859 protein-coding genes, 7 tRNA genes, 15 pseudogenes and 3 riboswitches (2 of these 884 only partly in view) are annotated in these 891,915 nt (G+C 68.6%); of the genes and pseudogenes, 331 read left to right on the top strand and 550 right to left on the bottom strand.

The features are described 5' to 3' along the window. Both AC5Y4S_RS08020 and AC5Y4S_RS08015 read left to right on the top strand, forming a co-directional pair. Window positions 1-401, top strand: partial view of a class I SAM-dependent methyltransferase gene (locus tag AC5Y4S_RS08020; protein ID WP_500031792.1) — the 3' portion only. Its footprint begins 169 nt before the window's first position; the window shows 401 of its 570 coding nt (coding positions 170-570); the start codon falls outside the window, past its left edge; it ends in the stop codon at window positions 399-401. Next, a complete protein-coding gene (locus AC5Y4S_RS08015; RefSeq protein WP_500031790.1) occupies window positions 401-883 on the top strand; it encodes a hypothetical protein in 483 nt (160 codons plus the stop codon). Before AC5Y4S_RS08020 ends, AC5Y4S_RS08015 begins: the two co-directional genes overlap by 1 nt. A gap of 61 nt (window positions 884-944) precedes the next feature. Here the strand turns inward: AC5Y4S_RS08015 and AC5Y4S_RS08010 are convergent, their stop codons facing one another. From AC5Y4S_RS08010 to AC5Y4S_RS07985, 6 genes are all read right to left on the bottom strand, one after another. Beyond that, on the bottom strand, window positions 945-1,856 hold the full coding sequence (locus tag AC5Y4S_RS08010) for a hypothetical protein (protein ID WP_500031788.1): 912 nt from the start codon (window positions 1,854-1,856) through the stop codon (window positions 945-947). A 124-nt stretch (window positions 1,857-1,980) separates the two neighbouring features. Beyond that, window positions 1,981-5,106, bottom strand: coding sequence for an isoleucine--tRNA ligase (gene ileS / locus AC5Y4S_RS08005; RefSeq protein ID WP_500031786.1), 3,126 nt, complete (start codon window positions 5,104-5,106; stop codon window positions 1,981-1,983). A gap of 287 nt (window positions 5,107-5,393) precedes the next feature. After that, window positions 5,394-5,627 (bottom strand): Rv1535 family protein, encoded by a 234-nt coding sequence (locus tag AC5Y4S_RS08000; RefSeq protein ID WP_500031784.1) that lies wholly within the window; start codon window positions 5,625-5,627, stop codon window positions 5,394-5,396. A gap of 287 nt (window positions 5,628-5,914) precedes the next feature. Beyond that, a riboswitch (M-box (ykoK) riboswitch) is annotated at window positions 5,915-6,084 on the bottom strand. A 94-nt stretch (window positions 6,085-6,178) separates the two neighbouring features. Beyond that, on the bottom strand, window positions 6,179-6,823 hold the full coding sequence (locus tag AC5Y4S_RS07995) for a TetR/AcrR family transcriptional regulator (protein WP_500031782.1): 645 nt from the start codon (window positions 6,821-6,823) through the stop codon (window positions 6,179-6,181). After that, on the bottom strand, window positions 6,820-7,944 hold the full coding sequence (locus tag AC5Y4S_RS07990; protein WP_500031780.1) for an NAD(P)H-dependent flavin oxidoreductase: 1,125 nt from the start codon (window positions 7,942-7,944) through the stop codon (window positions 6,820-6,822). Before AC5Y4S_RS07990 ends, AC5Y4S_RS07995 begins: the two co-directional genes overlap by 4 nt. Before the next feature lie 39 nt (window positions 7,945-7,983). Further along, entirely contained in the window at window positions 7,984-8,547 is a 564-nt protein-coding gene (locus AC5Y4S_RS07985; RefSeq protein ID WP_500032200.1) for a carboxymuconolactone decarboxylase family protein, read from the bottom strand. A gap of 998 nt (window positions 8,548-9,545) precedes the next feature. Between AC5Y4S_RS07985 and pks2 the strand changes: the two genes are divergently transcribed. Genes pks2 through AC5Y4S_RS07970 form a run of 3 tightly spaced genes read left to right on the top strand, consistent with a single transcriptional unit; the run spans window position 9,546 to window position 18,632 of the window. Continuing rightward, window positions 9,546-15,827, top strand: coding sequence for a sulfolipid-1 biosynthesis phthioceranic/hydroxyphthioceranic acid synthase (pks2, locus tag AC5Y4S_RS07980; RefSeq protein ID WP_500031778.1), 6,282 nt, complete (start codon window positions 9,546-9,548; stop codon window positions 15,825-15,827). Window positions 15,828-15,886: 59 nt separating this feature from the next. Further along, window positions 15,887-17,332: a condensation domain-containing protein gene (locus AC5Y4S_RS07975; protein ID WP_500031776.1), complete on the top strand. Its 1,446-nt coding sequence runs from the start codon at window positions 15,887-15,889 to the stop codon at window positions 17,330-17,332. Window positions 17,333-17,381: 49 nt separating this feature from the next. Continuing rightward, complete coding sequence (locus AC5Y4S_RS07970) at window positions 17,382-18,632, top strand: glycosyltransferase (protein WP_500031774.1); 1,251 nt, start codon at window positions 17,382-17,384, stop codon at window positions 18,630-18,632. A gap of 13 nt (window positions 18,633-18,645) precedes the next feature. Here the strand turns inward: AC5Y4S_RS07970 and AC5Y4S_RS07965 are convergent, their stop codons facing one another. Genes AC5Y4S_RS07965 through AC5Y4S_RS07955 form a run of 3 tightly spaced genes read right to left on the bottom strand, consistent with a single transcriptional unit; the run spans window position 18,646 to window position 21,528 of the window. Further along, on the bottom strand, window positions 18,646-19,479 hold the full coding sequence (locus tag AC5Y4S_RS07965) for a glycosyltransferase family protein (protein ID WP_500031772.1): 834 nt from the start codon (window positions 19,477-19,479) through the stop codon (window positions 18,646-18,648). Beyond that, window positions 19,479-20,726, bottom strand: a complete 1,248-nt coding sequence (locus tag AC5Y4S_RS07960; protein ID WP_500031770.1) for a glycosyltransferase — start codon at window positions 20,724-20,726, stop codon at window positions 19,479-19,481. Before AC5Y4S_RS07960 ends, AC5Y4S_RS07965 begins: the two co-directional genes overlap by 1 nt. Before the next feature lie 16 nt (window positions 20,727-20,742). Next, window positions 20,743-21,528, bottom strand: coding sequence for a phthiotriol/phenolphthiotriol dimycocerosates methyltransferase (locus tag AC5Y4S_RS07955; RefSeq protein ID WP_500031769.1), 786 nt, complete (start codon window positions 21,526-21,528; stop codon window positions 20,743-20,745). A 178-nt stretch (window positions 21,529-21,706) separates the two neighbouring features. On the opposite strand from AC5Y4S_RS07955, the gene AC5Y4S_RS07950 reads away from it, so the two are divergent. After that, window positions 21,707-25,420, top strand: coding sequence for an MMPL/RND family transporter (locus AC5Y4S_RS07950; protein ID WP_500031768.1), 3,714 nt, complete (start codon window positions 21,707-21,709; stop codon window positions 25,418-25,420). Between the two features lie 96 nt (window positions 25,421-25,516). Here the strand turns inward: AC5Y4S_RS07950 and AC5Y4S_RS07945 are convergent, their stop codons facing one another. Continuing rightward, a complete protein-coding gene (locus AC5Y4S_RS07945; RefSeq protein WP_500031766.1) occupies window positions 25,517-27,271 on the bottom strand; it encodes an AMP-binding protein in 1,755 nt (584 codons plus the stop codon). A 161-nt stretch (window positions 27,272-27,432) separates the two neighbouring features. Between AC5Y4S_RS07945 and AC5Y4S_RS07940 the strand changes: the two genes are divergently transcribed. Then, window positions 27,433-28,749: a hypothetical protein gene (locus tag AC5Y4S_RS07940; protein ID WP_500031765.1), complete on the top strand. Its 1,317-nt coding sequence runs from the start codon at window positions 27,433-27,435 to the stop codon at window positions 28,747-28,749. Here AC5Y4S_RS07940 and AC5Y4S_RS07935 read toward each other — a convergent pair. Further along, entirely contained in the window at window positions 28,702-29,679 is a 978-nt protein-coding gene (locus AC5Y4S_RS07935) for a glycosyltransferase family 2 protein (protein ID WP_500032199.1), read from the bottom strand. The two genes, AC5Y4S_RS07940 and AC5Y4S_RS07935, sit on opposite strands and share 48 nt — an antisense overlap. Window positions 29,680-29,695: 16 nt before the next feature. Continuing rightward, entirely contained in the window at window positions 29,696-30,460 is a 765-nt protein-coding gene (locus AC5Y4S_RS07930) for a GAP family protein (protein ID WP_500031764.1), read from the bottom strand. A gap of 389 nt (window positions 30,461-30,849) precedes the next feature. On the opposite strand from AC5Y4S_RS07930, the gene AC5Y4S_RS07925 reads away from it, so the two are divergent. Further along, complete coding sequence (locus AC5Y4S_RS07925; RefSeq protein WP_500031761.1) at window positions 30,850-31,044, top strand: hypothetical protein; 195 nt, start codon at window positions 30,850-30,852, stop codon at window positions 31,042-31,044. Window positions 31,045-31,123: 79 nt separating this feature from the next. Continuing rightward, window positions 31,124-32,233, top strand: a complete 1,110-nt coding sequence (locus tag AC5Y4S_RS07920; protein ID WP_500031759.1) for a glycosyltransferase family 4 protein — start codon at window positions 31,124-31,126, stop codon at window positions 32,231-32,233. Window positions 32,234-32,274: 41 nt separating this feature from the next. Here AC5Y4S_RS07920 and AC5Y4S_RS07915 read toward each other — a convergent pair whose 3' ends face one another. Then, complete coding sequence (locus AC5Y4S_RS07915; protein ID WP_500031757.1) at window positions 32,275-33,072, bottom strand: class I SAM-dependent methyltransferase; 798 nt, start codon at window positions 33,070-33,072, stop codon at window positions 32,275-32,277. 353 nt (window positions 33,073-33,425) lie between these two features. Between AC5Y4S_RS07915 and gmd the strand changes: the two genes are divergently transcribed. Next, window positions 33,426-34,445 carry a GDP-mannose 4,6-dehydratase gene (gmd, locus tag AC5Y4S_RS07910; RefSeq protein WP_500031754.1) on the top strand — a complete coding sequence of 340 codons (1,020 nt, stop codon included), beginning with the start codon at window positions 33,426-33,428 and terminating at the stop codon, window positions 34,443-34,445. 8 nt (window positions 34,446-34,453) lie between these two features. Here gmd and AC5Y4S_RS07905 read toward each other — a convergent pair whose 3' ends face one another. The 4 genes from AC5Y4S_RS07905 to AC5Y4S_RS07890 form a co-directional block, all read right to left on the bottom strand. Further along, window positions 34,454-35,392 carry a methyltransferase type 11 gene (locus AC5Y4S_RS07905; RefSeq protein WP_500031752.1) on the bottom strand — a complete coding sequence of 313 codons (939 nt, stop codon included), beginning with the start codon at window positions 35,390-35,392 and terminating at the stop codon, window positions 34,454-34,456. Between the two features lie 5 nt (window positions 35,393-35,397). Then, the gene (locus tag AC5Y4S_RS07900; protein WP_500031750.1) at window positions 35,398-36,348 is read right to left on the bottom strand and encodes a UDP-glucuronic acid decarboxylase family protein; all 951 of its coding nucleotides are present in this window, start codon (window positions 36,346-36,348) and stop codon (window positions 35,398-35,400) included. A gap of 17 nt (window positions 36,349-36,365) precedes the next feature. After that, window positions 36,366-37,682 carry a UDP-glucose dehydrogenase family protein gene (locus AC5Y4S_RS07895; RefSeq protein WP_500031748.1) on the bottom strand — a complete coding sequence of 439 codons (1,317 nt, stop codon included), beginning with the start codon at window positions 37,680-37,682 and terminating at the stop codon, window positions 36,366-36,368. Between the two features lie 189 nt (window positions 37,683-37,871). Next, entirely contained in the window at window positions 37,872-39,407 is a 1,536-nt protein-coding gene (locus AC5Y4S_RS07890; protein ID WP_500031746.1) for a hypothetical protein, read from the bottom strand. 328 nt (window positions 39,408-39,735) lie between these two features. Between AC5Y4S_RS07890 and AC5Y4S_RS07885 the strand changes: the two genes are divergently transcribed. Next, window positions 39,736-40,707 (top strand): GDP-L-fucose synthase family protein, encoded by a 972-nt coding sequence (locus AC5Y4S_RS07885; RefSeq protein ID WP_500031743.1) that lies wholly within the window; start codon window positions 39,736-39,738, stop codon window positions 40,705-40,707. Between the two features lie 195 nt (window positions 40,708-40,902). Here AC5Y4S_RS07885 and AC5Y4S_RS07880 read toward each other — a convergent pair whose 3' ends face one another. Beyond that, window positions 40,903-41,394 (bottom strand): GtrA family protein, encoded by a 492-nt coding sequence (locus AC5Y4S_RS07880; RefSeq protein WP_500031740.1) that lies wholly within the window; start codon window positions 41,392-41,394, stop codon window positions 40,903-40,905. A 194-nt stretch (window positions 41,395-41,588) separates the two neighbouring features. After that, window positions 41,589-42,479 (bottom strand): class I SAM-dependent methyltransferase, encoded by an 891-nt coding sequence (locus tag AC5Y4S_RS07875; protein ID WP_500031738.1) that lies wholly within the window; start codon window positions 42,477-42,479, stop codon window positions 41,589-41,591. 499 nt (window positions 42,480-42,978) lie between these two features. Here AC5Y4S_RS07875 and AC5Y4S_RS07870 point away from each other — a divergent pair, with 499 nt between their 5' ends. Continuing rightward, the gene (locus tag AC5Y4S_RS07870; protein ID WP_500031736.1) at window positions 42,979-43,839 is read left to right on the top strand and encodes a glycosyltransferase family 2 protein; all 861 of its coding nucleotides are present in this window, start codon (window positions 42,979-42,981) and stop codon (window positions 43,837-43,839) included. A 2-nt stretch (window positions 43,840-43,841) separates the two neighbouring features. On the opposite strand, the gene AC5Y4S_RS07865 is transcribed toward AC5Y4S_RS07870, so the two are convergent. Together AC5Y4S_RS07865 and AC5Y4S_RS07860 are read right to left on the bottom strand one after the other, a co-directional pair. Next, window positions 43,842-44,759, bottom strand: a complete 918-nt coding sequence (locus AC5Y4S_RS07865) for an NAD-dependent epimerase/dehydratase family protein (protein WP_500031734.1) — start codon at window positions 44,757-44,759, stop codon at window positions 43,842-43,844. A gap of 3 nt (window positions 44,760-44,762) precedes the next feature. After that, window positions 44,763-45,764, bottom strand: a complete 1,002-nt coding sequence (locus AC5Y4S_RS07860) for a glycosyltransferase (RefSeq protein WP_500031729.1) — start codon at window positions 45,762-45,764, stop codon at window positions 44,763-44,765. Window positions 45,765-46,289: 525 nt separating this feature from the next. On the opposite strand from AC5Y4S_RS07860, the gene rfbF reads away from it, so the two are divergent. The 3 genes from rfbF to AC5Y4S_RS07845 all read left to right on the top strand — a co-directional run bounded on the left by rfbF (window position 46,290) and on the right by AC5Y4S_RS07845 (window position 49,000). Further along, window positions 46,290-47,063, top strand: a complete 774-nt coding sequence (rfbF, locus tag AC5Y4S_RS07855; RefSeq protein WP_500031728.1) for a glucose-1-phosphate cytidylyltransferase — start codon at window positions 46,290-46,292, stop codon at window positions 47,061-47,063. 165 nt (window positions 47,064-47,228) lie between these two features. Next, window positions 47,229-47,780 carry a dTDP-4-dehydrorhamnose 3,5-epimerase family protein gene (locus AC5Y4S_RS07850; RefSeq protein ID WP_500031726.1) on the top strand — a complete coding sequence of 184 codons (552 nt, stop codon included), beginning with the start codon at window positions 47,229-47,231 and terminating at the stop codon, window positions 47,778-47,780. Continuing rightward, window positions 47,777-49,000, top strand: a complete 1,224-nt coding sequence (locus AC5Y4S_RS07845; RefSeq protein WP_500031724.1) for a methyltransferase domain-containing protein — start codon at window positions 47,777-47,779, stop codon at window positions 48,998-49,000. Before AC5Y4S_RS07850 ends, AC5Y4S_RS07845 begins: the two co-directional genes overlap by 4 nt. A 69-nt stretch (window positions 49,001-49,069) precedes the next feature. On the opposite strand, the gene AC5Y4S_RS07840 is transcribed toward AC5Y4S_RS07845, so the two are convergent. Together AC5Y4S_RS07840 and AC5Y4S_RS07835 are read right to left on the bottom strand one after the other, a co-directional pair. After that, a complete protein-coding gene (locus AC5Y4S_RS07840; RefSeq protein ID WP_500031722.1) occupies window positions 49,070-49,903 on the bottom strand; it encodes an NAD-dependent epimerase/dehydratase family protein in 834 nt (277 codons plus the stop codon). 64 nt (window positions 49,904-49,967) lie between these two features. After that, entirely contained in the window at window positions 49,968-51,017 is a 1,050-nt protein-coding gene (locus AC5Y4S_RS07835; RefSeq protein ID WP_500031720.1) for an NAD-dependent epimerase/dehydratase family protein, read from the bottom strand. A 775-nt stretch (window positions 51,018-51,792) separates the two neighbouring features. On the opposite strand from AC5Y4S_RS07835, the gene AC5Y4S_RS07830 reads away from it, so the two are divergent. Beyond that, a complete protein-coding gene (locus AC5Y4S_RS07830; protein ID WP_500031719.1) occupies window positions 51,793-52,524 on the top strand; it encodes an FkbM family methyltransferase in 732 nt (243 codons plus the stop codon). A gap of 5 nt (window positions 52,525-52,529) precedes the next feature. Beyond that, complete coding sequence (locus AC5Y4S_RS07825; RefSeq protein WP_500031717.1) at window positions 52,530-53,321, top strand: glycosyltransferase family 2 protein; 792 nt, start codon at window positions 52,530-52,532, stop codon at window positions 53,319-53,321. Here the strand turns inward: AC5Y4S_RS07825 and AC5Y4S_RS07820 are convergent. The 9 genes from AC5Y4S_RS07820 to mutA form a co-directional block, all read right to left on the bottom strand. After that, window positions 53,293-54,864, bottom strand: coding sequence for a hypothetical protein (locus AC5Y4S_RS07820; protein WP_500031715.1), 1,572 nt, complete (start codon window positions 54,862-54,864; stop codon window positions 53,293-53,295). The genes AC5Y4S_RS07825 and AC5Y4S_RS07820 overlap by 29 nt on opposite strands. Next, window positions 54,861-56,318 (bottom strand): glycosyltransferase, encoded by a 1,458-nt coding sequence (locus tag AC5Y4S_RS07815; RefSeq protein WP_500031713.1) that lies wholly within the window; start codon window positions 56,316-56,318, stop codon window positions 54,861-54,863. Before AC5Y4S_RS07815 ends, AC5Y4S_RS07820 begins: the two co-directional genes overlap by 4 nt. A 29-nt stretch (window positions 56,319-56,347) precedes the next feature. Next, window positions 56,348-57,367, bottom strand: a complete 1,020-nt coding sequence (locus AC5Y4S_RS07810; RefSeq protein WP_500031711.1) for an NAD-dependent epimerase/dehydratase family protein — start codon at window positions 57,365-57,367, stop codon at window positions 56,348-56,350. After that, window positions 57,364-58,623 carry a nucleotide sugar dehydrogenase gene (locus tag AC5Y4S_RS07805; protein WP_500031709.1) on the bottom strand — a complete coding sequence of 420 codons (1,260 nt, stop codon included), beginning with the start codon at window positions 58,621-58,623 and terminating at the stop codon, window positions 57,364-57,366. Before AC5Y4S_RS07805 ends, AC5Y4S_RS07810 begins: the two co-directional genes overlap by 4 nt. 153 nt (window positions 58,624-58,776) lie before the next feature. Further along, entirely contained in the window at window positions 58,777-60,057 is a 1,281-nt protein-coding gene (gene lipL / locus AC5Y4S_RS07800) for an esterase/beta-lactamase LipL (protein WP_500032198.1), read from the bottom strand. A gap of 70 nt (window positions 60,058-60,127) precedes the next feature. Further along, window positions 60,128-61,117 carry a methylmalonyl Co-A mutase-associated GTPase MeaB gene (gene meaB, locus AC5Y4S_RS07795; RefSeq protein ID WP_500031706.1) on the bottom strand — a complete coding sequence of 330 codons (990 nt, stop codon included), beginning with the start codon at window positions 61,115-61,117 and terminating at the stop codon, window positions 60,128-60,130. 108 nt (window positions 61,118-61,225) lie between these two features. Further along, the gene (locus tag AC5Y4S_RS07790) at window positions 61,226-62,449 is read right to left on the bottom strand and encodes an Rv1490 family membrane protein (RefSeq protein ID WP_500031702.1); all 1,224 of its coding nucleotides are present in this window, start codon (window positions 62,447-62,449) and stop codon (window positions 61,226-61,228) included. 367 nt (window positions 62,450-62,816) lie between these two features. Next, the gene (gene scpA / locus AC5Y4S_RS07785; protein ID WP_500031698.1) at window positions 62,817-65,033 is read right to left on the bottom strand and encodes a methylmalonyl-CoA mutase; all 2,217 of its coding nucleotides are present in this window, start codon (window positions 65,031-65,033) and stop codon (window positions 62,817-62,819) included. Window positions 65,034-65,037: 4 nt separating this feature from the next. After that, window positions 65,038-66,900, bottom strand: coding sequence for a methylmalonyl-CoA mutase small subunit (mutA, locus tag AC5Y4S_RS07780; protein WP_500031693.1), 1,863 nt, complete (start codon window positions 66,898-66,900; stop codon window positions 65,038-65,040). A gap of 179 nt (window positions 66,901-67,079) precedes the next feature. Between mutA and AC5Y4S_RS07775 the strand changes: the two genes are divergently transcribed. The 3 genes from AC5Y4S_RS07775 to AC5Y4S_RS07765 all read left to right on the top strand — a co-directional run bounded on the left by AC5Y4S_RS07775 (window position 67,080) and on the right by AC5Y4S_RS07765 (window position 68,582). Then, window positions 67,080-67,841, top strand: a complete 762-nt coding sequence (locus AC5Y4S_RS07775; RefSeq protein WP_500031687.1) for a TVP38/TMEM64 family protein — start codon at window positions 67,080-67,082, stop codon at window positions 67,839-67,841. Window positions 67,842-67,960: 119 nt separating this feature from the next. Then, window positions 67,961-68,305, top strand: coding sequence for a hypothetical protein (locus AC5Y4S_RS07770; protein WP_500031684.1), 345 nt, complete (start codon window positions 67,961-67,963; stop codon window positions 68,303-68,305). 22 nt (window positions 68,306-68,327) lie between these two features. Continuing rightward, window positions 68,328-68,582, top strand: coding sequence for a hypothetical protein (locus AC5Y4S_RS07765; protein WP_500031682.1), 255 nt, complete (start codon window positions 68,328-68,330; stop codon window positions 68,580-68,582). Window positions 68,583-68,652: 70 nt separating this feature from the next. On the opposite strand, the gene AC5Y4S_RS07760 is transcribed toward AC5Y4S_RS07765, so the two are convergent. Continuing rightward, window positions 68,653-70,158, bottom strand: coding sequence for a sensor histidine kinase (locus AC5Y4S_RS07760; protein ID WP_500031680.1), 1,506 nt, complete (start codon window positions 70,156-70,158; stop codon window positions 68,653-68,655). After that, complete coding sequence (locus AC5Y4S_RS07755) at window positions 70,155-70,865, bottom strand: response regulator transcription factor (protein WP_500031678.1); 711 nt, start codon at window positions 70,863-70,865, stop codon at window positions 70,155-70,157. The genes AC5Y4S_RS07760 and AC5Y4S_RS07755 overlap by 4 nt, the downstream gene beginning before the upstream one ends. A gap of 112 nt (window positions 70,866-70,977) precedes the next feature. On the opposite strand from AC5Y4S_RS07755, the gene AC5Y4S_RS07750 reads away from it, so the two are divergent. Together AC5Y4S_RS07750 and AC5Y4S_RS07745 are read left to right on the top strand one after the other, a co-directional pair. Further along, complete coding sequence (locus AC5Y4S_RS07750) at window positions 70,978-71,211, top strand: FitA-like ribbon-helix-helix domain-containing protein (RefSeq protein WP_500031676.1); 234 nt, start codon at window positions 70,978-70,980, stop codon at window positions 71,209-71,211. Next, the gene (locus AC5Y4S_RS07745) at window positions 71,208-71,624 is read left to right on the top strand and encodes a type II toxin-antitoxin system VapC family toxin (protein WP_500031674.1); all 417 of its coding nucleotides are present in this window, start codon (window positions 71,208-71,210) and stop codon (window positions 71,622-71,624) included. Before AC5Y4S_RS07750 ends, AC5Y4S_RS07745 begins: the two co-directional genes overlap by 4 nt. 94 nt (window positions 71,625-71,718) lie before the next feature. Here the strand turns inward: AC5Y4S_RS07745 and AC5Y4S_RS07740 are convergent, their stop codons facing one another. The 4 genes from AC5Y4S_RS07740 to AC5Y4S_RS07725 all read right to left on the bottom strand — a co-directional run bounded on the left by AC5Y4S_RS07740 (window position 71,719) and on the right by AC5Y4S_RS07725 (window position 75,149). Then, window positions 71,719-73,080: an MFS transporter gene (locus tag AC5Y4S_RS07740; RefSeq protein ID WP_500031672.1), complete on the bottom strand. Its 1,362-nt coding sequence runs from the start codon at window positions 73,078-73,080 to the stop codon at window positions 71,719-71,721. Between the two features lie 95 nt (window positions 73,081-73,175). Further along, entirely contained in the window at window positions 73,176-73,532 is a 357-nt protein-coding gene (locus AC5Y4S_RS07735) for a DoxX family protein (RefSeq protein WP_500031670.1), read from the bottom strand. 10 nt (window positions 73,533-73,542) lie between these two features. After that, window positions 73,543-74,685 (bottom strand): SPFH domain-containing protein, encoded by a 1,143-nt coding sequence (locus tag AC5Y4S_RS07730; RefSeq protein WP_500031668.1) that lies wholly within the window; start codon window positions 74,683-74,685, stop codon window positions 73,543-73,545. A 29-nt stretch (window positions 74,686-74,714) separates the two neighbouring features. Beyond that, complete coding sequence (locus AC5Y4S_RS07725) at window positions 74,715-75,149, bottom strand: NfeD family protein (protein WP_500031663.1); 435 nt, start codon at window positions 75,147-75,149, stop codon at window positions 74,715-74,717. 57 nt (window positions 75,150-75,206) lie between these two features. On the opposite strand from AC5Y4S_RS07725, the gene AC5Y4S_RS07720 reads away from it, so the two are divergent. Further along, the gene (locus AC5Y4S_RS07720; protein WP_500031660.1) at window positions 75,207-76,130 is read left to right on the top strand and encodes an Rv1486c family protein; all 924 of its coding nucleotides are present in this window, start codon (window positions 75,207-75,209) and stop codon (window positions 76,128-76,130) included. Between the two features lie 69 nt (window positions 76,131-76,199). On the opposite strand, the gene AC5Y4S_RS07715 is transcribed toward AC5Y4S_RS07720, so the two are convergent. From AC5Y4S_RS07715 to fabG1, 3 genes are read right to left on the bottom strand one after another with little or no spacing between them, the layout of a single operon-like run. Next, window positions 76,200-77,204 carry a ferrochelatase gene (locus AC5Y4S_RS07715; RefSeq protein ID WP_500031658.1) on the bottom strand — a complete coding sequence of 335 codons (1,005 nt, stop codon included), beginning with the start codon at window positions 77,202-77,204 and terminating at the stop codon, window positions 76,200-76,202. 6 nt (window positions 77,205-77,210) lie between these two features. Further along, window positions 77,211-78,020, bottom strand: coding sequence for an NADH-dependent enoyl-ACP reductase InhA (gene inhA, locus AC5Y4S_RS07710; protein WP_068103250.1), 810 nt, complete (start codon window positions 78,018-78,020; stop codon window positions 77,211-77,213). Between the two features lie 34 nt (window positions 78,021-78,054). Further along, on the bottom strand, window positions 78,055-78,798 hold the full coding sequence (fabG1, locus tag AC5Y4S_RS07705; RefSeq protein ID WP_500031655.1) for a 3-oxoacyl-ACP reductase FabG1: 744 nt from the start codon (window positions 78,796-78,798) through the stop codon (window positions 78,055-78,057). Between the two features lie 157 nt (window positions 78,799-78,955). Between fabG1 and AC5Y4S_RS07700 the strand changes: the two genes are divergently transcribed. Continuing rightward, complete coding sequence (locus tag AC5Y4S_RS07700; protein WP_500031653.1) at window positions 78,956-79,798, top strand: type IV toxin-antitoxin system AbiEi family antitoxin; 843 nt, start codon at window positions 78,956-78,958, stop codon at window positions 79,796-79,798. 55 nt (window positions 79,799-79,853) lie between these two features. On the opposite strand, the gene AC5Y4S_RS07695 is transcribed toward AC5Y4S_RS07700, so the two are convergent. From AC5Y4S_RS07695 to AC5Y4S_RS07670, 6 genes are all read right to left on the bottom strand, one after another. Then, window positions 79,854-80,861 carry a VWA domain-containing protein gene (locus tag AC5Y4S_RS07695; protein WP_500031651.1) on the bottom strand — a complete coding sequence of 336 codons (1,008 nt, stop codon included), beginning with the start codon at window positions 80,859-80,861 and terminating at the stop codon, window positions 79,854-79,856. After that, a complete protein-coding gene (locus AC5Y4S_RS07690) occupies window positions 80,858-81,808 on the bottom strand; it encodes a DUF58 domain-containing protein (RefSeq protein ID WP_068103262.1) in 951 nt (316 codons plus the stop codon). Before AC5Y4S_RS07690 ends, AC5Y4S_RS07695 begins: the two co-directional genes overlap by 4 nt. Continuing rightward, a complete protein-coding gene (gene moxR1 / locus AC5Y4S_RS07685) occupies window positions 81,805-82,935 on the bottom strand; it encodes a chaperone MoxR1 (RefSeq protein WP_067160734.1) in 1,131 nt (376 codons plus the stop codon). Before moxR1 ends, AC5Y4S_RS07690 begins: the two co-directional genes overlap by 4 nt. 121 nt (window positions 82,936-83,056) lie before the next feature. Continuing rightward, window positions 83,057-83,791 (bottom strand): NlpC/P60 family peptidoglycan endopeptidase RipB, encoded by a 735-nt coding sequence (gene ripB, locus AC5Y4S_RS07680; protein ID WP_500031648.1) that lies wholly within the window; start codon window positions 83,789-83,791, stop codon window positions 83,057-83,059. Between the two features lie 24 nt (window positions 83,792-83,815). Continuing rightward, window positions 83,816-85,249 carry an NlpC/P60 family peptidoglycan endopeptidase RipA gene (gene ripA, locus AC5Y4S_RS07675; RefSeq protein ID WP_500031645.1) on the bottom strand — a complete coding sequence of 478 codons (1,434 nt, stop codon included), beginning with the start codon at window positions 85,247-85,249 and terminating at the stop codon, window positions 83,816-83,818. A 250-nt stretch (window positions 85,250-85,499) separates the two neighbouring features. Continuing rightward, the gene (locus AC5Y4S_RS07670; RefSeq protein ID WP_500031643.1) at window positions 85,500-86,039 is read right to left on the bottom strand and encodes an Rv1476 family membrane protein; all 540 of its coding nucleotides are present in this window, start codon (window positions 86,037-86,039) and stop codon (window positions 85,500-85,502) included. Between the two features lie 152 nt (window positions 86,040-86,191). Here AC5Y4S_RS07670 and acnA point away from each other — a divergent pair, with 152 nt between their 5' ends. Next, complete coding sequence (acnA, locus tag AC5Y4S_RS07665; RefSeq protein ID WP_500031641.1) at window positions 86,192-89,002, top strand: aconitate hydratase AcnA; 2,811 nt, start codon at window positions 86,192-86,194, stop codon at window positions 89,000-89,002. A gap of 12 nt (window positions 89,003-89,014) precedes the next feature. Next, entirely contained in the window at window positions 89,015-89,596 is a 582-nt protein-coding gene (locus AC5Y4S_RS07660) for a TetR/AcrR family transcriptional regulator (RefSeq protein WP_068108368.1), read from the top strand. Window positions 89,597-89,634: 38 nt separating this feature from the next. Here the strand turns inward: AC5Y4S_RS07660 and AC5Y4S_RS07655 are convergent, their stop codons facing one another. From AC5Y4S_RS07655 to AC5Y4S_RS07640, 4 genes are all read right to left on the bottom strand, one after another. After that, window positions 89,635-89,841 carry a helix-turn-helix domain-containing protein gene (locus AC5Y4S_RS07655; RefSeq protein WP_500032197.1) on the bottom strand — a complete coding sequence of 69 codons (207 nt, stop codon included), beginning with the start codon at window positions 89,839-89,841 and terminating at the stop codon, window positions 89,635-89,637. A gap of 92 nt (window positions 89,842-89,933) precedes the next feature. Beyond that, the gene (locus tag AC5Y4S_RS07650; RefSeq protein WP_068180502.1) at window positions 89,934-91,562 is read right to left on the bottom strand and encodes an ABC-F family ATP-binding cassette domain-containing protein; all 1,629 of its coding nucleotides are present in this window, start codon (window positions 91,560-91,562) and stop codon (window positions 89,934-89,936) included. Between the two features lie 21 nt (window positions 91,563-91,583). Further along, window positions 91,584-92,393 (bottom strand): enoyl-CoA hydratase, encoded by an 810-nt coding sequence (locus AC5Y4S_RS07645; RefSeq protein ID WP_068127110.1) that lies wholly within the window; start codon window positions 92,391-92,393, stop codon window positions 91,584-91,586. Window positions 92,394-92,417: 24 nt separating this feature from the next. Next, window positions 92,418-93,131, bottom strand: a complete 714-nt coding sequence (locus AC5Y4S_RS07640) for a GAP family protein (protein WP_500031631.1) — start codon at window positions 93,129-93,131, stop codon at window positions 92,418-92,420. Between the two features lie 341 nt (window positions 93,132-93,472). On the opposite strand from AC5Y4S_RS07640, the gene AC5Y4S_RS07635 reads away from it, so the two are divergent. Then, entirely contained in the window at window positions 93,473-94,915 is a 1,443-nt protein-coding gene (locus tag AC5Y4S_RS07635) for a condensation domain-containing protein (protein WP_500031628.1), read from the top strand. Here the strand turns inward: AC5Y4S_RS07635 and trxA are convergent. Beyond that, window positions 94,912-95,271 carry a thioredoxin gene (trxA, locus tag AC5Y4S_RS07630; RefSeq protein WP_500031626.1) on the bottom strand — a complete coding sequence of 120 codons (360 nt, stop codon included), beginning with the start codon at window positions 95,269-95,271 and terminating at the stop codon, window positions 94,912-94,914. The two genes, AC5Y4S_RS07635 and trxA, sit on opposite strands and share 4 nt — an antisense overlap. A gap of 217 nt (window positions 95,272-95,488) precedes the next feature. Here trxA and AC5Y4S_RS07625 point away from each other — a divergent pair, with 217 nt between their 5' ends. Both AC5Y4S_RS07625 and AC5Y4S_RS07620 read left to right on the top strand, forming a co-directional pair. Continuing rightward, window positions 95,489-96,571 (top strand): PE family protein, encoded by a 1,083-nt coding sequence (locus AC5Y4S_RS07625; RefSeq protein WP_500031624.1) that lies wholly within the window; start codon window positions 95,489-95,491, stop codon window positions 96,569-96,571. Between the two features lie 78 nt (window positions 96,572-96,649). Beyond that, window positions 96,650-98,479 (top strand): acyl-CoA dehydrogenase, encoded by a 1,830-nt coding sequence (locus tag AC5Y4S_RS07620; protein WP_500031622.1) that lies wholly within the window; start codon window positions 96,650-96,652, stop codon window positions 98,477-98,479. Window positions 98,480-98,531: 52 nt separating this feature from the next. On the opposite strand, the gene AC5Y4S_RS07615 is transcribed toward AC5Y4S_RS07620, so the two are convergent. Continuing rightward, entirely contained in the window at window positions 98,532-98,708 is a 177-nt protein-coding gene (locus AC5Y4S_RS07615; RefSeq protein WP_241523455.1) for a hypothetical protein, read from the bottom strand. Between AC5Y4S_RS07615 and AC5Y4S_RS07610 the strand changes: the two genes are divergently transcribed. After that, a complete protein-coding gene (locus AC5Y4S_RS07610; protein WP_241523454.1) occupies window positions 98,692-99,324 on the top strand; it encodes a DUF5666 domain-containing protein in 633 nt (210 codons plus the stop codon). The two genes, AC5Y4S_RS07615 and AC5Y4S_RS07610, sit on opposite strands and share 17 nt — an antisense overlap. Before the next feature lie 6 nt (window positions 99,325-99,330). On the opposite strand, the gene AC5Y4S_RS07605 is transcribed toward AC5Y4S_RS07610, so the two are convergent. From AC5Y4S_RS07605 to AC5Y4S_RS07580, 6 genes are all read right to left on the bottom strand, one after another. Beyond that, window positions 99,331-99,738, bottom strand: coding sequence for a cupin domain-containing protein (locus AC5Y4S_RS07605; RefSeq protein ID WP_500032196.1), 408 nt, complete (start codon window positions 99,736-99,738; stop codon window positions 99,331-99,333). 32 nt (window positions 99,739-99,770) lie between these two features. Beyond that, window positions 99,771-100,538, bottom strand: coding sequence for an SDR family oxidoreductase (locus AC5Y4S_RS07600; RefSeq protein ID WP_500031619.1), 768 nt, complete (start codon window positions 100,536-100,538; stop codon window positions 99,771-99,773). 71 nt (window positions 100,539-100,609) lie between these two features. Continuing rightward, window positions 100,610-101,140 carry a cupin domain-containing protein gene (locus AC5Y4S_RS07595; RefSeq protein ID WP_500031616.1) on the bottom strand — a complete coding sequence of 177 codons (531 nt, stop codon included), beginning with the start codon at window positions 101,138-101,140 and terminating at the stop codon, window positions 100,610-100,612. Between the two features lie 55 nt (window positions 101,141-101,195). Then, window positions 101,196-101,963 (bottom strand): SDR family NAD(P)-dependent oxidoreductase, encoded by a 768-nt coding sequence (locus AC5Y4S_RS07590; protein ID WP_500031614.1) that lies wholly within the window; start codon window positions 101,961-101,963, stop codon window positions 101,196-101,198. 166 nt (window positions 101,964-102,129) lie between these two features. Beyond that, window positions 102,130-103,047, bottom strand: a complete 918-nt coding sequence (locus AC5Y4S_RS07585; RefSeq protein ID WP_500032195.1) for an LLM class F420-dependent oxidoreductase — start codon at window positions 103,045-103,047, stop codon at window positions 102,130-102,132. Between the two features lie 40 nt (window positions 103,048-103,087). Then, window positions 103,088-103,468: a nuclear transport factor 2 family protein gene (locus tag AC5Y4S_RS07580; protein ID WP_500031612.1), complete on the bottom strand. Its 381-nt coding sequence runs from the start codon at window positions 103,466-103,468 to the stop codon at window positions 103,088-103,090. A 408-nt stretch (window positions 103,469-103,876) separates the two neighbouring features. Between AC5Y4S_RS07580 and AC5Y4S_RS07575 the strand changes: the two genes are divergently transcribed. After that, window positions 103,877-105,532, top strand: coding sequence for a PE family protein (locus tag AC5Y4S_RS07575; RefSeq protein ID WP_500031610.1), 1,656 nt, complete (start codon window positions 103,877-103,879; stop codon window positions 105,530-105,532). A 241-nt stretch (window positions 105,533-105,773) separates the two neighbouring features. On the opposite strand, the gene AC5Y4S_RS07570 is transcribed toward AC5Y4S_RS07575, so the two are convergent. After that, on the bottom strand, window positions 105,774-106,427 hold the full coding sequence (locus AC5Y4S_RS07570) for a TetR/AcrR family transcriptional regulator (RefSeq protein WP_500031608.1): 654 nt from the start codon (window positions 106,425-106,427) through the stop codon (window positions 105,774-105,776). A 547-nt stretch (window positions 106,428-106,974) separates the two neighbouring features. On the opposite strand from AC5Y4S_RS07570, the gene AC5Y4S_RS07565 reads away from it, so the two are divergent. Continuing rightward, complete coding sequence (locus AC5Y4S_RS07565; RefSeq protein ID WP_500031606.1) at window positions 106,975-107,634, top strand: TetR family transcriptional regulator C-terminal domain-containing protein; 660 nt, start codon at window positions 106,975-106,977, stop codon at window positions 107,632-107,634. A gap of 191 nt (window positions 107,635-107,825) precedes the next feature. Here the strand turns inward: AC5Y4S_RS07565 and AC5Y4S_RS07560 are convergent, their stop codons facing one another. The 14 genes from AC5Y4S_RS07560 to AC5Y4S_RS07495 form a co-directional block, all read right to left on the bottom strand. Further along, entirely contained in the window at window positions 107,826-109,259 is a 1,434-nt protein-coding gene (locus tag AC5Y4S_RS07560) for an MFS transporter (RefSeq protein WP_500031604.1), read from the bottom strand. 94 nt (window positions 109,260-109,353) lie between these two features. Beyond that, a complete protein-coding gene (locus tag AC5Y4S_RS07555) occupies window positions 109,354-109,497 on the bottom strand; it encodes a hypothetical protein (RefSeq protein WP_156766654.1) in 144 nt (47 codons plus the stop codon). Window positions 109,498-109,551: 54 nt separating this feature from the next. After that, window positions 109,552-110,202 (bottom strand): nitroreductase family protein, encoded by a 651-nt coding sequence (locus AC5Y4S_RS07550; protein ID WP_500032194.1) that lies wholly within the window; start codon window positions 110,200-110,202, stop codon window positions 109,552-109,554. Between the two features lie 61 nt (window positions 110,203-110,263). Then, window positions 110,264-110,656, bottom strand: a complete 393-nt coding sequence (locus AC5Y4S_RS07545; protein ID WP_500031601.1) for a Rid family hydrolase — start codon at window positions 110,654-110,656, stop codon at window positions 110,264-110,266. Between the two features lies 1 nt (window position 110,657). Then, window positions 110,658-111,602: an NADP-dependent oxidoreductase gene (locus AC5Y4S_RS07540; protein WP_500031599.1), complete on the bottom strand. Its 945-nt coding sequence runs from the start codon at window positions 111,600-111,602 to the stop codon at window positions 110,658-110,660. 113 nt (window positions 111,603-111,715) lie between these two features. Then, a complete protein-coding gene (locus AC5Y4S_RS07535) occupies window positions 111,716-113,194 on the bottom strand; it encodes a dihydrolipoyl dehydrogenase family protein (RefSeq protein WP_500031597.1) in 1,479 nt (492 codons plus the stop codon). A gap of 50 nt (window positions 113,195-113,244) precedes the next feature. After that, the gene (locus AC5Y4S_RS07530; RefSeq protein WP_500031595.1) at window positions 113,245-113,733 is read right to left on the bottom strand and encodes a MauE/DoxX family redox-associated membrane protein; all 489 of its coding nucleotides are present in this window, start codon (window positions 113,731-113,733) and stop codon (window positions 113,245-113,247) included. A gap of 87 nt (window positions 113,734-113,820) precedes the next feature. Further along, window positions 113,821-114,255 (bottom strand): cupin domain-containing protein, encoded by a 435-nt coding sequence (locus AC5Y4S_RS07525; protein WP_500031592.1) that lies wholly within the window; start codon window positions 114,253-114,255, stop codon window positions 113,821-113,823. Window positions 114,256-114,269: 14 nt separating this feature from the next. Further along, window positions 114,270-115,190, bottom strand: a complete 921-nt coding sequence (locus AC5Y4S_RS07520; protein ID WP_500031590.1) for an NADP-dependent oxidoreductase — start codon at window positions 115,188-115,190, stop codon at window positions 114,270-114,272. Continuing rightward, window positions 115,190-115,435: a DUF8691 family protein gene (locus AC5Y4S_RS07515; RefSeq protein WP_068100718.1), complete on the bottom strand. Its 246-nt coding sequence runs from the start codon at window positions 115,433-115,435 to the stop codon at window positions 115,190-115,192. The genes AC5Y4S_RS07520 and AC5Y4S_RS07515 overlap by 1 nt, the downstream gene beginning before the upstream one ends. A 176-nt stretch (window positions 115,436-115,611) precedes the next feature. After that, the gene (locus tag AC5Y4S_RS07510; RefSeq protein WP_500031584.1) at window positions 115,612-116,625 is read right to left on the bottom strand and encodes an alpha/beta hydrolase; all 1,014 of its coding nucleotides are present in this window, start codon (window positions 116,623-116,625) and stop codon (window positions 115,612-115,614) included. Between the two features lie 331 nt (window positions 116,626-116,956). Further along, window positions 116,957-117,313, bottom strand: coding sequence for a phosphoenolpyruvate carboxylase (locus AC5Y4S_RS07505; protein ID WP_500031582.1), 357 nt, complete (start codon window positions 117,311-117,313; stop codon window positions 116,957-116,959). 571 nt (window positions 117,314-117,884) lie between these two features. Then, entirely contained in the window at window positions 117,885-118,196 is a 312-nt protein-coding gene (usfY, locus tag AC5Y4S_RS07500) for a protein UsfY (protein WP_500031580.1), read from the bottom strand. 116 nt (window positions 118,197-118,312) lie between these two features. Next, a complete protein-coding gene (locus AC5Y4S_RS07495; protein ID WP_500031575.1) occupies window positions 118,313-118,795 on the bottom strand; it encodes a hypothetical protein in 483 nt (160 codons plus the stop codon). 515 nt (window positions 118,796-119,310) lie between these two features. On the opposite strand from AC5Y4S_RS07495, the gene AC5Y4S_RS07490 reads away from it, so the two are divergent. Further along, a complete protein-coding gene (locus AC5Y4S_RS07490; RefSeq protein ID WP_500031573.1) occupies window positions 119,311-120,618 on the top strand; it encodes a thiolase family protein in 1,308 nt (435 codons plus the stop codon). 209 nt (window positions 120,619-120,827) lie between these two features. Beyond that, window positions 120,828-121,793: an NAD(P)/FAD-dependent oxidoreductase gene (locus AC5Y4S_RS07485; protein WP_500032193.1), complete on the top strand. Its 966-nt coding sequence runs from the start codon at window positions 120,828-120,830 to the stop codon at window positions 121,791-121,793. 215 nt (window positions 121,794-122,008) lie between these two features. Here the strand turns inward: AC5Y4S_RS07485 and AC5Y4S_RS07480 are convergent, their stop codons facing one another. From AC5Y4S_RS07480 to AC5Y4S_RS07445, 8 genes and pseudogenes are all read right to left on the bottom strand, one after another. Then, complete coding sequence (locus AC5Y4S_RS07480; protein WP_500031568.1) at window positions 122,009-122,155, bottom strand: hypothetical protein; 147 nt, start codon at window positions 122,153-122,155, stop codon at window positions 122,009-122,011. After that, window positions 122,155-122,427 (bottom strand): DUF6510 family protein, encoded by a 273-nt coding sequence (locus AC5Y4S_RS07475; RefSeq protein WP_500031564.1) that lies wholly within the window; start codon window positions 122,425-122,427, stop codon window positions 122,155-122,157. Before AC5Y4S_RS07475 ends, AC5Y4S_RS07480 begins: the two co-directional genes overlap by 1 nt. 17 nt (window positions 122,428-122,444) lie before the next feature. Continuing rightward, window positions 122,445-123,185: a ferredoxin reductase gene (locus tag AC5Y4S_RS07470; protein WP_500031561.1), complete on the bottom strand. Its 741-nt coding sequence runs from the start codon at window positions 123,183-123,185 to the stop codon at window positions 122,445-122,447. Window positions 123,186-123,193: 8 nt separating this feature from the next. Then, window positions 123,194-123,793, bottom strand: a complete 600-nt coding sequence (locus tag AC5Y4S_RS07465) for a sulfite oxidase-like oxidoreductase (protein WP_500031558.1) — start codon at window positions 123,791-123,793, stop codon at window positions 123,194-123,196. An 89-nt stretch (window positions 123,794-123,882) separates the two neighbouring features. After that, a pseudogene (locus AC5Y4S_RS07460) lies at window positions 123,883-125,175 on the bottom strand (NAD(P)/FAD-dependent oxidoreductase); the annotation flags it as partial. 424 nt (window positions 125,176-125,599) lie between these two features. Beyond that, entirely contained in the window at window positions 125,600-127,015 is a 1,416-nt protein-coding gene (locus AC5Y4S_RS07455; RefSeq protein WP_500031554.1) for an NAD(P)H-quinone dehydrogenase, read from the bottom strand. A gap of 3 nt (window positions 127,016-127,018) precedes the next feature. Further along, entirely contained in the window at window positions 127,019-127,462 is a 444-nt protein-coding gene (locus AC5Y4S_RS07450) for a DUF5709 domain-containing protein (protein WP_500031552.1), read from the bottom strand. A gap of 63 nt (window positions 127,463-127,525) precedes the next feature. Then, window positions 127,526-127,915, bottom strand: coding sequence for a four-helix bundle copper-binding protein (locus tag AC5Y4S_RS07445; protein ID WP_500032192.1), 390 nt, complete (start codon window positions 127,913-127,915; stop codon window positions 127,526-127,528). Window positions 127,916-128,488: 573 nt separating this feature from the next. Here AC5Y4S_RS07445 and AC5Y4S_RS07440 point away from each other — a divergent pair. Next, window positions 128,489-129,211 carry a sigma-70 family RNA polymerase sigma factor gene (locus AC5Y4S_RS07440; protein ID WP_500031549.1) on the top strand — a complete coding sequence of 241 codons (723 nt, stop codon included), beginning with the start codon at window positions 128,489-128,491 and terminating at the stop codon, window positions 129,209-129,211. Between the two features lie 296 nt (window positions 129,212-129,507). On the opposite strand, the gene ctaD (AC5Y4S_RS07435) is transcribed toward AC5Y4S_RS07440, so the two are convergent. The 5 genes from ctaD (AC5Y4S_RS07435) to AC5Y4S_RS07415 form a co-directional block, all read right to left on the bottom strand. Further along, a complete protein-coding gene (ctaD, locus tag AC5Y4S_RS07435) occupies window positions 129,508-131,214 on the bottom strand; it encodes an aa3-type cytochrome oxidase subunit I (RefSeq protein ID WP_500031544.1) in 1,707 nt (568 codons plus the stop codon). Between the two features lie 46 nt (window positions 131,215-131,260). After that, window positions 131,261-132,349, bottom strand: coding sequence for a transaldolase (gene tal, locus AC5Y4S_RS07430; protein WP_500031541.1), 1,089 nt, complete (start codon window positions 132,347-132,349; stop codon window positions 131,261-131,263). Window positions 132,350-132,481: 132 nt separating this feature from the next. Continuing rightward, a complete protein-coding gene (msrA, locus tag AC5Y4S_RS07425; RefSeq protein WP_500031540.1) occupies window positions 132,482-133,027 on the bottom strand; it encodes a peptide-methionine (S)-S-oxide reductase MsrA in 546 nt (181 codons plus the stop codon). Further along, window positions 133,024-133,512, bottom strand: coding sequence for a peptide-methionine (R)-S-oxide reductase MsrB (msrB, locus tag AC5Y4S_RS07420; protein WP_500031539.1), 489 nt, complete (start codon window positions 133,510-133,512; stop codon window positions 133,024-133,026). Before msrB (AC5Y4S_RS07420) ends, msrA begins: the two co-directional genes overlap by 4 nt. Window positions 133,513-133,585: 73 nt before the next feature. After that, the gene (locus tag AC5Y4S_RS07415; protein ID WP_500031538.1) at window positions 133,586-134,356 is read right to left on the bottom strand and encodes an SDR family NAD(P)-dependent oxidoreductase; all 771 of its coding nucleotides are present in this window, start codon (window positions 134,354-134,356) and stop codon (window positions 133,586-133,588) included. A gap of 627 nt (window positions 134,357-134,983) precedes the next feature. Here AC5Y4S_RS07415 and AC5Y4S_RS07410 point away from each other — a divergent pair. The 8 genes from AC5Y4S_RS07410 to AC5Y4S_RS07375 all read left to right on the top strand — a co-directional run bounded on the left by AC5Y4S_RS07410 (window position 134,984) and on the right by AC5Y4S_RS07375 (window position 147,841). Next, window positions 134,984-137,788, top strand: coding sequence for a helix-turn-helix transcriptional regulator (locus AC5Y4S_RS07410; RefSeq protein WP_500031536.1), 2,805 nt, complete (start codon window positions 134,984-134,986; stop codon window positions 137,786-137,788). Between the two features lie 86 nt (window positions 137,789-137,874). Continuing rightward, window positions 137,875-140,682 (top strand): AAA family ATPase, encoded by a 2,808-nt coding sequence (locus AC5Y4S_RS07405; RefSeq protein WP_500032191.1) that lies wholly within the window; start codon window positions 137,875-137,877, stop codon window positions 140,680-140,682. Window positions 140,683-141,277: 595 nt separating this feature from the next. After that, window positions 141,278-143,554 (top strand): winged helix-turn-helix domain-containing protein, encoded by a 2,277-nt coding sequence (locus tag AC5Y4S_RS07400; protein ID WP_500031534.1) that lies wholly within the window; start codon window positions 141,278-141,280, stop codon window positions 143,552-143,554. A 226-nt stretch (window positions 143,555-143,780) separates the two neighbouring features. Further along, a complete protein-coding gene (locus AC5Y4S_RS07395; RefSeq protein WP_500031531.1) occupies window positions 143,781-144,215 on the top strand; it encodes a hypothetical protein in 435 nt (144 codons plus the stop codon). Beyond that, window positions 144,212-144,802, top strand: a complete 591-nt coding sequence (locus tag AC5Y4S_RS07390; protein ID WP_500031526.1) for a GNAT family N-acetyltransferase — start codon at window positions 144,212-144,214, stop codon at window positions 144,800-144,802. The genes AC5Y4S_RS07395 and AC5Y4S_RS07390 overlap by 4 nt, the downstream gene beginning before the upstream one ends. 163 nt (window positions 144,803-144,965) lie before the next feature. After that, entirely contained in the window at window positions 144,966-145,493 is a 528-nt protein-coding gene (locus AC5Y4S_RS07385; RefSeq protein ID WP_500031522.1) for a YkgB family protein, read from the top strand. A gap of 85 nt (window positions 145,494-145,578) precedes the next feature. Continuing rightward, complete coding sequence (lpdA, locus tag AC5Y4S_RS07380; RefSeq protein ID WP_500031518.1) at window positions 145,579-146,988, top strand: dihydrolipoyl dehydrogenase; 1,410 nt, start codon at window positions 145,579-145,581, stop codon at window positions 146,986-146,988. A gap of 106 nt (window positions 146,989-147,094) precedes the next feature. Further along, window positions 147,095-147,841, top strand: coding sequence for a DUF5666 domain-containing protein (locus AC5Y4S_RS07375; protein ID WP_500031514.1), 747 nt, complete (start codon window positions 147,095-147,097; stop codon window positions 147,839-147,841). 15 nt (window positions 147,842-147,856) lie between these two features. Here the strand turns inward: AC5Y4S_RS07375 and AC5Y4S_RS07370 are convergent, their stop codons facing one another. The 7 genes and pseudogenes from AC5Y4S_RS07370 to AC5Y4S_RS07340 all read right to left on the bottom strand — a co-directional run bounded on the left by AC5Y4S_RS07370 (window position 147,857) and on the right by AC5Y4S_RS07340 (window position 154,071). Continuing rightward, on the bottom strand, window positions 147,857-148,204 hold the full coding sequence (locus AC5Y4S_RS07370) for a metal-sulfur cluster assembly factor (protein WP_066929521.1): 348 nt from the start codon (window positions 148,202-148,204) through the stop codon (window positions 147,857-147,859). After that, a pseudogene (gene sufU, locus AC5Y4S_RS07365) lies at window positions 148,185-148,668 on the bottom strand (Fe-S cluster assembly sulfur transfer protein SufU); the annotation flags it as partial. The pseudogene sufU and the gene AC5Y4S_RS07370, both read right to left, overlap by 20 nt. Beyond that, window positions 148,665-149,900, bottom strand: a complete 1,236-nt coding sequence (locus AC5Y4S_RS07360; protein WP_500031507.1) for a cysteine desulfurase — start codon at window positions 149,898-149,900, stop codon at window positions 148,665-148,667. The gene AC5Y4S_RS07360 and the pseudogene sufU, both read right to left, overlap by 4 nt. A 1-nt stretch (window position 149,901) precedes the next feature. Beyond that, window positions 149,902-150,684, bottom strand: a complete 783-nt coding sequence (gene sufC / locus AC5Y4S_RS07355; protein ID WP_500031504.1) for a Fe-S cluster assembly ATPase SufC — start codon at window positions 150,682-150,684, stop codon at window positions 149,902-149,904. Further along, the gene (gene sufD, locus AC5Y4S_RS07350; RefSeq protein WP_500031499.1) at window positions 150,681-151,838 is read right to left on the bottom strand and encodes a Fe-S cluster assembly protein SufD; all 1,158 of its coding nucleotides are present in this window, start codon (window positions 151,836-151,838) and stop codon (window positions 150,681-150,683) included. Before sufD ends, sufC begins: the two co-directional genes overlap by 4 nt. Beyond that, a complete protein-coding gene (sufB, locus tag AC5Y4S_RS07345) occupies window positions 151,835-153,283 on the bottom strand; it encodes a Fe-S cluster assembly protein SufB (RefSeq protein WP_085186479.1) in 1,449 nt (482 codons plus the stop codon). Before sufB ends, sufD begins: the two co-directional genes overlap by 4 nt. Next, a complete protein-coding gene (locus AC5Y4S_RS07340; RefSeq protein ID WP_500031492.1) occupies window positions 153,280-154,071 on the bottom strand; it encodes a helix-turn-helix transcriptional regulator in 792 nt (263 codons plus the stop codon). The genes sufB and AC5Y4S_RS07340 overlap by 4 nt, the downstream gene beginning before the upstream one ends. Window positions 154,072-154,181: 110 nt before the next feature. Between AC5Y4S_RS07340 and mptB the strand changes: the two genes are divergently transcribed. The 4 genes from mptB (at window position 154,182) to AC5Y4S_RS07320 (ending at window position 158,716) form a co-directional block, all read left to right on the top strand. Beyond that, window positions 154,182-155,882, top strand: a complete 1,701-nt coding sequence (gene mptB / locus AC5Y4S_RS07335; protein ID WP_500031490.1) for a polyprenol phosphomannose-dependent alpha 1,6 mannosyltransferase MptB — start codon at window positions 154,182-154,184, stop codon at window positions 155,880-155,882. After that, window positions 155,879-156,832: an ABC transporter ATP-binding protein gene (locus AC5Y4S_RS07330; protein WP_500031487.1), complete on the top strand. Its 954-nt coding sequence runs from the start codon at window positions 155,879-155,881 to the stop codon at window positions 156,830-156,832. Before mptB ends, AC5Y4S_RS07330 begins: the two co-directional genes overlap by 4 nt. A gap of 77 nt (window positions 156,833-156,909) precedes the next feature. Further along, window positions 156,910-157,620, top strand: a complete 711-nt coding sequence (locus tag AC5Y4S_RS07325) for an ABC transporter permease (protein ID WP_231981933.1) — start codon at window positions 156,910-156,912, stop codon at window positions 157,618-157,620. 130 nt (window positions 157,621-157,750) lie between these two features. Then, window positions 157,751-158,716, top strand: coding sequence for a COX15/CtaA family protein (locus AC5Y4S_RS07320; protein ID WP_500031485.1), 966 nt, complete (start codon window positions 157,751-157,753; stop codon window positions 158,714-158,716). Here AC5Y4S_RS07320 and AC5Y4S_RS07315 read toward each other — a convergent pair. Next, the gene (locus AC5Y4S_RS07315; RefSeq protein WP_500031482.1) at window positions 158,663-159,307 is read right to left on the bottom strand and encodes a DcsG N-terminal domain-containing protein; all 645 of its coding nucleotides are present in this window, start codon (window positions 159,305-159,307) and stop codon (window positions 158,663-158,665) included. The genes AC5Y4S_RS07320 and AC5Y4S_RS07315 overlap by 54 nt on opposite strands. A 19-nt stretch (window positions 159,308-159,326) precedes the next feature. Between AC5Y4S_RS07315 and AC5Y4S_RS07310 the strand changes: the two genes are divergently transcribed. Further along, entirely contained in the window at window positions 159,327-160,301 is a 975-nt protein-coding gene (locus AC5Y4S_RS07310; RefSeq protein WP_500031480.1) for a quinone oxidoreductase family protein, read from the top strand. A 158-nt stretch (window positions 160,302-160,459) separates the two neighbouring features. Here the strand turns inward: AC5Y4S_RS07310 and AC5Y4S_RS07305 are convergent, their stop codons facing one another. Further along, on the bottom strand, window positions 160,460-161,389 hold the full coding sequence (locus tag AC5Y4S_RS07305) for a heme o synthase (protein WP_500031478.1): 930 nt from the start codon (window positions 161,387-161,389) through the stop codon (window positions 160,460-160,462). A 253-nt stretch (window positions 161,390-161,642) separates the two neighbouring features. On the opposite strand from AC5Y4S_RS07305, the gene tkt reads away from it, so the two are divergent. From tkt to AC5Y4S_RS07275, 6 genes are read left to right on the top strand one after another with little or no spacing between them, the layout of a single operon-like run. Further along, window positions 161,643-163,733, top strand: a complete 2,091-nt coding sequence (tkt, locus tag AC5Y4S_RS07300; protein WP_500031476.1) for a transketolase — start codon at window positions 161,643-161,645, stop codon at window positions 163,731-163,733. 15 nt (window positions 163,734-163,748) lie between these two features. After that, the gene (gene tal / locus AC5Y4S_RS07295) at window positions 163,749-164,870 is read left to right on the top strand and encodes a transaldolase (protein WP_500031474.1); all 1,122 of its coding nucleotides are present in this window, start codon (window positions 163,749-163,751) and stop codon (window positions 164,868-164,870) included. Further along, window positions 164,867-166,429 carry a glucose-6-phosphate dehydrogenase gene (gene zwf, locus AC5Y4S_RS07290; RefSeq protein WP_500031472.1) on the top strand — a complete coding sequence of 521 codons (1,563 nt, stop codon included), beginning with the start codon at window positions 164,867-164,869 and terminating at the stop codon, window positions 166,427-166,429. The genes tal (AC5Y4S_RS07295) and zwf overlap by 4 nt, the downstream gene beginning before the upstream one ends. Continuing rightward, the gene (gene opcA, locus AC5Y4S_RS07285; protein WP_500031470.1) at window positions 166,426-167,337 is read left to right on the top strand and encodes a glucose-6-phosphate dehydrogenase assembly protein OpcA; all 912 of its coding nucleotides are present in this window, start codon (window positions 166,426-166,428) and stop codon (window positions 167,335-167,337) included. Before zwf ends, opcA begins: the two co-directional genes overlap by 4 nt. Next, on the top strand, window positions 167,334-168,077 hold the full coding sequence (gene pgl, locus AC5Y4S_RS07280; protein ID WP_500031468.1) for a 6-phosphogluconolactonase: 744 nt from the start codon (window positions 167,334-167,336) through the stop codon (window positions 168,075-168,077). The genes opcA and pgl overlap by 4 nt, the downstream gene beginning before the upstream one ends. A gap of 15 nt (window positions 168,078-168,092) precedes the next feature. Next, window positions 168,093-168,482 carry an ATPase gene (locus tag AC5Y4S_RS07275; protein WP_500031466.1) on the top strand — a complete coding sequence of 130 codons (390 nt, stop codon included), beginning with the start codon at window positions 168,093-168,095 and terminating at the stop codon, window positions 168,480-168,482. Window positions 168,483-168,484: 2 nt separating this feature from the next. Here the strand turns inward: AC5Y4S_RS07275 and AC5Y4S_RS07270 are convergent, their stop codons facing one another. The 6 genes from AC5Y4S_RS07270 to gap form a co-directional block, all read right to left on the bottom strand. After that, entirely contained in the window at window positions 168,485-169,276 is a 792-nt protein-coding gene (locus AC5Y4S_RS07270) for a DUF1206 domain-containing protein (RefSeq protein WP_500031464.1), read from the bottom strand. A 16-nt stretch (window positions 169,277-169,292) separates the two neighbouring features. Further along, a complete protein-coding gene (ppc, locus tag AC5Y4S_RS07265; protein WP_500031460.1) occupies window positions 169,293-172,100 on the bottom strand; it encodes a phosphoenolpyruvate carboxylase in 2,808 nt (935 codons plus the stop codon). A 153-nt stretch (window positions 172,101-172,253) separates the two neighbouring features. Then, window positions 172,254-172,487, bottom strand: a complete 234-nt coding sequence (gene secG, locus AC5Y4S_RS07260; protein WP_066929551.1) for a preprotein translocase subunit SecG — start codon at window positions 172,485-172,487, stop codon at window positions 172,254-172,256. Between the two features lie 30 nt (window positions 172,488-172,517). After that, entirely contained in the window at window positions 172,518-173,303 is a 786-nt protein-coding gene (tpiA, locus tag AC5Y4S_RS07255) for a triose-phosphate isomerase (protein ID WP_500031458.1), read from the bottom strand. A gap of 8 nt (window positions 173,304-173,311) precedes the next feature. After that, window positions 173,312-174,535 carry a phosphoglycerate kinase gene (locus AC5Y4S_RS07250; RefSeq protein WP_500031456.1) on the bottom strand — a complete coding sequence of 408 codons (1,224 nt, stop codon included), beginning with the start codon at window positions 174,533-174,535 and terminating at the stop codon, window positions 173,312-173,314. A 3-nt stretch (window positions 174,536-174,538) separates the two neighbouring features. Beyond that, complete coding sequence (gene gap, locus AC5Y4S_RS07245) at window positions 174,539-175,558, bottom strand: type I glyceraldehyde-3-phosphate dehydrogenase (RefSeq protein ID WP_500031454.1); 1,020 nt, start codon at window positions 175,556-175,558, stop codon at window positions 174,539-174,541. A gap of 267 nt (window positions 175,559-175,825) precedes the next feature. On the opposite strand from gap, the gene AC5Y4S_RS07240 reads away from it, so the two are divergent. Then, window positions 175,826-176,536 carry a beta-xylosidase gene (locus tag AC5Y4S_RS07240; protein WP_500031452.1) on the top strand — a complete coding sequence of 237 codons (711 nt, stop codon included), beginning with the start codon at window positions 175,826-175,828 and terminating at the stop codon, window positions 176,534-176,536. A 67-nt stretch (window positions 176,537-176,603) separates the two neighbouring features. Here the strand turns inward: AC5Y4S_RS07240 and AC5Y4S_RS07235 are convergent, their stop codons facing one another. The 3 genes from AC5Y4S_RS07235 to AC5Y4S_RS07225 all read right to left on the bottom strand — a co-directional run bounded on the left by AC5Y4S_RS07235 (window position 176,604) and on the right by AC5Y4S_RS07225 (window position 179,845). After that, the gene (locus tag AC5Y4S_RS07235; RefSeq protein ID WP_500031450.1) at window positions 176,604-177,464 is read right to left on the bottom strand and encodes a L,D-transpeptidase; all 861 of its coding nucleotides are present in this window, start codon (window positions 177,462-177,464) and stop codon (window positions 176,604-176,606) included. Between the two features lie 102 nt (window positions 177,465-177,566). Beyond that, a complete protein-coding gene (locus tag AC5Y4S_RS07230; protein ID WP_500031448.1) occupies window positions 177,567-179,285 on the bottom strand; it encodes a DUF3556 domain-containing protein in 1,719 nt (572 codons plus the stop codon). A 140-nt stretch (window positions 179,286-179,425) separates the two neighbouring features. Then, window positions 179,426-179,845, bottom strand: a complete 420-nt coding sequence (locus AC5Y4S_RS07225; RefSeq protein WP_500031446.1) for a hypothetical protein — start codon at window positions 179,843-179,845, stop codon at window positions 179,426-179,428. A gap of 190 nt (window positions 179,846-180,035) precedes the next feature. Here AC5Y4S_RS07225 and AC5Y4S_RS07220 point away from each other — a divergent pair, with 190 nt between their 5' ends. The 3 genes from AC5Y4S_RS07220 to AC5Y4S_RS07210 are packed head-to-tail and all read left to right on the top strand — an operon-like array spanning window position 180,036 to window position 183,760. Next, a complete protein-coding gene (locus AC5Y4S_RS07220) occupies window positions 180,036-180,845 on the top strand; it encodes a 1-acyl-sn-glycerol-3-phosphate acyltransferase (RefSeq protein ID WP_500031444.1) in 810 nt (269 codons plus the stop codon). 15 nt (window positions 180,846-180,860) lie between these two features. Beyond that, entirely contained in the window at window positions 180,861-182,492 is a 1,632-nt protein-coding gene (gene fadD12, locus AC5Y4S_RS07215) for an acyl-CoA ligase FadD12 (RefSeq protein ID WP_500032190.1), read from the top strand. Further along, window positions 182,492-183,760 carry an alpha/beta hydrolase gene (locus AC5Y4S_RS07210; RefSeq protein ID WP_500031443.1) on the top strand — a complete coding sequence of 423 codons (1,269 nt, stop codon included), beginning with the start codon at window positions 182,492-182,494 and terminating at the stop codon, window positions 183,758-183,760. The genes fadD12 and AC5Y4S_RS07210 overlap by 1 nt, the downstream gene beginning before the upstream one ends. 30 nt (window positions 183,761-183,790) lie before the next feature. Here AC5Y4S_RS07210 and AC5Y4S_RS07205 read toward each other — a convergent pair whose 3' ends face one another. The 9 genes from AC5Y4S_RS07205 to AC5Y4S_RS07165 all read right to left on the bottom strand — a co-directional run bounded on the left by AC5Y4S_RS07205 (window position 183,791) and on the right by AC5Y4S_RS07165 (window position 194,252). Beyond that, window positions 183,791-185,179 carry a WS/DGAT/MGAT family O-acyltransferase gene (locus AC5Y4S_RS07205; protein ID WP_500031441.1) on the bottom strand — a complete coding sequence of 463 codons (1,389 nt, stop codon included), beginning with the start codon at window positions 185,177-185,179 and terminating at the stop codon, window positions 183,791-183,793. A gap of 51 nt (window positions 185,180-185,230) precedes the next feature. Next, window positions 185,231-186,208: a DNA-binding protein WhiA gene (gene whiA, locus AC5Y4S_RS07200; RefSeq protein WP_156766912.1), complete on the bottom strand. Its 978-nt coding sequence runs from the start codon at window positions 186,206-186,208 to the stop codon at window positions 185,231-185,233. Beyond that, window positions 186,205-187,230 (bottom strand): YvcK family protein, encoded by a 1,026-nt coding sequence (locus AC5Y4S_RS07195; RefSeq protein WP_500031438.1) that lies wholly within the window; start codon window positions 187,228-187,230, stop codon window positions 186,205-186,207. The genes whiA and AC5Y4S_RS07195 overlap by 4 nt, the downstream gene beginning before the upstream one ends. Continuing rightward, the gene (gene rapZ / locus AC5Y4S_RS07190) at window positions 187,227-188,102 is read right to left on the bottom strand and encodes an RNase adapter RapZ (protein ID WP_068100617.1); all 876 of its coding nucleotides are present in this window, start codon (window positions 188,100-188,102) and stop codon (window positions 187,227-187,229) included. The genes AC5Y4S_RS07195 and rapZ overlap by 4 nt, the downstream gene beginning before the upstream one ends. Then, window positions 188,099-190,042, bottom strand: a complete 1,944-nt coding sequence (uvrC, locus tag AC5Y4S_RS07185; RefSeq protein WP_500031436.1) for an excinuclease ABC subunit UvrC — start codon at window positions 190,040-190,042, stop codon at window positions 188,099-188,101. The genes rapZ and uvrC overlap by 4 nt, the downstream gene beginning before the upstream one ends. A gap of 1,305 nt (window positions 190,043-191,347) precedes the next feature. Next, on the bottom strand, window positions 191,348-191,980 hold the full coding sequence (locus AC5Y4S_RS07180; RefSeq protein WP_500032189.1) for a hypothetical protein: 633 nt from the start codon (window positions 191,978-191,980) through the stop codon (window positions 191,348-191,350). Between the two features lie 54 nt (window positions 191,981-192,034). After that, window positions 192,035-192,445: a PH domain-containing protein gene (locus tag AC5Y4S_RS07175; RefSeq protein WP_068100732.1), complete on the bottom strand. Its 411-nt coding sequence runs from the start codon at window positions 192,443-192,445 to the stop codon at window positions 192,035-192,037. Between the two features lie 50 nt (window positions 192,446-192,495). Then, window positions 192,496-192,978 (bottom strand): 6,7-dimethyl-8-ribityllumazine synthase, encoded by a 483-nt coding sequence (gene ribH / locus AC5Y4S_RS07170; RefSeq protein ID WP_068126446.1) that lies wholly within the window; start codon window positions 192,976-192,978, stop codon window positions 192,496-192,498. Further along, window positions 192,975-194,252 carry a bifunctional 3,4-dihydroxy-2-butanone-4-phosphate synthase/GTP cyclohydrolase II gene (locus tag AC5Y4S_RS07165; RefSeq protein ID WP_068100611.1) on the bottom strand — a complete coding sequence of 426 codons (1,278 nt, stop codon included), beginning with the start codon at window positions 194,250-194,252 and terminating at the stop codon, window positions 192,975-192,977. The genes ribH and AC5Y4S_RS07165 overlap by 4 nt, the downstream gene beginning before the upstream one ends. 192 nt (window positions 194,253-194,444) lie before the next feature. Here AC5Y4S_RS07165 and AC5Y4S_RS07160 point away from each other — a divergent pair, with 192 nt between their 5' ends. Beyond that, window positions 194,445-194,816: an Mtp family mycobacterial-type pilin gene (locus AC5Y4S_RS07160; protein ID WP_500031433.1), complete on the top strand. Its 372-nt coding sequence runs from the start codon at window positions 194,445-194,447 to the stop codon at window positions 194,814-194,816. 55 nt (window positions 194,817-194,871) lie between these two features. Here the strand turns inward: AC5Y4S_RS07160 and AC5Y4S_RS07155 are convergent, their stop codons facing one another. Further along, the gene (locus AC5Y4S_RS07155) at window positions 194,872-195,477 is read right to left on the bottom strand and encodes a riboflavin synthase (RefSeq protein WP_500031431.1); all 606 of its coding nucleotides are present in this window, start codon (window positions 195,475-195,477) and stop codon (window positions 194,872-194,874) included. Between the two features lie 84 nt (window positions 195,478-195,561). Between AC5Y4S_RS07155 and AC5Y4S_RS07150 the strand changes: the two genes are divergently transcribed. Further along, on the top strand, window positions 195,562-196,269 hold the full coding sequence (locus tag AC5Y4S_RS07150) for an LppX_LprAFG lipoprotein (protein WP_500031429.1): 708 nt from the start codon (window positions 195,562-195,564) through the stop codon (window positions 196,267-196,269). Continuing rightward, window positions 196,266-197,828 (top strand): MFS transporter, encoded by a 1,563-nt coding sequence (locus tag AC5Y4S_RS07145; protein ID WP_500031428.1) that lies wholly within the window; start codon window positions 196,266-196,268, stop codon window positions 197,826-197,828. The genes AC5Y4S_RS07150 and AC5Y4S_RS07145 overlap by 4 nt, the downstream gene beginning before the upstream one ends. A 6-nt stretch (window positions 197,829-197,834) precedes the next feature. Here the strand turns inward: AC5Y4S_RS07145 and ribD are convergent, their stop codons facing one another. Beyond that, complete coding sequence (ribD, locus tag AC5Y4S_RS07140; RefSeq protein WP_500031426.1) at window positions 197,835-198,863, bottom strand: bifunctional diaminohydroxyphosphoribosylaminopyrimidine deaminase/5-amino-6-(5-phosphoribosylamino)uracil reductase RibD; 1,029 nt, start codon at window positions 198,861-198,863, stop codon at window positions 197,835-197,837. Between the two features lie 104 nt (window positions 198,864-198,967). Between ribD and AC5Y4S_RS07135 the strand changes: the two genes are divergently transcribed. After that, window positions 198,968-200,152: an RNA-guided endonuclease InsQ/TnpB family protein gene (locus AC5Y4S_RS07135; RefSeq protein ID WP_500031425.1), complete on the top strand. Its 1,185-nt coding sequence runs from the start codon at window positions 198,968-198,970 to the stop codon at window positions 200,150-200,152. 48 nt (window positions 200,153-200,200) lie between these two features. Here AC5Y4S_RS07135 and rpe read toward each other — a convergent pair whose 3' ends face one another. The 3 genes from rpe to fmt are packed head-to-tail and all read right to left on the bottom strand — an operon-like array spanning window position 200,201 to window position 203,221. Beyond that, window positions 200,201-200,899, bottom strand: coding sequence for a ribulose-phosphate 3-epimerase (gene rpe / locus AC5Y4S_RS07130; protein ID WP_500031424.1), 699 nt, complete (start codon window positions 200,897-200,899; stop codon window positions 200,201-200,203). Between the two features lie 28 nt (window positions 200,900-200,927). Further along, entirely contained in the window at window positions 200,928-202,295 is a 1,368-nt protein-coding gene (locus tag AC5Y4S_RS07125) for an RsmB/NOP family class I SAM-dependent RNA methyltransferase (protein ID WP_500031423.1), read from the bottom strand. After that, on the bottom strand, window positions 202,292-203,221 hold the full coding sequence (fmt, locus tag AC5Y4S_RS07120) for a methionyl-tRNA formyltransferase (RefSeq protein WP_500031421.1): 930 nt from the start codon (window positions 203,219-203,221) through the stop codon (window positions 202,292-202,294). Before fmt ends, AC5Y4S_RS07125 begins: the two co-directional genes overlap by 4 nt. A gap of 100 nt (window positions 203,222-203,321) precedes the next feature. Between fmt and AC5Y4S_RS07115 the strand changes: the two genes are divergently transcribed. Further along, window positions 203,322-204,149, top strand: coding sequence for a class I SAM-dependent methyltransferase (locus AC5Y4S_RS07115; RefSeq protein WP_500031419.1), 828 nt, complete (start codon window positions 203,322-203,324; stop codon window positions 204,147-204,149). Between the two features lie 38 nt (window positions 204,150-204,187). Here the strand turns inward: AC5Y4S_RS07115 and AC5Y4S_RS07110 are convergent, their stop codons facing one another. The 3 genes from AC5Y4S_RS07110 to AC5Y4S_RS07100 form a co-directional block, all read right to left on the bottom strand. Then, a complete protein-coding gene (locus AC5Y4S_RS07110; RefSeq protein ID WP_068100593.1) occupies window positions 204,188-204,676 on the bottom strand; it encodes a MarR family winged helix-turn-helix transcriptional regulator in 489 nt (162 codons plus the stop codon). 123 nt (window positions 204,677-204,799) lie between these two features. Then, a complete protein-coding gene (locus AC5Y4S_RS07105) occupies window positions 204,800-206,764 on the bottom strand; it encodes a primosomal protein N' (RefSeq protein WP_500032188.1) in 1,965 nt (654 codons plus the stop codon). Window positions 206,765-206,827: 63 nt separating this feature from the next. Then, on the bottom strand, window positions 206,828-207,616 hold the full coding sequence (locus tag AC5Y4S_RS07100; protein ID WP_500031417.1) for a lysoplasmalogenase: 789 nt from the start codon (window positions 207,614-207,616) through the stop codon (window positions 206,828-206,830). Between AC5Y4S_RS07100 and lipI the strand changes: the two genes are divergently transcribed. Beyond that, a complete protein-coding gene (gene lipI / locus AC5Y4S_RS07095) occupies window positions 207,615-208,595 on the top strand; it encodes an esterase LipI (RefSeq protein WP_500031415.1) in 981 nt (326 codons plus the stop codon). The two genes, AC5Y4S_RS07100 and lipI, sit on opposite strands and share 2 nt — an antisense overlap. Window positions 208,596-208,620: 25 nt before the next feature. Further along, entirely contained in the window at window positions 208,621-209,583 is a 963-nt protein-coding gene (locus AC5Y4S_RS07090; RefSeq protein WP_500031413.1) for an alpha/beta hydrolase, read from the top strand. A gap of 58 nt (window positions 209,584-209,641) precedes the next feature. On the opposite strand, the gene AC5Y4S_RS07085 is transcribed toward AC5Y4S_RS07090, so the two are convergent. Beyond that, window positions 209,642-210,661: an AraC family transcriptional regulator gene (locus tag AC5Y4S_RS07085; RefSeq protein WP_500031411.1), complete on the bottom strand. Its 1,020-nt coding sequence runs from the start codon at window positions 210,659-210,661 to the stop codon at window positions 209,642-209,644. A gap of 75 nt (window positions 210,662-210,736) precedes the next feature. Between AC5Y4S_RS07085 and AC5Y4S_RS07080 the strand changes: the two genes are divergently transcribed. Together AC5Y4S_RS07080 and AC5Y4S_RS07075 are read left to right on the top strand one after the other, a co-directional pair. Beyond that, window positions 210,737-212,125, top strand: a complete 1,389-nt coding sequence (locus AC5Y4S_RS07080) for a cytochrome P450 (protein WP_500031409.1) — start codon at window positions 210,737-210,739, stop codon at window positions 212,123-212,125. Beyond that, the gene (locus tag AC5Y4S_RS07075) at window positions 212,122-213,618 is read left to right on the top strand and encodes a flavin-containing monooxygenase (protein ID WP_500031405.1); all 1,497 of its coding nucleotides are present in this window, start codon (window positions 212,122-212,124) and stop codon (window positions 213,616-213,618) included. Before AC5Y4S_RS07080 ends, AC5Y4S_RS07075 begins: the two co-directional genes overlap by 4 nt. A 4-nt stretch (window positions 213,619-213,622) precedes the next feature. On the opposite strand, the gene AC5Y4S_RS07070 is transcribed toward AC5Y4S_RS07075, so the two are convergent. Next, entirely contained in the window at window positions 213,623-215,248 is a 1,626-nt protein-coding gene (locus AC5Y4S_RS07070; RefSeq protein WP_500031400.1) for a GMC oxidoreductase, read from the bottom strand. Between the two features lie 106 nt (window positions 215,249-215,354). Here AC5Y4S_RS07070 and AC5Y4S_RS07065 point away from each other — a divergent pair, with 106 nt between their 5' ends. The 3 genes from AC5Y4S_RS07065 to AC5Y4S_RS07055 are packed head-to-tail and all read left to right on the top strand — an operon-like array spanning window position 215,355 to window position 218,911. Continuing rightward, complete coding sequence (locus AC5Y4S_RS07065) at window positions 215,355-216,596, top strand: alkane 1-monooxygenase (RefSeq protein WP_500031398.1); 1,242 nt, start codon at window positions 215,355-215,357, stop codon at window positions 216,594-216,596. Beyond that, complete coding sequence (locus AC5Y4S_RS07060) at window positions 216,560-217,126, top strand: pyridoxamine 5'-phosphate oxidase family protein (RefSeq protein WP_500031392.1); 567 nt, start codon at window positions 216,560-216,562, stop codon at window positions 217,124-217,126. Before AC5Y4S_RS07065 ends, AC5Y4S_RS07060 begins: the two co-directional genes overlap by 37 nt. Before the next feature lie 57 nt (window positions 217,127-217,183). Next, window positions 217,184-218,911 (top strand): PE domain-containing protein, encoded by a 1,728-nt coding sequence (locus tag AC5Y4S_RS07055; RefSeq protein ID WP_500031390.1) that lies wholly within the window; start codon window positions 217,184-217,186, stop codon window positions 218,909-218,911. 8 nt (window positions 218,912-218,919) lie between these two features. Here the strand turns inward: AC5Y4S_RS07055 and metK are convergent, their stop codons facing one another. The 5 genes from metK to mihF all read right to left on the bottom strand — a co-directional run bounded on the left by metK (window position 218,920) and on the right by mihF (window position 222,888). Further along, on the bottom strand, window positions 218,920-220,131 hold the full coding sequence (metK, locus tag AC5Y4S_RS07050) for a methionine adenosyltransferase (protein WP_500031388.1): 1,212 nt from the start codon (window positions 220,129-220,131) through the stop codon (window positions 218,920-218,922). Window positions 220,132-220,221: 90 nt separating this feature from the next. Continuing rightward, window positions 220,222-221,469 carry a bifunctional phosphopantothenoylcysteine decarboxylase/phosphopantothenate--cysteine ligase CoaBC gene (coaBC, locus tag AC5Y4S_RS07045; protein WP_085189504.1) on the bottom strand — a complete coding sequence of 416 codons (1,248 nt, stop codon included), beginning with the start codon at window positions 221,467-221,469 and terminating at the stop codon, window positions 220,222-220,224. 13 nt (window positions 221,470-221,482) lie between these two features. Next, window positions 221,483-221,806, bottom strand: coding sequence for a DNA-directed RNA polymerase subunit omega (gene rpoZ, locus AC5Y4S_RS07040; protein ID WP_500031381.1), 324 nt, complete (start codon window positions 221,804-221,806; stop codon window positions 221,483-221,485). Between the two features lie 80 nt (window positions 221,807-221,886). After that, a complete protein-coding gene (gmk, locus tag AC5Y4S_RS07035; RefSeq protein ID WP_500031378.1) occupies window positions 221,887-222,513 on the bottom strand; it encodes a guanylate kinase in 627 nt (208 codons plus the stop codon). A gap of 60 nt (window positions 222,514-222,573) precedes the next feature. After that, a complete protein-coding gene (mihF, locus tag AC5Y4S_RS07030; RefSeq protein WP_036355303.1) occupies window positions 222,574-222,888 on the bottom strand; it encodes an integration host factor, actinobacterial type in 315 nt (104 codons plus the stop codon). Window positions 222,889-223,347: 459 nt separating this feature from the next. Here mihF and AC5Y4S_RS07025 point away from each other — a divergent pair, with 459 nt between their 5' ends. Beyond that, window positions 223,348-223,770 (top strand): TOBE domain-containing protein, encoded by a 423-nt coding sequence (locus AC5Y4S_RS07025; protein ID WP_500031376.1) that lies wholly within the window; start codon window positions 223,348-223,350, stop codon window positions 223,768-223,770. A 99-nt stretch (window positions 223,771-223,869) separates the two neighbouring features. On the opposite strand, the gene pyrF is transcribed toward AC5Y4S_RS07025, so the two are convergent. The 7 genes from pyrF to pyrR are packed head-to-tail and all read right to left on the bottom strand — an operon-like array spanning window position 223,870 to window position 232,469. Continuing rightward, complete coding sequence (pyrF, locus tag AC5Y4S_RS07020; protein ID WP_500031374.1) at window positions 223,870-224,697, bottom strand: orotidine-5'-phosphate decarboxylase; 828 nt, start codon at window positions 224,695-224,697, stop codon at window positions 223,870-223,872. Beyond that, window positions 224,694-228,047: a carbamoyl-phosphate synthase large subunit gene (carB, locus tag AC5Y4S_RS07015; RefSeq protein ID WP_500031372.1), complete on the bottom strand. Its 3,354-nt coding sequence runs from the start codon at window positions 228,045-228,047 to the stop codon at window positions 224,694-224,696. Before carB ends, pyrF begins: the two co-directional genes overlap by 4 nt. Beyond that, the gene (gene carA, locus AC5Y4S_RS07010; RefSeq protein ID WP_500031370.1) at window positions 228,047-229,165 is read right to left on the bottom strand and encodes a glutamine-hydrolyzing carbamoyl-phosphate synthase small subunit; all 1,119 of its coding nucleotides are present in this window, start codon (window positions 229,163-229,165) and stop codon (window positions 228,047-228,049) included. The genes carB and carA overlap by 1 nt, the downstream gene beginning before the upstream one ends. Continuing rightward, the gene (locus AC5Y4S_RS07005; RefSeq protein ID WP_500031367.1) at window positions 229,158-229,673 is read right to left on the bottom strand and encodes a PH-like domain-containing protein; all 516 of its coding nucleotides are present in this window, start codon (window positions 229,671-229,673) and stop codon (window positions 229,158-229,160) included. The genes carA and AC5Y4S_RS07005 overlap by 8 nt, the downstream gene beginning before the upstream one ends. Continuing rightward, window positions 229,670-230,962, bottom strand: coding sequence for a dihydroorotase (locus AC5Y4S_RS07000; RefSeq protein ID WP_500031365.1), 1,293 nt, complete (start codon window positions 230,960-230,962; stop codon window positions 229,670-229,672). Before AC5Y4S_RS07000 ends, AC5Y4S_RS07005 begins: the two co-directional genes overlap by 4 nt. Then, on the bottom strand, window positions 230,959-231,903 hold the full coding sequence (locus AC5Y4S_RS06995) for an aspartate carbamoyltransferase catalytic subunit (protein ID WP_068105115.1): 945 nt from the start codon (window positions 231,901-231,903) through the stop codon (window positions 230,959-230,961). Before AC5Y4S_RS06995 ends, AC5Y4S_RS07000 begins: the two co-directional genes overlap by 4 nt. Beyond that, a complete protein-coding gene (gene pyrR, locus AC5Y4S_RS06990; protein WP_500031361.1) occupies window positions 231,900-232,469 on the bottom strand; it encodes a bifunctional pyr operon transcriptional regulator/uracil phosphoribosyltransferase PyrR in 570 nt (189 codons plus the stop codon). Before pyrR ends, AC5Y4S_RS06995 begins: the two co-directional genes overlap by 4 nt. A gap of 133 nt (window positions 232,470-232,602) precedes the next feature. On the opposite strand from pyrR, the gene AC5Y4S_RS06985 reads away from it, so the two are divergent. The 5 genes from AC5Y4S_RS06985 (at window position 232,603) to AC5Y4S_RS06965 (ending at window position 237,698) form a co-directional block, all read left to right on the top strand. After that, window positions 232,603-233,865, top strand: a complete 1,263-nt coding sequence (locus AC5Y4S_RS06985) for an HNH endonuclease (protein ID WP_500031359.1) — start codon at window positions 232,603-232,605, stop codon at window positions 233,863-233,865. Window positions 233,866-233,875: 10 nt separating this feature from the next. Beyond that, the gene (locus AC5Y4S_RS06980) at window positions 233,876-234,508 is read left to right on the top strand and encodes a class I SAM-dependent methyltransferase (RefSeq protein WP_500031356.1); all 633 of its coding nucleotides are present in this window, start codon (window positions 233,876-233,878) and stop codon (window positions 234,506-234,508) included. Between the two features lie 376 nt (window positions 234,509-234,884). Continuing rightward, complete coding sequence (locus AC5Y4S_RS06975; protein WP_500031354.1) at window positions 234,885-236,090, top strand: serine hydrolase domain-containing protein; 1,206 nt, start codon at window positions 234,885-234,887, stop codon at window positions 236,088-236,090. Between the two features lie 4 nt (window positions 236,091-236,094). Next, entirely contained in the window at window positions 236,095-236,634 is a 540-nt protein-coding gene (locus AC5Y4S_RS06970; protein ID WP_500031352.1) for a GNAT family N-acetyltransferase, read from the top strand. A gap of 116 nt (window positions 236,635-236,750) precedes the next feature. Continuing rightward, window positions 236,751-237,698, top strand: coding sequence for a S1C family serine protease (locus AC5Y4S_RS06965; RefSeq protein ID WP_500031350.1), 948 nt, complete (start codon window positions 236,751-236,753; stop codon window positions 237,696-237,698). A gap of 7 nt (window positions 237,699-237,705) precedes the next feature. Here the strand turns inward: AC5Y4S_RS06965 and AC5Y4S_RS06960 are convergent, their stop codons facing one another. The 7 genes from AC5Y4S_RS06960 to AC5Y4S_RS06930 all read right to left on the bottom strand — a co-directional run bounded on the left by AC5Y4S_RS06960 (window position 237,706) and on the right by AC5Y4S_RS06930 (window position 245,769). Next, the gene (locus tag AC5Y4S_RS06960) at window positions 237,706-240,393 is read right to left on the bottom strand and encodes a fumarate reductase/succinate dehydrogenase flavoprotein subunit (protein WP_500031348.1); all 2,688 of its coding nucleotides are present in this window, start codon (window positions 240,391-240,393) and stop codon (window positions 237,706-237,708) included. Continuing rightward, window positions 240,390-241,118 carry an ABC transporter ATP-binding protein gene (locus tag AC5Y4S_RS06955; RefSeq protein ID WP_500031346.1) on the bottom strand — a complete coding sequence of 243 codons (729 nt, stop codon included), beginning with the start codon at window positions 241,116-241,118 and terminating at the stop codon, window positions 240,390-240,392. The genes AC5Y4S_RS06960 and AC5Y4S_RS06955 overlap by 4 nt, the downstream gene beginning before the upstream one ends. 17 nt (window positions 241,119-241,135) lie before the next feature. Next, a complete protein-coding gene (locus tag AC5Y4S_RS06950) occupies window positions 241,136-241,999 on the bottom strand; it encodes an ABC transporter permease (protein ID WP_500031344.1) in 864 nt (287 codons plus the stop codon). Next, complete coding sequence (locus AC5Y4S_RS06945) at window positions 241,996-243,384, bottom strand: ABC transporter substrate-binding protein (protein ID WP_500031339.1); 1,389 nt, start codon at window positions 243,382-243,384, stop codon at window positions 241,996-241,998. The genes AC5Y4S_RS06950 and AC5Y4S_RS06945 overlap by 4 nt, the downstream gene beginning before the upstream one ends. Further along, window positions 243,384-243,611 (bottom strand): 4Fe-4S dicluster domain-containing protein, encoded by a 228-nt coding sequence (locus AC5Y4S_RS06940; protein ID WP_068187516.1) that lies wholly within the window; start codon window positions 243,609-243,611, stop codon window positions 243,384-243,386. The genes AC5Y4S_RS06945 and AC5Y4S_RS06940 overlap by 1 nt, the downstream gene beginning before the upstream one ends. After that, entirely contained in the window at window positions 243,608-244,357 is a 750-nt protein-coding gene (locus tag AC5Y4S_RS06935; RefSeq protein ID WP_500031334.1) for a GntR family transcriptional regulator, read from the bottom strand. Before AC5Y4S_RS06935 ends, AC5Y4S_RS06940 begins: the two co-directional genes overlap by 4 nt. A 176-nt stretch (window positions 244,358-244,533) precedes the next feature. Continuing rightward, entirely contained in the window at window positions 244,534-245,769 is a 1,236-nt protein-coding gene (locus tag AC5Y4S_RS06930) for an MFS transporter (protein ID WP_500032187.1), read from the bottom strand. Between the two features lie 321 nt (window positions 245,770-246,090). On the opposite strand from AC5Y4S_RS06930, the gene AC5Y4S_RS06925 reads away from it, so the two are divergent. Beyond that, a complete protein-coding gene (locus AC5Y4S_RS06925) occupies window positions 246,091-246,903 on the top strand; it encodes a COG4705 family protein (protein ID WP_500032186.1) in 813 nt (270 codons plus the stop codon). A gap of 285 nt (window positions 246,904-247,188) precedes the next feature. On the opposite strand, the gene AC5Y4S_RS06920 is transcribed toward AC5Y4S_RS06925, so the two are convergent. The 8 genes from AC5Y4S_RS06920 to AC5Y4S_RS06885 form a co-directional block, all read right to left on the bottom strand. After that, entirely contained in the window at window positions 247,189-250,032 is a 2,844-nt protein-coding gene (locus tag AC5Y4S_RS06920) for an aminotransferase class I/II-fold pyridoxal phosphate-dependent enzyme (protein ID WP_500031330.1), read from the bottom strand. 136 nt (window positions 250,033-250,168) lie between these two features. After that, window positions 250,169-250,624, bottom strand: coding sequence for a GreA/GreB family elongation factor (locus AC5Y4S_RS06915; RefSeq protein ID WP_500031328.1), 456 nt, complete (start codon window positions 250,622-250,624; stop codon window positions 250,169-250,171). A 116-nt stretch (window positions 250,625-250,740) separates the two neighbouring features. After that, window positions 250,741-251,343, bottom strand: coding sequence for an Rv1733c family protein (locus AC5Y4S_RS06910; RefSeq protein WP_500031326.1), 603 nt, complete (start codon window positions 251,341-251,343; stop codon window positions 250,741-250,743). Between the two features lie 127 nt (window positions 251,344-251,470). Continuing rightward, entirely contained in the window at window positions 251,471-252,991 is a 1,521-nt protein-coding gene (locus AC5Y4S_RS06905) for a PucR family transcriptional regulator (protein WP_500031324.1), read from the bottom strand. 14 nt (window positions 252,992-253,005) lie between these two features. Beyond that, window positions 253,006-253,392, bottom strand: coding sequence for an antitermination protein NusB (locus AC5Y4S_RS06900; protein ID WP_500031322.1), 387 nt, complete (start codon window positions 253,390-253,392; stop codon window positions 253,006-253,008). Next, window positions 253,389-253,847: a transcription antitermination factor NusB gene (nusB, locus tag AC5Y4S_RS06895; RefSeq protein ID WP_068105033.1), complete on the bottom strand. Its 459-nt coding sequence runs from the start codon at window positions 253,845-253,847 to the stop codon at window positions 253,389-253,391. Before nusB ends, AC5Y4S_RS06900 begins: the two co-directional genes overlap by 4 nt. 9 nt (window positions 253,848-253,856) lie before the next feature. Further along, entirely contained in the window at window positions 253,857-254,420 is a 564-nt protein-coding gene (gene efp, locus AC5Y4S_RS06890) for an elongation factor P (RefSeq protein ID WP_068105036.1), read from the bottom strand. A 125-nt stretch (window positions 254,421-254,545) separates the two neighbouring features. Beyond that, complete coding sequence (locus tag AC5Y4S_RS06885) at window positions 254,546-255,058, bottom strand: PE family protein (RefSeq protein WP_500031319.1); 513 nt, start codon at window positions 255,056-255,058, stop codon at window positions 254,546-254,548. Window positions 255,059-255,232: 174 nt separating this feature from the next. Between AC5Y4S_RS06885 and AC5Y4S_RS06880 the strand changes: the two genes are divergently transcribed. Next, window positions 255,233-256,543 carry a PE family protein gene (locus tag AC5Y4S_RS06880; RefSeq protein WP_500031317.1) on the top strand — a complete coding sequence of 437 codons (1,311 nt, stop codon included), beginning with the start codon at window positions 255,233-255,235 and terminating at the stop codon, window positions 256,541-256,543. 22 nt (window positions 256,544-256,565) lie between these two features. On the opposite strand, the gene AC5Y4S_RS06875 is transcribed toward AC5Y4S_RS06880, so the two are convergent. Further along, entirely contained in the window at window positions 256,566-256,865 is a 300-nt protein-coding gene (locus AC5Y4S_RS06875) for a hypothetical protein (protein ID WP_500031315.1), read from the bottom strand. Window positions 256,866-257,010: 145 nt separating this feature from the next. Here AC5Y4S_RS06875 and AC5Y4S_RS06870 point away from each other — a divergent pair, with 145 nt between their 5' ends. The 3 genes from AC5Y4S_RS06870 (at window position 257,011) to AC5Y4S_RS06860 (ending at window position 261,461) form a co-directional block, all read left to right on the top strand. Then, the gene (locus tag AC5Y4S_RS06870; RefSeq protein WP_500031312.1) at window positions 257,011-258,813 is read left to right on the top strand and encodes a PE family protein; all 1,803 of its coding nucleotides are present in this window, start codon (window positions 257,011-257,013) and stop codon (window positions 258,811-258,813) included. Window positions 258,814-258,902: 89 nt separating this feature from the next. Continuing rightward, window positions 258,903-260,135: a PE family protein gene (locus AC5Y4S_RS06865; RefSeq protein WP_500031310.1), complete on the top strand. Its 1,233-nt coding sequence runs from the start codon at window positions 258,903-258,905 to the stop codon at window positions 260,133-260,135. A 90-nt stretch (window positions 260,136-260,225) separates the two neighbouring features. Continuing rightward, window positions 260,226-261,461, top strand: a complete 1,236-nt coding sequence (locus AC5Y4S_RS06860; RefSeq protein WP_500031308.1) for a PE family protein — start codon at window positions 260,226-260,228, stop codon at window positions 261,459-261,461. On the opposite strand, the gene AC5Y4S_RS06855 is transcribed toward AC5Y4S_RS06860, so the two are convergent. After that, a complete protein-coding gene (locus AC5Y4S_RS06855; RefSeq protein WP_500031307.1) occupies window positions 261,458-262,567 on the bottom strand; it encodes a M24 family metallopeptidase in 1,110 nt (369 codons plus the stop codon). The genes AC5Y4S_RS06860 and AC5Y4S_RS06855 overlap by 4 nt on opposite strands. 33 nt (window positions 262,568-262,600) lie before the next feature. Here AC5Y4S_RS06855 and AC5Y4S_RS06850 point away from each other — a divergent pair, with 33 nt between their 5' ends. Next, a complete protein-coding gene (locus tag AC5Y4S_RS06850; protein WP_500031306.1) occupies window positions 262,601-263,281 on the top strand; it encodes a B-4DMT family transporter in 681 nt (226 codons plus the stop codon). On the opposite strand, the gene aroQ is transcribed toward AC5Y4S_RS06850, so the two are convergent. The 12 genes from aroQ to AC5Y4S_RS06790 form a co-directional block, all read right to left on the bottom strand. Beyond that, complete coding sequence (aroQ, locus tag AC5Y4S_RS06845; RefSeq protein ID WP_500031305.1) at window positions 263,278-263,706, bottom strand: type II 3-dehydroquinate dehydratase; 429 nt, start codon at window positions 263,704-263,706, stop codon at window positions 263,278-263,280. The two genes, AC5Y4S_RS06850 and aroQ, sit on opposite strands and share 4 nt — an antisense overlap. After that, window positions 263,703-264,785, bottom strand: a complete 1,083-nt coding sequence (gene aroB, locus AC5Y4S_RS06840; RefSeq protein WP_500031303.1) for a 3-dehydroquinate synthase — start codon at window positions 264,783-264,785, stop codon at window positions 263,703-263,705. The genes aroQ and aroB overlap by 4 nt, the downstream gene beginning before the upstream one ends. Next, window positions 264,782-265,306, bottom strand: a complete 525-nt coding sequence (locus AC5Y4S_RS06835) for a shikimate kinase (protein WP_500031299.1) — start codon at window positions 265,304-265,306, stop codon at window positions 264,782-264,784. The genes aroB and AC5Y4S_RS06835 overlap by 4 nt, the downstream gene beginning before the upstream one ends. After that, a complete protein-coding gene (gene aroC, locus AC5Y4S_RS06830; protein ID WP_500031295.1) occupies window positions 265,306-266,511 on the bottom strand; it encodes a chorismate synthase in 1,206 nt (401 codons plus the stop codon). The genes AC5Y4S_RS06835 and aroC overlap by 1 nt, the downstream gene beginning before the upstream one ends. 71 nt (window positions 266,512-266,582) lie before the next feature. Continuing rightward, window positions 266,583-267,410, bottom strand: a complete 828-nt coding sequence (locus tag AC5Y4S_RS06825; protein ID WP_500031293.1) for a nucleotidyl transferase AbiEii/AbiGii toxin family protein — start codon at window positions 267,408-267,410, stop codon at window positions 266,583-266,585. Next, the gene (locus AC5Y4S_RS06820) at window positions 267,403-268,443 is read right to left on the bottom strand and encodes a hypothetical protein (protein ID WP_500031291.1); all 1,041 of its coding nucleotides are present in this window, start codon (window positions 268,441-268,443) and stop codon (window positions 267,403-267,405) included. Before AC5Y4S_RS06820 ends, AC5Y4S_RS06825 begins: the two co-directional genes overlap by 8 nt. 188 nt (window positions 268,444-268,631) lie before the next feature. Next, window positions 268,632-269,051 carry a prepilin peptidase gene (locus AC5Y4S_RS06815; RefSeq protein WP_500031289.1) on the bottom strand — a complete coding sequence of 140 codons (420 nt, stop codon included), beginning with the start codon at window positions 269,049-269,051 and terminating at the stop codon, window positions 268,632-268,634. A gap of 11 nt (window positions 269,052-269,062) precedes the next feature. Next, window positions 269,063-269,872, bottom strand: coding sequence for a shikimate dehydrogenase (locus tag AC5Y4S_RS06810; RefSeq protein WP_500031286.1), 810 nt, complete (start codon window positions 269,870-269,872; stop codon window positions 269,063-269,065). Next, window positions 269,847-271,094: an endolytic transglycosylase MltG gene (locus AC5Y4S_RS06805; protein WP_500031284.1), complete on the bottom strand. Its 1,248-nt coding sequence runs from the start codon at window positions 271,092-271,094 to the stop codon at window positions 269,847-269,849. Before AC5Y4S_RS06805 ends, AC5Y4S_RS06810 begins: the two co-directional genes overlap by 26 nt. Next, on the bottom strand, window positions 271,087-271,590 hold the full coding sequence (gene ruvX, locus AC5Y4S_RS06800; RefSeq protein WP_085189415.1) for a Holliday junction resolvase RuvX: 504 nt from the start codon (window positions 271,588-271,590) through the stop codon (window positions 271,087-271,089). The genes AC5Y4S_RS06805 and ruvX overlap by 8 nt, the downstream gene beginning before the upstream one ends. Next, window positions 271,591-274,284: an alanine--tRNA ligase gene (gene alaS / locus AC5Y4S_RS06795; protein WP_500031281.1), complete on the bottom strand. Its 2,694-nt coding sequence runs from the start codon at window positions 274,282-274,284 to the stop codon at window positions 271,591-271,593. Window positions 274,285-274,346: 62 nt separating this feature from the next. Beyond that, window positions 274,347-274,736, bottom strand: a complete 390-nt coding sequence (locus tag AC5Y4S_RS06790) for a secondary thiamine-phosphate synthase enzyme YjbQ (protein ID WP_193376520.1) — start codon at window positions 274,734-274,736, stop codon at window positions 274,347-274,349. A 171-nt stretch (window positions 274,737-274,907) separates the two neighbouring features. Here AC5Y4S_RS06790 and AC5Y4S_RS06785 point away from each other — a divergent pair, with 171 nt between their 5' ends. Then, complete coding sequence (locus AC5Y4S_RS06785) at window positions 274,908-275,528, top strand: putative quinol monooxygenase (protein ID WP_500031279.1); 621 nt, start codon at window positions 274,908-274,910, stop codon at window positions 275,526-275,528. A 112-nt stretch (window positions 275,529-275,640) separates the two neighbouring features. After that, entirely contained in the window at window positions 275,641-276,264 is a 624-nt protein-coding gene (locus AC5Y4S_RS06780; protein ID WP_500031277.1) for a hypothetical protein, read from the top strand. Between the two features lie 120 nt (window positions 276,265-276,384). On the opposite strand, the gene AC5Y4S_RS06775 is transcribed toward AC5Y4S_RS06780, so the two are convergent. Both AC5Y4S_RS06775 and AC5Y4S_RS06770 read right to left on the bottom strand, forming a co-directional pair. Next, the gene (locus AC5Y4S_RS06775; protein WP_500031275.1) at window positions 276,385-276,720 is read right to left on the bottom strand and encodes a YciI family protein; all 336 of its coding nucleotides are present in this window, start codon (window positions 276,718-276,720) and stop codon (window positions 276,385-276,387) included. Continuing rightward, a complete protein-coding gene (locus AC5Y4S_RS06770) occupies window positions 276,717-278,066 on the bottom strand; it encodes a replication-associated recombination protein A (RefSeq protein WP_500031273.1) in 1,350 nt (449 codons plus the stop codon). The genes AC5Y4S_RS06775 and AC5Y4S_RS06770 overlap by 4 nt, the downstream gene beginning before the upstream one ends. Window positions 278,067-278,205: 139 nt before the next feature. On the opposite strand from AC5Y4S_RS06770, the gene AC5Y4S_RS06765 reads away from it, so the two are divergent. The 3 genes from AC5Y4S_RS06765 to AC5Y4S_RS06755 all read left to right on the top strand — a co-directional run bounded on the left by AC5Y4S_RS06765 (window position 278,206) and on the right by AC5Y4S_RS06755 (window position 285,212). After that, the gene (locus tag AC5Y4S_RS06765) at window positions 278,206-279,195 is read left to right on the top strand and encodes a hypothetical protein (protein ID WP_500031271.1); all 990 of its coding nucleotides are present in this window, start codon (window positions 278,206-278,208) and stop codon (window positions 279,193-279,195) included. A 62-nt stretch (window positions 279,196-279,257) separates the two neighbouring features. Then, window positions 279,258-282,581 (top strand): transglutaminase family protein, encoded by a 3,324-nt coding sequence (locus tag AC5Y4S_RS06760; protein WP_500031268.1) that lies wholly within the window; start codon window positions 279,258-279,260, stop codon window positions 282,579-282,581. After that, complete coding sequence (locus AC5Y4S_RS06755) at window positions 282,582-285,212, top strand: circularly permuted type 2 ATP-grasp protein (protein ID WP_500031266.1); 2,631 nt, start codon at window positions 282,582-282,584, stop codon at window positions 285,210-285,212. A 4-nt stretch (window positions 285,213-285,216) separates the two neighbouring features. Here the strand turns inward: AC5Y4S_RS06755 and AC5Y4S_RS06750 are convergent, their stop codons facing one another. Then, window positions 285,217-286,272, bottom strand: a complete 1,056-nt coding sequence (locus tag AC5Y4S_RS06750; RefSeq protein WP_500031265.1) for a zinc-binding metallopeptidase family protein — start codon at window positions 286,270-286,272, stop codon at window positions 285,217-285,219. Beyond that, entirely contained in the window at window positions 286,265-287,248 is a 984-nt protein-coding gene (locus tag AC5Y4S_RS06745) for a transglutaminase family protein (RefSeq protein ID WP_500031261.1), read from the bottom strand. The genes AC5Y4S_RS06750 and AC5Y4S_RS06745 overlap by 8 nt, the downstream gene beginning before the upstream one ends. A gap of 21 nt (window positions 287,249-287,269) precedes the next feature. Between AC5Y4S_RS06745 and AC5Y4S_RS06740 the strand changes: the two genes are divergently transcribed. Further along, window positions 287,270-287,659 (top strand): MmcQ/YjbR family DNA-binding protein, encoded by a 390-nt coding sequence (locus tag AC5Y4S_RS06740; RefSeq protein WP_500031258.1) that lies wholly within the window; start codon window positions 287,270-287,272, stop codon window positions 287,657-287,659. On the opposite strand, the gene AC5Y4S_RS06735 is transcribed toward AC5Y4S_RS06740, so the two are convergent. Genes AC5Y4S_RS06735 through aspS form a run of 3 tightly spaced genes read right to left on the bottom strand, consistent with a single transcriptional unit; the run spans window position 287,654 to window position 290,899 of the window. After that, the gene (locus AC5Y4S_RS06735; protein ID WP_500031256.1) at window positions 287,654-288,685 is read right to left on the bottom strand and encodes an FUSC family protein; all 1,032 of its coding nucleotides are present in this window, start codon (window positions 288,683-288,685) and stop codon (window positions 287,654-287,656) included. The genes AC5Y4S_RS06740 and AC5Y4S_RS06735 overlap by 6 nt on opposite strands. 10 nt (window positions 288,686-288,695) lie before the next feature. Continuing rightward, complete coding sequence (locus tag AC5Y4S_RS06730; RefSeq protein ID WP_500031254.1) at window positions 288,696-289,127, bottom strand: nitroreductase family deazaflavin-dependent oxidoreductase; 432 nt, start codon at window positions 289,125-289,127, stop codon at window positions 288,696-288,698. Beyond that, window positions 289,124-290,899 (bottom strand): aspartate--tRNA ligase, encoded by a 1,776-nt coding sequence (gene aspS / locus AC5Y4S_RS06725; RefSeq protein ID WP_500031252.1) that lies wholly within the window; start codon window positions 290,897-290,899, stop codon window positions 289,124-289,126. Before aspS ends, AC5Y4S_RS06730 begins: the two co-directional genes overlap by 4 nt. Window positions 290,900-290,948: 49 nt before the next feature. Here aspS and AC5Y4S_RS06720 point away from each other — a divergent pair, with 49 nt between their 5' ends. From AC5Y4S_RS06720 to AC5Y4S_RS06700, 5 genes are read left to right on the top strand one after another with little or no spacing between them, the layout of a single operon-like run. After that, window positions 290,949-291,926: an alpha/beta hydrolase gene (locus tag AC5Y4S_RS06720; RefSeq protein WP_500031250.1), complete on the top strand. Its 978-nt coding sequence runs from the start codon at window positions 290,949-290,951 to the stop codon at window positions 291,924-291,926. 13 nt (window positions 291,927-291,939) lie between these two features. Beyond that, complete coding sequence (locus AC5Y4S_RS06715; protein ID WP_500032185.1) at window positions 291,940-292,827, top strand: oxidoreductase; 888 nt, start codon at window positions 291,940-291,942, stop codon at window positions 292,825-292,827. A gap of 9 nt (window positions 292,828-292,836) precedes the next feature. Beyond that, window positions 292,837-293,340 carry an SRPBCC family protein gene (locus AC5Y4S_RS06710; protein WP_068189266.1) on the top strand — a complete coding sequence of 168 codons (504 nt, stop codon included), beginning with the start codon at window positions 292,837-292,839 and terminating at the stop codon, window positions 293,338-293,340. 9 nt (window positions 293,341-293,349) lie between these two features. Then, window positions 293,350-294,228, top strand: a complete 879-nt coding sequence (ypfJ, locus tag AC5Y4S_RS06705) for a KPN_02809 family neutral zinc metallopeptidase (protein ID WP_500031247.1) — start codon at window positions 293,350-293,352, stop codon at window positions 294,226-294,228. 6 nt (window positions 294,229-294,234) lie between these two features. Continuing rightward, window positions 294,235-295,848: an MFS transporter gene (locus tag AC5Y4S_RS06700; protein ID WP_500031245.1), complete on the top strand. Its 1,614-nt coding sequence runs from the start codon at window positions 294,235-294,237 to the stop codon at window positions 295,846-295,848. A 14-nt stretch (window positions 295,849-295,862) separates the two neighbouring features. Here AC5Y4S_RS06700 and AC5Y4S_RS06695 read toward each other — a convergent pair whose 3' ends face one another. Beyond that, window positions 295,863-296,282, bottom strand: a complete 420-nt coding sequence (locus AC5Y4S_RS06695; protein WP_068128971.1) for an Rv2576c family protein — start codon at window positions 296,280-296,282, stop codon at window positions 295,863-295,865. Between the two features lie 48 nt (window positions 296,283-296,330). On the opposite strand from AC5Y4S_RS06695, the gene AC5Y4S_RS06690 reads away from it, so the two are divergent. Then, a complete protein-coding gene (locus AC5Y4S_RS06690) occupies window positions 296,331-297,896 on the top strand; it encodes a purple acid phosphatase family protein (RefSeq protein WP_500031241.1) in 1,566 nt (521 codons plus the stop codon). A 1-nt stretch (window position 297,897) separates the two neighbouring features. Here AC5Y4S_RS06690 and AC5Y4S_RS06685 read toward each other — a convergent pair whose 3' ends face one another. After that, window positions 297,898-298,917 (bottom strand): Rv2578c family radical SAM protein, encoded by a 1,020-nt coding sequence (locus AC5Y4S_RS06685; protein WP_500031238.1) that lies wholly within the window; start codon window positions 298,915-298,917, stop codon window positions 297,898-297,900. 51 nt (window positions 298,918-298,968) lie between these two features. On the opposite strand from AC5Y4S_RS06685, the gene AC5Y4S_RS06680 reads away from it, so the two are divergent. Beyond that, complete coding sequence (locus AC5Y4S_RS06680; RefSeq protein ID WP_500031236.1) at window positions 298,969-299,847, top strand: haloalkane dehalogenase; 879 nt, start codon at window positions 298,969-298,971, stop codon at window positions 299,845-299,847. Here AC5Y4S_RS06680 and AC5Y4S_RS06675 read toward each other — a convergent pair. The 3 genes from AC5Y4S_RS06675 to AC5Y4S_RS06665 all read right to left on the bottom strand — a co-directional run bounded on the left by AC5Y4S_RS06675 (window position 299,844) and on the right by AC5Y4S_RS06665 (window position 301,516). Then, entirely contained in the window at window positions 299,844-300,071 is a 228-nt protein-coding gene (locus AC5Y4S_RS06675; RefSeq protein WP_068189288.1) for a hypothetical protein, read from the bottom strand. The two genes, AC5Y4S_RS06680 and AC5Y4S_RS06675, sit on opposite strands and share 4 nt — an antisense overlap. Before the next feature lie 411 nt (window positions 300,072-300,482). Then, a complete protein-coding gene (locus tag AC5Y4S_RS06670; RefSeq protein ID WP_500031233.1) occupies window positions 300,483-300,812 on the bottom strand; it encodes an Mtp family mycobacterial-type pilin in 330 nt (109 codons plus the stop codon). A 272-nt stretch (window positions 300,813-301,084) separates the two neighbouring features. Beyond that, entirely contained in the window at window positions 301,085-301,516 is a 432-nt protein-coding gene (locus AC5Y4S_RS06665) for a DUF732 domain-containing protein (protein ID WP_500031231.1), read from the bottom strand. 484 nt (window positions 301,517-302,000) lie between these two features. Here AC5Y4S_RS06665 and AC5Y4S_RS06660 point away from each other — a divergent pair, with 484 nt between their 5' ends. Continuing rightward, the gene (locus tag AC5Y4S_RS06660; RefSeq protein ID WP_500031229.1) at window positions 302,001-302,207 is read left to right on the top strand and encodes a hypothetical protein; all 207 of its coding nucleotides are present in this window, start codon (window positions 302,001-302,003) and stop codon (window positions 302,205-302,207) included. A gap of 302 nt (window positions 302,208-302,509) precedes the next feature. On the opposite strand, the gene AC5Y4S_RS06655 is transcribed toward AC5Y4S_RS06660, so the two are convergent. From AC5Y4S_RS06655 to AC5Y4S_RS06640, 4 genes are read right to left on the bottom strand one after another with little or no spacing between them, the layout of a single operon-like run. Next, window positions 302,510-302,989, bottom strand: a complete 480-nt coding sequence (locus tag AC5Y4S_RS06655; RefSeq protein WP_500031227.1) for a hypothetical protein — start codon at window positions 302,987-302,989, stop codon at window positions 302,510-302,512. A 50-nt stretch (window positions 302,990-303,039) separates the two neighbouring features. Further along, window positions 303,040-303,348 carry a hypothetical protein gene (locus tag AC5Y4S_RS06650; protein ID WP_500031225.1) on the bottom strand — a complete coding sequence of 103 codons (309 nt, stop codon included), beginning with the start codon at window positions 303,346-303,348 and terminating at the stop codon, window positions 303,040-303,042. 48 nt (window positions 303,349-303,396) lie between these two features. After that, window positions 303,397-304,659 carry a histidine--tRNA ligase gene (gene hisS / locus AC5Y4S_RS06645; protein WP_500031223.1) on the bottom strand — a complete coding sequence of 421 codons (1,263 nt, stop codon included), beginning with the start codon at window positions 304,657-304,659 and terminating at the stop codon, window positions 303,397-303,399. Continuing rightward, the gene (locus AC5Y4S_RS06640; RefSeq protein ID WP_500031221.1) at window positions 304,656-305,318 is read right to left on the bottom strand and encodes an MBL fold metallo-hydrolase; all 663 of its coding nucleotides are present in this window, start codon (window positions 305,316-305,318) and stop codon (window positions 304,656-304,658) included. Before AC5Y4S_RS06640 ends, hisS begins: the two co-directional genes overlap by 4 nt. Before the next feature lie 107 nt (window positions 305,319-305,425). On the opposite strand from AC5Y4S_RS06640, the gene AC5Y4S_RS06635 reads away from it, so the two are divergent. From AC5Y4S_RS06635 to AC5Y4S_RS06625, 3 genes are all read left to right on the top strand, one after another. Continuing rightward, on the top strand, window positions 305,426-306,319 hold the full coding sequence (locus AC5Y4S_RS06635; RefSeq protein ID WP_500031219.1) for a peptidylprolyl isomerase: 894 nt from the start codon (window positions 305,426-305,428) through the stop codon (window positions 306,317-306,319). 79 nt (window positions 306,320-306,398) lie between these two features. Then, window positions 306,399-308,171, top strand: coding sequence for a protein kinase domain-containing protein (locus tag AC5Y4S_RS06630; RefSeq protein ID WP_500031217.1), 1,773 nt, complete (start codon window positions 306,399-306,401; stop codon window positions 308,169-308,171). Between the two features lie 373 nt (window positions 308,172-308,544). Continuing rightward, on the top strand, window positions 308,545-311,124 hold the full coding sequence (locus tag AC5Y4S_RS06625; RefSeq protein WP_500031215.1) for a PE family protein: 2,580 nt from the start codon (window positions 308,545-308,547) through the stop codon (window positions 311,122-311,124). Here AC5Y4S_RS06625 and AC5Y4S_RS06620 read toward each other — a convergent pair. Beyond that, the gene (locus AC5Y4S_RS06620) at window positions 311,121-314,297 is read right to left on the bottom strand and encodes an AAA family ATPase (protein ID WP_500031213.1); all 3,177 of its coding nucleotides are present in this window, start codon (window positions 314,295-314,297) and stop codon (window positions 311,121-311,123) included. The two genes, AC5Y4S_RS06625 and AC5Y4S_RS06620, sit on opposite strands and share 4 nt — an antisense overlap. Before the next feature lie 142 nt (window positions 314,298-314,439). On the opposite strand from AC5Y4S_RS06620, the gene AC5Y4S_RS06615 reads away from it, so the two are divergent. Continuing rightward, window positions 314,440-314,808, top strand: coding sequence for a hypothetical protein (locus AC5Y4S_RS06615; RefSeq protein WP_500031211.1), 369 nt, complete (start codon window positions 314,440-314,442; stop codon window positions 314,806-314,808). Window positions 314,809-314,814: 6 nt separating this feature from the next. On the opposite strand, the gene AC5Y4S_RS06610 is transcribed toward AC5Y4S_RS06615, so the two are convergent. The 6 genes from AC5Y4S_RS06610 to yajC all read right to left on the bottom strand — a co-directional run bounded on the left by AC5Y4S_RS06610 (window position 314,815) and on the right by yajC (window position 322,991). Continuing rightward, window positions 314,815-317,175 (bottom strand): RelA/SpoT family protein, encoded by a 2,361-nt coding sequence (locus AC5Y4S_RS06610; protein ID WP_500031209.1) that lies wholly within the window; start codon window positions 317,173-317,175, stop codon window positions 314,815-314,817. A gap of 157 nt (window positions 317,176-317,332) precedes the next feature. Beyond that, complete coding sequence (locus AC5Y4S_RS06605; RefSeq protein ID WP_500032184.1) at window positions 317,333-317,839, bottom strand: adenine phosphoribosyltransferase; 507 nt, start codon at window positions 317,837-317,839, stop codon at window positions 317,333-317,335. Between the two features lie 31 nt (window positions 317,840-317,870). Next, window positions 317,871-319,529, bottom strand: coding sequence for an ABC transporter substrate-binding protein (locus tag AC5Y4S_RS06600; protein ID WP_500031207.1), 1,659 nt, complete (start codon window positions 319,527-319,529; stop codon window positions 317,871-317,873). A 5-nt stretch (window positions 319,530-319,534) separates the two neighbouring features. Then, window positions 319,535-320,776, bottom strand: coding sequence for a protein translocase subunit SecF (gene secF, locus AC5Y4S_RS06595; protein ID WP_500031205.1), 1,242 nt, complete (start codon window positions 320,774-320,776; stop codon window positions 319,535-319,537). A 3-nt stretch (window positions 320,777-320,779) separates the two neighbouring features. Continuing rightward, window positions 320,780-322,582, bottom strand: a complete 1,803-nt coding sequence (gene secD, locus AC5Y4S_RS06590; RefSeq protein WP_500031203.1) for a protein translocase subunit SecD — start codon at window positions 322,580-322,582, stop codon at window positions 320,780-320,782. A 70-nt stretch (window positions 322,583-322,652) separates the two neighbouring features. Then, a complete protein-coding gene (gene yajC / locus AC5Y4S_RS06585) occupies window positions 322,653-322,991 on the bottom strand; it encodes a preprotein translocase subunit YajC (protein WP_500031201.1) in 339 nt (112 codons plus the stop codon). A 161-nt stretch (window positions 322,992-323,152) separates the two neighbouring features. Here yajC and gabT point away from each other — a divergent pair, with 161 nt between their 5' ends. Then, on the top strand, window positions 323,153-324,502 hold the full coding sequence (gabT, locus tag AC5Y4S_RS06580) for a 4-aminobutyrate--2-oxoglutarate transaminase (protein WP_500031199.1): 1,350 nt from the start codon (window positions 323,153-323,155) through the stop codon (window positions 324,500-324,502). A gap of 130 nt (window positions 324,503-324,632) precedes the next feature. After that, window positions 324,633-328,124 (top strand): carboxylic acid reductase, encoded by a 3,492-nt coding sequence (gene car / locus AC5Y4S_RS06575; RefSeq protein WP_500031197.1) that lies wholly within the window; start codon window positions 324,633-324,635, stop codon window positions 328,122-328,124. Window positions 328,125-328,188: 64 nt separating this feature from the next. On the opposite strand, the gene AC5Y4S_RS06570 is transcribed toward car, so the two are convergent. The 6 genes from AC5Y4S_RS06570 to ruvC all read right to left on the bottom strand — a co-directional run bounded on the left by AC5Y4S_RS06570 (window position 328,189) and on the right by ruvC (window position 332,554). Further along, window positions 328,189-328,866 carry a hypothetical protein gene (locus AC5Y4S_RS06570; RefSeq protein ID WP_500031195.1) on the bottom strand — a complete coding sequence of 226 codons (678 nt, stop codon included), beginning with the start codon at window positions 328,864-328,866 and terminating at the stop codon, window positions 328,189-328,191. A 125-nt stretch (window positions 328,867-328,991) separates the two neighbouring features. Then, on the bottom strand, window positions 328,992-329,378 hold the full coding sequence (locus AC5Y4S_RS06565; protein WP_068188054.1) for a DUF1304 domain-containing protein: 387 nt from the start codon (window positions 329,376-329,378) through the stop codon (window positions 328,992-328,994). A gap of 169 nt (window positions 329,379-329,547) precedes the next feature. Next, window positions 329,548-330,198, bottom strand: a complete 651-nt coding sequence (locus tag AC5Y4S_RS06560) for a hypothetical protein (RefSeq protein ID WP_500031193.1) — start codon at window positions 330,196-330,198, stop codon at window positions 329,548-329,550. A gap of 91 nt (window positions 330,199-330,289) precedes the next feature. Beyond that, complete coding sequence (gene ruvB / locus AC5Y4S_RS06555; RefSeq protein WP_500031191.1) at window positions 330,290-331,345, bottom strand: Holliday junction branch migration DNA helicase RuvB; 1,056 nt, start codon at window positions 331,343-331,345, stop codon at window positions 330,290-330,292. A gap of 49 nt (window positions 331,346-331,394) precedes the next feature. Next, complete coding sequence (ruvA, locus tag AC5Y4S_RS06550) at window positions 331,395-331,988, bottom strand: Holliday junction branch migration protein RuvA (protein WP_500031189.1); 594 nt, start codon at window positions 331,986-331,988, stop codon at window positions 331,395-331,397. Next, on the bottom strand, window positions 331,985-332,554 hold the full coding sequence (ruvC, locus tag AC5Y4S_RS06545; protein WP_068101557.1) for a crossover junction endodeoxyribonuclease RuvC: 570 nt from the start codon (window positions 332,552-332,554) through the stop codon (window positions 331,985-331,987). Before ruvC ends, ruvA begins: the two co-directional genes overlap by 4 nt. Before the next feature lie 141 nt (window positions 332,555-332,695). Here ruvC and AC5Y4S_RS06540 point away from each other — a divergent pair, with 141 nt between their 5' ends. From AC5Y4S_RS06540 to AC5Y4S_RS06520, 5 genes are read left to right on the top strand one after another with little or no spacing between them, the layout of a single operon-like run. Then, window positions 332,696-333,307, top strand: coding sequence for a DUF4178 domain-containing protein (locus AC5Y4S_RS06540; protein ID WP_500031187.1), 612 nt, complete (start codon window positions 332,696-332,698; stop codon window positions 333,305-333,307). A 10-nt stretch (window positions 333,308-333,317) separates the two neighbouring features. Beyond that, window positions 333,318-333,821 carry a DUF2617 family protein gene (locus AC5Y4S_RS06535; protein ID WP_500031185.1) on the top strand — a complete coding sequence of 168 codons (504 nt, stop codon included), beginning with the start codon at window positions 333,318-333,320 and terminating at the stop codon, window positions 333,819-333,821. Next, window positions 333,818-334,249 (top strand): DUF4247 domain-containing protein, encoded by a 432-nt coding sequence (locus tag AC5Y4S_RS06530; protein ID WP_068188076.1) that lies wholly within the window; start codon window positions 333,818-333,820, stop codon window positions 334,247-334,249. The genes AC5Y4S_RS06535 and AC5Y4S_RS06530 overlap by 4 nt, the downstream gene beginning before the upstream one ends. Before the next feature lie 33 nt (window positions 334,250-334,282). Further along, the gene (locus tag AC5Y4S_RS06525; protein WP_500031182.1) at window positions 334,283-334,738 is read left to right on the top strand and encodes a DUF350 domain-containing protein; all 456 of its coding nucleotides are present in this window, start codon (window positions 334,283-334,285) and stop codon (window positions 334,736-334,738) included. Further along, a complete protein-coding gene (locus AC5Y4S_RS06520; RefSeq protein ID WP_500031180.1) occupies window positions 334,735-336,270 on the top strand; it encodes a polyamine aminopropyltransferase in 1,536 nt (511 codons plus the stop codon). Before AC5Y4S_RS06525 ends, AC5Y4S_RS06520 begins: the two co-directional genes overlap by 4 nt. A 53-nt stretch (window positions 336,271-336,323) precedes the next feature. Here AC5Y4S_RS06520 and AC5Y4S_RS06515 read toward each other — a convergent pair whose 3' ends face one another. The 5 genes from AC5Y4S_RS06515 to pdxS all read right to left on the bottom strand — a co-directional run bounded on the left by AC5Y4S_RS06515 (window position 336,324) and on the right by pdxS (window position 340,306). Further along, complete coding sequence (locus AC5Y4S_RS06515) at window positions 336,324-336,938, bottom strand: class I SAM-dependent methyltransferase (RefSeq protein WP_500031177.1); 615 nt, start codon at window positions 336,936-336,938, stop codon at window positions 336,324-336,326. A gap of 14 nt (window positions 336,939-336,952) precedes the next feature. Beyond that, window positions 336,953-337,708, bottom strand: a complete 756-nt coding sequence (locus AC5Y4S_RS06510) for a YebC/PmpR family DNA-binding transcriptional regulator (protein ID WP_067882173.1) — start codon at window positions 337,706-337,708, stop codon at window positions 336,953-336,955. A gap of 231 nt (window positions 337,709-337,939) precedes the next feature. Then, on the bottom strand, window positions 337,940-338,536 hold the full coding sequence (gene pdxT / locus AC5Y4S_RS06505) for a pyridoxal 5'-phosphate synthase glutaminase subunit PdxT (protein WP_500031172.1): 597 nt from the start codon (window positions 338,534-338,536) through the stop codon (window positions 337,940-337,942). A 7-nt stretch (window positions 338,537-338,543) separates the two neighbouring features. Further along, window positions 338,544-339,389: an acyl-CoA thioesterase II gene (gene tesB / locus AC5Y4S_RS06500; protein ID WP_500031170.1), complete on the bottom strand. Its 846-nt coding sequence runs from the start codon at window positions 339,387-339,389 to the stop codon at window positions 338,544-338,546. Window positions 339,390-339,391: 2 nt separating this feature from the next. Continuing rightward, window positions 339,392-340,306 carry a pyridoxal 5'-phosphate synthase lyase subunit PdxS gene (gene pdxS / locus AC5Y4S_RS06495; protein WP_068128615.1) on the bottom strand — a complete coding sequence of 305 codons (915 nt, stop codon included), beginning with the start codon at window positions 340,304-340,306 and terminating at the stop codon, window positions 339,392-339,394. Between the two features lie 120 nt (window positions 340,307-340,426). On the opposite strand from pdxS, the gene AC5Y4S_RS06490 reads away from it, so the two are divergent. Further along, a complete protein-coding gene (locus tag AC5Y4S_RS06490; RefSeq protein WP_500031167.1) occupies window positions 340,427-342,088 on the top strand; it encodes a PE-PPE domain-containing protein in 1,662 nt (553 codons plus the stop codon). 4 nt (window positions 342,089-342,092) lie between these two features. Here the strand turns inward: AC5Y4S_RS06490 and AC5Y4S_RS06485 are convergent, their stop codons facing one another. From AC5Y4S_RS06485 to AC5Y4S_RS06430, 12 genes are all read right to left on the bottom strand, one after another. Continuing rightward, on the bottom strand, window positions 342,093-343,133 hold the full coding sequence (locus AC5Y4S_RS06485) for an NUDIX hydrolase (protein WP_500031165.1): 1,041 nt from the start codon (window positions 343,131-343,133) through the stop codon (window positions 342,093-342,095). Beyond that, window positions 343,133-344,257, bottom strand: a complete 1,125-nt coding sequence (locus tag AC5Y4S_RS06480) for a glycosyltransferase family 4 protein (RefSeq protein ID WP_500031163.1) — start codon at window positions 344,255-344,257, stop codon at window positions 343,133-343,135. The genes AC5Y4S_RS06485 and AC5Y4S_RS06480 overlap by 1 nt, the downstream gene beginning before the upstream one ends. Continuing rightward, complete coding sequence (locus tag AC5Y4S_RS06475; RefSeq protein ID WP_500031161.1) at window positions 344,257-345,231, bottom strand: phosphatidylinositol mannoside acyltransferase; 975 nt, start codon at window positions 345,229-345,231, stop codon at window positions 344,257-344,259. Before AC5Y4S_RS06475 ends, AC5Y4S_RS06480 begins: the two co-directional genes overlap by 1 nt. Next, a complete protein-coding gene (pgsA, locus tag AC5Y4S_RS06470; protein ID WP_068101594.1) occupies window positions 345,228-345,860 on the bottom strand; it encodes a phosphatidylinositol phosphate synthase in 633 nt (210 codons plus the stop codon). Before pgsA (AC5Y4S_RS06470) ends, AC5Y4S_RS06475 begins: the two co-directional genes overlap by 4 nt. Beyond that, window positions 345,857-346,414 carry an ATP adenylyltransferase gene (locus AC5Y4S_RS06465; RefSeq protein ID WP_500031158.1) on the bottom strand — a complete coding sequence of 186 codons (558 nt, stop codon included), beginning with the start codon at window positions 346,412-346,414 and terminating at the stop codon, window positions 345,857-345,859. Before AC5Y4S_RS06465 ends, pgsA (AC5Y4S_RS06470) begins: the two co-directional genes overlap by 4 nt. Continuing rightward, entirely contained in the window at window positions 346,407-348,461 is a 2,055-nt protein-coding gene (gene thrS / locus AC5Y4S_RS06460) for a threonine--tRNA ligase (RefSeq protein WP_500031156.1), read from the bottom strand. The genes AC5Y4S_RS06465 and thrS overlap by 8 nt, the downstream gene beginning before the upstream one ends. 266 nt (window positions 348,462-348,727) lie before the next feature. Beyond that, the gene (locus AC5Y4S_RS06455; protein WP_500031155.1) at window positions 348,728-349,495 is read right to left on the bottom strand and encodes a hypothetical protein; all 768 of its coding nucleotides are present in this window, start codon (window positions 349,493-349,495) and stop codon (window positions 348,728-348,730) included. Window positions 349,496-349,757: 262 nt separating this feature from the next. After that, window positions 349,758-350,996 carry an amidohydrolase gene (locus AC5Y4S_RS06450; RefSeq protein WP_500032183.1) on the bottom strand — a complete coding sequence of 413 codons (1,239 nt, stop codon included), beginning with the start codon at window positions 350,994-350,996 and terminating at the stop codon, window positions 349,758-349,760. Between the two features lie 19 nt (window positions 350,997-351,015). Next, window positions 351,016-351,729, bottom strand: a complete 714-nt coding sequence (locus AC5Y4S_RS06445) for a trimeric intracellular cation channel family protein (RefSeq protein WP_500031154.1) — start codon at window positions 351,727-351,729, stop codon at window positions 351,016-351,018. Window positions 351,730-351,766: 37 nt separating this feature from the next. After that, window positions 351,767-352,390 carry a PaaI family thioesterase gene (locus tag AC5Y4S_RS06440; protein ID WP_500031152.1) on the bottom strand — a complete coding sequence of 208 codons (624 nt, stop codon included), beginning with the start codon at window positions 352,388-352,390 and terminating at the stop codon, window positions 351,767-351,769. Between the two features lie 28 nt (window positions 352,391-352,418). After that, a complete protein-coding gene (locus tag AC5Y4S_RS06435; RefSeq protein WP_500031150.1) occupies window positions 352,419-354,248 on the bottom strand; it encodes a PE family protein in 1,830 nt (609 codons plus the stop codon). A gap of 187 nt (window positions 354,249-354,435) precedes the next feature. Further along, window positions 354,436-355,311 (bottom strand): aldo/keto reductase, encoded by an 876-nt coding sequence (locus tag AC5Y4S_RS06430; RefSeq protein ID WP_500031146.1) that lies wholly within the window; start codon window positions 355,309-355,311, stop codon window positions 354,436-354,438. A 23-nt stretch (window positions 355,312-355,334) separates the two neighbouring features. Between AC5Y4S_RS06430 and AC5Y4S_RS06425 the strand changes: the two genes are divergently transcribed. After that, window positions 355,335-355,835 carry a DUF1990 domain-containing protein gene (locus AC5Y4S_RS06425; protein WP_500031144.1) on the top strand — a complete coding sequence of 167 codons (501 nt, stop codon included), beginning with the start codon at window positions 355,335-355,337 and terminating at the stop codon, window positions 355,833-355,835. 3 nt (window positions 355,836-355,838) lie between these two features. On the opposite strand, the gene AC5Y4S_RS06420 is transcribed toward AC5Y4S_RS06425, so the two are convergent. Genes AC5Y4S_RS06420 through AC5Y4S_RS06405 form a run of 4 tightly spaced genes read right to left on the bottom strand, consistent with a single transcriptional unit; the run spans window position 355,839 to window position 358,257 of the window. Next, window positions 355,839-356,780, bottom strand: coding sequence for an NAD(P)H-dependent flavin oxidoreductase (locus AC5Y4S_RS06420; RefSeq protein ID WP_500031142.1), 942 nt, complete (start codon window positions 356,778-356,780; stop codon window positions 355,839-355,841). Between the two features lie 4 nt (window positions 356,781-356,784). Then, window positions 356,785-357,129 (bottom strand): cupin domain-containing protein, encoded by a 345-nt coding sequence (locus AC5Y4S_RS06415; RefSeq protein WP_068183082.1) that lies wholly within the window; start codon window positions 357,127-357,129, stop codon window positions 356,785-356,787. 31 nt (window positions 357,130-357,160) lie between these two features. Beyond that, window positions 357,161-357,586 (bottom strand): hypothetical protein, encoded by a 426-nt coding sequence (locus AC5Y4S_RS06410; protein ID WP_500031139.1) that lies wholly within the window; start codon window positions 357,584-357,586, stop codon window positions 357,161-357,163. Continuing rightward, window positions 357,583-358,257, bottom strand: a complete 675-nt coding sequence (locus AC5Y4S_RS06405) for a helix-turn-helix transcriptional regulator (protein WP_500031137.1) — start codon at window positions 358,255-358,257, stop codon at window positions 357,583-357,585. The genes AC5Y4S_RS06410 and AC5Y4S_RS06405 overlap by 4 nt, the downstream gene beginning before the upstream one ends. 264 nt (window positions 358,258-358,521) lie before the next feature. Between AC5Y4S_RS06405 and AC5Y4S_RS06400 the strand changes: the two genes are divergently transcribed. Next, complete coding sequence (locus AC5Y4S_RS06400) at window positions 358,522-359,403, top strand: universal stress protein (RefSeq protein ID WP_500031135.1); 882 nt, start codon at window positions 358,522-358,524, stop codon at window positions 359,401-359,403. Here AC5Y4S_RS06400 and AC5Y4S_RS06395 read toward each other — a convergent pair. The 3 genes from AC5Y4S_RS06395 to AC5Y4S_RS06385 all read right to left on the bottom strand — a co-directional run bounded on the left by AC5Y4S_RS06395 (window position 359,400) and on the right by AC5Y4S_RS06385 (window position 361,426). Beyond that, complete coding sequence (locus AC5Y4S_RS06395) at window positions 359,400-359,561, bottom strand: hypothetical protein (RefSeq protein ID WP_500031133.1); 162 nt, start codon at window positions 359,559-359,561, stop codon at window positions 359,400-359,402. The genes AC5Y4S_RS06400 and AC5Y4S_RS06395 overlap by 4 nt on opposite strands. A 69-nt stretch (window positions 359,562-359,630) precedes the next feature. After that, window positions 359,631-360,782, bottom strand: a complete 1,152-nt coding sequence (locus AC5Y4S_RS06390) for a site-2 protease family protein (RefSeq protein WP_500031132.1) — start codon at window positions 360,780-360,782, stop codon at window positions 359,631-359,633. A gap of 35 nt (window positions 360,783-360,817) precedes the next feature. Beyond that, a complete protein-coding gene (locus AC5Y4S_RS06385) occupies window positions 360,818-361,426 on the bottom strand; it encodes an SRPBCC family protein (protein WP_500031130.1) in 609 nt (202 codons plus the stop codon). Window positions 361,427-361,613: 187 nt separating this feature from the next. Between AC5Y4S_RS06385 and AC5Y4S_RS06380 the strand changes: the two genes are divergently transcribed. Continuing rightward, window positions 361,614-361,844, top strand: coding sequence for a hypothetical protein (locus AC5Y4S_RS06380; protein WP_068101635.1), 231 nt, complete (start codon window positions 361,614-361,616; stop codon window positions 361,842-361,844). On the opposite strand, the gene AC5Y4S_RS06375 is transcribed toward AC5Y4S_RS06380, so the two are convergent. Both AC5Y4S_RS06375 and AC5Y4S_RS06370 read right to left on the bottom strand, forming a co-directional pair. Then, window positions 361,841-363,247 carry a wax ester/triacylglycerol synthase family O-acyltransferase gene (locus tag AC5Y4S_RS06375; RefSeq protein WP_500031128.1) on the bottom strand — a complete coding sequence of 469 codons (1,407 nt, stop codon included), beginning with the start codon at window positions 363,245-363,247 and terminating at the stop codon, window positions 361,841-361,843. The genes AC5Y4S_RS06380 and AC5Y4S_RS06375 overlap by 4 nt on opposite strands. Before the next feature lie 8 nt (window positions 363,248-363,255). Continuing rightward, window positions 363,256-363,738, bottom strand: a complete 483-nt coding sequence (locus AC5Y4S_RS06370) for a flavodoxin family protein (RefSeq protein WP_500031126.1) — start codon at window positions 363,736-363,738, stop codon at window positions 363,256-363,258. A gap of 113 nt (window positions 363,739-363,851) precedes the next feature. Here AC5Y4S_RS06370 and AC5Y4S_RS06365 point away from each other — a divergent pair, with 113 nt between their 5' ends. Next, entirely contained in the window at window positions 363,852-365,690 is a 1,839-nt protein-coding gene (locus AC5Y4S_RS06365) for an AMP-dependent synthetase/ligase (RefSeq protein ID WP_500031124.1), read from the top strand. Window positions 365,691-365,717: 27 nt separating this feature from the next. Here the strand turns inward: AC5Y4S_RS06365 and AC5Y4S_RS06360 are convergent, their stop codons facing one another. Both AC5Y4S_RS06360 and AC5Y4S_RS06355 read right to left on the bottom strand, forming a co-directional pair. Next, a complete protein-coding gene (locus tag AC5Y4S_RS06360) occupies window positions 365,718-365,999 on the bottom strand; it encodes a DUF1876 domain-containing protein (RefSeq protein ID WP_500031122.1) in 282 nt (93 codons plus the stop codon). A 96-nt stretch (window positions 366,000-366,095) separates the two neighbouring features. After that, a complete protein-coding gene (locus AC5Y4S_RS06355; protein WP_500031120.1) occupies window positions 366,096-366,785 on the bottom strand; it encodes a polysaccharide deacetylase family protein in 690 nt (229 codons plus the stop codon). 209 nt (window positions 366,786-366,994) lie between these two features. Here AC5Y4S_RS06355 and AC5Y4S_RS06350 point away from each other — a divergent pair, with 209 nt between their 5' ends. After that, window positions 366,995-367,642 (top strand): TetR/AcrR family transcriptional regulator, encoded by a 648-nt coding sequence (locus tag AC5Y4S_RS06350; protein ID WP_500031118.1) that lies wholly within the window; start codon window positions 366,995-366,997, stop codon window positions 367,640-367,642. Here AC5Y4S_RS06350 and AC5Y4S_RS06345 read toward each other — a convergent pair. Genes AC5Y4S_RS06345 through pcaH form a run of 3 tightly spaced genes read right to left on the bottom strand, consistent with a single transcriptional unit; the run spans window position 367,629 to window position 370,118 of the window. Further along, on the bottom strand, window positions 367,629-368,855 hold the full coding sequence (locus AC5Y4S_RS06345; protein WP_500031116.1) for a lyase family protein: 1,227 nt from the start codon (window positions 368,853-368,855) through the stop codon (window positions 367,629-367,631). The genes AC5Y4S_RS06350 and AC5Y4S_RS06345 overlap by 14 nt on opposite strands. Continuing rightward, entirely contained in the window at window positions 368,852-369,370 is a 519-nt protein-coding gene (pcaG, locus tag AC5Y4S_RS06340) for a protocatechuate 3,4-dioxygenase subunit alpha (protein ID WP_500031113.1), read from the bottom strand. The genes AC5Y4S_RS06345 and pcaG overlap by 4 nt, the downstream gene beginning before the upstream one ends. Further along, window positions 369,363-370,118 carry a protocatechuate 3,4-dioxygenase subunit beta gene (gene pcaH / locus AC5Y4S_RS06335; protein WP_500031110.1) on the bottom strand — a complete coding sequence of 252 codons (756 nt, stop codon included), beginning with the start codon at window positions 370,116-370,118 and terminating at the stop codon, window positions 369,363-369,365. Before pcaH ends, pcaG begins: the two co-directional genes overlap by 8 nt. Window positions 370,119-370,215: 97 nt before the next feature. Here pcaH and AC5Y4S_RS06330 point away from each other — a divergent pair, with 97 nt between their 5' ends. Next, complete coding sequence (locus AC5Y4S_RS06330; RefSeq protein WP_500031108.1) at window positions 370,216-371,175, top strand: NADP-dependent oxidoreductase; 960 nt, start codon at window positions 370,216-370,218, stop codon at window positions 371,173-371,175. Between the two features lie 26 nt (window positions 371,176-371,201). Here AC5Y4S_RS06330 and AC5Y4S_RS06325 read toward each other — a convergent pair whose 3' ends face one another. Both AC5Y4S_RS06325 and AC5Y4S_RS06320 read right to left on the bottom strand, forming a co-directional pair. Further along, window positions 371,202-371,687, bottom strand: coding sequence for a hemerythrin domain-containing protein (locus tag AC5Y4S_RS06325; protein WP_500031106.1), 486 nt, complete (start codon window positions 371,685-371,687; stop codon window positions 371,202-371,204). Then, window positions 371,684-372,622 carry a Rieske (2Fe-2S) protein gene (locus tag AC5Y4S_RS06320; protein ID WP_500031104.1) on the bottom strand — a complete coding sequence of 313 codons (939 nt, stop codon included), beginning with the start codon at window positions 372,620-372,622 and terminating at the stop codon, window positions 371,684-371,686. Before AC5Y4S_RS06320 ends, AC5Y4S_RS06325 begins: the two co-directional genes overlap by 4 nt. A 300-nt stretch (window positions 372,623-372,922) precedes the next feature. On the opposite strand from AC5Y4S_RS06320, the gene AC5Y4S_RS06315 reads away from it, so the two are divergent. The 6 genes from AC5Y4S_RS06315 to AC5Y4S_RS06290 all read left to right on the top strand — a co-directional run bounded on the left by AC5Y4S_RS06315 (window position 372,923) and on the right by AC5Y4S_RS06290 (window position 377,380). Next, entirely contained in the window at window positions 372,923-374,209 is a 1,287-nt protein-coding gene (locus AC5Y4S_RS06315; RefSeq protein ID WP_500032182.1) for an aromatic ring-hydroxylating dioxygenase subunit alpha, read from the top strand. Then, the gene (locus tag AC5Y4S_RS06310; protein ID WP_500031102.1) at window positions 374,206-374,742 is read left to right on the top strand and encodes a 3-phenylpropionate/cinnamic acid dioxygenase subunit beta; all 537 of its coding nucleotides are present in this window, start codon (window positions 374,206-374,208) and stop codon (window positions 374,740-374,742) included. The genes AC5Y4S_RS06315 and AC5Y4S_RS06310 overlap by 4 nt, the downstream gene beginning before the upstream one ends. After that, window positions 374,739-374,966: a dihydrodiol dehydrogenase gene (locus AC5Y4S_RS06305; protein WP_500031100.1), complete on the top strand. Its 228-nt coding sequence runs from the start codon at window positions 374,739-374,741 to the stop codon at window positions 374,964-374,966. Before AC5Y4S_RS06310 ends, AC5Y4S_RS06305 begins: the two co-directional genes overlap by 4 nt. After that, window positions 374,963-375,757, top strand: coding sequence for a 3-(cis-5,6-dihydroxycyclohexa-1,3-dien-1-yl)propanoate dehydrogenase (gene hcaB, locus AC5Y4S_RS06300; RefSeq protein WP_500031098.1), 795 nt, complete (start codon window positions 374,963-374,965; stop codon window positions 375,755-375,757). Before AC5Y4S_RS06305 ends, hcaB begins: the two co-directional genes overlap by 4 nt. Beyond that, window positions 375,754-376,482 (top strand): 3,4-dihydroxyphthalate decarboxylase, encoded by a 729-nt coding sequence (gene phtC, locus AC5Y4S_RS06295; protein WP_500031095.1) that lies wholly within the window; start codon window positions 375,754-375,756, stop codon window positions 376,480-376,482. Before hcaB ends, phtC begins: the two co-directional genes overlap by 4 nt. A gap of 64 nt (window positions 376,483-376,546) precedes the next feature. Continuing rightward, window positions 376,547-377,380 (top strand): polysaccharide deacetylase family protein, encoded by an 834-nt coding sequence (locus AC5Y4S_RS06290; protein ID WP_500032181.1) that lies wholly within the window; start codon window positions 376,547-376,549, stop codon window positions 377,378-377,380. A gap of 7 nt (window positions 377,381-377,387) precedes the next feature. Here the strand turns inward: AC5Y4S_RS06290 and AC5Y4S_RS06285 are convergent, their stop codons facing one another. Both AC5Y4S_RS06285 and AC5Y4S_RS06280 read right to left on the bottom strand, forming a co-directional pair. Beyond that, entirely contained in the window at window positions 377,388-378,188 is an 801-nt protein-coding gene (locus AC5Y4S_RS06285) for an IclR family transcriptional regulator (protein ID WP_500031091.1), read from the bottom strand. 26 nt (window positions 378,189-378,214) lie between these two features. Continuing rightward, window positions 378,215-379,282, bottom strand: a complete 1,068-nt coding sequence (locus AC5Y4S_RS06280; RefSeq protein ID WP_500031087.1) for a permease — start codon at window positions 379,280-379,282, stop codon at window positions 378,215-378,217. Between the two features lie 122 nt (window positions 379,283-379,404). Between AC5Y4S_RS06280 and AC5Y4S_RS06275 the strand changes: the two genes are divergently transcribed. Together AC5Y4S_RS06275 and AC5Y4S_RS06270 are read left to right on the top strand one after the other, a co-directional pair. After that, the gene (locus AC5Y4S_RS06275) at window positions 379,405-380,235 is read left to right on the top strand and encodes an SGNH/GDSL hydrolase family protein (protein WP_500031085.1); all 831 of its coding nucleotides are present in this window, start codon (window positions 379,405-379,407) and stop codon (window positions 380,233-380,235) included. After that, on the top strand, window positions 380,232-380,888 hold the full coding sequence (locus AC5Y4S_RS06270; protein ID WP_500031083.1) for a DedA family protein: 657 nt from the start codon (window positions 380,232-380,234) through the stop codon (window positions 380,886-380,888). The genes AC5Y4S_RS06275 and AC5Y4S_RS06270 overlap by 4 nt, the downstream gene beginning before the upstream one ends. A 148-nt stretch (window positions 380,889-381,036) precedes the next feature. Here the strand turns inward: AC5Y4S_RS06270 and AC5Y4S_RS06265 are convergent, their stop codons facing one another. Further along, window positions 381,037-381,657 carry a TetR/AcrR family transcriptional regulator gene (locus AC5Y4S_RS06265; RefSeq protein ID WP_500031081.1) on the bottom strand — a complete coding sequence of 207 codons (621 nt, stop codon included), beginning with the start codon at window positions 381,655-381,657 and terminating at the stop codon, window positions 381,037-381,039. 155 nt (window positions 381,658-381,812) lie between these two features. Between AC5Y4S_RS06265 and AC5Y4S_RS06260 the strand changes: the two genes are divergently transcribed. Beyond that, the gene (locus AC5Y4S_RS06260; RefSeq protein ID WP_500031078.1) at window positions 381,813-382,250 is read left to right on the top strand and encodes an anti-sigma factor antagonist; all 438 of its coding nucleotides are present in this window, start codon (window positions 381,813-381,815) and stop codon (window positions 382,248-382,250) included. Window positions 382,251-382,284: 34 nt separating this feature from the next. Further along, window positions 382,285-383,370, top strand: a complete 1,086-nt coding sequence (locus AC5Y4S_RS06255) for a glutamate--cysteine ligase (protein ID WP_500031076.1) — start codon at window positions 382,285-382,287, stop codon at window positions 383,368-383,370. Here the strand turns inward: AC5Y4S_RS06255 and AC5Y4S_RS06250 are convergent. The 4 genes from AC5Y4S_RS06250 to AC5Y4S_RS06235 form a co-directional block, all read right to left on the bottom strand. Then, the gene (locus AC5Y4S_RS06250) at window positions 383,357-384,127 is read right to left on the bottom strand and encodes a sulfite exporter TauE/SafE family protein (protein WP_500032180.1); all 771 of its coding nucleotides are present in this window, start codon (window positions 384,125-384,127) and stop codon (window positions 383,357-383,359) included. The genes AC5Y4S_RS06255 and AC5Y4S_RS06250 overlap by 14 nt on opposite strands. Window positions 384,128-384,163: 36 nt before the next feature. Next, window positions 384,164-385,087, bottom strand: a complete 924-nt coding sequence (locus tag AC5Y4S_RS06245) for a catalase family peroxidase (RefSeq protein ID WP_500031074.1) — start codon at window positions 385,085-385,087, stop codon at window positions 384,164-384,166. A gap of 17 nt (window positions 385,088-385,104) precedes the next feature. Beyond that, window positions 385,105-385,893, bottom strand: coding sequence for an SDR family NAD(P)-dependent oxidoreductase (locus AC5Y4S_RS06240; protein ID WP_500031073.1), 789 nt, complete (start codon window positions 385,891-385,893; stop codon window positions 385,105-385,107). Window positions 385,894-386,035: 142 nt separating this feature from the next. Continuing rightward, entirely contained in the window at window positions 386,036-386,644 is a 609-nt protein-coding gene (locus AC5Y4S_RS06235; RefSeq protein ID WP_500031071.1) for a CGNR zinc finger domain-containing protein, read from the bottom strand. Window positions 386,645-386,710: 66 nt separating this feature from the next. Between AC5Y4S_RS06235 and AC5Y4S_RS06230 the strand changes: the two genes are divergently transcribed. The 3 genes from AC5Y4S_RS06230 to AC5Y4S_RS06220 are packed head-to-tail and all read left to right on the top strand — an operon-like array spanning window position 386,711 to window position 389,970. Then, window positions 386,711-387,640, top strand: coding sequence for a DMT family transporter (locus AC5Y4S_RS06230; RefSeq protein WP_500031068.1), 930 nt, complete (start codon window positions 386,711-386,713; stop codon window positions 387,638-387,640). Window positions 387,641-387,656: 16 nt separating this feature from the next. Then, on the top strand, window positions 387,657-389,189 hold the full coding sequence (locus tag AC5Y4S_RS06225) for a long-chain-fatty-acid--CoA ligase (RefSeq protein ID WP_500031064.1): 1,533 nt from the start codon (window positions 387,657-387,659) through the stop codon (window positions 389,187-389,189). Beyond that, the gene (locus tag AC5Y4S_RS06220) at window positions 389,182-389,970 is read left to right on the top strand and encodes an MBL fold metallo-hydrolase (RefSeq protein ID WP_500031061.1); all 789 of its coding nucleotides are present in this window, start codon (window positions 389,182-389,184) and stop codon (window positions 389,968-389,970) included. The genes AC5Y4S_RS06225 and AC5Y4S_RS06220 overlap by 8 nt, the downstream gene beginning before the upstream one ends. Here the strand turns inward: AC5Y4S_RS06220 and AC5Y4S_RS06215 are convergent. Together AC5Y4S_RS06215 and AC5Y4S_RS06210 are read right to left on the bottom strand one after the other, a co-directional pair. Continuing rightward, window positions 389,965-390,792, bottom strand: a complete 828-nt coding sequence (locus AC5Y4S_RS06215; RefSeq protein WP_500031059.1) for an enoyl-CoA hydratase/isomerase family protein — start codon at window positions 390,790-390,792, stop codon at window positions 389,965-389,967. The genes AC5Y4S_RS06220 and AC5Y4S_RS06215 overlap by 6 nt on opposite strands. A 55-nt stretch (window positions 390,793-390,847) precedes the next feature. Continuing rightward, window positions 390,848-391,141: a hypothetical protein gene (locus AC5Y4S_RS06210; protein WP_500031057.1), complete on the bottom strand. Its 294-nt coding sequence runs from the start codon at window positions 391,139-391,141 to the stop codon at window positions 390,848-390,850. A gap of 345 nt (window positions 391,142-391,486) precedes the next feature. Here AC5Y4S_RS06210 and AC5Y4S_RS06205 point away from each other — a divergent pair, with 345 nt between their 5' ends. Beyond that, complete coding sequence (locus AC5Y4S_RS06205; RefSeq protein ID WP_500032179.1) at window positions 391,487-391,813, top strand: WhiB family transcriptional regulator; 327 nt, start codon at window positions 391,487-391,489, stop codon at window positions 391,811-391,813. A 60-nt stretch (window positions 391,814-391,873) separates the two neighbouring features. Here the strand turns inward: AC5Y4S_RS06205 and AC5Y4S_RS06200 are convergent, their stop codons facing one another. Genes AC5Y4S_RS06200 through AC5Y4S_RS06190 form a run of 3 tightly spaced genes read right to left on the bottom strand, consistent with a single transcriptional unit; the run spans window position 391,874 to window position 395,773 of the window. Beyond that, window positions 391,874-392,470 carry a TetR/AcrR family transcriptional regulator gene (locus AC5Y4S_RS06200; RefSeq protein WP_500031055.1) on the bottom strand — a complete coding sequence of 199 codons (597 nt, stop codon included), beginning with the start codon at window positions 392,468-392,470 and terminating at the stop codon, window positions 391,874-391,876. 4 nt (window positions 392,471-392,474) lie between these two features. Beyond that, window positions 392,475-395,339: an MMPL/RND family transporter gene (locus AC5Y4S_RS06195; RefSeq protein ID WP_500031053.1), complete on the bottom strand. Its 2,865-nt coding sequence runs from the start codon at window positions 395,337-395,339 to the stop codon at window positions 392,475-392,477. Further along, window positions 395,336-395,773, bottom strand: a complete 438-nt coding sequence (locus tag AC5Y4S_RS06190; RefSeq protein WP_152531397.1) for an MmpS family transport accessory protein — start codon at window positions 395,771-395,773, stop codon at window positions 395,336-395,338. The genes AC5Y4S_RS06195 and AC5Y4S_RS06190 overlap by 4 nt, the downstream gene beginning before the upstream one ends. Window positions 395,774-396,066: 293 nt before the next feature. Between AC5Y4S_RS06190 and AC5Y4S_RS06185 the strand changes: the two genes are divergently transcribed. The 3 genes from AC5Y4S_RS06185 (at window position 396,067) to AC5Y4S_RS06175 (ending at window position 400,204) form a co-directional block, all read left to right on the top strand. Continuing rightward, window positions 396,067-397,329 (top strand): TolB-like translocation protein, encoded by a 1,263-nt coding sequence (locus tag AC5Y4S_RS06185; RefSeq protein WP_500031049.1) that lies wholly within the window; start codon window positions 396,067-396,069, stop codon window positions 397,327-397,329. 1 nt (window position 397,330) lies between these two features. Beyond that, window positions 397,331-398,986 (top strand): NHL repeat-containing protein, encoded by a 1,656-nt coding sequence (locus AC5Y4S_RS06180; protein ID WP_500031047.1) that lies wholly within the window; start codon window positions 397,331-397,333, stop codon window positions 398,984-398,986. Between the two features lie 180 nt (window positions 398,987-399,166). Then, window positions 399,167-400,204: a beta-propeller fold lactonase family protein gene (locus tag AC5Y4S_RS06175; protein ID WP_500031044.1), complete on the top strand. Its 1,038-nt coding sequence runs from the start codon at window positions 399,167-399,169 to the stop codon at window positions 400,202-400,204. Window positions 400,205-400,348: 144 nt separating this feature from the next. On the opposite strand, the gene AC5Y4S_RS06170 is transcribed toward AC5Y4S_RS06175, so the two are convergent. Further along, window positions 400,349-400,420, bottom strand: a tRNA-Val gene (locus tag AC5Y4S_RS06170). A 177-nt stretch (window positions 400,421-400,597) separates the two neighbouring features. Between AC5Y4S_RS06170 and AC5Y4S_RS06165 the strand changes: the two genes are divergently transcribed. The 3 genes from AC5Y4S_RS06165 (at window position 400,598) to AC5Y4S_RS06155 (ending at window position 400,863) form a co-directional block, all read left to right on the top strand. Next, a tRNA-Gly gene (locus AC5Y4S_RS06165) sits at window positions 400,598-400,670 on the top strand. A gap of 29 nt (window positions 400,671-400,699) precedes the next feature. After that, a tRNA-Cys gene (locus tag AC5Y4S_RS06160) sits at window positions 400,700-400,773 on the top strand. A gap of 15 nt (window positions 400,774-400,788) precedes the next feature. Then, window positions 400,789-400,863 (top strand) — tRNA-Val (locus AC5Y4S_RS06155). 152 nt (window positions 400,864-401,015) lie between these two features. Here the strand turns inward: AC5Y4S_RS06155 and AC5Y4S_RS06150 are convergent. Further along, a complete protein-coding gene (locus AC5Y4S_RS06150) occupies window positions 401,016-401,555 on the bottom strand; it encodes a PE family protein (RefSeq protein ID WP_500031039.1) in 540 nt (179 codons plus the stop codon). A 366-nt stretch (window positions 401,556-401,921) separates the two neighbouring features. Continuing rightward, entirely contained in the window at window positions 401,922-402,365 is a 444-nt protein-coding gene (locus tag AC5Y4S_RS06145) for a hypothetical protein (protein WP_500031035.1), read from the bottom strand. 69 nt (window positions 402,366-402,434) lie between these two features. On the opposite strand from AC5Y4S_RS06145, the gene AC5Y4S_RS06140 reads away from it, so the two are divergent. Next, a complete protein-coding gene (locus AC5Y4S_RS06140; RefSeq protein WP_500031033.1) occupies window positions 402,435-402,824 on the top strand; it encodes an Rv1352/Rv1906c domain-containing protein in 390 nt (129 codons plus the stop codon). A gap of 21 nt (window positions 402,825-402,845) precedes the next feature. Here AC5Y4S_RS06140 and AC5Y4S_RS06135 read toward each other — a convergent pair whose 3' ends face one another. The 7 genes from AC5Y4S_RS06135 to AC5Y4S_RS06105 all read right to left on the bottom strand — a co-directional run bounded on the left by AC5Y4S_RS06135 (window position 402,846) and on the right by AC5Y4S_RS06105 (window position 406,468). Beyond that, complete coding sequence (locus tag AC5Y4S_RS06135; RefSeq protein WP_500031031.1) at window positions 402,846-403,130, bottom strand: hypothetical protein; 285 nt, start codon at window positions 403,128-403,130, stop codon at window positions 402,846-402,848. A 75-nt stretch (window positions 403,131-403,205) separates the two neighbouring features. Then, window positions 403,206-403,706 (bottom strand): Rv2253 family sensor-like surface protein, encoded by a 501-nt coding sequence (locus AC5Y4S_RS06130; protein ID WP_500031029.1) that lies wholly within the window; start codon window positions 403,704-403,706, stop codon window positions 403,206-403,208. A gap of 120 nt (window positions 403,707-403,826) precedes the next feature. Next, on the bottom strand, window positions 403,827-404,174 hold the full coding sequence (locus tag AC5Y4S_RS06125) for a DUF732 domain-containing protein (protein WP_500031026.1): 348 nt from the start codon (window positions 404,172-404,174) through the stop codon (window positions 403,827-403,829). A 130-nt stretch (window positions 404,175-404,304) separates the two neighbouring features. Further along, on the bottom strand, window positions 404,305-404,607 hold the full coding sequence (locus AC5Y4S_RS06120; protein WP_500031023.1) for a hypothetical protein: 303 nt from the start codon (window positions 404,605-404,607) through the stop codon (window positions 404,305-404,307). Between the two features lie 122 nt (window positions 404,608-404,729). Continuing rightward, complete coding sequence (locus tag AC5Y4S_RS06115) at window positions 404,730-405,026, bottom strand: hypothetical protein (protein ID WP_500031020.1); 297 nt, start codon at window positions 405,024-405,026, stop codon at window positions 404,730-404,732. A gap of 10 nt (window positions 405,027-405,036) precedes the next feature. Then, window positions 405,037-405,273: a hypothetical protein gene (locus AC5Y4S_RS06110; protein ID WP_500031019.1), complete on the bottom strand. Its 237-nt coding sequence runs from the start codon at window positions 405,271-405,273 to the stop codon at window positions 405,037-405,039. Between the two features lie 25 nt (window positions 405,274-405,298). Next, window positions 405,299-406,468 carry a glycosyltransferase gene (locus tag AC5Y4S_RS06105; protein ID WP_500031018.1) on the bottom strand — a complete coding sequence of 390 codons (1,170 nt, stop codon included), beginning with the start codon at window positions 406,466-406,468 and terminating at the stop codon, window positions 405,299-405,301. Window positions 406,469-406,527: 59 nt separating this feature from the next. On the opposite strand from AC5Y4S_RS06105, the gene AC5Y4S_RS06100 reads away from it, so the two are divergent. Then, the gene (locus AC5Y4S_RS06100; protein WP_500031017.1) at window positions 406,528-407,448 is read left to right on the top strand and encodes a cation diffusion facilitator family transporter; all 921 of its coding nucleotides are present in this window, start codon (window positions 406,528-406,530) and stop codon (window positions 407,446-407,448) included. On the opposite strand, the gene AC5Y4S_RS06095 is transcribed toward AC5Y4S_RS06100, so the two are convergent. From AC5Y4S_RS06095 to AC5Y4S_RS06070, 6 genes are all read right to left on the bottom strand, one after another. Further along, entirely contained in the window at window positions 407,445-408,398 is a 954-nt protein-coding gene (locus AC5Y4S_RS06095; protein WP_500031016.1) for an alpha/beta fold hydrolase, read from the bottom strand. The genes AC5Y4S_RS06100 and AC5Y4S_RS06095 overlap by 4 nt on opposite strands. Continuing rightward, window positions 408,395-408,850, bottom strand: a complete 456-nt coding sequence (locus AC5Y4S_RS06090) for a hypothetical protein (RefSeq protein WP_500031015.1) — start codon at window positions 408,848-408,850, stop codon at window positions 408,395-408,397. Before AC5Y4S_RS06090 ends, AC5Y4S_RS06095 begins: the two co-directional genes overlap by 4 nt. 292 nt (window positions 408,851-409,142) lie before the next feature. Beyond that, window positions 409,143-409,520 (bottom strand): DUF732 domain-containing protein, encoded by a 378-nt coding sequence (locus AC5Y4S_RS06085; protein WP_500031014.1) that lies wholly within the window; start codon window positions 409,518-409,520, stop codon window positions 409,143-409,145. A gap of 48 nt (window positions 409,521-409,568) precedes the next feature. Continuing rightward, window positions 409,569-410,495, bottom strand: a complete 927-nt coding sequence (locus AC5Y4S_RS06080; RefSeq protein ID WP_500031013.1) for a cytochrome c oxidase assembly protein — start codon at window positions 410,493-410,495, stop codon at window positions 409,569-409,571. Between the two features lie 310 nt (window positions 410,496-410,805). Next, window positions 410,806-412,296 (bottom strand): alanine/glycine:cation symporter family protein, encoded by a 1,491-nt coding sequence (locus AC5Y4S_RS06075; RefSeq protein WP_500031012.1) that lies wholly within the window; start codon window positions 412,294-412,296, stop codon window positions 410,806-410,808. 102 nt (window positions 412,297-412,398) lie between these two features. Further along, window positions 412,399-412,731 (bottom strand): DUF732 domain-containing protein, encoded by a 333-nt coding sequence (locus AC5Y4S_RS06070; protein ID WP_082973477.1) that lies wholly within the window; start codon window positions 412,729-412,731, stop codon window positions 412,399-412,401. 99 nt (window positions 412,732-412,830) lie between these two features. On the opposite strand from AC5Y4S_RS06070, the gene AC5Y4S_RS06065 reads away from it, so the two are divergent. The 3 genes from AC5Y4S_RS06065 to AC5Y4S_RS06055 are packed head-to-tail and all read left to right on the top strand — an operon-like array spanning window position 412,831 to window position 414,605. Then, window positions 412,831-413,568 carry a Clp protease N-terminal domain-containing protein gene (locus AC5Y4S_RS06065; protein WP_500031011.1) on the top strand — a complete coding sequence of 246 codons (738 nt, stop codon included), beginning with the start codon at window positions 412,831-412,833 and terminating at the stop codon, window positions 413,566-413,568. A gap of 21 nt (window positions 413,569-413,589) precedes the next feature. Continuing rightward, window positions 413,590-414,099: a hypothetical protein gene (locus AC5Y4S_RS06060; RefSeq protein WP_500031009.1), complete on the top strand. Its 510-nt coding sequence runs from the start codon at window positions 413,590-413,592 to the stop codon at window positions 414,097-414,099. Beyond that, window positions 414,087-414,605, top strand: a complete 519-nt coding sequence (locus AC5Y4S_RS06055; protein ID WP_500031007.1) for a GNAT family N-acetyltransferase — start codon at window positions 414,087-414,089, stop codon at window positions 414,603-414,605. The genes AC5Y4S_RS06060 and AC5Y4S_RS06055 overlap by 13 nt, the downstream gene beginning before the upstream one ends. On the opposite strand, the gene zapE is transcribed toward AC5Y4S_RS06055, so the two are convergent. Continuing rightward, complete coding sequence (gene zapE / locus AC5Y4S_RS06050) at window positions 414,562-415,638, bottom strand: cell division protein ZapE (protein WP_500031004.1); 1,077 nt, start codon at window positions 415,636-415,638, stop codon at window positions 414,562-414,564. The genes AC5Y4S_RS06055 and zapE overlap by 44 nt on opposite strands. Here zapE and AC5Y4S_RS06045 point away from each other — a divergent pair. The 4 genes from AC5Y4S_RS06045 to msrB (AC5Y4S_RS06030) are packed head-to-tail and all read left to right on the top strand — an operon-like array spanning window position 415,637 to window position 419,747. Further along, a complete protein-coding gene (locus AC5Y4S_RS06045; RefSeq protein ID WP_500031001.1) occupies window positions 415,637-416,392 on the top strand; it encodes a pyrimidine reductase family protein in 756 nt (251 codons plus the stop codon). The genes zapE and AC5Y4S_RS06045 overlap by 2 nt on opposite strands. 24 nt (window positions 416,393-416,416) lie before the next feature. Then, the gene (locus AC5Y4S_RS06040; protein ID WP_500030998.1) at window positions 416,417-417,976 is read left to right on the top strand and encodes an alpha/beta fold hydrolase; all 1,560 of its coding nucleotides are present in this window, start codon (window positions 416,417-416,419) and stop codon (window positions 417,974-417,976) included. A 13-nt stretch (window positions 417,977-417,989) separates the two neighbouring features. Then, window positions 417,990-419,327, top strand: a complete 1,338-nt coding sequence (gene aftC / locus AC5Y4S_RS06035) for an arabinofuranan 3-O-arabinosyltransferase (RefSeq protein WP_500030995.1) — start codon at window positions 417,990-417,992, stop codon at window positions 419,325-419,327. Window positions 419,328-419,336: 9 nt separating this feature from the next. Further along, the gene (gene msrB / locus AC5Y4S_RS06030) at window positions 419,337-419,747 is read left to right on the top strand and encodes a peptide-methionine (R)-S-oxide reductase MsrB (RefSeq protein ID WP_500030993.1); all 411 of its coding nucleotides are present in this window, start codon (window positions 419,337-419,339) and stop codon (window positions 419,745-419,747) included. Window positions 419,748-419,934: 187 nt separating this feature from the next. On the opposite strand, the gene AC5Y4S_RS06025 is transcribed toward msrB (AC5Y4S_RS06030), so the two are convergent. Continuing rightward, a complete protein-coding gene (locus AC5Y4S_RS06025) occupies window positions 419,935-421,425 on the bottom strand; it encodes a PE family protein (RefSeq protein WP_500030991.1) in 1,491 nt (496 codons plus the stop codon). Between the two features lie 202 nt (window positions 421,426-421,627). Between AC5Y4S_RS06025 and AC5Y4S_RS06020 the strand changes: the two genes are divergently transcribed. Then, window positions 421,628-422,908 (top strand): amidohydrolase family protein, encoded by a 1,281-nt coding sequence (locus AC5Y4S_RS06020; RefSeq protein WP_500030987.1) that lies wholly within the window; start codon window positions 421,628-421,630, stop codon window positions 422,906-422,908. Here the strand turns inward: AC5Y4S_RS06020 and AC5Y4S_RS06015 are convergent. From AC5Y4S_RS06015 to hemE, 4 genes are read right to left on the bottom strand one after another with little or no spacing between them, the layout of a single operon-like run. Next, the gene (locus tag AC5Y4S_RS06015; protein WP_500030985.1) at window positions 422,905-423,654 is read right to left on the bottom strand and encodes a class I SAM-dependent methyltransferase; all 750 of its coding nucleotides are present in this window, start codon (window positions 423,652-423,654) and stop codon (window positions 422,905-422,907) included. The genes AC5Y4S_RS06020 and AC5Y4S_RS06015 overlap by 4 nt on opposite strands. Before the next feature lie 21 nt (window positions 423,655-423,675). After that, window positions 423,676-424,383 carry a hydrogen peroxide-dependent heme synthase gene (hemQ, locus tag AC5Y4S_RS06010; protein ID WP_500030983.1) on the bottom strand — a complete coding sequence of 236 codons (708 nt, stop codon included), beginning with the start codon at window positions 424,381-424,383 and terminating at the stop codon, window positions 423,676-423,678. A 5-nt stretch (window positions 424,384-424,388) separates the two neighbouring features. After that, complete coding sequence (locus AC5Y4S_RS06005) at window positions 424,389-425,753, bottom strand: protoporphyrinogen oxidase (protein WP_500030981.1); 1,365 nt, start codon at window positions 425,751-425,753, stop codon at window positions 424,389-424,391. Beyond that, on the bottom strand, window positions 425,750-426,835 hold the full coding sequence (gene hemE, locus AC5Y4S_RS06000) for a uroporphyrinogen decarboxylase (protein WP_068107312.1): 1,086 nt from the start codon (window positions 426,833-426,835) through the stop codon (window positions 425,750-425,752). The genes AC5Y4S_RS06005 and hemE overlap by 4 nt, the downstream gene beginning before the upstream one ends. A 57-nt stretch (window positions 426,836-426,892) precedes the next feature. Between hemE and AC5Y4S_RS05995 the strand changes: the two genes are divergently transcribed. From AC5Y4S_RS05995 to AC5Y4S_RS05985, 3 genes and pseudogenes are all read left to right on the top strand, one after another. After that, window positions 426,893-427,699, top strand: coding sequence for an enoyl-CoA hydratase/isomerase family protein (locus AC5Y4S_RS05995; RefSeq protein WP_500030979.1), 807 nt, complete (start codon window positions 426,893-426,895; stop codon window positions 427,697-427,699). Window positions 427,700-427,818: 119 nt separating this feature from the next. Then, a pseudogene (locus AC5Y4S_RS05990) lies at window positions 427,819-428,454 on the top strand (DUF3000 domain-containing protein). A 1-nt stretch (window position 428,455) separates the two neighbouring features. Continuing rightward, entirely contained in the window at window positions 428,456-429,748 is a 1,293-nt protein-coding gene (locus AC5Y4S_RS05985) for an HRDC domain-containing protein (protein ID WP_500030976.1), read from the top strand. Between the two features lie 94 nt (window positions 429,749-429,842). Here the strand turns inward: AC5Y4S_RS05985 and dxs are convergent, their stop codons facing one another. Continuing rightward, complete coding sequence (gene dxs / locus AC5Y4S_RS05980) at window positions 429,843-431,756, bottom strand: 1-deoxy-D-xylulose-5-phosphate synthase (protein WP_500030973.1); 1,914 nt, start codon at window positions 431,754-431,756, stop codon at window positions 429,843-429,845. 53 nt (window positions 431,757-431,809) lie between these two features. On the opposite strand from dxs, the gene AC5Y4S_RS05975 reads away from it, so the two are divergent. Together AC5Y4S_RS05975 and AC5Y4S_RS05970 are read left to right on the top strand one after the other, a co-directional pair. Further along, window positions 431,810-432,253, top strand: a complete 444-nt coding sequence (locus AC5Y4S_RS05975; protein WP_500030970.1) for a CBS domain-containing protein — start codon at window positions 431,810-431,812, stop codon at window positions 432,251-432,253. Between the two features lie 25 nt (window positions 432,254-432,278). Further along, entirely contained in the window at window positions 432,279-433,565 is a 1,287-nt protein-coding gene (locus AC5Y4S_RS05970; protein WP_500030968.1) for an ArsB/NhaD family transporter, read from the top strand. 82 nt (window positions 433,566-433,647) lie between these two features. On the opposite strand, the gene AC5Y4S_RS05965 is transcribed toward AC5Y4S_RS05970, so the two are convergent. Both AC5Y4S_RS05965 and AC5Y4S_RS05960 read right to left on the bottom strand, forming a co-directional pair. Then, a complete protein-coding gene (locus tag AC5Y4S_RS05965; protein WP_500032178.1) occupies window positions 433,648-434,865 on the bottom strand; it encodes a class I SAM-dependent RNA methyltransferase in 1,218 nt (405 codons plus the stop codon). Beyond that, the gene (locus AC5Y4S_RS05960; RefSeq protein WP_500030966.1) at window positions 434,862-436,856 is read right to left on the bottom strand and encodes an APC family permease; all 1,995 of its coding nucleotides are present in this window, start codon (window positions 436,854-436,856) and stop codon (window positions 434,862-434,864) included. Before AC5Y4S_RS05960 ends, AC5Y4S_RS05965 begins: the two co-directional genes overlap by 4 nt. Window positions 436,857-436,945: 89 nt before the next feature. Between AC5Y4S_RS05960 and AC5Y4S_RS05955 the strand changes: the two genes are divergently transcribed. Further along, window positions 436,946-437,629, top strand: a complete 684-nt coding sequence (locus AC5Y4S_RS05955) for a potassium channel family protein (protein ID WP_500030964.1) — start codon at window positions 436,946-436,948, stop codon at window positions 437,627-437,629. Next, window positions 437,626-438,300: a potassium channel family protein gene (locus AC5Y4S_RS05950; RefSeq protein ID WP_500030963.1), complete on the top strand. Its 675-nt coding sequence runs from the start codon at window positions 437,626-437,628 to the stop codon at window positions 438,298-438,300. Before AC5Y4S_RS05955 ends, AC5Y4S_RS05950 begins: the two co-directional genes overlap by 4 nt. Here the strand turns inward: AC5Y4S_RS05950 and AC5Y4S_RS05945 are convergent. Together AC5Y4S_RS05945 and AC5Y4S_RS05940 are read right to left on the bottom strand one after the other, a co-directional pair. Beyond that, on the bottom strand, window positions 438,297-438,941 hold the full coding sequence (locus tag AC5Y4S_RS05945) for a DUF3159 domain-containing protein (protein ID WP_500030961.1): 645 nt from the start codon (window positions 438,939-438,941) through the stop codon (window positions 438,297-438,299). The two genes, AC5Y4S_RS05950 and AC5Y4S_RS05945, sit on opposite strands and share 4 nt — an antisense overlap. Before the next feature lie 23 nt (window positions 438,942-438,964). Beyond that, window positions 438,965-439,333, bottom strand: coding sequence for an OB-fold nucleic acid binding domain-containing protein (locus AC5Y4S_RS05940; RefSeq protein WP_068189609.1), 369 nt, complete (start codon window positions 439,331-439,333; stop codon window positions 438,965-438,967). 136 nt (window positions 439,334-439,469) lie between these two features. On the opposite strand from AC5Y4S_RS05940, the gene AC5Y4S_RS05935 reads away from it, so the two are divergent. After that, on the top strand, window positions 439,470-440,168 hold the full coding sequence (locus AC5Y4S_RS05935; RefSeq protein WP_500030959.1) for an alpha/beta hydrolase: 699 nt from the start codon (window positions 439,470-439,472) through the stop codon (window positions 440,166-440,168). Window positions 440,169-440,177: 9 nt separating this feature from the next. Here the strand turns inward: AC5Y4S_RS05935 and AC5Y4S_RS05930 are convergent, their stop codons facing one another. Both AC5Y4S_RS05930 and dut read right to left on the bottom strand, forming a co-directional pair. Beyond that, on the bottom strand, window positions 440,178-440,912 hold the full coding sequence (locus tag AC5Y4S_RS05930; protein ID WP_500030957.1) for a DUF3710 domain-containing protein: 735 nt from the start codon (window positions 440,910-440,912) through the stop codon (window positions 440,178-440,180). After that, window positions 440,912-441,364, bottom strand: a complete 453-nt coding sequence (gene dut / locus AC5Y4S_RS05925) for a dUTP diphosphatase (RefSeq protein ID WP_068107290.1) — start codon at window positions 441,362-441,364, stop codon at window positions 440,912-440,914. Before dut ends, AC5Y4S_RS05930 begins: the two co-directional genes overlap by 1 nt. Before the next feature lie 48 nt (window positions 441,365-441,412). Here dut and AC5Y4S_RS05920 point away from each other — a divergent pair, with 48 nt between their 5' ends. Beyond that, window positions 441,413-441,898, top strand: a complete 486-nt coding sequence (locus AC5Y4S_RS05920; protein WP_068107288.1) for a DUF3093 domain-containing protein — start codon at window positions 441,413-441,415, stop codon at window positions 441,896-441,898. 4 nt (window positions 441,899-441,902) lie between these two features. On the opposite strand, the gene AC5Y4S_RS05915 is transcribed toward AC5Y4S_RS05920, so the two are convergent. After that, window positions 441,903-442,205, bottom strand: a complete 303-nt coding sequence (locus AC5Y4S_RS05915) for a DUF4193 domain-containing protein (protein ID WP_036468275.1) — start codon at window positions 442,203-442,205, stop codon at window positions 441,903-441,905. 180 nt (window positions 442,206-442,385) lie between these two features. Here AC5Y4S_RS05915 and cei point away from each other — a divergent pair, with 180 nt between their 5' ends. Then, window positions 442,386-443,036, top strand: coding sequence for an envelope integrity protein Cei (gene cei / locus AC5Y4S_RS05910; RefSeq protein WP_500030954.1), 651 nt, complete (start codon window positions 442,386-442,388; stop codon window positions 443,034-443,036). 3 nt (window positions 443,037-443,039) lie between these two features. On the opposite strand, the gene AC5Y4S_RS05905 is transcribed toward cei, so the two are convergent. After that, window positions 443,040-443,906: an inositol monophosphatase family protein gene (locus tag AC5Y4S_RS05905; RefSeq protein ID WP_500030951.1), complete on the bottom strand. Its 867-nt coding sequence runs from the start codon at window positions 443,904-443,906 to the stop codon at window positions 443,040-443,042. 101 nt (window positions 443,907-444,007) lie between these two features. Here AC5Y4S_RS05905 and ppgK point away from each other — a divergent pair, with 101 nt between their 5' ends. The 3 genes from ppgK (at window position 444,008) to AC5Y4S_RS05890 (ending at window position 447,094) form a co-directional block, all read left to right on the top strand. Next, complete coding sequence (ppgK, locus tag AC5Y4S_RS05900) at window positions 444,008-444,814, top strand: polyphosphate--glucose phosphotransferase (RefSeq protein WP_500030949.1); 807 nt, start codon at window positions 444,008-444,010, stop codon at window positions 444,812-444,814. Between the two features lie 178 nt (window positions 444,815-444,992). After that, complete coding sequence (locus AC5Y4S_RS05895; protein ID WP_500030947.1) at window positions 444,993-446,555, top strand: RNA polymerase sigma factor; 1,563 nt, start codon at window positions 444,993-444,995, stop codon at window positions 446,553-446,555. Between the two features lie 80 nt (window positions 446,556-446,635). Then, window positions 446,636-447,094: a universal stress protein gene (locus tag AC5Y4S_RS05890; protein ID WP_500030945.1), complete on the top strand. Its 459-nt coding sequence runs from the start codon at window positions 446,636-446,638 to the stop codon at window positions 447,092-447,094. 14 nt (window positions 447,095-447,108) lie between these two features. On the opposite strand, the gene AC5Y4S_RS05885 is transcribed toward AC5Y4S_RS05890, so the two are convergent. Then, window positions 447,109-447,528 (bottom strand): nuclear transport factor 2 family protein, encoded by a 420-nt coding sequence (locus tag AC5Y4S_RS05885; RefSeq protein ID WP_500030943.1) that lies wholly within the window; start codon window positions 447,526-447,528, stop codon window positions 447,109-447,111. A gap of 178 nt (window positions 447,529-447,706) precedes the next feature. On the opposite strand from AC5Y4S_RS05885, the gene AC5Y4S_RS05880 reads away from it, so the two are divergent. Continuing rightward, a complete protein-coding gene (locus AC5Y4S_RS05880) occupies window positions 447,707-448,084 on the top strand; it encodes a RidA family protein (RefSeq protein WP_500030941.1) in 378 nt (125 codons plus the stop codon). On the opposite strand, the gene AC5Y4S_RS05875 is transcribed toward AC5Y4S_RS05880, so the two are convergent. After that, window positions 448,069-448,434 (bottom strand): DUF952 domain-containing protein, encoded by a 366-nt coding sequence (locus AC5Y4S_RS05875; RefSeq protein WP_500030939.1) that lies wholly within the window; start codon window positions 448,432-448,434, stop codon window positions 448,069-448,071. The genes AC5Y4S_RS05880 and AC5Y4S_RS05875 overlap by 16 nt on opposite strands. A 108-nt stretch (window positions 448,435-448,542) precedes the next feature. On the opposite strand from AC5Y4S_RS05875, the gene AC5Y4S_RS05870 reads away from it, so the two are divergent. After that, complete coding sequence (locus AC5Y4S_RS05870) at window positions 448,543-448,728, top strand: DUF7455 domain-containing protein (protein WP_067156959.1); 186 nt, start codon at window positions 448,543-448,545, stop codon at window positions 448,726-448,728. 65 nt (window positions 448,729-448,793) lie between these two features. Beyond that, window positions 448,794-449,780, top strand: coding sequence for a YihY/virulence factor BrkB family protein (locus AC5Y4S_RS05865; RefSeq protein WP_500030937.1), 987 nt, complete (start codon window positions 448,794-448,796; stop codon window positions 449,778-449,780). Here AC5Y4S_RS05865 and AC5Y4S_RS05860 read toward each other — a convergent pair whose 3' ends face one another. Continuing rightward, window positions 449,781-450,020 carry a DUF3039 domain-containing protein gene (locus tag AC5Y4S_RS05860; RefSeq protein WP_067325558.1) on the bottom strand — a complete coding sequence of 80 codons (240 nt, stop codon included), beginning with the start codon at window positions 450,018-450,020 and terminating at the stop codon, window positions 449,781-449,783. 45 nt (window positions 450,021-450,065) lie between these two features. Here AC5Y4S_RS05860 and AC5Y4S_RS05855 point away from each other — a divergent pair, with 45 nt between their 5' ends. From AC5Y4S_RS05855 to AC5Y4S_RS05845, 3 genes are all read left to right on the top strand, one after another. After that, on the top strand, window positions 450,066-450,467 hold the full coding sequence (locus tag AC5Y4S_RS05855; RefSeq protein ID WP_081665528.1) for a DUF3099 domain-containing protein: 402 nt from the start codon (window positions 450,066-450,068) through the stop codon (window positions 450,465-450,467). A gap of 148 nt (window positions 450,468-450,615) precedes the next feature. Continuing rightward, window positions 450,616-451,575, top strand: coding sequence for a sigma-70 family RNA polymerase sigma factor SigB (gene sigB, locus AC5Y4S_RS05850; RefSeq protein WP_500030934.1), 960 nt, complete (start codon window positions 450,616-450,618; stop codon window positions 451,573-451,575). 139 nt (window positions 451,576-451,714) lie between these two features. After that, window positions 451,715-452,410, top strand: coding sequence for an iron-dependent transcriptional repressor DtxR (locus tag AC5Y4S_RS05845; protein ID WP_500030932.1), 696 nt, complete (start codon window positions 451,715-451,717; stop codon window positions 452,408-452,410). 23 nt (window positions 452,411-452,433) lie between these two features. On the opposite strand, the gene AC5Y4S_RS05840 is transcribed toward AC5Y4S_RS05845, so the two are convergent. After that, window positions 452,434-453,492 (bottom strand): DUF4192 domain-containing protein, encoded by a 1,059-nt coding sequence (locus AC5Y4S_RS05840; RefSeq protein WP_500030929.1) that lies wholly within the window; start codon window positions 453,490-453,492, stop codon window positions 452,434-452,436. A gap of 114 nt (window positions 453,493-453,606) precedes the next feature. Here AC5Y4S_RS05840 and sthA point away from each other — a divergent pair, with 114 nt between their 5' ends. Continuing rightward, the gene (gene sthA / locus AC5Y4S_RS05835; RefSeq protein WP_500032177.1) at window positions 453,607-455,013 is read left to right on the top strand and encodes a Si-specific NAD(P)(+) transhydrogenase; all 1,407 of its coding nucleotides are present in this window, start codon (window positions 453,607-453,609) and stop codon (window positions 455,011-455,013) included. Between the two features lies 1 nt (window position 455,014). Here sthA and AC5Y4S_RS05830 read toward each other — a convergent pair whose 3' ends face one another. Next, entirely contained in the window at window positions 455,015-455,842 is an 828-nt protein-coding gene (locus AC5Y4S_RS05830; RefSeq protein WP_500030926.1) for a trypsin-like serine peptidase, read from the bottom strand. Between the two features lie 217 nt (window positions 455,843-456,059). Here AC5Y4S_RS05830 and AC5Y4S_RS05825 point away from each other — a divergent pair, with 217 nt between their 5' ends. From AC5Y4S_RS05825 to AC5Y4S_RS05815, 3 genes are read left to right on the top strand one after another with little or no spacing between them, the layout of a single operon-like run. Then, window positions 456,060-457,031 carry a proteasome assembly chaperone family protein gene (locus tag AC5Y4S_RS05825; RefSeq protein ID WP_500030924.1) on the top strand — a complete coding sequence of 324 codons (972 nt, stop codon included), beginning with the start codon at window positions 456,060-456,062 and terminating at the stop codon, window positions 457,029-457,031. A gap of 46 nt (window positions 457,032-457,077) precedes the next feature. Continuing rightward, window positions 457,078-458,109, top strand: a complete 1,032-nt coding sequence (locus AC5Y4S_RS05820) for an alpha/beta fold hydrolase (protein WP_500030922.1) — start codon at window positions 457,078-457,080, stop codon at window positions 458,107-458,109. A gap of 33 nt (window positions 458,110-458,142) precedes the next feature. Further along, complete coding sequence (locus tag AC5Y4S_RS05815) at window positions 458,143-458,829, top strand: PhzF family phenazine biosynthesis protein (protein WP_500030920.1); 687 nt, start codon at window positions 458,143-458,145, stop codon at window positions 458,827-458,829. A gap of 2 nt (window positions 458,830-458,831) precedes the next feature. Here the strand turns inward: AC5Y4S_RS05815 and AC5Y4S_RS05810 are convergent, their stop codons facing one another. From AC5Y4S_RS05810 to AC5Y4S_RS05800, 3 genes are all read right to left on the bottom strand, one after another. Beyond that, complete coding sequence (locus tag AC5Y4S_RS05810; protein WP_500030918.1) at window positions 458,832-459,317, bottom strand: peroxynitrite isomerase; 486 nt, start codon at window positions 459,315-459,317, stop codon at window positions 458,832-458,834. A gap of 10 nt (window positions 459,318-459,327) precedes the next feature. Next, the gene (gene nrdR / locus AC5Y4S_RS05805) at window positions 459,328-459,807 is read right to left on the bottom strand and encodes a transcriptional regulator NrdR (RefSeq protein WP_068107252.1); all 480 of its coding nucleotides are present in this window, start codon (window positions 459,805-459,807) and stop codon (window positions 459,328-459,330) included. A 66-nt stretch (window positions 459,808-459,873) separates the two neighbouring features. Beyond that, window positions 459,874-460,368, bottom strand: a complete 495-nt coding sequence (locus AC5Y4S_RS05800; protein ID WP_500030915.1) for a LysM peptidoglycan-binding domain-containing protein — start codon at window positions 460,366-460,368, stop codon at window positions 459,874-459,876. 301 nt (window positions 460,369-460,669) lie between these two features. Between AC5Y4S_RS05800 and lexA the strand changes: the two genes are divergently transcribed. Next, window positions 460,670-461,356, top strand: a complete 687-nt coding sequence (gene lexA / locus AC5Y4S_RS05795; RefSeq protein WP_068107248.1) for a transcriptional repressor LexA — start codon at window positions 460,670-460,672, stop codon at window positions 461,354-461,356. Between the two features lie 8 nt (window positions 461,357-461,364). Here the strand turns inward: lexA and AC5Y4S_RS05790 are convergent, their stop codons facing one another. The 7 genes from AC5Y4S_RS05790 to AC5Y4S_RS05760 form a co-directional block, all read right to left on the bottom strand. Further along, window positions 461,365-463,539 carry an LGFP repeat-containing protein gene (locus AC5Y4S_RS05790; RefSeq protein WP_500030912.1) on the bottom strand — a complete coding sequence of 725 codons (2,175 nt, stop codon included), beginning with the start codon at window positions 463,537-463,539 and terminating at the stop codon, window positions 461,365-461,367. Window positions 463,540-463,943: 404 nt separating this feature from the next. Continuing rightward, window positions 463,944-465,104 carry an acyl-CoA dehydrogenase family protein gene (locus tag AC5Y4S_RS05785; RefSeq protein ID WP_500030910.1) on the bottom strand — a complete coding sequence of 387 codons (1,161 nt, stop codon included), beginning with the start codon at window positions 465,102-465,104 and terminating at the stop codon, window positions 463,944-463,946. A gap of 95 nt (window positions 465,105-465,199) precedes the next feature. Further along, the gene (gene hflX, locus AC5Y4S_RS05780; protein ID WP_500030908.1) at window positions 465,200-466,627 is read right to left on the bottom strand and encodes a GTPase HflX; all 1,428 of its coding nucleotides are present in this window, start codon (window positions 466,625-466,627) and stop codon (window positions 465,200-465,202) included. Window positions 466,628-466,673: 46 nt separating this feature from the next. Continuing rightward, on the bottom strand, window positions 466,674-467,546 hold the full coding sequence (gene dapF, locus AC5Y4S_RS05775) for a diaminopimelate epimerase (protein ID WP_500030906.1): 873 nt from the start codon (window positions 467,544-467,546) through the stop codon (window positions 466,674-466,676). Between the two features lie 4 nt (window positions 467,547-467,550). Then, window positions 467,551-468,468: a tRNA (adenosine(37)-N6)-dimethylallyltransferase MiaA gene (gene miaA, locus AC5Y4S_RS05770; RefSeq protein WP_500030903.1), complete on the bottom strand. Its 918-nt coding sequence runs from the start codon at window positions 468,466-468,468 to the stop codon at window positions 467,551-467,553. Beyond that, entirely contained in the window at window positions 468,465-469,148 is a 684-nt protein-coding gene (locus AC5Y4S_RS05765; protein WP_500030901.1) for a class III extradiol ring-cleavage dioxygenase family protein, read from the bottom strand. The genes miaA and AC5Y4S_RS05765 overlap by 4 nt, the downstream gene beginning before the upstream one ends. Before the next feature lie 20 nt (window positions 469,149-469,168). Continuing rightward, a complete protein-coding gene (locus tag AC5Y4S_RS05760) occupies window positions 469,169-470,131 on the bottom strand; it encodes a DMT family transporter (RefSeq protein WP_500030899.1) in 963 nt (320 codons plus the stop codon). 522 nt (window positions 470,132-470,653) lie between these two features. On the opposite strand from AC5Y4S_RS05760, the gene AC5Y4S_RS05755 reads away from it, so the two are divergent. After that, window positions 470,654-471,985 carry a DUF349 domain-containing protein gene (locus AC5Y4S_RS05755; RefSeq protein ID WP_500030897.1) on the top strand — a complete coding sequence of 444 codons (1,332 nt, stop codon included), beginning with the start codon at window positions 470,654-470,656 and terminating at the stop codon, window positions 471,983-471,985. Here the strand turns inward: AC5Y4S_RS05755 and AC5Y4S_RS05750 are convergent. Genes AC5Y4S_RS05750 through recA form a run of 4 tightly spaced genes read right to left on the bottom strand, consistent with a single transcriptional unit; the run spans window position 471,982 to window position 476,748 of the window. Beyond that, window positions 471,982-472,584 carry an Rv2732c family membrane protein gene (locus AC5Y4S_RS05750; protein ID WP_500030895.1) on the bottom strand — a complete coding sequence of 201 codons (603 nt, stop codon included), beginning with the start codon at window positions 472,582-472,584 and terminating at the stop codon, window positions 471,982-471,984. The two genes, AC5Y4S_RS05755 and AC5Y4S_RS05750, sit on opposite strands and share 4 nt — an antisense overlap. Further along, on the bottom strand, window positions 472,572-474,077 hold the full coding sequence (gene miaB, locus AC5Y4S_RS05745; protein ID WP_500032176.1) for a tRNA (N6-isopentenyl adenosine(37)-C2)-methylthiotransferase MiaB: 1,506 nt from the start codon (window positions 474,075-474,077) through the stop codon (window positions 472,572-472,574). Before miaB ends, AC5Y4S_RS05750 begins: the two co-directional genes overlap by 13 nt. Before the next feature lie 54 nt (window positions 474,078-474,131). Further along, entirely contained in the window at window positions 474,132-474,650 is a 519-nt protein-coding gene (gene recX / locus AC5Y4S_RS05740; protein ID WP_500030892.1) for a recombination regulator RecX, read from the bottom strand. Further along, a complete protein-coding gene (recA, locus tag AC5Y4S_RS05735) occupies window positions 474,616-476,748 on the bottom strand; it encodes an intein-containing recombinase RecA (RefSeq protein ID WP_500030890.1) in 2,133 nt (710 codons plus the stop codon). Before recA ends, recX begins: the two co-directional genes overlap by 35 nt. Before the next feature lie 166 nt (window positions 476,749-476,914). Further along, window positions 476,915-477,046, top strand: a riboswitch (cobalamin riboswitch). Between the two features lie 39 nt (window positions 477,047-477,085). Here recA and AC5Y4S_RS05730 point away from each other — a divergent pair. Next, window positions 477,086-477,757: a (2Fe-2S)-binding protein gene (locus AC5Y4S_RS05730; protein ID WP_500030887.1), complete on the top strand. Its 672-nt coding sequence runs from the start codon at window positions 477,086-477,088 to the stop codon at window positions 477,755-477,757. A gap of 110 nt (window positions 477,758-477,867) precedes the next feature. Here the strand turns inward: AC5Y4S_RS05730 and AC5Y4S_RS05725 are convergent, their stop codons facing one another. Beyond that, on the bottom strand, window positions 477,868-478,062 hold the full coding sequence (locus AC5Y4S_RS05725) for a DUF3046 domain-containing protein (RefSeq protein WP_500030884.1): 195 nt from the start codon (window positions 478,060-478,062) through the stop codon (window positions 477,868-477,870). A 172-nt stretch (window positions 478,063-478,234) separates the two neighbouring features. On the opposite strand from AC5Y4S_RS05725, the gene AC5Y4S_RS05720 reads away from it, so the two are divergent. After that, a complete protein-coding gene (locus tag AC5Y4S_RS05720) occupies window positions 478,235-478,735 on the top strand; it encodes a PE family protein (protein ID WP_500030880.1) in 501 nt (166 codons plus the stop codon). A 20-nt stretch (window positions 478,736-478,755) separates the two neighbouring features. Here the strand turns inward: AC5Y4S_RS05720 and AC5Y4S_RS05715 are convergent, their stop codons facing one another. Beyond that, window positions 478,756-479,922 (bottom strand): glycosyltransferase, encoded by a 1,167-nt coding sequence (locus AC5Y4S_RS05715; protein WP_500030876.1) that lies wholly within the window; start codon window positions 479,920-479,922, stop codon window positions 478,756-478,758. 63 nt (window positions 479,923-479,985) lie between these two features. On the opposite strand from AC5Y4S_RS05715, the gene AC5Y4S_RS05710 reads away from it, so the two are divergent. Continuing rightward, window positions 479,986-480,417, top strand: a complete 432-nt coding sequence (locus tag AC5Y4S_RS05710; protein ID WP_500030874.1) for a limonene-1,2-epoxide hydrolase — start codon at window positions 479,986-479,988, stop codon at window positions 480,415-480,417. 4 nt (window positions 480,418-480,421) lie between these two features. Here the strand turns inward: AC5Y4S_RS05710 and pspM are convergent, their stop codons facing one another. The 4 genes from pspM to pgsA (AC5Y4S_RS05690) all read right to left on the bottom strand — a co-directional run bounded on the left by pspM (window position 480,422) and on the right by pgsA (AC5Y4S_RS05690) (window position 483,200). Then, entirely contained in the window at window positions 480,422-481,231 is an 810-nt protein-coding gene (pspM, locus tag AC5Y4S_RS05705) for a phage shock envelope stress response protein PspM (protein ID WP_500030872.1), read from the bottom strand. 18 nt (window positions 481,232-481,249) lie between these two features. Continuing rightward, window positions 481,250-482,068: a phage shock protein PspA gene (pspA, locus tag AC5Y4S_RS05700; protein ID WP_500030870.1), complete on the bottom strand. Its 819-nt coding sequence runs from the start codon at window positions 482,066-482,068 to the stop codon at window positions 481,250-481,252. A 120-nt stretch (window positions 482,069-482,188) separates the two neighbouring features. Beyond that, complete coding sequence (clgR, locus tag AC5Y4S_RS05695; protein WP_068107218.1) at window positions 482,189-482,524, bottom strand: transcriptional regulator ClgR; 336 nt, start codon at window positions 482,522-482,524, stop codon at window positions 482,189-482,191. Between the two features lie 103 nt (window positions 482,525-482,627). Next, on the bottom strand, window positions 482,628-483,200 hold the full coding sequence (gene pgsA, locus AC5Y4S_RS05690) for a CDP-diacylglycerol--glycerol-3-phosphate 3-phosphatidyltransferase (protein WP_085185463.1): 573 nt from the start codon (window positions 483,198-483,200) through the stop codon (window positions 482,628-482,630). Between the two features lie 83 nt (window positions 483,201-483,283). Between pgsA (AC5Y4S_RS05690) and AC5Y4S_RS05685 the strand changes: the two genes are divergently transcribed. Beyond that, window positions 483,284-483,802: an amino-acid N-acetyltransferase gene (locus AC5Y4S_RS05685; RefSeq protein WP_500030867.1), complete on the top strand. Its 519-nt coding sequence runs from the start codon at window positions 483,284-483,286 to the stop codon at window positions 483,800-483,802. Here the strand turns inward: AC5Y4S_RS05685 and AC5Y4S_RS05680 are convergent. Continuing rightward, complete coding sequence (locus AC5Y4S_RS05680; RefSeq protein WP_500030865.1) at window positions 483,799-486,342, bottom strand: DNA translocase FtsK; 2,544 nt, start codon at window positions 486,340-486,342, stop codon at window positions 483,799-483,801. The two genes, AC5Y4S_RS05685 and AC5Y4S_RS05680, sit on opposite strands and share 4 nt — an antisense overlap. Before the next feature lie 101 nt (window positions 486,343-486,443). Between AC5Y4S_RS05680 and AC5Y4S_RS05675 the strand changes: the two genes are divergently transcribed. Genes AC5Y4S_RS05675 through AC5Y4S_RS05665 form a run of 3 tightly spaced genes read left to right on the top strand, consistent with a single transcriptional unit; the run spans window position 486,444 to window position 488,458 of the window. Then, window positions 486,444-486,758 carry a putative quinol monooxygenase gene (locus tag AC5Y4S_RS05675; RefSeq protein ID WP_068107211.1) on the top strand — a complete coding sequence of 105 codons (315 nt, stop codon included), beginning with the start codon at window positions 486,444-486,446 and terminating at the stop codon, window positions 486,756-486,758. Continuing rightward, the gene (locus AC5Y4S_RS05670) at window positions 486,755-487,579 is read left to right on the top strand and encodes a mycofactocin-coupled SDR family oxidoreductase (protein WP_500030863.1); all 825 of its coding nucleotides are present in this window, start codon (window positions 486,755-486,757) and stop codon (window positions 487,577-487,579) included. The genes AC5Y4S_RS05675 and AC5Y4S_RS05670 overlap by 4 nt, the downstream gene beginning before the upstream one ends. Before the next feature lie 6 nt (window positions 487,580-487,585). Then, the gene (locus AC5Y4S_RS05665; RefSeq protein WP_500030861.1) at window positions 487,586-488,458 is read left to right on the top strand and encodes an SAM-dependent methyltransferase; all 873 of its coding nucleotides are present in this window, start codon (window positions 487,586-487,588) and stop codon (window positions 488,456-488,458) included. Here AC5Y4S_RS05665 and AC5Y4S_RS05660 read toward each other — a convergent pair whose 3' ends face one another. The 9 genes from AC5Y4S_RS05660 to AC5Y4S_RS05620 form a co-directional block, all read right to left on the bottom strand. Next, entirely contained in the window at window positions 488,459-490,135 is a 1,677-nt protein-coding gene (locus AC5Y4S_RS05660) for a ribonuclease J (protein WP_500030859.1), read from the bottom strand. A 7-nt stretch (window positions 490,136-490,142) separates the two neighbouring features. Then, a complete protein-coding gene (gene dapA / locus AC5Y4S_RS05655; protein ID WP_500030855.1) occupies window positions 490,143-491,045 on the bottom strand; it encodes a 4-hydroxy-tetrahydrodipicolinate synthase in 903 nt (300 codons plus the stop codon). Between the two features lie 165 nt (window positions 491,046-491,210). Continuing rightward, window positions 491,211-491,963: an FAD-dependent thymidylate synthase gene (thyX, locus tag AC5Y4S_RS05650; RefSeq protein WP_500030850.1), complete on the bottom strand. Its 753-nt coding sequence runs from the start codon at window positions 491,961-491,963 to the stop codon at window positions 491,211-491,213. A gap of 97 nt (window positions 491,964-492,060) precedes the next feature. Continuing rightward, window positions 492,061-493,119: a restriction endonuclease subunit S gene (locus AC5Y4S_RS05645; protein WP_500030845.1), complete on the bottom strand. Its 1,059-nt coding sequence runs from the start codon at window positions 493,117-493,119 to the stop codon at window positions 492,061-492,063. Then, window positions 493,116-494,456, bottom strand: a complete 1,341-nt coding sequence (locus AC5Y4S_RS05640; RefSeq protein WP_500030840.1) for a type I restriction-modification system subunit M — start codon at window positions 494,454-494,456, stop codon at window positions 493,116-493,118. The genes AC5Y4S_RS05645 and AC5Y4S_RS05640 overlap by 4 nt, the downstream gene beginning before the upstream one ends. Then, window positions 494,456-495,682 carry a winged helix-turn-helix domain-containing protein gene (locus AC5Y4S_RS05635; RefSeq protein ID WP_500032175.1) on the bottom strand — a complete coding sequence of 409 codons (1,227 nt, stop codon included), beginning with the start codon at window positions 495,680-495,682 and terminating at the stop codon, window positions 494,456-494,458. The genes AC5Y4S_RS05640 and AC5Y4S_RS05635 overlap by 1 nt, the downstream gene beginning before the upstream one ends. A gap of 59 nt (window positions 495,683-495,741) precedes the next feature. Beyond that, window positions 495,742-496,443, bottom strand: coding sequence for a cell division protein DivIVA (locus tag AC5Y4S_RS05630; RefSeq protein ID WP_500030837.1), 702 nt, complete (start codon window positions 496,441-496,443; stop codon window positions 495,742-495,744). A 111-nt stretch (window positions 496,444-496,554) separates the two neighbouring features. Beyond that, window positions 496,555-497,031 carry a dihydrofolate reductase gene (locus tag AC5Y4S_RS05625; protein WP_500030835.1) on the bottom strand — a complete coding sequence of 159 codons (477 nt, stop codon included), beginning with the start codon at window positions 497,029-497,031 and terminating at the stop codon, window positions 496,555-496,557. A gap of 115 nt (window positions 497,032-497,146) precedes the next feature. After that, on the bottom strand, window positions 497,147-497,947 hold the full coding sequence (locus AC5Y4S_RS05620; protein WP_500030831.1) for a thymidylate synthase: 801 nt from the start codon (window positions 497,945-497,947) through the stop codon (window positions 497,147-497,149). Window positions 497,948-497,989: 42 nt separating this feature from the next. On the opposite strand from AC5Y4S_RS05620, the gene AC5Y4S_RS05615 reads away from it, so the two are divergent. Then, window positions 497,990-498,730, top strand: a complete 741-nt coding sequence (locus AC5Y4S_RS05615; RefSeq protein WP_500030828.1) for a dienelactone hydrolase family protein — start codon at window positions 497,990-497,992, stop codon at window positions 498,728-498,730. On the opposite strand, the gene AC5Y4S_RS05610 is transcribed toward AC5Y4S_RS05615, so the two are convergent. Continuing rightward, a complete protein-coding gene (locus tag AC5Y4S_RS05610) occupies window positions 498,719-499,963 on the bottom strand; it encodes a glycosyltransferase (RefSeq protein ID WP_500030826.1) in 1,245 nt (414 codons plus the stop codon). The genes AC5Y4S_RS05615 and AC5Y4S_RS05610 overlap by 12 nt on opposite strands. A 563-nt stretch (window positions 499,964-500,526) precedes the next feature. Here AC5Y4S_RS05610 and AC5Y4S_RS05605 point away from each other — a divergent pair. Then, window positions 500,527-501,015, top strand: a complete 489-nt coding sequence (locus AC5Y4S_RS05605) for a PAS domain S-box protein (RefSeq protein ID WP_500030823.1) — start codon at window positions 500,527-500,529, stop codon at window positions 501,013-501,015. Here AC5Y4S_RS05605 and AC5Y4S_RS05600 read toward each other — a convergent pair. Genes AC5Y4S_RS05600 through AC5Y4S_RS05590 form a run of 3 tightly spaced genes read right to left on the bottom strand, consistent with a single transcriptional unit; the run spans window position 500,964 to window position 504,009 of the window. Beyond that, complete coding sequence (locus AC5Y4S_RS05600; RefSeq protein WP_500030820.1) at window positions 500,964-502,073, bottom strand: acyl-CoA dehydrogenase family protein; 1,110 nt, start codon at window positions 502,071-502,073, stop codon at window positions 500,964-500,966. The genes AC5Y4S_RS05605 and AC5Y4S_RS05600 overlap by 52 nt on opposite strands. Then, window positions 502,052-503,245: an acyl-CoA dehydrogenase family protein gene (locus AC5Y4S_RS05595; RefSeq protein ID WP_500030816.1), complete on the bottom strand. Its 1,194-nt coding sequence runs from the start codon at window positions 503,243-503,245 to the stop codon at window positions 502,052-502,054. The genes AC5Y4S_RS05600 and AC5Y4S_RS05595 overlap by 22 nt, the downstream gene beginning before the upstream one ends. After that, window positions 503,242-504,009, bottom strand: a complete 768-nt coding sequence (locus AC5Y4S_RS05590) for an SDR family oxidoreductase (protein ID WP_500030813.1) — start codon at window positions 504,007-504,009, stop codon at window positions 503,242-503,244. Before AC5Y4S_RS05590 ends, AC5Y4S_RS05595 begins: the two co-directional genes overlap by 4 nt. Before the next feature lie 96 nt (window positions 504,010-504,105). Here AC5Y4S_RS05590 and AC5Y4S_RS05585 point away from each other — a divergent pair, with 96 nt between their 5' ends. Beyond that, window positions 504,106-504,435 (top strand): PE-PGRS family protein, encoded by a 330-nt coding sequence (locus AC5Y4S_RS05585; RefSeq protein ID WP_500030808.1) that lies wholly within the window; start codon window positions 504,106-504,108, stop codon window positions 504,433-504,435. 11 nt (window positions 504,436-504,446) lie between these two features. On the opposite strand, the gene AC5Y4S_RS05580 is transcribed toward AC5Y4S_RS05585, so the two are convergent. Beyond that, complete coding sequence (locus AC5Y4S_RS05580; protein ID WP_500030803.1) at window positions 504,447-507,650, bottom strand: carboxyl transferase domain-containing protein; 3,204 nt, start codon at window positions 507,648-507,650, stop codon at window positions 504,447-504,449. After that, window positions 507,647-509,182: a class I adenylate-forming enzyme family protein gene (locus AC5Y4S_RS05575; RefSeq protein ID WP_500030800.1), complete on the bottom strand. Its 1,536-nt coding sequence runs from the start codon at window positions 509,180-509,182 to the stop codon at window positions 507,647-507,649. Before AC5Y4S_RS05575 ends, AC5Y4S_RS05580 begins: the two co-directional genes overlap by 4 nt. Window positions 509,183-509,222: 40 nt before the next feature. Here AC5Y4S_RS05575 and AC5Y4S_RS05570 point away from each other — a divergent pair, with 40 nt between their 5' ends. Beyond that, the gene (locus AC5Y4S_RS05570; protein WP_500030798.1) at window positions 509,223-510,071 is read left to right on the top strand and encodes a thioesterase family protein; all 849 of its coding nucleotides are present in this window, start codon (window positions 509,223-509,225) and stop codon (window positions 510,069-510,071) included. On the opposite strand, the gene AC5Y4S_RS05565 is transcribed toward AC5Y4S_RS05570, so the two are convergent. The 3 genes from AC5Y4S_RS05565 to dapB are packed head-to-tail and all read right to left on the bottom strand — an operon-like array spanning window position 510,056 to window position 511,700. Beyond that, window positions 510,056-510,511 carry a flavodoxin family protein gene (locus tag AC5Y4S_RS05565; protein WP_500030795.1) on the bottom strand — a complete coding sequence of 152 codons (456 nt, stop codon included), beginning with the start codon at window positions 510,509-510,511 and terminating at the stop codon, window positions 510,056-510,058. The two genes, AC5Y4S_RS05570 and AC5Y4S_RS05565, sit on opposite strands and share 16 nt — an antisense overlap. Beyond that, the gene (locus AC5Y4S_RS05560; protein WP_500030792.1) at window positions 510,508-510,966 is read right to left on the bottom strand and encodes a tetratricopeptide repeat protein; all 459 of its coding nucleotides are present in this window, start codon (window positions 510,964-510,966) and stop codon (window positions 510,508-510,510) included. Before AC5Y4S_RS05560 ends, AC5Y4S_RS05565 begins: the two co-directional genes overlap by 4 nt. Next, complete coding sequence (gene dapB / locus AC5Y4S_RS05555) at window positions 510,963-511,700, bottom strand: 4-hydroxy-tetrahydrodipicolinate reductase (RefSeq protein WP_500030790.1); 738 nt, start codon at window positions 511,698-511,700, stop codon at window positions 510,963-510,965. The genes AC5Y4S_RS05560 and dapB overlap by 4 nt, the downstream gene beginning before the upstream one ends. Window positions 511,701-511,828: 128 nt before the next feature. Here dapB and AC5Y4S_RS05550 point away from each other — a divergent pair, with 128 nt between their 5' ends. Further along, window positions 511,829-512,173, top strand: coding sequence for a DUF732 domain-containing protein (locus AC5Y4S_RS05550; RefSeq protein WP_500030788.1), 345 nt, complete (start codon window positions 511,829-511,831; stop codon window positions 512,171-512,173). 109 nt (window positions 512,174-512,282) lie between these two features. Beyond that, window positions 512,283-513,650, top strand: coding sequence for an HNH endonuclease signature motif containing protein (locus tag AC5Y4S_RS05545; RefSeq protein WP_500030786.1), 1,368 nt, complete (start codon window positions 512,283-512,285; stop codon window positions 513,648-513,650). A 9-nt stretch (window positions 513,651-513,659) separates the two neighbouring features. Here the strand turns inward: AC5Y4S_RS05545 and AC5Y4S_RS05540 are convergent, their stop codons facing one another. Both AC5Y4S_RS05540 and AC5Y4S_RS05535 read right to left on the bottom strand, forming a co-directional pair. After that, window positions 513,660-514,739, bottom strand: coding sequence for an NAD(P)H-dependent amine dehydrogenase family protein (locus AC5Y4S_RS05540; protein ID WP_500030783.1), 1,080 nt, complete (start codon window positions 514,737-514,739; stop codon window positions 513,660-513,662). Between the two features lie 6 nt (window positions 514,740-514,745). After that, window positions 514,746-515,726 carry an aromatic ring-hydroxylating dioxygenase subunit alpha gene (locus AC5Y4S_RS05535; RefSeq protein WP_500030780.1) on the bottom strand — a complete coding sequence of 327 codons (981 nt, stop codon included), beginning with the start codon at window positions 515,724-515,726 and terminating at the stop codon, window positions 514,746-514,748. A gap of 121 nt (window positions 515,727-515,847) precedes the next feature. Between AC5Y4S_RS05535 and AC5Y4S_RS05530 the strand changes: the two genes are divergently transcribed. Next, window positions 515,848-516,426 carry a TetR/AcrR family transcriptional regulator gene (locus AC5Y4S_RS05530; protein WP_500032174.1) on the top strand — a complete coding sequence of 193 codons (579 nt, stop codon included), beginning with the start codon at window positions 515,848-515,850 and terminating at the stop codon, window positions 516,424-516,426. A 16-nt stretch (window positions 516,427-516,442) separates the two neighbouring features. After that, window positions 516,443-516,955, top strand: coding sequence for a GNAT family N-acetyltransferase (locus AC5Y4S_RS05525; protein WP_500030777.1), 513 nt, complete (start codon window positions 516,443-516,445; stop codon window positions 516,953-516,955). On the opposite strand, the gene AC5Y4S_RS05520 is transcribed toward AC5Y4S_RS05525, so the two are convergent. Genes AC5Y4S_RS05520 through aldR form a run of 5 tightly spaced genes read right to left on the bottom strand, consistent with a single transcriptional unit; the run spans window position 516,942 to window position 522,746 of the window. Next, the gene (locus tag AC5Y4S_RS05520; RefSeq protein WP_500030775.1) at window positions 516,942-518,018 is read right to left on the bottom strand and encodes a PDR/VanB family oxidoreductase; all 1,077 of its coding nucleotides are present in this window, start codon (window positions 518,016-518,018) and stop codon (window positions 516,942-516,944) included. The genes AC5Y4S_RS05525 and AC5Y4S_RS05520 overlap by 14 nt on opposite strands. A 10-nt stretch (window positions 518,019-518,028) precedes the next feature. After that, window positions 518,029-519,789, bottom strand: a complete 1,761-nt coding sequence (locus AC5Y4S_RS05515) for an SDR family oxidoreductase (RefSeq protein WP_500030773.1) — start codon at window positions 519,787-519,789, stop codon at window positions 518,029-518,031. A gap of 3 nt (window positions 519,790-519,792) precedes the next feature. Further along, complete coding sequence (locus AC5Y4S_RS05510) at window positions 519,793-520,701, bottom strand: metal-dependent hydrolase (protein WP_500030771.1); 909 nt, start codon at window positions 520,699-520,701, stop codon at window positions 519,793-519,795. Window positions 520,702-520,754: 53 nt separating this feature from the next. Next, window positions 520,755-522,215, bottom strand: a complete 1,461-nt coding sequence (locus AC5Y4S_RS05505; RefSeq protein WP_500030769.1) for a flavin-containing monooxygenase — start codon at window positions 522,213-522,215, stop codon at window positions 520,755-520,757. Between the two features lie 15 nt (window positions 522,216-522,230). Continuing rightward, window positions 522,231-522,746 carry an HTH-type transcriptional regulator AldR gene (gene aldR, locus AC5Y4S_RS05500; protein ID WP_500030767.1) on the bottom strand — a complete coding sequence of 172 codons (516 nt, stop codon included), beginning with the start codon at window positions 522,744-522,746 and terminating at the stop codon, window positions 522,231-522,233. A 67-nt stretch (window positions 522,747-522,813) separates the two neighbouring features. Between aldR and ald the strand changes: the two genes are divergently transcribed. Then, on the top strand, window positions 522,814-523,977 hold the full coding sequence (gene ald, locus AC5Y4S_RS05495) for an alanine dehydrogenase (protein WP_500030763.1): 1,164 nt from the start codon (window positions 522,814-522,816) through the stop codon (window positions 523,975-523,977). On the opposite strand, the gene AC5Y4S_RS05490 is transcribed toward ald, so the two are convergent. The 5 genes from AC5Y4S_RS05490 to AC5Y4S_RS05470 all read right to left on the bottom strand — a co-directional run bounded on the left by AC5Y4S_RS05490 (window position 523,918) and on the right by AC5Y4S_RS05470 (window position 530,485). Further along, on the bottom strand, window positions 523,918-524,940 hold the full coding sequence (locus AC5Y4S_RS05490; protein ID WP_500030761.1) for a nitronate monooxygenase: 1,023 nt from the start codon (window positions 524,938-524,940) through the stop codon (window positions 523,918-523,920). The genes ald and AC5Y4S_RS05490 overlap by 60 nt on opposite strands. A gap of 59 nt (window positions 524,941-524,999) precedes the next feature. Next, on the bottom strand, window positions 525,000-526,370 hold the full coding sequence (locus tag AC5Y4S_RS05485) for a M16 family metallopeptidase (RefSeq protein ID WP_500030757.1): 1,371 nt from the start codon (window positions 526,368-526,370) through the stop codon (window positions 525,000-525,002). Next, a complete protein-coding gene (locus AC5Y4S_RS05480; protein ID WP_500030752.1) occupies window positions 526,351-528,612 on the bottom strand; it encodes a polyribonucleotide nucleotidyltransferase in 2,262 nt (753 codons plus the stop codon). The genes AC5Y4S_RS05485 and AC5Y4S_RS05480 overlap by 20 nt, the downstream gene beginning before the upstream one ends. 321 nt (window positions 528,613-528,933) lie before the next feature. Next, window positions 528,934-529,203, bottom strand: a complete 270-nt coding sequence (gene rpsO / locus AC5Y4S_RS05475) for a 30S ribosomal protein S15 (protein WP_066928262.1) — start codon at window positions 529,201-529,203, stop codon at window positions 528,934-528,936. Window positions 529,204-529,510: 307 nt separating this feature from the next. Then, window positions 529,511-530,485, bottom strand: coding sequence for a bifunctional riboflavin kinase/FAD synthetase (locus tag AC5Y4S_RS05470; protein WP_500030750.1), 975 nt, complete (start codon window positions 530,483-530,485; stop codon window positions 529,511-529,513). A 94-nt stretch (window positions 530,486-530,579) separates the two neighbouring features. Here AC5Y4S_RS05470 and mntR point away from each other — a divergent pair, with 94 nt between their 5' ends. Beyond that, window positions 530,580-531,284, top strand: coding sequence for a manganese-binding transcriptional regulator MntR (gene mntR, locus AC5Y4S_RS05465; protein ID WP_068185051.1), 705 nt, complete (start codon window positions 530,580-530,582; stop codon window positions 531,282-531,284). Here the strand turns inward: mntR and AC5Y4S_RS05460 are convergent. After that, window positions 531,281-532,516 carry an acyl-CoA dehydrogenase family protein gene (locus tag AC5Y4S_RS05460; protein ID WP_500030745.1) on the bottom strand — a complete coding sequence of 412 codons (1,236 nt, stop codon included), beginning with the start codon at window positions 532,514-532,516 and terminating at the stop codon, window positions 531,281-531,283. The two genes, mntR and AC5Y4S_RS05460, sit on opposite strands and share 4 nt — an antisense overlap. Before the next feature lie 7 nt (window positions 532,517-532,523). Next, window positions 532,524-533,714 (bottom strand): lipid-transfer protein, encoded by a 1,191-nt coding sequence (locus AC5Y4S_RS05455; protein ID WP_500030743.1) that lies wholly within the window; start codon window positions 533,712-533,714, stop codon window positions 532,524-532,526. 165 nt (window positions 533,715-533,879) lie between these two features. Between AC5Y4S_RS05455 and AC5Y4S_RS05450 the strand changes: the two genes are divergently transcribed. After that, window positions 533,880-534,695 carry an SHOCT domain-containing protein gene (locus AC5Y4S_RS05450; protein WP_500030739.1) on the top strand — a complete coding sequence of 272 codons (816 nt, stop codon included), beginning with the start codon at window positions 533,880-533,882 and terminating at the stop codon, window positions 534,693-534,695. A 67-nt stretch (window positions 534,696-534,762) separates the two neighbouring features. Here AC5Y4S_RS05450 and AC5Y4S_RS05445 read toward each other — a convergent pair whose 3' ends face one another. Beyond that, window positions 534,763-536,424: a nuclease/transposase family protein gene (locus AC5Y4S_RS05445; RefSeq protein WP_500030736.1), complete on the bottom strand. Its 1,662-nt coding sequence runs from the start codon at window positions 536,422-536,424 to the stop codon at window positions 534,763-534,765. 28 nt (window positions 536,425-536,452) lie between these two features. On the opposite strand from AC5Y4S_RS05445, the pseudogene tnpA reads away from it, so the two are divergent. Continuing rightward, window positions 536,453-536,934: pseudogene (gene tnpA / locus AC5Y4S_RS05440) on the top strand (IS200/IS605 family transposase). Window positions 536,935-536,965: 31 nt separating this feature from the next. On the opposite strand, the gene truB reads toward tnpA, so the two are convergent. Genes truB through pptH form a run of 3 tightly spaced genes read right to left on the bottom strand, consistent with a single transcriptional unit; the run spans window position 536,966 to window position 539,492 of the window. After that, on the bottom strand, window positions 536,966-537,847 hold the full coding sequence (gene truB / locus AC5Y4S_RS05435) for a tRNA pseudouridine(55) synthase TruB (RefSeq protein ID WP_500030733.1): 882 nt from the start codon (window positions 537,845-537,847) through the stop codon (window positions 536,966-536,968). Beyond that, window positions 537,844-538,530: a 4'-phosphopantetheinyl transferase PptT gene (pptT, locus tag AC5Y4S_RS05430; protein ID WP_500030732.1), complete on the bottom strand. Its 687-nt coding sequence runs from the start codon at window positions 538,528-538,530 to the stop codon at window positions 537,844-537,846. The genes truB and pptT overlap by 4 nt, the downstream gene beginning before the upstream one ends. Further along, window positions 538,527-539,492, bottom strand: coding sequence for an ACP phosphodiesterase PptH (pptH, locus tag AC5Y4S_RS05425; RefSeq protein WP_500030731.1), 966 nt, complete (start codon window positions 539,490-539,492; stop codon window positions 538,527-538,529). Before pptH ends, pptT begins: the two co-directional genes overlap by 4 nt. 122 nt (window positions 539,493-539,614) lie before the next feature. On the opposite strand from pptH, the gene AC5Y4S_RS05420 reads away from it, so the two are divergent. Together AC5Y4S_RS05420 and AC5Y4S_RS05415 are read left to right on the top strand one after the other, a co-directional pair. Continuing rightward, the gene (locus tag AC5Y4S_RS05420; protein WP_500030730.1) at window positions 539,615-540,196 is read left to right on the top strand and encodes a DUF3558 domain-containing protein; all 582 of its coding nucleotides are present in this window, start codon (window positions 539,615-539,617) and stop codon (window positions 540,194-540,196) included. A gap of 42 nt (window positions 540,197-540,238) precedes the next feature. After that, window positions 540,239-541,936 carry a CocE/NonD family hydrolase gene (locus AC5Y4S_RS05415; protein WP_500030726.1) on the top strand — a complete coding sequence of 566 codons (1,698 nt, stop codon included), beginning with the start codon at window positions 540,239-540,241 and terminating at the stop codon, window positions 541,934-541,936. 19 nt (window positions 541,937-541,955) lie between these two features. Here AC5Y4S_RS05415 and AC5Y4S_RS05410 read toward each other — a convergent pair whose 3' ends face one another. After that, window positions 541,956-542,504: a DUF1802 family protein gene (locus AC5Y4S_RS05410; protein WP_500030721.1), complete on the bottom strand. Its 549-nt coding sequence runs from the start codon at window positions 542,502-542,504 to the stop codon at window positions 541,956-541,958. Next, window positions 542,501-542,770: a DUF2277 domain-containing protein gene (locus tag AC5Y4S_RS05405; RefSeq protein ID WP_500030717.1), complete on the bottom strand. Its 270-nt coding sequence runs from the start codon at window positions 542,768-542,770 to the stop codon at window positions 542,501-542,503. Before AC5Y4S_RS05405 ends, AC5Y4S_RS05410 begins: the two co-directional genes overlap by 4 nt. A gap of 44 nt (window positions 542,771-542,814) precedes the next feature. Here AC5Y4S_RS05405 and AC5Y4S_RS05400 point away from each other — a divergent pair, with 44 nt between their 5' ends. Then, window positions 542,815-543,561 carry an enoyl-CoA hydratase gene (locus AC5Y4S_RS05400; RefSeq protein ID WP_500030714.1) on the top strand — a complete coding sequence of 249 codons (747 nt, stop codon included), beginning with the start codon at window positions 542,815-542,817 and terminating at the stop codon, window positions 543,559-543,561. Window positions 543,562-543,570: 9 nt separating this feature from the next. After that, a complete protein-coding gene (locus AC5Y4S_RS05395; RefSeq protein ID WP_500030711.1) occupies window positions 543,571-544,140 on the top strand; it encodes a hypothetical protein in 570 nt (189 codons plus the stop codon). Here AC5Y4S_RS05395 and AC5Y4S_RS05390 read toward each other — a convergent pair. The 6 genes from AC5Y4S_RS05390 to rimP form a co-directional block, all read right to left on the bottom strand. After that, entirely contained in the window at window positions 544,137-545,147 is a 1,011-nt protein-coding gene (locus AC5Y4S_RS05390; protein WP_500030706.1) for a DHH family phosphoesterase, read from the bottom strand. The genes AC5Y4S_RS05395 and AC5Y4S_RS05390 overlap by 4 nt on opposite strands. Then, window positions 545,122-545,604, bottom strand: coding sequence for a 30S ribosome-binding factor RbfA (rbfA, locus tag AC5Y4S_RS05385; protein ID WP_500030701.1), 483 nt, complete (start codon window positions 545,602-545,604; stop codon window positions 545,122-545,124). The genes AC5Y4S_RS05390 and rbfA overlap by 26 nt, the downstream gene beginning before the upstream one ends. Before the next feature lie 79 nt (window positions 545,605-545,683). Beyond that, the gene (gene infB, locus AC5Y4S_RS05380) at window positions 545,684-548,413 is read right to left on the bottom strand and encodes a translation initiation factor IF-2 (RefSeq protein WP_500030697.1); all 2,730 of its coding nucleotides are present in this window, start codon (window positions 548,411-548,413) and stop codon (window positions 545,684-545,686) included. A gap of 63 nt (window positions 548,414-548,476) precedes the next feature. Then, the gene (locus AC5Y4S_RS05375; protein WP_500032173.1) at window positions 548,477-548,725 is read right to left on the bottom strand and encodes a YlxR family protein; all 249 of its coding nucleotides are present in this window, start codon (window positions 548,723-548,725) and stop codon (window positions 548,477-548,479) included. 152 nt (window positions 548,726-548,877) lie between these two features. Then, complete coding sequence (gene nusA / locus AC5Y4S_RS05370; protein ID WP_500030691.1) at window positions 548,878-549,921, bottom strand: transcription termination factor NusA; 1,044 nt, start codon at window positions 549,919-549,921, stop codon at window positions 548,878-548,880. After that, window positions 549,918-550,469 (bottom strand): ribosome maturation factor RimP, encoded by a 552-nt coding sequence (gene rimP / locus AC5Y4S_RS05365; RefSeq protein ID WP_500030687.1) that lies wholly within the window; start codon window positions 550,467-550,469, stop codon window positions 549,918-549,920. The genes nusA and rimP overlap by 4 nt, the downstream gene beginning before the upstream one ends. A gap of 182 nt (window positions 550,470-550,651) precedes the next feature. Between rimP and AC5Y4S_RS05360 the strand changes: the two genes are divergently transcribed. Next, the gene (locus tag AC5Y4S_RS05360) at window positions 550,652-551,185 is read left to right on the top strand and encodes a twin-arginine translocation signal domain-containing protein (RefSeq protein ID WP_068186498.1); all 534 of its coding nucleotides are present in this window, start codon (window positions 550,652-550,654) and stop codon (window positions 551,183-551,185) included. After that, complete coding sequence (locus AC5Y4S_RS05355; protein WP_500030682.1) at window positions 551,182-551,628, top strand: ferritin-like domain-containing protein; 447 nt, start codon at window positions 551,182-551,184, stop codon at window positions 551,626-551,628. Before AC5Y4S_RS05360 ends, AC5Y4S_RS05355 begins: the two co-directional genes overlap by 4 nt. A gap of 6 nt (window positions 551,629-551,634) precedes the next feature. Here the strand turns inward: AC5Y4S_RS05355 and AC5Y4S_RS05350 are convergent, their stop codons facing one another. From AC5Y4S_RS05350 to mqo, 8 genes are all read right to left on the bottom strand, one after another. Further along, window positions 551,635-553,383 carry a proline--tRNA ligase gene (locus tag AC5Y4S_RS05350; RefSeq protein WP_500030680.1) on the bottom strand — a complete coding sequence of 583 codons (1,749 nt, stop codon included), beginning with the start codon at window positions 553,381-553,383 and terminating at the stop codon, window positions 551,635-551,637. Window positions 553,384-553,499: 116 nt separating this feature from the next. After that, the gene (locus tag AC5Y4S_RS05345; protein ID WP_500030677.1) at window positions 553,500-555,089 is read right to left on the bottom strand and encodes an MFS transporter; all 1,590 of its coding nucleotides are present in this window, start codon (window positions 555,087-555,089) and stop codon (window positions 553,500-553,502) included. Between the two features lie 33 nt (window positions 555,090-555,122). Then, a complete protein-coding gene (gene cobA / locus AC5Y4S_RS05340; protein WP_500030674.1) occupies window positions 555,123-556,319 on the bottom strand; it encodes a uroporphyrinogen-III C-methyltransferase in 1,197 nt (398 codons plus the stop codon). A gap of 9 nt (window positions 556,320-556,328) precedes the next feature. Continuing rightward, window positions 556,329-557,699 carry a cobyrinic acid a,c-diamide synthase CobB gene (locus AC5Y4S_RS05335; protein WP_500032172.1) on the bottom strand — a complete coding sequence of 457 codons (1,371 nt, stop codon included), beginning with the start codon at window positions 557,697-557,699 and terminating at the stop codon, window positions 556,329-556,331. A gap of 94 nt (window positions 557,700-557,793) precedes the next feature. Beyond that, on the bottom strand, window positions 557,794-558,408 hold the full coding sequence (cobO, locus tag AC5Y4S_RS05330; RefSeq protein WP_500030670.1) for a cob(I)yrinic acid a,c-diamide adenosyltransferase: 615 nt from the start codon (window positions 558,406-558,408) through the stop codon (window positions 557,794-557,796). A 16-nt stretch (window positions 558,409-558,424) separates the two neighbouring features. Continuing rightward, window positions 558,425-560,257: a magnesium chelatase subunit D family protein gene (locus AC5Y4S_RS05325; RefSeq protein ID WP_500030664.1), complete on the bottom strand. Its 1,833-nt coding sequence runs from the start codon at window positions 560,255-560,257 to the stop codon at window positions 558,425-558,427. After that, window positions 560,254-560,724 (bottom strand): GNAT family N-acetyltransferase, encoded by a 471-nt coding sequence (locus AC5Y4S_RS05320; protein WP_500030662.1) that lies wholly within the window; start codon window positions 560,722-560,724, stop codon window positions 560,254-560,256. Before AC5Y4S_RS05320 ends, AC5Y4S_RS05325 begins: the two co-directional genes overlap by 4 nt. Continuing rightward, entirely contained in the window at window positions 560,721-562,208 is a 1,488-nt protein-coding gene (gene mqo / locus AC5Y4S_RS05315) for a malate dehydrogenase (quinone) (protein WP_500030657.1), read from the bottom strand. The genes AC5Y4S_RS05320 and mqo overlap by 4 nt, the downstream gene beginning before the upstream one ends. 103 nt (window positions 562,209-562,311) lie before the next feature. Here mqo and AC5Y4S_RS05310 point away from each other — a divergent pair, with 103 nt between their 5' ends. Together AC5Y4S_RS05310 and mtr are read left to right on the top strand one after the other, a co-directional pair. Then, window positions 562,312-563,322, top strand: coding sequence for an alpha/beta hydrolase (locus AC5Y4S_RS05310; RefSeq protein ID WP_500032171.1), 1,011 nt, complete (start codon window positions 562,312-562,314; stop codon window positions 563,320-563,322). A gap of 10 nt (window positions 563,323-563,332) precedes the next feature. Further along, a complete protein-coding gene (mtr, locus tag AC5Y4S_RS05305; RefSeq protein WP_500030651.1) occupies window positions 563,333-564,727 on the top strand; it encodes a mycothione reductase in 1,395 nt (464 codons plus the stop codon). Here the strand turns inward: mtr and AC5Y4S_RS05300 are convergent. After that, a complete protein-coding gene (locus AC5Y4S_RS05300) occupies window positions 564,715-565,191 on the bottom strand; it encodes a Fur family transcriptional regulator (protein ID WP_500030646.1) in 477 nt (158 codons plus the stop codon). The genes mtr and AC5Y4S_RS05300 overlap by 13 nt on opposite strands. Before the next feature lie 101 nt (window positions 565,192-565,292). Between AC5Y4S_RS05300 and nicT the strand changes: the two genes are divergently transcribed. Beyond that, window positions 565,293-566,387 (top strand): Nickel transporter NicT, encoded by a 1,095-nt coding sequence (gene nicT / locus AC5Y4S_RS05295; protein ID WP_500030644.1) that lies wholly within the window; start codon window positions 565,293-565,295, stop codon window positions 566,385-566,387. A gap of 24 nt (window positions 566,388-566,411) precedes the next feature. Further along, complete coding sequence (locus AC5Y4S_RS05290; protein ID WP_500030641.1) at window positions 566,412-567,170, top strand: adenosylcobinamide amidohydrolase; 759 nt, start codon at window positions 566,412-566,414, stop codon at window positions 567,168-567,170. Window positions 567,171-567,208: 38 nt separating this feature from the next. Here the strand turns inward: AC5Y4S_RS05290 and AC5Y4S_RS05285 are convergent, their stop codons facing one another. Next, window positions 567,209-568,930, bottom strand: coding sequence for a PPE family protein (locus AC5Y4S_RS05285; RefSeq protein ID WP_500030638.1), 1,722 nt, complete (start codon window positions 568,928-568,930; stop codon window positions 567,209-567,211). An 87-nt stretch (window positions 568,931-569,017) separates the two neighbouring features. Continuing rightward, window positions 569,018-569,198, bottom strand: a riboswitch (cobalamin riboswitch). 118 nt (window positions 569,199-569,316) lie between these two features. On the opposite strand from AC5Y4S_RS05285, the gene AC5Y4S_RS05280 reads away from it, so the two are divergent. The 20 genes from AC5Y4S_RS05280 (at window position 569,317) to AC5Y4S_RS05185 (ending at window position 587,082) form a co-directional block, all read left to right on the top strand. Next, window positions 569,317-569,652 carry a hydrogenase maturation nickel metallochaperone HypA gene (locus tag AC5Y4S_RS05280; RefSeq protein ID WP_500030634.1) on the top strand — a complete coding sequence of 112 codons (336 nt, stop codon included), beginning with the start codon at window positions 569,317-569,319 and terminating at the stop codon, window positions 569,650-569,652. A gap of 28 nt (window positions 569,653-569,680) precedes the next feature. Next, the gene (gene hypB / locus AC5Y4S_RS05275; RefSeq protein ID WP_500030632.1) at window positions 569,681-570,451 is read left to right on the top strand and encodes a hydrogenase nickel incorporation protein HypB; all 771 of its coding nucleotides are present in this window, start codon (window positions 569,681-569,683) and stop codon (window positions 570,449-570,451) included. A 312-nt stretch (window positions 570,452-570,763) separates the two neighbouring features. Continuing rightward, window positions 570,764-571,819 carry an NADH-quinone oxidoreductase subunit B family protein gene (locus tag AC5Y4S_RS05270; protein WP_500030628.1) on the top strand — a complete coding sequence of 352 codons (1,056 nt, stop codon included), beginning with the start codon at window positions 570,764-570,766 and terminating at the stop codon, window positions 571,817-571,819. A 46-nt stretch (window positions 571,820-571,865) separates the two neighbouring features. After that, on the top strand, window positions 571,866-573,665 hold the full coding sequence (locus tag AC5Y4S_RS05265) for a nickel-dependent hydrogenase large subunit (RefSeq protein ID WP_500030625.1): 1,800 nt from the start codon (window positions 571,866-571,868) through the stop codon (window positions 573,663-573,665). Between the two features lie 56 nt (window positions 573,666-573,721). Then, entirely contained in the window at window positions 573,722-574,618 is an 897-nt protein-coding gene (locus AC5Y4S_RS05260; protein WP_500030618.1) for a NifU family protein, read from the top strand. Beyond that, on the top strand, window positions 574,615-575,262 hold the full coding sequence (locus tag AC5Y4S_RS05255) for a DUF5947 family protein (protein ID WP_500030612.1): 648 nt from the start codon (window positions 574,615-574,617) through the stop codon (window positions 575,260-575,262). The genes AC5Y4S_RS05260 and AC5Y4S_RS05255 overlap by 4 nt, the downstream gene beginning before the upstream one ends. Further along, window positions 575,259-575,912, top strand: coding sequence for a DUF6084 family protein (locus AC5Y4S_RS05250; protein ID WP_500030610.1), 654 nt, complete (start codon window positions 575,259-575,261; stop codon window positions 575,910-575,912). The genes AC5Y4S_RS05255 and AC5Y4S_RS05250 overlap by 4 nt, the downstream gene beginning before the upstream one ends. Continuing rightward, entirely contained in the window at window positions 575,909-577,240 is a 1,332-nt protein-coding gene (locus AC5Y4S_RS05245) for a hypothetical protein (RefSeq protein ID WP_500030607.1), read from the top strand. Before AC5Y4S_RS05250 ends, AC5Y4S_RS05245 begins: the two co-directional genes overlap by 4 nt. 11 nt (window positions 577,241-577,251) lie before the next feature. Next, window positions 577,252-577,371 (top strand): DUF6893 family small protein, encoded by a 120-nt coding sequence (locus AC5Y4S_RS05240; protein ID WP_500030604.1) that lies wholly within the window; start codon window positions 577,252-577,254, stop codon window positions 577,369-577,371. 16 nt (window positions 577,372-577,387) lie between these two features. Next, a complete protein-coding gene (locus AC5Y4S_RS05235; RefSeq protein WP_500030601.1) occupies window positions 577,388-577,876 on the top strand; it encodes a hydrogenase maturation protease in 489 nt (162 codons plus the stop codon). 3 nt (window positions 577,877-577,879) lie between these two features. Continuing rightward, window positions 577,880-578,146, top strand: coding sequence for a HypC/HybG/HupF family hydrogenase formation chaperone (locus tag AC5Y4S_RS05230; RefSeq protein WP_500030599.1), 267 nt, complete (start codon window positions 577,880-577,882; stop codon window positions 578,144-578,146). Window position 578,147: 1 nt separating this feature from the next. Beyond that, window positions 578,148-580,529, top strand: coding sequence for a carbamoyltransferase HypF (hypF, locus tag AC5Y4S_RS05225; protein WP_500030593.1), 2,382 nt, complete (start codon window positions 578,148-578,150; stop codon window positions 580,527-580,529). A 1-nt stretch (window position 580,530) separates the two neighbouring features. Next, complete coding sequence (locus AC5Y4S_RS05220; RefSeq protein WP_500030591.1) at window positions 580,531-581,241, top strand: hydrogenase assembly protein HupF; 711 nt, start codon at window positions 580,531-580,533, stop codon at window positions 581,239-581,241. Then, a complete protein-coding gene (locus AC5Y4S_RS05215) occupies window positions 581,241-581,909 on the top strand; it encodes a D-sedoheptulose-7-phosphate isomerase (protein WP_500030589.1) in 669 nt (222 codons plus the stop codon). The genes AC5Y4S_RS05220 and AC5Y4S_RS05215 overlap by 1 nt, the downstream gene beginning before the upstream one ends. Beyond that, a complete protein-coding gene (gene hypE, locus AC5Y4S_RS05210; RefSeq protein ID WP_500030585.1) occupies window positions 581,906-583,018 on the top strand; it encodes a hydrogenase expression/formation protein HypE in 1,113 nt (370 codons plus the stop codon). The genes AC5Y4S_RS05215 and hypE overlap by 4 nt, the downstream gene beginning before the upstream one ends. Window positions 583,019-583,082: 64 nt before the next feature. Beyond that, window positions 583,083-583,355, top strand: coding sequence for a HypC/HybG/HupF family hydrogenase formation chaperone (locus AC5Y4S_RS05205; RefSeq protein WP_068126330.1), 273 nt, complete (start codon window positions 583,083-583,085; stop codon window positions 583,353-583,355). 10 nt (window positions 583,356-583,365) lie between these two features. Further along, window positions 583,366-584,496: a hydrogenase formation protein HypD gene (gene hypD / locus AC5Y4S_RS05200; RefSeq protein WP_500030582.1), complete on the top strand. Its 1,131-nt coding sequence runs from the start codon at window positions 583,366-583,368 to the stop codon at window positions 584,494-584,496. After that, on the top strand, window positions 584,493-585,242 hold the full coding sequence (locus AC5Y4S_RS05195; RefSeq protein WP_500030579.1) for a DUF6390 family protein: 750 nt from the start codon (window positions 584,493-584,495) through the stop codon (window positions 585,240-585,242). Before hypD ends, AC5Y4S_RS05195 begins: the two co-directional genes overlap by 4 nt. Before the next feature lie 49 nt (window positions 585,243-585,291). Then, window positions 585,292-585,936, top strand: a complete 645-nt coding sequence (locus AC5Y4S_RS05190; protein WP_500030574.1) for a hypothetical protein — start codon at window positions 585,292-585,294, stop codon at window positions 585,934-585,936. A gap of 27 nt (window positions 585,937-585,963) precedes the next feature. After that, window positions 585,964-587,082, top strand: a complete 1,119-nt coding sequence (locus tag AC5Y4S_RS05185) for an alkaline phosphatase family protein (RefSeq protein ID WP_500030572.1) — start codon at window positions 585,964-585,966, stop codon at window positions 587,080-587,082. Between the two features lie 27 nt (window positions 587,083-587,109). Here the strand turns inward: AC5Y4S_RS05185 and AC5Y4S_RS05180 are convergent, their stop codons facing one another. Further along, window positions 587,110-587,607: an SRPBCC family protein gene (locus AC5Y4S_RS05180; protein ID WP_500030569.1), complete on the bottom strand. Its 498-nt coding sequence runs from the start codon at window positions 587,605-587,607 to the stop codon at window positions 587,110-587,112. Between the two features lie 689 nt (window positions 587,608-588,296). Between AC5Y4S_RS05180 and AC5Y4S_RS05175 the strand changes: the two genes are divergently transcribed. After that, window positions 588,297-589,139: a PPE family protein, SVP subgroup gene (locus tag AC5Y4S_RS05175; protein ID WP_500030564.1), complete on the top strand. Its 843-nt coding sequence runs from the start codon at window positions 588,297-588,299 to the stop codon at window positions 589,137-589,139. Here AC5Y4S_RS05175 and AC5Y4S_RS05170 read toward each other — a convergent pair. The 13 genes from AC5Y4S_RS05170 to dxr all read right to left on the bottom strand — a co-directional run bounded on the left by AC5Y4S_RS05170 (window position 589,126) and on the right by dxr (window position 603,578). Then, window positions 589,126-589,899, bottom strand: coding sequence for a 3-oxoacyl-ACP reductase (locus AC5Y4S_RS05170; protein ID WP_500030562.1), 774 nt, complete (start codon window positions 589,897-589,899; stop codon window positions 589,126-589,128). The genes AC5Y4S_RS05175 and AC5Y4S_RS05170 overlap by 14 nt on opposite strands. Further along, a complete protein-coding gene (locus AC5Y4S_RS05165; protein ID WP_500030558.1) occupies window positions 589,899-591,266 on the bottom strand; it encodes an aldehyde dehydrogenase family protein in 1,368 nt (455 codons plus the stop codon). Before AC5Y4S_RS05165 ends, AC5Y4S_RS05170 begins: the two co-directional genes overlap by 1 nt. Further along, the gene (locus tag AC5Y4S_RS05160; RefSeq protein ID WP_500030555.1) at window positions 591,263-592,042 is read right to left on the bottom strand and encodes a gamma-glutamyl-gamma-aminobutyrate hydrolase family protein; all 780 of its coding nucleotides are present in this window, start codon (window positions 592,040-592,042) and stop codon (window positions 591,263-591,265) included. The genes AC5Y4S_RS05165 and AC5Y4S_RS05160 overlap by 4 nt, the downstream gene beginning before the upstream one ends. After that, window positions 592,029-593,390: a glutamine synthetase family protein gene (locus tag AC5Y4S_RS05155; protein ID WP_500030552.1), complete on the bottom strand. Its 1,362-nt coding sequence runs from the start codon at window positions 593,388-593,390 to the stop codon at window positions 592,029-592,031. The genes AC5Y4S_RS05160 and AC5Y4S_RS05155 overlap by 14 nt, the downstream gene beginning before the upstream one ends. Before the next feature lie 11 nt (window positions 593,391-593,401). Then, window positions 593,402-593,953: an alpha/beta fold hydrolase gene (locus tag AC5Y4S_RS05150; protein ID WP_500032170.1), complete on the bottom strand. Its 552-nt coding sequence runs from the start codon at window positions 593,951-593,953 to the stop codon at window positions 593,402-593,404. 59 nt (window positions 593,954-594,012) lie between these two features. Then, window positions 594,013-595,509, bottom strand: a complete 1,497-nt coding sequence (locus tag AC5Y4S_RS05145) for a cobyric acid synthase (protein ID WP_500030547.1) — start codon at window positions 595,507-595,509, stop codon at window positions 594,013-594,015. Between the two features lie 19 nt (window positions 595,510-595,528). Then, window positions 595,529-596,386: a type I methionyl aminopeptidase gene (gene map, locus AC5Y4S_RS05140; RefSeq protein ID WP_500030542.1), complete on the bottom strand. Its 858-nt coding sequence runs from the start codon at window positions 596,384-596,386 to the stop codon at window positions 595,529-595,531. 118 nt (window positions 596,387-596,504) lie between these two features. Further along, window positions 596,505-597,089 carry a DUF1707 SHOCT-like domain-containing protein gene (locus tag AC5Y4S_RS05135; RefSeq protein ID WP_500030537.1) on the bottom strand — a complete coding sequence of 195 codons (585 nt, stop codon included), beginning with the start codon at window positions 597,087-597,089 and terminating at the stop codon, window positions 596,505-596,507. Window positions 597,090-597,133: 44 nt separating this feature from the next. Next, entirely contained in the window at window positions 597,134-598,954 is a 1,821-nt protein-coding gene (locus tag AC5Y4S_RS05130) for a penicillin-binding transpeptidase domain-containing protein (RefSeq protein WP_500030532.1), read from the bottom strand. Between the two features lie 157 nt (window positions 598,955-599,111). Further along, a complete protein-coding gene (locus AC5Y4S_RS05125; protein ID WP_068127719.1) occupies window positions 599,112-599,966 on the bottom strand; it encodes a GNAT family N-acetyltransferase in 855 nt (284 codons plus the stop codon). A 62-nt stretch (window positions 599,967-600,028) separates the two neighbouring features. Further along, window positions 600,029-601,171: a flavodoxin-dependent (E)-4-hydroxy-3-methylbut-2-enyl-diphosphate synthase gene (ispG, locus tag AC5Y4S_RS05120; RefSeq protein ID WP_068103500.1), complete on the bottom strand. Its 1,143-nt coding sequence runs from the start codon at window positions 601,169-601,171 to the stop codon at window positions 600,029-600,031. Between the two features lie 11 nt (window positions 601,172-601,182). Continuing rightward, window positions 601,183-602,397, bottom strand: a complete 1,215-nt coding sequence (locus tag AC5Y4S_RS05115; protein ID WP_500030523.1) for a M50 family metallopeptidase — start codon at window positions 602,395-602,397, stop codon at window positions 601,183-601,185. Next, window positions 602,394-603,578, bottom strand: coding sequence for a 1-deoxy-D-xylulose-5-phosphate reductoisomerase (gene dxr / locus AC5Y4S_RS05110; protein ID WP_500030519.1), 1,185 nt, complete (start codon window positions 603,576-603,578; stop codon window positions 602,394-602,396). The genes AC5Y4S_RS05115 and dxr overlap by 4 nt, the downstream gene beginning before the upstream one ends. Window positions 603,579-603,657: 79 nt before the next feature. Here dxr and AC5Y4S_RS05105 point away from each other — a divergent pair, with 79 nt between their 5' ends. Continuing rightward, window positions 603,658-603,912: a DUF2631 domain-containing protein gene (locus AC5Y4S_RS05105; RefSeq protein ID WP_085185727.1), complete on the top strand. Its 255-nt coding sequence runs from the start codon at window positions 603,658-603,660 to the stop codon at window positions 603,910-603,912. 12 nt (window positions 603,913-603,924) lie between these two features. Here AC5Y4S_RS05105 and AC5Y4S_RS05100 read toward each other — a convergent pair. From AC5Y4S_RS05100 to pyrH, 6 genes and pseudogenes are all read right to left on the bottom strand, one after another. Beyond that, window positions 603,925-604,767 (bottom strand): annotated as a pseudogene (locus AC5Y4S_RS05100) (cytochrome c biogenesis CcdA family protein); the annotation flags it as partial. Between the two features lie 4 nt (window positions 604,768-604,771). Continuing rightward, complete coding sequence (gene dsbE / locus AC5Y4S_RS05095) at window positions 604,772-605,278, bottom strand: disulfide bond-forming protein DsbE (protein ID WP_500030514.1); 507 nt, start codon at window positions 605,276-605,278, stop codon at window positions 604,772-604,774. Window positions 605,279-605,444: 166 nt separating this feature from the next. Then, window positions 605,445-606,539, bottom strand: a complete 1,095-nt coding sequence (gene rlmN, locus AC5Y4S_RS05090) for a dual-specificity RNA methyltransferase RlmN (protein WP_500030509.1) — start codon at window positions 606,537-606,539, stop codon at window positions 605,445-605,447. A gap of 28 nt (window positions 606,540-606,567) precedes the next feature. After that, a complete protein-coding gene (locus AC5Y4S_RS05085) occupies window positions 606,568-607,497 on the bottom strand; it encodes a phosphatidate cytidylyltransferase (RefSeq protein WP_500030505.1) in 930 nt (309 codons plus the stop codon). Window positions 607,498-607,513: 16 nt separating this feature from the next. After that, a complete protein-coding gene (gene frr, locus AC5Y4S_RS05080) occupies window positions 607,514-608,071 on the bottom strand; it encodes a ribosome recycling factor (protein ID WP_068103487.1) in 558 nt (185 codons plus the stop codon). Between the two features lie 16 nt (window positions 608,072-608,087). Then, the gene (pyrH, locus tag AC5Y4S_RS05075) at window positions 608,088-608,837 is read right to left on the bottom strand and encodes a UMP kinase (RefSeq protein WP_085185644.1); all 750 of its coding nucleotides are present in this window, start codon (window positions 608,835-608,837) and stop codon (window positions 608,088-608,090) included. A gap of 303 nt (window positions 608,838-609,140) precedes the next feature. On the opposite strand from pyrH, the gene mbp1 reads away from it, so the two are divergent. Both mbp1 and AC5Y4S_RS05065 read left to right on the top strand, forming a co-directional pair. Next, window positions 609,141-609,377: a microaggregate-binding protein 1 gene (mbp1, locus tag AC5Y4S_RS05070; protein WP_066930240.1), complete on the top strand. Its 237-nt coding sequence runs from the start codon at window positions 609,141-609,143 to the stop codon at window positions 609,375-609,377. A gap of 198 nt (window positions 609,378-609,575) precedes the next feature. Beyond that, complete coding sequence (locus tag AC5Y4S_RS05065; protein ID WP_500030499.1) at window positions 609,576-610,322, top strand: winged helix-turn-helix transcriptional regulator; 747 nt, start codon at window positions 609,576-609,578, stop codon at window positions 610,320-610,322. Window positions 610,323-610,352: 30 nt separating this feature from the next. Here AC5Y4S_RS05065 and AC5Y4S_RS05060 read toward each other — a convergent pair whose 3' ends face one another. Both AC5Y4S_RS05060 and AC5Y4S_RS05055 read right to left on the bottom strand, forming a co-directional pair. Beyond that, on the bottom strand, window positions 610,353-611,288 hold the full coding sequence (locus AC5Y4S_RS05060; protein WP_500030495.1) for a lysophospholipid acyltransferase family protein: 936 nt from the start codon (window positions 611,286-611,288) through the stop codon (window positions 610,353-610,355). A gap of 94 nt (window positions 611,289-611,382) precedes the next feature. Then, complete coding sequence (locus AC5Y4S_RS05055; RefSeq protein ID WP_500030492.1) at window positions 611,383-611,940, bottom strand: MPT63 family protein; 558 nt, start codon at window positions 611,938-611,940, stop codon at window positions 611,383-611,385. Window positions 611,941-612,159: 219 nt separating this feature from the next. Here AC5Y4S_RS05055 and AC5Y4S_RS05050 point away from each other — a divergent pair, with 219 nt between their 5' ends. Beyond that, entirely contained in the window at window positions 612,160-612,336 is a 177-nt protein-coding gene (locus AC5Y4S_RS05050) for a hypothetical protein (RefSeq protein ID WP_500030490.1), read from the top strand. A gap of 32 nt (window positions 612,337-612,368) precedes the next feature. After that, window positions 612,369-613,208 carry an SDR family oxidoreductase gene (locus tag AC5Y4S_RS05045; protein ID WP_500030486.1) on the top strand — a complete coding sequence of 280 codons (840 nt, stop codon included), beginning with the start codon at window positions 612,369-612,371 and terminating at the stop codon, window positions 613,206-613,208. 12 nt (window positions 613,209-613,220) lie between these two features. On the opposite strand, the gene AC5Y4S_RS05040 is transcribed toward AC5Y4S_RS05045, so the two are convergent. Genes AC5Y4S_RS05040 through AC5Y4S_RS05030 form a run of 3 tightly spaced genes read right to left on the bottom strand, consistent with a single transcriptional unit; the run spans window position 613,221 to window position 614,505 of the window. Further along, entirely contained in the window at window positions 613,221-613,496 is a 276-nt protein-coding gene (locus tag AC5Y4S_RS05040) for a DUF2795 domain-containing protein (protein WP_500030484.1), read from the bottom strand. 44 nt (window positions 613,497-613,540) lie between these two features. After that, a complete protein-coding gene (locus AC5Y4S_RS05035; RefSeq protein WP_500030481.1) occupies window positions 613,541-613,954 on the bottom strand; it encodes a ChaB family protein in 414 nt (137 codons plus the stop codon). A gap of 14 nt (window positions 613,955-613,968) precedes the next feature. Beyond that, the gene (locus AC5Y4S_RS05030; RefSeq protein ID WP_500030479.1) at window positions 613,969-614,505 is read right to left on the bottom strand and encodes a DUF1360 domain-containing protein; all 537 of its coding nucleotides are present in this window, start codon (window positions 614,503-614,505) and stop codon (window positions 613,969-613,971) included. 97 nt (window positions 614,506-614,602) lie between these two features. On the opposite strand from AC5Y4S_RS05030, the gene AC5Y4S_RS05025 reads away from it, so the two are divergent. Next, window positions 614,603-615,025 (top strand): MarR family winged helix-turn-helix transcriptional regulator, encoded by a 423-nt coding sequence (locus AC5Y4S_RS05025; protein ID WP_068186655.1) that lies wholly within the window; start codon window positions 614,603-614,605, stop codon window positions 615,023-615,025. A gap of 55 nt (window positions 615,026-615,080) precedes the next feature. On the opposite strand, the gene AC5Y4S_RS05020 is transcribed toward AC5Y4S_RS05025, so the two are convergent. The 3 genes from AC5Y4S_RS05020 to rpsB are packed head-to-tail and all read right to left on the bottom strand — an operon-like array spanning window position 615,081 to window position 618,195. Further along, window positions 615,081-616,490 (bottom strand): amidase, encoded by a 1,410-nt coding sequence (locus AC5Y4S_RS05020; protein ID WP_500030471.1) that lies wholly within the window; start codon window positions 616,488-616,490, stop codon window positions 615,081-615,083. A gap of 30 nt (window positions 616,491-616,520) precedes the next feature. Next, window positions 616,521-617,339, bottom strand: a complete 819-nt coding sequence (tsf, locus tag AC5Y4S_RS05015) for a translation elongation factor Ts (protein ID WP_500030469.1) — start codon at window positions 617,337-617,339, stop codon at window positions 616,521-616,523. A 10-nt stretch (window positions 617,340-617,349) separates the two neighbouring features. Next, on the bottom strand, window positions 617,350-618,195 hold the full coding sequence (gene rpsB / locus AC5Y4S_RS05010; RefSeq protein WP_500030468.1) for a 30S ribosomal protein S2: 846 nt from the start codon (window positions 618,193-618,195) through the stop codon (window positions 617,350-617,352). 270 nt (window positions 618,196-618,465) lie between these two features. Between rpsB and AC5Y4S_RS05005 the strand changes: the two are divergent. Continuing rightward, a pseudogene (locus AC5Y4S_RS05005) lies at window positions 618,466-618,930 on the top strand (M23 family metallopeptidase); the annotation flags it as partial. Window positions 618,931-619,095: 165 nt separating this feature from the next. On the opposite strand, the gene AC5Y4S_RS05000 reads toward AC5Y4S_RS05005, so the two are convergent. The 9 genes from AC5Y4S_RS05000 to AC5Y4S_RS04960 all read right to left on the bottom strand — a co-directional run bounded on the left by AC5Y4S_RS05000 (window position 619,096) and on the right by AC5Y4S_RS04960 (window position 627,246). Continuing rightward, window positions 619,096-619,998: a tyrosine recombinase XerC gene (locus AC5Y4S_RS05000; RefSeq protein WP_500030466.1), complete on the bottom strand. Its 903-nt coding sequence runs from the start codon at window positions 619,996-619,998 to the stop codon at window positions 619,096-619,098. Window positions 619,999-620,030: 32 nt separating this feature from the next. Then, entirely contained in the window at window positions 620,031-621,206 is a 1,176-nt protein-coding gene (locus tag AC5Y4S_RS04995; RefSeq protein ID WP_500030464.1) for a lactate 2-monooxygenase, read from the bottom strand. A gap of 4 nt (window positions 621,207-621,210) precedes the next feature. After that, window positions 621,211-622,059 carry a siderophore-interacting protein gene (locus AC5Y4S_RS04990; protein ID WP_500030462.1) on the bottom strand — a complete coding sequence of 283 codons (849 nt, stop codon included), beginning with the start codon at window positions 622,057-622,059 and terminating at the stop codon, window positions 621,211-621,213. A gap of 34 nt (window positions 622,060-622,093) precedes the next feature. Continuing rightward, window positions 622,094-623,245: a DNA-processing protein DprA gene (gene dprA, locus AC5Y4S_RS04985; RefSeq protein WP_500030459.1), complete on the bottom strand. Its 1,152-nt coding sequence runs from the start codon at window positions 623,243-623,245 to the stop codon at window positions 622,094-622,096. After that, window positions 623,242-624,753 (bottom strand): YifB family Mg chelatase-like AAA ATPase, encoded by a 1,512-nt coding sequence (locus tag AC5Y4S_RS04980; protein ID WP_500030457.1) that lies wholly within the window; start codon window positions 624,751-624,753, stop codon window positions 623,242-623,244. Before AC5Y4S_RS04980 ends, dprA begins: the two co-directional genes overlap by 4 nt. After that, complete coding sequence (locus tag AC5Y4S_RS04975) at window positions 624,753-625,130, bottom strand: YraN family protein (RefSeq protein WP_500030454.1); 378 nt, start codon at window positions 625,128-625,130, stop codon at window positions 624,753-624,755. Before AC5Y4S_RS04975 ends, AC5Y4S_RS04980 begins: the two co-directional genes overlap by 1 nt. A 116-nt stretch (window positions 625,131-625,246) precedes the next feature. Next, window positions 625,247-625,420: a 5'-phosphate oxidase gene (locus AC5Y4S_RS04970; protein ID WP_500030450.1), complete on the bottom strand. Its 174-nt coding sequence runs from the start codon at window positions 625,418-625,420 to the stop codon at window positions 625,247-625,249. A gap of 4 nt (window positions 625,421-625,424) precedes the next feature. Continuing rightward, window positions 625,425-626,240 (bottom strand): formate dehydrogenase accessory sulfurtransferase FdhD, encoded by an 816-nt coding sequence (gene fdhD / locus AC5Y4S_RS04965; protein ID WP_500030446.1) that lies wholly within the window; start codon window positions 626,238-626,240, stop codon window positions 625,425-625,427. A 25-nt stretch (window positions 626,241-626,265) separates the two neighbouring features. After that, entirely contained in the window at window positions 626,266-627,246 is a 981-nt protein-coding gene (locus tag AC5Y4S_RS04960) for an NAD-dependent epimerase/dehydratase family protein (protein WP_500030444.1), read from the bottom strand. Window positions 627,247-627,346: 100 nt separating this feature from the next. Between AC5Y4S_RS04960 and AC5Y4S_RS04955 the strand changes: the two genes are divergently transcribed. Beyond that, window positions 627,347-628,087, top strand: coding sequence for a GAF and ANTAR domain-containing protein (locus tag AC5Y4S_RS04955; protein ID WP_500030442.1), 741 nt, complete (start codon window positions 627,347-627,349; stop codon window positions 628,085-628,087). A 7-nt stretch (window positions 628,088-628,094) separates the two neighbouring features. Here the strand turns inward: AC5Y4S_RS04955 and AC5Y4S_RS04950 are convergent, their stop codons facing one another. From AC5Y4S_RS04950 to rplS, 4 genes and pseudogenes are all read right to left on the bottom strand, one after another. After that, complete coding sequence (locus AC5Y4S_RS04950) at window positions 628,095-628,400, bottom strand: DUF2469 domain-containing protein (protein ID WP_003875077.1); 306 nt, start codon at window positions 628,398-628,400, stop codon at window positions 628,095-628,097. Between the two features lie 33 nt (window positions 628,401-628,433). Further along, window positions 628,434-629,169: pseudogene (locus AC5Y4S_RS04945) on the bottom strand (ribonuclease HII); the annotation flags it as partial. 2 nt (window positions 629,170-629,171) lie between these two features. Next, on the bottom strand, window positions 629,172-630,032 hold the full coding sequence (lepB, locus tag AC5Y4S_RS04940) for a signal peptidase I (protein ID WP_500030438.1): 861 nt from the start codon (window positions 630,030-630,032) through the stop codon (window positions 629,172-629,174). Between the two features lie 57 nt (window positions 630,033-630,089). Beyond that, window positions 630,090-630,431 (bottom strand): 50S ribosomal protein L19, encoded by a 342-nt coding sequence (rplS, locus tag AC5Y4S_RS04935; protein ID WP_066930268.1) that lies wholly within the window; start codon window positions 630,429-630,431, stop codon window positions 630,090-630,092. A gap of 309 nt (window positions 630,432-630,740) precedes the next feature. Here rplS and AC5Y4S_RS04930 point away from each other — a divergent pair. Both AC5Y4S_RS04930 and AC5Y4S_RS04925 read left to right on the top strand, forming a co-directional pair. Further along, a pseudogene (locus tag AC5Y4S_RS04930) lies at window positions 630,741-630,825 on the top strand (hypothetical protein); the annotation flags it as partial. A 65-nt stretch (window positions 630,826-630,890) separates the two neighbouring features. Then, window positions 630,891-631,697: pseudogene (locus AC5Y4S_RS04925) on the top strand (serine hydrolase); the annotation flags it as partial. A 67-nt stretch (window positions 631,698-631,764) separates the two neighbouring features. On the opposite strand, the gene trmD reads toward AC5Y4S_RS04925, so the two are convergent. From trmD to AC5Y4S_RS04900, 5 genes are all read right to left on the bottom strand, one after another. Continuing rightward, complete coding sequence (gene trmD, locus AC5Y4S_RS04920) at window positions 631,765-632,472, bottom strand: tRNA (guanosine(37)-N1)-methyltransferase TrmD (protein ID WP_068128212.1); 708 nt, start codon at window positions 632,470-632,472, stop codon at window positions 631,765-631,767. A gap of 15 nt (window positions 632,473-632,487) precedes the next feature. Continuing rightward, window positions 632,488-633,003 (bottom strand): ribosome maturation factor RimM, encoded by a 516-nt coding sequence (rimM, locus tag AC5Y4S_RS04915; RefSeq protein WP_500030434.1) that lies wholly within the window; start codon window positions 633,001-633,003, stop codon window positions 632,488-632,490. Between the two features lie 12 nt (window positions 633,004-633,015). Next, window positions 633,016-633,258: an RNA-binding protein gene (locus tag AC5Y4S_RS04910; protein ID WP_003878715.1), complete on the bottom strand. Its 243-nt coding sequence runs from the start codon at window positions 633,256-633,258 to the stop codon at window positions 633,016-633,018. Window positions 633,259-633,263: 5 nt separating this feature from the next. Beyond that, window positions 633,264-633,815 (bottom strand): 30S ribosomal protein S16, encoded by a 552-nt coding sequence (gene rpsP / locus AC5Y4S_RS04905; RefSeq protein WP_500030431.1) that lies wholly within the window; start codon window positions 633,813-633,815, stop codon window positions 633,264-633,266. 161 nt (window positions 633,816-633,976) lie between these two features. Further along, window positions 633,977-634,396 carry a nuclear transport factor 2 family protein gene (locus AC5Y4S_RS04900; RefSeq protein WP_068113447.1) on the bottom strand — a complete coding sequence of 140 codons (420 nt, stop codon included), beginning with the start codon at window positions 634,394-634,396 and terminating at the stop codon, window positions 633,977-633,979. 184 nt (window positions 634,397-634,580) lie between these two features. Between AC5Y4S_RS04900 and AC5Y4S_RS04895 the strand changes: the two genes are divergently transcribed. Continuing rightward, window positions 634,581-637,106, top strand: coding sequence for a PE family protein (locus tag AC5Y4S_RS04895; RefSeq protein ID WP_500030430.1), 2,526 nt, complete (start codon window positions 634,581-634,583; stop codon window positions 637,104-637,106). A gap of 35 nt (window positions 637,107-637,141) precedes the next feature. On the opposite strand, the gene AC5Y4S_RS04890 is transcribed toward AC5Y4S_RS04895, so the two are convergent. Beyond that, the gene (locus tag AC5Y4S_RS04890) at window positions 637,142-638,155 is read right to left on the bottom strand and encodes a zinc-dependent alcohol dehydrogenase family protein (protein ID WP_500030429.1); all 1,014 of its coding nucleotides are present in this window, start codon (window positions 638,153-638,155) and stop codon (window positions 637,142-637,144) included. Window positions 638,156-638,273: 118 nt separating this feature from the next. On the opposite strand from AC5Y4S_RS04890, the gene AC5Y4S_RS04885 reads away from it, so the two are divergent. The 3 genes from AC5Y4S_RS04885 (at window position 638,274) to AC5Y4S_RS04875 (ending at window position 639,935) form a co-directional block, all read left to right on the top strand. Continuing rightward, a complete protein-coding gene (locus AC5Y4S_RS04885) occupies window positions 638,274-638,708 on the top strand; it encodes a nitroreductase family deazaflavin-dependent oxidoreductase (RefSeq protein ID WP_500030428.1) in 435 nt (144 codons plus the stop codon). Continuing rightward, a complete protein-coding gene (locus AC5Y4S_RS04880) occupies window positions 638,705-639,523 on the top strand; it encodes an SDR family oxidoreductase (protein ID WP_500030427.1) in 819 nt (272 codons plus the stop codon). Before AC5Y4S_RS04885 ends, AC5Y4S_RS04880 begins: the two co-directional genes overlap by 4 nt. A gap of 154 nt (window positions 639,524-639,677) precedes the next feature. Continuing rightward, a complete protein-coding gene (locus AC5Y4S_RS04875; protein WP_500030426.1) occupies window positions 639,678-639,935 on the top strand; it encodes a hypothetical protein in 258 nt (85 codons plus the stop codon). A gap of 8 nt (window positions 639,936-639,943) precedes the next feature. On the opposite strand, the gene AC5Y4S_RS04870 is transcribed toward AC5Y4S_RS04875, so the two are convergent. Continuing rightward, entirely contained in the window at window positions 639,944-642,913 is a 2,970-nt protein-coding gene (locus tag AC5Y4S_RS04870) for a PE family protein (protein WP_500030424.1), read from the bottom strand. Between the two features lie 151 nt (window positions 642,914-643,064). Between AC5Y4S_RS04870 and AC5Y4S_RS04865 the strand changes: the two genes are divergently transcribed. After that, a complete protein-coding gene (locus tag AC5Y4S_RS04865) occupies window positions 643,065-643,937 on the top strand; it encodes a D-alanyl-D-alanine carboxypeptidase family protein (RefSeq protein WP_500030420.1) in 873 nt (290 codons plus the stop codon). Window positions 643,938-643,944: 7 nt separating this feature from the next. Here AC5Y4S_RS04865 and AC5Y4S_RS04860 read toward each other — a convergent pair whose 3' ends face one another. From AC5Y4S_RS04860 to ffh, 5 genes are all read right to left on the bottom strand, one after another. Beyond that, the gene (locus tag AC5Y4S_RS04860; RefSeq protein ID WP_500030417.1) at window positions 643,945-644,547 is read right to left on the bottom strand and encodes a TetR/AcrR family transcriptional regulator; all 603 of its coding nucleotides are present in this window, start codon (window positions 644,545-644,547) and stop codon (window positions 643,945-643,947) included. Between the two features lies 1 nt (window position 644,548). After that, on the bottom strand, window positions 644,549-646,354 hold the full coding sequence (locus AC5Y4S_RS04855; protein WP_500030415.1) for an N-acyl-D-amino-acid deacylase family protein: 1,806 nt from the start codon (window positions 646,352-646,354) through the stop codon (window positions 644,549-644,551). 92 nt (window positions 646,355-646,446) lie between these two features. Further along, window positions 646,447-647,988, bottom strand: a complete 1,542-nt coding sequence (locus AC5Y4S_RS04850; protein ID WP_500030413.1) for a serine/threonine-protein kinase — start codon at window positions 647,986-647,988, stop codon at window positions 646,447-646,449. 37 nt (window positions 647,989-648,025) lie between these two features. Continuing rightward, a complete protein-coding gene (locus tag AC5Y4S_RS04845) occupies window positions 648,026-649,102 on the bottom strand; it encodes a metal-dependent hydrolase family protein (protein WP_500032169.1) in 1,077 nt (358 codons plus the stop codon). A 13-nt stretch (window positions 649,103-649,115) separates the two neighbouring features. Further along, a complete protein-coding gene (gene ffh, locus AC5Y4S_RS04840) occupies window positions 649,116-650,672 on the bottom strand; it encodes a signal recognition particle protein (protein WP_500030407.1) in 1,557 nt (518 codons plus the stop codon). 87 nt (window positions 650,673-650,759) lie between these two features. Between ffh and AC5Y4S_RS04835 the strand changes: the two genes are divergently transcribed. The 3 genes from AC5Y4S_RS04835 (at window position 650,760) to AC5Y4S_RS04825 (ending at window position 654,873) form a co-directional block, all read left to right on the top strand. Beyond that, entirely contained in the window at window positions 650,760-651,557 is a 798-nt protein-coding gene (locus AC5Y4S_RS04835; protein ID WP_500030405.1) for an alpha/beta hydrolase, read from the top strand. Window positions 651,558-651,697: 140 nt separating this feature from the next. Further along, on the top strand, window positions 651,698-653,395 hold the full coding sequence (locus tag AC5Y4S_RS04830; protein ID WP_500032167.1) for a DEAD/DEAH box helicase: 1,698 nt from the start codon (window positions 651,698-651,700) through the stop codon (window positions 653,393-653,395). 95 nt (window positions 653,396-653,490) lie between these two features. After that, complete coding sequence (locus tag AC5Y4S_RS04825; protein WP_500030400.1) at window positions 653,491-654,873, top strand: 13E12 repeat family protein; 1,383 nt, start codon at window positions 653,491-653,493, stop codon at window positions 654,871-654,873. A gap of 4 nt (window positions 654,874-654,877) precedes the next feature. On the opposite strand, the gene AC5Y4S_RS04820 is transcribed toward AC5Y4S_RS04825, so the two are convergent. The 7 genes from AC5Y4S_RS04820 to AC5Y4S_RS04790 form a co-directional block, all read right to left on the bottom strand. Next, window positions 654,878-657,313, bottom strand: coding sequence for a [protein-PII] uridylyltransferase (locus AC5Y4S_RS04820; RefSeq protein ID WP_500030396.1), 2,436 nt, complete (start codon window positions 657,311-657,313; stop codon window positions 654,878-654,880). Window positions 657,314-657,358: 45 nt separating this feature from the next. Beyond that, window positions 657,359-657,697 carry a nitrogen regulatory protein P-II gene (gene glnB / locus AC5Y4S_RS04815; RefSeq protein ID WP_068101997.1) on the bottom strand — a complete coding sequence of 113 codons (339 nt, stop codon included), beginning with the start codon at window positions 657,695-657,697 and terminating at the stop codon, window positions 657,359-657,361. Continuing rightward, window positions 657,694-659,076 (bottom strand): ammonium transporter, encoded by a 1,383-nt coding sequence (locus AC5Y4S_RS04810; RefSeq protein WP_500032165.1) that lies wholly within the window; start codon window positions 659,074-659,076, stop codon window positions 657,694-657,696. The genes glnB and AC5Y4S_RS04810 overlap by 4 nt, the downstream gene beginning before the upstream one ends. A gap of 187 nt (window positions 659,077-659,263) precedes the next feature. Further along, a complete protein-coding gene (gene ftsY, locus AC5Y4S_RS04805; RefSeq protein WP_500030391.1) occupies window positions 659,264-660,583 on the bottom strand; it encodes a signal recognition particle-docking protein FtsY in 1,320 nt (439 codons plus the stop codon). Window positions 660,584-660,758: 175 nt separating this feature from the next. Next, window positions 660,759-664,358 carry a chromosome segregation protein SMC gene (gene smc, locus AC5Y4S_RS04800; protein WP_500030388.1) on the bottom strand — a complete coding sequence of 1,200 codons (3,600 nt, stop codon included), beginning with the start codon at window positions 664,356-664,358 and terminating at the stop codon, window positions 660,759-660,761. A 121-nt stretch (window positions 664,359-664,479) separates the two neighbouring features. Continuing rightward, entirely contained in the window at window positions 664,480-664,773 is a 294-nt protein-coding gene (locus tag AC5Y4S_RS04795) for an acylphosphatase (protein ID WP_500030384.1), read from the bottom strand. Beyond that, window positions 664,760-665,182 carry an OsmC family protein gene (locus AC5Y4S_RS04790; protein WP_085184413.1) on the bottom strand — a complete coding sequence of 141 codons (423 nt, stop codon included), beginning with the start codon at window positions 665,180-665,182 and terminating at the stop codon, window positions 664,760-664,762. Before AC5Y4S_RS04790 ends, AC5Y4S_RS04795 begins: the two co-directional genes overlap by 14 nt. A 52-nt stretch (window positions 665,183-665,234) precedes the next feature. Between AC5Y4S_RS04790 and AC5Y4S_RS04785 the strand changes: the two genes are divergently transcribed. Beyond that, the gene (locus AC5Y4S_RS04785) at window positions 665,235-666,011 is read left to right on the top strand and encodes a PIG-L deacetylase family protein (protein ID WP_500030382.1); all 777 of its coding nucleotides are present in this window, start codon (window positions 665,235-665,237) and stop codon (window positions 666,009-666,011) included. On the opposite strand, the gene mutM is transcribed toward AC5Y4S_RS04785, so the two are convergent. From mutM to sepIVA, 4 genes are all read right to left on the bottom strand, one after another. After that, window positions 665,973-666,872 carry a DNA-formamidopyrimidine glycosylase gene (gene mutM, locus AC5Y4S_RS04780; protein ID WP_500030380.1) on the bottom strand — a complete coding sequence of 300 codons (900 nt, stop codon included), beginning with the start codon at window positions 666,870-666,872 and terminating at the stop codon, window positions 665,973-665,975. The genes AC5Y4S_RS04785 and mutM overlap by 39 nt on opposite strands. A 16-nt stretch (window positions 666,873-666,888) precedes the next feature. Then, entirely contained in the window at window positions 666,889-667,602 is a 714-nt protein-coding gene (rnc, locus tag AC5Y4S_RS04775; protein ID WP_500030378.1) for a ribonuclease III, read from the bottom strand. Further along, window positions 667,599-668,216, bottom strand: a complete 618-nt coding sequence (locus tag AC5Y4S_RS04770; RefSeq protein WP_500030376.1) for a YceD family protein — start codon at window positions 668,214-668,216, stop codon at window positions 667,599-667,601. The genes rnc and AC5Y4S_RS04770 overlap by 4 nt, the downstream gene beginning before the upstream one ends. Window positions 668,217-668,346: 130 nt before the next feature. Further along, window positions 668,347-669,084, bottom strand: a complete 738-nt coding sequence (gene sepIVA / locus AC5Y4S_RS04765) for a cell division protein SepIVA (protein ID WP_067155092.1) — start codon at window positions 669,082-669,084, stop codon at window positions 668,347-668,349. Window positions 669,085-669,437: 353 nt separating this feature from the next. Here sepIVA and AC5Y4S_RS04760 point away from each other — a divergent pair, with 353 nt between their 5' ends. Next, window positions 669,438-670,619, top strand: coding sequence for a permease (locus AC5Y4S_RS04760; RefSeq protein WP_500030371.1), 1,182 nt, complete (start codon window positions 669,438-669,440; stop codon window positions 670,617-670,619). Between the two features lie 19 nt (window positions 670,620-670,638). Here AC5Y4S_RS04760 and coaD read toward each other — a convergent pair whose 3' ends face one another. Continuing rightward, window positions 670,639-671,121, bottom strand: a complete 483-nt coding sequence (gene coaD, locus AC5Y4S_RS04755) for a pantetheine-phosphate adenylyltransferase (protein ID WP_068102018.1) — start codon at window positions 671,119-671,121, stop codon at window positions 670,639-670,641. A 4-nt stretch (window positions 671,122-671,125) separates the two neighbouring features. Between coaD and AC5Y4S_RS04750 the strand changes: the two are divergent. Then, a pseudogene (locus AC5Y4S_RS04750) lies at window positions 671,126-671,194 on the top strand (16S rRNA (guanine(966)-N(2))-methyltransferase RsmD); the annotation flags it as partial. A 28-nt stretch (window positions 671,195-671,222) separates the two neighbouring features. On the opposite strand, the gene rsmD reads toward AC5Y4S_RS04750, so the two are convergent. The 4 genes from rsmD to AC5Y4S_RS04730 all read right to left on the bottom strand — a co-directional run bounded on the left by rsmD (window position 671,223) and on the right by AC5Y4S_RS04730 (window position 674,360). Then, window positions 671,223-671,777: a 16S rRNA (guanine(966)-N(2))-methyltransferase RsmD gene (rsmD, locus tag AC5Y4S_RS04745; protein ID WP_500030366.1), complete on the bottom strand. Its 555-nt coding sequence runs from the start codon at window positions 671,775-671,777 to the stop codon at window positions 671,223-671,225. 4 nt (window positions 671,778-671,781) lie between these two features. Further along, complete coding sequence (locus tag AC5Y4S_RS04740; protein ID WP_500032162.1) at window positions 671,782-672,402, bottom strand: vitamin K epoxide reductase family protein; 621 nt, start codon at window positions 672,400-672,402, stop codon at window positions 671,782-671,784. A gap of 11 nt (window positions 672,403-672,413) precedes the next feature. After that, window positions 672,414-673,172: a DsbA family protein gene (locus AC5Y4S_RS04735; RefSeq protein ID WP_500030364.1), complete on the bottom strand. Its 759-nt coding sequence runs from the start codon at window positions 673,170-673,172 to the stop codon at window positions 672,414-672,416. Between the two features lie 75 nt (window positions 673,173-673,247). After that, window positions 673,248-674,360 carry an alpha/beta hydrolase gene (locus tag AC5Y4S_RS04730; RefSeq protein ID WP_500030363.1) on the bottom strand — a complete coding sequence of 371 codons (1,113 nt, stop codon included), beginning with the start codon at window positions 674,358-674,360 and terminating at the stop codon, window positions 673,248-673,250. Between the two features lie 259 nt (window positions 674,361-674,619). Here AC5Y4S_RS04730 and AC5Y4S_RS04725 point away from each other — a divergent pair, with 259 nt between their 5' ends. Continuing rightward, window positions 674,620-675,465 (top strand): aldo/keto reductase, encoded by an 846-nt coding sequence (locus AC5Y4S_RS04725; protein ID WP_500032159.1) that lies wholly within the window; start codon window positions 674,620-674,622, stop codon window positions 675,463-675,465. A gap of 5 nt (window positions 675,466-675,470) precedes the next feature. Here the strand turns inward: AC5Y4S_RS04725 and AC5Y4S_RS04720 are convergent, their stop codons facing one another. Genes AC5Y4S_RS04720 through AC5Y4S_RS04710 form a run of 3 tightly spaced genes read right to left on the bottom strand, consistent with a single transcriptional unit; the run spans window position 675,471 to window position 680,082 of the window. Beyond that, on the bottom strand, window positions 675,471-676,181 hold the full coding sequence (locus AC5Y4S_RS04720; protein ID WP_500030362.1) for an HNH endonuclease family protein: 711 nt from the start codon (window positions 676,179-676,181) through the stop codon (window positions 675,471-675,473). Then, the gene (recG, locus tag AC5Y4S_RS04715) at window positions 676,178-678,406 is read right to left on the bottom strand and encodes an ATP-dependent DNA helicase RecG (RefSeq protein WP_500030361.1); all 2,229 of its coding nucleotides are present in this window, start codon (window positions 678,404-678,406) and stop codon (window positions 676,178-676,180) included. The genes AC5Y4S_RS04720 and recG overlap by 4 nt, the downstream gene beginning before the upstream one ends. 2 nt (window positions 678,407-678,408) lie before the next feature. Further along, complete coding sequence (locus AC5Y4S_RS04710) at window positions 678,409-680,082, bottom strand: DAK2 domain-containing protein (RefSeq protein ID WP_500030358.1); 1,674 nt, start codon at window positions 680,080-680,082, stop codon at window positions 678,409-678,411. Window positions 680,083-680,329: 247 nt separating this feature from the next. Between AC5Y4S_RS04710 and rpmB the strand changes: the two genes are divergently transcribed. After that, complete coding sequence (gene rpmB, locus AC5Y4S_RS04705; RefSeq protein ID WP_066930307.1) at window positions 680,330-680,524, top strand: 50S ribosomal protein L28; 195 nt, start codon at window positions 680,330-680,332, stop codon at window positions 680,522-680,524. Between the two features lie 18 nt (window positions 680,525-680,542). On the opposite strand, the gene AC5Y4S_RS04700 is transcribed toward rpmB, so the two are convergent. The 4 genes from AC5Y4S_RS04700 to AC5Y4S_RS04685 are packed head-to-tail and all read right to left on the bottom strand — an operon-like array spanning window position 680,543 to window position 683,423. Next, the gene (locus AC5Y4S_RS04700) at window positions 680,543-681,475 is read right to left on the bottom strand and encodes an NADP-dependent oxidoreductase (protein WP_500032157.1); all 933 of its coding nucleotides are present in this window, start codon (window positions 681,473-681,475) and stop codon (window positions 680,543-680,545) included. A gap of 5 nt (window positions 681,476-681,480) precedes the next feature. After that, entirely contained in the window at window positions 681,481-682,164 is a 684-nt protein-coding gene (locus tag AC5Y4S_RS04695) for a uracil-DNA glycosylase (RefSeq protein ID WP_500030356.1), read from the bottom strand. Next, window positions 682,161-682,451, bottom strand: a complete 291-nt coding sequence (locus AC5Y4S_RS04690; RefSeq protein WP_500030353.1) for a DUF1330 domain-containing protein — start codon at window positions 682,449-682,451, stop codon at window positions 682,161-682,163. The genes AC5Y4S_RS04695 and AC5Y4S_RS04690 overlap by 4 nt, the downstream gene beginning before the upstream one ends. 9 nt (window positions 682,452-682,460) lie before the next feature. Continuing rightward, entirely contained in the window at window positions 682,461-683,423 is a 963-nt protein-coding gene (locus AC5Y4S_RS04685; protein ID WP_500030351.1) for a thiamine-phosphate kinase, read from the bottom strand. 172 nt (window positions 683,424-683,595) lie between these two features. Here AC5Y4S_RS04685 and AC5Y4S_RS04680 point away from each other — a divergent pair, with 172 nt between their 5' ends. After that, complete coding sequence (locus AC5Y4S_RS04680; protein ID WP_500032155.1) at window positions 683,596-684,111, top strand: DUF3515 domain-containing protein; 516 nt, start codon at window positions 683,596-683,598, stop codon at window positions 684,109-684,111. A 55-nt stretch (window positions 684,112-684,166) separates the two neighbouring features. On the opposite strand, the gene AC5Y4S_RS04675 is transcribed toward AC5Y4S_RS04680, so the two are convergent. Together AC5Y4S_RS04675 and AC5Y4S_RS04670 are read right to left on the bottom strand one after the other, a co-directional pair. Beyond that, the gene (locus AC5Y4S_RS04675; RefSeq protein WP_500030348.1) at window positions 684,167-685,276 is read right to left on the bottom strand and encodes a D-alanine--D-alanine ligase family protein; all 1,110 of its coding nucleotides are present in this window, start codon (window positions 685,274-685,276) and stop codon (window positions 684,167-684,169) included. A gap of 79 nt (window positions 685,277-685,355) precedes the next feature. Continuing rightward, the gene (locus AC5Y4S_RS04670; protein ID WP_500030343.1) at window positions 685,356-686,366 is read right to left on the bottom strand and encodes an NAD(P)H-dependent glycerol-3-phosphate dehydrogenase; all 1,011 of its coding nucleotides are present in this window, start codon (window positions 686,364-686,366) and stop codon (window positions 685,356-685,358) included. Between the two features lie 90 nt (window positions 686,367-686,456). Between AC5Y4S_RS04670 and cofC the strand changes: the two genes are divergently transcribed. The 3 genes from cofC (at window position 686,457) to mutT1 (ending at window position 690,419) form a co-directional block, all read left to right on the top strand. Further along, a complete protein-coding gene (cofC, locus tag AC5Y4S_RS04665; protein WP_500030341.1) occupies window positions 686,457-687,113 on the top strand; it encodes a 2-phospho-L-lactate guanylyltransferase in 657 nt (218 codons plus the stop codon). Between the two features lie 105 nt (window positions 687,114-687,218). Then, a complete protein-coding gene (locus tag AC5Y4S_RS04660) occupies window positions 687,219-689,408 on the top strand; it encodes an RNA degradosome polyphosphate kinase (RefSeq protein ID WP_500030339.1) in 2,190 nt (729 codons plus the stop codon). Window positions 689,409-689,471: 63 nt separating this feature from the next. Beyond that, entirely contained in the window at window positions 689,472-690,419 is a 948-nt protein-coding gene (gene mutT1, locus AC5Y4S_RS04655; protein ID WP_500030336.1) for an 8-oxo-(d)GTP phosphatase MutT1, read from the top strand. A gap of 65 nt (window positions 690,420-690,484) precedes the next feature. Here mutT1 and AC5Y4S_RS04650 read toward each other — a convergent pair whose 3' ends face one another. The 3 genes from AC5Y4S_RS04650 to leuC all read right to left on the bottom strand — a co-directional run bounded on the left by AC5Y4S_RS04650 (window position 690,485) and on the right by leuC (window position 693,391). Further along, window positions 690,485-691,126, bottom strand: coding sequence for an HU family DNA-binding protein (locus AC5Y4S_RS04650; protein ID WP_500030334.1), 642 nt, complete (start codon window positions 691,124-691,126; stop codon window positions 690,485-690,487). A 214-nt stretch (window positions 691,127-691,340) separates the two neighbouring features. Then, window positions 691,341-691,937, bottom strand: a complete 597-nt coding sequence (gene leuD / locus AC5Y4S_RS04645) for a 3-isopropylmalate dehydratase small subunit (RefSeq protein WP_068102057.1) — start codon at window positions 691,935-691,937, stop codon at window positions 691,341-691,343. Between the two features lie 17 nt (window positions 691,938-691,954). Beyond that, window positions 691,955-693,391, bottom strand: a complete 1,437-nt coding sequence (leuC, locus tag AC5Y4S_RS04640) for a 3-isopropylmalate dehydratase large subunit (protein ID WP_500030327.1) — start codon at window positions 693,389-693,391, stop codon at window positions 691,955-691,957. 65 nt (window positions 693,392-693,456) lie between these two features. Between leuC and AC5Y4S_RS04635 the strand changes: the two genes are divergently transcribed. Both AC5Y4S_RS04635 and AC5Y4S_RS04630 read left to right on the top strand, forming a co-directional pair. Further along, on the top strand, window positions 693,457-694,158 hold the full coding sequence (locus AC5Y4S_RS04635) for an IclR family transcriptional regulator (protein WP_500030322.1): 702 nt from the start codon (window positions 693,457-693,459) through the stop codon (window positions 694,156-694,158). Window positions 694,159-694,271: 113 nt separating this feature from the next. Further along, a complete protein-coding gene (locus AC5Y4S_RS04630) occupies window positions 694,272-694,784 on the top strand; it encodes a pyridoxamine 5'-phosphate oxidase family protein (protein ID WP_500030317.1) in 513 nt (170 codons plus the stop codon). A 7-nt stretch (window positions 694,785-694,791) separates the two neighbouring features. Here AC5Y4S_RS04630 and AC5Y4S_RS04625 read toward each other — a convergent pair. From AC5Y4S_RS04625 to AC5Y4S_RS04610, 4 genes are all read right to left on the bottom strand, one after another. Then, window positions 694,792-694,864: transfer RNA gene (locus AC5Y4S_RS04625), tRNA-Glu, on the bottom strand. Window positions 694,865-694,936: 72 nt separating this feature from the next. Continuing rightward, window positions 694,937-695,008: transfer RNA gene (locus tag AC5Y4S_RS04620), tRNA-Gln, on the bottom strand. A gap of 103 nt (window positions 695,009-695,111) precedes the next feature. Continuing rightward, window positions 695,112-696,566 carry a glutamate--tRNA ligase gene (gltX, locus tag AC5Y4S_RS04615; protein WP_500030315.1) on the bottom strand — a complete coding sequence of 485 codons (1,455 nt, stop codon included), beginning with the start codon at window positions 696,564-696,566 and terminating at the stop codon, window positions 695,112-695,114. Then, window positions 696,563-697,363, bottom strand: a complete 801-nt coding sequence (locus AC5Y4S_RS04610) for a fumarylacetoacetate hydrolase family protein (protein WP_500030308.1) — start codon at window positions 697,361-697,363, stop codon at window positions 696,563-696,565. The genes gltX and AC5Y4S_RS04610 overlap by 4 nt, the downstream gene beginning before the upstream one ends. A 69-nt stretch (window positions 697,364-697,432) precedes the next feature. Between AC5Y4S_RS04610 and AC5Y4S_RS04605 the strand changes: the two are divergent. Then, window positions 697,433-698,497: pseudogene (locus AC5Y4S_RS04605) on the top strand (MFS transporter); the annotation flags it as partial. A 133-nt stretch (window positions 698,498-698,630) separates the two neighbouring features. Here AC5Y4S_RS04605 and AC5Y4S_RS04600 read toward each other — a convergent pair. Continuing rightward, complete coding sequence (locus AC5Y4S_RS04600) at window positions 698,631-699,641, bottom strand: 3-isopropylmalate dehydrogenase (protein ID WP_500030302.1); 1,011 nt, start codon at window positions 699,639-699,641, stop codon at window positions 698,631-698,633. Beyond that, window positions 699,638-701,224: a phosphoglycerate dehydrogenase gene (serA, locus tag AC5Y4S_RS04595; protein ID WP_500030297.1), complete on the bottom strand. Its 1,587-nt coding sequence runs from the start codon at window positions 701,222-701,224 to the stop codon at window positions 699,638-699,640. The genes AC5Y4S_RS04600 and serA overlap by 4 nt, the downstream gene beginning before the upstream one ends. 29 nt (window positions 701,225-701,253) lie before the next feature. Here serA and AC5Y4S_RS04590 point away from each other — a divergent pair, with 29 nt between their 5' ends. Further along, a complete protein-coding gene (locus AC5Y4S_RS04590; protein ID WP_500030295.1) occupies window positions 701,254-702,699 on the top strand; it encodes a phytoene desaturase family protein in 1,446 nt (481 codons plus the stop codon). On the opposite strand, the gene AC5Y4S_RS04585 is transcribed toward AC5Y4S_RS04590, so the two are convergent. Continuing rightward, window positions 702,677-703,330, bottom strand: a complete 654-nt coding sequence (locus AC5Y4S_RS04585) for a TMEM175 family protein (protein ID WP_500030293.1) — start codon at window positions 703,328-703,330, stop codon at window positions 702,677-702,679. The genes AC5Y4S_RS04590 and AC5Y4S_RS04585 overlap by 23 nt on opposite strands. Before the next feature lie 122 nt (window positions 703,331-703,452). On the opposite strand from AC5Y4S_RS04585, the gene wrbA reads away from it, so the two are divergent. Beyond that, the gene (gene wrbA, locus AC5Y4S_RS04580) at window positions 703,453-704,052 is read left to right on the top strand and encodes an NAD(P)H:quinone oxidoreductase (protein WP_500030290.1); all 600 of its coding nucleotides are present in this window, start codon (window positions 703,453-703,455) and stop codon (window positions 704,050-704,052) included. 69 nt (window positions 704,053-704,121) lie between these two features. Here wrbA and AC5Y4S_RS04575 read toward each other — a convergent pair whose 3' ends face one another. Continuing rightward, entirely contained in the window at window positions 704,122-704,625 is a 504-nt protein-coding gene (locus tag AC5Y4S_RS04575) for a GlxA family transcriptional regulator (protein ID WP_500030286.1), read from the bottom strand. Between the two features lie 76 nt (window positions 704,626-704,701). Beyond that, window positions 704,702-705,073 (bottom strand): DJ-1/PfpI family protein, encoded by a 372-nt coding sequence (locus AC5Y4S_RS04570; protein ID WP_500030282.1) that lies wholly within the window; start codon window positions 705,071-705,073, stop codon window positions 704,702-704,704. A gap of 93 nt (window positions 705,074-705,166) precedes the next feature. Here AC5Y4S_RS04570 and AC5Y4S_RS04565 point away from each other — a divergent pair, with 93 nt between their 5' ends. Further along, a complete protein-coding gene (locus tag AC5Y4S_RS04565; RefSeq protein WP_500030279.1) occupies window positions 705,167-705,595 on the top strand; it encodes a nitroreductase/quinone reductase family protein in 429 nt (142 codons plus the stop codon). A 140-nt stretch (window positions 705,596-705,735) separates the two neighbouring features. On the opposite strand, the gene ilvC is transcribed toward AC5Y4S_RS04565, so the two are convergent. Genes ilvC through AC5Y4S_RS04550 form a run of 3 tightly spaced genes read right to left on the bottom strand, consistent with a single transcriptional unit; the run spans window position 705,736 to window position 709,140 of the window. Then, the gene (gene ilvC, locus AC5Y4S_RS04560; protein WP_500032152.1) at window positions 705,736-706,737 is read right to left on the bottom strand and encodes a ketol-acid reductoisomerase; all 1,002 of its coding nucleotides are present in this window, start codon (window positions 706,735-706,737) and stop codon (window positions 705,736-705,738) included. Window positions 706,738-706,771: 34 nt separating this feature from the next. Beyond that, the gene (gene ilvN, locus AC5Y4S_RS04555; RefSeq protein WP_068127253.1) at window positions 706,772-707,272 is read right to left on the bottom strand and encodes an acetolactate synthase small subunit; all 501 of its coding nucleotides are present in this window, start codon (window positions 707,270-707,272) and stop codon (window positions 706,772-706,774) included. Continuing rightward, a complete protein-coding gene (locus AC5Y4S_RS04550; RefSeq protein WP_500030272.1) occupies window positions 707,272-709,140 on the bottom strand; it encodes an acetolactate synthase large subunit in 1,869 nt (622 codons plus the stop codon). The genes ilvN and AC5Y4S_RS04550 overlap by 1 nt, the downstream gene beginning before the upstream one ends. A 387-nt stretch (window positions 709,141-709,527) precedes the next feature. On the opposite strand from AC5Y4S_RS04550, the gene AC5Y4S_RS04545 reads away from it, so the two are divergent. Beyond that, on the top strand, window positions 709,528-709,866 hold the full coding sequence (locus AC5Y4S_RS04545; protein ID WP_500032150.1) for a PH domain-containing protein: 339 nt from the start codon (window positions 709,528-709,530) through the stop codon (window positions 709,864-709,866). 3 nt (window positions 709,867-709,869) lie between these two features. Here the strand turns inward: AC5Y4S_RS04545 and AC5Y4S_RS04540 are convergent, their stop codons facing one another. Further along, the gene (locus tag AC5Y4S_RS04540; RefSeq protein WP_500030268.1) at window positions 709,870-710,730 is read right to left on the bottom strand and encodes a DoxX family protein; all 861 of its coding nucleotides are present in this window, start codon (window positions 710,728-710,730) and stop codon (window positions 709,870-709,872) included. Window positions 710,731-710,949: 219 nt separating this feature from the next. On the opposite strand from AC5Y4S_RS04540, the gene AC5Y4S_RS04535 reads away from it, so the two are divergent. Then, the gene (locus AC5Y4S_RS04535; protein ID WP_068102085.1) at window positions 710,950-712,071 is read left to right on the top strand and encodes a PQQ-dependent sugar dehydrogenase; all 1,122 of its coding nucleotides are present in this window, start codon (window positions 710,950-710,952) and stop codon (window positions 712,069-712,071) included. On the opposite strand, the gene AC5Y4S_RS04530 is transcribed toward AC5Y4S_RS04535, so the two are convergent. From AC5Y4S_RS04530 to gatC, 6 genes are all read right to left on the bottom strand, one after another. Next, on the bottom strand, window positions 712,068-712,622 hold the full coding sequence (locus tag AC5Y4S_RS04530) for a flavin reductase family protein (RefSeq protein WP_500030266.1): 555 nt from the start codon (window positions 712,620-712,622) through the stop codon (window positions 712,068-712,070). The genes AC5Y4S_RS04535 and AC5Y4S_RS04530 overlap by 4 nt on opposite strands. An 18-nt stretch (window positions 712,623-712,640) precedes the next feature. Further along, window positions 712,641-714,152, bottom strand: coding sequence for an Asp-tRNA(Asn)/Glu-tRNA(Gln) amidotransferase subunit GatB (gatB, locus tag AC5Y4S_RS04525; protein WP_500030263.1), 1,512 nt, complete (start codon window positions 714,150-714,152; stop codon window positions 712,641-712,643). A 14-nt stretch (window positions 714,153-714,166) separates the two neighbouring features. Then, window positions 714,167-715,315 (bottom strand): MinD/ParA family ATP-binding protein, encoded by a 1,149-nt coding sequence (locus AC5Y4S_RS04520; RefSeq protein WP_500030260.1) that lies wholly within the window; start codon window positions 715,313-715,315, stop codon window positions 714,167-714,169. Between the two features lie 128 nt (window positions 715,316-715,443). Continuing rightward, the gene (locus AC5Y4S_RS04515) at window positions 715,444-716,475 is read right to left on the bottom strand and encodes an ATP-dependent 6-phosphofructokinase (RefSeq protein WP_068102091.1); all 1,032 of its coding nucleotides are present in this window, start codon (window positions 716,473-716,475) and stop codon (window positions 715,444-715,446) included. A gap of 54 nt (window positions 716,476-716,529) precedes the next feature. Further along, the gene (gatA, locus tag AC5Y4S_RS04510; protein WP_500030256.1) at window positions 716,530-718,017 is read right to left on the bottom strand and encodes an Asp-tRNA(Asn)/Glu-tRNA(Gln) amidotransferase subunit GatA; all 1,488 of its coding nucleotides are present in this window, start codon (window positions 718,015-718,017) and stop codon (window positions 716,530-716,532) included. Further along, window positions 718,014-718,313, bottom strand: coding sequence for an Asp-tRNA(Asn)/Glu-tRNA(Gln) amidotransferase subunit GatC (gene gatC / locus AC5Y4S_RS04505; protein ID WP_067153317.1), 300 nt, complete (start codon window positions 718,311-718,313; stop codon window positions 718,014-718,016). Before gatC ends, gatA begins: the two co-directional genes overlap by 4 nt. Before the next feature lie 120 nt (window positions 718,314-718,433). On the opposite strand from gatC, the gene AC5Y4S_RS04500 reads away from it, so the two are divergent. Beyond that, window positions 718,434-719,090, top strand: a complete 657-nt coding sequence (locus AC5Y4S_RS04500) for an ACT domain-containing protein (RefSeq protein WP_500030248.1) — start codon at window positions 718,434-718,436, stop codon at window positions 719,088-719,090. Between the two features lie 5 nt (window positions 719,091-719,095). Here AC5Y4S_RS04500 and AC5Y4S_RS04495 read toward each other — a convergent pair whose 3' ends face one another. The 6 genes from AC5Y4S_RS04495 to AC5Y4S_RS04470 form a co-directional block, all read right to left on the bottom strand. Further along, window positions 719,096-719,770 (bottom strand): DUF5995 family protein, encoded by a 675-nt coding sequence (locus tag AC5Y4S_RS04495; RefSeq protein ID WP_500030244.1) that lies wholly within the window; start codon window positions 719,768-719,770, stop codon window positions 719,096-719,098. After that, window positions 719,767-720,891, bottom strand: coding sequence for a cystathionine gamma-lyase (locus tag AC5Y4S_RS04490; protein ID WP_500030241.1), 1,125 nt, complete (start codon window positions 720,889-720,891; stop codon window positions 719,767-719,769). Before AC5Y4S_RS04490 ends, AC5Y4S_RS04495 begins: the two co-directional genes overlap by 4 nt. Further along, entirely contained in the window at window positions 720,888-722,966 is a 2,079-nt protein-coding gene (gene ligA / locus AC5Y4S_RS04485) for an NAD-dependent DNA ligase LigA (RefSeq protein WP_500030238.1), read from the bottom strand. The genes AC5Y4S_RS04490 and ligA overlap by 4 nt, the downstream gene beginning before the upstream one ends. A gap of 195 nt (window positions 722,967-723,161) precedes the next feature. After that, window positions 723,162-723,479 carry an ArsR/SmtB family transcription factor gene (locus AC5Y4S_RS04480; RefSeq protein WP_500030236.1) on the bottom strand — a complete coding sequence of 106 codons (318 nt, stop codon included), beginning with the start codon at window positions 723,477-723,479 and terminating at the stop codon, window positions 723,162-723,164. After that, entirely contained in the window at window positions 723,476-723,961 is a 486-nt protein-coding gene (locus AC5Y4S_RS04475; protein ID WP_500030234.1) for an SRPBCC family protein, read from the bottom strand. Before AC5Y4S_RS04475 ends, AC5Y4S_RS04480 begins: the two co-directional genes overlap by 4 nt. 64 nt (window positions 723,962-724,025) lie before the next feature. Continuing rightward, window positions 724,026-725,054 carry a uroporphyrinogen decarboxylase/cobalamine-independent methonine synthase family protein gene (locus AC5Y4S_RS04470; protein WP_500030232.1) on the bottom strand — a complete coding sequence of 343 codons (1,029 nt, stop codon included), beginning with the start codon at window positions 725,052-725,054 and terminating at the stop codon, window positions 724,026-724,028. 86 nt (window positions 725,055-725,140) lie between these two features. Here AC5Y4S_RS04470 and AC5Y4S_RS04465 point away from each other — a divergent pair, with 86 nt between their 5' ends. Further along, a complete protein-coding gene (locus tag AC5Y4S_RS04465) occupies window positions 725,141-725,785 on the top strand; it encodes a sensor domain-containing protein (protein WP_500030228.1) in 645 nt (214 codons plus the stop codon). Window positions 725,786-725,789: 4 nt separating this feature from the next. On the opposite strand, the gene AC5Y4S_RS04460 is transcribed toward AC5Y4S_RS04465, so the two are convergent. From AC5Y4S_RS04460 to AC5Y4S_RS04430, 7 genes are all read right to left on the bottom strand, one after another. After that, window positions 725,790-726,074 carry a DUF4190 domain-containing protein gene (locus tag AC5Y4S_RS04460; RefSeq protein ID WP_500030225.1) on the bottom strand — a complete coding sequence of 95 codons (285 nt, stop codon included), beginning with the start codon at window positions 726,072-726,074 and terminating at the stop codon, window positions 725,790-725,792. A gap of 93 nt (window positions 726,075-726,167) precedes the next feature. Beyond that, the gene (mnmA, locus tag AC5Y4S_RS04455) at window positions 726,168-727,244 is read right to left on the bottom strand and encodes a tRNA 2-thiouridine(34) synthase MnmA (RefSeq protein ID WP_500030220.1); all 1,077 of its coding nucleotides are present in this window, start codon (window positions 727,242-727,244) and stop codon (window positions 726,168-726,170) included. Then, a complete protein-coding gene (locus AC5Y4S_RS04450) occupies window positions 727,245-728,423 on the bottom strand; it encodes a cysteine desulfurase family protein (protein ID WP_500030216.1) in 1,179 nt (392 codons plus the stop codon). A gap of 33 nt (window positions 728,424-728,456) precedes the next feature. Next, entirely contained in the window at window positions 728,457-729,278 is an 822-nt protein-coding gene (locus tag AC5Y4S_RS04445; protein ID WP_500030213.1) for a lysophospholipid acyltransferase family protein, read from the bottom strand. After that, complete coding sequence (locus AC5Y4S_RS04440; RefSeq protein ID WP_500030211.1) at window positions 729,275-730,123, bottom strand: GNAT family N-acetyltransferase; 849 nt, start codon at window positions 730,121-730,123, stop codon at window positions 729,275-729,277. Before AC5Y4S_RS04440 ends, AC5Y4S_RS04445 begins: the two co-directional genes overlap by 4 nt. A 246-nt stretch (window positions 730,124-730,369) precedes the next feature. Next, window positions 730,370-731,326 (bottom strand): electron transfer flavoprotein subunit alpha/FixB family protein, encoded by a 957-nt coding sequence (locus AC5Y4S_RS04435; RefSeq protein WP_500030209.1) that lies wholly within the window; start codon window positions 731,324-731,326, stop codon window positions 730,370-730,372. A gap of 41 nt (window positions 731,327-731,367) precedes the next feature. Beyond that, window positions 731,368-732,168 (bottom strand): electron transfer flavoprotein subunit beta/FixA family protein, encoded by an 801-nt coding sequence (locus tag AC5Y4S_RS04430; RefSeq protein WP_500030207.1) that lies wholly within the window; start codon window positions 732,166-732,168, stop codon window positions 731,368-731,370. A 227-nt stretch (window positions 732,169-732,395) separates the two neighbouring features. On the opposite strand from AC5Y4S_RS04430, the gene AC5Y4S_RS04425 reads away from it, so the two are divergent. The 4 genes from AC5Y4S_RS04425 to AC5Y4S_RS04410 are packed head-to-tail and all read left to right on the top strand — an operon-like array spanning window position 732,396 to window position 737,404. After that, on the top strand, window positions 732,396-733,214 hold the full coding sequence (locus tag AC5Y4S_RS04425) for a methyltransferase domain-containing protein (RefSeq protein ID WP_500030203.1): 819 nt from the start codon (window positions 732,396-732,398) through the stop codon (window positions 733,212-733,214). A gap of 20 nt (window positions 733,215-733,234) precedes the next feature. After that, window positions 733,235-734,797: a 1,4-alpha-glucan branching protein domain-containing protein gene (locus tag AC5Y4S_RS04420; RefSeq protein ID WP_500032148.1), complete on the top strand. Its 1,563-nt coding sequence runs from the start codon at window positions 733,235-733,237 to the stop codon at window positions 734,795-734,797. Beyond that, a complete protein-coding gene (locus AC5Y4S_RS04415; protein ID WP_500030201.1) occupies window positions 734,794-736,038 on the top strand; it encodes a glycosyltransferase family 4 protein in 1,245 nt (414 codons plus the stop codon). Before AC5Y4S_RS04420 ends, AC5Y4S_RS04415 begins: the two co-directional genes overlap by 4 nt. 10 nt (window positions 736,039-736,048) lie before the next feature. Next, the gene (locus AC5Y4S_RS04410) at window positions 736,049-737,404 is read left to right on the top strand and encodes a TIGR01777 family oxidoreductase (RefSeq protein WP_500030198.1); all 1,356 of its coding nucleotides are present in this window, start codon (window positions 736,049-736,051) and stop codon (window positions 737,402-737,404) included. 9 nt (window positions 737,405-737,413) lie between these two features. Here the strand turns inward: AC5Y4S_RS04410 and AC5Y4S_RS04405 are convergent, their stop codons facing one another. Then, window positions 737,414-738,088, bottom strand: a complete 675-nt coding sequence (locus AC5Y4S_RS04405) for a catalase family protein (protein ID WP_500030195.1) — start codon at window positions 738,086-738,088, stop codon at window positions 737,414-737,416. 353 nt (window positions 738,089-738,441) lie between these two features. Between AC5Y4S_RS04405 and AC5Y4S_RS04400 the strand changes: the two genes are divergently transcribed. The 11 genes from AC5Y4S_RS04400 to AC5Y4S_RS04350 all read left to right on the top strand — a co-directional run bounded on the left by AC5Y4S_RS04400 (window position 738,442) and on the right by AC5Y4S_RS04350 (window position 747,566). Beyond that, a complete protein-coding gene (locus AC5Y4S_RS04400) occupies window positions 738,442-738,879 on the top strand; it encodes an STAS domain-containing protein (RefSeq protein WP_500032145.1) in 438 nt (145 codons plus the stop codon). Between the two features lie 241 nt (window positions 738,880-739,120). Further along, window positions 739,121-740,197, top strand: coding sequence for a polyprenyl synthetase family protein (locus AC5Y4S_RS04395; RefSeq protein ID WP_500032143.1), 1,077 nt, complete (start codon window positions 739,121-739,123; stop codon window positions 740,195-740,197). Then, a complete protein-coding gene (gene crtI / locus AC5Y4S_RS04390) occupies window positions 740,194-741,723 on the top strand; it encodes a phytoene desaturase family protein (RefSeq protein WP_500030193.1) in 1,530 nt (509 codons plus the stop codon). Before AC5Y4S_RS04395 ends, crtI begins: the two co-directional genes overlap by 4 nt. Next, on the top strand, window positions 741,720-742,661 hold the full coding sequence (locus tag AC5Y4S_RS04385) for a phytoene/squalene synthase family protein (protein WP_500030192.1): 942 nt from the start codon (window positions 741,720-741,722) through the stop codon (window positions 742,659-742,661). The genes crtI and AC5Y4S_RS04385 overlap by 4 nt, the downstream gene beginning before the upstream one ends. Next, a complete protein-coding gene (locus AC5Y4S_RS04380) occupies window positions 742,658-742,981 on the top strand; it encodes a lycopene cyclase domain-containing protein (protein WP_500030190.1) in 324 nt (107 codons plus the stop codon). The genes AC5Y4S_RS04385 and AC5Y4S_RS04380 overlap by 4 nt, the downstream gene beginning before the upstream one ends. Then, window positions 742,978-743,289 (top strand): lycopene cyclase domain-containing protein, encoded by a 312-nt coding sequence (locus tag AC5Y4S_RS04375; RefSeq protein ID WP_500030188.1) that lies wholly within the window; start codon window positions 742,978-742,980, stop codon window positions 743,287-743,289. Before AC5Y4S_RS04380 ends, AC5Y4S_RS04375 begins: the two co-directional genes overlap by 4 nt. Beyond that, on the top strand, window positions 743,276-744,001 hold the full coding sequence (locus tag AC5Y4S_RS04370; protein ID WP_500030186.1) for a class I SAM-dependent methyltransferase: 726 nt from the start codon (window positions 743,276-743,278) through the stop codon (window positions 743,999-744,001). The genes AC5Y4S_RS04375 and AC5Y4S_RS04370 overlap by 14 nt, the downstream gene beginning before the upstream one ends. Continuing rightward, window positions 743,998-745,506 carry an FAD-dependent oxidoreductase gene (locus AC5Y4S_RS04365; protein WP_500030184.1) on the top strand — a complete coding sequence of 503 codons (1,509 nt, stop codon included), beginning with the start codon at window positions 743,998-744,000 and terminating at the stop codon, window positions 745,504-745,506. The genes AC5Y4S_RS04370 and AC5Y4S_RS04365 overlap by 4 nt, the downstream gene beginning before the upstream one ends. After that, entirely contained in the window at window positions 745,503-746,495 is a 993-nt protein-coding gene (locus AC5Y4S_RS04360; RefSeq protein ID WP_500030181.1) for a Rieske (2Fe-2S) protein, read from the top strand. The genes AC5Y4S_RS04365 and AC5Y4S_RS04360 overlap by 4 nt, the downstream gene beginning before the upstream one ends. Window positions 746,496-746,542: 47 nt before the next feature. Beyond that, window positions 746,543-746,974: a DUF2784 domain-containing protein gene (locus AC5Y4S_RS04355; protein ID WP_500030178.1), complete on the top strand. Its 432-nt coding sequence runs from the start codon at window positions 746,543-746,545 to the stop codon at window positions 746,972-746,974. A gap of 52 nt (window positions 746,975-747,026) precedes the next feature. Next, window positions 747,027-747,566: a MarR family winged helix-turn-helix transcriptional regulator gene (locus AC5Y4S_RS04350; protein ID WP_500030175.1), complete on the top strand. Its 540-nt coding sequence runs from the start codon at window positions 747,027-747,029 to the stop codon at window positions 747,564-747,566. Here the strand turns inward: AC5Y4S_RS04350 and AC5Y4S_RS04345 are convergent. From AC5Y4S_RS04345 to AC5Y4S_RS04330, 4 genes are read right to left on the bottom strand one after another with little or no spacing between them, the layout of a single operon-like run. Next, window positions 747,531-748,793: a glycosyltransferase gene (locus AC5Y4S_RS04345; RefSeq protein WP_500030173.1), complete on the bottom strand. Its 1,263-nt coding sequence runs from the start codon at window positions 748,791-748,793 to the stop codon at window positions 747,531-747,533. The two genes, AC5Y4S_RS04350 and AC5Y4S_RS04345, sit on opposite strands and share 36 nt — an antisense overlap. 12 nt (window positions 748,794-748,805) lie before the next feature. Then, the gene (gene fni / locus AC5Y4S_RS04340) at window positions 748,806-749,852 is read right to left on the bottom strand and encodes a type 2 isopentenyl-diphosphate Delta-isomerase (protein ID WP_500030171.1); all 1,047 of its coding nucleotides are present in this window, start codon (window positions 749,850-749,852) and stop codon (window positions 748,806-748,808) included. Beyond that, window positions 749,849-750,352 (bottom strand): TspO/MBR family protein, encoded by a 504-nt coding sequence (locus AC5Y4S_RS04335; RefSeq protein WP_500030169.1) that lies wholly within the window; start codon window positions 750,350-750,352, stop codon window positions 749,849-749,851. The genes fni and AC5Y4S_RS04335 overlap by 4 nt, the downstream gene beginning before the upstream one ends. Before the next feature lie 2 nt (window positions 750,353-750,354). After that, a complete protein-coding gene (locus AC5Y4S_RS04330; protein ID WP_500030167.1) occupies window positions 750,355-750,954 on the bottom strand; it encodes an SOUL family heme-binding protein in 600 nt (199 codons plus the stop codon). Window positions 750,955-751,134: 180 nt separating this feature from the next. Between AC5Y4S_RS04330 and AC5Y4S_RS04325 the strand changes: the two genes are divergently transcribed. Next, window positions 751,135-753,378: an MMPL family transporter gene (locus AC5Y4S_RS04325; protein ID WP_500030165.1), complete on the top strand. Its 2,244-nt coding sequence runs from the start codon at window positions 751,135-751,137 to the stop codon at window positions 753,376-753,378. Here the strand turns inward: AC5Y4S_RS04325 and AC5Y4S_RS04320 are convergent. Continuing rightward, window positions 753,329-753,802, bottom strand: coding sequence for a MarR family winged helix-turn-helix transcriptional regulator (locus tag AC5Y4S_RS04320; protein WP_500030163.1), 474 nt, complete (start codon window positions 753,800-753,802; stop codon window positions 753,329-753,331). The two genes, AC5Y4S_RS04325 and AC5Y4S_RS04320, sit on opposite strands and share 50 nt — an antisense overlap. Before the next feature lie 92 nt (window positions 753,803-753,894). On the opposite strand from AC5Y4S_RS04320, the pseudogene AC5Y4S_RS04315 reads away from it, so the two are divergent. The 4 genes and pseudogenes from AC5Y4S_RS04315 to AC5Y4S_RS04300 form a co-directional block, all read left to right on the top strand. Then, window positions 753,895-754,044: pseudogene (locus tag AC5Y4S_RS04315) on the top strand (MMPL family transporter); the annotation flags it as partial. Continuing rightward, on the top strand, window positions 754,041-754,520 hold the full coding sequence (locus tag AC5Y4S_RS04310) for a TspO/MBR family protein (protein ID WP_500030161.1): 480 nt from the start codon (window positions 754,041-754,043) through the stop codon (window positions 754,518-754,520). The pseudogene AC5Y4S_RS04315 and the gene AC5Y4S_RS04310, both read left to right, overlap by 4 nt. 3 nt (window positions 754,521-754,523) lie before the next feature. Then, the gene (locus AC5Y4S_RS04305) at window positions 754,524-755,855 is read left to right on the top strand and encodes a cryptochrome/photolyase family protein (protein ID WP_500030159.1); all 1,332 of its coding nucleotides are present in this window, start codon (window positions 754,524-754,526) and stop codon (window positions 755,853-755,855) included. Window positions 755,856-755,938: 83 nt separating this feature from the next. Next, the gene (locus tag AC5Y4S_RS04300; protein ID WP_500030157.1) at window positions 755,939-756,481 is read left to right on the top strand and encodes an anti-apoptotic protein; all 543 of its coding nucleotides are present in this window, start codon (window positions 755,939-755,941) and stop codon (window positions 756,479-756,481) included. A 16-nt stretch (window positions 756,482-756,497) separates the two neighbouring features. Here the strand turns inward: AC5Y4S_RS04300 and AC5Y4S_RS04295 are convergent, their stop codons facing one another. Next, complete coding sequence (locus AC5Y4S_RS04295; RefSeq protein ID WP_500030155.1) at window positions 756,498-757,235, bottom strand: acyltransferase; 738 nt, start codon at window positions 757,233-757,235, stop codon at window positions 756,498-756,500. 107 nt (window positions 757,236-757,342) lie between these two features. Between AC5Y4S_RS04295 and AC5Y4S_RS04290 the strand changes: the two genes are divergently transcribed. Together AC5Y4S_RS04290 and AC5Y4S_RS04285 are read left to right on the top strand one after the other, a co-directional pair. Beyond that, window positions 757,343-758,647, top strand: a complete 1,305-nt coding sequence (locus tag AC5Y4S_RS04290) for an outer membrane protein assembly factor BamB family protein (RefSeq protein WP_500032141.1) — start codon at window positions 757,343-757,345, stop codon at window positions 758,645-758,647. Next, window positions 758,644-758,982 carry a hypothetical protein gene (locus AC5Y4S_RS04285; RefSeq protein ID WP_500030153.1) on the top strand — a complete coding sequence of 113 codons (339 nt, stop codon included), beginning with the start codon at window positions 758,644-758,646 and terminating at the stop codon, window positions 758,980-758,982. The genes AC5Y4S_RS04290 and AC5Y4S_RS04285 overlap by 4 nt, the downstream gene beginning before the upstream one ends. Before the next feature lie 83 nt (window positions 758,983-759,065). Here AC5Y4S_RS04285 and AC5Y4S_RS04280 read toward each other — a convergent pair whose 3' ends face one another. The 8 genes and pseudogenes from AC5Y4S_RS04280 to ctaD (AC5Y4S_RS04245) form a co-directional block, all read right to left on the bottom strand. Beyond that, window positions 759,066-759,758 carry an esterase gene (locus AC5Y4S_RS04280; RefSeq protein ID WP_500030151.1) on the bottom strand — a complete coding sequence of 231 codons (693 nt, stop codon included), beginning with the start codon at window positions 759,756-759,758 and terminating at the stop codon, window positions 759,066-759,068. Window positions 759,759-759,815: 57 nt separating this feature from the next. After that, window positions 759,816-760,994 (bottom strand): class I SAM-dependent methyltransferase, encoded by a 1,179-nt coding sequence (locus AC5Y4S_RS04275; protein ID WP_500032139.1) that lies wholly within the window; start codon window positions 760,992-760,994, stop codon window positions 759,816-759,818. Window positions 760,995-761,051: 57 nt separating this feature from the next. Beyond that, window positions 761,052-762,035, bottom strand: a complete 984-nt coding sequence (locus AC5Y4S_RS04270) for a methyltransferase domain-containing protein (RefSeq protein WP_500030149.1) — start codon at window positions 762,033-762,035, stop codon at window positions 761,052-761,054. Window positions 762,036-762,057: 22 nt separating this feature from the next. Continuing rightward, window positions 762,058-762,729, bottom strand: a pseudogene (locus tag AC5Y4S_RS04265) (enoyl-CoA hydratase); the annotation flags it as partial. Next, on the bottom strand, window positions 762,726-763,547 hold the full coding sequence (locus AC5Y4S_RS04260; RefSeq protein ID WP_500030147.1) for an NUDIX hydrolase: 822 nt from the start codon (window positions 763,545-763,547) through the stop codon (window positions 762,726-762,728). The gene AC5Y4S_RS04260 and the pseudogene AC5Y4S_RS04265, both read right to left, overlap by 4 nt. Then, on the bottom strand, window positions 763,544-764,419 hold the full coding sequence (locus tag AC5Y4S_RS04255) for an ABC transporter ATP-binding protein (RefSeq protein WP_500030144.1): 876 nt from the start codon (window positions 764,417-764,419) through the stop codon (window positions 763,544-763,546). Before AC5Y4S_RS04255 ends, AC5Y4S_RS04260 begins: the two co-directional genes overlap by 4 nt. A 52-nt stretch (window positions 764,420-764,471) precedes the next feature. Next, entirely contained in the window at window positions 764,472-765,707 is a 1,236-nt protein-coding gene (serB, locus tag AC5Y4S_RS04250; protein WP_500030142.1) for a phosphoserine phosphatase SerB, read from the bottom strand. Between the two features lie 15 nt (window positions 765,708-765,722). Then, on the bottom strand, window positions 765,723-767,483 hold the full coding sequence (gene ctaD, locus AC5Y4S_RS04245) for an aa3-type cytochrome oxidase subunit I (RefSeq protein ID WP_500030140.1): 1,761 nt from the start codon (window positions 767,481-767,483) through the stop codon (window positions 765,723-765,725). A gap of 142 nt (window positions 767,484-767,625) precedes the next feature. On the opposite strand from ctaD (AC5Y4S_RS04245), the gene AC5Y4S_RS04240 reads away from it, so the two are divergent. Then, the gene (locus AC5Y4S_RS04240) at window positions 767,626-768,717 is read left to right on the top strand and encodes an iron-siderophore ABC transporter substrate-binding protein (protein ID WP_500030138.1); all 1,092 of its coding nucleotides are present in this window, start codon (window positions 767,626-767,628) and stop codon (window positions 768,715-768,717) included. Window positions 768,718-768,795: 78 nt separating this feature from the next. After that, window positions 768,796-769,836 (top strand): NAD(P)-dependent alcohol dehydrogenase, encoded by a 1,041-nt coding sequence (locus AC5Y4S_RS04235; protein WP_500030136.1) that lies wholly within the window; start codon window positions 768,796-768,798, stop codon window positions 769,834-769,836. On the opposite strand, the gene AC5Y4S_RS04230 is transcribed toward AC5Y4S_RS04235, so the two are convergent. Next, window positions 769,825-770,241, bottom strand: coding sequence for a DUF3349 domain-containing protein (locus tag AC5Y4S_RS04230; RefSeq protein ID WP_068176204.1), 417 nt, complete (start codon window positions 770,239-770,241; stop codon window positions 769,825-769,827). The genes AC5Y4S_RS04235 and AC5Y4S_RS04230 overlap by 12 nt on opposite strands. 157 nt (window positions 770,242-770,398) lie before the next feature. Between AC5Y4S_RS04230 and AC5Y4S_RS04225 the strand changes: the two genes are divergently transcribed. Further along, the gene (locus tag AC5Y4S_RS04225; RefSeq protein ID WP_500030134.1) at window positions 770,399-771,052 is read left to right on the top strand and encodes a DUF1707 domain-containing protein; all 654 of its coding nucleotides are present in this window, start codon (window positions 770,399-770,401) and stop codon (window positions 771,050-771,052) included. Window positions 771,053-771,061: 9 nt separating this feature from the next. Here the strand turns inward: AC5Y4S_RS04225 and AC5Y4S_RS04220 are convergent, their stop codons facing one another. Continuing rightward, window positions 771,062-771,274, bottom strand: coding sequence for a CsbD family protein (locus AC5Y4S_RS04220; RefSeq protein ID WP_500030132.1), 213 nt, complete (start codon window positions 771,272-771,274; stop codon window positions 771,062-771,064). A 155-nt stretch (window positions 771,275-771,429) separates the two neighbouring features. On the opposite strand from AC5Y4S_RS04220, the gene AC5Y4S_RS04215 reads away from it, so the two are divergent. Continuing rightward, window positions 771,430-771,666 (top strand): ANTAR domain-containing protein, encoded by a 237-nt coding sequence (locus AC5Y4S_RS04215; RefSeq protein WP_500030127.1) that lies wholly within the window; start codon window positions 771,430-771,432, stop codon window positions 771,664-771,666. A gap of 123 nt (window positions 771,667-771,789) precedes the next feature. On the opposite strand, the gene AC5Y4S_RS04210 is transcribed toward AC5Y4S_RS04215, so the two are convergent. The 4 genes from AC5Y4S_RS04210 to AC5Y4S_RS04195 form a co-directional block, all read right to left on the bottom strand. Next, window positions 771,790-772,278, bottom strand: coding sequence for a hypothetical protein (locus AC5Y4S_RS04210; RefSeq protein WP_500030125.1), 489 nt, complete (start codon window positions 772,276-772,278; stop codon window positions 771,790-771,792). 39 nt (window positions 772,279-772,317) lie between these two features. Further along, entirely contained in the window at window positions 772,318-773,355 is a 1,038-nt protein-coding gene (locus AC5Y4S_RS04205) for a GGDEF domain-containing protein (RefSeq protein WP_500030122.1), read from the bottom strand. A 297-nt stretch (window positions 773,356-773,652) separates the two neighbouring features. Continuing rightward, window positions 773,653-774,627, bottom strand: a complete 975-nt coding sequence (gene nrdF / locus AC5Y4S_RS04200) for a class 1b ribonucleoside-diphosphate reductase subunit beta (protein ID WP_170929045.1) — start codon at window positions 774,625-774,627, stop codon at window positions 773,653-773,655. Window positions 774,628-774,739: 112 nt separating this feature from the next. Beyond that, window positions 774,740-775,354 carry a TetR/AcrR family transcriptional regulator gene (locus tag AC5Y4S_RS04195; RefSeq protein ID WP_500030119.1) on the bottom strand — a complete coding sequence of 205 codons (615 nt, stop codon included), beginning with the start codon at window positions 775,352-775,354 and terminating at the stop codon, window positions 774,740-774,742. Between the two features lie 93 nt (window positions 775,355-775,447). Between AC5Y4S_RS04195 and AC5Y4S_RS04190 the strand changes: the two genes are divergently transcribed. The 3 genes from AC5Y4S_RS04190 to AC5Y4S_RS04180 are packed head-to-tail and all read left to right on the top strand — an operon-like array spanning window position 775,448 to window position 778,040. Continuing rightward, window positions 775,448-777,028, top strand: a complete 1,581-nt coding sequence (locus AC5Y4S_RS04190; RefSeq protein WP_500030117.1) for a phytoene desaturase family protein — start codon at window positions 775,448-775,450, stop codon at window positions 777,026-777,028. A gap of 33 nt (window positions 777,029-777,061) precedes the next feature. Continuing rightward, window positions 777,062-777,508 carry an SRPBCC family protein gene (locus tag AC5Y4S_RS04185; RefSeq protein ID WP_500030115.1) on the top strand — a complete coding sequence of 149 codons (447 nt, stop codon included), beginning with the start codon at window positions 777,062-777,064 and terminating at the stop codon, window positions 777,506-777,508. Continuing rightward, window positions 777,492-778,040, top strand: coding sequence for a TetR family transcriptional regulator (locus AC5Y4S_RS04180; RefSeq protein ID WP_500030113.1), 549 nt, complete (start codon window positions 777,492-777,494; stop codon window positions 778,038-778,040). The genes AC5Y4S_RS04185 and AC5Y4S_RS04180 overlap by 17 nt, the downstream gene beginning before the upstream one ends. On the opposite strand, the gene AC5Y4S_RS04175 is transcribed toward AC5Y4S_RS04180, so the two are convergent. Beyond that, a complete protein-coding gene (locus tag AC5Y4S_RS04175) occupies window positions 778,012-778,584 on the bottom strand; it encodes a TetR/AcrR family transcriptional regulator (protein WP_500030111.1) in 573 nt (190 codons plus the stop codon). The genes AC5Y4S_RS04180 and AC5Y4S_RS04175 overlap by 29 nt on opposite strands. Window positions 778,585-778,686: 102 nt before the next feature. On the opposite strand from AC5Y4S_RS04175, the gene AC5Y4S_RS04170 reads away from it, so the two are divergent. Beyond that, a complete protein-coding gene (locus tag AC5Y4S_RS04170; protein WP_500030109.1) occupies window positions 778,687-779,595 on the top strand; it encodes an SDR family NAD(P)-dependent oxidoreductase in 909 nt (302 codons plus the stop codon). Here the strand turns inward: AC5Y4S_RS04170 and AC5Y4S_RS04165 are convergent. The 3 genes from AC5Y4S_RS04165 to AC5Y4S_RS04155 all read right to left on the bottom strand — a co-directional run bounded on the left by AC5Y4S_RS04165 (window position 779,557) and on the right by AC5Y4S_RS04155 (window position 782,989). After that, window positions 779,557-781,098, bottom strand: coding sequence for a flavin-containing monooxygenase (locus AC5Y4S_RS04165; protein WP_500030107.1), 1,542 nt, complete (start codon window positions 781,096-781,098; stop codon window positions 779,557-779,559). The two genes, AC5Y4S_RS04170 and AC5Y4S_RS04165, sit on opposite strands and share 39 nt — an antisense overlap. Before the next feature lie 118 nt (window positions 781,099-781,216). Beyond that, entirely contained in the window at window positions 781,217-781,948 is a 732-nt protein-coding gene (locus AC5Y4S_RS04160; RefSeq protein WP_152531186.1) for a TetR/AcrR family transcriptional regulator, read from the bottom strand. A gap of 63 nt (window positions 781,949-782,011) precedes the next feature. After that, the gene (locus tag AC5Y4S_RS04155) at window positions 782,012-782,989 is read right to left on the bottom strand and encodes an AraC family transcriptional regulator (RefSeq protein ID WP_500030103.1); all 978 of its coding nucleotides are present in this window, start codon (window positions 782,987-782,989) and stop codon (window positions 782,012-782,014) included. Window positions 782,990-783,249: 260 nt separating this feature from the next. On the opposite strand from AC5Y4S_RS04155, the gene AC5Y4S_RS04150 reads away from it, so the two are divergent. Further along, entirely contained in the window at window positions 783,250-784,032 is a 783-nt protein-coding gene (locus AC5Y4S_RS04150) for an alpha/beta fold hydrolase (protein ID WP_500032137.1), read from the top strand. Window positions 784,033-784,145: 113 nt separating this feature from the next. Here AC5Y4S_RS04150 and AC5Y4S_RS04145 read toward each other — a convergent pair whose 3' ends face one another. The 4 genes from AC5Y4S_RS04145 to AC5Y4S_RS04130 all read right to left on the bottom strand — a co-directional run bounded on the left by AC5Y4S_RS04145 (window position 784,146) and on the right by AC5Y4S_RS04130 (window position 789,870). After that, a complete protein-coding gene (locus tag AC5Y4S_RS04145; RefSeq protein ID WP_500030101.1) occupies window positions 784,146-785,549 on the bottom strand; it encodes an FAD-binding oxidoreductase in 1,404 nt (467 codons plus the stop codon). 37 nt (window positions 785,550-785,586) lie between these two features. Next, the gene (locus AC5Y4S_RS04140) at window positions 785,587-788,451 is read right to left on the bottom strand and encodes an MMPL/RND family transporter (protein WP_500030097.1); all 2,865 of its coding nucleotides are present in this window, start codon (window positions 788,449-788,451) and stop codon (window positions 785,587-785,589) included. Then, window positions 788,448-788,891: an MmpS family transport accessory protein gene (locus AC5Y4S_RS04135; RefSeq protein ID WP_152531185.1), complete on the bottom strand. Its 444-nt coding sequence runs from the start codon at window positions 788,889-788,891 to the stop codon at window positions 788,448-788,450. Before AC5Y4S_RS04135 ends, AC5Y4S_RS04140 begins: the two co-directional genes overlap by 4 nt. A gap of 76 nt (window positions 788,892-788,967) precedes the next feature. After that, the gene (locus AC5Y4S_RS04130; protein ID WP_500030094.1) at window positions 788,968-789,870 is read right to left on the bottom strand and encodes an SAM-dependent methyltransferase; all 903 of its coding nucleotides are present in this window, start codon (window positions 789,868-789,870) and stop codon (window positions 788,968-788,970) included. Between the two features lie 274 nt (window positions 789,871-790,144). On the opposite strand from AC5Y4S_RS04130, the gene AC5Y4S_RS04125 reads away from it, so the two are divergent. After that, window positions 790,145-791,656, top strand: a complete 1,512-nt coding sequence (locus AC5Y4S_RS04125) for a GMC family oxidoreductase (protein ID WP_500030092.1) — start codon at window positions 790,145-790,147, stop codon at window positions 791,654-791,656. 34 nt (window positions 791,657-791,690) lie between these two features. On the opposite strand, the gene nrdE is transcribed toward AC5Y4S_RS04125, so the two are convergent. The 4 genes from nrdE to AC5Y4S_RS04105 all read right to left on the bottom strand — a co-directional run bounded on the left by nrdE (window position 791,691) and on the right by AC5Y4S_RS04105 (window position 795,655). Then, on the bottom strand, window positions 791,691-793,856 hold the full coding sequence (gene nrdE / locus AC5Y4S_RS04120; protein WP_500030089.1) for a class 1b ribonucleoside-diphosphate reductase subunit alpha: 2,166 nt from the start codon (window positions 793,854-793,856) through the stop codon (window positions 791,691-791,693). Continuing rightward, a complete protein-coding gene (gene nrdI, locus AC5Y4S_RS04115) occupies window positions 793,826-794,278 on the bottom strand; it encodes a class Ib ribonucleoside-diphosphate reductase assembly flavoprotein NrdI (protein ID WP_068100266.1) in 453 nt (150 codons plus the stop codon). Before nrdI ends, nrdE begins: the two co-directional genes overlap by 31 nt. Window positions 794,279-794,318: 40 nt before the next feature. After that, entirely contained in the window at window positions 794,319-794,558 is a 240-nt protein-coding gene (locus AC5Y4S_RS04110; protein WP_068100267.1) for a redoxin NrdH, read from the bottom strand. 539 nt (window positions 794,559-795,097) lie between these two features. Continuing rightward, window positions 795,098-795,655 (bottom strand): NAD(P)H-dependent oxidoreductase, encoded by a 558-nt coding sequence (locus tag AC5Y4S_RS04105; RefSeq protein ID WP_500030087.1) that lies wholly within the window; start codon window positions 795,653-795,655, stop codon window positions 795,098-795,100. Between the two features lie 88 nt (window positions 795,656-795,743). Here AC5Y4S_RS04105 and AC5Y4S_RS04100 point away from each other — a divergent pair, with 88 nt between their 5' ends. Both AC5Y4S_RS04100 and AC5Y4S_RS04095 read left to right on the top strand, forming a co-directional pair. Next, window positions 795,744-796,346, top strand: coding sequence for a TetR/AcrR family transcriptional regulator (locus AC5Y4S_RS04100; RefSeq protein ID WP_500030086.1), 603 nt, complete (start codon window positions 795,744-795,746; stop codon window positions 796,344-796,346). After that, complete coding sequence (locus AC5Y4S_RS04095) at window positions 796,306-797,382, top strand: DNA polymerase IV (protein WP_500030083.1); 1,077 nt, start codon at window positions 796,306-796,308, stop codon at window positions 797,380-797,382. Before AC5Y4S_RS04100 ends, AC5Y4S_RS04095 begins: the two co-directional genes overlap by 41 nt. Here the strand turns inward: AC5Y4S_RS04095 and AC5Y4S_RS04090 are convergent. Together AC5Y4S_RS04090 and AC5Y4S_RS04085 are read right to left on the bottom strand one after the other, a co-directional pair. Continuing rightward, window positions 797,344-798,258: an SDR family oxidoreductase gene (locus AC5Y4S_RS04090; RefSeq protein WP_500030080.1), complete on the bottom strand. Its 915-nt coding sequence runs from the start codon at window positions 798,256-798,258 to the stop codon at window positions 797,344-797,346. The genes AC5Y4S_RS04095 and AC5Y4S_RS04090 overlap by 39 nt on opposite strands. 18 nt (window positions 798,259-798,276) lie before the next feature. Further along, on the bottom strand, window positions 798,277-798,855 hold the full coding sequence (locus AC5Y4S_RS04085) for a TetR/AcrR family transcriptional regulator (RefSeq protein WP_500032134.1): 579 nt from the start codon (window positions 798,853-798,855) through the stop codon (window positions 798,277-798,279). A 198-nt stretch (window positions 798,856-799,053) separates the two neighbouring features. Here AC5Y4S_RS04085 and AC5Y4S_RS04080 point away from each other — a divergent pair, with 198 nt between their 5' ends. Next, on the top strand, window positions 799,054-800,538 hold the full coding sequence (locus AC5Y4S_RS04080; protein WP_068175962.1) for a cytochrome P450: 1,485 nt from the start codon (window positions 799,054-799,056) through the stop codon (window positions 800,536-800,538). Window positions 800,539-800,610: 72 nt separating this feature from the next. Here the strand turns inward: AC5Y4S_RS04080 and AC5Y4S_RS04075 are convergent, their stop codons facing one another. From AC5Y4S_RS04075 to AC5Y4S_RS04060, 4 genes are all read right to left on the bottom strand, one after another. Then, complete coding sequence (locus AC5Y4S_RS04075) at window positions 800,611-801,084, bottom strand: homocitrate synthase (RefSeq protein ID WP_500030073.1); 474 nt, start codon at window positions 801,082-801,084, stop codon at window positions 800,611-800,613. 221 nt (window positions 801,085-801,305) lie between these two features. Continuing rightward, window positions 801,306-802,310 carry an anti-sigma factor RsbA family regulatory protein gene (locus tag AC5Y4S_RS04070; RefSeq protein ID WP_500030068.1) on the bottom strand — a complete coding sequence of 335 codons (1,005 nt, stop codon included), beginning with the start codon at window positions 802,308-802,310 and terminating at the stop codon, window positions 801,306-801,308. 92 nt (window positions 802,311-802,402) lie between these two features. Then, window positions 802,403-803,851 carry a FadR/GntR family transcriptional regulator gene (locus tag AC5Y4S_RS04065; protein ID WP_500030063.1) on the bottom strand — a complete coding sequence of 483 codons (1,449 nt, stop codon included), beginning with the start codon at window positions 803,849-803,851 and terminating at the stop codon, window positions 802,403-802,405. 8 nt (window positions 803,852-803,859) lie between these two features. Next, entirely contained in the window at window positions 803,860-805,053 is a 1,194-nt protein-coding gene (locus AC5Y4S_RS04060; protein ID WP_500030062.1) for a thiolase family protein, read from the bottom strand. 63 nt (window positions 805,054-805,116) lie between these two features. Between AC5Y4S_RS04060 and AC5Y4S_RS04055 the strand changes: the two genes are divergently transcribed. Beyond that, window positions 805,117-805,449 (top strand): Zn-ribbon domain-containing OB-fold protein, encoded by a 333-nt coding sequence (locus AC5Y4S_RS04055; protein WP_500030059.1) that lies wholly within the window; start codon window positions 805,117-805,119, stop codon window positions 805,447-805,449. Between the two features lie 17 nt (window positions 805,450-805,466). On the opposite strand, the gene AC5Y4S_RS04050 is transcribed toward AC5Y4S_RS04055, so the two are convergent. Next, complete coding sequence (locus AC5Y4S_RS04050; protein WP_500030057.1) at window positions 805,467-807,632, bottom strand: acyl-CoA dehydrogenase family protein; 2,166 nt, start codon at window positions 807,630-807,632, stop codon at window positions 805,467-805,469. A gap of 109 nt (window positions 807,633-807,741) precedes the next feature. Continuing rightward, on the bottom strand, window positions 807,742-808,500 hold the full coding sequence (locus tag AC5Y4S_RS04045; RefSeq protein ID WP_500030055.1) for an SDR family NAD(P)-dependent oxidoreductase: 759 nt from the start codon (window positions 808,498-808,500) through the stop codon (window positions 807,742-807,744). A gap of 122 nt (window positions 808,501-808,622) precedes the next feature. On the opposite strand from AC5Y4S_RS04045, the gene AC5Y4S_RS04040 reads away from it, so the two are divergent. The 5 genes from AC5Y4S_RS04040 (at window position 808,623) to AC5Y4S_RS04020 (ending at window position 816,324) form a co-directional block, all read left to right on the top strand. After that, a complete protein-coding gene (locus tag AC5Y4S_RS04040) occupies window positions 808,623-810,152 on the top strand; it encodes an ATP-dependent DNA ligase (protein WP_500030053.1) in 1,530 nt (509 codons plus the stop codon). 51 nt (window positions 810,153-810,203) lie between these two features. Further along, window positions 810,204-812,462 (top strand): carbon starvation CstA family protein, encoded by a 2,259-nt coding sequence (locus AC5Y4S_RS04035; RefSeq protein WP_500030050.1) that lies wholly within the window; start codon window positions 810,204-810,206, stop codon window positions 812,460-812,462. A 573-nt stretch (window positions 812,463-813,035) separates the two neighbouring features. Next, window positions 813,036-814,562, top strand: a complete 1,527-nt coding sequence (locus tag AC5Y4S_RS04030; protein ID WP_500030048.1) for an Hsp70 family protein — start codon at window positions 813,036-813,038, stop codon at window positions 814,560-814,562. 33 nt (window positions 814,563-814,595) lie between these two features. After that, complete coding sequence (gene ppk2, locus AC5Y4S_RS04025) at window positions 814,596-815,474, top strand: polyphosphate kinase 2 (protein ID WP_500030046.1); 879 nt, start codon at window positions 814,596-814,598, stop codon at window positions 815,472-815,474. Between the two features lie 28 nt (window positions 815,475-815,502). Further along, complete coding sequence (locus AC5Y4S_RS04020) at window positions 815,503-816,324, top strand: oxidoreductase (protein WP_500030044.1); 822 nt, start codon at window positions 815,503-815,505, stop codon at window positions 816,322-816,324. 3 nt (window positions 816,325-816,327) lie between these two features. Here the strand turns inward: AC5Y4S_RS04020 and AC5Y4S_RS04015 are convergent, their stop codons facing one another. Further along, entirely contained in the window at window positions 816,328-817,284 is a 957-nt protein-coding gene (locus AC5Y4S_RS04015; RefSeq protein WP_500030042.1) for an LLM class F420-dependent oxidoreductase, read from the bottom strand. Between the two features lie 329 nt (window positions 817,285-817,613). Between AC5Y4S_RS04015 and AC5Y4S_RS04010 the strand changes: the two genes are divergently transcribed. After that, window positions 817,614-818,390 (top strand): enoyl-CoA hydratase/isomerase family protein, encoded by a 777-nt coding sequence (locus AC5Y4S_RS04010; RefSeq protein WP_500030040.1) that lies wholly within the window; start codon window positions 817,614-817,616, stop codon window positions 818,388-818,390. A 22-nt stretch (window positions 818,391-818,412) separates the two neighbouring features. Further along, window positions 818,413-819,708: an acyl-CoA dehydrogenase family protein gene (locus AC5Y4S_RS04005; RefSeq protein WP_500030038.1), complete on the top strand. Its 1,296-nt coding sequence runs from the start codon at window positions 818,413-818,415 to the stop codon at window positions 819,706-819,708. Here the strand turns inward: AC5Y4S_RS04005 and AC5Y4S_RS04000 are convergent. The 3 genes from AC5Y4S_RS04000 to AC5Y4S_RS03990 form a co-directional block, all read right to left on the bottom strand. Next, window positions 819,705-820,391, bottom strand: coding sequence for an MspA family porin (locus AC5Y4S_RS04000; RefSeq protein ID WP_500032132.1), 687 nt, complete (start codon window positions 820,389-820,391; stop codon window positions 819,705-819,707). The genes AC5Y4S_RS04005 and AC5Y4S_RS04000 overlap by 4 nt on opposite strands. Window positions 820,392-820,808: 417 nt before the next feature. Further along, window positions 820,809-821,753 (bottom strand): phosphotransferase family protein, encoded by a 945-nt coding sequence (locus AC5Y4S_RS03995; protein ID WP_500030036.1) that lies wholly within the window; start codon window positions 821,751-821,753, stop codon window positions 820,809-820,811. Then, the gene (locus AC5Y4S_RS03990; protein WP_500030034.1) at window positions 821,754-822,554 is read right to left on the bottom strand and encodes an SDR family NAD(P)-dependent oxidoreductase; all 801 of its coding nucleotides are present in this window, start codon (window positions 822,552-822,554) and stop codon (window positions 821,754-821,756) included. A gap of 125 nt (window positions 822,555-822,679) precedes the next feature. Between AC5Y4S_RS03990 and AC5Y4S_RS03985 the strand changes: the two genes are divergently transcribed. Beyond that, on the top strand, window positions 822,680-822,925 hold the full coding sequence (locus AC5Y4S_RS03985) for a hypothetical protein (protein ID WP_085185031.1): 246 nt from the start codon (window positions 822,680-822,682) through the stop codon (window positions 822,923-822,925). Here AC5Y4S_RS03985 and AC5Y4S_RS03980 read toward each other — a convergent pair. After that, entirely contained in the window at window positions 822,882-823,346 is a 465-nt protein-coding gene (locus AC5Y4S_RS03980; protein ID WP_500030029.1) for a DoxX family protein, read from the bottom strand. The genes AC5Y4S_RS03985 and AC5Y4S_RS03980 overlap by 44 nt on opposite strands. Further along, the gene (locus tag AC5Y4S_RS03975; RefSeq protein ID WP_500030027.1) at window positions 823,343-824,251 is read right to left on the bottom strand and encodes an alpha/beta hydrolase; all 909 of its coding nucleotides are present in this window, start codon (window positions 824,249-824,251) and stop codon (window positions 823,343-823,345) included. The genes AC5Y4S_RS03980 and AC5Y4S_RS03975 overlap by 4 nt, the downstream gene beginning before the upstream one ends. 44 nt (window positions 824,252-824,295) lie before the next feature. Between AC5Y4S_RS03975 and AC5Y4S_RS03970 the strand changes: the two genes are divergently transcribed. Next, window positions 824,296-825,009 carry a C39 family peptidase gene (locus AC5Y4S_RS03970; RefSeq protein WP_500030025.1) on the top strand — a complete coding sequence of 238 codons (714 nt, stop codon included), beginning with the start codon at window positions 824,296-824,298 and terminating at the stop codon, window positions 825,007-825,009. Window positions 825,010-825,044: 35 nt separating this feature from the next. On the opposite strand, the gene AC5Y4S_RS03965 is transcribed toward AC5Y4S_RS03970, so the two are convergent. Continuing rightward, window positions 825,045-825,602: a TetR/AcrR family transcriptional regulator gene (locus AC5Y4S_RS03965; protein WP_500030022.1), complete on the bottom strand. Its 558-nt coding sequence runs from the start codon at window positions 825,600-825,602 to the stop codon at window positions 825,045-825,047. Window positions 825,603-825,808: 206 nt separating this feature from the next. Between AC5Y4S_RS03965 and AC5Y4S_RS03960 the strand changes: the two genes are divergently transcribed. After that, complete coding sequence (locus tag AC5Y4S_RS03960) at window positions 825,809-828,094, top strand: MMPL family transporter (protein WP_500032130.1); 2,286 nt, start codon at window positions 825,809-825,811, stop codon at window positions 828,092-828,094. Here AC5Y4S_RS03960 and AC5Y4S_RS03955 read toward each other — a convergent pair. Next, a complete protein-coding gene (locus tag AC5Y4S_RS03955; RefSeq protein ID WP_500030020.1) occupies window positions 828,091-829,587 on the bottom strand; it encodes an MFS transporter in 1,497 nt (498 codons plus the stop codon). The two genes, AC5Y4S_RS03960 and AC5Y4S_RS03955, sit on opposite strands and share 4 nt — an antisense overlap. Window positions 829,588-829,659: 72 nt before the next feature. Here AC5Y4S_RS03955 and AC5Y4S_RS03950 point away from each other — a divergent pair, with 72 nt between their 5' ends. Both AC5Y4S_RS03950 and AC5Y4S_RS03945 read left to right on the top strand, forming a co-directional pair. Next, window positions 829,660-830,595 (top strand): MBL fold metallo-hydrolase, encoded by a 936-nt coding sequence (locus AC5Y4S_RS03950; RefSeq protein ID WP_500030018.1) that lies wholly within the window; start codon window positions 829,660-829,662, stop codon window positions 830,593-830,595. Between the two features lie 230 nt (window positions 830,596-830,825). After that, the gene (locus AC5Y4S_RS03945) at window positions 830,826-833,261 is read left to right on the top strand and encodes a glycogen/starch/alpha-glucan phosphorylase (RefSeq protein ID WP_500032128.1); all 2,436 of its coding nucleotides are present in this window, start codon (window positions 830,826-830,828) and stop codon (window positions 833,259-833,261) included. A 4-nt stretch (window positions 833,262-833,265) separates the two neighbouring features. On the opposite strand, the gene AC5Y4S_RS03940 is transcribed toward AC5Y4S_RS03945, so the two are convergent. Both AC5Y4S_RS03940 and AC5Y4S_RS03935 read right to left on the bottom strand, forming a co-directional pair. Next, a complete protein-coding gene (locus AC5Y4S_RS03940) occupies window positions 833,266-834,072 on the bottom strand; it encodes an SDR family oxidoreductase (RefSeq protein ID WP_500030016.1) in 807 nt (268 codons plus the stop codon). 10 nt (window positions 834,073-834,082) lie between these two features. Continuing rightward, window positions 834,083-835,579: a PE family protein gene (locus tag AC5Y4S_RS03935; RefSeq protein ID WP_500032126.1), complete on the bottom strand. Its 1,497-nt coding sequence runs from the start codon at window positions 835,577-835,579 to the stop codon at window positions 834,083-834,085. 101 nt (window positions 835,580-835,680) lie between these two features. On the opposite strand from AC5Y4S_RS03935, the gene AC5Y4S_RS03930 reads away from it, so the two are divergent. Continuing rightward, on the top strand, window positions 835,681-835,962 hold the full coding sequence (locus tag AC5Y4S_RS03930) for a hypothetical protein (protein ID WP_500030014.1): 282 nt from the start codon (window positions 835,681-835,683) through the stop codon (window positions 835,960-835,962). A 307-nt stretch (window positions 835,963-836,269) separates the two neighbouring features. Further along, on the top strand, window positions 836,270-837,496 hold the full coding sequence (locus tag AC5Y4S_RS03925) for a PPE family protein (RefSeq protein ID WP_500030013.1): 1,227 nt from the start codon (window positions 836,270-836,272) through the stop codon (window positions 837,494-837,496). Window positions 837,497-837,502: 6 nt separating this feature from the next. Here AC5Y4S_RS03925 and AC5Y4S_RS03920 read toward each other — a convergent pair whose 3' ends face one another. Genes AC5Y4S_RS03920 through AC5Y4S_RS03905 form a run of 4 tightly spaced genes read right to left on the bottom strand, consistent with a single transcriptional unit; the run spans window position 837,503 to window position 841,750 of the window. Continuing rightward, a complete protein-coding gene (locus AC5Y4S_RS03920; protein WP_500030010.1) occupies window positions 837,503-838,783 on the bottom strand; it encodes an amidohydrolase family protein in 1,281 nt (426 codons plus the stop codon). A gap of 16 nt (window positions 838,784-838,799) precedes the next feature. Next, window positions 838,800-840,014, bottom strand: a complete 1,215-nt coding sequence (locus AC5Y4S_RS03915; RefSeq protein ID WP_500030008.1) for an amidohydrolase family protein — start codon at window positions 840,012-840,014, stop codon at window positions 838,800-838,802. A 6-nt stretch (window positions 840,015-840,020) separates the two neighbouring features. Continuing rightward, window positions 840,021-840,824, bottom strand: a complete 804-nt coding sequence (locus AC5Y4S_RS03910) for an acetoacetate decarboxylase family protein (RefSeq protein WP_500030006.1) — start codon at window positions 840,822-840,824, stop codon at window positions 840,021-840,023. Continuing rightward, on the bottom strand, window positions 840,821-841,750 hold the full coding sequence (locus tag AC5Y4S_RS03905; RefSeq protein ID WP_500030004.1) for an SDR family NAD(P)-dependent oxidoreductase: 930 nt from the start codon (window positions 841,748-841,750) through the stop codon (window positions 840,821-840,823). Before AC5Y4S_RS03905 ends, AC5Y4S_RS03910 begins: the two co-directional genes overlap by 4 nt. A 64-nt stretch (window positions 841,751-841,814) precedes the next feature. On the opposite strand from AC5Y4S_RS03905, the gene AC5Y4S_RS03900 reads away from it, so the two are divergent. Further along, window positions 841,815-842,726 (top strand): IclR family transcriptional regulator, encoded by a 912-nt coding sequence (locus tag AC5Y4S_RS03900; protein ID WP_500030002.1) that lies wholly within the window; start codon window positions 841,815-841,817, stop codon window positions 842,724-842,726. A 45-nt stretch (window positions 842,727-842,771) separates the two neighbouring features. Here the strand turns inward: AC5Y4S_RS03900 and AC5Y4S_RS03895 are convergent, their stop codons facing one another. The 10 genes and pseudogenes from AC5Y4S_RS03895 to AC5Y4S_RS03850 all read right to left on the bottom strand — a co-directional run bounded on the left by AC5Y4S_RS03895 (window position 842,772) and on the right by AC5Y4S_RS03850 (window position 850,062). Continuing rightward, window positions 842,772-843,083, bottom strand: a complete 312-nt coding sequence (locus AC5Y4S_RS03895) for a hypothetical protein (protein WP_500030000.1) — start codon at window positions 843,081-843,083, stop codon at window positions 842,772-842,774. A gap of 12 nt (window positions 843,084-843,095) precedes the next feature. Further along, on the bottom strand, window positions 843,096-843,941 hold the full coding sequence (locus tag AC5Y4S_RS03890; protein ID WP_500029998.1) for a TauD/TfdA dioxygenase family protein: 846 nt from the start codon (window positions 843,939-843,941) through the stop codon (window positions 843,096-843,098). Between the two features lie 39 nt (window positions 843,942-843,980). Next, a complete protein-coding gene (locus AC5Y4S_RS03885) occupies window positions 843,981-844,316 on the bottom strand; it encodes a hypothetical protein (protein ID WP_500029997.1) in 336 nt (111 codons plus the stop codon). A 2-nt stretch (window positions 844,317-844,318) separates the two neighbouring features. Further along, window positions 844,319-845,587: an aromatic ring-hydroxylating oxygenase subunit alpha gene (locus AC5Y4S_RS03880; protein WP_500029994.1), complete on the bottom strand. Its 1,269-nt coding sequence runs from the start codon at window positions 845,585-845,587 to the stop codon at window positions 844,319-844,321. 42 nt (window positions 845,588-845,629) lie between these two features. Then, window positions 845,630-846,373, bottom strand: coding sequence for an SDR family NAD(P)-dependent oxidoreductase (locus tag AC5Y4S_RS03875; RefSeq protein ID WP_500029992.1), 744 nt, complete (start codon window positions 846,371-846,373; stop codon window positions 845,630-845,632). Beyond that, window positions 846,370-846,642, bottom strand: a pseudogene (locus AC5Y4S_RS03870) (2Fe-2S iron-sulfur cluster-binding protein); the annotation flags it as partial. The pseudogene AC5Y4S_RS03870 and the gene AC5Y4S_RS03875, both read right to left, overlap by 4 nt. Window positions 846,643-846,744: 102 nt before the next feature. Continuing rightward, a complete protein-coding gene (locus tag AC5Y4S_RS03865) occupies window positions 846,745-847,197 on the bottom strand; it encodes a MarR family winged helix-turn-helix transcriptional regulator (protein ID WP_067149243.1) in 453 nt (150 codons plus the stop codon). A 20-nt stretch (window positions 847,198-847,217) separates the two neighbouring features. Further along, a complete protein-coding gene (locus AC5Y4S_RS03860) occupies window positions 847,218-848,465 on the bottom strand; it encodes a metal-dependent hydrolase family protein (protein ID WP_500029989.1) in 1,248 nt (415 codons plus the stop codon). Beyond that, the gene (locus AC5Y4S_RS03855) at window positions 848,462-848,800 is read right to left on the bottom strand and encodes a hypothetical protein (RefSeq protein WP_500029986.1); all 339 of its coding nucleotides are present in this window, start codon (window positions 848,798-848,800) and stop codon (window positions 848,462-848,464) included. The genes AC5Y4S_RS03860 and AC5Y4S_RS03855 overlap by 4 nt, the downstream gene beginning before the upstream one ends. After that, window positions 848,797-850,062 carry an aromatic ring-hydroxylating oxygenase subunit alpha gene (locus AC5Y4S_RS03850; protein ID WP_500029983.1) on the bottom strand — a complete coding sequence of 422 codons (1,266 nt, stop codon included), beginning with the start codon at window positions 850,060-850,062 and terminating at the stop codon, window positions 848,797-848,799. Before AC5Y4S_RS03850 ends, AC5Y4S_RS03855 begins: the two co-directional genes overlap by 4 nt. A 95-nt stretch (window positions 850,063-850,157) precedes the next feature. Here AC5Y4S_RS03850 and AC5Y4S_RS03845 point away from each other — a divergent pair, with 95 nt between their 5' ends. Together AC5Y4S_RS03845 and AC5Y4S_RS03840 are read left to right on the top strand one after the other, a co-directional pair. Further along, a complete protein-coding gene (locus AC5Y4S_RS03845; protein ID WP_500029980.1) occupies window positions 850,158-851,567 on the top strand; it encodes an aldehyde dehydrogenase in 1,410 nt (469 codons plus the stop codon). A gap of 57 nt (window positions 851,568-851,624) precedes the next feature. Then, a complete protein-coding gene (locus tag AC5Y4S_RS03840; RefSeq protein WP_500029979.1) occupies window positions 851,625-852,443 on the top strand; it encodes an SMP-30/gluconolactonase/LRE family protein in 819 nt (272 codons plus the stop codon). A gap of 61 nt (window positions 852,444-852,504) precedes the next feature. On the opposite strand, the gene AC5Y4S_RS03835 is transcribed toward AC5Y4S_RS03840, so the two are convergent. From AC5Y4S_RS03835 to AC5Y4S_RS03825, 3 genes are all read right to left on the bottom strand, one after another. Then, window positions 852,505-853,239, bottom strand: coding sequence for an SDR family NAD(P)-dependent oxidoreductase (locus AC5Y4S_RS03835; protein ID WP_500029978.1), 735 nt, complete (start codon window positions 853,237-853,239; stop codon window positions 852,505-852,507). After that, window positions 853,226-854,125, bottom strand: coding sequence for a TIGR03619 family F420-dependent LLM class oxidoreductase (locus tag AC5Y4S_RS03830; protein WP_500029977.1), 900 nt, complete (start codon window positions 854,123-854,125; stop codon window positions 853,226-853,228). The genes AC5Y4S_RS03835 and AC5Y4S_RS03830 overlap by 14 nt, the downstream gene beginning before the upstream one ends. Window positions 854,126-854,190: 65 nt before the next feature. Beyond that, a complete protein-coding gene (locus AC5Y4S_RS03825; protein WP_500029976.1) occupies window positions 854,191-854,814 on the bottom strand; it encodes an NADPH-dependent F420 reductase in 624 nt (207 codons plus the stop codon). 95 nt (window positions 854,815-854,909) lie between these two features. On the opposite strand from AC5Y4S_RS03825, the gene AC5Y4S_RS03820 reads away from it, so the two are divergent. Continuing rightward, window positions 854,910-855,395: a MarR family winged helix-turn-helix transcriptional regulator gene (locus AC5Y4S_RS03820; RefSeq protein WP_500029975.1), complete on the top strand. Its 486-nt coding sequence runs from the start codon at window positions 854,910-854,912 to the stop codon at window positions 855,393-855,395. A gap of 46 nt (window positions 855,396-855,441) precedes the next feature. Here AC5Y4S_RS03820 and AC5Y4S_RS03815 read toward each other — a convergent pair whose 3' ends face one another. Then, window positions 855,442-855,786, bottom strand: coding sequence for a hypothetical protein (locus AC5Y4S_RS03815; protein ID WP_500029974.1), 345 nt, complete (start codon window positions 855,784-855,786; stop codon window positions 855,442-855,444). A 148-nt stretch (window positions 855,787-855,934) separates the two neighbouring features. Here AC5Y4S_RS03815 and AC5Y4S_RS03810 point away from each other — a divergent pair, with 148 nt between their 5' ends. From AC5Y4S_RS03810 to AC5Y4S_RS03800, 3 genes are all read left to right on the top strand, one after another. After that, a complete protein-coding gene (locus AC5Y4S_RS03810) occupies window positions 855,935-857,341 on the top strand; it encodes an adenylate/guanylate cyclase domain-containing protein (RefSeq protein ID WP_500029973.1) in 1,407 nt (468 codons plus the stop codon). A gap of 132 nt (window positions 857,342-857,473) precedes the next feature. Then, window positions 857,474-858,283, top strand: a complete 810-nt coding sequence (locus AC5Y4S_RS03805; RefSeq protein ID WP_500029972.1) for a DUF1906 domain-containing protein — start codon at window positions 857,474-857,476, stop codon at window positions 858,281-858,283. 334 nt (window positions 858,284-858,617) lie between these two features. Further along, window positions 858,618-859,676: a cytochrome P450 gene (locus AC5Y4S_RS03800; protein WP_500029971.1), complete on the top strand. Its 1,059-nt coding sequence runs from the start codon at window positions 858,618-858,620 to the stop codon at window positions 859,674-859,676. A gap of 20 nt (window positions 859,677-859,696) precedes the next feature. Here AC5Y4S_RS03800 and AC5Y4S_RS03795 read toward each other — a convergent pair. The 4 genes and pseudogenes from AC5Y4S_RS03795 to pgm form a co-directional block, all read right to left on the bottom strand. Next, window positions 859,697-860,809 (bottom strand): annotated as a pseudogene (locus AC5Y4S_RS03795) (N-acetylmuramoyl-L-alanine amidase); the annotation flags it as partial. Between the two features lie 577 nt (window positions 860,810-861,386). Further along, window positions 861,387-861,462, bottom strand: a tRNA-Ala gene (locus AC5Y4S_RS03790). 56 nt (window positions 861,463-861,518) lie between these two features. Further along, entirely contained in the window at window positions 861,519-862,670 is a 1,152-nt protein-coding gene (locus AC5Y4S_RS03785; protein WP_500032124.1) for an MFS transporter, read from the bottom strand. Window positions 862,671-862,741: 71 nt separating this feature from the next. Next, window positions 862,742-864,370 (bottom strand): phosphoglucomutase (alpha-D-glucose-1,6-bisphosphate-dependent), encoded by a 1,629-nt coding sequence (pgm, locus tag AC5Y4S_RS03780; protein ID WP_500029970.1) that lies wholly within the window; start codon window positions 864,368-864,370, stop codon window positions 862,742-862,744. A gap of 81 nt (window positions 864,371-864,451) precedes the next feature. On the opposite strand from pgm, the gene crcB (AC5Y4S_RS03775) reads away from it, so the two are divergent. Beyond that, window positions 864,452-864,850 carry a fluoride efflux transporter CrcB gene (crcB, locus tag AC5Y4S_RS03775; protein WP_500029967.1) on the top strand — a complete coding sequence of 133 codons (399 nt, stop codon included), beginning with the start codon at window positions 864,452-864,454 and terminating at the stop codon, window positions 864,848-864,850. Beyond that, window positions 864,847-865,215, top strand: a complete 369-nt coding sequence (gene crcB / locus AC5Y4S_RS03770) for a fluoride efflux transporter CrcB (RefSeq protein WP_500029965.1) — start codon at window positions 864,847-864,849, stop codon at window positions 865,213-865,215. The genes crcB (AC5Y4S_RS03775) and crcB (AC5Y4S_RS03770) overlap by 4 nt, the downstream gene beginning before the upstream one ends. A gap of 9 nt (window positions 865,216-865,224) precedes the next feature. Here the strand turns inward: crcB (AC5Y4S_RS03770) and AC5Y4S_RS03765 are convergent, their stop codons facing one another. From AC5Y4S_RS03765 to AC5Y4S_RS03755, 3 genes are read right to left on the bottom strand one after another with little or no spacing between them, the layout of a single operon-like run. After that, entirely contained in the window at window positions 865,225-865,854 is a 630-nt protein-coding gene (locus tag AC5Y4S_RS03765; RefSeq protein ID WP_500029962.1) for a GNAT family N-acetyltransferase, read from the bottom strand. A 14-nt stretch (window positions 865,855-865,868) separates the two neighbouring features. Continuing rightward, window positions 865,869-866,741, bottom strand: a complete 873-nt coding sequence (locus tag AC5Y4S_RS03760; RefSeq protein ID WP_500029960.1) for an LLM class F420-dependent oxidoreductase — start codon at window positions 866,739-866,741, stop codon at window positions 865,869-865,871. Between the two features lies 1 nt (window position 866,742). After that, entirely contained in the window at window positions 866,743-867,099 is a 357-nt protein-coding gene (locus AC5Y4S_RS03755) for a DUF488 domain-containing protein (protein WP_500029958.1), read from the bottom strand. Window positions 867,100-867,146: 47 nt separating this feature from the next. Between AC5Y4S_RS03755 and AC5Y4S_RS03750 the strand changes: the two genes are divergently transcribed. Beyond that, window positions 867,147-868,403 (top strand): HNH endonuclease signature motif containing protein, encoded by a 1,257-nt coding sequence (locus AC5Y4S_RS03750; protein WP_500029956.1) that lies wholly within the window; start codon window positions 867,147-867,149, stop codon window positions 868,401-868,403. Here the strand turns inward: AC5Y4S_RS03750 and AC5Y4S_RS03745 are convergent. From AC5Y4S_RS03745 to AC5Y4S_RS03735, 3 genes are all read right to left on the bottom strand, one after another. Continuing rightward, window positions 868,365-869,081 (bottom strand): mycothiol-dependent nitroreductase Rv2466c family protein, encoded by a 717-nt coding sequence (locus tag AC5Y4S_RS03745; protein ID WP_500029954.1) that lies wholly within the window; start codon window positions 869,079-869,081, stop codon window positions 868,365-868,367. The two genes, AC5Y4S_RS03750 and AC5Y4S_RS03745, sit on opposite strands and share 39 nt — an antisense overlap. Before the next feature lie 11 nt (window positions 869,082-869,092). After that, window positions 869,093-870,013, bottom strand: coding sequence for an HpcH/HpaI aldolase/citrate lyase family protein (locus AC5Y4S_RS03740; RefSeq protein WP_500032122.1), 921 nt, complete (start codon window positions 870,011-870,013; stop codon window positions 869,093-869,095). A gap of 75 nt (window positions 870,014-870,088) precedes the next feature. Then, entirely contained in the window at window positions 870,089-870,907 is an 819-nt protein-coding gene (locus tag AC5Y4S_RS03735; RefSeq protein WP_500029952.1) for a hypothetical protein, read from the bottom strand. 184 nt (window positions 870,908-871,091) lie between these two features. On the opposite strand from AC5Y4S_RS03735, the gene AC5Y4S_RS03730 reads away from it, so the two are divergent. From AC5Y4S_RS03730 to AC5Y4S_RS03720, 3 genes are all read left to right on the top strand, one after another. Next, window positions 871,092-871,373, top strand: coding sequence for a WGxxGxxG family protein (locus AC5Y4S_RS03730; RefSeq protein ID WP_500029948.1), 282 nt, complete (start codon window positions 871,092-871,094; stop codon window positions 871,371-871,373). Window positions 871,374-871,519: 146 nt separating this feature from the next. Next, window positions 871,520-872,086: a hemerythrin domain-containing protein gene (locus AC5Y4S_RS03725; protein WP_068175782.1), complete on the top strand. Its 567-nt coding sequence runs from the start codon at window positions 871,520-871,522 to the stop codon at window positions 872,084-872,086. A 28-nt stretch (window positions 872,087-872,114) separates the two neighbouring features. After that, complete coding sequence (locus AC5Y4S_RS03720; RefSeq protein WP_500029944.1) at window positions 872,115-873,578, top strand: protein adenylyltransferase SelO; 1,464 nt, start codon at window positions 872,115-872,117, stop codon at window positions 873,576-873,578. 1 nt (window position 873,579) lies between these two features. Here AC5Y4S_RS03720 and AC5Y4S_RS03715 read toward each other — a convergent pair whose 3' ends face one another. After that, window positions 873,580-874,173 carry a TetR/AcrR family transcriptional regulator gene (locus tag AC5Y4S_RS03715; RefSeq protein ID WP_500029940.1) on the bottom strand — a complete coding sequence of 198 codons (594 nt, stop codon included), beginning with the start codon at window positions 874,171-874,173 and terminating at the stop codon, window positions 873,580-873,582. Window positions 874,174-874,217: 44 nt separating this feature from the next. Between AC5Y4S_RS03715 and AC5Y4S_RS03710 the strand changes: the two genes are divergently transcribed. The 5 genes from AC5Y4S_RS03710 to AC5Y4S_RS03690 are packed head-to-tail and all read left to right on the top strand — an operon-like array spanning window position 874,218 to window position 879,643. Beyond that, a complete protein-coding gene (locus AC5Y4S_RS03710) occupies window positions 874,218-875,048 on the top strand; it encodes a mycofactocin-coupled SDR family oxidoreductase (protein WP_500029937.1) in 831 nt (276 codons plus the stop codon). Continuing rightward, window positions 875,045-875,854, top strand: coding sequence for a mycofactocin-coupled SDR family oxidoreductase (locus tag AC5Y4S_RS03705; protein ID WP_500029935.1), 810 nt, complete (start codon window positions 875,045-875,047; stop codon window positions 875,852-875,854). Before AC5Y4S_RS03710 ends, AC5Y4S_RS03705 begins: the two co-directional genes overlap by 4 nt. Before the next feature lie 34 nt (window positions 875,855-875,888). After that, entirely contained in the window at window positions 875,889-876,689 is an 801-nt protein-coding gene (locus AC5Y4S_RS03700) for a carboxymuconolactone decarboxylase family protein (protein WP_500029933.1), read from the top strand. Beyond that, the gene (locus AC5Y4S_RS03695) at window positions 876,662-878,134 is read left to right on the top strand and encodes an aldehyde dehydrogenase family protein (protein WP_500029931.1); all 1,473 of its coding nucleotides are present in this window, start codon (window positions 876,662-876,664) and stop codon (window positions 878,132-878,134) included. Before AC5Y4S_RS03700 ends, AC5Y4S_RS03695 begins: the two co-directional genes overlap by 28 nt. Before the next feature lie 18 nt (window positions 878,135-878,152). Next, entirely contained in the window at window positions 878,153-879,643 is a 1,491-nt protein-coding gene (locus AC5Y4S_RS03690) for a flavin-containing monooxygenase (protein ID WP_500029929.1), read from the top strand. 20 nt (window positions 879,644-879,663) lie between these two features. Here AC5Y4S_RS03690 and AC5Y4S_RS03685 read toward each other — a convergent pair whose 3' ends face one another. Further along, entirely contained in the window at window positions 879,664-880,491 is an 828-nt protein-coding gene (locus tag AC5Y4S_RS03685) for an LLM class F420-dependent oxidoreductase (RefSeq protein ID WP_500029925.1), read from the bottom strand. Next, a complete protein-coding gene (locus tag AC5Y4S_RS03680; RefSeq protein ID WP_500029923.1) occupies window positions 880,488-880,883 on the bottom strand; it encodes a DUF4267 domain-containing protein in 396 nt (131 codons plus the stop codon). Before AC5Y4S_RS03680 ends, AC5Y4S_RS03685 begins: the two co-directional genes overlap by 4 nt. A gap of 394 nt (window positions 880,884-881,277) precedes the next feature. Here AC5Y4S_RS03680 and AC5Y4S_RS03675 point away from each other — a divergent pair, with 394 nt between their 5' ends. After that, the gene (locus tag AC5Y4S_RS03675) at window positions 881,278-881,970 is read left to right on the top strand and encodes a TetR/AcrR family transcriptional regulator (protein ID WP_500029919.1); all 693 of its coding nucleotides are present in this window, start codon (window positions 881,278-881,280) and stop codon (window positions 881,968-881,970) included. A gap of 121 nt (window positions 881,971-882,091) precedes the next feature. Then, window positions 882,092-882,751, top strand: coding sequence for a TetR/AcrR family transcriptional regulator (locus AC5Y4S_RS03670; RefSeq protein ID WP_500029918.1), 660 nt, complete (start codon window positions 882,092-882,094; stop codon window positions 882,749-882,751). Window positions 882,752-882,754: 3 nt separating this feature from the next. Here AC5Y4S_RS03670 and AC5Y4S_RS03665 read toward each other — a convergent pair whose 3' ends face one another. Further along, window positions 882,755-883,078, bottom strand: a complete 324-nt coding sequence (locus tag AC5Y4S_RS03665) for a hypothetical protein (RefSeq protein WP_500029915.1) — start codon at window positions 883,076-883,078, stop codon at window positions 882,755-882,757. A 37-nt stretch (window positions 883,079-883,115) separates the two neighbouring features. On the opposite strand from AC5Y4S_RS03665, the gene AC5Y4S_RS03660 reads away from it, so the two are divergent. The 3 genes from AC5Y4S_RS03660 (at window position 883,116) to AC5Y4S_RS03650 (ending at window position 885,069) form a co-directional block, all read left to right on the top strand. Then, entirely contained in the window at window positions 883,116-883,712 is a 597-nt protein-coding gene (locus AC5Y4S_RS03660) for a DUF732 domain-containing protein (protein ID WP_500029913.1), read from the top strand. Window positions 883,713-883,905: 193 nt separating this feature from the next. Then, window positions 883,906-884,373 carry a DUF732 domain-containing protein gene (locus AC5Y4S_RS03655; protein WP_500029911.1) on the top strand — a complete coding sequence of 156 codons (468 nt, stop codon included), beginning with the start codon at window positions 883,906-883,908 and terminating at the stop codon, window positions 884,371-884,373. 189 nt (window positions 884,374-884,562) lie between these two features. Beyond that, window positions 884,563-885,069 carry a peptidoglycan recognition protein family protein gene (locus AC5Y4S_RS03650; protein WP_500029908.1) on the top strand — a complete coding sequence of 169 codons (507 nt, stop codon included), beginning with the start codon at window positions 884,563-884,565 and terminating at the stop codon, window positions 885,067-885,069. Window positions 885,070-885,075: 6 nt separating this feature from the next. Here AC5Y4S_RS03650 and glnA read toward each other — a convergent pair whose 3' ends face one another. Beyond that, a complete protein-coding gene (glnA, locus tag AC5Y4S_RS03645) occupies window positions 885,076-886,512 on the bottom strand; it encodes a type I glutamate--ammonia ligase (protein ID WP_500029903.1) in 1,437 nt (478 codons plus the stop codon). Between the two features lie 301 nt (window positions 886,513-886,813). Between glnA and AC5Y4S_RS03640 the strand changes: the two genes are divergently transcribed. Next, window positions 886,814-888,574 (top strand): NAD-binding protein, encoded by a 1,761-nt coding sequence (locus AC5Y4S_RS03640; protein ID WP_500032120.1) that lies wholly within the window; start codon window positions 886,814-886,816, stop codon window positions 888,572-888,574. A 25-nt stretch (window positions 888,575-888,599) separates the two neighbouring features. On the opposite strand, the gene AC5Y4S_RS03635 is transcribed toward AC5Y4S_RS03640, so the two are convergent. Next, window positions 888,600-888,986, bottom strand: a complete 387-nt coding sequence (locus AC5Y4S_RS03635) for a hypothetical protein (protein WP_500029901.1) — start codon at window positions 888,984-888,986, stop codon at window positions 888,600-888,602. Window positions 888,987-889,194: 208 nt separating this feature from the next. On the opposite strand from AC5Y4S_RS03635, the gene AC5Y4S_RS03630 reads away from it, so the two are divergent. Next, window positions 889,195-889,866, top strand: a complete 672-nt coding sequence (locus tag AC5Y4S_RS03630; RefSeq protein ID WP_500032118.1) for a M15 family metallopeptidase — start codon at window positions 889,195-889,197, stop codon at window positions 889,864-889,866. Window positions 889,867-889,873: 7 nt separating this feature from the next. Here the strand turns inward: AC5Y4S_RS03630 and AC5Y4S_RS03625 are convergent, their stop codons facing one another. Next, complete coding sequence (locus AC5Y4S_RS03625; RefSeq protein ID WP_500032116.1) at window positions 889,874-891,394, bottom strand: serine hydrolase domain-containing protein; 1,521 nt, start codon at window positions 891,392-891,394, stop codon at window positions 889,874-889,876. A 64-nt stretch (window positions 891,395-891,458) separates the two neighbouring features. Next, window positions 891,459-891,915 carry the 3' portion of an N-acetylmuramic acid 6-phosphate etherase gene (murQ, locus tag AC5Y4S_RS03620; RefSeq protein WP_500032114.1) on the bottom strand. 434 nt of this gene lie beyond the right edge of the window, so 457 of the gene's 891 nt are visible here — the last part of the coding sequence; the start codon falls outside the window, past its right edge; its stop codon occupies window positions 891,459-891,461.

The raw sequence follows: 891,915 nt of genomic DNA, 5'->3' as shown, positions 1-891,915 counted from the left end.
CGAGACTGACCTCGGTGGAGATCGACGCCCCGATGGCGCAGCGACTGCAGCGGCTCTACGGCGATCGGGCCCGCATCATCAACGCCGACGGCACGGACACCGGGTTGCCGGACAACGAGTTCAGCTCGGTGGTGTCGTTCACGATGCTGCATCACGTCCCGACCGCGGAGCTGCAGGACCGGCTGTTCGCCGAGGCGTTCCGGGTGCTCCGGCCCGGCGGCGTCTTCGCCGGCAGCGACAGTGTGACGTCGGTGCGGTTCCGCCTCCTGCACTTCCGCGACACGTGCAACACGGTCTCTCCGGAAACCTTGCCGGATCGCTTGCGGGCGGCGGGTTTTCGCGATGTGGAGGTCGAGGTCCGCGGCGGCAGGCAGCGTTGGCGGGCGGTCAAGGGCGCCTGATGGTTGACGCGGCGCCATCACGATGGGCGCGGTTACGCCGCCAATGGGACGAGCGGCTGGAACCCGGTGAGCAGGCCACCGTTCTGGCCTGGTCGTCGTTCACGCTCACGTTCGCCGGACTGCGCGGGCTCACCCACTGGATCCGTGCCGGCCACGGACCGTCGGGGGGCGGTATCAACCTGGGCGGCAAGCACTTTCACCACTACAACATCGGTATCGCGATGCTGGCGACGGTGGCCGGCGTGGGTTTGCGCGGGACCGAAAGGCAGCGACGACACCCCGCGGCGGCGGTCGCATACGGTGCCGCGAACGCGATGATCGTCGACGAGCTGGCCCTGCTGCTGGACCTCAAGGACGTGTACTGGGCACGGGAGGGCCGCGAGAGCGTCGACGTCGCGGTCGGGCTCATCGCCACCGGCGCGACCGTCGTGGCCGGCATGCCGTTCTGGCCGCACGCCCACCGCGCGCTCCGAGCCCGCTAGCGATTCGCGGCAAGCGAAAGGGCGAGACCGGCTCTCCTCCGGTCTCGCCCTGCGCCCGCCGTCACTTCTTGCCCGGGATCACCTGCGGGTGGAGCGGCTGCTGCTGAACCGGCTGCGGGTGGACCGGCTGCTGCTGAATCGGCTGCGGGTGAATGGGTTGCTGCTGGATCGGATGCTGCTGGCAGGCCAAGCACTCGATCGGTCCGTGGCCACCACCTTGCTGCTGACCACCACCTTGCTGCTGGCCGCCCCCTTGCTGCTGACCGCCCTGCTGCTGGCCACCGCCCTGCTGCTGGCCACCGCCTTGCTGCTGGCCGCCGCCCTGCTGCTGTCCGCCGCCACTCGGGTGATCGCCATCATGGTCCGACGGCACCGGAACGGGTATGGGCACGGGCACCACCACCGGCGGGATGTTCACCGTCACGTTCGGCGGTGGCGGCGGGGTGCCGGGGTCGGCCGGCGCGTCGGGCGGGGTGCCCGGGTCGGCGGGCGGCGCCGCGACGACCGGCGCGGGGGCGTTCCACACCGGCGCGCCGCCACCGCTGACCGGACCGCTCGGCAATTGCGCGGCGTCGGGCGGCGTGACGAGGGACGGCGGGGCCGGCGCCACGGGCGGCGGCGCGACCGCGGCGGCGGACTGTGGCGAAATCGGACTGACATTGGAATTCGGGACGACGACGGCCGGCTTCTCCTGCTTAGAGCCCGTCCCGTCGATGAGCATCATGCCCAGCCCGCCGACCACTCCTAGCCCGGCGATCACCGCCGCGGCGATCAGGACGGTCGTGGCCCGCGAGCGCGGCTGCTCGGTCACCGTGGTGGGCGGGAAGTCCTCGAAGTTTGCGGGTTCCGACAGGGATCCGTCTTCGATCGAGGGGTCACCCAACGGGCTCGACGCCCACGCCTCGGCGACCGTGAGGTCCTCGTGCGGGATGGCGGCGAAGGTAGCGGACTGGAAGTCTTCGATGGTGCTCATGGTGCGTTCCTTAACTGTGGTCGCGGCCCCCGTTGGGCCGCCGTCACAGGTAGGAGCAGCCAGCCCCGCCACGCCGGACACTTTTTTCGGAACTTTTTTCAGAAGTTTTTCGGCCCGCGCCGGCTCAGGCCTTACTGATGCTCACCCGCACGCCGTCGCCGATCTCCGAGCCGTCGGCGGGCTCGCCGAACTCGAAGCTGGTGGCGAGGATCTCCCCCGCGATCAGGTCGCGGTGCGTCTGCGCCCAGTCGGCCCGCTCGCCGGGCACCGACATCACCACGCTGATGCGGTCGGACACGTCGAGCCCCGTCGACTTGCGCAGTTCCTGCAGCTCGCGGATCCGGTCCTTGGCCCAGCCCTCGGCCTCCAGTTCCGGGGTCACCGTGCCGTCGAGGACCACCAGACCGGACCCGTCGGGCAGCGCCGCGGTGTAATCCGGGTCGGCGGCCACCAGCCGGGAGCTGTACTCGTCGGGCTGCAGCACCGCGGGACCCGCCGTCAGGGTGCCGTCGGGGTTGACGACGCCCTCGCCGGCCTTGACGGCCTTGATCGCCGCCTGCACGTCCTTACCCAGCCGCGGGCCGGCCACCCGCGCGTTGACCGTGAGCTCGAACCGGCCGTACGTGTCGATCGCGTCGGTCAGTTCGACCCGCTTGACGTTGAGCTCGTCGGCGATCAGGTCGACGAACGGCTCGAGCCGCTGCGGGTTCTCAACGGCCACGGTGAGTTTCGGCAGCGGCAGGCGCACCCGCAGCTTCTTGGCCTTGCGCAGCGACGACGCCGCCGAGCAGACTTCCCGGACCTGATCCATCGCCGCCACCAGGCCGGCGTCCGCGGGCAGCGCGTCCGCGTCCGGCCAATCGGTCAAATGCACCGAGCGCTCGAACGTCAGACCGCGCCAAATGATCTCGGTGACCGATGGCAGCAGCGGGGCGGCCAGCCGGGCGCTCACCTCCAGCACGGTGTGCAACGTGTCGATGGCATCGGTGTCTTCCTCCCAGAACCGCGAACGCGACCGTCGCACATACCAATTCGTCAGCGCCTCGGTGAACTGGCGCAGCTGTTCGCAGGCCCCCGAGATGTCGCAGACATCCATTGACTCGGTGAGGTCGTCGCGCAGCTCCGCCAGCTTGGCCAGGATGTAGCGATCCAGCACGTTGGCCGAATCCGTGTGCCAGTTCCCGACTTTCGGCGCGTAGAGGGCCAGGAAGCTGTACGCGTTCCACAACGGCAGCAGCACCTGGCGCACGCCTTCGCGGATGCCCTGTTCGGTGACGATCAGGTTGCCCCCGCGCAGGATCGGCGAGGCCATCAGGAACCACCGCATCGCGTCGGAGCCGTCGCGATCGAACACCTCCGAGACGTCGGGGTAGTTGCGCAGCGACTTGCTCATCTTTTGGCCGTCGGAGCCCAGCACGATGCCGTGCGCGACACACGTTTTGAAGGCCGGACGGTCGAACAGCGCGGTGGCCAGCACGTGCAGGGTGTAGAACCAGCCGCGCGTCTGGCCGATGTACTCGACGATGAAATCGCCCGGGTAGTGCCCGTCGAACCAGTCGCGGTTTTCGAACGGGTAATGCACCTGGGCATACGGCATCGAGCCCGAGTCGAACCACACGTCGAGCACGTCCGGGATGCGCCGCATCGTGCTGCGCCCGGTAGGATCGTCGGGGTTGGGCCGAGTCAGCTCGTCGATGTAGGGCCGGTGCAAGTTGGTGGGCCGCACCCCGAAGTCGCGTTCCAGCTCGTCGAGGCTGCCGTACACGTCGACGCGCGGGTAGGCCGGATCATCGGACTTCCACACCGGAATCGGGGTGCCCCAGTAGCGGTTTCGCGAGATCGACCAGTCCCGCGCGCCCTGCAGCCACTTGCCGAACTGGCCGTCCTTGACGTGTTCGGGGTACCAGGTGATCTGCTGGTTGAGTTCGACCATGCGGTCGCGGAATTCGGTGACGGCGACGAACCACGACGACACCGCCCGATAGATCAGCGGATTGCGGCACCGCCAGCAGTGCGGGTAGGGGTGCTCGTAGGTCTCGTGGCGGACCAGCACGGCGCCGTTGGCCGCCGCCGGACCGCTCTGGTTTTTCAGGTCGCGGATGATGTGCGGATTCGCGTCAAAAACGCGCTGCCCCTGGTAATCCGGGACGCTTGCGTCGAACCGGCCCTTGGAATCGACCGGGGTGACGGGCGCGATGCCGGCCGCCTCACAGGTCGCCATGTCGTCCTCGCCGTAGGCCGGCGCCATGTGCACGATTCCGGTGCCGTCCTCGGTGGTCACGAAGTCACCGGGCAGCACCCGAAATGCGTTGGGGGTGTCCATGAAATACGGGAACGGCGGAACGTAGCGCAAACCCAGCAGGTCCGCCCCCCGATAGGTACCCAGCACGTCAGGCTCTTCACCCAACTCCCGCGCGTACGCGGCCAGCCGCGCCTCCGCCAGCACGAAGCGGCGGCCGTCGGCCTCGACCGCCACGTAGGTCACCTCGGGGTTCACGGCCACCGCGAGGTTCGACGGCAGGGTCCACGGCGTCGTCGTCCACACCAACAGATAGGCGCCGTCGAGCTCACCCCCGGCCACCCTGAAACCGACGGTCAGGGCCGGGTCCTGGCGGCTCTGGTAGACGTCGTCGTCCATCCGCAATTCGTGGTTGGACAACGGGGTTTCGTCGCGCCAGCAGTACGGCAGCACGCGATAGCCCTCATACGCCAGGCCCTTGTCCCACAGCTGTTTGAACGCCCAGATCACCGACTCCATGTAGCTGGGGTCCAGGGTCTTGTAGTCGTTGTCGAAGTCGACCCAGCGGGCCTGGCGCGTCACGTACGCCCGCCACTCGTCGGTGTAGCGCAGCACCGATCCGCGGCAGGCGTCGTTGAACGCGGCGATCCCCATGTCGTCGATCTGGGACTTGTCGTTGATGCCGAGCTGGCGTTCGACTTCCAGTTCGGCGGGCAGCCCGTGCGTGTCCCAGCCGAACCGGCGCTCCACCTTGTAGCCGCGCATGGTGCGATACCGCGGCACGATGTCCTTGACGTACCCGGTGAGCAGGTGACCGTAGTGGGGCAGCCCGTTGGCGAACGGCGGCCCGTCGTAGAACACGTACTCCGGGGCGCCGTCGCGGCGGGCGATGCTGGCCCGGAAGGTGTCGTCACGCGCCCAGTAGTCGAGAACCTCGACTTCGAGCGCCGGAAAATCGGGCGCACCGCCGGCCAGCTTCGGGTACGCCTTGACGTCAGCGTTCTCGGTCACGATCTGTGTCGTCTCCTGTGGCCATCATGCTCAGGCCGGGGACGACGACGCGCAAGGTGCGCGAGCGCCGCGGTACCACCCCGCTTGCCGCGCTCTCACGCGACCGCTCGATGAGGGCTGTGACGGGCCTACCCGTTCGGTTCTACTGAGCCTGCCGGCCGTTCTTCCGAAGGCTCCCCGGTGATCGCCGGATCGATGCCAGTGTCTCGATTCTACTCAAACCCAGCACTCCAAGGGGCTACCTGGTCTCAGGGAAGACCTGCGGCCGGGTAGCCCCTTGGAGGCATTTAGGCCCGGACATCGAGCACGCCGACGCGCCACAGCGCGGCGTATACGTGACGCACGCCGATGGCCAAGAAGTGAGCGGCGCCGTCCACCAGCGGGTCGCTGATGACGATGGTCGTGCCCTCAGCCCGGCGCGTGGCCTTCTTGGGCGCGGGAGCCGGGGTCGTGTCGCGCACCACGGTCAGCTTGCGGGCGGGCGCGACGGTTACCACTTCGTCGTGCAGAACTGCGGTCATGATCGTCTCCTGACGGAACTCAAACGAACGTTGACTGGACTGACGTGTCCCATCCCGTTGTGGTTCCGATCCGAGAACGCTTGGCGGGTAAGCCGATTAGCGTTGCGGCGACTCAGCCGAGAACGTCGCGCTTCGGGTCGGATCGGGACGGAACACAGCCCGGACTTCGATCCGGACTATCGCTGGAACTCATTCGTCCCTCACCTCCTCGACGTCACGACGCGTGCGGTTGCCCGCGCGATCCACGCGCACCAAAAGGAGTACAGAAACCGGCGAACCGCCGGAGATCCGCACCCCTCTCGTCAGAGCTTTGGCACTACACGACGTGTCCGATCACTCGGAAGCCACCTGGGCTCAACCCTTAAGCCGGGAGGAGCTGTCCTGACCCGGGGCGTCTTTCGACGTTCGGGGTCAGTGGCCTGTATTCGTGTAGACGCCTCACCTAACGAGGTGCATACGCGACCGATCATGCATGACCGCCATGACACGGTCAATGTGATCTGTGCCGTGTGGCCGAATCTTTATGCAGTCATTACGCGGGCACTCAGGATTTAACAAGCTTCACCGGCGCTGCGCGGGCGTAGCCCGTCGAGCACCAGTGCCACCACGAAATCGGCCACCTGAGCAGCGGTGACGTTGTCGTCGGTGCTCAGCCGCCGTTGTGCCAGCTGGCCCACCAGCGCCGCAAGCGTGTACGCCACCATGCGTGGCGGGGCGCCGATCACCTCACCGCGCTCCTGGGCGGCGACGATGAAGCTTTCGATGTCGTCGATGAACCGCTCGTAGATCCCGCCGAGATGTTTTTCGAAGCGCTCGCCCAGCGCGCAGGGATCCCGCAGCAACAGTTTGACCGTCGCCTTGTCGGACTCGAAGAACTCCAGCGTCGCCCGCACCGCGACCCGAAGCGACTCCCACTGCCCGGCGTCCCCGGCCGGAGCCCCCAACGCCGCAGCGACATGGGCGCGCAGCGCGCCCTCCTCGGCCGCCATCAACGCGTGGAACAGCTCGTCCTTGGAGTCGAAGTACCAATAGACCGAGCCGTAGGCCAGGCCGGCCCGCTTCGCGATGTCGGCAATGGTCGTCGCATGAAAACCCTTGCGCGCGAACACTTCTTTGGCGGCCGACATGATCTGCTCGCGCCGTTGCGACTTGTCCTCGTCGCTGACCGCGCGGCGCCGGCGGGTCGCGCTGGTCACGTACCGACCAGGCCGTCGAGCCGGCCGATGGTGTCGATGAACTCCTCCACCATGTCGAGCACCACCGAGCGGACCGGGCGGACCCGGTCGAGCGAACCGACCACCTGGCCGACGAAGTACGTCGCCAGCTCACGCGCCTTGGAGTCCGGATTGGTCGCGGCCTGGTTGATGCGCACCTGAGAGCCGGTGACCAGCGCCGTCTGCAGCGGCATGCCGAGCGGATCGGGGGTGTCGGGCCGCTCCCACTCGTCGGTCCAGGCCGTGCGCAGCATCCGCGCCGGCTTCCCGGTCATCGACCGGGAGCGCACCGTGTCCGAGGAGCTGGCCGCCAAGAACTTCTCCTTGACCACGGGGACCGTCTCGGCCTCTTCGGTGGTCAGCCACACCGAGCCGCACCACACCCCTTCGGCCCCCAGCGCCAGGGCGGCGGCGACCTGGCGACCCCGCGCGATCCCGCCGGCCGCGAGAACCGGGACCGGCGACACGGCGTCCACCACCTCGGGGACCAGCACCATGGTCGCCACCTCGCCGGTGTGGCCGCCCGCCTCGGTGCCCTGCGCGACGATCAGGTCCACGCCCGCGGCCGCGTGCCGCCGCGCGTGTTGCGTGGTGCCCGCGAGCGCGGCCACCACGACGCCCCGGTCGTGGGCGCGCTGGACGAGGTCGGCGGGCGGCGGCCCGAGCGCGCTGGCGATCAGCCGGATGTCGTGCTCAAACGCCACGTCGAGCAGCGGCTCGTAGCCCTTGGGCGAGATGTTCAGGCCCCCGGCCGACGCCCTGGGCTCCTCGGCGGGGACCATGACGCCGTAGCGGGACAGGATGTCCTCGACGAACGCGCGGTGCTCCTCAGGCAGCAGCTCGCGCGCCTGTTTGGCGTCGATCCCGCCCTGCTCGGCACCGACGTACTTGGGCGGCAACAGCAGGTCGACGCCGTAGGGCTTGCCGCCCGTCTGCTCCTCGATCCAGGTGAGCTCGCTGTGCAGGCGCTCTGGACTGTGCGCGACGGCGCCGAGGATCCCGAACCCGCCGGCGTTGGTTACCGCGGCCACCACGTCGCGACAGTGGCTGAAGGCGCAGATCGGGAACTCAACGCCGAGCATCTCGGCGACCCTGGTTCGCATTGCCCGACGCTAAGAGTTACTGACTGATAAGTCAATCGGTTAGGGCGACCGGCCGTCCGGCGGCCAGCTGGCCACGCCCTCTTCCAAGGGCACCTGGAGGCTGCGCAGGATCGACGCGACCATTTGCCACGCCCCGATGGCGGTGACCAGCTCGATGAGAACCGTTGTATCGCCGTGCATTTCGCGCTCGCACGCGGCCCAGCTCTCGGCGCTCACCGCGCCGTCGCGCACCACGTCGTCGGTGGCAGCCAGCACCGCGCGTTCGGCCGGTCCGAAGCCCTCATACCCGCGCCAATCGCGCACGCCGACGAGGTCGTCGGCGCTCACGCCCAACCCCGACGCGACCCGCCAATGCTGCGTCCACTCGTAGTCGCACGCGGTGAGCCAGCCGATCCGCATGATGACCAGCTCGCGGAGCCGGGGGTCCAGGGCGCCGTGCCAGAGCATCGTGGCCAGCAGGTCGTTGATGCCACGCGCCAGCGGCGGATGGTTGAGCAACACCTGGAAGATGCTGAGCTCCGCCATGTAGTCGGGTACCGCGGCCTCGTCGGCGGCGGCTTTGGCCACGTCAAGCGGCAGTCGGGGGACCCGGGCTTGCCCGATAGGTGGGGTCATGGTGTGAGCACTCCGTCCACTGGTGGACACCTCGCGTTCACCGGCAATGGTAGCCAGCGGCAGCAGACGTCGGAGGCGAAGAATCATGAACGAAAAGCCCGGAGCCCCAACGCCGCAACGCGGAACCGGGCGGTGAAAACCGCGGTTCCGCCGCCAGTTGCGCCGGGGCCGCGCGTGCGAATGCCGTTGGCGCCCACATGGATACCCCGACGCCGTCGGCTTCGTGCCGGCTCGCCGCGCGGGCCCGGCCCGTCCCTCGCCAGCGAATGAATTCAAAGCCGCGGGCTGCCGTGATCGGACCGTGATCGGTCCCCCTGGACGGCGCCCCCGCCCTCCGGCCGCCGCCACGGATCGGCCCCGAACCGGACACGCCAATCGCGACAAAGTATGAATCTCGCCACAATTCAGTGGGGACTTAACTTGCAATCTTAAAGATTTCAGCGATTTCCCTGCGGAGTTTCGCAATAGCCCCTAGCATGGCGTGATTACGCATCCTCGATGCAGGGCATCGGTGCGCCCAATTTGGTCTCCGTCTCGGCCCGCGCGGGTCGGGGTGATCCAGCCCGCCCTCGGCGACGCGCGCTGACAACGCCCCTGGTCATGTCCGTTCGGGCAGGTAAACGCCGGACACCTTGGCGGACAGCGCCTCTGGCGGCGACGGCGGTACGCCGTTATGGCCAAATACCGTCCCAAAAGTATGCGTCTGGGGCTTCGACCAAGCCTGACGTCGACCGGCCCTGGCCAGGGCATTGTTAAATTTTTGTACGTTCGCACGATTTTTCCACGCGTGACAAGCGAAGCCGCTACGCTGCTGATCGCGCCATGTTCTTACGGGTGGGCTTCGATCCGGGGGTCGGTGGGTTTTTTGCGCGTTGCGGCGGAGTTGCCAGCTCGCACAAAAAAATTCGACGAGATTTCTCGAAGCCCAGATAAGAGCGAGCAGCAGTGATAGGAACTTGTGGATAGGCAAGGAGAGGTGAAGGACAGTGGATAAGGCAGGCGTGACTCCGGTTGCCGTCATCGGGATGGCATGCCGGCTGCCAGGGGGGATCGACTCACCTGACCTCTTTTGGGAAGCGTTGCTCCGTGGCGACGACCTTGTCAAGGAAATTCCTGCCGAACGCTGGGACGTCGACTACTACTACGACCCCGAGCCGGGCGTCCCCGGCCGGTCGGTCTGCAAGTGGGGCTCGTTCCTGGACAACGTCGGCGACTTCGACCCCGAGTTCTTCGGCATCACCGACAAAGAAGCCACCGCGATGGACCCTCAGCACCGGTTGCTGATGGAAACCGCGTGGGAGGCCATGGAACATGCCGGTCTCACCAAGGACACCATGGCCGAGGAAACGGGTGTTTTCGTCGGATTGAACTACGGCGACTATCAATTCGTCCACGCTGCCACCGACGCCTTTGACGGTCCGTACGGAAACCCGGGCACCATCTCCTGCATGGCATCCGGGCGGATCGCCTACGCGCTCGGCCTGCACGGTCCCGCCGTCACCATCGACACCGCGTGCTCTTCCGGCCTGTTCGCCATCCACCAGGCCTGCCGCAGCCTCAACGACGGAGAGAGCAACCTCGCGTTCGCCGGTGGCGTGAACGTGATGCTGGAGCCGCGCAGGTCCGCTTCCGCTTCCGCGGGGGGAATGCTGTCGGGCACCGGCCACTGCTTCGCGTTCGACGTCAAGGCCGACGGCTTCGTCTCCGGCGAGGGCTGCGTGGTGCTGCTGCTCAAGCGCCTGACCGATGCGCAGCGCGACGGCGACCGGATCCTCGGTGTGATCCGCGCCACGGCCGCCAACCAGGACGGCCACACCATGAACATCGCGATGCCGCCCGGCGAGGCGCAGTCGGCGGTCTACCGCGCGGCGCTCGCGGCGGCGGGCGTGGACGCCAGCACCGTCGGCATGGTCGAGGCGCACGGCACGGGCACCCCGGTCGGCGACCCGATCGAATACGGCAGCCTGGCCGAGGTATACGGCATCGGCAACCCCTGCGTGCTCGGCGCCTCGAAGACGAACTTCGGGCACACCCAGGCGGCCGCGGGTGCGTTGGGGATGATGAAGGCGGTTCTCTCCGTCCAGCACGGTGTGGTTCCCAAGAACCTGCACTTCGAAAGCCTGCCCGACGAGATGGCCCGGATTGACACCGGATTGTTTGTGCCGCAAGAGAATACGCCGTGGCCGCTGAATGGCGATCAACCGCGGCGCGCGGCGGTGTCGGCGTACGGAATCTCCGGCACCAACGTGCACGCCATCGTCGAGGAAGCCCCAGAACCCTTGTCGCGCAACGGCGCCGCCACCCGGGCCGGCCGCGACGGCACGCTGCTGTTCCCCCTGTCGGCCACCTCGGACGACAGCCTGCGCGAAACCGCCGCACGGCTCGCGGACTGGGTCGAGGCCCACGCCACCGAGCTGGCTGCGCCGGACCTGGCCTACACGCTGGCCCGCAAGCGGGGGCACCGGTCCGTGCGCACCACCGTGCTGGCCAGCGACACCCCCGAGCTGCTGACGGCCCTGCGGGACGTCGCCAACGGTGACGCCCTGTTCCAGGAAGTCGTCGGCCAGGAGGAGCGCGGCCCGGTCTGGGTGTTCTCCGGGCAGGGGTCGCAGTGGGCCACCATGGGCACCGACCTGCTGGCGAACGAGCCCGCTTTCGCGGCGACCATCGCCGAGATCGAGCCGCTGATCGCCCACGAGTCCGGGTTCTCCGTGACCGAAGCACTCACCGCGCCCGAGAGGGTCACCGGCATCGACCGGGTGCAGCCGACGATCTTCGCCATGCAGGTCGCGCTGGCGGCCACGATGAAGTCCTACGGGGTCAGGCCCGGCGCAGTGATCGGCCACTCGATGGGCGAGGCCGCGGCGGCCGTCGTCGCCGGGGCGCTGTCGCTCGAGGACGGGGTGCGCGTCATCTGCCGCCGCTCGCGCCTGATGGCCACAATCGCCGGCTCGGGCGCCATGGCGTCCGTGGAACTGCCTGCCCAGCAAGTGCTTTCGGAGCTGATGGCGCGCGGCGTCAACGACGCCGTGGTGGCGGTGGTGGCCTCCCCGCAGTCCACCGTCATCGGCGGCGCGACCGCGACGGTCCGCGAACTGGTGGCGGTGTGGGAGCAGCGTGAGGTGATGGCCCGCGAGGTGGCCGTCGACGTGGCATCGCACTCGCCGCAGGTCGACCCCATCCTCGACGAGCTCTACGACGTGCTCGCTGAGATCGAGCCGCTGACCCCGGAGGTCCCCTACTACTCGGCCACCTCGTTCGACCCCCGCGAGGAGCCCTACTGCGACGCCAACTACTGGGTCGACAACCTGCGTCACACGGTCCGTTTCTCGGCCGCGGTGCAGGCGGCGCTGGAAGACGGCTACCGCGTCTTCGGCGAGCTCTCACCCCACCCGCTGCTCACCCACGCGGTCGACCAGACCGCCCGCAGCCTCGACATGACGGTGGCCGCGCTCGCCGCGATGCGGCGCGAACAGCCGCTGCCCCACGGCCTGCGCGGCTTGCTGGGTGACCTGTACGCCACCGGCGCCACGGTCGACTTCTCCGTGCTGTACCCGGGCGGTCACCTGGTGGACGCGCCGCTGCCCGCGTGGACGCACCGGTCGCTGCTGTTGAGCCGCGAGGGCCACAGCTCGCGCGCGCTGGCCTCCAGCGTCGCGGTGCACCCGCTGATGGGCCAGCACGTCCGCCTGCCCGAGGAGCCGGAACGCCACGTCTGGCAGGCCGACATCGGCACGGCCACGCTGCCCTGGCTGGCCGACCACCAGGTCCACGGCACGGCCACGCTGCCGGGTGCGGCCTACTGCGAGATGGCGCTGGCCGCCGCGCGCACCGTCTTCGGCGAGGCATCCGAGGTTCGCGAGGTCCGCTTCGAGCAGATGCTGATGCTCGACGAGGAAACCCACATCAGCCTCACCGCCACCGCTGAGACGCCCGGCGCGCTCACCTTCGTGGTGGAAACCAACGAGGACGGCGTGCAGGCCCGCCGCGCGTCCGCGGTGTTGCACGACGTCGACGACGAAGACCAGCCGTCCGCGCAGGACATCGACGAGCTGCTCGACGCCCACCCGAGCCGCCTGGAGGGCGCCGACCTACGCGACGCCATGGACCTGTGCGGCATCCAGTACGGTCCCGCCTTCACCGGCCTGGCCGGCGCACACACCGCCGAGGGAACCGGCACCACCGTGCTGGCCGAGATCGGGCTGCCCAGCGTGATCCGGACCCAGCAGACGAATTACGGGGTCCACCCGGCGCTGCTCGACGCCTGCTTCCAGTCGGTCGCCGCGCACCCCAGCGTCGCGAACGCCAGCCTGGGCGGACTGCTGTTGCCGCTCGGTGTTCGCCGGCTTCGGGTCCACGGCCCGGTCAGCACCGCCCGCTACTGCTACTCGCGGGTTACCTCCGCGAGCGGCGGAGCGGTCGAGGCCGACCTCGACGTGCTGGACAAGCACGGCACCGTGCTGCTGACCGTGCGCGGGCTGCAGATGGGCACCGGAATCTCGCCGAGCGGCGAGCGGGCCAAGGTGATGGCGGAGCGCCTGCTGACGGTGGAATGGCAGCAACGCCAGCTGCCCGAGGCCGCCGCCGCCGAGACCGGCGCATGGCTGCTGATCAGCACCTCCGACGCCGCCGACCTGGTGGCCGCGGCATTCACCGACGCAATGAAGCTGCACGACGCGGAGTGCAAGACCCTGTCCTGGCCGCACCAGGCCGATCACCAGGCCATGGCCGGACGGCTGCGCGACGAGGTCGAGAAGGGCGGGTTCGCCGGCGTGGTCGTGGTGACGGAGCCGAAGAACGGCAACCCGGACGACGAAAGCGCCGTGCGTGGCGGTGATTTGGTGCACCACGTGGTGCGCATCGCCCGTGAGCTCCCGGAACTGCAGGGCGAGTCGCCCCGGTTGTTCGTCGTCACCCGGAACGCCCAAAAGGTGCTGTCGGAGGACGTCCCCAACCTCGACCAGGGCGGCCTGCGCGGCCTGCTGCGGGTGATCGGCGCCGAGCACCCGCACCTGCACACCACCCACATCGACGTCGACGAGCAGACCGGCGCCGAGCAGGTGGTGCGCCAGCTGCTGATGACGGGCCCCGGCGAGGACGAGACGGCCTGGCGCAACGACGAGTGGTACAGCGCGCGCCTGTGCCCCACCCCGCTGCGTCCCGAAGAGCGGCTGTCCACCGTCGTCGACCACGAGACCGACGGCATGCGGATGCAGATCCGCACACCGGGCGACCTGCAGACGATGGAGTTCGCCGCGTTCGACCGGGTTCCGCCGGGACCGGGGCAGATCGAGGTGGCGGTCACCGCGTCGAGCATCAACTTCGCCGACGTACTGAACGCGTTCGGCCGCTACCAGAGCCTGGACAACATCCTGCCCCAGCTGGGCACGGACTTCGCGGGCGTGGTCACGGCCGTCGGACCCGACGTCACCAATCACAAGGTCGGCGACCACGTCGGCGGCATGTCCCCCAACGGCTGCTGGGCCACGTTCGTCACGTGTGACGCGCGCCTGGCCACCACGCTGCCCGAGGGGCTGAGCGACGCGCAGGCGGCCGCGGTGACCACCGCGCACGCCACCGCCTGGTACGGGCTGAACGAACTGGCCCGGATCACGGCCGGCGACAAGGTGCTGATCCACTCGGGCACCGGCGGTGTCGGGCAGGCGGCGATCGCCATCGCCCGCGCAGCAGGGGCCGAGATCTTCGCCACGGCCGGCAGCGAGCAGCGTCGACAGCTGTTGCGCGACATGGGAATTGAGCACGTCTACGACTCGCGCACGGTCGAGTTCGCCGAGCAGATCCGGCGCGACACCGACGGCTACGGCGTCGACATCGTGCTCAACTCGGTGACCGGTGCCGCGCAGCTGGCCGGGATCAAGCTGCTCGCCCTGGGCGGACGGTTCGTCGAGATCGGCAAGCGCGACATCTACGGGGACACCAAGCTGGGTCTCTTCCCGTTCCGTCGCAACCTGGCGTTCTGGGGCGTGGACCTGGGCCTGATGTCGGTCAGCCACCCGAGTCAGGTCAGCCAGGTGCTGAGCACCGTCTACCGGCTGACGGCCGAGGGCGCGCTGCCGATGCCCGAGAGCACGCACTACCCGCTCTCCGAGGCGGCCACTGCGATTCGCGTGATGAGCGCGGCCGAGCACACCGGCAAGCTCATCCTCGACATCCCGCGGGCCGGCCGCAGCAGCGTGGTGCTGCCGCCCGAGCAGGCACCGGTCTTCCGGCGCGACGGCTCCTACATCATCACCGGTGGTCTGGGCGGCCTCGGGCTGTTCCTGGCCGAGAAGATGGCCGCGGCCGGGGCGGGCCGGATCGTGCTCACCTCGCGTTCGGAGCCCTCACAGAAGGCGCTTGAAACGATCGAGCTCGTCCGAGCGATAGGTTCTGACGTGATCGTGGAGTGCGGTGACATCGCGCAGGCCGACGTCGCACAGCGGCTGGTGGCCACGGCGACCGCCACCGGGCTGCCGTTGCGGGGCGTGCTGCACGCCGCCGCGGTGGTCGAGGACGCCACCCTGACCAACATCACCGACGAGCTGATCGACCGTGACTGGGCGCCAAAGGTGTACGGCGCGTGGAACTTGCACGAGGCCACCGCATCAGCTGACCTGGACTGGTTCTGCTCGTTCTCGTCTGCGGCGGCCCTGCTGGGCTCGCCGGGCCAGGGCGCCTACGCCGCGGCCAACAGCTGGTTGGATGCCTTCACCCACTGGCGGCGCGCGCAGGGCCTGCCGGCCACGTCGATCGCCTGGGGCGCCTGGGGCGAGATCGGCCGCGGCGCGGACTTCGCCGAAGGCAGCGGCGCCGCGATCGCTCCCGACGAGGGCGCCTACGCGTTCGAGGCGCTGCTGCGCCACGACCGCGCGTACACGGGCTACAGCCCGCTCATCGGGACTCCGTGGATCGCGTCCTTCGCGGAACGCAGCAAGTTCCTCGAGATGTTCAAGTCGGCGGGTGAAAAGCGTTCGGGCTCAAGCAAACTGCGCGCCGAGCTGTCCGAGCTGCCGCTCGAGGAGTGGCCCGCCCGGCTGCGGCGCCTGCTCTCCGAGCAGATCGGCCTGATCCTGCGCCGCAACATCGACGTGGATCACCCGCTTTCCGAGTACGGCCTCGACTCGCTGGGCAACCTCGAGTTGCGCACGCACATCGAGGCACAGACGGGGGTTCGCATCACGTCGGCCGACATCACCTCGGTGCGCGGCTTGGCGGATCACCTGTTTTCGAAGCTGGCTCCTAAGGAGGGCGCTGCAGCACCCGCGTGAGATAAGTCCTACGTCAAAGTCGACTGCACTGCTTAGGCCGGTATTAGAAGGAGGGAAACGTGTTCATCGGTGGAGGCTCTGAGCACGACAGCCTGCGAGTTGGCAACGCGTACGACTGGTACCCCGGCCCGGGAACCGTCGTGACGTGGCAGCCGACGCCCGGCTGCATCGCGAAGGCTCGGCAGGCGCCGGTGAGCCCGGTGCCGCCCAGCTCTATGCAGGCGGGCCACATTCGTGGGTTCGTCGAGTTCGGCGAGCGCGGTCTCGACTACTCCCGGGCGATCATGGGTTCCTGGGACGTGCCGGGGCGCTGCGACATCCGCGCCATGAGCTACGTCATCAACGCGCACCTGCGGCGCCACGCGACGTACCACAGCTGGTTCGAGTACACGGACGACAAGAAAATCGTGCGCCACACCCTGAAGAACCCGCGCGACATCCAGTTCGTCGCCAAGGAGTACGGCGTGATGACGGAGCTCGAATGGCGCGACCACGTGCTGGCCACGCCCGACCCGCTGCAGTGGGACTGCTTCAGGTTGGGCATCATCCAGCACGACGACCGCTTCTCGCTGTACGCGGTCGTCGACCACCTGCACTGCGACCCGATGTTGCTCGCGGGTCTGTACGTCGAGATCGTGATGAACTACACCGCGCTCATCGAGGGCAAGGCGCCGGTCTCGCTGCCGCCGGCGGCCAGCTACGACGACTTCTGCGTGCGGGAAAGCGCGATCGTGTCGGGGATGACGCTGGAGTCCCCGGAGGTGCGCAAGTGGATCGAATTCGCCGAGGCCAACGGCGGAACCCTCCCGGACTTCCCGCTGCCGCTGGGCGACCAGTCGATCCCGTGCGGCGGGGACACCCACGTGGAGCGGCTGCTGGGCCCGGAGCAGACGGCCCAGTTCGAGGCCCTGTGCCGGCAGGCGGGCGCCCGGTTCAGCGGCGGCCTGTTCGCCTGCGCCGCCCTGGCTCACTACGAATTGTGCGGCGCGGAAACGTATTACGGGCTGACGCCCACCGACAAGCGGAAGAGCCCGGCGGACTTCATGACGGTGGGCTGGTTCACCGGCGTGGTGCCGTTCACCGTTCCGGTCGACCCGAACTCGTTCGAGGAGACCGCCCGCGCCGCGCAGGCCTCCTTCGACTCGAACATGGATCTGGCGAACGTGCCGTTCGACCGCGTCCTGGAACTGGCGCCGTGGCTACGCAAGCACGGACCCCAGTTCACCATGATGAGCTACATGGACGCCGGGCTGCCTCCGCTATCCGGCATCGTCGCCACCGCTCTGGATGGCGTGAACGCGACCGCGTTCACCGATGGCCGCAGCCCGGCATACATGTACTCGACGGTGTTCCGGCTGTTCGACGAGGTCTCGATCATGGTGTCCTACCCGAACAACCCGGTCGCCCGCGAATCGGTGATTCGCTACACGGAGGCGTTGAAGTCGGTGTTCGCCCGGGTCGTCGCGGGCACGCTGGCCGCGGTGCCGGTTCGCGTAGCCAGGTAAGCTGCGAAGCGCTTCGTCCTCGAGCGAAGTGAAAGGCTGAGCTCCGTCGATGAAGTTTGTGTTGGCGGCCCACGGTACCCGCGGCGACATCGAGCCCGGTGCCACGGTCGGCGTGGAACTGCGTCGCCGGGGGCACGATGTCCGAATGGCGGTGCCGCCCAACCTGGTTGACTTCGTCGAGTCAGCCGGGGTGCCCGCCGTCGCCTACGGGCCGGACACACGCGAGCAGGTGGTGGCCGTCGCCGACTTCACCCACAACGCCTTCAAACCCCAGAACCCGGCCGACTTCATGCGCACCTTCAAGTCGCTTTTCGTCGAGGGCTGGGCGGAGATGAGCCGGACGCTCACCTCGCTGGCCGACGGGGCGGACCTGCTGCTGACGGGCCAGACGTACCACGGCGTCGTGGCGAATGTCGCGGAATACTACGACATTCCGGTGGCGGGACTGCACCACTTCCCGGTCCGGGTCAACGGTCAGATCGGCGTTCCGTTTCTGCCGTCGCCGGCGCCGATCGTCCGCACCACGCTGTCGGCGGGCTGGTGGCTGTATTCGCGCTTCACCAAGGCGGACGAGGACGCGCAGCGCCGCGAGCTGGGTCTGCCGCCCACGACGGTTCCCGCGTGGCAGCGGATGGGCGACGGCGGAACGCTGGAAATCCAGGCCTACGACCGGGCCATGTTCCCCGGGCTGGCGGCGGAGTGGAATGGCAAGCGCCCCTTCGTGGGTTCGTTGACCCTGGAGTTGGCCGCGGACACCGACGACGAAGTCGCGTCCTGGATCGCCGCGGGAAAGCCGCCGATCTACTTCGGATTCGGCAGCACCCCCGTCAGCTCCCCCGCCGAGACGGTGGCCATGATCGCCGACGCCTGCGCCGAGTTGGGCGAACGCGCGCTGATCTATTCCGGCGCCGATGGCTCCGAACCCGCTGCGCATCGTGAGCACATCAAGCTGGTCGGGCACGTCAACTACAGCACGATCTTGCCCATGTGCCGCGCGGCCGTCCACCACGGCGGCGCGGGCACGACGGCGGCGAGCCTACGGGCCGGGCTCCCGACGCTCATCCTGTGGGACGTGGCCGACCAGTTCATCTGGGCGACCCAGGTCAAACGGCTGAAAGTCGGCTCCGCCAAGAAGCTTTCGAACATCACCTGCAAATCGTTGGTCAGGCAGCTGCGCAAGATCCTCGCGCCGGACTGCGTGGCCCGGGCCGGTGAGATCGCACCGCAGATGTCCAAACCGGCCGTCGGGGTGGTCACCGCCGCCGACCTGCTGGAGCAGACCGTCCGCGTCGGCGTCTAAAAGACCGGTGCCGCTACGGCTGCCGGCTGGCGGCCGCGTCGCGCTGGACGAGCGGGTAAGACTTGTACCACTTGCGGTGGTGTGCCGCCCCCATCTCGCGCAGGATGCCCATGGCCGCGAACCAGCCGTGCGTCTTGCGCAACCCCAGGATCATCGCCCGGCTGGAGCCCCAGTGGTACTTCAGGCCGCCGAAGTGAACCTTGGCGGTCCTGCGCCCGAAGTGGTTGACGTAGGCCATTTCCGTTGTGTACACGCCGAATCCGGCTTTTCGTGCCCGCAGCGCGAGGTCGAGGTCGAGCCCCCAGCCGTAGCGGCCGAAGGTGTCGAGATCCATTCCCCCGACGGCGTCCCAGCATTCCCGGGACATCACCAGCGCCGTCCCCTCGATGGCGGGCACCACCCGATACTGCGGCCGCGGAACGTAGCTCGCGGCGTCCGGTATTCCCTCGACCACCGCGTAGGGGAATCCGATGTTGAACAGCGGCCCCACCATCCCGACGTCCGCGGGCAGGCGCGGGTCGAGCAGGGCAGCGACGAATCCCCGGGACAGCCGGGTGTCGTTGTTGAGCGTCATCGCGTGGGAGTAGCCCTCCGCGAACGCGGTTCGGAAGCCGAGCTCGCTCCCCCCGGCCCACCCCAGGTTCGTTCCCGGCGTGGCGACGCGTTCGTTGCCGATCTTCGGGTAGTCGCCCCGATTGTCGACGATCAGATAGTCGGCGCCCTCGCGCTCCAAATCCGCTACGAGCGCGTGTGTGTACTCGTGCTGGCCGAAGACCGGCACGGTGATCAGTAGGGACACACCGGGAGCGTACCCCGAGCCGCGCAACCCCGCGGGGCGTTCCGACATCAGTCCAAACCCCCGCGTCGGGCGGCTTTTTCCAGCAGGTCGGCGGCGCTGGCGACGCTCTCGGCGGGCTTGGTCATCCGCGAGGCGATGTCACGCGCCCGGCTGACATAGTCGGGCGCGAGGACCGACCTGAGGTCGGCGACCAGCGTTTTGCGGCTGGTGCTCGAGAAACGGCGGGCCGAGCCGACTTTCAGCTGTTTGATCTGGGCCGCCCAGATCGGCTGATCGGAGGTGATCCAGAGGATCAGCGCCGGGACGCCGGCCCGTAAGCCCGCGGCCGTCGTACCGGAACCGCCGTGGTGCACAACGGCGCGACAGATCGGAAATATGGCGGCGTGATTGACCGCCGAGACCACCCTCACGTGGTCGAATGCGGGGACGCCGCCGTCCTGCGCCCGCGAGCAGATCAGCGCCCGCTCGCCCAGCTCCGCGCAGGCCCCGCCGATCATCGTGACCAGATCGGCGGGCGACCCGACGGGCATGCTGCCGAATCCGAAATAGATCGGCGGCGTTCCGGCGGTGATCCACGACGCGACCTCGTCGTCGGCATCGGTGGGCGACTCCATGGTCAGCGCGCCGACGAACGGCCGCCGGGCGCCCCATTCCTCGGCCAACCCGGGAAAACACAGCGCGTCGTACGCCTGGATCTCCAGCGCGCCAAGTTCCGACATCCGTTGCGGCGCAGGGCAAGTGGCCTTCGGCAGGCCCAAATCCCGGCGCTGCGCGTCCTCGGCGCCCCGCGTGAACCGCCAATACATCCAGTCGAGGGTCTTCATCGTCGAGCGCACCAGGGGCGCGGGCAGCCGCGCGGGAAACGCCACCTGGCCGTTGGGCCGCATCGGGTAGAAGTGCAACGCGGCCAACGGAATGTCATAGCGCTCCGCGACATTCGCGGCGACCTCCTGATAGAGCTGACCGGTCAGCAGCAGGTCGACCCCGTCCACGAGCGACGTGAGCGCGGCGCCCAGCTCTTCGTAGCCCGCCCGGACCGGCTCCATCGCCTCACGCGCCAGCTTGACCGGGTTTTGGAACTTCCACGAGTTATGCAGGAAATCCTCGTCCAGCTGCCGCTGGGAATCCCGCTGCCCGTAGGCGACGGCGGGCAGCCCGGCCGACTCGACGAAGCCGATCAGGTTGGGCGGCACGGCAACCCGCACGTCGTGCCCACGGCGCTGCAGCTCCCGGCCGATGGCGGCGCACGGCTCGATATCGCCGCGAGTTCCGTAGCTCGCCAACGCAAACTTCATGACGGAGTCGAGCCCATCAATCCTTGACGAAGTGGTAGACGCGGTAAGAGAAGCCCCCGGAGCGGCGCAGATCCCAGTCCATCACCCCGACGCCGTAACGGATCAGGGAGTTCATGAATCCGGGCAGGCGGTCACTGATCTGCTGCTGGGTCCGCCGCGTGTTGGCGTCCAGCCCGCGCTTGGCCTCCGCGTCGATGTCCCGTTCCGAGACCTTGCGCAGCGGCGCGGCGGCCAGCGCCGCCTCCCACTCGCCGACGACGGGAGCGCGGCGGGAATCGGTGTACAGGAAATGCCCCCCGGGCCGCAGCACGCGCGCCACCTCCTCGAGGAAGCGGGAGAAGTGGGGGTACTGGTGCGATGCCTCGACGTTGACCACCGCGTCGAAGGAGCCGTCGCCGAAGGGCAAGTTTTCGGCATCGCCCTGGACGAAATCCAGGCCGGGCAGCTGGTGGCGTTCCCGGCACTTATCGATGCTGGCGGGGTTCAGATCCAGCCCGGTATAGGAGGCCGGGCCCAGGTTCCGCACGATGTAGGACGCGCCCCCGCCGGCCCCGCAACTGACCTCCAGCACCTTCTTGCCGGTGAGATCCACCTGCGAGGCGGTCACGTGATAGAGCTGGATGCAGTAGCGGTTGGGTTCGTCGGACGGCGCCAATGGCAGGCCCATCGGGGGGTCCTCTTCGTAGCCGAAGTTGAAGAAGACCACGTCGTCCCCGACCTGGCGGGTGCCAAGGGGCAGAAAGTACTTCGTGGTGAGCTTGCCGACGAGCGGGTTGGATTGCAGGCGGTATTTGATAGCCACGGGGAGAGTGTTGCACGGATACGCGGCCCTACACGGCGAATAGCCGCCTTGACCGCTTCGCGACCGGCAATTGCGGTCCTGACCAGCACGTTCAACGCCAAGATCACAGCAATGTCACGGTCAGCGCCCAGATCTTGATTAGCCCACGCGACTGTGCGCCGGATTGTAGGGTGGTTGCGTGTCGAGCCGGACTGGCACGGGCGAGGCAGCCAAGCCTGGGGGAATCTTCGACCGCATAGGCGACATCGTCGTGCGGTGGCCCCTGCTTGTCATCGCGGGCTGGATCGGGGTGGCGGTCACCCTAGCCCTGGTATTTCCGCCGTTGCCGGTCCAGGCCAGCAAGCGCGAGCCGAAGGCCCTCCCGGACAACGCCCCGACGGTGGTCGTCAATCAGGAAATGGCCAAAGCCTTCGCTATGCCCGGCGCCCCTAAAGCCGGCGGAGACGCCAAGAAGGCCCCGGACGCCGCCGGGGACGGGGGCGGCGACAATCCGCTGGGCGGCGGCGGTTCCCTGCTGATGATCCTGCTCAGCGACGAGAACGGCATCACACCCGCCGACGAGGCCGTCTACGCCAAGCTGGTGGACAGGCTGCGCCAGGACAAGACCGACAAGATGACGGTGCAGGACTTCCTGAGCAACCCCCAGATGCGCGAGGTCCTGGCGAGCAAGGACGGCAAGGCCTTCATCCTGCCGATCTCGTTCCCCGGCGCCGGCACCGCGCCGTCGACGATTGCGGGCTACCACCACGTCAAAGACATCGCGAAAGAGATCACCGCGGGAACCTCGCTGACCGCTCACGTCAGCGGGCCGCTGGCCACGATCGCCGACGCGACCGAAATGGCGCTGGAAGACGCGCATTTCATTGAGATCGGCACCGTGGTGTCGGTGCTGGGGATCCTTTTCCTGATCTACCGCAACATCATCACGATGTTGGTACCGCTGATCAACATCGGTGCGTCGATCGGGACGTCGCAGGGCGTCCTGTCCGGGCTGACCGAGATCGGCCTGCCGTTCGCCCTGCAGACCCTCGTCCTGATGACCGCCGTCATGGTCGGGGCGGGAACGGACTATGCCGTCTTTCTGATCAGCCGATATCACGACTACGTGCGAAAGGGCCACACGTCCGACGAATCGGTCAAGATGGCGCTGATGTCGATCGGCAAGGTGATCGCCGCGTCGGCGGCCACTGTCGCGGTCGCGTTCCTCGCGATGGTCTTCACCAAGCTTGAAGTGTTTTCGACGGTCGGTCCGGCGATTTCGATTTCGGTCATCGTGGCATTCCTGTGCGCGATCACCCTGTTGCCCGCCCTGTTGGTGCTCGCCGGACGTCGTGGCTGGATCAAGCCGCGTCGCGACCTCACCACTCGGATGTGGCGAATCATGGGCACGCGCGTCGTGCGCCGGCCGCGCGTCCACCTGATCGGAAGCCTGATCGTGCTCATCGGTTTGGCCAGTTGTACGGCCGTGATGCGCTTCAACTACGACGACCTCAAGACGATGCCCGCCTCCGTGGACAGCTCCAAGGGATATGACGTGATGAATCGCCATTTCCCGGCGAACGCGCTGACACCCATGGTGCTGTTCATCAAGTCGCCCTCCCACGACCTGAGGACTCCGGCGGCCCTCGCGGACCTGGAGCAGATGGCCGCCCGGGTGAGCCAGCTGCCCGACATCACGATGGTGCGGGGGTTGACCAGGCCGAACGGCGAACCGCTGGAGCAGACGAAGATCTCGTTCCAGGCCGGTGAGGTGGGCAACAAGCTCGACGACGGATCCCGCCAGATCAACGAGCATGGCAGCGATCTGGACCGCCTGGTCAACGGCTCCAATCAGTTGGCCGACGCCCTCGCGATGCTGCGCGATCAGGTCACCGGCGCCGTCACCAGCCTCGGCCCGGCGGTCTCGGCGCTGACGGCGATGGAGCAGATGGCAGGGGGCGATAGCACCATCGCCGCGCTCGACCAGGGCGCCGCCCTCACCGGGCGGATGAAGACGCTCGGCGACAACCTCAACATGTCCACCGTGAACAGCGAGAACATCGCCGCGTGGGCCACGCCGATGTTGAACGCCCTCAACAACAGCCCGGATTGCAACGCCGACCCGGGCTGCGTGAGCTCACGTTCCGGGTTGGCCGCGATGGTGCAGGCAAACAACGACGGCACCCTCAACTCGATCAAGATCATGGCCCACAACCTGCAAGCGGCCGGCAAATCGCAGACCGTCGGGCAAACGCTGAACACAGCCCAGCAAACGCTAACTCAGGCCTCGGCCGCCATGAAGACGATCAGAGATCTGCAGAACACGATGAGCCAGGCGCAACAGGGCGCCAACGCGCTTGCCGACGGCAGCCGCGCGATCGCCGGTGGGGTGAAACAACTCGTCGATTCGACCCGACAGATCGGCAGCGGCCTCAACGAGGCGTCGCAATTCCTGCTGACCATGAAGCACGACACCGACAACAAGCCGTCGATGTCCGGGTTCAACATCCCACCGCAGATCCTGACCAGGGACGAATTCAAGCAGGGCGCCGCGATCTTCCTGTCCCCCGACGGGCACGCGGCGCGGTATCTGATCCAGAGCGGACTCAACCCGTTCTCCACGGACGCCATGGATCAGATCCCGAAGATCATCAAGGCCGCGCAGTCGGCGCAGCCCAACACCGACCTGTCGGACGCCACGGTGCAGGTGGCCGGTGTGCCGAGCGGGCTCGCCGACACGCGTAGCTATTACAACAACGACATCGGCTACATCGTCTTCGCCACGATCATGATCGTGTTCCTGATCCTGGTCGGCCTGTTGCGTGCGGTCGTCGCGCCCCTGTACCTCATCGGTTCGGTGCTGCTTTCCTACCTGTCCGCAATGGGTTTGGGCGTCCTGGTGTTCCAGCTGCTGCTCGGGCAGAACCTGCACTGGAGCCTGCCCGGGCTGTCCTTCATCCTGCTGGTCGCGGTCGGCGCGGACTACAACATGCTGCTCATCTCGCGCATCCGCGACGAGTCACCGCACGGCGTGCGGGTCGGCGTCATTCGCACCGTGGGTTCCACCGGCGGCGTTATCACGTCGGCCGGCCTGATCTTCGCGGCCTCGATGTTCGGGTTGATGAGCGCCAGCATCTACACCATGGCCGAGGCCGGCTTCATCCTCGGGATGGGCATTCTCATCGACACGTTCCTGGTGCGCTCGATCACCGTGCCGGCCATGGCCGCGCTGATCGGCCAAAAGAACTGGTGGCCCTCACACCTCGGCAAGACCCCCGCCCAGGTGTACGCGGCCCACCAGAAGAAGCAGCACCAGCTCAACCAGCTGACCGACCAGCTGGTCAAGATGAAGGTCATTCCCAGCCCGGCCGCCCTGGGGCCGGCGGCCGCGTCCTCGGCGACGAGCGCGCCGAGCGAGCCGTTGATTCCCGACGACCTGCTCGTTCGCCTGAAACTGGTCCCGCCCGGGCACAAGCCGCGGACCAAGTCGCGTCGGACACGGCCCAACGGCGCTGCCAAGACGGCGTCCGGCGCCGCGTCCGCCAAGAACGGGAAACGGTCGAAGAGACAACGTCTTTCCAACCACGCGCTCCCGCTGTTCGACCTCAGCGGCCTGTCGGGTCAGCTGACCGACGATCTGCGCGATCCGGGGTTGGGGTCCGCCCGGCCCACGAATGGCAATGGCAGCCACAAGGGCGATCGCTATCTCGGCCACCCGCTACCGCTGTTTGGCCAGGACTTCTTGTCGCCCCGACCAATCACGGTCGGCGCCAACGGAAACGGGCATTCGAACGGCAACGGGCACAGCGAACAATCGGCCGACGACGACCTCGGCAATCCGCTGCCGCTGTTCGGGACGGGCGCCCCGGCGCAGCAGCCCACCAACGGCAACGGGAAGCACCCGCTTCCCTAGCCTCGAAAATCTTCGCCGAGATTGACGTGGGCGCGAAGAAGTACGAGGGGACTACGCGCTAGCGTCGATCTCGGCGTTCAGAGAATCCCGAAACGCTTACGCGTCCAACCGGACGAACTCGTCCTGCCGGTAGAGCTCGACGCACTGCGATCGCCTGATCTTGCCACTCGTGGTGATGGGTATCGAACCCGGTGATACGAGAACGAGATCCGCCACCTTCAGGCCATGAGATTTCGAAATCGCGGAGGTGACTTCGCGTTTGACGCCCCGCAGTTTGTCCGCGGCCTCCTCCTCGGAGGCGCCGCGCTTCTTCATCTCGATGATCGCGACCAGCTTCTCGACACCCTTGTCGGGAACCGCAATCGCGGCGCAACGTCCCGCGGTGATCTCCTGGATGGTCGCCTCGATGTCGTCGGGAGAATGGTTGCGCCCGTAGACAATCAGCAGGTCCTTGATCCGTCCGATGATGAACATCTCGCCGCTGGAGAAGAAGCCGGAGTCGCCGGTTCGCAGCCAGGGGCCTTCGGGTGTGCCCTGCGACGGCTCGACGATCTTCGCGCCGAAGGTGCGGGCCGTCTCTTCGGGCTTCTGCCAATAGCCGGCGGCGACGTTCTCGCCGTGCACCCAGATCTCGCCGACCGTCCCCTCCGGGCACTCGCGACCGGTGTCGGGGTCGACGATGCGGTGCAGCATCGATGTGGGGCTGCCGTAGCTGACCAGCGGTGTGCCGCTGCCGGTTTCACACCGCACCGCCTCGCCGCCGGGCAGCTTCTCGGAGTCGAAATAACCGATCTCGGGCGGATCGCCCACCTGGCGGGTCGACATGTACACCGTGGCCTCCGCCATGCCGTAGCAGGGCCGGATCGCCCGGGGGTCGAAGTTGAAGGGGGCGAAGCGATCCGCGAATCGCTTGAGGGTGGCGGGCTGCACGCGCTCGCTGCCGTTGAGGATCGTGTGCACACTGCCGAGGTCCAACCCGGCCATGTCGTCGTCGGACGTCTTGCGCACCGCGAGCTCGTAGGCGAAGTTCGGCCCCGCCGAGATCGTGCACCCGTTGTTGGCCAGCATGTGCATCCAGCGGGCCGGTCGCTGCAAGAATCCCACCGGGCTGGACAGCAGCGTCGGCACGCCGGCCAGGATCGGCATGATGATGCCCAACAAGAGCCCCATGTCGTGGTAGAGCGGCAGCCAGGTCACCACCGTGATGTCCGGAGGCGGCACCCCGCCCTCGGGTGCGAAGAAGTCGCCCATGATCTGCTCGAAGTTGGCGAAGACGTTCTTGCTCGACACCATGACACCCGCGGGCGTGCGGGTGGATCCGGACGTGTACTGCAGGTAGATGAAGTCCGACCCGTCGCCGGCGCCGGCGCGCGGTCTCGGGCCGGTGGGGCGCTGCCGGGTTTCGAGGTCCAGCAAATCGAGTTCGACGATCGAGGGCGCGGATTTCGCCTCTCCAGACTGCACCGACGCGGCGACATTGTCGATGACCGCGGACGTCGTGAGGACGACGGCCGGCGAGGTGTCGGCCAGCACCGAGATGGTGCGTTCGTCGTGCGCACCGCCGTAGGGCACCGAAAGCGGAACCGCAACCAGCCCGGCCTGCAGGGCACCGAGAAAGCCCAGGACGTAGTCCATACCCTGGGGGGCGAGGATGAGCGCCCGGTCACCGGGCGACCCGCTGGCCCTGAGCTGCTCGCCGAGGTTCACCACGCGCTTGTACAGCTCCGACCACGTCAGGGTGTGTGGGACGCCGTCCCAATCCTGGTCGTAGTCAAGGTATGTGAACGCTACGTCGTTGGGCTGCAAGCTCGCGCGTTCGCGCAGCACACCGGGTATAGATGACTGAACCACGGACAACACACTACCTTCGTCGAAAGCGTTTCCGGCCCGGAACGGCCAGGTTACGACCGCGCGGCCCCCCGGCCGCCCCGATGTCTCCCCCGCGCACAAAGCGCTCCGCCCCTGCTGGCAGATAAACTACCGTGTACGCGGTGGACAATCGACTCGCACACATGGACCAGGCGTCTTTCCTGGGTCTGCGGGCGCTTGGCTACGGGGCGCACGTGCAGTTCAACTGGATTTACAACCGTCCCGCAAACGTTGACGGATTGCGCCGCTTCCACCGAAACCTCGGATACGGGTTGCTGGGACGGCTGGTCGAACCGTCGTCGCTGCCTTTCGCGCGTGACCGCTGGGTGATCTCGCGCGGACTCGGCGACATCGAGATCGCCGAAACACCGCGCTCCCGTGCGGATCTGAACGCCTGGCTTTATGAGCGGGCCTGCCTGCCCCTGGACCCCGAGTACGGGCCCGGCTGGCATCTCGGGGTCCTCCCCCTCGAGGACGGCGGGACCGCGGTGTGCCTGACGACGTCGCACACCCTGGTCGACGGGCTCGGGATCCTGCAGGCCATCTCCGACGCGGCGGAGGGGCGAACCCGCCACCTGGGCTACCCGGGCCCCGGTTCGCGCACCCGCGGACGGGCCGCGCTACAGGACGCCCGGCAAACGATCGCGTCGGCTCCCGAGCTGGCGCGGGCGGTGGCGGCCACGGCGCGCATCGCCCGACACCGGCGCAAAGACGTCGTTGCCTCGATGACGTCGCCACCGCCTTCGCCGCGCCGGGCCGCCCACGACCGGCCCGTCGTGGTGCCCTACCTGACGGCCTATGTCGACGTGACGGCCTGGGATGCGTGCGCGAAAACCATTGGCGGAAACAGCTTCACGCTTCTCGCGGGTTTCGCGGGCAGGCTCGGCGTGCGAATGGGGCGCGTCTGCGACGACGGAACGGTCACGCTGGCGTTCCCGGTCAGCGACCGCACCGAGGACGACACGCGTGGCAACGCGGTGGTATTCCCGACCGTTTCGGTCGACCCGGCGCGCCTGTCCTCCGACCTCGCGGAGGTCCGTCTGAAGTTCAAGCAAGCGTTCGCCGACCTCACCGAGATCACCGAGGAGCTGCTGGGGCCGCTGCCGCTCGCCTCGCTGGCGCCCAAATGGGCCGCTCGGCGGGCGGCGGGAATGGGATTGGGCGCCGCCAGCCTTCCCATCGGCTGCTCCAACGTCGGGGATATGCCCCCGGCGACCAACCGCCCGGACGGAACCGACGCCGACTACGCCTCTGGGCGACTGATCGAACCGGGCATCAACCGGCGCGCCCTCGAACGCATGGGTGGGCAACTGTTCGTCGCTTCGGGGCGGGTGAACGGAAAAATCTTCCTTGCGGTCAACGCCTACCTGGCCGGCCGGGCGAACTCCCAAGCCGGGCTGCGCGAGGACGTCTTACGCACGTTCGACGAATTCGACTTGACCGCCGAGATTCACGGCTAGCGCGCGGGCGCGGGGGAACTCGCGAAAAGTCGCCGCCGCCAAGGTCTTCAGGTGCTGCGCCCGCTGCGGCCCGAAGACCGCGATCTCCACGACCAGCGCCAGCCATGCGGGAAACCACCAGAGCCGCGCGATGATCCGGATCGAGCGGGATGACGCCGGGTCGACGGCCAGCCAACTGAGAATGCGCAGCTGATCGAGCACGTAGCCCCGCGACGTCATAAGGTGCGTCGTTTCGGTCCCCTTCATGTGACTGCGCACCGACAGTTCCCGTGGCACAAAGCAAACCGTCGATCGCACCATCAGGCGCAACCAGAAGTCCAGGTCAACGAGCTGGTAGATATCGTTGCGCATGCCCCCGACGTCGAGTGCCAGCCGGCGCCGGAACATCACGCAGGTGGGCTCGCCGACCCAGTTGTCCCTCAGGCCCCCCAGCGCCGCCTGCCGCACCAAATCGCGCCCGTCATTGCGTTCCCGGAGGTTGCGAAAGTGCGTGTACATCTTGCCGTACATGCGCTTCCACCGCTCGTCGTTGCCCACGACCTGCCGGGGCGCGAACGCGAGCCCGACGGCCGGGTCCTCGAAGTATGGGGATAGCGTCGCCAGTGCGCCGGGCAGCAGCCAGTCGTCGCCATGCACGAACTGGACGCACGTGCCGCGAGCCAGTTCCAGGCATTTGTTGTGGTTCCCGTTGAGGCCGAGGCGGGGCTGATTCTTGACCAGCCGGTCTCCGGGCCGCAGCATCGCGGCGGCGACGGCGGCGCCGTCGTCCGACGAGTCGTCGTCGACGACGATGATCTCGAAGTCGACGCCGTCCTGGTCCAGGATGCTGCGCAGGCAACGCTCGATCGTGGCGCCGTTGTTGTACATCGGCACGCACACCGAGACCGTCGGCCGCTGGTCACAAGCGTCGTCGGGTTTCACCGATGTGATGCCCTTAGTACCGCTGTCAGAGAGCGGTAATACCCTGCGTCACCCATATAACCCCTCCGATACCGAGGACGGCTTGGGTGATCTTCATGCGGTAAGTCTGCAGCCAGGTCTGCATCCTGAGCATCAGCGCCAGAGTCTTCTCAGGCCTGACCAAATAGCTGACCAGGGGGATCTCGATGACCGCAAGCACCATGACCGTGAACACGATGAAGACGGAGAACTGCGTGAAGATGCCGGTGCCGGAGGCCATGATGAATGTGAGCAGAACCACACCTTCGTAAGGGGGGAACGTCGATCCCATGCCGACCAGGAATGCCGGCCAGACGGCATCGGAGTCCAGCATCTCCTGGGTGCGGGCCCCGAGGCGCGCGAACGCGCTCTTGGGGCGCTGGTCCTCCATTAGGACCGCAGTACTGCCGCTGCTCACGGTTGTCGGTCCGGCAACGACCCGTTTGGCCGCCCTTTCGCGGGCCAACATGACAGCTAAGACCACCAGGGAAAGCACGCCGACGGTGATCATGAGGCGCGGGCCGGAGAAGATGATGACCGCTGCCCTGACCTCTGAGATTGCGTCTGCGGCGCTTCGAATGGCCGCCAACGCGACGTCGCGCATTAGCAACAGCACAGCTGTCGCGATGCCGACACCTGCCACCATGCCGCCCAGCCAGAAAGCCAGGAGATTGCGCATGGGACTACGGCGGGACAGCATCACGACGGCGAGTCCCAACCGCACGGGATCGATCGCCATCCCCAACCCGGTTACCACCAGTAAGGCCCACATCAAGGGGGACGCTACCTCAGCGGGCCGTATCTCGTGGCGTAACTGGCGAATTCATTCGTTCGGCGACGGAGGACGCACCTCCAGGGCATCGGCCGTAATCACGACTTTCCCTCGGTGTGTGATCCACATTGCACAAGCTCGCCAAGGCGCGTAAACATCGCGGCCCGCCGAACGCTCGACAGGGCGCGACCAGCGCGCCCAAGGCTGGTCTTACGGGGACAGTCGAGCATGCGATCCACCTCGAGCGGGTGTTGCGCTCCTCCCCGCGGCTGATCCGCAGGTCCGACCATGCTGCATGGATGCTTCAATATGAACGCATGGCGGCGGGTCCACGGCCGCCCTGCCGTCAGACTCACGGGGTACCCGCGCCACGAACTCAGGAGGGCGGCATGAGGGCGCTGATCTGTAGCGTCTCGGGCCAGGACCGCGCGTACCGAGCTCACCTGCCGATCGATAACGGCTATGCGATGTCGGGTGCATCCCGCGAGGCGCAAATCGGTTATCTCGCGAAGCCCGCCGGGCTCGGGATCCGGGACGGCGCGCGCCTAAAGTCCATGCCCGCCAACGATTCCGCAGATTCGTGAACATGCTGCGCATAACCAAAACGCAAAGAATCTGCGACCCGGCCGGCCAAAGCCCGTTCGGCCGGTCGGTCGAGCAACCGTGGAGTTTGGGTCGGCGCCGGTGAAAGTCGCTTTCGACCACCAGATCTTCTCGTTCCAGAGGTATGGCGGTGTGTCCCGCTACATCTTCGAGCTGGCTCGCCGCCTGCCGGCTCACAGCGTGGACGTGTCCGTCGTGGCTCCGCTGCACGTCAACAACTATCTGACGGCCGAATCCGCCCGCCGCTTCACGCAAGGCAGGTATGTGCCTTATACGGTCGGAGACATTTCGCGTGTCGTCGGTGCCGTGAACCGGTTCGCCGCGCCGATGGCACTGCGAAAAGCGAACCCGGACATCGTGCACGAGACCTACTACGCCCTGAAGCCTGTTGGCCCGGCGCGGCACCGCATTGTGACCGTCCACGACATGATTCACGAACTCTTCTCCGAAGAGTTTCCCGACGCCGCACAAGTGACCGCTGCCAAGCGCGCCGCCGTCGATCGCGCCGACCACGTCATCTGCATCTCCGAAAACACGCGCCGAGATCTCATACGTCTCTTCGAAATCGATCCGGCGCGAACGAGCGTCGTGCACCTGGGTTATTCGGTTGACGCGGTCGCCCCTCGCGCGGTGCAGCACGAACAACGGCCGTCCCTGCTCTACGTGGGTAAACGCGGCGGCTACAAGAATTTCGACACGCTACTGCAGGCCTTCGCCAGCTCTCCAACACTGCGGCAGTTCGACCTTATAGCTTTCGGCGGGCAGCAGTTTCAGCGTGACGAGCAAACCGAGATCGAGCGCCTTGGTGTTGCTGACAGGGTCCGTTTCGAGTCAGGGTCTGATTCTGAACTCGCCGCGCGCTACGGGGCGGCCACGGCGTTCATCTATCCGTCGATGTACGAGGGATTTGGCATCCCGCCACTCGAAGCCATGAGTTACGGGTGTCCAGTCGTGTGCAGCAATGGCGGCTCCATCCCAGAAGTAGTGGGCGACGCGGCAGCCTATTTCGAGCCCAATAGCGTCGAGGATCTTCGGACGACTCTGGAACGAGTCGTCACGACGCCGTCGTTGCAGGCGAACCTGCGGGCACGTGGCGATGCTCGGCTGGCCGCATTTTCGTGGGACGACTGCGCAGCGGCGACCGCGCGCATCTATCGCGACGTGATGTGACTTGGGTCGTGCGACGACCTACCTCCCCGCCGAGCGACTGATCAGGTGTTGACGGCCCCTATCAATCGCTCATGGTCCGCCCACGTCCGCGAAACGAGGGCGCGCCGTGGCAACCAATGGAGAAGCCCCGAAACGCGCGGCGACATCAGGAAACGCAGGGCCAGGGGGTTGATTCTCGCCCGCGTCCAGATGTGGAACGTTCCCGAGCTGTACAGGTTCATGCCGAAGCGCTTCCCTATGAGCTCCAGCGTTCGCTTCTGATAGAAGCTGATGTGCTGCCCCGTGGGAAACGCGTAGTACCACCAGTCATCGGGGGCGGGCGGTTCGCCGGCGAACAGCTCCGTGGAGAAGATGATCGTGTCGGTACCGGTGCTGTTCAGGAGTTCGTCGACAAAGGCCACCGGGTCTGGAAGATGCTCCATGACTTCGAAGGCGGTGACTGCCGTGTAAGGCAGGTCCCCTCCCTCGCTCATCTCAAAGCCTTTTGCGACCAGGTTGGGGCTGTATTTATCCGTCCAGTAATAGTCGAAGCCGATGTCACGCATCAGGCGGGTGAAAAAGCCGTAGCCGCCGGCCGCGTCAAGAAATCGACCACGGCGATCAAACAGGAAGAACAAGACCAGAGAAGTAGCCCGTGCCAGGTCGAGGTTTCGGACCAAAATCCCCGTGTCGGCCGCCGCGACAGGGCTCTCATACGCTTCTTCCAGCCAGTAGGGCTCCTCCGTCTGCACTACCCCACAGTTGGCGCAGAAGTAGTAGCGGCAGTCGTATTTGTTCAGCACCTTGTGGTCGAACGCGATCTTGGCGGGAGAAGCACAAATCCGGCACTGCACGGGCATAACCTCCCTCCCAAGCCTCTCCGCACACCGGCGAGCACTGAAGAGGACACTCACGGACCGACATCGCGGCCAGCGAACCGGACACGCCAACCTGCGGTCGACGGCATCCATAAATGTAACGAACCTTGCCGCCGTCCTGCGCCCGTTTGCGTCATCCAGCTCGCCACCGGGTCGAGATGAGCGGTGTTACGCGTCGGCGAGCAGGCATAACTGTGCTGTCAGCTCTTGCTGCGTACGACCTTCTACTATGAGGCGACGGCGAATGCGTCGCCATACCAGCTGGGCAGGGTCAGCAGGCCCACGATCCAAGAGACTTTGGCGAAAAGGTCTGCATCGACAGAAGTGAGAAATTGGTGAAGCGAGCGATCATTACTGGAATCACGGGGCAGGACGGCTCCTACCTCGCTGAACTGTTGCTTCAGAAGGGCTACGAGGTGCACGGACTGATACGCCGCGCCTCCACGTTCAACACGTCGCGGATTGATCACCTCTATGTCGATCCCCACGACCCTGATGCCCGTTTGTTCTTGCACTACGGCGATCTCACCGACGGAACGCGCCTGGTTACCCTGCTGAGCACCATCGAACCCGATGAGGTTTACAACCTGTCGGCGCAGTCGCACGTGCGCGTCAGCTTTGACGAACCCGTGCACACCGGTGATACCACCGGCATGGGATCCATGCGACTGCTAGAAGCCGTCCGGCTCTCCAAGGTGCAATGCCGCTTCTATCAGGCGTCGTCGTCCGAGATGTTCGGCGCATCACCGCCGCCCCAGAACGAGCTGACGCCGTTCTATCCACGGTCACCGTATGGTGCGGCGAAGGTCTTCGCGTACTGGGCCACCCGCAACTATCGGGAAGCGTACGGCTTGTTCGCGGTCAACGGCATCTTGTTCAATCACGAATCACCAAGGCGCGGAGAAACTTTCGTGACCCGAAAGATCACTCGTGCCGTGGCGCGCATCAAGGCGGGCGTTCAGTCCGAGCTGTTCATGGGGAACCTCGATGCGGTAAGGGACTGGGGATATGCGCCGGAGTTCGTCGAAGGCATGTGGCGGATGCTCCAGACGCCCGAACCCGAGGACTACGTTCTCGCGACGGGCCGCGGCTACTCGGTGCGCGAGTTCGCACAAGCGGCCTTTGAGCATGCGGGACTCGACTGGCAAAAACACATCAAGTTCGACGAGCGCTATCTGCGCCCCACCGAAGTCGATGCCCTGATCGGTGATGCGTCGAAGGCCGCCGGGAAGCTTGGATGGACGGCGTCCGTACACACCGGCGAACTGGCGCGGCTCATGGTCGACGCGGACATCGCCGCGCTGGAGTGCGAAGGCAAGCCATGGATTGACAAGCCGATGGTCGCCCGGCCGTAACGAGCCGGCTAACGGTTTTGGCCGCGCCTCATCGCCCTGTTGGCGAGCAGCTTGAGGGCGCAAGTCAGGTCATTGAACCGAAGCGGCGAGGCATTTGAATGCGCAGCTCGAAGCCTGGCCTCGAGCTCATCTTTATCAAAGCTCGCCAGTAGGGTCGCCGGATGGCTGAGTGGCCATTCCAATTCCTCGGCGACCAGCGACGAATAGACAGTGTCACCCGTGGTATGAGTTGCCTCGGCGTGAAACCCGATGTTGCTTACCAAGTTTCGGGCGGGAGCGATGCACAGGCCTGAGTTTGCCCAGATGCTGTAGACCCATTGGTAGTCCCACGTATCGATGTTGCCGTCATGGACGCTTTGGAAGACCGACTCCCAGCGGTAGCGCTCGCTCAGCCTCGGAAGATACTGGTCAAAAAGCTTCCTGTCCTTGATGTTTGGCCAGTTTGTCATGTTGAGGTCGTATTTTGCCCACGCGCGTCTCCACGTGGCCCAGCCCCAGACGTGCGGATACCTCGAGAAGTAATAGCTGTCCGACGTGGCGGCCCGTCCGAATAAATGGTTGTCCCCGGAGATCATCATGACGCGCTCGTCGCTCTCGTAGCGGTCGAGCAGCTCGGCGCAGAACTGGAAGAACGAAGTGGAGGGTACGCAATCGTCCTCGAGAATTATCGCCTGGTCGACCTGCTCGAAGGCCCACGTGATGCCGGAGGAAACCCGTAGCCGGCAGCCCATGTTCGTCTCCGAGAAGTTCTTCTGAACTTCGCAGTCCCAGTCCACTCCATCGATGATTTCGCGTGTGGCTGCGCACTTTTCGGCCTCACCTGGCCTATTCGCGCGGGGTCCGTCGGCAACGACCAGGAGCTTTTCTGGCTTGGCGGCTCGGATCGTCTCGAAGACCTGGCGCGTGGTGTCCGGGCGGTTGAAGATGATGAAGATGATCGGGGGCATTCTTGTCAGGGTCCCGTCCTGGTGCCGTTGAAGTATTCGATCGTCCGCGTAACCCCCTGCTCGAAAGGGACTTGAGGACGCCAGCCGAGCTTGGATTCGGCGAGGCTGATGTCTGGCTTGCGTTGCCGCGGATCGTCCGGAGGTAGCGGCTTGTGAACGATCGGCGACGGGGATCCGGTCATTTCCTTGATGAGGTTCGCGGCCTCCCCGGCGGTAAATTCAGCCGTGCTGCCGAGGTTGAGGGGCCCCGTGAACGAGGGGTCGCTCGCGGCCATCTTCACCAGCCCGTCGACGAGGTCGTCGACGTAGCAGAAGGACCGGGTCTGGCTGCCATCCCCGAACACGGTGATCGGTTCACCCGCCAGCGCCTGGGTGATGAAGGTGGCGACGATGCGGCCGTCCGCGGGGTCCATCCTCGGACCGTAGGTATTGAAGATGCGGACGACCTTGATTCGGACGCCGTAACGGCGCGCGTACTCGAGCATCAACGTCTCCGCGATCCGCTTGCCCTCGTCGTAGCAACTCCGGACGCCAAAGCAGTTGACGTTGCCCCAATAGCTCTCGACCTGGGGATGGACGGTTGGATCTCCATAGACCTCGCTGGTCGAGGACTGAAGTATGGTCGCTCCCTTCTGGCGCGCTAATTCGAGGAGATTTTTCACCCCGCCGTAGTTCGTCTCGAGGGTGAACAAGGGATCGCGCTGATAGGTGAGCGGCGACGCCGGACAGGCCATGTTGAAGATGACGTCCAGCGGGCCCGCCGCGGCCGCGTCGATCGGCCGCGTGATGTCGTGTTCGAAAAAGTTGAAACCCGGGTCGCCATCAAGGTGCCTGATGTTGTCGAGACTGCCCGTGTAGAAGTTGTCCAGCCCCAGAACCTCGATGCCGTCGCGGCGAAGACGATCGCAGAGGTGGGATCCCAGGAAGCCGGCGGCGCCGGCGACGAGGGCTCTCATCTGTTTGTTCTCCTATGTCAGTTGCGGCCCATGCCGTAGTACTCAAAACCTTCGGCCCGCAGGCGCTTTGGGTCGTAGATGTTTCGGCCGTCGAACACGACGAAGCCTCGCATCGTCGACTTGAGGCGCTGCCAGGACGGCCGCTGGAACTGCTTCCACTCGGTGACCAGCAGCAGGGCATCGGCGCCCTCGGCGGCCTCGTACATATTCCCGGCGTACTCGATCGCATCCCCCAGCACCTTTTTCGCCTGCACGGTCGCTTCGGGATCATAGGCCCGTACCGTAGCCCCCATCTCGATCAGCCGCCTCGCGATGACAATGGAGGGGGCCTCGCGCATATCGTCGGTCTGAGGCTTGAAGGACAGGCCCCAAAGCGCAAAGCGCAGGCCTTCCAGACTGGTCGCAGGCGACTGGCCGCCGAAATGGGTCACGATCTTGGACACGAGGGCAGATTTCTGCCCGCTGTTGACCTCGTCGACTGCACGCAGCAGACGCGAGTCGGAGCCCAGGCTCTTGGCGGTATGTATAAGGGCCTGAACGTCTTTCGGCAAGCAGGAGCCACCGTATCCCACCCCGGGGAAGAGGAATTCGTAGCGGATGCGCCTGTCCGCGCCGATCGCCTCCCGCACCGCCGAAATGTCTGCGCCGGCCTTCTCGCACAGGTTCGAGATCTCGTTGATGAAGGAAATCTTGGTCGCAAGGAAGCAGTTCGCCGCGTACTTCGTCATCTCGGCGCTCCTGATGTCCATGGCGATCAAGGGATTGAATGTGCGCAGGAACGGCTCGTACACCTCTCGCATGATGTCGAGGGCGCGCTTTGAGTCGCTGCCTATCACCACGCGATCGGGCTTCATGAAGTCCGCGATCGCCGTCCCCTCCTTTAGGAATTCGGGATTGGACACGACGTCGAACTCGTGTCTGGCCGCCTTGCCGACGATCGCCCGCACCTCGTCGGCGGTGCCGACGGGCACGGTGGACTTGTCGACGACGACCTTGTACCGGTCCATGTACGACCCGATGTCCTCCGCCACGGAGTAGACGTAGGACAGGTCGGCCTCGCCGTTCTCGCTCATTGGCGTCGCGACGGCGATAAAGATCACGTCTCCGTGCTCGATCGCCCGCTTTTTGTCGGTCGTGAAGTCGATGGACCCCATTTCCCGGTTGCGTTCGACGAGCTCGGCCAGTCCCGGCTCATAGATCGGAATCTCACCCTCGAGAAGCCGGTCTACCTTCTCCTGGTCGATATCGACACAGACGACCTCGTTGCCGCTGTCCGCCAGGCAGGCGCCCGTGACCAGCCCGACGTAGCCGCATCCGATCACCGTAATCTTCAAAAGGCCCCCTTCTTCTCCTAATGGATCGCCGCCCATACTCTCGCAACCGCGACGTTCCCATGTGGTTTTAGCGAACGATCGTCGCCGGCGCCTGAGAGATGCTGACGGGCCGCTGCAGGTTATCCAGGCTCGAGCGGATATCGCGCACGCGACTCGCCACCTGAGCGGCGCCGCGTCCGTCCGGCAACATCAGTGCGGCTCGGCGGCCCGCAGCGATTCCTGCGGCGGGGACTTCCTCGCCGGCTGCGATGCCGACGATGTGGTGTCGACCTCGGGTTCTGAGGGACCTTCGGCGTCAGCCGGCCATTCGTCACCGCGACGCGGGGAAACCGGTCGGCGCGCGTAGGAAACGATGATGACCGCACAAGCGACCAGCCATATGAACGGGGTCAGAAACGTCGTGGAGCCGGTGACCGTGCGGGTCCCGATAGTGGGAATCTCGACAGTGCTGATCGGGATGGGTAGCGCGACCTGGGCGACGCTGAGCGCCGCGGCCAAACTCACGCAGATGCCGACCGCGCGACGGCGGTCGCCCCGCTTTGCGAGCTGGTCGAATAGCCCGTTCCCGGGCGGCCCGTCGGGGTCTCGAGCAACGAGTGCGGCGACCGGCAAAACGCATACCAAGTAGTAGTAGAGGGTTTGCGGGGGGAAGAGTGTGGCGGTGACCAGTAGCACGATCCCGACCATGACCGGCGGCATGCGTCGTCCCAACGCCAGCACGCAAACGACCACGGCGACCAGGAGCACATACCCGATCGCCGATCGCGGACCGATGAGAAAGTCCTCCGGAATTTTGCCGCCGGTCTGCGCGAGCTTGATGTTGTCCGGGATCATGAACACGGCCCTGCTGAAGGACACATTCCGGCCACTAAAAAGGAGCGGGTTGGAACCATTGAAGGCACGGAAATTGTGGATTGACTCTGCAATTGTCCCGGGAAAGCCCCGCGGCCACGCTAGATACGCGGCGACATTGGAGACCAGGATGCCGGCGATGGCGATGCCGCCCCACCGCCACCGGCGGGCCGCGAACAACGTCACAGCCAAGATGGCGAACGGCGGTTTCACCAGCGCCGCCAGCACCACCATGATCGTGACGAGGCCCCATTGCCGCCGGCACAACCCGATCAGAAGAACCAACGCGATTGGTACCAGGAACCCCGTCGAGTTGCCCCGATCGATCACCATCCACGTCGGGACGGCAGCGGCGCCCAACGCTACGAAGACCACCACCCGCTCCAAACCGCGTGCCCCTCGGGCCGCCCAAATCGCGGGAGAAAGGACCGAGATCGTCAGCGCGACGAGATAACCGATCAGTCCCAGCCGGGGGGCGCCCAGCAATTTTCCGAGAAGCCCGAACAGCAGGTGCGGGATCATTCCTGCCGCGGGGTACTGCATCCGCACCAGCGGGTGCGGCGGCAGCAACGGATAGGGCGCCCAGGGATCGGGTCGCAGCACAGCTTTCACAACCATCGAGTAGTCGCTGAAGCAGTGGCGGCCGATATGAATTTCCGAATCGACGTAGCAGTCCTCGGGGAAGGAGACGAGAGAGGAAAGCACGTCGACCGAGTAGTACTGGGTCAGCACGTAAGTCACCGCCGCCGAGAAGGCGGTCCCGATCAGGATGATGCCGAGCATGAGGGACCGCTCGGACTCAGTGGCGACCGCCGAGACCCGCTGTCGGAACCTGATCACCGCACCGCGCGACAACTCGCGGGTTTGACTCAACTGGACTCTCCTCGGTTCTCGCAAAGCGGTTGCCGGACCTACCGGGCAACGCGCCCGCATGCCGGAGCGTACTAGGACGACGTGCGGTGAACGGTTTTTTCGCAGGATGGAAATCCAGGGACGGACTGCCGGAACCAGGTGTTTCGAATATGGGGCGTGCCACGTGGAAGTTGCCAGGCCGCAACGGATGTTGAAAACACCGATTCTCGAAGTTGGCAGGGTGCCCGGCGTGGCACGGCGCTCGAACGACGGTCCTCGCTTCGGGCGTGCCGGAGAGAGAACTCCGATAACGTACTGTCGAGCAACCAAGACACATCACTGGTAGGACATGAGCAAAGCGGTCGGTTCAGTCGGCGTCATTGACCGCGCGGCGCCGGTATACATAGCAGGTCACCGTGGGCTGGTCGGTTCTGCTCTACTGAGGAAGTTTCAAGCCGAGGGCTTTACCAATCTTCTTCTGCTGTCGCGCGCTGAGCTGGACCTGACGGATCGAGATGCGACTTTCGCGTTCATTCTCGAGTCCAAGCCACAGGTCGTCGTCGACGCCGCCGCCAAAGTTGGTGGCATCCTGGCGAACGACACCTACCCGGCCGAATTCTTGTCGGAAAACCTACAGATCCAGGTCAACTTGCTCGACGCCGCGGCAGCCGCTCGGGTACCGCGCCTGCTGTTCCTTGGCTCCTCGTGCATCTACCCGAAATACAGTCCGCAGCCCATCAGGGAAAGTTCGTTGCTTACGGGCCCTTTGGAGCCGACAAACGACGCCTACGCGATCGCGAAGATCGCCGGCATCCTGCAAGTCCAGGCCGTCAGGCGCCAATACGGCCTGGCGTGGATCTCTGCGATGCCAACGAACCTGTATGGACCCGGCGACAACTTCTCGGCATCCAACTCCCACCTGCTGCCGGCGCTCATTCGCAGGTACCACGAGGCCCAGGCCGCCGGCGCCCCCGAAGTGACCAACTGGGGCACCGGAACACCCCAGCGCGAGCTTTTGCATGTGGACGACCTGGCGTCGGCCTGTCTGTACCTTCTAGAGAATTTCGACGGCCCGAATCACGTCAACGTCGGTACCGGCGTGGACCACACCATCCGTGAGATCGCCGGCATGGTGGCCGAAGCCGTCGGATACGACGGCGAGACATCTTGGGATACAACGAAACCGGACGGAACACCACGCAAACTCCTGGACATCTCGGTTTTGCGGGAAGCGGGTTGGGAGCCCGAGATCTCGCTGCGTGAGGGCATCCAGACCACGGTCGCCTGGTATCGCGCCAACCTTGGGGCACTCAGAACGTAGTCGGCGAGTTCGCGGCAGCGCTCTTGGTGCCTCCGAAGGCGCCGACTCCATGGCTTGGCCGCTGCTAACGCGGGTGGCGCCATTGCCGCGGCTGGCCTGCTTTCCCTCGAAATGACGTGGCGCGCAACGAGAAGGCGGGAGTTTCTCGGGGGTTGTGAATCCCGGCGTCGACGATGGCGTCGCACGGCCGCCGGTCTACGTGCGCGATGTCTCGTCCTGGGCGTCGGTGGCGCTGCGTCGGAACGAGAAGTATCGGTGGCCGAGATAGTTCAGCACCAGGATGGGCACAAAGACGATTATTTGCGCCGGGATACGGTGCACACCCAGCTCGACCAGCACCGTCAAGGCGACGACGTTGAGGCCGAACGTCGTGAGGTAGACGCTCTCGAAGCGCGCGAGGTCGCGCAGCACGTGGCCGCGAACGCGGAACACCAACCGGCGATGCATGACGAAGGCGAACAGCACGCTAAGCACGTGCGAAACGGTAACCGTCACCAGCGATCCGGCGACCGTGCCGAACCTGCGGTCGACGGCGTGCCCCACCGTCTCCGAGCACGCGACGAACATCCCCAACCCCACGACGGTGTTGATCGCCCCGACGATTAGGAAGGCCACGCGCTGGTCGCGGATGAGCCGGATCAGCGGCCCCGAGGGCGCCGACTCGGGCGGTAGGTCGAATTCGGTCATTGGTGGCATCGAAATGTTGCGGTTTGCTGGTGGGTCACCCCAGTTGCGACTGCGTACACATTCGGCCCCCAGGCGATCTCCACGGCGCGGCATCGCGCAGGGTCCATGTCAGCGAGGCCCATCCCTTTCGCCTGCACCGGAGAGCCCTTCATACTCACGTGAAACCCTTCCCCGTCGCGACGGTAGACATAGGGTCAAGCCGGGACGCGCCCCGCGAAGACCATCTGGGCACCCGTGCCGTCGTCGCAGCCTTCGTACACCTCGGGCTCGAAGCCGGCCTCACGCACATAATCAACAATGTCGCGCCCGAACTCGCTGAATGTCAGCAAATCGGAGCCGGCGGGGATGAACCGATAAGCCCCGCTGCCTCGACCGTGGTAGAGGGCCGGCATCAGGTGCACGATCTCGCCGTTTTCGCCTCTATAGGCCCGCGCTTGCGTAGTCTCGCGCGTCCAAACCACCGGCACCGTAAAGACATGACGGCCTCCCGGCCGCAGTACCCGCCGCGTCTCCGCCAGCGCCGTCCGGAAGTCGTGGACATGTTCTAGGGTGTCGGACGACAGGACCAGGTCAAAGGCCGCATCGGCGTAGGTAAGGTGACAAATGTCTTCGTTGCGGATGCCGTCGACGACCTCGCCCAGTCGCTCTGGGCCTCGGTAGTCGGAGAACATGAGCCGCGGAAGCCGGCGCAGCAGCGCGTGCAACGATCCGAGGGAACCGATCGTATTTATTTCGGCCACGTCGAGAGCGCGGAACGCAGGATCCTCGATCAATTCAGAGAAGGACCCACACCCCGGAGGGCCGTACAGAGCCATGAGGACCTCAGCAATTCGCCTTACTCTCAGGTTGCTGCAGCAGAAACGGCAGAACATGCTTTCGCGCCGGACGTAAGCGCGGGACACGCTTGGATCGGACCAAAAAGCGTGCATGTCGTCGGGGATCGTCCACGAATTGAAGGCGAAAGCGGTATCGGCACCGCAGGCCACACAGCGTCCTGTCTCGTCGGCGCGGCGGTCGCGCCATGGGCGCAGGTTGAGCAACACCGGCCGCCCCACCCTCGCTTTCACCGCCGTCACTACGCTCACCTCGACAAGGCTCCCGTTCGTTCAGCCCGGAGCCGAACGGGCAGCACAGCATCAGTGACACCGCGTGCGGCACCCGCGCATCTACCGGCCGGCCGATGGTCATATGCCGTATTGGCGGACGACGCGGTCAACCATGCCCGCACGGGAGCACTAATGACCACAGCTCGCCCGAGTACGGTGGGGTGGATCATCGTCGGTGCCGCACTCTTGTATGTGCACACGCGTTGAAACTGACCATGACTCGCTCCCGGGTTTAGCAAGCGATGCTGCGGTTCAGACACATTCGTGACACGTTGAGCAACTACCTCTCACATGCCGCACAATACGTCAGAAGCACAGCGACAGGACAAGTTACGAGCTAAATTACTGAGCTGCCGAGTTCGCTCGGCTGTCGCAGCTGTTCATCGCGTGTGACGCCGAAGTACAGCTTGTTCGTCATGGGCCTGTCGTTACGCCACAATCCCGCCGAGCGCCAGACCGAGCAGCAGGAGGGAGCACAGTGACGCCGTTGGTATCTGTGGTCGTGCCGGTGTATAACGGCATCGCGTTCGTGGATGCGGCCATGCAGTCGATCCTGGCGCAGACCTTCACTGACTTCGAGCTGGTGGTTTCGGACAACGCGTCCACCGACGGCACCTGGGAGGCGCTGCAGCGCTACACTTCCGACCCCCGTGTCCGCCTATCCCGACTGGCGTCGACCATTCCGGCGGTGGAGAACTTCGACCGCGTAACCAGCCTGGCCACGGGCGAGTTCGTCAAGCTAGTTTGCGCCGACGATGTGCTCTACTCGAATAACCTCGAGGTATTGCTCACGGAACTGACAGCGCACCCCTCGGCGGTGCTAGCTGCGAGTTCAAGGGATGTCATCGACGCCACCGGAAAGATTGTGCTGCGCAACCGCGGGCTAGCCGGACTAAGCGGTGAAGTCACTGGCAGCGACGCCATTCGGCGCAGCGTACTTGCCGGCACTAACATTTTCGGCGAGCCGCCATCGATCTTGTTCAGGCGCTCCGCCCTGGTCAACGCCGGTGGTTGGGATTGTCGCTTCCCCTACATGCTCGACTTGGCAACGTATAGCGCGGTGCTACTGCAAAGCAAGGGAAACGTCGTCGCAGTAAACCGGCCGCTGTGGGCTTTTCGAATTAGCACTTCCCAGGAGAGCGTGCGAGGCCAAATGCACACCCAGGCTGAGCAGGTCATCGGTTTTTACCGCACGTTGGCCGCTGAAAATCCCGGGCTGCTGGGCCGGCGGCACCTGCTAATCGGCACCGCGCTAGCCCGTATGAATACCATTGCTCGGCACGCGGTGTACCGGTGGCTCGGCCGCAAGCGCCTCGAGACGGCCGCGGCTGGCGCTTGAACTCAGTTGGACAGCGCTTGGTGCCTTAGCAGATCGTCGTACACGCGCTTGACCGCGACCGGAAATGGCGTGATCGCCACGTCGTGGAACTCCTGTCGAAAGTCCGTGCAAAGCCGCAAGTCCCGGACGTGATAGGTCGAGGAAGGGCTGGTCCCGAGTGCGATGCGGACCGTGCGATGGGCAACCTGCTGCACCGTCCGTACGACGGTGCAGATGGACACGGGTTGTTGCGACGAGATGTTGCGGAGCACCGGCGTTGACGGCTGATTGTCGACCGCGTTCTCGACCAATGTCCGCACCATCGCGGCGGCATCATCGATGTATAAGTAGTCGCGGAGCGTCTCCATCGGCACGAAAACATTCAACGATTGTCGCGTGATGGCGGCTCGACACATCTGGCTGACGAGACCCTGCTTTTTCACCAAGTTCTGGCCGGGACCAGCGAGGTTAGCGAACCGTCCGATGACGAGCGGAACGCGACCCGCAAGGGTCGTCCGGACGAACTCCTCCTGAGCGAGTTTGGTCTCCCCGTACGGGCTCAACGGGCATGGCGTCGTCGACTCGCTGAACGGTGGATGAGTCGAACCGGCATAGACGCCGCCCGCCGACGACGAGAGGAAGAACGCACCCCGACCGGTCGGCCTCGAGTCCCGCAAGCTCGTGAGGAAGTGAGACATGATCGCGGTCTCCGCGGCGAGCTGGTCCGACGTGGTGCCGACGACGCCGCTGCCGGCGGCCCAAATGATCGACCAATCATCGTTTCCGACATCTCGGACGAATCGCCTGAGGTCGGAGTCGAGCACCTCGACCGCCGCGTCGCGGTTCCCCCACGGAACCCGCTGTTCATCGAACTTTGTGCCGATCGTTCGGGACACCGCGCTGCCGAGCAGTCCGCCGCGACCCACGATCCAGGTGAGCACCGGTCACTCCGCCCTGCTGCCGAACACATCACCGGGATCGCGCACGATGACATATACCGGCTTGCCCATGGCCATATTCGCTGCGGCGGCAATGTACTCGGCGATGATACCCAGCGCGAACAAGGTGGCGCCGCCGACGACAAGCACCGCCACGAACACCGACGTCCACCCCTCCACGCTGATGTTCCCGACCACTTTCTGGATCGCGCTGTCGATCGCAACGGCGAAACCGACCAGAGCGAACACAATCCCCATCATGGAGACGAAACGCAGCGGCCGGGTACCGGACGAGATGACCAGCCGCCAAAAATGCGCTACCAGGCGGCGCAGGGTGTATGCACTCGCCGGTCGTCCTTCTTGACGCATCAACACCGGACAGGTCGAAGGGTTGGCGACGACCCAACACAAAGCGACGTCCAAAAACACCCCAGCGCCCGTGTAGGCCGCGACGCTGCGTCCGGCCTCGCCCAACATCAGCCGATAACTGCTGAAGGCCTTGGGCCCGTCGGACGACATCAGGACATGGACGAACAACCACTTCGTCAGCCACGACGCGGCGTTGCGAAAGGCGCCGTGCGGTGGTGGGTTAGTCGGCGCCGCGTACACGAGTTGGGTGCGATCCCGGTACGCCATGTCGAGCATGTCACCGATGTATGCCGGATCGTGCTGCCCGTCCTCGTCCATCGTGATAATCCAGTCGCCGCCGGATGACGTCATGCCGGCGAGCGTGGCGGGATGTTGTCCGAAGTTGCGAGACAACCATATTGGGCGGATCCATTCGTCGCGCGCAGCGAGCTCGCGCACGACATCATCGGTACCGCGAATGCCCCGGTCCCACACAAGGAGCACCTCGTCGACGCGGAACTGGCGGCCGTCAGGGGTTTTTTGGGTCGAACGAAGTTGCTCAAGCTCTTTGACCACGCCGGACAAGGTCTCGGCTCCGCTGTAGACCGGGATCACGACGCTGACCGAGTCCACGCGGCTCAATCGACTGTCACCAGTCACGCGTTGCCTCCCCAACGGACGGTTCAGTGAGGTGACTCTACCCACGAAAGCTCCACTATGTGCGCCAATTGTGATTTCGTTTGATTACAGCTGAGTGACGCCGACCGCGCTGTGGCCTGAAGCCCGCAGCGAGCGATCGGCATGCTGTCGAGTTGCCTGGCCTCAGGCTGTTGCATGTTCGGACCCGAGTGGGGTAACCAGGTTTTGTCTCGGGTTTCTACCCTCGGGACAGCCGTGGCCGTGTACGCTCCTCGCGTATCGCTCCTGATTGCGGTCGTGAGGTTCGGGCGGCTTGCGTACACCCAAATCTCGGAAGCAACCTGGAGCGTGAGGACGCGAAATATCTAACTGTTGGGGGTTTTCTCTCTAGTTCGTCATCTTCTGGGGAAAGCGTTCAAATAATCCTGCCGATAGATTTGGGTACATGACTGTCATAGGCGAAGATAGCTCGAGATGCTATCGTGGATCAATAGATCGACGAAGTAATTGCTCAAGGCAGCACCATCTTAAGAATAAGCGAGTCCAATGAAAGCCGTATTGCTGGCGGGCGGCTTGGGCACTCGCCTCAGAGAGGAAACCACAATTCGCCCGAAGCCGATGGTGGAGATCGGCGGGCGGCCAATCCTGTGGCATATCATGAAGCTGTATTCCCACCACGGTATTGACGAATTTATCGTTTGCTGTGGATACAAAGGTTATGTGATTAAGGAATATTTCGCCAACTATTTCTTGCATATGTCGGACGTGACTTTTGATATGTCCGCCAACAAAATGGAAGTCCATGAGCGCCATGCCGAACCCTGGCGGGTAACGTTGGTGGATACTGGTGAAGAAACCCAGACAGGCGGCCGCCTCAAGCGCGTGGCAAGCTACATCCAAGACGATGAGGCTTTCTGCTTCACCTACGGTGATGGACTGAGCGATGTAAACGTAAGCGCGAGCATCGAATTCCACCGTCAACATGGTCGGCACGCCACGATTACAGCGGTGCTTCCACCGGGGCGCTTCGGGGCCATCGAGTGCGCGGACGGCCGCGTCACGCGATTTGTCGAGAAGCCACGTGGCGACGGCGGTCTAATCAACGGCGGATTTTTTGTCCTTAAGCCTGCGGTACTCGATTACATCGAAGGCGACGAGATCTCTTGGGAAGGCCCGCCATTGGCTCGCCTGGCTGCCGACGGTGAAATGATGGCCTTCGAGCATTCCGGCTTCTGGCAACCCATGGACACGCTTCGAGAGAGGAACCTGCTCGAAGAATTATGGAATAGCGGCGCAGCACCGTGGAAATGTTGGCGTTGAACGTGATCGGAACTGCCATTTGCGGGCGCCCCGCCAATGATCATATAGTCCAGTCTGCGACCGACTGGAATCTGCGATGCTGTAATTCGGTGGGGTGCTGAGTGCCGACCAAAAAGGCTCTTACATCAGCGATGCAGCGGCATCAGATCTGACTTGGGCGACAGCATGGATATCCTCGACACCCCGATAACTGACCTGAAGCTCGTACAGTCCTTACCGCACTACGACGACCGTGGGGCGTTCGTTCGCCTCTTTTGCGCCCAGGAGCTCGAGCCCGCGCTGGGCCACCGCCAAATCGCGCAGATCAACCACTCCAGAACCAACGACGTTGGGGTGGTTCGAGGCATGCATTTTCAGCACCCGCCGCATGCAGAGATGAAGATGGTCCGCTGCCTCCGCGGCCGAGTCTGGGATGTGGCAGTCGACCTGCGGGCGGGATCCCCCACGTTTTTGCATTGGCACGCCCAGGAATTGGCACAAGATGACGCGCGGATGTTCGTGATCCCAGAAGGCTTCGCCCATGGCTTCCAAGCCTTGGAGCCGGAGAGTGAGTTGCTATACCTACACACGGCGTTCTACCACCCACCTTCAGAGGGCGGTCTGCGCTACGACGACCCGCGGCTCGCGATCGCCTGGCCGTTGCCCCCGCAGGGCCTGTCGCCTCGTGACCTTACTCATCCGCTGCTGGACGTTGATTTCGCGGGAGTCGCGATATGAAATGCCGACACTGCGGGGAGCCCCTGCAACACAGCTTTGTTGACCTTGGCTTTGCACCCCCCTCCAACGCCTACCTGCGTGCCGAGGATCTCTCGAACCCAGAGGTGCATTACCCGCTACGGGTAAAGGTGTGCGATCGGTGTTGGTTGGTGCAGACCGAGGACTACGCCCGCGCTGAGCAGCTGTTTAGCGCCGACTACGCCTACTTCTCCAGCACCTCGAGCAGTTGGCTCGATCATGCAGCCAACTATGTACGGATGATCATCGACCGGCTGCAATTAGGTCCTGAAAGTTTCGTAATCGAAGTGGCGTCCAACGATGGCTATCTACTGAAGAACTTCGTGGCCGCCGGCGTCCCTTGCCTAGGAATCGAGCCGACAACTGGCACGGCAGCGGCCGCCGAAGCGCTGGGAATCCCGGTGCGGCGGGAATTCTTCGGCGAAGCCTTAGGCCGACGACTGGCCGCTGAAAGTCATTGGGCTGACCTGGTTCTTGGCAACAACGTATTCGCCCATGTGCCTGACATCAACGACTTCACGCACGGTTTGGCCGCAGTGCTGAAGCCTGAAGGCACCGTCACGCTGGAATTCCCACATCTCATGCCTTTGATCGACGGGACCCAGTTCGACACCATCTATCATGAGCACTTCTCGTACCTGTCGCTCACGAGTGTGGCGCGCATCTTCGCCGAGGCCGGATTGCGTGTATGGGATGTAGAGGAGTTGTCCACCCACGGAGGCAGCCTGCGTGTGTACGGCTGCCACACCCAGGCAGCAACCACGACTACGAACCGGGTCGAATCGCTACTGGCACGTGAGGAGCGGTTTGGGCTAAAGCGGCGCGAGACATACACCCAGTTCCAGCGACGTGCCGACCGAGTGAAGGACGAGCTGTTGACCTTCCTGATCGAACAAAAGCGCGTCGGCCGGCGCGTGGCGGCCTACGGTGCCGCGGCGAAAGGCAACACGTTGCTGAACTACGCAGGTGTCAGGCCAGACTTATTGCCCTACGTCTGTGATGCCGCGGAGTCCAAGCAGGGAAAATTCATGCCAGGAAGCCATATCCCCATCCGTTCGCCTGAGGCCCTGCGCGACAGTCCGCCAGACTATGTGCTCATACTGCCTTGGAACATCGCCCACGAGGTGCGGACACAGTTGGCGGACCTTGTCGACAGGGGCACGCGTTTTGTGACGGCGGTTCCGCAATTGAGCGTGCTCTGAGCGTCCAGCATCAACCGAGCGCAACCCGCCGCCGGGACAGGACTACTGGGTAGTGTCGTACCACCTCACTCATCGCACGTCCTGCCGCACGCCGACCAGCCGCGGTGGCTCAAAGATGTTCTCGGGCTTCGCCCCAAAACACAACAGGTCACGACGACCGTACTCGTCGGCAATGCGTTCGGCGAGTTGTCGGACGGTCACCGCTTCGCCGGAACAGACGTTGACCGCGCCCTGTTGCTCCCCGAGCGCGACGTCGGCGATCATCCGAGCCGCGTCTCTGACGTCGAGGAAGTCACGCACCTGATCGCCCCGAGTCAGAAGGACTTCTTCCCCAGCGTCTAGTTGCCTTCGAATGTATGGAACCAGCCGCCGCTCGTCTTCGCCTTCCCCGTAAAGGTAGAAAACCCGGCACCAGACAAAGCTCACGTCCACCGTGCCAAAGAAATACCGGAGCACCTGAGATGCCGACGCTTTGCACGCGGCATACAGGGTATTCGGCGCCAACGGGGTATCGGTGGTCATCAGGCCCGCGGAGGGGTCGTACTCCGCGCAGGTTCCCACACCGACGAATCGCTGGCCCCCGACCACAGCAAATGCGTTGGCCAGGTTGAGCGTTCCAGTAAGGCACGTAAGATTCAGCCGCGAGGTGATGTACTGTCCTGGCTCCACATACCACGCCGCATGGACCAAGGTTTCCGATCCTTCGAGCAACTCCTCCAAACGCCCGCTCGGTTCTGTGAACACATCCGGCGTCTGCACGACCTCCAGCGCTCCGCGTGACAGATCAGCTTGCAGACGGGACGGGTCGCGGACGAGTACCCTTACCGCGCAATCGCGTTCAAGAAGGTTTCGCAGAATCTGCCTTCCGACGAACCCCGTTGCTCCGGTCAAGGTAACGGTCACGGAAGCCTCAGATCCAAGTAGGCAGCGAGGGAAGTCCCGGGCGCGGATGGCCCGTGTCGATTTTTCACGCAGTTCTCCAACGCAGCTCTGAATCAAGAAGCCCTGCAGCCGTCAATTCCTGGAGCCTCCTGAGCCGGATTCTGCTCGACATTCTGAACTCTGCGCTGAGCCCAGGCACGTCAGCAAGGTTGGCCGCCAGCTCTTTGATGGCGTCCTCGAAAGAAACACGGGGCTGATGGTTCGGGGCGACTTGTTGCCATTTAGCAAAGTCGACTCGGTAACTACGCGTGTCCGGCGCAGCATTCGAATTGACTGAGACCGCAACGCCTCCCAGGACCGACGCGACGGCGTCAGCCAGGTGCTTCATGCGGAAGTTCCAGTCCGCGCGCCCTACATTCAAAACTAAATAGTCTGGAAGTGATTGCCGTTCTGCACTAACGGCCCATTCGATTGCGAGCGCCATGTCTTTGACGTGTATCAACGGCCGCCACGGCGAACCATCCGACAGCACGACTATCCGACCCGTGGTCATTGCTGAAGCGACGAAGTCATTGAGAACCAAGTCAAGTCGAACCCGAGGACTCCACCCACAGGCCGTGGCGAAGCGTAGGCTTGTGACTCGGAAGTTTGGCGTCGCCAAGGCTTGAAGGTCAGTTTCCGCCGCGATCTTGGAGCGGGCATATTCAGTTTGTGGATCAAGGGAACTTGCCTCAGTACGGTCGTTATCTCCGCGACCGTAGACACTGGCACTAGAGGCCAGCACGAATCCCTTAACTCCATGCTTGCGGGCTAGGGACGCTACTCGGACAGCCTCACGGTGGTTGATTTGCCGCGTCAGACTGGCGAAGCGATCTCCCATCGGATCATTCGAAATTGCCGCGAGGTACACGATGCATTCGTAACCCTCTATGTCCTGGTCGGTTAGGTCGCGAACATCCTTGAACCCAAAGCTGTCATACAACACCTCAGGAAGAGGTCCCGATCCGTCGCATTGATCGGCGAACCAGCCTGCATCAAAGCCGTGAACGTCTATATCCGGTGACGAGCACTTGAGCCTGGTAACCACCTCTGGGCCGACATACCCGGATCCACCGATGATGAGGATTCGCTTCACTTGAACTCCATTACCGAGAGCCCGAATAGCGGCCGGACTCTAACAAAGCGGCGCCTGTCGAATAACGATATCAACGGCCCGGTACGCCCGGCCCCTGATTCGAAACCTTAGCCGATGGACCGCTGCCGATGTCGAGCGGGACGGCGGCCTCGAGTCTCGGCCTGCGGGACGTCACCGGTGCACTGATAAGTGCGCCGATGGTCGAGCCCTCGACCCAGTCTGTGGCGGCCAACTCGCCACCCGTAATACGTCCACCAGGCCTGCCGGATTTGATCCGCACTGTCATGCACAAGCCGTTGATGGTTCGACCGGCGCATCCGCATAGGAGCGCTCACCGCGACCGGCCTCATCTTGACCTACCGCCAGCAGATCCCGAGCAAGCGCGGACCACACAACTGGGTGGTTGCGCCCGCGAATGTGATGACGAGTCGGGCTGTGAGTTGCGGCCCCGCGTGTGGTAGCCGGCAGCAACGAGGGTGCGTGATTCTTCAAGAGACCGTCCAATGTCACTCGAGCACGGCAATCAGCTCGGTGACCCCTGTCGACGATATCGACTGGCCGTAGGAGATGACGGCGAAACTCCATGGGAACCAACGAACCGGATGGAGCAACACCCAAACCTCCGAACGTTTCCATTCTGTGGGAAGCGCGTAACCGTCCCAAATCGGACCGCGAGTCGGCATCAAGACAACGGTGGCGTGGGTTTTGCTCGAACGCGTGCCTAGTGCGCAATGAAGAAGCATCGCGCCTGCTAGTGGCGTGTTAGTGTGGCGCAGTGAGTTTGTCCCATCGTGCTCGTAACATCCTGCGTCGCACCGGTATCGAGGTGTCGCGTTACGATCCCGCGCTCGACTGGAAACGCAATTTCATGAATCAACTGAGATCGAGTCGGGTAAACGTGATCCTCGATATTGGCGCCAACTCGGGGCAATACGCCGCCGGGCTGCGCGCCGCCGGCTTCGAGGGTCGTATCGTCTCGTTCGAACCTCTGGCGGGTCCATTTTCCGAGTTGGAGGCCAAAGCATCTCGCGATCCGCTTTGGGACTGCCGGCGCTGTGCGCTAGGTGACTCTGACGGCACGATCTCGATCAATGTCGCGGGCAATTCGGGCGAGAGTAGTTCGGTGCTGCCGATGTTGAAAACTCACCAGGAGGCCTTCCCGCCGGCGAACTATGTTGCTATCGAGGAAGTCCCGATACGCCAGCTTGATTCTGTGGCCACAGAAATCCTCGGTCCTGCCGATGTGGCCTTCTTGAAGATCGACGTTCAGGGGTTTGAGAAGCAGGTGCTCGCCGGCGGCAGTTCTACGGTGAACAATCAGTGTGTTGGCATGCAACTGGAACTATCTTTCCTGCCCCTGTACGAAGGCGGCATGCTGATCCGTGAAGCCCTGGACATCGCATATTCGTTGGGCTTCACGCTGACTGGACTGTCACCGTGCTTTACGGACCTGCGCAATGGACGAACCCTACAGGCTGACGGCACCTTCTTTCGAACGAAAGGTTGATCAGAGTGCCTGCGCCTCTACGGTTTTCGATCATCGTGCCTACGTTCAACGTGGCGACGACGCTTCACACGTGCTTCGACAGCATCGCATGTCAGACGTGGCGCGACTTCGAGGTGATCCTGGTCGACGGCGGTTCGACGGACAGCACCCTCGAGATCGCCAACGGCTTCGAATCCCGCCTTGGCACGCGTCTAGTCGTCCACTCCGGTCCCGACAAGGGTGCATACGATGCCATGAACCGCGGCGTCAGCATGGCGACGGGCGCCTGGCTCCTATTCTTGGGCGCCGATGACTCACTGTATGAGGCGGACACGCTCGCCCAAGTGGCCGCATTCCTCGATCAACACGACCACAGCGACCTGGTGTATGGCGATGTGATCTTGCGCTCGAACTCGTCACGCTCCGCCGGCCCCTTCGACCTCGACCGATTGCTTTTTGAGGAGAACATCTGCCACCAGGCGATCTTCTACCGTCGCGAACTCTTCGCCGGCATCGGGCCATACAACCTGCGCTATCCCATTTGGGCGGACTGGGATTTCAACATCCGCTGCTTCTCCAACCCGGCGCTCGCAATCCGCTACATGGACATCGTCATTGCGCGCTACAACGACACGGCCGGCATCAGTAAACGCAAGGACAATGAGCTGAAAAAGCGGCTGCCGTCCTACTTCCATTGGGCGGCGATGGAGATGACCCGCCGGACACTCGCCCGTTTGAGGCGCCATATCGTCGGAGGCTGGCAGGCCCGCCGCACCCGGTCGGGACCACTCAAGGCTGAGCGATCGCATCGCCCTTAGGACCTGCAAGGCTCCGTCGTGCACCCGCAGCGAAAAACAGCGCCACGCCCAGCGCCAGGAACACGGGGCCCATCGAGAGAATGAGGCGGACCGCAGTTGCCGTGGCGGCAGCTGGCGATCCCTTGAGCCACATGCGGTTTCGGGCCCCGGCATTGTCCGCATCGGCGGGGCGGATTTCCGGCGGCAGAATTGCCCTGACATCGGGGGCTTTGAGAACTGTTGCCAGATGCGGCGGGTTTGGGTAGGAGAGTTCGATTCCGTGGCCGCCGCGGCCCTTTGACTTCAGATCGTCGACGTTTCCGGTGGCGAAGTAGGCCTGGACCTTGACCATCTCTTGGTGTGCCGCCTTGCTCCAATCGATGGCCCCAAGCGCGGCTCCGTAGTAGCCCAGCAGTCCAAAGGCGGCCACCACGATGAACACCCATGTCACCGCGTACCGATTGGACCGCGTGGCGCGCGCCCCGTCGGCAAACGCGAACACCGCCATCAGCCCGACGGCATAGGTAACGATGATGATGTCCATATAGCGCACGCCGATGAGCGCGCCACGGCCATAAGCGAGCAGAACAAATTGAATGGCCAGCCATCCACCGATTCCGACTGCAATCCAGGCGCGGTCGGAAGTACCAGGGCGCCTCGCCACTGTGCGGCAACAGAACCAGAGAATTGGGCCCAAGCCGACGCCGGCCAAGGCGGCGAACGCGAACAAACCCTGAATGAACGTCCATGGGGTGCTCATTGGCTTGGCGATCGACGCTGACCACACGATCATCGCGATCGCGATCGCGGCCAAGACGACGACGCCGGCCAACTCACGGCCGCAACGCTTTCTGGCGTTCGTAGCGATCTGCAAGACAACGAGTGCGCCCGCGGCGAGAATGGTGGCCACGCCCGTCGCGAAAGAGAAGTAACTGAGGACCGCGGCGGTCAATCCGCAAAACCAGCGCACGGAGAACGGCCGCGCGGCGGCGAACGCGATGAGACCGCCGATACCGAAGAACAACGCGAGGTACACCTGGTCCTGAAACCCCCACAGCGCGTTCTCGTAGACCGGAAGCGCGCACACGAATGCGACGAAACATGCCAGCAGCATTCGGCGTTGCGGTGCGACAAGGGGTGTCAGCACCGACGTAAGCCAGGTGATCGCCGCGGTCTCAACGATCGCTCCGAAGATCATCTCGAAGCGCGTGTTCCACTCCCCGGCGAGCTCGAGGTGGGCCAGTGCGAAGATGCGAAAAACGAAGATGCGGTGTTCGTTGTGCGGCGCGAAGAGATCGGCGAAAGACAGTATGCCCCGCAAATACCGCGAATAGAGGATCGCCGCCTCGCCGTCCCACTGGTCCGATAGGGGCATCGGCGAACCGAGGGACGAAATGGTGATGAGCTTGGCGCCGAACACCACGCAGGCAACCGCGGCAAGCAAGGCGATGGTGCCTTTCGTTCGTGGCGGCGTATCTCCTGGAGCGACCGCCGGCGCCGTCCCGGCTTCGTCGTGATCGCCCGGGTCATGCGACGTCAAGTCATCGTGCTCACGCAAAGTCATGACAGGGCCCTTCGCGCCCAGGCGAATGCACCCAACGATGCCAGGCCGCCGCCCGTCCAGCGCAGCAGCGGACGCCGCATGGCCAGCCCGTACCAACGCAGATAAGCGGGCAGCCAGCCGACCAGATCGAACTTGCTGGTGCCGGCGGTTCGGTCGTCCCAGCTGCTGGGGACCTCATCAATTCGATAGCCGAGCAGATGCGCCTTCGTCGTGAGCTCCAGCCCCACCTCGAACCCACGCCCGCTCTCCACCGGAACCTCCTCGAGGAATTGGCGGCTGTACGCGCGGAAGTTCGTTGTCGCGTCATGGGTCGGGACGCCGCCCACGTAATGCAGGCTGAGCCCCGCGGTCCGCGACATCAGCGTCTTCAACCGGGGCCCCCCGCGCTGGGTTCCGCCACGCATATACCGCGACCCGCTGACCACAGCTGCGCCTTCTTCACGAATCTTGGCCGCCATCAACGGAATCACCGACGGCGGGTCCGACAGGTCGGCCATGCTGGTGACGACGACGTCGCCGCGGGCAGCGCCGAAGCCGGCGATCAACGCGTTGGCCACGCCCTTGCCGAGCGAGTTGCGGACCAGCCGCACGGTGGCGGGCCGGTCGCGCATCGCGGCCAGCGCCGGCAACGTGCTGTCCTCGTCGAAGTCGTAGCACACGAGCAGTTCGTGCGGGGTTCCCGCCAGCGCCTCGGTGAGCCTCCTGACGCATCCCTGAATGTTCTCGCCCTCGTTGTAGACCGGGATGACCACACTCACCAGATGGTCGTCCGTGTCGGACTCGGGTTTCGGCTTGCGGGCGCGAATCACGAACTGCTTGCCCAGAATTGGCCACGCCAGTCGCGAACGCAGGTACAGCTGCACCAGGATCGGCGCCTGCGGCAACGGCGACGACGAAGTGTAGGGCAGAAACCGGCCGTAGCTTTCCACGATCTCGAAGTCGCAGGACTCCAGCAGCTCGATAAGGGAGCGATCGCTGATCGGCACCGTGTGATCCCAGAAGTCCCAGTAGTCGCCGGGGACCAGGCGAATATTCGGTCCCATCGCGATGAGATGCCCGCGCGGCTTGAGCACGCGGCGAGCCTCGGCAACGGTCCGCTCGACCTCTTCCTTGCTTCGCAGGTGCTCCAGCAGGTTGCTCGTGAAGACGACGTCTACCGACGCGTCGTCGAGGAAACCGAGGTCGTCGGCGCGACCGCGGTGGAACTCGACGCCAGGGTCGAGCGTGCCCGCGCTGTCCGGGTTCAGGTCGACACCGATCCGGCGCGCCGCCTGCACATGGTTCAGGAACTCGCCGTAGCCGCAGCCGAGGTCCACCACTGTGTCGCTGCGTCTGATCCACGCCTGGAAGAAGTCCCGGACCAGCACCGCCCAGATGGCCGATCGCGACTCGCGCGCGTGACCGAAGCGATTGCGGTAGAGCCGCTGCAGGTCGGGCTTACCCGCGATGCGCATGGCGTTGTGGGGGCGACGGCCGTCGCATGTCAGATGGTCCCGGCCTCGACGGCGTTGACGACCCAGGGTATGACCTCGTCCAGCATCGAATCGAGCGTCGTTGTCGCCTCGAATCCGAGCACCTCGGACGCCTTGTTGACATCCGGTGAGCGCAGCTGGACGTCGTGCTCGAACGGCGGATCGCACTCGTATCGGAACTGGCTGTCGGACCGCATCTTTTTCCAAATGAGTTCCGCCAGCTGCAACACCGTGGTGGCTTCGGGCGTCGAAAGGTTGAAGTCACCGTTGAGCGCGGCCGGATGTTCCATGCATACGCGAATGCCGCGCGCCAGGTCGCCCCCATAGGTGTAGTGGCGCACCTGGCTGCCGTCGCCCAGGATGTGCAACGGATCCTGGCCCTTCGCGACCTTCTGGATGAGGTCCGGCACGACGTGACTCATTGCGAGTTTGACATTGCCACTGGGGATTTCGCGGCCGCCGAGCGCCCGCTGCTCGCCGGTGCCCACACAATTGAACGGGCGGATGATCGTGTACGGGAGGCCGTACTGCTCGTAGGCACCGAGCGCGAAATACTCACACGCCAGCTTCTGGAACCCGTAAGTGCTTGTCGGCGGCGGGCATTCGGTGATGTGTTTCTCCGGCGTCGGGAAAACGGTGGCGTTCTCGAACACCATCGACGAACTGATCACGTTGATCTTCTTGAGCCAGCCCTTGCGATAGGCGTGGATGGCGGTGTCGAAATGCGCGGCCGCGATGCGCTCGTTTTCGGCCAGCAGATCGTAGGCATACTCGTGGAAGTAGGTGATGCCGCCGATGCGGGCCGCGCTGGCCACCATCTGGTCGCAACCCTCGACCAGTCGGAACATCAGGTCCAGGTCTTTGACGTCGCCCTCGACGAAGTGGTAACGCGGGTGATCGTCGTAGCTCTTCTCGACCTTGCCGTATTTCGAATAGTTGTCGATGCCCACGACCTCGTGACCGGCACGCAGCAGCTCGTCGACGACGTAGCCGTTGATGAAGCCCGCGCTACCGGTTACCAGGACCTTCACTGCGCGGCTGTCCCGGTTCCGACGCTCGCCAACGGGGTTTCGTTCGGCGCATCCACTTCGAGGGCGCTGACGTCCAGACAGCTCCAGACATCCTCGACGATCTTGTCGCGGGGGATCTTCAGGCCACGGTAGATCGAGTGGGGGACGCCGACGACGATAACGTCTGCGCGCCCCAGAACGGCGTCGAGTGCGTAGTAATCCGGGCCGTCCAGAAACGGGTCGTGCAGCATCACTTTCTTGGCCTCCAGCATCAGCAGGTGCCGGAGCTTGAAGCTCAGCGAGTCGCGCGTATCGTCGCAGTCCGCCTTGAACGTCATGCCGAGCAGGCCAACGGTCTTGTCTCGCAGGTTGACCCGCCGCTTGAGCATGTTGACGATGAACTGCGGCTGCCCCTCATTGATCAGCATGGCCGCGTGCCCGAGCATGAAGTTGTTGTTGCTGAACGCGGCCAGCTGCATCGTGTCCTTCAGCAGGCAGGGGCCCGCCGCCAGCCCGGCCGTCGGCAGGCTGTCGACGCGACCGTTCTGGTACGTCGCGGCGTGATGAACGCGCCCGAAGTCGAGTCCGGCCTCGCGGCTGAGCAGGTAGAACTGGTTGGCGACCGCGAACTGGATGTAGCGGTAGGCGTTGCAGAACAGCTTGGCCAGCTCGGCTTCCTGCGGCTCCACCTCGATGATCTCGCTGGTTATCCGCGAGAAGAGCTCGCGGACGACGCGCCGGCCTTCGGCGTCGAATCCACTGATGATCTGCGGAATGATCCGCAGCTCCCGAATTGAATGGCCCTGCGCGATGCGCTCTGGACAGAACGTGACGTGCACGCCGATCCCCCGCTCGGCGAACAGGTCGTGGACGCGCTGGCTCAGCCCGGGATAGACGGTGCTTCTGAGTACGAGGGTCTGCCCGTCGTGGAAGTACGGGCTGATCTCGTCGATGATGCGAAAGAAAGTGTGCGCCTGCGGCGTCAGGTATTCATCCACGGGCGTCCCGACGACGCAGATCACGATGTCGGAATTTCTCACCGCCCACGAATCGGTCGTCGCCGAGATGCGCCCCGTCGGCAATAGCCGCTTGAGCAGATCCTGGGCGCCGTTCTCGACGAAGGGCATTCGGCCGGCCATGATCGTTTTCAGGGCGCTGGCGTTTGTGTCCAGAATGTCGACATGAAAACCCTCGTCGGCGAGCACGAGCGCCAGCGGGAGGCCGACGTGCCCGGCGCCGCCGATGATGCAGATGCGTTGATCGGGTTGTACTACCATGCCAGACGCCCCCTCCGGCCCCCTGCCTTAAACCCGGCCCAAGGGTTGCGCTCCGGCAAGGGCAACTACGTACGTGTATGGATCCCGCGGTCGCAGCGTACGAGATCGACGCGTCGGAGCATGGGCGTTTTCAGCAAGCCGGCAAAGATCACGTCAGCCGGCGACGGCTCCCGGCTCCGAGAACGGCGCCCCGAACTCGGCCACCGGCTGCAGCCCGCGCTTGCGCACCTTGGCGGCGGCGTCGCGGATCAGCTTGTAGACCCCGACGAACGCGGCGTGATCGGTCATCACGAACGGTGTCAGCAGGCGGTTGTGCACCAGCGAGAACGCCACCCCTTCGGCAGGGTTGGCCCAGCCGAGCGAACCGCCCAGCCCGACGTGCCCGAAGCCCGGCATCACGTTGCCGATCGGCAGGCTGTGGTACCCCAGGTGGAAAGCCAACGGCACGTAGAGGTTTCGGTCCAGCCGCAGGCTGCGCCGACCGGTCAGGCCCGCAACCAGATCACGTGACAGGAACCGGGTGCCATCGACCTCGCCGCCGTTCGCGATCGCCCCGTACATCCGCGCCAGCGCGCGGGCCGTAACCACCCCGTTGGCCGCCGGGATCTCGGCGTCCAACAGCGGAATCTCACCCCGGGCGGCCGCCATGATGCCCGGGAAGTACATGGAGCGCCATCCGCCGGACAGCTCGTTGGCGACCTTGCGCGTCACATAGGACAGGACCGGATTGCCGACCATGCTCTGCGGCATGATGATCTGCGCGACCCTTGTCGGGGACTCAACCGGCGGCCGTCCCAGATGTATCCCGTCGGTGCCGAGGGGCTCGGCGAGCTCCTCGCGGAACAGCGCGCGCATGCCCTTGCCGGTCACCCCCCGGGCCAGCCCTGACATCAGCCAGCCGAACGTCAGCGCGTGATACGCGGACTTGCCCAGCAGCCGTCCCGGCGGCGCGGCCGCCAGCCGTTCCTCCATCACGACGTGATCGAGCAGGTCTTCCTGCGTGGCGCCGCGCAGCCCGGACAGGCCGGCGTGGTGCTTCATCACCTGGCGGACGGTGAGGTCGGCTTTCCCGTTGGCGCCGAATGCCGGCCAGTACTCGGCGACGGGGGCCTCGTAGTCGATGAGCCCGCGGTCGGCCAGCCGGTGGATGACCGTGGCGGCCATTCCCTTGGTTGCCGAGAACACCATCGGGGCGGTGTCGGCCGACCACGGCACGCGACCGCCCCGGTCCGCCCAGCCAGTCCACACGTCGACCGCGGGCTGGCCGTCGACGTAGACGGCCAGCGCCCCGCCACCGAAGCGGCGGGCCGGGAACATCGTGGAGAAGGCGCGAACGACGCACGCAAAATGTGGGTCCGCCGCGCCGGACACGCGATGGCCTGCGTCAGGGCCATCGTCAACAGGGACCGCGCGGCGAGCGACCCGGGACTCCATCGTCACGCTATCGAATTTACTTGGATTTCATACCTTCCGCCGGGAAAACGGTGGCTAAGTTACCTTTCCGTTAGGCGGACGCGGCCTTGAGGATTTGCTGGGCCGCCAGCGCGGGGGTCAGCTCCCCCGCCTTGACCTGCCGTTCCAGGTCGGCGCGGATTTTGCGGACGCCCGGGCTGGACATCACCCGATCAAGCACCGTGTCGCGGACCATCTGCCAGGTCCAATCGACCTGCTGGGCCCGTCGGCGCTCGTCGAGTTCCCCGGCTTCGGACAGCACGCGGTGATGGCGCTCGATCGTCTCCCAGAGCTCGGCCAGGCCGGTACCCTCCGTCGCGCTCATCGTGAGAACCGGTGGCCGCCAGAGCGTTTCGCCCGGATGGATCAGCCTGATCGCCGCGGACAGTTCGCGCGCGGCCTTGCGCGCCTCGGGCAGATGCTCCCCGTCGGCTTTGTTGACCACGACGATGTCGGCCAGCTCCAGCGCGCCCTTCTTGATGCCCTGCAACTGATCGCCGCTGCGCGCCAGGGTCAGCAACACGAACGTGTCCACCATGTTTGCCACGGCCACCTCGGACTGGCCGACGCCGACGGTCTCGACGAGTATCACGTCAAACCCGGCGGCCTCCAGCAGCACGATGGTTTCCCGCGTGGCCTTGGCCACCCCGCCCAACGTCCCCGACGTCGGGGACGGACGGATGTAGGCGTCCGGGTGCACCGCCAGGCGGGCCATCCGGGTCTTGTCGCCAAGGATCGAGCCGCCGGTGCGGGTCGACGACGGGTCGACCGCCAGCACCGCCACCCGGTGGCCCCGTTCGATCAGATGCATGCCGAGCGCCTCGATGCTGGTGGACTTGCCCACCCCTGGCGTCCCACTGATGCCGACGCGGCGCGCGCTGCCCGAGTGGGGCATCAACTCCAGCAGCAGCTGCTGCGCCTGTTCGCGGTGGTCGGCGCGGGTGGACTCCAGCAGCGTGATCGCCCGTGGCAGCGCCGCACGATCGCCCTCGCGCAAGGCCTTGGCCAATTCTCCGACCTTGTCGTCGTTTCGCAATGTCATTGAGTTCCCGCGCCATGCATCCGTTTCATTGATCGTTCGGTGTACTGGAGTATCTCGCCTGCGTTCGCGGGTCAACCAGGTCGGTCTCCGGTTCGCCGAACCACCAACTCACTGCACAGCCGCAGGAGGAGCGCTCGGGATGCCCGGGCCACCGACATGGGAGGTGTGACCGGTTGGGATTGCCAGCACGGTGACAGCCACTATGAATACACCAACCGTTCGCCGAGACGGCGGTTGTTCAATCTCCGGCCTGTCGATCGCATACAGGATGTAGACGATAGCCACGTCGAATGTGATCAGCACCCACCAGCGGGTCCAATCGGAAGCGGTCAGGAACAGGAGAACCATCGATGCCAGTGCCAAGAGGGGCAACGCCAGCCTGCCTTGAATTTCACCGAGAAAGACCCTGAGCGGAACCCCAGAGAAATAGCGGATCACCCATGCCGTGCCGGCGAACATCAGCAACCCGAGGATGAATGAGGCACCGAGCGGGACGAAGCCGACCCGCGTTACGCTCACGATGGCCTGAGTGAAACTGCGGTCGAGTTGCAAAATCACATGGCACTCAAAGTCGTGGTAGTCCGAGCGGCTCTCCACGCGGCCGAGTAGGTAATCGATCGTTGTCTGTTTTGATGTCAAAGCAGCGTAGGGGTTTTCAACCATTCGGTGTGGGAGCTGAGCACACAACCGCGTTGCCACATCGCGTCGACCTAACCCGGCCACCAAGAACATTGTGACGATTCCCGGTCCAACGGCCAGGGCGGTGCAGATTCGCCGTATGGCAGGTGTTGCGTCTTTCGCGAAAACGATTATCGCCAGAATTGCGCCGAGGGCGAATTCCAATGGCATCGCTTCGTGCATGAGCGCGAGCGAAGCGATCGCAATGCCGTAGAGCGCACTGATTGCTAGTCGCGGCCGAGGCGCCCGGATCCGGGTCAGCGCCATACCGAGACCAGCAAGGGCACTCATCCCCAGGAGCTCGGGGCGGGGAGAGAACATGGCATACGCAAGCGAGAAGGGCATTATTGCAACGAGGAGCGCGAGCATTATCCGGCGCTCGGACCTGATGCCGCCGGAAAGAATCGTCACGATCAGTAGAGAAAGGGAGATTACCCATACCGCTGCGGGCATCCACATCAAGGCATAGGCGGCGGTGAAGTAGTCGTCAGCGGGAAAGATGCGGATCAGTGCGCCGCCGAGTCCGCGACGGACGAAACCAAAATTATAATTGGCGGCGTAATACGATAGCGAGTAAATATCGGTCCGGTAGACGACCAGCACGAAATAAAGACACGCGAGTTCCCAAACGACCAACCCGCTGGCCACCAGCACATATATCCGACCGCGCCTTGTGGAAACTTGTGAATGCTGCGCGGAGACTTCCGTGACCCGATGGCTGGACGGATACCTGGTATCCGACGGCGAAATGTTAGGAAACCTCGAAAGCGCTGACGAGGTGAACGCGGAAGCATTAGGCACTTTAATGGCCTACCTCCTCGCCTCATGACACGCCGAGAATGTTAGCGCACCGGCGTGGCCGGAGGGCCGGTATCGGAGGCTTCCGTGCGGCAAAGTCGACGATTTTGGATCAGTTGCGGGAGGCGCGTCGCCGCCGAAACGATACTCCAGTCCGCCCAAAGACAATGAACGGGTTTAATGGCACGACACGGACTGCCGTCGCGCGCAAAAACCGCGTGCGTCAATCCAATTGATAGCCCAGCCGCTCGGCAAGCTTGTGCAGCAGGCCGATCGCGGCGTCCGCGATCACCGTCCCGGGCGGGAAGATGGCGGTGGCCCCGGCGGCGTATAGCTCGTCGAAGTCGCCGGGCGGGATGACGCCACCGACCACGATCATGATGTCGGGCCGTCCCACCTCGGCCAGCGCGTCGCGCAGTGCGGGCACCAGCGTCAGGTGGCCGGCGGCCAACGACGACACCCCGATGACGTGCACGTCGTTGTCGGCGGCCTGGCGGGCTACCTCGTCGGGCGTGGAGAACAGCGACCCGACGTCGACGTCGAACCCGATGTCGGCGAACGCCGTCGCGATCACCTTCTGCCCGCGGTCGTGACCGTCCTGGCCCATCTTGGCCACCAGAATCCTGGGGCGGCGACCGTCGGCCTCGGCGAATTTCTGGACAAGCTCGGTGGCGGTTGCGATGTTGGTCGCCTTTCCGGCTTCGTGACGGTAGACCCCGGCGATAGTACGGATCTCCGCCTGGTGACGGCCATACACCTTTTCCAGCGCGTCGGAAATCTCGCCGACGGTGGCCTTGGCCCGGGCCGCGTCGATGGCGAGCGCCAGCAGGTTGTTGCCCAGCCCGTCCTCGCCCGCGCGGCCGGTGGCGACGGCGGCCCGGGACAGCTCGGCCAGCGCGGCGTCGACGGCCTTGGAGTCCCGATTGGCCCGCAGCTCCTGCAATTTGGCCAGCTGCTCGGCGCGCACCCGGGTGTTTTCGACCTTGAGCACCTCGATTTCCTGGTCCTCGTCGACCTGGTACTTGTTGACGCCGATCACGGGCTGCTGGCCCGAGTCGATGCGCGCCTGGGTGCGTGCGGCGGCCTCCTCGATGCGCATCTTGGGGATGCCGTCGTCGATGGCCTGGGCCATGCCGCCGTGCTCGGCGATTTCGGCCATGTGGCCGCGGGCCGCTTGCGCGAGGTGATGCGTCAGCCACTCCACGTAATAGGAGCCGCCCCACGGGTCGATGGGTCTGGTAGTGCCCGACTCCTGCGCCAACAGCAGCTGGGTGTTGCGCGCGATGCGTGCCGAGAAGTCGGTGGGTAGCGCGAGCGCCTCGTCCAGCGCGTTGGTGTGCAGCGACTGCGTGTGGCCCTGGGTGGCGGCCATGGCCTCGATGCAGGTGCGCGCGACGTTGTTGAAGGCGTCCTGGGCGGTCAGCGACCAGCCCGAGGTCTGCGAATGCGTGCGCAGCGATAGGGATTTGGGGTTCTTGGCGCCGAACCCGGCGACGAGTTCGCTCCACAGCAGCCGCCCGGCGCGCAGCTTGGCGACCTCCATGAAGAAGTTCATGCCGATGCCCCAGAAGAACGACAGCCGGGGCGCGAATTTGTCGATGTCCAGCCCGGCGTCCAAGCCCGCCTTGATGTAGTCGACGCCGTCGGCCAGCGTGTAGGCCAGCTCCAAATCCGCTGTGGCGCCGGCCTCTTGGATGTGATACCCGGAGATCGAGATGGAGTTGAACTTGGGCATCTTGGCGCTGGTGTAGGCGAAGATGTCGGAGATGATGCGCATCGACGGCTTGGGCGGATAGATATAGGTGTTGCGCACCATGAACTCTTTGAGGATGTCGTTCTGGATGGTGCCGGCCAATTTCTCCGGCGGCACCCCCTGCTCCTCGGCGGCCACCACGTACAGCGCCAAAATCGGCAGCACGGCACCGTTCATGGTCATCGACACCGACACCGCCGACAGGTCGATGCCGTCGAACAGCTGGCGCATGTCGAGGATGGAATCGATTGCCACACCGGCCATTCCGACGTCGCCCTGAACGCGGGGATGGTCTGAGTCGTAGCCGCGGTGGGTGGCCAGGTCGAAGGCGACCGAGAGGCCCTTCTGGCCGGCGGCGAGGTTGCGACGGTAGAAGGCGTTGGAATCCGCCGCCGTGGAGAACCCCGCGTATTGGCGAATAGTCCAGGGCTGGTTGACGTACATCGTCGGGTACGGGCCGCGCACGAAGGGGGGCTCGCCCGGGACGCTGTTCAGCGGATAGCCCTCGGCCGCGGCGGCGGCGCGGTCGGCCGCGACGTACACCGGTTTGACGTCGATGCCCTCGGGGGTGTGCCACTCCTCGGCGTCGTTCTTTTGCACGGCGGCCTCGGTGGCCGGCGGCACTTTGCGATCCCTGTGCAGTGGGACCTCGGCGAAGCTACCGATCGCGGGTGTGGTCATCGTCATGGCGCTACGCTCCCAACCGGGTGAGCAGGTTCGACAAGGCTTGTACCGCATTGATTTTCGCGGTCAGGTACTCGTCCGGCCGGGGTGCGGCGTCGTCCAGCTCGCTCAGCGCCTTCTCCGGGCCCGCCAGGTAGACCCTCGCCGCACCGGCGCTTCGGGCCGCCTCGACGACGCCCGAAGCCTCGTCGTGGTAGCGCTTGTCGGTGCCGCAGATAATCGCCACCGTCGAATTCGCGTCGGCCATCACGGCCCCGACCCCGGCGGCGTCGACCGGCCCCGGGTTGATCGCCTCAATGCCGCCCGACGCCAGCAGGTTGGCCGCGAACGTCGTCCGAATGTTGTGCTCGGCCAACGGGCCGAGCGGCAGCAGCAGCGCCTTGGGGCGCGAACCGGTGCGCGCCAGGAAGGCGTCGGAACGGTCCCGCAGCGCCTCGAACTCCGCCGCGTAGCGTCGGACGCCGGATGGCGAGTCCTCTTGCGGCTCAGCCTGCGTCAAAGGCGGTTCCTCGAGGTTCGGGTATTCGTTGACACCGGTGATTGCGGTGCGGCGATGCGCGATGTCGTCGGCGCGCTGCGCTGCAACCTCGGCGATCTGCTCGGCGATGTAGTCGCGGGCGGCGGCGAACCCGCCTCGCTCCTCGGTGGCCTGGAACTGCTGCCACGCGCGCTGCGCCAGCTGCTCGGTGAGGTCCTCGACGTACCAGGACCCGCCTGCCGGGTCCAGCACCCGCCCGACGTGCGACTCCTCCAGCAGCAGCAACTGGGTGTTGCGGGCGATGCGGCGCGCGAAGCCGGCGCCCACGCCGGGAAATCCGCCGGGGATGGCCACGTCGAACGGCAACACCAGCACGGTGTCGGCGCCGCCGACGCCCGCGCCGAAGGCTGCCACCGTGCCGCGCAGCATGTTCACCCACGGGTCGCGCTGGGTCATCATCGGCAGCGACGTCTGCGCGTGCACCAGCGCCGCGCCGGCGTCCGGCTCGCCGACCACCTCGGCAACGCGCGCCCACAGCTGGCGCGCGGCTCGGAATTTGGCGATGGTCGTGAACTGGTCGTCGTCGGCGGCCAGCCGGAAGCTGATCTGCCGCAGCGCCTGGCCGACCGGAACCCCGGCCTCGGTGAGCAGACGCAGGTAGGCGACCGCGGCCGCGACGCTGCCGGCCAGCTCCCAGCTCGCGTTGGCGCCCAGGTTGTGGAAGGCGGGACCGTCGACGGTGATCGCTCGCACGCCGTGGCTCCCGGCCGCCCGCGTCGCCACGGCCACCACGCGTCCGGTCGACGGGGATTCCCGGCCGCTCAGCGACGCGGTCAGCGGGTCCGCGCCAAGGTCGATCGACAGGGCACCGCGCTTGTCGTCGTCCACCCGGTCGACCAATGCCAGCAGGGCGTCGCTGGCCTCGGCGTAGTCGGCGCCCGCGTCGAGGATCACCGGAACCAGGTCCAGGTACACGCCCGACAGCAGCTGCCCGATCTCGCCGGCCGACACCCCCGACTTTCCTATCCGCAGCAGCAGTGCACTGACCCCGTCGGTGAGGGCGGCCAGCACCGCGGCGTTGGGGTCAGCACAGCCCGGCGCGGGAAACGCCTCGGCGACCTTCCAGCCGGCGTCGACGTCGCGCGCCGCGTCGCCGCCGCGCACGTACGGCCACTCGCCGGGCAGCGTCGGCTCGGGGAGCTCGTCGAGGGCGGTGTAGAGCGCCCGAACCGCGATCCCGTCGTAAGTCGGGCTTTCCAGCAGCCGTTCGGGCTCGTCGCCTAGTTGCTCGGGATCCTTGCGCAAGCTCTTCGACAGCACACCCGCGACCGCGGTGCGCCAACGCCCGCGAACCTGTTCCAGTCCGACGAGCTCGGGTACATCAATGGACACCGATTGCTCCCTTTTTCACTGCAAATGGGGCTCCGCCACTTGCTAACGAGGCTAATTGATGGGGCCTCCCCGCAAAAAACCGCGCGCGCCGGCGATCGGGGCGCCTCGGCCGAGCGCGGCGAGGAAACGCCAGCCTTCTGAAAGGACTTATTCTTCTGGGCCCCGTAACCTTGACAGCCGTGACGGCTTCCGCCACCTGCAAAATCACCCGAAGACTCCGCGACGCCGGCTGCGTCGTGGGCGCGAGGGCACGTCGGCTGTCCGGGCCCCGGACGGTCGCGACAGTGGTCGGTATCACAGTCCTGATCGTGGTGGCCACCTGGCTTCCCCTGCCGACGCCGGTGCAGATGCGGGATTGGGCCGAGTCGGTCGGACCCTGGTTCCCATTGGCGTTCCTCGCGACGCACATCCTGGTCACCGTGGTGCCGGTGCCCCGCACCGCGTTCACCCTGGCCGCCGGGCTGCTGTTCGGCCCACTGCTGGGGATCGCCATCGCGGTGACCGCCAGCACCGCGAGCGCGGTGATCGCGCTGCTGCTGGTGCGCGCCGCCGGGTGGCAGCTCAACCGCCTGGTTCGCCACCGCGCGATCGACACGGTCGACGAGCGCCTGCGCGAACGTGGCTGGCTCGCGGTCTTCTCGCTGAGGTTGATCCCCGCCGTACCGTTTTCGGCGATCAACTACGCCGCCGGCGCCTCGGCGGTGCGGGCTGTGCCCTACACGTTCGCAACGCTGGCGGGTTTGCTGCCTGGCACCGCGGCCGTGGTGATCCTCGGCGACGCCCTCGCCAGCCACCCCAGCCCGCTGCTGCTGCTGGTGTCGCTATGCACCGGGGCCTTGGGGCTGACCGGGCTGATCGTCGAGATCCGCCAGTTCCGGCGCCACCACCGCCGAAAGGCGCAGGCCGCCACGCCCTCCCCCGAGCCGGCCGTCGTCCGCTGACGTCGCCTGCGGATTTCTGAACCGAACCTGAAGATATCGGCCCCAAGGGCCGCTCTTCAGGTTGATTTCAGATCGGCTTCCTAACGTCGCCGGCGTCAACCGAGCAACGAGGAGGCACAGTGACCAGCGAGGAATCGACTCATACCACGCAGCCCGCAACTCCACCTTCGGTCCTGCAGCGGCACCCCGTGGGCGTCGCGGTCGGCAGCGGGTTGGTCGGGCTCGCGATCGGCGCGTTCGGTGCCGCCACCCTGATCGGCCTCTGGGCCCCCGCGCCCCCACCGTCGGGCTGGGGTTTTCCGCCGCCACCGGGCGCCCTGGGTCCCCCGCCGCCACCGCCGTTCGCCTGGCACCCGCCGCCGCCCTGGGCCGCCCCGCCGCCGCCGGGCCAGCCGCCGCAGCCCGGCCTCCCCGCCCCTCCCGGCGGTCCGGCGTCCCCGCCGTCGTCGCCGCCGGCCCGATAACGCAGCAAAGGAGAAACCGACAATGAAGATCAAGCAAGCGATCGCCGGCTCGTTGCTCGCGGGCGCCCTCGGGGTGGCCGCGGCGGGCTTCGGCGCCGCGGTGGCCAGCGCCGATCCGCCGCCGCCACCACCGGGACCAGGGCAACCCGGACTGCCGCCGCCCGGTCCGGGGGGTCCGGGCGGACCGTTCGGGGCTCCGCCGCCCGGGCCCGGTGCACCGGGCGGACCATTTGGGCAGCACCCCGGCGGACCACCTCCACCGCCGCCGGGATTCTGACGCCGGCCGTCCAGCGCACTGACGAGCGGTGGTCGCCCCAATCAATCCGGTTGGGGCGACCACCGCTCCCTCAACTCACGCCCGCGTCGAGCGGCAGGCTGAGCCGGAATTGAGCCCCGCCCTCGCGCGGCAGGCACGTCAGCTCCCCGCCATGGGCGCGCGCCAGCGCCCTGGCGATCGGCAGGCCCAGCCCGGCACCGCCGTGATCGCGGGCGCGCCCGGCATCCAGGCGCACCAGCCGCTCGAAGATGCGGTCGCGTTCGTCGTCGGGAATGCCGGGGCCGGTGTCGGTGACGGTCACCTCGGCCGTGTCGTCGTCGCGGGAGCGCAGGTCGACGTGGATGGCGCCGGCCGCAGGGGTGTAGCGCCGGGCGTTGTCGAGCAGGTTGGACAGGATCTGCGCCAGCCGGTTCGGGTCCGCCTTCATCCTCAGTTCGTCCGGACCGGTCCGGATGACCGTGACGCCCGGCGCCAGCAGGGCCGCCCGGTCGGCTTCGGCATCGACGACGGCGGCGAGGTCGACGTCTTGCAGGTCCAGCGGCAGTCCCGCGTCGATGCGGCTCAGGTCGAGCATGTCGGCCACCAGGCGCCCGGCGCGGCGGGCGTCGGACAGCAACAGGCTGGCACGGCGGTACTGAGCACGGGCCGCGTCGTCGCGCTGCTGGCCGGCGTTGCTGACGAGTTGTTCGGCGGCCACCTGGATGCCGGCGATCGGCGTGCGCAGCTCGTGCGCGGCGTCGACGAGAAATCGTCGGGTGGCCGCCTCGGCGCGCCGGGCATCCTCGGCCGAGTGTTGGGCCCGCCGCTCGGAGGCTTCCAGCGCCTCCAGCATTCCGTCGAAAGCTGCTGCGGCACGGCCTAATTCGGTATCGGCGCGCTTCGGGCGCAATCGTCGGCCGCGATCACCCGTCGCGATGTTGGTAGCCAGCGCGGTGAGCCGGTCCAGTGGCCGCAGCGCGACCCGGCTGACCGCGATCAGCAGCAGCGCCGCCACCACCAGCGTCGCCACACCCGCGCCGATCATCAACTGGCGCAGCTCCCGGGTCACCTGCGTGGTTTGCGTCGTGTCCGCCACCAGGATCACGCGACCGCCGTCGGGCAACGGATGCACCAGCTCGGTGGCGGTCGCGTCCGGCGGCGGGGGCGGCACGCCCGGGGGCGGGGGCGGCACGCCCGGCGGCGGCCCGAACGGCGGGTAACCGGGCGGCGGGTAGCCGGGCGGTGGCGGTGGCGGTGGCCCAAGCGGGGGAACGAACGCGCCGGCGGAGGTCTGCGGGCTGATCGCGGGGTCGCCGTAGGCCCTGCCGTCGGCGGTGACCACGAGCGCCCGCACGGTGCCGCCGCCCAATTGGGCGGCGATCTGCTGCGGTGGCGTGCGCGCGATCGCCAGGGCGTCCGCGCGGGAGGCCGCCGCCAGAAGCCGGTCGTTGAGGTTTCGACGGGCCTGGGCGCGCACGGTGACGTCGATGATCACTCCCAGGATCAGCAACACGACAGCGAGCACGCCAATAGAGACGACGACGACCCGGCGCTGCAGCGACGGCGTCGGGGTCGCCGGATCGGCTGGTGCCGTCATGATCGGTGGGCCTGCATGCGGTAGCCGATGCCGCGGACCGTGTGCACGATCCGCGGCCCGTGTGCCTCGAGCTTGCGGCGCAGCCCGCTGATGTGCACCTGCACCAGGTTGGGGTCGTAAGCGTCGTAGCCCCACACCGCGTTCAGGATCTGCGGAGCGCTCACGATTCGGCTGCGCTGTTCGACCAGGAATCGCAGCAACCGCAGCTCGGTGGCGGTCAGGTCCAGCGGATGTCCCGCGCGCACGGCGACCCCCGCGTCGACGTCGAGCACCAGGTCACCCACCTGGAGCGCCCGCGGCAGCCGTCCGCGTCGCCGCAACACCGCGCCGACCCGCGACACGAGTTCGGCCAGTTCGAACGGCTTGACGACGTAGTCGTCGGCCCCGCCGTCGAGGCCGCGCAGCCGGTCGTCGAGGCCGTCACGCGCGGTGATCAGCACGATGCCGGCGTCGCCCCAATCCCGGATCACCTCGATGAGCTCGAATCCGTCGCGGCCCGGCAGCATCACGTCGAGCACCACCAGGTCCGGTCGCAGGCCCTCGAGCGCGGCCTCCAGACCGTCGCCGTCGGGGCAGGCGTCGGCGTGGTATCCGGCGTCGGTCAGCGCCTCGCTGACCATCTCCCGGATCGTCTCGGAATCCTCGACGACCAGCACCCGCGGTGTGCCGGCCGCCGGGCGCGTGCCCGCGCGCGGGAAACTCACCATGCCTCATTGTTAGCGCCACTTTGCTGGACCTGCCTGTCCAGCCCGCTATCTTCAGGTTCGCTTCAAGTTCGACTCATCTGCAATATGCATGCATTGCTGCTATTCTGCAGGGATGGTTGCGATCACGATCCGGGACGTTCCTGACGAGGTCCGCGACGAGCTGGCCACACGTGCCGCGCGGTCCGGACAGTCGCTGCAGGAATACCTCCGCGGCCTCCTCGTCGCGACGGCGGACAAGCCGACAGTGGGCGACGTTGTCGCCCGTGCCCGCGCCCGCGTGGCGGCGACAGCAGCGCACCTCGACGCGGCTGTCATCCTCACGGCTAAAGATGCCGATCGCCGGTGACCGAGCGTGTCGTCTGCGACGCATCGGCGGTGGTGGCCGTCTTGCTGGATTCCGGCATTGACGGTCAATGGGCAACCGCACACTTGTCAGACGCCGAACTTTACGCACCGACGTTGTTGCACTACGAATGCGCCAACGTCATCAGGCGGGCCGAACTCAGCGGAGCGATCAGCGCGGACCAAGCCGCCCAAGCCCACACGGATCTCATCGACCTAGCGGTAGACCTGTGGCCCTACGACGCGCTCGCCCCCCGCGCTTGGCAGCTACGGGCAAACCTGTCCAGCTACGACGCGGCTTATGTCGCGCTCGCCGAGATCTTGAATGCCCCACTGGTGACATTGGACCAGCGCATCCGGCGAGCGCCCGGGGTTGGGTGTTCGGTGTTGGTGCCCGCTGACACGTTCGGACAATAGCGTCCAGCTTCCGCCGCCGCCGTACCCGCCGCCCCTGGGGTCGAACGCGCCGGGTTGCGTCTCCCGGCCCCGCCGTCGGGCACCGCGCCAAGCGTCATGCCGGCTCCGCCCGTGCCACCGCTGGCGCGCTGAGGTCGGCGACACCGGAACCCAGCAGCGGCTTGCCCGCCACCTCCGGGGCGAAGATCAACGTGACGGCGCCGACCAGCCCGGCGAACATCAGCATGTACGCGGGCATCATCGGATTGCCGGTTCCGGCCACCAGCGTCTCGGCGATCAGCGGCGTGGTGCCGCCGAAGGCCGAAACCGCGATGTTGAACCCGATCGACACCGCGCCGTAGCGCACGTGGGTGGGAAACAGCGCGGGCAGGATCGCCGGCTCGAGGCTGCTCAGGAAGAGCATGGGCAGGGCGACGAGCGCCACGCCGGCGAACTTCGTCGGATACGCCCCGCCGAACCGCATCAACGCGAACGCCGGCAGCGAGACCCCGACCAGCAGCCCGCAGCCCGTCCACATCAGCGGTTTGACCCCGATCCGGTCGGACAGCATCGCGACGAGGAGCACCCCGACCGTCAGGACGGCCAGCACCACCAGGACCATCACCAGGGCCGCGGTGTCGCCGACGCCCGCGGTCTTCTTGAGGTAGGTCGGCACGTACCCGCTGACCATGTAGCTGGTGTCGGTGACCGCGAGCTCCACCCCGAGGCAGATCAGCAGACCTTTCCACTGCCGCACGACGGTCAGCACGAACTGGGTGCGGATGGAGACCGGAACCGCGACCTTGTGCACCTTCTCGTAACCGGGGGACTCCTCGATCCGCGAACGCAGGTAGATCGCGACCAGGCCGAGCGGCGCGGCCAGCAGAAACGGGATGCGCCAGCCCCAGCTCAGCATCTCGGCGCTCGACAGCGCCGTCTGCAGGCCCGTGACCAGCACGGCCCCCACGACGAACCCGCCGAGCGTGCCCACCGGGAGAAATCCGGCCATCATCCCGCGTTTGTGGTCGGGGGCGTGTTCGGCGATGAACGTCATGGCGCCCGCGTATTCGCCGCCGGAGGAAAGTCCCTGACCGATGCGAATGACGGTGAGCAGGATGGGCGCCCAGATCCCGATGGCGTGGTAGCCGGGCAGCGCGCCGGTCAAGGCGCCGCAGACCGCCATCAGCGAGATCGTCATCACCAGCACGGGCTTGCGCCCGATCCGGTCGCCGAGCGGGCCGAAGATGAACCCGCCCAGGGGCCGGACGACGAAACCCGCCGTCATCGTGCCGAACGTGGCGATCAGGTTGCCCGCGTCGGAATTGCTCCCGGGATAGAACGTCTGCGCAAGGAGCGTGGCGACGAGGCTGAACAGGGTGAAGTCGTACGCCTCCATGAAGTTGCCGATGGCCGTGCCCTGGATGGACCGATGCGCCGCTCGCCGATCGGCGGCCCGGACCTCAGCATTTCGACTCATTGGGTAGGTCAGTTACCCGAAACGCCGCACAATTAAGCGATCCCCGTCCGGGCTCGGCCGAAAAGCGCAGTCGTTCGCCAAGATTGAAGCGGGGCCTAATCCCGCTCCGGGCCCTTGATCGTCATCGCGGCGAAGGTGGCCAAAAACGTCGCGGCGGGAAGGGCGTTGACGATCTTGTCCCGCGCCCGGATGTGCGCGCCGACGGCCAGGGTGAAATACAGCGTCAGCATCGCCGTCGTCAGCCGCGCCAGGCCGGGGAACCGGGTGACCGAGAGCAGGCCGACCGCCGCGGCCGCCTTGACGACCGGCAGCACCGGTCGAATCTCGTCCGGCACCCCCAGGTCGTCCAGAACTTTCTTGATCGGGGCCACCTGGACCCCGCACGCCACCGCGTCGACGGCGTGGAACACGCCAAGCGCCGCATAGGTTTTCGGTGAAGTCAGCGCACTCATACACGCGAGCCTATTGGGTCAGCCGCGGCGGCGCCCCGGGCTCGCCGTCCACCGGGGCGCGGGCGATCGCCTCGGCCTTGGCCACCGCCTGGGCGATCGCCGGGTCGGTCTCGGTGGAGAACCAGTCGGCGACTTCGGCGTCGTCGGACTCGGCGGCGTGCCTGGGCACGTCGTCCACCGGCGATGGCTGGAACCGGAACACGCCGTCCTCGCCGGGGGCACCCAGCAGCTTGGTGAAGCCCTGCAACGCCGAGCTGAAGTCGCTGGGCACCACCCACACCTTGTTGGCGTCGCCGCGCGCCATCTCCGGCAGCGTCTGCAGGTACTGGTAGGCCAGCATCTCCGGGGTGGGCCTGCCCGCCTTGATCGCGGCGAACGTCTTCTCGATGGCCTTGGCCTGGCCCTGCGCCTGCAGGTAGGCGGCGGCGCGCTCACCCTGGGCGCGCAGCATCCGCGACTGCCGGTCGGCCTCGGCGGCCAGGATCGCGGCCTGCTTGGCGCCCTCGGCGGCGAGGATCTGCGCCTGCTTTTGACCCTCGGCCTCCTTGATCGCCGACTCGCGCATGCCCTCCGCGGTCAGGATCATCGCCCGCTTCTCCCGGTCCGCCTTCATCTGCTTTTCCATCGAGGCCTGGATGGACGGCGGCGGGTCGATGCTGCGTAGCTCCACCCGGGCGACTCGCAGGCCCCAGCGGCCGGTGGCCTCGTCGAGCACGCCACGCAGCTGGCCGTTGATCATGTCGCGGGAGGTGAGCGTCTGCTCGAGCGTCATCCCGCCGACCACGTTGCGCAGCGTGGTCGTGGTGAGTTGCTCGACGCCGACGATGTAGTTGCTGATCTCGTAGACCGCCGCCTGCGGGACGGTGACCTGGAAGTAGACCACGGTGTCGATGTTGAGGGTCAGGTTGTCCTCGGTGATCACCGGCTGCGGCGGGAACGACACCACCCGCTCGCGCAGGTCCACCCGGGCGCGCACGCGGTCGATGAACGGCACCAGCAACGTGAGCTGCCCGCTGACCGTGCGGCTGTAACGGCCCAGCCGCTCGATCACCGCGGCCTCGGCCTGCGGGATCAGCGCGACGGACTTCGCCACCACGATGATCCCAAAGACGATGATCGCAAGGGCCACCAGCAAAAGAGCGATCCCAGCCATCGTGCTTCCTCCCATTTCTCCTTCAGGGATTACAGGTCCTTGAACACCACCGCGGTGGCGCCGTTGATCTGCATGACCGTCACCCGTTCGCCGGGTTCGTAGACATCGTTGTCGTTGAGTGGCCGGGCCGTCCATACCTGGCCGTCTAGCTTCACCTGGCCCTCGTCGCGGGCGACGCGATCGAGGACCAGCGCGCTCTTGCCCTCCAGCGCCTTGATGCCGGTCGGCAGCCCCTTCGCGGGTGTGAGCCGACGCCGCAGCGCCGGCCGCACCAAAACCAGCAGCAGCACCGAGACGACCACGAACACCGCCGCGTTGGCCCAGATCGGCCAGCCCAGCAGCCAAGTGCTGCCCCCGGCGGCCAGCGCGCCCCCGGAAAGCATCAGCAGGGACATGTCGCCCGTCAACGCCTCCGCACCGGCCAGCACCAGCGCGAATATGAGCCAAATCACCGCGGCGGGCATGCGGTCAGAATACGCGTAATCCGCCTTTGCCGGACCAAACAACTACACTCCGAGATCATGTGGTGTCCCAGTGTCTCGCTGTCCCTGTGGGCCAACGCCTGGCTCGCGGGCAAGGCCGCGCCCGACGATGTGTTGGACGCGTTATCCCTTTGGGCGCCAAAGCAATCGGTTACCGCGTATGATGCCGTCGCCGCCGGCCATACGGGACTGCCGTGGCCAGACGTCCACGACGCCGGGACGGTCACGCTGCTGCAGACGCTGCGCGCGGCGGTCGGTCGGCCGTCGGTGCCGGCGTCCGCAGGGTTGCCGGCTCGTTTGCGCGGGACCATCAGCATCGTGCTGCCGGTGCCCGGCGACGTTCGTGGGCTGGCCGCGGGGACGCAGTTCGAGAGCGACGCGCTGGCCGCCGGTGAGGCCGTGATCATCGCCAACCCCGACGATCCGACCACCGCCGTCGGGCTGGTCCCCGAGTTCAGCTACGGCGATCTGGACGGCGCCGACGACGCGGACCTGCCCGAATTGTCTGCGCTGTCGTGGACGGTGTACTCGCTGCCCGGCGCGCCCCCGCTGCACCACTACGAGCTCGGCGACGCGGAGTACGCGCTGCGGTCCGCCGTGCGCTCGGCCGCGGATGCCCTCGGCGCCATCGGCTTGAGCGCCGCGGCCGACGTCGACGATCCGCGCGGGCTCGTCGAGCAGTTGCTGGAATCGGCACGGCAGCACCGCATTCCCGACCATGCGCCGTCGCGAGCCCTGCGGGTGCTGGAGAACGCCGCGCACGTCGACGCCATCATCGCCGTCAGCGCCGGGCTGAGCCGGTCCGACTCCCCCGCGGACCGCATCGCCGCGGGCATCACGCAGTCGTCGTCACAGGCGCAGATCGCCACCGACGCGCTGCGCCCGCTGACCACCGTGGTGCGTTCGGCGCGGATGGCCGCGGTCGACGCGATCCTGCACTCGGCCTGGGCCGACGCTGTCTGATGGCGGCGACCCGCTACGCCCAGCTACGCTGCGCTCGCGATCGCCGCTAAGTCTGATGGCGGCGACCCGCTAATCCTGTTGGCGCGCCACGCAGTGCGGCGGGCGGCACGGCGCGCCGTTGACGCTGGCGAGGCAGCCCGGCACCGGATTCCTTCCGGCGACCCGGGTCGGCGCCCGGCCGTGGCGGAGCTCGTCGATCAGGTCGGCGGCGAGCCGGGCGAATCGCCTGTCGGCGTTGGGAGTTGCGGCGCGGGCGAAGGCCAACCCCGCGGCCTCGGCCTGTAACCTCAACTCGTGGTCGAGATCCCACACCACCTCGATGTGGTCGGCAACGAACCCGATCGGGCAGACGACGACGGCCTCGGTGTCCGTTAGCGTCGCGAGGTGGTCCTCGACGCTCGGCTCCAACCACGGCACCTGCGGCGGGCCCGAGCGCGACTGCCAGACTAGGTCGTAGTCGGTGTAGCCGGCGGCCGCCGCGACCAGCCTTGCGGCATAGGCGACTTGGCGGCTGTAGAGCTGGGGACCGAAGCGCTGGTCGGCGGCCACCGGGACCGAATGCGCCGTGAAGATCAGCCTGGCGCCCTTCGGCACCGTGTCGGCGGCGGCGGTGACGGCCCCGGCGAACATCTCGACGAAAAGCGGATGGTCGAAATACGGCCGCAGCTTTACCAATTCGGGCGAGCCCGGCCCGGCCACCCTGCGGGCCCGGGCGATGTCTTCGACGTACTGCGTGCAGCTGGAATATCCGCTCCATGCTGAGGTGGTGAACACCGCGGCACGACGAACACCGTTGTCCCGCATGGTCGCGACGGTGTCCTCGACGTACGGTTCCCAATTGCGGTTGCCGAAATACACCGGCAGATCCAGTTCCGCGCGCACCTCGGAGATCAGGGCGCGGTTGATGCCGTTGATCGGCGACACGCCGCCGAAATGCAAGTAGTGCTCGGCGACTTCGTCGAGGCGCTCGGGCGGCACGTTGCGGCCCCGGGTGACGTTCTCCAGGAACGGCCGCACCTGCTCGGGCCCCTCCGGCCCGCCAAAGGACAAGAGCAGGACGGCGTCGAAATCCATTATGCGCTAGAGCAATTGGGTGCTGGCGCCGCCGTCGGCGTAGATGACGGTCCCGGTGGTGGCCGGTAGCCAGTCGGACAGCAGCGCGCACACCGTCTTGGCGACCGGCGTCGCGTCCTTCATGTTCCAGCCCAGCGGGGCGCGCTGATCCCAGCCCTCCTCGAGCAGGTGGATCTGGGCGCCCGCCTCCTCGCCGAGCGCACCGCCGACGATCGCGCTCATCGCCAGCGTCCGGATCGGTCCCGCCGCAACGAGATTCGAGCGCACGCCATACTTGCCCGCCTCGCGGGCCACGAACCGGTTCACCGACTCCAGCGCGCTCTTGGCGACGGTCATCCAGTTGTAGGCGGGCATCGCACGCGACGGGTCGAAGTCCATGCCGACGATCCCGCCGCCGGGGTTCATGATCGGCAGCAGCGCCTTGGCCAGCGAGGCATACGAATACGCGGAGATGTGGATGCCCTTGGCGACGTCCTCGTAGGGGGCGTCGAAGAAGGGGTTGATGCCCATCCCGCTCTGCGGCATGAAGCCGATCGAATGCACCACTCCGTCAAGCTTGTTGCCCTCGCCGATCACCTCGGTGACGCGGTCGGCCAGGGTGGCGAGGTGCTTCTCGTCCTGCACGTCGAGTTCGATCAGCGGGGCCTTGGCCGGCAGCCGGTCGGCGATGCGCTGGATGAGCCGCAGCCGGTCGAATCCGGTCAGCACCAGTTCGGCCCCCTGCTCCTGGGCCACCCGCGCGATGTGGAACGCGATCGACGAGTCGGTGATGATCCCGGTGACCAGAATCCGTTTGCCTTCGAGCAGTCCTGCCATATCCGTCCTTCGATGTTCTTCTTTGTTCTGCGACTCAGTGGCCCATGCCCATGCCGCCGTCGACGGGGATGACCGCGCCGGCGATGTAGCTCGCGTCCTCGGAAGCCAGGAAGCTGACCGCCCCGGCGACCTCGGCGGCGGTGCCGACCCGCTTCGCCGGGATGAATTCCAGTGCGCCCGCCTGGATGCGCTCATCGAGCGAGCGGGTCATCTCGGTGTCGATGTAGCCGGGGGCGACCACGTTGGCGGTCACCCCCGCCTTGGACAGCTCACGGGAGATCGAGCGCGCCATGCCGATCAGGCCGGCCTTGGCGGCCGCATAGTTGGACTGGTTGCCGATGCCCCACATGCCGGACACCGAACCGATGAAGATGATGCGGCCGAACCGCTTCTTCTGCATGCTGCGCGACGCCCGCTGGGCCACCCGGAACGCCCCGGTGAGGTTCGCGTTGATGACCTCTTCGAACCGCTCCTCGGTCATCCGGATCAGGAAGGCGTCTTTGGAGATGCCGGCGTTGGACACCAGCACCTCGACCGGGCCCTGGTGCTCCTCGACCTCTTTGAAGGCGCGGTCGACGGCGTCTTTGTCGGTGACGTCACACACCACGCCGAACAGTCCGTCGGGCGCCCCGGATCCGCGGTGCGTGACGGCCACCTTGTGCCCGTCGGACGCCAGCCGTTGGGCGATCGCCAGACCAATCCCCCGGTTTCCGCCCGTCACCAGGACCGAGCGAGATACGAACGCGGGTTTGGCGCCGTCGGTGGCTACTTCAGTCACCCGGCCAACCTATCGCCTCACCGTGCGTGCCCCGAAATCTGCCCCCTGTCGCGCCGGCTTTGCCGCGAACCTAACTTGGCTGCGATTTTCGGGGTGGATTTTCGCAGTGCGGTTCGACTCGCGCAGTGATGTCGGTAACACGCAGCAGACTTCGTCCATGATCGAGCCTTTTCTGGGCAGCGAAGCCCTATCTGCAGGCACGCTGACGCCCTACCAATTGCGCAGTCGGTACGTCGCACTCCACAAAGACGTGTACGTGCCCCGCGATGTGGAGTTGACCGCGAAATTGCGCGCGAAAGCGTTGTGGCTACGCTCGCGCCGCCGCGGCATTCTGGCCGGCTACTCGGCTTCTGCGCTGCACGGCGCCAAGTGGATCAACGCGTGTCTTCCCGCCGCGATCATCGACACCAACGCCCGGCGCGAACCGTGCGTGCAAATCTGGGAGGACCGCATCGAGGCCGATGAAGTCTGCGTCGTCGACGGCATGCGCGTGACTACACCAGAGCGGACGGCACTCGACCTGGTCAGTCGTTTCCAGCTGGACCCCGCCGTCGCCGCGACCGACGCGCTCATTCAGGCAACCCACCTGAAAATGGCCGACGTGGAGCAATTGGTCGATCGCTACCGGGGCCGACGTGGCATCAAAGCAGCCCGAGCCGCTCTCGAACTCGTCGACGGCGGTGCTCAGTCGCCCAAGGAGACCTGGCTGCGCCTGCTGCTGATACGTGCGGGGTTTCGGCGTCCCCAAACCCAGATCCCGGTCCGCAACGAATGGGGTTGGGCTGAAGCGTATTTCGACATGGGTTGGGAGGACGTCAAGGTCGCCGCCGAGTATGAGGGTGGTCAACACCAAACGAGTCGCTACCACTATCGGAAGGACATCCGGCGTCTCGAGAATGTGGAGCGGCGTTACGGCTGGACCGTGGTTCGGGTCGTGGCTGAGGACCACCCCGCTGATGTTATCCGCCGGGTAAGCGAGGCGGGCGCTCCGCGAATCTAACCACATGGCGAAATCCGCGGCCGAAAATCGCAGCCAGGTTAGGAATGCGCCGAAATCACGTGGGCAGGCGGCGGTTGATCAGCAGCGCGGCCAGCCCCGCGAGCGCCAGCACCAGCGCACCGAGCCGCAGCCAGCCCGTGCTGGCGTCGCCCTTGATCGTCTCGTAGCCGATCTGCTGCTGCAGCGACGCGTAGACGGCTTTCAGCTCGGCCAGGCTGGCGGCGTTGTACCAATTCCCACCGGAGAGCTCGGCGACCTTCTTCATGGTGGAGTCGTCGACGGGAACGGGCTGGCGCTGGTCGTTGATCTCGACGAAGCCGTAAGGCGTGCCGAACGAGATCGTCGAGATCGGCACTCCCTGGTCCTTGGCGGTGCGCGCGGCGGTGAAGGCGCCCTTGGGGTTGTCCGGGTTGGTCGGCATCGTCTCCTTGCCGTCGGAGAACAACACGATGCGTGCGGGCGGGGGCGTGTCGCCGCCGCCGATCACCGCGCCCACGGTGGCGATGGCCTGCAACGCGGTGAAGATGCCCTCCCCGGTGGCGGTACGGTCCGCGAACTGGAGCTTGTCCAGCGCGTTCTTGGTCGCTTCCCGGTTGGTGGTCGGCGACACCAGCACGGTCGCGGTCCCCGCATACTCGATCAGGCCCAGGTTGATTCCGGGAGTCAGCTCGTCGGCGAACTGCTTGGCAGCCTCCTGCGCGGCCGCCATGCGATTGGGCGGGACGTCGGTGGCGCGCATCGACTGCGACACGTCGATCACCAGCATCACCACCGCGCGGTTGCGCGGGATCCGGACGTCGTTCGTCGGCCCCGCCATCGCGATCGTGAACAGCACCAGTGAGGTCACCAGCAGGATCGCCGGCACGTGCCGCCAACGCGAAGGACGTTGCGGTGCAACGCTTTCCAGCAGCTCCATGTTTGCGAATCGCAGCATCCGCCGCTGCCGCGCGAGTTGGAGCACGATGTAGAGCGCGGCCAACCCGACGGCGGCGAACAGGAAGAGGAAGAACCAAGCGTGTGCGAAGCCCGACAGCGTCATCGGGCCCAGCAGGGGCAAGGTCACTGCCGGCCCGCCAGTGCCCCGCGACGGCGGGACTCGACGAAGCGGACGATGTCGGCGATCCAGTCCCGGTCGGTGCGCAGCGTGAGCACCGGGGCCCCGCAGCTGCGGATGGTGCGGGACACCTCGGCGCGGTGGGCCGCGGCCGCCTTGGCGAAGTCGTCGCGCAGCTGGGCGTCGATGGTGAATTCCCGGGTGACCCCGGTTTCCGCGTCCTGCAAGACCACGTCGCCGATGTCGGGCAGCTCGACGTCACGCGGGTCGAGCACCTCGATCGCCAGCACCTCGTGGCGGGCCGCGATCGCCCGCAGCGGGCGCATCCAGTTGATGGGACCCAGGAAGTCGCTGATGATGACGGCCATGCCGCGGCGGCGTTCGGGCCGGCGCAACGCGTCGATCGCGGTCGCCAGATCGCCGCGCACGCCGACCGGCGCCCTGGGCGTGGTGGCGATGGTGCGCAGCAGCGTCTGCTCGTGCTGGCGTCCCGATCGGGCCGGGACCCGGGTGAGGGTCGCGCCGGTGGCGATGATCGCGCCGAGCCGGTTGCCGCCGCCACTGTTGAGGAAAGTGATCGCCGCCGCGGCGGCCACCGCCAGGTCGCGCTTCTCGCACACCGTGGTGCCGAAGTCCAGGCTGGCCGACATGTCGACCACCATCCAGGTCTCCAGCTCGCGGTCGGCGATCATCTGCCGGACGTGCGGGTGCATGGTTCGCGCGGTGACGGCCCAGTCCATCCGCCGGACGTCGTCGCCGGGCTGGTACTCGCGCGACTCCCCCGGCTCGGTGCCCGGCCCCGGGATCAGGCCGAGGTGGTCGCCGTGCAGAACCCCATCGAGCTTGCGCTTGACCGTGAGCTCCAGCTGCCGCAGCGCCGCCGACAGCTTCGGGTCGTCGATCTGCCCGCGCTCGAACGATGGCGGATGACGCACCGCCTTGTGGGGTTCGGTCACCGACCGCTGGCCGCCACGGTCTGCATCACCGGCGGCACCGAATGACCTTGCTGCGGAACGGCATTCACCTGCGGCAGGGCCACGGTCTGCAGGATCCGGTTGATGACGATCTCCGGCGAGATCTCGTCGGCGAGCGCGTCATAGGTCAGTATCAACCGGTGCCGCAGCACGTCGGGGATCACCTCGACGACGTCCTGCGGGATCACATAGTCGCGACCGCGGACCAGCGCCAGCGAGCGGGCGCCGGCGATGATGCCCAGCGATGCGCGCGGTGACGCGCCGAACGAGACCCAGGTCTTGACGTCGTTCATGCCGAGCTGCTCGGGGTTGCGGGTGGCGGTGACGACGCGCACCACGTAGTCGACCAGCGCGTGGTGGACGAAGACGTTGGACGCGATGTCCTGTAGCCGCAGCAGGTCGCCGGTGTTCAGGATCTGCTTGGGCACCGGCGGTTTGACGCCCATCCGGTAGATGATCTCCCGCTCCTCCTCCGGCGACGGGTAGCCGACGTTGATCTTGAACAGGAAGCGGTCGCGCTGGGCCTCGGGCAGCGGGTAGACACCCTCGTGCTCGATCGGGTTCTGGGTGGCCATCACCAGGAACGGGTTGGGCAGCGGGAAGGTCTTGCCGCCGATCGACACGTGGCGTTCCTGCATGACCTCCAGCAGCGCCGACTGCACCTTCGCCGGCGCGCGGTTGATCTCGTCGGCGAGCAGGAAGTTGACCACCACCGGGCCGAGCTCGGTGTCGAACTCCTCCTTGCCCTGCCGGTAGATGCGGGTACCGATGATGTCGGTGGGCACCAGGTCGGGCGTGAACTGGATGCGCGCGAACGTCCCGCCGACCACCCGCGCGAAGGTCTCCACGGCCAGCGTCTTGGCCACGCCGGGCACACCCTCGAGCAACACGTGCCCCTTGGACAACAGGCCGACCAGCATCCGCTCCACGAGCTGGTCCTGCCCGACGATGATCCGCTTGACCTCGAAGATGGCCCGCTCCAGCGTGTGGACCTCGGCGGCCAGCCCGTTACCGCCGCCTGGAGGCGCCTCGTGCGCCGGAGGGCCGGACGGACCACCCTGGCCCGGGTAATTGCTGGCGCCCGGGGGCGGCCCACCTGCTGATGTCATCAAGAACCCTCCACGCTCATCTGGACACGACTGCCGGGCAGCGACGTGCCCTGGACCAACTATTCCAGGCCAGCCGGTATCCGTCGACGCTCGCCCAGTTGATGCCTCGCCGACCCCGCGATCAGTACTCGATGATCCTAGTCAGGAACGGCGTCATGCCGGGCTTGCGCACCGGGCTGACGGTGACCTTGCCGGCGAGGCTGGACGCCTCGAGCATCTGCCCGTTGCCCAGGTACATGGTGACGTGCTGCCCGCCGTTCGGACCGTAGAAGATGAGGTCGCCGCGCCTCGCCTGGTCGGGCGGAATGTGGCGACCGGCGTTGTACTGGTCACCGGAGAACCGTGGGATCAGCACGCCGACACCGGCGAAGCCGTAGCGCATCAGGCCCGAGCAGTCGAAGCCGTTGATGTTGGCCCCGTCGCCGACGCCCTTGCTGGGCCCGTCCAGCGAGCCGCCGCCCCATGAATACGGGACCCCCATCTGCGATCCCATCCGCTTGATCACATATTCGACGGCCTGCCGGCCGTAGACCCGCGGGATCTTGCCGCCGGGGTTGGTGGGGGTCGCCGCGGTCGGCGCCGGGTCGCCGCCGAGGTTGATCCCGAGCCCGCCGAGGAATTGCTTGCCCAGGTCCAGCGTGGTCTGGGTCGCTTGGGCGGTGGCCTGCAGCGAGGCGTTGGCGACGGCGAGCGGATCGCCCGGCGCCCCGGCGCTGATGGTGGCCGGCAGGGTGGGGTCCCACTGGCCGGGGTCGGCCCTAACCACGGGAGCGGGGCTGGCCACAGACAACATCAGCCCGGCCACCACAGCGGTGACCCAGGCGAGGTTGATCAGGCGAAACCTATTGCGGCGCATAGCTCCTCGTTCAGTAATTGATCGTTACCATTCGATGTAGCGGACCACATACGGCGTCATCCCGCTGGTGCGCACGGGCGCGACGCGAACCTTCAATCCGATGTCGGGAGCCTCGAGCATCTGGCCGTCGCCGAGGTAAATCGTGACGTGCTGGCTGCCGCCCGGTCCGTAGAAGATGACGTCCCCGCGGCGCATCTGCGCCGACGGGATCTTGCGGCCCAGGTTGTACTGCGAACCCGAGTAGTGCGGCAGCTTGATCCCCACGCCGGCGAACGAGTACAGGACCAGGCCCGAACAGTCGAAGCCGGTGATCCCGGCGCCGGAGTCGATGCCCTTGCTGGGCCCGGCCGCGTTGCCGCCGCCCCACGAATAGGGCACACCGATCTGCGACATGCCGCGCCGGATCACGTACTCGGTGGCCTGCCGCCCGTACACCCGGGGGATGCGGCCGGCGGTACCGCCGGGTGCGGCGTTGGTGATGCCGGTGTCGTCGGGCTTGAGGATGCCCAGCTGCTGCAAGAAGCTTCGGCCCATGCCGGCGGTGACCTGCGTCGACGTCGCCGAGATGCCCAGCACCTGGTTGATGACGGCGATCGGGTCACCGGGGACGTTGGCGCTGGGCACCATCGGCAGCGTCGGGTCCCACAGGCCATCCCACCGCCGGCCCCCGGAATGCGGGGCAGCGGCCGGGGAACCCGGATCCCACCGGTCCCCCGAGACCGCGACGCCGGACGAGCTGTGCTCCGCCGCCCATTCACGCTGGGCCGCAACGAGTTTCGCCTGGGCCTGGTCCCGCTCGTCGGCCAGGCGGGTGGCCAGTTCACGCTGGTCGTTGAACTTGCGCTTGGAATCGGTGAGCGCGGCCACCGCGGCGTCCTGGCTGGCCTTGGCGTCGGCCGCGGCCTTGTCGGCCTTCTGCTTGGCCAGCCGCGCCGCCGACTCCTTGTTCACCTGCTCGGTCCGGGTCCGCTGCAGCTTGTCCATCACCGCCTGGGAGCTCGCGGTCAGGGTCTCGGCGGCGCTTTGGGTCGCGATCATGTCTTCTGGGCTGGTCGCGGTCAGGTAGCTGCCCGAGGGCCCGTTCATGTAGGTGGCCGCCGCGAAGGTGTTGAACCGGTGCTGGGCCGCGGCGATCGCCGCGTTGGCGTCCTTGACGGCCTGCTGGCTGGCCTCGACGTCGTGCTCGGCGGCGGTCGCGTTGTCCCGCGCGGTCTCGACGTCGACCAGTGCCTTGTTGACGCTTTCCTGCTCGGTCTGGATTTCGGCCGTCAGGTCTTCCAGGCGCTGGTTGGCCTTGGCGACGTTCGCGATCAGCGCGGCCATGCTGTCCGCGGCGGGGTCGGCGTCGGCCAGGCCCGGGGTGGTCATCAGCATGGCCATGCTCAGCACCGACGGAACGATCGGCCGGAGCAGCCTGGTGGCCGGTCGCGCAGAGGGTCCCCAGCGCGTACGTCTCATTCGACAGGTCTCCTACGGCTCAACGCGGACGGGCGGCGCCAGGCACGGCCTTTCTCAAAACGCCACAAACAACACGAGCACCATTTGCACCGTACGTCACATATGACGCGGTGGAAACGCTAGTCACAAACTGCACTCTTGACGTGCGTTTAATGTGACCGAACGGTGACCTGCGGTGTTTGCCGCGCAGAGTCCGGGGCGACCGCCCCATCAGTCGACCCGCGCCGGATGCGCGTGTCAGACGCGGTTACTAGGCGCTGTCGGGCGCTTCCGTCGTCGTGTCCGGAGCGCCGGTCGGCGTTGCTGCGCGCTTGGCGCGCAACTGCAGGAATCGGGTGCCCACGGCCGCCGCGAGCACCGCGATCAGCAGGAAGATGGTCAGGCCCGTCCAGGGGAACTCGGGCGTGTTCAGCTCGTGCAGGAAATGCTGCGCCGAGACGACCGGGTTGCCCGTCTTGGCGTTGTCCTCGCCGGCTTCGAGCGTCACGCGCGGAAATTGCGTGCTGTAGGTGCCGACGTAACTCGGGCTCAAGGTCAGCACGGTGGCGTCGTGATAGTCGGCGCCGACGACGGTGGAGATGTCACGCAGCGGGGTGTCGTTCGGCGGGTTGTGGTCGAGCAGCACGATCTTGAGGTTGATGCCGTCGGCGTGCGCCTGGTTGACGATGTCGAGCAGGCCGGGCATCGCGGCCGGCGGGGCGCTGACGTCGGTGGCGGCGACCTGCGCCTTGATCGCGGTCATGTCGACGTCCACCGGAATGTAGAGCGGCAGAATCGGGTGCCCGGTCATGCCGACACTGTAATGGGGCTTTAAACCCGCGCCGCGCGCGACAAGACTGGACTAGGGGCACCCGCCGTAATACAGGACAAGCGTACTGTTAAAGTGGTACCGCACCGCCGACATGGCCCGTCGGCGGAAGAACTTAATCATTGGGAGTTGAAGTGACTGATTCTGTGAACTCGTTCGGAGCCCGCGACACCCTCAAGGTCGGCGACAAGAGTTACCAGATCTACCGCCTGGACGCCGTCCCCAATACCGAGAAACTCCCGTACAGCCTCAAGGTCCTGGCCGAGAACCTGCTGCGCAACGAGGACGGCAGCAACATCACCAAGGACCACATCGAGGCCATCGCGAACTGGGATCCCAAGGCGGAGCCCAGCATTGAGATCCAGTACACGCCGGCCCGCGTGGTGATGCAGGACTTCACCGGCGTGCCGTGCATCGTCGACCTGGCCACCATGCGCGAGGCCATCGGCGACCTCGGCGGCAGCCCGGCCAAGGTCAACCCCCTGGCCCCCGCCGACCTGGTGATCGACCACTCGGTGATCGCCGACCTGTTCGGCACCGCCGACGCATTCGAGCGCAACGTCGAGATCGAGTACCAGCGCAACGGCGAGCGCTACCAGTTCTTGCGTTGGGGGCAAGGCGCATTCGACGACTTCAAGGTGGTGCCGCCGGGCACCGGCATCGTGCACCAGGTCAACATCGAGTACCTGGCCAGCGTCGTCATGGACCGCGACGGGGTGGCATACCCGGACACCTGCGTGGGCACCGACTCGCACACCACGATGGTCAACGGCCTCGGCGTGCTCGGCTGGGGCGTGGGCGGCATCGAGGCCGAGGCCGCGATGCTGGGCCAGCCGGTGTCGATGCTCATCCCCCGGGTCGTCGGCTTCAAGCTGACCGGTGAGATCCAGGCCGGCGTCACGGCCACCGACGTCGTGCTGACGGTGACCGAGATGCTGCGCAAGCACGGCGTGGTCGGCAAGTTCGTCGAGTTCTACGGCGAGGGCGTCGCCGAGGTGCCGCTGGCCAACCGCGCCACCCTGGGCAACATGAGCCCCGAATTCGGTTCCACCGCAGCCATTTTCCCGATCGACGAGGAGACCATCTCCTACCTGCGCTTCACCGGGCGCACCGACGAGCAGCTGGCACTGGTCGAGGCGTACGCCAAGGAGCAGGGCATGTGGCACGACCCCAAGCGCGAGCCGGCCTTCTCCGAATACCTCGAACTCAACCTGTCCGACGTGGTGCCGTCGATCGCCGGGCCCAAGCGCCCGCAGGACCGGATCGCGTTGTCGGAGGCGAAAGCGACTTTCCGGGAACAGATTACGAACTACGTCGGCGACGACCCCGACAAGAAGGACTACTCGAAGCTGGACGAGGCGGTCGACGAGTCCTTCCCCGCGAGCGACCCGGGGGCGCTGGAGAACGGGCACGCCGACGACGCCCCGAAAGTGGAGTCGGCCGCGAAGCACGCGAAGGGCCGGGTGAGCAACCCGGTGACGGTGCGCTCCGACGAGCGCGGCGAGTTCGTGCTCGACCACGGTGCCGTGGTGATCGCCGCGATCACGTCGTGCACCAACACCTCCAACCCGGAGGTGATGCTGGGCGCGGCGCTGCTGGCGCGCAACGCCGTCGAGAAGGGGCTCGCGTCCAAGCCGTGGGTGAAGACCACGATGGCGCCGGGCTCCCAGGTGGTCCACGACTACTACGACAAGGCCGGCCTGTGGCCGTACCTGGAGAAGCTCGGCTTCTACCTGGTCGGCTACGGCTGCACGACGTGCATCGGCAACTCCGGCCCGCTGCCCGACGAGATCTCAAAGGCCATCAACGACAACGACCTTTCGGTGGCGGCGGTGCTGAGCGGCAACCGGAACTTCGAGGGCCGAATCAACCCCGACGTGAAGATGAACTATCTGGCGTCGCCGCCGCTGGTGGTCGCCTACGCGCTGGCCGGCACCATGGACTTCGACTTCGAGTCAGAGCCGCTGGGCACCGATAAAGACGGCAACGACATCTTCCTGAAGGACATTTGGCCGTCGCAGAAGGACGTCTCGGACACCATCGCCTCGGCGATCAGCCAGGAGATGTTCACCAAGAACTACGCCGACGTGTTCAAGGGCGACGAGCGCTGGCGCAACCTGCCGACGCCCAGCGGCAATACCTTTGAGTGGGACCCGGATTCGACGTACGTGCGCAAGCCCCCGTACTTCGAGGGCATGTCGGCCGACCCGGAGCCGGTCTCCGACATCTCCGGGGCCCGGGTGCTGGCGCTGCTGGGCGATTCGGTGACCACCGACCACATCTCCCCCGCCGGCAGCATCAAGCCGGGCACCCCCGCGGCCCAGTACCTCGACGAGCACGGCGTGGACCGCAAGGACTACAACTCCTTCGGCTCGCGGCGCGGCAACCACGAGGTGATGATTCGCGGCACCTTCGCCAACATCCGGCTGCGCAACCAGTTGCTCGACGATGTCGCCGGCGGCTACACACGCGACTTCACCCAGGACGGCGGCCCGCAGGCGTTCATCTACGACGCGGCGCAAAACTATGCGGCACAGAACATTCCGCTGGTCGTGCTGGGCGGCAAGGAATACGGGTCGGGCTCGTCACGCGACTGGGCGGCCAAGGGCACGCTGCTGCTGGGCGTGCGGGCGGTGATCGCCGAGTCGTTCGAGCGCATCCACCGGTCCAACCTGATCGGCATGGGCGTCATCCCGCTGCAGTTCCCGGAGGGCAAGACCGCCGGGGACTTGGGCTTGGACGGGACCGAGGTCTTCGACATCACCGGCATCGAGGCGCTCAACGACGGCAAGACCCCGAAGACGGTGAAGGTCAAGGCTTCCAAGGATGGCTCGGACACGATCGAGTTCGACGCGGTGGTGCGCATCGACACCCCCGGCGAGGCCGACTACTACCGCAACGGCGGCATCCTGCAGTACGTGCTGCGCAACATGCTGAAGTCATAGCCGTCGCCGCCTGTGCCAAAAGTCAGCGAGGACCATCTGGCGGCTCGCCGCCGCCAGATCCTCGACGGTGCCCGTCATTGCTTCGCCGAATACGGCTACGACAAGGCAACGGTGCGCCGGCTGGAGAAGGCGATCGGGATGTCGCGCGGCGCGATCTTCCATCACTTCCGCGACAAGGACGCGTTGTTCTTCGCGCTGGCGCACGAGGACGCCGAGCGGATGGCCGACGTGGCGTCCCGCGAGGGCCTGATCCAGGTGATGCGCGACATGCTCGCCGCGCCCGACCAATTCGACTGGCTCGCGACCCGGCTGGAGATCGCGCGAAAGCTGCGCAACGACCCGGTATTCAGCCAGGGCTGGGCGGATCGCTCCGCGGAACTGGCCGCGGCGACCACCGATCGGCTGCGCCGGCAAAAGGAGGCGCACCGGGTGCGCGACGACGTTCCCGGCGACGTCCTGCAGTGCTACCTAGAACTGGTGCTCGACGGCTTGGTGGCCCGGCTGGCATCCGGTGAGGATCCGCGCCGGCTGTCCGCGGTCCTCGATCTGGTGGAAAAGTCGGTGCGGCGCAAGGAGTCTGGGGCGCAAGCGTAACGCCACTGCGAATGAGGGGACGTACTTTCGCAGTGACGCTACGCCCGCGCGGACTGGCGCCGGGCCGAAGTGTGGTTGGGGCCGCCGCGCCCGCGCAGCGTGGTGCCGGACTCGAGCAGCATGCTGTGAACCGATCCGTACGACCTGCCGGTGGTGGCCACCAGCTTGCGGATGCTGGCGCCGCCCTCGTAGGCGTTGCGGAGTTCGTGCAACATCTGCTCGCGCGTCTTCTTCGGCCTGCGCACTGCGCTCTTCAACGTCCCCTCCATGCTGTGGGCTCGACCCCCAAGCACATAGAGTAAGAAGCCATCGTCGGCCGCGGGCCGATTTGGCGAAATCAGGCCAGTTCGATGAGATCCCGGTAGTCGTCGGACCAGTAGTCCTCGGTGCCGTCGGGCAACAGCACGACGCGTTGCGGGTCGAGGGCCTCGGCCGCGCCCGGGTCGTGGGTCACTAGCACCACCGCGCCGAGGTAGCTGCGCAGCGCGTCGAGCACCTGTTCGCGCGACGCGGGATCGAGGTTGTTGGTGGGTTCGTCGAGCAACAGAACGTTGGCCGTGGACGCCACCAGGCCGGCCAGCGCGAGCCGGGTCTTCTCACCGCCGGAGAGCGTCCCCGCCGGTTGGTCGAGCTGCGGGCCGCTGAACATGAACGCGCCGAGCAGACCCCGCAGCTCCTGCTCACCGGACTCGGGCGCGGCGTGCCGGATGTTCTCCCAGACTGTCGCGTCGTTGTCGAGCGTGTCGTGCTCCTGCGCGAAATACCCGATCCGCAAGCCGTGTCCGGGCTCGAGGGCGCCGCTGTCGGGGGTCTCGACGCCGGCCAGCAGGCGCAGCAGCGTGGTCTTGCCCGCCCCGTTGAGGCCCAGCACGACCACGCGCGAGCCGCGGTCGATGGCCAGGTCGACACCGCTGAACACCTCGAGCGACCCGTACGACTTGGATAGCCCCTTGGCGACCAGCGGCGTGCGCCCGCACGGGGCCGGGGTGGGGAACTTGATCCGGGCCACCTTGTCGGCGACCCGTTCCTCGTCGAGCGCCGCCATCATCCGGTCGGCGCGGCGCAGCATGTTCTGCGCCGCAACGGCTTTGGTGGCCTTGGCGCCCAGCTTGGCGGCCTGGGTGCGCAGCGCGGCCGCCTTGCGCTCGGCGTTGGCGCGTTCGCGGCGGCGGCGCTGCTCGTCCGTCGCCCGGGCGTCGAGGTACTTCTGCCAGCCCATGTTGTAGACGTCGACCTCGCCGCGCACCGCGTCCAGGAACCACACCCGATTGACGACGTCGGCGAGCAGCTCGACGTTGTGGCTGATGAGCACGAGCCCGCCGGTGTGCGCCCGCAGGAAATCGCGCAGCCAGCCAAGCGAATCCGCGTCGAGGTGGTTGGTCGGCTCGTCCAGCAGCAGGGTGGTGGACGACCCGGCGCCGCTATCGGACGCGGCGAACAGGATGCGCGCCAGCTCCACGCGGCGGCGCTGCCCGCCGGACAACGTGCGCAACTTCTGCGTCAGCACCCGTTCCGGCAAGCCGAGACTCGCGCAGATGCGGCCGGCTTCGCTCTCGGCGCCGTAGCCGCCCAACGCCACGAACCGCTCCTCCAGCTGCCCGTAGCGACGGATCGCGCGGTCCCGCGCGTCGTCGTCGGCGACCTCGGCCATCAGCGCCTGCTGCTTCTCCAGGTCGGTGAGCAGCACGTCCAATCCGCGGGCCGACAGCACCCGGTCGCGGGCCAGGACGTCGAGATCGCCCTCTTTGGGATCCTGTGGGAGATAACCGATTTCGCCGATCTGGGCCACCGATCCGGCGTAGGGCTGGCTCTCGCCCGCCAGGATGCGCAGGGTCGTCGTCTTGCCCGCCCCGTTGCGGCCCACCAGCCCGATGCGGTCGCCGGGCTGCACGCGCAGGTCCGGGCCGTCGGGTGAGAGCAAGATGCGCGCACCAGCGCGGACCTCGAGGTCCGTGGCCGTGATCACATCCGCTCCCTTGTTTACTGGCTATTTGTCGTCGGTGAAAACCGGCGGTCGCTTCTCCGCGCGCGCGGCGACCGCTTCCTCGAAGTTGGCGGTGAGCAGGCGGACGAAGAGCTGTCCTAGGCCTTCGGCTTGCATGTGCCCTTCCAGGCTACCGGCGTCGAGTCCACTCCACAGCGTGCGCTTGGTCAACTCGATTCCCGGGCGCGAGAACGCGGCGATCCGCGCGGCGATCGCGTAGCAGGTGTCCAGCAGCTGGGCGTCGGGCACCTGGCAGGACACCAGCCCGATGCGCTCGGCCTCCTCGGCGCTGATGTCGCGGCCGGTCAGCATGATCTCGAACGCGCGCGACGACCCGATGGCCCTGGGCAGCAGGTAGGACAGCCCCAGTTCGCTGGCGGTCAGGCCGTTGTTGATGCCCGCGGCCCGGAAGTAGGCGCTGGTCGAGGCGACCCGGATGTCGGCGGCCAGGGCCAGGCACAGCCCGCCGCCGATGGCGGGGCCGTTGACCGCGGCGATCACCGGTTGGTGCAACCGCCGCAGCCCCAGGATCACGTCGTCGAGCAGCTCCATCGACCGCAGCGCGTACGTCGGGCGGGTCAGCCCGGCGACGTGCGGCACGGTGCCCGCGGACTTGTGATCGGCGCCCGAGGAAAACCCTCGGCCCGCCCCGGTCAGCACCACGACCCGCACGGAATTGTCGTAGGTGACCTTCTCGAGGGCCTCTTTGAGCGGCACCATGACGTCGAAGGCCATGGAGTTCATCCGTTCGGGCCGATTGAGGGTTATCAGCGCGACTCCGGGCCGCGGTTGCTCTACCAGTACCAGGCTCACCCGTGAAAGGTAACGCGTGCTGGGTCAGACGTGGCCCAGGCCGGTCGTCATCAGGAAAACGCCCAGCACCGCCACCACGATCCCGAGGACCGCCCGCCTGCGGGCCTGCACCCAGTCGTGCACGCGCGACATCATCGCGCCGGTCCGGGCCGGCGCCGCCAAATGGCAGATCAACGGGATCTCAGCAAACGCCAGGCCCACCAGCGTGTACGCCGCGGCGGCGCTGACTTGGGTGCCCAGGGCGGCCCCGGAGGCCAGGATGACGGTGAGCGCGGCCAGGTAGCGGAAGTCGGTCGTCAACCCCACCCCGACAAGGAAGGTCACCCACGGCGGGCCGGCCCGCAGCGCCTGCAGGGCGCGCGCCGACATCCGCGAGAACGCCGTGGGTTCGGCCTGGTGAAGGGGGGCGCCGGCGGGCACCGCCACCGGGCGGCGCACCGAAACACCGATCGCGATCGACGCGGCGATCACCAGCGCGAGCACGCCCATCGCGATCTGAATCCGCCCCGCTGTGGAACTCGAGGTGGCGACCTCCACCCGATCCATCACCCCGAGTACGACGTCGTGCAGCCCGACGAGCGCGCCCAGGGCCAGGGCCACGCCGACCGCCAGCCCGCCCAGCCAGAGGGCAACAAGATGGAGCACGGGCCGTCGCCGCGAACACAGCAGCAGGGCGACGCCGAGTCGCCCCGGGTCCACCCCCGCGACCAGTGCCAACGCCAGCACCGTGCCCCACATGGGCGCGACTCTACCGGGAACGGGCAGGGTCGCGTTCGTACTTCGGCGCGATTGCGCTGCGGCCCTGCGGGTCAGGTTTCGGTACGCGACCGTACGTTAAATGTCAGCGAAACTCCCCACGGCACTTGGTTTGGTCTGCTATCTTTAGCCACCGTTGGGCGCGTGTCAGCTAAGGCCCGTTGAGATGTCTTGCGCGGGCGACAACAGCAGGGGCACTGGCGCGCAAACGTGCTGTCCCGCAACCGGATCCGGCCAGTGGAGGTAGGAACGCCGTTCGGCAAGGCAATGGTAGAGCTATGAATCCGCTGTGTCCAGGCGATGAAGCAGACTAGGGAGGGAATGTGTTCATCCCAGGGGAAGAGGCGTTCGGGGCAATCCACGATTGGTTGCCAGACCCGGGGGCGGTCGTGTGCTGGCATCCTACGCCGGCCTCGCTCAACAAGGTCCGGCAAGCCCCGATAAGCGCCGTCCCGGCCAGCCACCAACAGGCCCGCCACCTGCGCAATTTCGTTGACCACGCGGCCCGCGGGGTCGACATGTCCAGACTGTGCATCGGTAGCTGGGACATGGCCGGCCGCTGCGACATCCGGGTCCTGACCTACGTCATCAACACGCATCTTCGCCGGCATGACACGTATCACAGCTGGTTCGAATTTGCCGACGGTGACCGGATTTTGCGACACACGGTTCGCAATCCGGCCGATATCCAATGCGTTCCGGTCAAGCACGACGACATGACGCCGGAGGAATTTCGCGAGCACATCGTGGCGACGCCGAGCCCGTTGGAATGGGATTGCTTCCGCTTTGCGGTAATCCAGCGCGCGGATCACTTCACCTTCTGCTTCAGCATCGACCATCTCTACATCGACGCGCAGTTCCTCGGCGCGATCCGCATGGAGCTGTATCTGATGTATACGTCGCTGCTGGCCGGCGGCGCGCCGCCGGCGCTTCCGGCCCCGGGCAGCTACGAGAAATATTGTGTCCAGCAACACGAATACACCTCGGCCCTGACGCTGGACTCCCCGCAGGTACAGGCCTGGGTGGACTTCTTCGAACAGAATGACGGCACCCTGCCGGAATGCCCGGTGTCGCTGGGCGACGGGTCGGGGGCCTGCGACCTGATGTTCGTCCGGCTGATGGACGAACAGCAGACGGCCGATTTCGAAGACGCGTGCATAGCCGCGGGCGGGCGTTTCAGCGGCGGCGTGTTCGCCTCGGCCGCCCTCGCGCAATACGAATTGACCGGCGCCGAAACGTATTACGGGCTTGTGGCCTGTGACACCCGCAGCTCTCGGGATGAGTTCCTGACGATCGGTTGGTTCACCGGGTTCGTCCCGATCACCATTCCCGTCGGCTCGTCATCGTTCGGCGCCGCCGTGCGTGCCGCGCAGCAGTCGTTCGATTCGGGCAAGGCCCTGGCGAACGTGCCGTTTGCTCGCGTGCTGGAACTGGCGCCGTGGCTGCGGATGCCTCAGGGGCGCGTTCCGTTGCTGTTCCACCTCGACGCCAGCAGCCCTCCCCTGTCCACCATCGTGAAGTCGGAATGGGGCGGTTCGAACATCAAGATCCATCACGACGGCGGAGTCCCGGCTCGATTCGACTTGCGCGTCAACCGGTATGAAAAGGAAACGCACGCCATGGTGTTTTTCCCCGACAACCCGGTCGCCCGCGAGTCGGTTACGCGTTACCTCGAGACGCTGAAGTCGATCTACCTCCGCGTCGCCGAAGGCCGCGGCGGGGCGCCGCTGTGGGATGTCGCCGCCCTGCAGCGGCAACTGGTCTAGGCCTGGTCGACCTGGGCGGCCTCGGCCGCCTCGATGTCGAAGGCCTTGATCTGCTGGACCAGGTCCTCCAGGGCCGATGCCGGTAGCGCGCCGGCCTGGTTGAACAGCAGCTTGCCCTTCTTGAAGGCCATCAGCGTCGGGATGGACCGGATCTGGGCGGCCGCCGCGAGCTGTTGCTCGGCCTCGGTGTCGACCTTGGCGTAGACGATGTCGGGATGCTTCTCCGAGGACGCCTGGAACGTCGGGGCGAACTGGCGGCACGGGCCGCACCAGGAGGCCCAGAAGTCGACCAGCACGATGTCGTTGCCCTCGATGGTCTCGTTGAACTGCTCAGCAGTGAGATCGCGTGTAGTCACAGTGCGCTTAACGTTGGTAACTGACGTGATGTTCCCGCGGCTCTCGCGCGTTTGCTCTCACCTGCGCAGCAATCCAAGCCGCGGGGCCGAAATACGACGCGAATCGTGTGCCTGGGCCAACAAATTCACCCCGACGACAGCAAACAAATTTCCTACTCCACAGCTGCTGAATTCGCGATAGGATTCTGCCGTCGCTGACGCTCACCGGAGGTGCGGGATGTCATTTTTGGTCGCGGATACGGAGTCGGTGGCGGGGGCAGCCGCGAATCTGTCGCGCCTCGGTTCGACGATTAGCGAGGTCAACTCCGCGGTGGCGGCCCAGACGACCACGGTGACCGCGGCCGGCGCCGACGAGGTGTCCGCCGCCATCGCCGCGGTGTTCGAAGCACACGGCGCAAGCTATCAGGCGCTGAGCGCCGAGGTCGCGGCGTTTCACGACCAATTCGTGCAGAACCTGCTTGGCGGCGCGGCCGCGTACGCCGCTACGGAAGCGGCCGGCACCAACCCGTTGAAGCCGCTGTTCGACCTGATCAACGAGCCCACCCGGCTGCTACTCGGCCGCCCCCTGATCGGCAACGGAAACAACGGAGCTACCCCCGGCGCGAACGGCGAGGCTGGCGGAATCTTGTTCGGCAACGGCGGGCGTGGGGCGGCAGGCACGGCCCCCGGCCAGGCCGGCGGCCGGGGCGGCGACGCGGGCCTGTTCGGTTTCGGCGGGGCCGGCGGTACCGGTGGGCTGGGAGGGAACGGCGGCGCCGGTGGCACCGGCGGGCTGTTCTTCGGCGGCGGCGGCGCCGGGGGCAACAGCGGCGGCGGCGGTGGCTCCGGCGGCCTCGGCGGCTCCGCCTTGCTGCTAGGCAACGGCGGCCTCGGCGGTACCAGCCCCGACGGCATGGGGACCGGTGGCGCCGGCGGCAACGGCGGTCTGCTCTTCGGCAATGGCGGCGGTGGCGGCGGCAGCTCCCTCGGCGGCGCCGGCAACGGCGGCAGGGCCTTCCTGTTGGGGAACGGCGGCACCGGGGGGATCGAATTCAATGCCGGCCAGGCGGGAGCCGGCGGCGCTGGCGGGGTTTTCGTCGGCAACGGCGGTGACGGTGGCGCCGCCCCGATGGGCGGCATCGGCGGGCAGGGTGGCCAGGCCGGGCTGATCGGCAACGGCGGGGCCGGGGGCAACGCCAATATCAACGGCGGCAACGGCGGCAACGCCATTTTGGTCGGCAACGGCGGGGCCGGCGGTCACCCCAATGGCACCGGCGGCCAGCGCGGGCTGCTGTTCGGCGTAGACGGCGCGCACGGGTAGCCGCCCTACTTACGGTTGCGTACGTTTTCCCGCGTCCGACAGACTTGGCGCTGACCTATCGGGCGGGAGGGAATCGCGTTGGGACACTACATCGCTAACGTCCGCGATCTCGAGTTCAACCTGTTCGAGGTTCTGGAAATAGCCGCCGTGCTCGGCTCCGGTAGCTACAGCGACCTCGACGAGGACACCGTCCGAACGATCCTGGCCGAGGCCGCCCGCCTGGCGGAGGGTCCGGTGGCGGAGTCCTTCGCCGCCGCCGACCGCAACCCGCCGGTGTTCGACCCGGTCGAGCACTCGATCAGCGTGCCGGACGAGTTGGCCAAGACGGTCCAGGCGATCAAGGACGCCGAATGGTGGCGGCTGAACCTGGACGAGGAGATCGGCGGCATGTCGGCGCCGGCGCCGCTGGTGTGGGCGGTCAACGAGATGATTATCTGCGCTAACCCATCGGCGAACTTCTTCTGCCTCGGCTACTTCATGGCCCAGGCGCTTTTCGTCGAGGGCAACGAAGAGCAAAAGCGTTGGGCGGCAATGGGTGTGGAGCGCGGTTGGCAGGCCACCATGGTGCTCACCGAGCCCGACGCCGGATCCGACGTCGGCGCGGGCCGCGCCAAGGCCATCCAGCAGCCCGACGGCACCTGGCACATCGAGGGCGTCAAGCGATTCATTTCCGGCGGCGACGTGGGCGAGACCGCCGAGAACATCTTCCACCTCGTGCTCGCCCGGCCGGAGGGCGCCGGCCCGGGCACCAAGGGGTTGAGCCTGTTCTACGTGCCGAAGTATCTGTTCGATCCCGAAACGTTCGAACTCGGTTCCCGCAACGGCGTTTTCGCCACCGGGCTGGAACACAAGATGGGCATCAAGTCCTCGCCAACGTGCGAATTGACCTTCGGCGACGGCGACGTGCCCGCCGTCGGCTACCTGGTCGGCGACGTGCACAACGGGATCGCGCAGATGTTCACCGTGATCGAGCAGGCCCGCATGACGATCGGGGTGAAGGCCGCGGGCACCCTGTCCACGGGCTACCTGAACGCGCTGGCCTTTGCCAAGGAGCGCGTGCAAGGCGCCGACCTCACCCAGATGACCGACAAGACCGCGCCGCGGGTGACGATCATGCACCACCCCGACGTGCGTCGCAGCCTGATGACCCAGAAGGCGTACGCCGAGGGGCTGCGCGCGCTATACATGTATGCCGCCGCGCATCAGGATCCCGATGTGGCGCAACGGGTTTCGGGTGCCGACGCCGACATGGCGCACCGCATCGACGACCTGCTGCTGCCGATCGTCAAGGGGGTGAGCTCAGAGCGGGCCTACGAGGTTCTGACCGAATCGCTGCAGACGCTGGGGGGCTCGGGATTTCTCGTCGACTACCCGCTCGAGCAGTACATCCGCGACTCCAAGATCGATTCGCTCTACGAGGGCACCACCGCGATCCAGGCGCTCGACTTCTTCTTCCGCAAGATCGTTCGCGACCACGGCCAGGCCCTGCAGTTTGTGGTGGCGCAGATCAGCAAAACCATCGAGGGATGCGACGGCGACCTGAAACCGCTGGCCGATTTGCTGCAGACCGCGCTGGACGAGGTCACCGCGATGACGGGCGCGCTGACCGGCTACCTGATGTCGGCCACGCAGCACCCGACCGAGATTTACAAGGTGGGGCTGGGATCGGTGCGCTACCTGCTCGCGGTCGGCGACCTGCTCATCGGCTGGCGGTTACTGGTGCAGGCCGGCATCGCCCACGCCGCGCTGTCGAAAGCGCCCTCCGCGAGCGACAACAGCTTCTATCAGGGCAAGATCGCGACGGCGAAGTTCTTCGCCAAGAACATGCTGCCCAGGCTGACGGCGCAGCGGAGGGTCCTCGAATCCATCGACGACGACATCATGCGGGTCTCCGAAGACGCGTTCTGACGGTTCACAGTTCCGGCACAGCTCGAGCGGGTACACCTTTTCGTGGTCCAACTCACGAATGGGGGAAAACGTTGATATCAGCAAGCTGTCCCGCTCCTCGACTCACCCGCTTCGCCATCCTCGCCGTCACGGGGGCCGCCGCGCTGTCCGTCGCCGCCTGCGGTTCGTCGAACCAATCGGCTCCGACGTCGACATCCACCTCCACGTCGACGGTGACCTCGACCGCCACCTCCCAGGCACCGCCCCAGGGCGAGGCCAAGGTGAGCGGGCTGATCGCGTCGGTCGCCGGCAACTCGATCCAGGTCACGAAAGAAGACAACAGCAACGCCGCCATCAACTTCACGTCCACGACCAAGATCACCGAGGTCGCTCCGGCCACGCTGAGCGACGTCACCCAGGGCAGCTGCGTCACTGTGCGGCCCACCAAGGAGATCCAGAGCGGGCAGCCGGCCACCGCCGCGTCGGTCCGCGTCAGCCCGTCCGTCAACGGCACCTGCCCCCCGGCCAAAGGGTCCGGCCAGGGTTCCACCACCACGCCGCCCTCCGGCTCACCGTCGCCGGCGCCCGCCAAGCCAAAGCCGTTGCTGGGCTCGGTCGCGTCGGTGACCGGTAACACCATCACCGTCGCGGGCACCGACGCCAGCGGGAACAGCACGCAGACGCCCGTGACCGTCGACGATCAGACCAAGTACTCCAAGCTGGCCACTGCCACGCCCGACGCGATCGCGCAGGGCAAGTGCATCAACGCGCGCGGCAGCCTCGACAACGGCGGCACGCTGCAGGCGACCAGCATCAACGTGCGGGCGGCCGTTGACGGTAAATGCCCGGGCAAGCCGCGCGGGTGATCCCGGTTACTTGGCGCGGAGTCCCCGGCGCGCCTGCAGCTCCGCTTCGGTAACCCATTCGCGCAACGGTTTCCCGGGCGCGCACAGCAGTGTGAGCACAAAGCTGCAAGGAATGTCGGTGCGGTTGTTGGCGTCCTGATAGTGGATCACGTCACCGCCGGCTCCCCAGAACGCGTCTCCTGCCCGGAGGACGCGGGGTGCGGCACCCTCGAGCTCGAACAACATCTCACCGCTGATCATGTAACCGAATCCCGGACCGCCAGGAAGGCGATGTGGCGGATATCCGGGTGCGCCCGGTGGATGGTTGATAAGAACAGTCGTCACATAGGCATCGGCGGGAATCGACGGTGACCGTACCTCCTGGAGCATTTTTATTGTGGACTCGAGTTCGGAGTCGTTCGCATCGAACATGATTCGTCATCCCACCTTTACGCCCGGGCGCCCGGTTAACTTCCCTGTTCACGGCGGCCGGCGCGTGCGTCGATCCAGTCGGAGTATCGAGTGCTGAAGATGGTGGCGTTCTCGTCGGGTTCGAGGGTGTGATCGTCGATCACCGCACCGAAGTATGGCGCCTGGGGGTCGGTCACGACCCGGCGTTGATCACCGCTGGCGGCAAGGCCCGCGCGGACAAAGTCGTCCATTCCCATCGCTTCGGGCCCGGCGATCTCGGTTATTCCGTTGGTAGGAGGTCCGACTGCCGCGTCGGCAACCGCGGTGGCGACGTCGTCGGCCGCAATGGGACGGAACATCGCGTGTGGCAATCTGACGATGTCGCCGTCTGTCGCGGAGTCGGCCAAGACCACTGCGAATTCGTAGAACGGAGTTGCTCGCACGATTGAGTACGGTCGGCCCGAATCCTGGATCAGCCTCTCCTGAGCCGCTTTCGCGGTGTTGTAGCCGCTGTCGGGCATGCTCTGCGAACCCACTACGGACAACGCGACATGGTGTTTGACTCCTGCGTCCTGTTCGGCCAAGAGAAGATTCGTGGTCGTCGTTGTGAAGAAGTGCATCACAGGTTCGTCCTCAAACAATGGTGAGTCGGCGACATCGACCAACACATCCGCACCCGCGACGGCGTCGGCGAGGCCTTCGCCGGTGAGCGAATCGACACCCGATCGGCGCGAGGCGATGATCACGTCGTGTTCCTGCGCGCGGAGCTTGGCCACTACTTTCGAGCCGATAAGCCCACGACCGCCGATGACTACGATCTTCATGGTGAACCTTTCAGTTCCGGTCTGTGAATGGCCACCCTGCACCGAATGACTCAGAGCACCAACGTTTTTGTTCAGAGAGGTTCACCGGGGAACTTCAAGTCGAAGCGTTTGCATAGTTGAGGGACGCTGTCGACGTCCATCTCCAGTTCATACCGCGCACAGAGCTGATCTAGGACCTCTGGCGATATCTTGGCGATCCCGCCTAGATCGGAAAGCTCGTCGAAGAACTGCTCGAATCCTGCGGGGGAAATCATCTCGAGGATGCGGGCGGGCTCGTCGCCCGCATTCCAGAACGTATGCCATTGGGCTCGCGGCTTGAAAATGAAGTCACCAGGTCCGCCCTCGATCACCTCATCGCCAAGCAAAGCGCCTACGCGCCCCTCGATGATCCAGCTGTACTCGTCTTCGTTGTGATGGCGATGAAGCGGTGCTGCTAGCGCCCGAGGCGACAACGGATGCTCGAGAACGGAGAAGCGGCCTTCCGCCTGAGCCTTGTCGAGGATGTGGCGGACACCGACCGTCCCATTGAACACGTACTTGCCTTCGGTGCGGCCGACGGACTTCGCCGGCGGGCCGCCCGGCCTCAAAATATCGATTGCCACTGCATCTTCCTTCAGCTTTGTCTCGTTTTTCGAAGTCCCAGGACCACGTTCATCGTTAATTGCGGCCGGCCATAACGCCGCCGTCGACGTTGAGAATCGCGCCGGTGACCCAACTCGCCTCATCAGACAACAGATACGTCACGGCGTTGGCCACGTCGGCCGGGGTGCCGACTCGTCCCAACGGATGAAACGGCGCGAAAGTGTCAAGCGTCGCGTCGATCTCGTCCTTGGGGACCCACCTCTCAAGAGCCGGGGTCTTGACCGCGGCCGGTGCCACCGCGTTGACGCGGATCTTGTGCCCGGCAAGCTCAATGGCCAGGTTACGGGTCAGCGCATGCAGCCCTGCTTTTTGCATCGAGTGCCCACACGACGGAGTGTCTCCGATCGCCTGGTGTGCCCACATGCTGCCGAGGTTGACGATGGCCCCACCCTCACCGCGGGCAATCATGCCCTCAACGACGGTCTGCGTCAGGAAAAATAGGGCATAGTTGAGATCCATGTACGAGTCGTAATCCTGCGCGTCGTACGCGAGAAACGGCTTGGGGATGAAGAATCCCGCCGCATTCACCAACAGTGTCGCCTTGCCGTGCTGCTCAGAAAGCGCCCGCTGCACATCTGCAACCGCGGCGCGGTCCGTCAGCTCGGCAGCGATGCCCCAGGCATGGCCACGCCGGCTCAGCTCAGCGACGGTATCGTCGACACGCTCTTTCGACAGGCCGACGATCACCGCGCTCCCGCCGTGATCGACGACGTCGATGGCGACCTGCCGGCCCATGCCGGCACTGCCGCCGATAACAATGACCTTCTTGCCCTCAAAATGCATGTGCGGGTCGCCTTCCTGGTTTGTGCTGACGGCTCCGGCTGGACTTGCGGGGCGCCCGCGAACGGACCGACAATCCGGCATGTACCTGGTCGTAACGAGACTGCGCCTCCGCGGGGTGAGCTGTCATCACCCCAATCACCTCTTCACCCGGGTGAGTGCTCGGGGATCAGAGCGAGGCTGCAAGGGCCCACAGCTCGTCGGCCTTGGCGGCGTCCGCCCAGGCCAGCGCGGTCACCACCACGTCCGTCGCACCGGCGTCCAGATAGCTCTGAAGCCGCCGCTTGACCGTTGCCGCTGAACCCACTGCGGCGATGTCTACCGCGCGAGCCACACGCTCTCGCGCAATCACCTTCCGATATGACGGAATGGCCTCGTAGAAACTCAACCTGTCGGCAGTGAAATCCTTTGCCGCATCGACGTCCTCCGACACGACCGCGGGGACCTGCGCGATGATCTTTGGTTTCGGCCGTCCAGCATCGGCCGCCGACTTCGCGATGGCCGGTTCGATGAACTCTGCGATTGTCCGCGGGCCGGCAAGGTACGGCAGGGTGCCGTCGGCCAGCTCGCCGGTGACCTGCAACGCCTTCGGGCCCATCGCCGCCACGTATACCGGGACGGGCGTGCCCCCGGCGACCCGCACTGGCCACCCGGGGTGTGCGCTGATTTCGTCGCCGTTGAAGTACACAGCTCCGGTATCGAAGATGGATCTCAGCACCGTCAAGTGCTCGCGAAGGCGCGTGACCGTGTTGGGCCACGACGTCCCGAAGGCCTGCCGCTCCGGCTCATGCGCGCCCAATCCGAGCCCGAGACTGAAGTTGCCGTGCGACGCGGCCTGCGCCGTCTGCGCCTGCGACGCGACGATCAGCGGGTGACGCGGGTTGATCGGCACCGCCGACGTGCCGACGCCGAGCCCGGGTACGGCCGCGCCGATAAAAGCGGCGAGGGCGATCGCGTCGTAATCGAATTGCTGGCCCAGCCAGATCTGGCGGACGCCGAGTGAAAACGCCCGGCTGGCCTGCGCCACCATGTCATCGACGACATTGGTTGCTTTTGGGTTGGGAAATAACACGATTCCAGTCGGCATGCTGCTTCCATTCACAGGCCGAAGGTGGCTGTGGCGCGGGTTAAGCCCCCGGAGCAATCGCACAGGCCGCGACACAAACCCAGCTGCCATCCCGCTTCTGATATGTGTCCGTGTACAGAGCTTCTTGCTCCGCTCCGTCGGCGAGCATGGTGTATGTCGCGCGGGCGTGGATCAGCGCAACGTCACTGAGAATGCGGATGTTGACGTCGTGCACGGCGAGATCCTTGAAGGGACGTGGCTTAGCGATGTATTCGAGGAACTCCTCACGGTTCCGGGTGACGCCCGGAGTCTGCACAATGAAGTCCTCGGCGAGGAACTCGCTGAAGCGCTTGACATCGTTGAACTGGTCGGAGTGGACGTAATCCTCGTTGAGCCGCTCGAGGATCGCCAGATCTTCCGCGGACTGCTTGGTGTCGTTCATTTATCGCGTCCCTCCTCGAAGCCGTTCGTACCGCCCGGGCCTTGTTCCCCTCGAGATTGCAGCCACACGGGATGAGCCGTCATCACCCCGACCACACATTCACCCGGGTGAGTGATGTCGCCGTGCAAGCCAATTCGGGATTCTGTACGTCACGCGTCAGAGCTGGAGTTCGTTGCTGCGTGGCGGAGCCGGTGTGCACGGGTCGCCGGCGATGAGCGCTCCGGCACTATAGCGGACTGGTTAGTCCATTTTTAGCCTTGCTGAGACGTTTCCCACTGTGTGAGAACGTGTTCCATTGATGCGTTGCCATCTCATGGACTGTAAGGTCCACACTTGGGACGGACTGTTTGACCGTTCAAGACCACACACACGGCCGGATGACGTCGGCCAGTCGAGGAGAGTTCTTCTATGTCGTTCATGTCCATCACGCCGGATCTGGTTGCGAATGCTGCCGAGGATCTGGCGAGCGTCCATTCGTCGCTAGCCGAGGCAACTTCGGCCGTCGCCGCTCCGACGACTGGCCTTCTGGCAGCGGGTAAGGACGAGGTGTCGCTGGCGGTGGCTTCGCTTTTCAGTGGGTTCGGCCAGGATTTCCAGGCTCTCAGCGCTCGGGCGCAAAGTTTTCACGCCGAATTTGTCAGCTTGATGAAACAGGGTGCTGCCGCATACCTCGGCACCGAGGCGGCCAACGCCTCACCGCTGCAGACGCTGGAGCAAGACGTGCTGAGTGCGATCAACGCGCCCACCGAAACGTTGGTGGGCCGCCCGCTGATCGGCGACGGCACCAACGGGGCGTCGGGTACCGGGCAGGCCGGTGGGGCCGGCGGATTGTTGATCGGTAATGGCGGGAACGGCGGCTCGGGCGCTGCCGGCCAGACCGGAGGGGCCGGCGGCGCCGCTGGGCTGATCGGCAACGGCGGCATCGGCGGCGCCGGAGGTGCGGGCGCCGCGGGCGGCGCGGGCGGCACCGGGGGGTTCCTGCTCGGTAACGGTGGCGCCGGCGGGCTTGGCGGCACCGGGGGCGGGGTCGGTGGCGTCGGCGGCAACGCCATGCTGCTCGGCAACGGCGGCGCGGGCGGGCTTGGCGGGGCTGCCGCCGGCGCGGGTGACGGCGGCGCCGGCGGCGCCGGTGGTACGGGCGGGCTGCTGGTGGGTGCCGGCGGTACCGGCGGTGTCGGCGGGGCCGCGACCAGTGGGGTTGCCGGCGCCGGCGGAGCCGGCGGCAACGCGAACGGATTGTTCGCGAGCTTCGGAGGTGACGGTGGGACAGGCGGCGCGGCCACCACGGGAACCGGTGGGGTCGGCGGCGTCGGTGGCGACGGCTTCGCGCGAGGCCCATTCGGTTTAGATATCGCGAGCGGCGGGACCGGCGGAGCCGGCGGCGCCGCAACGAGTGGGATCGCCGGGACCGGTGGCGCCGGCGGCTCGGGCGCGGCCGCGGGCGTGATCGGAATCGACCTCGTCGGCGGTGGGGCCGGAGGGGCCGGCGGTGCCGTCACCACCGGGGTCGCCGGCGCCGGCGGCCTCGGGGGCAATGCGGTCTCGCCCGCCCTGATTGGATTTGGCGGCGCTATCGGCGGGGCCGGAGGAGTTGGCGGCGCGGCCACAGGTGCAACGGGCATCGCTGGTGCCGGCGGCACAGGCGGCATGGGCCTGTCCACGACCGTCGCCCAGGGAGGAGCCGGTGGGGCGGGCGGTGCCTCGAGCTTCGGCACCGGCGGTGACGGCGGCACCGGAGGCCTCGGCGCCAGCGCGCTGGCCGGCATGGGCGGCCAGGGCGGCCAGGGCGGGGCTGCTGACATGGGCGCCGGTGGCACGGGTGGCACCGGCGGCAGCGGCCTCGGTCTCCTCGGCGTGGGCGGCGACGGTGGCAACGCCGGCTCCGGCATCGGTGTTGCCAACGGGGGCAATGGCGGCAACGCCTCGGGTGTCCTGGACGGCACTCCCGAGACATCGATAATCGGTTTTGGCGGCCATGGCGGCAATGGAATCAACGGTGGGACGGGCGGCACCGGCGGGAACGGCGGCATGTTCGGAGCCCCGGGAACCGACGGGATGTCATAGCGCCGAGCGGCCCCAATCCAACTGCGGTGCACAGCATCTCATCCACGAGGCAGTCGGGGTGCTGTGCACCGCAGGCTTAAGCCGAGTCGCTTGACGAATTAAGCGAGAGACCGGGAAAGTTGGTGACGGTTGGTACCGAAAGACGTCAAGCAGCAAGTAGTGGTCGCCGACGAAGAGGACACCTACGCTGGTGTCGCACACCGCGGCGGCTGACAGTGACCCGGCCAAGCCGTCGCCGATGTCACGACTTGCGCCGTGCGCGGTCAGGTTGGTTTGCCAGGCTGTCGATGTGGGCGAGCGCCATGTCCAGTGCGGTGGCCATCGCCGTGACGTCATGGTTGGCCTGGGCCAGCAGGTAGCCGCCCTGCAGGGCGGCCAGCAAGCCGGTGGCCAGGGCGTCTGGGTCGGCCGTCGCAGCGAGGGTACCGTCCTCTTGCATACGCCTCAGGCCGTCGGCTAGCAGTCCTTTCCAGCTGGCGAAGTAGTGGGACAGCGCGGCGCGGGCCTGTTCGTCTTGGTCGGATAGTTCGATTGCCATAGATCCCAGCGCGCAGCCGTAGGCGCCGCTCTGCAACGCCGCGCCCTGCACTAGGGCATCGCGCCAGCGGCGCAGGCCGCGCATCGATTTCAACCGTCGCAGCCTTTGCTCTTCGCGGGCCAACACCTGCGCGGCCCGATATGCCAGCACCGCCCGAATCAATTCAGGCTTGCCCGCGAAGTGTTGGTACAGCTGAGATTTGCTCGTGGCGGTGGCCTCGCGGACATCGTCGAGGGTGACCGCATTGACTCCGCGCACATACATCAAATCCGCGGCCGCCGCAATGATCCGGTCTCGCGTGGCCGCTCCGCGTGCTGTGATACGCCGCTCGCGGTTGGAAAGTTCACTGTGGCCCACGGTGCCAGCAGCTTGCCGACTCCGGCCCCCCACGTCAAGACGCGCTGCCGCCCGCCGCTGCGCGGCGCCGCCGCCAAAGTTTGCGTAGGGCTGGGCACCATGCCTGCCCGTGCGCGCGCTCACCGCTGCCCGGTCTGCACCTCGCCTAACCACGATTCGCCCTCGCAACCACTACGCGGCAGCCAGCGCGGTGCCGTCCCGCCCTAACACGATACCTGCTTGTGCGGACCTTATAGTCCTCGTCTCCGCCGTGTTCCGACCGGCGGACACATTCGCCTCCCCGCGCGACGAGGTCCGCGCGGCCCAGAGCTGTCGGTCTGTTTAGACCAATCTGGAGCGTTCCGCCGGTGACTGCACGCTGCTGGCGCGACACCGACCCCGCATGTGGAGAACGCAGTGTAACAAGCGGATCCGGCACGAATCGCTTCCGCAACCTACGTTGCCGTGGCTCGTGGGCGCTGGCCAAGAACCATCTTTAGGACGATATAGTCCTTTATAGAGAGGGTGAGGAACTACGCGCGCGATACAGCTATGACGGAGATGGCGGATGAGACTACGCAGCCGCTTCGCGGAAGTCGATACCGCGGAGATCCCGGCCATGCCGCACTGCCTGCCTGCGCCGCGACGGCCCACCATCCGGTCCCGCGGCCTGGACGCGTCGACCGACATGCGGCGGGCCTGCGGCTCGCAAGCAGCAATCACGGCGCGCATCCTGCGTGGCGGTGGTTGCAAATCAGGGTGCTACCAACAATTCTGCGACGAGGAAGACTTAGTGCGTTCGGTCTTAAATGAGCAAGCCCAGGCACTCCTGCGACAACAGCGCTGCGAATTGCAAGCGGTTACCAGCGTGGCGGACCTTGAGCGCTGGCGCGACCGCTTGGTCACTGCCAACGCGCGGCGCGGCGGCGCGTTCGGTTGCGTGTTGGGCAGTATGGTCTCGCAGCTGGCCGACCGCGACGAGCGCTGTCGGCTGATGCTGGCCGGCTATTTCGCCGAGTGGCAGCGCCTTGTCGCGGCCGCGCTGCGCCGTCTGCAGACCTGCGGTGAACTGGCGCGCGACGCTAATCCCGAAGAACTGGCGACCGGGCTGATCGCCGCGCTTCAAGGCGGGTATGTGCTGAGCCAGGCTAGCCACGACGTCGACGATATGGCTGCAGCCATCGACGTAGCGCTCAGCCGTATCCGGTCCTATGTGATCGCCGAGTAATCGACCACCCTTTGACCGGGTGCGCAATGCGCCGCCTCTTCGGAGGCGTCGAACCAATAAGTCCGCCGATGGTTTCGTAGATCGCGGTCGTGTCACCTAGGGCGGGGCTCGGGCTTCGGCACACCGCCGGGTGGCCGCCGGACCCGGTTGCAGTATTTCTCGCCATTACCTTTCGCCACGCGGGCGAACGATTAGTTCGGAGCGGACGGTTCGGTCGCGACCGAGGCGCTGCTGGCCAAGCAGGGTTGCGCACCGGGCCGGTCGCGGCACAACGCCGCGATCTCGCAGGGCACCTGCTGGCGCCCGGCAGGCGGATTGGTTATCAACAGCGCAGCGCACAACGCACCAAGGGCGAACAATGCGGCGCTCACCTCCAACGCGCGGGCGAATCCGGGGGCGCTCGCCGCACCAACACTGATCAGGCCTATGGATCCGGTCGACATCAGCGCGGCCAGCCGCGAGACGGCGTTGTTGATCGCCGACCCCAGGCCGCTGTGTTCAATCGGCACCGACGCCAGTGTCACAGACGTCAGCGGTGTGATCGTCGCCACCAGCCCAATTGCAAGCACGGTCATCCCCGGTACCAGATCGGTGAGCGCGTGGAATCCGTTGGCTTTCGGGCGGATCAGCAGCAGGCCGACCGCCGCCAACCCGGGTCCGACGATGAGGAATGTACGTGGCCCCACCCGCGCGGCAGTCCGGCCGACGTGACGGGCCAGCAGAAACGATAGCGCCGGGATTGGCAGGGTGGCCAGCCCGGCCATGGTGGCTGAATATCCGCCGATTTCTTGGGTGTAGAGGGCGACGGCCAGCGATCCCAGCGTCAACCCGCCGTACACCAATGCAGTGACGAGGTTGCCGACGGCGAAGTTGCGAAAGGTGAACAGCGGCAACGGAAGCATTGGATTCCTGCTGCGGTGCTGCCACGTCACGAAGCCAACCAGCGCGGCGATCCCGATCACCGCTGGTGTGATGACAATTGGGTCGGTCCAGCCGTCGCGCTGCGCTTCGATCAATGCGTACACGGTCGCCGCCAGCCCTGCCACCGAGAGGCCCAGCCCAGCGATATCTATGCGCGCTCCTTCGACCCGCCCCGACATCGGGCACAGCCAGAACGTCAGCGCATACCCGACCGCCATCGGTATCGCCGACAACACGAAAATCCAACGCCAGCCCAGGAAGTCGACGCAAATTCCGCCCAATAGGGGCCCCAACGCGAAGGCGATGCCCGTCCACCCGGTCCACACGCCGATTGCGGCGGTCCGGTGGGCTTTGTCGAACACCGTGTTGATGAGCGCCAGGGAGCCCGGCACGAGGAACGCCGCACCCAGGCCTTGAATGAGGCGCGCCGTGATCAGTATCGCCGGCGAGGCGGCGGCGGCTGCCAGCACAGAGCCCGAACCGAAAGCCAACAGCCCGAACCGCATCACGGGAACGCGGCCGAACAGATCCGAGATGGACCCGCCGGGCAGAATCGCGGCCACCGTCGCGAGCAGGTAGCCGTCGATGATCCATTGCTGTAGCGCCAGGCCACCGCCGAGGTCATGCTCGATGGCCGGCAAAGCCAGGTTGATCACCGTGGAGTCGAGGAACGCGACCATCGACACCATAACCGCGACCACCATCGCACGGCTGGTCGGTGCGGCGTCGCGCAATATCACTGCGCGGGCCGTTCGACGCAAACCGACGACCGGGCGCCGAACCCGTTGCGTACGCCGGTCATCGGTGTTGTCTGAGCGCCTTCAGCTGCGCCAGCACATCGATGTCGCGGCTAGTAATCGCGTTGTGCCCGTCATCGCCATCGAGCGATTCGGTTCGCCTAGAACCATTGTCAGGGCAGGGGTTTTCGTAGTCGCCATCCATGGCTGTCCTCCTTAGAAAATCGCACCGGCACGGGCGACCGGCTCGCCGCGGCGCTCACCACCGGTCGAAGTGCAGCACGTCGTCGAGCGGGATCCGTTTGGCAGGGCGGAACGTCGTGCCGGTGTAGTAGGCGGTGGGGACGGTCGTGGCGTGATAGACGTTGTCGGGCAGGCCTAGGATGGTCCGCATCTCGTCGTCGGCCATTATGGTCACCCCGGTCCATGTGGTCCCCAAGCCCCGAGAACGGGCGGCGAGCATGTAGCTCCACGTGGCGGGCATGATCGAACTCCAATACTGGTTGGCGTTTTCGGCTGTCAATCTGCCGTCGCCGTCGATGACCTCGACGCAGGGGATCACCAAGACGGGGACCTCGCCGAAGTGATCGGCGAGATACGCCGCGCTGTCAGAAACTTTGCGCTGCTCGTGATTGCGCTCGGGCTCGTCCTTGAACCGATCGGCGACCGCGAAAGGGGATGCGACGATCAAGTCCCATGTGCGGCGGTACACATCGGCGATCGCGCGACGCTGCTCCGGGTCGGTGACCACGATGAAGCTCCAATTCTGCACGTTGGCGGACGTTGGCGCCTGCACCGCGATTTCCAGGCATTCCCGAATCAGGCCGATAGGAACAGGTTTGGTCAAATCGAGCCGTTTGCGCACCGAGCGGGTCGTGGTCAGCAGCGCGTCGGTGGACAACTCGACGATGGGGTACGCACTCACTATCTCGGGGATCCTTTCGCGTGCGCTGATCGGAAGGTCGGATCGCTCACGCAAGCAGGATGGCGGTGACTTCGACTTCCACGCGGATGTTGGGCCACACCAGTCCGTCGATGATGCTGAACATGGCGGCGGGCTGGTGAGTGATCACGTCTCTACTCACCGCCAAGTAGGCGGACGCATTGTCACGGCTCGTAACCCATTGCCGCATATAGACAATGTCAGTGAGCTTGGCGCCGGCCTTAACGAGCGCCCTTTCGATGTTGGCCCAGCACTGCCGGGCCTCGTCGGTGAAGTCCTCGGGCACACTGCCGTCTTCGAGCAGGCCCGGCGTGCCGGAGACGAAAATCTGTGTGCCGCCGCCACCGGATATGGCAATGGCGTCAGCGTATTTGCCGATGTGAGCGGCCACTCCAGTGTAGATCGGGGTAATCGTGGTCATCTCAAGACTCCTCGTTGGGTGTGACGTTGTTCTGGTGTGTGATGGCAACTTCGTCAACGTCTAGCGTGATGACAACTCCCCTGGACTCGTTGCCTGCGACGACGTGTGCGAGGGCGGTGGCAGCCTGATCCAGGCTGCAAGACCGCGGAATGGGCATGCTCAATCGACGGGACGCGAGGAGCGCGGTGAGGCGGTCGAGTTGAGGCCCGTCGGAGCGGACATACACTGCGGTCACGCTGATCCCGCGGCTGGATGCAGGTAGGTCGGGTGTGATGGTGGCTAGCCGGCCGCCGTCGCCAACCGCGGTCATCGCCGTCGCGGCACCCCCGGGGGCCGCATTGGCGGCGGCGTCGATGGAGTGCTTCGCCAGCTCCCTCGCGTGGCGTGGCCACTGCGGATTGCGATAATCGATCACCTCACGGGCACCATGCTCGCGGACCCGGTCAACGCTGTGCGGGCCGGCAGTGGCGAGGACGTCAACCCCACGCATGGCCGCCAGCTGGACGATCAGCCCGCCGGTGATTCCGCCCGCACCGTGAACGAGCAAGGTCTCTCCACCATCCAATGCCAACGCCTCGCCGACCACCTGCTCGGCGGTCAACGCCGGCACCGGAAAGATCGCTGCGGTGGCCCATGGAATTTCGGGCGCTTTATGGGCGAGCGATCCGACGGGCGCGATCAGAAGCGGCGCCCAAGTGCCTTGATCGCGCAGCGGAACAGGGTGGCATAGCACCGCATCGCCAACGCCGAATCCGCTCGGGCGGTTACCAACGGCCTTGATGACTCCAGCAGCCTCGACGCCGAGAGCGAGCGGCGGCCTCCGACCGACATCCCAACCTCCGTAGCGAACGATATTGTCCCAGTTGCCAATCCCGGCAGCACGAACGTCAATCAGGACCTCGTCGGCCGCCAGCGGTCGTGGGTCGTGCACTTCGAACGTCTGCACTTGGCCGCCTAGGGTGCGGATCCCCGCCACAAGCATGGTCACAGTGAGGCGACCGGCCATTCGTACGTCATTGTGGTTCCTTTCAAGATCAAGGTTCTACGGCTTTGATTCGCTTACGCGCTCTTCTGTGCTTTCTGCAGCCCGTTTTTCAGTAACGAGGCAAGTTCGGACTCTTGGGCGAGTAGCGGATCCCAGACCTGATTGACCGTCGGATGTGGCGCGACGGCGTGGCGGAGCAGACTGACTGGGACCTTCGCGACGATAGCCAGGGTGGCCGCTTGAACCAGTTCGGAGAACTGTGGGCCGACAAATGTCGCTCCGAGCAGCGTGTTGGTCTCGTCGTTGATGACCAGTTTCGCCCATCCTTCGAACCCATCCCGGTAAAGGGCGAGGAATGACACCGCGTCGGGGTAATGGGCAGTTCGCGTCCGCACCGCGAACCCTTCTGCTTTGGCCAGACTTTCGGTGCGGCCCACCCAGGCCACTTGGGGATCAGTGTGGATAACCTGCGCAAGGCTGCCGGCATCTCGGACAGTCAGCTCGTTCTCGCATAGTTCTCGCCCCGCAGCCCGGGCCGTGATGATGTCGGCCACGACACGGCCGTGGTATGTGGAGATATGAGACAGCCGGGCACGACCGGTGGTATCTCCGAGAGCGTATAGCCAGTCGCCTGTGACGCCGACGGCCTGGAGATGGTCGTTCACAGAAACGATCCCGCCGGCCGGCAGGCCAATGGTTTCCAGTCCGATGTTGTCGGTGTTGTTGCGCCGTCCGGTGGCCAGGACGACCTCGTCTACCTCGATGGTCTGGCGTTGAAAAGTAGCGGTGACGGGACCGCCCGCGATGGGGCGGGCTACCGCCGACAACTCTGTCTCAAAGTGAATCTTGACGCCTTTGTTGCGCAGTGACTGCGTGACCAGTTCACGAGCTTCGGGTTCGCAGTTGGCAAGCAGGGTGTTCTCCCGCACCAAAAGTGTTACTGCTGAACCCAAACCGCGCAGGATCGTCGCGAACTCGACGGCGACGGGGCCGCCGCCCACCACCAGCGCGCGAGGCGGCACCTGCGTCATGGTCGTCAAGTCCCGATTGGTCCACGGGCGTGCTTGCGCCAACCCGGGTATCTCCGGCACGTTCGGACGGGTTCCGGTGGCCAGCACGACCGCGTGGCGTGCGGTCAAGACGGTTTCGGTGGTATCCCCCAGGGCATAGGCCACGCGCACTGTTCGTTGGCCGCTCAGCCGGCCGAACCCATGAAACACTGCTACCCCGGCTTGCTGCAACGATGCTGTGCGCTCTTGGTCGGAGAGGTGTTCAATGAGCGCGTCGCGTTTCGCGAAGACGGCCGCAAGGTCGAGTCCTTGCTCCGGAATGATCTCTCGCACACCAGGAACCGCCCTGGCGAGATTGAATACCTCGATGGGGCGCAGCAATGTTTTGCTCGGGTTGCAGCCCCAGTAATGACACTCTCCCCCGACCAGACGATCCTCCACGAGAGCTACCGAGAGGCCCACCGACGCAAGCTTCCGCACGGCGGCCACACCGCCCACCCCGCCACCTAGAACGATGACGTCGAAGTCTTTGCTTGCTTTCATTCATCTCTCATTTCCGACGATCGACACGTGCAGCTGTAGTTTGGTAATGCTTACGGCTCAACGGATTGGCGGCAGTCAGACGGCTTGCGACAGTTTCGAGGGTCCGGAGTGGACGAGGCGACCGGCGTACGTTGCAGCGATGTTGTGCCGAGAATCGCGTAGGCGGCGGCTGCGCTCGCCGCAGAGAAGACACTGCAGCTAAGCGGCGATTCCAGACCGAGGGATACCGCCATCGCGGACCCGAATACGAGGAGCGTCAGGCAACTCGCGGTGCCGACGATCCTCGGCCGCCAGCCGGCAAGGAGCAAGGCTCCCAGCGCCGCCTCGGTTGCGGTAGAGCCCCACACAACGACGGTCAATAACCATCCAGAGGCGAACGGAACGAGCTGGTGGGCATAGTCGGCGAAGCGGTCCATGCTCCCCCAACTGCCCTGCCCGAGTGGTGCCCACCAACCAAGTCGGTCGGCGACAGCGGACAGAAAGGCGGCCGCGAGCGACAATCGCAACGCTATCCCGACAGCCCGGATCGGATCAGGCATGCGCACGGACTCCTCCTGTCGAATAGATACTGTCGTCACAGCGCGCACGCTTCATGACGCCAACGTCTTTCACTGTCGGCGCGCCAGTCACCGGCTGGCATCGTCATCCGTGGTAAGCGGGCCATCTCCGGTATCGAGCAGGAAGACCGCCAGTAATTCAGCGGGTTCGGTGGCGCTCGCATTTTCACTGATCGTGTGGTGCGCTCCGGGGACCTCCTGCCACGTCTCACCGGCGTGGTAGACGCGTGCGGGCTCACCTTCGACCTGGCTGCGGATCGCTCCAGAAATCACGTACGCCATGATGAACGCTGATTTTGCGTGGTGGTGCGCCCCGCTTTTTGCTCCGGGCGGATAACTGACAGTCACTGCTTCAAGTGATTTGCCCGGAACATTGGTCGGCTGATTGAAGACGGGGCGAACCACCGGCTTTTGATCGGAACCCTCTGGCATCGGCTCGGCGTGGGCCCCGGGCGCGAGCATCATCGCGGCTGTCAATGCGACGAGTGGAATTTTCAGGGCCATTTTGCTGCCTTCTTTCAGTCTTCGGCCACGCGAAGGATCGTCTTGCCGGGGATGCGTTTGCCGGGAGCGAAAGCGGTGGCGGCTTCGGCGAGCGGCAGCACGGCGCCGACCACGGGCTTAAGCCGTCCATCCCGCACTCGCGCGGCGAGGCCGGCGAGCTGGACCCGGTCCGCCTCCACCAGGAAGAAGATCGCGCGGCCGTCCCGCGGCTGGGTCTTCGGCGGCTCGGCAACGGTGACGAGCGTTCCGCCGGCCCGGACCAGAGCGGCCGATCGGGCGAGGATGTCTCCGCCGATCACATCGAACACCACGTCGACTTCGCCCGCGTCTTCGAGCTTTTCAGTCTCCAAGTCGAGGAAGGTGTGGGCGCCGAGCTCCAACGCCCGGTCTCGGTCTGCGGTCCGGCCGGTACCGATGATCCGTGCACCGACCTCGCGAGCGAGCTGCACCGCGATCGACCCGACCCCTCCCGCGGCGCCGTGGATCAGGACCGTTTGTCCGGCCGCCAGGCGACCGTGGTCGAATAGACCTTGCCAGGCGGCCAATCCAGAGATCGGCAACGCGGCGGCGGTGGTGTGGTCGATGTCCATCGGCAGCGGTGCGAGATTGCGGGCTTCCATGGCGGTGTATTCCGCCAGCGAGCCGTTGCGCGCCCAGTCGGCGAGCCCGAACACCCGCTGACCGACGGTCAAAAGCGTGGTGCCGTAACCCAACTCCACCACGACACCCGACAGCTCGTGGCCGGGCACGCTCGGTGTCCGGTCATGACCCGCCCGGTCGATCCAAGTGTGTGGCCAGTCAAGCTCCCCGGGTGTGAAGCCCGCGGCGTGTACCCGAACAATGACGTCGTTGTCGGCCGCCTGGGGGTAAGGCAGGTCGCTCAGCGATAGGCCAGCGACACCGGCGTCGCGATCTGAAATAGTGATGGCTTGCATTACAGGTCCTCTCTGATAAGGGTTTTGGTTGCAGGGTCGGGCGCGGGTTGCGGCTGCACGCTGACGAGCTCGAGGCCTAGGTCACGGACCCGGTCGAGCAGTCCGTAAAGTTGTGACTGGTCACGGATTTCACCCGTGAACACGCTTTCGGTCGAACCGGCCTCGAGGCGCATCCCTTCTAATGCGGACCCGAGCCGCTCCGTGAGGCGGCCTCGAATGCAGATCTGGTAAATCGTCGACTGCACTTCAGCCTCCGCTCGCCAACTTCCGAATCAGCATTTACCGACGTAGGGTGAATGGTCTTCACCCGTCGAGCTAATTCACCCGGGTGAGTGCGGCGGCATCGCTGGAGTATGGAAGGCATACGGACGCGAACATCCCCGGCCGGGATCTCTGATGGCGAGCTTCTGAAATCGATTCATTATCCGGTCGCATCGCGAATGAACTGGCCAATCTGGCGTAGCGAGCGCGTGGCCTCGGGAATGATCGGCGCCGCGAATTGAAACACGTGGATTTGGCCCGGCCATATCTGCAGCTCGACCTGAACACCGGCTGCGGCCAGCCGCTGGGCGGCCAGCTGCGCGTCATGGAGCAGCACCTCGCAGCCGGACACATGGATCAAGGTCGGGGGCAGGCCGGGTCGGATGTGATCGAGTGGTTCGTAGAGCGCGTCGGGAAGCCCCTTGGCGCGGCGCTGAGCTCCAGCGCGAGCGATTAATCCGTGCAGGGCGTCGAACGCTCTGGGCGGAAACATCGCATCCGAGCCGATGTTGGGGTGGGTCGTTTTGCGGTGCGTGGACAGTCGCAGCAGCGGTGACATTGCCACCAGCGCGGCAGGCTGTTCACGGGACTCGAGCAGGCGTTCGGCCAGCGCAAGCGCCAGATAACCACCGGCGGAGTCGCCCGCCAGCACGATCTGATCAGGCTGATAGCCTTGTCGGCGCAACCAGGAGTAGCCGTCGTAGCAGTCGTCGACCGCATCGCTGACCGAATGTTTGGGAATCTTGCGATAGTTGGGCACCAGTACGGGGCTGTCGGCGAAACGCGACAGCATGGTCACCAGCCGCCCATGCGAGTAAGCGCCGCAGGTCAGGAACGCCCCGCCGTGCAAATACAGGACAACCCGGCGGGTACCGTCGGCCGGTAGCACCCCCGCGGCACGGACGAGCTGCGCGGTGCAATGCGCCAGGCCGATGCCGTCGCGCACCGTACCCGGTGCCGGCGGAATGGCGCGCGCAGCGAATTCCACTGCGCCCCAAGGCCAGGGCAACGATGGCAGGTAGCAGCCTACTCTCAACGCAGGGCGGATCGTCAGCCGGGCACCGAGCGAGGCGATCCGCCCGGCCATGCTCGGGCCGTCCTGAGTGACGTCAACGACGGCGCCGGCGCGGACCGGATACCCCGGTGAACCCGATACGACGGCGAATGAGCTCATGTCATCACTTCCATGTCGGGTCCAACAGTTCCCTTGCACCCCGAACACATTCGCGCACCATCACAGTCGAAACCGCTTGCAGGCTCCTGTCTCGGGCAGTGCTGCTCGGCGACGCCCTGGTGGTCATACCGCTTGCGGAGCGCCGCCCGTCGCCGCGCTCCCACCATGTGGCGTCGGCGGCCCGCGTAGGCCGTCAGCCCGGCCGCCACCGTTGCTCCCGCACAAATGGCGGCGCTGGCGCCGAAATCGCTTAGCTGACCAACGGTTAACGTGAGAACGGTGTAATCGCCGGAAACGACCGCCACAAATAGCCAGGCCATGCGTAGTCGGTTCATGATGTCGGGCCCCCGGGCCCGATCGTGCGCACGGTGAAGACGCTGCGCAGGAATCCAGTGGGGCGCCCGCAGGTGGAGCAATGCGGGCGGGCGCCGCATCGGGATGCCATCTCGCTCTTGCCGCTTACGTAATCCGCGATGGCCTGATGCAAAGTAGCCAAGCAGGCTTGACAGAGCGTCTCAACGAGATCGCCGTCTGGGGTTAGTCCTGTCTGGTCACATCCGTCGATGGCGTGTATCTCGGCTACGGCCACTGCCGGCGCACCACAGGCATTGCCGGTCGACACCCGCTGGGCACTGCAAATGGCCTGCAGCGCTTGAAGTTGATCCTCGATCGCCGGTATGGCGTCCATCGGGGCGCCTCCTTTCCGACGCGTCCAAAGCCGGGCAGAGGCGGCGGCGTCCCGCATTCGATCCAGCAGCCACGGTGTTCGCGCGGCCCCGGAGCCGTATTCGGCAGTCGATCGTTGAAATTGGCGAGGCTTCATTTGGTTTTCTCCAATTTGTGGCGATGGGTTCCGCGGTAATCAACGCAGCAAGGTTGTCCACCGTCATCGCGACCCGTTGCTCGCTGATGCGGCCCCGAACACAGAGCCGGTACCTGATCGGCTCCACATACCCTCCGCTCGCGATCTCATAAGCCAGCATTCGTTGAGGTGGGATGAGTGGTCATCACCCGGCGAACTGATTCACCCGGGCGATTTGCCAATATCGCGAGCACCGAGCGGAGGAAGAAGCGCCGGGAAACCGGGGCGAGGGCGATTCACTCCATAGTGACGATGGCCGCGTGACTACCGCAGGACGCAGGTATTATCGGCACTAACGAAATGCGAAATACGTTGGAATACCGCCTGATACACCCACGCAAAATGCACTATGCACACCCGTGAGTGTCAGTGTCGACGGGGCGCTCGGCTGTTGTGATTAGCGAGTGCGCTGGCGCGTCCGACTACCTGTGTGGTCAGCATCCCACTGCGCATCGATGCGGGTCACGCGGCGAAGCTCCATGACGAGCCGCTGCGCTCCCGCGATCACGCCGAGAACCGCGATGAGCGCCGTGGTGGGAAGCCATTCGTAATGTCGATACGCGGCTTCTGCCGCGGTGCTAATGAGCCCAAATGCCGCTACTACCAGCAGGATCAACCCCGGCCAGAAGAAGTTGTCCTTTACGGTGATACCGGCGTGCGGTTGCGTGGTCCGACAGTGATCCGTCGGATCGTCATGTGTGTCTCCCATCGCCGCTCCCTCCGTCGTCCTTATACGAGATATCGAATTCCGTCCATGGCGGACCGCACGAAATACAGCATCTCGACGCGGATCACCGATACATCGGTGAGTGCCGGACGGTTTTGTTACGTCGAGTCGGCCCGGCCGCGGACAAGGAGCTCGGGCAGCGTCACCCCTATCGTCGTCACGAGCCACACCACCGTCGTCACGGCCAGGCAGGATGGCATACCGTCGATGGTGATTCCGTGCGTCAATATCGACGCAAGGATCAACGCGACGATCGTCAATGCCAAGCTGGTGCCCCCAAGGAGCAGCGACGCGTACTCACGGGGCAACTTCAAGATCGATAAGGACAAGATCCCCTGCATTACGGCGAACGCCAGCACGGCGATGCTGAACCCCGGTACCGACAACGAAACTCCGGGAACAATCCGCGCCGCAACCAGTAGTCCAATCCCCCACGATGCCAGGAGCACAATTACCCACCGCAGGATTTGCCTCATGGCAATAAGCGGAAGTCCTGGGGCCGGGAACACGTTCAGGCTTGGTGGGCGCCGACCTCGTTTCGGGATTGTGAATTGCCAGTCATCGAGGTTGATGCGCGCCATCGCTGGGTCCCTTTCCCGGATTTCTTCACCTGCTACGCCGTGCTGACTTTGGTTGTGTAGCGCCGAAACAATCGGTCATTGCCGCACATGTCTGTCGGAAGTCAAGCCTGGTCCGCCGCGGGGTGAGCTGTCTTCATCCCACAACGCCAATCACCCGGGTGAATGAGGACACTCCGAGGCCGTTGCCGCGGCATCGCATGCTCGCGGACCGCTGCACAGCGGTGGACTGTCATCGTCAATCTGAAGTGATGCGTCCTCCCGCGGGCGCGATGGAACAGTCGTCTGTTTGACGTTTTCCAGCGCTTCAGAACGCCCCGCGCGAATCACCCGGGGGAACAGACCGTTGGGGTGATGACGATTCACCCCGCGCGCGGGCATCCTCATCGAGGAGGATGGCCCCGGGTGCATGAGCACGCAGCGGGCGCAGCCTAACCCCCCGCTAGGTGCGACTGGATCGGAAGCATAAAGACGGGTGGCCCGGCCGCCGCCAGGGAGCCCGGGAAGGAAACTACGACATGCGCGGCGCGATGGCTGACTTCAGCCACACCAGATCTTCCGAGCCGTTGCATTCGAAAAGGACGGCGATGACTGAGGCTTATGTTTTGGGCGGCGTACGAACCCCGTTCACCCGCTATGGCGGCACGCTGTCCGGTATTCGGGCCGACGACCTGCTGGGAACGACGATGAAGGGTGCCTGCGACCGGCTGGGTGTGCCGCTGGATGCCGTGGAGGACATCGTGGCGGGTTGCGTGAACCCCGCTCACGAGGGCATGGGCGACGTCGCCCGCTGGGCTGCGTTGTCTGCGGGATTTCCTGACACCGCGGCCGGGGCCACCATAAACAGATTTTGCGGATCATCACTAAGCGCTGCGGTGACCATCAGCCATGCGATCAAGGCCGGCGACCTCGGCCTGGGTATCGCCTGCGGAGTCGAGTCGATGTCTCGATCGGGGTGGGCGTTGATGAAGGGCGAGGCCGCCTTCAGTCCCCGAGGCCCGGTTGTCATGCTCGACACTATGTGGAGCGGTGCTGGGGGACCGCCCAACACGGTATTGCTGGCCCGCAACGCTTACATCACCATGATCGAGACCGCGCAAAATGTCGCCGACCGCTACTCACTGAACCGGGAGGAGATCGACGCCTTCGCACTGCGCTCCCAGCGACATGCCCGGGCCGCCCGTGATCGAGGTCGGCTAGCCAAAGAGATTATGCCCGTGACGATCCCAGCGACCAAGAAGACACCTGCGCGCCTGGCAGAACATGACGAGTTCATCCGCGATGACACCACCGCTGAGGTGCTGGCGGCCTTACCGGCGCAGCCCGGCACGACTCAAATGACGGCGGCCAATTCCTCGCCGTTAAGCGATGGTGCCAGTGCCGTTGTCATCGCTTCCGGGGAGCGAGCCAGGGAGCTCGGCATCCAACCGTTGGCCCGCGTGGTATCGAGCGCGGTCTATGGCATCGACCCCCTCATTATGGGCGTGGCCCCTGCATGGGCGATCCCGGCCGCGATCCGCCGGGCTGAGCTTGTCCCCGAGCAGATCGACGTGTGGGAGGTGCACGAGGCATTCAGCGCCCAGGCGCTCGGCGTGCTGCGGGAATTGCCAAACCAGCTAGATGGTTTCGTGGTTCCCGATGACAAGCTGACACCCAATGGCGGCGCGGTAGCGATCGGACATCCGTTCGGGGCTACCGGAACTCGTTATTTGTTGACGTTGGCGATCGAATTGCGTGAAAGAGGTGCCCGCTACGGGGTGATTGGAATCTGCATCGGCTCGGGGCAGGCCGTAGCGATTGTCCTGGAAAGCGTTGCCGCAGAATAGAATCAGATGCGTTCGCCCTCGGACTGATCAGGACGCGTCGTATCGAAACGACACCCACGATGCTACCGAGACTTCTATCGATCATTTCGATGTCGCCATCCTCACGGGGCACGCCATCAACCTATGACGCCGACACCGAACCACGCTCGCATGCCATGCCGACCCACGATCACCGAACGCCGGCCCGCACGACAGAGCACCACCGAGTGATGCGGTCCGCGGGCCGGGTTCGTGATGTCATCGTCGCCGGGTCAGGCCCCGCCGGCTACACCGCGGCGATTTACGCCGCGCGAGCCGGGCTTGACACCCTCGTGGTGGAGGGCGTAGTGCCTGGCGGTGCACTGATGGCCGCCGGGTCGGTGGACAACTATCCCGGTATCGGCCCGTCCGTGTGCGGACCCGTGCTGGTGGCTGCGATGCGCGACCAGGCACAGCGCTTCGGCGCCGAATTCCACCAAGGCGACGTCGACCGATTCCTTCTGCACGACGCGGTGAAGACCATCGCCATACGCGACGAACGACACCACGCCCGCGCCCTGATCCTCGCGATGGGCTCCATCAACCGTCCGCTCAATGTGCCTGGCGAGCGCGACCTGTTGGGCCACGGGCTCAGTACCAGCGCCAAACTCGATGGTGCGGAGTACACCGGTTACGAGGTCGCCGTCATCGGTGGTGGCGACGCCGCGGCCGAAGAGGCGCTCTATCTCGCACCGCTGGCCCGCCACGTGACCCTCGTCCACCATCGTCCCCGGCTCCGGGCATCGGCAATTGGCGTCGCTCGGCTACGCGCTCATCCCAACATCACGATCCTGACGTCCACTGAAGTGCTAGCCGTCCTCGGCAGACAGCATGTCACCGGGTTGCGGCTGCGCAACACGCATAGCACAGCCTTCTACGACATCGACGTTGCCGCGGTGTTCGTCGCCGTCGGACAAAGGCCTCGCTCGGACCTATTGAAGGGACTTATCGGCCTCGATACCCAGGGCTACGTTCTAACCCGTGCGGATAGTAACCACACCTCAGTGGACGGCGTATTCGCCGCCGGTGCCCTGATCGACCGACGCTACCGCCAAGCGATAACCGCTGCAGCCACCGGCTGTGCTGCTGCACTCGACGCCCAGCGTTGGATCACCGAATCACACCCCACGCCGCAATGGACTGACAGACACACTTAGACGTGGAATCAGGCTGGCTGCTTGTCAACTCGGGACATCATGCCGATGCCCCTTCCCATCCGTTAAGAGAATGGAGATAGCGCCTTTGGCTTTCGAAAATCGCCAGGTGAATACGATCGATACTTCGTGTCCGTGCTGTCGTAGTACAGCCTGCAGATCGACAGTGGTTAGCCAGCATCGACGCAAGTTGCGTCGGTCGACGTGCCCGTTGCGGATCAGATGGTCACGGCGAGGCCGAAGAGCCGGTGACCGGGAATGGGACTCACCAGGTCGACCAGATGACACCGATGGCGGTGCCGTTGCCCCATGGCGTCCACGATGTCGGCGGTGCGCACGCTGGCGAGCGCGTCGAAGGACTCCATCAGGGCGCCGGGATCGGGACGCGCCAGGACCGGGCGCCGCGAAAGTCGAGCCACACATCGGTGGGCGTGCGCACCAGTCGGGACAGGACGTCTCCGCAGCATGGGCAGCGCACCACGATGCCGGGCCCGCGGTGATAGACGTGACTCTCGGCGAATGCCCTGGCGCAACCGCATTTCCCGCAAGTCAACGTCGCGGTGGTGACATCGAAACCCAGCACTTCTGCGAAAGCGCCCGCGACCGCGTTACCGTCGACGTGCGTTGGTTCCGTCATTGCCCCTCGCTTCTGAACTAGTTGCTCGGCCCGAACCGCTCGGTCCGGATGGCTGATGGCGGATGCCCCTGCGCGATCAGCTTCGCGGTGACCGATTCCACGAATCCCGTTGGACCGCAGACATAGACGCGTGCACCGGAGGCGGGCGCCCAATGCGTCGATGCGAGGTCATCGCCACGGACCCGACCGAGCGGCCGGGCGGACTGCGGTGCGACGCGGCGAGTGTAGACCAGCGCAACCTGCAACCAGCCACATTCGCGCTCGAGCCGGCCCAACTCTTGGGCGTAGTACACGTCGTCGGGACTGCGCACCGAATAGACCAGCCGAAAGTCCGCGCTGCCCGCCACTAGCCGCTGTCGCAGCATGGCCATCAACGGCACGATTCCCGATCCGCCGCCGACGAGTAGAACCCGAGCCTGATCCTCAGGCCGCCAGACGAACCAGCCGCCGATGGGTCCTCGGAGTTCGATCTCGTCTCCGGCAACAAGTTCGGTGAGGTAGGGCGAGACTTCTCCGTCGGGAATATGCTGCACGGTAAGCTCGATGCGCTCACCGTCGGGTGGTCTGCTCAGTGAATAGCTGCGTTGCGCGCTGTACCCGTCCTCAGCGGTCAGCTTGAGATCAATGTGCTGGCCGGCCAAGTGCCCGCCCCAACCCGGCACGGTCAACGCGATCGTTTGCGCCGACTCGGTCTCGGGTTCAGAGTGCACCACACGCGCGACGCGCCAGCGCAACTTCGATTCCAGGTGGACGTCCACGGCCGTCGTCAATCCCCCGCGTAGCGCTGTTCTCGCCAAGGGTCGCCGTAGTTGTGGTAGCCGAACCGCTCCCAGAATCCCGGTGCGTCACTGTCACGGAGCTCAATGGATTTCACCCACTTCGCGGACTTCCAGAAATATAGGTGCGGCACCAGCAACCGCGCCGGCCCGCCGTGTACCGCGCTAAGTGGTGCGCCCTGGTACGCGTAGACGATCCACGCCTTCCCGCCAAGAAGGTCGCCAAACGGAACATTGGTGGTGTAGCCGCCGTAGGAGCCGACCAGTGCGAATTCGGCAGCAGTGTCGATCGATTCGAAAAATGTGTCCAAAGAGACGCCCTCCCACTCGGTATCTAGCTTGGACCATGTGGTGACGCAGTGGATGTCCGCGGTGAGCCGCTCGCTGGGCAGGAGCTTGAGCTGGGACCAGGTCCACGAGTGTTCAGCGCCGCGCTCGTCGCGAATGGTGAACCGCCAGTCATCAAGATTGATCCGCGGAGTCGGTCCTGCTTGCAGGACAGGGAAGTCCGCGGTCAAATGCTGTCCGGGCGGTAGCTCACGGGCCGACTCACCGCGTCGTCCGCGAAAGCCCTTGTTGACGATACTCATTGGTGCTCCGTTTGGTCGTGGTGATCATCGCGAACAAGTCCGGCGTTGGATGTGTAGCCGAAATGAGAGGCGTGAACTGCCCCAGCCGCCTTCGGTAGCCGGACGACTTCGCTGCTCGTGAATCCGGCGTCGGTGCCGGAAACGAATCCCATCGACAACACGGTGCGGGAGAAGAAGACGTCGGTGAGATATGCCAGCGCGACCGCCCAGCGGTTGACGAGCCGGGGGATCGCATAAAGGTGGTAGGCGCGGGCGACAAACTTCGCGGCATAGCCCGATAGCTGCACGCCTAACGGGTTGGCGATTGCGTAGTGCGGACCCAAGTCGACCACCAAACCCCGGTCGCTGTGGCGGTAGTTCTTCCGCTTGCCGTAGCCGAGGCTTGCGGCGACGTTGCGGGCCAACGTTTTGCCTTGCCTGGTGGCGTGCTGGGCGGTGGACGGGGCGATCCTGCCCGGCTGGGTTAGGTCCGGAACGGCGGCGGCGTCGCCTGCGGCGAACACTCTGGGGAGACCCGGTACCTGCAAATCGGCCTGCACCTTCAGCCGGCCCCGCACGGTTTCCAAGCCCAGCGTAGCGATCAGCGGCGACGGTGTAACGCCAGCCACCCACGCTACCGTGTACGTGTCGATGCGCGAATCATCCGTGAGCACAACATGGTCGGCGTGCACCTCCTTCAGGGTCGTGCGAAACCGGACATCGATCCCGCGAGAGCGCAGCACACGCATCGCGGCGTCGCCGAGCTTTTGCCCCACCTCCGGCATGACGTGATCGGCCAAGTCCAGCATCACAAATCGCACCGAGGCCCGATCGAAGCCCATCTGCTTCGCCGCCGCGTCGGCGAGCGCGCGCAGTTGCACCGTCAATTCAGAACCGGAATACGACGCACCGACAACGACAATCGTGCGCCGCGCGGCTGCGCGCGCCTCGTTTTCGTCGACGTGAGCTGATTCCAACTGCTCGATCACATGATCACGTAGATACAGCGCCTCGGCCGTCGTCTTCAGCCCGTGCGCGTAAGTAGCCAACCCAGGCGCATCGACCAGGCGGGTCACCGAGCCTGGTGTTAAGACCAGCCGATCCCACGGTAGCGTCCCTAGCCGGCCCTCCATATCGGTGAACGAGATCATATGCCGGTCGAAGTCAACTCTGTGGACCCGGCCGCGCACCGCGAGGACGCCTTTGAGCGTTCCGGCAAGCGGAACACAGACAAACCGTGGGTCAACCAGCCCACCCGCCACATCGGCCAGCAGTGGCGAGTACAGCATGTAATCGACCGGCGAAACAATGGTCACACTCACATCCGCCCCGCGCGCCCCGTCGAACCGTCGGGCCAGTCGGCGCGCGCATTCGAAACCGGCGAACCCGCTGCCGACGATCACAACCGAGGTGGTTGGTTCCGCGTTTGGCGGTTGACGGTGGCTGGGACCGCCTTCATAACTTTTCTCCTGCGCGGCGTTTGGGTATTGACGTGGTGTCAGCGATCGATGGCACGAGGTCGTGGTGTTCCTTGGTGGCCACGCGTCCCGGACCGCGGCGCGATGACAGCTGCGGAGACATCAAGCACGAGCATCATTCGACCCAGTCCATCTGTCATCACTCCTCAGCACGACTCACCCGGGTGATAATGCTTAACCCTCCGCGACATCGAATCGACTGCCCCTGCGCACTGAGTGACGCATGCTTCAAAGACAGAAAGGGGCAACCTACCGTGCGGTGAATCACCTGCTCGCGGTGCAGGATGCGACTCGAAGCCGCAGCGCCGCCGGAGCCACACAGCCCTCGTCGGTTTGATGAGTTCGTGCATCAGTTCACATCATCGCGGGCTATGAGCCGGCGGGCCGCCTCAGTGATCGAGCCCGAGAGCGACGGATAGACGGCAAGCGTCTGCGCCAGATCGTCGACAGTGATCCGGTTTTGAACGGCCATCGCGATCGGCAGTATCAATTCCGAGGCGATCGGCGCGACCACCACGCCACCGATTACCACGCCACTGTCCTGCCGGCAGAATAGTTTGACGAAGCCATGATGTAGCTCCGACATTTTCGCCCGCGCATTGGTTTTCAACGGCAGCATAATCGTGCGAGCCTGGATCGAGCCGTCGTCGATCGCGGTCTGCGAGACGCCGACCGTCGCGAGCTCGGGGTGGGTGAACACCGTCGCCGCGACGGTGCCCAACCGGAGCGGATTGACGGCCTCACCCAGCGCGTGATACATCGCGATCCGACCCTGCATCGCGGCAACGGATGCCAACGGCAATATGCCCGTGCAGTCCCCGGCAGCGTAGATGCCCGCGACCGGTGTCCGCGACACCCGGTCGACACCAATGTAGTTGCCGGGTCCAGGTTCGATGCCCACGCGCTGTAGACCTAGCCGGCCGGTGTTGGGCACCGACCCAACCGTCATCAATGCGTGGCTGCCTTCAACGGTACGGCCGTCGGTCATTGTCACCAGTACCCCGTCGTCGGTGGGCTTTACGGATTGTGCGCGGGCCTGTTTGATCAGTTCGACGCCACGTCGCGCGAACGATTCCTCGAGCACCTGCGCGGCGTCTGCGTCCTCGCACGGCAACACGCGGTCGCGGCTGGCTAGTACCGTAACTGTCGCACCCAGTTCGGTGTAGGCGTTGGCGAATTCGGTGCCGGTGACCCCGCTACCCACCACGATGAGGTGGTCGGGCAGCGAGTCCAGGTTGTAGAGCTGGCGCCAATTCAAGATGCGCTCGCCGTCGGGTTGCGCCGACGGCAGGATCCTGGGGCTGGCGCCGGTGGCGATCAGCACCACATCGGCATCGCGGATCGTGGTGCTGCCGTCGCGTGCGGTCACCCTGACGCGGTGACACGCCAGACCGGGAGTCGCATCAACCAACTCGCCGCGGCCCGCGACCAACTCGACACCCGTGCTTACCAGCTGGGCGGTGATATCCACCGACTGCTCGGTGGCAAGCGTCTTGATCCGCCGGTGGATTTCTGTCAAACAGATCTTGGCGTCGTCGATGTCGATGTCGAAGCCCAGGCGGGCCGCCCGTCGCAGCTCGGTGCGCAGGCCCGTGGAGGCGATAAATGTCTTCGATGGCACGCAGTCGCACAAGACCGCGGCGCCGCCTATCCCGTCGGAATCGACGACGGTGACGCGGGCTACGGCGGGACCTCGTGCTGCTGCAACCAATGCAGCCTCGTATCCGGCCGGCCCGCCGCCGAGGATCACAATTCGGGTCACCACAGCTCAAGTGTCTTCATCGACGACGATATGCATGGCGGCTTCTTCCGCCGATGCAGCGCCGCCGTCAATGCCGACGTCGTGGGCCAGGTAGTCCGTCCCTGGATCCGTCGGGTCGACGGCGAAGGCGACAAGCCGACCTGCGCGCATGTCGCCGACCTGATCGTCGATTAGCTCGCCATCGCTGTCGGCGCTATCGCCGATTCCGTCGCCATCCGACTGATCGGTCACGTCGGGCACCTCGCGGGCCAGTCGGCGGGCCAGACTTTCATGGGTTCGCGCTTCCCTCGTCGTGAGACCCCACGCCCGGAGTTCACGCGGGCGTTCCGGGGGTGAGTAGCCCTCGTCGAGGTCGATGCCAGTCTGTTCTGAGTCCAGGCTTTCTTCCGGTTCGAGCAGGTGGGCCTGCACATCATCGAATTCAGAAATCCCCATCAGCGCCGCCTCCATTCCGTATCTCCAAAAAGTCACGCTCGCGCAGCGAAGGCCTTCTATGGCCACTCGGTCGTTGTCTCAGCCGAGCGCCTCAACAAGGTCGCGGCAGGCTCGTTCACAGCGACGGCATACGTCGGCGCACACGCGGCAATGCTCATGTTTCGCCGCATGCTTGTCGCATTCGGCTGCACTCGTCTTACAGGAGATGGCGCACGTTTGGAGCACCGTTGTTGTCAGGTTGGCGTCGTAGCCTGTGTGCCGGGACAGGACGCGGCCGGTTGTGGCGCAGACATCCGAGCAGTCAAGGCAAGTACGGATGCATTTAGTTAGTTGATTGACGTCGTCTTCACTGAGGCAGGCGTCTGCACACGCGGTGCAGGCTTGGTCACATTCGATACAGGCCTCGATGCATGCGACAAGCTTGGCCCAGTCGATGCGACCTAGGTCTCGTGGATAGGTCTCAAGCATTCTCCTGGCGGCGCTCACCATGTTCTCCTTGCTCAGGGCGATGGTTATCTCTCACACACACAACAGAACACGCTGCGCGGGCGTAGACGTTAAGAGCATGGCGCGCAAGGGGGTGAACTGTCGTCGCCCACCTCCGTCACTCACCCGGGTGGTTGACGACAGAAGAATCGTCAAAACCGGTCGATCGGATCGGCAAGTTCAGGCAGCAGTCGATGCGAACCGTTCGGCGTCGAGTTCGCGGATGGCGTTCTGCGACGACGCACCGGTCCTCATGTCGAAACCTCGCCCAGTGAGAACGATTCGCTTGAACTTCAACAGTTTTCGTCATCGAGGGCGCAACATACAAAGTGGGCAGGTGAGTTGCCACGCCCTCGACGACCGGGCCGATCGCCGAGGTCGACCGCGAAGCGCAGCCGCCGGCACGCCACTACAGAAGTAGCCACAGCCCTGACGTTTGACTTGATGCCGCCGGTGCCGAGGGCACTGCGCTCACCCGGACGAATTGCGCCAACGGGTGATGACCACTCACCCTGCGCTGGTGGACGCTGGCACCAGACGGCGAGCGGAGGGTCTGTGGAGGCAAGGAAATACCGTACCTGCGGTCATAGCCGCGCGAGGCGGGAATCGGTCCAAGAGGCAACGGCGCCGGACGGCTCGTTGAGCGCTGAATTTGAAAGGGCCCTCATCCCGCTCCTCGAGCCTCTCTACCGGCAAGCTCGTCGGATGACCTCCAATCGAGCGGATGCGGAGGATCTGGTGCAAGAAACAGTGCTCAATGCTTATGCCGGTCTGCGGACATTCGAGCCAGGAACGAACCTCGCAGCTTGGCTGCGGCGAATCATGACCAACGCCTATATCAGCAGTTATCGGAGGCAAAAGCGCCGTCCCATGCAACATCCGGTTGGCGAGATCACCGATCGACAGCTAGTGGCCAGTGCCCCACGCAGTCCCGCGGGCCTACGGTCGGCCGAAGACCAGGCGCTCGAACTGCTGCTAGACCCGTACCTCAAGAAGGCAATGATGGTCTTACCTGAGCATTTTCGCATCGCTGTCTATTTCGCTGACATAGCGGGATACTCCTACAAAGAGATCGCCGCCATGACAGGCACCCGTCAAGGAACGGTAGGTTCGAGGCTCACCCGCGGACGAAAACAATTGCGCGATTTATTGCTCGACCCGCCAATCGACCATGCCGCCAGGACGATCGACAAGGCCCCGAGCCGGGCACCCCGACGGCGTGCAATTGTTAACGACGCCAAGCTCAGTGGAGATCATTCACCGGGCGATGATCGCTGACGGTCCTGGGTCCCTGGGACAGCCTAGCCCCAATACAGTACCGCCTGACGTTCGTCAGAGGACCTCGCAAATTGGTCCTCATAGCGCCAATAACTATGCATGGCAACCGAAGTTGCTAGTATGGCTATGGCAGGCGCGCCCTACCTGCGCTCCTCCAGCACCGCCGCCATCCCGCCTAGCGCGGCTTTGGCGAGTCGCCGACATGCCACCAATAGCGCTCGGGACGCAGCCGCTCGCAGCTCCTCCTTGTTTGTTAGATCGAGTCTCTGCCTCACTCGTACACACTCCAATGGCAGCTATCGCTTATTCGCTCGTGTGCGCACGAAGTGGGCCTCACTCCGCATGCGGTCGATCATGTGTGGATAGTGCAGCTCGAACGCGGGCCGCTCAGAGCGGATGCGCGGCAATTCAGTGAAGTTATGCCGTGGGGGTGGGCTGCTGGTGGCCCACTCGAGCGAATTGCCGTGGCCCCAGGGGTCGTCGACGGTCACCGGTTCGCCGTATCGCCAGCTACGGAAAACGTTCCACACGAACGGCAGCATCGAAGCACCGAGGATGAGCGCCCCGAGGGTTGAGATGACATTGAGTGCGGTGAACCCATCGGTGGGCAGGTAGTCGGCGTAGCGCCGTGGCATCCCCTTATTGCCGAGCCAGTGCTGCACCAGAAATGTTGTGTGGAACCCGATCAGCGTCAGCCAGAAGTGCAACTTGCCCAGCCGTTCGTCGAGTAGCCGGCCGGTCATCTTGGGGAACCAGAAATACACTCCGGCGTAAGTGGCGAACACGATGGTGCCGAACAAAACATAGTGGAAGTGGGCGACCACAAAGTACGTGTCGGTGACGTGAAAGTCGATTGGTGGGCTGGCCAGCAGCACGCCCGACAAGCCGCCGAGCAGAAAGGTCACTAGGAAGCCCGCCGCGAAAAGCATCGGAGTCTCGAAGGTCAACTGACCCTTCCACATTGTACCGATCCAGTTGACGAACTTGATTCCGGTAGGAACCGCAATCAGGTAGGTGGCGAAGGAAAAAAACGGGAGCAGCACTGCACCGGTGGCATACAGGTGGTGCGCCCACACGGCGATCGACAGCGCCCCGATGCCGATGGTGGCGTAAACCATGGTGAAGTAGCCGAACAGCGGTTTGCGGGCGAATACGGGGATGACTTCGGTGATGATACCGAAGAAGGGCAGCGCGATGATGTAGACCTCGGGGTGGCCGAAGAACCAGAACAGGTGCTGCCACAAGAGGACTCCGCCGTTGGCCGGGTCGAAGGCGTGCGCGCCAAGGTGACGGTCGGCAGCCAACCCGAACAACGCCGCCGTCAGGAGCGGGAACGCCACCAGCACCATGACGCTGGTGACCAGGATGTTCCAGGTGAAGATCGGCATCCGGAACATCGTCATGCCCGGGGCACGCAGACACACCACAGTAGTGATCATGTTGACACCACCCAGGATGGTGCCCAAGCCGCCGACGATGAGCCCGACAATCCACAGGTCACCTCCAGGGCCTGGCGAATGGATTGCGTCGGAAAGCGGGGTGTAGGCGGTCCACCCAAAATCTGCCGGGCCGCCGGGGGCGAGGAAGCCGGCCAAGGCAATGACCGCACCCAACACGAAGAGCCAGAACGACAGCGCGTTGAGCCGAGGGAAGGCGACGTCGGGCGCGCCGATCTGCAGGGGCAGCACAAGGTTGGCGAACCCGAACACGATGGGGGTCGCATAAAAGAGCAGCATGACTGTGCCGTGCATCGTGAACAGTTGGTTGTACTGCTCGTTGGATAGGAACTGCAGCCCGGGCGCGGCCAGTTCGGCACGGATCAGGAGTGCCATGAACCCGCCGAAGAAAAAGAACGTAAAGCACGCGACGACATACATCATCCCGATCACCTTGTGATCGGTCGTGGTGATCAGCCGGTAGATCAGGCCACCCTTGGGGCGGACACGCTCCGGGAACGGCCGGCTGGCCCGAAGCCCTCCCAATGGCGGCGCCGAAGCGGACATCAGATCGGTCTCCTGGATAGCTGAAAGTTGAATTCTGACTGGGGGTTCAGCGCCGGAGTGCCCGCGACCAGGATGCCGCGAACTTGGCGACCCCGTCGCGTTCCAGCACGGCGAACACGTTAGGCAGATCGATTCCGACCGCAGTCAGCCGGTCGAACACCTCCTGAGCCTGCGCCACTGTGCCAGTCATGGTTTCGCCGGCGATGTAGCCGTGGTCGGCTACCGCCTCTAGTGTCGGCTCCGGAATGGTGCTGACGGTGTTTGGTGCCACGAGTTCGGTGATATACATCGTGTCGGGATAGGCGGTGTTCTTAACCCCGGTGGAGGCCCACAGCAGTCGTTGCACCCGGGCACCCGCGGAGCGCAGCGCGGTGAAGCGTGGTTCGCGTTCAAAGATCTGTTGGTAGGCGGCGTAGGCCAACCGCGCGTTGGCGACTCCCGCCTGCCCTCGGAGCGAGAGTGCCCGATCGGTGCCGACCGCCTCAAGCTGCTTGTCGACTTCGGTGTCTAGGCGAGATACGAACAATGATGCCACCGAATGAATTTGAGTTAGATCAGCACCAGCATGCTGCGCGGCCTGGATGCCGGCCAAATAGGCGTCCATGACCGCTCGGTGCCGCTCCACGGAAAAGATCAGTGTCACGTTCACCGAGACACCTTTGGCCAGCGCCGCGGTGATCGCGGGCAGCCCTTCGGCGGTCGCCGGTATTTTGACTAGCACGTTGGGCCGGTCGACGATCTTGGCCAACTCGACGGCCTGCGCGACCGTCGCATCGGTGTCGTGGGCCAGTGACGGATCGACTTCGATGGACACCCGTCCGTCGACGCCATCGGAGTTCTCCCATTGCGCGCGCAGCACATCGCAGGCCGCCCGGACGTCGTCGGTGATCGCCGTGCGCACCGCGGTGTCGATGTCCACACCGCGTGCAGTTAGCTCTTCGATCTGGCCATCGTAGGCGCGGCCGCGGGAAAGTGCGCGCTCAAAGGTCGAGGGGTTAGTGGTAACGCCGACAACGCTTCTCGTGTGGATGAGTCGTCTCAACTTGCCGGAACGAAGCAGCGGGCGCGACAAGTCATCCAGCCAGACCGACACCCCCGCCGCCGATAGCGCTGCCAAATTCGGGTTCTGAGTCACCCTGTCACCGCCGGTCGCCGGCGACTGACCCGAAGTAAGCCCCTCGCCGCAGCCCATGCGGCGCCGTAGAGGACCAACGGCGCATACGCGCTCGACAGCACTCGCCGATCCGGTTGAGTCGTGGCTGCGTGGTCATGCATATTCCGCCGCCACTGCTCCACCGCCCGCACCGTCACCGCGGCTGGGTAGTGTCCACTCGGGGCGGATGTAGTGGCAGGTATATCCGGATGGATACCGCTGCAAGTAGTTCTGGTGCTCGGGCTCGGCTTCCCAGAATTCGCCGGCCGGGTTGACCTCGGTGACGACCTTGCCCGGCCATCGCCCCGAATCGTCGATGTCGGCGATGGTGTTCAGTGCGATTTGCTTTTGCTCGTCGTCCAGATAGAAGATTGCGGACCGGTAGCTCGTCCCGACATCATTGCCCTGACGATTCTTGGTGGTCGGATCGTGGATCTGGAAAAAGAATTCCAGCAGCGCCCGGTAATTGGTTTCGTCCGGGTCGTAGGTGATTTCGAGTGCCTCGGCATGGCCCGGGTGGTGCCGGTAGGTGGGATGGCTGTTGGCGCCCCCGGTGTAGCCGACACGCGTGGACACCACGCCGGGCTGCCGGCGGAACAGGTCCTCCATGCCCCAAAAGCACCCGCCGGCAAGAACTGCGATCTTGTTGTGGTGCGTCATGGGCGCTGCTCGCTGACGCTCAGGCGTTGCTCAGAAGCGTCTTTCGTGAACAAGGCCAGATATTGGCCGTAGCCCTGAGCTTCCAGGTCATCGCGGTGAATGAATCGCAGCGACGCCGAGTTGATGCAGTAGCGCAAACCACCGGCTTCTGTGGGGCCGTCTGGGAATACGTGCCCCAGATGGCTGTCTGCGCGGGCCGACCGCACCTCGACTCGATCCATGAAGTGACTGCGATCGCGCCGCGCAACGATACTGTCCGCGCTGATGGGCTGGGTGAAACTTGGCCAGCCGGTTCCGCTGTCGAATTTGTTCACCGAGGCGAAAAGCGGTTCGCCAGAGACGATGTCGACGTAGATGCCAGGTTCGTGATTGTTGCAATACTCGCCCGTGAACGGGGGCTCCGTGCCGTTCTCCTGGGTGACGTGGTACTGCTCGGGGCTCAGTGCGTCGACCGCGGCGGGGTCCTTGCTGTATTGGTGTGACACCTGGTCTCCTTCGTTTGCCTAGGCTTGTGTTGACGCGCTTCGTGTTTCGGACAATCCCACGTCGCTGCCGAGGTTAGTTGCGGCCGGCCATGATGCCGCCGTCAACGTTGAGAATCGCGCCGGTGACCCAGCTGGCCTCATCGGACAACAGATACGTCACCGCGTTGGCGACGTCGGCCGGGGTGCCGACCCGTCCCAGCGGATGAAGCGGCGCGAAAGTGTCAAGCGTGGCGTCGATCTCGTCCTTGGGGATGAAGCCCTCGTATAGCGGGGTCTTGACGACGGCAGGTGCCACCGCGTTGACGCGGATCTTGTGCTCGGCAAGCTCGAGGGCCAGGTTGTGGGTGAGCGCATGCAGGCCCGCCTTTTGCATCGAATATCCCGACGACGGCGTTAGGCCGATCGCCTGATGCGCCCACATGCTGCCGATGTTGACGATGGCCCCACCCTCACCGCGGGCGATCATGCCCTCGACGACGGTCTGCGTCAGGAAGAACAGGGCATAGTTGAGATCCAGGTACGAGTCGTAATCCTGCGCGTCGTACGCGAGAAACGGCTTGGGGATGAAGAATCCGGCCGCGTTGACCAACAGTGTGGCGTCGCTGTGCTCCTCGGAAAGCGCCCGTTGTACATCGGCGACCGCGCCGCGATCCGTCAGCTCGGCGGTGATGCCCCAAGCTTGACTACCATCGCCGGTCAGCTCGGCAAGGGTATCTTCGACACGTTCTTTCGACCGGCCGACGATCACCGCGCTCCCGCCGTGGCGCACGATATCAACGGCGACCTGCCGACCCATGCCGGCGCTGCCTCCGACGACGATGACCTTCTTGGAATCGAAGTGCATGGTGAGACCCTTCTGCTAATCACTTTCGACGACTCCTGCCGGGCCATCCCGTGGTTTGCCGGCAAAAGAGTTGACGCCCTGGCGGCGACGACCTGCGCCACCTATGTCGGCGTTGAACTGAGGTCAGTCTGCTGGCCGGCGGGGTGTGCCGTCATCACCCCAGCGTCGATTCACCCGGGTGAGTTTTGACGCTGTGTCCGTCAATTGACGGTGGCCAGGTCGTCAACATCGACTGTCGGTCCTTGTGGCCACGCGGCACCAGCGGCCGTCGCGGTCCGAATTGCTCACTGCCACAATCTATTTGATGAGGACGCACGTTAAACGACGGTTTCGCAAAGTACCGCCACCAATCGGCTCGTCCTCCGGCGGGTCCGGCGACACTACCGTTGCGGGCTCCGGCGACGGTGACGATGCACCGGTGGTGCCCCCGGTGGCGATACGGGTATACGAGTCACCAGCAATTCCGGCGAGCTCGATTGGGCTGCTGCGGTAGCGCAGATAAACGCGTAACCGCAGTTCGAGGGGCGGAGGAACACGCCTACACTGGCTTCCAGCACTAGCGGTGGCGGGGACTGTGGATACCACAACTTGGAGCTCTTCGGCCCACCCACTTCACGTCGGTGGGCGATGGTGCGCGTGAACATCGCGAGGCCGTCGGGGAGGGTTCGCACACCGCCGATTCGCGGGCGGGAAGGCGAGCTGCAGGAGATCGGCGCGCTGGTCGCAGCGGTCGCTCAGGGACGCGGGGGCGTACTGGTCATCGAGGGGCCGCCGGGTATCGGGAAGAGCCGATTGTTGACCGAGGTTTTGGCGCTGGCAGAAAAGGCCGGTGTGCGGGCGTTGTTCGGCGAGGCGTTCGAGTACCAGCAGACGGTGCCGTTTTTTTCGCTCTTCATGGCGACTCTGCGCGCGGACCCGCCTGTCGGTGATGTGGAGGCTTTGCGTCGCTTGGGCACGTCGGCCGACCTCAGCTACTGGGTGGTGCGCGACCTGCAAGCCGCGATACACGGGACCGCGTCCCGAACCAACTTGGCGATAATCCTCGAGGATATTCACTGGGCCGATAACGCCACCCTGCTGGCGCTGCGGTCGCTGGCCGCGACGCGGCCCGATGTCCCGGTGCTGTGGGTGCTTACCGTCCGGACCGGCGCCGGCGGACCGGCCGTCCGCGACACCTTGACCGCCCTGGAACGCCAGGATGCGAAATTTCTGCGGTTGACGGCCGTAACACCGAATGCGGTCGCCGACATTGTGCGAGACGCCGTGCGAGCCAACGCGGATGCGTCGCTGCTGAATCTGGCTCAGAAGGCACACGGCAACCCCTTCCTGCTGACGGAGCTGCTGCGCGGACTGGACGAGGACGGCCGGCTCACAATCAGCGGCGGTCGCGCTGTCACCACCGGGGGCTCGTTGCCGCGTCGGCTCAGCGACACCATGCAGCAACGACTCCATCAGCTCTCCGCGACTGCGAGCCAAGTCGTGCAAGTGGCCGCCATGCTGCCCGACCGGTTTTCGGCCCGAGTGCTCGCCGCAATGCTGGAACGCCGCCCCACTGCGCTGATATCCGCGGTAGATGAGGCTGTCCGCGCCGACTTACTCATCGAAGACGGTGATCACCTGAGGTTTCGACACGATTTGCTCCGCGAAGCGGCGCGGCAATCCGTGCCCCGGTCGCTGCGCCGAGCGATGGAGCGGCAATCGGCAACCATCATGCTGGACATGGGCGCGGCACCCGAGGAGGTCGCAACTCAGCTCGCCCGCAGCGCCGAGGTGGGCGATCAGGCCGCGATCGCGGCACTGCGCCAAGCCGCGCAGGCGGTGGCCAATAGCGATCCGGGCGTTGCGGCGGATTTCAGCAAGCGCGCATTGGAGCTCCAGCCGCCGCAAGACCCCGGGCGTGGGCCACTGGTCGCCGAAACGATCGCGCTGCTCAACCGGGCCACGCGCTACGAGGAGGCGCAACGACTGGCCACCACCACCCTGTCCGCCGCGCTTTCGCCCGAAGAGGAGGCCGAGATCCGCCTTCGGCTCCCGACGGTGACCACGGACACGACAACGCGACACATCGAAGAGAACCGCCGCGCACTTCAATTGCCCTACCTCAGCGACATCACCCAGGCACGGCATCGCGGCTGGCTGGCGTACAACCTGGCGATGTACGGCCAACATGGACATGACAGCACGGCAGCCAACGAAGCGGCGGCCGCCGCGGCGTCCGCCGGCGACCTCGAGTCGAGCATCCTGTCCGGGATAGCACTTGCCTGCCTCGACTGCGCGAGCGGATACGCGAGCCGCGCTCTGCACCGCGTTGAGGAACTTCAAGCCCTCACCCCTGAGGGCGACACAACCGCCCATCACCTCGCCGCAATCCATCTGGCAAACCTGCTTGCCGTGGTCGGACGGTTGGAAGATGCCTCGGCGCTCGTTGCGGGCCGTTTGGAGAAATCCCGGAAGGAACGCGACGGCATGGCGCTGCACATTTGGAGCCTGACGGCAGGAGGTGTGGAGCTGGCCGCCGGCCGGCTGTCGGCTGCCCGGGCCGCCATCGAGTGGCTGCCAACGCCGGATCGAACGGGATCAACCTACGTAGACGCACGGCGCATGTTCATCCTGGCGGAGATAGCGACGCGCACCGACGACCGGACGTTGCTGCTCGAGACGATGAGCGAGGCGCGCGACGCGTACGACAACGGTTCACCCGCCGTACGTCGGGAGGCGGCGGGGCTGCTGGGACTGGCGGCATGGCAGCGCGAGGACGTCCATGAGGCGGTGCGTTGGCTCGGTGGCGATATCCCGCTACTCGTGACACCGTTTTTGCCCACCGTTTTGGATCAGCTGACCTTCACCGCACGGGTGGCGTCGGCCGCCGGCGATGCCGGCCTGCGAGCGCGTCTCCTGGATGCCATTGAAGTGCTCGAACGCGAGCGGCCAACGGCGCCATTGTTTTCCGCAGTCGCCCAACACGTTCGCGGAATACTCGAACGGGACGCAGAGGCATTGGTGGCCGCCGCGCGGTCGCTTCGCACGTCGGCGCGACCGCTACTTTTCGCAAGCGCCGCCGAGGATGCCGGCGCCGAGCTAGGTCGCGCGCAGCGCAACGCCGAGGCGCTCGACCAGCTGAACGCCGCATTCGACACCTACGTCGCGTGCGAAGCGACAGGCGATGCCCGCCGGGTCGGCCGCGCGCTGCGCCGATTAGGCGCGGAACGGCGCATCGTCGCCCAACCACGGGCGAAAACCGGCTGGGACAGCCTCACCGACTCCGAACTCAAGGTCGTCACCCTGATCGCCGACGGCGCGACCAACCGCTCCGTCGCGCAGCAACTGCACCTCTCCCCCAACACCGTGAAAACGCACCTGCACAATGCCTTCGCCAAACTGGGCATCTCGTCGCGCGCCCAATTGGCGCAGCTCATGCGCGGCGCCGACTGATCGACAGCAAATCGAACAGTCGACGGGCGCGGGCTAGAATGACGTCCACTTCAGTGGCAGTCGGTCGAGCGCGAACAGGACACCCGATGGAGGTTCCAGCTGGCCTTTCCGATGTCGGCGGTCAGCGATTGGTCATTCCGCCGATTCGGGGGCGAGAAGATGAGCTGAAACTGATCGGCGCCCTGGTCGCGGCGGTCGCCCAGGGGCGCGGCGGCGTGCTGGTCATCGAAGGGCCGCCCGGCATCGGGAAAAGCCGGTTGCTGACCGAGGTGTTGGTGCTGGCCGACAAGTCTGAAGTGCGCACCTTGTTCGGCGAGGCGTTCGAGTATCAGCAGACGGTGCCGTTTTTCTCGTTGTTCATGGCCACCCTCAACGCCGATCCCCCGGTGGGCGACGCCGAGGCGCTGCGCCAGCTAGGCGGCTCGGCCGATCTGCGCTATTGGGTGGTGCATGATTTGGCCGAGGCCATTCATGCGGCCGCAGCGCAGAAGCCGCTCGTGATCGTTCTCGAGGACATCCACTGGGCCGATAACGGCACACTGTTGGCGCTGCGGTCACTGGCCACCGCGCGGCCGGATACGGCGGTGTTATGGGTATTTACCGCCCGCACCGGGGCTGGCGGGCCGGCCGTGCAAGAGACCTTGTCGGTGCTGCAACGCGCGAATGCCACATTCTTGCGATTGGGGGCCATCACGCCCGATGCGGTCGCCGACATGGTCCAAGACGCCGTTCGAGCGAAAGCCGACGTGTCGCTGCTGAATCTGGCCGCCAAGGCGCACGGCAACCCCTTTTTGGTCAGCGAGCTTGTCGGAGGGCTGGGCGAGGAGGACCGACTGAACGTTAGCGGCGGGCGGGTGGTGGCCACCGGACGCGGGCTGCCGCGGCGTCTGGCAGTCGGTATGCAGCAGCGACTGGACATGCTCTCCGATACCGCTTCAGAGGTGGTGCGGGTGGCCGCGGTGCTGCCGGACAAGTTTTCGGTGGAGTTGTTGGCCGCGATGCTGGAGCGGTCGCCCGCGTCGTTGCTGTCGGCGCTCGAGGAGGCGGTGCGGGCCGACCTTTTCGTCGAAGACGGCGAGCGGTTGAGGTTTCGGCACGACCTGCTGCGTGAGGCGACCCGGCAGTCGTTGCCGCAGTCGTTGCGCCGGGCGATGGAGCGCCAGTCGGCGTCGGTCATGCTGGGGATGGGCGCGGCGCCGGCCGAGGTAGCCACCCAGCTGGCGCGCAGCGCCGAACCGGGAGACCGGGAGGCGATCGACGCATTGCGCCAAGCTGCGCAGGCGGTCGGCCGTGGCGACGCCAGCGCGGCAGCGGACTTGAGCAAGCGCGCGTTGGAGCTGTTGCCCGCCAACGACGCTGAGCACGCATCCCTGCTCGGGGAGACGGTGGGTTGGCTCAACCGGGCCAGCCGCTATGACGAGGCCGAAGAGTTGGCCGAGGTAGCGCTCGCGGAGGCGGCCTCACCCGAGGTAGAGGCCGAAATCCGTCTCCGGCTCCCAGTGCACACAAAGCACACTGACCAGCGGCGGGTGGCGGAGAATCGGCGGGCTCTTGGTCTCAGCGGTATCAGCGAGGTCACCCGCGCACGACATCTGGCATGGCTTGCGTACAACCTGATATTCGACGAAGGCGGGCAACGGCGCGCTGCCGCCGACGACGCTGCCGAGGCCGCCGTGGTCACCGGCGATCTCGAGGCCAAGATCATGGCCGGCGTCACCCACGCTTTGCTCGATGCTGGGGAGGGGTACACGTCCAGCGCGCTACGCCGTTTCGAAGAGCTTTTCCCGCTCGCTCACACGAATGAAACGGCGTTAGCTCACGCGTATGCCGGGATGTACAACGCAAACCTGCTGGCAGTGGTCGGCCGCTTGGACGACGCCACGGCCCGGGTGGCCGACGGGATAGGGCAAGCCCGCCAGGAAGGCAACGCGATGGCCCTCGCCATGTGGGCCGTCTTCAGCGGGCTCGTCCACCTCGCTGCGGGCCGGCTGTCGGCCGCTCGCGACGCGACGGAGTCCCTTCCACCCCCACAACCGAGGGGGGCGACCGAGCACGACGTACTTCGCATGGTGATTCTCGCCGAGGTGGCGGTGCACACAGACGACCGGAACCTGCTGCAGCAGATGGTCAATGATGCGCGCCAAGCCCACTCCGCTGGCTCCGCCGGCATCCGCCGGGGCTCGGCGTATGTGCTCGCGCGGGCGGCGTGGCAGCGCGACGACGTTCATGACGCGATGCGCTGGCTCGGCGACGTCATTCTTTTGGCGACACCACTGTTCCCCCACGCATTGGTTCGGTTGATCTTGGGTGCCCAAGTGGCCTCGGCCGCCGGTGATGCCGGCTTGCGCGCGCGGGTCATGCAGGCCACCGAGGTGCTTGAACGTGAGCAGCCTGCGGTGCCGCTCTTCGCCTCGGTGGCGGGGTATGCCCGCGGGATCCTCGAACACGATGGCCAGGCCTTAGTGGCTGTTGCGGAGTCACTTCGCGCATCCCCGCGACCGCTTCTCTACGCCAGCGCCGCTGAGGACGCCGGCGGCGAGCTAAGTCGAGGACAGCGCAACGCCGAGGCACTCGACCAGCTGAACGCGGCGTTCGACACCTACATCGAGTGCGGGGCGACCGCCGATGCCCGCCGCGTCGGCCGCACGCTGCGCCGGTTAGGCGTGGAACGGCGCATCGTCACGCACCCGCGGGCAAAAAGCGGCTGGGACAGTCTCACCGACTCCGAACTCAAGGTCGTCAACCTGATCGCCGAGGGCGCGACCAACCGCTCGGTCGCGCAACAGCTGCACCTTTCCCCCCACACCGTTAAGACCCACGTGCACAACGCATTTGCAAAATTGGGAATTACTTCCCGGGCCCAATTGGCGCAGCTCATGCGCGGCGCTGATTGACCAGCCCGTCAAATATCCAGGCCACTACGCATACACCGCCCCGGCCCTAATGATCATCCGCTAGGCGATGGTGACGGCCGCGCCGCGCTGCCAATGTAGTGACTGAGCCCTGATTGTTGTCACCGCCGCCGTTCAACCGGAACCGACGACCGAGAGCAACGACATGGGGGGATCGAGAGAACGATGATGAGCACGTTGTTGGGAATGTTGATGATGTTGCCGGTGGTGTTCGGCGTCGGTGGGTACGTGTTGGTGTCCCGACGGCCATGATGAGTCGGCCCGAGCCGATACATCGATGCGGGAGAGGAGAAATACGGTGAGCGGGCAGAGCGTGAGCGCGGCTCACGAGAAAGTCCTCGAGCCCTTACCGGGACGCGGGGCCGCCAGCCCAAGCGGGAACTGCAGGCGTGCGCCGGAGGTAATCACCGAAATCGCTTCTGGTTCAATAACCTCACCGCGATCGCCGCGCCGAACGAGCCCCCCCGACCCCGCAGAAAAGAACAGGGAATCGGAGAGGCCGGCACCCAACCATGATGCGGCAACGCCGAGTGTTGCCGTCCGTACGCTCGGTCCAATCGATTCGGGGAGTTCGCACATGACCGGCTCGGATGGCTTTGGAGGCAACGGCTTTGGAGAAGCCGCCGCGCGAGCGGTCCTGCTCGGCACCAAGCTGCACATCCCTGCCATCGGGGCCCAACTCGTTCACCGGACCATTTTGCTTGACGCACTGTCGTCGGGGTGCCGCCGCAGGCTGACACTGCTGAGTGCGCCGGCCGGATGGGGCAAGACGACATTGCTGGCTCAGTGGATCCTCGGGGGGGACGAGGATCAGCGATTCGGCTGGCTGTCCCTCGATTCCTCCGACAACGACCCGGTGTGGTTCTGGATGTACGTGATCGCCGCGCTGCAGAAGATCAGTCCCGGGGTGGGGATACGCGCGGTCGAACTGCTGGCGATGGGCGCCGACCCGGTGCAGGTCGTTCTGCCGACCCTGCTGAATGACCTGGACACTGTCGACCGTCCGATGGCGCTCATCCTCGACGACTATCACCTGGTGGTCAGTCGAGCGGTCCATGAGCAGCTTGCATTCTTTATCAGCCGAATGCCGGCCGATCTTCACTTGGTGTTGGCCACCCGATCGGATCCGATGCTGCCGCTGGCTCGGTTGCGGGCCAGCGGCGAGCTTGCCGAGATGCGAACTGACGATTTACGTTTCGGGCCTGATGAGGCGGTCCATCTGCTGAACGGTGTCCTCGGACTGGACCTGGCCGATGAAGATATCCGGCTCTTGCACCGACGCACCGAAGGCTGGGCCGCCGGCCTATACCTTGCCGCCCTGTCGCTTGTAGGCCGTGTTGATGCGCCAGCATTCATCAGAACATTCGCGGGCGACAACCGTCATATCGTCGACTACTTGATGGCCGAGGTGCTCGAGGGTCAGCCACCTGAATTGCGCAGCTTTTTGCTACGCACCTCGGTCTTGGGACGACTCAGCGGTCCGCTGTGCGACGCGATGTTGCAAACGTCTGGTTCGGCCTCAATCTTGGAGAATATCGAGCGCGAAAACCTCTTTGTGGTGCCGCTGGACATGTCGCGTCACTGGTATCGCTATCACCAGCTGTTCAGAGAATTACTGCTCACCGAGCTGCGTCGCAGCGAGCCGGATCTCGTCCCCGAGCTGCATCGACGAGCCGCAGCATGGTTCGAGGACGAGGGGCTGATCGACGAGGCGGTCCGCCACCTGATCGCCGGCGGTGACGACGTGCGCAGTGCTGATCTGATTGCCGCGGACTGGGTCGACGAGTTCAACGGGGGCGGCTTGTCGACCGTCTCCGGCATGCTTGATCTGCTTCCCGAGGAAACCGTTCTACAGGATCCGCGGCTGAGCGTGGCCCGTGCCTGGATGGCCCTAAGTGTTGGCCAACTCGATGATGCCGCTGAATGGATCAATGCGGTCGAGGCCGGATCAGCGGGCGACACCGCAGACGCCCGCGCCATCAGCGCTCAAGCCGTCGTCTTGCGCGCGGTTCACTCGTTCAAGACGGCTGAAGTCGCCGCGGCGCTCGAGACGGCTCGCCGCGCCGTCACCCTCGATCTCGCCGAAGCGCCGCTGGGCCGATCAATCGCCTACTGCGTCCTCGGATCCGCGCTGTACTTTTCGGGCAGCACCGACGAGGCGCAAGCCGCGTTCCAGCGGGCCGTACAGCTGGCCGAAAATATGGGTGACCGTCGCGCCCGCAGCCACGCGCTGGGCCATCTGGCGCTGATTTCGGCCGAAAATGGCAGGCTCGCAGACGCCGAGCGTCAGATCCGCCGGGCTTCCGGCAGCTCGCGGCCCCTGGCGGACGCCGAACACCTTGTGGACGTGATGGTGTCGCTCGCCACGGCCGAAGTCCTCCGTACGCGGGGCGAATTGGCCGCAGCGGCGGCCGCCGCCGACATGGCCGTCGCATCGGCGCGCCAAGGTGGGGCAATCCTCGAGGTGGCCAAGACGCTGTCGGTCAGGGCGCAAATCGCCGAGCAACTCGGCGACCACCAGACCGCAATGCCCATCTACGAAGAGGTCGACAACCTGGTAAGCGGTTGCGCGGACGCCGGAATCACCGCGACGCTGCCCGCTTCGGCCGAACGCAACGCGGGCGCTGCGGTGACTTCACGCAGCGAAGGGAGCGCCCTCGGCGAGGAGCTGACCCCCAAGGAGCTCGAGGTTCTTCGCCTGCTTGCCACCCGGCTGTCGCGACGTGAGATCGGTGAGCGGCTTTACGTATCGCTCAATACCGTGAAGAGCCACCAGCGCGCCGTTTACCGCAAGCTCGGCGTGGAGCATCGCAGCGCGGCGGTTAGCCGGGCGCGAGAACTCGGCCTGCTTTAATTCCGCGCGGGCCGTGCTCCGGCTGTGCCGATCCAGCCGTCCAGTGCGAAAACTCGCGGCGAATCATCGCGCCTTGGCGCGGCGCCTCGCCAATCACCCGGGTGAACAAACAGTCGGGTGATGACGATTCACCCGACATCGCGGCAGCCTTATCAGAACAACGCAGCGGTAGCCACCGCCACGAAGACCGGGAATGGAACCACGACATGCCTACGGTGATACCGCCATGAGGCCGCAGACGCCCGTCGATGCCAGTGTTGCGATCACGGCCGGCAACCCCACGCCCGTGCCGCGCTGGGTGCCTTCGACCACGCCGAACCCCGAGAGCCTTGGTTCGCCGGCGCAATGCGACCCGCCGATGGACCCGCCGTTTATCTCCGACGAGGACATGGCGTGGTCGCTGGTCGATGCAGTGAAGCCGTGTTTGACCGACTATGAGCGCACGGTAGCTTTCGTCGAATTGGGCTGCGGGGAAGGCTATCTCGTGATCAAACACATCCTCACCGCGCTCCTGTCCACCCCTGCAACGTTGCCCCTGGCGATCCTCGCGAAGCTGAGCGGCTGGCTCAATGGCTACGCCGGTTGCCCAGAGGAGCCGCACATGCGGATGATGCTCGCCCTGATTTGCCTGCAGCGGTGTGAGGTCAGGGAGACGGCGTGATTGAGCATCGCCACGTCGACTGGGACGCCGACACGCGCCGCATCCGGACAGCCCGGCTGGTGTTGCGCCCGTGGCAACTCGATGACGACATCGACGCGTACGCCATTTACGGCGCGCCCGAAGTGGCGCGTTGGCTGTGTCCGGCCTTGTGCCCCATCGTCGGTCGGACCGAAATGCGCCGCGTCCTGGGGACGTGGGTGACCGAAAGCGACCCGACAGGGCTGCCGTGCGGTCGCTGGGCGATCACCGACAAAAGCTCTGGGGACGTGATTGGGGGCGTGGCCCTGCTTCCGCTGCCGCCCGGTGGCACGGATCTAGAGATCGGGTGGCAGCTGTGTCCGAAGGTCTGGGGCTACGGTTACGGCGCGGAAGCCGGTCACGCGGTTGCCCATCTGGCATTCGAAAACCTCGGTGTCAGCGAGGTTTTCGCGGTCGTTCGACCGGGGAATCGCCGCGGTGTGGCTACTGCCCGACGGGTGGGGATGGAATGGGTCGGTGAGACCAACAAGTACTACAACCTCACGCTACAGGTCTACCGCCTGACGAAGGCCGACCTAGACCTACCGGAGCCGGCGTGTGCGCGATGAACTCGAAAGGAATGACACGCTAGTCCGCCCGTCGGTTTATCGTCCCCTCACCCGGGTGGATTGCACGCGGGGGTGAGGACAACTCACCCCCTGCGCAGAGATAGTGGTCGCTGAATTGAGCCGCGACCGAAGCCGCCGCGCAACGCACAGAACGGAAGACCGCATGTCGCAGAATGAGGCCACCACCATGACGAGCGCTAGGCGGGGAGAGTCCCGAGCAGCCGGCGTCGCGCCACTCGTCGCGCGGTATGGCCTGGTCATAGTACTGGCCTGGTTCGGCGCAATGAAATTTACTGACTATGAATCCCAAGGTATTTCGCATTGGGTCGCCCACAGCCCGTTCTTGAATTGGGTTTACGAAACCATGTCGATCGACACCTTTGGTCGATTGAACGGATCAGTGGAACTGATCACCGCGGCGTTGCTGGCCGTCAAGCCCTGGTTCCCGAAAGCGTCGGTGGTGGGCGGCATATTCGCGTCGCTGTTCTTCGTGATCACACTGAGTTTCATGATCACCACGCCCGGCGTCGGTGAGGCCTCCGCCGGTGGCTTTCCCGTTTTGTCCGCCGACGGAGAATTCTTGATGAAGGACATCGCGCTCCTCGGCTTAGCGTTGTGGTTGCTGGTTGACGCCGTCGACGCGGCCCGCGAACAGGCGGGCGTCGCCGCATCAAGCTGGCAGACCCCCTGACTAAGTTTCGAACGACGAGGAAGCTGGCGCCCGGCCACGCCCAGCTCGCCAGGACGTCAAGCCATGCGGCAGAACAGGAGCCAAGTTGACAACCGCAGCCGGCGATCACTACGACCTCCTCGTCCTCGGCGCCGGCTCCGGAGGATATGTGGCAGCCATCCGCGCGGCCCAGCTTGGCATGACTGTCGGGATAGTCGAGGAACGCTATTGGGGTGGGGTGTGCCTCAACACGGGGTGCGTCCCCTCAAAGGCGTTGCTGCGCAACGCAGAAATTGCCTCCATCATCACCCACCAGTCCGCCACGTTCGGCATCTCGGGCGACGTTAGTCTCGACTACGCCCGCGCCCTGTCACGTAGCCGCGAAGTCGCCGAGGCTCGGGTCCGCGGCGTGCACTTGCTGATGCGCAAGAACAACATCGTCGAGATCGACGGCCGTGGCCGATTCACCGGTTCCCACAGCCTCCACATCGACCTGCGCGAGGGGAACAGCACATTGGTGACCTTCGACCACGCCGTCATCGCGACCGGATCGCGCGTGCGCATGCTGCCAGGGCTTGCCCTCACCGACAACATCGTCACCTACGAACAGCAGATTCTCAGCGCCGATCTGCCCGAGTCGATCGTGATCATCGGCGGTGGCAGCATCGGCATGGAATTCGCCTACATCCTGCACAGTTACGGCGTACATGTCGAGATCCTCGAATTCGCCGACCGTGTCCTTCCCGGCGAAGATGCGGACGTTTCACGAGAACTTCAGCGGCACTACCGACGGCGCGGGATCGCGATTCACACACGCACCCGCGTGGACAAGGTCATCGACCATGGCGACCACGTCGTCGTCAGCCATACCAGCGCTGACGGAATGTCCGTCACCGCACAAGCCACGCGGGCCTTCATCTGCATCGGATTTCGTCCCAACGTCGAGGGAATCGGTCTCGACACCGCTGGAGTGCGTCTCAGCGCCGGTGGCGCTATCGGCATAGACGACTACATGCGAACATCCGCGCCGCATATATACGCCGTCGGTGACGTCACCGCCAAAGTTCAACTGGCCCACGTCGCTTCCGCCCAAGGCTTGATCGCCGCCGAAACTATCGCCGGCGTCGAGACGATGCCGCTCGACTACAGGATGATGCCGCGCGTGACGTTCTGCCAGCCGCAAGTCGCCAGCTTCGGATACACCGAAGAACAGGCCCGCGCGGCCGGTCACCGATTGCGGGTCGCAACATTTCCGATGCAGGCCAGCGCCAAGGCCCACGGCCTAGGTGAGCGCGGCGGTTTCATCAAGGTGGTTGCCGACGCCGCGTATGGCGAGATCCTGGGAGCGCACTTGGTGGGCAGCGAAGTCAGCGAACTTCTGCCCGAATTGACGCTCGCGCAGTTGTGGGACCTCACCGCCACCGAGCTGGCACGAAATGTGCACACCCATCCCACACTCGGTGAAGGGCTACAGGAGTGCTTTCACGCTCTGACCGGGAACGCCATCAACCTGTGAGTGACGCCACCGCGCGGCCCGTGATCTGGGTTACGGGATGGTGAATTCTCGCCGCAAGCGGGTACCCCTGGCCCAACATTTGTAGGTAACGATCGGAGCCGCGTCGATGTCTGCCAGCACGGTGAAGCCTCGGCTGGCCCAGATCGCGCTCGTCGCGGTCGTGGCTTTCATCGCGTTGAGCGTCGCGATGTGCCACTCGGGTGGCACGGCAAGCAACACCGGCACCACCTCAAAGCCGACCGTGACGGCGATCCCGCGCAGCCCGGCCGCCGCCCCGGCGCCGCCGCCGGCTCCCGCTCCCCCACCCGCCGCTAAGGATTACGTCGAGGGCCTGGTCCAGTCGGTGTCCGGCGGCACGATCCAGCTCAGGACGCGGACCGGGTCGGCCACCGTGGACTTCACGCCGCAGACCAGGGTCGTCGAGACCTCGCCGGCCCAGCTCGCCGACGTCACCCCCGGCAGCTGCGTCAACGTGCGCGCCACCCCGCAGAGCGCACCCACCCCCGGGACGGTCACCGCCCAATCGGTGACGGTCACCCCGGCCGTCGACGGCAAGTGCCCGCCGCCCGCCGGGTTCTACGGCACGGTCAGCTCAGTCTCCGGCAACACCATCGCGGTCAGCGGTATCGGCGCCCAACCGACGCCCACGAACGTGACGGTCGCGAACACGACGTCCTACCAGAAGCAGACGGCTTCGGACGCCCAGGCGATCACGAACGGAAAGTGCATGGGTGCGCAGGGAAATCAGGACGCCGGCGTGCTGCACGCGATGACCATTAGCCTGGAGACGTGCCCGCCGATGGGGCATCCGCACCACCACCTGCACCTGCCCCACCTCCCCTTCCACCTGTAAAGGGGTTGAGCCGGATCAGACGGTGAAGCCGAGGGCGCGCAGCTGCTCGCGACCGTCCTCGGTGATCTTGTCGGGTCCCCACGGCGGGTTCCACACCCAGTTGATCCGCAGGTCGTCGACCAGACCGCTGCCGACCAGCGCGCTGCGCGACTGGTCCTCGATGACGTCGGTCAGCGGGCAGGCGGCCGACGTCAACGTCATGTCGATCAGGGCGACGGTTCCCTCGTCGCCCTCTTCCACGTTGAGGCCGTAAACCAGGCCGAGATCGACGACGTTGATGCCCAATTCGGGGTCGACGACGTCGCGCATCGCCTCCTCGACGTCGGCGAGAAACTCGTCGTTCGGTGCGGTGGTTTCGCTCATTTTTGGTCCTCCTCGAAGCCTGCGCTGGCCTGAGCCAGGGCATCCTTGAAAGCCATCCAGCCGAGCAGCGCGCACTTCACCCGCGCCGGGTATTTGGCGACTCCGGCGAACGCGATCCCGTCGCCCAACACGTCCTCGTCCCCATCGATCGTGCCTCGCGAGGACACCATCTCGCTGAACGCGGTGGTGGTCTTGAGCGCCTCGCCGACGCTGCGGCCGATCACCTGCTGGGTCAGCACGGACGTCGACGCCTGGCTGATCGAACAGCCCTGCCCGTCGTACGAGACGTCGGTGATGGTTTCGCCGTCGTCAGACAGCGCGACCCGCAGCGTGATCTCGTCACCGCAGACGGGGTTGACGTGGTACACCTGCGCGCCGAACGGCTCCCGCAGCCCCCGGTGCTGCGGGTGCTTGTAGTGATCGAGGATCACGTCCTGATAGATCTGTTCGAGGCGCAAGGTCAGTCTCTCCCAAAGAAATCCAGCGCGCGGCGCACGCCGGCCACCAGCCGCTCGACCTCGTCGTGGGTGTTGTAGACCGCGAACGACGCCCGCGCGGTCGCCGCCACGCCGAACCTGCGGTGCAGCGGCAACGCGCAGTGGTGGCCCACCCGCACCGCGACGCCGTCGTCGTCGAGCACCTGGCCGACGTCGTGGGCGTGCACGCCGTCGACGACGAACGCCACCGGCGAGCCCCGGTTCTCCGTCGACGTCGGGCCGACGATGCGCAGGCCGTCGATGCCGGACAGGCCGTCGATGGCCGCGGCCACCAGCTCGCGTTCGTGGGCCTCCACGGCGTCCATGCCGACGGCGCCGAGATAGCGTGCGGCGGCGGCCAATCCGACCACCTGAGAGGTCATCGGGGTGCCGGCCTCGAAGCGCTGCGGCGGCGGCGCGTAGGTGCTGACCTCCATGGCGACCGTCTCGATCATCGACCCGCCGGTGAGGAATGGCGGCGCGGCCGTCAACAGCTCGCCGCGCCCGTACAGTACGCCGATCCCGGTGGGGCCCAGCATCTTGTGGCCGGAGAACGCGGCGAAGTCGACGTCGAGCGCATGGAAATCGACCGGCCGGTGCGGCACCGACTGGCAGGCGTCCAGCACGGTCAGCGCGCCCACGGCCTTGGCGCGCCCGACCAGCTCGCCCACCGGCGCGAGCGCGCCGGTGACGTTCGAATGGTGGCTGAACGCAAGGACTTTGACGCGCTCGTCGAGTTGCAGCGAGTCGAGATCGATGCGCCCCTCATCCGTGACGCCGTACCAGCGCAGCGTCGCCCCGGTGCGTCGGGCCAGCTCCTGCCACGGGACCAGGTTGGCGTGGTGCTCGAGCTCGGTTGTGACGATGACGTCGCCGGGCCCGACGGCGTGCTCGAAACGGTTGTCGCCCAGCACGTATGACACCAGGTTGAGCGCCTCGGTGGCGTTCTTGGTGAACACCAGCTCGTCGGCGTCGGCGCCCACGAAGGCCGCGATGTCGGACCGCCCCTGCTCGTAGGCGTCCGTAGCCTCCTCCATCAGCTGGTGCGCCCCGCGATGCACCGCGCCGTTGGAGGTCAGCAGAAATTCCCGCTCGGCGTCGAGCACCTGCAGCGGACGTTGCGAGGTCGCGCCGGAATCCAAGTACGCCAACTGGTTTCCCCCGCGCATGATGCGCTTGAGGATCGGGAAGTCGGCACGGATGGCCGCGACGTCCAACATCTCAGGCCCCGGTAGCCGCCGCTTGGGAGAAGCGCACATACCCGTTCTGCTCGAGCTCGTCGGCCAGCTCCGGACCGCCGGACTCGGCGATGCGGCCGCCCACGAACACATGCACGTACTCCGGGTGGATGTAGCGCAGGATGCGGGTGTAGTGCGTGATCAACAGGATTCCCCCGTGCTCGGTTTCGGCGTAGCGGTTCACGCCGTCGCTGACCACCCGCAGCGCGTCGACGTCCAGCCCGGAGTCGGTTTCGTCGAGGATCGCGATCTTGGGCTTGAGCAGCTCCAGCTGCAGGATCTCGTGGCGCTTCTTCTCGCCGCCGGAGAAACCCTCGTTGACGCTGCGCTCGGCGAAGACGGGGTCGATCTCGAGCGACGTCATCGCCCCCTTGACCTCTTTGACCCAGTGGCGCAGCTTCGGGGCCTCGCCGCGGATGGCCGTCGCCGCCGAGCGCAGGAAGTTCGACACCGACACGCCGGGCACCTCGACGGGGTACTGCATCGCCAGGAATATCCCGGCGCGGGCGCGCTCGTCGATGCTCATCGCCAGCACGTCCTCGCCATCCAGCGTGATCGACCCCGAGGTGACGCGGTACTTGGGGTGACCGGCGATCGCGTAGGACAGCGTCGACTTGCCGGACCCGTTGGGTCCCATCAGCGCATGCGTCTCACCGGATTTCACCGTCAGGTCCACGCCCTTGAGGATGGGGATCTCGCGCTCGCCCTCGGCGGCGTTCGGGTCGTCGACGCTGACGTGCAGGTCCTTGATTTCGAGGGTCGTCATGATGTGGTTGTCTTCTCCGTAATGGCCAGTTCGTGTTCGATAGCTGCGGTCAGGCGTTCGCGTACCTCGGGCACCGCGATCTTCGAGATGATCTCCCCGAAGAACCCGCGGACCACCAGGCGGCGGGCCTGATCCTCCGGAATGCCGCGCGAACGCAGGTAAAAAAGCTGCTCGTCGTCGAAACGCCCGGTAGCGCTGGCGTGTCCGGCGCCGGCGATCTCGCCGGTCTCGATTTCGAGGTTGGGCACCGAGTCGGCGCGCGCGCCGTCGGTGAGCACCAGGTTGCGGTTCACCTCGAAGGTGTCGGTGCCGGTGGCTTCGGCGCGGATCAGCACGTCGCCGATCCACACGGTGTGCGCGTCGGGCAGCGCGGAATCCGGATCCCCTTGCAGCGCACCCTTGTACAGCACGTTCGAGCGGCAGTCGGGCCGCGCGTGGTCGACCAGCAGCCGCGACTCGAGGTGCTGGCCGTCGTCGGCGAAGTACAGGCCCAGCAACTCGGCATCCCCACCGGGACCGGAAAACCGCACGTTGGCCGACAACCGCACCACCTCGCCGCCCAGCGTGACGGTGACGTGCCGCAGCACCGAGTCCTTGCCCAGCCTGGCGTGATGCGCGCTCAGGTGCACCATGTCGTCGGCCCAGTCGGCGATCCACACGACCGTCAGCCGGGCGGCGTCGTCGACGACGAATTCGACGTTGTCGGCATAGGTTCCGCCGCCGCGCTGGTCGATGACCACCACCGCCTCGCCGAGCTCTTCGACGCGGATCTGCAGGTGACCGTAGGCGACGGCGCCTTCGCCGGGCCCGGTGACGGTGATGTTGATCGGCTCGGCGATTCGGGTGTCCCGGCCGACGGTGACGACGGTTGCGGAGTTGAAGGACGAGAATGCCTGGGCGGCAACGCGATCGGCGGGGGCACCGCCCTGGCCGAGCCGCTCGTCGCCGCGGCGGACGGTCTCGACCTGCACGCCGGGCCGCTGGTCGACGGCGATCTCGGCGCGGCCGGTGGCCTTTGCGGAGCCGTCGTGCAGGCCGCGCAGCCTTCGCAGCGGGGTGAACCGCCAGAGCTCGTCGCGGCCGTGCGGAACCTCGAAGGCGTCAACGTCGAAGGACGCGAAGAGCTCGCCTTTATTCAGAGCAGTAGCGGTCATCCGACCGCGCCCTCCATCTGTAGCTCGATCAAGCGGTTGAGCTCCAGCGCGTACTCCATCGGCAGCTCTTTGGCGATCGGCTCGACGAAGCCGCGCACCACCATCGCCATCGCCTCGTCCTCGGTCAGCCCGCGGCTCATCAGGTAGAACAGCTGGTTTTCGCTGACCTTCGACACCGTGGCCTCGTGGCCCATGGTGACGTCGTCCTCGCGGATGTCGACATAGGGGTAGGTGTCGCTGCGGCTGATCGTATCGACCAGCAGCGCATCGCATTTCACGCTCGAGCGCGATCCGTGCGCGCCCTTGTTCACCTGCACCAGGCCGCGGTAGGAGGTGCGGCCGCCGCCGCGGGCCACCGACTTGGACACGATGTTGCTCGAGGTGTTGGGCGCCAGGTGCAGCATCTTGGCGCCGGTGTCCTGGTGCTGGTCCTCGCCGGCGAACGCCACCGACAGCACCTCGCCCTTGGCGTGCTCGCCGGTCATCCAGACCGCCGGGTACTTCATCGTCACCTTCGAGCCGATGTTGCCGTCGACCCACTCCATGGTGGCGCCGGCCTCGGCGCGGGCCCGCTTGGTGACCAGGTTGTAGACGTTGCCCGACCAGTTCTGGATCGTCGTGTAACGGCAACGGCCGCCGGGCTTTACGATGATCTCCACCACCGCGGAGTGCAGCGAATCCGACTTGTAGATCGGGGCGGTACAGCCCTCGATGTAGTGGACGTAGGCATTCTCGTCGACGATGATCAGCGTGCGTTCGAACTGGCCCATGTTCTCGGTGTTGATCCGGAAGTAGGCCTGCAGCGGGATGTCGACGTGCACGCCCGGCGGCACGTAGATGAACGAGCCCCCGCTCCACACCGCGGTGTTCAGCGCGGAGAACTTGTTGTCCCCCGCCGGGATCACCGTGCCGAAGTACTCCTTGAAGACCTCGGGGTGCTCGCGCAGGCCCGTGTCGGTGTCCAGGAAGATAACCCCTTGCGCCTCAAGGTCTTCCCGGATCTGGTGGTACACCACCTCGGACTCATACTGGGCCGCGACACCCGCCACCAGCCGCTGCTTCTCCGCCTCCGGGATGCCCAGCCGGTCGTAGGTGTTGCGGATGTCCTCGGGGAGGTCATCCCAGGTTGCGGCCTGCTTCTCGGTGGAGCGCACGAAGTACTTGATGTTGTCGAAGTCGATGCCCTCGAGGTTGGAGCCCCAGTTCGGCATGGGCTTGCGCTCGAAGATGCGCAACGCCTTGAGCCGGGTCTGCAGCATCCACTCGGGCTCGTTCTTCTTCGCCGAGATGTCGCGCACCACCGCCTCGGACAGCCCGCGCTGGGCGCTGGCGCCCGCGACGTCGGAGTCCGCCCAGCCGTAGCCGTACCGCCCCAGGGAGGCGATCGCCTCCTCCTGGGTCAGCGGCGCTACCGCTGTCTTGCTGGCCTCGGGCGTGAGGGTCATAGGGACGCTCCTTCGGTGTTCGTGGTGTCGCGGCGTGGGCTGGGCGCCGGAACCGTGAGTGGCACATGGGTGGTGCAGGCGCAGTTTCCGTTGACGATGGTCGCCAACCGCTGCACGTGGGTTCCGAGCACCTCGGCCATGGCCTGCTGCTCGGCTTCACACAACTCGGGGAATTCCTCGGCGACGTGGGACACCGGGCAGTGGTGCTGGCAGATCTGCACGCCGTGGATCGGCCCGCCCACCCGCGTCGTGGTCGCGACGTAACCGGCCTTGGTCAGCGCGCCGGCGACCCGCTCGGCCGCCGCCTCGACCTCGGCGTCGTCGCCGCTGTCGGCGGCCTCGACCCCGGCCAGGATCGTGTCGATGCGCCGCCGGGCGAAGGTGCGGACGGCGTCCTCGCCGCCGATCTCCCGCAGCTGGCGCATGGCCGCCGCGGCCAGGTCGTCGTAGGCGTGGTCGAGCTTGGCCCGGCCGGCCCCGGTCAGCCGGAAGCGCTTGGCGGGGCGCCCACGGCCCACCTGCTGCCACGGCTCGGCGGCCACCGACTCGGCGTCGCCCGCCTCGATCAGCGCGTCGAGGTGACGCCGCACGCCGGCGGGAGTCAGGCCGAGCCGATCCCCGATCTCGACGGCGGTGATCGATCCGGATTCCAGCAGCAGGCGCACGATAGCGCGGCGGGTGTGACCATCCGGCACCGCGGCGCCGACGGGAGCCACGGGCGCCTCATCGAGGCTGGTTCGGATTTTCACAACACCAGTGTGACGCAATTCCGGGGATCGGTCCACCAAGGGTCCCCTGTCTGCTCGTTGCGCTGGTCACACTCGCTACTACGCGCGGCGACCCGCGGCGCCCGGCTACGCCGCGCTTGCGGTCGCCGCAGGACGGCTACGCTGCTCTGATGGCAGCCCGCCACCACACGCTGAGCTCGTCGATCGCCAGCCTGCACGGCGACGAGCAAGCGGTGGGCTCGCCGCTGAACGATACCGAGCTCACCGCGCTGCAGCGCACCCGCCTGTTCGGCGCCACCGGCACCGTCCTGATGGCGATCGGCGCGCTGGGCGCCGGGGCGCGGCCCGTCGTGCAGGACCCCACGTTCGGGGTCCGGCTGCTCAACCTGCCTTCGCGCATCCAGACTGTCTCGCTGACGATGACGACGACGGGCGCGGTGATGATGGCGCTGGCCTGGCTGATGCTGGGACGGTTTGCGCTGGGCAACCGGAAAATGTCGCGCGGGGACCTGGACCGCACGCTGCTGCTGTGGACGCTGCCGCTGCTGATCGCGCCGCCGATGTACAGCAAGGACGTCTACTCGTACCTGGCCCAGAGCCAGATCTCGCTGGAGGGCCTCGACCCCTACAAGGTGGGCCCGGCGTCCGGGCTGGGCCTCGGCCACGTGTTCACGCTGTCGGTGCCCACACTGTGGCGCGAGACGCCCGCACCGTACGGCCCGTTGTTCCTGTGGATCGGGCGCGGCATCTCGGCGCTGACCGGGGAGAACATCGTCGCCGCCGTGCTGTGCCACCGGCTCGTGGTGCTGATCGGGGTCGGGCTGATCGTGTGGGCCACCCCGCGGCTGGCCCGGCGCTGCGGCGTCGCCGAGGTGAGCGCGCTGTGGCTGGGGGCCGCCAATCCGCTGCTGATCATGCACCTGGTCGCCGGCGTCCACAACGAGGCGCTGATGCTCGGGCTGATGCTGGCCGGCGCCGAGTTCGCGCTGCGCGGCATCGACTCCCCGCGACTGCTGCCCACGTCGTGGCGGCCGGGCCCGAGCTGGGAGCCGTTGGGCATGCTGCTCGCGGGCGCGATCCTGATCACCCTGTCCTCGCAGGTGAAGCTGCCGTCGCTGCTGGCGCTGGGGTTCGTCACGATGGCGCTGGCGTACCGCTGCGGCGGCAACCTGCGCGCCCTGCTGCTGGCGGGCGGTGGGATGGCGGCGCTGGCACTCGCGGTGATGGCCCTGGTCGGCTGGGCCAGCGGGCTGGGATTCGGCTGGATCTACACGCTGGGCACCGCCAACGTGGTGCGCAGCTGGATGTCGCCGCCGACGCTGCTGGCCCTGGGCACCGGGCAGGTGGGCATCCTGCTGGGCCTCGGCGATCACACCACCGCGGTGCTGGGGCTGACCCGTGGCATCGGCGTGCTGATCATCATGGTGTTGGTGGCCTGGTTGCTGGTCGCCGTCTTCCGCGGCCGGCTGCACCCGATCGGCGGCCTGGGTGTTGCGCTGGGCATCTGCGTGTTGCTGTTCCCGGTGGTGCAGCCCTGGTATCTGCTGTGGGCGATCATCCCGCTGGCCGCGTGGGCGACGCGCCCGGGCTTCCGGGTGGCGGTGATCGTCATCACCCTCGTCGTCGGCATCTTCGGCCCGACGGCCAACGGTGACCGCTTCGCCCTCTTTCAGATCGTGGACGCGACGCTGGCCAGCAGCCTGATCGTGGCGGTGCTCATCGCGTTGACCTACACCCGTTTGCCGTGGCGCCAACTGCCGCCGCCGGGCCCGGAAACCAACGGCCAGACGGCCGTCACGCTGCCCGCCGAGCCCCCCAGGACCGCCCCTCGCTCCGAGGCGGCACCCGACGCCTACGCTGATTCCACGTGAGCCCGGTCCCCGAAACGCCCGACACTGTCGTGCGGCTGCGCGGGGTCACCAAGCAATACGGGTCCGGCGCGGCCGCCGTCGAGGCCGTCTCCAACCTCGATCTGGAGGTGCACGCCGCCGAGGTGCTGGCCCTGCTCGGGCCCAACGGCGCCGGTAAGACCACGACGGTCGAGATGTGCGAGGGCTTCGCGCGTCCCGACGCCGGCACGATCCAGGTGCTCGGCCTGGACCCCATCGCCGACAACGCGCGCCTGCGCGCGCGGATCGGGGTGATGCTGCAGGGCGGCGGCGGCTACCCCGCGGCGCGGGCGGGCGAAATGCTCAACCTGGTAGCCGCCTACTCCGCCGACCCGCTGGACCCGGCGTGGCTGCTGGACACCCTCGGCCTCACCGACGCCGCCCGCACCACCTACCGGCGGCTCTCCGGCGGGCAGCAGCAACGGCTGGCCCTGGCCTGTGCGCTGGTCGGCCGGCCCGAGCTGGTGTTCCTCGACGAGCCCACCGCCGGCATGGACGCCCATGCCCGGCTGCTGGTCTGGGAGCTCATCGACGCGCTGCGCCGCGACGGCGTGACCGTGCTGCTGACCACGCACCAGCTCAAGGAGGCCGAGGAACTCGCCGATCGGCTGGTGATCATCGACCACGGGGTGACGGTGGCCTCGGGCACTCCGACCGAACTGATGCGGGCGGGCGCCAAGGACCAACTGCGGTTCACCGCGCCGCCACGCCTCGACCTGTCCCTGCTGGCCTCGGCGCTGCCGGAGGACTACAAGGCCACCGAGGTGACGCCGGGCGAGTACCTGGTCGAAGGCCCGGTCGACCCGCAGGTGCTGGCGACCGTCACGGCGTGGTGCGCACAGATCGACGTGCTGGCCACCGACATGCGCGTCGAGCAACGCAGCCTCGAGGACGTCTTCCTCGACCTCACCGGCAGGAAGCTACGGCCGTGACTCATTCAGGGACCCAGTCGAACACCTTCCCCGCGGGAACCTTCAAACCCGACCCGCGCCCCAGCCCCGTGCCGCGGATGCTCGCGGCGCAGTTCGGCCTGGAGCTCAAGCTGCTGCTGCGCAACGGCGAGCAATTGCTGCTGACCATGTTCATCCCGATCACGCTGTTGGTGGGGCTGACCCTGCTGCCCTTCGGCGACTTCGGCCGCAACCGCGCGGCCACGTTCGTCCCGGTGATCATGGCCCTCGCGGTGATCTCGACCGCCTTCACCGGGCAGGCGATCGCCGTCGCGTTCGACCGCCGCTACGGCGCGCTGAAACGGCTCGGGGCCACCCCGCTGCCGGTCTGGGGCATCATCGCCGGAAAGTCGCTGGCGGTGGTCACGGTGGTGTTCCTGCAGGCAATCCTGTTGGGCGCCATCGGTTTCGCGCTCGGCTGGCGCCCCGCACCCGCGGCGCTGCTGTTGGGCGCGGCGGTCATCGCGCTGGGCACCGCGGGCTTCGCGGCCCTCGGGCTGTTGCTCGGCGGGACCCTGCGCGCCGAGATCGTGCTCGCGGTCGCCAACCTGATGTGGTTCGTCTTCGCCGGCCTCGGTGCGCTCACTCTGGAAACCAGGATGATCCCGCCGGTGGTGAAATGGCTTTCCCGGCTCACCCCGTCCGGCGCGCTCACCGAGGCCCTCTCCCAGGCGATGACGCTGTCGGTGGACTGGTTCGGCGTCGTCGTGCTGGCGGTGTGGGGCGCGCTGGCCGCGCTGGCCGCCCGGCGCTGGTTCCGCTTCACCTGACGGCATCGCGCTGAGGCCGCCGAGATTGCCGCCATGGTCGCGGATCGTGCCCATTCACAGCCATGGGCGCAGTCTCGGCGCAACGGGCCCGTACTACAGGCCGTAGTTTTTCTTGGCTTACCATCGGGCGGTGCTACGACGAACGCTGCGGCGGTTGGTGGACCTGCTCCCCGACCCCAGCCTGCGCGCCCAGCGCGTCGTCGCCGCACTCGTCATCCTCACCCAGGGCGGCATCGCGGTCACCGGGGCGATCGTGCGCGTCACCGCCTCGGGGCTGGGCTGCCCCACCTGGCCACAGTGCTTTCCCGGCAGCTTCACCCCGGTCGCGGTGGCCGAGGTGCCACGAATCCACCAGGCCGTCGAGTTCGGCAACCGGATGATCACCTTCGCCGTGGTGATCACCGCGGCGCTGGCCGTGCTGGCGGTGACCCGCGCGCGCCGGCGCACCGAGGTCCTGGTCTACGCGTGGCTGATGCCGGTGTCGACGGTGGTGCAGGCGGTGATCGGCGGCATCACCGTGCGCACCGGGTTGCTGTGGTGGACCGTCGCCGTGCACCTACTGACGTCGATGACCATGGTGTGGCTATCGGTGCTGCTCTACGTCAAGGTGGGCGAGCCCGACGAGGGCGTGGTCCACTACGCGGTGGCGCGGCCGCTGCGCGCGCTGACCGCGCTGAGCGCGGTGAACCTGGCGGCGGTGCTGGTCGCCGGCACGCTGGTGACCGCCGCCGGCCCGCATGCCGGCGACCGCAGCCCCAGCCGCACGGTGCCCCGGCTGAAGGTCGAGATCACCACGCTGGTGCACGCGCATTCGTCGCTGCTGGTCTCCTATCTGGCGCTGCTGGTCGGGCTCGGCTTCGGGCTGCTGGCGGTGGGCACCGGCCGGGCCATCCGGCTGCGGCTGGGCGTGCTGGTCGCCCTGGTGTGCGCCCAGGCCGCCGTCGGCACCACGCAGTACTTCACCGGCGTGCCCGCCGCCCTGGTCGCGGTGCATGTAGCCGGCGCGGCGGCCTGCACGGCGGCGACGGCGGCGCTATGGGCGTCAATGCGAACCCGGTTGCGACAACGGACCGAGCCCCAGCCGCTCGCAGGCTGACTCCACGGCGAGGGCGAACTCGCGCTGGGCCCGCCCACGGGTGTCGGCGTCAAGCTGCGACCAGCCCAGCGACGGCGCCACCAGGTCGAGCCCCACCAGCCGGTCCCCCGCCAGGTCGGCGCGCGCGTAAAGCAGCTCGCGCGAGCCGATTCCGGCGCGTCGCGCGGCCGACGCGATGGCGGCGTATCCGAGGTCCCACGACTCGAACTCCGGCTCGACGGGCCACGCGTGCGACCGCTGCCCGCCGACGAATACCAACGCCGACCGAGCCGTCGCGCCCGCCAGCACCGGTACCCCGTCGTCCTCGAGGTCGCGCAGGTACCGCTCGCCGAGGTTCCATGCGACCGCGTCGGGCGGGTTGAGCAGGTGGCGCACCCGGCGGATCCAGGCCAGGAGGTCGTCGCGCCGGTCGGGGGCGCGGCGCAGGATCACCAGGTCGGCGCCGACGGTCCGCGGGTCGTCCCAGGACAACCAGCGCGCGTGCAGCCCGCGGGTTCGTAGCGCGGGCAGCAGCCCCGCATCGTCGGGGCGTGGGGGATCACCCGCCAGCACGATGCGCGGATGGAAGACGTCCGGGCGGGCCAGCTTCATGCCCGGGCATGATATCCACATGCACGCAATCGAAGTCAGCGAAACCGGTGGTCCCGAAGTCCTGCGCTATGTCGACGTCCCCGAGCCCACGCCCGGCCCAGGCGAACTTTTGATCAAGGCCGAGGCCATCGGCGTCAACTACATCGACACCTATTTCCGCTCCGGGCAGTACCCGCACGAGGTGCCGTTCGTCCTCGGCCAGGAGACCGCCGGCGCCGTCGTCGCCACGGGCGACGGGGTCGACGATTTCAGTGAGGGTGACCGGGTGGGCACCGCCGCGGCCTCGGGCGCCTACGCCGAATTCGCCGTCGCCCCAGCGGCTTTGACCGCCAAGGTGCCCGACGGCGTGACGTCCGAGGTGGCCGCCTCGGTGATGCTGAAGGGCCTGACCGCGCACTACCTGCTCACGTCGGTGTATCCGGTCAAAAGCGGGGACACCGTGCTGGTGCACGCGGGCGCGGGAGGGGTCGGGCTGATCCTGACCCAGTGGGCCACGCTGCTCGGGGCGCGCGTCATCACCACCGTCTCCACGCCGGAGAAGGAGCGGATGTCCAAGGAGGCCGGCGCCGCCGAGGTGCTCTCCTACCCCGACGACCCGGACGAATTCGCCCAGAAGATCCGCGAATTGACGGGGGGCGAAGGGGTGGCCGCGGTGTACGACGGCGTCGGCGCGACGACCTTCGACGCCAGCCTGGCCAGCCTGGCCGTCCGGGGCACCCTCGCGCTGTTCGGCGCCGCCAGCGGACCCGTCCCGCCGTTCGACCCGCAGCGCCTCAACGCCGCGGGGTCGGTGTTCTTGACCCGGCCGTCACTGGCGCACTTCATCCGCACCGGCGACGAGTTCCATTGGCGCGCAGGCGAACTGTTCGACGCGATCGCCAGCGGCGGCATCACCATCGAGGTGGGCGGCCGCTACCCGCTCGCCGAAGCGGCGCGCGCACACCAGGACCTGCAGGGCCGCAAGACGACGGGCTCGATCGTGCTGCTGCCGTAACGGTTTCGGCGCACCTTTCACAGCGGCCCCAAAAGGGAAGGGGTCGACGTTTTGCCCGCCTCGCAGCGACACCTCTTCCACCACAAAGGTTGTCGCTGTGAGGCGGGCACAAAGGATGCCGCCTCGCGGAGGGACGGGTGAGGCGGCTGTGACCGGTGCTACAGCAGCGTCGGCAGCGCGACGACGGAGTCGACCGCCAGCGCGCAGAACACCACCGCCAGATAGTTGTTCGACTGCAGGAACAGCCGCAGCGGCTTGACTGGCTCGCCGGCGCGCACGCCGGCGTACAGCTGATGCGCCATGGCCAGGAACCACACCCCGGCCAGCAGCGCGACCGCCGCATACAGCCAGCCGGTGGCCAGCGCCAGCGCCAGCGTCGCGAGCACGGTCAGCCAGGTGTAGATCAGGATCTGCTTGGTGACCTGGCGCTCGGTCGCCACCGCGGGCAGCATCGGGACGCCGGCCGCCTTGTAGTCGTCCTTGTACCGCATGGCCAAGGCCCAGGTGTGCGGCGGCGTCCAGAAGAAGATGATCGCGAACATCACCAACGCCGGCCAGGAGATGGTGCCGGTGACCGCGGACCAGCCGATCATCACCGGCATGCAACCCGCCGCCCCGCCCCACACGACGTTTTGCGAGGTGCGGCGCTTGAGCAGCAGCGTGTAGACGAACACGTAGAACGCAATGGTGGCCACGGCCAGCAGCCCGGACAGCAGGTTGGTCGTCCGCCAGAGCCAGAAGAACGAACCCACGCTGAGCACCAGCCCCAGGACCAGGGCGTTACGCGTCGGCACCGCGGCGCGCGCCAACGGCCTGCGCGCAGTGCGCTTCATCACCTTGTCGATGTCGGCGTCGGCCACGCAGTTGAGCGTGTTGGCGCCGCCGGCAGCCAGCATCCCGCCGATCAGCGTGTTAAGGATCAGCAGCGGGTTCACGGTGCCGCGGTGGGCGAGCAGCATCGCCGGGATCGCGGTGACGAGCAGCAACTCGATGACCCGCGGCTTGGTGAGCGCCAGGTACGCCAGGACCGTGCCTTGTACCCGGCCCGGTGCCTCTCGACTCGGCGCGACGCGCCCGCGAACGCTCACGCAATAACTCCTCGGGGTCGCAGCAGCGCGCAGCATCTACTACGCACGATGGTAGACCGCGTGCCGGCGGCCGCCTGCCCGGAGGGTCCGAAAGGGATTCTTCCGAGAATTCCGAACTGATTGCAAAGCCCAGGCAACGGGAGCGTAATTTTCACAGCGGCCGGCGTTGGGTACCCGAAACTCTGCACTGCAGGAGCCGGCACTCCCGCATTAGGGTAGGCAATATCAGCTTGATGACCCAAGGACTGAGGCTGTGACGACACTCGAAGAGATCTCCACGCTGACCCAACCGCACCTGCCCGACGACTGGACCGAGATCGATTCGGCTGCCGTCGACACGATCCGGGTGCTGGCCGCCGACGCGGTCCAAAAAGTCGGCAACGGCCATCCCGGGACGGCGATGAGCCTGGCCCCGCTGGCCTACACCCTGTTTCAGCGCACGATGCGCCACGACCCCAGCGACACCTACTGGCTGGGTCGTGACCGGTTCGTGCTGTCGGCCGGGCACAGCAGCCTGACGCTGTACCTGCAGCTGTACCTCGGCGGGTTCGGCCTGGAGCTGTCGGACATCGAGTCGTTGCGCACGTGGGGATCCAAAACGCCCGGGCACCCGGAGTTCCGGCACACGAAGGGCGTCGAGATCACCACCGGCCCGCTCGGTCAGGGCCTGGCGTCCTCGGTCGGGATGGCGATGGCGTCGCGCTACGAGCGCGGCCTGTTCGACCCGGACGCCGAGCCGGGCACCAGCCCGTTCGACCACTTCATCTTCGTGATCGCCTCCGATGGCGACATCGAGGAGGGAGTGACGTCCGAGGCGTCGTCGCTGGCCGCCGTGCAGCAGCTGGGCAACCTGATCGTGTTCTACGACCACAACCAGATCTCCATCGAGGATGACACCAACATCGCGCTGTGCGAGGACACCGCCGCGCGCTACGAGGCCTACGGCTGGCACGTGCAGCGGGTGGAAGGCGGCGAGAACGTCGTCGGCATCGAGGAGGCCATTGCCAACGCCAAGGCCGTCACCGATCGGCCGTCGTTCATCGAGCTGCGCACCATCATCGGCTACCCGGCACCCAAGCTGATGAACACCGGGAAGGCGCACGGCGCCGCCCTCGGCGACGAAGAGGTCGCGGCCGTCAAGAAGATCCTGGGCTTCGACCCGGATAAGAACTTCGATGTGCGCGACGAGGTGCTCGCCCACACCCGCAAGTTGGTGGACCGGGGCAAGGAAGCACACGAAAAGTGGCAACCCGAATTCGACGCCTGGGCGCAGCGCGAACCCGAACGCAAAGCGCTGCTGGACCGGCTGACCGCCGAGAAGCTGCCCGACGGCTGGGACGCCGACATCCCGACCTGGACCCCGGAGGACAAGCCGTTGGCCACCCGCGCGGCGTCCGGCAAGGTGCTGAACGCGGTGGGGCCGAAACTGCCCGAGCTGTGGGGCGGTTCGGCCGACCTGGCGGGCAGTAACAACACCACCATGGACAACGTCAAATCGTTTGGGCCCCCGTCGATTTCGACGAAGGACTACACCGCCGACTGGTACGGTCGCACGCTGCACTTCGGCGTTCGCGAACACGCGATGGGCGCCATCCTGTCCGGCATCGTGCTGCACGGCCCCACCCGCGCCTACGGCGGCACCTTCCTCCAGTTCTCCGACTACATGCGCCCGGCCGTGCGCCTGGCGTCGCTGATGAACATCGACACCATCTACGTGTGGACGCACGATTCGATCGGGCTGGGCGAGGACGGCCCGACGCACCAGCCGATCGAGCACCTGGCCGCGCTGCGCGCCATCCCCCACCTGTCGGTGGTGCGCCCGGCCGACGCCAACGAGACCGCGTACGCGTGGCGCACGATCCTGGCCCGCGGCAACGGCAGCGGCCCGGTCGGCCTGATCCTGACCCGCCAGGGCGTGCCGGTGCTCGAGGGCACCAACTTCGAGGGAGTCGGGCGCGGCGGCTACATCCTCGGTGATGACGGCGGCGACGAGCCGGACGTCGTGCTGATCGCCACGGGCTCCGAGGTTCAGCTCGCCGTCGAGGCGCGAAACCTGCTGGCGGACTCCGACATCGTGGCGCGGGTGGTGTCCATGCCGTGCGTTGAGTGGTTCGAGTCGCAGCCCGAGGAGTACCGCGACAGCGTGCTGCCCCCGTCGGTGTCGGCGCGGGTGGCCGTCGAGGCCGGGGTCGCGCAGTCCTGGCACAAGCTCGTCGGCGACACCGGTCGCATCGTGTCGATCGAGCACTACGGCGAATCCGCCGATTACAAGACTTTGTTCCGTGAGTTCGGCTTTACGGCCGAAGCCGTCGCGGCGGCCGCGGAGCAGGTAGTCGATAACTGAGAAAGGGTGATTCATATGGCCAGTCAGAACCCCAACCTCGCGGCGTTGAGCGCAGCCGGGGTGTCCGTTTGGCTGGATGACTTGTCGCGCGAGCGGCTGCAGTCGGGCAACCTGCAGGAGCTGATCGACACCAAAAGCGTTGTCGGCGTGACCACCAACCCCTCGATCTTCCAGAAGGCGCTCGCCGACAGCGACACCTACGACGAGCAGATCTCCGAGTTGGCCGATCGCGGCGCCGACGTGGACGCCACCATTCGCACGGTCACCACCGACGACGTCCGCAACGCGTGCGACGTGCTGCGGCCGCAGTGGGAGGCCTCCGACGGCGTCGACGGCCGGGTGTCCATCGAGGTCGACCCGCGACTCGCCGCCGAGACCGACAAGACCACCGCGCAGGCGGTCGAGCTGTGGAAGATCGTCGACCGACCCAACTTGTTCATCAAGATCCCGGCGACCAAGGCCGGCATTCCGGCCATCACTTCCGTTCTGGCGGAGGGGATTTCGGTCAACGTCACGCTGATCTTCTCCGTGGAGCGGCACCGCCAGGTGATGGACGCCTACCTGGCCGGGCTGGAGAAGGCCCGCGAGGCCGGGCACGACCTGTCCAAGATCCATTCGGTGGCTTCGTTCTTCGTCTCCCGGGTGGACACCGAGGTCGACAAGCGGCTGGAGAAGATCGGCTCCGAAGACGCGCTCGCGCTGCGGGGCAAGGCCGGCGTCGCCAACGCCCGCTTGGCGTACGCCGCCTACGAAGAGGTCTTCAAGGGCGGCGATCGCTACAAGTCGCTGAAGGCCGACGGGGCCCGCGTGCAGCGGCCGCTGTGGGCGTCGACGGGGGTCAAGAACCCCGACTACTCCGACACCCTCTACGTCACCGAGCTGGTCGCGCCGAACACGGTTAACACCATGCCGGAGAAGACGATCGACGCCGTCGCCGATCACGGTGAAATCAAGGGCGACACCGTCAGCGGCACCGCATCGGCCGCTCAGGATGTGTTCGACAAGCTGGCCGCGGTCGGCGTCGACCTGACCGACGTGTTCGTGGTGCTGGAGAACGAAGGCGTGGAAAAGTTCGTGGAGTCCTGGACCGAGCTGTTGGACGAGACGCAGAAGCAACTCGATTCCCTCGGCAAATGAGCCCGGCGGGCTCGAAGGCGGGCTCCCGCGACGCCGCGCAGTGGCGAAACCCGTTGCGGGACAAGCAGGACAAGCGGCTGCCCCGGATCGCCGGCCCGTGCGGCATGGTGATCTTCGGGGTCACCGGCGACCTGGCCCGCAAGAAGGTGATGCCGGCCATCTACGACCTGGCCAACCGCGGGTTGCTGCCGCCGACCTTCTCGCTGGTGGGTTTCGCCCGCCGGGATTGGCAGACGCAGGATTTCCGCAAGGTGGTCTACCAGGCCGTCAAGGAGCACTGCCGCACGCCGTTCCGGGAGGAGAACTGGGAGCGCCTGGCCGAGGGATTCCGTTTCGTGCCGGGCGCTTTCGATGACGACGAGGCGTTCGCCCGGCTCGCCGAGACGCTGGAGAAGCTCGACGCCGAGCGCGGCACCGGCGGCAACCACGCCTTCTACCTGGCGATCCCCCCGAACGCCTTCCCGGTGGTGTGCGAGCAGCTGCACAGGTCCGGCCTGGCCCGCCCGCAGGGCGACCGGTGGAGCCGGGTCGTCATCGAAAAGCCGTTCGGCCACGACCTGGATAGCGCCCGCGAGCTGAACAAAACCGTCAACGCCGTCTTCCCGGAGGAGGCGGTGTTCCGCATCGACCACTACCTGGGCAAGGAGACGGTCCGCAACATCCTCGCGCTGCGGTTCGCTAACCAGCTGTTCGACCCGATCTGGAACGCCCACTACGTCGACCATGTGCAGATCACCATGGCCGAGGACATCGGGCTGGGTGGCCGGGCCGGCTACTACGACGGCATCGGCGCCGCCCGCGACGTCATCCAGAACCACCTCATGCAGCTGCTGGCGCTGACCGCGATGGAGGAGCCGGTGAGCTTCAATCCGGCTGCGCTGCAAACCGAGAAGATCAAGGTGCTCTCGGCGACGCAGCTCGCCGAACCGCTCGACGAGACCACCAGCCGCGGCCAATACACCGGCGGCTGGCAGGGCGGCGAGAAGGTCGTCGGGCTGCTCGACGAGGAGGGGTTTTCCAAGGACTCCACCACGGAGACGTTCGCCGCGATCACGCTCGAGGTCGACACCCGCCGCTGGGCCGGCGTGCCGTTCTACCTGCGAACCGGAAAACGCCTGGGCCGCAGGGTAACCGAGATCGCCTTGGTCTTCAAGCGCGCACCGCACCTGCCGTTCGACGCGACCATGACCGACGAGCTGGGCGCCAACGCGATGGTCATCCGGGTGCAGCCCGACGAGGGCACCACCCTGCGGTTCGGCTCCAAGGTGCCGGGCACCGCCATGGAAGTCCGCGACGTCAACATGGACTTCTCCTATGGATCGGCATTCGCCGAGGAATCGCCGGAGGCCTACGAGCAGCTCATCCTCGACGTGCTGCTCGGTGAGCCATCCCTGTTCCCCGTCAACGAGGAAGTCGAATTGGCCTGGGAGATCCTCGATCCCGTCCTCGAGAACTGGGCTTCGCACGGCAAGCCCGACCCCTACGAGGCCGGCACCTGGGGCCCGGAATCGGCGTTCGAGATGCTGCGCCGCACCGGCAGGGAATGGCGGCGGCCGTGATTGTCGACCTACCCGACACGACCACCACCGCGGTCAACAAGAAACTGAGCGAGCTGCGCGAAAAGGCCGGCGCCGTCACGATGGGGCGGGTGCTGACGCTGCTCGTCGCGCCCGACAGCGAGGAAGTGCTGGAGGAATCGCTCAAGGCGGCCAACGACGCCAGCCACGAGCACCCGAGCCGCATCATCGTCACGATGCGGGGCGACCCGTACGCCGACCAACCGCGGCTGGACGCCCAGCTGCGCTCCGGCGGCGACACCGGCGCCAGCGAGGTGGTGATCCTCAACCTGTCCGGGCCGCTGTCGGGCCACGCCGCCAGCGTGGTCATCCCGTTCTTGCTGCCCGACATCCCCGTCGTGGCGTGGTGGCCCGACATCGCCCCGGAGAAGCCGGCGCAGGACCCGTTGGGCAAGTTGGCAATCCGGCGCATCACCGACGCCACCAACGGCATCGACCCGTTGTCGGCGATCAAGAGCCGCCTGCCCGGGTACAGCGCCGGCGACACCGACCTGTGCTGGGCGCGCATCACCTACTGGCGGGCGCTGCTGACCTCCGCCGTGGACCAGCCGCCGCACGAACCGATCGAGTCGGCGGTGGTTTCCGGCCTCCAGACCGAGCCAGCGCTCGACATCCTGGCGGGCTGGCTGGCCAGCCGCATCGACGGTCCGGTGCGTCGGGCGGTCGGTGAGCTCAAAGTCGAGCTGACACGCCCGAGCGAGACCATCACCCTCAGCCGGCCCCAGGAGGGCAGGACCGCCACCCTGAGCCGGACGGCGCGCCCGGACGCCCTGGTTCCGTTGGCGCGCAGGGAAACCGGTGAATGCCTGGCCGAGGACCTGCGGCGGCTGGACGCCGACGAGGTATACCGAACAGCGCTGGAGGGGATCAAGAAGGTGCAGTACGTATGAGCCCGACCGTCGAAGTTTTCAAGGACGGCGACGCCCTCGTCGAGGCCGCGGGCGGACGGCTGGTCAAGACCATCCAGGACGCCGCGGCGGCGCGGGGCCGGGCCCTGATCGTGCTGACCGGCGGCGGCAACGGCATCGGGCTGCTGCGCTACCTCGCCACCCGTCGTGACCAGGTCGACTGGTCCAAGGTGCACCTGTTCTGGGGCGACGAGCGCTACGTGCCGGAGGACGACGACGAGCGCAACGACAAGCAGGCGCGGGAGGCCCTGCTCGATCACGTCGACATCCCGTCGAGCCAGGTGCACACGATGCCGGCCAGCGACGGCGAATTCGGCGCGGATCTCGCCGCCGCGGCGCTGGCCTACGAACAACTGTTGGCCGCCAACGCCGAACCCGGCCAGCCGGTGCCGAATTTCGACGTCCACCTGCTGGGAATGGGGCCGGAGGGCCACATCAATTCCCTCTTCCCGGACACCCCGGCCGTGCGCGAGACCAGCCGCATGGTGGTCGGCGTCGAGGACTCCCCCAAACCGCCGCCGCAGCGAATCACGTTGACGCTGCCCGCTATTCGGCGTTCCCGCGAGGTGTGGCTGATGGTGTCCGGGGCGGGCAAGGCCGAGGCGGCGGCCGCCGCAATCGGTGGCGCCCCGCCGGCGTCGGTGCCGGCCGCCGGGGCCGTCGGCCTCGAGACCACGCTCTGGCTGCTCGACCAGGAGGCCGCGTCCAAGCTTCCCGGCTAACCGGTCGGGGTAATAATGGCCCTCATGGCAGACCGAACCGCGCGCGGGGGGCCCGAGCGAAGCCGGATCAAAACCCTCACCCAGGCGGCGCTGAACGCCGACAAGACCGTCGAACAGGTCGAGGACGTGCTCGACGGCCTGAGCACCACGATGCGGGAGCTGAACAGCTCGCTCACCAACCTCAACGCCACGGTCGAACGGATGGAGGCCGGGCTGGATCACCTCGACGGCACCCTCGCCAGCCTCGACGACCTGGCCAAGCGGCTGATCGTGCTGGTCGAGCCCGTGGAGGCCATCGTCGCCCGGATCGACGACATGGTGAAGGTGGGCGAGACGATGATGTCGCCGCTGTCGATCACCGAGCATGCCGTGCGCGGCGTGCTGGACCGGCTGCGCAACCGCTAGCCCTACATCTTGGTGGACCGGGCCATCACGAAGCTGTACAGGCCGTAGGTGATGATCCCCGCGCCGGCCGCGATCAACAACGCCGCCCCGTAGGGCTGGGCCCCGAGGGTCTTCAGCGCCCCGTCGAGTCCGGTGGCCTTCTTCGGTTCGGAGCGGCAGGCGGCGACGACGACCAACGCCCCGGTGCCGGCGATCACCACGCCCTTCGCCACATAGCCGGCGGCGCCGAGGCGTCGCACCAGGCGACCCGACTTGCCCTTGAGGTCGCCGACGAAATTGCGGCTGGCGCCCTTGTAGACGTGATAGCACCCGACCACCACGATGAGCACGCCGCAGGCGATGAGCGCGAGCGTGCCGGCGGTGGTGTGCATCAGGCGCGCGCTGATGCTCGAATTCTGTTGATCGGCCGGCCTGCCCGCGCCCCGGGCGTACCCGCACGCCGAGTAGGCGAAGGCGAGGTAGACGGCCGCGAGTCCGAACGCCTTGACCCGGTCCCACACTCCCGGCGACGAGCGCTCGGCTTCGCGGTCGCTCGACCGGCCGAGGGCCGTCTCGACGAGCCGCCAAAGGCCCATGGCCAACAGCGCGGCCGCGGCGATCCACAGCGCAAGCGGGCCACCCGGTTTGGCCGCCAACGTCGCCAGGGCACCGGTCTGGTCGGCGGTGCCGCCGTCGCCGCACGCGACCCGGATGGCTAGATAGCCGACGATCAGGTGCAGCAGCCCGTTCACCACGTACCCGGCGCGGGCGATTCGCTCGAACACGCCGTTCTGGGCCACTTGCGCCGGTTCCATGGCACGGGGATGCCCGTCAGCCGCTGTTACGTAACGCGCTCGCCAGACCGTTCATCGTCAGCAGGATGCCGCGCTGCACCAATTCGTCGTCGTCGCCGGAGCGGTAGCGGCGAAGCAGCTCGACCTGCAGGTGGTTGAGCGGCTCCAGATACGGGAAGCGGTTGAACACCGAACGGGCCAGCGCCGGGTTGTCGGCGAGCAGGTCGTCCTGACCGGTGATGAGCTTGTGCATGGCGATGGTGCGCCGGTGCTCGTCGGCGATCTTGTCGAACACCCTGTGCCGCAACGATTCGTCGGCCACCAGCTCGGCGTAGCGGGCCGCCAGGCCCAGATCGCTCTTGGACAGCACCTGCGCCATGTTCGAGAGCACGCTGGCAAAGAACGGCCACCGCTCGTACAGATCGTGCAGGATCGCCACCCGCTCGGTTTCGCTCTCGGGGCCCGCCGCGATCCACTGCTCGAACGCCGCGCCGGTGCCATACCAGCCCGGCAGCATCACCCGCGACTGGCTCCAGGCCAACACCCACGGGATGGCACGCAGGTCGGAGATGGATTCGGTGGGCTTGCGCGAGGTCGGCCGGCTGCCGATGTTCAGCGACCCGATCTCGCTGACGGGCGTGGACGCCTTGAAGTACTCGACGAATCCCGGTGTCTCGTGCACCAATTCGGCGTAGGCGCGGTGCGCCAGCGCGGCCACCTCGTCGAGCACCGCGTAGGCCGGTTCCGCGGCGTCGCCGAGGCCCTCCACGTCGAGCAGCGTCGACTCCACGGTGGCCGCCACCAGGCTCTCCAGGTTGCGCCGGGCCAGTTGCGGTTCGGCGTATTTGGCGGCGATCACCTCGCCCTGCTCGGTGAGGCGCAGTGAGCCGTTCACCGCGCCGGGCGGCTGCGCCAGGATCGCCTGGTAGCTGGGGCCGCCGCCGCGGCCGACGGTGCCGCCGCGACCGTGGAAGAGCCGCAATCGGATTCCGGTCTTGCGGGCGACCTCGACGAGGGTGAGCTCGGCGCGGTAGACGGCCCAGTTGGCGGCCAGGTAGCCGCCGTCCTTGTTGGAGTCGGAGTAGCCCAGCATCACCTCCTGGCAGCCGCCGCGGGCGTCCACCAGCGCCCGGTAGATGGGCAGATCCAGCATCGCCTGCAGGATCGACGCGCCATTGTGCAGATCGTCGATCGTCTCGAACAGCGGCGAAATGCCCAGGGGGCAATAGGGTTCCGGGCCGGACGCGTCCAGTAGCCCGGCCTCCTTCAACAGGATCGCGGCCTCCAGGACGTCGGACACCGACTGGCACATCGAGATGATGTAGTTGGGCACCGCCGCCGGTCCGTAGAGTTCGACGGCGCGGGCGGCGGCCGCGACGACGCCCAGCTCGCCACGGGCCAGGTCGGACAGCTGCGCGCGGTCGCCGACCAGCGGCCGGCGGGTCGCGAGCTCCCCCGCCAGCAGCGCGACCCGCTCGTCTTCGGCCAGCGAGCCGTAGTCGGGATGCACCCCGGCCCAGGCCAGCAGCTCGGCGACCACCTCCTCGTGCACGTCGGAGTTCTGCCGCATGTCCAGGCCGGATAGGTGAAACCCGAAGACGTGCACGCTTTCTCGAAGCCGGGCCAGCCGATCGTCGGCCAGCAGCTCGGCGCCGTGCGTGCGCAGCGACGCGTCGATGACGTCCAGGTCGGCCCGCAGTTCCGCCGGAACGGAGTACGGCCGCAGGCCCAGGTCGAGCTCGTGCTGCGGCCGACGGTCCAGGATCTCGGTGCCGGTCGCGGTGAGGCGGGCCCGGATCACCCGCAGCGCGCGTCGGTACGGCTCGTCGGCGCGGGCGCTCTCGTTGCCGCCGTCGGCCAGGGCGGTCAATTCGGGCGTGACCGTGATCAGCCGCGCCGACATCGACAGCTCCTGTTCGAGCTCGATCAGCTCGGCCAGGTAGTGCGCCAGGGCGGTGAACGCGGCGCTGCCGGTGGCCCGCCGCACGACGTCGCCGGTGACGTTCGGGTTGCCGTCGCGGTCGCCGCCGATCCAGGAGCCGGGTTGCAGGATGGGCGCCGAAAGCAGGTCGGCGTCGGGCCAGCGCGCGCGCAGCGCCTCCCGAATCTCGGCGTTGACCTGCGGGATCACCTTGAACAGCGCGGCCGGGTAATACCGCAGGCCCACGTCGATCTCGTCGGTGATCTGCAGCCGGGACAGCCGGATCAGCGCGGTCTGCCACAGCGTGAGGACCTGGCGGCGCAACTCGAGCTCGATGTTGCGGCCGTCGTCGGTCTCGGTGTGCCCGGCGGCGCGCAGCCGCATCAATTCGGTGATGCGGTGCTGGGTGACGAACACGGTGCGCCGGCGGGTCTCGGTGGGATGGGCGGTGATCACCGGGGACACCAGGGCGCCCCGCAGCGCGTCGGCCACCGTGGCCGAATCGAGCTCTGCCCGATCGAGTTTCGCGTACGTCGCGGCCAGGCTGCTGTCCTGCGGCGGCTCGCCGGCGGCGACGTGGACGTCGCGGCGGCGTTCCCGGTGGATGTCTTCGGCGACGTTGGCCAGCAGCGCGAAGTGGCTGAACGCCCGGATGATCGGGATGGCCTGGTGGATGTCGATGCCGTCGAACATCCGGGCCAAGTCGGCCCGGTCGATCTCGGAGCGCCGCACCCGGAAGGACTCCACCCGCGCGCGTTCCACGAGCTCGAACACCTCGTCGCCGTTCTGCTCGCGCACGGTGTCGCCGAGAATGGTGCCCAGCAGCCTGATGTCGGCGCGCATCGGCTCGGTCGCCTCGCGGCCGACCCGGGTGCGTTGGACGGCACCGATCGGTTCCAGCGCGATGTCGGAAGCCTCAGCCATGCGTCCCAGTATCGAGGCGGATCGCCCGGCCCGCCCGTCGAGCGGTCAGCGGTGTAGGCGTCAGTCGCGGCCGAGTGTGCAATTTACGACGCATTATCGGCGTGTCGCGTCGTAAATTTCACGCTCGGCAGGGCGACGGTGCGGATGGAGCGTTCAGCGGTACTTGATCAGCAGGGCCATGCCGATGATGCACACCAGCCAGATGCCGACGATGAACACCGTCAGCCGGTCGAGGTTCTTCTCCACGACCGTCGACCCGGACAGGCTCGACTGCACGCCGCCGCCGAACAGCGTCGACAGGCCGCCACCCTTGGCGCGGTGCAGCAGCACCAGCAGCACCACCAGGATGCTCGTGACGACCAGGGTGATCTGCAGGGCCAATTGCATGATGTGCAGCTTACCGGCGGGGCGCCGGCGTCACGGCAGGGGCCCGCCGGCGGCGATCGCCGCCAGGGTCGCGAACTGCTCGCCGTCCAGCGATGCGCCGCCGACCAGCCCGCCGTCGACGTCGTCCTGAGCGACGAGGTCGCCGACGTTCTTGGCGTTCATCGAGCCGCCATAGAGCACCCGCACGGTTTCGGCGACCTTTGACGAGGCGAGGGACGCCAACTCTTTGCGGATCGCCGCACACACCTCCTGGGCGTCGGCGGAGCTGGCTACCCGGCCGGTGCCGATCGCCCAGACCGGCTCGTAGGCGATCACCACGTTGGCGATCTGCTCGGCCGACAGCCCGGCCAGCGAGCCGCGCAGCTGGTTTTCGCAGTAACTGACGTGCTCACCCGCCTCCCGGGTCTCCAGGTGCTCGCCGATGCACACGATCGGGGTGAGTTCGTGCTTGAGCGCGGCGGCGGCCTTGGCGGCCACCAGCGCGTCGTCCTCGTGGTGGTAGGTGCGCCGCTCGGAGTGGCCGACGACCGCGAACTGGCAGCCCAGCTTGGCCAGGAAGGCGCCGCTGATGTCGCCGGTGTAGGCGCCCGAGTCGTGCGGGGACAGGTCCTGGGCGCCGTAGGTCAGCCGCAGCTTGTCGCCGTCGACCAGGGTCTGCACGCTGCGCAGGTCGGTGAACGGCGGGAGCACCGTGACGTCGACCTTGTCGTAGTACTTGTCCGGCAGCGCGAACGCGATCTTTTGCACGAGGGCGATCGCCTCGAAGTGATTGAGGTTCATCTTCCAGTTGCCGGCGATCAGTGGCTTGCGGCTCACGAGTCTCCTTAGCTTGGCTGGGGGCTGGCAAGCACCTCGATGCCCGGCAGCGTCTTGCCCTCCAGGTATTCCAGGGACGCTCCCCCGCCGGTCGAGATGTGCGAGAAGTCACCCTCGGGGATGCCGAGCGCACGCACCGCGGCCGCGGAGTCGCCGCCGCCCACCACGCTGAAGGCGCCCTTGCCGGTGGCCGCGGCGACGGCCTCGGCCACGCCCTTGGTTCCGGCGGCGAACGCCGGGAACTCGAACACCCCCATCGGGCCATTCCAGAAGACGGTCTCGGCGTTGGACAGCAGCGTGGTGAACCGCCGGACCGACTCGGGCCCGATGTCCAGGCCCATCTTGTCCTGCGGAATGCGTTCCGCCGCAACGGTTTCCGGCGGTGAATCGGCGGCGAACTTTTCCGCCACCACGATGTCCACCGGAAGGTGCAGCACGTCGGCGTAGGTCTCGCACAGCCGGCGACAGGTGTCGACCATGTCGGGCTCAAGCAGCGACGTGCCAACCGAAAGGCCATACGCGGCAAGGAAGGTGAAGCACATGCCGCCACCGATGACGATGCTGTCGGCCTTGGTCGCCAGCGACTCGATCACGCCGAGCTTGTCGGACACCTTCGACCCGCCGAGCACCACCGCGTAGGGGCGCTTGGTCGAGCTGGTCAGCTGCTCGAGGACGCGGATCTCCTCGGCCACCAGGGTGCCCGCGTAGTGCGGCAGCAGGGTGGCGACGTCGTAGACGGAGGCCTGCTTGCGGTGCACGACACCGAAGCCGTCGGAGACGAAAGCGCCCTCCGGCCCGACCAATTCGGCAAGCTGCCGGGCCAGCGCCAAGCGCTCGCCATCGTCCTTGCTGGTTTCGCGCGGGTCGAAGCGAATGTTTTCCAGCAGCAGGATGTCACCGTCGGTCAGGCCCTCGGCGCGGGCAAGCGCATCGGTGCCGACGACATCACCGGCCAGCTGCACGTGCCGCCCGAGCTGGTCGCCGAGCGCGGCGCCGACCGGCGCCAGCGACAGCGTCGGGTCGGCGCCGTTCTTGGGACGACCCAGATGGGCGGTGACCACGACCTTGGCGCCGGCCTCGAGCAGCGCCTGCAGCGTCGGCACCGACGCGGTGATGCGGCCGGCGTCGGTGATGGTCCCGTCATCCAGGGGGACGTTCAGGTCGGAGCGCACCAGCACGCCGCGACCCGAAACCCCCTCGGCCAGAAGGTCTTCGAGAGTGGGGATGCTCACGGTTTACAGCGACTTGCCGACCAGTGCGACGAGGTCAACGAGGCGGTTGGAGTAGCCCCATTCGTTGTCGTACCAGGACACCACCTTGGCCTGGTTGTCGATGACCTTGGTCAGCCCGGAGTCAAAGATCGAGCTGTGCGGGTCGGTGACGATGTCGGACGACACGATCGGGGCGTCGTAGTACTTCAGGATGCCCTTGAGCCGGCCCTCCGCAGCGGCCTTGAACGCGGCGTTGATGTCCTCGGCGCCGGCGGCTTTGGCCAGCTCCACGGTCAGGTCGGTCACCGAGCCGGTCGGGATCGGCACCCGCAGCGCGTACCCGTCCAGCTTGCCCTTCAGCTCGGGCATCACCAGCCCGATCGCCTTGGCCGCCCCGGTCGAGGTCGGCACGATGTTCAGCGCCGCCGCCCGGGCCCGACGCAGGTCCTTGTGCGGGCCGTCCTGCAGGTTCTGATCCTGGGTGTAGGCGTGGATGGTCGTCATCAAGCCCTTGACGATGCCGAACTCGTCCTGCAAGACCTTGGTCACCGGCGCGAGGCAGTTCGTCGTGCAGGAGGCGTTGGAGATGATGTTCTGGCTGCCGTCGTAGCGGTCGTCGTTGACGCCCAACACGATGGTGATGTCGGGATCGGTGGCCGGCGCGGAGATGATCACCTTCTTGGCCCCGGCCTCCAAATGGCCTTTCGCCTTGGCCGCGTTGGTGAACAGCCCGGTGGATTCCACCACCACGTCGACGCCGAGGTCGCTCCACGGCATCGCCGCGGGACCCTCGCGCACCTCGAGTGCCTTGATCCGCCGAGTGCCCACCACGATGGTGTCCTCACCCTCGAGGCTCACGTCGTCGGGCAACCGGCCCAGGATCGAGTCGAATTTGAGCAAATGCGCCAACGTGGCGTTGTCGGTGATGTCATTGACCGCCACCACCTCGACATCGGCCGTGCCCTGCTCCTGCTGGGCCAGCAACGCCCGGTAGAAATTGCGTCCGATTCGGCCGAAGCCGTTGATACCCACTCGGACCGTCACTTGATCTCTCCCTGTCTTCTGATGTCTTCGGCGAGTCCGCTGATTACGCGCTCGCCGTCAGCCTAGATCAGTGACGCGCACCACCGCTTGCCGGTCACAGCGAACACCCGCGATAACCGGAGCGTGTCTGGTTCGTATCGGTTCGATAAGCCCCGGAATCGTCGCGTGTGCAATAGCACCGGGGGGTCATACATTCGACACGGCTGCGGGACAGCTATGCGGTTCTGCTGCCGCATTGGATAGCGAACGCTAAAGGAGTCGACGTTGATGACGGGCTTTGATCGGTTCAACATCACAGTTGGTGCCATCGCTGGGCTGTGTGGGGCCGCCATAGCGTTGAGCCCGGATGCGGCAGCCACCCCGCTGAAGACCGGCGGCTACGCGTGCATCCAGGGTCAGTCCGGCGAGGTCGGTGCTCCGGCAGCCGGCGGTCCGGCGGGCGCGGCGGGACCACTGGCCGGGGGCGCGCCGCTGGCCGGCGCACCCGAAGCGGGCGGCACACCGGTGAGCGGGCCGGGAGGGGGCGCGCCGGCACCCGGCGGGCCGGCACCGGCCGCCACCGTATGCACGTCCAGCGCCCCGCTCACCGACATGTCCGGCGTACCGATCGTGGCGCCCGGGCCGGTCCCGGTGGTCCCGGCCGGTGCCCCGCTGATCGCTCTCGGGCCGCCGGTGCCGGCTGGTGCGCCGGTCCCGGTGGGTGCGCCGGTCCCGGTCGGTGCCCCCGTGCCCGTCGGCGCCCCGGTGCCGCTGGGTGCGCCGGTCCCCGTGGGTGCCCCCATCCCGGTGGGTGCGCCGGTCCCGGTGGTGCCCGTCGGCGCTCCGCTGATTGCGCTCGCCGGTGGTCCGCTGGACGCCGCCGCCCCGGCCGCCCCGATCATCGACATGTCCGGGACCGGCAAGGGCGCGCCGACCGGTCCGGCGCCCGCCGGCGGCCCGGCCCCCGGCCAGCCGACCGCGCCCGGGCCCGCGCGCTGACGCGGATCCCCTTCCCAGTTACGAACAAACCCGCCGGGCCAAGCCCGGCGGGTTTGTTCATCAGTTGTCAGCTGGGTGGGGCCTCCCACAGCAGCGGGGGCTGCGGCCGTGGCGGTGGCTGGCGCCGTGGCGAGTCCTCCACGATCACCGGGTCGCCGACGTGGACGGTGTTGTAGTACCACTCGGCGTCCTCGGGGCTCAGGCTGATGCAGCCGTGGCTGACATTCTCCAGGCCCATCGCGTTGACCGCCCACGGGGCCGAATGGACGAAGAGGCCGTGGCCGGTGATGCGCACGGCGTAGTCCACCGGGATCCGGTATCCGTCGGGGTCGTCGACGGGGATGCCGACGCTGCTCGAGTCCATGATCACCGTGCGGTCCTTGGACAGGACGGTGTAGGAGCCGACCGGAGTCGGGTACTCGGGCCTGCCCATCGAGGCCGGCAGCACGCCCGCCTCCCCCCAGTGGGGACGGTGGTGCGGCGCGGGCAGCGGTCCCGACTCGACGCCGTCAACGGTCACCGTGAAGGTGTGGTCGGCGATGTTGGCAGTCCCGACGACGGCGGGACCCGTGGCGAATTCCGTGGGCCGTCCGCCCACCGAGAGCGCGACCGTGCTGTGCGCCGGCCAGTAGTGGTCGGGAACCCACTGCACGACCTCGTTGTCGAGCCATTCGAACCTGCCGGTCATCGGGGGGGCCGATGTGACCCGGACGGCGCGCTCGGCCGCGCGCCGGTTGGCGACGGGAGTGCTGAACGTCACCACCACGGGGTGCGCCACCCCGACCACCTCGCCGCGCGCGGGTGACACCGACGCGACGGCGGATCCATCCGGCCAGGTGGCTGCGGCCAGGCGGATGTCGGTCGGCCCGGTGGCCACGCTCGCAGCGACAGCGCTCACCGCAAGAACACACCGAACGACCGCTCGCATGGCTCCAGTCCCTGTTTAACTGACATGGTTGTAATAGCCATGGTACGGGCGCCGTGAACAGCGGAAGTGCAAGGGCGCGTTAGCGATTCGATCAAGCCTGAGTCACGTTTCGGCTACGGCGCGCGTCGTGACGTGGACCGGGAACTCGTCACCGGGCTCGGGCCATGGCTGGCGGGTCAGCATGTCTGCGACGTCGACGTAACCGGCCTCGATCACGCCCGCCTTGGCGTCGAGGATGCGGTACCACTGCTTTTGGATGTGGATCGGTTGGCCCTCGAGCACGATGACTCGGACGTCACCCTCCTCGAACCGGCAGCGCCGTTGCACCGCCTCGAGCAGCTGCTCGTTGTGCAGGTGGCCCTCGCCGAAGTTCCAGCCGACCAACGGCCCGGCGACGACTTCGCCCTCACGGATGCTGTATTCGGCCTCGTTGTTGATCGCGCGGGGCAACAGGCCGTTGAGCGCCCGGCCATGCGTGTGCATCGCCCGGAACGCCGCCACCTTGTCCGACATCACCTCGGCGGTCCCGGCGCCGTACAGCTTGGCCAGCTGATTCACCACGAGCGCAGAGCTTTTCACGATGTCGGCTTCGATCTTGTCCTCGGCGCCCGCGCGGAAACACCAGACGCTGGTGGCCCAATTGCCCGCGTAGTAGCGCATCGCGGGCAGAAACGAAATCTTTTCGGGGAACATGTTTCCCGCGATCACTACGGCCACCGCGACGAGGATGAGGGCGAGCAGCAGCGGGGACCGAAGGTCGGTGGCGCGGATCGCGCCGTAGTGCCCGAACAGATAGAACAGCGAGAAGATGAAGAACACGTTCCACTCCAACGGAACTCCCATCGGGAGGTTCGAAATGATGTTGAGGTGGAAGATCACCATGAACCCGATGAGGAACCACCGCCATGGCTGATCGCCGGCTACGAACACCAGAACCGTCGGGACGACGAATTCCGCCGTGGTGCCACCGACGTGAGCCATCATCTTCGGCAACCACGAGGGCCGCAGGTCGTTGACATGGTCGAGGTACAGCGCGCGCTTGAAGGGGCTGAACAGCTTGGGCCGCAGCAGCGCGTTGTTGCTCGTCATCACCGACACGACGTACGGAAAGTGGTGGTTGAGCTTGGAGGTCGCCGCCCCCCACCACAGGCACAGCATGATGAGCTTGTAGGCCGCGATCTGGTCGGTGAACGGGAAGAAGAACACGAACAGCTTCAGCCAATAGTGTTCGCCGCGGGCCGCGAGGAAGATTGTCTTGTCACGCAGACCCAGCACGGCCAGCGCCACGATCGTGGGCAGCACCCGGACGGGGTCGATCAGCGGGCCGGGCGCCAGCAGCGCCCACACACCGCCGGCCAACACCACGGCATAGAGGGCGACGTCGACGACGGTGCGGGTATCCCCGCGGGTGAACGGCACCTTGCCGGGCCACGCCGGCAGCCGAATCGTGTTGGGCCGCAACCAATATAGGAATCCACCGACCGGCGGCATGAACCGCCCGGTCAGCGGGCCCGACCCGCAGCCGAGGCCCAGCACCTCGAACAACAGCGTGAAGACGATGAACTTCTGGTACACGATCGGCTGGGTCCACCACTCGCCGATGCGGCCCAGCCCGCCCAGGCCGGGGGTCAGCGAGATGATCGCCGCCGCGATCGCGACGTACAAGGCGATCTTGAACAGGTACAGCAGATAGACCGCATACGGGGTGCCGAAGCCGTGTTCCGCCCAGTGCCGGGTCACGATCTGCAGTCGCGCTGCCCGGGGCCGCGCCAGCCACGTGTCGGGGTCGACGTCCGGAAGTTCCGGTGACATGAATCCCATGGGCGGCCTCATTCCTGTCGCAGATGAAACCAGCTGTGCGAATACAATCTATCCGTAGCCTGTGAGGCAACGGTATGGGTCAGGCGAAAATCGCTGACGCGCAGCGTGATTGAGCCCTGAATGAGGCGGGGCGGCGGCCCCTAACGGGTGGCGGCTCGATTCGGGGGCGGGAATCGGCGCTGCAGCTTTTCGATCAGCCCGTCGAGGGTTTGGCGTTCCTGCTCCTCGAGGCGCGCCATCCGGCGGACGCTGGCGGCGCCTTCGGCATCGCCGGTGGCATCAGCGGTCGCGATCGCCTTCTGGTACTCCGCGAGCCGGTGCTCTATGTGGCGACGGTTCTGCACGAGCACCCGGCGGAAGTAGTCGGCCTGGCGGCGGTCGGCCGTCGCGGCTACCGCCGCCGGAGAATCCGGCCTGGCCACCGGTTGGCGGACGTTGACCGGGCCGGGGCGGACCGCACTGCTGCGGGGCCGGCGCCCGCGCCGGTCGCGAACGCCGTTCGACACGTGCCCAGCGATCGAGCGAGTACCGCGCTCATCGGACAATCCGGCGACGTCCATTTTCGCCTCTTTTCGCTGGGCAGGGTCATTGGCCACGTAACAATAGCCCCCTCATCGGGCCGGCGCCATAGGCATTGGCACTGGATACCTCCGTTGCAGGTTGGCTCAAACCGCCCTGGGGGTATTCGGTCGCTACCATCTAGGAACTCGACGCGGCAGTGCGGCCGCGCCGGCACCTCAAGGGAGAAATGTGACCGACACCGACAGCGCCGACATCGAGGACATCGACAAGTTCGATCCCGGTCTGACCCAGCGCGTGATGGGCGTGATGCGCCCGTTCCTGAAGACCTACTTCCGGTCCGAGGTGCACGGCTTGGATTCATTCCCGTCCGGCGGGGCGCTGGTGGTCGGCAACCACTCCGGCGGCATGTTCCCCATGGACGTCCCGATTTTCAGCGTCCACTTCTACGAGAAGTTCGGCTACGACCGGCCGGTGTACACGCTGAGCCACGACATCCTGATGACCGGCCCCACCGGGCAATTCTTCCGGCGCACCGGCTACATCCGCGCCAATAGGGAGAACGCGGCCAAGGCCCTGCGGTCCGGCGGCGTCGTGGTCGTCTTCCCCGGCGGTGACTACGATGCCTACCGGCCCACGCTGTCGGAGAATGTCATCGACTTCAACGGCCGCAAGGGATACGTCAGCACGGCGATCGAGGCCGGCGTGCCCATCGTTCCGGCGGTGTCCATCGGCGGACAGGAAACCCAGCTCTACCTCTCCCGCGGCACGTGGCTGGCCGAGCGGCTGGGCGTGAAACGCCTGCTGCGCAGCGCGATCCTGCCGCTGTCGTTCGGCTTCCCGTTCGGGTTCAGCGCCGTTATCCCGCCCAACGTGCCGCTGCCCACCAAGATCGTGACGCAGGTGCTCGAACCGATCGACATCGCCGCGCAGTTCGGCGACGACCCGGACGTCGACGAGGTCGACGAGCACGTGCGGTCGGTGATGCAGCAGGCCCTGCGTGACCTCGCCGCCAAGCGCCGTTTCCCGATCCTGGGCTGAGCCATGGCATCTCGAATGGACGAGGCCCTCGGCATTTTTGGGACACTACGGCGCGCCGGGATGATCGCGCCGATGCGCCCCGACCGCTACCTCAGGATCGCCGCGGCGATGCGCCGCGAGGGCATGAGCATGACCGTGGGCTTCGCCAGCGCGGCGCAGCGCTGCCCGGACCGTCCCGGCCTGATCGACGAGCTCGGCACGCTGACCTGGCGGCAGCTCGACGAGCGGATCAACGCGCTGGCGGCCGCGCTGCAGGGATTGCCTGCGGGGCCGCCCAAGGTCGTCGGGATCATGTGCCGCAACCACCGCGGTTTCGTCGAGGCCGTGGTGGCCGTCAGCCGGATCGGCTCCGACGTGGTGCTGCTCAACACGTCGTTCGCCGGGCCGGCGCTGGCCGAGGTGGTCGGCCGCGAGGGCGTCGACGCCGTCATCTACGACGAGGAGTTCACCGAGACGGTGGACCGGGCGCTGGCCGACACACCCGACGCCACCCGCATCGTCGCGTGGACCAGCGGGCAGCACGAATTGACGGTGGAGAAGCTCATCACCGACCACGCCGGACTGGGGGCACCTCCCGCTCGCGGGGGACAGCCTCGGCGCGGCAGCCGCAAGGGCCGGATGATCCTGCTCACCTCGGGCACCACCGGAATGCCCAAGGGCGCCAACCAAACCGGCGGCAACGCGGGGATCGGCACGCTCAAGGCCATCCTGGACCGCACGCCGTGGCGGGCCGAGGAAAACATCGTGATCGTGGCCCCGATGTTCCACGCCTGGGGCTTCTCGCAATTGATCTTCGCCGCGTCGATGGCCTGCACGATCATCACCCGGCGCAAGTTCGACCCGGAGGCCACCCTCGACCTCATCGACCGGCACCAGGCGACCGGCCTGGCCGTCGTGCCGGTGATGTTCGACCGGATCATGGAGCTGCCGCCCGAGGTGCGAAACCGCTACAGCTGCAAGTCATTACGCTTCGCCGCAGCCTCCGGTTCGCGGATGCGACCCGATGTCGTCATCGCGTTCATGGACCAGTTCGGCGACGTCATCTACAACAACTACAACGCCACCGAGGCCGGCATGATCGCCACCGCCACCCCGGCCGACCTGCGGGCGGCGCCGGACACCGCGGGCAAGCCGGCCGGCGGAACCGAAATCCGGATCCTGGACAAGGAATTCAACGAGTTGCCCACCGGCGAGGTCGGCACCATCTACGTCCGCAACGACACCCAGTTCGAGGGCTACACCTCCGGCACCACGAAAGACTTCCACGCCGGGTTCATGTCGTCGGGCGACGTCGGATACCTCGACGACGCCGGGCGCCTGTTCGTCGTGGGGCGCGACGACGAGATGATCGTCTCCGGCGGCGAGAACGTCTACCCGATCGAGGTGGAGAAGATCCTGGCGGCGCACCCCGAGGTCGCCGAGGCCGCGGTGATCGGCGTGGACGACGAGCAGTACGGTCAGCGGCTGGCGGCCTTCGTGGTGCTGGCCCCGGGCGCGTCCGCCACGGTCGACACGCTCAAGCAACACGTGCGCGACAACCTGGCCAACTACAAGGTGCCCCGCGAGATCGCCATCCTCGACGAGCTACCCCGCGGCAGCACCGGCAAGATCCTGCGCAACGAGCTGCTGTCCCGGGTCGGCGGCTGATGCGGCTAGCCCGCACGCTGCGCAAGCCTCGCCCGTTGGCGCGCGCGGCGGTCGAACTTGCCAACGCCGCCAATGGATTACGGCCGCTGGCCCGCAAGGGCTACAGCACCGTCCTGGTGTTCTGGTTCGGCTGGCCGACGTCGGAGGTGCCCGGGGTGTACTTCACCGCCTCGCTGCTGGACGCGCTGCGCCGCGGGCGCCGCGGCGACTTCGCCGGGCGGCGCGGCAAGGCCGCGCTGGCGCTGACGGCCGCGTCCTGGGCCATCCTGGGCGTGATCCGGTATCGCGGCGTCACCACGCCGGGCCCGGTGCTGGAGGCGGGCCTGCGCGAACAACTGGGGCACGACTACGCCGAGGCGCTGGAGGCGCTGCCGCACACGAAGCCCACCCGCAGCGGGCGGCGCAGTCTGCCGCTGGGCAACACGGTGGCCCGCCGGCGCTACGTCGAGAAGACGAACGTGGTGTCCTACGGCCCGCACGGCCGCGCCAACCTGGCCGACATCTGGCGCCGCCGCGACCTGCCGCGCGACGCCAAGGCTCCGGTCCTGCTGCAGGTGCCCGGCGGCGCGTGGGTGATCGGGATGCGCCGCCCGCAGGCCTACCCGCTGATGAGCCACCTGGCCGCCCGCGGCTGGGTGTGCGTGTCGATCGGCTATCGGGTGTCACCCGTGCACACCTGGCCCGACCACATCGTCGACGTCAAACGGGCGCTGGCCTGGGTCAAGGAGAACATCGCGCGGTTCGGCGGTGACCCGGACTTCGTCGCGATCACCGGCGGGTCCGCCGGCGGGCACCTGGCCGCGCTGGCGGCGCTGACCCCCAACGACCCGCAATTTCAGCCGGACTTCGAGGAAGCCGACACCTCGGTGACCGCCGCGGTTCCGGTGTACGGGCGCTACGACTGGTTTTCCACCGAGGGCGAGGGCCGCCCGGAGTTCGTCGGGCTGCTCGAAAAGTACGTCGTCAAAAGGAAATTCGCGACGCACCGGCATATCTACACCGACGCCTCGCCGATCTGCAAGGTGCGCGACGACGCGCCGCCGTTTTTCATCCTGCACGGCCACGACGACTCCCTGATCCCGGTCGGCGAGGCGCAGGAGTTCGCCGAAGAGTTGCGCGGGGTGTCGAAGTCCCCCGTCGCCTACGCCGAATTGCCGCACGCCCAACACGCTTTCGACATCTTCAGCTCCCCGCGAGCGCACAAGTCGGCGGAGGCCGTCGCGCAATTCCTGTCCTGGGTGTACGCGAAGAATCCGCCCCGCCGCTAACGGGGGCGTCACGCCAGTCGGTCTAGCCGATCACTCCCGCGCCGCGGCCTTCTCCAGCTCGGTCAGCGCCGGCTCGATGGCGCGGGCCATCTCGTGGATGTCATTGGCGACTTCGGGGGTGGTGACAAAGCCGAAGTCCAAGTATTTCTCGTAGGAGAAGCAAGTGATGTTCAGGGCGATGTCCATGACGGGCGGGCCGAGCGGCACCAGCGACTCCAATTTGGCGCCCGCCATATACAGCGGCATCGGCGGGCCCGGGACATTGGACACGACGAGGTTGATGGGGGCCAGGTTGCGCGAGAGTCCGGTAGCGGTGTAGGCGCGGGCGGCCAGCTGCAGCAATCCCGGCGGCGTGGTCTCGGTAAGGCCCATGATCTGGTGTGCCGACAGCGCCTTGGCCATCCCTTTGGCGCTCTGGGTGCTTTCGTGGATGGCCATCAGCCGATCAGCGGGGTCTTCGATGTTGGTGGCCATCGACGCGGTCATCGAGCTGATCTTGTTGCCGATGTCGCTCTTGCTTTCGTCGGTGCGCGTCGAGACCGGGATCTGCGCAATGAGCGGTTTGGCGGGCAATTCGTCGTGCTTCATCAAGTACGTTCGGGCGGCCCCGGCCACGAGCGCCAGCACCACATCGTTGAGCTTGACGCCGAAGGCGTCCTTGACGGCCTTGGCACGGTCCAGCTCGACGCGGCAGCCGGTGATCCGCCGGTGCGGCGACACCGGTGCGTTGAAGCGCGTCTTGGGCGCTTCGAAGTAGCGCGGCGGCTTGCTGCTGACGCCCAGCGCGGCGACCTGCTGGCGCAGCGTCTGCTCCACCAGCCGGGCGACGCGGAAGGGCGTCTTGACGCCGACGTTGATCAGCGCGCCGATCGCGCGCCGCTCCAGCCCCGGAAGCTGGAATCCCACGAGCGACCCGACCGTCTCCGTTTGCGGCGGACGGGGTTCGGGTGTGACGTCGAGCAGGATTTCGCCGAGCCCGGCGCCCGAGACTCCGTCGACAATCGCGTGGTGCATCTTGGTCAGCGTCGCGACCCGGTTGCCCTTGACGTTCTCGATGACCCAGAGCTCCCACAACGGTCGGGAACGGTCCAGCTTGTAGGACATCAGCCGACCCACCAGCTCGTCGACCTCGCGCCTGCCGCCCGGGGCCGGAACGGCGATGCGACGGATGTGGAAATCGATATCGAGCTCTTCGTCCTCGACGAACCACGGCCGGTCCAGCCCGAACGGCGCGCCGGTGACCCGCCACCGCAGCTGCGGCAGCTCGGGCAGCCGCTCGATGATCAGCTCGCGGACGCGTTCAAAGCTGTATTCGGGGGCATCGGTGAGATCGCAGATCGCCAGCGCACCCACATGCATGTGCCAGCCCGCGGTTTCCGCAGACCAAAACGCCGCATCGACACTCGAAAGCCGCTTCATGCGATGACCGTAGCCCTCCCCCGACCGTCACGCCCAGCAATTTGCTGCTAGTTAAGCATCCTCCAGCAGGTCGGGCGTCACCGCCGACTCGGTGTCGGGGATTCCTTCGACCTTCGCCTTGCGGTCGGCCATCGACAGCAGGCGCCGAATCCGGCCGGCCACAGCGTCTTTCGTCATCGGCGGGTCGGCCAGGCGGCCCAGTTCCTCCAGCGACGCCTGCCGGTGCTCGACGCGCAGCCGGCCCGCCGACGCCAGATGGTCCGGGACGCCGTCGCCGAGGATCTCCAGCGCGCGCTCCACCCGGGCGGCCGCCGCGACCGCCGCCCGCGCCGACCGCCGCAGGTTGGCGTCGTCGAAGTTGGCCAGGCGGTTGGCCGTCGCGCGGACCTCGCGGCGCATCCGCCGTTCCTCCCAGACCAGCCGGGTGTCCTGGGCCCCCATCCGAGTCAGCAGGGCGCCGATCGCCTCACCGTCGCGCACCACCACCCGGTCCGCGCCGCGCACCTCGCGCGCCTTGGCGCTGACCCCCAGCCGTCGCGCGGCGCCGACCAGCGCCAGCGCGGCCTCCGGGCCCGGGCAGCTGACCTCCAGGGCCGACGAACGTCCCGGCTCGGTCAGCGACCCGTGCGCCAAAAAGGCCCCCCGCCAGGCCGCCTCGGCGTCGGCGACGCTGCCGCCGACCACCTGGGCCGGCAGCCCGCGCACCGGACGCCCCCGCATGTCGAGCAGCCCGGTCTGGCGCGCCAGCGCCTCGCCGTCGTTGGCCACCCGCAGCACGTACCGGGTGCTCTTGCGAATCCCGCTGGCGGACAACACATGCACGACGGCGTTGTATCCGTAGAGCTCGAAGATGTCCTTACGCAGCCGGCGCGCGACGTTGCCCAGGTCCACCTCGGCCTCGACGACCACCCGGCCGCCGACGATGTGCAGCCCCCCGGCGAACCTCAGCAGGGACGTGACCTCCGCGCGCCGCGCGCTGACCGATTTCACCACCAGGCGGCTCAGCTCGTCCTTGACTTCGGTCGTCATCGCCACGCGTCGTCACCCCTCGTCTCAACTTCGACCGGCAGCTGTGCGGTGGTCCGATCCAAAGGGGCTCCTCGACCTTTGTGACCCGCTCGGACCCCGTCCAGCGCCGCGGCGAGCTTGCCCGGGTCATGTAAAGGTGTACCAGGTCGGGCCACGTCAGCGAAGTGGACCTCGGCTTCCAGTAGCGTCGCGGTGCGGCGCAGTTGCTCGCGTTCGCGTTCGCTGGGCACCCGTTCGGCGTCGATGATGATGTCGTGCACGGTGAACCCGGGAGCGTGCTGGACCAGCACGTGCAGGTGGCGCTCCACCGAGAAGCCGGCCGTCTCCCCCGGCTCGGCCACCAGGTTGAGCACCAGCGCGCGCCGGGCGGTGGTGGCCCGCAGCGCCGTCGCCAGGCCCGGGACCAGCACGTGCGGGATCACGCTGGTGAACCACGACCCGGGTCCCAGCACCACCAGGTCCGCGGCCATGATCGCGTCGACGGCCTGCCGCGTCGCCGGCGGGTCGGGCGGCAGCAGCCGCACCCGCCGCACCTTGCCGGGCGTGGTCGCGATCGCCACCTGGCCGCGGATCAGCCGGAATATCCGCGGGTCGGCCTCCAGGCCGGACACGTCGGCCTCGATCTGCAGCGCGATCGGGCACATCGGCAACACCCGGCCCTTGACGCCGAGGATGCGGCCCAGTTCGTCCAGGGCGGCGACGGGGTCGGCCAGCACCTCGGACAGGCCGGCCAGCAGCAGGTTGCCGATCGGGTGCCCGGCCAGGGCGCCGGTGCCGCCGAATCGGTGCTGCAGGATGGTCGCCCACAGCCGGCCATACGGGCTGTCAGATGCCAACGCCGCCAAGGCCATTCGCAGGTCGCCGGGCGGGATCACGTCCAGCTCGCTGCGCAGCCGGCCGGACGAGCCGCCGTCGTCGGCGACCGTGACCACGGCGGTGACGTAGGGCGTCAGCCGCCGCGCGGCGGACAGCGTCGCGTACAGGCCGTGCCCGCCCCCCAGCGCAACGATGCCTTCGTTCATTCGCGACCCAGATCCCGATGCAGCACCCGCACCGTCAGCTGCGGGTTACCCCCCAGCCGCTGCATCAATGCCTCGGCGATCGCGACGCTGCGATGCTTGCCGCCGGTGCAGCCGATGGCGACCGTCATGTAGCGCTTGCCCTCCCGGCGGTAGCCGTCGACAACCAGGTTTAGCAATCGATGGTAAGCGTCGAGGAACTCTCCCGCGCCCGGCTGGCCCAATACGTAGTCGCGCACCGCGGGGTGCTGGCCGGTGAGTGGGCGCAAATCGTCCACCCAGTGCGGGTTGGGCAGGAACCGGACGTCCATCACCATGTCGGCGTCCATCGGTAGGCCGTACTTGAAGCCGAACGATTCGACGGTGACGGCCGTGGACGCGCCGGTGTCGCCGCCGAACGCGCGCTCGATGCTCTCCCGCAGGCCCCGAACCGACAGCGTCGACGTGTCGATGATCAGGTCGGCGGTGGCGCGGACCGGGGCCAGCATCCTGCGCTCGGCGGCGATGCCCTCGGCCAGCGTCTGGTCGCCTTGCAGCGGGTGGCTGCGCCGGTTCTGCTCGTAGCGGCGCACCAGCATGTCGTCGGACGCCTCCATGAACACCACGCGCGGGCTGATGTTGCGGGTGGCCAACTCGTTGCGCACCTCGTCGAGGTCGCCCGTGAAGCCGCGCGACCGCACGTCCATCACCACCGCCAGCTGGGTGATGCGCGAACCGGCGGCCAACCCGAAATCCACCATGCGCGTAATAAGCTGGGGCGGCAGGTTGTCGGCGACATACCAGCCGAGGTCCTCGAGCACTTTGGCCGCGGTGCCCCGCCCGGCCCCCGACAATCCCGTCACCAGTACGACGTCGATGCCGGCCTGACTGGTCACTGCGCGCCCTCGGGCTGTTCGGGTTTCAGCGCCTCGAGGACGGCCGTGGCCGTGGCCACGCCGATGCCCGGAACGGCGGTGATCTGGTCGACGGTGGCCTCCTTGAGGCGGGCTATCGATCCGAAATGCGTTACCAGTGCCTTGCGGCGATGCTCTCCCAATCCTGGCACTGCGTCCAGCGCTGACGCGGTCATTCGCTTGGATCGCTTGCTGCGATGGTAGGTGATGGCGAACCGGTGCGCCTCGTCACGCACGCGCTGCAAGAGGTAGAGGCCCTCGCTGTTGCGGGGCATGATGATCGGGTCCGGCTCCGAGGGCACCCAGATCTCTTCCAGCCGCTTGGCCAGGCCGATCACCGCGACGTCGGTGATGCCGAGCTCGTCGAGCACGGCGCTGGCCGCGTTGACCTGTGGCGCGCCGCCGTCCACGACGTACAGGTTGGGCGGATAGGCGAAGCGCCGCGATTTACCTTCGGCGGAAAGCATATTGGGGTCCTGCTGTTCGGAGAGGTGCCGCGCGAAACGGCGGCGGGTCACCTCGGCGATCGACGCGACGTCGTCGGAGCGTCCCTGCCCGGCCGCCTCCCGGATCCCGAAGTGGCGGTAGTCGGACTTGCGGGGCAGGCCGTCCTCGAACACCACCAGCGAACCCACCACGTCGGTGCCCTGCACGTGGCTGATGTCGACGCATTCGATGCGCAGCGGCGCGTCGGCCAGGCCGAGGGCGTCCTGAATGTTCTGCAGGGCGGCGGATCTCGCGTTGAAGTCGCCGGCGCGCTTCAGCTTGTGTTGCTGCAGTGCCTCTTTCGCGTTGCGCTGCACGGTCTCGGCCAACGCGCGCTTGTCGCCGCGCCGCGGCACCCTTAGGGTCACGCGCGAGCCGCGCAGGCCGGACAGCCACGCGGTCAGCTCCTCGGAGTTGGACGGCAGGCACGGCACCAGCACCTCGCGGGGCACCGGGTTGGCGGCCTCGTCGGCGGAGCCGCCGAGCTCGGCCTGTTCGCCGTAGAACTGCGTCAGGAATTGCTCGACCAGCCGCTCCTCGCCGGATTCGCCGGGGTCGCCGGACTTTTCGACGATCCAGCCGCGCTGGCCGCGGACCCGCCCGCCGCGCACGTGGAACACCTGCACCGCCGCTTCCAGCTCGTCGTCGGCGAAGGCAACCACGTCGGCGTCGGTGCCGTCGCCCAGCACCACGGCCTGCTTTTCCATGGCCCGCTTCAAGGCGCCCAGGTCGTCCCGCAGCCGCGCGGCCCGTTCGAAGTCGAGTCGCTCGGCCGCGGCGTTCATCTCGTGTTCCAGGTCGCGGGCGAAGCGGTCGGTCTTGCCGGACAGAAAGTCGCAGAAGTCCTCGACGATCTGGCGGTGCTGCTCGGCGCTGACCCTGCCGATGCACGGCGCCGAGCACTTATCGATGTAGCCGAGCAGGCACGGCCGGTCGATCTGCCTGTGCCGCTTGAACACTCCGGCCGAGCACGTGCGCGCCGGGAACACCCGGGTGAGCAGGTCCAACGTCTCCCGGATCGCCCACGCGTGCGAGTAGGGGCCGAAGTAGCGGACACCCTTGCGCCGCGGGCCGCGGTACACCATCAGCCGCGGGAACTCCTCGTTGAGGGTGACGGCCAGCACCGGGTAGGACTTGTCGTCGCGGTAGCGGACGTTGAAGCGCGGATCGAATTCCTTGATCCAGTTGTATTCGAGCTGCAGCGCCTCGACTTCGGTGTTGACCACCGTCCACTCGACCTTAGCCGCGGTGGTCACCATCTGGCGGGTGCGGGGATGCAGGGCGGCGATGTCCTGGAAGTAGGACGTCAGCCTGCTGCGCAGGCTCTTGGCCTTGCCGACGTAGATGACGCGCCCGTGCACGTCCCGGAAGCGGTAGACGCCGGGCTCGACCGGGATGGACCCGGGGGCGGGGCGATACGTTGCGGGATCTGGCACGTACCCAGGCTAGTAGGCCGGTAGGACGGCGGTTCCTCGTCGGTGTCGGGTGTCGGCGGCCCGGTTTGTGCCACGGAGGGCTGGCGCTAACGCGTAACACATCACCGAAGTCCAGCGATGTTGCCCGTAGCTGTGGGGATGGAGGCATGGCATGGGCGGGCGACGCATCGACGTGCACGGAGTTCACCCGCGCCCATGTCGGGTACATAGGCGAGGCGCCCAATGAATAAAGTTTGGCTCGTTCCGATAATGGTGTCCGGTGTGATTATTATTTTCCCGGCCCCGCGGGCCCACGCCGGCCTGTGTGATTATCCCGCCGTCCTGACCGGGGCCAACGTTTTCTTTGCCCAGGGCGCTTATTGTGATTGGCCCACCGAAATCAATGGATCACATTTGCACTGTGAGGCAGGGGGCCTGGCTGTCGACGCCGGCGCGGCTATTGCCGGGGGTGCCACTCTCGGCCTTGGCGGTCCGGGTGCCGGCGGTGTCAGTTGCACATGGCGGTGCCCCGACAACAGCATGGCACCGGCACCAAATCCCCCTGGCGCGTGGAAGTGGTATATGGTTCCCGTTCCGAATGCGTGCAGAGACCACATGGAACCGGCTGGATTTGCCAGCGCACCCGTTCTTCCCGGTGAGGGCATGCCAGTTCCGGCCCCACCTCCGGCAGCCGTAGGAGAACCGCCGGGAGGACCGGTGTTGCCGCCGCAAACACCGCAAACAGACCTTCCTTAATCCCGACAAAACGGCCGTGGGTCATCCGGGTCGGGTGGCGCGGGGCCAAAGTAGCTGGGCTGCTCCGCTTTTCGGGCTACGAGAGCTTCGTGTCTTCCAAGAATGCCCGTGCCGTCGAGCAGCTGTTGGTCCCGCCGGCCCAGAGGGTTCAACGTGTAGGCGGCTACCGCATTCGCAACGTCAATCACACCCGTCCCGGCTTCGGAGGATGTGCCTCTGTGCCCGCCTCAGAGCGACTGCCCCGGCGGCCGCGAGAATTGTCGCTCTGAGGTGGGCAAATTGTGGGCCGGCCGCAAGAGAGACGGGTATCAGATCGCTATTGGCGCAGTGGGCACGCCGCAGCGAATTTGCCCGGTCGAAGCGAGGCCGAGGTCATGAACGTCGAGTTCGACAGTCTGTCGCGTTCGGCACCCGAATTGCAGTCAGGCGCGAAGCGGTTCGTGGACGGTGCTGGCCGACACGGCTCCAGAGCGTGATGGTCGGCGGCCGCCCGAGACTCGGCGTTGCCTCGGAAGCGCAAGAATTCCGAACATGTGTACGCATGCCACGACCGTCCGGCAAGTTCTCGACTCAGGCGGTCCGGCGGTCGATCTGTGCCCGGCGCTTCGACGCCCAGTCCTTCATCGGAAATCCGGGCTTGCTGTCACACGCCGACAGCAACAGAGCCACCCGCGGTAACACCGCCAGCCCGTAGTCACACGTCCACTTCGGATGGGTCATCGTCCAGACCAGGACGCCGTCGTCGGTGGTGCCGAAGAAACTGAGCCGCATCGGCGGATACACCCCGGTGGGCGACGCACCGACGGCGTCGCCGTGGCATTTGGCTATGGCGGCGAAGCCCTTTGACACCACGTCGTGGGCCTTCATGGCCTTGTCGTAGACGTCGACCGATTCGGCGTAGAGCGCCGGGCCGCCGAAACGGTAGGCCGACTCGGCGTGCTCCGCTGAGCCGGGCGGCAGCAGCGGGGAACCTTTGAACAGCAAGGCCGCCGAGCATTCCGGTGGTCGGGCGCTGGTGAAGTAGTTGTCACCCACCGGGGTCGCCGTCGCCGAGCCGAACGGGGTGGAATCCCCGTCAGCCAACAGCAGCTCGCGCGCCGAGATGGACAGGTGGGCATTCGCGGGGACGCCAGGTTGGCCGGGAGCCCGCACCGCTCGACCCGCCACCGAGGTTGCGCAACCGCCCACCATCACCGCGGCCATGACCAGCGCGGATGCCGCCCATAGATCACGCGCCACCCGGTGATGGTACAGCGCTTAGCCGAGGTCCGGCCGATATCGCGCGACCAGGGACCGCACGGTGTCCATGGCCTCCACGGCGCGCTCCTTGTCGACGGCCTGGATCGCCATCAGGGGAACGTACTCGTCGTCGGGCAGGTCGACGCGCGCCCACCGCCGGCCGGGCGGAAACGACACGCCGGCCACATCGGCCCAGGGAATCAGCTTGTATCCGAACAGGTTTCGCACCGACAGCCCCGCCGGTCCCACCCGCAGCCGTGGGCGCGCGAACAACAGCACGCCCCCGGCGATCACCAGACCCAGGACGGCGACCGCCACCTGATCGGAGGTGTGGAAGATCACCCCGCTGGACTTGATCTTCAGCAGCAGCCCCACCACGATGTGCGCCGCGGCGATTAGAAACGCGGCGATGTAAACGAATAACGGCATGCGGTGGGGACGCAGCTCGACATCCCAGACCTCGCTGCTCGACGGCGAAGTCACGACCGAGCGCGCAGGTCACGCAACGTCAGCGCAGTGGCGAGAGCCGCCCCGGTGGCCTGGGCGCCCTTGTCCTCGGCCGATTCCGGAAGCCCGGCGCGGTCCAGCGCCTGCTCCTCGGTGTCGGTGGTCAGCACCCCGTTGGCCACCGGCGTCGACGCGTCCAGCGATACCCGCGTCAGCCCCTGCGTCACGGCGTCACACACGTAGTCGAAATGCGGTGTCTGGCCGCGGATTACAACGCCGAGGGCGACGACGGCGTCGTGGTTGCGGGCCAGTTCCTGTGCGATCACCGGGATCTCGATCGCCCCGATCACCCGGACCACCGTCGGGTCGTCGATGCCCGACTCGGACGCGACCTTGCGGGCACCGGCCAGCAGCGCGTCACAGATTTCCGCATGCCAGGTGCTCGCCACGATGGCCAGCCGCAGGCCCGAGGCGTCGAGCGGCGGCACGTCCGGAATGCCGGCACCACCACTCACAAAGCACCACCGAATTCGCCCGGCAGATGCACGGATTCGTGAAAGTCGTCCAGCCCGACCAGGTCGTGGCCCATTTTGTCGCGCTTGGTCATCAGGTAGCGGATGTTCTCGGCGTTGGCCCGCACCGGAAGCGGCACCCGCTCGATGATGTGCAGCCCGTAGCCGTCCAACCCGACCCGCTTGGCCGGGTTGTTGGTCAGCAGCCGCATGGAGCGCACGCCGAGGTCGACGAGGATCTGCGCGCCGATGCCGTAATCCCTTGCGTCGGCTGGCAATCCGAGCTTGAGGTTGGCGTCGACGGTGTCGTCGCCGGCGTCCTGCAGCTGGTAGGCCTGCAGCTTATGCATCAGGCCGATGCCGCGGCCCTCGTGGCCGCGCATGTACAGCACCACGCCGCGCCCCTCACGCGCGACCATCGCCATCGCGGCGTCCAGCTGGGGCCCGCAGTCGCAGCGGCGAGAACCGAACACGTCGCCGGTCAAGCATTCGGAGTGCACGCGGACCAACACGTCGTCGCCGTCGGCGTTGGGCCCGGCGATCTCGCCACGAACCAGCGCGACGTGCTCGACGTCCTCATAGATGCTGGAGTAGCCGATGGCGCGAAACTCCCCGTGCCGGGTCGGTATCCGCGCCTCGGCGATGCGCTCGATGTGCTTCTCATGTTTGCGCCGCCACTCGATCAAATCGGCGATGGTGATCAGCGCGAGGTCGTGCTCGTCGGCGAAGACGCGCAACTCGTCAGTCTGGGCCATCGAGCCCTCGTCCTTCTGGCTGACGATTTCGCAGATCGCGCCCGCGGGTTGCAGCCCCGCCATCCGGGCGAGATCGACGGCGGCCTCGGTGTGGCCCGGCCGGCGCAACACGCCGCCGTCCTTGGCGCGCAACGGAACCACGTGGCCGGGACGGGTGAAATCGTCGGCAACGCTGGCCGGATCGGCCAACAGCCGCATCGTCGTGGCCCGGTCCGAGGCCGAGATTCCGGTACCCACACCGTTTCTAGCGTCGACGGTGACGGTGTAGGCGGTCCCGTGCTTGTCCTGGTTCACCGCGTACATCGGCAGCAGCCCAAGCCGGTCGCAGATCGAGCCGTCCAGCGGTACGCACAGGTATCCCGAGGTGTAGCGGACCATAAAGGCCACCATCTCCGGCGTCGCCTTCTCGGCCGCGAAGATCAGGTCGCCCTCGTTCTCGCGCTCCTCGTCGTCGATGACGACGACGGCCTTACCGGCCGCAATGTCGGCAACCGCCCTCTCGACGGAGTCCAACCTCGTCATCTTGCTGCCTTGCTCTCGTAGTTGCATTCAGTATGAACCACCGCGCCGCCGCCGTTATTGCCACGGGTTTTCCGGCCGAACCGGTCACACGCCATAAGCCCGGCGTAAGCCCAAGCTATGAGCCACGTGTGAGGCGCCGCGCGGGACGGCGGAAGGCGTTTTGGGCTCGCCATTAAGGGAAATGTGAGGGGCATGAACACAAACACGCAAACCAAGACATGGGTCCGCCTGTGCACCGGTGCGTTGGCGGCCGGCGGGATGGCCGCGGCCGCGCTCGGGCTGACGTCCGGGACCGCCCAGGCGGCGCCTCCGCCGGCGCCCGCATACCACCACCACTGGTGCCCGGGCGAGCAATGGGATCCGGGTTGGGGCCCGTACCAGAACTGGAACAACTGCCGCGACTGGGACGACAACTATGGCGGCCCGGCCGGCTACGGCGCACCTCCGCCGTGGGCGCGGCCCATGCCCCCGCCGCCGCCGTGGGCGCCGTGGGCCCAGGTCGTCTGGAATGCCCAGTTCAATGACTGGGGCTACTGGGACGGCCCCAACTGGCGCGGCCTGTAGCCAGGCGCACCCTGATCCGAGAGCAGACCGCTGCAGCGATGTCACCCCGCCGCTGCTAGCGGTCTGCTTTCATTAATCGCTCTACATATTTGGCGATGACGTCGACCTCGAGGTTCACCTGGGTTCCAACGGGTGCACCACCGAGGGTGGTCAGTTCCCGCGTCGTCGGGATCAGCGAGACCTCGAACCAGTCCCGCGGCTCCGAGCCGAGTCCGGACACCGTGAGGGAGATGCCGTCGACGGTGATCGACCCCTTCTCGACGACGTAGCGGGCCACCGCCGCGGGCACCTCGATCCGCACGACCTCCCAGTTCTCGGAGGGCGTGCGGGCGACGATCCGGCCGGTACCGTCGACGTGCCCCTGCACGATGTGTCCGCCGAGCCGGCTGTTGACGGCCGCGGCGCGCTCGAGATTGACCCGGCTGCCCACTTGCAACTCACCCAGGTTGGACCGGTTCAGGGTCTCGCCCATCACGTCGGCGGTGAATCGGCCGTCCGGCAGCAGCTCGGCGACCGTGAGGCACACGCCGTTGACGGCGATCGAATCGCCATGCCCGGCGTCGCCGGTCACCATCGGCCCGCGGATGGTCAGCCGCGCGGCGTCATCGAGGACGTCGCGGCCGGTCACCTCCCCGAGCTCCTCGACAATTCCGGTGAACATTGCACCAGGTTAACGGGCCGATGGGCGGCCGAGGGGGCCCCGCGTTTCCCGAGCCGGTCACGGGCACCCTCTACGATGCAGGGTATGCCGACTCGCCACCGTCTATTGGCCGTCCTCGCTTCCCTGACTCTCGCCACCGCTCTAATCGCCGGTTGCTCCTCGGGCTCGAAGGTGAGCGGCGGGCCGCTCCCCGACGGCACGACCCTGGTCAAGCAATCCGCCGCAACGACCAAGAACCTTAAGAGCGCCCACCTCGTGATCAAGGTGAACGGAAAGATTCCGGGGTTGCCCATCAAGGTGCTGACGGGTGACCTCACCAACGCGCCGGCCACCGCCGCGTCCGGAAACGCCACGCTCACCGTCGGGGGGTCTGACATTCAAGCCGACTTCGTCGTCGTCGACGGCGACCTGTACGCGACGCTCACACCGAACAAGTGGAGCGATTTCGGGAAGGCGTCCGACATCTACGACGTCTCGGTGATCCTGAACCCGGACACCGGGCTGGCCAACGCGCTGAACAACTTCACCGATGCCAAGGCCGAGGGGCGCGACAACATCAACGGGCAGGACGCCGTCAAGGTCAGCGGGAAGTTCTCCGCGGACGCGGTGAACAAGCTCGTTCCGCAGTTCACCGCGTCGGGGCAGGTGCCGGGCACGGTGTGGATCCAGGAGAACGGCGACCACCAGCTGGTTCAGGCCAGCCTGGAAAAGAGCTCGGGCAATTCGCTGCAGATGAACATGTCCAACTGGGGCGCGCCGGTCAACGTCACCAAGCCCCCGGTGATCTCATGAGCGTTCGGGCCGGACGCCGCGTCGCGATCAGCGCGGGCAGCCTCGCGGTGCTGCTCGGGGCCCTCGACACCTACGTCGTGGTCACCATCATGCGCGACATCATGTCTGACGTCGGGATCCCGGTGAACCAGCTGCAGCGGATCACCTGGATCGTGACGATGTACCTGCTGGGCTACATCGCGGCCATGCCGCTGTTGGGCCGGGCGTCGGACCGGTTCGGCCGCAAGCTGCTGTTGCAGGCGGCCCTGGCCCTGTTCATCGTGGGGTCGCTGGTCACCGGGCTGGCCGGTCAGTTCGGCGACTTCCACATGCTGATCGCCGGCCGGACCATCCAGGGCGTGGCCAGCGGCGCGCTGTTGCCCGTCACCCTGGCGCTGGGCGCCGACCTGTGGTCGCAACGCAACCGCGCCGGCGTGCTGGGCGGCATCGGCGCCGCCCAGGAGCTCGGCAGCGTGCTGGGCCCGCTGTACGGCATCTTCATCGTCTGGTTGTTTCACGACTGGCGATACGTGTTCTGGATCAATGTCCCGCTGACGCTGATCGCGATGGTGATGATCCAGTTCAGCCTGCCCTCGCGCGATCGCACGGAGGCGCCGGAACGGATCGACCTGGTCGGTGGCCTGTTGCTGGCCATCGCGCTGGGGCTCGCGGTGATCGGCCTTTACAACCCCAACCCCGACGGCAAGCAGGTGCTGCCGAGCTACGGGTTGCCGCTGGTGATCGGCGCGATCGTCGCCGCGGTGGCTTTCGTGGTGTGGGAACGGTTCTCCCGAACCCGGTTGATCGACCCGGCCGGGGTGCACTTCCGCCCCTTCCTGGCCGCGCTGGGCGCCTCGTTGACCGCGGGCGCGGCGCTGATGGTGACGCTGGTCGACGTCGAGCTGTTCGGGCAGGGCGTGCTGCAGATGAATCAGAACCAGGCGGCCGGGCTGCTGCTGTGGTTCTTGATCGCCCTGCCGATCGGCGCGGTGCTCGGCGGCTGGATCGCCACCCGCATCGGCGACCGGATCATGATCTTCGTCGGCCTGCTCATCGCCGCCTACGGCTACTGGCTGATTCACTATTGGCGCGAAGACATATTGGGGCACAAGGTCAACGTCTTCGGGTTGTTCACCGTGCCGACGATCCACGCCGACCTGTTGGTGGCCGGCCTCGGACTGGGCCTGGTGATCGGGCCGCTGTCGTCGGCGGCCCTGCGGGTGGTCCCGGCCGCGCAACACGGCATCGCCTCGGCGGCGGTGGTGGTGGCCCGCATGACGGGCATGCTGATCGGTGTCGCCGCACTGACGGCCTGGGGTTTCTACCGGTTCAACCAGATCGTCGCCGGCCTGACAGCGGCGATCCCGCCGGACGCCACCCTGCTGGAGCGCGTGCTCGCCCAGGGCACCATGTACATCAAGGCCTTCGCGGCGATGTACGGCGACATTTTCCTGGTCACCGTCGGCATCTGTGTGGTGGGCGCGCTGCTGGGGCTGTTGGTCAGCGGGCGCAAGGAACACGCCGAGGAACCGGAAGTCGCCGAGGAGCCGGCCGAAGTCAACCCGGCACCCGCCCCCTAAGGGGCGCTAGCCGCCCTGCGGCACCAGGCTGAGCACCAGGTCGGGGCCGGCCCGGTCGATCCCGTCGAATTGCCAGCGCAGCGCCCGCGCGATGGTGGGCACCCCCACGTCGTCGACGGCGGTGATCGGGCCGCCCACCAGCGTCGGGGCCACGTAGGCCAGGATCCGGTTGACCGCCCCGGCGCGCAGGAAGGCGCCGGCGAGGGTGGGGCCGCCTTCGAGGAGGACGTCGGTGCGGTCCGACAGCGCCTTGATGACCTCCATGGGGTCGTGGGTGCGAATCACCATGGTGCGCGAATCGTCGTTGAGAACCTTTGCCTCGGGCGGTATTTCGCGCATGCCCACCACCACCCGCAGCGGTTGGCGGTTGGCCAGCGAGCCGTCGGCCAGCCGGGCGGTCAACGCCGGGTCGTCGGCCAGCACCGTGCCGGTGCCGACCACGATCGCGTCGGCGATGGCGCGCCGGCGATGCAGGTCCAACCGGGAGGCCTCGCTGGAGATCCACTGGCTGGTGCCGTCGGCGGCGGCGCTGCGGCCGTCAACGCTGCTGGCGTACTTCCACGTGACGTGCGGCAGCCCGGTGCGCACCTTGTGCAGCCACTCGCGCAGCGGCCCGGCGGCCACCTGGTCGGCCAGGATCCCCGACCGAACCTGCACGCCGGCGGCCTGCAGCCGGCCGGCGCCGCCGCCCGCGATCGCGTTCGGGTCGCCGACGGCATAGATGACCGTGCCCACCCTGGCCTCGATCAGGGCGTTGACGCAGGGCGGCGTCTTGCCGTAGTGATTGCACGGCTCGAGGGTGACGAACGCGATGCCGCCCGCGGCCAGACCGCCGGCCCGCCGCAACGCCAGCACCTCGGCGTGGTCGCCGCCCGCGGGCTCGGTGGCGCCGACGCCGACGACGTGCCCTTCGGGGTCGACGATCACGCACCCGACCGGTGGGTTCGGGTAGGTGGTGCCCTTGACCTGGTAGGAGTGTTCGATCGCCAGGCGCATGGCCGCGTCGAGGCTGTCGACCGACTGGGGCTGGTTCATCAGGTTGTTGCGGTGTGGAAACCCCTGGCTTGAGCCGGGGGAGGGAACGCCGCGTCTCTTTTCGGTGGGTGTGGGTTGTCGGTGGTGGCGGTTACATTGCGGGGATGTCGCGTTATCGGTTGTTTCCGACTGCTCGGCAGGCGGTGGTGTTGGTCGAGCATTGTCGTCACGCTCGGTATGTGTGGAACCTGGCGGTCGAACAGCAGCAGCACTGGCAGCCGGGTCGCCGAGCGCCTGGCTATAACGAGCAGTGCGCCCAGCTGACGGCGGCCCGCGCCGAATACGAGTGGCTGGCAGCCGGCTCGCAGACGGTGCAGCAGCAGTCGTTGCGCGATTTCGCCCAAGCGATGCGCAACTTTTTCAACGGCACCCACCGTCGCCCGACGTGGCGCAAAGCTGGTGTGCATGAGGGCTTTCGGCAGGTCGCTGTGAAGGCCCACCATGTGAAGCGTCTGAATCGTCGGTTCGCTCGGGTGTGGGTGCCCAAGGTCGGCTGGATCCGGTTTCGGCTGTCGCGGCCGGTTCCCGAGGGTGTTAAGTCCTACCGCGTCACCTGTGATCGGGCCGGGCGGTGGCACATCGCGTTCGCCCACGCACCGCAACCCATCCCGGGGCCCGCTGACGGCTCGGTGGTGGGCATCGACCGTGGCGTCGCCGTGGCGGCCGCCTTGTCGACCGGCGAACTGCTGCATGCGCCCGGCCTGAGCCGCGGCGAGGCCAAGCGCCTGAAGGTACTGCAGCGGCGCCTGGCCCGCGCTAAGCGTGGCTCTCACCGGCACGCTCGCACGAAACGCGCGATCGCGAAACTCAAGGCTCGCGAGGCCGACCGACGTAGGGACTGGGTCGAAAAGGCCACCACGGATATCGCGCACCGGTTCGAAACGATCCGCATTGAATCCCTCGACGTGCGCGCAATGACCCGCTCTGCGCGAGGAACCGTGGAAAAGCCCGGTGTAGGTGTCGGCGCCAAACGCGGCCTGAACCGCGGAATCAACCGCAGCGGTTGGGGCCTGCTCACTGCGCGCTTGCAGCACAAAGCGGTTGGTCGGGTTGAGCAGGTCCCGGCCGCGTACACGTCGCAGCGATGCGCCGTGTGTGGGCATGTTGCTCCCGCAAACCGCAAGAGCCAAGCGGTTTTCGAGTGCGAAGCCTGCACCGCGGGACCCTGCAACGCCGACGTGAACGCCGCGCGCAACATCGCCGCCGGACGGGCGGTGACAGCACGGGGAGACCTCGGCATTGGCCGGTCTACGAACCGTGAACCTCAACTCTGTCCTCCTGCCGCATAGGTCGTTGGATGGGTGTTGGAATCCTCTGCCTTCAGCCAGAGGAGGACGTCAAGCGCGCAGGTGCGGGGATGCGGCCGCGGCCTGCCGCCGCAGCGCCTCGACCGCGGCCTCCGGGTCTTCCGCCCCGTACACCGCCGACCCGGCGACAAAGCAGTCCACGCCGGCTTCGGCGGCCTGCTCGATGGTGTCCTCGTTGATGCCGCCGTCGATCTCGACCAGGATGGTCAACTCCCCCGCCTCGATCAGCTTGCGCGCGGCGCGCACCTTCCCGAGCACCTCGGGGATGAAGCTCTGGCCGCCGAAACCGGGCTCGACCGACATGATCAGCAGCGTGTCGAAGTGCGGCAGGATTTCGAAGTAGGGCTCCAACGGTGTGCCCGGTTTCACGCTGATCCCGGCCTTGGCGCCGGCGGCGCGGATGTCGCGGGCCACGCCGACGGGATTGTCGGTGGCCTCGGCGTGGAAGGTGACGTTGTAGGCGCCCGCCTCGGCGTAGGGCGGCGCCCAGCGGTCGGGATCCTCGATCATCAGGTGGCAATCCATCGGGATGGTGGTGGTGGCCAGCATGGCCTCCACCACGGGCAGGCCGATGGTCAGGTTGGGCACGAAGTGGTTGTCCATCACGTCGACGTGCAACCAGTCGGCACCGCGCACGGCGGCCGCTTCGTCGGCGAGTCGGGCGAAATCGGCGGCGAGGATCGACGGGGCGATCAGCGGTCCCGCGCTACTGCGAGGCATGAGCGCCACATTACTGAGCCAGGGGGCCAACCTCACTTCAGACGCGGCGCAGCGCCGCGGCAAACATCGCGTCCGTGCCGTGCCGGTGCGGCCACAGCTGGACCGTATTTGCCTCCCCGAGCCCGGTGACGGGGTCGAACAGCGGCCGGGTGTCCAGCCCGGACACCGGATGACGCCGCAGCGCGTCGCCAACCACCCCAACGGTTTCCGCGAGGTGCGGCGAACAGGTCGCGTACAGCACCACGCCCCCGGGCCGGGTCAGCGCGATCGCGGCGGCCAGCAGCTCGCGTTGCAGCTTGGCCAGCGCCGGCACGTCCGCGGGCCCGCGGCGCCACCGGGCCTCCGGGCGGCGCCGCAACGCGCCCAGCCCGGTGCACGGCGCGTCGACGAGCACCCGGTCGAAGCCGGGCTCGAGGCCGCTCTCCCGCCCGTCCACCCGAAGCACGTCGACCGGCAGCCCGCGGGTGTTCTCCTCGACCATGTCGGCGCGGCGCGGCGCCGGCTCCACCGCCGTGACACGGGCGCCCGACTCCGCGCCCAGCGCGGCCACCAGCGCGGTCTTGCCGCCCGGACCGGCGCACAGGTCCAGCCACCGCCCGGCGTCGCCGTCGACCGGCGCCAGCGTCAGCGCGCGGGCCACCAGCTGGCTGCCCTCGTCCTGGACCAGCGCGGTGCCGTCGCGCACGGGCGCCAGCCGTCCGGGATCCCCGCCCGGCAGGTACACCGCGTACGGCGAATAGCGGCCGACGGTGCCACCGACGGCCTCGGCCAGCTCGGCGGCGGTCAGCACCCCGGGCCGGGCCGCCAGGTGCACCTGGGGCCGCGCGTCGTCGCTTTCCAGCACCGCGTCGAGCTCGGTGGCGGCCGCGCCCAGGGCGTCGGCGAAGGCCTGCGCGACCCAGCGTGGGTGCGCGTGCACGAACGCGGCGTGCCCGACCGGGTCCCGCGACGGGTCGGGGGCCAGCTCGTCGACCCAGGACTTCTCGTCCCGCCCGGCGATGGTGCGCAGCACGCCGTTGACAAAACCCGCTCGGCCCGAATCGAATTCGATCCCGGCCTGCTCGACCGTGGTGGACACTGCGGCGTGTGCGTCGACCCGGGTGCGTAGCAACTGGTAGGCGCCGAGCCGGAGCAGGTCGAGCAGCACCGGGTCGATGGCTTCCGGCGGTCGCCCCGCGGCCGCGGCGATGATCGCGTCGAGCAGGCCGCGGGCGCGGCAGGTGCCGTAGGTGAGCTCGGTGGCGAAAGCGGCGTCGCGGCCGGTGATTCCGCGTTGGCGCAGCACCGCGGGCAGGGCCAGGTTGGCGTACGCGTCGCGCTCGCTAACGGCCCGCAGCACCTCGAACGCGGCGGCGCGCGCCGGGTCCAGCGGCCGGCGCCTCCTGGGGCGCCCCCGGTTGTTCACGACGCCCGGGCTGCGGGGTCGAGGCGGGCGCCGCGCGCCCAGTCCACGGCGTTCATGAACTTCTTGCCCGGCGGCTGAATCTGGCCCAGCCGCACCGGTTCCGAGCCCGTGCCGATCCACACGTTCTTGCGGTCCGCGTGAATGACGCCGGGCCCCAACGGCATTGGGGCCCCGTCGATCTGCACGGGCCCGATCTTGATGCGCAGGTCGCCGAACAGCGTCCAGGCGCCCGGGTTGGGCGTGACGGCGCGGATCCGGCGCTCCACCACGGGCGCGGGCAGCTCCCAGCGCACCCGGGCCGCTTCCACCGTGATCTTCGGCGCCATACTGACCCCGTCGGCCGGTTGCGGCCGCGGCGTCAGCGTCCCGTCGGCGATGCCGTCCAGCGTGGCCGACAACAGCGCCGCCCCCGAAAGGGCAAGGCGCCCAAGCAGATCGCCCGCGGTGTCGGTGGGCCGGATCGTCTCGGTGACGACGCCGTACACCGGCCCCGAGTCCAGGCTCGGCTCGATCCGGAAGGTGGTCGCCCCGGTGATGGCGTCGCCCGCGGCGATCGCGGCCTGCACCGGCGCCGCGCCGCGCCACGCGGGCAGCAGCGAGAAGTGCAGGTTGATCCAGCCGTGCGGCGGCACCGCGAGCAGGCCGTCGCGCAGCAGCGCACCGTAGGCCACCACCGGGCAGCAGTCCGGCGCCAGCTCCGACAGCTCGGCGACGAACTCCGGTGAATTGGGCCGCGTCGGGCGCAGCACCGGGATGCCGCGCTCGAGCGCCTCGCGGGCCACCGGTGACGGCTCCGGCTTGCCGCGCCGCCCGGACGCGGCGTCGGGCCGGGTCAGCACTGCGACCACGTCGTGCCGGGGCGAGTCGATGAGGGTGCGCAGCGCGGGCAGCGCGGGTTCGGGGGTGCCGGCGAAGACGAGGCGCACCGCACAAGTGTAGGAAGCACCGGATCTCCGCAGGACATGGCCAGGTTTCACACAGTTGCATCCGTATATTGTTTCTCATGACTACTATTCAGGAGGTTCGATGACGCTCGACACCGTGGACGCCAACACCCCAGACGACCTTGCGGCAACACATCGCGCCATGTGGGCGCTCGGGGACTACGCCCTGATGGCCGAGGAGGTGATGGCGCCGCTGGGCCCGGTCCTGGTCGCCGCGGCGGGTATCGGACCGGGCACGCGGGTGCTCGACGTGGCCGCCGGCTCGGGCAACATCTCGCTGCCCGCCGCCGCGACGGGTGCCGACGTCGTGTCCACCGACCTCACGCCCGAGTTGCTGCGGCGGTCCCAGGCGCGCGCGGCGGCGCTGGGGCTGACTCTCGACTACCGCGAGGCCAATGCGCACGCACTGCCGTTCGGCGACAACGAGTTCGACGCCGTGATCTCGGCGATCGGCGTGCAGTTCGCGCCCGACCACCGGCGCGCCGCCGACGAGCTGGTGCGGGTTTGCCGGCCGGGCGGGACGATCGGCGTGATCAGCTGGACCCCGGAGGGCTTCTTCGGCCGGATGCTGGCCACCATCAGGCCGTACCGGCCGAGCCTGTCGCCCGCCGTGTTCCCCGCCGCGCTGTGGGGCCGCGAGGGCTACGTCGCCGGCCTGCTCGGCGAGCGAGTCGGCCGCGTCACGACGCTGCGGCGCGACCTGAGGGTGAACCGGTTCGACAGCCCCGAGGACGTACACGAGTACTTCAAGCACCACTACGGCCCGACGATCGAGGCGTACGCCAACATCGGCCACAACCGGGTGCTGGCCGCCGAGCTCGACGCCCAACTGGTCGAACTCGCGCGCCGGTACCTACGTGACGGCGGCATGCGGTGGGAGTACCTGCTGGTCACCGCCGAGCGGGGGTGAACCTGCTACAGGTCTGCTACAGGTCCGCTACAGGTCTGCTAGAGGTCAAGGTCGGCGTCGAGGTGGACGTCGGGCTCGCCGCCGGCGGCGGTGAACGCGGTCAGGGCCCGCACCAGCCCGTGACGCTCCGGCGGCGGCATCTTCTCGACGATGGTCGCGATCTCGGCGCGCCGATACGCGGTGACCCGGCGCACGACCTCGCGTCCGCGCTTGGTCAGCGCGGCGAGCAGCTCGCGACGAGAGGTGGGATGCGGCAGGCGGTCGATCAGCCCGGCGGCGACCAGCCGGTCGACCATCCGGCCGGTGGCCGACGGCTGCACACCCAGCAGGCTGGCCAGCGTGGCCAGGTTGACCGGCCCCCGATTGGACAGGATCACCAGGGTCCGGAACTGCGGAATGGTGATGGTCTCGTCGACCTGGCTGATCGAGCGCGCTGAAATGGCCACCAGCAAACGCGAGGCGGTCAGCAGCGCGTCCGTGATCACGTCCAAAGACTCGTCGGCTGCCGTCGAGTTGTCCGCCACCATCGCGCCCCTCCTCCGGACATGCTCCCCGGTCCACCAGCAAAGCGTTGGAAGTGTAACAGCCTTCCAATGTCGAGCTCAGAGATTGTTTCCCACGAATACTATCGCCACAACGCAGATTCGGCGCTACCCGATGTGCAGCGGATCGATCTGCACCCGCGCCGGCTCGTGGTCTCCCCGCGCGCTGAGCACGCCGACGGCGCTGCGCAGGGCGGCCGCGAGCGCCAGGCCCTGCGCCCGCTGGACCCGCACCAACATGCGGGTCACCGACGCCCCGGCGGGGGTGCCGGCCGGGCGGCGCACGCCCGACGGCAGGTCCACCGGGCCCAGCAGGTCGGCGCGGAAATCCTCCCGACCGGGCAGCCGGGCCTGATCGAGCAGCGCCGCGACGGCGCCCGCCGTTCCGTCGACGGCGGCGATGTGCACGCTGGGCGGCAGGCCCACCTCGGCGCGCGCCGTCAGTTCGGCCTCCGCGTGTCCCACCGGATCCCAGCGGATCAGCGATTGCACTGTGGGAATGGACGATTCGGCGACCACCGTCACCACGCCGCCGTCGCCGCGGGCGCGCACCAGCGCGGCGGCGCTCATCCAGCGCCACAGGGCGTCCTCGGCGGCGCGCAGGTCTTGCCGGCCCAACAGCGCCCAGGTGTCCAGCAGCAGCGCCGCCCCGTACCCGCCCGCCGCCCGGGGCTCGGCGCCGGGAGTGGCGACCACCAGGGCCGGGCGGTCGGCAACCTCCGCCACGACGGCGTCGCCCGCCGAGGTGACGACCGGCGTGCCGGCGAAGGCGCGGCCGAGTTCCTCGGCGGTGCGGCGGGCCCCGACGACGACGGCGCGCACCGCGTCCGATCCGCAGCGTGCGCACCGCAGCGCCGGTTCGGCGCGGCCGCACCACCGGCATACGGCGCCGGGTCCCCTCTCCTGCAGTGCCAGCGGACCGGTGCACTGCCGGCATCGGGCGATCGCGCGGCAGCGCCCGCAGGCCAGCGACGGGACGTATCCGCGCCGGGGCACCTGCACCAGCACCGGCGCCCCGGCCTGAAGCGACGAGCGGGCGGCGCGCAGCGCGATGGACGGGATGCGCGCGGTGCGCGCCGCCGGGTCGCGTTCGTCGGCGTAGCCCGCGTCGTCCAGGGCGATCACCCGCGGGGTGCGGGCGCGCACCACCGGCCGCGCGGCGACGACGTCGTGCGCCCATCCGCTGCGCACCAGCGCCTGGGCCTCGGCGGTCCGCGCGTAGCCGCCGATGAGCGCCGCGCAGCGGGCCTGGTGCGCGCGCAGCATCGCCACCTCCCGGGCGTGCGGGTACGGCGCCCGCGGCTCGGCAAGGCTGTCGTCCGCGTCGGCCCACACCATGACCAGGCCCAGGTCGCTCAGCGGCGCAAACACCGCGCTGCGGGTGCCGATCACCAGGCGCGCTTTGCCGCGCAGCGCCGCCAGCCACCGCCGGTAGCGCGCGGCCGGGCCCAGGCCCGCCGACAGCGCCACCACGCACTCCTTGTCGATCCGGGTCGTCGCCGCCGCCCAGAGCGTGTCCAGGTCGCGCTGGTCGGGCACGATCGCCAGCGCTGACCGTCCCGTCCGGATGGTCTGGGCGGCGGCCTCGGCGAAGCGGTCCGCCCAGGACTCGCCGGGCAGCGCCTGCCAGACGGCCCGCGCCGCACGGGATTCGGCAAGCGCCCCCAGGAACTGCCCGCCGCGGCCGTAGGCCTGCCACGCCGACGGGTCGACGGCCGCCGGAAGCGGCGGCGCGGGCAACGGGAGCGTCGCCGCGGGCTCACGCTCCACCCGGGCGTGCCGGGCCGGCACCGCCAGGCGCAACACGTCGGGCCGGGTACCGGCGTAGCGCGCGGCGACCGCGTCGACCAGGCGCCGGATCTCCCGCGTCAGCACCGGTTCGGCCGACACGACGCGATCCAGCCAGCCCAGCTTGCCGGTGTGGTCGGTGTCGTTGCGGCGCTCGAGCAGGAACCCGTCGACCAGCCGGCCGTGGAACCGCACCCGCACCCGGACCCCGGGCTGGGCGTCGTCGGACTGCTCGGCCGACACCAGGTAGTCGAACTCGCGGTCCAGGTGCGGCACCGAGAGCATGGGCAGCACTCGGGCGATCGGCTCGACCTCGGGAGTTGCCTTGCCAGCCAACGGGATCGACAACTAGCCTTCGTCGGGCTCGGACTCGTAATCCGACTCGTACCCGGTCTCGTACTCGTACTCGTACTCGTAGTCGTAGTCGGTTTCGTAATCCGGTTCCTCGCGCCCGAAGAAGAACCCGGCCGTGATCAAGACCTGGGCGGCAGCGTACAACCACCAGATCGGGACCGACAGCGCGTCGTTGTACAGGATGAACCGGCCGATGGCGATCATCGTGTCCGACGCCGCGAAACACACCGCCCCCACCGCGGTCCAGATCGTCGGCAGGTCGGCCAACAGCGCCATGCAGACCATTGCGGTCAGCACGATCATGTAGAGCGTCACTGGAATGGTGAGCTTGTCGCGGGCCAGGTGCGGCCAGAACCACGTCAGCAACGACAGCGAGACCAGACACATCAAGGCGACGGCGGCGAGGCGCACCCGGGAGGTGCGGGCCAGCGGTATCAGGGCACCGAGGAAACACAAGTGCGCCAACAGGAATGCGGCCAGCCCAAGCCCGAACGACATCGTCCACCACGGGATCGCCAACAGCCAGTCGCCGACGGCCGACAGCAGCAGCGCGGGCATCAGCCAGCGCCGCTCGCGGACGATGGGGTGCGCCGCCGCGGCGACGGTGAGCAGCAACGCCATCGACGCCTTGAACGGCGGCTGCAGGATCCAGTGCCCCGTCAATGCCGTTCCCGGCGGCGACCGCAGGGCGACCACGGTCAGGTAGACCCCATAGGCGAGGCCCGCCCAGCCGGCCACCACCCAACCGCCGGACACCAGGCGAGGTGCGTACGGTACTTCCATGCCCAGCTTGGACACGACCGCGGAAAATCCGGGAAGCCGTGGAAACCCTGAAAAGCCTGGTATCGACCCCATCCTGCTGAAGGTACTGGATGCGGTTCCGTTCCGGCTATCAACCGACGATGGTGTCGCCGCGGCGCGGCAGCGGTTCCGCGACCTGCCGCGCCGGCCGCTGCACCCCGAGTTGCGGGTCGAGGACCGCGCCATTCCGAGTCCGGAAGGTGCGATCGGCATCCGGATCTATTGGCCCTCGGCCGATCCCGGGCACGCCGCGCCCGTGGTGCTGTTCTTCCACGGCGGCGGCTGGGTCGTGGGCGACCTCGATACCTACGACGGCACGGCCCGCCAGCACGCGGTGGGCGCCGACGCGATCGTGGTGTCCGTCGACTACCGGCTGGCGCCCGAGCACCGCTACCCCGCCGCCGTCGAAGACGGTTGGGCCGCAATGTTGTGGGTGGCCGAGCACGGCGCCGAGCTCGGGGCCGACACCACGCGGATGGCGGTCGCCGGGGATTCGGCCGGCGGGAACATGGCCGCGGTGCTCGCGCAACGGAGCCGCGACGAGGGCGGCCCACCGGTCGCGTTCCAGTTGTTGTGGTATCCCGCGACGATGTGGGACTCGTCGCTGCCGTCGTTCATCGAAAACGCCGCCGCGCCGATCCTCGACGCGAAGGGAGTCGCCGCGTTCTCGCGTTGGTACGCAGGCGAAGTCGACCTGGCCGACCCGCCGCCGGGCATGGCGCCCGGGCGGGCGAAGAACCTGGCCGACCTGCCGCCGGCCTACATCGGCGTCGCCGGTCACGACCCGCTGCGCGACGACGGCATCCGCTACGGCGAGCTGCTGGCCGCGGCCGGCGTCCCGGTCGAGGTGCACAACGCGGAGACGATGGTGCACGGCTTCCTGGGCTACGCCGGGGTGGTGCCCGCGGCCACCGCCGCGCAGGACAAGGGGCTCGCGGCGTTGCGGAATGCCCTGCATTAACGGCCGGGAAGCGTACGGTGAACGCATGATTGAGCCGACCGTCGCCCGACCGGGCATCGATCCGACTTTGAAGGCCCTGCTCGACATGTTCCCGATGACCTTCAACGCCGCCGACGGCGTCGAGGTCGCGCGATCGAGGCTGCGTCAGCTCAAGGTGCCCCCGGAACTGCTGCCGGACATCAGGACCGAAGAGCGGACGATCGGATACGGCGACCTGAGCGAAATCCCGGTGCGGATCTACTGGCCGGCGGACGACGCCGAGGCCCTGCCCGTCGTGGTCTTCTACCACGGCGGCGGATTCTCGCTCGGCGACCTGGAGACCCATGACCCGGTCGCCCGCGCGCATGCCGTCGGCGCCGAGGCCATCGTGGTCTCGGTCGACTACCGGCTGGCCCCCGAGCATCCGTTCCCCGCCGGCGTGAACGACTGCTGGGCCGCGCTGCAATGGGTCGCCGAGCACGCCGCCGAGTTGGGCGGCGACCCGGATCGCATTGCCGTGGCCGGGGATTCGGCGGGCGGCAACCTCGCGGCGGTGATGGCCCACCTGGCCCGCGATAACGGCGGCCCGAACCTGGTCTTCCAGTTGTTGTGGTATCCGACGGTCACGGCCGACCTGTCGCTGCCGTCGCACACCGAGAACGCTTATGCGCCCATCCTGGACCGCGACGTCATCGAGGCCTTCCTGTCCTGGTACCTGCCCGACCTCGACATCACCGACCCGAAGGCCCTACCCATCACGCTGGCCCCGGCCAACGCCGACGACCTCTCCGGTCTGCCGCCCGCCTTCATCGGGACCGCCGAACACGATCCGCTGCGCGACGACGGCTCGCGCTACGCAGAGCTGCTCAACGCCGCCGGCGTGCCCGCCGAACACAGCAACGAGCCCGACATGGTGCACGGGTATGCCAGCTTCTCCCTGGTCATCCCCGCCGCCGCCGAGGCCACCAACCGCGGCCTGGTGGCGCTGCGCAAGGCGCTGCACCCCTAGCGCTAGGTTCGATGGCGGCGACCCGCTTCGCCCGGCTCCGCCGCGCTCGCGATCGCCGCTAGCGCGAATACTCGCTGGGCGCAACGCCGTACCAACGCCTGAAGGCGTGCGAGAACGTCGACACCTCCGTGTAGCCGAGCCGCGTCGACACCTCCTCCACGGTCAGCCCGACGTTGCGCAACAGGTCCACCGCCACGGTCGAGCGCGCCTCGTTCAGCAGGGCCCGAAACGACGTGCCCTCCTCGGCCAGCCGCCGGCGCAGCGTGCGCGGGTGGATGTCGAGTTCGCCGGCCACATCGGGAAGCGTCGGGAACACGCCGGAATCGCGGAACAGCTTGCTGCGCACCAGCGCGGTGATGCCGCGGCGGCTCTCGCTGCTCTGCATCAGCACGTCGCACTGCGCCATGCACATCTCCAGCGTGTGGCGGTCGGCCTGCGGCAAGGGCTCGTCGAACATGGCCCGCGGGAAGTGCAACCGGTTGTGTGCGCGGCCGAACCTGACGTCGTGCACCGGCACCAGCTCGAGCAGCGGCCGCAGCAGTTCCTCGTCGACCGCCAGCTCCGCCGTCACCTCCTCGGCATATTTCTCGGCCACCGCCATCGCGAAACTTGCTGTGGTCGTGATGATTCCGGCGATGTCGCGCTCGATGAAGAAGCCCCGCACGTCGGCGGGCAGGTGGCTGGCGTCCAGTTCGATCACGCAGTCCTTGGCGGTTTCGAACAGCGTCAGGCGGATGTGCATGGTGGTCAGCGCGAAGTAGCGCATCGCGATGGAAAACAATTCGCGAAGGGTGCCACACGACATCACGGCAAACCCGAACAACCCCAAGTGCGTCAGCGTGGACCGGCTTCCGACGTCCACGCCGATGCCCCGGTGATCCGGAACGCGAGCCAGCAGCCGGCGCACCGCCGCGATCTCGTCGACCGCGCTCACCATGGCGTCCGGCTTGTCGAGGTCGGCCGGCTCGATCGCGGTGCCCGCCAACACGTCGGCCGTCGCAACCCCGCGCTCGTTGGCCACCTCGCACAACACCCGGGTCGCATGCACCGGGTGGCTCAGCGTCGGAGGGTGTGCCATCGCGTGTCCTAAAATCCCAACTCCTTGTCCGATAATCTCATTACGAGCCGCCCGCGTCATCCATACAGTTGAGGCATGGCGACCCTCAGCGCACAGCGCCCGGCCGCGGGACCGGCCACCCGGCTGAATTCCTGGACGATGACCCGCGAGGCCCTCACCATCGGATTCGACGTGAGCAACGGGTTCATGGGCCGGGTGCTTGGCAGTGATATCGCCCGATTTCGCAGCGCCGGTAGGCGTTTCGTTTCGCTCAGCCATCCCGATTACGTCGATCATGTGCTGCACGAGGCCCGCCTGAAGTATGTCAAGTCGAACGAGTACGAGCCCATCCGGGCCATCGCGGGCATCAACCTGCTCACCGACGAGGGCGACTCCTGGGCGGCGCACCGCGGCACCCTGAACCCGACCTTCGCCCGGCGCCACCTGAACGGCATCGTCGACCTGATGATCGACCCGATCACCGCCGTCACCGATGCGCTGCCGGCGGGCACCCGGTTCGACATCCACGAGACGATGGTCGAGGCGACGCTGCGCGTGGTCGCCAATTCGCTGTTCAGCCAGGACTTCGGGCCGTTGGTACAGAGCATGAACGCCCTGACGACGCGCGGGCTGCGGCATGCCGAGCGGCTGCAGCGACTCGGGTTGTGGGGCCTCATGCCGCCGCCGGTCTACGACGCGCTGCACCGGTTGGCGTTCTCGGGGGTTCGCATGCCACCGCCGTTGCGCGACATGCAGGACATCACGCTGACCCTCGACCGCGCGGTCAACGACGTGATCGACCACCGGCTGCGCCACCCGAGCGAGTCCCCCGACCTGCTCAACGTGCTGCTGCGCGCCGACGGCGGAAGTTGGCCGCGCCAGCGGGTGCGCGACGAGGCCCTGACCTTCATGCTCGCCGGCCATGAAACCACGGCGAACGCCATGTCGTGGTTCTGGTACCTGATGGCGCAGCACCCCGATGCACGCGACCGGATGCTCGCCGAGGTCGACGAGGTGTTGGGAGCGCGCCGCCCAACCGCCGACGACCTGGGCCGGTTGCCCTGGACGACCGCGTGCCTGCAGGAATCGCAGCGCTACTTCTCCGCGGTGTGGACCATCTCGCGCCGGGCCATCGAGGACGACGTCGTCGGCGGACACCACATCCGCCGCGGCACCACCGTCCTCATCCCGATCCACCACATTCACCACGACCCGCGCTGGTGGCCCGACCCGGACACCTTCGATCCCAACAGGTTTTGCCCTTCGCCGAAGGGCCGCCACCGCTCGGCATACCTGCCGTTCGGCGGCGGCCGGCGCATCTGCATCGGGCAGAGCTTCGCGCTGATGGAGATGGTGCTGATGGCGGCCATCATGAGTCAGCGCTTCACCTTTGACCTCGCGCCCGGCGCCGCGATAGAACTCGAGGCAACGCTGACCCTGCGGCCCAAGCGCGGGGTACCCGTCATCGGAAGCAGGCGCGCATGAGCTCACCAGGTTTGAAGACCCCGGACTACGAGACGCTGATCGTCGGCGCCGGATTCTCCGGCATCGGCGCCGCGATCAAGCTGGACATGGCCGGCATGTCCAACTACCTCGTGATCGAGGCCGGCGACGGGGTCGGCGGCACCTGGTACTGGAACACCTACCCCGGCATCGCCGTCGACATTCCGTCGTTCTCCTATCAGTACTCGTTCGAGCAGAGCCCGCGCTGGTCGCGGACCTACGCTCCGGGCAACGAGCTCAAGGCGTACGCCGAACACTGCGTCGACAAATACGGCATCCGGTCGCGAATCCGGTTCAACACCAAGGTCCTTGCCGCCGAGTTCGACGACGAAAACCACCTGTGGCGGGTGCAGACCGATCCGGGCGGGGAACTGACGGCCCGGTTCCTGATCAGCGCCTGCGGGGTGCTAACCGTGCCGAAGCTGCCCGACATCGACGGTGTAGACTCCTTCGCCGGCATCACCATGCACACCGCGCGCTGGGACCACCACCAGGACCTCACCGGCAAGCGCGTCGCGATCATCGGCACCGGTGCGTCGGCCGTACAGGTCATCCCCGAGATCGCGCCGATCGTCTCGCAGCTCACCGTGTTTCAGCGCACCCCGATCTGGTGCTTCCCCAAGTTCGACGTGCCGCTTCCCGCCGCCGCGCGCTGGGCGATGCGGATACCCGGGGGCAAGGTCGTGCAGCGGCTGCTGAGCCAGGTTTTCGTCGAGCTGACGTTCTCGCTCGCGGCGCAGTACTTCACGGTGTTCCCGCTCGCGCGCAGGATGGGGTCGGCCGGCAAGCGCTATTTGCGCCAGCAGGTCAACGACCCCGTGCTGCGCGAGAAACTCACCCCGCGCTACGCCGTCGGCTGCAAGCGACCCGGCTTCCACAACGACTACCTGGCCACGTTCAACCGCGACAACGTGCGGCTGGTCACCGAGCCGATCGATAAGATCACGCCCGCCGCGGTCGCCACCACCGACGGCGAGGCCCACGAGGTCGACGTGCTGATACTGGCCACCGGCTTCAAGGTGATGGACACCGACAACGTGCCCACCTTCTCGGTGACCGGGAGCGGCGGGGTGTCCTTGAGCCGGTTCTGGGACGAAAACCGCCTGCAGGCCTACGAGGGCGTCAGCGTCCCCGGATTCCCCAACCTGTTCACCGTTTTCGGCCCCTATGGCTACGTCGGTTCGTCGTATTTCGCCCTCATCGAGACGCAGACGCATCACATCGTGCGCTGCCTCAAGCGGGCCCGGCGCGACGGCGCGACCCGCGTCGAGGTGACCGCGGAGGCCAATGCCCGGTACTTCGCCGAGATGATGCGCAAGCGCCACCGGCAGATCTTCTGGCAGGACAGCTGCAAGCTGGCCAACAGCTACTACTTCGACAAGAACGGCGACGTCCCGCTGCGTCCGGCGACCACGTTGGAAACCCAATGGCGCAGCCGGCATTTCGACCTCGACGACTATCGCTTCACCGCGTGAGGGGTCAGGCGCGCCCCTGCAGGATCCCCTCGATGTTGCGCTCCGCGAGCGCGGTGATGGACATGAACGGGTTGCAGCCCAGGTAGCCGGGCAGCAGCGACGCGTCGTTGACGTACAGCTTGTCGTAGCCCTTCACCCGGCCGTAGCCGTCGGTGGCCCTGCCCCGGACCACGCCGCCCATCGGGTGAACGGTGTTGGGCGCGAATGCCGTTCCTTCGAAGAGGTCGTCGCGGTAGTCCACGCCGTTGGCCTGCGTCACCTTGTCGAAGACGAACCGGGCCTTCTCGCGCAGGTGATCCGTGTGGCCCTCCGGCCAGTCGATGGCGATCGAGTCCTTCGTCCGGTCGTAGGTGATCTCCGCGCGGTCCCCGGTGCGCACCATGACGTAGTAGCCCAGCGCGAGCGTCTCCACGGGAAGCGGAAGCGAGAACATGCTCGCGTACACCGGGTTGTCGGGATCGTCGCGGCCGTCGAGGTTGATCATCCCCAGCAGGGACTGCTGGGTGCCGGCCGGATCACCGGGTTGCAGCATGTGGGAGACCATGATGTCCCCGTTGTTCCCGTATCCGCGGCCGATCTCGTCGTTCAGGTGGGGCAGCGTCCCCCTCTCGCGGGCGCGCAGCAACAGCTCGGTGGTGCCGAGCACGCCGGCGCCCAGATGTAGCTGGTCACAGCCGATTTCGGCGCGAGCGAGCTCCTTGCCGAACCGGTCGATCTCGCGGGTGGACACCACGTATTCGCCCGAGCGCTCGCGCCGGATGCCGGTCACCTCGGTGAGCGGCCGCAGCGTGGCCTTGCCCGTCGCCAGCGCGGCCGCGATGTAGGTCGCATCGACGCTGCCGACCCGCCCGTAGTTGTTGCCGTACTGCTGCTCGAAGTTCAACGCCGAGCGTGGAACCCGTTCGGCCTCTTCCTGCTTCATGTAGTCGAACGAATACGCGCTGCCGTTGTAGTCCACCCGGTAGCCGGCCGCTTCGGCGTACCGGCGGCCGACCCTGGCGTACTGGAACCACGGCGTCTGCTCGAACCAGTCCATGTCGCGGTAGCTGATCCGCAGCATGGACTTGGCGCGTTCGATGTAGGTGCCCAGGAACGCGCCGGGGTCGATGTCCGGGAAGGCGGTGCGGACCTGGTCCGGCGTCGGGATGGCGGCGATCGCGGCGTTGATCATCGAGCCACCGCCGACGGCCGTCCCGCGGAACACCGTGTGCGCGCCGTGGACCGCCTTGTCGCAGATTCCGGCCTGGACCGGTTGCGTGGACGGCATGTGCTGAGCCACCTGGGCGATCGACACGCCCCGATACGACGGCACCAGGCTGGGCGGGACCGACGTGAACCACCCCGCGCGGTTGTCCGCGGGAACCATCCGCGAAAAGCGCTTGCCGTCCGCGTCCGGGGTGTTCCACCACCTACCCTTCTCCAGGATCAGCGTCTGGATGCCGGCCTGGGCGAGCCGCAGGGCCGACACCCCGCCGCCGTACCCGCTGCCGACCACAATGGCCTGGTAGTGGGGCCGCAGGGCGGCGGTCGCGGAGGCGTTCCGGATGCCGAACTCCACCGCCCCCGCGCCGAGGGCGCCGGCGGTGACGCCCGCGGCGGCACCCAGGAAACGTCTCCGCGAGAAAGCCATTTACTAGGCCGCCTCTCCGATCGTGCGGTTTTATAACGAACTGTGATTTAACTAACTGGGCTCTAAGCATACCTTCGGTACGTTAAATACGCTACTGTTTGTATCCATGACAGGTTTTCCGCTGCGAATTGGACTTCCTGCATGTGCTGGTACGGACGTACCATTTCGGGCCGCGGGCTGGACCAGGCCGAAGCGCTACCTCTGGCTGCTCGCGGCGGCCGTCCCGGCGCTGGTGTTCCCGTCCTGGCTGGCGGTGCGCGTCACGGGGCTCGGCGTGTTCTGGTGGACCGTTCCCATCCTGGCGTTCGTGGTCATTCCCGTCGTCGACCATCTGGTCGGGCCGGACTCGCAGACTCCCGGTGAGAGCGTGCTGGCCTGGCTGGCGACCGACCGGTTTTACCGCTGGGCCACCTACCTCTATCTGCCCAACCAATACCTCTCACTGGTCTTCGCCTGTTGGCTGTGGAGCGGTGGCGGTTGGCTCACAATGGGTTTCGTCGACAAGCTGGGGCTGGTGACGACCGTCGGCCTGATCGGCGGACTGGCCATCAACGCCGCCCACGAATTGGGGCACACGCGCGAGCGATCCGAACGACGGTTGAGCAAGGTCGCGCTCGCACAGACCTGCTACGGGCATTTCTACGTCGAACACAACCGCGGACACCACGTCCGGGTGGCGACCGCCGAGGACCCCGCCAGCGCCCGATTCGGCGAGGGCCTCTACGCGTTCCTGCCCCGGTCGGTGACCGGGGGCCTGCGCTCCGCCTGGCGCCTCGAGACGGCCCGGCTGGCCGGGATGGGCAAACCTCGCTGGACGCTGGACAACGACATACTGAATGCGTGGCTGATCAGCGGCGCGCTGTTCACGGTGCTTTCGGTATGGTTCGGTCCCGTCGTGCTGCCGTGGCTGATCGTCCAGGCGATCGTGGGCTTCAGCCTGCTCGAGACGGTCAACTACATGGAGCATTACGGGCTGCGACGCCAGCTGCTGCCCAACGGCCGCTACGAACGGGTGCGCCCGGCGCACAGCTGGAACAGCAGCACGGTGATCACCAACGTCCTGCTCTTCCACCTGCAGCGTCATTCCGACCATCACGCAAACCCACTGCGTCCCTACCAGGTGCTTCGCCACGTCGATGACGCACCGCAGCTGCCCAGCGGCTACAGCGCCATGCTGCTGCTGGCGCTGATTCCGCCGCTGTGGCGGCGGGTGATGGATCCCCGGGTGCTCGACTTCTACGGCGGCGACATCAGTTTGGCCGCGCTAAAACCCGGCGACAGCGCGGGGCCGACGACGCTACGCTTTCCCGCGTGGCAAAAGAGTTTTCGCGCATCGATGAGTCGCTGACCGATTTCATTTCGGGTCAGGCCGTATTCTTCGTCGCCACGGCGCCCTCCGAGGGCGGCCGAATCAACCTCTCCCCCAAGGGCTATCGCGACACCTTCGCGGTGCTGGACGAGCACACCGTCGCGTACGTCGATCTGTTCGGCAGCGGCGTGGAAACGATCGCGCACCTGCGCGACAACGGGCGGATCACGATCATGTTCTGCTCGTTCACCCGCAACTCGCGGATCCTGCGGCTATTCGGCGCCGGGCGCGTCGTGCGCCCGGATGACGCCGAATTCGCCGACCTGCTAACGCGTTTCGGCGACTCGCACGCCGGCGTCCGCGCCGTCATCGTCGTCGACGTCGAACGCATCGCCGACGCCTGCGGCTTCGCGGTGCCCTACTACGAGCTCGTCGACGAGCGGCCGGTGCTCGACGCCCACCACGCGCAGGCCTCCGACGAGAAGTTCGCGCGCCTGGTCAACCGCAACCGGCGCAGCATCGACGGGCTGCCCGCGCTGGACGCCGACCATCCGCTGCCCCGACCGTAACGCTTTTCCCGCTCCTACCGATGTTGAGCAAACGGGGGTGACGGAAAGGGACCGACGATGTCGTTTGTGTTCGTCACACCGGAGCTCGTCAGTGCGGCCGCAACGGACATTGCCGGCATCGGGTCGAGGATCAGCGCCGCCAACGCCGCCGCGGCCGTCCCGACCACTCAGGTGCTGGCCGCCGGCGCGGACGCGGTGTCGGCGGCCGTCGCATCGGTCTTCTCCGGCCATGCCCAGGCCTATCAGGCGCTGAGCGCAGAGGCCGCGGCGTTTCATCAGTGGTTCGTGCAGGACCTGGCCGCGAACTCCGCGGCGTACGCCGGCGCCGAGGCCCAGGGCCTGTTGGGGCTCGGCAACAGCAACCTGGGCGGCGGCAACAACGGCACCAACAACGTGGGCGGCGGCAACGTCGGCGACGGCAACCTCGGCGCCGGCAACCTCGGCGGCGGCAACGTCGGCAACGGCAACTGGGGCAGCACCAACGTGGGCATGGGAAACCTGGGCAACAACAACCTCGGTGTGGGCAACTACGGCAACAACAACATCGGCATCGGGCTCAACGGCAACAACCTGGTCGGCCTTGGCGGCCTCAACGCCAACGGCAGCGTCGGCAACGTGGGCTGGGGTAACGCCGGCAACAACAACGTCGGCCTGGGCAACACCGGCAACAACAACGTCGGCCTGGGGCTCACCGGCAACAACGAAATCGGCGTCGGCGGCACCTATTACGACACCGCGACGGGTCGGTTCACGTTCGGTGGGCTCAACTCCGGCAGCGGCAACGTCGGGCTGTTCAACTCCGGCACCGGCAACGTCGGCGTGTTCAACTCGGGCAGCGGCAACACCGGCCTGTTCAACAGCGGCGCCCACAACTGTGGCCTGTTCAACTCGGGCCACGCCAACACCGGCATCGGCAACACCGGCAACACCAACACCGGGTTGTGGAACGCCGGCTACTCCAACGCGGGCTTTTTCAACTCCGGCCTGCAGAACGTGGGCGTCGGCAACCCCGGCGACAGCAACGTCGGCTCGTGGAACGCCGGCCAAAACAACATCGGCGATCTCAACGGATCGAATGGCAGCATCGGCTACCTCAACGGCGGTTACAACAACATCGGCGTCGGCAACTCCGGCGCGTACAACATGGGCAGCTTCAACGGTGGCGACCAGAACGTGGGCGACTTCAACACGGGCTGCGACAACACCGGATCGTTCAACGCGGGCAACACCAACACCGGGTTCTTCAACGCGGGCAACACCAACACCGGGCTGTTCAACAGCGGCAACCTGGACACGGGCTGGGGCCGCACCGAGGACCTGACCGGTGTGGTGAGCAGCTCGGGCTTCGGCAACACCGGCACGGGCGATTCGGGCTTCTTCAACACCAGCGACTACAACTCCGGCTTTTACAACACCGCCAGTGGCGGCCTCAACTCGGGCTTCGGCAACAGCGGCGCGGGCGGCAACAACATGGGCTTCTTCAACTCCGGCAGCGGCCAATTCGCCGTGGGCTTCGAAAACTCGGGCAGCGGCAGCTTCTACACCGGCATCGCCAACTCCGGCACCGGCGACTACAACACCGGCATCGGCAATTCCGGGGTCAACGGCAACCACACGGGCTTCTGGAACACCGACTCGGGCGTGGGCGGCAACACGGGATTTTTCAACTCGGGCCTGGGCAACAACACCGGCTTCTTCAACACCGGTGGCGGCTACCCCTTCGACCAGGGCAATACCGGTTTCGCCAACTTGGGCGTCGGCGAATCCGGTTTCCTGCGGCTCTGACGGGCCGCCTAGATCGCGCGCTTGAGCTCGTCGACCATGTTGAGCTGCTCCCACGGCAGCTCGACGTCGGTGCGGCCGAAGTGCCCGTAGGCGGCGGTCTGCGCGTAGATCGGGCGCAGCAGGTCCAGGTCGCGGATGATGGCGCCAGGCCGCAGGTCGAACACCTCAGGCACGATCTTCTCGATCTTGACCGGGTCGACGGTCGCGGTGCCGAACGTCTCGATGAACAGCCCGACCGGGGCGGCCTTGCCGATGGCGTAGGCCACCTGCACCTCGACCCGCTCCGCCAGCCCGGCGGCGACGATGTTCTTGGCCACCCAGCGCATCGCGTACGCCGCCGACCGGTCCACCTTGGACGGATCCTTGCCGGAGAAGGCGCCGCCGCCGTGGCGGGCCCAGCCGCCGTAGGTGTCGACGATGATCTTGCGACCGGTCAGGCCCGCGTCGCCCATCGGCCCGCCGACGACAAATTTGCCGGTCGGGTTCACCAGCACCCGGGTCGCCGACGAGTCCAGGGTGTCGTGGGCCAGCTCGTCGAGCACGGCGTTGAGCACGTGCGTGCGGATGTCGGGGTCCAGCGTCTGCTCCAGGTCGATGCCGTCGGCGTGCTGGGTGGAGACCACCACGGTGTCCAGCCGCACCGGGACGTCGTCCTCGTAGGCGATGGTGACCTGGGTCTTGCCGTCGGGGCGCAAGTATCCCAGCGTGCCGTTCTTGCGGACCTCGGTCAGCTTGCGCGACAGGCGGTGCGCCAGCGCGATGGGAAGGGGCATCAGCTCCGGGGTGTCGTTGATCGCGTAGCCGAACATCAGGCCCTGGTCACCGGCGCCCTGGGCGTCGAGCGGGTCGGCGGCGCCCTCGACGCGCGTCTCGTGCGCGGTGTCGACGCCCTGGGCGATGTCGGGCGACTGACGGCCGATGCCGATGTTCACCCCGCACGACGCCCCGTCGAAGCCCTTGTCCGACGAGTCGTAGCCGATGTCGAGGATGCGGGCGCGCACCGTGTTGGTGATGTCGGCGAAGGCCTCCTTGGCCGACGTCGTCACCTCACCCACCACGTGCACCTGCCCGGTGGTCACGAGCGTTTCGACCGCCACCCGCGAGCGGGGGTCCCCCGCCAGAAGCGCGTCGAGGACCGAGTCGCTGATCGCGTCACAGATCTTGTCGGGATGCCCTTCGGTCACCGACTCACTGGTAAACAGACGACCCTTTTCGCTCACAATCCCGATCCTTCCAATAATTAGTTAGTCGAATTATATCTTCTGGCGTCATCCGGCACCCGTGCGGGCGCCGAAGCGAAGTAAACCCTGCTACCCGCTGTGGCCGTGCAGGAACGCGACGATTGCGTCCACGATACGACTGGCCATCAGCGTCTTGGAGCCGTGTGGCAGCGCCGACTCGGCGCCGTCGGATGCCAGCAACCAGCCGTCGTTGCTGTCCACCTCGAACGCCTTGTTATCGCCGACGGCGTTGACGACGAGCAGGTCACAACCCTTGCGCCGCAGCTTTTCTCGCGCGTGGAACAAAACGTCGCCGTTGGCGTCGCCGGTCTCGGCGGCAAAACCCACGATGGCCCGCATGTTGGGCAGCTGCCCGTGTGTGCGGGCCCGCACCGCGCCGGCGAGCACGTCGTCGTTGCGGACCAGCTCGATCGTCGGCTCCTCCGCGACGTCCGGGCCCTTTTTGATCTTCGCGGTGGCAACCCGCGCGGGCCGGAAGTCGGCGACCGCCGCCGCCATCACCAGCACGTCCGCCTCGGGGGCGTGCTTGGACACCGCCTCGCCGAGCTGCTCGGCCGAGCTGACGTGCACCACGTTGACGCCGGCGGGGTCGATCAGCCCGGCGGTGTGCCCGGCGATCAGGGTGACCTCGGCGCCGCGCTGGGCGGCGACCCGCGCCACCGCGTAGCCCTGCTTGCCGGAGCTGCGGTTGCCGATGAAGCGCACCGGGTCGATCGGTTCGCGGGTGCCGCCGGCGGTGACCAGCACCCGGCGGCCGGCGAGGTCGTAGGGCAGGGCGTCGTGGCGCTCCAGCAGCAGCTGGGCCAGCGTGGTGATCTCCTCGGCCTCGGGCAGCCGTCCGGCGCCGCTGTCGGTGCCCGTGAGGCGTCCGTAGGCGGGTTCGAGCACGACGGCCCCGCGGCGCCGCAATGTGGCCACGTTGTCGACGGTGGCCGGGTGCAACCACATCTCGGTGTGCATCGCCGGGGCGAACAGCACCGGGCACCGGGCGGTCAGCAGGGTCGCGGTCAACAGGTCGTCGGCGCGGCCGGAGACGGCCCTGGCCAGCAGGTCGGCGGTGGCGGGCGCCACGACGACCAGGTCGGCCTCCTTGCCGAGCTGGACGTGCGGCACCTCGGGCACGTCGTCGAAGACGCCGGTGCGGACCGGCTGGCCGGACAGCGCCTCGAATGTGGCGGCGCCGACGAAGCGCAGCGCCGATTCGGTGGGGATGACGCGGACCTGGTGGCCGGCTTCGGCGAGCTGCCGTACGACGGTGCATGCCTTGTAGGCGGCGATGCCCCCGGAAACTCCTACGACGACCCGCTTGCTCTCCACCGCGCCCGGTCCGTTACTCGCCCTCGGTGTGCTCGAGCAGGTCGGCGTGGATCTCGCGCAGCGCGATGGACAACGGCTTTTCCTGCAGACCCGGCTCGACGAGCGGGCCGACGTACTCGAGGATGCCCTCGCCGAGCTGGTTGTAGTAATCGTTGATCTGACGGGCCCGCTTGGCCGCGTAGATGACCAGGGCGTACTTGCTGGACACGCGGTCCAGCAGCTCGTCGATGGGCGGGTTGGTGATGCCCAGCGGGGTGTCGTAGGCGCCCTGGGCTCCTGCCGACGGGTCGAACTGGTCCACGGCGGTCAGCGACGCGTCGGACTGGGGAATGCTCACGTAGGTCAGTCTCCTGGCGGATAGAGCCGTGCGGTACGGCTAGAGAACTTCGATGCTTGAATCTGGTCTGGTCAGGCGGTTCATGCCGGGCCCGGCGCAGTTCCCACCAGCAAGGATACCAATTCGGCGCACGCAGACTCCAATCGACTGTTGACGACCACCTCGTCGAAGTCGTTTTGCGCCGCCATCTCGGTGCGGGCGGTGTCGAGGCGGCGCCGGACGGCCTCCGGTGTCTCGGTGCCCCGGCCGATCAGCCTGGCCTCCAAGTCCTCCCAGCTGGGCGGCGCCAGGAACACCGTGAGCGCCTCGGGCATCGCCTTCTTGACCGCCCTGGCGCCGGCCAGGTCGACCTCGATGAGCACCGGCAGCCCGGACGCGGTGGCGGCCCGCACCGGCTCGGCCAGCGTGCCCGACCGGTGCAGCCCGCCGTGGATCTCGGCCCACTCCAGCAGGGCGCCCTCGTCGATCAGCTGCTGGAAGCGGGCGGGGGTGACGAAGTGATAGTCGACGCCGTCGACCTCGCCGGGCCGCGGGGCCCGGGTGGTGGCCGAGACGCTGAACTGCAGGTTGGGGATCCGCTCACGCAGACACCGGACCACCGTCGACTTGCCGACCGCGGAGGGACCGGACAGCACGACCACACGCCCCCTGCCTGGCGGCTCAGGGCGTGCCCCCCGTGCGACGTCCGGCCCCCCGCCGGCGCTCACTGGCGCTCCTGGGTCGGTGCCCCCAACAGGCCGTTCGGCCTGCATGGTCGCGGTGTCGGGTTAGGAGCCGAACTTTTCCAGCAGAGCCTTGCGCTGCCGGTCCCCGAGGCCGCGCAGGCGGCGGGTGGGGGCGATCTCCAGCTCGGTCATGATCTCCTGCGCCTTGACCTTGCCCACCTTCGGCAAGGCCTCGAGCAGCGCAGACACCTTCATCTTGCCAAGGACTTCATCGCTTTCGGCGTCCTTGAGCACCTGGGTGAGGTTGGTGCCACCGCGCTTGAGGCGATCCTTGAGCTCTGCTCGCGCTCGACGTGCGGCGGCCGCCTTCTCCAACGCGGCCGCGCGCTGCTCGTCGGTCAACTGGGGAAGGGCCACGATTCCTCCGTATCTGATCAATCGATAATCGATCTCGTTTTGTCTCTGCCGGGTACTTCAGCCAGCGGAGATGACCGTACTCAGCCTTCCTGACGAAATCTAACCCGACCCCCTGGTTAATTGTGCAAATGTGCAGCGTGGGCCGCCCGGCCGACCGCCGAGGGGCCTTGCGGGGGCGGGCCCGACGCCGCCCCGATTCGGTCGCGGGGACGCCCGTGCGACCGCCCGAATAAGGCGCTCTACCTGCGGGTTTGCGCCATGCAGCCGGCCGGGGCCGGGGCGGCCGCGGACGATGCCGACGGCGGTGGCCGACGTCCGCGAGCCGGGGTGCCGGGGATCACCAGATTTTTCGCCGCGTGTCGCGCGTGTCGCGGCCCGGTGGCCCAGCCGCAGGTCGGCGGCGGCTACGCAGCGATGTGCCAGCTAACACCCAGCCAAATATCAGTTACGATCGAAATCGTGCCGAACCTGCGCATCCGTCAGGCGGCTGAACTACTGGGAGTCAGCGACGACACCGTCCGTCGCTGGATCAACCAGGGCACGTTGTCGGTCACCCACGACTCGGCGGGACGCAAGGTCATCGCCAGCGAGGACTTGGCCGAATTCTCCCGGGCAAACGCGCCCGCCCCACCTCCCGACCCGCTGAGCATCGGCAGCTCGGCCCGCAACCGGTTCGTCGGCCTGGTCACCAGCGTCCTCAGTGACACCGTGATGACGCAGGTCGAGATGCAGTGCGGTCCCCACACCGTGGTCTCACTGATGAGCACCGCGGCGGCCGAGGAGCTCAAGCTGCGCCCCGGCAGCGTCGCCGTGGCCGTCGTCAAGGCCACCACCGTGATCGTGGAGACCGCCCGGCCGAGCGCGGCCGTGCCGTCGGAGTGAGTGTGTACTGAGGGCTTTTGGTGTGCGCTCAGGGCGGAAAACCGGCCGGATTAGCGCCCCCCGCTCACACCGAAAGCCAAGGATTCACACCCGAGCGGCCTACAGCGCCGCGAGGTACGCGACGGCGTCCCGCATCCGTTCGCCGGCCGCGCGCAGGTCCGACACGCTGGGGCCGGCCCGCAGCACCTCACGCGCCACCGCGGGCAGCAGCTGGCCGGGAGCGGCCTTGCCCAGGCCGCCGAGCGCCTCGGGCCGTCCCCCTTGCGCCCCGACGCCGGGCACCAGCACCGGTCCGCCCAGCTCGCTGACGTCGGGCGCCTCGAAGACGGTCGCGCCGAGCACCACGCCGACGTATCCGGGCTCGGTCGGGTTGGCGGAGCGGTTGACCACCGCCGCCTGGTCGATGATCAGCTGGGACACCGTGCGGCCGTCGAATTCGGCGCGCTGCACGGTGCCGCCCTCCGGGTTGGACGTCGCCGCGAGCACGAACACCCCCCGGTCGTTGGCCGCGGCGGCCTCGAGCAGCGGCCGCAGCGAACCGAAGCCCAGATAGGGCGAGGCGGTCACCGCGTCCGCCGCAAGGGGCGAGTCGCCCGCCCAGGCCGCGGCGTAGGCGGCCATCGTCGTCCCGATGTCGCCCCGCTTGGCGTCGGCGAGCACCAGCACCCCGGCCGAGCGCAGGGCGGCGATGGTGCGTTCCAGCACTGCATACCCCGCGGCGCCATAGGCCTCGAAGAACGCCACCTGAGGCTTGACGACCGCGAATCCGGAGAACGCCTCGATGCACACGTCGCAGAACGCGGCCAGGCCGTCGGCGGTGGTAGGCAGGTCCCAGGCCCGCAGCAGCTCGGGGTGCGGGTCGATGCCCAGGCACAGCGGCCCGCGGCTCAGCTTCGCCTCGGCCAGCCGGGTGCCGAACCCGGTCACTGGGAGCCACCCGCGGGCGCGATCGCGCTGTGCAGCTCCTGCAGCGAGCGCACGCCGATGTCGCCGCGGATGCCCGCCTCGATGCCCTGCACGGCGGCCGACGCGCCCTGCACCGTGGTGACGCACGGGATGTTGACCGACACCGCGGCCGAACGGATTTCGTAGCCGTCGATGCGCGGGCCGGAGTTGCCGAACGGCGTGTTGATCACCATGTTGACCTCGCCGGCCTTGATCGCGTCGACGGCCGACATCGCGGGGCGCCCGGGCTGCGGCGGCTCGAAGTGCTTGCGGACCTCGTCGCACGGAATCCCGTTGCGGCGCAACATCTCCGCGGTGCCCTCGGTGGCCAGCACCCGGAAGCCCAGGTCGGCCAGCCGCTTGACCGGGAACACCAGTGACCGCTTGTCCCGATTGGCCACCGACACAAAGATCGTCCCGCCGGCCGGCAGCGACCCGTAGGCGGCGGTCTGGCTCTTGGCGAAGGCGCTGCCGAAGTCGCGGTCGATGCCCATCACCTCGCCCGTCGATTTCATCTCCGGGCCGAGCAGCGAATCGATGGCGGCCCCGTCGGCGCGGCGGAAGCGGTGAAACGGCAGCACGGCCTCCTTGACGGCGATCGGGGCCTGCGGCGGCGCGTGCGCGCCGTCCCCGGTCGCGGCCAACAGGCCCTCGTCGCGAAGCTGGGAAATAGTGGCGCCCAACATGATCCGGGCGCACGCCTTGGCGAGCGGGATCGCGGTCGCCTTGGAGACGAAGGGCACCGTGCGGCTGGCCCGCGGGTTGGCCTCCAAAACGTAGAGCACGTCGTCCTTCAGGGCGTACTGGACGTTGAGCAGCCCGACGACGCCGATGCCGTGCGCGATGGCCTCGGTAGCGCGGCGCACCTTCTCGATGTCGCTGCGGCCCAGCGTGACCGGGGGCAGAGCGCAGGCCGAGTCGCCGGAGTGGATGCCGGCCTCCTCGATGTGTTCCATGATGCCGCCGATGTAGACCTCGGAGCCGTCGCACAGGGCGTCGACGTCGATCTCCACCGCGTCCTCGAGGAAGCGGTCGACGAGCACCGGGTGCTCGGGCGAAAGCGCGGTGGCGCGGGTGATGTACCCCTCCAGCGTCTCCTCGTCGTAGACGATCTCCATGCCGCGCCCGCCCAGCACGTACGACGGCCGCACCAGCACCGGGTATCCGATGTCCTCGGCGATCCGGCGGGCCTGCGCGAAAGTCGTTGCCATGCCGTACTTCGGCGCCGGCAAGCCGGCGGCGGCCAGCACGTCACCGAACGCGCCGCGGTCCTCGGCCAGGTCGATGGCCTCCGGCGGCGTGCCGACGATCGGCACCCCGGCGTCGAAGAGCCGTTGCGCCAGCCCCAGCGGTGTCTGGCCGCCGAGCTGCACGATCACGCCCACCACCCCGGGGCCGCCGGCGGCCGACTGCTGTTCGGCGCGGAACACCTCGAGGACGTCCTCGAAGGTCAGCGGCTCGAAGTACAGCCGGTCGGCGGTGTCGTAGTCGGTGGACACCGTCTCCGGGTTGCAGTTGACCATCACGGTCTCGAAACCGGCCTGGCTCAATGTCGTTGCCGCGTGCACGCAGCTGTAGTCGAACTCGATGCCCTGGCCGATGCGGTTGGGACCCGAGCCCAGGATCAGCACCTTGGGCCGCTCGGCCTGCGGGGCCACCTCGGTCTCGGCGGCGGGGTCCAGCTCGTAGCTGCTGTAGTGGTAGGGCGTCTTGGCCTCGAACTCGGCCGCGCAGGTGTCCACCGTCTTGTAGACCGGGTGGATGCCGAGGCGCTCGCGCAGCGAGCGCACCCCGTTCTCGCCCGCCAATTCCGGTCGCAGCGCGGCGATCTGGCGGTCCGACAGCCCGCTGTGCTTGGCCCGGCGCAGCAGGTCGGCGTCGAGCACCGGGACGTCGACCAGCTCCGCGCGCAGCTTGCCCAGCTCGCCGATCTGGGCCAAAAACCACGGGTCGACGCCGCTGGCCTCGGCGACCTCCTCGATAGAGGCGCCCAGCCGCAGCGCCAGTTCGATGTCGTAGAGCCGGCCCTCGGTCGGGGTGCGCAGCCGGTCGAGCACCTCGTGCAGGTCCCCGTCCGGGTCGGGCTTCGTCCAGAAGCCCGCGCGGGTGGTCTCCAGCGACCGCATCACCTTGCCGAGCGCCTCGATGAAGTTGCGGCCCAACGACATCGCCTCGCCGACGGACTTCATGGTGGTGGTCAGGGTGGGGTCGGCGCCGGGGAACTTCTCGAACGCGAATCGCGGCGCCTTGACGACGACGTAGTCGAGCGTCGGCTCGAAGCAGGCCGGCGTCTCCTTGGTGATGTCGTTGAGGATCTCGTCGAGGGTGTAGCCGATGGCCAGCTTGGCGGCGATCTTGGCGATCGGGAAGCCGGTGGCCTTGGAGGCCAGCGCGCTGGACCGCGACACCCGCGGGTTCATCTCGATCACGATCAGCCGGCCGTCGACCGGGTTGATCGCGAACTGGATGTTGCAGCCGCCCGTGTCGACGCCGACCTCGCGCAGGATCGCGATGCCCAGGTCACGCATGCGCTGGTATTCGCGGTCGGTGAGCGTCATGGCGGGCGCGACGGTGACCGAGTCGCCGGTGTGCACACCCATCGGGTCGAAGTTCTCGATCGAGCAGACCACGACCACGTTGTCGTTGCCGTCGCGCATCAGCTCGAGCTCGAATTCCTTCCAGCCGTATATCGATTCCTCGATCAGCACGTTGGCGCTGGGGCTTTCGGCCAGGCCGGCGCCGGCCATGCGGTCGACCTCCTCGACGGATCGCGCCATGCCCGACCCGAGCCCGCCCATCGTGAAGCTCGGCCGCACCACCACCGGCAGCCCGAGTTCCTGGACCGTCTCGCGCACCTCTTCCATCGTGAAACACACTCGGCTGCGGGCGGATTCACCGCCAACCTTGGCGACGATGTCCTTGAACATCTGGCGGTCCTCGCCGCGCTGGATGGCGTCGATGTCCGCGCCGATCAGCTCGACACCGTGGCGCTCCAGCGCGCCGTTCTCGTGCAGCGCAACGGCGGTGTTGAGAGCGGTCTGCCCGCCCAGCGTGGCCAGCAGCGCGTCGATCTTGTTGCCCCGCTCGGCCTGCTGGGCGATCACCCGCTCGACGAAGGCCGGGGTGATGGGCTCGACGTAGGTGTGGTCGGCGTACTCGGGGTCGGTCATGATGGTTGCCGGGTTGGAGTTGATCAGGCTGACCTGCAGCCCCTCCGCCCGCAGCACCCGGCAGGCCTGGGTGCCCGAGTAGTCGAACTCGGCGGCCTGTCCGATGACGATCGGCCCCGAGCCGATCACCAGCACGTGGCGCAAGTCGGTGCGGCGCGGCACTAGCGTCCCCCTGCCATCAGGTCGACGAATTGGTCGAACAGGTACTCCGCGTCATGCGGACCGGCGGCGGCCTCGGGGTGGTACTGCACCGAAAACGCCTTGCCGTCGACGAGTTTGACGCCTTCCACCACCCCGTCGTTGGCGCAGGTGTGGCTGACGATCGCCGGGCCGAACGGCGTGTCGAAGGACTGGCCCGCCTCGCCTTCGAGCGCGAAGCCGTGGTTCTGCGCGGTCACCGCGACCCGCCCGGTGGCGTGGTCGATGACCGGGACGTTGATGCCGCGGTGCCCGAAGACCATCTTGTAGGTGGACAGGCCCAGCGCCCGGCCGAGGATCTGGTTGCCGAAACAGATGCCGAACAACGGGATTCCGGCGCCCAGCACCTCGCGGGTGAGCCCGACGACGTGGTCGGCGGTGGCGGGGTCGCCCGGGCCGTTGGACAGGAACACGCCGTTGGGGTTGATGTCGGCGATCTGCTCGAAGGTCGCCGACGCCGGCAGCACGTGGCTGCGGATGCCGCGCCGGGAGAAATTGCGGGGGGTGTTGGTCTTGATCCCCAGGTCGAGGGCGGCCACCGTGAACCGGTGCGGCCCTTCGGGTTCCACGACGTAGGCGCCGTCGGTGCTGACCTCGCCGGCCAGGTCGGCACCCAGCATCGACTGCTGGCCCCGCACCCGCTCCACCAACTCGGCGGGCTCGGCCAGCGCGTCGCCGGAGAACACCCCCGCCTTCATCGAGCCGCGGCTGCGCAGGTGGCGCACCACCGCCCGGGTGTCGATGCCGGCGATGCCGACGATGCCCTGCCGGGCCAGCTCGTCCTCCAGCGTGCCGGTGGCGCGCCAGTTGGAGGCGCGCGGCGACGGGTCGCGCACCGCGTAGCCGGCGACCCAGATCTTGTCGCCGCGGCTTTCGGCGTCCTCGTCGTTCCAGCCGGTGTTGCCGATCTGCGGCGCGGTGGCCACGACGATCTGGCGGTGATAACTGGGGTCGGTCAGCGTTTCTTGGTAGCCGGACATGCCGGTGGAGAACACGGCCTCCCCGAGCGTCTGGCCGACCTTGCCGAACGCCGTTCCGGTGAAGACGCGCCCGTCTTCCAAAACCAACAGAGCCTTAGTCATGCGCGGCCCCCTCCTCCCGGCCCTCCAGCCAGGCGTCGTACTCGTCGCGGTGGTTCGCGCGAAACGCGGTGTCGATCTCGGTTCCCGACGGCAGGCGCCACCGGATCGCCAATATCCCGATCCGAGGCGTGACCCTGCCCGCCATTCGGCGCTCCATCCGGATGCCATCGATCGCGGCTTGTGGAATCCAAATAGGTTGGGCCCGCACCCTTTCCACCAGGATCCCCTCGTGATAGCGGGTCAGCACCGCCTTGCTGCGGAAGCCCAGATCGCCGGCCGCGATCCGCTCGCCCCAGTCGGGCGCCATCATGGACCCGCAGTAGTGGCCGCGGGTGGTGATGGTCGCGGCCCCCACCTTGTCGGGCAGGCCGGGCAGCTCGCCGATCAACTGCTGCTGCCGCTGCGCGCGCCGCTGCCAGGAGCGCATTATCAGCTGGATGACCACCGTTATCACGATCACCAGCGCGGCCGCGAAGATCAGCGACCCCACCAGCGTGCCGGAGTTCATGCCGGGCTCTTCCCGTCCCGCGCGGTGACCTTTCCGCGCAGCAGGGTCGCGGTCACGGTGGCGGGCAACGTCATTGACTCATACGGCGTGTTGGCCGACCGGCTGGCCAGGTCCGACCCGGCGACCGTCCACGTGGCGTCCGGGTCCACGACGGTGAGATTGGCCGGCTCCCCCACCTCCAGCGAGCAGCCCTGATCGGGCAAGCCGACGATGCGCGCCGGGTTCTCGCTCATCACTCGCGCGACGTCGCGCCAGGTCAACAGCCCGGGCGCCACCATCGTCTGCGCCACCACCGACAGCGCGGTCTGCAGCCCAAGCATGCCGGGACGCGCGGCCGAGAACTCAACGCACTTCTCGTGTTCGGCGTGCGGGGCATGGTCGGTGGCCACACAGTCGATTACACCGTCGGCCAGTGCCTGACGCAGCGCGACCGCGTCGGCCGCCTCGCGCAGCGGCGGGTTGACCCGGTTCACCCCCTCGTAGTTGGCCAGCCTGCTGTCGTCGAGCAGCAAGTGGTGCGGGGTGACCTCAGCGGTGATCGAAATGCCTTGTTCCTTGGCCCATTTCACGATCTCGACGGTGCCCGCGGTGGAGGCGTGGCAGATGTGCACCCGGGCACCGGCGTCACGGGCCAGCAGCGCGTCGCGGGCGACGATCGATTCCTCGGCGGCCCGGGGCCACCCGGCGAGTCCCAGCCGCGCGGCCGTCGGGCCCTCGTGGGCGACGGCGCCGACGGTCAGCCTCGGCTCCTCGGCGTGCTGGGCGATCAGCACCCCCAGCCCCGTGGCGTACTCGAGGGCGCGGCGCATGATCAGCGGGTCGTGGACGCAGATGCCGTCGTCGGAGAACATCCGCACCTGCGCGGCGCCGGCGGCCATCATGCCCATCTCGGTGAGCTCGGCCCCGGCCAGCCCGACGGTGACGGCACCGACGGGGTGCACGTCGACGAGCCCGACCTGCTGGCCGCGATGCCAGACGTGGTCGGTGACCACCGGGCTGTCGGCGACGGGATTGGTGTTGGCCATCGCGAACACCGCCGTGTAGCCGCCCAAAGCCGCGGCCGCCGAACCGGTTTCGATGTCCTCGGCGTATTCGCGGCCCGGCTCGCGCAGGTGGGTGTGCAGGTCGACGAACCCGGGCAGCAACACCTGGCCCGTCGCGTCGATCACGTCGGCCGTATCCGGGATGCCTAGGCCCGGGCCGATTTCGGCGATCTGCCCGTCATCGACGAGGACGTCGACCCGGTCGCCTTCGCCGTACAGACGCACCCCGCGGATCAGCACGCTCATGCCGCGATGTCCTCCGCCCCGACCAGCACATGGAACAGCACCGCCATCCGCACGTGCACTCCGTTCGAAACCTGTTGCAGCACCGCCGATTGCGACGAGTCCGCCACCGACGACGAGATCTCCATGCCGCGCACCATGGGCCCCGGGTGCAGCACCACGGCGTGGCCCGGCAGCATCGCCTGGCGCCGCTCGGAAAGCCCGTAGCGGACGGAGTATTCGCGCACCGAGGGGAAGAAGCCGCCGTTCATCCGCTCGGCCTGCACCCGCAGCATCAGCACCGCGTCGGCGGCGGGCAGCTCGGCGTCGAAGTCGTAGGAGACGGTCGCCGGCCAGCCGTCGACCCCGACCGGCAGCAGCGTCGGCGGCGCGACCAGCACCACCTCGGCGCCGAGGGTGGCCAGCAGCATGACGTTGGAGCGGGCGACCCGGCTGTGCAGGATGTCGCCGACGATCACGACGCGCCGGCCCTCGATGCCCCCGAGCCGCTGCCGCACGGTCAACGCGTCCAGCAGCGCCTGCGTGGGGTGCTCGTGGGTGCCGTCGCCGGCGTTGATGACCGACGGACCGTCACCGTTACTGCACGTCCAGTCGGCGAGCAGGTGCGCGGCGCCGGACGCGGGGTGGCGGATGATCAGCGCGTCGGCGCCGGCCGCCCGCAGCGTCAGCGCGGTGTCGCGCAGCGACTCGCCCTTACCCACCGACGATCCGGCGGCGCTGACGTTGATCACGTCGGCGCTCATCCACTTGCCGGCCACCTCGAAGGACACCCGGGTGCGGGTCGAGTTCTCGTAGAACATGGTGACGACGGTGCGGCCGCGCAGCGTCGGCAACTTCTTGATCTCGCGGCCGACCAACGCCTGCGCGAACCGGTCCGCGTCGTCGAGGATCGCGGTGGCGTCGTCGCGGCTCAGGTCGCCGGCCGCCAGCAGGTGGCGCGTCATCGCGAGATCACCACCCCGTCGCGGCCGTCGTGCTCGGTGAGCAACACGTGCACGCTCTCGGCGCGCGAGGTCGGGACGTTCTTGCCGACGTAGTCGGCGCGCAGCGGCAGCTCGCGGTGGCCGCGGTCGACCAGCACCGCCAGTTGCACCGCCCGCGGCCGGCCCACGTCGCGCAGCGCGTCCAGGGCCGAGCGCACCGAGCGGCCGGAGTAGAGCACGTCGTCGACGAGGATCACCAGCGCGTCGTCGATGCCGCCGGCCGGGATGGAGGTGGCCGCCAGCGGTCGCGGCGGCTTTTGCATGAGGTCGTCGCGGTAGAGGGTGATGTCGAGGGCGCCGTGGGCGACGTCGACCCCGCTGAACTCGCCGATGTTGGTGGCGAGCCGGCTGGCCAGGATCACGCCGCGGGTCGGGATGCCCAGCAGCACCACGCGCGGTCCGTCGGGACCATCCAGCGCGGTCTTTTCGATGATCTGATGCGCGATGCGGGAGATGGTGCGGCCCACGTCGGCCGCCGACATCAATTCTCTCGATTCGCCGCCGCAAGCGGCATCCGCGGCACCCATACGAGACTTGACCTCCTTCTCCGCCTCTCTGGACGGATCGTTAAAGGATGTCGACTGCCGGGCAGCGTAGCACTTCCCGGTTCGCAGTCCGCAACGCGGTCGACGTGTCGGCGACTCGTGTACAATCGAATATATGTTCGAACGTGATCCCGGCGAGGCGGCGCTCATCACGCGAATCGCCGAGTTGGAGCGGCGCAAGTCGGCGGCCGCCGCGGAGCAGGCACGGGCAGCCGCGGCCCTCGATGAGCTGCGTCGCGCCAACGAGGCCGCCGCCGGGGTGCCGGCCGCGCAGCGCGGCCGCGGACTGGCCAGCGAGATTGCCCTTGCCCGGCGCGATTCCCCGGCGCGCGGTGGGCGGCACCTCGGCTTCGCCAAGGCGCTGGTGCACGAGATGCCGCACACGCTCGCCGCCCTCGAGGCCGGGCGGTTGTCGGAGTGGCGGGCCACGCTGATCGTGCGCGAATCGGCGTGCCTGGACGTCGAGGACCGCCGCCTGCTGGACTCCGAGCTGTGTGCCGACGGATCCAAGCTGGACGGGATGGGTGATGCGCGCGTCGTCGCGGCGGCCCGGGCGATCGCCTACCGGCTGAACGCTCAGGCGGTGGTCGATCGGGCCGCCAAGGCCGAAGCCGAACGCACGGTGACGATTCGGCCGGCCCCGGACACCATGAGCTATGTCACGGCATTGTTGCCCGTGGCCCAGGGAGTCTCGGTGTATGCGGCGCTCAAGCGGGCCGCCGACACCACCTTCGACGACCGCACCCGCGGCCAGGTGATGGCCGACACGTTGGTCGAGCGGATCACCGGGCGGCCAGCCGACGCGGCCGCGCCGATCGCGGTCAACCTGTTGATCCCCGACGCGACGCTGCTCGGTGATGACGACGGCGCCGCGGTTGTCGACGGGTACGGCCCGATCCCTGCGGCGGTGGCCCGCCAGCTGGTGAGCGCCGCGGTCGCGGATAGCCGGTCCCGGGCCACGCTGCGGCGGCTCTACCGGCATCCGGGCTCGGGTGCACTGGTCGCCATGGAGTCGCGCGCGCGTCGCTTCCCGAAGGGACTGGCGACGTTCATCGGGCTGCGAGATCAGGGCTGTCGCACGCCTTACTGTGACGCCCCGATCCGCCACTACGACCACGCCACCCCGCGTCGCCACGGCGGACCGACCAGCGCGGCCAACGGGCTCGGGATGTGCGAACGCTGCAACTACGCCAAGGAGGCGCCCGGCTGGCGCGTCACCGCCGCCGTCGACGAAACAGGCGGGCACCGAGCCGAATTCGAGACACCCACCGGGATGCGCTACCACTCCGGCGCGCCGCCGCCTGGACCGTTCGAGATAGTCGTCAGTAAACTCGAAGCCCGGATCGCGATCGCGCTGCCCGACCTGCACGCGGCCTAAGCTGGCGGGTATGACAGGTCTCGATTTCGACGCGCTCTATCGCGGTGAGAGTCCCGGCGAAGGCATGCCGGCGATGACCACACCGCCATGGGATACCAAGGCGCCCAAGGAGAACGTCATCGCCTGGCACACCGGCGGGTTCGTCCACGGCGACGTCCTCGACATCGGCTGCGGGCTCGGCGACAACGCGATCTATTTGGCGCGCAACGGCTACCACGTGACCGGGCTGGACATCTCGCCGACCGCGCTGGTCACCGCCGAGCGGCGCGCCCAAGACGCCGGGGTCGACGTGACGTTCGCGGTGGCCGACTCCACCCGGCTTGAGGGCTACACCGAGGCGTTCGACACGATCGTCGACAGCGGCATGTTCCACTGCCTCGACGACCAGGGAAAGCGCAGCTACGCTGCCGCGGCGCACCGGGCGACCAGGCCCGGGGCCACGCTGCTTATCAGCTGCTTCTCCGACGCGAATCCGAGCGACGACGAGTGGCCCCGCCCGGCGGTGGCCGAGGAGACGCTGCGCGACGTCCTCGGCGGGGCCGGCTGGGACATCGAATCCCTCGAGCCCGCGACGGTGCGCCGCGAGCTGGACAGCCACCCGGTCGAAATGGCGTTCTGGCAGGTCCGGGCGCGGCGACGCTAGCTGCTAAGGGGGCGGAGGCGGAGGATTCGGCGGCGCGGGCGGCCACTGGCGCGGCCGAATGGGCCCACAGTTCAAGCCGATCTTGCAGTTCCAGGCGGCCGACGCTTGGGGCTGAGGCTGGTCGCAACACTGGTCGTCCGGCGATCCCGGCGTCGGGGCCACGGTCGTCGGCGGGTCCGCGATGGTGCGGGGCGCCCCGGCACCGCCGACTTCACTGACACCGCCGAGCCCCAGGGCTAGCAGGGCGGCGCCACCGCACGCTGCGGCAATCGCCCTGCTTGGTTTATTTACCATGAGACAAATTCTTGACCTCCGCGCACGAAATGTACAGAGCCGGGGTGCGTCCGCTTCCAGCGGTGCTAGCTACCCTGAATCGGTGTATCTGGACGTTAATCAGGCCTCCATCCGCGAGGTGTGCGACGCGGGCCTGCTCGCGGGCGCGTTGACGGTGGTGTGGCAGCGCGGAGAGGTGTTGCAGGTCAACGAGATCGGCTACCGCGACATCGACGCGGGCGTGCCGATGCGGCGCGACACGCTGTTCCGCATCGCGTCGATGACCAAGCCGGTCACGGTCGCGGCGGTGATGAGCCTGGTCGACGAGGGCAAGCTGACGCTGAAGGACCCGGTGGTGCGCTGGGCCCCGGAGCTGGCCGGCGTGCGGGTGCTCGACGACCCGCACGGTCCGCTGGACCGGACGCACCCGGTGCGCCGCGCCATCCTGATCGAGGACCTGCTCACCCACACCAGCGGCCTGGCGTACGGCTTCTCGGTGTCCGGGCCGATCGCCAAGGCCTACGTGCGGCTGCCGTTCAATCAGGGCCCGGATGCCTGGCTGAGCGAGCTGGCCAAGCTGCCGCTGGTGCATCAGCCCGGTGACCGATTGACCTACAGCCATTCCATCGACCTGTTGGGCGTCATCGCTTCTCGCATCGAGGGCAAGCCGTTCTACGAGGTTCTCGACGAACGGGTCCTGGGTCCGGTCGGGATGCCCGACACCGGGTTCTTCGTCTCGCCCACCGGGCGCCGCCGCGCGGCGACCATGTACCGGCTCGACGGGCAGGGGCGGCGGCACCACGACGTGATGGGGCCGCCGCACATCGAGCCGCCGTCATTCTGCAACGCCGGCGGGGGGCTGTGGTCGACCGCCGACGACTACCTCCGGTTCGTGCGGATGTTGCTGGGCGACGGGACGATCGACGGCGTGCGGGTGCTATCCCCGGAGTCCGCCCGGCTGATGCGGACCGACCGGCTCACCGACGAGCAGAAGCGGCACAACTTCCTCGGGGCGCCGTATTGGGTGGGCCGCGGATTCGGGCTGAACCTGTCGGTCGTGACCGATCCGGCCAAAAGCGCGCCGCTGTTCGGGCCGGGCGGTGTAGGAACGTTCAGCTGGCCGGGCGCCTACGGGACGTGGTGGCAGGCCGACCCCTCCGCCGATCTGGTTCTGATGTATCTGGTGCAGAACCTGCCCGACATGTCTGCGGACGTGGCCGCGGCCGTCGCGGGCAACACGTCGCTGGCGAAACTCCAATCGGCGCAACCGAAGTTCGTCCGCCGCACCTATCAGGCGCTCGGGCTGTAGCGCCATGGTCGACTACCCGCCCGTCCGCATCACCGGGCAACGGCTGGTGCTGCGCCCACCGATGCTCGACGACGCGGGCGCGCTCTTCCAGCGGATCGCGCGCGATCCCGAGGTCACCAAGTACCTGCTGTGGGCGCCGCACCCCGACGTGGCGGCGACGCGACGGGTCATCACCGAAAAGCTCAACGTCAGCGACGAAGAGCGAACCTGGGCGATCGCGCTGAAGAACAGTGGCGAACTCATCGGGCTGACCAGTTGCCGGCGCGCCGTGTCGCACTCGGTCGAGATCGGCTACTGCATGGGACGGCGCTGGTGGGGCAAGGGTTACATGTCCGAGGTGCTCGACCTGCTGATGACGGCGCTGCAGGCAGATCGCGGGGTGTATCGCGTCTGGGCATCCTGCAGCGTCGAAAACGAGCGCTCGGCGCGGCTGCTGGAACGCGCCGGCTTTGCCCTGGAGGGCCGGCTCGGCCGCTACGCCGTCTTCCCCACCATGGGACCCGAGCCGCAGGACAGCCTGCTCTACGCCAAGATCCTGCGTTAACGCAGCGTATCGCCAGGCGCGACGAGGTTTCCCAGCATGGTTAGTGGGAATCCGAGATGAGACACGAGGTGCATCGGGGCACAAGCCAGCAGCGATAGGGAGAAGGTGGCCTGCCGATGACCACCGCCACGCGGCCCTTCCACGGGCACGGACGCCACGAACTGCCCGGCGGCCGCCACGAACTGCGCCATGGTCGCCGTGGCTTCGCGCGGCCATCGCGGACGTCAAATGTCTTGCTCGGCCAGCGATCCCGGTTGGGGGTCATCGTCGGCGCCGCCGCGCTTGCGCTGCTTTCCGGCGTCGCGGGCGCCCTCTTCGTGGTCGAACTTCGCCCGATTGCCCCCGCTGCGACGGGCCCCTCGGCCCCTGCCCAGCCGCCCGCAGCGACCATCGAGCTGGCGGCGGCCAAGGCGAGGCCCAGTGTGGTCAAACTCGTGACGGCGACCCCCGCGCGGACCGACGAGGGCTCGGGAGTCGTGCTGAGCGCCGACGGGCTGATCCTCACCAACAACCACGTCGTCTCGATGCCGGGTCCGGGACCCGGCCCCGCGGCGACCATGGCGACGCTGGCCGACGGTCGCGCCGCGCCGTTTACCATCGTGGGCGCCGATCCGGCCGCCGACATCGCGGTCGTTCGCGTTCAAGGGATTTCGGGCCTGGCCCCGATCACCATGGGGTCGTCGGCCGGCCTACAGGTGGGCCAAAACGTGGTGGCCATTGGCGCGCCGCTCGGGCTGGACGGCACGGTCACCACCGGGGTGATCAGCGCGCTGCATCGCCCGGTATCGGGCGTCACCGGACCCGGCGGCAGCAGCGCGGTGTTCGACGCCATCCAGACGGACGCCACGATGAGCCCCGGCAGTTCCGGCGGCGCACTGGTCAACACGGCCGGTGAGATGATCGGGCTCAATTCCGCCATCGCGACGATGGGAGCCGTTTACCCCGGTGGCCCGGCCGGCTGGATCGGCGTGGGTTTCGCCATCCCCGTCGACCAGGCCAAGCGCGTCGCCAACCAGTTGATCGCCAGCGGCAACGCGACGAACGCGTCGCTGGGCCACCGCTGAGCGGCGACTACCCGTCCCGTCCCAACGCCCGCCGCGCGTAGGCGCGCACGTCGGCATCGCCGTCCTTGAGCGCGATGCTCAGCGCGTCGCGGGCGGCGGGTTCGGCGGCCCAGCGGGTCAGGCTCAGCACCGCCGCCTTGCGCACGTCGAGGTGTGCGTCGGTGAGTGCCTCGGCCAGCAGGGGCACCGCGACCGCGGCGGACGCGCCCTTTAATGCCCGCGCCGCGCCCTCGCGCACCTGCCACGCCGGCGCCCGCAATGCCGTTTCGACGGCGCCGAGATCGGCTTCCGCGCAGCCCAATTCGCCCAGTGCGGCGAGGGCGGCCGCGCGCACCAGCGGGTCGGGATCGGCGACCAGCGCGCTGACCGCGTGCGCGCCGTCGCGCAGCGTCGCCAGGCCCCCGGCCGCCACGATGCGGACCTCCCGGCTCTCGTCCCTGGTCGCCGCGACGACGCCGGCCACGTCGTCGACCGACACCAGCGCGCGCACCGCCTCGATGCGCACCCGGTGGTCGGGATCGTCCAGGGCACCACGGTATTGGGCGGCCTTGCCGGCCCGGCGCGCGGCCAGCAGATAGACTGCGGCCGCTCGCACCACCGAATCCCGGGACGCCAGATGCGGTTCGGCGCCGGCCGGGTCGGGCAGCACCTCGACGAGCTCCCGGATGCCCTCGGCGCCGGTGCGGCGCACCGCGGCGTCGGCGTCGTCGAGCGCCGCGAACAGGGCGGGCGCGTACCCGTCCGGGATGTGCTCGGTCAGGGTGGCGACCGCGGTCCGGCGCACCCCGGGATCTGTGTCGGCCAGGTACGGCCCGAGGTCGGCGATCGTGGGCTCCTCCAGGGCGAGGACCTCGGCGATGCGCGGCGATGGGGGTTCGAACGCCGTTGCGGGCGAAGCGATCCGGGACACCACGGTGGCCGGCGCCTGACCGCCGATCAGCGGCGGCTGCTCCACCTCGCGCACGGTCTGGTCCACCGGCGGCAGGCCATCCAGCTCGGGGACGGGCACGAAGTACGGCGCGACGGGCCGCTTGAGGAAGGCCATTTCGCCGTCGGGGCCCTTGCGCAGGTTCAGGTGGTAGCCCCATTGGTTGTCGTCGCGGCCGGGCAGGTCGGCGCGGTCGTGGTAGAGGCCCCAGCGGGATTCGGTGCGGGTGAGCGAGGAGCGGGCGGCCATCTCGGCGCAGTCGCGGATGAACGACACCTCCACCGCCCGCATCAGCTCGTGCGGATCGCGTGCGCCCATCTCGGCGATCTCGGCCTGCATGCGGTCGAAGGTGCGGACCGCGATGGACAGCTTGGCCGCCGTCTTCGGCGGCGCCACATAGTCGTTGACGAAGCGGCGCAGCTTGTACTCGACCTGCGGCTGCGGCGGCCCGTCCGGGTGCCGCAGGGGGCGGTAGATCAGCTCGTGCGCGGCGCGCAGCTGGTCCTCCGGGAGTGTTTGTGGGGCAACGACATCGGGCAGCGACGTGGCGGCGTCGGTGCCGGCGAGGTCGCCGAACACGAACGCCCCGATCATGTAGTTGTGCGGGACGCAGGCCAGGTCGCCCGCGGCGTAGAGGCCCGGCACCGTGGTGCGGGCGTGCTCGTCGACCCACACCCCGGAGGCGGAATGCCCGCCGCACAAGCCGATCTCGGAGATGTGCATCTCGATGTCGTGGGTGCGGTAGTCGTGGCCCCGGTTGGCATGGAAGGTGCCGCGGGTCGGGCGTTCGGTGGTGTGCAGGATGTTTTCCAGCGCAGTCAGCGTCTCGTCGGGCAGGTGCGACACCTTGAGGTAGATCGGCCCGCGCGCGGAGTCGATCTCGCTTTTCACCTCGGCCATCATCTGCCCCGACCAGTAGTCGGAGTCGACGAACCGCTCGCCGTGGGCGTTGACCTGGTAGCCGCCGAACGGGTTGGCCACGTAGGCGCAGGCCGGCCCGTTGTAGTCCTTGATCAGCGGGTTGACCTGGAAACACTCGATTCCCGACAGCTCCGCGCCCGCGTGGTAGGCCATCGCGTACCCGTCCCCGGCGTTGGTCGGGTTCTCATACGTGCCGTACAGGTAGCCCGATGCGGGCAGGCCGAGCCGCCCACACGCCCCGGTGGCCAGGATGACCGCCTTGGCGCCGACGGCGACGAACTCGCCGGTGCGCGTGTTGAGTGCGGCGGCACCTACGGCGCGGCCCCCGTCGGTCAGGACTCGCACCGGCATCAGCCGGTTCTCGATGCGGATCCGCTCGCGCATGGACTTCTGTCGCAGCACCCGATAGAGCGCCTTCTTGACGTCCTTGCCCTCCGGCATGGGCAGCACGTAGGAGCCCGAGCGGTGCACCCGGCGCACCGCGTACTCGCCGTGCTCGTCCTTCTCGAACTTCACCCCGTAGCGCTCCAGCCGCTGCACCATCGCGAAACCGCGGGAGGCTGTCTGATAAATGGTGCGCTGGTTGACGATTCCGTCGTTGGCGCGGGTGATCTCCGCGACGTAGTCCTCGGGTTCGGCCTTGCCGGGGATGACGGCGTTGTTGACGCCGTCCATGCCCATCGCCAGCGCGCCGGAGTGCCGGACGTGGGCCTTCTCCAGCAGCAGCACCTGCGCGCCGTGCTCGGCGGCGGACAGGGCCGCCATGGTGCCGGCGGTGCCACCGCCGATGACCAGCACGTCGCAGTCGAGGCGGACGGGCGCGGACGGATCCGGGATGTCCATCATGCTGCCACCGAATTATCCAGCGCGGCAATGATTTCGGCGCGCAGTTCCGGACGGGGCCGGTCGACGCGGGGATCGGGCACGTCGAGCACCGCGCGCACCGGCTCGCCGGCTTTGCCCAGCACGACGATCCGGTCCCCCAGCGTCAGCGCCTCGTCGACGTCGTGGGTGACGAAGACGATCGTGGTCGGATGGGTGCGCCACGTGCCGACGAGCAGGCGCTGCATGGCGGCGCGGGTCTGGGTGTCCAGCGCCCCGAACGGCTCGTCCATCATCACCGCGCGCGGCGCCCCGGCCAGGCCGCGGGCCAGCTGGACGCGCTGGCGCATCCCGCCGGACAGGCTCTTGGGCAGGTAGTTACCGAAGCCGGTGAGCCCGAGCTCGTCGATCCAGCGCTCGGCCGCCGCGCGCCGGGTGGCGCGGGGTTCGCCGCGCAGCCGCAGCGCCAGCTCGATGTTGGACCGCACGGTGCGCCAGGGCAGCAGCGCGTTGTCTTGGAAGACCATGCCGCGGTCGCCCGAGGTGGTGGTGACCGGTACGCCGTCGGCGAGCACCCGGCCGTCGCCGGGCGGCAGCAGGCCGGCCAGCGCCCGCAGCACCGTCGACTTGCCGCAGCCCGACGGCCCGGTGAGCACCAGGATCTCTCCCGGCCGCACCGTGAGGCTCAGCCCGTCGATGACGGGAGAACCGGTGTAGGACAATCGGACTCCGTCCAGTTCGAGGCTCATGCCCCGATTTTTCGAGGTCATCGCGCCTCCTCCTGCGCGCGCGGCAGCCACCGCGTCACCCGGCGGCCCACCAGTTCCACGGCGGCCGCAGTCGCGAAGCCGAGCACGCCGATGGTGATGATGCCGACGAACACCTGCGGGTAGGCCAGCACGGTGTAGTCCTGCCAGGTGCGGTAGCCGACGCCGAGCCGACCGGAGATCATTTCGGCGGAGATCACGCAGATCCACGCCACCCCCATGCCGACCGAGAGCCCGCCGAACACGCCCGGCAGGATGCCCGGTAACACCACCTGGCTCAGCACCTCCCACCGGCCGCCGCCGAGGGTGCGCACCGAGTCCTCCCACAGCGTGGGCAGCGCCCGCACCGCGTGCCGGGTGCTGACCATGATCGGGAAGTAGGCCGCGAGGAAGGTGATGAACACGATCCCGGCCTCGTCGGTCGGGAACAGCAGGATCGCCACCGGCACCAGCGCGATGGCCGGGATGGGCCTGGCCAGCTCCGTCAGCGGGCCGAAGACGTCGGCGAACAACCGCGAACGGCCCAGCAGCACCCCGGTCGCCACGCCGATCACGGCGGCCAGTCCGAACCCGGTGAGGATCCGCAGCAACGACTGCGCCAAGTCGAGCCAGTACTCGTAGGCGCCCAGCCGGCGGTGCAGCGCGGTCACGATCTGGGTGACGGTCGGCAGGGTGTCGAAACGCAGCACCGCCCGCACCTTGCCGGCGGTGAGCAGCTGCCACAACCCGATGGCGGCGGCCACCGACGCCACGCGCACAAGCCACGACCGCCACGACCGCCCCGTCCAGGCCGACGGGCGCGGGGTGGCCAGGGCGGGCAGCGGGACGGCACCCACGACCCGTTCGCTCAATTCGGCGGTCATACCGAACCTCCCAGTGCTTGTTGGTAATTCACGGCGACGCTGCCGGGATGGGCAGCGGTGTAGCGACGGGCCCCGGCGACGGTGCCGAAGGGCAGATAGGTCTGGCCGTCCCGCACCCATACCGCCTTGTCGGCGAACCACCGCGTTCCCAGCTCCGCGTCGGGAACGTAGGCCGCGCGGACCTTCGCGCCGCGGGCGGCGGCATCCCTGATCGCCTGCAGCAGAGCGGTGGGATTGGCGACGGTTTGGGTCGTGTCGGAGCCGTCCAGCCACAGCTCGCTGGCCTGCGCGGGGTCGCCGGCGAGCACCGACGGGTTGACAGCGCGCGCCCGCGTCGCGTCATAGTCGAGCCCGCGGGCGGCGAACACCGCGCGCAGCGGTGAGTCCACGACGAACTTTCCCACGTCAAGGTCGGCGAAGTCACCGATCGACTTCAGGTACGGCACATCGCTTTTCAGCGCGTCGACCAGCGACGGTTTCAGCGTGGTGTCGAACGAGGTGCCACCGGGGCCGTTGTAGAGGTACACCACCTCCTGCGGCAGCCCGCTCCCCTGCGCGACGATGCGCGCGGCCTCCAGCGGCTTCTGGTTGAGGAAATCGGTCGCGTCCAGTTGCGCCTGCAGGAACGCCGCCAGCACCTCCGGGTGGGCCGACGCGTACGAGCGCCGCACCACCACGCCGTGCAGAGTAGGCAGGTTGAGCTCGGCACCGTCGTAGAGCAGCTTGGCCTTACCCTGATAGACCAACAGCCCGGGCCACGCCACGAACTGCGAAAGACCCTGCACCTGACCGGATTCCAGGGCGGACGCGCCGATCTGCGGCTGCTGGTTGAGCACCTCCACGCCGCCGACGCCGGCCTTGGCCAGGGCGCGCACCAGCGTGCCGTGGCCCGCCGAGCCCACGCTAGCCGACACCTTGGCGCCGGCCAGGTCGCCCAGCGTGGTCGCCGGCGAATCCGGCGCCACCACAACCATGTTCAGCGCGCCGCGCGGGTTGTAGCCGGTGACCGACACCATCTCCGTGCGGGCCAGCGGGTTGGCCTGGGTCTTGGAGCCGTTGATCAGCATCGGGTAATCGCCCATCGAGCCGATGTCGATCTTCTCGGCGAGCATCTGCGCGGTGATCGGGGCGCCGGTGTCGTAGTCCTGCCAGCGCACCGCGTATCGGGTCCCGGTGCGGGTGGTGATGTCGGCGAGCCGGTGCTCCAAGTACCCCTGCGCGCGCAGCAGCGTGCCCGCGGTGACGGTGTTGATGGTCTTGGACTGGTATCCCACCACGACGTTGACCACGCCGGAGGATTGCGAGAACGACTCCAGCGAGCAGCCGGAAACGACGGCGACGACAACGGCGGCGATCGAGATCAGCCGTGCGGCTTGGCGTTTCATCAGCGTAAGAGGTAGGGCATGTTGACGGTGACGGCGCCGGTGGGGCAGCGGGCCGCGCAGGGGCCGCAGTACCAGCATTCGTCGACATGCATATAGGCCTTGCCGGTGTCGGGGTTGATGGCCAGCGCGTCCAGCGGGCAGACCTCGACGCACAGGGTGCAGCCGTCGATGCACAGCGACTCGTCGATCGTGACCGGCACGTCGGCGCGGTTGTTGACCAGCGTCATGGCTTGCTCCTAATCAGACTCCCGCGCATGGTGATTCGATCACCACGCATCCGGATGTACTCGAGGTCGACGGGCCTGCCGTCGTCGAGGCTGGTGAGCCGCTCCAGCATGAGCAGCGCCGCCCCGTCGGGCACCTGCAGTGTGGCCGCCGAGTGCGCGTCGGCGGGGATGGCCTCCAGCGCCAGCGACGCCGAACCCAGCCGCTGCCCGCTCACCTCCTCGATGAGCGCGAAGATGTCGTTGGTCTCCAGCGGATAGTCCAGGATCCGGCTTCCGATGTCCGGGGCCAGGTAGGTCAGGTCGAGGCTGAGCGGCAGTTCGCCGAGGTATCGCAACCGCTCGACGAACACCGCCTGCCCGCCCGCCTGAAGCCCCAGCCGGCGGGCCACCGACGGCGGGGCGGTCACGGGCATGGCGGCGCGCACTTCGTTGCGCACCTCCCCGAGGTGTTTGAACGTCTCCTTGAGACCCAGCAGCGCGTCCAGCCCGTGGGCATACTTGCGCTGGGCGACGTGCGTGCCGACCTTCGGGCCGCGGTCGATCAGTCCCTCGTTTTTCAGGATGGTGAGGGCCTCGCGAACGGTGTTGCGCGACACGGCGAATTCGGCCGCCAGCTCGTGCTCGGCCGGCAGCGCGTCGGGGTAGGCGTCGGCGTGGATCTGCTGGCGCAACACGTCGGCCACCCGGCGGGCACGGTCGGATCGGGACCCCTCTGAAGGTCCGCGAATCGGAACTGGTTGCGCCACGCCGTCACGCTAACGCGACCCAGCGGGCCGCCCGGGGCGGTCGAACGCGGCCCCCGGGACCGCATCGAGGCATTGCGCCGGGCGCAATTCGGCGGCGACCAGCAAAAAGCCGCACCCACCGCCCTATTGCGCCACCTGGCGAACGGCGACGTCTTTGCGATCCCGGTGAGCGAAAACTACGGTCGCGACGCTCCGGCCAGTTCTCGCTCCGGCGGTGGTGGCGGCCGGTTCTCCAGGCCCGGCGGCACCAACCCGGCGGGCACCAGCGGCACCGCCACCAGCGGGAACAGCCCGCACAGCGCCCAGGCCGCCGGGTATTCGGCCGCCGCGACCACCGCGCCGAACAGCGGCGGCCCGGCCGCGGCCATCAGCCGTTGCGTGGTGTTCTGCAGGCCCAGCGCGCGTCCGCTCCAGAACGGCCCGGCGAACTCCGTGATGGCGGTGGCCTCCAGCCCGTTGTCGAGGACAGCGAGCACCGAGATGGCGACCATCAGCAACACGGCGTATCCCGAACCCGTGCCGTCGGTGAGGGCGAGCACGAACAGCGCCACCGCGGCGGCGATCGCGATCGTGCGGACCGGGCGCATTCGCGAGCCGACGCGATCGGACCAGCGGCCCACCGCGATTCGGCCCGCGGCCCCTAGCACCTGGGTCAGGGTGACCAGGCCGCCGGCGGCCGCCACCGACCAACCGTGGCGATGCATCAACCACACGAGCATGAACGTCACAGTCACCGTCTGCGGGATCATCAGCAGCCCGGCGACCGCATGGATGCGCCACAACACGGACGAGCCGCGATAGGGGCTCGCCAGCTCCTCCACCGCCGCGGCCGTGCGGGATTTCCTTGGGGGATCGACGATTCCGATCGCGCTGGCCACGGCCGCGATCGTGCACATCACCGCGAGGAACATCAGCCCGCGGTGCGGGCCGCTTTCGGACAGCTCCGGTATCACCAACGCCCCCAAGGCGATTCCCAACGGTTGCGCGGTTTGGCGGATGCCCATCGCCAGGCCGCGCTGGCGGGGCGGGAACCAAGCCGACACCAGCCGGCCGCCGGCGGTGTTGCAGCTCGCCGCGGCCATCCCACCGATGAACAGGAACACACCGATCATGAGCACCGAATGGGCGGACGCGGCGGCGTAGGCGGCGGCCGCCGTCAGCACCGAGCCCGCCGTGAGCACGGTGCGCTCACCGACCCGGTCCAGCACGTAGCCCCAGAAGACCAGCGTGACCACCATGCCCCAGCTGGGCATCGACGACAGCAGCACGGCCGTCGGCAGCGACATCCCGCGGCGCGACTCCAGCGAGGGAATCAGGAACGCCACGCCGTTGATGAAAAGGAAGGACGTCGCCGTCACCCCCAACGAGACGGCCATGATCGACCACCGCGCACCCGCCCCGGCTGAGGACATGGTGCCCGTTTCCTCCAGCATTCATCCATGTTGACATAGCGTTCGGCGGCCACCGGTCGTCGCGGCAGCCGAAACTTATTGAACGCTAAGGTTATTCCTAATTGTTACCAAGTGTTGATGCAGGCGCGTCATCGGCCGAGGCGCGAATTGACTTGTGTTACAAGCATTTTAGGACCCAACGGAAGTTCGCGGCGCGTTCTGCTCGCACCCGCGATCACCGCAGAATTCATAGCGTACGCACAGCAATCCGATCGATCTCAGCGATTTCTCATCGGAGGCGCCGTGGACATGCACGACAACAGACCGGAAGATCACTACGTGATGAATGACGCTGCAAAACACGCTTTGACCAAGGTGCCGGCCGTCACCCTGGGCTTTTGGGTGATCAAGATCCTGGCGACGACGCTGGGCGAGACGGGCGGCGACACCGTCACGATGACCCTCTTCCACGCTGATACGCACAAGAATTGGGGGTATTTGTTTGGCGTTGCGCTTTTCGGCGTGGCGCTGGTCGTCCTGGTCGCCGCCCAGATCTTCGCCAAGCGGTTTCACGCGAGCCTGTACTGGGCGACCATCGTAGCCTCGACGACGTTTGGCACAACGCTGGCCGATTTCGCCGACCGATCGCTCGGGATCGGCTACACGGGCGGATCGCTCCTGCTTCTTGCTTGTGTGTTGACTACCTTAGGGCTTTGGCGCTGGTCGGAGGGAACGGTATCCGTCAGCACGGTGTCGACCCCGAAAGTCGAAGCGTTCTACTGGACGACCATCACGTTTTCGCAGACGCTGGGTACCGCGCTCGGCGATTGGCTCGCCGACACGCGCGGATTCGGCTACGAGCGCGGCGCGTTGGTATTTTCTGCGGCTCTTGCCGTGGTTGCGGCCCTGTATTTCTGGACCGGCGTGTCGCGCGTCGCGCTGTTCTGGGTGGCCTTCATCCTGACGCGGCCACTGGGTGCAACGGTGGGGGACCTGCTTGACAAGCCGGTCGCCGACGGCGGCCTCGCGCTGAGCCGTCCCCTGGCGTCGGCGGTGATCGCCGCGATCGTCGTCGCATTGGTCATCGTGTTGCCGCAGCGTCCGGGACGCCACCCCGGTCAGCCGGAAGACCGCGCGGCGGCGGAAACCGCCTGAGTCACAGGGCTTCCCAGCAGATTCCCAGCGACCCGCGCCTACGCTGGAATTGTCATGGGAAAGTTGACGAAGTTGACCAGCAAAATCCTGATCGGCGTTGCCATTTGTGTGGGTGCCGGCGTCCTCGGATCGGCGACGGCGAGCGCCGACCCGAGTGTGTTCAGCAGTCTCAGCTGCAGCTGCCAACGGACGGCTGCGGCCGGCAGCCCGGCGCGGCAGGACGAGATAACCCGCGGAATCCGGCAGGGACTGTCGGACTGGCCCGCCGTGGCCGGATAGCGGCGCTCAGCCGCGCCCGGTCACCGCCTGCGCGACGCTGTCGCCGTTGCGCGCCGACGCGTCGGCCGGCAGCTCGAAGGCGGGGTATGCCGAACCGACCGCGGCCGTCGCCGCGCTGCGTTGGGCTTCCATGCGCGCCAGCGCGGCGTCGGTGAAGACCGACAATCCCAGGTCGGGGTTGTAGCCGTGGATCTCCTTGACGTCGAGCTGGGCCAGGAAATAGACGATCTCCTTCGAGACCACCTGCCCCGGGACCAGCACCGGGAAGCCCGGCGGGTAGGGCACCACGAACGTGGTGGAGACCAGCGTCCGGCCCTCGGCGAGCCGCCGGCCCGCCATGCCGATCAGCACGTGCTCGCGGTCCGACTCCTCGTATCCGGCGTAGAAGGCCGACCGCATGTCGCCGAACATGCAGGCGTCGACGGGGCGGAACGCCATGTCGAATTCGCTGAAATCCGGCAGGTGCGGCAGGTCTTCGGTGATCTCCTCGACCCGGCGCTGCTGCAGGGCGCGGTCGTCCTTGCCGCCGATGCTCTGGCTGCGCTCGAAGTCGGTCGCGATGCGCCGCAGCACGTCGAGCAGGTAGTGCACGCTCGACCAGGTGACCCCGATGGTGAAGATCAGCAGCACGCTGTTGATGGACGTTTTGTTGATCTGAATCCCGAACCGCTCCATCAGGATCTTCTCGCGGAAGTCGTAGCCGTTCATGCCGGTCTTGCCGATGAACAGGGTGACCCGCGTGGCGTCCAGCACGAACTGGTCCGACCGCCACGCCTCGTTCCACTCCGCCAGGGCGCCCTGGCGAACCTCGCGGTAGGAGCTGACGCACGACGCGCGGAACTCGTCCGGCACCAGGTCGGACTCGTCGAGGATGCGGAACCACTTGCCGATCAACCGGTCCTTGCGGACGCGGTGCCGAAAGACCAGCGCCATGTTGTAGACGTTGCGGACCAACTCGAAGCCCTCGATGTCGACCTGCCGGCGCGCCAGGTCCAGCGACGCCAGCAGCTGCTGGTTCGGCGACGTCGAGGTGTGCGTCAAGAACGCCTCGACGAACGCGTCGCGGGTGAGCGCCTTGAAGTCCTGGTCGCGGACGTGGACCATCGACGCTTGCCGGAACGCCGACAGCGACTTGTGCGTGGAGTGCGTCGCGTAGACGCGGACGCGCGCACGGGCGGGGTCGGGCAGCAGCCGTCGGTCGACCCACTCGGAACGCTGCACTCCCTCCATCGATGCGGCCCAATCCCGGTATTCCGCAGCGTATTCCGGCGACGCCAGCATCTGCTCGAGGCGTTCGGCGGACACCATCGCGGTGCGCTGCCGCGCCCACGGCACCGCGGTGGCGAACGCGTACCACGCCTCGTCCCACAGGAAGCAGATGTCCGGCTTGATCGCCAGCACCTCCTCCATCACCCGGCGCGGGTTGTAGACGACGCCGTCGAAGGTGCAGTTGGTGAGCAGCAGCATGCGGACCCGGTCCAGCTGGCCGGCCGCCTCGAGGTCCAGCAGCGCCTTTTTGATCGTGTGCAGCGACACGGCCCCGTAGATCGCGTACTCGGGCAGCGGGTAGGCGTCCAGGTACAGCGGGTAGGCCCCGGCCAGCACCAGGCCGTAGTGGTGCGACTTGTGGCAGTTGCGGTCGATGAGGACGATGTCGCCCGGTCGGGTGAGGGCCTGCACGACGATCTTGTTGGCGGTGGACGTCCCGTTGGTGACGAAGTAGGTGTGGTTGGCGTTCCACGTCACCGCGGCCTTGTCCATCGCCTTTTTGATGTTGCCGTGCGGGTCCAGCAGCGAGTCCAATCCCCCCGAAGTGCTCGAGGTCTCGGCCATGAAGATGTTGCGGCCGTAGAACTCCCCCATGTCCTGCAGGGACTTTGAGTTGAAGATGCTGGCGCCGCGCGCGACGGGTAGCGCGTGGAACTGGCCGACCGGGGCCCCCGCGTAGGCGCATAGGGCGTCGAAAAACGGTGTGGCGAAACGGTTTCGCAGGCCCGCGAGCACGGTGCTGTTGAGGTCGGTGACGTCGTTGAGCCGGTAGAACGTTCGGTCGTAGACGTCGGGTTCGTCCTCGGTCTCCGCGGCGATCGACTCGTCCGTGAGCAGATACAGGTCGATGTGCGGGCGGAGCTCCCGTATCCACTCGGCGCATTCCACCCAGTCCTGGGTGTCCCTGGCCACCGCGTCCTCGGCGTCCTCGCAGGCGGCGCCCAGCAGCGTGTTCATCAGCGGCACCCGGTCGTGGGAGCGCAGCGGCAGGTCGTGGCGGATGATCGCGGCCTGAATCTCGCCGTTCAGCGCGACCGCGGTGATGGCGTCCTCGATGCTGCCCACCACCAGCAGCTCGTACTGCACGTCGTCGGACGGGGTCCGCAGCGCCCGCAGGCACTCCGCCAGGCTGTCGGGGGCCGTCGACGGGGCGTCGTCGGCAAGCAGCACGGTGTAGAACTGCTGCTGTTTGGCCTGGGCGACCAGCTCCTGCTCGGCCAGCGACGCGGTGGTGTCGAAGAGCCCGGCGCGGTCGCCGTATTCGCTCAGCAGGCGCACCGCCAGCGACACCTCCTCGCTGAGGCGCACCGTCGAGAGGCCCTCGAGGTGGGCGCGAAACGTCGCGAGGTTGGCCGCACCGGGGTACAGCCAGTACCGCTCGTAGGCGGCGATGCGGTCCATCAGGCGCTTCACCCGGGCGATGTCGTGCGTCTTGTCCAGGCCGGCGAGGTCGACGTCGCGCAGGTGACGGCAGGCGTCGTCGAGCAGGTTCCAGGTGTCGACGCGCGTGTACGACGGGTTGGCGACCGCCGCGAGCGCGGACACGCGAAGCCGCCTCGGGCGGGCAGATTCTGGACTCATCTCGTCATTGTGGCCCGGCCTCGCCGCGTGCGCGATGATTATCGGCCGTCCGATTTGCCGTAGGCGACGGCCACGACGAGCCCGGCCGTCGCCATCAAGAGAAACAGCATGGCCACGGGGTCGACCAGCTCGAGGATCATGCGACCACGGCGACGTCGGGCACCGCGCTGATCAGCGTCACGATCAGGTCGGCGCCGTCGGGAATCGAGTAGACCCGTCGTTCCCCGGGACGCGCACCGGCAATCGCGCGGCCCAGCGGCGACAGCGTCGAGTACACCTTGATGTTGCCGTCCTTGGCGCCGTACCGGCCCAGCCGAAAGGTTTCGGTCTCGCCGGTGTCCTCGTACCGGATGGTGACGATCGTGCCCGGCTCGGCGGCGTTCCTGTCCTCCGTCACAATCGCGCGAGCCAGCACATCCTCGATCTCACGGATGCGCGCCCGGCGCGCCGAGTAGCGCGCGATCCGGTTGGCGTCGTAATCCATGAAGTCGTCCGGCACTTCGATGCTGCGTCGCGACCGCAGCGCCGTGAGTTCGCCCACCAGGCGGCCGTATTCGTGCCGGGTCAGCCAAATTGGTTGTGTATCATGCATTTTCCTACCTCTTTCATTTCGTGAGAGTGTCGTCAGGGACGGGCCGCGGCGGGGCAACCGCCCCTGACGACGTGGCGCCCGCGGGGGGCAGGTACTTCGAAGCCGGTGAGCCGCGGCTAGTCGGCGGTGCGGTCGGCGACCATGCGGTCGAAGTTTCGCTGCCAGCCAGCGTGGCGCTTGCGGTCGATAACGATGCGCGCCATCCCGAATAGCGTCGCCGCCCCGATGGCGGCGCCGAACCAGATGGCCGTTCCGGTCGCCACTGCCTCGTCCAATGCGGAAAACACCGGCTTGCCGACCGGCAGGCCTTGCTCGTCCACCCAAATATCCACGCGGTCACCGGGTTTGGCGGTCCGCTCGACGACAACCAGGCCGGTGTGTTCGGAACCCGCGACGACCCACCGCGCCGGCGCCGCGACGGTCGGGCTGGACAGGTTCCGGCCGGCGTGGCTGTCCCCCGTGATGGTCGCGGTGACTTTCTGGCGGGTCTGCGCCTGCGCGGCATAGACGCGGCTGCGGGAATCGTGGACCGCGGTCCCGACGGCGGCGGCGACGGGAAGGGCGACGATCGACACCGCGAACGCGAGCACCAAAAGCAACGCTTCGACGCGGTCGATGCTGCGCACCAACGGGTTCAGGCCGAACAGCCGCGCGAGCAGCGGCGGCACGCGCGCGGGAACCTCGAGCGTTTCCATCTCGTCGGGGCGCGGAGTAGTCATGGGACGGTCACCTCAAACCGGGGCATTAATTGACAACTCCATGGTGGCCGGGATCAAGGCCACGGGCTTGCCCCAGTCGGACAACGCTGCCGCCGCGCATTGTCGCGTTCCGACAGTGCGCGGGGCGTCAGTCCGCGTCGGTGGCGGCCAACTCGATCGTCATCGCCAGCCGCTTCTTGGCGTCGTCCAGTGGCAGGTTGGTTATCTCGGCCATCTTGCGAAGCCGGTATCGCACGGTGTTCTCGTGCACGCCCAACCGCTCACCCGCACGCACCGGGTCGCCCTGGGCCTCCAGCCAGGCCCGCAGCGTGCCGACGTAGTCCGTCGAGTTCGCTTGGTCGTGGCGACGCAAATCGGCGACCGGTCCACGGTCCGGCAACCGACCGGCTCGCGCCGCGGTGCGCAGCCGCTGCAGCAGGATCTCGTCCCACGCCTCGTCGTACGCCGGCGGCGCCCCGCCGCCGGATTCATGCAGCGCCAGACACTCGTCGGCCTCCCGGCGCGCGGCGACGAGATCCGCCACGTCGGCCGGTCCACTGATGCCGGCCGCAACGCCGACGGCTTCGGGCATGGCGGCCGTGAGATCGCTTACCCAGCGCCGCGCCGCGTCCGCCGGCTCACCGGGAAGGACGGTGTAGACCGTATTTCCGGCCAGCGCGCTGCGGCCGGGCCGTGACCAGCCGAACCCCGCGGTGGCGCGGTCGAACGCCAACAGCAGGGCGGCGTCGCGCTCGCCGTCGATGACCGCTTGCAGCGCGATCACCCGCAGCGGTCCGCGCGACAGGCCCAGTCGGCTGGCCAGCGTCGCGGCCTCGATGGTGCCCTCCAACAACCGGATCACCAGCTCTGATTCGACCTGGCGCTCCAAGTCCGCGCTGGCTCGGGAGCGGAGCAGGTGCAGGGCCACCGTGTGCGCGCCGTCGGTCAGCGCGTCCCGCTCGGCGCCGTCCAACGGGGCCGCGCAGGCCACCCACACCGAACCCAATAGCTCCCGCCCGGAACGCACCGCGACCACCATGCGCCCGGTCAGGCCGTGTTCGGCGTCGGCGCCGACAAATACGGGGTCGTCGGACGCGCCCAGGTGCGCGAACACACCCCGCGCCTCGAAGAGCGCCCGCAGCCGCTCGGGGATCTGACGGCCCAGGATCGTCTCGACGCGCGCCGGGTCGGCGTGCTGCTGCGCCCGCGAATACGCCAGCAGCCGCAACCGCGCGTCCTCGATCGTCACGGCACCGCCGGTCGACTCGGCCAGGCTGTCGGCCAGTGCGAACAAATCCGTTGGGCCGCGCCCGGATTCGGTCTCGCGGCCCTCCAGCACCAGCCCGTAGACCACCGCGGCGACCTCGCTCCACGACACCGACGGGTCGAGCACCATCACCGCGCCGGGCCGGGCGCCGCCGTCGGACGGCGTCGGCTCCTCGTCGCCGCGTGTCAACAGCACCACCGCGCGGGCGGAAGCCGCCCAGTCGACCGCTTCCCGCAGGGAGCCGGCCCCGATCGCCAGCAACACGTCGCCCACCGGCGGGCGCTCGGCGTTCGACTCGTGAATCACCACGCTGCGCAGTTCGGTCGACCTCGGCACCGCAGACCATCGCAACCTGACCCCGTAACCCCCCAGCACGTTCACCAAGCGGTCCAAAGTGATCACGAGCCGCTCCCGGTTCAGCCGTCCAGTTCGTCGTCGCTATCTACGATCCGCCGGTTTGCCCTGGAGTCCATCCACCGCAGCACGGGGAGCTCCCGGCTGCGCGCCGGCAACTCGGTGACGTCGCTCAGTGAGCGCACCACGGCCTGCGTCAGGCCCATGATGGCGGCCATCACCGGCAGCAGCGGCTGCAGCGGCCGTGCGGCCGACCGGACCGTGCTGATGCGGCGGGCCACGATCAGGCGTTCGATCGAGTGGTAGAGCCAGGCGCCGACGCCCAGCGCGTAGATCGCGAGCGCCGACGCGACGATGCTCCACCCGTAGGCCGCGCACACGACCGCGCCCAGCACCACCGTTGCGGCCAGGAAGGCCGCGACGGCGACGCGCAGCTCCAACCGGGTCATTGTTCTTCGCGGACCGCCTTGGCGGCCGCGCGGATCTGCGGGGTCACCAGCATGACTTGGCCGAGCACCCCGTTGACGAAGCCCGGCGACTCGTCGGTGGACAGCTCCTTGGCCAGCTGCACGGCCTCGTCGACGGCGACGGGCTCGGGGACGTCGTCGGCGTAGAGCAGCTCCCACACCGCGACCCGCAGAATGGCCCGGTCGACCGCGGGCAGCCGGTCCAGCGTCCAGCCCTGCAGGTGCGAGCTGATCAGGTCGTCGATGTGGGCGAGGTGCTCACCGACACCCCTCGCCGCCGCGGCGGTGTACGGGTACAGCGGCGACACGTCGGGATTCGCGTCGGCCAGCGCGGTGCGGACGTCGACCACTTCGGCCGGGGTCAGCTCCCGGGCCTCGGCCTCGAACAACAGGTCGACGGCGCGTTTGCGCGCCTGATGGCGTCCCTTAGCAGCCATGCGGCCCGCTCACGCGTTGACGCGGCCCAGGTAGCTACCGTCGCGCGAGTCCACCTTCAGCTTGTCCCCGGTGTTGATGAACAACGGCACCTGGATCTCCGCGCCGGTCTCCAGCGTGGCCGGCTTGGTCCCGGCGCTGGACCGGTCGCCCTGCAGGCCCGGTTCGGTGTGGGTGACCTCGAGCTCGACCGACACCGGCAGCTCGATGTAGAGCGGCGCCCCGTTGTGGAACGCGATCTGCACGGGCAGACCCTCCAGCAGGAAGCGCGACGCGTCGCCGACCAGGGACTCGGGCAGCGGGTGCTGCTCGTAGTCCTGACTGTCCATGAACACGAAGTCCGAGCCGTCGTGGTACAGGTAGGTCGCGTCGCGGCGGTCGACGGTGGCGGTCTCCACCTTGACGCCCGCGTTGTAGGTCTTGTCGACCACCTTGCCGGACAGCACGTTCTTCAGCTTGGTGCGCACGAAGGCCGGCCCCTTGCCGGGTTTGACGTGCTGGAACTCGACGATCTGCCATAGCTGGCCGTCGATCTCCAGCACAAGTCCGTTTTTGAAGTCGGCAGTCGTCGCCACGGTCGGTGTATCTCCTATGGGATGGCAGTTCTCCGCGAACATCGCTGTCGGTTCGCCCCATGCAGATTACCCGCGCCGCGGCACCGGGCCGAACCGTGCGCCCGTGATCGCGCGCACCCCGGCCCTTAGAGGGCAACCAGGATATTCAGCGCGATGTCGATCGTCGGCAGCACGAACACGAAGAAGAACGCGGTCGAAAATGCGATGGCTTCGCGAATCAGCGGAAGCAGAAATCCCGCTAATTGATTGAGCATCTGCTCGAACGTGGTGAGAGCGCCGCTGAAGAAATTCTGTACGTCGCCCCATAGGGCCGATATCGCGCCGGTGATCGATTCCGCGGGCGGCAGCAAAGCAGCGTTGGCGGCCTCGGCGGCCGCATACGAGCCCGCGCCCTTAGCCAACTGCTGGACGAACTGCTCCTGAGCCGCCGCCGCCTGCCCGGCCTGCGCCTGATAGTGCTCGGCGTGCCGGGAGAAGAAGTTCGCGATGGTCACCGACACCTCGTCGGCGGCTGCGGGCAACACCGCGAGGGTCGGGGCGGCCGCCGCGACGTGGGCGACACTGAGATTCGAGCCGATGCTCGCCAAATCCGTTGCCGCGGAGGCGATTAACTCCGGCGCCGCGGTCACATACGACATATCGGCTCTCGCATCCGGTCAGCCTAGCCCGCGGGTTCGCGCGCTGGAACCTAACAGAAAGCCAACTTCTGGCATCGGCGTCCGTCCAAGTTTGTAGGGAAATACCTAATTGAACGCCGAGTCCCCCCATCACTAGCGTCGCCGCCGTCGGTTCCACGCAACGGGGAGGTAGGCATGTCGTTTGTTGTTGCGGCGCCGGAGTTCATGTCGTCGGCGGCCTCGGATCTGGCGAACATCGGATCGGCACTTAACGCCGCCCACGCGGCGGCCGCGGTCCCGACGTCCAACGTGCTGGCGGCCGCCGGCGACGAGGTGTCGGCGGCCATCGCCTCGCTGTTCGGGGCGCACGGGCAGGCCTACCAGGCGCTCAGCGCCCAGGCGGCCGCCTTCCACGAGCAGTTTGTCCGGCTCATGAACGCCGGTGCGGCGCAGTACGCCGCCGCCGAGGCCGCGAACGCCAACCCGCTGCAGACCCTGGAGCAGGACATCCTCGGGGTGATCAACGAGCCCACCGAAATACTGCTGGGACGCCCCCTGATCGGCAACGGCGCCGACGGGGTGACCAACGCCCAAGGCATCGGCACCGACGGCCAACCCGGCGGCATCCTGTGGGGCAACGGCGGCAACGGCGGACTGAGCACCCGCGACGGTGCGCCCGGCGGCGCCGGTGGACCCGCCGGGCTGTTCGGTAATGGCGGCAACGCGGGCGGCGCCGGTCCATTCGCGAACGGCGCGAACGGCGGGGCCGGTGGCCTCATCTGGGGCGCCGGCGGCAACGGCGGCGCTGCCGGGGCGGGGCCCCTGGTGGGCGGCGTCGGCGGCAACGGCGGCTCGGCCGGCCTCTTCGGCACCGGCGGAATGGGCGGTCACGGCGGCGACGGTCCTAACACTTCTGGCGGAAACGGCGGCGCCGGCGGCAACGGCGGCCTGATCTACGGCAGCGGCGGCGCCGGCGGCACCGGCGGCAACAGCGCGCAGGGTTCGGGCGGCGCCGGGGGCAACGGCGGCGCTGGCGGCACACTGCTCGGCAACGGCGGCGACGGCGGCGCCGCCGGCACCGGCAATAGCGTCGCCGGCAACGGCGGAACCGGCGGCGGCGGCGGAAAGGGCGGCTTCTTCTACGGCAACGGCGGCGCCGGGGGCGCCGGCGGCGGTGGTGCCAACGGCGGCCACGGTGGCGCCGGCGGCGATGGCGGCACAGTGTTCGGCAACGGCGGAGCCGGGGGCACTGGCAGTGGCGGCCCAGATGGGGGCACCGGCGGCGATGGTGGCGCCGGCGCGCTCTTCGGCGATGGCGGCCGGGGCGGCGACGGCGGGGCCGCCGGCGGCGGGGGCGGGAACGGCGGCAACGGGGGCAACGCCAAGCTGGTCGGTGCCGGCGGCAACGGAGGGAACGGCGGTACCGGCATCCTTCACGGCAACGGCGGGGCCGGCGGGACTGGTGGCGTCATCTTCGGAACCCACGGGGCAAACGGCACCAGCTGACACCGGCACTAAGTCAGGATCGTCAGCTAACCGGCGAATTTCGTAGGGAAATCCCTAATTGAACCCAGATGCCCCCCATCACTAGCGTCACTGCCATCGGCCATACAACGGAGCGGTGTATTAGCAAGTCCGCCAAAGGGTTTGGCACAACGTTGAGGGTGGGTCCCATGTCGTTTGTCATCGCAGCGCCGGAATTGATGTCCTCGGCGGCAGAGGCAGCGGCGGCTTCGGCGGTGGCAGCGGTGGCAACGGCGGCAACGCGATCCCGGTCGGCAACGGCGGCAATGGCGGCAACGCCGGTACCGGCCTCACCGATGGTCATGGCGGGACTGGCGGCGCGTTGTTCGGCGCGCACGGCACCAGCGGCACCAGCTGAGCCGAAAACCATAGGGAAATCCCTGATTCGGGCCGACGCTCGCGATCGCTAGCGTCACCGACGTAGGGCCCGAGAGATTAGGTGGGGTGACATGTCGTTTCTCGTTGCGGCGCCGGAGTTCGTGTCGTCGGCGGCTTCGGATCTGGCCAACATCGAGTCGGCACTTAACGCCGCCCACGCCGCGGCCGCGGGGCCGACGTCCAACGTGCTGGCGGCCGCCGGCGACGAGGTGTCGGCGGCCATCGCCTCGCTGTTCGGCGCGCACGGGCAGGCCTACCAGGCGCTCAGCGCCCAGGCGGCGGCCTTCCACCAGCAATTCGTCGGGCTGATGAACGCCGGTGCGGCGCAGTACACCGCCACCGAGGCCGCCAATACCGGCCCGCTGCAGACCCTCGAGCAAGACATCCTCGCAGTGATCAACGAGCCCACCGAGATACTGGTCGGACGCCCGCTGATCGGCAATGGCGCCGACGGAGTGACCAACGCCCAAGGCATCGGCACGCCCGGCCAGGCCGGCGGCATCCTGTGGGGCAACGGCGGCAACGGCGGCACCAGCACCGCCATCGGCACGAACGGCGGTGCCGGCGGGGCCGCGGGGCTTATCGGCAACGGCGGCAACGGCGGCGCCGGCGGCCCCGGCGCAATCGGTGGCAACGGCGGGGCCGGGGGCCTCCTTTTCGGCAATGGCGGCAGCGGCGGAGGCGGCACCGTCGGCGGATCGGGCGGCAACGGCGGGTCGGCCTTCTTGTTCGGTAACGGCGGAGGCGGAGGCACCGCCGTCGGCAGCCCGAACTTCGGCGGCAACGGCGGCACCGGCGGCAACGGCGGGTTCTTCTACGGAGCCGGCGGGGCCGGCGGGAACGGCGGCGGCGGCACCACGGGCGGCAGCGGCGGCAACGGCGGCGACGGCAGCTTCTTCTACGGCAACGGCGGCGCCGGGGGCGCCGGCGGCACTCCCGGCGGCGCCGGCGGGCACGGCGGTAACGCCCATTTGATCGGTAACGGCGGGAATGGCGGCCCGAGCGGCCTCGGCGGCGGCAGCGGGGTACACGGCGGGGACGGCGGCGCCGGAGGCCTGTTATTCGGCGACGGCGGCGGTGGTGGCGCCGGCGGGTCGGGCGGCAACGGCGGATCGGCATTCTTGTTCGGCGCGGGCGGCAGCGGAGGCGCCGCCTTCAGCAGCGGTGCGGGTATCGGCGGCAACGGCGGGCACGGCGGGTTCTTCTACGGCAACGGCGGCGCCGGTGGCAACGGCGGCGGCGGCCTCACCGGCGGCAGCGGCGGCAACGGCGGCGACGGCAGCTTCTTCTACGGCAACGGAGGGGCCGGGGGCGCCGGGGGCAGTATCGGCGGCGCGGGCGGGCACGGCGGGAACGCCCATTTCATCGGTAACGGCGGCAACGGCGGCGCCAGCAGCGGCGCCGGCGCACGGGCCGGGGACGGCGGGGCCGCAGGCCTGCTGTTCGGGAATGGCGGCGCCGGCGGGGGTGGTTCCGCCGGTGCGTCGGGCGGCAGCGGGGGGTCGGCCTTCTGGTTCGGTAACGGCGGCAGCGGAGGCTCCGCCCTCGGTAGTCCGACTGTCGGCGGCAACGGCGGCAACGGCGGCAACGGCGGGCTCTTCTACGGCAACGGCGGCGCCGGCGGCAACGGCGGCGGCGGCACCACCGGCGGCAACGGCGGCAACGGCGGCAACAGCGGCGTCTTCTACGGCAACGGCGGCGAAGGCGGCGAAGGCGGCAGCGCCGGCGGCAACGGCGGCCGCGGCGGGAACGCCGCCCAGCTGATCGGTCGCGGCGGCAACGGAGGCAATGGCGGCCTTCCTAACGGCGCCGGCGGGGCCGGCGGGGCCGGTGGAGTCCTCTTCGGGATCCGCGGCACTAACGGCACCAACTGAACCCGAAACGTAGGGAAATCCCTAATTCGTGCCTGTGCCCAGACCGCTAGCGTCACCGCCATCGGATTCACGCAACGGGGAGGTAAGGCATGTCGTTCGTCATTGCGGCGCCGGAGTTCATGTCAACGGCGGCTTCGGATCTGGCCAACATCGGCCAGGCGCTGGGTGAGGCCCACGCCGCGGCCGCGGTCCCGACGTCGAACGTGCTGGCGGCCGCCGGCGACGAGGTGTCGGCGGCCATCGCCTCGTTATTCGGGGCGCACGGGCAGGCCTACCAGACGCTCAGCGCCCAGGCCGCCCAGTTCCACCAGCAATTCGTCGGGCTGATGAACGCCGGTGTGGCGCAGTACGTCGGCGCCGAGGCCGCCAACGCCAACCCCCTGCAAACCCTCGAGCAAGACGTGCTCGGGGTGATCAACGAGCCCACCGAGATACTGCTGGGACGCCCGCTGATCGGCAACGGCGCCAACGGGGTGACCAACGCCCAGGGCATCGGGACCCCGGGCCAGGCCGGCGGCATCCTGTGGGGCAACGGCGGCAACGGCGGCAACAGCACGGCCAGCGGTGTGGCCGGCGGCGCCGGCGGGGCCGCCGGGCTGTTCGGTCGCGGCGGCGACGGCGGCAGCGGTGCATTCGGGGGCGGAAACGGAGGGAGCGGCGGGGCCGGCGGCCTCATCGACGGTGCCGGCGGCAACGGCGGCGCGGCCGGCAGTGCACGGGGGACCGGCGGCGTCGGCGGCGCCGGCGGGTCGGCCGGCCTGTTCGGCGCCGGCGGGTTCGGCGGCGCCGGCGGCGGCGGCGGCGCCAACGGCAGCGGCGGCGCCGGCGGCGCCGGCGGCAACGGTGGCTTGCTCTACGGCAACGGCGGTGGCGGCGGCCTTGGCGGCGCGGGTGTAGACAACGGCGGCGCCGGAGGCGCCGGAGGGCACGGCGGCGTCCTCGCGGGCGACGGTGGCGCCGGCGGCGGGGGCGGCGAAGCGACCGACCCGGTCAACGCACCCGTAGGCGGCCGGGGAGGCAACGGCGGTACAGCCGGCGCCCTGTTCGGCAACGGCGGAGTGGGCGGTCCCGGCGGGGGCGCCCTCAACGGAGGGGCCGGCGGCAACGGCGGAGGGGCCGCGCTGTTCGGTAACGGCGGCGGCGGTGGCAATGGCAGCGGCGGCGTCGGCGGCGGCGCCGGCGGCGCCGGCGGCAACGCCGTACTGGTGGGCAACGGAGGCGACGGCGGCAACGGCGGGACCGGCATCACCAATGGCCACGGCGGCCCCGGCGGCACGGGAGGGCTGCTGTTCGGCGCGCACGGCACAAACGGCACCAGCTGAGCCGAAAACAGTAGGGAAATCCCTGATTCGCGCCGATGCTCGCGATCGCTAGCGTCACCGGCATACGGCCCGAGGGATAGGTGGGGTGACATGTCGTTTGTTGTTGCGGCGCCGGAGTTCATGTCGACGGCGGCATCGGATCTGGCCAACATCGAGTCGGCACTGCGCTCCGCGCACGCCGCGGCCGCGGGGCCGACGTCGAACGTGTTGGCGGCGGCCGGCGACGAGGTGTCGGCGGCCATCGCCTCGTTATTCGGGGCGCACGGGCAGGCCTACCAGGCGCTCAGCGCCCAGGCTGCCCAGTTCCACCAGCAATTCGTCGGGCTGATGAACGCCGGCGTGGCGCAGTACGCCGGCACCGAGGCCGCCAATACCGGCCCGCTGCAGACCCTCGAGCAAGACATCCTCGGAGTAATCAACGAGCCCACCGAGATACTGCTGGGACGCCCCCTGATCGGCAACGGCGCCGACGGCACAACGAACGCCCAAGGCATCGGCAGCCCGGGTCAGGCGGGCGGGATCCTGTGGGGCAACGGCGGCAACGGCGGCAACAGCACCGCTCTCGGAGTGGCCGGCGGCGCCGGCGGGGCCGCCGGGCTGTTCGGGAACGGCGGCAACGGCGGCGGCGGCGGTCTAGCAGGCGGAAGTGGCGGGGCCGGCGGGACCGGCGGCCTCATCTACGGCGCCGGCGGCAACGGGGGGCTGGGCGGCTCCGGCTTGTTCGGGAACTCCGGCGTCGGCGGCGTCGGCGGGTCGGCCGGCCTGTTCGGTAACGGCGGGATTGGCGGCGTCGGCGGCGAAGGCCTAGGGGACGACGGCGCCGCCGGTGGTGCGGGCGGCAACGGTGGCTTGATCTACGGCAACGGCGGCGCCGGCGGGGCCGGCGGCCACGGAGGCAATAACAGCGGCGGCGGGGCCGGCGGCAATGGGGGGCACGGCGGCGGCCTCGCCGGCAGCGGCGGCGCCGGCGGCGCCGGCGGCGATACGTCCGTCGTGAACGGCATTTCTGGCGGCCACGGCGGCAACGGCGGCGCGGCCGGCTTGTTGTTCGGCGACGGCGGGTTCGGCGGCACCGGCGGGACCTCCTTGAATTCGGGCGACGGCGGCAACGGCGGACAGGCCGCCCTCTTCGGCAACGGCGGTGGCGGCGGCGCCGGTGGCGGCGGCGTCGGCCCGGGTAATGGCGGCAGCGGCGGCAACGCCCAGCTGGTCGGCAATGGGGGCAGCGGCGGCGACGGCGGAATCGGCATCGTCCACGGCCACGGCGGCCCCGGCGGCACGGGCGGATTATTGTTCGGCGCGCACGGTGCCAACGGCACCAGCTAAGCCAGGACGGCCAGTTCCTTAGGGAACCGCGTCAGCAGTTCGGGGCCATGCCCATCGGCGCCGTCCGGCACGACGAGCGTGTCCTCGATGCGCACCCCGCCGCGGCCGGGCAGATAGACGCCGGGCTCGACGGTGACCACCGACCCCGCCAGCAGCGTGCCGGTGGAGGTGGCGCCGATCCCGGGGGCCTCGTGGATCTGCAGGCCCACGCCGTGCCCCAGGCCGTGGCCGAACTGCTCGGCGTACCCGGCGTCGGCGATCAGCTGGCGCGCGGCGCCGTCGACCTCGCGCAGGTTGGCGCCGGGCTTGAGCGCCTCCCGGCCGGCCCGCTGCGCGTCGGCGACCAGCTGGTAGATCTCCAGCTGCCAGTCGGCGGCCTTGCCGAGCACGAATGTGCGGGTCATGTCGGAGTGGTAGCCGGCGACCAGGGCGCCGAAGTCGATCTTGACGAAGTCGCCGTCGTCCAGCACCGCGTCGGTTGGGCGGTGGTGCGGGATGGCCGAATTCGGCCCGGCGGCCACGATGGTCTCGAACGAGATCGCGTCCGCGCCGTGGTCGAGCATCAGCGACTCCAGCTCGCGGCTCACCTCGCGTTCGGTCCGGCCGGGCCGCAGGCCGCCGCGCGCCACCAGATCGGTCAGCGCGGCGTCGGCCGCCTCGCAGGCCAGGCGCAGCAGCGCGACCTCTCCCGCGTCCTTGACCTCGCGCAATCCCTCGACGGTCCCGGCGGCCCGCACCAACTCGGTCGATCCCTTGTGCTCCTCGATCTCGCTCGTCAGCGCGTCGAAGCCGTCGACGGTGACCACGTTGCTCTCGAAGCCCAGCTTGCCGACGGCGGCGCCGGCGGCCCGGCCCGCCAGGTAACGGCCGACGGCCCGCTCGATGGCGACCTCGAGGTCGGGCGCCTGCTCGGCGGCCTGGGTGCGGTACCGGCCGTCGGTGGCCAGCACGGGTTCGCGGTCGTCGGCAAACACCAGCAACGCGCCGTTCGATCCTGAGAAACCGGACAGGTACCGCACGTTGACCAGGTCCGTGACCAGCATCGCGTCCAGCCCGCTGGCCCCGATCTGCGCTTTCAGCTTTTCTCGGCGCTGGGAATGTGTCACGACCCTTGACGGTACTCGCTAGGCTTTCCCTTCATGAGGAACTGGATCCTGCGCGGATTGGTGTTCGCCGCCGCGATGGTCGTCGTCCGTTTGATACAAGGTGCACTGATCAACGCGTGGCAAACACAGGCCGGGCTGATCAGCGTCGTGCTGCTGCTCTTGTTCGTGATCGGCGTCGTCGTGTGGGGGGTGCTCGACGGTCGGGCGGACGCCAAGGCACAGCCGGATCCGGACCGCCGACAGGATCTGGCGATGACGTGGCTGCTGGCCGGCCTGTTGGCCGGCATCCTCAGCGGCGCCGTCTCCTGGCTCATCGCGCTCGCGTACTCCGGCCTGTACACCGGGGGCCTGATCAACGAGGTGACGACGTTCGCGGCCTTCACCGCGCTGCTCGTCTTCCTCCCCGGGATCATCGGTGTGGCCGTCGGCCGCTGGAGGATCGACCGCAACCCGCCGCCCCGCCCCCACGGGGAGGGCGACGAACGGGCCGACACCGACGTCTTCTCGGCCGTCCGCGGCGACGAGGCGCCGACCGGCGAGATTCCCACCGCGGGAGCCCAGCACGAGGAGCGGACCGCTTCGGTCGCCACGGCCGAGCGCGACGCGCCCACGGAATCCATCCCGACGACCCAGGACGACGCCAAGACCGAGGTGATCCGCACCGACGCCGACGCCAGGCATACCCAGCCGGGCTCGGAACCTGAAAAGCGCTAACCGGCCTCTGCGAGGTAGCGCAGGGCGAGCAGGTAGCCCTGGATGCCCAGCCCGACGATCACGCCGGTCGCGACCGGGCTGATGTAGGAGTGGCGCCGAAACTCCTCGCGGGCATGCACGTTGGAGATGTGCACCTCGATCAAGGGCGCGCTCAGTTCTGCGCACGCATCCCGCAGCGCCACCGACGTGTGGGTCAGGCCGCCGGCGTTGAGGATCACCGGCTCTCCGGCGTCGGCCGCCGCATGGATCCAGTCCAGCAGCTGCGCTTCGTTATCGCTCTGCCGCACAACGACTTTCAGCCCCAGGGCGGCGGCTTCGCGCTCGATCAGCGCCGCCAGCTGGTCATGCGTGGTGTCGCCGTACACGTCGGGCTCGCGCCGGCCCAGCCGGCCCAGGTTCGGACCGTTGATCACGTTCACCGTCATCGCGCCTCCAGCCCCGAGTAGGCCGCCGCCAGCAGCGACGGGTCCGGCCCGGTCAGCCGGCCCGGCTTCCCGAGCCCGTCGAGGACGACGAACCGAAGCACGCCGGCGCGGGTTTTCTTGTCCCCAGCCATGTATTCGAGCAACTGCGGCAACGCGTCGGCGTCGTACGTAACCGGCAGGCCGAGCGAGGTCAGGATGCTGCGGTGACGCGCCGCGGTGTCGTCGTCCAGCCGGCCGGCCAGCCGGGCCAGCTCCGCGGCGAACACCAGGCCCACCGACACGGCGGCGCCGTGGCGCCAACGGTAGCGTTCCCGGCGCTCGATCGCGTGCGCCAAAGTGTGGCCGTAGTTGAGGATTTCGCGCAGCTCCGACTCCTTCTCGTCGGCGGCGACGACCTCCGCCTTGACGGCGATCGCGCGCCGGATCAGCTCCGGCAGCACGTCGCCCGCGGGGTCCAGCGCGGCCTGCGGGTCGGCCTCGATGAGGTCGAGGATCACCGGATCGGCGATGAACCCCGCCTTCACCACCTCGGCCATCCCGGCGACGAGTTCGTTGCGCGGCAACGTCTTCAGCGTCTCCAGGTCCACCAGGACGGCCAGCGGCTGATGGAACGCGCCGACCAGGTTCTTGCCGGCGTCGGTGTTGATGCCGGTCTTGCCGCCCACGGCCGCGTCGACCATGCCGAGCAACGTGGTCGGGACGTGGACGATGTCGACGCCGCGCAGCCAGGTCGCCGCCGCGAAACCGGCGACGTCGGTGGCCGCGCCGCCGCCCAGGCTGACCAGGGCGTCCTTGCGGCCGATCCCGATGCGGCCCAACACTTCCCAGATGAATCCGACGACGGGCAGGTCCTTGCCCGCCTCGGCGTCCGGGATCTCGATGCGGTGCGCGTCGATCCCCTTGTCGGCCAGCCGCTTTCGGATCTCCTCGGCGGTGTCGCCCAGTACCGGCTGATGTAGCACCGCGACTCGGTGCCGGCCGGACAGCAGGTTCTCCAGCTCGCCGAGCAGGCCGGCGCCGATCACGACCGGATACGGATCGTCGACGGCCACGTGCACGGTGACCGGCGCGGCGGTCATGTGGCGGCCTCGCTCGGCGTCTGCAACCGGCTCAGGATGTTGCGGACCACGGCCCCGGGATTACGGCGGTTGGTGTCGACCCGGATGGTCGCGACGCGCCGGTACAGCGGGACCCGTTTGGCCATCAGCTCGCGGTATTTCTCGGCGCGGTCCGGGCCGGCCAGCAGCGGCCGCACGGCGGTGCCGCCGGTGCGCCGTACCCCCTCGCGGGCGCCGATCTCCAGGTAGATGACGGTGTGCCCGGCCAGCGCCTCGCACACGCCCGGGCTGGTGACCGCGCCGCCGCCGAGCGAGAGGACGCCGTCGTGCTCGGCCAAAGCCGCGCGCACCACCTGTTCCTCGATGCGGCGGAACTCCTGTTCGCCGTCGGTGGCGAAGATTTCGGGGATGCTGCGGCCGGTCTGCTGCTCGATCGCCACGTCGGTGTCGAGCAGCCCGACCCCGAGCGCCTTGGCCAGCCGCCGCCCGATGGTGGACTTGCCGGAGCCCGGCAGGCCGACGAGCACCGCCTTGGGCGCCATTACGCGGTACCGCGCGCGGCGGGCGATTCCCGGTCGGCGACCGCGCGCCGGTAGGACTCGACGTTGCGGCGGGTCTCGGTCAGCGAGTCGCCGCCGAACTTCTCCAGCGCCGCGCGGGCCAGCACCAGCGCCACCATCGTCTCGACCACGACACCGGCGGCCGGCACCGCGCACACGTCGGAGCGCTGGTGGATCGCGACGGCCTCGTCGCCGGTCGCCATGTCGACGGTGGCCAGGGCGCGCGGGACGGTGGAAATCGGCTTCATCGCGGCCCGCACCCGCAGCGGCTGGCCGTTGGTCATGCCGCCCTCCAGCCCGCCGGCCCGGTTGGTCGAGCGGACGACGCCGTCGGGACCGGGGTACATCTCGTCGTGGGCGCGGCTGCCGCGGCGGCGCGCCGTCTCGAAACCGTCGCCGATCTCGACGCCCTTGATCGCCTGAATGCCCATCACGGCCGCGGCCAGTTGGCTGTCGAGGCGGTTGTCGCCGCTGGTGAACGAGCCGAGCCCGACCGGCAGGCCGAACGCCACCACCTCCACCACGCCGCCGAGGGTGTCGCCGTCCTTCTTGGCCGCCTCGATCTCGGCGATCATGGCTTCCTCGGCCGCCTTGTCATATGCGCGGACCGGGCTGTCGTCGATCGCGGGCAGGTCCTCGGGGCGCGGCGGCGGGCCGTCGTAGGGCTTTGACGGGCCGATCGCGATGACGTGGGAGAGGACCTCGACGCCGAGCGCCTGCCGCAGGAACGAGCGGGCCACGGTCCCGGCGGCCACGCGAGCGGCGGTCTCGCGGGCGCTGGCCCGCTCCAGCACCGGCCGGGCGTCGTCGAAGCCGTACTTGAGCATGCCCGCGTAGTCGGCGTGGCCCGGCCGCGGCCGGGTCAGCGGTTCGTTGCGGGCGCTGTTGGTCAGTTCGGCCGGGTCCACCGGGTCGGTGGCCATCACGGTTTCCCACTTCGGCCACTCGGTGTTGCCGATCTCGATCGCGATGGGCCCGCCGAGGGTGACGCCGTGGCGGATGCCGGACAGGATGGTCACCGCGTCGCGCTCGAACTTCATCCGCGCGCCGCGGCCGTAGCCCAGGCGGCGGCGGGCCAGCTGATCGGCGATCTCGGTCGAGGTGACGTCGACGCCGGCGACCATGCCTTCCACCACGGCCACCAGCGCGCGACCATGGGATTCTCCGGCGGTGATCCAGCGCAACACCCGGCCATTCTCCCATGTGGGTCGTCGCGAACTTAAATCCGAGAGGTCACGGCGAGATCGACGTTGGCGCGTCAGCCGAGGAGATGCTCCGTGAACGCCTCAATGGCCAACTGAGCATCAGCAGCCGCCGTTGTCGCGTCCAGATCGGGGTGGTCCGTCGTGATCTGCGCGACGTAAGCCTCGGTGCCCTGGGAACCCCCATCCTCGAAATTGGCCTGCAGATCCAGCACCCACGTGCGAATCGCACCGATCGCATCAGGGAACACCGCGAGCACCCGCGCCGCGGCCGCGGCGGGGTCGCCGTAGTCGTTGTGCAACAGCACGAACGCGATGTCGTACCAGTCCTTCGGTTTGCGTCGCCCATGCGCTGCGGCCATCTTGGCGACGAGAAAGCCTGCCAACCCGGCGACCTTTATCTCAGCGTTGAGCAAGGTTCCGTGATCCTTGGCGCTGATCTTGTGAATCATGGTGTCCCGGGCCGCGTAACCCGTTCCGCGCAGGTTCACTGCCCCCAATTGATCGCATTCGACGAACTCGACGGTCGCCTCATTTGGCTGGTCATCGAGGTCGGCGAGCAGCTCGAACTTGATGACGGTAGGCGAGTCGACGAGTTTCCACCGCCAGACGTGCTCGCCCCCCGGCTCGAATTCGGCGTTCCGCAGTGCCTTTTCGAGGCGACCAGCCTCGACCGCGCCCCCGGCAATCTCCAGGTCTACCTGGACGTCGACGTCCGTCGTTCCGGCGTGTCGCTGACCCGAACGAGCGCACAACAACCCGGGCACGAGACCGCCGAGCAGGACGAACTCAGGGGTTCCGCCGTAATGGTGTACCACGCGCACGAGGGCAAGTTCGGCGGCTCGCCGGCCCGCTTCGGACCGCTCAGATTCTTCATCAATCATCGGACATTTGCTCCTCACGTAGGTGCTGCGCGGCGTCTTCGCCGCGCACGCCGGTCGTGCGGAGGTCCGCGTAAACACGCGGCCACAACATCGACCGCAAACCGTGGACGTGGTCGACCATGGTGAGCTTGTCACCGGCCGGCGTTGGGAACGGGCGCAACAGGAGCCGGCCGCCGTCGATCGGTTTCAGTCCCGCGGCGAAGGCCACTCGACCAAGATCACTCGGCGTCCGTCCCGCCACGTAGATCTCAAGGGGACTGATTTCGGTCTGCAACGGAGCCAGCACCCGCGCCGACAACGCACCGGTCGCCGCCCACGCGATTCCGTTGCGTGCCATCGCCTTACCGAAGTCAACGGCGTCCGCGACCGGGTGACGCCAGAGAATTCCCACTCGCAATGACAGCGGCGATCGCAACCGCTCCGCCGCGATCGCGTATGCGTCCAGCAGCGCGTCGCGGTCAACGACACGACGGGCTGAAGCCGGCCCCCGTGCCACGGCGCTTTCCAGGTGTCCGTCATTCTCGAGGAACTTCAACGCTGCGGCCGCCGAGCCCATCGAGATGCCCGTCGCCTCCACGACCGAGGAGACGGTCGGTTCAGCAGCGCCGGCCAGCAGCGCCTCGCACGCCGCGAGGGCCGCGGGTCGCCAGCCCAGCCTGGTATCGAGCGGCATCGGCGGGGTGCCCTTTGTCTGGACCACGATGGTCGTTCCTGTTGACGGGTTGCGGTAATAGATGTCGGCGGCCCCCGACTCGTCGACCCAGCCCACACCGGCATCGTGCGCCGCCGCCCGGGCTCCAGGCGACATGGAAGGTGCAACCAAGATTTCGGGCTTGGGCTGGTCATGTAATGCCGCGGCAACCTGGTGAGGAAAACCCACGGGTAGCCATCGCACAAGGAACTCCGCGTCGTCGAGCTTCACAATCACGTCATGGTGGGGGCTTTCCGGGTGCCGTGTGCCGTCCAGCGCACGGCGCATCACCGTTTGTAATGCGCTCACGGCTCGTTCGTCCCAGGACATGTTTCCCAGCATACTTCACTCAAACACCGTACTTCAATGGAACAGTGAAGTTTGCTGTTTTATTGAAGTATATGCCTTGAGGGATGCCCTGCATCAGGGAAGATGTGGCAAGGCTCGGACCACTTGGCAGGCTGGTTCGCGGACGGTGGTGAACTTCTATCTGACCCCCTACCCGCCACGTCGATTTCGACGCCCGGCTACTAGCCGAACAGCCCCCACCCCGCCGCGCCCGCCGTGGCCAGGCACATCGACGGGCCGTGCGGCACGGTGCGCGCGCCGCGCACCAGCGCGACCACCCCGGCCAGCGCCGTGAACAGCGGCGCGCCCAGCGCCGCCAGGAACCACACGTCCGGGCCGAAACAGCCGGCCAGGCCGCCCAGCCCAATCGCCAGCTTGACGTCGCCGGCCCCCATCGCCGCCGGGGCAACGAGGTGGACCGCCAGGTACACCCCGGTCAACGCCGCCGCGCCGGCCACCGCGGGCAGCCCGCGACCGGTCAGGGCGGCGACCAGCAGGATGACGGCGGCCCCGGGCAGGGTCAGCGCGTTGGGCAGCCGGCGCCGCCGGACGTCGTAGGCGGTCAGCGCGCCCATCCACAGCAACACCACGCCGGCCGCCATGAAGCGGCAGGCTAGCGCAGCGCCGCCTCCATCGCCGCTCGCGGCGCCGGCAGCCCGGTGAACTGTTCCACCTGGGAAAACGCCTGGTGCAGCAGCATCTGCAGGCCGTCGATCACCCGGCCGCCCGCCGCGCCCACCGCCGCCGCCAGCGGCGTCGGCCACGGGTCGTAGACGGCGTCCAGCAGCACCGGGATCGCGGCGAACACGCCGGCGTACCGCGCGGCCACGTCCGCGGGGATGGTGCTGACCAGCACCTGCGCGCCCGCCACCTCGTCGGCCAGCCCGCCGTCGTCCAGGCCGCAGAACCGGGTCTCGACGCCGACACGGGCGCCGAGGTCCACCAGCCGGGCGGCCTTGTCCGGATCCCGCGCGACGACGGTGATGCCGGTGACGCCGAGCTCGGCCAGGCCGACGACGGCCGCCGGCGCGGTGCCGCCCGATCCACAGACCAGCGCCCATCCCGAGGCCGACCCAATGGCCCCGGAGACCCCGTCGACGTCGGTGTTGTCGGCCCGCCAGCCCGCCGCGGTGCGCACCAGGGTGTTGGCGGAGCCGACCAGGGCCGCGCGCTCGGTGTGCTCGTCGGCGAATCGCAGCGCGGCGAATTTGCCCGGCATGGTCACCGACACCCCGACCCACTCCGGCGCCAAACCGCCGACGACGGCGGGCAACTCCTCGGCACCGCATTCGATGCGGTCGTAAGTCCAGTCGTTCAGGCCCAGCGCCCGGTACGCGGCCAGGTGCAGGTCAGGGGACTTCGAATGGGCGATGGGGCGCCCGAGCACCCCCGCCTTTCTAGCGGGGCGTGCTGTCGAGGACACCGTTGTGCTTAGCCAGCTCGATATTGGCCAAATGCTGTTGATAGTCCTTGGTGAACAGCGTCGTGCCCTGCGCATCGATGGTGACGAAGTACAGCCAGTCCCCCGGCTCCGGATGCTCGGCCGCGCGCAGCGCGTCGACGCCGGGCGAACAGATCGCCGTGGCGGGCAGCCCCTGCGACACGTAGGTGTTCCACGGGGTCCGCTGGGCGCGGTCGGCGTCGGAGGTGGCGACCTCGCGGCGGTCCAGTGGATAGTTCACGGTCGAGTCGAATTCCAGCGTGTGGTGGGCGTGCAGGCGGTTGTAGATCACCTGCGCCACCTTCGCGAAGTCCTGCGAATTGGATTCCTGCTGCACCAGCGAGGCGACCACCAGGATGTCGTAGGGCGACACCCCCCTGGCCTGTGCGGAATCCAGCAGCCCGGACTTCATGTACTCCACGGCGCCCGCGCTGATCAGGCTGGTCAAGATGCTTTCGGCCGACGACGCGGGGTCGACGTTGAAGGTCCCCGGCGCGATCAGTCCCTCGATGCGGCGGTGGTCCTTGCCCAGCTCGGTCACCGGCTCGACGGCCCACGGCGGCACCGCCAGCGTCGTGGGCGCACTGTCGGAGGCCGCGGCGCGCAGGTCGTCGACCGACACGCAGCGCTTGGTGCCGTCGAGGTCCACGCAGGTGGCGCGGGAGATCAACGAGAAGATGCCGGGATTCACCACGTTGGTCTTCATGTCGGTGGTGTCGTCGAGCTGACGTCCCTCGGGTATGACCAGCCGCCCCACCCGGTTGTTCGGGTCGGCCAGCCGCGCGACGGCGTTGGCCGCCGGGATCTCGGTGCGCATCCGGTAGTAGCCGGGCTGGATCGAGTTGATCGCGGCGTTGCCATGCGCGGCGTTGACGAACGCGCGGACCGTCGCGACCACTCCCTGGCTGTGCAGCGTCTCGCCGACCATGGTGGTCGAGTCGCCGTCCTGGACGTGAATCACGATGTCGCGCTTGCCATTTCCGCTGTAGTCGTCACCGGAGCCGAACACCGTGTTCCACAGCCGGGTGCCGACGAAGACGACGGTCACCATGACCACGACGGACAGCACGAGGACGATCCGGCCGACGAGGCGCTTACGCCGCTTGCGCTGTGCCGCACGGTTGCGGGCAACCCGGCTCGTCCGGCGCCGCGACGACCCGACCGCCTCGGGCTCGGCGCGCTGGCCGCGGGCGCTGTCAACCATCGGTGGGACCCCCGGTCGCCGCGCGACGCTGGTCGAGCCAGCTCTGCAGGATCGCCACCGCCGCGGCCTGGTCTATCACCGCGCGCTGCTCTCGGGCCCGCACCCCCGCGGCGCGCAGCGACCGCTGGGCGCTCACGGTGGTCAGCCGCTCGTCGGCCAGCCGGACCGGCGTCGGGGCGATCCGCCGGGCCAGCGTCTCGGCCAGTTCGATCGCGTCCACCGCCGACGGCCCGGTGCGGTCGGCCAGGGTGCGCGGCAGCCCGACGATCACCTCGACGGCCTCCAGCTCGGCGGCCAGCTCGGCCAGCCGGCGCACGTGCCTGCCGGAACGGTCGCGGCGCACCGTCTCCACCGGGGTGGCCAGGATGCCGTCGGGGTCGCTGGCGGCCACGCCGATGCGCACGCTGCCCACGTCGATGCCGAGCCGTCGCCCCCGTCCGGGATCCTGATCAGGGTCGCCGGGCCGGTCCGGGAGGCGGTGCTGTGTCAAGACCACTCAACCGACCCGCGCGATCTCGGAACGCACCGCGTCGAGGGCCGCGTCGATGCCGGTCGGGTCCTTCCCCGACCCCTGCGCCAGGTCGGCCTTGCCGCCGCCGCGGCCGTCGACGGCCCCGGCAAGCTGCTTGATCAGCTCGTTGGCACGCAGACCGAGGTCCTGGGCGGCGGCGTTGACGGCGACCGCGTAGGGCACTGAATTGCCCTCTCCTTCGGAGATCAGCGCCACCACCGCCGGATCGCTGCCCAGCTTGCCCCGGATGTCGCCGACCAGGGAGCGCAGGTCGCCCGCCGTCATCCCGCTCGACATCCGCTGCGCCACCACACGCACGTTACCGATCCGCTCGGCGCCGGCCGCGGCGTTGGTCGCGGCGGCCCGCGCGCCCGCGAGCCGGGCACGTTCGAGTTCCTTCTCGGCGGCCTTGAGCCGGTCCACCAGGTTGGCGACCCGGGCCGGCACCTCCTCGGACGGCACCTTCAGCGACGACGCCAGCCCGGCCATCAGCGCGCGCTCCTTGGCCAGGTGGCGGAACGACTCCAGCCCGACGTAGGCCTCCACCCGCCGGATCCCGGAACCGATCGACGACTCGCCCAGGATGGTGACCGGCCCGATCTGCGCCGAGTTGTGCACGTGGGTTCCGCCGCACAGCTCCAGGGAGAACGGCCCGCCGATCTCCACCACGCGAACCTCGTCGGGATAGGCCTCGCCGAACAGCGCCATCGCCCCCATCGCCTTGGCCTTCTCCAGCTGCTCGGTGAAGGTGTGCACCTCGAAGTCGGCCTGCACCGCCTCGTTGGTGACCTCCTCGATCTGGGTGCGCTGCTCCTCCGTCAGGGGGCCCTGCCAGTTGAAGTCGAAACGCAGGTAGCCCGGCCGGTTCAGCGATCCCGCCTGAACGGCATTGGGCCCCAACACCTGTCGCAGTGCCGCGTGCACCATGTGGGTGCCCGAGTGACCCTGGGTGGCGCCGCGGCGCCAGCCCGGATCCACCGCGGCGACGACCGTGTCGCCCTCCACGAATTCCCCTGACTCGACGTTGACCCGGTGCACCCAAAGGGTTTTGGCGATCTTCTGCACATCGGTGACGGCCGCGCGGGCGCTCTCGTTGGCGCCGGTTCCGCTGATGCTGCCCTCGTCGGCGATCTGGCCGCCCGACTCGGCGTAGAGCGGGGTGCGGTCCAGCACCAGCTCCACCCGGTCCGCGCCGTCGCCGCCGTGCGCGACGACGGGCACCCGCTTGCCGTCCACGAAGATGCCCAAAACCCTTGCCTCGGAGGTCAACTCGTCGAACCCGGTGAACTCGGTGGGCCCGGCGTCGACCAGCTCGCGATAGGCGCTCAGGTCGGCGTGCGCGTGCTTGCGCGCGGCGGCGTCGGCCTTGGCGCGGCGGCGTTGCTCGGCCATCAGCTCCCGGAAGCCGATCTCGTCGACCTGCAGGCCGGCCTCGGCGGCCATCTCGAGGGTGAGCTCGATCGGGAAGCCGTAGGTGTCGTGCAGGGTGAACGCGTCCGACCCGGACACCACCGTCGCGCCGGTCGCCTTGGTGGCGCCGGCGACGTCCTCGAACAGCTTCGAACCCGAGGCCAACGTGCGGTTGAAGGCGGTCTCCTCGGCGACGGCGATGCGCCGGATCCGGTCGAAATCGGTGACGAGTTCGGGGTACGACGGGCCCATCGAGTCGCGCACGGTGGCCATCAGGTCCCCGACGATCGGCTCCTCGATGCCGAGCAGCTTGGCCGAGCGGATCACCCGGCGCAGCAGCCGGCGCAACACGTAGCCGCGCCCGTCGTTGCCGGGGCTGACGCCGTCGCCGATCAGGATCGCCGCGGTGCGGCTGTGGTCGGCAATGACGCGGTAGCGCACGTCGTCCTCGTGGTTACCGGTGTCGTATCCGCGCGGCGCGCGGGTGGCGACCAGATCGATGACCGGGCGCAGCAGGTCGGTCTCGTACACGTTGTGCACGCCCTGCAGCACGAACGCGACCCGCTCCACGCCCATGCCGGTGTCGATGTTCTTGCGCGGCAACGGCCCCAGGATCTCGAAGTCGGTCTTGGACGTGCCCTCGCCGCGCTCGCTCTGCATGAACACGAGGTTCCACAGCTCGACGTAGCGGTCCTCGTTGGCGATCGGCCCGCCCTCGACGCCGAACTCGGGGCCGCGGTCGTAGTAGATCTCCGACGACGGCCCGCACGGCCCGGGGATGCCCATCGACCAGTAGTTGTCCTCCATGCCGCGGCGCTGGATCCGCTCCGCCGGCAGCCCGGCGATTTCCTGCCACAGCGAGAATGCCTCGTCGTCGTCGAAATAGACCGTGGCCCAGAGCCTTTCGGGATCCAGGCCGTATCCGCCGTCGTCGATCGAATTGGTCAGCAGCGCCCAGGCCAGCTCGACCGCCCGGCGCTTGAAGTAGTCGCCGAACGAGAAATTGCCGGCCATCTGGAAGAAGGTGTTGTGTCGGGTGGTGATGCCCACCTCGTCGATATCGGGGGTGCGGATGCACTTTTGGATGCTGGTGGCCGTCGCGTACGGCGGCGTGCGCGCGCCCAGGAAGAACGGCACGAACTGGACCATGCCGGCGTTGACGAACAGCAGGTTGGGGTCGTCGAGGATCACCGAGGCGCTCGGCACCTCGGTGTGGCCCGCCTTCACGAAGTGATCGAGGAATCGCTTCCTGATCTCGTGTGTCTGCACTTTTAGTCCGCTTCTTCCTAGTTGCTTTGCTTTGCTTCGATCGGGATTCCCAGCCTAGCCAGCTAGCCCTCCAGGAAGCTCAACCGCACCGACCGCCGGGGATTGTCCCGGTTGAGGTCGACCAGCACGATGCTTTGCCAGGTGCCCAGCTGCGGGTCGCCGCTGGCGACCGGCACCGTCACCGACGGCGCGACGATCGCCGGCAGCACGTGGTCGGCGCCGTGGCCCGGCGATCCGTGCGCGTGCCGGTACCGCTCGTCGCGCGGCAACAGCCGTTCCAGCGTGTCGACCAGGTCGTCGTCGGAACCGGCACCGGTCTCGATGATCGCGACCCCGGCCGTGGCATGCGGGACGAACACGTTGCACAGGCCGTCGCCGTAGCTGAAGCAGAACCGGCGCACCGCATCGGTCAGATCGACGATGCGGCGCTGGGCGGTGTCTACCTGCAGCACATCGGTATGCACCCGGTCAAGCCTACGGCGCGCCCAGCGGGACCGGCCAATCGTTTGTGAGGGCTGCCACACCCCCGGGGGGCATTGCCACCGCCGCCTGCCAGGAGGAACGTATCTGGTTGGACCGGTGGCGCCACCGGGGCGCTGCCCCGAACAAAGAGGGGGTGGGTCGTGTACGCACGCTCTACCACTATTCAGGCGCAACCCTCGTCGATCGACGCCGGAATTGCGCACGTTCGCGATGAGGTCATGCCCGCACTGCAAGGCATGCCGGGGTGCGTCGGCGTATCGCTGTTGGTCGACCGGGAGTCGGGCCGGTGCATTGCCACCAGCGCCTGGGAGAGCGATGAGGCCATGCGCGCCAGCGGTGAAACCGTGACGCCGATCCGAGATCGGGCCGCGGAAATGTTCGGCGGCACGGCCGATGTCGCGGAATGGGAGATCGCGGCGCTGCACCGCGATCACCGCGCGCCCGACGGCGCCGGCGTCCGCGCGACCTGGGTCAGGGTGCCGGAGGGCCAAATGGACCAGGGCATCGAGTACTTCAAGTCGTCCGTCCTGCGCCAACTCGAGGACCTCGACGGGTTCTGCAGCGCCAGCCTGCTGGTCGACCGCGCGTCTGGGCGCGGCGTGTCCTCGGTGACGTTCGACAGCCTGGACGCGATGCAGCGCAACCGCGAGCAGGCGACCGCCCTCAAGACCGCGTCGATTCGCGAGGCGGGCGTCGAGGAACTCGACGAGCGCGAGTTCGAGCTGGCGCTGGCACACCTGCGGGTACCCGAGCTCGTCTGATCTCGGTTCGCGCCCATTGCCACCCCTACCCGGGAGGAGGAAGGTAGTCATGGGGCCCCGGTGGCGCCACCGGGGCCCAGTCAAATCCAGGCCCCGACAAGGAGGCTCACCAATGTACGCACGCTCCACCACCATTCAGGCGCAACCCCTGTCGGTCGACATCGGCATTGCGCACATTCGCGATGTCGTCATGCCCGCCCTTCAGGAGATGGACGGGTATGTCGGAATGTCGCTGTTGGTCGACCGGCAGGACGGCACCTGCATCGCCACCAGCTCGTGGGACAGCTTGGAGAAGATGCGCGCCAGCGCCGAGCGGGTGGCGCCCATCCGTGACCGCGCCGCCATGATGTTCTCCGGCCAGGCGAGGGTCGAAGAATGGGACATATCTCTGATGCGCCGCGATCATCGGGCGCATCAGGGAGCGTGCGTGCGGGCCACCTGGCTCAAGGTGGTGCCGGACCATCTCGAGCGGTCCCTCAACTTCTACCGGATGTACGTGCTCCCGGAGTTGGAGACTCTCGACGGCTTCTGCAGCGCCAGCCTGATGGTCGACCACCCGGCGTGCCGGCGGGCGGTGGCGTGCTCGAGCTTCGACAGCGTCGAAGCGATGGCCCGAAACCGCGACCGGGCGAGCGAGCTGCGCAGCAGGCGGGCCCGCGACTTGGGCGCCGAGGTGCTCGACGTGGGCGAGTTCGAGCTGGCCATCGCGCATCTGCGAGTGCCGGAGCTGGTCTAGGGGCGGCGTGAGTGTGTAACTAGGGCTTTCTGTGTGCCTCCACGGCGGGCATCCGGCGAAATCTGCGCCCTAGATACCCACGCAAAGCCGTCAGCTCACACCCTGTGACCACTGCGACGGCTAGGGCAGCGCGTCCCCGGGGAATCCGCGGCACTCGTGCACCTGGTAGGTGAACACGCCCGCCGCGACCCCGGGGTCGTCGGCCATGATGGCGCGGGTGTCCTCGACGCTCGCGGCGAACACCCCGATGCCGCAGACATCGGACTCGTCGGTGACCGGCAACACCACCGCCAGCACGCCGTCGTCGCGCAGGCCGAAGTTGCGCCGGCCGTGCTCCCAGATGATCGGCGGCGACGACTCGTCGCCGAACCGGGGGCCGCGTTTGAGGATGACGACGCTGTAGGCCTTGGCGGTGGGCAGCAGCCGGCCCATCTCCTCGTCGGTGAAGGTCTTCATGCCCGTCCCCTCTTCCGGATGATCGCGCGCAGCCGGTCCAGTCGACCGGCCATCTCACGTTCGCCGCCGCGGCCGGTGGGCCGATAGTAGTCCACGTCCACCAGCTCGTCGGGCGGATATTGTTGGGGCACAACGCCATCCGGGGCGTCGTGCGAGTACTTGTAGCCCTGCGCGTTGCCCAGCGCCGCGGCGCCGGAGTAATGCCCGTCGCGCAGGTGCGGCGGCACCAGCCCGGCCTTGCCGGCCCGGATGTCGTCCATCGCCGCCGCCAGCGCGGTGGTGACCGCGTTGGACTTCGGCGCGGTGGCCAGATGGATGGTGGCGTGCGCCAGCGTCAGCTGGGCCTCCGGCATGCCGATCAGCGCCACGGTCTGGGCGGCGGCGACCGCGGTCTGCAGCGCCGTCGGGTCGGCCATCCCGATGTCCTCGCTGGCCAGGATCATCAGCCGGCGCGCCACGAACCGCGGGTCCTCCCCCGCGACCAGCATGCGGGCCAGGTAGTGCAGCGCGGCGTCGACGTCGGAGCCACGGACCGACTTGATGAAGGCGCTGACGACGTCGTAGTGCTGGTCGCCGTCGCGGTCGTAGCGCACGGCGGCCTTGTCCAGCGACTGCTCGATGGTCTCGACGGTCACGGTGTCAGTTGCCTCGGCCGCGACCTCGAGCGCCGTCAGGGCGCGGCGGGCATCGCCGGCGGCCAGCTGCACCAGAAGGTCGACGGCCTCGGGCTGCACTTCGACGCGGCCGCCCAGGCCGCGGGGGTCGTCGATCGCGCGGCGGACCAGCGTGCGGATGTCGTCGGACGTCAGCGGGCGCAGCTGCAGGATCAGCGACCGGGACAAGAGCGGCGCCACCACGGAGAACGAGGGGTTTTCCGTCGTCGCCGCCACCAGCAGCACCACCCGGTTCTCCACGGCGGACAGCAACGCGTCCTGCTGGGTCTTGGAGAACCGGTGCACCTCGTCGATGAACAGCACGGTCTGTTCGCCGGACAGGAGCGCGTGCCGCGCCTTGTCTATCACCGCCCGGACGTCCTTCACGCCCGCCGACAGCGCCGACAGCGCCTCGAACCGGCGGCCCGTCGACCCCGAGATCAGCGCGGCCAGTGTGGTCTTGCCGCTGCCCGGGGGGCCGTACAGGATGACGGACGCGACGCCCGAGCCCTCCACCAGGCGGCGCAGCGGCGACCCGGGTGCCAGCAGGTGGCCCTGGCCGACGACCTCGTCCAGCGACGCCGGGCGCATCCGCACCGCCAGCGGCGCACCCGCCGACACGCCGAAGCCCTGGTCGGCAGTCTGCGGTGCGCCGGGAAGGTCGAAGAGACCGTCGGACACGGTTTTAGGCATACCACGCCCGGGCGACGGGGTGCGCCGAGGAGGAAAGCGGCGAAAACAATCCGCGCGTCCTGGCGACTTATTTGCTAAGTTCCGGGTTGCCAGATTCCGTGCGCGTGGCCACAAGTTGAATCCAACAGCTAGGACGGACATGAGCCAGCCCCCCGAGTACCCCGGCACCCCGCAGAACCCTCCCGGTTACCCGCCACCGCCCGGCTACGGCGCACCCCCGCCACCACCGCCCGCAGGCCCGCCGCCCGGCTACGGCGCACCCCCGCCACCGCCGCCCGGCTACGGCGGCCCGCCGCCACCCCCGCCCGGCTACGGCGCACCGCCGCCCGGCTACGCGCCGCAGCCCGGTTACGGTGGCGTCCCCGGCGGTCCGCCGGCCTTCAGCATCGGCGAGGCCTTCAGCTGGGCCTGGGGCAAGTTCACCCAAAACGTCGCGCCGCTGGTCGTCTCCACGCTCATCTACGCGGTGCTGATGGGGATCGCCTACGCCGCGATCCTGTTCGGCGGCGGCATGGGCTCGACCACGACCACCACGAACGCCGACGGCTACACCACCGCCACCACGAGCATCGGGGCGGGCGGGATGATCATCATGATCGTCGGTTACATATTGATCTATGCGATAGGCATTTTCGCCCAGTCCGCGTTCTTTTCCGGATGCCTGGACATCGCGGACGGACGGACGGTGAGCATCGGTTCGTTCTTCAAGCCGCGCAACCTCGGCAACGTGATCCTCGCGGCGATCATCATCGGGATCCTGACCTCGATCGGCTCGATCCTGTGCGTCATCCCCGGCCTCGTCGTGGGCATCTTCGCGCAGTTCGCCATCCCGTTCATCATCGACCGCTCGCAGGGCGCCATCGACGGGTTGAAGTCCAGCTTCACCACCGTCCAGTCGAACTTCGTCAACGCCCTGCTGATCTGGCTGGTGTCGGCGGCGGCCATCCTCGTCGGCTTCTTGGCCTGCGGCCTGGGCATCCTCGTCGGCGCGCCCGTGGCCGCGCTGATCGGGATCTACGGCTACCGCAAGCTGTCCGGCGGCCAGGTCGTCCCGCTGGAGCAGCCGGGCGGTGGTTACCAGGCGGGCCCGCCACCGGGCACGCCGCCGCCGGGCCCCCAGTACGGGTAGGCCCGGGGCCCCGCTGATTGCGCTGCGCTGCGACCTTGTGGCGCTTGTGATGCAATCAGCGGGTGAGCATCAAAGTTGCGCTGGAGCACCGCACCAGCTACACCTTTGACCGGCTGGTCCGGGTTTATCCGCACGTGGTGCGGCTGCGCCCGGCCCCCCACTCCCGCACCGCCATCGAGGCCTACTCGCTGCGCGTCGAGCCGGGCGACCACTTCATCAACTGGCAGCAGGACGCGGTCGGCAATTTCCTTGCGCGACTGGTGTTTCCGAATCCCATGAGCCAGCTGACCATCACCGTGGGGCTCATCGCCGACCTCAAGGTGATCAACCCGTTCGACTTCTTCATCGAGGACTGGGCCGAGAAGTGGCCCTCGGGCGGCTGGACCTACCCCAAGGAGCTGGCCGACGACCTCAAGCCGTACCTGCGGCCCGTCGACGAGGACGCCGAGGGGTCGGGTCCGGGCGGGCTCGTGCAGGCGTGGGTCAGCAACTTCCGGGTGCCCGAGGGGACCCGCACCATCGACTTCTTGGTCGCGCTCAACCGCGCCATCAACGCCGACGTCGCCTACAGCCTGCGGATGGAACCCGGTGTGCAGACACCGGATTTCACGCTGCGCAACGGCGTGGGCTCGTGCCGGGACTCGGCGTGGCTGCTGGTGTCGATCCTGCGCCAGCTCGGGCTGGCCGCCCGGTTCGTGTCGGGCTACCTGGTGCAGCTGGCCTCCGACGTGGAGGCGCTCGACGGGCCGTCCGGGCCCGCGGCCGACTTCACCGACCTGCACGCGTGGACCGAGGTGTACATCCCCGGCGCGGGATGGATCGGGCTGGACCCGACGTCGGGGCTGTTCGCCGGCGAGGGCCACATCCCGCTGGCGGCGACGCCGCACCCCGCGAGCGCCGCGCCCATCACCGGCGGCACCGAGCCCTGCGAATCGGTCCTGGAGTTCTCTAACACCGTCACCCGCGTCCACGAAGATCCCCGCGTCACGCTCCCCTACACCGACCAGGCCTGGCGGACCATCTGCGACGTGGGGCGCGCCGTCGACGAGCGGCTGACCGCCGCCGACGTCCGGCTCACCGTCGGCGGCGAGCCGACGTTCGTCTCGGTGGACAACCAGGTCGACGAGGAGTGGACGACGGCCGCCGACGGCCCGCACAAGCGGCAGCGGGCGTCCGACCTTGCCGCGCGGCTGAAGTCGGTGTGGGCGCCGCAGGGGCTGATCCAGCGCGGGCAGGGCCGGTGGTATCCGGGAGAACCGTTGCCGCGCTGGCAGATTGCGCTCTATTGGCGCACCGACGGGCGGCCGCTGTGGGCCGACGACGCGCTGCTGGCAGATCCCTGGAGCGCCGCGCCGGCCCGCGTCGAGGAGGACGCGGCCCACGAGGTGCTCGCCGCGATCGCCGACGGCTTCGGCCTGCCGCCCTCGCAGGTGCGGCCGGCCTACGAGGATCCGCTGGCCCGGCTGGCCGCCAAGGTGCGCAAGCCGCACGGCGACCCGGTGCCGGCGGGCGACGACCTCGGCCCCGACGCCACCCCCGACACCGCCGAGAACCGCGCCGCGCTGCTGGCGCGCCTCGACGAATCCACCACGGCCCCAGCCGCTTTCGTGCTGCCGCTGCACCGCCGCGACGATGAGCTCGGCTGGGCCAGCGCGAACTGGCGGCTGCGCCGCGGCCGCATCGTGCTGCTGGAGGGCGACTCCCCGGCCGGCCTGCGGCTGCCGTTGGACTCGATCAACTGGCGCCCGCCCCGCGCCACCTTCGAGGCGGATCCCCTCGCCGTGGACGGCGCGCTGTCGACGGAGTCGACAGATGCGGTTGTGACGGTGCCCGACGGGGCGCCGCCGACCGCGATGGTCGCCGAGGTCCGCCGCGGGCAGCTTTACATCTTCGTGCCGCCCACCGAGGCGCTCGAGCACTTCGTCGACCTCGTCGCCCGGGTCGAGGCCGCGGCGGCCAAGGCCGACTGCCCGGTGGTGATCGAGGGCTACGGGCCGCCGCCGGACCCGCGGCTGAAGTCGGTGACCATCACGCCGGACCCCGGCGTGATCGAGGTCAACGTGCCGCCCACGGCCAGCTTCGCCGAACAGACGCAGCTGCTGGAGACGCTCTACGAGCAGGCCCGCCTGGCCCGGCTGTCCACCGAGTCCTTCGATGTCGACGGCACGCACGGCGGCACCGGCGGCGGCAACCACATCACGTTGGGCGGCGTCACGCCAGCGGACTCGCCGCTGCTGCGCCGCCCCGACCTGCTGGTCTCGCTGCTGACCTACTGGCAGCGGCACCCGTCGCTGTCCTACCTGTTCGCCGGGCGATTCGTGGGCACCACCTCGCAGGCGCCCCGGGTCGACGAGGGCCGCTCGGAGGCGCTGTACGAACTCGAGATCGCGTTCGCCGAGATCGCGCGCTTATGCGCGGGCGGCGCCGCCAAACCTTGGGTGACCGACCGCGCGCTGCGCCACCTGCTCACCGACATCACCGGCAACACGCACCGCGCCGAGTTCTGCATCGACAAGCTCTACAGCCCCGACGGCCCCCGCGGCCGGCTCGGCCTGCTGGAGCTGCGCGGCTTCGAGATGCCGCCGCACCTGCGCATGGCGATGGTGCAGTCGCTGCTGGTGCGATCGCTGGTGGCGTGGTTCTGGGACGAACCGCTGCGCGCCCCGCTGATCCGGCACGGCGCCAACCTGCACGGGCGATACCTGTTGCCGCACTTCCTGATTCACGACATCGCCGACGTCGCCGCCGACCTGCGCGCGCACGGCGTGCCCTTCGAGACCAGCTGGCTGGACCCGTTCACCGAGTTCCGCTTCCCGCGCATCGGCACCGCCGTCTTCGACGGCGTGGAGATCGAGCTGCGCGGCGCGATCGAACCGTGGAACACCCTGGGCGAGGAGGCCACCGCCACCGGCACGGCCCGCTACGTCGACTCCTCGATCGAACGCATCCAGATCCGCGTCATCGGCGCCGACCGGCACCGCTACGTGGTGACGGCCAACGGCTACCCGGTGCCGCTGCTGGCCACCGACAACCCCGACATCCACGTGGGCGGTGTGCGGTTCAAGGCGTGGCAGCCGCCCAGCGCGCTGCACCCGACCATCAGCACCGACGTGCCGCTGCAGTTCGAGCTGGTCGACCTCGCCACCGGGACGTCGCGCGGCGGCTGCACCTACCACGTCGCGCACCCCGGCGGGCGCGCCTACGACGAGCCCCCGATCAACGCCGTCGAGGCCGAGTCGCGCCGCGCCCGCCGCTTCGAGGCGACCGGCTTCACCGCGGGCAAGCTCGACCTGTCCGCGATCAAGGAGCGGCAGGCCAGGATTCTCACCGACATCGGCGCGCCGGGCATCCTCGACCTGCGGCGCGTGCGTACCGTGCAGCAGTAAATGTCGTCCCTCGAAGTCCCCCCCGCCCACTACGACGCCGACCGGCTGCTGGCCGGATACCGGACCGCGCGGGCCCAGGAAGCGCTCTTCGACCTGCGGCACGGCCCCCGGGTCGGCTACGACGAGTTCGTCGACCGCGACGGAAACGTGCGCCCGGCGTGGTCCGAGCTCGCCGACGCCGTCGCGGAGCGCGGCCGCGCCGGGCTGACCCGGCTGCGCTCGGTGGTGGACAACCTGATCGACAACGACGGAATCACCTACACCGAGGTCGATCCCGACCACGGCGGGGTGGAACCCCGGCCCTGGAACCTGGACACCCTGCCGATCGTGCTCTCCGCGGCCGACTGGGACGTGCTGGAGGCCGGCCTGGTGCAGCGCTCCCGCCTGCTCGATGCCGTGCTGGCCGACCTGTACGGGCCCCGCGCCCTGCTCACCGAGGGCATCCTGCCGCCGCAACTGGTGTTCGGCCACCCCGGTTACGTGCGACCCGCCAACGGCATCGAGGTGCCCGGGCACCACCAGCTGTTCATGCACGCCTGCGACGTCAGCCGGGTGCCCGACGGCAGCTTCCACGTCAACGCCGACTGGACGCAGGCGCCGTCGGGCGCGGGCTACGCGCTGGCCGACAGGCGCGTTGTGGCGCACTCGATTCCGGACCTCTACGAGCGGATCGCCCCGCGGGCGACGACGCCGTTCGCGCAGGCGCTGCGCCTCGCGCTCATCGACGCCGCCCCCGACGTCGCCCAGGACCCGGTGGTGGTGGTGCTATCCCCCGGCATCTACTCGGAGACCGCGTTCGACCAGGCGTACCTGGCCACCCTGCTGGGCTTTCCGCTGGTGGAGAGCGCGGACCTGGTGGTTCGCGACGGCAAGCTGTGGATGCGCTCGCTGGGCACGCTGAAACGCGTCGACGTGGTCCTGCGCCGGGTCGACGCGGAGTACACCGACCCGCTGGACCTGCGCGCCGATTCCCGCCTCGGTGTCGTCGGGCTGGTGGAGGCGCAGCACCGCGGGACGGTGACCGTGGTCAACACGCTGGGCAGCGGCATCCTGGAAAGCCCTGGGCTGCTTCGGTTTCTGCCGCAGCTGGCCGAGCGGCTAATCGACGAGGAGCCGCTGCTGGAGACGGCGCCGGTCTACTGGGGCGGCGTCGCCGGCGAACGCTCGCACCTGCTGGCCAACCTGTCGTCGCTGCTGATCAAGTCCGCCGTCGGCGGGAAAACCTATGTGGGGCCGACGCTTTCGTCCGCACAGCTGGCCAACCTGGCCGCTTGCATCGAACACATGCCGTGGCACTGGGTGGGCCAGGAGCTGCCGCAGTTCTCGTCGGCGCCCACCGACCACACCGGCGTGTTGTCGTCGGCCGGCGTGGGCATGCGGCTGTTCACCGTCGCGCAGCGCGGCGGCTACGCGCCGATGATCGGTGGCGCCGGCTACGTGCTGGCTACCGGGCCCTCGGCATTCACGCTGAAAACCGTTGCGGCAAAGGATGTCTGGGTGCGTCCCACCGAGCGGGCGCGGGCCGAGACGGTGACCCTGCCGTCGCCGCCGGAACCCGCGAAGACGGCCGCGGGCACCTGGGGGGTCAGCTCGCCGCGCGTGCTGTCCGACCTGTTCTGGATGGGGCGCTACGGCGAGCGCGCCGAGGAGATGGCCCGGTTGCTCATCGTGGCGCGCGACCGCTTCCACGTGTACCGGCACCAGCAGCACACCGAGGAAAGCGAGTGCGTGCCGGTGCTGATGGCCGCGCTGGGCCGGATCACCGGCAGCGACACCAGCGCGGGCTACGGCAGCACCGAGGATCACGCGGAGATGATCGCCGTCACCCCCTCGATGCTGTGGTCGCTGACCCTGGACCCGAACCAGCCCGGGTCGCTGGTGGGCTCGGTGGACGGGCTGGGGCTGGCCGCCCGGGCGGTGCGCGACCAGTTGTCCAACGACACGTGGACCGTGCTGGCCGGGGTGGAGCGGGCGCTGGCGCTTCGCTCCGAGCCGCCGGACTCCCTCGCCGAGGCCGACGCGCTGCTCGCGTCGGCACAGGCACACACCCTGGCCGGGATGCTGACGCTGGCCGGGGTGGCGAGCGAGTCGATGGTGCGCGACGTGGGCTGGACGCTGATGGACATCGGCAAGCGCATCGAACGCGGCCTGTGGCTGACCGCCCTGTTGCGGGCCACGCTGGCCACCGTCCGGTGCGCGGCCGCCGAGCAGACGATCATCGAGGCGACGCTGGTCGCGTGCGAATCCTCGGTCATCTACCGGCGCCGCACCGTCGGCAACGTCAGCGTCGCCGCGGTGGCCGAGTTGATGCTGTTCGACGCCACCAACCCGCGGTCGCTGCTGTACCAACTGGAGCGGCTGCGGACCAACCTCAAGGACCTGCCCAGCTCGTCGGGGTCGTCGCGCCCCGAGCGGTTGGTTGACGAGATCAGCACCATGCTGCGCCGCTCGCACCCCGAGGAGCTGGAGGAGATCACCGACGGGAGCCGCGTGCAGCTGGCCGAACTGCTCGACGCGATCCATGCCGAATTGCGCAACCTGGCCGACGTCATCACCGAGACGCAACTGCGGTTGCCGGGCGGGTTCCAGCCGCTGTGGGGCCCCGACGAACGACGGGTGATGCCGGCCTAGCTAGCTAGCCCGCCACCGCCGCGGGCCCCCGCGACTCCGAACTCACCTCGTCGATCGCGTCGTGGATGAACTGCATCTTGTCCAACACGGCGACCGGCAACACGAACGGGTACAGGTCGTCGTGGCCCATCGAGCGGTTCACCATGTTCAGCGACCACGACAGCGGCAGCCACATCTCGATGATGTTGGGAAAGGCGCTGGGCCCCAGGTTCGGCCGGTCGAAGGTGGCCGATGCGGGCGCCAGCCCGCACCATGCCGACGTGTCCAACGTGTCCCGGATGTGCAGGTAGTGGGCGAACGTCTCGGCCCAGTCCTCGGCGGGGTGCATGGTCGCGTACGACGAGACGAAGCTCTCCTGCCAGCCCTCCGGCGCGCCGTCGCGGTAGTGCCGGTCCAGCGCCTCCTGGTAATCCGCGTCGGGATCGCCGAACAGCTCGTTGAACCGCGCCAGGTTGTCTTGCGACGGGGAGATCAGCCGGTAGAAGTAGTAGTGCCCGACCTCGTGGCGGAAGTGCCCGAGCAAAGTCCGGTACGGCTCGTCCATCTCGACGCGCAGCTGCTCGCGATGCACGTCGTCGCCCTCGGCCAGATCCAGTGTGATGACGCCGTTTTCGTGGCCGGTGAACACCTTCTCCTGCGCGCTCGACAGCAGGCGAAAGCCCAGCCCGTAGTCGGGGTCGCGGTCGCGTCCGATGATCGGCAGCTTGAGCTCGTGCAGCTCGGCGATCAGCCGCCGCTTGGCCGCCTCGGCGCGGGCGAAGGCGGCCAGCCCCTCGGTGTCGGCGTCATTGGGCCGCTCCAGCGTGAGCGCGCACGACGTGCACAACCCGCCGGCGTCGTTGCGTGGAACCAGCCAATTGCACTGCGCGAGATGGAGATTCGCGCACAGCTGGTAGTCGTCGGCATCGACGGCGCCGGCGTGCTCGCTGTCGTCGCCCTTTGCGATCACCAGCAGGGCCATCTGCTCGAGGGAGAACCCGAGCGCGCTGCCGCACGACAGGCATTCGGAGTTCTCGAACGCCAGGCGCTGGCCGCAGTTGGGGCAGTGAAAATCACGCATTGAACGCGTCACCTCCAAACGGCACGACGTCGACGGCGACGTCGATCACGCTGTGCTCGGAGTTGGTGTAGATGATGCCGCGCAGCGGCGGCACGTCGGCGTAGTCGCGCCCGCGACCCACGATGATGTAGCGCTCGTCCACCAGCTGGTCGTTGGTGGGATCCAGGCCCAGCCACTCGAACCGGCCGGGCTCCTGCGGGGTCCATACCCCCGCCCAGGCGTGGGTCGCGTCGATGCCGATCATCCGATCCTTCCCCGGTGGCGGGTCGGTGGCCAGATAACCGGACACGTAGCTGGCCGCCAGACCATTGGCTCGCAGGCAGGCGATCGCCAGCCTCGCAAAGTCCTGACATACCCCTTCGCGGGCCTGCAGAACCTCGTTGACCCCGGTGGAAATCGTTGTCGACCCCGAGCGGTAGGTGAAGTCGGTGAAGATCCGCGACGCCAGGTCGCGCATCACCTCGACCAGCGGGCGCCCCTGCTCGAAGCTGGGGGCGGCGTACTCGCGGACCGCGTCGGTGATCTCCGGCGGGTTCAGGTCCAGGGTGAACTCGGTGGCGAGCGCTCCCCGGCGCCCGGCCGGCCGGGCGGCCTCCCACGGTTGCACCGCCGGCCCGCTGGTGTAGCGCTCCGGGGGCGGCGGATACACGTCGACGATGGAGTCGCCGGTGATCGTCAGGGACTGGTGCGGCTCGGTGACGTGGAAGTAGGAACTGATGTTGCCGTAGCTATCACTGCTGGTGGAGCTGTCGGCGGGAACCGGGTCGATGGTCAGCCGGTGCGCCACGCACCGCTGTCGCGCGGAGTCCCGCGGCGTGAGGAAGGCGCGGCCATAAGAGCTGGTCACCACGTCGGAGTAGCGGTACTGGGTGCGGTGGGTGACCCGGTGCCGGCGGGCCTGATTTCCCTCCAAGGCTTCTGACACAACGCTGATCCCATCACACCCCGTTTGCCGATCGCGAGCCAAGCGCACCATTTCGGGAGCACAATCGAAGACGTGGCCACGTGGAACGACGTCGCCCGCATCGTTGGTGAACTGGCACTCACCTCCGAGCCGTCACCGCACGAGTGGCGGGTCGGCAAGAAGTTGCTGGCATGGGAGCGGCCACTGCGCCCGTCGGATCGCGAGGCGCTGGCCAACAGCGGCGTAGAACCCCCGGAGGGCGACATCCTCGGTGTCCGGGTTTCCGACGAGGGCGTGAAGTTCGCGTTGATCGCCGACGAACCCAGGGTCTACTTCACCACCCCGCACTTCGACGGCTACCCGGCGGTGCTGCTGCGGCTGGACGAGATCGCGCCGCGCGACCTGGCCGAGGTGATCACCGAGGCGTGGCTGACGCAGGCGCCGAAGAAGCTGGTGCAGGAGTTCCTGGCCGACTCGCTATGAGCGCAGGTCGATGACCCGCTGCAGGTCGTCGACGCAGGCCTGGACGGCGTCGGCGAGCACCACCTCGGCTCTCTCCCGGGCACCCGAGTGCAGCTGCGACGCGTGATGGCGCGCGGCCGCGGTGTACGCGCACGCCCCGGCCGGGTCGGAGTCGGCCAGCGCGGTCGCGGCCGCCAACACCACCAGCACGCGGTGCACCGGCTCCGGGGGCGCTGCGCGGCACCCATCAGCTCCCGGGGCGACGGCGCGGGCGAGTTCCAGCACCGAGCCGGCGAGCAGGGCCACGTGCACGGCCTGGTGATCGGCCGCCCGCACGGCATCGCGCAGGCCCCAGCGCCGCGGCGCGACGCGCACCACCTGACGGGCGGTGGTGCGCGCCTCGATCAGTCCGCCGAGTTGCGCGTGCACCCGGTCGACGGCCGACAGCGGCCAGTCGGGCGGGGCCTCCCTCCGCCCGGCGGCGAAGTCCGCGGCTCGGGTCAGGACGCCCTGCAGCGTGCTGAACACGCCGACGCGCGCGCTGCGCAGCACCTCCAAGGGGTCGGCCGGGAACAGCAGGACCGCGACCACGATGGCCACGCAACCACCGATCAGCGAGTCGAAGATGCGCTCCCAACCCACTCCGCTGTGGTACAGCGCCAGCACCAGGATCGCCGACACCGCGGTCTGGTTGGCGAACATCATTCCCTGCCCGATGCGGCCGTGGCCGATGAACACCGCCGCGGACAGCGCGAGGAATGCGGCGACCCCGATGGCGACGGCGCCCGGCCCGAGCAGCCCCTGCACCGCGATGCCCACGCCGATCCCGAGGGTCACGCCGACCATCATCTGGATGGCGCGCTGCGCCCGTAGCACGTTGCTGATCGACAGGGATACCGCGGCGGCGATCGGCGCGAAGAACGGCTGCGGGTGACCCAGCAGGTCGTGCGCGATGTACCAGGAGAAGCCCGCGGCGACCGCCGTCTGCACGAGGTTGAACCACAGCGCACGCAACCGCTTGAGGCCCGCGCGCGCCGCTCGCTTCATGGCTCCCGAGCTAGGCCGGCTGCAACTCGAACAGCGGAATGACCCTGCTGGTCTTGGACTGGTAGTCGGCGAAGCCGGGCGCCGCGGCCGCGACCTTTTCGAACAGCGCGTCGCGCTCGGCCTTGGGCAGCTCGCGGGCGGTGACGTCGAACCCGTCAGTGCCGATCTCGACGTGCGCCGCCGGGTTGGCCCGCAGGTTGTGCACCCAGGCGGGGTCCTTGGGCGCGCCGGCGAACGACCCGATGATGATCAGCTTGCCGTCGATGCGGAAGTAGGCCAACGGCGATACCCGGGGCTGGCCGGACTTGGCGCCGGTCGTCGTCAGCAACAGCAGGTTGGCGCCCTCGAACTGGCCGCCGACCTTGCCCTCGTTGGCCCGGAATTCGTCGATGATGCTGGTGTTGAACGCGTTGATGGTCGCGGTGTCAGGCATTTCGCTCATGCCCGGTCAACCTTCTCCGGCTTGACGTCTATTCCGGACTCCTTGCGCTGCTGCGCCGTGATGGGCGCCGGCGCATCGGTCAGCGGGTCGACGCCGCCGCCGGTCTTGGGGAACGCGATCACCTCGCGGATCGAGTCGACCCCGGACAGCAGCGCGTTGATCCGGTCCCAGCCGAACGCGATGCCGCCGTGCGGCGGCGCGCCAAACATGAACGCCTCCAACAGGAATCCGAACTTCTCCTCGGCCTCGGCCTTGTCCAGGCCCATCACGGCGAACACCCGCTCCTGGATGTCGCGGCGGTGGATACGGATCGAGCCGCCGCCGATCTCGTTGCCGTTGCAGACGATGTCGTACGCGTCGGCCAGCACGCTGCCCGGGTCCGTATCGACCACGTCCTCGTATTCGGGCTTGGGCGAGGTGAATGCGTGGTGCACCGCGGTCCACGCCCCCGAGCCGACCGCCACGTCCCCGGCGGCGGTGGCGTCCTCGGCGGGCTCGAACAGCGGCGGGTCGACCACCCACACGAACGCCCACGCGTCGGGGTCGATGAGGCCCAGCCGCTTGGCGATCTCGCCGCGGGCCGCGCCCAGCAGCGCCCGCGACGACTTCGCCGGGCCGGCCGAGAAGAAGATGCAGTCCCCCGGCTTGGCCCCGACGTGGCCGGCCAGGCCGGCGCGTTCGGCGTCGGACAGGTTCTTGGCCACCGGGCCGCCGAGCTCCCCGTCGTCGCCGACGAGCACGTAGGCCAGCCCGCGGTGCCCGCGCTGCTTGGCCCACTCCTGCCAGCCGTCCAGGGTGCGCCGCGGCTGGGAGGCCCCGCCGGGCATCACGACCGCGCCGACGTAGGGCGCCTGGAAGACGCGAAATGTGGTGTCGGAGAAGAACTCCGCGCACTCGACGAGCTCCAGCCCGAACCGCATGTCGGGCTTGTCCGAGCCGAACCGCCGCATGGCGTCGGCGTAGCTGATCCGCGGGATCGGCGTGGGGACCTGGTAGCCGATCAACGCCCACAGCGCCGCCAGGATCTCCTCGGAGACCGCGATGATGTCCTCGGCGTCGACGAAGCTCATCTCCATGTCGAGCTGGGTGAACTCGGGCTGGCGGTCGGCGCGGAAATCCTCGTCGCGGTAGCAGCGGGCGATCTGGTAGTAGCGCTCCATGCCGGCCACCATCAGCAGCTGCTTGAACAGCTGCGGGCTCTGCGGCAGCGCGTAGAACGAGCCCGGGTGCAGGCGCGCCGGCACCAGAAAGTCGCGCGCCCCCTCCGGCGTCGACCGGGTGATCGTGGGGGTCTCGATCTCGACGAAGTCGTGCCGCGCCAGCACGTCGCGCGCGGCCGCATTGACCTTGGAGCGCAGCCGCATCGCCGCGGCCGGGCCGTCGCGCCGCAGGTCGAGATAGCGGTACTTCAGCCGCAGCTCCTCGCCGGCGGGCTCGTCGAGCTGGAACGGCAGCGGCGCGCTCTCGCCCAGCACGGTCAGCGAGCTAGCGTTCACCTCGACCTCGCCCGTCGCGATCTCCGGGTTGGCGTTGCCCTCCGGGCGGATCTCGACGACCCCGGTCACCGCGACACAGAACTCGGCGCGCAAGTGGTGCGCCTGGGCCAGCACGTCTGGGGCGCGGAACACCACCTGCGCGACACCCGACGCGTCCCGCAGGTCGATGAAGATGACGCCGCCGTGATCGCGGCGCCGGGCCACCCAGCCGGCCAATGTCACCTGCTGGCCCGCGTCGCTACTCCTCAGCGCACCGGCGGCATGGCTGCGCAGCACGAATTACTCCCCTTTTGCCCGATTTGAACGAGTGCCCAGTCTAGAGTGCATGAGCGACGTCGCCGCGGACGGATCAGGAGTGCACATGACCACTTATGCGTTCGACCCGGAAATCGCCGCCGTCGTTCCACTCCTGCCCGATCTCCCGGGCGACGATCCGCTGGCCATCCGGGCGGCGCTGTCGGAGATGATCGCCCGGTTCCCGCCGCCCGACACCACCGGCGTCCAGATCGAGGACCGCCAAATCCCGGGCCGCGACGGCGATCCCGCGGTGCCGATCCGCATCTACCGGCCCGACCGGCGCAGCGCTCCGGCCGCGATCTACCACGTGCACGGGGGCGGGTTCATCGCCGGCGATCTGGACACCGAACACGCCTCCAACGTCACCCTGGCGCGCGAACTTGGTGTGGTCGTGGTGTCGGTCGACTACCGGCTCGCCCCGGAAACCCCGTTCCCCGGCGGGCTGGAAGACGTCTACGCCGGGCTGGTCTGGACGGCGGCGCACGCCGACGAATTGGGCGTCGACCCGCAGCGCATCGCCATTCAGGGCACCAGCGCCGGGGGCGGGCTGGGCGCCGCGCTGGCGCTGTTGGCACGCGACCGCGGCGGCCCGCACATCGCCTTCCAGTTCCTTTCCGTGCCCGAACTCGACGACCGGCTGGCCACCGCCAGCATGATCGCGTTCACCGACACGCCTTTTTGGAGTCGCCCCCGGGCGATCGTCAGCTGGGACTGCTACCTGGGACCCGGCCGGGCGGGGGGCGACGACGTGTCGATCTATGCCGCGCCCGCTCGCGCGACCGACCTGGCCGGCCTGCCGCCCGCATACGTATCGGTCATGCACTTCGACCCGCTGCGCGACGAGGGCGTCGCCTACGCCCTGGGCATGCTCGCCGCGGGCGTGAGCGTCGAATTGCACTTGTTCCCCGGCACTTTCCACGGCTCGATGCTGATCCAAGACGCGGCGATCTCGAAGCGCGAGCAGGCCGAAACCGTAGCGGTGCTGCGCCACGCGCTCGCGCTCTAGTAATTTCGGAGCTATCGCCACCCACATCGCACTCGTCGGTCCCGGCGCCGTCGGCACGACGGTCGCCGCCCTGCTGTACAAGGCCGGGCATTCCGTCCTGGTGTGCGGCCGCACGCCCCGGGACGCCATCGAGCTGCGGCCCGACGGCGGCGAACCGATCGTGGTGCCCGGCCCGGTGTGCACCGATCCCGACACGGTCGACGGCCCCGTCGACGTGGTGATCCTGGCGGTCAAGGCCACCCAGAACGACGAGGCCGCCGGCTGGCTTGGCCGGCTGTGCGACGAACACACGATCGTCTTGGTCCTGCAGAACGGTGTCGAGCAGGTCGAACAGGTGCAGCCGCACTGCCCGTCGTCGCCGGTGGTGCCGGGGATCGTCTGGTACGGCGCCGAGACCCAGCCCGAGGGATGGGTCCGGTTGCGCACCGACCCGCGGCTGGTGCTGCCGTCGGGCCCCTCGGCGGAGACGGTGGCCGAGCTGCTGCGCGGCGCCGGCGCCCAGGTCGACTGCGACCCCGACTTCATCACCGCGGCCTGGCGCAAGCTGCTGGTCAACGCGCTGGCCGGGTTGATGGTGCTGACCGGGCGGCGATCCGGGATGTTCCACCGCGACGACGTGGCCGCGCTGTCGTGCCGCTACGTGGCCGAATGCCTGGCCGTCGCGCGCGCCGAGGGCGCCCGGCTGCGCGACGACGTGGTCGACGAGCTGGTCGACCTATTCCGCAAGGGCCCCAAGGACATGGGCACCTCGATGCTGTTCGACCGGGAGAACCACCGGCGCCTCGAGTGGGACATCCGCAACGGCGTGATCATCCGCAAGGCCCGCGGCCACAACCTGGCGACACCGATCAGCGACATCCTGGTGCCGCTGCTGGCAGCGGCGAGCGACGGGCCGGGCTAGATTCAAGCCATGTTCCCTTGCGAGCGTGTCGACCTGGGCTTCGTAGAAACCGCGCCGTTTCGGTTCCGCAACAGCGTCGACCTCGCCGTCACGCCCGAGCAGCTGTTCGAAGTGCTCGGCGACGCCGAGTCCTGGCCGCGCTGGGCGCCGGTGATCACCAAGGTGACCTGGACCAGTCCCGAGCCCCGCGGCGTCGGCACCACCCGCGTCGTCGAGATGCGCGGCGGGATCGTCGGCAACGAGGAGTTTCTGGCGTGGGAGCCCTTCACGCACATGGCATTCCGCTTCAACGAATGCTCGTCGAAGGCCGTCGCGGCGTTCGCCGAGGACTACCGGGTCGAGGTCATCCCCGGTGGCTGCCGGCTGACGTGGACCATGGCGCAAAAACCGGCCGGCCCGTCGCGGTTGGCCATGCCGTTGGTCGGACCGCTGCTCAACCTGGGGCTCCGCCGGTTCCTGCGCAACCTGCGCAGCTACACCGACGCCCGGTTCCCCGTTACCCGGCAACCTTAGGAGCGTACGATGACCTTCAACGAGGGCATGCAGATCGACACCAGCACCGCGTCGTCGTCCGGCGGGGGCGGGATGGGGATGGCCGTCGGCGGCGGCGGGCTCGGCCTGCTGATCCTGCTCGGGGCGCTGTTTTTCGGCATCGACCCGGGCCGCATCATGCCCCAGCAGCAGACCAACACCGGCGGCTATTCGGCGCCCGGTTTCGACCTGAGCCAGTGCAAGACCGGCGCCGACGCCAACAAGTACGTGCAGTGCCGCGTGGTCGCCACCGGCAACTCCGTGGACGCGGTTTGGCATCAGCTGATGCGCAACTACACCCGCCCGCACGTGCGCCTGTTCACCGGGTCCGTGGACACCGGATGCGGCCCGGCCACCACCGCGGTCGGGCCGTTCTACTGCCCGGTGGACCAGACGGCGTACTTCGACACCGACTTCTTCCAGGAACTGGTCGACAAATTCGGTTCCAGCGGTGGGCCGTTCGCGCAGGAGTACGTCGTCGCACACGAATACGGCCACCACGTGCAGCAGCTGCAGGGTGTGCTGGGCCGCTCCCAGCAGGGCGCGCAGGGCGCCGGCGGCAACGGGGTGCGCACCGAGCTGCAGGCCGACTGCTACGCCGGCATCTGGGCCCACTACGCGTCGACGGTCAAGCAGGAGAGCACCGGCGTGCCGTACCTGGAGCCGTTGAGCGACAAGGATATTCAGGACGCGCTCTCGGCTGCGGCGTCGGTGGGCGACGACCGCATCCAAAAGCAGGCCACCGGACGCGTCAACCCCGAGTCGTGGACGCACGGGTCGTCGGCGGAACGGCAGAAGTGGTTCACCATCGGCTACCAGACCGGTGACCCCAACCAGTGCAACACCTTCGCCGCGACCAATCTGGGTTAAGCGCTGATGGCGGTCTTGCATGGGGAGCGTGTCGACGACGGAGAGTCGTCGCCGTTCGCGCCGTTGCGCAACCGCATCTTCCGCAACCTGTTCGTCGCGCAGTTCGTGTCCAACATCGGGACGTGGATGCAAAGCGTGGCGGCGCAATGGTTTTTGATCGAGGACCACAGCAGCGCCACCGTGGTGGCGCTCGTCCAGACGGCCAGCCTCGGGCCGACGCTGCTGTTGGGGATGTTCGCCGGGGTGCTGGCGGACCTGTTCGACCGGCGGCGCCTGCTGGTCGTGCTGCAGTCGTATGCGGTGGTGGTGGCGCTGGCTCTGGCGGTGCTGACCTACCTCGGTAAGCTCACCCCGGCCGCGCTGCTGCTGTTCACGATGGCGATCGGCCTCGCGTCCGCCTTGACCGCGCCGGCCTGGCAGGCGATTCAGCCCGAAGTCGTTCCGCGCGAGCAGATCCCGTCAGCCGCGAGTTTGTCGAGCGTCTCGGCGAGCGTCGGCCGGGTCATCGGGCCGGCGATCGGCGGTGTCGTAGTCGCAATCGCCGGTCCGGCAGCGGTGTTCGCGATCAACGCCGTGTCGTTCACCGGGATCATCTTCGCCTTGGCCGGGTGGCAACGGCCCAAGCAACTCGCGCCGCTCGAACGAGAACAGCTCGGCCAGGCCATGGTGACCGGATGGCTCTATGTCGTCAACAGCCCGATTTTCCGCAGGATCTTGTTGCGCACAGCGCTTTTCGTGTTTCCCGCGTCGGCCCTGCTGGCCCTGCTGCCGGTGGCCGCTGCGCGCGGCTGGCACCTGGGCGCCAGCGGTTACGGCCTGACGTTGGGGGCCATCGGTTGTGGCGCGGCGCTTGCCCTGCTGGTCCCGGCCCCGTTACGCGAGAAGGTGCCACCCAACGCGTTGCTGGCGGCGTGCGCCGCCGCGTACGGAATCGGGGCGCTCGCGGTGGCCCGGCTGTCGTTCGCCGCGGCGGCCCCCTTCCTGGTGCTGTCGGGGACGGCGTGGCTGCTGACGTTGACGACGTTGAACGCGGCGGCCCAGCTGCACCTGCCGCGCTGGGTCCGGGCCCGCGGGCTGGCGATGTACCTGCTGGTCTTCACGGGCTGCCAGGCGATCGGCGCCTACCTCTGGGGCCTGATCGCCACGCGCGACGGGCTCAAGGTCGCGCTGACCTGGTCGGCGGCGCTGCTGGCCGTCGCCGCCCTCAGCGTCACCTTCCTGGGCTTGCTGCCGGCCACCGGGAAGCTGAGCCGCAACATCTCCAACTGCTGGGCGGCGCCCATGCTCATGCTCGAGCCGCGCCCCAACGACGGGCCCGTCCTGGTGACCGTCCGCTACCGGGTGCCGACGGAGAACCTCCAAGAATTCGTCGAGGCAATGGCCGCGGTCAGGCGGTCACGCCTGCGGACGGGGGGCCACAGCTGGCGGCTCTATCGAAGCCTGGAGGAACCCGACCTCGTCCTCGAGCGGTTCACCGTGCCGTCCTGGACCGAATTCGAGCGCCAGCACACCGAGCGCTGGCTGGAGTCAGACCACGACGGCGCGGCCAAGGCGGTGAGCTACACCGTCGACGACTCCCGACGACACGAGTACTTCCTGGCCGTGCGCGTGCACAAGTGAGCGGCGCCGGTCGGCTAGCCGGGCCGGCAGGTGACGGTGGTGGTGGCGTCCGCGTGCGCGACCACCTGGCCGTCCACCGCGATTTCGCAGTGGAACTGGGCGGGGCCGTTGCCCGAGTCCGGCCAGTGCAGCATGCCGCTGGCGGTGATGGTCGCAAACTGGTTCGGGTTCGCCAGCGTGGCGGTGTAGGTGACCGGCGCTCCCCCGCTCAGCGGCGCCTGCACACTCGTCGTGAACTTCGACGGATCCGCGTTGTAGGCCGCCTGGCTGGGCGGATCGGAACTCACGTAGCTGACCGTGGCGGTCAGGTTGTTGGGGCTCGTCACGGTGTAGGTCACCTGATGGCCGTCCGCGTGTGAGATCGCGGGCGTGAAAGCCAGTCCTGCGGCCGCTGCGAGAGCGGCCGCGCTGATCACTTTTCGCACGTTCCTCATATCGAAAACGCTACCGGATTTGTTACTTGCGTCAGGTATGAAGCAGGCATGACCGACGTTCCGGGGATCAGTCGCCGCAGGCTGTTGACCACGAGCGCGGTCTCGGCCGCCCTGGGGGCCGGCATCGGGGGCGGGGCGGTGCTGCTGTGGTCGCAGGCGCGAGGTCCGGCCGTCTGGTTTCAGCCGGACCGCCGCGGCGCGCCCCCGGTGACCGGCCTGCATCTGCAATTCGGCGCGAACGCGGCCACCGAGGTGGTGGTGTCATGGCACACCACCGAGGCCGTCCGCAATCCCCGCGTCATGCTGGGCACCCCGGCCGCCGGGTTCGGGCGCACCGTGGCCGCGCGAACCCGGACCTACCGAGACGCGAAGTCCGGCAACGAGGTTCGCGTCAACCATGCGCGCCTGACGGGCCTGACCCCCGACACCGACTACGTGTACGCGGCGGTGCACGACGGCGCCGAGCCGGGCGGCGGCACAGTGCGGACCGCCCCGTCGGGGCGAAAACCGCTGCGCTTCACCAGCTTCGGGGACCAGTCCACCCCGACTTTGGCCCGGCTGCCCGACGGCAAGTACGCCACCGACAACATCGGGTCGCCCGCGGCCGCGGACACCACGCTGGCCGTCGAGCGCCTCGGTCCGCTGTTCAACCTCGTCAACGGCGACCTGTGCTACGCGAACCTGGCGCAGGACCGCATCCGGACGTGGTCGAACTGGTTCGAGAACAACACCCGCTCGGCGCGGTTCCGGCCGTGGATGCCGGCCGCGGGCAACCACGAGAACGAACTGGGCAACGGCCCAGTCGGTTACGCCGCCTACCAGACCTACTTCGAGTTGCCGGACTCGGGTTCCAGCCCCGAAGCCCGCGGCCTGTGGTACTCGTTCACCGCGGGGTCGGTGCGGGTGATCAGCCTCAACAACGACGACGTGGCCTTCCAGGACGGCGGCAACTTTTACGTGCACGGCTATTCCGGCGGGGAGCAAAAGCGCTGGCTGGCAAGCGAACTCGCCGCGGCGCGGCGCGACCCCGACGTGGACTGGGTGGTGGTGTGCATGCATCAGACGGCGATCTCGACCGCCGACCGGACCAACGGCGCCGACCTCGGCATCCGCGAGGAATGGCTGCCGCTGTTCGACCAGTATCAGGTCGATCTGGTGGTGTGCGGACACGAACACCACTACGAGCGGTCGCATCCGTTGCGCGGTGCGCTGGGCACCGACACCCGCACGCCGATACCCGTCGACACCGGCGTCGACGTCATCGACTCGAGCCGAGGCACCGTGCACCTGGTCATCGGCGGCGGGGGCACGTCCGCGCCGTCCAACGGGATGTTCTTCCCCCAGCCTCGGTGCCGCGTGATTACCGGCGTCGGGGCTTTCGACCCCGAGATCGGCCGCAAGGCCCCGATCTACGTGTTGGAAGACGCACCGTGGTCGGCGTTTCGCGACCGCGACAACCCTTACGGCTTCGCGTGTTTCGACGTCGATCCGGGCCAGCCCGGGGGCAACACCTCGATCAAGGCGACGCACTATTCGGTGAGCGGGCCGTTCGGCGCGGTTTCCGTGGTGGACCAGTTCACGCTCACCAAGCCCCGCCGCGACCGGCCCGCCTAGCTCAAAACAGCGTTGGCTGGAGCGGCGCGGGCGTGGCGGCGGTCGGCGGGACCGGGCGGGGATCGCCGCCGAGGCTGTACTTGGCGATCAGCGGCGCGGCCCGTTCGCGCAGCATGTCGCGGTAGCTCGGCGGCAGATAAGCGCCGCGGCGGTAGAGCTCGCGGTAGCGGCCGACCAGCTCCGGGTGCGAGCGGGCCAGCCAGGACATGAACCAGCCGCGCGTCGAACCGCGCAGGTGCAGGCCGAAAACCGTGACGCTGGTGGCGCCGGCCGCGGCGATCTGGCCGAGCAGCCTATCGAGGTGCTCGGTGGAATCGGTGAGGTGCGGCAGCACCGGCGCGACCATGACGTGGCAGCCCAGGCCGGCGTCCCGGATGGCGGTGATGAGGCCCAGCCGTGCCTGCGGCGTGGGGGTTCCGGGCTCGACGTCGCGGTGCAGCTCGGGATCGGCGACGGCCAGCGACACGGACACCGACAACGGAACCTGTTGTGCCGCATCGCTTATCAGGGGCAGGTCGCGCCTGAGCAGGGTGCCCTTGGTGAGGATCGACAGCGGCGTGCCGGATCCGGCGAGCGCGCCGATGATGCCCGGCATCAGCGCGTAGCGCCCCTCGGCGCGCTGGTAGGGATCGGTGTTGGTGCCCAGCGCGACCGTCTCGCGCCGCCACGACGGCCGGCGCAGCTCGCGGTTCAAGACCTCGGCGACGTTGGTCTTGACCACCACCTGGGTGTCGAAGTCGGCGCCGCAGTCGAAGTCGAGGTATTCGTGGGTGGGGCGCGCGAAGCAGTAGCGGCAGGCGTGCGAGCAGCCGCGGTAGCCGTTGACGGTGTAGCGGAACGGCAGCGCCGACGCGTTGGGCACCTTGTTGAGCGCCGACTTGCACAGCACCTCGTGGAAGGTGATGCCCTCGAATTGCGGGGCGCGGACGCTGCGGACGAGGCCGATCCTCGTCAGCCCCGGGAGCGCCCCGTCGTCGACGGGGTTCCCGTTGACCGCGACGGCCTGGTTGGACCAGCGCATGCCCCTATTCGAACCTTTGTTCGATCGGTTGTCAAGTGACAGGATGGCCCCATGGAGCTTCGATACCGCGAGATCGCCGGCAAGCGAATGGCCTACATCGACGAGGGCGAGGGCGACGCGATCGTCTTTCAGCACGGCAACCCGACGTCGTCCTATCTGTGGCGCAACGTCATGCCGCATCTGGAGGGGCTGGGCCGGCTGGTGGCTTGCGATCTGATCGGGATGGGCGCGTCGGAGAAGCTGAGCCCGTCCGGTCCGGACCGCTACCACTATGCCGAGCAGCGAGACTTCTTGTTCGGACTCTGGGACGCGCTCGAGCTCGGGGACCGTGTGGTGCTGGTGCTGCACGACTGGGGCTCGGCGCTGGGTTTCGACTGGGCCAACCGGCACCGCGACCGCGTGCAGGGCATCGCCTTCATGGAGGCCATCGTCACCCCGATGACATGGGCCGATTGGCATCCCAACGTGCGCGGTGTCTTCCAGGGGTTCCGGTCGCCGGAGGGCGAGCGGATGGTGTTGGAGCAGAACGTCTTTGTCGAAGGCGTGCTGCCCGGCGCCATTCTTCGCAAACTTTCCGACGAGGAGATGAACGCCTACCGGCGCCCGTTCCTCAACGCCGGCGAGGACCGGCGACCCACCCTGTCGTGGCCACGCAATATACCGATCGAGGGCGAGCCGGCGGAGGTCGTCGCCGTCGTTGACGAATACCGGAGCTGGCTCGAAAAAGGCGTCGAAAATGGCGGGGTGCCAAAGCTATTCGTCAACGCCGAGCCCGGCGCCATCCTCAACGGCCGCATCCGCGATTACGTCCGGACCTGGGCCAGCCTCAGCGAGGTCACGGTTCCCGGCGTGCATTTCATCCAGGAAGACAGCCCGGACGAGATCGGTGTGGCGGTGGCGGAGTTCGTCAGGCGGCTCCGGTCCGGCTAGTCCTTCATGCCTCGCTCGTGTCGGATGAACACGGCGGCGCCCCCCAGCATGAGCGCCAGCGTGAAGCCGGCGAGGTCGGTGCTGGTGGGTTGGTGGGTGCTCATGTCGAACGCGGTCAGCGCGAAGGTGATCAGCAGCGTCAGCAGGAAGATCAGGCCGGTGTGGCGGGCCGGCGCAAACCCAAGGAGGAGAAGCCCGACGCCCGCGACGAGCAGCGAGACCATTCAGGCCCTCCTCACCTGATCCACCGGACCGCCAGGCTACGGCATTCTGCGACGGGGCGTGCCTGAACACCGGTCAGAAGGGTGGTGGTTCGTCGTCGTCGGTGGGTGGGGTCCGAACTAGTCGTGGCTTTCGGTTTGCGGGCCAGGCGGGCCGGCGGTTGTGGCGGCGTTCGGTGGCGATGCGGTTGGCTTGGGCGCGGGTGCGCCGTCGTTTGGGCATCATCGCGGTGCGCTCGGCGCAGTAGTCGACGACCAGGTCGGCCTCGGCGACCGAGACGACCCAATAGAGGCCGACCGTTCGCGTCCACGATTGGGCAGAGCCTGCCGTCGTCGACCCATGCCGCGTTATTCATAGAGCGCGGCGACTTCAGTCCAGGACCGCCGCCGCGTCAGTACGTTGGTCGGCGGGATTTACCGCCCGTGGTCCCCAGGCCCGCCGTGGTCGTGGTCCCACCCAGGCCCGCCGTGGTCGTGGTCCCACCCAGGCCCGTCGTGGTCGTGGTCCCACCCAGGTCCATGGTCGCGATCCCAGCCTCCGGGTCCACCGCGCCAGTCGTGGCAGTGGCCCCAATCCCAGTTATCGCCCCAGCCCGGGTCCCAGAACTCTCCTGGGCACCATTGCGGGAAGGGCCCGGGCTGAGCTTGCGCCTCGGTTGCGGCGCCCACTCCGGCCAGGCCCAGTGCGACGGCTATCGCGAATATGGATGCGACAAAACGTGTAAGCGGTGTAACGGCTTTCATGTCTACTCCGGTACCCCCTGAACCTGCGCTGGAAACTCCAGCACGCGGACGTGCCCTTGTGTATCCCGAACGATGACCTGCAAGTTTGGGGTGTAAAGGGCCGCTCGTTCGCCTGTGACAGTCAGGCACCAAGCGGAACGTTTGTTCATACGACGACTTGACGCGTCTACGAGGAATGAACCGGGGGCGCCCATGAAGGCGAACCGGGTCGCCCCGATCAACTGCTCATGCGCGGACTAGCCGTGGCTCGGCAAGCGCCCAGTATTCCGTGCCTATGCCAAGTACTCAGGGCAGTAGTAGGCGATTGAAAGATCCACGAATGTCGCCGCCTGCGCCTGCGTGTAATGCATCTTCGGCCGTACCGCGCCAGCAACCTCGCGCCGCGTGTACCCACTGCCCAGGAAGCCGCACACCCCGTGTGCGATGTGGACCGCATTGCGGCTGTCTGTGACTTCCGCGCCGTGGTCGATGAGCGCCGCGACGAACTGGTTAGCGCCTGCCGGTTGCCGTGGAGGCGGTGGTGGTGGCGTCGTCCGCTGATCTACCAGAATGACCTTGTCGCGGAGCGCCGCGCTAAAAGGATCACCATGGTCGTCGACACGCGCTGAGGGCGGAAACAACAGGGCCGCCTGGGACGCGAACGACAGTGCTGCACAAACAAATCCAACTGCCACCGGGCCCGCTGCGATTGCAGGGAAGAGCATGCGCCCAACTTCCTTGTTCTGTGGTGACGATCGCCGATTTGTGATGGAAGCGTATGCGCATGGAGTGGTACGCGTGTGCAAATTGCACAAATCGATTGGCACCCATCCAAAGTCGGTTGGACATGAGGACATGAGTGACAAATGTTGCTAATGAGGCGGTAACCGACGTCCGCCTCCGCCCGCACGCGGTCTATCGCAGCGACCACGGCGGGGTCATAGGGGTCATACGCGTTCGATGTCGTCGATGCCCATGCCTATGTGTCGTCGGCAGGTTCGCACATACGCCCTAGAGCTTGCCTACAGCTGGTTCTTAGATCAACTATCTAGCGTCCGTCTTGTACGAGAAGAACCAATGTCCAGTTGAGAGTTTTACATGCAGGAGGGGATCGCTATGACCTTGAAGAAGATTGTGGGTACGGGTGCAATCGCTGGTGCGCTTGGCCTTTCGGCTCTCGGACTGGCCGGCGTTGCCAACGCCGCGCCCGTGCCACAGCCTGCTCCGGGTGAGGCCCAGCATGTGCAGCTGGCCGACTGGCACGGTGGCGGCGGCGACCGCGACGGCGGCGGTGGCTGGCACGGCGACCGCGACGGCGGCTGGGGCTGGCACGGCGACCGCGACGGCGGCTGGGGCTGGCACGGCGACCGCGACGGCGGCTGGGGTGGCTGGCACGGCGACCGCGACGGTCGCTAGTTACTTTCCGGTCGGGGGCGGTGAGCATTCACGTCGGCGCGCACCCTGTGGCTAGCAGTCCAAACCCGCCGAGGCCGCAAAAACTCCTTCAGGCTTGCCATCCCGGCAGCAACTGCTCGCTTTTGGGCCAGCTAAGCCCGCACTGGGTCTATGGCCGTGACCACGGCGGGGTTGTCAGTCCCCGGCTGGGGTGGCGGTAGGTCCGGGCAACTTCTTCCAGGTGTCGCGGGATTCCTACCAGGTGGGCTGATCGAGCCCTAAAGGAGCAACGATGAAAATCAACGTGCGTCTGGCGACGCTCGTCACGCGCCGCAGAAGCGGCTGGGGCCATACTTGCCGCACCAGATGTCACCTGCGTTCGCATCGCTGAGTTCGGCGTCGTTGTCGGCTAAGTGCAGGACGGTGACCCCGTCTGGGGAAACGACGAGCTCGGCCTTCCACGCGGTCTGCTCGTTGAGGGTGCCGTCCATCCCGTCGCCCCAGGCACCGATGCGACGATCCAACCTGATCGTGAGACCCAGGCCGTCGCCCTGTGTCCAGCGCATCGTCCACTTCTCGCCGTCGCGGGCGCTGGACCCGAGCAGGATCGTCCCGGTGCCGTCGGGCGCGATCGTCATCATGCTTTCGTGCCTCTGCCACTTTCCGACGTAGTCGCCGCGCGCCGTCTGCATCGGGGTGTTGTTGTTGTCCGCCGGATCGGCGTTGGCGACCGCGGCGTGCGCAACGAGGGCGGCTGCTGTCGCGGTGAGCGCCGCGATCGAGCGGACAGCAAATTTGGGCATGGCGAAAATCCTTCTGGGTATTCGGTTGCCGTCCGATGATTGCCTGTCGCCTACAAGCCTGGCAAGCAGATGGGCGCTCCGTAACAGGGCGGCGGTCCGAGCGGCTGCCGGGGAGCGTCGCCCTCCCAGACGAACTGGCCGACGTTGCCCATGCCCCCGACGGGGACCCAGTACCAGTGGTGGCAGACGTTCATGTCCCACCGGACATCCGGCATCGGCAGCGGCTTCCCCGGGCACCAGTCGTGCGGGACGGTGAAGTTGTCGGCATGGGCGGTGCCCGCGGTCAGCCCCAAACCCGCCACCGCGACTCCGCCCGAAAGCAGCGCCCCGGCAACCACTTTCTTCAGGGTGGTATCCATGACCGCAACGTAGCGCCGGCCGCTTGCGAAATTCTTGCGCCGGATCGGCTACCGGGCCAACCTCGAAAGCACTTCGGTGACAACGGAATCCGTCGCGACGGACACCTGATCGCCCGACGCGAGGTCCTTCACCCCGACGGTCCCGGCCTCGATGTCGCGCTCGCCGAGCACCAGGGCGATGCGGGCGCCGGAGCGGTCGGCCGCGCGCATCGCGCCCTTGAGCCCGCGGTCGCCGTAGGCCAGGTCGACGCGGACACCGGCGCTGCGCAGCTGCGCGGCGAGCACCGCCAGCGAGAGCTTCGCCGGCTCGGACAGCGGCACCCCGAACACGTCGCAGCGCGTGGTCTCCCCCACCGTCTTGCCCTCGGCGCGCAGCGCCAGCATGGTCCGGTCCACCCCCAGCCCAAAGCCGATGCCCGACAAGTCTTGTCCGCCGAGCTGGCTCATCAGGCCGTCGTAGCGGCCGCCGCCGCCGATCCCGGACTGCGCGCCCAAACCGTCGTGCACGAACTCGAAGGTGGTCTTCGTGTAGTAATCCAGCCCGCGCACCATCCGCGGGTTGATCACGTACGGCACCCCGAGCGCGTCGAGGTGGGCCAGCACCGTGTCGAAGTGTTGCTTGGCGCCGTCCGACAGGTGGTCGAGCAGCACCGGCGCGTCGGCCGTCATGGCCCGCACCTCGGGCCGCTTGTCGTCGAGGACACGCAAGGGATTCAGCCGCGCGCGTCGCTGGGTTTCTTCGTCGAGGTCTAGCCCAAACAGGTACTCCTGCAACAGTTCCCGGTACTGCGGGCGGCAGCTCTCGTCGCCGAGGGAGGTGATCTCGAGTCGGAAGCCGTCCAGGCCCAGCGAGCGGAAGCCGCCGTCGGCGACGGCGATCACCTCGGCGTCCAGCGCCGGGTCGTCGACGCCGATCGCCTCGACGCCGACCTGCTGCAGCTGGCGATACCGGCCGGCCTGCGGACGCTCGTAACGGAAGAACGGGCCCGCATAGCAAAGCTTCACCGGCAGCGCGCCGCGGTCCAGGCCGTGCTCGATCACCGCGCGCACCACCCCGGCGGTCCCCTCGGGCCGCAGCGTCACCGAGCGGTCGCCGCGGTCGGCGAACGTGTACATCTCCTTGGACACGACGTCGGTGGATTCGCCGACGCCGCGGGCAAACAGGGCGGTGTCCTCGAAGATGGGCAGTTCGATGTCGCCGTAGCCGGCCCGGCGGGCCGCGGCCAGCAACCCGTCGCGCACCGCGACGAACTGCGCCGAATCGGGCGGGAGGTAGTCCGGCACCCCCTTGGGTGCAGAGAACTCCGTCACCGGCTCAGGCCCTCGAGGAACGGATTGAAACGCCGCTCCGCGCCGATCGTGGTCGACGGGCCGTGGCCCGGCAGCACGACAGTCTTGTCGTCCAGCACCAGCAGCTTGTCGATAATCGAGGTCAACAGGTCGCGGCCGCTGCCGCCGAACAGGTCGGTGCGGCCCACCGAGCGCTCGAAGAGCGTGTCGCCGGTGAAGACCACCTCTTTGTCCCCGGCCACCCGGAAGACCACCGAGCCGCGGGTGTGCCCGGGCGTGTGGTCGACGTTGACGGTCACGCTGCCCAGATCCAGCTTGTCGCCGTCGCGGTCCAGCTCCACCACCTGCTTGGGTTCCCGGAAGAACGCACCCGTCACCAGCTGCGCCAACCGCGGGCCGTAGCCGTGGATCGGGTCGGTCAGCATGAAGCGGTCCTCGGGATGGATGTAGGTGGGGCAGCCGAAGGTGTCGGAAACCTTCTGCGCGGACCACATGTGGTCGATGTGCCCGTGGGTCAGCAGCACCGCGGCGGGGGTCAGCCGGTTCTCGTCCAGGATTCGACGTAGCGCACCCATCGCGCGCTGACCGGGATCGACGATGACGGCGTCGGTTCCGGGCCGCTCAGCCAGCACATAGCAGTTGCACTGCAACATGCCGGCGGGGAATCCAGTGATCAACACGGTTCCCAGTTTCCCACGGGACCCGATTGGCACCGGTCACCGCGCCCACATTAGCCTGGGCTGGCAATCTCGGGCCCCGACTTACCAACCATGGAGGCATTCCGGCCGTGCCGACCAACGAACAGCGACGTGCGAACGCCAAGCGCAAACTCGAGCGGCAGCTCGAGAAGCGCCAGAAGCAGGCCAGAAGGCGCCGGATCGTGGTGATCGCCGGGGGTTCGGTCGCGGCGGTGGCCGTGATCGTCGCGGTGGTGATCGCGGTCGTCAACACCAAGCACGAGAACAAGAGCAACAGCGCGGCGCCGACCAGCACCACCGCCGCCAGCAGCTCCCCCGACAGCACGACGCCCGGTCCGGCGGGGGTTCCGCCGTTGCCGCCGTTCAAGCCGTCGGCCAACCTGGGCGCCAACTGCCAATACCCGGCGTCGTCGGACGCGGCCGCCAAACAGGTCAAGCCGCCGCGGACCGGCAAGGTCCCGACGGACCCCGCGCAGGTGAGCGCGAGCATGGCGACCAGTCAGGGCAACATCGGGCTGATGCTGGCCAACAACGAATCGCCTTGCACGGTCAACAGTTTCGCCAGCCTCATCGGCCAGAAATACTTCGACGGCACCAAATGCCACCGGCTCACCACCTCGGACACGCTGGGCGTCCTGCAGTGCGGCGACCCCAAGGGTGACGGCACCGGCGGCCCCGGCTACCAGTTCGCCAACGAGTACCCGACCGACCAGTACCCGCCCAACGACCCCAAGGCGCAGCAGCCGGTCGTCTATCCCCGCGGCACCCTGGCCATGGCGAACGCCGGACCCGGCACCAACGGCAGCCAATTCTTCATGGTCTACAAGGACTCTCAGCTGCCGCCGCAGTACACCGTCTTCGGCACCATCCAGGCCGACGGGCTGGCCGTCCTGGACAAGATCGCCAAGGCCGGCGTCGCCGGCGGCGGCGAAGACGGGGCCCCGGCCAGCGAAGTCACCATCAAGTCGCTGCTGCTCGACTAAGCCCTGGCCCCGCGCAACACCGGCGGCGGATTAGTGAGAATTGCCAGTCTCACTTGATCCACCGTTTATGGTTCGTGGGGTGACCGTGGATCCGGAGTCTTTCGGCCGTTACCAGATAATGGGGTTGCTGGGCCGGGGCGGCATGGGACGCGTGTACCGCGCCTACGACCCTGCCACCGATCGGGTGGTGGCGCTCAAAGTGCTCCCGCCGCATTTGGCCGAGGACGATCAGTTTCAGCAAAGGTTTCGTCGCGAGGCACGCATCGCGGCCGGCCTCAACGATCCGCACATCGTGCCCATCCACGGCTACGGCGAGATCGACGGCCAGCTGTATGTCGACATGCGACTGATCGAGGGGCGCGACCTGGCGGACTACATCGTCCAAAGCGGTGGGCGGCTCAGCCCCGAGCGGACCGTCGCGGTGATCGAACAGGTTGCGGCGGCGCTGGATACGGCCCACTCGGTGGGCTTGATCCACCGCGACATCAAGCCGAAAAACATCCTGGTGACCGCGGCGCGAGATTTCGTCTACCTGATCGATTTCGGCCTCGCCCGCGCGCAGACCGACACCGAGCTCACGGGCACCGGCGCCACGATGGGCACCGTGGCCTACCTGGCGCCCGAACGCTTCAGGGGCACAACGGATCACCGTGCCGACGTGTACTCGTTGGCCTGTGTGCTTTACGAGTGCCTCACCGGAAGCCGGCCCTTCCCCGGCGACAGCCTCGAGGAGCAGCTCAACGCGCATGTGAACACGCCGCCACCGCGAGCGTCGATCATCGCGCCCGGCGTCCCGCCGGCCCTCGACGCGGTGATCGCGCGGGGCATGGCGAAGGACGTCAACGCCCGCTACCAGTCGGCGATGGAGCTCGCCGAGGCGGCCCGGGCAGCGCTCACCGCCACCGACGCGCCGCCCGCCGCACCGCTCGACGCGCCGCCCGCCGCACCGTTCGTCGCGCCTCCGTCCGCTGCGGCACCGGCGTCGCAGCCGCAGCCGCAGCCGATCCCGGCAAAGACCTTCAACAGGCGGCTGGCCCTGGGAATCGTGGGCGGATCGCTCGTCGCGCTGGCGGCCGTGGTGGCCCTGGTCATCTCGCTGGTGACCCAGAGCCACGGCTCGACGAACAACGCGGCGTCCCCCACCCCGAGCCGCGCCAGGGTGCCCGCCCGGCCCGGGTCGGCGCCCGGACCCGCCTCCGCGACCCCCGCGGGCGTGCCGCCGCTGCCGGCGTTTGCGCCGCCGCCCGACCTCGGCGCGAACTGCCAGTACCCGCCGTCGCCCGATCCGGCCAGCAAGGTCGCCACGCTGCCCCCGTCGGGCCGAGTGTCGACCGAGCCGGCCTCCATCCACGCCGTCATCTCGACCAACTTCGGCGATATCGGCGTGCAGCTCGCCAACAACGAATCCCCTTGCGCGGTGAACAGTTTCACCAGCCTGGCGAAGCAGGGCTACTACGACAACACCATCTGCGGGCGGATGATCGACGAGCCGGAAGGCGGGACGCTGCTGTTCGGCGGGCCCGATCCCGACGGCGGCGGCGGCCCCGGTTACGAATTCGCCGACGAGTACCCCACCGACCAATACAAGGCCGACGACCCGGCGCTCAAGGCGACGGTGATCTATCCGCGCGGGACCATGGCGATGGCCACCAACGGGCCCAACACCAACGGAAGCCAGTTCTTCGTGGTGTTCCGGGACGCCGAGATAGAGCCGACGTCCACGGTGTTCGGCTCGGTCGACCAGGCGGGCCTGGCGACCCTCGACAAGATCGCCAAGGTCGGTGTGGCCGGCAACCGCACCAGGGGTATGCCCACGAGCACCGTCACCATCACCTCGGTGCAGGTGGGCTAGACGGCCCCACGACTGGCTCTCCAGCAGTCCCATATTCGGCAAAGTCGCCCCATTCACTCTTCCGGCGCTCTTAGGCTTTGCGCGTGCGCTTGTCGTGGCCGCTGACCGGCCGCTCGGAGGAGACCGGAGACATCGAGGCCGCCATATCGGCCTCGTGCGGACGGTGGAAAGCCATATTTACCGGGCCATGTCCAAGACCGGAACCGGCAGCCGCGAGGAACTCGCGTCGTTGTTGCCGCGGCAGGGACCGCAAGAGCAAGTGCAGTAGTCAGCTGCTCGAAGTGCAGTAGTCGGTTACTGAGTGCCGCGCCGCGGCCCAGTCGCAGAGTTAAGCGATCGTGTTCCGACCGGGCGTGCTGGTAGGTGAATCGACATGTCTTATGTTATCGCAGCGCCAGAGCTAATGACCTCGGCGGCAACGGATTTGGCAACACTCGGCTCGAGCCTAGGTGCAGCCCGCGCGGCCGCCGCCACCCAAACCACGAGCGTGCTGGCCGCCGCGGAGGATGAGGTGTCGGCGGCCATCGCCGCGTTGTTCTCCGCCCAAGGTCAGCGGTTTCAGGCACTCAGTGCACAGGCGGCCGCGTTTCACGAGCAGTTTGTCCAGGTGTTGAACGCGGGTGCCAGCTCCTATGCCAGCGCGGAGGCCGCGAATGTCACCGCGTTCGCCGCCAATCCGGCGCAGACGGTCGAGCAGGATCTGCTTAACGCGATCAATGCACCCAGCCTGGCGCTGACCGGGCGCCCGCTGATCGGCAACGGTGCCAACGGGGCCCCGGGCACCGGGCAAAACGGCCAGCCCGGCGGGTGGCTGCTGGGCATCGGCGGCGCGGGCGGCTCCGGCGCGCCCGGCCAAAACGGCGGTAACGGCGGGGCCTCCGGGCTGCTGGGCTTCGGCGGGCCCGGCGGGGCCGGCGGCCCGGGCACAGCGACCATGGCCGCCGGGGCCGGCGGGGCCGGCGGTAATTCCTTCGACCCGGGGTTCGGCTACGGCGGGGCCGGCGGCGCGGGTGGATTCAACGCGTTCGGGGCCGGCGGGGCCGGCGGACCCGGCGGCAACGGCGGCGGCGGCGGTCACGGTGGGGCCGGCGGGCCTGGTGGAAACGGCCTCACCATTGGTGGGGCCGGCGGGACGGGCGGGAACGGCGGGTTGTTTAGCGGGTTGATCGGTGCGGGTGGCGGGAACGGCGGGGCCGGCGGATTCAGCGATGCTGGCGTCGGGGGTGCCGGCGGCGCCGGCGGCAATGCGGGTCTGCTCGCCGGTGGCGGTGGCGCCGGCGGCGCCGGCGGATCGAGCCACACCGGTACCGGCGGGGTGGGCGGCGCCGGCGGCAATGGCGCCCTGCTGTTGGGCGACGGCGGCGCAGGCGGGGCCGGCGGAACCAGCCAAACCGGGACCGGTGGCGCCGGCGGACACGGCGGCACTGGTTACCTAGTCGGCGACGGGGGCTTCGGCGGGACCGGCGGCGCCGGCGGCGCGCACGGCGGTAACGGCGGGGCCGGCGGCAACGCCGGCCTGCTTGGCCCCGGCGGGGCCGGCGGGGCCGGTGGCGCCAGCGACCTCGGCACCGGCGGGAATGGCGGAGCCGGCGGGATGTCTTTGGTGTTTAATGGCGGGCCAGGCGGCGCCGGCGGATCGAGCTTAAGTGGCGCCGGTGGGCCCGGCGGGGCCGGCGGCAACGCCCTATTGATGGGCAACGGCGGCAACGGAGGCAACGGCGGGTTCGGCACGGCGCTGGGCACCGCTGGCGCCGGTGGTGCCGGCGGGCTATTGCTGGGTGTCGACGGCTTCAACGCTCCCGCCAGCACTTCGCCCCTGCACAACCTGCAGCAGCAGGTGCTCCACGCAATCGACGCGCCCATCCAGGCAGTTACCGGGCGCCCGCTGTTCGCCAACGGCGCCCCCGGGGCTCCGGGCACCGGGCAGCCCGGCGCGCCCGGCGGGTGGCTGCTCGGCGACGGAGGCGCCGGCGGCTCGGGTGGGCCGGGTCTTCCTGGTGGTGACGGCGGTATTGGCGGGCTGTTGGCTGTGGGCGGCGCCGGCGGGGCCGGCGGAAACTCGTCGACCGGCAACGGCGGGGCCGGCGGGGCCGGCGGGACCGCCGGGACCGGCAATGGCGGCGTCGGCGGCAATGGCGGACTCACTACGGCAGCAAACGCGGTCGGCGGGGCCGGCGGGGCCGGCGGGAATAGCGGACTGACCGCCTACGGCGGGACCGGCGGGGCCGGCGGGGCCGCACTGGGCAGCGGCGGGGTCGGCGGGGCTGGCGGGGCCGGCGGGACCGGCGGTCTGATCGGCGGGCTGATCACTGCGGGCGGAGGGGCCGGTGGCGTGGGCGGATACGGCACCGGCAGCGGCGGTGCCGGCGGGCCCGGCGGCTACGCCAGCCCGCTCTTCGGCCACGCCGGCGCCGGCGGGGACGGCGGGGCCAGCGCGGCCGGCACCGGCGGAGCCGGCGGAACCGGAGGGAACGCCGGCCTGCTGACAGGCTCCGGCGGGGACGGCGGGGCTGGGGGATTCGGCGCGACCGGCGGGGGCGGCGGGACCGGCGGCAATGGGGCCCTGATCGGCAACGGCGGCGGCGCCGGCGGCGCCGGCGGAGACAGCTCAACCGGGACTGGCGGTGCCGGGGGGGCCGGCGGCAGCGCCGGCATGCTCTTGGGGCCCGGCGGGGCCGGCGGGGCCGGCGGATTCAGCTCGACCGGTGCCGGCGGAGACGGCGGGGCCGGCGGCCAGGCCGGTCCACTACTCGTGGGCGGCGGCGGTGCCGGCGGCGCCGGCGGAGACGGCACGACGACGGGCGGCAACGGCGGCAACGGCGGCAACGCCGTTGCGATCCTCGGCGCCGGCGGAAACGGCGGCAACGCCGGGCTCGGCACGACCGCGGGGACCCCCGGCAGCGGCGGCACCATCACGCTGCTCGGCGCACCCGGGGTGAACGGCTTGCCCTAGTCGCACATCTTCTGAGCCCAGGCGATGTGGCCTTCGTAGCCAAGCGATTCCGCCATGGCGCGATAGCGATCCCGGTAACTGCGGTAGGCGAGATCGTCGCCGCGAGCGCGGGCCAGCAGCGCGCGCAGCCGCAGCAGCAAGACGTCCCGTATCACCAAACCCTCGTCGGCCGGCGCCGACGCCAACCGCTCGATCGCGGCCTCGGCTTCGGCCACGTCCCGGTTGGCGGCGCGATCGAGCAGGGTCTCCACCAGAACACCGGTCGTTGGAATGCTATGCAGCAAGAGCCGTCCTGCGCGGAACAGATGGTCGGCGGCGGTACGCATCAGCGGTATGGCCTGATCGCGGTCCCCATCCCGGGCCAGCTCGCGTGCCGAGTAGACGTTGGCGAGCCAGAGGTCGCATAACGCCTGTCCCCGGGGTTGGCATAGGTCTTTGACGTCGGCCAAAAGCTGCTGCCCGCGACTACGGTCGGCGGCCGTGGGGCGGTGTACGAGCGCAAGACCCAGCGTCACCTTGGCTTGGGACAACGCGAAGTCATCACCGGCGCGTTCCGCATTCTGCAGGGCAGTCTCAATGTCACGCACTGCGCAATCGTCGGGGTTGAGCAGGCCGAAAATTGTGCCCGTGGAATAAGTCCAGCCGACGACCGTGGCGGCCGACATTGGGTCGAATTCGGCAGCAACGGCCAGGCCGTCCCGCAGGTCGTCGCGCCACCCGGGATGACCCAGTAACGACCGGGCCACACCACGCGCCGTAATAGCGATCGCCAGCGGCGCTCCGAAAAGGAAGTTGCCCTTAGTCGCGTCACCGTCGGCCAGGTCGATCACATGCTGCGACCAGCGCAGCGCGTCAGCGAAGTCGGCGGTCTCGGCCTTGGCATAGAGCACCGGCATAGACAGTCCCACAGCGAGGGTCGGATCACCGATTGACTCGATCAACGTCCAGGCTTCCGATGCCACCCGCGACGCTTCGCAAACCTGGTCCGCAAACGCGTAATCGATTATCAACCCGGCCATCCCGATGGCCAGCGACGCCTTATCCCCGGCGGCGTCGCACAACTCCCGCAATTCCTCGAACCGGGTGCCGGCCACACGTTCATAGACTCGGTAGGCGATCCCGCACAACATGGTGCGCGGAGCGATACGCATCGCTGTTCGGTTTGGGTCATCTGCGGGTAGGGCGTCGGCGATCTTCTGGGCGCGGTCCCAGCTCAGTCGCGCAGCGTTGACATCGCGGTAGGTCGCCCAGGTTGCCGCCCGCATGTGCCAGCCGTAGGCGGCATGCGAATCACCGGCGGCCTCCAGATGCGCCGCAATGAGGGCTGCATTTTCGTCAGCAGCTGCCGCGTCACGTGATTCGATCGCTGCAGCGACCCGCCGGTGCAACTCGGCACGGTCCGATTTGAGCTGTGATTCGTACGCCACCGCACGGATCAGCGGGTGGCGGAAAGCGTACTCGGCGGTGGGGGTGAGCCGTACCTGATCGATGAGCTCCGCGCCTAGCGCCTCGCCGAGTACCGCATCGATGCCCAACGCGTCGAGCAGGTCCGCGGCGAAGCGTGCGCCGATCACCGACGCCGCGTGCACCGTCCGCTTGGCCGGTGTGCTCAGGCGGTCGATGCGCGCCTCGATGGCCGCGTGCACCGTCGCCGGCACGCTCACCTCGGCCACGTCGACCTGGCGCACGTAGCCACCACGCTCGCCTGCCAACGCCCCGCTTTGGGCCAACTCGCGCACCATCTCCTCGGCGAAAAACGGGTTCCCGGCGGCCCGTTCCGCGAGCGCATCCGCTAGCTTGCCGACCGACGGATCCGAGCCCAGCAGCTCACCGATCAGCGCTGCGGTGTCCGAATCACCAAGGGGGGCAAGCGTGATCGCCTGCGCGGCGGGCACCCGGGTCAAGGCTCCCTGGTATTCGGGGCGGGCGGTGAGCAAGACCATCGACAAGGTTTGCGGGATGACCGTGAGGAAGTCGGCCAGCATCGACTCGCTGACCGTGTCGATCCACTGAGCATCCTCGATGATCAACAGCGCCGGTCGCGTGCTGGCCAGCGACGCGGCGTTGATCAAGGCGGTCAACCGGCGGCGCCGCGCATCGGGGTCGATGGCGGGCAGCGGCACCTCGGGATCGGCGATGCCGAGCAGATCCTCAAGCAGCAGCAGATCCTGGGGGTCGGCGTTCGGGAGCTGCTCCCGAACCCGGGCGCGGGCGGCTTCGGCGCCGAGGTCGGCCACGCCGGTGCGCGAGCGCAGCAGCTCGGCCACCACACGGAATGGAACATCACCGGCGTGCGATTCGCAGTAGGTCCAAAACACCTCGACACCGCGACCGGCCGCCACGGCCGCGGTCTCGCGGGCCGTCCGGCTCTTGCCGATGCCCGGCGGCCCCACCACAGCGACCACACCACCATGGCCGCTGATCGCGCGGTCCACCAGCGCGCCAAGAGCCGCCATTTCCTGGCTGCGACCGACCAGCCTTGCCTCGGCGCGTGCGACCGGCCCATGCCGCGGACCGATTCCGATGAGCCGGCGCGTACGCACCGGTCCGTGGATGCCCTTGACGTGCACCCACTCGGGTTCGGTCAGCGTGGCGGCATGCTCGACCAGCCGTGCCGTCGACTCCGACAGCATCACCCCGCCTGGCGGCGCCACCGACTGCATCCGCTCGGCGAACCCGACCGGCTGGCCGGTCGCGGCGTACCTCGGCGACCCCGAGCCGATCTCACCGGCGATCACCCGTCCCGAATTCAGGCCCACCCGCAACCGCAACGGCACGCCATCGCGGCGGGCCACCTCCTCCGCCAGCCGGTTCACCTCGTCCTGGATCGCCAGCGCCGCCAGACACGCCCGAAAAGCGTGATCCTCCAACGCAACTGGCGCCCCGAACAGGGCCATCAGCCCGTCACCGTAGTATTCGACCGTGCCGCCGTAGCGGCGCACGGCCGCGGCCGACCGCTCGACGGCTTCGGTCATGATCTCGCGCCACCGCTCCATGTCCAGCGCGGTCGCGATGTCCATCGAGCGCACCATGTCGGCGAACAGCACCGTCACCTGTTTGTATTCCGCCGTTGTGTCGGGCACGGCGACCGGCGACCCGCACGCATTGCAAAACTTCGAATTCGGCGGCAATTCGATACCGCACGCACCGCAAGCCAATCCCGCCGCCGTCATGGCAGTACCACCTGTCGCGGTCAAACCCCGATCCGCCAAGAATAGGGGCGTTTGGCGGCGAACAACACGCTCAATTCCGTGCGAGTGGCTAGGCACGACCGCACGGGGTACCCGGACTTGGCATGAGTATCAGGAGGGCGTCATGGCCAGCAGTAGCGCCGTAGAGATCCGGTTCGGTGCACCGGAAAACGTGTTGGAAATTCAGTTGGGCACCGTCGAAGTGGACGTGCCCCGGTCGATCGGCTATTTCGGGGGCCTGGCGGTGGCCACCGGCCTCGGGCTTATCGAGCCGCCGCTGGCGCTGTTCATCGCGGCGGTTCCCGTCTACAAGGTGTTGACGAACACCGCTCTGCCCAGAGCTGTTCGCGTGGTCGGCGAGGTGCTCGAGGGGGCGGCCAAACCGGTCGGCAGCGACGCGGAGGGCGTGATCGTGCTGGAGGACCAGCACGAGTCCGACACCACGGTCGTCCACGTGCCGGCGCGGCGCAAGCGGGCGGCCAGCCGCCGCTAAACCGCGTTAAGCGGCGGAAGTCACGCGATAAACGTCGTACACGCCCTCGACGTTGCGCACGACGTTGAGCAAATGGCCCAGATGCTTGGGGTCGCCCATCTCGAAGGTGAACCGGCTGATCGCCACGCGGTCACCGGAAGTGGTGACCGACGCCGAGAGGATGTTGACCTTCTCGTCGGCGAGCACCCGGGTGATGTCCGAGAGCAGCCGGTGCCGGTCGAGCGCCTCGACCTGAATGGCCACCAAAAACACCGACGACGCCGACGGCGCCCAGAGCACCTCGATGATGCGCTCGGCCTGCTGTTGCAGCGACGCGGCGTTGGTGCAGTCGGTGCGGTGCACGCTGACCCCGCCGCCGCGGGTGACGAACCCCATGATCTGGTCGCCGGGCACCGGCGTGCAGCACTTGGCCAGCTTGGTCAGCACGCCCGGCGCGCCGGGAACCGAGACGCCGACGTCGTCGCTGCTGCGCGGGCGTCGCAGCATGGTGGTCGGCGTGGACCGCTCGGCGAGTTCCTCCTCGGCCTGGTCGATGCCGCCGAGCTCGGCCAGGAGCCGCTGCACGACGTGGCGCGCGGACACATGCCCCTCACCGATCGCGGTGTAGAGCGCGGACACGTCGGCGTAGTGCAGCTCGCGGGCCACGGCGGCCATCGACTCGCCATTCACCAGGCGCTGCAACGGAAGTCCGCCGCGGCGCACCTCGCGCGCCATCGCGTCCTTGCCGGCCTCCAGCGCCTCCTCGCGGCGCTCCTTGGCGAACCACTGGCGGATCTTCGTCTTCGCGCGCGGGGACACCACGAACTGCTGCCAGTCCCGCGACGGCCCCGCGTTGGGCGCCTTGGACGTGAAAACCTCGACGACTTCGCCGTTTTCGAGCTTGCGTTCCAGCGCCACCAGTCGGCCGTTGACCCGGGCGCCGATGCAGCGGTGCCCGACCTCGGTGTGTACGGCGTACGCGAAGTCCACCGGCGTCGACCCGGTCGGCAGCGTGATCACGTCGCCCTTGGGCGTGAAGACGAAGATCTCCTGGACGGCAAGGTCATAGCGCAGCGACTCCAGGAACTCGCCGGGGTCGGCGGCCTCCCGTTGCCAGTCGAGCAGCTGGCGCATCCAGGCCATGTCGTCGATCTCGGCAGCGGCGTGCGGATGCGGAACTCCGTTGCGGCCCTTGGCCTCCTTGTAGCGCCAGTGCGCGGCGATGCCGTACTCGGCGGTGCGGTGCATGTCGCGGGTGCGGATCTGCACCTCCAGCGGCTTGCCCTCCGGCCCGACGACGGTGGTGTGCAGCGACCGGTACACCCCGTAACGCGGCTGGGCGATGTAGTCCTTGAACCGGCCCGCCATCGGCTGCCACAGCGAGTGGACCACGCCGACGGCCGCGTAGCAGTCCCGGATCTCGTCGCACAGGATGCGGATGCCGACCAGGTCGTGGATGTCGTCGAAGTCGCGGCCCTTGACGATCATCTTCTGATAGATCGACCAGTAGTGCTTGGGCCGCCCCTCGACCGTCGCCTTGATCTTCGACGCATTGAGCGTGTTGATGATCTCGGTGCGGACCTTGGCCAGGTAGGTGTCGCGCGACGGCGCGCGCCCGGCGACCAGCCGCACGATCTCCTCGTACTTCTTGGGGTGCAGGATCGCGAACGACAGGTCCTCCAGCTCCCACTTGACGCTGGCCATACCCAGCCGATGGGCAAGGGGCGCAATGACTTCCAGGGTCTCGCGGGCCTTGCGGGCCTGCTTCTCCGGCGGCAGGAAGCGCATGGTGCGCATGTTGTGCAGCCGGTCGGCGACCTTGATCACCAGCACGCGGGGGTCGCGGGCCATGGCGGTGATCATCTTGCGGATGGTCTCGCCCTCGGCGGCGCTGCCCAGCACGACGCGGTCCAGCTTGGTCACGCCGTCGACGAGGTGGCCCACCTCTTCGCCGAATTCCTCGGACAGCTGCTCCAGCGTGTAGCCGGTGTCCTCGACGGTGTCGTGCAGCAGCGCGGCCACCAAAGTGGTGGTGTCCATGCCCAATTCGGCCAGGATGTTAGCGACGGCGAGGGGGTGGGTGATGTAGGGGTCACCGGAGTGGCGCAACTGCGTGGCGTGCCGCTCGTCGGCGACCTCGAACGCCCGCTGCAGCAGCTGCAGGTTCGCCTTCGGATAGATCTCCCGGTGCACCGCGACCAACGGCTCGAGCACCGGGTTCAGCGTGCTGCGCTGGGCGGTCATTCGCCGCGCCAGCCGGGCCCGGACCCGGCGCGAGGCGCTGCTGGTGGTCTTCAGTGTCTCGGTCGGCGCCTCCGATGGCTCGACGACCGGCGTCTCTTCGATCGGCGGCGCGACGGCCTGCGTCGTGCTCTGGTCGTCCGCCACGATTGTCACCTCCGACGTCGAGGATATCTCCAAAGTCCGATCTCCCGGCCTTGTCGAGTGTGCACTGAGGGCCTTCAGTGTGTGGCTGCGGCGGCCAAACGGCGAAATTCCCGCCCCACGTTCACACGCAACGCCGCCAGTTCACACTCGGGCCAGGCTAGGCCCTGCTCAGGCTGTGCACCGACAGCGGCGCGACGGCCTCGCGACCGCCCAGCGCGACGAGTTCCACCACCACGGCGGCCGCGGTCACGTGCGCCCCGGCGCGCTCCACGAGCCGGGCGGCCGCGCCCAGGGTGCCGCCGGTGGCCAGCACGTCGTCGATGACCACGATGTCGCGGCCGCGCAGCTCGATCCCGTCGGCCGGGATCTCGAGGGTGGCGCTGCCGTATTCCAGGTCGTACCGCTCGGCGTGCACCGGCGGCGGCAGCTTGCCCGCCTTGCGGATGGCCAGCACGCCGATGCCCAGCCGGCCGGCCACGGCCGCGGCCACCAGGAACCCGCGGGAGTCGATGCCGGCCACCAGGTCGGCGCCGGACGCGATCTCGGCCAGCGCGTCGACGACCGCGTTCATCCCGTCCCGGTCGGCGAACAGCGGGGTCAGGTCCTTGAACTGCACGCCGGGCTGGGGAAAGTCGGCGACATCCCGCGTCAGCGACGCGATCATCTGGGCGACCGGAGCGCCCGTCACTCGAGCCTCACTGTATTAAGGCCCATCGATCCATGTTCCAGCCGGCTCCCCACCGGGTCGGGTTCCTGCTCACGGCGTACATCTTCTTCGATGTCAGCAGCGTGCGCTGCTGCCGGTACAGCGGCAGGGTCGGCATGTCGGCCCACAGCGGCGGGGCCGCCTGCGCCAGCAGCCGGACCCGCTCGGCCGGGTCGGCCGACACCGCCAGTGCGCTGATCGCGCCGTCGACCTGGGGGTTGTTGTAGCCCGACAGGTTGTTGCCGTTGCCGCTGTGCAGCGCGTAGGCGTCCATGGCCGACGACCCGGTCGACCCGCTGCCGGTGGCCCCGCCGGTGCTGGCCAGCAGCACGTCGATCTTGCCGTCCCGCAGCGCCTGGGGCCCGGAGGTGTCCAGCGGGACGCTGGTGACGGTGATGCCGGCCGCCTCGCAGGACTTGGTGATCGACCCGACGGTCACCGCCAGCCGCGCGTTGGGCCCCTGGTAGCCGATCCGCACCGGCTGGGGCGCGCCGCCGAGGGCCTCGCGGGCGGCGGCGGGGTCGGCCTTGCCGAACGGGCCGGCTTCGGCGGCGCCCTCACCGGCCGCGATGGCGTCCTCGGTGGCGGGCTGCAGCCGGGAATTGGCGATCGGCACCGCGGCGTCGTGCGCGATCGTGTCGCGCGGCGTGCACAACGCGAACGCGCGCCGGACCTTGGGCTGCGCCAGCGGTCCCTGCGGCGCGAAGATCAACTGCTCGATGCCGTCCGACGGCGCATCGGAACGCTCGTAGTTGTCGGGGGTGGCCAGCGCGCCGGAGGAACCGGCCGCGACGTCGACGACGTCGACGCTGCGGTTGTTGACCCGGTCCTGGATGTCGGGCCCCTGCGGCCAGACGGTGATCCGCTTGGTCACCGCCTTGGGCCCCCACCACCGGTCGTTGGCGACGAGCACCACCGCGCCGCCGTCCAGGATTCGCTCGATCTTGTACGGGCCCGACGACGGGAAGCGCTTGAGGTCGACACCTGGCTTGAGGTCCCAGCCGGTGTTCCACAGCTTGGCGATCTGCGCCACCACGGGCCCGTTGTTGCTCAGCAGCGCCGCGGTGACGTCCACGTTCAGCTGGTCGGCGATGACGTGCGACGGCATGATCGTGGTCGCGTCGAACAGCTGGGCGTAGTCGACGACGGCGCGGTCCGGGACGAAGGACACCCGGGCCTTCTTCTGGCCCGGGATGCACTCGACGTTGGCGATGTCGACGTAGCCGGCCTGGCTGGCGGCGTCGAAGCCGGGGAACCGGCCGGACTGGGCCGCCCACGCCAGCACCAGGTCGTCGCAGGTCACCGGCTTGCCGTCGCTGTAGACGGCGCTGTCGGCGATCTGGTAGTCGAGGACCAGCGGCGAACCGCCCACGACCGAGACGGAGCCGAAGTCGCGGTCGGCGACGACCTGCCCGTCGGGGCCGTGATAGCCGAAGCCGGTCAGCGTGCGGGCGAACGCCTGCGCCCCCGCCGAAGCGGCGCCGACGACGGTGTTGGTGTTGTAGCTGACCAGCGGGCCGTCGACCACGTAGTCGACGTTCGAGGCGGCGCTGCCCGAGCACCCGGCCAACGCGAACGCCGCCAGCAGCATGCCGGCCAACGCAGCCGCCGCGGTCCCCCTCAGGTTCCCCCGGTCGGCCCGCAACATCTGGCCTACCGCCGGCCCGCGTTTCGCTTGCCGGTCGGGCGCCGGGTCCCGGTGGGACGCACCGGGCGCGCGCCGGGGGCCGGCTTGCTCGGCGCGGGTTTGGCGTGGGCCTCGGCGGCCTCGGTGGCCTTGTCCGCCTCGGCCTCCTCGGTCGCCTCCGCCGGCTCTTCGGCGGCCGACTCGGAAATCTCGACGGCCGACTCGTCGGAGCGCGCACGCCGCTTGAGGACCCGGCGGGTGTGGGTGCGCACCAGCTCGGTGCGTTCGCGCAGGGTGACCAGCAGCGGGGTGGCGAAGAAGATCGACGAGTAGGTGCCCACCATGATGCCGACCAGCTGGACCAGCGCCAGGTCCTTCAGCGTGCCGACGCCCAGCAGCCACACCGCCACGACCATCAGCGCCAGCACCGGCAGCACGCTGATCAGGCTGGTGTTGATCGAGCGCATGAACGTCTGGTTGATCGCCAGGTTGGCGTGCTCGGCGAAGGTGCGCCGGTTGGTGTGCTGGAAGTCGCGGGTGTTCTCCTCGACCTTGTCGAACACGATGACGGTGTCGTACAGCGAGAAACCCAGGATGGTCAGCAGCCCGATGACCGTGGCCGGGCTGACCTCGAAGCCGATCAGTGAATACACGCCGGCGGTGACGGTCAGGTCGAAGACCATGGTGGTCAGCGCGGAGATCGCCATGTAGCGCTCGTAGCGGATGGTGATGTACAGGCTGACCAGCGCCAGGAACACCACCAGCGCGATCAGCGCCTTCTTAGTGATCTGATCACCCCAGGTCTCCGACACAGCCGAGTCGCTGATGGCCTGCTTGCTCGGCTTGCCGTCGTTGCCCTTCGGCTGGAAGGCGTCGAAGAGCGCGTTGCGCAGCTTGGTGGTCTGGTCGTTGGTCAGCGTCTCCGAACGGATCTGCACGGTCGCCGAGGCGCCGTTGCCGACGATCACCACCGACTCGGCGTCCTTGCCGATGGTCTTGCGAAAGACCTCCGACACCTGCGAGGTCTGCGCCGTCCCCCGCGGCATCGACACCGTCGTGCCGCCCTTGAAGTCGATCCCGAAGGTGAAGCCGCGCAGCACGATGCTGATCAGCGCGACCGCGACGATCGCGCCGCTGATGCCGTACCACAGCCGGCGGCGCCCGATCACCTCGAACGCGCCCGTGCCGGTGTAGAGCCGGGAAATGAAGCTGTGGTGCGGCAACTGGGCGCTGTCGGTCAGCGCGGTCGCATCCTTGGGGGCACTCATGCGCTATCCCCGTCCCGTCTTCACGTCCGCCGCGGCCCGGCGTTCCCGCGCGACCTGCTGCACGGCGCCCAGGCCGTTGTACGCGGGCTTGGCCAGCGTCGTGGACTGGGACGCCAGGTAGACCAGCGGCCAGGTCACCAGGAACACCACCACGGTGTCCAGCAGCGTGGTGAGGCCCAGCGTGAAGGCGAAGCCCCGCACCTGGCCGATGGCCAACGCATAGAGCACCGCGGCGGCCAGGAAGGTGACGGCGTTGCCCGACAGGATCGTCCTCCGCGCCCGCACCCACCCGCGTGGCACCGCGGACCGGAACGAACGGCCCTCGCGGATCTCGTCTTTGATGCGTTCGAAGAACACCACGAACGAGTCGGCGGTGGTGCCGATGCCGATGATCAGACCCGCGATGCCCGCCAAATCCAGGGTGTAGTTGATCTGCCGGCCCAGGATCACCAGGATCGCGAAAACCATTGCGCCGGAAGCGGTTAGCGACAATGCGGTGAGCAAACCCAGCAGGCGGTAGTAGAGCAACGAATACAGCAGGACCAGGCCCAGGCCGATGGCGCCCGCAATCAACCCGGCCCGCAGCGAGGTCAATCCCAGTGTCGCCGAGACGGTTTGGGCCTCAGAGGATTCGAAGGACAGCGGCAGCGACCCGTACTTCAACACGTTGGCCAGCTGCTTGGCGGTGGAGGCGGTGAACGGCGGCTGCCCGCCGGAGATCTGGGTGCGCCCGCCGGGAATGGCCTCCTGGATCATCGGGGCGCTGACCACCTGAGAGTCCAGCGTGAACGCCGTCTGGGTGCCCACGTGGGCGGCGGTGAAGTCCGCCCACGTGTTGGCCGCCGCGGGCTTGAACTGCAGGTCGACGACGTAGCCGAGGCCGCGCTGGTTCTGGCTGGACGTGGCGTCGGCGATCTGGTCGCCGCTGATGATCGACGGGCCCAGCAGGTAGGCGACCTTATGGTCGGTCGAGCAGGTCACCAGCGGCAGCGCCGGGTCGTCGTTGCCGGCCAGGATGTCGTCCTTCTTGTCGCACTGGGTCGCCTGGAACTGCAGGGCGAGGAACTGGATGCCCTGGCGGGTGCTCTGCCGCCAGGTCTTCTCCTCGGCGATGCGGTCGGCGAGGTCCTTACGCGGGTCGGGGGGCGCCGGCGCCGCCGGCGGCGGGCCGGGCGCCTCGGGCGGCGGCGCAGGTGCCGGCGCCGGCGCAGGGCTGGGGGCTGGACTGGGTGGCGGGTCTTGCGGATAGGGCCGCGGTTGCGGGCGCGGCGCCGGCTGGGCGGGCTGCGCCGGTTGGGCCGGCGGCGCGGGCTGCTGGGGCTGGCCGGGTGCCGGCTGGGCCCCGCCCGGCTGGCCGGGCGCCGGCTGCTCGGGCGGGGGCCCGCCCGCGGGCGCCTGGGCCGGCGGCTTGGGTTGGGCGGCCTGCGCCGGCATGGAGTTGAGCACCGGCCGGATGTACAGCCGCGCGGTCTGCCCCAGGTTGCGGGCCTCGCTGCCGTCGCTGCCGGGCACCGTGATGACCAGGTTGTCGCCGTCGACCACGACCTCCGAACCGGACACACCCAGCCCGTTGACCCGCGCGCTGATGATCTGCTGCGCCTGCGCCAGCGCCTCCCGGCTCGGGCGCGACCCGTCGGGGGTGCGCGCGGTCAGGGTGACGCGGGTGCCGCCCTGCAGGTCGATGCCGAGCTTGGGGGCGGCCTTCTTGTCGCCCGTGAGGAACACCAGCAGGTAAACGCCGATCAGCAGCAACAAGAACACCGACAGGTATCGGGCAGGGTGCACCGGCGCCGAAGACGATGCCACTTTCCTCGTATCTCCTTGAGAATCGGTTTCTTGCCCCGGCAGAGCCTAGAAAAGCCTACGTGCCCCCTCCCTACCGGCCCGGGTCGGTCAGCCCGTCGGACTCCTCCAAGTCGTCGGCGGCGTCGTCGTCACCGAGCTCGGCCGGCTCCTCGGGCAGGATCTTGTCGCGGATGGCCAGCTTCATCCACGTCGTGACCACGCCGGACGCGATCTCCAGGTCGACGGTGTCGTCGGTGAGGGCGACCACGGTGGCCTCCAGCCCGGACGTGGTGTGCACCCGGTCCCCGGGACGCAACGAGTCGTGCAGGTCGATGGTGGCCTGCATCGCCTTCTTCTGGCGGCGCCCCTGCAAGTAAATGAAGCCGACCATGATGAGCACGAACGGCAAAAACATGACCAAACTATTCATTGCGCCTATCTTCCGTATTCGCCCGTTCCGGGGCTCGAAACGACTAGTAACGGCCAGTCTGCCAGCACCGCAGGGGGCCAACGACTGGCCCCGCTGACTCGCGCGGAACCAGATAGGCTTGACGCGCGACGTGACCCGCGCGCCGCGGTGAGGAGGACGTCGTGGCCAGCCTCGAGCAGACTCGCCACCTGGTCACCGAAATCCCCGGTCCCGCATCGCTGGAGCTGAACAAGCGCCGGGCCGCGTCGGTGTCGCACGGCGTCAACGTCTCGCTGCCGGTGTTCGTCGCGCGCGCCGGTGGCGGCATCGTCGAGGACGTCGACGGCAACCGGCTCATCGACCTGGGTTCCGGCATCGCGGTCACCACGATCGGCAATTCGTCGCCCCGGGTGGTCGACGCGGTGCGCGCGCAGGTCGCCGACTTCACCCACACCTGCTTCATGGTGACGCCGTACGAGGAGTACGTCGCCGTCGCCGAGGAACTCAACCGGATCACGCCGGGCTCCGGCGAAAAGCGCTCGGTGCTGTTCAACTCCGGCGCCGAGGCCGTGGAGAACGCCGTCAAGGCCGCGCGGGCCTACACCCGCAAGCCCGCCGTGGTGGCGTTCAACCACGCCTACCACGGGCGCACCAACCTGGCGATGGCGCTCACCGCCAAGTCGATGCCCTACAAGAGCGGCTTCGGCCCGTTCGCGCCGGAGATCTATCGGGCCCCGCTGTCCTATCCCTATCGGGACGGTCTGCTGGACAAGGAGCTGGCCACCGACGGCCAGAAGGCCGCCGAGCGGGCGATCCGGGTGATCGAGAGCCAGGTCGGCGCGGACAGCCTGGCCGCCGTCCTGATCGAGCCGATCGCCGGCGAGGGCGGATTCATCGTCCCGGCCGACGGGTTCTTGCCCGCCCTGCTGGATTGGTGCCGCAAAAACGACGTGGTGTTCATCGCCGACGAGGTGCAGACCGGGTTCGCGCGCACCGGCGCGATGTTCGCCTGCGAGCACGAGGGCCCGACGGGCCTGGAACCGGATTTGATCTGCACCGCCAAGGGCATCGCCGACGGGCTGCCGCTGTCCGCGGTGAGCGGCCGCGCCGAGATCATGGACGCTCCGCACGTCGGGGGTTTGGGCGGCACGTTCGGCGGTAACCCAGTCGCGTGTGCGGCGGCGCTGGCCACCATCGAGACCATCGAGACTGACGGATTGATCGAGCGGGCCCGGCAGCTGGAACGGCTGATCACCGAACCGCTGCTGCGGCTGCAGGCGGCCGACGACCGGATCGGGGACGTTCGTGGCCGCGGCGCAATGATCGCGATAGAGCTGGTGAAGTCGGGCAGTTCGGACCCCAATCCCGAACTCACCGAAGCGCTTTCGAAGGCGGCCCACGCGGCCGGGGTCATTGTGTTGACGTGCGGGATGTTCGGCAACGTCATCCGGCTATTGCCGCCGCTGACCATCAGCGACGAGCTGCTGACCGAGGGTGTCGACACCCTGACCGGCCTCCTCGGTGAACTGTAGCCACGGTGTGCAACGTCACACCCACGACGGATCCATTGAGGAATACCGTTAGTTTTGCTAACGTTTTAGACATCAGCGCAACGTCGCGCGACCCATTCACCTAGTGCTTATGCGTTAAAAGGGAATCGTTATGTCGACTACTACTAACCAGGAACAGTGGCTCGCTCGCCGCGTCGACGACCTCACCGCCAACGACGCCCAGTTCGCCGCCGCCCGACCGGACCCGGCCGTCGCCGAGGCCCTTGAGCAGCCTGGACTGCGACTGCCGCAGATCATCCAGACCGTGCTCGAGGGTTACGCCGACCGCCCGGCTCTCGGGCAGCGCGCGGTGGAGTTCGTCAAGGACGCGACGACCGGGCGCACGTCGCTGCAGCTGCTCCCCCGCTACGAGACCGTCACTTACGGCGAGCTACGCGTCCGGGTCGACTCGCTGGCCCGCGCGCTGACCCACGACTCGGTCCAGGCCGGCGACCGGGTGTGCGTGCTCGGCTTCAACAGCGTCGACTACGCCACCATCGACATCGCGCTCGGCATGATCGGCGCCGTGTCGGTCCCGCTGCAGACCAGCGCGGCGATCGCCCAGCTGCAGCCGATCGTGACCGAGACCGAGCCCAGCGTGATCGCGGCCAGCGTCAACCAGCTGCCCGACGCCGTCGAGCTGATCCTGAGCGGACCCGCGCCGGCCAAGCTGGTCGTGTTCGACTACCACCCCGAGGCCGACGACGAGCGCGAGGCCGTCGACGCCGCCCGCGCGCGGTTGGCCGACACCGCCATCACCGTCGAGGCCCTGGCCGACCTGTTGGAGCGCGGGAGCGCGCTGCCCGAGGCGCCGGCATCGGCGCCCGCCGAGGGTGACCCGCTGGCCCTGCTGATCTACACCTCCGGCAGCACCGGCGCGCCCAAGGGCGCGATGTACCCGGCGAGCAACGTCGGGAAGATGTGGTGCCGGTCGGCCCGCAACTGGTTCGGACCGAGCGCCGCGTCGATCACCCTGAACTTCATGCCGATGAGCCACGTCATGGGCCGCGGCATCCTCTACGGCACGCTCGGCAATGGCGGCACCGCCTACTTCGCGGCCCGCAGTGACCTCTCGACGCTGCTGGAGGACCTCGAGCTGGTCCGGCCCACCGAGATGAACTTCGTGCCGCGGATCTGGGAGACCATCTACGCGGAGTACCAGCGCCGGGTCGACCGCGGCGACGACGAGGCCGAGGTGATGGACGAGCTGCGCAACCACCTGCTGGGCGGGCGGTTCATCTTCGCGATGACGGGCTCGGCGCCCACCTCCCCGGAGCTGCGGCAGTGGGTCGAGTCCCTGCTGCAGATGCATCTGTTGGACGGCTACGGGTCCACCGAGGCCGGCATGGTCCTGTTCGACGGCGAGGTGCAGCGCCCGCCGGTCGTCGACTACAAGCTGGTCGACGTCCCGGACCTGGGCTACTTCTCCACCGACCGGCCCTACCCGCGCGGCGAGCTGCTGCTCAAGACCAACAACATGTTCCCCGGCTACTACAAGCGGCCCGAGGTGACCGCCGGCGTCTTCGACGAGGACGGCTACTACCGGACCGGCGACGTCGTCGCCGAGGTCGCTCCCGACAAGCTGGTCTACGTCGACCGGCGCAACAACGTGCTCAAGCTCGCGCAGGGCGAATTCGTCACCGTCGCGAAGCTGGAGGCGGTGTTCGGCAACAGCCCGCTGGTGCGCCAGATCTACGTCTACGGCAACAGCGCCCACCCGTATCTCTTGGCGGTCGTGGTGCCCACCGAAGAGGCCTTGGCGGCGTACGACATCGACACTTTGAAGCCGATGATCGCCGACTCGCTGCAGTACGTCGCGAAGGAGGCCGGGCTGCAGTCCTACGAGGTGCCGCGCGACTTCCTCATCGAGACAACGCCTTTCACGCTGGAGAACGGTCTGCTGACCGGCATCCGCAAGCTGGCGTGGCCGAAGCTGAAGCAGCAGTACGGCGAGCGCCTCGAACAGCTCTACGCCGAGCTGGCCGAGGGGCAGGCCAACGAGCTGAGCGAGCTGCGCCGCAGCGGCGCCGACGCGCCGGCGCTGCAGACGGTGAGCCGCGCCGCGGCCGCCCTGCTGGGCACCGCGAGCAGCGAGGTGTCACCGGACGCGCACTTCACCGACCTGGGCGGAGACTCGTTGTCGGCGTTGACCTTCGGCAACCTGCTGCACGAGATCTTCGACGTCGACGTGCCGGTGGGCGTGATCGTCAGCCCGGCAAACGACCTGGCGGCGATCGCCACCTACATCGAGGGCGAGCGCAAGGGCACCAAGCGGCCGAGCTTCGCCTCGGTGCACGGGCGCGACGCGACCGAGGTGCACGCGGCCGAGCTGACGCTGGACAAGTTCCTGGAGGCCTCGACTCTGGAGGCCGCGCCCGAGCTGCCCGAGCCCACCTCCGAGGTGCGCACCGTATTGCTCACCGGCGCAACCGGTTTCCTGGGTCGCTACCTGGCCCTGGAATGGCTGGAGCGGATGGACCTGGTCGACGGCAAGGTGATCGCGCTGGTACGGGCCCGCACGGATGAAGAGGCGAGGAGTCGTCTCGACAAGACCTTTGACAGCGGGGACCCCAAGCTGCTGGCGCACTACCAGGCGCTGGCCGCCGACCACCTGGAGGTCATCGCCGGTGACAAGGGCGAGGCGGACCTCGGCCTGGACCGGCAGACCTGGCAGCGGCTGGCCGACACCGTCGACCTGATCGTCGACCCCGCGGCGCTGGTCAACCACGTGCTGCCCTACAGCGAGCTGTTCGGGCCGAACGCGCTGGGCACCGCCGAGCTGATCCGGCTCGCGCTGACGACAAAGATCAAGCCGTACACCTACGTTTCGACGATCGGGGTGGGCGACCAGATCCAACCCGGCAAGTTCACCGAGGACGCCGACATCCGCCAGATCAGCGCGACGCGGGCGATCAACGACAGCTACGCCAACGGCTACGGCAACAGCAAGTGGGCCGGCGAGGTGCTGCTGCGCGAGGCCCACGACCTGTGCGGGCTGCCGGTCGCGGTGTTCCGCTGCGACATGATCCTGGCCGACACCACCTACGCCGGCCAGCTCAACGTCCCGGACATGTTCACCCGGATGATGCTGAGCCTGGCCGCCACCGGGATCGCGCCCGCCTCGTTCTACGAGCGCGACGCCGACGGCAACCGGCAGCGCGCCCACTACGACGGGCTGCCCGTGGAGTTCATCGCCGAGGCGATCTCCACCCTCGGTGCCCAAAGCGACCAGGCTTCTGGGGGCTTCCGCACCTTCCACGTGATGAACCCCTACGACGACGGCATCGGGATGGACCAGTTCGTCGACTGGCTGATCGACGCGGGCTGCGCCATCCGGCGCGTCGACGACTACGGCGACTGGCTGCAGCGGTTCGAGACCAGCCTGCGCGGGCTGCCCGAAAAGCAGCGCAACGCCTCGCTGCTGCCGCTGCTGCACAACTACCAGAAGCCCGAGCGGCCGATCAACGGCTCGATTGCGCCCACCGACCGGTTCCGCGCCGCGGTTCAGGACGCGAAAATCGGCCCAGACAAGGACATTCCGCACGTCACGCCGCAGATCATCGCCAAGTACGTCAGCGACCTGCAGCTGCTCGGATTGCTGTAAGCACGCACAGAAAATCGCCGGCCCCGCGCGGGGTCGGCGATTTTCTGCGTCAGCTCGTTCTGACTCAGCCCTGCGGGTGCGGCCAGCGCAGGTACGCCGCGTTCGGCGAGCCCGCGGCGTCGCGCTGGCGGCGCCAGCCGCGCTCCATCCGGGGCTTGGTCACCGCGCCGGACGAGACCGCGGGCGACTCGTCGAGCCCGGACACGTACGCCGGCTCCCCGACCGGCGCAGCTGCCTCGGGCTCCGCGTGGCCCAGGGGTGCCACGTCGCGCGCGAGCCGCACCGCCGTGCGCGCCAGGACGACCCCGCCCACGAAGATGATCAGCGCGCCGAGGCCGGAGAAATAGGAGACCTCGAGGGCGGCGCGCTTGCGTTCGGTCGCCGCGATCGGGTCGCCGGCGGATCCGATGCCCAGCAGAGGAGCGATTTGGCCGCCCACCACGAACCACGCGCCGGACAGGACCGCGAGCCAGCCGCCCACCATGGCGGCGATGCGGTTGCCGGCGACGATCAAGAGCAGGCCACCCACCACCGTGGCGGCGCCCGGGAGCACCTCGAGCCAGCCGCGCGCCGTCGTCCACGCCCAGTCGCGGTCGGGCGTGTACGCGAAGTTGAAGTGGGGGCCGACGAACGGGATCAACGCCCCCCAGGCGCCAAGGATCACCAGGATCAATCCGCTGATCGCGCCGCGCGAGCGCGGCATGGTCAAGGCGCCTGGATAGTCCCTATCTGCGTATTTCATTCCATCTCCTCAATTGAAGCCGGGCCCATTTCCGGCCCCCCGGGAGTACCCGACCCGGCCGCGATGTAACACCCGCGGCCGCAAGGAGCGGCTTTCCGTGACCAGTGAGGCTGATGTTGCTGGCGTTACCAGGACAGGCCGAGCACCACCAACACGATGGCGATCACCGGAAACGTGCCCTGGATGACCGCGGCCCGCGCCTTGTCCCGCGCGGAGAACACCAGCACGATCGCGGCGGCGGCCATAGATCCGACTCCGGCGAGAACGAGCGCGACCCCGACGGCCTTGTCGCCCATGATCACCGGGGGAATGCCGAGGAGGGTGACGATGGCCAGGAACAGGTTGTAGAAGCCCTGGTTGAAGGCGAGCAGCCGGGTGGTCTCGGCTTCCTCGGCCGTCGTGCCGAAGACGGCGCGGGTGCGCTCCGAGGTCCAGGTCAACGACTCCATCGTGAAGATGTAGACGTGCAGTAGGGCTGCCAGCCCGGCGAACACCAACCCGGCGGTGAGCATCGCTCCTCCTCGGTAAGTCGAACGACCCAAGAACCATACCGAGCGGCGCTTCGCCCGGGCGCGCAACAGCACCGGCGGCCCGCTGGGACTACCGGTGCTCTCGCGCGTGATCAGGCCAGATGGTGCCGACCCGCGGCGCCCGGCGCCAGCGCCGCGCTTGCGATCGGCACTAGACGCCGGCGTGGTGGTGGCGGCGGAACAGGCCGCCCCCGGCGCGCCGGTGGAAGAAGCCGCGCCCGGTGCGCTCGTCGGCCGGCACGTCGCGACGCGATTCGTCATACATGGCCGGTTGCTCTGCCGGGGCCGCGGCCACCGGCGCCGGTTCGGCCACGACGACGTCGCGGGCATGCCGCACCGCGACGCGCCCGAGGGCGGCGCCGCCCAGGAACACGATCAGCGCACCCAGGCCGGTGAAGTAGGTGACCTCGAGCAGGGCCCGCTTCAGGTCCGTCGCGGCCGCCGGCTGGCCGACGTCGCCGATGTTCAGCATCGGCGCGAACGCCCGGCCGACCACGAACCAAGCGCCGGCCACGACGGCCAGCCAGCCGCCGAGCACCGCGCTGGCGCGATTGCCGGACACGAGCAGGATCAGGCCGCCCACCGCGGCGACGACGCCGGGGAGCACCTCCAGCCAGCCCTTCGCCGTCGTCCACGTCCATGCCGGGTCGGCCATGTACGCCCAATTGACGTTGGGTCCGAAGAACGGGATCAGCGCGCCCCACGCACCCAAGAGGATCAGCAGCAGCCCGCTCAGCGCGCCGCGGCTGCGAGGCATGTACGCCGCGCGAGGGCGGTCATAGTCGGGGTTGGTTCGCCTCATCAGAATCTCCTTCAACAGTGATTGCTGTTGCGAGGCGGGTACCCGCGGCGCGAGTGACGTAACCCACACCCCGGGGGCGGCGCCGACCGCCCTAGTCGAACAGGCCCGGTTGCCCGAGGCCGGCCGCCCCGGCCGGCGGCGTCAGGCCGAGGTGCGTCCAGGCCTGGGCGGTGGCCACCCGGCCGCGCGGGGTGCGCGCGACCATGCCCGCCCGCACCAGGAACGGCTCGCACACCTCCTCGACGGTCGCGGCCTCCTCGCCCACCGCCACCGCCAGCGTCGAGACCCCGACCGGGCCGCCGCCGAAGCCGCGGGTCAGCGCCGACAGCACCGCCCGGTCCAGCCGGTCCAGCCCCAGCTCGTCGACGTCGTAGACCTCCAGCGCGGACTTGGCGACGTCGCGGGTGATCACGCCGTCGGCGCGCACCTCGGCGAAGTCGCGGACCCGGCGCAGCAACCGGTTGGCGATCCGCGGGGTCCCCCGCGAGCGTCGCGCGATCTCGGAGCCCGCGTCGGCGCCCAGCTCGATGCCCAGGATCCCGGCGGACCGTGCCAGCACCCGCTCCAGCTCGGCGGGCTCGTAGAAGTCCATGTGCGCGGTGAACCCGAACCGGTCGCGCAGGGGGCCGGTCAGCGCGCCGGACCTAGTGGTCGCGCCGACCAGGGTGAAGGGCGCCACCTCCAGCGGAATCGACGTCGCCCCGGGCCCTTTGCCGACGACCACGTCCACCCGGAAGTCCTCCATCGCCAGGTAGAGCATCTCCTCGGCGGGCCGCGCGATGCGGTGGATTTCGTCGATGAACAACACGTCGTGCTCGACCAGGTTGGACAGCATCGCGGCCAGGTCGCCGGCGCGTTCCAGCGCCGGACCGGACGTCACCCGCAACGACGAGCCGAGCTCCGCCGCGATGATCATCGCCAGCGAGGTCTTGCCCAGGCCCGGCGGACCGGACAGCAGGATGTGATCCGGGGTGCCGCCGCGGTTCTTGGCCCCCTCGATGACCAGCTGCAGCTGCTCACGCACCCGCGACTGCCCGATGAACTCCCGCAGCGAGCGGGGCCGCAGGCTGACGTCGATGTCACCCTCGCCAGACACCAGCGCCCCCGAAACTTCCCGGACGTCGCGGTCGGAGAAGTCGTCGGTCATTTGCGCCACTCCTCCTCATCGCTCCGCTCTGCATCGTCGCCGGCGCGGGTCATCGGGACTTACCCAGCAACGACAGGGCGGCCCGCAGCGCGCTGGACGTCGTCGCCTCGTGATCGCCGGCCAGCACCTTGTCGGTGGCCTCCTCGGCCTGCTTGGCGGCGAAGCCCAGGCCGACCAGCGCCTCCACCACGGGGGTGCGCACCGCGTGGCCGTTAACCAGCGGCGCCCCGTTGGTCGCGGCCATCCCACCGACCTTGTCGCGCAGCTCGAGCACCATCCGCTCGGCGCTGCGCTTGCCGATGCCGGGCACCCGGGTCAGCGCGGCGACGTCGCCGTCGTGCAGCACGTGGCGCAACGTGGCGGCGTCGTGCACTGCCAGCGTCGCCATCGCCAGCCGCGGCCCGACCCCCGACACCGACAGCAGCGTCAGGAACAGGTCGCGGGTCTGCGCGTCGGTGAACCCGTACAGCGTCATCGAGTCCTCGCGCACGATCATCGCGGTGATCAGCCGGGCCTCGCTGCCCTGCCGCAGCGTCGCCAGCGTCGACGGCGTCGCGTTCACCCGGTAGCCGACACCGGCCGCCTCGATCACGACGTGGTCGAGCGCCACCTCGAGCACCTCGCCGCGCACCGACGCGATCATCGGGCGGCCGCCTTGCGCGTCGCCGCCAACTTGGCCCGGTAGGCGTGCCGTTGCTGCGCGGCGAGGGCCTCGGCGGCGGCCATCCGGGCGATCATCGGCGCGCGCCAGCTGTGGCAGATCGCCAACGCCAACGCGTCGGCCGCGTCGGCGGGCGTCGGTTTGGCCTGCAGCGCAAGGATTTTGGTGACCATCGTGGTGACCTGCGCCTTGTCGGCGAACCCGTTGCCGGTGACCGCGGCCTTCACCTCGGTGGGGGTGTGGAAGTGCACGTCGATGCCGCGCCTGGCCGCCGCCAGCGCGACCACGCCGCCGGCCTGCGCGGTGCCCATCACCGTCGACACGTTGTGCTGGGAGAACACCCGCTCGATGGCCACCACATCCGGCCGGTGGGTGTCCAGCCAGTGCTCGACGGCATCGCTGACGGCCAGCAACCGCTTGGTCAGCGGCGCGTCCGACCCGGTGCGCACCACGTCGACGTCGAGCGCGACGACCTTGCGCCCCCCGCCAGTCTCCACGACCGCCAGGCCGCATCGGGTCAGCCCGGGGTCGACGCCCATCACGCGCATTGCCGGCTCCTTCGTACGAACAGCTGTTCGAGAGCCTAACCGGCGACACCGACGGCATCCGGTAGGACACGCTGCCCCCGGGTAAAGCTGTTAACTTATAGCCCACGTTCGCTCTAGCCCTGTGGCAACGGAAGGTTCAGCGTGGGAACAGTCCTGCTCGTCCTGGCGGCGGTGCTGTTCATCGCGTCGATCGTGGTGCTCGTCATCGCTTTGCGGCGACCCAAAAAGCCGGCCCCGCCGCGCGGGCGCTCCGACCCGCTGTCGTTCAACGCCATGCCGCAGTTCGGGCCCCGCCAACTCGGCCCTGGCGCGATCGTCAGCTACGGCGGTGTCGACCTCGTGGTGCGCGGCTCGGTGACGTTCCGCGAGGGGCCGTTCGTGTGGTGGGAGCACCTCCTGGAGGGCGGCGACCAGCCGATCTGGTTGAGCGTCGAAGAGGACGACGGGCGCCTGGAGCTGGCCATGTGGGTCAACCGCAAGGACCTCACTCTGCAGCCCGGTGACCAGTACGTCATCGACGGCGTGGCCTTCCACGAGACCGAGCGCGGCCGGGCGTCTTACACCACCGAGGGCACCACCGGCCTGCCCGCCGGCGGCGAGATGGAATTCCTCGACTGCACCAACGCCAACGAGAGCGCCCTGCTCTCGTTCGAGCGCTGGGCCCCGGACATGCCCTGGGAGGTTTCGACGGGCAAGTCCGTCGTGCCCGGGGAGCTGACCGTCTACCCCGCGCCCCCACCCTCCTCCCCATAGGACCGCCTCGGTGCCCCTCCATCAGCTCGCCGTGACTCCGGCGGACGTGTCCGGGGAACGGCTGGGGCTCGCGCTCAACGCGCCCGCACCGGCGCCGCTGGCCACCTGTTCGCTGGAGCATCCCGACGGCGGCGCGCTGCTGCTCGGCGTGCTGGGCGCATCGCACGTAGTCGCGGTCGAGCATGCGAAAGGCCAGTTCTCCGAACAGGTTTCGTGCACCGCCCGCGGCCTCGGCGGTGACCTGCCGCGGCGCACCGACGCCCCCGGTTACCGGCTGCGGTCGCGCACCGAGACGCACGAGGAGGCGAGTTTCCGCCGGCTGGCCGGCGAGCTGCGCGAACGCTGCACGCGGCAACCGGGCTGGCTCGGCGGCACGTTCCCCGGCGACGACGCCGCGCTGACCGCGCTGGCCGCCGAACCCGACGGCGCCGGATGGCACTGGCAGACCTGGCATCTGTACCCGCTGGAGTCGGGCGGCGTGGTGGTGCACACCGAGAGCCGGTGGCGCCCGTGAGCCGCAACCGCCTGTTCCTGATCTCCGGGGCGCTGGCCGTCGCCGCCGTCGTCTGCCTGGTCTTCGGAATCATCTTGGAGCAGAAGGACATCGGGTCCTACATCGCGAGCCACTATCACGAATACTCCCGCGACGTGAACGGCACGCGCTACCAGTGCACCGGCTCCCCCGACCAGGTCGCCGACACGCTCGCCGACTATCAGGCCCCCGAGGCGCGCGCGTCCAACGGCGACAGCGAATACCTGCGGTACAGCAACAACATCGTGATCGTCGGGCCCGACGGTAACAATCCGTGCAGCATCCGCGTCGAACCCCTGAGCGCCGGATACAGCCACGGCGCGTTCGTCTTCCTGGGCCCCGGCTTCTTCCCCGGCTCCCCGTCGGGCGGCGCCGGCGGCACCCCGGGCGGCCCCGGCGGCACCAAGTGATGGCTTAAGGCAGTAACCGTAAAGGAGACAACCATGAACCTCGCCGTCGAGATCGGCAACGTCGACGTCAATCCCGTCTTGAGGGGCGCGGTCGCGACGATCCTGTACTTCGCCGTCGGGATGGCGGTGCTGCTCGTCGGCTTCTACATGGTCGACTGGCTGACCCCGGGCAAGCTGCGCCAGCTGGTGTTCATCGACCGCCGCCCCAACGCCGTCGTCGTCGCGGGCGCCATGTACATCTCGCTCACCATCGTCATCATCACCGCCATCGCCAACAGCTACAGCCAGCTGGGCCAGGGACTCCTCGGCGTGGCGGTGTACGGGCTGATGGGTGTGATCCTGCTCGGGGTCGCGCTGCTGGCGATGCACCTGCTGATCCCCGGCGACTTCCACGAGCACATCGACGAGCCCACGCTGCACCCGGGGTCCTTCGCGGTCGCCCTGATATTGCTGGCCGTGGGAGGGGTGACCGCCGCGGCGGTGTCATGACGTCCCAGGGCCGTTGGCGCGCCGTCTTGTTGGCCGCCGTGGCGGCCTGCGCGGCCTGCGGCATCATCTACGAACTCGCGCTGCTGACGCTGTCGGCCAGCCTCAACGGCGGGGGCATCGTCGCCACGTCGCTGATCGTCGCGGGCTACATCGCGGCGCTGGGCGCGGGCGCGCTGCTGGCCAAGCCGCTGCTGGCGCACGCGGCGATCGCCTTCATCGCCGTCGAGGCGCTGCTGGGAATTATCGGCGGCCTGTCCGCGGCCGCGCTGTACACGGTGTTCGCGTTCCTGGACGGCTCGGTGGGCTCGACGTGGGTGCTGGCGGCGGGCACGGCCCTGATCGGCGGCCTGGTCGGCGCGGAGGTGCCGCTGCTGATGACGCTGCTGCAACGGGGGCGGACGGCCCACGCGGCCGACGCCGGGCGCACGCTGGCCAACCTCAACGCCGCCGACTACCTCGGCGCGCTGCTGGGCGGGCTCGTCTGGCCGTTCCTGCTGCTGCCGCACCTCGGGATGATCCGCGGCGCGGCGGCCACGGGCATCATCAACCTGGCGGCGGCGGGGATCGTGGCGGTCTTCTTGTTGCGCCGCATCGTTTCCGCGCGGCAACTCCTGACGGCGTTGTGCGCGCTCGCCGCCGCGCTGGGGCTGCTCGCCACGCTGCTGGTGCGCTCGGCCGACATCGAAACCACAAGCAGGCAAAGGCTTTACGCCGACCCGATCATCGCCTACCGGCACACGGCCTATCAGGAGATCGTTGTGACCCGGCGCGGCAACGACATGCGCCTCTACCTCGACGGGGGCCTGCAGTTCTCCACCCGCGACGAATACCGCTACACCGAAAGCCTTGTCTACCCCGCTCTTGGTGCCGGTGGACATTCGGTGCTGGTGCTCGGCGGCGGCGACGGCCTGGCCGCCCGCGAACTGCTGCGCCAGCCGGGCATCGGCAAGATCGTGCAGGTCGAGCTCGACCCCGCCGTCATCGAATTGGCCCGCACCACCATGCGCGAGGCCAACGGCGGCGCGCTGGACAACCCGCGCGTCAAGGTCGTGATCGGCGACGCGATGACCTGGCTGCGCGGCTCCTCGGACACCGGATTCGACGCGGTGATCGTCGACCTTCCCGACCCCGACACGCCCGTGCTGGGCCGGCTCTACTCCACCGAGTTCTACGCGCTCGCCGCCCGCGCGCTGGCGCCCGGCGGGCTGATGGTCGTGCAGGCGGGCAGCCCGTTCTCCACGCGGACGGCGTTCTGGCGCACGGTCTCGACGATCCGGGCCGCCGGTTATGCCGTCACGCCGTATCACGTGCACGTGCCCACGTTCGGGGACTGGGGGTTCGTCTTGGCGCAACGCGGCGACGCCGCGCCTGTGCCGCGGGTGCCGGCCGACGCTCCCGCGCTGCGGTTCCTCAACCAGCGGGTGCTCGACGCGGCCACCGTCTTCGCCGGCGACATCGGCGACCGCCCACTCGAGCCGTCGACCCTGGACAATCCGCGCGTCGTCGAGGATATGCGGCACGGCTACGACTAGGCATTTGGGCGGCGACCCGCTTCGCCCGGCTCCGCCGCGCTTGCGATCGCCGACTAAGCAGGCTGGTCCGCCCGCACCACCCACACCGCAGCCCGGCCTTGGGGCCGCTGGTCGACCCGGACGCCGACGAAGCCCGCCGCCCGGCACTGCTCCGCGAACGACTCGGCCTGCCGCTCGGTCCAGCCGTGGCTGGCCAGGCCGGTGGCCCCGGGTTGCACATGGCGCTCCATCACCAACAACCGGCCCGCCGGCGCGAGCACGCGGCGCAGTTCGGCGAGCCCGGCGGTGACGTCCTTCCAGTGGTGCACCGTCTTGAGCGACCAGACGACGGTCGCCCAGCCGTCGGAAACGGGCAGCGCCTCGGCGCCACCCTGGGCCCAGGTGACCGTCGGGCGGTCACGCGTCACGGCGCGAGCCAGGCGCAACATCACCGGGGCCGGATCCACCCCGACAACGCGCGCGCCCCGTGCGGCGGCGGCCCGCGCGGCATTGCCTGGGCCACAACCGATGTCGACAACGCGGTCGGCGTCCGACACCCCGGCCAGGTCGACGGCCAGGCGCGCGTTTCCGCGACCCATGACGAGCATGCCGAGGGCGGTCACCAGACCCATCGGGCCGCCGAAGCCCGGGTGGTCGGCGTGATGGTTGACGACGGGCGGCTCGGTCATCGATCCCCCGCTGCTCACTCCTCGTCGAGCGCCGCCAGCACCTCGTCGGAGAGGTCGACGTTGGTGTAGACGTTCTGCACGTCGTCGCTGTCCTCCAGCGCGTCGACGAGCTTGAACACCTTGCGGGCGCCGTCGACGTCGACGGGAACGCTGACCGACGGCTGGAAACTGGCCTCGGCCGACTCGTAGTCGATGCCGGCGTCCTGCAACGCGGTGCGCACCGCGACCAGATCGGTCGGCTCGGAGATGATCTCGAAGCTGTCACCCAGGTCGTTGACGTCCTCGGCGCCGGCGTCAAGCACCGCGGTCAGCACGTCGTCTTCGGTCAGCCCGTTCTTCTCCAGCGTGACCACGCCCTTGCGGGAGAACAGGTACGCCACCGAGCCGGGGTCGGCCATGGTGCCGCCGTTGCGCGTCATCGCCACCCGCACCTCGCTGGCGGCGCGGTTGCGGTTGTCGGTCAGGCACTCGATCAGCACCGCCACCCCGTTGGGCGCGTAGCCCTCGTAGGTGATGGTTTGCCAGTCGGCGCCGCCGGCCTCCTCGCCGGCCCCGCGCTTGCGGGCGCGCTCGATGTTGTCGTTGGGCACCGAGGTCTTCTTGGCCTTCTGGATCGCGTCGTAGAGCGTCGGGTTGCCGGCCGGGTCACCGCCGCCGGTGCGGGCCGCGACCTCGATGTTCTTGATCAGCCGGGCGAACTCCTTGCCGCGGCGGGCGTCTTTGACGGCCTTCTGGTGCTTGGTGGTGGCCCACTTGGAATGGCCGCTCATCGGTGTTGCTACCTCTTCTTTTGCATTCTGGTGCTCGATAACTCGCCCAACGAGTCTACGTGGGCGGTGGATGCCGATGGCCCCGGTGCTCCCCGCCGTCACCGCAGTCACAGCGGTCACAAAAAAGCGACCGGCACCCTTCTTGCCCGCCTCAGAGCGACAACGGCTGTCGCTATGAGGTGGACAGAAAGCCTCATGCCACCCGTCGCGGGACGCAAGTGACGCATGTGACTACGCCTCGCCCCTGACAATGTCGACGAACATGTGGTGGATGCGACGATCGCCGGTCATCTCGGGGTGAAACGCGGTCGCCAGCATCGGGCCCTGCCGGACGGCGACGACGTGCCCGGCCGCGCTGGCCAGCGCCTGCACCCCGTCGCCCGTCCGCTCGACCCACGGCGCGCGGATGAACACCGCGCGCACCGGCCCGTCGAGCCCGGCGAATGGAATGTCGCCCTCGAACGAGTCGACCTGGCGCCCAAACGCGTTGCGCCGCACTGTCATATCGATCGCGCGCAGCGGCAGCGCCTGCCGGCCCCGGGCCCCGGCATCGAGGATCTCGGTGGCCAGCAGGATCATGCCGGCGCACGCGCCGTAGGCGGGCAGCCCGTCGGCCAGCCGCCGCCGCAACGGCTCGAGCAGCTCGAAATCCAGCAACAGGTGGCTCATCGTGGTGGATTCGCCGCCGGGAATGACCAGCCCGTCCACCGCGTCCAGCTCGCTGCGGCGGCGGACCGGCATCGACTCGGCTCCCGCCTCGCGCAGCGCCGCCAGGTGCTCGCGGGTGTCGCCCTGCAGGGCCAGGACCCCAATCCTCGGCGCGCTCACGGGGAAATCATTGCTTGTGCGGCTGGTATCCGCGCGGGAAGCGGGTCAGACCCTCCTGCATGACCGCGGCGACCATCTCGCCGTACTGGTTGAAGATCTTGCCCTGGCACAGCGCGCGACCGCCGCAGGCCGAGGGCGAGGACTGGTCGTAGAGCAACCACTCGTCGGCCCGGAACACCCGCATGAACCACATCGCGTGGTCGAGCGAGGCCACCTGCAGGTGCGCGCGTTCGTCGAGGTGGGTGACCTGCGCCGAGCCCAGCAGGGTGAGGTCGCTCATGTAGGCCAGCGCGCAGATGTGCAGCACCGGGTCGTCGGGCAGTGGGTCGCGGTGGCGAAACCACACCTGCTGCTGCGACGCCTTGCCGGGCAGCCGCTCCACCCGCTCCCGCGGCACGATGCGGACGTCCCACTCCTCGAACTGGCGGAACCCGGCGTCGTCGAAGACCTTGATCGAGTTCAACCCCGGCAGGCCGTCCGGCGGCGGTGCCGCGGGCATCGCGTCCTGGTGGTTGATGCCCTCCTGGTCGGTCTGGAACGACGCCGACATCGAGAAGATGGTTTCGCCGTGCTGGATGGCGTTGACGCGGCGGGTGCAGAACGAGCCGCCGTCCCGGATGCGTTCGACGATGAAGACCGTCGCCGCCGTGGCGTCCCCCGGCCGCAGGAAGTAGCCGTGCAGCGAATGCACCAGGAAGTGCGGGTCGACGGTGCGCACGGCCGACACCAGGGACTGCCCGGCGACGTGGCCGCCGAAGGTGCGCTGGAAATATCCCGAGTCGGGGCTGAACACGTTTCCGCGGTAGATGTTGACCTCGAGTTGCTCGAGATCAAGGATCTTCTCGATCGACACGCTTACCAGCCGCGTTCGGCCAGGCGATGCGGCTGCGGGATCTGCTCCACGTTGATGCCCACCATCGCCTCGCCCAGCCCGCGCGACACCTTGGCCAGCACGTCGGGATCGTCGTAGAAGGTGGTGGCCTTGACGATCGCGGCGGCGCGGTGCTCGGGCGCCCCGGACTTGAAGATGCCGGAGCCGACGAACACGCCCTCGGCGCCGAGCTGCATCATCATCGCGGCGTCGGCGGGGGTGGCGATGCCGCCGGCGGTGAACAGCGTGACCGGCAGCTTGCCCGCCCGGGCCACCTCGAGGACCAGCTCGTAGGGCGCCTGCAATTCCTTTGCGGCGACGTACAACTCGTCCTCGGACAGCGACGTCAGCCGCCGGATCTCGCCGCTGATCGCCCGCATGTGCGTGGTGGCGTTGGACACGTCGCCGGTGCCGGCTTCGCCCTTGGAGCGGATCATGGCCGCGCCCTCGCCGATGCGCCGCAGCGCCTCGCCGAGATTGGTCGCGCCGCACACGAACGGCACCGTGAACTTCCACTTGTCGATGTGGTGGGTGTAGTCGGCCGGCGTCAGCACCTCCGACTCGTCGATGTAGTCCACCCCGAGGCTCTGCAGGATCTGCGCCTCGACGAAGTGCCCGATCCGCACCTTGGCCATGACCGGGATGGTCACGGCGGCGATGATGCCCTCGATCATGTCGGGGTCGCTCATCCGCGACACCCCACCCTGGGCGCGGATGTCGGCCGGCACCCGTTCCAGCGCCATGACCGCGACGGCGCCGGCGCCCTCGGCGATGCGCGCCTGCTCGGGCGTGACGACGTCCATGATGACGCCGCCCTTCAGCATCTCGGCCATGCCGCGCTTGACGCGCGCGGTGCCGGTCTGGTTGGCCTGGCCACCATTTGCCTGGGCGGTGTCCACGTCTCTCCTTCGCTCCGTCAATGCCTGCACCAGTCTAGTGGTGGCCAACAAACCGGTTTTTCCAGCTCGGGCGCGGGACCTGTCATATCGTCAGATCACCGAGTCGAAAGAAACGTAGCGATGAATTTCGCCGTGTTGCCGCCGGAATTGAATTCCGAGCGCATGTTCGCCGGTCCGGGCCAGGGCCCGATGCTGGCGGTGGCCTCGGCCTGGGACGGGCTGGCCGAGGAGTTGCGCGCCGCGGCGGGCTCCTTCGCGTCGGTGACCGCCGAGTTGGCGGGCGACGCCTGGGCCGGCCCGGCGGCGGCGGCAATGGCGAGCGCCGCCGGACCGTACGCGGCGTGGCTGAGCGCGGCCGCGGGTCAGGCCGAGCAGACCGCCACCCAGGTCCGGTTGGCCGCCGACACCTACGAGGCGGCGCTGGCGGCCACCGTGCACCCAATTGCGGTGGCCGCCAACCGGACTCGGCTGACCTCGCTGGTGGGATACAACCTGCTGGGCCAGAACGCCCCGGCGATCGCGGCGGCCGAGGCCGAGTACGAGCAGATGTGGGCCCAGGACGCGGCCGCGATGTCGGATTATTACGCCGGTGCCTCGGCCGCGGTCGCGCAACTGGTGCCGTGGCAGGCGCTTCCGCAGAACCTGGGCAGCGGAAACGTCGGCGTCGGCAACACCGGCATCAACAACGTCGGCAACGGCAACATCGGCATCGGAAACCTCGGCAACGCGAACTTCGGCATCCAGAACACGGGCAATCAGAACATCGGCATCGGGAACACCGGCAATCAGAACATCGGCTTCGGGAACCCGGGCAACGGCAACGTCGGGGTGCTCCTGGTCAACGAGAACCAGGTGGGGGTCGGCGGGCCGACGGCGTTGATCATGGGCGGCACCGGCCTCGGCCCGCTGCCCCGGCTGCACAACGTGCTGGCTTCCGAGCTCTTCATCAATCCGACTCATCCCGACTACAACGCGCAGTTCCTGGTGACGCCCGAGAAGTTGTTCCCGTTCACCGGGCTGGACAGCCTGACGCTGGACCAGTCCGTGGCCCAGGGTGTGCAGAACCTGAACGCGGCGATCAACACGCAACTCGCGGCGGGAAACCACGTCATCGTCTTCGGCGGCTCGCAAAGCGCCGTGATCGCCACCGTCGAAATGCGCAATCTGCAATCTTTGCCGGCGGGCGTGCGGCCGGCGCTGGACCAGCTGTCGTTCGTGCTGATCGCCAACCCGGACCGCCCCGACGGCGGGCTGCTGGCGCGCATGCCCGGTTTCTCCATACCGGGAATGGGCTTCACGTTCTACGGCGCGACTCCCACCAACGCCTACCCCACCATCGACTACGCCGTCCAATACGACGGCGCCGCCGACTTCCCGCAGTACCCGATCGATATTTTGGCCGACGCGAACGCCGTCGCCGGCTTCCTTTTCGTGCACCCGGCCTACAACACCGTGACCGCGGCCCAGCTGGCGTCGGGGGTGGTCCAGCCGGTGTCACCGGGGGACACCATGACGACCTACATCCTCATTCCCAATCCGAACCTGCCGCTGCTGGACCCGCTGCGCGCCATTCCCCTGCTGGGAAACCCGCTGGCCGACCTGGTCCAGCCGGACCTGCGGGTACTCGTCGAGCTGGGCTACGACCGCGCCGCCTACCAGGATGTGCCCACGCCGTTCGGGCTGTTCCCGCAGATCGATCCGGCGACGCTCGGCGCCGAGCTGCAGCAGGGGGCGGTGCAGGGAGTCACCAACGCGCTGGCCGACGTGGGGTTGCGTTTTTGAGACCTCAGAGGATGGGCTGAGGCACCCCCGCCGCGGCGCTTTCGGCGCCGTCAGCCAGCCGGTTGGCCACCGGCAGCAGCTCGCCCAGTTGGCGCGGGTACACCTGTTCGCCCGCGGCGGTCAGCTCGGCGATGTCGTTCGCGTCACACCAACGGGCGCCGTGAATGTAGCTGCGTTCCAGCTCGGTCCGCCCCGCCAGGGACGGCTCGAACCGGCGGGTGCGGTGCAGGAGGTAGAACTCCTCGCTCTCGATCAGCGAGCCGTTGAACTCGAAGACCTCGTCGCGCCGCCACACCGGTCCGATCATGTCGGCCGGTTCGACCCGCAGGCCGGTCTCTTCGGCCAGCTCGCGCACGGCGGCCTCGACCAACCGCTCGCCATCGCCCACCTCGCCGCCCACGGTGAACCACCACCGGGGCGCCGCCCCGTCGCCGAAGGCCGGGTTGGCCGGGTCCGACCCGCACAACAACAGCACGGCGCCGGACTCGTCGAGCAGGACCACCCGCGCCGACGTACGGTGGTTGGGCACGCCGCGCTCGGGGTGCGCCAGCGCGTGCGGGCGCTCCAGGATTTCGAAATAGCTTGGCAGCGCGGCGGTTCCGCCAAGCCGGAGGGTGCGCACCAGGAATCGCTCACGCAGGGCCAGGGTGTCGCGAACGGCGTCGTTGTGGAAGCGGCGGGCCAGCACCACGCGGGCCTCGGCGTCGGCCAGCTCGGCGATCAGACCCGCCGGCAGCGACGCGGGGTCGACCATCGCGAGCGCGGCCGACAGCTCGTTTTCCGCGTTCTCGCGGGCCGGACGCGGCGCGCGTTCCGCCGCGTCGGCCAGCGCGGCCAGCCGCCTGCCCTCCGCGGAACTCCCATACCCGTCGATCGCCACGGCCCGAGCCACCACCGCGCGTCGGGCCAGCGCCCCGTCGAGCGCCTGCCAGGACAGGTCGTAGCGGACGTGCAGCCGGTCGAGCCGGTGGGCCGTCTGGTATGCCCAGCCGGCGAAGGCGACCAGCGCCACCAACGCCACGACGGCGATGACGAGCCACGTCATCAACTGGCCACCTGGACCTTGGCGCCCGACCCGGCGACCGTCTCGTACACCCGCATGATCTGGCTGGCCACCACCGACCAGTCGTAGCGGTGGACCGCCCTCGAAGCGGCCGCCACGTACCGTTCGCGCAGCGCGTCGTCGGCAAGCACCTCGACCAGCGCATCGGCCAGCGCGCCGGCGTCATCGACGGGCACCAGCCGCCCGCAGTCGCCGTCGCACAACACCCGCCGGAACGCGTCCAGGTCGCTGGCCACCACCGGCGTGCCGGCGGCCATCGCCTCGACCAGGACGATCCCGAAGCTCTCCCCTCCCGTGTTGGGCGCGCAGTAGACGTCGGCGCTGCGCATCGCCGACGCCTTTCCGGCGTCGTCCACCTGTCCGAGGAAGCGAATGTGGTCCACCAATTCGCCTGCCTGCTCGCGCAATTCGTCCTCGTCGCCGCGCCCGACGATCAGCAACTGCACATCCGGGTGGCTCTCGACCACCCGCGGCAGCGCCTCGAGCAGCACCGTCATGCCCTTGCGGGGCTCGCCGTAGCGGCCCAGGAAAAGCACCGTCTTGCCCGGGCGCGGATATCCGTCGAGCCGCGGCGCCGAGGCGAACGAATCCACGTCGACCCCGTTGGGAATCTCCACCGCGTCGGTGCCCAGCGCCTCCATCTGCCAGCGCCGGGCCAGGTCGGACACCGCGATCCGGCCGACGATCTTCTCGTGCATCGGGCGCAGGATGCCCTGAAAGACCGTCAGGGTCAGCGATTTGGTGGTCGACGTGTGAAACGTCGCGACGATCGGCCCCTCGGCGATGTTCAGGGCCAGCATCGACAGGCTGGGCGCGTTGGGCTCGTGCAGGTGCAGGACGTCGAAATCGCCGTCGGCGAGCCACTTTTTGACCTTGCGGTGGGTGGCCGGGCCGAACCGCAGTCGGGCCACGGACCCGTTGTAGGGAATCGGGACGGCCTTGCCGGCGGAGACGACGTAGTCGGGCAGCGCGGCGTGCGGGGACACCGGTGCCAGGACGCTGACCTCGTTCCCGCGGGCGCGCATCACCTCGGCCAGCTGCAAGACATGGGATTGCACCCCGCCCGGCACGTCGAACGAATACGGACAGACCATCCCGATTCGCATCAGGTTTCCCTCAACCTCGCCTGCTTGGCGTCCGACAAATCCGCGAGCCACTGCGGCTGCATCATGTGCCAGTCCTCGGGGTGCGCCGCGATGTTCGTGGCGAACTGATCGGCCAGCGCCTGCGTGATGGCCTGGACGTCGCCGCTCGAGGTATCCACGGGCGGGTATATCTCGACGGGCCAGCCGTCGGGCTCGTTCCAGCAGTGCGCCGGGCACAGGGCCGCCCCGGTTTCGATCGCGAGCTTCGCCGGCCCGGCCGGCATGCGGGTGGGTTCGCCGAAGAATTTGACTTCCACACCGGTGCGGGTCAGGTCGCGCTCGGCCATCAGGCACACCGGCCGGTTGGCCCGCAGCCTCTCGCAGAGCACCTCGAACGGCGGGCGTTCGCCGCCGGAGAGCGGGATGACCTCAAAGCCAAGGCTTTCCCGGTACCCGATGAAGCGCCGGTACAGCGATTCGGGTTTGAGGCGCTCCGCGACGGTGGCGAAGGTGCCGTGCGTCTGCACCAGCCACACCCCGGCCATGTCCCAGTTGCCACTGTGCGGCAGCGCGAGCACCACTCCCCTGCCCTCGGCCAGGGCGGCGTCGATGTGGTCGGCCCCGCGGAACGTCTTGTCGATGCGACGGGCCAACTCGCGGTGGTCCATCGTCGGCAGCCGAAAGGCCTCCCGCCAGTAGCGGGCGTAGGACGCCAGCGAGGCTCGCATCAGCTGGTCCGGCACCTGATCGGGTGGCACGCCGATCACACGGGCCAGGTTCTTGCGCAACTGATCAGGCCCGCCGCCGCGGGCGGCGTAACGCGCGCCGGCGTCGAATGCGTTGCGGGCGGCGAACTCCGGCATCGCCCGTACCGCCATCCACCCGGTGGCGTACGCCCAGTCGCTCATCCTGTCGGTGGTGGTGGCTGCTACCAGGCGACTCACCAGGCGCCGGGGCGCCCCGATCGCGTTGAGGCCGGGCGGGTTCGGGATCACGGCATGGGCTCCGTCGCGCCGGGGGAAGTGCGCACCGTGTGCAACCGCTGCACGCAGGTGACGACGCTGGCCGCCGCCAGCAGCCACATCGCCACCGACAGCGCGGGCGGCCAGGCGATGTAGGGAAAGTCGGAGATGCCGGCGCCGACCAGCACGATGATCAGCCGTTCCGGACGTTCGATGATGCCGCCGTCGCCGCGCAGCCCGCTGGCTTCGGCCCGTGCCTTGATGTAGGAGATCACCTGCGAGGTGACCAGGCAGATCAGCGTCGCCACCACCAAGAGCTTGTCGTGCAGGCCGAAGGCGGCCCACCACAGCAGCCCGCAGAACACGGCGCCGTCGCTGATCCGGTCGCATGTCGCGTCCAGCACCGCCCCGAAACGCGTTCCGCCACCCCGTTCCCGGGCCATCGCCCCGTCGAGCATGTCGAAGAGCACGAAGAACCAGACCACCAGCGTGCCGGCGAACAGCCGGCCCGTCGGGAACAGTGTCAGTGCCCCCGCGACCGCGACGACCGTGCCCAGGATGGTGACGGCGTCGGGCGTCAATCCGACTTTCAGGCATGCCCGTGCCGTCGGAGTGGTGAGCCGAGCGAACGCCGCCCGGGACAGGAACGGCACCTTACTCACTGTCGGGCCCACTCCGTCGCGAGCAGCCGGCGGGTGTCGCGCAGCAGCTGCGGGATCACCTTGGCGCCACCGACGATGGTGATGAAGTTGGCGTCGCCGCCCCAGCGGGGCACGACGTGCACGTGCAGGTGCTCGGCCAGCGAGCCCCCGGCCGACGTGCCCAGGTTCATCCCGACGTTGAAGCCGTGCGGCCGCGACACGTTCTTGATGACGCGAATCGCCTTCTGGGTGAAGGCCATCAGCTCCGCGCTCTCCGCCTCGGTCAGGTCCTCGAGCTCCGACACCCGCCGGTAGGGCACCACCATCAGGTGCCCGGGGTTGTAGGGGTAGAGGTTGAGCACGGCGTAGACGAGTTCGCCGCGCGCGACCACCAGTCCGTCCTCGTCGGGCAGCTGCGGAATGTCGGTGAAGGGCTGCTCGGTCTTGCCATTATCGCGCTTCATCGGCGCCTCGGCCAGGTAGGTCATCCGATACGGCGTCCACAGCCGTTGCAGATGGTCTTGCTCACCGACGCCCCGGTCCAGGATGGTGTCGTCGCGCTCGGAGTCACTCACCGCCGGTTACCTTCACCAGTTCGGCCGTGGGAGTGGCGTTTTCGCGGTCGGCGATCCACTTCACGACCGCATCGACGGCGCTGTCCCGGTCCACGCCGTTGATCTGCGTGCGGTCGCCGAAGCGGAAGCTCACCGCGCCGGCCTGCACGTCGCGGTCGCCGGCCAGCAGCATGAACGGCACCTTCTGGTTGGTGTGGTGGACGATCTTCTTGGCCATCCGGTCGTCGCTGGCGTCCACCTCGACCCGCACACCGTGCGACTTCAGCTGCGCGGCAACGCTTTCCAGATACTCGACGTGCTCGTCGGCGACCGGGATGCCGACCACCTGAACCGGCGCCAGCCACGCCGGGAACGCGCCCGCATAGTGCTCGGTCAGGATGCCGAAGAACCGCTCGATCGACCCGAAGAGCGCGCGGTGGATCATCACCGGGCGCTGCCGCGTCCCGTCCGGGGCGGTGTATTCCAGCTCGAAACGCTCCGGGAAGTTGAAGTCCAGCTGGATGGTCGACATCTGCCAGGTGCGCCCCAGCGCGTCTTTGACCTGGACGGAGATCTTGGGACCGTAGAACGCCGCGCCGCCCGGGTCGGGCACCAGGTCCAGCCCGGATTCCGCGCCCACCTCGGCCAGCACGTTGGTGGCTTCCTCCCACACCTCGTCGGAGCCGACGAACTTCTCCGGGTCCTTGGTGGACAGCTCCAGGTAGAAGTCGGTGAGGCCGTAGTCGCCGAGCAGGTCGAGCACGAAGCGCAGCAGCGAACGAAGCTCGTCGCGCATCTGGTCGCGGCTGCAGAAGATGTGCGCGTCGTCCATCGTCAGGCCGCGGACCCGGGTCAGCCCGTGGATCACGCCTGACTTCTCGAGGCGATAGACCGTGCCGAACTCGAAGAGCCGCAACGGCAATTCGCGGTAGGACCGCCCGCGGGCCCGGAAGATCAGGCAGTGCATCGGGCAGTTCATCGGCTTGAGGTAGTAGTCCTGCCCCGGTTTGCGCAGCGACCCGTCCTCGTTGTGTTCGGCGTCGATGTGCATCGGCGGGAACATGCCGTCGGCGTACCAGTCCAGGTGGCCCGACGTGTGGAACAGCTGGGCCTTGGTGATGTGCGGGGTGTTGACGAACTGGTACCCGGCCTCGGTGTGCTTGCGCCGCGAGTAGTCCTCGAGCTCGCGGCGCACGATCCCGCCCTTGGGGTGGAAAACGGCCAGGCCCGAACCGATTTCGTCGGGGAAGCTGAACAGGTCCAGCTCGGCGCCGAGCTTGCGGTGGTCGCGCCGCTGGGCCTCCTCGATCAGCTCCAGGTAGTTCTCGAGCGCCTCCTGCGACTCCCACGCGGTGCCGTAGATGCGTTGCAGGCTCGCGTTGCGCTGGTCGCCGCGCCAATACGCCGCCGAGCTTCTGGTCAGCTTGAACGCGGGAATGTGCTTGGTGGTGGGGATGTGCGGTCCCCGGCACAGGTCGCCCCAAACCCGTTCGCGGGTGCGGGGGTTGAGGTTGTCGTAGGCGGTGAGTTCGTCGCCACCGACCTCCATGATCTCCGCGTCGCCGGACTTGTCGTCGACGAGCTCGAGCTTGTAGGGCTCGTCGGCCAGCTCGGCGCGCGCGGCGTCCTTGGACTCGTAGACGCGCCGGTCGAACAGCTGGCCGTCCTTGACGATCTGGCGCATCCGCTTTTCCAGCTTGGCCAGATCCTCCGGCGTGAACGGCTCCGCCACGTCGAAGTCGTAGTAGAAGCCGTCGGTGATCGGGGGCCCGATGCCCAATTTGGCTTGCGGGAAAAGGTCTTGGACGGCCTGGGCCAACACGTGCGCGGCCGAGTGCCGGATCACGCTTCGGCCCTCGTCGGTGTTGGCCGCGACCGGGACGACCTCGGCGTCGGCGTCGGGCACCCAGCTCAGGTCCCGCAGCTTGCCGTCGGCGTCGCGCACCACCACGATCGCGTCGGGCGTCCCGCGCCTGGGCAGCCCCGCCTCACCGACCGCGGCGGCCGCGGTGGTCCCGGCGGGCACCCGGATCGGGGTTGCCGGGGTGGGCTGTGCGGCGGCGCTCATCGGGTTTGGTCTCCAACGTCTGGGTGGTCAGTCGTTGCAATGCTATCGGGGCAGTCGGCGTCCGAGCAGGGCCGCCGACTTGGTGCCGCACCGCAACCGCAGTCGGGCGCGCTCATCTGGGGGAATCGCAGTAACTCAGCACGCTGCGCAGTTGCTGCTGGCCAACTCGGCGAAGTTCAAGTCGTCGGGGGCGAAACGGATCAACGGGTTGGCCGGCGATCAATCGAGGGAATCCGGCGACAGGCTGCCGATGAGGTAGCCGACGATCAGCGGAATCGCTTGCGGTACCGGGCCACGGCATCGTCGTGCACCGTGGCGGCGAAGTCCAGGCGCTCGCCGCGCAGGTACCCGGCTACACCGAGCGCCGTGAGGCCCGCGCCCGAGATCCACGCGGTCCACCCTGCGTCGTCCCCGGTGAACCCGGCAACCCATGGCGACAGGAACAGCGCGAAACCCGTGCACGCCAGCGTCAAGAAGTCGTGGGTGGGGTCCACGGCAAGCAGCGACCAGACGGCGGACACGGCCGCCAGCACCCCGAGGCCGATCGTGACGCCGCGCCCCGCCGCCGTCGTGTGCGCAGCGATTCCCAACACCACGGTGGCGAGGCCCCCGAGAAGCGCCGCTCGCCCGAGCCAAAAGCTGGGCACACTGCGCAGTGCCTGGCCGACCCCCAGCTCGTTGATGCGGTCCCCGGTCGCCGCCTTATCACCCAGCCAGCCGATAGCGCCGAGGACCATGGCAATGCCACCGGCCACCCAGCACGTCCAGGAGGCGCCGAGGTCGGCGTTGTACCCGTTGCCCAGGAACGGGACGGTGACCGTGGCCAGGCCGACGACGAACAGGCCCCAGTGGTCGGGTCTGCGGTGGCGCGCGAGTACGGCCAGCACACCGAAGAAGGCAATGAACGCGGCGAAGCCGAACGCAAAGCCCTCACCGACGCGGGTCGAGCTCGACGCGAACGCCGCCACGGCCGCGCAGACACCGAGTCCTACCGCGGACCAGCCGATCCACGTTCTATCCGACGCGACGGACATCTCCGGCGCATACCCGCGCCGGTGCGTCTCACACACTAGGTGCGGTCTGGGGCGGCCCAATCTGCCGACTACCGGGGTATCCGGCTCGGCCGGTTCGGCGGAGGCTCAGATGTTGGCGGCGTCGGCAGGGAAGTCGGGCGCGGCTGCGGCTCGTTGCGGGTGTCGTCAGTGGCGCGGACGCGACGCAGTCCCAGCGTGTAGGAGGTCATGGAGAGCGATCCGAACGTGAAACCGTCAACGTGACCACTTGCTCCCCAACGGCTTACGCGTGTGCCAACCAGGCCAGCGCGGCGACCGTCAGCGCTTCGGTGCCGGTGTCGAGAGTGGGCTGGATGACGGGCGCGAACGTCGGCGAATGGTTGACCGGGATGTCCTCGCTGATCCGGCCTGCTGAGTCGGCTTCTCGATATGCGCCGGGATCGGTTCCACCGATACCCCAATAGCTGTAGGGCGTGTCGAGTGCGTTGGGAATGTCGCTGAAGTCTTCGCTCGCGGTCTGCAGCGGCAGATCGCATGACCGGTCGCCGAAATGGTCGTCGAACGCGCGGCGCACCCGCTCGGTTACCGTCACATCGTTGGTGGTCGGGGGGTAGTGGTCGAAAAGTTCGAAGTCGGGGTCTTTCGGCGTGCCGGATGCGTGGCATTCCGCGATGACGATGCGCCGGATCGAGTCAACGATGCGGTTGCGGGTTCGCTCGCTATAAGCGCGCAGGTTCAATTCGAGCACAGCGCGGTCGCCGATGACGTTGCTCTTCGCGCCCGACTCGACCTTCCCGATCGTCAGCACCGCGGGATCGGTCGGCTCGATCTCACGGGAGACGACGGTCTGCAACCGGATCACGATCATGGCGGCGAGGACCACGGGGTCGACCGTCGCCTGGGGCATCGAGCCGTGCCCCCCGCGGCCGTACACCGTCACTCGCATACTGTCCGCGGACGCCAAAACGGGCCCGGCTCGCGTCCGAACCTGACCGGCCGGAAAGGGCAGGACGTGTTGCGCCAGCGCGACGTCGACGCGGCCGACCAGCCTCGCAAGCTCGTCGTCGACCATGCCGCGTGCGCCGTCACCGACTTCCTCGGCGGGCTGGAACAACGCGATGGCGGTGCCCTGCCACTGGGCGCGCGCGCCGGCCAGCAGCGCGGCAGCGCCGAGCAGGCAGGCCACGTGGACGTCGTGCCCGCAGGCGTGCATCACCGGTACGTCGTTCCCGTCGGTGTCGGTGGTGGTGACAGTGCTCGCGTACGGAAGGCCGGTGTCCTCCCGCACCGGCAGCGCGTCCATGTCGGCGCGCAACAACACGGCGGGACCGTCACCGTTGCGCAGGATCCCGACCACGCCGCTACCGCCGATGCCCTCGTGAACGTCGTAACCGAAGCCGCGTAGCCGTTTACTCACCGCTTCGGCGGTGTCGTGTTCCTGGTGCGAGAGTTCCGGATGCTGATGGAGGTTTCGGTAAAAGTCTTCCTGCCATCCGCGGGTTTCGGCCAGGCCGGCAAGCACCGTTGCGGACAGTGACACGCTATTCATCGTCCAAGCCATTCCCGTCGCGGATCGTGCCGACACCCTTGCGAGGCCGAGGCCGCGAAAAAATGGTCGCCGGAGACCAGGCGTCGGCGGCGGGCAACATCCAGCCACGCCACTGCGCGAGCCAGCACAGCACCGTCCCGGTCAGTGCGCCCAACAACAGCCCTGGCGTCGGATGGTTCCGGTAGTTGAAGAACACCAGCACGCCGCTCGCGGCGAGCGCGCACGTGGCGTACAACGTGTTACCACCGAAGATTCCCGGCACGCGACGCATCACAATGTCCCGCGCTGCGCCCCCACCCACCGCCGAGATCGTGCCCAGTAGCAGCGCAGCCAGCCAGCCGAGGCCCACAGCGAGCGTTTTGTGCGCACCGGTCGCGGCCCAGCATCCCAACGCTAGCGCGTCCACAACCGGCCACACCCAATTCCACACTCGGCCCTCGACCCGGAACGCGAACGCGATCGCCGCTCCCGCCAATGCGGTCAAGAGATACGCATAGTCGGTGAGCGCGACCGGGGTGCCGCGCTGGAGCAGAGTGTCGCGGATCATGCCGCCGCCCAGTCCCGACAACACGGCGAGCGCGCCGAAGCCGACGGGGTCCAGCTTCTCCTTACGTGCGACCACACCGCCCAGCAGGGCGTTGCCGAACACGCCGGTCAAGTCCACCGCGCGGAACAACTCCGCCATCGTCATGTCCGCGAACGCCACAGCGAAAACCCCTTCACCGCATTGCCCGGGTCACCTGTTACGGCTGCCCGGGCTTGAGCCGCACGAACAGCGCGTCGGCCTCGGTCAGCAGGGTGTCGCCGTCGCGGAGCCGGCCCGACACGAAGATCTTGCGCCCGTCCACTCGGTCGATGCCGGCCTCGAACTGCAATTCCTTCTCGATCGGCACGATGTGGCGGTAGTCGATCTTGAGGTAGGCGGTGCGCTGGCGCGGGCCCCCGGTGATCACCGAGGACGTCAGCCCGAGCACGCTGTCGAACAGCATCCCCAGCGCGCCGCCGTGCACGGCGCCGTTGCGCCCGAGGTGAAATCGCGCGAAGCGCGCCCAGCCGTGGATACGCCCGTCGTCGCCCTTGCTCGCCTTCATCGGGATGGACAAGATGTTGCCGCGCATCGGCAGGTCCATCCGGCGCCCGGACGGCGACTCCCACTCGTCGGCGTCGTACGGGCTCAATAACGCCGAGAGCTTCTCCAGCTGATCCGCGGCCTCGGTGATCACCGCGTCGGGGGCGTCGACGGCGCGGGCGTGGTCCTGCAGCTTGCGCACGGCGTCGATGAAACGGCCGTAATCGGGACCGCCCTTGGTCGTCGGCTCGGGTGGGTTGAACCCACCGCCGGGGTGTCTGTGATGGTCGCCGGCCACCAACACACCGTATCGGTGACCGGGAGGACTAGCCGTGCTGACCGGAAGGACCCTGGGCGCCGGGGCTGCCGTCGTTGCCGTTGCCACCGTCCTGGGTTGACCCCGCGCCGCCGTCGCCGTGGATGCCGAAGCCCCCGCCGGTGCCGCCGCTGCCCCCGCTGCCGCCCGGGCCGGCGGCTCCGTTGGTACCAGGTCCGCCGAACAGCAGCCCGCCGGTCCCACCCGTACCGCCGACGCCGCTGCCTCCGCCGTTGCCCCCGGTGCCGCCGGTGCCACCGTGGCCGCCGTTGCCGCCGTATCCGCCGACTCCGCTATAGCCGGGCGCGGCGCCGCTAAAGCCACCTAGGCCGCCCTGGCCGCCCGGACCGCCGACACCGCCTACACCGCCTACACCCCCGGTGCCGGCGATGCCGCCATCACCGCCCGCGCCGATTAGCCCGGCGGCACCACCATGGCCTCCCGATCCACCCGCACCGCCCGTACCGCCCGTACCCCCGATACCTCCCGCGCCACCAGCGGCACCGTCGCCGGCTAGGGCGGAACCGCCGCCACTGCTCGTCGCGAACCCACCAAAGCCGCCGGTGCCGCCGGGGCCGCCGACGGCACCACTGCCCCCGACGCCCCCGGTGCCGCCGGCCCCGCCGGCACCGCCACTTCCAACCAAGAGGCCGCCACGGCCACCGTCGCCGCCCGCGCCCCCGACGCCGCCAGTGCCGCCAGGTGCGCCCGCACCGCCATCACCCGCAAACCCGCCGGAGTGGCCGAAGGCAGCACCATGTCCCGACTCAGCGACACCCCCGAAGCCGCCGGCGCCACCCGCACCGCCGGGAGCCAAGGCAACGGTCCCGTTGCCGGCCGCACCCCCGTCCGCTTCGCCCGAATTGGTAGAGGCCGTACCGCCGGCGCCGCCAGCGCCGCCGTTTCCGCCAGCACCACCGGGTCCGCCGCTACCGGCCCGCGCGTTCCCGGTACCAGTCACGTCCGCGCCACCACCCGACCCGCCGGTGCCGCCGGCGGCGCCAAGTCCGCCATCGGCGCCGGCACCGCCGTTGATGCCGGCGGCGTTGGCATTACCGACCACCACATCGGACGCGGGGGCCCCGGTCGCAGCCGTGCCATTCACCGTCGGGTTGACACCGTTGGCCCCGGCCAACCCCGTGCCACCCTGACCACCAGCGCCCCCGGTGCCGAATAGGACTGCGTTGCCACCGGTGCCGCCGTGCCCCGGCAAACCGCCGTTGATGCCCGCGATCGCGGCACCGCCCTGGCCGCCGACCCCGCCATTGCCGTAGAGCCAGCCGCCGGTGCCACCGGTGCCGCCGGCCGCGCCGGCCCCGCCCATGCCGCCTGTGCCGCCGGTGCCGATCAAGCCGGCGGGACCGCCGTTGCCGCCAATCTGGCCGGGCAGGCCATTGCCGCCGGCACCCCCATTGCCGTACAACAGTCCGCCGGCGCCGCCGGACTGGCCCGGCCCGCCGGGCGTGCCATCACCGATCAGCGGGCGGCCCAGCACTAATTCGGTGGGCGCGTTGATCACGCCCAACACGTCCTGCTCGAGGGTCTGCAACGGCGACGCGTTGGCGGCCTCGGCGAGGGCATACGCGCCCGCGCCGCCGGTCAGTGTCTGCACGAACTGCTGATGGAACGACGCCGCCTGCGCGCTCAACGCTTGGAAGGCCTGACCGTGACCGCTGAACAGGGCCGCGATTGCGCCCGAGACCTCGTCGGCCCCCGCCGCCAACACCCCGGTCGTCGCGCCGGCAGCCGCCGTGTGGGCCTCGTTCAGGGCAGACGCGATAATTTCTAAATCCGTTGCCGCAGAGGTCAATACCTCCGGCGCCGCAACCACAAACGACATTTCTTCCCTCCGCCCACGCAGCCGTATCGGCGCGTCCGGGCGGCGTCACGGCGACGGCGAGCCGCAGCGTGGGGGTGTCGCGGTTGGCGTGGCCGTGCCGGCCGCCCGGAGCGCTCGCCGCCCAGTGTGCGGAGTCGGGCGGCCCCGGGATATCGGGAATTTTCCCTATTTTTGGGTGCGACGGCGGTTACACGGTCTGCTGGCCGCCCGCCTTGGCCAGCGTCTCGAACTCCTCGTCGGTCAAGGTGATCTCGGCGGCGGCGACGTTCTCCTCCAGGTGCGCGACGCTGGACGTGCCCGGGATGGGCAGCATCACCGGCGAGCGCTTCAGCAGCCAGGCCAGCGCCAGCTGCGACGGGCTCGCGTCGTGCTCGGCGGCGATGCGCTGCAGGGGCCCGTCGGGCGCGGCCAGCGGACCGGCGGCCAGCGGGAACCACGGGATGAACCCGATGCCCTGGCTGGTCGCGGCGTCCAACAGCGGCTCGGCGCCGCGGGAGGCCAGGTTGTACATGTTCTGCACCGACACGATCTCGGTGATCTGCTGGGCGGCGGTGAGCTGGTCGACGTCGATCTCGGACAGGCCGATGTGGCGGATCTTGCCCTCGTTCTTCAGCGTGAGCAGCTCGCCCACCTGGTCGGCCAGCGGGAAATTGGGGTCGATGCGATGCAGCTGGAACAGGTCGATGGTCTCGACGCCGAGGCGGCGCAGGCTCATCTCGCATTCCTGGCGCAGGTAGCTGGGGTTGCCCAGCGGGATCCAGACGTCCGGGCCGGTGCGCAGCAGCCCCGCCTTGGTGGCGATCACCAGGCCGTCATAGGGGTGCAGCGCGTCGTGGATGATCTCCTCGGAAACGTAGGGCCCGTAGGAGTCCGCGGTGTCGATGAAGTTCACCCCGAGCTCGACGGCGCGGCGCAACACCCGCACGCACTCGTCGCGGTCGGCGGGCGGGCCCCACACGCCCTTGCCGGTCAGGCGCATGGCGCCGAAACCGAGGCGGTTGACGGTCAGGTCGCCGCCGAGGGTGAACGTTCCGGATGCTTGGGCAACAGTCTGAGTGGTCACGTCTACAAACGTACGCTGAACCCGTGGACCTACAAGCGCTCGAAGAACTTCCACTCACCTACAAGGAGATAGGAGCCACCGCGGACGGCGAGCTGCCCGACGGCTACGACCACCAGCACAACGAGCGTCAAATCGGCACCGGCCGAACGCGTTTCGAGCAGGCGGGCGACGCGGTCCTGCGCTGGGGCATGCAACGCGGATCCGGCCTGCGCGTGCAGGCCAGCTCAGAGGTCGCCGAGGTCGACACGGTGTTGGTGGTGCGGCTGGGTTTTCTGCCCGCGCCGTGCCGGGTCGTCTACGTCGTCGACGAGCCCGACATCCGCGGGTTCGCCTACGGCACGCTGCCGGGCCACCCGGAGTCGGGCGAGGAACGCTTCGTCGTGCGCCGCGACCCGGCCACCGACGCGGTGTACGCGGAGGTGTCGGCCTTCTCCCGCCCCGCCGCCTGGTGGAGCAAGGCCGGCGGGCCGGTCGTCAGGGCGGCCCAGCACGTCATCGCCAGGCGCTACCTGCGCGCCGTGTAGCCGCTACGAGCCCCAACCGGTCAGCAGCTTCTCCGCGCCCGCGCACATCTGCGCGATGACCTCCCCCACCGGCGCGTCGTCGCGGATCATCCCGACGCCCTCGCCGGCATCGACGGGCGCGACGCGGCGATCGTCGGCGGCGACGGCCGCGGCCAGTTCGTCGCACGCCGACACATCGAGCGCGTCCTCGTGGCCCGTCCAGCGCGCGACGAAGTCGTTGGCCAACACGCGCGACGGGAACTTCGCCGGCCAGGGCAGCCCCCTGGCGACGTCGAAGGCCCGGGTGACGGCCGTGTCGGTGGCCCGGGCGGCGATCAGCGCGCGGCGGCTGCCCTCACCGGTGAGCGCCTCCGGGCACGCCGCCAGCCGGGTGCCCACCCACGCCCCGCTCGCACCGGCCGCGAGCACGGCGGCCAGGCTGCGCGCCGAGGCGACGCCGCCGCCCGCGAGCACGGGCACCGTCACGGCGTCCAACACGTCGTCGAGCAACGGCAGCGTCGCGAGTTTGACCTCGCCGTGCCCGCCGCCCTCGGCCCCCCGCGCGACCAGGATGTCGACGCCGGCATCGACGGCCCGGCGGGCACCCACCCCGTCGTAAACCTGTGTGACGGTGGGGATTCCGGCGTCATGCGCCGTCGCGACCCACGACCAGTCGGTGCCGAAACTAACCGACAACAGGGCGGGCCCGGCAGCCAGCGCATCCTCGAGCAGCCCCTGCCGGGTCCGAATCACCCAGTCCACCAAGCCGATTCCGAATCTCCCGCGCACGTGCGGCAACTGGGCTTGCAGCGCTTCCCGGCTGCCGTCGCTGCCCATGCCGACCATGCCCAGCCCACCGGCCGCGGTGACGGCAGCGGCCAGCTGGCCACCGGCGACCCCACCCATCGGGGCGTTGACGATCGGCACCCGCAGCCCGAAACTCCTTGACCAGGGCGTGGATAGCATCCGGTTAGTGCGCCCCGGGCTGGCTCTTCAACACGGTCAGCATGACCACCGAATCCTCGACGGCGTGCAGGGCGTGCCGCTCCGCCGGGATCGCGACGTAGTCGCCGGCCTTGCCTTCCCAGGCGTCGCCGCCGGTCGTCAGGCGGACGTGACCCTGCAACACCTGCAGCGTCGCCTCGCCGGGGCTGTCGTGTTCCGACAGATCGTGGTCGGCAAGCAGGGCGAGCACGGTCTGCCGAAGCTCGTGAGTGTGACCGCCGTGGATGGTGTGCGCGGCGCGTCCGCTGTGCGACCGTCCCGCCTCGGCCAGCTTTTCGGAGGCCAGGCCGGTCAACGAGATGGATTCCATAGTCGTCTCCTTCGCTCGTGCAAGCCCGCAATCAGGCGGTCAATAGCAGTATCCCCGCCACCAGCAAGGCCACGGCCTTGACCGCCTCCAGGCCGATGTAGCCGTAGTGGGCGTTGGACCGCGGACCTTCCGATCCGGCGAGCACCGCATCGGCGCGGCGGGTCAGCGCCGGGCGCACCGCGATCAACTGGATCGCCAGGGCGGCGACGGCGACGGCGAACGCCACGGTGATCCGCGCGGGCGTCGGGCCCGACACCACGATCGCGACGATGACGAGGGCGAAGGCGACCTCGACGGTGTTGAGCGCGCGAAAGACCAGGCGACCGATGCCGAGGCCGATCTGCAGCGTCACGTTCGGCGCGCGGAACTTCAGCGGGGCTTCGAGGAACGAGATGGCCAGCACCATGCCCAGCCAGACGAAGGTGACCGCGACGGCGACCGCGGATCCGGTGCTCACCGGGCCGGGCCGGCCGGTGAGACGTGGGCCAGGCACAGGTCCGGTTCGACGAACGCGTCGAGGCGATCGACCGAGACTGGTGCCCCCCACGCCTCCAGGGCTCCCTGCATCAGGCCGAGGTGGATGGGGCACACGACCGCGCCACGGGTTTCGGCCAGTTCCAGGAACGGGCAGTGCCGCAGGCCCACCAGTTGCTCGCCGTCGGACGTCCGGCGCTCCGGCGCGAAGCCGAGGTCGTCGAGGACCTCGACCAGCCGATCGAGCGCTTCGTCGGCGCGCCGGGCCTTCGGCGCCTTGGCGCGTGATTCCAGGTTCCGCCCCCAGGCCCTACCCGCGGCAATCGCCTTTGCGCGCGGATTCCGGTCGGCGGCCAGCGCCGCGGTCAGGACTTCGGCCAGCATGCGGTAGTGGCGCGTGCCGCCGCGATCCATCTGCCGCACCGCCTGGAACATCAGCGGCGGGCGCCCGGGGCCCTTGCGGTCGTGCTCCACCTGCTCCACCTGGCTGGCAGCGAGCAGGCTGTCGAGGTGGAAGCGCACGGTATTCGGGTGCACGCCGAGCTGTTCGGCGATGGCAACGATGCTCAGCGGATCGGGCGACGACCGCAATAGCGCCAGCACCTCGCGGCGGCGGCGTCCGGTGTTTTCTCCCACTGACGTAATGCCGCTCACGCTCCTTTGGTCTCGTCGGCCCTGGGCTGGGTGGCGACCAGCGATGTGTCGACATCGCGGGCCCCATTATCGGCCAGGCGGGCGGCGAGCTCCACCGGCAGGTCGCACGTCACGTAGCTCGACTTTACACAACAGCTCTTGTGAAAAGAGGCGGCCACGAAAACTTTTGTGCGCGCGGTCTTGTGACAAACGCCCCTGCTGAAACACGCCAGGCCCCGATACGGTCGTGCGTGAACGGTCACGCCGACGAATCGAGGACTGGGGATGTCATCGCAGAGCGCACGTTTGGGGATCGTCGTCGGCATCGACGACTCGCCGGCCGCCAGGACAGCGGTGCAGTGGGCGGCGCGCGACGCCGAGCTGCGCAACGTGCCGCTGACCCTCGTGCACGCCGTTTCTCCCGAGGTTCGGACGTGGCTGAGGACGCCCGTGCCCGACGGGGTAATGCGCTGGCAACAGGAGCACGGTCGCCGGCTGGTCGACGAGGCGCTCAAGGTCGTCGAAGCGGCCTCACTGCGCGGCGGCCCGGCCGGCATCCACACCGAAATCCTTTCCTCCGCAGCGGTTCCCACGCTGATCGATTTGTCCAAGGAGGCGGACATGCTGGTCACGGGGGCCCAGGGCAGCGGTCGCTGGCCCGGCCGGCTGCTGGGCTCGGTCAGCTCGGCGCTGCTGCGCCACGCGCACTGCCCGCTTGCAATCATCCACGAGGACCCGGGCGCCGGTCGGGGCCCGGTGTTGCTCGGCGTCGACGGCTCACCGGCATCCGAGCCCGCAACCGCGATCGCCTTCGACGAGGCGTCCCGCCGTAACGCGGACTTGGTGGCCCTGCACGCGTGGAGTGATCTCGACCGATCGGAGTGGCCCGAAATTGATTGGCCCACAACCCAATCGGCGGCCGAAGAGGTGTTGGCCGAGCGGCTGGCGGGCTGGCAGGAGCAGTACCCCGACGTCGGGGTGACCCGCACCGTCGTGCAGGCCCAGCCGCCACGCCGGCTCGTCGAGCAGTCCGCGGGTGCGCAGCTGGTCGTGGTCGGCAGCCGGGGGCGCGGCGGCTTCGCCGGAATGCTGGTGGGATCCGTCGGGGAAGCCGTCGCGCAGATGGCGCAGGCGCCGGTGATCGTGGCGCGGGACGCCCCGGCCTAGTCGCCCCACCCGCGCTCCCCCACGAGATGCGCGTCCTCGGGGCGGAACCGCAGCCGCCCGTCCACCACCGAGCGCACGACATCGGTGAGCGGCTTGTGGTGGCGGTAGGCGTACGCGCGCAACCGCAGCGGCGACACGGCGAATCGTTCGGAAAGCATGCCGGTGGCTTGGTGAATCTCGGCGTGCCAGAGAACCGGACCGGTGCGCCTTCTCGGCCAGCTCGGTCGCTAGGCGGGAGACGCCACGGCCGGTCCACGGTGGGCGAGCCGGTAGACGTCCATCAGCCGGGTGAGGTCGCTCGGCGTGATGATGCCGACCACCTCGCCGCCGTCGAGCACCAGGGCGCGGCTGCGGGCGCCGGCCGGTGCCATCCGCTCGAGCAGCGCGGTCAGCGGCTCCCGCGGCCCGGCGGTGGGCACCGCGTCGAGGGGCAGCGCGATGTCGGCCACCCGCGTGCTGCCCCGCGCTTCCGGCGCGACGTCGCGCAGCTGGGTCAGCGACACCAGCCCCACGATCGATCCGTCCGGATCGGCGACGGGGTACGCCGAGTGACGGTCGCCCAGGACGTAGCGCTGGACGAAATCCTCGACCGTGAGCCAGCCGGGCGCGGTGTGCGGGTGCGCGGTCATCGCGTCGGAGACACTCACCCCGGCGAAGAGCTGCCGCGTCGTAATCCGGGCCTCTTCCTCGCGACTGGCGGCGAAGATGAACCAGCCGATGAAGGCCAGCCAGACGCCGCCGACCACGCCGCCCGCGACGAATTCGGCCAGGCCCAAACCGATCAGGACGAACGCGACCACCCGTCCCGCATGCGCCGCGCCGATGCCGGCGCGCACGATGTCGCCATGGCGCCGCCACAGGTAGGCGCGCAGGACGCGGCCGCCGTCGAGCGGCGCGCCGGGCAACAGGTTGAACAGGCCCAGCAGCAGGTTGATGCCGGCCAGCCACGAGGCGACGCCGACGACGACGGACGCGGCATGCAGGGCGCGCAGCGCCGCGACCAGCCCGCCGAACGCCGCCGCCAAGGCCAGGCTGGTGGCCGGGCCGGCGATCGCGATCCGAAAGGCCGCCTTGGGCGTCTTCGCCTCACCGCCGAGGTTGGTCACCCCGCCGAACAGCCACAGCGTGACGCTCTCCACGGCCACCCCGGCCCGGCGGGCGACGACCGCATGCGCGAGCTCGTGGGCCAACAGCGACGCCAGCAGCACCAGCGCGCCGCACGCTCCGGCGAGCCAATAGACCGGGGCCGAATACCCCTTGGCGGTGCCGGGCAGCGTGCTCGCCAGGCTCCAGGTGAACAGCCACAGGATGACCAGCACGCTCCAGTTCACGTTCACCGGAAACCCGGCGACCCTGCCCAGCGGGATCGCGTCGCGCACCTAGCACCTCCAAAGTCGCAGGCGGACAGATTGTTTCAGCGTCCGGCTCCTGCCGGCGCCGTCATGAGCGGCCGCTCGACCCGGTGCTTGATGCGGAGCAACAAACCCCGGGTGCCCAGCGCGAGCACCGGTCTGGCCAATTCCATGGCGAACACTTCGCCGGGATGACGCAGGGCCAGCCGGGCGCGGGTCAGCAGCCGCACCCGGTCTCCCCAGTGCGGCTGGATGTGGAAGGACCACACCGCATTCCAGCGCAGGTCTTCCCGCGTGGCGTTGAGCACGATGTACTTCTCGGGCATGATCTCGGCGACGGTGAACGTCACGCCGTCGGGCAGCCCCGGCCAGCCGTCGGGGGCCAGGCGCAAGACGTCGCCTGCCGCAAGGTGTTCCGTCGACGGCGGCGAATCAACCTCGCGGCGGCCACCGGCCAGCCGCACCAGCGCGGGCCACACCGCCGCCACCGGCGCGTCGATATATACCGCCTCGGTGGTCTGGATCGCCGGGTCGGCCACCAACGCGTCACCGGGCAGCAACATCCGGCACTCCGCCTTGGTGGCGCCCCAGTTGCGGTAATAGCGTCGCGCGCCGTAAAGCATGGCGAGCAGCGCCGCCGTCTCAGCGGTCCGCCTGGTCGCGTTGGCCATGGCGCCAGTGTCGGCGGGCCGTCGAACCGTCCGCCAGAGTCGATGGTCCCCGCGGCCGCGCCAATGTGCCCTCGTTGCCCGCTCGGGACTTTGGGCCCTATCCGCAATCGGCGCGTGACGAAATAATGACTACGTCTGACGTAACTTGGCTGCGGCGGTTGCGGCTGAACAAAGGAGACTGACGGTTATGGGTGGTAGCCCACCGTTGTTATTGTCCGATTCCGACGTTGACGCCCTCGCGGGTGAATTCTTGCGCTCGCGCTACCTGGGTCCCATCTATGCCGACTGGTCGCCCGACCGGCGCCTGGACACGTTCCTGCGGCGGCGCGGTCTGCCCCGCGTGGCCGACGACGGCGATCTCGCGAAGACCGTGCTGGATCGGATCATGGCCCGCGTGAGTGGCGGGGCGCGGGGCTAGCCGCTGCGCGCACCCACGGCGGCTTCGAGCTCGGCCAGGCATTGCTCGGTGAGCGGGATCAGCTTCTCGATGTCGGGCACCACGTCGGCACCGGCGGCGTAACCGAATCCGATGCTGTCGGCGTATGAACACGTCGTCACATTGAGCGCCATCCCGTCGTAGACGGTGGACACCGGATAGATCTCCTCCAGACGCGCGCCGTTCCAATACATTTCGCCGCGCGGGCCGGGCACGTGCGAGATGGGCAGGTTGTATCCGGTGCGCAACTTCGGCGTGAACGGCAGCAGCGGGAATATCACCGTCGCGGCGATGCTTCCCGCGGCGGTCAGCAGCGATGCCGCCGATCCGCGCTTGGCGACCCACTGCTTTCCTTCCGACATCGATCGGTGGATCAGGTCCAGCCGCGCGGCGGGATCGGCCATGTCGGTGCCCAACGGGCACAGCCACAGACCGAACATGTTGCCGTGCTGGTCATTTCCCTCGTCACGCTCGCGAGCGCGCACCGTGATCGGGCACGCCGCCACCAGGGACCGCTCCGGCAGCTCGCCACGCTCGAGCATCCAGCGCCGCACCGCGCCGGCCACCAGGGCGGTCACCACGTCGTTGCCGGTGACCCCGGCCGCCCGCTGCACCGCCTCGATGCGCTCCCTCGGCCAGCTGGCGGCCGCGACGGCACGTTCAGGTCCGAGGTGGCCGTTGAACCGCGTGTAGGGCGCCCCGAAAGGCAGCACGGTCGTGTGGCCGACCAGGCTGTCGACCACGGTCGACAGCTCGCCCGTGACGGCCCGCCCGATCAGCCCGACGCTCGACGTCGCCGCGCCGAGCAGCGATCGCAGCGGCGCGACGAGACGCGACGCCAGCCCGCCGTCCGCCGACTGCGGCGCCTCGGGACGGCGGTCGGCGTAGAACGGCGGCATCGACCGGCACTGCGGGTCGGGGCTCAGCGCGTCGGCGATCATCCGGAAGCCGGCCACGCCGTCGATGACGGTGTGGTGCACCTTGATGTAGAGCGCGAATCGGCCGCCGTCGAGGCCGTCGATCAGATACGACATCCACATCGGTCGGGAGCGGTCGAGGCGCTCCGCGTCCAGTTCGCCGATGAGCCGCCAGAACTCGTCCTGGCCCCCGGACACGGTGTGGCGCCTGCAATGGTGGCTGAGGTCGACGTCGGGCATGTCCCGCCACACCCACACGCCGCCGGTGTCCACGCCGCTGTGCGGGTATCTGCGCAGCCTCGGGTCGATTGGATGGCCGCCCGCGAGCGCGTCGCGATACAGCTCGTCGACGAAGTCCGGCCCGGCGTCCTCCGGCGGCGACAGGATCAGCATCGCGCCGACATGCATCGGGCTGGCCACCAGCTCCGCGGCCATCATCGCCACGTCAAGGGGGTCCATGGGAGCCACCGCGGCGATCACGAGGCGGCCGGCGAACCCGCGACGCGCTCGCGCAGGTGCGCGGCGAAGGCCGCGGCCCGCTCGAGGTCGTGGTCGTTGGGCCGTCCCCGGTTGATGCCGCCGATGAATCCGAACGGCCCCATGGTGTCGAACCCGCGGCAGGAGAACGCATCGAGCACCTCGAAGCCCTTGGCCGCCAACTGGTTTCGGACCGGCTTGTTGTAGTCGAGCAGCGGGACCTCGCGGGCACCGCTGGTGAAGAAGGTGAAGGCGCGGGGTCCGCGAACGCGCGGCAGGCGGCGGATCAACGCCCGCAGCCTGGCGTCCACGCTCATGTAATAGATGCCGGACCCGAAGCCGACGAGGTCGTATTCGCAGACCTTCTCGGTGTCCACCGATTCGGGTTCGACGACCTCGGCGCCGAGCACCTCGGCCATCCGGTCGGCCACCCGACGCGTGTTGCCGTGCGACTTCGAAACACAGACGATGAGCGACTTCATGGCTCAATGCTGCGCGCAGGGCACCGCGGTCGGTAAGGGACTTTGTCCCCTATCCCCCGACGAAGAGCCGCAGAACAGTGAGGTTTTGAGCCCGTCACCAATGGATCGAAGACATGACAGCAACACTCGCCGCACTGGAAAAGCCCGACCTCTCCAAGATCGAGAACCGGGCGCCGTCCGTGGCACGGATGTTCGTCGACCGCGTCGCCGCCACCCCGGACACCGAAGCGTTCCGGTATCCGCAGAACGGCGGCTGGGAGCGCGTGACCTGGCGGCAGGTCGGCGAGCGTGTGCAGCGCATCGCCGCCGGGCTGATCGCACTGGGCATCCAGCCGGAGGACCGGGTGGCGCTGGCATCGGCGACGCGCTACGAGTGGGTGCTCGTCGATTTCGGCGTCTTGTGCGCCGGCGCCGCGACGACGACGGTGTACCCGACGACCATCGCCGCCGACGTCGCCTACATCGTCGCCAACTCGGGAAGCCGGGTGGTGGTCGCCGAAAACCAGGCGCAGGTAGACAAACTCGTCGAGCACCGCGCCGAACTGCCCGACGTGACCCAGGTGGTGATCGTCGACGGCAACGGTGACGGCGACTGGGTCATCACCCTGGGCGAGCTCGAGCAGCGCGGCAAGCAACTTCTCGCCGATTCGACCCACGCGGTAGAGGAGCGGGTAGCCGCCGTGGGGCCAGATCAGCTGGCCAGCCTCATCTACACCTCCGGGACCACCGGGCGGCCGAAGGGCGTGCGGCTGACCCACGGCGCCTGGACCTACACCGCCGCGGCCATCGACTCCCTGGGCGTGCTCGGCTCCGACGACCTCAACTTCCTGTGGCTGCCGCTGGCGCACTCGTTCGGCAAGGTGATGCTGGCGCTGCCGCTGTTGATCGGCTTCCCGACCGCGATAGACGGGCGCGTCGAGAAGATCGTCGACAACCTGGCGGTGCTGCACCCGACCGTCATGGGCGCTGCGCCCCGGATCTTCGAGAAGGCACACGCCCGCATCGAGCAGATGATCGCCGAGGAGGGCGGCCTAAAGAAGCGGATCTTCGACTGGTCGATCCGGGTGGGCCTGAAGGTGTCCGCGGCCAGGCAGGCCGGCGAAAAGCCCTCGCTGGCGGCGTCGCTCGCCTACCGGTTGGCGGACCGGCTGGTGTTCTCCACGATCCGGGAGCGCTTCGGCGGCCGCGTGCGGTTCTTCGTCTCCGCCGCGGCCGCGCTGGACCGCAACGTCGCGCAGTGGTTCGACGCCGTCGGCATCACCGTGCTTGAAGGCTATGGGCTCACCGAGACGTCCGCTGCGTCATTCATCAACCGCCCCAACGCTTATCGGTTCGGGACGGTGGGCTGGCCGTTCCCCGCCACCGAGGTGAAGATCGCCGAAGACGGCGAGATCATGCTGCGGGGCCCGGGGGTGATGACGTCGTATCACGATCTGCCCGAGGCCACCGCCGAGGCGCTCGACGAAGACGGCTGGTTCCGCACCGGCGACATCGGCGAGATCGACGCCGACGGCTACCTGCGCATCACCGACCGCAAGAAGGACATGTTCAAGACGTCGCAGGGCAAGTACGTGGCGCCGGCGGCCATCGAGGTGCGATTCAAAGGCCTCTGCCCGTACGCGGGTGAGCTGCTGGTCATCGGAGAGGCCAAGCCCTACTGCGTGGCGCTGGTCAGCCTCGACGGCGAGGCGATCACGGATTGGGCCGAAAAGCATGGCATAGCCGGCAAGTCCTTCGCCGAGATCGCGCGCGACGAGCGCACCCGGGAACTGATCGCCGGATACATTGACGAGCTCAACGCGGAGCTGAATCGCTGGGAGCAGATCAAGAAATTCACGATCCTCGACCGCGAACTGTCCATCGAATCCGGCGACCTGACGCCCAGCATGAAGCTGCGCCGCAAGGTGGTCGTCGGCAAGGCCGCGGACGACATCTCGGCTCTCTACGGATAGCGCCGCGCTCGCTTTCTGGGTCGCCCGTCAGCGGTGCAGACCCGTGACGGGTTCGTGAGTGCTGGCCTGGATGTCGGTTGAGGTCAAGGCCAACAGCTGATTCGACAGATCGGACAGCGCGCGGGCGATCGCCAGTTCGTCGCCGATCTGGGCGACCGGTTGGTCGGCGGGATCCAACCGCGCCAGGCCCACGCCGACGAACTTCCTGCCCGCCCAGGCCAGCCGCGCCTTCGCCCTGGTGCGCTCCTCCTGCTCTTCGACGAGTAGGTCGATTTGGCAGGTCTTGGTGCCCTCAGCCTTGCCCGTCATCGCCGGTCTCCTTGCCTTGCCGGGTATTTGCTCACTCGTTACCAGGTAGCGACGGCGCGAAGTAGGGGCGAAAGTCATCACTGCGCGCATTCGCGGTCAGGCGAACACCTCTCGGAGAGTGGCGGTCTGCAGGTTGCGGCTGTGGATGAGGTCCAGCAGTTGGCCGTAGCAGTGCGTGATGGTGGGCAGGTTGGCGTGCATCAGCACGATCTGCCCCGGCTGGAACGACTTCGTCGCGCGGGCCACCAGGCTGGCTTCGTTCTCGGGCGCCGAATCGCCGACGTCGCCGCTCCACAGGGTAACCGAGGTGTAGCCCTGGTCGGCGGCCACCCGGTCGACGTCGGCGTTGTGCGCCCCGAACGGCGGCCGGAAAAACGGTGTGCCGTCCGCACCGTAGGTGTTCCGAAGGAAGTCGGCGTTGCGCCTGATCTGGTCGTCGACGGCGGTGAGCGCCATGCGATTGAGGTTGGGGTGCGACCACGTGTGGTTGGCCATTTGAACCTGACCGGAATCCAGCAGGGGCCGAAGCGCCGCGGCATTGTCCGACCAGGACGGATTGGCCCCGTTGACGAAAAAGGTGAGTCGGGTTCCGCTGTCCCGGGCGAATTGCGCGAACGCGGCCACCACGGGGCTGCTGGCACCGTCGTCGACGGTGAGCACGATGCGGTTGTCCTCGCCGGGCACCCGGGTGAGCACCCCCGCGGCGGCCACTGGCGGGCGCGTCATGGCGGCCAGCACGCCCCCGGCGATGGCGCACAGCAGCGCGCGCCGGTCGATGTTGGGCATGCAGCCAGTGGTACCCCGCGGGGATCGGGGCAATCACGGCACGGGCGTGAAACAGTTTTCGACGGGCTGCCGACCATTCAGCAAATGGGTGGATAAACAAACCGTCGAAATTAATCGACAATATTGTTGGTTGTAATCAACAATTCGTTGACTTATATCGACGCGTCCATAAAGTAACTTTCGTGGACGACCTCGCGCAGGCCGAGTAGATGCACGCCTCCCGCGGTCGCCGTCCGTCGCATCATTCGGGCGATGACCGCGAGCAGGCCATCCTGGCCACCGCGGAGCGCCTGCTGCAGGAGCGGCCGCTGGCCGACTTCTCCGTCGACGATCTGGCGAGGGGCGCGGGCATTTCCCGTCCCACCTTCTACTTTTATTTCCAGTCGAAGAACGCCGTGTTGCTGTCGCTGCTGGACCAGATGAACGGCAAGGCACACGCGGCGCTTACGGCCTTGGGCGGCAGACTGTTCGGCGACCCCGCGGCGCTGTGGCGGGCACGCATCGAGGCGTTCTTCGAGGTGTCGGGCTCGCATCGGGCGGTCGCCGTGGCGGGCGCCGCGGCGAAGGCCACCAACCCCGAGGTCCGGCAGCTGTGGTCGACACTCATGCAGAAGTGGATCTCGCACACCACGGCGGCGATCAAGGCCGAGCGCCGCCGCGGTGCCGCCCCGGACACCTACCCGGCCGAGGATCTGTCCGTCGCGCTGAACATGTTGAGCGAGCGGGTGATGGCCGCGACGTTCACCGCCGAGGAGCCGGCGATCCCCGAGGACCGCGTGATCGACATGCTGGTGCACATCTGGATGGCCAGCATCTACAAGGCCGACGCCGAGGCGTTGGCCACTAGCGGTTTTTGAGGATCCGCGCGGCGCGGTCCAGGCTCTGGTCGATCAGACGGTCGGCGGCACCGAAGTAAGTTGCCGACGGGGCCTTGCCCGCCAGCTCCGCGATCGCGCGCTGCTCGCCGTAAACGTCTGCCAGGCGCAGGTTTTCGGCCATCCGCGCGGAATGCACCTGAAGCCCGGCCAGCAGTTCGCCGCACTGCGAACCTGCGACCACGGTCCGTCGGGTCAGCGTGCGCAGGGTGTCCCATTCGGCGTGCCACGGGCCGTCGGGCCGTTCGTCGTTGGCCAACGCGGCGGCGGTGTGCAGCGTCGAGGCCAACTGCGGCGCCGTGACGGCGGCCCGCCGGATCAGGATGGACAGCACCGGGTTGCGCTTGTGCGGCATCGACGACGACCCGCCGCGGTTTTCGCCCGCCGGCTCGCCGAGTTCGCCGATCTCCGGACGGGCCAGGGTGACGACGTCCGAGGCGATGCGGCCCCAGGCGTCGGTGCACCCGACGAAGGCGTCCCCCGCCGCCGTGGCCGGCGTTCGCGTCGTGTGCCATGGCGTCCGGTCGCTCAGCCCCAAAGACGTTGCAACGCTTCGCGAGAGGCGATCGGAGACTGCCGACGGGTCCGCAGCGCCCCCGAGCAGCGTCGCCAGCTCGATGGTCGCAGCCCGCGTCCCGGCCGCGCCGCCGACCTGAATCGGGGTGACCAACCCGCCGAGCCGCACGTGCGCGTCGACGACCCCGTCGAGCCAGCCCGCCGCCTTGGCGCCGAACGTGGTGGGCGCCGCGTGCTGGGTGAGGGTGCGGGCCACCATGGGCGTACCCCGGTGCGCCGCGGCTAGGCCCGACAGCGTCGAAACCTGCTGGGTGAGTTCGGATGTCAGGGTGTCGGCGGCGGCGCGCACGCCCAGCATCAGGGCGGTGTCGAGGACATCCTGGCTGGTGAGGCCCCGGTGGATCCACGGAGCGATGGCCGGGGCGGCCCGCCCGCGCAACAGGTCGACCAGGCCGATGACCGGGTTGCCGCCGCCCTCGGCGCCGGCCGCGAGCGACTCGCCGTCGCCGTCCCGCAGCAGGGCCGCCAGGTCGGCTCCGGCGCATTCGCCGGGCGCCAGGCCGGCGGCAGTCAGCGCTCCCAGCCAGGCGGATTCCACCGTGACCATCGCCTGCAGCAGCGCGGCGTCCGTCATGTGCGTCCCCGCCCGCTGGTCGCCGGGCCACAGCAGGTTGGTCATCGCCGGTAGTCCAGGAACACGGTCTCGTTGGGGCCCTGCAGGTGGATGTCGAAACGGTATCCCGCCCAGCCGGTTTCGGGGACACATACCAGGCCGGCCACCGCCGCATCGCCGTGCGGCAGGTAGGCGCGGGTGAACAGTCGATCCAGCAGGCCGCGCGCGAAGACGGCGAGCGCGAAGAACGGTGCGCGCCCGGGTGCGCCCGGGCCGGGTGCCACGGTGGTGAACGAGTAACGGCCCGCGGCGTCCGTTGCGCACCGGCCCCATCCGGTGAACGATGTTTCGTCGCGCCGTAGGGAGCCGGCCAGCCGCGGGACGCGGCCGGCGCCATCGGCCTGCCACAGTTCGACCAGCGCGTCCGGCACCGCTTGCCCGGCGCCGTCGTAGACCGTGCCGTGCAGCCGGACCGCCTGCGGATGTCCGTCGCCGACCAGCTGGCTGTCACCGGGATACGGCAAGCCCAGCCCAAGGAAGGGACCGACGGTTTGCCCTGGGGTGCAGGCGAATTCAGCCATCGTCTTCGGTCCAGGTCCGGGCGGCGCCGCAGAGCACGATGTCCCAGCGGTAGCCGGTGGCGTACTCGGGCTGGGTGAGGTCGTGGTCGTAGCGGGCGATCAGCCGCGCCCGGGCGGCGGGATCGGGGATCGACTGGAAGATCGGATCCAGGTCGAACAGCGGGTCGCCCGGGAAGTACATCTGGGTGACCAGGCGTTGCGTGAAAGCCGTTCCGAATACCGAGAAGTGGATGTGTGCCGGGCGCCAGGCGTTGCGGTGGTTGCGCCACGGGTAGGGGCCTGGCTTGACGGTCAGGAAGCGGTACGACCCGTCGGGTCCGGTGAGGCAACGGCCGGCGCCGACGAAGTTCGGATCCAGCGGGGCCGGGTGCTGGTCGACCGGGTGGCGGTAGCGGCCGGCGGCGTTGGCCTGCCAGATCTCGATCAGCTGGCCCGCCACCGGCCTGCCCGAGTCGTCGAGCACCCGCCCCGCCACGACGATCCGCTCCCCGATCGGCTCACCGGGATGGCCGGCCGTCAGGTCGGCGTCACGAGGGTCGACGTCCCGGCCGCCGAAGCACGGCGCGTGGCGCTCGAGCTCCTCCGGGTCGACGAGCAGCGCGGGCCGGTTGGGATGGCGCAGCGCCGTGCTGCGATAGGGCGGATAGTCGAGCCGCGGCCGTGCCTGATCCCCGTGCCCGCCGGCGCGTGCGATCGCGGCCATCTCCGCCGTGATGTCGTCCTGGGACGCGACATCCTCGGGGTTCATGAGCTGTGACGCTACTCCCGCTCGGCCGACTTACCCGGTGCAACGCCACCGGCGCGCGGCGTGAAATAGCGACCGCACGTGATCAGTTGTGGCTGGCATGAAAGCGATCGGCTATACCGAGTTCGGTGGTCCGGAAGTGCTGCGAATAACGCAGATGCCGGAACCCCACGCGGGGCCCGGGCAGGTCCGAGTCCGCGTGCAGGCCGCGGCGGTCAATCCGGCTGACACGGCGGCCCGATCGGGGTGGATGAAACGCAATTACGCGCCAGAAACCCTGCCGGGCGGCGGCTATCCCGAGCCGCCGTACGTGACGGGCTGGGATTTCTGCGGGGTTCTCGACGAGGCCCCTGGCGGTGGGGCGATCGGCGTGGGAGAGCGGGTCATCGGACTCACGCTCAGCCCGATGGGCAAGGTCGGCGCGTACGCGGAATACGTCGTGACCGACTCGCGCTCCGTCGTTCGCGCACCGAGCAACGCCACAACCGTTGCCGCGTCGACCCTTCTGATGAACGCGCTCACCGCGTACGCCATGCTCGAAGCCCTGGCCGTTCCCCGTGGCGGTACCGTCGCGGTGACGGGGGCGGCCGGTGCCCTGGGGGGCTACGCCGTTGAACTAGCCAAACATCAAGGGCTGCAAGTGATCGCCGACGCCGCGGAAAACGATGAGGACCTGGTCATGCGGTTGGGTGCCGACATCGTCATCCCCCGCGGTGACAGAGTGGCCGAACACATTCGTGACGCGGTACCCGGTGGAGTGGACGGTGCCGTCGACGCGGCGCTGTACACCGACGCCATCGTTCCCGCGATCCGAGACGGCGGCGCGGTCGCCTCGGCGCGCCAGCACGTCGGCAGCGCTGAGCGGTCCATCAGGTGGCGCGTGGTGTCCGTCACCGACCACACCACACGCACCGATGTGCTCGGCACTTTGCGCGATCTCGTCGAAAAGGGCGTGTTAACCCTGCGCGTTGCTGACACGCTGCCCGCCGCGCAAGCCGCCGACGCACACAGCCGACTGGAGGCCGGCGGTGTGCGAGGTCGCCTCGTGCTCACCTGGTGAAGGCGAGCACCGGCATCAACGGACCGTTACAAAGAGCGCACCAGCGCCGCGCGGCCCTTGGTGCGCAGCCGGTGCAGCGCGGAGCCCCGGTATTGCTCCATCTTCGCGGCCATCTGGTTGCCCAGCTCCTCGAGTTCGGCCTCGGTGATCTTCACCTCGGGCGGGGCGGGGATCAGGTCGCGCTCCTCCTCGTCGGCGTGCGCTTCCAGCACGGTCTTGAAGGAGTTCCACTCGTCTTCGTAGCCGGGCGCGCTCTGCGGCGTCTTCAGCAGCACGGAAAGCTGGTCGACCACCTGTCGGTGCTCGGCGTGCGCGACGGCGATCAGCTTGCTGGCGTCCTTGAGCGCCGGGTAGTACAGGTCGTCCTCGATGCGGAAGTGGATGTCGAGTTCGATCAGCATCTCGTCGAAAAGGTCATGGCGCTCTTCGCTATTCACCGGCGCCTCGCTGACCTTGCGGCCGAGGCCCTTGATCACGACGTGGTGCTCCTTCAAGACGTCATAGGCGTTCACTTCGCTACCTCCTCGGCACGCACCTCAACCATTCCGTCGGCCAACCTGGCCTCGTAACACGGCAGCGGCGCCGCCGCCGGGCCGCGCAACACCTCGCCGGATTCGGCCGCGAACCACGAACCGTGCCAGGGGCACACGACCCGGCCGCGATCGACCCACCCGTCGGCCATCGGCGCGGCCAGGTGCGGGCAGAACTCACCGAACGCCGACACCTCCCCCGGCTTCGTTTGGCACACAACCAATCCCACGCCGTCGACCTCGACACGCACCGGCTTTCCGTTCAGCGAGCTCGCCGGCAGCACCGGCGTCCACTCCGTGGCGCGCAACCGCTCCCCCGACCGGTCGATGCCGATGCCGGACTCGAACACCAGCGACCCGCCGAGGTAGCTGCCGCCGAGGGTGATCGCGTAGCCGAGCGCGGTGAGCGCGATGCCGCGGCCATGGCGCCCGCGGCGGCGGTCCCACCAGGATTGGGCGTAAAGCGCTGTGGCGGCAAGGTTCACCAGCCCGTGCACCAGGCCGACCCGGCGGTCCTCCTCGTGGGTGTGCTGCCAGTCGGTGGTGCCGGTGATCGCCGACCCGATGCTCGCCAGGATCCCCACCCCCAGCGCGCGGGAGGCGAACCGGGACGCGTCGCGGACCTCGCTGGGCCGCTGGCCGGGCAGCAGGCTCAGCGCGTCCAGCGCCACCGTGGTGCCGAGCGCCCCGCTCGTCAGCGACGCCAGCGGCGGATGAACCGGGTGCCCGAGCCAGACGCCGTGCAGCGCGTTGGTGACGGTGTCGCGGGCCCCGCCCAGCGCGTTGTAGCCGAAGCTGAGGAGGTGCTCGAAGCGGTAGCTCGGCCGATCCAGCCACTCCTGACGCCCGATAGCTGACAGCACTCGCGGTCCGAGTTCCCGCAGCCGGCCACCGGCCCCCCGGGACCGTTCAACCATGACACCGCCCTTCCTCAGATGAAAAGTGACACAGCGATAATGGCCGCAAAATCGGCGATTACCGCGGCATTACTTCGCGCTCACACCTTCAGTGAGCTCACGGTGACCACGGTAACCGCGCCGCCTTGGTCCGCGGTTGTCCAACACCTGTGAGTTAGCCATAAGGATGCTCCGAGGTCCCTGGCCGCGGGGTTGACCAGGGGGGCGGGGTGCGGGATTCTATTTAGCAGAAATGATTTCTGAATAACAGAGGACCGCGTGACCGACCTTCAGTGCGTTTTCGACAACGTCCGGCGCGGGATGATCCCCGCCCACATCTACAACGACGCCGAGCTGTTCGCACTGGAAAAGGAGCGCCTCTTCGGCCGGGCGTGGACGTTCGTGGGCCACGAATCGGAGATCCCGCACGACGGCGACTACGTGGTGCGCCGGGTTCTCGACGACTCGTTCATCATCGCCCGCGATTCGGAGGGCAGCGTGCGGGCCTTGTTCAACATGTGCCGGCACCGCGGGATGCAGGTGTGCCGCGCGGAGCTAGGCAACGCCTCCAACTTTCGCTGCCCGTACCACGGCTGGTCCTATCGCAACGACGGCCGGCTGATCGGGCTGCCGTTTCACCGCGAGGCCTACGGCGGCGAGGACGGGCTCGCGCGGGATGGCCAAAGCCTGCTCGCCGCACCGAATTTCGCGAGTTACAACGGGTTGATGTTCATCAGCATGGACCCGGCGGCCGAACCGCTGAAGGATTTCCTCGGCGACTTCCGGTTCTACCTGGACTTCTACACCAAGCAGAGCGCCCGCGGCCTGGAGGTGCGGGGGCCGCAGCGATGGCGCATCAAGGCGAACTGGAAGATCGGCGCCGAGAACTTCGCCGGCGACATGTACCACACGCCGCACACGCACGCGTCGATCGTCGACATCGGGCTGTTCCGCGAGCCAAAAGCCCAGAAGCGCAAGGACGGAGCGACGTATTGGGCGCACCGCGGCGGTGGCACCACATACAAGTTGCCGCCGGGCGACTTCGGCCAACGGATGCGCTACGTCGGCTACCCCGACGAGATGATCGGCCGCATCAGGGACGCCTGGACACCCCGGCAGCAGCGAATGGTCGGCGAGGACGGGTTCATGATCTCCGCGGCCACCTGCTTTCCCAACCTCAGCTTCGTGCACAACTGGCCGAAAGTCCGCGACGGCCAAGATGATCAGGTGTTGCCCTTCATCTCGATCCGGTTGTGGCAGCCGATCAGCCAGAACGAAACCGAGGTGTGTTCCTGGTTCGCGGTGGACTCCGCCGCACCCGAACAATTCAAGAAGGACTCCTACAAGGCCTATTTGATGTGCTTCGGGTCGACGGGCATGTTCGAGCAGGACGACGTGGAGAACTGGGTGTCGCTGACCGCCACCGCGGGCGGCTCGATGGCGCGGCGGCTGCTGCTGAACAGCCGGATGGGACTGCTCGGCGACGACAGCCCCGTCGTTGAGGCCCTCCCCGCCGACGCCTTCCACGGGCCCGGGCGCGCCCAGGTCGGCTACAACGAGCACAATCAGCGCGAACTGCTCAAGCTGTGGGCGGACTACCTGCAATGAGAAAACCGTTACCCTGCCTGCCTTTTAGCGACCTTCGACACCATCAGGCGCATCAGTTCCTGGTCGACGAGGCCTACCTGCTGGACGCCCAGCACTACGACGCGTGGCTGGACACGCTGACCGACGACGTGCGCTACGTCATGCCGGTCCGGGTCACCACCGCGCGCGGTGCCGGGTTCGATACGTCGCCTTTTCCCAAGCCTGGCATGGCGCACTTCGACGAAGACAAGTACTCCCTGACCCAGCGGGCGGCCCGCTTCGCCACCGAGCACGCCTGGACCGAGGACCCGCCGTCGCGGCTGCGCCACTTCATCACCAACGTGCGCACGTATGCCGACGACGACACCCACCTCGTCGTCGAGTCGGCCGAGCTCCTCTTCCGCAGCCGCGGCGACGTGAATGAGAGCGCGCTGGTGTCGTGCGGGCGCGAGGACCTGCTGCGCTGGTGCGGCGATCGCTGGAAGCTGGCCCGCCGCACCATCTTTGTCGACGAGTCGGTGTTGCGGATGCAGAATTTGGCGGTGTTCCTGTGAGCGAATCCATCACGATAGCCAACGAGTTCACCGAGGTCGTCATCCAGCGGATCGACACCCGCAACGGGTCGCGGCTGCTGATCAGCGCGCCCAAGACCGGACGCTCGATCTCCCTCGACGCGCTCGAGATCGAGGCGCTGACCCGGCAGAACACCCGTACGCTGACGGCCATGGTCGGCAATCCCGATGGCCCGCTGCTGCCCGACGAACAGGACCAGCCGTGACTGACTGGCTCGAGGGCAAGCGGGCGCTGGTGGTGGGCGCAGGGTCGGGGATCGGCCGGGCCGTGGTGGACGCGTTTCACGCCGAGGGCGCCAAAGTCGCCGTGCTGGAACGTGATTCCGATAAGTGCGAGCGGTTGCGGCGGGAGTCGCCCGGCGTGCCGGTGGTCGAGGGCGACGCCGTCACCCGCGAGGCCAACGAGCGCGCCGTCGCCGCGGCGGTGGACGAATTCGGCGGGCTGGACACGCTCGTCAACTGCGTCGGAATCTTCGATTTCTACCGGGGCGTCGGCGACATCGACGCCGGCGACCTGTCGGGAGCGTTCGACGAGATGTTCCGCACCAACGTGTTGAGCCACCTGCAGTCGGTCAAGGCGGCGCTGCCCGCGCTGCGGGCCGCGAGCGGGTCGTCGATCGTGTTGACCGAGTCGGCGTCGTCCTACTACCCCGGGCGGGGCGGCGCGCTGTACGTGTCGTCGAAGTTCGCCGTTCGCGGGCTGGTGGCGACGCTGGCTCACGAACTGGCACCGCAGATTCGGGTCAACGGGGTGGCGCCGGGCGGCACGCTGAACACCGACCTCCGCGGCCTCGCCAGCCTGGGGCTCGAGGGCGTGCGCCTCGACGACACCCCCGACCGGGCTCGCGACGTGGCGGCGCGCAGCCCGCTCGGCGTCGCGCTCACCGGCGGGGACCACGCCTGGAGCTTCGTGTTCCTGGCGTCGGACCGCTCGCGCGGCATCACCGGCGAAACCGTCCACCCCGACGGCGGATTCGGGCTGGGCGCACCGCGATGACGGGGCTCGACCAGCAACGCGAGCTGGTGGCGCAGGGCTGCCGGGTCGCGGCGGCGCGCGGCTTGGTCGACGGCATCCTCGGTCACCTGAGCCTGCGCGTCGACGACGAACGCCTGCTCGTCCGCTGCCGCAGCGACACCGACACCGGGGTGGCGTTCACCCGCCCCAGCGACATCCGGCTCGTCAAATTCGACGGAACGGCTGGCGCCGCAGGCGAACTCGACGGCTATCGCGTCCCGAACGAGCTGCCCATCCACGTCGAAACCATGCGCGCCGATCCCGGGCACCGGGCCGTCGCGCACCTGCACCCGCCCGCCGTCGTCGCCGCCGACCTCGCCGGCATCTCGATCCGGCCGATCTACGGGGCCTACGACATCCCCGGCGCGCGGCTGGCGCGCGACGGCGTGCCGGTCTACGAGCGCGCGGTGCTGATCCGAAACTCCAAGCTGGGCAAGGAAATGGTCGAGGCAATGCGCGGTCGGCCGGTGGTGATCCTGCGCGGCCACGGGATCACGAGCGCCGCCAACACAATTCAACAGGCGGTGCTGCAGGCGATCAGCCTCGACTCCCTGGCGCGGATGGCGTTGCGAGTGCGTGCGGCCGGCGGCACGCTGCGCGACATCGACGACGCCGACTGGGACGACCTCCCGGACCTAGGCCCGGGCCTGCACACCGACGCGGCCTGGCGACACGAGATCGCGCGGTTGGGCGAAGTCACAGGTTGATATCGGGCGCGCGCCCTGCCCGGATAGCGGCGGCGGCGGGCTTAACCTGGCCGACGTGAGCGAACTGGACCGGAGGCGCTTCCTGGTGGCGGTGGCCGCGACGGTGGCGGTCACCGGGATCTCGTGGTGCGCCGACGGCGGTCCCAGGGTGGCGCGCGCCGAGGTTCCCGGATCCGCGCCGACCCCCGCCGCCCCGGCCCTGCCGCCGTTGCTGTCGCCCCCGGACCGTGCCGCGCGAGTCGCGCTGCCGGGCGGCGCGGTGCTGAGCAAGCTTCCCGGCGACGGTGACCTGCTGGCCTGGACGGTCGACGACGGCGTCGACACCGATGTGGTCCGGCTCTATACCGAATTCGCCAGGGACACCGGCGTGCGGCTCACCTATTTCGTCACCGGCTCCTATCGGTCGTGGACCGACAACGCCGCGGTGCTTCGCCCGCTCGTCGAATCCGGACAGATCCAGCTGGCCAACCACACCTGGTCGCACCCGGACCTGACGAAACTCACGCCGAACCAGGTGGCCGACGAACTCGGTCGCACCGATCAATTCCTGCGGAACACCTACGGCGTGGACGCCACCCCGTACTTCCGGCCGCCCTACGGCCATCACAACGCAGTGGTGGACGCGGTGGCCGCCGATATGGGCTACCAGGTGCCCACGCTGTGGTCCGGGGACCTGCGGGATTCCGCGCTGCTGTCCGAAGACCAGATCGTCAAGTTGGCCGAGCTGTCCTTCACCCGGCAGAACATCGTGATCGGTCACCTCAACCACGCCCCGGTCACCCACGTTTACAAGCAGCTGGTGGACATCATCCGGGCCCGCAGGCTGCGCACCGTGACGCTCAACGACGTCTTCCTGAAGCCCGAAATCCCGCACCGCACAGCGCGTTTCGCCGGCTAAATCAGCCTCAGCCGATCTGATCGCCAATCTCCTTGGCCGCCTTGACAAGAGCGGCCACCACCGATGGGTAGCGGTCGCCGTCGAGCCGGTCCTGCGGCGCGGCGGCGTTCAGCGCGAGCCGCACGCCCGGCGCCCGCGTCGGGATCGGCACCGCGACCGAGGCGACACCGTCCTCGCTCTCCTCGCGGTTGATGGCGTAGCCCCGCTCGCGGATGCGGGACAGCTCGGCCTCCAGCTCGGTGCGGCGGCCGATCGAATGCGAGGTGACCCGTTCCAGCTCTTCGTTCGGAAACAGTTGGCGCAGTTCGTGTTCGGGCAGCTGGGCGAGCATCACCTTGCCGGTCGAGGTGCAGTGTGCCGGCATGGTGCGCCCCAGCCGGGACGCCACCCGGACCGCCGCCGGACCCTCGATCGCGGCGACGAAGTGGACGTCGGCGCCGTCGAGCATCCCGACGTGGATCGATTCGCGCAGTTGCTCGCTCAGCGCACGCATGATCGGCGCGGCGGACCGCTGGATGTCGAGCCGGCCGAAGACCGCGAACGCGACGCCGGTGAGCGAGGGACCGGGCAGGTACGCCTTGGAGGTCGGGTCTTGGCGCACGAAGCCGCGGTAGGCCAGCATCGCCAGCAGCCGGTGCGCGGTCGAGGGCGCGACGCCCAGGTATCGGGTGGCCTCGCTCAACCGGATCTCGGGCCGCTCCCCCAGCAACAGCAGCAGCTTCAGCGCGTTGTCGACCGACTCGATCGGGTACTGCGGCGCAAGCGGTTCGGCGGACGCCTCGCTTCCGGCCCGTTGCCTGCTGCTCATGGCAGTGACGGTACTCGGGACACCATTCAAATCAGGGTCAGGAATGCCGCGCCGAGCAGGCCCGCCGCGATCATCACAACCACCGCCGTCGCGACGGCCCGCCAGCCGAAGCTGCGTGCGACCATCACCGCACCCGGGACGCTGACCGCCGGAAGGGTGATCAACAGCGCGCCCAGGGTTCCCGACGAGACGCCGAGCAGCGCCAGACCCTGCAGGATCGGGATCTCGCCCGCCGTCGGGATGACGATGAGCGTGCCGACGACAGCCGCGAGCACCACGACCAGCAGGCCGCCCTGCTGCAGGCGGGTCAGGGTGAGGAGCCAGCCGCGGAACGCACCGAGTGCAAGCACCAGGACGGCGTACTCGGGCAGCAGGACCAGGCACAAGCGCAGCAGGGCTCCCGCGAAGCTTCGGGCGGGCGCCCAGGGCTGCGGCGCGGGGGCGGGCGCCTCGGGCGGTGGAACTCGCCGCGACCGCGTCATCAGGCCGACGACAGTCGCGACGCCGACCACCGCGGCGATCCCGACCACCAGCCTGGTCAGCGCCCACTGCCACGGCGCGACGGACACCAGGAAGACCAGCACCGCGGGATTCAGCACGGGGTTTCCCAACCAATACGCGATGGCGGCGACTCGGCTGACCCCGTTGCGCCGCAGGGTGACGGCGACCGGGGCGGCGCAGCATGTGCACATCATCGACGGGATGCCGGCAAGGCCGCCGGCCACCGCGCTGGTAACCAGGCGACGCCGGTTCAGCACGCGGGGCAACCAGGAGCGCGGTATGAACGCCTGAACCGACGCGCTGATCAGCAGCGCCACCACCAGCGCCTGCCAGATGGACAGGACGTAGGCGTGGAAGAACGTCGTGGCGGCATGCCAGGTCGGGGCGTCGCCGGTGTGCACGCCGCCCACGGTGAGGATGTTCGATCCCGGCCAGTGATGGGTTCGCTGGGCCCTCAGCGCCTTCGTCGCATATGGCGTCCACTTGGCCCACAGGAGCCCCGTCACGAACACCGCTGCCGTGGCGACCGCCCCTAGCGCCACACCCGCGCGGCCCGGCGAGCGAATTGCGTTGAGACTCAATGGCAGCGCCACGCTCAATGACGCTAACCGACAACCCCTGGCAGCGCCCACCGGGGCCGACGGGCTCGAGGGATCGCCCGCGCCACGCCACGCGATGGCCCCCGAAAACGGACTTACCGGTTAGTCTCGGCATCGTGTACGGGGCTACCGAGACCGGATACAGCCGATACGTCGCCATCGGGGACAGCCAGACCGAGGGCCTGTGGGACGGCAACGACACCGTCGGCTTCCTCGGGTTTGCCGACCGGCTCGCCGCAATGATCGATTCGCACTATCCCGGGCTGCACTACGCCAACCTGGCGATTCGCGGCAAGCTGGTGGCCGACGTGCTGCACGAGCAGCTCCCGGCGGCGCTCGCGATGCGGCCGGACCTGATCACCGTGTGCGTCGGGATGAACGACGTCATCCAGCCGGGAAACTCGTTCGGCCGGGCGCTGGCCAACCTCGATCGCATGCACGCCGCGCTCGCCGAATCCGGGGCGACGGTGGTGACCACCACGTTCCCGAACGTCGCGCAGTTCCTCCCGCTGGGCCGGCTCGTCTCCGGGCGGCTCGCCCGCATCAACGACGCGATCCGGGCCGCCGCCGACCAATACGGCTTCCGGCTGGTCGACCTCTACGACGCGCCCTCGATGCGCGACCTGGACACCTGGGACGTCGACCGCGTGCACGCATCCACCAAGGGCCACATCCTATTTGCCGCCGCGGCGGCCGAGGCCCTGAATCTGCCCGGCAGCAACCATGATTGGGCCGAGGCGAGCGGCACCCCCACGCGGCTGCCGTTCCGGACCCGAACCTACGGACAGCTGCGCTGGACGCAGGAAAAGTTCATGCCGTGGGTGTGGCGGCGCATGCGCGGCAGATCCTCGGCCGACGGGCGGGTGCCCAAGCGCCCGCGCCTGGAACCGGTCACCGCGCCAGGTGCGGCGCGGTTTGTCGGTCAGTCAGGCATCCTTGACCCATGAACGTGGAGGCTTTGCTGCAGTCGATCCCACCGCTGCTCGTCTACCTGGTAGTCGGCGGTGTGGTCGGGGTGGAGAGCCTGGGCGTTCCCCTTCCCGGTGAGATCGTGCTGGTGAGCGCGGCGCTGATGTCGTCGCACCACGACCTGGCCGTCAATCCCGTCGGCGTCGGCGCCGCCGCGGTGATCGGCGCGGTGGTCGGCGACTCGATCGGCTATTCGGTCGGGCGCCGGTACGGCCTGCCGCTCTTTGACCGGCTCGGCCGGCGGTTCCCCAAACACTTCGGCCCCGGGCACGTCGCGCTCGCCGAAAAGCTGTTCAACCGCTGGGGCGTCCGCGCGGTGTTCTTCGGCCGCTTCATCGCCTTGCTGCGGATCTTTGCCGGCCCGCTTGCCGGCGCGCTCAAGATGCCCTACCCACGCTTCCTGGCGGCCAATGTCTCCGGCGGCATCTGCTGGGCGGGCGGCACCACCGCGCTCGTGTACTTCGCCGGAATGGCCGCCGAACGCTGGCTGGAGCGGTTCTCCTGGATCGGGCTGGTGGTCGCCGTCGTGTGCGGCGTCACCGCCGCGATCCTGCTGCGTGAACGCACGTCGCGGATGATCGCCGAGCTGGAAGAAGAGCACCACCGCAAAGCCGAAGCCGACGCCGCCTGAACCGGGCGGACGAGCGCGCGCTCTGCTCCGTGGCCGTTTAGCGTGAATCCATGGCTTTGCGCGTGCGTCCAGGGCGGGAAAGTCGCCCGGATCCCGCCATCAGCTCACGCTGAAAGCCCAGGATTCACACTCAAGGCGTTGAACCGGGCTAACCCACCGCCTCGCCGATGTCGATCGGCTCGACCGGGCGGTGCTCCTCGATGAGCGAGAGGCCCATCTTGCGGGCGCGCTGGGCGGCGTCCAGGTCCCCCACCGCCGCCAGGATCATCGCGCCCTTCATCAGGATGTGCCAGGACGACGCGAACTCCTCGACGTCGGTCAGCCCGGCCGCGACGGCGCGGCGGCGCACGATGTCGCGGACGTGGTCGATGTGGGCGATGCAGGCCTGGCCGGCGGGATGGTCGGCGCCCAACTCCAGGAGCACGTTGATGAATGAGCAGCCCTCGTACCCGTCGCGCGACTGGAACCAGTCGTGTAGCACGTCGAAGATCGCGAGCAGCTGTTCCTCGGGGGTGCTGCCCCGCTGCCGGGACTGCTCCTCGATCAGGCCGTGCGTCCAGACCTCCTCGCGCCGCTGCAGCACCGCCAGCACCAGCGCGTCCTTCGTCGGGAAGTGGCGGTAGAGGGTCGCCCTGGCCACGCCGGCCCGCACGATCACCTCGTCGGTGCCCACGGCGCGGATCCCACGCCGGCTGAACAGCTCATACGCCGCGGTCAGGATGCGTTCGCGGGCCGAGCTGATGACAGGAGTGACATCGTCGCTTGTCATACCGGGCCTTACCATACTCTTAACAGGCTAAGGTAGACAGACCGCCCTGTCTCGTTATACAAATGAGATTCGCGCACTCCGCGCAGCGTCTGTCTTCAGACAGAAGGACGGGCATCCATCCCGGCGCCCGGCGTCGGTAGATTAGGGAGTCCCTCATGAGCCCGACTACTGCGGAATCAACCTTCAGTCCGCACCTGAGCCTCAGCACGCGGCTGGTCCACGAGCTGGGTGACCCACACAGCACGCTGCGGGCGACCACCGACCGCAACGGCGCGGCGGTGATCATCAACGCCGGTGGCGAGATCGACGCCTGCAACGAGCACACCTGGCGCCTGCTGGTCGGCGAGGCCGCCAGCATCGTCATCCCGCCCGGTCCCTTCGTCATCGACGTCAGCGGCCTCGAATTCATGGGCTGCTGCGCGTTCGCGGTGCTGGCCGAGGAGGCGAAGCGGTGTCGAGAGCGCGGCATCGAGTTGCGCCTGGTCACCTGCGAACCGTTCGTCGCCCGCATCGTCGACGCCTGCGGGCTGAACCGCCTGCTGCCGGTTTACCCGACCGCGGACGCCGCGCTCGCGTCGACCGCTCGCTGGTAAGCCGCCCCGAATCAATCGGCCGATAATCGGCTGAATGAGCGGGCTTCCCACCTTCGGTGCGGAGGAAGAATTCCTCCTCGTCGACCCGCGTACCGGCGAACCGGCCCCCCGCAACGCCGCGGTGGCCGAGGAAGCCGAGCGGCGGGGCGCGACCCTGCAGCTGGAACTGAGCAGCTGCCAGGTCGAAACCAACTCCAGCGTCACGGCGACCAGCGCGGAACTGGGCGAGCAACTCACCCGGCTGCGCCGCGCCGCCGCCGAGGCCGCCGAGGCCGCCGGGGTGCAGTTGCTCGCCGCCGGCCTGCCGCCCAGCACGCCGCACGAGTTTCCCGTCACCGACACACCCCGGTACCGGCGGATCGGCGAGGCGTACGGGATGGTCGCGCACGAGCAGGGCATCTGCGGGTGTCACGTCCATGTGGAGGTGCCCGACCGGGCCGCCGCGATCCGGGTCAGCAACTGGCTGCGGCCGTGGCTGCCGTCACTGCTTGCGCTGTCGGCCAATTCGCGGGTGTATCGCAGCGCCGACAGCGGCTACGCGAGCTGGCGCAGTGTGCTGTGGCGGCGCTGGCCGGTGGCCGGGCCGCCGCCGTTCTTCCCCGCGCCCGAGGAGTACGACCGCACCGTGCGCATGCTGATCGACAGCGAGGTCATCCTCGACCACAAGATGGTCTATTGGGATGTGCGCCCGTCGGAGAACTTCCCGACCGTCGAGATCCGGGTGGCCGACGTGCCGGCCACGGTCGACGAGACGGTGCTGCTGGCGACATTGGCCAGGGCCGCGGTGATGACGGCGCTCGACGAGCGGGGCGGGGACCACGAGCGCCTGCCGCCCGCGGCGCTGCGGGCCGCGTACTGGAAGGCCGCGCACGACGGGCTCGCGGGACACACGCTCGACCTGATCCATGGCGGCGGGGCGGTGCCGGTGCGCCAGATGTTGGGCGCGCTGGTGCAGCGGGTGCGCCCGGCGCTGGACGCGCTCGGTGAATACGACCGCGTCACAACCGAACTCGAGCGCGTCGCTGCGCAGGGCAACGGGGCGATGCGTCAGCTGCGGGCGTGGCAAAAGCGCCACGACGTGATGGATGTCATCGCCGAGGCCGTCGTCAACCCACGGTGAGCAGACGGTACAGGCCGATCAGCCCGACCACCACGATCGTCGAGCGCAGCGCCGTCGGCGAGAGCCGGCGCCCGTAGCGCGCCCCGACCAGTCCCCCGATCAGCGAGCCCGCCGCGATCAGCCCGGCGACCGGCCAGCTGATCCGGCCGAACGCCACCAGCGAATAGCTCACCGCCGCAACGACGTTCACCACCAGCGTCAGCAGGTTCTTGGCCGCATTCATGCGCTGCACCGACTCGGGCAGCAGCGCGCCCATGACGCCGACCAGCAGGATGCCCTGCGCGGCGGTGAAGTAGCCACCGTAGACCGCGACGGCGAACGTCCCGAACACCAGTAAGGCCTTGCGTGCCGGCGTGATGTGCTCGGGCGAACGCCCCGCCTCCTCCGCGCGCTGCGCCGCCCACGTCTGCAGCTTCGGCCCGATCACCACCAGCACCAGCGCCAGCACCAACAGCACGGGAACGATGCGGGCGAACACCGTCGGGGGCAGGTGCAGCAGCAGGAAGGCGCCCAGCACCGCACCGGCCAGCGACGCCGGCAGTTGCCAGCGCAGCCGATCCCACTGCCCGGCCAGCTCGGCGCGGTAGCCCCAGGTGCCCGACACGCTGCCCGCCACCAGGCCGACCGCGTTCGACATGGTGGCAGTGACGGGCGGATAGCCGAGGGCGACGAGCGTCGGGAAGGTGACCAGGGTGCCCGATCCGACGAGGGCGTTGATGGCGCCGGCGGCGAACCCGGCCACGACGATCAAAACCATATGGGAGAGCAGCACTCCCGCGAAGTTTAGTCGGCCTCAGACGGGCGGCGCTTCGGGCCCGCGGTCCACGCCGGTGCGCAGCTTGACCGACGCCGAATACGCGATGCTGCGGAAGTGCAGCACCGGATCGTCGGAGGGTTCGATGCCGTCGGTGACGCGCATCGGGTCGAACACGACGATGTCGCCGCCGTGCTCGCGCTGCGTGTCCAGGCCGTCGATCTGCAGCGTGCCGACGGTGACGATCTGGGTGCTCTGCCAGGCCGCCGACGGGTCGACCGTCGAGTCGTCGGGCCCGGCGATCTGGACGCGGAAGTCGAACCGGACCGGACCGGTTGCCAGGCGCGCGTTCAGTTCGTCGGTGAGAAAGTCCGGGCCGTCACTTTGCGGGGCCGGCGCCTTGGACTCGGTGGCCGGAACCCAGTGGTAGCGAACGAATCTGGCGCTGCCGTCGGCGGCGACCCAGCGGAAGGCGTGCAGGCCGTGGTACTCGATGGTGGCGTAGCTGGTCGGCACCTTGTTGGCGTCGCGCAGCACGGGCAGGGCGCCGAACAGCCGGGGATGGGTCAGGAAGTACTTGGCCATGCGCAGCGGCGTCGTCGGGCTGGGCCGCATCGCCTTGAGCAGATCGACGAACCCGTCCGGCGTGCTGGAGACGAACAGCCGGGCGGTCTGCGTCGAGACGTCGGTGGTGGACCCGTCGGGCAGCGTGAACTTCACCGCGAGCCCCCGCACCCCGGGCGCGCCGTCGCGCTGGGACGGGTTGCCCGATCCGTTGGAGAAGCGGATCAGCGCGGGCACCGTCGAGCCGTCGAGGTGCTTGGCGCGCGAAAGGCCCGCCGCGTCGGGGGTCGCGGTGAACGTGCCGCGGTACAGCGTGCCTTTGGCGTGCAGCGCGCGGTAGCCCGGCTGCGCCCCGCCGGTGCCTCGAATCGCCGCGATCGCCTCGTCGGGAGTGACCATGGGCGAATCTTAAGGCGCTAGTCGGGCAAGCCGAAGAGTTTGACGACACCGTGATCGCGACCGGCGGTGTAGCCGCCGTCGACGGCGATGGCCTGGCCGCTGACGAACGAGGCGTCGGGCGACAGCAGGAACGCCGCCATCGCCGCGACCTCCTCGGGCTGGCCGAACCGTTGCAGGGCGTGCTCCTCGGTGATCGAGGCCAGCGGGCCCTCCATCCCCGGCAGGCCGAAAACGCCTTGGGCCATGGGGGTTTCGATGAAGCCGGGGCAGATGGCGTTGGCGCGGATGCCGCTGGGCCCGTAGTCGAGCGCGATGTTCTTGGTGAGCAGGACGACGCCGCCCTTGGCCGCGTTGTAGGAGCTGCCGCCGGCCGTGCCCTCCAGCCCCTCGATGCTGGCGACGGTGACGATCGAGCCCCGCTCCCCGTCGACGCGGGGCTGCTCGATCATCCTGGCCAGCGCCGCCTTGGCCACCAGGAACGTGCCGGTCAGGTTGATGCCGATCACCCGCTCCCATTCCTTGCGGTCGAGCAGGTGCACCGGCCCGCCGCCGGCGACGCCCGCCGCGTGGAACACGCCGTCGAGGCGGTCGGGGACCGCGGCGAGCACCGCGGCGATGGCGTCCTCGTCGGTGATGTCGGCGGTGACGAAATGGAATTCGGCTCCCAGGTCGGGTGGGGCCGCCACGTCGGCGCCGACGACGGTGCCGCCTTCGGCAAGCAGGCGCCGCGCGGTGGCCAGGCCGATGCCGGACGCCGCCCCCGTCACGACGAAGGTGCGGGACCGGGCGCGATCGGCGTTGACCATGGCAGTGATAGTGGCACACCGGCGCCCGGTGTGCGCCCACGGCGCCGCGTGTGAACTCACGGCGTCGCGTGTGAGCCCGGGGCGGCGGACCGGCCAAATTCCCGCCCTGTGCGCACACGCAAAGCCCTCAGTTCACACTGCGCTAGTGATCCGGCCGGGCGTCCCGGGTGCGCTCGTAGAACCGTCGGACTCGGGCGCGGTTGCCGCAGTCGGCGGTGCTGCACCATCGGCGGTTCTGCCGGTGACTGGTGTCGAGGAACAGCCAGCCGCACGCCGAGTCGCCGCATCGCTTGATGCGCGACAACGGGATGGTGGTCAACAGCGTCACCGATTCGGCGGCCAGCCGATGCAGCGGCGTTTGCGCGTCCAGCGCCACCTCGTGCCACCCGGCGACGTCGCCGTCGATCGTGAGGCGTTGGGCCCGTAGCGCCGATCGGTATGCGCCGGCGATCGTGTCGGCATCGCGGGTTGACCCGCACCCCGTCCAGATGCGATGCAGTGCCTCTCTGAACCGGACGGTCTGACGCAACGCTCTCCCGGCGGCATCGCGCGAGTCGGCCCAGTGGGCGAGCTCGCGCGCCTCCCCGGGCGACAGCACCCCGGCGTGGCGCGCCCACGCCACCAGGTCGAGATAGTCCTCCAGGTAGTCCGTACGGCGCTGCGGGTCACCGCGCCACGCGACCGTATTGACCAGGTCGAGCGCGGGATGACCCCCGCGGAGGTCGAGTCCGGCCGCCTCCGACCGCACCATCGGCCATCACCACCTAATTCCTAAAAATAGATTTTAACCATTAGAAAGCCGGGTACCCATATAGTCATGAAGCGCACACCTGCAGACCGGGTCGGATTGGCCGTCGGCGCCCTGTGCGTGTCCGCCTCGGCCGTCTTCCTGAAACTGGCCGCGACAACCCCGGCGACCGCGACGGCCGCGCGCTGCCTGCTCGCGCTGCCGGTGGTCGTCGTGCTCGCCATCCCCGAACGGCGACGGGGCCGCGCCCTGTCGCGGCGCGGCCTGCTCTCAGCCGCCTGCTGCGGCGCCCTGTTCGCCGGTGACATGTTGCTGTGGACGCAGGCCATTCCGGAGGTGGGGGCGGGCCTATCGACCGTCCTGGTCAACACCCAGGTCGCCGTCGTTCCACTGTTGAGCTGGCTCGTCGACCGGGAGAGGGTCTCGGCCCGGTTCCTGCTGGCGCTGCCCGCGCTCCTGGTCGGCGTCGCGCTCGCCGGCGGGATGCTGGAGCACGGAATCTCGGGCAGCAACCCCGCGCTGGGCACCGCGCACGCGATCGGCGCCGCGCTGTGCTATTCGGGATTCCTGTTTCTGCTGCGACGCGGTGGGCAGGCCGGCCAAGCCATGCAGACCTACGCGGTCGTGTTGGCGACGTCGGCGGTGCTGGCGGTCGCCGTCGGGCCCTGGTGGCACGGCTTGGAGCTGCGGCCCGGCTGGCACGCCGTCGGATGGTTGATCCTGGTCGCCGTCACCGGCCAGTTGCTCGGCTGGCTGTTCGTGGCGTTCTTCTCGGCCCGCGTCCCCAGCACCGTCAGCTCCGCGCTGCTGCTGCTGACCCCGGTGGGCGCGGTCGCGCTGGGCGCCGTTGTGCTGGGCGAGCGTCCCTCGGCGCTGCAGCTGGGCGGTTGTGCGCTGGTGCTTGCCGCCGGCTACCTCGCCAGCTCGCGTGGATCTGAAACCGCGGCCCGCCGCGGCGTGCGGGAGCGCGACCGCGTATCACAGAGTGGAACAAATTGACTTCTGCGGAGGGGTTATGGACAGCACGACGCTCGCCGGGTTGGTCGAGCGACACGCCCGGCAGCGGCCCGACGACGTCGCGATCCGCTACGGCGAGCGGCAGTGGTCGTGGGCGCAGTGGGCGTCGCGGATTCGGCGGGCGGCCGGGGCGCTGCAAGCCGCCGGCGTGCGGCGCGGTGATTGCGTGGCATTCCTGGACAAGAATCACCCGGCCTGCCTGGAGATCCTGTTCGCCGCGGCGTCGATCGGCGCGGTGACGACCGTCGTCAACTGGCGGGTGATGGGCGACGAGCTCACGCACGTGCTGGCCGACAGCCGCCCGCGGCTGCTGTTCGTCGGCGCGGAACTGCGGCCCGCCGCCGAGGCGGCCGCCGCGCGGGTCGACGGCCTGGACCGCATCGTGGTGATCGACGACGAGTACGAATCCCTGCTCGCCGCAGCGCAACCCGCGCCGGCCGCCGAGGTCGACGAGGGCGAAACCGCGCTGGTGATCTACAGCTCCGGCACCACCGGGCGACCCAAAGGTGTGCTGCTGAGCCAGCGGGCGCTGGCCAATCACGCGGCGAACCTGGCGCCGGCGTTCCCGTTCGGTGACGGGGACGCGAACCTGGTGGCGATGCCCCTCTTCCACGTCGGCGGAATCGGCTACGCGCTGTTCGGCATCGCGGCGGGGGTGCCGACGATCATCACCCGCGAGCCCGACGCCGCGGCGTTGATCGGGGCGGTGCGATCCGGCGCGACGCACGCGTTCTTCGTGCCACCGGTCATCGCCCGGTTCCTGGAAGCCGGCGAGGCGGCGAGCGCGGCGATCGCGGGCCTGCGCTACATCGTCTACGGGGCCGCGCCGATGCCGGTGCCGCTGCTGCACCGGGCGCTCGAAACCTGGCCCGAGACGAACTTCGTCCAGGTGTACGGGCAGACGGAACTGTGCGGGGCCGTCACGGCGCTCGGCGACGACGACCACCGCGACCCCGACCGGCCCCACCTGCAGCTGTCGGCCGGAAAGCCCGTGCTGGGCACCGAGATTCGGGTGGTCGACCCCGAAACGGGCGAGGTGCTGCCCGTCGGGCAGCCGGGCGAGATCTGGGTGCGCAGCAACCAGAACATGAGCGGCTACCTCAACCGCCCCGACGCGACGGCCGAGACGATCACCGACGACGACTGGGTGCGCACCGGCGACATCGGCCGCCTCGACGCCGACGGCTACGTCTACATCGAGGACCGGCTCAAGGACATGATCATCACCGGCGGCGAGAACGTGTACGGGCCCGAGGTGGAGAGCGTGCTGATCGAGCACCCGGCCGTCGCCGACGCCGCCGTGATCGGCGTGCCCGACGACTTCTGGGGCGAATCGGTCAAGGCGATCGTCGTCGCCACCGAGGAGGTCGACGCCGCCGACATCATCGAGTTCTGCCGAGGGCACCTGGCCGGCTACAAATGCCCGCGCACCGTAGACTTCGTGCCGTCGCTCCCCCGCAACGCGAGCGGCAAGATCCTCAAAACCGCTCTGCGCGAACCATATTGGGAAGGCCGGCCAAGAAATGTTTGACTCGCGGCGACGCGACTTTGCGATCACGGTGCTGGGCGGGCCGACGACGGTCATCGACATCGCAGGCCGCCGGATCGTGATGGATCCGACCTTCGATCCGCCCGGTGAGCATGGCTACCTGACCAAGCTCGCGGGGCCGGCGGTGGGCGCCGACGCGTTGGGTCCGGTGGATGCGGTGTTGATCAGTCACGACCAGCATCCCGACAACCTCGACGATGACGGCCGCGGGATGGCGCTGGCCGCCCCGCTGGTGCTCACCAATCCCGGTGCCGCCGGGCGGCTGGGCCCGCCCGCGGTAGGCGTGCCGGCGTGGGAGTCGTATGACCTGCCGGGCGGCTCGGGTTCGCTTGTGGCGCAAGCGGTTCCGGCGGTCCACGGCCCGGCCGACGGGCAGCGCGACGCCGGCGGCCACGTCAATTGCGAGGTGACGGGGTTCGTGCTGTCGGGACCCGGCGTGCCCACCGTATATCTCAGCGGTGACAACGCCTCGATGAACGCGGTCAAGGCCGTCGCCGATCGGGTCGGCGAGATCGACGTCGCGGTGCTCTTCGCGGGGGCGGCGCGCGTGCCCGCGAAGGAGCGCGGCCGGCCGTTGACGCTGACGTCGGCGCGCGCGGCCGCCGCCGCCGAGGTCCTCGGCGCCAAGGTCGTGATCCCGGCCCACGTCGACGGCTGGGCCCACTTCAGCGAGGGCGCCGACGAATTCGCCGCGGCGTTCGATCAGGCCGGTCTCGCCGGCGTGCTGCGGGTCGCGGCGCACGGCGAGTGGATCGACCTATAGCCGTCCCTCGGTGCGCAGCCCCGGGTGCACCCAGTCCGGCGAGCGGCGCTCCTTGAACGCGCGGAAGCCGTCGCGGGCCTCGGCGTCGGTGAGGCTGGCGGTCATGCCGATGCGGTCGTACAGGCCGAGGTAGCTGTCGATGCTGGACTTGATGACGCCGCGGGCGCGCGGCGCGGTCCGGCACACCTGCGCCAGCAGGTCTTTGGCCGTGGCGAGCAGCTCGTCGTGGGGCACCACCCGGGTGACCAGGCCCCAGTCGAGGGCCTCGGCGGCGCTCAACACGCGGCCGGTGAACATCAGGTCGCGGGTGCGGACCGGCCCGATCACGCGGACGAGCATCTGGCTGTAGTAGGTGTCGGCGTAGCCGCGGAACAGCTCAGGTACCCGGAAGGTCGCCCGCTCGCTGACCACGGACAGGTCGCTGCACAGCGCGATCTGCATGCCGCCGCCCTGGCACAGCCCGTTGACCGCGGAGACGACGGGCTTGGCCGACGTGCGCACCGCGTCGAACGGCGTGACGTCCATGCCCAGCGCCGAGCCGAACGTGATCCAGTTATCGGTGGCTCCCCCGCCGCCCATGTCGCCGCCGGGCGCGAAGACGTCCCCGGTTCCGGTGATCAACAGCCCGGCCAGGTCCGGGTCCTCGCTGACACGCCCTATGGCGTAACGGATCCCGAAGTACATCGCCGGCGTCAGGGCGTTGCGCGCTTCGGGGCGGTCGATCGTGCACACCGCGATCGGCCCCTGGCGTTCGAACTTCAGGTATGGGGTGCCCAGCCAGTCGCCTTCGGGCGGGCGGGGGGCGTCGTCCGGTGTCGGCACGGGGCTCCTCTCACGCGTCGGCGCTTAACATCGCGCCCCAAGACTGTAACGCCGCCTAGGCGAACTGCATCGTGACGGTTCCGATGGTCTGCGAGGCGTCGCCGACCAGGGACGCCAGTTGGCCCTGCAGGGTGCTCGTGACCTCGCCCACCGGCTTATCGCAGAAGCGGCAGTGCGTCTTGAACTGCGGCTGGTCCTCTTCGTTGGGCCAGAATCGGCGCTCTCCGGCCATCGCGCCGGGGTCGTACATGACCGACTGGTGCGGGGCCTCCTTGAGGATCCTGCCCACCGGGTGGCGTTGCGGGCATTCGAGCTTCAACACGCCGATGCCCTCTTGGTTGGCTGCCATCGTCCACCGTCCTTGTCTCTCGCTCTGTAGCTGCTGGGACTAGTCGATCACGATTTCGGTCGGAGGTGCGTGGGTTCGTCGCGGGCGGGTCCGACAGCGCGTCGGCAAACGCCGAGGTCACCGGCATTAAACTCCGAGCCAATCAAGAAAAAAGGTACGGATGTGCCACAAAACGTTGCGCAATCGATATTGAATCCCTTAACTTGGGAACCGGGGGGATTTAGGTCACACGAACGGGCACGATGTGGCGCGCGTCCCAACGGGGTCTCAGGGGAGGCGGTCGCAGAGCATGCGCTCGGCCGGCCGGTACGAAGGGATAGCTCATTGCCAGAATCAGCGACGGCCGTGCGGCCAATCAGTCTTGTGCCCGTGACCAGCGCTCCGCGCCCCGTGGAGGCGGACGATCGCACCTGGGTCATGGAGGCGCTGTGCAGAGACGCAGATCCCGACGAAATGTTCGTGCGGGGCGCGGCACAACGTAAGGCTGCCGTGATCTGCCGTCACTGCCCCGTGCTGCGGGAGTGCGCGGCGGAGGCACTCGACAACAAGGTCGAGTTCGGAATCTGGGGCGGGATGACCGAGCGCCAGCGCCGGGCCCTGCTCAAACAGCATCCCGAGGTCGTGTCGTGGACGGATTTCTTCCGCCGGCGCAACGCCCGCTCCGTCGGCTAGCGGGGCGCCCGTTTTCCCCATTACGAAACTGTTACAGCTCTCGCGCGATACCGAGAAGCTCTAGGTGGACAGCGCGGGAAGCACAAGTGTGTCGATGACCTGCCGGAAGTAACCCGCGTCGACGGTCTGGCCGTTGAGCACCCGAAACAAACTCATCGCGGTGAGCACGTCGGCGACCGGGGACCAGTCGCGGTCACCGGCGATCTCACCGCGGGCCGCGGCGCGGGCCAGGATTGTCGTCATCACGCGTCGGCCCCGCAACAACAGCAGGTCGTCGAGGGCAGTGGCGAGTTCGCGGTCGTGCGTCGCTTCCAGGGCAACGCGGAGAACGAGGTCGTTGGTGATCAACTCGTTGTCGTTGCGCACCGCGCGCTCGATCAGGGCGTCCAAATCGCCGGCCAGGCTGCCGGTGTCGTACACGTCGTCGTCGCGCAGATCGGGCCGCCAGTAGACGAGGACGTCGGTCATCAATGCCGCTTTCGACGACCACCGCCGATAGATCGCGGCCTTGCCGACGCCGGCCCGCGCGGCGATGTCGTCCATGTTCGTGGCGTCGTACCCGTTCTCGGTCAGTGCGGCAAGAGCGGCGTTGAGGATCGCGGGATCACGGGACCGGTCCAGGCGGCCATCGGTGCGCTGGCGAAGCTTCGATTCCATTGCGTCACACCCCCGTCAGTTGCGGGACGGGCGCGGTGTCACCCTCCGGCTCCGACTTAGGGGCCTCCCGCTTCCGCATGGCGAACGTGTCCAGCGGCCACCAGAACCAGCGGCCCAGCGCGGCGGCGATCGCCGGCGTCATGAAGGCCCGAACGATGAACGTGTCGACGAGCAGACCCAACCCGATCGCGGTGCCGAACTGCCCGATCACCACCAGGTCGCTGACGATCATCGACGCCATGGTCGCCGCGAAAATCAGGCCGGCCGCGGTGACCACCCGGCCGGAGGCTCCCATGCCCCGGATGATGCCGGTGTTCAGGCCGGCGGGGATTTCTTCCTTCAGGCGAGAGACCAGCAGCAGGTTGTAGTCGGACCCGACGGCCAGCAGGATGATCACCGTCAGCGGTAGCACGATCCATTGCAGGCCCACCCCGAGGATGTCCTGCCAGAGCAGCACGGACAGACCGCACGCGGTGCCCAGCGACGCGAGCACGGTGCCGACGATCACCAGCGCGGCCACCAGGCTGCGGGTGATCACCAGCATGATGCCGAAGATCAGGATGAGCGTCGCGATGCCGGCGATCGTCAGGTCGATCTTCACGCCGTCCTGCATGTCGCTGTACATCGAGGCGGTGCCGGCCAGCGACACCTTCGCAGACTCCAAGGGAGTCCCCTTGACCGCGTCGGCAACCGCCTGCTTGACGCCCTGCACGTGCCGGATCCCGTCCACCGAGGCGGGGTCGCCCTGGTGGGTGATGATGAACCGCACGGCCTTACCGTCGGGCGAGACGAACATCTTCAAACCGCGCTTGAAGTCGGGGTTTTTGAAGACTTCGGGCGGAAGGTAGAAGCTGTCGTCGTTCTTGGCTTCGTCGAAGTAGTTCCCCATCATCGTCGAGCCTTCGGCGTTCTCTTGCATGTGCCGCTGGATGCCTGCCATCGAGCTGTGCGTGGACAGCATGAAGTCGCGCATTCTTTGCATCGACTCGATGGTCTTGGGAAAGTCGGCGAGCAGCTGTGGCATCAACCGGTCCAGGGCGTCAAAATCGACTGTGAGGCCGGCGAATTTGTCGGAAATCTGGTCGATGCCGTCGAGCGCGTCGAAGATTGAGCGCAAGGACCAGCACATGGGAATGTCGAAACAGTGCCTCTCCCAATAGAAATAGCTGCGAATGGGCCGCCAGAAGTCGTCGAAGTCCGCGATGCGGTCCCGCAGCTCGTTGGTGGTGTCCACCAGGTCGTGCGTTCGGCGATCCATGCTGTGCGTCGTGGCGGTCATCTGCTGCATGACGCCATACATGTGCTGCATGACGCTGATCGTTCGGCCCATCTCGTCGGCCTGTTCGAGCATCGACGCCATGCTGTCGTTCATGAATTTCGCGGTCTGCAGGGTGCTGGAGCTGTTCATGGCGATCACGAAGGGGATCGAACTGTGCTCGATCGGCGCGCCCAGCGGGCGGGTGATGGTTTGGACGCGCCCGATGCCGCGTTCATGGAAGACGCTCTTGGCGATCCTGTCGATGATCAGCATGTCCGCCGGATCGCGCAGATCGTGGTCGGCTTCGACCATCAGTAGTTCCGGATTCATCCGCGCCGGGCTGAAGTGCCGCTCCGCCGCCGTCTGCGCGACGTTCGCCGCGATGTCCGGCGGGGTGAACTTCCTGTCGTTGTAGGTCGGGACATAGGTCGTCAGACTGACGAAACCGATCACCGCGACAAAGGACGCCACGACGATGATGGGCACCGGCCACCTCGTCACCATCGTGCCGACCTTGCGCCAACCCCGTTCCGACACTTGACGTTTCGGATCGAAGAAACCGAACCTCGACGCGACCGCGAGCAATGCGGGAGCCAGCGTTAGGCCCGCCAGCATCGTCACCACCAGCGCGATGGCGCACGGGATGCCCATCGTCTGGAAGTACGGAAGCTTGGTCGCGGTCAGGCACAGGCAGGCGCCCACGATCGTCAGACCCGACCCCAGGATGACGTGCACGACGCCGTTGTAGGCGCTGTAGTACGCCTGCTCGCGGTCCTCGCCGCGGGATCGGGCTTCGTGATAGCGGCCCAACAGGAAGATGAAATAGTCGGTTCCCGTGGCGATGGTCAGCATCGTGACCATGCTGACGGCGTACGGGGTCAGCCCGATGATGTCCAGATTCCCGGCGGTCGCCACAATGCCTTCCGCGGCATAGAGCTCGAAGCGGACCAGGATCAGCGCCAGGATCGCGTTCTTCAGCGAGCGATAGATGATCAGCAGCATCACGAAGATGACGCCGATCGTGACCATCGTCATCAGTTCCATGCTGTTGTGCGCGGCGATCAGCGTGTCGGTATTGAGCGCGGTGTTGCCGGCCACGTAGGCCTTGACCCCCGGCGGCGGCGGGACGCTTTTCACGATCTTGCGGACCTCGGCCACCGACCTGTGGGCGGGCGTGGTGCCCTGCGCGCCGTCGAGGAAGACCTGCACGTAGGCGGCTTTACCGTCCGGGCTCTGGGAGCCGGCGGCGGTCAGCGGGTCACTCCAGAAATCCTGCAGGAACTGGACATGCTTGCTGGCCTTGAGCTTGGCGACGATCTGGTTGTAGAACTCGTGCGCGCTGTCGCCGAGCTTGTCGTCGCCTTCCAACACGACCATCGCCGTGGAGTCGGTGTCGAACTCCTGGAACTTGTGGCCGATTTTCATCATGTCTTTGAATGCGGTCGCGTCCCGCGGGGTCATGGGCACCGAGTGCCTGCCCGCGACGTCGCCGAGCGACGGCGTGAACAGGGTGGTGCCGAGCGCGACAAGCAGCCAAAGCAGGATGATCGGCACCGCCAGGACGCGGATCATGCGGGCGATGCGGGAGCGGGAGCCGGGCTCGGTACTCATACGGATTTCACCAGGCAGTAGATGAAGGGCTCGTATTCGTCGATGGTGCGGTCGTCGCGGACTTGGCCGTCGACGATGACCCGACATCGGATGTTGCGCAGGCCTTTGTCACCTTGGGCGACGATGTTGGCCGACATCGACGGCAGGGTCGTCACGATCGTGTACGACCACGGCAGCGGGGCGTGCTCGACGAGATGGGGTTGCCCGTTCTCGTCGAGGTAGTTGGCGCTGACGCTGCCCCCCGATGGCGAAGTGACCTCGTAGGTGATGTGTTTCGGGTTGAACGGCTTCGTGTCGTCGGCGTTCGCGTCGTGGCTCGCGGCGTGTGCGGTGGCGCCGAAACTGGCGCGGACCCTCAGCACAACATACGAACCGAGCGCGACGACGACAACAAGAAGTAGTGGGATCCAGACCTTCTTGAAGAGTCGATACACCTGCCATCTCCTCCCTACCGCCACCGCCGAGCCGCACCCACGCGGAACGCAAGTTCCATGCTCGGTCGGTCAGGACACTACCGCACCGTCGGGCGGGCCGCCCCAGGAACAGTGGTGGGATCTTCCCGCGCCGGCAGGCGGGATGTTCCGGGTTCGGATCCGTTGGAGGCTGCGCTATTTGGGCTGAATGGGCGGCGGCGCGCACAAGAACCCCGCAAGAATCACGCAAGGTGTCGGCGACATGGTTGCCGCAATTGCCAGGACCACTTACCGCTCGCGGGAAAGGAACCGAAATGATCACCAGCTCGCGCCGCTCCACCCGCGGCCACGAAGCCCTCTCGGGGAGGACATGGCGACGGTGCGCAAGCCTCGTCGCGCTGGGCGCGGTCCTGGCGGCAGGGTGCTCGTCGAACGATGCGACCGCATCGCACCAGGCGCCGGGCCCCACGACATCCACGCCGGCCCCGGCCGCGGAGATGGCGGCTCACGGTGTCGAGAAATCGATCGGCGAGGTGCCCTGGTCGCAAGTCGGTCCGGGCTGGATGCTCGCCACCTGGAGCCCGGCCGTGAGTGTGCCTCCCGGCGGGTCTCCGCCTCCGGGCTCGCCGGCGCCCGGCACGGTTCCCGTCACCCTGTACCTCGTCGACCCGGCGGGCGGTCGCTACACGATCACTACCTTCCCGCCGAACACGGAACCCAATGGGGTCGACTGGTCGGGCGACGGCAGCCATGCCGTTTGGGCCTCCGCGGGCCCCGGAAAATCGACGGTGATCACCGAGCCCGACCTGCACAACGGCACCCGCACCACGTTCACCGTTGACGGCTCGTCTGTCGCCCCTCGCTTCACGCGCCCCGACGGCAAGGCCCTGCTGCTGACCGTGGACAAGAAACTGACGCGGGTCGACCTGGCCGGCAATCCGCAGCTGACCTATCCGACCGACAAGCTCGCGAGCGCCTTCGACGGTCAGTACCTGTCAACCCCGGACGGCACGCAGCTGGTGCTGGGTACCGCCTCCGGCCTTGCTCTGATGGGCAACGACGGAACAGTCGGTAAGGAGCTGTCGTCTGCGGCAGGAAGCTGCTCACCGGTGCGATGGTGGGACGCCGGCGCGAAAACCGTCCTCGCCAACTGCACTGCCGCAAACCAGCATTCACGGCTCTGGCTGGTCCCCATCGACGGTTCGGCACCGACCGCGCTGACCGCGCCAATAACGGACCCGGCGTCGCACGACACCGGCGACATCAGCGCATGGCAACTGCCGGCCGGCACCTATGTCCAGTACGCGGGCGGATGCGGCGCCATCCACCTCGGCAAGCTCAACCCCGACGGCACGGTGTCCAAGGTGGCGGTCCCCAACGTCGATCCGAGTCACAGCATCTACGTGATCGGCATCCACGGCGGGAACCTCGATCTCAAAGCCACGGTCGCCGGTTGCGGACCCGCCCAGTCGCTGCTCGAGTACGACCCCACCGCCGGCACCACCAACGTTCTGTTGGGACCCCCGCTCAACGGCGGCGCGGTCATCAGCGCGGTGCCTTACCCGGGCGAGAAGTAGCATGCGACCGCAGCAGCGGCCGTGGCCGCAACGCCGAAACGCCACGATCGTCGCCCTCGCCGTTGCCGTCATCGGCCTCACCGCGTGCCACTCGTCGCCGCGGTCGGCGCCGGCGCCCCAACAAACCGTGCTGCCGCTGGGCGGTCTCAACCACCCCGCCGGCGTCGCGGTGGATGCCAGCGGCGCAGTGTATGTCGCCGACAGCGGCAACAAACGAGTGCTGAAGTTGGCCCCGGGGTCGAACAGCCCGACGGTGCTGCCGTTCTCCGGGCTCAACTACCCCGACAGCGTGGCGGTGGACAAAGCCGGCGCCGTCTACGTCACTGACGACCACAACAACCGGGTGGTGAAGCTGCCGGCCGGGTCCGACACCCAGACGGTGTTGCCGTTCACGGACCTCAACGGCCCGGACGGCGTGGCAGTGGATGCGGCCGGCGCCGTTTACGTCGCCGACTACCTCAACGCCCGGGTGGTCGAGTTGGCCGCCGGGTCGACCACCCAGACGGTGCTGCCATTCACCCACCTCGGCCGCCCGCGCGGCGTCGCGGTGGACGGCACCGGCACCGTCTACGTCGCCGACTTCGGCAGCAAGCGGGTGGTGACGCTGGCGGCCGGGGCGACCACCCAGGCCGCACTGCCGTTCGACGGGCTCCAAGGCCCCATCGGGGTGGCGGTGGACACCGCCGGAAAGGCTTCTGTCACAGACTATTTCAACAACACCGTGGTGACGTTGGCGTCCGGATCGTGCACCCAGACGGTGCTGCCGTTCACCGGCCTCACCGGCCCCGAGAGTGTCGCGGTCGACACCGCCGGAAATGTGTATGTGGCCGACGGCCAGAACAACAGAGTCGTGAAGCTCTCGTCGGCGCAGTCAACGGCGCCGCCGGCGTGCCGACAGACGGTGCTGCCGTTCAGTGGCATCGACGATCCCTGGGCCGTGGCGGTGGACACCGCCGGCAATGTCTACGTCGTCAACAACACCTCGCGCGACCGCCGCAACCGGGTCATCAAGCTGGCGGCCGGGTCCAACACCCAAACCGACCTGCGGTTCACCGGACTCGGCTTCCCCGAGAGCGTGGCGGTCGACACCGCCGGCAACACCTACGTCGTCGACAACACGACCAATCGAGTGTTGAAGTTGGCGCCAGACTCCAATACCCAGACCGTGCTGCCGTTTTCGGGCGTCGCCCCGCGGGATGTCGCGGTCGATACCGCAGGCGATGTATTCGTCACCGATTACCGCAAGAATCGGGTGCTGAAGTTGGCCGCCGGGTCCAACACGCCAACGGTCCTGCCGTTCAACGGCCTTGGCGACCCTGGGGGGCTTGCGGTGGACACCGCCGGCGATGTCTACGTCCTCGACTTCGACAAGGTCATGAAGCTGGCGGCCGGGTCGAACACGCCAATTGTCCTGCCGTTCAACGGCTTCAGCCGAGTCGGCGGCCCGCACGGCGTAGCGGTGGACACGGCGGGCGCCGTGTACGTCGCCGACTCCACCAACAAGCGCGTCGTGAAGCTCGCGGCCGGGTCGAACACCCAAACCGTGCTGCCGTTCGTCGGCCTCGGCGACCCTTGGGCGGTGGCGGTGGACACGTCGGGCGCCGTCTACGTCACCGACCGCGATAACGCCGAGGTGGTGAAGCTGCCGGCGGGCTGAAGCGTCGAAGTGCCGGTTTGCTCTATTTGCCTGCGCTGCATTGCCTTTGGCAGCGAACCGGCACAAGAACCAAGCAAGAAACACGCAAGCCGCCCACCGCAGGCTTGGTGTGACCGACCACAACAGCCACGCCACCGCGCATCCCAGCCCGGACATGTTCGGCGGAAAGGAAAGCAAACCATGAAGAACGCAAGAATCGCGGCGCTCTCCATCGCGACCGCCGTCGCCGCGCTCGTGCTGCTCGCCGTTGCCGCCATCGGCGTCACCGGATGCAGTAAGACGCCTCCGACTTACCGGGTTACCGCCACGGTGCCCGTCGGCAAGTCGGCGTCGGGTGTGGCGGTGGACCCGGGCACCCACACCGTCTACGTCACCAACCGCGACGACGACACGATGTCGGTGATCGACGCCTCGACGCGCACCGTCACCGCCACCGTGCCCGTCGGCAAGCCGTTCTATGGCCCGGAGGGGGTGGCGGTGGACCCGGGCACCCACACCGTCTACGTCACCAACTACGGCGTCACAGTGTCGGTGATCGACGCCTCAACGCGCACCGTGACCGCCACCGTGCCCCTCGGCACGGGCCCGGAAGAGAACCCGGCGGGGGTGGCGGTGGACCCGGACACCCACACCGTCTACGTCGGTCGACTTCGAACGGCCGCTGCCCACGTCGGCGACTACGACTGCACCGTTTCGGTGATCGACGCCCCGACTCGCACCGTCACCGCCGACGTGACCGTCGGCAAGCAACCACACCAGGTGGCGGTGGATCCGGGCACCCATACCGTCTACGCCACCAACGCCGCGGACAACACGGTGTCGGTGATCGACGCCTCGACGCGTACGGTCGTCGCCACCGTGCCCGTCGGCAAGAACCCGGGCGACCTGGCGGTGGATCCGGGCACCCACACCGTCTACGTCGCCACCGGCGACGACGGGACCGTGTCGGTGATCGACGCCCCGACGCGCACGGTCGTCGCCACCGTCTCCGTCGGCAAAAACCCGGTCGGGATGGCGGTGGACCCGGGCACCCACACCGTCTACGTCGCCAACAACCGGGACAACACGGTGTCGGTGATCGACGCCTCGACGCGCACCGTCACCGCCACCGTGCCGGTCGGCAAGCACCCGGGCGGGGTGGCGGTGGATCCGGCCAGCCACACTGTTTACGTCACCAACGGCGCCGACAACACGGTGTCGGTGATCGAATCTCGATAGTGGCTGGATCGGCGTCGGGGCGCGGGAAGGGGCTCGCCGGGCCAACGGATTGTCTTGTACGGCAAGGATCGTGGATGCACCAAGAACCGGACGAATCCAACCGATCATCGAGTGCACGAGCCGTGTTCGTGCAGGTCAGAAGGGTGGTCCCGGCTGGGATCGAACCAGCGACCTTCCGCGTGTGAAGCGGACGCTCTTCCACTGAGCCACGGGACCCGGCGCCGACGGGCGAACGACGTCGAAGGGTAGCACGAATCGCAGAGCGCCGAACTCGCCGCGTGTGTCGGAGGGCGCGCTAGCCTAGAGCCGCAACGTAACCAAGAGATTTGTGTGCGCCCGCTCGGGTGGACTATCGTCGTCCTTCGCACCGGGCGACGATCTCGCTCGTTGCGCGCGGACGTAGCGCAGTTGGTAGCGCATCACCTTGCCAAGGTGAGGGTCGCGGGTTCGAATCCCGTCGTCCGCTCGAAGGTGCAAGTGGCATCAATCCCCCGCGGTGGAGTGGCCGAGTGGTGAGGCAACGGCCTGCAAAGCCGTGCACACGGGTTCGATTCCCGTCTCCACCTCCAAGTTTTGACCCCCAGGCGCGATTAGCTCAGCGGGAGAGCGCTTCCCTGACACGGAAGAGGTCACTGGTTCAATCCCAGTATCGCGCACCATAGTTTTTGCAGTTCAGAACAGATACCTAGATCCTCCGGCTCGTGTTCGCTCCAAGCGACTTGGGATGTCGGCCTGCGTCCTGGGCCGTCATCCGCCCTTATTCTCTGTGCGGGCTTTGAATGGCCGGTTGGTCGCGATCCGCGACATCCGTCTAAAGAGCCGCACCAAGTTGCGCCAAAAGCGCGAGCAATATGATCGGACCGAATATGTACACGTCAGCGGCGATGCCGAGTGGCGCCACAACGGCGAAGACGAGTGGCAATGCAACGGCAAGAGATGGAGGAACAACGAGTAGAAGTGCAATGAAAATAGTGAGTACAAATATCAAAATGGCAAGCGAGACGAATACGTTGGTTGCGCTCGCCGACAAGGAATTGGCCCAAATCGGGAAGTCCTGCAAGAACCCGGCGATGACATCCTCTGCGCTGGCATACGCAGCGGCGCTGGCCGTCAAGTTCTGCGCAAAGTGCTCATAAGACGCAGCCGCTTCCCCGGCCAGATTCTGATATTCCTGGCCGTAACCGGAGAACAGGTGCGCGATACTCGTCGATACTTCATCGGCGGCGGCAGGCAGCACCGCGACGGTCGGGGCCGCCGCCGTCATGTGCGCCGCGTTGAGCGTGTCGCCGATGGCTGCCAAATCCGCTGCCGCCGCCGTCATCATCTCCGGCTCCGCAATCACATAGGACATCTCGCCACCTCCTTGGCCGCCCACCCAGGATGCGCTCTTTGTCGGGGATCGGTATGAGTAGGGGACTACGTGCTTTCGGCAACTGGCGGACTAAAGGTCTAGCCTCAGTTGCCCGGACCAGCGAATCGGCCGAGTGTATGGACGGCGATATTGCGCAGGCAGAACGGGCAGCGCTGCCGGGAGCGCTTGGGTCGCTGGAAGCGTCTCACCTAAACCACAGCCGTGCGCAGTCCAGCCAGGAGCTACGGAGTAGGCGCTGCGGGTCTTTCGGTAGGAAGTCGCTGCGGAGGGTAACGGTGTCGGCCACACGGAGCTTCTTGGTATTCAACTGCGAAGACGATTCAACACACCGCCCAGGAGCACCCGTCAGGGCGCCTTCGTGAGCCGGAAGCTCAAGGAGTATGACTGTGGCGGATGGTCGCATACGCCCCGGTTTTGGATGACTTGGACCGTGCCGGTCAGGGTGTTCGGATCCCATGTGTAGTGGGCGGTCGCCGCGTTGCCTTCCGTGACACCGCCCTTACACACGATGTCCTCGGTGCTATCAAGCGTCCACTGACCATTCACCAACGTCGCCCGGCCCCCGAGGCCGGACGCCGGGCTCGACAAGTCGGCGCACCCGTCACCGCAGGGGGTGAAGTACCAGTTCTCGGTAAAAGCCCGGCCGCCGCCGGCCGGATCGGTGGTCTTGAGGTAGTGGCCGCTCATCGGCGGAGCGGCAAAGGCGGGAGCGGCCGCCCCGACAGCTACGGCGGCGACGGTGGCCGCGGTGGCAACACTTCGGACGGCCGACAGATCAGCCTTCGACACGCGTTTAGCTTGACACCACCACCACCGCCTGCACTGGAGGTCCGAGCATCCGCTGCTTACCCTCCTTCAATGCACGGCACGAAAATTGCTGTCGCGGGCGCGGCGATTGTTCTTGCAGGTTGCGGCGGCTCCGGCAAGACGGCAACGACGGTGACGTCCGCGGTAGAAATCACCAAGACAGTCACGGTGACCGCTCCCCCGCCGCCGTTCGCCCCCAGGACCGTCATCGAAACCGACGGCACCTATCGCGTCGGTATCGACATCGTGGCGGGCACCTATCGGTCGGGCGGTCCCAGCCCTGAAGGAGGATCCGACTGCTATTGGGCGCGGCTGAGCAGTCTGAATTCGACCCACATCATCGATAGCGACATAGGCACCGGCCCTCAGGTGGTGATGATCGCGCCGACCGACAAGGCGTTCTTGACGCGTAGCTGCCAAACCTGGCACAAGACCGACTGAGTTGCTTTCAGAGCGTCGCGCTTACGGGTTCTCCTCGATGACGCACTGCACAATCGTGGCGGCGGTCTGCTGGTCGAATCCCATCCCCGCTACTTTCTGAGCTTCCGCGGCGGGGGAAACACCAGATTTGAGGTCCTGCTGGATAACTCCAACGCGTTGGAAGTTTTGTGGGTCCGGTTCGTTCAGCGGTAGTTGCTTGATGCCTCCCACGCAACGAGTGAAACCGCTGTAATCAGCGTGGGCGGGCGACGCTCCCAGCAGCGCGATGGCGATGCCCACCGCGGCAGCGAAATAGGTGAAACGCATGGTCGCATCGTATCGCCGCGCATGCCGGAGACAAAGGGCTAAGCGAATTGCATTGCAGCGCAATGGCTTAGCGCGTCACGCCCGCTCGGCCTTCATATCCATGTCAATCGTGCCCTGGCACGCGCCGCTGAGGATCTCGGTGTGCATGACGCCGGAAAGCGACCCATCGGGCTGGGGCGTGTAGCGCACGGTGGAGTGGGCCGGATTCCATTGGATGCTGGTGTCGGGCATCATGCAGTCCCACTGAAAATCGCTGACCTGGGTCCACGACGACCCGTCCCAGGTGAATTGGACCGGTTGCGGAACCGTCGGGTTGCTCGGCGGCGGGCCGCTGACAATGGTGGCGACGCACTTTCCGCTCGAACAGCTCGAGCGGAACCCGTAGGTGTCGGTGTGCTGCACCTCGGGGTCGCCGACCGCCATGCTGGTCCCGGATTTCGGGCCGACCATGAACGTGATCGCGTAGGTGCCGTTCCACGACGCCGCGTCGGCGGATGCGACCGGGGCAAACGACAGGGCGATAGCGAGCGGTGCGGCACACAAACCAACAAGACCGCTCAGACCATTTGGGGCCATCGGCTTCTCCTCTCAGTCCACGACAACTGCGGAACCAGAGCGAAGTGCATATACCCCATCTTTACCCTTATTCCACGCCGGAAAAGGGGCGGGATAGTTTTTGCGTGAGCTAGGGACCGCTCAGCAATGAGCGGCCCAGCATTGCTGCAGTGGGCAATAGGTCGCGTGCGCGATTCTCACCATGGATCCGATCTCCCCGAACGTGACGTTCCTCGGGTCCAAAGTGGAGTGGATGTTTTGGGTGATCTGGTCGTAGGTCCAGCCCCACCCGAGATCGTCGCAGATGAGCCGGCCCATCGCTGTGAGGGCCTCGTCGTGGTCCGGCGGCCAGCTGAAGCCGGCGGCGTGCAGTTGGGACAGGTACGCGTCGTCAACGGGATCGGCCGTCGCGATCGCCGCGCCGGAAACCAGGGCGGCGCCGGTGACGACGGGAATGGCCAGCGCGGCGAGCCAGCGAAGTGAGGACATTTGATGCGCTCTCTTTCTCCTCGGCGTTGAGGTTGCCGTAGAAGAATAGTGGAGAGCCGGGAAAAAGCAGATTATGCGCAGCTGAATAGTCGGCTTTTTGGGCCGAGTCGGCTTTTTGGGCCGATTATCGTTAAGCGGCGTGCGGGTGGTGCAACAGCGCTTGTGCCGGAGCCTCTTTCGCGTCGAATTGCCCCGCCCACTCAGCGCGAAGATGAGTCACCGGGGCCGGGTGTGCGTCGTCTCGGCCCCAGCGGTGCGCAATCTTGCGGTAGATCCACGCGACCGACGCCACCACCGCGACCGCGACGGCCAATACCGCCACCGCGTCGCCGAAGGCGACCAACAGGATGATGCCGCCGAAGATCCAGAACGCGGCGGCCTCCAAGTCGCGGGTCCCGTGGTGTCCACCGGTCGTGGTCGTGATGTGCCCCATGTCTGCCTCGCTCCGATCAGGGTGGCCGTCTGATGCGACAACCGCCCTGTGCAACACCGGAGCGACGGCAGGGCTGCCCAAATCGGAGGCAAGGTGACCGACGTCACCAAGTCAGGCGACGGCTATTCGTCGCCTTCCTCGTCCTGGTCTTCTTCTTCGACGTCTTCGTCTTCGTCGTCTTCGTAGTCCTCGTCTTCGTCTTCGTCGTCGAAGACATCGAGCTCCAGGTCGAGGGGGTCCTCGCCGAATGGGTCGACCACGTACTGCTGCCAGTAGCCCGGGGAGAAGTAGATCTTGTCCGCGTGGTCGACGTCGTCGCCGACCTCGACCATCAGGATCCCGTCTTTGATGTCGTAGCTGAATGCGTTGGGGTATTGGACACCGCCGTCGGCGGTCCGGATGTGAACGTCATATGCCACGAGCGGAAGCTTACGGAGTCGGCGGCGGCGGGGGCGGGCCAGGCGGCGGGCCCTCCGGCGACGGCTGCGAAGGCGGCGGCTGTTGCGGACAGTCCGGTTGGTAGATCCACACACCGCCGGTGCGCGTCCATGTGATCCCGCAGCCGAGCGGCACCACGCCGGCGGCGTCTGCCGGCGGAACAAGGGTCGCCATCATCCCGGCGACCACGGCCGGAAGCATCAGACGCGAGACGAGCTGCCACCCCATTTTTCCAGCGTGGGATACGGGAGGGCTAGGCGCAACTCGACGCGGCGTCTTCGAGCAGATCGGCGGCGCGGGCGACGCTTTCGGCGGACTTGGTCATAAGGGCGGCGACGTCGCGGGCCCGCGCAGCGTAGTCCGGGGCGAGGATGCGGCGCAGGTCCGCGACTAGCGATTCCTGGGTTGTCATCGAAAGCTGGCGCGCGGCACCGACTTTCAGTCGTTCGAGGCCAGCAGCCCACATCGGCTGATCGAGCCAGAGCCACAGCGCCAGGGCCGGGATTCCGGCGCGCAGACCGGCCGCCGTCACACCGGCGCCGCCATGGTGCACGACGGCGCGGCACGCCGGCAGCACGGCCGCATGGTTGACCGCATCGACGACCTTGACGTGATCGGGGCGCGGCAGATCGGCAAAGTCGTTGGGGCCGCTGCAAATCAGCGCCCGCTCCCCCAGCTGCGCGCAGGCCGCGCCGATCATGGCGACCAGCTCCGCCGGGGCCGAGACCGGCGTGCTGCCCAAGCCGAAGCAGATCGGCGGCGTCTCCGCGGCGATCCACGACAGGACCTCGTCGTCGGCCTCGGCGGGCAACCCGAGCGTCAGCGCGCCGACGAACGGGCGCCGCTCGTCCGCTTCCACCCAATCGGACGCCGGCCCGGGCAGGCAGAGCTCGTCGTAGGCCTGGATTTCCAGCGCCGACGCCGGCGGGGGCGCTTCGGGCAACCCGAGCGAGCGGCGCTGGGCCGCCGCGACGTCCTTGACCAAGTTCGAATACAGCACCCCGGTGGAGTACACGCGCCTCGGGAAGAAATGCAGCGCGGCCAGCACAATGCCGCGATATTCCGCCACGGTGGCGGCCAGCTCCTGCTCGTTGAAGCCCGCCACCAGCAGGTCGGCGTCGGTGGCCAGCGACGTCAACGTGGCGGTCTTGTCCGCCCACACTTTGGTGAGTTGCTCGATGACTTCGGGCAACGCGGCGAATGGGTTGTCCACCTTGCGGACGAATCGCTCGGCGGAGTCCATCCGCTCGCGCGTGTCCGCTCCGTAGGCGACCGCGGTCAGCCCGGCCGCCTCGACGAAGCCGAGCTTGTCGGGCGAGACCGCCATGCGAACCTCGTGGCCCCGGCGCCGCAGCTCGCGGCCGACGGCCACGCAGGGCTCGACATCGCCCCTGCTTCCGTAGCCGGCCACCACGAACTTCACGGACGGAACCTAACGCACCCAAGTGGTGGATCGCCCAACGCGCGGGCATCCTTGGCGGTATGCACGTGATCAACGGAGTCCGCGACCCCGCGGCGAGCTTTCCCCTCGAGACCCTGGCCGACGATGCGGGCGAGCGCCGCCAGGCCAACCGCGCCGTCGCCGTCAGCGCGGTCGGGTTGGCGCTGACCGGCCTCGTCGAACTGGCCATCGCGCTGGTGTCCGGGTCGGTGGCGCTGCTCGGCGACGCGCTGCACAACCTGTCGGACGTCTCGACCAGTGCCCTGGTGTTCGTCGGTTTCCGGGCGTCGCGCAAACTCCCCACGGAGCGTTATCCGTACGGTTACGAACGCGCCGAGGACCTCGCCGGCATCGGTGTGGCGCTGGTGATTTGGGGCAGCGCCGCGGTCGCCGGCTTCGAGAGCGTCACCAAGCTGCTCCGCCACGGCGGGACCGGACACGTGGGCTGGGGCATCGCCGCCGCGGCGGTGGGCATCGCGGGCAATCAGCTGGTGGCCCGCTACAAGCTGGCGGTGGGCCGGCGGATTCGCTCGGCGACCATGGTGGCCGACGCCAAGCATTCCTGGCTCGACGCGCTGTCCTCGGCCGGGGCGATGCTGGGCCTGATCGGCGTGGCGCTCGGCTGGGACTGGGCGGACGCGGTCGCCGGAATCGTCGTCACGGCGTTCATCTGCCACGTCGGGTGGGAGGTGACCGCCGACATCGCGCACCGGCTGCTCGACGGCGTCGACCCGGAAATCATCACGACGGCCGAAACCGCGGCCGCCTCGGTTCCCGGCGTCGTGCACGCCCACGCCCGGGCCCGCTGGACCGGGCGCACCCTACGGGTCGAGGTGGAGGGCTTCCTCGACCCGAAAACCCCACTCGCCCAGGCCGATCGGATCGGTCGCAGTGTGGCCGAGGCTCTGACACCACGGATCCCCGAGATGCACAGCTTCAGCTGGACCGCGCGGGCCGCCTAAACCCGTTGCGCCGGAAACGATTCGACGACCTTGATCAGTTCGTCCGGCGCTTCCCAGTTCAGCAGGTGTCCCGCGTCGGGCACCGTGACCAGCCGCGCGCCGGGAATCCCCTCGGCGAGGCGGCGCGAATGACTGGCCGGCGTGGTGCGATCCGCGGAGCCGACCATCACCGCCGTCGGTACCGTGATCTCGCCCAGGCGGGGATACCGGTCCTCCTGTGAGAAGGCCCGCACGATCGGGAGCAGCGGCCCGTGTTCGTCCAGGTGCTGGTTGAAGAAGTCGATGAACACCGAGACCATCGTCGGTGCGGGGTGCGTCCCGCACTGCGCGGCACCGAACAGCGTCGCGACGGTCTCGTTGCGCATCATCCGTTGTAGCACGCCGTATTGCAGCAGCGGGATCTGCAGCCGGTTCTGCGGTGCCCCGTCCAGGATGCGGCCCGCCCAGGTGGCGAACAGCACAAGCCCGCGCAGCCGGGGCGCCACGTCGGCATGGTCGAGCACGGTGCGGATGGTGACGAATCCGCCCATCGAGTGCCCGACGAGCACGCCGTCGTGAACGTCGAAGTGCTGCAGCACCGCGGCGAGGTCGGCCGCCATGGGCTCGGACCCGATGCCGTCGGAGCCGAGTGTGGAACGTCCGTGGCCGCGCTGGTCGAACGCGATGACGCGAAAACCCCTGGCCTGCAGCTCGTCCCACACGAAATTCCACTCGAGGATCCGGGCGGTGTAGCCGTGCACGAGAACCACCGGCGGCCCCTGCCCCGCGACCAATGCGTTTAGGACCGTGCCGTCGGGCCGGGTGATGGAGACCTGCTCACCCTCGGGCTGGGCCACAAGCCGTTCGCGCGGAACGGGATCCGGGTTGCGCGCTATTCGCGACGCCATCGCCCGCGCGGCACCCCAGCCCAACAGGCCAGCCGCACCGAGCGAGGCCAAACCCGTTCTCACGACGGCCTCGCGGCGCAGCAGTCGGGCAATCCGCTCTTGATTGCGGCGTCCTGCTTCTTCGCGAGGTCGAGCGCAAAGTCCGACGGCACGGGGTCGTCCGGCGGGCTCTCGAATTCGAGGACCGCGAACACCTTGCCCTCGGTGAACATCACGATCGCCTTCGACTTCGAGCCGTCCGGCGACGGGCCGACGGCGATCTGGCCGCCGGTGCCCACGTCGGCCGGTGTCGGCGCCGCCTTCACACTGAGCTCCTGAATCCCCTTGGCGCTCTGGTCGAGCGCCTGCGCTGCCGCGGCGGCGTCGGGATAGACGTAGATCGTGTCGTCGACCTTGCGGGTGCCGGCCTGATTCATGAACACCCCTTCGCTTCCCGCCGGATTGGGAACCGGCAGGGTCTGCGACAGGGCGAACGTATCGCCGGGCATGACGATGTCGGTCGGCTTGATCAGCATGTTGCTGTAGTCGAAGGGCCGCGGGGTGGCGCTGCTCGATGACGCGGCCGGCGTCGACGTTGTCGAAGATGTCGCCGACGCCGGTGCCGACGACGGGCTGGACGACTTGTTGCTTTGACAGCCGGTGGCCGCGGCGCCGACCACCAGTGCGCCTGCCGCGATCCCGGCCGCCATAACCGATGCCTTGCTCACCATTGGCTCCTGTCGCCGTGGTCGGCGGTTGCCGACGTCACGCGCAACATAGCGGATGCCGAATCCCTTCCGCGATAAGAATCCGCACAGCTGGCCGGGGCTAGTCGCCGACCGCGCCCTCGGGCTTGGGGCCGCGGCCCTCACCGGTGATGTACTTGGGGCAGTAGGCGCCGACCGCGATCACCGTGAACTTAGCGGCACCGTTGCCGCTAAACCCGTTGCGCTGCTGAAGGTTTCCGATTATTTCGTCCTCGGTCGCCCCGGTGTCCTCCAACTGGCACAGCGTCTTGGCGGCCGATATAGCGGCGTTCGGGTCCTGGTAGGAGATCCCGGCGAATTTGAGCGCGGTAAGGAAGTCCGCGTCGGTGGCGGGGTCGCTGGCGGCGGCCGGGTCGGTGCCGGGGTCAGGGTCGGCGTGCGCCGGCGCGGCCAGGCCGAGCACGGCGGCCACGGTTGCTATCCCCCACAGCAGTCTCATGACGCCGCCATCGTGCCAGACTCACCCCGCGGCCGCATCCCGGGCAACCTAGCCGCGCCTGAATCGCTCGCGCAGTTGGGGATCGTTTTCCCACCACAATCCCGACGGCTCGGCGGTTTCGGTCTCGGTCGCTTCGGCCGCGTCCAGCTCCGCATCCACGGCGACCGCGTGCGCCTTCTCGTCGCGGGTCAGGGCACGCATCAGCAGCAGCACGAACGGCCAGCCGACCAGGTCCCCGAGAATCCACAGGACGCCCGCGCCGATCGTCTGATCGAGGCGCTGATCGGGACCCCAGGATCGGTGCAGTTGCGCGTAGTACGCCGCGCCGATCAGCGAGCCCTGCCAGACGACCAACCCGAGCACCCCGTCGCCGAGGGCCTCGACGACGGTGATCAGCAGCGAGATCGCCTGGGAATACCGGCGCGGAACGGGGTCCGCCTGCAGTCGGGCGTAGAAGTAGCCAAAACCGATCGCTACCAACAGGATTCGGGTGGGCGCGCCGACCCACTCGTTCTGCAGGGACGCGGTGTACCAGGGCGTCAGGTAGAGCAGCCACGGCGTGCCCAGCATCGCCAGCGACGTGGTCAGTGGGTGCGCGAGCACCCGCGCGAACCGGCTGGCCAGCAGCCGGTCGAGGCGGTCGCGCCCGGGCTGGCCGAGCGCGTCGCGCAGCGCGGTGACCGGCTTGGCCTGCGCGATGAAGAACGGCACGACGTAGAGCAGCAGCAGGACCTGCAGCGCGCGCACCCAGAACAGGGCGTAGGCGTAGACGCCGATCGCGCTCATCGTCGCCAGCGCCCACAGCGCCACGCCGGCTACGAGGCAGCCGGCCTGCGCGGATCCCACGCTCCGACCCCGCCGGGAGCACCAGGCGTAGGCGGCGGCCACCAGCACGATCGCCGCCGCGGAGGCGAGGTCCAGCTGCCAGCTCTGCACCAGGGCGGACCACGTCAGCGGGCCCGGATCGACGCGCATGGTCCTTAGCTTATGGCCGGCTCAGCCGCCGCTTCGGGGCTCGCATGTAGATTGGTTGGTAAGACGTTCGTCTTGAGCCCTGCCACCATCGACATTTTCTGTGGAGATGAGCAGCTCACGAATCGATCGCACGAACCAATTTGAGGACCGCGCATACATGAATTCGTCCGAATTGTTTTCACATCGCTACGAACCTGAGGTCGTCCACGACGCCACTCGGGATTCGGAACCGGTGCAACTTCCTACCTTCTCCGACGGCCCGAAGAGCGACTCCGCCGCCAAGACGCCCCCGTCCTGACCCGGTCGTCGGCTACGCCGCGGGCTGGCTCAGCCGCAACGACTCGGGCAGCGCACCGACCTGCCGGCGGTCCGGGACTTCCCAGATGTCGCCGGCGAGCGTGCCGGGCAGCCCGGCCTCGCTGGCGATGAAGACGGGATGGCCGCCGCGCATGGACTGATGGTGATAGTCGCGCACCGTCGCGAACGCCCACTTGCTCAGCAGGCAGATCGCGACCAGGTTGGCGATGGCCATCAGCGCCATCGTCAGATCGGCGAGCGCCCACACGAACTTCAGCTGGGACATCGCGCCGAACACGATCGCCCCCAGCGTCACGACTTTCAGCGCGTTGGTCGCCAGGTGCCGTCCGCCCAGGAAGAACAGATTGGCCTCGGCGCACACGTAATTGCTGAGCACCGAGGCGAATCCGAACACGAAGACGACGGCGGTCATCACCGCCGTGGTCCACGATCCGAGGCCGGCGGCGATCGCCGACTGGGTCAGGCTGGCGCCCGCGATCGAGCCGGTGCGCGCCGGATCGTAAACGCCCGGGCCCGCCATGAGCACGATGAACGCCGTCGCCGTGCAGATCACCATGGTGTCGACGAAGACGGCGAGCGACTGAATCAGGCCCTGCTCCACCGGATGTGACACCGTCGCGGCGCCGGCGATGTTGGGCGAACTGCCCATCCCCGCCTCGCAGGCGAACAGGCCGCGCTTGACCCCGGTCAGCATGGCCGTCGCGATGCCGCCGGCGAAACCACCCGCCAGCTGCCTGATCCCGAAGGCCCCGCCGACGATCTCCTCGAGCACCCCCGGCAGCGCGGAGATGTTGACCGCGACGATCGCCAACGCCAGCGACGCGTACGTCAGCGCGGCGACCGGGATGACCCATTCCGCGAACTTGGCGACGCTGCGCACCCCACCGAACAGGACCGCCGCCGCCAGCACGGCCAGACCCATTGTCGTCCAACCGATGTCGACGCCGTGCGACGACTTCAGCACCCCGCTGATCGCGTTGGTCTCGACCATGTTGAACGCGGTCGAGAACGTGACCACGAGCAGCACGGCGAAGAAGACGCCGCCCGCCCGCGAGCGCAGGCCGCGCTGGATGTAGAACGCCGGGCCGCCCCTGAAGGCGCCGTCGCCCGAGCGGACCTTGAAGACCTGGGCGAGGGTGGCCTCGATCAACGCGGTCGCCATGCCGACCCCGGCCACCACCCACATCCAAAAGATCGCGCCCGGCCCTCCCACGGTGAGCGCGATCGCGACGCCGGCGATGTTTCCGGTGCCCACCCGGGAGGCGAGGCCGACACAGAAGGCCTGAAAAGACGAGATCCCACCGTCTTGGCGATGGGACCTGCGGAGCTGGCGAAGCATGCGCCCGAAGTAGCGGATCTGAATGAATCGGGTGCGGACCGTGAAATAGACGCCAACGCCGATCAACAGGTAAACGAGGACATGACAACTCAGGGCATTGCTCAGCGGGTCGATGACCCGTGTCTGAACGAAGTCCAAATCCATCCCCCACCTGGGCCGCTGTTCGCAGCAGACTAAGCGCGAAATGTTGACGTCAGGTTTCGTTAACCCGCCGTTGGCCGGCGCGTTTGTAAAAATCCAGTGACGCTACGAGGCGCCGTCGACCTTCCCGCCGCTGGCGGCCAGGCTTTGCGGGCAATACACGTTGGCCGCGATCGCGGTGAACCGGGCCGCGTTGTCCCCGTGCAGCCCGGGGTTCTGGGCCTGGATCGTCTTGACGACGTCCACCATCTGCGTCCCCTTGCTCACCGCGTCGCACACCCATTTCCCGGCACCGATTGCCGGCCCCGGGTCGGGGAAGGTGATGCCGGCCGCGCGCAGCGAGGTGAGGAAGGCGTCGTCGGTGTAGTCCGCCCGCGCGGGCGCGGCCATGCCGACCAAGGCGACAAGGCTCGTCAGCGTGAGAATCAGCGGTTTCACAGCCCCCTGATCGTGCCAGAGGGGACGGGCGGCCGCACCCCAAACGGGGCGTCAACTTCAGGTTGACAACCTCGCGTTCGTCAACCTACCGTTGACGATATGTCCGAACCGACCCCGATCGCCTATCCCGTCCGCCTCGACGAGCTCATCAACGCCATCAAACGGGTGCACCCGGACGTGCTGGACCAGCTCGCCGACGCCGTCCTGGCCGCCGAGCACCTCGGCGAGGTCGCCGACCACCTGATCGGGCACTTCGTCGACCAGGCCCGCCGGTCGGGTGCCTCCTGGACCGACATCGGCAAGAGCATGGGCGTCACGAAGCAGGCCGCCCAAAAGCGGTTCGTCCCCCGCGCCGAGCCCACCACGCTGGACCCCGAGCAGGGCTTCGGGCGGTTCACGCCCCGGGCCCGCAGCGCGGTGGTGGCGGCGCAGAACGCGGCGCACGAGGCGAGCAACAGCGAGATCACCCCCGACCACCTGCTGCTCGGCCTGCTCACCGACCCGGCCGCGCTGGCGACGGTGCTGCTGAAGCGGCAGAAGGTGGACCCCGACACGATCCGGGCTGCGGTCAGCCTGCCCCCTGCGGCCGGCGAACCCCCCGAACTCATCCCGTTCAGCGGCCCGGCGCGCAAGGCGCTGGAGCTGACCTTCCGCGAGGCACTTCGGCTGGGCCACAACTACATCGGCACCGAACACCTGCTGCTGGCGCTGCTCGAACTCGAGGACGGTGCGGGGCCGCTGCACCGGTGCGGCGTCGACAAGGAGCGCGTCGAAACGGATTTGGTCGACGCGCTCGAATCGCTGAGCGCCGGGACCGACCCCTCCCCTTCGCCGTAGCGCCTGTGCAATCATGCGAGGATGCACCGCTGGCTGATTGCCTTGTCCATCTTGATCGTCGCGGTCGCGAACGTTTCCGCGCCGCGCGCGTGGGCGGGTGACGCGCCGATCGGTCACCTCGGTGACACCCTGCGCGTGGACACCGGCAAGTACATCGCCGACGTCACCGTCAGCAGCGTGGCCCCGTGCGACCCACCCCCGGGATTCGGCTACACCCGCGAGGGCGTTCCGATCAAAAGCTTCCCGGGCAGCACCGTCGACCGCGCCGACGTGACGATTCGCGCGGTCCGGGTGCCCAATCCGTTCATCATGGCGACCGAGTTCAGCTTCGACGGCGTGACCCCGTTCGCCGACGCCTACAAGCCGCGGGCCTCCGACGCGCCCGACGCGCTGGACAACGTCCTCGTCAACGCGCCGAACGGGGCGATCGTGCGCGGCGCGGTCTATTGGGACGCCTACCGCGACCCGGTCTCCACCGTGGTCCTGCTGGACAAGAAGACGGGCTATCACCTCGCCCAATGGAATCTCTGACGCTCGCGACGGGTTCGGTTGACGCCGGGGACCTGGCTGCCGTTGCCGCGCAAACCTTTCCGCTGGCCTGCCCGCCCGCGACGGCCCCTGAAGACATCGCGTCGTTCATCGACGCCAACCTGTCGGCGGAGCGCTTCGCCGAATACCTGGCCGATCCGGACCGCGCGGTCATCACCGCCGCGCGCGGCGGCCGAATCATCGGCTACGCCATGCTGATTCGTGATGGCGCCGACTCCGCCGAGCTGTCGAAGATGTACGTGCTGCCCGAGCACCACGGCACCGGGGCGGCGGCGGCGCTGATGGAGCTCAGCGTGGCCGCCGCCGAGAAGTGGGGCGTGCGCCGCGTCTGGCTGGGCGTCAACCAGGAAAACCAACGCGCGCAACGCTTTTACGCCAAGCACGGCTTTACGGTCAACGGCACCAGGACCTTTCGGGTGGGCGCCCGCCTCGAGAACGACTACCTCATGGTTCGCGACCTTGGGTCAGCGCCACCAGCCGCGACGTAGCCCGCAGATATTTCTTTCGATAGCCACCGGCCAGCATCTCCTCGCTGAACACGGTGTCCAGCGGCGCACCGGAGGCGACAACCGGGATGCCGGCGTCGTAAAGCCGGTCGGTCAGCGACACCAGCCTCAGGGCCACGTTCTGGTCGTCGATGCCGTGGACCCCGGTCAGGAACACCGCCGTCACGCCCTCGATCAGCGTCAGATACCGCGACGGATGCATGGTGGCCAGGTGCGCGCACAGCGCGTCGAAATCGTCCAGCGTCGCCCCGTCGACGGTCGCGGCGCGCGCGGCGACCTCCTCGTCCGACAGCGGCTGCGGCGCCGGTGGCAGCCCGCGATGCCGGTAGTCGGGCCCCTCGATCCGCACCGTGGTGAAAATGCTTGCCAGCGTGTTGATCTCGCGCAGGAAGTCCGGGGCGGCGAAGCGGCCCTCGCCGAGTTGCTCGGGCAGGGTGTTCGAGGTGGCCGCCACCGACACCCCCCGCTCCACCAACGAGGACAGCAGCCGCGAGATCAGGGTGGTGTTGCCGGGATCGTCGAGCTCGAACTCGTCGATGCACACCGCCGTGTAACCGGCCAGCATCTCGATGCATTCGACGTAGCCGAACACCCCGGCGAGCTGGGTGAGCTCGCCAAAGGTGGCGAACGCCTTGGGCGTTGGCGGCTCGGGCCCTTCCCCTGGCAGCTGGTAGTAGGCCGAGGCGAGCAGGTGGGTCTTGCCCACGCCGAAGCCGCCGTCGAGATACAGCCCGACGCCGGGCAGCACGGCGCGCTTGCCCAACAGCTTTCGGCGGCCGGCCCGCCGCTCCACGGCCTGCCGGCAGAAGTCCTGGCAGGCCGCGACGGCGGCCGCCTGGCTCGGTTCCCCCGGATCGGGCCGATACGACGCGAAGCTCACGTCGGCGAACGTTGGCGGCGGCCGCAATTGGGCGATCAATCGCTCCGGCGACACGGTCGGATGCCGGTCCACCAGATGCCCCACGCGGCCCCCGTGCATGCAGGAACTGTAGCGGCGTGCTGCAATCAAGCTCATGCCAGAGACCCGGTTGACGTTGCTCGGGTCGACGCGGGAAATCGACGACGCCGAACTCGCCCACCTGTACCGCTATCCGGACACCGATGGCACATGCGTGCGGGCGAATTTCATCACCAGCGTGGACGGCGGCGCCACCGCCGACGGCAGCAGCGGCACCATGGGCGGGCCCGGCGACCGGCACATCTTCAACCTGCTGCGCGAACTGGCCGACGTAATCGTGGTCGGCGCGGGCACCGTGCGCATCGAGGGCTATTCCGGCGCGCACCTGGCCGTCGCGCAGCGGCAGGCGCGGCAGACCCGCGGGCAAAGCGAGGTCCCGCAGCTGGCGATCGTCACCAAGTCCGGCCGCCTCGACCGCGACATGGCGGTGTTCACCCGCACCGAGGTGCCGCCCCTGGTGCTCACCTGCGCGGCGGCGGCCGCGGAGACGAGCCGGCGGCTCGGCGACCTGTGCGAGGTGCTCGACTGCTCCGGCGGCGATCCCGGTCAGGTCGACGAGGCCGCCCTGCTGGCGGCCCTGGCGGCGCGCGGAATGCGCCGCGTGCTGACCGAGGGCGGGCCGATGCTGCTCGGCGCGTTCGTCGACCGCGACCTGCTCGACGAGCTGTGCCTGACCATCGCGCCCTACCTGGTCGGCGGGCTGGCCCGGCGCATCGCGACGGGCCCGGGCCAGGTGCTGACCCGGATGCGCCGCGCCCACCTGCTCACCGACGACGCCGGCTACCTTTACGCCCGTTACGTCCGGGGCTGAAAAGTCGAAGCTACTGTGGTCGGCATGAGTCGGCAGATCGCGTCCGCCACAATCCTGGTGGCGGTGAGCGCGCTGATCGCCGGCTGCGTCCCCGGCCTGGGCGCGGACCCGCGCTTCGCCACCAATTCCGGCGCCCGCCCCCAGGGCGCGGCCACCTCGAAACCCCCGCCGGCCGGTCCGCCGCCGATCGCCGCCCCCAAGAACGACCTGTCCTGGCGTGACTGCACGGCGAAGGTGTTCGGCGACGCGGCCGTGCCCGCGGCGCCTGGCGTGCAGGTGGACTGCGCGAACTACGACGCCGACCTCGACCCGACGGGCGGCGGGTCGGGAACGCTGAGCATCGGCGTGGTCCGCGCGCGCTCGGACAAGACGCCGCACGACGCCGGTCCGCTCGTCTTCACCACGGGCTCGGACCTGCCGTCGTCGACGCAGTTGCCGGCCTGGCTCGCGCGGGGCGGCGCCGACGTGCTGCAAACCCACCCGATCGTGGCCGTCGACCGCCGCGGTATCGGCATGTCGAGCCCCATCGACTGCCGCGACCAGCTCGACCGCCAGGCCATGCGCGACCAGGCGCAGTTCCAGGCCGGCGACGACCCGGTCGCCAACCTGTCCGACATCTCCAACACCGCGACCACCAACTGCACCGACGCCATCGCCCCGGGCTCTTCGGCCTACGACAACTCGCACGCCGCCTCCGACATCGAGCGGCTGCGCAGCCTGTGGGACGTGCCGGCGGTCGCGCTGGTGGGGATCGGCAACGGCGCCCAGGTGGCGCTGGCCTACGCCGCGTCGCGGCCCGACCGGGTCGCCCGGCTGATCCTCGACTCCCCAATTGCCTTGGGCGTCAACGCCGAAGCCGCCGCCGAGCAACAGGTCAAGGGTCAGCAGGCCGCGCTCGACGCGTTCGCCGCCCAATGCATCGCCGTCAACTGCCCGCTCGGCCCGGACCCCAAGGGTGCCATCACCGCGATGCTGGCCGACGCCCGCGCGGGCAAGGGGCCCGGCGGCGCGCCGGTGTCCGCGGTGGCCACCGCCATCACCGTCGCGTTGGGCTTCCCCTCCGGCGGGCGCGTCGGCGCCACCCAGAGCCTGGCCGGCGCGCTGGCAGCCGCCCGCTCCGGGGACGCCAGCCAGCTCAACAACCTCATCGCCCACGCCTACTCCCTCACCGACTCCGACGGCCAGTTCGTCAACTCCTGCAGTGATTCCATCAACCGGCCGACCCCCGACCGGGTGCGCGAGCTCGTGGTGGCGTGGGCGAAGCTGTATCCCCAGTTCGGCACCGTCGCCGCGCTGAACTTGGTGAAATGCGTGCACTGGCCCACGATTCCGCCGCCCGCGCCGCCCAAGGACCTCAAGGTGGACGTCCTGCTGGCGGGCGTGCAGAACGACCCGATCGTCGGCAACGAGGGGGCCGCCGCGACCGCGGCGATGATCATCAACGCCAACGCGGCCAGCAAGCGGGTGATGTGGCAGGGCATCGGCCACGGCGCCAGCATCTATTCGCCCTGCGCCGTCGCGCCGTTGATCGGCTATCTCAACAGCGGCAAACTGCCCGGGACCGACACCTACTGTCCCGCCTGATACTTTGCGCTTCGTGACGGCAGCTGACTCGACCCGAACCGGCCTGCGCGATTCGCTGCTGGCCGCGTTCCGTCCCCGCACCGGCGCACCCAGCACCGCGACGATCGTGCGGTCGGTGTTGTGGCCGTTGGCCATCATGTCGGTGCTGCACCGCAGCATCATCCTCACGCTCAACGGCAACATCACCGACGATTTCAAGCCGGTCTACCGGGCGGTGCTGAACTTCCGGCGCGGCTGGGACATCTACAACGAGCACTTCGACTACGTCGACCCGCACTACCTGTATCCGCCCGGCGGCACGCTGTTGATGGCGCCCTTCGGGTACCTGTCCTTCACGCCGTCGCGGTATCTGTTCATCGGAATCAACACCGTCGTGATCCTGCTCGCCTGGTACCTGCTGCTGCGGTTGTTCAAATTCACGCTGTCCTCGGTGGCCGCGCCCGCTCTGCTGCTGGCCATGTTCTGCACCGAAAGCGTGACGAGCACGCTGGTGTTCACCAACATCAACGGCTGCGTGCTGCTGGCCGAAGTGCTTTTCCTGCGGTGGCTGCTGGACGGCCGGGTGGGCCATCAGTGGTGGGCGGGGGCGGTCATCGGGCTCACGCTGACGCTCAAACCCGTGCTGGGGCCGCTGCTGTTGCTGCCGCTGCTGAACCGCCAGTGGCGAACGCTGGTGCCCGCGATCGTCGTCCCGGTCGTCATCAACGCGGCCGCGTGGCCGTTGGTCAGCGACCCGATGGACTTCGTCACCCGCACGCTTCCCTACATCGGGGGCGTCCGGGACTACTTCAACAGCTCGATCGAGGGCAACGGGGTGTACTTCGGGCTGCCCACCTGGCTGATCGTGTTCCTGCGGGTCCTGTTCACGCTGCTCGCGATCGGCGCGCTGTGGCTGCTGTACCGCTACTACCGCACCCGGGACCCGCTGTTCTGGTACACCAGCTCGTCGGGCGTGCTGCTGCTGTGCTCCTGGCTGGTGCTGCCGCTGGCCCAGGGCTATTACTCGATGATGCTGTTCCCCTTCTTGATGACGGTGGTGCTGCCGAACTCGCTGATCCGCAATTGGCCGGCGTGGCTCGGTGTCTACGGATTCCTGGCGCTGGACGACTGGCTGATCTACCAACACATGCGGTACGGCCGCGCGCTGCACTACCTCAAGATCACCTACGGCTGGTCGCTGCTGCTGATCGTGGTGTTCACAGTGCTGTACTTCCGCTACCTGGACGCCAAGGCCGAAAACCGGCTGGACGAGGGCATCGATCCGGCGTGGGTGCCCGTTGACCGCGAGCGCGACGCGGTGATCGCAAGCGCGGCGGAGCCGGGCGCAGCGGGTCACCGCCATTCGAGCTAGCGTGGACGCATGACTAGCCCCAAGCTGCAGCTGACCGACGACCAATGGCGCCAGAAGCTCAGCCCCGAAGAGTTTCACGTGCTGCGCCAGGCCGGCACCGAGCGGCCGTTCACCGGTGAGTACACCGACACCAAGACCGAGGGCATCTATCAGTGTCGGGCCTGCGGCGCCGAATTGTTCCGCAGCACAGAGAAATTCGAGTCGCACTGCGGCTGGCCGTCGTTCTTCGACCCGGCGAACTCCGACGCGGTGATCCTGCGCCCCGACCACTCGATGGGGACGACGCGCACCGAGGTGCTGTGCGCGAACTGCCACAGCCACCTGGGCCACGTGTTCGCCGGCGAGGGCTATCCGACGCCGACCGATCAGCGGTACTGCATCAACTCGATCTCGCTGCGCCTGGTGCCGACGGGCGCGTAGGGCGTTCTCCGGTTGCGGGATGTGCCGCTGTGCCCGCCTCAGAGCGACAACGCAATGTGCCGTGCGCGGGTGCCCGCGCGGCGCCCCCGCGAGTTGTCGCTGTGAGGCGGGCAGAAAGCCAACCCCGACCGTCCGGTGACAAAAGTGACGGGTGAGGCGTGAATCCCTCGGCCGGCGCGCCCGGCGCCTATACCCCGTCCATCCCGGGCTGACCGAACAGGCTGCCGCCCGCGCCGCCCCGGCCGGGCGTGCCCGGGGTGGGGCCGCCCCCGGCGCTGCCGCCGTTGCCGCCGTTGCCGACCAGCACGGCGACGCCGCCGTTCCCGCCGTTGCCCCCGGTGACCAGGCCCTCGCCGCCGGCGCCACCCACCCCGCCGTTGCCGATCGGCCCGGCGTTGCCGCCGGTCCCGCCGTTCCCGCCGGTCGTGTAGCCGAACCCGCCGATTCCGCCGGCCCCGCCCGAGCCGTTGAACCCGGCGCCGTTGCCGCCCGCGCCGCCATCACCGCCCGTGGTGGCGCCGACGCCGCCCCGGCCGCCGGCCCCGCCGGCGCCCTGGAAGGGGTTGGAGTCGCCGCCGTTGCCGCCTTGACCGCCATGGCCGGTGACCCCCGTGCCGCCTGCGCCGCCGAGGCCGCCGTTACCGGAGATTCCGCCCGCGGTGCCGCCGTTACCGCCGTTGCCGCCGTTGCCCATGACGCCGGTTCCCCCGGCGCCGCCGATCCCGCCGCCGCCTTCGAACGGACCGCCCGTGCCGCCGTTGCCGCCGTTGCCGCCGTCACTCGTGCTGCCGGTGCCCCCGGGGCCGCCGGGTCCACCGTTGCCCCACAGCAGGCTGCCGCCGCCGGCACCGCCGTTGCCACCGGTTCCGCCGTCTCCGCCGGGGCCACCGAACCCGCCGGAGCCCAGCAGTCCGCCCATCCCGCCGGGTCCCCCGGTCCCGCCGACGCCGTTGGGCCCGGCGGGCCCGCCGGCGCCACCGGCGCTGCCGTGGGTCTGGTCGGGTCCGCCGAAGCCGAGCAGCCCGCCGGCCCCGCCGGGGCCGCCGTTGCCGCCCTGGGTGAGCCCGTACCCGCCGGTGCCGCCGGTGCCGCCGCCGCCGAACAGCACCCCGGGCCCGCCGGCCCCGCCGTTACCGCCGACGCCCGTCGGGCTGGCGCCGCCGGCTCCGCCCGGGCCGCCGACGCCGAACAACCCGGCGGCCCCGCCGTTGCCGCCCGGCGCCCCGGGGGTGGTGCTGTTGCCGCCGGCCCCGCCGTTGCCGACCAACAGCCCGCCGGGCCCGCCGGGTTGGCCTATCCCGCCGACGGTCCCGCCATTGGCGCCGTTGCCGATCAGCGGTCGCCCCAACAGCGCCAGCGTGGGGGCGTTGATGGCGTCGAGCAGGCTGCCCTGCACGTTGGCGGCCTCGGCGCCGGCGTACGCGGCCATGCCCGACGCCACGTTCTGCACGAACTGCGTGTGAAAGGCCGCGACCTGGGAGCTCAGCGCCTGGTATTCCTGCGCCTGCGCGGAGAACAGCTCCGCGACCGCGGCCGACACCTCGTCGGCGCCCGCCGCGACCACGCCCGTCGTCGCGGCCGCCGCGGCCGTGTTCGCGGCGCTGATCGCCGAACCGATGCCGGCCAGGTCGTTGGCCGCGGCCATCACCGACTCGGGGGCCGCGATCACGAACGACATGGGATACCTCCCCTATCCGATGCGCCATGACCACGAGGTCATTTCCCCCGGCGCCGCCGGTTTTCGGCAGGAGCGCAGCCTAACCGTTTGGGCCGCGACATGCGGGGTTTGGCGCGAAGACCGAGCTCGACGAACGCTTTCGCCGCCGTTGCGGCTGCGGTACCGTCGCACCAACGGTAAGGGAATCGGGAAGCGGGCGAACATGAACAAGGACGGCATGATCCTGATCAGCGTCGACGACCACATCGTCGAACCGCCGGACATGTTCAAAAACCACCTACCCAAGAAGTACGCCGACGAGGCACCCCGGCTGGTGCATAACCCGGATGGCAGCGACAGCTGGCAATTTCGCGATGTGGTGATTCCCAACGTGGCACTCAACTCGGTGGCGGGCCGGCCGAAGGAGGAATACGGGCTCGAACCGCAGGGTCTCGACGAGATCCGCCCGGGGTGCTGGCAGGTCGACGAGCGGGTCAAGGACATGAACGCGGGCGGGATTTTCGCCTCGATCTGTTTCCCGACGTTTCCGGGGTTCGCCGGCCGGCTGTTCGCCACCGAGGACCACGACTTCGGCCTGGCTCTACTGCGGGCCTACAACGACTGGCACGTCGAGGAGTGGTGCGGGGCGTACCCGGCGCGGTTCATCCCGATGTGCCTGCCGGTGATCTGGGACGCCGAGGCGTGCGCGGCCGAGGTGCGCCGCAACGCCGAACGCGGGGTGCACGCGTTGACATTCAGCGAAAACCCTTCGGTTTTGGGCTATCCCAGCTTTCACGACGACTACTGGACGCCCCTGTGGAAAGCGTTGGTCGACACCGACACGGTGATGAACGTGCACATCGGTTCCTCGGGGAAGCTGGCGGTCACCGCGCCGGACGCGCCGATGGACGTGATGATCACCCTTCAGCCGATGAACATCGTGCAAGCCGCCGCGGATCTGCTGTGGTCGGCGCCGATCAAGAAATACCCCGACCTCAAGATCGCCCTCTCCGAGGGCGGCACCGGGTGGATCCCGTATTTCCTGGAGCGCGCAGACCGCACCTACGAGATGCACTCGGCGTGGACCCACCAGGACTTCGGCGGCAAGCTGCCCAGCGAGGTGTTCCGCGAGCACTTCCTGACGTGCTTCATCAGCGACCACGTCGGGGTGCAGCTGCGCCACCAGATCGGCATCGACAACATCGCGTGGGAGGCGGACTATCCGCACAGCGACTCGATGTGGCCCGGTGCGCCCGAAGAACTCTGGGATGTCCTTCGCGCCCATGACGTTTCGGAAACCGACGTCAACAAGATGACGCACGAAAACGCCATGCGATGGTACTCGTTCGACCCGTTCCCGGCCCACCCGCGCGAGCAGGCCACGGTGGGCGCGCTACGCCGGACGGCCGAAGGCCATGACGTGTCGATCCGCGCCCTCAGCCATCACAAGAAGGGCGAACGGGTGTCCAACGCCCTGGCCGAGGCGACCCGCGGCAACAGTTAGTCCACCCGGGTGGCGTGCACCTCCCAGAACGGGGCGTGCACCCGGCCGTTCACCAGCCACGGCTCCATCGCCCGGAACCTTTCCAGCATCGGCTGCACCTGGTCGGCCATGTCCGGGTTACGCGCGGCCATCATCTCGATCGACTCGGCGCTGATGTTGACCAGATAGGTCGTCGGGCCCAGGTAGGTGATCTCCCAGCCGTTGGCCGGCAGCACGTCGCGAAAGTCGCTCTCGGACAACGACCGCATCATCTTGAAGCCGTTGATGTCGTGCTCGCCGAACTCGAACATGTACAGCCGCGCCCCCGGCTTGGTCGCCCGGTGCAGCGCGCGCGCATACGACTGCTGCATCTCGGGCTCGGTGCTGAACGTGTGGTAGAAGGCGCAGTCGACGACGGTGTCGAACCGGCCGTCGAACCCGTCCAATTTCGTGGCGTCGGCCACCTCGAAATTGACTGACACCCCGGCCTTTTGGGCGTTTGCGCGGGCCCGTTCGATCGCGGCCTCCGAACCGTCGATGCCGGTAGCGGAGTAGCCCTTGGACGCGTAGTAGATCGCGTGGTGGCCCGGGCCGGTGCCCGGGTCGAGCACCTCGCCCTTGACCGCGCCGAGGGCGACCAGCCGCTGGACCACCGGCTGCGGGCCGCCGATATCCCAGGGCGTGGCGGCGGGCAGCCCGTGCGACATCCGGTCGTCGCGGTACATCTCCTCGAAGCGGGTGGGATCGGTCGGGTCAAACGTGGTCATCTCTCCCCCTCGATTTCGGCTTTACGGCAACGAGTTCACAAGCTGCTCGACCGGCACCCGAGGCCCGGTGAAGAACGGCGTCTCGGCCCGGGTGTGCCGGCGGGCGTCGGTGGCGCGCAGCTCGCGCATCAGGTCCACGATGCGGTCCAGCTCCGGGGCCTCGAAAGCCAGGATCCACTCGTAGTCGCCCAGCGCGAACGCGGGCACGGTGTTGGCGCGGACGTCCTTGTACTCGCGGGCGGCCATGCCGTGTTCGGCGAGCATGCGGCGGCGCTCCTCGTCGGGCAGCAGGTACCACTCGTAGGACCGCACGAACGGATACACGCAGATGTAGGCGCCGGGCTCCTCGCCGGCCAGGAACGCCGGAATGTGGCTCTTGTTGAACTCGGCGGGCCGGTGCAGCGCGACGCTGCTCCACACCGGCGAGCAGGCGCGGCCCAGCGTGGTGGTGCGCCGGAAGTCGGCGTAGGTCGCCTGCAGCGCCTCGACGCGTTCCGCGTGGGTCCAGATCATGAAGTCGGCGTCGGCGCGCAGGCCCGCCACGTCGTAGAGGCCGCGCACCACGACACCGCGCTCCTCCTGCTGCTTGAAAAACGTCGTCGCGTCGTCGATCACGGCCTCGCGATCGTCGCCGAGCTCGCCCGGCCGGACCGAGAACACCGAGAACATCAGGTAGCGCAGTTGCGAGTTCAGGGCCGCAAAATCAAGTTTGGAGTCGAGTTTGGCCATGGCATCTATCGTGCCACTTCCGCTTGTAGGGCCTCGACCGCGCGCCCGGCCGCCCCGATGCAGGCCGGCACGCCGATCCCGTCGAGGTAGCTGCCGGCCACGGCGAGGGTCGGCGGCAGGCCGGCGCGCACCTCGGCCACCACCTCGGCGTGGCCGGGGCCGTACTGCGGCATGGCGTCGAGCCAGCGCTTGACGCGGGCGTCGACGGGGTCGACGGTCAGCCCGAACACGTCGACCAGGTCGCTGAGCGCCCAGCCCAGCAATTCGTCGTCGGGGGTGCCGCCCACGGAATTTTCTGGGTCGTCGCCTGCCCGCCCGAACGACAGCCGCAGCTGCTGGGTGTCCCCGCGTGTGCCCCACTTGCGTGACGACAGCGTGATCGCCTTGGCGCGCAACGGTTCTCCGCTCGCGACCAGGACCCCGGAGCACTGCGGGAACGGGGTGTCGACGGGCACGGCGAGCGCCACCACCGCCGACGACGCGCTCTCGATCCGGCGCGCCGCGGCGGCGGTGCGCGGGGCGACCTCGTCGAGCAGGGCCGCCACCCGCGGGGCCGCAACGGCCAGGATCACCGCGTCGGCGGGCCAGCGGGCGCCGGTGTCGTCGAGCAGCGACCAGCCCGGCCCGGCGGGGTCGAGCCGTTGCACCGCGGCCCGGACCCAGCGCGGCCGGGCCCGCCCGACCAGCTCGTCGAGCAGCACCTGGTAGCCGCCGTCGATCGCCCCGAACACCGGCGCGCCGGTGGCCGGCGGCAGCGCCTGCCGGACGGCGTCGGTCAGGCTGGCGGCGCCGCGGTCGAGGGCCGCCGCCACGCCCGGTGCGGCCGCGCGCAGGCCGATCGTCGCGGCCGAGCCGGCGTACACCCCGCTGAGCAGGGGGTCCACCGACCGGGCCACCACCTGCGCGCCGAACCGGTCGCCGACCAATTCGGCCACCGCGGGATCGCTGCCGGGCTGCCAGCCCAGCGGGCGGGTCGGTTCGGCGTCGATGCGCGCGAGCGTCGCCTCGTCGACCAGACCCGCCATCGACGCCGCCGACGACGGGATCCCGACGACCGTGCCGGCGGGCAACGGGTGCAGCCGGTGGTCGCTGTAGATCAGCGGGCGGGCGCCGGTGGTGCCGATCTGGCGCGCGGACAGGCCCAGTTCGGCAAGCAGCGCCGGCATCTCGGGGCGGCGCAGCACGAACGCCTCGGCGCCCAAATCCATCGGCCGGCCGCCGACGTGTTCGGTGCGCAGGATGCCGCCGAGCCGGTCGGCGGGATCGAACAGGGTGATGCTCGCGTCCGCGCCGGCGGCCGCGCGCAGCCGGTATGCCGCCGTCAGACCCGAAATACCGCCGCCCACAACACAATACGACGGGGCGGTCATAGCGAGTGGACCAGCGCAACCAGGTCGGTCAGCACGCCGGGGTCCGTCTCGGGCAGCACTCCGTGCCCGAGGTTGAACACGTGGCCGGCCGCGCCGGCGTCCACCGCGCGGCGCCCGTCGTCGATGACCGCCCGCGCGGCGCGTTCGGCCACCGGCCAACCCGCCAGCAGCACCACCGGGTCGAGGTTGCCCTGTAGCGCCGTGCCCGGTTCGACCCGGGCGGCGGCGTCGACCAGCGAGGTCCGCCAATCCACCCCGACGGCGGTGCACTGGCCGGGTTTCATGCCGCACTTCAGCGCCGCGGACATGGAACCCAGCAGCTCGGCCGTCCCGACCCCGAAGTGCGTCATCGGCACCCCGTATTCGGACAGGGTCGCGAAAACCCTTGAGCTGTGCGGCAACACGTATCGGCGGTAGTCGGCCAGCGACAGCGTCCCCGCCCACGAGTCGAACACCTGGATGGCGTCCACGCCGGCCTCGAGTTGCCCGCGCAGGAACGCGACGGTGAGGTCGGTCAGCTTCGACATCAGCTCGTGCCAGCTGGCCGGCTCGGCCAGCATCATCGCCTTGGTGCGCGCGTGGTTGCGGCTGGGTCCGCCTTCGACGAGATAGGACGCCAGCGTGAACGGCGCGCCGGCGAAGCCGATCAGCGGCACGTCGCCCAGCTCGCCGACGAGCAGCGAAACCGCCTCGCAGATCGGCCGGATCGCCTCGGGGTCAAGGGGTTTGAACGCGTCGATGTCGGCGTCGGTGCGCACCGGGTGCGCGATCACCGGCCCCACGTCGGCGACGATGTCCAGGTCGACGCCCGCGGCCCGCAGCGGCACCACGATGTCGGAGAACAGGATCGCCGCGTCGACCCCGTGGCGGCGGATCGGCTGCAGCGTGATCTCGGCGGCCACCTCGGGCTCGAAGCAGGCCGCCAGCATGCTGTGCCGTTCGCGCAGCGCGCGGTACTCGGGCAGCGAGCGACCGGCCTGCCGCATGAACCACACCGGCACCCGGCCGGGCTTGCGCCCGGAGACGGCGGCCAGGTACGGCGACTCGGGGAGGTCGCGACGCGTAGGCGCAGGGTTGTTCATCGGCCTCAATGCTGCCACGACGGCTTGTCGACATCGCCGCTGCGTAACATCACGCCAATGCCGATCAGTTACGACGAGTTCCCCAGCCTGCGCTGCGAACCCAGCGAGAGCGGCGTACTGACCCTGGTTCTCGACGCGCCGGGGCTGAACTCGGTCGGGCCACAGATGCACCGCGACCTGGCCGACATCTGGCCGGTGATCGACCGCGACCCCGCCGTGCGCGTCGTGCTGGTCCGCGGCGAGGGCAGGGCGTTCTCCTCCGGCGGCAGCTTCGACCTGATCGACGAGACCATGGCCGACTACCAGGGCCGGATCCGCATCATGCGCGAGGCCCGCGACATGGTGCTCAACATGGTCAACTTCGACAAGCCGGTGGTCTCGGCCATCCGCGGGCCCGCCGTCGGCGCCGGCCTGGTGGTGGCGCTGCTCGCCGATATCTCGGTGGCCGGCCGGACCGCCAAGCTGATCGACGGGCACACCAAGCTCGGGGTGGCCGCCGGCGACCACGCCGCGATCTGCTGGCCGCTGCTGGTCGGGATGGCCAAGGCCAAGTACTACCTGCTCACCTGCGAGACGCTGCTCGGCGAGGAAGCCGAGCGCATCGGACTGGTCTCCACCTGCGTCGACGACGACGACGTCCTGGCCACCGCGACGCGGGTGGCCGAGGACCTGGCCCGCGGCGCGCAGGACGCGATCCGCTGGACCAAGCACAGCCTCAACCACTGGTACCGGATGTTCGCGCCCGCCTTCGAAACGTCGCTCGGCCTGGAATTCCTCAGTTTCAGCGGTCCCGACGTCCGGGAGGGCCTCGCCGCGCACCGCGAGAAGCGCCCGGCCCGATTCAACCGGGAGACGACGCCCTGATCAGGCACGACGCCCGCTGTGGGGCTCCGAAAACGGGTGGTAACGGCTTGGTCGCGACGGCGGCGAAACTCGGCGCGCCTGTTTCGGCGTGTCGGGTGATGGGTCTAGCGTCGAACGCTGTGACCCGCGCCTGTGACGATGCGGAGCGGGAGCGACGAGGAGGAGCGGCGCCGTTGACCTCGACTGAACCGGCCCCATTCCGCGAGGCGGTGGCGGCGATGAATGCCGTCACCGTGCGGCCGGAGATCGAGCTGGGCCCGATCCGCCCTCCGCAGCGCCTGGCGCCCTACAGCTACGCACTGGGCGCCGAGGTCAAGCACCCCGAGCTCGAGATCGTCCCGGAACGCTCCGAGGGCGACGCGTTCGGCCGGCTGATCCTGCTGTACGACCCGGACGGCGCCGACGCGTGGGACGGGACGATCCGGCTGGTCGCCTACATCCAGGCCGACCTGGACCCCAGCGAGGCGGTCGACCCGCTGCTCCCCGAGGTGGCGTGGAGCTGGCTGGTCGACGCGCTGGAGTCGCGCCTCGAGCACACCACGGCACTGGGCGGCACCGTCACCGCCACCACGTCGGTGCGCTACGGCGACATCTCCGGACCGCCGCGCGCCCACCAGCTGGAGCTGCGGGCGTCGTGGACCGCCACGACCCCCGACGTCGGGGCGCACGTCGAGGCGTTCTGCGAGGTGCTCGAGCACGCCGCGGGCCTGCCGCCGTCCGGGGTCACCAACCTGAGCTCTCGCTCACGCGCCTGACATGGGCGAACCGGGGGCCCCGGGGGCCGATAGCACCGCGCCCGGCAAAACCCCTGAAGCCACCCCGCTACTGCACCCCACCCAGGGGGTCCCCGACCTTGCGGTGAGCGTCCGTGAGATCGAGCAGGCCGCGCGGCTCCTGGACCGCGGGCGGGGCCCGTTCGCGGTGGACGCCGAGCGGGCGTCGGGCTTCCGCTACTCCAACCGGGCCTACCTGATCCAGATCCGGCGGGCCGGGGCCGGCACCGTGCTCATCGACCCCGTCAGCCACGGCGGCGACCCGCTGACCGCGCTGCGGCCCGTCGCCGAGGTGCTGGGCACCGACGAATGGATCCTGCACTCCGCGGACCAGGACCTGCCGTGCCTCGCCGAGGTGGGCATGCGGCCGCCGGCGCTCTACGACACCGAGCTCGCGGGACGGCTGGCCGGCTTCGAACGGGTGAACCTGGCCACCATGGTCGAGCGGCTGCTGGGGCTCGGGCTGGCCAAGGGCCACGGCGCGGCCGACTGGTCCAAGCGCCCGCTGCCCGCCGAGTGGCTCAACTACGCGGCGCTGGACGTGGAATTGCTCATCGAGCTGCGCGCGGCGATCTCCGACGTGCTCGACGAGCAGGGCAAAAGCGGTTGGGCCGCAGAGGAATTCGACTACTTGCGCGAGGTGGGCGCCCGCGACGCCGCCCCGGTGGTGAAGCGGGACCGCTGGCGCCGGACGTCGGGCATCCACCGGGTGCGCGACCGGCGGGGCCTGGCGGCGGTTCGCGAACTGTGGACGGCGCGCGACCGCATCGCGCAGCGCCGCGACATCGCACCCCGGCGGGTGCTGCCGGATTCGGCCATCATCGACGCCGCCCTGGCCAACCCGAAGACGGTCGAGGACCTGGTCGCGTTGCCGGTGTTCGGCGGGCGCAACCAGCGCCGCAGCGCCGAGATCTGGCTGGCGGCGCTGGAGGCGGCCCGGCAGACCCAGGACCCGCCCGACGAGGCCGAGGCCCCCAACGGGCCGCCGCCGCCGTCGCGGTGGGGCAGGCGCAAGCCGGAGGCCGCGGCGCGGCTGGAGGCCGCGCGGGCCGCGCTGGGGGAAGTGTCGGAGCGGGTGCACGTCCCCACCGAAAACCTGGTCGCGCCCGATCTGGTGCGACGGCTGTGCTGGGACTGGGAACCGGCTCCGGACCCGGACGAGGCCGTCGACGCGTTTCTGCGGGCCGGGCAGGCGCGGGCGTGGCAGCGACGACTCGTGGACCCGCCGTTGGCCCGGGCGTTGCAGCCGCCGGAAGACGCCGACGACGATCGTTGAGTGTGAATCGTGGGCATTGCGTGTGAGCCCTGGGCGCAAAAATCGGCGAGATCCCGCCGTGAGCACCCAGTGAAAGCCCTGAATGCACACCCGACTAGTCGAGGTGCTCCGGAATCTCGGCCTCGGCGACGCTGCTGCCCAGCGCCGCCACCCAACCGGTGATGCGGCGGGCGATGTCCTGGTCGGTCAGCCCGAAATCTGCGAGCACCTCACCGCGCGAGGCGTGCTCGTAGAACTGCTGCGGCAGGCCGACGTCGCGGCAGGGCGTGTCGATCTCGGCGCGCCGCAGGGCGGCCGAGACGGCCGACCCCACGCCGCCGTTCACACCGTTGTCCTCGCACGTGACGACGAGCTTGTGCTGGGCCGCCATCTCGACGACGCCGTCGGACACCGGCAGCACCCAGCGCGGGTCGATCACGGTCACGCCGATGCCCTGGTTGTGCAGCCGCTTGGCCACACCCAACGCCATCGGCACGAACGCGCCGACGCCGACGAGCAGCACGTCGTGGTTCAGCCCTTCGGCGGGCAGCGCCAGCACGTCCACCCCTGAGCGACGCTCGACGGCCGGAATATCTTCTCCCACATCGCCTTTCGGGAAGCGGATCGCCGTCGGCCCGTCACTGATGTCGAGGGCCTCGCCGAGCTCTTCGCGCAGCCGGGTCGCGTCGCGGGGCGCGGCCACCCGGATGCCGGGCACGATGTTCAACATCGACAGGTCCCACATGCCGTTGTGGCTGGCGCCGTCGTTGCCGGTGACCCCGGCCCGGTCGAGCACCATGGTGACGGGCAGCTTGTGCAGCGCCACGTCCATCATGATCTGGTCGAAGGCACGGTTGAGGAACGTCGAATAGATGGCCACCACCGGGTGCATGCCGCCCATCGCCAGGCCGGCCGCCGACGTCATCGCGTGCTGCTCGGCGATGCCGACGTCGAACAGGCGATCCGGGAACTGTTGGCCGAATGCCGTCAGCCCGGTGGGGCCGGGCATCGCCGCGGTGATCGCCACGATGTCACGGCGCTTGCGGGCGTAGCCGATGAGCGCGTCGGAGAACGTCGCGGTCCAGCCGGGCCCGGCGATCTTGGTGGCCTGGCCGGTGGCCGGGTCGATCACTCCGCAGGAATGCATCTGCTCGGCCTCGTCGTCCAGGGCCGGCCCGTAGCCCATGCCCTTGCGGGTGACGACGTGCACGATCACCGGGCGCCCGAAGCCGCGGGCGTGGCGCAGCGCCACCTCGACCGCGCGCTCGTCGTGCCCGTCGACCGGGCCGACGTACTTCAGGCCCAGGTCGGTGAACAGCAGCTGCGGCGACAGCGAGTCCTTGATGCCGGCCTTGACGCTGTGCATGAAGCGATAGGCGATCTGGCCGAACAGGGGGAACGAGCGGACCGCGTCGCGGCCCTTTTCCAGCATGTGCTCGTAGGCGGGCTGCAGCCGCAGGGTGGCCAGGTGGTCGGCGACGCCGCCGATGGTGGGCGCGTAGCTGCGGCCGTTGTCGTTGACGACGATGATCACCGGGCGGCGCGACGCGGCGATGTTGTTCAGCGCCTCCCAGCACATGCCGCCGGTGAGCGCGCCGTCGCCGACGACGGCCACCACGTGCCGGTTGCGGTGCCCGCTCAGCTCGAACGCCTTGGCCAGGCCGTCGGCGTAGGACAGCGCCGCGCTGGCGTGGCTGGACTCGACCCAGTCGTGTTCGCTCTCGGCGCGCGACGGATACCCCGACAGGCCGCCCTTTTTGCGCAGGCTCTCGAAGTCCTGGGCGCGCCCGGTCAGCATCTTGTGGACATAGGCCTGGTGGCCGGTGTCGAAGATGATCGGGTCGTGCGGCGAGTCGAAGACCCGGTGCAGCGCGAGCGTCAGCTCGACGACGCCGAGGTTGGGCCCGAGATGGCCCCCGGTCGCAGCGACCTTGTGGATCAGGAACTGCCGAATCTCGGCTGCCAGATCGCGGAGCTGCTGTTGGGAGAGGTACTGCAGATCAGCGGGCCCGCGGATCTGTTCCAGCATCCCGTTAGTCTACGCAGCCGCGGCCGGATCACGACCCGACTATTGTTCCCCCCATGCGCGCGGAGGAACTCGCCGAGGACTTCCCGGTCGTGACGGTCGACTCAGACGCCCTCGACGCCGCCCGCCTGCTCGCCGAGCACCGGCTGCCCGGGATCGTGGTCACCGACGGGTCCGGCAAGCCCTCCGCGGTGCTGCCGGCCTCCCAGGTGGTCCGGTTCATCGTCCCGAGGTACGTGCAGGACGACCCCTCGCTGGCCGGGGTGCTCAACGAGTCCATGGCCGACCGCGCCGCGGACAAGCTGAGCGGCAAGACCGTCGGGGACATGCTGCCCGACCACCTCACCAACGTGCCGTGGGCCCACGCCGACGACACCATCATCGAGGTCGCCGCGGTGATGGCCCGGCTGCGCAGCCCCCTGATCGCCGTGGTCAAAGACCAGGCGTTGGTCGGCGTCATCACGGCATCGCGTCTGTTGGCCGCGGCACTCAAACACTAAAAGCCTTGAGCATCCGGGACAGTCGATGAGCGTCGTGGCGGTCGTCGTGTTCGTCGTCGCCTACGCGCTGATCGCCAGCGACCGCGTCAACAAGACCCTGGTCGCGCTCACCGGCGCCGCGATCGTCGTCGCCATGCCGATCATCAACTCCGATGACGTCTTCTACTCGCATGAGACCGGAATCGACTGGGACGTCATCTTTTTGCTGCTGGGGATGATGATCATCGTCAGCGTGCTGCGCCAGACCGGCGTGTTCGAGTACGTCGCGATCTGGTCCGCCAAGCGCGCCCGCGGCTCTCCCCTGCGCGTGATGATCCTGCTGGTGCTGGTCACCGCGATCGCGTCGGCGCTGCTCGACAACGTCACCACGGTGTTGCTGATCGCGCCGGTGACCCTGTTGGTGTGTGACCGGCTGGCGATCAACGCGGCGCCGTTCCTGATGGCCGAGGCGTTCGCCTCCAACATCGGCGGCACCGCGACCCTGATCGGCGACCCGCCCAACATCATCATCGCCAGCAAGGCCGGCCTGACGTTCAACGACTTCCTCTTGCACCTGACGCCGCTGGTGATCATCGTGATGGCCGTCCTGATCGTGTTGCTGCCCCGCCTTTTTCGCGGTTCGTTCGCCGTCGACCCCGAGCGGGTTGCCGACGTGATGTCGCTGGAAGAGAAGGAGGCCATTCGCGATCACCGGCTGCTGATCGCCTGCGGCGTCGTGCTGGCGGCGGTGTTCGCGGCGTTCATCGCCCATTCGGCGCTGCACATGGAGCCCTCCATCGTCGCGCTCTTGGGCGCCGGGATCCTGATCGTCGTGTCGCGGCTGGAACATTCCGACTACCTGTCCAGCGTCGAGTGGGAGACGCTGCTGTTCTTCGCCGGGTTGTTCGTCATGGTCGGCGCGCTGGTGAAGACGGGCGTCGTCAAGCAGCTGGCGCACTTGGCGATCACGGCGACCGGCGGCAACACCCTGTTGGCCACCATGGTGATCCTGGCCGCGTCGATGTTGATCAGCGGGGTCGTCAACAACGTTCCCTACGCCGCGACGATGGCGCCCATCGTCGCCGACCTGGTCCCGGCGCTCGGAGACCACGTCAACCCCGGGGTGTTGTGGTGGGCGCTCGCGATCGGGACCGATTTCGGCGGCAACCTGACCGCCGTCGGCGCCAGCGCCAACGTCATCGTGCTCGGGCTCGCCGCGCGCGCCGACAACCCCATCTCGTTTTGGGAATTCACCCGCAAGGGCGCGGTCGTCACGGCGATATCCGCCGCGCTGTCGGCGCTTTACCTGTGGCTGCGGTATTTCGTGTTCTGAACAATTCGCGCCGAGACTGCGTACAGATCGCACGAAACGCCCTCGGGCGCGCTCTGAGCGCAGTCTCGACGCGGAACTTCACCTAAAGCGTCAGCAGCGCCACACACTCGGTGTGGTGGGTCAGCGGGAACGCGTCGAAAACCTTGATCTTCTCGACGGTGTAGCCGTGGCCGCGATACAGGCCGATATCGCGCGCGAAAGACGCTGCCTCGCAGCCGATGTGGACCACGCGCGGCACCCCGGCCGCGGCCAGTAGGTCGATGACGTCGCGCCCGGCGCCGGCGCGCGGCGGATCCAGCACGGCGACGTCGGCTTTCGAACCGCGCTGGGTGGCCAACGCCCGGCGGACCGAGTCGGTGACGACGTCGACCTGCGGCAGGTCGGCCAGCGCGGTCCGCGCGGCCCGCGTCGCCGAGCGCGAGGTGTCGACGGTCACGACCCGCCCCGACTCCCCCACCGCGTCGGCGAGCGTGGCGGCGAAAACGCCGGCGCCGCCGTAGAGGTCCCACACGGTCATGCCGGTGACGGGTTGCGCCCAGTCGGCGACCAGGCCGCTGTAGACCGCGGCCGCGTCCCGGTGTGCCTGCCAGAACGCGGTCACCGGCACCCGCCAGGAGCGCCCGCCCACCCGCTGCACCGCCTCGTAGCTGCCCTCCGCCACGGCGGTCGCGGTTTGCCCGCCGTGCCGCAGGGTGCGCACCACGTGGCGCCGGCCGTCGTCGTCGACGGCCACGTGCAGCTGCGCGCCGGCCGGCCACGCGGCCCCGGACGAATCATGGGCGAGGCCGTCCAGCATCCCCGGCGGCAGCTGCGCACAACGCAGGTCGGTCACCAGCTCGTCGCTGTGGTACCGGTGGAAGCCGGGCCGGCAATCCGCGCCCACGTCCAGCCGCACCCGGGTGCGCCAACCCGTCGGGCCGGAGTCCGACAGCGGCTCGGCGCCCTCGGCGCCGCTCCACTGGTGACCGCCCAGCCGTTGCAGCTGATTGGCCACGACGTGGGCCTTGAGCGCGCGGGCCGCCTCCGGCGCGGCGAACGCGAGGTCGCAGCAGCCGGCGCCGCCGACGCCGGCAATGGGGCACATCGGCTCGACCCGATCGGCGGACGGCTCGATCACCTCGAGAGCCTCTGCGTGCCAATAGGATCCGCGCTCGGCGGTGACACGCGCCCGCACCCGCTCGCCGGGCAGGGCGTAGCGGACGAACACCACCCGGCCCTCGTGATGCGCCACGCAGCTGCCCCCGTTGGCCGGGGCGCCGGTCACCAGCGTCAGCGTGTTGGGCTTCAATGCCGTGCTCAGTCGAAGATTCCGCGTCGGGCGTCGCCGGGTGCGGCGTGCGGCTGCAGCGCCCTGAGCCGCTCCGACGAATTCAATTGCCACGGAACGGAAGTCACCATCACGTTGGGCATGAACAGCAACCTGCCTTTGAGCCGCAGCGCGCTTTGGTTGTGCAGCACCTGCTCCCACCAATGGCCGACGACGTACTCGGGGATGAATACCGTCACCACGGTCCGCGGCGAATCCTTGCTGACCCGCTTGACGTAATCGAGTATCGGCCGGGTGATTTCACGGTAGGGCGAGGCAATGACCTTGAGCGGCACACTGATGTCGCTTTCCTCCCACTTGTGCACCAGGTCTCGGGTTTCGGCGTCGTCGACGCTGACGGTGAGGGCCTCCAGTGTGTCCGGACGGGTGGCGCGCGCGTAGGCGATCGCGCGCAGCGTCGGCAGGTGCAGCTTGGACACCAGCACCAGGGCGTGGTTGCGGCTCGGCAGCACGACGTCGTGCTGGGCGGCCTCCTGCTCCTCCAGCTCCCGGCTGACCGTGTGGTAGTGCTTGCGGATCAGCTTCATCATCAAGAACAGCAAGCCCATCGCGAAGAGGGCGATCCACGCCCCCGCGACGAACTTGGTGATGAGGACGACCAGCAACACCGCGCCGGTGCAGATCAACCCGACCGTGTTGACCACCCGCGAGCGCATCATCCTGCGCCGCACCCGAGGGTCGGTCTCGGTGCGCAGCAGGCGGGTCCAGTGCCGGACCATGCCGATCTGACTCAGCGTGAACGAAATGAACACGCCGACGATGTAGAGCTGGATCAGCGCGGTCACCTCGGCGCGGAAGGCGATGATCGCCAGCAGCGCGGCCCCGGACAGGAACAGGATCCCGTTGGAGAACGCCAATCGGTCGCCGCGGGTGTGCAATTGGCGCGGAAGGTAACTGTGCTGCGCCAGAACCGAACCCAGCACCGGGAACCCGTTGAACGCGGTGTTGGCCGCCAGCACCAGGATCAGGGCGGTGACCGTGGCGATCAGCAGGAAACCGATGTGAAAACTGCCGAACACGGTCTCGGCCAGCTGCGTGACCAGTGTCTTCTGGTAGTAGTTCGGCGGGGCGCCGCCCAGTTGGGTTGCGGGGTCCTCGACGAGCTGGACGCCGATCTTCTGGGCCAGCACGATGATGCCCATCAGCAGGGTCACCGCGATGGCGCCCAGCATCATCAGCGTCGTCGCCGCGTTGCGCGACTTGGGTTTTTGAAAAGCCGGCACCCCGTTGCTGATCGCCTCGACACCCGTCAGCGCCGCGCACCCGGAGGAGAACGACCGCGCCACCAGGAACGCCAACGCCAAACCGACGATCTGGCCGTGCTCGGCATGCATTTGGAAGCCGGCGGACTCGGCCCGCAGCGGGTTGCCCAGCACGAAAATGCGGAACAGGCCCCAGCCGATCATGGCGAGAACCCCGACGATGAACGCGTAGGTCGGGATGGCGAAGGCCACCCCGGACTCCCGGATCCCGCGCAGGTTCAGGGCCATCACCAGCAGGATGGCCGCGACGCAGAACAGCACCTTGTGCTGCGCCACGACCGGGATCGCCGAGCCGATGTTGGACATCGCCGACGCCGTCGAAACCGCAACGGTGAGAACGTAATCCACCATCAGGGCGCTGGCGACGACCAGACCGGCGGTGTCGCCGAGATTGGTGGTGACCACCTCGTAGTCGCCGCCGCCCGACGGGTAGGCGTGCACGTTCTGGCGGTAGCTGGCGACCACCACCAGCATCACCGCGGCCACGGCGAGACCGATCCAGGGCGTCAGCGCGTAGGCGGTGACCCCCGCGACCGAGAGCATCAGGAAGACTTCCTCTGGCGCATAGGCCACCGAGGACAGCGCATCGGAGGCGAACACCGGCAAGGCGATCCGTTTGGGCAGCAGTGTGTGACTCAGCCGGTCGCTGCGTTGAGGCCGGCCGATGAGCAGCCGACGCGCAGCGGTCGAAAGTTTGGACACGAGAGCCAAGAGTAAGCCCACCCGGGCTTGCTAGCGTTTCGTAGGCAACAATGTTCGTCGACGGGCCGAATCCGCCGGAAGGACCTCATGTGCGCGTGGTTGTGATGGGTTGCGGCCGGGTGGGCTCGTCATTGGCCGGCGGGCTCTCCCGCATCGGCCACGACGTGGCGGTCATCGACCGCGACAGCACGGCGTTCAACCGGCTCAGCCCCGAGTTTGCGGGCGAGCGGGTGCTGGGGCAGGGCTTCGACCGAGACGTCCTGCTGCGGGCCGGCGTCGAGGGGGCCGATGCCTTCGCGGCGGTGTCGTCCGGGGACAACTCCAACATCATCTCGGCCCGGCTGGCCCGGGAAACCTTCGGTGTCCGGCGCGTTGTCGCCCGGATCTACGACGCGAAGCGCGCCGAGGTCTACGAGCGCCTCGGGATTCCCACCATCGCCACGGTGCCGTGGACCACCGACCGCCTGCTCAACCTGCTCACCCGGGAAGGCGAGACCGCCAAGTGGCGGGACCCGACCGGCACCGTCGCCGTGGCCGAGGTCGACCTGCACGAGGACTGGGTGGGGCACCGCGTCACCGAGTTGGAGCAGGCCACCGGCGCGCGCGTCGCGTTCGTCATCCGGTTCGGCACGGGCGTGTTGCCGGAGCCGAAGACGGTCATCCAGGCCGGCGACCAGGTCTACATCGCCGCCATCTCCGGCCGCGCCGCCGAGGCGGTGGCCATCGCGGCGCTGCCGCCCAGTGAGGACCTCGAGGCGGGAGCCGTCAAGTGAAAGTAGCCGTCGCCGGGGCGGGCGCGGTCGGCCGCTCGGTCACTCGCGAGCTCATCGAGAACGACCACGACGTCACCCTGATCGAACGCAACCCCGACCACGTCGACGTCGACGCCATCCCGGCCGCGCACTGGCGCCTGGGCGACACCTGCGAGCTGAGCCTGCTGCAGTCCATACACCTGGAGGATTTCGACGTCGTCGTCGCCGCGACCGGAGACGACAAGGTCAACGTGGTGCTCAGCCTGTTGGCCAAGACGGAGTTCGCCGTGCCCCGGGTAGTGGCCCGGGTCAACGATCCGCGCAACGAATGGCTGTTCACCGACGCGTGGGGCGTGGACGTGGCGGTGTCCACGCCGCGGATGCTGGCCTCGCTGATCGAGGAGGCCGTGGCCGTCGGTGATCTGGTGCGGCTCATGGAATTCCGTCGCGGGCAGGCCAACCTGGTCGAGATCACCCTTCCCGACGACACGCCCTGGGGCGGCAAGCCGGTGCGCCGGCTGCAGCTGCCGCGGGACGTCGCGCTGGTGACGATCCTGCGCGGCCCGCGGGTGATCGTGCCGGAGGCCGACGAGCCGCTCGAGGGCGGCGACGAACTGCTCTTCGTCGCGGTCACCGAGTCGGAGGAGGAGCTGCAGAAGCTCCTGCTGCCGGAAGCGGAGTCCGCCGGCTAGTCCGCGGTCTCCGCGGCGCCGGCTTCGTCGGGGGCCGGCAGGGCGCGCTGCACCGACCTGATCGCCGCGTACGTCGCCACCGCCGCCAGCACGGTCAGCGGCCAACCCATCGCGATCCGCGCCACCCCGAGCCACCCGGTCTGATCGGCGTCGTAGAGCAGCCGCTGGACCACGAATCGCGCGGCGAACACCACGGTCCAGCACAGCGTGGCGATGTCGAACGCATACACGGCCCGCGACACGGCGCGCCAGGCGCGGTCACGGCCGGTGGCCCAGCTCCACGCGTAGCCGACCAGCGGCCGACGGATCAGCACCGAGACCGCGAAGACCACCGCCCACAACAGCGACATCCAGATGCCAAGCAGGAAATAGCCCTTCGACTGCCCCACGAGGTAGGCGATCAGCGCGCAGACGGCGACGCCGATGAAACCCGACAACGCCGGCTGGGTGGATTCCCGGCGAATGAGCCGCCATACCAACACCAGTGCCGCCACGCCGAGCGCGGACGCGATGGCGGCCACCAAACCGGACAGGCTGGACACCGCGACGAAGACGACCACCGGCAGCGACGAGTAGATCAGGCCGCTCACCCCGCCCACCTGGGTCAGCAGCCGCTCCGGGGCAACACGATTAGTGGTCACGGTTCCCCGATCGCCGGGGACGGTCACCGTTGAATTTCGTAGTGCGGGTTGTAGATCGCCTTGGTCCCGTTCTCGAGCTTGCCGACCCGCCCGCGCACCCGAAGCGTGCGGCCGGAGTCGATGCCGGGGATGCGGCGCTGGCCCAGCCACACCAGCGCGACCGTGTCGGTGCCGTCGAACAGTTCCGCGCGGACCCCGCCGGAACAACCCTTGCCGTTCGTTTCCACGCTGCGCAGGGTGCCGATCATGGTGACCTCCTGGCCACGCTCACAATCGATCGCACGCTGCGCGCCGGCGCTGTCGACTTCGTCCGACAGCTCTTCGGAATCGCGTTGCTCCGGGTCCTCCGTCAATCGACGGGTGAGCCGGCGCAGATACCCTTGGGCCCCCATGGCCCCTCCTGACACTGGTGATAAAGCTTCGGCGCTTTCTCTATGCCAACGGACACCGTAGACCTGTTGGTTCCCCGGTGCCAACAGAACGAAACGTGATGTTGGACGCTCTGCAAGGGCCGGGCAATATCGAAGGGTGACTGTCGATCTGCGGGGTGTCGCGACGGTGTTGTTGGCCGGAACCGGCTCCGACGACGACTACGTCCACCGGGCGTTTTCCGGGCCGTTGCGCGATGTCGGCGCCACGTTGGTCGCCCCGTCGCCGCGTCCGGATCGGCTGATCGACGGGTACCTGTCGGCGTTGGACGACGCGGCGCGCGACGGGCCGATCGGCGTCGGCGGCGTGTCGATCGGCGCGGCCGTGGCGACCGCGTGGGCGCTGGCCCATCCCGAGCGCACGGTCGCCGTCCTGGCCGCGCTGCCCGCGTGGGCCGGCGCCCCGCGGGATGCGCCTGCCGCACTGGCGGCGCGACACTCGGCGGCGCAGCTGCGCGCCGACGGTTTGGCGGCCACGACGACGCAGATGCGGGCGTCCAGCCCGTCGTGGTTGGCCGACGAGCTGACCCGGTCCTGGCGCGCCCAATGGCCGCTATTGCCCGACGCGATGGACGAGGCGGCGGCCTACGTCGCGCCCAGTTGCGCCGACCTGGCCCGGCTGGCCGCGCCGCTGGCGGTAGCCGCGGCGGTCGACGACCCCATCCACCCGCTGCAGGTGGCCGTCGATTGGGTCGCCGCAGCACCGCGGGCGGCGCTGCGGACCGTGACACTAAATCAGATCGGCACCGACACCGCCGCGCTGGGCGCCGCCTGCCTGGCCGCGCTGGCCGAGCTGTAGTCCAGGGGACTAGCCGCCGGTCGTCGTGCGCAGCTGCTGCATCGCCGATCCCTCGGCGCTGCGGCGGGCCGCCGGCTCGTCGGGCGGCTGCTGCTCCTGGGCCTGCTGCTGCTGGGCGGCCGCGGCCGCCCGCAATTGTTCGGCCATCGGCTCGGGCAGCTGCACCGGCAACGGCGTGCGCACCGGCAGCGGTGTGTCGCCGCGGCGAACCACGGTGTCCGCCAACGCCGTTCGCGCCTCACGCTCCAGCGCCTCCATGGTCTCGTGCGACCCGTTGACGACGCAGCGGATCATCCAGCGGTACCCGTCGACCCCGATGAAGCGCACCACGCCCTGGGCGGTGCCGACCACCTCGCGGCCCCACGGGCCGTCCTTGATGCTGACCTTCGCCGAGTCCTTGCGCAGCGACTCGGCGAGCTCACCGGCCACCTCGCGCCACAGGCCGCCCGTCTTGGGGGCCGCGTAGGCGGCGATCGTGAACCGGCCGTTGGCCGTGACCACCCACACCGCGCTGGGCACGCCGGTCTCGGTCAGCTCGACCTGCAGCTGGCCGGCCTCCGGCATGGGGATGAGCACCGAACCCAGGTCGAGGCGGGCCAGCTCGGCGACCGCCGGGTCGTCGAAGTCGTCGATGTCGAACGGGCCCTCGAGCTCGTCCTCGAACTCTTCGTCGACCGGATCCGCGGCGGCTTCCGTCTCGACCGCGTCATCGCTGTCGTCTTTGCCTGATCTACCAAGTGCCATCACAAACTCGCATGTCCGCCGGAGGAACCGTGACCACCATCGCCACGGGATGTTTCGGCCAGCCCGGCCTCGTCGAACGACGACACCTCGACCAGCTCGACCAATTCGACCCGCTGCACCAGCAATTGGGCGATCCGGTCGCCGCGGTGCACCACGATCGGCTCCGCCGGGTCGAGGTTGATCAGCGAGACCTTGATCTCGCCGCGATAGCCGGCGTCGATGGTGCCCGGGCTGTTGACGATCGAAAGCCCCACCCGCGCAGCCAATCCCGAGCGGGGATGCACCAACCCCACCATCCCGAACGGAATGGCGACCGCGACGCCCGTTCGCACCAGCGCCCGCTGCCCCGGATCCAGCTTGACGTCTTCCGCGCTGTACAGGTCGACCCCGGCGTCGCCGTGGTGGGCGCGACTGGGCAGCGGAAGCTCGGGGTCGAGGCGCACAACTTTCATTTCAAAGCCAGACTGGTCGACACGGGGCCACAGACTACCCTTGACCGCGTGTCTGCTACCCGCGTCGCGCCGCACAATGTGCGATATCGCGAACGCCTTTGGGTGCCATGGTGGTGGTGGCCATTGGCTTTCGGGCTGGCGGCGCTGATCGCTTTCGAAGTCAACCTCGGTGTTCGGTCCCTGCCCGACTGGCTGCCGTACGCAACGCTGTTCGTGGTGGCCGCCGGGACGCTGCTGTGGCTCGGCCGCGTCGAGATCCGCGTCACCGCGGACCCGGCCGCCCCGGGCGGGGTCGAACTGTGGGCCGGCGAGGCACACCTGCCGGTCACGGTCATCGCCCGTTCCGCCGAGATAGCGCCCACCGCGAAGTCGGCGGCACTCGGGCGTCAGCTCGACCCGGCGGCCTACGTCCTGCACCGGGCATGGGTCGGCCCGATGGTTCTTGTGGTCCTCGATGACCCAGACGACCCCACGCCGTACTGGCTGGTGAGCTGCCGCCACCCGGAGCGGGTGCTGTCGGCATTACGCAGCTGACCGTTCAGGCTGCGCAGTCGGTACAGATCATCACGCCGTTCTTCTCGCTGGCGAGACGGCTGCGGTGTTGAACCAGAAAGCAGCTCGAGCAGGTGAACTCGTCAGCCTGCTTGGGGATGACGCGAACGGACAGCTCCTCGCCGGACAGGTCGGCGCCAGGCAGTTCGAAATTCTCGGCGGATTCAGATTCGTCCACGTCGACCACGGCCGAGGCCGCCTCGTTCCGCCGTGCTTTGAGCTCCTCCAGCGAGTCTTCCGAGACGTCGTCCGTCTCGGTGCGCCTCGGAGCGTCATAGTCGGTAGGCATATCAATCCCGCCCTATCCCCTCAACAGGCCTCGTTAACCTCAAGCAACGCTTTGTACCAGCGTCGAACGCATCCACCAAATGATTCGTGCCCGTATCCCCCACCATTAAGGTGTGATTTACGTCACATCCCCGAATTGACCCTTGTCTTGAATCTCAAACGGTGCAGTTAGAGTTCCCCTGTGGTCGCGCAAATCACCGAGGGTACCGCTTTTGACAAGCATGGACGCCCCTTTAGGCGCCGAAACCCGCGGCCCGCCATCGTCGTCGTGGCGCTGCTGGTGGTGGCGACCGCCGTGGTGTGGACGGTGGCGCTGACCCGGCCGGCGAAGGTGCACGAGGCCGTGGTGTGCAACCCGCCGCCGCAGCCGCCCGGCTCGGCCGCGCCGCAACTCGGTGAGCAGGTCTCCCGCAGCGCCATGGTCGACGTCAACCCGGCCAAACTCGCCGACACCAAGGTCCGCGTCCTCAACGCCAGCGGCCGCGGCGGGCAGGCCGGCGACGTCGCCGGCGCGATGAAGGACCTCGGCTTCGCCCAGCCGACCGCCGCCAACGACCCCCTCTACGCCGGCACCCGGCTGAACTGCGTGGGCCAGATCCGGTTCGGCACGGCCGGGCAGGCGACCGCGGCCGCCGTGTGGCTCGTCGCGCCGTGCACCGAGCTGTTCAACGACAACCGCGCCGACGACTCCGTCGACCTGGCCCTCGGCACGGAGTTCAGCGCGCTGGCGCACAACGACAACATCGACGCGGTGCTGGCCAGCCTGCGACCCGGTGCCACCGAACCGTCGGATCCCGCACTGCTGCAAAAGATTCACGCCAGCAGCTGCTGACCCCTATTCCGGCAGCGGCGCCAGGCCGTCGAAACGCTGCAGCGCGGCCAGCAGCTCGTCGGCGATTCCGGGGGCGGCGGCCACCACCAACCCTTCGCTGCCCACCGGGCCGTTCGGCTCGGGCACCAGGACGCGGGCGCCCGCCTCGGCCGCGATCAGCGCGCCGGCCGCGCGGTCCCACACCTGCAGCCCGTGCTCGTAGAAGGCGTCCAACCGGCCCGCCGCGACCATGCACAGGTCCAGCGCCGCGGAACCGATGCGGCGCACGTCGCGCACCGCCGGCAGGATGTGCGCGAACAACGCCGCCTGGCTCGCGCGGCGCCGCCGTGAATAACCAAACCCGGTGCCCAGCAACGCCATCGACAAATCGTCGACGGCGGTGCAGCGCAGCGGCCGCGTCCCGCGATCGTCGGTGACGTGCGCGCCGAGGCCGGTGGCCGCCGAGTAGACGCGCCCGGCGACGACGTCGGCGACCGCCCCCGCCACCGACACGCCGTCGATCTGCGCGCCCACCGACACCGCGTAGGCGGGGATGCCGTAGACGAAATTCACTGTGCCGTCGATGGGATCGAGCACCCAGGTGACCGCGCCGGACTGCGCGTCAGCGGGCCCGCCGCCCTCCTCCCCGAGGATCGGGTCGCCGGGCCGCAGTTGGGCCAACCGGTCCCGCAACAGCCGCTCGGTCTCGGTGTCGACGACGGTCACCGGGTCGGTCGGTGTGGTCTTCGACCGCACCGCGCCACTGGCCGCGACCGATGCCGTCGGGCCGAACACCTCGGCGCGCCGGCGCCGTACGAACTCGGCGGCCTCGGCGGCCAACTTTTCGGCCACCGAACGCAGTTGCGCGGGCTCCTTATCAGGTCGCGTCACCGGTCCATCGCATCACAGACGGCACGGCCGCGCAGACCCCCAGCCGGGGTACCGGTGGAGCTAAGGTGATCGGACAGGCCAAGTCTCGCCGAGGAGTTTCGATGACCAGCACCGACTCGATCACGGGCGCGCCACCCGACGCGGCCACCGGCAAGCCGCAGCGCCGGGGGTTCGGCGTCGACGTCGGCGGCAGCGGCATCAAGGGCGGCATCGTCGACATGGACACCGGGCTGCTGATCGGCGAACGCATCAAGGTGCTGACCCCCCAACCGGCGACGCCGCAGGCGGTCGCCAAGGCCATCGCCGAGGTCGTCAACGGGTTCGGGTGGACCGGGCCCCTGGGGGTGACCTATCCCGGCGTCGTCACCCACGGCGTCGTGCAGACGGCGGCCAACGTCGACAAGGCGTGGATCGGAACCAACGCGCGGGACGTGATCAGCGCCGAACTCAACGGCCAGGACGTGACGATCCTCAACGACGCCGACGCGGCCGGGCTCGCCGAGGAGCGCTACGGCGCGGGCCGCGAACAATCGGGCCTGGTCGTGCTGCTCACGTTCGGCACCGGGATCGGGTCCGCGGTCATCCACAACGGGACCCTGATTCCCAACACCGAATTCGGCCACCTCGAGGTCGGTGGCAAGGAGGCTGAGCAGCGCGCGGCGTCGTCGGTCAAAGAACGCAACGGCTGGAGCTACGAAAAGTGGACCCACCAGGTCACCCGGGTGCTGGTGGCCATCGAAAACGCGATCTGGCCGGATTTGTTCATCGCCGGCGGCGGCATCAGCCGCAAGGCCGACAAATGGCTGCCGCTCCTGGAAAACCGCACCCCGGTGGTGGCCGCCGCCTTGCAAAACACCGCCGGCATCGTCGGCGCGGCGATGGCCGCCACCTCGGACGTGACGCACTGAATTTTGCCCGGTAGGCCGGTAGGAGCGCGCGCTGTCGTTACAATGGTCCTCGGCGACCGCCCGACTGAAAGCGTGCGAGCACTCACGCTGATCTCCAACGCCGACATTCGACATAGCAGACACTTTCGGTTAACCATGCCCAAACCCACCGAAAGTGCGTCCGACCGAAGGGGTGTAAGTGGCAGCGACCAAGGCAAGCCCGGCGACCGATGAGCCGGTGAAACGCACCGCCACGAAGTCTCCATCGTCCCCCGCCAAGCGCTCGCCGGCGAAGGCCGCCAATGGCGCCGCCGCCCCGGCGAAACGGGCCGCCAAGGCCGCGCCGCGGGCCGCCAAGTCCGCCCGGGGACCCGAGGCCACAGCGCCCGACGAGGCCCCGAAGAAAGCCCGCTCCGCGGCCAAGGGCGCCAAGGCGCCGTCCGGCCGCGGCACGAAGGCGGCGGCCAAAGGCGCGAAGGACGGCGACGCCGACCTCGAGCTCGACGCCGACGCCCAGGTCGAGGTCGAGGATCTCGACGCCGAGCCGGACCTCGAGGTCGAGCCCGTCGAGGACCTGGACATCGACGCCGACGACCTCAACCTCGACGACCTCGAAGTCGACGTGGCCGCCGACGGCGAAGAGGCCGACCTCGAGGCGGACGACGCCGAGGACGGCGAGGAGGAGGCGGCGGCCGCGCCCGCCGCGAAGACCAAGACCGCCGCCGCCGAGGAAGAGGAAATCGCGGAGCCCTCCGAAAAGGACAAGGCTTCCGGCGATTTCGTCTGGGACGAAGACGAATCCGAGGCGCTGCGCCAGGCCCGCAAGGACGCCGAGCTCACCGCGTCCGCGGACTCGGTTCGCGCCTACCTCAAGCAGATCGGCAAGGTGGCGCTGCTCAACGCGGAGGAAGAGGTCGAGCTCGCGAAGCGCATCGAGGCCGGACTGTACGCCACGCAGCTGATGGCCGAGCACGCCGAGCGCGGCGACAAACTGCCCGCCGCCCAGCGCCGCGACATGATGTGGATCTGCCGCGACGGCGACCGCGCGAAAAACCATCTGCTGGAAGCGAACCTGCGCCTCGTGGTGTCGCTGGCCAAGCGCTACACCGGCCGCGGGATGGCTTTCCTCGACCTCATCCAGGAAGGCAACCTGGGCCTCATCCGAGCGGTCGAAAAGTTCGACTACACAAAGGGATACAAGTTCTCCACCTACGCCACGTGGTGGATCCGCCAGGCCATCACCCGGGCGATGGCCGACCAGGCGCGCACCATCCGCATCCCGGTCCACATGGTCGAAGTGATCAACAAGCTGGGCCGCATCCAGCGCGAGCTGCTTCAGGACCTGGGCCGCGAGCCCACGCCCGAAGAGCTGGCCAAGGAAATGGACATCACGCCCGAAAAGGTGCTCGAGATCCAGCAATACGCGCGCGAGCCGATCTCGCTGGACCAGACCATCGGCGACGAGGGCGACAGCCAGCTCGGGGACTTCATCGAGGACAGCGAGGCCGTGGTGGCCGTCGACGCGGTGTCCTTCACGCTGCTGCAGGACCAGTTGCAGTCGGTGCTGGAGACGCTGTCCGAGCGCGAAGCCGGCGTAGTACGGCTGCGCTTCGGGCTCACCGACGGCCAGCCGCGCACCCTGGACGAGATCGGGCAGGTTTACGGCGTGACCCGCGAGCGCATCCGCCAGATCGAATCCAAGACCATGTCAAAGTTGCGCCACCCCAGCCGTTCTCAGGTCTTGCGCGACTACCTGGACTAGCCCGCCGCTGCCCGCCGACTCGGGTGCGCAGATTTTCGGTATGGCTCGAAGAATCACGTCGGCCTTACACTGGGTGGGCTATGAGCGCGTATCACACCGTGGTGGTCGGCACCGATGGCTCGGAATCGTCGCTGCGTGCAGTGGACACCGCAGCCGCGATTGCCGCGGATCACGGCGCGAAATTGATCGTTGCGACCGCGCATCTCCCCGTCCCCGAGGAAAAGGGCCGCTACGCCATCCCGCCGGGCAGCGATCATGGTCAGGACTACCGGACGGTGGGGCAGGCGCCCTACTACGCAATCCTGCAGAACGCCAGGGAGCGGGCGCACCAGGCCGGGGCCAAGACCGTGGAGGAAAGGCCGGTCATCGGTGCCCCCATCAACGCGCTGGTGCAGCTGGCCGAGGAAGTCCGTGCCGACCTGCTGGTCGTCGGCAACGTCGGACTCAACAGCGTCGCCGGGCGGCTGCTGGGGTCGGTCCCGTCCGAGGTCTCCCGCAGGGCCAGGACCGACGTGCTGATCGTCCACACCTCCGGCTGAGGCAGCTGGTCTCGTTAAGCACGGCCCAAACCCTCGAGTCGATCCAGCGCCCCGCTCGGGTCGTAGTAGAGCTCCTGGCGCGCGATCCGGCCACCGCGGTAGCGGTAGACCACAACGTAGGTGGAGCGCAGGCGCTGGCCGCCCTGGTCCCAGTCGAATTCGACGCGCACGAACGCCGTGTGGGCGCCGATGGCGTAATCCACCGCCTCGTAGCGGATTTCCGCGCAACCCTCAATGGTGAGCGCGATGAACTCGAGCGTGCGCTCGACGCCCTCGATCGGGGACGGCCAGTCGAAGAGGCGCACCGTCGGGCTCACATACACGACGTCGGGCTGATACAGGTCCCGCGCGATCGACAGGTCGCCGGCCGCGAACGCCCGCGCGAAACACGCCTCCTGCGCAAGGAGCGCGTCCTCCGAGATGCCTGGCGTCATCGCGCCACCCCGACGACCACGAAAACGCCTTGGGCCGTGCGGATTCCGAGGTTCGGTGTGCCGATGTTGACCCGCGTCACGGCCAACGCGGCTGCTTTACCCACACAGCACTCCTACCACCGGCGGCCGCACGCGTAAAGACTTTGGTGGCCAAGCCAATCGCGCGTACCGTGACCGCATGTCAACCAACCGCACAATGGTGTCGTCCGGCTCCGACTTCGAGTCGGCGGTGGGCTATTCGCGGGCGGTCCGTGTCGGCCCGCACGTGGCGGTGGCCGGGACGACCGGCGCCGGACCCGCGGGTGACATCGCCGCCCAGACCCGAGACGCGTTGCGCCGCATCATGATTGCGCTCGAGCAGGCGGGTGCCGGGCTCACCGACGTGGTACGCACCCGCATCTACGTGACCGACATTTCGCGCTGGCGTGAGGTCGCCGCGGTGCACGCCGAGTTCTTCGGCGAGATCCGTCCGGTCGCGACCATGGTCGAGGTGTCGGCGCTGATCGCCCCAGAGCTGCTGGTGGAGGTCGAGGCCGACGCCTACGTCGACTCCTGAGGCGCGGCCGGAGGGAAGGTGCCGTCCGCGGCAGGCGGATAAGCGGTGACCCCGATCACAGCACGCACGGGCAGCGGGCCGTACAGATGCGGGAACCGCATGGACTGCGGGTCCGTTGCCACCCCGGGCTCCCAGCGCACCGGCGATTCCAGCAGTGCCGGGTCGATGTGCAGCAGGACCAGGTCGTCGCGGCCGCGGTAGAGCCGATTGGCGGGCAGATGCACCTGCTCGGGCGTCGACAGGTGGATGAACCGCGAGCCCCCGGCTCCCGGCGCGTCGGGCGAAATCCCGCCCCGATCGCGGGCGCGGGACCACTCCTCGCGCCCGCACAGGTGCACCAGAACGGTCACGGTCGCTCAGCTTAAAACCCGTGAGAAACGACACACCCGATAACGATCGGGGAACAAGGCGAAAACGCCACACGTCTGAGACAGTGAATGAACGAGAACGGAGAAGCCATGTACGCAACTCTGACCAGTCCCGAGCTCACCAGAGCGGACCGCTGCGATCGCTGCGGTGCCGCCGCTCGAGTCCGCGCCAAGCTGCCTTCCGGACTTGAGCTTCTCTTCTGCCAGCACCACGCGAACCAGCACCAGTCGAAGCTGACCGAGCAGGACGCCGTGCTGGAGGTCAGCGAAAGCTAGTCGCGCCGAACTCACCCCTGGCCAATGTGGGCTGCGCGGGCGGTCATCGGTAATGCTGGACGGGTATGAGCGTCCAAGCCGCGCGGCCGTCGCGCCACCACGTCCGGCGAATCAGTCTTAGAACCCTGGCCAAGAGCTGGGACGACTCCATTTTCTCCGAGTCTGCCCAGGCGGGATTCTGGACGGCGCTTTCCACCCCGCCCCTGCTGTTGGGAATGCTGGGCAGCTTGGCCTACGTGGCGCCGCTGTTCGGAAAGGACACGCTGTCCGCGATCGAGAAGAGCATCATCTCGACCGCACACAGCTTCTTCTCGCCGAGCGTCGTCAACGAGATCATCGAGCCCACCATCCGCGACATCACCGCCAACGCGCGCGGTGAAGTGGTGTCGCTCGGATTCTTGATCTCGTTGTGGGCGGGATCGTCGGCGATCTCGTCGTTCGTCGACGCCGTGGTCGAGGCCCACGACCAGACCCCGCTACGACACCCGGTGCGACAGCGGTTCTTCTCGCTGTTCCTGTACGTGGTGATGCTGGTCTTCGTGGTGATCGCCGCGCCGGTGATGGTGGTGGGACCGCGCAAGGTGAGCGAACACATCCCGGTCGGACTGGCCAACGTGCTGCGCTACGGCTACTACCCGGCGCTGATCCTCGGGCTGATGATCGGCATCATGGTGCTGTACCGGGTGGCCCTGCCGGTGCCGCTGCCGAGCCACCGGCTGGTGCTGGGCGCCATCCTGGCCACGGCGGTGTTCCTGATCGCCACGCTGGGCCTGCGCTTCTACCTGCGGTGGATCACCAGCACCGGTTACACCTACGGCGCGCTGTCCACGCCGATCGCGTTCCTGCTGTTCGCATTCTTCGGCGGCTTCGCGATCATGCTCGGCGCCGAGCTGAACGCCTCCATCCAGGAGGAATTCCCCGCGCCGAGGACCCATGCCCACCGGCTGCGCAACTGGCTGCTGACGCGCCGGACCGCCCCCAAGCGGGTAGTCGACTTGCCCGCGGGGCCGGCAGCGCCGTCCGACGTCGCGACGGCCGAGCCGCCGGCCTGATCAGTCCTTCTTGAGCCGCTCGTAGATCCGCTTGCACTCCGGGCAGACCGGGGAGCCGGGCTTGGCCGCCCGGGTGACGGGAAACACCTCGCCGCACAGCGCGACGACGTGGCTGCCCATGACGGCGCTCTCGGCGATCTTGTCCTTCTTGACGTAGTGGAAGTACTTCGGGGTATCGCTGCCGGTCCCGTCGTCGACGCGTTCGTCGGTCTCGGTGCGTTCGATCGTCTGGGTCTGCATGCCTCACATTGTGCCCCCTGACTCGCCGGTACCGGAATCGATTGGTTGTGGGACAGTGGAGATATGAAGCGCGGCGAAGAGCCAGGGTTCGACGGCTTCGACGACACCAGCCGTCCCGTCCTGATCACCTCCGCCGCGCCCTCCTACGAGGAGGAGCACCGCGCCCGGGTGCGGAAGTACCTGACGCTGATGGCGTTTCGGATCCCGGCGCTCATCCTGGCCGCCGTCGCCTACGGCGCCTGGCACAACGGCCTGATCTCACTGCTCATCGTGGCGGCCTCGGTGCCGTTGCCGTGGATGGCCGTGCTGATCGCCAACGACCGGCCACCGCGCCGCTCCGACGAGCCGAGGCGGTTCGACCAGACGCGGCGGCGCACCCCCCTGTTCCCCACCGCCGAGCGCCCGGCGCTCGAACCGCGGCGACCGCACCACGACGGTTCCGGCTAGCCCCCAAGGGGCGCACTTCTCAGGACATTCTCAGGTCGTCGGCACATCTGTGCACGTCAAGGCGTGTGAGATCACGCGCGGGCGGGAACTCCCAGGGCGGATTCATCGTTAGACGTCATGACAGTGCAAAGCCGAACGGGAGGTCGCTATGGCGAATGCCAGCACAAGCAGGATCGACGGCGATCTGGATGCTCAAAGCCCCGCCGCGGACCTGGTGCGCGTGTATCTCAACGGCATCGGCAAGACGGCGTTGCTCAACGCGGCGGGTGAGGTAGAGCTGGCCAAGCGGATCGAAGCCGGCCTGTATGCCGAGCATCTGCTGGAAACGCGTAAGCGCCTCGGCGAGAACCGCAAACGCGACCTGGAGGCCGTCGCGCGCGATGGCCAGGCGGCGCGCCGCCACCTGCTGGAAGCGAACCTGCGGCTGGTGGTTTCGCTGGCGAAGCGTTACACGGGTCGGGGCATGCCGCTGCTGGACCTCATCCAGGAGGGCAACCTCGGTCTGATCCGCGCGATGGAGAAGTTCGACTACACAAAGGGATTCAAGTTCTCCACCTACGCCACCTGGTGGATCCGCCAGGCCATCACCCGCGGCATGGCCGACCAGAGCCGCACCATCCGGCTGCCGGTCCACCTCGTCGAGCAGGTCAACAAGCTGGCGCGGATCAAGCGGGAGATGCACCAGAACCTCGGGCGCGAAGCCACCGACGAGGAACTCGCCGCCGAATCCGGCATCCCGGTCGAGAAGATCAACGACCTGTTGGAGCACAGCCGCGACCCGGTGAGCCTGGACATGCCCGTCGGCTCCGAGGAGGAGGCGCCGCTCGGTGACTTCATCGAGGACGCCGAGGCGATGTCGGCCGAGAACGCGGTGATCGCCGAGCTGCTGCACACCGACATCCGCAGTGTGCTGGCCACTCTCGACGAGCGCGAGCACCAGGTCATCCGGTTGCGCTTCGGCCTGGACGACGGCCAGCCGCGCACGCTGGATCAGATCGGCAAGCTGTTCGGTCTGTCCCGCGAGCGGGTCCGTCAGATAGAGCGCGACGTGATGTCCAAGCTGCGCAACGGCGAGCGGGCCGAACGGTTGCGCTCGTACGCCAGCTGATCCCGCCAGAGCCTGTAGCAAGTCGGTATGCCCGTCGCGCGAGCGGCGGGCATACTGCTTGCCTGGGGACATCCGCAAGAGGCGTTGGGCCCATTCTTGCAGCTGGCCAAGTAGACTCAGCGTCAATGGAGGGTGCTGGATGAACGAGCTGGTTGATACCACCGAGATGTACCTGCGGACCATCTACGACCTCGAAGAAGAGGGCGTGACGCCGCTGCGTGCCCGGATCGCCGAACGCCTCGAACAAAGCGGGCCGACCGTCAGCCAGACCGTGTCCCGCATGGAGCGGGACGGCCTGCTCCACGTCGCCGGGGACCGCCACCTGGAGCTCACCGACAAGGGCCGCGCGCTGGCCATCTCCGTGATGCGCAAGCACCGCCTCGCCGAACGACTGCTCGTCGACGTCATCGGGGTGCCGTGGGAGGAAGTGCACGCCGAGGCATGCCGGTGGGAGCACGTGATGAGCGAGGAAGTCGAGCGCCGGCTGGTGAAGGTGCTCAACGACCCGACCACCTCGCCGTTCGGCAACCCGATCCCGGGCCTGTTGGACCTCGGTGTGGGCCCCGATTCCGGCGCCGACGGCATCAACCTCGTCCGGTTGACGGAGCTGCCCGCCGGATCCCCGGTCGCGGTGGTCGTGCGCCAGCTCACCGAACACGTCCAGGGCGACATCGATCTGATCACCCGCCTCAAGGACGCCGGCGTCGTTCCGAACGCCCGGGTCACCGTGGAGACCAGCCCGTCGGGTGGCGGGGTCACGATCCTCATTCCCGGCCACGAGAACGTCACCCTGCCGCACGAGATGGCGCACGCCGTCAAAGTCGAGAAGGTCTGAGCGGCTAGCACCGATCGCCGCCGCTATCCCGCGCGGCGCCCGAACGCCCGTCGCGGCGGCAGCCGTACCCCCAGCCGCTTGGCCAGCCGGTAGCCGGTGGCCGCCAGTTTCCGGATGTCATCGGGCTTCATGCCGGACTGCAACGCCTGATCCAGCATCCCCGCCATCCGGTGGTCGGGGTCACACCGCAGCGCGGCGTCCAGCGACACCCCGGCGAGCGGGCCGTCGCCACGGGCGTACGCGCTGAACGCGAGCAGCACCAGGGCCTCGACCCGCCAGGGCGGCGGCAGGCGGCGCGCCAGCAGCGCCCACAGCGACTCGGCCTCCCCCGCCCAGTCGCCGACCGCCAGGGCGTAGAGCGTGTCCCGCACCTCGACGTCGCTCAGCGCGCAGCCCAACGCCGCCAGCTCGGCGGCGGACAGCGTTTCGCCGCCGGCGACGCGTGCGGCCACGGCCATCGCGTCTTGCACGTCGCGGCGCGCGCACCCGGTGGGGTCGGCGCGATGGGCCACGTCGCGCCGCGCCGCCTGGCGCCGGACCGCGTCGGCCAACTCGGCGGCGCCCGCCGGGTCGTCGACCGCGATGACGGCCTGCAGGTCGGCGCGCCGGCGGTAGAGCCGCCGGCCGTCGAGCACCGCCGCCGCGGCCAACGGCGACGCCGACGGGTCGTCGACGAAGCCGCCGGAGCCGCAGCCGTCCACGCAATGCCAGCGCCCGCCGCGGGCCACCCGATCCACCACGTGCGCCGCATAGAGTTGAATTCCCCGCTGCGACAACGCCTCTGCCAGCTCGTCGCACAGCAGCCGGTATTCCTCGTTGCACCCCGGGCAGTGCGCGCAGTCCGCGTCGACGATCACCGCGATCGCCGCCTGGGGCCTGGCGGCGGCGACGACTTCGGCCAGGTGCCCGACGCGGTCGACGAGTTCCTGACAGAGGTCGACCCGCATCACGGCCCCCAGTTCCCCGCCTTCCAGGGACACCAGGACCAATGAATTCTCCGGAACGAAGCCGAGAACGGCCGGTAGCGCCGCGATCAGCGCGCCGGGGCGATTGAGCTTGAAATCAGGTTGATGCGTCGTCATGGGCACCAACGCTGACGGGCGGCACCGTCGGGCCGTCCCCCCGCGACGGGATCGGGCCGCTCGTCTGTGGAGAAAGTCTGGACTGTGGGCCTTATCGTCTATGCCATGGGTTCGATGCAGGAGTACGACATCGTCGTGATCGGTTCGGGGCCGGGCGGCCAGAAGGCCGCCATCGCCTCGGCCAAACTAGGCAAATCCGTCGCCATCATTGAACGGGGCCGAATGCTTGGCGGTGTCTGCGTCAACACGGGCACGATCCCGTCAAAAACGTTGCGCGAGGCGGTGCTTTACCTCACCGGGATGAATCAGCGCGAGCTCTACGGGGCCAGCTACCGCGTCAAGGACCGGATCACCCCGGCCGACCTGCTGGCGCGGACCCAGCACGTGATCGGCAAGGAAGTCGACGTGGTGCGCAACCAGCTGATGCGCAACCGGATCGACCTGCTGGTTGGTCACGGCCGCTTCGTCGACCCGCATACCGTCGTCGTGGAAGACCCGGGCCGCCGCGAGATGACCACTGTCAGCGGCGAATTCATCGTCATCGCCACCGGCACCCGGCCGGCGCGGCCGTCCGGCGTCGAGTTCGACGAGGAACGGGTGCTCGACTCCGACGGCATCCTCGACCTCAAGACGCTGCCGGGCTCGATGGTCGTCGTCGGCGCCGGCGTGATCGGCATCGAGTACGCATCGATGTTCGCCGCCCTGGGCACCAAGGTCACCGTCGTCGAGAAGCGCGACGACATGCTGGACTTCTGCGACCCCGAGGTGGTCGAGGCGCTCAAATTCCACCTGCGCGACCTGGCGGTGACGTTCCGGTTCGGCGAGGAGGTCACCGCCGTCGACGTCGGTGCCGCGGGCACCGTCACCACGCTGGCCAGCGGCAAGCAGATTCCCGCCGAGACGGTCATGTACTCCGCCGGCCGCCAGGGCCAGACCGATCACCTCGACCTGCAAAACGCCGGCCTCGAGGTCGAGGGCCGCGGGCGGATCTGGGTCGACGACAAGTTCCGGACCAAGGTGGAGCACATCTACGCCGTCGGCGACGTCATCGGGTTCCCCGCCCTGGCCGCGACCTCGATGGAACAGGGCCGGCTGGCCGCCTACCACGCGTTCGGGGAAGCGTGCGAGGGCATCACCGACCTGCAGCCCATCGGCATCTATTCGATCCCCGAGATCTCCTACGTCGGGGCCACCGAGGTGGAGCTGACCAAGAACGCGGTCCCTTACGAGGTCGGGGTGGCGCGGTACAAGGAGCTGGCCCGCGGCCAGATCGCCGGCGACTCCTACGGCATGCTCAAGCTGCTGGTGTCGACCGACGACCGCAAGCTGCTCGGGGTGCACATCTTCGGGACCAGCGCCACCGAGATGGTGCACATCGGGCAGGCCGTGATGGGCTGCGGCGGGACGGTCGACTACCTGGTCGACGCGGTGTTCAACTATCCGACGTTCTCGGAGGCCTACAAGGTGGCCGCGCTGGACGTGACCAACAAGATGCGGGCGCTGTCGCAGTTCCGCCGCTGAGCTAGCAGCTGTCGTCGAGGTCGCCCGGCACCCGGTCGCCGGGGCCGCCGGCCTCGGCGCGGGCCAGCAGCTGGGCGGTTTGGGCGTCGAACGGCGCCGAGTAGGACACGTTCGCGGCGCACCCGCCGCGTTCGAAACCGCCGATCAGCCCGGTGAGCGTGGTGCCGCTCACCCACGGCGCCCCGCTGGTGCCGTCCACCAGGCCCTCGCACGCCAGCGAGGGAAAACCGCTGTCGTTGACCGAGGTGCTGGCCTGGCAGCCGATCGGCGAGCCGCCCACGCCGGCCGCATACCCCAGCACGGTGACGTGGCTGCCCGGGGGCGGCGCGACGCCCAGCGTCAGCGCCAGGCCGACGTACGACTCGACCGATCCGCCGGCGTCGTTGCTGACCCGGGCGATCGCGTAGTCCGCGTGCGGATCCTTGCCCGATATCCAGCGCGGATCCAGGTAGACGGCGTCGGCCTTCCACACGTCGGCGGGCGCGGGCGCCGCGTCACCGGCGAGACCGGGAACGAAGGTCATCTTGGCCGCACCGGCCAGGCAGTGCGCCGCGGTGATCATGAGATTCCCGGTCGCCGAATGGATTACGGAACCCGTGCAGACGTGCAGCGGGCCGTCGTTGATGAAGATCGCGCCGACGCGCCGGTCGGGGTCCACCGGACCCGCGACCGCCTTCTGCTGGGGCTGGCTGAGCCGCTGGACGAGCGGCCCGGTGGCCACGGGGACGGACACCACCGGGCGCGCCGCAGGCTCGGCCGGCCGGGTGCACGACGTCAACAACGTCAGCAGGCCGACCCCCGAGCACAGCAGCAGCGTCCGTATGCGCATTTCGTGTCCATCATGCCTGACCACGGCGTGTCGGGCAGACCACATCCCCTCCCCGCGCGCCGCCGCGTTTGCTGGCCGACATGCGGATTACGTTCGCGGGTTGGGGCGTTTCGACGGTGAAGACTGCAGGGTGTTAGCTGTTCCATTGTTGGTGCCCGCTGATTCGGGGGACACTGGTCAGGGCACCCTGGAGAACCCCCCGAAAGGAGGAGACCCGATGGCCCGCGATCAAAACCAAGGCGACGAGTACGACCAGCCAGGACAGTCCGGCATGTACGAGCTGGAGTTCCCGGCGCCCCAGTTGTCGACGGCCGACGGCCGCGGCCCGGTTTTGGTGCACGCCTTGGAGGGCTTCTCCGACGCCGGCCACGCGATACGGCTGGCCGCCACCCACCTGAAGGCCGCGCTGGACACCGAGCTGGTCGCGTCGTTCGCGATCGACGAACTACTGGATTACCGCTCGCGGCGGCCGCTGATGACGTTCAAGACCGACCACTTCACCAGCTACGACGATCCGGAGCTGAGCCTCTACGCCCTGCGCGACAGCGTCGGCACGCCGTTTCTGCTGCTGGCCGGCATGGAACCCGACCTGAAGTGGGAGCGTTTCATCACCGCGGTGCGCCTGCTGGCCGAGCGGCTGGGTGTACGGCGCACGATCGGCCTGGGCACCGTCCCGATGGCGGTCCCGCACACCCGCCCGATCACGCTGACCGCCCATTCCAACGACAAGGAACTGATCGCCGACTTCCAGCCCTGGATCTCGGAGATCCAGGTCCCCGGCAGCGCGTCCAACCTGCTGGAATACCGGATGGCCCAGCACGGTCACGAGGTCGTCGGGTTCACCGTGCACGTCCCGCACTACCTGACGCAGACCGACTACCCGGCGGCCGCGCAGGCGCTGCTGGAGCAGGTGGCCAAGAGCGGATCGCTGGAGCTGCCGCTGTCGGCGCTGACCGAAGCCGCGGCGGAGATTCGCGCCAAGATCGACGAGCAGGTGCAGGCGAGCGCGGAGGTGGCTCAAGTGGTGGCCGCGCTCGAGCGCCAGTACGATGCCTTCATCGACGCTCAGGAGAACAGGTCGTTACTAACTCACGACGAGGATCTCCCCAGCGGCGACGAGCTTGGCGCAGAGTTCGAGCGATTCCTTGCCCAACAGGCAGAGAAGAAGAACGACGACGACCAGGCGTGAGGACTCAAAACGCCCATAGCCCGGGCCGACACCAAGGTTGGCGGAGATGACCGAGCGGAAGCGCAAGAGCAACCTTCGCCCAGTGCGTGAAGTCACGGCGCCCACGCTCGAGTTCCGCACCATTCACGGCTACCGGCGGGCCTTCCGCATCGCCGGTTCCGGGCCGGCGATTCTGCTGCTCCACGGCATCGGCGACAACTCCACCACCTGGAATGCCGTGCAGGCCAAGCTCGCCCAGCGGTTCACCGTCATCGCCCCCGACCTGCTGGGCCACGGGAAATCCGACAAGCCGCGCGCCGATTACTCGGCGGCCGCCTACGCGAACGGCATGCGCGACCTGCTGTCCGTCCTCGACATCGAACGGGTGACCATCATCGGCCACTCGCTGGGCGGCGGCGTGGCCATGCAATTCGCCTACCAGTTCCCGCATTTGGTCGACCGGCTGATCCTGGTCGCCGCGGGCGGCGTCACCAAGGACGTCAACGTCGTCTTCCGGCTGGCCTCGTTGCCGTTGGGCAGCGAGGCGCTGGCGCTGCTGCGGCTGCCCCTCGTGCTGCCGGCGGTTCAGCTGGCGGGGAAGCTGGCCGGGCTGGCGATCGGGTCGACCGCGCTGGGCCACGACCTGCCCAACGTGCTGCGCATCCTCGACGACCTGCCGGAGCCGACGGCGTCGGCGGCGTTCAGCCGCACGCTGCGGGCGGTCGTGGACTGGCGGGGGCAGATCGTGACGATGCTGGACCGATGTTATTTGACGGAGGCCATCCCCGTGCAGATCGTCTGGGGCACCAAGGATGTGGTGGTTCCGGTCCGGCACGCCTGGATGGCGCACGCCGCGATGCCCGGCTCGCGTCTCGAGATCTTCGAGGGTTCGGGCCACTTCCCCTTCCACGACGACCCGGCCCGCTTCATCGACGTCGTCCAGCGCTTCATCGACAGCACCGCGCCCGCCGAATACGACCAGGCCGCCCTCCGCGCGCTGCTGCGCAGCGGGGGTGGCGAGAAGGCGGTCACGGGCCCGGCCGACACCCGCGTCGCCGTCCTGAACGCCATGGGCTCCGACGAGCGCAGCGCCACCTGATAAACACGTTGACCCGCGCCGTACAGTCGGGTCATGGGCATCGACGTCACGGTGTTACGGGTTTTCACCGACACGGACGGCAATTTCGGTAATCGCCTCGGTGTGGTTGACGCCGCCGCGGTACCGCCCCCGGACCGGCAGCGGCTGGCGACCCAATTGGGCTACGCCGAAACGGTTTTCATCGATCTTCCGGCCGCCGGCTCGGCCACCGCGCACGCGAGGATTTACACCCCGCGCGTCGAACTTCCGTTCGCCGGGCACCCGACCGTCGGCGCGTCGTGGTGGCTGCGCGACAACGGTACGCCGATCAAGACGCTGCACGTGGGGGCCGGCCTCGTGCAGGTGAGCTATCAGGGCGACCTGACCGGCGTCAGCGCCCGCTCGGAGTGGGCACCGGAAGTGGCCATCCACGAATTCGATTCGGCCGACGACGTTCTCGCCGCCGACCCGGCCGACTTCCCGGACGACACCGCGCACTACCTGTGGGCCTGGGTCGACCGGGACGCCGGGACTCTGCGCACCCGCGGGTTTTTCGCGAACCTCGGGGTGCCGGAGGACGAGGCGACCGGCTCGGCGGCGATGCGGCTCACCGACTACCTCAGCCGCGACCTGCGCATCACCCAGGGCAAGGGCTCGTTCATCGAAACCGCGTGGAACGCTGAGGGCTGGGTCGGGGTGGCCGGGCGCGTCGTCAACGACGGTGTCCGACGGGTCGGCTGAGGTCAGCCCTGCCGGTGCAGGACGGCCACGAGGTGGTCCTGCAGGGGCTGCCCCACGCCGCCCATGCGCAGCGTGTAGGACAGCTCGTCGCCGTCGATGCGCAGCGAACGGCCAAGGGCGGTAACCTCTTTGGCGCTCGGCGCCAGCCCGATCGCCGTGCTCGACAGCTCCACCTCGATGAGGCCGTCGGTCACGGCGTAGGTCCCGGTTTCGATCTCGGTGATGCCGTTCGGGTGGGCGACGATCAGCTCCACGCTGCCCGGCCGGGGCACGCGAAAATACCCCGTTTCGCCGTGTAGGGGCCTGCCGTCGGCCACCGCCTTGGTCTTTTGCCCGTAGGCCAAGAACGGCTTGCCGACGTGGGAGAAGACGACTTCCTCGAGATATTCGAACGGCTGGATCGTCGGGTAGAAGCCCGAGCCGCGGCCGGACCAGGTCCCCAGCAGGGGTGCCAGCGCCTCCAGATCGGGATGCAGGTCGGGCGGCATGGACGCCAGCCTAGCGAGTGGCCGGCTCCGGATCCGTCGGCGCGTTGCGGTGCGCGCGCAGCGCCTCGATCTCGCGCTCGAAGTCCTCGGCGGAGGAAAACGACCGGTACACCGAGGCGAACCGCAGGTAAGCCACCTCGTCGAGGTCGCGCAGCGGGCCGAGGATGGCCAGGCCGACCTCGTGGCTGGGCACCTCGGGCGACCCGGCCGCGCGAACGGTGTCTTCGACTTGCTGGGCAAGCAGGTTCAGCGCGTCGTCGTCGACCTGGCGGCCCTGGCAGGCCCGCCGCACGCCGCTGATGACCTTCTCCCTGCTGAAGGGTTCGGTGACGCCGCTGCGTTTGACCACGGCCAGCACGGCGGTTTCGACGGTGGTGAAGCGCCGCCCGCATTCGGGGCAGGAGCGTCGGCGCCGAATCGCCTGGCCTTCATCGGTTTCGCGCGAGTCGATCACCCGGGAATCCGGATGGCGGCAGAACGGACAGTGCATGACCGCTCCTTCGCCGTGCTCACCTGCGGGGCCGCAGAACACCCCGAGCGTACCGCGACGCCGGTGTCAGCCGACCGGCGCGATCAGCGTCTGGCCGGCGGCCAGCGCCGGCGAGTTCAGGTCGTTGAGCTCGCGGATCCGATCGGCAACCTGGCGGGCCGGCGCGTCCGGCGCCACCCGGTGGGCGACGTCCTGCAGGGACTCGCCGGGCTCAACCCGCACGACGGCCAGCCGATCCGGCACGGCGGCGGCCGATCCCCCGGAGTCGCCGTTGACCGCCTGCCCGACGTTGGCGACCAGCCCCAGCCACAGGGTGATGACCCCGGCGACCAACGCCAGCCCCAGCGTCGTGGCCAGCGTGACGGGACGCCTGCGATGCGGGGCGACGGACATCGCGACGCCGGTGCCGTGGTAGCGCAGCGGCGCGCCGGCCGGCCTGGACGGGCCGGGCCGACGTGAGCCGGTCAGCCCGTCCCGCCTGGGGTAAAGCCCCGGCACCGGCCCGTTGACCGGGCGCCGAACGCTGCTGGTACGCGGCGAGACGGTGTAGGTGATTGTCATCTTGCGTTCCTCCGGTCAGGTTGTTCTCGCTCGTGTGTTCGACTATATCGCTCGTATGTTCGATGTCCGAACATTTGAGCGAAGCGTGTCGAGCAAGCAAAACGCTAGACCGCACCACCGACAAATCCGGAAGCGCGACCTCTGACATGCAGCACAGGTACCCGATCTCCGCAAAAGTTACACACATGTGATTCAGCAGCTATAGGGTCTTGACGCCCGCCGCCCAAGGGTCTTTGGGCCCCGGCGACACGCCATCGAACACATGTTTGATTCTTGGTCGTCCTCCCGCTACATTCAACCCATGAGCGACAGCAACGACACTCCCTCGATCAGCTCATCCGTCGATTCGTCGCTGACCGAACGGCAGCGCACCATCCTGAACGTCATCCGCGAGTCGGTCACCACCCGCGGCTATCCGCCGAGCATCAGGGAAATCGGCGACGCCGTCGGCCTGACATCGACGTCGTCGGTGGCCCACCAGCTGCGCACCCTGGAGCGCAAGGGCTACCTGCGCCGCGACCCGAACCGGCCGCGGGCCGTGGACGTCCGCGGCAGCGAGGAGACCACCGAGGCTGCGCCCGTCACCGACGTCGCCGGCTCGGACGCGCTTCCGGAACCCAGCTACGTGCCGGTGCTCGGGCGCATCGCCGCCGGCGGACCGATCCTGGCCGAGGAGGCCGTCGAGGACGTCTTCCCGCTGCCTCGCGAGCTGGTCGGCGAGGGCACCCTGTTCCTGCTCAAGGTCGTGGGCGACTCGATGGTCGAGGCGGCGATCTGCGACGGCGACTGGGTGGTGGTGCGCCAGCAGCACGTCGCCGACAACGGCGATATCGTCGCCGCCATGATCGACGGCGAGGCCACCGTCAAAACGTTCAAGCGCGCGGGCGGTCAGGTGTGGCTGATGCCGCACAACCCGGCGTTCGACCCCATACCGGGCAACGACGCGACCGTGCTCGGCAAGGTCGTCACCGTGATCCGCAAGGTGTAGCGGCCGGCTCAGTCGGCCTTGATGAAGCCGTTGGCCTGCGCGACTTCCTCACTGGCCAACCAGATTTCGGCCAGCGTGTCGTGGTAGAGCTCGCTGCCCGGGGTGTAGTACAGGCCGAAGCGGGCGCTGGCCTTGATCGGGTAGCCGTCGGGCGCCTGGTAGGGATCCTCCAGCGGCAGGTGGATCGTCGGGCGCCCACCGGCGACCGGGGCGGCGTTGGTCACATCGGCGGCCGATTCCGGCACGTCTTCCTCGTCCGTGGCCGCGTGGCGCCCGGTTCGGGGCTCCGTCGCTCCTAGCGCCCCCGCGGCGGCCGCGGCCTCGGCGGCGCCCTCCGGGGGTTCCGGCTCCGGATAGTCGGCGTCCGGTTCCTCGGCAACCGGCACCTCGCCGACGTAGGCGGCCTCCCGCGGGGTGCGCGGAACCGCCACGTCCGGGTAGCCGGGATCGGCGTACTCGTCCTCATCGTAGCCGGGCAGGTATTCGGTGCCCGTGTAGTCGACGTCCTCGGCGGCGACTTCGGGGTATCCGGCCTCCGCCTCGGGGACGTCGTCATAGCCGGCGTCCGCCAGCGTCGCGCCCGAGGCGAGGGGGATGGAATCGGTGTCCACCGCGTCGGGGTCTTCGTCCTCGTCGGCGGCCCTGGCGTCGGCCCCGCGGGTCCAACTGACTCGCTGCGCCGGCCCGGCATCGTCGGAAAGCTGATGCTCCGGCTGCTCCAGGCCGAACGGGGCGTAGTCGGTGGCCGCCTCCGCGTCGTCGTGGCCCCAGTGGCCGTTGCCCGGGGCGTCGTAGCCGGCGGCGGCCAGGTCGCGCTCGGGCTCGTAGGCTCCGGTGTCGCCGGCGCCACGCCGACGCCGGCGGCGGCGCCAGGTGAACGCCAGCAGCACCGCGAGCAGGATCAGCAGCAGGATCGGGATCGCGGCCAGCAGCCACCACCATTGCCAGGTGAACTTCTTGGCGTGCGAGGGCATCGCCGCGGTGCTCGGCTGGTTCTGCCCGGACACCTGCAGGCCGGACAGCAACGGAGCCAGGTTGGACGGGTCGGTGCTGAACGAGTTCTTCGCCCGGTTCCAGGAGATCTTGCCGCCGGTGAACTGCTGCGACACCACGTCGCCGTCCACGGCCTGGTCGCCGACCGGGGCGCCCAGCTTGCCGCTCGGACCGCGCAGCTTGTCCCACGCGGCCTTCATCGCGCCGCGCACGACGAACGCGCCGTGGTCGGAGGTCCAGAAGATGACCGGCTTGTCGGCCGCGGCGAACGTGGCGATCCGGCTGGCCGGGCCGATGCCGCCGTCGGCCTCGTTGGCGGTGGGGAAACCGAGGTCGCTGCCGGCCGGGCCGCCCAGCGACTCGTACTTGGCGAGGATGTTGGTCTCGAGGGCGTTGGCCCCGGTGGCCGGGCTGAAGAACACCTTCCCGTTCGCGAAGTTCTGCACGACCCCGTCGCCGCCGATGGGGTACGACCCGCCCTGCTTGGCGCCCAACGGGCCGCCGGCGCCGCCGGCCGCGCGCCAGGCCATGTTGATGGCCGCGTTCGGATCGATGGCTACCTGCAGGCCCTTGAGCTGGTCGGCCAGCGTCGCCGGGTTGGTGGTGAACTCCTTGGTTTTCCTGTTCCAGGAGATCTCGCCGCCGCTGAACTTCTGGGAGGTGACCTCGCCGGCGTAGGTTTCGTCGCCGACGGGCGCGCCGAGCACGCCACCCGAGCTGCCGAGCTTGTCCCAGGCGGCGTTCAGCGCGCCGCGCACCACGAACGCGCCGTGGTCGGAGGTCCAGAAGATCACCGGCTTGTCGCTGGCCGAGAAGGTGGCCACGCGGCTGTCGGGTCCGGCCAGGCCGGGCACCTCGTTGATGGTGGGGAAGCCGAGATCGCTGCCGGCGGGGCCGCCAAGCGACTCGTATTTGTCCAGGATCGGGCCGTAGACGAACTTGGCGCCGGTGTCGGTGGTGTAAAACATCTTGCCGCCGTCGAAGTCCAGCGCGAACCCGTCGCCGGCGGGATACACGTCGCCCTTGCGGGCGCCGAGCGGTGACGTGTCGCCGCCGGCCTTCTCCCAGGCGGCCATCATGGCGGCCTCCGCATCGCCGATCGGGGACGCCGAAGCGGCGGGGGCCAGCAGCGCGGCCGCCATCACCGCGGTCGCCATGCCGACCAGCGCGCGCCCGATCAGCCTGTGCATTCGACCTCTCTGCCCGTTCACCAAGCCTCCCAGGCCCGTATACCTGGCCATGCCGCACCCGCAGACCCGTTACGAACCGTGATATCGCCGGGCTCGCATAACTTTGCCCTTGCCGGGGAGAAATGCGAAGTCAAATCACAAAAATTGCGAAAACGGAGACCGCGCCGATGTCGAAATGATGCCGGAGCATGCCCGAACCGCGACCAACCACGGCTTCCGGCGCCCCGATCGCCCGTTTGCCGATGTGCCACGAGGCACTCGGTATACGAGAAACGCATGTGCCGACGGTACGTGAAGCCATTAGCTGGCCGTCAATCTAGGGGGCCAATAGACCAATTGGGCCTTTCATCATTGGGGGCCGTTGAACGGCCGCGCCTGGTGTCCTTGCGCGGCAACCACATTGCTCAGACGCCCAGGCTGCGGCCGATGATCTCCTTCATGATCTCGGTCGTTCCGCCGTAGATCGTTTGCACCCGCGCGTCCAGATAGGCTCGGGCGACGGGGTATTCGCGCATGTAGCCATAGCCGCCGTGCAGCTGCAGGCAGCGGTCGATCAGGTGCACCTGCTTCTCGGTGGCATACCACTTGGCCATCGCGGCCTGCTCGGCCGTCAGCTTCCCGTCCAGGTGCAAGCGGACGAACTCGTCGACCATGATGCGCACCACGGTGGCCTCGGTCGCCAGCTCGGCGAGCAGGAATCGGCTGTTCTGGAAGCTGCCGATGGGCTTGCCAAAGGCCTTGCGCTCCTTGGTGTATTGCAGCGTCTGCTCCAGCACGCCTTCCATCGCCGCGGCCGCCATGACCGCGATGTTGATCCGCTCCTGCGGCAGGTTCTGCATGAGGTAGATGAACCCCATGCCCTCCTCGCCGAGCAGGTTTTCCGCCGGCACCTTGACGTCGCTGAACGACAGCTCGGCGGTGTCCTGGGCGTCCAGGCCGATCTTGTCCAGGTGACGGCCCCGTTCGAAGCCCTCCATGCCGCGCTCGACCACCAGCAGACTGAAGCCCTGCGCGCCCTTCTCCGGGTCGGTCTGGGCGACCACGATCACCAGGTCGGAGTTGATTCCGTTGGTAATGAACGTCTTTGACCCGTTCAGCACGTAATGGTCGCCCTGCTTGACCGCGCGGGTCTTGATGCCCTGCAGGTCGCTGCCGGTCCCGGGCTCGGTCATCGCGATCGCGGTGATCATCTCCCCGGTGCAGAACTTGGGCAGCCAGCGCTGCTTCTGTTCCTCGTTGGCCAGCTTCAGCAGGTACGGCGCGATGATGTCGTTGTGCAACCCGAAGCCGATGCCGCTGTAGCGCCCGAGGGTGGTCTCCTCGGTGATGATCGTGTTGTAGCGGAAGTCGGGGTTGCCTCCCCCGCCGTACTCCTCGGGCACCGCCATGCCCAGGAAGCCCTGCTTGCCGGCCTCCAGCCACACGCCGCGGTCGACGATCTTCGCCTTCTCCCATTCCTCGTGGTAGGGCGCCACGTGGCGATCGAGGAAGCCGCGGTAGGACTCGCGGAACAAATCGTGCTCGGGCTCGAAAAGGGTGCGCTCGTACTTGATGGCACTGCCCATGGATGACCTCCGCTGACCTCCGGGCGAATGGGACTCTGCCGCCAAGATATACCAACCAGCCGGTTGGTCGGCGGCGGGCGGGCCGCGGCGCGGCGCTAGGGTGCGGCGAACTCGCGCAGGCTGGCGGCCAGCGCGACGGGAACGCGGGCGCGGATGCGGGTGCCATCGGCGTTGTGCTCCTCCTGCTGCACCCGCCCGCCGGCGTGCAGCCGGGCCACCAGGTCGCCGCGGTCGTAGGGGATCACGACGTCGACGGCGGTGTCGGTGGGGGCGGCGAGTTCGGTCATCCGCCGCCGCAAGGCGTCGATGCCCTCGCCGGTGTGCGCGGACACGAACACCGCCCCGGGCAGCCCGTGCCGAAGCTTGGCCAGCGCCAGGTCGCTCGCGGCGTCCACCTTGTTGACCACCAGCAGCTCGGGCGGCGAGTCGCCGTGATGGTCCGCGACGACTTCCGAGACCACCTGGCGGACCGCGTTGATCTGCGCGATCGGGTTGACGTCGGAGCCGTCGACCACGTGCACCAGCAGGTCGGCGTCGACGACCTCCTCCAGGGTGGACCGGAACGCCTCGACCAGCTGGGTGGGCAGGTGGCGCACGAAGCCGACGGTGTCGGTGAGCACGGCCGGCCGCCCGTCGGCCAACTCGGCGCGCCGGGTGGTGGGCTCCAGGGTGGCGAACAGCGCGTCCTGCACCAGCACCCCGGCCCCGGTCAGCGCGTTGAGCAGGCTGGATTTGCCGGCGTTGGTGTAGCCGACGATCGCGATGGACGGGACGTCGCTCGCCAGCCGGCGGCTGCGCTGGGTGTCGCGGGCCTGCTTCATGTCCTTGATCTCGCGGCGCAGCTTGCTCATCCGTTCGCGGATGCGGCGCCGGTCGGTCTCGATCTTGGTCTCACCGGGACCGCGCAGCCCCACGCCGCCGCCGCTGCCGCCGGCGCGGCCGCCGGCCTGCCGGGACATCGACTCGCCCCAGCCGCGCAGCCGCGGCAGCATGTACTCCATCTGGGCCAGCGACACCTGGGCCTTGCCCTCCCGGCTGGTGGCGTGCTGGGCGAAGATGTCCAGGATCAGCGCGGTGCGGTCGATGACCTTGACCTTCACCGCCTTTTCCAGCGCGGTCAGCTGCGCCGGGGACAGCTCGCCGTCGCAGATGACGGTATCGGCGCCGGTGGCCAGGACCACCTCGCGCAGCTCCGCGGCCTTGCCGGAGCCGATGTAGGTCGACGGGTCGGGCCGGTCGCGGCGCTGGATGAGGCCCTCGAGCACCTGCGAGCCGGCGGTTTCGGCCAGGGCCGCCAGCTCGGCCATGCTGGCCTGGTTGTCGGCGGCGGTGCCGTCGGTCCACACGCCCACCAACACCACGCGCTCGAGGCGCAGCTGGCGGTACTCGACCTCGGAGACGTCGGCGAGTTCGGTGGACAGCCCCGCGACCCGGCGAAGCGCCGATCGGTCCTCGAGGGCGAGTTCGCCCGCACTGGGCTCTAGATCCGGTTGGTCGGAAAAGGGAGTTTCGGGATTCGTCATAGGCAATTAGCAATAGTGCACGCTAAATCGGTGCAGCGCACCTGATTTAACGCTCCTGGGCGCGCCACCATTCCTCGCTGATCTCGCCGCGGGCCACCAGCACCGACGGTCCGCGCAAGTAGCTGGTGGCGTCGGTAACGGTGACGACGACGTCGCCGCCGGGCACCCGCACAGTGAGCGTCCCGGTGTCCGCGCCCCCGTCGGCCAGCGCGGCGACGGCGGCCGCGACCGTCCCGGTGCCGCACGAGCGGGTCTCGCCCACCCCGCGCTCGTGCACGCGCATCCGCACCATCCCGCCGACCGGCGACGTGAGCACCTCGACGTTGACCCCCTCGGGGAACTGGTCGTGGTCGAACTGCACCGGCGCGCCGACGTCGAGGGCCGCCAGCCCTTCGGCGTCGAGCTGCGGGTCCACGCAGGCCAGGTGCGGGTTGCCGACGTCCACCGCCAGCCCGGCAAACCGCCTGCCGCCCACTATCGCCTCCCCCGCGCCGAGCCGGTTCGCCTTGCCCATGTCGACGGTGACGTCGGCGTCGGTGTCGCCGGCGTGGTGCAGGATGACCGGGCGCGCGCCGGCCAGCGAGCCGACGACGAACTCGTCGCGGGATTCCAGGCCGGCGGCCCGCAGGTAGTGCGCGAACACCCGCACGCCGTTGCCGCACATCTGCGCGGTCGACCCGTCGGCGTTGCGGTAGTCCATGTACCAGTCGTCGGCGCCGACGCCGTCCGGCAGGCGCTCGAGCACGCCGGCCGCCGCCGCGGCGCCGGCGGTGGTGATCCGCAGGACCCCGTCGGCGCCCAGCCCCCGGCGCCGGTCGCAGAGCGCGGCGACCCGGTCCGCGGTCAGCGCCAGCGCGGCGTCGAGATCGGGCAGCAGCACGAAGTCGTTCTGCGTGCCGTGGCCCTTGGCGAAAATCACCAGTTCAGGATACGTGTCGCCACGCCCGCAACGCGGCGTCGACGAGCCCGGTGGCATTGGCGTCCAGCCAGTGCACCCGGTGGTCCCGGCGAAACCACGACCGTTGCCGTCGCACGTAGCGCCGGGTGCCGACGTAGGTCTGCTCGCGTGCGTCGCGCAGCTGGTCTTCCGAGCCGCCGGCGTCGAGGGCCGCCAGCACCTGCGCGTAGCCCAGGGCACGCGAGGCGGTGACCCCGTCGCGCAGGCCGTCGCTCAGCAGGCCGCGGACCTCGTCGACCAGGCCCTGCTCGAACATGGCGTCGGTGCGGCGGGCCAATCTCTCGTCGAGAAGCATTGTGTCGCAATCTAATCCGATGATGACGGTGTCCCAGCGCGGGGCGCCGATGCGCGGCGCGGAGGCGGCGAAGGGCTGCCCGGTGAGCTCGACGACCTCCAAAGCGCGCACCGTGCGCCGGCCGTCGGTGGGCAGGATCGCCGCGGCCGCCGCCGGGTCCCGGCGGGCCAGCTCGGCGTGCAGCTCCCCCACCCCCACCTCGGCGAGCCGCCGTTCCCAGCGGGCCCGCACCGCGGGGTCGGTCGCCGGGAACGACCAGTCGTCGAGCAAGGACTGGACGTAGAGCATCGAGCCGCCCACGATCACCGGCACGGCGCCGCGGGCGGCGATCGCTTCGATGTCGGCGGCGGCGGCCGCCTGGTAGCGGGCGACGGTGGCGGTCTCGGTGACGTGCAGGACGTCGAGCTGATGATGCGGGATGCCGCGGCGCTGCTCGACGGGCAGCTTGGCGGTGCCGATGTCCATGCCGCGGTAAAGCTGCATGGCATCGGCATTCACGATCTCCGCGCCGAGCCGCTCGGCAACATCCAGCGCCAGCTGCGACTTGCCGGTGCCGGTGGGCCCGATGATCGCGAGCGGTCGGTTCATGGCTGCCAGAAGCCGGCGAAGTAGCCCACGCCGTAGGGCGCACCCCGGTAGAGCTCCTTGGCCGACCGCGGCCCCGGCTCGGCGAGGCCGGCCAACACCCCGAACGCGACCCGCCCCAGGATCTGCGGCGGCAACTGGGCCAGGGCGGCGGCATCACCGTCGGCCAGCGCGTCGTCCAACGCCAGCTGCGCCTCGGCATCTTCCGGGCGATGGCCGCCGGGGGCCGCCGGTGTGAGGGTGTTCGCGCCGTCGGCCACCACCAGCACGCCGACGGGATCGGGCGCCCGGTCGATCTCCGCGCGCAGTCGCCGGCCGCGGTCCAGCGCCGTGGCGGCGTCGTGGTCGCCGCGGTAGACGTGGACCTGCACGCTGGCGTCGGGGCGGGCCTGGCCGCGCGCCCAGCCGGCCAGCAGCGCGCACACCGGGAGTTCGGCGGCCCGTTTGGCGTGCGGCGACAGCCGCACCGGCACGTCGACGCCGAAACCGGCGAACGTGCCGCTGCAGTCGGGGCCGACGACCTCGTCGGCCGGGCCCGTCCCGATCGCCACCCAGCGCGGCGGCAACAAGGCGGCCGCGGCCAGCGCCGCCGCGGTCAGGTCGGCCACCTCGGCGGCGGCCGCTCCGGCCAGCTCGGGAACGAGCACCGGCGCGGCGGGAACGATCGCGATGGCGCTCAGCACGCAACCACACTAACCAGGCGCTACGTGATCGTCGGGCTGCTCTCCGCCGTGGGCGGTGGAACCGGGGGGACATCGTGCGCGGCCAACGCCTCGCGCGCCTCCACGACGTCTCGGCCCACCTCCGCCGCGATCGAGGCGGCCTCGCCGCGCGCCAGCGCGACCGTCGCGATGATCACCAGGGCCACCGCCGAAACCAGCACGAACGCGGCGGGCCCCTTGGTGTAGAGCGTCTCGCCCAGCACCGTGACCCCGAGCACGCCCGCCACCACCGGCTTGGCCACCGTCATAGTCGGCAACGACGCGGTCAGCGCGCCCGCGCGGAAGGCGGACTGCTGAAAGACCATTCCGCACAGCGCGACCGCCAGCCAGGGGTAGAACTCGGGCGCGGTCAACACCGCACCCGCGCCCTCCTCGGCCACCTCGACGACGCCCTTGGTCAGCACGGCGAACAGCGCCAGCGAGGAACCCGCGACCACCGCGAGCAGCACCGCCGCGACCGGACGCCCCTTCCAGACCCGCGCCGCCAGCACGCACAGCACCAGCGTGGGACCCATCACCACGGCCACGATGAGCCACGTCTCTAGCGGCGCCCGCTGGTTGCCGGCCGTCGGGTCGCCGACGATGATCACCACCGCCAAGGCGGCCGCCAGCACCACCGCCCAGACCCACTCCCAGCGGGTCACCCGTTGGCTGGTCAGGCGCGCGTAGATCGGCAACGCGAACAGCAGCGCGGTCACCTGCAGCGATGTCACGAGGACCACCGACCCCCACGCCAGCGCACCGGCCTGCAGGCTGTAGTTGGCGATCGCGGCCAGCCCGCCCATCCACCACCGCTTGTCGCGCAACGACATGCGGAACAGCTCGAGGTGGCCGACTTCCTTGTCGGTGATCTCGTGCGCGGACCGCTGCCGGATCACGTCGCCGACCGCGGAGGCCAGCGCCGCGCACAAGGCGATCAGCGCGGCGATGTCAACTTTCGACATGGGGACCCCTCACCAGCGTTCCGCCCGAAAGCTGTTTGTACACGTGCCGTTACCTAACAATTCAACGACCACTGTAGTGGGGCGCGCCGGGGTCTCGACCCCAGCGAACCCCGGCGGTCCGTCGACGAACCGGGCCGCACCTGCGAAAAACCTCCGGGAAATCTTGCGATTCGGGCATCGCGATCACCCCTTCGGACGCCACGGCGAGAAAACGACCACCGGCCTGTGCCACCGTACCGGGCCGGGCAACGCCGCCAAATGGTCGGAGCGACGGTGGAATCGAACCGTTATCCCCGGTGCGCCGGGTCCCCGCCCAGGGCGGTGTGTGGGCCCGGCCCGGCGTTTGCGACGCTAGCCGACGCACGGCGAAGGCCGGGCGCGCCAAATCAGTAGGCGCGCTTCGCCCGCCAAGCTGCTTGAATACTGTTGGAAACGGTCAAAGAGCGTTAAGGGAGCCGCCACGCGCGGCAGGCGCGCGGAACACCACCGCGCGAAAGTTGCAGAAGGGTTGGTGACGAGCGCATGACGTCCGACGAGCCCGGCAGCAACGCCTCCCCCAAGCCAGTGCCGCGCCCGGGCCCGCGCCCCGGACCCCGGCCCGTGAGCCCGGGACCGCGACCTGTCCCAGTGGTCGCCCACCCGTCCAGCGATCCGCACCGGTTCGGCCGCGTCGACGACGACGGCACCGTCTGGCTGATCAGCTCGGCGGGCGAGCGCATCGTCGGTTCCTGGCAGGCCGGCGACCGCGAGGCCGCCTTCGCCCACTTCGGCCGGCGCTTCGACGACCTGAGCACCGAGGTCACGCTGATGGAGGAGCGGCTGGCGTCGGGCACCGGGGACGCCCGCAAGATCAGGGCGCACGCGTCGGCGCTGACCGAGACGTTGCCGACCGCGAGCGTTCTGGGGGACGTCGACGGGCTCGCGGCCCGGTTGGCCGGCCTGGTCGAGCGCGCCGACGCGGCCATCGCCGAGGGCCGCTCCAAGCGCGAGGAGCACCGGGCCGCCCAGACCGCCCGCAAGGAGGCCCTGGCCGCCGAGGCCGAAGACCTGGCCGCCAACGCGACACAGTGGAAGGCCGCCGGCGACCGGTTGCGCGCCATCCTCGACGAGTGGAAGACGATCAGCGGCCTGGACCGCAAGGTCGACGACGCGCTGTGGAAGCGCTATTCGGCCGCGCGGGACACCTTCAACCGGCGGCGCGGATCCCATTTCGCCGAGCTGGACCGGGAGCGGTCGGGGGTCCGGCAGTCAAAGGAACGGCTCTGCGAGCGCGCCGAGGAACTGTCCGATTCGACGGACTGGACCGCCACCAGCGCCGAATTCCGCAAGCTGCTCACCGAATGGAAGGCGGCCGGGCGGGCGACCAGGGAGGTCGACGACGCCCTGTGGAAGCGCTTCAAGGCGGCCCAGGATTGCTTCTTCACCGCCCGCAACGCGGCCGCGGCGGAAAAGGACGCCGAGTTTCGCGCCAACGCCACCGCGAAGGAGGCGCTGCTGGCCGAGGCGGAAAAGATCGACACCAGCAACCTCGACGCGGCGCGGGCGGCGTTGCGGTCCATCGCCGACAAGTGGGATGCCATCGGGAAGGTGCCGCGGGAACGCTCCGCCGAGCTGGAGCGCCGCCTGCGCGCGGTCGAGAAGAAGGTGCGGGACGCCGGCGACGCCGACTGGTCCGACCCGCAGGCGCAGGCCCGCGCCGAGCAATTCCGCACCCGCGCCGAGCAGTACGAACAGCAGGCGCAGAAGGCCGCGGCGGCCGGCCGGACCAAGGAGGCCGACGAGGCCAGGGCCAATGCCGAACAGTGGCGGCAGTGGGCCGACGCGGCCGCCGCGGCGCTGACGCGGCGGTCCTAGCCTTTCGGCGGGGCCTCGGGGTCATCTGGTTTGTCGAGGGTGTCCAGCAGGGTCATCGACTGCCGCGCTGCGGCGACCCGGCGCCGCTCCTCCTCGGCGGCCAGGTGCACGACGGTGCGCGCCCAGACCAGGCGGGCCCAGTGAAACGTCAGCACCATCACGGTGATCCACGCGACGATCAGCCCCACGCCCGGCCCGGGATGCCCGGCGGCCACGGTCTGGCGCGACCAGATCGCCAACAGCCCCGCGCCGCACGCGATCGCCGAGCCCGCCAGCGCCACCCAGGCCAGCGCCCAGCGCCGTGTCATCAGCGCCAGCATCGAAAAGCCCACGCCGAACACCAGCGCCAGCCACGCGAACACGCGCGAGGGGAGGGACACCGCGGCGGCGCCGGCGCCATGGCTGGAGAACAGCACGTCCCAGCCGCGCACGTGCCCGGTGTGCGGCAGGATGAACGACGCCAGCAGCACGAACACCAGGATCGCGACCACCAAAGCCCTTGGGCCGGGCTCGATCTCGCCGGCAACGCGGCGTTCGGCCGCCTCGATCTCTGCCCGCAGCGCGTCGATGTCGGTGTGTTCTTTCTTCATCGGGCACATCCCAGGGTTTCGAGCGGATCGGTGGCCGGCCCGACAGCCGGCATGCCTAGGCCGATCGTGCGCGGGCGCCGCCCGGCGGCGTGGGCGTCGCCGGCCCGGGTGCGGCGGTGGCGCAGGATGCCGGCGTCGGCGATCAGGTGGTGCGGCGCGGCCCCGGTGACCTCCGCGGTGACGATGTCGCCGGGCCGGACCTGATCGTTCGACGCATCGGAGCAGGCAAAGTGCACCAGTCGGCCGTCGCGCGCGCGTCCGGTCATGCGTGCCGTGCGGGCGTCCTTGCGCCCTTCGCCGGTGGCGACCAGCAATTCGACGGTCTGGCCGACCAGCGCGCGGTTGCCCTCCAGCGAGATCTGCTCCTGTAGCTCGACCAACCGCTCGTAGCGTTCCTGCACAACGGCTTTCGGTAGCTGGCCGTCGAAGTCGGCGGCGGGGGTGCCGGGGCGTTTGGAGTACTGGAAGGTGAACGCCGCCGCGAAGCGGGCCTGCCGAACGACATCGAGGGTGGCGGCGAAATCCTCTTCGGTCTCGCCGGGAAATCCGACGATCAGGTCCGTGGTGATCGCCGCGTGCGGCATCGCCGCCCTCACGCGGTCGATGACGCCCAGGTAGCGCTCGGCGCGGTAGGAGCGGCGCATCGCGCGCAGCACCCGGTCGGACCCGGACTGCAGCGGCATGTGCAGCGCCGGGCAGACATTGGGTGTCTGCGCCATCGCCTCGATGACGTCGTCGGTGAACTCGGCCGGGTGCGGCGAGGTGAAGCGCACACGTTCCAGCCCGTCGATGCGCCCGCACGCCCGCAGCAACTCGGCGAAGGCGCCGCGATCGCGGGGCTGCGCGGGGTCGGCGAAGGACACTCCGTAGGCGTTGACATTCTGGCCCAGCAGGGTGATTTCGAGGACGCCGTCGTCGACCAGCGATTGGACCTCGGCGAGGATGTCTGCCGGGCTGCGGTCGACCTCCTTGCCGCGCAGCGACGGCACGATGCAGAACGTGCAGGTGTTGTTGCACCCGACGGAGATGGAAACCCAAGCGGCATAGGCGGATTCGCGGGCGCTCGGCAACGACGACGGGAACTGCTGCAGCGCCTCGGCGATCTCCACCTGCGCGACCCTGTTGTGCCTCGCGCGGTCGAGCAGCGTCGGCAGCGATCCGATGTTGTGCGTGCCGAACACCACGTCGACCCACGGCGCCTTGCGCAGCAGCGCGTCGCGGTCCTTTTGGGCCAGGCAGCCCCCGACGGCGATCTGCATGTCGGGGTTGCCGCGCTTGCGCGGGGCCAGGTGGCTGAGGTTGCCGTACAGCTTGTTGTCGGCGTTCTCCCGCACGGCGCAGGTGTTGAAGACCACCACGTCGGCGTCGGCCCCGTCGTCCGCGCGCCGGTAGCCGGCCGCCTCCAGCAGGCCGGCCAGCCGCTCCGAGTCGTGGACGTTCATCTGGCAGCCGTAGGTGCGCACCTGGTAGGTACGCGCTCCCGAAACATCTCGGGCCACCATCGAAGTCACGGGGCCATGGTACGGCGACCTGGGTCGGCCGAATGAACCCGCAGCTTAGACCCGGCGGCGCTCGCGTTCGGCGGCCAGCTCGGCGAGCACCACCTCGCACGCCAGGTTCTGGCCGTAGCCGCGGCGCGCCAACATCCCCACCAGCCGGCGGGTCACCCGCGCCTCGTCGGTCAGCGTCTCGCGGCGCAGCTTGGCCCGCACCAGCTCTTCGGCCCGGTCCCGCTCGGCGGCGGCGTCGATCCCGGCCAGCGCGGCGCCGATCAGCTCTTTGCCGACGCCCTTGGTCCGTAGCTCGGCGGCCAACGCGCGTCGGCTCTTTCCCGCCTTGGCCCGCCGGGACTCGACCCACTGTTCGGCGAACTCGGCGTCGTTCACCAGGCCGACGGCGGCCAGCCGGTCGAGCACCCGCTCGGCGACGTCGTCGGGGTACCCGCGTTTGGACAGCTGACCGGACAGCTCGGCCCGGGTGCGCGATCTCGCGGTGAGCAGGCGCAGGCACAGCGCCCGCGCCTGCTCCTCGCGGGAGGGCTCAGAAGTCGACGGGGGCGGGGAGGACGTCTTCATCGGTCACCACGGCGCCAATGCCGAGCTTTTCCTTGATCTTCTTCTCGATCTCGTTGGCGATGTCGGCGTTTTCCATCAGGAAGGTGCGCACGTTCTCCTTGCCCTGGCCGAGTTGTTCGCCCTCGTAGGTGAACCACGAACCGGACTTGCGGATGAAGCCCTGGTCCACCCCCATGTCGATCAGCGAGCCCTCGCGGCTGATGCCGCGGCCGTAGAGGATGTCGAACTCGGCCTGCTTGAACGGCGGCGACACCTTGTTCTTGACGACCTTGACCCGGGTGCGGTTGCCGACCGCGTTGGTGCCGTCCTTGAGCGTCTCGATCCGGCGCACGTCCATGCGCACCGACGCGTAGAACTTCAAAGCCTTTCCGCCCGTTGTCGTTTCGGGCGAGTTATGCACCATCACTCCGTCAACGAAGTAATTGTGATTGCCCTCGACCTCGATATCGAACCGATTCATCGACCGGGTGTGCGGTTTGACATGCACATCGAGAACGCGGGCCGGTACCAACTGCTGCGTGGGTTCGGCGAACTGTGGCGTCACCGTCCCCTGACCGCGGAAGCGCGGCAACAGCTTGTACTCCATGGACGGCGCCATGTACGGCGCCACCAGCTTCTGAAACTTCGCGGTTGCCGCGGTGGAGAACACCAGCACCGCCTTACCGGCTGAACCAGCCTGACGCAGACGCACATCCAAGCCGTACGTATCACACAGGTACTCACGCAACCGCGCACGGGTGCCTTCGCTCATGGCTTCGACGCAAATCTCGATGCGCCCGCTGCCACCTGCCGTACGCTCCTGCAATCCCTTGGAACGCAAGGTGAATGAGCCGTCATCCATGTACCAAATAGCCAGAGCCAGGGGCGTGAGCACCTTGAGATACTCCTCGGACAAGAACTTCTTGCCGTCCCCGAGATAGACCGCGCGCTGTAATTCAGCGAGCTCCGGCAGTGGGGTGAAGTCGACAAAGCTCGCGCCCTTTGCGTTCTCTCGCACCGAATGCCGAATGTTGCCCATTAATGCGGTCTTCCACTGCAGGTACTCCAACTGCTTGGCGCCGTGTCCCAGACGGAAACGGACCCCATTGCGATCGCGTCGGTTGGATGAGAGGTTCCCGTCACCCATCAGCGATCCCAATACCACCTGGAACTGCTGATCGCTGAGCAGATGGGGTTCGGTGGCCAGCACCCGGTCGCCTGCGATGAGGTCACCGGCTTCTGTCCAGCCGCCCGGTGTGCGAATGAGGTGGTTGGGCGTCGCGGCGAATTGCGACTTGCCGTTACCGCTGGACTTCTCGACGGTGAACTGGAGGAACTGTTCCGCCGGCCCGTTGTTGAACCAGCTCACAACCTTGCGAGGCACAACCTGGTCCGTCTTCGGGTCGTAGGACAGCACCTCGACGTCCATCTTGCTGTTGACTATCTTGCCGATCTTTTCGGTGGTGCCATCTGCAAGAGTCACTCGGGTCGAATAGTTCATGCACCCAAACATCACGCCGATCTTCTCCCGGAGCTGGTTGATGAAGATCGCCGTGGTTCCCGAGTTGTTGAGCGCGCCGGTCATCTTGCGCAGCGCCTGACTCATCAGCCGGGCCTGCAGCCCGACGTGGCTGTCGCCCATCTCGCCCTCGAGCTCCGCGCGCGGCACCAGGGCCGCCACCGAGTCGATGACCAGGATGTCCAGGGCGCCGGAACGGATCAGCATGTCGGCGATCTCGAGCGCCTGCTCACCGGTGTCCGGCTGGCTGACCAGCAGCGAGTCGGTGTCGACGCCGAGCTTCTTGGCGTAATCCGGGTCCAGGGCGTGCTCGGCGTCGATGAACGCCGCGACGCCGCCGGCGGCCTGGGCGTTGGCCACCGCGTGCAGCGCGACGGTGGTCTTACCCGAGGATTCCGGGCCGTAGATCTCCACGACCCGGCCGCGTGGCAGGCCGCCGATGCCCAATGCCACGTCCAGTGCGATGGATCCGGTCGGGATGACCGAGATCGGCTGGCGCATCTCGTCGCCGAGACGCATCACCGAGCCTTTGCCGTAGCTCTTCTCGATCTGGGCCATCGCCAGCTCGAGGGCCTTCTCGCGGTCGGGGGCTTGCGTCATGATGCCTCTTCCTATCGTCGTTGGGTTCTTCTGACCGGTATCGGTCGGTTGGCGGTGACCCTAGGCGCGGGGTCCGACAAGTCCCCGAACGCTCACCACAGTAGCCGAACACCTGTTCGATTCAAGGTGACACGCCGGGCGTCCGATGGCGTGTGGCAACATTTGCTACCGACAAGGCGCTGACGGGGCTGACAACCTGAGGAAACCGGTGCGAATCCGGTGCGGTCCCGCCACTGTGATCGGGGACGGACACGTCCCGACCCGAGAGCCAGATACTCACCGTCAGCGCTTCCTCACGAGAACTGGGGCGGATTTCCCCAGAGAGGGTTGGTTGCGCATGGACATTTCTGCCGAGCTGGCCGAAATATCTTCCTACAAAAGGTTTTTCACGTTCACGGTGGGCGGCGACGCGGCCGGGTGGCATCCGGTCGGGCAGTCATACGCCGACGGGTTCGCCGACCTGATCGAGGCGACCGCGCAGCGCTATCACACGTCGGACCTGCGGATCGCCGCCTCGCTGGTTCACCTCGGCCACGCCACGCGGTTGTGGTCGCCGGTGCTGGCGTGTGCGCTGGGCCACGGCGTGATCCCCGATCTCAAATGCCTGCAGCGCGCCGACGACGGGGCGCAGCTGCGCATGCCCGAGCCCGTCGGGCAGGCCGTCGACCGCCCGTCGGCGAAGTTGCTGTACCGCCTCGTCGTCCGGGGACACATGAAACCGTTCGCCGCCGGCCTGCGGGTCAAGCTGGCGCCCGCCCTGCTGGCGGGCAACATCGCGTCCGCGCTGGTCGGAGCGTCCCGGGCGCTGCTCGTTGCGCGTCCCGACCTGCGGCCCGCGATCGTCGAGATGACCGAGTCGCTGCTGGACACTGGCATGCTGGCCGGGTCCGGCGTGATCACCGGCTCGCATCTGGGCTTCCGGCGTCGCAGCTGTTGCCTGTTCTATCGCGTGCCCGGGCGATCGGTCTGCGGCGACTGCGTGTTTCGGCGGGAGCGCCCGGGCCGCTGAGTGTGCAGCCAAGGTTTTGCGTGTGTATCCAGGGCGGTAAACAGGCCCGGATCGCGCCGCCAGCACATACTCAAAGCCGCCAGCTCACACTCAACGCCGCCAAAGCAAACTCACCACTGATCGCGCGGCACGTCGAAATCGGCGCACAGGGCGCGCCAGACGTCGCGGGGGTCGACCCCGTCCTCGATCGCCTGGGCGGCGGTGCGGCCGCCGAACCCGCTCAGCACGTGATCCACCAGCACCGACGCGCCGTAGGTGGATCCGAACCGCAACACAACCCGCTCGTTGAACTCCGTCAGCCGCACGCTCGCCAACATACCGAGCCGGTCTTGCCGGCCAACGAACCTGGTGATCGCGCCCGCAAAACCGGCTGGGGCCAGCTGCCTGAATCCTTGTGCGCGCGGGCATTTCAGCGATTACTATCGCCCCGTCACCGATGGCGGCGACATTCTCGAAAGTGGCTGAATGGGAGGTCAGGTGTCGTTTGTCACCGTGGAGCCGGAGGCCCTGATGGCTGCGGCTTCGGATTTGGCCAATATCGGTTCGACGATCAAGTCGGCGACTACCGCGTCGGCAGGGCCAACCACGCAGATAACGGTCGCAGCCGAAGACGAAGTGTCGGCTGCAGTCGCGTCGCTGTTTTCCAGCCAAGCCCAAGAGTTTCAAACGCTGATCGGGCAGGCCGGGCGATTTCACGACCAGTTTGCCCAGGCGTTGAGCACGGGTGCCGGGGGATACACCGCCACAGAGGCGGCCAACTCTGCCTCCGTTATATCCAAGGTAGAAACGAAAATATCCGGACTAGAGGCGAAGCTAGCCCAGGAACGCGAGCAGGTGAAGCAAGAATGGGGGCAAACTGAGGAACGGATCAGTTGGCTGCGGAGGGAGCTTCGTCAGGAGATTGAGAAGAGCGGGGAACTGCGAGAAAGGCTGGCAAAGCTTGGACAACCACTACTGATCTTTGGTCGCCTGGCGTGAGCGGTTTGCAAGACGCTGAGCTACCCCGCTAAAGCCAGCGCTTCGCGGCACACCCGCACCGGGTCGGCGACGTCGGCAATGCCGGCGGCGGCCTGGCGCGCGGCGTTGCGGTAGCCGGGCGACGACAGCACCTCGCCCACGGCGGCCACCAGCGCGTCGGCGGTCAGCGGCCGGATCAGCCGTCCGCTCCCGTGGCGCACCACCCGGTTGGCCATCTCCCACTGGTCCCCGCCGCCGGGGACCACGACCAGCGGCACGCCGGCCAGCAGCGTTTTGCTCACGATCCCGTGGCCGCCGCCGCAGACCATCAGGTCGGCGTGCGCCAGCAGCTCGGACTGGCGCCCCAGCCCGGCCACCGCGTACGGCGGCAGCGTCAGCTCGGCCCCACCCAGCCGCGAGACCACCAGGCGCGAGCCCGCCGGCAGCGTCTCCCCGGGTATCAGGCACTGCAGCGCGGCCTCGGCCAGGCCCGACGTCCCGGTCGACGCGGTCGACGGCGCGACCACCACCACCGGCCCGGGGCCGGGCGGCACCTCGAGCACTCGATCGGTGGGCTCGAAGTGCAACGGCCCGACGACGACGGCCTCCTGCGGCCAGTCCGGGCGCGGCACCTCGAGGGCCGGCAGCGTGGCGATCAGGCGGCGCAGCGGCCCGGGGTCGACGGCGGGCAGCCCGATCTCGAGCCGGGCGGCCGCGCGCTGCTTGATGCCGGCGCGCCAGGATCGCCCCGTCAGCGCCCGCATGCTGGCGTCGCGCAGCCGGCCGCGGAAGCCGGTGCCCGGCGCCAGCCCGCTGCCGATCGGCGGCAGCCCCTTCGACGGCAGGTACAGCGGATGCGGGTTGAGCTCGATCCACGGGATCCCCAGCAGCTCGGCGGCCATCCCGCCGCCCGCGGTGATGACGTCCGAGACCACCAGGTCGGGCGCCAGGTCGCGCAGCGCCGGGACGTTGAGCACCGCCATCCGCGCGGCGCGGCGATGGATCCGGGCCCCGGCGTCGATGTCCTCGTCGGTGGCGGCCAGCCCGTCCAACTCGGCGGCGTCGATGCCGGCCGCGCGGGCGGCGCCTGTCCATTCCGCGCCGGTGAACAGGGTGGGCCGATCGCCCGCCTCGACGAAGCGCTGGCACAGCGCGATCGCGGGGAACGAGTGCCCGGGATCCGGCCCGGCGACCACGGCGACGCGCATCGACCCCACCCTGCCACAGCGCCGCGCCGCCACGCACAACCCCGGTCGAATAGGCTGGCGGCCATGACCGAGCTGACTGACACAGGCGTCGCGAACACCCGCACGGTCGAGGGTTTCCTGAACGCGCTTCAAGATTCGGACCTCGAGGCCGCCGAGGCCGCGCTGGACGAGAACCTCGTCTACGAGAACGTCGGCCTGCCCACGATCCACGGCCGCGCCCGGGCGATCAAGCTGTTCCGCGCGATGGAGGGCCGTGGGGCGTTCGAGGTGAAGATCCACCGCATCGCGGCAGACGGCGCCGCGGTACTCACCGAGCGCACAGACGCGCTGATCGTCGGCCCGCTGCGGCTGCAGTTCTGGGTCTGCGGCGTGTTCGAGGTGCACAACGGGCGAATCACGCTGTGGCGGGACTACTTTGACTTCTTCGACATGTTCAAGGCCACCCTGCGCGGCCTGGCGGCCCTCGTCGTGCCGTCGCTGAAGGCTTCGTTCTAAGCGTTCAGGCCTTCGGCAAGCCGCCCAGCTCGTCGAACGCCTGCGCCCAACCCAGCAGCCGATCGGTCGCGCCGACCAGCTCCTCGCGGTAGCGCTGGTGCGCCGCACCGGCGCCGTCGCTGTTCGCCGACGACACCAATTGCGCTGCGGCGGTGACCATTTCGTTGTACTGACGCACGCCGGCGCTCAACTGCGCGGTGAACGCGTTGATGGTGGGCACCAGATACGACCGCGACGACTCGGCGTACTGTGCCGCCCGCTCCATCGACACCACCTCGGCCGCGGTGGCCGCCATCGCCGCCGAGGTCTTGCGGGCCGCGGCGGTCAGATCACGGATCTCGTCGGTCGGCAGCATGGCGCCGCGCTCGATCACGCCCAACAGCGAGAAGAACCCACGCTCGGAGGCGCCCAGCGCGTACATCGCCGGCCGGGCGGCGGAGCCCGGCGGCGGCAGCCGGCGGGTGTTGGCGGGCCGCTGCGCCGGCAGCGGCTCGGCGCGCAGCCACCGGTACCGCAGCAGCAACAGCGTCGCCGGGATCGCCAGCACGACCGCGATGGCGCCGGTGACCTCCAGCAGCAGCGCGAACCAGCCCCACGCCGCCAGCACGCCGGTCACCACGATCCAAAACAGGCAGCCGACGCCGAAGATCACACCCCACCGCAGCGCCCTGCGGCGGCGGCGCAGCAACCGCGCCCGCGGATCGGCGGCGGCGCTGATCTTCTGGGCCACGAAGTCGGAAAGGTCGGCGGCGGTGTCCAATCCGCGTTGCAACGCCGCCCGCCATGGCGAGCGCTGAGCCGCCTTCACCGCCATCGCGAACCGTCCGCGGCGTTACTGACCAAAGGGCTTCTCGGCGACCTGACCGCCGGCGCTCTCGGCGGGCGCCGGTGTGGCCCCGGCCGCGGGCGTCCCACCCGCCGGCAGGGCGTCGCCGCGCATCGACGCGCGGATCTGCTCGAGCCGGGAATGGCCCGCCATCTGGATGCCGGCCTGCTCGACCTCGAGCATCCGGCCCTGCACGGAGCCCTGGGCGAGTTCGGCCGACCCGATCGCGTTGGCGTAGCGGCGTTCGATCTTCTCGCGCACCTCGTCGAGGTTCGGGGTGGTGCCGGGGGCGGCGATCTCGCTCATCGACCGCAGCGACGCGCTGACCTGTTCCTGCATCTTCGCCTGCTCGAGCTGGCTGAGCAGCTTGGTGCGCTCGGCGATCTTCTGCTGCAGGACCATCGAGTTCTGTTCGACGGCCTTCTTGGCCTGGGACGCGGCGGACAGCGCCTGGTCGTGCAGCGTCTTGAGGTCTTCGACGCTCTGCTCGGCGGTCACCAGCTGTGCCGCGAACGCCTCGGCGGCGTTGTTGTACTCGGTGGCCTTGGCGGCGTCGCCCGCGGCGGTGGCCTGGTCGGCGAGCGTCAGCGCCTGGCGCACGTTGACCTGAAGCTTTTCGATGTCCGCCAGCTGCCGGTTGAGCCGCATCTCGAGTTGGCGCTGGTTGCCGATCACCTGCGCCGCCTGCTGGGTCAGCGCCTGGTGCTGGCGCTGCGCCTCCTCGATGGCCTGCTGGATCTGCACTTTGGGGTCGGCGTGCTCGTCAATCTTGGCGTTGAACAGCGCCATGAGGTATTTCCACGCCTTGACGAACGGATTGGCCATCAGTCAGCTCCACCTTCGCTTCTCGTATGCCGGGCAGGCGCCCTGCCGCTCAATTTAATGGGTCGGCGACGATCGCCCCACCCCTGACGCGGGATCCGCCGCCGTGGCAAGCGTTCGCGCTCAGGCCACGGCCAGCGAGGCCACCGGCGGGATGACGACCTTGGTGCTGGCGTCGATGGTGCTGCTCGCCCCGGCGGTCGCGGCGCTGTGGGCCGCGTGTTCCGCACTGGCCATCCGCTCCCCGGCGCCGGTGAGGACCGCCGACAGCGGCACCTGCAGTGCGTCGCAGATCGCGTTGAGCAGCTCGCTGGACGGCTCCTTGCGGCCGCGCTCCACCTCTGAGAGATATCCGAGGCTCACCCGTGCCGAATCCGAGACCTCCCGCAGCGTCCGGCCCTGTGACGTCCTGGCCCGACGCAACACGTCGCCGATGACCTCGCGCATCAATGGCGGCATCCCGCCCTCCTTCGTCCAGTCAGCCCTGCTCAGCACAAAAAACAGACACCATTCAGCAGGCACTCATAAGGGTCAACGCCGCCGAGGGCGGCCTGGTTCCCGTTCAGCCGGTCGTCTGGCGAACTCGCCTGACGGTCCTGATCGTCCCGGCGACGTAGTCGATGCCGGTCACCACCGTGAGCACGATCGCGATGCCCATTACCACCGCCGCCACCACCCGGAACGGTCCCGTCAGCGGGAGCACGAACAGGCCGATCGCCAGCGCCTGAACCACCGTCTTGAGCTTGCCGCCCCAGCTCGCCGGGATGACGCCGCGGCGGATCACGGCCAGCCGCAGCAGCGTGACCACGACCTCGCGGGCCATGATCACCACAGTGACCCACCACGCCAGGTCGCCCAGCATCGACAGGCCGATCAGCGCCGACCCGATCAGCGCCTTGTCCGCGATCGGATCGACGAACGCGCCGAATTCGGTGGCCATCCCGTAGTTGCGGGCCAACAAACCGTCGAACCGGTCGGTCAGGCAGGCGACGGCGAAAATCACGAAAGCGACTATGCGCCCGACGATTTGGTGACCGTCGCCGGTGAACAACGCGAACAGGAAGATGGGCACCAGCACCAGCCGGAGCAGCGTCAGGACGTTGGCGAGGTTGGCGATGCGGGCACGGCCAGCCATTCCGGACGCTTCAGGCTGTGCCGACACGGCATCAGAATAACCGTTGACCAGCGCTCCCTTCGCCGTTGCCGATACTGTTACCCGTGACCGAAAGCTCACGCGACCGCTTGCCCGTGGTCCGACGCGCGCGAACGTCGGACGTTCCCGCGATCAAACAGCTCGTCGACACCTACGCCGGGCGCATCCTGCTGGAAAAGAACCTGGTGACGCTGTACGAGGCCGTCCAGGAGTTCTGGGTGGCCGAGGACGCCGACGGCAAGGTGGTCGGCTGCGGGGCGCTGCACGTGCTGTGGTCAGACCTCGGCGAGATCCGCACCGTCGCCGTCGACCCGTCGGTGACCGGGCAGGGCATCGGCCACGCGATCGTCAACCGACTGCTGGAGGTCGCGCGCGAGCTGCAGCTGCAGCGGCTGTTCGTGCTGACGTTCGAGACCGAGTTCTTCGGCCGGCACGGGTTCACCGAGATCGAGGGCACGCCGGTCACCGCCGAGGTCTACGAGGAGATGTGCCGCTCCTACGACATCGGTGTCGCCGAGTTCCTGGACCTGAGCTACGTCAAACCCAACATCCTGGGCAACTCCCGAATGCTGTTGGTGCTTTAGTCGCCGGCCTCGTCGCCGGAGCCGCCGTCCAGGCCACGGATCGCGGCCAGCGTCGCCGCCAGCTCGTCGGGCTTGACCAGCACGTCGCGCGCCTTGGAGCCCTCGGACGGCCCGACGATGCCGCGGGTCTCCATCAGGTCCATCAGCCGGCCGGCCTTGGCGAAGCCGACCCGCAGCTTGCGCTGCAGCATCGAGGTGGAGCCGAACTGACTGGACACCACCAGCTCGACGGCCTGCAGGAACAGGTCCATGTCGTCGCCGATGTCGGGGTCGACGTCGGTGCGGTCGCTGGTCGTCTTGGCGGTGGTAACGCCCTCGGTGTATTCGGGCTCGGCCTGGTCCTTGCAGGCGTTGACCACGGCGTGGATCTCGTCGTCGGTGATGAAGGCGCCCTGCAGCCGGACCGTCTTGCTGGCGCCCATCGGCAGGAACAGCGCGTCGCCCATGCCGATCAGCTTCTCCGCGCCGGCCTGGTCCAGGATCACCCGGCTGTCCGTGAGCGACGACGTCGCGAACGCCAGCCGGGACGGCACGTTGGTCTTGATCAGGCCGGTGACGACGTCGACCGACGGGCGCTGGGTAGCCAGCACCAGGTGAATGCCCGCGGCACGGGCCTTCTGGGTGATCCGCACGATGGCGTCCTCGACGTCGCGCGGCGCGGTCATCATCAGGTCGGCCAGCTCGTCGACGATCGCCACCACATACGGGTAGGGCCGGTATTCGCGCTGGCTGCCCAGCGGCGCGGTGATCGCGCCGGAGCGCACCTTGGCGTTGAAGTCGTCGATGTGGCGCACCCGGGAGGCCTGCATGTCCTGGTAGCGCTGTTCCATCTCCTCGACCAGCCAGGCCAGCGCGGCCGCCGCCTTCTTCGGCTGGGTGATGATCGGGGTGATCAGGTGCGGAATGCCTTCGTACGGCGTGAGTTCCACCATCTTCGGGTCGATCAGGATCATCCTGACCTCTTCCGGGGTGGCCCTGGTCAGCAGCGACACCAGCATCGAGTTCACGAAGCTGGACTTGCCGGATCCGGTGGAACCGGCGACCAGCAGGTGCGGCATCTTGGCCAGGTTGGCCGAGATGAAGTCGCCCTCGATGTCCTTGCCCAGCCCGATCACCAGCGGGTGGTGGTCGCGGCGGGTCGACGGCGCGGTGAGCACGTCGGCCAGCCGCACCATCTCCCGGTCGGTGTTGGGCACCTCGATGCCGACGGCGGACTTGCCGGGGATCGGGGCCAGCATCCGGACGCTTTCGGTGGCCACCGCGTAGGCGATGTTCTTCTGCAGCGCGGTGATCTTCTCGACCTTCACCCCGGGGCCCAGCTCGACCTCGTAGCGGGTCACGGTGGGTCCGCGGGTGCAGCCGGTGACGGCGGCGTCGACCTTGAACTGGTTGAGCACCTCGCTGATGGCGTCGGCCATGACATTGTTGGCGGCGCTGCGCTTCTTGGGCGGATCACCGGCGATCAGCAGGCTCAGCGCCGGCAGCGTGTAGGGCCCCTCGACCACCCGGTCCACCACCAGCGGTTCCGGCTTCTTGGTGCGACGGCGGCTTCGCCCGGGTTCGGGGATGGTGGGCGTGTCGTCCGCGATCGGTTCGTCGAGACTGGCCGGCGCGGCGGCGGCCGACGGCCACGCCTGCGGTTCCGGTTCCGGGGACTCGTCGTAATAGGCGTCGGAGAAGTCGTCGCGGGGCTGATCGTCGTCGTCGAACTCGTCCGCGTAGTCGTAGGCGATGTCGTCGTCGCCGAGCAGCCGGCCGCCGAACATGGAACGCACCACGTCGGGCACCTCGCGGATCGTGGTCCCGGTGAGCAGCAGCAGCCCGAACATGAAGCCGATGAACAACAGCGGCGCAGCGATCCACGGCGTCAAGCCGTCCGACAGCGGCCCGCCGATGGCGAAACCGATGAATCCCGCTGCGCGGCGGCGCAATTCGGGGTCTTCCGGCGAGCCGGACCACAGGTGACGCAGGCCGAGGGCCGACAGGGCGATCAGGCTGCCGCCCAGGATGAGCCGCGGGCGCGCCTCGGGATTGGGCTCGGTCCGCATCAGCGTGACCGCCACCGCGGCGGCGACCACCGGCAGCGCCAGGACGCCCGAGCCGATGAAGGTCCGCAGCAGCGTGTCGACCCACGCGCCGACCGGGCGGGCGGCGTCGAACCACGAGCTCGCGGCGACCACGACGGCGACGCCGAGCAGCACCAGCGCGATCCCGTCGCGGCGGTGCCCGGGATCGATGTCGCGGGCGCGCCCGATGGAGCGCGCGGCGCCGCCGGTGCCGCGGGCGGCCATCAGCCAGGTGGCGCGCATGGCGCGGCCACAGGTCAGCCCCGTGGCGACCAGCAGCGAGGAGTTGCGGCGCTTGGCGGGCCTGCCCGCTTTCTTGCGGGGCGCCGCCGGGCGCGCGCTTCGGGACCTCCCCCGCGACGGTGCCTTTGACCTGCTCGTTCGGGCTCCGGAGCGGGCGGCGGTCTTACTTGGCATGACACTCAGAGTAGTCGCAAAAGCCTCATCTACACCACCCGCCACACTGGTAACCATCGCCGGGCGGCCGCTGCCGCCGATCGGGCCTGGGTAGGGTGGCTAGCGGTGATCTACGTCATGCCGTCACCCACCCCTCTCACCCCCAGGAGGCCCTGAGCATGCCCGTCGTCGTCGTCGCCACCATGACCGTCAAACCCGAATCGGTCGACACCGTCCGCGACATCCTGACCACCGCGGTATCGGAAGTGCACGAGGAGCCCGGCTGCCAGCTGTATTCGCTGCACCAGACCGGCGAGACCTTCGTCTTCGTCGAGCAGTGGGCCGACGAGGAAGCACTCAAGGTGCACAGCACCGCCCCGGCGATCACCAAGCTGTTCACGGCGGCCGGCGAGCACCTGGCCGGCGCGCCGGACATCAAGATGCTGCAGCCGGTTCCCGCCGGCGACCCGGACAAGGGACAGCTGCGCGCGTGAGTGGTAACGCCCCGCTGCAAGGAAAAGTCGCGCTGATCACCGGGGCCGCCCGCGGCCAGGGCCGCGCACACGCGGTGCGGCTGGCCACCGACGGCGCGAACATCATCGCGGTCGACCTGTGCGCGCAGATCGCCAGCGTCCCCTATCCCCTGGCCACCCCGGAGGACCTGGCGGCGACCGTCAAGCTCGTCGAGGACGCCGGCGCCCGCATCGTCGCCAAGCAGGCCGATGTCCGCGACCGTGAATCGCTTTCCGCCGCGGTGCGGGCCGGCCTCGACGAATTCGACCGGCTGGACATCGTGGTCGCCAACGCCGGCATCGCCCCGATGGCATCGGGTGACGAGGGCTGGCGCGACGTCATCGACGTCAACCTCACCGGCGTCTACAACACGATCAAGGTCGCGATATCGCCCATGGTCAAGCAGGGCAGCGGCGGGTCGATCGTGCTGATCAGTTCGGCCGCCGGGCTGGCCGGGGTGGGCAGTCCCGACGCCGGCTCCGTCGGCTACGCGGCCGCCAAGCACGGCGTGGTGGGGTTGATGCGGGTATACGCGAATCTGCTTGCGGGTCAAAACATCCGGGTCAACTCGATCCATCCGACGGGTGTCGAAACCCCGATGATCAATAACGAGTTCACTCGGGAGTGGCTCGCCAAGATGGCGTCCCAGACCGACCAGCCGCGCAGCCTGGGCAACGCGCTACCGGTGGAAGTGCTGCAGGCCGAGGACATCGCCAACGCGGTGGCGTGGCTGGTCTCCGACCAGGCCCGCTACATCACCGGCGTCACCCTGCCCGTCGATGCGGGCTTCTTGAACAAGTAGTCGCCCATGGCGCGAAATCCCGCGGCGCAGACGGCGTTCGGCCCCATGGTGCTGGCCGCCGTCGAACACCACGAGCCGGCCGGGCACCGGCTGGTGGACGACGACCTCGCGGAACTGTTCCTGCCGCGCCCGCTGCGATTGCTCGCCGGCGCCACGCGCTGGGGTCCGGCCCGCCGCCTGATGATCCGCGGCTCGGAGTTCACCGGGCCCGGGCTGTGGGCGAATCTGGCCTGCCGCAAGCGCTTCATCGACGACAAGATCGCGGCGGCGCTGGGCGACGTCGACGCCGTCGTCATCCTCGGGGCGGGCCTGGACACGCTGGCCTACCGGCTGACCCGCCGGGCGCGCATCCCGATCTTCGAGGTGGACCTGCCGGTCAACATCGCGCGCAAGGCCAAGACGGTGCGCCGGGTGCTCGGTGAGCCGCCGCTGTCGGTTCGGTTGGTGGCGCTGGACTTCGAGCGCGACGACCTGCTCACCTCGTTGGCCGAGCACGGCTACCGCCCCGACTATCGGGCGTTCTTCGTGTGGGAAGGCGTCACCCAGTACCTGACCGAGGACGGCGTCCGGCGCACCCTGGAGGGACTGCGCGCGGCCGCGCCCGGCAGCCGGATCGTATTCACTTATGTCCGGCGGGATTTCATCGACGGCAGCAATCGGTACGGCACCCGCACGCTGTACCGCAACGTCCGCGAGCGTCACCAGCTGTGGCACTTCGGCCTGGACCCCGACGAGGTTGCCGGGTTTATCGGCGAATACGGCTGGCGGCTGGTGGAGCAGGCCGGCCCCGACGAGCTGGTGGCGCGCTACGTGCGGCCCGCCGGCCGCAAACTCGGTGCCTCGCAGCTGGAATGGTCGGCGTACGCCGAGAAGCGCTAGCTAGACCTCGATGACGGTCGGCACGATCATCGGCTGCCGACGGTAAGTTTCGCCCACCCACTTGCCGACCGTGCGGCGCACGCCCTGGGCGATGCGGACGGGATCGGTCACGTTGTCGGCGGCCAGCTGCTCCAGCTCCGCTTCGACCTTGCGCACGGCCGGCTCGAGCGCCTTGGGGTCTTCGGAGAAGCCACGCGAAATCAATTGCGGCGCGGCGGCCGGACGCCCAGTGCCGCGCTGCACCACCACGATCGCCGCGACGAATCCGGACGACAGGATGAGCCGCTCGCCCAGGGTGATGTCGCCGACGTCGCCGGTGATCAGCCCGTCGACGAACATCTTGCCCACCGGCACGGCCCCGGCGATCGTGGCCTTGCCGGCCATCAGGTCGACGCTGACCCCGTTCTCCGCCAACAGGATTGAGTCCTGGGGCACCCCGGCGCGCGCCGCGAGCTTGGCGTTGGCGCGCAGCATCCGCCAGGTGCCGTGCACCGGCATCACGTTGCGCGGCCGCACCCCGTTGTAGAGGAAGAGCAGCTCGCCCGCGTACGCGTGGCCGGAAACGTGAACGCGCACTTGCTGGTTGGTGACGACGCGGGCGCCGATCTTGGCCAGCTCGTCGATGACGCCGTACACCGCCTCCTCGTTGCCGGGGATCAGCGACGACGACAGGATGACCAGGTCCTCGGGCGTCAGCGTGATGCTGCGGTGCTCGCCGCGCGACATCCGCGACAGCGCCGACATCGGTTCGCCCTGGGTGCCGGTGGTGATCAGGACGACCCGCTCGGGCGCCATCATCTCGGCGGCGGAGATGTCGATCAGGTCGGAGTCGTCCACGCGCAGGAAACCCAGCTCCCGGGCGATGCCCATGTTGCGCACCATGGAGCGCCCGACGAACGACACCCGCCGGCCCAAAGCCACTGCGGCGTCGATGATCTGCTGCACCCGGTCCACGTTGGAGGCGAAGCACGCCACGATCACGCGGCCGTCGGCGCCCCGGATCAGCCGGTGCAGCGTCGGGCCCACCTCGCTTTCCGACGGGCCGACGCCCGGGATCTCCGAATTCGTCGAGTCGCACAGGAACAGGTCCACGCCCGCGTCGCCCAGCCGGGACATGCCGGGCAGGTCGGTGGGCCGGCCGTCGAGCGGCAGCTGGTCGAGCTTGATGTCGCCGGTGTGCAGCACGGTTCCGGCGCCGGTGTGCACGGCGATGGCCAGGGCGTCGGGGATGGAGTGGTTGACCGCGAAGTACTGGCACTGGAAGACGCCGTGCGTGCTGCGCTGCCCCTCGGTGACCTCGACGAAGACCGGCTTGATGCGGTGCTCGCGACATTTGGCGGCGACCAGCGCGAGGGTGAACTTCGAACCGACGACCGGGATGTCGGGGCGCAGCTTGAGCAGGAACGGGATCGCCCCGATGTGGTCCTCGTGCGCGTGGGTGAGCACCAGCGCCTCGATGTCCTCGAGGCGGTCCTCGATGTGGCGCAAGTCCGGCAGGATCAGGTCGACGCCGGGCTCGTCGTGGGTGGGGAACATCACCCCGCAGTCGATGATCAGCAGCCGGCCCAGGTGCTCGAAAACCGTCATGTTGCGGCCGATTTCGCTGATGCCGCCCAGCGCGGTGACCCGCAACCCGCCCGGAGCCAGGGGACCCGGTGGGGCGAGTTCCTCGTTCACGTCTGATTCACCTGAGAACCGAGGCCGCGCGCATGTCGGCGGCCAGCGCCTCGATCTGCTCCGGCGTCGCCGGCATCTGCGGCAACCGGGGGTCGCCGACCTCGATGCCCTGCAGGCGCAGACCCGCCTTCGACATGGTCACCCCGCCGAGCCTGGCCATGGCGTTGCACAGCGGGGCGAGGCCGACGTTGATCTTGCGGGCGGTCGCCATGTCGCCGGAGGCGAAGGCGGACAACAACTCCCGCAGCTGGCCCGCCGCGACGTGCGAGATCACGCTGATGAAGCCGGTGGCGCCCATGGCCAGCCACGGCAGGTTCAGCGCGTCGTCGCCGGAGTAGTAGGCCAGCCCGGTTTCGGCGATGATCTGTCCGCCGCTGTGCAGGTCGCCCTTGGCGTCCTTGATCCCGACGATGTTCGGGTGGGCGGCCAGCGCGTGGATGGTCTCGGTCTGGATCGGTATCACCGAGCGGGGCGGGATGTCGTAGAGCAGCACCGGAAGCTCGGTCGCGTCGGCGACGGCGGTGAAATGCGCGATCAGCCCGCTCTGCGGCGGCTTCGAGTAGTACGGCGTGACGACCAGCAGCCCGTGCGCGCCCTCGGCCGCGCAGGCCCTCGCCAGCCGGACGCTGTGAGCCGTGTCATAGGTGCCGGCGCCGGCGATGACGCGGGCCCGGTCGCCCACCGCCTCCAGCACGACGCGCAGCAGCTCGAGTTTCTCGTCGTCGGTGGTGGTCGGCGACTCGCCGGTGGTCCCGGAGACCACCAGGCCGTCGCACCCCCCGTCCACCAGGTGGTTTGCCAGGTGCGCCGCGGCCTTGGCGTCCAGCGCGCCGTCAGCGGCGAACGGCGTCACCATCGCCGTCAGCAGGGTTCCCAACCGGGCGGGGGCGTCGAATCCGACGGTGCTCACGGTCTTCAGGTTACCTGGCGGTACCAAACGCAATTAGCAGCCGCGCGGCTCAGGCTTCGGTGGGCTCAGGCCGGATTGCCGCCTCAGCCTTCCCCGGCTGCGCCGCCTCAGGCTTCGGTGGGCTCAGGCCGGATTGCCGCCTCAGCCTTCCCCGGCTGCGCCGCCTCAGGCTTCGGTGGCCAGAGGGCTGGTGGCGACTTCGGTGCCGTCGGCCAGGGTGGACACCTCGAAGTCGGCGAACACCGCGGGCGCCACGCCGACGAGCTGGCGCAGGCACTCGATGGCCAGGCGCCGGATTTCCACGTCGGCGTGCTCGCTGGCGCGCATGGCGATGAAGTGTCGCCACGCGCGGTAGTTCCCGGTGACGACGATGCGGGTCTCGGTCGCGTTGGGCAGCACCGCGCGGGCGGCCTGGCGCGCCTGTTTGCGGCGTAATACCGCGCTCGGCTGGTCGGCGAACTTGGCTTCCAGTTTCGCCAACAGCTCGGCGTAGGTGGCGCGGCTGGCGTCGGCGGCCTTGACGAGGATCTCCTGCAGCTCGGGGTCGTCGTCCATGCCCGGCGGGACGACGACGCGCGAGTCCCCCTCCGGCACATAGCGTTGCGACAGCTGCGAGTAGGAGAAGTGCCGGTGCCGGATCAGCTCGTGGGTGCAGGATCGCGAGATGCCGGTGATGTAGAACGAGACGCTGGCATGCTCGAGCACCGAAAAGTGGCCGACGTCGATGATGTGCCCGATGTAACCGGCGTTGGTCGCCGTCTTCGGGTTGGGCTTCGACCAGCTCTGATAGCAGGCCCGCCCGGCGAACTCGACCAGCGCGGGGCCGCCCTCGGCGTCGGTCGTCCAGGGCACGTCCGGCGGCGCCAGGAACTCCGTCTTGGCGATCAGTTGCACGCGCAGCGGCGCGGTCTCGGCCACGGCGCCCACCTTATCGTTGGGCGATCGTTGGGCGCGCCGAGTCTGCGCTCAGCGCGTCTTTCGGGCCCGATCGGGCGCTCTGAGCGCAGTTTCGGCGCTAGACCGGGCCCACCGCGAGTTCGCCGGATATCAGCAGCGGCAGCAGCGCGTCGCGGAAGGCGGACAACCGCACGGATTCCGCGCGGCGCGCGTGACACAGCGCGCCCAGTCCGGTGAGCGTCCGCGCCGCCGCGGGCGCCAGGCGCCGGACGTCGCGGACCGGAACCTCGAGCAGGTCGCGCGGTTGGACGCGCTGGTGGCTCCCCGACGTCCCGGCGGCCCGCCGCTGCAACGTCGCGACGACGTCGGGCTGCCGCAAAGCCGCCCACAGCGCCGACGTGTCGACGCCGACGGGACGCAACACGACGAACTCCGTGCTGGCCAAAGCCATTTGCCGGGGCAGGCCCACCACGTTCCAGACGCGCGGAATCCTGGGATTGAGCTTCGCGAACAGCACGCACGGCTCGGACAGGACGAACTTGACGCTCTTCACGCCTTCCCCGGCGACCAGCCGGGGTTTCGCGCCGTCGTCGAACGCCGGGAGGCTGAAGTGGGCCACCACGTCGTCGAACCCGGGCGGACCGAGGAGTTCCGTCGACCGGCCGGCGAGGGCGCACAGCGGCACGCGTTCGGAGACCGACTCGGCGGTGGCGACCATCAGGCTCTCCGCGGCGTCGATCACGCGTTGATTGGCGGCGATCTTGTCGTCGACGGCGCCGAGCACCTCGGCGATGCGGCGGCGCTGCGGGGCCGCGACGGTCCAGACGCAAACCTCACGCAGGATCGTCTGGTTGAGCAGCGGCTGTCCCGATCCGCCCCGGTGTCCGTTGAGCCCGCAGGTCTGCAGCGCGTAATACCAGTACCGCGTCTCCCCTGGGTCCTTGGCCCGGCACACCAGCGCATTGTCGGTGACCCAGACGTCGGAATCGCAGTACCGCAGGCTGCCGCAGTACGATCCGACGCGCCCCAGCACGATCAGGGGGCCGGCCGCATTGCATTGCGCCGCATAGCCGATCGGCCCGTTGGAGCCGTAAACGCGAAAGGGGCCGTCCGGGGTTCGCGCCGGAGAGCTGGTCCCGTTGCTGAAGTCGAGGTGGTCGCCCAGCCTGGCCTTCACCGCAGCCGCTCCACCTGCTCGCGCACGATCCGCTCCAGCCGCGCGGACTCGTCGAGCGCCGCCAGCAGGTCGTCTGTCAACCGGGCGATCTTGGCGTCGAGCGGCTCCCCGTCGTCGTCGGACTCGGGCGCGCCCACATAGCGTCCCGGCGTGAGCGCACAGCCCGCGGCCCGGATATCGTCCAGCGACGCGGATGTGCAGAAACCCGGGACATCTTGGTAGACAAGACCTTTGGCAGTAGCGGACTCCGACCCACACCAAGCGTGGTAGGTATCGCCGATGCGAACGATCTCCTCGTCGGTCAGCGCGCGCTCCGTGCGGTCCACCAGGTAGCCGAGCGCGCGGGCGTCGATGAACAGCACCTGGCCCGCTCGGTCACCCTTGTCGAGCGCGAAGAACCACAGGCACACCGGAATTCCGGTGCTGCGGAACAGCTGCCCGGGCAGCGCCACCATGCACGACACCAGGTCCGCCTCGACGATCCGCGCCCGAATGTCGCCCTCCCCGAGCGTGTTCGACGACATCGACCCGTTGGCCATCACCACGCCGGCCTTTCCGCGGGGGGCCAGTTTGGACAGGATGTGCTGAATCCAGGCGTAGTTCGCATTGGCGGCGGGCGGAACGCCGAAGCGCCAGCGTGCGTCTCGTTCGTCGCGGGCCCAGTCCTTGATGTTGAACGGCGGATTGGCCATCACGTAGTCCATCTGCACGCCGGCGTGCTGGTCGCGAACGAACGTGTCGCCGCGGACCAGGCCCGCGTCGTCGATGCCGTGCACGGCGAGGTTCATCTTGGCCATCCGCCAGGTCTGCTCGATGCTCTCCTGGCCGTAGATGGTGACCTTCGCGGGATCGCCGTCGCGCTCGGCGATGAATTGCTCGGTGCGCACGAACATTCCGCCCGAACCGCAGCACGGGTCGTACACCCGGCCGCTGGACGGTTCGAGCACCTCGACCATGACCCGCACGACGCTTGGCGGGGTGAAGAATTCGCCGCCGCGCTTGCCCTCGGAGCGCGCGAAGTTGCCCAGGAAGTACTCGTATATCTCGCCCAGCATGTCCCGGCCGCGTCGCGCACCGTCGAGCAGACCCACCAGCTCACCGAGTCGGCGCTGGTCGAGGTTCACGTAGCGCCGGGGCATCGCGGCGGCCTCCATCGCGTCGTCGATGCGACGGCCAAGGTCCGGTGACGTCGTGTTGTCCACCAGGGCTTGCCACTGCGAACCGGCGACGTGTTGCAGGAACACCAGGCCGAGGATCACGTCCTTGTATTCACCGGCCGGGACCGACCCGCGCAGTTTTTCCGCGGCCTTCCAGAGCGTGTCCTTGAGCGCTTTCATCAGCCGGCCCGCTTGGCCGCCGCGCGCAATTCGCCCGCCAGGTCGCCGCGGCCGGCGACGCTGAACCCGCCCAGCCCCAGCCACGACGCCATCGAATTCAGTTCGCCCGCCAGCGCGTCGGCGACGGCGGGCCGAGGCACGTCGCGCTCGGCGAACGCGCCCACCACGCGCAGCGAGTCGGTGGCCCGGTCGGCCTTGAGGTCCACCCGCGCGACCAACCGGCCGTCCATCAGCAACGGCCACACGTAGTAGCCGTACCTGCGTTGGGCGGCCGGGGTGTAGATCTCGATGCGGTAGTGGAAGTTGAACAGCCGCTCCACCCGGGGCCGGAAGAAGATCAACGGGTCGAACGGGCACAACAGCGCGGTCCCGCGATCGGAGCGCGGCAGCGTCCGGCCCGCCCGCAGGTACGCCGGGGCCGACCAGCCGTCGACGTCGACCCGCTCGATCTCACCGGCGGCCAGCAGGTCGGCGATCGCGGGCTTGACCTGCTGGGCCGACAGCCGGAAGTAGTCGCGGATGTCGGCCTCGGTGCCCACGCCCAGCGCGGTGGCGGCCCGCAGCGTGAGTTCGCGCACGGCCTCGTCGTCGTCGACCTCGCGGGCCAGCACGGTGTGCGGCAGCACCCGCTCCACCAGGTCGTAGTGGCGGGCGAAGCCCACCCGGGTGGCCGTGGTGAGCGCGCCGGAAGCGAACAGCGCCTCGGCGACCCACTTGGTGTCGCTGCGGGTCCACCAGGTCCCTTTTTTTCGCCGTGGCTCGGCGGCCAGGTGCGCCTCGATCTGCCCGGCGGTGCTGGGCCCCAGCTCGGCGACGGCGGCGAGAATGTCCTCGGCGAGTTGGGGATTGGCCTTGACGATGTGGGTGCCCCAGCGGCCGTGCCGGTATTGGCGCATCCGCCACCGCAGCAGCGGCCAGTCGTCGACGGCCATCAGCGCGGCCTCGTGGGCCCAGTACTCGACCAGCAACCGCGGCGAGCGCGCCGAATGCGACCAGGCGGCGCGGTCCAGCACGTCGCGGTCGTAGGGCCCGAGCCGGCTGAACACCGGGGCGTAATGGGCGCGCACCGCCACCGATACCGAATCCAGCTGCAGCACTTGGATTCTCGAGATCAGGCTCTTCAGATGCGCGCGGGTGACCGGGCCCTTGGGCCGCGGCTCGCTAAACCCTTGTGCCGCAACGGCTAAGCGCCGAGCCTGGGCGGCGGTAAGCGTGCGTTTCCCGATCGGCACGGCGCCGAGAATACCGCGTTTTGGCCGCCCTACGCGGCAACGCTACCGCGGGATCAGCCCGCGCCGACTTTCTCGCCCAGCGGCACGACGACGCTCGCCTCCGGCAAATCCTTCTGCTCCTGGCGCGCCGCCGCGAGGGCGGCCGGAACGGGCTCCAGGTCGCGATAGACCCGCTCCAGCTGCTCGAGGATCTTGATTCGCTGCTGGCTGGCCTCGTCCGCGGCCCGCCGGGCCTGCTCGCGGTAGTGATCGGCATCCCGGCGGGCATCGCGCCACGCCTGCTCGATAGCCCGTTCGGTTTCGTCACGCATCTCGGCCAGTTCGGCCTCGAGATTTTTCTTCTTTTCGTCGTAATCAGCCTCGAGGGCCTCCCGGCGCGCGGTCAGCTGCGCCATCTGCTCCTCGTGCTCGCGCCGGGACTCCTCGGCCTCCGCCTCCGCCGACGCGATCAGCGCGTCCGCCTCGGCCCGCGCCTCGGCCTGCAGCTGGGAAACCTCGTCGACCGTGCGTCGCAGCATGTTGGCCATCCGCAGTTGCATGGCGTGGGGCGACGGTGAGGTGTCGGTGAGGACGGCGACCTCCTTGCGCAGCGCCGCCGCTTCGTCGCCGGCCTGGGTCAGTCGCGCCTCCAGGCTCCTGACGTCGTTGAGCAGCAGCTGCTGCTTGGCGGTCAGCGCCTCGATGGACGCGTCAACCGCCGCCGCATCGTAGCCCCTGAACACGCGCGGAAACGTCTTCGCGGGTTCGGTTATCACTGCAAATTCCCCCCTTTACTGGAAATCAGTTATAGACCCGTGAGACCGACCCCCGAGTCCCGAGTATGTCAGGTCGTGCCCGTCACGCGGGCGGCGCCGCGGGCGCGACCCCTACGGACGACGGTACGTGTGAAACCGGTAGCGCAGCCCCGTGCGGCTGACCTGCCAGTCCCCCGTCACGCCCAACCACGACTCGTCGAGCACCGGGGCCAGCGCGTCGCCGTCGTCGCGCGGCAGGTCGATTTCGACCTCGGTGACCTCGCAGCGGGAGGCCAGCGGGAGCCCGAGCAGGTAGATCTGCTCGCCGCCGATGACCCACGCCTGCGGCTCGGTCAGCGCCGCCTCCAGCGAGTCGAGCACCTCGGCCCCCTCGGCCACGTAATCGGGGTCCCGGGACAGCACGACGTTCCGCCGGCCCGGCAACGGCCGCACCCGCGCCGGCAGCGACTCCCACGTCCGCCGCCCCATCACCACCGTGTGACCCATGGTCACCTCTTTGAAGCGCGCCAGGTCCTCGGGCACCCGCCACGGAATGTCGCCGCCGCGCCCGATCACACCGGACGTCGACTGAGCCCAGACCAGACCCACGGTGCAAGTGCGCCGCTCTCCCCCGCAAGCGGGCGGTACCCCCACATCATCGCTTCGTCCCCCGCAAGCGGGAGGTGCCCCCACTGCATCGTCGCCGGCGCGGGTCATACGCGCGTCATACCGCGACGGGAGCTTTGATCGCCGGATGCGGATCGTAGTTCTTCACGACGACGTCTTCGTACGTGTAGTCGAAGATCGAATCCCTGTGCGCGAGAACGAGTTCCGGGTATGGCCGCGGCTCGCGGGCGAGCTGGGTCCGAACCTGTTCGACGTGGTTGTCGTAGATGTGGCAGTCACCGCCGGTCCACACGAACTCGCCGACCGCGAGGCCGGCCTGGGCGGCCATCATGTGGGTGAGCAGCGCGTAGCTGGCGATGTTGAACGGAACCCCGAGGAACAGGTCGGCGCTGCGCTGGTAGAGCTGGCAGCTCAGCCGCCCGTCGGCGACGTAGAACTGGAACAGCGCGTGGCACGGCGCCAACGCCATCTGCGGAATCTCGCCGACGTTCCACGCCGAGACGATGATGCGCCGCGAATCCGGGTCGGTGCGCAGCAGCTCCAGTGCCGCGCTGATCTGGTCGACGTGCTCTCCGGTCGGCGTCGGCCAGGACCGCCACTGCACGCCGTAGATGGGCCCGAGATCGCCTGTCTCGCTTGCCCATTCGTCCCAGATGGTGACGCCGTGCTCGTGCAGCCAGGCGACGTTGGAGTCGCCGCGCAGAAACCACAGCAACTCGTAGACCACCGACTTGAAATGCACCTTCTTGGTGGTCAGCAGCGGGAAGCCGGCCGACAGGTCGTAGCGCAACTGCTGGCCGAACAGGCTGCGGGTCCCCGTGCCGGTGCGGTCGGATTTGGCGGCGCCCCGGTCGAGCACCACGCGAAGCAGGTCCTCGTAGGGGGTGGCGATCGGCACGCGGCCAATCTACCCCGCGGGACGGAGAGTAGAACGGATCCCATGCCGAAGTTCACCGACAGCGTCACCACCCCCGACGGCTCCTGCCCCGTCCGATTTTTCACGCCCGAAGGACCCGGCCCCTGGCCCGGCGTCGTGATGTACTGCGACGCCGGCGGGGTGCGGGACACCTTCGACGAGATGGCCGCCAAGCTCGCCGGATTCGGCTACGCGGTGCTGCTTCCCGACGTCTACTACCGCAGCGGCGACTGGACCCCGTTCGACATGGCCACCGTGTTCAGCGACGAGCAGGAACGCAGGCGCCTTTTCGGAATGATCGGCGGCATCACACCGGACAAAATGGCCAGCGACGCCGGCGCGTTCTTCGACTACCTGGCCGGTCGCCCCGAGGTGTCCGGCGAGCGATTCGGCGTGTGCGGCTACTGCATGGGCGGGCGGACGTCGCTGGTGGTGGCCGGCCGCCAACCGGACCGCGTCGCCGCCGCGGCGTCCTTCCACGGCGGCGGGCTGGTGAGCGACGGCGCGGACAGCCCCCACCTGCTGGCCGACCGGATCACCGCCACGGTGTACGTGGGTGGCGCCGAGAACGACGCATCCTTCACGGCCGATCACGCCGAGCAGCTCGACAAGGCGCTGACGGCGGCGGGCGTGGCGCACACCATCGAGTGGTATCCCGCCGCCCACGGCTTCGCGGTCCCGGACAACCCTCCCTACGACCCCGCCGCCGACGAGCGGCACTGGGCGGCAATGACGGAGGTCTTCGGGTCGGCGCTACCGCGCTAGGCTGGCGGCCTTTTCCCGGCTGATCGTCTCGAGCAGCAGGTTCGCCGCCACCGCCGCCCCGTCGGTGCGGATCGTGCTCGCCACGGCGCCCGCCCGCGCGCGGGCCTCGGGGGTCAACACGGGCTCGAGCGCGGCGAACAGCGACTCGGCGGTGGGCGCCACACCTATGTGCGCGGTCCCGATGCCCAGTTCGCCGACCCGGCCCGCCCAATACAACTGGTCGGCGCCCTGCGGCACCACCACCTGCGGGGCGCCCGCGGCGGCGGCCGTAGTCGTGGTGCCCGCGCCGCCGTGGTGCACGACGGCGGCCACGCGCCCAAACAATGACTGCTGGTTCACCTCACCGACGGAAAAGCAGTCGTCCCCGTCGTCGATCGGCGCCAGGCCAGCCCACCCCCGGGCGACGACCACGCGGCGGCCCAGCCCGCGGATCGCCTCGACGGCCGCACGGGCGAGGTCGGCCGGGCCGCGCAGCGGCATGCTGCCGAAGCCCACGTACACCGGCGGCGTCCCGGCGTCCAGGAACTCGACCAGCTCCGCCGGCAGCTGACGCGTGTCCCGCAGCATCCACGCGCCGGTTTGGACGACGTCGAGGTCCGTCGGCTCCTGCCACGGGCCCAATGTCGGGTCCGACGCCAGCCACGGGCGCTCGGTGAAGGCGTGACCACGGACGTCGTGCACCGGCGGCAGGCCGACCTGGGCGCGGTGACGGTTGAGCGTCGGGCCGAAAAGCGCATTCACGTTTTGGGCGTCCAGGTCCCACAGCACCCGGTGGTCGATCGCGCCCGGTGGCAGCGGCCAGTTCCAGAACGAGGGCGGACGGTGGTGCGGCGACGGCAGGTTGGTGGGGTGATAACTCGCGTAAACGTAATGGATGCCGAGCATTTCGGCCGCCGACCGGGCGCCGGCCGCCGCCGGCAGCAGGCCCGCGGCCAGCAGCGCATCGCATCCCCGGGCCGCGTCCGCGACGGTGTCGAACTGCGCGGCGATCAACTCATCGAAGTGCCGCCGCAGGTACGCCTCGGACTGCGGACCGGCCGCGCTGGTCATAGCGCGCACCGACTCGCCGAACGCCACCAGCGGCACGCCGAAGCCGGCGGCCCGCTCGGCGAACTCGTCGTCCGGCGGCGCGCAGATGCGAACCTCCGCGCCGAGCGCTTGCAGTTGGACGGCGAGGCCCAGCAGGGGCTCGACGCCACCGCGCGAATCGTATGTCGACAGCAACACACGCATTCGCTATCTCCATTCGCAACGGTGATTCGGAAACCGATTGTGCAGCGGCGCCGCGTGCGCCGCGAGCCCACGATATGTCGCCGAAGCGGTTTGCCGGACCAATAGCTAACGATCGCCTTGAGCAAAACCCGACGGGGGCTCGGGGCACCGACCAGTGCCGCCGAAAGGCAAGCAACTTGTCTGTCGCCCGGGTTGCGCGCCGACGTGAGTTAGCGACAGCCCGGGCGCGGCACTTGCTGCCGCGGCGTGGCGACGATGCCGCGTTCCTGAGAAGAGTTAGCGATGTCGACCTCCCGTGTTTGCTGCACGACCGCGTCTAGCCGGGCAAGGAGCGTCGACGCCGGGCCTCAGCTAACAAAACGGCCCAGGAAATTACATGCCAATGGTATTGTTCTGGCACAAGAGTCAATTGGGCACATGCCGAATAGCTAATTCGGCTAATGCGCTATGGACTTCTTTCAAGCCTTCCCATAATATTTGCTGTGGCCGCGTTCAAATAAAAGCGCGCCTTTGCCGCATCCGGGAGACCATGCCGGCGCGACGACGGGAGGACAGTGATCCCGATGATTCCCACAGCCGCCGACGGTTCGCGAATTGAGCGCCGACGCCCGAAGCCGCCCGGCGGCTTGCCAATCGACGAACTGCACCGAATGCCGGCGTTGGTCGTCTTGGAACGGCTACCGGCACCGGCCATCGCCGTCGACCGCGCGGGAACCATCCTGTTCGCCAACGGCTCGTTCTGCAACATGGTGGGCTATTCGCCCGACCAGCTCGCGTCGATGAACTTCGAAGACCTCTTCTACCGCATGCCGGCCGACGACGGCTGGATCACGCTGGTCGGCACGGGCGCCAAGCGCACCGTCGAGCTGCGGAACAGGGGCGGGCACTCGGTGTGGGCCAGCATGAGCAGGTCGGCGATGCGACGCCGTGACGACACCGTCGCGCTGGTCACCTTCCACGACCTCACCGAAGAGATGTGGCTGACCGGCGAGTGCCGAGGTCACGAGGAGGGCAGGTTCACCAGCTTCGCCAGCAGGGCGCGGTGGCGATAAGCGGTGCCCAGAGCTAACTGATCGCTCTTGGCGCGCTTGAGGTAGAGGTGCGCCGGATACTCCCAGGTCATTCCGATGCCGCCATGCAGCTGCACGCACTCCTCGGCGGCATGCACGGCAACGCCGCTGCAGTAGGCCTGCGCGAGCGCCGCAGCGGTCGCCGCGTCCTGATCCGCGGTGGCGCACGTGTCGGCGGCGTGCCTGGCCACCGCCGTTGCCGCGCCGACCTCGAACCACAGATCCGCCAGCCGGTGCTTGATCGCCTGGTAGGACCCGATCGCGCGGCCAAACTGCTTGCGCTGCTTGACATACGCCAGCGTGGTGTCGAAACACCACTGGGCCACACCCAGTTGCTCGGACGCGAGCAGCGCGGCCCCGGTCTCAAGCGCTTCGGCCACCGCGAGGTCCGCCTCCCCCAGCCGTGACGAAGCCGCCCCCGAAAAGCGCACGCTCGCAAGGGGTCTCGTCATGTCCAGCGCGAGCACGGGTGACACCTGCACGCCCGCGGCGGTGCGCGGCACGGTGTGCAGTTCGAGCCCGCCTGGCGCGGCCGCCGGCACCACCAGCACGTCGGCCTCGACGGCGCCCGCGACGCTGCCGACCTCTCCGCTCAGCCCGTCGGCGCCGGCACTGACGCCCCCAACTGAATCGCCCGGCGCCGTGGACAGCGGCACCACCAGCGCCGCGGTGATCTCGCCGCGGGCCAGCGCACCCACCGTCTCGTCGTCGCCGGCGCGCAGCAGCGCGACGGTGGCGAGGACCGCGCTGGACAGGAAAGGCACCGGCGCCACCGCGCGCCCGATCTCCTCCATGACGACCGCGGCCTCGCGCGCCGACGCGCCGGCACCACCAAGCGACTCGGGGACCAGCAGGCCGGCCACCCCGAGGTCGGCGGCCAGCGTCCGCCATATTCCCGAAAAGTCCTGTGGTGCAGCGTCATACGCTCGGGCCACCGATTCGGGCGGGCAGCGGTCGGCGAACAGGTGACGAACGCTGTCGCGCAACGCCTCCTCGGTATCGGAATACAGGAGATTGCTCACCGCGGCAGGTCCTTCCACGCGACGTCCTTGTCGACCCGGTGTTCGCCCGGCAGGCCAAGGATTCGTTCGGAGATGGTGTTGCGCAAGATCTCCGACGTGCCGCCCTCGATCGAGTTGCCGCGCGCCCGCAAATAGCGGTATCCGGGCCCGCGACCGACCAGGTCGACCGTCTCCGGTCTGCGCATGGTCCAGTCGTCGTAACGCAGGCCCGCCTCACCGTGCAGCTCGATCTCGAACCCCGAGATCGCTTGGGCCAGACGGGCGAAGGCCACCTTCATGCCCGCACCCTCCGGTCCGGGCTGCCCGGTGCTGGCCTGCTGGCGCGAGCGTTCACCCGTGAGCCGAAGGGCCTCCGCGTCGACCCACAGCCGCATCAGCTCGTCGTGCATCGGGGGGTTGCGCAGCGCCGGCTGATCTCGCCAGGCCCCGGCGACCTTGCCGATGTGCCCGCCCTCCCGCGGCATTCCGGCGCGAGTGCCGATGGCGACGCGCTCGTTGTTGAGCGTGGTGGTCGCGACGCGCCAGCCGCCGCCCTCCGGGCCGAGCCGATTCGCATCCGGCACCCGAACGTCGGTGAGGAAGACCTCGTTGAACTCCGCCTCGCCGGTGATCTGGCGCAGCGGCCGGATCTCGACACCCGGCTGGGTCACGTCGCACAGGAAGTAGGTCAGGCCGGCGTGTTTGGGCACCGTCGGGTCGGTGCGGGCGACCAGGATGGCCATGTCCGCGTGCTGAGCCTGCGACGTCCACACCTTCTGCCCGTTGACGATCCAGTCGTCACCGTCGCGGACCGCGCGGGTGGACACCCCGGCCAGGTCCGAGCCGGCGCCGGGCTCGCTGAACAGCTGGCAGTAGATCTGTTCGCCGGTGAACAGCGGGCGCAGAAACTTTCGCTTCTGCTCGTCGGTCCCGAACGCCGCGATCGTCGGCGCCGCCATGCCCATGCCGATGTAGTTCTTGACGGTGCCGCCCACCGGCGCGCCGGCGGCGGCCAGCCGCGCGTCGACGAGCTGCTGTGCGTCGCGCGACAGTCCGAGCCCGCCGAAACCCGGCGGCAGATGGATCCAGGCCAGCCCCGCATCGTATTGTGCGCCAAGGAATTCCCGCGATTCGGTGGTAGCCGGGTCATGCTCGTCGAGCAGCTCCTGGACCCGCGCGGCCAGGTCCGCTGTGACGTCTATGGCGCTCATTGGGCCTGATATCCCTGGGCGGGGCCGAGCAGCAGGCCGCCGTCGATCACCATCGTCTCGCCGGTGATCCAGCTCGCCGCGTCGGAGACGAGGAACGCGACGGCGCCCGCCACGTCGGCCGGCTCACCGATGCGCCCGAGCGCGATCGTCGCCGCCAGCGGATCCTCGTGGTCCTTCCACAGCGCCTCGGCCAGCCTGGTGCGCACCACTCCCGGTGCGATGGCGTTGACCCGGACGCGGGGGGAAAGTTCCAGCGCCAGTTGCTTGGTGACGTGGATCAACGCGGCCTTGGTGGCGTTATACATGCCCATCGCCGGCGACTGGTGCAGGCCACCGATCGAGGCGGTGTTGACGATCGACCCACCGTGCTCCCCCATCCACGCCTTGACCACCAGCGAGGTCCACAGCAGCGGTGCCCACAGGTTGACGTCGAAGATCTTGGTGAAGCGGGCGTGGTCCTGCTCGATCAGCGGGCCATACGCCGGATTCGTGCCCGCGTTGTTGACCAGGATGTCGACCCTGCCGAAGCGCTCCAGCGCGAGGTCCACGCAGCGCCGGGCGGCGTCCTCGTCGACGGCGTGGGCGCCGACGCCGACGGCCTTCTCGCCGACCTGCGCCGCGGCCTCGTCGGCCGCCTCCTGCTTGCGGGCGGTGAGCACCACGTCGGCGCCGGCGGCGGCCAGTTGCTGGGCGATCGCCAGCCCGATTCCGCGCGAGGCGCCCGTGATGATCGCGGTCCGTCCGGTCAAATCCAGTGAGGTCATCGTGTGCCTTCTGTCCGCACCAATAATTATCGTTAGCGATGTTTTGTACCCGTGTGCACGTGGTATGCGACACGCATGTTAGCCAAACTAAACCTCGTGAAACCACTGGTCGTGGCCGGGGCGGTCGCCGCAGCGATCGCCGCCGCACCGACGGCCGCCGCGGACGCGTTTGGGGCAGGACCGGCGATGACGGGACCCGCGCCCACGCACGTCGTCATCAAGGACGACCCGGGCGGCGGCGGTTGCGACGCCAACGGCAATTGCGGCTCGGGCGGCCAGAACCAGGGGCCCGGCGGCGGCCCCGGCGGGCAGGGTTGCGTGCCGGGCGTCGGCTGCGGCTCGGGCGGCCAGTTCGCCGGACCCGGTGGCGTGCCCGGCGGCACCGGGTGTCTGCCCGGCGTCGGCTGCGGTTCCGGCCACGGATAACCCTTTGACCGTCAGCCTCCCGGCAGCCTGGTGATCCAGGCCCGGGAGTCTGCCGGGTCGATGACGTCGTCGAGCTCGAACGTGGTGGCCGAGCGCAGCGCCTTGCCGTGCTGGTAGGCCGCCGCCACCAGCTTGTCGAATAGCTGCTGGCGCTGGATCGGATCCTGTTCGGCCGCAAGTTCCTTGCTGAACCCGAGCCGCACGGCCCCCTCCAGCCCCATGCCACCGATCTCGCCGGTTGGCCACGCCACGGTGAACTGGGGCGCGCGGAAGGACCCGCCGGCCATCGCCATCGCGCCCAGCCCATAACCCTTGCGCAGGATGATCATTCCCAGCGGCACCGTCAATCGCGCGCCCAGCACGAACATCCGGCCGAAGCGGCGCACCGCGGCCTCCCTTTCCGCGTCCGGCCCGACCATCAACCCGGGGGTGTCGCACAGCGAGACGACCGGCAGCCGGAACGACTCGCACAGCGCGAGAAAGTCACCGGCCTTGTCGGCGGCCTCGGCGTCGATCGCCCCGCCGAGGTGATGGGTGCTGTTGGCGATCAGCCCGTATGCCACGCCCTCGACGCGAACCAGCGCGGTGACGATCCCGACGCCGTAGTCGGGGCGCAGTTCCAGCACGGAACCCACGTCGACGATCGACTCGATCGCGCGGTGCACGTCGTAGGCGCGTAATCGGTTCTCCGGGACCACATGTCGGGCCGCCCGCGGGTCCGGCGCGGCCCATTCTCGGAAGGGGCCGTCGAAATACGACAGGTACTGCCTGGCCAGCGACACCGCGTGCGCCTCGTCGCGGGCGACCAGGCTCACGACGCCGTTGTGCCGCTGCACGTCGATCGGCCCGATCGCCTCCGGCGGGTACACCCCCAGCCCGCCGCCCTCGATCATGGCCGGCCCGCCCATTCCGATGTTGGCGTCGGGGGTCGCGATGATCACGTCGCACACCCCGGCCAGCGCGGCGTTGCCAGCGAAGCAGCGACCGGAGACGATCGACACCAGCGGCACCCGGCCGCTCAGCGCGGCCAACATCCGGAACGTCGGCACGTCGAGGCCCGCGTGGCCGCCGACGTCGGTGTCGCCCGGCCGGCCGCCGCCGCCCTCGGCAAACAGCACCACCGGCAGGCGTTTTCGGGTGGCCAGCTCGAAGACACGGTCGGTCTTGGCGTGATTGCGCATACCCTGCGTCCCGGCGAGCACGGTGTAGTCGTAGGACACGACGACGGCCTCGGCGCCCCCGATCCGGGCCAGGCCGGCGACCAGGCCGTCGGCCGGGGTGTTGGCGATCAGGTCCTCCTCGGAGCGCCGGCTGCGCTGGGCGGCGATGGCCAGCGCGCCGTATTCGACGAAGCTGCCCGGGTCGACCAGGTCGGCGATGTTCTCCCGGGCGGTGCGCCGGCCGCGCGCGTGCCGCTTGGCGACGGCCGCCTCCCGGCCCTCGTCCCGGGTGAGCAGGTGGCGCCTGTGCACCTCGTCGAGGTCGGCGCGGGGCCGGTCGAGATCCATTGCGGTCGAGTAGGATTCGGTGCCTGCCTCGGCGCCCGTGCGGGTGAATACCAGCAACGGATCGCCGGTCCCGACCACCTGGCCCGGCGCCACCAGGCTCCGGACCGTCCGCAGCGCGTCCGGGGCGGCGAGCACATGCTGCATCTTCATTGCCTCGAGGACGACAAGCGGGGCGCCGGCCCCGCACGCCTCACCCTCGGCGGCCACCTCCACGACCGTGCCGGCCAGTTGAGCGCGCAGCACTTCCTCGCCGGGGTAGAGCTCGACCGGCGCGACGCGGACGTCCTGATGGTGAGCCAGCGCGGCGGCGGCCAGCGCGGGAAGCTTCTCGTCGAGGAAATCCGTCGTCACCCAGCCCGATTGGATCTCGCTGTCGCCCAGCAGCTCTCGCAGGAACCCGATGTTGGTGCGCACGCCCTCGACGCCGAATTCACCCAGGGCGGTGTGAGCCTTGCGCACCGCCGCGGGCCAGGAGGTTCCGTGCACGTGGGCGATGACCTTGGCCAGCAGCGAGTCGTAGCGCGGGCTGATGACCAGGCCCGGCCGGCCGTAGGTGTCGACGCGCACGCCGGGGCCGCTCGGCGGCGAAAACACCGTCAACGTGCCCGCCGCCGGCACCACCGAACCGTCGGCGGCGAAGGTCTCCATGTTCACCCGGGCCTGGATCGCGATGCCGCGGCGGGCGGCCGGCTCGCCGATCACTTCGCTTCCGTCCGAGGCGATCCCGGCGGGGAGCCCAAGTTCGTAGTAGGACGCGCCGCCGGCGATGGCCAGCTGTACGGCCACCAGGTCCACCCCGGTGGTTTCCTCGGTGACGGGGTGCTCGACCTGGATGCGCGGGTTCACCTCGAGGAAGACGAACCGGTCCGCGGCAACCAGGAATTCGACGGTGGCCACACCGTGCAGGCCCACCCTGGCGCACAGCCGGACCGCGGCCCGATGCACCGAATGGCGTAGTGGGTCCGAAAGGCCTTGGGCGGGTGCGATTTCGACCAGCTTCTGGTAGCGCCGCTGGACGCTGCAGTCGCGGTCGCCGAGGGCCAGCGCGCGCGTCTGGTGCCCGGCGGGCGCGCCCACGACCTGCACCTCGATGTGCCGCGCGGCGTCGAGGACGGCCTCGGCGAACAGCGCGGGATCCCCGAAGCCGAGTTGCACCTCCGCCGCGCACTGTTGGTAGGCGTGCTCGATCTCCTCGGCGCGGCTCACCTTCCGCATTCCCCGGCCCCCGCCGCCGGCGAGGGCCTTGATCATGACGGCGCCACCCTGCTCGGCGAAAAACGCCTTGACGTCCTCGACACTGCTGGGTCCCTGGGTCGCCGGCAGCACGGGCAAGCCAGCGGCGGTCGCGGCTTCGCGGGCCGACGACTTGTCGCCGACCAGCTCGAGCACGTCGGCGCCCGGACCGACGAACGTGTACCCGCCGGCCGCGCAGGCGCGCGCGAATTCGGAGTTCTCGGAGAGGAACCCGTAACCCGGGTGGATCAGCTCGGCGCCGGACTGCTTGGCCGCGGCGAGCAGTTCGGGCTGGTTCAGGTAGGCCGCCGGCCCGGCGCCCGGCAGGCCGATCGCTTCGTCGGCCGCGTGCACGTGGGGGCTCTCGGCGTCGTCTTCGGCGTAGACCGCCACCGTTCGGATGCCCAGTTCCGTTGCCGTGCGGATGATTCGGAGGGCGATCTCGCCGCGGTTGGCGATCAGCAGGGCGCTCATCGGAGCGGGTCGCCCCATTTCACCTCGCCGCGCAACTTGCCCTTGAGCAGTTTGCCGCCGGCGTTGCGGGGCAGCGCCTCGGTCACCACGGTGACGTATTGCGGAATCTTGTAGTCGGCCAGCCGGCCGCGGCAGTGGTCGAGGACGGCGCGCACGTCGATCTCGCCCTCGCCGGCGAACAGGACGGCGCCGACCTTTTCGCCCATCACGTCGTCGGGCACCGCGAGCACGCAGGCGTCGGCGACATTCGGCGCCGACAACAGCGCCGCCTCGACCTCGACGCTGGAGACGTTCTCGCCGCCCCGGTTGATGATGTCCTTGAGCCGATCGACGAGGTGCACCCGCCCCGCATCGTCGACGCGAACCACGTCGCCGGTGTGCAGCCAGCCATCCGCGAACGTGGCCCGGTTGGCGTCCGGCCGATTCCAGTAGCCCGCCGTGACATTGGCGCCGCGCGTGACCAACTCGCCCACCCCCGGCTCGTCGCCGCCGAACGGGACCAGGCCGAGGTCCACCGACGGGACGGCGTACCCCACGGAGTCGGCGTGCTCGACGGCGTCGCGATCCGGCAGGACCGTCATCAGCGAGGCGGTCTCGGTCATGCCGTACCCGTTGAACACGGTGGCTTGCGGAAACGCCTCCTTCACCGCCCCCACCAACGAGGGCGCGATGGGCGCGCCCCCATAACCTACCCAGCGGACCGCGGACACGTCGGCGCCGGCAAAGGCCTTGTGCCGCAACATCAGGGCGTAGATCGCCGGCACCGTAACCATCACGGAAATGCGTTCGGTCGCCAGCGCCGCGATCAATTCGTCGAGGTTGAGCGCGGGCATGATCACCGACGCTCCCCCAAGGCGAGCGGCGGCCAAAAGCTGTGAATTGCAACCGGTTACATGGAAAAGCGGCACCGAGATGAGTGTGCGCATTTCCTCGCCGAGGTCCCTCGGCTGCTCGAGGCAGCGGATCGCGTTCTCGGTGTTGGTCACGAACGCCTCGTGGGTGGTCGGCACGCCCTTCGGGTGGCCGGTGGTGCCCGACGTGTAGAACAGGGCGGCAATATCCGTGGGTCCCAGCCCGTGGGTCACGTAAGGGTCGCCGTCGGGCAGTGGCGCGTCCGGCGCCAGGTCCATCCGCGCACCCGAGTCCGACAGGACGAACTCGACCTCCGGCTGCGCCGAGCGCGTATTGACCGCGACGGCAATGCCACCGGCCATCACGGTGCCCCAGAACGCGAGCACCCAGTTGATGCCGGCCGGGTACCGCACGGCGACACGATCGCCCGGGCTCAGGCCGTCAGCCCGAAGGCCGCCGGCGACCCGTGCCGCGCGGTCCCACAGCTGCCGGTAGGTCAATCGGCCGGCGCCCAATTCAGCGACGGCCTCACTGTTAGGGCGGTTGTCGACCTGTTCGGCGAGCATGTCCAGCAGGGTGGCGGGCAGGCGCTCGTAACGCGGGACACCGTCGACGCCGGGGGATACGCCGGTCGTCGGGAATGGGTTGTGCGTACGCGGAATTTCGATCACTGGAGGCATGCCCGGTCCTTACTTATCCTCCTGTCCTATCGTGATAGCGGTGACCATCGAGGATTCCGCCATCATGCCCGAGGCGTTCTTCGCTGTCGATGGCGACTCCTATCTGCCCGGCCCGCTGACGCGAGGACCCTGGGGCACCGCGCTGGGAGGTCAAAACGTCGGCGGCCTGCTGGCGTTCGGCATCGAGCGATCCGGGATCGACCCCGACCTTCAGCCCGCGCGCATCACGGTCGACCTGCTGCGCCCGGTGCTGCCCGAACCGGTGCGGATCGAGACCTCAGTGCAGCGCGAAGGCCGGCGCATCAAACTCGTCGACGCCGCGCTGGTACAGAACGGGCGGACCGTCGCGCGGGCCAGCTCGCTGTTCCTGCGACGGGGCGACCACCCGGAAGGCGAGGTGTGGTCCGGCCCGGTCCAGATGCCGCCGCTTCCGGCCGACTCGGACGGCTTCCCGGTCGACATGCCGTTTCTCATCTGGGGGTATGGCGCCACGCTTTCCGGCAGCCCCGGCATCGCGGCGGGCGAGTGGGAGCAGGCCCACTCCCAGAAGTTCGCCTGGACGCGGCTGTTTCGTCCGATGGTGCAGGGCTGCCCGCTCACGCCCTTCACCCGCCTGGCGTTCGTCGGCGACATCACGAGTTCGCTGACCCATTGGGGCACTGGGGGTTTGCGCTACATCAACGCCGACTACACCGTCACGGCGAGCCGCCTGCCGGACGGCGAGTTCCTCGGGCTGGCGGCGCAGAGCCATTACGGCACAGCGGGTGTGGCCACCGGCACCGCGATCCTGTTCGACCGGCACGGACCGTTCGGCTCCAGCACGGCGCTGGCGCTGGCCCAGCCCGCGGACGCGTTCATGCCGGCTTCTTTCGATCAACCCATCAACTGAGCGGCGACGGTCGCGCCAAGTTCCCAGCACGATTCCAGGTCGGCCTTGCTGGGCTTTCCCGAAACCACCACTGTCTCAGCCACTTTCGCCCAACCCAGCCCGGTGGTGATGGCCTCGATGCCCCGCTCGGCGCCCTCGGTGCCCTCGTTGCCGTGCAGGTACACGCCGAACGGTCGCCCGCGCGTCGCGTCGAGGCACGGGTAGTAGCAGACGTCGAACGCGTGCTTGAGCGCACCGCTCATGTAACCCAGATTGGCGGGAGTCCCGAGCAAGTAGCCGTCCGCCCCGAGCACGTCGGCCGGCGCGAGCGTGAGCGCGGGCCGCCGCACCACTTCGACGCCCTCGATCTCGGGATCGGTGGCGCCGGACAACACCGCCTCGAACATCTCCTGGGTGTGCGGCGAGGGCGTGTGGTGCACGATCAGCAGCGTCTTGCTCATCGGCCCGCCTGCAGTTCCAACGCGGTCTTCATGGCCTCCCGCGCGCGCCGGCGATCCCCCGCGTAGTCGTAGGCCCGCGCCAGCCGGTACCAGCGCCGCCAGTCGTCGGGTTCGGCCTCGACCTCGGTGCGCACGGTGGCGAACAGCGCGTCGGCCGCGTCCCGCTCGATGCGTCCCGACGGCCGCCGCGGCAGCTCGCTGGTGTCGAGTTCCATTCCGTCAGCGGCGATCAGGCGAGCGAGCCGCTGGTGGGCGAACCCGGCCCGCAGCGTGGCGATCATTGCCCAGAGGCCGATGACGGGCATGATCAGCAGCGCCGCGCCGAGCCCGACGGCGGCGGGCCGGCCCGACGCGATCATCGTGACGGCCAGGCGGCCCAGCAGCACGAAGTACACCAGCATCGCCACGCACAGGAAAGCGATGAGCAGCTGGATGTACAGCGTGCGCCCGGTCATGTGAGGTTCAGCAGGGGCTCGAGGCCCACGGTGAGGCCGGGGCGCTCCGTGATCCGCCGCACGGCCAGCAGCACGCCCGGCACGAACGACGTGCGGTCCAGGCTGTCGTGGCGGATGGTCAGCGTCTCGCCCTCGGTGCCGAACAGGATCTCCTGATGGGCGACGAGCCCGGCCAGCCGCACGGAGTGCACCGGTATTCCGTCGACGTCCGCGCCGCGGGCGCCGGGCAGGCTGCTGCTGGTGGCATCGGGGTTGGGCGGCAAGCCCTTTCGGGACTCGGCGATCAGCTTCGCGGTGCGGGCGGCGGTGCCCGACGGGGCGTCGGCCTTGTGCGGGTGGTGCAGCTCGATCACCTCGGCCGAGTCGAAGAACGGCGCCGCCTGCTTGGCGAAATGCATGGACAGGACGGCCCCGATCGCGAAGTTGGGCGCGATCAGCACGCTCGTGTCGGGCTTGCCCGCCAGCCACGACTGCACTTGGTCGAGGCGCTCCTGGGTGAAGCCCGTCGTTCCGACCACGGCGTGAATTCCGTTGCCGATCAGGAACTCTAGATTGCCCATCACCACGTCGGGGTGGGTGAAGTCGATGACCACCTCGGTGTCGCCCTCGGTCAGCAGGCTCAGCGGATCACCGGCGTCCACCTCCGCCGACAGGACCAGATCCTCGGCGGCCTGCACGGCCGCCACCATCGCCGACCCGACTTTGCCCTTCGCCCCCAGCACGCCTACCCGCATGGCCTTCACCCTAGACCGGCACGTCGCGGCTTCTCGAGGATCCTCGTCCGACCGCTGGCGCATTTGCCGAATTTGCTTCAAGATATTGAGCGTTCCAATTTGGGCAAACCTAAAAAAGGAGAGGAACCATGGCGGCACAGAGGCGCTCTGGCCGGTTTATGAGCTTGGCGGCAATAACTGGCCCACTTGTGGCCGCCGGGGTCGTCTGGGCCGGTCCGGCTCAGGCCGACCCGATCTCCTATCTCAACGACCTGCACAACGCTGGGATCCAGGACTTCGCCGGCGGCGACGCGGCGCTGTTGCAAACGGGTCAGCGGCTGTGCCAGCAACTTTCGTACGGCGTTCCGCCCGCGCAGCTGCAGGCCATGGCGCTGCAGAAGTCCGACACCGACCTGGGCCCCAACGGGTTGAACCCCGCGCAGGCGGACCTCCTCGTTTACTGGGCCCAACGCGATCTGTGTCCGAGCGCCTGACATTTCGTTCGGAAGCCCTCGGAAATGGCTTTATCCACAGTTCGGCATTGATCCACAGGAACGCGTTTTTTCGATAGCTGGTGTCGGCGGCGCGGCATAGCATTCGAACATGAGTTCGATGCCGTTTCCGGCCGAGGTGTCCGCCGCGCTGGACGAGCTGCACGCGGCCACGGCGAAGGTCGCCGGGCTGAATTTCGGCACCCTCAGCCCGATCGTCCGGCTTCGCGCGCTGGAGCAGATGGAAACCTCGCGCCGCCGCCAGTTGGCGGTGAGCCACGACGTGATCGCCGGCCTGGCCGATGAGGACTCCGCCGACACCGGCGGGCCGGTCCACAAGGTGGTGGCCGACTGGCTGCGGATCAGCTACGCCGAGGCGTGCCGTCGGCTGCGTGACGTCAAGCAGCTTTCGCCACGCCGGACCCTGACCGGCCAGGAGCTGGCGCCCGAGCTGCCCGCGACCGCCGAGGCGTGGCGAGAAGGAATGCTCGACGGTCAGCACCTGCGGGTGATCCAGACCTTCGTCCGCGACCTGCCGGGGGCCATACCGGTCGACACGGTGGAGAAAGCCGAGCGATTCCTGGCCCGCCAGGCGCTGACGTTGCGCCCCGACCAGTTGCAGAGGGTGGCGAATCAGTGCGCGCTGCTGATCAACCCCGACGGGAAGTTCTCCGACGCCGACCGGGCCCGCCAGCGCGGCTTCACGTGGTGCGGGCAGCGCACCGACGGGATGAGCATCGGGAAGCTGGTGGCTTCGCCGGAGTTGCGCGCCAACATCGATGCGTGGCTGGCGCGGTTCGCGGCACCCGGGATGTGCAACCCGGACGATGAAACCCCTTGCGTCGATGGCGAGCCCGCCGAGGAGTTCGCGAGCAGGGACACCCGCAGCCACGCCCAGCGCCAGCACGACGCGCTCAACGCCCTGGTGCGTAGCCGGCTGGGCGACCCAAAACTCGGCGTGCACAACGGGTTGCCGGTGACCGTCATCGTGTCGACCACGCTGCAGGAGCTGACCGCCGGCGCGGGCCGAGCCGTGACGGGCGGCGGGACACTGCTGCCCATGCGCGACGTGATCCGGATGGCCCGCCACGCCTACCACTATCTTGCGGTGTTCGACGAACACTCAAGCCGGCCGTTGTATCTGGGCCGGTCAAGGCGAATCGCGTCACCGGACCAGCGCATCGTGCTCTACTCGAAGGAGCGCGGCTGCACCTGCCCCGGCTGCGACGTGCCGGGCTACTGGTCCGAGGTCCACCACGTCGATGACTGGGCCACCGGAGGCCGGACCGACGCCGACAAGCTCACGTTCGCTTGCAAGCCCGATCACAAGCTGATCGAAAAAGGCTGGCGGACAAGGAAACTCCCTGATGGCCGCACCGAGTGGATCCCGCCGCCGCACTTAGACCGCGGCCAACCGCGCACCAACGACTATCACCACCCGGAACGCCTCTTCGACGACGATGACGGCGAGGCGCCTTGACCCGGCCGCCTACTTCTTGAACCGCCCCGCGAACCCGCGCAGCGGCAGGTCGGCGCTGGTGATGAGTCCCGGGCGCGCCGCGACAACCGACTTGATCGCCCGGAGGGCCGGCATGCCCGTGACGGTCATGCCGATGGAGGCGAAGTTGTCCGGATTGGACAGGTCCACGCCGGGCTTGGGGAATATCATGTGCTTGTTGTAGACGCACGGGTCGCCCTTGATCTGAGTGATGTAGCAGCCCTTGATGTTCCAGCTCGGGTCGGTGTGCGGGGTCATCTGCCACTCCAGGTGCGTCTCGACGCGGGGCACCCCGTCCACCATGCCCTGGTACTTGATGTAGTTACCGCCCAGCGAACCCTTGGGCAGCGTGTACCAGCCCAGGTCCACGTCCTTGGTGCAGGCGCCCAGCTCGTAGCTGAACTTCACCTCGTCGAGCGGCAGGTCGAAGCAGTCGGCCATCATCAGCACGCTGTCGGCGAAGACGCGGGTGTACTTCTCCAGCTTCGACGGGATCGATGGATCGTCGACCGGCTGGCCGTAGCCCACCTCGAGCCAGGTGTCCTTGGAGTGGTGGCACGACACGTCGACGGACTCGATGGTGGTGACGTTCTCGATGTCGGCCACGTCGGCCGAGCACACCACGCCGAGGATCTGGTTCAGGCCCGGGTTCATGCCGGTGCCATAGAACGTCGCGCCGCCCTTCTCGGCGGCCTCGGCCAGCAGCTGGGTCACCGGTTTGCCCGACGGGTGCGGGTGGTTCGTGTCGCGGTGCCAGCCGGTGATCCAGTCGGCCGTGGTGACGATATTGATGCCCGCCTCAAGCACTTTGACGTAGAGGTCCTCGTCGGGGAAGACACCGTGAAACGTCAGCACGTCCGGCTTGGCCGCGATGATCTCCTCGACGGTGCCGGTGGCCGTCACGCCGTTGGGCGCGATGCCCGCGAGCTCGCCGGCGTCGCGCCCGATCTTCTCGGGCGAATAGCAATGCAGGCCAATGAGTTCCAGGTCCGGCTGCGTGGCGATGCGCTTGATCATCTCGGACCCGACGTTACCGGTGGCCACCTGGAAGACGCGGATCGGTGCATTCATTTTGGCTTAGCCTTCCTGATAGAACTGCTTGGCCCACTTGCGGATTGCGGTGAAGCCCTCGTACTCGTCGGGGGCCAGGGCGGGCGGGTCGGAGTAGCGCTGGTGCTGCCAGATCTCGATGTCCTGCTCGAACTGCCGGATCACCTCGCGGCCGAACTCGGCCGCCCTGAGCTCGGCCCGCGCCGGATCCTTGCCCGGCGTGCGCCCGATGTAGACCATGAACCGGACGTCGGAGGTGGATTCGTCCACGGGGGTGACGGCGGAGATGGTGCGGTTGTCGACCATCCCCCAGCTCTTGGTCACCGCGACGCCCAACCCGCCGTTGACCGCCTCCACGCCGCTGTTGACGTCCTCGATCTTCTGGCCGTCGTCGCCCTCGAACGTGATGGTGAAGTCGACGAAGGACACCGCGTCGGCGAAGTCGTGGCGAGTGAACACCGGCACGATCGGCGTGTTGTGCACGAACTTGAAATGCGCGAAGTCCACACCGTTTTCGAGCACATACTGCGGGTGCAGCTCCAGCGCCTGGCGATACAGCCGCTGCTGCGGGTAGTAATCGTCGGCGCTGCGGCCGTCGTCGAACGAGGCGAACACGTCGGGCGCGTCGAAGAAGGGTTCGCGACGCTCGACGTCGTGCCAGATGTAGACGGACTGGTTGCGCTCCACCACGGGATAGGTGCGAATTCGCCTGCCGCGGTTGGGCCGATCCTGATACGGGATGCAGACGTTGCGCCCCTCGGCGCTCCACTGCCAGCCATGGAACGGACACTGCAGCACCTCGCCGACGACCTTGCCGCCGTAGCCGAGGTGCGCGCCGAGGTGCTCGCAGTAGGCGTTCATCACGGTGAGGGCGCCGGATTCGGCGCGCCAGGCGACCATCTCCTGGTCGAAGTACTTCATCTTGTGCACGTCGCCGACGCCGATCTCGTCGGACCAGGCGACCTGGAACCATCCGGTCGGCTTCATCGACAGCGGCGGCTTGGCCATGCGGGCATCCCTCCTCGCCGAATCAGAGTACCTTCTATGAAAATGTTAGGCTAGCCGGGTGACCGAAACCAAGGTCGCCGGGCGGCGCCCCAACCGGCGCGGCAATGCGACGCGCGAGAGCATGCTCGAGGCCGCGCTGAAGTCGCTGGCCTCGGGCGAGCCGGGGTCGGTGTCGGCCAACCGCATCGCCAAGGACATCGGCGCGACCTGGGGCGCGGTGCAATACCAGTTCGGCGACACCGACGGCTTTTGGGCCGCCGTGCTGCACCGCACCGCCGAGCGGCGCGCCGCCACGTTCTCTGTGCTGTCGGAGCCGGTACACCCCGACGCCCCGCTGCGCGAGCGCGTCGGCGCCATCATCGACACGCTCTACCGCGGCCTGGCGTCGGCGGATTCCCGCGCCATCGAAAACCTGCGGGCGGCACTCCCCCGCGACCCCCGCGAGCTCGAGCGCCTCTACCCGCGCACGGCGGCCGAGCTGTTCTCCTGGGGCAAGAGCTGGCTCGAGACGTGCCAGAACGCCTTTGCCGGCCTGGACGTCGACCCGGACCGGGTGCGTGAGGTGGCCGCGCTCATCCCCGGGGCGATGCGCGGGCTGGTCTCGGAGCGCCAGCTCGGCTCGTACGCCGACCTGGACATGGCCCGGCGCGGTCTGACCAACGCCCTGGCCGCCTATTTGGAGCGACGACCCCAGCGTTGACCCTTAGCCTTGACGTGTGGAGGCCCTCGACATCCGGATCCGCGAAGCCACGCCGGACGATTTCGCCGCCGTGGCGGAGATGCACTATCCGGTTTGGCGGCGGTCCTGGGACGGAATACTCACGCCGCCGCTGCTCGACATCCTGGGTCCGCCGAAGCGCTGGGTCGCCGAGATCTATCCGCACACGCTGAACCGCGACGGCTGGCGGATGTGGGTCGCCGAGTCCGGTGGCCGGACGCTGGGCGTCGCCATCTTCGGGCCGGACCCCGACGAACGGGGCGCCGTCCAGATCGACGCGCTGTACATCGCGGACGAAAGCCAGCGGCACGGCATCGGCCGCCGCCTGCTCGACGAAATCCTGAGCGCGCACCCGTCCGGCGACGTCATCCTGTGGGCCGCGGTGCGAAACGACAAGGCGCGCCGCTTCTACGAGAAGAACAACTTCCGCGTCGACGGCCGCACCCTCGACTGGGAACCGCTGCCCGGCATCAAGGTGGCCCACGTGGGCTACCGGCTTACGCGTCGATGACCAGCCGATCGCCGCTGGCCCGCGACACGCAGACCACCATTTCGTCATCGCCGACGGCCACCCGGCCGCGGTGATCGACCTGCCCGCCAAGCACTTTGACCTTGCATGTCCCGCAGAACCCCTGCTGGCACGAGTACGGGGTGGTCGGATCCAGATCACGCATGACGTCAAGCGCCGAACGATTCGCCGGCACGCTGAGCACTCGCCGCGAGCGCGCCAGCTCCAGCTCGAACGGCATCCCGTCGACCACCGGCGGCGGGCTGAACCGCTCGTAATGCAAAGGCGCGTCAGCGAATTCGTTTCGCGCCACACGCACCGCCTCCAGCATGGGCGTCGGCCCGCAGACGTACACCGCCGTCGTCGGACCGGCGCCGGCCAGCAGGTCGTCGACACCTGCGAAGCGGCCGTGCTCGTCGTCGGCCCAGACCGTCAGCCGATCCCCGGCCAGCGAGGAGACCTCGTCGAGGAACGGCATGTACTCGCGGCTGCTTCCGGCATAGATTGCGCGCCAATCGATTCCGCGCGGTGACGCCGCCTGCATCATCGGCAGGATGGGCGTCACCCCGATGCCGCCGATGACGAACAGCACGTCGCGCTCGGCGGTGCCGAGGTAGAAGGCGTTGCGCGGGCCCTCGAACACCAACGTGTCCCCCACCGCGAACGCGTCGTGCATCTCGATGGAACCGCCTCCGCCGTCGGCGATCCGGCGCACGGCGATGCGGTAGTCGGTGCGCCGCCCGGGCGGGCCGCACAGCGAGTACTGCCGGCGCCGGCCCGAGGGCAACTGCACGTCGATGTGCCCGCCCGGTGTCCACGACGGAAGCAATCCGCCGTCCGGGTCGGCCAACGTCAGCGCCACCACGTCGGGGGCGACGAGTTCGCGCTTGGTGATCACCGCGCGCAGGGCCCGCGGCACCGGCTTCACCCGCGACGGCTGCCACCGCGAGACCGCGGCGAATCCGCCGAACCACAGGCGCACGCCCCACAGCATCGTGCCGAGGCGGTCGCGGTCGCGCCGACCGTACAGGTCGACCGGCCTGCTTCCCCAAACGCTCTCGGGCACGGCGGAATCCCTAACTCTGCCGAATGTCGTAGCGAGCGAACAGGCGGAGCGCCGACGGGCTGATGCGGCGCAGCGCGTAGCCAATCCGGGATTCGGCGGCGATCGGCAGCACGGCGGGGCCGGTCTCGACGGCCCGGACGATCGCCTTGGCCACGGCCTCCGGCGTGTAGTTGCGGCGCCGATACGCCGCGTCGGCCTTCTCCCGGGCCCGCTCCTGTTGTTCGGCGGTCATGCCGGCGTAGACGGTGCTCTTGGCGATGTTGGTGTTGACGAATCCCGGGCATACGGCCGTGACGGAGATGCCCTCGTCGGCGAGGTCGGCCCGTAGCGATTCGCTGAACGCCAGCACGGCCGCCTTGGTGGTGCCGTAGGCGACCATGGATTTCGACGGGATGAACGCCGCCGCCGACGCCACGTTGATGATCGTGCCGCCCTCGCCGCGCTCGACCATCTGCGCGGCGAACGCCCTGCTGCCGGAGATGACGCCGCGGACATTGACGCCCAGGATGTCGTCCCAGTTCGCCGAGCTGGTCTCCAGGAACCGGCCCGCCATCCCGATGCCGGCGTTGTTCACCAGGATGTCGACCACGCCGTGCTCGTTAAACACCTGCGCGGCAAGGTCGTTCATCGCGGACTCGTCGCTGACATCGACCTGGTACACCGCCGCCTCGGCGCACGCCGCGCGCACGGCGTCCGCGCTGCCGTTGGCGGCGGCCAGGTCGCGGTCGACGATCAGCACCTTGCGGGCGCCGTGCCGGGCCAGCTCCACCGCGGTGGCCCGGCCGATGCCCGCGCCCGCCCCGGTGACCAGCGCCAGCTTGCCGCCGACCTCGCGCGGTCCGCCGCGCACCACCGAACCGGTGGCGGCGCCGCTGACGGTGTGGTCGACCCACTCGGCGGTCAGGCGGGCGATCACCTCGGGGCGCGACGTCACCACCCAGTGGCCGCCCTCGATCGGAATCACCCGTCCCTCTTCGGGAATGGCGCCGGTGAACCGTTGCACCGCAGGCGTCACGAAGATGTCCTTGCGCGGCACCAGGGTCTGCACGGCGACGGTGGTCTTGGGCAGCTCCGGGCCGGGCCGCAGCATCGGCCCGGGCATGTTGGCGCGGTACAGGCCCAGCCCGTTGACGTAGTCGGCGATGGACCGCGGCGGCCGCTCGCGCCGGCTGCGCGTGCTCGTCCGGCCGATGCGCTCAAGGGCCTCATGGACTTTCACACCCAGCCGCGAGCGGAATGCCAGCTCCGGCACGCCGGGACACAGGAAGAACGCGATGTACAGCGATCCCAGCAACTGCCTGGCGACCTGGCCGACGGCCCGCGGGGTTCGCGCCGAGCGCAGGAACCTGCCCGCGTAGCGCAGGTGCGGACCCGAAATCGACGTGAACGACGCGACTTTGGCCATCACCGAGTCGTCGGTGATCCCCGCCCAGGCCTGGATCGAACCCCAGTCGTGGGCCAGCAGGTGCACCGGCCCGACACCCAAGCTGTCGATCACCGCGCCGATGTCGGACACCAGCTGGGGAAAGGCGTAGCCGGATCGCTTTGCGGGACGCGATGATTCGCCGGCGCCGCGGACGTCGTAGGCCACCACGTTGTAGCGGCCGGCGTAGCGCTCATCGAACTCGTGCGCCACGCCGTCCCAGAGGTGGTGGTTGTCGGGCCAGCCGTGTATCGCGAGGATGGTCGGGCGCGCCGCGTCGATCTCGGTGTAGCGGTGCACTGCCAAGGTGACGCCGTCGGAGGCGGTGACGCTCGAGGTCTCGGCCATAGGTCAGTGCGACGCCCGCGCAGCGGGCGAGAGCGCCAGGTAGTCGACGGCCGCCTCCAGCCCGCCCAGCTGGGACGGGTGGAAACCCGGCCGGTAGTAGTCGGCGACCACCCGCACGAAGCGCAGCGGCCCGGGCACCAAACCCCGGCGCGCCGCGCGGAGGTACTCCCACCAGTGCGGCTTGGTTCCCGGCGGCAGGTGCGGGTCCACCGAGTACAGGAAGCGGACCCCGCGGACCCAGAACAACAGCATGGCCGGCGTCACGACCAGTTGGGCGCGCACCCGTCGCAGATAGCCGGCGCGCAGGTGCTTCATCGTGTCGAAGGCGACGGCCTTGTGCTCGACCTCCTCGGCGCCGTGCCAGCGCAGCATGTCCAGCATCACCGGATCGGTGCCGATGGCGTCGTGGGCGGGCGCGCCGAGCACCCACTCGCCCAGGATGGCGGTGTAGTGCTCGACCGCCGACACGATCGAAACCTGCTCCAGCAGCCAGCTGTGCCGGCGTCGCCGGCCCCACCCCGGCTTGGGGCCGAGCAACTTCTCGAACAGCCACCTGATCTGGTCGGTGTACGGGGTGAGGTCGACGCCCTGCGCGGCGAAGTGGGCGAGCACCTTCGAGTGCGCCTGCGAGTGCATGGCCTCCTGGCCGATGAATCCCTGCACGTCAAGGCGCAGCTGGTCGTCCTTGATCAGCGGCAACGCCTGCTTGAACACGTCGACGAAGAACTCCTCGCCGGCCGGCAGCAGCAGGTGCAGGACGTTGAGGACGTGGGTCGCGAACGGCTCGCCGGGCACGTAGTGGAACGGCAGCTTGGCCCAGTCGAACTCCACGTCGCGCGCCTCGAGGACCAGGCGTTCGTGGTCGAGTGACGCGTCATGCGGACCCGCGGCCTGGTCGTCGACGGTGAACATCGCAGGCAAGTATAGTGACGCGGTCCAGCTATGCGAAACCGCCGGTACCGGGTTTATAGTGCCGCGACGCGGCGGCGCAGGTCGTACTGTGCGGGATCGGCGTTTGCCAGCATGGCGCGGTGCTTGGCGGGCGTGAACGGCCACACCTCGGGCACCCCGTCCTTGTTCAGGTACCAGCTGTTGCAGCCGGTGGTCCACACGGTGTCGGGCATCGCGGCGCGCAGCTGCGCGTTGTAGCGCTCGGTCGCCGCGGCCGTCGGCTCGATGGTGTCGAATTCGCCTCGGCGCCAACGCTCGATCCAGCCCAGGATGTGATCGGCCTGGTGTTCGGCGACGGCGGTCAGCGAGTGATTACCCACCGGGCTGTGCGGGCCGAGCATCATGAAGAAGTTGGGGAAACCGGGCATCGCGACCGTTTGATAGGCCCGCGGGCCGTCGCGCCAGACGTCGTCGGCGGCGATGCCGTCCCGCCCGGTCAGGCACATCGGCCGGAAGAACGCGTGCGTGTCGAACCCGGTGCACAGCACGATGATGTCCACCTCGTGCAGCTCGCCGTCCTCGGTCACGATGCCCCGCCGCTCCACGTGGTCAATGCCGGCGGTGACCAGCTCGACATCGTCGCGCTGCATCGCGCGGTAAAACCCGCCCGACACCACCAGCCGCTTGCACATCGGCTGGTAATCGGGCGTCAGCGCCGCGCGCAACTCGGGATCGCGCACCTGGCGCAGGCTCACACGGCACAGCGCCCCCATCGCCTTTCGCCGCAGTCCCGGCTTGGTCAGCGCGACGGCGAAGGTGTCGAAGATGAGGCCGTAGGCCCGATACGCGAACCGGTCGAGCCAGGGAACGGCCCGGTGGGTGAGGCTGGCGAACCTGGAGTATTGCGGGTTGGGCATCGGGACGATCCACTGCGCGGTGCGCTGGAACAGCAACACCCGGCCCGCCACGCCGGCCAGCCCGCAGACCAGTTGCACGCCGGTGGATCCGTTGCCGATCACCGCGATTCGCCGCCCCGACAGCTCCACCGAATGGTCCCAGCGCGCCGAGTGAAAGGCGTGGCCGCCGAAGTTGTCCAGCCCGGCGATCGACGGCATCCGTGGATGGTGCAGCACGCCGGTCGCCGAGATCAGGAAGTCGACACTCGATTCCTCGCCGGCGTCCGTGCGCAGCACCCAGCGGTCGTTTTCGAACCGGGCGCCGACGATTTCGGTGCCGAACCGGATCCGGTCGCGCAGGCCGAACTGGTCGGCCACGCCCCGGAAGTAGGACTGGATCTCGCCGCCGGGCGAGAACATGTGCGACCAGTCGGGCTTGGTGGCGAAGGTGTACTGGTACACCCGCGACGGCACGTCACAGGTCAGGCCGGGATAGGTGTTTTCCCGCCAGGTGCCACCCACCTCGTCGGCCTTCTCGTAGATGGTGACGTCGCGAATGCCGCTGCGCAGCAACGCGATTGCGACGCACAGGCCCGACATGCCGGCCCCCACGATCGCTACCGCGGGATCGCGCTTCATCCGCCGATCATAAGGCTAAATCGGTGCCGCACCACGAAGATGTTCGAAAATCAGCGACGTCTGGGTGCCCGCGACGTCGGCGTCGGCGTTGAGGTTCTCGACGACGAACGAGCGGAGGTCCTCGGTGTCGCGGGCGGCGACGTGCAGGATGAAATCGTCTGCGCCGGCGAGGAAATAGACGTCCATGACCTGCCGCCGGGTGCGGATCTGCTGGATGAAGCTGCGGATCTTGCCGCGCGCATTGGACTGCAGGGTGACCGAGATCATCGCCTGCAGCGGCAGCCCCACGGCGACCGGATCCACGTCGGCGTAGAAGCCGCGGATGACGCCGAGGTCCACCAGCCGCCGAACCCGGCCGTGGCATGTCGACGGCGCGATTCCGGCCGCCTCGGCGAGCGCGTTGTTGGTGATGCGCGCATCGGCGTGCAGCAAGGTCAGGATTTTGCGGTCGACCGCATCGAGCGGGGCGGGTCGAACATCCTTCGGCGGGTCGGCGGCCCTGCCCTTCTGTTCGGGAGATGGATCGGGCACGACACGAGTCTACAGAATTATCATCAGCATGTTTGCTGCGCTCTCGAACTTTCTTCACACTTGACGCATGCGCGTCGGGATCCCCACCGAGACCAAGACCAACGAATTCAGGGTGGCCATCACTCCGGCCGGTGTCGCGGAATTGACCCGCCGCGGCCACGAAGTCCTCGTCCAGTCCGGCGCCGGGGAAGGCTCGGCGATCCCCGACGCGGAGTTCAAGGCCGCTGGCGCCGACGTGGCCGGCGCCGCCGAACAGGTGTGGGCCGACGCCGAGCTGCTGCTCAAGGTCAAGGAGCCGATACCGGCCGAATACGGGCTGCTGCGCCGCGGCCAGGTGCTTTTCACGTACCTGCATCTGGCGGCCTCGCGCGCGTGCACCGACGCCTTGTTGGCCGCCGGCGCGACCTCGATCGCCTACGAGACGGTCCAGACCGCCGACGGCGCGCTGCCCCTGCTGGCCCCGATGAGCGAGGTCGCCGGGCGGCTCTCCGCTCAGGTCGGCGCCTATCACCTGATGCGCACCAAGGGCGGGCGCGGCGTGCTGATGGGCGGGGTGCCGGGCGTCAAGCCCGCCGACGTCGTGGTGATCGGGGCCGGCACGGCCGGCTACAATGCCGCCCGGGTCGCGAGCGGCATGGGCGCGACCGTCATGGTGTTCGACGTCAACATCGGCAAGCTCCGGCTCCTCGACGCGGAGTTCGCGGGCCGCGTCGGCACCCGATACTCGTCGGCCTACGAGCTCGAGGGTGCCGTCAAGCGGGCCGACCTGGTGATCGGCGCCGTCCTGGTGCCCGGCGCCAAGGCCCCCACGCTGATCTCGAATTCCCTTGTCGCGCAGATGAAGCCGGGGGCGGTGCTGGTGGACATCTCCATCGACCAGGGCGGCTGCTTCGAGGATTCCCGACCTACCACGCACGACGATCCGACGTTCGCCGTGCACGACACCCTGTTCTACTGCGTGGCGAACATGCCCAGCGCGGTGCCCAAGACGTCGACGGTCGCGCTGACCAATGCGACGATGCCGTACGTGCTCAGGCTGGCCGACGCCGGCTGGCGGGCGGCGTGCCGGTCGGATCCCGCTCTGGCCAAGGGCCTTTCGACGCACGACGGGATGCTGCTGTCCGAGCGGGTGGCCACCGACCTCGGCCTGCCCCACACCGACCCGGCCACCCTAAACGTCGAGGCCGGCGACGATGTCGGCGACCGGCCCCGGTCGGGCATCACCGAATGACGTTCCGGCCCAAAGGGTCATCCCGTCCGGGTCCTCCCGTTCGGCGGCGGCTTCCCGGATCGGCAAGGTCATCTGGTTGACCTCGGGATAACCGAGCGGGGCGACCGTGTCCAGGCGCCGGATGAAATCGTTTTCCAGGCTGCGCGCGTACCGGCCCGAGAACGCGCGCGAGACGATGGTCTTGCCGAAAAGCTGGTTCTTCATGGCGGTGCGATGGGCCTGGCTGGTGCCGGCCTCGTTGGACAGCAGCAGCGCGGTGCCGACCTGTGCCGCCACCGCTCCCCGGCGCAGCACGCCCGCGACGTCTTCGGCGGTGCCCAGCCCGCCCGCCGCGATGATCGGGATGTCGCGGTGCGCCCGGTGGATCCGATCGATCAGCTCGTGCAGCGACTCGGTGCCCGGTTCCATGTCCGGCGCGAAGGTGCCGCGGTGCCCGCCCGCGTCGGGCCCCTGGACCACCAGGCTGTCCGCGCCCGCGGCGACGGCGATCCCCGCCTCGTAGGGCGACGTCACCGTGACCATCACCAGCAATCCCTGCGCGCTGAGCCGCCGGATCACGTCCGGCGGCGGGACACCGAAGGTGAAGGAGACCAGCTCGGGATGGACGTCGGACACCACCTCGAGCTTGCGCTCCCAGTCGTCGTCGTCACCGAACTCGGGCCGGCCGACCTCGCACTGGTAGTGGTCGGCGATGTTTTCGAGTTCCTCGGCGTAGTAGTCCAGCGCGATCCAGTCGGCGACGCTGGGCTGGGGCACCAACAGGTTCACGCCGAGCGGGCCCGTGGTCATCGCGCGCGCGGCGGCGATGTCCTCGGCCAGCTGCTCGGCGCTGATGTACGCGGCGGGGATGAAGCCGAGCCCGCCCGCGTTGGACACCGCCGCGGCCAGCTCCGGGGTGCCGGGACCACCGGCCATCGGCGCACCCACGATGGGCACCGCGATATCCCAAAAGCCGAGGACCATGCGGCTACTTCGCTGACGGCGAGCGCCGGCACGGCGCGAGCGAGGAGGCGGACATGCGGCTAAGATACCATCGCCCGAAGTTGTTGGGGCAGCGATCGTTTCGACGCGTACGGGCCCAGAACGGCGGCGCCGTAGCGCTTGCCCAGCAGGCGGCGGGCCACCGCGTTGACCTCCTCGACGGTCACCGCGTCGATCTGCTGCAGGGTGTGTTCGATGCTGCGGTGTTTGCCGTAGTTCAGCTCGCTGCGTCCGATGCGGCTCATCCGGGAGCCGGAGTCCTCCAGCCCCAGGACCAGGCCGCCGCGTAGGGACCCCTTGGCGATGCGGCATTCCGCCTCGGTGATGCCGTCGCGCGCGACCGCGTCGAGGACGTCGCAGGTGACCCGCATGACGTCGGTGAAACGCTCGGGCAGGCACGCGGCGTACACGGACAGCGAGCCGCTGTCGGCGAAGATGTCCACCGCCGAGTAGACCGAATAGGCCAGGCCGCGCAGCTCGCGGACCTCCTGGAACAGCCTGGAACTCAGGCCGCCGCCCAGCGCGGTGTGCAGCACCGACAGCGCCCAGCGATGCTCCCAGCTGCGGCCGGGGGTGCGGACGCCCAACGTCACGTGGGTCTGCTCGGCATCCCGGTTGACCAGCGTCAGCCCGGGCTGTCCGGTGACCCGCCCGGCTCCCTTGCGGGGGGCGACCGGCTGCCGCCCGCGGATCAGGTGCGGCCCGAAGTGCTCGCGCACCAGCGCGACCACCTGGTCGTGATCGACGTTGCCGGCGACCGCGACGACCATCCGTTCGGGGGTGTAGCGCCGCACGTGAAACGAGTGCAGTTGGCCCCGCGTCATCGCCGAAACCGAACGCGCGGTGCCGATCACGGGCCGGCCCACGGGGTGGTCACCGAAGAGCGCCGACAGGAAGATGTCGCCCAGCGCGTCCTCGGGGTCGTCGTCGCGCATGGCGATCTCCTCGAGGACGACGTCGCGTTCCAGCTCCACGTCCTCGGCGGCGCAGCGGCCGTTGAGCACCACGTCGGCGACCAGGTCGATCGCCAGCTGCAGGTCGCTGTCGAGCACGTGCGCGTAGTAGCAGGTGTGCTCCCTGGCGGTGAACGCGTTCAGCTCGCCCCCGACGGCGTCCATCGCCTGGGCGATGTCGACGGCCGTGCGGGTGGGGGTCGACTTGAACAGCAGGTGCTCGAGGAAGTGCGCCGCCCCGGCCACGGTGGCGCCCTCGTCGCGCGATCCGACGCCGACCCACACCCCGACCGAGGCCGAGCGCACCGCGGGCAGGTGCTCGGTGACCACGCGCAGGCCGCCCGGCAGTGTGGTGCGGCGGACGGCCTTGTGGTCGGGGTTCACCTCGGCGATCTGCGCGCCGCGACGCAAGGACGCCGCCGGGTCAGCTGCGGGCCTGTTAAACGGAGCTGGTGGCATCGGCCGGTGCGGGCGAGGCGGACGGCGTCTCCGCTGATTCCGCTGTGTCCTCGTCGGCCACCAGGACCAGGGAGATCTTGCCCCGCTTGTCGATGTCGGCGATCTCCACCCGCAGCTTGTCGCCGACGTTCACGACGTCCTCGACCTTCGCGATGCGCTTGCCCTTGCCGAGCTTGGAGATGTGCACCAGGCCGTCGCGGCCGGGCAGCAACGACACGAACGCGCCGAAATCCGTTGTCTTGACCACGGTTCCGAGGAAGCGCTCGCCCACGGTCGGCAACTGCGGGTTGGCGATGGCGTTGATCCGGTCGATCGCGGCCTGCGCCGAGGGCCCGTCGGTGGCGCCGACGAACACGGTGCCGTCGTCCTCGATGGAGATCTGCGCGCCGGTCTCCTCGGTGATGGCGTTGATGACCTTGCCCTTGGGCCCGATGACCTCGCCGATCTTGTCCACCGGGACCTTGATGGTGGTCACCCGCGGCGCGTAGGGGCTCATCTCGTCGGGCGCGTCGATGGCCTCGGCCATCACCTCGAGGATGGTCAGGCGCGCGTCCTTGGCCTGCGCCAGCGCGCCGGCCAGCACCTGCGACGGGATGCCGTCGAGCTTGGTGTCCAGCTGCAGCGCGGTGACGAAGTCCTTGGTGCCGGCGCACTTGAAGTCCATGTCGCCGAACGCGTCCTCGGCGCCGAGGATGTCGGTCAGCGTGACGAAGCGACGCTCGGTGTTGCCGTCAACCTCGACGTCGTCGGAGACCAGGCCCATCGCGATGCCGGCCACCGGCGCCTTGAGCGGCACACCGGCGTTGAGCAGCGCCAGGGTGGACGCGCAGACGGAGCCCATCGAGGTCGAGCCGTTGGAGCCCAGCGCCTCGGAAACCTGGCGGATGGCGTACGGGAATTCCTCGACGCTGGGCAGCACCGGGATCAGGGCCCGCTCGGCGAGCGCGCCGTGCCCGATCTCGCGCCGCTTGGGCGAACCGACCCGGCCGGTCTCGCCGGTGGAGAACGGCGGGAAGTTGTAGTGGTGCATGTAGCGCTTGGACGTTTCCGGTCCCAGCGAGTCGATCTGCTGGGCCATCTTGACCATGTCGAGCGTGGTGACCCCGAGGATCTGGGTCTCGCCGCGCTCGAACAGCGCGCTGCCGTGCGCCCGCGGAACGACGGCGACCTCGGCCGACAGCGCGCGGATGTCGGTGATGCCGCGGCCGTCGATGCGGAAGTGGTCGGTCAGGATGCGCTGGCGGACCAGCTTCTTGGTCAGCGAGCGGAACGCGGCGCTGACCTCTTTTTCGCGGCCCTCGTACGTTTCGGCGAGCCGCTGGGCCACCTCGGCCTTCAGCTCGTCGGTGCGCGCGTCGCGCTCGGCCTTGCCGCCGATGGTCAGCGCGGCGGCCAGCTCGTCGGTGGCCACCGAGGCGACCGAGTAGTACACGTCGTCGCCGTAGTCGGGGAACACCGGGTATTCGCCGGTGGGCTTGGCGGCAGCGTCGGCCAGCTCCTGCTGGGCGGTACACAGCGCGGCGATGAACGGCTTGGCCGCCTCGAGGCCTTGCGCCACAACGGTTTCCGTCGGCGCCTGGGCGCCGCCGTCGACGAGCGCGATGACGTGCTCGGTGGCCTCGGCCTCGACCATCATGATCGCGACGTCACCATCCACCTTGCGGCCGGCGACGACCATGTCGAACACGGCCCGCTCGAGCTGCTCGACGGTGGGGAACGCGACCCAGGTGCCGTCGATCAGCGCGACCCGGACACCGCCGACGGGGCCGGAGAACGGCAGGCCGGCCAGCTGGGTCGAGGCCGACGCGGCGTTGATCGCCAGCACGTCGTACAGGTCGTTGGGGTCCAGGCTCAGGATCGTCACCACGACCTGGATCTCGTTGCGCAGGCCGTTGACGAACGACGGGCGCAGCGGGCGGTCGATGAGCCGGCAGGTCAGGATCGCGTCGGTGGACGGGCGTCCCTCACGGCGGAAGAACGAGCCGGGGATGCGGCCCGCGGCGTACATTCGCTCCTCGACGTCGACGGTGAGCGGGAAGAAGTCGAAGTGCTCCTTGGGGCTCTTGCTGGCGGTGGTCGCCGAGAGCAGCATGTTCTCGTCGTCCAGGTAAGCGACCACGGCGCCGGCGGCCTGCTGGGCCAACCGACCGGTCTCGAAACGTACGGTGCGGGTGCCGAAGCTCCCGTTGTCGATGGTGGCGGTCGCCTCGTACACGCCTTCTTCAATTTCAGCTACAGACATGGGTGTCCGTATGGCCTCTCTGGGTATTGAGCTGTTTCGCGTCGTCACGCGCGAGTAACCCGAGAGCTTCCCTGAAAGGAAGAAGTCTGAATGCGGCTACGGCCATCGATCGAAGCGGCCGACCTGCCCCAGATCCGGAGAGCCCGGCAGCCACTACCGAAGACCGCCCGATGCAGACCGGGCTGCTCCCTTGTGACTTGCTGGAACGGCCTACGCGGATCTGCGCAAACCGCACCGTTTGCTCGGGCCGAACCGGCCCAGAACGCTCCTACTCTACACGGGCGAACTTGGCCGGCCAGCCCCACTGGCGATTTGCCAGCGTCAGCGACGCAGGCCCAGGCGCTCGACGAGCGAGCGGTAACGCTCCACGTCGATCTGGGACACGTACTTCAGCAGCCGGCGTCGCCGGCCCACCAGCAGCAGCAGTCCGCGCCGCGAGTGGTGGTCGTGCTTGTGCACCTTGAGGTGCTCGGTCAAATCGGCGATCCGCCTGGTCAGCAGCGCGACCTGGGCCTCCGGGGACCCGGTGTCGGTCTCGTGCAGGCCGTAGGAGGTCAGGATCTCCTTTTTTTGCTCGGCTGTAAGCGCCACGAAAATATCTCCATCAATTGGTCCGCGATCAGTGGAATTCACGGCGCGGCCACCGCGAACCGCAGCACGCGCCGATGTCGCCAGGCAGTTTAGCAGCGGCGCATCCCCGGGGCACAAACGACGAACCTCCGACGCCGCATCCTTCACTTTTGCCTCATTGGTCCCTGGCCGGGAAAGCACTGCGTGTGCCCGCCTTCCAGCGACAACGGCCACAGACGGCACCGACGACGCGCCGTTGTCGCTCTGAGGTGGGCACACAGGGCGCCGCCGCGCGCAGAGACTGATGTGGCAAATGTGACTACAGAGATCAACCCGCCGACAGCAGGTTGCGGGCCCGCTCGGTGTCGTCACCCATCGCGGCGACGAGGCCCTTCACCGTGTCGAACTTGCGCTGGCCGCGGATGCGCGCGACGAAGTCCAGGGCCACGTGCTGTCCGTACAGGTCGGCCGCGGTGTCCAGGACGAACGCCTCGACGGTGCGGGTGCGCCCCGAGAAGGTGGGATTGGTGCCGATGGACACTGCGGCCTGGTAGCGCTCCCCCGGCACGACGGTGCCCGTCACCGGCCCGTGCCCGAGCACGGTGAACCAGGCCGCGTACACGCCGTCGGCCGGGATGGCCGAGTGCATCGGCGGCGCCACGTTCGCGGTGGGAAAGCCCAGCTCCGCGCCGCGGCCCTCGCCGCGGACGACGACGCCCTCGACGCGGTGCGGGCGGCCCAGCGCCTCCGTCGCCGCCACCATGTCGCCGGCGTCGACGCAGGACCGGATGTAGGTGGACGAGAACGTCACGGTCTCGTTGCTGTGGTGCTCGGACAGCAGCGACATCGACTCCACGGCGAAGCCGAACCGCTCGCCGGCCTTGCGCAGGGTGGCCACGGTGCCGGCGGCCTTCTTGCCGAAGGTGAAGTTCTCCCCGACCACGACCTCGACCACGTGCAGGTTCTCCACCAGCAGCTCGTGGACGTAGCGCTCGGGGGTGAGCTTCATGAAGTCGGTGGTGAACGGCATCACCAGGAAGACGTCGATGCCCAGCTCCTCGACCAGCTCCGCGCGCCGGGTCAGCGTCGTCAGCTGCGCCGGGTGGCTGCCGGGATAGACCACTTCCATGGGATGCGGGTCGAAGGTCATCAGCACCGTCGGCACGTTGCGCGCGCGGCCGGCCTTCACCGCGTGCGCGATCAGCTCGGCGTGGCCGCGGTGCACACCATCGAACACCCCGATGGTGACCACGCATCTGCCCCAGTCCGTGGGAATCTCGTCTTGGCCGCGCCACCGCTGCACGATGGCAAGCCTACGATGCCGGGCGCGAACATGGGGTGACGAGATCCCGCCGCCGCACGCCGAATCAGGTGTGGGTTGCCTAAACTTTCTGGTTGTGAGGGCTGACGACGAGCCAGGCGGCATCACCGCGGTCGGCCAGGACTACCTGAAAGTCATCTGGAATGCCCAGGAGTGGTCGCCGGACGGGGCCCCGCAGAAGGTCAGCACCAAGATGCTGGCCGACCGGATCGGGGTGTCGGCCAGCACGGCCTCGGAGTCGATCCGCAAGCTCGCCGAGCAGGGCCTGGTCGACCACGAGAAGTACGGCGCCGTCACGCTGACCGAGGCGGGGCGCCGCGCGGCCCTCGAGGTGGTGCGCCGGCACCGGTTGTTGGAGACCTTCCTGGTCAACGAGCTCGGCTACCGCTGGGACGAGGTGCACGACGAGGCCGAGGTGCTCGAGCACGCGGTGTCGGACCGCCTGGTGGCCCGCATCGACGCCAAGCTGGGCTACCCGCAACGCGACCCCCACGGCGACCCGATCCCGGCCTCCGACGGTCAGGTCCCCACCCCGCCGGCCCGCCAGCTGTGGGCGTGCCGCGACGGGGACAGCGGGACGGTGGCCCGCATCTCCGACGCCGACCCGGAGATGCTGCGGTATTTCACCGGCGTCGGGATACAGCTCGACTCGCGGCTTCGGGTGCTGACCCGCCGGGAATTCGCCGGCATGATCTCGGTGGCGATCGAGTCCGCCGACGGCGCCGAGAGCACGGTCGACCTTGGCAGCCCCGCGGCCCGCGCGATCTGGGTGGTGGCCTAGTTGGCCAGCAGGCCCTTGGCGATGTGGGTGACCTGCACCTCGTTGCTGCCGGCGTAGATCATCAGCGACTTCGCGTCGCGGGCCAGCTGTTCCACGCGGTACTCGGCCATGTAGCCGTTGCCGCCGAACAGCTGCACGGCCTCCATCGCGACGTCGGTGGCCGCCTCCGACGAGTACAGCTTGATCGCCGACGCCTCGGCCAGTGAGAGCGGTTTGCCCGCCTGCTGTCGCTCGATGGTGTGAAACACCATGTTCTGCACGTTCATTCGGGCGATCTCCATCTTGGCCAGCTTGAGCTGGATCAGCTGGAACTGCCCGATGTTCTTGCCCCACAGCGTGCGGGTCTTGGCGTAATCCACGCACAGCCGGTGGCATTCGTTGATGATGCCGAGCGCCATCATCGCGATCCCGATCCGCTCGGCGGCGAAATTGTCGCGGGCGCTGTCGCGGCCGTCGCCGTCGCCCTCGCGCTGGTTCTCGCCGAGCAGGCGATCGGGGGTCAGCCGCACGTTGTCGAAGAACAATTCGCCCGTCGGCGAGGACATCATGCCCATCTTCTTGAACGGCTTGCCCTGCGTCATGCCCGGCATGCCCGCGTCGAGCACGAAGACGAGCACCGGGCGGTTGCGCTTGTCGACCGATGAGCCGTCATCGAGTTTGGCGTAGACCACCAGCACGTCGGCGCACGGCCCGTTGGTGATGAACGTCTTCTGGCCGTTGAGGATGTAATCCTCGCCGTCGCGCTTGACATACGTCTTCATGCCGCCGAACGCGTCGGAGCCGGAGTCCGGCTCGGTGATGGCCCACGCCGCAATCTTTTTCAGCGTCATCAGGTCGGGCAGCCAGCGTTCCTTCTGGGCCAGCGTGCCGCGGCTCATGATGGTCGCCGCGCCCAGGCCGAGGCTGACCGACGCCGTGCTCAGCAATCCGATGCTGACCCTGGCGATTTCGGACACCAGCACCGCCACCATCGACGCCTGGGCACCCATTCCACCGGAATCGCCCGCGCTGCCCTGCTTTTCGTTCTTTCCCGCGCGCTCGCGCTCCAGCATCTTCTTGACCGACTCGGCCGCCATGACGTCGAGGCCGAACTGGCTGAACAGCTTTCGCGCGATCGGGTAGGGCGACAGCTCACCGCTTTCCAGTTCATCCAGATGCGGGCGGATCTCCTTGTCGACGAACTGGCGTACCGCATCCCGAACCATCAGGTCGGTGTCGGACCATTCGAACATGGCGCCCTTAGCGTTCGGCGCGCTGATAGGCGGTGACGACGGCGGCGCCGCCCAGCCCGATGTTGTGCTGCAGCGCGGCGTTGACATTGTCGACCTGACGCTTGTCGGCGGTGCCGCGCAGCTGCCAGGTCAGCTCGGCGCACTGCGCCAGACCGGTCGCGCCCAGCGGGTGTCCCTTCGAGATCAGCCCGCCGGACGGGTTGACCACCCAGCGCCCGCCGTAGGTGGTGTCGCCGTTGTCGACCAGCTTGGGCGCCTCGCCGGGGCCGCACAGGCCGAGGGCCTCGTAGAGCAACAGTTCGTTGGCCGAGAAGCAGTCGTGCAGCTCGATCACCTGGAAGTCCTCCGGGCCCAGCCCCGACTGGTCGTAAACCTGTTGCGCGGCTTGCACGTTCATGTCGTAGCCGATGAGGTTCTTGGCGCTGCCGTCGAACGTCGACGCGAAGTCAGTGGTCATCGCCTGGCCGACGATCTCGACCGCCTGGCTCGCCAGCCCGTGCTGGTCGACGTAGCTCTCCGAGGCCAGAATGGCCGCGCCCGAACCGTCCGAGGTCGGCGAGCACTGCAGCTTGGTCAGCGGGTCGGAGATCATTCGCGCCGCCAGGATGTCGTCGAGCGTGTAGGACTCCTGGAACTGCGCGTAGGGGTTGTTGACGGAGTGCTTGTGGTTCTTGTAGCCGATCTTGGCGAAGTGCTCGGCGGTGGTGCCGTACTGGCGCATGTGCTCACGGCCGGCGGCGCCAAACATCCACGGCGCGACGGGCATCGCGAACTCGTCGATCTCGGCCATCGCCTTGACGTGCTTGCCCATCGGCGATTCGCGGTCCTGGGCGCCGCCGCTGAGCGAGCCCGGTTGCATCTTCTCGAATCCGAGCGCGATCGCGCAGTCGACGATCCCGCCGCGGATGGCCTGCGCCGCGAGGAAAAGCGCGGTCGAGCCGGTCGAGCAGTTGTTGTTGACGTTGACGATCGGGATGCCGGTCATGCCCAGCTCGTAGAGCGCCCGCTGGCCCGACGTCGAGTCGCCGGCGACATAGCCGACGTAGCCCTGCTGCACGTCGCGGTAGTCGACACCGGCGTCGGCGAGCGCGTTGGTGCCCGACTCCCGCGCCATGTCCGGGTAGTCCCAGCCCTCACGGCGGCCCGGCTTCTCGAATTTCGTCATGCCGACGCCGACGACGTAAACCTTGTTGGACATAGCTCGCGCCTTCCGAATGGTGGGCATTTTGACACCCGTCTAGGCGGCAGCTTAGCTCTGCGGGTTGGTCACCCGGAACCCCGCCTGCGACGCCGTCATCCCGTGCTCATTGCCACCCGTTTTGCGTAGGCTCGAACCAGTACCGACGACGAAAGATTCACGACTATGAAGGCAACGGTCACCCCCGAGGCCGCCGACGCGATTGCCGAGATCGCCAAGCGCCATGGGCTCTCCCAAGAAGCGGTGCTTTCGATGCTGGTCGCGCTGCGCATCGGTGGCGGGACGATGGCCCAGTTCTCCATCCCCGAGCTCGGGGGCAACGGGCAGTGGATGCGGGGCGGCATGACGATGGTCGGCAACATGTTCGACAACGCGCTCAAGGCCCGCGTCGACGCGCTGTGCAACGAGCTGGCCCAGCTGCTCGCCACCACCGCGGTATTTCCCGCCCCGCCCCCGGGCTCCCCGGCCGCGTTCGCCTCGAACAACTGGTGGCCGGCCGACCTGGGGGTACCGAGCTCGGTCGGCGGACAGAACGACGTGCGCTACGCGTTCTTCCCGAGCACACGGCGCCTGGCCATCCAGATCAACGGCGTCACAAGAATTTTCGATACCGGCGACCACCAAATCGGCGGTGTGCAACAGCAGCAGGGCGCCGGCTACAGCTCGGTGAGCTTCACCAGCCAGTTCGGCACCTTCGGCGTGTCGAGTCTGAGTGAGGTCGGTAGCCACCAAGCGGCGCAGTCCCCCGCGGCGCCCGCCGCCGGCTACCAGGCGCAGTACCAGTCCGGCCCGACGCCACAGTTCGCGCCCGAGGTGCGATTCCCCCCCGAGGCACCGGCGGCCAAACAACCTGCCGGCCCACCGGAGGACTCCCAGGCCATCGTCGCGGCCATCGAATCGCTGGCCGGCTTGCACGAGCGCGGCATCCTGTCCGACGAGGAGTTCGCCGCGAAGAAGACCGAACTCCTCGGCCGGCTCTGACGCTTGACGTCCTCCGCGCAGTGAACTGCGGGGATTCCTCGTGCGGACCGGCTGTCTCGATAGGCGCTCATGCGGCTATCGCCGTGGGCTGGTCGGCAGTGGAGGTTCGCGTCGAGCGGCTCTGTCGCTTCTTCAAGGCCCTGCGGGCCTTGATACGCGCCGCTGACCTCCGCGAAGGCGGATGCCTGCGGCCTCGCCGCTTGGATACTGCCACGGCCGGACTTCGACGCCCATCAACGTCGTGACGGTGGAGCAACCAACCGTCGTTGGCTGCCTCCAAGTCCAGCCGGTCGAGACCATCAGCCCCCGGGTGGACATGCAGTCCCAGGTAGGCCGAAAACAGGTCCCGGTCCTCTTTGATGCCGCACTCACAACGGTGGACCCGTTGGGAGAGCGGCTTTTTCTTCTTGATCCCGCACAGACAGGTTTGTGACAGGGCTGTGGTTGTGGTGTTGAACTCGTAGAGACGCTCACCGCCGGCGCTTTCAGCCTTGCGGCGCATCATCGCCACGAGCAACCCCGGTGCCCGGTCGCGCACACTGCGCGGGAAGTTTTTCTGCCACGCGACGTAATCCAGCTTCTCGCACGCAAGATCAGCGCCGTGGCTCAACAACCTATTAGCCAACCCACCGTGCAACGTCTTACGGTGCTCAGCGAGCCGGCGGTGCTCCTCGGCCACACCCGTGCTCGCACGCTTGGCTGCGTGGGATCGCTGCCGCCAACGGCAGCCCCCGGTCTTGTGGGTGCCGTCGGAGTGAAAACAATCCGGCGACCCGGCACGATGCTGGCGATCTAAGTGCCGCTGGCGGCGGCGCAACCGCATCGTGTTCAGTCGGAGCCGATCCGCGAGTGGCTCAATCCATCCCGTCCACGTTCCGTCGCTTCGCGCCACGCTGACCGCGATCTGGCTGGGACCCAGATCGAACGACACGCGTCCCTCGCCGACCGAATGCCGCCGTGTCGGGTGCCCATCGCAGACAAGTTGCATGCGGTAGGTGTCGCGCCCGGCGATGACGGTGCGCACGATCCGGGTGAACAACACTTTCCCAGCCGCGATCAGCGCCTCAATCTCGGCCAGCTCAGCCTGTTGTTCCTTGCCGCGCCGGCCCGTCGAAGCAGGAGCGGCGATCCCAATCACGAAACCGGCGCCCCATTGCAGACCCACCAGTCGCCCTGCCGCGTCGGTCTTTGGCCGCAGCGCACCGTTGCCGTCCTTGGTCGCCAACGAACGCAATCCACGCTTGGTCGACTTGAACCTCGGCTTGCCCTTTTTGCCAAGATGCCATTGATTGACCGCATCGAACGCCCGCGCACCCACACTCTGAGTCTCCTGGGCCGGCAGGTGCTCACGCACCCAAGACTTGCGCAACCCAGATCCGAACGACTGCGCCGCATCGGCGGCGAAACCGTGAGCCTGCGCCACCGCGTTGAACGCCGCGCGCCGGGCCGATCGCTGCGCCGGTGTGCGGCTCGGCAACTGCCGAGCCGCCTGCCATGCCAGGTCGGACTTCACCGCACGGCTGCGGGCGATGAACTCACCCAGCACGGCGTTGTACACCCGCACCCCGGTGAAAAACCGGGTCCTCATCTCGCGGCACTGCCCGGGATTGGGGCGCAGCGGCCACGACCGCACATGGGTGGGTGCGCCCTTCGGGCGCTTGCGGGCACGCAGCTTACCCACCACCGGCTGCGCGGCCGGTGTCGGTTCGATGCGGTAGCCATCACCCATCTGCACCACCGCAACATAAGGCCCACCCCTGACATCCCAGACCTACCGACGTGCCCGACACAGCGTGTCGTTGCTGCACGCACATTTGGTGTTGTGTCCAAGTACCGCCGGCGGTGTTCACCGGCGAGATGCTGACCTACTGCGAGCACATGATGCGTGCGGTGTGCGCCGAACTCCGAATTGGTCGAGTTCAACGGCGAAGCCGACCACGTGCACCTGCTCGTCGACTACCCGCCGACCTTGGCGACCTTGGCGACCTTGGCGACCTTGGCGACCTCGACGCTGGCGCAAAGATTGAAAGGCCGCGCGGCTTACACCGTGCGGCGTGAATACACCGGGCGCTGTGTCCGCGCCCGCGTGCGCGGACACCTGTGGTCGCCAACCTACTTCGCCGTCTCCTGCCCCGGCGCACCGCTGTCCATCATCAAGCAACACATCGACGGCCAAGCCCGACGCTTTGAACGCCGGGCTACGCCCGCCGAACAACGCGATAGGCTTACCCCGGACTGAAGTCCGGGGCTTGCGCCCAAGAAAAGTCCGGTCAGAGCGTGGCCGGGCGGAGCACCACGACGGACCTGGTCCGCGGCCCCTCGTCGCGCAGCAGCGCGATCACTCGGCCGTCCGCGTCTGTGGCGGCGTAGACGCCGTCGATGCCGGCCGGCGCCAGGGCCCTGCCGTTGCCCGCCGCCAAGGCCTCCTCGGCGGACAGGTCGCGGCGCGGAAACATCAGCAGGCACGCCTCGTCGAGGGTCAAGGTCAGCCGCGGCGCCTCGGCGAGATCGTCGAGAGTGTGCGCCTGGGCCAGCGCGAAGCGCCCGACGCGGGTGCGCCGCAACGCCGTCAGGTGCCCCCCCACGCCCAGCGCGGCGCCCAGATCGCGGGCCAGCGCGCGGATGTAGGTCCCCGACGAGCAGTCGACCTCGACGTCGACGTCGACCAGCTCATCGTGGCGCCGGACGCGCAACACCTCGAACCGGTCGATCCGCACCGGGCGGGCCGCCAGCTCGACCGTTTGGCCCTCGCGGACCAGCCGATAGGCGCGGCGGCCCTCCACCTTGATCGCGCTGACGGCCGACGGGACCTGCTCGATGTCCCCGCGCAGCCCGGCGACTGCGGCGGCAATCTCCTCATCGGTCACGTGTGCGGCCGAAACCGATTGCAGCACTTCGCCTTCGGCGTCCTCGGTGGAGGTGGTCTGACCCAACCGGATGGTGGCGGCGTACGACTTCGACGCCCCGGTGAGCAGGCCGAGGATCTTGGTAGCCCGCTCGACGCCGATCACCAGCACGCCGGTGGCCATCGGGTCCAGCGTCCCCGCGTGCCCCACCCGGCGGGTGGCAAAGATGCGGCGGCAGCGGCCCACGACGTCGTGACTGGTCATGCCGGCCGGCTTGTCGACGACGACTATGCCCGGTCCGGTCATAGGACGATGCCGGTGAGCACCAGTCCCCGCTCGACCGACCAGCGGCCCCGCAGCGCGGTCAGCGGCGGACCCGACAGCGCGGCGCCGTCGATCAGGATCTTGGAGACGAACGTCCCGGTGCTTCCCCGGCCGGTCGGATCGGGGTCGAACACGATGTGGGCGTCCTCGAAACCCAGCCACCGCTCGGTCAGGGGGAACCACGCCTTGTAGGTTGCTTCCTTGGCGCAGAACAGGATCCGGTCCCAGTGCAGGCCGGCGGGCAGCGCGGCGATCTCCTGGCGTTCGTCGTCGAGGGCGATCGCGCCCAGCACGCCCTCGGGCAGCACGTCGTGCGGTTCGGCGTCGATGCCCACCGAGCGCACCGCGCCGGCGCGCCCCACCACCGCGCCGCGGTAGCCCGTGCAGTGGGTGAGGCTGCCCACCACGCCGTCGGGCCAGCAGGGTTGGCCCTTCTCGCCCTTGAGGATCGGCACCGGCGGCACACCGAGCTCGCGCATCGCGATGCGGGCGCAGTGCCGCACGGTGATGAACTCGTTGCGCCGCTTGGCGACCGACTTGGCGATCAGCGGCTCCTCTTCGGGCAACGGGGTCAGGCCCGGCGGGTCGGAATACACCTCCGCGTACGCGAGATCCTGCGATGCGGTGTCGGGCAACACCGCCGACACCAGCGTGCGGGCCGTCATCGAGACTGCCGCTGCCGCACTCGTTCCCGGAATTGCTGGGCCTGGCGGCGCATCTCGGGGGTGATCACGAAGTGACCACCGAAGTCGTTGAGGTAGCCCGGCGCGTACTGGGGATCCGGCAGCACCTGGCGCAGCCAGCTGTACGGCTTGCGGCGGCGCCACTCCCGCGGGTAACCCACCGACACCTCCTCGAAGCGCACGTCGTCGTACCACGTGGTGCGCGGAATGTGCAGGTGCCCGTACACCGAACAGATCGCGTTGTAGCGGGTGTGCCAGTCGGCGGTCTTGGTGGTACCGCACCACAGCGAGAACTCCGGGTAGAACAACGCGTCGCAGGGGTCGCGCACCAACGGAAAGTGGTTCACCAGCACGGTGGGCGTCATCCAGTCCAGCTGTTCGAGGCGGGCGCGCGTGGCGGCCAACCGCTCGCGACACCAGGCCTCGCGGGTGGCGTACGGCTCGGACGAGAGCAGGAACTCGTCGGTGGCCACCACGTTGCGCTGCCGCGCGATCGCCAGGCCCTCGGCTTTGCTCGTCGCCCCCTCGGGCAAGAAGGTGTAGTCGTAGAGCAGGAACATCGGCACGATCGTGGCCGGGCCGCCGCGCTCGGTCCACACCGGAAACGGATGCTCGGGCGTGACCACGCCCATCTCGTCGCACATGTTGACCAGGTAGTCGTAGCGCGCCTTGCCGAAGATCTGCATGGGATCCCGGGTGGTGGTCCACAGCTCGTGGTTGCCGGGCACCCAGATCACCTTGGCGAACCGGCGACGCAGCACGTCAAGCGCCCAGCGGATGTCGTCGGTGCGTTCGGCGACGTCGCCGGCGACGATCAGCCAGTCGTCCGGCGACGACGGGTACAGCGATTCGGTGACCGGCTTGTTGCCCAGGTGACCGGTGTGCAGGTCGGAAACCGCCCACAGCGTCGGCTGTGCACCATTAGTCGATTCCCGGCTCGCCACGACTAACCAGCCTAACGACCCGCGGCGAGGAGCCGGTTTCCGCCGGGCGCTTGCCCGCGGGATTAGAACGTGTTCTCTTTTCACTGCGGGGGCTCTACACTCCCGGCAAGGGAGGGCAGGAAATGTCGGTAATCGCCAAACTGCGGCTGGTTTCGGCGCTGGGTGCGCTGGCCACGGCGCTGGTCGCGGGCTGGCACAGCGCCCCGCCGGGGCCAAGCGGCGGTGGTCCGGTCGAGCTGCGGTCGACGGCCGAGCCGATGGAGACCACCATGAAGAGCCCCATCGTGGCCACCACCGACCCGCGTCCCTTCGACGCGTGCGAGGACATCCCGTTCGACGTCGTGCAGCGGCTCGGGTTGGGTTTCACGCCGCCCGAACACGAGGACGGGCTGCGCTGCCACTTCGACGCGGGCAACTACCAGCTGGCCGTCGAGCCCATCATCTGGCGCACCTACGAGCAATCCCTACCCGCCGACGCGATCGAGACCACGATTGCGGGGCACCGCGCCGCGCAGTACTGGGTGATGAAGCCGACCTATCACAACAGCTTCTGGTTCTTCTCCTGCATGGTCGCGTTCAAGACCAGCTACGGGGTGCTGCAGCAGGCGCTGTACTACTCCGCCGTCTACTCCAACCCGGAGGTGGACTGCATGTCCACCAATCTGCAGCGCGCCAACGACCTGGCGCCGTACTACAAGTTCTGATTACGCCGCCCGGCGTCCTGGAAAAACCCTAGTGTGGGGTCGGTGAGTACCACCTCGACGCGCCCGGCGCAGCCCACTCCCCGCACGCTGGGACGGGTGGGCGACGCCGCGCTCGGCCGGCTGTTGGGCCTGCCCCGGGCCACCACCGAGTACACCGTGGAGCGCGTCGACGTGCCGATGCGCGACGGGGTCACCCTGGCGGCCAACCACTACGCGCCGGTCACCTCCAGCCCCGCGGGCACCCTGCTCGTCCGTGGACCCTATGGGCGGGGGTTTCCGTTTTCGCACGCCTACGCCCGGGTGCACGCCGCCCGCGGCTATCACGTCGTGCTGCAGAGCGTGCGCGGGACGTACGGGTCGGGCGGGGATTTCGACCCGATGGTCAACGAGGCCGCCGACGGCGCCGACACGGTCGTCTGGCTGCGCGAGCAGCCCTGGTTCACCGGCCGATTCGGCACCGTCGGGGTGTCCTACCTGGGCTTCACCCAGTGGGCGCTGCTGGGAGACCCGCCACCGGAGCTGGCCGCGGCCGTGATCACCGCGGGCCCACACGATTTCAATGCCTCAGTGTGGGGCACCGGCTCGTTCGCCGTCAACGACTTCCTGGGCTGGAGCGATCTGGTCGCTCACCAGGAGGACCCGCGACGGGTCAAGATGGCGTTGCGCCAGCTGCAGGCCCGGCGCAAGGTGGCCGAGGCGGCCGGTGCGCTGCCCCTGGGCGCCGCGGCCCGGGCGATGCTCGGCGAGGGCGCGCCGTGGTTCGAATCGTGGATCGAACACCACGAGCAGGACGACGTGTTCTGGGACGCCCGGCGGTTCACCGACGCGCTGGACCGGGCGCGGGTGCCGGTGCTGCTCATCGGCGGCTGGCAGGACATCTTCATCCGGCAGACGCTGCAGCAGTATGCCCAGCTGCGCGGCCGCGGCGTCGAGGTCGCGCTCACCGTCGGCCCGTGGACGCACACCCAGCTGCTCGGGAAGGCGCTCCCGATCAGCGCGCGCGAGACGCTGGACTGGCTGGACGCCCACCTGCGCGGCGAGCCCCAGCGCCGGCCGGGCAGCGTGCACGTCTGCGTCACCGGCGCGGACAAGGGCCAAGCCTGGCGCCACCTGCCCGACTGGCCGCCCGCCACCACCGAACGGGCGTTGTACCTGCGGCCCGGCGGGCACCTGGGCGAGACGGCGCCGACCCCGGACGGGTTGGCCCCGGCGACATTTCGCTCCGATCCCGCCGACCCGACGCCCACCACCGGCGGCCCGCTGCTGTCCACGAACGGCGGCTACCGCGACGACACCCGCCTCGCCTCGCGCGACGACGTCCTGGCGTTCACCAGCCTGACGCTCACCCACGACCTCTACGTGTACGGGACCCCCGTGGTCGAGCTGGCCCACAGCTCCGACAACCCCCACGTCGATCTGTTCGTTCGGGTGAGCGAGGTGGACGCCAAGGGCCACTCCCGCAATGTCAGCGACGGCTACCGGCGCTTGGGCGGCACTGACGGCTCCGACGCCGCCGCCGGGACCGAGATCGTGCGGGTGGAGCTCGACGGGATCGCCCACCGCTTCCGCGCCGGCTCACGCATCCGCGTCCTGATCGCGGGCAGCTGGTTTCCGCGCTTTGCGCGCAACCTCGGCTCCGGCGAACCGTTGTTGACGGCCGGGCAGGCCACACCGGCCACCCACTCTGTGCACTACGGGCTTTCCCGGCTGCTGCTTCCCGAGGGCCCCGCCGATCCGTGAGCCGCGCGTGCGATCGCCGCTAACCGACCGCGTCGCGGACCCGCAGCGCCACCCGGTGTAGCGCGGCCTCGTCGTGCACCGGCGCGACCAAGCGAACGTCGGCCAGCGGCAGCTGCGTCCAGCTGGTGCAGCCGCCGTACTCGGGGGCCCGCGGGATCCGCACCGGCTCGGCCAGTGGGATCACCGACACCACCAGCACGGCCAGCTTGTGCTTGGGCCGGAAGTCCAGGCGATCCTCGCGCACCGACTCGGCGGTCCAGATGTGCAGGTCCTCGATCGCCGGGAGGCCATCCGGCCGGTTGACCTCTTGCGCCGCAACGACTTTCGCTGCGGCGCGCAGCACCAGGTGGTCGTCGGCGCTGTCGGCGGCCCCGGCGTCCAGCAGGTCGCGGTGCTCGGGCCGGACGCGCTGGGCGTGGCTGTGGGCGACGGTCGGGAACAACAAGAACTCCCGGGCCGCGAGCTCGAACCGCTTTTCGCCGATGCCGCCCTTGCGCAGCAGCACCCGTTGGCGGCCGTCGAGCAGCGCGTGCACGACCGCACCCCACTCCTTGAGCGCGGGTGTCATTTCGCTCCTGCGAGGCGGGCTCGCACCTCCGGGCGGCGCAACGGCGGCACGGTCTTCGGTGGCTGGCGCCGCGGCGGCAGGGCCGCCAGCAATCGCGCCGTCGTCTCGGTGACCTCGGCGACGGCGGCCTCGAACGCGTCGACGTTGGCGGCCGAGGGGCGGGTGATGCCGCTGACCTTGCGCACATACTGGCGCGCCGCCGCCGCGACCTCCTCCGGGGTGGCCTCCGGCTGCAGGCCGCGCAGTTCGGTGATGTTCCGGCACATGATCTCAACGATAAGCGTCGGGAACGACCCTCTACGGTGAACACATGACAGACGTCCTGCTGATCGAGACCGACGAGCGGGTGCGCACCCTGACCCTGAACCGTCCCGAGGCGCGCAACGCGCTGTCCTCGGCGTTGCGGGACCGCTTCTTCGGCGCCCTGGCCGACGCCGAGACCGACGACAGCGTCGACGTCGTCATCGTCACCGGCGCCGAACCGGTGTTCTGCGCGGGGCTGGACCTCAAGGAGCTGGGCAGCGAAACGGCGCTCCCCGACATCTCGCCGCGCTGGCCGGCGCTGACCAAGCCGGTGATCGGCGCGATCAACGGCGCCGCGGTCACCGGCGGGCTGGAGCTGGCCCTGTACTGCGACCTCCTGATCGCCTCCGAGCAGGCCCGCTTCGCCGACACGCATGCCCGGGTGGGCCTGCTGCCGACCTGGGGACTGACCGTGCGGCTTCCCCAGAAGGTGGGTGTCGGCCTGGCCCGGCGGATGAGCCTGACCGGGGACTACCTGTCCGCCGCCGACGCGCTGCGCGCCGGCCTGGTGACCGAGGTGGTGCCGCACGACCGGCTGCTGCCCACCGCCCGCCAGGTGGCGGCGTCGATCGTCGGCAACAACCAGAACGCGGTGCGGGCCTTGCTGGCGTCCTATCACCGCATCGACGACACCCACACCAGCACCGGGCTCTGGCTGGAGGCGACGGCCGCCCGGCAGTTCCGCACCAGCGGCGAGGACATCGCCGCCAACCGCGACGCCGTGCTGCAGCGCGGGCGGGCCCAGGTGCGTTAGGAGGAAGCGATGCGTGCTCACCGCTACGCGCTGCGTGCCCTCGGCGGCCTGACCTTGGCGGCGGCCGTGATCCCGGTGCCGCAGGCCGGCGCGGCTCCGCCCCCGGGCTTCCCCAACCTCGACGGCTTCACCTCCGTCGCCGCGGACGGCTACGCCACCACGCCCCAGGGCAGCGCGACCCGGATCAGCTTTGCGCCCACGCCGACGCTGGTGTGCGACTTCTACGGCGGAACGGCGCCCCCGCCGCAACCCTCACAGGACATCAAGTGCAGCGGCGACATGCCCGGCATGGACGACGTGCCGTTCCCCGGCGGCGGGCACACGAAGCCGGGTGACTGCGTCGTCGGCGCGGTGAATTTCAAGGGGCCGGGCTACGAGCTGAGCCGCATGACCTACAGCGGGTGCGAAGGCAACCCGCCCCCGTTGACATCCGGCGGTAAACCGTTGGCGGCGGGACAGAAGGTGTCGTATTTGAACGTGACGTGCGCCGTGGGCGCCGACAGCCTGGTGGCCTGCCTGGACACCACCAGCGGCGACCATGGTTTCGTGCTGCAGCGCTCGGGAAGCTGGGCGTTCTAGCCGAGCGCCGCGCGCAGCGACGCGACCGCGTCCTCGATCGAACCGACGGTCGAATAGCCGGCGGCCAGCCGGTGGCCCCCGCCGCCGAACTCCGACGCGACCGCCGCCAGATCCACCTGCGCCTTGGCCCGCATCGACACCGACCAGTGCTGCGGGTCGACCTCCTTGAACACCGCCGCCACCTCCGCCTGCTGCGTGGTGCGCACGATGTCGACGATGCTCTCGACTTCCTCGGCGCGCGAGCTGATCCAGTCCCGGTGCTCGACGACCGCGTACACAAGCCCGCGGCCGCCGGCCGCGTCCGGCACCAGTTGCGCCGAGCCCAGCACCCGCGACAGCAGCGGCAGCCACCCGAACGGGTGGGTGTCCATCAGCGTCCGGCTGACCGCGGCGTTGTCGACGCCGAGGTCGACCAGCCGGGCCGCCAGCCGAAGCGCCCGGGCGCTGGCCCAGCGGAACGATCCGGTGTCGGTGGTCAGGCCGGCGTAGATGCAGTGCGCGACGTCGCGGTCGATCGGCTCGCCCCACGCGTCGAGGATGTCCGCGATCATCATCGTCGTGGAGTCCGCCGACACGTCGATGAAGTTGGCGCTGCCGAACAGATCGTTGGAGGCGTGGTGGTCGATGACCAGCGAATGGCGGTCCGGGCCGGCCAGATCGCTCAGCTCCCCGAGCCGCTTGACGCTCGGAACGTCAACGGTCACAACCAGATCGACGTCGCGGCGCAGCTCGTCCGGGCGCACCAGCAGATGACAGCCGGGCAACGAGGCCAGCGACTCGGGCAGCGACGCCGGTGCGGCGAAGCTGACCTCGACGCGCTTGCCGCACCGGTCCAGCACCAGCGCCAGCGCCAGCCCCGCGCCGATGGTGTCGGCGTCGGGGTGGACGTGGGCGATCACCGCGATCGACTCGGCGCGCGACAGCAATTCGACGGCGCCGCCGGCGTCGACACGTGCCCCGATCCGCGGGGCACTGGCCAGGTCAGTCTTCGGGTCGATCGTCGTCACCGACGTTCCCGTCGCTCGCGTCCCCAGCCCCGCTTACCCGGTATGGATCGGCCTCCCCGGCCGGCTTGGCACCCGAGCGAACCCGCGCCAGATCGGCGTCCGCGGCGCGGGCACGCTCCAGCAATTCGTCCATCCGCTGCACGCTGTCGGCCGTCGTGTCGCGGGTGAACGTCAGCGTCGGCGTGAAGCGCACGCCGGTGCCGGCCCCGACCTTGGTGCGCAGCGCGCCCTTGGCCCGCTCCAGCGCGGCCGCCGCGGCGGCGTAGTCGGGCTCGTCGTCCAGCGTGCGGCCCATCACCGTGTAGAACACGGTCGCGTCGTGCAGGTCGGCGGTCACCTTCGCGTCGACGATGGTCACCCCGTCCAGGCCCGGATCCTTGATCTCGAACTCGATCGCCGAGGCGACGATGGTGAAGATCCGTTTGGCCAACCGGCGCGCCCTTGCGGGGTCAGGCACGATTCACCGCCTCTCCCCCGCAAGCGGGAGGTACCCCCACCTCATCACACAATCCCTTCTGCATCGTCAGCGGTGGCAATCAGGCGCGTTCCTTCTGCACCAGCTCGTAGGACTCGATGATGTCGCCTTCCTTGATGTCGTTGTAGCCCAACGTCATACCGCATTCGAAGCCCTCGCGCACCTCGGTCACGTCGTCCTTCTCGCGGCGCAACGAGGTGATCGTGAGGTTGTCGGCGACCACGATGTTGTCCCGCAGCAGCCGGGCCTTCGCGTTGCGGCGCACCACCCCCGAGCTGATCATGCAGCCGGCGATGAGGCCGACCTTCGAGGAGCGGAACAGCGCCCGGATCTCGGCGCGGCCCAGCTGGTTCTCCTCGTAGATCGGCTTGAGCATGCCGCGCAGGGCCTTCTCGATCTCGTCGATCGCCTGGTAGATCACCGAGTAGTAGCGGATCTCCACGCCCTCGCGATTGGCCAGCTCCGTCGCCTTGCCCTCGGCGCGCACGTTGAACCCGATGATGATCGCGTCCGACGCCGACGCCAGGTTGACGTTGGTCTCGGTGATGCCGCCGACGCCGCGGTCGATGACGCGCAGCGCCACCTCGTCGTCGACCTGGATGCCCATCAGGGCCTCCTCCAGCGCCTCGACCGTACCGGCGTTGTCCCCCTTGAGGATCAGGTTCAGCTGGCTGGTTTCCTTCAGCGCCGAGTCCAGGTCCTCCAGGCTGATCCGCTTGCGCGAGCGGGCCGCCAGGGCGTTGCGCTTGCGGGCGCTGCGCCGGTCGGCGATCTGCCGCGCGATGCGGTCCTCGTCGACGACCAGGAAGTTGTCGCCGGCGCCGGGCACCGACGTGAACCCGATGACCTGCACCGGCCGCGACGGCAGCGCCTCCTCGACGTCCTCGCCGTGCTCGTCGACCATGCGGCGGACGCGGCCGTAGGCGTCGCCGGCCACCACCGAGTCGCCGACCCGCAGCGTGCCGCGCTGCACCAGCACCGTGGCGACCGGCCCGCGGCCGCGGTCCAGGTGCGCCTCGATCGCCACACCCTGCGCCTCCATGTCGGGGTTGGCGCGCAGGTCCAGGGCGGCGTCCGCGGTCAGCAGCACCGCCTCCTCCAGGGCCTCGATGTTGGTGCCCACCTTCGCCGAGATGTCCACGAACATCGTGTCACCGCCGAATTCCTCTGGCACCAAACCGAATTCGGTGAGCTGCCCGCGAATCTTCTGCGGGTCGGCGCCCTCCTTGTCGATCTTGTTCACCGCCACCACGATCGGCACGTCCGCGGCCTGCGCGTGGTTGATGGCCTCCACCGTCTGCGGCATCACGCCGTCGTCGGCGGCGACCACCAGGATCGCGATGTCGGTCGCCTTGGCGCCGCGGGCACGCATGGCGGTGAACGCCTCGTGGCCCGGGGTGTCGATGAAGGTGATCAGCCGCTCGGTGCCGTCCAGGTCGACGGCGACCTGGTAGGCGCCGATGTGCTGGGTGATGCCGCCGGCCTCGCCCTCGCGGACGTTGGCCTTACGAATCGTGTCCAGCAGCCGGGTTTTACCGTGGTCGACGTGACCCATGACGGTCACCACCGGCGGGCGGGTCTGCAGGTCCTCCTCGCCGCCCTCGTCCTCGCCATACGTCAGGTCGAAGGACTCCAGCAGCTCGCGGTCCTCGTCCTCGGGGCTGACGACCTGCACGACGTAGTTCATCTCGCTGCCGAGCAGCTCGAGCGTCTCGTCGCCGACCGACTGGGTGGCCGTCACCATCTCGCCGAGGTTGAACAGCGCCTGCACCAGCGAGGCCGGATTTGCGTCGATCTTCTCGGCGAAGTCGGACAGGGACGCCCCGCGCGCCAACCGGATGGTCTCGCCGTTGCCGTGCGGCAGCCGCACGCCGCCGACGACCGGCGCCTGCATCGAGTCGTATTCCTGGCGCTTCTGCCGCTTGGACTTGCGGCCGCGCCGGGGCGCGCCGCCGGGGCGGCCGAACGCGCCGGCCGCGCCGCCGCGCTGTCCCGGGCGGCCACCGCCGCCACCGCCGGGGCCGCCGGGACGGCCCCTGAAGCCACCCCCGGGCGGGGCGCCGACGCCGCCGCCACCGCCGCGGTAGTTGCCGCCACCGCCGTCGGAGCGGCCGCCGGGCCCACCGGGCCGACCGCCACCGGGTCGCGGGGCGCCGGGCCGGGCCGGGCGGCCCTGCCCCGCGGCACCGCCGGGCCGGGGCGGCATGCTGCCGGGCGAGGCGCCCGGCCGCGGCGCGCCGGGCCGGGGCGCCCCGGGACGGGGGGCCGGCGGGCGCGGGATGGGTCGGTCGACGGGTTGCGCCGACGAGAACGGGTTGTTGCCGACGCGCGGGGCGCGCGGCTTGGGTATCGGGCCGGGCCGCGGGCCCGGTGTCATGCCGGGCTGCGGGGCCGGGTGGGCCGGCTGTCCAGGCGTCGGCGCCGCCGGTTGCCCGGGCTGGGGCCGCGGGGGCGCTGGCGCCGCCGGGGGCGCTTCGGCCGTCGCGGCCGGGGCGCTCTGCGCGGCGGCGGGCTTGGCGGGCGTCGCGGTCGCTTCGCCGTTTCCGGCGGGCTTGCTAATCGCCTTGTCGAGGGCTCGATCAAGGGATTTGTCGAGCGACTTGGCGGGCGCCTTGGTGGCGGCCGGCTTGCCGCCGCCGAAGGACTCGCGCAGCCGGCGGGCGACCGGCGCCTCTACCGTCGACGATGCGGATTTGACGAATTCGCCCTGTTCATTCAGTCGGGCGAGCACTTCCTTGCTGCTGACACCGAGTTCCTTGGCCAACTCGTGTACGCGGGCCTTACCTGCCACTACATCTCCTGTCTATGAGGCGACAGCAGTGGGCCGCGCCTCGGGTTTAGCTATGACGCATGGTCATCGGGACTTCACGGTGTGCTCATGTTCTTCGCTGCCTCTTCTGTTGCCGGGCGAATCGTGCACTGCCAAGTGCTCGACCACCGCGGATGTGTCCAGTGGACCGGTGATGCGCAACGCTTTGGTAAAAGCCCGCCGCCGAATCGCCTGTTGTACGCACTGTGGCGCGGGATGCAGCCATGCACCCCGCCCCGGCAGGCTACTCCTGTCGTCAACGATCGCGGCATATTCGCCGTTCCCCGTCGACACAGCCACCACGCGAAGCAGTTCGGCGGCCAGCTCTCGCTTTCGGCACCCCACACACGTTCGCACGGGGCCCGGAAGTTCGCGCTGGATCACGGCTCAGTCTAGCGTCACTTGACCGGAGGTCAGAACCGCCCGCGCGGGCCGGTTAGGTGAGGTCAGTGATCGTGTGCCACCGGGTGACCGGCGCCGTGGTCGGCGTGGCTCTCGGCGTGCCCCGGTGCATCCCCGCGAATGTCGATGCGCCACCCGGTGAGTCGCGCGGCCAGCCGGGCGTTCTGGCCCTCCTTGCCGATGGCCAGCGACAACTGGAAGTCGGGCACCACCACGCGGGCGGCCCGGGCCGTCTGGTCGATGACCGACACGGAGACCACCTTCGCCGGCGACAGCGCGTTGGCGACGAAACGGGCCGGGTCCTCGTCGTAGTCGATGATGTCGATCTTCTCGCCGGACAGCTCGCTCATCACGTTGCGGACCCGCTGGCCCATCGGGCCGATGCAGGCGCCCTTCGCGTTGAGGCCGGGAACGTTCGAGCGCACCGCGATCTTGGAGCGGTGCCCGGCCTCCCGGGCCACCGCCACGATCTCCACCGACCCGTCGGCGATTTCCGGGACTTCCAGCGAAAACAGCTTGCGGACCAGGTTGGGGTGGGTGCGTGACAGCGTGATCACCGGCTCGCGGGACCCGCGCGTCACGCCCACGACGTAGCAGCGAATCCGGTTGCCGTGCTCGTAGCTTTCGCCGGGGACCTGTTCGGCCGCCGGGATCACGCCCTCGGAGGCCTTGGTCTCGCTGCCCATCCGCACCACGACCAGCCCGCGGGCGTTGGCCCGGCTGTCGCGCTGGATCACCCCCGCGACGATCTCCCCCTCGCGGGTGGAGAACTCCCCGTAGGTGCGCTCGTTTTCGGCGTCGCGGAAACGCTGCAGCATCACCTGGCGCGCGGTCGTCGCGGCGATGCGTCCGAAACCCTCCGGGGTGTCGTCCCATTCGCTGATGACGTTGCCGTCCTCGTCGGTCTCCCGGGCCATCACGCGAACGACGCCGGTTTTGCGGTCGATCTCGATGGTCGCGTCCATCTGATGGCCCTGGGTGTGCCGGTAGGCGGTGAGCAGCGCGGATTTGATCGTCTCGAGCAGCTCGTTGACCGAGATGCCCCGATCCACCTCGATCGCGTGTAATGCGGCCATGTCGATGTTCATGCCTCGGCCTCCGTCCTGTCCGGCCGCCCCGCCTCAGCCAATCCAGCCAGTTCCAGCTCCGCCCGGGCTGGCGGTGAAAACTCAACCTGCACAACGGCTTTCACGATTTCTGCGCGGGGGATCTCGCGTACGGTCCAGTCCCGGCCGGCGCGAACCACCAGCGCGACCGTGCCGTCGCGGGTCTCCCCGACCCGGCCGGTGAGCTGCGATCCGTCCGACAACGCGACCTCGACCTTGCGGCCACGGGCGCGGCGGAAGTGTTTCTCGCTGGTCAGCGGGCGGTCCACGCCCGGCGAACTGACCTCCAGCACGTAGCTGTCGCGGAAGGCGCCGACGATCTCGGAGCCGTCCAGCAAAGCCGATGCCGAACGGGACAGGGTGGCGATCGTGTCGAGGTCGAGGGGCTCGTCGCCGTCGGCGATCACGGTGATCCGCGGCGGACGCGCGCGGCCGTCGATGACCACGTCTTCGATTTCGTAACCGGCGCGCGCGAATTCTCCGTCGAGTAGCTCGATCACCTGCGTCTGCGAAGGTAGCCCGGTGGTCACGGCGAGCTCCTCATCTTGAGTTGTCCGGTCATCTGGCGGATGTCGCCACCCAGGTTGTTTCCGGGTGGTTTCCGGTGTCAGTCAGCTACCCACGATACGCCAGGAAACGCCCATAACGGCGCGATCGTGCGTGGTCACGGTCCTTGGACCGGCCCCCCGTCGCGCAATGGCAGGATGTTGCTGTGCCTAGCGCAGTACCGGTTACCAACCGGCGGGGTGTGCTCGCCGGCGCCGCAGCCCTTGCTGCGCTCGGGGTGGTCGCGTCCGCCTGCGGCGAACCGCAGCCGAAGCCGCCCGCCGTCGAAAACCTGTTGGGACCGTTGGACCAGGCCCGCAAAGACAGCGCGCTGGCCGGGGCCGCGGCCACCGCTGTGGGTCTCGCGCCCCAGGTCGCGGCCGCGTTGACCGTCGTCGCGACCCAGCGCGCCGCACACGCCCGCGCGCTGTCCACGGAGATCTCCCGGGCGGCGGGCAAGCTCACCGCGTCGTCGAGCGAGACGACCAGCCCCAGCCCCACCCCCGCCCCGCCGCCGGGCCCGCCGCCGCCACCGCCGCCGGTGCCCGACGTGATCAACTCGCTGCGCGCGTCCGCGGAGAACGCCAGCCGGCTGGTGACGACGGAGTCCGGCTACCGGTCCGGGCTGCTCGCGTCGATCGCCGCGTCGTGCACGGCGTCCGCGACCGTGGCGCTGGTGCCCGGGGGGCCGTCGATATGAGTTCCGGCAAGGACGCCGACAACGCGGCCCTGTGCGACGCGCTGGCCATCGAGCACTCGACGATCTACGGCTACGGCATCGTGTCCGCGCTGTCGCCGCCCAGCGTCAACGACATGGTGGTGGAGGCCCTGGGCCAGCACCGCCAACGCCGCGACGACGTGATCGCGATGCTGGCAGCCCGAAAGGTCAACGCGCCGGTCGCCGCCGCGGGCTACCAGTTGCCGATGCTGGTGGGCAGCCCGGCCGACGCGGCGCGGCTGGCGGCCCGCATGGAGAACGACTGCTCGACGGCGTGGCGCGCCGTCATCGAGCACGCGGAGACGGCGGATGACCGCGCGTTCGCAGCCAACGCCCTGATGCAGAGCACGGTCATGGCCGCCAGGTGGAACCGCGTGCTGGGCGCCTGGCCCATCACGACCAGCTTCCCGGGCGGCAACGAGTAGCCCGCGCTAGGAGTCCAGGGCCGCCACGATGTCGGTGGCCAGCGATTCGCTCACCGCGAGCTCGCGGGTCTGCCCGCCGAAGCGATCCCGCAGCTCGACCACCCCGTCGGCCCAGCCCCGCCCCACCACGACGATCCGCGGCACGCCCAGCAGCTCGGCGTCCTTGAACTTCACCCCGGGCGACGCCTGGCGGTCGTCGAGCAGCACCTCGAGACCCAGCCGATCCAGGTCGTCGGCCAGCGCGATCGCCCCGGCGCGGGCTTGGTCGTCCTTATTGGCGATGACCAGGTGGACGTCGAACGGCGCCACGGCCGACGGCCAGCGCAGGCCCAGCTCGTCGTGGTGCTGCTCGGCGATGACGGCCACCATCCGGGAGACGCCCAGGCCGTAGGAGCCCATGGTCAGGCGCACCGGCTTGCCGTCCTCGCCGAGGACGTCGACGGTGAAGGCGTCGGTGTATTTGCGGCCGAGCTGGAAGATGTGCCCGATCTCGATGCCGCGCGCGGACACCAGTGGGCCCGCCCCGTCCGGGGACGGGTCGCCGTCGCGCACCTCGGCGGCCTCGATGGTGCCGTCGGCCGTGAAGTCCCGGCCCGCCACCAGCCCGACGACATGCCGGCCGGGCTCGTCGGCCCCGGTGATCCAGCTGGTGCCGTCCACCACCCGCGGGTCGACGAGGTAGCGAACGCCGTTCTCCCGCAACGCTTTCGGCCCGATGTAGCCCTTCACCAGGAATGGGTACTTGGCGAAGTCGGCGTCGTCGAGCAGGGCGTAGTCGGCCGGTTCCAGCGCCGCGCCCAGCCGCTTGTCGTCCACCTCGCGGTCGCCGGGCACCCCGACGGCCAGCAGCTCCCACTCCCCGCCGGGCTGGCGGACCTTCAGCAGGACGTTCTTCAAGGTGTCGGCCGCGGTGATCTCGCGGCCCAGGTCGGCGCCGTTGGCCCAGGCGACCAGGGTGGCGATCGTCGGGGTGTCGCCGGTGTCGTGGACCACCGCCTCGGGCAGCCCGTCGACCGGGCGCGCCTCGGGGCGGGCGGTGACGACCGCCTCGACGTTGGCCGCGTACCCGGACTCCAGGCAGCGCACGAAGGTGTCCTCGCCGACTTCGCTTTCGGCCAGGAATTCCTCGGACGCGCTGCCGCCCATCGCGCCCGACACCGCCGACACGATGACGTAGCGCACCTGCAGCCGCTCGAAGATGCGCTGATACGCCTCACGGTGCGCGTGATAGGCGGCCTTCAGCCCCGCGTCGTCGATGTCGAACGAGTAGGAGTCCTTCATCAAGAACTCCCGGACCCGCAGGATGCCGGCCCGCGGCCGCGCCTCGTCGCGGTACTTGTTCTGGATCTGGAACAGCAGCAGCGGAAAGTCCTTGTAGGAGCTGTACTCGCCCTTGACGGTCAGGGCGAAGAGCTCCTCGTGCGTGGGGCCGAGCAGGTAGTCGTTGCCGCGGCGGTCCTGCAGGCGGAAAACGCCGTCGCCGTATTCGGTCCACCGGTTCGTCGTCTCGTACGGCGCGCGCGGCAGCAGGGCCGGGAACAGGATCTCCTGCCCGCCGATCGCGTTCATCTCGTCGCGGACGATCCGTTCGATCTTGCGCAGCACCCGCAGCCCGAGGGGCAGCCAGCTGTACAGCCCGGGCGCGACGGGCCGGACGTAGCCGGCGCGAATGAGCAGCTTGTGGCTGGGCACTTCGGCGTCGGCGGGGTCGTCGCGCAGGGTGCGCAGGAACAGCTCGGACATCCGGGTGATCACAGCGGGCCAGCCTAACGTGCCTCAGGTGGTGGGACGGCAGCCGCCTGACACCGCGAAAGTGCAACTACCGACGCGTTTCCCGAGTGCGACCGTCGCCGGTGGCACTCTCGCGGAACTTACAGTTCCCCCGCGTCGAGCGCGTCCTTGACCTCTTGCGCGTGGGCGACCTGCTCGGGGGTGTAGCCGATGAGCAGCGCCGCACCGCCCACGATGACGGCCACGCCGGCCACCCACAGCAACCCGTAGGTATAGCCGTGGTCGAGGGCCTGCAACTGCGCGGCGTTCATGAACTTCACCGGGCCGTTGGTGCCGCCCAGGTACAGCGTGCGCGAGGTGATCACGGCCTGGATGACGGCCAGCACCAGCGGGCCGCCCAGGCTCTGCAGCATCAGCGCGATCGCCGACACCGGGCCGATCTGGTCGAAGCCGACACCCGCGATCGCCGACAGGGTCAGCGGGACCACGCAAATGCCGATCCCGATCCCGCCCACGATGATCGGCAGCACCAGGTTGGGGAAGTACGGCACGCCGCGGTGCATGAAAAGCGAGCCGTAGATCATCGCCCAGAAGAGCAGCAGCCCGCCGCCGATCGTCAGCACCCGCGGTGAGAACCGCGACACCAGCTGCGACGACAGACCGAGTCCGATGCCCATCGCGATGACGAACGGGATGAAGCCGACACCCGCCCGCAGCGCGCTGTAGCCGAGGATGTCCTGCACGTACAGGCCGATGCACACAGTCAGGCTGAACATGAGTCCGCCGGCCAGGAAGATCGCGGCGAACGTGACCAGCCGGTTGCGGTCGCGGAACAGCTCGAACGGGACGACGGGGTTCGCGGCGGTGCGCTCGACGACGATGAAGGCCAGGGCCGCCGCCAGGGCCACCGCGGCCGAGCCGATGGTGGTGACCGATACCCAGCCCTTCTCCGGACCCATCGAGAAGGCGAAGACGGCGGCGGTGCAGGCCAGCGTGGCCAGCATGGCGCCGGTCGCGTCCAGCTTCATCCGCTCCCGGTTGGTTTCGCGCAGCGCGGTGCGGGCCAGGTAGATCATCACCAGCCCGATCGGCACGTTCACCAGGAAGGCCAGCCTCCAGGACAGCTCGGTCAGTGCGCCGCCGACGACGAGGCCCATCACGGAGCCGATCGCGGTCATCGCGGCAAACACGGCCGTCGCGGCGTTACGAGCCGGCCCCTTCGGGAAGGTGGTCGCCACCAGCGCCAGACCGGTAGGCGACGCGATGGCCGAGCCGATGCCCTGCAGCAGCCGGGCGATGACCATGGTCGCCTCGTCCCAGGCGACCGCGCACAGCACGGAGGAGATGGTGAACAGCGCGACGCCGACGATGAACGTGCGCTTGCGCCCGATGGTGTCGCCGAGGCGACCACCCAGCAGCATCAGCCCGCCGAACGTCAGCACGTATGCGGTGATCACCCAGCTGCGGCCGGCGTCGGAGAGGCTCAGGTCGTTCTGGATCCTGGGCAGCGCCACGATGGCGATGGTGCTGTCCATGGTCGCCAGCAGCTGCATGCCACCGATCGCGATCACGGCCGCGATGAACCGCCACGAAGGCAGCCACGTAGGCGCATACCTGCCGATACGTGAGGCGGTCTCCGCCGGCGGCGTAGCGCGCACCGGGGCCGGACGATCGGGGCGTGCGGAGGTCCAGTTTTGGGCCGCGCGCTCTGCGTCGTTGAGAGCCGTCATAATGGGTTACCTTACAGTAATCTTAAGAATCTTTTAAACGCCGAACGCAGCTACGGCCCCGATCACGATGATCGCCGGAGGTCGGATCCCCTCGGCGCGGATCTTTTCCGGCGTGTCGGCCAGGGTGGCCCGCAACGTGTGCTGAGCTGCGGTTGTCCCGTGCTGGACCACCAACACCGGCGTATCCGCAGGTCGGCCGCCCTTCAGCAGCACGTCGACGAATTGCTCGATGCGTTCGACGGCCATCAGCAAAACGATGGTGCCCCGCATCGCGGCCAATGCATCCCAATTCACTAACGATTCGGGGTGGCCCGGCGCAACGTGCCCGCTGACCACCACGAACTCGTGATTTATCGCCCGGTGCGTGACCGGAACGCCCGCCAGCGCGGGCACGCCTATGGCACTTGTCACACCGGGCACCACGGTCACCGGAATTCCGGCCTCGGCGCATGCCAACACCTCCTCATACCCGCGCGCGAAGACGAAGGGGTCCCCGCCCTTGAGGCGGACGACAAAGCGGCCGGACCGGGCCCGCTCGATCATGACGTGGTTGATCGCGTCCTGGGCCATGGCGCGCCCGTACGGGATCTTGGCCGCGTCGATGACCTCCACGTGCGGCGGCAGCTCCGCGAGCAGTTCCGGCGGCGCGAGCCGGTCGGCGACCACCACGTCGGCCTGGGCGAGCAGCCGCCGCCCGCGCACCGTGATCAGTTCGGGGTCGCCGGGGCCGCCGCCGACCAGCGCCACCCCGCCGCGCACCACATCGGAGCTCTCGGCGGTGATGACCCCCTGCTGCAGGGCCTCCCGGATGGCCGACCGGATGGCCGCGGACCGGCGGTGCTCGCCGCCGGCCAGCACCCCGACCGACAGGCCCGCGTAGCTGAAGGTCGCCGGGGTGACCGCGGTTCCCTCGACGGCGATGTCCGCGCGGACGCAGAAGATCTGGTTGCGTTCGGCTTCGGCGACGACGGCGGCGTTCACCCGGGCGTCGTCGGTGGCCGCGATCGCGTACCAGGCCCCGTCGAGGTCGCCGTCGCGGTATTCGCGCACCGACAGGACGATTCCGCTCATCGCCTCGACGGCCGGGGTGGCGGTGCGCGTGATGACGTGCACGTCGGCGCCGCTGGCGATGAGCAGGGGCAACCGGCGCTGGGCGACGGTCCCGCCGCCGACCACGACGACCTTCTTGCCGGCCAGCCGCAGCCCGGCCAGGTAGGCGTTGTCGGTCACGCGGCAAGCCTAAGGGTTGCGCGCCGGCCGGCCGGCGCGCGCGACGAAGCGCGCCACGGCGCCCGGCGCGGCGGCCGGGTGGGTGTGCAGGTACGACGCGTGCACGCCGGCGTGCACGGCGCCGTCGGAGACCGCCTGGACCTGATCACCCTGGTACACCCACGCCGGCTGGTAGCTCTGGGCGAAAGTCACTGCGGTCCGGTGGAATTCGTGCCCGACCACCCGCTCGCCGACGGAATACAGCGGCGAATCCACCACCGCGACGGCCTCACGGTAGGCCAGCGTGAGGTGCGGCGTGAAATGCGCCGACCCGGCCAGCACGCCACACATCGGTTGCCCGTCAAGTTCTGAGGCCAGGTAGATCAGCCCGGCGCATTCGGCGTGCACGGGCCCGCCGGCGGCGGCCAGCTCCTTGATTTGGCGCCGGACAACCTCGTTGGCGGACAGTTCCGCGGTGAACTGCTCGGGAAAGCCGCCGGGCAACAGGACCGCGTCGGTGCCGTCGGGCAACGCGTCGACGAGCGGGTCGAACTCGGCGACGTCGGCGCCGGCGGCGCGCAGCAGCTCCGCGTGCTCGGCGTAGCCGAAGCTGAACGCCTTTCCGGCCGCCACGGCGACGATCGCGCGCGCGGCCGGCACCTCGCCCACCGCCACGGCGGGGTCCCACGGCGCATCGGCGCTGCCGCAGCGGGCGGCCGCCACCACGGCGGCCAGATCGACGTGGCGGGCGACCAGGGCGGTCATCGCCTGCACCGCGTCGTGCGCGCGGCGCCCGTACTCAACGGCCGTGACGAGCCCGAGATACCTTGTGGGCAGCTCCAATTCGGCGGTGCGCGGGATGGCGCCCAACACCGGGACGCCGGCCTGCTCGCAGGCCTGTCGCAGCACCTGCTCGTGCCGGGGCGACCCGACCCGGTTGAGGATCACGCCGCAGATCCGGGTGGCGGCGTCGAAGGTCGAAAACCCGTGCAGCAGCGCCGCGACGCTGTGACTCTGGCCGCGCGCGTCGACCACCAGGATCACCGGGGTGCCCAGCAGGCCGGCGACGTGGGCGGTGGAGCCCGCCGCGGGCGCGGTCGTTCCGATGCGCCCGTCGAAGAGCCCCATCACGCCCTCGATGACGGCGATGTCCGCGCCGGCGGTCCCGTGCGCATACAGCGGGCCGATGAGCCGCTCCCCCACCAACACCGGATCGAGGTTGCGGCCGGGGCGCCCGGCGGCCAGGCCGTGGTAGCCGGGGTCGATGAAGTCGGGGCCGACCTTGAACGGCGCGACGGCATGGCCCGCCTCGCGCAGGGCGCCGATCAAACCCGTTGCGACGGTGGTCTTTCCGCTTCCCGACGCGGGCGCGGCGATGACCACCGCGGGGACCGGCGTCATCGCCCCACCCGGTGCCGCGAGCGCGCGCAAAATGACACCGAACACGGCGTGTCGCCGTGCAGACACGCGCCCTCGCGGCGGCTCGCGGGGACGCTCACCACTCGATGCCCTTCTGCCCCTTGCGGCCCGCGTCCATCGGGTGTTTGACCTTGGTCATCTCGGTGACCAGATCGGCGGCGTCGACCAGCCGCTGCGGGGCGTCGCGACCGGTGATCACCACGTGCTGGTGGCCGGGCCTGGCCAGCAGGGTGTCGACCACGTCGTCGACGTCGACCCAGCCCCACTTGAGCGGATAGGTGAATTCGTCCAGCACGTAGAAGTCGTGCCGCTGCGCGGCCAGCCGGCGCGCGATCTCGGCCCAACCGTCGGCCGCGGCCGCCGCGTGGTCGATTTCGCTGCCGGCCTTGCGCGTCCAGGACCAGCCGGCCCCCATCTTGTGCCATTCGACCGCTCCCCCGGCGCCGTCGCGGTCGTGCAGCTCGCCGAGCCGGGCGAACGCCGCCTCCTCGCCCACCTTCCACTTCGCGCTCTTGACGAATTGGAACACGGCCACGCGCAGCCCGGCGTTCCACGCCCGCAACGCCATGCCGAATGCCGCCGTCGACTTTCCCTTGCCCGCGCCGGTGTGCACCGCCAGCACGGGCGTGTTGCGCCGCGCCCGGGTGGTCAGGCCGTCGTCGGGCACCTCGAGCGGTTTCCCCTGTGGCATGGAGGCTTATCCTCGCTCAGGCCGCGCCGCGCACGGCGCGCGTCAGGTGATCGGCGCGCAACTGCTCGAGCCGCACCGCCGGCGCGCCGAGCTGATCCGCGAGCTGACGGGCCAGCCCCAGCCGCACGTACGACGTCTCGCAGTCCACGACCACCGCGGCGGCGCCTTCGGCGCGCAGCCGGGCCGCCGCGATTCGGCTGCGCCGCAACGGGTCCGGCCCGGCGGTGGCCCGGCCGTCGGTGAGCACGACCACCAGTGGGCGTCGCGCGCGGTCGCGCGCCTTTTCCCGGATGATCAGCTCTCGTGCGGCCAGCAGGCCCTCGGCCAGCGGGGTCTTGCCGCCGGTGTCGAAGCGGGCGAGCCGTCGCCCGGCGATGTGCGCCGAGGATGTCGGCGGCAGCAACAGCCGGGCTTGTTGTTGGCGGAAGGTGATCACCGCGACCTTGTCCCGGCGCTGGTAGGCGTCGCGCAGCAGCGACAGGGTGGCGCCGCTCACGGCGGCCATGCGGTCCCGGGCGGCCATCGAGCCCGACGCGTCGACGACGAAGATCACCAGGTTGCCTTCGCGCCCTTCGCGGATGGCGCGGCGCACGTCCTGCGGGTCCGGACGCAGCGGCCCCGTCCCGGCGCGCTCCGCGGCCGCCAGCAGCGTGGCGAAAAGATGCAGCCCGTACGCGCCGGAGGCGGTGTCACCGCCGTCGGTGGCGGACACCACCATGCCGGAAGTATTGCGCGCCCGCGACCGCCGTCCCGGCGCGCCCTCGCCGACCCCTGGGACGGTCAACGCCCGGGTGCGAAACGTCGCCGACGGCGGCGCGCTGGGTTTCGTCGACTGCGACGAAGCCGGTGTCGAATTTGCTTGCGGCGCGGGCGCATCGGTCACCTGCCCGCCCCCGGGCGGGTCGGGATCGGGCTCGGGGTCTTCGGAACCGGCTTGCGCCAGGGCCTCGTCCAGCTGGTCGCGGTCGATGCCGGGCTCGTCGAACGGGTCGCGGCGGCGCCGGTGCGGCAACGCCAGCTCGGCCGCCACCCGGATGTCCTGCTCCTCGACGGCGCTGGCGCCGCGCCACGCGGCGTGCGCGACCGCGGTGCGGGCCACGACCAGGTCCGCCCGCATGCCGTCGACGTCGAACGCCGCGCACAGGGCGGCAATGCGCCGTAATTCGTTGTCCGGCAAGGACACCTGGTCGACGAGGGCCCGGGCCGCGGCGATCCGGCGGGCCAGTTCCGCGTCGGCGTCGGCGTAGCGGGCCGCGAACGCGTCCGGGTCCGCTTCGTAGGCCATCCGCTGCCGGATCACCTGCATCCGCACCTCGACGTCGCGCGACGCGTGCACGTCGACGGTGAGCCCGAACCGGTCCAGCAACTGGGGACGCAGCTCGCCCTCCTCCGGGTTCATGGTGCCGATCAACACGAAGCGCGACTCGTGCGAGTGGGAGATGCCGTCGCGCTCGATATGCACCCGGCCCATCGCGGCGGCGTCGAGCAACACGTCGACCAGGTGGTCGTGCAGCAGGTTGACCTCGTCGACGTAGAGCACGCCGCCGTGGGCGCGCGCCAGCAGCCCGGGGGAGAACGCGTGCTCGCCGTCGCGCAGCACCCGCTGCAGGTCCAGGGAACCGATGACGCGGTCTTCGGTTGCGCCGAGCGGCATTTCGACCAGCCCAGCGTCGGAGCTTCCGGTCGCGGCGGACAGCAGCGCCGCCAGGCCGCGCACGGCCGTCGACTTGGCGGTGCCCTTCTCGCCGCGGATGAGCGCGCCGCCGATCTCCGGGCGCACGGCGCACAGCAGCAGGGCCAGCCGCAGTTGGTCGTGCCCGACGATCGCGCTGAACGGATACGGCTTCACGGCGCCTCCGCCAGACCGGAGCCGGGACGCACCATCGGAACGTGCGGGATGCCGTCGTCAACGAAATCGTCACCGGCCCGGACGAATCCGTGCTGGGCGTACATGTCGGCCAGGTATGCCTGGGCGTCGATCCGGCACGGATAGTCGCCGACCTCGGCGAGCGCGGCGCGCAGCAGCCGGGTGGTGTGGCCCTGGCCGCGGGCGCTGCGTTTGGTGCACAGCCGCCCTAGGCGAAAGGCCTTCTCGCCGCCGGCGTGCTCCTCCATCAACCGCAGCGTGCAGATCACCTCGCCGTCGGGCGTTTCCAGCCAAAAGTGCCGGGTTTCGGCGAGCAGGTCGCGCCCGTCCAGCTCCGGATAAGGGCAGGCCTGCTCGACGACGAACACTTCCACCCGCAGCTTGAGCAGCTCGTAAAGGGTCGCGGCGTCAAGGTCTTTGGACCAGGCGCGGCGCAGCGCTTCACTCACGATGCCTCCAGCCCCAGCGCCTTGGTCCCCCACGACCAGACGTCCTCGAACAGCGCCGGCTCCCGGGACAGCTCCGTCCCCAGCGACGGCACCATCTCCTTGAGCGCCGGTAACCACGAGGCATACCGGTCGGCGAAGCAGTGCTGCAACACGTCGAGCATGGCCGGCACCGCGGTCGACGCCCCCGGGGAGCCGCCCAGCAGGCCGGCGATGCTGCCGTCGTCGGCGCTGAGCACGGTGGTGTTGAAGTCGAGCGCCCCGCCGCGGCGCCTGTCGCGGCGGATCACCTGAACCCGCTGGCCGGCGACGGTGAGCTCCCAGTCCGAATCGGTTGCGCTGGGCGCGAATTCGCGTAGCGCGCGCACCCGGTCGGGCTCGGAGAGCCGCAGCTGGCCGATCAGGTAGTTGAGCAGCGTCAGCTGGGTGGCCCCGACCCCGAGCATCGACACGACGTTATCGGGCTTGACCGAGCGGGGCAGGTCGGTGAAATGGCCGTGCTTCAAGAACTTCGGCGACCAGCCGGCGAACGGCCCGAACACCAGCCACGACTTGCCGTTGACGAAGCGAAGGTCCAGATGCAGCGCACCCAGCGGCGGCGCGCCCGGCGCCGGGGCGCCGTACACCTTGGCGCGGTGTGCGGCGGTGAGCGCGGGGTTGTCGGCGCGCAGGAACCGGCCGCCGATCGGGAAGCCGGCGTACCCCCTGACCTCCTTGATACCCGACTTCTGCAGCAGCGGCAGCGCGTCTCCCCCGGCGCCGACGAACACGAATTTGGCGTTCAGCCGGCGCCTTTCGCCCGTGCGGCGGTTGCGGACCAGCAGCGTCCAGCTGCCGTCGGATTGGCGGGTCAGGTTGCGGACCTCGTGACCGAACAGCGCCGTCGCACCGCCCCGCACGCAGTAGCCGACGAGTTGTCTTGCCAGCGAACCGAAGTCGACGTCGGTGCCGTCGGCGGCCCAGTTGAGCGCGGTCGGCTCGGAGAAGTCACGTTTGGCCGCCATGAACGGCAGGCGGCGGGCGAACTCGTCCGGGTCGTCGATCAATTCGGTGCGCGCGAACAGCGGGTTACCGGCCAGCGCGCGCTGCCGCCGCCGCAGGTAGTCCACGCGCTGCGCCCCGCGCACGAAGCTGGCGTGTGGGACCGGGTTGAGGAAGCTGCGGTCGGTCAGGATGCCGTTCTCGACGGCGTACGCCCAGAACTGGCGCGTCACCTGGAACTGCTCGTTGATGCGCACGGCTTTGGTGATGTCGATCGAACCGTCGGGGTTCTCCGGCGTGTAGTTCAGCTCGCACAGCGCGGAGTGCCCGGTGCCGGCGTTGTTCCAGGGGCTGCTGCTCTCGGCGGCGACGGCGTCCAGCCGCTCGATCAGCGTGATCGACCAGTCGGGTTCCAGCCGACGCAGCAATGCGCCCAGCGTGGCGCTCATGATGCCCGCACCGACCAGCACCACGTCGGTGCGTGCGGTTCTGGCTGGGCCTGACACCGTCCCAGGTTATCCCGGGCCTATCAGGAGCTAACGACGTGCGGCCCACCCGTACCGGCAAAACATTTAAGCTGGCCTCGTGACTGGCGGGGCGACTGGCTGGGTGCCCGACGTGCTGCCCGGCTATTGGCAGCGCACGATCCCGCTCGGGCTCGACCCCGTCGGCGAGGGCGAGATCGTGGCGACGCTGGTCCGCCGCGGCGAGCCGTCGGACGCGCGGCACGCCGCCCTGGCCGTGCACGGCTACACCGACTACTTCTTCCACACCGAGTTGGCGGATCGCTTCGCCGAGCGTGGCTTCGCCTTCTACGCGCTGGACCTGCAGAAGTGCGGCCGATCGCGCCGCGACGGCCAGACCCCGCATTTCATCACCGACCTGGCCCACTATGACGCCGAACTCGAGCACGCCTTGGCGGCCATCCGCGAACCCGGCCCCTCCGGCCGGCGAGCCAAGGTCCTGGTCTACGGCCATTCCTCCGGCGGGCTCATCGTGCCCCTGTGGCTGGACCGGCTGCGCCGGCACAATCCCGCGGCGCACGCCGGGGTCGGCGGCCTGGTCCTCAACAGCCCGTTCCTCGACCTGCACGGCCCCGCGGTGCTGCGCCACTCGGTGACCTCGGCGGTGATCGCCGGCCTGTCCCGGGTGAAGTCGAAGGGCGTGGTCCGCGGATCCACCGAAGGTGGCTACGGCACCACCCTGCACCGTGACTACCACGGCGAGTTCGACTACAACCTGCAGTGGAAGCCGCTGGGCGGCTTCCCGATCACCCTCGGCTGGTTGCACGCCATCCGCCGCGGCCAGGCCCGCCTGCACCGCGGGCTCGACGTCGGAGTGCCCAACCTGATCCTGCGTTCCGACCGCACCGTGCGCGAAACCAACGACCCTGCGTCCATGCAAACCGGCGACGCGGTCCTCGACGTCACCCAGATCGCCAAGTGGGCGGGCTGCATCGGCAATCGCACCACCATCGTCCCGGTGCCCGACGCCAAACACGACGTGTTCCTGTCGCTGGCCCAACCGCGGCGCACCGCTTATCGAGAACTGGACCTGTGGCTGGACCACTACCTCGGCAGCCAAAACAGCCCCGCGCCGGCGTCCCCGGGGAAGGGGTGACGGCCCGAGCATGGAAACGTACGACCTCGCGATCATCGGAACCGGTTCGGGCAACACCATTCTGGACGACAGGTACGCCGGCAAGCGCGTCGCCATCTGCGAGCAGGGCACCTTCGGCGGCACCTGCCTTAACGTCGGGTGCATCCCGACGAAGATGTTCGTCTACGCCGCCGAGGTCGCGGCCACCGTGCGCGAGGCGGGCCGCTACGGCGTCGACGCGCACATCGACGGGGTGCGCTGGGACGACATCGTCTCGCGTGTCTTCGGGCGCATCGACCCCATCTCGATGAGCGGCGAAGAGTACCGGCGCTCGTTGCCCAATGTCGATCTGTACGAACGGCACACCCGGTTCAGACCGGTCCAATCCGACGGGCGATTCCTGTTGCGCACCGACGCGGGCGAAGAATTCACCGCCGATCAGGTGGTGATCGCGGCGGGCTCGCGACCGGTGATCCCCTCGACCATTCTTGCGTCTGACGTGCACTACCACACCAGCGACACCATCATGCGCATCCCCGAACTGCCCGAGCACCTCGTGATCATCGGAAGTGGTTTCGTGGCAACGGAATTCGCGCACGTGTTTTCCGCACTTGGCGTCCGGGTCACCCTGGTGGTCCGGGGCTCCACGCTGCTGCGCCACTTCGACGACACGATCTGCAAACGGTTTACCCGCATCGCCTCGCGCAAATGGGAGCTGCGCACCCACCGGATGGTCGCTCGCGCCGCCAACCGCGGCTCCGGCGTCGCCCTCGAGCTCGACGACGGCTCCACCCTGAACGCCGACGTGCTGCTGGTGGCGACAGGCCGGTTGCCCAACGGCGACCTGCTGGACGCCGAGCAGGCCGGTATCGACGTCCAGAACGGCCAGGTGGTGGTCGACGAATACCAACGCACCTCGACGCGCGGCGCTTTCGCGCTCGGCGACGTCTCGTCGCCGTACCAGCTCAAGCACGTCGCCAACCACGAGGCGCGCGTCGTGCAGCACAACCTGCTGTGCGATTGGGACGACACCGAGTCGATGGCGGTGACCGACCACCGATTCGTGCCGTCGGCGGTGTTCACCGATCCCCAGCTGGCGACCGTCGGCCTCACCGAAAACCAGGCCATCGCACGCGGATTCGACATCTCGGTCGCCGTCCAGGACTACGGCGACGTCGCCTACGGCTGGGCGATGGAGGACACCACCGGCATCGTCAAACTCATCGCCGAGCGCAACACCGGGTGCCTGTTGGGCGCGCACATCATGGGCCACCAGGCGTCGTCGATCATCCAGCCGCTGATCCAGGCGATGAGCTTCGGTCTGACCGCGCCGGAGATGGCGCGCGGCCAGTACTGGATTCATCCGGCGCTGCCCGAGGCGGTCGAGAACGCCCTACTGGGCCTGCGCCCCCCTCAGCCGCGCTGACACTGCGGGCACAGCCCGTGCAGCGTCAAGCCGGCCGCCTCCGACAGCGCGAACGCGCTGCCCGCCATCGCGTGCTCGAGCGCCGAGCTCAGCTGCCGCGCGGGCACTTCGATGATCGAGCCGCAGCGGGTGCACACCGCGTGGTGGTGGGGGGCGGTGGCCAGGCCGTAGGTGGTCAGGCCGCCCTCGAGGGTCAGCGCGTGCAGCACGCCCTGGTCGACCAGCGTCGTCACGGTGCGATAGATCGTCGCGACGTCGGGCGGCGGGGTGCCGGGCGGCAGGGACGCACGCACCCGCTGGTGAATCTCGGCCACCGGCAGGTGGCCGTTGACCGGCTCGAGCACGGCCAACACCTGGATCCGCGACGCCATCCGCCGCAGCCCGTGGGCCCGAAGGAGACCACCGATCCGTTCGGTGACGGCGGGGTCCAGCGCGGTGGCCTGTTTGGAGGCCTTGGGCGTCATCTTCTCAGTGTCGCGGCCGACACCCCGGATTGCCAGTTTTCCCCTGGCTACTCCTGCAATCCGCTTGCAATTGGCTCGCGACGCTCCCTAATGTCGTGATCGTGGCCGGTAACGTGCGAAGCGCCTTGGCGCCGGCGGAGTGGTGGCGGCTCGGCTCGATGCTGGCGGTGATCGCCGCGCTGCATGTGATCGGCTGGGGCACCCTGGTCCTGCTCGTCGATCCGGCGCGACTTGACTTGGGCGGCAAGGCTTTTGGCATTGGCGTCGGGCTGACGGCCTACACCCTGGGCATGCGCCACGCCTTCGACGCCGACCACATCGCCGCCATCGACAACACCACCCGCAAGCTGATGGGCGACGGGCAGCGCCCCCTGGCCGTCGGCTTCTTCTTCTCGCTGGGCCACTCCACGGTGGTCTTCGCGCTGGCGGTGCTGCTGGCGACCGGGGTCAAAGCGGTAGTCGGGCCGGTCGAGGACGACTCGTCGACGCTGCATCACTACACCGGCCTGATCGGCACCAGCGTCTCGGGCGTGTTCCTCTACCTGATCGCGATCCTCAACATCGTCGTGCTGGTGGGCATCCTGCGCGTGCTCGCGCGCCTGCGCCGCGGTCATTACGACGAATCCGAGCTCGAACGGCGACTACAGAACCGCGGGCTGATCAACCGGTTCGTCGGCCGCCTCACGCGATCGATCACCAAGTCCTGGCACCTCTATCCGGTGGGGCTGTTGTTCGGGTTGGGTTTCGACACCGCCACCGAGGTGGCGCTGCTGGTGCTGGCCGGCACCAGCGCGGCGGCCGGCCTGCCGTGGTACGCCATCCTGTGTCTGCCGGTGCTGTTCGCCGCGGGCATGTGCCTGTTGGACACCATCGACGGCTCGTTCATGAACTTCGCCTACGGCTGGGCCTTCGCCAGCCCGCTGCGCAAGATCTACTACAACATCACCATCACCGGGCTGTCGGTGGTGATCGCGTTACTGATCGGGACCGTCGAGCTGCTCGGCCTGTTCGCCGGCCAGCTGGGGTGGCACGGTCCCTTCTGGCGGTGGCTGGCCGGCCTGGACCTCAACGCCGTCGGCTTCGCCGTCGTGGGCATGTTCGTCCTCACGTGGGCGGTCGCGCTGCTGGTCTGGCGCTACGGGCGCATCGAGGAAAAGTGGACGTTCTCCTCGCCGGAGCCAGAGTCCGCGACTTAGCCGGCTGCAAACCAGGATGAGATCGTGCAGCCCAGGTTGACCGCGCGGGTGGAACAAAGTCGGTCGATCCCCGTGCTTCTCTGGCAATTCGCCGAGCCTCGACTGTGTATCTCGTCGGGCCCGCTCGGCGGCGGCATCGGCGCCCGGGACTGGGTGGTCAACGCAACGGTCCCTCTCGATTACAACCGGACCGACCCCGACCGCCACCTGACTGAGATCGGTACCGCGCTCAAGCTGGTCGGCGCCGGCTGCGGGCTACTCACCGCGGTCGACGTGACCCGGCACCACAGCGCCGACGACAGCGGCGTGCATGCCGCCGCGACGGTTGGGCTCTCCAGCCCGGCCTGGGCGGCCGCGCCCGACCGGCACTTCCGCCGCGAGATGCGGCCCGGCGTCCAAACGACCGCGTTCGCTGACTACCAGACTGTGGAGCAACGACCGCCGACCGACGGTGACGAGCACCGGGTGGGGACGATCAACATCGTGGTTGCGGTGCCGGTGCGGCTGTCTCATGCCGCCCTCGTCAACGCCGTAGCCACCGCAACGGAGGCGAAAGTGCAAGCGTTGTACGACGCCGGGGTGCCGGCCACCGGAACCGCCTCGGACGCGGTTGTTGTGCACTGCCCGACGGACGGGACCCCGGAGACGTACGGCGGGCCGCGCTCGGCGTTCGGCGCCCGCATCGCACGAGCGGTGCACGCGGCCGTGCTCGCCGGTGCCCGGTCCTGGATTTCAGGATCGCCCGAGCGGTGCTACGACCCGTGGACGCACAAACACGCGTAAGCGCCAACGGTGTCGAACCGCCGGCCGCTGGCTGCGTTTCACACGGTGCCATTTCCTCCATCGGATGGCTCTTCCTGCGTTGGTGAGTCGCCGCTCCACGTGCTCGGAATCATCGGCATGCGCGGGCTGCCGTCGAACGCACCGTCGGCCAGGATGGTCAGCCCTGCCGGTCCAGCGCCGGTTTTGGTGGCGATTCCGGCGAACCCCTGCGGCCCGGCGCCAGTTGCCGATGCCGCCGCCGCGTCAACCGGGTCTTCGCCCGGATCGATTGCGTCGTCCAAATCCATGTATTCGTAACCGCGCCCGAGCATCTGCGTCCTTGTGCGCCGGCGCCGCTGCGTTCTGTTCTTTTCTATGGGTGTCGCCGCGGTCGCGGGCGCGGCGACGTTGTCGAGTTGCGGCGCCTTCTTTCGGGCCTTGCCGGCCGCCGCCGCGCCGGCAACCGCGCTCAGGTCGCCCACCAGATAGGCGAAGCCTTCCATGCCCACACCGGTACCCGCCCCGGTCATCGTCGGTGGGGTGGCCGACGGCGGGGGCGCTGCGGGTGTAGCGGCCGGCGCGGTGGCCTCCACCGGAGCCGGCGTCGGAGAAGAGGCGGGGGTCGGGATGCTGGGCGACAGTGCAACGACCGGCGGCATGATGGACGGCGCGACGGGAGGTACCGGCGGCAGGGCGGCCAGTCCCGCCAAGCCGGCGAGGCCAATCGGCGCCACCGCGCCGGCGGCCACCGCCACTATGGGAGCGGTTATCAGGGGCACGAAAACCGTCAGGACCACGGCAGTCTGCTCGAGCAGCGTCTTGAGCAACGCGATGGTGTCGGTGATGATCGTGCCGACGGCTTCGACGGTGGTGAACAGGATGGTGAAACCGATCGTCGCGGGATCGCCGCTAGCGAGCGCCGCCGTCAGATCCAGTCCGATAAAGAAGAACGTTTCCGACAGATACGCGACATAGGAGCCGATATCCATCGGGTAGCCCAGGGCGAACGCGATGTTGGACGGGCTGAGGAAGATCAGTGGGTTACCCAGCAGGGGCAGGTAGGGATCAAACCCCGAAAACATCGCCGCGAAGAAGGGATTGTCGTACAGCGCGTTGCTCAGCGGTTCTAGGACGTTGTTCCAGTAGTCGACGAAACCAATTTTCGTCAGCCAGGCCATGACCTGGTTCTCCGTGTCGGGAGGCAACGGGAAGGCCTGGTAGAACGTTTCCACCAACGCATGAAGATTCACGATCTTCGGCGCCGCCGGCACCTGCGGGGACGAGGCCACGGCGGTGGTCGAGACCGCCTGGTAGACGCTCATCACGGTCGCGGCCTGGATCCACATCCGTGCATAGTCAGCTTCATTCAGTGCGATGGGGATGGTGTTGATGCCGAAGAAATTTGTCCCCAGCAACGCCGCGTGGGTGGCGTGGTTGGCGGCCAGCTCGGCCAGGGTGGGCATCGCAGCGAGGGCGGTGGTGTAGGCGGTGGCCGCAGCTTGATGTCGGACGGCCGTCGCCGCGCTGTCGGCGGCGGCTAGCGCGAGCCAGGCGATATGGGGGGCGTGGCTGGCCACATACGCCGCCGCGCTCGGGCCCTCCCATGCCCCGGCCTGCACCCCCGCCATCAGCGCGGTCAGCTCCTCGGCCGTCTCGGTGTACGCGATGCTCAACGAGGTCCACGACTCTGCCGCGGCCAGTAGCGGACGGGGCCCCGGCCCGCTGCTCAGCAGAGCCGAATGGACCTCTGGCGGTGAAGCCATCCAGATTGGGCCGGTCATCGGAGACGACCGAATTCGAAAGTGATGGTTCGACAACGAGGTTTCGGCGCCATGACAGGCCAGCTCTCTCGGGGTACTCCGCCCCGGGTAGCAGGACACGATGACGCGAGTCTCCTGGCTCTCGGATCGCTGCTCGCCTCGCCTTCCGACCGGTGGCCGTGGCTTCGTGAGGGTCGCTCCCCGATGACAGTGGCGGGACCGCGCCGGATTCGCACCGGCTTCCTGCGTCGTCATCGCCTTACGCGGAATATTGTCGCACCCCGACATCGTCCCGGGCCTGAACTTGCCAGAATCGGGCAAACCCAGACCAGACGATCCCCGATCAGCGCTGAGATCGAGTTGCGCTTGAGTTCAGGCGACCACCGGTTCGGGTGTAGAAAAGTGCCATGCACGAGCTGTCGCTGTGCGAGGCCATCGCCGGTCTGGTCAAGACCCACGCCGAGGGCCGGCACGTCGACGTGGTGCGGGTGCGGATCGGGGCCCTGCGCCAGGTGGTGCCGGAATCGCTGTCGTTCTGCTGGACACTGGTCCGGGATTCCGAGGACATGCCGGACGCCGAGCTGGAACTCGAGTGTGTCGGCGCCGAGGTGCGATGCCGTTCGTGTGGCCGCGAATCGGAGATCACCTCGGCCTGGTCGATCTGGTGCCCGCAGTGCGACAGCCCCGACGTCGAGGTGCTGCACGGCAACGAGTTCCTGGTGACGTCCTTGGACGTCTCGTGAAAAACGCTCCCCCCGAACGGATTTGACCATGGGCAGATTTCACCGGCACGACGACGGAACCGTGCACACCCACGATCACGACCATCCCGATCACGAGCACGGGGACCACAGTCAATACCAGACGGGCAAGCAGCGCATCGACGTGCTGGAGGCGATCTTCGCCGAGAACGACGTCCTCGCCGCGGCCAACCGGGCGGCGTTCGAGGGCCACGGGATCCGCACGCTGAACCTGATGAGCTCCCCGGGGTCGGGCAAGACCACCATCCTGCAGTCGACGCTGGACGAGCTCGCCGGCGAATTCGCGATCGGCGTCATCGAGGGCGACATCGCCACCGATCTGGACGCGGCCAAGCTCAGCGGGCGCGGGGCCCAGGTGTCACTGCTCAACACCAGCAATGGGTTTGGCGGGGAATGCCACCTCGACGCGCCGATGGTCAATCGCGCCCTGCCCGGCCTCGACCTCCCCCGCCTGGACCTGGTGATCATCGAGAACGTCGGCAACCTGGTCTGCCCGGCGGAGTTCGACGTCGGCGAGCACGCCAAGGCCATGGTGTACTCCGTCACCGAGGGCGAGGACAAGCCGCTGAAGTACCCGGTGATGTTCCGCTCGGTGGACGTGGTGCTGCTCAACAAGATTGACCTGGTGCCCTACCTGGATGTCGACGTCGACGCGTACATCTCGCACGTCCGCGAAGTCAACGCCACGGCCGAGATCCTGCCGGTCAGCGCGCGCACCGGCGCCGGCATGGGCGCCTGGTTCGGATGGCTGCGGCGATTCGCGACGAACTCCGAGGACTGAGGTCGGCCGTACTGCGATTGGCTCGCATGACGGACCTGCCAATCACTTGCAACACGATGAGGATTCTCCGGTGCTTCGTTAGGCTTGCTCATGGGTTGGCCGACCGCGCGGCCGACGGCGGAAATCCCTTGTCCCGCAACGTCAATGCGGGCAAACAGAGGCTAATAGCACATCTGTATATTTGCCGGCAACCGGTGGACCGTTGACAACCGACTGAGGCGGGAGTAGACCCAAAATCAGCGCTGCGCAAGTGGGCCGACGGTCGACTCCGGCGGCGCAGGAGCTTCCAGCCCGGCTCCGGAAAGCTGCAGCATGCCAACAGAAGCAGCAGTCAAAGCAGAACAAACATTGATCCATGTTCTATGGATTAACGCGGGCCTCAGTTGCGACGGCGATTCGGTGGCGTTGACTGCCGCCACCCAGCCCAGCGTCGAGGAAATAGCACTCGGTGCGCTTCCTGGCTTGCCTCAGGTTGCCGTGCACTGGCCCCTGATCGATTTCGAATGCGGCCCGAACGGCGGGGCCGACGACTTCCTCGAGTGGTTCTTCAAAGCCGATCGCGGCGAGCTCGAGCCCTTCGTGCTCGTCGTCGAGGGATCCATCCCGAACGAGAAGATCAAGGATGAGGGGTACTGGTGCGGGTTCGGCAATGACCCGGCCACCGGCCAGCCGATGACCACCAGCGAGTGGCTCGACCGGCTGGCGCCCAAGGCCACCGCGATCGTCGCGGTCGGGACGTGCGCCACCTACGGCGGCATCCACGCGATGGCCGGCAACCCGACCGGCGCGATGGGCGTGCCCGACTACCTCGGCTGGGACTGGAAGAGCAAGGCCGGCATCCCGATCGTCTGCGTTCCGGGCTGCCCGATCCAACCGGACAACCTGTCCGAGACGCTGACCTACCTGCTCTACATGGCGACCGGTCAGGCGCCGATGATCCCGCTCGACGACGCGCTGCGCCCGAAGTGGTTGTTCGGCAACACCGTGCACGAGGGGTGTGACCGCGCCGGCTACTACGAGCAGGGTGATTTCGCCTCCGAATACGGCTCACCGAAATGCATTGTGAAGCTTGGCTGTTGGGGCCCGGTTGTCAAATGCAACGTGCCCAAGCGCGGGTGGATCAACGGTGTGGGCGGCTGCCCGAACGTCGGCGGCATCTGCATCGGATGCACCATGCCCGGCTTCCCGGACAAGTTCATGCCGTTCATGGACGAGCCGCCCGGCGGCAAGCTGTCCAGCACCGCGGTCGGGTTGTACGGCAGCGTGATCCGCAGCCTGCGCGGCGTCACGGGCCGCACCGTCGACAAAGAGCCGAAGTGGCGCCACAACGGCGACCAACTCACCACCGGGGCCCGCCGCACCTGGTAGGTCGCGGCACGCTTCGTTCAATTTCGCATCACCCGGAGGGACTTCGATGACAACTATCGTCCCCGAGCCGACCACCGCCAAGCGGGAGCCCGGCCAGCTCGTCGACATGGCCTGGGATCCGATCACCCGGATCGTGGGCAGCCTCGGCATCTACACCAAGATCGACTTCGAGAACAAGGAGGTCGTCGAGTGCCACAGCACCTCGTCGATCTTCCGCGGCTACTCGATCTTCATGAAGGGCAAGGATCCTCGCGACGCCCACTTCATCACCAGCCGCATCTGCGGCATCTGCGGTGACAACCATGCCACCTGTTCCTGCTACACGCAGAACATGGCGTACGGGGTCAAGCCGCCGCACCTGGGCGAGTGGCTGATCAACCTCGGCGAGGCCGCCGAGTACATGTTCGACCACAACATCTTCCAGGAGAACCTGGTCGGAGTGGACTTCTGCGAGAAGATGGTCTCCGAGACCAACCCGAGCGTGCTCTCGCTGGCGGAGAAGACCGAGGCGCCGCACGCCGACGCGCACGGGTACCGCACGATCGCCGACATCATGCGCTCGCTCAACCCGTTCAGCGGAGAGTTCTACCGGGAGGCGCTCCAGGTGAGCCGCTGGACGCGAGAAATGTTCTGCCTCATGGAGGGCCGCCACGTCCACCCGTCCACGCTGTACCCCGGCGGCATCGGCACCGTCGCGACCGTTCAGCTGATGACGGACTACATGGCGCGGCTGATGCGCTACGTCGAGTTCATGAAGAAGGTCGTGCCGATGCACGACGACCTGTTCGACTTCTTCTACACCGCACTGCCCGGTTACGAGAAGGTCGGGCTGCGGCGCACGCTGCTCGGCTGCTGGGGCTCGTTCCAGGACCCCGAGGTGTGCAACTTCGCATACAAGGACATGGAGCGTTGGGGCAACGCGATGTTCGTCACCCCAGGCGTGGTGGTCGACGGCAAGCTGGTCACCCACTCGCTGGTCGACATCAACCTCGGCATCCGGATCCTTTTGGGCAGTTCGTATTACGACGACTGGACCGACCAGGAGATGTTCGTCAAGACGGACCCGCTGGGCAACGCGGTGGACCGACGCCACCCGTGGAACCAGCACACCAACCCCCACCCCCAGAAGCGGGACATGGAGGGCGGCAAGTACAGCTGGGTGATGTCCCCGCGCTGGTTCGACGGCACGGACCACCTGGCGCTGGACACCGGCGGCGGGCCGCTGGCCCGGCTGTGGGCGACGGCGCTCGCCGGCCTGGTCGACATCGGCTACGTCAAGGCGACCGGCAACAGCGTCAAGATCAACCTGCCCAAGACCGCGCTGAAGGGCCCCGTCGAGCTCGAGTGGAAGGTCCCCCAGTACGGCAGCAACACCATCGAACGCGACCGGGCCCGCACCTACTTCCAGGCCTACGCGGCGGCGTGCGCGCTGCACTTCGCCGAGAAGGCGCTGGAGGAGATCCGCGCGGGGCGCACCAAGACTTGGGAAAAGTTCGAGGTGCCCGACGAGGCCATCGGTTGCGGGTTCACCGAGGCGGTCCGCGGCGTGCTGAGCCACCACATGGTGATCCGGGACGGCAAGATCGCCAACTACCACCCGTACCCGCCCACCCCGTGGAACGCGAACCCGCGCGACAGCTACGGCACGCCGGGACCATACGAGGACGCGGTGCAGGGTCAGCCGATCTTCGAGGAGAACGGCCGGGACAACTTCAAGGGCATCGACGTCATGCGCACGGTGCGCAGCTTCGACCCGTGCCTGCCGTGCGGCGTGCACATGTACCTCGGAAAGGGCAAGACCCTGGAGAGACTGCACACGCCGACGCAATCGCCTGTAACGGAGTGACGATCGCAAGCGCGGCGAAGCCGGGCGCAGCGGGTCGTCACAACATTGGAGGACGCATGGCGGATCGCCCGGAGACGCCCGAGAACGACACGCAGTGGCGCGCAGCGGGCGATCGGATCCAGACACTCCTGGATTCCTGCGCGGCGAGCGGGGCGGCCGCGCACGAGCGCGCCCAGCAGTTGGTCCGCGAGGTGGTCGGCCTCTACGGGGCCGCCCTCGAACGGATCGTGCGAGCCGGCGACGCCGGTTTCGCCGAGCGGCTGGCCACCGACGACCTGGTGGCCAGCCTGCTGCTGGTCCACGGGCTGCACCCGCACGACGTGCGCCGGCGGGTGTCCGACGCGCTGGACCGGGTGCGGCCCTACCTCGGGTCGCACGGCGGCGATGTCGACCTGATCGAAATCGTCGGCGGTGACACCGTGCGGCTCGCTTTCAAAGGCAGCTGCAAGAGCTGCCCGTCGTCGGCGGTGACCCTGGAGCTGGCCGTCGAGGACGCAGTCCGGGCGGCCGCGCCGGAGGTCACCTCGATCGAGGTGGTGACGGCGGAGCCAGCGGCCAACGAGACCGTGATCCCGACGGAATCGCTGATGGCACACGTCCGTTCGAACGGCCACGGCCCGAACGGGGCCGGCACCTGGCATCCGCTGCCCGAATTGGCGGAATTGGAGCCCGGCGACGTCGCGGGATTCCGGGTTGCCGGCACCGCGCTGCTGGTGTGCCGGGTCGGCGACCTGCCACTGGCCTACCGCGACCACTGCCCGGTGTGTGACGACTCGTTGGCGGCCGCACGACTGAACGAGACCCTGCTGGGCTGCCCGCGCTGTGGCACGCAGTTCGACGTCGTGCATGCGGGCGCCGGCCCCGACGGAACTCACCTCGAGCCGCTTCCCTTGCTGCCCCGCGACGGGGTCCCCTCGGTGGCACTGCCGGAACCGATGGGAGCCGGCGCATGACGACCCCGTATGACGTTCTCGCCCGCATCCGAAGCGACCGGGCGGCCCCCGAGCCGGCCGCCGAGCGGTGCGAAATGTGCTCGGACATCATCCCCGATGAGCATCAGCACGTGGTGAACGTCGGCGCCCGGCAGCTGATGTGCGTCTGCCGCGCCTGCTATCTGCTGTTCACGGATACCGATGCCGAACTGCGCTACCGGTCGGTGCCCGACCGCTACCTGGCGTTTCCCGACTTCGCGCTGGACCGCCGCGCGTGGGAGGCGCTCCAGATCCCGGTCGGCGTCGCCTTCTTCTTCACCAACTCCGCCCTCGGGCGCACCGTCGCCTTCTATCCCGGCCCGGCCGGGGCGACCGAGTCCGAACTCGACCTGGAGGCCTGGAACGCGATCGGCGGCGCTGACCCGCGGGTGGCCCTGTTGACCGACGACGTCGAGGCGCTGCTGGTCCGGGTCCCGGAGGCCAGCACCGACGAATCCGAAAGTGCCGACCCGCAAAGCTATCTCGTGCCCATCGACGCCTGCTACGAGTTCGTCGGGCGGTTGCGCATGCTGTGGCGGGGGTTCGACGGCGGCCAGGAGGCCCGCGCGTTCATCGACGAGTTCTTTGCCCGGGTCGCCGCCCGGGCGGTGGAGACGCGGCCATGACGACAGAGCACATGGACGTGAACTTCGCCGTCCTCGACGTGGCACCCGAACCGTATGCGGTGACCCCGGTGCTGACCGCGCGGGTCAGCGTCGCCGCCAACGGGGACGACCCCGTGCACGCGATCGCCCTGCGCTGCCAGGTCCGGATCGAACCGCTGCGCCGGTCCTACTCGGAGGCGGAGGCGGCCGGGCTGCTCGACTTGTTCGGTCCCCGCGAACGCTGGGCCGCCACCCAGCGCACCTTCCTCTGGCAGCACGTCACCGCGATGGTGCCGGGGTTCGCCGGCAACACGACGGTCGCGCTCCCGCTGGACTGCACCTACGACTTCGAGGTCGCCGCCGCCAAGTACCTGCACGCGCTGCGCGACGGCGCGCTCCCGCTCCAGTTCCTTTTCAGCGGAACCATTTTCGTCAAGTCCGAACGCGGGTTCTCGGTCCAGCAGGTGTCGTGGGACTGCGAGTACCGCTACGGCATGCCGGTCTCGGTCTGGCGGGACCTGATCGCGCAGCACTATCCGAACACCGGCTGGGTCCGGCTGAGCCACGAAACCATCGCGGCGCTGGCGGCCTACAAGTCGGCGCAGGGGCTGCTCGACCTCGACCACGCGGTCACCTCGCTGCTGGACACCGAACGGGAGGCGGCCACATGACCTCCGATTGGGATCGGGCCCGCGCGGTCGCCGACGCGGTGTTGTACGAGGGCTACCTGCTCTACCCGTATCGCGGCACGTCGAGCAAGAACCAATCACGCTGGCAGTTCGGCGTTTTGGGCCCGCCCGGCGCCGCGGAAGCGGGCCTGGGCGAGGACGACACCCTGGCGGCGGAGTTCCTGGTCGACGGGTCGGCGGCGCTGACCCTGGTGGTCCGGTTCCTGCAGCTGCAGCACCGCGGCGCGGAGCGCGAATTCGCCCACGGCGCATTCGAACCGGTCGACGAGCTGAGGACCGCGGCCGGGTCGTGGCTCACCTGGGACGAGGCGGTCGAGTGCGAGCTGTCCTTCGGCCCTTTGGCGTTGGACGGTCGGCCGCGCACGCTGCCGGTGGTGGCGGACGCCGCCAGCGACATCGAGCTGCTAGCCGGTGGTCGGCTGGTCCGCGAGCGGCGCGAGGTGCGCGGCGAGCTGACGGTCACCAGCGAGCCGGACGGCGACCTGCGCCGGGTGGCGGTGCGGGTCGCCAACGTCGGCGCGGCCTCGGAAAGCAAGGCCGATTCGATCGCGCGGTCCATGATCGGGACGCACCTCATCGCCGAAGTGGTTGGCGGGGAGTTCGTTTCGCTGCTCGAGCCGCCGCCGAGCGCCGTCGAGGCGGCGTCGCGGTGTCGCCAGCACCGGTGTTTCCCCGTGCTGGCGGGCCCCGCCGGCACCCGCGACATCCTGCTGATCTCGCCGATCATCCTCTACGACCACCCCGAGGTCGCCGAACAGAGCAACACGGCGCTGTATGACTGCACGGAGATCGACGAGATCCTCACCCTGCGCGTGATGACGATGACGGACGACGAGAAGGCCGAGGCCCGGGCCACCGACCCGCGGGCCGCGCAAATCATCGACCAGTGTGACGCCATGTCGCCCGACGCGATGGCGCGCCTGCACGGGGTGCTGCGCGACCCGCACACCCTCGACGTTCCGGCCGGGCTGGTCCCGGAGATTCCGGAGGGGGTCGACTGGTGGGATCCGCTGGCCGACAACGCTGTTCGCCCCGAAATCGACGCGGTGCTGGTGAATGGGGTGCGGGTCGCGCGCGGCAGCCGGGTGCGGTTGCACCCGATGCGCAACGCCGACGCGCAGGACATCTTCGTCGCCGGCAAGACCGCCCGCGTGACGTCGGTGCACGAGGACGTGGAGGGCAACAAGCATGTCGCGGTCGTCGTCGACGACGACCCCGCCGCCGAGCTGCACGACTGGTACGGCCGCTACCTCTACTTCTCCCCCGACGAGGTCGAGCCACTCGAAGTCGGACAACCCGCAAAACCCTGAAAGGAGTCCCAATGGAAGTCTTAGGCTGGATATTCGTCGCCATCATCGCGTTGGTGGCCGCGATCGCAGTCATGCTCGGACTGATATCGCTGCCCGACGCGCGCCGCTACCTGAAGTTGAGGCGTATGTAGCCGACCGGGGGAATCGATGACAGCGCGCATCCTGGTAGCCGGGATCGGCAATATTTTCCTGGGGGATGACGGATTCGGCTCGGAGGTTGTCCGCAACGCCGAAATCCCGCGGGATGACGCGGGCGTCCGGGTCATCGACTACGGCATCCGCGGCATGCACCTGGCCTACGACCTGCTCGAAGAGTGGGACTCGTTGGTCCTCGTCGACGCCGTGCCCAGCCGCGGCAGCCCGGGCACGTTGCACGTGTTCCAGGCCGACTGCGAGCAAGACTCGGACGCAACGGGTTTGGACGGCCACAGCATGGATCCGGCCGCGGTGTTCGCCAGTCTGCGGGCCTTGGGCGGCAACCCGCCGTACACCGTGGTCGTGGGCTGCGAGGCGGGCAGCGTCGAGGAAGGCATCGGTCTGAGCGAGCCGGTGGCCAAGGCCGTCCCCCGCGCCGCGCGGGCCGTCGAGGAAATCGTCGCGGCGCTGCAGACGTCCACCGTACGAGAGGACCGCTGAGCCATGTGTCTGGGGATCCCCGGTCAAGTGATCCGGATGTTGGACGGATACGAGGGACAGCTCGCGCTGGTCGACGTCGCCGGCGAGAAACGCCGAGTCAACGTCGGCATGCTGCCGGAGGAGACGTTCGCGCCCGGCGACTGGATAATCATCCACATGGGCTTCGCCGTGGAGAAGACGGACCGCGCCGGCGCGGAGGAAGCGATGGCCGGCCTCGAGCTGATGGGCAGGGGCCGCCCCGACCCGACGGTTAGCCCGGGGGGCGGTTGAAATGACCCAGTCCCCCCTAATGCTCGCCTTGTCTTCGGACCTCGAAGAAGACGTCCGGCAGCGCTTCACCGTGACCGGTGTCGTTCAGGGGGTTGGCTTCCGTCCGTTCGTCCACCGCATCGCCAGCGAGCTCGGCCTGGCCGGATTCGTCGGCAACGATTCCGGGGCGGTGTTCCTCGAGGTGCAGGGCGACCGCGGGCGCGTCGAGGAATTCGGTCGCCGGCTGCGCGCCGAGGCGCCGCCGCTGGCGCGTATCGGCAGCGTGACCGTCACCGACCTCGCCGTCGAGGCCGTCGGCGCCCGCGCGTTCCGGATCGTGGAGAGTCGGACGATCGCCGGCGAGCACATTTTGAAGACGCCGATCCCGCCCGACATCGCGGTGTGCGACGACTGCGTCCGGGAGTTGTTCGACCCGCGCGACCGCCGCTACCGGCACCCCTTCGTGACCTGCACCAACTGCGGGCCGCGGTTTACCATCATCCGCGAGTTGCCCTACGACCGCCCGGCGACCACCATGTCGGGATTCGCCATGTGCGACCGGTGCGCGGCCGAATACCACGACCCGGCGGACCGCCGCTTCCACGCGCAGCCGATCGCGTGCCCGGATTGCGGCCCGTCGCTGCGGTTTTCGTCGGACGCCGGTGAGGTCACCGGGTCGGATGCCGCGCTGGCGGCCACCCAGCGCGCGCTGGCCGCCGGTGCCGTCGTCGCCGTCAAGGGGATCGGCGGCTACCACCTGGCCTGCCCGGTCGACGACGACGCGGCGGTCGGCGCCCTTCGGGCCCGAAAGGCGCGGGGCGCCAAGCCGTTCGCCATGCTCGTCCGCGACCTCGAGGTCGCGCGGCGCTACGCGCACGTCGACGCCGGCGAGGCCGCGGTGCTGTCGAGCCCCGCCCGCCCGATCGTGCTGCTGCGCCGCCGCTCCCCAAACAGCGCAGCGCCCGTCGCCGGCGCCGTCGCGCCGGGCAGCCCGCTGCTCGGGCTGATGCTGCCGTACTCCCCCCTCCATCACCTGCTGCTGGCGCCCGTGCCCGGCGCCGCCGAGCGGGTCCCAGACGCGCTGGTAATGACGAGTGCCAACCGCTCCGACGAGCCCATCTGCTTCACCGATGGCGATGCCGCCGAACGCCTTCCGGTGCTGTGCGACGCGGTCCTCGACCATAACCGGCCGATCCACGTGCCGTGCGACGACTCGGTGGTGCGAGTGATCAGGGACGAAAAAGGGGCTGGGGAGCTGCCGATCCGCCGGTCCCGGGGCTATGCGCCGCTGCCTGTCGATCTCGGCCGCACGGGCCCGGCGGTGCTCGCGGCGGGCGGGGAGTTGAAGAACACCTTCTGCCTCACCGACGGCTCGCGGGCGTACCTGTCCGGCCACATCGGCGACATGGCCACCTGGGAGACGCTGCGGGCGTTCGAGCGCGCAGTCGGTCAGCTCTCCGGGATGCGCGGCGAGCCGGCACGAATGGCCGCGGACCTGCACCCGGGGTATCACACCCGCGGTTGGGCGGAGCGCCACGCCGGCGAGCGGCCGCTGGATCTCGTCCAGCACCACCACGCGCACGTCGTCTCGCTGCTGGCCGAGCACGGCCGGCTTGGGCAACCCATCGTCGGGGTGTCGTTCGACGGGACCGGCTATGGCTGCGACCAAACCATCTGGGGCGGTGAGGTTCTGGCCCTCGGGACCGACAGCCACCGGTTCGTTCGGGCCGGCCATCTGCTGCCGGTGCCGCTGCCGGGCGGTGACGCCGCGGTGCGCAACCCGTGGCGGATGGCGCTGTCCCAATTGTGGATGGCCGGCATCGACTGGACCCCCGATCTCCCGCCGGTCGCCGCCGCGACCGAGGACGAATTGCGGCTCACTCGTTCGCAATTGGAGAGTGGAGTTGGGTGTGTGCCGTGTTCGAGCGTCGGGCGGCTGTTCGACGCGGTCGCCTCGCTGCTCGGGGTGCGGCACCGGATCGACTACGAGGGCCAGGCCGCCATCGAGCTCGAGGCGCTCGCGGAGACGGCCTCGGACGACCAGGGGCCGTCGCTGCCGCTGACGGTGCGGGCCGACGGGGTGATCGATCCCACGACCATGGTGCAAACGATGGTGGCGGCGCACTACGCCGGCACCGCACCCGCGCTGCTGGCCGCCGCATTCCACGAGGCGCTCGCGGACGCCGTCGCCAAGGTGGTCCGTCGCGTGGCGGGCGATGTCCGCCTGGTGGGGCTTACGGGCGGCGTTTTCCAGAACGTGCTGCTGCTGCGAGCTTGCCGCACGCGCTTGCGGCGCAACGGATTCGAGGTGTTGACCCACCACATCGTCCCGCCCAACGACGGCGGGCTGGCGCTGGGTCAGGCCGCCATCTCGATGCTGACGGGTTTGGAAGAGGATGACTGAGGTGACTACTACTGCCATTGATCGCGGGCTGGGCGCCGAGTTGGCCGAAGACCTCGCCGCCTGCGCGTTCACGCTGGCCAAGCGTTTCGCCGCGGGGGCCACCATGTGGTCCATCGCGCCGTCGTGGGAACCGCACGCGCTGCACATCGCGGTCGAGTTCGTGCACCCGGTGATCGTGGGCAAGCGGGCGCTGCCCGCGGTCGCGCTGACCGGGCCGGAGCTGGTGGACCTGGTGCGGGTGTCGGTGCGGCCGGGCGACATCGTGGTCGCGGTCGCCGGGGCCGACGACCCACAGGTGGGCTCGGTGATGCGGCGCGCCCCGGCGTGGGGGGCGACCACGATCTGGATCGGCAGCGGCGAGCGGCCCCCGGCCGGGATGGCCGATCACGTGCTGTGGCTGGACGACCCGGATCCGCGGGTGCCGGCGACGGGCGGCTTCGTGCTCTTCTATCACCTGCTGTGGGAGCTGACCCACGTGTGTTTCGAGCACCCGGGGTTGCTGAAAGACGAGTGCGGAGAAGAAGTTTGCGTGACGTGCAGCGACGAGGGTCGCCTGGGCGAAGTCGTCAGCCCGTCGGCCAACGGGCAGGCGTCGGTGCGCACCGCGCGGGGCGTCGAGGACGTGATCACCACGCTCGTCGACCCGGTCGACGCCGGCGACCTGGTGCTGGTGCATGCCGGCGCGGCGATCGGCCGGCTGGAGGACTGCTGATGAGTCAAGACGAGCCCACCGACTTCCTGTATCCGTTCATCGAAGCGCAGGAGGATGACGCGAAGTCGCTGCTGGCCGACCTGGCCGCGTCGGCGCAGGCGAAGGCGACCGAGAGCCTGGCGCTGCGGCGCTCCACCCTGGAGGCCAACGCCGACCTGGTGGAGGCGGCCGCCGCCGAGCTGGCGCGCCGTTTCGCGGCGGGCGGGCGGCTGTTCACCTTCGGAAACGGCGGAAGCTGCACCGATTCCACGACGCTGGCGAGGCTGTTCGCCCGGCCACCCATCGGCAGGCCGCTGCCCGCGTGGCCGCTGACGGCCGACCAGGCGGTCATGACCGCACTGGGCAACGACGTCGGATTCGAGTTGGTGTTCGCCCGCCAGTTGATCGCGCGGGCGAAAGCCGGCGACATCGCGATCGCCATGTCGACGAGCGGCGGGTCGCCCAACCTGCTCGCCGCGCTGGCCGAGGCGCACCAACGTGGCCTGTACACAATCGGTTTCGCCGGCTACGACGGCGGCGCCTTCGCCAAGAACCCGAACGTGGACGCCTGCTTCGTCGTTCGCTCGCAAAGCGTGCACCGGATTCAGGAGTCCCAGGCGCTGCTCGGCTACCAGCTGTGGCTGAGCGTGCATCACCACCTTGGCGAAAAGGGTCTGGGGGCGGCATGAACAAGCCTGCGGGCGAGTACCTTTCGTCAGGCCCACGGTTCGGCGAGGGCGAGGTGATCGAGCGGATCGAGTCGTTCCGCAGGCGTCGCCCCCGGTTGCTCGACGACCACGTGACGCTGGCCCACGGGGCGGGCGGCAAGGCATCGGCCGCGCTGGTGGACGCGGTGTTCCTGGAGGCCTTCCGCAACCCGCTGCTGGAGTCCCTCGGCGACGGTGCGGTTGTGGCGCTGCCCGGCGGCGAACGCCTGGCGATGTCGACGGACTCGTTCGTCGTGCAGCCCAGGCGTTTTCCCGGCGGGTCGATCGGTGAGCTCGCCGTCCACGGCACCTGCAACGACCTCGCGATGGCCGGCGCCGTGCCGTCCTGGATCTCCGCGGCATTCGTGATCGAAGAGGGCTTTCCGATCGCGGAGTTGAAGGAGATCGTCGCCGATATGGCGGCCGCCGCCGCGGTCGCGGGCGTGCAGATCGTCACCGGAGACACCAAGGTGGTCCCCAAGGGCGCGGCCGACGGGCTCTTCGTCACCACCACCGGCGCGGGCGTCATCCCCAACGGGCGGGCGCTGTCGGCGCAGTCGGTGCGCACCGGGGACAAGGTGCTGCTGTCGGGGCCGATGGGCGATCACGGCATGGCCGTAATGCTCGCCCGCGGGGACCTGGCCATCGAGGCCGACATCGCCTCCGACACCGCATCGGTCAGCCCGCTGGTGGAGCTGCTCTTGGCGGCCGCCCCGTCCACCCGGTGGATGCGCGACGCGACCCGCGGCGGGGTCGGCACCGTGTGCAACGAACTCGCCCAGGCCTGCGGCCTCGGGGTGCTGCTCGAAGAGGAGCGACTCCCCGTGCGGCCCATGGTCAATGGCGCCTGCGAGTTGCTCGGCATCGATCCGTTGTACGTCGCCAACGAGGGCAAATTCGTCGCCGTCGTCGCCCCGGAGGAGGCCGACGCCGGGCTGGCCGCGTTGCGGTCCCATCCCCTGGGCGCCGACGCGGCCGAGGTCGGGGAGATCGTTGCCGAACCCGCCGAAACCGTGGTGCTGCGCACCGGGTTCGGCGGAACGCGGATCGTCGACATGCTCGTCGGGGACCCGCTGCCGAGGATTTGTTGACGTGGCGATCGCAAGCGCGGCGAAGCCGGGCGCAGCGGGTCGCCACTAGGGAGGAGCACTGAAGATGTGTCTTGGGATTCCGGGCCGGATCGTCGAAATCACCGATCCCGCCAACTATCTGGCGAAGGTGGACGTCAGCGGCGTGCAGCGCACCATCAGCGTGCGGCTGCTGGAGGACGACATGCCCGAACCCGACGACTGGGTGCTGGTGCACGTCGGCTTCGCCATGGCCAAGATCGACGAGAGCGAGGCGCTGCTCACGCTGGCCGCGATCCAGAAACTCGGTGAGGCCTATCAAACCGAAATGGAAGCCTTCGACTCGTCGGCCATCATCTAAGGGGAACGCTATGAAATTCGTTGACGAGTTTCGTGATCCGGCCGCGGCGCGCAAGCTGCTGGGCGCCATCGAGCGCTTGGCTGGCGACGGTGGCGAACAGTTCAAGTTCATGGAGGTGTGCGGCGGGCACACGCACACCATCTACCGGCACGGCATCGAACACCTGCTGCCCGACAGCGTGGAGCTGGTGCACGGCCCGGGCTGCCCGGTCTGCGTGATCCCAATGGGCCGCATCGACGACGCGATGTGGCTGGCCGGCCAGCCCGACGTCATCTTCACCTGCTTCGGCGACATGATGCGGGTGCCCGGGTCCAACGGCAGCCTGCTGGACGCCAAAGCGCGCGGCGCCGACGTGCGGTTCGTCTACTCACCGCTCGACGCGCTGAAGATCGCCATCGACAACCCCGACAAGCAAATCGTGTTCTTCGCCATCGGCTTCGAGACCACCGCGCCCTCGACCGCGGTGACGCTGGTGCGCGCCCGCGACTTGGGCCTGCCCAATTTCAGCGTCTTCTGCAACCACGTCACCATCGTCCCGCCGATCAAGGCCATCCTGGAATCCCCCGATTTGCGGCTGTCCGGGTTCATCGGACCCGGGCACGTGTCGACGGTGGTGGGCAACCGCCCCTACCGGTTCGTGCCCGAGGTATACCGAAAGCCGTTGGTAGTGGCGGGTTTCGAGCCGCTGGACATCCTGGCGGCGGTCGCGATGCTGCTGGCCCAGATCCGCGAGGGCCGCTGCGAGGTGGAGAACCAGTACAAGCGTGTGGTGCCCGAGCGCGGCAACCCCGCGGCGCTGGCGCTGATGGGCAAGGTGTTCGCGCTGCGCCCGCACTTCGAATGGCGCGGGCTGGGCTTCATCTCGCAGAGCGCGCTGCGGCTGCACGACGACTTCGCGGAATTTGACGCCGAGCTGCGGTTCGCGATGCCCGGCGTTCGCGTCGCCGACCCCAAGGCGTGCCAATGCGGCGAGGTGCTCAAGGGCGTCCTCAAGCCCTGGGAGTGCAAGGTTTTCGGCACCGCATGCACCCCCGAGACGCCGATCGGCACGTGCATGGTGTCGCCCGAGGGAGCGTGCGCGGCCTACTACAACTTCGGCCGCATGCACCGCGACGCGGTCAAGCTGGTGGGGCGCACTTGACACCGGAGCCGCGGGGTCCGGAAAAGGGCGCAGCGATGTTCGCCCGGTACGCGTACGCCCCCAACGCCCTGGGCTACTGCGGGCCCCCGCTCGGGGCCACCCTGCGCGACGGGTCCGTCGACGAGGTGCGCCGCGCGGCGACGCGATTTTCCGGGGCCTGGCCCTACCTGCAGGTCCTGTCCCGGCTGACCGGCATCGCCGACCCGCTGGATTACCGGCTCGTCGAATCCTATTGGCTCGGCGGCGGTCTCGGGGCCGACCTGGATCCGGGCGACTTCTTCGACGCGCTGCTGGACATCATCGGCCCGCAGGCCGGCCGGTACTGGTCGCACCTCACTCCCGAGCTGGGCCACGAGGCCGCCGCCAACCACTGCTTTCACGTGTTCGGGGTGTATCCGTGGACTCGGTTTTTAGGACGTGGCATGGACGAACACCCGCTGAGCGTGCTGGACAACTGCCGGATCACCTGGGGCACAGTCGTTTCCCGCGACAACGACGACGTCGAGGTGTCGTGCCGGAAACTGCTCTGGGACGGCCGGGCCCTGACCCTGTCCGAGCCCGCCGTCCGACCGCTCGACGTCTGGGCCGACGGGTACAGCGCCGTGCCCGACGTCGCCGTCGGCGACGAGGTCGCGGTGCACTGGGGCCGGCTGTGCGGCCGGCTGACACCGGAGCAGGTTCGCGCGCTCGCCGACAGCACCGACCGTCAGCTGCGGGTGACCAGCCAACGGCTGGCGCACGTTTAGGCAAGAATCGCGCAAGGATTAGGCAAGGCGCCCGCAGGACGCTGTGCACATGAGCACAACTTCGTACCGTCAGCGGGCCATCACCAAGCTTGCGCTGATCGCCGCGGCGACCGTGGTGGCGGCGTGCGCGCACACGACAGCGCCCGCAACGGTGATGCCCAAGACCAGTCCGACGACCACGTCGCGCGCGCCCGGCAAGGGCGCGGTCACCTTCGAATACTTGCAGCGCGCGCCCGTCCCAGGGCTGTGCGAGCACGATCCGGGCCAACTGAGAGGCGGTGAATTGCCGCCACAAGAGGGGCATCCCGGACACGTCGGCATCGCGTTGAACTACAACACCGGCGCCTACAAGGTCGCGTTTGGCGACCTGACCGGGCGCGGAGGCGACGCCGCCATGGTCATCCACTGCAATGCCGGTGGGGTCTGGTGGCCGGAGATCGTGCAGCTCTACACCGCGGGCCCGCAGCTCTCAAAAACCGGGCCCACGCGGCTGGGTGGAATCGACCTCGACGACCTCACCCACGGCGGCAGGGAAGTCGTGACCGATCTGTCCATCTCGGACCATGTCGTGCATGTGACGTGGATGACCGCCGGTCCGAATGAGGCAATGTGTTGCGGGACCGTGGAGATGAAGGCCGACCTCCGTTGGGACGGTTCCACGGTGGTTGCCCAGAACGTGCGCCGAGTCAACTGAGACCGTCTGGCGTGCCAGACTGGCCCGATGGCCGGTTCGATCTGCGACGTGCTGCCGGCCGCGGCCGCCCTGCTCGGCGCCCCCGACGGGGCCGACCGGTTGGGCCTCGCGGAATCCGTCGGCGACGTCGACCGCGTCGCGGTCGTGCTGGTCGACGGGATGGGATGGCACCTGCTACCCACGCTGAGCGGCGACGCGCCGCTGCTGGCCGCCGTGCTGGCCGGCGGCACCGCGAACCTGACCGAACTCACCTGCACCTTTCCGTCGACGACGCCGACCAGCCTGGTGTCCCTGGGCACCGGCGCTTGGCCCGGTGAGCACGGCATCCTCGGTTTCACCCTCAACGTGCCCGGCACCGAGCGGGTGCTCACCCACATCGTGTGGCGCGACGACCCGCCCCACGCCGAATGGCAGCCGCTGCCGAGTTGGTTCGGCCGGCTCGAGCAAGCAGGCATCGCCGCGCGCGCGGTCCTGCCCGCGGCGTTCATCGGCAGCGGGCTGACCGACGCCGCGTACCGCGGCGCGCGCTTCCGCCCGACACAGCCGACCGACGACTACGCCCAGCTGATGGTCGACGAGATGCACGCGGGGCCGGGCCTGGTCTTCGGCTACATCGCCGACCTGGACACCGCGGCCCACCTGTTCGGCATCGGCTCCGACCAGTGGCACGAGGCGGCGGTTCGGGTCGACGCGCTGCTGACCCGGCTGGTCGACACGCTGCCGCCGAACGCCTCGCTGCTGGTGACCGCCGACCACGGCGGCCTCAACGTCCCGCCGGACGCCCGCGTCGACCTCGACACCGACCCGGGGCTGGGCGACGGGGTGCGCGTGGTCGCCGGCGAACCGCGGGTGCGCTACCTGCACACCGAGCCGGGCGCCGCCGCCGACGTGCAGGCCGCCTGGGCCGAGACGCTCGACGGCCGGGCGCACGTCTACGACCGCGAGCAGGCGGTGGCCTCCGGCATGTTCGGGCCCGTCGACCCCGCGCACCTGGCGCGGATCGGCGACGTCGTCGTCGTCTGCACCGGCGACACCGCCGTGCTGGCGACCGCCCACGAGCCCCCGGAATCCGCCCGCCTCATCGGCTTTCACGGCGGGGCGACCCCGGCCGAGATGGCGATTCCATTGATCGTTTTTCGCCGCTGACGGTCGGCAAAAGCTCAACGCCTTGCATCACGGGTTCGTCGAGAACCGCCGGCCGAGTTCAATGTTGCGGCCCGCACGATTGAGAACGAACGCCATGGCGCGCGGTAGTACCGGCTTGGCGAGTTTGAAAGCCAGCCGAGGTTTACAGCCGATTGCAAAGTGCAACAGCGTGCCGTTTTTGGCAGACGGCTCAAAGCGGTACTCCTCGGCCCAGGCATAGAACGCCGGCGCGCTGGTGCCGTCGACACGGAACGCAAAGCGTGCACCTTCCTCCCAAGCGAGCACCGTCTCTTCTACCTTGATCCCGATCACTCGTTTGGTACACCGCGTGCCGGCACCGTGTGGCCTCGGCGTGTGATAGCGGCCCGTCTTGTCGAAACCGGGGAAAAACTCGCCCCAGTTCGCCGGGTCGTGTGCAAACGCCGCGAAGACCTCGCTGGGTGGCCGGGCCACATGGGCGGAGGCGGTTAGGCGGATAGGCGCTGTGGTCAGGAATTCGAGGTCGACCGGTTCGCAGGCGAACATGTGAATCTCCTCGGAGTGTCAGGTGCCCTCACCTGTCGAACTGCTGCGTCCATCTCCGGAAGAACTGTATAGCTGATTCGTCGCGGCGTGGCGGGCGAAACCGAGTCACCACCAGGCCATGCGGAGCCGCGCCAGGTCCTTCAGCCGAACGAGGGCACGCCCAACGCGCATCCGGACGGCCTCAGGGACACGCGGCCGCCGGATGCGTCGGCGCTTGGAGTCGCTGTCCACACCCGCGCTGGCGCGCACGCGGGAAGTATCCGGGGACAGCCAGTGGGGCGCGCCCGCCAGGTCGGAAGGCATGGGTTCGTGCAGCATCCGGGGGCGGCGCAAGCCCGCCGAGACCGGGCAATAGATGCCATTGGGATCGCTTTTCATGGAGCCATCCCGGGGGATCCACACGCCCGAAGGGTGCTGGATAATTTCCCTGCCGCAGTGGCGGCAGGTGGCCGCGTACAACTTTCGTCCCCCGTGATATTCGCTTGCAGGTCAGCGCCGCCCCCGACTGCACCGCTGGTTATGTCAACCTTACTTCGCAGTCACGCAAAAATGAAAGCACCTGTTTTCAAAGTTGGCGCCGAGCGTTTTCACAGCTCACTCCCCGTTATGAGAGCGAACAGGCTGTAACCCTGGCACGTATATCAGGGAAGATTCCGTGCGTTTGGGTGCATTCGGCTGGAGAGGTGGTAATGGATTTCGCGACGCTTCCGCCGGAAATCAACTCCGGGCTGATGCATTCGGGACCCGGCGCGGGGTCGATGGCCGAGGCCGCCACGGCCTGGGACCGGCTTGCCGCGGGGCTGTATGCGGCGGCGGCGCAGACGCCAATGCTGGAGGGCGCGGCACCTTACGTGAATTGGCTGAACGCTGCCGCGGCGCGCGCCGAGCAGGCGGGCGCCCAGGCCGCGGCGGCGGCGAGAGCCCACGATTCGGCGCTGGCGGCGACGGTTCCCCCAACGGCGATCACCGCCAACCGCGCGCAGCTGAGGTCGCTGGGCCGCCGGAACTGCCTTGCGCAAAGCGGCCCGGCCATCGCGGACGTCGAGGCCGAGTACGAGCAGATGTGGGCCCGCAATGCCGACGCCATGTATGCCTACGCCGTCGCCGCGGCCGACGCGGCGACGCTGGTCCCGTTCGGCTCGCCGCCGGGATATTCGGGCGCGACGGCGGGTCCCTGGGCCCTGCGCTCGGCGCCGGACGTCGTGTCTGCCGGCGGTCGGGTGATGTCGGCCATTCCCGAAGCGCTGCAGGCATTTTCGGTGTCGCCGCTGACGCCCCTGGAGGCGTCGCTGTCGCCGGTGACCGCGGCGTTGTCCAGGCTGAGTTCCCTGTGCGCACCGTCGGGCCCCGCGATCGGATACCTCAGCGCCCTCAACAAATGGGCGGCGCTGCGCTCGCTCGTCCGGAAGCCGGCCCCCGTCGGCCCGTTGGCCAGTCTCGGACGCGGGGCGTCGATCGGGGGGCTCTCGGTGCCACGCGCGTGGGCTATGGCGATGGCGCGGCTACGCCACCCGGCCGTCAGAGCGGGGTGACGTAGGCGGAGCTGATGCCCCCGTCGACCAAGAACGTCGACGCGGTGATGAACGATGCGTCGTCGCTGGCCAAAAACGCCACCGCGGCCGCGATTTCGTCGGGCTCGGCGAATCGGCCCAGCGGCACGTGCACCAGCCGGCGCGCCGCGCGTTCTGGGTCCTTGGCGAAAAGCTCTTGCAGGAGTGGGGTGTTGACCGGTCCGGGGCACAGCGCGTTGACGCGGATGCCCTGCCGGGCGAACTGCACGCCCAGCTCCCGTGACATGGCCAGCACCCCGCCCTTGGACGCGGTGTAGGAGATCTGCGACGTGGCCGACCCCAGCACCGCGACGAACGACGCCGTGTTGATGATCGACCCCTTCTGCGCGGGCACCATGTGCCGCAGCGCGGCCCGGCAGCACAGGTAGACCGATTTGAGGTTGACGTCCTGGACTCGTTGCCACGCCGGAAGTTCGGTGTTCTCGATCAGGTCGTCCTCGGGCGGTGAGATGCCGGCGTTGTTGAATGCGATGTCGACCCAGCCGTAGGCCTCGGCGGCGGTGTCGAACAGCGCGTTGACCGCGTCCTCGTCCGAAACATCCGTCGGCACAAACAAACCCGAGAGTTCCTCGGCGGCGGCCGCGCCGGCGTCGCGGTCGACGTCGCCCACGACGATGCTCGCGCCTTCGGCGCGCATCCGCCGCGCCGCGGCCAACCCGATGCCGCCGGCACCGCCGGTGATCACCGCGACCCGGCCCGCCAGCCGCTGCGACAGGTCCATTACGAGCCCTCCTTGACGGCGATGAACACGTTCTTGGTCTCGGTGAAATGCAATGGCGCGTCGGGGCCCAGCTCGCGGCCCAGCCCGGACTGCTTGAACCCGCCGAACGGCGTGTTATAGCGGACCGAGGAGTGCGAGTTGACCGACAGGTTGCCGGACTCGACCGCCCGCGACACCCGCAGGGCCCGGGACAGGTCGTCGGTCCAGATGGATCCCGACAGCCCGTAGGCGGTGTCGTTGGCGAGCGCGACGGCGTCGTCCTCGTCGTCGAACGCCAACACGGTGACGACGGGACCGAAGATCTCCTCGGTGACGGCGCGGTCGTCGCGCTGCGGTGTGAGAACCGTTGGTGGAAACCAAAATCCGCGACCGGACGGCGCGGTGCCCCGGAAGGCGACCGGGGCGTCGTCGGGCACGTAGGAGGCAACCTTGTCGCGGTGCGCGCCCGACACCAGGGGCCCCATCTCGGTGTCCCGGGAGGCGGGGTCGCCGACGGCGACGGCCTTGACCGCCGGCTCGAGCAACTCCATGAACCGGTCATACACGCTGCGCTGCACCAGGATCCGGCTGCGCGCACAGCAGTCCTGCCCGGCGTTGTCGAACACCCCGGCGGGAGCGGTCGCCGCCGCGCGTTCCAGGTCGCAGTCGGCGAAGACGATGTTGGCGCTCTTGCCGCCGAGTTCCAGCGTCACCCGCTTGACCTGCGCCGCCGCGCCGGCCATCACGCTCTTGCCCACCTCCGTGGAGCCGGTGAACACCACCTTGCGCACTCCCGGGTGGGTGACGAGCCGCTCCCCCACCACGGCGCCCTTGCCGGGCAGCACCTGCAGCAGGTCCGCGTCGAGCCCCGCCTGCACCGCCAGCTCGCCCAGCCGCATCGTGGTCAGGGGCGTCCACTCGGCGGGCTTGACCAGCACGGCGTTGCCCGCGGCCAGCGCGGGGGCGATGCTCCAGGACGCGATCGGCATCGGGAAGTTCCACGGCGTGATCACGCCGATGACGCCCAGCGGTTCGTTGAAGGTGACGTCGATGCCGTCGGCGACGGGAATCTGCTTGCCGGACAAGCGCTCCGGGCTGCCCGAGTAGAACGTCAGCACGTCGCGGACGTGGCCGGCCTCCCATTCCGCCGGCGCGATCGGGTGCCCCGAGTTGGCCACCTCGAGGGCGGCCAGCTCGTCGACGTGGGCGTCGACGACGGCGGCGAACGCCCGCAGGGCCGCCGCGCGCCCGGCCGGCGCCAACCGCGCCCAGCGCCGCTGGGCCGCCCGCGCGCGCGCCACGGCGTCGTCGACGGCGGGGGCGTCGAAGAGCTCGACGGAGCGCAGCTCTTCCTCGGTCGCGGGGTTGACCAGTCGGGTTTGGGTCATCGGGTGACCCGCGCGGCTTCGACCACCGCCTTGAACAGCCGCAGGTCGTCGAGAGATTTCTCCGGATGCCATTGCACCGCAAGGGCGAACGCCTCGCCAGGCACCTCGACGGCCTCGACCACGCCGTCGGCATCCATCGCGCTCACCACCAGCCCGTCGCCGACCTTGTCGATTGCCTGGTGGTGATAGCAGGGCGCGTCGGCGCACTCGCCGATCAGCGCGGCCAGGCGCGTGCCCGCCACGGTGCGCACCGGCAACCGGTTGAACACCCCGTTGCCGGCGCGGTGGCCGTTGTGGCCGAGGACGTCGGGCAGGTGCTGGTGCAGGGTGCCGCCGAACGCGACGTTGAGCAGTTGCGCGCCGCGGCAGATGCCCAGCACCGGCAGCCCGCGGTCCAGGGCGGCGCGCAGCAACGCGAACTCCCAGGCGTCGCGGTCAGTGCGCGGCGAGTCGGTGGCCGGGTGCGGGTCCTGGTCGTAGCGCGCCGGGTCGAGGTCGTAGCCGCCGGTGATCACCAGCGCGTCCAGGCTGTCGAGCAGGCGATCGACGACCTCGGGGCCCGCCGGCTGCGGCGGCAGCAGCACCGCGATGCCGCCGGCCATGACGACGCCCTCGAAGTAGTCGGCGGGCAGGTAACCGGCGGGGATATCCCAGATCCCGGTCCGCACCTGCTCGAGATAACTGGTCAGGCCGACGACGGGGCGTCCCAGTGGCGATCGCAAGCGCGGCGTAGCCGGGCGCGGCGGGTCGCCACCATCGGACTCAGAGCCGTTCAAAACCTCGCATCCTCTCCCAGTCGGTGACCGCCGCGTTGAAAGCCGCCAACTCCACGCGGGCGTTGTTCAAATAGTGCGCGACGACGTCGTCGCCGAAGGCCTCCCGCGCGAGCGCCGAGCCTTCGAACAACGCCGCCGCCTCGGCGAGCGTGCCGGGCAGCCGCTCGACGTCGGTTGCCTCGTAGGCGTTCCCGGTGTAAGGCGCGGGCGGCTCGAGGCCCCGTTCGATACCGTACAGCCCCCCGGCGATCAGCGCCGCCGCGGCGAGGTAGGGGTTGACGTCGCCGCCGGGCACCCGGCATTCGACCCGCAGGTTGCGCCCGTGGCCGACCACCCGCAGCGCGCAGGTGCGGTTGTCCAGGCCCCACGCAATCGCGGTGGGCGCGAAGCTGCCGTCGGCGAATCGCTTGTAGGAGTTGATGTTTGGCGCATAGAACAGCGTCATTTCGCGCAGCGTGGCCAGCAGGCCGGCGAGGAAACCGCAAAACGTCGCCGACATGCCGTGCGGGCGGGCGCCGTCGTCGAACACGGAGCTTTTCTCGGCACCGCCCACCCGGCGCAGCGACAGATGGATGTGGCAGCTATTGCCTTCCCGCTCATCGTATTTCGCCATGAACGTCAGGCTCTTGCCGTGCTGGTCGGCGATCTCCTTGGCGCCGTTCTTGTAGATTGTGTGGTTGTCGCAGGTGACCAGCGCCTCGTCGTAGCGGAACCCGATCTCCTGCTGGCCCCGGTTGCATTCGCCCTTGACGGCCTCGAACCGCAGGCCCGCGCCCTCCATCCCCAGCCGGATGTCGCGCAGCAGCGGCTCCATCCGCGACGACGCCAGCATCGCGTAGTCGATATTGTAGTCGCTGGCCGGCGTCAGCCCGCGGTAGCCGCTCGCCCACGCCTCGCGGTACGGCTCGTCGAACACGATGAACTCCAGCTCGGTGGCGATGTCGGCGGCCAGGCCCCGCTCGCCCAGCCGGGCGAGCTGATGGCGCAGGATCGCCCGGGGCGCGACGGCCACCTCACCGCCGTCGGCCCAGCAGAGGTCGGCGATCACCAGCGCGGTGTTTGGCAGCCACGGAACCAGGCGCAGGGTGGCCAGGTCCGGCGTCATCACCATGTCGCCGTAGCCGGTTTCCCAGCTCGACATCGTGTAGCCGGACACCGTGTTCATGTCGACGTCGACGGCGAGCAGATAGCTGCAACACTCGGCGCCGTGCGCGGCGACCTCGTCGACGAAGAGTCGGGCCGACATGCGTTTGCCGACCAGCCGGCCCTGCATGTCGGCGAACGCCACGATGACGGTGTCCACCGCGCCGCCGCCAACCAGCTCGTCTAGCGCGGCCAACGTGAGCATGGCGGAAGGCGCTACCACGTGCTGGTGCGCAGGACGATCTCGGCGGCCAGCTGTGCCGTCGACTCCTGCACGGTGCGCCGGCCCAGGTCGACCACGCGGTATTCGGCATAGACGTACCGCTGGCTCGCGTCCGCCACGGCCTTGGCGGCCGGCGAGCTGACCAGCACGGTGGTGCCGATCTCCACCGGCGGGCAATGCTCGTCGAGCACCACGCCCTTGGGGTCGGCCACCCGCGGATGCCCGCGGTCGATCACGACCAGGCCGACGAACCGGCCCAACCGGGTGGCCGCCAGTTCCCAGGCGAGCTCACCGCCGGCGCGGTCGCCGAAGACCACGGCCCAGCGGATGCCCAGCGAGTCGAGGATGCCGACCACCGATTTCGCGGTCAGGCGCGGGTCGAGGCCGACGACGACCGTACGAAGCGAGGCGGTATGCAGGCGCTCGCACACCGCGTCGTAGGCGACCGGCGAACGCTGCTGGTCTCCGAGGATGACGACGACGACGCCCTTCTCCGGCCCGGCTACGGACACCGGAACGGGAAATCCGTCGAGCGTGGTCATCATCGAGTGCACTCACGCACGTTACCTGCCAAAGGCCAGCGTGCGCGAGGTTTCCTCCTCACCTACTGGCGTAACGCACTGGCAATGAACGGTCGCGGCGGCGGCCCGTCGAGCAGCCCGAGGACCGCGTCGACGTCGAGATGGGCGGCCAGCAGGTCGGCGATCGCGTCCAGTTGGGCGTCGCGGCGCGCGGCGACGTCGGTGTCGGCGACGACGAAACCATCGCGGCCGGCCGCGTCGGCGACCCGGGTAAGCCAGCCCCGGCGGAAGTCGTCGTTGTCGAGCAGGCCGTGCCAGTGGGTGCCGAAGACGGCGCCGCGCACGACGCCCTGGGGTTCGGCATCCTGGGTAAACCAGGTGTCCTCGGGGCAGCGGGAGAGGCGCCCGTGGTGGATTTCGTATCCGGAGAGCGGCCGCTGCCAGCGCCGCAGGACCTTGGCCTCGCCGAAGGCGATGTCGGCGTCGAGCAGGCCCAGCCCGGCGACCTCCCCCGCGCCGGATTCGACCGTGTCCTCGATGCGCCGGCACAGCATCTGGAAGCCGCCGCAGATGCCCAGCAGGGGCTTGCCGGCCCGGGCGTGGTCGACGATCGCGCCGGCCAGGCCGCGCTCGCGCAGCCACGACAGGTCGGCGACGGTCGCCTTGCTGCCCGGGACCACGATCAGGTCGGTGTCGGCCAGGTCGGCGGGATCGGTGATCCAGCGCACCAGCACGCCGGGCTCGCAGGCCAGCGCCTCGACGTCGGTGGAGTTGGAGATGCGGGGCAGCCGGATCGCTGCTACCCGCAGCCACTGATCGCCGCGGGGCGGCGCGGGCGTGCCGAGGACGCGGCCCGCGACCACCGACAGCGAGTCCTCGGCGTCCAACCAGAGCTCCTCGGCGTAGGGCAGCACCCCGTAGGTCGGGCGGCCGGTCATGGTGTGCAGCTGGCGCAGACCGGGTTCCAGCAGCGCGGGGTCGCCGCGGAACTTGTTGACGACGAAGCCGGCGATCAGCGCCTGGTCCTCGGGCTCGAGCACCGCGACCGTCCCGAACAGGTGCGCCAACAGGCCGCCGCGATCGATGTCACCGACGAGGATCACCGGTAGGTTCGCGGCCCGGGCCAGCCCCATGTTGGCCAAATCCGTGGCCCGCAGGTTGATCTCGGCCGGCGAGCCGGCCCCCTCGCAGATCACAGCGTCGAATTCGGCTCGCAGGCAGGACAATTCGTGTGCGACGATGCCGGCGAGCCGGTCGCGATGTTCGATATAGCCGGCCGCGGTGACCGACTCGGCGACCTGGCCGCGGATCACCAGCTGCGAGGTGCGGTCGCCGCCCGGTTTGAGCAGGATCGGGTTGAACCGCACGCTGGGCTCCAGCCCCGCCGCGCGCGCCTGGATCGCCTGGGCGCGGCCGATCTCGCCGCCCTCGACGGTGACCACCGAGTTGTTGGACATGTTCTGCGCCTTGAACGGCGCCACCCGAATCCCCTTGCGCGCCAACAACCGGCACAGGCCCGCCGCCACCACCGATTTACCGGCGTCGGAGCTGGTGCCCGCGACCAGCAGAGCCCCGCTCACCTTTCGGTGTCTGCTCGCGTTAGAGACAAGTGAGGATCTCGGCGCCGGTGTCGGTGACCAGCAGCGTGTGCTCGAACTGGGCGGTCCACTTGCGGTCCTTGGTGACCACCGTCCAGCCGTCGTCCCAGATCTCGTAATCCAGCGCGCCGAGGTTGATCATCGGTTCGATGGTGAACGTCATTCCGGGCTGGATGACCGTCGCCACCGAGGGCTGGTCGTAGTGCAGGACCACCAGCCCGTTGTGAAAGGTGGTGCCGATGCCGTGGCCGGTGAAGTCACGAACGACGTTGTAGCCGAACCGGTTTGCGTACGACTCGATGACGCGGCCGACCACCGAGAGCGCGCGGCCCGGCTTCACGGCATTGATCGCGCGCATCGTGGCCTCGTGGGTGCGCTCCACGAGCAGCCGGTGCTCTTGCGCGACGTCGCCGGCCAGGAAAGTCGCGTTGGTGTCGCCGTGCACCCCGTCGATGTAGGCGGTGACGTCGATGTTGACGATGTCGCCGTCCTCGATCACCGTCGAGTCGGGGATGCCGTGGCAGATGACCTCGTTGAGCGACGTGCAGCACGACTTCGGGAAGCCCTTGTAGCCCAGCGTCGACGGGTAGGCGCCGTTGTCGATCATGTATTCGTGGGCGATCCGGTCGAGCTCGTCGGTCGTCACCCCGGGCGCGACCGCCTTGCCCGCCTCGGCCAGGGCGCCGGCCGCGATCCGTCCGGCGACCCGCATCTTCTCGATCACCTCGGGCGTCTGCACCCACGGCTCGCTGCCCTCCCGGGCGGTCGGCTTGCCGACGTACTCGGGGCGGGGGATGCGCCCGGGCACCGGCAGAGTCGGCGATATCACCCCGGGAGAAAGCGCGGTGCGAGCTGGCATGCAGGCCAGCTTAATAGGCGCTCGCCCGGCGCGGCGCGTGTGCGTCAGCGGCTTCGAGTGTGAGCGTGCGGCGCCACAGGGGCACAATCGCCGCCGTCAGTGCACACGCAACGCCCGATCAACCAGAGCGGCGGCGCAACAGCGAGCGCCGCGGCCCGCGGATGATCAGCGACCCGCACACCACCCGGCCCGTCAACACGACATGCGGCGTCCCCTCGCCGGGCGCCCCCTTGCGGCGGTCGCTGGCGCTGCCCACGTAGACCTCGACGTCGTCGATCGACGCGCTGGCGCCGTCGGGCAACCGGACGTCCACCGAGCCGAACCGCATGTCGAGCTCGATGATCACCACCGGCCCCGCGAACCGGGCCCTGGTGAGGTCGAGGTGCACCGACCCGAGCCGGCGCACCAGCGCCAGCCGCGTCGGCACGGTCCACTCGCCGTGGCGCTTCAGCGAACCGGCCCAGCCGCGCAGCTCCACCCGGTCGGCCGCCGACGAGACGAACGCGCCGGGCCCGGGCAGGTCACCGACCAGCCCGTCCAGCTCGCTTCGGGTGCGCGCGTAGGACACCTGGGTCGAGCGCTGCTCGAACTCGTCGATGTCGATCAGGCCGAGCGCGACGGCGTTGTGCAGCCGCCGCATCGTGCCGTTCCGGTCGGCGTCGGAGACCCGTAACGCCAGCATGTCCCCGCCGGTATCGGTCATGATCGCAAATTTACCGCTGTTGGAGCCCCCGGGACCGGGGCACTTCAGGCCAGGTAGCCCGGCGGCATCGCCTCGAACATGAACTTCGTCATCCGCACCGCCCACTCCGAGCTGCCACCCCCGACGATCAGCGCGGCGAACGCCAGGTCGCCGCGGTACCCGGCGAACCAGGAGTGCGAACCGCCCGGGAACTCGGCCTCGCCGGTCTTCCCGTAGATCTCGCCGCAGCCGGCGATCTCCTTGGCGGTCCCGTTGGTGACCACCAGCCGCATCATCGGCCGCAGCGCCTCGACCATCTTCGGGCTGATCGGCGTGTCGTCACCCTCGACCGTCGTCGGCCGACCGGCGATCAGCTGCGGCACCGGGGTCTTGCCGGCCGCGACCGTCGCCGCCACCAGGGCCATGCCGAACGGGCTCGCCAGCACCTTGCCCTGGCCGAAGCCGTCCTCGGTGCGCTCGGCGAGGTCCACCGTCGGGGGCACCGACCCAGTCACGGTGGTGAGGCCGTCAACGGTGTAGTCGAGCCCGATGCCGTAGCGGGTGGCCGTTTGGGTCAGGCCGCGGGGCGGCATCCTGCTGCTCAGCTCGGCGAACGTGGTGTTGCACGAACTGGCGAACGCGCGCGACATGGGCACCACGCCCAGGTCGAAGCCGCCGTAGTTCGGGATGGTGCGATGCCCGATGTCGATGTGGCCGGGGCACCCCAGCATCGAGTTGGGGGTGGCCATGTCGCGGTCGATGGCGGCGCCCGCCGTGATCATCTTGAAGGTCGACCCGGGCGGGAACAGGCCGTTGGTGGCCGGCAGGCCGTCGGCGTCGGCGCCCTTGTTCTGCGCAATCGCGAGGATCTCCCCCGTCGACGGCTTGATCACGACGATCATCGCCTTGCCGCCCTTGTTGTCCACGGCGCGCTGGGCGGCGTTCTGCACGACCCGGTCCAGCGTGATCGACACCGACGGCGCCGGCGACCCCTCGACCTCGTGCAGCACGGCGACGTCGACGTTGTTCTGGTTGACGCTGACCACCCGCCAGCCCGCCTGGCCGTCGAGCTGGTCCATCACGGCCTTCTTCACCTCGCCGATGACGGCCGGCGCGAAATGCGGGTCAGTGGGTAGCATTTCGGCCTGCGGCGTGACCACGATGCCGGGCAGCCGGCCGATCGCCGGGAACACCTTGTCGTTGTCGTCGGGGTGCAGCGTGACGCCCAGGTCCAGCGGGTGGGTCGCCGCGCTGGCCTGCTCGGCGAGCACCTGCGGGTCGGTGAGCGTGTTGTTGAAGGGTCGCAGCACATCGACGATCGAGTGGGTGGTGAAGCTCAGCGACTCCGACGGGCCGGCCTGGGTGGCGTCCAGCGTGTAGTGATACAGGTAGCCCGGCGCCAGCACGTCGCTGCCGCCGAGTTCGTTCACCGAGGCGCGCCGCGGCCGATCGGCCCGCAGCGCGAACGTCTGGTGCTCGCCAAGCTTGGGATGCAGGTCGGTGGTGGCCCACCGAACCTCCCAGCGCCCCTCGTCGCGGGCCATCTTCAGCTGGCCGTCATAGCTCCAGGTCCGGTTCTTCGGCAGGTGCCAGGTGAAGCGGTAGTCGACCGTGCCCGTGTCCTCGGCGTACTTCGAGCTGAGAACCTGCGCATCCAGGTGGGTGGCCTGCAGCCCGGCCCAGGCGGCATTGAGCGCTTCACGGGCCTCGTTGGGGTTGTCGCTGAGCTGCGCGGCCGTCGCGGTGTCCCCGATTGCCAAGGCGCCGAAGAACTTCTCGGCGGCCGGCGCGGGGCCGTCGGGCCGCGGCGTGCAGCCGGACAGGCTTATCGCCGCGACGAGCAGCACGCTCGCGCCGGCTGAGGCTGCTGTTGCTTTTGTGACCATCGGTGCAAATGTTATGAACTGCGGCGCCCACACCTGCCTCGACACACCGAGACCCGACCGTTATGCACGCATTGGGGCCGCCGCTCACATGCCGACTGTGCGGCTGGCCGCACGTTCGATGCCGAGTGTGCGGCTGGCCGCACGCTCGCTCGACGAGCTAGTCCAGCAGGACCGTCGCGAAGGTGCCCACCTCGGCGAAGCCGACCCGCGCGTACGCGGCGCGGGCGACGGTGTTGAAGCTGTTCACGTACAGGCTGGCGACCCGGCCGGTGGCGACGATCACGGCGGCCACGGTCGCGGTGCCCGCGGTGCCGAGGCCGAGGCCGCGCCACTCGGGGTGCACCCAAACCCCTTGGATCTGGCCGACGCCCGGCGACTGCGACCCGACTTCGGCCTTGAAGATCACCTGGCCGTGCTCGAAGCGGGCCCAGGCCCGGCCGGCAGCGATCAGGCTGGCCACCCGTCGGCGGTAGCCGCGACCGCCGTCGCCGAGCCGCGGGTCGACGCCGACTTCGCCGATGAACATGTCGACGGCGGCCACCAGGTAGGCGTCCAGCTCGTCGGGCCGCACCTGCCGCACGCCGGGGTCGATGTCACAGTTCGGGTGGCTGGTCAGCGCCATCAGCGGCTGGTGGTCGCGCACGTCGCGCGCCGGGCCCCAGGCCGGCTCGAGGCGCTCCCACATCGGCATCACCAGGTTGGCCCTGCCGACCAGGGAGGAGCAGCGCCGCGTGGCGCTCATCGCCTCGTCGGCGAAGGCGTTCAGGTCGGCCGGTCCGCCGCGCAGCGGGATGAGGTTGGCGCCGGCGAAGCACAGCGACTCGTCGGGGCCGCGCCGCGTCCACAGCTCCCCGCCGATCGAATTGGGTTCGATGCCGTGGTCGGCCACCCGGGCCGCGACCATGCACGAGCCGACCGGGTCGTCGTTGAGCACCCGCCACACCGCGGCGGCGTCGCGCACCACGGAAACCCGCCGCTCGCCGACAAGGCGAAAGATGGGCGGAGCCGACATCGGGGGAACTCTCTGTGGTGCGAACTGACGATCTTAAAAACAGAGCGGGGCGCGGGCCCCTATTAGCTTACGGTCACAATCGGCGAACCGCTCGGTTCTGTTCCCGGATCGGTACCCATTTCTGACGCGAGTCGCATGGCCTCCTCGATCAGCGTCTCGACGATCTGGGCCTCGGGCACGGTCTTGATCACCTCGCCGCGAACGAAGATCTGCCCCTTGCCATTTCCCGACGCGACGCCCAGGTCGGCCTCGCGGGCCTCGCCCGGACCGTTGACGACGCAGCCCATCACGGCCACCCGCAGCGGGACGTCGAGCCCGTCCAGGCCGGCGGTGACCGCGTTGGCCAGGGTGTAGACGTCGACCTGGGCGCGACCACACGACGGGCACGACACGATCTCGAGGCCGCGGGGCCGCAGGTTCAGCGACTCCAGGATCTGGATGCCGACCTTGACCTCCTCGACGGGCGGCGCCGAGAGCGACACCCGGATGGTGTCGCCGATCCCCCGCGACAGCAGCGCGCCGAAGGCGACCGCCGACTTGATGGTGCCCTGGAACGCCGGACCGGCCTCGGTGACGCCGAGGTGCAGCGGGTAATCGCATTGGGCGGCCAGCTGCTCGTAGGCGGCGACCATCACGACGGGGTCGTTGTGCTTGACGCTGATCTTGATGTCGCCGAAGCCGTGCTCCTCGAACAGCGACGCCTCCCACAGCGCGGACTCGACCAGCGCCTCGGGGGTGGCCTTGCCGTACTTCTCCATGAACCGCTTGTCCAGCGAGCCGGCGTTGACGCCGATGCGGATCGGGATGCCGGCCGCCGCCGCGGCCTTGGCGACCTCGCCGACCCGGCCGTCGAACTCCTTGATGTTGCCGGGGTTCACCCGCACCGCGGCGCACCCGGCGTCGATGGCGGCGAAGATGTACTTCGGCTGGAAGTGGATGTCGGCGATCACCGGGATCTGGCTGTGCCGCGCGATCTCGGCGAGCGCGTCGGCGTCCTCCTGGCGCGGGCAGGCGACACGCACGATGTCGCAGCCCGCGGCGGTCAGCTCCGCGATCTGCTGCAGCGTCGTGTTGACGTCGTGCGTCTTGGTGGTGCACATCGACTGCACCGAGATCGGGTAGTCGCTGCCGACCCCGACGTCGCGCACCATCAGTTGGCGTGTCTTGCGCCGGGGCGCCAGCGTGGGCGGCGGGGCGTCCGGCATTCCCAGGCTGGTCACTGGAACAGCCTGATCGGGTTGACGAGGTCGGCGGTCACGGTCAGCAGCATGTAGCCGACCACGAACACCAGCACCACGTACGTGGCGGGCATCAGCTTGAGGTAGTTCACCGGCGCCGCCGCGACCATGCCGCGCGCCGACCGGATCAGGTTGCGGATCTTCTCGAACACCGCGATGGCGATGTGGCCGCCGTCGAATGGCAGCAGCGGCACCAGGTTGACGGCGCCCAGGATGAGGTTCAGCTGCGCCAGGAAGAACCAGAACGCCACCCACAGCCCGTGGTCGACGGTGTCGCCGCCGATGATGCTGGCGCCGACGACGCTCATCGGCGTTCCCGGGTCGCGCTGCCCGCCGCCGATCGCGTGCACCAGCGCCCCGACCTTCGTCGGGATCGTCACCAGCGCCTTGCCCACCTCGACGGTCAGGTCACCGGCGAACGCGAAGGTGGCCGGTATCGCCGACAGGACGTTGTAGTGCGTCGGCGGGGTCTTGACGGTGCCGACGCCGATGGCGCCAACCGTGGCGGCCTCCGGCTGGCCCTTGGCGCCCTTGGTCAAGTAGCGCTGGGTCGGCGTCACGTCGACGTACGTCGTGATCGTGGTGCCGTCGCGCTCGACGACGACGGGAACGGTGCCGTGCAGCTTGCGCACCGCGGCGGCCATGTCCTCGAACGTGGACACCGGGGTGTCGCCGACCTTGACGACGACGTCGCCGGGGCGGATCCCGGCGGCGGCCGCCGGGCCGGGCCCGGTGCAGTTGCCCAGCTTGCCAGGGGCGGTTTCCGGTGCGACGCAAGCGGTTTCGCCGACGATGGCCTTGGTGGGCGGGTGCAGGTTGGGCAGCCCCCAGACCAGGGCGATGCCGTAGATCAGGACCAGGCAGATGACGAAGTTCATGCCCGGGCCGGCGAACAGCGTCGCGACCCGCTTCCAGGTCGCCTGCTTGTACATGGCGCGATCGGCCTCGTCGGGCTCGAGATCCTCGACCGGGGTCATCCCGGCGATGTCGCAGAAGCCGCCCAGCGGGACGGCCTTGATGCCGTACTCGATCTCGCCGCGCCGGGTCGACCACAGCGTGGGCCCGAAGCCGACAAAATAGCGCCGCACCTTCATGCCGGTGCCGCGCGCGACCCACATGTGGCCGCACTCGTGCAGGGCCACCGAGATCAAGATGGCGAGCGCGAACAGCACGATGCCGATTGCGAACATCATCGGGTTGCTAGGACCTTTCTGACAGCGCGCTGCGCTCGCTCACGTGCCCAGCGCTGCGCGTCCAGTACCTCATCCACGGTAGCGGGTGAAACGGACCATTGGTCGGCGGCGTGCAGCACGTCGGCGACGGTTTTGACGATCGCGGGGAATCCGATTCGGCCGTTCAGGAACGCGTCGGCCGCCTCCTCGTTGGCCGCGTTGTACACGGCGGTCATGCAGCCACCGGTCTGGCCGGCGTGCCGGGCCAGCGCGACGGCGGGGAAAACGTCATTGTCCAGGGGCTCGAATTCCCAGCTAGAGGCCGTGGTGAAGTCGCATGCCGGGGCGGCGCCGGGCACCCGGTCGGGCCAGCCGAGCGCCAGCGAAATGGGGAGCTTCATGTCCGGCGGGCTGGCCTGGGCGATCGTCGAGCCGTCCACGAAGGTGACCATCGAATGAACAATCGACTGGGGGTGCACGACGACGTCGATGCGGTCGTAGGGAATGCCGAACAGCAGGTGGGTCTCGATGAGCTCGAGCCCCTTGTTGACCAGCGACGCCGAGTTCAGCGTGTTCATCGGGCCCATCGACCAGGTGGGGTGGGCGCCCGCCTGCTCGGGCGTGACGGCCTCGAGGTCGGCGGCGGACCAACCGCGGAACGGCCCGCCCGAGGCGGTCAGCACCAACTTGGCGACCTCATTTTTGTCGGGGTCGGGGTTCCCACAGCGCAGGCACTGGGCCAGCGCGGAGTGCTCGGAGTCGACGGGCACGATCTGTCCGGGCCGCGCCGCCCGCAGCACCAGCGGCCCCCCGGCGATCAGCGATTCCTTGTTGGCCAGCGCGAGCCGGGCCCCGGAGTCCAGCGCGGCCAGGGTCGGGCGCAGGCCCAGCGCCCCGACCAGCGCGTTGAGGACGACGTCGGCATCGGTCTCCTGGACCAGCCGGGTCACCGCTTCCGGGCCGCTGTAGGGGACGTCCCCGACCTGCTGCGCGGCGCGCTCGTCGGCGACGGCGATGTTGGTGACGCCGGTCTCGGCGCGCTGGCGCGCCAGCGCGTCGGGGTTGGCCCCACCGGCCGCCAGCCCGACCACCTCGAAACGATCGGGGTTGGCCGCGATGACCTCCAGCGCCTGGGTGCCGATCGAGCCGGTGCTGCCCAGCACCAGCACCCGCAGGCGCCCGCCGGCAGTCGCGTTAGTCACTCACTCATTGTGCCCGCTCGGTCGCGCGGGCGGGTGTGCCAGAATCTCTGCTACCAGCCGATCACGAAGGGGATTCGCCGTGGCCAGTACCGAGGTGGAGCACTACAACGGCGTCGACGTCGCCGAGGTGCCGTCGGCAGCCTGGGGGTGGAGCAAGATCAACGTCCGCACCTGGCACGCGATCGGGCTGTTCATCGTCATATTCCTGCTGGCCATGATGTGGGGCAACCACGTCGGCCACGTCGAGAACTGGTTCCTGGTCGGGTTCGCCATCCTGACGCTCGTCGTGCTGGTGCGCGACCTGTGGGGCCGCCGCCGCGGCTGGATCCGGTAGCGCTCGGCGGAGCCGCTGCGCCCGTCGTCGCCAGGCGGCGCCGACCAGCAACACGAACAGGGCCACCGCCCACGGCAGCACGCCGTGTTGGTGCACCCAGCCGGCCAGCGCCCCCTGCAGGCGGGCGGCGGACATGATCACAGCGTCGTCGGGACTGGCGTTCGCGTTGAACAGGCGCAGTTCGTAGACGCCGTAATAGCCGACGTACAGCCCGACCAGCACCAGCAGCGCCCCACCGATCCGGTTGACCAGCGGCAGGACGCGCCGCAGCCGGTCGGCCAGGGCCGAGCTCGCCGTCGCCGCCGCGACGGCCAGGACGCCCACCACCAACGTCAGCCCCGCGACGTAGGCGAGGTAGACCGAGGCCCCCGTGGCGACCGACCCGCCCCGCAGGCCGGCGGCGGTGACGGCCAGGAAGGGCCCGACGGTGCACGACAGCGACGCGATCGCATAGCTGACGCCATAGGAGTACATGGAGCCCAGCCGCACGGTCGGCGCCCACCGCGGGCCCAGCCGCCGTGGCGTCAGCGCCGTCAACTCCCGGCCCGACAGGAGCCAAAGCCCAAGCGCGACAAGAACAATCCCGATGACCACCGTCGCGTAGGGCAGGTATCGCTGCACGGTCGAGGCCGCCGAGATGGTCAACGCGCCGAACAACCCGAACACCGTCAGGAAGCCGAGCGCCATCCCGACCGTCGCCGCGATCGCCCGGCCGACCAGCGCCAGGCCGCGCCGTTCGGCGTCTTGCCCGCGCACCACGAGGAGCAGGTACGCGGGCAGCATGGCGAACCCGCACGGGTTCAGCGCCGCGACCAATCCGGCCGCGAACGCCAGACCGACCAGACCGCGGTCCACCGGTCTAGCGCAGCGCGGCGACCCGCCCGGCCAGCTCGTCCTGGGGCATGGCCGCGGTGGGGTTGTTCACGAACGTCGAGCTGCCGTCGGCGCGGTAGAACACCCAGGCCGGCTGCCAGGGGACGTTGTAGCGGGCCCAGATCGAGCCGTTGGCGTCGTTGAGGTTGGTGAAATTCAGGTTGTACTTGGAGACGAAGTTCTGCATCGCCCCCACGTCCGAATGCGCCGCGACGCCGACGAACGTGACGCCCGGATTGGCGGCGGCCACCTGGCTGAGGCCGGGGGCCTCGGCGTTGCAGAACGGGCACCACGGCGTCCAGAACCACAGCACCGCCGGTTTGCCCTGCAGGCTGGCGCCGTTGAACGGCGCACCGCTGAGCGTCGTGCCGCTGAATTGCAGCCGGTCGTCGGCGGCAGCCGAGCGCGGCGCGTCGGCGAGCCCGAATATCAGGGCGGCGGCGAAAAGCGCGGCGGCAAGGAGCTTGAGCGGAGTCAAGAGCCGAAACATCATGGCATCACCTCGTTTGCTGGTTATGCCTAAATGACGCGGCGCGGGCCCTCTCGGTTCACCCTTCGGCGGCCAGCTGTCCGCAGGCTGGGTCCGATCGCCTGCGCTCCAGCTACCCGCCTTCGGCGGCCAGCTGTCCGCAGGCTGGGTCCGATCGCCTGCGCTCCAGCTACCCGCCTTCGGCGGCCAGCTGTCCGCAGGCGGCGCTGATCTCACGCCCCCGCGTGTCGCGCACCGTGCAGGAGACGCCCCTCGACCGCACCCGCCGGACGAACTCGCGCTCCACCGCCTTCGGGCTGGCGTCCCAGTCACTGCCGGGGGTGGGGTTGAGCGGGATCAGGTTCACGTGCACCAGCGGGCCGAGCGCGCCGTGCAGCCGCTTGCCCAGCAGGTCGGCCCGCCAGGGCTGGTCGTTGACGTCGCGGATCAATGCGTACTCCACCGACACCCGCCGGCCGGTCACGTCGGCGTAGTAGCGGGCCGCGTCGAGGGCCTCAGCGATCTTCCATCGGTTGTTGACCGGGACGAGCGTGTCGCGCAGTTCGTCGTCGGGCGCGTGCAACGACAGCGCCAGGGTGACGCCGAGGCGCTCGTCGGCGAGTTTGCGAATGGCGGGAACCAGGCCGACGGTAGACACCGTCACCGAGCGCGCCGAAATCCCGAAGCCCTGCGGCGGCGCCTCGGTGATGCGCCGGACCGCGGCCAGCACCCGGTTGTAGTTCGCCAGCGGCTCCCCCATGCCCATGAAGACCACGTTCGACAGCCGGTCGCCGAACTCGTCGCGCAACTCCGCCGCGCCGGCGCGCACCTGCTCGAGGATCTCGGCGGTGGACAGGTTCCTGGTCAGGCCGCCCTGGCCGGTGGCGCAGAACGGGCACGCCATCCCGCAGCCGGCTTGCGACGAGATGCACACCGTGTTGCGGTCGGGGTAGCGCATCAGCACCGACTCGACGGTGGCGCCATCGAGGGCCCGCCACAACGTCTTTCGCGTCTGCCCGGCATCGCAGGTGACCTCGGCGGCCGCGGTGAGCAGGGTGGGGAACATCGCCTCGGCGATCGCGTCGCGCACGGCCGCCGGAAGGTCGGTCATCTCCCGAGGGTCGGCGATCAGCCGGCCGTAATACTGATGCGCGAGCTGCTTGGCGCGAAAGGCCGGCAGGCCCAGCTCCGCGACGGCCGACGCGCGGCCGGCGGCGTCGAGGTCGGCCAGGTGCCGCGGCGGCTTGCTCGGGCGCGGCTCGGTGAACACCAATTGTTGGACCATGACGTGTCCAGTATCGCGATCGCCACGCCTAGGGAACTAGGGTCAGCACGATCCACGCCGCGACGGCGGACGGGAGGACCCCGTCGAGGCGATCCATCAGACCGCCGTGGCCGGGCAGCAGCCGGCCCATGTCTTTGATGCCGAGGTCGCGCTTGACCTGTGACTCCACCAGGTCGCCCAGCGTGCAGGTCATCACGAGGACGACGCCCAGCAGCGCCCCGATCCACAGCGGCTTCTCGGCCAGGAAGGTCGCGGTCAGGATCGCGGCGGTGATGCCAAACACCAGCGATCCGACCAACCCCTCCCAGGACTTCTTCGGGCTGATCGCCGGGACCATCGGATGCTTGCCCAGCAGCACGCCCACGGCGTAGCCGCCCACGTCGGACGCGACGACGGTGATCATCAGGCAGAACACCCGTCCGGCGCCATCCTTCGGGTAGACCAGCAGCGCGGCGAAGGAGGCGAACAGCGGGACCCAGGCGGCCAGGAAGACGGTGGCGGACGCGTCACGCAGGTAGTTCGCCGACGGCGATCCGGCAAACGGCTCGGGTCGGTGGCTGTTGTCCTGCATGAACAGCCGCCAAACATTGCACGCCACCACGGTCGCCGCGAAACCGGCCAGCGCGCCGGCAGCGTGGTATGGCCACGTCAGCCACACCGTGACCTGCCCACCGAGCAGCAGCGGGATGAGCGGGATGACGTATCCGGCTTCGCGCAGCCGCCGCACCACCTCGTGGCTGGCCACCAGGATGGCCCCGGCGCAGTAGAGCACCCAGACGTGGGGGGCGAAGATCAGCGTCACGACGAGAACGGCGCCGATGCTGACGCCCACCGCGATCGCGGCGCGCAGGTCGCGTCCCGCCCGCGACGTCTTCGTGACCGGCTGCTGTGTGGGGTTTTTCGGCGGACGCGGGGGCTCGTCGGGCGGAGTGCCTGCGCCGGTGGTTGCCACGGACATGATTGCTGAGCGGCCGCTAGACCTCCAGCAGCTCGCCTTCTTTGTGCTTGACCAACTCATCGATCTGGGTGACGTACTGATGGGTGGTCTTGTCCAGGTCCTTCTCGGCCCGGCTGACCTCGTCCTCGCCGGCCTCGCCGTCCTTGCGGATCCGGTGCAGCTCCTCCATCGCCTTGCGACGGATGTTGCGCACCGACACGCGGGCCTCTTCCCCCTTGTGCTTGGCCTGCTTGACCAGCTCGCGGCGGCGCTCCTCGGTGAGCTGCGGCACCGCCACCCGGATCAGGGTGCCGTCGTTGGTGGGATTGACCCCCAGGTCGGAGTTGCGGATCGCCGTCTCGATGGCGTGCAGCTGGCTGGTCTCGTAGGGCTTGATGACGACGAGGCGCGCCTCGGGGACGTTGATGCTGGCCAGCTGCGTGATCGGCGTGTTGGTGCCGTAGTAGTCGATGACGATCCGGTTGAACATGCCCGGGTTGGCGCGGCCGGTTCGGATGGTGGACAGGTCGTCGCGGGCTACGGATACCGCCTTCTCCATCTTCTCTTCCGCGTCGAAGAGAGCTTCGTCGATCATTTTCCGCGTCTTCCCCTCAGGTCGTAACCAGCGTTCCGATCTTCTCACCAGCGACCGCACGAGCGATATTCCCATTGGTCAGCAGGTTGAACACCAGGATCGGCATGCCATTGTCCATGCACAGGCTGAACGCCGTGGCATCGGCCACGCGCAGCCCGCGGTCGATGACCTCGCGATGGCTGATCGCGGTGATCAGCTCGGCCTCGGGGTTGTGCCGCGGATCGGCGGAAAACACGCCGTCCACCGCCTTGGCCATCAAGACCACCTCGGCGCCGATCTCCAGCGCCCGCTGCGCGGCCGTGGTGTCCGTGGAGAAGTACGGCAGGCCCATGCCGGCCCCGAAGATCACCACCCGGCCCTTCTCCAGGTGCCGGACGGCGCGCAGCGGCAGGTACGGCTCGGCGACCTGGCCCATGGTGATCGCCGTCTGGACCCGCGTGACGATGCCCTCCTTTTCCAGGAAGTCCTGCAGGGCGAGGCTGTTCATGACCGTGCCGAGCATGCCCATGTAGTCCGACCGGGTGCGCTCCATGCCCCGCTGCTGAAGCTGCGCGCCGCGGAAGAAGTTCCCGCCGCCGATCACCACCGCGACCTGGACGCCGCCGCGGACCACCTCGGCGATCTGGCGGGCGACCTGCGCCACCACGTCGGGATCCAGCCCGACCTGGCCGCCGCCAAACATTTCACCGCCGAGCTTGAGCAATACTCTCGAATACTTGGATCGGCTCTCCGGCTGGCCGGAAGCCCCGTTCGTCGGCTCCGTCATCAGACTCCTCGCATGAGAGTGCCATCCCGGGGCGAACTCATCCGGAACGGCATTTCACATCCTGCCTCATCGCAGCACAATGTTGCGCCGGCGGGGTGCATTATCTGCGCAGTTGGCGATTTCCTTCCGGTGTCGGATGTTTGAGCGAGCGGCGCGTCGGGGAATCCGCACCAACGCGGGGGGCGAACCTAAGGCCTTGAGAATAAGGGCCAAGCCTCGCCGTGTGACGGGGCCGATCGCTTGGGCGGTCGGCGTTGAGCGGGAATCGCTCAGCCACGCACGCCAATGAGGAGGAACAGATCCATGGCGGACAACAAATCGGGACCTGCCGAAGCCGTTAAGGGCGTCGTCGAGGACGTCAAAGGCAAGGCCAAGGAAGCAGTCGGCGCGGTGACCGGTCGGGACGACCTGACGCGCGAGGGCGAGGCCCAGCAGGACAAGGCGGAAGCCCAGCGCGACGCGGCCAAGAAGGAAGCGCAAGCGGAGGCCGCTCGCGGCGGCGCCGAGGCGGCCGAAGAGCGTCAGAAGGCCAACCAGTAGCTTGTCGCTGCAATGGGTCCGGTCCGTGAAAACGGGCCGGACCCATTGACTTTCCCGGGGCAGAGTCTTGATCCTGTGCACACGCGCAATAAACTTTGCATAGTTGACTCTGAATCGGGTACTCAGCGCTGCGCTGGCAGACATCTCGCCGTGAGGTGCCTACGGGTGGGGGGCGATGACAAACTCACGAGTTTGGAGATGTCTTTGGAAGTTCTACTGCTCACCGACGCAGACGATTTCGAATCGGCCCTACCCACGCTGAGGTCGTTCACCCAAACCGTGCGGCGCGCCCCGCTTATGGGCCATATCGACGGGCACCGCGGCAGCGCCGACGTCGCGATCATCGACGCGCGCACCGACCTCGACGCGGCGAGGGCGGCCTGCCGGCGCCTGACGGCCGATGCACCGTCCATCGCGGTGGTGGCCGTGGTGACATCGGCGGACTTTGTGGCGGTGGACGTGGATTGGCATTTCGACGACGTGCTGCTGCCCGCCGCCGGGGCCGACGAACTGCAGGCCCGGCTGCGGCTGGCGATTTCGCGGCGGCGCAGCGCGATGGACGGCAGCCTGAAATTCGGCGACCTGGTGCTGCACCCGGCCAGCTTCACGGGCGCGCTGAACGGCCAGGACTTGGGCCTCACGCTCACCGAGTTCAAGTTGTTGAATTTCCTTGTGCAGCATGCCGGCCGGGCGTTCACCCGCACCCGGCTGATGCACGAGGTGTGGGGTTATGACTGCAACGGCCGCGTCCGCACGGTCGATGTCCACGTGCGGCGGCTGCGCGCAAAGCTCGGTCCCGAACACGAATCGATGATCGACACCGTCCGCGGCGTCGGCTATATGGCGCCGACCCCGCCGCAACCGCAATGGGTTATCAGTGGCTCGACGTTGACCCCGGTCTGGACGTCGACGGCGCGGCCCACGACGGATCCCGTCGCTCAATAGCGTTGCCGCGCCGCGGCTTTCGCGGACCAATCAGGCAAATAGCGGTAACGCCCGCTTGCGCGCCAGCGCGTCCATGCCCTCCTGGATGGCGTCTTCGACCTCGTGGTACTTGCGGTCGATGTACTCATCGTCTTCGGCGCGCGCGGGATCGTGGTCCAGCTCGACGGCGGGCATGAAGCGGGTCCGGATCTTGGCCGGAAGCGGCAATTGGGGCAGCGCCGCCGGGGCGATCCCCCACGGCAGCGAGACCGCCAGCGGGAAGACCTTGAGCCGCAGCACGCGGTCGAGTTTGAGCGCCTTGGACAGCCGGTCGCCGCGGATCAGCACCGGCATCGCGTCGGCGCCGCCGACGGTCGCGATCGGCACGATGGGCACCCCGGCGCGAATCGCCATTTTCACGAAGCCCTTTCGGCCCGCCAGGTTGGCGCAATCCCGTTCACGCCACGGGCGCAGCGAGTCCACTTCCCCGCCAGGCCACAGCGCCACGTCGCGCCCCTCCGCCAACGCCGTGGCGATCGCGTCCGGCGCGGCCGGGAGCACGCCCATGCACCGGAAGTACCGCCCGAAGAGCGGGATGGCCATCAACGCGTCGTGCGCCGTGCCGTGCAGGGGGCGGTCCTGACCGAAGCGCCGCCACCATTGCAGGCCGACGGTCCAGGCGTCCCAGACGAACGGGGCACCCGAGTGGATGCCCACCAACAGGGCAGGCGGCTCGGGGATGTTCTCCCAGCCGTCGATCTCCATGCGGAACCAGTAGTCCACCAGTACATTCCAGAAAAACTTCTGGCGCTGCAACGTGGCTTCGTCCTGGCCGCTGAGATCCCATTGCCCGGCGCGCTTGGCCAGCCAGCCGCTGATGCCGCCGTCCTGCCGGCTGCGCCGCTCGTCCATGCTCACCCGCGCCCGCCGGGCGTGGAGCTTCGCTTGCGCACGTACTTCCGCTGGTCTGTGATCGGGGTTACTCATGGGTTTCGCATACCCGATTCCGGCGCGCGGGATTCGCGTGTACGCAAATCTCCCCGCGCTATCGGGGTAGCGCGGGGAGATGCTTGCAACCGGATCAGGTGTGCGGCGCCGGGGCGGGCGGTTGGCCCGGAGCCGGACTCGCGTTCGGCGGGACACCGGGAGCCGCGCCGCCAGGCACGTTCGACGTCCACATCAGGATGTCCTGCAATCCGTCGTTGTAGACGACGCCGTTCGGGGGCGCGCCGGTCACGTCGAAGTACAGCGTGCCGGTCGACTCTTGGCCCTGCGGAATCGGCGCCGGGTTCAGGCTGCCTGGGGCGCCAGGCTTGTCGATCAGCTTGTAAGTCTGACCGTTGGGCCCGCGGGCGCTGAAGTCCTTGACCATTGGGGTAACGATCCCGGCGTCCGACCTGGCCGTGATGTCGGCCTGGTACAGCGTCCCCTTCGGGGTGTAGCCCGGAATCGAAACGTTGCTCGGCTGCAGGTTGCTCACCGTGTAGTTGGTGATCATGGGCCCGTCGACGAGTTGTTCGCTGGTGCCGAACCCCTGGATGTTGGGCGCAGCGGAAGCGGTTCCCGCCGCCAATAGGGCTGCGGCCGCTATGCCGCCGGCGGCAATGCCACTCTTTAGGGCCGTTGTGGTGACCTTCATGGTTTTCCTTTCGTGTCGAACACCCACGCAGGGCGATATCCACTGGGCTTCTCATAACCCTTTGCTTCCGGCGCTAAACACAAATGAATCGCGCCGCAGCGCTTTTCGAGCCACAGAATTCACAGGGGCATCATTGGTTGCCGATTGCCCGGTGATTATTTGTGCCGCGAGAGGGTAGCCGCAGCCTATAACTCACCTGCCTACCCGAGGGGGCCGCCGATGGAACGCGGGAACGCCAAGCACAGTCCACGCGAAGACGACGAACTGAAGCACGAGCTCAGCGGGACGATGCAGGGCAATCGGTCCAGCCGGGCGGAGGAATGGCGCGAACCCGAGCCGCCCGCCGACGACGATCCCGACATTCCCACGGCCGGGCCAGCAACCCGCGAATCGTAAAACTCACCCGAATCACGAAAGGGGAAGTGGCCATGAGCTTTCCGGCTCAGCAACAAACCGCTCCCGGCATTCAGGCACAAATGCAGCCCATTCCGGACTGCGGCGAAAACAGCTACCGGGGCTCGGGAAAGCTCACCGGCAAAAAGGCGATCATCACCGGCGGCGATAGCGGCATCGGCCGCGCGGTCGCGATTGCATTTGCCCGCGAAGGCGCCGACGTGCTGATCTCCTACCTCAACGAGGACGACGACGCCCACGACGTCGCCCGCTACGTCGAAGACGCGGGCCGCAAGTGCGTGCTGGTCCCCGGCGACCTGTCCGACCCGGCCCACTGCCGCGCCGTCGTAGACCGGGCGGTAAACGGACTCGGCGGCGTCGACATCCTCGTCAACAACGCCGCCTACCAGATGATGCACAAGGACCTCGAGGAGATCAGCGACGAGGAATGGGACTACACCTTCCGGCTCAACGTCGGCGCGTACTTCTACCTCGTCAAGGCGGCGCTGCCGCACATGCGCCCCGGCTCGTCGATCATCGGGAGTTCCTCGGTCAACTCCGATACGCCCAATCCGACCCTGGCGCCCTACGCGGCCACCAAGGCGGCCATTGCCAACTTTTCGGCTAGCCTGGCACAGCTGTTGGGCGACAAGGGAATCCGTGTCAACAGCGTGGCCCCGGGCCCGATCTGGACGCCGCTGATTCCGTCGACGATGCCCCCGGACAGCGTGGAATCCTTCGGGGAGAACGTGCCGTTGGGGCGCGCCGGCCAGCCGGCCGAGCTGGCGCCCGTCTACGTGCTGCTGGCCTCCGACGATGCGAGTTACATCTCCGGGGCACGGGTGGCGGTGACGGGCGGGCGGCCGATTCTATAGCGCGAAAGGCGTTCAGGAGCCGCGGTTTTCGCCCAGCTCCTCGACGATCGGGCTTTCGGCGCCGGGCTTCCCGGCGCCATTGCTGTCCCCTTCGTCGGCGATGGTCACCGAAGACGCGACCTGGGCCACATTGTTGTAGGTCTCCGGCGGGATCCCGCGCAGGACGCGGACGGTGTCGTCGTCGCAGCCGTTGCGGTCTGCGGCGTCGAGCAAGTCTTGCTTGTTGGCCGGAAAGTCCACGTCGTTGAGGCACTTTCGGAGTTGACTGCGGGTAGTAGACGCGACCATGGCTCTCGGGATGCCCAGCGAATGCCGGACTAAACGCGCCGAATTCAGCGGCCGCGCACCCGCCGGTTCTCTTTCTTGATCGCCTCGACGAGCTCCGATTTGCTCATCGTGGAGCGGCCGCGCACGTCGAGCCGGCGCGCGACGTCGAGCAGGTGCTTCTTGCTGGCGTTGGCGTCGACGCCCTCGGCCGAGCGGCCGGTGTTACGCGGGCCGCCGCCCTCGGCCAGCTCGTCCGACGGGCCCTTCTCCTCTTTGGGCTCCCAGTGGTCGCCGACCTTTTCGAAGCTGTGCTTGAGCGCCGAGTACGCCACCCGGTGGGCCCGCTCCTCGTCGCCGTATTCGTCGGCCGCCGAGTCGTGGGTTTTCGCGAACGTGCGTTGCGCTTTGGCGTTGGAACGGCGCAGGGTGCTGGGCAATTCGCTCTTCTTCGGCGCGCCGCCCTTCGTGGTCTTGGGCATCGGTCCTCCTCGTGTCAGCCCTCGGTGATCTGCTGTGCCTTGGCGTAGGCGAGCTGCAGGAAGTCCGCGCCCGCCAGGGCGGTGAAGGTTCCCGCGATCAGGCGGGTCAACCTGGGCGCGAAGATCAGCCCGATGACGAACGCGGTGGCCACCCACATGTCGAGGCAGAAGGGGCAGGTCAACAGCTCGCCGAGGCTGTGGCGCAGCGCGCTGCCATGCCGGGTTTCCTCCATCACCTCGGCCGGGCCGCCCGTACCCGCGTAGTGCGCGAGGGGCGCCCGCAACGGGCTGGTCACCGCGTCCTTGGAGATCGTGCGCGACAACTTGTGGGTGCCGATTGTGACAGTGACGAGGTCCTGCAGGCTCCAGCGCTGCGGCAGCCTGCGTCCGGTGGCCGCGGCTAAAACGCCCGTGAGCGCGACCAGCAGGCCGTAAATGCCCAGGACCACCGAGTAACCCTCGAGTGGTCGGGGGTTGTCCCCGCGGTACGCGTCAGCCTCGCGCCGCGCGCGTTCGGCCATGCGTTCGGTAACTTCGGTTGCTTCGCCCATGGGCGTGGGTTACCCCTTTGCGGCGGGGAAAATCACTAGGGGGCCGCACCGGCCGACGTGCGAGGCGGCGTGCCCGGGATATGTCAAGATCGCTGACATGGGTGGTCAGGTTGAAGACGCTCCGCTCGGTTACCTGCTGTACCGGGTGGGAGCCGTGTTGCGGCCGGAGGTTTCCGCGGTGCTCGGTCCGTTGGGCCTGACGCTGCCCGAATTCGTTTGCATGCGCATCCTTTCGATGAATCCGGGCATGTCCAGCGCGGAATTGTCCCGGCACACCAACGTCACACCGCAGGCGATGAACACCGTGCTGCGGGGCCTGCAGGACGTTGGCGCGGTGGAACGGCCGGCTTCGGTTTCCTCGGGGCGGGCGTTACCCGCGACCCTGACGGTTCAGGGCCGCGCGCTGCTGAAGCGCGCGGAAGCCGCGGTCCGGACCGCCGACGCCCGGGTGCTGAGCAAGCTGACGGAGGCGCAGCGGCGCGAGTTCAAGCGCACGCTGGAAAAGCTCGGATCCGACTGACCAGCGGCGATCGCGAGGGCGGCGAAGCCGGGCGAAGCGGGTCGCCGCCATTGAGCTAGCCCGCCGCTTCGATGCGGGCCCACGGGCGGGCCTCTTCGAGCTCGTAGGCCAGCTCCAGCAGCAGCGATTCCTGGCCGACGTCGGCCGAGAGCATCATGCCCACCGGCATACCGTCGGCGGATTGCGCCAGCGGCAGCGAGATCGCCGGCTCGCCGGTGACGTTCTGCAGCGGGGTGAACGAGACCCAGTCGATCAGCCGCTCGATGACCTGGTGGTAGTCGGTGGGTGCCAGGTGCCCGATGCGGGGCGTCTCGTCGGCGAGGGTGGGCGTGAGCACCGCGTCGTGGGTGCCGAAGAACCGTGCGGTACGCCGCCGGGCCCGGCGCAGGCGCATGATCGCCAGCGGCAGCCGGTGCAGGTTGCGGGCGCAGTGCCGTTCCAGGCCCAGGGTCAGGCTGTCCAGCCGCGTGCGGTCGAACGTCTTGCCGAACATCCGCGGCCCGCCGCGCACCTGCGCCAGCGCTAGGAAGCCCCAATACAGTACGAAGTCGTCGACGAAGCTGGCCGCCACCGGCGGCTCGTCGATGTGTTCGACGCGGTGGCCCAGCTCCTCGAGCAGCGCCGCCGACTTGAGCGTCAGCTCCCGCACCTGGGCACTGCTCTCCCGTTGCACCGATCGGGTCAGCACGGCAATCCGCAGCCGCTGCCGGCCGGGTCCGGTCACGTCGCCGACCGGCGCCAGCTTGTGGTTGCGCCAGGCGCGCTCGGCCTCGCGGTAGAACGCCGCCGTGTCGCGGACCGACCGCGTCACCACGCCGTTGGCGACGACGCCCACGGGCATCCGGCGCAGGTGCGCGTCCAGCGGCAACCGGCCGCGTGACGGCTTCAGCCCGACCAGGCCGTTGCAGGCCGCGGGGATGCGGATCGAGCCGCCGCCGTCGTTGGCGTGCGCGATCGGCACGACCCCCGCGGCGACGAACGCGCCGGATCCCGACGACGAGGCGCCCGCGCTGTAGTCGGTGTCCCACGGGTTGCGGACCGGGCCCAGGCGGGGGTGTTCGGCGGACGCGCTGAAGCCGAACTCCGACAACTGCGTCTTTCCGACGGGCGTCAGCCCGGTGTCGAGGAACACCCGGGTGAACTCGCCGTCGGAGGTGGCGTTCCACGGCCGCCACGCGTCGGTACCGTGCATCGTCGGCTGGCCCGCGATGTCGATGTTGTCCTTGATGAACGTCGGGACGCCACTAAAGAAACCGTCCGGCGGGTCGGCCGATGCCGCGGCGCGCGCCTGGTCGAACGCCGCGAACGCCAGCCCGTTGAGCGCCGGGTCGACGGCCTCGGTGCGGGCGATGGCGGCCTCGATGACCTCGGCTCTGCCGACCGAGCCGGCCCTTATGGCGTCGGCCAGGCCGACCGCGTCGAGATCACCGAGGGCATCGTCGCCGAAAGCGTGCACGCGTCGCATGACACGACGCTAGCCGCTCGAGCTGTGCGGTTAAGCCTGGCCCACCTCGAAGCGAACGAACCGCGTCACCGTGACGCCGGCCTCGTCGAGCAGGGCCTTGACGGTCTTCTTGTTGTCGGACACCGACGGCTGCTCGAGCAGCACCGCGTCCTTGAAGAAGCCGTTGAGCCGGCCCTCGACGATCTTGGGCAGCGCCTGCTCCGGCTTGCCCTCGGCCTTGGCGGTCTCCTCGGCGATGCGGCGCTCGCTGGCCACGACGTCCTCGGGCACGTCGTCGCGGGACAGGTAGCGCGCCTTGAGCGCGGCGATCTGCAGCGCGACGGCGTGCGCGGCCTCCTGGCCGCCGCCGCCCTCGTACTCGACCAGCACGCCGACCGCGGGCGGCAGGTCCGCCGCGCGCTTGTGCAGGTAGGTCTCGACAGTGCCGTCGAAGAACGCCACGCGCCGCAGCTCGAGCTTCTCGCCGATCTTGGCCGACAGGTCGGCGATGGCCTGCTCGACCGTCGTGGCCCCGGTGCTGGCCCCCTTCAGGGCGTCGACGTCGGTGGCCTTGGACTCGGCCGCCGCCGCGACGATCTCGTCCGCGAGCTTCTGGAACTCGGCGTTCTTGGCGACGAAGTCGGTCTCGGAGTTGAGCTCGATGAGCGCCCCGCCCTTGGCCGCGACCAGGCCTTCGGCCGTGGCCCGCTCGGCGCGCTTGCCGACGTCCTTGGCGCCCTTGATCCGCAGCGCCTCGACGGCCTTGTCGAAGTCGCCGTCGGTCTCGGCCAGCGCGTTCTTGCAGTCCAACATGCCGGCGCCGGTGAGCTCGCGAAGCCGCTTGACGTCGGCGGCGGTGAAGTTCGCCATATCAACCTTCCTATGAGGTTTCAGGGGTTGTTTCGGGTGCGCCCCCAGCGGCGTCGGTGGTGGCTGTAGTGGCGGCCGTCGTAGTCGCCGAGGCCAACAGCTCCTGCTCCCATTCCGCCAGCGGCTCGGCCGACTCCGCCTCGGGCTTGCCGTCGCCGCGGCCCAGCCCGGCGCGGGCCTGCAGCCCCTCGGCGACCGCGGAGGCGATCACCTTGGTCAGCAGCGCGGCCGAGCGGATCGCGTCGTCGTTGCCCGGGATCGGGTAGTCGACCTCGTCCGGGTCGCAGTTGGTGTCCAGGATCGCGATGACCGGGATGCCCAGCTTGCGGGCCTCGCCGACGGCGATGTGCTCCTTGTTGGTGTCGACGACCCAGATCGCCGACGGCACCTTGTTCATGTCGCGGATACCGCCGAGGCTGCGCTCCAGCTTGTTCTTCTCCCGGGTCAGGCCCAGGATCTCCTTCTTGGTGCGGCCCTCGAAGCCGCCGGTCTGCTCCATCGCCTCGAGCTCCTTGAGGCGCTGCAGCCGCTTGTGCACCGTGGAGAAGTTGGTGAGCATGCCGCCCAGCCAGCGCTGGTTGACGTAGGGCATGCCGACGCGGGTCGCCTCGGCCGCGACCGATTCCTGCGCCTGCTTCTTGGTGCCGACGAACAGCACCGACCCACCGTGGGCGACGGTCTCCTTGACGAACTCGTACGCCTTGTCGATGAAGGTCAGCGTCTGCTGCAGGTCGATGATGTAGATGCCGTTGCGGTCGGTGAAGATGAACCGCTTCATCTTGGGATTCCAGCGACGGGTCTGATGCCCGAAGTGGGTGCCGCTGTCAAGCAGCTGCTTCATGGTTACGACAGCCATTGCCGCCATTCCTTTGTTGTCGGTTGTCGCCCGGCATCGGGTGAGGCCGGGCCCTGGCGCCTGCTGAGATGTCGAACCCTTACTCGGGACCGCTCGACATCCGGTTGTTGCGCAGACACGCGAAGTCAGCCCGTTTACACGGACCGCGGAAAGGAGTTTACACCGTTCAGCAGGTGCTTTTGTCCACAGCGCTGGCTGGCCCGGTCAGCGACGCGGCGCTGAACTGATCCCGTGCGGTGGGTGGCGCTGGTGCTGATGCTGGCGCTGGTCAGCGCGGTGCCCGCGGTCGCCGACGACGTACGGCTGGATTGGCCGCTGCGGCCGCCCCCGGCGGTCGCCCGCGGATTCGACGCGCCCACGCCCGACTGGCATCCCGGTCACCGCGGCGTCGACCTGCCCGGGAGTCCAGGTCAGCCGGTGTATGCCGCCGGCGCGGCGACCGTGGTGTTCGCCGGCGAGCTGGCCGGCCGGCCCGTCGTGTCGCTGGCCCATCCCGGCGGCCTGCGCACCAGCTACGAGCCGGTCCGGGCGGCCGTGCGGGTGGGCCAGGCGGTGACGGCCGAGACCGTGATCGGCTCGCTGGTGGCCGGGCACGCCGGCTGCCCGGCCGCGGCGTGCCTGCACTGGGGGGCGATGTGGGGTGCGGCGTCGCGCGCCGAGTATGTCGACCCGCTCGGGCTGCTGAAGTCCACGCCGATCCGGCTGAAGCCTCTCGACGGGGCAGCGGCGCATCATCCGTAACAGGCGCCACGGGAGTCTCCGCGGGAAGGCGGCACGCTTCCTGCCCGCCTCATAGCGACTGTGAACGTCGGCCCGCGCAGCGGAACTGTCGCTGTGAGGCGGGCACGTCGAGTGCCGCCAGCTTAGGAGACTTCTGCGACGCATGTGACCTGCGGGGCCTCAGGCGCGTGGGTGGGCCTGGTCGTGCACCGCCCGCAGCCGCGAGACCGCCACATGGGTGTAGAGCTGGGTGGTCGCCAGGCTGGAATGGCCGAGCAACTCCTGGACGACGCGCAGGTCGGCCCCGCCCTCGAGCAGGTGGGTGGCCGCGCTGTGGCGCAGGCCGTGCGGTCCCATGTCGGGCGCGCCGTCGACCGCGGCGACGGTCTGGTGCACGACGGTGCGCGCCTGGCGTACGTCGAGCCGCCGGCCGCGCGCGCCCAGCAGCAGCGCCGGCCCGGACTCCGCGGTCACCAGGGCGGGACGCCCGTCGGCCAGCCACGCGTCCAGCGCCTCGGCGGCCGGCGCGCCGAACGGCGCGCTGCGCTGCTTGTTGCCCTTACCGAGGACCCGAACCAGCCGATGCCGGGTGTCCACGTCGTCGACGTCCAGGCCGCACAGCTCGCTCACCCGAATGCCGGTGGCGTACAGCATCTCGACGATCAGCCGGTCCCGCAGGGCCAGCGGATCCCCTTGCTCCGCACCGGATTTCGCGGCCGCCATGGCCTGCAGGGCCTGGTCCTGGCGCAGCACCGACGGCAGGGTGCGATGCGCCTTGGGCACCTGCAGCCGGACCGCGGGGTCCGCGGTGAGCAGGCCGCGGCGCACCGCCCAGGCGGTGAACGCCTTGACCGCCGAGGTGCGGCGGGCCAGCGTGGTGCGGGCCGCGCCGGCGCCGGCGGCCGAGGCCAGCCAGGCCCGCAGGACGGTCAGGCTCAGACTGTCGACGCCCTCCCCGTTTTGAGGCCCGTCCAGGAACGCGAACAGCGAGCGCAGGTCGCCCAGGTACGCCCGGCGGGTGTGCGCCGAGCGGTTGCATTGCAGCTTCAGGTACTCGTCGAACTCGTCGAGGATCGCCTCCACGCCCATACGGTCGCAGGCGCCGGGGGCTGGGCTCAGGTGACGCGCCGGAGCGTTTCCGGGGTGAGATCTTTGAGCGTGGGATAGCCATCGACGGCCATGATCAGGTCGGCCTCGGCGAGCATGGTGCGCAGTACATGCACGATGCCGTCGACGCCGCCCAAGGCCAGGCCGTAGGCGTACGGGCGGCCGATGCCGACCGCGGTGGCCCCCAGCGCGAGGGCCTTGATGATGTCGGCGCCGCTGCGGATGCCCGAGTCGAACAGCACGGGCAGCCCGCCGGCCGCCTCGACCACCCCGGGAAGGCAGTCGATCGCGGGCAGGCCGCCGTTGGCCTGCCGGCCGCCGTGGTTGGAGCAGTAGATGCCGTCGACGCCGCCGTCCCGGGCGCGGCGGGCGTCGTCGGGATGGCAAATCCCCTTCACCAGCAGCGGCAGGTCGGTCAGTGAGCGCAGCCAGGGCAGGTCGTCCCACGTCAAAGCGTTTCCGAATAGCTGTATCCAGCGCAGCACCGCGCCCTGCGGGTCCTCCTCCGGCGGCCGCGCCAGGCCGGCGCGGAACACCGGGTCGCTGGTGTAGTTGGCCAGGCAGTGCCCGCGCAGTTGGGGAAAGTTCGACGTGCTCAGGTCGCGCGGGCGCCATCCGGTGACCCAGGTGTCGAGGGTGACGACGATTCCCTTGAAGCCGGCCGCCTCCGCGCGGTGCACCAGGCTGGCGGCCACCTCCCGGTCGGTCGGTGTGTAGAGCTGGAAGAAACCGGGCGTGTCGCCGAGGGCCGCGGCGACGTCTTCCATCGGGTCGACCGTCAGCGTCGAGGCCACCATCGGCACGCCGGTGGCCGCTGCCGCGCGGGCCGTGGCCAGGTCGCCGTGGCCGTCCTGGGCGCAGATGCCGATAACGCCGATCGGCGCCATGAAGACCGGCGACGGCAAAGTCATGCCGAACAGCTCGACGGACAGGTCGCGCTGGGCGGCGCCGACGAACATGCGCGGGATGAGGCCCCAGCCCTCGAAGGCCGTGCAGTTGGCCCGCTGCGTGCGCTCGTCGCCGGCGCCGCCGGCGACGTAGGACCAGACCGACGGTGGCAGCGCGGTGGCGGCCTTGGCCTCCAACTCGGAGAACACCATCGGAAACTGCGGCACCACCCCGGCCAGGCCCTGCAGGTAGATCTCGTTCTGGTAGTCCCCGAAATGAGCCCCAAAATTAGTCATAGCGCTAGGCCCCGGCCTCGGCCTCGGCCAGTTCCTTCTTCCACTGCCGGAACGTCTCCTCGGTGCGCCCGCGCCGCCAGTAACCCGAGATCGACGACGCCCACTTCGCGTCGACGCCGCGCTCCTTGCGGATGTAGGGCCGCAGGTTGTGCATGACGGTTTGCGCCTCGCCGTGGATGAACACGTGCACCTGCCCGGGGAGCCACTGCGCGGTGGTGACCGCCTCGATCAGCGGCGCGAAATCACCGGCGCGATCCTCGGGCACCAGGTCGGCGCGCCCGCCGCGGTAGACCCAGCTCACCTCGACGTTTTCCGGTGCCCTCAGCGGCATCTCGTCCTCCTGGCCGGCGACCTCGATGAAGGCCTTGCCAACGGCGTTGGGGGGCAAGGCTTCCAGCGCCGTGGCGATGGCCGGGAGCGCCGACTCGTCGCCGGCCAACAGGTGCCAATCGGCGGCGGGGTCGGGGGTGTAGGCGCCGCCGGGGCCCATCAGATAGATGGGCTGGCCGGGTTGGGCCGAGGCCGCCCAGGTGCCCGCGACCCCGTGCTCTCCGTGCACGACGATGTCGATCGTGAGTTCGCCGGCGGCGACGTCGACGTCGCGCACGGTCATGGTCCGCACCGACGGCTTCTTCTCCGGGGGCAGGTCGGCGAAGCTGTCCAGGGTCAACGGCCGCGGCAACGCCGCCATGTCGACGTCCTCGGGGACGAAGGCCAACTTGACGTACGAGTCGGTGAATTTGCTGGGCGCGAAGGTGTCGAAGTGACTGCTGCCGAGCACGACCCGGACCATGTGCCGGGTGAGCTGCTCGGTGCGGGTTACTTCGAAGCTTTGTAGAGGTCGACCTGCCACATATCCTCCTGTCGGGGACCCGACCCCCCGTCGACTATACGAGCCCGGCCGTCGGACGCCGGGCCGCGCCGGCGCGGACTATTCGCCACCGCCCGTCATCGCGGCGCGCCAAGCCGGCCATCTCGAGCATCGCCAGCGGCCCGAGCACCTGCTCGGGCGCCAGCGCCGACGCGACCGCGATCTCGTCGACCGTGGCGGCGCCGCGGCCGGGCAACGCCTCGTACACCTGCCGCTCGGCGTCGCTCAGCCCGTCGAGCGCCGTGGTGGGGTGCGGCTGTTCGGGCGCCAGCTCGCCGATGTGACCGACGAGCTCGACGACGTCGTCGGCGCGGGTGACCAGCTGGGCGCCGTTGCGCAGCAGCACGTGACAACCCGCCGACGCCGACGAGGTCACCGGCCCGGGCACCGCGCCCACCACCCGGCCCAGCGCCCGCGCCCAAGCCGCGGTGTTCGCCGCGCCGCTGCGCAGGCCCGCTTCGACCACAACCACCGCCCCGGCGACGGCGGCGACCAGGCGGTTGCGGGTGAGGAAACGGTGCCGGGCCGGGCGGACACCCGGCGGGTATTCGGTGAACAACAGCCCGCTCGAACCGATGCGATGCAGCAGACCGGAATTGCCTGCGGGATAGGGGATGTCGAGCCCGCCCGCGAGCGCGGCGACCGTGATCCCGTCGCAGTTCAGCGCCGCGCGGTGCGCCGCGCCGTCGATGCCGTAGGCACCGCCGGAGACCACGGCCACCTCGCGTTCGACCAACCCGGCGGCCAGGTCCGCGGCGACCTGCTCGCCGTATACCGTCGACGCCCTTGTTCCGACCACGGCCGCCGCGCGTTCTGCCACCTCGTCGAGGCGGGCCGGACCCATCGCCCACAACACCATCGGCGGGCCGCCGCGGGCCCTGACCTCGGCATTGCCGAAGGCGGCGAACGCGAGCAGCGGCCACTCGTCGCAGTCGGGTGTGATCAACCGGCCGCCGCGCGCCGCGATGAGCTCGAGATCGGCTGCGGCCCGGTCTATTTCGCGCCGGGCCTCGGTGTGGCGGGCCAGGTCGGCGTCGACCGACCCGCGCCGGACCCGGTCCGCGGCCTCCACCGGGCCCACGCGTCGCACCAGCTCGGCGAGCGGCGCGCAGGGTGGTTCGGCCACCCGGGACAGGTAGGCCCAGGCCCGCGACACGTGATCGGTCATCGCCGCACCCCCGGTTGCCGGAAGCTGAGTGCGGTGGCGACTTCCTCGACGCCCGGCATGGGCCGGCCGGCCAGGTCGGCCAGGCTCCAGGCGACCCGCAGCGTGCGGTCCACGCCGCGGATGCTGAGCAGCCCACGGTCCAGCGCCTTGCGCAGCGGTTCCATCGCGGCGTTGCTGGGACGAAACTTTCGGCGCAACAGGGTCCCGCTGACTTCGGCGTTGGTGCGGAATCCGTGTGGCCGCCAACGCTCGGCGGCCGCGTCACGCGCCGCCGCAACGCGCCGGCGAACCTGCGCGGTCGATTCGCCATCGGTGACCGAGATCGCCCCGGCGCGCACCGGATTCATCTGTACCCGCAGGTCGACGCGGTCCATCAGCGGCCCGGACAGCTTGCCCAGGTAGCGGCGTTTGGCCGCGGCGGCGCAGACGCAGTCCTGCGGATCGGCCGGGGCGCACGGACACGGGTTGGCGGCCAGCACCAGCTGGAAGCGGGCGGGGTAGCAGGCCACCCCGTCGCGGCGGGCGAGGCGAATCTCGCCGTCCTCCAACGGCGTTCGCAGCGCTTCGAGCGCGCTGACGCTGATCTCGGCGCATTCGTCGAGGAACAATACCCCGCGATGCGCGCGGCTGACGGCGCCCGGGCGGGCCATCCCCGATCCCCCACCGACGAGCGCCGCGACGCTGGAGCTGTGATGCGGCGCCACGAATGGCGGCCGGGTGATCAACGGCGTATCCGTCGACAGCAGCCCGGCCACGGAGTGAATCGCGGTGACCTCCAGCGCCTCGCCGTCGGAAAGCGACGGAAGCAGGCCCGGAAGGCGTTGCGCCAGCATCGTTTTGCCCACTCCCGGCGGACCAGTCAACATGAGGTGATGCGCCCCCGCGGCCGCGACCTCCACCGCGAACCGCGCCTGCGCCTGTCCGACGACGTCGGCCAGATCCGCCGTCGGCTCCGGGTCCGTGGCGCCCGCGCTGATCCTGCGGTCCAGGCCACCGGAGCCGCCGAGCCAGCCCTTCAGTTGCCGCAGCGTGCGCACACCCCAGACGTCGATCCCGTCGATCAGGCTTGCCTCGGCCAGGTTGTCCACCGGTACGACGACGGCCGGCCAGCCGTCGCGTTTGGCGGCCAGCACGGCGGGCAGCACCCCGCGCACCGGCCGCACCCGGCCGTCCAGCGACAGCTCACCCAGCAGCACCGTCTTCTCCAGGCGCTCCCACGGGTGCTTGCGCTGCGCGCAAAGCACCGCGGCCGCCAGCGCGATGTCGTAGACCGATCCCATCTTGGGCAGCGTCGCCGGCGACAGCGCCAGCGTGAGCCGGGCCTGGGGCCAGTCGTCGCCGCAATTGGTGACCGCCGCGCGGACCCGGTCGCGCGACTCCTGCAGGGCGGCGTCCGGCAGGCCGACCAGGTGCACGCCCGGCAGGCCGGAGGTGATGAAGGCCTCGATTTCCACTGTGGCGCCGTCCAATCCGCGCACCGCGACCGAGAACGCCCGCCCCAGCGCCATCAGCCGATTCCCTGCAGGTGGGTGATCTCCGGGGTGCGCTGGCGCCCGACCCGCACGCCGATCATGTCGATGCGCAGCGCCGCCCAGCGCTCGTCCTGGCCGGCCAGCCAGAGCCCGGCCAGCCGGCGCAGCCGCCAGACCTTCCGCGGGGTCACCGCGTAGGCCAGCCCGCCGTAGCCGTCCCCGCTGCGGGTCTTCACCTCGACGAACACCGCGGTGCGGGTGGCGTCGTCGGCGGCGATCACGTCCAGCTCGCCGTAGCGGCAGCGCCAGTTGCGGCCCAGGATCCGCAGGCCCATCCGCGTCAGATAGTCCACGGCGAGCGCCTCGCCCATCGCGCCCAGCTGCACCCGGGTCATTGTCTGTTCGGTCGTCATGGGAGCCACCGTTCCCGGCGGCGCTGACACGCGCGGTTCCCGGCGGCAGCCTGGAGCTCAGTGCAGCGGCGGGCTATCCCCAGTCAGGCGTCCATCCACAGGCCGCGGACCGCCGGCTAGCTCCAGTGCGGGGGCACGTCGGTGCCCGGGCAGTCGGCGGACCGGCAGTGCACGTCGCGCACCCGCCTGCCGGTGACGTTGCCGTCGCTGTCGTAGGTGTACTCGACCGTGGCTTCGGCCTCGCGCCGGCAGGCGGGGCAGGTCGCCATTTCCGTCTTGAACCGCGCCACGGCCCTACCCGATCCGATCCGCCCGGGTGTAGACGTTCATCGAATCCTCCCGCAGGAACGCCACCAGCGTGATGCCGGACTCCTCGGCCAGCGACACCGCCAGCGACGACGGCGCCGACACCGCGGCCAGCACGGGAATGCCCGCCAGCACCGCCTTTTGCGTCAACTCGAACGAGGCCCGGCCGCTGACCAGCAGCACGCAGCCCTGCAGCGGAACGCGCCGGCGTTCCAGCGCCCAGCCCACGACCTTGTCGACCGCGTTGTGCCGACCGATGTCCTCGCGCACCACCAGCGGCGTCCCGTCGGCCCGGAACAACGCCGCCGCGTGCAGCCCGCCGGTGCTGTCGAAAACCTTTTGCGCGGAACGCAATTGGCCCGGCATCGCCTTGAGCGTCGCCGCTTCGACGGTCGCGGGATCCGAGCCGGGCGAGAAGCGGCCGATCAACCGCACCGCGTCCAGCGACGCCTTGCCGCAGACCCCGCACGACGAGGTCGTGTAGAAGTTGCGGGTGACGTCGAGGTCCGGCGGCGCGACCCCGGCGGCCAGCGTGACGTCCAGGACGTTGTAGGTGTTCGGTTCGGTGCGCCCGTCGCAGTAGCGGATGGTCCGGACGTCCTCGCGCCCGCCGATGACCCCCTCGGTGAGCAGAAAGCCTTGCGCCAGTTCGAAATCCGAGCCGGGCGTGCGCATCGTCACCGTGACCGGCGCGCCGTTCACGCGAATCTCCAACGGCTCCTCGACGGCCAGGGTCTCGGGTCGGGTGACGGCGCGGTCGGCGCTGAGATGCCGCGCGCGTCGGCGCGCCGTTACCTGGCCCACGCGCTCAAAACTACCCTGGCGCCCCTCACACCGCCTCGGCCAGCGCCGCCAGCGTTTCCGCCGACGAGTGGACCGGCCGCCACCCGAGCAGGGTCCGGGCCTTGTCGGTGTCCATCACCACCGACGTCCGCGCGGAGTGCAGCCATTCCAGCATCGACGGGACGAACGGCACCTTGGAAATCGCCGCCGACGCCGCCGAGGCGGCAATCGCGGGAACCCGCACGGGCCGGCCACCGAGCGCCTTGGCCACGTCGGACACCGTCACCACGCCGTCACCCGCGATGTTGTATGCCCCCGGCGGCGCCGGGGCGGTCGCGGCCAGCGCGATCGCCTCCGCGACGTCGTCGTGGTGCACCAGCTGCAGCGGAATGCCCGGATCCGGCACGACGGGCTTCAGGATCGGCGCCACCTTGCTGACCGCGCGCACCGGCGCGGGCAGCTGGTTCCAGGGCATCGCGTCGGCCAAAGCCGTCGCCCGGGGCCCCGCGACGATGCACGGCCGCAGCACGAACACCTCCAGCGACGAGCCCTCGGTGATGTCGGCGAGCAGCGCCTCGCACTCGGCCTTCTGCGCCGAGTAGTAATGCTCGGCGGTCCCCCGCGTCGGCACGTCCTCGGTCAGCGGGACGGGGTTGTCCGAGTGGTACCCGTAGGCCGCCACCGACGAGGTGTAGACCAGCCGTCGCGGTCGCTGGGCGGCGACCGTCGCCTCGAACACGTTGCGGGTGCCTTCCAGGTTGACGCGTTGGCTCTCGTCGCGCGAGCCCATGATGATGAACGCCAGGTGGACCACCACGTCGGCGCCGGCCACCAGGGCGTCGACGGCCTCCCGGTCGGTGATGTCGCCCTGCTGGTAGGTGGTTTTCTGCCAGCCGCACGACACCGGGTCGAACGGGCGGCGCGCCATCCCGATGATCTTCTCCACCGCGGGCTCGCGCTCGAGCGCCGTCACCGCCGAGACGCCGATCTCCCCGGTTGGCCCGGTCACCGCCACTGTCAGTCCCACCCGGGTGAGCTTCCCTTCGGAACCGCCGACCAAACCGCGCTCGCGAAAGTCGCATGCCGATACTCTCGACGAAAGATCACGAGCGGGAACGGGGCAAAGCGTGGCAGACGACTCGAGTTCGGCACCGGGCGGGGAGAAGGCCGACCCGGCGACCGTCTTCGCCGCCCTGGCCGAAATCATCTACCAAGGCTCGGACGCCAAGCAGATGTACGCGGCCATCTGCATCGCCGCGACGCTGACCGTGCGCGGCTGTGACCACGCCAGCCTGCTGGTCCGCGACGGCGACCGCTACGTCACGGTCGGCGCCAGCGACCACATCGCGCAGCACATCGACGAGATGGAACGGCGCTCCGGCGACGGCCCCTGCATCGACGCGATCGAGGAGGAGACTCCCCAGATCGACCCCGACCTGACCACGCCGTCGCTGTGGCCCAAGCTGGCCGCCGTCCTCGTCGAGGAGACACCGGTGCGCGGGGCCATGGGCTTTCGGCTCCTGGTCGACAAGCGCAAGGGGGCGGCGCTCAACCTGTTCAGCGACACCCCCAACGTGTTCGACGCCGAATCCGCGGGCCGGGCGGCGGTGCTGGCGTCGTTCGCCAGCGTGGCCATCAACGCGGTCGCCAAGGGCGAAGACGCCGCGAGCCTGCGCCGTGGGCTGATCAGCAACCGGGAGACCGGCAAGGCGGTCGGCATGTTGATGCTGCTGCACGACATGACCGAGGACCAGGCGTTCGACCTGCTGCGCCGGCATTCCCAGGCGCTGAACATCAAGCTGGCCGACGTGGCGCGCGCCGTCATCGACAACCGCGGCCAATTGCCGGTCAACGGCGAAACGAGCTAGCCGCGGGCTACTCCGGCAGCCGCAACTCGGGCTTCTCGACCTCTTCGATGTTGACGTCCTTGAAGGTGACCACGCGGACCTGCTTGACGAAGCGGGCCGGTCGGTACATGTCCCACACCCACGCGTCGGACAATCGCAGCTCGAAGTAGACCTCGCCGTCGGCGTTGCGCGGCGTCATCTCCACGCTGTTGGCCAGGTAGAAACGCCGCTCGGTTTCCACGACGTAGCTGAACTGGCCGACGATGTCCTTGTATTCGCGGTACAGCGAGAGCTCCATCTCGGTTTCGTACTTTTCGAGATCTTCTGCACTCATCTGCTCAAACGTCCTTCTCCCTGACGTGGGAACCTGGTCCCATCTTTCCTCACCGGTATTCGCCAGGCTCGGCCGGAGGGTCCGGTTTGCACTCCGCCACTACGCGCGCACCGGATCCGGTCGCAACGCGCCGGACGTTGATGAACGAATAGCGGTGCTGGGCGCAGGGGCCGAGCTCGGTCAGCGCCGTCGAATGGGCCGGGGTGCTGTAGCCCTTGTGGTCGGCGAAGCCGTAGCCGGGGTGATCGGCGTCCATCGCGACCATCAGCCGGTCACGGCTGACTTTGGCCAGCACGCTGGCCGCGGCGATGCACGCCGCCACGGCGTCGCCGCCGACCACCGGCAGCGACGGCATCGGCAGGCCGGGCACGCGAAAGCCGTCGCTCAGCACGTAACCGGGGCGCACCGACAGGCCGGCCACCGCGCGGCGCATGCCCTCGATGTTGGCCACGTGCACGCCGCGCCGGTCGACCTCCTCCGACGGGATGAAGACGACGTGATACGCCAGCGCATAACGGCGGATCAAGGGGAACAGCTTCTCCCGCGCCTTCTCGGTGAGCTTCTTCGAGTCATCCAGGGCCGCAAGGCTTTCCAGTCGGCTCGGGCCGAGCACGCAGGCTGCCACCACCAGCGGGCCGGCGCAGGCGCCGCGGCCCACCTCGTCGACCCCGGCGACCGGGCCGAGGCCGCTGCGATACAGCGCGGACTCCAGCGTGCGCAATCCAGACGATTTGCGGATGACGGTCCGCGGCGGCCACGTGGTGGCCATCGCTACTGACTCTGCTGGGGGTTCACCGACCCGACGCCGCCCCACCGCGACGGCGGCCACACGATGAATTGGGCCTTGCCGATGACGTTGGCTACCGGCACGGTTCCCGAATTCGGGTCACCGGTGCACAGGATGCCCTTGAGGGCTTCGATCGGGACGCTGGTGCAGTGGGCGCGGGAATCCGCCGAGTGGGTCCGGTTGTCCCCCATCACCCACAGCCGCCCCGCCGGGACGGCGACGGGCCCGAACTCGCTGCCCAGGCACGGGTACTTCGACGGGTCGGCCATCATCGTGGTCGGATCCAGATACGGCTCCTTGAGCGGCTTGCCGTCGACGGTCAACCCCGTCTCGGCCCGGCACTGCACGGTCTGCCCTCCCACCGCGATGACCCGCTTGACGAGGTCGTTCTCGTCGGGCGGCACGAAGCCGATGAACGACAGCGCGTTCTGCGCCCAGCGCAGCGCGGTGTTGTTCGAACGGATCGATTTGTAGCCGGCGTTCCACGACGGCGGGCCCTTGAAGACGATCACGTCGCCGGGCCGCGGCTGGCCGAACCGGTAACTCAGCTTGTCGACCATGATCCGGTCGCCGACGCAGCCCGTACACCCGTGCAGCGTGGGCTCCATGGATTCCGACGGAATCAGGTAGGGGCGGGCGATGAACGTCAGCATGACGTAGTAGAGGACCACGGCGATCACCGCGAGCAGCGCGAGCTCGCGGAACGTGGACTTCTTCTTGCGCCCCGACTCGGCCGCTTCGGGTTCCGAGGCTTCGGGGGGCGTGTCGGGTTCGGCGGTGGAGACCATCGGCTCTGGCTGACCAGCGTCGGACTGGCGCTCGGGTGAGTCCGGGGTATCGGTCACGAGATCAGCGTAGCCAGCACGGGTTGTGGCCGCAGACCTGCTCCGAACCGGGCCCGGTCAGCGCTTTTCCTTGATCTTGGCCTTCTTGCCGCGGAGTTCGCGCAGGTAGTACAACTTGGCGCGGCGGACGTCGCCACGGGTCACCACCTCGATGTGGTCGATGTTCGGCGAATGCACCGGGAAGGTCCGCTCGACGCCGACGCCGTAGCTCTCCTTGCGCACGGTGAACGTCTCGCGGATGCCTCCGCCCTGTCGGCGGATCACCACGCCCTTGAACACCTGGATACGCTCCTTGGCGCCCTCGATGACCTTGACGTGCACGTTGATGGTGTCGCCCGGGCTAAAGGCCGGGATGTCGTCGCGCAGCGACGTCTGGTCGACGAAGTCCAGCCGGTTCATCCTACGAACACTCTTCCTTGCGGTCGCGGCCTGCGACGGCTGCCCACACGCGGGCGTGGGGCGGTCATCAAGCCGATGGTTTTCGGGCTTTTAGTGCGCATCTCGCAGCCGCCGGGAAACGCCCGGCGCGCTAGTGGGTTCGAGACAACTGAACAATTGTGCCAGACGGCCCGCGTGCATTGAAAATCACAGGTAAACCCTGCGGTTCAAAACACGCCAAAGGCGCTGGTGAATGGTACACATGACTCGGGTCGAAACGGCCCGGCCACGTGCAGGTTTAACGTCCCAGGACGCCAAGGAGACCGACACATGCGTACCCGCCCGCTCGCCGTGCTCTCCGCCGTGGCGGCGGTGACGCTGGTGCTGGCCGGGTGCGACGAGGCGTTGGTGGAGCCGCAAAGCCTGGGAAAGCCGTCCGCCGGAGCCGCGCACAGCGAGCCGGTTCGGCAGTCCCAGGTGCAGCCCGAGACGGTTCAGCTGCTGCTGGACACCGTCCCGATGCACGGGCCGCCGCAGGCGCTGTCCGGCACGGTGTTCGGCGGGCTGCCGGCGCGGATACAGCAGGCCATCGACGAGGCCGCCGGCGCCGGGGCCACGCTGTCGGTCGCCGTCCTGGATCGCAAGACGCATGAGCTGGTCTCCAACGGCAACAGCCAGATCATCGGCACCGCGTCGGTGGCCAAGCTCTTCATCGCCGACGACCTGTTGCTGGCGGAGTCCCAGGGCAGGGCCGCCCTGTCCCCCGAGGACCGCCAGGCCTTGGACGTCATGTTGCAGTCGTCCGATGACGGCGCCGCCGAGAAGTTCTGGGGCCAGGGCGGCGGCGACAACATCATCACCCAGGTCGCGAGCCGGTACGGCCTGTCGTCCACCACCCCGCCCAGTGACGGGCGCTGGTGGAACACGATGAGCTCGCTGACCGACCTGATCCACTACTACGACGCGCTGCTCGACGGCACGGGCGGGCTGCCGAAGTCGCGGGCCAGCGTCATCGTCAACGATCTGGCCCGGTCCACCCCGACCGGCGCCGACGGCTACCCGCAGCGGTTCGGCATCCCCGACGGCCTGTTCGCCGAACCGGTGGCGGTCAAGCAGGGCTGGATGTGCTGCATCGGCGCCGACTGGGTGCACCTGTCGACGGGGGTGATAGGCGCCGACCACCGCTACGTGATGGTGGTCCAGTCGCTGCAGCCGTCCGACGACGCCACTGCGCGGCAGACGATCACCCAGGCCGTCAAGACGATATTTCCCAACGGCCGCATCTAGCGGACTGCGCTACCTGCCTGCGCCACCAGACGCAAAAGCCCCCGATCTTCGGCGTGTCGCGGGGCTTTTATGTCTGCTCGCGCTCCTGGTCGCCCAATAGGTCCGGGCGGCGCTCGCGGGTGCGCCGCAGGGAAACCTCGCGGCGCCACGCCGCGATCCGCGCATGATCGCCGGACAGCAGGACCTCGGGGACGTCCAGCCCGCGCCAGCTCGGCGGCCTCGTATAGCTGGGCCCCTCCAGCAGCCGGTCCAGGGCGGGCGAGTGCGAATCATCCTGCAGCGACGCGGGATTGCCCAGCACCCCGGTGAGCAGCCTGAGCACCGCTTCGATCATCACCACGGCCGCCGATTCCCCGCCCGGCAGCACATAGTCCCCGATCGAGACCTCCTCGACCCGCATCCGCCGCGCGGCGTCGTCGATGACCCGCTGGTCGATGCCCTCGTAACGTCCGCACGCGAACACCAGGTGCTTCTCGGTGCTCCAGCGCTGGGCGGTCGCCTGCGTAAACAGTGCGCCCGCCGGGGTCGGAACCACCAATAGCGTTTCGGCCGAACAAGTCTCGTCGAGTGCCTCGCCCCAGACCGGGGCCTTCATCACCATCCCGGGTCCGCCGCCGTACGGCGCGTCGTCCACCGAGTGGTGGACGTCATAGGTCCACCGGCGCAGGTCGTGCACGTGCAGGTCGACCAGGCCGGACGCAATCGCCTTGCCCGGCAACGACTGTCGCAGCGGATCCAGATAGGCCGGGAAGATCGTGATGACATCTATTCGCATCGGGCGCACCTGCTCCTACAGTTCCAGCAGGCCCTCGGGCGGATCGATCTCAATCAGACTGTCGTCCAACGAGACCGACGTGACGATCGCGCTGACGAACGGCACCAGGAGTTCGCCGGAATCCCGGCGCACCGCCAGCAGCTCACCCGCCGCGGTGTGCAACACCTCGGCGACGACGCCGACCTCCTGCCCTGAAATCGTCCGGACGACAAGGCCTTCGAGCTGATGGTCGTAGTAGGTGTCCGGCTCGTCGATCGGCGGCAGCTCGTCGGAGTCCACGACGAACAGGCTGCCCCGCAGCGCTTCGGCGGCGTCGCGATCGTGCACGCCGGCCAATCGCACCAGCAGCCGCCCACCGTGCTCGCGGGCCTGGTCGACGACGACGCTGCGCTCCTCGCCGCTACGGGAGTTCTTGGCGCGCAACGCATTACCCGGAGCGAACCGTGCCGCGGGATCGTCCGTGCGGACTTCCACCACCACCTCGCCGCCGATGCCGTGCGCCTTGACCACGCGCCCGACCGTTAACTCCAAGGGAGCGCTCCGCTACTGGTCGGTGTCCACCACGTCGACGCGGATGCCGCGGCCACCGATGCCGGCGACCAGCGTGCGCAACGCGGTCGCGGTGCGTCCGCCGCGACCGATCACCTTGCCCAGGTCGTCGGGGTGGACGTGCACCTCCACGGTGCGGCCACGCCGACTGGTGACCATGTCCACCCGGACGTCGTCGGGATTGTCGACGATCCCGCGGACCAGGTGCTCGACAGCGTCAACGACGACGGTGCTCACCTCGGTCAGCCTTCGGTCGGTGCGTCGGCCGGCGCGGCTTCAGCGGCCGGCTCGGCAGCGGCGTCGGCGGGGGTCTCGGCGGCCGGCTCGGCCTCGGCGGCGGGCTCGGCAGCCCCTTCAGCGGCTTCGGGGGCCTCGGCCGCCTTGGCGGCCTTCTTGGCCCCTGAAGTTGAAGCCTTCTTCTTCGGCTTGGCGGCCTCGGTGGTGGGCGCGCCGTCGGCCTCGGCCAGCGCGGCGTTGAACAGCTCCAGCTTGGACGGCTTGGGCGGCGCGGCCTGCAGGCTGCCCTCGGCGCCGGGCAGCCCCTTGAACTTCTGCCAGTCGCCGGTGATCTTCAACAGCTTGAGGACCGGCTCGGTCGGCTGGGCGCCCACCGAAAGCCAGTACTGGGCGCGCTCGGAGTTGATCTCGATCAGGCTCGGGTCTTCCTTCGGGTGATACCGGCCGATGACCTCGATCGAGCGGCCGTCGCGGCGAGTCCGAGCGTCGGCGACGGCGATGCGGTATTGCGGATTGCGGATCTTGCCAAGCCGGGTCAGCTTGATCTTCACAGCCATGGTTAAGCGACTTCTCCTAGATGTGTCACGCTGCAATTCAGCGACCCGGGCGGGATGCCGGGGTCCGGTTTTGCCTCGCGTGTGTGACCACCGGGCGGCCGTAATCGCGCGGCGGACAGCCGCCTATTGTGCCAGAACAGGGCCGCGCGCCAGAAATCCAGCTACATCACCTTCTGGAAGACTTTCGTCTCCACCCGGCGCGTCATCCGCCAGCCCTCGGCGGTCCGCACGAACTCGTCGTCGTACCAGAGCCCGCAAAATAGCGCCTGGTCGCTCTCGCCCGGCAGCACCATCGGGTTGAAGCAGATCACCCGAGACGAGGCGGTGTCGCCATCGATGCGCACCGAGAAGTTCCCGAGCATGTGCGCGTACACCGGGAAGGTCGGCAACACCTCGGATAACCACTTCTTCACCTCGGGGAAATGGCCGTCGATGCCCCCCAGCGCCCGATAGTCGATGTAGGCGTCGGGCGTGAAGACCTCGTCCAGGTCGTCGAAGCGGCGGTTGTCGATGGCGGTGGAGTAGTCCACCAGCAGCTGCTGGATCTCTAAGCGGTCGGAAATCTCTTCCAGGCTCAACATGGCTTGATTGAACACGACGGAACTGCAACGTGTTCAGCGACATCAGCCATCCTCCGCGCCAGTGCTTCCGCCCGCCGACGATGGATACTCAAAGTTCGGCTAATCCTTGTTGAACGATGCCAAATAGATGGAATACTCCGAGGCCACGGACTATCGGTAGCCGGCGTTTGGGCGGAGGCTCGCTATGTCGTACGTCATCGCAGCGACGGACGTGTTGACGGCGGCCGCAGCGGATGTGGCGGGCATCGGCTCGTCGCTGACCGCGGCCAGTTCGGCGGCCGCGGCCCCGACCTCCGCGGTGCTGGCCGCCGCCGGCGATGAGGTGTCGTCGGCGATCGCGTCGTTGTTTTCCGGCCACGGTCAGCTGTTTCAGGCGCTGAGTGCCCAAGCGGCGGCGTTTCACGAGCAGTTCGTCCAGGCGTTGGCCGCGGGTTCGGGGTCCTATGCCAGCGCGGAGGCCGCCAACGTTGCGGCGTTTGCGGCCAGTCCCGCGCAGACGATCGGGCAGGACGTGCTCAACGTGGTCAACGCGCCCTTCCTGGCGCTCACCGACCGCCCGCTGATCGGCAACGGCGCCAACGGCACCCCGGGGACGGGTCAAAACGGTCAGGGTGGCGGGTGGCTGTTGGGCAACGGCGGCGCCGGTGGCTCCGGCGGGCCCGGCCAGGCCGGCGGTAACGGCGGCCCGTCGGGGCTGCTGGGCTACGGCGGGGCCGGCGGGGCGGGCGGCCCGGGCACAGCGACCATGGCCGCCGGGGCCGGTGGGGCCGGCGGCAATTCCGGCGACCCGCTGTTGGGCCGCGGTGGTGCCGGCGGCGCGGGCGGATTCAACGCGTTCGGGGCCGGCGGGGCCGGCGGACCCGGCGGCAACGGCGGCCTGCTGTTCAGCGCCGGCGGGGACGGCGGGGCCGGCGGCAGCGGCACGACTACCGGCGGGGCCGGCGGGGCCGGCGGGAGCGGCGGGCTCATCAGCGGGGTGTTCGGTGCGGGCGGCGGCAACGGCGGGGCGGGCGGGTTCGGCTCCTCGGTGGCCGGCGGTGCCGGCGGACACGGCGGCGACGCCGGCCTGCTCGGCGGCCCTGGAGGCGCGGGCGGCACGGGCGGGGGCAGCACCGCCAGGGGCGGGCCGGGCGGGACGGGAGGCAACGCCGGCCTGATGTTCGGCGCCCCCGGCGCGGGCGGCGCCGGCGGCTACGGCCACACGGTCGCCGGCGGGGCCGGCGGAAACGGCGGCAATGCCGGCCTGCTCTCCTTCGTCAGCGGCGGCGCCGGCGGGGCCGGCGGTTTCAGCGACCTCGTCGGCGGGGCCGGCGGAAACGGCGGCAACGCCGGCACCTTGTTCGGCTACGGCGGCATCGGCGGGATCGGCGGAGCCAGCGTCGGCACCGGCGGGGCCGGGGGGCACGGCGGCCAGGCCGGCCTGCTCGTGGGCGACGGCGGAGCCGGCGGCGCCGGCGGAACCGGCCTGACGACCGGCGGCGCGGGCGGTGTCGGCGGCACCGCGGCGCTGATCGGCACCGCCGGCAACGGCGGTGACGGCGGGTTTGGCGCCACCCTCGGCGGCAGCGGCGCCAACGGCGTCCCGTCACCCCTGCAGCCGGTGTACAACGCGGTGAATCTCCCCGCCGAGGCGCTCACTGGACGCCCGCTGATCGGCAACGGCGCCAACGCGGCCACAGGATCTGGGCTCGACGGCAAGCCCGGCGGCTGGTTGATGGGTGACGGCGGCGCCGGCGGCTCGGGCGGCGCCACGACGGGCGGGCACGGCGGGGCGGGCGGGGCCGCCGGGCTGATGGGCACCGGCGGCGCCGGTGGGGCGGGCGGCTCGGACACGAGTGCGATCAACGGCGGAGCCGGCGGTGCCGGCGGGTCCGGCGGGCTGCTGACCGGCAATGGTGGCGTCGGCGGCACCGGCGGGTTCTCGACCGCCGCCGGAGGGGCTGGCGGAACCGGCGGAGCCGGCGGCCTGCTGGGGGCCGGCGGGGTCGGCGGTGGCGGCGGGGTCGGCGACGGGCCCGGTGGGGCCGGAGGGGCCGGCGGGGCCGGCGGGCTGCTCAGCGGGCTGGCCGGCGCGGGCGGCGGTGGCGGCGGGGTGGGCGGGGCCAGCAGCTCCACCGGCGGCGCCGGGGGGGCCGGCGGCAACGGCGGGCTGCTCGCGGGCGACGGCGGCTCCGGCGGGGACGGCGGGGTCAGCATCGGAGGCACCGGCGGAGCCGGTGGGGCCGGCGGTAGCGCCGGTCTGCTGCAAGGCGCCGGCGGCGACGGCGGGGCCGGCGCGTTCGGGGTCCTCGCCGGCGGCCACGGCGGGTCCGGCGGCACGGCGGTACTCCTCGGCAACGGCGGCGGCGCCGGCGGAACCGGCGGATATAGCAACATCACCGGCGGGGCGGGCGGGACCGGCGGCAACGCCGGCCTGCTTTGGGGCGACGCCGGGTCCGGCGGGACCGGCGGAGCGGCCGGCACGACCGGCGGGCCGGGCGGGACCGGCGGCCAGGCGGGCCAGCTCCTCCTGGGCACCGGCGGTGCCGGCGGCGCCGGCGGCGGAGGCGCAACGACCGGCGGCAACGGCGGCAACGGCGGCAACGCCGTATTGTTCGGCACCGGCGGCAACGGCGGCAATGCGGGGTTTGGCGCGACCGTTGGCGCCAGCGGCACCGGCGGCGCCGGCGGGCTGCTGCTCGGTCCGCCCGGAAACAACGGGATGACATAGCCGGCGGCGTCGCCGCGCGACCCGACCCGCCGAGCTCAGCCGATCCGGACGACGAGCTTGCCGATGTGCTTGCCGTCGCGTAACCGCTCGAACGCCGCTTTCGCCTCATCGAATTCGAAGACGTCGTCGATCACCGGTGCCAGCCCGGTAGCGCCGACGGCTCGCACAAGATCTTGCAGATCGGCCCGGCTCCCGACGGTGATGGACCGGGTCGTCGCGCCGGCGCCCTTGAGCAGGAAATAGTCGATGCCTGGGTTGTCTTCGCTGAGAAAGCCGATCAGCGTGACCTCGCCACCTTCGGCGACGGCACGCAACGACTGCTCGATGGTGGCCGGGCCGCCGACTTCCACGACCCGGTCCGCGCCTCGGCCACCGGTCAGTTCGCGCACCTGCTCACCCCAGTTCGGATTGCGGCGGTAGTCGATGACGTCGTCGGCGCCCAGCGCTTTGAGCGTCTGCGCCTTTTCAGGACTCGACGTCGTCGCGACGACACGCCCACCGACCAGCTTGGCCAGTTGCAGCGCGAACAGCGAAACCCCGCCGGTCCCGAGCGTCAACACGGTTTGGCCCGCGCGAATCGGCGCGGGACCGCCGAGCGCGTTCCAGGCCGTGACCCCGGCGCACGGCAGCGTCGCGGCGTGATCGTCGGGTATGGAGTCGGGAATGCGCACGACCGCCTCCCGGGAGGCCACCTTGTACTCGGCCAGCCAGCCATCCTGCCCGCTGCCGTAGCTGTCGGAACCCGCCGTCGCCGGCATCGGGCCGCCGAACCACCTCGAATGGAATGCGCCGACCACCCGCTCGCCGGGACGGAAGTCGTCGACGCCCTCGCCGACCTCGGCGACTTCAGCGACGGCATCGCTGCACGGCACCAGCCCGGGTGTGCTGTCGCGCACGTACCTGCCGAGGGGAATCGCCACGTCCCGATAGTTCAGCGAGACCGCTCGGATGCGGAGCAGCAATTCTCCTCGCTGGGGCGACGGGACCGGTTCTTCGTGCATCCGCAATCCATCCAGCCCGGTGAGCTCGTCGAACCGGTACACGCGCATGAAGACGCTCCTTCCGATGTCGGGCTGCCAATCTCAACCCGAGCGATGGATTCCCTTGTTCCGCTTCAGGAAACGCGTGTGATGTTTCACGACCGCGCAATCGGATACCCGGCATTTCGTGAGCGAGGGCAACGATTTCAACGAGCGCAATATCACCGAGTTCCGCGCCAACCACGGTCGCGTCGGTGGCCAGTTCGACGGCGCACCGCTGGTCATCCTGCACACCGTCGGAGCGCGCAGCGGGAAGCCGAGGACCAACATCATGATGTATCTGGCCGACGGCGACCGGTACCTCGTGTTCGCCTCGAAGGCCGGCGCGGACGACAACCCCGCGTGGTATTGGAACCTCAAGGCCAACCCGGACGCTCGGATCGAAGTCGGCGACGACATAGTCGACGTGCATGCCACCGAGCTGCAAGGGGCCGAGCGGGACGAGAAGTATGCGCTGCAGGCCGAGCGCTACCCCGGGTTCGCCGAATACCAGCGCAAAACGTCGCGAACCATCCCGGTGGTCGCCCTCACGCCGGTTGGGCCGAGGGAGCCCCGCGTATGAGGGTCCTGGCGACCGGCGCGACGGGCCAGTACGCCCACCACGTCGTCGCCGCCCTCGCCGCTCAGGGAATCGACGTCCGCGGCGTCGTCCACGACCCGGCGAAGGCCGACGAGGCCCGCCGGGCCGGTGCGACCGAGACGGTGCAGCTGGACCTGGCCGACGCCGACGGGGTCGCCAAGGCGCTGGACGGCGTGGACGCAGTCTTCCTGATCACCCCGGCGTTTCACCCGGATGCCACGTCGATGGCGCTCAACGTGGTCGGTGCGGCCGTCGAGGCGGGCGTCGGGAAGCTGGTCTACAACGGTGTGTACCACCCGTCGCTGAGCCTGCCGAATCACGCGGGAACGCGCCCGGTCGAGGAGGCGCTGTATGCGTCCGAGCTGGAGTTCACCGTGCTGCAGCCGGCGATGTACGTCCAAGCGCTGGAGGCGGCCTACCGGAGCGCGTTGGAAACCGGCGCCGTCGTCGCGCCGTGGTCGAAGCACTCGAAGATGACCTACGTCGACTACCGCGACGTCGCGGAGGCGGCCGCGTTGTCCTTCGTCGAGCCGCGCCTGTCGCGCGGCACGTTCGAGCTCGCCGCCGGCGGCATGGTCGATCGGGTCGAGGTCGCCGAGATGATGAGTCGGGTGGCGGGGCGCACGCTGCGGGCCGAGGACACCGACGACGTCCCCTCAGGTCCCGAGGGCCTGGCCACGATGTTCGAAGACTACGACCGGCACGGCTTTCACGGCGGGAATTCGCTTGTGCTGCAAGCCATTCTGCGCCGCGAACCCCGTTCGGTCGCCGACTTCATCGCGGGGCTCGCGGCGTAAGAGTTGGGATCGGTATCGGCAAGGGCCGGTGTCCACTTGTTGCAGCGGCCCATCCGGGCCTCCAGCAACGAAGGAGCCCGACATGAACCCGACGGGGCGTTTCTCCCGTTTTCGCAGGACACCGGCGCCCACCACGCGGAATAATCCCGTGGGTATGAAGGCCATCATCGCAGGATTAGCAACGGCGCTGTCGATGCTCGGCGGCGCGGGACTGGCGGCGCCCGTCGCCCAGGCCGCCCCGTGCCCGGCCGGAAAATCCTGCCAGCACTGGTGCCCGGGCGACGTCCTTCCGGCGGGCCGGCCCGTCCCATGGGACGGCAACGTCTGCCACGACTACTACTGGGACTACTACGGCGTGCACGACATCGGCGACGGGGCGAACTACTCCTGGCGCGACATGCCCTGGCGCTAGGCCGGAAGTTAGCCGGGCTGGCCCGGCTGGCCGCTTGTGCCGTTGCCGGCAGGGCCGGTGCCGCCCACACCGCCGGGGCCGCCCGGACCGGCGGGTCCGATCAGCCCGGGCCCGCCGCCGTCGCCACCGTCAGCGCCGTCTCCGCCGTGGCCGGTTGCGGAGTTGCCACCGGCGCCGCCCGTCCCGCCGTCGCCACCGATGCCGATGCCGATCACCTGACCGCCGGCGCCGCCCGCCCCGCCCGCTCCGCCCGTGTCCCCGGTGCCGGGTTCGCTGCCGGTGACGGCCCCGGAGATTCCGCCGGCGCCGCCGGCGCCGCCGTGCCCGCCGATGCCGAACTCGCTGGTCCCGCCGGTAGCACCGGAGCCACCGGCACCACCGACGTCGCCCGTGGCGATCGTGCTGTTGGTGACGGCCCCAGCGGTCCCGCCGGCGCCGCCGGCCCCACCGGCCCCGCCGTTGCCGAACACGGGGCCGACGCCGCCGGTCCCGCCGGCCCCACCTGCTCCACCGATGTCGCCGAAGGAGATGGCGCTGTCGGTGACGGCCCCGGCAGCACCCCCGGCGCCGCCGTTGCCGCCGTTCCCGCCGTTTCCGACGTCCCCGGCAACCTTGCCGGCGCCGCCGGCCCCGCCGAGCCCGCCGATGTCGCCGGTGGTGACGGTGCTGGACCCGCTCGCGGCCCCACCTGCTCCACCTGCCCCACCCGCGCCGCCGTTGCCGCCGTTCCCGCCAAACCCGGCATGGTTCGCGGCGCCACCCGCCCCGCCGGCACCGCCGTCGTCGCCGCTGATGACGGTGCTGGACCCGCTCACGGCTCCGCCCGCTCCACCTGCCCCACCCGGGCCGCCGTTGCCGCCGTTGCCGACGTACCCGGCTATGTTGCCGCGGCCGCCCGCCCCGCCGGCACCGCCGTCGTCGCCGGTGGTGACCATGCTGGATGCGCTCACGGACCCGGCGTCGCCGCCATGACCGCCGGCGCCACCGTTACCACCCGGACCGAAATTCCCGCCAATGTTGCCGGCGCCGCCGGCCCCGCCGGCCCCGCCGTCGTCACCGACGGTGACGCTGCTGTTGCTAATGGCCCCGCCATTACCGCCGGCCCCGCCATTACCGCCGTCACCGCCGTGGCCAGCCAAGATGTCCCCGCCGAGGCCGCCGGCGCCGCCGTTGTCGCCGGAGTGGACGGTGCTGTCGGTGACGGTCCCGGCGGAGCCGCCCGCCCCGCCGTTACCGCCGTGGCTCGCGAAGAACTCGGTGCCGACGACCGGGCCGCCGGCGGCGGTCCCGCCGGCACCGCCGGCACCGCCGTTGTCCCCGGTGGAGACGGTGCTGGATGCACTCACGGCCCCGCCGTCACCGCCATGACCGCCGGCACCGCCGTTACCGCCGGCACCGAAATACCCCATACGGCTGCCGGCACCGCCGGCACCGCCGGCCCCGCCCACGTCGCCCGTGGTGACATCGGAGCCGGTGACGGCCCCGGCGCCACCGCCGTTTCCGCCGTTACCGCCGGCACCGCCGTTACCAACAAACCCAGATATGGCTCCAGCGCCGCCGGTACCGCCGGCCCCGCCCACGTCGCCCGTGGTGATGTGGGAGCCGCCGGTGACGGCTCCGGCGCTACCGCCGTTGCCGCCGTCACCGCCGGCACCGCCGTTGTTGAAAAAGCCGGCAAGCTCGGCGGCACCGCCGGCGCCGCCCGCCCCGCCGGTATCGCCCGATGCGACAGTGCTGTTGGTGACGGTCGCGCCGGCACCTCCGTCACCGCCGACACCGCCGGCACCACCGGCACCGAATATCGCGGCGAGGCCACCAGCGCCGCCGGCGCCACCGGCTCCGCCGGTGTCGCCGGAGTAGACGGTGCTGTTGGTGACGTTCCCGGCGGCACCACCGGTCGCGCCGGCACCGCCGTTACCGCCGTGACCGCCGAAGGCGAGACCACCGACGCCGCCGGCGCCACCCGCCCCACCCGTGTCGCCGGAGTAGACGGTGGCGCTGGTGACGGCCCCCGCGGCGCCACCTGTCCCGCCGGCACCACCGTCACCCGCTCTGCCGATCAGCCCGGCGCCCGCCCCGCCGACACCGCCGTCACCGCCGGCCCCGCCGAAGTCGCCGGATAAGACGGTGCCGCCGCTGATGGCACCGCCGTCCCCGCCCACGCCACCGTTACCGCCGCGCCCGCCCTCCCCCACGAGATATCCGCCGCGACCGCCGGCCCCGCCACCTCCACCGGCCCCGCCGTTACCGGCGGCGACGGTCGCACTGCCGCCGGCACCGCCGTTGCCACCGGCGCCCCCGTTGCCCAGAAAGCCCGCGGACCCACCGGCGCCACCGCCCCCGCCGGCGGCGCCGTCGGTGCTGGCACCACCAGCCCCGCCCATGCCGCCGTTGCCCATCAGCAATCCGCCGGCCCCGCCGTTGCCACCGGCACCGCCGTTGGCCCCCGCGCCGCCGGCACCCCCGCTACCGATCAGCCCGCCAGCCCCGCCGGTGCCGCCCTGTCCAGCCGCGTCGGTCGCGCCGGCCCCACCATTGCCGAAAAGGATCCCGCCGGGACTGCCATTGGCTTGCGCCAGTGTGCCGCCGGCTATTCCGTTGGCGCCATCACCGATCAACGGGCGCCCCAACAACGCGTTGGTCGGCGCATTGATCGCCCCGACTGCGTCTTGCTCCAGGGTCTGCAACGGATTGGCGTTGGCCGCTTCGGCGGCCGCATACGAATGGCCCGCGTCGGTCAACGCCGCCACGAACCGGGTATGAAACGTCGCCGCCTGAGCGGTGAGCGCCTGAAACTGTTGGCCCTGACCAGAAAACAGCGATGCGATGGCCGCCGACACCTCGTCGTCGGCCGCCGCGACCACATCCGTGATCGAGGCCGCCGCCGCGGAATTGGCCGCGCTGATCGACGCGCCGATGCCGGCCAGATCCGAGGCCGCCGAGGACACCGTCTCCGGGATCGCCGCCAAGTACGACATCGTCGCCCTCCAACCCGGTAGTCAACGAATCACCACACGGAAGCGTCGAACGCTGACGCTAGCGAGATTGGGCGGTCCGCGAGGACTTTCGACACCCTGATTACTGGCAGCGGGCCCGTCGCACGGACCCGGAAGGTTAAACTGTGCGGCCATGCGCAAGCTCATGGCCGCCGTCGCCGCCCTGCTGGCGGCCGGTGCCATCGCGGGAGCGACGCCTTCCCGGGCCGACAGCACGCAGCCGATCGGCTCGGTGCCGATCCCGGACGGGCCGGCCCAGACCTGGATCGTGGCCGATCTGGACAACGGTCAGGTGCTGGCCGCCCGCGACGCGAACGTCCCCCACCCGCCGGCGAGCACCATCAAGGTGTTGTTGGCACTGGTGGCGCTGGACCAGGTGAGCCTGGACTCCACCGTCGTCGCCGATGTCGCCGACACCGAGGTTGAGTGCAACTGCGTCGGCATCAGGCCGGGCCGCACCTACACCGCGCGCCAATTGCTGGACGCGTTGTTGCTGGTTTCCGGCAACGACGCGGCCAACACCTTGGCGCACCTGCTCGGCGGCGCGGACGCCGCCGTGGCCAAGATGAATGCCAAGGCCGCGTCCCTGGGCGCGACGAGCACCTTCGCGGCGACCCCGTCCGGCCTCGACGGCCCCCGCGGCTCCGGAGCGTCGACGGCACACGACCTGGCCGTCATCTTCCGCGCCGCGATGGCCAACCCGGTGTTCGCGCAGATCACCGCCGAGCCGTCGGCGATGTTCCCCGGCGACCACGGCGACGAACCGATCACCAACCAGGACGAACTGCTACAGCGCTACCCCGGCGCCATCGGCGGCAAGACCGGCTTCACCGACGCGGCGCGCAAGACCTTCGTCGGCGCGGCCGCCCGCGGTGGTCGCCGGCTGGTGATCGCGATGATGTACGGGCTGGTGAAACAGGGCGGACCCACGTACTGGGATCAGGCCGGCAGCCTGTTCGACTGGGGCTTCGCGCTCAACCCCGAGACCGGTGTGGGCTCGCTGTAACCGGTTCTCACAAGCCAACATTCGGCAGCGCCGCGCGCATAAGCCCCGTCAGCACCGGTATCCGCCGCTCCGCGATCGCCGGCTGCGGCAGCACCCCCTCCACCACGGCGGCGCCGTCGAACACGTTCGTCATCAGCGCGACGACCACCGGGAACGTCTCCTCGTCGATTCCCTCGGCGCCGGGCATCGCCCGCGCGGCGTCGTGGATCTTCGCCGAGTACTGCCCCAGCTCGTGTTGCAAAGTGTCCCTGAGCTTTTCGTCGGTGCGCGCGGCCACCAGCAGCTCGTAGAGCACGGCGTTGGTGGGGGCGCTGGTGATATCCCGCAGAATCGCCAAGGCGGCCTCGAAGGCGGCCTGGTCGGCCGGAATCTCGGCAACCCGCTTGGTGAACGACTCCAGCTGACGGCGCAACACCTCGGACGCGGTCGCCGCCATGAAATCGCCCATGGTCTCGAAGTGGCGGAACAGGGCGCCGACGGAAACCCCCGCGCGCTTGGTGATCACCGCGGCCGACGCCCGTGCGTAGCCGACCTCGATGATGGTGTCGATGCACGCCTCGAGGAGCCGGGCGACGGTTTCCTCCCGGCGCTGCTGCTGGGTCCTGGCCATGTCAGGCCCCGACTTTCTCCACGCTGCGGCCCAGGCTGCGCTGGTCCGCCCGCAGGTAGCGGCCCGACTTCACGGTCTGGCCGTAGCCCTCCCGGAATTGGCCCGCGCGGAAGACGACCTCGCCACCCACACCGGTCGCGACGACTGCGTCGTCGTTGCGATTGACCATGCGCCGCAGGCCGCCGTAGAACGGCACCGCCTCCTCGTGGTAGCCGTCCACCGATTCGTTGAGGCCGGCCGGGTCGATCACGACGAAGTCCGCGCGGTCGCCCTCGCGCAGCGTGCCGGCGTCGATGCCGAACCACTGCGCCAGTTCGCCGGTCAGCCGGTGCACCGCGTGTTCGGTGGACATGAACGGCGCGCCGGCCCGGTGCGCGTCGCGAACGCGCTTGAGCATCTTGAGCGGGAAGTTGTAGAACGCCATGTTGCGCAGGTGCGCCCCGGCGTCGGAGAAGCCCATGTGGATGCTGGGCTCGGCGGCGAGCTTGTTGAGCTGCCGGGGCCGGTGGTTGGCGACGACGGTCGTCCACCGGACGTTGCGCTCACCGTTTTCGACGAGCACATCGAGGAACGCGTCCAGCGGGTGCAGCCCGCGCTCGTCGGCGATCGCGCCAAAGCTCTTGCCGATCAACGACTTATCGGGGCACTCGACGATGACCGCATCGTGGAAGTCGCGGTGCCACAGCGATGGCCCGAGCTTGATCCGGTCGAACTCGCGCCGAAACTTGCGGCGGTAGTCCTTGTCGGCCAGCAGCTCGTTGCGCTGCAGTTGGTCGCGCAGGTGCAGGGCGGCCGTCCCGGCGCCGAACTCCTCGAAGACCGGCAGGTCGATGCCGTCGGAGTAGAGCTCGAACGGGACCGGCAGGTGCTGGAAGCGCACCCGCGAACCCAGGAACTTGTTCAGCAGGCGGGTGCCGAGCCCGAAGGTGTGCACGGCCAGCGGCATGGACTTCGCATCCGCCGACACCAGCAGGCTCATCCGAACTGCCTTGCGCCACCCCAACATTGGGCTGCTGGCCAGAAAGAACAGCAGTGCGGATTTCGAGTCCTCGACGTCGGGCGCGCTCTGCAGGATGCGGCCGCGCTTGCGCAACACCTTGATCAGCCGGCGCCGCTCCCGCCACGTCGCGAACGTCGACGGCAACGCGCGCGACCGGAAGCGGTCGCCGTCGAGTTTGTCGATGGCCGCGTCCATGCCGGACATGCCGAGCATCCCGGCGTCGAGGGCCTCATCGAGCAGCGCCGCCATCTTGTCCAGCTCGGCCTCGGTGGGCTTGACCGTCTCGTCGGTGGCGCGATCGAGACCCAGCACCGCGGTCCGCAGGTCCGAATGGCCAAGCAGCGAACCGACATTCGGCCCGAGCGGCAGGGCGTCGAGCGCCCGGATGTAGTCCGCGGCCGTCGACCACGTCTTGTGGGAATCCAAAGCGCCGTAGACGTATTCGCGCGGCACCGCCTCGACCCGGCTGAACAGGTCGGCCGCATCCTCGGAATCGGCGTACACCGTCGACAGCGAGCAGTTGCCCAGCAGCACCGTCGTGACGCCGTGGCGCACCGACTCCCGCAGCCCCGGGTCCAGCAGCACCTCGGCGTCGTAGTGGGTGTGCACGTCGATGAAGCCCGGCACGATCCACTTGCCGGCCGCGTCGATCACCTCCGGGCAGCCGGTCTCGTCCAGCGGCGTGCGGGACACGGTGGCCACCACGCCGTCGCGAATTCCAAGGGTGCGCGTCTGCGGCGCACGGCCAGTGCCGTCGAACCACAGTCCGTCGCGAATGATCACGTCGTAGGCCACCGTTGCCTCCAAGCTGGTCGGGTGCCAGGAACCGTAACATAGATAGCAAGTACTCGCAATCTTTTCGCCAGGCGTGTCCGGCCGCGAGAAAATGCCTGGTCAAGTCAGCGAGGGGGATCGGGCACCGTGACACCGGGCGGCACGTCGCCGCTGCGGGTGGCCTGCGCGGGAGCCCGGAGCACCGCGCCCTGCTGGTCGCATTCGTTGCTGCGCACGGTGACGGTCATTTCCCCGGCGAGCCCGCCTTGCGGGCGCGGCCGCAGCGACAGCACCTGCGTCGTGGCCTGCGTCCGCTCGGCGCCATCGGGCGCGATGCAGGGGAACGTTCCCTCTTCCGCCCGCGACACCCAACGACCATCGCGGAATTGCAGCACGACCGGCTGCGCGACTGTCGGCTTCGCCTGCGTGTGGTCGTTGTCGTCCAGCGGCGCGCCGACGGCGGTGCAGGGGCCGGGCGCGCACGACGAGCGAAAGGCCCACCAGGTGGTCACGTCGGGCGGCTGGGGCTCGGGCGTGAAGTTGAACGTCTGCCGGCTGCGCTGCACCTCGAGGCGGTAGGTGCCGTCGAGCGGGATCGGGGCGGCCGGCGCGCTCACCGTCGGATGGGCGGCGGGGGCGGCGGTCGCGTCGGTCTTGCGCTCGCCGACGAAGCCCGCGACGAGCAGCCCACCGACGACCACCAGCGCCGCGGCGCCCAGCGCGATCCTGCGGCGGCGGTGCGTCCTCGGTGCGGCCGCCGGAGCCTTGGCCGCATCGGGTGCGGGCGCCCCGGAACGATCCGCGACGAAGTCGTCGGGGCGGTCGGCCAACGGGGCCGCCGCGGGCGGGACGGGGCAGGAGTAGGCCGGGTAATCGGCCACGAGGACGGCCTCGGGGCTGCGGTCGCGGCTACGGGCGCCCGCCTGGTCGTTCAACGCCTCGGCGAATTCGCCGCAGGTCTCGAACCGGTCGCCGGCGCTGGTCGCGAGCGCGCGGGTGAACACGACGTCCAGGCCCGCTAATTCCGGGCGCAGGTCGCTGAGCGCGGTGCCTGGTGGCGGCGGCGCGCCGGCCAACAGGTGGAACGCGGTGGCGGCCAGCGCGTACTGGTCGGCGCGCCCGTCGGCGCCGTCGCCCGCCAGTTCGGGCGCGGCGTAGCCGGCCGTGCCGAGCCGGCCGCCTATGCCGAAGTCGGTCAACAGGGTCCGTTGCTCACCCTCCCCGCGGCCCGTCAGCAAGACGTTGGCGGGCTTGACGTCGCGGTGCAGCAGTCCTCGTTTGTGCGCATAGTCGAGCGCGTCGGCGACGGCGGTCACGATGGACAGCACCTCGCCTACTGGCGAGACGGCCGGGAATCGATCGGAGATCAGCCGCGCGGCGTTGATGCCCTCGACGTACTCCATCGCGACGTACAACTCGTCGTCGAACTCGCCGCGGTCGCGGACCTCGACGATGTTCGGGTGATAGAGGTTCGTGGCGATCGGGTTCTCCGCCCAAAACCTCCGGCGGAACTCGCCGTCCGCCGACAGCGCCGGCGTCAGGACCTTCAACGCCTGCCAGCGCGACGAACGGGGGTTCTGGACAAGATAGACCGCACCAGTCGCTCCAGAACCCAGCCTCCGCGCGACCAGGTAACCGGCGAAGGTCGCGCCGCTGGCCAACGCCATCACGCGATCCTAACCACGATCGCGGCGCCGCGCGCGCCTAGCCATGTGGCCGAAAGGCCTTGCCGCGCAATATCACCAGGTCCGGCCGGTTCAGCAGGCCGGGGCCTTGTCTGGGGTCCTCGGAGTAACACAGCAGGTCGGCCGACGCCCCGTGATCCAGGCCGGGCCGGCCCAGCCAGCGACGGGCGTCCCAGGACGCCGCGCCCAGCGCCTCGGTGGGGCTCATCCCGATGCCCTTGAGGGCCTCGACCTCGTCGGCGATCCGCCCGTGCGCGATCATGGTGCCCGCGTCGCTGCCGGCGTAGATCGGCACGCCCGCCTCGCGCGCCGCGGCCGTGCGCGCCGGGCACCGCGCGAGCAGGTCGCGCATGTGCGCGGCATAGGCCGGGTAGCGCGCCGCGGAGTCCGCGATGCCTTGGAAGTTCTCCAGGGTGTTGATCAGCGTGGGCACCAGTGCGGTTCCGTGCTCGAGCATCAGGGCGATGGTGTCGTCGGTGAGCCCGGTGCCGTGTTCGATGCAGTCGATGCCGGCGTTGAGCAGGCCGGGCAGCGCGTCCTCGCTGAAGACGTGCGCGGTGACGCGAGCGCCGTGCGCGTGCGCGGCGTCGATCGCGGCCTTGAGCACGTCGTCGGACCACAGCGGGGCGAGGTCGCCGACGCCGCGGTCGATCCAGTCGCCGACGAGCTTGACCCAGCCGTCGCCGCGCTTGGCCTCCCGGGCCACCGCGTCCGGCAGCTGGGATTCGTCCTCGAGTTCGTCCGCGAAGCCGCGCGAGTAGCGCTTGGGCCGGGCCAGGTGCCTGCCGGCCCGGATGATGCGGGGCAGGTCGTCGCGCTCGTCGAGGCTGCGGGTGTCGGTCGGTGAGCCGGCGTCCCGCAACAGGAGCGCGCCGACGTCGCGCTCGGTCTCGGCCTGGCCGATGGCCTCCTCGAGCGGGATCTCGCCGTCGTCGCCGAGACCGACGTGACAGTGCGCGTCCACCAGGCCGGGCACGATCCAGCCGCCCTCGAAGACGGTGTCGGCGCCCGCAACCGGTTCGGCGCTGATGCGGCCGTCGACCACCCACAGCTCGATCTCGGTCTCGCCGGGCAGCTCCAGGCCCCGCAGGCGCATCCGCACGGCGCGGCTAGTTCTTGCCGGGGTTGCCGGGGAACTTGAGCTTGGACAGGTCGAAGTCGGCCAGGCCGGGTGGCAGCTCGTCGAGGCCCTTGGGCATCTGCGACAGGTCGGGGAAGCCGGCGGGCATGCCCTGCATGAGCGGGTTCCTGGCCTTGGGCGGCGTCGGGCCCCGTCCCCCCTTCTTGCCCTTCTTTCCCTTCGCGCCCTTGGCCTTTCGGGTTGACGACTTGCGACCCAGACCCGGGATGCCCATGCCGCCGAGCATGGACGACATCATCTTGCGGGCCTCGAAGAAGCGGTCGACCAGCTGATTGACCTCCGACACCGTCACCCCGGAGCCGTTGGCGATGCGCAGCCGCCGCGACGCGTTGATGATCTTCGGGTCGGCGCGCTCCTGCGGCGTCATCCCGCGGATGATGGCCTGCAGCCGGTCGAGTTGCTTGTCGTCGACCTCGGCCAGCGCGTCCTTCATCTGGCCGGCGCCGGGCAGCATGCCCAACAGGTTGCCGATCGGACCCATCTTGCGGATGGCCAGCATCTGTTCGAGGAAGTCCTCCAGCGTCAGCTCGCCGGTGCCGATCTTGGCGGCCGCCTCCTCGGCGCGTTGCGCGTCGAAGACCTGCTCGGCCTGCTCGATCAGCGTCAGCACGTCGCCCATGCCCAGGATGCGGCTGGCCATCCGGTCCGGGTGGAAGATGTCGAAGTCCTCGAGCTTCTCGCCGCTGGACGCGAAAAGGATTGGGACGCCGGTGACCTCGCGGACCGACAGCGCGGCGCCACCGCGGGCGTCACCGTCGAGCTTGGTCAGCACCACGCCGGTGAAGCCGACGCCCGCACCGAACGCCTCGGCGGTGGCGACGGCGTCCTGGCCGACCATTGCGTCGAGGACGAACAGCACCTCGTCGGGGTTGACGGCGTCGCGGATGGCCGCGGCCTGCGCCATCAGCTCGTCGTCGATGCCCAGCCGCCCCGCGGTGTCGACGATGACGACGTCGAAATGCTTGGCGCGGGCCTCGGCGAGGCCGGCCGCGGCGACGGCGACGGGGTCGCCGGGTCCGGACTCCGGGGACGCGCCGGGATGCGGCGCGAACACCGGAACCCCGGCCCGCTCGCCGACGACCTGCAGCTGGTTCACGGCGGCCGGCCGCTGCAGGTCGCACGCCACCAGCAGCGGCGTGTGTCCCTGGCCGCGCAGCCAGGCCGCCAGCTTGCCGGCCAGCGTCGTCTTACCGGAGCCCTGCAGACCGGCGAGCATGATCACCGTCGGCGGCGTCTTCGCAAACGCCAGCTGGCGCGTCTCCCCGCCCAGGATGCCGATCAGTTCCTCGTTGACGATCTTGACGACCTGCTGCGCCGGGTTCAGCGCGCCGGAGACCTCGGCGCCCTTGGCGCGCTCCTTGATCCGGCCCACGAACGCCCGCACCACGGGCAGCGACACATCCGCTTCCAGCAGCGCCAGCCGGATCTCGCGGGTGGTGGCCTCGATATCGGCGTCGGTCAGACGACCCTTGCCCCGCAGCCCCTGTAGGGCACCGGTCAATCGGTCGGACAGCGATTCAAACACCCCGCCAGCCTAGTGGTTGGAGCGATTGCCGAGCGTGCGGCACCGCAGGGGCTTGACGTCGCGACGCCAGCGAAGAAAAGTCGGCTCATGCTCGAGGTGATCGACAAGGGTGCGTGCACCGATGCCCACCCGGTGCCGCTGCTGTTCGTGCACGGCGGCTGGCACGGCGCGTGGTGCTGGGACGACGGCTTCCTGGACTTCTTCGCCGACACGGGGTATCGCGCGGTCGCGATGAGCCTGCGCGGGCACGGCACCAGCCCCACCGACAAGCCGCTGCCGAAGGTTTGCATCGAGGACTACATCGACGACGTCCGTTCGGTGGCCGACGACCTGGGCGGCGCACCGGTGCTGATCGGGCATTCCCTGGGCGGCTACACGATCCAGCGCTACCTCGAAGACCGAACGGCGCCGGCGGCGGTGCTGGTGGGCTCGCTGCCGCCGTCGGGCGTGCTCGGGGCGGCGCTGCGCGTCTGGCGCCGGCGGCCCTGGATGACCGTGCACTCGTTCAACGACCCCACGCTGGTCAAGTTCCTGCGCACGTCGGGCCTCGCCCGCGCGTACCTCTTCTGCAAGGACACGCCCGAGGACATCGTCTTATCTTGCTGGCACCGCGCCGGGCCCGAGAGCATCCGCGCGGCGATGACCGACCCGATGTTCCGCCGGGTCAGAACCGACCGCGTCACCACCCCGATGCTAGTGCTCGGCGCCGTGCACGACGGCTTCGTCAGCGTTGGCGCGGTGCGCGCCACTGCGCGCGCCTACCGGACCGAGCCGGAGTTCTTCCCGATGGGTCACAACATGATGCTCGAACCGGGATGGGTCGACGTCGCCAAGCGAATCCACACCTGGCTCGACGCTCGCGACCTGGCGAGCCACGCCGGCTAGCTAGCTCGCGTCGCTGCTGCGCCGAAAAGCGTTGGCATGCTACATTTCACACCCGCCATGGGCCGCGTCGACGCTGTCGGGACACGACCGGGACACGACAAGGCCATGCGCGCGAACCACGTCTGAGGGGAGCGGTGTCGATGCTGTTGGGCAGCGACACGGGCTCGCCGTTGCGCGGCTGGCAGCGCAGGGCGCTGGTGAAATATCTGGCCGCCCAGCCGCGCGATTTCCTGGCCGTCGCCACGCCGGGCTCCGGCAAGACGACGTTCGCGCTTCGGGTGGCGGCCGAGCTGCTCGGTCAACGCGCCGTCGACCAGGTCACCGTCGTGGTGCCCACCGAGCACCTCAAGGTGCAGTGGGCGCTGGCGGCGCAGCGACACGGCCTCGCCCTGGACCCGAGGTTCTCCAACACCAGCCCGCAGACCTCGCCGGAGTATCACGGCGTGATGGTCACCTACGCGCAGGTCGCCGCGCACCCGACGCTGCACCGCGTGCGGACCGAGCAGCGCAAGACCCTGGTCATCTTCGACGAGATCCATCACGGCGGTGACGCCAAGACCTGGGGCGAGGCCATCCGCGAGGCCTTCAGCGACGCGACGCGCCGGCTCGCTTTGACGGGCACGCCTTTTCGCAGCGACGACAGCCCCATCCCGTTCGTCACGTACACCTCCGGCACCGACGGGGTGCTACGGTCGCAGGCCGACCACACCTACGGCTACACCGAGGCCCTCGCCGACGGCGTGGTCCGGCCGGTGGTGTTTCTCGCCTATTCCGGGCAGGCCCGCTGGCGGGACAGCGCCGGCGAGGAGCACGCCGCGCGACTGGGCGAGCCGCTGTCCGCCGAGCAGACCGCACGCGCGTGGCGCACCGCGCTCGACCCCGCGGGCGAATGGATGCCCGCGGTGATCGCGGCCGCCGACGAGCGGCTGCGCCAGAAGCGGGCCCACGTGCCCGACGCCGGCGGCATGATCATCGCCTCCGATCGCACGGCGGCCCGCGCGTACGCCGCCCTGCTGAAACGGCTCACCTCCGAGGCGCCGACGGTCGTGCTGTCCGACGATCCCGGATCATCGGCGCGGATCACCGAATTCGCCGAGAGCACCAGCCGGTGGCTGGTCGCGGTGCGCATGGTCTCCGAGGGTGTCGACGTCCCCCGCCTGTCGGTCGGGATCTACGCCACCAGCGCCTCCACGCCGCTGTTCTTCGCCCAGGCCATCGGCCGGTTCGTGCGCTCGCGCCGGGCCGGCGAAACCGCGAGCATCTTCGTGCCGTCGGTGCCAAGCCTGCTGCAGCTGGCGAGCGAGCTGGAGGCACAGCGCAACCACGTCCTCGGCCAGCCGCACCGCGAGGACGCCGACCCCCTCGACGGCGACCCCGCCGTGCGCGCGCAGACCGAAAAGACGGAAACGGAAAAGGGTTTCACCTCGTTGGGCGCCGACGCCGAGCTGGACCAGGTGATCTTCGACGGGTCCTCGTTCGGCACCGCCGCCCCGGCCGGCAGCGAGGAGGAGGCCGACTACCTCGGCATCCCGGGGTTACTCGACGCCGAGCAGATGCGCGCCCTGCTGCACCGGCGCCAGGACGAGCAGCTGGCCAAGCGCGCCGCCAACGCTGGTGCACCGGCTCCGGTTCCGTCGATGCACGGCCAGCTGCGCGAGCTGCGCCGCGAGCTCAACACGCTCGTCTCGGCGACGCACCACCGCACCGGCAAGCCGCACGGCTGGATCCACAACGAGCTGCGCCGCCGCTGCGGGGGCCCGCCGATCGCCGCCGCGACGCGGGAGCAGATTCAGGCCCGCATCCAAGCCCTGAGGCAGTTGAACTCAGAGCACTCCTAGTCCTGGGTCAGCCGCACTTGTCCACAGTTGCGGTTTTATCCACAGATTGGTGTTCGACCGGCCTGATTCGCACGTTTGTTCGATAGGTTGGGGGTGTGGGATTCATCAGCGCCGAGGCAGCAGCAGAGCGGATCAGCGCCGCGCTGGACGCGATCGACGCCGCCCACGACGTGTTGCGGGAGACTTCGTCGGATCTGGTGGTCAACGACGTTCGCGTCGCGGTGGCCGAGCGGCTCGAAACCCAGCAGCGGACCAACCGGGGATTGATGTATCGGTTCTTCGGTGAGATCGCCGAGCCCCCCGACGGTGCGGAGTCCACCCCGGGGCTGCGGGGTCGGGTGTGCGCGCGGCTGCGTATCACTCCTGGGGAGCTGACGCGTCGATTTCGGCTGGCGGCCCGGATTCGGCCGCGGCGCTCGCTGACCGGCCCGCCCCTGCCGCCCGAACTGGAGATGGTGGCCGGCGCGGTCGAAGCCGGCGCACTGGGCGAGGACCACATCCGGGTGATCTGTCACGCCCTGGATGTGCTGCCCGCCGCGGTGGCACCGGCCGACGTGGCCGAGGCCGAACGCGTCCTGGTCGAACACGCCTCCAAACTGGACTCCGGAGTGGTGACCCGGCTGGGGCAGCGCATCGCCGACTACCTCAACCCCGACGGCACCTTCACCGACGAAGACCGGGCCCGCCGCCGCAGCCTGCGGCTCGGCCCGCAAGGCCCCGATGGCATGTCCCGACTCACGGCGCTGCTCGACCCCGAGGCCCGCGCCTACTTCGAAGCCATCGCGGCCGCGGTGCGCCCCGGCCGCCACCAACCCGACGGCACGCCGCCCGAGCAGCGTGACACCCGCAGCCAAGCTCAACGCGACCACGACGCCCTCACACTCGCCCTCAAGACGGCGATCGGCTCCGGCGAGCTCGGCACCCACCGCGGGCATCCGGTCACCGTGGTGATCACCACCACCCTGGGCGAACTCGACCAAGCCGCCCACGCCGCCGTCAACCCCGCCATCGCGATGCCCGCCCCGGCGCGCACCGGCGGCGGCTCCCGGTTACCCATGTCGGATCTGATCCGCATGGCCACCCACGCCATCCACTACCTGGCGGTGTTCGACGACCACACCAGCCGCCCGCTATACCTGGGCCGGCAAAAACGCCTCGCCACCGCCGACCAACGCCTCATCTGCCACGCCCGCGACCACGGCTGCACTCGGCCCCACTGTCTCGTCCCCGGCTACCACTCCGAAGTCCACCACGCCCCCGACTGGGCCAACGGCGGACAAACCGACGCCGACAAACTCTTCTTCGCCTGCGGACCCGACCACGCCGGCGCCACCAACGGCGACTACCACACCGAAGTCACCAACACCGGACGCCTCGCCTGGACCGACGGCACCGGACCACCCGAAATCAACCACGCCCACCACCCCGACGAACTCCTCCAAGCAGACCCCGACCCACCCGACGAAGACGAACCGTGAGCGACTACGCCTCCAGGCCGCCGAGCACCGCCATCAGCTGCTTCTCCACCGCCGCCTGTGCGTCGGGCTCGTCGGGCAGCTCCACGCAGAACACGTCGGCGGCGGTCGACCCGAACGTGTGGACCTTGGCCCATGCGATGTCGGCGCCCGCGCGCTCCAGCGCCCGGGCCAGCAGCGCGAGCAATCCCAATCGGTCCATGGCGCGGACCTCGACGAGGGACTGGCCGGACGCGGCGGGGTCGAGCCACTGGACGTGCGGCGGGGCGGTCGACCGCGTGACGGGCACCCCGACCTGGACCTCGCCGGCCCGCTCGGTCGCCGCGCTGGCGGCATCGGTGTCGCGTTTCTCCAGCGTGCCGAGGACGTCGACGTCGCCGTTGAGCGCATTGGTGAACTGCTGGCGCAGCAGGCCGGCTTCGGGTGGCGAACCGAACAGCGGTGACACCACGAATTCGATGATCGCCGCGCCTTCGTGCGTGTTGACCGACGCCGAATGGATGCGCAACGAGTTCAGGGCGAGCACCGCTGCGGCGTTCGACACCAACCCGCGCTGGTCCGGCGCGATCATCACCAGGTTCAAGCGCTCGCCACCGGCAGCCTCGATCTGCACATGCACGCCGTGGTCGGCGGCCAGCGAAAGATATTGCGGCGCAGTCGGTTCCGCCCGCGGCAGCGGCTCGCCCGCCATCACCAGCCGGCAGCGGCGCACCAGGTCCTCGATCAGGGACGCCTTCCAGTCGCTCCACACCCCGGGGCCGGTCGCCTTCGAGTCGGCCTCGGTCAGCGCGTGCAACACCTCCAGCAGCATCAGATCCCCGTCCAGCGCCTCGGATACGGCCTCGATCGTCTTGGGGTCGTTGAGGTCGTTTCGGGTCGCCGCCACCGGCAGCAGCAGGTGGTGGCGAACCAGCTTCGACAGGAACTCGGCATCCTTGGCCGCGACCCCGAGCCGCGGCGCGATTTCGAGGGCCATTTCGGCGCCGAGCACGCTGTGGTCGACTCCCCTGCCCTTGCCGATGTCGTGCAGCAGCGCGCCGAGCGCGAGGAGGTCGGGCCGCGCCACGCGGGTGGCCAGCGGCGCCGCGCTGACGGCAACCTCGACGAGGTGTCGGTCGACGGTCCACTTGTGCGCGACGTCACGGGGCGGAAGGTCCCGGATCGCAGCCCATTCCGGCAACAACCGCTCCCACAGACCGGTCCGGTCCAGCGCCTCGATCGTCGCCACCGTGGTGGGCCCGGCAGACAGCACGACCAGCAGGTCGTCCAAAGCCGCTCTGGGCCAAGGGATTGGCATCTCCGGTGCGACGGCGGCCAGGCGGCTCAGCGTCGCGGCGCCGATCGGCAACCCGGTGTCAGCCGACGCGGCGGCCAACCGCAACACCAGCCCGGCGTCGGTTTCCGGTGCGGCGTCGCGGGCGAGCACGATCTCCCCCGCATACTCGACGACGCCCTCGTCCAGCGGGCGACGCCTGGGCCGGCGCACCAGGGCCGACACGCCACGGCGTGGCAGCGCGTTTTCCGCGGTGCGCAGCCCCGTCTCGGCGTGGTAGGCGATGGTCCGGCCCGCGTCGGACAGCTTGCGGGACAAGTCGAATCGGTCACCGATGTGCAGGGCGGCGCTGATCTCGTCGGCGTACTGGGCCAGCAGCTGATCACGCCCGCGCCCCGAGACGCGGTGCAGCTCGGTGCGCACGTCGAGGAGCGTCAGGTAGGCCTCGTCGAGCGAGCCGCCCGGCGTTTCCGGACGGGCCATGCCGTGGCGGTCGATGAGCTGGGCCACCCCGAGGGCGTCCAGCAGTTGCACGTCGCGAAGGCCGCCGCGACCCGATTTGAGGTCCGGCTCGGCGCGCTGCGAAATCCGGCCACAGCGCTGCCAACGCGCCTGGGTGATTTCGACCAGCTCGCCCATTCGGGAGCGAATTGCGCTGCGCCACTGCCTTCTTGCGCCCGCGATCAACTCCTCCGACAGCCGCGCGTCGCCGGCGATGTGGCGGGCATCGAGCATGCCCAGGGCCGCAATCATGTCGGTGTTGGCGACGCCGAGCGCCCCGGAAACCGTTCGCACGCTGTGGTCGAGCCGAACGTTGGCGTCCCACAACGGATACCACAGCTTGTCCGCGACCTGTTGCAGCACCTCAGCTGCCTTGTCGTCGTGCAACAACATCAGGTCCAGATCCGAATACGGCAGTAGCTCGTGGCGTCCCAGCCCGCCGATCCCGACGATCGCGAAGCCACTGCCGTCGGTGATGCCAATCTCGTCCGCCTTGGCGGTCAGCCACGACTCGTGCAGATCCTGCCACGCGTGCCGCAGCTCGGCGGCCCCCAACGCACGACCATCCGACAGCAAACGGCGCCGCGCGGCAACCAAATCGCTTGCCCCACGGCCGTTTTCCGTGCCCGGTCCAGATGACCCGGACGGGCCGGGTGGGTCCTCTTTCATACCCTCCCGGCCCGTCCGGCCTGAATCAGCAACCTACGGTCAAGGTCAGAGGGCATCGGTCCCGCGTTCACCCGTGCGCACCCGCACGATGGTTTCCACGGGGCTCACCCAGACTTTGCCGTCCCCGATCTTGCCGGTGCGGGCCGCCCGGACGATGCTGTCCACGACCTTGTCGACGATGGAATCGTCGATGACGACCTCGATCCGCACCTTCGGCACGAAGTCGACCGAGTACTCGGCACCCCGGTAGACCTCCGTGTGGCCCTTCTGCCGTCCGTAGCCCTGGATTTCGCTGACCGTCATCCCCAGGACGCCCGCCTCCTCGAGGGCGGTCTTGACGTCGTCGAGGGTGAACGGCTTTACGATCGCGGTGACCAGCTTCATGAAGTCTCTGCCTCCACTTTCTTGACTGCGTCGTCCTGTCCGTTAAGGCTTTCCTCCGCGCCGCCGATCCGGTGCGGAATGGACGAGGCCCCGATAACTGCGAACTCGTAAGCGGTTTCTGCGTGCTCCGACTCGTCGATGCCGCCGGCCTCGGCTTCCGGACTCAGCCTAATCCCGATGGTGTATTTCAGGATAAGCGCCAGGACAAGCGTCACGAGGAACGAGTAGAAGAGGACGCTGAACGCGCCGACCGCCTGCCGCTCGAGCTGAGACCAGCCACCGCCGTAGAAGAGGCCCTTCGAAACCCCGGTCACGCCGTTGATAGCCGTGCTCTCCGGTGCCGCGACCAGGCCGACCAGCAGCGTGCCCGTCAAACCGCCGATCATGTGGACACCGACCACGTCCAGCGAGTCGTCGAAGCCGAACCGGAACTTCAGCCCCACCGCCAGCGCGCACACCGCACCGCCGACGAAGCCGATCACCAGGGCACCGAGCACGTTGACCGACGAGCAGGACGGCGTGATGGCCACCAACCCGGCGACGATGCCCGAGGCCGCGCCCAGCGTGGTGGGATGCCCGTCCCGGATGCGCTCGACCAGGAGCCAGGCCAGCATGGCCGTCGCGGTTGCGATCGTCGTCGTCATGAAGGTCGACCCGGCGGAGCCGTTGGAGCTGGTCGCCGATCCGGCGTTGAACCCGAACCAGCCGAACCACAGCAACCCGGCGCCCAGCATGACGAACGGCAGGTTGTGCGGGCGGAACAGCGTCGTGGGCCAGCCCTTGCGCTTACCCAAGACGATCGCCAGCGCCAAGCCCGCCGCGCCGGAGTTGATATGGACCGCCGTTCCACCTGCGAAGTCGATCGCATGCAGCTTGTTGTTGATCCAGCCGCCGTGCTCGGAGGCGAAGCCGTCGGCCGCGAACACCCAGTGCGCGACCGGGAAGTAGACCAGCGTCGCCCACAGCCCGGCGAACACCAGCCACGCGGTGAACTTCAGCCGGTCCGCCACCGCGCCCGAGATCAGGGCGACGGTGATGATCGCGAACATCAGCTGGAAGGCCACGAAGACGGTGGCCGGCATGGTGCCGGCCAGCGGGATGTCGACTTGGGAGACGCCCTTGGTCGCATCGGCCTTGACGGCGTTACCGCCGATCAGCTTCGCCAGCCCCCAGTAGTCGGACGGGTTGCCTACGACGCCGCCCTTGCTGTTGCCGAACGACATCGAGTAGCCGTAAAGCACCCACAGCACGGTCACCACGCCCATCGCGCTGATGCTCATCATGATCATGTTGAGCACGCTTCGGGTTCGGACCATGCCCCCATAGAAGAAGGCAAGGCCCGGCGTCATTAACAGCACCAGAGCGGAACTCGCCAACATCCAGGCGGTATCGCCCGTATCGGGTTGGCCCAATTGCGGGAATGCCACGCGCTATCACCTCCGGTTGCACAGGAAAGGCCGTCAGACGTCCGTCTGTGGCCTGCGAGAACCATGCGCAATTGTTGTTTCGGCGATGGTGCCGCCGTGTTTCGGCGGTATTAACGTCGCGCTTGACGTGTAAGCGGTCTCAGCCGAGCAGGGCGTCCACGAAAGCGGCGGGTTCGAACGGCGCCAAGTCGTCGGGGCCTTCGCCCAGCCCGACCAGCTTCACCGGCACCCCGAGTTCTTGTTGAACGCGGAAAACGATGCCGCCCTTGGCCGTTCCGTCCAGCTTGGTCAGCACCGCGCCGGTGATGTCGACGACGTCGGCGAAGACGCGCGCCTGGGCGAGCCCGTTCTGCCCGATGGTGGCGTCGAGCACCAGCAGCACCTCGTCGACCGCGGCCCGCCGGGTCACCACGCGCTTGACCTTGTCGAGCTCGTCCATCAGCCCGACCTTGGTGTGCAGCCGCCCGGCGGTGTCGATGACGACGACGTCGGCGCCGGCCGCGATGCCCTTGTCGACCGCGTCGTAAGCCACCGACGCCGGATCGGCGCCCTCGGCGCCGCGCACCACGTCCGCGCCCACCCGCGAGGCCCAGGTTTGCAGCTGATCGGCGGCCGCCGCCCGGAACGTGTCGGCCGCGCCCAGCACGACGCGCCGCCCGTCGGCCACCAGCACCCGCGCCAGCTTGCCGACGGTGGTGGTTTTGCCCGTGCCGTTGACCCCGACGACCAGCAGCACCGAGGGATGATCGGCGTGCGGCAGCGCGCGAATCGAGCGGTCCATGTCGGGCTGCAGCTCGTTGATCAGCACGTCACGCAGCACCGCCTTCGCGTCGGCCTCGGTGCGCACGCTGCCGCTGGCCAGCCGGCTGCGCAGCTGCGTGATCACCGACTCGGTGACGACGGGTCCCAGGTCGGCGACCAGCAACGTGTCCTCGACGTCCTGCCACGATTCCTCGTCCAGGTCGCCGCCGCCGATGAGGCCGAGCACGCTGCGACCGAGCGCGGTCTGTGAGCGGGCCAGCCTTCCGCGGAGTCGCTCCAGCCGGCCTTCGGGTGGGGCGATGGCCTCGATCTCGGCGGCCTCGGACCCCGGCTCAGGCGACGGCGCGGCCTCCGGGACCGGCGGGGCCGCCGGCGGCGGAGGGGCCAGCGGGGCGGGCGGCGGCGCGAGCGTCTCGGGCTCCGGCAGCTCGACGTCGGAGATCGTGCGCCGCGGCGCGTCGCGGGGAACGGTCGCGTCGTCGCCTACCGCGGGCAGGCCGGTGGTGTCGACCGTCGGGGTGCGGCTGAAGGTGATGCCCGACGACGCGGTGTAGCCGCCTGAGCGGTCGAGTGCTTCGGGTTCGGGCCGCGCGAGGCTGATCCTTCGGCGGCGGTACCGCACCAGGCCCAGGACCAGCACGGCGATGACGACCAGGGTAGCGACGACCGCGATCGCGATCCAAAGACCTTGGGACACGGTGGCAATCCTTCCAGCCGCGGTTACCCGGCGCTCAGGCGCATTCGGTGTGTGTCCGGGGCACGGGGTGTGCGTCCTGGCCTTCGGGTGTTGCACCTGGGCGGGAAAATCGCCGGAATCGCGCCATCAGTTCACAACGAAAGCCGTCGGTTCACACTCACGTGCTCCCCGAGGTCTAAGAAGAGCTCGAGACCAGCTGCTCCACCTGCTGGCCACGCATCCGCTGAGAAATCACCGCGGTGATGCCGTCGCCCTGCATGGTGACGCCGTACAGCGCGTCGGCGACCTCCATCGTGGGCTTCTGGTGGGTGATGATGATGATCTGCGACTTGGCCCGCAGCAGCTCGAACAGGCTGATCAGCCGGCGCAGGTTGGTGTCGTCGAGCGCCGCCTCGACCTCGTCCATGATGTAGAACGGCGACGGGCGGGCCCGGAAGATCGCCACGAGCATGGCGACCGCCGTCAGCGCCTTCTCGCCGCCCGACAGCAAAGACAGCCGGGTGATCTTCTTGCCGGGCGGACGCGCCTCCACCTCGATGCCGGTGGTCAGCATGTCGTTGGGGTCGGTCAACCGCAGCCGGCCCTCGCCGCCGGGGAACAGCACGGCGAAGACTTCCCGGAATTCGCGTTCGACGTCGATGAACGCGTCGTTGAACACCTGCAGGATGCGCGCGTCGACGTCGGCGATGACGTCGAGCAGGTCCTTGCGGGCGGCCTTGACGTCCTCGAGCTGGGTCGACAGGAAGTTATAGCGCTCCTCCAGCGCAGCGAACTCCTCCAGCGCCAGCGGGTTGACCCTGCCCAGTTCGGCGAGTTCCTTCTCCGCCCGCTTGGCCCGACGCTCCTGGGTGGCCCGGTCGTACGGGATCGGAGCGGGCGCGAAAACCTGCTCGCCGCGCTCCTTGGCCTGCTCGTATTCGGCCATCTCGAGGTCCGTGGGCGGCAGCTGATTCTCCGGCCCGTACTCGGCGATCAGGTCGTCCGGCGACATGCCGAACTGCTCGAGCACCATCTGCTCGAGCTGCTCGATACGCATCGCCGCCTGGGCGTTGGCCACCTCGTCACGGTGCAGCGAGTCGGTCAGCTTGGCCAACCGCGCGCCCAGCGCGTTCACCTCGTCGCGCACCGTCGCCATCGCGGCAGTGCGCTGCTGGCGCTCGGCGACCAGCGCGTCGCGCATCGTCGACGCCGCGCCGACCACCCGGTCCAGCCGCGACGCCAGCAGCCGCCCCGCGTCGGCGACGGCCCCCGCCACCGCGGCCGCGTGCAGCCGCGCCGCCCGCGCCTGCTGGGCCCGCAGCCGCGCCTCGCGTTCGGCCGCGGCCGCTCGCCGCAGGGAGTCCGCCCGCCCGCGCACCGCGTTGGCGCGCTCCTCGGCGGTCCGCACCGCCAGCCGGGCCTCCACTTCCACGCCGCGGGCGCTTTCCGCGGCGGCGGCGATCTGCAGGCGGTTCGCGGGCTCGGCCGCCTGCACGTGCTGGGTCTCCTGGGCGTTGCGCAGCCGGGTTTCCAGCGCGGTGACCTCTTCGACGGTCTGCGCGCGCCCGGCCTCGGCCTCTTCGCGCTGGCGCAGCAGCCGGCTCCACTCCTCCTCGGCGGCCCGGGCTTCCTGCCCGAGCCGGCCCAGCTGCTCGTACATCGCCGAGATGGCGGTGTCGGATTCGTTGAGCGCCGCCAGCGCCTGCTCGGCGGAGTCCTGCCGCGCGATCTGCTCGGTCAGCGCGCCGGACAAGGCCGCGCTGAGCTGGGCCACCTGCGCTTCCGCAGCGGTCAGCTCGGCGCCGGCCTTGTCGATCTCCGAGGTGAGCTCCAGCGTGGACAGCTTGCGGTCGGAGCCGCCGCTCACCCAGCCGGCACCCACCAGGTCACCGTCGAGCGTGACCGCGCGCAGCTGCGGGCGCGCCGCAACCAGGTCCAGCGCCTCGCCGAGGTCGTTGACCACCGCGACACCGGAAAGCATGGCCGTCATCGCCCCGCGCAGCCGTTGCGGCGCCTCGACCAGATCGAGCGCCCAAAGGGCGCCGCCGGGCAGCGCGCCCGCGGGCGGGGGCTGATCGGCCGGCCAGTCGCCCAACACCAGGGCCGCGCGGCCGCCGTCGGCCTGCTTGAGGGCGGCGACGGCGGAACGCGCCGCGCCGAAGCTCTCGGCGGCCAGCGCGTCGGCCGCCGAACCGAGCACCGCGGCCAGCGCCGTCTCGTAGCCGGACCGCACCTTGACCAGCTTGGCGATCGGACCGAAAAGCCCTGTGCCGGCGTGGTTTTGCGCGAGCCACGCCGCGCCGTCCTTGCGCTCCAGCCCGACCGAGAGCGCGTCGATGCGGGCACGCAGCGACGCCACTTCCCGTTCGGCGCCGCGCTCGGCGGCCTGCAGCTCGGCGACGCGTTCGTCGGCCAGCCGCAACGCGGCCACGGTCCGCTCGTGGTGCTCGTCGAGGCCCACCTCGCCCTGGTCCAGTTCGCCGACGCGCGCCTGCACGGTCTCGAACTCCGCGCGGGTCTGTTGCGCGCGGGTGGCGGCCTCTTCGATGCGCTCGGAGAGCTTCGCGACGCTGTCGTCGATCGACTCGACGCGGGCCCGCATGGTCTCCACCTGCCCAGCCAACCGCGCCAGGCCCTCGCGCCGGTCGGCCTCGGCGCGCACCGCCGCCAGGTGGGCGCGGTCGGCCTCGGCGGCCTCGGCCTCACGCTCGGCCAATTCGGCGCGCGCGGCGTCCAGGCGGGTGCGCGCGGCGGCCAGCTCACCCAGCAGCCGCTGCTCGGTCAGCTCCACCTGCTGGGCCTCGGCCTCCAGCGCGTCCGGGTCGGTGTCGCTCGGCGTCACCGGCTCGACGTCGAGATGCTGCGCGCGTTCGCTGGCGATGCGCACCGTGGCGGCGACGCGCTCGGCCAGCGCGGACAGCCCGAACCAGGTGTGCTGGACCGATTCGGCCCGGCCCGAGAGCTCGGCCAGCGCCGTCTCGTGCGCGGCCAGCTCCTGCGAGGCCACCTCCAGGCGGGCGGCGGCCTCGTCGTGCTCGCGGCGCATCAGGGCCTCGGCCTCGAAGATCGCGTCGCGCTCCACCTGGCGGCTGACCAGGTCGTCAGCGGCCAGGCGCAGCTTCGCGTCGCGCAGGTCGGCCTGGATGGTCTGCGCGCGACGGGCCACCTCGGCCTGGCGGCCCAGCGGTTTGAGCTGGCGGCGCAGCTCGGTGGTCAGGTCGGACAGGCGGGCCAGGTTGGCCTGCATCGCGTCGAGCTTGCGGAGGGCCTTTTCCTTGCGCTTGCGGTGCTTGAGCACGCCCGCGGCCTCCTCGATGAAGGCGCGGCGATCCTCAGGTCGCGACTGCAGGATCTCGTCGAGCTTCCCCTGCCCGACGATGACGTGCATCTCACGCCCAATGCCCGAGTCGCTCAGCAGCTCCTGGACGTCCATCAAACGGCAACTGCTGCCGTTGATTTCGTATTCGCTGGCGCCGTCGCGGAACATCCGCCGCGTGATCGACACCTCGGAGTACTCGATGGGCAGCGCATTGTCGGAGTTGTCGATGGTGACGGTGACCTCGGCGCGGCCCAGCGGGGCCCGCGACGAGGTGCCGGCGAAGATGACGTCCTCCATCTTCCCGCCGCGCAGCGTCTTCGCGCCCTGCTCCCCCATCACCCACGCCAGGGCGTCGACGACGTTGGACTTGCCCGAGCCGTTGGGCCCGACGACGGCGGTGATGCCCGGTTCGAAGCGCAGAGTCGTCGGCGAAGCGAAGGACTTGAAGCCCTTCAGCGTCAGACTCTTGAGGTACACAGCGCGCCAGACTACCGCTCAAATCGCGCGGGTCAGCCCTCCCGACGGGGTGTCGGCGGGCTCGAAATTCACCTGTCGTTCACAGACGGACACACCGGTCACAGGCGCCACATCAGTCACGTCAGCGCTCGACGAATCCGGTGAACCGCTCCGTCGGTTCCGACCAGTCCGCGACCACTTTGTCAACGTGACCCGGCCTGGAAGGCCACCCGCCGCCGCCTTCCAGCAGCCGCAGCAATTTTTCGCCCGCCTCGCGCGGCCCCTGGGCCACCACCAGCACCCGGCCGTCGGCCTGATTGGCCGCGTAGCCGGTGAGGCCGAGCTCCAGCGCGCGGCAGCGGGTCCACCAGCGAAAGCCGACCCCCTGGACCCGGCCGTGCACCCAGGCGGTGAGCCGGACGTCAGGCTGGGGCATCTGAGACATCGGCGATCTCGAAGTTGACTTCCGTGCCGGACTTCAGCGTGCGCCCGACGGTGCAGACCAGGTCGACGGCCCGGTTGGCGACGACGAGCACGCGTTGTTTTTCCTCGTCGGAGAGCCCGGACAGGTCGAGCTCGAGCGTCTCCTCGAGCAGCGGATAGCGTTCCTGCTCGCGGTCGGCGGGCCCGGACACCTTGACGACGGCCTTGTAGTCGTCGCCGAGACGCCGGGCCAGCGGCTCGTCGGTGGACATGCCGCTGCAGGCGGCCAGCGCGATCTTGAGCAGCTCGCCCGGGGTGAACACCCCCTCGACATCCTCCGAACCGACCAGCACCTGCGCGCCGCGCGAGCTGTAACCGGTGTAGCGGCGCGATCCGGTCCGTTCGACCCACAGTTCCGTCATGGCTTCTTTTCTACCGGGCCGCCGTTGCGCCCCCGCGGGCATACTGCGTTGCATGGCCACAGTCGTCGCATTCCACGCCCACCCCGACGACGAGGTGATCCTGACCGGCGGGACCCTCGCGCGGGCGGCGGACACCGGACATCGCGTCGTTCTCGTCACCGCCACCGACGGCCGCGTGCACGACGACGACGACGATTTACGATTGGACGAATTGCGTTGCAGCGCGGACATTCTCGGGGTGCACCGGGTCGAGTGCCTCGGCTACGCCGACAGCGGCTACGGCCCCGAGTTTTACCCTGACCCACCCGGACGCGTCAGGTTCGGACGAGCCGACGTCGACCAGGCTGCAGAGCGGCTGTCGGCGATCCTTCGCGAGGAAGACGCGGATCTCCTGCTCAGCTACGAAGCCAACGGCGGCTACGGCCATCGCGACCACATCCAGGTGCATCACGTGGGCAAGCGGGCCGCCGAGCTCGCAGCGACTCCCCGTGTGCTGGAGGCGACGATGCCGCGCGAATTGCTGGTGCGAATCGGCAATCTCGCGCGCCTGCTGCGGCTACCGGCGCCCTACGAGCCGGAAATCGCCCGCACTGCGTACGCGCCAAAGGCGCGGATTACCCACCGGATCAACGTGTTCGGCTTCGCGCGGCACAAGCGCGACGCGATGGCCGCCCACCGCTCCCAAATCGGCAACTCGGCCGCGGCCGCGCGCGCATTCGACGTGCTGCTCGCGCTGCCGCCCCAGGCTTTTGGCCTGTTATTCCCGCGCGAATGGTTCGTCGATCCCGCGCTACCGGCGGGGCCGACGCGCCACGACATCTTCGACTGACTCGACACTCGAAACGCGCGGCCGCGGTTGGCAACTCGGGCAGTAGAACGAGGAACGGTTCATGAACTTCTCCCGGCGTATGAGCGCGCCGCAGCGCCGGCAGGGTTCACCTTCGCGGCCGTACGCATCGAGGGATCGGTCGAAGTACCCCGACTCGCCGTTGACGTTGACGTAGAGCGAGTCGAACGAGGTCCCGCCCTTGGCCAGCGCATCGCGCATCACGGCGCCGGCGGCGTCCAGCACAGCGGTCAGCTGCCGGCGGCTCAGCGTGTCGGCGATCCGCGCGCCGTTCACCTTGGCCCGCCACAACGCCTCGTCGGCGTAGATGTTGCCGATGCCCGACACCACCTGCTGATCGAGAAGCTGCCGCTTGATCTCGGAATGCTTGCGCCGCAAGACCTTTACCACCGCGGCGGCGTCGAAGCGGGGATCCAGGGGGTCGCGCGCCAGGTGGGCGACCGGCTGGGGAACCACGCTGCCGTCGACGCTGACCAGGTCGGCGAGCATCCACCCCCCGAACGTCCGCTGGTCGGCGAAGCTCAGCACGGTCCCGTCGTCGAGCAGCGCGGAGATCCGCACGTGGTCGGCGCGCGGCACCTTCCCCAACAGCATCTGCCCGCTCATGCCGAGGTGGACGACGAGCGCCGCGTCCGGGTCGTCGAGCAGCAGCCACAGGTACTTGCCGCGCCGGTCGGTCCCGGTGATCTTCGCGTCGAGCAGCCGGGCGGTGAGGTCGGCGGGGCCGGCCTCGTGGCGGCGCACCGCGCGGGGATGATGCACCCGGACCGCGGTGATCCTCTTGCCCACGACGTGGGCCGCCAAGCCTCGGCGCACCACCTCGACCTCGGGCAGTTCGGGCATTCAGCGGGCCATCGATTTAGGCAGAGGTTTTTCCCGCGGTGTCCAGCGCTTCGAGCGCTTTCCAGGTCGCGGCGGCGGCCTTTTGTTCGGCCTCCTTCTTGGAGCGGCCCACACCCGACCCGTATTCGGTCTCCATCACGACGACCACCGCGGTGAACTCCTTGTCGTGGTCCGGCCCGGTGGAGGTGACCACGTACGACGGTGCCCCCATGCCTCGCGCCGCGGTGAGCTCCTGCAGGCTGGTCTTCCAGTCCAGCCCGGCCCCCAACGTCGGCGCGGCGTCCAGCAGCGCGCCGAACAGCCGCAGGATGACCTCGCGCGCGGTTTCGATGCCGTGCTGCAGGTAGATCGCGCCCAGCAGCGACTCCATGCCGTCGGCCAGGATGCTCGACTTGTCGGCTCCGCCGGTGTTCGCCTCGCCCCGGCCGAGAAACAAGTGGACGCCGAGGCCCTCCTCGGACAGGTTCCGCGCGACGTCGGCCAGTGCCTGGGTGTTGACCACGCTGGCCCGCAGCTTCGCCAGGTCACCTTCGGACCGGTCGGGATGGCGGTGGTAGAGCTCGTCGGTGATGGTCAGGCCCAACACGGCGTCGCCCAGGAATTCCAGGCGCTCGTTGGTGGGCAGGCCGCCGTGCTCGTAGGCGTAGCTGCGATGCGTCAGGGCCAGCGACAGCAGCTCGTCGGGCAGCTCGACCCCGAGCGCCTCGAGCAGGTCTTGCCGCGACGTCACCGCTGGCCCCCCGGCGTGTCGTCCGGTTCGGGCGGCTCGCGCAACATGTCGGCCAGCTTGGACCATCGCGGGTCGATGCGATCGTGGTGATGGCCGGGCTCAGCCGCGAGCGCAACACCGCATTCGGGGCACAGCCCCGGGCAATCCGGCTCGCACACCGGTGCGAACGGCAGCTCCAGCCCGACGGCGTCGATGATGGGCTGCTCGAGGTCGATGGTGTCGTCGACGATGTGGCCGACCTCATCGTCCCTGTCTTCCCCCAAAGTCGCCTCGGTCGTGCTGTCCGGGTAGGCGAACAGTTCGGTCAACCGGACCTCCACCCGCCCGGTGACCGGCGTCAGGCAGCGGGAGCATTCGCCGACGGTGGGCGCGGCCACCGTCCCGGTGACCAGCACGCCTTCCGACACCGACTGCACCTGCAGGTCCAGTTCCAACGGGGCGGCCCGATCGATCGCGATCATGTCCAGTCCGATGCGCGACGGGCTGGGCAGGGTCTCGCGCAGGGTGACCATCGCGCCCGGACGCCGCCCCAGCCGGGTGATGTCGATGGTCATCGGCGCGGCCGACCGTGGCGCTACCCCACCGGTCCTAGTGCTGCTGTGCTGCCGCGTCATAGAAGAAATCCTACGGCGCCGCGCGCGTAATGAAAGTGCGCGATGAGCCGCGGTGCTGACGGCGGCGACCCGTCCCCCAGCTGCGCGGGGGTACCCCCAGCGCCCGGCTGGGACGCGCTCGCGATCGCCGTTAGCGGGTCGCGTAGTCGTGGGTGCCGGCGGCCGTGCGCAGCTGGTGGCGGCCGCGCCCCACCGACCGCAACGTGCCGTTGAGGAACTCCTCGAACTCGGCGAGCTTGTTGTCGACGTAGATGTCGCACTCACCCCGCAGCCGGTCGGCCTCGGCGTGCGCGGTGTCGATGAGGCGGGTGGCCTCGGCGTTCGCCGCCTCCACCACGCTGTTCTGCGAGACCAGGCGCTGCTGCTCCTTGATGCCCTCTTGCACGGCCTTCTCGTAGGAGATGTTGCCGTTCTCGATCAGCCGGTCGGCCTCGGCCTGGGCGCGGCTGACGCTGGCCTCGTACTCGCGTTTGGCCGCCGTGGCGATGCGCATCGCCTCCTCGCGAGCCTCCCCGACCATCCGCTCGCTGTGCTGGCGCGCCTCGCTGACCATCCGGTCGGCCTGCGCCTTCGCGTCGGACAGGAGCCGGTCCGCCTCGGCGCGGGCGTGGTTGAGCATCGACTCCGATTCGGTGGTCGCCGAGGAAACCATGGATTCCGCGTGCGACTTGGCGTCCTGCAGCATCGAGTCGCGCGCGTCGAGCACGTCCTGGGCGTCGTCCAGCTCGCCCGGGATCGCGTCCTTGATGTCGTCGATCAGTTCCAGCACGTCACCGCGGGGCACGACGCAGCCGGACGTCATGGGCACGCCACGCGCCTCTTCGACGATGGCGCCCAATTCGTCCAGCGCTTCAAAAACTCGGTACACGGCCATACCCTCCTGGCGTCTTGCCGAAAAAACTCGTTGTTACCAGTGTGCCTGTTGTTACGTCTGTGACACCGGTGGCGCGGCCGGTGTGTCGGGCATTTGCCCTCCGGGCCCGTTCGCCACCAGTGAATTCCATAGAAAATGCCCGTTCACGCCGTTTCCGCGGGCCCGACAGCCGCGCGAGGTTGTTCCGTCCATATTCTTTGCCGGCCCCCGCACCGATTTGCCGCCATTCTAGGGACCGCGGCCGGTCCCGCGCTTAACTGGCCTTCACCGCGATTGACATATACCCCCTAGGGGTATAGAGTCCGGACAGAAATCCCTCAAATCACGCAACCGAAGCGGAGGCCTCGATGAGAGCGCTGGCAGCGGTGGGTCACGCCCTGGGCTTGGCGGGGTCAATGACGTGGGAAATCCTGTGGGCATTGATCCTGGGCTTCGCGCTGTCCGCGGTGGTGCAGGCCGTGGTGCGCCGTTCGACGATCGTGAGCCTGATGGGCGACGACCGGCCGCGCACGCTGGCGGTGGCGGCGGGGCTGGGGGCCGCTTCGTCGTCGTGCTCCTACGCCGCGGTGGCGCTGGCCCGCTCGCTGTTCCGCAAGGGTGCCAACTTCACCGCCGCGATGGCGTTCGAGATCGGCTCGACGAACCTCGTGGTCGAGCTGGGCATCATCCTGGCGCTGCTGATGGGCTGGCAATTCACCGCCGCGGAATTCGTCGGCGGCCCGGTGATGATCGTGGCGCTCGCCGTGCTGTTCCGGCTGTTCGTGCGGTCCCGGCTCGTCGATGCCGCCCGGCAGCAGGCTGAGCGCGGAATCGCCGGCTCGATGGAAGGCCATGCCGCCATGGACATGTCGATACAAAAGGAGGGCTCGTTTACCCAACGGCTCTTCTCCCGGGAGGGCTTCACCGCGGTCTCGCATGTGTTCGTGATGGAGTGGTTGGCGATTCTGCGCGACCTCGTCCTGGGCCTGCTGATCGCGGGTGCCATCGCGGCATGGGTGCCCGAAAGCTTTTGGCGGCTCTTCTTTTTGAGCGACCACCCCGGCTGGTCGGCGGTGTGGGGGCCGATCGTGGGGCCGATCGTCGCGATCGTGTCGTTCGTCTGCTCGATCGGTAACGTACCGCTGGCCGCAGTGCTGTGGAACGGCGGCATCAGCTTCGGCGGCGTCATCGCGTTCATCTACGCCGACCTGCTGATCCTGCCGATCCTGAACATCTACCGCAAGTACTACGGCACCAGGATGATGCTCACGCTGCTCGGCACCTTCTACGCCGCCATGGTCGCCGCCGGATACCTGGTCGAATTGCTGTTCGGCACAACGGGTCTCATCCCCAGGCAGCGCAACGCCACGGTGATGGAGGCGTCGATCTCGTGGAACTACACCACCTGGCTCAATATCGCCTTCCTCGTCATCGCGGCCGTCCTGATCGTGCGGTTCGTCACCTCGGGCGGGCTCCCGATGCTACGGATGATGGGCGGATCCCCCGCGGCGGCGGAGGGCCACCACGATCACAGCCGTCAGTGCGACTGAGTGCGCCGGGTTGCCCGGGTCACGGCCGGGCCGAAAGCTTTTCGCGCAGACGGCGATTCACCGGTTCGGGTAGCAGCTCCGACACGTTTCCGCCCAGCATCGCGACCTCTTTGGCCAACGACGAGGACACGAACGAATAGCGCGGCGTGGTGGCCACGAAAAACGTGTCCACACCGGCGATGTGCTTGTTCATCTGTGCCATCTGCAGTTCGTATTCGAAGTCGGTGCCGGTGCGCAGGCCCTTGACGATCGCGGTCATGCCGCGCGCCCTGACGAAGTCGACCACCAGACCCTGCCCGGCCTCCACCCGCAGGTTGGGCAGGTGCGTCGTCGACTCCTCGATCATGGCGATCCGCTCGTCGAGATCGAACATGCCCTTCTTGGCTGGGTTGACCAGGATCGCCACGACCACCTCGTCGAATTGGGCCGACGCGCGTTCGAAGACGTCGATGTGGCCCAATGTCACCGGGTCAAAAGAACCGGGGCATACCGCGCCGCTCATAGCGCGCGCCGGCGACGATGCAGTGGGGGCACCTCCCGCTTGCGGGGGACGGAGCGATGAGGAGAAGCGGCGCCCATGTCGACTGACGCTACACGCCGGGCTCACCCAAATTCGGCCAGCTCCAGGCGGGTGTCGCCGTAGACGCGCTCGGGCCACGCCGACCAGCCCGCGGGCCACGTCAGCGCCGCGCCGCCGGCCGCACGCTCGACCGCGGCAACGGTTCCGTCGCGCACCCAGCCGTGCGCGGTCAGCGCGGCCAGCACGGCGTTCACCTCCGCGGCGGCGACGTCGTAGGGCGGGTCGGCCAGGACCAGGTCCACCGGGGACGCGGCCCCGGCCGCCACGACGGCCGCTACCGCGCCCCGGCGCAGGGTCGCACCGGGCAGCCCCAGCGCCTCGATGTTGCGCGCGATCACCGTCGCGGTGCGCTGGTCGGACTCCACGAAGAGCGCGGATGCGGCCCCGCGCGACAGGGCCTCCAGCCCCAGCGCGCCCGACCCGGCATATAGGTCGAGCACCGCCAGCCCGGTCAGGTCGCGGCGCGCGGTGACGATGTTGAAGAGTGATTCGCGCACCCGGTCGGTGGTCGGCCGGGTTCCCCGCGGCGGGACGGCGATGCGCCGGCCCCCGGCGATGCCGCCGATGATCCGGGTCACGCGTTCACAACAGCGTCGACCAGTAGTCCCAGAACCGCACCATGATCAGCAGAAACACCGCCGTGTACCACAGCGCGGCGATCGACCACCGCCACTGGTAGAGCACCCGCAGGCCACCGGTCTGCAGCGCCGGACGAAACGCGATCGACGCGGTCACCACCAGCAGCGCGATGGTGACCACCCAGACCACCATGCAGTACGGGCACAACGCCCCGATGCGATACAGGCTCTGAAAGATCAGCCAGTGCACGAACACCGAACCGAGCAGCACCCCGGCCGTCAGCCCGACCCAATACCATTGCGGCAGACGGACTTTCGCGACGGCCAGGACGCCAGTGACGATCACCACCGTGAAACCCACCAGCCCGAGCAGCGGGTTGGGAAATCCCAGCACCGACGCCTGCGGCGTCACCATCACCGAGCCGCACGACACGACCGGGTTGATGTTGCACGACGGCACGTACGACGGGTTGAGCAGGAGGTCGATCTTCTCCACCGTCAGGGTCATCGACGCGGCCAGGCCGATCACCCCCGCGATCAGCACCCACCACGCGCTGGGCGCGGGCACCCGGCTCGGCGAATCCGGCGTCGCCTCGCCGCCATCCTCGGCGGGTTGCGCGGACACCGGGGCGGTCGTCACGCCGCGGGAGCGACGGCGGTGTCCAGGCCCGGCACGTCGCCGACTATCGACTTGATCTTGCCGACCAGCGCGTCGGGCGTCGACGGCTCGTAATCGGCGCCGTTGATCTTGATGGTCGGGGTGGCGTTGATCTTGGCGGCCGCCGCCTCGCCCGTGACCTTGGAAAGGTACTTGCCGCTGTTGATGCAGTCCGGGACCTTGCCGGCGGCGCCGGCTTCGCGGGCGAGTTCAATGAGCCGCGCGTTGTCGGGGAAGCTGGTGCCGCGCTCGTTGGGCTGGATGTCGGTGCTGTACAGCGCGCTGTGGAAACGGCGGAACGCGTCCATGGATTCGTCGGCGACGCACATGGCCGCCGCGCCCGCCCGCGACGAGTAATTCTGGTTCCGCTGGCTGTCGAGGATCGCCACCATGGAGTAATCGGCGGCGATGGCGCCGACGTCGATCAGCCGGGAGACGGTCGGCCCGAAAGTGCGCTCGAAGTTACCGCACGCCGGGCACAGGAAGTCTTCGTAGAACGTCACCACGGCCTTCGGGTTGCTGGTCCCCGGCTGGGTGACCAGCTTGCTCGACGTCACCCGCACCGTGTCGCCCTCGCCGGTGGCGCCGGGCTTCTTCTTGTGGCTGACGGCCCAGTAGACGACGCCGACCAGCAGGAGTACGACGATCGCGGTGCCCGCGACCTGGAGGAGCCGCCCGGATTTCCCGGTGCCGGACTTCAGGTCGTAGCGCGGGGGGCGTTTGGGTTTGTCGGCCACGGGTTCGCTGATCCTTTGTCACGGTGATGCACGCTTGAGAGGCGCCTCTAGCGTACCGGCGTGACGCCCGGTGACTCAGGCGCGGCTCAGGTGGGCGCGCAACGCCGAAATCAGTTCGCTGGTCCCGACGGCGCTGTCGCCGCCCAGCTGGAAAAGGTTCACGAAGCCGTGGGTCAGCGAGCCCATGTAGCGCAGGTCCACCGCGGTCCCGGCGGCCCGCAGGGCCGCGGCGTAGGCCTCGCCCTCGTCGCGCAGCGGGTCGAAGCCGCCGACGGCGATCAGCGCGGGCGCCAGGCCCGACAGCGACTCGGCCAGCAGGGGCGACAGCCGCGGATCCGCCGGGTCGATCCCCGAGCCCCGCAGGTACTGCGCCTGGAACCAGTCCATGTCGCGGCGGGTCAGCAGGAAGCCGCGGGCGAACAGGCCCATGGACCGGGTTTGCGCCGTGAAGTCGGTCCGCGGGTAGATCAGCCACTGCAGCACCGGGGCGGGGCCGCCCTCGTTTCGCGCCAGCTGGGCGACGACGGCGGCCAGGTTGCCGCCGGCGCTGTCGCCGCCGACGGCGACACGCCCGGGGGCCGCGCCGAGTTCGGCGGCGTGCTCGTGCGCCCATTGGAAGGCCGCGTACGCGTCCTCGACCGCTGCCGGCGCCGGGTGCTCGGGAGCCAGCCGGTAGTCGACCGACAACACGTGGATGCCGGCGTCCCGACACGTCAGCCGGCACAGCGGGTCGTAGGTGTCCAGGTCGCCGATCACCCATCCCCCGCCGTGGTAGAAGACGAGCAGGGGTGCCTCCGTCCCGTCAGCCGGGCGGTAGTGGCGCGCGCGGATCTGGCCGGCCGGCCCCGGCAGCGAGATCTCGTCCACCTCGACGTGAACCTGCGGCCCGGGCAGGGCCGCCGTCGTCTCGCGCAGCTGGGCGCGGGATGCAGCCGCGTCGTCGTCGACCACCAGGCCGTCGATGCCGACGGCGTGCAACCCGGACAGCATCAGCTGCAGCGTCGGGTCCAGCGTGTTGCCGTCGATGATCACCGAGCGGCCGCCGAACAGCGCCCGCTTGGCCGGGGTCGGGATCCAGGGAATGACCTTGACGCCGATCGTGGAGACGGCACCCTGCACGCGGCTCGTCCACCGCATCGATGCGCGTTTGGCTCCGAGGTCGAGGTCCACCGCGAGACTCTTGGCCATGACTTTCTCCTGCTCCCCTCGTCACACCCGACGACGGTTGTCCGATACCCGTCTATACCCGGCGCGCCGTCCGACCAACTCTACGGACGCCGGCGAGACGAGCGGGGAACAGGGCATGCCCGCGCGGGCGTCGCTCACGTCGCTTTTGCGGCTGGGTAATATCGTGATCCCCAAGTCGGTGAACCCAAACGGATTGTGAGAGATTTCGGCGGCGGATCCGAATCCACGGACCATCAATTTCACAGGTAGGTGAATGACGTTGACTCGGGAGTCGGGCGCCGCCATACCGTCGATAGCTCTCAATGACGAAAACACCATCCCGGTGCTCGGCCTCGGCGTCGCCGAGTTGTCGGAGGACGAGACGGAGCGCGCGGTGTCGGCCGCGCTCGAATTCGGCTGCCGGCTCATCGACACGGCCGCCGCCTACGGCAACGAAGCCGCCGTGGGCCGCGCGATCGCGGCCTCCGGGATTCCGCGCGCGGAGCTGTTCGTCACCACCAAGCTGGCCACCCCGGACCACGGTTTCAGCAAGGCCCCGTCGGCCTGCATTGCCAGCCTGGAGCGTCTCGGCCTGGACTACGTCGACCTCTACCTGATTCATTGGCCGGCCCCGGCGCAGGGGCTGTTCGTCGACGCCTTCGGCGGCATGATCCAGTCCCGCGGGAACGGGCATGCCCGCTCGATCGGCGTCTCCAACTTCACCGAGGACCAGCTGTCCACGGTGATCGACCTGACCTTCGTCACCCCGGCGGTCAACCAGATCGAGTTGCACCCGCTGCTCAACCAGGACGGGATGCGCAAGGCCAACGCGCAGCACAACGTCGTCACCCAGTCCTACACGCCGCTCGCGCTGGGCAAGCTGATCGACAACCCGACGGTGACCTCGGTGGCCGCCGAGTACGGGAAGACGCCGGCCCAGGTGCTGCTCCGGTGGAACGTGCAACTCGGCAATTCGGTGATTTTCCGCTCGAGCAACCCCGAGCGCATCGCCAGCAATTTGGACATCTTCGATTTCGAATTGGCCGGCGAACACATGGATACGATCAACGGCCTCAACGACGGCACCCGGCTGCGCCCGGACCCGGACACCTACGACGGCTCTTAGCCGGGCTACCCCGCCGGGCAGGTGGCCGCGGCCTGCCGCAGCACCCCCGCCGACGGCTGGTCGATCGGCAACTGGTAACCGCGCAGCACGGCGATGAACTGCATCGCGTACTGGCACGCGAACGCGGCGTTCGGCGGCATCCACTGGGCCGGCGGCGAATCGCCCTTATCCTGGTTGGCCTGGCCCTCGACGGCCAGCAGGTTGGCCGGATCGTTCGCGAAGCGCAGCCGCTCGGGAAGCGGCCAGCCGTACGCCCCCATGTCCCAGGCGTAGGCCAGCGGGACGATGTGGTCGATCTGCACCGCCTCGCCGACCTTGGCGCCGCGCTGAAATATCACGGTGGTGTTGGTGTACGGGTCGTGCAGGGTGCCGGTCGCCACCGCGTTCGGGCACCGCTTGATCGAGACGTAGGTCTTGTCGACGAGGTCGCGGTCCAGGATGTCGTCGCGGGTGTCACACCCGTTGTGCCCGAGCGGGGCGTCGTTGTTGTCGTCCCAGGCGTCGCCGAACGCCGCGCGGCGGTAGTCATAGCGGTGGGCCCGCTCCGGCAGCACCGCGACGCCCGCGAGCACATCGGTGCCGGGTTGCACCGTGGGGACGTCGGCGCGGGCGGCGACCTCCGCATGCTTGGCCGAGAGCGACCCCAGCGTCTGGTAGGCAACCAGCACCGCGAGCACCGCGGCCGCCGACAACCACAGCAGCAGCTTCCGGTTCACGCCTTGTCCAAGTATTCAATCCGGTCGGTGTCGGTGAAACGCGCCGCCAGCAGGGCCAATTCGGGGTTGGCCGGATCCCGCTCGTAGGTCCGCACGCAGTAGTCGCGGGCGGCCTCGATGTACGTTCCGTGATCGGCCAGCGACAGCAGCCGCAACGTCACGGCCCTGCCGGATTGGTTGCGGCCCAGCACATCTCCCTCGCGGCGTTCCTTGAGATCCAGGTCGGCGAGGGCGAAGCCGTCCATGGTCTCGGCCACGGCACGCAGCCGCCGGCCGGCCTGCGAATCCGCCGCGACCCAGCTGGCCAGCAGGCACAGGCTCGGATGCTCGCCCCGCCCGATGCGGCCGCGCAGCTGATGCAGCTGGCTGATGCCGAACCGGTCGGCGTCCATCACCAGCATGATCGTGGCGTTGGGGACGTCGACACCGACCTCAATGACGGTGGTGCACACGAGGACATCGACGTCACCCGCCCGGAAGGCGGCCATCGCGGCGTCCTTCTCGTCGGCCGACAACCGCCCGTGCATCAGGGCCAGCCGCAGGTCCGCCAGCTCCCCGGAGCGCAATCGGTCGAACAGCCCCACCGCGGTCGCCGACGGACGACGGCCCTCCTCCTTTTCCTTTTCCTTTTCCGGGTCGTCGGTCTCGTCGATTCGCGGCGCCACCACATAGACCTGGCGGCCCGCGGAGACCTCCTCGATGATGCGATGCCAGGCACGCTCGAGCCAGGTGGGCTTGTCGCCAATGAAGATGACGTTGGTGGCGATCGGCCGGCGCCCGCGCGGGAGCTCGCGCAGCGTCGAGGTCTCCAGATCGCCGTACACCGTGAGCGCGACGGTCCGCGGTATCGGCGTCGCGGTCATCACCAGCAGGTGCGGCGTGATCCCCGCGGGAGCCTTGGCGCGCAACTGATCCCGCTGCTCGACACCGAACCGGTGCTGCTCGTCGACCACCACCATGCCCAGGTTGTGGAAGTTCACCGCGTCCTGCAGCAACGCGTGGGTGCCGATGACGATGCCGACCTGACCGCTCGCGACCTCATCGCGGACCTGCTTCTTCTGCGCCGCGGTCATCGAGCCGGTCAGCAGCGCCACCCGCGTCGCGTTGTCCGCCCCGCCCAGCTGGCCCGCCATCGCCAACTCGCCGAGGACATCGCGGATCGACCGGAGGTGTTGCGCGGCAAGGACTTCCGTGGGCGCCAGCAGCGCACACTGGTAGCCCGCGTCGACCATCTGCAGCATCGCCAGCACCGACACGATCGTCTTGCCCGAGCCGACCTCGCCCTGCAGCAGGCGGTTCATCGGGCGGGTCGCCGCCAGCCCGTCGGACAGCACGGCGAGCACCTCGCGCTGCCCCGCCGTCAGCTCGAAGGGCAACCGCCGCAACAACTCCGCGGCCAGGCCGTCCTCGCGTCGCGGTGCCGGGGGGCCGGATTGCGACAGCTCGCCGTGCCGGCGGGCGACCAGCGCCCACTGCAGGCCGACGGCCTCGTCGAAGGTCAATCGCTCACGCGCCCTTTGTCGTTCGCGCTCGTCCTCGGAGAGATGGATTGCCCGCAGCGCCTCGTCCTCGGAGATCAAACCGAGTTGCTCTCGCAGGTCTTCAGGCAGCGGATCGGGCACCGGATCGAGGACGTCGAGCACCTGGCGGACGGTCGCGAAGATGTCCCAACTCTGCAATTTCGCGCTGGCGGGATAGATCGCGAAGAAGCGACGTTCGTACGCATCTACGACCTCTTCGGCCGTGCTGGCTCGTGACGCGCCTGCGATTTTCGCCAGCGACTTGGTGCCGTGCGCCTTGCCGTCCGGCGAATCGAGGATGAGGAAGGCGGGATGCGTGAACTGCATCGTGCCCTTGTAGTAACCGACTTCCCCGGACAACATCACCTTGGTGTGCTTGGTCAGCTCCTTGCTGATCCAGCCGGCGTTGAAAAACGTCGCCGTCACCTTGTTGCGGCCGCTGCCAACGGTGATGCGGCAGTACTTCTTCTTCGGGTCCTTGTTCATCGACTTCGTGAAGGCATCCGTGATGACGTCGACGATGGTGATGTGCTCGCCCTCCTCGGGCCGCTCGTCGCCGAAGCCCCACAGGCTCGCGCCTTCGGAGTAGCCACGCGGATAGTGGCGCAGGAGATCGTCAACGGTCCGGATGCCGAATATCTCGTCGAGCAGCTTGACCACCTTGCCGCCTACGACGAAGGTCAGCCGGTCGGAAAGCGACGCCACGGCTACTCGACCCCGATCAGCAGGACGTCGCCGCGGTGGCCGGTGCGGTAGGTCATCAGCTCGGTCCCCGGATGGTGGTCGTGCACGTGGTCCTGCAGGACGTCGCCTACCGCGGCGGCGGCCTGATCGTCGATGCCGGAGCCGATCAGCACCGTCACCAGGTCGCCCCCGGATGCCAGCAGCAGGTCGAGCAGGCCGATCGCCGCCCCGGCCACGTCGGCGGCCACGATGAGCACCTCGTCGCCCGCGATGCCCAGGCCGTCGCCCGGCTGGCAGCGACCGGCCCAGGTCAACGCGCTCTCGGTGGCGACCCGCACCGACGCGTGCCGGGCCGCGCCGGCGGCGCGGGCCATGGTGAAGCCGTCGTCGACCGCCTGCCGGTCCGCATCGTGCACGGCCAGTGCGGCCAGCCCCTGCACCATCGAGCCCGTCGGGATAGGCACCACGTCGATCCCCCACCCGATAGCCGCCGTGCAGCCGGCCACCAACTCCTCGGCGGCCACATACCCGTTGGGCAGCACCATCACCTGGGCGGCGCCGGTGTCGACGACGGCCCGCACCAGCTGGTGGGCGCTGATGTCGCCGATGTCCGGATCGGGCCGCAGCACGCAGGCGCCCTCGCCGGAGAACAGCTCGGCGGCGCCGTCGCCGTCCACGACCGCCAGCACCGCGCGTTCGCGCGTCCAGCCGCCGGCGGGAATCCCGGTGGCACCGGAGGTCAGCGCCGAGATGACGATGCGGCTGAGGCGCCCGGCGGCCAGTCCCGCCTCGACGGCGGCGCCGGCGTCGTCGGTGTGCACGTGCACGGAGTAGCTGTCGGTGGATTCCTGCGCGGCCGCCGCGGCGATGGCCACGGATTCCCCGAGGCTCTCGAGGCGATTGCGCAGCGCGTCCGCGGCCGCGGAATCGCAGCCGTCCAGCCGGTACATCACCTCGAACTGCGGCGCCGGTTGTTCGGCGGCCGCTTCCGGCCGGTGCGCCCGCGGCGACGGCGCGTACACCGCGCGGCGGGGCGCCTGACCGCTGACGGCGCAGCGCAGCGCGTCCAGCAGCACGAGCAGGCCACGCCCGCCGGCGTCCACGGCACCGGCGTGGGCAAGGACGTCGAGCTGCTCGGGGGTCTTTTCCAGCGCGATAACCGCCGCATCGCCCGCGGCGGTGATCGCGGCGGACAGTCCCTCGTCGGCGCAACCCTCGACGGCCTCGGCGGCAGCCCGCAACACCGAGACGATGGTTCCCGGGACTTCGGCGCCGCCCATCGACGCGATGACCAGCTCCACGCCGCGCCGCAACGCGGCCCCGAGCATGGCGGCGTCCATGTGGGGCAGCTCGCCGCCGGCGTCGGCCGCCGCGGCCGCGGTGACATCGGCGATGCCGCGCAGGATTTGCGACAATATCACCCCGGAATTGCCGCGCGCGCCGTTCAATGCACCGGCCGACAGGGCCGCCGCCACCCGCGCCACACACCCGTCCCCGCCGTCCGCACCCGCTCCTACCGAAGCCTCCGCCAGCGCGGAACGCATGGTGAACAGCATGTTCGCACCCGTGTCGGAGTCGGCGACCGGGAAGACGTTGAGCCGGTTGATCTCGTCGATGTGGGTGATCAGGTCGCTGACGGCGGTGTGGGCCCAGTTCCGCAGGGCAGGGGCGTCCAGCAGCGCCTCTGACGTGCCCAAGCGACCCACCTCCCTCGGAGCCTCCCAGCGGCCGGCCACGGCGGCGCGCCCTCTGCCTGAACGCGCCGACCCATCGAGCCTAGCCAGAGCGGGCGACAATGCCGGGGCCGCGTCGCCGGCCAGGTGTTGATCGTTTTGGTGGTTGCCCATGTCAGTCGGTATCCTGGGCTGGCCCGAGTCATTCCGGGCTGCCCCGGCCCTAGCCAGACCGCCGAGCCGGACCCCGATCATTTGAGGAGCTTGAACGATGGCCGCTGTGTGCGATATCTGCGGGAAAGGCCCCGGCTTCGGCAAGTCGGTGTCGCACTCCCACCGCCGCACCAGCCGCCGGTGGGACCCCAACGTTCAGACCGTGCACGTCGTGACCCGCCCGGGTGGCAACAAGAAGCGGCTGAACGTCTGCACGTCCTGCATCAAGGCCGGCAAGGTCGTCCGCGGCTAGCTGAGCGAGGCCGTATCGTCAGTCGCGAACGACGATGACGGTCTTGCCCGCGCGCCGGCCGGGCATACGCCCGCTTTCGAACGCCTCCCGTCCCTTCGCCAGGGGAAACGTCCCGGCGATTTCGAGGTGCAGCCGCCCGCTGTCAACGAGCGCGGCAAGTTCGGCAAGCTGATCCCCATTGGGCGTGACGATGAAGAACGTTGCGGTGATGCCATATTCGTCGGCCTTGCCGTCGGGCGGGGGCGCCGACAAGGTGACCAACCGTCCACCGCGACGCAGCACGCCGAAGGATCGGTCCAAGGTCTCGCCGCCGACGGTGTCGATGACGACGTCGTAGGCGGCGGCGCCTTCGTCGAAAGCTTCTGAGCGAACGTCGATTACGCGTGCGGCACCCACACCGCGCAGGAGCTCGCCGGCATCGCTGCGCACGGTCGCGGTGACCCGCGCCCCGAGGATCGCGGCCAGTTGGACCGTCAGCAGCCCCACCCCGCCCGCCCCGCCGTGCACCAGGACCTCCTCCCCAGGCTGCACCGCGGCGTGGTCAACCAGGGCCTGCAGGGCGGTCAGCCCGCCCATCGGCAGCGCGGCCGCACTAGCATGCGACACCGTCGACGGCTTGGCGGCCAGGTCGGCGGCCGGCACCGCGACGTATTCGGCCGCCGCGCCGTCGCGATCGAATCCGACCAATCCGTACACTTCGTCGCCGGGCTTGAAATCTGTTACGCCCGAGGCGATCTCGGACACCACGCCGGACACCTCGTGCGACGGGATGACCGGGATCCGGCTGACGCCGTCGGTAGTCCACGTCTCGTCCCAGGTCAGCTCGTCGAACGTGATCGCCGCCGCGTGCACCGCGACCAAGACCTCGCCGGCAGCGGGGACCGGGACGGGCGCGCGCTCGACGACCAGCACCTCCGGGCCGCCCCGGCGGTGCGCGCGCAAAGCGGTCATCTCGGTCACGGCAGCCGCCAATCGATCGGGTCGGCGCCCATTTGCGTCAGCAGTTCGTTGGCGCGGCTGAACGGGCGCGAGCCGAAAAAGCCGCGGGACGCCGACAGCGGCGACGGGTGCGGCGACTCGATCGCCACGCAATTGCCCTCCGCCAGAATGGGTTTCAGCGTCGACGCGTCGCGGCCCCACAGGATGGCGACCAGCGGCAGCGACCGCTCGGCCAGCGCGCGAATCGCGCACTCGGTCACCGCCTCCCAACCCTTGCCGCGGTGCGACGCCGGGTTGTTGGGCCGCACCGTGAGCACCCTGTTCAGCAGCATCACACCGCGCTCGGCCCAGGGCGTCAGGTCTCCGCACACCGGCTGGGGGTGGCCCAGGTCGGCGGCGTACTCGTCGAAGATGTTGGCCAGGCTACGTGGCAGCGGCCGCACGTCGGGCGCCACCGAGAAGCTGAGGCCCACGGCGTGCCCGGGCGTCGGGTAGGGATCCTGCCCGACGATCAGCACCCTGACGCCATCGAACGGATAGGTGAAGGCGCGCAACACGTTTGGTCCCGCCGGCAGGTACCGGCGACCCGCGGCGATCTCGTCGCGCAGGAACTGCCCCATCCGGGCGACCTGGTCGCTGACGGGCTTGAGCGCGGTGGCCCAGCCCGGCTCGACGAGCTCGCTCAACGGGCGCGCGGTCATTGCAGCCCTTGCACGAGCAGCACCACCGTGTCGGCCCCCGCCCGCCGGTCCTTCGCGATCTCCTCGTATTCGGGAGATTGCACGAACGTGTAAAAGGCCGCCTCGTCGGGAAAGCGCATCAACACCAGCTTCTCGCGGTCCCACTGGCCCTCGGCGACCTTCGGCGACTCATCGGCGGCGAGCAGCGCTCCCGGGTGCCGACGGAAGACCTCCATGAACCTCGCCTGGTAACGGTCGTAGGCCGCCCGGTCGGTGAACTTCAGCTGGGCGATGGCGTAGACGGTCACCGCGTCACCCTAATACGACTGCCACCCCGCGTAACCGCTCCACTCCGCGCCGTCGACGAGCATCCGGGCCGGCCCGTCGAGCACGCGGCCGATGACGCGCCACCCCGCCGGCACCCGGCCGGCGAAACACGCGGCCAGGGCGTGGTCCTCGCCGCCGCCCAGCACCCACGCCAGGGGGTCCTCGCCTGCCACGTGCCCGGCGGCGGCCAGTGCGTCGCGGTCCGAGGCCAGCGGCGCGGTGGACAGGTCGATTCCCACCCCGGACGCCTCCGCGACGTGGCGCAGGTCGGCGATCAGGCCGTCGGAGACGTCGATCATCGCCTGCGCGCCCGCCGCCGCGGCCACCGCGCCCTGCCCATAGGGCGGCTCCGGCACCAGGTGGCGGCGCCGCAGCCCCTCGAAACCCTCAATGCCTTTCTCCCACAACGAATATCCCGCCGCGGAGCGGCCCAGCTCACCGGCGACCGCGACCGCCGAGCCGGGCTTCGCGCCGGACCGCAATACGGCGGTGCGGCCCTCGAGGTCGCCCAGCACCGTCACCGACAGCACCCACTGCGGGGCACTGACCAGGTCGCCGCCGGCGATGCCGGCGCCGATCCGGCCCGCCTCGTCCCACATCCCGTCGACCAGCGCGTCGACCTGCGCGGCCGGCGTGTCGCCGGGCGCCGCGAAGCCGACGACGAAGGCCGTGGCCCGCCCGCCCATCGCCTCGATGTCGGCGGCGTTCTGGGCGATTGCTTTGCGGCCGACGTCGCGGGGCGTCGACCAGTCCAGCCGAAAGTGCCGGTCCTGCACCAGGACATCGGTCGAAACCAGGGTGCGACCGTCGCCCGCCGTCACCAACGCCGCGTCATCGCCGGGCCCGAGCAGCACCGCGTCGGGTTGTTGGCGGCCGCGCACCAGCCGATCGATGACCGCGAATTCTCCGAGCCGCGCCAGCGTGGGGAACTCCCCCGATGTGTCGTCGCGCACGCCACCTCCTCGCCCGTCCCGCGCCACCGTACGCCGCCCGACCTGCGGTAAGTTAGATCCCTGCCCGCGCGAGCGGACCGCGCCAGTGTAAGAGAAGCAAGGAGGTGCGCGGGCGGTGACGACCGACCCCGCAAGCGGCCCAGCTACCGATACCGGACCACCGCGCGCCGTGATGATCGCGGCGGTGGCGCTGGCCGTCGTGGCGATCGGCGTGATCCTGGCCATCGCGGCCACCCGCCAGGCGCCGCCCCAACCGGTGACCGTCGCGGCCTTCCCCGCGCCCCAGGCGAACAGCGCCGCGTGCCGGGCGCTGGCGGATGCGCTACCGCAGCGGCTCGGGGACTATCAACGCGCGCAGCTGGCGCAGCCGGCGCCCGACGGCGCGGCGGCCTGGCGGACCTCGCCCGACAGCCAGCCGGTGGTGTTGCGCTGCGGGCTCGACCGCCCCGCCGAGTTCGTGGTGGGGTCACCGATCCAGGTCGTCGATCGGGTGCAGTGGTTCGAGGTGGCAGCCGGCCCGCAATCCGCGGGTGAGGCCGGGCGGGCCACCTGGTACACGGTCGACCGGCCGGTATACGTGGCGCTCACGCTGCCCGCGGGATCGGGACCGACGCCCATCCAGCAGCTCTCCGAAGCGATCGACCACGCCATGGCCGCCGTGCCGATCGACCCGGGCCCCGCGCGCTGACCCAATGGTGGCGACCCGCCGCGCCCGGCTACGCCGCGCTTGCGATCGCCACGAGTCAGCGCAGACCCACGCCCCGCGCCAACGCCGTCTCGACCATGATCGCGAGCAGGGTGGGATAGTCGACCCCGCTGGCCGCCCACATCCGCGGGTACATCGAGGTGGTCGTGAAACCCGGCATCGTGTTGATTTCGTTGATGATCGGTCCGTTTTCGGTGAGGAAGAAGTCGACCCGGGCCAGGCCCTGGCAGTCGATGGCCTTGAACGCCCGGATCGCCAATTGGCGCACGGCGTCGGCGATGTCGTCCTCGACCTTCGCGGGCACGTCCAATTCGGCTGCGTCCTCGAGGTATTTCGTCGCGAAGTCGTAGAACGAGTCCTCGCGGCCCCGCACCCCGGCCACCCGGATCTCGCCGACCGTGCTGGCTTGCACTGTGCCGTCGGGCATTTCGAGGACGCCGCACTCCAGCTCGCGACCGTTGATCGCCGCCTCGACGATCACCTTCGGATCGTGCCGGCGGGCGTTCGCGACCGCGGCGGGCAGCTCGTCCCAACTCGGGACCCGGCCGACGCCGATCGAGGAGCCGCCGCGCGCGGGCTTGACGAACACCGGCAGGCCCAGGCGCTCGCGCTCGTCGAGGTTCAGCGCCGCCCGCGGCGCGCGCAGCACCGCGTGCGGACCGACCGGAAGTCCCTCGGCTACAAGGAGCTTCTTCATGAACTCCTTGTCCATGCCCGCGGCGCTGGCCAACACCCCGGCGCCGACATAGGGCACCCCGGCGAGTTCGAGCAGCCCCTGGATCGTGCCGTCCTCGCCGTAGGGGCCGTGCAACACCGGAAACACCACGTCGACCGCCGTCAAAACCTCGCCGGCGCCCGGCGAAAGCGAAACCAGCTCACCGCCGCGCCCAGGATCCGCCGGCAGGGCCAGCTCGGTGCCCGACTCGGCGGTCACCTCCGGCAACCGCCGATCGGTGATCGCCAGCGCGTCCGGGTCACCGTCGGTGAGCACCCACGAACCCTGCGGGGTGATGCCGATCGCGATCACCTCGAAGCGCTGCGGGTCGAGGTTGCGCAGAATGCTGCCCGCCGACACGCACGAGATGGCGTGCTCGTTGCTGCGCCCGCCGAACACGACGGCCACGCGCACGCGCTCGCTGGCATTCACAACCTGGAGAGGCTACCGGTACCGACGCGCCTGGGCCGGGCACCGCACCGCCACCTGGGCTTTCGCCCGCCGGGGCGTCTCATTCGGGCTTGGTGCTGCGGCCCAGCAGCAGCGCCATCGCCTCCTCCACCGACAATCCCTTGTGACACACCCGGTGCACGGCTTCGGTGAGCGGCATCTCGACGTCGTAGCTGGACGCCAGCGCCAGCACCGCCTCGCAGGACGTCACGCCCTCGACGACGTGCCCCTCCCCCGCCTGCGTGGCCGACTCCAGGGTCCCGCCGCGGCCCAGGCATTCGCCGAACGACCGGTTGCGCGAGTGCGGCGAGGTGCAGGTGGCCACCAGGTCTCCGACGCCGGCCAGCCCGGCCAGCGTCGCCCCCTTGGCGCCGAGCGCTATCCCCAACCGCATGATCTCCGCCAGGCCGCGGGTGATGATCGCCGCGGCGGTGTTTTCGCCGAGGCCGACGCCGGCCGCCATCCCGCAGGCGAGCGCGATGACGTTCTTGCACGCCCCGCCGATCTCGGTGCCGACCACGTCGCTGTTGGTATAGGGACGGAAGTAGCCGCTGTTGAGCATGCGCTGCACCGCGACCGCGCGGCCGGAATCGCTGCATGCGACGACCGTGGCGGTGGGCTGGCACTGGGCGATCTCACTGGCCAGGTTCGGGCCCGAGATGACCGCGACCTGTGCGGCATCCACGCCGGTCACCGAAACGATCACCTGGCTCATCCGCATGAGGGTGCCCAGCTCGATGCCCTTGGCCAGGCTGACCAGGGTCGCGCCGTCGGCCACCAACGGCGCCCACCGTTCGAGGTTGCCGCGCATCGTCTGCGCCGGCACGCCGAGCAGCACCGTCGTCGCGCCGGCCAGGGCCTCGCTCGCGTCGGTGGTGGCGCGGATGCCGGGCGGCAACAGCGTGCCGGGCAGATAGGCGGGGTTATATCGGGTGTCGTTGATCTCGTCGGCGACGTCGGAGCGCCGCGCCCACAGCACGACTTCTCCACCGGCGTCAGCGAGCACCTTGGCCAGCGCCGTGCCCCAGGCACCGGCGCCCATCACCGCAACGGCGCCGTCTGTGCCCGCCATCTGTCACCCCTGTCCGAACGGTTGCGTCGTCAACGCGGATCACGCTACCGCGACGCCGGGTCGCCGCGGTCGCGCTGGCAGGATGGCGGGATGAGCGGCACACGGGCCGAGGGGGCGGACGACGGCGCGGGTGACGTCGCGTTGATCATCGCCGTCAAGCGGCTGGCCGCCGCCAAGACCCGCCTGGCCCCGGTGTTCTCGGCGCCGCGGCGGGAAAAGGTAGTGCTGGCCATGCTGGTCGACACCTTGACCGCCGCGTCGGGTGTCGAGGCGCTGGGCTCGATCACCGTCGTCACGCCCGACGACGCCGCGGCGGCCGCGGCGGCCGAACTCGGGGCCGCCGTGCTGGCCGACCCGACGCCCGAGGGCGACCGCGACCCGCTGAACAGCGCGATCGTCGCGGCCGAACGAGCGGTGGCCCGGGCCTTCACCAATGTCGTTGTGCTGCAAGGTGATCTGCCGGCGCTGCAGACCCAGGAGTTGGCCGAGGCGATCGCCGCCGCGCGCCAGCACCGGCGCAGCTTCGTCGCCGACCGGCTGGCCACCGGAACCGCCGCCCTCTGCGCGTTCGGCGCCGCGCTGGATCCGCAGTTCGGCCCGGATTCGTGCGCGCGGCACCGGCGTTCGGGCGCGATCGAGCTGACGGGCGCGTGGCCCGGCCTGCGCTGCGATGTCGATACCCCCGCCGACCTGGTGGCCGCGCGTCGTCTCGGAGTCGGCGCGGCGACCGCCCGCGCCATCAAATAGTGCGAGCGCAGCAGTAACGAAAACCCGTCACAGCAAATCTGTACGAGCGATGAACGGCGCGCCAACTGCGAATGGATGTCCGCCGAGCGCTAGCAGCACCAGCGGGTGATGAGCAATGATCGCATGGTGACCGAAACCGAAGCCGAGGCACGGCCCGACGAGACCACATGGCACTCCGGCGAGGCCGACGTGGCCGCACCGCCGGCCGCGACCCCCGCCGCGATCTCCGACGAGCTGCCCGAGGACCGCTACCTCAACCGCGAACTGAGCTGGCTGGACTTCAACGCGCGCGTGCTCGCGCTGGCCGACGACAACTCGCTGCCGCTGCTGGAGCGCGCGAAGTTCCTGGCGATCTTCGCGTCCAATCTCGACGAGTTCTACATGGTGCGGGTCGCCGGCCTCAAGCGCCGCGACGAGATGGGCCTGTCCGTCCGGTCGGCCGACGGGCTGACACCGCGTGAACAACTGGCCGTCATCGGCGAACAGACCCAGCGAATCGCCACCAGGCACGCGCGGGTGTTCCTCGATTCGGTGCGACCGGCGCTCGCCGAGGAAGGCATCCACATCGTCACGTGGGCCGATCTGGATCAGGCGGAGCGCGACGAATTGTCGACTTATTTCAGCGAACAAGTCTTTCCCGTCCTGACCCCGCTGGCCGTCGACCCCGCTCACCCATTCCCGTTCGTCAGCGGGTTGAGCCTGAACCTGGCGGTCATGGTGCGCCAGCCCGAGGACGGGGGCCAGCACTTCGCCCGGGTCAAGGTGCCGAACAACGTCGATCGCTTCGTCGAGCTCGACATCCGCGGCGCCGACGGTGAGGGACCGGAGATCGTCCGCTATCTCCCGATGGAAGAACTGATCGCGGCGTTTTTGCCCGAACTGTTCCCGGGTATGGAAATCGTTGAGCATCACGCGTTCCGCATCACCCGCAACGCGGACTACGAGGTTGAAGAGGACCGCGACGAGGACCTGCTGCAGGCACTGGAGCGGGAGCTGGCGCGCAGGCGTTTTGGTTCGCCGGTGCGGCTCGAGATCGCCGACGACATGACCGAAAGCATGCTCGAACTGCTGCTGCGCGAACTCGACGTGCACCCCGGTGACGTCATCGAAGTGCCCGGCCTGCTCGACCTTTCGTCGTTGTGGCAGATCTACGGGATCGAGCGGCCGGCGCTCAAGGATCCGACATTCGTTCCCGACACCCACCCCGCCTTCGCCGACCGCGAAACACCGCGGAGCATTTTCGCGACGCTGCGCGAAGGCGATGTGCTGCTTCATCATCCGTATGACTCGTTCTCCACCAGCGTGCAGCGATTCATCGAGCAGGCCGCCGCCGACCCCAACGTGCTGGCGATCAAGCAGACGTTGTACCGCACCTCCGGTGATTCGCCGATCGTTCGGGCACTGATCGCCGCGGCCGAGGCCGGAAAGCAAGTGGTGGCCATGGTGGAGATCAAGGCACGCTTCGACGAACAGGCCAACATCCGCTGGGCGCGCACACTTGAGCAGGCGGGCGTGCACGTGGTCTACGGCTACGTCGGACTGAAGACGCACTGCAAGACCTGCCTGGTGGTGCGCCGCGAAGGCTCGGCGATCCGTCGGTACTGCCATATCGGGACCGGCAACTACAACGGAAAGACGGCGCGGCTGTACGAGGACGTCGGTCTGCTCACGGCGTCCCCCGAAATCGGGGCCGATCTGACCGATTTGTTCAATTCGCTAACCGGCTACTCGCGCAAGGTTTCCTACCGCAATCTTCTGGTCGCCCCGCACAGCATTCGCACGGGCATCATCGAACGCGTCGAGCGCGAGATCGCCGCCCACCGCGAACACGGCGGCGGCCGGATCCGGATGAAGATGAACGCTCTGGTCGACGAGCAGGTGATCGACGCGTTGTATCGCGCGTCGCGGGCGGGGGTGCGGGTCGAGGTGGTGGTGCGCGGCATCTGCGCGCTGCGCCCCGGAGCAGAAGGCTTCTCGGAGAACATCTCGGTCCGATCGATCCTCGGCCGCTTCCTGGAGCACTCGCGGATCATGCATTTCAACCGCATCAATGAGTTCTGGATCGGCAGCGCCGACATGATGCACCGCAACCTAGACCGGCGCGTCGAGGCGCTGGTTCAGGTCAAGGATCCGCGGCTCACGGCCTATCTGGACGATTTGTTCGAGTCCGCGCTGGACCCCTCGACCCGGTGCTGGGAACTGGGTCCCGACGGGCAGTGGACCGCGTCGCCCCAGGAGGGTCACACCGTGCGCGACCATCAGGAATCGCTGATGGAGCGGCACCGCAGCCCCTGACGCCGTGTGGTAGCTTCCAGGTCGCATCCACGACCGCGAGCGAATTGACCTGCAGGAGTTTAGGTGTCGAACCAGACCTCATCGGCGGGTCGGCGGTCGGGAAGCAAGATCGTGTACGCGGCGGGCGCGGTGCTGTGGCGCAGGGCCGGCGACGACCCGGCTGACCCGAGCCTCGAGGTGGCCGTGATCCACCGCCCCCGCTACGACGACTGGTCGCTGCCGAAGGGCAAGGTGGACCCCGGCGAGACGGCCCCGGTGGCGGCGGTCCGCGAGGTGTTCGAGGAGACGGGCCACCGCGCCATCCTCGGACGGCGGCTCGACATGGTGAGCTATCCGATCGAGCAGGGCGTCAAGAAAGTCTATTACTGGGCGGCGCGCGACACCGGCGGCGAATTTACGCCGGGACGCGAGGTCGATGAGTTGGTGTGGCTGCCAGTCGCCGAGGCGAAGGACAGACTCACCTACCCGCACGATCGAAAGATGTTGCGCCACTTCGCAAAACAGCCCGAAGACACGCGCACCGTGCTCGTGGTCCGGCATGGCACCGCCGGCCGGAAATCACGATTCAAAGGCGACGACACCAAACGCCCGCTCGACAAGCGGGGACGCGCGCAGGCCGAGGCACTGGTTCCCCAGCTGCTGGCCTTCGGCGCCACCGACGTGTATGCGGCGGACCGGCTGCGCTGTCACCAGACGGTCGAACCACTCGCCGAGGAACTCGGTGTGACGGTCCACAACGAGCCCGCCCTCACCGAGGAGTCGTACGCGAAGAGCCCCAAGCGCGCGCGCCACCGGATGCTCCGCATCGCCGAGGAGGCAGACACCCCGGTGATTTGCACGCAGGGCAAGGTGATTCCGGACCTCATCGCCTGGTGGTGCGAACGCGACGGGGTGCGCGCCGATAAATCGCGCAACCACAAGGGCAGCACGTGGGTGCTGTCCCTGTCAGGCGGCCGCCTGGTGGCGGCCGACCACATCGGCGGCGCGCTGGCCGCCAACGTGCGGGCCTGACACACAAATACCCTCCGGGTGGGGCAGTTGCCGCCACCCCGAAGGGTATCCGCGTCTGGAGCTTCCTACCGGCGACCGCGCCGAGCGGCGGCCTTCTTGGCAGGAGCCTTCCTGGCCGGAGCCTTGCTCGCTGCCTTCTTGGCCGGAGCCCGCTTCGTTGCGGCCTTCTTGGCGGGAGCCTTCTTCACCGCGGCCTTCTTGGCGGGAGCCTTCTTCACCGCGGCCTTCTTGGCCGGAGCCTTGGTCGCGGCCTTCTTGGCCGGAGCCTTCTTCACCGCGGCCTTCTTGGCCGGAGCCTTCTTGGCCGCGGCCTTCTTGGCCGGAGCCTTGCTCGCCGCCTTCTTCGCCGGAGCCTTCTTCGCCGCCTTCTTGGCTGCGCCGGCCGCTACCACACCACGTTTCACTGCAGGTCCTTCCGCCGGGAGGCGCTGTGCGCCAGACACAACCGCTTTGAATTGGGCACCGGGCCGGAACGCCGGGACCGATGTCGGCTTCACCTTTACCGTCTCGCCCGTACGCGGATTGCGGGCCACCCGCGCCGCGCGCTTCCGCTGTTCGAAGACACCGAACCCGGTAATGGTCACACTGTCGCCCTTGTGCACCGCGCGCACAATGGTGTCGACAACATTCTCGACGGCGGCGGTCGCCTGCCGACGGTCCGAGCCCAATTTCTGTGTGAGCACATCTATGAGCTCTGCTTTGTTCATCCAAACCCTCCGAAGCCAGTGGTCCCATTTTTGGGAACCGACTGCGAACACGGTAAACCCTCACCCAGCAAATTTCCAAGAGCCACGCGCAATTTCAGGACGGAACGAACGAATTTTTCGCAATCCGGTTGCCGCCCTTGACCGGTGGCGCGGGGCCAAAATAAGACGGGCTACCTAAACGGTCGGAGGTGAAATCACCGTCCCGATCGACCCTTCAGGAGGCGGGCAGAGTGCGCGGTTTCCACTCCGGGCGCGCCGACTCGAATGCCTCGATCTGGTCGAGTTTCCGCAGCGTAAGGCCTATATCGTCGAGACCCTCGAGCAATCGCCACGCGGTGTGGTCGTCAATCTTGAACGGCAGCACCGTCGTTCCGGCGGTGATATTTCGATCTTGAAGATTGGCAGTGATTTCCAAGCCCGGGCTGCCCTCGATGAGCTTCCAAAGCAGTTCCACGCCGTCCTGAGAAACTTCCGCCGCCAACAGGCCCGCCTTGCCGGCGTTGCCCCGGAAAATGTCACCAAACCGAGACGAGATGACCACCCGGAACCCGTAGTCCATCAGCGCCCACACCGCGTGCTCGCGCGACGAGCCGGTGCCGAAATCGGGTCCGGCCACCAGAACCGAGCCGCGGTCAAAGGGGCTGAGATTGAGCACGAATGAGGGATCCGAGCGCCACGTGGCGAACAACCCGTCCTCGAAACCGGTTCGGGTTACCCGCTTCAAGAACACCGCCGGAATGATCTGGTCGGTGTCGACATTGGACCGCCGCAGCGGCACTCCGATGCCGGTGTGGGTGCGAAAGGCTTCCATTTCGTCCTCGATTCAAATCAGTTGGAGTTCAAGTCGGCCGGCGAGGACAGCGTGCCCCGCACCGCGGTGGCCGCGGCGACGGCCGGCGATACCAGGTGGGTGCGGCCCCCTTTGCCCTGCCGCCCTTCGAAGTTGCGGTTGGACGTGGCGGCGCACCGCTCGCCCGGCGACAGCTGATCGGGGTTCATGCCCAGGCACATCGAGCATCCCGCCTGGCGCCACTCGGCGCCCGCGGCGGTGAAAACTTCGCCCAGCCCTTCGGCTTCGGCCTGCGCGCGCACCCGCATCGAGCCCGGCACGACGAGCATCCGCACCCCCGGGGCGACCTTGCGCCCCCGCAACACGTCGGCCACCACGCGCAGGTCTTCGATACGACCATTGGTACAAGAGCCGACGAACACGGCGTCCACGCCGATCTCGCGCATCGGCATGCCCGGTCGAAGGTCCATGTACGCCAAGGCTTTCTCGGCGGCCTGCCGCTCGCCGTCGTCGGCCATCAGTTCGGGGTCGGGCACCGCCGCCCCCAGCGGCACCCCCTGGCCGGGGTTGGTTCCCCACGTGACGAACGGGCTCAACGAGGCCGCGTCGAGGTAAACCTCGGTGTCGAAGACGGCGCCGGGGTCGGTGCGCAACTGCCGCCAGTACTGCACCGCGGCGTCCCACTGCGCGCCGGTCGGGGCGTGCGGGCGGCCGCGCAAGAATTCGTACGTGGTCTCGTCGGGCGCCACCATGCCCGCCCGGGCGCCGGCTTCGATGCTCATGTTGCAGACCGTCATCCGGCCTTCCATCGACAGCGATTCGATGGCGCTGCCCCGGTATTCGATGACGTGACCCTGCCCACCGCCGGTGCCGATCTTCGCGATCAGCGCGAGGATGATGTCCTTGGCGGTCACGCCGGCGGGCAACTGCCCGTCGACGTTGACCGCCATCGTCTTGAACGGCCGCAGCGGCAGCGTCTGGGTGGCCAGCACGTGCTCCACCTCCGAGGTGCCAATCCCCATGGCCAGCGCGCCAAATGCGCCGTGCGTGGACGTGTGACTATCGCCACAGACGATCGTCATCCCCGGCTGCGTGAGCCCCAATTGCGGACCGACGACGTGCACGATGCCCTGTTCGATGTCGCCCATCGGATAGAGCCGGACGCCGAATTCCGCGCAGTTGCGCCGCAACGTCTCGACCTGGGTGCGCGACACCGGATCGGCGATCGGCTTGTCGATGTCGATCGTCGGCACGTTGTGGTCCTCGGTGGCCAGCGTCAGGTCGGGGCGCCGCACCGGCCGCCCGGCCAGGCGCAGGCCGTCGAACGCCTGCGGGCTGGTGACCTCGTGCACCAGATGCAGGTCGATGTAGATCAAGTCAGGGGCCCCCGCTTGTTCGGCGCCGCCGCCGGACGCCACAACGTGGTCGTCCCAAATCTTTTCGGCCAGGGTGCGCGGCTTGGCTTCGGATCCCATATCGAATTCGCCCCTATCCGGTCTTTCGGCTGTCATCTCAGAATGCGAGACGTTAGTATCTCCTTGTGAGACAGCATAGCGGCATCGGCGTCCTCGACAAAGCGGTGGGCGTGCTGCATACGGTCGCGGAATCCCCGTGCGGGCTGGCCGAACTGTGCGAGCGGACCGGGTTGCCCCGGGCCACCGCCTATCGGCTGGCGGCCGCGCTGGAAGTTCATCGGCTGTTGGCGCGCGACGACGAAGGGCGTTGGCGACTCGGTCCGGCCGTCACCGAATTGGCCGGCCGCGTCAACGATCCGCTGCTGGCCGCGAGCGCGGCGGTGCTGCCCGGCCTGCGCGAGACCACCGGCGAGAGCGTGCAGTTGTATCGCCGCGAGGGCACGTCGCGGGTGTGCGTGGCCGCCCTGGAACCGGCTGCGGGTCTTCGCGATACGGTTCCGGTCGGGGCGCGCCTGCCGATGACGGCGGGCTCGGGGGCCAAAGTCCTACTCGCCTACGCCGACGCCACCGTCCAGAAGGCCGTGCTGCCGACCGCGAAGTTCACCGACCGGGCCCTGGCCGAAGTGCGCCGGCGCGGTTGGGCGCAAAGCGTCGCCGAGCGCGAGCCCGGGGTGGCGAGCGTGTCGGCGCCGGTGCGTGACGGCCGCGGTGTCGTCATCGCCGCGATATCGGTGTCGGGGCCCGTCGATCGCATCGGGCGCCGGCCCGGGGCCCGCTGGGCCGCCGATCTGCTGTCCGCCGCCGAGGCGCTCACCCGCCGGCTCTAGTCCCGCGGCGCGTGTGCATCCAGGGCGCCAACGTTGCACATTCCCCGCCCTCAGCGCACACCGAAAGCCACCACCGCACACTCACCCGCAACCCGCCTGACAAACTGACGGCCATGGGAACCAATCAGCGCGCGAGCATCGTCATGTCGGAGGACGAGATCGCCGATTTCGTCGTCACGAGCCGCACCGGAACACTCGCCACCGTCGGGCCCGACGGCCAGCCGCACCTGACCGCCATGTGGTACGCCGTCGTCGACGGCGAGGTCTGGCTCGAGACCAAGGCCAAGTCGCAGAAGGCGGTGAACCTCACCCGCGATCCACGGGTGAGCTTTCTGATCGAGGACGGCGACACCTACGACACGCTGCGCGGGGTGTCGTTCGAGGGCGTCGCGGAGATCGTCGACGATCCCGACGTTGCGCACCGGGTGGGCGTCAGCGTGTTCGAGCGCTACACCGGCCCCTACACCGACGAGATGAAACCCTTCGTCGAGCAGATGATGAACAAGCGGGTGTGCGTGCGCATCGTGGCCCGCCGCGCGCGCTCGTGGGATCACCGCAAGCTCGGATTGCCACCCATGCCGGTAGGCGGGTCGACCGCCCCGGCCGTGCTGGGGACCGGCCAGTAATTATGTGTAGCCCCGATGGGATTCGAACCCACGCTACCGCCGTGAGAGGGCGGCGTCCTAGGCCGCTAGACGACGGGGCCTGAACCGATCCGAGCTGCCAGCATAGCTCACCCGAGAAGGGCGACCTAATCGCAAGCCGTGCCGCGATCTTGCTGGGGTACCAGGACTCGAACCTAGAATGGCTGAACCAGAATCAGCTGTGTTGCCAATTACACCATACCCCATTGGCTGCCTAAAACCGCTGGTCACAACGGTCCTGCGGTGTCCCGCGCCGTCGTGGCCGGCCGTCGTCGGCCTTTGTAAACCGCTGTGCAGACTACCAAAAACTCAGACCGCCCCGTCGCGCGCGCCCCGCAACCGCGCCATGCTGCGCTCGCGGCCCAGTAGTTCGAGTGATTCGAACAGCGGCGGGCTGATCGTTGTTCCCGTCGCGGCGACGCGGATCGGGCCGAACGCCTTGCGCGGTTTGAGCGCCAGGCCGTCGATGAGCGCGGCCTTGAGCGCGGCCTCGATGCGCTCGGTAGTCCAGTCGGTCACGCGGTCCAGCGCCGTCAGCGCGGCGTCCAAAACCGCGGCGCCGTCCGGGCCGAGCTCCTTGGCGGCGGCCTTCTCCTCGATCGCGTACTCGTCGTCGTTGAGGAACTTCAGCAGGTCCCACGCGTCGCTCAGGACGACGATGCGCGTCTGCACCAGCTCGGCGGCCTCGGCGAATCCGGCGTCATCCAGCCCGGTGTCGTGGCCGTGCGCGTCGAAGTAGTCGCGCAGCCTGGCGGTGAAGTCGGCGACGTCGAGCATCCGGATGTGCTCGGCGTTGAGCGCGTCGGCCTTCTTCTGGTCGAACCGGGCCGGATTGGAGTTGACGTCGACGACGTCGAAGGCGGCCACCATTTCGTCCAGGCTGAACAGGTCGTGGTCGTCGGCGATCGCCCAGCCCAGCAGCGCAAGGTAATTCAGCAGGCCCTCGGGGATGAAGCCCCGGTCGCGGTGCGCGAACAGGTTCGACTGCGGGTCGCGCTTGGACAGCTTCTTGGTTCCCTCGCCCAACACGATTGGCAGGTGCGCGAATTGCGGTGTGCGCTCGGCCACACCGATCCGCGTCAGCGCCCCATACAGCGCCAGCTGGCGCGGGGTGGACGACAGCAGGTCCTCGCCGCGCAGCACGTGGGTGATCTTCATCAGCGCGTCGTCGAGCGGGTTGACCAACGTATACAAGGGATCTCCGCTCGCGCGGGTCAGCGCGAAGTCGGGCACGCTGCCCGCCGCGAAGGTGGTGGTGCCGTGCACCAGGTCGTCCCACCCGATGTCTTCGTCGGGCATGCGCAGCCGTACCACCGGCTTACGGCCCTCGGCGAGGAACGCCGCGCGCTGCGAATCGGTCAGCTGCCGGTCGAAGTTGTCGTAGCCCAGCTTGGGGTTTCGGCCCGCGGCGATGTGCCGCGCCTCGACCTCCTCCGGCGTGGAGAAGGCGTAGTAGGCCTCGCCGGCCTCGAGCAGCTGCGCCACCACGTCGCGGTAGATCTCGCCGCGCTGCGACTGCCGGTACGGCCCGTAGGGCCCGCCCACCTCCGGCCCCTCGTCCCAGTCGAGGCCGAGCCAGCGCAGCGCGTCGAGCAGCGCCAGGTAGCTTTCCTCGGTGTCGCGCGCCGCGTCGGTGTCCTCGATGCGAAAGACGAAGGTGCCGCCGGTGTGTCGCGCGTAGGCCCAGTTGAACAGCGCGGTGCGCACCATCCCGACGTGCGGGGTGCCGGTGGGCGAGGGGCAGAACCGGACTCGAACTGTCACGACTTTCCTTTTCGGACAACGGGATTGGTGAGGGTGCCGATTCCCTCGACGCTGATGGAGACCGTGTCGCCGTCCTCGATGGGCCCGACGCCGGCCGGCGTGCCGGTGAGGATGAGATCGCCGGGCAGCAGCGTCATCACGGCCGAGATCCATTCCACGATGGCGCCCACGTCGTGGATCATCAGCGAGGTGCGGCTGTGTTGCTTCACCTCGCCGTTGACCTCGGTGCGCAGTTCGAGGTCCGCCGGGTCGACATCGGTGACGATCCATGGCCCGACGGGGCAGAAGCTGTCATGGCCCTTGGCGCGGGTCCATTGGCCGTCGGCCTTTTGTTGGTCGCGCGCCGACACGTCATTGGCGATGGTGTAGCCAAGGATGTTCTCGGCTGCATGGGCGGCCGTCACGTCCTTGCAGGGCCGGCCGATGACGGCCGCCAGCTCGCCCTCGAAGTGCACCGGTGATGCGTTGGCGGGCAGTCGAATCGGCACGTTGGGCCCGATGATCGCGGTGTTGGGCTTGAGGAAAATGATCGGGTCCGCGGCCGCTGGGCCCGTCGCGAAGCTGCTCATCTCCGCGATGTGATCGGCGTAATTCTTGCCGATGCAGACCACCTTGCCGGCCAGCATCGGCGCCAGCAGCCGGACGTCGGCCAACGGCCACGATCGTCCGGTGAAGGTCGGGGTGCCGAACGGGTGCTCGGCGATCTCCTGGGCGGTCAGTGCGGCGGGATCGTCGAGTTCGCCCTCGATGCTGACGAAGGCGACACCGTCCGGGCTGGCGATTCGACCGAGGCGCATTCGCAGAAGCCTAGTGATGGCCGCGAGCGGCTCCCACAACCGGTGCCGGCCGTGTGTAAGCATGGACTGATGCCCAAGGGGCACCCTGGCGCTGTCGGCGCCGGCAAGCGATGGTCGATCATGATCGTCTCGCTGTTCGTGACGACCAGCTCCTTCCTATTCATCAACGGCGTCGCCTTCCTGATCCCGTCGCTGGAAGCCACGCGTGGCACCCCGCTGGCCGAGGCCGGCCTGCTTGCGTCGATGCCGAGCTGGGGCATGGTGGTCACGCTCATCGCGTGGGGCTATGTGCTGGACCGCGTCGGCGAGCGGCTGGTGCTGACGCTGGGCTCGGGTCTCACCGCGGCCGCCGCCTACGCCGCGGCGTCGGTGCACTCGATGGTGTGGGTCGCCGTCTATCTGTTCCTGGGCGGCATGGCCGCCGCGAGTTGCAACACCGCCGGCGGCAGGCTGGTGTCCGCGTGGTTCCCCCCGCAGCAGCGCGGCCTCGCGATGGGCATCCGGCAGACCGCGCAGCCGCTGGGCATCGCGGCGGGCGCGCTGGTCATGCCCGAACTGGCGGAGCGCGGCGTGCATGCCGGGCTGATGTTTCCGGCGCTGATGTGCACGGCGTCGGCGCTGGCGAGCGTGGTCGGCATCGTCGACCCGGTGCGCAAGCCCCGGGAGACGGCGACCAAGGCGGAGCTGGCCAGCCCGTACCGCGGGTCGTCGGTGCTGTGGCGAATCCACGCCGTCGCGGGCCTGCTGATGATGCCGCAAACGGTCACCGTCACGTTCATGCTGGTCTGGCTGATGAACCACCACCACTGGTCGGTCGCCGCCGCCGGCGGGCTGGTCACCCTGTCGCAGCTGCTCGGCGCGGTCGGCCGCATTGCGGTGGGCCGCTGGTCGGATCGCATCGGCTCACGCATGCAACCGGTCGCCGTCATCGCGGCCGTCGCCGCGTTGACCCTGTTTCTGTTGGCACTTTCCGACCAGCTCGACTCGCGGTTCGACATCCCACTGATGGTCGCCATCTCGGTGTTCGCCGTGCTCGACAACGGCCTGGAGGCGACCGCCATCACCGAGTTCGCCGGGCCGTTTTGGAGCGGGCGCGCCCTGGGCATCCAGAACACCACCCAGCGCGTGATGGCGGCCGTCGGTCCCCCGCTGTTCGGTGTGCTGATCGGCGCGGCGAGATACCCGTCGGCGTGGCTGCTCTGCGGGTTGTTCCCGCTGGCGGCGGTGCCCTTGGTGCCGATTCGGCTGCTGCCGCCCGGCCTGGAAACTAGAGCGCGGCTGCGATCCGTTCGCCGACTTCGGTGGTGGCGCGCGGTTCGCTCCCACGAGTTGCCAGATAGGTCTCGACGGCCCCATCCACCCGGGCGGCCGCAGCGTCCTCGCCCAGATGGGAAAGCAGCAGCGCCACCGACATGATCGCCGCGGTCGGGTCCGCGATGCCCTGACCGGCGATGTCGGGGGCGCTGCCGTGCACCGGCTCGAACATCGACGGATTGGCCCGGGTGGCGTCGATATTTCCGCTGGCGGCCAAGCCGATTCCGCCGCACACCGCCGCGGACAGGTCGGTGATGATGTCGCCGAACAGGTTGTCGGTGACGATCACGTCGAACCGCCCGGGGTCGGTGACCATGAAGATGGTGGCGGCGTCGACATGTTGGTAGGCGACCTCGACGTCGGGATATTCCGCGCCGACCTCGGCGACGACCCGCGTCCACAGCTTCCCCGCGAACGTCAGCACGTTGTTCTTGTGCACCAGCGTCAGGTGGTTGCGGCGCAGCCGGGCCTTCTCGAACGCGTAGCGCACCACGCGGCGCACGCCGAACGCGGTGTTGACGCTGACCTCGGTGGCGACTTCGTTGGGCGTCCCGGCGCGGACCGCGCCGCCGTTGCCGGTGTAGGGGCCCTCGGTGCCCTCGCGCACCACCACGAAGTCGATCTCGGGGTTTCCCGCGAGCGGACTGCTCACCCCCTTGTACAGCCGGCCCGGTCGCAGGTTGACGTGGTGGTCGAGCTCAAAGCGCAGGCGCAGCAACAGACCTCGCTCCAGGACGCCGCTGGGCACCGACGGGTCGCCGACCGCCCCGAGCAGGATGGCGTCGTGCTGGCGCAACTCGGCGAGCACCGAGTCCGGCAGCAGCTCGCCGGTGGCGTGGAAACGACGGGCGCCCAAGTCGTAGCTGGTCTTTTCGACGTTCGGCACGACGGCGTCGAGGACTTTGACGGCCTCGGCGACCACCTCCGGCCCGATCCCGTCGCCACCGATCACAGCGAGTTTCACGATAGGTCAACCACTTCCAGCTTGTTGGCGCCGACGGCCGCCGAGATCGCCGACCGGACGTCCTTGGGCACGTCCTGGTCCAGCCGCAGCAGGACCGTCGCGCTGGGCCCCTCGGCGTCCTCGGACAGCTGCGCCGCCTGGATGTTCACGCCGGCAGAGCCCAGCAGCGTACCGATCTTGCCCAACGCCCCGGGTTGGTCGGCGTAGTTGATCACCAGGTTGGTGCCCTGGGCCCGCAGGTCGAAGTTGCGGCCGTTGATCTGGACGATCTTCTCCACCAGCTGCGGCCCGGACAGCGTGCCCGCGACGTTCACGCACGAGCCGTCGTGGGCGACGGCCCGCACGTCGACGACGCTGCGGTGGTTGGGGCTTTCGGATGCGGTGGTGATCTCGGCGGAGACGCCCCGCTCGGCGGCCAGCGCCGGCGCGTTGACGAACGTCACCGGTTCGTCGATGACCGCCGAGAACAGCCCGCGCAGCGCCGAAAGCTTAAGCACCTCAACATCTTCCGAGGCGAGCTCGCCGCGCACCTGCACCGACAACGACACCGGAACCTCGCCGGACAGTGCGGCCGCCAGCACCCCGAGCTTGCGTACCAGGTCCAGCCAGGGCGACACCTCCTCGCTGACCACGCCGCCGCCGACGTTGACGGCGTCGGGAACGAACTCCCCCGCCAGCGCCAACCGCACGCTTTCGGCGACGTCGGTGCCGGCCCGGTCCTGCGCCTCGGCGGTGGAGGCCCCCAGATGCGGCGTCACCACCACCTGCGGCAGCTCGAAAAGCGGGCTGTCCGTGCACGGTTCGGTGGCGAACACGTCGAGGCCGGCGGCGCGGACGTGCCCGCTGTTGATCGCGTCGGCCAGCGCCGCCTCGTCGACCAGGCCGCCGCGCGCGGCGTTGACGATGATGACGCCGGGCTTGGTCTTCGCCAGCGCCTCCTTGTCGATCAGGCCCGCCGTCTCCGGTGTCTTCGGCAGGTGCACCGAGATGAAGTCGGCGCGGGCCAGCAGGTCGTCCAGGGACAGCAGCTCGATGCCGAGCTGCGCGGCGCGGGCCGGCGCCAGGTACGGGTCGTAGGCGACGACGTGGGTGCCGAAGGCCGCGATCCGTTGCGCGAACAGCTGGCCGATGCGGCCCAGCCCGACGACGCCGACGGTCTTGCCGAAGATTTCGGTGCCGGAGAACTTCGACCGCTTCCAGGTGTGCTCCCGCAGCGTAGCGTCGGCCGCCGCGATCTGGCGGGCCGCGGCCAGCAGCAGCGCCATCGCGTGCTCGGCGGCGCTGTGGATGTTCGACGTGGGGGCGTTCACCACCAGCACCCCGCGCGCGGTCGCGGCGTCGACGTCGACGTTGTCCAGGCCGACCCCGGCGCGGGCCACGATCTTCAGCTTGGGGGCGGCCGCCAGCACCTCGGCGTCGACGGTGGTGGCCGACCGCACCAGCAGCGCGTCCGCCTCGGGGACGGCGGCCAGCAGCTTGGGCCGGTCCGGGCCATCCACCCAACGCACCTCGACCTGGTCCCCCAGCGCGGCGACGGTTGATTCGGCGAGTTTGTCGGCAATAAGTACAACAGGCAGATTCACCCGGACAGCCTATCGGCTGTAATTGACGGGTGGACGTCACCGTCGTCGGCAGCGGACCCAACGGGCTCACCACGGCCGTCATCTGCGCCCGTGCGGGGCTGAAAGTCCAGGTCATCGAGGCCCAACCGACCTTCGGCGGCGGCGCGCGCACCGCGCCCGACCCAGATTCTCCGGGAGTCTTACACGACGTGTGCTCGGCGGTTCACCCGCTGGCGCTGGCGTCGCCGTTTTTCGCGGCGTTCGACCTGCCCGCGCGCGGCGTGCAACTGGCGGTCCCGGAGATTTCCTACGCCAACCCGCTGCCGGGCCGCCCGGCCGTCATCGCCTACCGGGATCTCGAGCGCACCTGCGCGGAACTGGAGGACGGCGCGTCGTGGCGGCGCCTGCTCGGCCCGCTGGTCGAGCATTCCGGCGCCGTCGTGGGGTTGCTGCTCGGCGACAAACGATCGGTGCCGGGGTCGCTGCCGTCTGCGGTGCAACTCGGCGTTCGGATGTTGGCGCAGGGCACGCCCGCCTGGGGGTCGCTGCTCGGCTTCCTATCCGGAGAGGACGCACGTGCCCTGTTCACCGGCGTTGCCGCGCATGTGATTTCGCGGATGCCGTCGTTGACGGCCGCCGGGGCCGGGTTGATGCTGGCCACCCTCGCGCATTCGGTCGGGTGGCCGATCCCGGTGGGGGGCAGCCAGGCGATCACCGACGCGCTGATCGCCGACCTGCGCGCGCACGGCGGCGAGCTCACGGCCGGCACCGAGGTCACGCGGGCGCCCGGCGGGGTCGTCGCGTTCGACACCGCGCCGACGGCGCTGCTGCGCATCTACGGGGACGCGCTTCCCGAGCGCTATGCGAAGGCGTTGCGCCGCTACACCTTTGGCCCCGGCGTCACCAAGGTCGACTTCGTGCTCAGCGAGGACATCCCCTGGGCCGACGCGCGGCTGGGGCGGGCGCCGACGCTTCACCTGGGCGGCACCCGCGAGCAGATGGCGCGGGCCGAGGCCGACATCGCCGCCGGGCGTCACGCGCAGTGGCCGATGGTGCTGGCCGCGTCGCCGCACATCGCGGACCCCGGCCGCATCGACATCGTGGGCCGCCGCCCGTTCTGGACCTACGCCCACGTGTCGTCGGGTTCCACCGTCGACGCGACCGAGGCCGTCACCGAGATCGTCGAGCGGTTCGCGCCCGGCTTCCGCGACATCGTGGTGGCGGCCCGCGCCGTGCCTGCCGCCCGGATGGCCGACCACAACGCCAACTACGTCGGCGGCGACATCGGGATGGGCGGAAATTCCGCCTGGCGCGCGATCGCCGGTCCCACACCGCGGCTAAACCCTTGGAGCACACCGATTCCCAAGGTGTACCTGTGCTCGGCGGCCACCCCGCCCGGCGGCGGCGTGCATGGCATGTCCGGCTATTACGCCGCGCGCACCTTGTTGCGCCGCGAGTTTGGCCTGGGCCTGCCTAACCTGGCCCCTGGGATTTGATTCGTCCGGTTGTGAGCGCATAGAAAATCGGCATGACGGCGAAAACGACCAGTGCTGCCGCCGGGAGCCACAACGCCCCGATCAGACCTGCAGTCACATAAGCCGCGATCCCCGCCACCGCACGGATCCGATTGGCCGCGAAGGCTCGCTGGTCGATTCCGGCTTCGACGAGCGCGCCACGACGGCGGTGAACCTGATCATAAAGAAGTAGCCAACTAGCGCACATTGCGGTAGCTATGCCCGCGTACAGCGCCACCGCGGTCCGCGCGTCCGCGCTGTCGACCCCGGTGATCAACGCCCGGGAGAGCACCGCGGTGGGAAACGGAATCAAAGCAGTGGTGAACAGCAGCGCGAGGTTCGCCAAATTCACGCCCATGTCCACACGCTGGATCGCAACGAATGCTTGATGGTGATTGAGCCAGATCACCCCGACGAAGGTGAAGGACGCGAAGTAGCCAAGGTACGCGGGCCACTGTCGGGCGAGGCCGTCGAGCAGTTCGCCCGGAGCATGTTCGGGCTCCTTCAGATCCAGCACGAGCAAGGTGACGACGATCGCGAACACACCGTCGCTGAAGGCCTCGACACGTCCGGTGTCGTTCAGCCCCATCGGGTTACCGGACCCGTCGGCCATGACGCCCCCATCTGGTTGGTCGGAAGGTGCAGTGCGCCCAGACGCGAATCAACTCCCGATCATCCAACTTAAACCGGCTGCCCTTGGGTTTCCAGCAAGTTGGGCGTGCCTAAGCTGACACCGTGACCAAACTCGCGATCATCTACTACTCGGCCACCGGTCACGGCACCGCGATGGCCAAACGCGTCGCCGCGGCGGCCGAGTCGGCGGGCGCCGAGGTGCGCCTGCGGCACGTCGCCGAGACCCACGACCCGGAATCGTTCGCGCACAACCCGGCGTGGACCGCGAATTACCAAGCGACCAAGGACCTTCCGGCCGCCACCGGCGACGACATCGTCTGGGCCGACGCGGTGATCTTCGGCTCGCCGACCCGGTTCGGTTCGCCCGCCGCGCAATTGCGCGCCTTCCTGGACTCGCTGGGCGGGCTGTGGGCCGAAGGCAAGCTTGCCGACAAGGTCTACGCCGCTTTCACGTCGTCCAACACGCTGCACGGCGGCCAGGAGACCACGCTCGTCGCGCTCTACTACACGCTGATGCATTTCGGGGGCATCATCGTGCCGCCGGGTTACACCGATCCGGTCAAGTTCGTCGACGGCAACCCGTACGGGGTGAGCCTGGTGTCCACCCACGACAACATCAACGAATTCGACGAGCCCACGAATAACGCCCTGGACCACCTGGCCCGCCGGGTGGTCGCCGTCGCCGACCGGCTGGGTTCCTGAGCGGCGCCCCGCGCCGAGCGTAAAACTGTTGCGAGAATCGGCCAAGAGACGCCCTCTCGCTGATCACATTCACCCGGTTGTCAGGCGGGAGAAGGTGGCCCGGTACAAGCTGGGAGGCACACCCAGCCGGCGGACCATGTGCTTGCGCAGCGAATCCGCGGTCCCCAGGCCGGATCGCGCGGCCACCTGACCGACCGGCAGCGCCGTCGACTCGAGCAGCTCGCGCGCCCGATCGATTCGTTGGTAAAGCAGCCATTGCAGCGGGCTCTGCCCCGTTTCGGCCTTGAAGCGCCGGCTTAGGTTGCGCACGCTCATGCCGGCGTGGTCGGCAACGTCCTCCAGCGACAGTGGCCGGTCCAACTGTCGGAGAGCCCATGCGCGGGTTCGTGCCAACGAGTCACGGGCACCGTCGGCTACAGCCGTCTCGACAAATTGCGCTTGCCCGCCCGGTCGGATCGGGGCCACCACGGCGCGCCGCGCAACCGCATTGGCGACGCGCGCGCCGAAATCACGACGAATGAGGTGAAGGCACAGATCGATTCCCGCCGCCAGGCCGGCGGAGGTCAGGATCATGCCATCATCGACGTAGAGGACGTCAGCCCGAAGTTGTACCCGCGGATACCGACGTCGGAACTCGTCGGAATAGGGCCTAATACGTGGTGGCGGTTCTCCCATCGAGCAGGCCAGCCTCCGCGAGCACGAACGCGCCCGTGCAGATCGAAGCGATGCGCTTGTCGCGCGTGGCGGCGCGGCGCAGCGCGTCGAGCACGCGGCCGTCCACCCGTTCGCGGTTGCCCGTTCCGGTGACAATCACCGTGTCAGCGGAACGGATGGCCTCCAATCCGTGATCCACGCTCACACCCAGGCTGCCCGTCGTTGCGACCAGGCCGGGTTCGGCCGTGCACATGGTGACCTTGTAAGCGGATCGGTTGTCGACCTCCGCATTGCCCAAGATCAAGTCGGGAATCGACAAATCAAAGGGCGTCACGGGCGGGACAGCGATTACCGCAACTCGATGCATGGCCAGAATCTCCTGATACCTGTCGTTTAGGACACTACCCAAAAGCCATTGCAAGCGTCAGTGTTCAAGAGCCCGCCCAATGAGACGCCCGTGATGACAAGGAGAACTGCGATGCCCACGCTTCGGGACCGGCTGATCAATCGATCCCAGAGATGGTTTTTCAACCCGCTCATGCGACGGGTTCCGACCATGAGCTTGTTGGAGACCACGGGACGGAACACGGGTCGACCCCGTCGGACACCGGTCGGGGGCCGAATGGTGAACGGCCAATTCTGGATGGTGTCGGAGTTCGGCGAACGCTCTCAGTATGTGCGCAACATCAAGGCGAATCCGCAAGTCCGGGTGCGTGTTCGGGGCCGGTGGTACTCCGGCACCGCCGTCCTGATGTACGACGACGATGCCAAAGCCCGGCTGCGCACGTTGCCACGTGTCAACAGCATGGCCGTCGCCGCGGTCGGTGCCCAGTTTCTCACCGTGCGAGTCGACGTCGCGGGACTAGACCGCAACCCTCGCGACACTTAACCTACGTACACGACACGCCAAAACGGCCGCAGCCGTTTACGTTTCGGCGAAGCCACACAGAACGCTTGACCACCTGGGCCGCCGGGTGGTGGCCGTCGCTGGCGGCGGGGCGCTCGAGCGGCGCCCCGCGCCGCCAGAAGTTACGCCGTCTCGGTGATCGGGCGGTCGACCCAGCTCATCAGGTCGCGCAGCTTCTTGCCGGTGACCTCGATGGGGTGCTCGGCGTTCTCCTTGCGCAGCTGCTCGAGTTGCTTGTTGCCGCCCTCGACGTTGGCGACCAGCTTCTTGACGAACTCGCCATTCTGGATGTCGCGCAGGATATCCCGCATCCGGTCCCGGGTACCGGCGTCGATGACGCGCGGGCCGGACAGGTAGCCGCCGAACTCCGCGGTGTCGGACACCGAGTAGTTCATCCGGGCGATGCCGCCCTCGTACATCAGGTCGACGATCAGCTTGAGCTCGTGCAGCACCTCGAAGTACGCCATCTCCGGTGGGTAGCCCGCCTCGACCATCACGTCGAAACCGGCCTTCACCAATTCCTCTGTGCCACCGCACAACACGGCCTGCTCACCGAACAGGTCGGTCTCGGTCTCGTCCTTGAAGGTCGTCTTGATGACGCCGGCCCGGGTGCCGCCGATGGCCTTGGCGTACGACAGGGCCAGCGCCTCGCCCTGGCCGGTCGGGTCCTGGTCGACGGCGATCAGGCAGGGCACGCCCTTGCCGTCGACGAACTGGCGCCGCACCAGGTGGCCGGGCCCCTTGGGGGCGACCATCGCGACGGTGACGTCGGCGGGCGGCTTGATCAAGTCGAAGTGGATGTTGAGCCCGTGCCCGAAAAACAAAGCGTCCCCGGCCTTCAGGTTCGGCTCGATGTCGTTCTTGAAGATGTCGGCCTGCGCGGTGTCGGGGGCCAGCAGCATGATGACGTCGGCCCACTTGGCGACCTCGGCGGGGGTGTCGACGTCCAGGCCCTGCTCTTCAACCTTGGCCCGGGACTTCGAACCCTCCTTGAGCCCGACGCGCACCTGCACGCCCGAGTCGCGCAGGCTCAGCGAGTGCGCGTGCCCCTGGCTGCCGTACCCGATGACGCCGACCTTGCGGCCCTGGACGATCGTGAGGTCTGCGTCGTCGTCGTAGAACATCTCTAATGCCACGGTGAACTTTCTCCTTGTTTTGCTATTTGGCCGTGCCGATACCGCGCGGACCGCGGGATAGCGACACCATTCCGGATTGGGCGATTTCGCGGATCCCGAAGGGCTCCAGCACGCGCAGGAACGCCTCGATCTTGCCGCGGTCACCGGTGGCCTCGATGGTCAGCGATTCCGGTGACACGTCAATCACCTTGGCGCGGAACAGGTTCACCGCCTCGATGACCTGGCTACGGGTGCCGGCGTCGGCCCGCACCTTGATCAGCGACAACTCCCGGGACACCGAGTTGTCGTCGTCCTGCTCGATGATCTTGATCACGTTGATCAGCTTGTTGAGCTGCTTGGTGATCTGCTCGAGCGGGGTCTCCTCGGCGGAGACCACGATGGTCATCCGCGACATGTCCTTCTGCTCGGTCGCGCCGACGGCCAGCGACTCGATGTTGAAGCCGCGCCGCGAGAACAGCGCCGCCACGCGGGCGAGCACACCGGGCTTGTCCTCCACCAACACCGACAGCGTGTGCGTGTTCATCAGGCGTGCCCTTCGCTTTCGTCGTCGAACAACGGGCGGATGCCGCGGGCGGCCTGGATCTCGTCGTTGCTGGTGCCGGCGGCGACCATCGGCCACACCTGCGCGTCGGCGCCGACGATGAAGTCGATCACCACCGGGCGGTCGTTGATCGCCCTCGCCTGGTTGATCACGTCGACGACGTCTTCCTCACGCTCGCAACGCAATCCGACGCAGCCCAGCGCCTCGGCCAGCTTCACGAAGTCCGGGATCCGGTGTGAGTGCGTGGCCAGGTCGGTCTGCGAGTAGCGCTCCTGGTAGAACAGCGTCTGCCATTGGCGCACCATGCCGAGGTTGCCGTTGTTGATCAGCGCCACCTTGATCGGCGCGCCCTCGATGGCGCAGGTGGCCAGCTCCTGGTTGGTCATCTGGAAGCAGCCGTCGCCGTCGATCGCCCAGACCTCGGCGTCCGGGCGGGCGATCTTGGCGCCCATGGCCGCCGGGATGGCGAAGCCCATCGTGCCCAGCCCGCCGGAATTGAGCCAGGTGCGCGGGTTTTCATACGAGATGAACTGCGCGGCCCACATCTGGTGCTGGCCGACGCCGGCGACGTACACCGCGTCCGGGCCGGCGATCTCGCCCAGCTTCTCGATCACGTACTCCGGGCTCAGGCTGCCGTCACTCTGCGGGCCGTAGCTCAGCGGGTAGGTGGACTGGACGCTGTGCAGATACGCCCACCAATCCGTCATCTCGATGTGACCCGGGACGTCATGGTGCTGCAGCATCGCGATGAGGTCGGTGATGACGGCCTTCACGTCGCCGACGATCGGCACGTCGGCGTGCCGGTTCTTGCCGATCTCGGCGGGGTCGATGTCGGCGTGGATGACCTTGGCCTCGGGGGCGAAGGAGTCCAGCTTGCCGGTCACCCGGTCGTCGAACCGGGTGCCCAGCGCGATCAGCAGGTCGCTGCGTTGTAGCGCCGCCACCGCGGCCACGGTGCCGTGCATGCCGGGCATGCCCAGGTTCTGCGGATGGCTGTCGGGGAAGGCGCCGCGCGCCATCAGGGTGGTGACCAGCGGGATGCCGGTCAGCTCGGCCAGCTCGCGCAGTTGCTCGGTCGCCTCGCCGCGGATGACCCCGCCGCCCACGTACAGCACCGGTTTGCGCGCGGCCGCGATCAGCTTGGCGGCCTCCCGGACCTGCCGGTTGTGCGGCTTGGTGTTCGGCTTGTAGCCGGGCAGGTCCATCCGTGGGGGCCAGCTGAACGTGCACTGTCCCTGCAGCACGTCCTTGGGGATGTCGACGAGCACCGCGCCCGGACGTCCCGAGCGGGCGATGTGGAAGGCCTCGGCCAGCACCCGGGGGATCTCGTCGCCGGAGCGGACCAGGAAGTTGTGCTTGGTGATCGGCATCGTGATGCCCGAGATGTCGGCCTCCTGGAAGGCGTCGGTGCCGATCAATCCACGCCCGACCTGCCCGGTGATGGCGACGACGGGGATCGAGTCCATCTGGGCGTCGGCCAGCGGGGTGACCAGGTTGGTGGCGCCGGGACCCGAGGTCGCCATCATGACGCCGACCTTGCCGGTGGCGTGCGCGTAGCCGCTGGCGGCGTGGCCGGCGCCCTGCTCGTGCCGAACCAGCACGTGGCGCAGCTTTTTCGAGTCGAACAGCGGGTCGTAGACCGGCAGCACGGCGCCGCCGGGTATCCCGAAGATGACCTCGACGTCGAGCTCCTCCAGCGACCGGATCACCGACTGGGCACCGGTAAGTTGTTCCGGGCCAACGCGTTTCGGCTGAGCGGCCGGGGTCTTTGCGGTGGGTTTCACGGCGTCCGTGGCGACGCTGGCCGGATCCTGCGCCTGCGTGGCGGGTGGCCTGGTGGGAGCGCTCACTGTCTTTGGGTCCTATTCACTCTTCGAAGTTTCGTTGCTGCGCAAGAAAAAACCCCCGACAGCTCATCGGCTGAACGAGGGTTGCGCGTTGGTGCTGGATCGCTTCAAATGCTGAAGACCTAGTCAGCCACCAACGCGCTGACTAATTACTACGAGCATCCCCGGCTTTCCGGCGGTATCCATAGCGTCCGACGGTAGCCTTCGCACAGCTCAACAGTCAAATCCGGGTCGGGTGTGCAGCCACGGCTTTCCGCGTGCGCCCAGGGCGGCGACACGCCGGGGACCGTCGCCGCCGGTTCACACTCGGCAGCGGGCGGCCGGAAAAGCGGTCGGTGAAATGATGTTCCAGTGGCTACCGAATCCCCCGTGGTGATCAAGGTGTCGCCGATGGCGCACTTCGCCGTCGGGTTCTTCACCCTCGGCTTGCTGATACCGGTGCTGGCGTGGCCGGTATCCGCGCCGCTGTTGCTCATCCCGGTGGTGTTGTCCGCGTTGATCATCCGGCTGCGCACGGTTGCCGACGAGCGGGGCCTGACCGTTCGGACCCTGCTGACGAGCAGGACGGTGCGCTGGGAAGAGATCGAGGGGCTGCGCTTCCACCGCGGTTCCTGGGCGCGCGCCCGCCTGAAAAGCGGTGCGGAGCTGCGCCTGCCCGCGGTTACCTTCGCCACGCTGCCGCAGCTGACCGAGGTCAGCGCGGGAAGGGTGCCCAACCCCTACCGATGAGGGTCAGCCGATCGGGTTGACCCCGTTGAGCGTGACCCAGACCGCGACGCCGGCGGCGATGCCGGCCAGCAGGGCGACGAACGACCCGATGAAGGGGCGGTGGGCCCAACCCCGGCCGGCGTCCAGGCCGTAGCGGCCCGGTCCGCACAGGATCACCGCAACGGCCAGGACGATCAGGGTGATCTGGTATTCGTGCCCCTGCGGCAGGAAGTAGGCGAAGGCGTGCGAGCGCGCGCCGCCCGACACGGTGGCCAGCAGTTCGTTGATCAGGAACGCCAGCGCGCCCGCCGCGGCCACCGGGGTGAACAGGCCCAAGATCAGCAGCACCGCCGCGACGATCTCGCCGCCCGCGCTGGCGTAGGCGAGGATGTCGGCGTGGTGGTAGCCGACGTCGGACAGCGAATTCTTCAGGCCGGTCAGCCCGCCGCCGCCCCACCAGCCGAACAGCTTCTGCAGCCCGTGGGCCCCTAACACCACGCCAAGCCCGACCCGCAGCACCAGCAAACCCAGGTTCTGGGTGCCGCGCTTGCCGATCTCGCGGTGACGCTCGTCGTCGTCCTTGCCCCCGTCGATCTGGGCCGGCTCGGTCGCGGAGATCGGCATCGGCTGCGCCGTCGACGCCGGCTGCACGTACGGCAGGGGCTCCTGCTGGTCGAGGAGGTGGTAGCCGCCGGCCCCGGGGGCACCCGCCGCGGCGGGGTCGACGTAGGGGATGACGGTGGTGTTTCCGAAGTCGCCCGGGTACCCGACCGGCGTCAGGTCATCCTCGGGGTCGACCAAGCGCGCCGAGGCCGGGCGCCCCGCGATCGGCTCCGAGGATTCGCCGGGACGGCTCCAATGTGCGTCATTCGATTGACTGGTCACGGGTGTCAGGGTAAGGGCAAACGCGCCTGAATCGGGGATTTGAGCGGCGCTTTCGCCGGTTAGTCCGCCAAAACGCCCCGGATTGGCCCCAAATCGCCTTTTCCACCCCTCCACGGGGCCGAAAAAGCGGGAAATCGGCGCCCCACCGGCGCACCTTCCGTCGCCGGACCCGGGCAGGCCTGTGGCGGCGGGGCCCGCCCAGTCCGTAGCCTGTCGATCATGCGGATACGGGGCTCGGTTCGCGGCGGTCTGGCCGCGCTGTCCGCGGTGGTGCTGGTCGCGAGCGGGTGCGCGCGGTTCAACGACGCCCAATCCCAGCCCTTCACGACCGCCCCCGAACTCAAGCCCCAGCCCAGCTCGACGCCTCCCCCGCCGCCGCCGCTGCCGCCGACGCCCTTCCCGAAGGTGTGCCCGGCGCCGGGGGTCATGCAGGGCTGCCTGGAGAGCACCAGTGGCTTGATCATGGGCCCCGACAGCAAAACCGCGCTGGTCGCCGAGCGCACCACCGGCGCCGTCAAGGACATCTCGGTCAACGCCGAGCCGAAGGTGAAGGTGGTCATTCCCGTCGACCCGTCCGGTGACGGCGGGCTGATGGACATCGTGCTGTCGCCCACCTATCAGCAGGACCGCCTGATGTACGCCTACATCAGCACGCCCACCGACAACCGGGTCATCCGCGTGGCCGACGGCGACATCCCGAAGGACATCCTGACCGGGATCCCCAAGGGCGCCACCGGCAACACCGGCGCGTTGATCTTCACCAGCCCGACCACGCTCGTCGTGATGACCGGCGACGCGGGCAACCCGGCGATGGCCGCCGACCCCAAGTCGCTGGCCGGCAAGGTGCTGCGCATCGAGCAGCCGACCACCATCGGCCAGGCCCCGCCGACGACCGCGCTGTCCGGCGTGGGCTCCGGCGGCGGCATGTGCATCGACCCCGTCGACGGCTCGCTGTACGTCGCCGACCGCACCCCGACCGCCGACCGCCTGCAACGCATCACCAAAACCTCCGAGGTCTCCACCGTGTGGACGTGGCCGGACAAGCCCGGCGTCGCCGGCTGCGCGGCGATGGACGGGACCGTGCTGGTGAACCTGATCAACACCAAGCTGACGGTGGCGGTGCGGCTCGCGCCGAAGACCGGCGCGGTCACCGGCGAACCGGACGTCGTCCGCAAGGACACCCACGCGCACGCGTGGGCGCTACGGATGTCGCCGGACGGAAACGTCTGGGGCGCAACGGTTAACAAGACCGCTGGGGACGCCGAGAAGCTCGATGACGTGGTGTTCCCGCTGTTCCCGCAGGGCGGCGGCTTCCCGCGCAACAACGACGACAAGACCTAAACGGGCCCCTCCAGGGTGAACCTCAGGCCGTATTTGCGCGGCTCGGCGGCCGGTTTGTGCAGGACGAACCGCTCCGGCGCGACCTGGCCCGGTTCCAGCTCGTCGAGATCGGAAAGGTAGAGCACGTCGTCGTAGGAATCGGGAACCCATCCGGCGACGGGTTCCACGATGAAGGCGACGTGATCCCCGATATCGATCCAATGCGCGGTTCTCCCGACGAACCAGGCGATCGCCTCGTCGAGGATGGGCATCCCGTGCGGCCCGACGCGCCACGAGCAGCGACCGAATCTGTCGGCCTGGTCGTCGGTTTCGCCGTCGAACAGCTCCGCCAGGGCGACCTGGTGCTGCGCCAGCACGTGCACCACCAGGTGCTCGGATTGGCGGGCCGCGTCGGAGGTGGGGCTGCTGCGGGGAATCACGACCATGAAGCTCGGCGGCTGCACGCTGGTTTGGGTGGCGAAACTGATCAGGCAGCCCGACGGTTGAGTGTCAGCCTGGGTGGTCACGACGAACACCGGGCTGTCCAGCATGGCCATCAGGTCGTCGAACATTGGCGAGGCCCCTCGCGGTCAGCCCTGACCGCAGGCGGCCAGCACGAGCTCGCGGACCCGGGCCGGGTCGGCCTGTCCGCGAGTGGCCTTCATCACCGCGCCGACGATCGCGCCGGCCGCGGCCACCTTGCCGCCGCGAATCTTCTCGGCGACATCCGGATTGGCGGCCAGCGCCTCGTCGACGGCGGCCTGCGTCACCGAGTCGTCGCGCACCAGCGCCAGGCCGCGGGCGGTCATCACCTGCTCCGGTTCGCCCTCCCCGGCCAGCACGCCCTCGACGACCTGGCGGGCCAGCTTGTTGGACAGCTTGCCCTCGTCGACCAGCGCGATCACCGCGGCGACCTGCGCAGGCGTGATGGCCAACTCGTCCAATTCGATATTGGCCTCATTGGCCTTCTGCACCAGGAAGTTTCCCCACCAGGCGCGCGCCTGCTCGCTCGACGCGCCGTGCTTGACGGTCTCGGTGACCAGTTCGACCGCGCCGGCGTTGACCAGATCCCGCATGACCTCGTCCGAAACGCCCCACTCCTGCTGAATTCGCTTGCGGCTCAACCACGGTAGCTCGGGGATGGTCTGCCGCAGCTGCTCGACCAACTCCCGGCTGGGCGCGACCGGCTCGAGGTCGGGTTCCGGGAAGTAGCGGTAGTCCTCGGCGGTTTCCTTGGTGCGACCAGGGCTGGTGTACCCGGACTCGTGAAAGTGCCTGGTTTCCTGGGTGATTTGCCCGCCGGACACGAGGACGGCGGCCTGGCGCTGCATTTCGTACCGCACGGCAACCTCGACGCTGCGCAGCGAGTTGACGTTCTTCGTCTCGGTCCGGGTCCCGAACTCGGTCGCCCCCGTCGGTTTCAGCGACACGTTGGCGTCACAACGCATCGAACCCTGATCCATCCGCACGTCGGATACGCCCAAGGCACGCAACAGGTCTCGCAGCGCTGTGACGTAGGACCGGGCGATCTGCGGGGCCTGAGCGCCCGCCCCCACGATCGGCTTGGTGACGATTTCGATCAGCGGCACGCCGGCCCGGTTGTAGTCGATCAGCGACGTCGTCGCGCCGTGGATGCGACCGGTCTCGCTACCGATGTGGGTGAGCTTGCCGGTGTCTTCCTCCATGTGGGCGCGCTCGATCTCCACCCGCCAGGTGGAGCCGTCTTCCAGCGGCGCCTCCAGGTAGCCGTTGATCGCGATCGGCTCGTCGTACTGCGAAATCTGGTAGTTCTTGGGCATGTCCGGGTAGAAGTAGTTCTTCCGGGCGAAGCGACACCAGGGCACGATCTCGCAATTCAGCGCCAGCCCGATCCGGATCGCCGACTCCACCGCGGCCTGGTTGAGCACCGGCAGCGAACCGGGCAACCCGAGGCACACCGGGCACACCTGGGTGTTGGGTTCGGCGCCGAATGTGGTCGAGCAGCCGCAGAACATCTTCGTCGCGGTCGACAGCTCGACGTGCACCTCGAGGCCGAGCACGGGGTCGAAACGGGCGACGACCTCGTCGTAGTCCAGGAGCTCGGGACCGGCGGCAACACTCATGCCGTCGATCCTAACTAGGGCCCGGGCGGCCTTCGGCTTGCCCCGAGCCGGAGCCCTTGCTCCATGCCTGCGCCGGGAAACATGTCGGCCAACGCGGCGGCCGTCTCCAGGTAGCTGCGCCGGCTTTCCCTGCTCAGCCGATCCAGGCCGATCTCCTTGCCGTCATGCACGTGCCGATCGAACGGCAGCACGACGGTCGCGGCCACGCGGGCGGACAACGCGTCGAGCTCCTTGGCGGCGACGACGGCGACCTTGCCCGCCTCGACGTGGTTGATCGCCAGCACAGTCCGCGCCATCAAGCGCTGATATCCCTTGTTGCGCAACAGGTCCAGGGTTGTCCTGGTCTTGCGTATCGCATCGATGGAGGTGCTGGTGACCACCACCAGGGCGCACGACTCCGGCAGCACGGCGTCCATCACGGCCGAGTTGACCGCCTTGACACAGTCCACCAGCACCACCGAATAGTGCTTGCGCAGAATCGAAAAAGTCCTGACGACGTCGTGGCGCTCCAGCCGCCAATCGGTGCGCGCGTAGTCCGGCAGCCCGAGCACCTCCAGCCCGAAGCTGTTCATGTAGGTGTGCGCCCGCACATCCGAATAGTGGGTGGCCGCGCCGTCCCGCAACAGATCGGCCATGCTCAGCGGATTGCGGCGGCCGTGGCGCTCGGCCAAGTCGCCGGCGTCGATGTCCACGGCGATCACCTTGTCGTCGCGGACGGCGGCGAAGGTGGAGCCCAGTGCCTCGACGACGACGGTCTTGCCGACGCCACCCTTGAGGTTGAGCACCGCGATGGGGAAGGCGCCGCCCAGCGGAGCGCGGATGCGCTCCCGTAGCTCCTGCTCGTATGCCGAACCTTTGCCCCGGCCAAGGTCGATTCCGGTCAGGCGCCGGACCAGGTCTCGCCAGTCAAAACCGGCGGGGTCCTCGGTGTCCTGCGGCTCGAGGCTGTCGAGGGCCGTCCCGCCGATGGTCAGCTCCGGGCGCGACCGCGGCGGGACCCGACGCGCCGGTGGCGGCGCGGTGGGCGGGGGCTGTGGCGGCCGGGGCACCGTGGCAGACGTCCAGTTGGGGTCGTCGCGGCCGCGCGGCGGCGGCCGCTGACGGTCACGCGGGCCCGACCCCGGCTGGTGAACGGCTCCGCGAATCGAACCGCGGTTGCTCATAGGGATCGGTATAACCGCTTCGAGCTGGCAGAAAACCACGAAAATCCCGGCGAGCGGGCGTGAGTTGCCGGGTTCGGCGGCAAATTCAGCCGGCCGTCAATTCGGCGCCACCGGCCGTTCGCCACCGCTTAGCCGAAGAAGGCGGCCGCGTCGTCGTAGCGGCTCTCGGGCACCAGCTTGAGTTGGCGGGTGGCGTCGGCCAGCGACACCCGGCCGATGTCCTGGCCGCGCAGCGAGACCATCTGGCCGTACTCGCCCGCGTGCGCGGCGTCGGCGGCGTTGACGCCGAAGCGCGTCGCCAGCACCCGGTCGTACGCGGTCGGGGTGCCGCCGCGCTGGACGTGGCCCAGCACCGTCACCCGGACCTCCTTGTTGATCCGCTTCTCCACCTCGGCGCCGAGTTGCGCGGCGACGCCGGTGAACCGCTCGTGGCCGAACTCGTCAATCCCGCCCTCGCGCAACGTGATTGAGTCGGCGATCGGCTTGGCGCCCTCCGCGACCACGCAGATGAAGTGCGAATCCCCGCGCTGGAACCGGCGTTTGACGAGCCGGCACACGTCCTCGACGTCGAAGGGCTGCTCGGGGATCAGCGTCATGTGCGCGCCGGACGCAAGCCCGGCGTTCAACGCGATCCAACCCGCGTGCCGGCCCATCACCTCCACCAGCATCACCCGCTGGTGGGATTCGGCCGTGGAATGCAGCCGGTCGATGGCGTCGGTGGCCACCGTCAACGCGGTGTCGTGCCCGAAAGTCACGTCGGTGCAATCGATGTCGTTGTCGATCGTCTTCGGCACGCCGACCACGGGAACGTTCTCCTCGGACAGCCAGTGCGCGGCGGTCAGGGTGCCCTCGCCGCCGATCGGGATCAGCACGTCGATGCCGTTGTCGTCGAGGGTCTGCTTGATCTGGTTCAGCCCGGCCCGAAGTTTGTCGGGGTGCACGCGCGCGGTGCCCAGCATTGTTCCGCCCTTGGCGAGCAGGCGGTCGTTGCGGTCGTCGTTTTGCAGCTGGATGCGCCGGTTCTCCAGCAACCCGCGCCACCCGTCCTGGAATCCGACCACCGACGACCCGTATCGCGAGTCGCAGGTGCGCACCACCGCCCGGATGACGGCGTTGAGCCCGGGACAGTCGCCGCCCCCGGTGAGAATTCCGATCCGCATCTGTTCATCTTGCCCGCATGGGCCCCGGATGGCGCGACCTGGCGCAAATTGCCGCTAGACGGTGGCCGCGCTCGGCAGCGCCCCGCGGGCCGCCTCGTAGGCGGCGCCCACCCGGTACAGGCGGTCGTCGGCCAACGCCGGGGCCATGATCTGCAGCCCGACCGGCAGGCCGTCGTCCGGGGACAGCCCCGACGGCACCGACATGCCGCAGTGGCCGGCTAGGTTCAGCGGCAGCGTGCACAGGTCGAACAGGTACATCGCCAGCGGGTCGTCGACCTTCTCCCCCAGCGGGAACGCCGTGGTCGGGGTCGCCGGCGAGACGACCACGTCGACGGTTTCGTAGGCCCGGTCCAGGTCGCGCGCGATCAGCGTGCGGACCTTCTGCGCCTGGTTGTAGTACGCGTCGTAATAGCCGGCGGACAGCGCGTAGGTGCCGATCATGATGCGCCGCTTGACCTCCGGGCCGAAGCCGGCCGCGCGGGTCAGCGCCATCACCTCCTCGGCGGAATGCGTGCCGTCGTCGCCCACCCGCAGGCCGTAGCGCATCGCGTCGAAGCGGGCCAGGTTGCTGGACACCTCGGACGGCAGGATCAGGTAGTAGGCGGCAAGCGCGTGATCGAAGTGCGGGCAGTCGACTTCGCTCACCTCCGCGCCCAGCTCGGTCAGCTGCTCGACGGCGGCCTCGAACGACGTCAGCACGCCGGCCTGGTAGCCCTCGCCGCGCAGCTGCCGAACGACGCCGACGCGCACGCCGCGCAAATCACCGCCCGCGCCGGCCCTGGCGGCGGCGACGACGTCGGGCACCTCGGCGTCGACGGACGTCGAGTCGCGGACGTCGTGCCCGGCGATCACCTGGTGCAGCAGGGCGGTGTCCAGCACCGTGCGGGCGCACGGGCCGCCCTGATCCAGCGACGACGCGCAGGCGATCAGCCCGTAGCGCGACACCGTGCCGTAGGTGGGCTTGACGCCGACGGTTGCGGTCAGCGCGGCCGGCTGGCGGATCGAACCGCCGGTGTCGGACCCGATGGCCAGCGGGGCCTGGAACGCGGCCAGCGCGGCCGCGCTGCCGCCGCCGGAACCTCCGGGCACCCGGTCGGTGTCCCACGGGTTGCGGGTGGGGCCGTAGGCGGAGTTCTCCGTCGACGAGCCCATCGCGAACTCGTCCATGTTGGTCTTGCCCAGGATCGGGATGCCGGCCGCGCGCAACCGCGCGGTGACGGTCGCGTCGTAGGGGGAACGCCAGCCCTCCAGGATCTTGGAGCCACAGGTGGTGGGCATGTCGACCGTGGTGAACACGTCCTTGAGCGCCAGCGGCACCCCGGCCAGCGCCGACGGCAGCGGCACGCCGGCGGCCACCGCGTCGTCCACCGCGGCCGCGGCGGCCAGCGCCTCGTCGGCCGCGACGTGCAAAAACGCGTGGTACCGGTCGTCGGTCGCCTCGATCTGGTCCAGGCAGGCCCGGGTGATTTCGGTGGACGACAGCTCCCCGGCGGCGACCTGGGCGGCCAGCGTCGCGGCGTCGGAGCGGACGATATCGGTCACTCGGCGTCCCCCAGGATCTGCGGCACGGCGAAGCGGCCGTCGACGGCTTCGGGCGCCTCGGCCAGCGCCTCGGCCTGGGTCAGGCACGGCGTCCGCTCGTCCGGGCGGGTGACGTTGACGTCCTTGAGCGGGTTGTCGGTCGCTTCGACGCCGGTGACGTCGACCGATTGGACCTGGCTGACGTGGGTGAGGATGGCGTCGAGTTGGCCGGCGAAGCTGTCCAGCTCGGCGTCGGTCAGGGCCAGCCGGGCCAGCCGCGCAAGGTGCGCCACGTCGTCGCGGGAGATCTGGGACACGACCGGAAAGCCTAGCCCGGCGACGATGCGCGCCGCAGAGCGGCGGGAGGAGGAAGCGGGCTTCACGCCGCCGTCCCAGCCGAAATGCCGCGGATACATTGCTGTGCCAAAGTGTTGGCCGTGCCGTCGTATCTGTTGCGCATCGAGCTAGCCGACCGCCCGGGCAGCCTGGGTTCGCTGGCCGTCGCGCTCGGTTCGGCGGGCGCCGACATCCTGTCGCTCGACGTGGTGGAGCGCAGCTCGGGTTATGCGATCGACGACCTGGTCATCGAGCTGCCGCCGGGGGCGATGCCGGACCGGCTGATCACCGCCGCGGAATCACTGCCCAACGTCCGCGTGGACAGCGTCCGCCCACACACCGGGCTGCTGGAGGCGCACCGCGAGCTGGAGCTTCTCGACCATGTCGCCGCCGCCGGCGACGACGCGTCGCGGCTTAAGGTCCTGGTCAACGAGGCGCCCAAGGTGCTGCGAGTCAGCTGGTGCACGGTGTTGCGCAGTTCACACGGGGAACTGGAACGGCTCGCCGCCAGCCCCGGGTGCCCGGAAACCGAGGCCGATTCCGCCCCCTGGCTGCCGATCGAACGCGCGGCGGCGCTGGACCATACCGCCGAGTGGGTGCCGCAGGCGTGGCGCGACATGGACACCACGATGGTCGCGGCGCCGCTGGGCGACCCGCACACGGCGGTGGTGCTGGGCCGTCCGGGCCCGGAATTCCGGCCCTCGGAGGTCGCCCGGCTGGGCTATCTGGCCGGCATCGTGGCGACGATGCTGCGCTGAGGCGTTCAGGTCAGCCCGGTCAGCAACAGCCGGGAACCCATCCCCACCGTGCGGGCCAGCCCCGCGGCATAAGCGTCGAACAACCCGCTGACCCGTCGCAGCTCCCACATCGTCTGCGCGGTCAGCCACGCGAAATCGCGCGCCTTCGCGATGTCCCACGAGGTGATCAGGTGCGCGACCGGCTCGAGGTGATCGTCGATCGACCTTTCCACGTCGTCAAGGAAGGACCGCCGGATCTCGGCCTCGACGCTGGCGAGGACGTCGTTGATCTTCTCGTAGTCCGCGTGCACGCCCGCGCTGTCCGGCGTGCACCGGCGCGCGGCACACGTGCCGATCACGGCGAGCGGCAGGTCGTGCTCGATGTGCGCGTTCATGCCGGCAAGCGCGAACTGAATCGGCAGGATTGCCTTGCTTTCTCGGGCCGCGAACAGCGGCGCCCACGCCTTGGGCTTGGCGCCGGCGGCGTCGTATGCGTCGAACCAGTAACCGGCGAAGCGGACGTCGAGATCGGTGACGAACGCCTCGTCGTGGAACACGCCCTTCGTCGCGAGCCGGTCCGCCATCATCTCGGTCACGCGCAGGTAGACGCCGTTGAACACCTCGGCGCCGTCATCGGGCGGCAGTTGTGCCGCGATGGCCCGCATGCGCGCGACCACGTCGGCAACGGAGGTCGGGCTCATCCGCCCATCACAGCAGATGCGGCGAGCGACCGCTCGATGTCGGCAACCAGGTCGTCGGTGTCTTCGATGCCCAGCGAGAGGCGCACGAATCCGTCGGCGACGCGATCACCCCACCGTCCCCGGCGATCCGCCGAGGTGTGGATGCCACCGAAGCTGGTGGACGCGATCAGCAGCTCGGACCCGTCCACCAGTGCCTGCACCGCGGCCGCGTCGGCCAACTCGAATGAGACCAGGGTCCCGAACCGGCGCATCTGTGCGACGGCCACGGGGTGCGCCGGGTCCTCGGCCAGACCCGGGTAGCGCACGGCTCGTGCCGCCGGATGGCCGGCCAGCATCGTCGCGACCGCTTGCGCATTGCGGCACTGGCGGTCGAATCGCAGCCCGGCGCTGCCCAGGCTGCGCAGCAGCAGCCACGTCTCGAAGCCGCCGAGGATCGCACCGGCGAGCAGCCGATGGCGTTCGACGGCGGCGAGCAACTCGGGCCGGTTGGTCGCCACGTAACCGGCCAGCAGGTCACTGTGCCCCGAGAGCCCCTTGGTGGCGCTGGCCACCACCAGGTCGGCGCCCAGCGCCAGGGGGCACTGACCGAACGGGGTAGCCGCGGTGTTGTCGACGATCAACCGCGCGCCGCGAGAATGGCACACGGTGGCCAACCGCCGCAGGTCGATCACATCCAGCGCGGGATTGGTGGGCGTTTCGGCCAGTACCACGTCCGCGCCGGCCGCCGCGTCGTAGATTTGCGAACTCGACGCCTCGATCACCGAAACACCTGCGGGCGCAAGGTGTTCCGCCGCATACTGGCGCACCTGATAGTAGCCGTCGGACGGCACCACCAAGGCCGACCCGGGACGGGCCAGTGCGCACAGTGCGGCACTGATGGCCGCCATGCCCGAGCTGAAGACCACCGCGCCGCTCGCTCCCTCCAACGCGGCGAGGGCCGATTCCACTTGCCGCCAGGTCGCATTGGAGCTGCGGCCGTAGGTATCGAGATCGGAGGCTTCGTCGGCCGACAGGTGATAGGTGGAGGCCAGCACCGCCGGCGGCGCCACCGGCTGGCCGTCGACGGCCGGGGAGCTTACGGCCTTGACGCTGCGCGTCGAATCACCGTACGAACTGCTCACTCGTCAGCCCCGGAAGGCCCGTCGGCCAACAACTTTCGGAACCCGTCTTCGTCGAGGATCGGCACCCCCAACTCCATCGCCTTGTCGTACTTGGAGCCCGGCGAGTCGCCGGCGACGACGTAGTCGGTCTTCTTCGACACCGATCCCGCGGCCTTGCCGCCGCGCGACACGATCGCCTCTTTGGCGTCGTCGCGCGAAAAACCCGCCAGCGAACCGGTGACCACTATCGTCAGGCCCTCGAGGGTGCGCGGCACGCTCTCGTCGCGTTCGTCGGCCATCCGCACCCCGGCCGCCCGCCATTTGCCGATGATCGCCCGGTGCCAATCGACCGTGAACCATTCGGTGACCGCGGCGGCGATCGTCGGGCCGACGCCCTCGACCGCGGCCAGCCGCTCGGTGGACGCGTCCTCGATCGCCTGCAGGTCGCCGAATTCGGTGGCCAGCGCGCGGGCCGCCGTCGGCCCGACGTGCCGGATCGACAACGCCACCAACACCCGCCACAGCGGCTTCGCTTTGGCCACATCGAGATTCGCCAGCAGCCGCGCGCCGTTGGCCGACAACCCGCCGGCCTTCGTCCGGAACAGCTCGGTTTGCAACAGGTCGTCCTCGGACAGCGAAAACAGGTCGCCCTCGTCGGCGATCACGCCGGCGTGCAGCAGCGCGGTGGCGGCCTCGTAACCCAGTCCCTCGATGTCGAGCGCGCCGCGGCCCGCGACGTGAAAAACCCTCTCCCGCAACTGCGCCGGGCACGACCGCGCGTTGGGGCAGCGGATGTCGGCGTCGCCCTCCTTGGCCGGGGCAAGCGGGGTGCCGCATTCGGGACACGTTGTGGGCATGACGAATTCGCGTTCCGAGCCGTCGCGCAGGTCGACGATCGGGCCGAGCACCTCGGGGATGACGTCGCCGGCCTTGCGAATCACCACGGTGTCGCCGATCAACACGCCCTTGCGCTTGACCTCGGCGGCGTTGTGCAGCGTGGCCAGCCCCACCGTCGACCCGGCCACCTTGACCGGCGTCATGAACGCGAACGGCGTGACGCGCCCGGTCCGCCCGACGTTGACGCGGATGTCCAGGAGCTTGGTCTGCACCTCCTGGGGCGGGTACTTGTACGCGATCGCCCACCGCGGCGCCCGCGAGGTCGAGCCCAGCCTGCGCTGCAGCGCCACATCGTCGACTTTGACCACCACACCGTCGATTTCGTGATCCACGTCGTGGCGGTGTTCGCCCCAGTAGGTGATGCGCTCCAGCGCGCCCGCCACGTTTTCCACCCGGGTGGTGTGCTCGGAGACGGGCAGGCCCCACGCGCCCAGCGCCAGGTAGGCGTCGTGCAGCGTGGCCGGGCGGAAGCCCTCGGTGTGTCCCACCCCGTGACAGATCATCCGCAGCCTGCGCCGCGCGGTGACCGCGGGGTCCTTCTGGCGAAGGGAGCCCGCCGCGCTGTTGCGCGGGTTGGCGAAGGGCGTCTTGCCGTCCTCGACCAGCGCGGCGTTGAGCGCCTCGAAGTCGTCCAGCCGGAAGAACACCTCGCCGCGAACCTCGAGAACCTTCGGCACCGGGTAGTCCTTGCCGGCCGTGAGCCGTTCCGGGACGTCGTCGATGGTTCTGGCGTTCAGCGTGACGTCCTCGCCGGTGCGCCCGTCGCCCCGCGTCGCCGCCCGGACCAGGCGACCGTCGCGATACACCAGCGACAGCGCGACGCCGTCGATCTTGAGCTCACACAGGTAGGGCACGTCGTCACCGACCTCGGCGCGCACGCGCGCGGCCCACACCTCGAACTCCTCGGCGCTGAACACATTGTCCAGGGACAGCATTCGTTCCAGGTGCTCGGCCTCGGTGAAATCGGTGGCGAAGCCGGCCCCGCCGACGAGCTGGGTCGGCGAATCGGGCGTGCGCAGTTCGGGATGCTGCTCCTCGAGCGCTTGAAGCCGTCGCAGCAGCATGTCGAACTCCGCGTCGGAGATGATCGGGGCGTCGCGCACGTAGTAACGAAACTGGTGTTCGCGCACCTCGTCGGCCAGTTCTTGCCATTGCCGCCGAACGTCCGGCGCTACGGAGTCAGCTTCTGCCGAAGTCACCTTCGCAGGCTATCTAAGGGCGCCGACGGCCGACTGCGACACCTCAGTCACATCCACCACACCCGTCTCTCTTGCGGCCGGCACCCCACGTGCCCGCCTCACAGCGACTATTCGCGGGCCCGACGCCGGCCGAGTCATTAGTCGCTGTGAGGCGGGCACTACGGCACATCCCTCCGAGCTGTGACCAGGAGTGACTCACTCCTCTTCCACGAATGCCCGCAACCGTTCCACCGCGGCGTCCCAGCGCCGCGACAGCTGGTCGAGGTAGTCGCTGGCCTGGGCCAGCGGTTCGGTCCGCACCGTCCAGACGCGCTCGCGACCGCGGCGGCTGCTGCTGACCAGCCCGGCGTTCTCCAGCAGCGCCAGGTGCTTGCTGGCCGCCTGCCGGGTAACCGGAATGACCTCGGTGACTTGCGATGTCGAGCACGGCCCGACGTCGCAGAGCCGCACGACGATGCGCAGCCGATTCGCATCCCCAAGCGCGTCGAACAGCGGCGCGCCGACGGCGCTCATACCCGGGTGCCCTCCAGATACCGGCGCACGAGGTCGGTCTGCATGGCCCACCCCTCGGAGTTGGCCTCGAACGCGGAAGCGCGCCGCGCCGCCGGGATGGCGGCGAAACCCGATTCGGTGATGGTGAGCAGCACGCCGTCGGGCGTCTCGGCGAGGGTGAACTCGACCAGCGTGGTCGGCTCATCGTCCGCATCCGGCTCGCCCGCGCACGGCTGCCAGCGGTAGGCGAATCGCCGCCGCGGCTCGATCGCGACGATCTCCCACGTGGTTGTCACGCCGGTGTGTGGCTCCTGGCGCTTGGCGACCTCATCGTCAACGGTGGTCGGGGTGATGGTCGCGCTGACGGGTTGGCCCGCGACGAACGGCCCGTCGAAGCGGACGCCGAACCAGCGCCCGAACTGCTCGGCGTCCGTGATGGCCCGCCACACCCGGTCCAGCGGCGCGCGCAACACGACTTGTTTCTGAATTTGATCAGTACTCATATGCAACCTCCTGGTTGCCTTTTAGTTCAGCACATCCATTGGGAAAACGCAACCAATTGGTTGCCTATTGGATGGCGTCCGGGTCTTCGGCGAACGCCTCGGCGGCCTTGCGGGCGAGCTCGATCGCGGTTCGGGCCCACTGCGGCGTCGCGCCCGCCAGGCCGCACGCCGGGGTCACGCCGATGCGCTCGCGCAACGCCGAGCGGCCGAATCCGAGGCGATCGGTCACCGCGACGACGGCGGTGGCGACCTCCTCGGCCGACGGCCGCTTTGGCGGCGCCGTCGCCGGGACCACGCCCAGCGCGACGGTGCGGCCCGACTCCACGAATGCCGCGATGCCGTCGAGGTCCTCGGCGCGCAGCGCGCCGGCATCGACAGAAACCCCACCAATACCGCTGCGCCCCAACAGATCCCACGGCAACGAAGGCGCGCAACTGTGCAGCAGCACGTCGGCGCCGACGGTCGCGGCGCACGAGTCGAGCAGTCCCTGGGCGACCGCCTCGTCGAGCGGGGCGACCGGGCTCAGCGCCGTCACCCCGGTCAGCTGTCCGTCCAATGCCTCCGGCAGCGACGGCTCGTCGAACTGCACCACCACCGGCGTATCGAGGCGGCGGGCGAGCGCCGCGCGGTGCGCCGCAACGCCTTCCGCCAGCGAGGCGGCCAGGTCGCGCACGGCGCCGGGGTCGGTGATGGCCCGGTGACCGTTGGCCAGCTCGAGCCCGGCGGCCAGGGTGATCGGCCCGGGGGCCTGCACCTTGACGACGCGCTCACCGCCGCGCAGCCCCGCCGTCTCCCAGGCCTCCTCCAGCGCGTCCATGTCCTCGTCGAGCAGGCTGACGGCGCGGCGCGTCACGGCGCCGGGCCGGGCGACGATGCGATAGCCGCGCGGCACCGTGTCGATCGCGACGTCGACCAGCAGCGCGCCGGCCCGCCCGACCAGGTCGGCACCGACTCCGCGGGCGGGCAGCTCGACGATGTGGGCCAGCGCGCCCGCCAGCTCGCCGACCACCACCGCGGCGGCCTCGCGCGCCGCGGTGCCGGGCCACGATCCGATGCCGCTGCCCGTCGCGAACGGATGCGCGAAAACACTCACCGGCCAACCGTATTCGACGTCGCCTAGCGCGCCGGTCGCGAGGGGTGTTGCGGCGAGGTAGGTTCTAGCCGAGAAGGGTGCAAACGGTGGGGCGTAGAGCGAGATTCACCAGGCCGCTGCTGTTGGTGGGCGCGGTGTTGCTGGCGGCGGCGTGCACCCGGGTGGTGGGCGGCACCCCGCTCGCGGGATTCGGGCCCGCCGCCAAGGGCGTCCAGGGCGTCAACGTCGACACGATCCTCCTGGACCAGTCACGGATGCGGGCCATCACCGGCGCCGGCGAGCACCTGACGATCATCCCCTCGATGGACGGCACCCGCCCGGTCGACATCGACGCGCTCGCCGAGGCGACGCCCGCCGAATGCCGGTTCCTCTATGCCGAGACGGCGACCTTTGGCCCCGACATCGAGGAGTTCCACAAGACCACCTTCCAGGACCCGCCCGACGGGGCGCTGATCTCCGAGGGCGCCGCCGCCTACCAGGACGTCGACACCGCGCGACGGGCGTTCAGCGCCCTGGTCGGCGCCGTCCGCGGCTGTGCGGGCGGCTCGGCGGGCGAGTCGTTGGTCGGCGGGTGGACGGCCGACGCAACATCGCTGCACCTCGGACCCGGCGGGTGCGGCCGCGACTACCGGGTGCTGAAGGTGGCCATGGTGGAGGTCACGTTCTGCGGCTTCGCGCAATCGGTGTCGGACATCGTGATGACGAACATCGCCGCCAACATCCCGGGCTAACTCGTCACCAGTGCGCCGTCGCCATCAGCTCGAAGTTGGGGTGGCCGTACTTGACCCACATCGCCACGTGCAGGGCCGTCATGGCCGCCGAGACCGCCAGGGCCGCGATCGCCAACCCGAAGCCGTTCTGCCCGCGGTGCTTGACCTGGTGCAGCGCGACGACGGCAAAGATGCTGCTCAGCAGTGGGCTGCCGTACATGCCCATGAGGCTCAGCACGAAGGCCGCGATGGCCCAGGCGTTGGTCTGGACGGACGACTCCTCGCGCGCCGCGACTTGCTGGGTGCTCATGTCTGTTGGCTCCTTTCCTGGCTGTCACGGAAAGGATCGGAAACCGCCCTTGGCGGATCCTTGATGAATCCTTGATGCGCTCGGCGCGGGCGCTCAGCGCGACGTGCCGGCGATGGTGGCGCTGCCCAGCACCTCGTCGCCGTCGGGATCCGGGCGGTAGAGCACCAGCGTCTGCCCGGGCGCCACGCCACGCAGCGGGACCCGCAGCCGAACGACGAGCTCGTCGCCGATGAGTTCGGCCACGGCGCCCGCCGTCTCGCCGTGCGCGCGCACCTGGACCACGCACTCGACGGGCCCGTCCAGTGGGGCTCCCCCGGTGAACACCGGCGACCGCCCGACCAGGCCGCGCACGTCGAGGTCGGCCGCGTCCCCGACTTCGACCGTCCCCGTCTCGGCGTCGATCGACGTGACGTAGCGCGGGCGGCCGTCAGGTCCCGGGCCGGCGATGCCCAGCCCCTTGCGTTGCCCGATGGTGAAACCGTGCACCCCGTCATGGGTGGCCAGCACCGCCCCGTCGGCGGTGACGACGGCGCCGCGGCGCACCCCGATGCGCTCCCCCAGGAAGGCCCGGGTGTCCCCGGACGGGATGAAGCAGATGTCGTGGCTGTCCGGCTTGTCGGCGACGGCGAGGCCGCGACGGGCGGCCTCGGCCCGGATTTCAGGCTTGGGGGTATCGCCGATCGGGAAGGCCGCGTGCCGCAACTGCTCGGCGGTCAGCACGGCCAGCACGTAGGACTGGTCCTTGTCCCGGTCGACGGCGCGGCGCAGCCTCCCCCCGGACAGCCGGGCGTAGTGACCGGTGGCCACCGTGTCGAATCCCAGCGCAACGGCCTTCGCCGACAGCGCCGAGAACTTGATCCGCTGATTACACCGCACGCAGGGGTTCGGGGTCTCACCGCGCGCGTACGACTCGACGAAGTCGTCGATCACGTCCGCCTTGAACCTCTCCGCGAAATCCCATACGTAGAACGGGATTCCGAGCACGTCGGCGACGCGGCGCGCGTCGGAGGCGTCTTCCTTCGAACAGCAGCCCCGCGAGCCGGTGCGCAGCGTGCCCGGCGCCGAGGACAGCGCCAGGTGCACACCGATCACGTCGTGCCCGGCGTCGACCATGCGGGCGGCGGCGACCGACGAATCGACGCCGCCGCTCATCGCGGCGAGGACCTTCACTTACGGCGCCCCCGCGGCGGCCAGCGCGGCCCGCCGGGCGCGGTCCACGGCGCCGGGCAGCACCCGCAGCACCGCATCCACGTCGGCGTCAACGCTGGTGTGCCCCAACGACAGTCGCAACGACCCTCGCGCGCTCGCCGGATCGACGCCCATCGCGACCAGCACGTGCGACGGCTGCGCCACACCGGCGGTGCAGGCCGAGCCGGTCGAACACTCGATCCCGTTGGCGTCCAACAGCATCAACAGCGCGTCGCCCTCGCAGCCGCGGAAGGTGAAGTGCGCGTTGCCCGGCAGCCGCAACGGGTCGCGGGCGCCGTTGAGGCTGACGTCGTCGATGCCGGCCAGGACGCCCTCGACCAGCCGATCGCGCAACACCCGCAGCCGCGCGCTGTTCGGCTCGAGGCCGTCCACCGCGATCCGGGCCGCCGCCGCCATGCCGACGGCACCGGCGACATCCGGTGTGCCGGAACGGATGTCGCGCTCCTGGCCACCCCCGTGCGACAGCGGCACGCAGGCGACATCGCGGCGCAGCAGCAGCGCCCCCACGGCGGGCGGACCGCCGAACTTGTGCGCTGTCACGCTCATCGCCGAGAGACCGCTGGCCGCGAAGTCGACGGGCAACTGCCCCACCGCCTGAACGGCGTCGCTGTGCATCGGGACGCCGAATTCGGCGGCGACGGCCGCGAGTTCGGCGACCGGCATCACGGTGCCGACCTCGTTGTTGGCCCACATCACCGACACCAGCGCGACGTCATCGTGGCTCTGCAGCGCCTCGCGCAGCGCGGCCGCCGACACCGACCCATCCGCGGCGGTGGGCAGCCAGGTCACCTCGGCGCCTTCGTGCTCGACGAGCCAGTTCACCGAATCCAGCACGGCGTGGTGTTCCACCTCGCTGGCGATGATGCGCCTCCGCGACGGTTCGGCGCCGCGGCGGGCCCAATAGATGCCCTTGACGGCCAGGTTGTCGCTCTCGGTGCCGCCCGCGGTGAAGATGACCTCAGAGGGGCGCGCGCCCAGTTTGTCGGCGATCAGCTCCCGGGATTCCTCGATGCGCCGCCGCGCCGCCCGCCCGCTGGTGTGCAGCGAGGACGCGTTGCCGACGGTGCCGAGCGCGGCCGTCATCGCCTCGATGGCGGCGGGGTGCATCGGGGTGGTGGCGGCGTGGTCGAGGTAAACCATGACGCGCCCCACGATACCTGCAGGTCTGTATAGCTAACCCACCAGCACGTGGCGGCGCCGGGGGCGCTGCGGCACTCCCACACCGACCGCCGACTCGCAGCGGCGGGCCAGCGCCCGCCGATCGGTGCCCGGCAGCTGCAGGGATTCCACGTGCACGTGCGCCAAGGTGCGGCGCACGGCCAGCAACCGGCACATCGAGCGCCACAGGGTGTCGTCACCCACGAAGGCGGGAGCGGTCGAAACGCTGCCGTCGACGTGGTGGTAGGTCAACCGGAGCGGCTGCACCGGGCGGCCGGCGTCGATCGCGGCCTGGAACATCGCCGGGTAGAACGAGCCACAGGCCACCCCGCACCACGTGGTGCCCTCCGGGAATGCCACCACGGTCTGGCCCGCGCGCAGTCGCCGTGCGGCCGTTTCGACCACCCAGGGCAGCCGCCGCAGGTTGGCCCGCTCGATGGGAATGATTTTGAGCAGGCGCACCGCGAGCTCACCAAACAAATCGGCGCGGGCCACGAACGAGCCGGGCAACACCGAGCCGATCGCGAACACGTCCAGCCAGGACATGTGGGGGCTGACCACGAGGACCCCACGCAGGTTGCGGATCGGACTGCCGGACACGCTGATCCGGACACCGAAGCAGCGCAGCAGCACCCGGCAGCAGAACCGTTGCACCCGCATCTGGCCCGGCAGCGGCACCAGCGCCAGCGGCACCACCGCCGCCAACAGCAGCGCCAGCATGACGCGAAGCGTCACCCGCAGCACCACCCGCCACCGCGACGACGCGGGGCCCACCCGCACACAGCTGCTGTCGCACGTCGCGCGGGGCAGCCAGGCGTGGGCGGCGGGGGCGTTCACTGCGCGCCGCCCACCATTTCGGAAGCCGCCGACACGGATCGAAGCCGCTTGAGATATCGGGTATCGGCGCGTCGCTTGTCCAGCAGGACGCAGAAGTCGCCGACGCCGAAGTCCGGGTCGTGCGCGGGCTCACCGCAGACCTGGGCGCCCAGCCGCAGGTAGCCGCGCATCAGCGGGGGCACCGAGGGCCGCAGCGGCGCGGGGATGTCGTCGAGGGACCGCCCGGCCACCCGCACGGGCCGGTGGGGGCGCACCCGGTACTGCGGCGGCGCGGCGTGGCGGTTCAGGATGAAGTCGCGCACCCCACGCAGTTGGCTGCCGGGAGCGTCCCCGTCCGACTCGTCGCCGATGGGCACCGACACGCAGCCGGTCACGTAGTCGTAGCCGTAGCGATCCAGGTAGGCCAGGATGCCGGCCCACATGAGCAGCACCACGCCACCGTTGCGGTGACCGTCGCGGACCACCGCGCGTCCCATCTCCACCAACGACGGCCGCAGCGGGTCGAAGGCGCGAACGTCGAATTCCGTTGCGGTGTAAAGCCCCCCGGCCGCGATGGCCCCGGTGGGTGCCAGCATCCGGTAGCAACCCACCAGCTCGCCGGTGTCGTCGTCGCGCACCAGGAGGTGGTCGCAGTATTCGTCGAACCTGTCGACGTCGAGGCCCTCGGCGCCGGCGGTCGGCAGGGCGAAACCCGGCGTGCTGGTGAATACGTCGTACCGGAGCCGCTGCGCCGCCTCGATCAAAGTGGGATCGGTGGACAGCAACAGCGAATAGCGCGGCCCGGCCGAGCTGGTCGCCGTGCCGTCCGGCGCGTCGGCGGCTATCAGGACAGAAGCAATGCTCATGGGAAACAACGTGGCGCAACCGATGAGCTAGTCGGCATCGACGCTGTGACGTGTCGGTGCACGTCAGATGACGAAATATCGCGAAATTTCGCCCTAATTGACCGCGCGGTTAACGGACGCAGGACCGCGGGTGCCGCCGCAGCGGCACGAATTACTCGTCACCGCAAGCGAAACGCCGGGCGTCATCCCGGGATCGCTTGCCGCGCTTGGGTTCTCGGCCGGGGATGGACCCGGCCGCGGGCGAAATCAGCCCTTTCGCGCCTTGATCGCGTCCGTCAGCTGCGGGGCGACCTTGAACAGGTCGCCCACCACGCCGTAGTCGGCGATCTCGAAGATCGGTGCCTCTTCGTCTTTGTTGACCGCGACGATGGTCTTCGAGGTCTGCATGCCCGCGCGGTGCTGGATCGCACCGGAGATGCCCAGCGCGATGTAGAGCTGCGGCGACACCGTCTTGCCGGTCTGGCCGACCTGGAACTGGCCCGGGTAGTAGCCGGAGTCGACCGCGGCGCGCGACGCGCCGACGGCGGCACCCAGCGAGTCGGCCAGGGCCTCGACCACGCTGAAGTTCTCCGCGCTGCCGACGCCGCGACCGCCGGAGACGACGATGGTGGCCTCCGTCAGCTCGGGGCGGTCACCGGCAACCGCAGGCTCGCGGGAGGTGACCTTGGTGGCGTTCTCCGCGGGCGCGGGCACCTCGACGGTGACCTCTTCACCGGCGCCGGCCTGCGGCTCGGCGTCCACCGCACCGGCGCGCACCGTGATGATCGGGGTGTCGCCGTTGGCCTGCGCCTCGACGGTGAATGCGCCACCGAAGATGGAGTAGGTGGCCTTGTTGCCTTCCTTGACCTCGACCACGTCGACCAGCAGGCCGGAGCCGAGTCGGGCCGCGAGCCGGCCCGCGATCTCCTTGCCGTCGGCGTTGGCGGCCAGCAGCACGGCCGCGGGCGAACTGGACTCGGCAATCGACGCCAGCACGTCGATAACCGGGGTGAGCAGGTAGGAGTCGACGTCGTCGGATTCGGCGACGTAGATCTTGGCGGCGCCCGCCTCCTTCAGGCCGTCGACCAGCGGCGCCGCCGTGCCCGGCGCACCGACCACGACGGCGGACGGCTCGCCCAGCACGCGGGCGGCGGTGATCAGTTCGGACGTGACCTTCTTCAGCGCGCCTTCGGCGTGCTCGACCAACACCAGTACTTCAGCCATGGGTTATTTCGCTCTTCTCGTCTGTGGTTTTCGTGCTCGTGCTAGATGATCTTCTGGGCGACCAGGTACTGGGCGACCTGGTTGCCGCCCTCGCCCTCGTCGGTGACCTTCTCGCCCGCGGTCTTCGGCGGCTTCGGCGTCGACGACAGCACCGTCGAGCCGGCGTTGGCCAGGCCCACCTCGTCGGCCTCGACGCCGATCTCGGCCAGGGTCAGCACCGTGACCTCTTTCTTCTTGGCGGCCATGATGCCCTTGAAGGACGGGAAGCGCGGCTCGTTGATCTTCTCCGTCACGCTGACCACCGCGGGCAGGGTGGCCTCGAGCGTGAACACGCCGTCGTCGGTCTCCCGTTCGCCGGTGACCTTGCCGCCCTCGATGGACAGCTTGCGCAGGTGGGTCAGCTGCGGCAGGCCGAGGTACTCGGCGATGACGGCCGGCACCGCGCCGCCCGTGCCGTCGGTGGCCTCGTTGCCCGCGATGACGAGCTCGGTGCCCTCGATGGTGCCCAGCGCGCGCGCCAGGGCCCAGGCGGTCTGGATCAAGTCCGAGCCGTGCATGCCGTCGTCCTTGAGGTGGACGGCCTTGTCGGCGCCCATCGACAGGGCCTTGCGGATCGCCTCGGTGGCCCGCTCGGGCCCGGCGGTCAGCACGGTCACGGACCCGTCGACGCCGTCGGCGGTTTCCTTCTCCCTGATCTGCAATGCCTCTTCCACGGCGCGCTCGTTGATCTCGTCCAGCACCGCGTCGGCGGCCTCGCGGTCCAGCGTGTAATCGCCGTCGGTGAGCTTGCGCTCCGACCAGGTGTCTGGGACCTGCTTGATCAGGACCACGATGTTCGTCATGAGTCTGGTTCGTCCTCCTCGAAGGGGTCACGCAGCGCTCGACTGCGGACCTCGGCCACGCACATTAAAGACTGCACGACGTGTTACCGGCGGGTAACTTTGTGCGGTCTGCTCTCACACCATAGCGGGTCGTAGTGCAGGTTCTTTCGGCCCGTCTGTCCCTTCCGGCCGGGGTGCCCACTTCGCCGGTTCGCGAATCGGACACTTCGCGTTAGCCTGCCTATTCAATGAGCGCATTCTCCCCCGACGTCCCCTCGGACGCGCCCGCCCCGCAGGCATCGGCCCCTGCAGCGGTCGACGCGGTGTTGACGCTGACGGGCGAGCGCACCATCCCGGACCTGGACATCGAGAACTACTGGTTTCGCCGGCATCAGGTCGTCTACCAGCGGCTTGCGCCGCGCTGCGCGGGCGCCGACGTGCTCGAGGCGGGCTGCGGCGAGGGTTACGGCGCCGACCTGATCGCGGCCGTCGCGCGCCGAGTCGTCGCGGTGGACTACGACGCGGCCGCGGTGGCCCACGTCCGCAACCGCTACCCCCGCGTCGAGGTCATGCAGGCCAACCTCGCGGAGCTGCCGCTGCCCGACGCCTCGATGGATGTTGTGGTGAACTTCCAAGTCATCGAGCACCTGTGGGATCAGCCACAATTCGTCGCCGAGTGCGCCCGGGTGCTGCGGCCCTCGGGGCTGCTGATGGTGTCCACCCCCAACCGGATCACGTTCTCACCGGGCCGCGACACCCCGGTCAACCCGTTCCACACCCGCGAACTCAACGCCGACGAGCTGACCGAGCTGCTCGTCGACGCGGGCTTCCGCGACGTCGCCGTCTGCGGGCTGTTTCACGGCCCGCGCCTGCGCGAGATGGACGCGCGCCACGGCGGGTCGATCATCGACGCGCAGATCCGGCGGGCGGTCGCAGACGCACCGTGGCCGCCCGAACTGGCCGCCGACGTCGCCGCGGTCACCTGCGACGACTTCGACCTCATCGACGCCGGCGACCGCGACATAGATGAAAGCCTGGATCTGATCGCGATCGCGGTGCGGCCGTGAGCACCCCGCACGTTCCCGGCATGTTCACGCTGGTGCTGCACACCCACCTGCCGTGGCTGGCCCACCACGGCCGCTGGCCGGTCGGCGAGGAATGGCTCTACCAGTCCTGGGCGGCGGCCTACCTGCCGCTGCTGCGGGTGCTGCGCACGCTGGCCGACGAGGATCGGCACGGCCTCGTCACGCTGGGCGTCACGCCGGTGGTCAACGCCCAGCTCGACGACCCGTATTGCCTCGACGGCATGCATCACTGGCTCGCGAACTGGCGGCTGCGGGCAACCGAAGCCGCCAGCGTGCGCACGGCCCGCGGCTCGAAGTCGGCGGAGTACGAATCCTGCACACCGGAAGCGTTGCGGGCCTTCGGAATTCGCGAATGCGCCGAGGCCGACCAGGCGCTGGACGACTACGCCACCCTCTGGCGGCACGGCGCCAGCCCGCTGCTGCGCGCCCTGATCGACGCGGGCACGGTGGAGTTGCTCGGCGGCCCGCTGGCCCACCCGTTCCAGCCGCTGCTGAACCCGCGGCTGCGCGAGTTTGCGCTGCGCGAGGGCCTCGCCGATGCGCAGCAGCGGCTGGCACACCTCCCGACCGGCATCTGGGCGCCCGAATGTGCCTACGCCCCCGGCATGGAACACGACTACGCCGCCGCCGGCGTCACGCACTTCATGGTCGACGGCCCGTCACTGCACGGCGACACCGCCCTGGGCCGGCCCGTCGGCGACACCGACGTGGTCGCGTTCGGGCGCGACCTGCAGGTCAGCTACCGGGTGTGGTCGCCGAAATCCGGCTACCCCGGTCACGCGGCCTACCGCGACTTCCACACCTACGACCACCTGACCGGGCTCAAGCCGGCCCGGGTCACCGGGCGCAACGTGCCGTCGGAAGGCAAGGCGCCCTACGACCCCGAGCGTGCCGACCGCGCGGTCGACGCCCACGTCGCCGATTTCGTCGAGGTGGTCCGCGGCCGGCTGTGCAGCGAGTCCGAGCGCATCGGGCGCCCCGCCCACGTCGTCGCCGCCTTTGACACCGAGCTGTTCGGGCACTGGTGGTACGAGGGCCCGACCTGGCTGGCGCGGGTGCTGCGGGCCCTGCCCGCCGCCGGCGTGCGTGTCGGCACCCTGCGCGACGCGATCGACGGCGGATTCGTCGGCGACGCGGTCGCGCTGCCGCCCAGCTCGTGGGGTTCGGGCAAGGACTGGCAGGTGTGGGCCGGCGAGAAGGTGGCCGACCTGGTGCAGCTCAACAATGAGGTGGTCGACACGGCGCTGAGCACGGTCGACAAGGCCTTGTCACACGCGGGGTCGCAGCCGGCGTCGCTGGACGGGCCACTCCCCCGCGATCACGTCGCCGACCAGATCCTGCGCGAGACCCTGCTCACCGTGTCCAGCGACTGGCCGTTCATGGTCAGCAAGGACTCGGCCGCCGACTACGCCCGCTACCGCGCGCACCTGCATGCGCACGCCACCCGCGAGATCGCCGGCGCGCTGGCGTCGGGCCGACGCGACACCGCGCAGCGGCTGGCCGACGGCTGGAATCGCGCCGACGGCCTGTTCGGTGCCCTGGATGCGCGTAGGCTGCCCCGGTGAAGATCCTGATGGTGTCGTGGGAATACCCGCCGGTGGTGATCGGCGGCCTGGGGCGGCACGTGCATCACCTCTCGACAGCGCTCGCCGCCGCCGGCCACGACGTCGTCGTCCTGTCGCGCCGGCCGACGGGCACCGATCCCAGCACCCACCCGTCCTGCGACGAGATCAGCGAAGGCGTCCGCGTTATCGCTGCCGCACACGATCCGCACGAATTCACGTTCAGCAACGACATGATGGCCTGGACACTGGCGATGGGTCACTCGATGATCCGCGCCGGGCTGTCGCTCAAGAAACACGGCAGCGACCGGTCGTGGCGTCCCGACGTCGTGCACGCGCACGACTGGCTGGTCGCCCACCCGGCCGTCGCCCTTGCCCAGTTCTACGACGCGCCAATAGTTTCCACGATTCACGCGACCGAGGCGGGCCGGCATTCGGGCTGGGTCAGCGGCGCGATCAGCCGACAGGTGCACGCGGTCGAGTCGTGGCTGGTGCGCGAATCCGATTCGCTGATCACGTGTTCGGCGTCGATGGCCGACGAGATCACCGAGCTGTTCGGTCCCGGCCTGGCCGAGATCACGGTGATCCGCAACGGCATTGACGCGGCGCGCTGGCCGTTCGCGCCCCGCCGGCCGCGCACCGGCCCGGCCGAGCTGCTCTACCTCGGGCGCCTGGAGTACGAGAAGGGCGTGCACGATGCCATCGCGGCGCTGCCGCGGATCCGGCGCAGCCACCCGGGCACCACCCTGACCATCGCCGGGGAGGGCACCCAGCAGGACTGGCTGATCGAGCAGGCCCGTAAACACCGGGTGCTCAAGGCCATTCGCTTCGTCGGACACCTCGAGCACGCCGAGCTGCTCGCGCTGCTGCACCGGGCCGACGCGGCCGTGCTGCCCAGCCACTACGAGCCGTTCGGGCTCGTCGCCCTGGAGGCCGCCGCGGCCGGCACTCCGCTGGTGACCTCGAACATCGGCGGCCTCGGCGAGGCCGTGATCAACGGCCAGACCGGGGTGTCGTTCCCGCCCCGCGACGTGGCGGCGCTGGCCACGGCCGTCCGCACCGTGCTCGACGATCCCGACGCCGCGCAGCGGCGGGCCCGCGCGGCCCGTGAACGGCTCACCTCCGACTTCGACTGGCGGACGGTGGCAACGGAGACCGCGCAGGTCTACCTGGCGGCCAAGCGCGGCGAGCGGCAGCCGCAGCCACGCCTGCCCATCGTGGAGCACGCGCTGCCGGACCGCTAACGTTCGAGCGATGGGGCTGCAGTATTCGAGCGTCATCGACGCACCGCGCGACGAGGTGTTCGCCTGGCACGCGAGGCCGGGTGCCTTCAACCGGCTCTCGCCGCCGTGGCAGCCCATGCGCATCCTCACCGAGGCCGACTCGCTCGAGAACGGGCGCGCCACGCTCGCGCTGCCCGGGGGGCTGCGTTGGGTGGCCGAGCACCAAGCCGACTCCTACGATCCGCCAAGACGATTCGTCGACGCCATCGGCGGCGGCGGGCCGGCGGCCATGCCGGCGCGGATCGCGGTGCGGTGGCGACACACCCATGACTTCGAGGATGTCGGCGGCAACCGCACGAGGGTCATCGACCGGGTCGACACGCCGGTGCCGGGGTCGTTGCTGCGTCCGATGTTCGCCTACCGGCACCGCCAGCTGGCCGACGACCTGGCCGCGCACCGACTGGCCCGCGAGGCCGGTCTCGGCGCCGCAACCTTTGCCGTCACGGGGGCGTCGGGGCTGGTCGGTTCGGCACTGACCGCGTTCCTGCGCACCGGCGGCCACCGCGTCATCACGCTGGTCCGCGGGACTGCCGGCGGCGACGACGAGCGTCGGTGGAATCCCGACGACCCGGATCCGAACCTGCTGGACGGGGTCGACGCGGTAATCCATCTCGCCGGCGCCTCGATCGCCGGCCGGTTCACCGACGCCCACCGGAATGCGATCCGCGACAGCAGGATCGGCCCGACCCGGCGATTGGCCGAACTGGTGGCCCGAACCCACCCCGCGCCCGCCGCATTCGTCTCGGCTTCGGCGATCGGGTACTACGGCTACGACCGCGGCGACGAATCCCTGACCGAGGACAGCGATCGCGGGGACGGGTTCTTGGCGGACGTCGTCGCCGAGTGGGAGGACGCGACGGCGCCCGCGGAGGCGGCCGGTGCGCGGGTGGTGCGGGTGCGCACCGGCATCGTGCAATCACCCCGCGGCGGCACCCTGAAGTTGATGCGTCCGCTGTTCGGCGCGGGATTGGGCGGACGGCTTGGCGACGGCCGGCAGTGGTTGTCCTGGATCGCGATCGACGATTTGGTCGACGTCTACCACCGCGCGGTGTGGGACACCGACCTGTCGGGTGCGGTGAATGCCGTTGCGCCGCAACCCGTCCGCAACAGTGAGTACACCCGCACCCTCGCCCACGTCGTGCGCCGGCCGGCATTGCTGCCCGTGCCGTCCCTGGGGCCTCGCCTGCTGTTGGGCGAGCAGGGCGCCCGCGAACTTGCGTGCGCCAGCCAGAAAGTGGTTCCCCACAAGCTCACGGCGGCCGGGCACCGGTTTCGCCAGCCCGACCTCGACACCGCCCTGCGGCACCTGCTCGGGCGCGTCCGGTAGTTCAGCGCCTCACTCGGCGTCCCTGCCGTCGCGGCTGCGCCGGTAGGCGCGGGCCCGCAGATCGGCGAGCCAATCGGGGTAGAGGCTCACCCCGGGAGCGGTGTTGGCGACCGGATCGAACGACACGTCCGGCTCGGGGTCAAGGACGCCGGTCAAGCTCAGCCGGGCCAGTGGCGTGAAATCGCCCCGGCCGCAGGCCTGGTCGATCGCAAAGTCGATGCCGGTATTGCCGATGGCCTGCTCGACGCTGTCCAGCGACAGTCCAAAGCCGTTGACATCACTCATGATTCGGGCCCTCAGCCACCAGACGCTGCCCTGATAGCGAAAGGGCATGAGGCTGGTCAGCGTCTGGCCGGACCATGACGTGGTCGGGCGCAGCGCCACGGCCCGGGCCAGCACACCCGAACCCGCAGAGACCAGCAGGATGTCCCACGGTGACGCCGCCACCTGCTGGGGCGCGACGCGGAGCGCCAGGCCGATGAAGTCGGGCAGCACCCCCGGGGTGCCGGCGGCCTTGGAGATTCGGGCGACGACGTCGGAGGACGGGACGGGCAGCCCGTCCGCCGCAGGGGCGACGCGTTCGAGCGAGCCGTGGGCGAGCACGCCGACCGGGTGGAAAAACCGGCGACCGCGCAGTGCGGATCCCCATTGAAAGGGCTTGGCCAGAAGATCAGAAACGTCCACCGGCGCCGGGTTCCCGTTCTCGCCCGCGAGAAACCCCGGCCGCAAGGGGTCCGAAAGCGAACGGGAGGCGGATGCGTCCCGGCCAGAAAACGAATATTTAAGGGACGTTGCCGCGCCAGGGCCCCGGTCGCGCCTGGTTCGCGGGGCGGCCCCGAAAAATCCGCAGTCCCATTCCGCCACGGTGGGGCGGCGCGGCGGCTAGCATGTAAACAAGGTTGAGTTCACAGCTTCTTTTTCGAGCGCGGTGCACGGCGCACCTGCCGCTCCCCCTCACCAGCCGATTGGCGCACCAGATGACTGCTCACCGTCCCATGGATTTACCCCAGGACAAACAACCCGCCAGCTGCCGCTACATGGCCGACTTCGACGGCGCGCGGCTCTACGTTTATGCGCGCAGCCTGGGCACCGTCCTGCGCGTCGACGGCGAGATCGACGCGTCGAATGCCGACCGGTTCGCCCAGGCGATCCGTCGTTTCTCCCGCCTGAAAACCCCGTTGATCCTCGACCTGAGCCAGCTGGATTTTTTGAGCCTTGACGGTTTTCGGGCGCTGCTGTCGCTCAACCACGAGCATCGCCAGGCGCGGGTGCACTGCAGCGTGGTCGCCGGCCCTGCGATGCGCCCGCTGCTGCACATCATCACCGACCACGGTTTGCAGGTGGTGGGATCGGTGGCCGAAGCCCTGCAGCTCCTCGACGACATCGTCAAGGCCAGGCGCCAGTTGCTCTCGGGCATCGTGGCCGATCGGCGACAGCGGCACGAGCCGGCGCAACCCGCCGCCATCCCCTCCTGAAGCCATAACGGCGTCCGGCGACGCACCTCACCGCACGGGCTAGCGACAGCGCACCGCATGTCCGCCAGCACTGGCGTACCGCTCGATCATTCAGTAAGTTAATGTTTCAATAACTTAACTGAGCGGGCGCCGAATCGTTGGCCGCCCGGTGTTTGTTTCGTCACCAGAGGGGTATCAACGCGTGAATCCGAGCCTTTCGAGCCGGCGGCTGGCGGACGTTTCGTGGGAGGCGGTCGGCCCGATGTGCCTGCCCGACAAAGACCAATTGGACGCCTGGCGTATGAGTCTGCGGCGGGCGGTGCTGGATCACGTCACCGGGTTCGTCGCGGAGCGATGCCACGACGCCTTGGGTGACTGCGGGGTCGACGTGGCCGGCGACATCTTGCTGGAGTTCGTCAACGGCGGCAAGTGCCTGCGGTCGATGTTCATGTATCTGGGCTGGTTGTGCGGCCAACGGCCCAGCGAGGCGGCCCTGTCGGCTACCGCCAGCCTCGAGTTGCTGCATGCGTTTGCGCTGTTGCAAGACGATGTGATGGACAACTCGCCGTCGAGGCGAGGGCGCCCGGCCGCGCACCTGCAATTCGCCACGTGGCATCGCCGCCGCGGGCTGTCCGGCTCCTCGCGGCGGTTCGGCGAATCGGCCGCCATCCTGCTCGGCGATCTGTGTTTGATCTGGGCCGAGCAGATGCTGCGCGACAGCGGCCTCGAGCGCCACCACCTCCTCAAGGCATGGCCACGCTACGACGCCATGCGTACCGAGCTGGCGGTGGGCCAATTCGCCGACCTGGCAACGGATATGCGGGACCTACCGACGATGGATGCCGTGCTGGAGGTGGCGCGGCGCAAGTCCGGGAACTACACCGTGCGCCGACCGCTGGAGATCGGCGCCGCGATGGCCGGGTGCGACGTCCGCGTGCTCGACGCGTTAGGCGACTACGGCACCGCCATCGGGGAAGCCTTCCAGCTGCGCGACGACATCCTGGGCATCTTCGGGTCGCCCGCGGTGACCGGGAAGCCCAACGGCGGGGACCTGATCGAGCGCAAGGCCACCAGCGTCGTGGTGGCCGCGCACGAGCTGGCCGACGCGTCGACCCGCCGGCAGTTTCGCCAATTCATGAGCGGCGACCGGCTCGATGAGTCCGCGCTGGACCAGTGGCGGAAACTCATCCTGGCCACCGGGGCGGTGCGGCTGATCGAAGAACTGATCGCCGATCGCGTCGAGGCGGCTCTCAAGGCATTGGACGGCGACATCGTCGACGGCGCGCTGACCGCCGCGCTCGTCGACATGGCGGGCCTGTGCACCCGGCGGGCCGCATGAGCATCCGCACGGTATCCGGGCGCACCGACCACGTCGTCGTGGTTGGCGCGGGCTTCGCGGGGCTTGCCGCCGCGCTGCACCTCGCCGGCCGGGGCCGTCAGGTCACCGTGCTGGAGCGCCAACCCTGGCCCGGCGGCCGGGCGGGCCGGCGCGATGTCGACGGCTACCGCATCGACACCGGCCCGACGGTGCTCACCATGCCGGACATCATCGACGAGGCGTTCGCCGCGGTGGGCGAAACCGCCTCGGACAGAGTCGAATTGCTCCCGGTCGACCCGGCCTACCGGGCGCTGTTCGCCGACGGCAGCGCCATCGACGTGCACACCGACGCCGACCGGATGGCCGCCGCGGTGCGCGAGTTCGCCGGACCACAGCAGGCCGACGGCTACCGGCGGCTGCGCGACTGGCTGAACCGGCTGTATCGCACGGAATTCGACGGCTTCATCGCCGCCAACTTCGACTCCCCGCTGTCGCTGCTGACTCCCCAGCTGGCGCGGTTGGCCGCACTCGGCGGGTTCCGCCGGTGGGACACGATGGTCAAGCGTTACATCGGCGATGCCCGGTTGCGCCGGGTGTTCACGTTCCAGTCGCTCTACGCCGGCGTCGCGCCGCAACACGCCTTGGCGGTGTACGCGGTGATCGCCTACATGGACACGGTCGCCGGGGTGTTCTTCCCGCGTGGGGGCGTGCGGGCGCTGCCCGACGCCCTGGCGGCGGCGGCCGCCGACGCCGGGGTGCGGTTCCGCTACGGGTCGACGGTCACCCGGCTGGAGCGCAGCGGGCAGCGGATCACCGCGGTCCACACCGACCGGGATGCGCGCATCGACTGCGACGCCGTGGTACTGACGACCGAGCTGCCGCAGGCGTACCGCCTGTTGGGCCGGCAACCGCGCCGGATCCTTCCGCTGCGCGCGGCGCCCTCGGCGGTGGTGCTGCACCTGGGCTGCCGCGCCGTCGCGTCGCAGAACGCCCACCACAGCATCCTTTTCGGCTCGGCGTGGGAGCAGACGTTCACCGATATCATCCGCGACGGCCGCCTGATGACCGATCCCTCGCTGCTGGTGACCCGGCCGACGGCCGGCGACCCGAGCCTGGCCCCCGCCGGCCGCGATTTGCTCTACGTGCTGGCGCCGGCCCCCAACCTGTCGCGCGGTGAGATCGACTGGTCGGCCATCGGTGGCGCATACGCGGACTCCCTCCTCGACATCGTGCAGGACCGGCTCTTGCCGGACGTGCGCGACGACGCCCGACTGCTGCACGTCGACACCCCGGCCGACTGGGCCGGCCAGGGCATGGCCGCCGGCACACCGTTCGCGTGGGCCCACACATTCGCCCAGACCGGGCCCTTCCGGCCGGCGAACACCGTGCGCGGCATCGAGAACGCGGTGCTGGCCGGGTCGTCGACCTTGCCCGGGGTGGGCGTGCCGACCACGCTGATCTCCGGGCGGTTGGCGGCCGACCGCATCACCGGCGCCCCAGCGCGGACGACGACCCGAACGCTCGACCTGAAAGCGGGATCGCGATGATCCGGACCGAATTGGACGCCGCCGGAATCGACGAAGACCGGCTGCGCGCGGCCTATCGGCGGTGCCGGCGGATCGCCGCCGAGAACGGCCGCACCTACTTCCTCGCCACCCGGTTGCTCGCTCCCGACCAGCGCCCGGCGGTGCACGCGTTGTACGGCTTCGCCCGCCACGCCGACGACATTCTCGACGAGCTCAACCCGGCTCTGGACGTCTCCGAGCGGGCGGACCGGCTGCAGCGGCTGTCGGATCGGTTCTTCGACGGGGGCGACCACCACGACGAGCCCATCCTCGCCGCCGTCGGTGACACCGCGCGTCGCTACGGGATTCCCGCGGACCTGTTCGCGGATTTTCTGGAATCCATGCGCATGGATCTCACCGTCACCGACTATCCGGACCGGGCGGCGCTGAACCGATACATGCGTGGCTCGGCGGAAGTCATTGGCCTGCAGATGCTTCCGGTGCTGGGGACCGCCGGCCCGGCCGTCACCGCCGACGACGCCGCGCCGTACGCGGCGGCGCTGGGGCGCGCGTTTCAGCTCACCAACTTCCTGCGCGACGTCGACGAAGACTTGGCGCGGAACAGGATCTACCTGCCGGCCGACGAACTCGCCGCCTTCGGCGTGGACCGGGAACTGATGATGTGGTGTCACGTTCACCGGCGCACCGATCCCCGCGTCCGGTCCGCCCTCGCGGCTCAGCACCAGATCACCCGCGAGATCTACCGTTTCGCCGCCGACGGGATCACCCTGCTGGCGCCCCGCTCCCGGCCGTGCGTGGCGACCGCGTTGACGCTGTACTCCGAAATCCTGGATCGCATTGAGGCCAGCGATTTCTCGGTGTTCACACACCGGGCCACCGTCGGCACGGCGCGGCGGCTTCGGGTCGCCGGTGGCGCCCTGGTCCGGTCGTGGCGGGCCAGGATGGGGACCGCGTCGTGAGCGACCGGTGGCAGTACCTGATCGTCCTGGGCCTGTGCCTGGCGATCACCGCGCCACTCGAGCTGTTCGGCGCCGGTGTCTACCGCCAACCGCGCCGCCTGGCCCGCGCGGTCATTCCGGTCGCGGCGGTGTTCCTCGCCTGGGACGCGGTGGCCGTCGCCAACGGGGTGTGGACGTACAACTGCGAATACATCACCGGCCTGCACATCCCGTTCGGGGTGCCGATCGAGGAAGCGCTGTTCTTCCTGGTGATTCCGGTGTGCGCCGTGCTGACCTACAACGCGGTGACCGCAATACTCGAAAGGGGCAGGCGCCGATGATCGGGCTCGGCTACACGGTGCCGGCCGTGGCGGCCGTCCTGGTCGTTCTCGCGCTGGAGTTTGCGCTGTTGCGCACCAACCTGTTTCGGCGGCCGGCCTACTGGGTGTCGATGGTGATCGTGCTCGGCTTTCAGGTTCTGGTCGACGGCTGGCTGACGAAACGCAGCGCCCCGATCGTGATCTACAACGAGCGGCACACCGGCGGTGTGCGGTTTCCGTTCGACATTCCCGTCGAGGACTTCCTGTTCGGCTTCGCGCTGGTCACCGCGGTGCTGCTGCTGTGGGAGAGACAACGTGCGCGCCGATAAGGCGGGCCTGCCCCGCCACGAGGTGCCCGGCGCCTTCGACGCCGGCGCCGCGGCGTACGACCGGCTGGTCGGCGCCAACCCGTCCTACCACGCGAACCTGGCGCTGTCGGCGCGCCGCATGCGGCTGCGCGGACGCGGCCGGGGCCTACGTCTGCTCGACGCGGGCTGCGGCACCGGCGCGTCGACGGCCGCGCTGCTGGCGGCGGCGCCCGAGGCGGAGATCGTCGCGGTTGACGCCGCGAACGGAATGCTCGATGTGGCACGGGCGAAGGCGTGGCCGCCGTCGGTGCGGTTCGTGCACGCCCGCGTCGAAGAACTAGAGGAATGCGGCGTCACCGGCCCGTTCGACGCCATCCTGGCCGCCTACCTGCTGCGCAACCTCGCCGACCCGGACGGTCAGCTCTCGGCGTTTCGCACCCTGCTCGCCCCCGGCGGCACCCTGGTGATGCACGAGTATTCGGTGCGCGATTCGGTCGCGGCGACGTTGGTCTGGCACGCGGTGTGTTGGGGCATCATCGTCCCCGCCGGCTGGTGGCATACCCGGGACACGGCGCTCTACCGGCACCTGTGGCGCAGCGTCCTCGCGTTCGACGGGGCGGCGCGGTTGCGGCGCCGGATGCGCGACGCCGGGTTCACCGAGGTGCACAGCGAGACGATGCCCGGGTGGGAGCACAACGTCGTCCACACGTTCGTCGGGGAGGCGCCGCGATGACCGACCGCCGCCGGCGCGTCCACCCCGCCACACCCGGCCTGGCCGACGCCGGCGCGCTGTCGTCGCGGCCGCGCGCCGTCGTCGTGGGCGCCGGGATCGCCGGCCTGACGGCCGCCACCGCGCTCGCCGAACGCGGCGTCTGCGTCGACGTCCTCGAACGCGAGGACTACCTCGGCGGCCGGGTGGGCGGCTGGACCGAACACCACGACGGCGTCGAGTTCGCGATGAACCGCGGATTCCACGCCTTCTTCCGCCAGTACTACAACCTGCGCGCGCTGCTCCGCCGGGTCGATCCGCGGCTGCGCATGCTCGCCCCCGTCAGCGACTACCCACTGATCGACGGCGCCGGACGGCGCGACACCTTCCGCGGACTGCCACGCAACCCGCCCTGGAACGCGCTGGCATTCGCCTTGCGCAGCCCGACCTTTTCGCTCGGCGACCTGGTGCGCATCAACGGCCGGGCCGCCGCACCGCTGGCGGCGGTGTCGGTACCCGACATCTACCGGCGGCTCGACCACATCGACGCGGAAACCTTCCTCAAGAGCATCAACTTTCCCGGGTCCGCGCGCCACCTGGCGTTCGAGGTGTTCTCCCGCAGCTTCTTCGCCGAACCGGCACAATTGTCCGCCGCGGAGCTGGCGACCATGTTCCACATCTATTTCCTCGGTTCCAGCGAGGGCCTGATCTTCGACGTCGCCGCCGCGAACTTCCAAGTGAGCCTGTGGAATCCGCTGCATGACTACCTGCGCGAGCGGGGCGTTCGAGTGCACCTCGGCACGCAAGCGTCCTGTGTCACACCCGGAGCCACGAAAGCCTTTGACGTCCATACCGAGTCGGGCGATCGGTACGACGCGGACGCGGTGGTGCTGGCGCTCGACGTGGGCGGCCTGCAGCGCGTGGTGGCGGCGTCCGCCGGCCTCGGCGACGATCCGTGGCGCGCCCGGATACGCCGGCTGCGCGCCGCGCCGTCCTTCGTGGTGCACCGGCTATGGCTCGAGAAGGCCGTCGATTCGGACCGGCCCGCTTTTCTCGGCACGGCCGGTCATCCGCCCGTCGACAACATCAGCGTGCTGGAGCGCTACGAACGGGAGGCCGCGGTGTGGGCACGCCAACACCGCGGGTCGGTCGTCGAATTGCACTCGTACGCGGCCAGTTCCCAATCCCCCGATCGGGCCGCGATCGGCCGGCTGCACCAGTTGTATCCCGAAACGGCCGGGGCCCGGGTCGCTTACGAACGCGTGCTGCGCCGCGACGACTGCCCCCTGTTCGCACCGGGAACCTTCCCGCACCGGCCGACCGTAACCACGCCGCAGCCCGGGCTGGTGCTGGCCGGCGACGGGATCCGTGTCGACCTGCCGGTCGCGCTGATGGAACGGGCGGCCACCACCGGATGGTCGGCCGCCAACCAGCTGCTGGCGTCGTGGGGCATCGCCGGCCACGCGCTGTGCACCGTCCCCACCCGCGGGCGGTCCGCGTTGCTGCGGTCACTGGCGCGGCCGCGATGAGCGCCGGCGACCGCTTGCGCCGGCGCTGGAAAGACTGGCCGGTCGGCGTAATCCCGCGTGTCTCATGGACACAGCAGCGCCCGACCTACCGCGACGCGCAGCCGGGCATCATCAACGCCGCTTTGGCGCGGTCGGGGCGCCGGGCGACCGGAAACTGGTTCGCGTTCGCCGCGAGCCGCGATGTGCGCACCGGTCACGCCCACGGCGCGCGGGTCGCCGGCATCGACCTGGTGGCCTGGCGCGACGAGCACGGCCGGCTGCGGGTCGGTCCGGCCACCTGCCCGCACCTGGGCGCCGACCTGGCCACCGGCCTGGTGCGCAAGGGCGTCCTGTACTGCCGATGGCACGGGCTGGCGCTTGACGGCAAAACGTGCGAATTGCGTTGGCAGCCGTTGCCCAGCCACGACGACGGCGCGCTGGCGTGGGTGCGACTCGATTCGGTTGGGACAGAGGCCCCGACAAATCGGCCGGTCGTCGTGCCGAGGCCTGCCGTTGACACCCTGACGGCGGTCACCCGAGTGGTCGGTCGCTGCGAACCGTCCGACATCGTCGCCAACCGGCTCGACCCCTGGCACGGCGCGTGGTTCCACCCCTACTCGTTCACCCGGCTGGAGGTGCTCACCACCCCCACCGAGGAGGACGACCGCTTCCTGGTCTCGGTCACCTTCCGGATGGGTCGCCTCGGCGTGCCCGTCATCGCCGAATTCACCGCCCCCGACGCGCGCACGGTCGTCATGCGCATCATCGAGGGCGAGGGGACGGGAAGTGTCGTCGAAACCCACGCAACCCCAATGGGTTTGGGGGGTGACGGCGTGCCGCGCGTTGCCGTCCTGGAGGCCACCGTCGCGACATCGCAACGCCCGGGTTTCAAGACGGCGCGCCGGGCGGGCCCATTGATCACACCGCTGATGCGCTACGCCTCGAACCGGCTGTGGCGCGACGACCTGGCCTACGCCGAACGCCGGTATCGACTTCGCACGGTTGGCTAGCATGGACCTACCCCAGCACGGGCCGCCGGCGGAAGTCCGAACCAACGATGACGAAAGCGCAGTTCGCCTGCTTTAAGTCCCTCGCGATGGTCAGCGTGGGCGCGCACTTCGCCTACCTCTGCTACGTGCCCTGCGGTGGTTTCCTCGCGCTGCGGTGGCCCCGCACCGTCTGGCTGCACCTGGCGAGCGTGTGCTGGGGCCTGGCGGTCGTGACGCTGCCCGTGCCGTGTCCGCTAACTTCGCTGGAAGATTGGGCACGATTACGTGCCGGCATGGCGCCACTGCCCAGCACCGGGTTCGTCGACCATTACGTCGCGGGTGTGGTCTACCCGGCCGGCCGAACCGGTACCGTGCAGACCATCGCCTTTCTCGCCGCCGTGACGTCATGGATCGCCCTGGCGAAAAGGCGCCGGAACTCGAGAAGTGGTCAGGCGACGGCTCCGGTAGGTTCTTTCCCGGCGCGCAGCACGTCGCGCTAGGTCCCCGACAGGGGCACGGATACGCTGGTGGTCTGATGAAGGGTGCGGGTAGGTGAGCAAGCGCCGCGCGCAAGATCCGCCCGGCCGGGATGAGCTGGAACGGCAGTTGTCGGCCGACATGCGAGCGATCACGGCGCAATCCGATCGCATCGGCCGCCATTTCGCGCGCACGAACGAGGTCGGCAGCAGCGATTTTCACGCCCTCCTGCACATCATGGTCAGCGAGACCGCGGGAAAACCGTTGACCCTGGCCGAATTGCGGCAGCGCATGGACGTCTCCCCCGCGGCGATCACCTATCTCGTCGATCGGATGATCGAAGCGGGCCACATTCGGCGCGAGGCGGACCCCGAGGACCGACGAAAGTGGTTGCTGCGCTACGAGGAAAGTGGCATGACGCTGGCGCACGCGTTCTTCCGGCCGCTCGGTCTTCACCTCAGCAAGGCCATGGCGGACTTGAGCGATAAGGATTTGATCGCCGCTCATCGGGTTTTCACGGCGATGATCGCGGCGATGTCGACGTTCGAGGACGAGCTTTCCGAGGGGCCGGCCAGACCGTCAGCGGGCGCCCGGCGGCAAAAGGCCGCGCCGTAGCACCCCGTGCAGTAGGCGCTGCTCGATGAGGTCCGCACCATGGGCCACGCCGCCGGTCGCGGCGAAACCGGCGGCCACCCGGCGCGCGCCCGCCGCCATGGCCGTCGCCTCGCGCACGGCGAGGCGCAGGCGCGCCGCGGTCAGCCTCTTGGCCGGCAGCCGCGTCCCGCAGCGGGCCACCTGTACGCGGCGCGCCACTTCGGCCTGATCGCGGGCGAAGGGCACCGCGCAGACCGGGACACCCCGCCCCAGGGCCTTCACCGTGGTGCCCATCCCGCCGTGGGTGACGGCGCAGACCGCGCGGTCGAGGACCGCGCCGTGGGGCGCAAAGCGGCACACCGTGGCGTTGGAGGTTCGCGGGAGCCCGTCGGGCACACCTGCGGGGAACGTCGCGACGACGTGGACCGGTTCAGCGGCCAACGCCTGCAAGGCGATTCGGCCCAGTTTGGCGTCGGCCTGTGCGATCGAGGAGGTGCTGACCAAAACGATGGGCCGGTCGATGCCGGTGATCCACCCCGGCGCGGCGGCGGGGGCGGGCTCGAACTCACACGCACCGATGAAATGCGCGTGGCCCCAATCGGGATGCGGATACTCGAACGGCTCACCACCGACCGCCAACATCAGCGGCGCCCGGCGCATCAGCCCATCCACCGACTTCACCTGCGGCAGCCCGAGTTCCGCGCGGACGGCGTTGACCCGGGGCACGATCCGGCGGTCGAACAGGTGGCGCACGAATGGGCGCATGGACGCGTCTCGGACCATCCCGACCGGGCCGGGCAGCGGGCGCAGGCCGGGGCCGAACGGCGGCGCCGAGCGAGACCTCAGGTAGGGCGTGAACGGCGAAAACACCAGCCACGGAACGCCGCTCGCCTCGGCCATCGCCATGGCTCCCCAGCAGTTCGCGTCGACCAGCACCGCGTCGGGGCGGACCCGCGCCAGCGCGCGACGAAGATCATCGACCTCGATCACCGCGCGTCGGCACAGCACCTCGATCGTCTCCTTGAGGACCCCTAACGCGTTGGGCGCCAGCCAATCCCGGCCCGCGATGGCCTCGATTCGCGAATCAACGGCATCGGCGTCGATGCCGGCGGCGCGCATGGCGGAAACCCCGCCGGCCAGGGTCAGCAGGTGAACTCGATGGCCCCGCCCGACCAACTCGGTCAGCAGCGCCGCCATGGGGTAGGCGTGACCGAGCGCGGGCGATCCGTACGCCAGTATCACCGCCATCCGCCGCCACCGCTACGAAAGAGGCGTCAGGCCAACGCCTCGCAGCTCGTTCAGGTCGGCCGCGCCGCACCCGTGCAGGCAGATGCGGAACTCGTCGATGAATCGCTGCAGCCAGGCCGTCGCCGCGGCCGGCGACTCGATCGCCGCGGATAAGAGCGGCCGGGCGACGGCCACCACGTCGGCGCCCAGCGCCAGCGCCTTGGCCGCGTCCATGCCGGTCCGGATTCCGCCCGAGGCGACCAGCGGGATGTCCGGCAGCGCCGCCCGCACCTCCCCGATCGCCTGCGCTGTGGGTATGCCCCAGTCCGCCAGGTCCGGGTAGCGCACTTCGCCGTACCGCACCAATTGCTCGACGCGCGACCACGAGGTGCCGCCGGCGCCGGCCACATCGATGGCCGCCACCGGCAGCTCCCCGGACACCCGCAGCAGCTGGCCGATCGCCGCACCGCCAATCCCGTGACCGACCTCCTTCAACAGCACCGGGTAGCCCAGCATGCCGGCCACGTCGTGCAGCCGGTCCAGCGATCCGGCGAAGTTCGTGTCGCCATCGCGCTGGATGGCCTCCTGCAGCGGATTCGTATGCACCGCAAGCGCATTCGCCCCCACCCGGTCCAGGGCTTGAACGATGTCAGGCACCGCGTCCTTAGTGAACTGGGAAAGGCCGATGTTGCCCAGCAACAGCACGTCCGGCGCCACGTCGCGCACCGAGAAACTAGAGGCGGCCCGCTCCCCCAGCGCGCTGTCCAGCATCACCCGCTGCGAGCCCAGCATCATTCCGATGCCGAGCCGTTGCGCGGCCGCGGCCAGGTTGCGGTTGATGGTGCCCGACAGCTTCGCCCCGCCGGTCATGGCGCCGATCAGAATCGGAGCCCGCAACCGCGCGCCGAGAAATTCGGTGCGCAGGTCGATGTCGGCAAGGCTGGTCTGCGTCAGGGCGTTGTAGGGCAGAGCGTAGCGTTCCAGGCCGGTCGTCAGGCCGTGATAACCTACGTCGCCGTCGAGGCACACGTCGATGTGACGGCGCTTGCGGGTGGTCATCTCGCCGCGGTCGGCCGTCATGGCGCGTCGATCCTGCGGCGGCGGTTCAGCAGCCAGATGTGGGCGGACAGGGCGAAGGCGAACAAGCACCAGGCGGGATAGGCCGACAGCCACACCGCGCGCCTCCCGCGCACGGCGATGGCGCGCCGGGTGAGGTCGGCGCTGCTCGCGGTCAGCGCGGCGTTCACCGCCACCGCCGCCCCGAGGTGGCGTCGGTTGAAGAACACCCACGACCAGCCGGCGTTCAGCAGGAGGTTGATCACCAGAGCACCGAGGTAGGAGCGGGCCGCCGGCGCGTTCCCGCCGTCGCGCAGCCGGTCGAGGGTGACCGCGGACACCGCCGCGATGTCGGCGTACAAGGCCGGCCAGATCACGGGAAACGCCGACCGCGGCGGCTGATAGGTGGGTTTGCGCAGTTGGCGGTACCACACCGACTGGGCTGCCGGGCGGGTCGCCAGGCCACCCGCCGTCGCCGTCCCGATCACGGCCGCGGCGGTGCCAATGAGTGTCGATGGGCGCATGGTCAGGCGCTCGGCTCCACCGGCACGGCAATCTCGTTGCGGCGCAGCGCCGGAACGGTCCAGGGCGGATCGTAGAACCAGGCGGTCGGCGTGTCGACGGCCTCGAATCCGGTCTCGCGCAGCGCGGTCATCAATCTGGAGGTGTGCGCAGCGATGGCTCGGCGGCTGCGGCTGCCCGTGAAGCGGTGCACCGCAACCGTTTCCGGCGGCACGGTCGCCAGCCGGACTTCTCCGTCGTCAGGCTCGGGCAGCGAGTCCAGCGTCTTTTCGGCGGGCATGAAAAATCGGATCACCCATCGGCGCTCGCCCGCCGCCTCCTGGGCCACCGGGGCGGTCATCGCGATCTTCTCCTGGACGCGGTTGCCACCGAATATGTAACCGGCGAGTCGGCGAAACCCGGCGTAGCGGGCTGCCTCTTCGTCCGCGACGACGGTCGTCTCCGCGGCGATCCGGGCACCGTAGTGCCGGAGCTCGACGTCCCGGGTCAGCTGCTCCGCGGTGTAGTCCGGCTCCTTGGTGCCGTGGCGGTAGCCGACCACCGACCCCGCCGCATCTATCACCCCGCCGATCATGGCTCCCATCGACCCGAACACACCGCTCACCTCGTTCCTTGCGTATCGGGTAGTACCCAGTCCCGCGCCGGGCAATCCTTCATCCCCGGCCGCCAGCCTAGTGCAACTTCCGAATTTATTTAAGTACTTGAATGGTTAAGAATCTTAACGTAATCTCGAGTAGGAGCGCCGGCCCAGCCCATTTAGCGCGGATCACCACGAGGGCGGTACATGCTAACGCGAATCGCCCGACTCGCCGTCGCCGCGCCGAGACGGATCATCGGCATCACCGTCGTATTCATGATTGCCGCAGCGGTTTTCGGCATACCGGCCGCGTCCAGGCTGTCCGCCGGAGGATTTCTCGACCCGGCATCCGAATCGGCCCGCGCCGCCGCGACGCTGGCCGAGAAGTTCAACCAGGGCGGCATGGATTTGGTTGTGCTGGTGAGTTCGTCGGGCGGCGCCGGAGACGAGGCCGCACAGGCCGTCGGCACCGACATTGTCCAGCAGCTTTCCCAATCGCCCTTCGTCGCACAGGTGACCTCACCCTGGGCCGCGCAGGCCAATCCGGGCTTGTTCAGCGCCGACGGCAAGACGGCGATGATCCTGGCAGCACTCAAGGGCGACGAAAACAGCGCACCCGACCACGCCCGGACGCTGGCGGAGCGTTTCACGCGCGACCATCAAGGCGTCACGGTGCAAGCGGGAGGGTCGGCACTGGTCTACCAACAAGTCAACCAGCAGACCGAAAAAGACCTGCTGCGGATGGAAATGATCGCGATACCGCTGAGCTTCGTCGCGCTGGTGTGGGTCTTCGGCGGAATACTCGCGGCGGCACTGCCCGTGGCCGTGGGCGGAGTCGCGATCCTCGGTTCGCTCGCGGTGTTGCGGGCGATCGCCCTGGTCACCAACGTGTCGATCTTCGCTCTCAACGTGACGGCGGCGTTGGGATTCGCCCTGGCCGTCGACTACACGTTGCTGATCATCAGCCGGTACCGGGACGAACTGGCGCAGGGGGCCGGCCACGACGAGGCGCTGGTGAGGACCGCGACGACCGCCGGCCGTACCGTGCTGTTCTCGGCGATCACGGTGGCCCTGGCACTGGCCGCAACCGCGCTGTTCCCGATGTACTTCCTCAAGTCCTTCGCCTACGCCGGCACCGCGGTGGTGGCGTTCGCCGCCTTGGCGGCGACGGTCCTGGCGCCGGCGACGATCGCGTTGCTCGGCGACCGGCTCGACGCGCTCAACATCTGGACGCTGGGCCGCCGGCTCCTCCGGCGCCCCGCGCCCCCGCCGCAGACCTTGGAACGCAGCGCCTGGTATCGGATCGCCAAAGCCGTGATGCGCCAGGCGATCCCGGTCGGTTTGGCGATCACCGCCGTACTGCTCGCGCTGGGCGCACCGTTCCTGGGCGTCAGGTGGGGTTATCCCGACGATCGGGTACTGCCGACGTCCTCGTCGGCGCGGGCCGTGAGCGACCGAATCCGCAGCGACTTCCGCACCGGTAATGAGATCAAGCTCGTCCTCCCCGACACAGCCGGCCTCACCACCACCGACCTGGACGCCTACGCCATGCGGTTGTCCCTCGTTGCCGATGTCGCGGCGGTATCCGCGCCGACCGGCACCTTCGTCGCCGGGAAGCCGAGCGGCCCGCCGTCGGCCCCAAGCGGAATGGCAACCGGCAGCGCCTATCTGACCATTGACAGCGCCGCGCCCCTCTACACCGCGGCGTCCGAGGCGCAATTGGACCGGCTGCACGCGATCGCGCCGCCGCGACACCACCCGGCGCAGTTCACCGGGATGGCGCAAACGAATCGTGACTGCGTGCTCGGCATTACCACCCGCTTGCCGTTGGTATTCGGATTCATCGGCCTCGTGACACTGGTGCTGCTTTTCCTCCTCACCGGCAGCGTGCTCCTGCCGATCAAGGCGGTACTGCTCAACATGGTCTCGCTCACGGCCGCGTTCGGCGCCCTGGTCTGGATCTTTCAGGACGGGCACCTGGGCGCGGCCGGCACCACGTCGACCGGCACCCTGGCGGCGAACGTCCCGGTGCTGATGTTCTGCATCGCGTTCGGATTGTCGATGGACTACGAAGTCTTCCTGCTTTCCCGGATCCGCGAGTATTGGCTGGACTCACCCCGAACGCGTGCGGACAACGACGAAAGCATCGCGCTGGGGCTGGCGCGCACCGGCAGGGTGATCACCGCCGCGGCGCTGCTGATGTCGATCTCGTTCGCGGCCCTGATTTCCGCCGGGGTTTCCTTCATGCGCATGTTCGGGCTGGGCCTGACCATCGCGGTCCTGGCCGACGCGACGCTGGTGCGAATGGTGCTGGTGCCGGCGTTCATGCACGTGCTCGGCGGCCGGAACTGGTGGGCGCCCGACGCGCTGGCGCGATGGCACCGTCGAACGTTCAGTGACGTCAACTCAATTCGCGCTGGAAGTGGCGCATTGCGGCGATCAGCGCGGTGAAGACACGGTGGGCAGCGGCCAAATCCGCGTCGGGCAGGTCGCCCAGCGCGGTTCGGGTGTGCAGTCCCAGTGGGGTGAAGAACGAGCGGGCGGTGTCCAGCCCGGGATCCGAGTAGCGCAGGATGACCTTTCGGCGGTCCTCGGCGTGCGTGTCGCGCCGGATGTGGCCGGAATTGATCATCCGCTCCACGAGGTAGGTGATCGCCGCCGCCGAGAGGCCCATCTTCTGTCGTAACTCCCCCGACGTGAGCGGCGCCCCCGCCGTTTCGGCGACCAGAATATGCAGCAAGGCGCGAAAGTCGCTGGGGCCCAATTGGTGCGCCGCGGCGAAGACGCGACCCATCTGGTCGGATTCGGCGGTCAGGGCACGCGCGTCGGCCGCGATCAGCGCCTCGAGCCGAACACGGTCGGTGGTGGCTTCCATCAGAATCGCAGCATACCGCGCCGAAGCGGGATTGTTAACTTGATTAATGGTTAAATGACTGAAATACTTGTGGCGTGAGTTGGGACGATCCGCTGACGCGGCTGGGCATTATCGTCGGCCTCGGCATCCTGCTCGACACCTTCGTCGTGCGCACCCCGGTCATCCCCGTGCTGTTGACCCTCGTCGGCGACCGCAGCTGGTGGCCCACCGATCCCGCCCGACCGAAAGGAAGCAGAGCGTGAGACCGTCGATTGTGGCCGCGACCGCCCTCGCCGTCGCCGTTGCCGCCGGCACCGGAAGCATCGCCAGCCCGAACCGCGTGCCCGCCTGGTACTCCCGGCTTCGCAAGCCGCCCTATCAGCCGCCCGGCGCCGCCTTCCCCGTCGTCTGGACCGCGCTCTACACCGATATCGCGGCGACGTCCGCGGTGGCCATCGACCGGTTGCGCGCGGCCGGGCGCCACGACGATGCGCGCCGCTACGCCGCGGCGCTGGGGCTGAACCTGTCGCTGAACGCCGGATGGAGCTGGCTGTTCTTCCGCTATCACAAGCTCGGCGCCTCCGCGCTCGGCGCCGCGGCGCTGGCAGCCAGCAGCGCCGACCTCGCCCGCCGGGCCGCGCAGGCGGACGGCAGGGCGGGAGCGGCGCTGTCCCCCTATCCGCTGTGGTGCGCCTTCGCCACCGTCTTGTCCACCCACATCTGGCGACTCAACCGCTGAATCATGCCGACGCTGTTATGGTTTCGCCGCGACCTGCGGTTGCGCGATCACCCCGCACTCGCCGCCGCCGCCCAAAGCGGCGAGGAAGTGCTCGCCTGCTTCGTCCTCGATCCGAGGCTGGAGGCCTCGTCGGGGCGGCGCCGGCTGCAATTCCTCGGTGACTCGCTGCGCCGCCTGCGCGACGACCTCGACGGTCGGCTGCTGGTGACCCGCGGACGGCCCGAGACGCTAATCCCCCGCATCGCCAAGGAAATCGGCGCGTCGTCGGTGCACATCTCGGAGGATTTCGCGCCGTACGGGAGGCGCCGTGACGAACGTGTCGGCGCCGCACTGGATTCCGTGCCGCTGACGGCGACGGGGTCGCCGTACCTGGTTTCACCCGGCCGTGTCACGAAGCAGGACGGCTCCCCCTATCAGGTGTTCACCCCGTTTCTGCGCCAGTGGCGCGACGTCGGCTGGCGGGCGCCGGCGAAATCGAGCGCCGGCTCCGCGCGCTGGCTCGATCCGGGGCGGCTGGGGATCAAGCAGTGCGAGATCCCCGATCCCGGCGCCGCGCTCGACGTGGTGGCAGGCGAGGCCTCGGCGCGTCGATTCTGGAAGTCGTTCGTGGACAACGGTTTACAGTGCTACGGGCAGGACCGCGACCGGCCGGACCTGGCGAGCACCAGCCGGATGTCGGCGCACCTGAAATTCGGCTCCATCCACCCCCGCACCATGGTCGCCGACCTCGACCTGCGCGGCTCCGGGGCGCAAGCCTTCCTGCGGGAGTTGGCCTTTCGCGACTTCTACGCCGACGTGTTGCACCACCGGCCGACCAGCGCGTGGCACAACTGGAACGGCCGGTTCGACGACATCCCTACCGACGCGGGACCGGAGGCCAAGCGCCGCTTCGAGGCCTGGAAGGCCGGCCAAACCGGGTTTCCCTTTGTCGACGCCGGGATGCGTCAGCTTCGCGAGACCGGCTTCTTGCACAACCGGGCGCGGATGATCACCGCGTCGTTTCTGGTCAAGGACCTCCACCTGCCGTGGCAGTGGGGCGCCGAATGGTTCCTGGATCAGCTCGTCGATGGCGACATGGCCAACAACCAGCACGGCTGGCAGTGGTGCGCCGGATCGGGCACCGACGCGGCGCCGTACTTCCGGGTCTTCAACCCGACCACGCAGGGCGAGAAGTTCGATCCGTCCGGCGACTACATCCGGCGCTGGGTTCCCGAATTGCGCGGAGTCGACGACCCGCACCTGAGGAAAGGCGAACGGCCGCAGGGATACCCGGCACCGATCGTCGACCACGGAGCCGAACGCGCCGAAGCCCTGCGCCGCTATCACAGCATCTGAGCGATTCCTTAGACCCGAAGCTGGTTGGCATGCAATTATCAGCCGACTCACAGTTCTCGTCGATTTCGCCCACGGGAGGCGCCATGGCTCGCTCGATCGTTCGGACGTTGTTGGTGGCGGGCGCGGCCGCCGGGCTCATGGCCGGCGCCGGCGCCTGTTCGTGTTCGGTCTCATCGAAGCACGCGGTCAGCAAGGGCGATGTCGCCAACCAGATCACCGCCAAACTGACCGACGCCGCCGGCAACAAGCCCGAATCGGTCGACTGCCCGAACGACCTGCCGGCCTCGGTCGGGGCGCAGCTGAACTGCACGATGAAGGTCAAAGACCAGACCTTCAACGTCAACGTCACCGTGACCAGCGTCAACGGCAACGACGTCAAGTTCGACATGGTCGAGACGGTGGACAAGAACCAGGTCGCGAAAATCCTCAGCAACAAGCTGACCCAGCAAGTCGGCCGCAAGCCCGACTCGGTGACGTGCCCGGACAACCTGAAGGGCGTCGAGGGCGCGACGCTGCGCTGCGAGCTCACCGACGGCACGCAGAAGTACGGCATTGCCGTCACCGTCACCGGCGTCGACGCGGGCGACGTCAGCTTCGACTACAAGGTCGACGACAAACCCGAATAGGCCCGAATAAAGCGGGCTAGCGCGCCGCTTTCTTGCGTTCGATATCCGCCAGCGCGGCCGCCAGTTCGGCGCGCTGCGCGGCCGAGCTCTCCCAGGACAGCTGGCGGTTCTTGACCACCTTGGCCGGTGCGCCGACCGCGATCGAGTAGTCGGGGACGACGCCGCGCACCACCGCGTGCGATCCCAGCACGCAGCCGCGCCCGATGGAGGTGCCGCGCAGCACGGTGACCTTGACCCCGACCCAGGTGTCCGGCCCGATCCGGACTGGGGACTTGACGATGCCCTGATCCTTTATCGGCAGGTTGATGTCGTCCATGCGGTGATCGAAATCGCAGACGTAGCACCAGTCGGCCATCAACACCGAATCGCCGAGCTCGATGTCGAGGTAGGTGTTGATGACGTTGTCGCGGCCGAGCACCACCTTGTCGCCGAACCGCAGCGAGCCCTCGTGCGCGCGGATGGTGTTCTTGTCGCCGATGTGCACCCAGCGGCCGATCTCCATCTCCGACAGTTCCGGTGTCGCGTGGATCTCCACGCCCTTGCCCAAAAACACCATCCCCCGGGTGATGATGTGCGGGTTGGCCAGCTTGAATTTCAGCAGCCGCCAGTAGCGCACCAGGTACCACGGGGTGTAGGCCCGGTTGGCCAGCACCCACTTCAGCGAGGCCAGCGTGAGGAACTTGGCCTGGCGGGGGTCGCGCAGGTTCGATCCACGCCAGCGGCGGTGAAGCGGAGCATTCCACATGCTCGTCATGGCCGGAAAGCCTATCGGAGCCGTCAGGGGTTACCCTCACCTGTACTCGCTCGCTGCCCCCGCAACGTAGAAGGACTTGGAAACCCGAGGTGCTTGCCCGACATCTCCTGCGTGGGCTTCGGCGTGGCTCGTGCGCCGCCTTGGCGGCCGGGCTCGCGGTCGGGCTCGGCGGCTGCGGCAACACCGACTCGTGGGTGGACGCCTCGCCCGCGCAGGGCTGGCCGGCGCAATACGGCGACGCCGCCAACAGCAGCTACACCGCGACCGGCGGCGCCACCAAGCTGTCGCTGCAGTGGACGCGGTCGGTCAAGGGCAGCCTCGGGTCGGGCGCGGCGCTGAGCGCGCGCAGCTATCTCGCGCTGAACGCGCAGACCCCGGCCGGCTGCTCGCTGATGGAGTGGGAGGCCAATGACAACGGCCGCCAACGCTGGTGTGTGCGGCTGGTGCAGGGCGGCGGCTTCGCCGGCCCGCTGTTCGACGGCTTCGACAACCTGTACGTCGGCCAGCCGGGCACCTTCTTCTCGTTTCCGGTGACCCAGTGGACGCGCTGGCGCCAGCCCGTGATCGGGATGCCCACCACCCCAAGGTTTCTGGGCCACGGCCAGCTGCTCGTCACCACGCACCTGGGACAGGTGCTGGTTTTCGACTCGCACCGCGGCGAGGTGGTGGGCAGCCCACTCGATCTGGTGGAGGGCGTCGACCCCACCGACGCGACGCGCGGGTTGGCCGATTGCGCGCCCGCCCGGCCGGGCTGCCCGGTCGCCGCGGCGCCGGCCTACTCACCGGTCAATGGGACCGCGGTGCTGGGCGTCTGGCAGCCCGGCGCTCCGGCCGCCGGGCTGGTCGGGCTGAAGTACCACCCGGGCCAGACGCCGCTGATCACCCGGGACTGGACCAGCGACGCCGTCGGCGCCGGTGTCATCGCCAGCCCGGTGCTGTCCGCCGACGGCTCGACCGTCTACGTCAACGGCCGCGACCAACGGCTGTGGGCCCTGCACACCGCCGACGGGAAACCGAAATGGTCTGCGCCACTTGGCTTTCTGGCGCAGACGCCGCCCGCGGTCACCCCGCAGGGGCTGATCGTGTCGGGCGGCGGCCCCGACACGCGGTTGGTGGCGTTCAAGGACGCCGGGGATCACGCCGACCCGGTATGGCGCCGCGACGACACGACGCCGCTGTCGTCGTCGAGCCTGGCCGGCGGCGGCGCCGGATATGTGGTCGTCGGCGGCCCCTCCGCGGACGGCGCACCCGGAATGTCGGTGCTGGTGTTCGACCCGGGCAACGGGCACACGCTGGGCAGCTATCCGCTTCCGGCGGCCGGCGGGTATCCCGTCGGGGTGTCGGTGGGCAACGATCGCCGGGTGGTGGCCGCCACCAGCGACGGCCAGGTCTACGGATTCGGGCCGGCATGAGCGCGCGCAGCCGCCCCGCCGACGTCGTCGCGACCGTCGTCCTGCTCATCGTCCACGCATTCCTGCTGGCGGCGACGTATGTGCTGCTGGGCCTGTTCGTGATGGGCACCGACCCGTGCGGCGCCGTCAAGTGCGGCGACCCCGCCTGGATCGACCGCGCCATGATGCTGGGGGTCTGGGGCGGCGCCGCCGTCCTGGTCGCCGACGTCGCCGTCGCGGTGGCCCTGCTCATCCGGCGCCGAACGGCCTTTTTCGTCCCGGTCATCGGTTGTGTGGCGCAGGTCGGGCTGGCGATCGGCGCCGCGGCGATCGAGACGCTGGCCGGGCCCGTCTGAGCCGGCTACGCGTTTGAATGTGAATTCGCGGCTTTGCGTTGTGCGGCTGGGGCGGAGCTCGTCGGCGTGTCGGCGCCCAGGACTCACACGGCGAGCGGCGGGATGGCGCTGCGCGGCACCTGCGCTTGGGTGGGGCCGCCGAACGACGGCAGCATCTCGCCGGGAGCGAAGTAGAAGATCAGCTGGTCGTCGGTGATCGCGAAGTTCTGGTAGTGCGACGGGTCAAGCCCGGTCGACGGCAATATCACTGCGCCCAGCGGGTTTTGCCGGTTCAGGTCGCGCTGGACGATGGGAAAGATGCTGTCGAGCGGCGTCGTGCCCGGCGCGAACAGGTTGTCGAAGGTGATGGGCTGTTTGGTCCCCAGGTTGTAGTTGAACGCCTTGTACCAGGTGGTCGGCCGGGAACCGCCCAGGTCCTGGAAAAACTTCAGCACGACGCTGCGGGTGTTGTGCGGCGGCTGTCCAGCGGTGTGTTGCTCGGTGGTGGCCTCCATCTGGTACGGCTGGTCGCGCGTGCCGGACCCCTGCGCGACGTTGACGAACCCGTCGCGGTTCTGCGTGATGTAGTCGACCAGCGCCTGCTCGTCGGGGTAGTCGGCGGGGAACGTCATGTTCAGCATGTAGGTGGGGCCGGTGGCATGCACTTGACACATCTGGCCGGCTTCCACGGTGCCGCCCAGGCTGGCGCACGACGCCGGTTCCGCGCCCGCCGGCCAGCCCGGCGTGACCATAAAAGCGCCCGCAGCCAGCACCGCGGCCGCAATCAGGTAACGCATCGTGAATTGTCCTCGCGGATTAAGGGCGGGGCGCCTACCAGGTGTGACGCAGCCAGCCTACCGGGACGCCCGGCAGACGAAGGCCGTCGCACGACCGGCGGCCCCGGCGCCGATGCGGGTGATGACGACCGACAGCGGCCGGTCCCCGCGCGGACGCAGCCGGCGCCTCAGCGCGTCGGGGTCGACGCGCACCCCGCGGACCAAGATCTCGAGCGCCCCGCAGCCCAGCGCCGCCAGGGCCTGCCGCAGCCGGCGCTCGTCGAACGCCAGCTGCTCGAGCACCTCGAAGCCCCGGACCCCCGGCGGCAGCCGATCCCCGGACAGGTACGCGATGTCGGGGTCGAGTTGCCATAGCCCGTGCCGGGCGGCGTAGTGGCGCACCAGACCGGCCCGCACCACCGCCCCGTCGGGGTCGACGATCCACCGCCCGGGCGGGCCCACCGGGCAGTCGTCCGGTTCGGTGTCGGTGAGCTGTTCCCCGCGATCGAGGACGCTCGCCCGCCGGCGCACCCCCGCCCGCGACAGCCCGGCCGACCACAGGCACGCTTCCCGCACCGACCCCTGATACGACGTCACCTCGATCTCGCCGCCGAAACCGAGACGGCTAAGTTCGCCGAAATCTATTCCGGGGGCGCACTTTACGACGAGGTCACGGTTCCAGTAGGTGTCCAGCACCCGGCCCAGGGCAGGTGCGTAGTCGTCGACGCGCATCCGCCGCCGTCCCCCGAGGCGGCGCGCCGGGTCGACCAGCACCACCGCGTCGCGGGTCACCGGGTGCAGCGCGTCGGCGCGGCACAGGCCGGTCGCCGCGCCCAGGTTGTGCCGCGCCATCGCGAGGCGCACCGCGTCGATGTCGCTGCCCACCGCGCGCACGCCCGCGGCGCGCAACGCGGCCAGCTCGGTGCCGATCGAACAGGTCGCGTCGTGCACCGTCACGCCCGCCTGGGCCAGCCGCGACGCCCGGTGCAACGCCACCGGAGCGGCGGTGGCCTGCTGCAGCGCCTCGTCGGTGAACAGCCAGCCGGAGACCTGCAGCTGTCCGAGTTTGTCCAAGGCGCGGCGGCGCAGCAGCGTCGTCTCGACCAGCACCGGCGCCCGATCGCCGAACCGGGCGCGCACCGCCGCGATGTCGGCGACCCGCGTCGCGTCGGTCAGCTCGAGTTCGGCGACGGCGGCCAGGGCCGCGGCACCCGATTCCGAGCGCAGGTAGCTGACGTCGTCGGTGCTGATTCTGATTGCCCGACTCCTCCTCACGCCGCTGCGCGGCCTGCATCGTCGCCGGGCGGCGCCCACTCAGGAGGGTTTGACCCCGGTGACCATCACGTTGTAGAACCAGCCCTTCGGCACCACGTGCCGCCACACGTTGGCGTCCACCCAGCTCAGCGTCTTCCAGCCGTTGAAGGCGAATTTCGCCCAGCCCCAGCCCAGCCGCCCCGGCGGGACCGCGCACTCGAACGTGCGAAGCGGCCAGCCCAGCATCGCGGCGGTGAACTCGACGGTGGCGGTTTGGACGTCGACGGCGCCGGCGTTGGCTGCCATCCGCTCCAGGTCTTCCGGCGCGAACGTGTGCAGGTCGACGAGGGCCTCAAGCGCCGCCGCGCGCGACGACTCGTCCAGCTCGGCCTGCGGGCGCCGCCAGCCGCCCAGGCCGGGCAACCGGGTCACGTTGGTGACGACCCGCCAGGTCAGCGTCGAGAGGGCGCGGGCGTAGACCTCGCCGGCATTGCTCGGCTCACCGGCGAAGACGAACCGGCCGCCGGGACGCAGCACCCGGACCACCTCGCGCAGCGACAGCTCGACGTCGGGGATGTGGTGCAGCACCGCGTGGCCGACGACCAGGTCGAAGGTGTTGTCCTCGTACGGGATGCCCTCGGCGTCGGCGACGCGCCCGTCGATGTCCAGGCCCAGCGATTGGCCGTTGCGGGTGGCGACCTTGACCATGCCGGGCGACAGGTCGGTGACCGACCCCCGCCGCGCCACCCCGGACTGGATCAGGTTCAGCAGGAAAAAGCCTGTCCCACAACCTAATTCGAGTGCGCGGTCGTAGGGCAGCTCCCTGAGCACCTGGTCGGGCACGGTGGCGTCGAAGCAGTTCCGGGCGTACTCGACGCAGCGCTGGTCGTAGGAGATCGACCATTTCTCGTCGTAGTTCTCCGCTTCCCAGTCGTGGTAGAGAACCTGGGCCAGCTTGCTGTCGTGTCGCGCCGCCTCCACCTGCTCGGCGGTGGCATGCGGGTTGGGAACGGCGTCGCCTGAGATCCCGGTACTCGTCGTCATGCAGGGCAGCCTAATCGGCGTCGGGTAACCGATCGAAAACGGCGTTGATTCTGGCCTTGGCCACAGCGATCGCCTGCGCCGGCCCGTCGAGGAAGCGGCGCGCCCACGCCGCCGCGGCGTCGTAGACGTCGTCGGGGGCCACCATCTCGTCGATCAGGCCCAGCGCCAGGGCCTCCTCGGCGTCGAAGAAGCGCCCGCTGAACACCAGTTCCTTGGCCCGGCTCGCGCCGGTGACGCGGGCCAGCCGGGTCATCGCCCCGTCGCCGGGGACCAGGCCGGCCAGGATCTCGGTGGCGCCGAACTTGACGTTGTCGCCGCTGACCCGCCAGTCGGCGGCCAGGGCCAGGGCCAGGCCGGCGCCCAGCGCGTAGCCGGTGATCGCGGCCACGGTCGGCTTGGGGATCGCGGCGACGGCGTCCAGGGCTGCCTGCCGCACCCGGGCCGCGGTCTCGGCCTCGCCCGCGGTCAGCGTTTGCAGCTCGGGCGCGTCGTCGCCGGCGGAGAAGATTTCGTGGCCGCCGAACAGGATCACGACGGCGACGTCGTCGCGGCGCCCGAGCTCGTCGGCCGCGGACACGATCTCGCGGTAGACCTGCCGTGTCATCGCGTTGGTGGGCGGCCGCGACAGCAGCAACATGGCCAGGCCGGCGTCGCGCGACCCGTCGCTGACCACGACGCTGACGAATTCCCTCAATGCCGCCACCCCATGCCGCCCGCCTCGCGGGCCTGGTGGTAGCGGTCGGAGTCGAAAAACTCGAAAATCCAGTTGTCGCCCTGGATTTCGAGGCGCGGCTGCACCGTGACGATCTGGCGCTCGACGGCCAGCACGTCGGCGACGGTGCGGCCGGCCAGCGAGTCCAGCTGCGTCCAGGTCGGCGGCAGCAGGAAGCACCGGCCGTGGGCGAAGTCGTCGATGGCGGCCTGCGGCGTCGTCCAGCCCGCGCGGTCGGACTCGGTGTTGCGCCCGTCGGCCCGCTGCCCCTCCGGCAGCGCCCCCACAAAGAAGTAGGTGTCGTAGCGGCGGGTGCGCTCGGCCTCCGGGGTCACCCAGTTGGCCCACGGCCGCAGCAGGTCCGATCGCAGTTCCAGGTTCTCGCGGCGCAGGAAGTCGGCGAAGGACAGCGTGCCGTCGGCCAGCGCGCGGCGCGCGTCGCCGTATGCCGAGGCGTCGCCCACAATGCTTTCCGGCTCCCCAGCCGGCCCCGCGAACAGCACCCCCGATTCCTCGAACGTCTCCCGCGCGGCGGCGCAGACCAGCGCCTCGGCCAGGTCGGGTTCGATGCCGAACCGCTGTGCCCACCACTGCGGCGGCGGCCCCGCCCACGCGATATCGGCGTTGCGGTCGCGGTCGTCGACGCCGCCGCCGGGGAACACCATCGTCCCCGCGGCGAACTCCATCTTGGCGTGCCGGCGCATCAGGAACACCGCGATCCCGTCCGGGTCATCGCGGACCAGCATCACGGTCGCCGCCGGCCGGGGGACGAGGGGTGGCGGATCCTGCGGTGTACTCATAGCTGCCTCCGGTGGGCCGCGCGGGTGCGGACTCGCCGGGCGAAATAGCGCCCGTCGACGAAGTCCAGGGCGATCGACTGGCCGAACGCCGCGGACAGGTTCTCGGCGGTCAGCACGTCGGACAGCAGTCCCGCCGCGACCACCCGGGCCTCCGACAACAGCATGCAGTGGCTGAAGCCGGGCGGCACCTCCTCGACGTGGTGGGTGACCAGCACCAGCGCGGGCGCATCGGGGTCGGCGGCCAGGTCGGCCAGCCGGGCCACCAGCTCCTCCCGGCCGCCCAGGTCCAGGCCGGCGGCGGGCTCGTCGAGCAGCAGCAGCTCCGGGTCGGTCATCAACGCGCGGGCGATCAGCACCCGCTTGCGCTCCCCCTCCGACAGCGTGCCGTAGGTGCGGTCCGCGAGGTGCTCGGCGCCAAGGCTTTCCAGCATGTCGATCGCCCGGCGGTAGTCGACATCCTCGTAGCGCTCGCGCCAACGACCCAACACCGCGTACCCCGCCGAGACGACGAGGTCGCGCACGACTTCGTCGGTGGGGATCCGCTGCGCCAGCGCCGACGAGCTCAGCCCGATCCGCGACCGCAGCTCGGACACGTCGACCCGGCCCAGCCGCTCACCGAGCACGAACGCCACGCCCGACGACGGGTGCTCGCTCGCGGCGGCGATGCGGAGCAACGACGTCTTGCCCGCGCCGTTGGGCCCGATGATCACCCAGCGTTCGTCGAGTTCCACGGCCCAATCCAGCGGTCCGACCAGGGTGCGTCCATCGCGCTGCAGCGACACGTTCCTGAAGTCGATCAGCAGATCGGGGTCCGCTGCCTCGTTAGTTTGGTCGGTTCCACCCTCGGATTCTCTCGAATCCTCGGGCTTCACCTCCGACTTCCGTTTTCGGGCACCCGCCCATCGTGCCGTACCGCGGTCGCCACTAATCCGGCGGGATCTCGACGCGGCGCACCTGGCCGTCGACCGCGTCGGCGGCCTCGATCTCGCTGCGCGTCACCCCGAGCAGAAACAGCACGGTGTCCAGGTAGGGGTGGCTCAACGACGCATCGGCGACCTCGCGCAGCGCCGGTTTGGCGTTGAACGCCACCCCCAGCCCGGCCGCGGCCAGCATGTCGATGTCGTTGGCGCCGTCCCCGACGGCGACGGTCTGCTCCATCGGCACCCCGGCCTGCTGCGCGAATTCCCGCAGGGCCTGCGCCTTGCCGGCCCGATCGATGATCGGGCCGGTGACCCGCCCGGTGAGCGTCCCGTCGACGATCTCCAGCTCGTTGGCGGCGACGTAGTCCAGCGCCAGCTCCTCCGCCAGCGGCTCGATGATCCGCCGGAACCCGCCCGAGACCACGCCGCAGCGAAAACCCAAGCGCCGCAGCGTGCGCAGCGTCGTGCGGGCGCCGGGCATCAGCTCCAACTGGGCGGCGACCTCGTCGATCACCGTGGCGGGCAGGCCTTTCAGGGTCGCCACCCGCTGCTCGAGCGACTGCGCGAAGTCGAGCTCGCCGCGCATGGCGGCCTCGGTGATGGTGGCGACCGCGCCCTGCGCGCCCGCCCGCGCGGCCAGCATCTCGATGACCTCACCCTGAACCAGCGTCGAGTCGACGTCGAACACGATGAGCCGCTTCGCGCGCCGCTCCAGGCTGTAGCCCTCGACGGCGATGTCGACGCGCTCGTCGCCGGCGACGCGCGACAGCGTGTTGCGCAGCGGCCCGTCGGCGCCGGGCGGCACCGACACCCGCAACTCCAGGCCGGTCACCGGGTAATCGGAGACACCGCGAATGAGGTCGATGTTGACGCCCAGCGCCGCCGCCTCCCGCGCCACCGCGCCGAACGCCCGGGCCGTGATCGGGCGGCCGAGCACGAAGATGGTGTGGGTCGACGGATCCCGGATGATCGGGACGTCGTCGCTGGGTTCGATGCTGACGTCGAGACCCTTTGCGCGAATGGCGGATTCGACGTCATGGCGCAGCGCGGGCCCGTCGGCGACCTCGGGCGGGCAACACAGCAGGACCCCGAGCGTCAGGCGCCCGCGGATCACCACCTGTTCGACGTTGAGCAACTCCACCCCGTGCCGCGACAGCACCTCGAACAGCGCCGACGTCACGCCCGGCTGATCCACGCCGGTGACGGTGATCAGTACCGACACCTTGAGTGGTGAGTTCACTCCCGGCAGCCGCCGCTACTGGTCGGCGGTCGAGCGATCGGGTTCGGTCCGCGGACCGAAGCCCTTCGGCGACTCGAGCGCCGTCGCGTGGCGGCCGACGTGCGCCTCGGCGCGCAGCCGCTCCACCATGTGTGGATAGTGCAGCTCGAATGCCGGTCGCTCCGAACGGATTCGGGGCAGCTCGGTGAAGTTGTGCCGCGGCGGCGGGCAGCTGGTCGCCCACTCCAGCGAGTTGCCGTAACCCCACGGGTCGTCGACGGTCACGACTTCGCCGTAGCGCCAGCTCTTGAACACGTTCCACACGAACGGGAACATCGACGCGCCCAGGATGAAGGCGCCGATCGTCGAGATCACGTTGAGCGTGGTGAAGCCGTCGGTGGGCAGGTAGTCGGCGTAGCGGCGCGGCATGCCCTTGTCGCCCAGCCAGTGCTGCACCAGGAACGTGGTGTGAAAGCCGATGAACGTCAGCCAGAAGTGCAGCTTGCCCAGCCGTTCGTCCAGCAGCCGCCCGGTCATTTTCGGGAACCAGAAGTAGATGCCGGCGAAGGTGGAGAACACGATGGTGCCGAACAGCACGTAGTGGAAGTGCGCGACCACGAAGTAGCTGTCGCTGACGTGGAAGTCCAGCGGCGGGCTGGCCAGCAGCACGCCGGTCAGCCCGCCCAGCAGGAAGGTGACCAGGAAGCCGATCGAGAACAGCATCGGCGTCTCAAAGGTCAACTGGCCCTTCCACATCGTGCCGATCCAGTTGAAGAACTTGATCCCGGTCGGCACCGCGATCAGATACGTCATGAACGAAAAGAACGGCAGCAGAACGGCTCCGGTGGCGAACATGTGGTGCGCCCATACCGCGACCGAGAGTGCGGCGATCGACAGCGTCGCGTACACCAGCGTGGTGTAACCGAAGATCGGCTTGCGGGAGAACACTGGGATGATCTCGGACACGATGCCGAAGAACGGCAGCGCGATGATGTACACCTCGGGGTGGCCGAAGAACCAGAACAGGTGCTGCCACAAGAGGACTCCGCCGTTGGCCGGGTCGTAGACGTGCGCGCCCAGGTGGCGGTCGGCGGCCAGGCCGAACAGCGCCGCCGTCAGCAGCGGGAAGGCGATCAGCACCAGGATCGACGTCACCAGGATGTTCCAGGTCATGATCGGCATCCGGAACATCGTCATCCCCGGCGCGCGCATGCAGACCACCGTGGTGATCATGTTCACCGCGCCCAGGATGGTGCCCAGGCCGGCGACCGCGAGGCCCATGATCCACAGGTCACCGCCGGCACCGGGCGAATGGATCGCGTCCGAGAGCGGGGTGTAGGCGGTCCAGCCGAAGTCCGCCGCCCCGCCCGGCGTGATGAAACCGGCGGTGGCGATCAGGGCGCCGAACAGGAACAGCCAGAACGAAAAAGCGTTCAGCCGCGGGAAGGCGACGTCCGGCGCGCCGATCTGCAGCGGCAGCACCAGGTTGGCGAAGCCGAACACGATCGGGGTCGCATAAAACAGCAGCATGATCGTGCCGTGCATGGTGAACAGCTGGTTGAACTGCTCGTTCGAGAAGAACTGCAGGCCCGGCGACGCCAACTCGCTGCGCATCAACAGCGCCAGGAACCCGCCCAGGAAGAAAAAGATGAAGCAGGCGACGCAGTACATGATGCCGATCATCTTGTGATCGGTGGTGGTGATCAGCTTGTAGACGAGGTTCCCTTTGGGACCCGTCCGGGCCGGGAACGGACGGACGGCCTCGAGTTCTCCCAACGGGGGGGCTTCGGCTGTCAACAGCTCCTCCAAACATCCGTATCGGACAGGGCCCGAACCCAGTATTGCTCCGAATCTTAGCCTTCCGACAACTCGCCGTCAGGGGCAGTCCTACAAACTGTCGTAAACGGCTGCGAAGTCGGCGGATGTTAGCGTCGGACCCGTGCCGGCAAGCCGATCGACCGTGGCCGCAGCGGTTCTGGCCGCGGCCGTCCTGGCCTGCGGCGCATGCGGCTCCGGCGGCTCGGGCACCGCGGCGTCGACCCGGTCCCTGATCACGCCCACCACCCAGATCGCGGGCGCCGGCGTGCTGGGAAACGACCGCAAGCCCGACGAGTCGTGCCCGCGCGGCGCCGCCGCAGCCGACCCCGGGCCGCCCACCCGGCAGGCCCGCAACGCCGCCGGCGTCACCCCCGACACCGTCGCCGTTCCCGCGGAGCCGCAGCGCATCGTCGTGCTCTCCGGCGACCAGCTCGACGCCCTGTGCGCGCTCGGCCTGCAATCGCGGGTGGTCGCCGCCGCGCTCCCGGACGGGTCGTCGGGCCAGCCGTCGTACCTGGGCGGTGCGGTGCACGGCCTGCCGGGCGTCGGTACCCGGACCAATCCCGACCTGGGCGGCATCGCCGCGGCCCACCCCGACCTGATCCTGGGATCGCAGGGCCTGACTCCCAAGCTCTACCCGCAGCTCGCCGCGATCGCCCCGACGGTATTCACGGCGGCGCCCGGCGCGGCCTGGGAGGCCAACCTGCGCGGCGTCGGCGCCGCCACGGCGCGCACCGGCGCCGTCGACGCCCTGATCGCCGGGTTCACGCAGCGGGCCACCCAGATCGGCACGGCGCACGACGCGTCCCACTTCCAGGCGTCGATCGTGCAGCTGACCACCACCGCGATCCGGGTCTACGGGGCCAACAACTTCCCGGCCAGCGTGCTCGGGGCCGTCGGGGTGGACCGGCCGGCCGCCCAGCGGTTCACCGACAAGCCCTACATCGAGATCGGCGCCACCGACGCCGACCTCGCCAAAAACCCGGACCTCTCCGCCGCGGACGCCGACGTGGTCTATGTGTCCTGCGCCACCCCGGCCGCCGCGGACCGCGCCGCCACCGTGCTGGACAGCAACCCCTGGCGCAAGCTGTCGGCCAACCACGACAACCGGGTCTACGTCGTCAACGACGAGGTATGGCAAACCGGCGAGGGCCTGATCGCGGCCCGCGGCATCGTCGACGACCTGCGCCTGCTCAACGCCCCGATCAACTAGCTCACCCGCCAATTGGCCCGAGAACATTACCTTAGCTAAACTTCTGTAGGACGCATCGAAACTCGAAGAGGGATATTCATGAGCACTGTTTCGGCGTACGCCGCCACCTCGGCGACCGCACCGCTGACCAAGACCACCATCGAGCGCCGCGACCCCGGCCCGCACGACGTCGCCATCGACATCAAGTTTGCCGGGATCTGCCACTCGGACATCCACACCGCCAAAGGCGAATGGGGCGTGCCGAATTACCCCGTGGTCGTCGGCCACGAGATCGCCGGCGTGGTGACCGAGGTGGGCGCCGAGGTCACGAAGTACAAGGTGGGCGACCACGTCGGCGTGGGCTGCATGGTGAACTCCTGCGGCCAGTGCAGCAGTTGCAAGGCCGGGCTCGAGCAGTACTGCAAGCCCGGCGCGACCTTCACCTACAACGCCATCGACAAGGACGGCACGCCGACGCAGGGCGGCTACAGCCAGGCGATCGTCGTCGACGAGAACTTCGTGCTGCGCATCCCCGACTCGCTGCCGCTGGACAAGGCCGCGCCGCTGCTGTGCGCCGGCATCACGCTGTTCTCGCCGCTGCGGCACTGGAAGGCCGGCAAGGACACCCGCCTGGCGATCATCGGCCTCGGCGGCCTGGGGCACATGGGCGTCAAGCTGGGCGCCGCGATGGGCGCCGAGGTGAGTGTGCTGTCCCAGTCGCTGAAGAAGATGGAGGACGGCCTGCGCCTGGGCGCCAGCCACTACTACGCGACGGCCGACCCCGACACCTTCCGCAACCTGCGCGGCAGCTTCGACCTGATCCTGAACACGGTGTCGGCGAACCTGCCGCTCGACGACTACGTGAACTTGCTCGATGTCGACGGCACGCTCGTCGAGCTCGGCATCCCCGAGCACCCGATGCAGGTGCACGCTTTCCCGTTGGCGCTGGCGCGGCGCAGCCTGTCGGGGTCCAACATCGGCGGGATCGCCGAGACGCAGGAGATGCTGGACTTCTGCGCCGAGCACGACGTGACGCCCGAGATCGAGGTGATCGAGGCGGCCTACGTCAACGAGGCCTACGAGCGGGTGCTCGCCAGCGACGTGCGCTACCGCTTCGTCATCGACATCTCAACCCTGTGAGGCGGCCTCTTCTCGCCGGCAGGCGACCTCCTCGGCGGCCTCCCCGTGCTCGTCGCCGGGGCAAACTTCGCTGACGTCGATGCCGGCCAGCGGCCAGCCGGCGGCGGCGAGCGTGGCGGCCACCCGGATGATGTTCTCCCGGCCGGGGTCGTGGTGGGTGGTCTTGGTGATGAACTCGGAGATCTCGTCCTTGCTGATCGGCCCGTCGCCTTCGGCGCGGTGCTTGGCGATGACGTTTTCCACCACTTCTTCCAGCTGATCCTGGGTCAGCGGTGTGCTCCTGAGCAGGGCGAACAGGGCCACCTGGTCCGGCCCGGGAACGCCCTGCGGGTACCCGACGTCCAGCCAACGGATCACTGACTTGAGAAACTTGGCGTGCTTGTGGTTCGCGTGGGTTGAAGTCACCCAATAAGTCTCACGTTGGCGCGGTTCGGGGGCGTCGCTGCCGACCCACAATTCATGCGCCGTTCACGACGCGAACATCTTGCTCTTTCAGTCCACTTTTTATGGGGCCTCGACGGGGATAGCGTTTTCGCAGTCGAGGTACGAATGGGAGCGCGCGATGATGCAGCCGGGTTCGTGGTATCAAGACCCGACGCGCGCCAGCGACGCCGATCGCGCCGACGTGTGCGCGATCCTCGACAACGCCTATGCGACTGGCGAACTCGATGCCGAGGAGCACCGGCAGCGATGTTTGTCGGCGATGTCGGCAAAGACGCGCGGTCAGCTCGTCCAGATGGTTTCCGACCTTCAGGCGCGGCAGCCCGTGTTTTCGCGGCCGCCGGCGCTCGGGGTCAAGGTCAATCCGAACCGGAAATGGGTCGTTGCGGCGGGCGTCGGCGGCGGCCTCGCCGTCGCCGCGATCCTCGGCTACGTGGTGACCGCTTGGCACAGCGGTCCCGGCCCGGCGCCGACCGCTTCGGTCGCGGCGCCGACCCAGACGCACAGTTCGGACATGACGGGGACTTTCCTTCCGCTGGTCGAGGTGGTCGGCGACGCGACCGGGGCCTTCCAGGACTCGATCGGTCACGCGCCCGAACGCGTCGACTGTCCCGGCGATTTACCGGGCCAGGTAGGGGCGTCCGAGCGATGCTCCATCGCCGACAAGGGCAAGCAATACACCGCCAGCGTGACCGTCACCGCCGTCAGCGGGAACCGGATCACCACCCAGACCTGGATCGACGACGTCGTGTCACCGCCGCCGAGCCGGCCGTGATACTTCGCGCTAGACCTGCCGACGCCGTCGAAGCGTCACCCGACGGCGGCGCGGCCGGAAGGCGTCCTTGACCTTTTCGCCGGCGTCTCGCAGGTGGGCCGCGCGCTGATCGGCCCTGCCCTCGGCTTCCAACGCTGGATCGTTCATCGCACGGCCGATTGCCGCTTTGGCCTTGCCGGTGATCTGGTCGACTTTGTTCCGGGCTTTATTCGCACCGCTCACTGGCGTGTCCTTCTCTTCCAGGTTTTTCGAATCGTGCGCTAAGACGCGGTTACCCCTTTTCGGTCCGGCCCACCCGGGGGCTTACATTCCCGACATCAGCAGAGGACAATGGGGTGTCTGCAGGGGCGGCTTTGAAGAACAGATTGGTCAACTGAATGATGGAGACCGCCCATCCGCGTCCGGCCTGGCCCGCGGATTCCGTTGTCTGGCAAGCGACAGGCATCATCATGAACCGCTTCGATCTCGACACCGAGCAAGCCCTCGACGTGCTCCGCAGAATGTCACAAAGCTGCATGAGGCCCATGTGGCAGGTCGCCGAGGAGGTAGTCCGCCATAACGACCCCGTCCGTGCCTTCCAGCGTCTTGAGGAGGACGGACTGGGCCCCGGTTGACCCCGGACGCTCACTCTCGGTTACGTTGCGCGCCAGCGGATTTGGAAGTCCCAGTCCTCTTCCTGGGTGACGACGGCCCTGCCGATCACGTACGACGGGCTCAACCGATCCGGCGCCTGCTTATCAACTGTTCTCCTCGCGCAGGGCTTGCATCGCCAAGTTGTTGATCAACTGCCGGCCGGCGGCTGTGCGTAGCTGAGGCAGCATCGCGGAGACGACACCGGCGGCGGTGAGCGCGAGGCGTACCAGACCGTCGGGCGCCGCGGCTGCGTCGCGGAGCACCGCATACTCGGCGCTGGGATCCCCCGAATGTTGTGCCATGGACATCCGGGCAACGAGCCGGTTGTCACGGTCGAGACCGATCTCGTCGTCGGTCGACGCCAAGGCCAGGGTTTCGCCGATTTCCGCGACTTCGTCCGGGTCGCAGAGCTGAGCCACCAGTTGCCACAAGATCGACACGGTGGCGCGGATCAGCTGTGGCAGCCGGCCAGCCGGGATGACTTCATCGTCGACGATGACGCGCATGCCCGCTTCGTCGCCGCGCTCGCCGTGCTGGATGAGCGCCAATGCGCGACGGAAGTCTGCCGCGCCCACACTGTCGTCACTGCCCATTCCACACATCCTGCCCGACCGCGACCACGGCCTTGCCGATCACGCACCGCGAGCGGGAGCCGCCGACGAAGGGGCGCTTCGCGTCGGACGGGCCGTGCTCGGCCCGGCTACCCGGCTCGCGTGGCGAACCTGGTTCCCGCCACTGCGTTTGGCGGCATACATCGCGCCGTCGGCGATCGCGATCAGCTCCTCGATGCGGGCGTGACTCTCGCGAACGCTCAACGATGTCAACTCGGCGCTGGCAGTGCCGATGCTCGCCGTCATCTTCGGGGAAAGGCCCGTCAGGGCAGCGCAAATCCGCGCCGCCAGCGGTTCTATCTCGGAGGTCACGCACGTCAGCGCGATGAGAAACTCTTCGCCGCCGGCGCGGCAGACGACGGCGTCGGGTGGGGTGTGCTCGATCAGCAGCCCGCTCACCGCTCGGAGCGCATCGTCACCGACGCAATGACCGTGGGTGTCGTTGATGCGTTTGAAGTTGTCGAGATCGAGCATCACCACAGCCAGATGCGTGTGCGCACGCGAAGGGTTCGCAACCCGATTACCGACCGTCTCGACGAATGCGCGCCGGTTCAGCAGGCCGGTGAGCGCATCCTCTTCCGAGCGCTGCGCGTACCCTCCCATCGCCTGCGACATGCCCCAAGCGCCAAGCACCATAGACACATTGACGAATATGATCAGCCAGAACGCCGCTATCGCCGCGGCGATGCCGACGTCACCGGCCAGGCGCGCCAGCGCCGCCAGCGCGACCGCGCCTGCCACCGCGGAATGGAACACCACCACCTTTTGACGGTGAAATATCGCGCTGTAGGCCCCCGTGACCGTCGTGGCGGTACAGGCCAGGACGGAGAGCGCCGCAGTGGGCTGGACCAAGCTCCATCCACCGACCAACAGCACGCCAGCGGCGGCGGCGGCCTCTGACTGCCGTCGCGTCGGCCAACGCGTCAGCCAGAAAGCCGTCATGCCGATGGTGAACGCGGCGGTGAGCACGCCGATGACCACCGCGGCTGCGCTCGGCCGGTGCTGGCTGATCAACACGGTCAACGGCGGCAACGCCGCCGCCGCGCAGACAACGGCCATGATCCGCTGTGCGGCGCGTAACCGTCCCCGCTGGCATAGCAACGCCTTGATCCGCTCGTACTTGTCAGGCCTATCTGGCCGATACCTCGCCCCGGACATCGGTCGGCAAACCCCCAAATGCGTCGCCGCGCACAGCGCGAGAAGGTCGTAGGAGAAAGTTTGGGCCCGACGTCATGAGTAGACCAGATAAAGAAGGGCAAAAGTTTGTTTTTGGGGAGTTTTAGTTGACTCCAACCCCGTGAACTTTTGGGGCCGCGCGGGCCTCGCAGCGTCGCCGTTTCGCTGACAACCGCAGCTCTAGAAGTCCCAGTCCTCGTCCTCGGTGACGACGGCCTTGCCGATCACGTAGCTCGACCCCGACCCGGAGAAGAAGTCGTGGTTCTCGTCGGCGTTGGGCGAAAGCGCCGACAGGATCGCCGGGTTCACGTCGGTCTCGTCGCGCGGGAACAGCGCCTCGTAGCCGAGGTTCATCAGCGCCTTGTTGGCGTTGTAGCGCAGGAACTTCTTGACGTCCTCGGTCAGCCCGACCTCGTCGTAGAGGTCCTGGGTGTACTCCACCTCGTTGTCATAGAGCTCGAACAGCAGCTCGTAGGTGTAGTCCTTCAGCTCAGCGCGCTTGGCCTCGTCGACCAGCGCCAGGCCGCGCTGGAACTTGTAGCCGATGTAGTAGCCGTGCACGGCCTCGTCGCGGATGATCAGCCGGATCATGTCGGCGGTGTTGGTCAGCTTCGCACGGCTCGACCAGTACATCGGCAAGTAGAACCCGGAGTAGAACAGGAAGCTCTCCAGCAGCGTGGAGGCCACCTTGCGCTTCAGCGGCTCGTCGCCGCGGTAGTACTGCATGACGATCTCGGCCTTGCGCTGCAGGTTGGGGTTCTCCTCCGACCAGCGGAAGGCGTCGTCGATCTCGGCCGTCGAGCACAGCGTCGAGAAGATCGAGCTGTAGCTCTTGGCGTGCACCGACTCCATGAACGCGATGTTGGTGTAGACGGCCTGCTCGTGCGGGGTCAGCGCGTCGGGGATCAGGCTGACCGCCCCGACCGTGCCCTGAATGGTGTCCAGCAGCGTCAGCCCGGTGAACACCCGCATCGTCAGCTGCTTCTCGCCGGCGGTCAGCGTTCCCCAGGACGGGAGGTCGTTGGAGACCGGCACCTTCTCGGGCAACCAGAAATTGCCCGTCAGCCGGTCCCAGACCTCGGCGTCCTTGTCGTCTTGCAGCCGGTTCCAGTTGATCGCCGAAGTCCGATCGATCAGCTTCATGTTTTCGGTCACCAGAACCCCACTTCACCAGCCGGTTTTGACTTCGATGTCTAGGCCACAAACACTACCCCTGGGGTCCGACAACCCGCGGCAACACAACAAGTTGTGTTTGCGTGTCGCGCCGTCAGTCCAAACCGACCTCCCGCAAAGTGTGCGTGAGGCCGTCCTCGAGGGCCCGCAACGCGATGTCGGTGAGGCGACTGAGTTCGTCTTGTTGTAGGTCCGAGCCGTCTCCGCCGTTGCTCATCCAGGCTTCGAGCGACGCGAACACGGCGGTGGCCAGGCTGTGCGCGGCGATGTCGGCGATCATCGCGCCGTCCGTGGTGGGCGCCGATCGTTCGTGGATGAAGCGGGCGATCTCGTCGGCGACCTGATCGCGCATCCGGCGAATGTGCGTGGTGATGATGTCCTGGTCGAGGTCCCGCGACCGGATGGTGGCCGCTTCGCGGACCATCGCGAAATCAAAGGGGAAGGCGTCCACGGCTTTTCGCACCGACGCCGTGATGGGTTCGCCGTGGGGGCGCAACGCCAGCGCGCGGGCGAACCATTCGAAGCCGATGTCGTAGTCGGCGAAGATCACCGCGTGCTTAGACGGGAAGTGCCGATAGAAGGTTCGCTCGGTGACGCCGACGTCGGCGGCGATGTCCGAGACGCTGGTCTGGTGCACGCCATCGGCGACGAAGCGCTTCATGGCCGCCTGTTGCAGCGCCTGGCGTGTGCGCTGGCTCCGAGATTGCACGCTGTAAGCAGACACCAAATGTCACCATTGACGCAAATATGTCACATGTGACATTGTGCCTTCTGTCGACGGATCACCACCGAAGGAGCCGGCATGTCGGACTACGACGCGATCATCATCGGGGCCGGCCACAACGGTCTGGTCGCCGCCAACGTGCTGGCGAAGGGCGGCGCGAAAGTGCTTGTCCTGGAACGGGCACACTTCCTCGGCGGGATGGCCGCCACCCGCGAACTCTTCGACGGATACAAGCACAGCGTCGGCGCCTGGGCCGTGCTGATCTGGCGGCAACAGATGACCGAACGGCTCGAGCTCACCAAGTGGGGCTTCGAGCTGATGGATCAGTGGACGTCGACGTGCACGTTCGGCGATGCGGCGGACACCCCGTTCGTGATGTACAACGACCTCGAGCGCATGGCGCGCCACCTGCTCGACGACCACGGCGCCGACACCGCGGCGGCGCTGGGGTCCCTGTTTGCCCACATCGGCCGGTTCGCACCGTATTTCGTCGACTCGGCGTTCGGCCCGCCGCTGGACATCATCGAGGTGATCGCCTCCCAGCCCACGCCCGAGGACCGCCACGATTTCGCCCAGATGTGGTACGGCAGCACGATGGACACGGTCCGGCGATTCCTGGCGCCCGACCAAGCCCGCTGCATTCAGGGCTCGCTGGCGGCGATGTCGATCGACGCGTTCGACGGCGGACCCTGGACGCCCGGCTCGAACGCATCGACCTTGTACCACTACCTGATTGGCGGCGGCAACGTCGAATACATCATGCCGCGCGGGGGCATCGGCTCGCTGAGCACCGCGCTGTGCCGGCGCGCCGAATCGATGGGCGCCGAGGTGCAGATGAAGCAGCACGTCAAGGACATCCTGGTCACCGACGGACGCGCCACCGGGGTCCAATTACGCGACGGCACAACGATTTCCGCCGACGCGGTGCTCTCGTCGCTCGACCCGTACACCACCTTCGTGAATCTGGCCGGGGCGCAGAACTTTCCGCCCGACTACATCCGCAAGATTAAGGAGATCAACTTCAACCTGGGTTACATCCAGGCGCATCTCACCATCGACCAAGCGCCCCAATGGATCGAGCGGCTGCAGCCCTACATGCACGACAACGGCCAATGGTGTCCCACCGTCGCCTACGCGCCGTCGCCGGAGTACATCAGCGACGCGTGGGAGCAATACCGCAAGGGGCAGCTTCCCGACGCGCCGCCCACCTACCTGTACATCCCGAGCATGGTCGACTCGTCGCTGGCACCGGCGGGCAAGCACAGCGCGACCATCTTCACCCCGTACTTTCCCACCGGGCTGGACGCCGACGAAAACCGAAGCTGGAAGGAGCAATACGCCGACACCTGCGTACGCATCTTCGACAGCTTCGCGCCCGGGTTCGCCGACTCCGTCACCAACCGCGTCGTGTTCTCCAACCGCTACTTCGGCAGCACCTTCAGCGCGCACGCCGGCGACTACTCGCACGGCCTGCTGCAGCCCAACCAGCTGTGGACCGGCCGCGTCGTCGAAGGCGCCGACAAGTTCGCCACCCCGGTCGACGGGCTCTTCCTGTGCGGCCAGTGCACGCACCCGGGACCCGGGGTGACCGGCATCCCCGGCTGGAACGGCGCCGAGGCGGCCCTCAAGCACCTCAACGCCCGCGTCGCAAGGGCATAGGCAAAGCCGGAACTAACATGTACCATTTGGTACATGTTTACCGAAGACAGCATTGAGATCGACGCGCCGCCGCAGGTCGTCTGGGACGTCTTCAGCGACGTCGAACACTGGCCCGAGTGGACCGCGTCGGTCACCTCCCTGACCGGGCGCGACGGTTCTGCCCTGGCCGCGGGCAGGCGGTTCGCGATCAAGCAACCCAGCCTGCAGAAGCTGATCTGGAAGGTCGCCGAGATCGATCCCGGCACCTCCTGGACGTGGGTGACCCGCTCCCCCGGCGTGCAGGTGACCGCGCGCCACTACGTCACCGCCCTGCCCGGCGGACGCACCCTGGTGCGCCAGGAACTCGACCAGCGGGGCTTCCTCGGCGCGCTGGTCGGGCGGTTGACGGCCAAACGGACCCACCGCTTCCTCGAGATGGAGGCCAAGGGCCTCAAGGCCCGGTCTGAACAGGTCAGCCGCGCCAATGGCCCGCACGCCTGACCGACAGCGGCGCCGCGAACTACTGGATGCGCTCTTCGACGAGTTCGCCGCGAACGGCATCGGCGATCGGTCGCTTCGCGATGTCGCCGCCGCGGTCGGCACCAGCCACCGGATGCTGTTGCACCACTTCGGTTCTCGCGAAGACCTGCTGATTGCGATCGTCGAGGAGGCCGAGCGTCGCCAGATGGCCCTCGTCCCCGACCTGCCGGCGAACCCGGCCGAGGGCTTCGCCGCGATGTGGGCCGACCTTCGTCGACCCGAATTGCGCCAACTGGAGCGCCTCTTCTTCGAGTGCTATTCGCGGGCCGCCCAGGGCGAAAAGCCTTTCACGCGAATGGTTCCCGGCGCGGTCGACGGGTGGTTGCGCGAGGTCGAATCGGCCGCCGCCGGCGTTGCCTACGACGGCGCGATGGCAAGGCTCGGGCTGGCCGTCACCCGGGGCCTGCTGCTGGACCTGGTGGCCACCGACGACGAGGCCGGCGTGGACGCGGCCGCGCAAGCGTTCATCGAGCTTTTGGCAACAGCGCGATGAGTGTGTCGACGAGTTCCTCGGCGTTGGTGTGCCACTTGTCCAAATCCATGTGGCCGCTGAGATCCAGGCCCGTGATGCCGTGGGCGCTGGTCAACAGCAGCGCCCCATAACGGCGCGCCTGCTGCGGGCCGACAATGCGACCCATGATGTCGAGAAACAGATCCTGCGCGCGTTCGGCCGCCCGCATCGCCGCGGCCGGATCGCCCGCCGGTGGGGTGAACATCAAGCGATACAGGTGAGGCCGGGTGCGGCCGATGGCGATCAGCGAAAGCAGGCCGGATCGCAACGACTCCTCGGGCGGGTCCCCGCTGTTGACCAACGCCTCCAGCGCATCGCCCAGGTCGGTCAAGGCGTTGGTCGCGACCACCGCGAGCAGAGCCTCCTTGTCGGCGAAGTGGCGGTAGGCCGCCGAACGCGACACGCCGCTGCGCGCCCCCACCTCGCGCAGCGTCACCGCCTCCACTCCACCGAGGTCGAGCAACGTCTCGGCGGCCTCGAGCAGCGAACGACGTGTCGCCGCAGCGCTCTCCGCTCGACTCGTCACCCGCAGAGCATAAGCCCGACGCCCAGTTGACAACGTCAACTCAAACGGCCTAACTTCAGTTGACAACGTCAACTCAGATGCATTCACCGGACGGAGACAGCCATGAATTCCTCGAATCGCGCCGACCGCAACGAGCTGATCGTCGTCACCGGCGCGTCGACGGGGATGGGCGCGGCGACGGCTCGTGAACTGGCGCGCAAGGGTTTTCACGTGCTCGCCGGCGTACGCCGCGAAACCGACGCCGCAGCGCTCGTGGCCGACGGGCTGGAGCCGCGCATCCTGGACATCACCGTCGAGTCGGACGTGGCCGCGATCGCCGAACGCGTCGCGAACGATCCGCTACGCCGTCCGCTGCGCGCCCTGGTCAACAACGCCGGGATAGCGATCAACGCGCCGGTGGAAGCGCTGCCAATGGCCGAGTGGCGCAAGCAGTTTGAGGTCAACCTGTTCGGACACATCGCGATGACCCAGGCGTTGTTGCCGGCGCTGCTGCTCAGCTCGGGCACCGTCGTGAACATCAGTTCCATCGGCGGGAAGGTCGTGTTGCCGACGTACGGCGCATATGCCGGCTCGAAGTTCGCGCTGGAGGCGGTCAGCGATGCCCTGCGCCGCGAGGTCGGCGAGCTCGGTATCAAGGTCGTCGTCGTCGAACCCGGCGCCGTCAAAACCGAGATGGCGGAGCGTGGGATCGCCACCGCGGAGGGGCTGATGGCCAACATGACCGCCGCACAGCTCGCACGCTATGAGGATCTCGCCGCAGCCGTCACCGCCCAAGCCCGATCGTTCGGCGAGGACGGCGTTTCGGTCGAGCACGCCGCCAAAGTGATCGTCAAGGCCGCGACCGCGTCGCGCCCGCGGACTCGCTACACGATCGGCCGGGACGCCGCGGTCCTGCTGCGGATCAGCCGCGTCGTATCGGACCGGGTTCTGGATCGCATTGTGCGCCTGAACCTTCGGTCCTTCGCAAAAAGCTCAGCCCCCAACGGCCGCCGCGCGGCGGTTGGCGCCTGAGCCCGTGTTGACCCCGAAGAACTGGTATTCCTCTGGCTTCACCGCGCGGGTCGCTCGCCAGTACTCCCAGGTGTAGCCGCCCCACAGCACCGTGTTCTTGCCGTGCTCATCGAGGTACCAGCTGCTGCAGCCGCCGCTGTTCCACACCGACTGCGAAAGCCTTTGCTGCAGTTCGTCGTTGAACCGGTCCTGCGCGGCGCGGGTCGGGGCCAGCGCCTGGGCGCCCAGCTTGTCGCATTTCGCGATCGCGTCGGCGACGTAGTGGATCTGGGATTCGATCATGAACACCACGGAGTTGTGGCCGAGCCCCGTGTTCGGCCCCAGCAGGAAGAACAGGTTCGGCACGTCGGCGACGGTGATGCCCCGGTGCGCGCCGATGCCCTCCCGATTCCAGCGGTCGACCAGGTCCTCGCCGTTCCGCCCTTTGATCTGGACGTAGGTGTAGGAGTCGGTGACGTGGAAGCCGGTGCCGTAGACGATCACGTCCACCTTGCGCTCCTTGCCGTCCGCGGTGACGATCCCGTCGCGCGTGATCCGGGTGATGCCGTCGGTGACCAGTTCGGTTTTCGGGTCGGCGACCGCGCCGTAATAGGTGGAGGAGTTCAGGATTCGCTTGCAACCGATGCGGTAGTGCGGGGTCAGCTTGCGGCGCAGCTCGCGGTCCTTGACCGAGCGCCGGATGTTGTATTTCGCGTAGGCCTCGATGATCTTCAGCGCGTTCGGCCGCTTGGTCATGCCGAAGGCCAGCGCCTCCTGGCCCCAGTAGATCGCCAGGCGCACCGCCGCGCGCAGGCCGGGAACGTTCTCCATGGCCCGGCGCAGCGCCACGGGCAGCTCGGGGTTGGACCGCGGCACCACCCACGGCGGGGTGCGTTGGTAAAGCTGAAGTTCGGCGACCTGGCCCACGATCTCGGGCACGATCTGGATCGCGCTGGCGCCGGTGCCGATCACGGCCACCCGCTTGCCGGTCAGGTCGACCGAGTGGTCCCACTCCGCGGAATGGAAAGCGGGACCGGCGAATTCGTCGCGGCCCTCGATGTCGGGGAACGACGGAATGTGCAGCGCGCCGGCCCCGGAGATCAGGAACTGCGCGACGTACTCGCGCCCGTCGGTGGTGAAGACGTGCCAGCGGTTCTCGTCGTCGTCCCAGTGGCCCCGGTCGACCAGCGAGTTGAACACGATGTGGCGGCGCAGCCCGTATTTCTCGGTGACCCCCTTGAGGTAGTCCCAGATCTCGGGCTGATACGAGAACGGGTTCTTCCAGTCGGGCTTGGGCTCGAAGGAGAAGGAGTACAGGTGCGAGGGGATGTCGCAGGCGCAGCCGGGATAGCTGTTGTCGCGCCACGTGCCCCCGACGTCGTCGGCCTTCTCCAGGATGACGAAGTCCACGCCCTGCTGTTGCAGCTTGATGCCCATGCCCAGGCCGGAGAATCCGGTCCCGATGATCAGGGCGCGGGTATGCACCGGCTCCTGCGCCTGTTGTGTCGGATCGGCTTGTGTCATGGCATCGGTCACGGCAGATCGGTCTTCCTGTTGGCTAGCGCAAATACCCAGTACCCAGGGTATCGGATTAGGGCGAGTGTTGACGATCGCCGGGACGATGTCAACGTGCCGAAGGTCCTCAGCTGGCGGCGGGGTTGCTGGGCACCACGCTGTGAATCGGCTGGTCGGGGTCCATCGCGATGCCCAGCGCGTCGGCCGTGCCGACGAGGACGCCCATCATGATCGTCGTCAGGTGGGCGACGAACTGCTCGCGCGGCATGCGCCGCGGGCTGTCGGCGTCGGGGCCCAGCCACCATTCGGTGGCCGACGCGGCCGATCCGAAGGCCGCGTGCCCGGCCAGTTCGATCGCCGCGTGATCCAGCTCCATCTCCCGCAGCTCGTTGTCGAACATGTCGGCCACGGCCAGGGTGATCCCGCGGCCTTCCTCCAGGATCTTGGGGCTCGCGGCGGAACGGCCCTGGATGAAGACCCGCAGCACGTTGGGGTGCTGGTCGACCAGGTTGACGTACTCCTCGACGGCGCGGCGGATCACCTCGCGGGCCGAATCGGTCTTGAGGTCGATCGACGGGAAGATCGCGGCCCATAGCATGTCGCGCAGCCGCTCGCCGATCGCCTGAAACAAATCGGATTTGTCGTGAAAGTGCCGGTAAATCTTGGGCTTGGCGGTGCCGGCCTCCTCGGCGATCTCCCGCACGCTCAGCTCGGGGCCCAGGCGGTCAATGGCACGGAACGCCGCATCCACGATTTCACCGCGCACCTTCTTGCGGTGTTCGCGCCACCGTTCGCTGCGCGCGTCGACCTTCACCCCGGGCTTCACGCTCGGATGGGGGGGTCGAGGAATTCTCACCACATCAAGCACCATACCGCGTGATGCCTGCTGACCTGGGCAGACCGCTGAGTGGGTCACCACTTGTCAGGACAGTGCGCGCAGTGTCTCGCTGGGAGTGCGGCCAAACTCCCGGCGGTAGTCGGCCGCGAAACGGCCGAGGTTGGCGAACCCCCAGCGGTACGCGACGGCTGCCACGGTCGCTCCGTCCTTGGCGGACGCCCGGCACATGTCGGCATGTGCGCGCGCGAGACGGATTGACTTCAGATAGGCCATCGGTGTCGTGTCCAAGTGGTTACGGAACGCCTCCTGGAGGGCGCGGGTGCTCACCCGTGCTGCGGCCGCCACGTCGTGGATCCGGACGTCCTCGGCCGCCCTGTCCTCGAGGTAGGCGATTGCACGACGCACGGCCGGGGGTCTTACGCGGCCGCGGAGTTCATCGTCGGCCGCGCGATGAACCGCAGGGTATGCCTCGACAATGCTTGCTATCAACATGCGACGCATCTGGGCCGACAATAACGGTCCGGACGCCAAGAGGCCGTTCGGACCGGCATTTCGGAGCAGCACGTGCATCGCCTTTGCCACGGCAGCCGCACCCGGCTTGGATGGACGCCAACTCAGCGGGAAGCGAACGGAATTCAGCTGACTCGCGCCGGTGAACTCGGCGACCGTCGTCTCGAGTGCCCTACGAGGGATCCGCGCGTGGAAGATGCTGCAGTTCTCCTCCCAGCGCAGTCGATAGGCGGTGTGGGCATCCAACACAATGTGCTCGCCCGGCACCAGCAACCGTTCGCCGGTGTCCGTGCTGACCAGCAACCGACCACTGACTTGTTGGGACACCAGCACAAAGTCATCGAAGGCAAACGAGTCCAGCACCGTAGTCCCCGCACCGTAAGTCAGCGAGTAGACGCCGAGCCCGCTGGTACCCCCTTCGGCATGCCGGGCACGGAAAGAGGCCTTGCCGCCTTCGAGGGTGAGCCGGTGGGGACAGTAGAGAGCGGCCATGCGGGTGCACGCGTGATCGGGGTCCGACGTGTCGAGACGGATACGCAGCACGTCGATCATGCGACTGTGGCCCGATAGTGGGGCGGCAGCGTACGACTCATTCGATACCTTTCATTGAGTTATGGCGTTCGATAAGGACAACGACGACCCCACGTCGCGTGTGCCGCCTGAAAGCCGAGGCGTCGGTTTCCGTGGAAAAGATGGCGCATTACGAGCGATAGACAGATGTTCGGAGTGTGCCTACTCGGCCATGGCGCATTCTGTGGGAATCAAGGCACTATGTGCAGGCGTCCAGAAAAAGCGGCGGTGTTGCATTCGACATGACTACCGTGATCTCCCCCGACGGAACGCGGATCGGTTATGAATCGGTCGGCGCCGGGCCACCCTTGCTGCTTGTGCACGGCAGCACCGGCACGCGTGCCCGCTGGTCCCCGCTACTACCGGCGCTGGTGAAGCACTACACCGTCCACGCGATGGACCGCCGCGGCCGCGGGCTGAGCACCGCCGAGGTCGAGCCTTACAGCCTGGCCCGCGAAGCCGAGGATGTCGCAGCCGTTGCCGAAGCCCTCGGCGGAAACGTCTACGTGTTCGGCCATTCCTACGGCGCCCTGGCGGTTCTCGAAGCGGCCTTGATCACACCGGCTTTCCGCCGGGTGATGCTGTACGACCCACCGATATCGTCGCCAGGCTTCGACGTCGTCTCGCCGGAGGGCATGGCCCGCATTACCAGGACGTCCGACCCCCGCGACATCCTCGAAGCGTTCTATCGTGTGACGCTCCACCTGTCCCGGTCAGACATCAAGGACCTTGCGGATCGCGAGTTCTCGTATCTCGCCGACTCGATCGGACACACCGCCGGCCGCGAACTCGCGGAAGCCAGCACCTACCGCGCGACAGAGCGGCTCGCCAAGATCACCGTCCCGGTCCGTCTGTTGCTCGGCACCGAGAGCCCCGCGTATTTGCGGGCGGCCACCCAGGCCGTCGCTGCGCGAATAACCGGCGCTACGGTCGTCGCTTTGTGCGGCCAGGGGCACCAGGCGGTCGACTACGACCCTCAACAGATCGTCCGGGCGGTACTGGATTTCGACTCCGATGTTCGCTAGCCAGCGCCGGCGATTGTGACGGGGCCCCGCCCAGTGAACATATCGCTGCGACGACCGGGCACACGCGGCCGTAGCGAGCACCCAGCATGTCGCATCCAGACGACCGTCGGTGCTCAGCCGGCGGGCACCACGTTGTGGTTAAGGCGGAACATGTTGGTCGGGTCGTACGCCTTCTTGACACGCGCCAGGCGCTCGTGGCATTCGGGGCCATAGATCGCTAGGGCGTCCGTTGCTTCTTCGGGGGCGAGATTGTTCACCAGCAGTCGGTCGCCCCGCCATGGCGCCATGCCGTCAAGCAAGGCAGCGATCGACTCCTTGAGCCGCCGTTCCTCCGACAGCGGTCCAACCTCGACACCCAACAGGACATACGGCAGGCCTCGGGTCGCCACGGCGTTGGGCACCAACGGATCTCGGTCCCAGGCTCCGCCAAGGGCCCGCATTTCGGCGATCCACATAGTGGTGTCGGATCCAGGGCCGACTAGTTCGACCAGCTTGTCCTGCGCCTCCACGGGGAACTCCCGCAGCATGATGCTGCGCTCGTAGTACGGCAACGGTTCGGTCGGCTCGTCGTGGATCGATGCGACCGCGGCGTACGGCATGTCCGCCACGGTGTCCAGGATTGGCGGCGCCACTTCCCGCAGCGGTGCGATCATCCGTTCGCCGTCATCAGTCGTGCCGTTGTAGGCGATCCGCACAGCCACCGTGAACACGCCGCGAAGCGGTTCGGGTAATTCGGGCAGCGGCGGCAGCCGCAGCGCCGCGAATGAAGAGACCATGGTTTCCGGCGTGTTCGGGTGCCAGGCAGTCCAGGCTCGCAGCACGTCGGTCATCCGCTCACCGGGGAAGTAGAGGCCACCGCCGTAGAGGCGAGCAACCGGGAACAAGTCGAATTCGAGCGTCGTGACTACCCCGAAGTTGCCCTTGCCGCCGCGTAACGCCCAGAACAGTTCGGGCTCGGATTCCGCGTCGACATGCCGCAATTCGCCGTCCGCTGTCACCACGTCGAGCCAGCGGACGTGGTCGGCGGCGTAACCGTGGGAGCGCCCGAGGGTCGGGCTGAGACCGCCACCCAGGGTGTAACCGGTGACTCCCACCGTGGGGTTCGACCCGTTCAGCGGTGCCAGCCCCGCCTCGGCTGCTTTCTGGACAACGTCGCCCCATACCGCTCCCGCGCCGACTCGGGCAGTGCGGCCGATCGCGTCGATGTCGACGTCATTCATCCGGTGGGTAGTGATCAGCACGGCACCCTGTGCCGTGCCCACGATCTGGTGGCCGGTCGTCTTCACCAGGACCGGTCGGTGCTGTGCCGCCGCGAAGGCAACTGCCGCCTTGACGTCGATTGCGCTCTGCGCCACCACAATCACCGCGGGCATGAGCTCGTGATTGAGGTTGAAGACCGCGCGTTCCTCGTCGTATCCCGCGTCACCCGTCAGCAGAACCGAACCCCCGACCGTCTTTGCCAGGGCTGCGGCATCCTCGGGCCGCACGGGCGGCAGATGCGAATCATCGAAATTCACAGCCAACATCCCCCTTTCTTAGTGCCCTCTATGGGCGTCACCGATCGACACTCGCGCCGACCAGGGCGGCGTGCCGTCTGGTACTCGTACGCAGCGGCCTGGAACGGATCACTCGGGGCCACCAGAAGAACGGCCCGAGCAAGCGCGCGATCGCAGGAGTGATGAACGAACGCACGATCAGCGTGTCGAGCAGAAGTCCGAAGCCGATGGTGGTTCCCATCTGGCCGATGTTGAGCAAGTCACTGGAAAGCATCGCCATCATGGTGACGGCGAATACCAACCCCGCGGTGGTGACGACTTTGCCGGAATTGGCAACCGCTCTGAGCAGACCGGTGTTCAGCCCCGCCTTGCTCTCTTCGAGGTAGCGGGCGATCAGCAACAAGTTGTAGTCCGAACCGACCGCCACCAAGATGATGAAGGTGAGGGGCAGGTTCAGCCAGCTCATGGGGACGCCGACCAAGTGCTGCCAGAACAGGACCGCCAGACCGAACGCCCCGGAATAGGAGAACGCCACCGTCCCGATGATGACCAATGCTGCGACGATGCTCCTGGTGATCAGCAGCATCACCAGGAAGATCAACGCGAAAGCTGCTGTGGCCGCGATGACCAGGTCTGTTCTCGCCGCATCCTGGATGTCCCAGTAAGTGGCCGCGGCGCCGCCCAGATAGACCCGTGCTCCTGCGAGCGTCGTGCCCTTCAGCGCTTCTTTGGCGGCGGGTAGATAGGTCTGGTCTTGCTTGATCCCTTCGGGGGTGAGTGCCTCTCCGTCGTGGAAGATCATGTATCGCGCGGTTCTGCCGTCCGGGGACATGAAGTATCTGAGATCGATCTGAAAAGACGGATTGCTGAACGCATCTGGCGGCAGATAGAAGAATTCGTCGTTCTTCGAACTGTCGAAGGCGTAGCCCAGATCCATCATCTGGCGGCTCAGCTCATCCAGCTGAGTCAACTGAGGTTGAATCGTACTGTGGTCGGTCAGAATGATCTGGTGCAAGTTATCGAGTTGATCAGCGCTCTGACCGATGAGCTCGACGAGTTGCGGCGTCACGGCATCCTGAATCAACGCGGCTTTCAGGTTCCTGTCCAACTGCTCATCCAGCTGGTCGATCTTGTCGGTGGCGTCGAACAGCGATCGCAGCGACCAACACAACGGGATATCGAAACAGTGTTTCTCCCAATAGAAGTAGCTACGAATCGGGCGCCAGAAGTCGTCGAAGTCGGCCACGTTGTCCCGTATCGAGTCGGTGACCTCTTTCATGCCTCGGGCGGCGTCGGCGGCAATATGCGCCGCGCCCGCCTGTTGTGACGTCAACTCCTGCTGGCGACGCAAGAGGCCCGCCATGCGGCCGGTGATGCTCGCCGTGTCCGTGAGCCGGTTGTTCAGGTCGGTGAGGAACGGCAACAGTTCTTTGATCTTCGTCCCCATCGTGCCGATTGTGTAGGTGAACGACGAATGCTCCAGCGGCGTGCCCAGCGGCCTGGTTGTGCTCTGGATCATCCCGACACCAGGAGTGTGAAAAACGTTGCGCGCCACCCGATCCAGCGCAAGTATGTCCGTGCTATTGCGCATGTCGTGATCGGATTCGACCGCCAGCATGTCACTGTTCAGCTTGCTGACCGGGAAGTGCCTGTCGCTCGCGGCATAGCCCTGTTTCGACGGGACGTCATCGGAGACGTAGAGCCGGTCATCGTAATTGGGGTGGTAGCTGGGCAGCGTGATCGACCCCACCAGTACGACCACGCAACTGGCGAACAGGAGCCGTCCCGGCCAGCGCACCACCAGGGCGCCAACTTTACGCCAGATACCCGCTCTCGCAGCGCGTTTCGGTTCGAAGAGACCGAAGCGGATGCTCAGCGCCAGAACGGCCGGACCGAAGGTCAGAGCAGCGGCGACTGCGGTGAGCATGGCCACAGCGCAGGGGATCCCGCATGTATTGAAATAATTCAGCCGGGTGAATGTGAGGCAGAAGGTCGCGCCGGCCACCGCGAGACCAGATCCCAGAATGACGTGGGATACGCCGTTTACTGCGGAATAGTAAGCGGTTTCCCGATCTTCGCCGGCTTGGCGTGCTTCGTGATAGCGGCCGATCAAGAAGATCGCGTAGTCGGTACCCGCACCAAGGATGAGAGAAACAAGAATGTTCGACGCGAATTCGGAGATCTGAATGAACTTGTGGAAAGCGAGGAACGAGACGAAGCCGCGCCCGCAAATCAGTTCCATCATCACCATCAACAGGATGAGAAGCGCAGTCGAGATGGAGCGATACACGGCCAGCAGCATTGCGCTGATGAGTACGATCGTCACGAACATGATCGTGATCAGGCTCTTGTTGCCGATCTCGAGCATGTCCGCCGACAAGGGCGCCGCACCCGAGACGTATACCTTTAGCCCCGGCGGGGTTTTGATCTGCGAGACCAAGTCCCGCACTGCCTTGATCGACTGGTCGGACAGCGACGAACCCAGGTCGCCGGCCACCCGCACCAGCGTGTAGGACGCCATGCCGTCATTGCTCTGCACCCCGGCAGCGGTGGTGCCTTGACCCCACAGGTTCATGACATATTGAACGTGCTTGTCGTGCTGCAGTTTTGCGACCATCCGGTCGTAGAACGAGTGGTCGTTTTCGTCCAGTTTGTGAGAACCCTCCAGAACGACCATCAACAAACTGTTGCTGTCGGATTCTTTGAACACTTCGCCGATATGAATGAGCGCTTGCGACGACGGCGCGTCGACAGGGACCAGTGGGCCCCGGTTTGCCTCGGTAACCGGTTCTAGCTGCGGAGCGATGACGTTGAGCCCAACCATGAGCGCGATCCATGCGAGCACCACGGGCCCGGCGAACTTGCGGATGGTCCGCGCGACGAAGGGTTTGCGCACATTGACGGTGACGCTGTCGTGGTTCATGCGGACAGCACCTGGCACCAGACACCGGCATGCTCGCCCGTTGCCGTATGTTCGGAGCGCACCTGCCCGTCCACGGTGATGCGGCAGCCGATGTTTCCGCCCGCCACCTGCGCGGTGATATCGGCGGTAGCGGTCGTCAACACAGTTACTTCCGTGTGTGTCCAGGGCAACGCCGCGAGGTCGACGGCAATTGCGCGAGAGTTCACGTCCCAATAGCTGGCTCTCCCCCACCCGGCCAAATCGCCGAAGATGTCGTATTGGATGTGTTTGGGATTGAACTGAGCTATCGAGAATTTGTTGCCCGGACTTCGAGTTCGGTCCTGAGAGCCGAAGATCCCGTGCGCGGAGTCTATGACGCATCCCGCCAAGACGGCACCGACGACCACCAGCGTGGGCAGCCAGAGCCTGCTGACCAGTCTCCGACGTAGGGATACAGTCAACAAAATCGCCTTCCTAGGATCAGCTACAAAACGCGCGGGCCCGACGCCGAGCGTGTGATTGGTGTAGGGACGATGGTTAGGTGCGCAACCCGCTGAGCATCCGCGTGAAACTTGCGAGTTCGACGAAGCCGTCCGTCGTGGGAGCGGTTTGTCCGGCTGCGCGGAACACCTCGGCGAGGTCCGCGCTGCGCGTGGTCCAGCCACGCTCGGCCAGATACACCGCAGGATCTGCGTGCTGTCCGGCGAAAGTAATGGTGCGCAAGTCTATTTCAGGGTCTAGTTCGTTCCAGGTCGCGTGATGCTTTCTCAGATTTTCCCCTAGCGCGTCGGCTCTGGGGCTGTCGACGTAGTCAGCCCCGAGTTGACTGCCGGGCGCACTCAAGGTGGTGATCGCGTCGAGTATTTCGTCGTGCGCCTTGGGCGGCAAATACCCGATCAGGAGTCCCTCGACGATCCAGGCGGTCGGCTCAGTCACATCAAAACCCTCTTGCTGCAATACGGTTGGCCAGTCGTGACGCAGATCGATACCCAAGTAGTGGTGACTGTGCGTAGGCGCCCATCCCAAACCGGCCAGGACGCTGCGTTTCCACTCGATCACTTGTGGCTGGTCGACTTCGTAGATGGACATCCCCGGCGGCCAGGTCAAACGGTGGGCGCGGCAGTCCAATCCAGAGGCAAGGATCACTGCTTGACGAACGCCAGAGCGGGACGCGTCGAGGGCGAAGTCATCGAGGCTTCTCGTGCGCATGCCGAAGTACGCGGGCATCCACTCGACTTCGATGTCCGAGAATGTGATTGTGCCGTCGACTATCTGGGTGAACAATTTCAATCCGACCGCTCGGACTAATATTTCGGCGAACGGATCGCAGATCACCGGATCGGCTTGCCTGCTGGCGATGGCTCGTGCCGCGGCCACCATCGTGGCCGTCGCGCCTACGCCGGTCTTCAGGTCCCAACTGTCGTCATCGGTCCGCGGCACGGTCGCCCCCTTGAATCGTCTGGAGCCCGAACGAGTCTCGCTCGTCCGGGCGCTTTCTGCAGCAAAGTTAGGGCTACAGTCGCCGCCGGTCTACCCGAATAACGCGGCCGATGGCCGGAATACGCGGTGGCGAGACCAGCCATGGCGCGCTGGACTTGATGGCCCGCTACTCGCTGTCTTATGGTGCTCGGCGTCGGCGACGAATCATGGGTGACCCGAAAGCCGATATCCGATCGAAATGGGTTGGACCCCAACGCCTGAGAAGAGGCTTCACTTGCCAGGAACTGAGTCATATGACTTCATCGTCATCGGCGCGGGTACCGCCGGGTGCGTGTTGGCGCGCCGGCTGAGCGATGACAGCGACGTCCGGATCTTGCTCCTCGAGGCGGGAAGTGCCACCCTTCCGCCCTCCAGCGCGCAACCGCCGGTGTGGCCGACATTGATCAAAAGTTCGGCCGACTGCGGCGGTCTCACCACGGTGCAGGCGGCAATCGGCCGGGCGGTGCATTTACCCCTCGGGCGCGGAATCGGCGGGTCCTCGGCAATCAACGGCATGATGTTCGTCCGCGGACACCGCGATAGTTATGCCGATTGGCCACCCGGCTGGCGGTTCGACGATCTCTTGCCTTACTTCAAAGCGAGCGAGAGCGCGCGCCGCGGTGATCCTGCCTTGCGGGGCAAAAAAGGCCCGCTGCGGGTAGCTCCGGTGGAGTCACCGAACGAGGTACTTGCTGCCGGGCTGCGCGCCGCGTTGCAGTGTGGGCATCCGCCTGCGCAGGATCTGAGCAGCGGATTTGAGTTGGGTTTTGCAGCGCCGGATGTGACGATTTCCAACGGGCGCCGGCAGAGCGCGGCGGGTGCCTATCTGTGGCCCGTGTTTCCCCGCGAAAATCTGACCGTGGTCGCGGATGCCGTCGTTCATCGGCTACGAATCGCCGAGGGGCGCTGTAGCGGAGTCGAGTACCGCGTCGCCGGGCAGCCTCCGACGGTGGCCGCGGCAGCCGAAGTCGTGCTGTGCGCCGGTGCAATTGGCTCACCGCGACTGCTGATGATTTCGGGTGTCGGACCGCAGAACCATCTCCGCGACCTCGGCATTGACGTTGCGCTTGACCTGCCTGGTGTCGGTTCGAACTTGCAAGACCACCCGTTCACCGGGGTCATATTTCAAGCGACTCAGCCGATTCCGACGCCGCGGCACAATCATGGCGAAATAATGGGCATAATCCGCTCTCCATTCGCCGTCGCGGCGCCTGACTTACAGATTCTGTTCGTGGACACTGGCGCCTTGGCCGGACTCGACATACCGAATATCTACGTGATCGGCGTATCCGCGATGCAGCCGTTCAGCCGCGGCAGCGTGCGTTTGGCGGGACCAGCCGCTGACACGGCACCCGTCGTCGACCCGAACTACCTCGGGGATGCGCGCGACGTGGAGACTTTGCTGGAGGGTCTCTTGATAGCCCGAGAGATCGGGACCGGACCCGCACTGGACGCCTGGCGCGGCGCGGAGCTGGCACCGGGACCCGGAGTCAGCAGCAGAAAAGCATTGCGCGAGTTCATCAAACAGACGGTAGGCCCCTACTTCCACCCGGCAGGGACATGTGCCCTGGGGCACACTCGGCATTCAGTGGTTGATGACGAGCTTCGGGTCCACGGCATCACTGGACTCCGGGTGGCGGACGCGTCTGTTATGCCCTCGCTACCCGCGAGCAACACGCTGGCAACCGTCTATGCGATTGCCGAACGGGCCGCGGCTCTCATCAAGGGGCGCGGCGCCGGTACCTGACCCTGATACCGGGCGCATCAACGGCTTGCGCGTCCTAGAGCATGCAGGAGACGCAGCCCTCGACCTCGGTGCCTTCCAATGCCATCTGCCGCAGCCGGATGTAGTACAGCGTCTTGATTCCCTTGCGCCAGGCGTAGATCTGCGCCTTGTTCACGTCGCGGGTGGTGGCGGTGTCCTTGAAGAACAGCGTCAGCGAGAGACCCTGGTCCACGTGCTGAGTGGCCGCGGCGTAGGTGTCGATGATCTTCTCGTAACCGATCTCGTAGGCGTCCTGGTAGTACTCCAGGTTGTCGTTCGTCATGTAGGGCGCCGGGTAGTAGACGCGCCCGATCTTGCCCTCCTTGCGGATCTCCACCTTCGACACGATCGGGTGGATCGAACTCGTCGAATGGTTGATGTAGGAGATCGACCCGGTCGGCGGCACCGCCTGCAGGTTCTGGTTGTAGATGCCGTGCTCCTGCACGGATTCCTTCAGCCGCTTCCAATCGTCCTGGGTCGGGATGCGGATCTCGGCGTCGGCGAACAGCTGGCGCACCTTGTCCGTCGCCGGCTCCCACACCTGCTCGGTGTACTTGTCGAAGAACTCCCCCGAGGCGTACTTGGACTTCTCGAAACCCTTGAAATGCGTGCCGCGTTCGATCGCGATGCGGTTCGACGCCCGCAGCGCGTGATACAGCACCGTGTAGAAGTAGATGTTGGTGAAGTCGATGCCTTCCTCGGAACCGTAGAAGATGCCCTCGCGGGCCAGGTAGCCGTGCAGGTTCATCTGCCCGAGCCCGATCGCGTGGGAATCGTTGTTGCCCTGCTCGATTGACGGCACCGACGTGATGTGCGTCTGGTCGCTGACCGCGGTGAGCGCGCGGATCGCCACCTCGATCGTCTGGGCGAAGTCCGGCGAGTCCATCGTCTTGGCGATGTTCAGCGACCCCAGGTTGCACGAAATGTCCTTGCCCACCTTGGCATACGACAGGTCATCGTTGAACAACGACGGCGTGGACACCTGCAGGATCTCCGAGCACAGGTTCGAATGCGTGATCTTGCCCTCGATGGGGTTGGCCCGGTTCACTGTGTCCTCGAACATGATGTACGGGTAGCCCGACTCGAACTGCAGCTCGGCCAGTGTCTGGAAGAACTCGCGCGCCTTGATCTTGGTCTTGCGGATGCGCGCGTCGTCGACCATCTCGTAGTACTTCTCTGTCACCGAGATGTCGGCGAACGGCACCCCGTACACGCGCTCAACGTCGTACGGCGAGAACAGGTACATGTCTTCGTTCTTCTTGGCCAGCTCGAAGGTGATGTCGGGGATCACCACGCCGAGGCTCAGCGTCTTGATCCGGATCTTCTCGTCGGCGTTCTCCCGCTTGGTGTCCAGGAAGCGGTAGATGTCGGGGTGATGCGCCTGCAGGTACACCGCGCCGGCGCCCTGGCGCGCACCCAGCTGGTTGGCGTAGGAGAACGAGTCCTCCAGCAGCTTCATGATCGGGATGACGCCCGACGACTGGTTCTCGATGTTCTTGATCGGCGCGCCGTGCTCGCGAATGTTGGAGAGCAGCAACGCAACTCCCCCGCCGCGCTTGGACAGCTGCAGGGCGGAGTTGATCGATCGCCCGATCGACTCCATGTTGTCCTCGATGCGCAAAAGGAAGCACGAGACCGGCTCACCGCGCTGCTTTTTGCCCGAGTTCAAGAACGTCGGGGTGGCCGGCTGGAACCGCCCGTCGATGATCTCGTCGACCAGCTTCTCGGCCAGCCCGGTGTCGCCGGACGCCAACGTCAGCGCGACCATGACCACGCGGTCCTCGAAGCGCTCCAGGTAACGCTTCCCGTCGAACGTCTTCAGCGTGTAGGAGGTGTAGTACTTGAACGCGCCCAGGAACGTCGGGAAGCGGAACTTCTTGGCGTAGGCGCGGTCCAGCAGCGACTTGACGAAGTTGCGCGAGTACTGGTCGAGAACCTCACGCTCGTAATAGTTTTCGCGGATCAGGTAGTCGAGCTTCTCGTCCTGATTGTGGAAGAACACGGTGTTCTGGTTGACGTGCTGCAGGAAGTACTGGCGCGCCGCGAAAACGTCCTTGTCGAACTGAATCTTGCCGTCCGCGTCGTACAGATTCAGCATCGCGTTCAGCGCGTGGTAGTCCGTTTCATCGGGCAACCCATGCGTGGCGGCGGTTACAGGCTCTGCAGTGACGGTTGGTGGCACGTCTGTTCCTTCCAGAAGTCGGCGAGACCGGCGCGGACGGCATCCACGTCGTCCGGGGTCCCCATCAGTTCGAAGCGGTAAAGGTAGGGAACGCCGCACTTGCGGGATATGACGTTGCCCGCGTAGGCGAATTCGGTACCAAAGTTGTTGTTGCCCGCGGCGATGACGCCGCGGATCAGCGACCGGTTGTGCTCGTCGTTCAAAAAGGCGATGACCTGTTTAGGGACATACCCCCCGGCATTGATGTCCGGTGTGGCCCTGCCGCCGCCGTACGTGGGCACTATCAGCACATACGGCTCATCGACCTCGATGCGCCCGTGCAGCGGTATCCGCGTGGCGGGAACACCCAGCTTCTGCACGAAGCGGTGGGTGTTCTCCGACACGGAAGAGAAATACACGAGGTTGGGCCCAGTGATCTCCATGGCACCGCAACCTTCCTTACCTAATGTCTGCCGCTATTGCTCAGGCGCTGAGCGCCGACTCCGCGAGCGCCTTGATGCGGTCGGGGCGGAAACCCGACCAGTGGTCGTTCCCGGCAACCACGACGGGAGCCTGCAGGTAGCCCAACGCCATCACGTAGTCCCGCGACTCAGCGTCCAGCGTGATGTCCACCTTCTGGTAGGCGATGCCCTGCTTGTCCATGGCCTTGAAGGTGGCGCTGCACTGCACGCACGCGGGCTTGGTGTAGACGGTGATGCTCATGGATGCCGCTCCTTTGCGGAAGGGGAGAACCTGTAACGGACTGGCAACTACTCGGGTACTGCAACGAACTGCGTCTTCGCTGTGTTTCAGCGGCCCGCCAGGGCCCCAGATTCCCGTCTTGCGGCGCTCGAAGCCGAAGGCGCTGCTTCGACCTCTTCGAGCCGATTCGGGGAGGTCCCCAAGCCCGGCCAGCGTGGGGATCCTGGGATCTGCCGGTGCCTCGAAACACTACACCTAGTGGCCGACAAGTTGTCTAGATACAAGATGTTCTGAATAACAATTTTGAAATTCCCTGGTCGTAAGGCTCCGCACGACATCCGCTCGGCGTGTCGCAGATCACAGATCGGTCTCGGGAAGCCCACGCCATCCGGTATATCAGCGGCCACCGACAACGATCGCGTGAAGGCGGTACGAGCGGCGGCACGGCCCGCCGCCGCCCGATCACCAGCAAAGCCGCCGGCAAGGGCTGGCGGCTTTGGCTATTCGGTTATCGAAACATCGCTGGTGGCCGGCGAGCGGCTTGTGGGTTCTCGCTAAATTCAGCCGACTTCGGCCGCCAGTTTGCCGACGACGTCGCGCACGTTCGCCGAGAGCTCGACGTGCTCGCCGGGCGCCTTGCCGTCCAGGGTCTTGAACGGCACCGAGAGCTTGAGATCCTCGATCACCCGGGCACCGGCGATCCCGAACGACTTGCGGGTCGCGTCGTGCGCCCACACCCCGCCGTACTGGCCGAAGGACCCCCCGATGACCGCCAGCGGCTTGCCCTTCAGCGCGCCGTCGCCGAAGGGGCGCGACAGCCAGTCGATCGCGTTCTTGACGACCGCCGGGAAGCTGCCGTTGTACTCCGGGGTGACCACCAGCGCCGCATCGGCGTCGGCCGCCGCAGCACGCAGCGCGGCCACCGCGGCCAGCGGCGGGGCGTCAGTGGTCATCGCGTCGTCGATCTCCTCGTTGTAGAACGGCACCTCGGCCAGCCCCTCGAAGATCGTGACGTTGACGCCGTCGGGAGCGACCGCCCCCGCCAGCTCGGCGATCTGGCGGTTGATCGACGCCGCGCGCAAACTGCCCACGAACGCCACGATTTGGATCTCTGCCACCTTTGTTCCCTTCGGCCGTTGGTCTACATCCTTGCACGCCCAAACCGGACCACGGTCCGGTTTATTCCGGCAGCGTTAAAGTGCGGATGTGAGCGGTGTCGAGCGGTCGCGCGAGTTGTCCGTGTCGGTTCCCCAGGAACGGGGCGACGCGGCGCGCAACCGCACGCTCCTGCTTCAGGCCGCGCGCAGGCTGGTCGCCGAGCGCGGCGCGGACGCGGTCACCATGGACGACGTCGCCGCCGCCGCCGGCGTCGGCAAGGGCACGCTGTTCCGCCGCTTCGGCAACCGGGCGGGCCTGATGATGGTGCTGCTCGACGAGGACGAGCGCGCCAGCCAGCAGGCTTTTCTGTTCGGCCCCCCGCCGCTGGGGCCCGATGCCCCGCCGATGGATCGCCTGGTCGCCTTCGGCCGCGAGCGGATGTGCTTCGTGCACACCCACCACGAGCTGCTGTCGGCGGCCAACCGCGATCCGCAGCTGCGCCACGCCGGGGCGGGCGCCGTGCTGCGCACGCACGTGCGGCTGCTGCTGGCTTCGGCGGGAACCACCGGTGACCTCGATATCCAGACCGACGCGCTGCTGGCACTGCTCGACCCGGACTACGTGGAGCACCAACTCAACGGCGGCGGACACACCATGGACACGCTGTGCGATGCGTGGGAAAGCCTGGCGCGCAAGCTCTGTGGGCGGTGAGGGCGCCATGAGCTGGGTCCTGCATGTCGACCTCGACCAGTTTCTGGCGTCGGTCGAGCTGCGCCGCCACCCCGAACTGGCCGGGCTGCCGGTCATCGTCGGTGGCAGCGGTGATCCGACCGAACCCCGCAAGGTGGTCACCTGCGCCTCGTATGAAGCCCGCGAATTCGGTGTGCACGCCGGCATGCCGTTGCGCACCGCCGCCCGCCGCTGCCCTGACGCCACGTTCCTGCCGTCGGACCCGGCCACCTACGACGCCGCCTCCGACCAGGTGATGGGCCTGCTGCGCGACCTGGGGCATCCGGTCGAGGTGTGGGGCTGGGACGAGGCGTACGTGGGCGTCGAGGGCGGGGATCCGACCGAGGTGGCCGAACAGATCCGAACGGTGATCGCGTCGGAGACCGGACTGTCGTGCTCGGTCGGCATCAGCGACAACAAACAGCGGGCCAAGGTCGCCACCGGCTTCGCGAAACCGGCCGGCATCTTCGCGCTCACCGACGCGAACTGGATGACGGTGATGGCGGACCGCCCGGTCGACGCGCTGTGGGGCGTAGGCCCCAAGACGGCGAAAAAGCTTGCGACCCTTGATATCACCACGGTGCGTGACCTTGCGAACGCCGACGCGGAGCTGCTGACGTCCACATTCGGCCCGCGCACCGGCCTGTGGCTGCTGCTGCTGGCCAAGGGTGGCGGCGACGCGGAAGTCAGCGCCGAGCCGTGGATACCGCGCTCGCGCAGCCACGTCGTCACCTTTCCGCGTGACCTCACCGATAGGTCCGAAATGGATTCGGCCATAACGCGACTGGCGCGCCAGGCATTGGACGACGTGCTGGCGGGGGGACGGATCGTCACCCGCGTGGCCGTCACCGTGCGGACCGCGACGTTCTACACCCGCACCAAAATCCGCAAGCTGGCCGCTCCCACCACAGACGCGGACACCATCACGGAAGCGGCGCTGCGCGTCCTGGACCTCTTCGAACTGGACCGGCCTATTCGCCTACTCGGCGTGCGACTCGAGCTGGCCATGCCGGACTAGCGACGCCGGGGCGGGACGCAGCGCGCGCGTGAAGATCACGTTGACCTGACGCATCGCCACGCTGTACGGCCACCAGGCCAGCCGTTTGAACGCGTACAGCGCCCGGATGTCGCCCGACGTGTAGATCAGGTAGCGGTTCTTCGCGACGCCGGCCAGGATCTTCTCGGCCGCCCTTTCCGGCGACACCGCGTGACCGCTGAAGCGGTCCACCCAGCGGGCGACGCGCGGGTCCTCGCGGTCGACCCCGGCGATCTCGACCGTGTCCACCAGCGGGGTCTTCACCGCGCCCGGCACCACGACCGACACCCCGATGCGATGGCGCGCCAGGTCGAAGCGCAACACCTCGGACAGGCCGCGCAACCCGAACTTGCTCGCGCTGTAGGCCGCGTGCCACGGCAGCGCCACCAGCCCCGCCGCCGACGACACGTTGACCACGTGCCCGCCCCGGCCGGCCGCCACCATCGGGGGAACGAACGCCTCGATGACGTGGATCGGACCCATCAGGTTGATCGCGATCATCTTGCTCCACTGCTCGTGGCTCAGCCGGTCGACGGTGCCCCAGGCCGACACGCCGGCGATGTTCAGCACGACGTCCATCGTCGAATGCTCGGCGTGGATGTCGGCGGCGAAGGCCGCCACCTGGTCATGGTCGGCGATGTCGAGGGCGCGGTGGGCGGGCACCGCAGCGCCGAGGGCGCGGGCGTCGGCCACGGTCAGTTCGAGGCCGTCGGCGTTGCGATCGGTCAGGTACAGCTCGGCGCCCTGCGCGGCCAACCGCAGGGCGGTCGCACGCCCGATCCCGCTCGCCGCGCCGGTGACCAGGCACCGCTTCCCCGCGAAATACCGCCCCGACGTCCTCGGAAGCCTCGGCCCCATGGCCGTGACCATACCGCGTTACTTCGGGCCGCCACCCCAGAGCGAATTCAGCCACAGCTGCTCGAGCACCCGCACGCGGCGCTCCAGGTCGTCTTCGTGACCCTGGCGTCCGGCGAGCAGCGGGTCGCCGCTCAGCGTCAGGGAGGTGGTGCCCGCCAGGATGCGCACCAACGCCGGGATGTCGTCGCTGATCGGGTTCGCGGTCCCCGCCTTCATCTCCGCCTCGACGATCGCGGTGATCTGGCCCAGCACCACCTCGAACTGCCGCTCCAGGAGCTCGCGAATCTGAACGTCGGTGTGGCGGGCCACCTCACAAGCCGCCATCACCGGGTCGTTGTGCGCGTAGACCGCGGCGGCGCTGCGGACCATCCGCTTGGCGAACTGCTCCGGCGACTCGCCCGGCTGGCGGGGGGCGAAGTACTGCGTGAGCTCTTCGAGTTCTTCGGCGGCGTCGGCCATGATCTGGGCAAGCACCGCGTACTTGGAGTCGAAGTAGAAGTAGAAGCCCGAGCGGGCCACCCCGGCCCGCAGGCTGATGGTGCTCACCGACAGCTCCGAGAAGGGCTCTTCCTCGAGCAGGTCACGCACCGCCTGCATGATCGCCTGCCGATGCTTGTCACCCCGGCGGCGAATGGCCGGTTCGCCCGGGTCCGAGTCGGCATGGCTGCTCACGTCATCGACCTTGCACCACTCCACAGGAAAAGCAAACTTGACAGCCGTCAAGTTTTTCCCGAAGGTATGAATCAGTGACCGCTGTCACCGCCCCGGGCCCGCAAAGGAGCGCGAAGGAGTTCCATGGCTGCCACTATCAGCACCCCGAACTATCTGCTCGATCAGGCGCGCCGGCGGCTGACCCCGTCGTTCAACAACTTCCCCGGCATGGGCCTGGTCGAACGCAGGCTGTTGAACACGCAGTTCCCGGAGCACAAGCTCGCCGACCCGCCGCCGGGCAGCGGGCTCAAGCCGGTCCTCGGTGACGCGGGGCTCCCGGTCCTCGGGCACATCATCGAGATGCTGCGCGGCGGACCCGACTATCTGTTGTTCCTCTACCAGACCAAGGGCCCGGTCGTGTTCGGAGACTCGCCGGTCCTGCCGGGGGTCGCGGCGCTGGGCCCCGACGCGGCACAGGTCATCTACTCCAACCGCAATAAGGACTACTCCCAGCAGGGCTGGGTGCCGGTGATCGGGCCGTTCTTCCACCGCGGGCTGATGCTGCTCGACTTCGAAGAGCACATGTTCCACCGGCGCATCATGCAGGAGGCGTTCGTCCGGTCCCGGCTGGTCTCCTACGTCGAGCAGATGGACAAGGTCATCACCAAAACGGTCGCGAACGACTGGGTGGTCAACGACGCGCGTTTCCTTCTCTATCCGGCGATGAAGGAGCTGACCCTCGACATCGCCTCGATGGTGTTCATGGGCCACGAGCCGGGCACCGACCGCGAGCTGGTGACCAAGGTGAACAAAGCCTTCACGGTCACCACCCGCGCCGGGAACGCGATCATCCGCACGGGCGTCCCGCCGTTCACCTGGTGGCGCGGCCTGAAGGCGCGCGAACTGCTGGAGAACTACTTCCGCGAGCGCGTCAAGGAACAGCGCGGGAAGGACGGCAACGACCTGCTGTCGGTGTTGTGCCAGACCGAGGACGAGGACGGCAACAAGTTCTCCGACGAGGACATCGTCAACCACATGATCTTCCTGATGATGGCCGCGCACGACACGTCGACGTCGACCGCCACCACGATGGTCTACCAGCTGGCCGCCCACCCGGAGTGGCAGGAGCGCTGCCGCGACGAGTCGGACCGCCTGATCGGCGACGGGCCGCTCGACATCGACTCCCTCGAGAAGCTCGAGTCGCTGGACCTGGTGATGAACGAGTCGATCCGGCTGGTGACGCCGGTGCAGTGGGCGATGCGTCAGACCGTGCGCGACACGGACCTGCTGGGCTACTACATCCCCAAGGGCACCAACGTGATCGCCTATCCGGGGATGAATCACCGGCTGCCGGAACTCTGGACGGACCCGCTGAAATTCGACCCGGACCGGTTCACCGAGCCGCGCAGCGAGCACAAGCGGCATCGCTATGGGTGGACTCCGTTCGGCGGCGGCGCGCACAAGTGCATCGGAATGGTGTTCGGGCAGTTGGAGATCAAGTCGATCCTGCACCGCCTGCTGCGCCGCTACCGGCTCGAGCTGCCCCGCCCGGGCTACCAGGCCGAGTGGGACTACGGCGGCATGCCGGTGCCCAAGGACGGCATGCCTATCGTGCTGCGCCCGCTCTAGTCCCCTCGCCACCAGACGCAAAAGTCCCCATTCGACGCCCGAACTGGGGGCTTTTGCGTCTGCTCGGCACCGTCAGGCGATCAGCCGGTTGGCGCACGCGATCACCGCGCGCAACGCCGACTGGGTCGGATCCTCCGACAGGCCCATCGCCCACTCGGCGCGAATCCCGTTGCTGCCGCGGATAAACGTGGCCGTGCCTGCGCCGCAACGGATCTGGTGAAACCGCAGCATCTCCACCGTGATCCCGCGCTCGTGCAGCATCGCGGTGAGGGCGGCGATCGGACCGCTGGCGGCGGCGGTCGACGTGCTGATGTGGTCGCCGACGGCGATCATCGCCCGAAAGTTGCGGGCCTGGGGGCCGAGTCGCCCGGCGGGCCGCTCGGTGTCGGTGCAGGCCCAGTGCCCCAGTCGCAGCGGGCCGGCCGTGCGACCGTAGGTGGCGACGAAGGCCTCCCACGACATCGCGCCGGCCTCCTCGCGCAGCCCGCGCGGCAGGGCGGCGCCGAAGTGCTCGCTTAAGGAGGGAAGGGATTTGGTAAGAGCCACGGTCTCGGTCTTCTCTGATCAGCAGGAGCGACCGACGGTAGTAGCTTCCGACCCACAGCGGGGGGTCGGTCTGGGATCAGACCCCGCTGCGGGTGCTGGCTACTACGGCACGCTGAAGAAGACGCACGAGCGCCGAGACTAGACGTCGCGGGCCGGCAATGCAAATCCATTTTGCGCGGCCCGGTAACTCACTGCCGGACAAGCGCTTTCGTGATGATGCCCTATCCGTTAGGCCCGGGCGCCGCGTCGAACCGCAGGTAGGCCTGGATCGTCGTCCCGGCCGGCGTGGTGTGCGTGCGGACCAGGTCCGATATGGCGTTGACCAGATACAGACCGCGACTGGCCGGGCCGCTCGGGCCGGGGTCTAGGCGCCCCACCAGCGGGTCGCCCAGCCGCCCGGTGTCGCGCGCCTCACAAACCAGGTGCTCGTCTTCGCGCCAGAACGCCAGCCGGCAGGCTCCGTTGGTGTACATCAGGCTGTTGCTGGCCAGCTCCGTCGCGATCAGTTGCAGATCCTCGATGCCCTCCTGGGACATTCCCACCCAGCCGGCGTAGTCGACGGCGAACGAGCGGGCGGGCCGCAGGTCCGCCGACTTCCTGACCATGTACGTGACGGCGCCCGGCTTGGCGACGAGCGGTTGGTTGCAGCGATCCAAGACCTCGTCGGGCGCGTATTCGGCGCTGCGATGCAGCGCGCCACGGCTCCACAGCAGCGGGTGCGTCGCGCGGGCATCCGCCAGCACCGCGTCACCGAGCTCGCTCGCGTCGTAAAGACACAACACGGTCGCCGGGTATCCGTCGAGGGCCGAGTTCACCAGCGCCTCGTGCTCGGAGCAGGCGACGATTTCCTCGTCGGTGCGTTCGGGCCAGGCGAGCTCGCTCACAATTCGCACCCGCTTGCCCTGGTGTTCGTCGATGAAGGAACCCTCCATGGCCATGAATCGGCTCGGGTTGCGGCCGATCTCGGCAATGTCGACCATCCGCAGTTCCGTCGGGAATCCGCCGCCGGGACCGGACAGCGCGTCCCGCAGCCCGCCCAGCTTGGCGCCGGGCACCGCCACCAAAACGTCCTCGCCCCGCGCCAACCCGTCGACGACGAAGCGAACCACGAAGTCCAGATACTCCGCCTGCGAACTGTAAAGAAGCCCGGAATGAACGAAACCCGAGTGGTCGGTGTACGTCCCCCCGAAGCCTCCCGTCACCGGTGCGCGCTCGCTTTCGATCACAGTGCCAACCCCCTGCTGGACCGGCCGTTCGGTATTTCTTTGCCAGTACCCCAGACGGGCTTTCGCTATGCCGACGAACGCATCACACCCGGCTACAGCCACCACGAGGCCGCGGCGTCGAGGTGGCGACGGATGCGGTAACGCGCGAGGCTGTCGTCGCCGGCTTCGATCGCCTGCAGGATCCGCAGATGCGCATGCTCGACGGCGACGACGTCGGCCCAGTTCGGCTCCGTCTGCGCGGTGCTCGACCAGTGCCGGCGAAACAGCTCGATGATGATGCGAAGGAACAAATCGAGCAGCGCGTTGCCGGCCAGCTGGGCCAATCCGAGGTGGAAGCGGGCCTCCTCGGCGACGGCCCTGCGTACGTCGCCCGCGTGGGTGTCCGGACGGGTCGCCAGAAACGCCGCCACCCCGGACTCGCTGCGCCGCTTGACGATTCTGGCGACGTTGTCGATCTCGATGGCGTCGCGAACGCAGCGCAGGTCTTCCCGCGTCGGCCTGCGGTACTGCAGGTACAGCGCGATGGTGTCGATGCTGGCCTCGGCGTGCGGTGTGGTGACGATCAGGCCGCCGCCCGGCCCGCGCCGCATCCGCGCGACCGAGTGATATTCGAGCAGCCGCACCGCCTCCCGGAACACCGCGCGGCTGACCCGGTAGCGCTCCAGCAGGGCCGTCTCCGTCCCGAACACCGAGCCGACCTGCCAGCCGTCGGCGGCGATGTCATCACCCATGGTGACGGCCAGCATCTCGGCGAGCTTGCCGGTGGGCGCGTCACCTTCGAGGGACAGGCCCGCCCGCAGTCGGCGCGCCCCGCGCGGCGGGGTGCCCTCGTGGGGGTAATGCCGCTGCAGCCAGGAGGTCACCGCTTCGACGTGCCGTTCGGAAAGCGTCTTGGCCCGGGCCGCGTCGCCGGAGGTGACGGCGGCGACAAGCCGCGAGTGATCGCGGTGCATGTGCTCGACCGCCTCGATCGCCTCGGTCGACGAGTCGGCCCGCGACTGCAGGGCGTAGCGCGTGGTGAGCCGCATCAGGATGTCGATGAACAATTGCAGGACCGGGCTTTTCGACTGCTCCGCCAACGCGATGTGGAACTCGTCGCGCGGCGCCGGCAGGCCCGGCCGCCACTGCTCCTCCGCCCGCAACACCGCCCGCAACCGGTCGATGCCGGCCTCGTCGATGCGTTCGGCCGCGAGGGAGGCCGCCAGCGGCTCGAGCACCAGGCGCGCGTTGAGCAGGTCGACCAGCGTCGTGCCCAGATACTCGAGGTAGATCACCACGGCGCGGGTCGCCGGGCCGGCGTCCGGCCGGCAGATCAGCAGCCCGCCGCCCGGTCCGCGGCGCATCCGGGCGACCTGGTGGTGTTCGACCAGGCGGACGGCCTCCCGCAGCACCGATCGGCTCACGCCGTATCGCTGTTGCAGGGCGTGTTCGGAGCCCAGCGATTCGCCGACGGTCCAGCCGCGGCGGACTATGTCCGCCTCGATGCGGCGGGCAATCTGGGCGGCGAGTTTGTCCGCGGGGCCGGAATCGCGCTGTGCCACAAGCTATCTCAACAGGTAAGCAACATGCACCCGGCGACAGGGCCACCGCCCACGGAAACCACGCCGACCTCGGGGCGTTTCGACACCTGGCGCTCCCCCGCGTCGCCGCGCAGCTGCAGGCACCCTTCGTGCAAGGCCCAGTAGCCGTGCATGCGCCCCGCCGACAGCTGGCCGCCGTAGGTGTTCAGCGGCAGCTGGCCGTCGCGGGCGATCCGCGCGCCGCCCTCGACGAACGGCCCGGCCTCGCCGTCGCCGCATACCCCCAGCGCCTCGAGCCACGCGAGGGTGAGAAACGTGAAACCGTCGTACAACTCGGCCAGTTGCAGGTCGGCGGGCGTCAACTGGGTGCGCGACCACATCTGCGCGGTCGCGTCCGACATCGCCATCTTCGGGTAGTCGTCGCGGTGGAACCAACCGCCCGCACCGTCGGATCCGCCGATCGCCTCCACCGCCACCGCGCGGTGCGGACAGTCGCGGGCGTACTCGGCGTGCGACACCACCACCGCGATCGAACCGTCGATGGGGACGTCGCAGTCCAGCAGGCCGAACGGCGTCGAGACCGGCCGCGCCGCAAGGTAATCGGCCATGGTCATCGGTTCGCGGTAGACCGCAAGGGGATTCAGCGCGGCGTTGCGTCTGCCGTTGAGCGCCAGCCAGCCCAGCTGCTCCTTGGTGGTTCCGTACAGCTCCATGTGGCGGCGGCAGTTCAGCGCCAGCCAGTTCGCGGCGGAGTAGGCGTGGGCCGCAACCAGGTCGTTGACGTCGTCCATCGCGCCGACCGCCGGCTTCGGCGCGCCTTCGGGCGTCTCGAACATTCGCGCCAATGCCGGCGCGGGCGCGTTTTCCTCCCGCTTGACCGGGACCGTCCCGCCGAGCATTTGTATCGTCCGGTAGACCACCACGTGGTGCGCGCGTCGTTCGGCGACCGCGCGGCACGCCGACATCACCGGGCTCAGCAGGCCGCCGGTGCCGAAGCCGGCCCCGCAGTCGGCCGCCTCGATCCGCAGTTCGGCGTTGACGTCCGCGGCGGGGGTGTCGCCGAGGGTGGCGATCCCATCGATGTCGGCCGGCGACAGGCCGGCGTCGGCGATGGCGGCGCGCACCGCCTCCATGGTCAGTTCCAGGCCCGGGATCCCGGTGCGACGGCCGATTCGCGAGATGCCGAGGCCGGAGATGATCGCGTCTTTTTCGAAGTAGGTCATGTGCACCATCCGTCCCAGCAACCCGCCGCCCACACCGAACCAATAGAGTGTACTGTATTGGCCGTGTCAGGCGAGTTGCTCATCGAACACTGCGACGCTTGCGCGCGCTGGGTGCACCCGGCGGCCGGCGAATGCCGGGACTGCGGCGGCCCGCTGGTGGCGCGGCCGGTGTCGGGCCGGGGCACCGTGTTCACCTACACCGTGAACCACCACCCGTACAACCCGGAGATCCCGACACCCTACGTGATCGCGATCGTCGAACTCGCCGAGCAGACTGGGCTGCGGGTGGCCGCGAACATCGTTGGCTGCGAACCGGATTCGGTGACGTGCGGCCTGCCCGTCGCCATCCAGCCCGAGAAGGGCAGCGGCGGCGCGCCCCAATTCGCCCCGGCCTGACTCTCCGCGAGCAGAAGCTAGTTGATCAGCGGGTCCCGGGGCATCCCCAGGATCCGCTCGGCGATCTGATTGCGGGTCACCTCGGAGGTGCCGCCGGCGATCGTCATGCCGCGCGAACCCATGATCATCCGGCCGACCACAGCGCCGGGCCCGTCGAGCACCGCGACCTCGGGCCCCAGCAGCGCCGCCGAGATCGCCCCGCCCTCGACCATGTGCTCGGCCAGCTTCAGCTTGGTGACGTTGCCCTCCGGACCGGGGCCCGCCCCCTCGACGCTGCGGGCGGCGCGACGCAGGTTCAGCAGCCGCAGCGCGTGGTCCTCGGCGAGGTAGTACCCAACCCGAACTTCGGCGCCCGCCAACCGATCCGAGTGCCGCTGCGCCAGTTCGACGAGCTTGGCCGCCAGGCCCTCGTAGAACGAGCCGCTGCCGCCGATGCTGACCCGCTCGTTGCCCAGCGTCGCGCGCGCGACGGTCCACCCGGAGTTGGGCGCCCCGACGACGTCCTCGTCGGGGACGAACACGTCGTTGAAGAAGACCTCGTTGAATTCCGAGCCGCCGGTGATCTGGCGCAGGGGCCGCACCTCGACCTCGGGGGCGTTCATGTCGATGATCACGGTGGTGATGCCGGCGTGCTTGGGGGCGTCCGTGTCGGTGCGCACGGTGGCCAGGCCCCGCGCGCAATACTGCGCCCCGCTCGTCCAGACCTTCTGGCCGTTGATCTTCCAGCCGCCCTCGACCCGGGTGGCGCGGGTCTTGACCGATGCCGCGTCCGACCCGGCCTCGGGTTCGGAGAACAGCTGGCACCAGATCTCGTCCTGGCGCAGCGCCTTCTCCACGAACCTTTCGATCTGCCAAGGGGTTCCGTGCTGGATCAGGGTCAGGATCACCCATCCGGTGATCGAGTAGTCGGGGCGCTTGATGCCCGCGGCGCGGAACTCCTCCTCGATCACGAGCTGCTCCACCGCGTCGGCCGCGCGACCCCACGGCTGGGGCCAGTGCGGCATCACGTAGCCCGTCTCGATCAGCTTGTCGAGCTGCGCCTTCTTGTCCAGGGCGGCGATCTCGGCGGCGTCGGCGTGGATCCGGGTGCGCAGCTCCTCGGCCTCGGGCGGCAGGTCGAGGCTGTTGTCCCGGACGGCCCCGGCGGCGGTGCGCTCGAAGACATCCAGCGCCGGTGCGTCCCCGCCGAACAGGGCCGCGGTCACGAGCGCGCGGCGCAGGTGCAGGTGCGCGTCGTGCTCCCAGGTGAAGCCGATGCCGCCGTGCACCTGGATGTTGAGTTCGGCGTTGCGCGTGTAGGCCGGGAACGCCAGCGCCGCCGCCGCGGCGGCGACCAGGCGGAATTGTTCCTCGTCCTCCGATGCGGCGCGCGAGGCGTCCCAGACCGCGGCGGTCGCCGACTCCGCGGCCACCAGCATGTTCGCGCAGTGATGCTTGACCGCCTGAAACGTCGCGATGGTCCGGCCGAATTGCTGACGCACCTTGGCATAGGCGACGGCGGCCTCGACGCAGTCCGCCGACCCGCCGACTGCCTCGGCGGCCAGCAGCGTCCGGGCCCGGGCCAGCGCCGACAGCCGCGCGCCCGGCAGGATGTCGTCGGCGCTGACGCGCACGCCCTGCAGGCGCACGCGACCGGAGCGCCGTGTCGGATCGAGGTTGTCGGGCACGTCCACCGTCACCCCGTCGCGGGCCCGGTCCAGCAGCAGCACGTCGTCGCCGGCGGCGACCACCAGCAGCTCGGCGAGCCCGGCGCCCAGCACGATCCCGGCGTCGCCCTCCGCCACCCCCTCCGTCACCCGCACCTTGCTGTCCAGGCCGATGCCCGCGGTGACGGTTCCGTCGATCAGGCCGGGCAGCAGCCGCGACTTCTGCTCTGCGGTGCCCTCTTTGGCGATCACCGCCGAGGCGATCACGGTCGGCACGAACGGTCCCGGGGCCACCGCGCGGCCGAGTTCCTCGACGACCACGACGAGTTCGGGCAGGCCGTAGCCGGAGCCGCCGTGCTCCTCGTCGACGTGCAGGCCGAGCCAGCCGAGCTCCACCAGGTTCTGCCAGAACGGAGGGCGGGATTCTTCGGCCGCGTCGAGCAGCGACCGCGCCGCCCAGCGCGCCTTCTGTGAGGTCAGGAACGCGCGGGCCACCTCGGCGAGTTCGCGATGGTCGTCGGTCAGTGCGATACCCATGAGGGGCCTCCTCGCTACCGGGCTGACTGCCTGCCCCGCTCCGAGGGGGAGCGGGGCGGCTGCCTAAAGAGTGTACTTATTCCCCGGGAGGCCCCGCGCCGGGGGTGGGTTACTTCGGCGCGAAGCGCTGGCCGGCGTCCAGCCGCAGGCACTGGCCGTTGAGCATCGGGTTGTCCACGATCGCGGCCGCCAATTTGGCGTACTCGATCGGCCGGCCGAGGCGCTTGGGGAAGGCCGCGTCCTTGGTGAGTGCCGCCGCGAACTCGTCCGGTATGCCCTGGGTCAACCCCGTGGCGAACAGGCTGGGCGCGATCGCCAGCACCCGGATGCCCAGCGAACCCAGGTCACGCGCCATGGTCAGGCACATGCCCGCGACACCGGCCTTGGCGGCCGTGTAGGCGACCTGCCCGATCTGGCCCTCGAAGGCCGCGATCGACGCCGTGTTGATGATGACGCCGCGCTCCTCGTCCTCGGGCTCGTTCTTGGCCATGTGGGCTGCCGCCAGCCGGCTGATGTTGAAGGTGGCGATCAGGTTGAGATCGATCACCGACTGGAAGGACTCCAGGTCGTGCGGGCCGGACTTGGTCATGGTCCGCTTGGCGATGCCGCCGCCGGCGGTGGTGATGACGACGTGCAGGCCGCCCAGCTTGTCGACCGCGGTCTGCAGCGTCTCCTCGGTTCCCGCGAAGTCGGTGACGTCGACGGGGTAGAACGCACCGCCGACCGCCTCGGCGACGGTCTTGCCGTCGGAACCCTCACGGTCGAGTATGGCGACGTCCGCGCCCCGTTCGTGCAGCAACTCGGCGCTGGCGCGGCCCATGCCCGACGCGCCGCCGATGACGACGACCTTCTTCCCGCTGATCTCCATCCGGACCTCCTCATAAGGCTTGTCAGAATCCATGAAATTTGTAACGTTTCCTAGGCACGCTAGCGTGTCGGCCCGGCGGCGTTGTCCCCGCCTTGTTCAAGAGCCGTGCCAAGCTCGATTGCGTGCTCCTTTTCGACGTCGCAAGCACGTCGCTTAATGTCGGCGGGACGTCGTCGCGGCTGGCCAAGGTCGCCCACATCGCCGAGCTGCTGCGCCGCGCCGGCGCCGACCCGCAGGCGGTGGCGATCATCGTCTCGTGGCTGTCGGGTGAGCTGCGGCAACGCCAGATCGGGGTCGGCTGGGCGTCGCTGCGGTCCCGGCCGCCGCCGGCGTCAGACCCGACCCTGACCGTCATCGGAGTCGACGCCACCTTCACCGAGATCGGGGCGGTGTCGGGCAAGGGCTCGCAGGCGCGGCGGGCCGAACTCCTCGGTGCGCTGTTCGCCGCCGCGACCGAAACCGAGCAGGCCTTCTTGCTGCGCCTCCTCGGCGGCGAGCTGCGCCAGGGGGCGCTGGCCGGGATCATGGCCGATGCCGTCGCCAAGGCCGCCGAGCTTCCCATCGCGTCGGTCCAACGCGCCGCGATGCTGGGCGGGGACTTGCCGGCGGTGGCCGCGGCAAGCTTGTCCGGGGAAGCCGCGGCCCTGGACGCGTTCACCCTGCGGGTGGGCCGGCCGGTCAGCCCGATGCTGGCGCAGACCGCGACCGGCGTCGCCGATGCGCTCGAACGACACGGCGGCACAAGCATTTTCGAGGCGAAGCTGGACGGCGCGCGAGTGCAGATCCACCGCTCCGGCGACCAGGTCACGGTCTACACCCGCAGCCTCGACGACGTCACCGCCCGGCTGCCGGAGGTGGTCGAGGCGACGCTGGCGCTGCCGGCAACCGACCTGATCGCCGACGGTGAGGCGATCGCGCTGCGGCCCGACAACTCGCCGCATCGCTTCCAGGTCACCGCCTCGCGCTTCGGCCGATCCGTCGACATCGAGGCAGCCCTTGCCGCGCAACGGCTTTCGGTGTTCTTCTTCGACATCCTGCACCGCGACGGTGTGGACTTGCTGGACGCGCCGACCGCCGACCGGTTGGCCGCCCTGGACGCCCTGGTGCCGCCCGCGCAGCGGGTGGACCGGCTGCTGACGTCGGACCCGTCGCGGGCCGCCGCCTTCCTGGACGCCACCCTGGCCGCCGGCCACGAGGGCGTGATGGCCAAGGCGCCCGACGCGCCGTACCTGGCGGGGCGCCGCGGCGCGGGCTGGCTGAAGGTCAAGCCGGTGCACACCCTGGACCTGGTGGTGCTCGCCGTCGAGTGGGGATCGGGGCGCCGCCGCGGCAAGCTCTCCAACATCCACCTGGGCGCCCGCGACCCGGCCACCGGCGAATTCGTGATGGTGGGAAAGACTTTCAAGGGCATGACCGATGCGATGCTGGACTGGCAGACGGCGCGGTTCACCGAGCTCGCCGTCGGTGGCACGGACGGCTACGTGGTCCAGCTGCGGCCCGAGCAGGTGGTCGAGGTGGCCCTGGACGGCGTGCAGAAGTCGTCGCGCTATCCCGGCGGCCTCGCGTTGCGGTTTGCCCGGGTGGTGCGCTACCGCGACGACAAGGGCCCCGCCGACGCCGACACCATCGACGCGGTGCGGGCGCTGTACTAAAACTCCCTTGCAAACACGAATTGTCAACCTTGCGCGCGTAGGGTTTTCGCCGTGGCAGTCAAAGAGCACGACAAAGGCGTCAGCTTCATCCACACTCTCGAAGAGCTACCGCCGGTCGCGATCATCGACCGGTCCCCCATCACCGCCCGGCACAAGGCCGTCTTCGGCGTGATCGCCGTGATCGGCGCCATCGCCTGGGCGATCATCGCCACCGCGCGCGGCGAGACGGTGAACGCTATCTGGTTCGTGGTCGCGGCGATCTGCACCTACATCGTCGGCTACCGGTTCTATGCCCGGTTGGTCGAAATGAAGATCGTGCGTCCGCGCGACGACCACGCCACCCCGGCCGAGGTGCTCGACGACGGCACCGACTACGTGCCCACCGACCGGCGCGTGCTGTTCGGGCATCATTTCGCCGCCATCGCGGGGGCCGGGCCGCTCGTCGGCCCCGTCCTGGCCACCCAGATGGGCTACCTGCCCGGGACCATCTGGATCATCGCCGGCGCGGTGTTCGGCGGCTGCGTGCAGGACTACCTGGTGCTCTGGATATCCACCCGGCGCCGCGGCCGTTCCCTGGGCCAGATGGCCCGCGACGAGCTGGGCGCGGTGGGCGGGGCCGCCGCCCTCCTCGGGGTGCTCGTCATCATGGTGATCCTGATCGCGGTGCTGGCAATGATCGTGGTGCAGGCACTGGCCAAGAGCCCGTGGGGCGTGTTCTCGATCGCCATGACCATCCCCATCGCCCTGTTCATGGGCTGCTATCTGCGGTTCCTGCGGCCAGGGCGGGTGTCGGAAGTGTCCGTGATCGGCTTCGTGCTACTGCTGCTCGCCGTGGCGTCCGGCAACTGGGTCGCCGAAACATCTTGGGGCGCATCCTGGTTCACCCTGTCCCCCGTCGCCCTGTGCTGGTGCCTGATCATCTATGGCCTCGCCGCGTCGGTGCTGCCGGTGTGGTTACTGCTGGCGCCGCGCGACTACCTGTCGACGTTCATGAAGGTCGGCGCCGTCGGGCTCATCGCGGTCGGCATCTGCATCGCCCAGCCGGTGATGCAGGCGTCCGCGGTCTCACAGTTTGCCACCCGGGGCAACGGCCCGGTGTTCGCCGGATCGCTGTTCCCGTTCCTGTTCATCACGATCGCGTGCGGTGCCCTATCCGGATTTCACTCGCTGATCTCGTCCGGGACGACGCCGAAGATGCTGGAGAAGGAAAGCCAGATGCGGCTGATCGGCTACGGCGGCATGCTCACCGAGTCCTTCGTCGCGGTCATGGCGCTGATCACCGCGTCGATCATCAACCAGCACCTGTACTTCACCCTCAACGCGCCCGCCGCGCAGACCGGCGGCACAGCGTCAACCGCCGCGCAATACGTCAACAAGCTCGGCCTGTCCGGCGCCCCGGCCACGGCGGACCAGATCAACCAGGCCGCCGCCAGTGTCGGCGAGAAGTCCATCGTGTCGCGCACCGGCGGCGCGCCGACGCTGGCGTTCGGCATGTCCGAGGTGCTCCAGCGGGTGTTCGGCGGGGCCGCGCTCAAGGCGTTCTGGTATCACTTCGCGATCATGTTCGAGGCGCTGTTCATCCTGACCACCGTCGACGCGGGGACCCGGGTCAACCGCTTCATGCTCTCCGACACGCTCGGCAACTTCGGCGGCCCGCTGGCCAAGCTGCGCAACCCGAGCTGGCGGCCCGGCGTCTGGATGTGCAGCCTGGCCGTCGTCGCCGCCTGGGGTAGCACCCTGCTGATGGGGGTGACCGATCCGCTGGGTGGCATCAACACCCTCTTCCCGCTGTTCGGCATCGCCAACCAGCTGCTCGCGGCGATCGCGCTGACCGTCATCACCGTCGTGGTCATCAAGAAGGGCCTGCTGAGGTGGGCGTGGATCCCGGGGATTCCGCTGCTGTGGGACCTGGCCGTCACGCTGACCGCGTCGTGGCAGAAGATCTTCTCCGGCGATCCCGCCGTCGGCTACTGGACCCAGCACTCCCAGTACCTGGCGGCCAAACACGCCGGCAAGACCGCGTTCGGTGCCGCGAAGAACGCCCGCCAACTCGACGAGGTCATCAGGAACACCGCCATTCAGGGCACCCTGTCGATCCTCTTCGCGTTGGTCGTCGTCATCGTGTTCGTCGCCGGAATCGCCGTCGCGCTGCGGGCACTCGGCGGTGGCGGACGGCCGTTGACCGAGGACGACCCGGTGCCGTCGAAACGGTTCGCACCCGCCGGGCTGATCCCCACCCCCGCCGAGCGGGAGGTGCAACGCCAGTGGGGCGGGAAGTCCGCCGCTGGCGCCGTCGAGGCAAAGGGGTAGTCGACTACTCACGACGAATGCCGCTCGTCGCTCGTACGGTGATTTCACCAGCGCCCGGTTCATCCGGTCACGGGATCACCGCATCGAAAAGAGATAGACGAAATGTCGGCATTACCAACGGGACTCGCGAGAACAACCGATCCCGTCAACGAGCGCACAAGCCCGCCCCCCGCGGTCGAGGTGTCGTCCGCCGAAGTCCTGATCAGCACGCAACAAGTGGTGTTTGGCACCGCCGCGGCCCTGGGGCCGCGCCGCGAAAGCATCCGCGGCCGGTTCATCGCACTCGTCCGGCGAACGGTCATGACCTCGGCGGATGAACCGGGCCCGCCGCGACGGCACTACCCGAGGCACTACGGCTTCCTCGAGAACTCGCTCATGGCACGCGAAATGGAAAGACTATGAACGTCATCGTCACCTTCGCCTCCGCGGTGCTGATGCTGATGATCGCGAAGGGCACCTACAGCCTGCAGTGGTGGCTCGAGCGCAGCGACTACAACCGTCACTTCGAGGATTGATCGCCCACACCAGTCGCGGTTGATGCCTCCGGCCGTGCCGCGGTCCTAATATTGCGCGATGAGGCTCGGTATCGACTTCGGCACCACCCACACCGTCGTTGCGGCCGTCGACCGGGGCAACTATCCGGTCATCTCGTTCGACGGGCTGGACGCGTGGCCGTCGCTCATCGCCGCCCACACCGACGGGAGGCTGCGATTCGGGCTGGACGCCACCGCCGTCCGCCACGAGCCGGGGTGGTCGGTGTTGCGATCGTTCAAACGCCTTCTCAACGAGGCGGGTCCGCAGACCGAGGTACCCCTGGCCGGCCGTGACCATCGGCTGGCCGACCTGCTCAGCGGCTTTCTGGCGCAGCTGAAGAGCGACCTGCAAACCCGGTCCAACGCCACCCTCGCAGCTGGCGAGACCATCGAGGCCGCGATCAGCGTGCCGGCCAACGCCTCCAGCGCCCAGCGCCTGCTGACCCTGGACGCCTTCGTCGCGGCGGGTTTCCACGTCGTCGCGCTGCTGAACGAGCCGTCGGCCGCCAGCCTCGAGTATGCGCACCGGTACCGCTCCACGATCACCGCCAAGCGCGAACACGTCCTCATCTACGACCTCGGCGGCGGCACCTTCGACGCGTCGCTGCTCCGGATGACGGGGCACGAGAACGAGGTCGTGGTCAGCGAGGGCATCCAGCGCCTCGGCGGTGACGACTTCGACGAGGCGATCGTGGACCTCGTCCTCGACCGGCTGAACCTGAACGGGGCGGGCCCCGCCACGCGCGAGCTGCTCAAGGACGAGTGCGCCGCCCGCAAGGAGGCCGTCGGGCCGCAGACGCGCCGTTTCCTGGTGGACCTCACCGGAATCGACGCGGTCGACCGGCCGCCGTTCTCCTGCGGCATCGACGACGTCTACTCCGTGTGTGCGCCGCTCGTCGACCAGACGACCGAACTGCTGCAGCGCGTCCTGCACGGTCCGACCCGGGACGGCAAGGACGTGGACTGGTCGGAGGTGGCGGGCATCTACGTGGTGGGCGGGGCCGGGGGCTTCCCGCTGGTTGCCCGGATGCTGCGCAGCGCCTTCGGCGAGAAGCGGGTCAAGCGCTCCCCGCACCCGTTCGCGGCGACGGCCATCGGCCTGGCGGTCTTCCTCGACAAGGAGGCGGGTTTCGCGCTGTCCGAACGCTTTTCGCGGCACTTCGGGGTCTTCCGCGAGGCGCAGGCCGGCACCGACGTGGTCTTCGACCCGATCGTGCCCAAGGACGCGTCGCTTCCGGCGGACGGGCGCACCCCGCTGGTCGTGAGCCGCACCTACCGCGCGGCGCACAACATCGGACACTTCCGCTTCGTGGAGTGCAGCCGCCTGATCGACGGGCGGCCCGACGGCGACGTCACGCCCTATGACCCGGTGCTCTTCCCGTTCGACCCGGCCCTGCGCGACCGCGACGACCTCGGCCGCCAGCCGGTCGGGCGGTGGAGCGAGGGCCCGGACGTCGAGGAGCGCTACGTCGTTGCCCCGAGCGGAGCGGTCGAGGTGACGCTGACGACGCAGCCGGCCGGCTTCAAGCGCACCTTCCGGCTGGAGCGCTGCGCCGCCGCGGGTTGATGAATCGATGCCACATCGGGAATACCCCGGACTATGGCAGAGATAGATCTGGACGCCCTTTCCACTTGCGAACACGGCTACACCGTCAACGACGAGGACGACGACGACCCGGTGCTGCTGGACCGGGACGGCAACCGCGTCGACACGTGGCGCGAGCGCTACCCGTACGACCACCGGATGCCACGCGACGAATACGAGCGACTGAAGCGCAGGCTGCAGATTGAGCTGCTGAAGCTGCAAAACCACGCCAAGCGCACCGGCGGCCGGCACGTGATCGTGTTCGAGGGCCGCGACGCCGCCGGCAAGGGCGGGACCATTCAGCGGTTCATGGAACATCTCAACCCGCGCAGCGCGCGGGTTGTCGCGCTGGAGAAGCCGAGCGATCGCGAGCAATCGCAGTGGTATTTCCAGCGCTACATCACCCACCTGCCCGCCGGCGGCGAGATCGTGCTGTTCGACCGCTCCTGGTACAACCGCGCCGGCGTCGAACGGGTGATGGGCTTTTGCACGCCCGAGCAATACGCCGAATTCATGGAGCAGGCACCGCTTTTCGAGCGGATGCTGGTCGACAACGGGATCGATCTGACGAAGTTCTGGTGCTCGGTCTCGCCGGCCGAGCAACGCACCCGGTTCGCCATCCGGCTGGTCGACCCGGTGCGGCAATGGAAGTTCTCGCCGATGGACATGGAGTCGGTGACCCGATGGGACGACTACACCGCGGCCAAGGAGGCGATGTTCACCGCGACCGACACCGACGCCGCCCCCTGGATCGTGGTGCGCAGCAACGACAAGAAGCGCGCCCGGATCAACGCGATGCGCTACGTTCTGGCCAAGTCCGACTACGACGACAAGGACCACGACGTGGTGGGCGAGCCGGACCCGCAGATCGTGGGCCGCGCGCTGCTGGACTGAGCTGCGTCCCGACGGAAGGAGACACGTCATGTCCACCTGGCTCATCACCGGCTGCTCGACCGGGCTCGGCCGCGCGCTCGCCGAAGCCGTCATCGCCGCCGGGCACAACGCGGTCGTCACCGCGCGTGACGTCGCGAAGGTGTCCGACCTGGGCCCGACGGAGCGGGTGCTCGCCGTCGCACTCGACGTCACCGATCCCGCGCAGGTCGCTGCCGCGGTGCGGCAGGCCGACGAGCGGTTCGGCGGCGTGGACGTTCTGATCAACAACGCCGGCTACGGCTATCGCGCCGCGGTGGAGGAAGGCGAGGACGCCGCGGTGCGCGAGTTGTTCGAGACGCACTTCTTCGGCAGCGTCGCGATGATCAAGGCCGTCCTGCCGGGGATGCGGGCCCGCCGCAACGGGGCGATCGTGAACATCTCCTCGATCGGCGCGACCGTTACCCCGGTGGGATCCGGCTATTACGCCGCCGCCAAGGCCGCCATCGAGGGGATGAGCGGGGCCCTGCGCGGGGAGCTCGCGCCGCTGGGCATCTCGGTGACGGTCGTCGAGCCCGGCGCGTTCCGCACCGACTTCGCCGGGCGCTCGCTCGCGCAGACGGCCACCGTCATCGACGACTACGCAAGCACCGCCGGGCAGCGCCGCAAGGAAAACGACACGATGCACGGGAACCAGGCCGGCGACCCCGCCAAGGCGGCCGCCGCGATCATCGCCGCGGTCGAGTCGAACGAACCCCCGGGATTCCTGCTGCTGGGCCCGGACGCCCTGGGCCTCTACCGCTACGTCGCGGACGCCCGCGCGGCCGAGATCGCGAAATGGGAACACCTCACCACCGGCACCGACTTCGCCTGAGGCTCAGCCGCGTAGCGCGGGCAGCACGTCGCGCTCCCACGCCGCGAAGAACCCGTCCATGTCGGGGCCGATCTGCTGCACGTAGACCTCGTCGATGTCGGCGTCGAGGTACTTGCGCACCTGCGCGAGGTGCTTGTCCGGATCCGGTCCGCACGCGACGCTCTCGGCGACCTTGTCCGGCGGAACCAACGACATCAGCGCGGCGAAGTCCTTGGGCCGCGGCACAATCTGCGACGTCTGCCCGGGCAGCCCCTCGTTGGCCCACAACCGATGCGCTACCTTCAGCGCGGCGTCGGAATCCTGATCCCAGCTGACCTTGGTGCCTGCCTGCACCGGCTTGTCGCCACCGCCGGACTCGCGAAACACTTTGACCAGCTCCGCCTCGGGCATTGCCAGGGCGAATCCGTCACCGATCCGCCCGGCCAGCTCGGCGCCTTGGGGCCCGAACCCGGAGACGTAGATCGGCACCGGCCGCTCCGGGCGCGTGTAGATGCGCGCCTCCTGCACCTCGTAGTGCTTGCCGTGATGGCTCACCTCGTCGCCCCGGTGCAACTTGCGGATTACTTCGACCGCCTCCTCCAGCATCTCCTGGCGCACGCCGACGGACGGCCAGGGGTCGCCCAGGATGTGCTCGTTGAGCGCCTCCCCGCTGCCCACCCCGAGCACGAAGCGGCCGTCGAGCTGCACGGCCGCGGTGGCCGAGGCGTGCGCGATGATCGCCGGATGCGTCCGCATGGTCGGGCAGGTGACGGCCGTGCTGACCGGCAGCGACGTCGCCTCCGACAGCGCGCCGATCACGCCCCACACGAACGGGCTCTGGCCCTGCTCGTCGTTCCACGGATGAAAGTGGTCGGAGATCCACAGCGCGTCGAAGCCGGCCGCCTCGGCGCGCTTGGCCTGGTCGACCAGTTCCTTAGGGCCGAACTGCTCACTGGACAGGAAGTATCCGATCTTGGTCATGGCGGCGGGCTACCCGCTGCGCGGCGGATTATGCGTCATTATCGGCCACCATCGACCCGTCCCGAATTAGGTTGCGATCCAAGATGTTCCGCTTCATGGCCACATGCGCCACACCAGTCACGCCGCCGGAGGACCATCCGTTGTGCCCGCCTCACAGCGACAACGGCTGCGCACGGCGGCCAACGTGACCTGGCGGCCAACTCGTCACAGTCGCTATGAGGCGGGCAGAAAGCCGATCCCTTCTGCGCTGGGACTGGTGTGACGAGAACAGCTTCGCGATTTCGGAGAAGGTTATTCTCCTAGACCGAGAAACGCTTTACGATCGGTGGGTGCCACAGACGCTCGAACTCGACCGGCCCCGCGATGGCGTCGTCGTCGTGCGGTTGAACCGTCCGGAGCGGCTCAACGCGATCAACGAGGTCATGCAATCCGAATTGCGCGCGACCCTAGGTGATTTGGCATCCGACCCGACCGTCCGCGCCGTCGTGCTCACGGGCGCCGGTCGCGGCTTTTGCGCCGGGATCGACATGCGCGACTTCGGCCCCGACGTGCCGGAGGCGACCGCCCCGGCGCTGGACCGGATGCGCTTCCAGGAGGGCATGGCCGCGCTCGCCGGGGCGGTGCACCGGTTGCCGCAGCCCGTCATCGCCGCCGTCAACGGTCCGTGCGTCGGCGCGGGGTTCGCGCTGTTCCTCGCCGCCGACATCCGGATCTGTTCGGCGCAAGCCTCTTTCGGCAACGCCGCCATCCTGCTCGGGCTGTCCGGGGCCGAGATGGGCATGAGTTATCACCTCCCCCGCATCGTCGGCACCAGCGTCGCGGCCGACTGGATGCTCACCGGGCGCACGGTCTCGGCCGCCGAGGCCGATCGGCGCGGGCTGGTCAGCGAGATCGTCGAACCCGATCGATTGCTCGAGCGTGCAACGGAGTTGGCAATGCTGATCTCCGATCTGGCCCCGCTCGGCGTCCAGCTGACAAAGCGTGCGCTGCAGGTGAATACCGACGCGACGAGCCTGTCGTCGGCCCTGGAGCTGGAGAACCGCAACCAGGTGCTCTCGCACGCGACCGAGGAAGCGGCCGAACGCCGAAAAAAGTGGTCCCGGTGACCGAACCGAGAGGGGACGACGGATGTCGTGGGACTTCTCCACCGACCCGCAGTGGGCCGAACAACTGAAGTGGGTCGAGGAGTTCGTGCGCAGCGAGTGCGAACCGATCGACCTGATCGTCAAGGAGTCGCACGACCTGGGCGATCCGGTCCGCCAAGCGCTCATCCCGCCCCTGCAGGAGGTCGTGAAGGAGCGGGGGCTGTGGGCCACCCACCTCGGCCCGCACCTGGGTGGCCCGGGCTACGGCCAGGTGAAGCTGGCGCTGCTCAACGAGATCCTGGGTCGTTCGGAATGCGCGCCGATCGTCTTCGGTTCGCAGGCCCCCGATTCGGGCAACAGCGAGATCCTCGCGCACTACGGCACCCCCGAGCTCAAAGAGCGCTACCTCGAACCGTTGCTGGACAACCGCATCGTGTCGTGCTTCTCGATGACCGAGCCGCAGGGCGGCGCGGACCCCAAGGTGTTCCGCACCACCGCCGTGCCCGACGGCGACCACTGGATCATCAACGGGGAGAAGTGGTTTTCGTCGTTCGCCTCGATGGCGTCGTTCATCATCGTGATGGCGATGACCGACCCCGAGGCGCCCCCGTATGAGCGTTACTCGATGTTCGTCGTGCCGGGCGGCACGCCGGGCATCAACGTGATGCGCGACGTCGGGCTCGGATACCAACCGCTGGGCGGTGGGCGCGAAGGCTACGTCCGCTACGAGGACGTGCGGGTGCCGGCCGATCACATGCTGGGCCCGCGCGGCGGGGCGTTCGTCGTCGCCCAAACCCGCCTGGGCGGCGGGCGAATTCACCACGCCATGCGCACGGTGGGGCTGGTCCGGCGCATCTTCGACATGATCTGCGAGCGGGCGGTGTCGCGCTACACCCAGGGCGAGGTCCTGGCCAACAAGCAACTGGTCCAGGAAATGGTCGCCGACTCATGGATGGAGATCGAGGCGTTCCGGCTGCTGACCATGCAAACCGCTTGGAAGATCGACCAATTCAACGACTACAAGGCGGTGCGCGCGGACATCTCGGCGGTCAAGGCGATGATGCAGAAGGTGCTACACGACGTGTCGGCGCGGGCGCTTCAGCTGCACGGATCGCTGGGAACCACGCACGAAATGCCCTTCGTGCAGTACCTGGTCGAGTCATTCGTGCTCGGCCTTGCCGACGGCCCGACCGAAGTCCACAAAGCGACGCTGGCCCGCCTGTTGCTGAAGGACCGTCAGCCCGCACCCGACCTGTTCCCCTCCGAGCACCTGCTCCGGCTGCGCGCGGCCGCCGAGGCGAAGTTCGCGGACAAGCTGGCGGGCATCGCAGATAGCTAAACGGCTTTGGTGACGCCGACGTAGGACAGAATCACGTCAGATTGGTCGGTGATCCGTGTCAGCGTCGCATAGGAGCGGATGAACGACTGGCCCACGCATCCGTCGATCTTGACGTGGAAGTTGCTGATCATCACCCACGGACTCGCGCCCTTGAACTCCTTCTTGATCACCGGCACCACGATCACCAGGCCGGGCTTGAGACCGACGCTGAGCACACCGTTAACCGGCGTGGAGATCAACGGCAGAATGCCCGTCGTCACGCCGGGGATCAGGGCCGTCGTCCCGAGCGACGGCGTGACGCCCGCACTACCCGCCATCGTGACGCCGTTGGACGTGCTCATGTCGATGCCGCAGCCGATCTCGTAGCCCACCTCCAGCTCTCCCCGGGGCTGTTCCGGCCCGATCAGCGAACCCACGAAGATTCCGCTCGACAGGTATTCGCGGGACGACGCGGCGGTTGTCAACGGCGCCACCGGAACCTGCGACTCGTCCTTCGCGCCGAGGCCCAGTGTCCAGCCATCGGGGGTTTGGAGGGTTGCTGGCGGGTTCGAGGGGACCAGTCCGTCGGCCGCCGGCGCCGTGGCGGCGGCCGGGTCGACTTCGGGGTCGGCGGTGGCCGGCGTCGCGGTCGTTACGAGCATGGTTAGGGAGACCGCGGCAACCGCGGCGCGGCGGACGACCACGGCGATGGGCCTCACGGACGACACCGTAGGCAGTGCGGAATTCAGCGGGCGGCATTTGCTGGTCGAACCGCCGCAGTTGTTTTGCATTCGTGATTGAAATGCGACTTTGGACCGTAATGCTGGGGGCAACCATTTCCGTCGCCGGAGCGCTACGATCGTCTGCTATGAAGCCCCACCCGCTCGCCGTTGCGCTTTTGGCCGTTGGGATGCCGGCCATGACGCTCGCGGGCGGCGTCGGCATTGCACGCGCAGACCCGGTGGATCCCTTCACGCCGGGACCCGGGGTGATCGATCGAATAATCACGGAGACACCCGATCTGTACGCCTCGCCGCGCGACGAGGTCGGCCCGTCGACGCGTTCGGATCGCACTGGAATGGTTTGCCAAAATCTGTATGCGCGGTGCCGCTGAGCCACGGCTAGTCCAGCAGTGACCGCGCCCGCTCCAGCAGTCTTGGCAACACGGCCGCCATGGCTTCCAATTCGGTTCGCGGGGAGCGCCTTCGGCGATTGTGCTTGGCGATCAACGCCCAGGTGGCGGCCGACTTGAAGCACGCCAGCGCGCTGAACCAGCCCAAATCGGCTACCTCGCAACCCAACTCGCGTTGGTAGATGTCGGCGAGCTCGCCGGTCGGTGGCGCGATGCCGGACGATCGCACGCGTCGGTAGGTGTCCGGGTCGGAGTTGATCAAAAACCAGCCCACGTCGATGCGCGGGTCGCCGATCGCCCAAATCTCCCAATCGATCACCGCGTTGATGCGGGCGCCGTCGGCCAGCAGGTTGCCCAGCCGAAAGTCGCCGTGGACCACTCTGGGTCCCAGGGCCGTCGGCGCGCACGCCAGCAAGGCGTCGCGCACCGCCGGCCAGCCGGGCACCAACGCCGCGTCGACGGTCTGCAGCGTGTCGGACCAACGCCGCACTTCCGCGGCCGGTTCCATGACCGGTTCGCCCGCCAATCCGAGGTTGGCCGGTGACAACCGGTGCAGGGCGGCCATGACGCGGCATGCGTTGCGGTAACGGCCGGCCACGTCGGCGGCCGGCGGCCAACCGTCGAAAAGCGGCTCCACGCAGTCGCCTTCGACGCACGACATCACGAAGAGCGGCGGGGCGCCCGCGTCTTCCCAGAGCACCTCGGGGACCGGAACTTGGCTCCCCGCAAGCGCTTTCATGACGCGCGCCTGGCGCAGCACGTCGCGGTGCGCCACCGGCGCCACCCCGGGTGGGGCAACTTTGATCACCACCGCCCGGCCGTCGCGCTCGCCGGAGAACGTGAGGCTGGACGCGCCACCGGCCAGCGGGGCGAGGCCGGCAACGCCCGCGGTCGCGAGTCGCCCCCGCAGCTCGTCCAGGTCGAGCTCGGTCACCTAGCCGACCGGTTTCGACCAGCCGACTTCCGACAGGAAGGGCTGGGTGTGCGCGATACGCCCGGTCATGGTCTTCGGGTCGCAGGTGCACAGCCGAAAGGCGGTCTCGGTGATCAGTTCGATGTCCTCGGTGTCCGTCTTGGCCAGGTCCAGGGCGCCGGCTCCGGGGGTCGCCACCGGGTTGGACGGGGCGGCGGCGTTGACCGCGATGCCGTCGTCGTACAGCTCGGCGGCGAGGCTCTTGGTGAGCCGGTTCAGCGCTGCCTTGGCCGTTCCGTAGATGCCGAAGCCCGCGGTCCGATCGAACTCGGAGAACGGCGGTCCCGGCGGCAGGTCGCCCCCCACCGACGTCAGGTTGAGGATCCAGCCCCGCCCCCGCTCCCGCATCGCGGGGATCGCCAACTGGCTCAAGTGCAGCGGGCCGAGCACATGCATCTCGATCATCAGCCGGGCCCGCCGCTCGGGGAACCCGGCGAGCGGCCGCAGGAACGTGACCGCGGCGTTGTTGACGAGGATGTCCGGGGCGCCGACCATACCCACCACCTCCGCGAAAAGCCTTTCGCGCTCGTCGGGTTGGGAAAGGTCCGCCTGGACCGCGACGGCGCGGCCACCGGCGGACACGATCTCGTCACGGGTCTGGCTCAGCGATCCCTGGTACTTGGCATCGGGTTCCATCGTGCGGGCGGTGAGCGCCACCGTGGCACCGTGCGCGGCGAGCCGCTCGGCGATCGCCTTGCCCAGGCCCCGGCTGCTTCCCGTCACGAGCGCGACCAGCCCGTCGCATTGTCGGTCTGCGCCCATTCGGATGTCCTCTCCTCCGCCCGCGGAAACGGCTTCTCGAATACAGAGAATGCCATTATCACCGAATGGAATAAATCTGTCGATGACAAGATTCCCTAGTCATCGAAACGGGAATCTGATGGGGCATGGCCACACCCCGCGAGGTCATCGAACTCATCGACGCGCTCGCCGAAGACATCTATGACGCCTACGACAATCCCCGCCTTTACCCCGCGCCGGAGAAAGCCAAGGCGCTGACGGCGTCGCGCTACCTGGCCCGAAAGCTGGTCAGGAAAGGCTGGCGGAAAGGCGGCGGCATCTACCTGCCGCGCTGCCCGTACGGAACCGTCACGTGTTTCGACCCGGAACCGCACCCGCACTGCGCGGTGTAGCGCGTCCGGCGCGCAGGGCGTCGACCGAGTGACGCCCACCGCCGGTGAAGACCAGCAGGAAGAAAGCGAAGCAGAAGAGGATCGCCAGCAGCCCGCCGTTGCCCGCCGGCGGTTCACCGACCGGCCACAGCGCCTTCGGCTGATGCATCCAGAAGTACGCGACCGCCATTTGGCCCGACGCGATGAAAGCCGCGGGGCGGGTGAACAACCCGGCCGCGATCAAGAGCCCCGTGACGAACTCGATCAGGCCGGCATACCAGGTGGGCCAGGTGCCGAACGCGGCGGGAAAGGCCGGACGGACGGGCCAATCGAAGAGGATGATCGAGCCACACGCGGCGAAGAGCAAGCCGTAGACGAACCGAAAAAGGCTGAGCACCGAGGGCGTAAAACGGGCGAGCCGTGCGTCGAGGGTCTGGGTCACGACGCACACCTTACGGCGGCGGCCCAGTCGAGCACGCGCCTCCACAGCAGCTCGCGGCTCGACGCCATGTTGTGGCAGTGCGCGCTTCCGGGAAGCACAACGGTCGTGAGGTCGGGACTGCGGCGATACAGGCCGGCCTCCGCGCGCGGGTCCGGTGAGACGTCGACGACGCCGAAGCCGACGAGCACCGGAACGTCGATCTGTGCGGCGTGCTCGGCGACCACGCCGGGGATCATCGCGGTGCCGAATACCCGCGGCACCACGGATTTTGCGGTGACGCAGTCCGCCGCCACGACATCGGCGGGCACATCGGCCAGATGAAACCAGCTCTGCAGGTACTCGCGCGGGCCCTCGGCATACGGCTCGGGAAGGGCGGCGAGGATCTGCCGGGCCAGTTCGGCGCGGCCCTCGGCGGTGCCCGCCCGATCGATGAAGCCGGCATCCAAGTTCAGCGGCGCGACATACTGGTTGGTGCAGCCGAGGACCGCCAAACCCGCATAGCTGGAAAACAGCGATTGCTGAACGATCGCAAGGTAACCGCCCAGCGAATGCGCCACAGCGAGCACCGGCGCGCCCTCACCCGTCGCCTCCGGCAGCGCGGAGACGGCCCGCGCGAGCGCGGCGGCGATGTCGGTGAAATCGAAATCTCTTGCCGGCTTCGAACTTTCGCCGGTGCCCAGCGGATCGATCGTCACTACGCCGTAACCGTTCTCGGTGGCGAAATCCGCGAAGCTGTAGCCGCTGCGGCCGGGGAACTTCAGGTCCCAGTAGTCGCGGCTGTAGGTGCCGCCCGGCAGGCAGACGAATAGGGCGCCGGCGCCGCGGGGCGCCGGGTAGTAGGTGGCCGCCAGCCACGCCTGTTCGCCGACGACGTCGCTGACGTCGAAGCGCATCGGACGTGGCATCTCAACAAAGTAACGCCGCGCCACTCTGCTCAGATATTCACGGCATGATCGGCACCCGCACTGCGACCGCGGCCCGGGCGGCGGGCGTCGCCATGCTGGCGGCCGCCACCGCGCTGGGCCTGGCGGTGGGAACCGCGCACGCCACGCCCGACCCGCCGCGCGGCGCGGGCACGCTGTACGGCAACCCCGCGGCGGCCGCCCCGTTCTGGCGCTACCAGGGATACGACGACGACTGCGTGGAGATGGCGGTCGCCGACGTGGTCGGTGAATTGACCGGCAAGCCGCCCTCCGAGCAAGCCATCGTCAAGCTGGCCCAGGCCACGCCGAGCACCGTCCACGCCGGACCGATCTACACCAAGCCGAAGAAGCGCAACCCCGGCGCCGGCACCTCGTTCGACGACGAGCCGGCGCTCCTCGCGCACTACGGCATCCGCGCCACCTCCACCGACGAGGAGAGCGCCGCGAAGACCGGTGTCCCGACGGGAATGTCGGCGCTCGAGCAGGATCTGGCCAAGGGCCGCAAGGTGATCGTCGGGGTCAACTCCGAAGTCATCTGGCGCGAGCCCGTCGAGGACAAGACCCCGGACGGCCAACCGGAAGCCAACCACGCCGTCGTGGTCACCGGCGTCGACACCGCGGCCGGCATCGTGCACCTCAACGACAGCGGCAGCGAGGAGGGCCGCGACGAACAGGTGCCGATCGACGTCTTCGCGCGGTCGTGGGCCAGCAGCAACGACCAGATGACGGTCACCGGTTAGGGACGGGCGCCGCATTCAGCAGGGTGACCAGCGCGTCACGGGGCCGGCCCAGTTAGTAGCTGCCGAAAGACCGGGCCGGCCCAGCGGCTGAGTTCTTCGCGGCTGAGGTTGGCTATCGGTGTGCCGAGCACGGATCGCGTCGCAGCTAGCCCAATGACGAACGCATCCGTCAACGCAATCCGCTGCAGGTGATGGTCCGGCGTGGCGCCCCTCAGCGTCGGCGCGACATGCGTGGCCAATGTTTCGTTGAGCGTGTCCGCCGCGACGCGGCTTGTCATCGCCGCCCGCAGCAACGCCAGGAACGACTGGTCGTCTTCCCACACCGCGAAATAGCGCGGCAGCAGCATGTCCGCGATGTCGCCAGGGTCGGCCCTGGTCAGGTCGGGCAGCTGGATGGTGAATTCGGTCGCTGTGGCGAACAAGTCCTGCTTGCTGCCGAAGTAGCGGATCACCAGCGCAGCGTCCACGCCGACATCCGCCGCGATCGCCCGCAAGGTGGTGCGCTCGAAACCTTCCGTCGCGAAACGGCGGCGCGCCGCCGCGAGGATGTCGGCGCGGGTCTGAGCTGCGTTTCTAGGCCTCTTCGCACCCATCCCCAAACTGTATGTCAGCCGCTGTTGACTTGAGGTCGCGACGCGGCGTACGCTTCAAGTCACCCATTGTTGACAAAAGTCACCGACCGTTGAGATCGGAATCTTTTAAAGGGCGGGTGGTCCCCATGGCGGGCGACATCGGACGGTCTGGAGCCGCGACCCGTAGGACGGCGGTCACCGACACCACCCGTGCAGTCCGGGGCGGCCTGCTGCGCCGCATCGCAGAGCTGGCCATCGCCGCCCCGGCGCGGACGATCGCTATCGCAGGGCTCGTGATGGTGGCCGCAGGCATCTTCGGGATTCCGGTCGCCAAGAGCCTGTCAGCCGGCGGACTGCAGGATCCCACGTCCGAATCGGCAAGGGCAGCAAAGCTTCTGACGGACAAGTTCGGCCAGGGCGACGTGCAATTGCTATTCATCGTTTCCGACCCGGACGGCGCCACGAGCACGGCGGCCCGCGCGGTCGGCACCGATATCGCCGATCAGCTGAGCCGGTCCGAGCACGTGACCAGCGTGACCTCGGCATGGACCGCGCCGCCGGCCGCGGCGGCGTCGCTGGTGAGCAAGGACGGAAGGTCCGGGCTGATCGTCGCGGGTATCGGTGGCGGCGAGACCGACTCACAAAAGTACGCCGACGCCCTGTCGCAGCGGTTCGCGCACGACCGCAATGGGCTCGGCGTGCGGTCAGGCGGGGTCGCGATGGTCAACGCGCAGATCACCGAGCAGGCGCAGCGCGACGTGCTGGTGGTGGAGGCGATCGCCATCCCGCTCAGCTTCGTCGTGCTGGTGTGGGTGTTCGGTGGCTTGTTCACCGCCGCCTTGCCCATCGCGATCGGCGGAATGTCGATCCTGGGCACGCTCGCGGTGCTCCGCCTGATCGCGTTCACCACCGATGTGTCGATCTTTGCGCTCAACCTCAGCACCGCGTTGGGCCTGGCCCTGGCGATCGACTACACGTTGCTCATCGTCAGCCGCTTCCGGGACGAGATGGCCGGCGGGGCAAGCCGTGACGACGCGCTCATTCACACCATGGCGACCGCGGGCCGCACGGTGTTGTTCTCGGCCACGACGGTCGCGCTTTCGATGGCCGCAATGATCCTGTTTCCGATGCACTTCCTGAAGTCGTTCGGCTACGCGGGAATCGCGACGGTCGCGTTCACCGCGACGGCGGCGGTGGTGATCACGCCCGCGGCCATCGTCTTACTCGGGGATCGATTGAACGCGCTGGACGTGCGTCGGCTAGTGCGCCGCGTGCGCGGCCGGACGGCGCCGGCCCGCATGCCCGTGGAAGAGGAATTCTGGTATCGATCAACGCGATTCGTCATCCGGCACGCGATTCCCATCGGACTGAGCGTGGTTGGGTTGTTGTTGCTGGTCGGTATGCCGTTCCTTGGGGTGCGGTGGGGATTTCCAGATGACCGGGTGCTGCCGAACTCCGCTTCGGCTCGCCAGGTCGGCGATCAGTTGCGCAGCGATTTCGCCAACGACTCGGCCACCTCGATCAACGTCGTCGTCCCGGACATCGACGGCGTGCCGGATTCCGAAATCGCCAGGTACTCAGCGGATCTGTCGCGGGTGCCCGACGTGTCGGCGGTGTCGGGTCCGGTTGGCACCTTCGTGGCCGGGGCGCCGGTCGCACCCCCCTCGGCGCCGATCGGCCGGGTACAGGGCAGCGCGTTTCTCACCGTCAGGACCACCGCGCCGCTCTTCTCCGACCGGTCCGAGGCCCAGCTGCGCAGCCTGCACGGGATACCCCGCCCCGACGGGAGGACGGTCGAGTTCGGCGGGACCGCGCAGACCAATCGCGACAGCGTCAACGCGATCACGTCACGCCTGCCCCTGGTGCTGGGCCTGATAGCCTCGGTCACGTTCGTATTGCTGTTCCTCCTGACGGGCAGCGTCGTGATGCCGCTCAAAGCTCTTGTCCTCAACGTGCTTTCGCTGACAGCGGCTTTCGGTGCAATGGTGTGGATCTTTCAGGACCACCACCTCGGCGGCCTCGGGACCACATCCACCGGGACACTGGTCGCCAACATGCCGGTGCTGCTGTTCTGCATCGCCTTCGGCCTGTCGATGGACTACGAAGTCTTCGTTGTTTCGCGCATCCGTGAATTCTGGCTCGCCTCGGGGCGCACCCGCGCCGACAACGACGAGAGCGTCGCGCTCGGCGTGGCCCGCACCGGTCGGGTGGTAACGGCGGCGGCGCTGGTGATGTCGATCTCGTTCGCCGCGTTGATCGCCGCGCAGGTGTCGTTCATGCGGATGTTCGGGGTGGGCCTGACGCTCGCCGTGGCCGCGGACGCCACCCTGGTGCGCATGGTGCTGCTGCCGGCGTTCATGCATGTGATGGGACGGTGGAACTGGTGGGCGCCCGAGTGGCTGGCACGGCTGCACGAGCGTTTCGGAATCAGTGAGGGTGGCGCCATCGTGCACGAGAAGACCACGCCGAGAAGCCACGATGTCCCCGAAGCGCTTTCCGCATTCCCAACCTAGGCCGCGTCGTCGGCGAGGCCCGGGCGTCTGGTGGACGGGTCCTGGCAGGCGTGGTTGATGCCAGGCAGCATCTGGTGGGCGTAGTCCCCGCCGGTCCGGACGGTCAGCGCCGCTATCAATGCGCCGAGCACGCATGCGACGGCGGTGATGATCATCGCCACCGAGAAGCCGGGACCGAGCGGCTGTCCTGGCCCGGCGGTGATGCCGGCCGCAGCCGGCAGCACGGCGACGGCAAGCAACCCGGCGAGGCGCGCGACGGCGTTGTTGACGCCGGAGGCGGTGCCCGCGTAGCCGTCGGGAACGGCGGAGAGGACGGCGGCGGTCAACGGCGCCACGGTGATTGCCAGCCCGACGCCGAACACGACGACGGCGGGCAGCACCGCGCGGAGATAAGTCACCCCGGGCACGATCCGGGCCATCAACGCCAAACCCGCCGCGGCGATCAGCGGCCCGACCGTCATCGGCAGCCGCGGCCCGGCCCGCTGCCCGAGGGCGCCGGCCCACGGCGAGCCGATCAGCATGATGATCGTCATCGGCAGCATCGCCAGCCCCGCGGCGAGCGCGGAGTAGTGCAGGCTTTGTTGCAGCTGCAGGGCCAGCAGGAACAGCGCCCCGCCGATGGCGGTGTAGACGGCCAGGGTCGCGAGGTTGGCGCCGGTGAATTGCCGGGATCGCAACAGCCGCAACGGCAGCAGCGGCGATTGCGCGCGTCGTTCGATCGCCGGAAAAGCGAGCAGCGCCGCCACACCGCCGGCGGCGGGCACCGTCGTGACGAAAGTCCAACCGCGCGAAGGCGCCTCGATGAGCGCGTAGATCACCCCGGACAGCCCGACGGTGACGGCGGCGGTCCCCAGGACGTCCGGACCGCCCCGCGCGGTGGGATCGCGCGATTCGGGGATGCGTCGGGCGGCGATCCACAGCACCGCCACGGCCAGCGGAAGGTTCAAGAAGAACACCCAGCGCCACGACGCCGCATCGACCAGCCAGCCGCCGATGAACGGACCCAGCGCAGTCGTCACCCCGGACATGCCCGCCCAGATCCCGACCGCCCGGCCCCGTTCGTCGTCGACGATGCCGGCGTCGATCAACGCCAGGCTGCCCGGAACCAGCGCCGCCGCGCCGACACCCTGCGCCAGCCGCGCGCCGACCAGCCATCCGATCGTCGGCGAAAGACCGCAGACCACAGACGCGGCGGTGAAGGCGACCAGCCCGGCGATGAAAACCCGTCGGCGCCCATAGCGGTCGCCCGCCGCGCCACCGGTGAGCAGCAGCGCACTCAGCGTCAGCAGGTAGCCGTCGAGGACCCACTGTTGGCCGGTCAAACCCCCGCCCAGGTCGCGCCCGATGGCCGGCAGCGCCACGTTGACGACGGTGCCGTCCAGCAGCGCAATGCCCGAACCGAGGACGGCGGCGGCGATGAGCCAGCGTGCACCGGCCGACGCCAATGGCAACTGGCGTGGCCCGACGGGTTCGCCGCCGGTGCGCTGGTCCACGGCTGAGCATTCTGCGCCATGGCCGCATCGCGGTGCATAGCGGGACCTGAACGCCGGGGCTAGCCCGTCGGCATGATCTGCCCCAGACTGGAATCGCCATATCCCAAAACTCGTAGCGCGACGAACATCTCAATGGCAGGGAATTACCAAGGGGCAGGAGAGCACGCGATGACTTCGTTGAACCTAACGAGCAGTGGCACAGCCGATTTCGACGAAGGCGATGTGTATTTTATCGGTAACGCCACCACCTTGATTCGGTTTTGCGGGCTGACGATCCTGACCGATCCCGCCTTCCTCCACAAAGGCGAGCACGTCAATTTGGGCCACGGCATATGGGCCCGCCGCGAAGTCGAGCCCGCCTGCCAGATCGCCGACCTGCCACCTATCGACCTGATCGTCTTGTCGCACTACCACGGCGACCATTTCGACGACGTCGCCGCACAACAGCTCGACAAGAAGCTGCCCATCGTGTCAACGGCTGACGCGGTGGACAAGCTCAGCGCTCTGGGTTTCGAGCACGGCTATGCCCTCGACACCTGGGAGTCGCTCGCGGTGCACAAGGGCGACGCGACGTTGACCATCACCGCCATGCCAGGCAAGCACTCCACGGACGAGGCGGTCAACGAACTGCTGATGCCTGTCAACGGGCACTTGCTCGACTTCAGCCGCAATGACGATAACCTCTACCGGCTCTACATCACCGGGGACACGATGCTCGTCGACAGCCTCGAGGAGATCCCGCGCCGCTACCCCGACATCGACCTTGGCCTGATCCACACCGGTGGCACGACCTTCCTTGTCACGGTCGTGACGATGACCGGTGAGCAAGGCGTGAAGGCCGTCGAGATCACCAAACCTCGCACCGCGATACCGATCCACTACAACGACTTCTCGGTCTTCCTTTCCGGTCTCGACGACTTCAAGCGGGCGGCCCAGGCCTCGACCACGAGCACCAAATTCGTCTACCTCGCTCACGGTGAGACGTACCGCTTCAAGCCCGACAGCTGATGCTTGCGTTGCGGACCTAACGCTTGCTCGTCGCCAGTATGTGGGCTGCCGTTCACTTCACGGACGGCAATTGCGCGCCTGATGTGCAAAAATCGCTGCCACACTGGCCACCTGCCGCCCACCCCTAGGGAGTAGGACCACCCACAATGACCGATGTCGAGCAGACGCCCTCCGACGGAATTTCGCCCGGCCCCACGCGGGCCGATCTGGCCGAGCACTCCCGCACCGGGATGAGCGCGGCGGCGCTGCAGCGGGCGATCACCGACCACCTGCGCTACTCGATCGGTCGCCCGGCCGCCGCGCTGCGACCCGAGCACTACTACCGGGCGCTGGCCCTCGCCGTGCGCGACCGCATGCAGGACCGCCGGGTGGCCTCGACGCAGACCTCGCTGGACCTCGGCCGCAAGGTGACCTGCTACCTGTCGGCCGAATTTTTGATGGGTCCGCAGCTGGGCAACAATCTGCTGAACCTCAACATGGAGCTGGCGGCCAAGACGGCGCTCGCGGCGATGGGACAGAATCTCGAGACGGTCCTGGCTTGCGAGGAGGAACCGGGACTGGGCAACGGTGGCCTCGGTCGGCTCGCGGCGTGCTACCTCGACTCGCTGGCCACGCTCGAGCGGCCCGCGATCGGCTACGGCATCCGCTATGAATTCGGCATCTTCGACCAGGAGATTCGCGACGGCTGGCAGGTCGAGCAGACCGACAACTGGCTGGACCACGGAAACCCTTGGGAGATCCCGAAACCCGACGTCAACTACCTGGTCAAGTGGGGCGGCTACGCCGCGCACTACACCGACGACTCCGGCCACGATCGCGTCCGGTGGGTGCCGGGGCGCGTGCTCAAGGGCGTCGCGTACGACACGCCCATCCAGGGTTACGGCGTCAACACCTGTAACGTGCTGACGCTGTGGAGCGCGCGGGCCGTCAAGTCATTCGCATTGGATGCCTTCAACACCGGCGATTACTACGGGGCGGTCGAGGACGAGGTCATGTCCGAAACCGTCACCAAGGTGCTGTACCCCAACGACGAGCCGGAGGCGGGCAAGCAACTGCGCCTGCTGCAGCAGTACTTCTTCGTGTCCTGCTCGCTGCAGCACGTGCTGCACATCATGGACGATCTCGCCGACGCCGGCGTGCGGGAGCTCCCGCAACGATTCGCCGTGCAGCTCAACGACACTCACCCCTCAATCGGGGTCGCCGAGCTGATGCGGTTGCTGGTCGACGAGCGCCAGCTGGACTGGGACGAGGCGTGGGAGATCACCGTCGCGACGTTCGGCTACACCAACCACACCCTGTTGCCCGAGGCGCTGGAGACCTGGCCGCTGGAGATGTTCTCCGAGGCGCTGCCCCGCCACATCGAGATCATCTACGAGATCAACCGCCGATTCCTCGACGAGGTGCGCGCCCGCTTCCCCGGCGACGAGGACCGGTTGCGACGGATGTCGCTGATCGGCGAGGACGGCGGCAAGAGCGTCCGGATGGCGCACCTCGCCACCGTCGGCAGCCACGCGATCAACGGTGTCGCCGCGCTGCACTCCGAACTGCTGAAAAGCAGTGTCTTGAAAGACTTTTACGAGCTGTGGCCGGAGCGGTTCAGCAACAAGACCAACGGCGTGACACCGCGCCGCTTCCTCGCCCTGGCCAACCCCGGGTTGCGCGAGCTGCTTGACCGCACAGTCGGCGACGGCTGGCTGACCGACCTGAGCCGCCTGCGCGGGCTGGAGCCGTTCGTCGACGATGCGGCCTTCCGTCGGGAATGGCACGACATCAAACGCAACAACAAGGCGCGCCTGGCCAAGTACGTCCGGTCGGTCGCGGGCGTCGAGCTGAACCCGGACTGGATGTTCGACGTCCAGGTCAAGCGCATCCACGAGTACAAGCGTCAGCACCTCAACGTCCTGCACATCGTCGCGTTGTATCACCGGCTCAAGCAGGACCCCGGGTTGTCGATTCCGCAGCGCGCCTTCATCTTCGGCGGCAAGGCCGCCCCGGGCTACTTCATGGCCAAGCGGATCATCAAGCTGATCAATGCCGTCGGTGAGACGGTCAACGCGGACCCGGCTGTGAACCGCTTCCTCAGGGTGGCGTTCGTGCCGAACTTCAATGTGCAGAACGCCCACTTGATCTACCCCGCCGCCGACCTGTCCGAGCAGATCTCCACCGCGGGCAAGGAAGCCTCGGGCACCGGCAACATGAAGTTCATGATCAACGGCGCCCTGACCATCGGCACGCTCGACGGGGCCAACGTCGAGATGCGCGATGAGGTCGGGCCGGAGAACTTCTTCCTGTTCGGCCTGACCGAGCAGGAGGTCGAGGCCGTCAAGGCGAACGGCTACCGCCCGGCCGACTACATCGACGGCGACGACGAGCTGCGCGCGGTGCTGGATCTGATTGGGGGCGGGACGTTCTCGCACGGTGACACCGAGGTCTTCCGGCCGCTGGTGGACAACCTATGGCACGACGACCCCTTCCTGGTCTGCGCCGACTTCGCGTCCTACCTGAAGTGCCAGGAGCAGGTCAGCGAGGCCTGGCGGGACACTGAGGCGTGGACGAAGATGTCCATCCTCAATACCGCTCGAAGCGGCAAGTTCTCGTCTGACCGCGCCATCACCGAATACTGCGACGAGATCTGGAACGTCTGGCCGCTGACCGTGAAGATGTGAGCCGTCAGCGGTAGCCCGGCAGATCCGGCACGCCGCTGGCAGTCAGCCAACCGCCGCCGTCGACGATAAGGACGGCTCCCGTCACGTAGGACGCCGCGTCGCTGGCCAAAAACAGCACGGCTTCGGCCACCTCGGTGGTGGAACCGGGGCGCCGCAGCGGGTTCTGGGTGGTGCGGTGCTGGTTATCGCCGGTGATTCTCTTCACGCCTTCGGTGCCCGACATCGCGCCGGGGGCAACGACATTCACCCGAACCCCGTCCGGTCCCCATTCGATCGCGCAGGCGCGGCTGAACGCGTCGACGCCGGCCTTGGCCGAAACGACATGCGCCTGCAGGGCCATGCCGCGGTACTGGATCGCGGCGCTGATGTTGACCACCGCGCCGCCGTGATCGCGCAGCCAAAGGTCGTACGCCGTCTTCGACACGTTGAAGGTGCCCAGTAGGTCGATGTCGACGACGGCCTTGAATCCCTTTGGGCTCAAGCCGCTTATCGGCACGGGGAAGTTTCCGGCGGCGTTGTTGACGACGATGTCGAGTTGGCCGAACTTTCGCAGCACCTCCTCGACGACGGCCGTCACCTCGTCGTCGCGGCGGACGTCACAGACGCCGTATGTCGCCTCAATCCCCTCTTCCCGCAACGCCGCAACCGCTGCTTCGAGATTGGGTTCCTTGCGGCTGCAGATCGCGACGCGGGCGCCGTGGTTGCCGAGAACTCGCGCGACCTCCAGGCCGAGCCCGGTTGCGCCGCCGGTGACCAAGGCGACTTTGCCCTGCAGAAGATCGGCCCGGAAAGGGCTGCGGCTGTTGGTCATGGCACGTCCGTCAGCTGTCCCAGCTCGGCATCAGACCCAACGCGCGCATCAGCTGGCCCTCGAACCCGGTCAGCAGCGAAACCCCGGTGACCGACGACTGCGGCAGCGGGAAGTTCAGGCCCGGATCGAGCACCGGGTTGAACGGGTAGCCGGTCGGCATCATCGACGGCGGCAGGAACCCCAGATCCACCAGCGCCGCCTGCGGGCCCTGAACCGCGCCATGCACCAGGTCCGGGACGATGGTGAACGGGTTCGGCAGCTCGAACAGGCTGGCGGGAGTGGGGATGTCGGCGTACTCGCCCGACCCGTAGCCCATGTCGACGATCACCCGCAGGTCCGGCTGCAGCAGATCGGCCAGCGCGTTGCCGAACGGCTGCGGCACGTACAAGCGCAGCGGCGCGACAAGCGGCAGGTTCTGCGTCAGCAGCTCGTAGTAGTGGGTGGCCCCGGTGTATCCCGGCGAGGTCGGCAGCTCGATCGCGTTGGCGATCTGCCCGGGTGTCAGGTCGACGTAGTCGTGCGTCCCGTGGTACAGCGCGAAACCCATGAACGCGTTGAGGTCGCTGACCGGGTTGAGCACGTACTGGGGCAGATTCGTCACCATGTCGTACTGATTGGTAAAGATCACCGTTGGATACGGCGAGTTGGGCGGCGTCGCGCCGTTCATCAGCACATCGACCAACGGGATGTACAGGCCGGGGAAGCGTTCGAAGAAGCCCCCATTAGGGTTGCCCGGATCACCCGTCAAAAAGAACGACAGCTTGGTCGGATCCGGCGGGTTCGTCATGGCCATAAGGTTGCGGATCTCGTTGGTCGCAACGAGCGAACTTTGTGAGGTGCCGTAGACGACCACCTTGTTGCCCGCCGCGAGTTCGGTGTTGATAGCGGTGTTCAGCAACTGCACGCCCTGCGCGACCGATTGGCCCAGCGTCAGGTTCCCGAGTTGCGGGGTGAACGGCCAGAACTGCTCCGGCGTGTAAAACGACTGTCCCGACGTCCCGAGGAGCGGCGACAGCGTGGGGTTGTTCAGGAAGTTGGCCATGATCGAGCTGACGTACTTGGCGTCCGGCAGGGGGAACGTGGTGCCACCGACAATCAGCGCCACCGAGCTGTTTTGCGGGACGATCAGCGGCGGGATGCTCGTGGGGGCGGGGTTCTCGGCCGAGGCGGCGAAGGAGGCGAGGGGCGCTTCCAGCTCGCCGACCGTGTCGCGCAGCGCCTGCAGCGCGGCCTGCTCGGTCTGCGCGTAGGCCGCGCCGGCCTCACCCAGCAGTTGCATGAACCGCTGCTCGAACGCCTGGCCCTCCGCGGCCAGTTCCCGATCGATCCTCGATTGATTGATGAACAACGGCGTGACCGCCGCGCTCACCTCGTCGGCGCCGGCGGGCAGGATGCTGCTCGTTCGCAGCGCCGCGAGGGCGTTGGCCTCTTCGAGCGCGGCCCCGATGTTGCCGACGTCCTCCGCCGCCGACACCAGCCCCTCAGGAACGACCTGCACCCGGACCATTCTGGTCAACGACGGCGGTCGCCGAGCGCTCTTCGTTGAATTCCTGCCGACGCCGGGTCTTACACTGGGCCGTCGGAGGCGCGACTGAAGGTGAAGTACCCGTGAGGACCCCCACGACGATTGCTGCCGGCGGGCTGGCTGTCCTGGCCTTGCTGGTGGGCGCGGGCGTCGCCCACGCGGATAGCTTTCAGGACAAAGAAAAACAGGCATGCCAGCTGATGGACGATCCGGCCGGCCCCGAATCGGGTTATGCGCCAGCCGAATATGCGTTCATGACGCTGCGAGCCAAGATGTCGGCGGAGGACGCGCGGAACCTCATGTCGCTGGCGGCCCAGGACGTTTGCCCAAACCACATAATCGACCTGCCGGCGAGCTGGCGGTAATGGCCGAGTAATTCCCACCATTGCCGCTTCGAGCCCGCGGCAATCAAGATCGGCGATCTTATTTTTTCGCAGTTCAGCCCTATCTTTACTCCTTCGGAGTTCATAGGGTTCACCAGAGATAGTCACCGAAACCGCAAAGGTGGCTGGATATGCACAGTTCGCGTGGTCCGCCGAGAACTCAAATAAGCGGAGAGGCCCGGAAACCCGGGCCGCGGCACCAATCTGTCCGACATCACCCGGCGCCTTATCTCGCGCCGTCAAAAAAGGGGGGTTTGCCACCGAAGTCAAGCAAAGGAGATGTGACACAATGGATTTCGCAATACTACCGCCGGAGATCAACTCCGCGCGCATGTACACCGGCCCGGGCTCGGGTTCGCTTTTGGCCGCCGCGGGCAGCTGGGATTCCCTGGCCGCGGAATTGACCACCACGGCCGACACATACCAGTCGGTGGTTTCGGGCCTAACCACGTTGAACTGGCACGGCCCCGCTGCCGAGTCGATGGCCGCCACCGCCATCCCCTACATCGGTTGGCTGAACATGACCGCCGAGCAGACGAAGCAGACCGCGATGCAGGCCAGAGCGGCCGCGGCGGCCTACGAGCAGGCATTCGCGATGACCGTGCCCCCGCCGGTGATCGCGGCCAACCGCGCCCAGCTGGCCTCGCTGATCGCGACGAACTTTTTCGGCCAAAACACCGCGGCCATTGCGGCTACGGAAGCGCAGTACGCCGAGATGTGGGCCCAGGACGCCGCGGCAATGTACGGCTACTCCAGCGCCTCGGCCGCCGCGGCGACGTTGGTGCCGTTCACCCCGCCGAACCAGACTACGAATCCGGCGGGAGCGGACGCACAGTCCGCCGCGGTCGCCCAGGCCACCGCATCGATACCCAATACTCTGCAAGGACTCGCAACCGGACCCATCAGCCAATGGCTCCAGACGCTGTGGCAAGGCATCGAAGGCCTACTTGGGGATACCGGTCCCTACAACGGGCTCTTCAACGACTACGGCCCGGGCTCCCAAATCTGGAGCGACCTGGCTTCGAGTGGAGTCTTCCAACTTCCGGCCACCCTCAATATTGCCGGTTTTGCGGCCGCCGGAGTCGGGGATGAGCAAACAATAAGTACAGCTGTGAAGGCAGCATTGACTCCCGCATCAGCAGGAGCAGTAGGTGCGGGAGCGGGGGCAGTAACAGGTGCCGAGAACGCTGCTATAGGTGGTGGTGGTGCAATCGCAGCGTCGATAAATCCCGTGAGCGCATTCAGTGGCGGGGGCGGCGTTTCCGCGATCCTTACCGGCGCCAAGTCGATCGGGCCGATGTCAGTCCCGGCGAGCTGGTCCACCCCTGCCGTCAGCCACATATCAACCCTGTCGGGCACCGGCCTAACAACACTCCCGGGAACCGAAGAAGCGGTCGGCGCCGGCATGCCGGGTGTACCCGGGATGCCGGCAGGGACACTAACGCGAGCATCAGGCGTCATACCGCGATACGGGACCCGGCTGACGGTGATGCCACGGCCGCCGGCCGCGGGTTGATATCCCTCAGCTCTCCACAAGGTCGGGGATAGGTTCCGCGTCCGTCAGCCAGTGGCGTCCGGCCCGGCGGGCCGCCTCCCACTTGGGGATGCTCACCGCATCGTCTTGGCCCAGGTCCTCGGGAGTCGGGCCAATGCGCTCGGCCAGCGGAGCAAGCGCACCCACATCGAAGTTGTACACCTCGGCCGCGGTGAGCCCGAGGATTTGTCGCGTCTCGTCGATTGGAATGTCCCAGAACGAACGCCGCAGCCAGTCGCGAGTGTGCGGCCATGTTCCTTCCGGGTGAGGATAATCGTTGCCCCACAGCATGTTTGGAACACCGATCTCGTAGCGACGGGCCAGTTCCCGGCGCTCGGTCGTGGTGGCACCGATGAAGCAGTTCCTGTCGAAGTACGCCGAGGGTGGCATCGTCAGATCGCCCTCCAAGAGACGGCTCATCTTCTTGGCCGAGTGCTCACGCATGAACCGGGTGTCCATCAGCCACAGCAGGTCATTAGCCCAGTAGGCACCGCACTCGGTGGCCCCCCAGCGCAGGTTCGGGAAGCGCTCGAACACGCCGGCCCACAACGCGAACCACAGCGGCCGGACTCCCCACCAGCGCACCTCGGTCGTATAGATGCCCAGGTGCGGGCCGTACTGCTCACTGGGCGCGGGACCGACGTGGGTGTGAACCGGCATCTGCAGGTCCTGGCACGCGGCCCACACCTTGTCGTAGCGCCGGTCATGGTACGGCGGGTAGTCACCCCAGAGCACCGGAATCATGATGCCGCCGCGCAACCCAGCTTCGGCCGCTCGAGCGATCTCGGCCACCGCCGCGTCGATGTCCGCCAGTATCGGCACGACCGCGACGCCGGCCCGCCGCTCGGGGCTGTGGCTGCACAACTCGGCCAGCCAGCGGTTGTGGGCCCGCGCCCCGGCCATCGCACGTCCCGGATCCAGGTCGCCGGACTGCCCCAGGCCCGCGCCGAACGGAGCCCCGGCGACACCGGTGACGGCGTCGGCGTCGGGAAAGATGACCTCACCGGCGACGCCGTCGCCGTCGAGCTCGCGGTCGCGCTGGCCGACGTCCCAGCCACCCGCGATGCCGTCTCCGTGTTCGTCGAACCACTGCTCGGCGAACTCCTCGTCGATGAAAGCGCCGGCCTGCGCCGCGGCGGCAGTTTTCTCGGCGAGGAACGTCTCGAAGTCCTCCCGGTATTCCGGGTCGATGTACTCGCGATACTGCTCAGTGGGCAACTCGGCGTGCGTGTCCGCGGAGATGATGAGGTAGGGCGCCGCGTCGTTCATGGATGTCCTCTCGCAATTACCAGGCACGGATCGGGTCGGGCTCGAAGACGGTGCTGCTCGCGTCGGCGGGCGCGGCCGCCAAGGGCTCGGCAACCTCTGCCACGGTCGGGCCGATTCGCTCAACCAGGGGCGCCAACGCGTCGAGGTCGAAGCCGTAGACGGCCGCCGCATTCCCGCCCACGATGGCCGCCACCTCGTCCGCCGGCACACCGCTGAAGGTGTAGCGCAACGCTTCTCGGGTGTAGGGGGCGGTGCCCTCCAGGTGCGGGTAGTCGCTACCCCACATGACCTTCTCGACGCCGATCCGGTGGCGCTCGGCGCACTCGACGGGCCGCATGAAGCTGGCGCCGACGTAACACTGGCGCGACCAGAACTCGCTGGGTCGCAGGCTCAGCGAGCCCGCGGTGGGTCCGGCGAAGCGAGCGATCGCCGAGTTCGCCCGCCCGTATCGGGCCGCCGCCACGTCGAGCGAGTCCAGCGTCGCCGGTATCCACCCCGCACCCTGCTCGGTGAAGACGACGGTGAGCTCCGGGTGGCGATCCAGTGCGCCGCTGAAGATCAGGTGCCACAGCGCCCGGTGCGCAAACCAATGCGTCTCATACACCCATACCGCGAACGAACTGCCCCATCCGTCCGTCGGGTTCGGTCCGGCGTTGCCGCCGTGGTGATTGACCACCAGGCCCGCCTCCGCGCACGCCGCCCACAGCGGCTCCCAGTGCTCGGCGTAGAGCTGGGGAATGCCTGCGCCGGGCGGGATCCCGGGCAGCAGCACACCGCCGCGCAGGCCCAATTTGGCGATCTGAGCTATCTCGGCGACGGCCTCGTCGAGGTCCCCGAGCAAGATCTGACCCACCCCGGCGCGCCGCTCCGGCGACAATGAGCAGAAGTCGGAAAGCCAACGATTGTGCGCACGCAGGCCGGCCCAGCGCAGCTCGAGCTCCCGGGCGTCCACGGGTTGGGGGGCGGCCAGACTCGCCTGGGGAAAGAACGGCGGCACGGTATTCGGGAAGATGACCTCCCCCGCGACGCCTTCGGCATCCAGGTCCGAGTTTCGGCGCGCGCTGTTCCAGTTGCGCTCAGCGTCGGCCTCGGTGAGGTCGCCGAACGGATTGACGTATGTCTTTGCCCAGCCGTCGAATTCGTCCCTGTACTGCGGATCGAGGTATTCCCGATAGTCGAGCAGGTCAGCGCCGGCGTGGCAGTCGGCCGAGATGACCGTGTACCGGTCCATGGTGCGCTACACCCGCGTCGGCTCGGGACGTGGCGCGGCGAGCAGGGCCACGTCGTCGTAGCGCTGGTGCACGTACGGCAGCAGCCATTCCTGCGGAACCTGCGACGCGATCCGCCCCACCTGGATGGTGCGCCGGCGACACCACGTGATCGAGGTGACCTGGCGGATCACGATGTCTGCCACCGGGTCCAGCGGAGACTCGCCCAATTCTACTGTGCCGTCGATGTTCTCGAGCAGCTCGTAGTGGCGGTGGTATTCGCCGTAGACCAGGTGGGGGTCGGTGATGCCGCTGCCGTCGGGGGCACGCAGGAACTTGAAGTAGAACTCGGTGTTCACTTGGTCGGGCGGCAGCTCGGCGGCGCCGGTGATCTGGCCGGTCACCGTGATGAGCTGATAGCCCAGCCGGGCGACGACGGCGGCGACGCGATCGCCGTCGCGCTCCACCTCGATGTGGGCCAGTTTCTTTGGCTCACCGAATGTTTCGCGCCCGCCCGTGACCGACTGTTCGGTCGACTGGGGCATGAAGAGCGGATAGTCGCCCGCGAGGTCGCCGTGCCGCGCTGTCACCGAGAACACCGCAGACCCGAACGGCGCCCTGCCTTCGATTTGGACGCGCTGGAGCTGAACCCGCACCACCGGTTCGGCCGCCGGCTCCAACGGCTTGGGCAGCACGGCCGCGACGATCTCCGGATAGGTGAGGTAGGTGACGGTGATCGCCTCGGTGGCGATGGGCGCCTTGGTGGCATCGATCTCGTGGTCGACTTGCGCCTCGGGTGCGCGAGGACCGTAGCGAATTTCGTTGGCGCTCAACGTGCTCCTCCTTCGGTTTTCTCGGCATGCCGGCCGAGGACGTCAACCAGGTAGTCGGGCTCGCCGCGGGCGAGGATCGACGCCGCCTTCTTGCCGACGACTTGATCGGCCGGTGTGGGCGGCCCCATCATCCAGAAGCGGTCCGCCTGAATTCCGTCCACGACGAGGTCGGCGACGGTCTCGAGCGGGGTGAACTCGACATGTGCACCGGCGGCCTCGAAGCGGGCCACCACCCTTTCCAGGGTTTGGTCGGGTGTGCGGCGTTCCTGCGTCGCGGCATAGCGGTCCGGGCGGTGCCGCCACGACTCCCAGATGCCGGTGTTCAGAAAGCCGCCGGGGAAGAGGACGTGCGCCCGCACCCGCGTCCCGGTCATCTCGAGGTGGGTGTAGAGGCTTTCGGTCAGGCAGAGCACCGCGGCCTTGGTCATCGGGTAGACCGCCGTGGCCGGCCCGCCCATGGCGCCGCGGGCGATCGGTGCGAATCCGCCGTTGCCCGAGCAGGTGTTGACCACGTGCCCGTCGCCCTGCTCGAGCAAGATCGGCACGAAAGCCTTGATGCCATGGATGACGCCGAGCACGTTGACGTCGATCCCCCAGCGCCAGTCGGCCAGGTCGTGCTCCCACATGTAGCCCTCGGAGACCCCGCCGGTACCGGCGTTGTTGCAGACGACGTGCACCGCGCCGAAGCGATCGAGCGCCTCCTTGGCCAGCGACTCGACCGAGGAGTAGTCGGTGACGTCAGTGACCACGCCGACCGCCTCGATGCCCTCGTCCGCGAGCGCCCGGGTTGCCGCGTCCAGCGGTTCGGCGAGGACGTCGGCCAGCACCACGTTCATGCCCTCCCGGCCGAAGCGCCTGCCCATGGCTTGGCCGATGCCACCGGCTCCCCCGGTTACGACGGCGGTCTTGCCTCGAAGGTCAGACATTGTGGTCATGGTCACATGGTCGCGCATGCCACCGCAAGGAGTCGCATTATGCGACCATAGGCTCATGGCTCCGCGCCCCTCCCCCCAGACCGAGCGGGTGGTGAACCTGTTCGAACACCTGGCGGGTGATGGCAGCGGGGGGATGACATTGGCCCAGGTTTCGCGCCAGTTGAGCGTCCACAAGGCCAGCTGCCACTCGATGCTGTCCGAACTACTCCGGGCCGGCTGGCTGCTGCGCGACCCGGTTCGCAAGACCTATCACCTCGGGCCCGCACTGGTGCGCCTCGGCCGAGAGGCCGCGGGCCGCTATCCCGCTCTGGTGTTGGCCCGCTCCGCGATGGCCGAGCTGTCGGCCGCGACGGGCGCGCACTGCGTTGCCTTTTCGGTGAGCGATGACTACTCGACCGTCGTCGATCAAGTCCGGAGCAGCCGCGGCGGCGGTAACCCGATGCCCGTCGGCACCCAGTTCCCGCACCGCCCGCCGTATGGCGCGTCGACCGTCGCCTGGGCCGGGCCGGAAGCTCGCGAACGCTGGCTGGCCACCCTGCCCGACGACGTGCGCGATCGCTACCGGCAGGCCATCGCCGCCGCCAAGCAACGCGGCTACGCGGTCGGCCTGCACATCCTGCCCGACCTGCGCCTGCGCGAACTGGCGCAGATCGTCCGCAGCGCCGAGGTGCGTTCCACCCGGCTGAGCCAGCTGGCGCAGGAATTGACAGACGAGCTGATCCATCAGGAGGAGTGGTTCCCGATCAGCCTGGAGCCGGACCGCACCTACGAGGTGAGCCACATCGACTCTCCCATTCTGGAGGCCGAATCTCGCATCGCCCTGATGCTCAGCCTGGTTCCCAGCGCCGAGCCGATGAGCGGCGCGGCGGTCACCCAGCTCGGCGCGCAGCTCGCCGCTGCGACCAGCCGGCTAAGCGAGGCGTTGACGGCAGAGTCCCAGCGCCGAGCGGGCCAAATAGGTTGGTAGCAACGCTATTCGGCGGTCGTCGGCCGGTCACGATGTGGCTGTCCGTCAGAGAGTGGAGTCGTTGATCAGACTCAGGTAACGCATCACCGGTGGCGGTTCTGTCTCGACCGCAACCGGTTTGGACATGCGACCCTGGGCGAACGCCGCCCGTAGGTTGCTGCGCGCCGTGTCGACGTCGGTGTCGATCTCGTAGAGCGTGACGAACGAGTCACCATCGGTTTGCCAACGTCGGGCCGACACGAATCCATCGATTGTCAGCATCTCGGGCACATGCACCCGATCGTGCCAATGGTGGTATTCCTCAACCAGTTCCGCTGATGCCGGTTTGCTCTCGACGAACAGTAGTGACTTTGTCATTCACGGTTCCCTTTACTGGATCGGCTCGTCGCCGAGGACGGTCGTGCGGAGCATTTCGCGGGCTGAATGGGGGTCGTAGGGAGCCGCGCGATGGAGGACCCCTCGGTTGTCCCAGATGACGGTGTCCCCGACCGACCAGGTGTGGCTGTAGACGTTCGCGGGCGCGGTGGCGCGCTCGAGGAGTTCGGCCAAGAGGGCACGCCCTTCGTCGAGATCCATTCCGACGACGTAGTCGGCCGAGGCGCCCAGCACCAGTGACTTGCGGCCGCTGCGGTGTGTCCACACCAACGGGTGCTCGTGGGTGCGCCGGGATCGCCATCGCGCCAACTGTTCTGGGGTCGGATCGGGGTTGACGCTCCGTTGTGAGGCTTCCAGGGAGTGCACGACACGTAACGTGCCGAGACGGCGCTTTTCTTCGTCGCTCAGCCTGTCGTAGGCGGCGTATGAGTTGGCGAATTCGGTTTCGCCGCCCCATTCGGCGACCTGCACGGCCGAAAGGACGGTGGCTTTTTGCGGATACTCGTCCCCTAGCGGGGTGCATCCGTCGATATGCCAGTCAAACGTGGCCCGAAGATAGTCCGCCGAGGAGTTCTTCGATTTGTCCAGCGTGATCGGGTATATCCCGGGCACGGGGTGGTGCCCGTCGGAGGAATGATCGACCTCTCCGAGGCGGCGGCAGAACGCGACCTGAGTCTCCGGTTGCAGCCGGAGACCCGGAAAGACCAGAACACCGTTGTGCTCCAACGCATCCAGGATGACCTCACCAACCGGGTCGTCGGAACTGAGGTGAGCCGGATCCAGGCCGGTGACTTCGGCGCCGACGGACTCGCCGAGCTTGGTGATGGTGAGCAGACTCATGAAAATCCCTGCCTGGCCTTCCTTGTGGTCACGCGGATGTCACGGGACCGGTTCGTCGGTGCGGATCATGACCGCATCGGCGGCATCGGTCGGAACGGGCTGGTGCATGACCTCGACCGCCATGGCGACCATGATCAGCGAATAGATCAGGTGCAACAGGTTGAGCGCATCCTCGGGTAGATCGTCGAGCGGGAACTTGTCGCAGTAGTCGATGGCCTCTTCCAGGCGCGGGAAGAACGCATCGTAGAACTCGTGCATTTCGGGCATGGTGCTGGCCACCCGCGCGATCCAGCGCTCGGTCTCGGTGGCCAGGCACCAGATTTGGGCATAGCGCTCCAGCTCGGCGAATGCACTGGGCAGCAGGGCGTCCGGCATGATCAGACCCCCGCCGGCGCCGGAGCTTTTTCGCGTTGGTATGCCTCTACCCAGTCGACGATGACCTTGTGCAGGTGGCGCACCAGGATCTCCTGGTCGTTGAGCGGGAACTCGTCGACAACGCCGTACTCCAGTGCGGCCTGCGTTCCGCCGAGCATGCCAGCGTCCTGCAGCGCGAACTCCTTCAGCACCACCGCGGCGACTTCGTGTTCAACGCGTTCCCGGACGGTGCGCGCCGGGTGGAAGTAGGTGTAGGCCTCGAACCGGTGGGTGTTGTACGAAGTCGGCCAGTACCGGTACAGGAGATACCAGCCGCCGTAGATCAATATCTCAGTGTTCGGGAATATCTGGAAGTTGCTGATTCCCCAGGGCTCAATGCCCCCGGGATTGAGGCCGGCCGGGAGCTCGCCGATATCCGGTGTGCGCCACGGGCCGACGAGGCCGCTCTTGGTGGCCCGCTCGATGGGATACATGAACTCCGGCGGCAGCAGCCAACGGCGCCGTCCCGCGGTCGACACCAGCCGGTGCGGGCCGTCGAGTTGGAAATGCCCACAGGTGAATCCGGACTTAGGGTCGCGCACCTCCGCCGGCACCTGTTGTGGGTGCAGCGACGGCACGTGGTAGTACTCCTGGAACGCATCGGCGAAGATTTTCCAGTTGCTGTTGTTGTGCGCCACCCACTCGTAGCGCTCTGTCAACTTGCCGAACGGGTAGTCATCAAGGCCGGTGATCATCGGACCCAAGAACTCGCGCAGGCTTTGACGCGGTTCGGCATCAAAGTTGATGAAGATAAAGCCATTCCACACATCGCAATGCACCGGCCGCAATCCGTGGTCCGCGGCGTCGAGGTCGAAGAACTCTTCCGGCTGCTGCACGAATGTCAGCGCACCGTCGAGGCCGTAGCGCCACCCGTGATACTTGCAGGTGAACTGACGACAGGTCCCGCGTGTCGCTTCACCGGGAAAGTCGTTCCATACCAACTTGTTTCCCCGGTGGCGGCAGACGTTGTAGAAGGCGCGAATGCGATCGTCGCGGCCCCTGACCAGAATCACCGATGTGCGGGCCACCTCGATTTCCTTGGTGACATAGCTGCCTACGCGCGGCAACTCCTCGACGCGGGCAACGTTCAGCCACGCCCGTTTGAACACGGCCTCGCGTTCCAGTTCGAAGAACTCCGGCGATGTCGAGTCTCGAAACGAGATGGGGCCGGTCCCCAGCTCGGGATAGTGCTCCGTCCAGGAGCCCTCCGAGGGCCTTCCGGACCGCGTCATCGTGAACCTCCCTGTGTCACCATGCTTTTAAGACCAACCTCGTCACATCACCGCTCCGCCGTTGACGCCCAGCACCTGACCGGTGATGAAGCCCGCCTCGTCGGAACACAGAAAACCGACCGCCGCGGCGATGTCGGCGCCGGTGCCCAGATGGCCCATCGGGATATTCTTGGCGATCTCCTCGTTGGACTTCACAAATCCCGCCTCCTGCGCCTGGAGCTGCATCGGTGTTTCGATGCCCGACGGCGGGATGTTGTTGACGGTGATTCCGTGCGTTGCGTATTCGCGTGCCAGCGATTTGGTGAGGGTGATGACCGCGCCTTTGGACGCCGCGTAGTGGGCGGCGAACGGCGATCCGCGCTGGGCGCTCGACGACGAGATCATCACGATCCGGCCCCATTTCGCGGCGACCATGTCGGGAACAGCGACTTGGCAGCAGTGAAAGGTGCCCGTCAGGTTGACGTCGATGATCTTGGCCCATGACTCGGCGGTGATCTCGGTGAACGGGGAGTGCCCGAACATGCCCGCACTCGTCACCAGGATCGAGACCGGGCCCAGCTCACTGCGCACCTTGGCGAACGCCTGCTCGACGGCGCCCCGGTCCGTTACGTCGGCGCCGACTCCGATGGCCGTGACACCCGCCGCACGCAAGTCCTCGGTGACGCGTTGCGCGGCTTGCTCATTGATGTCGAGAACTGCGACATGGTGGCCGCGCCGGCCCAGCTCGTGGCACGTCGACTCACCCATGCCGGATGCGCCTCCGGTAACAACGCAGACCTTGTTCACTCGTACACCACCCGCACCGTGGGGCTAGTCGGCAGTGCCTGACAGGTCAGCACCCAGCCCTCCTCCACCTCGTCATCTTCAAGTGCCTCGTTGTTGATCATCCGGGCGCTGCCCTCGACCAAGCGGGCCATACACGTTCCGCAGTTCCCGACTTCGCACGACGACGGTGGGCTTAGACCCGCCATGCGGCCCGTCTGCAGCAACGTGTCGCCAGGACTGTAGGTCACGGTGATAGTGCACCGGTCGAGCTCGATGGTCACCTCTGCTGCGACGACGTCGGCATCGGTCGGGTGCACCGTAGCGCGGGAGTCTTCCATCGTTCGCCACAGTATCAACTACTTGCGATTAATCTCAAGTACTAGAGACATGAATCAGCTCTCGATGTTGTCTTTGAACAACTCGTGGCCGGTGCCCTTTTCGACCACCCTCGCGAGCAGTTCACGCAGGGTTTCCTGCTCCTCGCCGCTGAGTACACCGAAGACCTCCTCGTGCGCGGTCAGGGCGTCCCCCAGCACCCTCGCCACGACGTCGCGTCCTTCGTCGGTGAGATAGGCCTGCAGAATGCGCTTGTGTTGGGGGTCCTGCTTGCGTTCAACCAGGCCGCGGCGCTCGAGCGCGGTGAGAGCCAGTTGAACACCCTGCGGGCTGATCAGCAGACGTCGGGCGAGTTCGGCGCCCGATAGCCCGGGTTCGTTGGAGAGCTGCCGCAGCACACCGATCTGGGCCGTGCTGACACCGTGGCTACTGATCGCGTCGTTCACGCTGGTCAGGGAGAAGTAGAACGCCTGCTTGAGCAACCATAGGAGGTTTTCGGTGAGTTCCATGCCGGTCTCCTTGTCCCGATTCACGCGGCCGGCTCCTTGAAAATCCGGCCATCCTTCATGACGAATGAGACGTCCAGCGTGGTGGCGATGTCCTGAGACGGATCACCGGGTACGGCGATGATGTCGGCGAGGTAACCCGGCGCCAGCCGGCCCAACTCGTGGTCGGCCTCGACGAGTTCGGCCGCCACGACCGTCGCGGCCCGGATCGCTTGCATGGGGGTCATGCCGCGCGCCACCAGCGCGCCCAGCTCCTTGGCGTTCTGGCCGTGCGGGATCGCCGGTGCGTCGGTGCCGCACGCGATCCGCACTCCGGCCGCAATTGCTTTGGGCAGCATCGCCTTTGCGCGGGGAAAGACCTCCTCGGCTTTCTTCCGAAGTTCCGGCGCAATCCGGTCGATCGCCATCGCCTCCGTCAGATAGGTGGTGGAAACCAGGAAGGTGCCGTGGTCGACCATCATCTGGATCGTGTCGTCGGTCGCCAGAAACCCGTGTTCGATGCAGTCGATGCCGGCGCGAATGCACGCTTGGATCGCAGTGTCGCCGACAGCGTGCGCGGCGACCCGCACCCCCGCGCGGTGGGCCTCGTCGGCGATCGCGGCGAACTCCGCATCGGAATACTGCTGGGCGCCCGGAGCGGTGCTGTGCGACATGACGCCCCCCGACGCCGAGACCTTGATCAGCTTGGCGCCGTGGCGAATCTGGTAGCGGACGCAGGCGATGACGTCGGGCACACCGTTGGCGATACCCTCGGCGATGGACAGCGGCATGATCCCGGGCGCCAGCCGCTGAAACACCGTCGGGTCCAGGTGCCCGCCGTAAGGGGTGACGGCATGGCCCGCGGGATAGATGCGGGGGCCGATGTGCCAGCCCTGGTCGATGGCACGCTGCAGCGCGACGTCGAGCAGGTAGCCGCCGGTCTTGACCATGAGCCCGAGGTTGCGCACGGTGGTGAAGCCGGCGTCCAGCGTGGTGCGCGCGTTCACCGCGCCCCGCAGTGTGCGATACGCCGGATCGTCCTGCACGCCGTGCATCGGTGCCGGGAGGCCCTCGGGGCCGCCGGGGCCGCCGATCAGCAGGTTGAGTTCCATGTCCATGAGGCCCGGTAGGAGCGTGACGTCCCCAAGCTCCACCACGGTGGCCGGATCCGGCTGTAACCCTTCGGGATTGACGGCGCTGATGCGCTGCCCGTCGATCACCACAACCGCCGGCGAGCGCACCCGACCGGCGTCGACGTCAGCCCAGCGCGCCGCCCGAAGGACAATCGTCACGGCACCGGCTCGGACACGCAGTCCAGGGTGGAAGCACCGGAATCGGGAACCCGTGGTTGCTTCCAGCACTCCACCGGAAATGACACCATGATCATCGAATACAGCAGGTGCATCAGGTTGAGGACATCGTCCGGCAAGTCATCGAGGGGGAACTTGTCGCAGAAGGCCAGGGCCTCCTCGGCGCGCGGGATGATCGCGTCGTAGAACGTCTTCATCTCGGTCATGGAGCTGGCCAGCCGTTTGGCGTAGCGCTCGGGTTCGGTGGGCAGGCACCACTCCGCAAACGGCTCCAGGTCGGCGAATTCCGTTGGCAGCATGGCGGACACCGCGTTCACACTCCTGCTTTGGTTCGTTGATACTCGTCGATCCAGGCCGCGGTCTCCTTGTGCAGGTGGCGCAACAATATTTCCTGGTCGTTGAGCAGAAACTCGTCGATCGCCCGTGACTCGATCATGCTTTGGGTCGCCTCCAGGGTGTTGGCGTCCTGCAGTCCGTACTCCTTGAACGTCACCGCCGCCAGTTCCTGCGCGACGCGGTCACGCGGGGTGCGTGGCTGCGGGAAATACAACGTCCCCTCGAACACGTGGCTGTTATACGACGTCGGCCAATAGTGGTAGGTCAGATACCAGCCTTGACCCCAGAACAGCATGACGAAGTTGGGAAACAGCTGGAACGAATCCAGGCCCCACGGATCGCATTTCGCGGGATTGAGCCCCGCCGGCATCTCCCCTAGGTCCGGCTTTTCCCAGGGACCGAACAGCCCGCTGCGGCAGATGTCGTCGATGGGCTTGCGCATCTCGTCCGGCATCTCCCAGGCCCGCACCCCCGACGTGCTGACCAGCCTGTGTGGACCTTCCAGGCGGTAGTGCGGGGCCTCGAAGCCGGCCTCGGCGGCCGCCTTGGAGTAGGCGGTCGGCGACTGGTTCGCATGCAGTACGGGCGCGTGGTAGAACTCCTGGAACGCGTCCATGTAGAGCTTCCAGTTCGCCTTCACATGCGATCTGTAGTGCCAACGCGACGTCAGCTTCCCAAACGGGTAGCCCTCTAGGCCCGTCACCATCGGCCCCAGAAACTCGCGCAACGACTGTGCGGGCTCCTGCGCGAAGTTGATGAATATGAAGCCTTCCCAGACGTCGCAGTGCACGGGCACCAGCCCGTAGCGGCTCTTGTCGAGGTTGAAAAACTCCTCCTCCTGTTGCACGAACGTCAGGTTGCCATCCAGGTCGTAGCGCCAGGCGTGGTACTTGCAGGTGAATTGGCGGCACACGCCGCTGGTCTCCTCCAGCGGCATGTCGTTCCAGACCAGCTTGTTGCCGCGGTGCCGGCAGATGTTGTGGAAGGCGTTGACCTCTCCAGAAGCGTTGCGCACCAGAACGACCGACGTGTTGGCTACCTTGAGCTCCTTGGTGAAGTAGCTGCCCTTACGCGGAAGCTGTTCCACCCGGCCGACATTCAGCCACGCGCGTTTGAATATCGCCGCCCGCTCCAATTCGTAGATCTCCGGGCTGATGGAGTCTTCGTAGGACACCGGCTCGGTGCCCAGTTCCGGGTAATGCTGGGTCCAGCTGCCCTCCGGGGGCTTGGGGAAGCGAGCCACAACCTCTCCTATCTGTAGGAGTCCGTCGGGCCGACGGTATATGCTGATCACCCGAATCGCAAGTAGTTGATACTCGGCAGACGAAGGGGCACAAGGTGCGGTCGCAGGCCAAGCTCATCGAAGTCATCTCACCCCACACCGAGCAGACAATCGCCGAAGTCCCTGCCGCGACACCCGCCGACGTCGACGAAGCCGTCAACGCAGCGCGCACCGCCTTTGACACGGGAGCCTGGGCCGCGAGCAGGCCCTCGGATCGCATCGCCGCGGTCCGCCGGCTCGCCGACGTCTACGACCAACGGCGCACCGAGATGGCCGAGACGATCACTGCCGAAATCGGCGCGCCCATCACCTTCGCCCAGCGCGCGCAGGTCGGTTTGCCCGCCATGATGATCCGCGCGTTCTGCGACCTGGCCGAGCGCAATCAATGGCAAGAGAGCCGCGCCGGCTTTTTCGGCGCCGATGTAGTGGTCCAGAAGCAACCGGTCGGCGTAGTCGCAGCGATTGTCCCGTGGAACATGCCGCAATTTCTGATCATTACGAAGCTGGTGCCCGCGCTGCTGGCCGGGTGCGCGGTGGTACTCAAGCCCGCACCCGAATCACCTTTGGATGCACTGCTTTTAGCGGAGATGATCGAACAAGCGGGTCTGCCGCAAGGCTTGGTCAGCGTGGTACCCGGCGACGCCGCGGTTGGTGAACGCCTCGTCGCGCACGCGAAAGTAGACAAGGTGTCGTTCACCGGATCCACGACCGCGGGGCGGGCGGTCGCCGCCGCATGCGCCTCCAACCTCACCAGGGTCAGCCTCGAACTAGGCGGGAAATCCGCCGCCATCGTGCTCGACGACGCCGAACCTCACAAGGTGGCCGCCGGCATCCGGTCGGCCAGCCTGTCCAACAGCGGCCAGATCTGCAACGCGCTGACCCGAGTGCTCGTACCCACACACCGCCACGACGAGTACGTCGACGCGCTCGCAACCGAGATGGCCAACCTGATTGTTGGCGACCCAAACGATCCCGCCACCCAACTCGGCCCCCTGGTCTCGCAACGTCAACAAAGACGTGTCATCGACTACATCCAGGTGGGTGAACGAGAAGGCGCCCGGCTCGTCGTCGGGGGCACCGGCATGCCCAACGGCCTCACACGCGGGTGGTACGTCCAACCCACCCTCTTCGCCGGCGCCGACAACGCGATGCGCATCGCGCGCGAAGAGATATTCGGGCCGGTGATCACCGTCATCCCCTATCGCGATGAGGACGATGCGGTGGCCATCGCCAACGACTCCGATTATGGCCTCGCCGGTTCGGTGTGGACCGCAGATACCGTGCGAGCCTTGGCGATAGCCGGGCGCATCCGCACCGGCACCTTCGGAATCAATGCGGGCTACACCATGGATCCCTTTGCGCCGTTCGGCGGCGTCAAAGCGAGCGGTTACGGTCGCGAACTGGGCCCGGAAGGCCTCGACAGCTACCTGGACACCAAGTCCATCGCGGTCTTGCCGGGCGGATGACCACGTACCAGCGGCTCCTCGACGAGCAACCATCTATGCAGTCCTAGGATCCTTGCCATGCCCGACATCCATGCCCTGGTCACGGGGCGGTCCTTCTTGGAGGGTCCGCGTTGGCACGATGGGGCGCTATACGTCTCGGACATGCACGGTGACGCCGTGCTGCGCGTCGGGGAGGACGGTGAAGTTCGCACCGTGGTCGAGCTGGAGCAGCCGTCGGGGCTGGGCTGGCTCCCTGACGGCTCGATGTTGATCACTTCGATGGCACGTCGCCACGTGATGCGCTTCAACGGTTCGGATCTCGCCGTCCACGCAGACTTGAGCCCATTCGCATCACACGAAATCAACGACATGTGCGTCGACCGCCACGGCCATGCATTCGTTGGCCAGTTCGGTTACAACTACGCGGCAGGCGACGAGCCGGTGGCGGCCGCCCTGTTGCGTGTCGACCCGGACGGCTCGGCTCGCGAAGTGGCCGACGATCTCCAATTCGCCAATGGCATGGTGATCACGGCCGACGGGTCGACGCTGTTGGTGGCGGAGAGTTTCGGACGTCGCATCACCGGATTCGACCTGGCGGACGACGGCTCGCTCGACAACCGCCGAGTGTGGGCCGCGCTCGAGGATTTTCCCGACGGCATCGCCATCGATGAAGACGATGGCGTCTGGGTGGCCAGCCCGGCGTTTGACCGGTTCGTCCGCGTGATTGCCGGTGGCGCAGTGACGGCAACCATCGGCACGCCAGGTCGCCACGCGATCGCTTGCGAATTGGGCGGTGCCGACGGGCGCACGCTGTTCATGCTCACGGCCACCACCCTTGGCCAGCGTGCCGAGTCGCAGGCCGCCATGGGCGCTGCCATCGAGACGGCGCGCGTCTAGAAGGAGCCCTGCCGTCCGACCACGAATCTCCCTGTACGGGAACGGATTAGCACTGGCGTAGTCAGACTGCCGTGGTGCCGCCGTCGACCATCAACTCCATACCATTGACATAGCTCGAGTCGTCTGAGGCGAGAAACAGTGCGACCGATGCAATCTCCTCGGGGCTGCCCATCTTTCCCCGCGGGATCATTGCCTCAAACTGCGCCTTGGTCTCCTCGTCGAACAACTGTTCCTGTATCGGCGTGGCGACCTGGCCCGGCGTCAGCACGTTGACCCGAATCCTTCTGTCTTTCAACTCGTTCAACCAGACGCGGGCGTAGGCATGCAGCACGGCCTTGCTCGCCGCGTACACACTAAAGTGAGGAAAACCCTTCACCGAAGCGATCGAACCGGTCATGAAGATCGAGCCGCCGTCGTTAAAAAGCGGCAATGCCTTCTGCACCGTGAAGAGCGTGCCGCGCGCGTTCAGCCCGAAAGTCGCGTCGAAATGCTGCTCCGTGATCTCGCCGAGCTTGCCCTCCTCGCCCATACCCGCACTCACCCACAACACGTCGACGGCGCCCTTTTCCCGCCTGACCGCGTCGAACAACCGGTCCAGATCGTCCAGGTCGGCCGAATCCGCTTGCACCCCTGTCACATTCCGGCCGATCAGCTCGACGGCTTCATCCAGCGCTTCCTTCCGCCGGCCCGAGATGAAGACGTGAGCTCCTTCTTCAACGAACAACTTGGCACCGGCCAGTGCCATCCCGCTTGATCCGCCCGTGATCACCGCTACCTTGCCGTCAAGCTTTCCCATCATCACCCCATCGATCGATTACCTGGCTGGCGAAGTCGAGCATCTCGCCAAGGGTGGAAAACATTGCGAAGGCATCCACGATTCCCTCATCAGCCCCCGACCGGGCGAGGCGGTCGAGCCTCAGCGCAACCGAGTCAACGGACGTGCCTGGTTCGAGATTGATCCGCATGGCCGTCTTCAGCGCGTCAGGATCGCGGCCGGCGTCCTTCGCCGCACGGCGCGCAATCGACCACAGGTGGTCGGTGACCTCGTCCTGCAGCCCCTCGACCCCGAGCCAGCCGACGCCGCTGCGGCCGACCCGGCGCATCGCGGCCTCGCTGGCACCTCCGACCCAGATGGGCGGACCGCCGGGCTGGACCGGGCGGAGGTCGGCATGGACCGGCGGCAGCGAGAAGAACTCGCTCTCCCAGGACACCGGGGTCGTCGTCCACCACTCGTGCAGGAACGCCAGCACGTCATCGAGCATCCGCCCGCGCCGGCGCCAGTCCGCGCTCCGGGCGATGTCGTGTTCGTCCTTCATCCACCCGATTCCCACGCCAACATCAAGGCGGCCATCGCTGAGCACGTCGAGCGTGGTCAGCAGCCGGGCCAAATGCACCGGCTCGTAGTAGAACGTGCTGAGCGTGCTGGCGTTCAGCCGCACCCGGCTGGTCGCCGTCGCAGCGACGGTCCACAGCAGCACCGGATCGAGGTAACGGGTCATCTGCGGCGGGTATGGCTGTTCCTTGCCCGGATAGGTGCTGTGCATATCGACCGGCGTGACGAATCGATCGCCGACCCACAGCGTGTCGTAGCCAAGGTCCTCGAGCCCGCGGCAGAACGCGCTCAGACCAGTGGCGCTGCTGATAGCGGGCCCGACTATGGGGAGTGCGAAACCGAGCTTCATAGCGAATCCTTTCGGTGATCCATCAACCATTCTTGGGGCGTACGGCGCCCCGGTTGGTTCACGGCTTAGCTAGGAACCGCGGCGCCGAGGGCGAAGTCGAAGTTCCCCACCCCGTGACGCGCGAGACCCATCACGACCAGGCCCGTTCCCTCCAGCCAGTGCGCCATGCCCAATCCGCCGACGTCCAGCGGACGCAGCTCGAGGCTCTCGATGAACTCCGCCACGCTCGCCTTGGCGCGCGCATCGTCGCCGGCCATGAAGACGTCGAGCGGGCGTCCCTGAGCCAGGACCACGCCGAAGACGGTGTTGAATGCCTTCACCACGCTGGCGCTGGCCGGGGCCGCCTTGGCAACTTCCTGCGCGATCGAGGTGTCCTCGGGGATGGCCAGCCCGTCGGCCGCGGCGTTGAACGGGTTGCTGATTTCGACGATGACCTTGCCCGCGAGGGCGTCTCCATATTGGGCCACGACCGGAACGACATTGGCGTACAACAGGGCAACGACGACGATGTCCCCAGTCGGGACGGCGCCGAACTCTCCCGTCGTGGCGCTGCCGCCGAGAGCCTTGGCCAGGTCAGCGGCCTTGGCCGGATCGCGGCCGATGACCTCGACGCTGTTGCCACCCGCTACCGCCAGCGCGCCGATGGCGCGGGCCATGTTCCCGGTGCCGATGATGCTGATGCTGCTCATGAGGTGCCTGTCTCCTAGTTGACGGCCGGAAAGGTTGACGTCTCAACCTTAACAAGCTTTGTTGATGCGTCAACCAATTGGTACGATGGACTCCGATGGAACCGAACTGGCTGACCCCGCGTGAAGACCGCGCCTGGCGGGCCTTCCAGCACGCGCATCACCAGCTCGCCGTGCACCTGAACCGGGGCCTGCAGCAAGCGGGCCTCTCCGCGGCCGACTACCAGATCCTGGCGGTGCTCTCGGAGCACGACGGGGACCGCATGCCCGCGCACGACCTGTGCAACACACTGGGCTGGGAGAAGAGCCGAGTCTCCCACCAGGTGCGGCGCATGCAGGAGGACGGGCTGATCTGCCGCGAGCCCAACCCCGACGACGCCCGCAGCACCATGGTCCGCCTCCTGCCGGCCGGCCGCGCCGCCATCGAGAAAGCGGCGCCCCGGCACGTGGAGGACGTCCGCCGCAAATTCATCGATCTGCTTTCCCCGGCGGAGCTCGACATGCTCGCCGCCCTCAACGAACGCGTCCTCCATCACTTGGCCAACGACGAAGACTCCGCCGAAGACGAGCGCTCACAGCCTTAATCAGCCGTGAGGCCTTGACCTTCACGCCGGCCGTGAGTTACAGCCCTCAGGACGACAACCCTTGGCCCCCAAGCCATAGCGGGGGCTCCTGGTCGTTGTACATGCTCTTGGGCCGCCATCGCTGTCTGCGCAGCAGACGACCGGCGTGGTGCTCGGCAACGTCCTTCAGGTACTCGACGTCGTCGCTGGTCCACGGATGCTGGCCGGTCCCGTCCAACCACCACCTCGGTTGGCCGTCCTGCTCATACCGGGTTATCCGGTAGCGCCAGGCGACGTGCCTACCCTTGGCGTCAATCTCCCAATCCAGCAGTCGCGGGCGGAGGGCCTCGGGCGTCGACTCGAGAGATTCCCAGGGGTGGGTTATGCGGATCTCGACGAACTCGCCACCCATGAATCAACACTAATCGAATTGATCGAGGCCGCATCGGATCAAATTCGACTCGACTGGTGTTGAAGACCTTGACCGTGTCCTGTGACCCGGCGCTGGTGCAACGACGAAGGCGCAGCTAGCAGGTTGCGCTGATGTTTAGGTTGGAATCATGAGCGACCTGCAGTCCCAATTTTCGGCCCTGAAGCGAACCGCCGATCCGGACATCGCAGACGCTGTCGCGCGGCTGATCGAGGACGGCGAAGATCATGAGCTCAATCGAATCAACGCCCTGGACTTTTCCGAGCGCACCGGCTTCGACGAAGAGAAGGTGATTTCCGGCTTCCTACATGCCTCGCGGCTTGGCCTGTTCGATCTCACCTGGAATGTGCTTTGTCCCGGTTGCAGCGGCGTGCTGGACGCGCATGACACGCTGAAATCGCTGCGTGAAGACGACTATCGCTGCGGATTATGCGCGTGCGGCTATGAGCCTTCCGTCGACGAGCAGGTCGAGGTGGCGTTTACGGTCAGCCCCAAGGTCAGGCGGATTGGCGCACACGATCCCAACACGCTCCCGCTATGGGACTACTACAGGCAGGTGTTCTGGAGCTCGGGCATCGATCTCGGCGAGGATTCTTTTGCCTCGCTGTCCGGGGAAGCGACGTTGGATGCGATGGAGCTGGCCGCCGGCGAAAAGGCTGTGCTGTCGTTGGAGCTTCCGCCCCAATTCATCATCGTTTTCGAGCCGGTGACGCATTCCGCACATTTCATCGACGTCCAGGGCGAGCCGACCGAGGAAACTCAGCAGCTCGGGCTGACCTTCAACAAGGCGCATCCGCCGACCGAGTCGATCACCTTGCGACCGGGTCCGTTGCGGCTCGCGCTCGACAATCGGTGCAGCGTGCGGACACTGCCCACCGTCTTTGTCGCGGACGCGCTCCACGATGTGCTGGCCAAGCGCAGGCCGTTCCTCACCGCCAAGCGGATGCTGTCGAACCAGACGTTTCGCGATGTGTTCAAGGCTGACAACCTCACCATCGATCAGCGCCTCAAAATCACCTCGCTGACCTTTTTGTTCACCGACCTCAAGGGTTCGACCGCGCTTTATGAGCGGGTCGGCGACCTCGCCGCTTTTGACTTGGTGCGCGCGCATTTTCACGCGCTTCTGGAAATCATCGCGGCCGAAAAGGGCGCCGTTGTCAAGACCATCGGGGACGCCGTGATGGCGACCTTTATCCAGCCGGACCACGCGCTCGCCGCGGCCTTGCGGATGCGGGCCGCGATGGAAAAGCTCAATGCCGAACGCGGCAGGACCGACCTGATCGTGAAGATCGGCATCCATGAGGGGCCGTGTCTTGCGGTGATGCTGAACGAGCGGCAGGACTATTTCGGCCAGACCGTCAACATCGCGGCGCGGGTGCAGAGCCTGTCGACGGCGCAGGAGATCCACATCACCGGTCCGGTGATCGACGCGCCCGGCGTCGCCGCCATCCTGGAGAAGGAGTCGATCCGACCGGTTCGGAAGGAGGCCGCCCTGCGCGGCATCGCCGACAAGATGGTTGTGTACGAGATTCCGTAGCCCGCGTTCAAGAGCCGCGTCCCTCATCCGCGCTAAGCCATTAACTCGGGCCGGTGAACCGCAAAAACCGATTTGATATCGACTACTGCCGGCTACTTCTGTTCACAAAAGTCGAATACTTAACATCACGCGATGCAGGACTTTTCGGCAAGTGTGTGTCTCCAGCGATCACGCGCTATTCCCCGTCGTGACGTATTGCGCTACGCCGCCGCTATGTCTGTATTGCCAGGGTTGTATGCGGCATCGGCAGTTGTCACCGCCCGTGCGGCGGTTGGCACCACCCCCACATTGATCGACTTCGCCATGCGCCAGATTCCAGCGCAGCAGATTCGAGCCGCCGGCCACTCCGGGGTCATCAACTACGTCTCGCTGTCGCGTCCCGGCTCGTCCATGGGCGCCAAGCCGATCACCCGGTCCTACGCCGAGCAGCTGACCGCTGCTGGGCTGATGATCGTCAGCAATTACCAATACGGAAAGCCAGGCGGGACGGCACCGTCGGACTTCAGGCGCGGGTTCGAGGGCGGCGTCGACGATGCTCGCACCGCCTGGAAGCTGCACACCGCGGCGGGTGGCGGTCAGAGCGCCCCGATCTTCTTCAGCGTCGACGAGGACATAAACCACGACACCTGGAACAACTTGGCACTTAAGTGGTTTCGCGGAATCAATTCCGTACTGGGAGTGCAGCGCACCGGCGTCTACGGCGGTATCGATGTGTGCCGATGGGCCGCCGCCGACGGCGTAATTGGAAATTCGCGCACCCCCGGTCACCGGTGGGCCTGGCAGACCCGGTCCTGGTCCCGCGGCCAGGTCGAGCCGACCGCGGTCCTCTACCAACGCGTGGTGAGTACGGCGTCGAATCCTGGCCCAGTCGTCGGAGGACTCGAAGTCGACGTCAACGACGTCCTTGCCGAAGACTGCGGTCAGTGGAACCTGCATCCCTGAGCTTGGTGCTTTGTAGGCGATCGTCAACGAGCCTTGACTGACGATATGGTCGTATGTGACGATTTCGTCATCCGACGGGTAAAGCCGCCAACGCGCCGTGCAAGCAACCGATTGTCGAAGCGCACCGCGGCGCGGTGGGCGCAGCACCCTCGTGCTGTCCGTGCCCGCGGGCGGGCATCGAACTCAACAATTAAGGCATTCTGTGGCACACCGACCTCGCGACATCCCGTCGTACTGGCCTGACGTCTACAGCACTTCGGCCATCCTCGACCCTTACCCCCACTACCGGACTCTGCGGCGCCTTGGCCCCCTCGTCTGGCTACCCTGCCGCCGCATGGTCGCTCTCCCCCGCTACGCCGAATGCAAAGCCACCCTGCGCGCCGACGACTCGTACCTCTCCGGACACGGTGTCGCCGCCAACGCTGCTGCCAACTGGTTGTCCCGCGGCACCACGCTCAACAGCGATGGGGCCGACCACGACCGGCGTCGCAAGCTCGTTGCCCACCGCCTGATGCCCAGGGCGCTGCGTGGAGTCACTACCTCCTTGGAAGACGCGGCGGGCGCCATCGTCGACGTCGCGCTCACCAGAGGCCGGGTCGACGGTGTCGCCGATCTAGCGACCGCACTGCCGCTGGCAGTGGTTCCGGATCTGGTCGGCTGGCCGCAGGACCAACGCGAGCACCTGATTCCTTGGGCCGCAGCAACCTTCGACTTCCTTGGCCCGCTTAACCATCAGGCGATCCGAGCCATTCCGCGCAGCATGCAGATGCTGCGCTTCGCGCGGGCTGTCGTGCGTGACCGAAACGTCCTGCCCGGCAGCATGGCTCACGAACTCTTGACCGCCGTCGATGAAGGCAATCTGTCGTTCGAAGACGTGCCGCCGCTGATCATTGACTACATTGCGCCGTCCTTGGATACCACCATCAGCGCGATCTCCAGCGCGATCTACCTATTCGCGACCCACCCGGATCAGTGGGAATTGCTCAGAGCAGAACCAGAATTGCTGTCGAACGCGATCAACGAGGTGGTGCGGTACGAATCGCCGGTGCGGGCGTTCACGCGGAAGACCGCCCGCAATACCTCAATAGCCGGAACGAACATCCCTGCCGGATCCCGATTACTTGTGCTCTATGCCTCGGCCAACCGGGACGAACGCGAATGGGAGAACTCGGAAGTGTTCGACATCCGCCGCGACGCCGGACGGCACATCGGGTTCGGCAACGGCGCTCATGCCTGCGCCGGCCAGGGTCTGGCCAGGATGGAGACCGCCGCCATCCTCTCCGCGATGCTCGAACGCGTCAAGCGCATCGAGGTCGACGGCACTCCAAAGTGGGCAGTCAACAACGTGATTCGCCGCCTCGAACGGCTGCCGGTCACGCTGATTCCGGCGTGACCTCCCGGGACTACGCGGTGCTAGATGACGGGATTGCGTGCTACTGAGAACCGTTCGAGCTGCATAGGCGGTCCGCCCGCGGGCGGCGGTGGTACCACGCTGGCCACCCCGTCCACCACAGCCATGACGGTCGAGGTTTGCCGGTTGAAGCTCAGTGTGCCGTGCTGAAAGTTCTGCACGATCCACTCCGGCTCGTGAATCTCGGCGCTGGTCGGCAGGCCCAGCGGGCCGCGCTCGTAGCCCAGCGTGGCCCAGGCCTCGTAGATCCTGCCGGTGAGCGGCTGAGCCCCGGTGGCCGGTGACCAATAGATCGCGCCCTTGGCGAAGACCACGTAGCGGATCGAATCACCGATGGGTGCTTCGGGTGACGTCGGTGCGCCGAGCCCGCCGGTCATGCCGCCCGTCGCCTGCCAACGGTCGTAGATCGCACCGCCGTTCAGCGACTCCGCAACATCTTGCGGGCTGGGCGGTTGCTTGTACCGGGCCGCGATGTCGCGGATCCTTTCCATGAACGCATACCCGGCGTTGCCGGGGCAGGCGGTTTCGCCGACGTCACGATGGGCGAAGATGCTCGGTAAGGTCGCCGTGGCACCTCTCGGGAAGCGCGTGTTAGGGCCGCCGGCGGAAGTCAGGGCGACGGTGTCCTTGGGATCCACCGTGTCCATCGCGAGCCGCCATCCCAGCAGCTGGCCGACCGCCCGCACTTGTTCGGGTGTGGGCGGCGCCTGGCTGAGATCGCCGATCATGCATACCGCCCAGGTGTCGGTGTTGAATCCGCCGGTGTGGACGCCCAGGACGGGTTTGGCGATGCCGCCGAACCGGCCTTCGAAGACCTGGCCGTACTTGTCGACCAACGCGTTGTAGCCGATGTCGCCCCAACCTTCAGTCAACGCGTGGTACTCGTAGATCGAGCGCACGATGGCCGCCGAGTCTGTCGGCGCGTAGTCGTTGCCGGTCGCGGAGTGGTGCACGACCCCGGCACGAATTCCATTGCCCCAGATAGGCCCTCCGCGCCGTAACGACTCATTGGCGCCCCACCCGGCGCGGGTGATGATGTTGATCGGCTGGCCTGGCGCCATTGCCGCTGACGACAAGTAAGGGTCCGCGGGTGCGCGCGCCGGGCCCGCGAGCACGTCCGTGGCGATCCCCAAACCGAGGACAACCGGCGCGGCCGCAGCGCATTTCAGCACATTGCGCCGGGAGGCCCGCGGTTGCGATCCACAGCTGCAGCGATGTTGCACGGCGACACGGTAACCCGCGTCCGGTCGAACAAAGTTTTGCCGCGCCGTTACCGAAACGAATGAATTACGTGCCCATTTCGAGCTGCGAAGCAGCCACACATCCCGTGGAGGCCGCCACCGCGGGACCAAACCGGTATCTCACGCGCTCACCGACCGCCAAGGCCCTCAACGTTTTCGACGGTGACAACGCAAGTTTGCAGTCTTATGCGGACCAGCCTCGTCCATCCATCCGCAGCCGCGGCTCCTGGCCGTTGTACATTCTGCTGTCTGCGCACTCGACGTCGTCGCTGGACCATGGGTGCCGGCCGGTCCCGTCCAGCCACCACCTGGGTCGGCCGTCCTGTTCGTAGCGTGGTTACGCGACCGAGGCGCCGCAAACGGTTCGCCCGACAAAAACCGCTGGCGCGACCCAAAACAAGAACCCGGCCGGTGACCGGGCTCATCTCACCTATGGCTCAATTCATCACATTGGTGGAGCTAAGGGGACTCGAACCCCTGACCCCCACACTGCCAGTGTGGTGCGCTACCAGCTGCGCCATAGCCCCAAGAAGTTGTGCCCATCGAAGCTACACCACTGTCATCCAGCGTTCAAAGTCGCTGGTCAGGCAGGCTCGAGCGCCGTCCGCGTTTCCGGTGCCGGCACCCAGGCAACGGCGGCGACCAAAAGAACAATCCCACTGATGCCGAACGCCCAGCCGTAGCTGAGCCGCTCGGCGACCCAGCCGACCACTATCGAGCCGACGATCGCGCCCAGATCCGACGCCATCTGAACCGCGGCCACCGGAGTGCCCGCACGCGCCTCCCTGCCAAGGATGTCGGCGACGGCGGCCTGCATAGGTGACATGAAGATGCCCGTCGTCACGCCGGACACAAACCCCACGACCATGAACGCGGGCAGCGACGTCGCGACGCCCAGCCCGGCCGTTGCCACACCGGACGCCGCCAGGCCGACGATCAACAACGTGCGCCGTCCCATCCGGTCCGATAAATAGCCGCTGGGAATGACGGCCACCGCGTTGCCGGCCGCGAACGCCGCGAGCACCACACCGATGACACCGACGCTGCGGCCCATGACGTCGGAAATGAACAGCGGGACCAGCGCGACGCGGAGCCCGAACGCCGACCAGCCCATCGCGAAATTGGACAACAGCGCCGACCGATACGCACGGAACCCCAACGCCTCTCGGATCGTCACCGTCGATGGTGTCGGCGGCAGGGGCGCGGCCAGCGCGGAATTGCGCAAGCCGTAAAACAGCACCACGGCCACACCCAGCATCGCGGCGCCGTAGACGATGAACGGAGCCGTCAGCCCCCAGCCCGCCGTCAGGGCGCCGACCGCCGGTCCGCCGACCGCGCCGATCATGAACGAGCTGGTGAAAATGCCCGCGATGCGCCCGCGCACGTCGGGCGGGCTGATGTGGATCATCAGCGCCAAGGCCGAGACGTAGAACAGCGTCGACCCCAAGCCGCTGAGCGCGCGGAAAAACAGGAGTTGCCAGTACGCCTGGGAGAACGCGCACGCGGCGGTGGCCAGCCCCACGATCAGCAAACCACCGATGTAGATCCGCCGTTCACCCAACCGTTGTGCCAACAGTCCGCTTATCGGTGCGAAACACAGTCGGGTCAACGAGAAGACGGTGACCAAGAAGGTCACCGCTTCGATGCTGACCCCGAATGTACGGGCGAAGGCGGGCATCGCCGGCGAGATGACGCCGTAGCCCAGTGCCACCATGATGTTGGCCCAGCTGAGGATCCAAACTTCGCGCGGCAGCCGTGCAGAACGAGGACCACGCCCCCCCGAGCGGGCAAGGCGGAGGGAAAGGGTCACCCGATGACTTTATTCACCACCTCGCGCGCGGCTTCCTGCACCTCCGCCAAATGCTCGGATCCGTTGAACGATTCCGCGTAAATTTTGTAGACGTCTTCGGTTCCCGACGGCCGCGCAGCAAACCATGCATTGGCGGTCGTGACCTTGAGCCCGCCCAGTGGTGCGCCGTTGCCGGGGGCGCTGGTCAGTTTGCCGGTGATCGGCTCCCCGGCCAATTCGGTGGCGGTCACCTGCTCGGGCGAGAGCTTGGAAAGCCGCGCCTTCTGGTCCCGGTCGGCGGGCGCGTCGACGCGCGCGTAGAACGGGGTGCCGTACTCGGCCGTCAGCTCCCGGTAGCGCTGCGAGGGGCTCAAACCGGTCACGGCCAGGATCTCGGAGGCGAGCAGCGCCAGGATGATGCCGTCCTTGTCGGTGGTCCACACCGAGCCGTCGCGCCGCAGGAACGACGCCCCCGCCGACTCCTCGCCGCCGAAGCCGATGGTGCCTCCGATGAGCCCGTCGACGAACCACTTGAACCCGACCGGCACCTCGACGAGCTTGCGCCCGATGCCGGCGACCACCCGGTCGATGATCGACGAGCTGACCGCGGTCTTCCCGACCGCGATGCCGTCCGGCCAGGACGGCCGGTGGGTATAGAGGTAGTCGATGGCCACCGCCAGATAGTGATTCGGATTCAGCAGCCCCTCGTCGGGCGTGACGATCCCGTGGCGGTCGGAGTCGGCGTCGTTACCGGTGGCGATCTGGTAGCGGTCTCGGTTGGCTATCAATGACGCCATCGCGTCCGGCGAGCTGCAGTCCATCCGGATCTTGCCGTCGTGGTCGAGGGTCATGAACCGCCACGTCGCGTCGACCAATGGGTTGACGACGGTCAGGTCCAGGCCGTGCCGCTGCGCGATCTCGCCCCAGTAGTCCACGCTGGCGCCGCCGAGCGGGTCGGCGCCGATGCGCACCCCGGCCTCGCGGATGGCGGCGACGTCGACCACGTTGGGCAGGTCGTCGACGTAGGTGCCCAGGTAGTCGTAGCGCTCGACGCTTTCCAGCGCGCGGGCCAGCGGGACCCGCCGCACGCCCGATCCGGTGCGCAGAATTTCGTTGGCGCGCTTGGCGATTGCGTTGGTCGCGTCGGTGTCGGCGGGGCCCCCGTTGGGCGGGTTGTACTTGAAACCGCCGTCGGGCGGCGGGTTGTGCGACGGCGTGACGACGATCCCGTCGGCCAGGCCTTCGGCGCGGCCGCGGTTGTAGGTCAGGATGGCGTGGCTGACCGCCGGCGTCGGCGTGTAGCGGTCGCGGGAGTCGATCATCGCGACGACGTCGTTGGCGGCCAGCACCTCCAGCGCCGACACCCACGCCGGCTCCGAGAGGCCATGGGTGTCGCGGCCGATGAACAACGGTCCGGTCGTGCCGTGCGCCGCACGGTACTCGACGATGGCCTGGGTGATGGCCAGGATGTGGGCCTCGTTGAACGCCCCATTGAGCGCCGACCCGCGGTGCCCCGACGTCCCGAACACCACCTGTTGGGCCACGTCGTCCGGGTCGGGCTCGATCGAGTAATACGAGGTGACCAGGTGCGGCAGGTCGACGAGGTCTTCGGGCTGGGCCGGCTGACCGGCGCGCGGGTGGGCCATGGTTACCAATTCTGCGCGCTGCCGCGGTCGCATGTCCCTCTATGCTGCGAAGCGTTCACCCGCCGGAAAGGAACCGAACGCGTGGCACGACCCGACTATCGCGAACTGGCCGCGGTTTTCGTCGGCGGAGCGATCGGCGCCCTGGCCCGGGCGGGACTGAGCACCGTCCTCGTCCGCGACACGGATCAGTGGCCGTGGCCGACGTTCATCGTCAACATCGTCGGCGCGGCCCTGGTCGGTTACTTCACCACCCGACTGCTGGAGCGGTTACCGGTGTCGAGTTACCGGCGCCCGCTGCTGGGCACCGGATTCTGCGGCGGCTTAACGACTTTCTCGACGATGCAGGTCGAGACGGTCAGGATGATCGAGCACGGACACTGGGCCATGGCCGCGACCTACACCGTCAGCAGCATCATCTTGGGATTCGTGGCCGTCTACCTGGCGACCGCCCTCGTCCGGCGGGTGAGAGTGCGCCAATGACGACCGTGTTGGTCTGGTCCGGCGTCGCGCTCGTCGGGGGCGTCGGATCGGTGCTGCGGTTCGTGATCGACCGCGCGGTGGCGCGCCGGGTGGCCCGGTCGTTTCCGTTCGGGACGTTGGCGGTCAACGTCAGCGGCGCCTTCCTGTTGGGTTTGCTTGGTGGCCTGGCGCTGAGCAAGGATGCGGCGCTGGTCGTGGGGACCGGGTTCGTCGGCGCCTACACCACCTTTTCCACCTGGATGCTGGAAACGCATCGCCTCGGTGAGGAACGCCAGACGTTAACGGCGCTCGCCAACGTCGTCGTCAGCGTCGCCCTGGGCATCGCCGCGGTGGTACTCGGGCAATGGGTGGCGTCGCGGTTTTGAAGCCGGCGCTCAGGCCTCGCGGAGCTTGGGCACGTCGTCGGGGGTACGGGGCAGCGCATACAGCGCCATTCGCCGGTTCGACATGTCGTGCTCGCCCAGGAACACGCAACCGGCGCGCTCGCAGAATCGCCGCGCGGTCTTGTTCCGGTAATCGGGATCGAACATGATGCGGCGACACCGTGGGTCCTGGCCGAGCACGCTCGCCACGAAGTACGGCAGTATGTAGCCGGCGATACCACGATTCACGAACTCTTCGTCGGCGATGGCGGCGTGTATCCCCAAGTCGTAGGGGTCGGCCTCGTACCGGGTGGCGATGGAATCCTTTGCGGCCCGGTACAACTCGATGTAGGCGTGGTCTTGCCCATCCTGGCTGGCCAAAAACGGTCGGGAATAGCTGCCAGCGAGTTGCGCGCCGAGGTATCGGTGCCAGCGCTGGGGCGGCCAGGCGTATTCCCATGATTCGGCGAGGGCGGGCCGGTTCATCCACTCCGAGATCATCTCGGCGTCGGCGTCCGGGTCGGCAAGCCGGAAAGCATATGGTGCGGGAACGTCGGCGGTGCCGGGCGGCGGCGGCACTCGACGCACCTCTTCGCTGATGTCGGTCAGTTCCCGCGGCAAGATCACTTCGGGTTCGCTCATATCAAACGCGCAGCCTACCCAAGCGCCTCCGCCCACTTGTCGGCCAGCGCGGAAACCCAGCCGGCAGCGGCCTCGGGGCGGTCGGGCGGCGCCGCCACGAGCACCAGTTCGTCGACGCCCGCCTCACCGAGCGCGCCGATGTCGCGGACACTTGGATCCCGCAGCGCCACGGACACCCGCAGCTCGGCGCGGTCGCGGCCCTCGTCGGCACAGAGCCGCTCCAGCCTGTCGATGCGTTCGCGCACCGCGGCCGGCCCGTCGAGGTTGAACCCGTACCAGCCGTCGCCCCAGGCGGCCACCCGCCGCAGCGCGGCATCGCTGTTGCCGCCGAGCACAACTGGGATGCGGCGCTCACGCAACGGCTTTGGGTTGACCCGGATCGCATCGAAGCGGACGAACGTCCCGCCGAAGGAGGCGACGTCGTCGCGCCACAACGTGCGCATCGCCGCCACGTATTCGGCGGTGCGGGCCGCCCGCTGCTCGAAAGGCACACCGAGAGCGGCGAATTCCTCCCTCGCCCATCCGACGCCCACCCCCAGCGTCAGCCGCCCGCCGCTCAGCCGGTCCAGGCTGGCGGTCTGCTTGGCCACCACGACCGGGTTGTGTTCGGGGAGCAGGAGCACGCCCGTCGCCAGGCCGATCCGGGACGACGCAGCGGCGGCGAAGCTCAGTGTGATCATCGGGTCGAGCCAATCCGCTTGCGCGGGAACGGCTATGACGCCGTCGTCGGAATAGGGGTAGCGGGACGCGGGCCGATCCACCATGACGACGTGTTCGCCGGCCCAGAGCGTGGCAAAGCCGCAACTGTCCGCGGCCGATGCGACGGCGTCGATCACCGCGCGATCGGCGCCGGCCCCGATTCCCAGCGCGTGCAATCCCAACCGCATTTCAATTGCCTTTGAGGAGCTTCGCCAGCACCGCCGCGTGACTGCCGTCCACTTCGCGGGCGGCGGTCACCAGGGTCACGACGCCGCGCTTGGCCAGCTTTCGCAGCTCCGCCAGCGCCGGGCTGTCGTGCAACTCGTCGGTGTAGCGCGCCGCGAATTCGTCGAACCGTTCCAGGTCATGGTGGTACCACTCGCGCAGCTCCTTCGACGGCGCGACGTCCTTGCACCAGATGCCCACCCGCGGGTCGTCCTTCCGCATCCCGCGCGGCCAGATGCGGTCGACCAGCACCCGCTGCCCGTCGTTCGGATCGGTTTCGTCATATACGCGCGCCACACGAATGCGGCTTTTGGCGCCCACGGGGTCAGGTTAGCGATCTTGTCGGTGGCCTCGGTATAATCGAACGTATGTTCGAACCAAACGCCGACGAGGCCGCTCTTATCGAGAGGATCGCCGAGTTGGAGCGCGAAAAGTCGGCGGCCGCCGCGGGTCAGGCGCGGTTGGCCGCGGCCCTGGATGCGTTGCGACGCTCGAACGAGGCCGCCGCCGGGGTGCCGGCCGCGCAGCGCGGACGGGGTGTGGCCAGCGAGATTGCGCTGGCGCGACGCGATTCCCCCGCCCGGGGCGGCCGGCATCTGGGATTCGCGAAGGCGCTCGTGTACGAGATGCCGCATACGCTGGCCGCGTTGGAATGCGGGGCGCTGTCGGAGTGGCGGGCCACCCTGATCGTGCGCGAAAGCGCCTGCCTGGACGTCGAGGATCGCCGCACGCTGGACGCCGAGTTGTGCGCCGACCCGGAAAAGCTGAACGGCGTGGGCGACGCGCGGCTGGCCGCGGCCGCCAAGGCGATCGCCTATCGCCTGGACCCGCATGCCGTCGTCGAGCGAGCGGCCAAGGCCGAGAACGAGCGAACGGTCACCATTAGACCGGCGCCGGACACGATGACCTACGTGACCGCGCTGCTGCCGGTGACCCAGGGAGTCTCGGTGTACGCGGCGCTGCGCCGTGAGGCGGACACCCGCTGCGACGGGCGCTCACGCGGCCAAGTCATGGCGGACACCCTGGTGGAACGGGTCACCGGACGCGACGCGGCAATCCCTACCCCGATCGCGGTCAACCTGGTCCTCACGGACGCAACGCTGCTGGGCGGTGACCGTGCGCCGGCCGACCTCGGCGGCTACGGCCCGATTCCGGCGGCGGTTGCCCGGGCCATGGTCGCCGGCGCGCTGGCGGACCGGCGCTCCCGGGCGACGCTGCGCAGGCTCTACGCGCATCCGCGTTCGGGGGCGCTGGTCGCGATGGAGTCGCGGGCGCGCCTGTTCCCGCGCGGCCTGGCAACCTTCGTCGAGATGCGCGATCAACGTTGTCGCACTCCTTATTGCGACGCGCCGATCCGGCACCGCGACCACGCCCGGCCATGGGCCGCGGGCGGCCCCACCACCGCGGACAACGGTCTGGGGTCCTGCGCGCAGTGCAACTACGCCAAGGAGGCCGCGGGCTGGCGAGTCAGCACCAGCACGGACGAAAACCACACGCACACAGCCGAGTTCACCACGCCGACGGGGCAGACGTACCGGTCGACGGCCCCACCTCGGGCTCCCACGATTGAAGTCAGCGACATCGAATTACGAATCGGCGTCGCCATTGCCCGACACGCCGCTTAGTCCCTCGAGGTCGATGACTTCGCCGCGGTTGATGCTGACCCAATCGCGCCCATCGAGATACGGGCGCAGGCTTCGGCCGATGAGATCGAGATCGGCCGGCGCCTTGGGTCGCTGCAGTTCGTAGACATGCGGCAACTCGGCCATCCCGGTGACGACGTTCCACAGGGTCAGCGCGGGAGGCCCGGTCGGTGGATCCACCAACACGGGTCCAAACAGGCACTGGCCCAACAGAAAAAGCGTGGGCACGCCGAACCCGCCCGCGTCGAGGACGCGCTGATGTTCCTCGCGAATCTCGTCGTGGGTGGTGGGGTCGTCCAGCGCCTCGTCCAAAATCGCCGCGTCGACGCCGATGTCGCCCAGCAGTTTTCGCGCCACCGCCGGATCGTGCGGCTTGCCGCCCAGGGTATGCAGCTCGCGCCCGATCGAGCCGTACCACCGGTCCAGCAACGACATGTCCGTCCGCCGCAGCAGCGCCCCGATCCGCATCAGCGACCAGCCGTAGGACCACTCCCGTTCCCACGGGTGCTTTTGGCCCTCCGACCGATTGACCTCCTCGAGGCTGAAGAACCGCCAGTTGACGGTCATGCCGAGCTGCTCACGAACGTCGCGGATCCACAACGACGTCTGGTAGGCGAACGGGCACATGGGGTCGAAGTGAAAGTCCACCGTGGCGCTCATCGGGCCGACTCCTAGTAGTGATACGTGTCCGACGGCGCCGGCGAGTGCACGCGCTCCTCGTCGTCGAACTCCGACACCTCGATGCCGTAAGCGCGGGCCAGATCCAGGATCTTGGTGGCCCTCGCGATACGCGGCAGGTCGGAGCCGTTGCGGATCTCTCCCCCGTCACGTTCGAACTCGGCGAAAAACTCCTTGGCCCAGGAGATTTCGTCCTGGGATGGGGAAAGGCCCTCGTTCACCACGGCGCATTGATCCGGCGTCAGGCAGATCTTGCCGGTCATCCCGAATTCGACGGAAACGGCCGTGGCCTCGATGAGCTTCAAGGCGTTGGAGCCGATCGTCGGCCCGTCGATCGCGCTGGGCAGGTTGGCCGCCTTGGCGGCGATCGTGAAGCGCGAGCGCGCGTACGCCAGGGTGCTCGGATCCTCCCCGAAGCCGGTGTCGCGGCGGAAATCGCCGATCCCGAACGCGAGCCGGAATGTGCCCTTGGCCGCGGCGATCTCGGTGATGCGCTCGAGTCCCCGGGCCGTCTCGACCAACGCCACGATGGGCACGTTGGGCAAGCGTTGCGCGGTCTCGGTGACGTGGTCCACCGATTCGACCATCGCCAGCATCACCCCGCCGACGGGCGTATCAGCCAATGCCGCCAAATCATCGGCCCACCACGGGGTGCCGAACCCGTTGATGCGGACCCAGTCGGTGTTTTCGGCGTTGAGCCAACGCACCACGTTCTCGCGGGCGGCCTGCTTGTCTTTGGGCGCCACCGCATCCTCGATGTCGAGGACGACGATGTCGGCGCGGGAATGCGCCGCGGCCTGGAACCGGTCGGCGTGCGCGCCGTTGACCAGCAGCCAACTGCGGGCGAGAACGGGATCGATGCGCCAGCCGATGTCGGCGGGATCCGGCGCCTGGTCGTCGACCTGTTCGTACATCTGATCTGTCGCCATGTTCATTCCGTGGGGTGAAATTCGTGTTTCTTAGACCGTAGTCGCCTGGCGAACCGACGATCACGCGGGCTTGTGCGAGCGCCGCCAGAGCAAGCCCCCCACAGCCAGGACGGCGAACACCAGGAGCGCGGCGAGCAACGACTGCAGCGCAAAGACCGCGAAGTCGTTGACGTCGTACGAGTCGCCGTCACCGACACACTGGAAGCTCACGCTGGTGCCCGACTGGCCCGGCTTGTAGCTGTAGTGCGAGGTGTTGTACGCCATCGCGTATCCGCTGCGGCACACGATAGGGCCCATCCACAGCGCGCTCGACGGGATGAGCGCGGTCGCCGCCGCCGCGATGCCTACGCAGAGGCCGATCCCCCCGCCGAGCAGCGCAACGATCGGCCCGATCCAACCGGCCCCGGAGAGCTTGCGCTGGGGCGCCGCGAAGCCCTGACCGCCATAGGCTCCCCGCGGGCGCGGCGCCAGGAAAACGGGATCGGATGGGTCGCAACGCTGGTAGACGACTTGTCCCCCGACTTTGATCGTGCCGCCCGCGCGCAGGCCGGCGCGGTCGAGGACGTCTCTGTACTGCTGCTGCGACAGTCCCGCGTCGACGACGGCGCGTGAAAGTGCCTCCCGAAGCGGCGCCGGTCCCCCGAAGGGCTGACCGCGGTCGGCCGCCAGGGCCTGGGCCAGCCGGCGCGCGTGCTCGTCGATCGCGGCCAGCTGCGCGGCGGAGACCTCGGCCGGACGCGCAACGTGATTGGGGGGTTGGCCGTCACCCGCGGCGGCCCTCGCGTCGGCCAGCTGGCGCTCGAGCTCCGCGATGCGCTTCTGCTGCGCGAGCTGCAGCTCCAACTCGGCGATGCGCTGTCGCGGGTCCTGCTGATCCATCAGCAAACGATCGTACTTGGCAAAATCCTCGGGTGTAGTTTCATTCCTCTCACGCCGGGTAGCCATGCCTTGCGACGCATCGGGCCTTGTTTCTCGTGTCGCTTTTCGCGCGGGCTAGAAGCAACTGGTCCCACTCTGATGCTCGGTCTTCAGTCGACCGAGCAGAACCAATTCAGGAGCAAATATGCGTAAGACAATTGCGGTCATTTCTGCAACCGGGGCACTGCTATTCGGTGGGGCGGGCGTCGCCAACGCCACCACTCAAAGTGTGCCGGCGCCGTCATCGACCACAACGACGCTGGCCGACAACAACAATGGCCAAAGCACCGACCAACACAGCGACAACAACGGGCTGTGGGGGCTGCTTGGCCTGCTCGGGTTGGGTGGACTCATCGGCCTCAAGCGCCGCAAGGACACCGACACAATCGCGGCTGTCGGAACACCCACCACACGTGGCAACGTCTAGCTGAATCCGCCGAAGCCCCCGTCGGATGCTGCAAGCGGTCTGACGGGGGCTCGCGTTTACCCGTCCCGGCGCGGGGTATTTCTGGCAAAGCGGTGCACAGCCCATAGCCCGCACCCCCGAATCCCCTATCGATGGAGGTATCGGCGATGGCCGACATGATTGTCCAATCTCCCGAGGAGGTCGTCGCGTTTCTCAAAGCGCAGCACAACCTCATCGAGGACATGTTTGACGAAGTGCTGCACGCATCGGACCCCAAGGCACGCGAGAAGCCGTTCGTGGAGTTGCGCCAACTGCTGGCCGTGCACGAGACGGCCGAGGAGATGGTGGTGCATCCGCGGACTCGCCGCGAGGTCGACGGCGGCGACGCGATCGTCGACGCCCGGCTCAAAGAAGAGCACGAAGCCAAGGAACTGCTGTCGGGGATCGAGAAACTCGACTTCACCTCGCAGGAGTTCGTCGACGAGCTGACCAAGCTGCGCGACGCCGTGCTCGACCACGCCCGGCACGAGGAGGACGAAGAATTCCCCCTGCTGCAGAAGGAAGTCGACGCGAACGACCTCAAGCGGATGGGCTCGGCGGTGCGTGCGGCCGAGGCGATAGCCCCCACCCGTCCGCATCCTGGCGTGGAATCGGCGAAGCTGAATTTCGCCGTCGGGCCGTTTGCCTCGATGCTCGACCGCGCCCGTGACTTGATCGCGCAGGCCATCGGCTAGGGACGGGACTTTCCGTAGTCTCGGTGAAGTGAGCGTTGCGCCGGATACCACCGTTGCTCTGCAGGACCGGTTCTTTCGCCAGCTGCCGGAGATGGCCGTCCGCTGGCAGGCCGAGCCGGCCCCCGACCTGCGGCTCCTCGCGATCAACGAACCGCTGGCCGCCGAGCTCGGTCTCGACGCCGACTGGCTGCGGAGTCCTGACGGGCTGCGTTTCCTGGTGGGCAACCTCGTCCCCGGCGGCGCCGTTCCGGTGGCCCAGGCTTATGCCGGGCACCAGTTTGGCGGGTATGTCCCGCGATTGGGCGACGGCCGCGCACTGCTGTTGGGCGAGCTCGTCGACGACGGCGGGCGCCTGCGCGACATCCACCTGAAGGGGTCCGGCCCGACGCCATTCGCGCGCGGCGGCGACGGCCTGGCGGCGGTGGGCCCGATGCTGCGCGAGTACATCGTCAGCGAGGCGATGCACGCGCTGGGCGTCCCAACGACCCGATCGCTGGCCGTCGTCGCCACCGGGCGGCCCGTACAGCGCGAGACGCAGCTGCCCGGCGCCGTGCTTACCCGTGTCGCCAGCAGTCACCTGCGCGTGGGCAGCTTCCAATACGCGTCGGCCACCGGCGACGTCGATCTGCTGCGCCGCCTCGCCGACCATGCGATCGCGCGGCACCATCCGAATGGGGCCGAGGCCGAGCGGCCGTACCTGGCCCTGTTCGAAGCAGTGGTTGCCGTCCAGGCGTCGCTGATCGCCCGATGGATGCTGATCGGCTTCGTGCACGGGGTGATGAACACCGACAACATGACGATCTCCGGTGAAACCATCGACTACGGGCCGTGCGCCTTCATGGAGGCCTATGACCCGGACACGGTTTTCAGCTCCATCGATTTCTGGGGTCGCTACGCCTACGGCAACCAGCCGGTGGTCGCCGGATGGAATCTCGCCCGGTTCGCCGAATCACTGATTCCGTTGCTGTCCAACGATGTTGACGAGGCGGTGGAGCTCGCCGAGGAAGCGTTCGGGATTTTCCGGCCCAGCTACGACGCCGTGTGGTCGGCCGGCATGCGCGCCAAACTGGGTCTGTCCGACGACGTGGACGCCGGAGTCGTGGCACCGCTGGCCGACGACTTGCTTGCGCTGCTGAACGAGAGCCACGTCGACTACACGTCCTTCTTCCGCCACCTCGGGCGGGCGGCGCGCGGCGAATCGGAAGTAGCGCGCGGGCTGTTCATCAACCTTGCCGGGTTCGACGACTGGTTGGCGCGCTGGCGCGCCCTCGGCCCGGACGCCGAATCGATGGACCGCGCCAACCCCGTCTACATTCCGCGCAATCACCTTGTCGAGGAGGCGCTGGCCGCGGCGACGGCCGGCGATCTCGACCCGCTTGGGCGCCTGCTCGGCGCAGTCACCGCACCGTATGACGAACGCCCGGGCCTCGAGCGCTACGCAAGCCCCGCGCCCGAGGATTTCGGCGCGTACCAAACGTTCTGCGGCACTTGAACTATCGCGCGACGGCGCGGTTCTCGTAGGCCGCCGTCAACCAGAACACGGCGCGCTCGATCCCGGGCACGATCTCGGTGACCTCGATCTCGCCCTGCGCAAAACGCCCCAGGAAGCCGAAGACCACGCCCGTCAGGATGAGCTCGAGATCTTTCGCATAGTCCGAATCCACTTGCGCCGTGATCGATTTGGTGACCGGTACCACCGCGTCCACGCCGCGCTGGATCAGCCGTTCGCCACCCGGCCCCGATCGTGCGCGAAAGTACGATCGCAGCATCGTCGGGTGCTTTTCCCATGGCTCGAAAATCGTCCGCATCACCTGCATTAGGTCGGAGTAAAGCGATTCGCCGCTCGCGCCGGTGGCCGGTGACGGCAGGTTCGCGTAGCGATTGGTGTCCATCCACCATTCGAGGGCGGCGACGATCAGCTCGTCGCGGGTCGCGTACCGCTTGTAGATGGTGGCGAGGGATACCCGCGCGCGCTTGGCCACCTCGCGGAGCTGCACGGCCTCGTAGCCCTGCGTGTCCAGCAGCTCGACCACGATCTCGATGATCGGATCCGGCTGGCGACCCCCTTCTGCAAGCACAGTAACCATGTTACTCTACGGCTCGGGTAACCACGTTACTGAAGGGCAGAATCATGGGCCAACTGGAAGGCAAGGTCGCCTTCATCACCGGGGTCGCTCGCGGCCAGGGCCGCAGCCACGCGATTCGCCTGGCGCGCGACGGGGCCAACATCGTCGGCATCGACATCTGCGAAGACATCGCCGCGAACGGCTACCCGATGGCCAGCCGCTCCGAGCTCGACGAAACGGTGGCCCTCGTCGAGGGCGAGGGCGCCAAGATGCTGGGGCTGGTGGCCGACGTCCGCGACTTCCATCAGGTCAAGTCGGCGGTGGACGCCGGCGTCGAACAGTTCGGTCGCCTCGACATCGTCCTGGCCAACGCGGGGATCGCGCCGGTGGCCTTCCGCGAGCTGACGATCGAGGAGGAGCTGGCGCAGTGGAAGGCGGCCACCGGGGTCAACCTCGACGGCGCCTACCACACCGCGTGGGCGGCGATTCCGCACCTGCTCGCCGGTAATCGCGGCGGGGCGATCATCTTCACCAGCTCCACGGCCGGGCTGAAAGGTTTCGGCGGCCTGCAGGGTGGCGGCCTGGGCTACGCGGCGTCCAAACACGGCATCGTCGGGCTGATGCGGACGCTCGCCAACGCGCTTGCGCCGCTGAACATTCGGGTCAACACCGTGCACCCGACCGCGGTCAACACCATGATGGCGGTCAACCCCGCCATGACCGAATTCCTCGAGAACTACCCCGACGGCGGCCCACACCTGCAAAACCCGATGCCGGTCGGCCTGCTGGAGCCCGAGGACATCAGCGCCGCCATCGCCTACCTGGTCTCCGACGAGGCCAAGTACGTCACCGGGGTGACCTTCCCCGTCGACGCCGGGTTCTGCAACAAGCTATGAGCGCCACTGGGCGAGTCGCCGGCAAGCGGGTGCTGGTAACCGGCGCCGCGCGGGGAATGGGCCGCAGCCATGCCGTGCGCCTGGCCGAGGAAGGGGCCGACCTCATCCTGGTCGACATCTGCGCCTCGCTGCCGGAGATCGAGTATCCCCTCGCCTCGCGCGCGGACCTCGAGGAAACCGCGAGGCTGATCGAAAAGCACGACCGCCGCGCGGTCCTCCATGTGGTCGACATCCGCGACGCGGCGGCCCTGGCCGCGGCGGTCGACGACGGCGTCGCCGAATTGGGCGGCCTGGACGCCGCCGTGGCCAACGCCGGGGTGCTGACCGTCGGCACCTGGGACACGACGACGCCGGAGCAGTGGCGCACCGTCGTCGACGTCAACCTCATCGGCACCTGGAACACCTGCGCCGCCGCCCTCCCCCACCTCGTCGGCCAGGGCGGCAGCCTCATCCTCGTCAGTTCCTCGGCCGGGCTGAAGGGCACCCCGCTGCACCTTCCGTACACGGCGTCTAAGCACGGCGTCGTCGGGTTAAGTCGCGCGCTGGCCAATGAGCTTGCCGCGCAGAGCGTTCGGGTCAACACCGTGCACCCGACGGGGGTGGAGACGGGAATGCGCCCGGAATCCCTGCAGGGCCTCCTGGCCGAGACGCGGCCCGACTTGATCCCCATCTTCCTCAATGCCCTGCCCACCCTCATGGCCGAGGCGATCGACATCAGCAACGCTGTGCTGTTCCTGGTGTCGGACGAGTCCCGATTCGTCACCGGGCTGGAGTTCAAGGTGGACGCCGGCGTCACCCTACGGTGACGGCCGCCAAAACCCAACGCAGAAAGCTGGTTCCATGACAGAGCGCTCAGAACTGGGCAGGCACCGTTTCGCCGAGGTGATGACGGTGTCGCCGCCCGACGATCCGAGCCCCACGACCACCAGCGGCCTGATCGATTTCGTCTTCGCCGAAATCTGGTCGCGCCCGATTCTGAGCCGCAGGGACCGGCGTTTCGTCACGCTGGCCTGCGTCGCGGCCGCCGACGCCGAGGAGCCTCTGCAGGATCACGTGTACGCGGCGTTGAACAGCGGCGACCTGACCATCACCGAGATGCGCGAAACGGTCTTGCATTTCGCGGTATACGCCGGTTGGCCCAAGGCGTCCCGATTCAACATGGCCGTCGACGCGCAATGGGAACGGATCCAGCGCGAGCGCGGCCAGGACGTGCCGCCACCCGAGCCGCTGCTGCCCTTGGTCACCCCGAGCGATCCGGAGAGCCGGTTGGCGGGCGGGGAGGAATGCTTCAGGACGGTCAATTGCATTCCGTTTGTTCCGATCCGCGACAACCCCTACTCCGGCGCGGGGATTTTGAACTTCGTGTTCGGCGAGATGTGGTTGCGGCCGGGGCTGGGAATCAAGGAGCGGCGCCTGGTGACGGTGGCGTGTGTGGCCATCCAGGACGCGCCCATCCCGATCCTCAGCCACGTCTACGCCGCGCTCAAGAGCCGCGACATCTCGTTCGACGAGATGGACGAGCTGGCCCTGCATTTCGCCGCCTACTACGGCTGGCCGAAGGCCTCCCACCTGAGCCAGGTGATCGGCGAGCAGAAGCAGCGGGTGTCGGCGGAATGGCATGCGGAAGCCACGGCAACGTGAACTCGTCGCTGTCCGGAGGACTACTGATCGGCGGCGACCGCGTGACCCGGTCGTCCGGCGGGGTCCACCAGCACATCTACCCGGCCACCGGCCAGCCCAACGCGAGCGTGCAATTGGCCGGCGCCGCCGAGATCGACGAGGCGGTCGCCTCCGCGTGGGCGGCCCATCGAGAATGGATGTCGCTCACCGCCGATCGCCGGCGGGATAAGTTGATCGGCCTGGCCGACGCGGTCCGCGACGATCTGGACGAGCTGGCCCGGCTCAACGTGCACGACTACGCCGTCCCAATCTCGCTCGCCGGCAACGCGATTCTGCTCGAACGATTTCTGCGCCACTTCGCGGGCTACGTCGACAAACCGCACGGCCTCAGCACGCCGGTGGCCGAATCGTTCGACGTCAACCTCGTCGAGCGCGAGCCCTACGGCGTCGTCGGCGTCATCACCCCGTGGAACGGCGCGCTGGTGGTGATCGCCTCCTGCGTAGCCCCGGCGCTGGCGGCGGGCAACGCCGTCGTGCTCAAGCCGTCGGAGGTGGCGCCGTTCGCCGCCTTGCGATTCGGCGAGCTGTGCATGGCGGCGGGCCTACCCGCCGGGCTCGTCAACGTGGTGCCCGCCGGACCCGAAGGCGGTGACGCCCTCGTCCGCCACCCGGGCATCCGCAAGGTGCACTTCACCGGCGGCGCGGCGACGGCCCGCAAGGTCCTTGAGGCGGCGGCGACGAACCTGACACCGGTGGTCGCCGAGCTCGGCGGCAAGTCGGCAATGATCGTCTTCGACGACGCCGACCTCGACGCGGCCGCCATGCTCTCGGCGCACCAGGGCCCGCTGATCCAGTCGGGACAGAGCTGCGCCTGCGCCAGCCGGATTCTGGTGCACGAATCGGTCTATGACGCGTTCGCCGAACGCTTCGTGGGTGTCGTCAAGAGCGCCAAGGTGGGTGACCCGTTCGACCCCGGCGTGGTGTTCGGGCCGGTCATCAGCCAGCCCGCCGCCGATCGCATCATCGCCGAGATCGACGACGCCGTCGGCAACAAAGCGGGTGAATTGCTCACCGGCGGAACCAGATTGGGCGGCGAGCTGGCGGCGGGATACTACATCGAGCCGACCGTGTTCGGCGGCGTGGACAATGCCTCCACGCTGGCCCAAACGGAGACCTTCGGCCCGGTGGTGTCCCTGATGAAGTTCGGCAGCGAAGCCGAAGCGGTGCGCCTCGCCAACGACACGCCATACGGCTTGAACGCCTTTGTGCAGACGCGCGACCTCGCCCGTGCGCACCGGGTGGCGCGCCGGCTCGAGGCGGGCTCGGTGTGGGTCAACACGTTCAGCGACATCTCACCGCAGGGACCGTATGGCGGTTTCAAGCAAAGCGGCTTCGGCCGCACCGGCGGCCTCGACGGCCTCTATGAGTTCCTGCAAGTCAAGAACATTCGAATCGGCATGGGCTGAAGCGTTTAGAGTTCCAGGATGGCTGGAAACGTCGCGGTGATCGGGGCGGGACCGGGCGGTCTCATCGCGGCGCGTTGGCTGGTGTCCCAGGGGTTCGAGCCGGCGATCTTCGAGCGCTCACCCGTGCTCGGCGGGCAATGGGCGGGCCTCGACGGCCGCAGCGGCGTATGGCCCAGCATGCACACGAACAGCAGCCGCGTCCTGACGGCCTTCAGCGACCTCGAGCACGAGACCGGCCTCGTCTATCCGTCCAACCGCGCCATTCTCGACTATTTGCGCCGCTACGCCGAAAGGTTCCGGCTCGTCGAGCGCATCCTGTTCGGGACTCCGGTCGAACTCGTCACGCGAGACGGCGCCCGCTGGCTCGTTCGTTATGCCGGCGGGGAGGAAAGTTTCGAGCGGGTCGTGGTGGCCACCGGAAGGTTCCACGCTGCAGCCATTCCCCCGGTGCCGGGGCTCGAGACATTCGCCGGCTCGGCCGGAGCGACCGCGACATACCACTACCGCGGGCCCGCCCCGTATCAAGGTAAGCGCGTTCTGGTGGCGGGCTGCGCGATCAGCGCGCTCGAGATCGCGACGGAACTCGCCCAACTCGGCGCGGCACGCGTCGTGGTGACCCAGCGGCGCCAGCGGTACGTGCTGCCCAAGTTCGCCGCCGGCGTCCCGTCCGATCACCGGGTCTATACGCGGTACGGAACGCTGGCCGACGAGACGCTGCAGCCGGCCGAGATCGACCGGCAACTCAAGGAGATGGTGGTCGCGGCGGGAGGGAGCCCCGAACAGTACGGCGCGCCGGCGCCGGACCCTTCCGTCTCGGTGGCCGGCCTCACCCTCAACCAGCACTACCTGCCGCTGGTGGCCGAGGGCCGGATCTCGGTGCGCCCGTGGATGGAGTCGGTCGCGGGCACGACGGTGGCGTTCGCCGACGGCCGCACCGAGGAATTCGACGGGATCGTGTTCGGCACCGGGTTCAATCTTTCGATGCCATTCCTCGGGGAAGACATCCGGCGCGTCCTCGATTTGGACTCGGTGCACCTGGACGCCGACCGCTACACCTTCCATCCCGATCTTCCGGGTCTGGCGTTCGTGGGCATGTGGGATCAGTCGGGCGGATACTTTGTGCCGCTTGAACTTCAAGCCAGGTGGATCGCGTACACATGGGGCGGCACCATCTCGTCGCCCACCGAGACCGACCAGCGGTCGGCGATCACGGCCTATCGCTCACGGCGAGGGACGTCCCAAAAGACGCGGATGAACCTGGTCGCCGTGACGTTCGCCCGCGCCGCTGGTGTCGAGCCGAAGCCGGATGACTGGCCGGAGTTACGGCGCGCCTTACTGTTCGGTCCCCTGGCGCCGAGTTGTTTCCGGCTCCAAGGCCCCGACGCGTTGCCCGACGCGCCGACCCGGTTCGCGCGCGACGCCGCCACCTTCGGTGCGATCACATCCAACGAGCTGACCGAGCGGGAACGCAACTATTGGTCGCTGCTGGAAGCGGCCCTGGTCCGTTAGATGCCCTGCCCGGCAGGGGTTTACGCCAATTGCGCGAACTCGGCCTGCAGCTCGTCCAAACGGCGCAGCGTCTCGTCGCGCGGCTCGGTGGGCAGCTCAACCAAAGCCTGCTCCACGCCCAGCGGCAGGTAACCCTCGAGTGCTTGCGCCGTGTGCTTCCCCATGTGCATGTTGATCACCGGGACGTCATGCCCGGCAACGGCGCGCAACTCCTCCAGCTGACCCGACAGGGCGCCCGCCGACCCGCTCATGGCGAGCCAGCCGGCGTTGAGCCGGGCGATGCGCTTGAAGGCCCCCGACCCGCCGCCCACGTACAGCGGCGGATACGGCTTGGTCAGCGGCTTGGGCCAGCTGTAGATCGGATCGAAGTTCACGAATTCGCCGTGGAACTCAGCCTTTTCCCGCGTCCAGATCTCGATCATCGCGTCCAGCCGCTCGTCCGCCGTGCGGCCGCGCACACCGGGATCGACGCCATGGTTCGCAATCTCCTCGCGCAGCCAGCCCACGCCCACACCAAAGCGGAATCGCCCCTGCGATACCAGATCGAGCGAGACCACCTCCTTGGCCGTCAGGATCGGGTCTCGCTGCGGGACCAGCGCGATCCCGGTGCCCAGGACGAGTTGCTCGGTCGCGACAGCCGCCGCGGTCAACGCCACGAACGGATCGAACGTCCGGTAGTACTTCCGCGGAATCGGGCCGCCCATCGGATACGGCGTCTTGGCGTCGACGGGGATGTGCGTGTGCTCGGCCAGGAACAGGGAGGCAAACCCGCGCTCCTCGAGTGCCCGGCCCAACTCGACCGGGCCGATTCCTTCGTCGGTGATGAACGTCAGGACGCCGATTCTCATGGTTGCTCCCCTCGTCGCCCGACGACGTTACGCCGCGTGGCGCCCCAAAGCCCCACGCCGATACCGACGACGGCACCGCCGAGGCCGATGACCCGCTGCGACGTCTTCAACTCGTCGTGCACACTCATCCCGCCGAGCAGGTCGGCCGCGTCGGCACCGCCTGAGGCCAGGAACCAGCCGCGGGTGTCCTTGCCGCGCAGCGCCGCCGCGGCGAGCAGCCCGCCGATCAACGCATCGCGATAGCCCATGGAACGCAGCAACAGTCGCGCCGTCGGCGTCGGTTCCTCCGGGTCGCCCCACAACCGGTTCGCCCGGAGCGGATCGACGAGGAAGGAGATGCCCGACGCGAGTCGGATGCTGCCCGCGACAAGCGCGGCCCGGTCGATTGCCATGGCCGCAGCCTAGAGCCAATCGCTCCGGTGCACGAGCACGACCTTCCGCTCGCTAGTGAACTAGAGTTCACCGAAATGGTCGTTTTCAGTGATGAATTTTGGCCAGTGAGAGCTTTAAGGAAGTTGCGGTACGTTGCTCGACTTCAGCAAACCCGTTCGGGTGAAACGCAATTGCCACGTCGGCGTTTGCGACCCGCAAGCCACGCCACCGAAACGGCCGAGACCAGCCACAAACCCGCGAGAACTAATTCGAGCGAGAACAATTGTGCATTTGTCTAATAGAAGGCTCGGCCAACATTTCCTTCGCTCTCGGTCCTGCGCGACGTCACTCGGCCGACACGGGGTTTCCGAAAGCGGGTGTGTACGACCGATCAGCGGATTATTTTTACAAACTATGACGGGACAGGGGGATCCGCGAGCGCGTCCGCAGCAATATGCCAGCCACACGGTCACGCCACGCCGCAAGAAGCTTGCGCCCGACCCCGACGTGCGCCGCGCGATCGTCGATGCCGCGGCGAAATCGGTTCGCGAGCAGGGTGTTCGGGGACTCAGCGTCGCCACGGTGCTGGAACGCGCGCAGCTGAGCACCCGAGCGTTCTACCGCCATTTCGAGTCGAAGGACCAACTGGTGGCGGCGGTCTTCCTGGAGATGACGCGCAGCGAGGTGACGCGGCTGCGCGACAAGATGTCGCAAGCCACCGACCCGATCGAGGCGGTGGCCGCCTGGATCGACGGGCGGCTCGACCTCGCGTTCGACGAGGACATCAGGGCGGAGCTGCGGCAGGTGTCGCTGGAAGCCCAATCGAAAATGATCTCCACTCCCGAGGCGGTGACACCCGCCTACGGTGCAATCCTCGAGCCGCTCATCGAGCAGCTCCAGCTTGGCCTGGAACTGGGCGTGTTCAAGGACATCGTCCCGGCGGTCGCGGCCAAGTCGATACACGGCGTCGTGTGGGCCGGCACGCAGCGGCAGTGGGCGACGAACCATTGGGACCGAGACGAGGTCCGCGACCGAGCGGTCCGGTTCTGCCTGCGCGGGTTGGGCGTGGCGCCGCACACCATCGAGCAAGTCACCGCCGTGGGCTAGCACAGATTTCGAAAACGTAAATTTTCGATTGGCCGATGTTGGGAGGTTTCCGCTGGCAATGACGCGGGGTACCTACGCACCTATGAAACGCCTCTATAACCGGACGACCCTCTTCTGACCCATGACCACCTCGTTGACGCAGCGACGGAACAAGCTCGCCCCCGACCCGGACGTGCGGTGCGCCATCCTGGACGCCGCCTCTCAGTCGATGCACGACCACGGCGTCCGAGGGCTTAGCGTCGCCGCCGTGCTGGAACGCGCGCAGCTCAGTACCCGCGCCTTCTACCGGCATTTCGACTCGAAGGATCAGTTGGTTGCGGAGGTCTTTCTAGAGCTGGCCCGCATGGAGACCCAACGGTTGAGGGGCCGGATGGCGAACACCACCAACCCGGTCGACGCCGTCGTCGCGTGGGTCGACGGGCGACTCGAACTCGCCTTTGGAGACACCGCCGAATCGGGTTCGCGCCGCCTGTCGTTGGAGGCTCACTCGAAAGCGCTCTCCTCGCCGGAGATGGTGGCCCCCGCCTACGGAGCGATACTCGAGCCGCTCATCGAGCAGCTCGAGCGCGGGCTCGAACTCGGCGTGTTCGAAGACATCGTCCCGTCGACCGCGGCGAAATCGATCCACGGCGTCGTTTGGGCAGGCACCCAGCGGCAGTGGGCGACCCATCGTTGGGACCGCGCCGTCGTCCGCGAACGCGCGCTGCGATTCTGCCTGCGCGGACTCGGCGTCGCGCCCCAGACGATCGAACGGGTTACCGGGGACGCCGCGGCGGGTTAGCCGTTACTTGGCCGGGCACGCATCGGCGATTTGGATCGAAGCCGGCCACAGCGCCGCCGTCAGGCCAAATGCCGCGACGTCGGGGGCCGTCGGGAACACGGTTTCGAGTCGCGCCTGGATTCGCTGCGTCTCGTCGGTGTGCAGGACCGCCCACACGAAGCCGATGCACAGGTACGGGATCGCGAGCCACAGCGCCAGTTCGATCAGCGCCCCGACGCTGACCTCGTATTGCAACACGCGCCGAAGCAAATCCATCGCGCGCTCGGTGCGGCCTCCGGAAACGCCCCGGCCGCCCGGGTCGGCGTGGTGGTCAGGCGAGGCTGACATAGCGCGAGGTTCTCACAATCGCTCGGCGATGGCTACGATGGCCGTCATGGCCGAGCCGTCTCCGGCTGCCGACGAAACGTTCGGGCTCAACCGCGCCGAGACGGTTGCCGTACCCAATCACGCGGCTTCAGATGAAGCCGACCGCACGTCCGCGCGCGCGTACGACGACGTCCGGGATGAACCACCGGAAGACCGCCAATCATGGAGCGCCACTTGGCGAAAGGCCGCCGCGCTGCTGATGGGCGGTCTGGGGTTGGCGGGCGCGATCGTCCTGGTCTTCTGGCTCTTCAGCCCGTCCCCGAAGGGTCCGCAACCGGCCGCGCCAACGGCTGCACCGACCGCACCCGCAGCGCCGCCTTCAGCGGCCGGGCCGTCGTCCATCGTGTCCACGCCGGATCAGGACAACAAGTACGTGCAGGACTTGAACGATCACGGCATCTCGTTCGCCAATCCCGAGGCCGCCGTTCACAACGGGAAGGTGGTGTGCGACGACATCCGTCAGGGGATGACGGTGCCGCAGATAGTCGGGGCGTTCCGGACGAGCAATCCGGGGCTCGACGCCGATACCTACGTGACGATCTCCGTCCACGCGTACTGCCCGCAGAACGCCAACCTGGTCGGCTCGGTGTCCTAGCGCGGTCTGTACGGACCGCCGCCGCCATGACAGACTTCGACATCGGCCATTGACGTGTCGTTGAACTCCGGAGCGTAAACGGTGCGATATTGATTGGACTTGGGGTTGCCTGGGGAGTCCGGGCGAGGGGTCGGCTTGATCCACGAAGCGCGAGCACCCTTGGCGACCATCCGGGAATCAGAGGAGGCCGCGCATGACGGGCAGCCGAACCAGGCAGACGCCGGTTGGGGTGCTCATCGGTGGGGCGGCTCTCGCGGTAGCCGCCCTGGCGGGCCTCATTTCGGTGGGGGTGTACCTGTCACGGGACAAAACGGCGATGTCGCCGGGCCCGCAAACCGTCACGGTCAGCGCCTCGAGCGCCGGCAACGCCCCGGCCGACGGCGCGGACGCACAATTCCTGTCCACGCTAGACAGCTACGGCATCAGTGACAGCGGAAAGGAGGCCATGCGTCAGCGGTTCATGGAGCTTGGCCACCACACCTGCTTCATGATGTTGCCGCCGCGGCCGGAGCCCATCGAGTCCACGGTGAACAACATCCTGGCCGCACAGAACCAGGACAGAGCCGCGGGTAATCCGTGGCCTAAAAAGTTCAGTCATGACGACGCCTTGCGTTTGGCGCAGGCCGCCGTCTTTGCGTACTGCCCGAGTGCGGCGAAGTAGGAGCACTGGCCCATGGTCGACCGCCGTCAGCTGCTGCGGCTGGCGGGCGGCATCGGCTTGTCGGTGATCGGCGCGGGTGCGGCACGGACGGACGTTGCCTCGGCCGCTACGTCGGCGCAATTGCTCTGCCGAGACGCCTGGGGCGCACGGCCGGCCCGCGCCGGCGGGAAGCCCCACACCATCACCCGCATGACCCTGCACCACGAGGCGGTGGTCCTCGGCGAAAACCGCAATGCTCCAAGCCATTTGCGTCAAGACCAGCGGTACCACCAAGACGAGAAGGGCTGGATCGACATCGCGTATCACGTCGGCGTCGACCGCAACGGCAACATCTACGAATTGCGAAGCACCGAATTCGCGGGCGACACAGCGACGGACTACAACACGACCGGCCATTTCCTGGTGCTCTGCGAAGGCGACTTCGATCAAGAGGCCGTGTCCGAGGCCCAGCTGCAGGGAGCCGCGCTCGCGTTCGCTTGGGCCGCGCAGAACTTTCGGGTCGCAAGCAACACATTGGCGGGCCATCGCGACCTGGCCTCGACGTCCTGCCCGGGCGCGAGCCTTTATGCCCATCTCTCGTCGGGTGACCTCAAGCGCCGCATTGACGATCTGCTGGCCGCCGGCCCGGTGGACCTCCAGCGTTTTTGCGGGCCCGACGCGGCCGCAAAAGTCGCGGCCATCGAGGCGGGCAGCTGACCAGCCTCACACGTCGTAATACAGCGCAAATTCGTACGGGGTCACCCGCAGGTTGAACGGCGCTATCTCGTAGTCGCGCTTGTAGTTGATCCACGTCTCGATCAGATCGGGCGTGAAAACGCCGCCCTCCGTGAGGTATTCGCTGTCCTCCTCCAGCCGGTCGATCACGTCGGACAGCTGGGTGGGAGCCTGAACGATTTCCGCAGCCTCCTCGGGCGGCAGCTCGTAGAGGTCCTTGTCGACCGGTGGTGGCGGCTCGATCTTGTTCTTGATGCCGTCCAGGCCGGCCATCAGCATGGCCGAGAACGCCAGGTAGGGGTTGCCCGACGAGTCGGGGCAACGGAACTCCAGCCGCTTGGCCTTCGGGTTGTTGCCGGTGATGGGGATGCGCACGCACGCCGAGCGGTTGCGCTGGCTGTACACCAGGTTGATCGGGGCCTCATAGCCGGGAACCAGCCGCTTGTAGGAGTTGACCGTGGGGTTGGTGAAGGCGAGCAACGACGGGGCGTGATAGAGCAACCCGCCGATGTAGTGCCGCGCGGTGTCCGACAGGCCGGCATAGCCCTCCTCGTCGTACATCAGGGGGACGCCGTCCTTCCACAGCGACTGGTGGCAGTGCATCCCGGAGCCGTTGTCGCCGAACAGCGGCTTGGGCATGAACGTCACGGTCTTGCCGGCCTGCCACGCGGTCTGCTTGACGATGTACTTGTACATCTGATGGTCGTCGGCGGCGTGCAGCAGCGTGTTGAACTTGTAATTGATCTCGGCCTGGCCGCCGCCGCCCACCTCGTGGTGGCCCTTCTCCAGGGAGAAGCCGGCGTTGGTCAGGTTCGTCAGGATCCTGTCGCGGAGGTCGACGTAGTGGTCGGTAGGGGCGACCGGGAAGTATCCGCCCTTGGGCCGGACCTTGTAGCCGCGGTTGGGGCTGCCGTCGGACTCCGTCTCCTCGCCGGTGTTCCACCACCCTGACGTCGCGTCCACTTTGTAGAAGGAGCTGTTGATGTTGGAGTCGAACTTGACCGAATCGAAGATGTAGAACTCCGCCTCCGGGCCGAAGTAGGCGGTGTCCGCGATGCCGGAGCTGATCAGATAATTCTCGGCCTTGCGGGCGACGTTGCGCGGGTCGCGTGAATACAGCTCGAGGGTGAAGGGGTCGTGCACGAAGAAGTTCACGTTCAGCGTCTTGGCCTCGCGGAACGGATCGATCGTCGCGGTCTCCGGGTCGGGGAGCAGCAACATGTCGGACTCGTGGATCGATTGGAAGCCGCGAATCGAGGAGCCGTCGAAGGCCAGGCCTTCCTCGAACACGTTCTCGTCGAACACGTAGATCGGAATCGTGAAGTGCTGCATGGTGCCCGGCAGGTCACAGAAGCGGACGTCGACGTACTCGATTTTCTCGTCTTTGACGAGTTTGAAGATGTCGTCGGGCGTGTGTTCGGACACGGAATGCTCCTTCGCTCGCCACTATCAGACTGTTGACGCGAGTAGCAGTGGCGCCAGGGTTTTGTACACCTCAACTATTTCGTCAGCGTGACGCGCCCGAGTCGAACCTGTTGCACCGCACGACTTTCTGCATCCGTACTCCTCAGGTGGCATGAGGCGCCACGGTGGCCGATAGTCATAGGAACGAAAAGCGAAAGGCCGAACCATGAAGACGATCTCATCGGTTCCCCGGCTTAGGCCACAAATCGACCATCTCGACGGTCGCATGGAGCAACCCGTTTCCCACCCGGCGCGCGAGATCATGCATCGCGAAATCATCGTCGCCGGTGACGACGCCCTGTCGAGAACCATCGCCGAGGAGTTGCGAGGCGCCGGCGCGCGGATCATCAAGATCAACACCGCCGCCGATCTGCTCGGCGCCGGCGTACATCGCGCCCGAGCGGTCGTCTGCGCCGGGCCAAACGACGCGATCAATCTCGAAATCGCATTGCTGGCAAGGCAATACAGCCCGGACGTCCGCGTGGTGGCCCGGCTGGCCAATGACGTGCTGCGCGAAGCGGTGTCGACCGTCAACGGCCCCGGCGCGATCCTGGATGTTGCCGAGCTGGCGACGCCGTCGCTCGTCGAGGCGGTCCTTTCGCGCAACGCGCACCAGTTCGACACGGCCGGTATCGAATTCGTGGTCTGGGGAGCCGAAGCACCGCACGACGGGACGCTGCGCGAGATATACGGCGACCTGGCGCCGGTGGCGGTGGTCCACGGCAAGAAGTCACCCGCCCCCGGCGAGGTGGTGCCATGCCCAGGACGGGATCAGCGCGTCTACGCCGGCGACTGGACGTCGATGATCGGCGTCAAAGACGAGTTGGAAGCCCGCGGGATCAAGGTCCCCCCCGCGACCGCGACGCGCTCTCGCCACTCCCGGGTGCGGCGCATCATCGATGCGACGCGCGCCATGCGCGACGACATCAACCCAATGCTTTATCCCTCGCTGGCATTCGCGCTATTCCTCACGCTCGGTTCGACAGCCGTGGTGCACTTCACCTACCGGAACCCACGGATGTCGTGGATCGACGCCCTGTACTTCACCTCCGAGACGATTACCACCGTGGGCTATGGCGAATTCAACTTCACCCAGCAACCCGTTTGGCTGCGGCTGTTCGCTGTCGGGTTGATGTTCAGCGGCGCGATCGTCACGGCCATTCTCGTCGCGTTCCTGGCGGATCTGCTGCTGTCGCGCCGCTTCGTCCAGTTGGCCGGACTCCGGCGGGCCCGGCAAATGCGCGACCACGTCGTCGTTGTCGGGCTGGGTTCCGTCGGCATCCGCGTCGTGAGCGACCTGGCCGCGGCCGGATACGACGTCCTGGTCATCGAGAGCGACGAAAACAACCGCTTCCTGTCGACCGCTGCGGAACTCGACGTCCCGGTGATCTTCGGAGATCCGGCGATGCGCCAGACGCTGGAGTCGGCGCGCGTCGATCGCGCCCGGGGAGTGGCGGTGGTGACCAGCGACGACATGGAGAACATCGAGACCGGGATCGTGCTGCTGGAGATCCTCGGGTCCGACACCAAGACGCCGATCGTCATGCGCGTCCAGGGCCGGGCGTTGGGCACCGCGGTGAATCAGCGGTTCGGCTTCGAGAACGTGCGGTCGATCGTCGACCTGGCGGCGCCCTGGTTTATCGGCGCCGCGATGGGCCTGCAGGTGCTGGGCACGTTCTGGGTAGGCCAGCGCTCGTTCATGGTGGGCGGGATGCTTGTGGCGGAGGGCAGCGAGCTGGACGGGCTGACGATGGTGCACATGTCCACGCAAACGCGGGTGATCGCGATCATCCGGCCGGAAGGGCCGATCAGGCTGCGCCCCCGCCGCGACGCCCGACTGCAAGCGGGCGACACCGTCTACCTCATCGGCCCGTACCGCGAGCTGATCGCGACGCTGCGCAAGGGCCAGCCGCCGCCGCTCACCGCGATCAACGGCGGGACTGCGGCGACACTGGCCGCGGCCCGTTCGCCGCACAGCCGAGAAACGCGCCGGCCGAGATGGGCGCAGGAGACAGAGGTTTAAAGGCCCCGCACGGTCAAAGGGCCGCTCAGCTGGACTTTTCTTGCTCGTCGCCGTCCTCGGAGTCGTCCGCGGCATCGGCGTCGTCGGACTTGTCGGAGTCGTCGGACTTGTCGGAGTCGTCGGACTTTTCCTTGGACTTTTCCGAGTCGTCGGACTTGTCGGAGTCCTTCGACTTTTCCGAGTCGTCGGATTTGTCCGAGTCCTCCGACTTATCGGAGTCGTCGGATTTGCCCGCGTCCTTGGACTTGTCGAGCTTGTCTGCGTATTTCGTCAATAGCCCGCTTAATTCGCGGGCCTCGTCGGCCGCTAACAAGTCGTCGAATAACCGCTCGTCGCTCTCAGAGACGCGCTCGAGGTAGACCGCGTCGTCCTTGGTGCCGACGTCCCATCGGCCCCCTTCATGACCAGGCATCCGATGCCACCTTCCGATTACTGACGTGATTGGCCAATCTGATGCCGGTTGTTTACCCACTTCTGCTGCGGCACAGGCGACGATTTCCGTCCGCGGTAGCGTTGGCACCGGACTTGTCCGGGAAAACGGTGAGGATTTAACTCCATTGACGCCCTTCCAGCGGCCGGGTGCCGTATTGGCGGAAGTGCTCGCGGCCGGCGTCGTGCTAGTGCAATGCACCGCCGCGCCGCCACCGCATGCGGCCACACCGTCTCCGTCGTGGTCAGCGGCCGTGTCGTCGTCACCCGCCGCGCCGCCGCCGGCGAGCGCGCCGCCAGCACCCGCGGGTGCGACGGTAGAGCCCTTCACCGCCGCAGAACTCGGTACGACCTGGCGGCCGGGTTGTCCCGTCGAACCCGAGCAGCTGCGACGGCTCGACCTCGACTACCTCGGTTTCGACGGCCGGACCCACCGCGGCCAGCTCGTCGTGCATCAGGAGCTGGCGCCGGAGGTCATCGCGATCTTCGAGCAGCTTTACCGGCTGGGCTATCCGATCGAGAAAATGCAGACGGTCGACCACTATTCGGACGCCGACGACGAGCTGTCGATGGAGGACAACAACACGTCGGCGTTCAATTGCCGACTCATCCCCGGAACCAATGAATGGTCACCGCACGCTTACGGGCGGGCTATCGATGTCAACACGCTTCTCAACCCGTGCCTCTACGCCAGCGGTTATTTCGAACCGCGGAACGCGGCGGCCTACCTGGACCGCACCCGCACCGACCCCGGAGTCCTACACGTCGGCGACCCGGCGGTGCGTGCCTTCACCGACCGAGGTTGGCGCTGGGGCGGCGAGTGGACGGCTCCCCTCGACTATCAACATTTCGAGCGGACCTAACGGCCCCTTAGAGACCCAACGCCCGCGCCGCCGCCGTCGCCACTTCGCCGCGCAAATCCGAGATCGGTTCACTGCCCCGCGTGTGGATCGAGTTGGTGAGCAGAACCACGTAGGTATCGGAGCGCGGGTCGAGCCAGAGCGAGGTTCCGGTGAAACCGGTGTGGCCGAAGCTGCCGATCGGAAAGATCATGCCCCGCGCCATCGAAAGGGGCGTATCGATATCCCAGCCAAAGCCGCGCAGGTTTTGGCCCGCGATCGCCGGATAGCGCGCGGCGAGCAGCGGATATGCGGGGCTTCGCCTCATTGCCAGGGCTTGGCGGGCGGCGTCGTTGGCCGCCTGGAGCTGCTGGGCCGTGTGGCCCGGCTGCTGCGGAGTGGTCATCAACTCCAAAGTCGTTTGCGCCAAGGGAAATTCGCTTGGACGGCCCGCAAGCCGATCGAGCAGCGCCTGCGCATAGGTGCCGACATCGTGCGCCGTCGAAAACACGCCGGCATGCCCCGCCACGCCCCCCATGCGCCGCGCCGTCGTGTCCTGCACGGTGCCCCGAATCAGGTAATCGAGATCGGGATTCTTGCCCGGATCGGCCCGGCCATCTTCGTCGCGCGCCGTCGGTGCGATGCGCGGCAAGAGGTCCGTGCTCCACGCGCCCGCCGGACATCCGTTTCCGGTTGACGGGCCGGCCCATCCAATCGCGGCTCCCCGGACCGTGTGCGGGCCACAGGCTTTGTCGGCGGGGAGGTAGCGGGTGTCTTGCGTGCCAAGCGGTGCGAACACGTGTTCGGCGACGTAGTCGTCTTCGGCCTCGCCGGTGATTTTCTCGATCAGCGCACCGAGCAAGATGAAGTTGATGTCGGAGTAGCGAAAGACCCCGCCAGGATCCGACTCCAGCGGCGTCGTGAGGGCGCGATGGATGCCTTCCGCTTTGTCCGCTCCGTCCAGTCCCCATGGATCCTTGAGTTCGACGTCGCCCGTCTCGCCCGAAGTGTGCGTGAGCAACATGCGAACGGTCACCTTTGCGCGCCGCGGGTCGTCCGTCGCGTTGAAGTCAGGCAGGTACTGCTGCACCGGGTCGTCGAATTGAACCTTGCCTTGTTCGTAGAGCTGCATGACGGCAGGCGCGGTTGCGAGGATCTTCGTCAGCGACGCCATGTCGAAGAGCGTGTCCTCGGTCATCGGCTCGGCCGGTGCGGGCGATCCGTCCAGCCCGGGTTCGCCCGCAAGCTTGCGCGAGCCATACGCCTGGTGGAAGACGATCTGTCCGGCGTGCCCGATCACGACCACGGCACCGGGCAGCCTGTTTGCGGCAATCGCGTCGTTGATCAGCTTGGAAACCGATGCGAAATCGGGTGCGGGAGCCGCGTCGGGCGGCTTGGAGAGGGTTGGAAAGCTGGGCGCGGGAGCCGCGGCGGGAGCGGGCGCTGGCCTTGGCGTTGGCTGCGAACTCTCGATCACCGCCGTCTGCGATACATGGCCATGCGAGCAACCCGCCACGAGTACGACGGCTCCGACCGCGATGGCCCTACGCATGCGCTTCATGATTACCCCGCCACGATGCTGGATCCGGCGGCACGGCTTGTCAAGGAAGCGGATTTCATTGCGGCGCACACCCGATGAGCGCGTCCCGCACGCGTCCGCGGGCCCGCTCGAGGCGACGGGCGGCCTCGGCCGCGTCGACGCCGGCGAGCAGCGCGACGATCGCGGTCTTGGCGTGGCCGCCCGCGGCGGCGAGCGCGGCGGCCGCGGCCTGTTCGTCGACCCCGGCCGCGTCGCGGACGATCCGCACGGCGCGGCGACGCAACTTGGCGCTGGTGGTGCGGACATCGACCATGCGCGGCCCGTAGGCTTTGCCGAGCGCGATCATGACGCTGGTCGAAAGCGCGTTGAGCACCACCTTCTGTGCCGTCCCCGCGGTCAGCCGGGTCGAGCCGGCGAGCACCTCCGGTCCGGTCAACAGCTCGATCATGATGTCGGCAGACGCCTCGCTGCCCGGGTTGTTGACGATCGCGACCGTCAGCGCTCCCACTGCGCGCGCATGCTCGAGCGCCCCC

The organism is Mycobacterium sp. NGS64, from assembly GCF_059812245.1.
Note: the sequence above shows the minus strand (reverse complement) of the source record. Positions and strands in the feature narration are given on the sequence as shown.

What these genes read in the sequence shown, in the direction of transcription:
- AC5Y4S_RS08015 (WP_500031790.1), top strand. Translation starts at nt 401, where the DNA reads ATGGTTGACGCGGCGCCATCACGATGGGCGCGGTTACGCCGCCAATGG.
- AC5Y4S_RS08010 (WP_500031788.1), bottom strand. Translation starts at nt 1,856, where the DNA reads ATGAGCACCATCGAAGACTTCCAGTCCGCTACCTTCGCCGCCATCCCG.
- AC5Y4S_RS08000 (WP_500031784.1), bottom strand. Translation starts at nt 5,627, where the DNA reads ATGACCGCAGTTCTGCACGACGAAGTGGTAACCGTCGCGCCCGCCCGC.
- AC5Y4S_RS07990 (WP_500031780.1), bottom strand. Translation starts at nt 7,944, where the DNA reads ATGCGAACCAGGGTCGCCGAGATGCTCGGCGTTGAGTTCCCGATCTGC.
- AC5Y4S_RS07970 (WP_500031774.1), top strand. Translation starts at nt 17,382, where the DNA reads ATGAAGTTTGTGTTGGCGGCCCACGGTACCCGCGGCGACATCGAGCCC.
- AC5Y4S_RS07965 (WP_500031772.1), bottom strand. Translation starts at nt 19,479, where the DNA reads ATGTCGGAACGCCCCGCGGGGTTGCGCGGCTCGGGGTACGCTCCCGGT.
- AC5Y4S_RS07960 (WP_500031770.1), bottom strand. Translation starts at nt 20,726, where the DNA reads ATGAAGTTTGCGTTGGCGAGCTACGGAACTCGCGGCGATATCGAGCCG.
- AC5Y4S_RS07940 (WP_500031765.1), top strand. Translation starts at nt 27,433, where the DNA reads ATGGACCAGGCGTCTTTCCTGGGTCTGCGGGCGCTTGGCTACGGGGCG.
- AC5Y4S_RS07930 (WP_500031764.1), bottom strand. Translation starts at nt 30,460, where the DNA reads ATGTGGGCCTTACTGGTGGTAACCGGGTTGGGGATGGCGATCGATCCC.
- AC5Y4S_RS07925 (WP_500031761.1), top strand. Translation starts at nt 30,850, where the DNA reads ATGAGGGCGCTGATCTGTAGCGTCTCGGGCCAGGACCGCGCGTACCGA.
- AC5Y4S_RS07915 (WP_500031757.1), bottom strand. Translation starts at nt 33,072, where the DNA reads ATGCCCGTGCAGTGCCGGATTTGTGCTTCTCCCGCCAAGATCGCGTTC.
- AC5Y4S_RS07905 (WP_500031752.1), bottom strand. Translation starts at nt 35,392, where the DNA reads ATGCCCCCGATCATCTTCATCATCTTCAACCGCCCGGACACCACGCGC.
- AC5Y4S_RS07900 (WP_500031750.1), bottom strand. Translation starts at nt 36,348, where the DNA reads ATGAGAGCCCTCGTCGCCGGCGCCGCCGGCTTCCTGGGATCCCACCTC.
- AC5Y4S_RS07885 (WP_500031743.1), top strand. Translation starts at nt 39,736, where the DNA reads ATGAGCAAAGCGGTCGGTTCAGTCGGCGTCATTGACCGCGCGGCGCCG.
- AC5Y4S_RS07880 (WP_500031740.1), bottom strand. Translation starts at nt 41,394, where the DNA reads ATGACCGAATTCGACCTACCGCCCGAGTCGGCGCCCTCGGGGCCGCTG.
- rfbF (WP_500031728.1), top strand. Translation starts at nt 46,290, where the DNA reads ATGAAAGCCGTATTGCTGGCGGGCGGCTTGGGCACTCGCCTCAGAGAG.
- AC5Y4S_RS07850 (WP_500031726.1), top strand. Translation starts at nt 47,229, where the DNA reads ATGGATATCCTCGACACCCCGATAACTGACCTGAAGCTCGTACAGTCC.
- AC5Y4S_RS07845 (WP_500031724.1), top strand. Translation starts at nt 47,777, where the DNA reads ATGAAATGCCGACACTGCGGGGAGCCCCTGCAACACAGCTTTGTTGAC.
- AC5Y4S_RS07820 (WP_500031715.1), bottom strand. Translation starts at nt 54,864, where the DNA reads ATGACTTTGCGTGAGCACGATGACTTGACGTCGCATGACCCGGGCGAT.
- AC5Y4S_RS07815 (WP_500031713.1), bottom strand. Translation starts at nt 56,318, where the DNA reads ATGCGCATCGCGGGTAAGCCCGACCTGCAGCGGCTCTACCGCAATCGC.
- AC5Y4S_RS07805 (WP_500031709.1), bottom strand. Translation starts at nt 58,623, where the DNA reads ATGGTAGTACAACCCGATCAACGCATCTGCATCATCGGCGGCGCCGGG.
- lipL (WP_500032198.1), bottom strand. Translation starts at nt 60,057, where the DNA reads ATGGAGTCCCGGGTCGCTCGCCGCGCGGTCCCTGTTGACGATGGCCCT.
- meaB (WP_500031706.1), bottom strand. Translation starts at nt 61,117, where the DNA reads ATGACATTGCGAAACGACGACAAGGTCGGAGAATTGGCCAAGGCCTTG.
- scpA (WP_500031698.1), bottom strand. Translation starts at nt 65,033, where the DNA reads ATGACGATGACCACACCCGCGATCGGTAGCTTCGCCGAGGTCCCACTG.
- AC5Y4S_RS07765 (WP_500031682.1), top strand. Translation starts at nt 68,328, where the DNA reads ATGAAGATCAAGCAAGCGATCGCCGGCTCGTTGCTCGCGGGCGCCCTC.
- AC5Y4S_RS07760 (WP_500031680.1), bottom strand. Translation starts at nt 70,158, where the DNA reads ATGACGGCACCAGCCGATCCGGCGACCCCGACGCCGTCGCTGCAGCGC.
- AC5Y4S_RS07755 (WP_500031678.1), bottom strand. Translation starts at nt 70,865, where the DNA reads ATGGTGAGTTTCCCGCGCGCGGGCACGCGCCCGGCGGCCGGCACACCG.
- AC5Y4S_RS07750 (WP_500031676.1), top strand. Translation starts at nt 70,978, where the DNA reads ATGGTTGCGATCACGATCCGGGACGTTCCTGACGAGGTCCGCGACGAG.
- AC5Y4S_RS07740 (WP_500031672.1), bottom strand. Translation starts at nt 73,080, where the DNA reads ATGAGTCGAAATGCTGAGGTCCGGGCCGCCGATCGGCGAGCGGCGCAT.
- AC5Y4S_RS07735 (WP_500031670.1), bottom strand. Translation starts at nt 73,532, where the DNA reads ATGAGTGCGCTGACTTCACCGAAAACCTATGCGGCGCTTGGCGTGTTC.
- AC5Y4S_RS07730 (WP_500031668.1), bottom strand. Translation starts at nt 74,685, where the DNA reads ATGGCTGGGATCGCTCTTTTGCTGGTGGCCCTTGCGATCATCGTCTTT.
- AC5Y4S_RS07725 (WP_500031663.1), bottom strand. Translation starts at nt 75,149, where the DNA reads ATGCCCGCCGCGGTGATTTGGCTCATATTCGCGCTGGTGCTGGCCGGT.
- AC5Y4S_RS07720 (WP_500031660.1), top strand. Translation starts at nt 75,207, where the DNA reads ATGTGGTGTCCCAGTGTCTCGCTGTCCCTGTGGGCCAACGCCTGGCTC.
- AC5Y4S_RS07715 (WP_500031658.1), bottom strand. Translation starts at nt 77,204, where the DNA reads ATGGATTTCGACGCCGTCCTGCTCTTGTCCTTTGGCGGGCCGGAGGGG.
- inhA (WP_068103250.1), bottom strand. Translation starts at nt 78,020, where the DNA reads ATGGCAGGACTGCTCGAAGGCAAACGGATTCTGGTCACCGGGATCATC.
- AC5Y4S_RS07700 (WP_500031653.1), top strand. Translation starts at nt 78,956, where the DNA reads ATGATCGAGCCTTTTCTGGGCAGCGAAGCCCTATCTGCAGGCACGCTG.
- moxR1 (WP_067160734.1), bottom strand. Translation starts at nt 82,935, where the DNA reads ATGACATCAGCAGGTGGGCCGCCCCCGGGCGCCAGCAATTACCCGGGC.
- ripB (WP_500031648.1), bottom strand. Translation starts at nt 83,791, where the DNA reads ATGCGCCGCAATAGGTTTCGCCTGATCAACCTCGCCTGGGTCACCGCT.
- ripA (WP_500031645.1), bottom strand. Translation starts at nt 85,249, where the DNA reads ATGAGACGTACGCGCTGGGGACCCTCTGCGCGACCGGCCACCAGGCTG.
- AC5Y4S_RS07670 (WP_500031643.1), bottom strand. Translation starts at nt 86,039, where the DNA reads ATGACCGGGCACCCGATTCTGCCGCTCTACATTCCGGTGGACGTCGAC.
- AC5Y4S_RS07640 (WP_500031631.1), bottom strand. Translation starts at nt 93,131, where the DNA reads ATGTGGGGCACGGTGCTGGCGTTGGCACTGGTCGCGGGGGTGGACCCG.
- AC5Y4S_RS07625 (WP_500031624.1), top strand. Translation starts at nt 95,489, where the DNA reads ATGTCATTTTTGGTCGCGGATACGGAGTCGGTGGCGGGGGCAGCCGCG.
- AC5Y4S_RS07600 (WP_500031619.1), bottom strand. Translation starts at nt 100,538, where the DNA reads ATGAAGATCGTAGTCATCGGCGGTCGTGGGCTTATCGGCTCGAAAGTA.
- AC5Y4S_RS07590 (WP_500031614.1), bottom strand. Translation starts at nt 101,963, where the DNA reads ATGCATTTTGAGGGCAAGAAGGTCATTGTTATCGGCGGCAGTGCCGGC.
- AC5Y4S_RS07585 (WP_500032195.1), bottom strand. Translation starts at nt 103,047, where the DNA reads ATGCCGACTGGAATCGTGTTATTTCCCAACCCAAAAGCAACCAATGTC.
- AC5Y4S_RS07580 (WP_500031612.1), bottom strand. Translation starts at nt 103,468, where the DNA reads ATGAACGACACCAAGCAGTCCGCGGAAGATCTGGCGATCCTCGAGCGG.
- AC5Y4S_RS07575 (WP_500031610.1), top strand. Translation starts at nt 103,877, where the DNA reads ATGTCGTTCATGTCCATCACGCCGGATCTGGTTGCGAATGCTGCCGAG.
- AC5Y4S_RS07565 (WP_500031606.1), top strand. Translation starts at nt 106,975, where the DNA reads ATGAGACTACGCAGCCGCTTCGCGGAAGTCGATACCGCGGAGATCCCG.
- AC5Y4S_RS07560 (WP_500031604.1), bottom strand. Translation starts at nt 109,259, where the DNA reads ATGGTGGTCGCGGTTATGGTGTCGATGGTCGCGTTCCTCGACTCCACG.
- AC5Y4S_RS07555 (WP_156766654.1), bottom strand. Translation starts at nt 109,497, where the DNA reads ATGGATGGCGACTACGAAAACCCCTGCCCTGACAATGGTTCTAGGCGA.
- AC5Y4S_RS07545 (WP_500031601.1), bottom strand. Translation starts at nt 110,656, where the DNA reads ATGACCACGATTACCCCGATCTACACTGGAGTGGCCGCTCACATCGGC.
- AC5Y4S_RS07535 (WP_500031597.1), bottom strand. Translation starts at nt 113,194, where the DNA reads ATGAAAGCAAGCAAAGACTTCGACGTCATCGTTCTAGGTGGCGGGGTG.
- AC5Y4S_RS07530 (WP_500031595.1), bottom strand. Translation starts at nt 113,733, where the DNA reads ATGCCTGATCCGATCCGGGCTGTCGGGATAGCGTTGCGATTGTCGCTC.
- AC5Y4S_RS07525 (WP_500031592.1), bottom strand. Translation starts at nt 114,255, where the DNA reads ATGGCCCTGAAAATTCCACTCGTCGCATTGACAGCCGCGATGATGCTC.
- AC5Y4S_RS07520 (WP_500031590.1), bottom strand. Translation starts at nt 115,190, where the DNA reads ATGCAAGCCATCACTATTTCAGATCGCGACGCCGGTGTCGCTGGCCTA.
- AC5Y4S_RS07510 (WP_500031584.1), bottom strand. Translation starts at nt 116,625, where the DNA reads ATGAGCTCATTCGCCGTCGTATCGGGTTCACCGGGGTATCCGGTCCGC.
- AC5Y4S_RS07505 (WP_500031582.1), bottom strand. Translation starts at nt 117,313, where the DNA reads ATGGACGCCATACCGGCGATCGAGGATCAACTTCAAGCGCTGCAGGCC.
- usfY (WP_500031580.1), bottom strand. Translation starts at nt 118,196, where the DNA reads ATGGGAGACACACATGACGATCCGACGGATCACTGTCGGACCACGCAA.
- AC5Y4S_RS07495 (WP_500031575.1), bottom strand. Translation starts at nt 118,795, where the DNA reads ATGGCGCGCATCAACCTCGATGACTGGCAATTCACAATCCCGAAACGA.
- AC5Y4S_RS07490 (WP_500031573.1), top strand. Translation starts at nt 119,311, where the DNA reads ATGCGCGGCGCGATGGCTGACTTCAGCCACACCAGATCTTCCGAGCCG.
- AC5Y4S_RS07485 (WP_500032193.1), top strand. Translation starts at nt 120,828, where the DNA reads ATGCGGTCCGCGGGCCGGGTTCGTGATGTCATCGTCGCCGGGTCAGGC.
- AC5Y4S_RS07480 (WP_500031568.1), bottom strand. Translation starts at nt 122,155, where the DNA reads ATGGAGTCCTTCGACGCGCTCGCCAGCGTGCGCACCGCCGACATCGTG.
- AC5Y4S_RS07475 (WP_500031564.1), bottom strand. Translation starts at nt 122,427, where the DNA reads ATGACGGAACCAACGCACGTCGACGGTAACGCGGTCGCGGGCGCTTTC.
- AC5Y4S_RS07465 (WP_500031558.1), bottom strand. Translation starts at nt 123,793, where the DNA reads ATGAGTATCGTCAACAAGGGCTTTCGCGGACGACGCGGTGAGTCGGCC.
- AC5Y4S_RS07450 (WP_500031552.1), bottom strand. Translation starts at nt 127,462, where the DNA reads ATGGAGGCGGCGCTGATGGGGATTTCTGAATTCGATGATGTGCAGGCC.
- AC5Y4S_RS07445 (WP_500032192.1), bottom strand. Translation starts at nt 127,915, where the DNA reads ATGCTTGAGACCTATCCACGAGACCTAGGTCGCATCGACTGGGCCAAG.
- ctaD (WP_500031544.1), bottom strand. Translation starts at nt 131,214, where the DNA reads ATGTCCGCTTCGGCGCCGCCATTGGGAGGGCTTCGGGCCAGCCGGCCG.
- msrA (WP_500031540.1), bottom strand. Translation starts at nt 133,027, where the DNA reads ATGACGCACCACAACAAGATCGCAGTTCTTGCCGGCGGGTGCTTTTGG.
- AC5Y4S_RS07415 (WP_500031538.1), bottom strand. Translation starts at nt 134,356, where the DNA reads ATGCACTTCGATTCCAAGAAGGTCATCGTCGTCGGAGGCAGCGCCGGC.
- AC5Y4S_RS07410 (WP_500031536.1), top strand. Translation starts at nt 134,984, where the DNA reads ATGGTGCGCGTGAACATCGCGAGGCCGTCGGGGAGGGTTCGCACACCG.
- AC5Y4S_RS07405 (WP_500032191.1), top strand. Translation starts at nt 137,875, where the DNA reads ATGGAGGTTCCAGCTGGCCTTTCCGATGTCGGCGGTCAGCGATTGGTC.
- AC5Y4S_RS07400 (WP_500031534.1), top strand. Translation starts at nt 141,278, where the DNA reads ATGACCGGCTCGGATGGCTTTGGAGGCAACGGCTTTGGAGAAGCCGCC.
- AC5Y4S_RS07395 (WP_500031531.1), top strand. Translation starts at nt 143,781, where the DNA reads ATGAGGCCGCAGACGCCCGTCGATGCCAGTGTTGCGATCACGGCCGGC.
- AC5Y4S_RS07385 (WP_500031522.1), top strand. Translation starts at nt 144,966, where the DNA reads ATGTCGCAGAATGAGGCCACCACCATGACGAGCGCTAGGCGGGGAGAG.
- AC5Y4S_RS07375 (WP_500031514.1), top strand. Translation starts at nt 147,095, where the DNA reads ATGTCTGCCAGCACGGTGAAGCCTCGGCTGGCCCAGATCGCGCTCGTC.
- AC5Y4S_RS07370 (WP_066929521.1), bottom strand. Translation starts at nt 148,204, where the DNA reads ATGAGCGAAACCACCGCACCGAACGACGAGTTTCTCGCCGACGTCGAG.
- AC5Y4S_RS07360 (WP_500031507.1), bottom strand. Translation starts at nt 149,900, where the DNA reads ATGTTGGACGTCGCGGCCATCCGTGCCGACTTCCCGATCCTCAAGCGC.
- sufC (WP_500031504.1), bottom strand. Translation starts at nt 150,684, where the DNA reads ATGACGACCCTCGAAATCAAGGACCTGCACGTCAGCGTCGACGACCCG.
- sufD (WP_500031499.1), bottom strand. Translation starts at nt 151,838, where the DNA reads ATGACCGCTACTGCTCTGAATAAAGGCGAGCTCTTCGCGTCCTTCGAC.
- sufB (WP_085186479.1), bottom strand. Translation starts at nt 153,283, where the DNA reads ATGACCCTCACGCCCGAGGCCAGCAAGACAGCGGTAGCGCCGCTGACC.
- mptB (WP_500031490.1), top strand. Translation starts at nt 154,182, where the DNA reads ATGGCAGCCCGCCACCACACGCTGAGCTCGTCGATCGCCAGCCTGCAC.
- AC5Y4S_RS07325 (WP_231981933.1), top strand. Translation starts at nt 156,910, where the DNA reads ATGCTCGCGGCGCAGTTCGGCCTGGAGCTCAAGCTGCTGCTGCGCAAC.
- AC5Y4S_RS07315 (WP_500031482.1), bottom strand. Translation starts at nt 159,307, where the DNA reads ATGAAGCTGGCCCGCCCGGACGTCTTCCATCCGCGCATCGTGCTGGCG.
- AC5Y4S_RS07310 (WP_500031480.1), top strand. Translation starts at nt 159,327, where the DNA reads ATGCACGCAATCGAAGTCAGCGAAACCGGTGGTCCCGAAGTCCTGCGC.
- tal (WP_500031474.1), top strand. Translation starts at nt 163,749, where the DNA reads ATGGCCAGTCAGAACCCCAACCTCGCGGCGTTGAGCGCAGCCGGGGTG.
- zwf (WP_500031472.1), top strand. Translation starts at nt 164,867, where the DNA reads ATGAGCCCGGCGGGCTCGAAGGCGGGCTCCCGCGACGCCGCGCAGTGG.
- pgl (WP_500031468.1), top strand. Translation starts at nt 167,334, where the DNA reads ATGAGCCCGACCGTCGAAGTTTTCAAGGACGGCGACGCCCTCGTCGAG.
- AC5Y4S_RS07275 (WP_500031466.1), top strand. Translation starts at nt 168,093, where the DNA reads ATGGCCCTCATGGCAGACCGAACCGCGCGCGGGGGGCCCGAGCGAAGC.
- AC5Y4S_RS07270 (WP_500031464.1), bottom strand. Translation starts at nt 169,276, where the DNA reads ATGGAACCGGCGCAAGTGGCCCAGAACGGCGTGTTCGAGCGAATCGCC.
- ppc (WP_500031460.1), bottom strand. Translation starts at nt 172,100, where the DNA reads ATGGCTGAGGCTTCCGACATCGCGCTGGAACCGATCGGTGCCGTCCAA.
- secG (WP_066929551.1), bottom strand. Translation starts at nt 172,487, where the DNA reads ATGCAATTGGCCCTGCAGATCACCCTGGTCGTCACGAGCATCCTGGTG.
- AC5Y4S_RS07240 (WP_500031452.1), top strand. Translation starts at nt 175,826, where the DNA reads ATGACGGGCTTTGATCGGTTCAACATCACAGTTGGTGCCATCGCTGGG.
- AC5Y4S_RS07235 (WP_500031450.1), bottom strand. Translation starts at nt 177,464, where the DNA reads ATGCGAGCGGTCGTTCGGTGTGTTCTTGCGGTGAGCGCTGTCGCTGCG.
- AC5Y4S_RS07230 (WP_500031448.1), bottom strand. Translation starts at nt 179,285, where the DNA reads ATGGGATTCATGTCACCGGAACTTCCGGACGTCGACCCCGACACGTGG.
- AC5Y4S_RS07225 (WP_500031446.1), bottom strand. Translation starts at nt 179,845, where the DNA reads ATGGACGTCGCCGGATTGTCCGATGAGCGCGGTACTCGCTCGATCGCT.
- fadD12 (WP_500032190.1), top strand. Translation starts at nt 180,861, where the DNA reads ATGGACGAGGCCCTCGGCATTTTTGGGACACTACGGCGCGCCGGGATG.
- AC5Y4S_RS07210 (WP_500031443.1), top strand. Translation starts at nt 182,492, where the DNA reads ATGCGGCTAGCCCGCACGCTGCGCAAGCCTCGCCCGTTGGCGCGCGCG.
- AC5Y4S_RS07205 (WP_500031441.1), bottom strand. Translation starts at nt 185,179, where the DNA reads ATGAAGCGGCTTTCGAGTGTCGATGCGGCGTTTTGGTCTGCGGAAACC.
- whiA (WP_156766912.1), bottom strand. Translation starts at nt 186,208, where the DNA reads ATGACGACCGAAGTCAAGGACGAGCTGAGCCGCCTGGTGGTGAAATCG.
- AC5Y4S_RS07195 (WP_500031438.1), bottom strand. Translation starts at nt 187,230, where the DNA reads ATGAACGAAGGCATCGTTGCGCTGGGGGGCGGGCACGGCCTGTACGCG.
- AC5Y4S_RS07180 (WP_500032189.1), bottom strand. Translation starts at nt 191,980, where the DNA reads ATGGCCGCGGTGATGGTGGGCGGTTGCGCAACCTCGGTGGCGGGTCGA.
- AC5Y4S_RS07175 (WP_068100732.1), bottom strand. Translation starts at nt 192,445, where the DNA reads ATGCCGTTATTCGTTTACATCGCCGCGTTTCTAATCGCCGCGGCGCAC.
- AC5Y4S_RS07165 (WP_068100611.1), bottom strand. Translation starts at nt 194,252, where the DNA reads ATGACGAGGTTGGACTCCGTCGAGAGGGCGGTTGCCGACATTGCGGCC.
- AC5Y4S_RS07160 (WP_500031433.1), top strand. Translation starts at nt 194,445, where the DNA reads ATGAACACAAACACGCAAACCAAGACATGGGTCCGCCTGTGCACCGGT.
- AC5Y4S_RS07155 (WP_500031431.1), bottom strand. Translation starts at nt 195,477, where the DNA reads ATGTTCACCGGAATTGTCGAGGAGCTCGGGGAGGTGACCGGCCGCGAC.
- AC5Y4S_RS07150 (WP_500031429.1), top strand. Translation starts at nt 195,562, where the DNA reads ATGCCGACTCGCCACCGTCTATTGGCCGTCCTCGCTTCCCTGACTCTC.
- AC5Y4S_RS07145 (WP_500031428.1), top strand. Translation starts at nt 196,266, where the DNA reads ATGAGCGTTCGGGCCGGACGCCGCGTCGCGATCAGCGCGGGCAGCCTC.
- ribD (WP_500031426.1), bottom strand. Translation starts at nt 198,863, where the DNA reads ATGAACCAGCCCCAGTCGGTCGACAGCCTCGACGCGGCCATGCGCCTG.
- AC5Y4S_RS07135 (WP_500031425.1), top strand. Translation starts at nt 198,968, where the DNA reads ATGTCGCGTTATCGGTTGTTTCCGACTGCTCGGCAGGCGGTGGTGTTG.
- AC5Y4S_RS07115 (WP_500031419.1), top strand. Translation starts at nt 203,322, where the DNA reads ATGACGCTCGACACCGTGGACGCCAACACCCCAGACGACCTTGCGGCA.
- AC5Y4S_RS07110 (WP_068100593.1), bottom strand. Translation starts at nt 204,676, where the DNA reads ATGGTGGCGGACAACTCGACGGCAGCCGACGAGTCTTTGGACGTGATC.
- AC5Y4S_RS07105 (WP_500032188.1), bottom strand. Translation starts at nt 206,764, where the DNA reads ATGCTCTCGGTGCCGCACCTGGACCGCGAGTTCGACTACCTGGTGTCG.
- lipI (WP_500031415.1), top strand. Translation starts at nt 207,615, where the DNA reads ATGCCCAGCTTGGACACGACCGCGGAAAATCCGGGAAGCCGTGGAAAC.
- AC5Y4S_RS07100 (WP_500031417.1), bottom strand. Translation starts at nt 207,616, where the DNA reads ATGGAAGTACCGTACGCACCTCGCCTGGTGTCCGGCGGTTGGGTGGTG.
- AC5Y4S_RS07090 (WP_500031413.1), top strand. Translation starts at nt 208,621, where the DNA reads ATGATTGAGCCGACCGTCGCCCGACCGGGCATCGATCCGACTTTGAAG.
- AC5Y4S_RS07085 (WP_500031411.1), bottom strand. Translation starts at nt 210,661, where the DNA reads ATGGCACACCCTCCGACGCTGAGCCACCCGGTGCATGCGACCCGGGTG.
- AC5Y4S_RS07080 (WP_500031409.1), top strand. Translation starts at nt 210,737, where the DNA reads ATGGCGACCCTCAGCGCACAGCGCCCGGCCGCGGGACCGGCCACCCGG.
- AC5Y4S_RS07075 (WP_500031405.1), top strand. Translation starts at nt 212,122, where the DNA reads ATGAGCTCACCAGGTTTGAAGACCCCGGACTACGAGACGCTGATCGTC.
- AC5Y4S_RS07070 (WP_500031400.1), bottom strand. Translation starts at nt 215,248, where the DNA reads ATGGCTTTCTCGCGGAGACGTTTCCTGGGTGCCGCCGCGGGCGTCACC.
- AC5Y4S_RS07065 (WP_500031398.1), top strand. Translation starts at nt 215,355, where the DNA reads ATGACAGGTTTTCCGCTGCGAATTGGACTTCCTGCATGTGCTGGTACG.
- AC5Y4S_RS07055 (WP_500031390.1), top strand. Translation starts at nt 217,184, where the DNA reads ATGTCGTTTGTGTTCGTCACACCGGAGCTCGTCAGTGCGGCCGCAACG.
- carA (WP_500031370.1), bottom strand. Translation starts at nt 229,165, where the DNA reads ATGACTAAGGCTCTGTTGGTTTTGGAAGACGGGCGCGTCTTCACCGGA.
- AC5Y4S_RS07005 (WP_500031367.1), bottom strand. Translation starts at nt 229,673, where the DNA reads ATGAACTCCGGCACGCTGGTGGGGTCGCTGATCTTCGCGGCCGCGCTG.
- AC5Y4S_RS07000 (WP_500031365.1), bottom strand. Translation starts at nt 230,962, where the DNA reads ATGAGCGTGCTGATCCGCGGGGTGCGTCTGTACGGCGAAGGCGACCGG.
- AC5Y4S_RS06995 (WP_068105115.1), bottom strand. Translation starts at nt 231,903, where the DNA reads ATGACGCGCCACCTGCTGGCGGCCGGCGACCTGAGCCGCGACGACGCC.
- pyrR (WP_500031361.1), bottom strand. Translation starts at nt 232,469, where the DNA reads ATGGGTGCCGCGGATGCCGCTTGCGGCGGCGAATCGAGAGAATTGATG.
- AC5Y4S_RS06985 (WP_500031359.1), top strand. Translation starts at nt 232,603, where the DNA reads ATGTTCGAACGTGATCCCGGCGAGGCGGCGCTCATCACGCGAATCGCC.
- AC5Y4S_RS06980 (WP_500031356.1), top strand. Translation starts at nt 233,876, where the DNA reads ATGACAGGTCTCGATTTCGACGCGCTCTATCGCGGTGAGAGTCCCGGC.
- AC5Y4S_RS06970 (WP_500031352.1), top strand. Translation starts at nt 236,095, where the DNA reads ATGGTCGACTACCCGCCCGTCCGCATCACCGGGCAACGGCTGGTGCTG.
- AC5Y4S_RS06965 (WP_500031350.1), top strand. Translation starts at nt 236,751, where the DNA reads ATGACCACCGCCACGCGGCCCTTCCACGGGCACGGACGCCACGAACTG.
- AC5Y4S_RS06960 (WP_500031348.1), bottom strand. Translation starts at nt 240,393, where the DNA reads ATGATGGACATCCCGGATCCGTCCGCGCCCGTCCGCCTCGACTGCGAC.
- AC5Y4S_RS06955 (WP_500031346.1), bottom strand. Translation starts at nt 241,118, where the DNA reads ATGAGCCTCGAACTGGACGGAGTCCGATTGTCCTACACCGGTTCTCCC.
- AC5Y4S_RS06950 (WP_500031344.1), bottom strand. Translation starts at nt 241,999, where the DNA reads ATGACCGCCGAATTGAGCGAACGGGTCGTGGGTGCCGTCCCGCTGCCC.
- AC5Y4S_RS06945 (WP_500031339.1), bottom strand. Translation starts at nt 243,384, where the DNA reads ATGAAACGCCAAGCCGCACGGCTGATCTCGATCGCCGCCGTTGTCGTC.
- AC5Y4S_RS06940 (WP_068187516.1), bottom strand. Translation starts at nt 243,611, where the DNA reads ATGACGCTGGTCAACAACCGCGCCGACGTGCCGGTCACGATCGACGAG.
- AC5Y4S_RS06930 (WP_500032187.1), bottom strand. Translation starts at nt 245,769, where the DNA reads ATGTCCTCAGCCGGGGCGGGTGCGCGGTGGTCGATCATGGCCGTCTCG.
- AC5Y4S_RS06925 (WP_500032186.1), top strand. Translation starts at nt 246,091, where the DNA reads ATGAATGACGCTGCAAAACACGCTTTGACCAAGGTGCCGGCCGTCACC.
- AC5Y4S_RS06920 (WP_500031330.1), bottom strand. Translation starts at nt 250,032, where the DNA reads ATGAGTCCAGAATCTGCCCGCCCGAGGCGGCTTCGCGTGTCCGCGCTC.
- AC5Y4S_RS06915 (WP_500031328.1), bottom strand. Translation starts at nt 250,624, where the DNA reads ATGCATGATACACAACCAATTTGGCTGACCCGGCACGAATACGGCCGC.
- AC5Y4S_RS06910 (WP_500031326.1), bottom strand. Translation starts at nt 251,343, where the DNA reads ATGACTACTCCGCGCCCCGACGAGATGGAAACGCTCGAGGTTCCCGCG.
- AC5Y4S_RS06900 (WP_500031322.1), bottom strand. Translation starts at nt 253,392, where the DNA reads ATGACCCGGTTGGAGCTGCGCGTCGCCGTCGCGGCCTTCCTGGCCGCA.
- nusB (WP_068105033.1), bottom strand. Translation starts at nt 253,847, where the DNA reads ATGGCTGCTAAGGGACGCCATCAGGCGCGCAAACGCGCCGTCGACCTG.
- AC5Y4S_RS06885 (WP_500031319.1), bottom strand. Translation starts at nt 255,058, where the DNA reads ATGTCGTATGTGACCGCGGCGCCGGAGTTAATCGCCTCCGCGGCAACG.
- AC5Y4S_RS06880 (WP_500031317.1), top strand. Translation starts at nt 255,233, where the DNA reads ATGTCGTTTGTTGTTGCGGCGCCGGAGTTCATGTCGTCGGCGGCCTCG.
- AC5Y4S_RS06875 (WP_500031315.1), bottom strand. Translation starts at nt 256,865, where the DNA reads ATGACCATCGGTGAGGCCGGTACCGGCGTTGCCGCCATTGCCGCCGTT.
- AC5Y4S_RS06870 (WP_500031312.1), top strand. Translation starts at nt 257,011, where the DNA reads ATGTCGTTTCTCGTTGCGGCGCCGGAGTTCGTGTCGTCGGCGGCTTCG.
- AC5Y4S_RS06865 (WP_500031310.1), top strand. Translation starts at nt 258,903, where the DNA reads ATGTCGTTCGTCATTGCGGCGCCGGAGTTCATGTCAACGGCGGCTTCG.
- AC5Y4S_RS06860 (WP_500031308.1), top strand. Translation starts at nt 260,226, where the DNA reads ATGTCGTTTGTTGTTGCGGCGCCGGAGTTCATGTCGACGGCGGCATCG.
- AC5Y4S_RS06850 (WP_500031306.1), top strand. Translation starts at nt 262,601, where the DNA reads ATGAGGAACTGGATCCTGCGCGGATTGGTGTTCGCCGCCGCGATGGTC.
- aroQ (WP_500031305.1), bottom strand. Translation starts at nt 263,706, where the DNA reads ATGACGGTGAACGTGATCAACGGTCCGAACCTGGGCCGGCTGGGCCGG.
- aroB (WP_500031303.1), bottom strand. Translation starts at nt 264,785, where the DNA reads ATGACCGCCGCGCCGGTCACCGTGCACGTGGCCGTCGACGATCCGTAT.
- AC5Y4S_RS06835 (WP_500031299.1), bottom strand. Translation starts at nt 265,306, where the DNA reads ATGGCGCCCAAGGCGGTGCTCGTCGGCCTGCCGGGCTCCGGCAAGTCC.
- AC5Y4S_RS06825 (WP_500031293.1), bottom strand. Translation starts at nt 267,410, where the DNA reads ATGATTGATGAAGAATCTGAGCGGTCCGAAGCGGGCCGGCGAGCCGCC.
- AC5Y4S_RS06820 (WP_500031291.1), bottom strand. Translation starts at nt 268,443, where the DNA reads ATGCTGGGAAACATGTCCTGGGACGAACGAGCCGTGAGCGCATTACAA.
- AC5Y4S_RS06815 (WP_500031289.1), bottom strand. Translation starts at nt 269,051, where the DNA reads ATGGCGGCCGGCGTGGTGTTGCTGTGGATGGGCGCGCTGACCGCCTAC.
- AC5Y4S_RS06805 (WP_500031284.1), bottom strand. Translation starts at nt 271,094, where the DNA reads ATGGTTGACAGCGCCCGCGGCCAGCGCGCCGAGCCCGAGGCGGTCGGG.
- AC5Y4S_RS06780 (WP_500031277.1), top strand. Translation starts at nt 275,641, where the DNA reads ATGTACGCACGCTCCACCACCATTCAGGCGCAACCCCTGTCGGTCGAC.
- AC5Y4S_RS06775 (WP_500031275.1), bottom strand. Translation starts at nt 276,720, where the DNA reads ATGAAGACCTTCACCGACGAGGAGATGGGCCGGCTGCTGCCCACCGCC.
- AC5Y4S_RS06770 (WP_500031273.1), bottom strand. Translation starts at nt 278,066, where the DNA reads ATGCCTAAAACCGTGTCCGACGGTCTCTTCGACCTTCCCGGCGCACCG.
- AC5Y4S_RS06765 (WP_500031271.1), top strand. Translation starts at nt 278,206, where the DNA reads ATGAGCCAGCCCCCCGAGTACCCCGGCACCCCGCAGAACCCTCCCGGT.
- AC5Y4S_RS06755 (WP_500031266.1), top strand. Translation starts at nt 282,582, where the DNA reads ATGTCGTCCCTCGAAGTCCCCCCCGCCCACTACGACGCCGACCGGCTG.
- AC5Y4S_RS06750 (WP_500031265.1), bottom strand. Translation starts at nt 286,272, where the DNA reads ATGCGTGATTTTCACTGCCCCAACTGCGGCCAGCGCCTGGCGTTCGAG.
- AC5Y4S_RS06745 (WP_500031261.1), bottom strand. Translation starts at nt 287,248, where the DNA reads ATGGTGCGCTTGGCTCGCGATCGGCAAACGGGGTGTGATGGGATCAGC.
- AC5Y4S_RS06735 (WP_500031256.1), bottom strand. Translation starts at nt 288,685, where the DNA reads ATGAAGCGAGCGGCGCGCGCGGGCCTCAAGCGGTTGCGTGCGCTGTGG.
- AC5Y4S_RS06730 (WP_500031254.1), bottom strand. Translation starts at nt 289,127, where the DNA reads ATGAGCGAAATGCCTGACACCGCGACCATCAACGCGTTCAACACCAGC.
- AC5Y4S_RS06720 (WP_500031250.1), top strand. Translation starts at nt 290,949, where the DNA reads ATGAGCGACGTCGCCGCGGACGGATCAGGAGTGCACATGACCACTTAT.
- AC5Y4S_RS06710 (WP_068189266.1), top strand. Translation starts at nt 292,837, where the DNA reads ATGTTCCCTTGCGAGCGTGTCGACCTGGGCTTCGTAGAAACCGCGCCG.
- ypfJ (WP_500031247.1), top strand. Translation starts at nt 293,350, where the DNA reads ATGACCTTCAACGAGGGCATGCAGATCGACACCAGCACCGCGTCGTCG.
- AC5Y4S_RS06700 (WP_500031245.1), top strand. Translation starts at nt 294,235, where the DNA reads ATGGCGGTCTTGCATGGGGAGCGTGTCGACGACGGAGAGTCGTCGCCG.
- AC5Y4S_RS06695 (WP_068128971.1), bottom strand. Translation starts at nt 296,282, where the DNA reads ATGAGGAACGTGCGAAAAGTGATCAGCGCGGCCGCTCTCGCAGCGGCC.
- AC5Y4S_RS06690 (WP_500031241.1), top strand. Translation starts at nt 296,331, where the DNA reads ATGACCGACGTTCCGGGGATCAGTCGCCGCAGGCTGTTGACCACGAGC.
- AC5Y4S_RS06685 (WP_500031238.1), bottom strand. Translation starts at nt 298,917, where the DNA reads ATGCGCTGGTCCAACCAGGCCGTCGCGGTCAACGGGAACCCCGTCGAC.
- AC5Y4S_RS06680 (WP_500031236.1), top strand. Translation starts at nt 298,969, where the DNA reads ATGGAGCTTCGATACCGCGAGATCGCCGGCAAGCGAATGGCCTACATC.
- AC5Y4S_RS06675 (WP_068189288.1), bottom strand. Translation starts at nt 300,071, where the DNA reads ATGGTCTCGCTGCTCGTCGCGGGCGTCGGGCTTCTCCTCCTTGGGTTT.
- AC5Y4S_RS06670 (WP_500031233.1), bottom strand. Translation starts at nt 300,812, where the DNA reads ATGAAAGCCGTTACACCGCTTACACGTTTTGTCGCATCCATATTCGCG.
- AC5Y4S_RS06665 (WP_500031231.1), bottom strand. Translation starts at nt 301,516, where the DNA reads ATGCTCTTCCCTGCAATCGCAGCGGGCCCGGTGGCAGTTGGATTTGTT.
- AC5Y4S_RS06655 (WP_500031227.1), bottom strand. Translation starts at nt 302,989, where the DNA reads ATGCCCAAATTTGCTGTCCGCTCGATCGCGGCGCTCACCGCGACAGCA.
- AC5Y4S_RS06650 (WP_500031225.1), bottom strand. Translation starts at nt 303,348, where the DNA reads ATGGATACCACCCTGAAGAAAGTGGTTGCCGGGGCGCTGCTTTCGGGC.
- AC5Y4S_RS06625 (WP_500031215.1), top strand. Translation starts at nt 308,545, where the DNA reads ATGTCTTATGTTATCGCAGCGCCAGAGCTAATGACCTCGGCGGCAACG.
- AC5Y4S_RS06620 (WP_500031213.1), bottom strand. Translation starts at nt 314,297, where the DNA reads ATGACGGCGGCGGGATTGGCTTGCGGTGCGTGCGGTATCGAATTGCCG.
- AC5Y4S_RS06615 (WP_500031211.1), top strand. Translation starts at nt 314,440, where the DNA reads ATGGCCAGCAGTAGCGCCGTAGAGATCCGGTTCGGTGCACCGGAAAAC.
- AC5Y4S_RS06605 (WP_500032184.1), bottom strand. Translation starts at nt 317,839, where the DNA reads ATGATCGCGTCGCTGACGCGGGATGTCGCCGACTTTCCCCAGCCCGGC.
- AC5Y4S_RS06600 (WP_500031207.1), bottom strand. Translation starts at nt 319,529, where the DNA reads ATGTTGCGGGCCGACCGGGGGAACCTGAGGGGGACCGCGGCGGCTGCG.
- secF (WP_500031205.1), bottom strand. Translation starts at nt 320,776, where the DNA reads ATGAGTGCCCCCAAGGATGCGACCGCGCTGACCGACAGCGCCCAGTTG.
- yajC (WP_500031201.1), bottom strand. Translation starts at nt 322,991, where the DNA reads ATGAATAGTTTGGTCATGTTTTTGCCGTTCGTGCTCATCATGGTCGGC.
- car (WP_500031197.1), top strand. Translation starts at nt 324,633, where the DNA reads ATGTCGACTACTACTAACCAGGAACAGTGGCTCGCTCGCCGCGTCGAC.
- AC5Y4S_RS06570 (WP_500031195.1), bottom strand. Translation starts at nt 328,866, where the DNA reads ATGAAATACGCAGATAGGGACTATCCAGGCGCCTTGACCATGCCGCGC.
- AC5Y4S_RS06565 (WP_068188054.1), bottom strand. Translation starts at nt 329,378, where the DNA reads ATGCTCACCGCCGGGTTGGTGTTCGCCGGGCTGGCAGCCCTACTGCAC.
- AC5Y4S_RS06560 (WP_500031193.1), bottom strand. Translation starts at nt 330,198, where the DNA reads ATGAGGCGAACCAACCCCGACTATGACCGCCCTCGCGCGGCGTACATG.
- ruvB (WP_500031191.1), bottom strand. Translation starts at nt 331,345, where the DNA reads ATGACCGACGACTTCTCCGACCGCGACGTCCGGGAAGTTTCGGGGGCG.
- ruvA (WP_500031189.1), bottom strand. Translation starts at nt 331,988, where the DNA reads ATGATCGCGTCGGTGCGCGGCGAGGTGCTCGAGGTGGCGCTCGACCAC.
- ruvC (WP_068101557.1), bottom strand. Translation starts at nt 332,554, where the DNA reads ATGCGCGTGATGGGCGTCGACCCCGGGCTGACCCGATGCGGCCTGGCG.
- AC5Y4S_RS06525 (WP_500031182.1), top strand. Translation starts at nt 334,283, where the DNA reads ATGAACCTCGCCGTCGAGATCGGCAACGTCGACGTCAATCCCGTCTTG.
- AC5Y4S_RS06520 (WP_500031180.1), top strand. Translation starts at nt 334,735, where the DNA reads ATGACGTCCCAGGGCCGTTGGCGCGCCGTCTTGTTGGCCGCCGTGGCG.
- AC5Y4S_RS06515 (WP_500031177.1), bottom strand. Translation starts at nt 336,938, where the DNA reads ATGACCGAGCCGCCCGTCGTCAACCATCACGCCGACCACCCGGGCTTC.
- AC5Y4S_RS06510 (WP_067882173.1), bottom strand. Translation starts at nt 337,708, where the DNA reads ATGAGCGGCCATTCCAAGTGGGCCACCACCAAGCACCAGAAGGCCGTC.
- AC5Y4S_RS06490 (WP_500031167.1), top strand. Translation starts at nt 340,427, where the DNA reads ATGAATTTCGCCGTGTTGCCGCCGGAATTGAATTCCGAGCGCATGTTC.
- AC5Y4S_RS06485 (WP_500031165.1), bottom strand. Translation starts at nt 343,133, where the DNA reads ATGACGTGGCTCGTCATCGCCGTCGTGGCGTTGGTGGCGCTGGTCGCC.
- AC5Y4S_RS06480 (WP_500031163.1), bottom strand. Translation starts at nt 344,257, where the DNA reads ATGCGAATCGGGATGGTCTGTCCGTATTCGTTCGACGTGCCGGGCGGG.
- thrS (WP_500031156.1), bottom strand. Translation starts at nt 348,461, where the DNA reads ATGAGCGCCGCCGCACAGCCCACCCCGGCAACCCCGATCCGGGTGCCC.
- AC5Y4S_RS06455 (WP_500031155.1), bottom strand. Translation starts at nt 349,495, where the DNA reads ATGTCCGTCGCGTCGGATAGAACGTGGATCGGCTGGTCCGCGGTAGGA.
- AC5Y4S_RS06435 (WP_500031150.1), bottom strand. Translation starts at nt 354,248, where the DNA reads ATGTCGTTTGTGGTTGCGGCGCCGGAGGTATTGACCTCTGCGGCAACG.
- AC5Y4S_RS06420 (WP_500031142.1), bottom strand. Translation starts at nt 356,780, where the DNA reads ATGCTATCCACGCCCTGGTCAAGGAGTTTCGGGCTGCGGGTGCCGATC.
- AC5Y4S_RS06415 (WP_068183082.1), bottom strand. Translation starts at nt 357,129, where the DNA reads ATGGAATCCATCTCGTTGACCGGCCTGGCCTCCGAAAAGCTGGCCGAG.
- AC5Y4S_RS06400 (WP_500031135.1), top strand. Translation starts at nt 358,522, where the DNA reads ATGTCATCGCAGAGCGCACGTTTGGGGATCGTCGTCGGCATCGACGAC.
- AC5Y4S_RS06395 (WP_500031133.1), bottom strand. Translation starts at nt 359,561, where the DNA reads ATGCTTTCCGAACGATTCGCCGTGTCGCCGCTGCGGTTGCGCGCGTAC.
- AC5Y4S_RS06385 (WP_500031130.1), bottom strand. Translation starts at nt 361,426, where the DNA reads ATGGCCAACGCGACCAGGCGGACCGCTGAGACGGCGGCGCTGCTCGCC.
- AC5Y4S_RS06380 (WP_068101635.1), top strand. Translation starts at nt 361,614, where the DNA reads ATGGGTGGTAGCCCACCGTTGTTATTGTCCGATTCCGACGTTGACGCC.
- AC5Y4S_RS06370 (WP_500031126.1), bottom strand. Translation starts at nt 363,738, where the DNA reads ATGAAGTCGCTCATCGTCTGTGTTTCGAAGTCGCACGGCAACACGCGT.
- AC5Y4S_RS06365 (WP_500031124.1), top strand. Translation starts at nt 363,852, where the DNA reads ATGACAGCAACACTCGCCGCACTGGAAAAGCCCGACCTCTCCAAGATC.
- AC5Y4S_RS06360 (WP_500031122.1), bottom strand. Translation starts at nt 365,999, where the DNA reads ATGACGGGCAAGGCTGAGGGCACCAAGACCTGCCAAATCGACCTACTC.
- AC5Y4S_RS06355 (WP_500031120.1), bottom strand. Translation starts at nt 366,785, where the DNA reads ATGCCCAACATCGACCGGCGCGCGCTGCTGTGCGCCATCGCCGGGGGC.
- AC5Y4S_RS06350 (WP_500031118.1), top strand. Translation starts at nt 366,995, where the DNA reads ATGCACGCCTCCCGCGGTCGCCGTCCGTCGCATCATTCGGGCGATGAC.
- AC5Y4S_RS06345 (WP_500031116.1), bottom strand. Translation starts at nt 368,855, where the DNA reads ATGACCAACCTGCTGTGGCCCGGCGACCAGCGGGCGGGGACGCACATG.
- pcaG (WP_500031113.1), bottom strand. Translation starts at nt 369,370, where the DNA reads ATGGCTGAATTCGCCTGCACCCCAGGGCAAACCGTCGGTCCCTTCCTT.
- pcaH (WP_500031110.1), bottom strand. Translation starts at nt 370,118, where the DNA reads ATGAACCCCGAGGATGTCGCGTCCCAGGACGACATCACGGCGGAGATG.
- AC5Y4S_RS06330 (WP_500031108.1), top strand. Translation starts at nt 370,216, where the DNA reads ATGAAAGCGATCGGCTATACCGAGTTCGGTGGTCCGGAAGTGCTGCGA.
- AC5Y4S_RS06320 (WP_500031104.1), bottom strand. Translation starts at nt 372,622, where the DNA reads ATGGTTGAACGGTCCCGGGGGGCCGGTGGCCGGCTGCGGGAACTCGGA.
- AC5Y4S_RS06315 (WP_500032182.1), top strand. Translation starts at nt 372,923, where the DNA reads ATGATCCCCGCCCACATCTACAACGACGCCGAGCTGTTCGCACTGGAA.
- AC5Y4S_RS06310 (WP_500031102.1), top strand. Translation starts at nt 374,206, where the DNA reads ATGAGAAAACCGTTACCCTGCCTGCCTTTTAGCGACCTTCGACACCAT.
- phtC (WP_500031095.1), top strand. Translation starts at nt 375,754, where the DNA reads ATGACGGGGCTCGACCAGCAACGCGAGCTGGTGGCGCAGGGCTGCCGG.
- AC5Y4S_RS06285 (WP_500031091.1), bottom strand. Translation starts at nt 378,188, where the DNA reads ATGAGCAGCAGGCAACGGGCCGGAAGCGAGGCGTCCGCCGAACCGCTT.
- AC5Y4S_RS06270 (WP_500031083.1), top strand. Translation starts at nt 380,232, where the DNA reads ATGAACGTGGAGGCTTTGCTGCAGTCGATCCCACCGCTGCTCGTCTAC.
- AC5Y4S_RS06265 (WP_500031081.1), bottom strand. Translation starts at nt 381,657, where the DNA reads ATGACAAGCGACGATGTCACTCCTGTCATCAGCTCGGCCCGCGAACGC.
- AC5Y4S_RS06260 (WP_500031078.1), top strand. Translation starts at nt 381,813, where the DNA reads ATGAGCCCGACTACTGCGGAATCAACCTTCAGTCCGCACCTGAGCCTC.
- AC5Y4S_RS06255 (WP_500031076.1), top strand. Translation starts at nt 382,285, where the DNA reads ATGAGCGGGCTTCCCACCTTCGGTGCGGAGGAAGAATTCCTCCTCGTC.
- AC5Y4S_RS06250 (WP_500032180.1), bottom strand. Translation starts at nt 384,127, where the DNA reads ATGGTTTTGATCGTCGTGGCCGGGTTCGCCGCCGGCGCCATCAACGCC.
- AC5Y4S_RS06245 (WP_500031074.1), bottom strand. Translation starts at nt 385,087, where the DNA reads ATGGTCACTCCCGACGAGGCGATCGCGGCGATTCGAGGCACCGGCGGG.
- AC5Y4S_RS06240 (WP_500031073.1), bottom strand. Translation starts at nt 385,893, where the DNA reads ATGGTCAACGCCGATCGCGCCCGGTCCCGCACCTTCGTCGTGACGGGG.
- AC5Y4S_RS06235 (WP_500031071.1), bottom strand. Translation starts at nt 386,644, where the DNA reads ATGGTGCGGTCGGAGGCGGCCGGACTCGACCTCCGCGGGGGTCATCCC.
- AC5Y4S_RS06230 (WP_500031068.1), top strand. Translation starts at nt 386,711, where the DNA reads ATGAAGCGCACACCTGCAGACCGGGTCGGATTGGCCGTCGGCGCCCTG.
- AC5Y4S_RS06225 (WP_500031064.1), top strand. Translation starts at nt 387,657, where the DNA reads ATGGACAGCACGACGCTCGCCGGGTTGGTCGAGCGACACGCCCGGCAG.
- AC5Y4S_RS06220 (WP_500031061.1), top strand. Translation starts at nt 389,182, where the DNA reads ATGTTTGACTCGCGGCGACGCGACTTTGCGATCACGGTGCTGGGCGGG.
- AC5Y4S_RS06210 (WP_500031057.1), bottom strand. Translation starts at nt 391,141, where the DNA reads ATGGCAGCCAACCAAGAGGGCATCGGCGTGTTGAAGCTCGAATGCCCG.
- AC5Y4S_RS06200 (WP_500031055.1), bottom strand. Translation starts at nt 392,470, where the DNA reads ATGGAATCGAAGCTTCGCCAGCGCACCGATGGCCGCCTGGACCGGTCC.
- AC5Y4S_RS06195 (WP_500031053.1), bottom strand. Translation starts at nt 395,339, where the DNA reads ATGAGTACCGAGCCCGGCTCCCGCTCCCGCATCGCCCGCATGATCCGC.
- AC5Y4S_RS06185 (WP_500031049.1), top strand. Translation starts at nt 396,067, where the DNA reads ATGATCACCAGCTCGCGCCGCTCCACCCGCGGCCACGAAGCCCTCTCG.
- AC5Y4S_RS06180 (WP_500031047.1), top strand. Translation starts at nt 397,331, where the DNA reads ATGCGACCGCAGCAGCGGCCGTGGCCGCAACGCCGAAACGCCACGATC.
- AC5Y4S_RS06175 (WP_500031044.1), top strand. Translation starts at nt 399,167, where the DNA reads ATGAAGAACGCAAGAATCGCGGCGCTCTCCATCGCGACCGCCGTCGCC.
- AC5Y4S_RS06150 (WP_500031039.1), bottom strand. Translation starts at nt 401,555, where the DNA reads ATGTCCTATGTGATTGCGGAGCCGGAGATGATGACGGCGGCGGCAGCG.
- AC5Y4S_RS06140 (WP_500031033.1), top strand. Translation starts at nt 402,435, where the DNA reads ATGCACGGCACGAAAATTGCTGTCGCGGGCGCGGCGATTGTTCTTGCA.
- AC5Y4S_RS06135 (WP_500031031.1), bottom strand. Translation starts at nt 403,130, where the DNA reads ATGCGTTTCACCTATTTCGCTGCCGCGGTGGGCATCGCCATCGCGCTG.
- AC5Y4S_RS06130 (WP_500031029.1), bottom strand. Translation starts at nt 403,706, where the DNA reads ATGGCCCCAAATGGTCTGAGCGGTCTTGTTGGTTTGTGTGCCGCACCG.
- AC5Y4S_RS06125 (WP_500031026.1), bottom strand. Translation starts at nt 404,174, where the DNA reads ATGTCCTCACTTCGCTGGCTCGCCGCGCTGGCCATTCCCGTCGTCACC.
- AC5Y4S_RS06120 (WP_500031023.1), bottom strand. Translation starts at nt 404,607, where the DNA reads ATGGGGCACATCACGACCACGACCGGTGGACACCACGGGACCCGCGAC.
- AC5Y4S_RS06110 (WP_500031019.1), bottom strand. Translation starts at nt 405,273, where the DNA reads ATGGGGTGGCAGCTCGTCTCGCGTCTGATGCTTCCGGCCGTGGTCGCC.
- AC5Y4S_RS06100 (WP_500031017.1), top strand. Translation starts at nt 406,528, where the DNA reads ATGCACGTGATCAACGGAGTCCGCGACCCCGCGGCGAGCTTTCCCCTC.
- AC5Y4S_RS06090 (WP_500031015.1), bottom strand. Translation starts at nt 408,850, where the DNA reads ATGCTGATCAAGCCGACCGACATCGTCATGCCCGGCGATACGTTCGCC.
- AC5Y4S_RS06085 (WP_500031014.1), bottom strand. Translation starts at nt 409,520, where the DNA reads ATGAGACTGCTGTGGGGGATAGCAACCGTGGCCGCCGTGCTCGGCCTG.
- AC5Y4S_RS06080 (WP_500031013.1), bottom strand. Translation starts at nt 410,495, where the DNA reads ATGCGCGTCGATCCGGGCCCGCTGACGTGGTCCGCCCTGGTGCAGAGC.
- AC5Y4S_RS06075 (WP_500031012.1), bottom strand. Translation starts at nt 412,296, where the DNA reads ATGGATTTGGACTTCGTTCAGACACGGGTCATCGACCCGCTGAGCAAT.
- AC5Y4S_RS06065 (WP_500031011.1), top strand. Translation starts at nt 412,831, where the DNA reads ATGTCCGAACCGACCCCGATCGCCTATCCCGTCCGCCTCGACGAGCTC.
- AC5Y4S_RS06060 (WP_500031009.1), top strand. Translation starts at nt 413,590, where the DNA reads ATGCACCGCTGGCTGATTGCCTTGTCCATCTTGATCGTCGCGGTCGCG.
- AC5Y4S_RS06055 (WP_500031007.1), top strand. Translation starts at nt 414,087, where the DNA reads ATGGAATCTCTGACGCTCGCGACGGGTTCGGTTGACGCCGGGGACCTG.
- AC5Y4S_RS06045 (WP_500031001.1), top strand. Translation starts at nt 415,637, where the DNA reads ATGCCAGAGACCCGGTTGACGTTGCTCGGGTCGACGCGGGAAATCGAC.
- zapE (WP_500031004.1), bottom strand. Translation starts at nt 415,638, where the DNA reads ATGAGCTTGATTGCAGCACGCCGCTACAGTTCCTGCATGCACGGGGGC.
- AC5Y4S_RS06040 (WP_500030998.1), top strand. Translation starts at nt 416,417, where the DNA reads ATGAGTCGGCAGATCGCGTCCGCCACAATCCTGGTGGCGGTGAGCGCG.
- msrB (WP_500030993.1), top strand. Translation starts at nt 419,337, where the DNA reads ATGACTAGCCCCAAGCTGCAGCTGACCGACGACCAATGGCGCCAGAAG.
- AC5Y4S_RS06025 (WP_500030991.1), bottom strand. Translation starts at nt 421,425, where the DNA reads ATGTCGTTCGTGATCGCGGCCCCCGAGTCGGTGATGGCCGCGGCCAAC.
- AC5Y4S_RS06020 (WP_500030987.1), top strand. Translation starts at nt 421,628, where the DNA reads ATGAACAAGGACGGCATGATCCTGATCAGCGTCGACGACCACATCGTC.
- AC5Y4S_RS06015 (WP_500030985.1), bottom strand. Translation starts at nt 423,654, where the DNA reads ATGACCACGTTTGACCCGACCGATCCCACCCGCTTCGAGGAGATGTAC.
- hemQ (WP_500030983.1), bottom strand. Translation starts at nt 424,383, where the DNA reads ATGGCCAAACTCGACTCCAAACTTGATTTTGCGGCCCTGAACTCGCAA.
- AC5Y4S_RS06005 (WP_500030981.1), bottom strand. Translation starts at nt 425,753, where the DNA reads ATGACCGCCCCGTCGTATTGTGTTGTGGGCGGCGGTATTTCGGGTCTG.
- hemE (WP_068107312.1), bottom strand. Translation starts at nt 426,835, where the DNA reads ATGAACAACCCTGCGCCTACGCGTCGCGACCTCCCCGAGTCGCCGTAC.
- AC5Y4S_RS05995 (WP_500030979.1), top strand. Translation starts at nt 426,893, where the DNA reads ATGCCGATCAGTTACGACGAGTTCCCCAGCCTGCGCTGCGAACCCAGC.
- AC5Y4S_RS05985 (WP_500030976.1), top strand. Translation starts at nt 428,456, where the DNA reads ATGGGCGAACCGGGGGCCCCGGGGGCCGATAGCACCGCGCCCGGCAAA.
- dxs (WP_500030973.1), bottom strand. Translation starts at nt 431,756, where the DNA reads ATGCTGGAACAGATCCGCGGGCCCGCTGATCTGCAGTACCTCTCCCAA.
- AC5Y4S_RS05975 (WP_500030970.1), top strand. Translation starts at nt 431,810, where the DNA reads ATGCGCGCGGAGGAACTCGCCGAGGACTTCCCGGTCGTGACGGTCGAC.
- AC5Y4S_RS05970 (WP_500030968.1), top strand. Translation starts at nt 432,279, where the DNA reads ATGAGCGTCGTGGCGGTCGTCGTGTTCGTCGTCGCCTACGCGCTGATC.
- AC5Y4S_RS05940 (WP_068189609.1), bottom strand. Translation starts at nt 439,333, where the DNA reads ATGGGGGCCCAAGGGTATCTGCGCCGGCTCACCCGTCGATTGACGGAG.
- AC5Y4S_RS05930 (WP_500030957.1), bottom strand. Translation starts at nt 440,912, where the DNA reads ATGGCACTTGGTAGATCAGGCAAAGACGACAGCGATGACGCGGTCGAG.
- dut (WP_068107290.1), bottom strand. Translation starts at nt 441,364, where the DNA reads ATGAAAGTTGTGCGCCTCGACCCCGAGCTTCCGCTGCCCAGTCGCGCC.
- AC5Y4S_RS05915 (WP_036468275.1), bottom strand. Translation starts at nt 442,205, where the DNA reads ATGCCTACCGACTATGACGCTCCGAGGCGCACCGAGACGGACGACGTC.
- ppgK (WP_500030949.1), top strand. Translation starts at nt 444,008, where the DNA reads ATGACCAGCACCGACTCGATCACGGGCGCGCCACCCGACGCGGCCACC.
- AC5Y4S_RS05890 (WP_500030945.1), top strand. Translation starts at nt 446,636, where the DNA reads ATGAGCGCGTATCACACCGTGGTGGTCGGCACCGATGGCTCGGAATCG.
- AC5Y4S_RS05885 (WP_500030943.1), bottom strand. Translation starts at nt 447,528, where the DNA reads ATGACGCCAGGCATCTCGGAGGACGCGCTCCTTGCGCAGGAGGCGTGT.
- AC5Y4S_RS05880 (WP_500030941.1), top strand. Translation starts at nt 447,707, where the DNA reads ATGTCAACCAACCGCACAATGGTGTCGTCCGGCTCCGACTTCGAGTCG.
- AC5Y4S_RS05870 (WP_067156959.1), top strand. Translation starts at nt 448,543, where the DNA reads ATGTACGCAACTCTGACCAGTCCCGAGCTCACCAGAGCGGACCGCTGC.
- AC5Y4S_RS05865 (WP_500030937.1), top strand. Translation starts at nt 448,794, where the DNA reads ATGAGCGTCCAAGCCGCGCGGCCGTCGCGCCACCACGTCCGGCGAATC.
- AC5Y4S_RS05860 (WP_067325558.1), bottom strand. Translation starts at nt 450,020, where the DNA reads ATGCAGACCCAGACGATCGAACGCACCGAGACCGACGAACGCGTCGAC.
- sigB (WP_500030934.1), top strand. Translation starts at nt 450,616, where the DNA reads ATGGCGAATGCCAGCACAAGCAGGATCGACGGCGATCTGGATGCTCAA.
- AC5Y4S_RS05845 (WP_500030932.1), top strand. Translation starts at nt 451,715, where the DNA reads ATGAACGAGCTGGTTGATACCACCGAGATGTACCTGCGGACCATCTAC.
- AC5Y4S_RS05840 (WP_500030929.1), bottom strand. Translation starts at nt 453,492, where the DNA reads ATGACGACGCATCAACCTGATTTCAAGCTCAATCGCCCCGGCGCGCTG.
- sthA (WP_500032177.1), top strand. Translation starts at nt 453,607, where the DNA reads ATGCAGGAGTACGACATCGTCGTGATCGGTTCGGGGCCGGGCGGCCAG.
- AC5Y4S_RS05830 (WP_500030926.1), bottom strand. Translation starts at nt 455,842, where the DNA reads ATGCGCATACGGACGCTGCTGCTGTGCTCGGGGGTCGGCCTGCTGACG.
- AC5Y4S_RS05825 (WP_500030924.1), top strand. Translation starts at nt 456,060, where the DNA reads ATGGCCCGCGATCAAAACCAAGGCGACGAGTACGACCAGCCAGGACAG.
- AC5Y4S_RS05820 (WP_500030922.1), top strand. Translation starts at nt 457,078, where the DNA reads ATGACCGAGCGGAAGCGCAAGAGCAACCTTCGCCCAGTGCGTGAAGTC.
- AC5Y4S_RS05815 (WP_500030920.1), top strand. Translation starts at nt 458,143, where the DNA reads ATGGGCATCGACGTCACGGTGTTACGGGTTTTCACCGACACGGACGGC.
- AC5Y4S_RS05810 (WP_500030918.1), bottom strand. Translation starts at nt 459,317, where the DNA reads ATGCCGCCCGACCTGCATCCCGATCTGGAGGCGCTGGCACCCCTGCTG.
- nrdR (WP_068107252.1), bottom strand. Translation starts at nt 459,807, where the DNA reads ATGCACTGTCCGTTCTGCCGCCATCCGGATTCCCGGGTGATCGACTCG.
- AC5Y4S_RS05800 (WP_500030915.1), bottom strand. Translation starts at nt 460,368, where the DNA reads ATGACAATCACCTACACCGTCTCGCCGCGTACCAGCAGCGTTCGGCGC.
- lexA (WP_068107248.1), top strand. Translation starts at nt 460,670, where the DNA reads ATGAGCGACAGCAACGACACTCCCTCGATCAGCTCATCCGTCGATTCG.
- AC5Y4S_RS05790 (WP_500030912.1), bottom strand. Translation starts at nt 463,539, where the DNA reads ATGCACAGGCTGATCGGGCGCGCGCTGGTCGGCATGGCGACCGCGGTG.
- AC5Y4S_RS05785 (WP_500030910.1), bottom strand. Translation starts at nt 465,104, where the DNA reads ATGGGCAGTGCCATCAAGTACGAGCGCACCCTTTTCGAGCCCGAGCAC.
- hflX (WP_500030908.1), bottom strand. Translation starts at nt 466,627, where the DNA reads ATGACGAATCCCGAAACTCCCTTTTCCGACCAACCGGATCTAGAGCCC.
- miaA (WP_500030903.1), bottom strand. Translation starts at nt 468,468, where the DNA reads ATGAACCGACCGCTCGCGATCATCGGGCCCACCGGCACCGGCAAGTCG.
- AC5Y4S_RS05760 (WP_500030899.1), bottom strand. Translation starts at nt 470,131, where the DNA reads ATGTCGAAAGTTGACATCGCCGCGCTGATCGCCTTGTGCGCGGCGCTG.
- AC5Y4S_RS05755 (WP_500030897.1), top strand. Translation starts at nt 470,654, where the DNA reads ATGACGTCCGACGAGCCCGGCAGCAACGCCTCCCCCAAGCCAGTGCCG.
- AC5Y4S_RS05750 (WP_500030895.1), bottom strand. Translation starts at nt 472,584, where the DNA reads ATGTGCCCGATGAAGAAAGAACACACCGACATCGACGCGCTGCGGGCA.
- miaB (WP_500032176.1), bottom strand. Translation starts at nt 474,077, where the DNA reads ATGGTGGCCCGAGATGTTTCGGGAGCGCGTACCTACCAGGTGCGCACC.
- recX (WP_500030892.1), bottom strand. Translation starts at nt 474,650, where the DNA reads ATGAAGACGTCCTCCCCGCCCCCGTCGACTTCTGAGCCCTCCCGCGAG.
- recA (WP_500030890.1), bottom strand. Translation starts at nt 476,748, where the DNA reads ATGACGCAAGCCCCCGACCGCGAGAAGGCCCTCGAGCTGGCGATGGCC.
- AC5Y4S_RS05730 (WP_500030887.1), top strand. Translation starts at nt 477,086, where the DNA reads ATGGACATTTCTGCCGAGCTGGCCGAAATATCTTCCTACAAAAGGTTT.
- AC5Y4S_RS05715 (WP_500030876.1), bottom strand. Translation starts at nt 479,922, where the DNA reads ATGCGCGTCGCCGTGGTCGCCGGGCCGGATCCCGGGCACTCGTTCCCC.
- AC5Y4S_RS05710 (WP_500030874.1), top strand. Translation starts at nt 479,986, where the DNA reads ATGACCGAGCTGACTGACACAGGCGTCGCGAACACCCGCACGGTCGAG.
- pspM (WP_500030872.1), bottom strand. Translation starts at nt 481,231, where the DNA reads ATGGCGGTGAAGGCGGCTCAGCGCTCGCCATGGCGGGCGGCGTTGCAA.
- pspA (WP_500030870.1), bottom strand. Translation starts at nt 482,068, where the DNA reads ATGGCCAATCCGTTCGTCAAGGCGTGGAAATACCTCATGGCGCTGTTC.
- clgR (WP_068107218.1), bottom strand. Translation starts at nt 482,524, where the DNA reads ATGCCGCCATTGATGCGCGAGGTCATCGGCGACGTGTTGCGTCGGGCC.
- pgsA (WP_085185463.1), bottom strand. Translation starts at nt 483,200, where the DNA reads ATGGCTGGCCGTGCCCGCATCGCCAACCTCGCCAACGTCCTGACGCTG.
- AC5Y4S_RS05680 (WP_500030865.1), bottom strand. Translation starts at nt 486,342, where the DNA reads ATGGTTACCAGTGTGGCGGGTGGTGTAGATGAGGCTTTTGCGACTACT.
- AC5Y4S_RS05675 (WP_068107211.1), top strand. Translation starts at nt 486,444, where the DNA reads ATGCCCGTCGTCGTCGTCGCCACCATGACCGTCAAACCCGAATCGGTC.
- AC5Y4S_RS05665 (WP_500030861.1), top strand. Translation starts at nt 487,586, where the DNA reads ATGGCGCGAAATCCCGCGGCGCAGACGGCGTTCGGCCCCATGGTGCTG.
- AC5Y4S_RS05640 (WP_500030840.1), bottom strand. Translation starts at nt 494,456, where the DNA reads ATGAAAGCGCTCAAGGACACGCTCTGGAAGGCCGCGGAAAAACTGCGC.
- AC5Y4S_RS05615 (WP_500030828.1), top strand. Translation starts at nt 497,990, where the DNA reads ATGCCGAAGTTCACCGACAGCGTCACCACCCCCGACGGCTCCTGCCCC.
- AC5Y4S_RS05610 (WP_500030826.1), bottom strand. Translation starts at nt 499,963, where the DNA reads ATGCGTGTGTTGCTGTCGACATACGATTCGCGCGGTGGCGTCGAGCCC.
- AC5Y4S_RS05605 (WP_500030823.1), top strand. Translation starts at nt 500,527, where the DNA reads ATGATTCCCACAGCCGCCGACGGTTCGCGAATTGAGCGCCGACGCCCG.
- AC5Y4S_RS05595 (WP_500030816.1), bottom strand. Translation starts at nt 503,245, where the DNA reads ATGAGCGCCATAGACGTCACAGCGGACCTGGCCGCGCGGGTCCAGGAG.
- AC5Y4S_RS05590 (WP_500030813.1), bottom strand. Translation starts at nt 504,009, where the DNA reads ATGACCTCACTGGATTTGACCGGACGGACCGCGATCATCACGGGCGCC.
- AC5Y4S_RS05580 (WP_500030803.1), bottom strand. Translation starts at nt 507,650, where the DNA reads ATGAGCGCCCTGCTGATCGCCAACCGCGGCGAGATCGCCCTCCGAATC.
- AC5Y4S_RS05575 (WP_500030800.1), bottom strand. Translation starts at nt 509,182, where the DNA reads ATGCCTCCAGTGATCGAAATTCCGCGTACGCACAACCCATTCCCGACG.
- AC5Y4S_RS05565 (WP_500030795.1), bottom strand. Translation starts at nt 510,511, where the DNA reads ATGAGCAAGACGCTGCTGATCGTGCACCACACGCCCTCGCCGCACACC.
- AC5Y4S_RS05560 (WP_500030792.1), bottom strand. Translation starts at nt 510,966, where the DNA reads ATGACCGGGCGCACGCTGTACATCCAGCTGCTCATCGCTTTCCTGTGC.
- dapB (WP_500030790.1), bottom strand. Translation starts at nt 511,700, where the DNA reads ATGCGGGTAGGCGTGCTGGGGGCGAAGGGCAAAGTCGGGTCGGCGATG.
- AC5Y4S_RS05550 (WP_500030788.1), top strand. Translation starts at nt 511,829, where the DNA reads ATGGCGGCACAGAGGCGCTCTGGCCGGTTTATGAGCTTGGCGGCAATA.
- AC5Y4S_RS05545 (WP_500030786.1), top strand. Translation starts at nt 512,283, where the DNA reads ATGAGTTCGATGCCGTTTCCGGCCGAGGTGTCCGCCGCGCTGGACGAG.
- AC5Y4S_RS05540 (WP_500030783.1), bottom strand. Translation starts at nt 514,739, where the DNA reads ATGAATGCACCGATCCGCGTCTTCCAGGTGGCCACCGGTAACGTCGGG.
- AC5Y4S_RS05535 (WP_500030780.1), bottom strand. Translation starts at nt 515,726, where the DNA reads ATGGCCAAGCCGCCGCTGTCGATGAAGCCGACCGGATGGTTCCAGGTC.
- AC5Y4S_RS05530 (WP_500032174.1), top strand. Translation starts at nt 515,848, where the DNA reads ATGCTCGAGGCCGCGCTGAAGTCGCTGGCCTCGGGCGAGCCGGGGTCG.
- AC5Y4S_RS05515 (WP_500030773.1), bottom strand. Translation starts at nt 519,789, where the DNA reads ATGGCCGAGACCTCGAGCGTCACCGCCTCCGACGGCGTCACCTTGGCA.
- AC5Y4S_RS05510 (WP_500030771.1), bottom strand. Translation starts at nt 520,701, where the DNA reads ATGTTCACCGTCGACGACCAGGCCGCGGGTCCGCATGACGCGTCACTC.
- AC5Y4S_RS05505 (WP_500030769.1), bottom strand. Translation starts at nt 522,215, where the DNA reads ATGAAGCGCGATCCCGCGGTAGCGATCGTGGGGGCCGGCATGTCGGGC.
- ald (WP_500030763.1), top strand. Translation starts at nt 522,814, where the DNA reads ATGCGCGTCGGGATCCCCACCGAGACCAAGACCAACGAATTCAGGGTG.
- AC5Y4S_RS05490 (WP_500030761.1), bottom strand. Translation starts at nt 524,940, where the DNA reads ATGGTCCTCGGCTTTTGGGATATCGCGGTGCCCATCGTGGGTGCGCCG.
- AC5Y4S_RS05485 (WP_500030757.1), bottom strand. Translation starts at nt 526,370, where the DNA reads ATGCCACCAGCTCCGTTTAACAGGCCCGCAGCTGACCCGGCGGCGTCC.
- AC5Y4S_RS05480 (WP_500030752.1), bottom strand. Translation starts at nt 528,612, where the DNA reads ATGTCTGTAGCTGAAATTGAAGAAGGCGTGTACGAGGCGACCGCCACC.
- AC5Y4S_RS05460 (WP_500030745.1), bottom strand. Translation starts at nt 532,516, where the DNA reads ATGTTCGAATGGTCCGACACCGACCTGATGGTTCGGGATGCGGTACGC.
- AC5Y4S_RS05455 (WP_500030743.1), bottom strand. Translation starts at nt 533,714, where the DNA reads ATGTCCAACAAGGTTTACGTCGTCGGCGTCGGCATGACGAAATTCGAG.
- AC5Y4S_RS05450 (WP_500030739.1), top strand. Translation starts at nt 533,880, where the DNA reads ATGAAGGCAACGGTCACCCCCGAGGCCGCCGACGCGATTGCCGAGATC.
- AC5Y4S_RS05445 (WP_500030736.1), bottom strand. Translation starts at nt 536,424, where the DNA reads ATGGGTGATGGCTACCGCATCGAACCGACACCGGCCGCGCAGCCGGTG.
- truB (WP_500030733.1), bottom strand. Translation starts at nt 537,847, where the DNA reads ATGACCGGACCGGGCATAGTCGTCGTCGACAAGCCGGCCGGCATGACC.
- pptT (WP_500030732.1), bottom strand. Translation starts at nt 538,530, where the DNA reads ATGACGGCCCGCACGCTGGTGTCGGCGGTGTTGCCCGACACCGCATCG.
- AC5Y4S_RS05420 (WP_500030730.1), top strand. Translation starts at nt 539,615, where the DNA reads ATGTCGGTAATCGCCAAACTGCGGCTGGTTTCGGCGCTGGGTGCGCTG.
- AC5Y4S_RS05410 (WP_500030721.1), bottom strand. Translation starts at nt 542,504, where the DNA reads ATGACACCCGCGCTCAAGGAGTGGGGTGCGGTCGTGCACGCGCTGCTC.
- AC5Y4S_RS05405 (WP_500030717.1), bottom strand. Translation starts at nt 542,770, where the DNA reads ATGTGCCGGAACATCACCGAACTGCGCGGCCTGCAGCCGGAGGCCACC.
- AC5Y4S_RS05400 (WP_500030714.1), top strand. Translation starts at nt 542,815, where the DNA reads ATGACAGACGTCCTGCTGATCGAGACCGACGAGCGGGTGCGCACCCTG.
- AC5Y4S_RS05395 (WP_500030711.1), top strand. Translation starts at nt 543,571, where the DNA reads ATGCGTGCTCACCGCTACGCGCTGCGTGCCCTCGGCGGCCTGACCTTG.
- nusA (WP_500030691.1), bottom strand. Translation starts at nt 549,921, where the DNA reads ATGAACATCGACATGGCCGCATTACACGCGATCGAGGTGGATCGGGGC.
- AC5Y4S_RS05355 (WP_500030682.1), top strand. Translation starts at nt 551,182, where the DNA reads ATGAGTTCCGGCAAGGACGCCGACAACGCGGCCCTGTGCGACGCGCTG.
- AC5Y4S_RS05345 (WP_500030677.1), bottom strand. Translation starts at nt 555,089, where the DNA reads ATGACGGCTCTCAACGACGCAGAGCGCGCGGCCCAAAACTGGACCTCC.
- AC5Y4S_RS05335 (WP_500032172.1), bottom strand. Translation starts at nt 557,699, where the DNA reads ATGACGCCGGTCCCCGCGGTGGTCATCGCCGCGCCCGCGTCGGGAAGC.
- cobO (WP_500030670.1), bottom strand. Translation starts at nt 558,408, where the DNA reads ATGCCACAGGGGAAACCGCTCGAGGTGCCCGACGACGGCCTGACCACC.
- mtr (WP_500030651.1), top strand. Translation starts at nt 563,333, where the DNA reads ATGGAAACGTACGACCTCGCGATCATCGGAACCGGTTCGGGCAACACC.
- AC5Y4S_RS05300 (WP_500030646.1), bottom strand. Translation starts at nt 565,191, where the DNA reads ATGACGCCCAAGGCCTCCAAACAGGCCACCGCGCTGGACCCCGCCGTC.
- AC5Y4S_RS05285 (WP_500030638.1), bottom strand. Translation starts at nt 568,930, where the DNA reads ATGACCGGCCCAATCTGGATGGCTTCACCGCCAGAGGTCCATTCGGCT.
- AC5Y4S_RS05280 (WP_500030634.1), top strand. Translation starts at nt 569,317, where the DNA reads ATGCACGAGCTGTCGCTGTGCGAGGCCATCGCCGGTCTGGTCAAGACC.
- hypB (WP_500030632.1), top strand. Translation starts at nt 569,681, where the DNA reads ATGGGCAGATTTCACCGGCACGACGACGGAACCGTGCACACCCACGAT.
- AC5Y4S_RS05270 (WP_500030628.1), top strand. Translation starts at nt 570,764, where the DNA reads ATGCCAACAGAAGCAGCAGTCAAAGCAGAACAAACATTGATCCATGTT.
- AC5Y4S_RS05265 (WP_500030625.1), top strand. Translation starts at nt 571,866, where the DNA reads ATGACAACTATCGTCCCCGAGCCGACCACCGCCAAGCGGGAGCCCGGC.
- AC5Y4S_RS05260 (WP_500030618.1), top strand. Translation starts at nt 573,722, where the DNA reads ATGGCGGATCGCCCGGAGACGCCCGAGAACGACACGCAGTGGCGCGCA.
- AC5Y4S_RS05255 (WP_500030612.1), top strand. Translation starts at nt 574,615, where the DNA reads ATGACGACCCCGTATGACGTTCTCGCCCGCATCCGAAGCGACCGGGCG.
- AC5Y4S_RS05250 (WP_500030610.1), top strand. Translation starts at nt 575,259, where the DNA reads ATGACGACAGAGCACATGGACGTGAACTTCGCCGTCCTCGACGTGGCA.
- AC5Y4S_RS05245 (WP_500030607.1), top strand. Translation starts at nt 575,909, where the DNA reads ATGACCTCCGATTGGGATCGGGCCCGCGCGGTCGCCGACGCGGTGTTG.
- AC5Y4S_RS05240 (WP_500030604.1), top strand. Translation starts at nt 577,252, where the DNA reads ATGGAAGTCTTAGGCTGGATATTCGTCGCCATCATCGCGTTGGTGGCC.
- AC5Y4S_RS05235 (WP_500030601.1), top strand. Translation starts at nt 577,388, where the DNA reads ATGACAGCGCGCATCCTGGTAGCCGGGATCGGCAATATTTTCCTGGGG.
- AC5Y4S_RS05230 (WP_500030599.1), top strand. Translation starts at nt 577,880, where the DNA reads ATGTGTCTGGGGATCCCCGGTCAAGTGATCCGGATGTTGGACGGATAC.
- hypF (WP_500030593.1), top strand. Translation starts at nt 578,148, where the DNA reads ATGACCCAGTCCCCCCTAATGCTCGCCTTGTCTTCGGACCTCGAAGAA.
- AC5Y4S_RS05215 (WP_500030589.1), top strand. Translation starts at nt 581,241, where the DNA reads ATGAGTCAAGACGAGCCCACCGACTTCCTGTATCCGTTCATCGAAGCG.
- hypE (WP_500030585.1), top strand. Translation starts at nt 581,906, where the DNA reads ATGAACAAGCCTGCGGGCGAGTACCTTTCGTCAGGCCCACGGTTCGGC.
- AC5Y4S_RS05205 (WP_068126330.1), top strand. Translation starts at nt 583,083, where the DNA reads ATGTGTCTTGGGATTCCGGGCCGGATCGTCGAAATCACCGATCCCGCC.
- hypD (WP_500030582.1), top strand. Translation starts at nt 583,366, where the DNA reads ATGAAATTCGTTGACGAGTTTCGTGATCCGGCCGCGGCGCGCAAGCTG.
- AC5Y4S_RS05190 (WP_500030574.1), top strand. Translation starts at nt 585,292, where the DNA reads ATGAGCACAACTTCGTACCGTCAGCGGGCCATCACCAAGCTTGCGCTG.
- AC5Y4S_RS05185 (WP_500030572.1), top strand. Translation starts at nt 585,964, where the DNA reads ATGGCCGGTTCGATCTGCGACGTGCTGCCGGCCGCGGCCGCCCTGCTC.
- AC5Y4S_RS05180 (WP_500030569.1), bottom strand. Translation starts at nt 587,607, where the DNA reads ATGTTCGCCTGCGAACCGGTCGACCTCGAATTCCTGACCACAGCGCCT.
- AC5Y4S_RS05175 (WP_500030564.1), top strand. Translation starts at nt 588,297, where the DNA reads ATGGATTTCGCGACGCTTCCGCCGGAAATCAACTCCGGGCTGATGCAT.
- AC5Y4S_RS05170 (WP_500030562.1), bottom strand. Translation starts at nt 589,899, where the DNA reads ATGGACCTGTCGCAGCGGCTGGCGGGCCGGGTCGCGGTGATCACCGGC.
- AC5Y4S_RS05165 (WP_500030558.1), bottom strand. Translation starts at nt 591,266, where the DNA reads ATGACCCAAACCCGACTGGTCAACCCCGCGACCGAGGAAGAGCTGCGC.
- AC5Y4S_RS05155 (WP_500030552.1), bottom strand. Translation starts at nt 593,390, where the DNA reads ATGCTCACGTTGGCCGCGCTAGACGAGCTGGTTGGCGGCGGCGCGGTG.
- AC5Y4S_RS05150 (WP_500032170.1), bottom strand. Translation starts at nt 593,953, where the DNA reads ATGATGACCACGCTCGACGGATTTCCCGTTCCGGTGTCCGTAGCCGGG.
- map (WP_500030542.1), bottom strand. Translation starts at nt 596,386, where the DNA reads ATGCCAGCTCGCACCGCGCTTTCTCCCGGGGTGATATCGCCGACTCTG.
- AC5Y4S_RS05135 (WP_500030537.1), bottom strand. Translation starts at nt 597,089, where the DNA reads ATGACCGATACCGGCGGGGACATGCTGGCGTTACGGGTCTCCGACGCC.
- AC5Y4S_RS05130 (WP_500030532.1), bottom strand. Translation starts at nt 598,954, where the DNA reads ATGGTCACAAAAGCAACAGCAGCCTCAGCCGGCGCGAGCGTGCTGCTC.
- AC5Y4S_RS05125 (WP_068127719.1), bottom strand. Translation starts at nt 599,966, where the DNA reads ATGTCGGCTCCGCCCATCTTTCGCCTTGTCGGCGAGCGGCGGGTTTCC.
- ispG (WP_068103500.1), bottom strand. Translation starts at nt 601,171, where the DNA reads ATGCCGGACGCCCCGCCGCCCACGCTGGCGCCCCGGCGCAAGACACGC.
- AC5Y4S_RS05115 (WP_500030523.1), bottom strand. Translation starts at nt 602,397, where the DNA reads ATGATGTTCGCAATCGGCATCGTGCTGTTCGCGCTCGCCATCTTGATC.
- dsbE (WP_500030514.1), bottom strand. Translation starts at nt 605,278, where the DNA reads ATGATGTTTCGGCTCTTGACTCCGCTCAAGCTCCTTGCCGCCGCGCTT.
- rlmN (WP_500030509.1), bottom strand. Translation starts at nt 606,539, where the DNA reads ATGGTCCAACAATTGGTGTTCACCGAGCCGCGCCCGAGCAAGCCGCCG.
- AC5Y4S_RS05085 (WP_500030505.1), bottom strand. Translation starts at nt 607,497, where the DNA reads ATGTCCGTGGCAACCACCGGCGCAGGCACTCCGCCCGACGAGCCCCCG.
- frr (WP_068103487.1), bottom strand. Translation starts at nt 608,071, where the DNA reads ATGATCGACGAAGCTCTCTTCGACGCGGAAGAGAAGATGGAGAAGGCG.
- pyrH (WP_085185644.1), bottom strand. Translation starts at nt 608,837, where the DNA reads ATGACGGAGCCGACGAACGGGGCTTCCGGCCAGCCGGAGAGCCGATCC.
- mbp1 (WP_066930240.1), top strand. Translation starts at nt 609,141, where the DNA reads ATGGCGGACAACAAATCGGGACCTGCCGAAGCCGTTAAGGGCGTCGTC.
- AC5Y4S_RS05065 (WP_500030499.1), top strand. Translation starts at nt 609,576, where the DNA reads ATGTCTTTGGAAGTTCTACTGCTCACCGACGCAGACGATTTCGAATCG.
- AC5Y4S_RS05060 (WP_500030495.1), bottom strand. Translation starts at nt 611,288, where the DNA reads ATGAGTAACCCCGATCACAGACCAGCGGAAGTACGTGCGCAAGCGAAG.
- AC5Y4S_RS05055 (WP_500030492.1), bottom strand. Translation starts at nt 611,940, where the DNA reads ATGAAGGTCACCACAACGGCCCTAAAGAGTGGCATTGCCGCCGGCGGC.
- AC5Y4S_RS05050 (WP_500030490.1), top strand. Translation starts at nt 612,160, where the DNA reads ATGGAACGCGGGAACGCCAAGCACAGTCCACGCGAAGACGACGAACTG.
- AC5Y4S_RS05045 (WP_500030486.1), top strand. Translation starts at nt 612,369, where the DNA reads ATGAGCTTTCCGGCTCAGCAACAAACCGCTCCCGGCATTCAGGCACAA.
- AC5Y4S_RS05040 (WP_500030484.1), bottom strand. Translation starts at nt 613,496, where the DNA reads ATGGTCGCGTCTACTACCCGCAGTCAACTCCGAAAGTGCCTCAACGAC.
- AC5Y4S_RS05035 (WP_500030481.1), bottom strand. Translation starts at nt 613,954, where the DNA reads ATGCCCAAGACCACGAAGGGCGGCGCGCCGAAGAAGAGCGAATTGCCC.
- AC5Y4S_RS05030 (WP_500030479.1), bottom strand. Translation starts at nt 614,505, where the DNA reads ATGGGCGAAGCAACCGAAGTTACCGAACGCATGGCCGAACGCGCGCGG.
- AC5Y4S_RS05025 (WP_068186655.1), top strand. Translation starts at nt 614,603, where the DNA reads ATGGGTGGTCAGGTTGAAGACGCTCCGCTCGGTTACCTGCTGTACCGG.
- AC5Y4S_RS05020 (WP_500030471.1), bottom strand. Translation starts at nt 616,490, where the DNA reads ATGCGACGCGTGCACGCTTTCGGCGACGATGCCCTCGGTGATCTCGAC.
- tsf (WP_500030469.1), bottom strand. Translation starts at nt 617,339, where the DNA reads ATGGCGAACTTCACCGCCGCCGACGTCAAGCGGCTTCGCGAGCTCACC.
- rpsB (WP_500030468.1), bottom strand. Translation starts at nt 618,195, where the DNA reads ATGGCTGTCGTAACCATGAAGCAGCTGCTTGACAGCGGCACCCACTTC.
- AC5Y4S_RS04995 (WP_500030464.1), bottom strand. Translation starts at nt 621,206, where the DNA reads ATGACTAATTTTGGGGCTCATTTCGGGGACTACCAGAACGAGATCTAC.
- dprA (WP_500030459.1), bottom strand. Translation starts at nt 623,245, where the DNA reads ATGACCGATCACGTGTCGCGGGCCTGGGCCTACCTGTCCCGGGTGGCC.
- AC5Y4S_RS04980 (WP_500030457.1), bottom strand. Translation starts at nt 624,753, where the DNA reads ATGGCGCTGGGGCGGGCGTTCTCGGTCGCGGTGCGCGGATTGGACGGC.
- AC5Y4S_RS04975 (WP_500030454.1), bottom strand. Translation starts at nt 625,130, where the DNA reads ATGACGACCGAACAGACAATGACCCGGGTGCAGCTGGGCGCGATGGGC.
- AC5Y4S_RS04950 (WP_003875077.1), bottom strand. Translation starts at nt 628,400, where the DNA reads ATGAGTGCAGAAGATCTCGAAAAGTACGAAACCGAGATGGAGCTCTCG.
- rplS (WP_066930268.1), bottom strand. Translation starts at nt 630,431, where the DNA reads ATGAACCGGCTGGACTTCGTCGACCAGACGTCGCTGCGCGACGACATC.
- trmD (WP_068128212.1), bottom strand. Translation starts at nt 632,472, where the DNA reads ATGCGAATAGATGTCATCACGATCTTCCCGGCCTATCTGGATCCGCTG.
- rpsP (WP_500030431.1), bottom strand. Translation starts at nt 633,815, where the DNA reads ATGGCTGTGAAGATCAAGCTGACCCGGCTTGGCAAGATCCGCAATCCG.
- AC5Y4S_RS04900 (WP_068113447.1), bottom strand. Translation starts at nt 634,396, where the DNA reads ATGTTGAGCCTGGAAGAGATTTCCGACCGCTTAGAGATCCAGCAGCTG.
- AC5Y4S_RS04895 (WP_500030430.1), top strand. Translation starts at nt 634,581, where the DNA reads ATGTCGTACGTCATCGCAGCGACGGACGTGTTGACGGCGGCCGCAGCG.
- AC5Y4S_RS04890 (WP_500030429.1), bottom strand. Translation starts at nt 638,155, where the DNA reads ATGCGCGTGTACCGGTTCGACGAGCTCACCGGGCTGGATGGATTGCGG.
- AC5Y4S_RS04880 (WP_500030427.1), top strand. Translation starts at nt 638,705, where the DNA reads ATGAGGGTCCTGGCGACCGGCGCGACGGGCCAGTACGCCCACCACGTC.
- AC5Y4S_RS04875 (WP_500030426.1), top strand. Translation starts at nt 639,678, where the DNA reads ATGAAGGCCATCATCGCAGGATTAGCAACGGCGCTGTCGATGCTCGGC.
- AC5Y4S_RS04870 (WP_500030424.1), bottom strand. Translation starts at nt 642,913, where the DNA reads ATGTCGTACTTGGCGGCGATCCCGGAGACGGTGTCCTCGGCGGCCTCG.
- AC5Y4S_RS04865 (WP_500030420.1), top strand. Translation starts at nt 643,065, where the DNA reads ATGCGCAAGCTCATGGCCGCCGTCGCCGCCCTGCTGGCGGCCGGTGCC.
- AC5Y4S_RS04860 (WP_500030417.1), bottom strand. Translation starts at nt 644,547, where the DNA reads ATGGCCAGGACCCAGCAGCAGCGCCGGGAGGAAACCGTCGCCCGGCTC.
- AC5Y4S_RS04850 (WP_500030413.1), bottom strand. Translation starts at nt 647,988, where the DNA reads ATGGCGTTGGCCAGCGGCGCGACCTTCGCCGGTTACCTGGTCGCGCGG.
- AC5Y4S_RS04845 (WP_500032169.1), bottom strand. Translation starts at nt 649,102, where the DNA reads ATGCGCCTGCGGGGCCTGGAGCTGCCCGGCGAGACCGAGATCGAGCTG.
- AC5Y4S_RS04835 (WP_500030405.1), top strand. Translation starts at nt 650,760, where the DNA reads ATGCTCGAGGTGATCGACAAGGGTGCGTGCACCGATGCCCACCCGGTG.
- AC5Y4S_RS04830 (WP_500032167.1), top strand. Translation starts at nt 651,698, where the DNA reads ATGCTGTTGGGCAGCGACACGGGCTCGCCGTTGCGCGGCTGGCAGCGC.
- AC5Y4S_RS04820 (WP_500030396.1), bottom strand. Translation starts at nt 657,313, where the DNA reads ATGAAAGAGGACCCACCCGGCCCGTCCGGGTCATCTGGACCGGGCACG.
- glnB (WP_068101997.1), bottom strand. Translation starts at nt 657,697, where the DNA reads ATGAAGCTGGTCACCGCGATCGTAAAGCCGTTCACCCTCGACGACGTC.
- AC5Y4S_RS04810 (WP_500032165.1), bottom strand. Translation starts at nt 659,076, where the DNA reads ATGTTGGCGAGTTCCGCTCTGGTGCTGTTAATGACGCCGGGCCTTGCC.
- AC5Y4S_RS04795 (WP_500030384.1), bottom strand. Translation starts at nt 664,773, where the DNA reads ATGCCCCAGCCTGACGTCCGGCTCACCGCCTGGGTGCACGGCCGGGTC.
- AC5Y4S_RS04790 (WP_085184413.1), bottom strand. Translation starts at nt 665,182, where the DNA reads ATGACGGAACTGTGGGTCGAACGGACCGGATCGCGCCGCTACACCGGT.
- AC5Y4S_RS04785 (WP_500030382.1), top strand. Translation starts at nt 665,235, where the DNA reads ATGGCCACAGTCGTCGCATTCCACGCCCACCCCGACGACGAGGTGATC.
- mutM (WP_500030380.1), bottom strand. Translation starts at nt 666,872, where the DNA reads ATGCCCGAACTGCCCGAGGTCGAGGTGGTGCGCCGAGGCTTGGCGGCC.
- AC5Y4S_RS04770 (WP_500030376.1), bottom strand. Translation starts at nt 668,216, where the DNA reads ATGACGCGGCAGCACAGCAGCACTAGGACCGGTGGGGTAGCGCCACGG.
- AC5Y4S_RS04760 (WP_500030371.1), top strand. Translation starts at nt 669,438, where the DNA reads ATGAGAGCGCTGGCAGCGGTGGGTCACGCCCTGGGCTTGGCGGGGTCA.
- coaD (WP_068102018.1), bottom strand. Translation starts at nt 671,121, where the DNA reads ATGAGCGGCGCGGTATGCCCCGGTTCTTTTGACCCGGTGACATTGGGC.
- AC5Y4S_RS04730 (WP_500030363.1), bottom strand. Translation starts at nt 674,360, where the DNA reads ATGGCCAAGAGTCTCGCGGTGGACCTCGACCTCGGAGCCAAACGCGCA.
- rpmB (WP_066930307.1), top strand. Translation starts at nt 680,330, where the DNA reads ATGGCCGCTGTGTGCGATATCTGCGGGAAAGGCCCCGGCTTCGGCAAG.
- AC5Y4S_RS04700 (WP_500032157.1), bottom strand. Translation starts at nt 681,475, where the DNA reads ATGACCGCTTTGCGCGCGCACCGCCGGGGCGGCCCGGAGGTGCTGGTC.
- AC5Y4S_RS04695 (WP_500030356.1), bottom strand. Translation starts at nt 682,164, where the DNA reads ATGACCGCGCGCCCGTTGAGCGAGCTCGTCGAGCCGGGCTGGGCCACC.
- AC5Y4S_RS04680 (WP_500032155.1), top strand. Translation starts at nt 683,596, where the DNA reads ATGATCGCGGCGGTGGCGCTGGCCGTCGTGGCGATCGGCGTGATCCTG.
- AC5Y4S_RS04670 (WP_500030343.1), bottom strand. Translation starts at nt 686,366, where the DNA reads ATGGCGGGCACAGACGGCGCCGTTGCGGTGATGGGCGCCGGTGCCTGG.
- cofC (WP_500030341.1), top strand. Translation starts at nt 686,457, where the DNA reads ATGAGCGGCACACGGGCCGAGGGGGCGGACGACGGCGCGGGTGACGTC.
- AC5Y4S_RS04650 (WP_500030334.1), bottom strand. Translation starts at nt 691,126, where the DNA reads ATGAACAAAGCAGAGCTCATAGATGTGCTCACACAGAAATTGGGCTCG.
- leuD (WP_068102057.1), bottom strand. Translation starts at nt 691,937, where the DNA reads ATGGAAGCCTTTCGCACCCACACCGGCATCGGAGTGCCGCTGCGGCGG.
- leuC (WP_500030327.1), bottom strand. Translation starts at nt 693,391, where the DNA reads ATGGGATCCGAAGCCAAGCCGCGCACCCTGGCCGAAAAGATTTGGGAC.
- AC5Y4S_RS04630 (WP_500030317.1), top strand. Translation starts at nt 694,272, where the DNA reads ATGGGAACCAATCAGCGCGCGAGCATCGTCATGTCGGAGGACGAGATC.
- AC5Y4S_RS04610 (WP_500030308.1), bottom strand. Translation starts at nt 697,363, where the DNA reads ATGCGCCTCGGTCGAATCGCCAGCCCGGACGGTGTCGCCTTCGTCAGC.
- AC5Y4S_RS04585 (WP_500030293.1), bottom strand. Translation starts at nt 703,330, where the DNA reads ATGGCCGACGGGTCCGGTAACCCGATGGGGCTGAACGACACCGGACGT.
- AC5Y4S_RS04575 (WP_500030286.1), bottom strand. Translation starts at nt 704,625, where the DNA reads ATGATCCTGACCTCCGCCGGCCTGGCGGCGGGAATCGATCTGTGCCTT.
- AC5Y4S_RS04570 (WP_500030282.1), bottom strand. Translation starts at nt 705,073, where the DNA reads ATGCATCGAGTTGCGGTAATCGCTGTCCCGCCCGTGACGCCCTTTGAT.
- AC5Y4S_RS04565 (WP_500030279.1), top strand. Translation starts at nt 705,167, where the DNA reads ATGACAAGGAGAACTGCGATGCCCACGCTTCGGGACCGGCTGATCAAT.
- ilvC (WP_500032152.1), bottom strand. Translation starts at nt 706,737, where the DNA reads ATGTTCTACGACGACGACGCAGACCTCACGATCGTCCAGGGCCGCAAG.
- ilvN (WP_068127253.1), bottom strand. Translation starts at nt 707,272, where the DNA reads ATGAACACGCACACGCTGTCGGTGTTGGTGGAGGACAAGCCCGGTGTG.
- AC5Y4S_RS04545 (WP_500032150.1), top strand. Translation starts at nt 709,528, where the DNA reads ATGGCGCACTTCGCCGTCGGGTTCTTCACCCTCGGCTTGCTGATACCG.
- AC5Y4S_RS04535 (WP_068102085.1), top strand. Translation starts at nt 710,950, where the DNA reads ATGCGGATACGGGGCTCGGTTCGCGGCGGTCTGGCCGCGCTGTCCGCG.
- AC5Y4S_RS04530 (WP_500030266.1), bottom strand. Translation starts at nt 712,622, where the DNA reads ATGTTCGACGACCTGATGGCCATGCTGGACAGCCCGGTGTTCGTCGTG.
- gatB (WP_500030263.1), bottom strand. Translation starts at nt 714,152, where the DNA reads ATGAGTGTTGCCGCCGGTCCCGAGCTCCTGGACTACGACGAGGTCGTC.
- AC5Y4S_RS04520 (WP_500030260.1), bottom strand. Translation starts at nt 715,315, where the DNA reads ATGAGCAACCGCGGTTCGATTCGCGGAGCCGTTCACCAGCCGGGGTCG.
- AC5Y4S_RS04515 (WP_068102091.1), bottom strand. Translation starts at nt 716,475, where the DNA reads ATGCGGATCGGAATTCTCACCGGGGGCGGCGACTGTCCCGGGCTCAAC.
- AC5Y4S_RS04495 (WP_500030244.1), bottom strand. Translation starts at nt 719,770, where the DNA reads ATGAGCCCGACCTCCGTTGCCGACGTGGTCGCGCGCATGCGGGCCATC.
- AC5Y4S_RS04480 (WP_500030236.1), bottom strand. Translation starts at nt 723,479, where the DNA reads ATGAGCGCCGTCGGCGCGCCGCTGTTCGACGCGCTTGGGGATGCGAAT.
- AC5Y4S_RS04475 (WP_500030234.1), bottom strand. Translation starts at nt 723,961, where the DNA reads ATGAGTACTGATCAAATTCAGAAACAAGTCGTGTTGCGCGCGCCGCTG.
- AC5Y4S_RS04460 (WP_500030225.1), bottom strand. Translation starts at nt 726,074, where the DNA reads ATGAGCACCCAGCAAGTCGCGGCGCGCGAGGAGTCGTCCGTCCAGACC.
- AC5Y4S_RS04450 (WP_500030216.1), bottom strand. Translation starts at nt 728,423, where the DNA reads ATGGTTTACCTCGACCACGCCGCCACCACCCCGATGCACCCCGCCGCC.
- AC5Y4S_RS04440 (WP_500030211.1), bottom strand. Translation starts at nt 730,123, where the DNA reads ATGAGCATTGCTTCTGTCCTGATAGCCGCCGACGCGCCGGACGGCACG.
- AC5Y4S_RS04435 (WP_500030209.1), bottom strand. Translation starts at nt 731,326, where the DNA reads ATGGCTGAAGTACTGGTGTTGGTCGAGCACGCCGAAGGCGCGCTGAAG.
- AC5Y4S_RS04430 (WP_500030207.1), bottom strand. Translation starts at nt 732,168, where the DNA reads ATGACGAACATCGTGGTCCTGATCAAGCAGGTCCCAGACACCTGGTCG.
- AC5Y4S_RS04425 (WP_500030203.1), top strand. Translation starts at nt 732,396, where the DNA reads ATGAGCGCATTCTCCCCCGACGTCCCCTCGGACGCGCCCGCCCCGCAG.
- AC5Y4S_RS04420 (WP_500032148.1), top strand. Translation starts at nt 733,235, where the DNA reads ATGTTCACGCTGGTGCTGCACACCCACCTGCCGTGGCTGGCCCACCAC.
- AC5Y4S_RS04410 (WP_500030198.1), top strand. Translation starts at nt 736,049, where the DNA reads ATGGGGCTGCAGTATTCGAGCGTCATCGACGCACCGCGCGACGAGGTG.
- AC5Y4S_RS04400 (WP_500032145.1), top strand. Translation starts at nt 738,442, where the DNA reads ATGGCCGACTTCGACGGCGCGCGGCTCTACGTTTATGCGCGCAGCCTG.
- AC5Y4S_RS04395 (WP_500032143.1), top strand. Translation starts at nt 739,121, where the DNA reads ATGTGCCTGCCCGACAAAGACCAATTGGACGCCTGGCGTATGAGTCTG.
- crtI (WP_500030193.1), top strand. Translation starts at nt 740,194, where the DNA reads ATGAGCATCCGCACGGTATCCGGGCGCACCGACCACGTCGTCGTGGTT.
- AC5Y4S_RS04385 (WP_500030192.1), top strand. Translation starts at nt 741,720, where the DNA reads ATGATCCGGACCGAATTGGACGCCGCCGGAATCGACGAAGACCGGCTG.
- AC5Y4S_RS04375 (WP_500030188.1), top strand. Translation starts at nt 742,978, where the DNA reads ATGATCGGGCTCGGCTACACGGTGCCGGCCGTGGCGGCCGTCCTGGTC.
- AC5Y4S_RS04365 (WP_500030184.1), top strand. Translation starts at nt 743,998, where the DNA reads ATGACCGACCGCCGCCGGCGCGTCCACCCCGCCACACCCGGCCTGGCC.
- AC5Y4S_RS04360 (WP_500030181.1), top strand. Translation starts at nt 745,503, where the DNA reads ATGAGCGCCGGCGACCGCTTGCGCCGGCGCTGGAAAGACTGGCCGGTC.
- AC5Y4S_RS04355 (WP_500030178.1), top strand. Translation starts at nt 746,543, where the DNA reads ATGACGAAAGCGCAGTTCGCCTGCTTTAAGTCCCTCGCGATGGTCAGC.
- AC5Y4S_RS04345 (WP_500030173.1), bottom strand. Translation starts at nt 748,793, where the DNA reads ATGGCGGTGATACTGGCGTACGGATCGCCCGCGCTCGGTCACGCCTAC.
- fni (WP_500030171.1), bottom strand. Translation starts at nt 749,852, where the DNA reads ATGACGGCCGACCGCGGCGAGATGACCACCCGCAAGCGCCGTCACATC.
- AC5Y4S_RS04335 (WP_500030169.1), bottom strand. Translation starts at nt 750,352, where the DNA reads ATGCGCCCATCGACACTCATTGGCACCGCCGCGGCCGTGATCGGGACG.
- AC5Y4S_RS04325 (WP_500030165.1), top strand. Translation starts at nt 751,135, where the DNA reads ATGCTAACGCGAATCGCCCGACTCGCCGTCGCCGCGCCGAGACGGATC.
- AC5Y4S_RS04320 (WP_500030163.1), bottom strand. Translation starts at nt 753,802, where the DNA reads ATGGAAGCCACCACCGACCGTGTTCGGCTCGAGGCGCTGATCGCGGCC.
- AC5Y4S_RS04305 (WP_500030159.1), top strand. Translation starts at nt 754,524, where the DNA reads ATGCCGACGCTGTTATGGTTTCGCCGCGACCTGCGGTTGCGCGATCAC.
- AC5Y4S_RS04300 (WP_500030157.1), top strand. Translation starts at nt 755,939, where the DNA reads ATGGCTCGCTCGATCGTTCGGACGTTGTTGGTGGCGGGCGCGGCCGCC.
- AC5Y4S_RS04295 (WP_500030155.1), bottom strand. Translation starts at nt 757,235, where the DNA reads ATGACGAGCATGTGGAATGCTCCGCTTCACCGCCGCTGGCGTGGATCG.
- AC5Y4S_RS04285 (WP_500030153.1), top strand. Translation starts at nt 758,644, where the DNA reads ATGAGCGCGCGCAGCCGCCCCGCCGACGTCGTCGCGACCGTCGTCCTG.
- AC5Y4S_RS04280 (WP_500030151.1), bottom strand. Translation starts at nt 759,758, where the DNA reads ATGCGTTACCTGATTGCGGCCGCGGTGCTGGCTGCGGGCGCTTTTATG.
- AC5Y4S_RS04270 (WP_500030149.1), bottom strand. Translation starts at nt 762,035, where the DNA reads ATGACGACGAGTACCGGGATCTCAGGCGACGCCGTTCCCAACCCGCAT.
- AC5Y4S_RS04260 (WP_500030147.1), bottom strand. Translation starts at nt 763,547, where the DNA reads ATGAGTACACCGCAGGATCCGCCACCCCTCGTCCCCCGGCCGGCGGCG.
- AC5Y4S_RS04235 (WP_500030136.1), top strand. Translation starts at nt 768,796, where the DNA reads ATGAGCACTGTTTCGGCGTACGCCGCCACCTCGGCGACCGCACCGCTG.
- AC5Y4S_RS04225 (WP_500030134.1), top strand. Translation starts at nt 770,399, where the DNA reads ATGATGCAGCCGGGTTCGTGGTATCAAGACCCGACGCGCGCCAGCGAC.
- AC5Y4S_RS04215 (WP_500030127.1), top strand. Translation starts at nt 771,430, where the DNA reads ATGATGGAGACCGCCCATCCGCGTCCGGCCTGGCCCGCGGATTCCGTT.
- AC5Y4S_RS04210 (WP_500030125.1), bottom strand. Translation starts at nt 772,278, where the DNA reads ATGGGCAGTGACGACAGTGTGGGCGCGGCAGACTTCCGTCGCGCATTG.
- AC5Y4S_RS04205 (WP_500030122.1), bottom strand. Translation starts at nt 773,355, where the DNA reads ATGGCCGTTGTCTGCGCGGCGGCGGCGTTGCCGCCGTTGACCGTGTTG.
- AC5Y4S_RS04190 (WP_500030117.1), top strand. Translation starts at nt 775,448, where the DNA reads ATGTCGGACTACGACGCGATCATCATCGGGGCCGGCCACAACGGTCTG.
- AC5Y4S_RS04185 (WP_500030115.1), top strand. Translation starts at nt 777,062, where the DNA reads ATGTTTACCGAAGACAGCATTGAGATCGACGCGCCGCCGCAGGTCGTC.
- AC5Y4S_RS04180 (WP_500030113.1), top strand. Translation starts at nt 777,492, where the DNA reads ATGGCCCGCACGCCTGACCGACAGCGGCGCCGCGAACTACTGGATGCG.
- AC5Y4S_RS04170 (WP_500030109.1), top strand. Translation starts at nt 778,687, where the DNA reads ATGAATTCCTCGAATCGCGCCGACCGCAACGAGCTGATCGTCGTCACC.
- AC5Y4S_RS04165 (WP_500030107.1), bottom strand. Translation starts at nt 781,098, where the DNA reads ATGACACAAGCCGATCCGACACAACAGGCGCAGGAGCCGGTGCATACC.
- AC5Y4S_RS04155 (WP_500030103.1), bottom strand. Translation starts at nt 782,989, where the DNA reads ATGATCGACGTGCTGCGTATCCGTCTCGACACGTCGGACCCCGATCAC.
- AC5Y4S_RS04150 (WP_500032137.1), top strand. Translation starts at nt 783,250, where the DNA reads ATGACTACCGTGATCTCCCCCGACGGAACGCGGATCGGTTATGAATCG.
- AC5Y4S_RS04140 (WP_500030097.1), bottom strand. Translation starts at nt 788,451, where the DNA reads ATGAACCACGACAGCGTCACCGTCAATGTGCGCAAACCCTTCGTCGCG.
- nrdI (WP_068100266.1), bottom strand. Translation starts at nt 794,278, where the DNA reads ATGGAGATCACTGGGCCCAACCTCGTGTATTTCTCTTCCGTGTCGGAG.
- AC5Y4S_RS04110 (WP_068100267.1), bottom strand. Translation starts at nt 794,558, where the DNA reads ATGAGCATCACCGTCTACACCAAGCCCGCGTGCGTGCAGTGCAGCGCC.
- AC5Y4S_RS04095 (WP_500030083.1), top strand. Translation starts at nt 796,306, where the DNA reads ATGCGTGGGAAAGCCTGGCGCGCAAGCTCTGTGGGCGGTGAGGGCGCC.
- AC5Y4S_RS04090 (WP_500030080.1), bottom strand. Translation starts at nt 798,258, where the DNA reads ATGGGGCCGAGGCTTCCGAGGACGTCGGGGCGGTATTTCGCGGGGAAG.
- AC5Y4S_RS04085 (WP_500032134.1), bottom strand. Translation starts at nt 798,855, where the DNA reads ATGCAGGCGGTGCGTGACCTGCTCGAGGAAGAGCCCTTCTCGGAGCTG.
- AC5Y4S_RS04080 (WP_068175962.1), top strand. Translation starts at nt 799,054, where the DNA reads ATGGCTGCCACTATCAGCACCCCGAACTATCTGCTCGATCAGGCGCGC.
- AC5Y4S_RS04060 (WP_500030062.1), bottom strand. Translation starts at nt 805,053, where the DNA reads ATGACCTACTTCGAAAAAGACGCGATCATCTCCGGCCTCGGCATCTCG.
- AC5Y4S_RS04050 (WP_500030057.1), bottom strand. Translation starts at nt 807,632, where the DNA reads ATGGGTATCGCACTGACCGACGACCATCGCGAACTCGCCGAGGTGGCC.
- AC5Y4S_RS04045 (WP_500030055.1), bottom strand. Translation starts at nt 808,500, where the DNA reads ATGGAGATCAGCGGGAAGAAGGTCGTCGTCATCGGCGGCGCGTCGGGC.
- AC5Y4S_RS04030 (WP_500030048.1), top strand. Translation starts at nt 813,036, where the DNA reads ATGAGGCTCGGTATCGACTTCGGCACCACCCACACCGTCGTTGCGGCC.
- ppk2 (WP_500030046.1), top strand. Translation starts at nt 814,596, where the DNA reads ATGGCAGAGATAGATCTGGACGCCCTTTCCACTTGCGAACACGGCTAC.
- AC5Y4S_RS04020 (WP_500030044.1), top strand. Translation starts at nt 815,503, where the DNA reads ATGTCCACCTGGCTCATCACCGGCTGCTCGACCGGGCTCGGCCGCGCG.
- AC5Y4S_RS04015 (WP_500030042.1), bottom strand. Translation starts at nt 817,284, where the DNA reads ATGACCAAGATCGGATACTTCCTGTCCAGTGAGCAGTTCGGCCCTAAG.
- AC5Y4S_RS04005 (WP_500030038.1), top strand. Translation starts at nt 818,413, where the DNA reads ATGTCGTGGGACTTCTCCACCGACCCGCAGTGGGCCGAACAACTGAAG.
- AC5Y4S_RS03990 (WP_500030034.1), bottom strand. Translation starts at nt 822,554, where the DNA reads ATGGGCGCAGACCGACAATGCGACGGGCTGGTCGCGCTCGTGACGGGA.
- AC5Y4S_RS03985 (WP_085185031.1), top strand. Translation starts at nt 822,680, where the DNA reads ATGGCCACACCCCGCGAGGTCATCGAACTCATCGACGCGCTCGCCGAA.
- AC5Y4S_RS03975 (WP_500030027.1), bottom strand. Translation starts at nt 824,251, where the DNA reads ATGCCACGTCCGATGCGCTTCGACGTCAGCGACGTCGTCGGCGAACAG.
- AC5Y4S_RS03970 (WP_500030025.1), top strand. Translation starts at nt 824,296, where the DNA reads ATGATCGGCACCCGCACTGCGACCGCGGCCCGGGCGGCGGGCGTCGCC.
- AC5Y4S_RS03965 (WP_500030022.1), bottom strand. Translation starts at nt 825,602, where the DNA reads ATGGGTGCGAAGAGGCCTAGAAACGCAGCTCAGACCCGCGCCGACATC.
- AC5Y4S_RS03950 (WP_500030018.1), top strand. Translation starts at nt 829,660, where the DNA reads ATGATCTGCCCCAGACTGGAATCGCCATATCCCAAAACTCGTAGCGCG.
- AC5Y4S_RS03945 (WP_500032128.1), top strand. Translation starts at nt 830,826, where the DNA reads ATGAGCGCGGCGGCGCTGCAGCGGGCGATCACCGACCACCTGCGCTAC.
- AC5Y4S_RS03940 (WP_500030016.1), bottom strand. Translation starts at nt 834,072, where the DNA reads ATGACCAACAGCCGCAGCCCTTTCCGGGCCGATCTTCTGCAGGGCAAA.
- AC5Y4S_RS03935 (WP_500032126.1), bottom strand. Translation starts at nt 835,579, where the DNA reads ATGGTCCGGGTGCAGGTCGTTCCTGAGGGGCTGGTGTCGGCGGCGGAG.
- AC5Y4S_RS03925 (WP_500030013.1), top strand. Translation starts at nt 836,270, where the DNA reads ATGGATTTCGCAATACTACCGCCGGAGATCAACTCCGCGCGCATGTAC.
- AC5Y4S_RS03920 (WP_500030010.1), bottom strand. Translation starts at nt 838,783, where the DNA reads ATGAACGACGCGGCGCCCTACCTCATCATCTCCGCGGACACGCACGCC.
- AC5Y4S_RS03915 (WP_500030008.1), bottom strand. Translation starts at nt 840,014, where the DNA reads ATGGACCGGTACACGGTCATCTCGGCCGACTGCCACGCCGGCGCTGAC.
- AC5Y4S_RS03905 (WP_500030004.1), bottom strand. Translation starts at nt 841,750, where the DNA reads ATGTCTGACCTTCGAGGCAAGACCGCCGTCGTAACCGGGGGAGCCGGT.
- AC5Y4S_RS03900 (WP_500030002.1), top strand. Translation starts at nt 841,815, where the DNA reads ATGGCTCCGCGCCCCTCCCCCCAGACCGAGCGGGTGGTGAACCTGTTC.
- AC5Y4S_RS03895 (WP_500030000.1), bottom strand. Translation starts at nt 843,083, where the DNA reads ATGACAAAGTCACTACTGTTCGTCGAGAGCAAACCGGCATCAGCGGAA.
- AC5Y4S_RS03890 (WP_500029998.1), bottom strand. Translation starts at nt 843,941, where the DNA reads ATGAGTCTGCTCACCATCACCAAGCTCGGCGAGTCCGTCGGCGCCGAA.
- AC5Y4S_RS03885 (WP_500029997.1), bottom strand. Translation starts at nt 844,316, where the DNA reads ATGCCGGACGCCCTGCTGCCCAGTGCATTCGCCGAGCTGGAGCGCTAT.
- AC5Y4S_RS03880 (WP_500029994.1), bottom strand. Translation starts at nt 845,587, where the DNA reads ATGACGCGGTCCGGAAGGCCCTCGGAGGGCTCCTGGACGGAGCACTAT.
- AC5Y4S_RS03865 (WP_067149243.1), bottom strand. Translation starts at nt 847,197, where the DNA reads ATGGAACTCACCGAAAACCTCCTATGGTTGCTCAAGCAGGCGTTCTAC.
- AC5Y4S_RS03840 (WP_500029979.1), top strand. Translation starts at nt 851,625, where the DNA reads ATGCCCGACATCCATGCCCTGGTCACGGGGCGGTCCTTCTTGGAGGGT.
- AC5Y4S_RS03835 (WP_500029978.1), bottom strand. Translation starts at nt 853,239, where the DNA reads ATGGGAAAGCTTGACGGCAAGGTAGCGGTGATCACGGGCGGATCAAGC.
- AC5Y4S_RS03830 (WP_500029977.1), bottom strand. Translation starts at nt 854,125, where the DNA reads ATGAAGCTCGGTTTCGCACTCCCCATAGTCGGGCCCGCTATCAGCAGC.
- AC5Y4S_RS03825 (WP_500029976.1), bottom strand. Translation starts at nt 854,814, where the DNA reads ATGAGCAGCATCAGCATCATCGGCACCGGGAACATGGCCCGCGCCATC.
- AC5Y4S_RS03820 (WP_500029975.1), top strand. Translation starts at nt 854,910, where the DNA reads ATGGAACCGAACTGGCTGACCCCGCGTGAAGACCGCGCCTGGCGGGCC.
- AC5Y4S_RS03815 (WP_500029974.1), bottom strand. Translation starts at nt 855,786, where the DNA reads ATGGGTGGCGAGTTCGTCGAGATCCGCATAACCCACCCCTGGGAATCT.
- AC5Y4S_RS03810 (WP_500029973.1), top strand. Translation starts at nt 855,935, where the DNA reads ATGAGCGACCTGCAGTCCCAATTTTCGGCCCTGAAGCGAACCGCCGAT.
- AC5Y4S_RS03805 (WP_500029972.1), top strand. Translation starts at nt 857,474, where the DNA reads ATGCAGGACTTTTCGGCAAGTGTGTGTCTCCAGCGATCACGCGCTATT.
- AC5Y4S_RS03800 (WP_500029971.1), top strand. Translation starts at nt 858,618, where the DNA reads ATGGTCGCTCTCCCCCGCTACGCCGAATGCAAAGCCACCCTGCGCGCC.
- pgm (WP_500029970.1), bottom strand. Translation starts at nt 864,370, where the DNA reads ATGGCCCACCCGCGCGCCGGTCAGCCGGCCCAGCCCGAAGACCTCGTC.
- crcB (WP_500029965.1), top strand. Translation starts at nt 864,847, where the DNA reads ATGACGACCGTGTTGGTCTGGTCCGGCGTCGCGCTCGTCGGGGGCGTC.
- AC5Y4S_RS03765 (WP_500029962.1), bottom strand. Translation starts at nt 865,854, where the DNA reads ATGAGCGAACCCGAAGTGATCTTGCCGCGGGAACTGACCGACATCAGC.
- AC5Y4S_RS03760 (WP_500029960.1), bottom strand. Translation starts at nt 866,741, where the DNA reads ATGCGGTTGGGATTGCACGCGCTGGGAATCGGGGCCGGCGCCGATCGC.
- AC5Y4S_RS03750 (WP_500029956.1), top strand. Translation starts at nt 867,147, where the DNA reads ATGTTCGAACCAAACGCCGACGAGGCCGCTCTTATCGAGAGGATCGCC.
- AC5Y4S_RS03745 (WP_500029954.1), bottom strand. Translation starts at nt 869,081, where the DNA reads ATGAGCGCCACGGTGGACTTTCACTTCGACCCCATGTGCCCGTTCGCC.
- AC5Y4S_RS03740 (WP_500032122.1), bottom strand. Translation starts at nt 870,013, where the DNA reads ATGTACGAACAGGTCGACGACCAGGCGCCGGATCCCGCCGACATCGGC.
- AC5Y4S_RS03735 (WP_500029952.1), bottom strand. Translation starts at nt 870,907, where the DNA reads ATGGATCAGCAGGACCCGCGACAGCGCATCGCCGAGTTGGAGCTGCAG.
- AC5Y4S_RS03730 (WP_500029948.1), top strand. Translation starts at nt 871,092, where the DNA reads ATGCGTAAGACAATTGCGGTCATTTCTGCAACCGGGGCACTGCTATTC.
- AC5Y4S_RS03725 (WP_068175782.1), top strand. Translation starts at nt 871,520, where the DNA reads ATGGCCGACATGATTGTCCAATCTCCCGAGGAGGTCGTCGCGTTTCTC.
- AC5Y4S_RS03715 (WP_500029940.1), bottom strand. Translation starts at nt 874,173, where the DNA reads ATGGTTACTGTGCTTGCAGAAGGGGGTCGCCAGCCGGATCCGATCATC.
- AC5Y4S_RS03710 (WP_500029937.1), top strand. Translation starts at nt 874,218, where the DNA reads ATGGGCCAACTGGAAGGCAAGGTCGCCTTCATCACCGGGGTCGCTCGC.
- AC5Y4S_RS03705 (WP_500029935.1), top strand. Translation starts at nt 875,045, where the DNA reads ATGAGCGCCACTGGGCGAGTCGCCGGCAAGCGGGTGCTGGTAACCGGC.
- AC5Y4S_RS03700 (WP_500029933.1), top strand. Translation starts at nt 875,889, where the DNA reads ATGACAGAGCGCTCAGAACTGGGCAGGCACCGTTTCGCCGAGGTGATG.
- AC5Y4S_RS03695 (WP_500029931.1), top strand. Translation starts at nt 876,662, where the DNA reads ATGGCATGCGGAAGCCACGGCAACGTGAACTCGTCGCTGTCCGGAGGA.
- AC5Y4S_RS03690 (WP_500029929.1), top strand. Translation starts at nt 878,153, where the DNA reads ATGGCTGGAAACGTCGCGGTGATCGGGGCGGGACCGGGCGGTCTCATC.
- AC5Y4S_RS03685 (WP_500029925.1), bottom strand. Translation starts at nt 880,491, where the DNA reads ATGAGAATCGGCGTCCTGACGTTCATCACCGACGAAGGAATCGGCCCG.
- AC5Y4S_RS03680 (WP_500029923.1), bottom strand. Translation starts at nt 880,883, where the DNA reads ATGGCAATCGACCGGGCCGCGCTTGTCGCGGGCAGCATCCGACTCGCG.
- AC5Y4S_RS03675 (WP_500029919.1), top strand. Translation starts at nt 881,278, where the DNA reads ATGACGGGACAGGGGGATCCGCGAGCGCGTCCGCAGCAATATGCCAGC.
- AC5Y4S_RS03670 (WP_500029918.1), top strand. Translation starts at nt 882,092, where the DNA reads ATGACCACCTCGTTGACGCAGCGACGGAACAAGCTCGCCCCCGACCCG.
- AC5Y4S_RS03665 (WP_500029915.1), bottom strand. Translation starts at nt 883,078, where the DNA reads ATGTCAGCCTCGCCTGACCACCACGCCGACCCGGGCGGCCGGGGCGTT.
- AC5Y4S_RS03660 (WP_500029913.1), top strand. Translation starts at nt 883,116, where the DNA reads ATGGCCGTCATGGCCGAGCCGTCTCCGGCTGCCGACGAAACGTTCGGG.
- AC5Y4S_RS03655 (WP_500029911.1), top strand. Translation starts at nt 883,906, where the DNA reads ATGACGGGCAGCCGAACCAGGCAGACGCCGGTTGGGGTGCTCATCGGT.
- AC5Y4S_RS03650 (WP_500029908.1), top strand. Translation starts at nt 884,563, where the DNA reads ATGACCCTGCACCACGAGGCGGTGGTCCTCGGCGAAAACCGCAATGCT.
- AC5Y4S_RS03640 (WP_500032120.1), top strand. Translation starts at nt 886,814, where the DNA reads ATGCATCGCGAAATCATCGTCGCCGGTGACGACGCCCTGTCGAGAACC.
- AC5Y4S_RS03635 (WP_500029901.1), bottom strand. Translation starts at nt 888,986, where the DNA reads ATGCCTGGTCATGAAGGGGGCCGATGGGACGTCGGCACCAAGGACGAC.
- AC5Y4S_RS03625 (WP_500032116.1), bottom strand. Translation starts at nt 891,394, where the DNA reads ATGCGTAGGGCCATCGCGGTCGGAGCCGTCGTACTCGTGGCGGGTTGC.